Source organism: Oceanisphaera sp. IT1-181 (assembly GCF_033807535.1).
Lineage (GTDB): Bacteria > Pseudomonadota > Gammaproteobacteria > Enterobacterales > Aeromonadaceae > Oceanimonas.
Genome location: NZ_CP136856.1, coordinates 1,882,581 through 2,805,326 on the forward strand (window position 1 = coordinate 1,882,581; position 922,746 = coordinate 2,805,326).

The window sequence follows — 922,746 nt, forward strand, 5'->3', positions numbered from 1 at the left end:
GTTGAACCCGCATATTCCACGGCGGTGCCCGTGTTGTCTGGTAGATTTAATGCCTGCTGTAGGCCATTTATCTCGCCATGCTGGGTTAAATCACCAAAATCCAACGCCTTAGCGTCATTCACCAGCACATACACTTGAGCTTGAACGCGCAATTGCGGATTCTTAATGGCGTCATTAAAACAGGCACCTAAGGTCGGGCCTGGCGTTATCTTGGCACTCGAATATACATAATGTACTTCTATGGTGTCGCCGGGCACTAGGCTGCTTTGCTCACTGGGGCATATTTCTTGCTCACTGGGCGCTAATTCCGCAGCTGTTAACTGGCCTGAATACTGATAGCCCCCCTGATACCCCTGACCATCGCCATTGCCTACGTAGGTGGTAAATTCACCGCCGGCATGCTCGGCGTTTTTGTGAAAATGAATATTACATAAATTCATGGCACTGGCGGGCGGTGCGGCATTAAATGCAATCGCGTTTTCTCCGGTCGTCACCCTAATATCGCGCGGCGATTGTGGACCAAAACCCTGACTGTCGGTATTTTTGGCCAGTTGTTGACGTTGCTCGGCAATCACCTGATCCGCCACTGCCTGTTTGGTCACTTCACTGTTAATGCTCGCAGGCACGTCTTTCGCGCTGACGTGGGTGGATAATAGCGCTGTGGTGACCAGTAAAAAAATGGTATTCATTTTCATGTTTGTATTTATTTCCCTGTTAGGTCTTGATTAATATTTTTTTAATTAATTTTTCAAAAACCATCTGAAATTTATCTTAGGCTTATCTCTAGCTTAAATCGGCCGTGAGGTTTATTTATCCTGCTCATGGCAAGTGAAGCCCACGCATTTTAACCATTTAAGCGGACAATGACCAGCCGCAGGCCAGAAGCCTACCGTGTGAGGTTTTTTTCATCACTTAATACTCGTTCATAAAAAGCACGTATTAGCAATGAGTAACGGGGGAGTTTAAGCTGGTCTTGTTAATATCACTGCCTGTGCGCACTATACTACTGACCTAATTCCTATAAATTAATATAAACTCACCATAACCATCTGATAAGCATAATAAAAAACCAACAGAGCTATTAAATTCTGAGGGTGAGGTCAGTAAATATTAACCATTATTTAAATGGCGCGCCGACTAAAATGGGCAAGGACTATGACCATGAATGGCTTCATCATTAGCAGGATGTACGAAATATAAATCGCTGGCGTGTAACAGCAAACGAGCGGCTAGTTGTTCACTGTGGGCACTCTGGTACAAGTCGCAGCCCAGAATAGGGTGGCCAAAGCTCAAGCTGTGAATGCGCAATTGATGGGTGCGCCCGGTGCGCGGCGTAAATTGCACCAAAGTCCGCTTCGGCTCGCTTAAGCGCCTTAATACCTGATATTCGCTGAGCGACACCTTGCCGGTGATAGGGCAAAGTTTTACTCGCGGAAAGAGCTGGGCATCTTTCGCTATCGCACCACTAATTTGGCCGTGCTCCTCCGTTACCCAGCCTTCTAGCATGGCAAGGTAGCGCTTTTGAATGGTGCCTGCTTGAAATTGCTGATTAAGGTGCTTGGCAGATGCGGCATTTAGCGCCACCACCATTACGCCAGAGGTACCCAAGTCTAAACGGTGGGGGAGCTTTGCCTCAGGGAAAGCCGAAGTAAACCCTGCTTGGCCGTACACTAAGCGCCCATGAACCAAGCGATGGTGTACCGAGTCCCAATTCTGTGGGTTTTTACCCGACAAACTGAGCAGTCCACTGGGCTTATCAATCAATAAAATATGTTCATCTTGATATAAAATCTGCACCCAATCGTCACATGGAGGCGCGACAAAGTCATCAACTAGACGGTGCGTCGGTGAGCCGACATTAGACATGTAAAATTCCCTGCTCTTGATGCGCAACGTCAGTCTTCATTAGCGGTATAAATTACGCTTAGGGTATGAGGTAGGTTTAATACTGAGGCGGTTCATATCTGCAAAATCAGCGAAGCATCTGCATCAAGAGAGCGAACTTGTACACAACTGACAGCAGAGTGTAGCAAACCGATATCGGCTGGATACACTCGCCATACTTTACAATAACTCGCTCCGCCACTTCATCTGCTAGCGTTTAGCCGCAGCACTTCTTAAACTTTTTACCACTGCCACAAGAGCAAGCTTCGTTACGGGCCGGTACTTTTTCAATCTTAACCGCCGCTTGCTTGGTCAGCTGCACGGTCAGCTCGCCAATTGACTCAACTGCACCCACGCGAGTGTCCAGCTCAATCTCTGCAAACAGCTCAGCTTGTGCAACCAAAGCTTCAACTTCCAGCTTACGGGCTTCGCTCGTTACTACTAGCATGAGCGGATATTTCTTGCTGCCGTTTCTTGGCTTAGCCTGAGTCTCATAGCCATATTTAATATGACTTTGACGTGCATCTTGGCGGCCTTTAAAGAAAAACTTATCTGACATGACATTATCCAACAGGGTAGAAACAAGCTGCAACCAGCGCACTGGTGCAGCAAAGCCGGCAGTTTAACACTTCTCACGCGTTACACGCAGCATTACCACCGCATGCCTAACGCACTTCGAAAATAGAAGTACGGCCAACAATCGATATTGGCCGACTACAACCGAGAGCTGACATCTAGCCTGTACATTTAACCCGCAACTCGGTTAACACTCGTTTATTTAAGCTGCAGCCCATTTAAAGAAGAGACGATGTCATACAGATCCGTGCGTCTGTCTTTCAAGTTGGTCACCGAGCCTTCGTTGCGCACTAAGGTCAGCTTTTCAAGATCCAAGTCCGAGAACATCATCATCTCGGTATTAGGCGTGGTTTCCGCCATTACCGCATCGTGGGGGAAGGAAAAATCCGACGGCGAAAATACCGAAGACTGCGCATACTGCACGTCTAAGTTTTGCACCTTAGGTAAGTTGCCCACACTGCCGGTGATCACCACATAACACTCGTTTTCAATGGCGCGCGCTTGGGCACAATGGCGCACTCGCAGATAACCGTTTTTGGTGTCGGTCCAAAATGGCACACAAATAATGTCCACTTCTTTGCTGGCGGCAATGCGCCCCAGCTCAGGGAATTCAATGTCATAACAAATCAGAATGGCCACGCGGCCCGCGTCCGTCTCAAACACTTCAAACTGATTGCCGCCTTCAATCACCCAGTCTCGACGTTCGTGGGGGGTAATATGAATTTTTCGCTGCTCATCAACTCGCCCATCGCGATGGCACAAATAGGAGACGTTATACACGCGATCATTTTCTATCAGCGGCATAGAGCCGGTAATAATGTTGATGTTATAGCTCACCGCCATTTCCGACATCCGATCCCGAAACTGCTGGGTGTATTCGGCCAAATAACGGATAGCACGGGTTTGATCCACCTGATCGGTTAAGCCCATCAAAGGTGCATTAAAAAATTCGGGAAACAGTGCAAAGTCACTCTTGTAATCGGACAGCGCGTCCACAAAGTATTCAACTTGCTCTAATACCTCATCAACCGAGGAGAATTCGCGCATTTGCCACTGTACCGCCCCCATGCGTACTTGAGTTTTCTTCTCATTCAGTACCGAAGACGGCGGCGTATACAAAATATTGCGCCACTCCAGCAAGGTCGCATAGCCCAGCGATTTTTTATCTTCTGGCAGATACTTGCGCATCAGGCGCGTTACCTGAAAATCATTGGCTAACTGAAAGCTCAGAATAGGATCGTAAATGTCTTTGCGCCCGACCCGCTCAATGTATTCTGCGGGCGTATACTGCTCGGCATGCTGAGAGTAACCGGGGATACGGCCACCAGCGAGAATGGCGCGCAAGTTTAGGGAGCGACACAGCTCTTTGCGCGCTTCGTACAAACGACGCCCCAAGCGAAAACCTCGATACTCTGGCTGAATAAACACATCTAAGCCGTACAAGGAGTCGCCCTTATCACTGTGCCTGATCTGTTCATTACTCAAGATCAAATCGTCATAAGTATGGGGGTTACTAAAGCGCTCATATTTCACCGACACCGTCAGCGCCACCGCCACCAGAATGCCGCTGTCTTCAATACAAATTTGCCCGTCTGGGAACTGTTCTACCAGCGCCTTGATGGTATCTTTGGGCCAAGCGCCACCGATATCGTGATACACACGATCCATCAGCACTTGTAGCTCGTCGTAGTCGTCAAGGGTTAGGTTGCGCAAATTAAGATGCAGGTCTTCAGGCTGAGTCATGCAGCAAGCTCCGGTAGAAAGTTAAATGAATGGGTAAATAAATCAGTGGCCAGCTTAGCAGAAGATGAAAGCCACTGCGCAAGCTCTGCAAAAAAGGGCCTGTTTTTTGCTCGCTACTCGCCACACAGCCGTTATGGTAATAATGCGCCAACCGCCCTGCCCTATAAAACACCCGCAATGTTAGGTAACCTCTTTAGCGATATATTGACTAAGCGTTAATCTGGCAGAACGTACAAAAGAACGCTAGATAAGCCCGCATTGAAAACTACCGAAAGAGGAAAATTACACATGGCAGACGATTTGTATCAAAAAGGCATCGCTAAAATTCAAGAGCTCACCGCCTCACCAGACGATAAGCCAACCGGTGACATGGATATCGGCGCCGCCTTTAGAGACATAGCGCCGGATCTAGAAAAATACGTGGTGGAATTTGCCTTTGGCGGCATTTATTCACGCCCCGGCTTAGACAATAAACAAAAGGTGCTGACCACCATTACCGCTTTGGTGGCGCAAGGTAAACCGCAAATTAAGATGCACATTAAAACTGGCTTAACGGTGGGGTTAACGCCCGAAGAAATAGTTGGCTGCATTATGCACTTGCTGCCCTACACTGGATTTCCAAGTGTGATCAATGCGTTAAGCGTGGCCAAAGAGGTATTTACCGAACTTGGCTTAACGGTAGATACCACAGGCGTCCAATAAATTAAAAGTATCGCTGCCCTAAAAAGTCATTGCTCTCTGTCATTGCTATCTATTGCGCATCCATAAGCTCATACTGAAATTGTTCTACATATTTCACGCCGCACACTGACTGCTTAAGCAGAGATATGTGCGTCGTCATCGCCACTAGACTGGCTTAGTTTGGCTTTATGTTTAAAGGAAAAGATCATGAGCAAAGGACAAGACAGCAAAAAAGACGTCAAGAAGAAACCGCTGCTAACGGCCAAAGAGAAAAAAGCACAAAAAGAAGCGAAAAAGACCAAGTAGTAATTAAAAGCAGTGATAAAAAAGCAGTGATAACAAGCACTGCTTTAGATGAGCGCCTTAGCCCAGCAAGGCGCTCAAAAATCATCTTATAGCGTGATGTGAGTGCCCAACAATGTCAGGAATCCCGCCAACCACGCCGGATGCGCTGGCCAAGCAGGTGCTGTTACCAAGTTACCCTCCACATGCACTGCCGCAACATCCAACTCTACATAACGGCCACCGGCCATTTCTACATCTGGGCCACAGGCCGGATAGGCAGCACATTCACGACCGTTCAAAATGCCCGCTGCCGCTAATAACTGCGGTCCATGGCACACGGCTGCAATGGGCTTTTTCGCATCATCAAAGGCTTGTACTAACTCCAGCACAGCTGCATTCAAACGCAGATATTCGGGCGAGCGACCACCGGGCACCACCAGCGCGTCATAATCCTCGGCTTTAACTTGTGCAAAATCAAAGTTCAGCACAAAGTTATGGCCAGGCTTTTCGCTGTAGGTTTGGTCGCCTTCAAAGTCATGAATCGCCGTGCGCACAAAGTCACCCGCTTTCTTATTAGGGCACACCGCGTGCACGGTATGACCGACCATCTGTAACGCTTGAAAAGGCACCATCACTTCGTAATCTTCTACGTAGTCACCCACCAACATTAAAATATTTTTAGCTGCCATTAGATGTTCCTTATGTAGTCTATAAAAACAAAAATTATAATAAGTACAATACTTAACAGCTTACATGGCAACTTGATATAGCTAAGATTAAGTTAAAATGAAGACTAGCTATTCTCACCTATGTTCTCGCCTATATTTTTAATAAACCGAGCAGGAACACCGGCAACTAGCGTATTGGCTGCGACATCTTTAGTTACAACTGAGCCTGCCGCTACTACTGCGTTTTCACCCACAGTAACACCGGGCAAAATGGTCACACCGGCACCCAGCCAGGCATTGTTTTTTATCAAGATCGATTTTAAATCCAGATTTTTTCTTTTGGTAGGATCGAGAGGATGGTTTTCAGTGATAAGACTGACCTTAGGCCCTATCTGCACATTATCTTCAATAGTGATACCTCCCATATCTAAGAAGCTACAATCATGATTGATAAATACCTTACGGCCAATTTTTGTGTGCTGACCAAAATTGGTATAAAACGGGATAAAAATTATCGAGCTAGCATCTATAGTGCTTTTAGTAATTTCGCTTAACCGCCCTCTTATTTGGTTTATATCTATCGAGCTATTAAGTGCGGGTAATAGTTTTATTGTTCTGGAGATCTGCGCCCAGACTTTCTTCATTTTCGGGTCATCATTATCAATCACGCCACCTGCCAGCATCTTATCGAATATATCTATTTTATCTTGGTTCATATTTTATTAACCACTATTAATCTTGGTTACAATTTTACAACAACATACTCATCTAAACTAATTATATTTTATACTTGCATTCATACATGGGCAGGCTGAGACTTGCGTACCCAGTTCGCCTAAGGCGGCAATCTCGCAGCTTGTCCGTGGTGTGACTGGGCAAAAAGCCACTGCGTTAGCATGGTTACCTCTTTGAATACTTCGTTGAGAGCCCTGTTGAATGACTTGCTGAATGCCCTGTTGAAGGCATAGCAGATGCCCCTTACCTCAAAAACAATCGAGTGTTAGAATGCCCACATCTCAACATTAATAGGAACCGTAATGAAATTCGTGATTTTAACTATCGTCATTTTAATAGTGGTATTTTACGTTGTTAGAAATTCCAATCATAAAAAAGCCGCGCAGGAAAACATTGCCATAGGCAACGAATTTTTAACCACCAACAAAGCTAATACAGAGGTGCAAGAAACCGCTTCTGGCTTGCAATATCAAATATTAAATAAAGGTGAAGGCGACACTCACCCTACTGCTGGCTCAACGGTAAAAGTGCATTATCATGGCACACTCTTAGACGGCACTGTATTTGATAGTTCAGTTGAGCGTAATGAGCCTATCAGCTTTCCGTTAAATCGCGTGATCAAAGGATGGACCGAAGGCGTGCAATTAATGGTGGTCGGTGACAAGTTTAAATTTTTTATTCCCTCTAGGCTCGCTTACGGCAACAGCCCAGCAGGAACTATAACACCGGGTTCCTTGCTTATTTTTGAAGTGGAACTGTTAGCCATCGAATAATTATAATCGAGCGTTATAATTCATGGGTACTCACTATCTTTATCATATTAATTAAAGTAATGAGTATCCATATAAACCTCATCTTCACTCTGCAAGTTCGCAACAGTTACGCCCCTTATCTTTGGCAAGATATAAAGCAGTGTCTGCACGTCGAAGTAGACTTTCAAAACTTTCATCTTGTTGATGCTCAGCCACACCCATACTGACAGTAATTGCAAAAGACTGGTGGCTCTTGGTCGTTTCTATTAAGTCGGAGTCTATTTTAAACGCATTACGCAATCGATTGGCGACCATTAATGCCGTATCGGATGACGTATTGGGTAATAACGCCACAAACTCCTCACCACCAAATCGACAAAAGACATCTTCTTCTCTTAGTATGTTCTGGGCTTCAGTCACGAATCGGCACAACACTTTATCGCCAAAATCATGGCCTAAATAGTCATTTACCTTTTTGAATTCATCGAGATCCATCATCAACACGCTTATCGGTAATTTATGACGCCGAGAGTAAGCCATGGCCTTTTCATAAAGAAGACCACATGATCGCCGATTAAGCGCACCGGTTAAAGGGTCGTGATTCGCTTGGTTATCAAGATCAGCTTGCAGGCGCTCGGTGGTCATCAATACCATGCCCAGCGTGATGGCAATCATTGAACACAATAACCACAGCAGCATAAAAGCGGCGACGCCATTGGGATTCAATAAGTCGACAATTTCTGGACTTTCACGAGCAATAAGGGCGCGTATCAAAAAAACCGCGCCATTAATGGCATAAATATATCCGGTGGCACGCACCGCAGGGGTGTTTTGTGTCGGAGAAAACAGTAAATCACGAGCAATCAGTAACGATAACACCGCCACCAGCACCGCATTACTAACGGCTTTTGTGGCCACTGAATACTGAGTTTGTGCGATTAGGATCAACACCAAACCAACAGCCGCCATACCGAGCAAAACCAAAAATCTTAACGGAGGCTTGCCCATAAAACGGCGAAAGCCATCCCAGCTCAAAATCAGACCAATAACGGCAAATAATTGTGCGGATGATAACAATGGCAGCCACTGAAGCTTGCCATAAGCAAAGATCATAACAAAGGTAATCACAGCGCTAACACCCGCCAAAAACCAGCGACTTAGCCCAGGTATCGCCAGATGCATGCGCCAAAGCAATAGTCTGGCGCCAGCGCAAAAGGCGGTTGCCAATGCAACGGCAACTAATAAGGTGTGAATATCCAACAGCATGATTAAATGATTACTCGATAAACGTAAAAAGTCGCGTCGGTGCTTAATCATGCACGCTGACTCGGTCAGTCGTAAAATAACGCCGCGCACAGCCGCACTTGTTTGTTAGAGAGAAGCGACAAGACCCCCATTTTAGACAAATCGCTTCAAACTGCTACTGGGTATTGCTAACAATTTTTGCGTAAAAATGGCATAGGTAACCGAGGCTTGCACATTAAAGGTGTCATATATGGAGTGGTTCGCCAGCGACTGGATGCAGGCTACCGGCGAATCTTTGGATCAGTTTAAATTGATAGCGGAACTAGAAGTCGAGCCCATTACAGGGGGATTCCCCGCGCAGGTGATGGGCGTAGGCCCTACTGAGCGGCGTGGGGCAACACCCCAGCTATTCGCCAACCTGATTGCCAGCGCACAAAGCGAGCTGATCATCTCTACGCCTTATTTTGTGCCCGATGCCACGCTACTCGAGTCGCTGCGCGCGGTGGCCCATCGCGGGGTGTCCGTGACGCTGATTTACCCTAAGGTGAATGACAGCTGGATTGTGTCTGCGGCCAGCCGGAGTTACTACCATCAGCTGCTTGATGCGGGTTGTGTTATCCATGAGTTTAAGGGCGGCCTGCTGCATGCAAAAACCCTAACTATAGATGGCTGCGTGAGCCTGATCGGTTCTTCAAATCTGGATTTGCGCAGCTTTGATCTCAATTATGAAAACAACATTCTGCTGCAAGACCCAGCCATTACCTTAGAAATTTTCGAACGTCAGCAAAGCTACATTGCCAGCTCTGACAGGGTGGAACTGAGCACTGTGCTTACGTGGCCCTACCACAGAAGGATCTGGAACAACGTTATCGCCACCATTGGCCCCGTGCTATAAGTAGTGCTGAGCGGGGTTGTACCTAGTCGGCATTATGAACCTGCTGCCACTGGGTTCTCTCTAGTGATTTCTGTTGATTACTACTCAATTAATGTCGTTATTTAGAGAAGTGTAAGGTTTTTTCTTGTATCTTCCACTGCTAATCCAACCCAGTGCAGATTTATTGCTGAGCTGTTATTGCGCTGTTAACAAGGTGTTATTAAGGACCCTCATCTATGATCACAGTACTACTCCTGATTGCCATTATCGCTTTTATCGTGGTGGCAACGGCTAAATTCAAACTACACCCTTTTCTTACGCTGCTATTGGCCGCTTTTTTACTGGCATTTTTTAGTGGCCTACCCATTGCTAATACCGCGAAAACCATCAGTGATGGCTTTGGTGGCATATTAGGCTATATCGGTCTGGTTATTGTACTGGGCACCATTATCGGCGTAATGCTAGAAAAAAGTGGTGCCGCCATCACCATGGCCGAAGCCGTGATCCGCGTGTTAGGACCAAGATTTCCTACCTTAACCGTATCGATTATCGGCTATTTAGTGTCTATTCCCGTTTTTTGTGACTCAGGTTACGTGATTTTAAACTCACTTAAGCAGTCTTTAGCCAATCGCATGCGGGTGTCCAGTGTTGCTATGAGTGTGGCCTTGGCCACCGGTTTATATGCAACCCATACTTTTGTGCCGCCAACCCCAGGCCCCATTGCGGCCGCAGGTAATTTAGGTCTTGAGTCAAGCTTAGGGTTGGTGATTGGTGTCGGTTTATTAGTGTCTGCGTGTGCCGCTTTGGCGGGCTTGTTGTGGGCAAACCGCTTTAAGAATGAGCAGCCGGATGGTGAAGGTGCAGAAGAACTGGTAGAAAAAGCCGAAGAGTTCGAAGCAATGAAGCAGCGCTATGGCGTATTGCCTAATACCTTTAATTCCTTTGCGCCTATTTTTGTGCCAATTTTGCTAATTTGCTTAGGCTCTGTGGCTAACTTCCCATCAGAGCCTTTGGGTAAAGAAGGTATTTATCAGCTGCTTAACTTTTTGGGTCAGCCGCTGAACGCCTTGCTAATTGGTTTATTTTTATCGTTTGGCCTGCTCAAAGGCGCCAATAAGTTGGAACAGTTTAGCGAGCATATTGCCAGTGGTTTAGTGTCGGCCGCGCCCATCTTGCTGATTACCGGTGCCGGTGGTGCTTTTGGCGCTGTGATTAAAGCCACGGATGTGGGCAGCTATTTAGGCATGACCTTGTCTGGCTTAGGGGTAGGTATATTTATGCCCTTTATTGTGTCGGCGGCACTTAAGTCGGCTCAGGGTTCTTCTACGGTTGCACTGGTGACTACCTCTGCGTTAGTCGCGCCTATGCTGGGTGACATTGGTTTGGGTAGTGAGATGGGCCGAGTGTTAACCGTAATGGCCATCGGTGCAGGTGCCATGACGGTATCTCATGCTAACGACAGCTTCTTTTGGGTGGTGACTCAGTTTAGTAAAATGAGTGTGCCCCAAGCTTATCGTGCGCAAACCATGGCGACCTTAGTACAAGGGGTCACCGGCATGACAGTGGTGTACATACTCTCGTTGATCTTGCTGTGACATGTAAACCTAAGCTTGGTTAGCCCTTACTTTTAGTTAGCCCTGACATAGATTAATCGTAAGCTACTTATGCTGTATTAGAATAAAGATAAGGCCAGCGCTATGCTGGCCTTATTTATTGGTGCACGGCTGTGGTGCGGCTTTCGAGAGTCATACAAATCTAAGTAAAAAATATGACCTATCTCTTAATTTCGGTGAAGAGGAGCTCAGCACGGTTTGTTTACCTTGTAGCCGTCAACTTGTTCGACGGGCCAGCTTCGCTGGCTGTTTTAAAACATAAAACCGTGGCGAAGCAGGATGATATGATCTGTTAGATTTCCAGATGGTATCAATTACACGTTCACGATTACCAATTCTGTGCGCTAAAACTACAGTACATAGCTTGTGGGTTGAACGGGTGTTGATAAGCGTTGCCGCTGCATAGCCCATACAATGAGGAGGAATGAAGATGCCAAATAGCGAACTTCCAGATAAACCTACCACTCACGACATGGCCGATACACGCACTGCGTGGGCGGAAGACCGCACCCTACTGGCGAACGAGCGAACCTTTGCCGGATGGATGAGAACGGGTATGGCCGCCATCGCACTGGCGCTGGGGTTGAAAGCCGTATTCAAAGACACCAGCTACACGCTTATTGCCAAAGGAGCCGCTGAAATTTTCATTCTTGTGGCTATTCTCATCTTTTGGGCCGCAGCGTCGCAATCCCGTAAAACTCAAAGCGCATGAACACCCATGATATAGAAGCACAATCACATAAACGGATGATGATACTCGCCAGTTTACTGACTTTCTCAGCCCTAGTGACAGGCGTGATCCTCTGGCTGTTGTGATAGATTCTGCTGCTACAAATCGGTGCTCAATGTTTGGATAATCAAGGTTTGGGTAATACAGGCGCGGGTTTTAGAAACGAGGCGGGATCAATAGGCCCGCTTAAGTAAATCCCAAAGTGAAGATGCGGAGGCGTGGTGCGGGCGTTACCGGTATTACCCACGTATCCGAGGATGTCGCCTTTGTTAACTTTGTTGCCGGACTCAATCGCAAATGAATCCAAGTGCGCATAGTAATAACGGGCACCACTAAATCCCAGCATGGTGCCCGATAGCCACACATGATTGCCACCAATACCACCCGTGCCCGTACGAACACGGCCGTCAGTCACGGCTATAACAGCTGTGCCCCTCTTCGCAAAAATATCCACGCCGTGATGCGCTCGGGCACCGCCATCGCGCGGGGCGCCAAAGCGGCTACCAATATCGCGCTGCGAAGCATTAGCTACCGGAAATGGCAAAGAGCCGCCCTGAGCGATGGCCAGTATATACTCCACTTGGCCGAATAACTCCGGTTGCAGCACAATGCGATACTCGCCCGTTTGCGAGACCACTCGGCTCCCCATTACGCCATCGGCGCTCAACCCCGCTAAGGTTGACCAACCTTGGTCATCACTGTGACGTTGCTCCAGGCTGGCGTACAACCTGCTACCCGCAGTGTCTGCACGAGAGAGTTGCCAAACCAGTTTGGTTCCCTGCTCAAGCGCCATCTGATACACATGCGCGTTAACCTGATCCGCATTGAAGACATTAGCGGTGCGATAGCGACTGCCTACCCGCACCGGCTGCTTACTCGCCCGCTCCACAGCACCTGTCCATTGCTGACCCAGAGGGCTGTTTAATAGCCCAGCCATGCGCAAACGCCACACAAAAATATCTCTCGGTGACCAGCCCAACAGCTCGAAGGCAAGGTAGCGAGCACCACGTTCGCTACTGTTAAACGCGGTCTGTCGCCAATCATCACGCACCACCAACACCCCTATTAGCAGTACTAACAGGCCCAAGAGTAGCCAAGGGCGCAACCTACGCTTTCTGGGTGTTATTGGCTGTTCTGATTTAATAGGGTTAACACTCGCAGAGTCTGCAGCGTGTGGATTATCGGGTACTTGGTATGGGTCATTCATATCAATATTCACCCTCTAGTCATGGTGGCCAGTGCGTCACCCTAACGTCATAAAACCCATAGCCTGGGTTGATGGCCATTATCAGAAAGCAGATTGAACTGCATAGCCAAATAGGATGCAAATTCAGGATTTAAACTATGATAACCATTAACAGTAAACATGTTTTCAAAAGCTAACTTGCGATTAAATACCTGTAAAAATATCTTACACACTGCTGAAAAATCATCGCGCAATACTAGCCGCCTCGAACCTAAGGATAGTTAAATGAGTGATCTGGAAGCTAATCAAAATAAGGCCGCCGAAAAGCAAGCTCAGGAAGCCGCAGATGAACAAGAAGCGCGCGCCAGAACTCAAGAACGCGAGTCCCGTGAACGCACACCTACCTCAAGCGAAAAGTCATTAACGCGCAAAGAGCGGGCTGCGGTGGCTGAACATGGCCATTTATCGGCGTTGACGGTTTACTCCATCATACTGCGCGAGGGCGAGGAGGAACTGCAACGGCCAAAAGCATCACTGTGGTGGTCCGGCGTGGCCGCGGGAATTGGGATATCCACCTCGGTTATTGCTGAGGGCGTGATCCGCTCCAATCTAGGCTCTGACCACCCCTACCTGACCTTGATTGAAAGTCTGGGCTACACATTCGGGTTTGTGCTGGTAATACTCTGCCGGCTGCAACTGTTCACCGAGAACACCATCACTGTCATATTACCGGTGCTGGCTGACCCTACGCGCAACCGCTTCTATTGCGTGGCGCGCCTGTGGGGGATTGTATTGTTAGCTAATTTTATTGGCACCTTTTTAACCGCCGCCATTGGCGTACACGGGGGTATTTTCCCGGCCGACATTCTGGCGGCGATCCTAGAGATTTCTCATCACGTGGCAAGCCTGACCCCCACCGAGGCTTTTTTACGGGCCATTCCCTCGGGCTTTTTTATTGCAGCTTTAGTGTGGATGCTGCCTTCAGCGAAGGAATCAGTGGTGTTAGTCATAATCATGTTTACTTGGCTGATCGCAGCCGGGGGTTTTACTCACGTGATTGCCGGTTCCAATGAAATTTTCACGCTGGTACTTAACGGCGATATGACTATCTTTACCGCCTTTATCTACCATATTTTGCCAGTGCTGATCGGCAATATTCTCGGCGGTACCGGTTTGTTCGCGATGCTGGCTTACGGTCAGGTTCATGAAGAAATGTAAGGAGGCAAACTCGTAGCATTAGTAGCAAGCGTTTTTGGGCAGGATAACTGCCCTATACGTTTAAGGTTAACCCTGCGGGTTGCAGGCTTTCTTGCCAAGCTCAGCACTGTGGTTTGCAACCGCGCCCTGCCCTTTGTTTTTTGCACTTGCTTCCACCTGCGCCAAAAATTCCCCTATATGCACAAATGCCGCTTCTGCCTCCGGTAGCAGTGGCGTAAATAAGTGCCACACATGCACCATATCCGGCCAGCTTTGCACGGTCACCGATGAGCCCGCCGCCTGCGCCTTTGCTGCATACTGTTGGGCATTTTCCAGTAGTAACTCAGATTCACTGACCTGTATCAGGGTTGGCGGCAGCTGGTGTAGGCTCCCTCGCAGCGGAGACACCTGCGGGCTGCTGGGCAATGTTCGCATACTCAACACCGCGACCAACCATCGCAGCGGTAAGGGTATGCGCATCAGTTTCTCAAGGCTGGGGCCCAACATGACATCGGCTTTTAGCTTGGCTCGTGTGCTCTGCAAGGTGAGCATAAGATCCGTGGAGGGCGACAGAGCAAGCGCCGCATTGGGGGCGCGCAGCCCCTGATCTCGTATCCAGGCTATCAGCACCAAGGCGTGACTGCCGCCGGCAGAGTCTCCAGCCACGACTACAAAATCGGCCGGCGCCTTTGCGTTTGGGCCGTTATCGAGCAGCCAACGATAAGTCTGCTGACAATCGCTAATGCCGTCCAGATAACGATTTTCCGGCATCAGTCGGTAATCAATGGCGAACACACAAGCGTTGGCCAATCTCGACAACCGATCAGTAATGGCGCGATGACTTTTCGGACTACCAGCAATCCAAGAGCCGCCATGAATATAAAGAATTCGGCGGTTAGGGGCGGCTCCGGGTGCCATCACCCATTCCCCCTTGGGCGCGCCGTTTACAGAAGGCCGGATGCTTGAGATAACGTCCAAACCATCATTCATGCTATCCATGCAGCGGCGCAGCACTTTTATCCGAGCTCGACCACGTAAGCCCTCCGTCGCGGCGTGCATAGCATTAATTTTTTCAAGCACTTTGCGGTGGCTTTCGTTTAGTGGCGGAGGGGGAGAATGCTGGCTCATAGTCAGTAACTTAAACAGGCTCAGCGCTAACCTGTTGCAAGGTCTGTAGCCAAGCATTGGGCTCTTGAGCGCCAGAGATCAGGTATTTACCGTTGATAATGAACGCCGGCACAGAAGTCACCCCCGCCTGCTGGTATCTGGCTTCATCTGCTCGTACCTTTGCTGCATATTGATCAGACTCCAATACCTGCTTGGCGGCTACTGAGTCCAGCCCCAGCGCGGTAACGCAGTCTAAGAGCACTTGATGATCCGAGACGTCTAGCGCTTTGCCAAAATACACATCAAACAGCGCTTGCTTCATGGCGGTTTGCTGACCTTGCTCACCGGCCCATTTAACCAAACGGTGTGCATCAAAGGTATTGCAGGTACGTCGCAGCTGGATGTTATCGAAGTTAATGCCAAGATCCTTGGCAATCGTCATCATATGACTCTGATTGTCACGCATCTCCGCCTCGCTCCGCCCGTACTTTTTCGCCAATGCCGGCAAGATAGGCTCACCCTGACCGCTATGGTCGGGGTTGAGTTCAAAGGCATGCCACTGCACCGTGAACGTATATTCGGATGCCAACTGTTGCATGGCCCGCTCCAGTCGGGCATAGCCGATAGCACACCAAGGGCAGGCGATATCGGAAACAATATCTATCTGTATTTTGTTCATCATGAGTCCTATCAATATGTGCAGGTATTATAAAAATTCGCGGCTGACGTTGACCACCCGCCCTCCTACGGTGCGCTGTATCTTGTCTTCAATCTGGCTGCACTGGGATTCGACCTCGCGCTTCGAATTCGCCACCACCACAAATGACCATTCGCTGGCATCGTGGCGATCGTGGTCGCCACTCTCACACACCGCCACTGTAGGGCTGCGGCCAAACCGTTCATGCATGCCGCCGATGCGCTGGCGCTTTTCTTTTAAAGAGCCACATCCTGGCAGCGAAAATGTCATGATTAGAATACCGATATGCATGTCTGCTCCAGCTATTAGGGTAAACCACACTTAACGATGATTGATCAATGGGTCGCTTTCTCTCCCCACACTTCTTTTAACCGTGCGTCACGCCCACAATTCCAGCGATAAACCTTATAGCGAAGGGGGCTTTTCTTATAGAAGTCTTGATGGTAAATCTCATCGCCTTTAATGGGATAGAATATCGATGAAGCTAGAATTGGCGTCACAACTTTTTTATTGGGGAACTGCTTTTCCACTGCTCTTTTCGTCTGTTCTGCAATCTGCCTTTCTTCATCATTGGCCACAAAAATTGCACTTAAATAACTGGTACCTTTATCACAAAATTGCCCCTTATCATCAAAGGGATCAATGTTAACCCAGTAATAATCCAACAACGCTTTATAGCTTACTTTGTTAGGATCATAGGTTATTTCAACGGCTTCAAAATGGCCATCATGGTTACCGTTGTAAGTCGGATTCTTTAAGTCCCCACCGGTGAATCCTGAGATAACATCGGTGACACCTTCAAGCTGCTCAAAATCAGATTCCATACACCAGAAACATCCTCCAGCCAAGATGGCTTTATCTGCCACGGCATGAAAGGAAAGGGGCACTAAGCTGGCCGCTAAGGTCATCAATGCGAGGGTGTTTTTCATAACGTTCTCCTGTATTGGTGAGACTGTTAGATTATCGCTTACCAAATAATGACCCTAAAACACCTCGGATAAGCTGGCGGCCAATCTGACTGCCGATACTTCTTGCCGCGCTTTTTACCATAGCTTCAATTGGAGTTTGCCTAGTAGTTTGCCTTGCTGCTGGTTTTTTAGCGTCTCTTTCGGCTTGTTTCTGGGCGGCTTGCTGAGCTTCAATATAGGCGGTTGACTCTGCGAGTTTTTCGGCTTTTTGCTTCAATAGCTCGTAAGCCGACTCACGGTCGACGGTGTTATCGTAACGGCCTTTGTAGGGTGAACGCATCATGTATTCAGCACGCTCCGCATCGGTTAACGGCCCAACCCGCGACTCAGGTGGTTTAATATAGACATGCTCCACCGGTGTTGGTTTTCCCTCTGCATCCAGCACAGAGACCAAGGCCTCTCCTACCCCCAGCTCGGTGATGAGCTGCTCGGTATTAAGGTTAGGGTTTTGTCGGAACGAAGCCGCGGAGGCCTTGACCATTTTTTTATCTTTTGGGGTAAATGCGCGAAGCGCATGTTGAATTTTCATCCCCAATTGGCCGAGAATTTTCTCCGGTATGTCCGTCGGACTCTGAGTGACGAAGTATACACCTACACCTTTGGAGCGTATCAGCCGCACCACCTGTTCGATTTTGTTAACCAGCACATCCGCCGCACCATCAAATATCAGATGCGCCTCATCAAAAAATAAGACAAATTTCGGTCGGTCCCCATCGCCGACTTCCGGCAGGCTTTCAAATAATTCCGCGAGTAACCAGATTAAAAAGCAGGCATATAATTTCGGTGACTGGTGTATTAGCTTGGTCACATCCAGCACGTTAACTAGGCCGTGACCGGAGAAGTCGGTCTTAATTAAATCATTCAGCTCAATGGCCGGTTCATTGAAAAAATGCTCTGCCCCCTGCTCTTCCAACACCAATAATTTACGTTGAATGGCACCAATGCTGGATGACGATATATTGCCGTACTCACTCTTCAACTCACTGGCGTTATCAGCCAACCAAGATAACATTGCACGCAAATCTTTGAGATCAAGCAGTAGCCAGCCATTATCATCAGCCACCTTAAAGCAGGCATATAAAACGCCACTCTGAGTATCATTTAACTCTAACAGACTGCCGAGCAGCAAAGGGCCCATCGCAGATATGGTGGTGCGAATGTGATGGCCTTGAATGCCAAACAAATCCCAAAACACCGTGGGTACGGAGCGAAATTGATAATCTGCAATGTGCAGTTGCTGTACCCGCGCATCAATTTTGGGATGGGGTCTGCCGGGTGCGGCTAAACCGGAGAGATCGCCTTTCACATCCGCCAGAAAAACCGGCACCCCTAACCGTGAGAAGTTCTCGGCCAAGTTTTGTAAGGTAATGGTTTTACCCGTCCCTGTAGCGCCAGCAATCAAGCCATGACGATTCGCCATGCTCGCATCCATCCTAAAATGACCGCTAGCATTGCCACCGATTAACAAACTGGGCTTATCACTCATCGAGTTCTCCATTATGAAAGTAATTATATATTTCTCATGCGAGTGGTATCATTCGGCAAACCTCTTCAGTGACCGCACGAAAATTCAGTTTTGGTAGATTGGTGACCTTACCGTTAATAATAACCTCTGGTAACTGAACGAATAATTCTTCCCCCTGCTCTACTGGTGTTAAAACAGTACGTATGTAATATAGGCGCTTTCCTGTTAGTCGATGTCCAAACCACGCCCCCTCATGAAGCGTGTCCTTTGCTCCTCGAAACTCTAGGCTTGGATCAAACGCATATCGATCAAGCTGACCCATTGTTGATATTCTTTTTACATCGCCAGTAATTGGCGCGGCCTCAGTAGAAGTACATTTCCTCACCCCGTTTTCTACTTTACAGAATATCTCGTACTCCACAGAAGTCATTGAAACCGTTTTAGGCAGTGATGAACCCACCCCAAACTTCACCCTTGGTTCGATAAAACGAAAAGTAGCTGCATCATCTAATTCTAGAGTCATGCATAGTGCAGCCGTATTACTAGGAAGTGTTAAAGGTCTGTCACCACAAATTTCAAATGTCATGGGCACATCGTCAAGCGTAATGCCGACATAGGTAGGAACCCCAGAATCTATACGCAACCGACTGTCTCCGGATATCGATGGTTTATAAAACGTCGCCACTTGACAGTTCATACAGCCGGAAAGAGTAAGAGTGCCAATAATCAAAGCGATGCAAAATTTCATGGTATCTACACCTTAGTTAAGCGACATAAAATTGCGCAAGCAGTTTAAAGCTCGACGGAGGGGCACCAGCCCAGCACAAACTTGAACGACTGGTTAGGTGTTTTCACCATTATGCATTTGGACATGGATAGGGCGAGCCCAAAACCAGCTTAGGAACCTGCTACCCACAAGTCACCCAAATGAAAAGGGTACTACCAACAGTATTATCAAAAATCGTCCATCTTCATTGATTGTTCTCATGAAAAAAGTGAGTGACGATGCATAGGAAAATAACTGAACAATTTATACTGATTCTGCAGAGACGCACGTAAAACGAACAATATTCAAGCAGCCCCCACAAAGTAACAGTGTAAGTCATGCTTAGGATGTGATTAGCACGTTGGCGTTAGTTATTTGCAAGAAAACAGACAGAAAGAAGTCTGCAGGATTTCTTGAGATGAAGGCAAAACTCATAATCTGTGGCAGGATTAACCTATGATAAATGCATATAACCCATAACAGGCCAAATTATCCCATGATAGGTTTAAGTAACCCATGACCAGTACAACCGACAACAAGAAGCCGCCCGTAGGCTCGGCTCGGCTGTTTCTGCGATTTGCCTATCGGGTTGCCCGCAACTTTCTGCGCAATCACGGGGTGTTGCTGGCGGGCGGAGTGGGCTATAACGTACTGCTGTCGGCAGTGCCTATGCTGGCTGTGCTGGCTGTATTGCTTACCCGCGTGGTGGACGAAGATCAGTTGCTGGAAGTCATGACTGTGCAGGCGCAACATTTTGCTCCCGGCCATGCCAGTTTACTGCTTGATGCAGTACGGGCGTTTATGTCGTCCAGAGACATCATAGGTATTGTCGGTCTGCCGATGTTGCTGTTTTTCAGCTCATTCGCTTTTCGTATGCTAGAAGAGTCCATTGCTATCATATTCCACCGCTCGGAGCTCCCTCCTCGCAACTTCTGGGTGTCTGCGGTGCTGCCCTATCTTTTCATTTTGATACTGGGCGCCGGCCTACTGGCACTAACCCTAGTATTCAGCTTGGTCAATGCCTTGTATGAAGCACCGGGGTTTATTCTGTACCTGATCAGTTTCGTGGGGGTATTTCTTCTGTTCAGCGCCATCTACAAGGTGCTGCCCATTGTGCGCATCTCTACCCGCAGAGCCATAGTCGGGGGCTTTATTGCCGCCATTCTCTGGGAAGCGACCCGCTTACTACTGATGTACTATTTTCTGAATATCTCTTTCGTTAACGTGGTTTATGGCTCATTGGCCACCATTATTGTGATACTGACGAGTTTGGAGATTTCCTCCATTATTCTGTTACTCGGGGCTCAGGTGATCGCAGAGCTGGAACGCAGCGAGCGCTACGGCCTGCCCTGGTATGAATCGCCAGACTGAGCCGGTTAACGTAAATACCATGCTGCAGGCTGTGCGCGGCGCACTTGCTCAAGGTTACCCTGCTGCAACACATATTCTGCCGCAATGGCATGACAGAGAAAAAATGGCATGCTTTCAGTAAACCCATAAGCACCCGCAAAACCAAAGATTAATGGGTCATCAACGTTCACATCACCGGCGAGCGCCACTGTACCCAATTTATCTAAACTGGTGCAAAGCGGGCCATGCAGATCAAAATAATCAGGCTTTGCTGTTGACGCTCTGAGCATAGCCACAGGAAAGGGTTGCTCGGTAATGGCTGGGCGCATTAAATGATTAATCCCACCAGCGAGCACTAATTGTTGATGCTGAAAATTTTCTTTACGATCCACCACCGAGGTCACGTAATAGCCCATTTCAGCGACGGCAAAACGGCCTAATTCTAACCAGAGCTCGCTCACCCCAGCTTGTGCTTTAATTTTTGCTAAGTCGGCGACAATGGTTGACCAGCTTAACCCCTGCCCTGTTTGCAGATAATCCACCCCGAGCCCACCGCCTAAATCTAATACCTCTAACGTCATTTCTAGTTGTGCAGCCAGCGATAACAAGGGCGTGACCATTTGTGACCAAAGCTCAAACATGCGCTCATTGCTGAGCATATTTCCCCATTGAAAAATATGTAAGCCATTGATATTCAATGCAGGAAAATCGCTGACTTTGACTGTCTGCCACGCTTGGCAAGATAAACCAAAAGGCGTTACTTCGTTCCCACCTAAAGGATTTTTTTCGCCCTCAGACCACTGTAACTGCACGCGTAATAACACTTGCGGTTGACAAGATAATTCACTCGCGGCTTGGTTAAGCCACTGCAACTGGTTCAAACTCTCTACCACAAAGGTGCGTACACCTTGGCTGAGAAAGGCTTTCATTTGCCGCTTTGACTTGGCTGGGCCCGTATTCAAAATGCGCGCGGCGGAAACATCTTGCGCTAATACTTGGCTAAGTTCGCCCTGACTCGCCACATCAAAATTAAACCCCTGCTGGGCAAGCGTGCTTATCACGCGCGACAATGGATTGGCTTTAACCGCAAACCACAGTTTAATCACATCTTGGTGCATCAGCATCGACAAGTGTTGCTCAAGAAAGTCTAAATCATAAACAAAAAAACCGGCTTCATCTTGCTCGGTATCGGCACTCTTTTGCAGCGCTGCAGAATGCTCGGCTAGTGATTCAAGTACCGCAGGTCTCAGCCAGCTTGGCCTAATTGTCGAAGGTAATATTGCCGTCATTTTTTACTCCTAGCGCAGCACAGATTCAAGATCTAACGCGGCATTACTGCTGTCATCGCGGTATTTAACAATTAACGCACACGCCATATTAAGCCCTTGCAACTCTGCCCAAGCACCCGCAACCGGTCGGGTACCGGGCACCACCACGGCATTTTCAGGAATATCGGCACCTTTCCCCAATAGCAACTGATTAACACAGTCATAAACCGGCACCGACGCCGACAACGATACCCCAGGTGCTAACACCGCGCCTTTTTTCACCACAATGCCTTCCACAATAATCACCCCCGCACCTAAGAAGGCATTATCTTCAATAATGACCGGCCTCGCGCCAATAGGCTCTAGCACACCGCCAATTTGCACCGCTGCGGAAACATGCACATGCTTGCCGATTTGTGCACAGGAGCCAATCAGTGCATGGCTATCGATCATGGTGCCGCTATCAACAAAAGCGCCAATATTGATATAGGCCGGCGGCATAATAATCACGCCCGGCGCCACATAAGCACCACGACGAACCGATGAACCGCCGGGCACCATTCTCACCTGATCTGCAAGGGTAAATTCACGCGCAGCTAGGTTATGCTTATCAATAAAGCCACGATAAATGCCCGCAAATTCAGTATTCTTTCCGGCTTCAAATGCCGCTAGAATTGCTCGCTTTACTGCCGTATTGACTTGCCAAGTACCGCTACTATCTTGTTCTGCCGCACGCACTTTACCGGTTTCTAGATCTGCTAATGTTTGTTGCCACGTCATGGGTTACTTCTCGCGAGAATGTATTGATGGATGTATTGAAAGCCGTGCCGCACAAAAAAGCCCTCCTCACAGTGCGACTCACGCAGTGATAAAAGGGCGTCGTGTAACAGGCGTATCTGCCAAGCTGACTTGAGTAGAACGAGGCCTAGGTATACGAACCTGCTCAATACACCAAACTCGAACCTATCAAGTGTCGATACCTTAATTAAATCGAACCCGTTAGCATGAGCAGGTTAATTAGTGCCAAAGTAAAGAATAGGGTTGGAGTTCAACTTAATGCTGTTGTCCATCCGCTACCTAGCTGCGGAAAAATTATTTGTTGAGCCCCTGTATGGTTGAGGATTAGGCCATCCGCTCAAGCGGGTTTCGGCCAGACAAAATCTGGATGCAAACCTTCATAGACCGGGCGACCGTCCGATGGCTTGGGGTAGTCTTTTAATGCGTCGTAGAATGCGTGATAAGTGGGCTTGGGGAACGAGGCTTCTTCGTAGCCCATGACGTTGGGCACCGCGATGCGAATGCGTTTTTGTTTGTCATCAAGCATCAGAGCGGCGCCACAATCGGCACAGGTGCAAAGCTCAAGCGGCCCGCTTGGGTTTTCTTTGTTGAACGGCTGACGGTTCATTTTTTCGGGATGATCAACCGAAAGATCTGCGTAGTTGAAGAAAGCCACATGCGTGCTCTGCTGGCCTGTCACGCCCTTGCAGACATTACAGTGACAAACGTGGTTATCAATTGGTTCTGCCTTGGCGTTAATATGAACGTGCTCGCAGCCACCTGTATATAAATTGGTCATAATCTCTTTCCTTTTGTGCGTATCCGTCTGGACCGCAGCTTCAGTGAAAACAAATAACGACAGAAGCCTTTATATAGGCCGCCACCGATGACAGTTACAACCTAATATCATTCACACTCGACAGAGCCGATGCTCGTTGTTGGAAACCACAGATGCTCTCGCCGTAGATTGATGCCTTTCGCTCGATAAGCTTAGTAGATATATTTTGTAAAACATATAACTGAGTTAACAACAATAATCGCTGATCTACCCAGCTTCGGCGATGCTCAACGGATTGACCAAAATAGTGCTCGATGCACATAAAAACGTCCGCCTTACCCTACGGCCATCGATTAGTCCGACACCGTCAAATAGTAGTCGGGGGTGGTATTCAGCGGGCAGGAATAAAGGTATTCGCCGGCTTCCAGCTCAATTTCATAATCCTGACTCGCTCCCGTAACTAAGCCTCCGCCGGAGACACTGGGTAACAGTACCCGATCCAGCAGGCCAGCCCCCCGCAGCCAAAAACCCAGTTCATAGGGCACATCTCTATTGGTTACCCTGAAGATATAACGGCCGGGTTCAAGCTCCAGCTTGCGCGCTTGTGCCAACCGCTCAAGGGCGGTCTCGGCATTAATGCGATCACAATCAGCCTTAGCTTGGGTAACATAACCGTGATCCACCCCGTTCTCGCTCTCAATAAACTGGCAGCCGGTCTGGGTCAGTTCGATGACCATCGGCTCTGCGGCCGGAACGGTATAAGGCAAGACCAGTGCTAAGGTACAGACACCTGCGCGTAACAGCGGGGAAAGAAGAAATCTGTTCATGGTATTTACCTCCATGATATCCGGTTCATACAGGACAAATGTCCCTAAGGCTTGGCCTCGATGTGCAAGAGCCCTGTTATACATGACCGGCACAGGCGGCAAAAAATGCCGAATTTGAGCATTGCTCAGCCGGAGAACACTATTTAGCTTGAAAGCAGTATGTAGCTTAAGAATACCGTGCAGCTCAAGAGCACATCGAGATCCATATACGGCGCCTTACGCAGACGTTCATCCATAGGCATCACGCAATAAACCGAAAAAGCGAACCAAGGCCGACAGGACAAGCACTTAGCATGAGTGGCTGATTGGTTGTTACGTATCCCGAATTCATACATTAAGGTTATAATCACCTGCTAGCCAATACCTACTCCATTTTTGAATTCTACATCTCGGGCCTATCACTGTGAGCACACTGCATCGAAGTAAAAAAAACCAGACCAAACCTGACAGTAAAGGCCTGCACCCGAGAAGTCTGCACCAGCAAGGCTATGATTTTACCGCGCTCATAAAAAGTTACCCACCACTGGCTCCCTATGTGAAACCAAACGCGCACGGTAACCTTTCCATCGCATTCACAGATCCATTGGCCGTAAAAACCTTAAATGCCGCGCTATTAAAGCGACACTACAATATTAGCGATTGGCATATTCCAGAAGGTGCGCTGTGTCCGCCTATCCCTGGCAGAGCCGACTACATTCATTACATCGCGGAATTGCTCGGGATTGACGAGCCGACTACGGAACGGGTTAAAACCCTGCCTAAAATCACCTTACTCGATATAGGCACGGGGGCAAATGGCATATACCCGCTGTTGGCCTGCCAACTCTACGGTTGGCATTGTGTGGGTAGTGATATTAATACTCAGTCGCTGGAGAACGTGGCCTCAATTATCGCTAATAATCCCCAGCTAAACGGCAGCTTCACGCTGCGCACGCAACAGGATAAAAATCATATTTTTGAGGGTATCATTCAAGCGGGAGAATTCTTTGATGTTAGCGTATGCAACCCGCCCTTCCATGCATCAGCAGATGAAGCACTCAAAGGCAGCCAGCTTAAAGTCAACAATCTTGCGCGTCATCGCGGCGAGCAAACATCCACACCCACAGCTCCCACTTTAAATTTTGGTGGTCAAGATGCAGAGCTGTGGTGCAAGGGTGGCGAGCGCATGTTCCTTAAAAAGCTGATCAAAGAAAGCCATGCGTTTTCCACACAATGCCGCTGGTTTACCAGTCTGGTTTCGAAAATTGACAATGTGCAGCCTGCCAAAAAGTTGATTAGCAAGCTAGGGGCGGTCGATATACGGGAAATAAAAATGAAGCAGGGAAATAAAATCACCAGAATACTGGCTTGGACGTTCATCTAAGTCTCGCAAGCATTACATCGGGCTAAGTAATAGCGTGCAAACAATGTGATTTCTTCTACTAAGTAATGCCGCGTAACTTAAGTAGCTCATCGTAACTGATTGCGGAAACATAGATCAGGCTTACTGCAGCCTCTTAAAGGCCTACACCAATAATATTTTGCAACGGAACCCACGGAAGAGCACGGAAAAATTAAGCTGAGATAAGAACGAGCCAGTTAACATGGGTGGCTTGTTAGTTTGCGATGGGAGAGCCGCTGCCCTGCTTTTCAAAGTAAGGTTCAATATTCATATTGATACCTTACCTATCAATTTGCATAAGCGAACGACTGAAGTGCCTTGTTCACTGCGACTCGATAACCCAATTAGCTCCTCCAGACCCAGCCTCACTAAACTGGATATGCACGGGGTAGAGGGTGCCACAACCAGAAACAATCCATTTTTCTCGCCAAACACGCATTCCCGGCTGCCCAACAGGATTTTGCATAATCCAGGGATCAAATGCCTCGGGTCTGGAGCAGCCCAGTGTTGCCACTTTAGCTGCCACACCAATACTGGCGTCACTGATAAGCTGTTGATTTGCCATTGAGCCTTTTGCAATAGGCACGGCTTCACCATCAGATGAGGCAAGGCTTATTGAAACATCTGTATTGGCTGCAAAAAGGGGGGGACTAATAAAAAACGCCAGTAACACGGCGCTAATCACAATAGAAAATAAACTCGGCATTGGCTCTCCTTGCGGTTATCACCTAAAGCATATTGACGCCATCTTCATGAGGGCAACTAATGACACCATCAACCATAGTTAACGATTTGGCATTATGCTCCTCTATAAACATCTAAATTTCAGCCATTAACGTTAAGAGGGAAAAACCACCACGTCATCGCCCTCTTGCCATGGCTGAAACTTAGACATGGCTTGTAGAAAGCATGCGTGTTCTAGCCAGTGCTGTAGCCACAACTGCAGCTTTGGGTACGGTAGGCGGTAAAAAACCTCACGATCCACATGGGCAAATTGGCGAACAAACGGCATGATGCCAATATCGGCAATGGTCGCGTTATCGCCCATTAGATAAGGGTTTTTAGTCAGCAACGCCTCTAAAACCTGTAAAAAGGCTTCACCCCGTTGCCGATACTCGGCCTGAGTCATGTCAGGATGACGATCCGCGTATTTATAACGATCCAGCCAATGTTTAAATTCGTTGTCGTTTTGCTCGATCAAGGCGTTGGCCTGCTGCAAAACTTTTGCATCTAACAGCCCTTGTGGGTCTTGCTGCTCAAGCGCCCACACCATTATCTCCCGGCTCTCTTCAATCACAGCACCATCAGCAAGTTGTAACACAGGCACTGTGCCTTTCGGGCTAATCGCTAGCATCTGGGTAGGTTTGTTTTTCAGGGTTACCTCCCGCAGCTCCACCTGCAACTCAGCAAACAAGATGCCCAGACGAGCGCGCATGGCATAGGGACAGCGACGAAAAGAGTACAAAAGATGATGTGAGGAAGTCATGGCTATTTTTCGCTGTTGAGTCGAGATCAGTGGGCTCAGCATCGCTGATACCAGTGGTGACTTAATGTCACTCTTGATCTCTGTTGTGGGTGAAAGTCGGTATGGATTTATAACATCAACTGACTAAGTAATGCCTCAAACGCAGGTACTACTACGCTGCGACCGTGTAATTTGCCATGTTCAGGCTCTTTAAAACTAAGGTTTACCGCTATTTTTACACGCTTAAGTCCGTGATTTACGCGAAAAAAAGATGGCGATCTGGCAGGCTACCGCCGAGCCTTGTAGGCAACTACTGCCTCCTTTACGATTTAACTTAACCTTTGTCACCTGCTTTGCGGCTTGATTTACAGCTGTTATTTTCAGCTAGATTTTAAATCTCAAATGAAGCTGGCAGATTATAAGCAATGTGGGCTGAGAATATAAGCGCGATATTTTTGCGAATGCAATAGACAATAAAAAGCCGCCTTATTTTCATAAGGCGGCTGTTAGCCAATAAACTTAAACCTACATTAGTTCAGGTTGATTAAGGGCGTACGGCAGAGACTTCAATTTCGATTAACCAGCCTGGATTAACCAGCGCGGCCACTTCTACTGCTGAGCGTACCGGTAAGTTAGGCTGTTCTTTGGTGCCAAAAAACTGAGTGTAGCCTTTCATAAAACCAGAAAAATCAACTTTGCCTTCTTCTGCCACCAAGAACACCTGCATGCGATACACATCGCCCATGGTGAGGTTGAGGCTCTCTAAATTTTTCTCGATTGCCTTTAAGGTAGAGACGGTTTGTTCTTCTATGGTACCGAAAGCTTTTAAGCTATTAGGGTCGGCTTTATCGTCAATCACCGTGGGTACTTGGCCACTTAAGTGCACCACTGTTTTATTGGCCGGCACTTCTACCGCCAATGAGATAGGAAAGTCAGAGTTTGGGAGTTTATGGCGGATTAGCTCACCTTCTGCCGCTTGAGCTGAACTTGCGGCAGTCAGCATCATGAGGCCCATGGCTAAACCGGACATTTTGTAGCCAGAAATCAGTGTGCTCATTTAAGCTCCTTAAGGGGTTAGCATTGAGTGTTAAACATTTTTATGGATGGATAAATATTTAATTCAGCACCCTATTTACGGCGCCAAGCTTTCGCTTGGCGCCGCTTAGTTTAGCGTTTAGTCACCGCTTTTACCTCTTCTAGGGTGACTTTTTCTGGGTAATCGTTACCAAAGTGAGTGCGCACATAGTTTACAACTTCCACTATCTGCTCGTCTGAGAGGTAACTCTTAAAACTCGGCATGCCGCCAAAACCATTGGTTAGCACATAAATGGGGTAACCTGCGGCGCTGAGCTTAGGATTATTAGCAAGGGCCGGATAAAAACCGGCGCCCGTGTGCACACCTTTACCGTCTTCCATGTGGCAGCCTTGGCAAATGCTGCTATACAGCTCTTCACCGGTTTTTTGCTCAAACTGGCCACTCTCAGAGACGCTGGGAGTGCCTGCTAACGCCCCAACGCTCATCAAAGAACTGGCAGCTAGCATAAGAGCGGATGTGGTTAACTTTTTCATCATTAACTCCTATTAAGCTTCAGTTTTTTTGGCTGCTTGGGCATGAGCATGCAAGCGATTCACGGCATCCAGTGACGATAAGATTGCGCCTTCCATCCACGCAGGAATATAAGAGGCGTGCTCACCGGCTAAGACGATACGGTTATCCATTTCACATAAGTTTTTATAGTGTTTTTCGCGTGATTCTGGCGTCCATAGGCCGTAACAACCGTTGGTCCACGGCACTTTGTGCCAGGCTACCGCGATACCGTTATCAAACTCTTCTTTGTATTGCGGGTGTATTTGTGCGCCATATTCTAGGGCCTTTTTCACCCGCATTTCGGGTGACATGGCGGTAAATTCGTAAGAGTTCTCATCCCACAAATAGCCGCCCAGCAACACGCCTTTACCACCGGAGTGATAATCGGTGCTGGGGTAACTGATCATTTCTATCGGCAGATCCGTGTAGCTGATGCCGCCGTAAATATGTTCATCTTCTTCCCAGAAGCGACGCTTAAACTGCAAGCCCACTTTCACACTGGTATCGTAAGGTACGGCGCGAATGGCACTGCTCAACTTACCGCTAAAGTTGGCGGGGATCTGGCCCAGAATAGACAATGGTATGGTACACACGCACCAGTCCGCAGACTCGGTCATGGTGTCGCCGGGCTTTTCGCTGTCTACATAGCTGACCGTAACGCCTTTATCATCCTGATGGATTTTGGTGACTTTACTGCTGTAGCGAATAAGGCTACCCAGTTCTTTTTCAAAGCCTTTGGCAATCATGTCCATGCCGCCGATGGGCTGAAAAATCGTGCTTTGGTATTCAAACAGGTTACCCGTTTGCAGGTGCTTCCATAAGTCAGAGTTGAGCAACTCTATGCCGCCCATGGGATCGGACAGCTGGGCGTCCGGCATTAGGCCGCCGCCGGGCATAACATCGTAGCCGCGCATTAAGCTGGCTTCTACAGACTTCACGTATTTGTCGTCACCGTTGAGCGATCCCCATTGGCGCATCACTAACAGCAGCCGCTCGGTATCATCTTTGCTCATGGCATCGTCTAGGCCTTTCTGGTTTACGCACTTGGCCAGCAATTCTGCAATGTGCCCTTGAAAGTCTGCGTTAACCTCACGATAGCGCTTTGGCTTACCGCCAAAGGCTTTAGTGCTGTGCACATAGGCGTTGTGGTTAATTTGGCTAAAGACTTCCAGCTTCACGTTAAACTGTTTGCAGTAATGCAATACTGCATGGTGATGGTAAGGAATGCGCCACGGGCCTGGGTTGATATATAAGCCTTCATCAAATTTACACTCTTGCTTAGCCCCACCTAATTCGGTGTAAGAATCCCCCCCTCTTAAGGTCCAACAACGCCCGCCGGCTTTTTGGTTGTATTCCAATAACTTAACTTGATAACCGGCTTTACGTAATTCATAGGCTGCTGTCATGCCGGCTAGGCCTGCGCCTAAGATCAACACGGTCGAGCCTTTAGGGGCCTCGCCCGAGAGTTGGTAGTTGTCTTTATCAAATTTAGATTCACTGGCAAAACCTAAGGTGGTCATCGCCTGATACATAGCGGCGGCGCCGGCGGTTTTACCAATCCAAGATAATACTGCGCGTCTACTTACACCTCGAGTGGGTTCCATATTCGTTTATCTCCAGCAGCTGTTTCATGTTAGCACCCCATTTATTTGGCATAGGGTTGGCAAATATTGTGCTGATGCCGTTGCTCTACCTAACCTGAGTGAGGGCCGAGTAGTGAGAGCTTGGCTTAAAACTGAGCTTAGACCAAGGTTGCACTTTTGTTTATAAACCGTTAAATAATAGCTTGCTAACAGTGAACTAGGCCTAAATAAAAGCAAATAACAGATTAAAGAACATACTGAATTAATATTAACCAACGAAATGACTCAAACTAGTCTGCCTTTGTAGCTAGAAGTTATAGGTAGATTGAGAGCATCAATACTGCGCTCAGTAAGGGGAAAGTTTTCGGCTCATAACAGCTAACTACTTAGTGATCTTAGTATTTTTTATGTGGTGATTAATCGTAAGCCTTTGATAACTAACATGGCACTAAATGCTGTGTTACCCTAACTCGTCGCATTGCTGCTGTAAGTATAAGCAATGCCAGCATCTTCATTCCTAATTCATAACGCTGACCGCCGATCGGAGGCCACTGGTGAACCAATTGAAATCTCTCACGCTGCTGCTCTTATGGATGCTTTGTGCTCCTTTAATGAGCGTGGCGCATGCCCAAAGCGCGACTACACCCTCTCCTGCACCTTATGAGGCGCTTGCTGAAATTTTAGAAAATGAGCAAACCCGTACTCAGCTTATTGAGCAACTGCACTTACTGTCTGAGCAGCAAAAACTGCCTGCATCACAAACCCAAGCAGCGCAAGGCTCGCCCGCAGCATCGCCTAGCGAGCAAACGGGTGAGCCTTCAAAAACGAAACAACTGGCTGACACCACCCGCAACATTGCCGGTGATATGGGCAAGCAGTTTCATAGCTTGGCCAACGTTATCCAATCACTGTTAATGGGTGATATAGATGGCGATAACGGCAACTTTAAAATGAGTAAGTTTGTTAGCGCCAGCATTAATCTGGGTTTGGTGATTATCGCCACTTGGGTAATATTTTGGCTGTTACGCCGTTTGGCCCGCCCTATCTTTACGCGTTTAAGCCATTGGTCACGCCATAGTGAAAGCATTCATGAACATAATGCCGTTACTCATAACGATAAAGCTACCAACGAAGCCAATAGCCCAAACAAAACGCCGGTTTTGCGGTTAGTGGTCGGGGTGGCTGTCGCGGCCGTAGTGGATGTATTGGCACTCGGTTTGGCGTATGCCGCGGGTAGCTTGATTGCCACCTTTGTGATTGGCCAAACCGGTGAGCTCACCACGCAGGCTTCATTATTTTTAAATGCCTTTTTGGTGATTGAGTTATTGAAGGCCGGCTTAAGAGTCTTGTTCTCGTCGGGTTATGACGGCTTGCGCTTATTGCCCATCAACGGGCAAGAAGCCCGCTACTGGAACCGCTGGTTTGCGCTGCTGATCGGCTTAGTCGGCTATGGGGTTATGGTATTGGAGCCCTTGGTCAACATTAATGTATCTCCCACCTTGAGCCAGGCCATTAATACCTTAATTATGCTGGTGGCCTTTATTTATGCGGTGATCGTTATCCTAAAGAATCGTCTGCGACTGCGCCGGGCGATTCGACTGCAAGCCGAAAAAAGTACCCTCTCTGCCGGGCAATTTAGCCTGATCTTGTTATCCCGTACTTGGCATTTAATTGCACTGGCCTACTTTGCTACCGTGTTTGTGCTGACCCTGCTCAGCCCCGCCGAAGCACTGCCCTTTGTGCTGTATGCCACGCTGAAAACGCTGGCGGTGATTGTGGTGGCAATTTTGTTGTCGACCTTGCTCAGCCAAACCATCGGCCGTCACATTAACTTATCGGACGATTTACGCCGTAAGCTGCCGTTGCTGGAGCCACGCATTAATAGTTATGTGCCAACGGCGCTGCGTTTTTTACGGATACTCATAGTAAGCATGGCGGTGCTGTTAGTGCTGAACGCTTGGTACATCGTGGATTTAAACGCCTGGTATGAGTCTGAAGCTGGCGGCAAGCTAATGAGCAAAGTGATTGCCGTGGCCATTATTTTGGCGGTCGCCGCCCTGCTATGGGTGTTATTGGCCAGCTTAATTGAGCATAAACTGAACCCCGAAACTGGATCAGGTCAGCCCTCTGCGCGCGCGCAAACGCTGTTATTGCTGTTTAGAAACGCCTTGGCCATTACCTTGGCCACCATGACCTTTATGATTGCCCTCTCACAGATTGGCATTAATATTGGCCCGCTGATCGCCGGTGCCGGTGTGCTAGGTTTGGCCATTGGTTTTGGTGCGCAAAAACTGGTGCAAGACATAATTACCGGCGTATTTATTCAAATAGAAAATGCCATGAATACCGGTGATGTAGTGACCTTAGCGGGTATTACTGGCACCGCCGAGCGCTTAAGCATTCGCTCGGTGGGCATACGTGATATAAACGGCACCTATCATATTATTCCCTTCTCCAGCGTAGATACGGTGTCTAACTACATGCGTGAGTTTGGTTACCATGTAGGCGTATACCGCGTGGCGTATCGCGAAAGCATAGACGCGGCCATTGAGCAGCTGCAGCTTGCCTTTGATGAGCTGGCCGCCAATAAAGACATGAAACACGAAGTGCTGGATGCACTGGAAGTGTCGGGTGTGGTGGCCTTGGCCGACAGCTCGGTGAATATTCGGGTTCGCATTAAAACCACACCGGGTATGCAATGGGCCGTAGGGCGCGCTTATAACCGCTTAGTGAAGCAGTACTTTGAGCAGGCCGGTATCGAAATTCCGTTCCCGCACAGTACTGTTTACTTTGGCGTCGATAAAGCAGGGAGTGCACCTGCGGCTAACGTGCAGCTTATGGAGCAAGCAGTTGAGCTAGCTGCGACTGAAGAACGCCAAGCTAAGCCCTTGAGTGTGAAGTTGAAAGCTAAATCCAGTGCTGCATCAAACCCCAGTGATGATGCCCCAATGACAACGACGACTAGTTAGTCGTTAGTTCGTTTTTATAACGTTAAAAGGCCACGCAATTGCGTGGCCTTTTTTTAGTTTTTTAAAGCTTAGACACTACTACTCTGTTCATAAGTATCGACCAAATCAGAAAAGTTCACCTCCGGCAAATACTCAAAGCCGGGCTTGGCAAACAAGTAGCCTTGCATCAGCTCCACACCTGCTTCGCGCAGCCAATGATATTCGCCTAGGGTTTCTATGCCTTCGGCCAGTGGCGTGACGTTAAGATCGGCAAACATACTTAGGCAATTTTTGACTATGACTTGGCGTACTTTATCTTGTTGGATGTTACGAATAAGCTCCATATCCAGCTTAATAATATCGGTTTGAAAGTCCGCTAATAAATTAAGGCCGGAATACCCCGAGCCAAAATCATCGGTGGCCGTGGTGAAATTTAGCTGCTGATAATATTCAATTACCCGCTGAATATGCTTATTATCCTCGAGCTTTTCGGTCTCAGTAAACTCAAATATAATACGCTCGATAGGAAAGTTATGCTCTTTGGCTGCCGCAAGCGTGGTGCGTATACAACGCTCAGGTTGAGAAATAGCATTAGGCAGAAAGTTAATGCTGAGCATAGTGCTCACCTCGAGCTTAGCTGCCAAAGCGATGGCCTTAACTCGGCACAGCTGATCAAATAAGTAGCGGTTCTCATCGTTAACCTTGGAAATAATAGAGTACGCCGACTCATTATTTAGGCCACGAACCAGCGCCTCATAACCAAATATGGTTAAGGATTGGCAATTAATGATCGGCTGAAACGCCATGGTAAAATCAAAATCCAGCGCCTCTTTATTCACACATTGGCTACAATACACTTGCTCGCAGCCTCCTGTTTTACCGTTCATCAGTCTCTCCTTGTACCGCTAAAGGTCAACAGACCCTAATAACAAGCCACCGCTGTTACTGATTAAGCAAAGCTTTATAGACCTCAGCCTAGCTTACTCAAGCGAAGCGGTATAAAAAGGGCGCGAATATGAGTGTCTAGGTGAGCATTACCCTGCGATAAATACATATCGCCCTACTTTCTTGCTCATTAGTAGCAGGTTAGGTATTGATAGTGTTCATCTCATTAACCTGCTGCTTAAACAAGCTGTGCAGCTTGCTTGAGCCATGGGTAATTTTTTAAGGAATTAACGTGTCCGAAACACAGCGCCCTCAGGCTCATCGACCTTGGATCTTAACTGCATTAATGTTGTTTATGATGCTGGCTGCCATGGACGTAACCATTGTATCCACCGCAGTGCCGCAAATCGTGGCGGACTTAGGCGATTTTTCATTGTTTACTTGGGTATTTTCAATTTATTTGCTGACGCAGACCGTCACTATTCCCGTATACGGTAAGTTGGCTGACTTATACGGTCGAAAACCGATTTTGATCTTTGGCAGTACGTTGTTTTTAGTGGGATCTGCCGCCTGTGCCTTTGCCTGGGATATGCCCAGTTTAATTGCCTTTCGTGGGCTGCAAGGTTTGGGCGCGGGCGCCATTATGGCCACCATCAACACCTTGGCCGGCGACTTATATAGCCTAGAAGAGCGCGGTCGCGTGCAAGGCTATTTGTCCAGCGTGTGGGGCATAGCCGCCATTTCTGGTCCCATGTTAGGGGGCACCTTTGTGGAATATCTGACCTGGCACTGGATATTTTTAGTCAACCTGCCCATTGGCCTGCTGGCGATTGGCTTACTGATGGCGTTCTTGCATGAAGACGTGGTGAAAAAGCGCCACAACATCGATTATCTCGGCTCCGCCGCCATCTTGGCCGGTGTGGGCAGTTTAATCTTTGCACTGATGCAAGGCGGCACGGCTTGGGCTTGGGGTTCAAGCGCCAGCTTCACCGCCTTTGGTATTGCCGTTCTATTGCTGATGTTTGCGGTATGGACACAAACTCGCGCCCTTGAGCCCATTATGCCAGGCTGGCTGTGGCGCAATCCGGCACTGGCGGGGGCAAATTTAGCCATGATCGGCATGGGCTTTATTATTATGGTACCCACCGCTTATTTACCAACCTTTACGCAATCCGTGTATGGGCTCAATGCCATTAGCGCCGGTTTAGTGCTGGCGGCCATTAGCTTGGGCTGGCCGGCGGCGTCTAGCTTGTCGGCCAAGTTGTATCTGCGCATTGGTTATCGTAATACGGCCTTGATTGGCAGTGTGCTGGTGTTATTGGCGACAGCAGGATTTTTAGTCTTTCCCTATCAAGTGTCAATTTGGGTGCTGGTGCTAGATCAGGTGTTGTTGGGTGCTGGCTTTGGTTTATTGTCGACGCCCTTATTGGTGGGCGCGCAAGCCTCGGTGGGCTGGCAACAACGCGGCGTGGTCACGGGTGCCAATATGTTCTCGCGCTTTTTAGGTCAGAGTTTGGGTATTGCGGTATTTGGTACGCTGTTTAATGGCAGTTTGACTACACAACTTGCCAAGGCACCCAATGAGCTGCGCGCGCGTTTACCTCAAGATATCGATGATGTGGTGGTCAGCTTGCAGCAATCGGACCTGGCCGCAGATGTGGCGCTCTATCTGCGCCACAGTGTGTTTGATGCCATTTATGGCTTGTATATGGGCTTAGCGGTGGTCGCCTTGTTGGTGCTATTGGTGGTAGCGGTTAGCCCCAGACAATTTAGTAACCAGCAAACGGAAACAGTGACTGCTGATTGTTAACACTAAACTAAAGCCAAATTACAAACCGTGGCGAAGTCCTCTTTACCTAAGAGACGGCCACCAACAAAAAACACCATACTCCGTAGCCGCTAATTTATTCAGCGGGCCAGCGTAGCTGGATGTTTTAAAGCAGCGCCAAATCCTAAACCACCAAAAACGGCAAACCGTAGCTCATGCTCTTTACCGAAAACAAGGCTACCTACAAGGTTAAAACCAAGCGCTAAGACCATGGCTAAGGAGTCTTGAATCTTCCTGATTACTTATGAACCTCAGCTATTATGCGCCCTGTTTCAGTTTGTTCTTTTGTAGCTGCCGGTCTGGCTCCAAGGTCAAATGGTCTGGGTTTTGTAGCAGCCCGTCTCTTTGGTAAAGAGGACTTCGGCTGGCCAGCTTTGCTGGCTGTTACTGAGGTTTAGATTTAAACCAAAACATAAAACCGAGCCGAATAAATTGGCTCCTACAAGAGAATAGGCGCGCGACACTCTGTAAGTTATTGAATCTGTTCATTAATAATTATTGAGATATGGCTAATCATTATGGGTAATCAGGTGAATCTTTAATATCATTCTGGAAATCTAACTGTTCATCCTGCTTCGCAACACCGTCGAAGCCCTCTTCACCGAAATTATGAGATAGATCATATTTTTACTTAGATTGGTATAAGATCCTGCAACGATAAAACCCACGTTAGTTCCGCAGTATTAATTGCCTCGCATTTTTAATCTTATCTGATCATAAAAAAAGCCCCCGCAACTTGCATTGCGGGGGCTAAAACTTATCACTTAATAATAAAGATTAAGCGGGCTCTCCGGCGAAGCCGCGTAAGCCTACTACGTGCACTTGTTCTTGCTTGCCGTGTACCTTACGGATCAACTTATAAGTGGTGCCTTTTTCGGGGCTGATATTTTCTGGCGCGGCAATCAGCAATTGCATATCTTGGCGCTCGCAAAGCTCAAACAAGGTGGCAATGGATCGCGTATCTAGGCGCGCCGCCTCATCTAAGAATAATAAGCGACACGGCAATACCTCACGGCTGCGCAAATGACGGGACTCTTCTTCCCAGCTTTGCAGTACCATCAGCAAAATTGCCTGGCCAGTACCGATTGCTTCACCAGTAGACAGCGCGCCACTTTCGGCGCGCAGCCAACCGTCGGCCCCGCGCTGTACTTCGATATCCAGATCCAAATAATTGCGATAATCCAGCAAGGCTTGGCCTAATACCTGCGGGCTGCGATCACCTTGTTCAAGCTGCGGATTGATGCGCTGGAACAACTTGCCCATGGCTTCGGAGAAGCTCATTTCTTTGCTGCCAAACAAGTCTTGATGGCGGCCTTCTTTATCGCTCAGGGCTTCTAACAAACGGGCATAAGTGTCGCGAATATTCACGTTTAAGCGCACGCCCCCCACCAAACCAAAGCTGATATTTTGCAGGCCTTGGTTGAGTTGGCGAATACGGTTTTGCTCACGCCTAATGATGGTATTAATTTTTGCCGCCACTTCATGGGACGACAACGACAACTGACCTTCGCGCTGTTGCAGCTCGTCGGCTAAGCGGCCCAGCTCTACTTCCATTTCTTCCAGCGCTTCTACTGGGTCGTCGGCCCGAATAATATCGTGGCGAATACGCGCTTTAAGATGGCTAAACACCAGCACATAAAACTGCACTTTTTGCAGGGTATTGCGCTGGCCTTCACTGATGCGTAGCGCATCGCGCAGCTCTTCATCGTTAGCCACCGCCATGCGCAGCGCGCCTAAGGCTTTATCAGAAATAGAGCGCAGCTCATCAGCATCTAAATAAGCGAGTTCGGGCTTAGCGAGGCGACGCTCTACATCGTTATCACGAGCTAAGCGCACCACGGTCGCCCAATTGGCTTTATGATTGACCAGCGCCTTGCGCGCAGCAAAATAGCCTTGACCGTCTTTGCCTAAGCGTTGACTGAGCGATTCAATCTCGCGCTTACACACTTGGCGCTGAGCCTCGGTTTGGCTACGACGGCTGCGGGTGTGTACCAATTCGCTTTCGCGTTCACGCTTATTACTGAGCGCTTTTTCTTCCATGTCGTCAGACAAGCTAATGCCAAGTGCGGCAAACTCTTCTTTAAATTCAGTCAAAGTTTGATTACGGGCACTATGGCCGGTCACCAAGGCGGTGCGTGCTTGCAGTGCATCGGTAACGCGACCGCTCAGTTGCTCAACACGAATGTTTGCCTTACGTCTGGCGTCTTCTGCCTGCACTAATTTGGCTTTTAAGCTGTCGTTCATGGCCGAGCTTTGATCTAATAACTGCTCCGCATCCGCATAGGCCAAGTGCGGCAAGCGGGCCACTAACTGCGTCAATGCATAAGTGCGGGTGCGGGCTTCGGTCAGCTCGGCTTCGGCTGCCAATACTTGTTGCTGCAGCTGCTCAAACTCGGCGGGATCTTGGCGTAATACTTGTACTTGCTCCGCCAAGCGGCCTAATTTTTGGCCGTGTGCGGCCATAAAGTCGCGGGCTTGGGTCAGGGCATCTTGTTCAGCAGTGGCCGCCGCTAAACGCGCTTCGGCTTCAGGCTCATTTAAGTACTCGGCCAAGGGCAATAAGCGTTGCAACAGCGTTTGTTGGCCGCGCACTTGCTCACGCTTGGCTTGCCATTGCTGCAGTTCACTTTGGCTGTTACTTAATTCTTCATCCAACTGCGCTTGACTGGCGCTGAGTTGCTCGAGCTCGGCTTCTGGGTTTGGCCCAAACGCATCCTGCATGCCTTGGCTCACAAATTCGCTTAGCTGATGATACAAGCGACTTTGTTTTTGCTGATTAAAGGCCGACTCGGCGTACTGAGCGTTGCTGGTTTCTAACTCAAGATTCAGCTGGCCAATTTTCGCCTCGCGCGCCGCGCGGCCAAATAAGGGCTCTGTGGTAAAGCGCGAATAGCGCAATTGGCGCTCGCCGTTTTTCACCCAAATTGCGTTACCCAGCTCGGTGGCGTGCAATACATCTTCATCGAAGGCATCTGGGTTGCCTTGGATCAGATACACATCTGCAGGGCAAGACTCTAGCGCTTGCAGTTGCTCAAGGGCAGCTTGCGGATCCTGCACTACTATGCCGTTACGAGCCGGGCCGTACAGCGCCTCATAATAAGGGGCATCTTCTACCGCGATATCGTCATACACATCCGCCAGTAAGGTGCCGCCTAATTGCTCACACAAGGCGATAAGGCGTGGATCTGCATCACTGCCGCCGTGCAAGCCGCGCACTTGTAGCTCTAATTGCTGCTTGGTGTGCAGCGCTTGTTGCTTAAGCTGCTCGGCACCGTGCTCGGCACGCAAAGCCTGTTGCATGGCGGCGGTAACTTCAGAGGCGTCCAATAACGGCAAATCTGATAACTCACGCAGCCTAACTAATTGCTGCTGAGCCTTATGCCACGCCGGTGCTTGAACGCGCAGTGCCGCCACTTTGGGGGCAATAAGGTTGCGCTGAGCCTGAAACTGGCGTTGTTCATCGGCACAATCGGCAAAGTGGGCTTCCAGTTCAATGCGTTGCTCGTCCAGCTCAGCGAGCTGCATTTCCAGCTCGTCCGCGTCATTCACCTGTCGGCCTAACTGCGCTAATTCAGCTTGCAACGCTTGTGCTTTATGACGCTTATCGAGGTTTTGCGACGCTTGGGCATATTGCTGGCGAATACTGGTTTCGCGCGCCAGCAACGCCTGATACTCACGGCCTTGCTCGAGTAATTGATTGGCGCGCACAAAAGCCTGCGCCCGCTCTACATTGGCGTCTATGCCTTTTAATAACGCTAAGGCATGATCGTATTGGGCCCGTGCCGCTTCGGCTAACGAAAGATGCTGGCGCTGCTCAAGCACCACGCTGGTTAATGCTTGCTCTTGGGCAAGGTGGGCTTGTTCTTCAGTTTTTGCCGATTCTGGCGTCAGATCCGGTAAACCACAGGCCACCTTCGCCTCGCCGAGGGCGTTGCGCGCTTGGCGATATTGAATGGCGCGGGTTTGTTGGGTGTCGAGCGCTTGCTGATAATCCGCCAACTGGCTTTTTAGGCTGTCGACTTCTTCATCCGCCGCACCCTTAGTAGTAACCGCCAGATCGTGCTCGTCTTGCAGCTCGGCTAAGGTTTCTTCTTGAATGGCCAGCTTCTCGGCCAGCTCATCTAATTCATATTGATAGCTTTGAATTTTTTCATTGAGCTTAACGCCGTTTAATACTCGCGCTAAGTGCTCGGAAGCCATGTCTAATTCTTGGGTTAACATGCGCTCGTGGGCGCCCAACTGCTCCAGCTCGTCCGCCAGATAAATCAGCCGCTCGCGCTCTTCGGCCAAGATATTACGCTCGTGAGTCAAGGCTTTGCGCGCCGATAATGCTTGCTCAGACAGGCGCTTTTTCTCGGCGCTGTTACGCACATAATCCGCCGCCACATAGTGGGTGGTTTCGGTGATCAGTTGGCGAAATACATCACGCTGGCGCTGGGTTTCACGAATCGCTTCTAGGGTGCGGCGGTTTTCAAAGATGGCCGCTTCCATATCGTTAAACGCTTGGCGAATACCGGCGTTTTCTGGCAATAAGTAATCTTTAAGGCTGCGACTAATAGTGCTGGAAATACCGCCATAGAGCGAAGCCTCAATCAGACGATAAAACTTAACGCGGTCGCGCTGATCTTTAAGTTTGCGCGGCGTGACACCCACATCAAACAAGAAGTTGTGATATTCGGATACGGTATTAAAACGGGTAAATTGCAGGTCACAAGCAATGGCCGCGGCTTTCAATTCATTGAGCGAGCGCACCTGACCACGACCGTCTTCAAGCTGAGCTAACAACAGCTCGGTGGGCTTAATCTTGTCTAAGTCACCGAGACTAGCTCCGCGCACGCTAAAGGCGGTGAGATTCACCTTGTTATCGCGGTTTGCTACTTGCTCTAGGTGCACACCAAACCAGACGCGCTCGCCCTGAGAGGTATTAATCTCGATCATGGAATAGCAATGGCCGCGCTGCAGCTTGCCGTATAGGCCTTTGTCGCGACTGCCAGATTGACTGCCCGCTTCGGTAGTATTACGAAAATGCAGTAGGCTTAAGTCAGGGATCAGCGCGGCAATAAAAGCGGCCATAGTGGTGGACTTACCGGCGCCGTTACCGCCAGAAAGCGTGGTCACAAGCGTGTCCAGCTCAAAGGTGCGAGCAAAAAAACCGTTCCAGTTGACCATGGTCAGCGAGTGGAATTTACCACGTACAAAGTCGCTCGCCGCAGGCTCGGCTTCTTGTTCAAATTCGGGCGACGCACTCAGGGTGAGCAGCTCTTCATTAGCATGAGCGAGCACATTCTCAGGCAAGGTATCGGTCGCAGACGTATTATTTATATGAGTGCTCACAGCGTATTCTCCTGATCATCTTGCTCGGTTTCTTGTGCTGATCCCGCATCTTGCTCATCTCGCTGCTCTTCATCAGCCTCGTCATCACCGGCCACTGCCTCGCCGTCGCGGATCATGCGCAGTTGCAGTTCACGCGGATCTTCATCGGTGCGCACATCGGCGGCAAAGCGAAACACCGCTTCGCTAATACGAAACTTATCTTGTGTGCCCACATTGCTCACCATGCCTAAGCGCTTAAGGCGGCGAATAGCACTTTTCAGTTTGTCTTGCAGCTTACGACGGTCTAAATCACTGCCGCCGGCGCGCTGATTGACCATACGTAACAGTGCGCTTTCATTGGCCAAGGTTAATACTTCTTCTTGCAAGTCCAGCAAGGAGAACACGCCTTCATTCACTAGGCGATCTGGGCTTAAGTAGAGATAGCACAACACCTTGCCCACCAGCATTTCCAGCTCAGACAAAATCGAGGAGTTAATCTCACTGGTGGAGCGCGGGCGCAGATAATAAAAGCCCTCAGGCGCGCGCACCAGTTCCACTTGATAGCGCTGATAAAAGGTTTCTAATTCGGGATAATATTCTTGTAACAGCGAGTGCACTTCCAGCTCGTCGGCGCTAATGTGGCGGCCGGTGCGCAGCTGACTGTCGAGCATCGGAAATAACGGATTGGCGATGGCCAAGGCCAAACGCGGTGCGAGTGCAGACTCAGTATTGGTCGATAACATGTGCTTGTACCTTGGCCCCGTGGGCGTTAATGCGTTGCCATTCTGGCTGGGCGGCGCCTACACATTCAGCGTTGGCGTGGCCGAGCTTCACTGCTTCATCAATCAGCAGGCGAGCAATATCAAAATGTTGGTAGTGCGGGAAATCTGCTAAATAGCCTTTCAGCACCATGGCCATGTCGAGCGGGCGGCCATCTTCTGCAAAATGCTGCAGATGCTCACGAATGCGCCCAGATAACTCTGCGGTCACATCCAGCATCTCGTGATATTCCAACTCTTCTGGCAGCTCACCGGTGACTTCGTCCGCATAAGCGGCGAGCGTTTCCGCTCTTAACTCAAGCAGCGGCTCGGCCAGTGCGATGCGCAACTGCCAGTTATGATCTTCAAATTGGCGAATCGACTCGCGCAAGCGCTGACTAAAGGCACGGTTTTTATCCATGTCGATGGCAGTACGAATAAAGCGATGTACGTGCAAGTCGTAGCGTGACCACAGCTCAATACACTGGCTGCCCCACAAAATAATGGCGTCTAATCGCGCTTGCAGCTGTTGGCATAAAGGGGCTAATGCCAAACCGCGCGCGTCACCTTGCAACAGCTCTTCAATATTCAATAAGCTGAGCTGCAAGCCATGGCCGGCTTTATCCAGCGTATCTTGAAGCTCGCGCAAGGTATGGCCGGTTTCACGCAATAATTGCTCGCAGGCAGCAATGGCCTCGTGCCAGTTTTTATGCAGGAGTGCGGCAATATTGGCTTTAACGGCATTTTGCTGCTCGTCCATGGCGCGTTGGGTATCGTCGATACGTGCCAATTGCTCAGCCACCGAATAGGTAAGACGCCCTGCTACCTCTTGCTGCCACAGCTCATCATTGGGATTGTCAGCCATGGTGGCGGCAATCTTATTCAGATCTAGGCTAATTTGCTCCAGCTGCAACGACAGCTTAATTTGGCTAACATCTCTTTGCGCGGCAAAGAAATCGACGATACCCACGCCTAAACGCGTTAAGCGATACAGGCTGTCATCGTCACCCGCTTGGGCTTGAAAACGACTGAGCAGCCGTTGGCTGACTAAATCATTGATGGCATTGTTGGCGCGGCTAACTTGGGTTTCTTCCACTTGGCCGAAGCCTTTGCTTACGAAGCTAAAGGCATGCTGTAAGTCCGCCTCAGACAATTGAGACTGCTCGCCATTTTGGCTAAATACTTGAATCGCCAGCAACAACGCCAGCCGCTCGGGCGGCAGGTTGAGCTGACATTGCTCTTCTATCACCCAACCTATCCAGTCCGGCAGGGTGCGGGACATGTCTGTCATTTATGTGCTCTCTTTATCTTTAGCCGTAAGGAGTAAGACGTGAGGTGTGAGGGGCCAAACACAGAACGTGTGGGCACTAACGCCTAACATTTTACGCCTCATTCTTTACGGCCATTGAAGTAATCATTATCCCCTTCGGGGAGCTGTAAGCCGTATACGGTCAGCTATAAATTAAAACCTAAAAGCGACAGAACATTTTTGCCACGGAATCCACGGAACCCACGGAAGAAAACCAAAACCCTTAAAATATAAAACATTATATATTGTAAGGAATTACCAGTAAGTCATGCTCTGTTAGTGCTTATTTTTCGTGCTTCTCATAACAAAGAGGCGTGGCAAGAAATCTCTAGTCTTAATCTCTTAGCTGGGTGCTCGGCGCTGATTTCTGCGCCACTACATGAATATATCGGCCTAGGTGCATAAAAGGGGCGATTTTGGCGTGGGCTAACTCCATAGCGATCACTTCATCCGCCTGCTCCACGCGCAGGGTTTTATTGACCATATAGTCGTGGATCACGCGCACGCCGCTGCGGTCGGTTATAACAAAGCCCAGCGCCTGCAGCCAGTCATTAACCTGCTCCGGCCGACAGGGCCAGCCTGGGGTCAGCTTCTGACGTCGCTTTTTGACCAAATCTGCGTATACGTAATCAAAATGGCCCATCACTAGGCTGTGATATAAAAGCCCGTCGCGATTATAAAACATCAAAGATAAGTGGCCGTCGTCCACCAGCAAAGCTTCTAAGCAGGCTAATAGCTCAGCTTGATGCTCCACCCACTCTAGCACTGCATGGCACAAGATCAGATCAAACTGACCAATATCCGACACCATCAAAGACTGTATCGGTGCATGAATAAATTCAAACTGGCCCAAGATGCCCTTGTCCTGCACTTGCTCGCGGGCCAGCGCCAGCATATCGGCGGATAAATCACACAGCACCACACTATGGCCTAGCGCGGCTAAGCCTTGAGATAAAGGGCCAAAGCCACCGCCCGCATCCAAGATACGCAGCTTTTTACCCTGCGGTAAGGTTGCCAAGAGCGCATCGAGATCACGCTCTAATACGGCGAGACGAATGCGACCTTTAGTGGTGCCATAAATGTTGCGGGAAAACGCTTGGGCTTTGCTATCAAAATTAGTATTGGACTGCACGGCTATTTCTTAACGGCTCAGGGGCCGCTATTCTGTCATAACCTTGGGCCTTAACAAATGAGTGCGTGCGTGGGATCGGTTTTTTTGGCGAAAAAGTGGCTCGGTAGCCTGTTATTACCGCTGCCCTTGCTGTTAATCATCAGCCTTATTGGCTTAGTGTTAGTGCTTAAACAGCATAAACGCAGCGGCGTCAGCTTGGTGCTGTTCGCCATCATAAGTCTGTGCTTACTGTCAACGCGACCGGTGGCCAACGCTTTAATAGCCCCACTTGAAGCGCAACATCCGCCTTATTTAGTGGATGTCTCCACTCCTAACACAGACCCAATACAAGATATTATCGTGCTGGGTGCCGCTCAAGTGGCCGACCTTAGCTTACCGTTACTCAGCCAGCTGGGCAGTGCCGGCCTAGCGCGCATTAGTGAGGGCATACATTTAAGCTTGGCCTACCCTGATGCTCGGTTAATTGTCAGTGGTTATGCAGGCAGTGAAGGTCGCTCCAGCGCCGAGCTTTATAGCGCAGTGGCGCAAAGTTTTGGTATTAATAAATCGCGTATTATTGAACTGCCGCTACCGCAAGACACCTTTGAAGAAGCTGTCGCCATAGCACCGCTGATTAAAGGCCGACAAGCATTATTAGTCACATCCGCCAGCCATATGCCGCGTGCTATGCGCTTATTTAACGACCAAGGTGCCCACCCCACGGCCGCACCCGTTGGCCATTTAGCGAAGGAGAGCCTTCAGCACAAAGAAAGCCGCGCCAAGCTGCCGCTCTACACGTATTTGCCTAAAGCGCGGTATCTAGAACGCAGCGAAACCGCTTGGCACGAGTATCTCGGCCTCTTAAAAGAAGCGGTAAGCCGTCAACTGTACGTTAAAACATTAACAGATAGTGACTTTTTGCCACGGAAGAACACGGAATCCACGGAAGTAAAGCCAAGGCTATAAAAACATATTATTGTAGGGCTTATTAATACACCTCACGCCTTACTTTTTACTGACAGCGTACCGCTCACCGAAGTGGTTAGTCTTACCCATAATTTAGTTTTGGTTTAATCTCTATTTTTCCGTGGATTCTGTGGGTTCCGTGGCGAAAGGGTATTGGTGTTGTCTTTAACGTACCGCTACCCGCAGGGCGCTGGTCTTGCTTGAGGCCTGCCTCTATAATGCCTCCATTTATTGCACAGACTGCACAGGGAATAACAACAGATGACACAGACAAGACGCCAGATCTTAGTAATGGGAAACTGGAAGTTAAACGGTAACAAAACCATGGTTGCCGACTTAATTAAGGCGCTGAAAGCTCCCGCCACCGAGTGCCCGACTGTGGCCGTGGCCGTGTGCCCGCCTGTGTTATTTTTAGGCCAAGCGCAAACGCTATTAGCCGACAGCCCCATTGCTTTAGGCGCCCAAGATGCGGACTTAAACAGTGAAGGCGCCTTTACTGGCGAAAATTCGGCCATCATGTATACCGAGTTTGATGTGCAATATGTATTGGTGGGCCACAGCGAGCGCCGCACCTTGCATAACGAGACCGATGCTACCGTGGCCGCTAAATTTGCCGCCGTGCAACGTGCTGGCTTAACGCCCGTATTGTGTATCGGTGAAACGGACGCCCAGTTTGAAGCCAATGACACCCAAGCCGTAGTTCAGCGCCAACTGCAAGCCGTGATTGATCACTGTGGTATAGAGGCTTTCAGCAATGCGGTGATCGCCTATGAACCCGTGTGGGCGATTGGTACCGGTAAAACGGCCACGCCAGAAATTGCACAAAACGTGCACGCCGCTATTCGCGCTTTCTTGGCAGATCTTGACGCCAGCATTGCTGCTAAAATACAAATTCTCTACGGTGGTTCGGTGAAAGGTGCCAGTGCAGCCGGTTTATTTGCCATGGCCGACATAGACGGTGCCCTAGTAGGCGGTGCCGCCCTGATCGCTGACGAGTTTGCTGCCATTATTCGCGCCGGCGCTTAAGCTCAGCTAAAACCAAGACTAAAGATTTCTTTGCCACGAGAACACGCCTCTTTATTTATGAGAGGCACAGAAAATCAAAATTTCAAACCAAAAATATCTTTTGGGTCGGGTTAAGGCCTTACAAAGAAATAATCTCCCTGTTAGGTCTTGGTCTTCTTCCGTGGATTCCGTGGCAAGAACAGCTTGAATGTCTTTTGTCAGGGTTAGTGATGAATAGCAAAGGGAGTCATATTGATGATTAAACGCATTGGAGTCTTAACCAGTGGCGGTGATGCGCCGGGCATGAACGCCGCCATTCGTGCCGTGGTGCGTGCTGGCCTGCACCATAGTCTGGAAGTGTTTGGCATACATAGCGGTTATAAAGGCTTATATCACAACGAGATTGAGTCGCTGGATCGTCATTCGGTGTCCGACGTGATCACCCGTGGCGGCACTTTCTTAGGCTCGGCGCGTTTTCCGGAGTTTAAAGATGAAGCCGTGCGCCTTAAAGCAGTCGAAAACCTCAAACTTCATGGCATAGATGCGCTGGTGGTGATTGGCGGTGATGGCTCCTATATGGGCGCCATGAAACTGACTGAAATGGGCTTTCCCTGTATTGGCATACCCGGCACCATAGATAATGATATTGCCGGCACCGATTTTACCATTGGCTTTGATACGGCACTGAATGTGGCGGTAGAAGCCATCGACCGTTTACGTGATACCTGCAGCTCGCATAATCGTATTTCGGTAGTCGAGATCATGGGCCGCCATTGCGGTGATTTAACCTCGTCTGCCGCCGTGGCGGGGGGCGCCGAATACGTGATAGTGCCGGAAGTGGCCTTTGATCAAGATGAGCTGATCCAGCAAATTCACGAAGGTGTGGTCAAAGGTAAAAAACACGCCATAGTCGCGCTGTGTGAAAACATGTGTGACGCCAATCGCCTCGCTTTTGATATTCAAGCAGCCACGGGTCGTGATACCCGCGCCACCATCTTGGGCCACACGCAACGTGGCGGTACTCCCAGTGCCCAAGACCGCATTATGGCCAGTCGCATGGGTGCCCGTGCGGTGGAGTTATTGCTAGAAGGCTACGGCGGGCGCTGCGTAGGCCTGCAAAGCAACAATATTGTGCATCACGACATTATTGACTGCATCAAGCACTTAAAGCGTCCTTTCAACGAAGAAATGTACCAATTGTCGAATGTGTTGTTCTAGAGCACCGCGGCGTCTAGAAACAAAATAATCACTTTGTAGCTGCCCGTCTCTTTGGTAAAGAGGACTTCGGCAGGCCAGCGTAGCTGGATATAAATCACCCAAATCAGAGCAAAACCGAGCCGAATACTCTTTATCGAAAATAGGGGCTCCTACAAAAGAATCGTCTTTTGTAGCCGGCCGTCTCTTTGGTAAAGAGGACTTCGCCGGCCAGCGTAGCTGGATGTAACTTGTATTTTAAATGCCACTTAATTGTTCCAGATCACATTTATTCTTATCTGGCTTATTTATACTGACTTCGAGTTCAAGACCCGATAACACATTTAAGCCAGTAGGAGACGAATATGAGTGGATGTTGTGGCGGTTGTGGTGGCGAGCACACCAAGCAAGAACAAGAAGCGGCAGAAGCCCAAGCGCAAGCTGAGAAAACCCAGTCTGACGCAGAATAAGCCGCAAACGGTCGAATACTTCCTGCCTAAGTAAGGCGACCCTACAAAAGGCCAGAGCCAACCCTAACCGTGGTCATTGCGAGGAGCGTAGCGACGCGGCAATCTATGTTTGGCCACTGTGCAGACCTGTAGAATGGATTGCTTCGCTGCGCTCGCAAAAACCACATTCCCGTCATTGCGAGGAGTGCAACGGCGCGGCAATCCATAATTATGTACCGCGCCGTTGTAACATGGATTGCCGCGCTACGCTCGCAATGAACAGACAAGGCCAAACAGGTGTTTTTTTAACGTAAAGCGCACAGCGTAAGGCGTATAGCTTGTTTATCCGTCATCCTATACGAGGAGTGCAACGACGCAGCAATCCATGGTTATGTACCGCGTCTTGTCGTTTTAGGCACAATTAACAACCACAACCCAGACGCGGGTATTATTCTGCTTTATGTTACTGCTGTGAATATTATGTTAATCAATAGCTTGTGTTAGCCGTTGACTATTCTCTTGTACTGCCTCCTCATTCTTAGTGCCATTGTGAAATGGTACGTAAAGTCCGATAATGGCTGCTCTCATTTTTAATCGCCGAGTGATCATGTCTGAATACTTGTTGCTGTTTGTCGGCACCGTGCTAGTCAACAACTTCGTGCTGGTGAAGTTTTTAGGTCTGTGCCCTTTCATGGGCGTGTCCGGCAAACTGGAAACCGCCATCGGCATGGGGATGGCCACCACCTTCGTGCTGACCTTAGCTGCCGCCTGCTCTTATTTGGTGAACCAGTACATCTTATTGCCGCTTGAGCTGACCTATTTGCGCACCTTGTCGTTTATTTTGGTGATCGCGGTGGTGGTGCAGTTCACCGAGATGGTGGTGCATAAAACCAGCCCAACGCTATATCGTTTGCTGGGCATTTTCTTGCCGCTGATCACCACTAACTGCGCCGTATTGGGCGTGGCACTGCTGAACATCAATGAACAACATAACTTTATGCAAAGCTTGGTGTATGGCTTTGGTGCCGCCTTGGGCTTTTCATTAGTGCTGGTGCTGTTTGCCGCCATGCGCGAGCGTTTAGCCGGTGCAGATGTGCCCGCTCCCTTTAAAGGCGCGGCCTTGGCCATGATCACCGCGGGCCTAATGTCACTGGCCTTTATGGGCTTTACTGGCTTGGTGAAGGTGTAATGAGCAATATTTTAATCGCCATTGGAGTATTGGCGCTGCTGGCGCTGATTTTTGGTCTGATCTTGGGCTTTGCCGCCATTAAGTTTCGGGTGGAGTCAGATCCTATCGTTGAGCAGCTCGACGAATTATTGCCGCAAACCCAATGCGGCCAGTGTGGTTACCCGGGTTGTATGCCCTATGCACAAGCCGTGGCCGACGGCGATGACATTAATAAGTGCGTGCCCGGTGGCGACGCCACTATGCGCAAGATTGCCGATCTTATGGGCGTGGAGCCGCAAACCATGGGCGAAGCCGCCGCCGTGCCGGAAAAACGGGTGGCCTTTATTCATGAAGATATGTGTATTGGTTGCACCAAATGCATTGCCGCCTGCCCGGTAGATGCCATAGTGGGTGCCACCAAGGCGCTGCATACGGTGATCAGTGATGAGTGCACCGGCTGTGATTTATGTGTGGACCCCTGCCCCACCGACTGCATCGAAATGATCCCCATTACCGTCACCACCGATAATTGGAAATGGCAGCTCGAGCCCATCGCCATCAAGCAGGTAGAGTAAGATGTCGTCGTTAAAACCCACATTAAAAAAACCTAAAGCCGTCCAGCTACACACCTTTCACGGTGGCATACATCCGCCTGATCGTAAGTCTCCCGCTAACTTAACGGCGATCAGCGAGGCGGGCTTACCAGAAGAGTTAGTGTTGCAAGTACGCCAGCATATCGGCCAAGCGGCGCAATTAAGCGTGAGCGTCGGCGAGCAGGTGCTTAAAGGCCAAGCGCTGACCGAGCCGCTGAATCCCATGATGGTGCCAGTGCATGCACCGACTTCCGGTGTTATCTCCGCCATTGAAGACAGACCCTTATGCCACCCTTCTGGCTTAAGTGGCTTGTGTATCGTGCTTAAGCCCGATGGCCAAGAGCGTTGGCGGGCGCGTTTTCCGGTTGCGGATTATCACTTGCTCGAGCCCGATGTGTTACTGACCCGACTCCATCAAGCGGGCATTACCGGCTTGGGTGGCGCGGGGTTTCCGGCTCATGTGAAACTTGCGGCTCGCAAGCCTGCTCCGCTCTCTGCCCCGTCTGCTCCGGCGGTCAGTGAAGGAAAGAGTAAAGAAGCCCATGCTGGTGGGATCAGCACGCTAATTATCAATGGCGTAGAGTGTGAGCCTTACATCAGTGCCGACGACCGTTTAATGCGTGAGCACGCAGGCGAGATTTTGCAAGGCATCGAGATTTTGCGCCACATCGTGCAGCCTAAGCTGACCATTTTGGTGGTGGAAGACAATAAACCTGAGGCATTATCAGCACTCAAGGCCGCAAAGAATGCGGCCAATCAAGATGACAGCCTGCAGATCATCGCCATCCCAACTAAATACCCCTCTGGCGGTGAAAAGCAGCTTATCGAAGTGCTCACCGGCTTACAGGTGCCGCACCAAGGTTTGCCGTCGGATTTAGGCATAGTGATGCAAAACGTCGGCACCGTTTATGCTATTCAGCAAGCCATTATCAACGACGAGCCGCTGATCCGCCGCGTGGTCACCTTGGCCGGTGACGCTTTTGCTACACCCGGTAACGCCTGGGTGCACTTAGGTACGCCAGTACGTTATTTATTAAAACGCTATGGCCTCACCGCCGAGCGGGAGCAACGAATTATTATGGGCGGCCCCATGATGGGCTTTACGCTGCATTCAGCCGCCGCGCCCATTATTAAAGGCAGTAACTGCATACTGGCGCCAAAATATGCCGAACTAGCGCCGCCCGCCGAAGAAATGCCCTGCATTCGTTGCAGCCTATGTGCGGACGCCTGCCCCGCCAGCCTATTGCCGCAACAGCTGTATTGGTATGCACGCAGCGAAGAGCACGACAAGCTTGAAAGTCATAACCTGTTTGACTGCATCGAATGCGGCGCTTGCGCCTACGTATGCCCCAGTAATATTCCCTTGGTGGAATATTATCGAATAGCGAAAGCCGATATTCGCCACGCGCGCCATGAAGCAGACCAAGCCGAACGAGCCAAGATCCGCTTTGAAGCCCGACAAGAGCGGCTAGCCGTTGAAAAAGCCGAACGCCAAGCCCGCCAAGCCAAAGCCGCCGCCGACCGTAAGGCACGCATGGCCGAACAAGCAGCTAAAACCGGCATCGATCCGGTGGCTGCCGCCTTGGCCCGTGTTAAAACGCGCCAGCTTTCTGAAGCAACGGATGGCCAAACCACAGCACCGGACGATATGACCGCCTTGCGTGCCGCCCGCAAAGAAGAAGCCAGACGCAATCGCGCCCTAAAAGCCGCCCAAGCTGCTGGTGTTGGTGATAGTGGTAGTGTCGAAGAAAATGCCGAACCTGCAAGCGCAACTCAGGGGAAGAATCCGGCAGTGGTCGCCGCCTTGGCTCGCGCTAAAGCACGCAAGGCCGCAGAAGCCGCAGCAACAGCTAGCGAGCTAAACACAGATAGCGCCACCGCCACTCCCGCTAAAAATCCGGCCGTAGCGGCGGCCATCGCTAAAGCCAAAGCCGCACAAGCAGAGGCAAGTAAACGCGACAGTGGTAATGAACGAGTAGACCATAAAAAAGAAGCCATTAAAGCTGCGGTGGCGCGCGCTAAAGCCCGTCAGGAAGCTGAATTACAGGCGGCAAGGGCCGCATTAAATCCAACCGTAGTTGCCAAGGATGCACCTGTTGGCGAGCCATCGCCCACAGTAAATACGGCTGTGATTGAAAAGAATACTGGAGCAGAAAATAGCGAGACAGGGGCAGAGGGCAGCGCGCCTATTGATGCTAAAAAAGCCGCTATTCAAGCGGCCGTCGCCCGAGCTAAAGCGCGCAAGGCCGCACAAGCGGCTGAATCGCTTGAGCAACCAGCCGTGGCAGTGCAATCAATCACAGATAACGGCAAGCCTGAAGCAGAAAGCAGCCAAAGCGCGGCGCCTCTCGATGCCAAAAAAGCCGCCATTCAAGCGGCAGTGGCCCGAGCTAAAGCACGCAAGGCCGCACAACCAGCAGAGTCAGTTACAGAGCCTAAACCGGTTGCCGAAGCTCGACCGGCAATCGATGCTAAACCAGTAACGCGCGGCGATGCCGCAGCAAGCAGTGCGTCGCAGCCAGATCCAGCAGCGGCAAAACAAGCTGCCATTAAGGCCGCCGTGGCGAGAGCCAAGGCACGCCAAGCGGCAAAAGCGACTGGCATCCAGACTGAGCAAGCATCAGACAAACCATCAGACAAAAAAGAAGACGAGTCATAATGGCGTTAACAATTAGCAGCTCACCTCACGATCGTATCCCGCTCGACACGCCCACATTGATGCGGCGCGTTTGCTATTGCTTGCTGCCGGGTATCGGCGCTCAGTGGTGGTTTTTTGGCTCGGGCAGCCTCATTCAAATACTGCTGGCCATTCTCACCGCTTACGGTGCCGAAGCCTTAGTATTAGCCTTGCGCGGTCGGCGTTTAAGTCCGCTGAAAGATAACTCGGCGCTGTTAACCGCCATCTTAATTGGTATCGCCCTGCCGCCGCTGGCACCTTGGTGGCTAGTCGTCATTGGCACCGGCTTTGCCATTATCGTGGCTAAACACCTGTATGGTGGCATCGGCCAAAACCTGTTTAATCCCGCCATGATCGCCTACGTATTGCTCTTGGTATCGTTTCCGCTGCAGATGACCAGCTGGCTGCCGCCGCTGGAATTACAATTGTATCCGGTCACCTTTGCCGACAGTGTGTCGGCTATTTTTACCGGTTTTACGTTAGACGGTTTTAGCCCCCATCAGCTGCGCGAACTGGCAGACGGCGCGACCATGGCCACCCCGCTCGACACCTTAAAAACTGGTTTTACCCAAGGTCATACCGCGAACGAGATCTTAGCGAATCCGGTGTTTGATGGTTTAGCGGGCTTGGGCTGGCAATGGGTGAACTTGGCTTATTTAGCCGGTGGCCTCATGCTGCTGCGCCTTAAGCTCACCAGCTGGACCATACCTGTGTCCATCTTGCTGAGCCTGTTTGTGGCCAGCCTTATTGGCTTTTTGATAGCACCGGACGGCACTGCCAGCCCCACCCTGCACTTATTGTCGGGCGCAACTATGGTGGGAGCCTTCTTTATTGCCACGGATCCTGTGTCGGCGGCCACCACCTTTAAAGGCCGCCTGATTTACGGCGCCCTGATCGGCTTATTGATTTATCTTATTCGTACCTTCGGCGGCTATCCGGATGCCATCGCTTTTGCGGTGTTACTGGCCAACATGACGGTGCCCATGATAGACGCACTCACTAAACCCACTACCTATGGAGTGCGCCGCTAATGCTGGAGATGATGCGCAAAAACGCGCTGATATTGGCCATCTTTGCCTTGGTCTGCACGGCCGTAGTGGCCTTAACGCACCGCTTAACGCAAAGCACCATAATTGAACAAGAGCAGGCGCAGTTGCTGCGAGTGCTGGATGAATTATTGCCCGAGAGCAATCATGACGAGCCTTTATTCGATCATTGCGTGTTGCTAACCAGCCCACAATTTTTAGGCAGCAAAGGTCCGCTACCGGTGTTTACCGCTGTTAAAAACGGTCAACCTCAAGGCTATGCCATCGAAGCCATAGCACCCGACGGCTACAGCGGCGAGATTAAGCTGGTGGTGGGTGTGCAAATCGACGGCACTTTAAGCGGGGTGCGCGTTTTAAACCACAATGAAACGCCTGGCTTGGGCGATAAAATCGAACTTAAACGCTCCCCTTGGATCTTAAGCTTTAATGGCAAGTCCATGACCGATGAAAAGGATATCCGCTGGGCGGTACGTAACGACGGCGGTCAGTTTGACGCTTTTACCGGCGCCACTATTACGCCCAGAGCCATCGTAAAAGCGGTACGTAAGGTACTGCTCTTGGTACAACAACAACCGCAATTACTCACGCAAGCCCCAGCCTGTGGAGCATCATTATGAGCGACCAATATAAAGACATTATTCGCCAAGGTTTGTGGAGTAATAACCCCGCCTTGGTGCAAATTTTAGGCTTGTGCCCCGTACTCGCCGTCACCAGCACCGTTACTAACGCCATGGGCTTGGGCTTGGCCACCTTACTGGTATTGGTCGGGTCCAATACCTGTGTCTCTTTGGTACGAAAATGGGTGCCAAACGAGGTGCGCATTCCCATCTATGTGATGATTATTGCAAGCCTAGTAACCTGCGTGCAGCTACTTATGAACGCCTACACCTATGGCGTGTATCAATCACTGGGCATTTTTATTCCGCTGATCGTCACTAACTGCGTGATCATTGGCCGTGCTGAAGCCTTTGCCTCTAAAAATAGCGCACCGCTGGCCGCCTTCGATGGCCTGATGATGGGCTTGGGCTTTACCTGTGTGCTGTTAGTATTGGGCGGCCTTCGCGAACTATTAGGTCAAGGCACTTTATTTGATGGCGCAGAATTGCTGTTGGGCGACTGGGCAACCGTGTTACGCATGGACGTACTGCACTTAGATAACGGCTTCTTGCTGGCGATATTACCGCCCGGCGCCTTTATTGGCTTAGGACTATTAGTGGCCACTAAAAATTGGCTGGATAATAAATTGGCCGCTAAAATGGCGCCCGTGACTAAAGCCGAAATAACCCGCGCCCGCGTGACCTCGTTATGAATTCGTTGACTTCGTTATAAATCAGGTAGTTTTATTATGAATAAGGACAAACGTCGGCAAATTTTAGAACGGCTGCGCGAAAATAATCCTAACCCGACCACTGAGCTTAATTTTCGCAATCCCTTCGAGCTATTAATTGCGGTGTTATTATCGGCGCAAGCGACAGATGTGAGCGTAAATAAAGCCACCATCGGCTTATTTAATGCCGGCCCTACCCCAGAGGCGATGTTGGCATTAGGCGTTGACGGTGTAAAAGAGCACATTAAAACGATTGGCCTATTTAATACCAAGGCCGTAAACGTGATTAAAACCTGCACTATGTTAGTAGAGCTGCATGGCAGTGTAGTGCCAGAAAGCCGCGAGGCATTAGAAGCCCTGCCCGGCGTGGGGCGCAAAACTGCCAACGTGGTACTGAACACCGCCTTTGGCTGGCCGACTATCGCCGTGGATACTCATATTTATCGGGTATCTAATCGCACCGGCTTTGCCAAAGGCAAGACGGTAGATCAAGTCGAGCTTGGCTTATTAAAGTGGGTGCCCGCTGAGTTTAAGTTAGACGTGCACCACTGGTTTATCTTACACGGTCGCTACACCTGCATCGCCCGCAAGCCCCGCTGCGGCTCCTGCATCATCGAAGACCTCTGCGAGTTTAAAGACAAAACCGAGATTTAAACAAAGCACCAAGCAAAAACAGCAGGTTTATCTTTATGCCGTCTTCCTGACGAAAGTCAGGATCTCGCTTTAGGTCTTGGCGCATAAGTGTGAGATAAGGTCTTGTCTGATTACCTACAAAGCTCAGCTATGTTTCAGAGAACTCAGCACCAATTAATTCAATAGGTTACAGGGAGGTACCGCCTCTTCGGTAAAAAATATGAGGCTCAGTTTGGTATTTTGACCTTGTAGGGTGCCCGTCTCTTCGGCGAAGAGGACTTCGGCACGGTTTGTGTTATCCCTACCTGATTACCCATAATGATCAGCCACACCTCAATAATTTATCATGAATAAATTCAAGCAGTTACATAGTGGCGCACGTCTATTCTTTTGTAGGAGCCAATTTATTCGGCTCGGTTTTATGTTTTGGTTTAAATCTAAACCTCAGTAACAGCCAGCAAAGCTGGCCCGGCGAAGTCCTCTTTATCAAAGAGACGGCCGGCTACTTTGATAAAGAAGACTTCGGCAAGCCAGCATAGCTGGATAGGTTACATTCAAGACTGCCTGCTAAAGCGGCAGGCTACAAAATACCTATCGGCTGGGATGCCAGAGACAAAAACACCCCCGGCTCTTCAGCTCGGGGGTGTTTCTTATCGCGTACGGCTTAAAGCGTACCGCGGCCCGAAGGGCTGCTTACAAGTCGCGATTACGGTCTTCGAATTCTTTGATTTGTTTTTCAGCTTCGTCTTTACTGACACCGTACGCTTCTTGAATGCGCCCGGCTAGTTCTTGGCGTTTACCATTGATTTGATCCAGCTGATCGTCAGTTAACTTGCCCCACTGTGTTTGCACCTTGCCTTTAAATTGTTTCCAGTTACCTTCTGCAATATCCCAGTTCATAATAAGATCCTCAGATTAGGTTCAACATTTTAAATACGAGTGTTTTTATAGCAGTGTTTTATACCGATGTTCAGATAAATTGCCTGCAACGGCATGAGTAACAATAAGGTAGTCAGTAGCACTTTGCCAACACTTTAGTAACAACTCGGACTTATTCTGTCGCAGTAGATAATGGTATACTGGGTACGTTATTAGAAGACTGCGCATTAGCTTTGTCTTATCTATTTTTTTATTCCATTTATAATCAACTAACTCAACAACAAGCGGGAGCTTAACAATGCGTATTTTGCATACCATGCTACGAGTCGGTCACCTCGACAAGTCCATTGCCTTTTATACGGATGTAATGGGCATGAAGTTATTGCGCACCAGTGAGAACACCGAGTATAAATACACGCTGGCCTTTGTGGGCTACGGCAAAGAAGAAGATGAAGCGGTATTAGAGCTGACCTACAACTGGGATACCGACAGCTACGACCAAGGCACCGCCTATGGCCATATTGCCATTGAAGCCGACGATATCTTCGCCATGTGCGAGCAAATTCGTGCCGCCGGCGGCAAAGTGATCCGTGAGCCAGGCCCCGTCAAAGGCGGCAGCACGGTAATCGCCTTCGTCGAAGATCCTGACGGTTACAAGATTGAACTGATCGCCAAAGCAGACGCAGGAAAAGGCTTGGGGGAATAAGACACAGCGCCCGGCGCCCAGCACCAAGCGCCAAGGAAAACAAAAGGCGGTGTTTATCTTTGATGCCGTCTTCCTGAACTCGATTCAGGATCTCGCTTTAGGCTTTAAAACCAAAGAGTAGATACCGGAGCAAGTCGGTATGACGGCATAGGGCCAACAAAGAAGGGGCTATCTTTTAGCCGTCTTCCTGAGCTTGATTCAAGATCTCGGGTTTAGGCCTTAATGCATAACTGCGAGATACCGGAGCAAGTCCGGTAAGACGGCATAGGGCCAACAAAGAAGGGGCTATCTTTTAGCCGTCTTCCTGAACTTGATTCAGGATCTCGGGTTTAGGCCTTAATGCATAACTGCGAGATACCGGAGCAAGTCCGGTAAGACGGCATAGGGCCAACAAAGAAGGGGCTATCTTTTAGCCGTCTTCCTGAACTTGATTCAGGATCTCGGGTTTAGGCCTTAATGCATAACTGCGAGATACCGGAGCAAGTCCGATGTAAGACGGCATAGGAACGGTGTTCTTCTTTAACTTACGGCGTACAGCGTAAGACGCACAGCTCCCCGATGGGGTGATTACCGCGACGGCAAAATCACATCTTCAAACAGCTGGTCACGTTCTTCGGCGGTTTTTAAGGAAATGGCTTTATCGACGCGTTCTCGGGTGAGGTGCGGCGCGAAGCGCTCCATAAAGTCATACATATAACTGCGCAAGAAAGTGCCCTTGCGAAAGCCAATCTTAGTGGTGCTTGAAGAAAACAAATGGCTGGCATCAATGGCCACCAAATCTGCATCTTGAACGGCGTCCACCGCCATGTTGGCCAGCACCCCAATACCGATGCCTAAGCGCACATAGGTTTTGATCACATCTGCATCGGTGGCGGTAAACACCACCTTGGGCTCAAAGCCGGCCTTATTAAAGGCAATATCTAACTCAGAGCGACCGGTAAAACCAAACACATAGGTCACCAGCGAGTAATGGGCAATATCGGCAATACTTGGCTTTTCTATGTCCGCCAGCGGGTGACCTTTAGGCACTAAAATACAGCGATTCCAGTGATAACAAGGCAGCATGATCAAGTCTTGGTACAAGTGCATGGCTTCGGTGGCAATGGCAAAGTCTGAGGAGCCTTTAGCCACAGATTCGCTAATTTGCGTGGGCGTGCCTTGGTGCATATGCAAAGACACTTTGGGGTAGCGCTTAATGAAGCCTTGGATCACATGGGGCAGCGCATAGCGCGCTTGGGTATGCGTGGTCGAGATATTGAGCGAGCCCTGATCAGGATGGGTATGCTGGCTGGCGACGGCTTTAATGCTTTCAACTTTGCCCAAGATTTCGCTCGAAATACGAATAATATCAACGCCAGCCGGCGTGACTCTTGTAAGATGCTTACCGCTGCGCTCAAACACTTGTATGCCCAGCTCATCTTCAAGCATCCGCACTTGCTTACTAATACCGGGTTGCGAGGTAAACAAACTCTCGGCGGTGGCCGATACATTTAGGTTATTGTTGGCAACTTCAACTATGTAACGCAACTGCTGCAGTTTCATTAGGCATCTCACATTAGGTGGCGACAATCTGACTAATCTTACCAGATCCGAGAAAAATTTCCTCAGAGCGTCTTGTTAATAACTATAAGTTATATGGCAACTGCCTATAAAATCAACAAATCAGCCTATTAATTTGACACAAATTAGCCAAAACCCACCGACTGGGGTACCATTTATTTTTACCTCTCACCCTAACTGAGCCGCCGATTTATGATGTTGACCCTGATCCTCATAGCCATAGGCGCCCTGCTTTTTCTGGTCATTATTTACAATATGGTGCAGCAGTATTTAAATAAGCAAGAAGCAGAAAAACGCACCTTATTACTCAAACATAAAAACATCATCAACGAAACCGAAGAACTCCTGCAAAACGCCGGCCAGTTACCCTTTAGTAAAGCCATAGTGCTGACCTTATACCAACGTATTCTGTACAGCCTGCAGATCATGACGCAACAAGATCCCACTAATCTGCAAATAAAGACTCGCCGCATTAACATTGAGCAGCAGATCCAACACGTAAAAGAGCATTACCAAATGGAGCAAGCGGGCCTTAAATCTCCAGACTCGGATCAGCAAGCCATTCAAATGCTACAAATAGTAAAACGCCTGCGTGCCGTGCTGCGTATCGAGCACAATAGTGGCAAGGTAGGTAATCAAATTTTTGTGGTTGAAGACAGACGTTTAGAGTTAATCCGTTTAAAAATTAACCTGACCAATCTCGCCAAACGTGCGGGTGCAGCACTCGCGAATCGCGATAACAATACCGCACTGCAAATGCTGAAAAAGGGCCTGACCGTGCTGGATCAAACACCCGATAAAGATGAGCAGCTAAAGAGCATTGAAACCAGTATGCAGCAGCGCTTGGATGAGCTTACTAGCAGCCAAAAGCAGGTCGCACAAGAGCAAAAAATTCGAGAAGAAGAAAGTGAAAAGTCTGAACTCGACCAACTTTTTGAGCCGAAGAAAAAGTGGTAAACGCGTATGCCTAACTTAGATGACATCCTCACTAATCTGGATCATTTTTTAGCCGAGCTTGAACAAGGCATGCTGGATCACGGCTTAGCACTGCGCTTAGGCCCGATGGACCACGTCTGCGTGCGCGCCGCCACCAATCAAGAGTATCTCGACTTACGTGAGCGCTTAGCTCAATTTGGCGAAGCTTTAGTAGAAGGCATGATAGGCGGGCGCCCCATCATTACTTTTAAGCTCGCGCACCCCATTGCCAGCGCCTTTGGCCCTATTCCTTGCCTAGAGTTAGCCGCGCCCAAAGTCGGCAAACAACACACTCCGGGCTTAGAGCACAGCGAAATAGTGGTGCCCAGCCTCGAGCAGTTACTCCTCGATTACCCTTGGGTGCCCTTTAACCGTAGCGACTTAGCCAGCTCAGCCCCCGAGCTCAGCTTGAACATAGCGCCTTACCAAATCAAATTTCACTGCCAGAGCCTCGCCGACACCATAGCGACAGAAATTGCCCACCATCAGGTTGTTCCCGTGCCCGATGATTACTTTGAACAAAAGCGGTAAGCTTAACGCCGCACGCGGTCAGTTACAGCATTAAGAGACAGTGACTAAAGATATTTCTGCCACGGAACCCACGGACTAAGGGCAGCGATCAGCTAGTGACAGACACTAGAGATTTTTTGCCACGGAAGAACACGGAATCCACGGAATCCACGGAAGTAGAGCAAGAGCCTAAACCGTAAAAAGTGAAAGAGCGAGCTTATTGTAAGGTCTTAACCACTAAGAGGTTTATGCCTTTATTTTTAATCACTATTTTTCCGTGGATTCAGTGGATTCCGTGGCAAAAATAGCTCTTAGGCATACGGCTGTGTTTCTCGCGTACAGCTGCCCGCAGGGCCTAAAGGAACTTCAATTGACCGTTAAACAGCGCCAAGTATTTTATATTCACGGATTTGACCCCAGAGGCGCCAGGCATTATCACCAGCTTTACAGCTCTCAGTCAGCCCAGCAAGCTTCAGTCAATGGCTTACACATTGATGTATCGGCGCGCCAGCGCAATAGTAGCCATCATCATCAATGGCAGCTCAACACCGAGCACACTCACACCCAATACAACTACCTAGGGTGGGACGACATAGTGCGCCAGCATTGGGGTAAAGGCTGGCGACAAATTCTAAATGATCTCTATTACGTCAGCCTGGTGTACCTGCTTAGCGGCAACGTATTTACCTTTGCCAAAGCCTCTGTTAAACAAATGATGGCCGGTTTATACCCCATAATTTACATATTGCTGGGTACTGGCATCAGCCTGTTTGCCGCATTCTCTGGCGCCGACCTAATTAAAGCCGCCATGCTGCATGGGCCGGAACAATCCAATATGTTCTCGGGTATCAGCCTCATGCTCACCCAACAGGCACTACCCTGGCTGCTGGGCATGATCATTTTTGTATTGCTTATGCAGGGAGTAAAAAAACTGGGCGACAAGCTGGCTGCTTTTTGGCTGCTGCGTATTTATGCCTTTACCGCCAAGTGGGCCGGAGGCAAGGTACCCGCGCTTAACCAGCGCAGCACAGCGTTTGCCGAACAGATCACCAAGGCTATTCAAGACCCGAATAACGACGAGGTGGTGATTATTGGCCACAGCGTTGGCACCATTCTGGCAATGCCCACCATGGCCGCCGTATTGGCTGCCCTGCCCCATAACGTTGCCAACCGACACTATTTTGCCAACCATAGAGTGGTGCTGATCACTCTTGGCCAGTGCATACCCTTAATGAGCTTTCAGCCCAGCGCCAAAGATTTTAGAGAACATCTGCAACAACTGGGCCAAACGCCGCACCTAACCTGGCTCGACTACACAGCCCCCACAGACGGGGCCTGCTTTCCATTACTTGACCCTATCACCTCTTGCGGCTTAACGAGATCGCCCAACGCCGGCCCACAATTACTGTCGCCGCGGTTTTTTACGCTCTATAATGCTGCGCGTTACAAGAAATTACGTCGCGCTTGGTATACCATGCATTTTTTATATTTAATGGCCACCGACAAAACGGGCCCCTACGACTTTTTTGCCTTTACCGCCGGCCCAAAGCGAGTAGTTCGCCATATAAATACCCCTTCGGGGAGCCGTACGCTTTAAGCCGTAAGCCGTCAGTTAAAGACAAATGCTAAACCTAAGAGCGTAAGAGCTATTTTTGCCACGGAACCCACGGAAAAATGAAGATCTAAAACCCAAGATAACCCTCTTGAGGATACCTGATTACCCACAAAGCTCAGCCATGTTTCAGAGAACTCAGCACCAATGAATTCAATAGGTTACAGGTAGTCGCCGCCTCTTCGGTGAAGAATATGAGGCTCAGTTTGGTATTTCGACCTTGTAGGGGCCCGTCTCTTCGACGAAGAGGACTTCGGCCCGGTTTGGTGTTTGGGTTTAAATCTAAACCTCAGTAACAGCCAGCAGAGCTGGCCTGCCGAAGTCCTCTTTATTAAAGAGACGGGGCAGCTACAAAGAACAAACCGAAACAGGGTGCGTTATGGCTGAGTTTCATACGTAATCAGGTGAGGATAAGCCCTTACAAGAAGAAATATTTTTAAATATTTTAGGTTTTTGGTCTACTTCCGTGGATTCCGTGTTCTTCCGTGGCAAAAAAATATCTAGTGTCTGTCGCTGGCCTTAGTCCGTGGTAGAAATACTCTTGAACTTATTTTTAACTGAAAGCTGACGGCTTATAGCTCCCCGAAAGGGCTAGCCCTTACCATTAACATTATTTTTCGCTCTTATCCCAGCTTAATTTTTCCGTGGATTCCGTGTTCTTCCGTGGCAAAGAAGTCTTTCGTCTTTGTACTGTGTTTATCTTTAAGAGGAATTTTCATGCCCTGCCCCGTATTCCCTAAACCTGCGAAAAGCAAAGCGTCACTGTGGAAGGTATTTTTCACCAAACGTCATTCTTGGTTAGATGCCTTGTACGAGCGCAGCTACAGCATGAAGATGGGCGAATACAAACTGCCAGGATTTAGGTTGTATATGGTGAATCAACCCGACTTAGTGCGCAGGATCATGGTGCAAGACATTGCCAACTTCCCTAAAAATCAGCTGCTGGGCGAAATACTCGAGCCGTTATTGGGCGAAAGCATTTTCACCACTAATGGCGAACAGTGGCAAAAACAACGCAATATGCTGGATCCGGCCTTTAAGCATACTCGTGTCCAGCAAGTGTTTGGCTTAATGCAAGCCGCCGTTAATGACATGTCGGCCCGACTTACACAGCACCAGCCAGGGCAAGACATAGATCCTGAAATGACCTTTATTACCGCCGATATTATCTTTCGCACCATAATGTCTACTCAGCTCCAGCCCGCCCAAGCGGAACAGATCTTGGCGGCCTTCGTGCATTTTCAGGCCGAGTCTCCGAAGTTGGCACTGCTCAAAATGTTTCGTTTTCCGCAGTTTATGCAACGGGGCCGCAGCGAGCGTAAACGCATTAGCGCAGCCAAAGATATTCGCCGCGCCATAGAAGAGATAGTGACACCGCGCTATCAACAAGCTCAAGCCGCTCGCCAAGGCTGCCCGCAAAGCCAAACGGCGTTAGCTGAGCAACAAGATATTTTATCGTCTTTGTTGCAAGCCACCGATGGCGATACTCAAGCACCTTTTTCATTCAACGAAATTATTGACCAGATCTCCATGCTGTTTTTAGCAGGACACGAAACTACAGCTAGCTCATTAACTTGGTCTTTATATTTACTGGCGCTATATCCAGAGATACAACAACAGGCCCGCGCAGAAGTGCAAGCCGTATTGGCTGAACAAGATGATCAAGCGATGAGTGTGCAGGCTCTGCGCAAAATGATCTTGGTGCGCGACACCTTTCGTGAGGCCCTACGCCTATATCCACCAGTAGGCTTTTTATCCCGCGAGTGTACTCACGCCACCCAAATGCGTGACAAAAATATGCCTGCGGGCTCGTCGGTAATGATCTCGCCTTGGCTTATTCATCGTCATCAAGACTTTTGGGATAACCCTCATGGTTTCGACCCAGGCCGTTTCACTAGTAAGAATCTTAAGACACCGCTCAGTAAATCTTATTTGCCTTTTGGCGCCGGCCCACGAGTTTGCATAGGCGCCACTTTTGCTCAACAAGAAGCCAGCCTTATTTTGGCCACCATATTAAAAGACTATCATTTTGCCCTGGCCGACGGCTTTGTGCCCGAGCCTGTTGGTAAATTAACCATTCGCTCACAAAATGGTATGAGCATAGTGCTCACCCCCATTAACAAAACATAAGTAACATCTTGGGGAGCTATCAGCTGTAAGCTGTCAGATAAACAAAATAGCGCCCAGCTCCCAGCGCCAAGAAAAAATAAACCTAAAGACTTCTCGGCCACGGAAGAACACGGAATACACGGAAAAATAGAGATGTAAACCAAAACCAGATCTCTTAGTAGTTAAGACCTTACAAATAACAAGTATTTTATATTTTGCCCTACTTCCGTGGGTTCCGTGGGTTCCGTGGCAAAATTAGCTCTTAAAAACTAAGACTCATCGGCCACGGAAGAACACCCTATTTATGATGATAAGCACGAAAAACGCTTAGTGCCCCGAACTACTTAACCGTATTTACATAACGACAGAGACCAAGATAAATGAAAGAACGACTTGCCGGTTTTTTACTGATGTGTGCCGTGGTGCCACTGGCTATTTTAGGCTATCTGATTATTTGCTACGTGGGCTTTATCGGCAAAGTAGAGCGTGGGCGCAGCGGCGTGCGGGCGCTGGATCACTTTGTGAATGCTTCTGTACTTAACGGTTACGCTTGGGAGTCAGTTTCGTCCCACGCTTGGCGCGAACGAGACAACAAAAAATGGGCGCAATTCGTGATCTGGCTAACCAATAAATTTCAGCAAAATCATTGCCAACGCGCCAACAAACGCGAACAACCCCTAGTCGACCTAGTGCTACAAAAAGGCCTACATAAACAAACCATTAAAAACAGCGCCCCTACGGGGAGCCGTCAGCTTTAAGCTGTCAGCGATCAGCTACTAGTGACATCAAAACCTAAGAGCCTTTTTTGCCACGGAAGAACACGGAATCCACGGAAGGAGTGAAAAAATCTAAAGATAATAAATTATATTTGTAAGGTCTAACCCAATAAATATCGCTTTTGATGTAAGTCTTTATTTTTTCCGTGGATTCCGTGGATTCCGTGGCCGAATCGTCTTGGTCTCGATAGAGCTTGTGATGGTTAAGATCTTACCCCCCAATAACTGGGCACTTTTCCGCTCTTATCTCTATTTTTCCGTGGATTCCGTGTTCTTCCGTGGCAAAATGGTTTTAAATTTATGTTTAACTGACAGCTGTGTTTTGTGCTATTATCCCGCGCGCTACAAACGAATAGAAAAATAACCCCAGGTATGGACACTCAATATGAAATCGGTACTACTGCTTCAAGGTCCCCTGGGGCCGTTCTTTAAACATCTCTCGCAGTTTTTAAATACCAAAGATATTAACGTTCATAAAATAAACTTTAATGGCGGCGACACCTGCTGGCACTGCACCGGAACGACTGCCTTCTATACCGGCAGCTTGCCAGAGTGGCGCAATTACTTATCCAACTACATAAACACCCACAACATAGACACCCTATTTTGCTACAGTGACTGTCGCGAATATCATGCAGTGGCTCGCGAATATTGTCTAAAAAATAACATTCGCTTTTTTGTATTTGAAGAAGGTTATCTACGCCCACATTACATAACGCTAGAACAAAATGGCGTAAACGCGCACAGCCCTTGGTTTGGCAACCTAAGCAAACAACTGCCCAACGGCAGTACCGAGCACGTAAAACATAAGCTGGATATTAAACCCAACTTCAAACGTCGTATTTTTTACGCCATGCGTTATTACCTAAATTTACAGCTTGCTCGCCCAAAGTTTCGCCGTTATGTGCACCATCGCCATCGCCCCTATTGGCAAGAGGGTTTGGCTTGGTTAAAAGGCTGGTACACCAAATATACTCATATTGCTAAAGACGAAGCTCTACAACAACAGTTGATTAACAAACACTCAGGCCATATTCATTTGGTACCTTTGCAGGTCGCCGACGACTTTCAAATTCGTACTCACTCGGTTTTTAATGATGTTGCGGACTCAATCACCCATATAATAAATTCATTTGCTGCCTATGCGCCTAAGGATGACGTATTAGTATTTAAACATCACCCGATGGACCGGGGCTATACCCACTATCGTGAACAGATCAATAAACAAGCGGCAGAACTTGGCGTAAGCCAACGGGTCTTTTACGGCTTCGAATTATCGCTGCCCGACCTTTATCGCCACTGCAAAGGTCTGGTCACCGTTAACAGCACCGTTGGGCTATCAGCTCTGTTTCACCACGTGCCCACTATTACCTTGGGCAAAGCGCTATACGATATTCCCGGCCTTACCACCCAAGGCACCTTAGCCATGTTTTGGCGTTCACCACAACCGGTAGACGTGACGTTATTTAAACAACTGCGCGCATTTTTGCTACAGCACACCCAGCTTAATGGCAGCTTTTATTGTGAGCCACAAAAAACCTGTGAAAGCATCTGGCAGCACCTAGAGCAAAAAGCCGTGCCCGCCATTAAGCTAGCACCGTCGCTTATAGTCGTGCCTAAAACTCAACGCCACGTCGCAGACAAGAATAAAGACCAAGAAGTCGCATAACCCCTTCGGGGAGCTGTAAGCTTTAAGCCGTAAGCCTGTCTCTTAGTCACACCTGATTACGTATGAACCTCAGCCATAATGCACCCTGTTTAGGTTTGTTCTTTGTAGCTGCCAACTTGTTCGGCAGGCCAGCTTTGCTGGCTTTTTAAGGCCTAAACACAAAACCGAGCCGAATAAATTGGCTCCTACAAGAGCAAAACATAAAACCATGCTGAAGCCGTCCGTCTCTTCAGCGAAGAGGGCTTCGGCAGTCCTGCTAAGCGGGATAAAGGCCAGCTACAAGGTAAAAATACGTGGCTACAGCAGTACATCTGCCTACTTCATGTGTCTTATAAGGCAAGAAAAAGGTGTGATGAAGAGACAGGCCGTAAGCTGTCAGTTAAATAAGAACCGCAGCGGTACGTCTTACGCGATACGCTGTAAATTAAAGATTAACCGAAAAGTAATTCGCTTAACGCTAGTCAGTCCCACACGGCGGGATTTAACAAGCCATTTAGCTGCGCTGAGTATCTCTGCTAAAGCAGCGGCAGCAAGGGGCTATGTTTTCGCCCTTACCATTAACATTATTTTTCGCTTTTCTCAGCTTAATTTTTCCGTGGGTTCCGTGCTTCTCGTAACAAAAAAGCGTGGCAAAAAAGGTCTTTAGTTTTTAAGGGGCAAGCTGGTTGGCGGACAACGAAACCTACTACTAGTAGTGGTAGCGACACGAAATTATCGTAATTGCCTGCTCATCTACTGCATACACAAGTCTATTTGTATCATCGATACGTCGAGACCAAAAGCCAGATAGATGTTCCTTTAAAGGCTCCGGTTTACCAATGCCCTCAAATGGGGAACGCTTAACATCATTGATGAGTCTATTAATACGCTTTAGTGTTTTTTTGTCTTGGGTTTGCCAATACAAATAGTCACCCCAAGCATCGCCTGTCCACGACAATAAACGCTGACTACTACTCATCAATTAGCTCTCGTGCTGTCGTTTTTCCAGCACGATACTGCGCTATCGAACGGTTCAAGTGCTCTGCATTTTTAGGTGAGCGCAATAGATGAACTGTTTCCATTAGGCTGTTGTAGTAATCTAGCGACATTACAACTGCGTCTGCAGAGTCTCGACGTGTAATTATAGTTGTGTCTGCATCGTTCACGACACCATCCAAGACCGCTTTAAGACTATTTCTTGCTTCTGTAAAAGATACGATTCTCATAAGAACCTCCACATGTACAATTAATGGAACAAGTATAGCCTTACCAAATCAACCTGTACAGCTAAGCGGACATAGCCCCTTCGGGGAGCCGTAAGCCGTCAGTTCAAGATAAGAGCGTAAGAGCGTAAGAGCGTAAGAGCGTAAGAGCGTAAGAGCTATTTTTGCCACGGAAGAACACGGAACCCACGGAAAAGTGAAGAGCTGACCCAAAACATCATTTATGGTTAAGACCTTACAAATTAAGAATTTTTTAGATTTTGGTCTTCTTCCGTGGGTTCCGTGGCAAAATATGGTTTTATCTTTAACTTATGGCTTACCGCTTAAGTAATATTGCATAATTCATGTGAAGTCTGCAGCCAGTTTATCCCTTAGTGACTCAAGATTTTTCGCCACGTAAGAGCACCCTCTTTGTTTACGAGAGTCACGGACGAGTTCAAAAGCGACAAATGATAAAGATATAGAGGGTTAAGATCTTACCCCTTAATAGTTTGGCACTTTTCGCTCTTATCTCTATTTTTCCGTGGGTTCAGTGGGTTCCGTGGCAAGAATGGCTCTAGGCTTTAGCCTTCTCTGACGGCACCCCGAAGGGGGCGGTCATTAATTGCGCAATCAATCTTCTGAGCGTCGCGCTAATAACTACTAAGTGCTATCATTGCGCGATTTTTTAAAACTTACGTCTTGCAAATTGCAAAAGCCGTAATATAACTAGCGTTATATCAGCGTATTGGGAGCTGTAACCTAAGGGCGGTAGCGTGTCTTTTTTATAGTAATTTTACGCAGCCAATGTTAATAAATTGTTATAAAAAGAGTTCTTTCTTTACTGCTGTTTAAATATTCATTTAATGCAGCTTACTTGCTCAATATTTACATTAAAAAACCGATAGAGCGCATTACTTCATGCTGTTATCCAGAAAAAGAATACTTACCCCGCTGTTTGCACTAGTCATTTTGACTACCAGTGGCTGTGTCAGCCAGCACCAGAACAACGGCAACACCCAGCCTACTGTCGATAATGTTGCGCTCAGCCAATATCTAAACGCCAACACTGCCAGCGCCACCTTATTAAGCGAAAGCCCCTGGGGCAGCAATGTAGAAGTGCTTGCAGATCAAGCCTACTTTGCTGCCAGCGGCCGCCCCTGCCGCCAATTGCAAATAAGCCAGCCCAACGGAAACATCCAGCATCAAATCGCCTGCCAGCTTCCGTCCGGCGACTGGGCCATAACCCGCGACCCCAGAGAGCTTTAAGTTGTCAGTTAGTGACCAAGACGCGAGACTAAATATTTTTTGCCACGGAAGAACACGGAATCCACGGAAAAATGAAGAGCAAGGGCCACAAGTGACTATTTCTTGGTTAAGACCTTACTAATAAGATAGCCGTACGTTATACGCTGTACGCCGTAAGTTTAAAGAAAAACAGCGGTTTGTTTTAACGTATCGCGCACAACGTTAGACGTGCAGCGGCCCTTAAGCCCTTACCATTAATAGTTCTAGGTTTGGTTTTTTCAGATCTTATCCCTATTTTTCCGTGGGTTCCGTGGATTCCGTGGCAGATATGACCTTGTGTTTTTATTTTATACTTGGTTATCAAAAGGTTATCCGCTTAACACTGGCTTTAGGCCAAGAGAAATTGATGAGTAGCCCGATACTTAAACCTGTTATTTTTAAGTAGTTGATCACTTGCGCTTCTGATGAGGGGTGTAACCTAGTTTGCGCTTTTAGCTCCAGTAGCACTTTGTCTTCTACGATCAAATCTGCTCTGAACTCACCTACTTCCTGACCTTTGTAATGTACGATAAGTGGGGCCTCGTATTTAACTGCTAGGCCTTGGGTAATGAGCTCGTACATAAGAGCCTTTTGGTAAACATTTTCTAGTAGACCATGACCTAGCTGGCGGTATACCTCGAATACCGCACCGCGTATTTTGTAGGTCAATTCTTCTTCGTACATAAGAGCCTCCTTGCTCTTTAAGTTAACCACCACTGTGAGTGTAGAAGTAAGAGCAGCTTATGCCCTTAAAGCTATGAACAGAGACAGTAATTAAAGATATCTCTGCCACGGAATCCACGGAAAAGTTGAGATTTAAACCAAAACCACTGATCTCTTGGTGGTTAATAGCTTACTAATAAGAAATCCTGTTAGGTTCTGCCTTACCGGTCTTCTTCCGTGGGTTCCGTGGATTCCGTGGCAAAATATGGCTTTAGGTTTTGAACTTGCCTGTAGCCCATCAGCTACAGATAAACACTGCTTCAGCATAAAGACCGAGACTAAATATATTTTTGCCACGGAAGAACACGGAATCCACGGAAGAGTTCAAGGACAAGTGATAGAGCTTTTGATGGTTAAGATCTTACCCCTCAATAATTTGGCATTTTTCGCTCTGATCTCTATTTTTCCGTGGGTTCCGTGGATTCCGTGGCAAAAATGGTTTTAGGTTTTAACTTAGCGCTAAGCGCTCGTTCTCCCGCACACGATATAAAATTTGAGAAAAATTCATGTCCTTTCCTTTAAAACACTTAGCTAAGCGCGTCGGCTTACTTGCCTTGCTAGCCTTGCCTGTTGCCAGTGCGCAGGCGCAGCTTATTGGCGTGAGTGCCGGCGACTTGCCGGCTGAACAAAACAGCCGTTTTAACGGCCCTTCCGCCGCCGATCAAGCCAGCCAAAACAGTAATACTAACTGGAAAAATGGTCGCTATAGCCCAGTCGATAATCGCCAATCAGCAACAAATTCCGAGTTGCCCAGTTTTGGTAGTCAGCTATTCAACGGCGGCTTTAGCGGTGTGCGTGCCGATGGCTTAAATCCTGATTACGTTATCACCCCCGGCGACCAGGTCACCTTGCGGGTATGGGGTGCGGTAGACATAGACCGCGTATTGCCGGTAGACGCCCAAGGCAATATCTTTATCCCAGGCGTGGGCCCTATAAAGGTGCAAGGCATCAAACACGGCCAGCTTGATAGCAGAGTTCGCAGCGCTGTTAACTCGATTTACTCCAATAACGTAGAGGTGTACACCAACCTACAAGGCGTACAGCCGGTGTCGGTATTTGTAACCGGCTACGTGCAAAGCCCAGGCCGTTTTGCCGGTACTCCTAACGACTCGTTACTGTACTTTTTAGATCAGGCCGGTGGCATAGATGATGCTACGGGTAGCTATCGTGAAGTAAATGTTATTCGTAGCGGTCAGACTATAGCCACAGCCGATTTATACGATTTTTTAATCGACGGCACCCTGCCCCGCCCCCAATTTAAAGACGGTGACACCATAGTAGTGACCGAGCGCGGCCCTACAGTAACCGTAGAAGGTGACGTGGCCCGCGCTTACCGTTACGAGCTATATTCAGACACCATGACAGGCCAAGATATACAGCAGCTAGCCCGCTTAAAACCTAACGTAACCAATGTGCTGCTGCGCGGCGCTCGCACTACAGGCCCTATATCACAGTACTTAACACTACCTGAATTTGATCAACTACCGCTAAGCAACGGCGACCAAGTCACGTTCAGCAGCGACATGCGTGATAACACCATAGTGGTGCAGCTAGAAGGTAGCTACTTTGGCCCGTCGCGTTTTGCCCTGCCCCGCGATGCCCGTTTACATGAGTTGCTTAACGCCATTGCCGTGCCGCAAAACATGACAGACGTCACCAGCATTTCACTGACCCGCGTTAGCGTGGCCGAGCGTCAACAACAAGCACTCACCGAAAGTCTCGCCCGATTAGAAACCACCTATTTAGGCGCTTCTTCTTCTACCCCTGCCGAGGCAGAAATTCGCGTGCGCGAAGCCGAGCTAATTAGCCAGTTTATTGAGCGAGCCCGCAAAGTAGAACCTAACGGCCGCTTGGTGCTAGCCAATAATGGCCAGATCAGCGACATTCGCCTGCAAGACGGCGACACTATCACCATTCCGGAAAAGTCTGATTCGCTATTGATCAGCGGCGAAGTGTTAGTGCCGCAATCGGTAGTATTCAACGCCAAACGCAGCGCCAAAGACTACATACAAGGCGCCGGCGGCTTTACCGACCAGGCCAATACCAGCCGTATTTTAGTAGTGCGCCAAAATGGCGAAGTACGCGATGCCGACGACATAACCCTGCGCGCCGGTGATGAGATATTAGTATTGCCAAAAGCCCCCACCAAAAACTTGCAGCTAGCCAGTACCCTCACGCAAATTCTCTATCAAATAGCCATTGCCGCCAAAGTAGCGATAGATATTTAATGAGTACTCTACCAACACGTACTTCGTGGCAAGTCACCCGCAGCGTTTGGTACGCCATGTTTATGCGCGAAGCCGTATCGCGCACCATGGCTGACCGCCTTGGTTGGTTTTGGATGATATTCGAGCCGGTGGCCATGATCGCTATTATGGTGTTTATACGCAGCTTTATCAGCGGTAGTCATCGTCTTATTACAGGAGCAGATTTCATTCCTTGGATGATAGTGGGCATGATGGGCTTTTTTCTGGTGCGGGAAGGCATGACTCGTAGCATGGGGGCCATCAACGCCAACAAAGCACTGTTTACCTATCGCCAGGTACATCCGGTAGATACAGTACTCGTACGGGTTTTCTTGGATTGTATGTTACGCACCTTTATTTTTTTGCTATTTATAGTAGGTGGATTACTACTAGAACTGGATATTTTCCCGGATAACGCCATTTACGCTCTACTGGGTTGGTTGTCTTTATGGGGACTGGGGCTGGGGCTGGGGCTAGTGGTATCGGTAACTGCGACACTAATACCGGAAACCAGTAAAATTATTAGCATGATTTCATTACCCCTACTGATTATCTCCGGAGTTATATTTCCGCTGAATGTAATGCCTCATTATTTGCTAGAGTATTTAATGCTCAACCCCATTGCTCATGGGCTTGAACTCTTACGGTTAGGTTTTTTTAGCAGTTATAAAGTAGTGCATGGCACCAGCGAGACTTATCTTTGGCTATTTATTTTGGCCTTAAATGCATTAGGCCTGTTGATGCATGTGCGGTTTAAAGAACGGTTGAAAGCACAATGATAAAAATATCTAACCTTTACAAACGTTATAACAGTCGCGATGGCAGAGAAAACCGTTGGGTGCTAAAAGACATCAATCTTACTATTCCCAAAAATGTGAGCGTAGGTTTGGTTGGTCGTAACGGCGCAGGTAAAAGCACCCTGCTTAGACTTATTGCCGGAATGGACAACCCAGAGCGCGGTTCGGTTGAACGTCATTGCCGCGTATCTTGGCCCATTGGTCTGTCGGGCGGTTTTCAAGGTTCAATGACCGGTCGCCAAAACGTAAAATTTGTGGCGCGAATGCAAGGTGGCGGCTTTAACGTACAACGCATTATCGACTATGTAGAAGACTTTGCCGAGCTGGGTAGCGCCTTTGACCGCCCAATAAAAACTTATTCCTCCGGCATGCGGGCAAGGCTAAATTTTGGCCTTTCTCTGGCTTTTGATTTTGATGTGTATTTATCAGACGAAGCTACTGCTGTAGGAGATAAACACTTTCGAGAAAAAGCCAGCAAAACGTTTAAAGACAAAGTAGGCCAGTCCAGCTTGATTATGGTCGCTCATGGTGAAGCTATCTTGAAGGATCTTTGCCAGGCCGGCATTTATCTTAAAGATGGTCAGGCCCACTGGTTTGACGACATCAACGACGCCCTCGCCACCTACCACCAAGAAACTGCCCCGAAGGGCTAAGCCCTTTCGGGAGCTGTACGCAACCCCTTCGGGGAGCCGTAAGCTTTAAGCTGTCAGCTGTAAGTAACACACCCGTGTCTGCGGAATAAATGCACCATGTAGCTGCCGCTTTAGCTGGCAGCCTCTGCGAAGCAGAGAAAAGACAAACAAGCACAACACAAACACTACAAACAACACCGTTCGGCTTAAAGCTGACAGCTTACCGCTTACAGCTGCGGCCAAAGAAAAATTCTCAACTTTCATTAAACCCCGAGATCTCATGAAACACTTCGTTAAACGAAACCCACATTGGGCCGTTGCCCTTATAGCTATTGTTGCCGTGGCCTTTTACTGGTTTGCTTGGGCTAGCGACCGATACGTTTCTCGTGCCACCGTAGTACTAGAAAGCCCACAAATTGCCGCGCCTGAATTTAGCTTTTCTAGTTTAATAAAAGGTGCTGGCGGCCATGGCGATTTATTATTACTACGCGAACATCTGCTGTCGGTAGATATGCTGAAAAAAGTGCAAGCCGAGCTGCCCTTTCGTGAACACTACAGCGAAAACGGCGACTTATTCTCTAGGTTATGGAACGCCAATTCCCCGATAGAAAAGCTGCACAAGTACTATCAAAAACGCGTTAGCATAGAGCTGGATGACTATGCTGGTGTGCTTAACATTACCGTTGAAGCCTTTGAACCCGAGTTTGCCCATCAGCTCTCGCAACTGCTACTGAACGCCGGCGAAGCCCATATGAATGACATGGGACAACGCCTGGCAGAAGAACAGGTACGCTTTTTAGAGCGCCAAGTTGATAGATTAGAAAGCCGACTAGATGAAACCCGCGGCGCCTTGCTAGATTACCAAAACCAGCATGGCTTGATTTCACCTATTCATACCGCAGAAGCACTAAACCAGGTAGTTGGTGCGTTAGAAGGCGAGCTAGCTCGTATGCAAGCCCGATACAGCGCGGCGCAAAGCTACCAAAGCACCCGATCGGCAGAACTAGTACAAATAAAAAGCCATATTAATGCGTTACAAAAACAAATCGGCAAAGAACAAAACCGCCTAGCGCAAGAAACAGGCAATGCCCTTAACCGTGTGTCAGCCGACTATCAAACTCTAGAATTAAAAGCTCAATTCGCCCTACAGACCTACTCTAGCGCCTTGGCCGCATTAGAAAACACCCGCATAGAAGCCGCTCGCAAGCTCAAGCAGGTCAGCGTGCTGCAAAGCCCGTTGCTGCCAGAATACGCTACCAAACCAGATCGGCTCTACAACGCTAGCGTATTTGCCATTATCACCCTATTTCTGGCCTTTATTGCCAATATGATTGTGTTAATAATTCGCGACCATAGAGACTAAACCCCGAGAAAAAATACAATGAGCTGCAATAGACCACAAAAAAGGCACGAACGAACCAGTGTAAAAAAAGGCACTCTCTTACTATGGGGCTTATGGGCACTTCGTTATTGCTGTAGAACCGCTTTTTTACGAAAAAAATATCATAAGATTATTATTCATCTCGTTAAAAAAACTAAGTTATTTGATACATCTTGGTATATGGATAACAACCCGGACTTACAGCAATCTGGCATATCCTCCCTACAACATTATGTGGCTTATGGTGACAAAGAAGGTCGCTGTCCTATGCCCTTGTTCAATCCCCACTTTTATAAATCCAGAGCCAAGAGCAAAACCAAGCACATCAATAGCCTGCTGCATTACGCTTGGATAGGTCGCTATTTTAAACTTTCGCCCAGCAGCCTGTTTGATCTTCATTATTACCTTGGTCAAAACAAGGATGTGGCCCGCAAAGGTATGGAGCCGCTTTATCATTATATGAAATATGGCGGGCTTGAAGGACGCTCACCTAATCCTCAGTTTGATGGCAGCTGGTACATACAACATAATCCAGAAGTACGCATTGCGCGTATCAACCCGCTAATTCACTATCTGCAACATGGTCAATATGCCGGCTTACCAACACGTAACGGCAACACTTGGCAACCCTGTACTACAGAACAGCCCGTTCACTCAGACAATCTTGAACAACTACAGCCCCTGGTAGTAACAGGTGAACCACAAATAGATATCGTACTTCCTGTATATAAAGACCAAGAACTAACCCTACGCTGCATTGCCAGCGTTCTAAAAGCACAGTACACGACGCCTTGCGAGTTGATTGTCATAAACGATGCCAGCCCCGAGCCTGAGTTAAGTGCCGAGTTGCAGCGTATGGCAACAAAAGGGCTGTTCACCTTGGTAGAAAACTCATGCAACTTGGGTTTTGTACAAACAGTTAATCGTGGTATGCGCTTGCACTTAGACCGTGATGTAGTACTGCTTAATTCAGATACCGAAGTTTATGGCAACTGGTTGGACCGGCTGCATAAGGTTGCTTGGAGACATGAAAAAAATGCAACTGTTACTCCATTATCAAATAATGCAACCATTTGTAGCTATCCCAGATTTTTGCATGATAATCCTTTCCCACTAGAAACTCCCTATGCAGTGCTTGATCAGCTGGCAGCAAAGCATAATGCAGGACTAGAAGCTCAAGCCCCAACTGGCGTGGGGTTTTGTATGTATATACGCCGCGATGCAATGCAAAAAATAGGCTTATTTGATGAGCAAGCATTTGGCAAAGGCTACGGTGAAGAAAATGATTTTTGCCAACGCGCCCTTCAACAAGGCTGGCGTAATATTATAGCGGCAGACGTGTTTGTCCGACATCTTGGCGGCGCTTCTTTTCAAGATGAAAAAGCTAACCGCGTCGCCCATGCTTTAGACGTTTTGAAAGAACGTTACCCTGATTATCAGCAACAGGTGAATACATTCATTCAACACAATCCACTTATGCAGGCCAGACAGAATCTGGATTTCGCGCGCTTACAGCAATATGTTTGCACAGAGAACATATTAATGGTCTGCCACAGTCGAGGCGGTGGTGCAGAGCGTCACTTGCAAGAAGATACTCAATATTGGCTTAAACAAGGTAAAGGCGTGTTCTATCTGCGCCCAGAACGTGGCAGACCAACACATGTAAGGCTAGGCCACCCCGCCTGCAGGCAATTACTGAATCAACCGTGTTTTGAACTCGGCAATATAAAAGAATTGGCGAAAATTTTAAAACAACTGCGTATTACCTGCATCAATACTCATGGCATGGTTGATTTTACTGAACACGCGCCCCTTCACTTAAAAGAGCTTGCTGCAACACTTAGCATCCCTATTCATATAGATATACATGACTACAAGGTGATCTGCCCTCGTATAAATCTGGCGGATGAACAAGGCCGTTATTGTGGCGAACCTGATGATAGCCAGTGCAATCAATGTCTGGAAACACGTGGTAACGACTTTGGGGTTAAAGATATTCGACAATGGCGCGAGAATCATTCTCAAATATTAGAGCAAGCTGAAAAAATATGGGTGCCAGATCAAGATGTGGCAGAACGTTTATCACACTACTACCCAGATGTAACCTATAGCGTTGCGCCCCATGATTCACTGCAACCCACCCCCTTGCAAACACCATACAACCGTGCAGCTAATCAAGCGCTGCATATTGTAGTGATCGGCGCTATCGGTAAACTTAAAGGCTATACGGTGCTACTGGAATGTGCTCGTTATGCACGTAAACACAAGCAGCCACTAAAATTCTCGGTATTGGGCTACACCATGAACGACACCGAATTATCAACATATAATGTAGACGTTACGGGTCAATACCATGAAAGTGAAGCTCTTGAAAAGCTAAGCACCTTGCAGCCGGACCTTATCTGGCTACCCTCTACTTGGCCGGAAACATACAGCTATACCTTGTCTATAGCACTGCAAGCCGGTAGACCGATTGCAGCATTTGATATGGGCGCGATTGCAACACGCTTACGTCAACTTGATCGTGCGCAACATTTATTGCCATTACAATTAGCTGACTCTCCCCAAGCCGTTAATCAGCATTTTTTAGATTTAACTAAATCATTGTCAGAAAAGAATCAACTAAAGCTTCAGGGAATATATGAAACAATTAATTAAAAATACCAACAAGCTAGTAAAAAAAATAAGATCAAAACCTGAAATCGAGGGCTTTGTAGAGCTATTCAGCCATGAAAAAATAGAAGGTTGGGCTATTCACAAAAGAAAAAAGCCGCTCAACTTAGAACTAAAAATAAAAGAAAATGTGTACCCTCTTACACCCATATGGCAACAAAGAGATGATGTATCTGCCAAATATGGCTTTGACTATAACGGTGCCGGATTTACAATAGAACTTCCGGGAACAGTTAAGAATAAGTTGGCGCATGAACAACTTCAGCAAGACGATATTCAGCTCAAAGTCAATAATACAGTAATACGAATTGCGACTGATATACCGAGGATAACAAAAAAATTAGAAGCAACTTCTGAGCTTGAACAACAACCAACAATCAAGCCATCTAGACCAACAGACAATACACTTATCGCTCAAGGCAAGCATGGTAAAGCGCTTGGCTACGTATATAGTGTTGAGAATTTTATAATTTACGGCACCTTACTGGATACTACCTCTCCTCACCCCATTGAAGTAACGGTGAACGATGTTATTCAGAGTTTTACCATACTTTATACTCCCATCATCCTCGACAGTCTCGATTTAGCAGAAGCCAAAGGCCAAGCAAAAAACTTTGAAATCGAGCTACCCGGTTACCTATGGGAAGAAATAACGGCAAACAGCAATAGCTTGAAAATAAACCTGGTATTTGAGCAAGCCATTTCACCGATAGAGCTGACGATAGATGAAAAATCTGCCAGTTCATGGCTGCATCAGATAAGCAATATGCCGGAAGTTCAGCACAAACAATACTTGTCATTGCTGGCAATTGAGCACCTGCGTTTTTCGATGCTACGCGACACAATCGATTTACGTACCAAAGCCTATTATCAACAGTTTGCAGAAAAAATGCAGCTGGAAGACTTCCTACAAAAAAACAAAAATAAAACTACAGCCGATATAACGCCTGTAGAATATCATGTTGATATCAGCACTCAGTTACTGTGGAAAGCGCAGAAAACCCTTAACCAGCTTCTGCTGCAAGATGTAAAACCGGTTTATGACTGCGTTTTACAAGTCATCAGATCTCAAAAGTTGGTCGGCAGCGTAAAAAAACAATTTATACAATCCATTATTCCATTGCTAGCTAAAAAAAATGAATTAATCAAACTAAAACAAATTATCAACTTCCAGGAATTTTATTCATTGGACCACGCTGACAATGCTTGGCCTATCTCTCTTTCTATTGCCCCGCTCGTCGCCGATAAGCAAATTAATCGAGCAGCCGATGCCTTGTGGCGACTAGCTAAAAACCCCAACAGTGGCTGGCTGAATACAGAGTGCATTTTCTTTGCTGTGCAATTTGCTCAGGAACTGGAAGAACACGGTGACATCGCACAAGCCGAAGCAGAAAAGCTGCGATATGCCTTTGTAGGCTTGTTGGATAGCCTGCACGGAGAATGGTTCTCGCGCCTGCACGATGCCCTTTTACAACAAGCAATGGTCACCTTGCTGCAAAAACTGTATCTGATGACCGACTATCAGCGCCAGGATGTGTTAAAGGCAGCTCTTCGCCACTATGGGTTATCACCGAGTTTCTGGCAGCTGATTGAAACTGCTAATTTGCAGACACTGAACAGCTCACTGTTTCAGCGAGCGCAGCAGCACTGGCACACGGTACATAACGCCTTTAGCAACACGCCGGCATTACCACAAACCTTTATGGTTGTGCATAAAGCGCTGAACTTCTTTCAGCTGCAAGATAATCCGGAAGCCACTTATTTCCGACGAGAACTGCTGGCTAACCTGTTACCGCTTGATGGTATTGACCAAGAACAGCTGCTGGAGGTGCTCAACGACTCCATAGGTGATGACATGATGGAAGCGGTGCGCTATGCCGCACACCCATTGATTAATGATCAAACCGCTACCTCGTTGTTAACCCAACACAGTACTGAGATCAGCAGCGCACTGCGCCTGAATACTGAACGTGCCAGCAGTGTCAACCATGTAGCACAATGTGCAGCCGCCAATGCATTGCAAGCCAGTAACCTGCAGCTAAATCGGCTAGTGCCTATTCACAACTGGCCTGCCATGTTCCTCAGTGTAGATGTACTCACAAGCCGGTTACTGCAAGAGCCCGATTTGATCGAGCAGTGTTTGCCACAACTCAATGATTATTTTCAGCACATTATTGCTCAAAACAAATCCGATTTTTATCTGCCGGCCCCCGCTTGTACTGCCTTGGCTAACCTGCAGGTACTGAAACATAACAGTCTGATCAAGCATTGGCTGGCAGACATAGAGCAACTACTCACGCATAAATTTGGCGTTCTGCATGAGCCGCTGTTTAAGGCCCGTCAGACACAAAAAACCATACTGCCATTAACCCAGCCCGGCTGGCCACAAGATACCCTGGTGGTGATCTACTCCTGCCGTGCCTATCTGGATAGCCGAATTAAAGCCATTCGAGAAACCTGGATCAAAGATCTGCAGGCGCGCAATATTCCCTATGTGATCCTGGTTGGCGATGGTGATGACCAGCTGCACGACGATGTGCTGGCATTGGATGTATCCGATACCTACGAAGATCTGCCGCAAAAAACCCTGAAGTTGTTTGACTGGGTATATAACAATACCCAGGCACAGTATGTGTTGAAAATAGATGACGACTGCTACCTGGATGTAGACCGCTACTTTAACAGCCTGACCTATCGCAAACACCATTATTATGGTCGGGTGATTCACCGCGGAATCGGTGGCATGGACAGAACCTGGCATCATGCCAAGTCAAAAACGTTGCGTGCGCAAAAGGCGATCGATAAATCACCAGAGCCATCTCTCTATGCCGATGGCGGCGGCGGTTACACCCTGTCGCGTATCGCCATGGCAGCTCTGATTAACAACGCCAACAGCTTGATCGGCGAACGGTTGATTGCCAACTCCTTTATGGAAGACAAACTGGTCGGCGACCTGTTGGCTATCAGCCATATTCAGCCTAGTAATGAAGACTACGAGTGCTACCAACGGCGCAGAACCTTTGGTGCCGCCACGACTGTGGGAATACGCGAAAATCTTTTCTACTCTAATGAGATAACACCTACAGTAGTCACTCATTTGGATACTGATAAAGACCAATCTTTTGCTGAAGAGATCATGAAAGGGAAAGCTTTCTGGCCCAAAAAGATATGGCCAACCGGTTGGGCGGCATCTATCCGTGAGAATGCGAATCAACTTGAATTATTAACTGATATAAATAAGCTAAAAGCACTAGCTCAAGAAAAATTTTTCGTCGTTGCCGCCATGCGTAACGAAATGATTATGTTGCCACATTTCCTTAAGCACTATCGCGAACTGGGTGTGAAAGTGTTTATTATTTCTGACAACTGCTCGGATGATGGCACCCGTGAATATCTACTACAGCAGCAAGATGTAATACTATATTCTGCCGATACCGAATATAAACACTCTCACTACGGTGTTGCCTGGCAACAAGCCATGCTGGCCAACCATTGTGTGGGTAAATGGGCGCTAATAGCAGACGCGGACGAGCTGCTGATGTATCCTGATTATCAAAATACGTCACTGCCAGCTTTTGTCGCCCGCGCCGAAGAGCAAGGGGCAGACTGCATCCGCACCGATATGATTGACATGTATCCCTTTGGCAACTTGAGCGAGGCTGACTTTACCAATAATTCGCCTTTTGAGGTGGCAAATTGGCATGACAAAGAGCCATTAAAAGAGTGGCATATAGGTAGCGGCTATTACTCAAATCGTATCAGTTCAGTCAGTACTTTAAGACATCGATTGGATGTCAATGCAGAACCGAATGCATTCACATCTCAAAAGTATGCATTAGTTAAATACCGGCCTTGGATCAGAGTCTCGCAAGGTATTCATGACATTGCTGGAATCCAATTGCATAGCATCTCAACTTGGTTCGCACATTTTAAATATCACTCAGGATTTAAAGAAAAAATTGAAGAAGAAATCAAGCGAAAACAGCATTATGATGGCGCCAAAGAATATCAGCGCTATGCCAGTATGTTAGCTGAAGTCAAAGGTGACTTTGGCAATAAAAATGAATCTATAAAATTCAACAAATAAAGCAATAAACGCCGTTATAACAAAACTAATTTCACAAAATTAAAACCGCGAGTAATTTATAATGAACTGGTCAAATGCTTTTATAATAACCTATGGGAGAACTGGCTCCACTTTATTAATGGGCCTACTTAACTCCTATGAAGAAATTCAAATTAAAGGTGAAAATTTTAACTTCATCAAAGGATTATACTATTCTTATAAAAAATTAACTGAACTAAAAGAAACATATGGAAAAAAACCTCAACCCATAACAGCTCCTTTTTATGGAGCTGAAACGACTAATGTTGATTTATTTACAGAACAATTACGTGACATAATTAAAAATCAATTAGTGACCCACGATAAAGAAAAAATAAAGTGCTGGGGGTTCAAAGAGATAAGATACACCAGCGAAGCATTGAATTTCGAAGGTAATTATGAAATAAAAAAATATTTAGATTTCATAAAGAAAATATTTCCTGATGCGTGTTTTATTTTTCTCACTAGAGACCACAACGAAGTTTCTGACAGTGCCTTTTGGAAACAAACAAAAAAAATCAAGGTTGTAGAAACGCTAGAAATATTTGAAAAGGAAGCAACATCATGGTCTTCCGACAGGAGCGACTCCTTTTGGATAGACTATAAAGATTTAATAGATAAAAATAACAACCTGAAAATGATGCATGATTTTATTGGTATAAAATATGACATTGAACACATTGAAAAAGTCACATCTATTGAATATAGTTATGGAAATAAAAAAAACAATAAATTTAAAACTATAAACATTGAAATGTTTGACGTTCATGAAATTCATGAATTAAAGTTTGACCCATACATTTTTTCTGAAGGTTATTTTTATTCAGTTAGTCCGAAAGAATTATCTGGCGTGTTAGTCATTAAAGAAGAATATGACTCAACAAAATATAAAATACTCATAGAGAAAGACAATTCTAAAATCTATGACGAGGTGGCTTGGCACATATATTCACCTATATTTGAAAGTATATATAGTAACAATAAAAATGCACGAATTGCACGATTCCAAAAAGAAACAAGCTTCAATGAAAAACTAAACATATATTTAGAAGTCGGCAACGGAAACAAACATTTAATCACGACACTCACACGATAACGAACAATGAAACAGGATTTAATTTATTAATTACAGTACGAGATCATGAAAATTTACTAAGCAATTAAAATTCTGAATAGAGCTCTATCTGGTGGTTATGCCAGGGCGAGATCTCACACCTTTTGTAGGGTTTAATTGGTCGGTATTCATACAATTCCAGAAGCTAATGATGACTATTTAATCATCGGTTAGCGTTGTACTGTAACGTATTGAACTATTTTTATTTTCAGTGATCAGATCATTACAATTTCTCCAAACAGAACTATTTTATGACCCTCTTTGAGCGCCTTAGCTGCATCCCAGACCCACGCACTGACATTAATATTAAGCACGACTTAGTTGATGTCGTGTTTCTGGTCTTTTCCGCCGTACTCAGTGGCGCAACCGGCTGGAAGTCCATTCAAGACTTCGGAGAGAGCCAAATTGATTGGTTAAGGCAATATCGGCAGTTCGAGAGCGGTATCCCCAAACGGCATTGTATTGCTAATATAATCAGCACATTAGAAAGTGACGCTCTACTAGATGCCTTATTTGATTGGTTGAATGTTGAGCGAACTCGCTCAGAGAAATCAGTGCTAGCGATTGATGGCAAAACCCTTCGTGGAACCAAGTCAGATGACAACAAAAGCGTGCTGCATGTCGTCAACGCTTATGATGTAGAAAGCGGTTTAATGCTGTATCAGCAATCAGATAGAAGCAAAGGTAAAGAAGTTGGCTTAGCCCGTGATGTGCTCGATGCCTTAATACTGAATAACGCGATTGTGACACTTGATTCGTTACATTGTTTAGCCTCAACCATGGCGCTAATCATTAAGAAAAAAGGCGATTTCACTATTCAATTGAAAAAGAATCAGCCTAAGCTTTATGAGCATGTAACCGCGGCTTTTGCTGCGGTGTATGACGACCCTGAAAGTATGGCTGAATGTGTTCAGCACAACACCGGGCACGGACGTAAAGAATGGCGTAATATCATGCAGATAGAGGCTAATTTACCCCCTGAACTTAAAGAAAAGTGGCCCCATATTAAAACGTTTATTGAGGTGGTGAGTGAACGCACTAGCAAAGGGAAAGGAACAAGGGATTCACGATGGTATGCCAGCTCATTAGAGCTCGACGTTGAACTTGCCGCGCGTTCAGTAAGGGAGCATTGGCAAGTCGAAAACCAACTTCACTGGGTGCTTGATGTCGTTTTTAGAGAAGATGAGTTAAAGGTAAAAGACCCAGATGGCGCAGCGCATTTGGCGGCATTTAACCGCGCGGCACTCAATGTGATTAAACAGCATCAGGGTGCAAAAGACAGCTTGGCGGCTAAACGTAGAAGATCAGGCTGGTCGGGTGAATATCGCTCAAACATTATCTTTGGTTAAAATATCAACAAAGTTAAATCCCGCCCTGGTGGTTATGCTGACCAAAGATAATACATGTGAGCTAGATCAGAAAAAGCAAATGGGATTTTAAAGATGAATGAAAACACTAAAAAGTTTATTTCTTTACTAACTAAAAATAACACAAAAACCGCCTATTCTATAAATGAATTTTGGATAGAATTAGAAAGCATCGAAACAACTGAGTACACTTCACTAAGTAAAGAAAGTGCACTAAAAGATATTTGTGAAAAATTAAAAGAAGAAAATGCTATTGCTCACATGAGTAAGCAAGCAATAGACGAAAAAATTATTTCACTGAAAACAAAAACTGAAAAATACACATGTAAAAAAACCATCTTCTATAAAAATACAAACTACATGTTTTTTATTGATAGCTCATCGAACCTATCTTTCATATATGTGTCAGGGTTTTATAGCGGTTTTGCTGTTGTTGATATAAAAGAAAATAAATTATCTGTTATTTTTGGAAATAGAAAGACCCTGAAGGCAACGTATATAAGCTTCTTAAGATTCATTTACGACTCACTTCCAGAATTTACAAGCTATTATCATTCAATTAATGACTCAGAGTTTGGTGGTTTTTTAGTTTCTAACTCAAGACCATTTCACTTTTTTTATGATATACTTCCAGGTCTTGAAACCATAGAAAATCTTGTTAACAAAAGTGAAAGCTTGGACTGCACTGAAACACCAATATTGTACGACCCTCAAAAATCATTTTTTGAGCCTGCACTTATATTTAATAAGAATTTCAATGCAATAAAAACCACTAATCTTGACGAGCTTTTTATAAAGCACAAAACAAAATTTTACATTTCCCCTGCTATAAATCATCAGTTCATTTCAAATAATGAAAAACTAAGGGACTCTCTCGACTCAAAAGCATTTAACTCTTCAATTGAAACTTATGGTGACACAATAAAACCCTTAAAAACCAATAAAAATGGGATTATAATCTGGATAGGTATAACCTCTCAGAAAAGAATTTGGCTGAATCAAGAAAGTAGTATAGTTTCTTTATTAAACGCTCTCGCTGACACCATAGAAAACATTACAGTTTTCTTTGATGGCTGGACATCTTGTTTAGAACAATCAAATACAGACATTGAAAATACAAGAAATGATTTAAGCATTTACCATTCTATTGATGAACAACTCGACTCAAGAATAAATACAACTAGTCTTATAGGTATGACTAGTGCAGAAAAAATAGCTTATGGCAGTATTGTAGATGTATTTATAGCCAATCACTCTGCAGGCTCACTACATATATCTAGATTATGTAAGAAAAGTGGAATTTCACATATAAACACAGCCATGGAGCACGAATTCCAGTGGCATTACGATACTGAGCTTTTACCTAGCAAATGCATAAAGAACATTTTGGACAACAAAAAAAATACAATTGGTGCAATTGGAGTTGATTATATTGTTGATTTTAAGTGTCTCAGTAAAACATTCATTAACAAGCTTATAAGTTTAGGCCTTATAAGCTCAACTGAACTGGTTGAAAAGTTCATATCACGCTCATTATTGAATTATGAAAAAATAAAATCAGCTCAAAAAAACATAAGTGCATTTAGTTCATTGAAAATAACTCCAGAGTCAAAAGCACCAGACCTACTTCGTGATATTGCAATTGCCTTTGAGAAATCAAATGACATCAAAACTGCTTATGAAATAATGAAAGTAGCAAAACAGCTGAGACCCGCTGGCGGCTATATAAATAAAAAATTAATTGAGTACAAAATCATCTTAACTAAAAAATAACACATAACACAGGCGTTGTTTCCTAAAAGAATGTTTCACTGTTTGACAATGCTGAAACGGATGAAATCATGCGTGTTAGGCCTAATTTAGTGCATCCTCAGTGCTGATCACCGTGATTTATTCTGTTTGAAAGCTCAAGAAATCACATTTGTGCTTTTAGGAAACAACGCCCATAACACATAACACAAAGGATTTTTATGATTAATTTTCTCGACTGTACTCTCCGCGACGGCGGCTACTACAACGCTTGGGACTTCTCACCTGAACTGATAAACGATTACCTTGCTGCTATGCAGGCCGCTGGCGTAAATGCCATCGAGTTAGGCTTTCGTTCAGTAAATAACAAAGGTTTTAAAGGCCCTTGTGCTTTTACTACCGATGACTTCTTGCGTAGCTTGCCATTACCCAACGATTTAACCATTGGCGTTATGATCAACGGTAATGAGCTGGTCGGTGAAATCCCACAAAATACTGTATTGGAACAGCTGTTCCCAGTATCGGCTAGCGAGTCACCGGTCGATTTGGTGCGTATTGCCTGTCATGTACACGAATTCACAAAAGCTTTACCTGCCGTAACTTGGCTCAAAGAGCGTGGCTATCAAGTTGGCTTTAACTTAATGCAGGTGGCCGATTGCCCCAAGCAAGAAGTAAAAGCACTGGCGCGCTTGGCAGCTAACTACCCGATGGATGCCTTATATTTTGCCGACAGCATGGGTAGTATGAGCCCAGACCAAGCCGCACAAATCATTGGCTGGTTACGTAGCGAATACACAGGTGCGCTAGGCATTCATACCCATGACAACATGGGTTTAGGGCTTTCTAATAGTTTACGTGCTATGGATGAAGGCGTGACTTGGATAGATTCCACTGTAACCGGCATGGGCCGTGGCCCAGGTAATGCACTAACTGAAGAATTAGCCATAGAAATGGCTGCCCGCCGTGGGCAAGCCGTTAACTTAGTTCCCTTGATGACATTAATTCGTAAACACTTTGGCCCAATGAAAACCGCCTACGGCTGGGGCACTAACCCCTATTACTATTTAGCCGGTAAGTACGGTATTCACCCAACCTATATTCAAGAGATGCTCAATGACTCTCGCTACAGTGAAGAAGACCTATTAGCGGTTATCGAACACTTACGTGTAGAAGGCGGCAAGAAGTTTAGCTTGAATACTCTAGACGTAGCCCGTCATTTCTATCGTGGTGAGCCACAGGGAAAATGGACACCTAGCAGTTTATTTGCTGGTCGTGAGATATTGTTACTGGGCACAGGTCCAGGTGTCTCACAGCACCGCGAAGCATTAGAACGCTACATTCGACAAGCCAAACCTTTAGTGTTAGCCCTAAACACCCAAGGTGCTATTGCAGCTGAACTGATTGATGTACGCGTAGCTTGTCACCCAGTACGATTATTGGCTGACTGTGAAGCACATACTAAATTGCCACAACCGTTAATTACGCCCTACTCCATGTTACCTAATGACGTACAGCAGGCATTGGCTGGCAAAGACGTACTGGACTTTGGCTTAAGCGTACAAGCCGATACCTTTGCGTTTGCGGAAAACCATTGCACGACGCCGACCTCGCTCGTGGTAGCTTATGCCTTAGCGGTAGTGAGCAGTGGCCAAGCAAATAACGTGCTGATGGCAGGATTCGATGGTTACGGTGCTGACGATCCCAGAAGTCGTGAAATGCAGCAGCTTTTTGAGCACTACCAACAGTCTACTCAGGCATTACCACTACAATCCATTACTCCAACTCGTTATAGCCTACCGACTCAATCTGTGTATGCACTTTAGCTCAACTCATAAAACCAGTTCGTCAACCTAATAAATAAAATGAGGTACACCATGCGCAGTGTCGTCATGATCCCAGCTCGTTATGCTTCTAGCCGTTATCCTGGAAAGCCGTTAGTCAATTTACTGGATAAACCCATGATTCTGTGGGTGGCTGAGTTATCAGCTAACGCTGTGGGCAAAGAGAACGTCTATATTGCCACAGATGATAATCATATCGCGGATGTGGTTACTCAAGCGGGATTTCAAGCCGTTATGACTACCGATGACGCATTAACGGGTACTGATAGATTGGCGCAAGCCGCGCAACAAATAGCTGCCGACATTTACATTAACGTACAGGGCGATGAGCCGTTAGTTGATCCTAAAGATATTCTTAAGGTTCGTGACGCAAAGTTGGCCAATATGAACGAAGTAATTAATGGCTTTAGCTGGGTAAGTGACCATGAAGATCCTCACAGCGTCAATATTCCCAAGGTGATCACTAATGAGCAGAATGAATTAATCTATATGTCACGCTTAGCATTACCTGGCTTTAAAGACAGAAAATGCGCACCTGTTCGTTATAAAAAACAAGTCTGTATCTATGCTTTCACTAAAGACGAACTCACAGCGTTCTCTGCATTTGGCAGAAAGAGTGAGCTAGAGCTCAGTGAAGATATTGAAATACTACGTTTTTTGGAGCTAAACAAAACCATTCGTATGGTTGAAACCCAACCAGGGAGCTTAGCTGTAGATATTCCTGACGATGTCGCTAAGGTAGAAGCTGCCTTAAGAAAAGTGGCCAAAGAATGAGTATGCAACATACAGTAACTGACTATAAAACTCTCGTATTTGATTGTGATGGTGTAATTTTAAATTCAAATAAAGTGAAAACCGATGCCTTCTACCGAGCAGCTCTACCCTACAGTGAAGCTGCTGCACAAGCCTTACTTGAATATCACGTCGCCCATGGCGGCGTGTCGCGTTATAAAAAGTTTGCTTATTTCTTAGAACAAATAGTACCGATCACCGCCCCGTCTGTCTCAGGCCCTGATTTAGATGAACTACTAAGTCATTATGCACAGTCCGTACAGCACGGCTTGCTTACTTGTGAGGTCGCTGTAGGTTTATATGAACTGCGCGCACGCACGCCGCATGCCAACTGGCTGATAGTGTCTGGTGGCGATCAAACAGAGCTGCGTGATGTGTTTGCTAAGCGTGATCTGGATAAATTATTTGATGGTGGCATATTTGGTAGCCCAGAGACTAAAGAAATTATTTTAGCCCACGAACTTGCTAACAGAAATATTCAGCACCCGGCTCTATTTTTAGGCGACAGTAAATATGACTATCAAGCCGCTAATACTGCGGGGTTGGAGTTCGTATTTTTAAGTGCTTGGAGTGAAGTCGAAGGCTGGAAAAAATTTGTTGCAGAAAAAAACCTTTCTACCAGAAAAAATATTAGAGAAATAGCTAATAATTTAAAATATTTTATTAAAGAATAAAACATGTAAATATAAAAATAGGACTTAATTCTCATCATTCAGGGATCTATCACCTGGGAACTTTAATAATCACAGACGAAGTTTTTAATTTAAAAACATACAGTAATTTAAAAATCAATGCATTATATTACATTTACTTTAGTACTTCATTTGCCAGACGAGTTCGGTAACCATGAAAATTTTAACTAAAAACCAAGGTCACCTAATATTAAATAAAAACTATATCAAGTGGGATTTAAGTCACACCACTAGATCTGTCGTAATTACATTTGCAGACGCTTACAGAGATCCTATTAGCTGCCCCTCTTTAGAGCAAGCAAGCAAAGGTCAATCAATTTGGGGGTTCGATTATATAAAAAAACTAGAGTTAAATGTCATTTCAATTTCTAGTCTATCGGAGCCTAGTTGGTATAGAGAAAATGATTTATTCCACTCATTAGCAACTATAGAAAAAGATCTATCCGAGTTGAAAATATTTAATAGAATAGGCTATGCCGTAAGCATGGGCGCCTTCGGTGCATCAGCTCTTTCTGACATATTAAAAATAAAAAAAAATATATTGTTTTATCCTATTTCTACTTTAGATACGAAAATTGCCCCATTCATAACCGGATACAAATGGGCTAGAGACAAATTTAATTGGAACACTCCTCATAATGATGGAGCCAATTGCAAGGCAGAAGGGATTATAATTTACGACCCTTTAAATAAACAAGATAAATTACATCAAGAAAGATACGGAGGGAATTATTATAGAATAAGAGCATTATGTATTGGTCATGGTGGAGCTAGCAAGATAATAAATACAGGATTAGTAAAAACATATTTATCTAGAGCATACAGCAATTCTGAGGTAAGCATTAATGAATTAAGAGAAATAGCCAAAAAAAGAAGATATAAACAACATTACCATGATGACATGCTGGCATATAAAAAACAGTCTTTCAAAAGAAAGTTCATTATAAAATACCAAAAAATAAAATTAATACACAATGATATAGAAATAGCAAGACTACTCTTAAATAAAGAAATTGATATGGCCATCAAGCATTCAGAAAATTTAGGAGGGATAGATTCACACGCAGATGTTTTCAGAGATTACGCACTAGAGAACGAAAGAGAAATAGAAGTAGCGTTAAAATGTATGTCGTGGGCAAACAAAATAAGACCAAATGGTAAGTTCATAAAATACAAATTAGATATATACAACTTAAATATCAAAAAAAGCCATACTAAAGACTGTGAAATATAAACATAGCCCTTATAAAAAATAAGGCGGCGCATATTAAATGAAAATTATAAATCTTCTTAAAAAAACAAAGCCTAGAATTTTCATTCACATAGGAATGAATAAAACAGGAACCAGTGCATTGCAGTCTTATTTACTCTCTGTAAAAGGAGACCTGCTAAACTCGGAAATACTTTACCCAGAAACTGGCTTGATTGGGTCAGCTCATTATTCACTAAGCGCATCTTTAGGGTTTTGTAATCCTAGCGTGGATCCCACCTGGATAAAAGAGCAGAAAAAGCTAAAAAAATCCTTCCAATCCGAGATTAACAAGAAAATTGATACTGTTATTATTAGCTCGGAAGATTTTTTGTTGAACAAGCCTATCTCTACTGTTCTTGATTTTTTTAAAGGTTTCGACATCAAAGTGATTGTCTATTTACGCAGACACGATCATTGGTGGCTGTCTGCTTATGCGCAAGCGGTGAAGATGAAACACCTGCCGCCCTGGAATCAAGGCCCTCAAGGGTTCATAAACTTCAATCGCAGACGCAATAAAAGTTATGGTGATTATCGGCACTTGGTAGATCGCTGGGCTAAGGCAATTGGCAAGACTAATGTGATTGTTCGCCCCTACGAGCGGGAACAGAACCAGCCAGATTTGAAAGCCGATTTTTTACGGGCCATTGGTGAACCGGAGCTGGCAGAAAAACTACCCCGCATGGAGACCAGAGATAACGCCTCGTTGCCATTGGCCAGTGTACAGCTGATGGATATTTTTCAGCGGATTGATGTTGATCCCGAGCTTCATCAAAAGCTCCTTGCACATGCACGCACCTTTGGGAAAGGTGACAATCGCCTGCTGAAAGAAATAGTAAACCCGCAGTTTCTCCATAAACTGGTGGACAGTTATGAGGAAGACTATGCCTATATAGCCCGCGAATATCTTGGCCGAGCAGATGGTCAGTTGTTTTATGAACCCTTGCCAGAGCAGAATCCGGACTGGAAAGCTCCCCGTTGGCCAACACAGGCGGAAGTGGCTCAAGAAGTATTAAAAGTGGTGATGGCACAATAAATATATGGTCTCTGTTATCAGTACATCCTTAACATTGAGTCTGTTAATAAGGACTTTATTGAGTTAGGTATGCAAGGGATGAAGACATGAAAATTCGACTTGAAGCTGAAGATGTTAAAATAGTGCAAAAATGTTTATCTACGGCAGTTTGCAGTAATGAACAGCAGCAGGCACTGCACGAGATTATGGCTAAAGCGGAGGCTGGAATAGAGTTCGACACTGAAATGAGTGACCATATTGCAAATACTTGCCGAGACATAGCATTGAGTCTTGAAGCCTCGGATCTGTATTGTGCTCAGCAACTAATGTCACTCGCACTCGCTATCCGCCCCTCTGGCCCTCTGTTACAGAAGAAAACCCACGAGTATGCCAAGCTGCTACAGGTTTTTGAATCTGGAAGCACTGAATGTAACGGTATTAAACTGGCATTCGGCGAAAACCTGCCCTTGCCTCTTCTTAAGGCGTTGGCGAATGGTAGCTATGAGCAGCACGAAGCAAAGTTATTGATGCAGTTCATTGGCCCCGAGGATCGAGTACTGGAATTAGGTGCGGGTATTGGCTACATGGGCTCCCTGGCCATGACCTATTGTAAACCGCTCACTTATACCGCCTATGAAGCAAACCCGGCTTTGTTACCGTTAATAATGAGCAACATGGAACGAAACCGTGTGCAATTTGAAGCACGGAATACTTTGCTAGCCGATACAAAAGCCAGCCGTGACTTTTATGTAACGCCTGCTTTCTGGGCCAGTAGCCTGCTCGAGCCGGACTCAGAACCTTACCAAAAGGTAACGGTTGCTGCGGTGGACAAGAATGTAGTAATGGATGAGTTAAAACCAACTGCATTAGTCGTGGATATTGAAGGGGGCGAAGCCGAGTTTTTTGCAGGACTCGACCTGACAACCGTCAATAAAATCATCATCGAAATTCACCCTGCAGTGTTGGATGATGCCACACTCTCTACGCTATATGCATCGTTACTAAATAAAGGCTTCAAACTTAATTTTTCAGCCTCCAGTAAGGTGGTTCTGTATTGGTATCGCTGAACAAGGCTCATACCATAAATGTGTTACGTGAAATGAGAGTCACAACATTATGAGCTGGCTTGTAGTACAGCAGGGTGATAATCCCAGTAGCGATTACTTTGTGAAGCCAGCTCTGGCCTCTGAAGAACTCAAGGTCTGTGACCTGCTTTCACCACCTGAAGACCTGTCTGTTGATACGGGTACAGATCTTGTTTTTGTGCGTTATCTAACGCCACCATGGAAGCGCTGGGTAGAGCAGAATTATGCTTCACTGGGGCGGCTGGCATTCTTCATGGATGACGATCTGTTTGATTTGTCAGCCCATGCAAAACTGCCACTACGCTATCGCTGGAAACTCTATCGCCTGGCCTGGCGCCACCAGCAATGGCTGAAGCGTCTGAATGCCGAGCTTTGGGTGTCCAACCACTGGCTGGCCGAAAAGTATCAGCATTGGCAACCTAGGGTGATGGCCCCGCAATCACCCTATGGCGGCAGCCCGCTACAAAAGACGTTTTTCTATCATGGCTCTGCTTCTCATGGGCAGGAAATCCGTTGGCTGCTGCCGGTGGTAGAAGAGGTTTTGCAGCGCGATCCGGCATTCAGTTTCGAGCTGTTCGGTAATACCGAGATCAGAAAGTTATTCTCTCATCTGCCACGTGTTCATGTTCTTCAACCCATGCCTTGGTCTGCCTATAAAGCCTTGGTCGGTCGTCCGGGTCGAGCAATCGGGTTGGCACCCTTATTGCCAAGCTCATTTAATTTGGCACGTTCGGCCACTAAGTTTTTTGATATTACTCAAGCAGGAGCGGTAGGAATTTATGCGGATCATCCTGTATACCAATCAATAGTTCAGCATGAGCACAACGGATTGTTGCTGCCTCTGGATCAAAAAACATGGGCTGATGCGGTGCTGCAACTCGGCCACGATGAGCATTACCGATTACACATGCTGGATCGTGCCCGCAGTTACTGTGCCGACAGCTAATCCTTAAGTCCTTTTAATTTATATTCAGTGAAAGAAATTGCTTTTTCTTCTCTGTCGTACTGGAGCAAAAACTAAATGGCAACGTTTTTAGTTGTAGGCGGAGCCGGTTATATCGGCTCCCACATGGTCAAGCAACTTGCCAAAGCCAGTCATCAGGTGGTCATTCTTGATAATCTGACTACTGGTTTCCGGCCGTTGGCAAAATATGGTGAATTGGTTGTCGGTAGCCTTGCTGATACCGGCTTGATGGAGCAGTTGTTCAAGCAACATGATTTTGACGGTGTAATGCACTTTGCTGCCAGCAGCCTGGTGGGTGAGTCGATGACTGATCCGGCCAAGTATTATCACAACAACGTAGCCAACACCCTGAATCTGCTGGATGTGATGGTTCGCCACCAGGTGAAGCATTTCATCTTTTCGTCTACTGCCGCCACCTTTGGTGAGCCTGAATATACGCCTATCGATGAACTGCATCCGCAAAAGCCTATTAATCCCTATGGTGCCAGCAAGTTGATGGTAGAGCGGATATTACAAGACTATGCCAGTGCCTATGGGTTGAACTCGGTATGCTTACGTTACTTTAATGCCTGTGGTGCTGATCCTGAAGGTGAGTTGGGTGAATGCCACGACCCAGAAACGCATTTGATCCCACTTATTTTGCAAGCAGCCTCTGGTCGGCGTAAGGCTATAACCGTATTTGGCCGTGACTACCCTACTGAAGATGGCACCTGTGTGCGCGATTACATCCATATAGAAGATTTATGTACCGCCCATGGCCTTGCTCTCGACGTCTTGATTGCGGGAAAACAGCAAGGAGCACAAGCCTATAACCTGGGGAATGGCCAGGGTTTTTCGGTACAGCAGGTCATTGATACCGCGATAAACGTAGTGGCTGCTGATGGTTGCTCCTTGATCATAGAAGAAGGCGAACGACGAGCCGGCGACCCCGCTGTTTTGGTGGCCGATGCAGCAAGAGCAAAATCCGAGTTGGGGTGGCAACCAAGATACGCGGATTTAAACACCATTATTCACCATGCGTGGCAATGGGAAAAAAAATCATCCGGTATTACTTTTGAACCTGTGCTGTAAACGAAAGCAAGATAACAAACCGTGCCATCTCATAACGACGTTTCTAAACATTAAAATCGAATAAAAGGGATAAAAATAATGAAAGCGATCATACCTGTTGCCGGCCTCGGTACCCGCATGCTGCCGGCCACAAAGGCCATTCCTAAAGAAATGCTGCCGATTGTTGATAAACCGTTGATCCAGTATGTGGTGAACGAGGCAGTGGCTGCCGGTATTACCGAAATTGTGCTGGTGACGCATTCCAGTAAAAACTCTATTGAAAACCATTTTGATACCAGTTATGAATTGGAAGCCACGCTGGAAAAACGTGTTAAGCGCCAGCTGCTGGAAGAGGTGCGTACTATTTGCCCTGCACATGTAACCATCATGCATGTGCGCCAGGGGGCAGCCAAAGGCTTGGGCCATGCGGTGCTGTGTGCCAAGCCTTTGATTGGTGACGAACCGTTTGTGGTGATATTACCCGATGTGCTGATTGACGACGCAGCCTCTGATCTTAAAAAAGATAATCTGGCACAAATGCTGGATCGCTTTAACGAAAAAGCCGTCAGTCAGATAATGGTTGAGCCAGTACCGGATGATCATGTAAACCAATACGGCATAGTGGACTGCTTAGGCCAAGATGTTGCTGTTAATCAAAGCAAGTTAATGACCAGTATTGTCGAGAAGCCAGCCATTGATGAGGCACCTTCTAACTTGGCAGTGGTGGGCCGTTATGTGCTAAGCAAGGCCATTTGGCCGTTGTTGGCAAAAACCCCGCCTGGTGCCGGTGATGAAATTCAGTTGACCGATGCCATTGCCGAGTTGATGAAGCAAGAGCAGGTAGAAGCCTACCGTATAGTAGGTAAAAGCCACGATTGCGGCAGCAAGTTGGGCTATATGCAGGCTAATGTGGAATATGCTCTGCGCCACCCACAGTTGGGTAAAGACTTTGCCGATTACTTGGCCTCATTTAACAACGCTAACGTTGTGCCTTTTGCCTCTGGCCAATAATTCACGGATGCATTAATGCTGTTACATCAACAATCCGCTTTTACTGCTCTAAAAACTCATGCCCAGCAACAACAAGCGTTAACGTTAAAAGAACATTTTACGCTAAATACCAAGCGATTTAATGAGCTGTCTTTTGTGTTTAATGGTGATTTGTTTGTCGATTTATCCAAACAAGCGATAAACACCACTACCCTGCCCTTGCTCTGCGAGTTGGCCCACAGCATGCAGATTCCACAAGCCATTAAGCAGCTGTTTACCAGCAATGCTTTTAACCCCACAGAGCAAAGAGCCGTGTTGCACACGGCTCTGCGCATGCCGGCCAGTGCCGAGCTATATCATAATGGCGAAAACGTGGTGCCAGCCGTGCATGCCGAATTAGCCAAAATACACGCTTTTTGCCAACGCATTCACAGCGGTGAATGGCGCGGCTTTAACGGCCAACCTATTACAGATATGGTTAACATTGGTATTGGTGGCTCAGACTTAGGCCCCGCCATGGTGTGCGAGGCGCTAATGCCTTACCAAGATGTAGGCATTAAACCGCATTTTGTCTCTAATATTGATGCTGCGCATTTGGCGACTACCCTAGCCAACCTTGATCCTGCTACCACTTTATTTGTGGTGTCGTCTAAAAGCTTTAGTACCGATGAGACCTTGTCTAACGCCATTGCCGCCAAGCAATGGTTGCTGGATGCCTGTGATAGCCAGGCTGCCATTGCCCAGCACTTTGTGGCGGTATCGACTAACTCACAGGCCGTGGCTGATTTTGGTATTGATCCTAATAATATGTTCATCTTTTGGGACTGGGTGGGTGGTCGTTTTTCGCTGTGGTCCGCTATTGGCTTGCCTATAGCACTGGCGGTAGGCTTTGAGCGATTCGAACAATTGCTAGCTGGTGCCCATGAGATGGACGAACATTTACGCACTGCGCCATTAGAGCAGAATATTCCGGTGTTGTTGGCCCTGCTGACGGTGTGGAACCACAATATTTTAGGCTACGGCAGCGAAGGTATATTCCCGTACAGCCAGTTGATGCATCGTTTTCCGGCCTTTTTGCAGCAACTGAATATGGAGTCTAACGGTAAGTCGATTACCTTAACTGGCCAGCCAGTAGACTACGTAACCGGCCCCATTGTATGGGGCGATGTGGGATCTAACAGCCAGCATGCGTTTTTTCAGTTATTACACCAAGGCACGGGTGTAGTACCGGTAGAGTTTATTGGCTTTATAAACTCGCCATACAATTATCCCAGCCACAGCCATAAGCTGTTAGCGAACATGCTGGCACAAGCCGAAGCATTAGCCTTTGGTAAAACTGCAGCAGCAGTAGAAGCCGAATTGCGCGCAGAAGGGATGATCGAACAACGCATTGCTGAGTTGGCTCCCTTCAAAGTGATGCCAGGCAACCGCCCTAGCACCACTATTTTGTGCAAAGAATTAACCCCCACTACGTTAGGCAGCCTGATTGCACTGTATGAACACAAAACCTTTATTCAAGGCGTGCTATGGCAAATTAATAGTTTTGACCAATGGGGTGTTGAGTTGGGTAAGAAGTTAGCCAACCGCCTGCTGAATGACTTATCAGGGCAAGACTCCGGCTACCAACATGATGCCTCCACACAAGGTTTGCTAGACCAGATAAAACAGTGGAAAAACTGAACCCTGCGGGGAGCCGTACGTTCTGCGCTGTACGCCTTACGTTAAAATAAGCGTGGTAATTGCACCCTTACGCCGTCTTTGCGAGCGCCGCGTGGCAATCCATTTGTTTAGCTGACAGCTTCTGGCTGATGGCTTAGCACTGTCTGCTACATGGATTGCCACGTCGCTACGCTCCTCGCAATGACCGCAAGGGCAGCTGTACGCCTTACGTTATACGCAGTACGTTAAAACCAACGCCGCCTGTTTTGGCCTCGCAATGAATCATCAATCTTTAGTGATTGGGGGTGAGGGACTAGGGACTAGGAACTGGGAATTAGGGACTGGGGGTTAGAATTCACTGTTCCCTGTTCCCTAATCCCTGCTTTTTCAATTGTTCCGTGTTCTTCCGTGGCAAAAATATCTTTAGTCACGGTCTTGTGTCTATTTATTGCTGATAGCTTACGGCTTAAAGCTGACCGCTCCCCTTCGGGGATCGGCTAAAAAGGAAACGCCATAGGCACCAAGGTGATCACGCCGGCGGAGTATAGCAGGCTGATCGGCAGCCCGGTTTTAAGGTAATCCAACATGCGGTAGCGGCCGGGAGAATAGACCATTAGGTGAGTTTGATAACCAAACGGCACCATAAAACAGGCGCTGGCACCAAAGGCGACCGCCATAATAAACGGCATGGGATCGACGCCAAAGGCCTGGGCAGTAGACAGGCCAATAGGAAACGCCAAGGCCGCGGCCGCATTGTTAGTGACGGTTTCGGTTAATAGCAGTGTCATTAAATAAACACCCACGAAGGCGGCGAATACGCCGTGGCCATTAAACACATAACGCATGCCGTCTGCCACCAGTGCGGCGGCACCGGAGCTTTCTAGCCCTTTAGCGATGGCCAGTGCCGAGCCAATAATCAACACCAGCTCAAACGGAAAACGGCGGCGCAGCTCACTCACGCTTAAAGTGCGGGTAAGCAATAATAGCGCCAGCAGTAATAAGAGTCCGTTTAATAACGGTAACCAACCCATGGCGGCAGCCACTATTACCCCTCCAAAGCCCATAAATGCGAGCAGACTTTGCCGAGAGCTGAGCTTGGGCCGCTGCAAGCTGCCGCTTAATATATGAAAGTTACGATCAATATTGCGGTGCTGAGTAAAATCCGGCCCCACAGCCAATAACAAGCTATCACCAACTTTTAGCGGGATTTGCCCCAGTTGACCCGTTAACCGACGTTGGCCACGGCGAATGCCGACTACGCCGGCATTAAACATGGTTCTAAAGTCCACTTCTTGTAAGGTGCGTTTAGCCAGCTCCGACTCATTAGAGATAACCACTTCCACCAAGTTAGAGGCCAACAAGTTATCGCCTTTATCACCAAACAACTGCAAGCCGCTAAAGCGTTGTAGGGCCTGCACTTTTTCTACTTCTCCGGTAAACACCAATACGTCTTGCGCCTGAATAACTTCGTCTGGCGACACTGGGCTTATTAAGCGGCCGTGGCGGGCAATTTCCAATAAAAATAGGCCATCTAGGCTGCGCAGTTGGTTGTGCTCTATGCTGTGGCCAACCAGCGGTGAGTCGGCGCTCACCCATGCTTCTAAAAAATAGGGTTGGGAATGTTCTTTATTTTGCACGCCATTACGCGGTAATAAGCGCGCGCTAAGCAACAAGCCTAACAAACAAAGCACGGCCACCGGTATACCGACGATGGCAAATTCAAACATGCCTAGCGGCGGCAAGCCGGCATCAATCACAAAGGAGTTCACCACCAAGTTGGTGGAGGTGCCCACTAGGGTAGTTACACCGCCCAAAATAGAGGCATAAGACAAAGGGATAAGCAGCCGAGATGCAGGAATATGGCGCTGGCGTGAGATAGCGCCCAACAAAGAGCCTACTACGGCGGTGTTGTTTAAAAATGCCGACAAAGCCGCCGTTACGCTCATCAATCGCAGGGTAGCTAGGGTTTCGTTACCTTTAAGCAAGGCGTTTGAGCAGTGCTCTAGCAAAGGGGAGCGCTCTAGCGCTAGCGACACCAACATTAAAATAATGAGCGTGATTAGCGCCGGGTTGGCATAGCTATTTAGCAAAGCTTGCTGCTCGATTACGCCAAACATCACATAACCTACCGCCCAGCCACTAAACAAGACGGCAGGCGAAAAGCGCCCTTGCATCAGCAATGCCAATAATATGCCTACCGATCCTAGCACCCACCACGCCGTCATAATTTATTCTCTGTATAAACAATTCTGTTATTCTACGTTTATCTTTAATAGAATGTCATCTGTTGCTGAATCTGTTTTGTTATTTATGCTTGCTAAGCCACGTGGTAGCTGAGTTTGACCAAAAAAAATACTGTTAAACATTTATCGCCAGCAATACTTAATGAGCGGCGTAAAAAAGCGGTGCAAATGCGGCTAGATGGCGCGACGCTAGCTGTGACATCGGCCGCCACTGGCTTAAGTAACCCGACCATTATTGCCGCCTTTAAAGCCTTTATGCAGGGCGGCTGGGTGGCGGTAAATGTTAAGCCCAGAGGCCGGCCCAAAGATGAAAGCCGCCGTTTAAGCTCGGCACAAGAAACCACATTGCAGCAATGGATGTTTTCTGCACTGCCAGAATCGGTTATACCCGGTGCACAGTTGTGGCAAACCGCGTTAATTAAGCAGTGGTTGCAGCAACAAACGACATTAACCTTGAGCGAACGCACTCTGGGTCGCTATCTCACCCGTTTTGGGCTAAACGCCCCGCCCGCCACTATTACTACCGAAGATAGTGACTTTGTCACTTATCGCGCTTGGTACCAGCACAGTCTGCCCGCATTAAAGCAACACACCCTGCACGGCAATGCCATTTTGCTGTGGGCTGGAGTCATGGATGTAAAAACACCAAGTCTTGGCGATTACAGCCTACTGTATCTGCATACCCCTAAAGGGAAGTTACTGTGGCATTTGGTAGCAGGCACGGCCAAAGCTAATGATTATATTGAATTTTTTACTCGTATTATCGGCGAGTTTAACAGCAAAATTATTTTGGTGCTGCGGGGATGCGACATTCGTCCTGTAGCAAAGATAACTGACTGGCTAACCAGTCATGCCCAGCAAATAATAGTGACTACTCCCTCGCCGGTGGCGTTTGCGGGTCACTCTGCTGCTATTGGCAAGGCCGTTAAACGGCTTAATACACCTAACTCAGTGCTAGGTGATACAAATAATTTAAGGAACTCCATGAACCTGACCCACCTACAACGGCTTGAAGCCGAAAGTATTCACATTATGCGCGAAGTCATCGCTGAGGCTGATAATCCGGTGATGCTTTACTCTATTGGTAAAGACAGCGCGGTAATGCTGCACTTAGCCATGAAGGCGTTTTACCCTTCTTTGCCGCCGTTTCCGTTGCTGCATGTTGACACCCGCTTTAAGTTTCGCGAGATGTACACTTTTCGCGACCAAATGGTGGAAAAGCTCGGTCTTAAGTTGCTGGTTCATACTAATCCAGAAGCCATAGAGAAAGACATCAGCCCGTTTACTCATGGCTCGGCCATTCATACCGACGTGACCAAAACCGAAGGCTTGAAGCAGGCGCTGGATCAGTACGGCTTTGATGCCGCTTTTGGTGGTGCGCGCCGCGATGAAGAAAAATCTCGTGCCAAAGAGCGTATTTTCTCGTTTCGTACCGAGCAACATCGCTGGGATCCTAAAAATCAGCGTCCTGAATTGTGGAAGCTTTATAACGCGCGTAAGCACAAAGGCGAGTCGATTCGGGTATTCCCACTGTCTAACTGGACCGAGCTGGATATTTGGCAGTACATCCACCTAGAAAACATTCCGATTGTGCCTTTGTATCTCGCAGCACCTCGTCCGGTAGTTGAGCGCGATGGCGCCCTGATTATGGTGGATGACGAGCGCATGCCGTTGAAAGACGGTGAAGTGCCGATGATGAAAAACGTGCGCTTTAGAACGCTGGGCTGTTACCCACTCACTGGGGCGGTGGAGTCAGAAGCCACTACGCTGCCAGAAATTATTCAAGAAATGCTGCTCACTAAAACCTCCGAGCGCCAAGGCCGCATGATCGACCACGACTCCAGCGCATCGATGGAAAAAAAGAAACAGGAAGGTTATTTCTAAGGCGCGAAGCGCCGTAGAAATAACCAGCTGTAAGCTTTAAGCGGTCAGCTATCAGTTAAAACCGAAAGAAAAGCTGTCAGTTAAAACCGGAAAAACAGTTATCACGAAGTGAGCAGCTATGCTTGAAATTTAAGCGTACAAAGTGGTGGCAACATAAACTTTGAAAAACTTCAGGTGTGGCAGCGTTCCGTTAAGCTCTCAGCAGCGTTATATAAGCATTTTCAAGAGCTGAGAGACTTTAGCTTTCGTGACCAAATTACTCGATCTGGATTGTCCATTCCCAGCAATATTGCAGAGGGCATGACACGACGAACTGACAAAGACAAAGTGCATTTTCTTGTTATCGCTAGGAGCTCATGTGCTGAATTACGAACTCAAGTTTATATCGGCATAGATATTGAGTATATCAATGTCGAGCTAGGCAAACAGTGGCTGGAAGAAACACGAGAAATCTCCGCCATGATAAATGGCCTGATAACATCAATAAATCAAACGCCGTAAGCTGACTGTTTATCTGACAGCTGACAGCTGACGGCTTATAGCTTCGAAGAGAAAAATGATGAATGAAACAACTTTGCTTGAAACGAATATTGAAGAGTACCTCAAACAACACGAAAGTAAGAGTTTGTTGCGGTTTATTACCTGTGGCAGCGTAGATGACGGTAAGAGTACCCTGATTGGGCGTTTGCTGTTTGAATCTAAGATGCTGTTTGAAGACCAGTTAGAAGCCATGGAAGCCGACTCAAAAAAATGGGGCACCCAGGGCGAAGAGATGGACTTTGCCTTGTTGGTAGATGGCTTGTCCGCCGAGCGCGAGCAAGGCATTACCATTGATGTGGCTTATCGTTTCTTCTCTACCGATAAGCGTAAGTTTATTGTGGCCGACACCCCTGGTCACGAACAGTACACCCGTAACATGGTGACCGGTGCCTCTACTGCCGATGCGGCCATTTTAATGGTCGATGCCCGTAAAGGCATTTTGACCCAAACTCGCCGTCATAGTTATTTGATGTCGTTGCTGGGTATTCGCCACATCGTAGTCGCCATCAACAAGATGGATTTAGTCGATTATTCTCAAGCGCGTTTTAACGAAATTGCAGAAGAATACCGCCAGTTCGCTAAGCAGTTGGGGCTGACTAACGTCACTTACCTGCCGTTGTCTGCCTTTAAAGGCGACAATATCGTGACCCAAAGTGACAATATGCCTTGGTATCACGGCACTACCCTGATGGGCTTTTTAGAAACGGTAGAAATTGACGACACTCGCATGCAACAGGCACCGTTTAGGTTGCCGGTGCAGTGGGTTAACCGCCCTAACCTCGATTTTCGTGGCTTCTCGGGCACTATTACCAGTGGCGTAGTGAAGCCAGGAGATCGCATTCGCGTGCAGCCCTCTGGCAAAGAAAGCGAAGTGGCACGCATTGTCACCTACAGCGGCGACTTGCCATTGGCGGTGGCTGGTCAGTCGGTCACCCTCACGCTAAAAGACGAAATTGATATTTCCCGTGGTGATGTGATCTCCATTAGCGATGCGCCAGCAGAAACCGCCGATCAGTTTGAAAGCACCATAGTGTGGATGAGTGAGGACGCCCTGCTGCCTGGTCGCCCTTATTTGCTGAAAATTGGCACCCAAACCGTCACCGCCAGCATTACTGATATTAAGCATCAGGTGAACGTGAATACGCTGGAGCATACCGCAGTCAAGCAGTTAGAGTTGAACGGCATTGGCGTATGTAACATCAGCCTAGACCGCGCCATTGCCTTTGATGATTATCAAACCAACAAAGACACCGGTGGCTTTATTTTAATCGACCGCCTCAACAACACTACCGTGGCCGCCGGCATGCTGCACTTTGCTCTGCGTCGTAGCCAAAATATTCATTATCAGCATGTGGATGTGAACAAAGAAGCGCGCGCTAAAACCAAGGGCCAAACGCCAAGCGTATTATGGTTTACCGGTTTGTCTGGTGCGGGCAAGTCAACCATTGCTAACTTGGTAGAGAAGAAACTGCATGCCTTAGGCAGTCATACCTATCTACTGGACGGCGATAACGTACGCCATGGCCTGAACAAAGACTTGGGCTTTACCGATGCCGACCGGGTAGAAAATATTCGTCGTATTGGTGAAGTGTCCAAACTGATGGTGGATGCAGGCCTGATAGTGCTGACCGCCTTTATCTCGCCCTTTAAAGCCGAGCGTCGTATGGCGCGTGAGCAACTGGCCGAAGGTGAATTTATTGAGGTGTTTGTTGATACGCCACTAGACGTAGCTGAAGACCGCGATGTTAAAGGGTTATACAAGAAAGCCCGCCGCGGTGAGTTGAAAAACTTCACCGGTATCGACTCGGCTTACGAGCGCCCCGAAGCACCTGAAATTCATTTAGATACCACTCGCTTAAGCGTTGAACAAGCCGCCGATGAGGTGATTGTAGAACTACGCAAGCGCGGGATTATAGGTTAAGGGACAGCTGTCAGCGGTAAGCTTTCAGCTGTCAGTTTAACAATGGATTGCCACGCTGCGCTCGCAATGACGACTAATGGCAGCCGTCAGCGCTAAGCTTTCAGCTGTCAGTTTGGTCCAATGAATTGGACTCTACAAAAGGCGGTCGGCGTTTGTCTTTCGCTGATCGCTGACGGCTGACGGCTGACGGCTGACAGCTGATAGCTCCCCGAAGGGGCGATAGCTCTTATAAAATAAGGTTAATGACTGTGATTACTAAAGAATTGTTAGATCAGGTTGATGTTATTGCGCGCGCTGCGGGTGATGCCATTATGGAAATTTATGGCCGTGAGTTTAGCGTTGAGCAAAAAGAAGACAAGTCGCCGTTAACTGAGGCCGATGCGGCCGCTCATCACTTAATTGTGAATCATTTGGCATTACTGTCGTTACAAGCCCCCATTATGTCGGAAGAAGATACCGTCGATTTTGCCGGTGCCGATGCACATGGTCGATATTGGCTGGTTGATCCGTTGGATGGGACTAAAGAGTTTATTAAACGCAATGGCGAATTTACCGTTAATATTGCGCTAATAGAAAACGGCAAGCCGGTGTTAGGTGTCGTTTATGCGCCAGCTCTAGATGTCTGCTATACCGCCGCCGTGGGCCTTGGCGCTTTTAAAGCCGAAGGTGAACAAGCACCGGTAGCCATTACCGTGGTTGAGCATCAAGCAGACACCCCTTGGCGTGTTGTGGGTAGCCGTTCGCACGCTAGTGACTCAATGCAGGCTTGGTTAGAGAAGCTGGGTGAGCACGAATTAGTGGCGATGGGCAGTTCACTTAAACTGTGCTTGGTAGCAGAAGGCGCCGCCGATGTTTACCCTCGTCTTGGTCTTACCTCATTGTGGGACACAGGTGCCGCGCAGTGTGTGGTAGAACAAGCCGGTGGCAGCGTAATCCAGCTTAATGGCGATGTGCTTAGCTACGCCAACACCAAAGAAGTACTCAACCCCTTCTTTTTAGTGTTAGGTAAAAGCAACCCCTTTGGGGAGCTTTCAGCCTTAAGCGATCAGCTTTAAGTTAAAACAGGTCACAAGCAAAATCGGTGATAGGCCCTTTCGCCACGGAAGAACACGGAATCCACGGAAAAATAGACACTAAGACAAAATATTATAGGGTAAGACCTTACAATTATGAGATCTTAAGGTTTTTGCTTTTCTTCCGTGGATTCCGTGGATTCCGTGGATTCCGTGGCAAAATAGGTCTTGGGTTTTAGATCTTTGCTCTTAATCTTTAACTTATAGCTTTTACGGCTATGTTTTCTCGCTTAAAGCTTTCTTTCAGGTATTTTATGTTGTTAACCAATTCTTGGGGCATTTGGCGACAGCGTCAGGTCTTGAATAATTTTTTGTCTCCAAGCCAATTAAGCCACAGACCCAGTGACTCACTGACGGCGGTAGTTGGTTGGGGTATGAAGCCCAACACCCAAAAAGCCCGCGTTCTGGCCGAACGCCGCAACCTGCCTTTTTGGCAGCTAGAAGATGGTTTTGTCGGCTATATCGGTCATCCGGCCAGTGGTGCCACCCGCTTATCGCTGATCGTGGATGAAGTAGGTGTGTATTACGACGCCACTCGCCCTAGCCAGCTTGAGCAGATGCTGGATGACATCAGCTGGTGGAGTGCTGATTGGCAACAGCGAACCGAGCAGCTGCGAACTGTGCTGGTACGCGAGGGCATCACCAAATATAACCATTATGCCGATAACAGGTTGCCGACAGCCATTGCCGAGCGTTTAGACCATGATCGCCCTCGGGTATTAGTAATTGATCAAACTAAAGGCGATCAGTCGGTGCGATTAGGGCTGGGTAACGAGCAGAGCTTCGCCAATATGTTGGCCGCAGCTAAAAGTGAGAACCCCAACGCGCAAATTATTGTGCGCACTCATCCCGATGTGTTGCTGGGTAAGAAGCAGGGTTATTTAACTGAGCTTGCCGAGAATGATACAGAGAGTGATGTATGGCTAATGGCGGACTCGGTTAACCCCTTTGCGTTAATGGCTGCCGTAGACAAGGTATATACGGTGACCTCGCAGCTGGGCTTTGAGGCATTATTGGCGGGTAAATCGGTAGTGTGCTTTGGCGCGCCTTTTTATGCGGGCTGGGGCGTTACTGACGACAGAGTTGCGATTTCACGCCGTGGCCAGCCTCGCACGGTACCGCAATTGCTGGCTGCGGCTTATTTGCGTTATTGCCGTTATGTGGATCCTATTACCGGTGAACGCTGCGAGCTAGAAGCTTTGCTTGATTTGATTCTGGCGCAGCGCAGCCCGGTGCCTGTGGTAGATACCCTGTATGCGGTGGGGTTTTCACTGTGGCGGCGGCGCTTTACTCCCCGATTTTTAAGCCGTTATGCCCATAAAGTTAAATTCGTGGATGCTCTACCCCGTTCTGTGGAACAGGGTTCACATGGGCGGTCCATTGAAATGGACCCTACCCGCCCGAATTCATTCGCCCATTCGTTCTCGTCGCAAAATAGCCAAGAGGCGGTGCTAATTTGGGGTCGTCGCTTTGAATCGGAACTGGCTGACTGTGCCTTACCGATATGGCGTATGGAAGACGGTTTTTTACGTTCGGTAGGGCTGGGTTCAGACTTACGCCGGCCAGGCTCTTTGGTGGTGGATAATACGGGTATGTATTACGACCCGCGCACGCCGAGCGCTATTGAGCAGTATCTTGTCGAACATGAGTTTTCTGCCCTCGAATTATCGCTCGGTGAACAGCTAGTTGAGCACTTTAAAGCACAAGCGCTGACTAAATATAATGTGGGTAATAATGCCAAGCTAAACTGGCGGCAACAGGCAGGCGAGCGCACTATTTTGCTGGTGCCAGGCCAAGTAGATGACGATGCCTCTATTCAACTAGGCAGCCCGTTTGTGCTGGGCAATGCCGCCCTGTTGCAGGCGGTGCGCCGCGATCACCCTACTGCTTTTATTGTGTTTAAACCCCACCCAGATGTAGTGAGTGGTAATCGTAACGGGCAAGTGCACCCTGAGGTGCTTGAACACTGCGCTGATGTAGTCGAAACTCAAGCGGGCATTGTGACCTGCCTAGATGAATGCGACGCGGTACATACCCTTACCTCGTTGACTGGATTAGAGGCGCTAATTCGAGGCAAGGCGGTCACCGTATGGGGACAGCCGTTTTATGCGGGTTGGGGGCTAACGCAAGATAAGCATCCGGTAGAGCGCCGCGGCCGCCCGCTACCATTAGCAGCACTGGTATATGCCACTTATGCCTGGTACCCCACGTATGTGGATTACGCGACTGGCTTATACAGCACACCATTGCGCATGGCTGGCCAATTAGCCAAAGAACGCACGCAGTTTAAAGAGCCGAAAAATAACCTATTACGTTGGGCGCATCGGCGCCTGCGCAAAGCCCGGTATTTATGGGAAGCGCTGAAGACAACGTAAAAACAGCCGTACGCTTTACGCCGTCAGCGATCAGCTACTTACTACCCCCTAACATCAAGACCTAAGAGCTATTTCTGCCACGGAATCCACGGAAGTAGAGCAAGAGCCGAAACCGTAAAAGAGCGATTTTATTATAAGATCTTACCCATACCTGATTACGTATGAACCTCAGCCATAATGCACCCTGTTTTGGTTTGTTCTTTTCTCGTATCCATACCCTGCTGCGATATCAATACAAGCAGGGTGCAGCAAGGCTATTGCTTTGCGGTAGAGGCCGCTTTAGCTGGCCGGTTTTACGCAGTAAAACAAGAATCTACAAACCACATCAATGTTAAACGAGGTGTGTTTTGTAGGTGCCTTTGTCAACGCCGTGCGGTTTGAAGATCTTGGTGGCGCTCCGCGCCACCGGCCAGCTAAAGCGGCCTCTACGGTGCAACGTTGTGAAATTTGGCGTGGTTGTGGGTCTTGAACGTATGGCCAGCAGGATATTCGACATACCTCCCTGTAACCTATTGAATTCATTGGTGCTGAGTTCACTGAAACATGGCTGAGCTTTGTGGGTAATCAGGTTCAGATTTGATCACTATTTTTCCGTGGATTCAGTGCTTCTCGTAGCAAAGAGTCGTGGCAAAGGTCTGTAGTTTTGAAGGGGCAAGCAGACTAAAAACTCCACTGATGTTATGAGTTATTACTTAAGTAATCCGGCATAACTTATGTGGATAGCCAAGCTCCAAACTGCGGCGAAGCTCTCTTCGCCGAAGAGACGGCCACCTACGAAAGATACCATACCCCGTAGCCGGCAATTTATTCGCCGGGCCAGCGTAGCTGGTTAGTTTTAGAACCAAACCTAAAGCCAAACCGTGCTGAATAAATTTGCACCTACAAGGTCAAAACCCAGCGCTAAGACAGTGGCGAAGGAGTCTTGAATCTTTTAAGAGCCTGTAACGACAAAATCCACGTTAGTTCCGCAGCATTACTTAGTGTCTTGTGCTTAGTTCACCTAAGGGTGCGGTTTGGCGCAGCAGTCGCCACGTTAAGCCCGCGGTCACCAGTAACACCAACACACTGCCGAGCATTACACCGGGCAAGCCTGCCCAGGCCCAAAATGGATACAGATACAAGCCACCTAGGCTGGCTCCTAAATAATAAAACACCAAGTACAGTGCTGATGCCAAGGCCCGGTGTTGCGTTACGCTGCGCCCTACCCAACTGCTGGCACAGGCATGGGCCAAAAAGAAAGCAAAGCTGTCGACAAACAGCGTCAACAAAATAACCGGTAACTTCGGGCTAAGTAGACCTAGATTGCCTATCGCCATAATGGCAATCGCCGCTAATAAGGTTTGGCATAGGCCAAAACGATTAATCAACCAGCCGCTAATGCTGGAGGCGAAGGTGCCTGACAGGTAAGTTAAAAATAATAAACCTAACGCGGCGCTGGCTAACTGAATGGGCGGCGCAGACAAGTAAAACGCCACATAAGTGTATTGATTTAAAAACACCATAAAGTTAAGCCCGCCCACCAGATAAATGGGCCACAGCAGCGGGTTTTTAATGTGCTTTACTAGTGCAGTTGTACCCTGGCCTTTATGCGACGGCACAAAATATTGAGAAGCCGGCAACCATTTTACTAATGGCAGCCACAACAATAAGCTCAAACCCGCTAACACCATAAAACTGGTTTGCCACTGGCCGCCCCACTCGGCCAATAAGCCGCCAAACACCCTTCCTGCTATGCCTCCCAAAGAGTTAGCCGCAATATAAACGCCAATGCTGGTGACCAAAGCTCTAGGCGTAAATTCCTCGCTCATGTAGGCCACCGCCGTCGCCGGCAAGCCCGCCAAGAAAAAGCCTTGTAACCCTCTGACTAGCAACAAAGTCGAAAACTGGCTTAGCTGAGAAACGACTAGTCCCAACACTAAGGCCACCAGTAAACAGCCCAGCATCACGGGCTTGCGCCCTAATTGATCGGCCACTCTGGCCCAAAACAATAAACCCAGCGCCAGGCCGAGCGTGGAGATAGATAACACCCAAGTCGCCGATAATGCAGATACGGAAAAGTCGCTGGCTAGCAGCGGTAATAGGGGTTGGGCGATGTATAAATTTATAAACACCAACATTGAGCCTAAGCCCAATACCAAGGTGGCCCGCCACCATAGCGGGGTTTTTAGCTCAATCATGGGTAACTCCTAGTGCGGAGCCTTGACCTTAGCGCGGACTGGAGTATAAATAAAATATATAAAACATATAAAAATAATAAAAGAAACTGATGGTAGAGCTGAGACCACCCCCTCGTCATAGCGAGGAGCGCAGCGACCACATTCCTGTCATTGCGAGGAGTGTAACGACGCGGCAATCCATGCTTGGACCCTGTGCAGGCGTGCAGAATGGATTGCCGCGCTGCGCTCGCAAAGACGGAATAAGGGCGCATGACAACCGAGCGCAGAACGGTATAACTCAAACGCAAAGCTTGACGTTTAACAGAGCATCTACGAGCTCAGTCTTTTAGCTACATGTTATTCCCCTTCACACTTACCCCATCACTCTTATCTATTCACTCTTTTAAAATGGTAAAGGGTGGTAGCGCTTGCAGTAAGGCAGAGCCATAGCGTTTGCTCACTAAGCGCTTATCTAATAAGACGATACGCCCTTCGTCGGTTTCACTGCGCAGTAAACGGCCACAGGCTTGAATAAGTTTGCGTGAGGCTTCGGGTAGCGCTAATTGCATAAAAGCATTGCCACCAGATTGGGTGATCCACTCGGCCATGGCTTCTTCTACCGGTGAGGTGGGCACCGCAAAGGGCAGCTTAGTAATAATCAAATTCGTCAGATAATGACCCGGCAAATCCAGCCCTTCAGCAAAGCTGCCGGTGCCAAACAGCACGCTCGATTGCTTGCCATCACATTTTTCTCTGTGCAAATGCAACAACGCCTGTCGACTGGCTTCGCCTTGTACCAATATTGAGTGGCCTTGAGCCCGCAGCGCTGTAGCCGCTTGGTTCATTTGTCGATAAGAAGAAAACAGCACTAAACTGGCGCTTTGGTCCGTTAGCCACAGTGGAATTTGCTCGGCGAGTAAGGCATCAAACTGCTCACTGCTGGGCTCGCATGCTAGATGCGGAATAATCAGGCGTGAGCCTTGATAATCAAAAGGCGAATTAAGTCGTAAATAATGGCTGCCATCGTCTGCACGCAACCCTACACTGCGGCGAAAATAACCAAAGTCATTAAGCGCGGTGAGCGTGGCGGACACCATGATCACGGCGCTCGCACGCGACCAACACCATTGCTCTAATAAGTGACCTACCGCCAGTGGCGTGACGCATAACACCACTTCTTGCTTGTCTTTCGCATCTAACTCTAACCAGCGAGCCGGCGGGGTTTGCTTCTCAAGAGTGGGTTTAAGTAGCAAGGCACTGCCGTCGCGCAATTGCTCGGCTTGGAGTAGTTGCAGGCTGATCATGGCCAGTGCCGCTTCAATGGCCGCACTTTGACTGGGATTTATTTTTAATTGCTCGGCCAATTGACTACTAATAGGCCCCAGCGCGCGGCAAAAAATTTGACTGTCTTCTTTTAAGCGCGTTAAAGGCTCGTCTAAGCCGCAGGGCAAGTCGCCGGTAGTAAAGCGCAAACAGCCTTGATCATCGGGAGTAAGGTCACGCCTTTGCAATGCCGAAACTAACTGGCGATAGAGCTCGTTAAGACTTGGGATCAGCTGAGCCAAGCCGTGCTGTAATTTAGCGATAGCGCCTTGGCCATCACTGCCGAGCAAGTCATTTAACTTACCGTGCCACTTATTAAACTGCTCCAGCGATCGCCTAAGCTGGCGCAACGCCAACCGTGCCGAGCCCTGATCCCGTGCCACGCTGGCAATATGATGGGCTTCATCCAGTATATAGAGGCATTGTTCAGGCTCGGGTAGCACTATGCCGCCGCCCATGCTCAAATCTGCCAATAGCAGTGCATGGTTCACCACTATTACATCCGCTTGTTCAAGTTCAGCCCGCGCTTTATGAAAAGGGCAACTTTGGTGGCCCAACATCGGCTGGCAGCTATGACGCTCGGCCTGTATTTGCTGCCAAAGGGCAGTCTCTATCGGGGTTGGCCAACTGTCTTTATCACCCGCCCAGCTGCCATCACTGTAGGCCTGCCACATCTTGGCTAATTGGTTTTGTTGGCTCTCGGTTAAGGGCGGGTGAGCTAATAAGTGATTATCGGATAATACTTGCTCAAACGAGCCAGGATCAAACATTTGCGTTTGCGCCGCCCCCGCTCTCAAGTCCGATAAACGCCGTGCACAACAATAGCGGGCACGGCCTTTGGCTAAGGCAAACTTAAAGCTGGGTTTACAATGCGGGTGAAACAGCGGCAAATCTTTTTCAATTAATTGTTCTTGCAGCGCCAAGGTAGCGGTAGAGATCACCAGCTTCTTTTGCTGCATCCGTGCCCACGGGATCCCCGCCTGTAAATACGCGAGCGACTTACCAATACCGGTCCCGGCCTCGGCCACTAAAATACGCCGCCCTGCATCATAGCGCCCCGAGAGTACCTTGCTCATCTCCGCGACCAAGTAATTTTGCTCACGCCGCGGCTTAAAATTAGGTAGGGCTTTGCTTAAGCGCCGGTAATTATCGCGCACTAGGGATTGATAATCACCGGTGGACTTATTAGTAGTGGGCTTATTGAGATCGGGCTTTTGGGAATCAGGCATCAGATTAGCTTATAAGGTAAATGGCCAAGGCGGGGGTAAATAACGACGGCAGGGAGTATAACACGGGCGTATTCTGAAAATGGGAGAGCGAATACCGGCTATTTATCAGATAAAGCTGGTAGCTAACACACATCAATAAAAGCTATGCATTAACGCTAGCCTACAGAGCTGACACACAGGCCACCATCGTAAGTACTCGCGGTAATGAAAGCTTCATAGCAAATTAACATGAGTGAAATAGAGGCTGATTATAGTTCAGAACAGCTGTGACGCCAGCGGCAACTTTGGGAGGGTGAAAGAGTGTTGCAGCTCACAGTTTGGTATTAAGCGAGTGTTTTTGTGAGAAAAAGTTCACTCAGATTTGTTGCAAGCTGAAAATTGCGGTGATAGGCTGCTGAACATAGTAACGCAGTGCGTCGCTAACACACAGAAAAATAAAGACTTTAGTGTTTAACTACAGTAGGCATATAAAAACATGAAAAAAACAATTTTAGCTCTGATGATTCCTGCGCTGTTCGCAACCTCTGCAAGCGCAGTAACAGTTTACTCTGATGAAGGTTCTCAGGTTGATATCTACGGCCGTATCCAATACGAAGCCGGTCAACGCTATTACCAAACTGCTGATACAAGTAAAGCCGAAAATTTTGGCGGTGACGGCGAAGCACGCTTAGGCGTGAATGCGAAATATTTGCTGAACGACGACGTTGACCTGATCGGTAAGCTTGAATGGGCTGTAGTGAGCGAAGCTGACCGTACGTCTGATGGTGTTAGCAAGGACGGCAATCAATCTCTGGCAACACGCTACGCGTGGGCAGGTTTTCGTTTTGTCGACACCACTGAGCTGACCTTTGGTCGCAGTATGGACCCGTACGCGCAAGCACTGTATTACACTGATATACTGGACATTTATGGCGGCACTGCTGCGTACGGTAGCGCTATTGGCCTGGCTAGCGATAAAGTTGATGACCAAGTTCAGTTGACCTACGCCGCTAATGGCGTTGACCTACGTGCCGGTTATGCTTTCGCTGATAGTGACAAGCAGGATGGTAATACTGGTAAGAAAAATCAGTGGTCTGCCTCTGCCGGTTATACTGCTCCTTTTGGTCTGGGCGTAGTGGCTGCTTACGAGCAACAGAAATTTGGCACTGGTACTGTTAGTAGCATCGGATCTTCTCCTCTTAACGGAGATAAAGATTTTGATGCATGGATTGTTGGCGTGAACTACACCATCGATGGTTTCTACTTCGCTGCATTGTACACCGAGCAAAAGCTTGAAAATGACAATAGCAAGCTGGACACAGAAGGCTATGAGTTACACGCCCAATACAATGTTGATGCTTGGACCATGTTTGCCCAGTACTCAAATGAAAGAGCCGACGATAATAATGGCGTCAAATGGGATAGCATTGACAGCACTACCGTTGGTGTTCGCTACGCGCTGACTCCAAAGACTAAGCTGTATACTGAATATGTAATTTCTGATTCTGAATTCAAAAATGGTACCGAGAAAGACGACGTCTACGGTATGGGTATTCAGTACAACTTCTAAGGTTTAGCCCTAGCTAAATTAAGAAGCATAAAAAGCCGGCGCAAGCCGGCTTTTTGTATTTCTAAAAGAAAACATTAAATATTTTATTGCCCTATTTCCGTGTTCTTCCGTGTATTCCGTGGCAAAAATTTCTTTAACTTTAGCTAATCGCCATTGTTATAACTTCCAACTGCCTTGTTGGCTATTCAAGTGCTTACTGTGGCACTGGCTGCAGCGCTGGCGACAGGGGTCTTGGTATAATTGCTCTCGGCTAAGTTCAACTTCACAATCGCTGCATAAACCGTACAACCCCAATTGCTGCTGACACAATGCCGCGTCGACTTGTTGCAGCTGTTTAATGTGCGGCTGTAGCTGCGGCCACACGCTTAAGGCAGAGTAATCGGCCCATTCATCCGGCGATAAATCTTTGAGTTGGTCAGCTAAATCGATATCTAAGGCGTGCACCGCCTGCAAAAATGCCAGCCGTCGGTCAGAGGCTTCCGCCGCTAGCCGCTCTTCCAGTTGAGACTCTAGTACGCTGCTCATGATCGCTTCCTAAACGCTGAAATGAGCATCATTGTACGCAGACCTGCTGCGCTACAGCATGACGTAAATCAAAGAGCGGCAAGAGCGTGGCTAGAGTGAAGCAAGAAGGCGACGAATGTCGTCGGTGTGTTTTAGGGTGCGAATCTCGCCAAACAAAGCATGGGCCGGCTCATACTGCAGCTTTAAGTAGCTTAACCATTGCTTGATGCGGTTCGGATAATATTCGCCTTTATCGCCGGCTATTTCTTGTGCCGAATAGGCCAATAACAAAGCCACAACCTCGGGCCAGCTCATGGGGGCCGTGCCCTGTTTAATAGTGGCCGCCAAATTTGGCAAAGCCAGCGCACCGCGGCCTAACATTACATCGCTGCACTCGCTTTGCGCTTGCGCCAGTTTGGATTGTTCTGCATTCCAGATCTCACCGTTAATGATCACCGGAATGGTTAACGCGGCGCGAATATTGGCCACCAAGGGCCAATAGGCCGGCGGGCGATAACCGTCTTTTTTGCTGCGCGCATGCACGGTTAGCTCAGTAATGCCACCTGCGGCCAGCGCTTGGCTGTTTTCTAAATAGCTGTCTCTGTCTTCCAGCCCTAAGCGAATTTTGGCACTCACTGGCAAATGGGCAGGCACGGCGGCGCGCACCGCCTTAGCAATGCGATACAGCTGTTCACTGTCGGCCAAAAGGGAAGCGCCGCCGCGACTCTTGTTCACGGTTTTGGCGGGGCAACCAAAGTTGAGATCAATGCCTTGGGCGCCTAACAGGCAGGCTTGGTCGGCATTTTCTGCCAGCCAGTTTTCATCTTGGCCTAACAACTGAATACGTACCGGAGTGCCAACCGGCGTTGTGCAGCCCTGATGTAACTCAGGGCACAGCCGATGAAACACCCGCGGCGGCAAACGCATATCCACCACGCGAATAAACTCGGTGACACATAAGTCGAAGGGATTGATGCGAGTCAGTAAGTCTCGCATCAAATGGTCTAATACCCCTTCCATAGGGGCCAATATCAAGCGCATAGTCACGTTGGTTACATCAATAATGTTGAGGGCGAGATTATAACAGAAATCCTAGCCCCTTCGGGGAGTTATCAGCCGTCAGCTTTAAGCGATAAGTTCAAAACATAAGATTGTTTTTGCCACAGAATCCACGGAAAAATAGTGATCAGAACTGAATAGTAATTTAATGGCAAAAGCCAAACTAACCCAGGGCGGGATTTAACTTTGTTCATATTTCAACCAAATATAATATTTTGGGTGATATTCACCCGACCAGCATACTAACCCATGATTAAAGAAGGATCATTAGCTTCTATATTCGTATGAAAACCATACAATTAAACCTTGCAAAATGTGTGAGATCTCACCCTGCAAACTAACCCTGCTGATCCTTAAACGTGGCGGGCGCTTGTAGGCGAACACTTGTTCTCGCATTACAACCCAGGCGTAACTTATTGAGAAAGCCAACACCAATACCGCGAGAACAATATCCAGACCGCACCTTTTTATAGCCCGATGAGCTAATTAATGAGGTCGCTCATAAGGGGTAACGCTGGTGGCGGTGAGTGAATACGCCGCATCGCCCATTTCATGGCTGGCGGCCGTAGTTTGTAAAGTGCCGGTTACCCACACCGCATCCCAGAGATCGTCAACCTTGGCACCCTCTGGGTAGGCCACATAGACAATTTGGTTGGTAGGAGGCGCCGGCACATGAATACAGGCGCCAAAGTAGGGCACCAATAAAAAGGCGGTGATCTCATGACTATCGCCCTCAAGCGGCACCACAAAACCAGGCAAGCGGACTGGGGTGCCATTTAAGCCTTCTACTACCTTACCGATAGGTTGCTTTGGTATGGCAAACTCATCGTTATGGTCTACCTCGGGAAAAGGCGGCGGATTAAGCTGCTCACTCAAGGGGATCAAATCATCCCACTCTAATTCTTTGTAAGCCGTCTCTTTAGACGCATTGGCCCAGATGGGATTGCTGGTTATCATAAGCGCGGTAAGCGCCATGGCTAAATAAGCTTTCATCAGTGATCGATACTCATGCCGTCGTGCAGTGAATAAAAATAAGCGCGCAGCGCGGGCAGCATGCCCATCACAGAACCCGCCAGTAAGGTGAGGCCAATTAAACGCCACTCACTGATACTTGGCCAGCCAAGAGTGAGCAGTAAACCGTGTTGCGCTTGTAGCCAAGGAGCCAAGCTTAACTGTGCTCCATACAAGAGTGCGAGTCCGAGGCTAATACCCAGCGCCGTCAATAATAAAGCTTCCATAATGAGTAAGCTAAACAAATGCCGCGGCCCTGCTCCCAGAGCACGCAAAATAGCCAGCTCTCGGCGCCGCGCCGATAAGCCGGCGAGCAAGGTGGTTAACATGCCAAGCAAGCCTGCGACCACCACAAACAGGGCAATAAAGGCAATGGCCTTTTCCGCGATGCTCAACAAGCCCCATAACTCGTGCAAAGCCGCGGCAGGCAAGATGGCAGATAAGGGCTCGGCACGATAATTATTAATGGCCCGCTGCAAGCCAAACACCTGCACCTTATTGTGCATGCCCACTAAAAAGGCGGTAATGGACTTAGGCGTTAAGTCTTGCTCTATTGCCTGCTCTACAGACAGATTAAGCGTTTTACGGCCCGTTTCCCAGCCCAGATGAATGGCCTCTAGCCCATCTAAGCGTATATGCACGGTTTTATCCACAGGCGTGCCCGTGGGCGCTAAGATACCGACTAAGGTAAAGGGCAAGTCGTCATGCAAACTAAAGGAAGTGTTGCCGGCACCGTGGGCAATAATCAGCGAGTCATTAAGCTGATAACCCAAGGTGCGTGCCACGTCTGCACCAATCACGGCCTCAAAGGTGTTGTTAAAGACACGCCCTTGGGCCAGTTGCAATGCTTGCTGGCGGCCATAAGCGTAGTGTTTAAAGTAGTCTTGGTGAGTGCCAAGCACCCGAAAACCTTGGTGAGAGTCCCCTAAGGCGATAGGTATGGTCCAGGCAATATCTTTATGTTTTTTTATACGCTGATAGCTATCCCAACTGATGTTATTGGTGGGATTGCCGAGGCGAAATACCGAATACAACAGTAGATTTATTTGACCGGTGCGCGCACCCACAATTAAATCGGAGCCCGATAAGGTACGGGAAAAGCTATCTTTTAGCTCCACCCGCACTTTTTCTACACCCAATAGCAGCAGCACACTAATGGCGATGGCCATGAGTGTTAAGCCGGCGGTGAGGCGCCGCGCCCACAAGCTTTTTAGCGCGAGAATTAACATGATGGGGCCTCATTAAGTGCAGATTTATTGAAATCAGCTTTATTTAGAGCAGCCTTATTTAGATCGGACAGAGACAGCACCCGCTCAAACAGCGGTTCCAGCGTTGGGTCGTGACTAACAAAAATTAAGCTACTGCCTTGGCGTCGGCATTCTTTAAATAACAGATTCATAAAAGCACTGCGGCTGTCTGCATCCAAGGCGGAGGTAGGTTCGTCGGCAATCACTAACTCTGGGCTGCCCATTAAGGCGCGGGCCGCCGCGACCCTTTGCTGTTGGCCGATGCTGAGCTTATGCACCGGCTGCTGCCACAGCTCAGGCGCCAGCTGTAGCTCATGCAACAAGCGTGCAGCCTCGGCGGTGGGAGCTTGATTGAGTCGAGCGCGTTTATGGCGGGAAAAGATCAGCGCCGAGCACACATTTTCAATCACAGATAAGAAGGGCAGTAAATTAAACTGCTGAAAAATATACCCTAAGTGATCGGCTCGCACTTGATCCCGAGCCCGAGCAGAAAGCCGCGATAAGTCGCGGTCCAAAAACTGTAATTGCCCTTGATTGGCCACTTGAATACCGGCCAACAAGCCCAGCAGCGTACTTTTGCCGCTGCCACTGGGCCCTTTGATAAATACCGACTCACCTTTTGCCAGCTCAAAATGTGGGATTTGGAGTAAAGGCGCCTGACTGGGCCAAGCAAACTCAAGATTATTAATGCTAATAAGTGCGTTCATCTTGGGTTACCAAGCCGCACGGGGTTGTGCTGGACTTAAGGTGGCCGCTACTTGGCTGTGAGCGATGATGCCTTGCAGCTCAATCTTATTCAAGCTAGCAAACAGCTCAAATAACTGAGTATCTAGGCTAGTTAACGCTTGCGGTTGCTGACACTGATAGTGATATTGCACTAACACATCGTTGTGTCCTTGATCGTCATGTTCATGTTCATGTTCATGGCCGTCATCCTGATGCTGAGCGTGCGCGGTATCTTGATGGCTATCATCTTTGGCATGTGTATGATCACTGGCATGCTCATCTTCATCAAACCCTTCTTCATCTTGGGCCAACAGTTTGCTCTCAATCAATGTGCATTCAGCCTTCTTGGGCAGGGTGAATAATAAATTCGCATCTTGCACGCGTTTAAATGCCGCTGCTTGTTGTTGCTCTTGTTCGATATTTTGTGGCGCGTGCTCAAAACCGACAATATCGGCGGCGGGCGCGAGTAGCTCCAGCACCAGCTGTTGTTGGTTCAAGGCCAAACTCAAACTACCAAAGCCATGCTGGTGAACACCCAGTTGCTGAACACTCGGCTGATGAGCACTCGGTTGCAGAACATCCGGTAGCGCTTGAGCGAGGGCCGTGAGTGGCAATAATGGCAGGGCGAGCAGATAATAGTTAACCTTCATAACAGACTCCATTTGTAGCTTAGGTCGAAATTAGTGTTATGTTATAACGATTACTGCATCTACTGTAAAGTGCCCTGTAAAGCACTTTATAAAGTGTTCAGGCAAAGCGGTAACTGTGCCCTAGCCGCAGTTGCCATAAAATCCAATGTTTAATTGCTCAGGCTAACGAGTCAGTTTGTCTAGGGAATGCTTTAGCACTCGCTAACATGCTTTGCTGTTGCATAAACTCCACAAAAGCCTGCTCCGCGCGGGAAAGCGGACGATGATTGGGCCAGGCTAAACATAAATCCAGAAAGTAAGGCTCTACAAAAGGCACGGCGAACAAGTCGTCATCGTCTTTAATGACCATGCGTAAAAAAGTGGTAATGGCGAAACCTTGGCGCACCACAGCTTTTAGCAGCGGTATTAAATTACTCTCAAAACCAATGTGCAGCTTGATGCCACTCTTTTTTGCCATGGCTTCTAAGTATTCGCGGTGAAAAACGCCGTGGCGAAATAACGCCAATTCTTCAGCTAAAAAGTCCGCCATGCTTATCGCAGGCAGCATGCGCGCCGGATGCTCGGCATTCACCACCGCCACCATTTCTTCGCGTAGTAGCGGTAAACCGCTAAGCTCGGCGGGTAAAGAGGCGGTAAGCACTATGCCTAAGCTCAGTTGGCCTTGGCAGAGTTGCGCCAGCACATCTTGGGTGCCCGCTTCGATGACCTTGATCGACAGCCCCGGGTATTGATGCTTAAACGCCATTAATAGCGGCGGAAAATAAAATGAGCCCAGCATGCTGGGGATGCCAATGCAGACTTCACCACTATCTAGGTTTTGCAGCGCCGCCATATCTTGCTCGGCCAGAGTGAGGGCATTAAGAATACGTTGCGCGTGCAGGTACAAGCGCTCGCCCTCGGTGGTGAGATGCAAGCGGCCTTGCTGGCGATTAAATAAAGCCACACCCAATTGTTGCTCCAGCTTTTTTAGGGTCATGCTCACCGCCGGCTGTGCCAAGCGTAAGTGCTGAGCGGCACGGGTAATATTGCCTTCGCGCGCCACGGCGGCAAACTGGCGCAGCCATTTCACATCAAGCATATTTCATCCTTATAAGGCCTTGTAAAGGCAAAGGGTAAAGGCGAAGGGTAAAGCGGACGAAATAACCCTAAACCAAATCTAAATCCCAAACCTAATTTGTCACGCTCTTTATTACGAGAAGCACAGAACCCACTATGGCTTGCCGCGTCACTACGCTCCTCGCAATGGACCAAGGTTAGGGTTTGGCTCTGGCCTTTTGTAGGGGCGCCTTACTTAGGTAGGAAGCATTCGACCTCTTTAGGCCGTGCTATGGTTTTTGGTCGATTGAAATCGACCCTACAGAAGACATACAAATCTGTTCAGTTAGTTTCCCAGATTGGTATTAACTACTGCTACTTAACTGCGATGAAAGAAAGAGGCCCCGTCCTGAGTGATGGGGCGTTTTCGTTTCTGGCCTTAACTTTACAAGCCACAACTAGCCTTGGCCGAAGATGCTGCTTTGATCTTGCTGGTGGTTTTTTCTTACCGTTTACGGCTTAAAACTTATCCTAGCTGATTACTTATAAACCTCAGCCATTATGCGCGCTGTTTCGGTTTGTTCTTTTCTCACTGCTCGGATGGCTCCAAGGCCAAGGGTTTGGCACTTGTAGCAGCCCGTCTCTTTAATAAAGAGGACTTCGGCTGGCCAGCACCGCTGGCTGTTTGTGAGGTTTAGGAATAAACCAAAACCGTGCCGAAGTCCTCTTCGCCGAAGAGACGGGCACCTACAAGGGAGGAGACGGGTATCTCCCTGTAACCTATTGAATTAATTGGTACCGAGTTCTCTGAAACATGGCTGAGCTTTGTGGGTAATCAGGTACCCTTATGTTTGCTCTTATACACAAATTGTCAGTGGTCATAACCAAATCGATTATAGCCCAGACGAATCTGCTGCTAACATGGCACTTAATCTATATAAATTACTGTTCACGGAGTCACCATGCTACTGGTGCTATTAAATTTAGCGGTGTTTGTTTTATTGATGGTGCTTTTAGGCCGTTTGGCCGGCCGCGGCCAGTCATTATCTCGTCAAGTGTTAACCGGTTTGCTGTTTGGGGTGGCCGCCGGCTTTATTATGCAAAATCTGTATGACGCCAACACCATAGCGCGCACGCTAGAGTGGGTGAACATGGTGGGCACCGGCTATGTACGCTTGTTGCAGATGATAGTGATCCCACTGGTGCTGATCTCTATTTTAGGCGCGGTGTCGCGGCTACACAATGCGACCTCTCTGGGCAAAATCAGCGCGCTGTCATTGGGCATCTTGCTCGGCACCACCGCCATTTCTGCGCTAGTCGGCGTATTTGTCACCCACAGTTTTGGTCTCAATGCTGCCGACTTGGTGCAAGGCGCCCGCGAGTTAGCTCGCGCCGAGCTATTAGAATCCCAAGTTGCCAATGTGGCCAATTTATCGGTGCCGCAGTTAGTGGTGTCTTTTATTCCCCAAAATCCCTTTGCCGATATGACGGGCGCCAGCCCTACCGCCGTGATTGGTGTAGTGATTTTTGCGGTGTTTTTAGGCTTGGCCACATTGACGCTGCTAAAAGACGAGCCAGAGCTGGGCCGCCGAGTCATTGGCGGCATAGAAGCACTGCAAGCCTTAGTGATGCGCCTGGTGCGCTTGGTAATGAAGCTCACTCCTTACGGCGTAATGGCGCTGATGACCAAGGTGATTGCCGGCTCTAATCTGCAAGATGTACTGAGCTTAGGCGGCTTCTTGCTGGCCTCTTATGTGGCGATTGCCATTATGTTTGTCATTCACGGCCTGCTGCTGACCTTTGTTGGTGTGAATGCAAAACGCTTTTTCACTAAGGTGTGGCCGGTACTGGCGTTTGCCTTTACCAGCCGTTCCAGTGCCGCCACCATACCGCTGAACGTACAGGCACAGACTCAAAAACTGGGCGTACCGGAAAGCATTGCCAACTTCTCTGCCTCCTTTGGTGCCACCATTGGCCAAAACGGTTGTGCCGGTATTTATCCGGCCATGCTGGCGGTAATGATAGCGCCCACCATGGGCATTGATGTGCTGGATCCCTTGTGGTTAGCCACGCTGGTGGGTGTGATCACCCTCGCCTCTTTTGGTGTGGCGGGTGTGGGTGGTGGTGCTACTTTTGCCGCGCTTATCGTATTACCGATTATGGGTATGCCGGTGGCCTTGGCCGCCTTGCTGATCTCCATTGAGCCGTTAATTGATATGGCGCGCACCGCCTTAAACGTGAATGGCGCCATGACCGCAGGCACCATCACCAGCAAGTTGCTCGGCCAAACCGATAATGCGACCTTTCTTAGAGATGAAGAGCTGCAGGACCAGAGCCTTAAACATGAAACGGGCTTGAAAAACAACAATCAGGCCACCAATTCCCTGTAAGCCGTAAACGGTCCACGGCTCAATGCCGATACCGATACCGATACCGATACCGATACCTGATACCGATAAGACTGACTAAAAACGCCTAGCCTCTGCGCTAGGCGTTTTCGCTTTTGCTGCAGCGCCCCCGCAAAATTTGTTATCATGCGCCCCATCACGCCATGTCTGTGAACTCATATTCATGGCGATCAATTTTATTAATACGGCGCGCTATTCATTAGTAAGGCGCTGCAACTTATGAGTAAAGCGCTGCTATGCATTAGCTGCGCTGGAGATGTTTATGTCACAAGAAACTATGTCGCAGAAAGCTATGTCAGAAAATGCTATGTCACATGAAGTTAAGCCGAACGAAGTGATGCCTGAGTTTGTGGTCTGTGCCCTCTATAAATTTGTAACGCTAGAGAACCATGAAGCGTTGCGTGAACCGTTGCAGGCTATGCTAGAAAGCCAGCAGATCCGCGGCACCTTATTACTGGCCAGTGAAGGCATTAACGGCACAGTAGCAGGCTCACGCTTCGCTATCGCAGAGCTTAAAACTTGGTTTGAACAGGATGCGCGCTTTAGCGGCATCGATTACAAAGAATCCATCAGCGCCGAACAGCCTTTTTACCGCACTAAGGTAAAACTCAAGCAAGAAATCGTCACCATGGGCGTAGAGGGCATAGATCCGCTGCGCGTAGTGGGCACCTATGTGGCACCCAAAGATTGGAACGCACTGATCTCAGATCCAGATGTGATTTTGGTGGATACTCGTAACGATTACGAAGTAGACATCGGCACCTTTAAAGGCGCGCTAAATCCAAATACCGAGAGTTTTCGCGAGTTTCCTGAATACGTAAAAAATAACCTCGATGCCAATAAGCACAAGAAAGTGGCGATGTTTTGCACCGGCGGCATTCGCTGTGAAAAAAGCACCGCTTATCTTAAAGAGCAAGGCTTTGACGAGGTCTATCACCTGCACGGCGGTATTTTAAAATACTTAGAAGAAGTGCCAGCGGCAGAGTCTATGTGGGAAGGCGAATGCTTTGTATTCGATAATCGCGTGACCGTGGATCATCAATTACAGCCCGGCCAATATGAATTGTGCTCGGCCTGTCGTATGCCGCTGTCACCAGAAGAGCTAACCCACGCTCATTTTCAAGCAGGCATCAGCTGTCAGCATTGCCATGATACTCACACCCCTGAGCAACAACAGCGCTACGCCGAGCGTGAGCGCCAGCTGCAATTGGCCCAAGCTCGCGGCGAAGCCCATATCGGCAGCGATGCGGTAGCCAATGCAGAACAACGCCGTGCCGAAAAGCTAGCCCGCAAAAAACAACAACAGAGTAAAAACAAAGCTTCTTAATACGTGAGGGGTGAATAGTAAGGAGTGAGGCGTCACTGCGAACGTGAAAGTTCGGTGTTGCTCGTCTCACTCCTCATTCGCAGCTGCTTATATGTTCTCTTCACCCTTTACACCTCACTCTTTACGGTAATTCAATGCTCTGGATCCCTTTTACTCTGTTTGCCGCCTTAATGCAGGCGTGGCGTAATGCCTTTCAAAAGCAGCTTAGCCAAGACTTAGGCGCCACCAGCGTCACCTTGGCCCGCTTTATATTGGCGGGCCCCATCGCGGGCCTGTATGTATGGCTGCTCTATCTTTGGCAACCTGATGAGCCGCTGCCACAGTTTTCTGCACTGTTCTTCGTCTACATTGTGGGGGCAGCGCTGTGCCAAATTATCGCCACCGCCTTAATGGTGCGGCTATTTCAGTTGCGCAATTATGCGGTGGGTGTGGGGCTGGCAAAGAGTGAAGCCATTTGGGCGGCTATATTAGGAGTGGCCTTTTTTGGCACCCTACTTACGCCACTAGGCTGGCTGGGCGTATTGCTCGGCGGTATCGCGGTAGGGTTATTAAGTGGGCTGCGCCGCATTGCGGGGGTGATTTCGCCTAAGACCTTAATAGTGGGCGTGGTCAGCGGCTTAAGTTTCGCCCTGACTTCACTGTGGGTGCGCGAAGCCAGTTTATTACTTGAGCTGTCGTTTCCTTTTTCCGCCGCTTGGGTGTTGTTATTGGTGATCGGTCTGCAAACCCTGCTGTTAGTGGGCTGGCTGGGGCTGCGCGATCCGCCAAGCTTAATCGGCTTGGCGAAGCGACCTAAATTAACGGCGCTGATCAGTATCTGCAGTTGCTTAGGCTCCATTGGCTGGTTTAGCGCCATGAGCCTAGAAAGCGTGGCCTTAGTAAAAACCCTCGGCCAAGTGGAAGTGTTATTTACGTTGCTGATTTCCAGCTATTACTTTAAGACTAAGCTGGCCCGCCAAGACCACTGGGGATTAGCCATAATTGTTATCGCGGCCATTTGCGTGATGTGGGCTTAATACGGTGAATCGTGAAGGATAACGACATTGACCTTAAAAGCTAAACCTATTTAGACACGGAATACACGGAAAAGTACGGACAAGCACAACAATACAAAAGGTTCGTGGTCTTACAATTTCCTGATTACCCACAAAGCTCAGCCATGTTTCAGAGAATTAAGCACCAATTAATTCAATAGGTTACAGATAGACGCCGCCTCATCGGTAAAGAATATGAGGCTCAGTTTGGTATTATTACCTTGTAGGGGGGGCCCGTCTCTTCGGCGAAGAGGACTTCGGCCCGGTTTCGTGTTTTGGTTTAAATCTAAATCTCAGTAACAGCCAGCAGAGCTGGCCTGCCGAAGTCCTCTTTATTAAAGAGACGGGGCAGCTACAAAGAACAAACCGAAACAGGGTGCATTATGGCTGATGTTCATACGTAATCAGGTACAATTTAAAGATTACTTTTGATTGATTGATGTTCATTTTCCGTGTATTCCGTGGCTAATAAATTCCCTAGTTTTTGTTAACTTATGGCTCTGTGTTGCCCGAAGGGCTCGCATCGAAGGGGTACCGCCTAAAGGTCAGTAGGCGCTTTACGCCTTCTAGCACTAATAAACCCACCGCTAACCAAATGGCAATATAGGTCGGCCATTCCGCGTCTTGAATGCTCTCGCCCAAGATTAACGACACCACCACCAGTAAAATAGGCTCGACGTAGCCGAGCAGGCCAAACAAGCTAAAAGGCAATAGCCGGCTGGAGACTATGTAGCAGACCAAGGCTAAGGCGCTAACGATGCCTAAGCCCACCACTAGCGGCCACAATAAAGGACGCACGTCGAAGGCAGAAAACGGTTGATCAACGGATAACACAAACCAGGCCGCCACGGGCAGCATCAACAACATATCACACCAGAGTCCGCCTAGGTTGTCGGTGCCTATATAGCGGCGCCAGACAAAATACATCGGATAACCCAGCGCCACCACTAAGGTTTCCCAAGAAATACCGCCCGCCTGCCAGACTTCATTCGCCACGCCAATGGCGGCAAGCCCCACTGCCGTCCATTGCAAACGACTCGGTCTTTCTTGATAGACAAAGCGGCCAATCACCACTAATACCAAGGGCATCATAAAGTAGCCAAGCGATACAGGCAGCCCGCGCCCATTAATAGGCGCCCACATAAAGATCCACAATTGTACGCTCATCAGTGCCGCGGATACGGGCAAGCCGATCCACAATAAAGGCCGGCGTTTCGCCTCAGCAAATAACGTAGTCACCAAGTGCCAATCGCGGCTGTAAAGCAGAAATAAGCCGACACACGGCATGGTCAGCAGCATGCGCCAACCAAACACCACTTCCCCTGACAGCGGGTGCAGCAAACTGGCGTAATAATACAAAAATGCAAACAACACAGATGCAAATACCGACAGCCCAATACCTCGGGTCATGGCCCTCTCCTCTTAATGTGTGTAATTAGTGCGCGTAACACACGTATTTTGCTGACAGTTTAACAGCTTCCATGAAGATATTAGGCTGATGCCGTAAATAAAATCAGCCAGTAGCCACCGTTCAATCGCCAAAAACCAGCATATAACACCAAGTACGCGCCCTTAGACGAAACAGATAAAAACATGACTGCGCCAATACACCTCTGTGAGCTTTGCACTGGCGCCACGTGCAGAGGCTTAAATTGCCGGTTCCAAAGAGATAAGCATTGAAGTTAAGGAGATTCACGCTATAACAAGGACTCACTTGTTATAGGATTGCGGCATGCGCCTTATATTTTCATTATTAATGCTCTTATCACTCACCAGTTGCGGCTCAGCCCAAGGCCTGAGCTTGGCGTTATTACCGGTGTCGCGCTTTGACAGCAGCTTAAGTGAAACCTCGGGCCTGATACGCTGGCAGCAAGGGTTTATCAGCCATAATGACAGCGGCAATGCGCCTGAGCTGTTTGTGCTCAATCATGAAGGAAAAATAAGCGCACGCCTCACCGCACCAGCCAAGAATCACGACTGGGAAGACATTGCCGCTCAGGGCAACACCCTGTATTTGGCGGACACGGGCAACAACAGTGGCCGGCGGCGCGAGCTGAATATTTTAGTACTCAACCTCGCGCAAGACACTCTTAGCCTCGCCTCCATATTGCCGGTGGCCTACGCCGAGCAAACGAATTTTCAGCCGCCGCGCCATCAGCATAATTTTGATGCAGAAGCCCTCACTGTGGTGAATAACGAGTTATGGCTGTTTACCAAACGCTGGCTTGATCAAGAAACCGCCATCTATACGCTGCCTACTCATCAGGGAGCAATGAACGCCGCGACGGCAACCGAGCCGACACCACTGCAGGCTCAGCAGCAGCTTAATACTCAAATGCTGGTCACGGGCGCCGACTTTGATGAAAAAACCAACACCCTAATGCTGCTCGGCTATAGCCGCTCTTGGTTTAATCGCCACGCTTGGATATGGCTGTATCCGATACATGAGGGTCGCGTGCTTGAGCATTTAGGTCGGAAATTCACGCTTAGTCAAAATGGCCAATTTGAAGGCATTAGTCTCGCAGATGATGGCTTTATTTATGTAACCCGCGAAGGACACGACACTAATCTGTTTCGCTCGCAACAGACGTTAGCCACCCTACTGGCAGAGGAGCCACCTTTGAATAACACAACGCTAGACAACGCCAAGATACAGTAATAATACTCACCTTATTATTCATTATGTTTACTCAATAGGCGTTGTTCGGTCACTGCCGCAAGCTGGCTAAGCGAGATTCAGTTTATCTGTGGTCTAACATCAGCGCCGGCCAGCGTCAGTTTATCTACTGGCATAAAACTGCCATAAAAACACCACCGAACTGTCATCTTCCTCACTTAGCATCGGCTTCGAACTTAGCTTACTCCTGAGGATTGAAATCGATGAACAGCATACTGAGAATATCCAGCCTATTGACCCTAAGCCTAAGCACGTCTGCTGTGCTTGCCGCCGATATCGCAGAGCTAGAACAAAAGGCGCGAGCAGAGGGAAAAATATACAGTGTTGGCATGCCTGATAGCTGGGCAAATTGGAAAGACACTTGGCAGGATTTAAGCGAACAATACGGCCTTGAGCATCAAGACACCGACATGAGCTCGGCTCAGGAAATTGCCAAGTTTGCCGCAGAAAAGGACCATGCCACCGCCGACATTGGCGACGTAGGTGCCGCTTTTGGCCCTATCGCCGTGCGCCAAGGCGTGACCCAAGCCTACAAACCCACCACCTGGGAACAGATCCCCGACTGGGCCAAAGACCAAGACGGCCACTGGATGCTGGGCTACACCGGTACTATCGCCTTTATCGTTAATAACGAACTGATACACAAAGCCCCCTCCTCTTGGCAAGACTTGCTAGACGGCGACTATCAGGTAACCGTGGGTGATGTGGGCGTGGCCGCACAAGCCAACAGCGCCATATTAGCCGCCGCTTTTGCGCAAGGAGGCGATGAGTCCAATATCAAGCCGGCACTGAATTTATTTGCCGAGTTGGCCAAACAAGGCCGCCTGTCCCCCATAGACCCCAACATTGCCAACCTAGAGAAAGGGGAAGTGGAAATGGCCATCTTGTGGGACTTTAACGCCCTTAATTATCGTGACCAAATTAATCGTGACCGCTTTACGGTGGTGATCCCCAGTGATGGCTCGCTGATTTCTGGCTACGCCACCATTATCAACAAATATGCTAAAAACCCGAACGCCGCCAAGCTGGCTCGAGAATATATTTTAAGTGATGCTGGGCAAATAAATCTGGCGCGCGGCTATGCCCGCCCCATCCGCGACAATGTCACCCTGCCTGCTGATGTGCAGGACAAACTGCTACCCCAAGAAATGTATACCGTGGCGCGTCCTATTTCCGACCATAAAGCCTGGGAGAAAAGCACTCGCACCTTATCTCGCCAATGGCAGTCGGCCGTACTCATTCATCAGCAGAGATAAGCATAATGAGCAAGGTCATACTGGTCGTAATAGACGGACTGGCCTATGAAGTAGCCCAACAGTGTATGGGCTACTTGCAGGGCTTGAACGAAGCGGAACAACTTACCAGCTATAAAATGCAATGCGAGCTGCCGGCGGTATCCCGCCCGCTTTATGAATGCATTCTCACCGGCACTCGGCCGGTGGACAGCGGAATATTGAATAATGATATGGTTCGCCTTAGCACTCAGCAGAGCCTGTTTTCTCTGGCGCGTTCGGCGGAGTTAACCACGGCGGCGGCGGCTTATCACTGGGTTAGCGAACTGTATAATCGCGCGCCCTATCAGCCGGTACGGGATCGTTTCACTCACGACTCGAAATTACCCATTCAGTATGGCCTGTTTTATTCTCAGGACCATTACCCAGACTGTCACCTGTTACAAGACGCGGAAATTCTACGCACCCGATTCGATCCGGATTTTTTGCTGATCCATCCCATGAACACCGACGACGCCGGCCATAAGTTCGGCCTAGACTCGCGCCAGTACCGCAACAGTGCCCGGCGTTTCGATCTGCTATTGGCCAACTATCTACCGCGCTGGCTGGATGAAGGCTATCAAGTGCTGATCACCAGCGATCACGGCATGAACCGAGATCACAGCCATAGCGGCATCTTGCCAGAAGAGCGAGATATACCGCTGTTGGTAGCAGGAGCCGCCTTCAGCCATAACCGTCATGCCCGCCCGCAACAAATTGAGCTGTGTGGCACTATCGCCAGCTTGCTGGGGATACCTCACGACAAACCCATGTGCAGCGAGTTATTGAAATGAGTGAACCTCTAACCGTCAGTACCTACCCAAGCACCAGCCCTCCCCAAAATTCCAGTCTTTCCCAAGCGCAAGCGCCCAGTCATCTTCGTCATAAAGCGTCGTCTGTGGCGGCTAAACCTGCAGCTTGGCGGCGCGGCCTGCCCTTATTGTGGCTGCTGCCCTTTGCATTACTGTTTGGCCTATTTCAACTGGCGCCCATGATCTGGGTCATGGTCAATGCCTTTCAGGTGGATGGTCACTGGAGCTTGGCCAATTTTAAAGAAATCATCGACTCGCCCTTTTATCTGCAGTCGTTCACTAACAGTATCGACTTGGCGCTGTGGTCCAGCCTGCTGGGCTTACTGATTGCACTGGCGGGAACCGCGGCACTGCGCCAAGTGCCGGGCAAGTTACAAGATATGGTGGTGGCCTTCACCACCATGGCCAGCAACTTTTCTGGGGTGCCGCTGGCGTTCGCCTTTATCGTGTTACTGGGCATGAACGGCGCCTTAACCTTACTGCTGCAAGAAGCCGGTATCGTCGAGAGCTTTAATTTATATTCTCGCAGCGGACTCATTGTTCTTTATACCTATTTTCAAATCCCGTTAGCCATTTTATTGCTCTACCCCGCGTTCGACGGTCTGCAAGAAGACTGGCGAGACGCCGCCGCCCTGCTCGGCGCTCGCCCGTGGCAATATTGGCTACGGGTAGTATTACCCGTGCTAACACCGGCCTTGTTGGGCACCTTTATCATATTGCTGGCCAATGCGCTGGGGGCCTATGCCAGTACTTTTGCGTTGATGACCAGCAACTATAACTTGGTCACCATCCAGATTTCCGCCTTGGTCGCCGGTGATATTTTTCTTGAGCCGCAGCTGGCCGCCGCCCTGTCGCTGTTACTGATGATGATCCTGCTGCTGGTGACCGCGGTCAATCAGTGGATTATTAGCCGGAGTCGTTATGAATAAATCACTCAAAGCCCCGCTGCTGGCCCGATTAACGGTCAACGGACTGCTGATTTTGCTAGTCGCCCCCATTATGACAACCTTGGTTTACTCCTTGTCTGCTCAATGGGGCGCACATATTTTACCGCGCGGCTTTACGTTCGACTGGTATATCACACTGTGGTCAGACAGCCGATTTTTGGCCGCCTTTGCCCGCTCACTACTGGTGTGTCTGGCCGCCTTGCTGCTCAGCCTGCTACTGATATTACCGACGCTATTTGTGGTGTTCTATTACTTTCCGCGATTGAAGAGTCTGATGAATCTGCTGATATTGCTGCCTTTTGCGGTGCCGCCTGTAGTGTCATCAGTCGGCCTATTACAGCTATATGCGGGGGGCCCGTTGCCACTGATTGGCGGGCCTTGGATTTTGATTTTCTGCTATTTCACGATCAGCCTGCCCTTTATGTACCGAGCACTGGCCAATAATCTGGACGCCATTCCATTATCGGACTTAATTGACGCGGCACACCTGCTGGGCGCCAGCACGGTGTTGGCTTTTCTGCGGGTGGTATTGCCGAACATCCGCAATGGCCTGCTGGCCGCGCTATTTTTGTCTTTTTCGTTCTTATTCGGCGAGTTTGTATTCGCCAATATGCTGGTCGGCACCCGTTTTGAAACGCTGCAGGTCTATCTGTATAGCCAACGTACCAACAGTGGCCATTTTACCAGCGCCATGGTGATGTCTTATTTTCTTTTTATTGGCGTCGCGACCTGGTTCGCCTTGCGCCTGCAAACTCGGAGCCGCTAATGCACTACCTAGAAGTTGCCAACCTGACCAAGTCGTTTACCGACACCCCAGTGTTCAAGGGCATCAGTTTCGATATCAGTAAAGGGGAGTTTGTTACTCTGCTCGGCCCTTCGGGCTGCGGTAAATCGACATTGCTACGCAGTATTGCGGGGCTAACCACGCCAGACAGCGGACAGATACGGGTCGCCGGAGAAGATATTACTTGGCTCAAGCCGCAACATAGGGGCATCGGCATGGTCTTTCAAAGCTATGCGTTGTTCCCCAATCTGACCGTGGCCGATAACATTGCCTTTGGCCTGACCATGCAGCGAATAAGCAAACCAGATATCATTCGCCGCGTGGCCGAGGTCATTGAACTGGTGGGCTTGAGCGGTCGAGAACGTGCTCATCCCGCTCAACTCTCCGGTGGCCAGCGCCAGCGCGTCGCCTTGGCGCGAGCACTGGTGGTACGCCCACGCATTCTGCTGCTAGACGAACCGTTGTCAGCACTCGATGCCCCGATTCGTAAACACCTACGCGAGCAGATCCGCACCATACAGCGACAACTGAATCTAACCACCGTATTTGTCACCCACGACCAAGAAGAAGCATTGACGCTATCGGATCGGGTATTCGTGATGAATCAAGGTCAAATAGTACAGGCTGATACCGCCGAGGCGGTCTACACTCGGCCCGCCAACGATTTTGTGGCAAGCTTTATTGGCAACTATAATCTGCTCTCTGCCGAACAAACATATTTATTGCTGAAGCTGACCATACACGGCAGACTGGCTGTGCGCCCTGAGTCCATCTATATTCGTGAGCAGGGTCGTGACTATGGTCCGGCAATGTCACCGCCCATACCAGCCAAAGTCAGTAGTCATCAACTACTGGGTAATGTGATCCGCTATCGTATCGAAGCTGCGGGCTGCCTGCTGACAGTAGATAAACTGAACCGAGGGGCAGAGGCATTATTATCGGTCGGCAGCCCACTTGAACTGCTATTCGATTGCAACGAGCTGAAGGAGGTTGCCTAATGAAATTAGCGATTTTTGATTTAGATGAAACCCTGATCGCCGGCGATTCAGCCCGCTTATGGCTAGAATATTTAGTGGATCGCAAGCTGATTTCCGCCGATATATTAGCCCAAGAAAAAAGCCTGATGGCCGCTTACTACCAGGGCCAGCTGGATATGGATGCCTATATGGCGCTGACCTTGGCACCCATTCGTTATTGGCAAGCGGACGTGCTTACCCCGCTCGTCGAAGACTTTGTGCAGCACTACGTTTTGCCTTTAGTTTATGTGGACGCTCAGGCGCGATTGCATTGGCATTTAACCCAAGGGCATACAGTGGTGATTATTTCTGCCACCGGCGAGCATCTGGTTAAACCAATCGCGCGCGCCCTCGGCGTAGAGCACGCCATCGGTATTTTGCTCGATTACTGTGACGGCGCCTATACTGGGCTCACCCGAGGCGTGCACAGCTATCAAGAAGGCAAGCTCACCCGCTTACAAGAATGGATGCAGCAACAAGGCATTACGCCCAGCACCAGTTACGGTTACAGTGACTCGCTTAATGATTTGCCGCTTTTGGAATACGTGGATCAAGCCGCCGTAGTCAATGGCGATAATTACTTATATCGCATCGCCGCCGAGCGCGGTTGGGAACTACTGACTTGGCGTTAGTACTCGCAGTCGGTTTATCAACATAAAAAAGCCCGCGTGAATACATAGTTTATTGACGATGCGTTTATACTAACCAGCTATTTATTCCATTATTAGCGCTGGTTAGATAATACGTGATAGGTAGCGCAGAATTTAATTTACTTTTTAAGTATCTCTACTTTTAAATATCGCTTTTAGGATATTTGGCAAATTCGCGAGAAATATCTGCATATAACTCTACCGCCCAACGCGGCAAATTATCGGAAAAACCATCTAATGGCAGTCGTCGTGGGTCGTGCGGCGCTATCACCACCGAAGCACGATGAGTCCCCACCTTATCAACCAGCACGAATAGCTCTTCTACGGCAATATCACCCACCGCCAAGCAACCGGTAGACTGCGCTTTACCGTGAATATAAATATCGCCACCTGGATTACTGCGCCCTTCTTTAGCGGCACGCATCAAGTCGTAAGAGTTGGGATAGTCGAGACGCATCGATAAATGAAACTGACTATTGGGGTTTAAATGAGTAATGCGATAAATCCCCTCCGGCACCTGCTTATCCCCTTCTCTTAATTTAGGGCCTGGGCCACCGCTGGCTTTACTGATGGGATAGCTGCGAATAAAGGTAAAGTCACCGTCATTACGCGCCCACAATTCGAGCTCTTTTTCTTCTTTCGTGGCCAAAAACACCACTTCTTGCGGGGGATAGGTAATGTTAGCGCGCATAAAGTAAGGCTTCATGCGTACTTCCGCTAAATAGCCATAAGCCGTCACCACTTCAGACACACTGCCGTGCGGATAATAAGCGCTCACCGCTGGGGCGCTAGCTAAAGTGGCCAAAATAAGTGCTGGCACGGTAAATCCTCGTAGAAGACGCATACGTAAGACTAAGCCCTATAAAAAGTAGATAACTCAATGATAGCGCGAGCGCGCCTCGGTTGTAATCTGTCGCAGCAATTTTTTTAATCACTACCACTCTCTCCAGCCTCGCTTGGACTTGTATTAGGATAAAGGTTATCCCTTATCTCCCATTGCTTGGAGTTTACGATGAAGTCAGCCCTTGTTGCTACCTTTCTACTGCTTACCTTATTGCTCAGCGGCTGTACCACGCTGGATACACTACCTTACTTTAACCGCGCCGAGAATGAAACGAATGCTAACTCAGCCACCGCCGACTCAACGAAAGATACGCTCGGTATTGCCGTTAGCCAAACTAAGCCCCCAACACTGGAAAGCATCACTTTTTTTACGGAAACGCTTTTTAGTAAAAAAACAGCCAAAAGCTGTGTGCAAGAGCCGCTTGCTGCCTCCAATGAAAATGAAGATACAGATGCCAGTACCCACTACTTAGGACTAGACGTGCTCACGACCAGCGGTGCTATTTCAGGAGAAAGTCGCCGACTCGGCATCTCGATCGGGCGCTATCAAATAACTTTTAAATTGGCACTACTCGGCCAGCATAATGGCACCCACTACGGCTTTAGCCAGCTACGCTTAGCCAAACAAAATAAGCTCAACCTCAGTAATCACGACTTACGCCCCATACTGACCAACAGCAGCGACAGCAAGCTGGTCTATCAAGCACTCGACACCCTGTTTAGAAAACTGGATGCCTGCACGGCGGGTGACCCAGCAACCACTGAGTCATCTTAAGCTCTGCACCAGCATCACTATCGATACACCGCCACCCCATGGTGGTAAGCAATCAGTGCTAGGAAGCGTGACCAACCACAAACAACTTGTTCATATATGCACAATTACACTAATATGATACAAAGTCGGACGCAAAACTAACGTTCGGCGCGAGCTTTAGATGTGCGCGTATGCAGGAGACTAAGATGAACACACAAATATTACCGGTCCAATCAACACAAGGCCCAGACCTAAGCAAGGCACTGCCGGTGGTGTTCAAAATTTTAGAACAATGGCAGTGCTCTACTGCAGAACAACTGGCGCTTTTGGGCATTCACTCTCGTTCAACATTGAACAAATATAAGTCTATGCATGGCGGCATTCGCCTTAGCCCAGACACCTTGGAGCGAATGAGCTATATCCTTAACATTCATAAGAGCCTGCGCATCTTATTTACTGCCGAAGACAGTGTTTATGGCTGGGTGCGTAAACCCAATACCCATCCATTCTTCGCCGGCAGGAGTGCCATGGAAGTAATGAATGCGGGCCGCGTTGCCGATTTGTATGAAGTATCTAAAAGGCTGAGTGCTTGGCGTGGAGGCATGGCTTGAGTGCAGAGCTAAAGACTGACCAACCAATTGAGCATCCAATGCAGCAACTAAAAGGCCAAGAATGTTATCGGCTGATCCCCAGTAAATATCCGCCGATAGACCTCTATGAAGACGTTGCTAATGTCGACGAGCTGGAAGCTGTATATGCAGTAGAAGCCATGACTAATCCTCGTTTACTTGAAGAAGCAGGCGATCTTAGTTTAATACCCAAAGCCGATTGGTTAGTTGGCGTTGCTCATGCCAGCTATGTCATGGCTGCATTCACCCATATCAATCCGGAAGGCGCACGGTTTACCACCGGCGACTTTGGTGGCTACTACTGCGCCCCAACTCTTGATACCGCCATCAAAGAAACCATTTATCATCAAGAACGGCTTTATGGTTACACCAATGAGCCCGCGCAACGTATTCAAATGCGCTCGTTATTTGCGCATTTCGATGCCAACCTCATCGATCTTACTGGACCCGCGCATTTATCATCACACCTCTACCACTCCACCGATTACAGCCACAGCCAGGCATTCGCCAATGCACAAAGAATCCAAGGCGTCGATGGTTTGCTGTATCGCTCGGTCAGACATACCGCACATAACTGCTTCGTACTTTACAAACCCAAACTGTTCACCGACATCTGCCAAGCTAAACATTTCGAATACTGTTGGAACGGCAGTGCCATCACCAGCGTGCTAGAAATGCGTATTTATAGCTGATCGCCGAGTTAAACGTTTAGGCTTTCAGGCGCTGATCCGAAAAATTCTGATTCGGTTTGCCGATGCGGAAAGAAACGCCTATTACAAGATACCGTGCAACAAGTACGAACAAGACAGAGGGTAAATCTAGGTGGAATGAGCAACGACTGGAGCTTAAAGCAGGTTAAAATGCTCAAAACTGACCAGAGTACTGGTCTGCGCCACACAGAAACGCCCTTCTTACCGTGCGACTGACGCAATGCTAGAAGGACGTCGTGTAACAGGCGTACCTGACAGGCTGACTTGAGTAAAACGGGGTATAGGCATCCGCCCATCCTAAAAAAACCAAACGCGAACTCTTTGAGTGTAGTTTTCAAGCCAAAAATTTTACAACGACATGGGTGGCCTGTTAGGCATTAGGTTTGATGCTCTCGTAAATTTACTTTTTATCAATTACTAGGCATCTAAATATCGACTCATAACTACCGTTCAATAATTTTCAATAGTAAAAACTAATAGCCTGGCATAACGGTGTAAGGATTAACGTCCATTATTTCTACACACCACTCCTCGAAACCGTATAGTTTAGAGCCACATTGAATTTCCTTGAATCTACACCGCAAAAGCGCCGCTGTCATCCCTATGACTTAGATCAAAAACACTCACAATATATACAGTCCAAGTGGACACCATAATTCGTATGCAAGAGAGCTTACATCGTAACTCTAAGAATGTCATTCCCAAGCTTGGGGCACATAACTTAAGCATTTAAAATCCATTGACCTGACCTACAAAAAATCGCAAATCCATTTTTAAGGTGATTGGTATCAATTGACATCTGTATTTACGTGCTTACGTCACCGTCAGAGGACTCCTGACTTCAGAGAGGCGGGAGGAATTGCCATAGCCAACCGTCAAATGCTAGGGATGGCATTTGCCGAGCGTCGCATGGGGCGAGCTTGTCTCGCCGTGACGAACTTTTAGTCTAACCGAACATCCAGTGAATGTTCGCAGTAGGCTAAAAAGATGAGAGGCAAAACCTTTAGCGCGTTGGCGGAGGCAAGCTGCGGCCTCTTGGCTCGGGGTTTACAACTCATTGCGTTGTGGCTCAAAGACAGGTTACATGTTCTTAGCGGGATTTAAACTATCCTGCTTCGCAGGACCGCCAGCTAAAGCGGCAACATGGCTTGTTTGTAGCCCGAGACTGCTATTAACCATCCAACTACACAGAACAGCCGAAACTCTCTGACTAAGAAAAGTGGCCGCTACAATAGGGTGCTTCTTTTGTTGAACTTGGTGCTGCTCTTATTCAGCCAGCTGCGCTGGCCCGCCGAATAAATTGGCGGCTACGAAGGCCACAGCTAAAACGCGGGACGACAAAGACGGTGTGGGTTTCGTAGCACCAAGCTTTACACCACTTAATTTCAGGCACAAAAAAGCCACTCTTGCGAGTGGCTCTTTTGTTTTACTTTTGGTGCCCGGAGCCGGAATTGAACCGGCACGCCCTTGCGAGCGAGGGATTTTAAATCCCTTGTGTCTACCGATTTCACCATCCGGGCAGACTAAGCTTAGTGAGGCTGGAGGCGCGTTCCGGAGTCGAACCGGACTACGCGGATTTGCAATCCGCTGCATAACCGCTTTGCTAACGCGCCGTTTGAGTTGCTTGCCTCACTCACTTGCTAGGCATTTTAATGATTCCTGCGCCTAATGCAACACTAATCTATACTTAAAAGTTCGTTCGCACATTTTTTAAACGCCAATGACTTTTTTTGTATATTTATTAATCTTTTCAAGCATTAAACACCAAATATGAGCGGTTTAATGTCAGGCTAAAGGGATAAAAACTCACTGTAGATTGGCTTTTATCCCGCGCACCCCGCCCTCTTTATTACGGATTGCTGAATATTTAAGCTGGACGAGTTAAATCACCCCAAGCAGCTCTTAGATAATCGTATGCTGAATACAAGGTTAAGCCGGTGGCCACGTACAAGAGTACGTAACTGGCCCAAATCATGTAGATGTCGCGCTGCCAAATTAGACCGGTGAGCGCCACCATCTGAATGGTCGTTTTCCACTTACCAATCCAACTCACCGCCACTTGTGAACGCTGGCCAATTTCGGCCATCCATTCGCGCAGCGCCGAGATGATGATTTCTCGCCCGATCATAACCAGCGCCGGTATGGTGATCAGCGCAGAGCTAAAGTCTTCGACTATGATAATCAGCGCCGCGGCGACCATCACTTTGTCGGCCACCGGATCGAGAAATGCACCAAACGGTGTGCTTTGTTTTAGGGTGCGCGCTAAAAAGCCATCCAACCAGTCGGTGGCAGCCGCCAGTGCAAACACACCCGCCGCCCACATATTTGCGTTCTCCATCTGTATATAAAACAGAATGATGAACACGGGGATCAACAGTAATCGAAAAAAAGTCACAGAATTAGGTATATTTATCATTGTTTTAACGCCATAAGATCATACCCGTCCATGGTGCATGATGCGGTTTAGTGATGCAATGCATCGTGGATTTTTTCTGCCAAGGCTTGGCTAATGCCCGGTACCTTGGCCAGCTCGTCAATACTGGCGCGCTTTACTTCTTGTATGCCACCTAAGTACTTTAGCAAAGCCTGGCGGCGCTTGGCGCCCACACCGGGGATAGTTTCTAAGGTACTGGTGGTTCTCGCCTTGCCACGCTGGGCGCGGTGACCGGTAATGGCAAAACGGTGCGATTCATCACGAATATGCTGAATAAGGTGCAGTGCTGGCAAGTCGGCGGGTAAATGTCGCTCTTCATGACTGCCGCCCATCACTAAGGTTTCTAATCCTGCCTTGCGAGTCACGCCTTTAGCCACACCTATTAATAATGGCTGGCGTGGGCTGTCCGCCAGCTCACGGGCGATCACCTCTTCGGCGCGGGCTAGCTGCCCTAAGCCGCCATCTATAAATAAGATATCTGGTAGTTTATCGATGTCCGCTTGATGAAAGCGCCGGCTTAACGCTTGCTCCATGGCCGCATAATCGTCGCCCGGCGTAATGCCGGTGATATTAAAACGCCGATACTCACTTTTTTGCGGGCCTTCATGATTAAAGACCACGCACGAGGCCACGGTTTTTTCGCCCATGGTATGCGAAATATCAAAGCATTCCATGCGCGTAATCGGCGGGCAAGCCAGCACTTCTTCTAGCTGTAATAAACGTTGGCGCTGGGTGCTGCGGTGCGCCAATCTACTGGCCAGCGCCGTTTGTGCGTTAGTGGTGGCCAGTTTAATAAAGCGCGCCCGCTCCGCGCGGGTACGGCTGCGCAGTTTAATGCGTCGACCATAATGCTGACTGAGAGTATCGCTGAGCACGGCTTCGTCCGCTAAGGTTTGGTCGAGCAAGATCTCCGCCGGCGCTTCGCGCCCACCAATGCCGGCCAAATAAAACTGCAGCACGAAGCTTTGCAGAATTTCTTCCGCATCTGTATCCGGCGGCATTTTGGGGAAATAACTGCGACTGCCCAGTATCTTGCCTTGGCGAATAAATAATACTTGCACGCAGGCCTGGCTGGGCGACACCGCCAAGCCAATCACGTCTAAGTCGTCCTGTACATTACCACTCACAAACTGCTGCTCTTGTACCCGACGCAGCGCCTGCAATTGATCCCGATATTTGGCCGCATCTTCAAAGCGCAAATCGGTACTGGCCGACTCCATGCTATTGGCTAAATTTTGCAGCACTTGCTGATTTTTACCCTGCAAGAACAAACGGGCCAATTGCAGTTGATGGGCATATTCTTCATCGCTCACTAGCCCTTTTACACAGGGGCCAGAACAGCGTTTCAGTTGATATAACAAACATGGGCGAGAGCGATTGGCATACACGCTGTCTTCGCATTGGCGCACCGGAAATAGCTTTTGCATCAGATGCAGGCTTTCACGCACCGCGGCCCCATTCGGATAAGGGCCAAAGTACTCGCCTTTTTTCTTGCGCGCACCACGATGTAGCCCAATGCGGGGATGGCGGTGATCGCTGATCAAGATATAGGGGTAAGACTTGTCGTCGCGCAGCAATACATTGTAGCGCGGCAGATGTTGCTTGATGAGATTGTGCTCAAGGATCAAAGCTTCGGTTTCGGTGTGCGTCACCGTGACCTGAACATCACGAATATTGCGCACCAAAGCACGGGTTTTTTCGCCGCTAACCTGAGTACGGAAATAAGAAGACAGCCGCTTTTTTAGATTTTTAGCCTTACCCACATAAATAATCACCCCGGCATCATCAAACATCAGATACACACCGGATTGCTCGGTTACGACGGCAAGAAAATCTTTAGCATCAAAGGGCGCACTCATTACGGATTAAATTTTTTCCGAATCCAACATGCCATAGCGAATAGCCAAATGGGTCAACTCCACATCGCCATTGATATCAAGTTTACTGAACAAACGATAGCGATAGCTGTTTACAGTTTTAGGGCTTAAATTTAACTGCTCAGAGATATCCGTAACTCTTTGACCTTTAGTGATCATCAACATGATTTGTAATTCACGTTCCGATAACTGTTTAAACGGGTTCTCTTCATTAGAAAACTGACTTAATGCCATGCGCTGAGCAATTTCTGGCGAAATATAGCGCTGGCCGCTCTGTACCAAACGAATGGCGTTGATCATTTCATCGGGTGCCGCACCCTTGGTCAAGTAGCCGCTGGCACCGGCCTGCATTACTTTGGTGGGAAAAGGATTTTCAGTATTGATGGTCAGCACAATAATTTTAATTTCTGGGCTGGCGCGCAGAATTTTGCGCGTGGCTTCCAAACCGCCAATGCCCGGCATATTCATGTCCATCAACACCACGTCTGGCTGCTGCTCGCGACACCAAAGCACGGCATCTTCACCGCTTTTAGCCTCGCCCAGCACTTTCATTCCTTTGACGTCTTCTAGTATGCGTCGGATCCCTGTGCGCACTAACTCATGGTCATCAACCAAGAATACGTTAATCAAAAGATGCTCTCCGACTGCGTGACTGATTTATATATAAGACATACTTATACCTGCATCATATCGAAGTTACCTCGGAAAAGAAAACGCTGCTGACGACTCGCGACCATTGTTTATTCACAAAGGCGATATCACGGCTGATATCGCGAGAATTTATAATAGAAAAAGGCGCCGCAGCGCCTTATGTTATTGAAAAGTTTTGAATTATCTAAAATTATCGAAAGCGATTAAAAATCATCTTCCGGCGCAGTTAACTCGCGATACTTTATGTTGGCAGATGCTTTAAGTGCCAGTATCAAACTTTCATATTCTCTTTGTCCTTGAATGGCATTTTGCCCTTCTTGGATTTGTGTCTTTAACTCAGTGCTGTCGGTGGGCGTGGTCACTTGGTTAAGCTTCACTACCGCCAAGCTGCCGTCGGTAAGTGTCAGCTGCTGCACGCTGGCCGCGTCTTTGACTGGCGCAGGCATGGCAAACAAGGCACTGATCAAAGCGGCGTCTTGCTCGCTTTCGCGAGTAATAGCGTTCAATTCAGTCACGCTCAGTTCATGCTTGGCTAACCAAGCGGCTTGCTCGCCCTTAGACCAGGCTTGCTGCAACTCGGTCGCCGCCTGCTCAGCTAACTCTGTGGTGTTAACTTGAGTCGCTTGCTCACGGGCTTGGGCTTGTACCTCAACAAACTCACGCGGTGCGGCTGGGCGCTGCTCAACCACACGCAAAACCAGCGCTTTATTGTCGCCTAGCTCAATCACTTCTGAGTTCATGCCCTGCTCGCGCAGATCAGCTGAGAAGGCTTGGGCGATGACCCGTGGGTCTTTAAGTATGGCCGGTGCCTCTGCTGCAGAAAAGAACTCAGTAGAAACCACTTTTAAGTTCAGCTCTTGTGCCGCCATGTCTAAGGAGTCAGGGAATTCAAAGGTTAAATCCGCTAAGCGCTGTTCTTGCTCATAAAAATTGCTGGCCGCTTGTTCTTTGGCCAAGCGCGCCGCAATTGCCTCACGCACTTCAGACAAAGGTTTAGTCTGCACGTCTTTTTTATCTAGCAAGGTAATCAGATGAAAACCGTCAGCACTTTCTACCACGCCAGATACATCACCCACTTCGGCTAAGGCAAAGGCTGCTTTATCAAAGCTGGCATCCAAGGTCTCTTCTTCTATCCAGCCTAAGTCGCCGCCCTGCTCGCCCGAAAACGCATCTTCAGACTCGGTCTTGGCTAACTCAGCAAAGGACTCACCGGCTGCAATGCGCTCGGCAATGGCCGTTAACTTCTCTTGGGCACCGTCAGCTTTAAGCAGCATGATATGAGCCAGCTTGCGCTCGGCAGGTTGGCGATAAGCGTTGATGTTGGCTTGGTACTCATCGGCAATTGTTTTATCGTCTACTTGCGCCGCCGCCTCACTGTGGGTATCCAGCAACAAATAGTTAATTTTCACTTGCTCTGGGCGCTGGAATTTCGCCAAGTTGGCATCGTAGTAAGCTTTCACTTGCTCGTCGCTTAAACTGACCTGCTTGGCAAAGTCATTTAACGGAATACGCACTAACTCTGCATCACGCAGCTGGCGGCTGAGCTTATCTAACAGACCCGCTTCCGCTTCTAGGGCAAAGCTTGAGTCAATCAAAGCGTTTAATAACAGCTGACGACTTAAGTCTTGGCGCAAGTTATCGCGCAATTGATCGGCACTGATGCCACTGCGGGATAACAACAGCTGATAACGCTCATTGCTAAACTGACCGTCTGCTTGAAATTCGGGGAGCGCACGAATGGCATCACGCACTTGTTTGTCACTGACATAAATGCCCAGCTCCGCCACTTTTTGGTCAACTAAGCGCTGTTCAACTAGCTGCTCTAATACGGAGCGGCGCACTTGTTCGACATAAAGCGGATCAGACAAGAGTTCACTGAACTGCGGACCTAACTGATTCTCTAAGCGAGCGCGTTCGTTGCGATAGGCATTTTCTAGCGTTTGGGCGCTAATATCATCGCCATTGACCACGGCGGCCACTTCTTCCTTGGGCTGAGTGACATAGCTGCCTACGCCGGCCAAGGCAAAAGATAAAATAATCAGCACTAATATGACTTTGGAGACGGTGCCTTGCGCGCCCGCTCTGAGTTTGTCGAAAAACATAATCGGTTGTTACTCCCACTAGAGGGGGTTCTCTTCTAATCGAAAAAAAAGCGCACCGTGTGATGCGCCTTCTCGTCATGGCTTAGCTCACGCTAAGTCTTACTTTACGCAGTCTTAGTTATTAACGGCGTCTTTCAATGTTTTACCGGCTTTAAAACCTGGAGTTTTCGCGGCCGCAATCTCGATAGCAGCACCGGTTTGTGGGTTACGACCAGTACGTGCCGCGCGCTCACGCACAGAGAAAGTACCAAAGCCCACTAAAGAGACGGTGTCGCCTTCTTTGAGGGTTTCAGTAATGGATTCAACAAATGCATCCAAAGCACGGCCAGCCGCAGCTTTAGTAATATCGGCGCCTTCGGCAATCTTATCGATCAGTTGAGATTTATTCACGGTCATTCCCCTTGTTATGTATGCGTTGCTGTTGATGGCAAGCGTAACGTTAACATTGTTAGTGTGAGTTGATTATTGTAAGACAGTTATTGTGATACGGATGACATCGCTCAAACCTGAGCGAATGCCTGCCAACTGGCACTCTCTATTATCGACACAATGTCATCCATATACAGCGCCAGCTAAATAAAGTGTTCCAAGGCTACTGCGTGTTAGGGCTGCTGACAAGTCAGAAACCCTCCATTAACGCGAAAAACCTTATACTGACACCACTGAAAAGCTTTCTGGTGGCTGTTCAAGGGCCAATTCCAGTACCTCTTCAATCCAGCGCACCGGACGAATATCCAAATCTTGCTTCACGTTCTCTGGAATATCTTCCAAGTCACGCTCGTTTTCTTTGGGGATCAGTACCATCTTGATGCCACCACGGCGGGCGGCTAACAGCTTCTCTTTTAAGCCACCGATTGGCAATACTTCACCGCGCAAGGTGATTTCACCAGTCATGGCGACATCGGCGCGCACCGGGTTACCGGTTAAGCTCGACACCAAGGCCGTACACATGGCAGCACCGGCACTGGGGCCATCTTTAGGCGTGGCACCTTCTGGCACGTGCACATGAATATCACGTTTTTCATGGAAGTCGCTATTAATACGCCATTTATCTGCGCGTGAGCGCACCACCGTCATGGCGGCTTGCACCGACTCTTTCATCACGTCGCCCAATGAACCGGTATAGGCCAGCTTGCCCTTACCCGGTACGTTGGCTACTTCGATGGTCAGCAGCTCGCCGCCCACTTCGGTCCATGCCAGACCGGTCACTTGACCGATTTGGTTATGATCTTCGGCTTTGCCGTAATCAAAGCGCTGCACGCCCAGGTAATTTTTTAAATTTTCCTGATTGATCTGCACATGCTTGATGGTTTTATCGAGCATAATTTCTTTCACGGCTTTTCGGCACAGCTTAGAGATTTCGCGCTCCAAGCTTCGCACGCCCGCTTCACGGGTGTAATAGCGAATAATGCCCACGATTGCTGAGTCTTCAATCGTTATCTCACTTTTCTTCAAACCGTTGCGCTCGATTTGCTTATCCAACAAGTGATTTTTGGCGATATTGAGCTTTTCGTCTTCCGTATAACCGGATAAACGGATCACTTCCATACGGTCCAATAACGGGCCCGGGATATTCATCGAGTTAGAGGTGGCGACGAACATCACGTCCGACAAATCATAATCCACTTCTAAATAGTGATCGTTAAAGCTGTTATTTTGCTCAGGATCCAACACTTCTAATAATGCAGAAGCGGGATCGCCGCGCATATCGGAGGCCATCTTGTCGATTTCATCGAGCAAGAACAGTGGGTTACGCACCCCAACTTTGGCCATCTTTTGGATAAGCTTGCCCGGCAAGGAGCCGATATAAGTACGACGGTGACCGCGAATTTCCGCCTCGTCACGTACGCCACCCAACGCCATGCGCACATACTTGCGGCCCGTGGCTTTGGCAATCGACTGACCGAGTGAAGTTTTACCCACACCCGGTGGCCCCACTAAGCACAGGATAGGCCCTTTCAGCTTGCTGGTACGGCTTTGCACTGCCAGATACTCGATGATGCGCTCTTTGACCTTTTCGAGGCCATAGTGGTCTGCATCAAGCATTTCTTCGGCTTTGGCTAAGTCTTTTTTCACCTTGGATTTTTTCTTCCAAGGCACGGCTACCATCCAGTCGATGTAGCTGCGCACCACGGTCGCTTCCGCAGACATGGGTGACATCATTTTCAGCTTGGCAAACTCGGCATCGGTTTTAGTGCGCGCTTCTTCACTCATGCCCGCATCTTCAATCTTTTGCAGCAGCGCTTCAAATTCGTCGGGCACATCGTCCATCTCGCCCAATTCTTTTTGAATCGCCTTCATCTGCTCGTTGAGGTAGTACTCGCGCTGACTTTTTTCCATCTGCTTTTTCACGCGGGCACGAATACGACGCTCAACTTGCAGCACATCCATTTCTGATTCCATCATGGCCATCAGATATTCAAGACGCTCACCTACTTCCGCCATTTCCAGCACTTTTTGCTTATCTTCGAGCTTAAGCGGCATGTGCGCGGCCATGGTGTCGGCCAAACGGGCGGCGTCTTCAATGGCAGACAGCGAGGTTAATACCTCAGGTGGGATCTTTTTATTGAGCTTGATGTAATTTTCAAACTGGGTAATGGCGGAGCGTACTAACACTTCTTGCTCACGCTCGGCCAAGGGGGCCGTTTCGAGATACTGCGCTTCGGCCACGTAGTAGCCATCCACTTCGCGTAAGTTTTCCAAACGCGCGCGCTGGCCACCCTCCACCAACACCTTCACGGTGCCGTCTGGCAGCTTCAGCAATTGCAGTATGTTGGCCACTGTGCCCACGTCATACAGCTCGTCGGCTTTGGGGTCATCGGTCGCCGCTTCTTTCTGGGCGATGAGCAATACTTTTTTATCTTGTTCCATGGCCGCTTCTAAGCAGCGGATGGATTTTTCCCGGCCCACAAACAGTGGGATCACCATATGTGGGTATACCACCACGTCACGGAGAGGCAAAACGGGGGTGTCGATGCGTTCACAACGCTCTAGGGTCATAGTGTCCTCTCAGCTTGAATGCAATGTAATAGGCGCTTGAGGCAGTATATGGGGGCAAGATCAGAAGATTCAATCATTGAATAGCCAAAAACGGAAAAAGGGGCATAAAGCCCCTTTAAACCGCTCGAAAATGACGCGATTGATGATTAAATCACCGTTTTGATATTCATCATTTCCTCGACGCGCTTGGTCAACAGCCATGATTAAAACAAAAAACGCGGCCTAAACCGCGTTCTATTATTGATTAAACATAGTGCTTATTTATCGCCCACTGCGGCTTGATTTTCGCCTTTTTGATAAATCAGCAACGGCGCCGACTCACCCTTGATCACGGTTTCATCGATCACCACCTTGGCCACATCACTTTGTGCAGGCAAGTCGTACATAGTATCGAGTAATACCGCTTCTACGATAGAGCGTAAGCCCCGTGCGCCCGTCTTGCGCTCCATCGCCTTATGGGCGATGGCGCGTAAGGCGTCTTCACGAAACTCCAGCTCTACGTCTTCAAGGGCAAATAACGCACTGTATTGCTTAGTCAGGGCGTTTTTTGGCTCAGATAAGATCTGTACCAGTGCCGATTCATCTAATTCAGTCAGCGTCGCCACTACTGGCAAACGACCGATAAACTCAGGGATCAAACCGTATTTAACCAAATCTTCCGGTTCAACCTGAGTAAAGGTTTGGCTCAGTGAGGAGTTATTGTTTTTGCTCTTCACTTGCGCGCCAAAACCAATACCAGTGCCTTTGTCTAGGCGCTGCTCAATCACTTTATCAAGGCCGGCAAAAGCACCACCACAGATAAACAGGATTTTTGAGGTATCAACCTGCAAAAACTCTTGCTGTGGATGCTTGCGTCCGCCTTGCGGCGGCACAGAGGCAATGGTGCCTTCAATCAGCTTCAATAGCGCTTGCTGCACCCCTTCACCCGACACATCACGGGTAATGGAGGGGTTATCGGACTTACGAGAAATTTTATCAATCTCATCGATATAAACGATGCCGCGCTGGGCTTTTTCTACATCGTAGTCACATTTTTGCAGCAGCTTTTGGATGATGTTTTCAACGTCTTCCCCCACATAACCGGCTTCGGTCAAGGTGGTGGCATCGGCCATGGTAAAAGGCACATCCAATAAGCGAGCCAAGGTCTCGGCCAGCAAGGTTTTACCGCAACCGGTAGGGCCGATCAGCAAGATATTGGACTTACCCAACTCTACGCCATCGGTCACGCCCGCATTACGCAATCGCTTGTAGTGGTTATACACGGCCACCGCTAACACTTTTTTCGCGTGATCTTGACCAATCACATAGTCATCTAAATTAGCGCGAATTTCGTGCGGCGTCGGCAGCTTATCACCCTCTTGTTTGGGCGATATGTCCTTGATCTCTTCCTGAATGATGTCTTCGCAGAGCTCGACACATTCGTCACAAATGTAGACGGAAGGGCCGGCTATGAGTTTGCGCACTTCGTGTTGGCTTTTTCCACAAAAAGAACAGTACAGCAGTTTGCCGCCGTCCCCTTCGCCCTTGCGTTTTTCAGTCATTCAGTCACCTCGTTTTGCGTACAAGCTGAGGAGTGCTCACTCTCTCTTTAACAAAGTGTACAGCACCCCTCCCCGCTTTGCTTAATCGCGCTTAAACAGTACTTCGTCGACGATGCCATATTCTTTAGCTGTTTGCGCAGACATAAAGTTATCGCGGTCGGTATCGCGTTCAATAACCGACAAGTCTTGGCCCGTATGTTCGGCCAGCAGGCGGTTAAGTTTCTCTTTAATATAGAGAATTTCTTTAGCGTGAATTTGAATATCCGACGCTTGGCCCTGAAAGCCACCCAACGGCTGATGGATCATCACCCGACTATTGGGCAAGGTAAAGCGCTTACCTTTCTCACCGCCGGCTAACAGAAACGCACCCATGGACGCCGCTTGGCCCATGCACAGCGTACTCACGTTAGGCTTAACAAACTGCATGGTGTCGTAGATCGACATGCCTGCAGTCACAGAGCCACCCGGTGAGTTGATATACAAATGAATATCTTTTTCTGGGTTTTCTGATTCCAAAAATAGCAACTGGGCACAGATCAAATTGGCCATGTGATCTTCTACCGGGCCGGTCAGAAAAATAACGCGCTCTTTTAATAAGCGAGAATAGATATCGTAAGAACGCTCACCTTTGGCAGTTTGCTCAACCACCATGGGGATCAGCGCCGCCATCGGGTGGCTCATCATCGGATCATGGAAATTTGACATAAGATATTGTCCCTAAAACAAAATGGCCCAAGTGCACTTACACTAGGGCCATTATACGCAAGAGTTTAACGCCTAAGTCAATAGTTCTTAAGCGCCTTGCTTATTCATCAGTTCCTCAAAGCTTACTTGCTTGTCTGAAACTTTAGCTTGGCTTAATACCAGCTCGATGGCTTGATCTTCAATGGCTAAGTTACGCACGTTTTCCAACATTTCTTGGTTTTCGTTGTAATAAGCAATCACTTCAGACGGATCTTCGTAAGCAGAAGACATGCCAGCAATGATTTCTTGTACTTTAGCGTCGTCAGCTTTGATTTCGTTTTTCTTGATCACTTCGCCCAACAACAGACCTACACGTACGCGACGCTCAGCTTGCTCTTGGAACAGCTCTGCAGGTAACTGCGGGGCATTTTTTTGATCCAGACCACCAAAACGCTGCATGGCTTGCTTGCGCAGCGTTTCAATTTCATTGTCGATCAGTGACTGAGGCACATCTACTGGGTTTTGCTCCAGCAAACCGTTGATCACTTGCTCTTTAACAGAGGCTTTCAGTGCTTGGGACAGTTCGCGGTCCATGTTCTTACGCACTTCAGCTTTCAAGCCATCCAGTGAACCGTCGGCAATGCCAAAACGCTTCACGAATTCTTCAGTCAGCTCAGGCAGCTCTTGGGCTTCAACTTTAGTGACGACAACGGCGAATTGAGCCGGCTTGCCTTTCAAGTTTTCAGCGTGGTATTCCTCAGGGAAGTTCACTTCCAGAGTGAAGTCGTCACCGGCTTGCTTGCCCAGTAAACCTTCTTCGAAACCTGGGATCATGCGGCCAGAGCCCAATACCAGTACGAAATCTTCAGCAGCGCCACCTTCAAATTCAGCGCCGTCTACAGAACCGACGAAGTTCATGGTCACACGGTCATCATTAGCGGCGGCGCGTTCTACCACAACCCAATCTGCGTGCTGCTTTTGCAGCGTTTCAACCATCTTGTCCAGATCCGCATCTTGAACTTCGGCCTGTGGCTTTTCGATGGTGATAGCGTCTAAGCCTGTTACTTCCACTTCTGGATATACTTCGAAGGTGGCGGTAAAGGTAAAGTCTTGGCCAGTTTTGATTGGCGCAGGCTCCATGGTCGGCATGCCCGCTGGGTTCAGTTTTTCACTGATCACGGCTTCAAAAAAGTTACGCTGCATTAAATCGCCGGCTACATCGGCTTCAACTGACGCACCAAACATTTTTTGGATCACAGTCAGTGGCGCTTTACCTGGGCGGAAACCGTCAATACGACGCGTTTTAGCCAATTGACGCAGGCGGCTGTTTACTTCGCCATCTACTTTGTCGGCTGGCACGGTAATGGTCAGGCGGCGTTCCAGGCCTTGAGTCGTTTCGAGTGAAACTTGCATTCTTCTACCTCAATTTTTTACAGCGCATCGGTTGCGATGTGATTGATTTAAAACAGCCTGGGCTGCTTGCTTGAATCTTGATGAAGGCGCAACTATAAATGGCACCTTCACGGCAAATGAGACACGGCATTATAACGATGCAGACTGACAGCGTCGAGCGTATCTAAGCTAGGTTAAGTAGTATGAGGGCAAACGGTTGCTTTTCAAGGCATTCATCCCCACAAAAAGTCATTATTCGCTATTTTTTTAACAGTTATTAAAAAGGCATGCCTAAGCATGCCTTTTATTGCGACTTATCCTAAAGGATGGGCCACTCACGCCATCTCGTGTTCTTAGAAAGAAACACGACGGTATTGGCGATATTCTGGGCTCCAGAAGTTCGCTTCAATGGCCGCGTCCAGTGCTGCATCAGACACTTGTAGTGCCTGACCTTGCAACTGGGCAGTTTTAGCAACGGCTTTGGCAATTTGACGGCTCACGTCTTGGATCTCTTCCAGTGGCGGCAATAAAGCACCGTCTGGATCGGTTGCCATCGGTGAACAGGCAGCCAAGGCACGGCTGGCAGACATCAGCATGGCATCCGTCACGCGCTTAGCACCACAGGCCAACACACCTAAACCAATACCTGGGAAGATGTAAGAGTTGTTGCACTGCACGATTTGGAACAGCTTACCCTTGTATTCCACAGGCGCAAACGGGCTACCAGTGGCCACCAAGGCTTTGCCATCGGTCCAGTTGATGATGTCTTCAGGTGTGGCTTCCACGCGAGAAGTCGGGTTAGACAACGGAAACACAATCGGGCGCTCGCAATGACTGTGCATAGTCTGGATCACTTCTTTGGTGAACAGACCCGGCTGGCCAGATACACCAATTAAGATGTCCGGCTTGCCGTTTTGCATCACTTCCAATAAGGAAATGTTATCGCCGGCAGTGTTCCAGTCGCTGACACTTTCTACGGTTTGCGCTAATGGACGCTGAAAGTCCACCAGGTTTGGCATGTTGTCGGTGATCAAACCAAAACGGTCCACCATGAACACGCGCTCGCGCGCTTTTTCATCGCTTAAGCCTTCGGCTTTCATTTGCGCGACAATTTGCTCGGCAATACCACAACCTGCTGAGCCTGAGCCTAAGAAGGCCACTTTTTTCTCAGACAACTTGCTACCACTGGCCAGACACGCAGCAATCAGTGAGCCCAAGGTAACAGAAGCCGTTCCTTGAATATCATCGTTAAAGCAGCACAGCTCATCTTTATAACGATTGAGCAGCGGCATGGCGTTTTTCTGTGCGAAGTCTTCGAACTGCAACAACACATTGGGCCAGCGACGCTTTACTGCCTGAATAAAGGCGTCGACAAATTCTTCGTACTCTTCGCCCGTTACGCGCGGATTGCGCCAGCCCATATACATAGGATCATTCAGCAGCTGCTGGTTGTTGGTACCGGCGTCCAGTACTACAGGCAGCGTGTAGGCAGGAGAAATACCACCACAGGCCGTGTACAAAGATAACTTACCAATCGGAATGCCCATGCCGCCAATGCCTTGGTCGCCCAAGCCCAAAATGCGCTCGCCATCGGTCACCACTATCACTTTTACGTTACGCTTAGTGGCGTTTTGTAAAATATCATCAATGCGATCACGATCAGGATAAGAGATAAATAATCCGCGGGCACGACGATAGATATTAGAGAACTCTTCACAAGCCTGACCTACGGTCGGCGTGTAAATAGTGGGCATCATTACGCTGATGTGTTCGCGTACCAAACGGTAGAATAAGGTTTCGTTGGTGTCTTGAATATTACGCAGGTAAATGTGCTTATCGAGGTCGCTTTGAAAGGCCGTGAACTGCTGGTAAGCACGGGCCACTTGCTCTTCAATGGTTTCGATATTATGCGGCAACAGACCATCAAGGTTGAACGCGATGCGCTCATCCTTAGAAAAAGCGCCACCTTTGTTCAACAATGGCGTTTCTAATAAGGCAGGTCCGGCAAAAGGTACATAGAGGGCACGTTTTTCATGATGCTCTTTGGGCATAAGACATCTCGCTTAAGTTATAGTCCGCAGGGGAGTTATGATTTGAATAGTTGGGGGCTCGCGCCCAGTATAAGCCAAGCACACCTAGCAAACCACACCTTGAGTCGCTTATCCTTGGCTTATCCGTGCCTTATTCTAAAGTTCAGCTAAAATGTGCGGCAAATGTGCTACCACACAGTTACGCCCTTGGCTTTTTGCTTTATATAACGCCTCATCCGCCAATTGAATCAACTGCGTCACATCGCTATTTTTATCGCCACTCACCACGCCGCCACTCAAGGTCACCAGCACCTCGGTTTCATCCAAGGGATTTTCGATGGGCTGCGACTCCACGGCTAAACGCAGGGTTTCCGCTTGGCGAGCCCCTTGCTCGAGCGCAGTATTAGGCAATAACACCACAAACTCTTCGCCGCCGTAGCGGGCAATGAGCGCATCGGGCCCAAAAATATCGACCAAGGTGGTGGACACGCTGACCAGCACTTCATCGCCCATCAAATGCCCCTGCTCGTCATTAATGCGCTTAAATTTATCGAGATCGAATAAAATTAAGGTAAAGCTCTGGCCGGCTTTATTCTCTTGGCGCACCGCATTTAATTGCTGCATAAATAACCGTCGGTTCATCAGCCGCGTTAAGGGATCTCGAGTCGACTCGCGATATAAGTCGAGCAACATCCGCAACTGGCCGCTTTGTACCCACAGCATGGCCAAGCTAAAACACAACAGCAGCCAGACTCTGTCTATCAGCTGGCCGTTATCCAAAGTATGAGAGTCGAGCCAGTAGTCGGTGCCCAATACCGCCGCCAAAATAAACACCACCACCCGCAAGCCCGAGCGAATCGGCAGCGGCAATACTGCAAGTAATGCCAATAAAAAATACGGGAAGGCGACGTAACCTGCGGGAATAGTAGCCACATCGCGAAAGCTCCATAAGCTCACGGCGTTAAAGAACAGCAAAATGCTCAGTAGCGCAAACAGCGACAGCACCATCCAACGTCGATTGAGTTTGCACAAATAACTGAGCGGCAATAAGGGCGTGAGCATGGCACCTGTGATCAGGCGCACCTTCCACAACAGCTTAAAATGCGCAGCATCCAACACCCACCAGTCCACAGCAACCCAACCGGCGATCCCCATAATCAGTAAGGTGACCAGCCAGCGAAAACGCACCGCCACAAATCCAATCCGGATGAGTCTAAAATCCCGAGAGTGATAATGATCACTCCAGTATTCTTTCAGTTCCAACCCATTCCCCTTTTTTAAGTTGCAAGATGGTGAATGCCTTTCACCCACAGCCATGCTGCGCCGATATAATTGGCTTCAAAAAGCAAGTGCGACACGGCTTTAGCTGTGAAGCGGCTCAAATCATACCAAAAACGCTAACATTAGCTAAAACCTCTGTAGCCCGTCAGTGTATAATGCTGATGCTCAAAAATCATTGAGTTAGCAGTGTTATTATTCTTTTGCACGCGCTTGTTTGCCGCCGTCGTCGCCCATAACCGTCTGCTTCGTTTATTTATTCGCCCTTTTTAACCGCATCAGGAGTGTACTTTGACCATCAAGCTCTATGGTATTAAAAATTGTGACACCATCAAAAAAGCCCGTAAATGGTTAGCTGAACGCGAGATTTCCTACCAATTTATTGATCACCGCATTGATGGTTTAGACCCAGCACAGCTTAAAGCGTGGCTCGCCCAATTGGGCTGGGAAGCAGTACTCAATAAAAGAGGCACCACTTATCGCGCCTTAACCGAACAGCAAAAAACGGACTTAAATTCCGAGACCGCCTTCGAGTTGCTGCTCGCTCAGCCGGCCATGATCAAGCGCCCGCTGTTGCAGGTAAACGACCAGCTTTATCTGGGGTTTAATGACACCTTATACAGTGAGCTGTTTTCGCAGTAAATGCGCCAACCTAACCGAGGAGCCTTGCCTGATATGGAAGCCAATAGCCTGCTGGGCTTAAACGACGACCATGTGGTGGCGTTAAACGAACCCGGCCATAGGTTGCACCCTGACGCCAAAGTCGCCTTTATGGCCATGCAAGCGGCAGCGGCACGGGCGGGCTTTAATTTGCAGCCCGCTTCTAGCTATCGCAACTTTAATAGGCAACTCGCCATTTGGAATGCGAAATATGAAGGCCTTCGCCCAGTATTAGACGCCAGCAGCCAGCCGCTCGACACTTTAAGCTTAACGCCCAGCCAACGTATTGACGCCATCTTGCATTGGAGCGCCCTGCCCGGCACCAGCCGCCACCATTGGGGCAGTGATGTGGATGTGTACGATCCTACTTTATTGCCCGCCAGTACCAAGCTGGCACTTGAACCTTGGGAATATGAAGCGGACGGTTATTTTTATCCGCTCAGCCTGTGGTTAAACGCGAATATGGCGCGCTTTGGCTTTTATCTGCCTTTTGCCAACGCCAACGGCGGCGTGGCCATCGAGCCTTGGCATTTGAGTTATCGCCCCGTGGCCGAGATGTGTGCCGGCCAGCTAACACCTGCGCTCGTTGCTGAGGCGCTCAGTGGTCAGCAAATTAACGGAAAAGCGCATATCCTTAAGCAACTGGACGAGATTTTTACGCGTTTTATTAGCCACGCTACTATTGATCATCCTATTATTCCCTACACTAATATTGCCGCTACCAAGGAGTAACGTATGAGTACTTGGCTATGGATTGCACTGCCGCTGTTGTTTATTGTTGGGCTGTTTGTGAGTGCGCTTAAAGACACCAAGCGGGTTGAACGCGTGGTGAAGAAAAACCGCGATAAAATGCAGTTAAAAGATTGGGATCAAGAAGAGAAAAAAGACAAAGCCAAAGAAGAAAACTGGGGAGTACCGCCCGCTCCTCCTGGTGAGTATCACCCAGAAGACGATCAAGATAAAAAGCAGTAACAGCGCCGAGCTAACAACAAACACCGTCTTGGGTAGAAGCCGCTTTAGCCGGCTGGTTTTGTGCAGCAAAACGTGGAATTTGTACATCAGTTCCGGCGTTGCAGGATTTAACAGTTAAAGCTGCTACAAGGGCAGTTGGGATTTGCCGACCAGCGCAGCAATGGCCTTTAAAAATGCCGCGCTGTGCGTCTATATTTAATGCCCTTTTTATACCGCCGCCAACACCTGCTGCAATGGCGTATGGCTTAAACCATGCGCTTCGGCAACCGCAGGGCAAATAACTAGGCCTTCATGCACATTCAGCCCTTGAGCCAAATGCGCATCTTGACGTAACGCTGCTTGCCAACCCAAGTTAGCCAAAGCCTTAACGTAAGGCAGGGTGGCATTGGTCAGCGCAAACGTAGACGTATAAGCCACGGCGCCTGGCATATTAGCCACACAATAATGCACCACGCCGTCCACTTCATAGGTGGGGTCTTGATGAGTGGTCACGCGGCTGGTTTCAAAACAGCCACCTTGATCGATCGCCACATCCACCATGACCGCGCCTTTAGGCATTAATGCCAGCATCTGCTTGGTCACTAACTTTGGCGCGGCAGCACCGGGGATCAACACAGCGCCAATCACCAGCTCGCTGCGTGATAACTCACGTTCTATGTTATCCACGGTCGAATACAAGGTTTTAAGATTGGGCCCATAGAGGGCATCCAGCTCTTTTAAACGCGTAAGCGAAGAGTCCACTAAGGTCACATCTGCACCTAAACCCATGGCCATGCGCGCCGCGTTCACGCCCACTACACCACCGCCCAACACTAATACCCGTGCCGGTGATACACCGGGTACGCCACCGAGCAAGACACCGCGCCCGCCTTGGGCTTTTTCCAGACAATGCGCACCTGCTTGAATGGCCATGCGCCCCGCCACTTCGCTCATCGGCGCCAATAAAGGCAAACCGCCCTTATGGTCGGTGACAGTTTCATAGGCAATGGCCGTGCAACCTGAGGCCAGTAAGCTCTGGGTTTGCGCTAAATCAGGCGCCAAGTGTAGGTAAGTAAACAATACCTGTCCGGCTCTCAGTTGTTGGCATTCGTGAGGCTGGGGCTCTTTAACCTTGATGATCAAATCGCATCTGGCGTAAATATCACGGGCATCCGCCACCAGCTCGGCCCCGGCAGTGGCATACTCTGCATCCGCCAAGCCAATGCCAGCACCGGCACCGCACTCCACCAAGACCTGATGGCCATCGAGCACCAACTCTTTTACGCCACCGGGTGTTAGCCCTACCCGATATTCATGATTTTTAATTTCTCTTGGAACCCCGATGAACATCTTTGCCTCTGTGAGCATATCTGAATGACGCCATTATAGCGCAGCGCAAGCACAAAGCAGCTGCCTTAATACGGCTGGACTCGTTTGACACCCTTCTGCTTGGCTTGGCTAATGGCTGGAATAGTTTTCAAGATGGCACAGCTCAGAGAGGGTTGCGCCATAAGGTTATGTTTCAGTGAGGGGTAATGTGGTGTGCCCTTGTGATAAAGCTCAAGAGTATGGCGGCTTAGCATTGCTGACACGGCTGAAATATGCTCAATTTAGCTTATGATTTATTTAACTGGCGCAGGGAGGGAGCGATATGGAACAACTGGAGTTCTTTGACGTCCCTAGCCCCTGTATTAGTGTGTGTCAGGTGAATAATAGAGGCTATTGCAAAGGCTGCTTTCGCAGCCGAGATGAGCGCTTTAATTGGCTAAAATTTAGTGCGGGCCAAAAGCGTGAAGTGATCCGCTTATGCCAAGACCGCAAACGACGCGTGCTGGCGGCGGCCCGTAAAAAACAGCTTGAGCTGGCGTTTGACGACGAACAAACTCCACCACAAGATTCACTGCCGCTTTAAGCCTGCTGTTTATCCCATCTTTTGTAACGTTTTTGTTGTGTGGCCCTGTTGTAGGTTAAGGGTATTAGCCACGGATTTTGTTGGTTTTCCCTTGTAGGAGCCAATTTATTCGGCTCAGTTTGCTTTGGTTTTAAATCCGCCAGCTACGCTGGCCCGGCGAGGTCCTCTTTATCAAAGAGACGGCCGGCTACAGGTACACAAAAGTGCCGGTTACAAGTGATCTGTTCTTCGCCCTTCATTCAACATTGGTTTTCCAACCCTAGCCGCTCGCGCATTAACTCACTAATAAACTTGGCGGGCTCGGCTTCTAAATGCAGATGATGACTGCCCTTTAACGTGTGCAAGGTTAAATCAGGCACCTGCTCTAACATGGGTTGAATGAGCACCAGCTCTTCGCCGCGCTCGGCCATCACCAACAATACCGGCATGCTCAGTTGCTGCACAAAGGCCTGTAATTGCGACTCACACATACGCAGTAACGACGGCTGCGTTAGCGCCATATCAGAACGCCACACCCAGCCCTGATCCGTTTGTTGTAAACCGCGCTCCAATAATGCGATGGCGGCACTTTCACTCACCGGCCAACGGCTGTTCACCCGTGCCGCCACCGCTTGCTCAAAGCTGGCATAAGGCTTAAGACGGCGCGAACTTAAGCGCGCACCGCGACGCACGGCTTTGGCCATTAATTGCGGCAATTCTTCAACGGGATAGGTTAAGGGCACTAAACCATCAATTAAAAACAGCTGACTAATGCGCTCAGGAAAGGCACCGGCTAACAGGGTCGCCACGCCGGCACCCAATGAATGACCGAGCAAGGCCACTTGTTTAAGCTTTAGCTCATCGAGCAGCGCATACACATCTGCCACATGATCCCAGCTGCAATAACTCTGGCCGCCGCTCAAGTGATCGGAAAACCCGTGCCCCGCAAAGTCTAACGCTATGATGCGCAGTTCAGGTAAATTCTCAGCAAGCAAGCTAAAGCTGGCCGCATTATCCAGCCAACCGTGTAATGCCACTACTGGCACGCCATCCGCTGGCCCCCACTCCATCACCGCTAACTGGCGGCCATGATGGGTAAACTGCCAATTTTTATAACGAACAGTCACGGCTAAGGTTTCCAAGATTCAGGGTATTTATAGCCCTCGAAGCGCTTAACTGCGTAGTCTTTAAAGGCCGTGGAGTTATAGGCGTCAATGACGTCTTGTACAAAGGGCGCGTCTTGATCGGCGCTGCGCACCACTACCCAGTTAATAAAGTCATAACTACGTTCTAAAAACAGGCCGTCGGTAAAGGCAATGCCGCTTGAGGCGGCATAGTTACCATTGATCACCGCAAAATCCACGTCGGCACGGGCACGCGGCAGCTGTGCCGCTTCCAACATCAGCAACTTAATGCCTTTATTGTTTTCGGCAATATCAAACTCACTGGCCTTTAACGGGTCGATATCAGCTTTTAAGGTGATCCAGCCTAAATCTGCCAGCATCAACAGCGCGCGGGCCTGATTACTGGGGTCGTTGGGAATAGCCACAGTACTGCCAGTTTTTACTTTATCAAGCATATGTAGCTTTCCAGCGTACACACCCATGGGCCCGGTGGGCACCTGAGTAATAGGACTTAATTCCAGCTGGCGGTCTTTAATAAAGCTCTCAAGGTAAGGTTGGTGCTGAAAGCAGTTCACATCAATGGAGCCTTCGGACAAGGCAATATTGGGCATCACATAATCGGTAAATTCCACCAGCTTCACTTTATAACCTTGCTGCTCTAAATAAGGCTTTACCGACTCGGTGACCATATCGGCAAAATCGCCCACTGTAGTGCCAATCACAATTTCTTTTTTATCCGTATCAATCGCCAGCACAGATCCAGAAAATGCCGCCAAGGCGAACGCCAATAGCGAACCACGAAATAGAGATGAAGACATGATGATTCCTTAAAATAGAGAAAGCAGCGCCGGGCACCCAGCACCAAGTGCCTAGCTAAAAACTAAAACGAGATCCTGACGTGCAACCGGATGACGGCATAAAGATAAGCACCCGTTTTTGTTTAGCTTGGTGCTTAGCGCTCCGCGCTATCGTTAATCCCAGTTGCTTGCGGCTTGGGTGTCGCTGTCTTTGGCTTCAACCCAAACGGCACCTTGGGTGGTTTGTTCTTTTTTCCAAAATGGCGCTTGGGTTTTTAAGTAATCCATCATGAACTGGCAAGCAGCGAAGGCGGCGTCCCTGTGTTGGCTGGCCACGCCGACAAACACAATTTGATCGCCCAGCGCTAACGCTCCTACGCGGTGGATAACTTTGCAGCCTAATAATGGCCAGCGCGCTTGGGCTTGTTCAACAATACCGTGCAGTGCTTTTTCAGTCATGCCCGGATAATGCTCCAGCGTCAATCCACTCACCAGCGCGCCGTCGTTCATCTCACGCACCTTACCGACAAAGGTCACTACGGCACCGGTTTGATGCGACTCACTTAAGGCGGCGTATTCCGCGGCCATATCAAAGTCAGCTGTTTGCACCTGAACTTGAGTTTGCACCTGAACTTGAGTCTGGCTCATATTAGCCCCCAGTCACCGGCGGGAAAAAGGCGACTTCGTCCCCGTCTTTAATGGCTGAGGTCAGCGGCACTATGGTGTGATTAACGCCCACCAACAGCTTATTCACCGCCAATGCACTGGTCCAAGGCTCACCTTGGGCCGTTAAATGTAGGCGCAGTGCTTCCACAGTCGCAAATTCATCCGCCACCGTGATGTGATCTTGGCCTAATTGCTCGCGAATTTTGGCAAAAAATAACACCCGAATACTCATGCGTTAAAATCTCCTGACTTACCGCCGCGCTTTTCTAACAAGCGAACGCCATCGATAATCATGTCTTTTTGCACCGCCTTGCACATGTCATAAATGGTCAAGGCTGCGATAGAGGCAGCGGTGAGCGCTTCCATTTCTACGCCAGTTTGGCCGGCTAACTTGCAATAGCTTTGAATATGCACTCCGCCGCGTTCTGCATTAGGGGTGAGCTGCACTTCAACCTTAGACAAGGCTAAGGGATGACAGAGCGGAATAAGCTCGGCGGTTTTTTTGGCCGCCATAATGCCGGCGATGCGCGCGGTGGCAAACACATCGCCTTTATGATGCTGACCATTAACGATCAGCGCCAACGTTTCCTTTGCCATCAATACCCAAGCTTCGGCGCGGGCTTCACGCACGGTCACCGCCTTATCGCTCACGTCCACCATGTTGGCCTCGCCTGAGGCATTAATGTGCGTTAATTCGCTGATAACTTCACTCATGCGGTTACTCTACTTCAATAAGATGCTGCACAAAGTTGCAGGGTTTATGACGGGAGTCCAACTGCTCGGCTAAAATGCCAGTCCAGCCGGTACGGCAAGCACCGGTAGAGCCTGGCAGGCAAAAAATGGCGGTGCGATTGGCCAATCCCCCCAAAGCACGGCTTTGTACGGTAGAGGTGCCCAGCTCTTGATAGGTAAGGTGGCGAAACAATTCACCAAAGCCATCAATGTGGCTATCAAGTAACGGCGCTATTGCCTCAGGCGTGGTATCGCGGCCAGTAAAACCCGTGCCGCCGGTGATCAACACTACTTGTACCTCTGGACTGGCTATCCAGCCGGATACGCGCGCGCGCAGCTGATATTTATCGTCTTTGAGAATGGCTTTATCGGCCAACTGATGACCCGCTTGCGTAATGGCCTTCACCAAATACTGGCCCGAGGTATCTGTGCTTTCATCACGGGTATCCGATACGGTCAACACGGCAATCTTTAGCGGCACAAAAGCCAAGTCGGCATGACTCATTACATCCTCACTTATTTATTATTATTTATTTAAGTACAGCGCCGAGCGCACAACAGAAGGCATCAAACGGAAATATTTAAAATAATCCAGTTATGCTGGCCTTACAGCTTAAACCTTCTTTCAAGCCGTCTTCCTGGCGCAAGTCAGGATCTCGCTTTTTTCTTTAAATCTAAGAACGAGATACCGGGGCAGGCCCGGTAAGACGGCTAAGTAAATCTCTAAACTCATCCAGCTACGCTGGCCTTACAGCTTAAATCCTCTTTCAAGCCGTCTTCCTGACGCAAGTCAGGATCTCGCTTTTTTCTTTAAATCTAAGAACGAGATACCGGGGCAGGCCCGGTAAGACGGCTAAGTAAATCTCTAAACTCATCCAGCTACGCTAGCCCGCCGAAGTTTAAGTTTTGCTGTACAAAACCGGCCAGCTAAAGCGGCCTCTACCAAAGACGCTGCTTGTTGTTAGCTCGGCGCTCCGTTAGCCCTTCATTCAACATGGCTCGAAGAGCTTACCCCCCAATCGATGCTAAATTTGGCGTCATGCCGCTGTGGCCTTCGTGCAGGAAGTGGGTGGCTTTTTTATCCACTAAGGCGTCGCTCAAGCGCTGTTGTAAGCTGCCAATTTGGCTGTCGTCTGTCAGCAAATCACGTAAGTCCACGCCGTAGTCACCAAATAAGCACAGGTGTAGCTTGCCTAACGACGACACTCTTAATCGATTGCAGCTGGCACAAAAGTCTTTGCTATAAGGCATGATCAGGCCAATTTCGCCTTGATAATCCGGATGATAAAACACCTCGGCGGGCCCATCGTTAAAGGCCCTTATTTTTTGCTGCCAACCCTGTTGCAGTAGCTGTGCTTTGATCACAGCACCGCGCACGTGATGACGGTCAAACAGCTCGTCCATCTCGCCGGTTTTCATCAGTTCAATAAAGCGCAATTGAATGGGATTGTGTTTGATCCAGCCCAAAAATTGGCCTAAATCGCCGTCATTGAGGCCGCGCATCAGCACGGCGTTCACCTTCACCTGAGTAAATCCCGCCTCCACGGCCGCATCTATGCCGGCCATCACTTCATGAAAGCGGTTTTGACCGGTGATCTGGTGAAACATGCGCGGATCTAAGCTGTCCACGCTAACGTTGATGGCAGTTAGTCCTGCTTGGCGCCACTCTTTCGCAAATTTGGCCATACGATAACCGTTAGTGGTCATGGCCACTTTTTCAATACCAGGAGTATTGGCCACGGTTTCGATGATTTGGGTAAAATCTTTGCGTAATGAGGGCTCACCGCCAGTGAGGCGCACCTTGCTGGTGCCCATGGCGGCAAAAGCACGGGTAAGACGGGCAATTTCTGCCACAGTGATGAAGGATTTTCGGCCCTCCGGTTTATAACCATCGGGCAAACAATACTGACATTTAAAGTTACAGACATCCGTGATGGATAATCGCAGATACTGAAACTTGCGCGCGAACGCATCTTCTAATTTCAACATAAAACACCTTTCCAATACGGGAGGCTGGGGCATTTCTCCCCCAACCCTTACAGCACTTGGCTGAGCGGTCTGGCCACCCTATTGCCATTGTGTAACATGGCAACGTAGACAGTTCAGACTCGGAGTTTTTGAGATTGTCTTTTTTTGACACTGTTTTTTTTAAAACTACCTTTCGACACCTTTTTGCGTGAGCTAGTTTTATTTTTCTACTCTTCACCTTAAAGACAAAGTTAGCTTTAGATCAAGATAAACTTAAACCCCGCAGCAACTCTGGGATCTCCGCCACATCTGCTCACGGCTTTATTCCATAAACAACAATAAAATGCTTCGCATAATGAGGGCGTTTCGCATTGTGCAGCTGCATATTATCTCCTTACCATCACCAAAGCGAGTAAACACTGGCCTTTGCAAGTTGGCACGGATATTTCATATAAGAGGTCAGTTGTTTTTATCCCGTGCTCTCTTCAGCTTAGGCTGAAGTTCGGCCAACCTGCTTGGGTTGGCCATTTTTTTTGCCTTAATTACTAACGCGTCTCATTTAAACGTGCATCTACGTTCTGCAAAGTAGCATCCAGTGCCGCTTGCCAAGCCGCATATTGCTCCGCCACCAAATCCGCATCGCCCTGCTGGCAGCTTTGCTCTAGCTTTTCACTTAAATACTGGCAGCGTAAGGCGCCATAACTGCCGCACGCCGAGGTGAGGCTATGACACCAACGCGCGATCTGTTGAACATCTTGTGCGATAAAGGCTTGGCGGAGTGCCTCGCCTTGCGTGCGGCCATCTTCAAGAAACAAACCCAGCAAGCGCGCCACCACAGGCGCGCTCAGATCTTGCTCCATGCGGCTTAGGTGATCGTCATCCAGCAGCGGTAATTGACCTTGCAGACTATACCAATCAAGCATGGCTATTATCCCAGCCTTGTAACTTACGATAGATAGTAGAAGGACTCACTTCCAGCAGCGCTGCAGCTCGGGACACATTGCCCTGACAATGGCTAATGGCTCTTTCTATCGCCTTACGCTCCAATACGGCCAACGGCACTATGGGCGCTGGCAAGGTATCTTGGGACACCCATTCACCTGCGGTATTGTGGGCCACGGGCTGGTCTAGTGGTGCCGGTAGCATGTCCAGCTCTATCCATTCCCCTTGATGCAACACCACCGCATTGCGGATCACGTTTTGCAATTGGCGCACGTTTCCCGGCCAATGATACGCCTGCAAACGGTCTTTGGTGGCTTCAGATAAGCCCACAAACGACTTGCCCTCTTCGCGCGCGGCTTGGCGCACTAACGCTGTGGCAATGCTCAATACGTCGGCGCCCCGCTCACGCAATGGTGGCAAGTTAATGGGTATCACGTGCAGGCGATAATACAAGTCTTCACGAAACCGCCCTTGCTCCACTTCTACTAAGGGGTCACGGTTAGTGGCGCAAATAATGCGCACATCCACTTGGATCTGCTGGGAGCTGCCCACCGGCTGAATTTGCCCCGATTGCAAGAAGCGCAATAATTTACTTTGCAATTCCAAGTCCATTTCGCAAATTTCATCCATAAACAAAGTACCGCCATCGGCGCGGATCACAGCACCATCACGGTCTTGTAATGCGCCGGTAAAGGCACCTTTAATATGGCCAAACAGCTCACTTTCCATCAAATCTTTTGGAATGGCCGCGCAGTTGAGGGCAATAAAAGGGCCGTCTGGCCGACCGCTACGCTCGTGCAAGGCTTCGGCGCACACTTCCTTGCCGGTGCCACTTTCACCTGTGATAAACACAGTCGCACTGCTGGGTGCCGCATTCTCAATCAAGCGATAGACTTTTTGCATCGGCAAGCTGGCACCAATAAAACCTTGAAACGGTTCGCCTTCAATGTCGTGACGATAGCTGTCGAGCAGCTGATTGAGCTGGCGAAACTTCATGGTGTTATGCAAGGTGACTTTAAGCCGCTCAATTTCTATCGGTTTATTAATAAAGTCATGGGCGCCTAAGCGCATCGCTTCCACGGCCACATCTACCGAGCCATGAGCGGTGATCACTATGGTGGTGATATTTAATTTTTCGCGGTGCAACCATTGCAGTATGTCCATGCCCGGCATATCTGGCAGGATCAAATCCAGCAATAAAATATCCGGTGCATGCTGCTGAATATGCTCAATGGCCGCTTGGCCATTATTTACCACCGTCAGCGACAGCGGCTCATCTTGCAGATAGGCTTGGTAAAGCGCAGCCAACGACGCCGTATCCTCTACCAGTAATACATTTAGCCTTTCATCACCCATCTTAAATTCTCACCTTTTACCATTCAGTTGTTATTTTCACACACCTGAGAAAAATTGCTTGCAGCAAATTAACTCGGTGCTAACATCAATTCAACACAAATAGTGACTCGTTTGTTACCCATTTTATAACGTCCGCTACTCGTTTGTGATGTTTAGTTTAGCGCTAGGTTCAGTTTTTCTAGCTGTTTAATGTGTTCTGTTTAATGTTTTTCCTGCTTAGTTAGTTTTTCTGCTTAAGTTAGTTTTTTCCTGTAAGTGTGTTAGTAACGACAATTTTTAGCCTTGTGGCTGCTGCAAACCAGAGTACTTGTGACTCTGGTTTTTTTTGTCTGTTATACACGACTTCAACTAACCGACGCCTTAAGCCGGACTGTCGATATCGATAAATTCTACCGCTAAGCCATGTTGGCTTGCCAGCCACTCACCCAATGCCTTCACGCCATAGCGTTCAGTGGCATGATGGCCGGCGGCAAAAAAGTGTAGCCCATACTCACGCGCCACGTGCACGGTTTGTTCGGAGATTTCACCACTAATAAAGGCGTCCATGCCTTGTTCGGCGGCCAACTCTATATAACCTTGGCCGCCACCGGTGCACAGCCCTACCCGGCGGATCAACTCAGGGCCGGTGTCGCTCACTTGCACGACTCTGCTTCCAGACGCATTAAGCCCCAAGCGCTCGGTTAAGCGCGCACTCAGCTGCTGGCCGGTCAGCGGCTCGCTCAACTCACCCCACATGGGTATCGATTGTGCATTGCCCACTTCCAGTGGTCGCAGCTGGTTTATGCCCAATAGCGCGGCCAACTGGGCGTTATTACCCAGCTCAGGGGCAATATCCAGCGGTAAGTGATAGGCATAAAGGTTGATATCATGGCTGAGCAAGGCTTTCAGGCGTCGGCGTTTCATGCCGCGCACCGACTCGCTCTCTCCTTTCCAGAAATAACCGTGATGCACCAATATCGCATCGGCCTTAACGGCAATGGCGCGGTCAATCAGCGCTTGGCTGGCCGTCACCCCCGTGATCACGGTGCGGATCTCGGCTTTGCCTTCCACTTGCAGGCCATTAGGGCAATAATCCTTGATGGCGTGCACGTTTAGCAGCGTATTTAGGTGCTGCTCGAGTTCTAAATTGTTCATATTGCCCCCTGTGTGCCCAGTATGCATTGTTGTATGTCGTGCTATATAAAGTGTTATGTGCAGTGCTATTTGATAACACATTGTAAAACAAAAGGTTCCCAGAAATGAGTACTGCTTTATCTTCTTTATTAGCGCAGCTCAAAGACGCAACCGTGCGTGACTTAGCTTGGGCGCTGGCCAGCCCTAATTTATTATCTGATTCAACACTGGCCCCAGACAACATTTGGTATCAGCGGCTACTCAACGACTATCAGCCCCGCTTACTGGCGCTCGACCAGCAGCCTACAGTGCTGCATTTACACTGTGCGCCTCATCGCCGTTTGGGCCTTTATTTTGAGGCGCTGTGGCACTTCTTTTTGCTCGACAGCCCGCGCTTTCAGGTGCTGGCCCATAACTGGCAACAGGTGCTGGATGGTACCACATTGGGCGCCTTCGATTTTTTAGTTTGGGATCAACAAAGCCAAAGAGTAGAGCACTGGGAGTTAGCGGTTAAATTCTATCTGGTCAGCCAGCAAGAAAATGCCGTCGACCATGCCTTTGGCATTAACCCGCGCGACAAGCTGCGTCGTAAACATCAACATATGCTGAACTCGCAACTGATGCTGGGCAATCATCCTCACGTAGCGCCTAAACTGGCACAACAAGGTTTGGTACCCCAGCACAAACGATTGATCTTAAAAGGCCGTTTATATTATCCGCCTCATGCTCAGCATTTTATCTCTGCCAGTGGTGAGCGCGGCCAATGGGGCACAGCCCCACCCAGCGCGGCCTTTCGTGCCCAGCACAAACTGGGCTGGATGACAGGTGGCCGAGTAAGTGCAGATCGGCGGCAAAACTTTATCGACCCAGAGGGCAATTGGTATATACAAGTGGATGAAGCTTGGCTGGCCAGTACTCAGAATTAAATAGCGGTTAGATAAGATGAGAGGCAACCGGGAGCGAAATTAAGCCGTCATATTATTAGCGCTTATCCTTATTTGCCTTAATTTACCCCGCCTTGATTATTTTTAACCCAGTTTAACTGGCGAGGGCGCCGCTGAGTCACAAATAACGCCGTTTTAGTGAGATAAAACCAGTAGTTACTCAAGTTTATTATCTTAATGTCGATATAATCGATAGATATTAATGGATTAATGGCAGGCGACAATTTATGAACCGACGCAATGAACATGTAATAAATGAAGAAGTCACTTATAGCAACCAAGAACAATTGGTGTCGACCACCGACTTACGCGGTGTGATCACTTATGCCAACGAGATCTTTTGTAGAGTGGCGGGTTATTTACCTGAAGAAATTGTCGGTAAGAATCATAATATTGTACGCCACCCAGATATGCCCAAGGCGGCGTTTCACGACTTATGGCTGCATGCCAAAGCCGGTCGCCCTTGGCGCGGCGCGGTAAAAAATCGCTGTAAAGACGGCCGCTATTATTGGGTAGATGCCTATGTAACGCCCATCTATGAAAACGGTAAAATTACCGGCTATCAGTCGGTGCGTACCCAGCTCGATGACAAGACCCGAGATATTGCCAGTGGTGCCTATCGGCAATTACTCAAACAAGAGCAACAAAAGCGCAGCTCCCCCACTTGGTTAACCGCCGCTAAATCGGCGCTGCCCCTGATTGGGTTAGTGGCCTTGCTGGGCGCCATTGGCCTGAAAGGCGGCGTGACGACACTTGCGTGGAGCCTGCTCCCTATGGCTTGGATAGCGCTTTGTTATCGCAAGTCATGGTTGGGTACTCGGCAGTTTTTAAGCAGCTTAACCCAAGAGTACGACAGTATTTCGCGCTTGGTCTATTCCGGTGATGCCCCCCATGCCATCGCCGATTACCACCTTAAAATGTGGCAAGCTCGCACCCGCACTATTTTGGGCCGCGTGGACGATGCCACCGACTCTCTAAAAGGCTTGGCCAGCTCTATGTTGGCGGCCATGACAGGCGCGCGCCGTGACTTAAGCCAGCAAGACAGCGATACCCATCAAATTGCCGCGGCCATTAATGAGATGTCTGCCACCGCCAATGAGATAACGGTAAACACTCAACAAGCGGCCAATAATGCGGAAGAAGCGCAAAATCAATGCTACCTGACACAAGAGCAATTAGAGCAAACGCGAGTCAGAATTGTCGGTTTGGCCGAGGAAGCGAAACAAGCGGCAGAAGCGACGCTGGCGTTAACCGAAGAGTCGAACCGCATTGGCACCTTAATGAGTGAAATTCAGGGCATTGCCGATCAAACCAACTTGTTGGCGCTAAACGCGGCCATTGAAGCGGCGCGGGCCGGTGAGCATGGTCGCGGCTTTGCGGTGGTGGCCGAAGAAGTGCGCGCCCTGTCTACTCGTACTCACGGTGCCACCGAGCAAATTCAAACCAGTATCACTCAGATTCAGCAAACGCTGGCCAAGTGGCATGTGATGATGGACACCAATATGGCGCACAGCCAAGAGTGTGTGGCGGCGGCCGAGGCCGGTAGCAATAGCTTGAGCCGCGTGGTGAGTGAAATCGATCAGATAGTGGCCATTACGGTAGAAATTTCTTCCGCCGCTGAGCAACAGCAACAAGTGGCAGAAGAGATTAGCCATAACGTACATCACATTTCGACCACTTCTTCAGCCAACTTAAGCAAAATCACCCAGGTGGAAGACTCAAGTAAAGAGCTGCTGGATCGCTCACAAGGGCTAAACGACTTAACGCGCACTTTCTCTTAAGCGGCGATTAATGAGCACAGCACTCACCACTAGCCAAACCAAAATTCTTAAACTCTTGGCGTTGGTGCCTGAAGGTTTTGTGGTGAGCTATGGGCAGCTGGCGGACTTAGCCGGCTTGCCCGGCCGCGCTCGCTTGGTGGGCCATACGCTACGCAATCAAGACGTGAATGCCCTACCTTGGCACCGCGTCGTCGGTGCCGACGGCCGCATTAGCCTGCCCAAAGGCAGCCCCGCTTGGCTTGAACAACGACAGCGCCTGCTGGCTGAGGGCATTACCTTTAAAGGCAACGCCATTAGCGGTAATTGTGTCAACATGCGGGAATTTCAATGGCAACCCGACCTAGCCGCCATGTTGATGTTGTTTGATTTTTAAGACATGTAAGGCGTGAAGAGTGAGGCGGAAGGCGTGAGGTGAATAGTGAATAGTGAATAACAGCACCGAGCCAAAAGTAATAGCCGCACTTGTAGCCGCCAATTTATTCGGCGGTTCTGCGTAGCAGAATGGGTTTTAGTTAAAAAAACACCGTGCCGAATAAATTGGCTCCTTGTATGTTTAAGTCAGATGAATTGATAGAGTATTTAACAGTTACTGGGGAAGCCGTTGGCACCTGGAGGCAGTATTTACTGACCTCGTTTGTAGATTGGCTCCCCGCCTCATTGCAAAGCTCGAAGAGTATCAGGAAGCCGATAAGAATCGGACTTCGCATCACAAGGTTGAGGTTGCATAAAGTACGAGGTCGAGGAACCAGTGACCATTATCTAACAAACCATTGCTTAAAGGAAAGGCCATGAACGTCTTTGTGGGGATTGATATTGCAGCTAAAACATTTGACCTCGTGATGAGAAGTAATGGTCGGTCATCTAAAGTTGAGCAGTTCAAACAAACACCCCAAGGGCACGCCAAAGCAGTCAAACGACTCCTGGCTAAAACGGCTTCTCTTATCGTGATGGAAGCGACGGGAATTTACTATTTTGACTTGGCCGTCGCCTTGGTAAAAGCAGGATTACCCGTCGCCGTTATTAACCCCAAAAGCTTCCATCACTTTGCTACGCTTAAGCTGACGGGAAGCAAGACCGATGGTATCGACTCGGCCCTGTTGGCTGAGTACGGTGAGCGTATGGAGCCTCGACTCTGGACACCACCAAGCGAGAGCCACCTTGGCCTGCGGGACATCGGTAGGCAGATTAACCGCCTCACTGGTACACGCACCCAAGCGAAGAACCGGTTGCATGCGTTGCAAGCCAAACAGGCAACGATGCCGATGATAATCGAGGATGAGGAGGACGGGATTGATATGCTAAGCCGGCGTATTGACCGTCTGACGCAGGCCGCCCTCGCGTTAATTGCAGAGTCAGAAATACTTTCTCTGCATTTAAAGAATATGTCTGCTGCGAAGGGCGTAGGAAGGGCAACAGCACTCATTGTGTTGGCTGAATTATGCGTCCTACCTAAGGATTTAAAAGCGCCACAAGTTAGTCGATTTGCAGGGCTTGATGTGCGTCTCACGCAGTCAGGAACAAGTGTTAACCGACCTGCACGGCTCAGTAAAGCAGGTAATGCGTACCTTCGCTCGGCATTATATATGCCAGCGATGTGTGCAGCTCAGCACGACGTCAGGGCCAAAGCATTTTCAGAGGCGTTGGTCTCACGTGGCAAGAAAAAGATACAGGCTCAGTGCGCGATAATGAGAAAATATCTCACTGGCTTGTGGGCCTGTATGAAGACAGAAACGCCGTTTGATTCGACGTTATTGTTCAGTGAACAGCATATAAAATCTTGACGTCCAACAGAGTATCTACGAAAACATCACAGCGGCTTAAAACAACCCCAGCTGCTGGCCGATTAAGGCCTCAAAGCTTAAGCCGATAAAGGGCAAGATGGCGTCGGCGACGGGCTTGAGTTGGCGGTCTACGTAATGCTGATAGTCCAGCTGAGAGCGCACATATTCTTCTGGCTCAGGGCCATTCACCGTCATCAAGTAACGAATAATGCCTTTGTTTTGATAGCGCAGCGGCCGCCCTAGGCGGGCGTTGTGCTCATCTGCTTGGCGGGCGGCGCGTACTTGGGGTGGTTGAGACTTCACGTATTGCGCCAGCGGCCGGCGTAACCGTTTGCGATACACTAAGTCCGCATCAAACTCACCACTTAAGGTTTTCTCTAAGGTGGTGCGCACAAAATCACTGGGATCTTCATCATTAAAAACCAGCCGATATAACTCAGTTTGAAAATGCTTGGCCAGCTGCGTCCAGTCTGAACGCACGGTTTCCAGCCCTTTAAAGACCAACTCCTGCACGCCATTATGACTGCTTAAACCGGCGTAGCGTTTTTTCGATCCCTGCTCTTGGCCACGAATGGTCGGCATTAAAAATCGGGCAAAATAACATTCAAATTGCAGCTCTAATTCACTGTCTAACTGAAACTCTTCGGCCAACTTTTGCTGCCATTGTTGAGTGACCAGCTTGGCTAAGCGCTGCCCTTCTTTACGACCGCTGTGCTCATCTTGCTCACCGGTTAGCAACACAAACAAAGAGTCGGTGTCGCCATAAATCACCTCATGATGTTGATCGCTTATCCAGCGGGCACTTTGTTGCATAATTTCATGGCCACGCAAGGTGATGGACGATGCTAAACGGGTATCGTAAAAACGACAACCGCCGGAGCCCAGCACGCCGTAAAACGAATTCATTAAAATTTTAATGGCTTGGGAGCGGGGTTGGTCTTGCTCGCGTTTGGCTTGATCGCGCTCTTGCCATAAATGCTTGATGATGGCAGGTAAAAAATGATGAGTGCGTGAAAAACGCGCGCCCCTAAAACCCGGAATGGCATCCGCTTCTTGCAAGCCCAACACCAGCCCTAAGGGGTCGATATGAAAAGTGCGAATAATGGCCGGATACAGGCTTTTAAAGTCCAGCACCAACACATGGCGATATAAGCCGGGGCGTGAGTCCATTACATAACCGCCGGGACTGGCCAAGCCACCACCGGCCGGTAAATTGGGTGCCACAAAGCCTGCGCGGTGCAAGTGCGGCAAATATACCTGAGTAAAGGCCGCCACCGAGCCGCCGATGCGATCCAGTTCAAGTCCGGTTAATTGACTGCGCAGCCGTAAAAAATCCAGCAAGCGGGTATGCACAAAAATATCCCACACCAAGCGGCAGTCTTCTAAGTTATAGGCGGCCAATTTGGGCTTATTTTGAAAGAAATCTCGGGTAATGGTAGCTAAGCGATTGGCCACATCTTCGGTTTGCTTGCCCCGCCCTAACAACTGCTGTGCCACATTCTCTAGGCTAAAGCTGTCAAACTGATAACAGGCCGTTTTAAGCGCATCTATGCCGTCGATCACCACGCGCCCGGGCAGGGTAATAAAGGTTTGACCAGTAAAGCTCGACTCGCGCATAAAGGCCGGCTCGCCCCCACGGCCAAGACGTAACGTTAGGCCATGCAAGGCGGCGCGACGCAGTAATAACTTAAAATCAAACCCCACCACGTTCCAGCCAATAATAATATCCGGATCGTACTGGCTTAACGTTTGCTCCAGGGCTTTGAGCAAGGCTGCTTCATCCATGAACCACTGAATATCGGTGTCGGCAGGCTCGGGCTGCCCTATCATCAACACCCGCGCCAGCTTCTCTTCATGTAAGTCATCGCCATCACCGTACAGGCCAATAGAATACAACTCGCCTTGGCCGGAGCATTCAATGTCCAGCGACAGCACCCTAAACTGGGGCTCGTAGCTGCTGGGTTTTAAGCGCGCTTGCGTAAAGTGGCGAAAGCTTGGCGCGTTATGCTCTTCGTTGGCTTGTTTCTGGCCGGTTAGCGCTTGGCCCACTTGTTGTTGGCTAATAAAGGCCACACCACCGCGAATAAAGCGGCTTAATAAAAACCGCTCATGCAGGCGAATATCATCTTCAAACACACTGACGCCCGCCGCCCGCAGTGCATCGGCGGCGGCTCTGTGCTGGGCAATACTGGTAAAATACAGTACCGCCACCGGTGCCAGCTCTAAGGTTTGTAACCCCAGCTCAGACCATACATAGGGCAGTTGCGCTTGGTTTAAGGTGTGCTCGGCCTGCGTGCGTTGCTCAATGGGCACCATAAATAATGGCCGCTCGCCAGACAATTGCAGGCGCACCGACCCCTTGGCGGTATTTAGCCAATAGATAATTTCACTGCGGCCATGGCGGTCGCGACTGTGGCGGGTTAACAGGAAGCCCTGTTCTATGGTGGTCATGGCGCCATTATACCCTCATCGTTAACAACTATGCGTTAAAGGGTAATATTGAATGAAGAGCGAAGAATAGATCACTTGTAGCCGCCAATTTATTCGGCGGGCCAGCGTAGCTGGATGTTTTAAAAACCAAAACCGTGGCGAAGTCCTCTTCGCCGAAGAGACGGCCACACTACAAAGTTTTGCGGAGCCATATCCTGCAATGCCGCTGCGCGCCATCAGCCGGCTAAAGCGGCTTCTACAAAAGAACTCTCACATAAAAACAACACAGCCCCGATAAACGGGGCTGTGTGCAGAGTGCTGAACAATTAAGGCCGCATTAACGAATTAAGTCGGTGCGCTCAAAGGCTGGCACTAAGGTATTGCTCAGTTGGCGTAAAATATCCGCCGAGACCGGCACTTTGTTTTTATCGCTGAGCGTAATGCTGCTTTGCTCACCCAAGTCACCTAATTGTACGCGGTAGGCTTGCTCAGGAATGTTCAGGGCGGGTAGCTTTAAGTCTTCCCACTTGCCCTTTCTCATGCCATCAAACTCCACATCCACATAGCCCAGCGCTTGCTGGCGGTTGGTGAGTTCAAAGCCAAGCTTAGGTAATAAGGTCACTAAGCGTTTCCAGCTGCGATCATAACCCTCATTCACCAATAGACGACCTTGCTCAGACTGTAGCGTCAACTGGATAGGACTTCTGTCTAACAAGTCTTGCTGCTGAGTTAACTCGCGCTGGTAAGACAATGAGAAAGCGTTAAGCATGGCCGCTTCGTCTCTTTGCTTAGCGTCTGCTTTCAACTCTGATTCCACTAAGGTTACTTGCAGCGAGACCGCGCGGCGCACGTCATCGGCGTTCAGCTGCCAGTTAAAGCGCTGCTTAGGGCTGCTAATGGGATTGCCATTACTGCTCCAACCCAATGCGGTTTCAGTGGCATCAGCCTTTTTATCTTTAAAGAAAGCGGCGAGCGCTGTGTTCAGCTCTTGCTGTAAAGGCTGGTCGAGGCGCTGCTGATAAAACCACAAGCCACTGCCGCTTTCGAGTATTTGTGAGCCACGTACTAAGGGTAAGACTTGAGTAGGTGGGCGCACATCTACCGCTTTGCCGGTTACACCCGCGCTCTCAAGGGCGCTGGCTTTCGGAATGACATAGTCGGTATTAAAATCCGGCGCGACTAACCCTGCAGGTATCATCAAAGGAGCGGTTCTGAGGGTGGCATCTTCATAATCAAACCCCCGATTTGCCTGTGCACGCTTTTCGGGATTGCTGCAGCCTGCGAGTACACTCACGGCCAGCAGGCTGATTATCATCTTATTTTTGTTCAAAAGTTTATCCACGCCCTATTAACTCCGCTTTAATTAACGCTTACTTTACCGGTTAGCGCTCTGGTTTTTCTAGAGGCAACTTTTTATCGCACACTTTTTGTAGCTCATTCTTTCTAAGCCACTTTTTCTAGCCAGCTTTTGCAGTCACTTTCGTAACCAGTCTCATAGTCAAGGATGCTCAGCTTAACTGACCTAACATCAGTCGACTGGCCATGATAAACATAAGCTTCATCTAGCGCCTAACACTTTACCTTATTTCACGAAAAACCTAAGTTAGCGAGTGCGCCGGCTTGTTCTGGCTAGCAGCAAGTCTGAACCCGTAAACAGCCTAAGCCCGTAAAAAAGTCAGGTTGAAATGAGCGGTTATGGTAGTAGCGCCCAAGGGTGAATACAAGAGAGCCGCTGGAGACAAAGCCAATTTATGCTAGGATCAACGGCCACTCCCTTCATCTTTGGATAGGCCTTTCATGACTTATTTACCTGCTGGCAGCCCAGCTCCCGCCTTTACCTTACACGACCAAAACGGTCACGCCGTAAGCTTAAGTGACTTTAGCGGCCAAAAAGTGTTGGTTTATTTTTATCCTAAAGCCATGACCCCAGGCTGTAAAGTACAAGCCTGCAGCCTGCGCGATAGCCAAACTGAGCTGGCAGCACTTAATACCGTAGTGTTGGGCATTAGCCCAGATCCGGTGGCACGTTTGAAGAAGTTTGAAGAGAAAGATGCGCTGAACTTTACGCTACTTTCTGACGAAGACCACGCCGTGGCCGACGCCTTTGGCGTGTGGGGGCTCAAGAAGTTTATGGGTAAAGAGTACGACGGTATTCACCGCATTAGCTTCTTGATTGATGAGTCTGGCACCGTTGCCCACGTCTTCGACAAGTTCAAAACCAAAGACCACCACGAAGTGGTATTGAATTATTTAACTGAAGAATAAGCGCCGAGCGCCTAGCACCAGGCGCCCAGCTAAAACCAGTAATTAAAGACTCTCTCGCCACGGAATACACGGAACAACACGGACGAAAAAACAGTAACCAAGTAACAATGATTAACGGTAAGCGCTTACCATATAAGCATTATCTGTTGTTGCTCTTTTCTGTGTAATTCCGTGTATTCCGTGGCAAAAACAGCACTTAGATTTTCTTAGCTTGGAGCTTGGCGCTACTTGCTGAACTTCCCCACCAGCCAAAATCCGGCCAGCATGGCTAGTACAAAAACACCGGCTTGCCATTGCATGCTGCCCAGCAGACCTATCGCAGGCCCGGGGCAAATGCCTACCAATCCCCAGCCTACGCCAAACATGGCGGCACCGATGAGTAAGCGCTTATCGATCACCGGGTCCGGCACTTTAGGCAAGTCGCTCCCCAATGCGCATTGGCCCCGGCCACTACGACGCCATAAATAATACCCCGGCGCAAACACACCCAGTGCTCCGCCCATCACCAGCGCCAAGCTTGGGTCCCAGCTACCGGTAATATTTAAAAAGCCCTGCACCTTGGCGGGATCTATCATGCCGGACACGGCTAACCCTAAGCCAAATAAGGCGCCCGCTAATAAGGCGATGAACATCAATGCTGCGTTATTATTCTTCATTGCCCTAGCCTCGCTATTGTTCATGACCCTAGGCCAAACAAGGTAACGGTCGCCATGCCAGCGGCAATAAAAACCACAGTCGCTATCACAGAGCGAATTGAAAAACGCCCCATGCCACAAATGCCATGGCCACTGGTACAGCCATTGCCTAAGCGTGTGCCAATGCCGACTAACAGCCCAGCGGCGGCCAACTTAAGCACTGAAAAGCCTGCCAATTCCGGCACGGCGATAGCATCACTGGCGAACAACAGCGCCGGCACCAAGAGTAGCCCTACCAAAAACGCTAAGCGCCAGCTTTTATCGGCGTGATTGCTCTTATTACCTAAGCTCGCAATAATGCCGCTGATGCCGGCAATTTTTCCCGCACCCAGTAACAGCAGTAAGGCTCCTGCCCCAATAAAGGCACCGCCCAGTAAAGCTGACCAAGGTGTAAAGTTGATGATTGTCATAGCGCCACCTCATTAAATTAGAGTTGCCTAATAATACTAGCCACCTCTACATTAGCAACACCTTATTTAACTCATTAATTTAACTCATTAATTTAACTTATAAAAGGTAAGGCTATGATTTAAACAACTGAGTTATTTACACTTATTGCTCTCACATCATGGCCAACCTCGGTCTCATTATTTACAATGGCGATGCTCGATCACTTATATCGCCGCAAATTTTGCCATTTTTATCAAACTGCTCTCATAATCCTGCAGTGGCCGCGCCTATTCACAAGGAATATCAATAGTATGCAGTTACCTGCATTGTATCGCCCTTTGCATCAGCTCTGCTTTTTCCGTTTAGATGCGCAGTTTTACCTGACGCCATTAACGGCGTTGCCCAGCGACGAATTACGCCTGCCTGATACTAAACAGTCACTGTTAAGCCAGTTGCCTGATGATGATAGACGCCAACTTGAGCAAGTGTGCGCGAATGGTGCTGCCACCAGTTTAGCGCTCACCATTAAGGGCCGCCGCTGGATTTGCCACTTGGCCCCGGTGGAGAATAATCATTGGCTGCTGAGTGCCGATATGTCGGCGCACCAGCAATGCGACCAACTGGGCGTTACCGAGTGGCAGCTCGCCCAGCAATGGCGATTAGGGCAGAGCCAACACGGCGACGATCACCACGCCTTAATTAGCATGCCCCAGTTGGTTGATACCCTGCTGAGCGAGCAACATGCGGATCGGGTAATCTTATGGCGCCACTATCAGGATGACGAAGTGCTGCGCCCGCTCTATAGCCAAGGCATGGCCTTTAATTTGCAGCCCGTGAAAGCCGAGCGCCATTATTTACGGACCTTGCAACAAAGAGGCGCTTTAAGCTACAGCCACTGCGCCGAACAACCCCTGCTGAGTGCTTTTAATTATTTGGCCACCGACGGCATTGTGCATCGCCTCGATGTGCCGCTACTGCTGGATAAAAAATTAATCGGCGTACTAAGCCTAGAATATGCCCGCCCGCGCGCAGCGGTCACCTCCTCTGATATGCAGTTTGTGGCCACCCTCGCCGCTCAATTGGCCCAGCTGATTAGCCAACCGGTGACGTCTGAGCCATTGAGCAGCCTAGAGCTGCAATTGGCAGCGCTGACGCCAATCTTGTTACGCCACACTGGGCAAGACTTTTTTAATCAATTAATGCTGCAATTAACCCGCCTGTTTCAGGTAGATATGGCGCTGGTGGGCTTAATCTCGCCCTCCCAAGAAAAAGTGCGAGTGGTGTCTTGTGCCATTAATGGTGAGCTGCAACCGCCTTTTAGCTTTAGGCTGGCCAACACGCCCTGCGAAGTGAGCATTGGCCAAAGCCAACAGATTAATGTCTATCACCAAGATGTGGCGGCCATTTTCCCCGACGCTGATTTATTGCAACAGCACAATATTCAGGCCTATGTGGGACTGTCGGTCAGGGATCATGAAGGTAACACCATCGGTAATTTAGCCTTATTGTTTAAACAGCCCTTACCTGCATCCAGCCAGCTGCAATCGGTGTTAGAGCAGTTGGAATATCGAGTGTGCGCAGAGCTATTACGCCGGCGCGACCAAGAATCGTTAATGGTGGCGGCGGTGGCCTTTGATGCACAACAAGGTCAGTTTATTACCGACAGTCAGCTGCATGTGCAGCGCGCCAATCAGGCTTTTTTACAGCTCAGTGGCTATTTTTGTGAAAAATTACTGGGCCGCTCGGCCTTAAGCTTGCGTACCGATACCCCTTTTCACGCCAGTGTAGACACCATCACCCACAGCTTAGAGCAGCACCAAAGCTGGCAAGGCGAGCAACAACTCAAGCGGGCCGACGGTCAAACGGTACCCGTGATGCTGCGTATGTCACAGGTGAAAGATAAGCTAGGCGTTATCCATTATGTGTGTGGCGTAGAAGATTTATCCCAGCAAAAATCGGCCCAGCAACGCATCGAGACCATGGCCTATTTCGATAAGCTCACCGGCTTGCACAATCGTCATTATATGGTCGACCACATTAGCCACACCATTGCCCAAGCCGAGAGTGAAGCCAGCCGTGGTGCCTTGTTACTGCTGGATTTAGATGGCTTTAAAAGCATTAATGACTCGCTGGGCTATCGCATTGGTGACAGCTTATTAATGCAGGTGGCCGAGCGTTTACGGCAATTTAGCGCGCAAATTGACGGTGCCAGCTTAGCGCGCATTGGCAGTGATGAGTTTGTACTGCTTTGCCCAAATTTAGGCCATGGCTATACCCAAGCTAAAACCCGCGCCGAGCAATTGGCACACAGTTTAGGTGAGCAGTTTTTATTGCCGTTTCAATTTGAAAGCCTACGTTTGCATGTGAGTGCCAGCGTGGGCATCAGCTTATTCCCAGTGGCGGAATTAGGTTTAGAGGAATATTTGCGCCAAGCGGACACCGCCAACCACATTGCCAAGCAAGTGGCACCGGGCAGCCATGTGTTTTTTAGCCAAGAAATGGCCGATGAAATTCAAGAGCGGCTCACCATCGCCAATGCGCTGCAGCAAGCGCTGCACAACAATGAGCTGGAGCTGTATTTTCAGCCACAACAACGGGTGGCAGACAATCAGTTGACTGGCGTAGAAGCGTTATTACGCTGGCTACCCGAGGGCAAAGCGCCCATACCGCCGGGTATCTTTATCCCTATCGCCGAAGAAACCTCACTCATTTGCGATATTGGCAGCTGGGTATTGCAGCAAGCCTGCGTGCGCTTTAATGCCTGGCTAGCATTGCCCAATCGGCCAGAACGGATGTCGGTCAATATCAGCGCCCGACATTTTCACGCCCCAGATTTTATTTCCCAGCTGTCATTATTAATGCACCAATACCCCAGCTGCCGACAGCGCTTAACGCTGGAAGTAACTGAGGGTGTATTTTTAGAAAACTTGCACGATAGTCGCAGTCGCATGGCGCACATTAAGGCGTTAGGTCTGAATATTTCGATTGATGACTTTGGTACCGGTTATTCCTCCTTCGCATATTTACGAGAATTACCGGTGGATGAGATCAAGTTAGACCGCGCTTTTATTCAATACGTGGCCGAGCGCCCCCAAGACAAAGCCATTATTAGCTGCTTACTGGAGTTAGCCCGCACCCTAAACATGGAAGTGGTCGCCGAAGGCGTAGAAACCCCCGCCCAACTGGCCACCTTGAACGAGCTAAACTGCGGCATTTGCCAAGGCTACTTACGCGCAAGGCCCATGTGCGAGGATGATTTAATTGCCTGGTTGAAGCAGTTGTAAGCTGCCAGTATGGCTTTAGTTCATCACAATATTTTGGTGAGCTAAAGCAAGCGGAGCCTTTGGCTGATCCATTGATACTAGGTAATGGAGCAGCCTCAGTTTTTTATTAAGTAAGTTTGATCTACTTAATTAAGGTTGGAGCTTTAATGGATGCGGTTAACGCCGCATTAAGCGGACTAAAACTGTGGGTTATACTGTGTAGTGAAGCGAAACGTAACCCACTGTTTTAGTTCCGTTTAAATGCCTTGTTATACGTTTTGTTGCAATTCTTGAACTCTTTCTTTAGCTTTTTGCTCTCTTTCTATATATGAATAAGGCAGTAATGCTGTGCGTAGTTGAGATGTATTAGGGCTCCAAGCTACCGTGCTACCATCTTTTAATTTTCTTTTTAGTTCATATCCCGAGCCTAGGGACATAGAAAAAACATTTAAGAAATTTCTAGCTCCCACACCAACGAAAGGTTCGAATATTATTTTTTCTTTGGTAGTTCCAAAACCCATGGTAACGGACTCCCTATGGAAGTCTAAAGCCTTACTTTTTGGGTACGGCTCTACAAACACAACTCTTTCGATCCCAGCAGCTATAATATGTTTTGCACAGTTATGGCAAGGAAATGTCGTCGCATAAAGGGTCGCCTCTTTAGTTGAAATACTTTCTCGACTACATGACATTAATGTTTCCATTTCTGCATGTACTACTCGGCCATACTCTGTAATATCCTTAATTTTACTACCCTTAACAATACTCGTTACTTTATCTTTCAAAACTCCAATTTTGGTAACATTATCCGCATCTGATATATCAAGAGCATCAATGGCTATTATTAACGATTCTATTAAATCTGTAGATATTTTTTCTTTTTCTTTCGCATTAGAATCTTCGGCTCTTTTATAATCTCGTCCATCACTAGTATCAGAGACTTCCCCCGTTACAGGATCTACAACAGGCCAGTATAACCCACCACCAAATTTGGGGATATCATTCGCACCAGTAGAAAGAATGGTATTGTCTCGAGCTATTACAGCCCCCACTTGTCTAGATAAGTCGGCGGAACGTAAAGAAGAAGTAAATGCCATATACGTTGCAAATTCGTCAAAAGTTGGCGTAATAAAGGGATCACCAAAAATCAAACTAAGAAACCTATAACAAGAATTTCTAAGTCCATCATATGAGCCTTCGTATTTAACAAAATAATCAGCTAAATGAAATGCATCACGCGTATGTTGACCATGCCCATCTTTCTCACCTTCATCTCTTTGAATCAACTCATTCACTTGCTCAATCATCATGCCTTTATCTTTTATAAGATATTCACTTCTTCTTTGTGAACTTTCATACAAGGAAATTTGGTAAAACCCTTCAGAATAAATTTGGCGCAATCTTTTTATTTCAGCATCATGCTTTAAAGAGTTTATAATATAAGCAACCCTTCCAGTTTTTCCATCAACTTTCCTTTTCGCCCTAACTTCTGAGATTACTCGAGCCACATCTAAAGCAACAAAACTATTATCTTTACTGCTATTCCTTAATTGATTTCCCGCATCCATGAATGATTTAATTCGTTCGAATTCATTTTCAGATGATAATTCAGACTCTTTATGCTTTTTGATTATTTCTGATGAAACCCCAATAATCTCTACATCATATTTAAACCGGTCATTTAAATATCCCTTCAAAATATCAGTTAATTGACCAAGCCTACTTCCTATTGCTCCAACCAACCCAACAACAACTTCTGAATCTGGATATATGTCGCCTAAAAAGTTTTCCTGCTTTGAGTTCAATTCGGTATCTATTGAATTGTGAATGTAAATATTGAATATTGTTTTTAATAGAGACGCAATCTCTTTTTCACATTTTGTTTCAATAGTTCCTGTTGTTTCATTCCACGTTATGTATTCATTATCACTGAAAGTAATTTTATGAACATCACCTTTTTTTTCTTCAAAAACGCTAGTTTTTAAAGGAGCTAATTTTTCTGTTAGTCCTTCGATTGTTCCATGAAACTTCATTATTATTTTTTCCTTATGGACTACATGTATGGGGAAATTAGTGAAACGTATAACGCCGCGTTAACCGGCGAAGTAATGTTGGCGACTGTTTTGCGTGTTTTTGCAAAACGGGTGACGTTATTACGGAGTCCGAGTTGAATGCCTTGTTAAGTTTCACTGGCAATTGTTTTAAGAAAGTTAGTGACATCCTTCAAACAAGGAAAATCATCACGATTACGCCCCCACCAACTACCTTCAACTCTATAAAGAAGGTGAAGATAAAAATGATATTTTTCATAAAACTCAGTCAGATTTAATTCAGATATCCGTTCAAAGGATGCATGTCCAGATATTTTATTTCTATATATTCTAAAATCTTCTGCGAAACTCGGAGGGACAGGTAATAAACTTTCATAATGAGAAATATCATTTTCCCAGTTTGGTGCAATGCCTAGACGAATATTATCAATGGTTTTACTAATAACTCTATTCGTGTCGCTCATTACTAATGCATCAAGATATTCGGTGCGATCACGCCCTTTTTTGTTTGTAATGCTGGTGTTATGTGCCTCTCGCGCATGGCAGGCCATGAGAAATTCGTACAAATGAAGAATGAAATAAGAGTATGAATTATAAGCACGATAAGATATTTCGTTATTTTGTCCACTTAATATCAAACGTTCTCCAATCATACGAAACTGCTCAAACGCATCATAACATTTGTAATATTCGTGAATAATTGCTCTGCATTGATCTGAATCCTTTTCCGATCCTGGCTCGATTCTCACGCTTCCTCCTTAAAACTTAAAACTTAACATTTTTAATACTGCGCATGCGCGTTTACACTCATGCTCATATTGATCCTTAGCTATGATCGGTATCAACAAATACAACAACTATAAGCATCTGATTATTAAACTATTTAAAAACTATACGAGCACATGTAAGCATCTGCTTGCAGCAAAACAGGCACTTGGGGCGAAAAATAAAATAGGCGCTCCGCACCATAATTTTCATTTTCAACCTCTTCACTCATATGCAGTATGGTTTTTCAAATGAGGCCATTTTGGACGGAATGAGGATGAAGTTCAATTGAATGTTGCCGATAAAAATAACCATGTACACAGTTATTATTAACAGCCGCGCTGCGTAGTTGTCTTTGGATGACCTACAGACAACTCGGTGCTTAAGGAGAGGCAACAGAGATCAGCTTGCTGCCGTGTCGCGGGAGGTGACGCTGTTGCCTCTAAGCTGAGTGACGAATTAGTAACAGTGAAAGGAAAAATGCGAGATCCTGACTTTCTTCAGGAAGACGGCTTAAAACATAGTGGCACACCTTATGCGGTACGCCATAAGTTAAACCCAAACAAAGGATCGCCTCTGGAATTACAGCGTACGACGTAAAGCGTACGGCCGTGTATTCAGTAACTGCCCTACCCTTCGCCCATAAAAAAACCGGCCAGTTGGCCGGTTCTTATTAACAATACGCTGAGCGTATTAAATTAGCTTCTTTGCATTCTTACTTAGTAGCTCTTAGCCAGCAGCTCTTAGCCAACAAGAAGTGCATTCGCTTTTTCGACAACATTTTCAACGGTAAAGCCGAACAGCTTGAACAGTTCACCCGCTGGTGCAGACTCACCGAAGGTGTGCATGCCGATGATGTCGCCGTTTAGGCCTACATACTTAAACCAGTAATCGGCGATGCCTGCTTCTACGGCCAAACGCTTAGATACGGCTGCTGGCAATACGCTTTCTTTATATTCAGCAGACTGAGCATCAAACACGTCAGTACACGGCAGTGAAACTACGCGTACTTGCTTGCCTTGGGCAGTCAGTTGTTCATAACCCGCTACGGCCAGTTCAACTTCTGAACCGGTGGCGATGATGATCAGCTCAGGCGTGCCTGAACAGTCTTTCAGCACATAACCGCCTTTAGCGACGTCTGCCAATTGCTGCTCGTTGCGCTCAATTTGGCCTAAGTTCTGACGAGAGAAAATCAAAGACGTAGGACCATCTTTACGCTCAATGGCGGACTTCCACGCGACGGCAGATTCTACCTGATCGCAAGGGCGCCACGTGCTCATGTTTGGCGTTAAGCGCAATGAGGCAATTTGCTCAACCGGCTGGTGGGTTGGGCCGTCTTCACCCAGACCGATAGAGTCGTGGGTGTAAACGAAAATGGCGCGTTGCTTCATCAGTGCGGCCATACGCAGGGCGTTACGCGCATATTCCACAAACATCAAGAAAGTGCCGCCGTACGGGATAAAGCCGCCGTGCAAGGCCACGCCGTTCATGATGGCGCTCATGCCAAACTCACGTACACCGTAGTGCAGGTAGTTACCGCTGAAATCTTTCGCGCTGATCGCTTGAGACGATTTGTGTATGGTCAGGTTAGAAGGTGCTAAGTCGGCACTGCCACCCAACAGCTCAGGTAAAATGGCACCAAACGCATCCAGTGAGTTTTGTGACGCTTTACGAGTAGCGATGGTCGCGGGGTTAGCTTGCAGATTTTTAATAAAGTCGCTACTTGTTTGTGCCCAATCTGCAGGTAATTCGCCAGATACACGACGGCTAAATTCAGCGGATAATTCAGGGTGTGCAGCTTGGTAAGCAGCAAACTCTTTATTCCACTGAGCTTCTGCAGCGGCACCTTTTTCTTTGGCATCCCACTCGGCATAAATATCGGAAGGGATTTCAAAAGGAGCATGTTCCCAACCTAACTGCGCACGGGTAGCGGCAATTTCTGCATCACCTAAAGGTGCACCATGACAGTCGGCAGTGCCGGCTTTGTTTGGTGAGCCAAAACCAATCACGGTTTTGCAGCAGATGAGCGTTGGGCGGGTAGTGTCGGCGCGAGCGGCATCGATGGCAGCAGTGAGTGCTGCGCTGTCGTGGCCGTCAACGCCGGCGATAACCTGCCAGCCGTAAGCTTCAAAGCGCTTAGGGGTATCGTCACTAAACCAGCCGTCTAGCTCGCCATCGATAGAGATGCCGTTGTCATCCCAAAAGGCAATCAGCTTGCCAAGACCTAAGGTGCCGGCTAATGAACAGGCTTCGTGAGAGATACCTTCCATTAAGCAACCATCACCCAAGAAGGTGTAGGTGTGGTGATCGACCACATCATGACCGGGACGGTTAAACTGCGCGGCCAGTGATTTTTCAGCAATCGCCATGCCTACGGCATTGGTGATGCCTTGGCCTAATGGGCCTGTGGTGGTTTCTATACCCGGCGCATAACCGTATTCCGGATGGCCTGGTGTTTTAGAATGCAGTTGGCGGAACTGTTTCAGATCCTCGATAGATAACTCATAGCCCGTCAGGTGCAGCAAGGAGTACAACAACATGGAGCCGTGACCGTTGGACAAGATAAAGCGGTCCCGATCGGCCCAGTCTGGGTTACTGGGGTTGTGCTTAAGGTAATGGCGCCACAACACCTCAGCAATATCAGCCATGCCCATAGGGGCTCCGGGGTGGCCGGAATTGGCTTTCTGTACCGCATCCATACTGAGTGCGCGCACGGCATTGGCCAGCACTTGACGAGAAGGCATCAACATCTCCTGAGACAGTTAGGTAATTTGAGGGTGTAAAACTGCCGTATTGTCCCAAAGACTGCTAGGCGGCGCAAATCTAATCTCATGCGTGCAGCATAATCAGGTTCCGTATGGCTAATTATCAGTAAGTTAGTGTCTTTGACTCGCAACATCTTACTTGCTTAGTGCTTCTATATAGCTGGCTTTTTGCTGGCATGAGTGAGCGCCGAAGCCATCGCGGATAATGCACAGCACGGCGACATTTTACTGGTAATTGAGGGCACCCCTCTTTAGAATAGCCGTCTAGATGTTAATACTGCCACCGTGTATACATCATCATTGAGTGATAACTGCTAGAGATAGCTCACTTTATTGACCGATGGCTCAACAAAAAAAGTGCGCAGATAACACACCAGATTTATTTTTATTAATACGTTAGGAAATCATCATGGCCAAACTATTTACCTCCGAGTCCGTCTCCGAAGGTCATCCGGATAAAATTGCCGACCAGATCTCAGATGCGGTACTGGACGCCATTATCGAACAAGATCCCAAAGCACGCGTGGCGTGCGAAAGTTTCGTTAAAACCGGCATGGTAATTGTTGGCGGTGAAGTTACCACCAGTGCTTGGGTAGATATCGAAGACTTAGTACGCAAAACCGTCAGTGACATTGGTTACACCAGCTCAGACATGGGTTTTGACGGCGCCAGCTGTGCCGTTTTGAATGCCATTGGTAAGCAATCTCCCGATATCGCCATGGGCGTGGACCGTGAAGACGTAGACCCCTACGCTCAAGGTGCCGGCGACCAAGGCTTGATGTTTGGTTATGCGTCTAACGAAACCGACGTACTGATGCCAGCACCCATTACTTATGCACATAAGTTGATGAAGCGCCAAGCAGAAGTGCGCAAGTCTAAAGAGTTAACTTGGTTACGCCCAGATGCAAAAGCGCAAATCACCTTTGTATATGATGATGCGGGCAAGCCCGCGGCGATTGATGCGGTAGTATTATCTACCCAACATTGCCCTGAGATTGATCAAGCCATGCTGCGTGAAGCCGTGATGGACACCATTATTAAGCCCGTATTACCGGCGGAATGGTTGACCAAAAACACCAAGTATTTCATCAACCCCACCGGTCAGTTTATTATTGGCGGCCCTGTGGGTGACTGTGGTTTGACCGGTCGTAAAATCATCGTTGATACCTACGGCGGCATGGCTCGCCACGGCGGCGGTGCTTTCTCTGGTAAAGATCCATCTAAAGTTGACCGTTCTGCGGCCTACGCCGCCCGTTATGTAGCGAAAAACATCGTTGCTGCCGGCCTTGCAGATCGCTGTGAAATTCAAGTGTCTTACGCAATTGGTGTGGCTGAGCCTACGTCAATTAGCGTTGAAACCTTTGGCACCGGCAAGGTGGCAGAAGATTTGATTGATGCGTTAGTGCGCGAGTATTTTGACCTGCGCCCTTACGGCCTGATCCAAATGCTGGACTTGAATCGCCCGATTTATCAGTCTACCGCTGCGTACGGTCACTTTGGTCGCGAAGAGTTCTCGTGGGAAGCCACCGACAAAGCCGACTTACTGCGCGACGCCGCCGGCTTAAAATAAGCCCGCCAAATGCCGAATCAAAAGGGAAGCTACGGCTTCCCTTTTTTAATGTGTAAAAAGTGAGAAGTAAGGCGTGAGGTGATACCAATCTAAGTAGAAATATGACCTATCTCATAACTTCAGTGAAGAGGACTTCAGCACGGTTTTTTGTTTTTACCTTGTAGCCGTCAACTTGTTCGACGGGCCAGCTTCGCTGGCTGTTTTAAAATATAAAACCGTGGCGAAGCAGGATAATATGATCAGTTAGATTTCCAGAACGGTATGAGAAGAGTTTAACCTCTATCTCCTTACGCCTTACGCCTCACGCTAAATAAATATGTGCATATGACCTCTGATATACAACAACGGATCATTACTCACGTTCAGGACTGCATGCAGTTGGCCGCCACAGAGCTCGCGCGGGAATTTGCCCAGCCTTTAGTGCGCTTTAATCAAGGCGGACGCATTGCGGGCTCCGCTTGGCTAGAGCGTTGGGAGCTGCGCTTTAATCCGGTGCTGTTGGCAGATAATGAAGCGGAGTTTATGGACGAGATTGTGCCTCATGAAGTGGCGCATCTGGTCACCTTCGCCTGCTTCGGCAAAGTTAAACCCCACGGGCGCGAATGGCAGCATATTATGCAGTCGGTGTTTGGGCTCACGCCCCGCACTCGCCATCAGTTAGATACCAGCAAGGTTGCCCCTACCTTCAGTTATCAATGTGCTTGTCGTAGTCACCAATTGACGCTTAGGCGCCACAACAAGATAATGCGCGCCCAGCAGCGCTACCTGTGCCTGCACTGTAATGGGCTCTTACAAAAAACATTAGCGCCAAGCACCGAGCACCAAGCGCCCAGCTAAAGACAAAACCAGCTCAAGATCCGCGTCAGAAAGACGATTAATGTAGCAACACTAGGCTTTATTTCTCACTTTCACCTTCAGGAACATAACTGCCAATATGAACATTTTACGTACCTTACGTCGCTATAGTACCGCGGCTATTTTTGCTGTCTGCGGTGTCTTGCTCCCTACCTTAAGTGTGTACGCCAGTGATATTGTGGTGGGCTCTTGGAATATTCAGCGTCTGGGCCATGGTAGCCAAAAGAGCTTTGCGGCACTGGCCACCATCGCCAGTAAAGTCGACTTGCTGGCGGTACAAGAAGTGATGACCGAAGATGGCATCGCCGCATTAGAGCAAGCATTAGAAAAGCACAGCGGTGAACCCTGGAGCCATTTGGTTTCCCATGCGATCGGCTCAAGCAGCTACAAAGAAATGTATGCCTTTCTTTGGCGAGAGTCGGCGGTGAGCTATCAAGACGGCGCTGTTGTGTATCTCGATAAAAAGAACCACTTTATTCGTGAGCCCTTTTCGGCCAGATTTAAATCAAAGCACGATAACAGTGAGCTGGCCATGGGTACCGTGCATATTTTGTACGGCAAAGGCGTGAAAGACCGCGTGCCAGAGATACAAGCGCTGGCCGATTATTGGTTATGGATGAAGGAGGTGTACCCCAATACGCCGCTGGTATTAGCCGGTGATTTTAATCTTGATCAAGCACATAAAGCGTGGGCACCGTTAAAGCAGTTTGCCCAACCATTGCTCACTTCAGGCGCTTCGACCTTGTCGGAAAAGCCCGGGAAATATGCCAATCTCTACGATAACATCTGGATTGAGCGCGACAGTCACTTGAACGTTAAAGCGGCAGGCATCATTGATTTTCCTAAGCTCATTGGTTGGGATCACAGTAAAAGTCGCACGCATGTGTCTGATCATGCGCCCATTTACATGGCGCTCGGTAATAGCCAGTTTGATAACGCCACCGCCAGCCTAGCGCCCTTTTCGGCCAATACCAGCGCTCCTCAAACTGTTGCTAGTCGCCAAACTCAGCCCAGCTCAGAGATACGCGGCAACCGTAATTCACAGATTTTTCATCGCTCGGATTGCCCTAGCTACCACAGCGTTAGCGAGAAAAACAGAGTGAGCTTTAATAATGCCCAAGCCGCCATCGCTGCCGGCTATCGCATAGCAAAAAACTGCCCATAAGTATTATGTGCAGCGCCATGGGTGAAGGGTAAAGAGATTGAGACAAACATCGGTAAGCTTGTCCCCTTCGCTCTTTACACTTCACCCTTTACGCCTAGCAGCCCATGGCTTCTAGCGGTACAATGTGGCTCATCTGCGCTTGTGCTGGGTGTTAACTCAATACCCAGCCGCCACCCTTCTTAGTAAAAGAACCGTACAACATTATGCGTATACCCCGAATTTATGAAGCCGTGGATCTGCGCTCAGGCTTGGCGCTGCCACTCTCAGATGAAGCCGCCAATCATGTGGGCCGCGTACTGCGCATGCAAGTTGGCCAAGCACTGGTGCTATTTAATGGCCAAGGCGGGCAATACGCTGCCGAAATCACTCACGCCGATAAAAAAACGGTGCAAGTATTGGTGGGTGAATTTGACGCTTATGATTGCGAGTCGCCCTTGCCCTTTCATCTTGGACAGGTGATCAGCCGCGGTGAAAAAATGGAGTTCACCATTCAAAAGTCAGTGGAGCTGGGCGTGAATGTGATCACGCCGCTGTTTTCCAGTCGCTGTGGCGTTAAGTTGACCGGTGAGCGTTTAGAGAAAAAAATTCAACAATGGCAGAGCATCGCCATTGCTGCCTGTGAGCAGTGTGGCCGTAATCGGGTACCAGAAATACGCCCCGCCATGCAGTTACATGACTGGCTCGCCGAGCAAACCGACGATCTTAAGCTTAATTTGCACCCTAAAGCCGAGCTCAGCGTGAATACCCTACCCGCTCCCAAAGCAGGCGTGCGCTTATTAATAGGCCCAGAGGGGGGCTTGTCCGATGAAGAAATTTGTCAGGCCAGCAGCCAAGATTTTATTGATATTTTGCTCGGGCCCCGAGTACTGAGAACCGAAACCGCGGCCTTAACCGCCATTACCGCTTTGCAATGCCGATTTGGAGATCTTGCATGACCGCCATTAAACTGGGAATAGTGATGGACCCGATACAGTCCATCAACATCAAAAAAGACACCAGCTTCGCCATGTTGCTAGAAGCGCAACGCCGTGGCTATGAGCTTTGGTATATGGAAATGGGCGATTTAAGCCTGCGCGGCGGCGATTCCTTTGGCCGCATGGCCAAACTGACCGTAAAAGAAGATGCCAACCAATGGTTCACCTTAGATGAGCCGCAATTGCTGCCGTTAAGTGATCTGGACGTGATCTTAATGCGTAAAGATCCGCCTTTTGACACCGAATATATTTACGCCACTTATTTGTTAGAGCGCGCCGAAGAAAAAGGCACGCTGATCGTCAACAAGCCGCAAAGCCTGCGCGATGCTAACGAAAAGCTCTACACCGCGTGGTTTTCTGAATTTACGCCCACCACGCTGGTTACCCGCAGTGCCATGGATATTCGTGCCTTTCATGAAGAGCACAGCGATATGATCATAAAGCCCTTAGATGGCATGGGCGGCGCCTCAATTTTTCGCGTGAAGCAAGACGACCCCAACTTAGGCGTGATCATCGAAACCCTGACGGAGCACGGCACGCGTTACTGCATGGTACAAACCTATATTGCCGCCATTAAACAGGGCGATAAGCGGGTCTTAGTGGTGGATGGCGAAGTTGTGCCTTATTGCTTAGCCCGCATTCCCCAAGGCGGAGAAACGCGTGGCAACTTGGCCGCCGGCGGTTTAGGCGTCGCCCAACCCTTAAGCGACAGTGATCGCCGCATTGCCGAGGCATTAGGCCCTACCTTAAAGGCAAAAGGCTTGATCTTTGTGGGGCTCGATATTATTGGTGATAAACTGACTGAAATTAACGTCACCAGCCCAACTTGCGTGCGCGAGATTGAAGCGGCATTTCCGGTAAATATTTCGGGAATGTTGATGGACGCGATTGAAAAACGTCTATCCTAACGGTAAGACCATAGCCCCCACTCGGTAACGGGTGGGGCCATTTCTGACTCAAAACGAGATGACATGGACTCTTTGCAACATCATTTTCTTATTGCTATGCCCAACCTCAAAGATCCCTTCTTTGGTGGTTCAGTGACCTATGTCTGTGAACATAATGACGAAGGCGCCATGGGGCTGGTGATTAATATCCCCATCGATATGCCTTTGTATGCGTTATTAGATCAGCTGGAGATGGGGCCTGAAGATACCCCCTCTGAGCTTGATCAACCCGTATTACAAGGCGGACCGGTCGCGACCGACCGTGGTTTTGTGTTGCACAGCCCCATGGCGGGATTTAGCTCCAGCCAAATGTTGGCCGATAATTTAATGATCACCACCTCGCCAGACGTACTAGAAACCTTAGGCACAGATATGGAGCCTGAGCATTATTTAGTGGCGTTAGGCTATGCGGGTTGGACGCCCGGTCAGTTAGAGCAAGAGCTCAGTGAAAACAGCTGGTTAACCGTGCCCGCCGATACCGCTTTACTGTTTGATACGCCTTTGAGCAATCGTTGGCACCAAGCCATCGGCCGTTTAGGCGTAGATCCTCGTCATTTATCTTCACAAGTAGGTCATGCATGAGCCGTACCCTGCTCGGTTTTGATTACGGCACTAAAAGCATAGGTGTGGCCGTAGGCCAAGAAATTACCGCTTCGGCTCGTCCACTCTTGGCCTTAAAAGCCAATGACGGCGTGCCTAACTGGGAACAAATCGAAGCCATACTCAAAGAGTGGCAACCAGCACTGTTGATTGTGGGCTTACCGCTAAATATGGATGGCACCGAGCAAGACATTAGCCGCCGTGCGCGCAAGTTTGCCAACCGCTTACATGGCCGCTTTGGCTTAGCCGTAGAGCTGCAAGATGAACGCCTGACTACGACCGATGCCCGTGCGCGACTATTTGATGCCGGTGGCTATAAGGCATTAGGTAAAGATGCGGTTGATGCCGTGTCGGCGCAATTGATATTAGAGTCATGGATGGAAGCGCCTTCGGCTCGTGATGAGTAAAGCGTGAAGCGTGAAGCGTGAAGCGTGAAGATAAAAACAGCGTAACCCTTTTGGAAGCTAAGTAATATACCGCCCTCTGTAGCTGCTAGTTCTGCGAAGTAGAATTGTTTTGTGTATCAGCTGTAAAACAAGGCTTATATTTTTAAAGCGTTTCGCCTACAGCAAAATGTGAGAACAAGTGTTCGCCTGCAGAATACACCGCACTTACGCCGTCTTCCTGACGCAAGTCAGGATCTCGCTTTAAGTTTTAGTGATTACGTAAGAACCTCAGCCATAATGCACCCTGTTTCGGTTTGTTCTTTGTAACTGCCCCGTCTCTTTAATAAAGAGGACTTCGGCAGGCCAGCTCTGCTGACTGTTACTGAGGTTTAGATTTAAACCAAAACAACAAACTGGGCCGAAGTCCTCTTCGCCGAAGAGACGGGCCCCTACAAGGTCAAAATACCAAACTGAGCCTCATACTCTTTACCGAAGAGGCGGCACCTCCCTGTAACCTATTGAATTCATTGGTACCGAGTTCTCTTAAATATGGCTGAGCTTTGTGGGTAATCAGGTGAGTTTTAGTGCATAAGTACGAGATACTGGGGCAAGCCCAGTATGACGGCAGAATACCAACAAGACATGATTCGGCTCGTCCCCTTCACTCTTTACCCCTCACCCTCACACCAATCTACAAAAACAAAAAACCCGCCGAAGCGGGTTTTTTTAGTATCTGTCTTACCCGAGGGTAATTAGATAGCTTCGATTTGAGAAGCTTGAGGACCTTTAGCACCTTCAGTAGCGGTGTAAGATACCTGTTGGCCTTCAGCCAAAGTTTTGAAGCCACTACCAGTGATTTCAGAGAAATGTGCGAACAAATCTTTGCTGCCATCAGCAGGAGTGATAAAACCAAAACCTTTTGCTTCGTTAAACCATTTTACGGTACCAGTAGCCATAATAAATCTTACCTTTATTTTAGTGTGACGAGCGAATGCTCGGAAAATGCAACAAATATCAAATAAGGGAAGCTTGGTGACTGTAGTGCCAAAAAGGTACGAACAATGTACAACGGCCGCGCTAACTTGAATCTTTTGCTGGAGTGCACTCTACGGGAGTCGGGGGGTGGCGTCAAACTTTATCGAGATTATATGTGGTCATTTATTAACCAATAGAAAAAATCGCCAATTAAACATGCCTAAGTGTTTAATTTTTAACGGTTAATTAGCTGTAAGTTACCAAGCCAACAAACACCTTTGGCTTCTGTCGCCACTCCTTTGGTTAGGCAGAGCGCTTCGCTCGGCCAGCGTAGCTGGGTATTTTTACATAAAATGCTAAACCCTAACTAGGCATGCCTTCTCTTGCATAAGCGATTACGCACATGATTAGACAAACACTTAGATAAGCAAAAAGGTGCCCTAAAGGCACCTTCATCTTATGGGCTAATGGCTTAGCCGCCGCGCTGTGTTCGCCAACTGCTCATTCACTTACTTACTTACTTACTTACTTACTTACTTACTACGAGCAGCAAGGCGCTCATGCATTTCTTGCACCGAGACCACAGACGCAGTGGCATCAAAGGCCATCGCCATGCAGGTGGCGATACCGCCATTAAGCGTGGTGCTGTACGCCAGCTTTTGTGCGAGCGCGCCGCGGCGCAGTTGGCGGGAGTCTTCGATGGCCTGACGGCCTTCTACCGTGTTCACTATATAGGTGTACTCATTATTCTTGATGCGATCCAAGATATGCGGGCGACCTTCATGGACCTTGTTGACCAAGCGCGGATTAATATTGGCTTCACCCAACACCACTGCCGTGCCGTGGGTGGCGTCCAGCTCAAAGCCGGCGGCCAGCAAGGCTTTCGCCAGCTCAACCACGCGTTTCTTATCGCTGTCACGCACCGACAATAAGGCTCGCCCACTGGTGGGTACCGCCTTACCCGCACCTAAGTGCGCTTTACCAAAGGCTTCGCCGAAGGTTTCACCCACGCCCATCACTTCACCGGTGGAGCGCATTTCAGGTCCCAGTAGCGGATCCACACCCGCGAACTTGTTGAACGGCAACACCACTTCTTTAACGGAGAAATATGGCGGTATCACCTCGACGGTCGCTCCCAGCTCGGCCAGTGTTTTACCCGCCATGACCCGTGCGGCCACTTTTGCTAACGGCACGCCGGTCGCTTTAGACACAAACGGCACGGTACGCGCGGCGCGGGGGTTAACTTCAATCAGATAAATGTCGCTACCCTTCACCGCAAACTGAATGTTCATTAAGCCAATCACGCCAAGCTCAAGCGCTAACTTGCGTGTTTGCTCGCGCATCTCATCTTGCACCGCTTGGCTTAAGGTATAAGCCGGCAGTGAACAACCCGAGTCACCGGAGTGCACACCCGCTTGTTCGATGTGCTCCATAATGCCGCCAATCACCACGTCTTTGCCATCACAGATGGCATCCACGTCTACTTCAATGGCGTCATCCAAGAAGCGATCCAGCAATACCGGTGATTCGTTAGACACGGTGACCGCTTCTTTAAAGTAACGACGCAAGTCTTGCTCGTCGTAGACGATTTCCATGGCGCGCCCGCCCAACACATAAGAAGGACGCACCACCAGCGGATAACCGATACGCTCGGCCACTACTACTGCTTGCTCCAGGTTGGTGACGGTGCCGTTTTCTGGCTGCTTTAAGCCAAGGCGCTCCACCGCTTGCTGAAAACGCTCGCGGTCTTCGGCTCGGTCGATGGCATCTGGGCTGGTGCCAATAATGGGCACACCGGCCGCTTCCAGCGCGCGGGCTAATTTGAGCGGCGTTTGGCCACCGTATTGCACAATCACGCCTTTGGGCTGTTCGATACGCACAATTTCCAGCACATCTTCTAGCGTCACCGGCTCAAAGTAGAGGCGATCTGAGGTGTCGTAGTCAGTGGAAACGGTTTCTGGATTACAGTTCACCATAATGGTTTCATAACCGTCTTCACGCAGCGCTAACGCGGCGTGCACACAGCAGTAATCAAACTCGATACCTTGACCGATACGATTGGGGCCACCACCCAAGATCATGATCTTGTCTTTATTAGACGGCTTGGCTTCGCACTCTTCATCATAAGTGGAGTACAAGTAAGCAGTGTCGGTGGCGAATTCGCCGCCACAGGTGTCCACCCGCTTGTAAACCGGGAAAATTTCAAAGCGATGGCGCAACTTGCGTACTTCATCTTCAGAAAGACCCAACAGCTTGCCTAAACGAATGTCGGCAAAGCCTTTACGCTTAAGAGTGCGCAGCAGTTGAGGCGTAAGGTCAGTAATGGCCAGCTCACTCACCTGCCCTTCTAGCTTGATCAACTCTTCAATTTGTACCAAGAACCAAGGGTCGACGTTGGTCAGGGTAAAGATCTCGTCCATGCTCATGCCGGCGCGAAAGGCATCGCCTATGTACCAAATGCGGTCTGGGCCTGGCTCTTTTAGCTCATGGCGAATGCGCGCCATGCTGTCTACATCAAACACACCGGCTTCAGCCAATTCGACAATCGGGTCTAAACCGTGTTGGCCCGTTTCTAGGCTGCGCAGTGCTTTTTGCAAGGATTCTTGGAAGTTACGGCCAATCGACATCACCTCACCCACCGACTTCATCTGGGTGGTTAAGCGGTCGTTGGCGCCAGCAAATTTTTCAAAGTTAAAGCGCGGAATTTTGGTAACTACGTAATCGATGGCTGGCTCAAACGAGGCAGGCGTGCGACCGCCGGTAATGTCGTTTTGCAGCTCATCCAGCGTGTAACCCACCGCCAGCTTGGCGGCGATTTTAGCAATCGGAAAGCCGGTGGCTTTTGAAGCCAAGGCGGAAGAGCGAGAAACCCGCGGGTTCATCTCTATCACCACCATGCGCCCCGTACCCGGTTCAATACCAAACTGTACGTTAGAGCCGCCAGTTTCGACACCTATCTCACGCAAAATGGCCAAGGAGGCGCTGCGCATGATTTGATATTCTTTATCGGTCAAGGTTTGCGCCGGTGCCACGGTAATAGAGTCACCGGTGTGCACGCCCATGGCGTCAAAGTTTTCGATGGCGCAGACAATAATGCAGTTGTCGTTTTTGTCGCGCACCACTTCCATCTCAAATTCTTTCCAGCCGATTAAAGACTCATCAATCAACAGCTCGTTGGTCGGTGATAAGTCTAAGCCGAGCGTACAAATTTCTTCGAACTCTTCGCGATTATACGCAATACCGCCGCCAGAGCCGCCCATGGTAAAAGAAGGCCGGATAATACAAGGGAAGCCCACTTCAGCTTGTACCTTGTACGCCTCTTCCATGTTGCGGGCGATGCCAGCGCGGGGGCACGCCAGCCCTATGCTCTTCATGGCTTTATCGAAGCGGTTACGATCTTCGGCTTTATCGATGGCATCGGCGCTGGCGCCTATCATCTCGACATTAAATTCAGCCAACACGCCGTGCTTTTCCAGATCCAGCGCACAGTTAAGCGCCGTTTGGCCGCCCATGGTGGGCAGCACCGCATCCGGGCGTTCTTTTTTGATAATTTCGCGCACCACTTCCCAGTGAATCGGCTCGATATACGTGGCATCGGCCATGTCTGGGTCTGTCATTATGGTGGCAGGATTAGAGTTCACTAAAATAACGCGATAACCTTCTTCGCGCAGCGCTTTACAGGCCTGAGCACCGGAGTAGTCGAATTCACAGGCCTGTCCGATCACGATGGGCCCGGCACCCAAGATCAGGATGCTTTTTATATCTGTACGTTTTGCCATGACTTACCTACTCCTACACGCGGTGCTGTTTAATCAAATCGATAAAATCGTCGAACAAGCTGGCGGCCTCATTAGGCCCAGGGCTGGCTTCCGGGTGTCCTTGAAAGCTGAACGCCGGTTTGTCGGTGCGCTTAAAACCCTGCACTGTGCCATCAAATAATGAGCGATGTGTCACTTGCACGTTAGTCGGTAAGCTGGCTTCGTCCACCGCAAAACCGTGGTTTTGGCTGGTGATCATCACCCGATTTTGTGTGAGGTCTTTCACCGGATGATTAGCACCGTGATGGCCAAACTTCATTTTTATGGTTTGAGCACCACTGGCCAAGCCCAGTAACTGATGGCCTAAGCAAATACCAAACAGCGGGATATTGCTGTCGAGTAAGGTTTTAATGGCGCTAATGGCGTAGTCGCACGGCTCTGGGTCACCGGGGCCATTAGACAAGAAAATGCCATCAGGCTGCAGCGCTAATACGTCGGCGGCCGAGGTTTGGGCTGGCACGACAGTGACCCGACACCCGCGGTCCACCAACATGCGTAAGATATTGCGCTTCACGCCATAGTCATAGGCCACCACGTGGTAGGGTAAGTCAGCCACATTAGGTTCATTAAAGCCCTCGCCTAGGCGCCAGCTGCCCTGCAGCCATGGGTAAGAGATTTGGGTGGTCACGACTTTAGCTAAGTCCATGCCTTTTAGACCAGGAAATGCCTTGGCTGCTGCCAAAGCTTTCGCTTCATCTAAATCGCTACCGGCCACAATGCAGCCCGCTTGAGCGCCTTTTTCACGCAAGATACGGGTGAGTTTACGGGTATCGATATCGGCAATGCCCACTATGTTGTGGGCTTTAAGGTAATTAGACAGGGAGTCTTGGCTGCGAAAGTTAGAAGCCATAAGCGGGAGGTCACGAATAATCAAACCTTGAGCATGCACTCGATCGGATTCTTCGTCTTCAGCATTGGTGCCGGTATTGCCGATATGAGGATAAGTAAGAGTCACTATTTGGCGGGAATAAGACGGGTCTGTGAGTATTTCTTGATATCCCGTCATAGACGTATTAAATACCATTTCACCAACTGAACAACCGTCGGCACCTATGGCTGTACCATAAAAGACTGCACCGTCTTCGAGTACGAGCAACGCTGTGTGTGTCAAGACAACCTCCAAGTTAAGATTAAAAATCAACAACTTACCTGGTCGTCCCGAAATGAATCCTATTAAGTAATGACCACATTTCGGCTAATACTGGGCAAATTCTAATTACCTTATATAAAAGCGTCATTTTCGACAAACTATTTTATAAAAAAACCTTTCTACTGGGTTTTAGGTCACAAAAAACGCAATAAAATCGATAAAAGAGGGAGGAAACACTAAGGCGGGCTAGATAACATTAAAAAATATCTGTTTGGGAAGGTTTAATTAAAAATTCAATATATAAATCACAATAAACAATGAATTACTTAAAAAAATCAAAGTCTTAATAAAACAAAAAAAGACCTAAAGTGCATAAAGATATCGTCTTTAGGTCAATTTATCATTAGCTCAGGTTATTTTAGATTCAGCACATCCTGCATATCGTACAAACCAGGCTTTTGCTCGGCAATCCAAGCTGCAGCGCGTACGGCACCGTTAGCAAAAGTCAGGCGATTAGATGCCTTGTGCGTGATCTCTACCCGCTCGCCAATATCGGCAAACATCACTGTGTGCTCGCCCACAATATCGCCGGCGCGCACGGTAGCAAAGCCAATGGTATTGGGATCACGCTCACCGGTAATGCCCTCACGGCCGTAAACGGCGCAGCTTTTCAAGTCTCGGCCCAAGGTGTTGGCAATCACTTCGCCCATGCTTAAGGCCGTGCCTGAAGGCGCGTCGACTTTATGGCGATGATGGGCTTCGATGATTTCAATATCCGTATAATCACCCATTACCTTGGCGGCTTGTTCCAGCAGCTTGAACACCAAGTTCACGCCCACGCTGAAGTTTGAGGCCATGACGATGGCGGTATCATTAATGGCCGCTTGAATTTGGGCTTTCTCCGCGTCATCAAAGCCAGTGGTGCCAATAACCAGTCGCTTTCCGTGCTGTTGGGCAAGCGCAATGTTCGCTAAGGTCACCTCGGGGCGCGTGAAGTCGATGATCACATCCACGTTATCAATGACAGCCGCAAGATCAGCACTGACCATGACCCCTAAACGACCGACGTTCGCCAATTCACCCGCATCGGCGCCCAATACCGACGAGCCCGCATGCTCAATGGCGGCGGTTAGCACCACGCCCGCCGTTTGGCTTACTGACTCAATCAACACCTTGCCCATACGTCCATTACAACCAGCTACGGCAATGCGAACCGGATTTGTCATGCTGTTCTTCCTTTCTCTAAATGCTTACAAAAAATTACATTAAAGTTTGCCAGATTGGGGCGGGTATTAACATGAAATTAAGGGCATAAAAAAACCGGCGATTGCCGGTTTTTAATAAATTACGCGATTTCTAGAAGCTCAACTTCGAACACCAAGGTGGCGCACGGAGGAATAGCACCAGCACCTTGCTCGCCGTAGGCGAGGTTATGGGGTACAAACAGCTTCCACTTAGAACCCACAGGCATCAACTGCAGGGCTTCAACCCAACCTTTGATTACGCCTGTTACTGGGAACTCAGCAGGCTCACCGCGCATCACAGAGCTGTCGAACACAGAACCGTCGATGAAAGTACCGTGGTAATGTACACGTACGGTATCGGTAGCGGCAGGGATGGCACCCTCGCCCTTAGTCAATACTTCGTACTGCAGACCAGACTCAGTTTGCGTAATTTCGGCGCGAGCACCATTAGCAGTCAAAAACTCAGCTTCTGCTTCTTTCGCTTTAGACGACTCGGCGCTTTGCTTTTCTTGCATACGCTGAGTGATCACCTGAAACGCGCTATTAATGTCTTCGCGAGACACTGCGAAATCAACACCGGCAATGGCATCGGCCAAGCCTTGTTGTACGGCTGATACTTCTAAGCCATCGAAAGATTGCTGGGTTAATTGATCACCGATTTGACGACCTACACCGTAGCTGGCCTTTTGCTCTACTGTCTCATATGACGACATGACATTCCCTAATTGTTGGGCTAAAAAAGGCATGCTAACAAAATATGGCGGCCAGCTAAATGGTCAAGCACCGCACTTGGCCAATAATGCAGCACCTCGTACCCCGCCGCTGCCACCAAAATGCGCCGCCACTACCGGTACCGCACTCACATGTCGCATCAAATACTTGGGTATACGGGCATTGAGTTGCTCATATAACCAAGCCTGCTCGCTTAAGCCGCCCCCCAACACCACTATATCTGGATCCAGCTGCGTCATTAAGTTCGCCAGTGCCGACGCCAAAATATCCACATACATGTCCACACACTCGGCGGCCAGCGCCTCGCCCTGCTGCCAAGCGTGAATAATCGCGGGGCCGGCAAGCTTTGCGGCGACAGGTTTGGTGGCAACTACTTTGGTGGAAACATCTGTGCTGGGACTTGTCGCTTGATCTGCGCTGTTGACCAAATGCTGATATAAATTGGCCAAACCGGTACCGGACACATAAGTTTCTAAGCAGCCGACTTGGCCACAGCCGCAAGTAAAGAGCGGCAAGTTGGGATAACGCGCTAATAAGCTGGCCTGAATACCCCCATGACCAAACTCACCACTGCTCCCGCGCGCGCTATTCACCAATTTACCTTGGTGGATCACGGCACCGCCCACGCCTGTACCTAAGGTGAGTGCCAAGGCCAACTTGGCATCAGCCGCGGCCCCGCCCACTGACTCAGAGAGTAAGAAGCAATTGGCGTCATTGTCTGCCACCACGCATCTATCTAAGTCTTGCGCTAAATCTGCTGCCAAATACTGACCGTGAATACTGGGCACATTGGCCGCTAACACCCGCCCGCTTGCCTCACGAATGCCAGGAATTCCGATGCCCAACCGGCCTTTAGTTTGCCAGCGGTCATCGGCCTCCTTTACCCAGGTGCGGATACACTGGCGCAAGTTAGCGTAACTGTGTTGGGGGGTGGCACACACCTGACGCGCTAGCTCTTGGCCTTGCTCATCAAACACCGCCCAGGCCATTTTACTGCCGCCTATATCAATGCCGTAATACATAGCCCCGCCTTTTACTTGTACCCATATTGCACATTTTACTTATACGCATATTACTGACAGGCATGCGCGTAACGCCACTAAAAGTCAGCAACACAAAAGCACCTTAAAACCAATTAAGGGCATTAAGGTGTTATCTTTTAAGTGAGTGTTGATGACAGCGACTAATGGAGCAAAGCAAAAACTAACACTTATTCGGCTAACACCAAGGAAGGCGGCGGCTGTGGCTTGCTTCTTCTTTGTCCATTACCTTGGTCTAATTTAGCCTTCTTGGTCTGGTGCGACTTGCCCCACGCTGTCGATGGTACTGTCAGCCAATAACCACAAGGTAAATTTATGTAACTCAGGATGTTGAGCCAAGGCCACTAAAAAGGCCCCTCCCACTTCTCTATACCCTAATTCGTAGTTCTTTAAGGTAGTGGGCGGAACTTGTAGTAACTCAGCAAACTTAGGGCGACTTAAGCCCATGGACTCGCGTATCTGTCGGATCTTTTTCCCGACTAAGCTGGTATCTGGATTCATAGCTTTCTGCTCCCATCGAAACATGTCGATAACAAAAAAACCATCCTTGGTTACCTGAGTTTAACACCACAAAGTAGACTCGTTGTGCTCTTGCCCTATTTTAACCAAAATAATCGTAAAAAGACTCAACTAACACTATATTATGCCCTAAGAAGCAGAGTCCGTGGTAAAGGCTGCGACAATTTTAGCCCTATAGACTAGCCTCCATCTTGTGGCTAATGGTAAAAACCGCTAGTCTGAATTGATACGGGAATACTCAAACAGGACTGAGAGTTTTTTATAGGACTCCTTCTTGTTGGCCAAATAACAACAAAGGTTACCCGTACATCACAGTAGTCGAGGTACACTGCTAGCTCGACGAGCGTGATACATTTATTTCGACTCGAATCGAAAGCTCGTAAAATGAGGAAGACAACATGAAAAAGACAGTGGCTCCTACTTTAATTGCCTTGGCGCTCGCCGCCGCAGGTATGTCTGCAACTGTACAAGCTGATTGGTACTTAGGTGCTGGTGCAGGTTATGCAGAATTCAGTGATATCGAAAGAAACAATTCCGGCCTAGACGGCGATGGCGAAGCCGTTAGCTTGTTTACTGGTTATAACTTCAACGACTACTTCGGTGTTGAGCTGGGCTTTAACCATTTTGGCCAAGACCTCGACACTAATGCGCTGAACTTATCAGCCATTGGTCGTATGCCACTCAGCGAGCGCATGTCTTTGTTTGCTGAGCTGGGTGCTTTAGGTTATGACGTAGATGCTGGCGAAGGCGACACAGGCGTTGCTCCTATGGCCGGTTTAGGTCTGACCTACCGCGCGTCTGACTTAGTTGACTTTCAAGCTCGCTATCGTCGCATCGAAGACATGGGCGATTCTGGTAAGAACGGCCTAGGCTTTGACACCGACGTTAACAATTACATGTTAGAAGTGGTACTGCACCCTAACCGTGGCGACAGCACACCACCACCAGTTGCACCTGTTGTTCAACAGCCAGCACCTGAAACCACCTACGAAACCCGCAGCGTAACTGCTGATGGTTCTATCTACTTTGGTTTTGATAAGTCTGACTTGTCAGGCGAATCACGCGCTACCTTAGATGAAGTAGCACGTTTCGCTCAACAGAACCCTAACTACCAAGTAGAGCTGGCCGGCTATGCTGACCGTTTAGGTACTGCTGAATACAACCGTAAGTTGTCTGAGCGCCGTGCCCTTGCTGCTAAAGACTACTTGGTTCAGCGCGGTGTTGCCGCTCAGAACATCCAGACCGCTTGGTATGGTAGTGAGTTAGCTGAAGGTCAAACTGAAGAAGAGCGCCAGCGCGATCGTCGTGTTGATGCAAAAGCACAAGCGACCATCGAAGTTGAAATCGTAGAGTAATATTTACCTCGCAGTAAATATCAAACGGCTCCTCGGAGCCGTTTTTTTATGGTGTTTTTTATCTTATCCCTCGCCCACCGTGGCATACTCAGATTTCATTCATTTCAGAGCACTCAGGATATCTCATGCTTTGCCATTGCCAAAGTCTGCAACCGCTTGAGGATTGCTGCGCCCCTTATTTAAACAGAGAGTTAAGCGGACAAGTTACTCCCGCCACCCCACTCGCTTTGATGCGCTCCCGTTACAGTGCCTTTGTCACAGGTAATGGCGATTACCTGTTAGCCAGCTGGCACCCAGATACCCAAGGCAGCTTAACCGCCGAGGAGCTCACCGAGCATGGTCTTAACTGCCAATGGTTAGGCTTAACGATTATCTTTACCCGCATAGAGGCAGATGGCTTGCAGGGCGTAGTCGAATTTAAAGTGCGTTATCGCGAGCAAGGCCGCGTGGTACTATTGCATGAACAATCGTATTTTGAGCAGGTTGCCGGCCGCTGGTTGTATCGTGATGGCCTGATTAATCCGCCCAAAATTGGCGCCAATCAGCCCTGCCCCTGCGGGGCTGTGCAAAACAGTGCTGTGCAAAACGGCACGGCTAAAAAATACAAACAGTGCTGCGCCAAGCGCTAACATGCCTTGAGCTCTTAACTGGCCTAGACTGCCTTTCCCTAATCATTAACTAGCTGATAGAACATTATAATGGAACGAAAAATACTGCTCACACATTGCCCCGATGCCAAAGGGCTTATCTCTAAAATCACCAACATCTGTTATAAGCATCAGCTAAACATTATGCGCAACGATGAGTTTGTGGACTACGAGAATGGCCACTTCTTTATGCGCACCGAGCTGGAAGGCTACTTTAACGATCACACCTTGCTTGCAGATCTCGACGATGCGCTGCCTAAAGGCAGTGAGCGCCGCTTAGTGCCCGCCGGTAATAAGCGGGTGGTGATCATGGTGACCAAAGAAGCCCATTGTTTGGGTGATATTCTGATCAAACAATTTTCCGGTGCCATGACGCTGGATATTGCCGCCGTAGTGGGTAACTACGACGCGCTCAAAGACTTGACGGGCAAGTTCGATATTCCTTTTCATAGCATATCTCACGAAGGCTTAAATCGTGTTGAGCATGAGCAAAAGATGGCAGAAATTATCGATGAGTATCAGCCAGACTACGTGATCCTCGCGAAATATATGCGCATTTTAAGCCCCGATTTCGTGGCCCGTTATGAGCAGCGCTTGATCAATATTCATCACTCATTTTTGCCAGCCTTTATTGGCGCCAGCCCTTATCGCCAAGCCTATGAGCGCGGCGTGAAGATGATTGGTGCTACGGCGCACTTTGTGACCAATGAGTTGGATGAAGGGCCCATTATCGAGCAAGACGTGATCCACGTGAATCACGTGTTAAGTGCCCAAGATATGGCAAAAGCTGGCCGAGATGTGGAAAGGTCGGTGTTGAGCCGCGCACTGACTTTAGTGCTGGAAGAAAAGGTGTTTGTATACGGTAATAAGACGGTCGTGTTCAAATAATAGCCCTACAGGCAGCGGTAAATTTTAAGTCGTAAGCGGTCGCTGCCTGTACTCGTAGAGGCAGCGGCCGGTGGCGCGTTAGCGTCACGTATTTTCTTAGCCGTCATACTGGGTCTAGCCTGGGATGACGGACCCGGTATCTACTCTTTGGTCTTTCAAGACGTTTAGCTACGCTAAACCAGCCGGCTGAAGCGGCTTCTACGAAAGCTATTTTTTGGCAAACGCCGCTAGCTGTTCGGCCGTGGCGGCTGGCTGGTACTTATCTTTCCACTCTTCATACGGCATGCCATACACCTGCTCGCGCGCTTGGTCATAGTCCAGTGCTACGCCTTGCTCTTGTGCAGCAGCTAAATACCACTTACTTAAACAGTTACGGCAAAACCCCGCCAAGTTCATCAGATCAATATTTTGTACGTCTTTGCGGGCATCAAGGTGTGCCACTAAGGCGCGAAAGGCCGCGGCTTCTAATTCAGTCTGCGTATGCTTATCCATGTCTTTTCTCCAACCTGTATATTTTACAAATAAGGGCTTAATTCAAGGCGATTACTGTCATTATATCCATATAGTGAGCAAGAGCCATCTCTTGCCCTGCCGCTCGACGATTGGCGGTAATGATTAACGAGGTAACTGTACATGAAAGACTCACATGTAAGTCGCAGTCATTTTTTTGCGCACATGGCACGCATGAAGTTGATCCAACGCTGGCCCTTAATGCGCAGCATAGAGCAAGAAAACGTGGCCGAGCACAGCTTGCAAGTGGCCATGGTGGCGCACGCGTTGGTGGTGATCAAAAACACCTTTTTTAATGGCACGCTTGACCCGGCCAAAGCCGCCATGCAGGCGTTGTTTCATGATGCCAGTGAAGTGCTAACCGGCGATTTACCCACCCCCGTTAAATACTATAACGAGGAGATGGCGCGGGCCTACAAAGAGATAGAGAGTAATGCTGAGCAAAGCTTAGTAAAGATGTTGCCGACCGAGCTGCAAGCCGCCTATGCTCCGCTGCTGAGCGCCCATGCCAATGATGAATACGCTCATACAGTGAAGTCAGCAGACTTGCTGTGCGCCTATTTAAAGTGTGCCGAAGAGCTAAGCGCTGGGAATCAAGAGTTTGCCGCCGCTCAAAAGCGCCTCACCGCCATGTTAGAAGCGCGCATGAACCCAGAGATTCGTTACTTTCTCGACGTATTCGCGCCCAGCTTCTCGCTATCGCTGGATGATATCTCCAGCGCGCAGTTTTGATTGGATAGCGCCGAGCGCCCAGTTAACAAAAACATGCTTTTTCCTGATTACGTATGAACCTCAGCCATAATGCACCCTGTTTCGGTTTGTTCTTTGTAGCTGCCAAATTTATTCGGCAGGCCAGCTCTGCTGGCTGTTACTGAGGTTTAGATTTAAACCAAAACACCAAACCGGGCCGAATAAATTGGCCCCTACAAGGTCAAAATACCAAAATGAGCCTCATATTCTTTACCGAAGAGGCGGCGTCTACCTGTAACCTATTGAATTCATTGGTGCTTAAATCTCTGAAACATGGCTGAGCTTTGTGGGTAATCAAGTGCTTTTTTATCACTGAGCGCTAGCTTTTGCGCTCAATCCACAAGGTGACTTCGCCGACTTTAAAACCAAACTTAGTCATTTCGGCGCGGTTTAATACCCGCTTGTCATCCAGCTGATACATCCAATCGTTAAAATTAATGCTCCATACCTTGCCATCTACGGGTACCGCTAGGGTATAGCGCCAATTAAGCGCGAAACCTTGGGTCTGCCCCTTAGCAGGCACCACTACGTCATCGGCTGTACCGGTATAGTGGCCATCTGCCGTTTTTTCTATGTGCCACACGCGGCGCTGGCGCTCGCCGTCGTCATAGACGAAGTCTTCCTCTAGCGTACCTTTATTACCCTGCCAAGTGCCCACCATGGCCACCGTAAAACGGCGCAACACCTTACCGGATCTGTCTTGCACCATGCCGTGGGCGGTCAGCTCACCGTTAAAGTATTCATCGAGCGCAAACTGCGGGCTGGTATTGGCATAATCGTTAATATCACTGCTGCACGACATCAAGCCGAGGCTTAGGGTTAAAGTGGTGAATATAGACAGGACTATGGTTTTAATTCGGCTGCGCATACTAATTTCCTTTTAATTGGCGGGTCAGCTTAGGATCACGGCTATTATTGGCGAGCCAGATGGCGAGAAACGCAGGACCAAAGGCGGGATCTTTGATCACGCCCAGCTGCACTTGATTAAAGTAAAAATGGCTAATACCTGTCTCCTCGACCCGTATCGCTAACTCATCGCCTTTTTTAATATTGGGCCAAAGTGCGCTCAGTTGTGATAGCCAGTTGGGCTGCGCCTTAATACCTAAACGCTGCCATTCGGTGACAGTGGCTTCAATTAAGGCATCTCGGCTGATATTTTTTTGATAAAGCAAGCGCAGCGCCTGAGGGTAGCGGGTCGCTTGGTAGCGACCATCAATGCTGTACAGTTGCGCCTGATAGAGATCAAAAAACATCCACTTCATCTGGCCTTGGCCCACCAACTGCAAGTTTGACTGAGCATTGGCCGAGACCATTTGCGGCAGCAGTAACAGCAATAGTGTAAATAAGACGCTGAATAATTTAGTCATTGAGCCTCCTGCCCTGTCGAGTATTACCGTATATCACTCTCGTTAAACGCACCAAGATCACTAATAATAAAGCCCACAACGGCACCAAGATAACGATGCTCGTCCATGGCCCTAACGGCAAGTCAACCGCGCCTAACCGCCAGCCGCTAAGATAAGAGCTAGGGCCCGAGACCGCGCCTAACAGTGCTTGTTGCCACACAGGACGTGCCGCCAGCCAGCGCAGACTGTGGCCGAGGGTGAGCACAAAGCCGACCCACAATAACACCAGCCAAATCGGCCAGTGGCTAAAGGCGAACACGCCGATCCAAGTCAGCAGGCCATCAAGGCTTAAGCCTAACAGCGCTAAGCTCAACACTTTTAAGTCAGCTACTCGGCTCGGCGTAAACATAAAATGCGCCAAAATAAGTAAGCCTAACAACCAAGCTAGGCTGTTTTGGCCTATTACTGCCAGCAGCCAGAAGCCGTAAAACCCGACTAGTTGAGTCCATTGCCATTTAGACATCGGCGCTCTCCTGGTTTAGCTGCGGTTAAGTGCGCCAATCCTATGCTTCCTTCACGAAATCCACCTTCGCAATAAGCAAAATAGAAGGCCCACAACCGATGAAAATCACGGCTGTAACCTAAGTCTTTGAGTGCCGGCTCCAGTTGCTGAAAACGGCCCGCCCAAATATTTAAGGTCTGGGCATAATGCTGGCCGTAATCCTGAAGTACGGTCAGCGTCATATCAGTTTGTTCTTTTAAGTGGCGACACATTTCACTGACCGAGGGCAAGCAGCCACCGGGGAAAATATAGCGTTGAATAAAGTCCACCCCAGAGCGATAGCTGTCGTAGCGCTGATCGGCGATGGTAATAGCCTGAATAAACAGCTTACCTTCTGGTTTGAGCAGTCGATTGAGCGCCTTAAAATAGACGGGTAAATACTCATGGCCCACGGCTTCAATCATTTCTACCGACACCAATTTGTCGTATTGGCCAGTTAAGTCGCGATAGTCTTCCAGCAACAGCGTCACTTTATCGGTTAAGCCTGCCTGCGCAACGCGCTCTTGGGCAGTTTTAAGCTGCTCGGCCGATAAGGTGGTGGTGGTGACCCGACAACCATAATGCTCGGCGGCAAAACAGGCCAGCCCGCCCCAACCGGTGCCAATTTCCAGTAAATGATCCTCTGGCTTTAGCTCTAATTGTTGGCAAATCAAATGTAATTTATGCGCTTGGGCCGCTTCCAAGGTGCTGTTTGGTTCTGGAAACACCGCCGAAGAATATTGCATTAAGGGGTCAAGAAACAGCCGATACATTTCATTGCCCAAGTCGTAATGAGCGGCGATATTGGCGCGACTGCCACTGAGTGAGTTGCGATTAAACTTGTGCTTGAGCTTGTGCCACGGCGTGGTTAACCAGGCAAGGCGACGCTCAAATCGGTCTAAGGTGGCCATATTGCGGGCAAATAACTGCACCACCGCCGATAGGTCGGCACTGTACCAATTGCCTTCTACCCAAGCTTCTGCCGCCCCTATGCTGCCACCCAACATCAGTTGGCGATAAAAACGCGGTTCATGTACCTGAATGTGCGCCTGTAAGGGGGCGTCTCGCTGCCCAAACTCAAAAGTCTGTTGACCTTCTTTGATGGTCAAGCCGGCATCGGTTAAGCCACTGAGTAACGAAAAAGCTAAGCGTCGCGCCCAGCGATCCAAATGCCGTGGTTGCGAACGTATTAACGTCGTTTCCATGGGTACTTCCTTCAAGAGGGTGAGTGATAAGGGATGCGCTTTAAAAATAAGCGTAATGCCTGCCAATAAATGCCGCGCACTATGGTCAGCGTCATCCAAGGCCATTGCAGTAAGGCAGTTTTAAGTACGGTGCGGTCAAAATCATGGCGACGCAGGCTCAAGGTGGCATCAAATAACAGCTCGGGGTCGCGATTCTCAATGTGCACTAGCACCTTAGATCGACCAAGCGTTGGCGGCGTAATGCGCCAGTGATATTTCATGTCCATATCCATAAAGGGCGACACATGAAACGCCTTATCGGTAGGGTGCTGTTTTTCCAAGTCCACTAAGTAGCAGTGGCGCTGATTCCACGGCGTGTTATGCACCTCCATTAGCGCGAAGCGTGCCTGCTCACCTTGATAGCAAAAAAACACATTAATGGGGCTAAAGTAGATACCAAAGCAGCGCACTTGACCGAGCATCACCACGCGATTCAATGACGCGGCCTCACCGCCTAAACGTGCAACTTCTTGCAGCACCGCCTCTTTTAACAGTACTTTTGGATCGCCAAAGTAATCCCGACGGCAAAAACTTAAGGGCGCAAAGCGCTCAACAGCAAACAGCCGACTGTTAGCGGCCACCCTCTCCAGCTCATCCAAATCCAGCGCCAGCATATAGAGGCCATAACTGAAGTGATGGGCTTGATGGGCCTCAGTGGCAAAACGACGATGGCGCACTTGGCCTTGATAAATGGCGCTATTTGGATTCATTGGCAGGCTCATAAGCTGATGCCAAACCGCGCACACACATCAAGCGCGCTGTTCACGCCATCTTCATGAAAGCCGTTGTACCAATAGGCGCCACAAAAATGGGTGTGTTGTTGGCCACAAATCTCGGCTCGTCGTGCTTGTGCAGCAATGGCCGCTTGGTTGTACACCGGATGGGCATAGCTAAAGCGGCGCAGTATCTGCTCAGACGCAATGGCATCGCCGCGATTGAGGGTCACACACAGCGTTTGCTCGGATTGAATGCCCTGCAAAATATTCATGTTGTAGGTCACGGCGGGTAATGCATCTTCACTGCCATCGAGCCAATAATTCCAACTGGCCCAAGCGCGGGGCTCTTTAGGCAGCAAGCGAGTATCTGTGTGTAAGATAACCTCGTTATCTCGATATTCCAGCCCGCCTAATACGGCGCGCTCAAGCTCGGTGGCATCCGTTAACATGTGCAGCGCTTGATCCGAATGACAGGCCAACACCACCTCATCAAAGTCTTCACTGCCCATTGCCGTGGTAATGGTGACGCCTTGCTCATGGCGCGTGATACCCAGCACAGGCGTATTTAAGCGAATATCTGTGAGCGGTGCGGTTAGGCCTGGGATATAGCTGCGCGAGCCGCCTTCCACCACGTACCACTGGGGCCTGTCTATCAGGTTCAGCAGGCCATGATGGTTAAAAAAGCGCAGGAAAAAGGCTAACGGAAAATCGCGGCTGTCTGCCAAGGACGACGACCAAATGGCCGCCACCATCGGTAGAATATAATGACCGGTAAAGAACGCAGAAAACCCGTATTGCTCGAGAAAATCCCCCAAGGTGTCGGTATTATTAAGTGCATCGTCCTTAAGTACCTTTTTGCACAGTAAGTTAAAGCGCACTATTTCCGCTAATAAGCCGTAAAACTTCAGGCTAAACAGATTTGAGCGTTGGGCAAACATAGAGCCTAGGGTATGGCCATTATATTCCAGCCCAGTTTGCTGTTGCTGTACGCTAAAGCTCATTTCGGTCGGCTTGGCATTCACGCCAATGCGCGCCAATAAGCGCTCAAAGTTGGGATAGGTGCGGTCGTTAAACACGATAAAACCGGTATCCACCGTCAGTGTTTTACCCTTTAACTGAATATCAACCGTGGCCGTGTGCCCGCCCAAATAATCGTTGGCTTCAAATACCGCCACCTTATGCTGCTGGCTGAGCAGCCAAGCGCTGGTTAATCCGGAAATACCGCTGCCGACGATCGCAATCTTTTTAGGGGCGACTTTTCCCAAACTCGTGTCTTTAAGGTCAATGCGACTCATGACACTTTCCTTACCATGCGCTGACTTAAACGACGCCATAAGCCGTGCGGCAGCCAAGACAACACGCGCAGTACGCTAATTAAACCAAAGGGAAAACTGATCTCAGACTTGCCCTTGGCTAAACCGCTGCGGATTGTATGGCTGGCCTGTTCAGGACTGACTTGGCCGGGCATGGCGAAGTCATTTTTTTGGGTGAGTGGCGTATCCACAAAGCCTGGGCGAATAAGGCTCACCGCAATATTATGGGGCATTAAATCTATGGCTAAAGTACGTACGAAATAATCCAACCCTGCCTTAGACGCACCGTAGGCCTCGGCGCGAGTGAGCGGTAAAAAGCTCACCGATGAGCTCACCACCGCTAAGCGCCCGCCTTGTTTAATGTGCGGTATTAACGCCGCCACGCAGTTGGCGGTGCCAATCAGATTTACGTTCACTACCCGTGCAAACAGTTCGGCGTCAAACTGGCGCACATCTTCGACGTATTCACAGTTGCCCGCATTGAGTAGCACCAGATCCAAGGGCGCTAGCCTTGCCACGGCAGTGTTAATCTCGTCCGCCTGCTGCATATCAAAAATACAGGCTTCAAACGCTATGCCGACCAGTACTTGCTGTAGTTTGTTCAGATCTCTGGCGCAGGCTACTACTTGCCAACCGTCGGCGGCGTAATCTTTGGCCAGCTGCAAGCCCATACCAGAGCTGGCTCCCGTAATAAGGATGCGTTTCATTGGCTTAGTCTCCGCTTTAGCGTTTTAACCAAGGTGCCCATGACTGGAATATGCTCATAGAGCATGGCGCCGAGGTCGAAGTAGTCCCGATGAAAGTCGATTTGCTCACTAAAGTGCAATTGACTCAGGCCAGGTACGCAGATTTCGCTTCCGCCATTAAGCTTGGGATGGGCAAAACGCATCTGCCAACGTACAAAGGCTTCACCGTCTTGCTCCATCACTTGCGCTATTTCAAACTGGCAAGACTTCACATTACTGAACAAGCCCTCGAAATAGCGCACTAACTCTTCGATGCCCGCCAATTCATGACTGGGATCTTGAAAGTGAATATCGCGTGCATAGATGTCGCGCAGCACACTCAAATTGTCCGCGGACAAACGCTGATATTCACGACAAAACACCGCCAGTGCTGGGCTCATACTGGCTCCTGATCGAGCTGTGCAAGCCATAGCTCGCTCTGTTTATCCGTGACCGTATCGGCTTTATTTTTTATGTCGTCAGACTGGTCTTTAAGCGCATTAAACATGGCGATGGCATGCAGCCGCGCACGCTTGTGATCTACGATGGGCTTGGGGTAGCCGTGACCCGGCTGATTGTTATCCAGCCAATCATGAGGAGTATGAATGCGCTTGGCGGGCACCTCAGCGAGCTCTGGCAACCATTGGCGGATAAAGTCGCCTTCGGCATCGAAGCGCTCACCTTGAGTGGTGGGATTAAACACTCGAAAATAGGGCGCGGCATCGGCTCCTGTGCCGGCCGCCCATTGCCAGCCACCATTGTTGGCTGCCAGCTCGCCATCAATCAGGCGCGACATAAAATAGTCTTCCCCTTGGCGCCAGCTCAGGTGCAAGTCTTTGGTTAAAAAGCTGGCCACTATCATGCGCAGCCGATTATGCATCCAGCCGGTGGTATTGAGGCAACGCATGGCCGCATCCACAATCGGAAACCCCGTGTGCCCGCTACACCAAGCCGAAAAACCAACTTTATCTTGGCTCCATTGCAAACTTTCTGTGTCTGGCTTAAAGGCGCGATTCATGGAGAGACGCGGAAAGGCCACTAATAAGTGGCGATAAAACTCCCGCCAAATCAGCTCGTTCAACCACACGAAGCCTTGCTCACCACGACTCATAGGCAAGTGCCCCAACTGTTGTTCAATGGCCGCTAAACATTGCGACGGCGAAATCACCCCCAGCGCTAAATACGGCGACAAGCTGCTGGTGCCATTAATCGCCGGATAATCCCGCTGCTCGCCATAGTCATATAAACCCGACTCACAAAATAATCGTAGGCGGTCGAGGGCCGCAAGCTCACCCACCGGCCAAGCCGCACTGCTCACCCGTTCGCCGGTTAGCTCGATGGCGGTTACCGATACAGGTGCGCTCTGGGCCTTAGGCACCGGATGCAAGCGATAGCCGCTGGCGCGCAACTGACTAAGCCAAGTTTTAGCAAAAGGCGTAAACACCTTGTACATATCGCCACTTTGGGTGGTGAGACTGCCGTGTTTAAACACGCAGTCGCCGTTAAATACCCGGATCTCCAGCAAGTCTTTCAGACGCTGCTGCACCGCTTTATCGCGGCGGCGCTCATCAAGGCCGATTTCTCGGTTGGCGTATAAGGCATCATGGGGGTGCTCGACTAGCCAACTGACCAACAACTCGGGTACATCACTAAAAGTATCGGCGTAGAGTACCGTTAAGGGGATGCCTAATGCTGCCAGCTCTGTGCTTAATGCCTGCAGGTGGCGGCTCAAAAAGTCTCTTTGTATGGGGCTACGGCCGTGCTGCTGCCATTGGGTCGAACAGTCAATGTAAATGGCGTTGATCTGTGCACCCTCGGCGGCGGCTTCATAAAGGGCGGGATTATCCGCAACTCGTAAGTCAGCTCTAAACCAGACTAAATGACGCATCATGCTCCCTCTTAAGGTCACTGACGCACACCGAGAAGGGTCGGTTTAGCCAGCCTTGCTGCTGATAAAGTGTGCCCAGCTCACCAACATAAAAACAGTGTTCGGGCAACAGAGTGTGCGCATCCAAAAACCAGCTATGGCTTAAGCCGGCACCTAACACAATCACTAAGGCATCAAACTTCAGGCGCCCCACCGCCAGCGGCAAAGTGTGCGGATCCAGCACGCCTAAATCTAGGCTGCGACACTCAAGCCCCTGTAACTCAAACTGGGCTAATAAGGCGTGTTGCTCACGCACTTGACCCACGCGGGCCACCGCCATCACGGGCCCGCTTTTAATGGTTAACATCTGATGCAGCAAGCGCATTAACAAAGCCCGCGCGCTTTGTTCGATCAGTTGCGCATCAGGCCTGTGCAATTGCGCCAATGCCATTAGCCAAGGCTCAATCACTTTGCGCAGCACCAGTTCAGCGGGATACAAACTTGCCAGCTCTAATAGCTCGGCTTCTAAGCGGCCTAAGTTAAGCGCCAATGATGAGTCCAGCAGCTGCGCTTGAGCTTGCTGCCAGTTAGAGCCGCTCGCCTCAGGGCTTGGCGTATTGAGTAAGCCTTTCACTTGCCCAATACTCACCCCCTGCTCCAGCCAATGCAGAATATGGCGAATGGTGCTAACGTCATCTTCGCTGTACAGGCGGTGGCCTTTTTCGGTACGCGCCGGTTTAAGCAAGCCGTAACGACGCTGCCAAGCACGCAAGGTCACCGGGTTAATGCCGGTGAGGCGCGCCACATCCCGAATTGGGTATGTTGGAATAGAGTTAGGCGCAACGTTCATAATAGAGTGAGGTTCAGATGCCATAGCGCAGTCGCAATGCCTCCGGATGGGGATTTAAATACACCTGCTGTTGCAGATAATCATTAGGAAATTCGTTGAGGTAATGACGAAATAAAGTGATAGGGGCAAATAAGGGCAAAATACCTTGGTGGTATTGGTTAATGGTGTCCGCTAACTCTTGGCGCTGGCCACTGTTCAGTAGGCGCTTAAAGTAGCCTTGCAAATGCTGCAGCACGTTAGTGTGATTATTACGGGTCACCGGTAGACTCAAGGCGTGCATCAGCTCAGCAATATAGGTGTCTGCGATGGCCTCTAGGTTGCACGATAAATCCGATAACAACTTGCCCAGTTGCAGGTAGCTGTCTCTATGGTGTGCCATCAATAGATATTTATAACGGCTATGAAATGCAATAAGGCCGGCGGCAGTCATGCCTTTATGGCACAAACACTGCCAGTCGTGCAGCGCAAACACGCGCGTCACGAAATTTTCACGCAGCAAGGGATCGTTTAAGCGGCCATCTTCCTCCAGCGGCAATAAAGGTTGTGCCTTCATTAATTCGGCTGCATAAATACCGATGCCATCTTTGGCATTACCTTGACCGCTTTCATGATAAACCCGCACCCGCTCCATGCCACAGCTGGGGGATTTGGCGCACAACACATAACCGCTTAAGCCGCCAAACTGGGCCGCCATGGTGCGACCGTAATCGCGTAACGCCTCGGTCACATCTTCGCCTTTGGCGGTTTGTGCAATAATATTGCTGGCGCCCTTTTGTGAGCTTGCGCTGATCAGCCGAATGCTGGGTCTGGGTGTGCCGAGGCCAATGGCCATCTCAGGACAAAAAGGCACAAACTCCACATGATTGATTAACTGCTCGGTACAAAAGTCCGAACGCTTATGGCCACCATCGAAGCGCACCTTTTGACCGATTAAGCAGCCACTGATACCAACGCGAATAATTTTAGGATCAAACTTGTACATATATCACCTTGTTGTACAACTATTTATAATAAGATAGTCGTTGTTGTACAAGAAGATCAAGTTTGTATAAGAAAAATTTCAGCAGGGGGAGAAATAAAAGCGCCCAGCACAAAGCGCCGAGGTAAGTAAAAACCTAGGCAGAACAACTTTTTGAGCATTTCAGGCATAAAAAACAGCTGTCGCATAAGCTGCAGCTGTTATTAGTATCAGGACACGCGGCAACTAACACAGACGCAGCTAAAGACGATATTTATGTTTCGCTTGGTGCGGGGCGCTCGGCGCTGTATGTAGGCGTTAATCTAACTTCTGGCGGGCTATTTCTACGGCATCGCTATATTGGCGTAGCAATTCGGCTTTGCTTTTCATCATGATCTCGCCCCCTTTGCCCACTGACATGTGCTCAGGATTATCAACGTGCAGCGCTTGCCACATTAACACTGCCTGCAAGCTGCTTGCTTTTTGTTCAGGCGTTAACGCAATGCCATCTGGCCATTTGCCAATTTCGACGGCGGTTTTAAGGCGCAGATACACATCTTCTGGCATATTGGTAATCACTTGCTGAAATGAGGACATGGGTTTCTCCTAACAGAGCATAAATCTAATCAGCCTAATGTAAAAGGGCGACCTCTGGCCGCCCTTCTCTACTATTACGGCATCGAGTGACCGTTTTTTCTTATCGCGAACTTAGCGCGGTAAGTCCATCAGCTCGATACCCGCCATTTTTTGCATGACACGTACTACCTGACAGCTATAACCAAACTCGTTGTCATACCATACATAGAGTACGGCGCGGTCATCTTCGGCAATGGTCGCCAACGAATCCACGATGCCGGCGAAGCGCGAGCCTACCATGTCGGTAGACACTAACTCGCTGCTGGTGCTGAAATCAATTTGCTGATGCAAAGGTGAGTCCAGTGACATGGCCAACAAGTACTCGTTTAACTCTTGGGCGTTGGTCGGCTTATTTAAGTTAAGGTTGATCACCGCCATGGACACGTTTGGTGTAGGCACGCGAATGGCGTTACCGGTCAACTTGCCTTTTAGCTCAGGCAGCGCCTTGGCGACGGCTGAGGCGGCACCGGTGCTGGTTAATACCATGTTCAGTGCAGCACTGCGGCCACGACGGTCACCTTTATGAAAGTTATCAATCAGGTTTTGGTCGTTAGTATAAGAATGCACAGTTTCCACGTGGCCGTTCTTGATACCGTACTTATCGCTCACCGCTTTAAGTACTGGCGTGATGGCGTTAGTGGTACAAGAGGCTGCTGACACTATATTGTCGGTAGGTAAAATCATGTTGTCGTTAACGCCAAACACGATATTTTTAATGTCACCCTTGCCCGGTGCAGTCAGCAATACGCGTGCCGCGCCTTTGGCTTGCAGGTGCTGGCCTAGGCCGTCTTCATCACGCCAAATACCGGTATTATCAACGATTAAGGCATCGTTAATGCCGTATTGGGTGTAATCAATTTCAGCGGGGCTATTGGCGTAGATCACCTGAATGTAGGTGCCGTTGGCGATAATGGCATGGTTTTCCATGTCCACTTCAATAGAGCCGTTAAAAGGACCGTGTACCGAGTCGCGACGCAATAAGCTGGCGCGCTTTTCTAAATCATCCGCCGAGCCACGCACCACAATCGCGCGCAGACGCAGACCATGGTTGCCGCCTGAACGTTCAATCAATAACCGCGCCACCAAGCGGCCAATACGACCGAAACCATACAAAACCACATCGGTCGCTTTGTTGGCATGATCCTGATTGAGTGCTGGTGCCAGTTCCTGTTGTAAAAATGCCACTAAGCCAGACTCGTCTTTATGGGTCTCCCAGTAGCTGACAGCCAGTTTGCCCAAGTCTATACTCGCGGGCGCTAAATCCAGCTCGCTCAATACTTTTAAGATAGGGTAGCTTTGGCTAACCAACAGGGCTTTGCCTTCATGGCGGCTGGCCACACGGTGCGCCTTGATAAGCTCAATGGTTGACGCATTGAGTAAGGGACGCGCATGCACGCTAATTTCTACGCCCTGATTGCGGTATAATTTGCCGATCAGGGGCTGCATAGATTCTGCCAATTCTTGGCTTTGCTGCCAAGCAGACAGGTAACTCTCGTGGGTCATTGACCGAGTCCTTTTATCAGGTAACTGTCATAAGCAATTATCATGAGATAATTGTCATGAGGATTGATGTACAAGGCAAAGCCCGCGCATCAGCTCTATTAAGTGCGCCCATTTTAGTAGATAGGGGGTATGATTACCAGACTAAGGACTAGCAGATAAGTACTCATATGAAGATAAAACAGACGATATTGCTGCTCGCATTCCCTTTCTTTTTAGCAGCCTGTGACCGAGATCGCATCCCCAATATTTGTGAAGACACCCCACAATTCTGTGTAGATTTACATGCAGACAGCTGGTGTAAGTTTGAACGTACTGCCTTAATCCGTGCGCGTAAGCAACAAGCCACGCTCCCCAGTGCCATGCATGATTATGACTTACTGAACAAACTACAGACTTATCATAACTGCTTAGATCCGCTATTAACCATTGAGTATACGCGGAAAAAAGAGCGGAAAAACGATAAGGTAGAAGCGGTATATCATGCTAAAGAAGCCATCAACCAACTGGCTATCGATACCCAAGGCTCGGATCATCCGCAATTGTTACTGTGGCATTGGCAGCATAAAGGCAGCCAGCAAGCCAAGGCGCGTTTTATTAAGCTCGCCGACCGTGCCGAAATGCAAGACCCCGAGCTGCAAAATGCCCTCGCCGAATTATTGCTGCTGCGTGATAGCGCCGCTGCCGAGCAGGCGTTGCACAACGCCCTCAGTCTGTATAACAAAGGCGACTCCCTAAACCCGGATATTATCGCCAACCTGCTGACGCTATATATCCGCCAGCAGCGCTATCAAGATGCCTGGATTTGGACGCGAGTGTTGAGCAAATTAGACTACCAAGAAAACATAGAACTCAGCCGTTTAGATACTTATGCCCAGTTTAGTGCCGGCGAACAGCAACAGCTGCAACAAGATGTCGAGCGAATTTTAGAACAGTTGGCGCGAGGTACTTATTCTGCTCCCAGCCACATAACCAAACCGAAAGTCTAATGTTAAATGAACGGCTGGCGCTAAATGTTATTCGTAAGCGTAAGCTGTGCTCATCGGCATAACAGCATTGACGCTGGCTGTTATTTTTGTCAGCGTAGCCATAAAATTATCTCCCTTTGCATAGAGTAGTAAGATGACAATTAAGCTAGCAATTAACGGTTTTGGTCGCATCGGTCGACTGATGTTTCGTGCCGCTTGTGAACGCAGCGACATGGAAGTGGTCGCCATCAACGACTTGCAAGACCTTGAGTACATGGCATATATGCTGAAATACGACTCGACTCACGGTCGTTTTCAAGGCGAAGTGCAAATTGCAGATGGAAAATTAATTGTTAATGGCAAGCCAGTGCGCGTTACTGCCGAGCGCAACCCACGCGATTTAAACTGGGGCGAGCTGGACGTAGACGTGGTCGCCGAAGCGACCGGTATCTTTATGACCGATGAACAAGCCCGCGCGCACATTCACGCTGGCGCTAAAAAAGTGGTATTAACGGGTCCCTCAAAAGATGACACCCCTATGTTTGTGATGGGGGTTAATCAAGAGCAATACGCGGGCCAAGACATCGTCTCTAACGCCTCTTGTACCACTAACTGTTTGGCGCCGCTGGCTAAAGTCATTAATGATAACTTTGGCATAGTGGAAGGCTTAATGACCACGGTGCATTCCATGACCGCTACCCAAAACACCGTTGATGGGCCGTCCAAAAAAGATTGGCGCGGTGGGCGCGGTGCCAGCCAAAATATTATCCCCTCCTCCACCGGTGCCGCTAAGGCCGTGGGCAAGGTGATCCCAGAGCTCAACGGTAAGCTTACTGGCATGTCGTTTCGCGTGCCCACTGCCAACGTGTCTGTGGTCGATTTAACAGTACGCCTAGAAAAAGCTACTTCTTACGCACAAATTTGCGCCACCCTTAAAGCCGCAGCCGAAGGCGATTTAAAGGGTATTATGGGCTATACGGAAGATGCGGTAGTCTCCACTGACTTTATGAGCGACACCCACACTTGCGTATTTGATGCGGCTGCGGGCATAGCACTTAACGATAACTTCGTAAAATTAGTGGCTTGGTATGACAACGAAATGGGCTATTCCCATAAGACACTAGACCTAATCGCACACATCTCAAAGTAAGTCACTAACAGCACCAAGCGCTAAGCCTCCGTTTAATAAACACGGGGGCTTTTTTGTCTGCATTAAAATAGGGTGAAGCGTAAATTGGAGGGGCTCTTACCCCTTGGAATGGCCCCGAATAAGTAGACACTTCTTCAGAGTGAGGAAGTGTATGCAATACCGAACCAAACGTAAATTTAGTAATGAATTTAAGCGGGAAGCCGTTAAGCTCTCTGTTTCATCACCTAAAACATTAGCTGAAATCTCCAGTGAACTAGGGGTGCATCCGAACGTATTAAGCCGTTGGCGTCGAGAGTGGATAATGGACAAATCAGATTCGAAACAGGATAAGCCCGTTAAAAATGAAGGGCCAGATAAAAGCCTTCGTCAGTTAGAGCAAGAGAATAAGCGTCTTAAGAAAAAGCTAGAGCGCGCTGAACTGGAGCTCGATATCTTAAAAAAGCTGGAAGATTACGCTACCAAGACACGGCGATAAAATTTGCCTTCATCGACCGGTATCGCAGCATGAGCTGGACGGTACTGGTGATGTGTCGCGTACTCCAGGTATCTCGTGCGGGTTATTATTGTTGGAAGCAGCGCCAACGAGAGCCTTCGGTTCAGGCGGAGCGTCATCGCAGTTTGCTCGCCTTTTTATTGGCTGAAGCTGAACAGCAACATGGTATTGCGGGTTATCGGAAATTGTGGCGCGAAGCGGTTGACCAAGGCTTTGCTTGTGGTAAGAATCAAGTGCAACGCCTATTACAGAGTGTGGGCTATCGTTCTTGTGTCGCGCCAAAGCCCGGGCATCGTAAACATAAGCCAGGCATCGCTGCGACGCCGAATCTGTTAAACCGACAGTTTACGGTTGCAGAAGAGAACCGTGTTTGGGTGTCAGATATTACTCAAATACGCTGTGAAGAAGGCTGGCTCTATCTGGCGGTGATAATCGATCTTGCTACTAGACAGGTAGTGGGCAAGGCTCAAGGGCCGGTTAATAGCGCTGAATTAGTGATTAAGGCCTTAAAGCAGGCTTGGAAGAAGCAGAAGCCTGATGGCCGTGAGCTGATGTTCCACTCAGACCAGGGCAGCCAATATCATTGTATGGCGACCATGACGTGGTTGAATAAACGTAAAGTGACTATCAGCATGTCTCGCCGGGGAAACTGCTGGGATAATGCGTGTTCAGAAAGCTTTTTTGCTTTACTGAAAAAGGAATGGACCCGCCGTTTAGGGCTGTTAACTCGTAAAGAGATGGCAGAAGAAATACACTTCTACATCACGCAGTATTACCACAAAGTAAGACAACACACTGCGCTGGGAGGATTAACCCCCAACGCATATGCGCAGCAACTTAATGCTGCTTAAACTGGTGTCTACTTTAGTCGGGCCATTCCACCTTCACACTTTACCCCTCACCCCTCACCCCTCACGGTTATTACTTAAGATGTTTCAGCAAAATCGCAAAGTCCGCATTGATAGATTTATCTAAGGGAATAAATACTACATGGCCGCTGCCGGGCGCGACCTCGACTAACTCACCTTTACGGTTTTTAATCTGCTCCAATACGAAACTGATATTACCGGCAGGCGTCATTAGCTCTAGTAGATCGCCAACGCTAAATTTATTTTTTACATCCACTTCGACCCAGTCGCCATTACGGCGAGTCACGTCGCCAACAAACTGCTGTTGAGTCGACACCGAATGGCCGATTTCATAGTTTTGATAATCGCTGTGGGCGTGGCGCTTCAAAAAGCCTTCTGTGTAACCACGATGGGCGAGGTTTTCCAGCGTACTCATCAGGCTGACATCAAACGGCTTGCCGGCCACCGCATCGTCGATGGCTTTGCGATACACCTGAGCGGTGCGTGCCACGTAATAAAACGACTTGGTACGGCCTTCAATTTTTAACGAATGCACGCCCATTTGCGTTAAGCGCTCTACATACTGCACGGCTCGTAAGTCTTTGGAGTTCATGATGTAGGTGCCGTGCTCATCTTCATAGGCTGCCATATACTCGCCAGGTCTATTGCTTTCTTCTAGCAGCACTGGATGCTCATAAGGTGCACCGGCACCGAGTGTGGGAGCAGGGCTTTCGTTAAAGGCTTCTTTTGCAGGGTCTATCTTTTGCACCACAATCGGCTCTTGGCGATGCACAATTTGCCCAGCATCGTCTTCTTTGGCTGCATGTACCTTATATTCCCAGCGGCAAGCATTGGTGCAAGTTCCCTGATTGGGATCGCGCTTATTGATGTAGCCAGACAATAAACACCGGCCCGAATAGGCCATGCACAGCGCGCCGTGCACAAACACTTCTAACTCTACTTTCGGGCATTGGGCACGAATTTCTTCGATCTCTTCCAGTGATAATTCCCGCGATAAAATCACCCGCTCTATGCCGTATTCTTGCCAAAACATCACTGACGCCCAGTTCACTGCGTTAGCTTGTACCGATAAATGAATACTCACCTCGGGGAAATGCTCACGCACCAACATGATTAAACCCGGATCTGACATAATGAGCGCATCTGGGCCCATATCAATCACCGGCTTCATATCACGCAAAAAGGTTTTTAGCTTGGCGTTATGGGGCTGAATATTCACCACTACGTAGAATTTTTTGCCCAAGGCATGGGCTTCATCGATGCCAATCTTGAGATTCTCATGGTTAAACTCGTTATTGCGCACCCGCAGCGAATAACGGGGCTGGCCCGCATAGACAGCATCGGCGCCATAGGCGAAGGCATAACGCATGTTTTTTAAGGTGCCCGCAGGCGACAGCAATTCGGGAATGAAGCCGGGAGTAATAGGGGGCGTAACAGCAGTAAGAGCGTCGGACATTAAGTTAATCTCTGATATCAAGTCAGTAGGCCGCCATTTGATGGCGGCCGAATCCGGCATTTTACTATGCCAAGTGCTCAATATCGAGGGACTCACTCACTCATTGGCGCGCGGCTTGATTAGGATCAAGCTTTCATGTGGCATGAGATTAATGAAATCAAGGGTTAGCGGGCTAACTCTAAGTGGTCCACTTCCAGTTCATTGCCATGATCTTCCTCTTCTAATTGGCCCCAAATGGTGAGTCGGGTGCGCGAGCTGGCGCGCATATTGCGCCATTTATCTTCATCAATTTCCACCACTATGGTGCCGGTGCCATCTTGAAACAGGTATTTTTCTTTACCGACTTGCTCGACCACATAGCCAGTGAGGCGAATATCATGGTCGTCATTCATGCGCAGCGCTTGGGCCACCGAGACCTGAGGTTGGTCATAAGAAAAATTAGAGCCAGCAACCGCAGTGCCTGCCAGTAGGGTTAAGCCCAAGGTGGCGCTAAGCAGAGTTTTATTCATGATGAGCCCTTTAATTTATGGTCTGTAGAATAGCTTTATGGGAATAATTTTTGCCGAGAATAGTCATTACTCATCAGGGTGACTAGCGATTAAGGTTTCAATCGGACAAGTTTGGACCACTGGATCAGCGCCGAGCACCCAGCGCTTAGCACCAAGCTCAACAAAGGGCGGTGTTTATCTTTATGCTGTCATCCTCTTGAGCGTCAGGATCTCGCTTTGGCTCTTAGTGACTAAAGACTTTTTTGCCACGGAGCGCACGGAAAAATAGTGATCAGATCTGAATAACATCGGTGAAGGGTGAAGCGTAAAGGGTGACAGAGGGGGGGAAGAGAGCGCGCTAATTGCAGCACCGAAATCCGCTCTTATACCAATCGTATTAATTATTTGGTCAGCCTGACAGCTGGATTTAATGTGATTGTTTTTTGTAGTGTGCCCACCTTGTTGGTAGGTAAAGAGTATCGGCACGGTTTGGGTTTTGTTATTAAAACCATCCTGCTTCGCAGGACCACCGAACAAGTGGGTGGACTACAACACACGCTTTTTGTAGAAGCCTGCTTTAGTTAGCTATGCAATGGGGCTTTTATGTCGATCTTAAATAGAACGATGATTTAGTGTGTTTGGTATTATTTTGTCTTTGCGAGCGTAGCGTGGCAATCCACTCTTTTAATTCAGCATTCAGCATTTAAAACCATGGATTGCCGCGTCGCTGCACTCCTCGCAACGACGAGCTGGAGGATATTGCGAGCTCTGTGCCGCTCTTAATCTTTAGCTCGGCGCTGTTTTTGGCCACCATCCTATTGAGCGTCAGGAGCTCGGTTTTAATGTCTGGGTTTATCCCCTCACTCCTTACACATCACCCTTCACAGTCTTTATAAGGATCTGGACACTAGGCACGGCCTGTTAGGACGCTCCGTCACAGCCAAAATCGGTAAGGGATGAAGCGCAAAACTATTGATAACCATAAAAAAAGCCGAGACAGTGTCTCGGCTTTTTGTTTGCTATTTTTGACGTATCCGGCTAATTACTCAGCGGTTTTATCGTCATTATTAGCAGGTGCAGCTTCATCTGCTTGAGCAGGGGCTACGGTAACTGTAGTTCTTGGAGCAACAGTAGCCGGTGTAACTACTGGAGCAACTACTGGAGTGGCTGTTGTTTGAGTAGCCTCAACGGTAGGCGCAGTTTGCACTGGCGCTTCAGTTGTGGCTTCTGTGGTTTGCTCTTCTGCTACGCTTGGCTCTTTCGCTTCTTTAATGGATAAGCGAATGCGGCCTTGGCGGTCCACTTCTAATACCTTAACGGCAACCGTGTCACCCACAGTCAAATGATCCGAGACGTTTTTAACGCGCTCTTCGGTGATTTGTGAGATGTGCACTAAACCGTCTTTGCCCGGCAGAATGTTAACGAAGGCACCAAAGTCGGCTAGACGTACTACCTGACCTTGATAAATAGTGCCTGGCTCCACTTCTGCGGTTAACTGCTGAATACGGCTAATGGCCAATTTTGCAGCTTCGCCATCAACGGCGGCAATTTTAACGGTGCCATCGTCATCCAGCTCTATGGTAGTGCCGGTTTCTTCGGTCAGCGCACGAATAGTGGCGCCACCTTTACCAATCACATCACGGATCTTCTCTGGGTTAATCTTGATGATGTGAATGCGCGGTGCAAAGTCAGAAATCTCTTCGCGTGGCGCTTGCATGGCTTCGTCCATCACTTTTAGGATGTGCAAACGGGCGTTGCGCGCCTGATTTAATGCCGCTTCCATGATGTCTTTGGTAATGCCTTCGATTTTAATGTCCATTTGCAGTGCGGTAATACCCTGAGTAGTACCGGCCACTTTAAAGTCCATGTCGCCTAAGTGATCTTCGTCACCCAAGATGTCAGACAAGACGACATAACCTTCGTCTTCTTTCACCAAGCCCATAGCAATACCGGCCACTGAGGCTTTAATCGGCACACCTGCGTCCATCAATGCCAGTGACGTACCGCACACGGATGCCATAGAAGAAGAACCGTTCGACTCGGTAATCTCTGCAACCACACGTACGGTATACGGGAAGACGTCAACGCTTGGCATAATTGCCGCCACGCCGCGCTTAGCCAAACGACCGTGACCAATTTCACGACGCTTAGGGCTGCCCACCATGCCAGTTTCGCCGACACAATAGGGAGGGAAGTTATAATGCAGCATGAAGTTGTCGGTGCGGGTACCGGTCAGCTCATCAATCATCTGAGCATCACGCTGCGTGCCGAGCGTGGCAACCACTAAGGCTTGAGTTTCACCGCGCGTAAACAGTGCCGAGCCGTGAGTGCGTGGCAATAAGCCGGTGGCCACATCCAATGCACGGATCATGTCCGGTTCGCGACCGTCTATACGCGGCTCACCGCGCACGATACGACCACGGACTATGTGCTTCTCAAGGGCGGAGAAGTGCTCTTGTACTTCTTTGGTATTTTGCTCTGGGTTACTGGCTAATACCGCCGCCATAACTTTAGCTTTGATCACGCTCAGTGCATCACGGCGCGCGGTTTTATCGGTAATGCGATAGGCTTCGCCCACCTCATCCGTTGCCAATTCAGCCACTTGGGCTTTCAGCGCTTCATTTTGTGCTTTTGGCTGCCAATTCCAAGGCTGAGTACCCACTTCGGCAGCAAATTCTTTAATGGCGGTCACGGCAGCATTCAGTTGCTCATGGCCATAGACCACAGCACCTAACATCACTTCTTCTGGCAGGATATTGGCTTCAGACTCAACCATCAATACCGCATTCGCCGTACCGGCAACCACTAAGTCCAGCTCACTGTTACCAAGTTCAGTCACAGTCGGGTTTAACACGTACTCGCCATTGATATAACCCACGCGTGCAGCGCCGATTGGCCCGGCAAACGGCAGACCTGAAATGGCCAAGGCCGCAGAGGTACCCAGCAGCGCAATAATGTCCGGTGAAATCTCAGGATTCACAGATACGACAGTGGCAATCACTTGCACTTCGTTTTTAAAGCCCGCGGGGAATAACGGACGAATAGGACGGTCAATCAAACGTGAAGTTAGCGTTTCACCTTCTGATGGGCGGCCTTCTCGTTTAAAAAAGCTGCCAGGAATTCGGCCTGCCGCATAGGTGCGCTCTTGATAGTTAACGGTTAACGGAAAAAAGTCTTTGCTTTCATCCGCATCGCGCTTGCCCACGACAGTAACCAGAACGGCGGTATCATCAATGCTGGCCATTACGGCACCGCTTGCCTGACGCGCCATAACGCCAGTTTCTAGGGTTACCGTATGTTGGCCATACTGGAAGGTTTTTACGATAGGATTCACGTTTTAGATTCCTTAATATATGTTTTTAGTCTTTTAATATACCGCCACAGTATACGTGATTATGGGCTAAAGCACAGCGAATGCGGGTGGGCGTAAGTGCGAGGGGTAATGTGTCAGATGTCAGGAATGAGGCACAAACACAGCCGTACGCTTTACGCCGTAAGCTGTACGATAAAAACGTTAAACCTTCGTCAGTCGAACGTAAGGCGCGAAACGTAAGGCGTACCGCGTGAGGCTCGAACTAAAAATCAGGCAACAAAAAAGGGGCCTAAGCCCCTTTTTGTTAAATTGAGTGTGTCGATTAACGACGCAGACCCAATTTAGCTATCAGTGCACTGTAACGTGCTACGTCTTTACGCTTCAAATAGTCCAGCAAGCTACGACGCTGAGATACCATGCGCAACAGACCACGACGGCTGTGGTGATCGTGGATGTGCTGCTTGAAGTGACCTTGCAGGTGGTTGATTTGCGCGCTCAGCAAAGCAACTTGTACTTCAGGAGAACCTGTATCGCCTTCGCCACGAGCGTTATCAGCTACGATTTGCGCTTTAGTTTCTGCATTTAGTGACATCTTGTGTACTCCAAAAAAAATGAATGTTTTCTCCAGCCGATCACTAATTCAGCTGGAAAGTAAGCTGCGCATTCTACCAGCTGCATCTGTGTTAGCAACCAGAAAATAGCGAGCCCGGTAAATAAATCAGTTAAGCCCTTAGCCGTAGGTCACGCGTTTTACGTTTAACGTATAGCGTACGGCGTATAGCGTACGGCGTATAGCGTACGGCGTATAGCGTACGGCGGCCTAGTGTCTTATTTAACGAACCAGGCGTTTGGGGGCCACTTTGCCGTCGTCGTCGATTTCGCCTACACCGATAAACACGCGTTGCTCGCCCACCGTCATGCGCACTTGACCCGACGCGGGCGCACCGGCTACTTGTACCGCTTGACCTTGGTTAATGTAACCGGCCACCAGCTCAGACATATTGACTTCCGCCAGGCCTGCCACGGCCGTATCCATGGGCAGCAACAGTGGGTCCAGCTCCAAGCGCGGCAATATCTCCTGCGCTCGGCAATGCTCGAGCATGGCTTCCAGCTGCTCAAGGGTCACCATGCGCTCACTTGGATAGCTGGCCACCGCTAAACGGCGCAATACCGCCACATGGGCGCCACATCCCAGCATCTCGCCCAAGTCATCGACGATAGTGCGAATATAAGTGCCCTTGCTGCAGTGAATTTCTAACTCCAGCTCGTCGCCTTCAAAGCGCACTTGGATCAGTTCAAACACCGTAATCGGGCGCGACTCACGTGGCACCTCTATACCTTCACGCGCGTAGTGATATAAGGGTTTGCCCTGATATTTTAGCGCCGAATACATTGACGGAATTTGTTGTGTGGTACCGCGAAAACTGTCCAAGGCTAACGCCAAAGCGTCGGCGGTCACATTAACGGGGCGCGTCTGTACCACTTCGCCATCGGCATCACTGGTATCAGTGCGCTGGCCGAGCTTGGCCACCACGCGATAGCGTTTATCTGCTTCCAGCAAAAACTGGGAGAACTTGGTGGCTTCGCCCAAGCAAATGGGCAGCATACCGGTGGCCAGCGGATCTAGCGCACCTGTGTGCCCCGCTTTTGCCGCCGCATAAATGCGCTTCACTTGCTGCAACGCATCGTTAGAAGTAATGCCTGCTGGCTTATCTAGCAGCAGGATGCCGTCTACCGCACGGCCACGAAATTGACGCTGACGGCCCATAATTAATCCTTCTTTTCTGCTGCTTGATCTTGGTCCTGATCGTCGTTTTGGTCAGCATCAGCCTCTGGCTGGTCGGTACCAAACTCTTGGCTACGACGCTCATCTTCGGCAATGGTGCTAGAGACTAAGGTCGAGATGCGCATGCCTTCTACCAAGCTCTGATCATAAGTAAAACGCAAATCAGGGGTGATACGCAGTCGCATGGCTTTGCCCACTAGACTGCGAATAAAGCCACTGGCGTCTTTCAGTACTTTCATACCTTGAGTAATGTTCTCAGGATCGTTATCCAAGAAGGTCACAAACACCTTGGCTGAGCTTAAATCTTTAGACAGCTCAACACCGGATACGGTGATCAAGCGCAGTCGATCATCTTTAATTTCGCGCTGCAGGATCAAGGCAATTTCTTTTTGTAATTCCTGACCTACACGACGTGAACGGCTAAATTCTCTCGCCATAATATTGTAATCCCATTAAAAAAGGAGCCTTTAGGCCCCTTTAGATTGATTAAGTTAACATAAGAGCGGCCCTCAGCCCGAGGCAAAGGGCCTACTCTTTCAACCTTTAGTGGTTCAGGTCGGCGTGCCTTTACAGGGTACGCTTTACTTCTACGATTTGGAAAACCTCAATCTGGTCGCCCGGACGTACGTCATTATAGTTCTTCACCGCGATACCACATTCCATGCCATTACGCACTTCTTGCACATCGTCTTTAAAGCGACGCAGAGATTCCAGCTCGCCTTCGTAAATCACGACGTTATCACGCAGTACTCGAATCGGGTTGCTGCGCTTCACGTTACCTTCAGTCACCATACAACCGGCCACTGCGCCAAACTTAGGCGAACGGAACACGTCACGTACTTCGGCCAAACCGATGATTTCCTGCTTAAATTCAGGAGCTAACATGCCGGTCATGGCCTGTTTCACTTCGTCGATCAGCTCATAAATCACGCTGTAGTAACGCAGGTCGATTTCTTCCGCTTCAATCATCTTACGAGCAGAAGCATCGGCGCGCACGTTAAAGCCTAAGATAATAGCGTTAGAAGCCGCAGCCAAGCTGGCGTCAGTTTCGGTAATACCACCCACACCAGAACCGATGATCTTCACTTTTACTTCGTCCGTAGACAGCTGCTCAAGTGAGTCGGCAATGGCTTGAATTGAACCTTGTACGTCAGCTTTAAGTACTAGGTTAACTTCTGCAACTTCGCCTTCTTCCATGTTAGCAAACATGTTTTCAAGCTTAGCGGTCTGCTGGCGAGCCAGTTTCACATCGCGGAACTTACCTTGACGATAGAGCGCCACTTCACGGGCTTTCTTCTCGTCACGTACTACGGTTGCTTCATCACCGGCTGCCGGTACACCGGACAGACCTAAGATTTCCACAGGCATAGAAGGACCGGCAGTCTTAATGTCACGGCCTAACTCATCGCGCATGGCACGTACACGGCCATATTCGAGTCCGCACAATACGATATCGCCTTGGTTCAGCGTACCTTCTTGTACCAATACGGTTGCAACTGGACCACGGCCTTTATCTAGACGTGATTCAATCACCACACCAGACGCCATGCCATCAACCACTGCATTTAGTTCTAATACTTCAGACTGCAGCAAGATAGCTTCCAGCAGCTCATCGATACCTTCACCGGTTTTAGCCGAGATATAGGTAAAGATGTTTTCGCCGCCCCAGTCTTCTGACATCACGCCGTGCTGAGACAATTCGCTCTTCACGCGATCGATATCTGCTTCGGGCTTATCCATCTTGTTGACGGCCACAATCAAAGGTACTTTTGCGGCTTTCGCATGCTGAATAGCTTCAACGGTTTGTGGCATTACGCCATCATCCGCCGCCACTACCAAGATAACGATATCAGTAGCGCTGGCACCACGAGCACGCATAGATGTAAACGCCGCGTGACCTGGGGTATCTAAGAAGGTAATAGAGCCATTCTCGGTTTCTACGTGGTAGGCACCAATATGCTGAGTAATACCACCGGCTTCGCCAGACGCTACTTTAGCGCGACGAATATAATCCAGTGTAGATGTTTTACCGTGGTCAACGTGACCCATGATGGTCACTACAGGTGCGCGTGTTTCACGTGCCGCATCTGTGTCGCGATCTTGCAACACGTGCTCTTCTAATTCGTTTTCACGACGCAGAATAACCTTGTGGCCCATTTCTTCTGCCACTAGCTGGGCAGTTTCTTGGTCAATCACTTGGTTGATGGTGGCCATGGCACCCATCTTCATCATCACTTTGATGACGGCGACGCCTTTAACGGCCATCTTGTTGGCCAGCTCAGCCACGGTAATGGTTTCGCCAATTTCCACGTCACGATTCACGGCTTGCGCCGGCTTTTGGAAGTCGTGCTTCATGGAGTTAGGCATCATCACCTTGGCGCGCTTACCTTTACGCAGACGCTCGTTACGGTTTTCACGCTCAAGACGGTCTTCTTTCGACTTACCGCCACTGCGCTTCTTACCACCGGTGCTACGACGGGCTTTATTTTCTTCAGACTTATCCGCTTCATCTTCGGCGGCTTTGGCAGAGGCGTTGGTCATCACATGATAGTCTGCGTCTTCTGGTTTCTTGGCCGCGGCGGCTTCTTCAGCCCAACGCTTTTCGTTTACTTCTGCCAATTTGCGCACTTCTTCCGCTTTTTCTTTGGCATCTTGCTCGGCCTTACGCAAGATTTCTTGCTCACGCTGCGCGGTTAACTTTTCTGCTTCGCTCTTGGCCATATCGTCCACCTTTTTCGGCTCTTTGCTTTGGGGTTTTACTTTCCCCTGCTCTTTGGTGTTCTGAGCTTGCGGCTGAGCCTGGCGAGCTTTGTCTTGCGCGTCATGCTTGGCTTTATCTTGCGCTTCACGTTTGGCTTTCTCTTCTGCCTCACGTTTGGCTTGCTCTTCTGCTTGCTGTTGAGCCTGCGTTTCTGCTGCTAAACGCGCCTGCTCTTCTGATTCTTGTTGACGCTGCAGCTCTTCAGCCGTGTCACGTCGGACGTAAGTGCGCTTCTTGCGTACTTCCACCTGTACTTCTTTGCTCTTACCGCCGACCACGGGCACATTTAAGGTGCTCATGGTTTTGCGCTGAAGCGTCATGCGCTTTGGCTCATCCGCGGCTGCGCCATGCTGTTTCTTGAGAAACGTCAGCAAATCGGCTTTTTCGGTTTCCGATACGGAATCACCGAGCGATTTTTCCATGCCGGCTTCACGAAACTGCTGTACTAGACGGTCAACTGATGTGTCTATGTCGCTGGCGAGCTGCGATAATGTAACTTCTGCCATTAATATACCTCCGCTGATCTTATTCTTCGGTCTGGTCACCAAACCAACAGATATTACGGGCCGCCATAATCAGCTCCCCAGCTAGGGTTTCACTCAGATCTTCAATTCCTTCAAGATCGTCAATGCCCTGCTCTGCTAGTTGTTCCAGATCCGCAACACCACGGGCGGCAAGCGCGTACGCCAGCTCCCGGGTCATGGAGGGCAATGCGAGCAAATCTTCTGCTGGCTCTACCCCTTCGAATGATTCTTCTTGCGCTAGCGCCCGAGTGGTCAGGGCAGCCTTCGCACGATTACGCAGCTCCTCCACCATCTCTTCATCTAGGCCTTCAACGCTCAACAACTCGCTGACCGGTACATAGGCAATTTCTTCCAAAGAGGAAAAGCCTTCTTCCATGAGCAAGCCTGCAAAATCATCGTCGATATCCAAATGCTGGATAAAGAGATTGATGATCTTGTCGCTTTCGACCTGATGTTTGTTCTGCAAATCTTCGACCGTCATCACGTTCAGCTCCCAGCCAGTAAGCTGGGCGGCCAAACGTACGTTTTGACCATTACGACCGATGGCTTGCGCCAAGTTACCTGACTCCACGGCAATATCCATGGAATGCGCATCTTCATCTACGATGATGGAAGATACGTCAGCCGGCGCCATCGCGTTAATCACATACTGAGCAGGATTATCATCCCACAGTACGATATCAACGCGCTCGCCATTGAGCTCACCGGATACGGCTTGCACTCGGGCGCCACGCATGCCCACACAGGCACCAATAGGGTCTATGCGGCGGTCGTTGGTTTTAACGGCGATCTTGGCGCGGCTACCTGGGTCGCGTGCAGCACCCATGATATCGATAACTTCTTCGCCAATCTCTGGCACCTCAATGCGAAACAACTCTTTTAAGAAGTCGGGGTTGCTGCGGCTAATAAATAGCTGTGCACCGCGTGCTTCTGGACGCACGGCATATAATAAGCCACGCACCCGGTCGCCGCTGCGAAAGGTTTCGCGCGGTAACATGTCTTCGCGGAAAATCACCGCTTCGGCGTTATTACCCAGATCTAAGATCACATTCTCACGGGTGGCTTTTTTCACCACGCCGCTGATGATCTCACCTTCTTGGTCTTTAAACTGCTCAACCACTTGCATGCGCTCAGCTTCACGTACTTTTTGTACGATCACTTGTTTTGCGGTTTGCGTGGTGATGCGGTCAAAGGTCACAGAATCGATGTCGTCTTCCACGAAGTCGCCAATTTGAATTTCTGGCTCATCAATTTGTGCCGCTTCCAGCGTAATTTCGGCGTAAGGGTTGGTCAGGGTTTCCTGACTTTCCACTACTTGCCAACGACGGAAGGTTTCGAAGTTACCGCTCTTACGATCGATTTCGACCCGTACTAGGATATCTCCGTCATATTTCTTTTTGGTAGCCGTGGCTAATGCCGTTTCTAAGGCTTCAAAAATCTTTTCGCGAGGCAATGCTTTTTCGTTAGAAACCGCATCTACCACTAGCAATATTTCTTTATTCATGTCCGACTGCCTCGTTAGTCAAAGTTCGGAACCAGATGTGCTTTTTGGATATTAGCGAAAGCAATCGGGAACTCAGTTCCGTCTACCTCCAGTCTGATCAGGGTGTCATCTACTGCCACTAGGAGTCCGCTTAACTTACGACGATTATTCACCGCCATGCGCAGGGACAATTCAACCTGTTCGCCAATAATGGTCTGGTAATGAGCAGGTTTGAATAAGGGGCGAGCCATACCTGGCGAAGAAACTTCCAGATCATATTCGGTAGTAATGGGATCTTCCACGTCCATTACGGCACTCACCTGCCGGCTGACCTCGGCACAGTCGGCGACTTGAATACCGTTTTCATGGTCGATATACAAACGTAAGGTCGAATGCCGCCCGGCACGGACGAATTCGAGCCCTAGCAATTCAAAGCCCAAAGCCTCTACGGGCTCTGTCAGCATTTCGGTCAATCGTTGTTCCAATGTAGCCAAAGCTACCCTCCGAAAACAAAAAAAGGGCTCGCAGCCCAGTGAATGTGCACCCTAATTGGGTGCTAACGTGCAGATAACAAAAAGCCCCGATCATCAAATCGGGGCTATTCACCTGGACCCTGACTGTTGTCTTACGACAACCACTTATCACACGGTAGCTTCACCACTGCAATAAATGTGAGGTATTGGTTGCGGGAGCCGGATTTGAACCGACGACCTTCGGGTTATGAGCCCGACGAGCTACCAGACTGCTCCATCCCGCGTCCGAAAAATTACGTAGAATTAAACTAATTCAAACTACGTGAAATTATAGTTATTTTGAATTTAAAATTCAAGCTAACATAATTGGTGCCGTGAGCGGGAATTGAACCCGCACGCCCATACAGGCACTACCCCCTCAAGATAGCGTGTCTACCAATTCCACCACCACGGCAAATCTTTTACTCAGGTACGTCGCTGCTACTAACAGAAGGTACATCACTGTTATTAACACCTGGGACGTCCCCTGCAGGAGTACCTTCTTGAACTACAGGTTCAGAAAGATCATCCCACTCACTTCCTTGCTGGGTACTGTTACTGGATAAATTACCCAGCGCCAGACTCACAATAAAGAAGCCTGCTGCCAGCAATGTGGTCGCTTTCGTTAAAAAGTTACCTGAACCACTGGAGCCAAAAACGGTATTGGAGGCACCTGCACCGAAGGAAGCGCCCATATCGGCACCCTTACCTTGCTGAATCAACACTAAGCCAACTAAGGTCAGTGCGATAAGCAGATACACCACTAAAAGAATTTCGTACATCAGCTACACCTTTGCTTGACGTCTGAGCCCCGCATCAGACTACTGTCCGGAGCGGGGCTAATACTAGCCATAGGCTTAATGGGTTACAAGCTCAATTTCAAAAAAAAAGCGCAACTGAACGAAAAGCCAGCAAAAAGACCATTCCATCGCCGTTTAACGTACCGCATCGCCAATATAATGGGCTAATCGACTGACCAGCTCCAGTTCAGCGCCTTCCACCATTACCCGGATTAACGGCTCTGTACCAGATTTTCTAAGTAGCACCCGTCCAGCACCGGCTAATTCCAGCTCAGCTTGGGCGACACGCGCCTGTACTTCTTCGTCATTCAGTGGATCCGTGCCGGCACTAAAGCGCACATTGTTCAGCACTTGGGGATACAGCACCAAGCTTTGGCTTAAGGTATGCAAGTCTTGCTGACTGTCGACCATGGCACGTAATACTTGTAAAGAGGCCACAATGCCGTCGCCGGTACTGTTGTGATCTAAGCTAATAATGTGCCCGGAATTTTCGCCGCCCAGCTTCCAACCGCGTTGCTTGAGTTGCTCCAACACATAACGATCCCCTACATTGGCGCGTACAAAAGGAATATCTTGTTTCGCTAACGCCAATTCCAGTGCCATATTGGTCATCAGCGTGCCTACCACGCCGCCACCTAAGCTCTCGTGTCGCTGGGCGTGCTGCGCCATGATATAGAGCAATTGGTCGCCATCCAATAAGGCACCAGTGTGATCCACCATGGCTAAGCGGTCACCATCGCCATCATAAGCAATGCCTAAGTCAGCGCCCTGCTCTAATACCGCGGCCATTAAGGCTTCCGGTGCGGTTGAGCCCACTTGGTCATTAATATTCAGGCCATTAGGCTGGCAACCGATGCGGATAACTTTTGCACCCAGCTCTTCAAATACCGCCGGCGCTATATGGTAGGTGGCACCGTGGGCACAATCGATAACGATGGTTAAGCCGTCGAGATGCATTTCTGAGGGAAAGGTGCTCTTGCAGAACTCGATATAACGCCCTGCCGCATCGTTAATACGACTGGCTTTGCCTAATAACTCTGAGGACACACAATCCATGGGTTGATCGAGCATGGCTTCAATGGCCAGTTCTACTTCATCGGGCAGCTTGGTACCGTCATGGGAGAAAAATTTAATGCCATTATCATAATACGGATTATGGGAGGCACTGATCACAATACCGGCTTCGGCCCTAAAGGTACGGGTCAAATAAGCAATTGCTGGGGTTGGCATAGGGCCTAACAAGGCCGCTTGCACGCCCGCGGCAGACAAACCTGCTTCGAGTGCGGATTCCAACATATAGCCAGAAATACGGGTATCTTTGCCGATTAACACTTTCTTCGTGCCGGTTTGTGATAATACCTTACCCGCGGCCCAGCCCAACTTCATTACAAACTCAGGTGTGATGGGATATTCGCCCACATGACCACGAATACCGTCAGTACCAAAATATTTTCTGCTCATTTTTTATCCCTGATGCTTATTTCTGATTCTTATGCAAGATGGTCTGCCGCATATTGCCAGACGCGCAGCGCGTCAGCCATTTCTTTAACATCATGCACCCGTAGAATATGGGCACCTTGAGTTATCGCAAATAAGTGCGCGGCAAGACCGCCTGCTAATCGCTGGTCTACTTCACGCTCGAGCAACTGCCCCAGCATTGACTTGCGTGACATGCCCACCAGTAACGGCAAGCCTAATGACTGTAACTGCCCAAGCTTGCCCAGCAATTCATAATTATGGTTCAAGCCTTTGCCAAAACCATAGCCCGGATCTAAGCACAATCGCTCACGATTGATCCCTACCTCGACACAGGCTTGCACGCGCGCATGTAAAAAATCCACTACCTCGGCTGTCACGTCTTGGTAGTCCGGCGCCTGTTGCATGGTGCGGGGCAAACCCTGCATGTGCATCAAGCAAATGGCCGCACCGCTGTCGGCTGCCACTTGTAAGGCATTTGGCTCACGCAAGGCTCGAATATCGTTAATCAAGTCGGCGCCCGCGCTTACTGCCTCTTTCATCACCCTTGCTTTGCTGGTATCAATCGAAATCCAACAATCCAGCTCTTGGCGTAACAGTTCAATTACCGGGATCACTCGGTCTAATTCTGCTTGCTCGGCCACCGCATCCGCACCGGGGCGCGTAGATTCGCCACCAATATCAATCAAGGTAGCCCCATCCATCAGCATCTGTTTGGCGTGCTTAAGGGCTGCTTGTGGGTCAATAAAGCGCCCGCCGTCAGAAAAGGAGTCGGGGGTTAAATTTAAGATGCCCATGATCTGCGGGCAAGATAAGTCCAAGCTTTTACTAGTGCTCGATAGCAGCATAACCATTTTCTCAGTAAAGGGTCTCAATCAGTCTCAGCCAAGAGTTCCAATTAAGAACATCAATCAATGACCTTACCCCAAAGACACGGTAAATAAAAAAGCCCCGAACAGAGCATGTTCGGGGCTTAATTTAGCATAAAATTTTACTAACTGGTGAGATCACTCGGCTTATTCAGATCCGGTGCACGCGTCTTCGGCTCTGCAACCGATACTGACTCTTTATCATCAGTCTTGTCGGTAGCGGTAGGCCCTTGTGGCTTGTCATCAGATTCTTCTACCCAATCGGCGGGTGCACGTACTGCACGGCGCGCCATTAAGTCATCAATCTGCTTGGCATCAATCGTTTCATACTTCATCAAGCAGTCTTTCATTGCATGCAGTATGTCAATGTTATCCAGCAAGATTTTCTTAGCACGATCATAGTTACGATTAATCAGGTCTTTCACTTCAGAGTCAATCGCTTGCGCGGTTTCATCCGACATGTGCTTCACCTTAGCAGAAGAGCGGCCCATAAAGACTTCGCCTTCTTCTTCTGCGTACAGCAAAGGTCCCATTTTTTCTGACAAGCCCCACTGTGTCACCATCTTGTGGGCTAAATCGGTAGCCCGTTCGATGTCGTTAGATGCACCTGTGGTGACCATTTCAAAGCCGTATATAATCTCTTCCGCTAAACGGCCGCCATACAGGCTAGAAATCATCGACTCTAAATGTAGCTTGCTATAGCTGTATCTGTCTTGCTCAGGCAAATACATAGTCACACCCAGTGCGCGACCACGAGGAATGATGGAGACCTTGTACACAGGATCGTGCTCTGGTACTAAGCGACCGACGATGGCGTGACCCGCTTCATGATAGGCAGTCATGGCTTTTTCTTTCTCAGACATCACCATAGAACGGCGCTCGGCACCCATCATGATTTTGTCTTTGGCTTTTTCAAATTCATCCATGGACACCACACGGCGTGATGAACGCGCCGCAAACAAGGCGGCTTCGTTGACCAAGTTAGCCAAGTCGGCACCACTGAAGCCTGGCGTACCGCGTGCAATCACGCTGGCCTGCACATCATCACCTAACGGCACGCGACGCATATGCACTTTAAGTATTTGTTCACGACCACGCACATCAGGCAAGCCCACTACGACTTGACGGTCGAAACGACCAGGACGTAGTAAGGCGGGGTCTAATACGTCGGGGCGGTTAGTGGCCGCCACTACGATTACACCTTCATTACCTTCAAAGCCGTCCATCTCAACCAGCATCTGGTTCAGGGTTTGCTCACGTTCATCGTGACCACCGCCCATACCCGCGCCACGTTGACGGCCTACCGCATCTATTTCATCGATAAAGATGATACAAGGCGCAGATTTCTTCGCTTGCTCAAACATGTCGCGCACCCGAGATGCACCGACACCCACGAACATTTCCACGAAATCAGAACCGGAAATAGTAAAGAAAGGCACTTTGGCTTCACCGGCGATGGCTTTCGCCAGCAATGTTTTACCGGTACCGGGCGGGCCCACTAACAAAATACCGGTCGGAATACGCCCACCGAGCTTTTGGAAGTGGCTAGGATCACGTAAGTAATCCACGAGTTCCGCCACGTCTTCTTTGGCTTCATCACAGCCGGCTACATCGGCAAAGGTGGTCTTGATTTGGTCTTCACCCATCAAGCGCGCCTTGCTCTTACCAAAGCTCATGGCACCTTTACCGCCGCCACCACCTTGCATTTGGCGCATGAAGAATACCCAGACGCCGATCAACAGCAACATGGGGAACCAAGAGATGAAAATAGACGTCAGTAGGCTAGGTTCTTCAGGCTTTTCGCCTACCACACGGACATTATTATTTAACAAATCGTTCAGTAGCTGGGGATCTTGCGCGGGCAAAATAGTCGTGAATCTATCACCACTGCGCTTAACACCGTGCACGGTGCGTCCGTCCATGCGTACTTCGCGGATTTGTCCTTGAGATACTTCCTGCACAAAGGTGGTGTAGTCCGTTTGGCGTCCACTCGGCTCACTTGGGCTAAAGCTCTGGAATACCGACATTAACACCACGGCTATGACCAACCACAGGATCAAATTTTTTGCCATGTCACTCAAATTACTAACCTCACCGGCTGACTATTTATGTCTTTGACAGAATACTACAGTTTAAAACCTGTAGCCACAATGTACACTTCTCGCGAGCGGGGCCGCGACGAATCGGGTTTTCTTACTCTTACTGAACTAAAAGACCGTCTCACTTCTAATAAAAACTCATCAAAGCCGGCCCCTTGAAACACTTTCACCACAAAGCTTCCTTTCGGAGCCAATACTTGGCGACACATATCGAGCGCTAACTCGACCAAATACATCGACTTGGGCTGATCCACTTCTCGGGTGCCACTCATGTTCGGTGCCATATCAGAGAGTAAAACATCGACCTTATCTTGCCCTACTCGCTCGAGCAAGGCATTGAGTACGGCCTCTTCTCTAAAGTCGCCCTGCAAAAAACTGACACCGGCAATGGCGTCCATGGGTAATAAGTCACAAGCAATCACTTGTCCTTTGGCACCTACTTGCTCTGCGGAAAACTGACTCCAACCGCCGGGTGCTGCACCTAAGTCCACCACCGTCATGCCCGGTCTGAACAAGCGGTCACGACCTTGCAGTTCTTCTAATTTAAACACAGCCCGGGAGCGCAGACCTCTTTTATGTGCCTCTTGTACGTACTTATCACTGAAATGCTCTTGAAGCCAGCGCGTTGAGCTGCCCGAGCGTTTTTTGTTCGCCATTTTATTATCGCTCTGCTATTACCATTGAAGCTAAGATGGGGGTACAATAGCCCCCTTTCAACCTATTAACTGAAGCATTTTGCAATGACCCTGACTAATAAGCAAAAACAATACTTAAAAGGCTTGGCTCACAGCCTAAAGCCAGTGGTATTGCTTGGCCAACATGGCCTGACCGAAGGCGTGTTAGCCGAAATCGATCTGGCGTTGAACTTTCATGAACTAATTAAAGTGAAGGTAGCCTCTGAAGACCGCGACACCAAAGCCCTGATCATAGATGCCATCGTACGTGAAACCAAGGCTTTTAAAGTACAAAGTGTTGGCCATGTGTTGACGCTGTACCGTGCAAGTGAAGAGAAAAAGATCAGTTTACCTCGCGCCAAATAAGCCCACTGGCTAACCGTGCTTACTGATACAAGGGGCCGCATACTTAAAGCTGCCCCAGTATTTCGCCACATCGGTGTCTCTTACATAAGTGTCTTGTAAGACAGAAGTTCAACCCTGCTCCCAGTAACAGTACCATCCTCCCCTTACTTTACATTTATCGCCCGCTCACCATAAGCTCAAACACCCTTTTATTATTTATTAAGGTATTACGCTGTGCCGAGCCACCCTTATCTGTCAGAGGAAGAAATCGCGCTTTTGAGCGAATTATACCAAGCCGATGGTCCACAGGACTGCCTGACTCTGCCCTTGTTGCTGGATAAACAAGTTGCGCCCTTATTAGCGCAAGCCTCACGCTTAGAGCTAAAGCTGGTGGTGGGTGAGCTGATGTTTAGCTTCCCGGTTACCCTGTCACACTCCTTTGCTTACCCAGAGCAAGCCGAGCTCAGTGCACCCTCCATTACTTGTGAAATAGGTACCAATGACATAAGTGCGAGTAGCATCAGTCATGGCGGTCATCCACGCGCTTGGCGATTGCCAGCACCTGCGCATATCCAATTAAAGCGCGCTAATGGCAAACCTTTAGCCGCCGAAATACGGGACTTATCCATCAATGGTATGCGACTGTTATCTCGTCGTTCACTCTTTAGCCCAGAAAAGTCGACGCTTCAGCCCCGGGTGCAAACGCTGCTATTAGTAGTGGGGGAAGAGGAATTGCGCTGTGAGGTCACCTTAGTACGCGAGCGAAAAGGACCCGCCTTTTGGCTAACCGCGGTACAGTTTCAACTCAATGGTGCCGACCAGCGCACCCTGTCTGACTTCGTGTTTCAGGGTTTTTTAGCACAAAAAGAAAAAAAACAGGCGCCCTAGGGCGCCTATTTTTGATGCATGCTCATATTAGCGAATCTTATTCGCCAATATTAATACGCGCGATTACAGATATTGTACCTTGAGGATTTCGTACTCTACCTCACCGGCTGGGGTTTTCACCACGGCCACATCATCCACTTCCTTGCCGATTAAGGCGCGAGCTATGGGTGAATTGACTGAAATTCTGTTCGCTTTGATATCAGACTCATCATCACCGACGATTTGATAAGTGATCTCTCGCTCATCATCGACTTTAAATAAATCCACTGTGGTACCAAAAATAACCTTACCGCTATTGGGCAGTTTGGTTACATCGATGACCTGAGCGTTAGACAACTTGCCCTCAATTTCTTGAATGCGTCCTTCACAAAACCCTTGCTCTTCGCGCGCAGCGTGATATTCGGCGTTTTCTTTTAAATCGCCATGTTCACGAGCAGAAGCAATATCGGCAATGATCCTAGGGCGCAGCTCTGACTTGAGGTAATCCAGCTCTTCACGCAGTTTTTGTGCTCCACGCACTGTCATTGGAGTTTGTTTCATAATGAAAAACCAGTCCCTTTCAGACAATAAAGTAAGAACCCCTGCCGACAATCGACAGGGGACTCACGTTATCAGTTAATAGTTAGCTCATGGGTTTAAAGCGCACCCTAGAGTAGTACGGTCAGCTTATCGGGTCAAATCATCAAAAAATCGCTTCACGCCTTTTAGAAACCCTTCGGTCTTGGGTTGGTGTTTATTGGCAGCCACCCCCACGTAGGAGTCTTCTAATTGTTGTAATAAGGTTTTTTGCTCTTCGGTTAAGCTCACCGGTGTTTCAATATACACCTTACAGACTAAGTCGCCTATTTGGCCATTTCTGGCCGAACGCACGCCCTTACCTTTTAAGCGAAAGCTGCGACCGGTTTGGGTTTCAGCCGGAATTTTCAGCTTCACGCGTCCGTCTAGCGTCGGCACTTCCACTTCGCCACCTAAGGCGGAGGCAGTAAAACTAATGGGCACTTCGCAGTACAGATTATTGCCATCACGGACGAATATCTCATGATCGCGCACATGCATTTGCACATACAAATCGCCTGCCGGTGCACCTGACTCGCCGGCTTCACCTTCACCGGATAAGCGAATGCGATCGCCAGTATCGACGCCCGCCGGGATTTTCACCGACAAGGTCTTGGTCTTTTGGTAACGACCTTCCCCATGACACTTATGACATGGGTCTGTGATGATTTTGCCCTTACCACGACAATGCGGACAAGGCTGTTGTACGGTAAAGAAACCTTGGCGCATTTGTACTTGGCCATGACCATGACAAGTAGAGCAGGTATTAGCCTGAGTGCCTGCCTTAGCGCCACTGCCGTCGCACACATCACAACCGACGAGCGTTGGTACCTTGATCTCTTTGGTCACGCCCCGCACGGCTTCTTCTAGCGTCAGCTCCATGTTATAGCGTAAATCTGAACCACGGGCCGCACGCTGCTGACGGCGCTGACCGCCACCGAAGATATCACCGAACACATCACCAAATATATCGCCGAAGTCACCGCCGCCGTGACCATGGCCGCCCTGCTGGCCATTTACTGCATCATGACCAAACTGATCATAGGCCGCACGTTTTTGCGGATCGGTCAGTACTTCATTGGCCTCTGACGCTTCCTTAAACTTATCAATGGCGTCGGCGTCAGTTTTGTTGCGGTCGGGATGATATTTCATCGCCATCCGCTTATAGGCTTTTTTTATTTCGCGCTCGTCTGCGTCTTTGCTAACGCCGAGCACCTCATAATAATCTCGTTTTGACATAGGCTGAAACTTACCTGAGTCCTGTTAAAACAAAGGCGGGCGTTGGCATCCCAACGCCCGCACTATGCGCGCTACTACGCTGGGGTTAACTTACTTTTTATCGTCTTTAACTTCTTCAAACTCGGCATCAACCACATCGTCATCCGCCTTAGTGGCGCCATCTTCTGACTCACCGGTTTGAGAAGCATCGGCTTGTGCCTTCGCTTGAGCGACTTCTGCCAGCTTTTGCGAGGCTTCCAGCAGCGCTTGCTGCTTAGCTTCGATCTCAGCTTTATCTTCACCGCGCAGTGCCGTTTCCAGTTCGCTCAAAGCGGACTCGATGGCGCTCTTGTCGTCGGCGGCTAAAGCATCGCCCGCTTCTTCCAATTGCTTACGGGTAGCGTGTACCAGACCGTCAGCTTGGTTACGGGTGCTGACCAGCTCTGCAAATTTCTTATCTTCTTCGGCGTTAGCTTCAGCCGAGCGCACCATGGCATCGATTTCTTCTTCTGATAGACCAGAAGACGCTTGGATGGTAATTTTTTGCTCTTTATTGGTGTCTTTATCTTTCGCAGACACGTGCAAGATACCATCCGCATCGATGTCGAAGGTCACTTCAACTTGCGGTAAACCACGGGGTGCAGGGCGAATGCCTTCCAGATTAAACTGACCCAGAGACTTATTATCGCTTGAACGCTTACGCTCACCTTGCAGCACATGAATGGTCACAGCCGCTTGGTTGTCGTCGGCGGTAGAGAACACCTGCGACTTCTTAGTCGGGATAGTGGTGTTCTTTTCAATCACGGCCGTCATCACGCCGCCCATGGTTTCAATACCCAAAGACAGTGGCGTTACGTCAAGCAGCAATACGTCAGTCTTGTCGCCAGACAACACCGCACCTTGAATAGCAGCACCTACGGCCACCGCTTCATCAGGGTTCACGTCTTTACGTGGCTCTTGACCGAAGAAATCAGTTACCGCTTTTTGTACTAGTGGCATACGGGTCTGACCGCCCACCAAAATCACGTCATCGATATCAGTCACGGACAAGCCGGCATCTTTCAATGCAGTTTTAACTGGATCTAAAGACTTGGTAACCATGTCTTCAACCAGTGACTCTAACTTGGCGCGCGTCAGCTTAATGTTCAAGTGCTTAGGACCTGAAGCATCGGCGGTAATATAAGGCAAGTTAACGTCAGTTTGCTGTGCAGAAGACAGCTCGCACTTGGCTTTTTCTGCCGCTTCTTTCAAGCGTTGCAGTGCCAACATGTCATTCATCAAGTCAAAACCTTGCTCGCGCTTAAATTCAGCTACTAAATAGTTGATTAAGCGGTTATCAAAGTCTTCACCACCCAAGTGGGTGTCACCGTTGGTGGCTAATACTTCGAAGGTTTTCTCACCGTCCATCTCATCGATTTCAATGATGGAAATATCGAAAGTACCACCGCCCAAGTCGTACACGGCAACTTTGCGATCGCCCTTGGTCTTATTCACGCCATAGGCAAACGCGGCTGCCGTTGGCTCGTTGATGATGCGCTTAACATCTAGACCCGCAATACGGCCTGCATCTTTGGTAGCCTGACGCTGAGCGTCGTTAAAGTAAGCCGGTACCGTAATTACTGCTTCGGTTACCGCTTCGCCCAGATAATCTTCGGCGGTTTTCTTCATCTTTTTCAGCACTTCAGCAGATACCTGCGGCGGCGCCATTTTCTTGCCTTTGGCTTCTACCCAAGCATCACCGTTGTCGGCTTTCACTATTTTGAAGGGCATCAGCTTAATATCACGCTGTACTTCTTCATCTTCAAAACGACGGCCAATCAAACGCTTAATAGCAAATAACGTATTCTCGGGGTTAGTCACTGCTTGGCGCTTGGCCGGCTGACCGACTAACGTTTCGCCATCATCGGCATAGGCGATGATGGAAGGAGTAGTACGAGTGCCTTCGGCGTTTTCGATGACGCGCGGGTTATCCCCGTCCAAAATGGCGACGCAAGAGTTAGTGGTACCCAAATCTATGCCGATGATTCTACCCATAAAATCCTCTCTCAATATCTTGAATTAAACGTAAGCACTGTTGTTTTCGCTTTACAGTGTATATGTGGCTGCTTGGTGTGACTTTCAAGGCGCAGCTCACATTTATTAAATAAATCGTGCAATTAAGTCGATGTTTTAAGCTTTAGTGTCAATCGCTGGCCCTTTGGCCACCATCACCATGGCCGGGCGCAACACGCGACCGTTCAGCTCGTAGCCCTTCATCATGACCGCAACTACCGAGTTTGGTGGCACGTCCGCACTCTCGATCATGCTCATGGCTTCATGCTTATTGGGATCAAAGGGGGTGCCTTGAGGGTCAATCTGCAATACGCCATATTTTTCTATGGTGCTAAGCAAGGACTTCAACGTCAGCTCTACGCCTTCATTAATGGCATTCAAGGCTTCATTTTCTTTGTCAGTGTGCTCAAGCGCACGCTCTAAGCTGTCGATCACGGGCAATAAATCGCCGGCGAATTTTTCAAGTGCGAACTTTTGCGCCTTTTCTACATCTTGTGCCGCACGACGGCGCAGGTTTTCCATTTCCGCCAAGGCACGCAGCGCTTGGTCTTTTTCGCTTTGCGCACGCTCATTAGCGGCGGCGAGCTGCAGCTCTAAATCAGCCACATACATAGCATCGGGTTGGAGCAGCTCACCCTCTACGGAGGATGCTTCATTAATGTCTACCGTTAACGGCTCTTGCTCTACGTCCTGCTCTACTTCAGGCTGGTGTTTGTTATCGCTCATCTTGTCTCCCATCTAAATTTTCTGGCTTGCAGCTTATATGGGGGAGCCCATGGCATAATTCAAGAGAATATTTTTATCATTGCCCTTCATCAGTAGCACTAACGCAGCGGGTTATTTAGAATGAGGATTATGCGGCCCATTATTTAGCTGGCCACCTTGCTCATTTCATCCTTTATGCCAGGTCGATATTTATGGAAAGCGAATTTAATACCATAGCGCTGATTGGCAAACCCGATCACGAAGGCGCCAATCAAACGTTGGTAGCGCTGTATAAGTACATTGCCGGTTTAGGCTTAAATGTGGTGATCGAACGCCGCGTAGGCGAACAACTGGCCTTAGACGACGTAGAACTGCTAGAAATGGTCGAGCTGGGCGAGCGTGCCGACTTGGCCATAGTGGTGGGCGGAGACGGCAACATGTTGGGTGCGGCCCGAGTGCTGGCTCGATTTGACGTGGCCGTGGTGGGTGTGAACCGCGGAAACTTAGGCTTTTTAACGGATTTATCTCCCCACAGTTTTGAGCAACCGTTAGAGCGATTATTAGCCGGCGATTATCAAGCGGAGCAGCGTTTTTTACTGGAAACCCAAGTGCACCGTCACGGCCAACTCAAAGCTAGCAATACCGCCATGAATGAAGCTGTGCTCCATCCCGGTAAAATTGCGCACATGATAGAATTTGAGGTCTATATTAATGGCATATTTATGTACAGCCAGCGCGCCGATGGCATGATAGTGGCCACCCCCACCGGCTCAACCGCCTACTCGCTGTCTGCCGGTGGCCCCATCGTCACCCCCAACCTCAATGCCATCACACTGGTGCCGATGTTTCCCCATACCTTAAGTTGCCGACCGATAGTGATAGACGCCGACTCTCAGGTAAAGTTAGTGCTATCGCCAAACAACAAAACCAGCCAAATGCTGGTCAGTTGTGACGGCCATGTGTCACTGGCCGTACAACCTGGCGATGAAATTCATATCAATAAAAGCCCACATAAGCTCAAGCTCTTACACCCCCGTGGCCATAACTATTTTGAAGTGCTGCGCAGCAAGCTCGGTTGGGGTAGCAAACTCTTTTAATGTTGAATGTTGAATGTTGAATGTTGAAAAAATCATGGTGGAATGGCCAGGAATACTGAACCTGTTGCGGCCATTCTCTCCTCATCTATTTTTATGGATGATTTGCTTTTCGCTTTCACTAAAAACTTAGCACTCAACATTAAAAACCATCTTGCCACTGTACAAAACCACAGTATACTGTTTTTATACACAGTACACTTTGTGCAGGGGACTTATCATGTTGCTTCAGCTCACCATCAGTAATTTTGCGATTGTTTCTTTTCTTGAGCTGGACTTGCGTGCCGGTATGACCAGCATTACCGGTGAAACCGGTGCAGGTAAGTCCATCGCCATCGATGCACTGGCCTTAGCATTGGGTGAGCGCGGAGACTCAGACTCAGTAAGACCAGGTGCCGACAAAGCCGATATTAGCGCCCGTTTTCGTATTGATAAACTGCCCCGCGTGAAAGCTTGGCTCAATGAGCAAGAGCTGGATGAGCAAGATGAATGCATCTTGCGCCGCACTTTAACCCGTGAAGGCCGCTCGCGCGGCTACATTAACGGCATGCCGGTGCCCTTGGCGCAATTAAAAGCACTGGGCGCGTTATTGATCAATATTCATGGCCAACATGCCCACCACGCCTTACAAAAATCAGATTTTCAACGCGGCCTGCTCGATGCTTACGCGGGGCATCATCAGCTAATCCAAAAATCCAGCAAACATTATCAACTGTGGCGCCAACTCAGTAATGAGCGCAAGCAACTTAAATTGGAGCAAGCGCAGTGGCAAGCCCAGCGTCAGCTGCTTGAATATCAAGTGGCCGAGCTTGATGAATTAGCCTTAAACAAAGATGAATTTCCAGAATTAGAAGCCGAGCATGCGCGCTTGGCCAATGGTGCTGAGCTGCTAAGTGACTGTCAGCTAGCGCTGAATGTGTTGGCCGATGGTGAAGACAGTAACGCCCTACAGCAATTGCGCCACGGCCTAAAAGTAGTCACAGATTTATGCCAAATGGACGGCTTATTAGCCCCCGTTCAAGAAATGATCGAGAGCAGCCTTATCCAACTGGAAGAAGGTCATGCGGAATTAAGTCGCTATTTAGATCGTTTAGAGCTGGACCCTGAACGCCTATTTGAGGTGGAAGCGCGCATGACTAAAGTGATGGAGCTAGCCCGTAAACACCATGTGCAGCCCGTAGAGTTATCGCAGTTTCATCAGCAGATAAAAACCCAACTCACCGACATGGACAGCAATGACCATCGACTTGAAGAGCTAAACGAGGAAGTAGACTTAGCCAAAGCGCAGTTTTTACAAGCCGCCGAGCGACTCAGTCACAGCCGCCAACGCTACGCGCAATCGTTGAATAGCCAAATCACCCAAAGCTTACATCAACTGAGCATGGAGCACGGGCGCTTTGAAATTACCGTGACTGCGGATAATAGCGCGGGATTCTCGCCCTTGGGCATAGATAAAGTCGACTTTTTGGTGAGCACTAACCCTGGTCAGCCCATGAGCCCCTTGGCGAAAGTGGCCTCCGGCGGCGAGCTATCGCGCATCAGCTTGGCCATTCAGGTCATTACCGCGCAAAAAGTAGAAACCCCAACCCTTATTTTTGATGAAGTGGATGTGGGCGTCAGCGGACCAACAGCCGCCGTGGTGGGCAAGTTATTACGTCAACTTGGCGATTCGACTCAAGTACTGGTGATCACCCACCTGCCCCAAGTGGCGGGCAATGGCCATCAGCATTACTTTGTCAGTAAAGACAGCGATAAGCATGAAACACAAACCCGCATGCAAGAGCTAGATACCAACAGCCGCTTACAAGAGCTGGCGCGCTTACTCGGTGGCGATAAAATTACCGCCAACACCTTAGCCAATGCCCAAGAGCTATTGGTTAGCTAAACGTTAATCGTGAGGCGTGAGGCGTGAGGCGTGAGGCGCTGTACGTTAAACGCCGTACGCTTACATCGGATACCGAACTTGTAGAGGCCGTCTTCAGCTGGCCGGTTTTACGTAGCAAAACGTCTTTTAGCGCAACGCTACTTCTACTCTGGCGCTGTGCAGCGTGAAATAATAACGAATACGCACTAAAAAGCCCCGAATCGTTACGACTCGGGGCTTTTTTAATGGTCAATGAACCTTGGAAGCAACCCTTGGCCTAAACCAAACGGCGAGCAGCGCCGATCACTATCTCAATCGCCTGTTGTTCCGCCACTTGTACTTGCACGGGATCGGGCTTTTCTTGCTCACAGCGATTAACGATTACCCCCGCAATACAACCGGCCTTTAATCCCTGACTGGCACAGAAGGTAAATAAGGTAGCCGACTCCATCTCATAATTGAGCACTCCCATGGCTTGCCACTCAGCAAGGCTGCCTTGCAGACTCGCCGTCACACGGCCTGAATAGGTGTCGTAGCGCTCTTGGCCGGGGTAAAATGTATCGGACGAGGCAGTAATGCCCACATGCGGGCTTAAGCCCAATTCGCGCGCCGCATCCACCAGCGCGCAGCTGCAATCAAAATCGGCCACCGCAGGATATGCCAAAGGTGCAAAATGTAAACTCGCGCCATCTAGGCGTACCGCCGCGTTGGTGACTATCATGTCGCCCACATTAATAGTGGGCTGAATCGCCCCCGTAGTACCAATGCGCAAGAAAGTGGTCACGCCCAGTTGCGCCAGCTCTTCCAAGGCAATAGAAGTAGAAGGGCCGCCAATACCGGTTGAGCACACCACCACCGCCTTACCATCCAACTCACCGAGCCAAGAAGTAAATTCACGGTGACTGGCCAGCAAGCGCGGATTAGAAAGATGCCCAGCAATGCGGGCAACCCTGCTCGGATCGCCGGGCAGAATGGCCAAGCGCGCCCCTTGCAAGTCGTCAGTAGTGACCTTTAAGTGAAAAACCTGTGTCGTCATAAATTGTCGCTTAACGGTTAAAAATAAATGCAGCTTAACGTAAGGCCGCGCCAATAACAGCCCGCAGGCTTATCCATTAGTAAGGCGGAAGCCAATGACTCAGCCTAGCTTCAAGCTCGGCCGCGTCGCCACTATTAGTGCTCCCAGAGGGGGCGAAAACCAAGTCAGAAACACATAATGGCCGCGAGCCAAAATATAACTGTCGCTTGTGCTTTTACAAGGTCTGCCACAGTCGCTATCATGGCCACAAGTCACACAGGATATAGTGCCCATATGCAACTCAAAACCTTGATTTTACCGATAATGTTAACCCTGCCTCTGATGGGTTGCGGTCTGGTATATAAAATAGATATTCCACAAGGCAACTACATAGAAGCCAAACAAGTTGATCAGCTGCGCCGCGGTATGAGTCAAGAACAGGTCCGCTTTTTGCTGGGCAACCCCATGAGCTTGGACAGCTTCAATCATGAACGCTGGGTCTATCTGTACTACTTTAAACCCGGTCGTGGAGAAGTAGAACAAAAGCAGCTGGTGCTTGAGTTCAATAACGGTGCGCTAATGTCAGTAGGCGGCGATTACCCCGCACCCATCAACTTCGACCAAGGCTTATAACGCTGATTACCTCGGCAACTCAGCGGCTTTGAGGCAATAAATAACCTAACTGCATCATCATGCCGGACATGCGTCCGGCGTGCTTAACCTCGCTATTTCTATTCTGTCATTCCTTAAGCTCGTCCTCTGCCAGCGCACTGTCTTTGCTCGCTCTCACGCTAGCCCGCCCAGGATTGGGCCGCCCACCGGTCACCTTATCGGCACGCCCTTCTTCTTTGGCTTGCTCGGCACGACGGCGACGAATATCTTTAGGATCCGCTAATAAGGGCCGATAGATTTCGACTCTGTCTCCTGCCCGCAGTTGGCTATCCAGTTTAACCTGACGCCCAAACACGCCAACCATGTTGGTATCTAGGTCAATCTCAGGAAACTGCTGCAAGATGCCAGACTGGGCGATAACCTGCTGTACATCACAATCTGGCGCAACCTTAAGGCTCAGCACCACTTGCTTATAAGGCAGCGCATACACCACTTCAACCTGAATAAGACTCATGGCCATACACCTCTCTGGCTCGCTCACTAAAAGAATGTACCATGGCATTGGCCAGCTCCTTAAAGATGCCGCCAAAGGCAAATTCCACTAAGCGAGACGTAAATTCAAAATACAATTCTAACTCGACTTTACAGGCATCCTCATCCAATGCCGTAAAGGTCCAGCCGCCATTCAGTGTTTTAAAAGGCCCGTCGACTAGCTCGACACTAATATGGTGATAAGGCGTTAATACATTGCGGGTGGTAAAAGTTTTACGAATACCCGCCTTAGATACATCCAAGGCCGCAGTAATGGTATTATCGGACTGCGAAACCACACGGCTTGCCGCACAACCTGGTAAAAACTGCGGATAAGCGTCAATATCATTGACCAACTCATACATTTGTTGTGCACTAAACATCACTAAGGCACTGCGAGTAATACTCGGCATAATCTCTCCTGACAGCAAATCGACTCGATTTTAACATTAATCTTAGTTGGACTCACGGCTGTCGAATCAAGACAATTAGGCTGATATAACCGCAGAATCATCACGAAATACGTATAAAAAACACGCAGTTGCTGTATCAGCAATTCCAAAGCCATCATTGGCCCCGTATAATGGCGCTACTATGACAAAAAACAAAGCTAAGAAAAAAGTCGGTTCCAGCACCATTGCCCTCAATAGGAAGGCTCGGCACGAATATTATGTCGAAGAAAAGTATGAAGCTGGGCTGGAGCTACAAGGATGGGAAGTAAAAGCGATGCGGGCAGGCAAAGCCAATATCGCTGATTCTTACGTATTTATACGTAATGGCGAAGCCTTCTTGTTTGCCGCCACCATTACTCCCCTTAACATGGCCTCTACTCACGTAGTGTGCGATCCCATGCGCTCGCGCAAGCTGTTACTGAAACGGCGCGAGCTCGACCGGTTAGCCACCCTGCTTGACCGCGATGGTTATACCTTAGTGCCACTGGCGCTGTATTGGTCTCAGTCTTGGGTGAAAATTGAAATTGGCCTAGTGAAAGGCAAAAAAGACCACGACAAGCGCCAAGACGTGAAAGAGCGGGACTGGAAACGCGAAAAAGATCGCATGATGAAGCATAAAAATCGTTAATACTTGTGGTTCGGCAAAAATTGCCATACTATAACTGGACTTGGGGCTGATTCTGGATTCGACGAGATTCTCGAACTCCTAGGTGCATGCCGAGGTGCGATAGGCCTCGTTAAAAAATCGCAAAAAAATAGTCGCAAACGACGAAAACTACGCACTAGCAGCTTAATAACCTGTTAGAGCCCTTCTACCCTAGCTTGTCTGTGACTTAGGGAATTGGAAGGTCATATCTCACAGAATCGTGTGGAAATCGTGCCTGACGGTGGAAGCATTAAAACTAATTTAGGCTAGTTATTCTGTGGCGTGTCTGTCCGCAGCAGATGGCGAATGTAATGACTGACTACGCATGTAGTACCGACGATGTAGGTTTTTCGGACGCGGGTTCAAATCCCGCCAGCTCCACCAATCGATTGGAAAGGCCCCTAACGGGGCCTTTTTTATGCTTGATCAATAGGTTCGTGCAAAATAAAACTAACCGTAAAGCCACACCTTCAGCCACGTTAGCTGATCACATATAGGTTTATGCTGCCTAATGTCTAGTAAGTCTCTTCCTTGGTTTAAACTGCGCGGCCTCATTCTGGTGCTGGCAGTGTTTAGTGTGCTCATTACCTTGGGCAACAGTTTTTATGCCACCTATGAAGTACAACGCTCATTACTCATCAATAATACGCTAGAGGCTAACCGCGTGTATGCGGCTAAGTTAGCGGAAGTCACCGATGTGTTTCTGGATATGGCTCAAGACCGACTGGCTTACAATGCCGAGATGCTCAGTGAGCAGATGCATTCAGAGGCCAACTTAGTAGCTGAGGTGCGCCGCTTACATGAAACCACAGATACTTTTAACTCTGTGGTGGTGGTCAATGCCAGAGCGAGAGTACTGGCCGTCTCTCCCGAAGCGCTAGGCCTGAGTGGTGTGACGCTCGAGTCACCGCATGCCTTACAGTCTATAGCGGCAAGAACATCCGTGATCACAGACCCCTTTATTTCCGCCGCTGGCAATTATTTGATCAGTTTGTCGCATCCTATTTTTGCTGACAATGGCGAGTACGTAGGCTATATCGCAGGCACCATTTATTTGCAGCAAAAAAATATTCTTAACGACATTCTTGGCAAACATTACTACCAAGATGGCTCCTACCTGTATGTGGTGGATCGTAATAAGACCTTAATTTACCATCCAAACTCTGCGCGCATTGGCCAAAAAATTGAGCACAATGCAGCCATTGATCAGGTGATTCTCGGTAAAGAAGGCGCTTATGGGGTCACTAACTCTCAAGGGATAGCAATGTTAGCCGGCTTTGCCCCTATTGCTAACGCAGGCTGGGGAGTAGTTGCACAAAGACCTAAAACAATGACGCTGGCGGGCTTAGACGGCCATATTATTAAAGTGTTCTTAAAAAGCCTGCCCTTGGTGTTACTGACGTTATTGGGTATCTGGCTTTCAGCGCTGCTCATTTCACGGCCCTTGTGGCAGTTGGCTCGCGACACCCGACAGATAGATAATACTCAGATTAATAACAGCTCCATGCAAGATAACATCTCGCACATTAACTCTTGGTACTTTGAAGCCGCTCAACTAAAGCGCGCCATTATAAAAAGTATGGGATTACTTAACGATAAAATTTGCCAATTACACAGCGATAGCCATACGGATTCTATGACGGAATTATTAAATCGTCGCGCCATGACGCAAGTGCTCGATAGCTATCAGCAAGCGCACACCGCTTTTTCGGTCATCACCTTAGATATCGACTTTTTTAAGCGCATTAATGACACATACGGTCATGATGTGGGTGATGAGGTGATCAAAAAACTGGCGCAATTGATGCGCCTTCAAGCACGAAAAGAAGACCAGCTATGCCGCAGTGGTGGGGAAGAGTTTATGATTTTCTTACCCAACACCCCCCAAGATACTGCTGTTAGGGTAGCCGAACGGCTCAGAGAGCTTATAGCGGCTACCGATATCCCTACTGTAGGCATCATTACTGTTTCTTTGGGCGTGGCCGATTGGTCGGGTGCAGAGTCGGTAAAAAGTATCAATGAGACTTTAAAACTGGCAGACCAAGCACTGTATCAAGCCAAACAACAGGGTCGCAATAAAACTGTGGCACTATAAGCAGTAAGAAGTAAGTGGCGCATGGATGGAATGGCTTATTAAGCCACAAGGGCTGTCAGCTAGCCGATCGCCTTGGTGCTGGTAGGGTTATTAATTCTATCTAGCTGTTCAACTTGCTCGGCAGGTAACGGCTTTGCATACCAATAGCCTTGATATAAACCACAGCCATTAGCCAGCAGTATGTCGCGCTGTACTTCGGTTTCAACACCTTCGGCAATCACTTCTAAACCTAAACTGGTGGCCATGGCAATCACGGCTCTAATAATCGCCAAGCTGCTGGTGTCTTCCGGTAAGCCTCGCACAAAAGATTGGTCGATTTTGAGTTGGTCCAGCGGCAGTTGTTGTAAATATTGTAGCGACGAATAACCCGTACCAAAGTCGTCTATCGAAAAACGAATCCCCGCTTCCTTAAGTTGGCGCATGCGCGCAATGGCTTGCTGCATATCCGTCACCAGCATAGATTCCGTCAGCTCCAGCTTCAGCCGCTTAGGATCAGCCCCGGTGTCACTGACGACTTTCAGTACTTCTTCGACAAAGCCATGCTGATATAATTGTGCCGGACTAATATTCACCGACACCGTAATATCACTAAAAGCCGGTAACCGCGTCCATTTCGCCATTTGCTCACAGGAGCGAAGCAGCACAACGCTGTCAATTTGGCTCATAATACCCGCAGCCTCTGCCACTTCGATAAAGGCAATCGGCGATAAGAGTCCGCGCTCAGGATGATGCCAACGCACTAATGATTCGACACCAATTAACTGACTATCACTGTTAAATTGCGCTTGAAAATAAACACCAAACTCCCGTGCTTCTAAGCCGCGAATAATGTCTTCTTCTAACAATAAACGCTGAGAAATCGTCTCTTGCATATGGGGGTCAAAGAAACGGCGCTCCCCCTTACCGGTGTCTTTTGCCGCATACATGGCAAGCTCAGCTTGGCGTACTAACTCTTCAGGCGCGTCATTAAAACCATCTAATGCGACTATGCCTAGACAGGCACTGCTGCGCAGCTTTTGTTCACCGTGGGTATAGGGTTGATCCAGCATGGTCAGTAACATCTGGCTGTGGTGATCTAAGTGGGCCATAAGTTGGCGTTGGTCGTCGGCTTGAGCACTCAGCACCAGGACAAATTGGTCGCTGCCTAAGCGAGCTAGGCTATCTTGTTCGGTGAGCACTTTTCGTAACTGATTAGCCACATGCACTAACAGCTTGTCGCCTACTGCATGGCCCCATAGATCGTTAATATTTTTAAATTGATCTAAGTCGATAAAAATAACAGCGCCTAACTTATGACTATTAGCACTCTCTCTTTGGGTTTTTCTGATACTGGTCAGCAACAGTCGTCGGTTGGGTAAACCGGTTAAGCTGTCGTAATAAGCCAAGTCATGAATTTTTTTGGCATTTTCTTTTTCCACACTCAGATCGGTAATGCTGGCCACATAATGGCTCACTTGTTCTTGTTCGTCTTTCACTGCACTAATAGTGAGCAATTGGGGATAAATTTTCCCTGATTTATGCTTATCATAAATCTCGCCCTGCCAATGACCTTGGCTATTAATGTCGTGCCACATATCTTGATAAAAACCACTGTCGTGTTGGCCGGAACTAAAAATGCTCGGTGTCTTACCCAAGACTTCCGTTTCGCTATATCCCGTGACCTCACTAAACGCCTTATTAACGCGCAAGATGCGATTATGCTTATCGGTCACCCACATGCCTTGAAAACTATCAAATGCCACTGCGGCAATACGCAGGTCAGTTTCCCCTTTTACTCGCTCACTAATATCGCGGGTGAGTATCACCACGGCGCGCGCCTCACCAGCACGAGTGTCCAGGGCTTGTGCCACGCTTTCAAAGGTACGCCCGCCGTCATCCTGCTGCAGCTCAAACATCATATGGGTGACTTTGTGCTCGGTAATAGTGCGGTCAATAAAAGCCAGTAACCGCTGGGCGTACTCGCGAGGAAATACATCGCTGACATTTTGACCGACGCGGCGTACATCTTTACTGCCGGGAAATATAATATTATCGGGCATGATATCCAGATAAAAACCATCTTCATCAATCACGCTCATCATATCCGGCAAAGCACTGGTAATGGCCAATAACCGTGCTTGGCTGACCCGTAATGCTTGCTGCTCTTGTTGACGATGCTCGGTATCTTTTAGAATAAAAATCAGCATCAGCGTCAAAGGCACGGCAACCACTAAAAAAGGCAGGGTCATGGATAGCACATGCGCGTGTAATTGAGGCTCAACGCTGTAATAAATAAAACCAATGCTAATGCCATTGAGAAATAAGCTAGTAGGCAACAAATAGCCGAAGGTCAGCGAAAATCGAGTATTTACCAAAGCGTATTTACCGATGAGACCCAAGGACAACGCCATCAGCATTCTCATTACACTGACCAAGCTATCAGCGTCGTTAAACCACAGCTTAAACGCCCCCGCCAGCACGACCGTCAACCCACCGGAGAGCAGACCACCAAATAAGCCGGCAACAAAGATAACCGCATCTCCCACATCCAGCAGCACGCCTGGCCCAACACTAAGTGGCATCGACATGCAGGCGATGGTAATAATGCCAAACCAGACGCCGGTGGTAAGCGGTAATAATCGCGGATGAGCCTGCATTTTCCGCATATTCATGGTGAGTAGCCAGCCTGATGCGAGGATCAACATAGCCTGTTCAATAATCGATATCAGCATAAAAATTCGGCTACCTAGTTATCTAGCATGCGGGGGAATTTATAATTTTTTTCAACAAGTTATAATGAATGCGGCCGTATTCTAACACTGCCGCATCTTTTATATCTATACGCCATAAAAAGCTAATTAGCCCTTTGCCATTTTACTGAGTGACGCTTCAAACTCTGGATATCTCAGTTTCTCACACCAGCAACAAGACTCAAAAGAACCTCAAGAAACTTTGTAGCCCTAATTTTAGGCTTACACGGCAGCTTGTAAAATGTGGTTTATACTTAGTCCGAGCTTAAGAGTAGTAATACGGATATTTGACTGCACGCAGCTGTGTTTACAGAAAAACAGAACCATTCTGTTTATCTGCCATAAAACAGTTCGCAATAAGCATATTGAAGGGGATAAGCCATGTTTTTAAATCGAATTTGGGGTTTGTACACACAGCCTAAAGTACAGTGGCACACGGTAGACCGCCAACATGAGAGTTTACGTTACAGCTTAATCCACTTAGCCTTGATAGCACTGATACCGACCATTTGCGCTTACCTTTCGACAACCATGATTGGTTGGAATTTTGGTAGCACTAACAGCACCACTATTTTGCTCACTCCTCAAAGCGCCTTAGCCATGGCGATAAGCATGTATGTGGGGTTAATTTTCGGCGTCTTCGCCCTCGCCTATCTTATTTTTTGGATGGCGGGCACCTTTGGTGCCAGCCCAAATTTTTCACACAGCATAGAGCTTGCCGCCTATACGGCCACCCCCTTATTTATGGCCGGCTTTGCTTTATTCTACCCTGAGCCTATCGTGATCATGCTGGTTGGCTTGGTGGGCGTTGCGTACTCGGTTTACCTTTTGTATACCGGCATTCCTATCGTGATGCGCATTCCTGAAGATCGCGGCTTTATTTATGCAAGCTCGGTGATCACAGCGGCACTGGTGCTGTTAGTCTGCCTAATGACGGCGACCGTATTAATTTGGAGTTGGGGCTTTGGCCCTATGTATATGAATTAAATGAGTATATGAAATAAATGGCTATATGAACGAACGGGTGTTCATCATTAATAAAAAAGGGGCCTTAAAAGGCCCCTTTCTATTAGCTAACCCGCTGATTAATCAGGCTTCGCCTTCATTATACATAGCAAGATGTGCGTCATCTTGACAGTCCGCATGCTTGACGTTGTCGTTGCGTAACGCATTTTGCTCATCTAAGTAAGCTTGATCCACATCTTGCGTCACGTACTCGCCGGTAAAGACTGAGGTTTCAAAGTGACGCAGTTCAGGATTAAAGTGGCGCACTGCATCTTCGAGATCTTCAAGCTCTTGAAAAATTAGCCCATCTGCACCAATTAATTGGCAGATTTCGTCAACTTCGCGGCCATAGGCAATCAGCTCATTAACCGATGGCATGTCGATGCCATACACATTCGGGAAGCGAATTTCCGGTGCGGCTGAGGCAAAGTAAACTTTTTTCGCCCCCGCTTCGCGCGCCATTTTAATAATCTGCTCTGAGGTGGTACCTCTTACAATTGAATCATCGACTAGCAGCACATTTTTACCGGCAAACTCAGAATGTATGGCGTTGAGTTTACGGCGCACCGATTGCTGACGTTGCAGTTGGCCGGGCATAATAAAGGTACGGCCAATATAGCGATTCTTTACGAAGCCTTGACGATAAGGCAAATCCAGATTATGCGCAATTTCCAACGCAATATCACAAGAGGTTTCTGGAATGGGGATCACCACATCAATATCGAGGTCTTCCCACTCCCGTGCAATTTTATCGCCGAGTTTCTGGCCCATGCGCGCTCTCACCGCATACACAGACACTTTATCGATAAAAGAGTCGGGGCGCGCAAAGTACACATATTCAAAAATACAAGGCTGATGCTGAGGCTCATCGGCACATTGCTGGGTATACAGCTCACCTTGCTGAGTAATGTAGATGGCTTCACCGGGTGCCACGTCGCGGATCAGATGAAAACCCACCGCATTAAGCGCCACACTTTCTGAGGCTACCATATACTCAACACCACCCTGCTCACAGTCACGCTTGCCGAGCACTAAGGGTCTAATACCGTTAGGATCACGAAACGCCATCATGCCATGGCCAATAATGACGGCAACCACCGCATAGGCACCGCGCACTTTTTTGTGCACAGAGCTAATAGCGGCAAACACATGGCTAGGTTCTAGATGCAGATCGAGAGTCTGTTGATCGAGCTCATGAGCGAGGACATTGAGCAAAATTTCAGAATCTGAGGTGGTATTGATGTGACGACGCGCCACGCGAAACTGTTCTTCTTTGAGTTCGCGAGCGTTGGTCAAGTTGCCATTATGCGCCAAGGTAATGCCAAATGGGGAGTTGACATAAAAAGGCTGCGCTTGGGCCACACTGCTGCTGCCAGCAGTTGGGTAACGTACATGGCCAATGCCGACGTTACCAATTAAACGCGCCATGTGTCGCTCTTCAAACACTTCGCGCACCAGACCATTGGCTTTGCGTTGGCGCAACGTGTCACCAGCAATGGTCACTATGCCTGCGGCGTCTTGACCTCTGTGTTGCAGTACAGTTAAGGCGTCATAAAGCGCCTGATTTACTGGAGTCGTACCTTGAATACCGACAATCCCACACATGTATTCATTTCCTCAATTCATTATGGCTTGGGGGGTAAAAAGCTGGATGAATTTTGCACCAGGCTGAAGAACCACTGGATAACAATACCAAATTCGGGAATTAACACAGACTGTTGCCACCACAGACTGTGAGAAAATCCGGTCATGGTATCGATAAAAAACAATAACGCGGCCACGATCAAGACACCGCGAACGGCACCAAAACACACGCCAAGCACCCGATCAGTGCCCGACAGGCCAGTTTTATCGACTAACTGACCCACAATATAATTGATGAGTGCGCCTAAAATGAGGGTTAATACAAACAGGACGGCAATGGCGGTGCCGTTGCGTATCAGGGGATCTGAGATATCGAGCAGAGCGCTAAGATCAGCATAAAATTGACTAGCAACGAAGAACGCCGCCAACCAAGTAGCCAGTGACATGGCTTCTTTTACGAATCCTCTGACTAAGCTTACGACTGCTGACAGGGCAATAATACCCAGAATTACAAAGTCTATCCAAACCATCATTTGTTGCCGAGGACCTCGTTAAGGAGCTGTATTCTACCAAAGGAGAATGACAAAAAGCGAAATAAAAACGGATAAATATTCTTCAACATCAAACTATTCCCTTGCTAGCCCTCGTTAAATAAACAAGGTTCCGCGCAATTACCCACGCCGAACGCCTCTTCTTGATTACCTGACTAAAATGACAAGATAATCTGTCTAACAGGTCAACTTACAAGCCGTCATAAAAGGTAGCCGCACCTGGCCCCACTGGCAGGCCAAATACAAATACCCACAGAAAGAATAACAGGCTCCATCCTAACAAAAATACTATCGAATAGGGCAGCATCATGGCCATCAAGGTACCTATGCCTAAGTCTTTCTTGTACCGGGCCGCCACCGCCATAATCAAACCAAAGTAGCTCATCATGGGGGTAATGATATTGGTGGTGGAGTCACCGATGCGATACGCCGCTTGGATCACTTCGGGTGAGTAGCCCACCAGCATCAGCATGGGCACAAAAATAGGGGCCGTTACTGCCCACTGGGCAGAGGCCGAGCCCAGCATCAGATTAATAAAGCCGCACAGTACGATAAAGCACATCATCAGCAAAGGACCGGTCAGGCCAATATTTTGCAAGAAGGTGGCGCCCTGTACTGCTACCACGGTACCAAAATTGGTCCAGCTGAAAAACGCCACAAACTGCGCTGCAAAAAACACCAACACTATGTACATACCCATAGAGCTCATGCTTTTCGACATGGCATCAATCACATCACGATCGCTTTTCATGGTGCCCATCATGCGGCCATATACAAAACCGGGAATGGCAAAGAACACGAAAATAAAGGCTACTATGCCCTGTAGAAACGGAGAGCCAGCGATCTCACCCGTGACCGGATGACGCAGCACACCGTTTTCTGGCACTACAGTCAACGCCAGTAACCCACACACCATTAGAGCGGCCAGACCCGCCCCTTTAAGGGCGCGTTTCTCAGCCGATGTCACTCGCCCCATGCCGGTCATATCGAGATCACCTGCGGCGTCAGCCTCATTATATTTACCCAGCTTAGGCTCGACGATTTTCTCGGTAACAAAGGCGCCTAACGCGGCAATAACAAAGGTACTCACAAACATGAAGTACCAGTTTACTTCTGGCCCTACCACATATGCGGGGTCAATGATGTTCGCCGCCGTTTGAGTGATACCCGATAGCAGCGGATCAACCGTGCCCAATAGCAAGTTGGCACTGTAGCCACCCGACACACCGGCAAACGCCGCTGCCAATCCTGCCAAGGGGTGGCGCCCCAGTGAATGAAAGATCATCGCCGCCAGCGGGATCAACACCACGTAACCCAACTCAGACGCTGTGTTAGAAACTATCCCCGCAAACACCACTGTTACTGTCACCATGCGTTTGGACGCATTCATCACCAAACCGCGCATCGCAGCAGACAAGAGACCAGAATGCTCGGCAATGCCCACGCCCAGCAGCGCGACCAGTACTGTGCCCAAGGGAGCAAAGCCGGTAAAGTTGCTCACTAGGCTGCCCACAATACGCGCCAGACCTTCGCCATTTAGCAGACTCACCACTTGGATCATGCCATCAGCGGCGCGTCCCGCGACACCTTCCGGGCGAGGGTCAGCGACACTCAATTCAAAATATCCGGCAATACCCGATGCAATTAAAATAACGGCACAGAGAATGGCAAACAAGGTTATGGGATGGGGCAATAAATTGCCTAACCATTCTACGGTATCCAAAAAGCGGGTAAATCCACCTTTTTTCTCAGCCCCACTCTGGGGAGCGCCTTTATATTCAGTTGAACGCGACGTCATGTCTTTCTCTCCATCAAAACCAAGTATCTGGCATAGCCAGACAAATAGATAAGGCAACCACCAACCGAATTAACAGATGATAAAACCACCTGAAACCTTCTCGCCGAATGGTTCTGCTAGAACACCAAAAAATATTGGTGGATTATACACAGAGAGGGAGCCTCATCAATGGCATATGATGCTGAATTGTTACATTTTTATGAATAATATGACTACCGTCAGGTAAATTCATGAAACTATTGTGTGTTTTCGAATTAGTCGCACGCAGTAATGCGGGTTACAATGGGCTTTTATTGGTATATAAATTCAGGGATTACTTCATGCTCTTTCCCCGTCGCTTCGCCAAACTGGCTTTTCCGATTCTGATGTCTATTTATATGGTCACCATCATGACCGGTTTGGTCACAGGGGTGAATACTGGGCTTAATGAAGGTTTTTTATCGCGCTGGTGGCAGGCTTTCTACGTGGCATGGCCGGTGGCGTTTATGTTGATCCTAGTCGGCGCGCCACGTTTGCAACGCTTGGCGTTACGTCTCACCATTAAGTAAACGCATGTCAGGCCGCGTTAGCTGTCCGTCTTAGCAAGTACTGCTGCACCAAGCTACAAACGTCAAAAAGCCGCCCGTCCCAACATAATATGTGGGACGGGCGGCTTTTTTTATACAGAAATTAAGCGCGCAATTAACCGATAAACTGCAAACCACCCATATACGGCTGCAAGATATCAGGTACCACAATGCGGCCATCTGCCTGCTGATAATTCTCTAATACCGCGACCAGCGTACGACCCACGGCCAGTCCCGAACCATTCAACGTGTGCAGCAGCTGTGGCTTACCATCCGCGCCACGCACGCGCGCTTGCATACGGCGCGCCTGAAAATCACCGCAGTTAGACACTGAAGAAATTTCGCGATAAGTATCTTGGGCCGGCAACCAGACTTCTAAGTCATAGGTTTTAGCCGCACTAAAGCCCATATCACCGGTACATAGCGCCATCACGCGATACGGCAGTTTTAAGCCTTGCAGCACTTTTTCCGCGTGGCCGACCATTTCTTCTAAGGTGTCCCACGAGGTATCAGGGTGCACTAATTGCACCATTTCTACTTTATCGAACTGATGCATGCGCACTAAACCACGGGTGTCGCGGCCATAAGAGCCGGCCTCGGAGCGAAAGCAGGGCGAGTGGGCGGTAAATTTCAGCGGTAATTGATTGGCATCAAAAATTTCATCACGGCCAATGTTGGTCAGCGGCACTTCAGAGGTCGGGATCAGTGAGAAACGACGCACTTTGCCTTCTTCATCGCCCTCGCCTTCGATGGCGGTATGGAATAGGTCCGCAGAAAACTTTGGTAACTGACCTGTACCAAACAAGCTATCACTGTTCACCAAGTACGGCACGTAACACTCAATGTAACCGTGCTCTTGGGTATGTAAATCCAGCATATATTGCGCCAAGGCACGATGCATACGAGCGATTTGGCCTTGCATGATCACAAAGCGGGAACCTGATACTTTAACCGCGCCTTTAAAATCCAAGCCCGCTAACGCTTCGCCCAGCGCGACGTGATCTTTAGGTTCAAAATCAAAGTTTGGCAACTCGCCCCACAAACGCACTTCAACGTTTTGGTCTTCATTCTTGCCAACCGGTACCGACTCATGAGGCAGGTTAGGCAGGGCAGCACTGAAAGCTTCAATGTCATTAAGTAGCTTATCCAGCTCAACTTTACAGCCGTCTAGCTCATCATTAATGTTTGAAACTGCCGCCTTTAAGGGTGCGATGTCTTCGCCATTACGCGCCGCCAAACCAATGGCTTTGGAGCGGGCATTACGATCGGCTTGTAACTCTTGAGTACGGGATTGCAAGGACTTGCGCTGTTCTTCGAGGTTATTAAACACAGAAATGTCGAGCGTAAAGCCACGGCTTGCCAGCCGCGCTGCCGTGTCGGCGATGTCGCCGCGCAGGTATTTGGAATCCAGCATGAGTTACCTTATTAAATGCGAGGGTGTGCAAGAGCCATCGAGACTATGCTCGGGTGAGTCTAGCAACACGGAAATTAAGATCATAAAATTGAGCTTAAGTTTAACAGCCCGTAGCCTGCGAGCCAACTAAGGTCTATGTCTCTTTTACCGCTAGCCACCGGCTTGTTGGTCAAGGTTTTTCAAATAATCGAGCTTGGCTTTGATCTTCTGCTCAAAACCGCGCTCATTAGGCTGATAATATTGTCGGCCAGCAATGGCATCAGGCAAATAGGTGGCACCCGCCGCATAGGCGCCCGGCTCATGGTGGGCATAGCGATACTCGGCACCGTGGCCCAGCTCTTTCATTAACTTAGTGGGCGCGTTGCGCAGGTGCATGGGCACCTCAAAATCTGGCAGCTCTTTGGCATCTTTTAGCGCTTGGTTCCACGCGGTGTAAACCGCATTACTCTTGGGCGCACAGGCCAAATAAATAATGGCTTGCGCAATGGCGCGTTCCCCTTCTGCTGGGCCCACCCGAGTAAAGCAATCCCAGGCCGCCAGTGCTACGTCCATGGCTTTTGGATCGGCCAGCCCTATGTCTTCTGAGGCGATGGCCAACAAGCGACGTGCAATATACAAAGGGTCACAGCCAGCACTCACCATACGCGCATACCAATATAAACCAGCATCGGGATTAGAGCCGCGAATAGACTTATGAATCGCCGAAATCAAGTCGTAATACAGGTCGCCTTGATTATCAAAGCGGGCCAGTCGTTCACCGGTCACTTCCGCCAACAAGCTCAAGTCGACTCGGCATTGCCCCTCTACAGATACGGCCATGTCAGATAACAGCTCAAGATAGTTCAACGCCTTGCGACCATCACCGTCCACCAATTGCGCCAAGGCGCTTTGTACGCCTTCCTCTAGCACAATATGTCGCTCTACCAAGATGGAGTCGTCGCTTAGCGCCTGCACGATCATCTGCTCGATGGCAGCAGGCGCTAAACGCTTCAGCAAATAAACGCGCGCCCGCGATAACAAGGCGTTATTGAGCTCAAACGAGGGGTTCTCGGTGGTGGCACCTATAAAGGTGACGGTACCGTCTTCAATATGGGGCAAAAATGCATCTTGCTGAGATTTATTAAAGCGGTGTACTTCATCCACAAACAAGATAGTGCGTCGACCCGCTAACTTGTGCTCGCGGGCGCGCTCGATGGCGGCGCGAATTTCTTTTACGCCCGAGGTCACTGCGGAGACCCGCTCCACTTCGGCATCACAATACAGGGCTATTAACTCAGCCAGCGTGGTTTTGCCGGTACCCGGCGGCCCCCACAAAATCATGGAGTGGCAGTGTCCGGCTTCCAGTGCTCGGCGCAGTGGTTTATCCGGCCCTAAAATATGGTCTTGGCCCAGATATTGCGCTAAGCGTTGCGGACGCATGCGCGCGGCTAACGGGCGAAAGTCATCTTGTTCAAAGTCGAGACTCAAGGTGCTCATCATTCATCTCCACAAAAATGGCAACAGACCCAGCACTCAGCCAGCAGCAAAACTGTGGGCCTAACATGGTCTCTATAGGATGGTGAAGTGTAAAGGCTGACGCCTGAGGGGTAAAGCTGAGCGCGTTGGTACTCAGAGCAGCCTCAATACCACGGCAAAAAAATACCGAGCTGGTTGAGCTCGGTATTCTCTGTTTCCTTAACGCTTGGCGCTTAATATTTAGCGTTGATCATCAACCATCACGCCTTTTGGCGGCGTAAAGGTGAAGCTGGTTTTGCTTACCTTAGGCTGAGTGTTGATATTTTTTAGGGTGAAATCACTGCGCTGACCGCCTGACTCCAACACACTGAAACGTTCAATGCGATTTCTCGCATCAAAGCGCAGACTAAACTGGCTGATCAGCTCGCTGGGATCTTTACTGGCCACGATAAAATCTGCACCTTGGCGCGTCACTTCATAATCCTGCCAGCGCTTACCATCACGACCGGCAATCAACAAGAAGGGCGTGTTCTGAATCGCTTGCTCCAGTGGCGCTATGCTCACTTGCTCCACAAAGGGGTCATACATCCACACACTTTTGCCGTTCGATACAATTAAGCTCTCATCAGGCGACACTGTGTGCCAGCGAAACTGATCGGGTCGTGCCAACTGCATGGTGCCCTTGCCGGTTTGCATCGGCTTACCTTGCTCATCAAACACTTGCTGGCTGAAATCTGCCGAGAATTGGTTAAAGCTGGCCAGTTTTTGTTGTAAGTCAGACCTAGCATCGGCCAGTGCCACAGCACTCACCGACCAAATTACAAACCCTATCGTCGCTAATTTCTTCATTTAATTGCGCTCCCTAACTGGCGGAGGTGCCAATACTTCACGTTGACCGCTACCCATAGGCGCACTCACAATGCCAAGTTGCTCCATTCGTTCGATTAAACGAGCGGCGCGGTTGTAACCAATCTTAAACTGACGTTGCACCCCAGAGATAGAGCCACGACGCGTCTCTACGACATAAGCTACCGCAGCATCAAACAAGGGATCAGGCGCATCGTCGCCCTCTTCCGCTACTTCTCCTGGCAATAAGCCTTCTGGGCCCACCTCACCACTTAAGATATCTTCAATATAATTGGGCTCGCCCCGCTCTTTCCATGCCGCCACTACTTTGTGCACTTCGTGGTCATCCACAAAGGCGCCGTGTACCCGTGTTGGCGTGCTATCACCGGCGGGTAAGTAAAGCATGTCACCCATGCCTAATAAGGACTCTGCCCCTTGTTGGTCTAAGATGGTGCGCGAGTCTATTTTGCTCGACACCTGAAATGACATGCGCGTCGGAATGTTGGCTTTAATTAAGCCAGTGATCACATCCACCGACGGGCGCTGGGTAGCCAAAATCAGGTGGATTCCCGCCGCACGGGCCTTTTGGGCAATACGCGCAATCAGCTCTTCTACCTTCTTACCGACTATCATCATCATGTCGGCAAATTCATCAATTACCACCACGATATGCGGCAGTTTTTCCAGTGCCGGCGGATAGGTATCCATAGACTGGGTCGGATCCCACAGTGGGTCACGAATTGGCTCACCCGCATCAATCGCGTCTTGCACCTTGGTGTTATAGCCTTGCAGGTTACGCACCCCTACCGAAGACAACAGCTTATAACGGCGCTCCATCTCACCCACACACCAGCGCAACGCATTGGCCGCATCTTTCATGTCAGTGACCACTTCGGTGAGCAGGTGCGGAATACCTTCGTAAACCGACAGCTCCAACATCTTGGGATCTATCATAATAAAGCGCACTTCTTCGGGCGTGGCTTTATACAACATCGACAAGATCATCACGTTCACGCCCACCGACTTACCGGAGCCGGTGGTGCCCGCCACTAATACGTGGGGCATTCTCGCCAAGTTCACCACCACCGGCTCGCCGGCAATGTCTTGACCCAGCACCATGGTTAACGGATGTTGGCTATTTCTAAAGGCTTCGCTGTCGATTACCTCACGCAAATACACGGTTTCTCGGCGCGTGTTGGGCAATTCTAGGCCGATATAAGGCTTACCCGGGATAACTTCTACCACCCGCACGCTGATCGCTGACAATGAACGGGCCAAGTCGCGATCTAGGCTGGCAATTTTACTCACCTTAATACCCGGCGCTAAGTCCAATTCAAAACGGGTGATCACCGGCCCCGGATACACGCCCACTACGTTGGCTTGCACGTTATAGTCCGCAAGCTTGGCCTCGACTAAGCGCGCAATGCGCTCTAACTCTGCCTCACTCACCGTATGCTGGCGCGGCTTGGGTAAATCCAGTAACTCAAACGAAGGTAAAGGGCTAACACTGCGTTGCGCTCTAGGCGGCACAGCTGCCACCCGTGTTGCAGGTGAATGAGGCACAGCTTCATCATCTTTTAACCAAGGCAAATCCAGCTCCTCGTCGTCTTCTGGCCAGCCATTCGCTTGCGCTAAGGTTGCCATAGGCTGCGCTGCGGGCGGTTGCATCGCCTGCGGTCGTGCTTGCGGCGCTGCTTGTTGAATGGGTGCTTGTTGCAAAGCTGATTGTTGAGTAGCGGCTTGCTGCGGCGCACGAGCAGGTTTATTGACACTCGCTAAAAAATCTTCCGCATCCAGAAAATCATCGGTGTCCATAAAGTCATCCGCCGCCATCGAGCTGGCCGCCTCTAAGTCCACATCTGGTTCATGGTTGGCATTAAACACCGGCTCTTTACGCATCGGTGGCGCCTTCTTTTGCAGTAAAGCACGCTTAGGTGCTGCTGGCAGAGGTGCCATCAGCGGGTCGTCTTGCTCATGTTCACGGCCAGCTTGCGGGGCGTAATCTGCCTCGTCTGCGGTGCCACTCAAGCGCTCTTTAAACCGGCGCCAGCTTACAAAGCCTGAACCAGAATGAGTATCTTCTGCGGTGGTATGCGCCGACTCAGGGCCCGTTACTGGTTTGCCGGAGCCGTGCGTCGAGCTGGTCGTTGCCGCCAGTGGCTCGCTTGTCTGTGAACCACGTAAATTACTTTGCCAGTCAACAATACGTTGCGGCACTTGGCTTAATAGCTGCGGCGCATTGACCACACTGGCCCCTAAGCGCTCCACAATCAGCAACCAAGACCAACCGGTAAAAAAGGTGACGCCAGTAGCAAAGCCGCACAACAGCAATAAAGTGGTGCCCAGCGTGCCAAAAACAGGGGCGATGGCCGAGGCCAGCATGTCGCCAATTAAGCCACCGGATGAAAAGTAGTAAATATTGCCCAAGTTCATGCTGGCCAAGGTTAATACACTCAGCAGCAGCATTAAAAATCCGATAATACGCAGGCTTAAGGTTAAGTAACAAATGTCACTTAACGCCCTTGGCCGCCATAAGGTTAACCAGCCAATCAGCACCATAAATAAGGGTACCGCATAAGCCGAAAAGCCAAAAGAGAACAGCAAAATATCGGCCAACCAAGCACCGGCAGGACCGGCAGCATTACGAATTTCTCCGCCCCACGCTGTTTGTGACCAGCCCGGATCCGAGGGGTGATAAGACACCAAGGACAACATCATGAAGATCGCCAATAAAATAATGGTGATCAATCCGGCCTCAAACAGACGCTGTAAACCAGACATAGGAGTAAACAGCTTTTTCTCCGCCAAACGCCCGCTCCTCACTTTTAAGTTATTCATACAATCAATGGCTGGGCTGCGACAGAAAAGGTCGCCAGAGACTCAAACGACAAACGAGCGGCCAAGGCCGCTCGCAGAATCTGAGTTTATGATCAGCTCGCTTCGATAAAAATACCAGAGCCGAGCCCATTAGCACAGCTTAACGGGTATTTATCACCAGACGATTGCTTTGCTTGACCTCTTCCATCACCACATAGGTGCGAGTGTCATTCACGCCTGGCAAACGTAACAAGGTTTCGCCCAACAGCTTACGATAAGCCGACATATCAGCCACGCGCGTTTTCAATAGGTAGTCAAAATCACCGGATACCAAATGGCATTCTTGAATTTCTTCCAGCTTTTGTACCGCGTCATTAAACTCATCAAACACATCGGGTGTGCCACGGTTAAGTGTAATTTCTACAAACACCAGCAAAGAGGCATCTAAATACTGCGGATTAAGAATAGCAGTATAGCCTTCGATATACCCTTGGCGCTCTAAACGACGCACGCGCTCTAAGCACGGCGTGGGGCTAAGCCCCACTCGCTTAGACAGCTCAACGTTAGAGATACGGCCGTCTTGCTGCAGCTCGTTTAATATATTGCGATCTATTCGGTCGAGATCTTTGGCCGGTCTACTGTTCAAATCCAACACTTCATCCATCCTTTGACTCATTATCGATATATTCCACTGTGAATAGTCTGACTGCATGGCACAACACGGCAGGCTAATATCGGATTCAGTCTGCCTTTAGCAGCACTACTTCCTCTGGTCACCCAGCAGGTGCCGTCGCCATCTCGCAATGTAGAAAACAGATAAATACATAGAAAAAACGATTATCTATTACAGCATATCTTCCAGTATCTTAACATGCTAAGTAGCTAACAGATAGCATATACGTTTGTTTTACCTCTAAAATAACCATTTAACAACTGTTTTATCCGTTCAGCTCGCTTTCATCAGCCACAGGGCATTAGCTCAACAAATAAGCCGATATTGATATAATTAGCTATTTCAGCACCAATAACAGCTTTATTGGTCGAATACCCTCCAAATTACTGTTTATCTCGCATTAATTTATTAATGATATTCAAGCGAGCCTTTATTTTTGGTTATATTGCATAACTATTCGTTCTAACCCGAACTGCCGGTCGCTCTAACTCCAGCTTGCCGATTACAGTAGCATCATGTCTACGCCCTTTGGCGGCTTACCGCCAGTCTCACTGCACAGAACCGCCAGCTGTGGTACTTTATTCCCTTTCGGCTATCCCCTACAATCGAGCCACTATTATCTGCCTACTCTCAGGTTGGAGAAACAAATGAGTCAAGCAAAACATGCAAAACTGCTGATCTTAGGATCCGGTCCTGCAGGATATACCGCCGCCGTCTACGCTGCCCGCGCCAACCTTAATCCCGTAATGGTTACCGGTATTCAGCAAGGTGGTCAGCTGACCACCACCACAGACGTGGAAAACTGGCCAGGCGATCCAGAAGGCTTAACCGGCCCTGCCTTAATGGAGCGCATGAAAGCCCATGCACAGCGCTTTGAAACAGAAATACTGATTGATCACATCAACAGTGTGGACTTAAGCCAGCGCCCATTTCAATTAAAAGGTGACAGTGTTACCTATAGCTGCGACGCGCTGATTATCGCCACCGGCGCCTCGGCTAAATACTTAGGTTTACCTTCTGAAGAAGCGTTTCAAGGTCGCGGTGTCTCAGCTTGTGCCACCTGTGATGGTTTCTTCTACCGTAACCAAAAAGTCGCCGTGATTGGCGGCGGTAATACTGCAGTAGAAGAAGCTCTCTATCTGTCAAATATTGCCGCTGAAGTACATTTAGTGCACCGCCGTGACGAATTTCGCTCCGAGAAAATCCTTATTGACCGTTTAATGGACAAGGTTAATAACGGCAATATTATTCTGCACACCCACCGCACGCTAGAAGAAGTGCTGGGTGACAACACAGGTGTGACGGGTGTGCGCTTAAAAGATACCCAGACGGGCACTGAAGAAGAATTAGCACTGGCCGGGGTCTTTATCGCCATCGGTCATCAGCCCAACACCAGCATGTTTATCGATCAGTTAGACATGGAAAACGGCTACCTTAAGGTGCAATCCGGTTTACAAGGCAACGCCACCCAAACCAGCATCGAGGGCGTATTTGCCGCCGGTGACGTGATGGACCATATCTATCGCCAAGCCATTACCTCAGCCGGCACCGGCTGCATGGCCGCGCTGGACGCCGAGCGCTATTTGGATGCCCTGAAGTAAGCTATTCAGCACTAAGCTAGAAGCAAAACGGCGCCGTAGATACGGCGCCGTTTTTGATCTGAAAACCGTGATGAGTGAAAAGTGAAGGGAGAATACAGCACCGAGCTAAACACAAAACAAAGACCAACCGCACCAACATTCACATATTGCACGATTGTAGAGGCCATCTTTAGTCGGCCGGTTTTACGCAGTAAAACTAAACAATATCCAACCGCGCCGCAGTCTGCATATTGCACGAATCTAGGCACATACTTTAGCCGTGCAATCCGGCATAACAGGTTCTGATACACCAAGCCTAAAACCGTTCCGCCTTCGGCGAAATGCGAGAACAAGTGTTTGCCTACAAAACCCTTTATCTTGGCGCTCGGCGCTATATTTTACCTTTCACTCACCTGCGCGAGCGCTTCTTGTAAGGTGGGATAAAAAGATAACACTTCAGGAATGGGCTGTACGCCGGCGCGGGCCAAGGTTTTTAGCGGCTGAAATTGCACGTCGGCCACTATGACCTCAATGTTTTGTTGCTGGCAGTGGGCGACAAAACCACTTAACGCCGCTTGGCCGCCCGCATCTAAAATAGACACCGCGTCCAGATACAAAATTACGCCCTTTTGTGTACCGCATAAGCCGGCTAACTCGCTGAATACGCGATCTGCCGCGGCAAAAAACAACGGGCCATTGATCTTATACACCGACCAGCCGACAGGCAGCGGCGAAGCACTAAATCGGCTGCTAGCTGAAATATCCGTCACCCGCGTCATCTCAGCAATATCGCGCATAAACAGCACGGCGGCCACCAGAATACCCGCCGTAATGGCAATCACCATATCGAATAAAATGGTCAGCGAGAAACAGGTAAAAAATACCAACACATCTCCCAGCGGCGCGGTTTTAATCAAGCGCAATGCCTTGTGTGCTTCACTCATGTTCCACGCCACCACCATCAATAATGCGGCCATGGCGGGCATGGGCACGTAGGCCAACATGGGCGCCAGCAAGACTAAGGCTGCTAATACCACTAATGCGTGCACCATGCCCGACACCGGCGTTTGGCCACCGGCTTTAAAATTAGCCGCCGAGCGCGCAATAGCAGCAGTGGCGGTAATACCACCAAAAAACGGCGCCACTATATTGCCGATACCTTGGCCTAACAGCTCACTGTTGGCACTGTGGCGCTTGCCCGTCATGCCATCTAACACTACGGCACAAAGCAGCGACTCAATCGCCCCCAACATGGCGATGGCAAAGGCTGCCGGTAATAAGGCTTGCAGCAAGCTCCAATCCAGCAATAACACCCCGCCTTCGGGTCCGGGTTGCAGCCAAGGCCAGATAAACTGCGGCAACACCGGCGGAATGCCTTGCCCACTGCTGCCGTCTGCCAGCACATAACTAAACTGACTGCTAATGGTAGCTATCTCAAGCCCTTGGTTATTGAGTAACCAAGTGAGCACACTGGCCAAGATCACCGCCGGTAAATGGGCGGGCCACCAAGCTTTAGCTTGGGCCAGAGCAACATAATGGCCAACGTTAGCAAGGCGACTATCACGCTGGGCCCATAAAAATTAGGTACGGCGTGCATGAGAGCAGACACCTTGCTTAGATAATGCGCCGGCATCTGCAGCTCGGTCAGGCCTAAAAAATCCTTTAACTGTAAGGTGGCAATCACCACCCCGATGCCGCCGGTAAAACCTAAGGTCACGGAAGCAGGAATATATTCAATTAAGCGGCCGAGACGGATCAGCGCCAAGCCTATCAAGATTAATCCCGACATCACGGTGGCCAATAACAGACCACCTAAGCCATATTGCTGGGCGATGGGATATAAAATCACCACGAAGGCGGCAGTGGGGCCTGAAATACTTAAGCGCGAGCCGCCCGTTAGCGCAATAATAAAACCGCCAATAATGGCCGTATAAAGTCCATATTGCGGTGCCACCCCACTGGCAATCGCCAACGCCATGGCCAGCGGAATAGCAATGATGCCTACCGTAATACCGGCTAACACATCTTTTAGTAAACGCTGGCGGCCATAGGGTTCCGTTAAGCAACTTTCGCGCAGCGCATGGCCAATCCGTAACGAAAATAAGTGTGCCCGATGCGCCATCCTGCCCTCCTAAATACACAGTAACTAATACACAATAACTATAAGGTTATCATTTAGAGTATATGCTCATTCATTATTCATTCAATGGTAATATAAGGCTCAGTTTGAAACGCAATGCGCAACAGCACAGCGCTCCCGCTCACCTAAAGTGCGTCAGTAAATTCATGAACACCTTGCATAAAAATGGGTCAGGCTGGCTAAAACACTTAAACTAAGCACTTAAACAAGAACATTAATAAAGAGTAACGGTTAACGGCATGCTGACATTATTGGATAATAAGTTGTGGTTCCCCCACCCTGACAAAGCGCTGCAAGACCCCAATGGTTTATTAGCCATTGGCGGTAACTTAAGCCCAGACCGACTGCTGCTGGCCTATAGCATGGGTATTTTCCCCTGGTTTGAAGAAGATCAACCCTTGCTCTGGTGGTCTCCGGATCCCCGCGCCGTGATTGCCCCTGATGATTTGCATGTGAGTCGAAGCCTAGCAAAACTTGCCAAACGCGCGCCTTATCGCTTGACCATCAATACCGCCTTTGCTGAGGTGATCCGCCATTGCCGCCAATTACGCGAGCATAAAGAAGGTACTTGGATCACCCGAGATATTGAAGCCGCCTATTGCCAATTACATCAGGCGGGCCACGCCCATTCCATTGAGGTATGGCAAGGCGATACCTTAGTCGCCGGTTTGTACGGCATTAATCTCGGCCAACTGTTTTGTGGCGAGTCTATGTTTCACTTAGTCGATAACGGCTCTAAATTGGCCATGCTGGCGCTATGTCGCCACTTTAGTCGCTATGGAGGCACCTTAGTGGACTGCCAGCTGCCTAACCCCCATCTGATGAGCTTAGGGGTGCGTACGTGGCACAGAAGTGACTTCTTATCTAAACTTCAGGCATTACAACGCCTACCGCTGCGTGAAGGCTGCTGGCAACCGGGTGAATTAACATTATGAAAGAAGTGAACCTTAAGGTGGGATTAACTCCACCTCATGCCTGCAGTTATTTACCTCAGCAACAAGAGCAATTATTGGTGTTGCTGGATAAAAATCGGCTTAACGCTCAAGACTACGAACAACTGCTCAGTGCTGGCTTTCGCCGTAGCGGCAGTGATATTTATCGGCCTCACTGTCAGGGCTGCACCGCCTGCCAATCTTTGCGCATTGACGTCGCACACTTCGCGCCGACCCGCAGTCAAAAACGCATTGCCCGAAATAATCGCGATATAGACATCACCGTCAGTGACACCGACCATCCCGCTTACTTTGAGCTTTATCAGCGCTATATTAATCAGCGCCACCTTGACGGTGCCATGTATCCGGCCAGTCATCGCCAATATGAAGGCTTTGTGCTTTGTGATTGGTTGCCACCGACTTTTATTGAATTTAGGCTTGAGCAAAAGTTAGTGGCGGTGGCAGTCACCGACACCTTAAGCCAGTCGATGAGCGCCATGTACACTTTTTTTGAACCTGCGTTAGCGCACCGTTCACTGGGCACCTTTGCAGTCTTAACGCAGCTCAAGATAGCTCAACAAACAGCCAAACAATGGCTTTATCTGGGTTATCAGGTGGATGAATGTGCAAAAATGAATTATAAACAACACTTCCGCCCCCATCAGCGACTCATTGCCGGAACCTGGCACGGGATGAAAGACTGAGCGGAAACTTTACAGTGAGGCCGAAATCTGCCATCATTTCGGCCGCTTTTATTGCCTGCGTTAACAAGAGGACTCAATGGCTAAAGAAGACAGTATTGAAATGCAAGGGACCATTTTGGATACCCTGCCGAACACTATGTTTCGCGTTGAGCTAGAAAATGGCCACGTGGTTACTGCTCACATCTCTGGCAAGATGCGCAAAAACTATATTCGTATCCTGACCGGTGACAAAGTTACCGTGCAGCTAACCCCATACGATCTGTCAAAAGGACGCATCGTCTTCCGCGCTCGTTAATCCGTTCGCCAGTGACACCCAAACGTTAGAGGCGCATCACTGACGCCTGCTGTTTAACGTTTGGGTGCTTTGCTCACTTCTGTTCTGTTGGCCTGCGCCTCTTGAATAAAAATAGGCCCGCCCCTCGTTTAAGGTGGCGGGCCTATTGGCATTAAGTGGCTTTAAGCACAACGGTGGCGTTAATGAGCCAAAGAGGCTTCCGACTGATAGTCAAAATGCAGTTTGTTGTCTTGCAAGGTGACCTTAACCGAGCCGCCAGCAACCAGTTCGCCAAACAGCAACTCGTTGGCCAGCGGCTTTTTCAGCTGTTCTTGTATCACTCGGCCCATGGGCCTTGCCCCCATCGACTTATCATACCCCTGCTCGGCTAACCAAGCTCTTGCGGGCTCGCTGACCTCCATCGATACGCCTTTCGCATCAAGCTGGGCTTGCAGCTCCACAATAAACTTGTCCACCACCTGATAAATAACCGCCATATCCAAGTGGTTAAACCACATAATATGATCGAGTCGGTTACGAAATTCAGGGGCAAAGGTACGGTTGATTTCAATCATGGCATCCGGACTGTTGTCTTGCTCCTGGAAACCAATGGATTGGCGCACGGTTTGTTGTACGCCGGCGTTAGTGGTCATCACTAAGATCACATTGCGAAAATCCGCTTTGCGTCCGCTATTATCGGTTAAGGTGCCGTTATCCATCACCTGCAATAACAGGTTAAACACATCCGAGTGCGCTTTTTCTATTTCATCAAGCAACACGACTGCATGAGGATGCTTAATCACCGCATCGGTTAACAGCCCACCTTGCTCAAAACCTACGTAGCCTGGAGGCGCACCAATCAAACGGGATACCGTGTGTGCTTCCATATACTCAGACATATCAAAGCGCACCAGCTCTATGCCCAGCACCCGCGCCAGCTGCTGAGTGACCTCGGTTTTACCCACACCTGTGGGCCCGGCAAACAAGAAGGAGCCAATGGGGCGCTTCTCGTTGCCAAGGCCTGAGCGACTCAAGCGAATGGCGTCGGTCAGTACTTCTATGGCCTTGTCTTGGCCAAACACCACCATCTTCAGCTTGGACTCCAGCGTCTTCAAGGCTTCTTTGTCAGAGCTTGAGACAGACTTTTCTGGAATACGCGCAATCTTGGCCACTATGGCTTCGATGTCACTCACGCCTATGGTCTTCTTACGCTTAGAGGGCGGCAGCATACGAATTCTGGCACCTGCCTCATCAATCACATCAATGGCCTTATCGGGCAAATGACGATCGTTGATGTATTTGGCTGATAGCTCCGCCGCCGCCTTAATGGCCGGAGTGGTGTAGCGCACATCATGATGGGCTTCATAACGGCTTTTCAGGCCCATTAATATTTTGGTGGTGTCTTCCACGGACGGCTCAGGAATGTCTATTTTCTGAAAACGACGGGCCAAGGCGCGGTCTTTCTCAAAAATCTGACTGTATTCTTGATAAGTAGTGGAGCCCATGCAACGAATTTGGCCGCTAGACAGCATGGGTTTCAGAAGATTGGCTGCATCCAGCTGACCACCTGAGGCGGCACCGGCACCGATAATGGTGTGGATTTCATCGATAAACAGAATCGCACCTTTCTGCTTTTCAAACTGTCTGAGCAGCGCTTTAAAACGCTTCTCAAAATCACCTCGGTATTTGGTACCGGCCAACAGCGCGCCCATATCGAGGGAATAAATAATGTTGTCGGCCATGATCTCCGGCACGTCGCCGTGCACGATGCGATAGGCTAAGCCCTCGGCGATGGCGGTTTTACCCACCCCAGCCTCACCCACCAGCAGTGGGTTGTTCTTACGGCGACGACACAACACTTGAATGGCACGACTCACCTCTTGCTCGCGACCAATTAAGGGGTCGATGCGACCATCTTTTACCCATTGGTTGAGGTTGATCACAAACCCTTCGGTTTGGTTGCTGGCCGCCTCTTCACTGCCATCGTCTTGGGATGAAGCCGCTTTGTCTTCGGGCTGCTCGTCTTTGCGCACCCCATGGGACAAAAAGTTCACCACATCTAAGCGGCTGATTTGGATTCTTTTCAGCAGGTACGCAGCTTGTGACTCTTGTTCGCTAAAAATAGCGACCAACACATTAGCGCCGGTAACTTCGGCGTTGCCGGACGATTGCACATGAAAAACCGCGCGTTGCAAGACTCGCTGAAAACCCAAAGTAGGCTGGGTTTCAATCTCCACATCGCCGACCGGTAACAAAGGCGTGGTTTGCTCGATAAACAACTGCGTTTCGCGGCGTAGCTGCTCAAGCTCAGCACCACAGGCAAGCAACGCTTCTTTGGCTGCAGGATTATTCAACAACGCGAGTAGCAGGTGCTCCACCGTCATGAACTCGTGGCGAGCACGACGCGCGTCATTGAACGCATCATTCAACGTGCTCTCAAGATCTTTGTTCAACATAGGCACCTCCCCTAAAAACTTCGGTGTCCCGTTGCGGCGGGTATTTACTTATTCTTGCTCCATGCTACACAACAACGGATGTTCATGTAGCCGAGCGTAATGATTGACTTGTGCTACTTTTGTTTCTGCTATTTCTGCCGTAAACCGGCCACAGACTCCTTTACCTTGATAATGGACGGCCATCATGACTTGGGTGGCTTTATCCTCATCCATGGCGAAAAATCGCTGTAGCACCTCCACCACAAATTCCATGGGCGTATAGTCGTCATTGTTCAAGATGACCTTGTACATAGGAGGGGGTTGGAGCGCAATTTCTTCCGCCTCTTTGTCTTTTAATAGGTCACCATCTGTCTGATGCGTACTCCTGCTCATATCGTTACTCTAACCATCACTCTAAATCACAGTTCCTGATTGCGCTATGCCCTGATTACTGACATTAACACCCTTAAAACCCACGGCCTTGGCTCGTATTGTACCCTCAGGATATCAGGAACTGTTTAGAGTGTCTTTCCTTCACACTAGCGCGTATGAGATGGCTGTCAACTGTCTTAGTTCAGCATTGTGAAGCGCCAAACAAAGGCTTGACTCGGTTAAGCCTTTGTTTAAAGTGGACTTGCATCACTATTGATTACGGCTGGTATGCGCCCAATATTATAATGGCCGTATCCGACGAAGCATCGTTGGTATTAATAGGCAGGTAGTGATAAGCAGATAGTGAATTAGTGGCCGAGCCCTAATACGAGTGACACGGCCCTAATAAATGAATCACGTTGTTTAGGATGTTTGAGCATAAGGGATGCAAGAGTATGACAACCGGTACGGTGAAGTGGTTTAATAATGCTAAGGGATTTGGCTTTATCTGCCCACAGGACGGCGGTGATGATGTGTTCGCACATTTCTCCACCATTGAGATGGATGGATATAGAACCCTCAAAGCGGGCCAGTTGGTACAATATAAAATTGAACAAGGCCCAAAAGGAAATCATGCTGTCAGCATTAGATCTGCGGGCGAATAATAACAAGCACGGATACCCAGTATCTCACGATCAAGGCGCTACGGCGCCTTTATTGTTTTTTAGTGAGGCGTAAATGGTAAGGCGTGAGACGCAAATCAAGACTAACCGCGCCTGCTACCTTGTTTTACCCACTTATAAGGAGATGGCCGTGATGAGTCATTCGCTGTTAGCGCCCGCCCTGTTCGCCCCCGCTGAGCTCACGTTGCCTACCTGTAAGGCCATTCTCGCTGAACTGCAGCTCTGGCTAGAGAATCGCTTTAAAGCCGGTGACGACATCTTTGAGCTGGTGGTGACGCGCTCCCAGCACATGGACCAACTTCTTACGGGTCTTTGGCAACGCATGGGGCTGGATAAAGACCTGGGGCTTGCGCTAGTGGCGGTGGGCGGCTACGGCCGGGGTGAGCTGCACCCTTACTCAGATATCGACCTATTAATCCTCTGTGAAGACAGTGCTAATCAAGCGGTCAATGAGCGGATCGGTCGCTTTATTACCATGCTGTGGGACTTGCGCCTCGAGGTGGGTCACAGCGTGCGCTCGGTGGCGCAATGCATTAGCCAAGGCGAGCAAGACCTCACCATCGCCACCAACCTGATTGAAGCTAGGCTGGTAACCGGCTGTTACCATACTTTTGCCGAGTTAACCTCTGCCACTGAGCCGGATAAATTTTGGTCCAGCCAGGACTTTTTTGAAGCCAAACGGCAAGAGCAAATTGCTCGCCATCAACAATATCAAGACACCAGCTATAAATTAGAACCGGATATTAAATGCAGCCCCGGCGGTTTGCGCGATATTCAAACCATTAGCTGGGTTACCCGTCGCCATTTTGGTGCCACCACCTTGCATGAAATGGTCAGTCACGACTTTTTAACTCAAGACGAATATCTGGAGCTGCTCGATAGTCAGAACTTCTTATGGAAGCTGCGCTTTGCCCTGCACATGACCACCCACAGAACCGATAATCGTCTATTGTTTGACAGGCAGCGGGCCGTGGCCACTTCCCTCGGATACGCGGGCGATGGCAACGAGCCCATAGAGCAGATGATGAAACGCTTCTACCAAACGGTGCGCCGCGTCCAAGAGCTCAACGAAATGCTGTTGCAGCTGTTTGATGAAGCGATTCTCGGCCATATCGCCATGGATGTCAGAAATCTCACGCCTGAATTTCGCCTACGCGGTACCTTGATTGATGTGATCAATCCTGAATTGTTTATGGAACAACCGGCGGCCATTATGCGGCTGTTTTATCACATCGCACTGCATCCCCAGATCACGGGTATTTATTCCAGCACGCTGCGTTTGCTGCGAGACGCCCGGCGCGACTTGCCCGGTTTCTTATGGGATCATGCCGAGTGCCGACGCTTCTTTATGATGTTAATGCGCCACCATCAAGGCTGCGGCTTAGCCTTAACCTTGATGCATCGCTACGGTATTTTGGCCGCCTATTTGCCCCAATGGCAAAAAATTGTCGGTCAAATGCAATTTGATATGTTTCATGCCTATCCGGTGGATGAGCATACCCACCGCTTATTAAAAAACATTTATCGCTTTCACCACGGCGATGCCCAGCGCAGCCATCCCTTATGCTTCGATATTTGTAATCGCTTGCGCAAGCCCGAGCTACTCAACATAGCCGCCCTGTTTCACGATATTGCCAAGGGCCGTGGTGGTGACCACTCCGAGCTTGGCGCCATTGATGCTCAGGAATTTTGCGAATTACACCAACTAAGTAAACCCGACACTCGCTTGGTGGTGTGGTTAGTGCGCCAGCATCTGTTGATGTCGGTCACCGCCCAACGCCGAGATATTTATGACCCCGAGGTGATCAGCGAGTTTGCCAGCCAAGTAAAAGATGAAATTCGGCTCGACTATTTATATGCGCTAACGGTGGCAGATATTTGTGCCACTAACGATAACTTATGGAATGACTGGAAAGGCAGCCTGCTGCGTGAGCTGTATTTTTCTACTCAAAAAGCCTTACGCCAAGGGCTAGAAAACCCACCGGATCTGCGCTTAAGTATTCGCGAAAACCAGCGCCAAGCGCGACAAATATTACTGCAACTGGACACCACAGAAGCGCAAATCAAACCTTTGTGGGCGCGCTTTACCGCCGATTATTTTTTGCGCCATACCCCAGAGCAAATTGCTTGGCACAGCCGCCATATATTGGCTCACGCCGATAATCCTGGGCCCTTGGTGCAAATTAGCCAACAACCGGGGCGCGGCGGCAGCGAGCTGTTTATTTACTGCCAAGACTCGCCCAACTTATTTGGTCGGGTGGCGGCGGCATTGGATCAAAAAAATCTTAATATCCATGATGCCCAGATCATGACCTCAAAAGACGGCTATGCGCTGGATACCTTTATCGTGTTAGAGCCCGATGGCCAACCGGTCAGCGGCGACCGCCTTGCCGAGCTGTGTCAGCGCTTAACGGACACCCTAGAAAGCACCAGTGCGCCGTTAATCCGTATTCGGCCACCTTCGCGGCGCCATCGGGAGTTTACCGTGACCACTGAAGTGAATTTTTTACACCCCAAACACACCCATAAACGCAGCCTTATGGAGCTGATTGCCCTTGATACCCCAGGCTTGTTGGCGCGCATTGGTAATGTATTTAGCCAATTACAGTTAAATTTACACGCGGCAAAAATCACCACTATCGGCGAGCGCGTAGAAGATTTTTTTAGCCTGACCAACGCCGACAATCTGCCTTTAACTGGCACCCAACAGGCTGAGCTGCGGGCACAAATAGTGGCGGAGCTCAGACAAACAGAACCGTAATAAACCTGGCCACCGCCGCACGCTTAGCGCCATAGGAGCAGACTGTGGTGTTTGCCTTTAAGCTAATGCGTACCGCGTAAGTCGTGGAACCCTGACTTCACGCTTGACGCTCGCCGACGGGTTTTGATTTGCAGCAAAAAACAACACGCTATCGGGTTTTCTGCTATTATGTGTGCCCGCCTTAGCGCACCTGTATTTTTCAATCTGCTATATTTTTCATTTTCTATTTTAAACATAAGAGCCTTTTTGTGACCCAAACCGAATTTTCTACCCTGTCGCTGGACCCAGCCCTCGTCGACAACCTTACTAGCCTTGAATACACGCGCATGATGCCGATTCAGGCGCAAAGTTTGCCGCTGATGTTAAACGGCAAAGACGTGATTGCTCAGGCCAGTACGGGTAGCGGTAAAACCGTGGCCTTTGGCTTAGCATTGCTGGCACGCTTAAACGTCAACCACTTGGCCGTGCAAACCATGGTGATTTGCCCGACCCGTGAGCTGGCGGATCAAGTGGCTCAAGAGCTACGACGTTTAGCGCGCGCCATGGCCAACGTAAAGTTGGTGGTGCTCTGCGGTGGCTCGCCCACCTCGGCGCAAACCGCCTCTTTAGAGTTTGGTGCACACATAGTAGTGGGCACGCCAGGCCGCATGCTTAAACACTTAGAGCAAGGCAGCTTGCATCTGGATCACCTCAATACCTTAGTGCTGGATGAAGCAGACCGCATGCTGGACATGGGTTTTGCCTATGACATTGAGCAAGTGGTGGCGTTTGCTCCCAAAGCTCGCCAAACCTTATTGTTTTCAGCGACGTATCCGAATGGTATCGCCGACTTAAGCCGCGGTTTACAGCAAAACCCTGAGCGCGTATCGGTGGCCGATGAAAATCGCGCCGACACCATAGTGCAATTGCTGTTTGAGGTGTCGCCGCATCTGCGCAAGCAAGCGCTCGCCACCTTATTGGCACATTATGCGCCGCGCTCAGCGGTAGTATTTTGTAATACCAAGCGCGCCTGCCAAGAAGTGGCTGATCACTTAACTGAGTTAGGCTTTGCCGCATTAGCACTTAATGGCGATCTTGAACAAAGAGAGCGCGATCAGGTACTGATCCGCTTTACCAATGGCAGCGCTAATATTTTGGTGGCCACAGACGTTGCCGCCCGCGGCTTGGACATTAAAGAGCTGGCGGCAGTCATTAACTACGACATTACCCAAGATCCAGAAGTGCACGTGCACCGTGTGGGTCGTACGGGTCGCGCCGGTCAGCAAGGTTTGGCGTTAAGCTTGTACAGCCCGCAAGAAGCTTACCGAGTGCATTTGATAGAAGAGTATCAAAACGCGACTATCGTGCAGGGCTCTCTCGCCGAGCTTAATAGTAATACGCCGCCGCTTGAGCCGGACATGGTGACCTTAAACATTGCCGGTGGCCGTAAGAGTAAAATTCGTGCCGGCGATATTCTCGGTGCCTTAACCGGCGAAGCGGGCATTAAAGGCGACCAAGTGGGCAAAATTAATATCTCAGAAATGCAGTCTTATGTGGCCGTACACAAAGACGTAGCCAAGCAGGCGCTTAAGCACTTGCAACAAGGCAAAATCAAAGGCCGTATCGTTAAAGTGCGCCAGATATAACGCTAAAGCCTTGAGCTAGAAACTAGAAACACAAAAAGCATCTTGCCTTGCAGCTCGGTGCTTTTTTTATGTGCGTGAATTACTGCGTTAGCCGTTTGCGACTACTCGCTGCTAACGCTGCGGTTATTGTAGTTACGGTGTATGTAGTCAATCTTGTCCATGAATTGCGCTTTTAGCTTTTCACTCTCGTAATCAAACTTATAGCTTTGATGAAAGTTCAACTGCAAGGTCACCCCACTGCCCGATAACAGCACGCTGTAACCATCAAAGTCACTGCTGGCTATAATGCCCTCAAGCATATGACCGTCTTCATAGGGTTCGCCGTGATTGCGAATTTTATCGAACACTTCCAATACCACTTTGTTATTCAATTCATTTTGCATCGACTTAATTCTCCTGAAGGCACGTCTTAAGGTCTGTGTCGCTCTGTCTTACAAAGGCCACACCCAAAGTAACATAGGGATACTCACCAGTATAACTAACAAGTCTAGCGGTAAGCCTAAGCGCCAGTAATCACCAAATTTAAAGCCGCCTGGCCCTAAGATCAGAGTGTTATTTTGATGGCCAATGGGCGTTAAAAAGGCACACGATGCGCCTACCGCCACCGCCATTAAAAACGGATCTACGTTTACGCCTAATTGATTGGCGGTACCAATGGCGATCGGACACATCACCGCCGCCGTGGCGGCGTTATTCATCAGATCCGAGAGGTTCATAGTGACCACCAAGATCAACACCAAGGCAACCACCGCATGACCTTGAGCCAGCTGATTAAGGAGCACATTAGCAATTAAGCCTGCCGTACCACTGCTTTCCATGGCTTGGGCCACCGGTATTAAGGCACCGAGCAAGATAATCACCGGCCAATCGACGGCGTTGTACACGGCGCGGGGCGGCACGGTGCGCACTATCATGGAGGCCAATACACCGGCGGCAAAGGCCACCGCCGTCGGTAAAATACCCAAGGCCGCGATGGCCACCGAGGCGCCCATAATAATGGTGGCCATGATTGCCATGCGTTTGTTAGGAATGCGCAGTTCGCGCTCCGCTAATGGCACGCAGCCGGTGCTAGACGCAAACTCCGAAATCGCCTCAGGCCCGCCCTGCACCATTAATAAATCACCGGCACGAAACGGCTGGGCGCGCAGCCGCTTCACGGATCTATTACCTTGGCGTGAGATTGCCAACAAATTAACGCCAAAGCTGGTTCTAATTTGAATGCCCGCCGCCGTGCGCCCGAGCAAGCTGGAACTCGGTAACACCACCAGCTCGCTGAGGATAATTTCATCATTGTCCGCCGAGCTGTCGACACTCGTTTCCGCTTTAGCCGAGTCTGTATCGGCTTTGGCGACCGATGCTATGTCGGCCGGCTCTTGAGCCTTACTCGCTTGAGGCTTACTCGCTTGAGCCTTAGCAGCAGGGGTCTTAGCGTTTTGCTCGTTGGTTTTTTCTTTCGCTTGTTTCTCTTTTTCCTTTTCTTTCTCTTTTTCTTTTTCCTGCTTTTCTCGCTCATCCCGCGTGGCTTTCGCTTCTTCCAGCTTTAACCCCAGGCTAGATAACGCACTGGACAGGGTTTCTGCTTCCGCTTCTAGCATTAAGATATCGCCAGCACGGGTACGGCGTCGAGGGCTAGGGGGCGTCACCCGCACTTCGTTGCGTACCAACCCCAACACCTGCGCATCCGCCTCGGTGAGCGCCAGCTCTATGTCATGCAAGGTCATGCCCACCGCTTTACTGCCCTCCGGCACCCGCGCCTCGGTAATGTAAGCACCGGAGTCAAAGCTGTCTGCGCCCGCCTGCTTGCGCCCCGGCACGAGCCGCCAGCCAATTAACGCCACAAAGGCCACGCCTACCCCAGCTACCGCTAAGCCTACGGGAGTAAAATCAAACATGCTGAAGTTGCCATCGCCGTTGGCTTGGCGAAATCCCGAGACAATCAGGTTAGGTGGGGTACCAATCAAGGTGGTCATGCCGCCCAAAATAGTGCCAAACGACAGCGGCATTAACACTTTACCGGTGGGTATTTGCTGGCGCCGTGCCATTTGCATCGCCACCGGCATCAATAACGCCAGCGCGCCCACGTTATTCATAAAAGCGGACAAAAATGCGCCCAAGGCAGTTAAGGCGGCAATCGATAAGGTGGGACCCGCATTAGTCGGGAGACACAAGCGGGTGAGTACATCCACAGCACCGGAGTTTTGTAAGCCTTTACTGAGGATTAATACGCAAGCTACGCTTATCACCGCCGGATGACTAATACCATCAAAAGCCGAGTCTGCGGGTACTAAGCCGGTGATCACACAGGCCAACAGCGCCGCTGCCGCGACCATGTCATGGCGCCAACGCCCCCATAAAAACAGCAATACAGTGCACAGTAAGATAATGCTAATGGTGATTTGAGCTGAGTCCATTGAGTCTTGCTCCTACTAGAGGGCGATAAAGCTGGCTTAACTACAGAATATTAGGGTGTTAAGAATCACACAACAATACGGTTTTGAATACTCAAATGTGACCTTTGCAGTGTAGCAGTCACCCACCCCGTCTTGGCAATAAATCAGCGGCCATTCTCAGGCTATGGCAGGCGACTGGCTGCGTGGAATACTGGGTGCCAAATCCTAGGGGCAATGCCTGAGTTCAATGCCTGAACCCAATGCCTGAACTCAATGCCTAAGTGCAATAGTGGTCTTTAGCCTCGTGGCAGGCTAAAATCAGTTTTTTATAAAAACGGTAATTAGCATGATCAAGCTTGGCGATAACAACACTCTCCCTCTGATACGTTTAGATGATAAAGGCGGCTGGCTAGATGCCGATTCTTATGGTGAGGCTTTTATCCCTAAGCGCCAGCTTCCGGCCAACTGCCAGCCTGGCGATGAGATTGCCGTTTTTATCTATCTGGATGCAGACCTTGAGCCAGTCGTCACCACCGACCAGCCCAGAGCCACCGTCGAGCAATTTGCCACCTTGAAAGTAGTCACCAGCAATCGCCTGGGTGCCTTTCTCGATTGGGGCATGAAAAAAGATATTTTTGTACCTGAGCGCAATCAAGTGCAACCCATGGAAGTGGGCCGCAACTACGTGGTGTTTATCTATTTAGATCACGAAGGGCGCATGGTGGCCAGTAGCAAGCTAGACCGCTTTTACAGCCGTGAGCTGCCCACCTATAACGTGGGTGATGAAGTGGACTTACTGATTGCCGAGCCGACCCTGTTAGGTTTTAAGGCGGTGGTGGATAATCAGTTTGGCGGCTTATTATTTCGCTCAGATATCTCCGGTCGTTTACCGGTGGGCTTAAGTACCAAAGGCTACGTTAAACAAATGCGTGATGACGGTAAAATCGATCTCAGCTTGTTTAAACCAGGCCCTGGCAAAGTGGATGATGCAGCTGGCCTTATTCTCGACAAGCTCGAGCGTGCCGGCGGCAGCATGCAAGTCAGCGACAAAAGCGACCCCGATACTATTTTTCGCTTATTTGGCGTCAGCAAAGGTACTTTTAAAAAGGCCATTGGCGGCTTGTACAAGCAAGGCCAGATAGTCATAGAAGCCAACGGCATTCGTATTGTTAAATAGTAATTATTCGCACGCTTAGCGGTATGCAGCGCGGTAATTTCAATGCTAGTATAACCCTGTTACAAATGCAGCCTGATGGTAGAAACAGGCGGTGCTACCGCCTTTCAAGCAATGGAAATGTAACAGGTTTTATCATCTTTACGCCCTATTAGGCTGCCATAAGACTGCATTTGTCACTTTTTGCTCAGTTATGCAAATACATACAAATACTGTCTGGTTAACCAGTGCAGCTAACTAATAAGGTTGATTGATGACACAGATTAGAATCGCCATTGCCGGCTATGGCAACCTTGGCCGCGGTGCAGAAGCCGCCATTAAGCAAAGCCCAGACATGCGTCTCGTGTCCGTATTCAGCCGCCGCGATCCCGCGAGCGTCACCTTACTCGACCGCTCAGTACCCGTTTATGCCATGGACGACATCGAGCAACATCAAAACGATATCGATGTGCTGCTGTTATGCGGCGGCTCCAAGTCAGACTTACCCGAGCAAGGCCCACAGTTGGCCGGTTTATTTAATATCGTCGACAGCTTCGATACCCACGCCAAAATCCCTGAGTATTTCACCGCCCTCGATGCGCCAGCAAAATCCGCAGGCAAAGTCGCGCTCTTGTCTGTAGGTTGGGATCCGGGTTTGTTCTCGTTAAACCGTCTCTATGGCGAAGCCATTTTACCGGTGGGTGAAACCTATACTTTTTGGGGTAAAGGCTTAAGCCAAGGTCACTCAGATGCAGTGCGTCGTGTGGCGGGCGTTAAGTCTGGCGTGCAATACACCATTCCATCTGAGTCGGCGATGGCTCGGGTGCGTAACGGTGAGCAACCTACGCTGAGCACCCGTGAGAAACACACCCGCGAATGCTTTATCGTGCTAAAAGACGGCGCCGATGCCGAAGCCGTACGCTCAACCATCGTCAACATGCCGGATTACTTCTCCGACTATGACACTACTGTGAACTTTATCGACGCAGCAACCTTTAGCGAACAGCACAGCAGCATGCCCCACGGCGGCTTTGTGATCCGCAGTGGCGTAAGCGGCAGCGAAAACACCAAGCAAGTGTTGGAGTTCTCGCTAAAGCTGGGCAGTAACCCTGAGTTTACTTCTAGCGTGTTAGTGGCCTACGCCCGCGCCGCTTATAAGATGAACCAAGCAGGTGAAACCGGTGCGAAAACTGTCCTCGACGTCGCCCCGGGTTTGTTGTCTCCTAAAACACCGGCCGAGCTACGTAAAGAGCTGCTGTAATACTAGCGCCAGGCGCCCAGCACCAAGCGCCTAGCTAAAAATAAAAAAGCACCGAGCCATTAAGGTCGGTGCTTTTTGTTTAGTGATGCATGAGCATTAAATCTTCGAAATAAAGCCCGCTAACCACTTTAACGCCGGTACTTCTGGATCCAGCGTTTCACCCGCATCAACGGTCAGCATCTCGGTTACGGCTTGGGCCTGCAGCTCTTGTAATAAATCACTAAATTGGCGACCGCCACCGCAAAAATGCTCATAACTGCTGTCGCCTAATGCGACCAGTGCATAGCGTAATTGCGGCATTGGGGGGCTGTTAGCCCGTATTTCTTCAAACAGCGGCAAAATATCCGCCGGTAATTCACCTTGGCCCGTAGTGGAGGTCACCACTAACCAAAAGTGCGCCGGATTTAAATCCGCTAACGCTGCCTCTTCATGCAACACCACTTCATGGCCAGCACCGATTAATGCCTCTTCTAAGCTCTCTGCCACCGACATAGCCGAGCCATATACGCTGCCCACTATGATATCTATTGCCGTCATTTATACTCCTTAAAAAATTTAGACCGATCAAATATCGCCGTAAGCCATACGCGTTCAGCTAAAGAGACACTACAACCGAGCGTAGGGTCCAATTCATTCGACCATACGGCATACATAAATCATTATATTTTTCTCTTATCACTTTTTTCCGTGTTCTTACGTGGATTCCGTGGCAAAAACAGGTTTGGCTTTAAGCCTTACTCTTAACGCTATTTAACCAACCAAACTCTTCTACAACACGCTGCCATTGGTGATCAAGGCTCGCCTCAAGTAGCAAAGGCATACCGGTCACTGGGTGCGTTAACGCTAAGCTATGAGCATGCAATAACATGCGCTCGCTGGCATATTGGCTGCGAAAAAATCGATTATGCCGCCCGTCGCCGTGGCTGGTATCGCCCACTATGGGATGAAACAAATGCGCCATATGGCGGCGCAGCTGATGCTTGCGCCCAGTTTCAGGCGTTAAGCGCACCAAGCTGTAACGGCTGGTGTCGTGCTTTTTTGACACCGCAAATGGTAACTCAATTTGGGCCAAGCTTTGCCAATGGGTCACCGCCTCTTGAGGGGGCTTATCCAAGTCGGCAAACTTATCGGCAATGGCATCTGGCTGAAAGCTGAGCGCATAATCAAGTGTGCCCTGCTCTGGCATAAAGCCGCGCACCACCGCTAAATACTGCTTTACAACTTTATGCTCGGTAAAGGCCTCGGTAAGGCTGCGCGCCACGGCTGAGCTTTTGGCAAATAACAGCACGCCTGAGGTCGGCCTATCGAGTCTGTGCACCGGAAACACATGGCAGCCCACCGCATCACGGGTCAGCTGCATGGCAAAGCGCGTCTCGCCTTTATCCAGCCAGCTACGATGCACTAACAGACCGGCCTCTTTATTGATGGCCACTATGCATTCATCTTCATAGATAATGTCTATGCCATTGTCTATACGATTGTTGATGCAAGAGTGCGGCTCACAGCTGTTAGTGATATCGTTTGCGGTACTCATGCTTGGCGCTCAACTGGCTGGCCAGACAAGGCTTCATCTAACTGGGCAATGGCTTCGGTTAAACCGCTAGTGTCTTCCACTACCCCCGCAAAGCTCTCTTGAGCCATGGGATACACGCTAATTTTGCTGGGCAAAGGCATGCCGATGGCCAACTGAGTGCGCAAGCGCGCCAACAGCACAAATTGCAGCCACTGGGCCAAGCTCAAGGTGTCTACCGCAAACGGCAGTGTGCTGGCCAGCGCCTTGGCATCGGGCGGGGTCTCTTGCCACCAAGACAGCGCTTTTAGCTCATCTGCAATGGTATCGAGTAATTTTTTTACGGTCGCTAATTTTACGGTCGCTAACTGTTGTGTGGTGACATCTAACGGGTTTTCGGGCGCAACGGGCATCTGGCAGGTCCTCTTTAAACACCCCGCCACTATACCATCTTGCCCCCAGACTCCCTATAATCGGCGGCCATGCAACAGGAGAAACCGATGCAAATAAATACCTTGAGTGAATTTTTAACCCAGGCAGGCACCGAGTTTCGCCTTTTCGATCTGGGCCGGCGTTTACAGGCCATTGAGCCTGCCGATTTTCTGGCTATTGAAGCCCAACAACGTCCTTATCCTTGGCCATTGCAGCGCCATGCTTGGTTGGCGGTGTGCTATTGGCAAACCCACAGCGCCGATCAACCTTATATTTGGTTTTTAAAGCTGCCGCTAGATGAACGCGGTTTGTTTAATAATGGGGCGGTAAAATACTTTTTAGCCGCATTAGTGGAGCAGTTAGGCCAAGACTTAACCGCGCCCTTAAGCGATGAGCAACAGCAAAAGCTGGCACAAACGCCCTTTACCTTTGCGCCGTCTCAAGAAAAACTGGCCGCTTTTCATGCCCGATTAGGCTTAGCTCTAAACACTGCACCCTCACACTTTTATCAAGGTGCACTCGATTATTTGGCCGCGCCAGAACAACACGACTGGCAGCAATTAGGGCTACAAGGCTTGGCAGAAGTGGCCGCGCGCTTACAACAAGATGCGCCACTCAGTCAGCTGTTGGCGCGCCAATGGTCACATTTGCCAACACAGGTACAAACCGCATTTTGCCAGCAGTGTGAACATCAGCCACTGCCCGACAATATCAATCAACTGCTGCTGGACGCCGTAAACCACGAGCTAGAGCGTCAAACGCCCGATGATGAGCGTATCGCACTATTATTACGCGCCACGGCAGCCAGCCCGGCGTTTGTTGCTCGCAAGCAAAAGGTCGCCACCCTACTCGACTTGGCACCCAGCCAAGCCTTAATGCTGTGTTTAGTGGCTCGGCTTTGGCAAGAGCTCGCCGATGAAACATTATTGTTGCAGTATTTAAGCCAGCTGGCCGAGCTGCACGGGGATTTGTTTAATGGCGTGTTTAGCGAGTTGGTGTCAATGCCTGCGCTGCGACCGTTAATCTTAAGTAATTTGCACAATGCGGCATTATCGACCTCCTTAAAAGACGCGCTGGGTGCTTTATATACGGCGGATGCATGACAGAGTTAATTGGTTTAGTGGCACTACTCTTGCTTGGCGCCGGATATTGGCAGCTAAGGCGCCAAAGTGAGTTTGCTCAAGCCTGGTTAGCGCGTTATTGTCGAGGCCAAAGCTTTCAATTATTGAGTGTGTATCGCTATCGATTTGTGTGGAAAAAAGGCCGCATACTAACGCAGTTTCGCTTTGAGTTTAGCCACGATGGTCTGCAGCACAATGAAGGTAAATTGTGGCTGCATCGCCTCACCGTACTTAATGTGGAATTGCCCATCTTACGCGAGCCGGACTCACCTATGCTTTAAATCGTGAGGGGTAAAGAATAACGACGAATACGCCCTGACTTTCAACCTAAGGAGTACTTTCTGATGGAATCTATTAATCATCCCTTTAGTGAACTGTTTGAGCAATTAGGCTTAGATGCCAGCCATGAAGGCATTGAGCAATTTATTGCCAGTCACACCTTGCCCGCAGACTTGGAGCTAGCTAAAGCGCCCTTTTGGAGTGCGGCTCAAGCTAATTTCTTAAAAGAAGGCTGGCAATCAGACTCCGACTGGGCAGAAGTGATAGACCAACTCAATGTCAGTCTTAGATAAAGGTTAATCCCGTTCATGCCACAGCAGCAAATACTCACAGCCATGCAGCAACTCGCCGCCGAGGGCAAAGCGCTGACCACGGCGGCAGTGCGAGCACGGCTCACCACACCCGTGCCCTTAAGCGAGTTATTAGCGCTGGTGAGTCGTTATAAGCAAGACCCTCAGAGCTTACCGCCGCCCTTGGCAAACATAGCGGCCAGTGTGAGCACCTCACACCGCCAAGATGAGCAGGACAACCATACGCACTTGGCTGCTCGCTTGGCAACACTCGAGCACACCGTTGCCGAGCAGGCGCTCAGACTGGCACGTTTAGAAAAATTATTAATGGCCACCTTAGATGGCGAGAAACGGTTAATGGCCAACTTAAATACTGCTGTGAAGGACTGACTGATGTGGGTATGTGAACTGCACTTTGATTGTTATCAAGAAACCCAATTGGCCGAGGCAGAGCCCGCCATTCGCCAATTTATTGATGCGCTGCGCTATAACGGCCAGATTGTAGGCCGAGAATTCCCCACCGCCATGCACGCCGACGGCCTCACCGCACGCGTGGTGTGCCCCGAACAAGACAGCCTGCATGCCCGCTATCACAGTCGCCAAGTAGAGCTGGCCATCTCGAACTTGCATCAAATTGGTCTCACCAGCCCTAAGGTGGCGCTAAAAGGTCAAGATCTCAACTCGGACACCACAGATGCTTGCAGCGCGCGACCTTGGCAATTGCTCTACACCACTTATTTACATTCTTGTTCACCGCTGCGCTGTGGCGAGCACTTAGCCCCCGTTCCCTTGTACCAGATACCGGCGGTGGCCAATGGCGACTTTAAACAAGTATTAAAATGGCAAGAAGACTGGGAAGCCTGTGACCAACTGCAAATGAACGGCTCTATTTTAGAGCACGCAGCAGTAAGCGAAATTAGCGAGCCAGACTCACGCTTAAGCCAGCGCGGCCGAAAGCTCAGTAAGCACATAGAGTCTTTAACCGCGATACCCACTTTTTATTATTTGTATCGCGTGGGCGGCGACAATTTAAGCACCGAGCAGGAACGCCCCTGCCCCAGCTGTGGCCAGCCTTGGCGCTTAAGCGAGCCGTTGCATGAGGTGTTTGATTTTAAATGCGAACCCTGTCGTTTGATCTCTAATCTATCGTGGGATTTTAAGGACTAACTCAACGCCGTACGTTTGACGCCATACGCTGTAAGTCGGGATACGTTGCGGTGCTCGATTTTTACTTACGGCGTACCGCGTAAGGCGTTTACAACTCAGTTAAATCAACACACTTCTACTAAGCGTAAAAACGTCGCTAAATTGGGTGCTAGCACGCCTATCGCACCTTTGCCTAAGCGCTCTAATTGCACTTCGCCGGTTGCATTGTTTAAGGTCACCAATTTTTGCTCGTCACGGCAACTGGCCAAAAACCAGCTGGCCGGTAATTTAAGCTTTTTCATCATCAAATGATGGGCAATTTGATTTTGCTGTAACCGTTCAAAATCGGTTTCATTCCACGGCTGCAACAAAGTTAAAAATAAACCTTTAAAACAGCCCTCTATATTACCCGCGTAATAGTGGCCAAAAAACGCGCTTACATCTGCGTGCACCTCTATTTCCAGCGCGGCGGTTAGGTTCGAAAACGAGCTAGGCTCTGGTTTTAGCCATGCCTGCCAGCCCACTTGCCCAGTCAGGGCTGGCAAGAGCTCTGCAGGGGAGGGAAAATCTGCATCGTGCACCACCAAGGGAATACCGCCCACCCTACGTTGACGAGCAAATACCTCACCGAGCGCGTTCACCACTTGATCTTGCATACTAAAGTCTCACAATAAGGCCAGATCCTCTTATTCTACCTACTGGATATTGAAATGACACCCGAGCAAAAATATCAGTCAAGCCGAGCATTAGACGCATTGGAGCTTGGTAAGCAAAGCAGTTATGTCAGCGAGTATGACGCCAGCCAATTACAAGGGGTACCGCGTAGCTTAAATCGCGATGACTTAGGCTTAACCCCAGAGACACTGCCCTTTGCCGGTGAAGACTTGTGGAATCTGTATGAATTATCTTGGCTGAATCGCAAAGGTAAACCTGTGGTGGCCATGGGCGAGGTGCGCGTCCCCATCACTAGCCTTAATCTTATCGAGTCAAAGTCCTTTAAGCTGTACCTGAATAGCTTCAACCAAACCGCTTTCGATAACATTGAAGAAGTAGAGGAAGTATTAACCCGAGACTTAAGCTTATGCGCCCAAGCCACCGTAAAGGTAAACCTGCATGAGCTACAAAATGCGCCCAGCCAATTTGGGATTTTACCCGGCGATTGCATCGACCATCTAGATATAGACGTGCAGCACTATCAGCCCCATCCTGAGCTATTACAAAATATCACCGAAGACGAATGGGTCAGCGAAACCCTGCACTCGCACCTGCTTAAGTCTAATTGTTTGGTCACCGGCCAGCCGGATTGGGGCAGCGTGATGATCCGCTATCAGGGCCCGCGTATTAATCGTGAAGCCTTATTGCGCTATTTGGTCTCATTTCGCCAACATAATGAGTTTCATGAACAATGCGTGGAGCGTATTTTTATGGACTTATTACAGCATGCCAACGCGAAAGAGCTCACCGTTTATGCGCGCTACACCCGCCGTGGCGGACTCGACATTAATCCTTATCGCAGTAATGTGGCCGGCAAAGCCGCCAACGTGCGCTTGCAACGTCAATAACCCCTTTGCGGTAATCTTTAGTGAACACTTAAAAGAAAAAACCAAACTGGGTCAAAGTTCTCTTTATCTAAGAGACGGGCTCCTACATTGGCCTCCATCAATGGCGGCTTAGGTGTAATGTACGCCGTGTAACGTAAGACGCATAACGCAAGGCGTGCTGCGTCTTCGGTCTTCATTCGGTCTGCACTTATGCTAAACTCGCCGCCTATCCGCTCGCTGTACGGAATGTGTTATTGTGATTTTGTCTGTTGCCGTGTTGGTTTCTCATCTGGCCGGTGCTCCTGTGCTGGCGCCACATCAAACTGAGTCTGTTGAACTACAACGGGCGCAGCAACTTATGCTGAGCCGCCCCGCCGAATGTGTAGCCATAACCCAGCTCTTTTTACAGCGTAAAGAAATGGATCCCGCAAAGTTGGTTAACTCTCGTCAAGACTTTGACCAGCAAACTATGGCCAAGCAATATCGATCGCGCGAACAAAGCCTAACGGCATGGCAAACTCAAGCCTTGTGCCAAGCCAACGCCGGTTTAAATGGCCCTGCCAACATCATCATTAATCATGCCATTAAGCTGGCAAAGCTCTATAATCAGGCCGACAGCGAAGCGGCCAGTCTAATGATCAAAGCGAAATTTTCATTGGCACGCAAAGATGCTCAATTGGCGGATACCCTGCTGGACAAAGCCCAAGCCTTGCTTGATACGCACAGTAGCAGCGCATTACAGCAAGCATTGCCCTTGCTACAAGCCAGCACCCTCTTGTATCAGCATAAAGTGGAAGATGCCCGCTCGGCCTTTGAACATATTCGCTTGCAAGCACAAGAACAAAATCTATATATCCAACAGGCATGGGCCAATTATTTACTGGCGGATTATTATCGGTTTTTACAACAAGACGAATTGGCCCTGTCTCATTATGCCGAAACCCTCAGCCTGTTGGGTAAACGCCAACAATATTATTTAAAAGCGATGGCCGCAGAAAAAGCCGCCGCGATTAATGCGGCCTTGGGCGAGAATGAGCAAGCGATCCACTTTGCAAATCTCGCAACCAGTGAATTTGAGCTCTTAGGTAATCCCAGTCTATTAATCAGCTCGCTGATTAATTTAGGTCGGGTAACCCGTTCCAGCAATCAAGATGCCAGCCTGTCTTTGGTCTATTTTTTTAATGCGCTGGATTTAGCTAAAATCTTGGTCAATAACGACCAGATAGCCCAATTGTATTTAGAAATTGGCCACAGCTATCGCGTGCTGGGCAACGAGGCCGAAGCCCTGCATTACTTAACTCAAGCCAGAATCAATTTTGAGCGTAATAATAACCTGCCTCAGCAAATAGATGCCTTGCATCAATTGGGGCAACTGTATGTGGCCCAGCAAGAAAGCGGCTTGGCGTTATTACAGCTCGAGCAGGCGCTGCGCTTAGCGAACGGCCTTAAGGATGTGCCGCGCCTGATTGAGAGTCACCGTTTATTAGCGCAGCTGTTTGAATACAGTAATAATCCCAGCCAAGCTTTAATGCATCATAAGGCTTATCACGACTACTTTTCCCGTGCTAGCCAGCTTAATCGTTTACTCACTCAAAGCTTGGTGCAAGACAATGAGCAGCAACTGCAGCAAGAGCGGGAATTAGCCACGTTACGCCAGCAAGGCGCACAGCTGAAACAAGATAACCGGCGTTATGCCTTATTAACCGCCGTGTTAGTGCTGAGTGTGCCTTTATTGTTGTACGCACTCTGGCATCATAGAATACGTCGTCGGCACTTATTTGAGCAAAATCAGGCCTTAAGCCACTCCTTGTTATTGGAGTCGAGAACTGGGCTGCCTAATTGGCGCCAGCTTATGCTGAGGTTGCCCAAAGAGTTAGCCAAGAGTCAGCTTCGCTCTGAGCAATGGTATTTAAATGAAGAGCAAGCTCTGCCGTTTAACGACAAAATTTATTATCTGTTGCTGCATGTGCCTTTTATGGTTAACTTAAGTGAGCGCTTAGGTTTAGTGGCCGCCAGCGCATTACAACAACAGCTGGGCGAGTATTTGCAAGGGCGTATTCACCCTGCGGCGCGGCTGTATGACTTGCGTGAAGGCCTGTTTATTTATGTAATTTCTCAGCGCCAAGTTAGCTCATTGCAACAGACTCTCACTAGCCTAGAGCGCATGTTTGACGAGTTTCCATCCGCCTTTAATTTAGACAGGCGCTTAGCCATTGGCATTATTGGCCACCCTTTCTTGCCAAAAGCCCCCCATGCGCTGGATGATATGCGCATGGGTGATATTTTATATCTGGCCATGGCGGCGGCGCATGAAATTAGTAAAGAAACCGGTGACACCGCTTGGGTTGAATTGTTGGCACTGGATTGCCAGCAAGCCGCCTTTTTTAATGGCGAGATCCGCCATTGTTGCATCCAAGCGATTCTCAAGGGACTGGTGAAAGTAAATTGTTCACATAAAAAGCACCATATAGACTGGCAGGCATTAGCCCCCGAGCTGGCAAAGACCGTTTAATTTTTATAGGACGCCTACATCAGGCTGCGATGGTATTAGATGAATAACCTCGACGATAAGCTGATGTTGCAAGAACTAACATCCGTGATAGCTCGGCTAGAAAGCGTGTTAAGCGGCTTAGCCCACCCCGCTCCTGATCTGGATGTACAGACTCAAGACGCGGCTTCCAGCTTAGTCAGCCAATGGCAAAAGCTGTTTAATGGAAAATCCAGCACGACGCCCTCCGCCATGGCCCCTCAGCTGGCGGCGGAACTGGAGTTGCAATTGCTGCGCCTGCAAAATAGCCATGACAAACTCGCCCGCCTGCAACAATTAGGCAGCCAAAAGCTACGCCTAGCCGCCAGTTTATTTCAGCAATCAACTGCCAACCCGGCAGACTCTGACGAGCTACTCACCCTGTTAAGTAACGGCGAAGCCAGTCATCAAGGCCAACTGTGGCAGTTGCTCGATTATTATCAGCAAGCACTCGATAACATGATGAGCCAAAAGCAACAGTGTGAGGCGCAACAGCATCAATTGGGCTCGCGCTTACAACAGCTGGTCGAGGAGCTGCACTTTTCGGGACCGGTGGCCATAGAGCTCACTAAAATTCGCAGTCAGCTGCTACAGCCCCTCGCCACTGAGGAGCTGGCAAGCCTGTGTTTGCGCTTAATTGACTTGACCATTGAAGGGCTGCGCTTTGAACGTAAAAATTCCAAGCAATTTTTGGCCAAAATACACTCAGATCTTGAAGCGGCTCATCAGTATGCGGCCATCACTCTCAGTGAAGAGCAATCTTTGTGTGACGCGCGGGCGCATCATGGCCAGCACATTGCCGGTGAGCTCAGAGCCATAGGCGAGCATTTATTTAGCCAAGAGAACGAGCAGCTTAAAGCCGATATCGCCGTGCGTATGCGCAGCATTAACCATATTTTGGTGCAAAACGAGCGCCTGCAAGAACGTGAACAGACCTTGCTACAACGCATGGTCGAAATGGAACAACAAATTAGTGATCTTAAGCAAGAAGCCGGTCATTTCCAGCAACAACTTAGCACTCAAAATGATAAGCTGTTTGTAGATAGTTTAACGAAAATTTATAACCGAGCCGGCATGGACCAACGGCTCGAAGTAGAATATCGACAATGGCTACGCGATGATAAACCCTTGTGTATTGCCATGCTTGATATCGATTATTTCAAGGATATTAATGATAAATATGGCCACCTCGCCGGCGATAAAGCGCTGCGCCTGATTGCCAAGACCTTACAAAAATCAGTGCGCGAGAGCGATTTTGTGGCCCGCTTTGGCGGTGAGGAATTCGTGGTGCTATTAAACAATGTCAGCCAAGACAACCTCGAAAAACCGTTACAAAAACTGCGCGAACAAGTGAAAAATATTCCATTTCGCTTTAAAGAAGAGCCCGTTACTATCACTATTTCCTTAGGCGCCACCCTCTTTAAACAGGGCGACAGTATTCATTCTGCCTTAGAGCGCGCCGATCAGGCCTTATATCGTGCTAAACACGCGGGCCGTGATCAGATAGTCATGGATTGACCTAATAACAAAACATCACAGGAGTGATTATGATCACCCATATAAATCCAGTCGGCAGCATGAACTTGCTGTCACAAATTGAAGTGGACAACCTTAAGCAGTCGGCGCGAGGCAACCTGTATCAGTTGTTTCGTAACTGTGCGCTGGCAGTCCTAAACTCCGGTAGCCAAACCGACAATTCAAAAGAAATTTTAGACCGCTACACCTCGTTTGATATTAACGTGATCCGCCGTGAGCGCGGCGTGAAGCTTGAGCTGTTTAATCCACCGGTGCATGCCTTTGTGGACGGCGAAATTATTCGCGGTATTCAAGATCATTTATTCTCGGTACTGCGCGACATTATTTATGTCAACAGCAAGCTGCAGCATGAAGACGAACAGAACCTCACCTCTCCCCAGCACTTAACCGATTTGGTATTTTCTATTTTACGGAACGCCAATGCGGTGCACCCCGGTCTAGAGCCCAATTTGGCCGTGTGTTGGGGCGGTCACTCCATTTCTGCCATTGAATACCAGTACACCCGAGAAGTGGGTAATGAGCTGGGCCTGCGAGAAATGAATATCTGTACCGGCTGTGGCCCAGGTGCCATGGAAGGCCCCATGAAAGGGGCGGCTGTTGGCCATGCTAAGCAAAGAGTGAGCGGCAGCCGTTATATTGGCCTTACAGAGCCCTCTATTATTGCCGCCGAGCCGCCGAACCCCATCGTGAACGAGCTGGTGATATTACCCGATATTGAAAAGCGCCTTGAGGCTTTCGTGCGCATGGGCCACGGCATTATCGTGTTCCCGGGTGGCGTGGGAACGGCGGAAGAGATTTTGTATATTTTGGGTATTATGATGCACCCAGAAAACCGCAATCAGCCGATGCCGATTATTTTGACCGGCCCGAAAGAAAGTGCCGACTACTTTCGCAGCATGGATGACTTTATTGGCAGCACCTTGGGCCCCGATGCGCAGGCGCTCTATCAGATCATCATCGACGATCCTGCCGAAGTCGCACGCCGCGTGAAAAACGCCATGCCACTGGTACGCGATTATCGCAAGACGGTGGGCGACGCCTATTCCTTTAACTGGTCGTTGCATATACCACCAGAGTTTCAACTGCCGTTTGTGCCGGATCATGCAAACATGGCCAGTCTTAACCTCAATCGCGATCAGCCACCCCAGCAATTGGCCGCCAACTTGCGCCGGGCCTTCTCGGGCATAGTCGCGGGTAACGTGAAGGAAGGTGGCATTAAGGCCATCGAAGAGCACGGCCCCTTCTTGCTCAACGGCGAGCCAGAAATGATGTTGATGATGGACAAGCTGCTACAGCAATTTGTCGAGCAACAACGCATGAAACTGCCAGGCAGCACTTATGTACCTTGCTATCGCATTAACCGTTAATTTTTAGCCGTTATGCAGTTATTGATCCTGGATGCGCTCAATCTGATCCGCCGCCTCTATGCGGTACAGGAGCAGCAACATCAAGATAGCGACGCCGCGCTGGCCGCCACCAGCGCGGCACTGACCCATGCGGCCACCCGCTTATTGCGCCAGTTTCAGCCCAGCCACGTGGTGGCAGTGTTTGATGGCGCGCCTCAGGGTTTTCGCCATCACCTGTATCCAGATTACAAAGCCAATCGCAAACCCATGCCCGCCCCCTTAGCCGGCTACTTAGGCCAATTACAGCAAGATTTATGGGCACTGGGCATTGATGCGTTATTATCCGACACCGATGAAGCGGACGACTTGATTGCCACCTTGGCGCGCACCCTCAGCCGCCACGGTAAACCCAGCGTTATCGTCTCCACCGATAAAGGGTTCTGCCAACTGCTTAATCCGCATATTCAGCTGTGGGATCACTTCAAACAACAAGCGCTCACCGCCTCTTTGGCGGAACAACAATTTGACTTGAGCATTGCACAACTGGTGGATTACTGGGCGCTGACCGGCGTGTCCGGCAGTGCCATCAAAGGCGTGCCCAGCATAGGCCCAAAACGCGCCCATGCACTGTTAACCCGCTGGCACAGTTTAGATCAATTGCTCGCCGAACTGCCTAGTGAAGAGAAAAGTGAGGCGCTCAATAAAGAACATAGCACCGTGCTTAAACATCAACAGCAGGCGCTGCTCGCCCGACAATTAGTAAAGCTGGTGGATGACATAGAGCTGGGTTTTAATTTACAAGATCTACGCCATCACAGTTCGACCAAGGGCTGATAGCCGCTCCCTCCGTTACCTGCTATAACCTAGCGCTTGAATGTATTCAACTGACGGAACCTATTTCATGACTCAACGCAGTATTACCGTGATCCCCGGTGACGGCATCGGCCCCAGTATTGTTGAGGCTGCCATTCGCATTTTAGACGCAGCAGGCTGTAATTTTCACTATGACTACGCCGACGCAGGCTTAATGGCACTAGAAAAACACGGCGAACTGCTGCCCCAGCGCACCCTAGATTTAATCGCCAACAATAAAATTGCCCTCAAAGGCCCGCTCACCACCCCCATTGCTGGCGGCTTTACCTCCATCAATGTGTCGTTGCGCAAGCACTTTAATCTTTACGCCAACCTGCGCCCTGTGGTGTCGTTTGAGGGCACAAAAAGCCGCTTCGATAATGTCGATATTATTACGATTCGCGAAAACACCGAAGGCATGTATTCCGGTGCCGGCCAAACCCGCGCCAGTGATAACAACAGTGCCGAGGCCATGAGTATCGTGACCCGCGAAGGGGCCGAGCGCATCACTGAATTTGCCTATCAGTTAGCAGTAAAAGAAGGCCGTAAAAAAGTCACCATTGTGCACAAGGCCAATATCTTAAAATCCACTTCCGGCCTGTTTTTAGAGGTGGCCCGCGAGGTGGCTTTACGCTACCCACAAATAGAAACCAACGAGATGATCGTGGATGCGGTGTGCATGAACTTGGTCATGTATCCCGAGCGCTTCGATATTATCGTCACCACCAACTTGTTTGGCGATATTATCTCCGATCTGTGCGCAGGCCTCATTGGCGGCTTGGGCATGGCTCCGGGTGCCAACATAGGTAAAGAAGTGGCTATTTTTGAGGCGGTACACGGCTCAGCACCGGACATTGCTGGCCAAAATATTGCTAACCCTTGCTCGGTGATTTTAGCCGCCATACAAATGCTTGAGCACCTTAGTCAGCAAGATAAAGGTATGCAAGATAAGGCGGAGCTAATTCGTAGCGCCATGCGCAAAACCATCAAAGATGGCACCACAGTCACCCGCGACTTAGGTGGCAACGCCAGCACCACCGAATTTACTCAGGCCATTATTGCCAATCTGTAAGCCGTGAGCGGTGAGGCGTGAAGGCGTGAGGCAAAAATTAAAGACTCACGCAAAAACCTATGCATATAAAGGGCCAGTCGGCCCTTTTTTGTGCTTAAAAAACAAGCAAAATATTTACTTACTCTCAGTGCTTGGCGACTATAGTTAGTGACTACAGACTAAGGTTTATGATTATTGGTCAAGGTTAATGATTGGCGATAAGAAGGTTGGTGATTATTCGGTACAGTTAATGACATAGAGAGGTAAGGCTATGGACGGTCGACTCGCACGGCAGCAGCTACTATTTTTCCTGCCACTTTTTATGTTTATGACTCCCTGTCTCGCCTTTGAGGAATATTCCTCCCGCCGTTCACCTAATCTCAACACCCTACCCGCACCTCCCGCTCGACTTATCCCTAATATAGCGCCAGCTCCGCCATTGGCTGCAGTTAAGACTCCCCCCCCAGTGAGCGCACCGGCGGTTACCTTATCGACCGTTAACTCTGCTGTAGCCCTTAACTTATCGTCTCTGAACTTAACGCGGCTAAATTTAGTGTCATTTACCCCGCAGAACATAATGGCGAGTAACACCGACTTATTTGCCTTGATACCCAAGCGCTATCAAGTCCATGTGGAGCTAGTACCCAGCGGCCCTATTCATGAGGGCAATCAGCGGCTCAATGTCTATCCCAGTTTTCAGCTCACCTCCCAAAGTTCATTGGGGTTTTCGTTCAATAAATTCAGACCCCGTTTTAATATCGAGCGCGCCGGCCTGCAAACCTCACTGCATTTAAGGGGTGATGGCATTAAGCTCAACTTTCGTCCCACCGCCATCAGCACCCAACTGGAGTTCGATGTGAAAATTACCAATGACGAGTCGCGTCTAGATTTAACGTATCGATATTGAAAGCTGAAAGTCATAAACAACGGCACAAAAAAGCACCGAGCCTATTACAGACTCGGTGCTTTTACGTTTTTAGCTGAGCTTTGGACACTTAGCACTGGATTTTATACTTCACCCTTTGCGCCTCCTCACTCTTCACTCTTTTTATTCTTTCGGTATTAATTTCGCCACTTTAAAGGGGCGATACACGTGCACGGTAATTTCTTCGCGGTCGTGATACAGCTGCTTGGCTTGTACATGAAAACCGCCAAGCTCTGCTAACTTAGTTTTAAGCTGATTTAAATTATGCACGGCTTCTGCATAGCGCTTTTTCATCGGCAGCTTGAGGTTAAACACCGCTTCTTGGCAGTTTTCTTCCACTAACCAGGCCGCCATAATGGACACCACACGTGCTGGCTTTTCTACCATATCAGACACTAACCAATAGGTATTTTGGCGCGCTGGGCGCCAGCTAAAGGCGTCATCTTTATAGTGTTTCACCTGTCCCGTGTCCATCAGCTTGGCATCCATAGGGTTATGGTCGATGGCCGTCACCATCATATCCCGAGAGACCAACTGATGGGTCCAACCGCCAGGTGCAGCACATAAGTCTACGGCACGCATGCCTGAGGTTAAGCGCAGCTCCCACTCGTGGCGCGGAATAAACACATGAAAGGCTTCTTCCAGCTTTAAGCTAGAGCGACTCGGCGAGTCAGAGGCAAAGCGCAAGCGCGGGATACCCATGTGAAACGGCGAGTTATTAAAGGAGTAGGAATACCCCAACAACGCGTGATTATTGGCCAGAAAAAACAGGTGCAACACCGGTCGATTGTTCATCTCTTTGCGGGTCAATAACCCTTTGCCGCGCAAGGCTTGACGCATCGGCACGGTAAATTTACGGCAAAATTTAGACAATTCTTTGCCATCATTGGTGTCGGGCGTTTCTACGCGAATATCACCGCACAGCTCCATGCCCTCGGCCGCTTCCAGCAAAGGCGAAATGCGATCGTCCAGCGGTAAGTCTTTCACTTCTGCATGCACTACCAGCATTTGGCGGGCGAAGATCAGCTCGCGATACAATAACTTGCGCGCCATTAAATCCGCATCGTCGGGGCCAAAGCATTCATAAATCACAAAGCCACTGTCGTCCTTGGTGCGGGCAAAGCCGGGGCAGCCAAATTCTCCTGCCTTGTCCTGAATTTCCGCTGCCGCCTCTTTCTCAAACCCAGGGCGACAATATATTAATAACTGTTTCATCAAGACCTCAACCAAGTGCGACCGGCCAGCAACACGCTTAACCATCCCGCCATAAAACATACGCCACCCAGTGGCGTAACAAACCCAATCCCTTTGGTACCGAGCAGCACCAAAGCATAAATACTGCCACTAAATAAAAACGTGCCTAGTGTAAAGAAAACCATCGCCCATTGCAGGGGTTTTACGATTTTTACGCGCAGCGCTAACACTAAAAATAACAGCGCCAATCCATGCAAAAACTGATATTGCACCGCCGTATTAAAGGCACTTACCAAGTTAGGTGCCGCCCCACTGGCCGCTAAGCCATGGGCACCGTAGGCACCCAGCCCAGTGGCGGTTAGGCAAAGCAGTGCGGCCACATAAAATCCAAATTTAGCGCTCAAGAATAAAGCTCCTCATGGCGGCGACGATGGCGGATAAATTTTGGTCTAAGTTGGTGCCCGAGGCTTTGCGTGGGCTAAAGCTGTGATCGCCATCTGTTACCCACATCGTTTGTATTTGTGGTGACAGATCATAATTTTGCACCGCCGCTTTATTACCAAAATTATCCCGCTCGCCCTGTATCAATAACGTGGGCGTCATTAAGTTCGCCAAATGCTCACCGCGAAACTGTTCAGGCTTGTTCGGTGGCGTAAACGGAAACCCCAAGAGGATCAGTCCCTTGGCGGCGGGCTCCTCCGCCTCTAGTTCGTTCATCCTTAATTCATCCGCCCTTAATTTATCAACCACAAGCGACGCCATGCGCCCACCGAGGGATTTTCCCGCCAAAAATAATCGAGGATGGGCAAATTGTGCCGCCATGTCTTGCCAACAGGCTAATAAGGCCGGCGCGCGATCCGGTGGCCGACGGCGACCATCGAGTCGCGTCTTTTGCATAAAAGGGAATTCAAAGCGGATCACTTGAATATGTTTATCAGCCAAACCTTTTGCGAGGCTGGCCATCACCGCATGCTCCATACCGGCACCGGCGCCGTGGGCCAAGAGCACCCGATTGGGCGCGTCATCAGCGCCATTAATTATTACGTTTTTCATCACTGACATCATTCTCGTTGTTAGCTGCCGAGGGCACCCTCGCTTATCAAGCCAGCCTTGGTTTGCTGTTCTTTCTCGACCAGAGCCAGCATCCAATCGCGAAAGGCGGCGATATTGGTTAAGCCCGCCTCGGACGCTTGGCACACTACATAATACGCCTTGTTCGATAGCAACACTTGTTCAAACGGACACACTAAACGCCCCGCTGCCAACTCAGGCTCAGCCAAGACACTGTGACCTAAAGCCACGCCTTGACCATGAATCGCCGCTTGCAACACCATAGATGAATGACTAAAGATAGACCCTTGATGCACGTTGGCCGCCACCAAACCGGTTTGTTTATACCAAGCTTGCCAATCCGCCCGCGAGCCATCGTGCAATAAAGTGTGAGCCGCCAAGTCGCTTAACTTACTCAGTGGCTTAGCGCCCTGTAACAAACTGGGGGCACACACCGGAATTAAATATTCACTGTGCAGCTTTACCGCGCTTAAGCCCGGCCAATGACCCTGGCCGTAGTAAATCGCCACATCCACATCATCAACCAGCGAGCCTTCATTTAAGTCCACCGCCTTAATGCGCACATCAATGTCTGGATGCTCAGCACTAAACAAGGCTAAGCGCGGCACCAACCACTGAATGGCAAAGCTGGGCTGTAAGCAGACGGTTAAGCTGCCCTTAGCACTCACCGCCAACAGCCGCTCGGTGGCATCATGAATATCGGTAAAGATATCTTTTATATCCAGAAAATAGCGCTGCCCGCCTTCAGTGAGTAGCAAGCAACGGTTACGCCGATAAAACAGCTTTACGCCCAAATACGCTTCTAAGGCCTTAATTTGATGGCTCACCGCCGCTTGGGTGACAAACAATTCTTCGGCCGCGCGCGTAAAACTCAGCAGTCTTGCGGCAGCTTCAAATGCCCTTAGCGCATTGAGCGGAGGCAGACGTCGAGGCATGGCGCCCTCATCAAAATAACGAATGGCGCGATTATAAGTGCCACCGCCAGCACAAGCCAGTCTAGCGGCGCCAATCTGCCATCTTTTAGTCGTGAGGCTTAACGCGATTAAGCCATGGGTAAGTGTTCATATTCAACACCCGCCTCTGTTACACTGAGTCATGCGGTATCCCTCTTTTTATTCAGGCGCTCCATGATCAAGATCCCCCCCGTTTCTATGCTCGACTGGCTGATTTTTATTGCCGTAGCATTAGTGTCATTACTGCTGTTAATGGCGGTATTAAAGCGCATCTTGCGTGGGCCTCTTAAGCTGCCCTACCAACAAAAACTGCTCTTTAGCCCAGAAGCCACCGAGGCTTTACGCTTGATTGATGATGCCATCGGCAACCAGTTGCGGGTGTTTGTGTCCGTGAGCTTGGCGGAGTTTATCGCCCTAAACCCCACGCTCAAAAAAGCGCAGCGCGAGCAGGCTTGGCAACAGCTGTACGGGGAAACCGTAGATTTTGTGTTGTGCTCACCCCAAGATTTGAAGATTAGAGTCGCCATCGTCTTAGCTGACGACAGCTTAAGCAAAGCTGACCAACGCAAGCAGCAGCAATTATGGCAAGCACTGCAGGCAACCGGTTTACCCATTATCGATATTTCGCCGAAAGCCTGGCCCAGTGCGAGCAGCTTGCGCGCCGATATTTTAACGGCATGCAAGGCTCCGAGCCCAGTTACCGCCCCCAGCAGTAGCAGACTTGGCCAATCCCGCGTTGAGCCGGTATTAAACTTCGATGATATGACGGATCCAGACGCCGAAGACGAACCTGAAATAAAGCTGTAAGCCGTTACGCTATACGCCGTAAGTTAAACGTTAACGCCGTCTTTCTTGACTGACAGCGTACGGCTTAAGGCGTATAGCCGTCTTTTGCTTCATCCCCAAATATCACCAATGGCAGTGTCTGGCTGATAGTGGTGAGCAATTTGCGCTTGCAGTAACTCAGCGGTGGCTAAGGCGTCGGTCAGCGCATGATGAGGTTGATAAAAAGGCAGATGATAGCGGCTACGACTGTCGCTCAAGCGAATCGACGCCGGTTTTTGACCACGCAGCCGCGCCCACAATCCCAGCGGCTTAGCACGATGCATCAAAGCTTCCAGCTCCATGGTGTCCACAACCGGAAACTTAATTCCCTCGGTTAATCTCGCCTGTAACGCACTGGCTAAAAAACTGCGCTCTATCTGTTTATGGTGTACCACTACCACGGCACCGGCGAGTGCCGTTAATAATTCATCCAGCACCAGCAACAAGTCTGGTGCGGTTTGTATTTCCGAATGGGTGATGCCGTGGATCACCACCGCTTCTTCGGCCATGGGTTTATGGGGATTCACAATCCAGTGCTTGGCCTGATGCCAACGAATACGCTGCAGGGTAAATGGCACCAGCCCGATGCTGACAATGGCGTCCTTTTTTACATTCAAGCCCGTGGTTTCAAAGTCCATGGCCACAAAAGGCACATCGCTCAGTGGGGTGTCGCCACTCACGGCACCCGCACGATAAAAGCGCTCCAGCCGATAATCTCGGGCACTGCGCGCTAGCTCGCTAAATAGTTCTGGCCAAGGAGGCACTTGATAAGAGTGCTGTATTTCTGTTGGACGCAAATAAAACATAGCGGCTTAGCTCCGGTTAGGCTGATAACGAAACTTCATGAACTTTTGCGCATTACTTAGAATTTGAAAAGCATCCTTTAGATTGCGCCGCTCAAAGTCCGATAAGTTATCGGGCTCAATATTATTATCCGGCTCATTACCCGCCTCCAAGTCCAGCGCCTGATGGCGAATACGCACAGTGGCAATAAACTCCATAGCATCACGCAAGTCTGGGCCTCGGCCTTTGGGTAACAAACCCGACTCAATCACATCATTTAACCGCTCAAAGGAGTTGTGCGCTTGGGAGCCCACCGCCAATGCATGCACGCGGATTAAATCCGCTAGGGGTGCCGTGCCGCGACGCTTTAAGTTAATGGAGTTATTGTGTTTACCGTCTTGCTCCATCACAAACTCTTTAAAAAATCCTAACGGCGGCGTACGCCCCAGTGCATTACGCGCCATGCTGGCTAAAAAGCGTGGGCTGCGCTGCGCAAGGCGGGAAATTAAGCCGTTGAGCTGATCCGCCCATTCGGTTCTGCCATAGACACCGTCCAGATCAAAAAAGATCGAACTGTTCAGTAAAGATTGCGCATTGGGGTTCACTATCCAGTCGCTAAAGCACTGCTCCCATTGCAGGCGCGTTTTTTGCCACTGCACATTGGTGGCCATAATATCGCCGGTGCAATAGCTATAACCACAGGCGGCCAAGCCATCGCACACTCGCTTAGCCAGCGTCGCAAAATAGTCGCCATGCAAGGCGGCATCATAATTATTATCAAGGATCAGCGCATTATCTTGATCAGTAACAATCAGTTGCTCATCGCGCGCCATAGAGCCCAGCGCTAAAAAACAATAGGGCACCGGCGGCGGCCCAAGTTCGTATTCGGCCAGCTCTAATAAGCGTTGCTTAAAACTGCGCCCAATGCCCGCCATGGCGGTGCCGATCATTTGTGAGTTAGCGTCTTCGTTAACCATACGTATAAAACAGGCTTTCACATCATCTGCAATCGCCGCCAACTCGTCGATATTTTGCGCCTTAAAAATATGGCGCACCACAAACAGGTTGTTACGGGACTCGTGGCGCATCACATCCGACAGTGCAATCACACCCACCGGCTTACCTTTGTGCAATATGGGTAAATGGTGCAGGTTATAGCGCAGCATCAACAGCATGGCTTCAAACACGAATTGGCCACTTTCTAGGGCCACCAGATCTTGCGACATCACCTCTGCCACGCCCGTATCCGTTGGCAAGCCTTCGGCCAGCACCCGTGCGCGTAAGTCATTATCCGTTAAAATGCCGACGACCTGCGGCTCCCCCTCTTGGTTATTACCCTGTTCAGACAACACTAAAATTGAAGACACGCCTTGTGTCGTCATTTTTTGTGCCGCCGCTAACACAGTGGCCGACACCGCTATGGTGACCGGCTCCCGCGCAATTAACTCGCCCACTGTGGAGGTTAGCAATTCATCACCGCCGCCTTGGCGGGACACCGCTTGGCGCAAGCGCGCGGTATCTTCTACCTCCACATAATCAGCAAAAGATTCGTGCTCATCATAGAGTGCATTAAACAGGATCTCCGGCAGGCAATACACCAAGGTGTCTTCTAGCGCGGTGGCAGACATGCGCACCTTGTTGTTCATCAACAAGCCCATCTGCCCAAACAGATTGCCGACACTCAATCGGTTATGCAGCTCGCCACTGCGCCTGTGCATTTCGACGGCGCCACTGCGGATCAGATACAAGTCCTGAACCAAATCTCCGTAATTCAAGATGATGGTGCCGGCGCGGTAATAGGCAATTTCTATCTGCTCGGCAATGGTGGTCAACGTCTCATCGTCCAAGCTATTAAATGGCGGAAAACGACGAATAAAACCTAAAATTTCCAGTTGTTCTGCCTGCATAGCGCCCTCCAATGTATAAAAACAAAAAGGCAGACGAAATCTCCGCCTGCCCTTCGTTTATGATTTGCTTAAATCTGCTTGATTCGCATTCAGTGTTTAAGCTTTCTAGCCTAAACGCTTTAACTTATGTTCGTTAACCTAAGCTCGTTAACTCAAGCTATCGCGCTCAATGCTCACGTTTAATATTCTCGTTTAATTACCGGGGCTCAGACATCAGACCTTTAATTAAGGATACGCACGACACCAGTAAGACGATGGCGAACGGAAAGCCAGTAGAGACCGCCATGGCCTGCAAGGCTGCTAAACCGCCACCCAACATCAGAGCAATGGCAACTAAGCCCTCAAAACCACACCAGAACACCCGCTGCGGTTTAGGCGAATTCACCTTACCGCCAGAAGCGATAGTGTCGATCACCAAAGAGCCAGAATCAGATGAGGTAACAAAGAACACTACCACCAAAATAATACCGATAAAGGAGGTGATCTGTGCCAATGGCAAGGCATCCAACATAATAAATAACTGTAATGGAACCGCCGCGTTCGCTGCCGCCTCGTAGCCTTTGCTCACCAGCTGGTCAATGGCAGTACTACCAAACGCCGTCATCCACAACACACAGGCGGTAGAAGGCACTAACAGCACCGACACCAAAAACTCGCGCACGGTACGACCACGAGAGACGCGGGCGATAAACATACCCACAAATGGAGACCAAGAAATCCACCACGCCCAATAAAAGGCGGTCCAGCCCTGAGAGTAGTTGGCATCTTCACGCTCAAACGGCATAGATAACGCCGGTAAGTGCTCAAAGTAAGAGGCTAAGTTATTAAAAAAGCCAGTCAGTATCAGCAAGGTGGGGCCAACAATAATCACAAACAACAACAATACAGCGGCTAACGCCATGTTGATTTCTGATAATCGCTTAACGCCGGCGTCCAAACCTGCCAGCACAGAGATAGTGGCAATGCCCGTGATCACTATGACTAATACCACCTCGGTGGTGGTACCCAGTGGAGTATCAAACAGATAATTCAAACCCGCACTGGCTTGGGAGGCACCAAAACCGAGTGAGGTTGCCAAACCGAACATGGTGGCTATCACCGCCAACACATCAATTAAATGTCCAGGCCAGCCCCACACCCGCTCACCCAGCAGCGGATAAAATACCGAGCGCACCGTCAGTGGCAGCCCTTTATTAAACGAAAATATCGCTAAACCCAACGCCAATATCGCATAAATGGCCCATGGGTGCAGCGCCCAATGATAAATGGTCGCCGCCATGGCTAAGCTGGTTGCCGCCGCACTGTCACCCACAGCACCCCCTAACGGGGCCCAATCGGTACGCACGCCGTTTTCAAGGGTAATGCCACCAAACGATGTGCCAAAATGCGACAACGGCTCCGACACGCCGTAAAACATTAAGCCAATGCCCATACCGGCAGCAAACAGCATAGAAAACCAGCCGACATAGGTAAAATCGGGCGTCGCTTTCGTACCACCAATGCGTACTCGGCCTAGGGGAGAAATAATTAACCCCAAACATACCAGTACAAAAATATTACCCACGCTCAAGAAGAACCAATCTAGGCTGGATGTTAGCCAGTCCCGTAAGTCAGCAAACAGCGGGGCTACTTGATTTTGAAAGGCCAGCGTTAAGATCACAAACGCCACTATGGCCAATCCTGAGATCATAAATACACGGTTGTGAATATCTAACCCAAATGGGCCTATCTGCAAGGCCACATTATCTTGCCCTACTTGGTAATCGGTGTTGATGGGATTGACGTCCCCCTCGGGGGCAATCACGTCTTTATTGTCGTTATCTGTCATCGCTCAAATCCTTGCGCATTTAGTTATTCTAGTTATCACTATCAATTAAATAGCGATATACGAACGAAATATAACATAAAAACCCAACATACTTGTCATAGCTAGCAGTAACTCATTGAGAAAATTACTCATTTCTCTGCGTAATACTCGCAACCTTAGCCTTGCTAATCCGATCTTGCTCTCTCATACCTTAGTCTGCATAGCGTCTAATAGCGGTCAGTCCTATAAAAATACGCAACCTTATGCCCTCGCACTGCGCCCTTAGCGCATCTGTTGCTATGGTTAAATGAGCAAAAGCTAAATGACAAAAAGTTAAATGAGAAAAAGTCAGATAGGAGGCCCTATGGCAGGTTTCGATAAACGAGTAGCCAGTTACACCGAGGCACTAGCAGGATTAACCGATGGCATGACGATATTAGCCGGCGGCTTTGGCTTGTGCGGCATTCCCGAAAATCTGATCCGCGAAATTAAACGCCGAGGCTGTAACAACCTCACGCTGGTGTCTAATAACTGTGGCGTAGACGGCTTTGGTTTAGGGCTACTGCTGGAAGGCCGGCAAATTCGCAATATAATCGCCTCTTATGTGGGCGAAAATGCCCTATTTGAGCAGCTGTTATTAAGCGGCGAGCTGGAAGTAGAGCTCACCCCCCAAGGTACGCTCGCGGAAAAAGTGCGAGCCGGTGGCGCCGGCATCCCAGCCTTTTATACCGCCACTGGTTTTGGTACCGACATTGCTCAGGGCAAAGAAGTACGAGAATTCAATGGTCGCTCTTACATCTTAGAAACCGCCATCACCGGAGACTTTGCCATCGTTAAAGGCTGGAAAGCCGATTACTACGGCAATGTCATTTATCGCCACACCGCACGTAATTTTAATCCGCTGATGGCCACCGCCGGTAAAATTACCGTGGTCGAAGTCGAGGAGCTGGTCGAGCCCGGCCAACTGGACCCCGATCAAATCCATACCCCTGGCATTTATGTAAATCGAGTGATCTGCGGTCAGTTTGAAAAGCGCATCGAGCAACGCACCGTGAGTGATTAACTGCGGCCTGAATAACATGGCTGTGACTCAATGTGAGTGAAGGAGAGCTGGTTATGGCATTAACACGAGCACAAATGGCGCAGCGAGTGGCCCAAGAATTAAGAGACGGTTTTTATGTCAATCTCGGCATTGGCATTCCCACCTTGGTGGCCAACTATGTGCCCGCGGGCATAGAAGTCATGTTGCAGTCAGAAAACGGCTTACTCGGCATGGGCGCTTTTCCCACCGCAGACAAACTAGATGCAGATATGATCAACGCCGGTAAACAAACCGTGACCGCGCGCCTCGGCGCTTCTATTTTTGACTCGGCTGAGTCTTTTGCCATGATCCGTGGCGGGCACGTGGACTTAACCGTGCTCGGCGCCTTTGAGGTAGACGTGCACGGCAATATCGCGTCTTGGATGATCCCGGGTAAATTGGTCAAAGGCATGGGCGGTGCCATGGATTTAGTGGCTGGCGCCAACAATATTATCGTTACCATGACCCACGCCTCAAAAGACGGCGAGTCTAAACTCTTGCCTCAATGCCAACTGCCGCTCACCGGTGCAGGCTGCATTAAGCGAGTACTCACGGATTTAGCCTATTTAGAAATCACTGACGGCGCCTTTATTTTAAAAGAACGAGCGCCAGGGGTGAGTGTAGAGCAGATAAAAACGCTGACCGCTGGCAAGCTCATAGTGCCAGAGCTGGTACCCGAAATGCGCTTTGATGCTTAACGAAAACGCGCTTTGGCGGCCTTAGCTGTTTAGGCTTGGCTAATAACCGAGGGAATCGCATCCGCCCTCGCCTTTTAACCGTACACGCTTTAGCATAAACCGATTAATCACAGCTAGAGCACTCGATCATGACCACACTGCAGGTTTTAATTCACGCGCCCACGATAGCAGCACTGCACCGCGCCCAGTCTAACGTGCGCAATCTACTGCAGCTTAGCTCCAACGCCGAGATTGAACTGGTAGTAAACGGCCCCGCTATGCCTGAGGCTATCACCATTAGCAATCCTGAGATTAAAAGCCGACTACGGTTATGCCAAAACAGCCTTCGTACTCAAGGCTTAACTGCGCCTGCCGACATGCAACAAATCAGCGCCGCCATCTTGCACTTAAGCGAGCGCCAACAACAAGGCTGGAGTTATGTGCGGGCGTAACCCGCACCTCGTTAACAAAAACACAAGACGCTATATCGGTATTCGCCCGAGTAATGCCTGAATCGCTAGTTCATAAGACTGCCGCTCTTGCTCTGCATAGAGTGCAAGTGGATCAATAATGCAGGCACCTAGCGCTTGTTCAAACTGGGTTTGGCATTGGGAAGAGACGTCTTGCGAGCTCGGTGCTGCATGTGAACCTGGTGACGGCTCAGCGCGTTTCGTTAAGCCTAAATTGGATTGAAAAATCCCTGCAGCACTGACCGGCAAAAAATCTTCATAGGTTAGGGGGGTGGCGCTCAATAGGCCTTGAGCCAGCAGCGCTTCTTTATCTGGCAAGGTAGCAATGGGATAACGACCACGCGCCGTTAAGCCAGCGGGCGTTAATTGATAAATAAAAAAAGCCAAGCCGAGCTGGCGAAGCACGCCAAAATCGTCCGGAAAAGCTGTAAACACTACCGTAAGTTGGCGCTGATGAGCCTGATTATCCAGCTGAACATCACTCGGCGCTGGGGCCGACTCACCAGATTTGGCGAGCAGCGCATCATACAGCGCCCGCCCCTTGGCGGTGAGTGCGACACCTCGCTGCTCAATTTCACCAAAGCGCGCGGTATGAGCTCCTATTTGACCGTCCATAAAGCGAATTGATTCTTCCAATGCCTTAAAACTCGTCTGACGTAATAAAATCGGGCAGCGCCGCTGAGGTGGACCTTCTATCAGCGCTTTTGCAGCCATGCCAGCCTTGGGCATACGTAATTGCGCTTCATCAATATCTAAGGTGCGCGGAGTTAAGTGATTAATATGCGGACCACGAAAACACACCACATCGGCAATTAGCGGGTGCGCTTGTTGTAGCGCTTGATAGGTGGCTAAATCTACGATAGCCGTAGGGTGCCAACGAAAGGTTTCGAGCGCTTCTGCGACAAATTCGCGGGCTTGCGGCTCCGTTAAGCCACCTTGCTGCTCGAAGCGGGCAATCAGTTCGCGCACTCCAGGGGTAAATATATCGCGTTTGGCTAATATCGCCGTCGCTTGAGCGCGCAGCTGTGGGTTAGCAATTAGATCTAAGCGCAGTAAAGAGGTAAAGATCCGAAACGGATTGCGCGCCAGTGCCGCGTTATCAGTTGGGCGAAAAGCGGTGGAATGCACCGGCACACCGGCGGCAGACAAGTCGTAATAACCCACCGGATACATGCCCATGACAGCAAACAAGTTCCGTAGCATAGCAAGCTCGTCTGCCGTGCCGACGCGAATTGCCCCGTGGCGCTCCACATTAAGGCGCGCCAGCTCACCATTAACTTTGAGTTGCTCGGCCAACGCAGGCAGCTTGGCCAGCGTGGCTTGATTCACCTCGGCCACCAGCTTTAGCAAAGAGCCATATAAAGGCACTTCCGTTTGATACATAGCAGACATAGCGCTTGAGAACAGGTCGCGAATATGGTCTGTGGTTACATAAGCAGTCTTAGGGGGGATCATTATATTACTCCTCCAATACGGCCAAACTCGAGATCTCTTGCTTACTTGAGTTTAGTGTTTACTCCGCTACGCATCAGTAAAATGGCTTAATAAAACCAGTCGTTTCGCCTCGACCTCTTACCCTTCACCTATTGCCCATCACTCTTTGCCGCTAAGCACTGCATCTATATCGGCCGCACTGTGACGCTCTCTCACGCCAAGCCCTGCTTGAGCGGAAGTACGATTGACGATACGCCCTCTTTGCACCGCAGGTCGTGCAGCTATGTCTTTCGCCCAACGCTGTACATGCACGTAGCTGTCTGCCTCTAAAAATTCTGCCGCATCATAGGTTTGACCCAACACTAAGCAGCCATACCAAGGCCAAATGGCAATATCGGCGATGCTGTATTCGTCACCGGCGATATAGGCATGCTGGGCTAATTGTTTATCCAACACATCTAACTGGCGCTTCGCTTCCATGGTAAAGCGGTTAATCGCATACTCTATTTTTAGCGGTGCATAGGCATAAAAGTGACCAAATCCGCCGCCCAAATACGGCGCCGAGCCTTGTAACCAAAACAGCCAATTTAATACTTCAGTACGTTTGCCAAGATCTGTCGGCAACAGGCGGCCGAACTTTTCCGCTAAATAGAGCAAGATAGCGCCCGACTCAAACACCCGTTGCGGCGTATCAAGTGAGTAGTCCAGCAACGCTGGAATTTTTGAGTTGGGATTCACCGCCACAAAGCCGCTGGAGAATTGATCGCCCTCGCCTATGTTTATCAAGTGCGCATCGTATTCGGCGCCTTGTTCGCCTAAGGCCAATAGCTCTTCCAGCATAATGGTGACTTTTTGGCCGTTGGGCGTACCCAGAGAATAAAGCTGCAATGGGTGCTCGCCTTTGGGTAATTTTTTTTCGTGGGTCGCGCCGGACACCGGCCTATTGATTTGCGACCATTTACCGTCATCTGCTTGCGGCTGCTGCCAGACCTTAGGTACTTGATACTCGGACACTTGATGCTTGCCACTCATGCTTGCTCCTTAAAAATCGAGTTGAAAATAACATTAACGTCATCTTGCCACGCCATTATCAAACTACAAGGGCAGCCCTCAGTGATGGAGCTTATGTGGGTGGGCTGTATGCCTGCCGCTATATTTTCAACACCTTATTTACAGCGCTTAACACCCAGCGCATCGATTTGACAGCGGCTGCCATCACTGCCTCGCGTTACCCCTAACGAGTCGGTGCGCCAGTTATTACCCTTATTATCTCGGGTTACGCCTAAGGAGTCTGTGCGATACACAGAGTCATCACTGCAACGCGTCACGCCCAAAGAATCCGTTCGACTGCTCACTCCCGCTTGTGCATGGGCAGGAACGGTAAGCACGCTCAACCACTTAGCCATCATTTACCTCACACCGGATTATCACAGACAGTCACAGGTTAGGCTTAGTTTAGTGGCACTTGGCTTACCAGCACACAATGTACTGATTTGTGCCAATGCTAAAGCTAGATTAGATAAGCCAGTGATATAAGCCCACACTGGTGACAATGGGTACAAAGATCAGTACCAACACCATTCCTAAACAGCCTGAGCTACTGCCAGACTTACTAATAGAGCTATTACATTCTGACTGAGTCGCGTATTTAGGTTTATTTTTCAGCCATTTAATATGGCATTGCCTGCAGTAAAGTTGTGTAAAACCCGCGTTCCACGCCGATAGCGTTCTAGGATCATACTCGGCCACTGTGTGGCAACCCGTGCAGTTAAAGTGCTTTTCTTTAGGCTGCTTTTGCTTATTAAAAAGTAAGAAAGCCACCACAGCAGGCAAACCATAATACCAAATATCACCAAGCTCATTACTGAGATAATATTGGTAACTAACAAAGCTGAGAGAGGCGAGCATAGTGAACACTAACAGGTAGTCAAAAACACCTTTCTTGGGCGACGAGGTCTTAATATAGCGCGGAGTAAAATCTTTACTGTTACCAATTATAACACTGGTTGCTTTTAATCTATTTTGTGTATCCCGCGCAGCCTCATAAAAAACAACATCTCCCACTTGAGGTCTATTGGACTGATTTTTTACGCTAGAAATATGAAAAAACAGTCGCTCAGAGCCATCACTAGGCTGAATAAAACCAAACCCTTTATCATCTTTCCACTGACAAACTTTACCTTCCATAGTCTATTAGTACTCTTTAGTAGCTTAATGATTTAGTTACTCAGCAGTCTAAATTAATTATTGTGCCAAGTAAGCGAATTACAACACAATATCAAATCAGCGTTAATAAATTAAGCGTTAGTCTTTTGCATGCCGCTTGTTTGCACATAGCTGCTTGCACATAATGACCCGCCTTTAACTAATATATGTGATTAATAAACATACAGCCAAAGCTGGTTTCTCTAGGACGGCATCCGTAATATTGCATACAAACGACATTAGGGGCTATGTTTGAGTTAATCGTTGAAAGCTATACTTGAATCAGTCACCTCGTGGGAGGCAAAAAGATGAAAAGTACAGGTTTCGCCAAACTTAAACGCCAACTGACTGAACTCCAGCCTCGGCAGCGGCATGAACTGCTGATACTGCTTCAGCAACCAGACTCGTTTCCCGAGCTCATTGCTCGACTAGAAGAACTCACTGCTTCACACCCAACATGCCCTCATTGCCGCGATGATGCTCCCTATAAGTGGGGAAGCATGAATGGTAGACAGCGTTACCGCTGCCGGGCTTGCAAGAAGACATTTACCTCTCTGACCGGCACGCCACTTGCTGGGCTTCGAATGGCTGAGCGGTGGTTGGAATATGCGGAGCAGATGATGGAATCCACAACACTTCGCAAAGCCGCCAAAAAGTGTCAGATAAACTTAGGTACATCATTCAGGTGGCGACACCGCTTTCTGCAACTGGTTGATTATACTAAGTCTTCTGAGCTGGGCGGTATCGTCGAAGCCGATGAAACGTTTATACGTGAATCCTTCAAAGGCAAGCGGGATCTCAGTAAGAGAAAACCTCGCCGCCGTGGTAGCGATAAGAAAAACATTAAGTGGGTCAAAGTGATGGTACTGCGCGACCGCAACCACAACGAAGCCGACTTTGTAATGAAACGCTTTACGCTCAGAAAGCTGGAACGCTGCCTGCTGCCGCGATTACGGTCTGGCGCTGTGCTCTGTAGCGATGGCCATCTTAACTACGAGGCGTTGGCAGCCAAACATCACTTGCTTCACAAGCCGGTTAACAGCAGTGTCGGTCAGCGGGTACGTGAAGAGATATTCCATATCCAGGGTGTGAATGCTTATCACAGTCGACTAAAGCAATGGATAATGCGTTTTCATGGTGTCGCCACCAAGTACCTTCATCGTTACCTTGGTTGGTTCAGGTGGTTTGAGCATACTAGGAAAGCTGATGCTCAACCTATTGATTTTATATGGCAATGTGCGGTTCAGCCGCGTTTTCAACAACTAAAGCGAACATAGCCACATTAGGTGAGGCCTACTATTTTATGTTGCCGTGCTTTCAACGCACTGTGGCATGTTTCACATATCTAAGCTGGGACCTTTTCATTGAGGCGGATTAGTGTATTTCGTCTTTAGGTGCTTAAACAGGCCCTGTGCTAAGGCTTTGCCTGATTTACCCACTCGACTGACTTGCTCGCGGATCTTAACTCGTTTATGAATGGCGTCTTTGCGGTTACGGTTGAGCTGCACGTTATAGGCGTCGAGCAGTTGCTCATTAAGCAATATTTTTAAATCCTCCACGCCAAAGAATGGTTTGGTATCCGAGATAGACAGCGCTAGCGTAAAGTCTGGCGTTAATATTTCTTTGTTATAGGCCAGTGCTTGGCTAATAATTTTTGACTTAGGGGTACTCAGATCCGTTAAGTCATAGGGCGGCTGCCAATCTTGTACCGGATTGAGCATATCCACCTGATTAACGATGCAAATAATGGTCGGCTCTTTGCGAGAAATGTTTTTGGCTTGCGCATAATACTGCTTAATTTTCTGTCGAAACTTGTTATCTAATTCTCGGGCCGGTTGATTGGCTTTCACCACCCACAGCACCAGATCAGACTTTAAGAACTCGGAAAATATTAATTTCTCGGTGGCCGCTTGGCCATCTAAGCCGGGCAAGTCAATAATCTTTACGGCGGCGTCGCCAAACTGGGTTTCACAGACGGTCATGCCGCTGGTGGTGGCTAGCACTCCGACCTCTACTGCAAATTCACCGTTTAATAGATTGGTAAGCGACGACTTACCGGCGCCCACTTGGCCAACAATGACAATGCGGATCGGCTCTAATTGTGCCGCCACATGAGCTTGGTCGGTTTCCAGAGTGGGAGAGGGTTTTACATCCAAGTCCTCTATTCTAAAGCGCTTGCTATATAGATTAATGGCCACGGACGCCACTTCATCTAATAGCGCCTCTTTAGCCTTGAGTTGCATGTCATCAATAAGGCCTTTGGTCATATTGGATGAAAACTGTTGACTAATAAAATCAGACACCGCTTTAGCAGGGTTGATAAATATATTTTTGGCGTAATTTAATGATTTTAATACCGTCACGATAACGGGACCGAAATCACCGTATTTATCATAAGCCTCATAACCAGACTTAAGGTGTGAGATTTTTAAATATTCCACTACCGGAATGTGTTCTTTTAATACCAAGCGATAACGCCGACTGATTTCCTCAATTAATTTCAGCCCCTCGGCAATGGAAAAATCCAGTGACTGCTTGTTATATTCTTTAGCCACCCGCTCAAACACCAGCAGCACTTTTTTATCCATGTCTACCCAATCACTGTCGTTGGCCAGCAAGGCCCTTGAGTAGGCTTTAGTAGCTTGCCATATCGCTCGCTCACGGTTAGACCAATCCGGCGACGCCGCCACCAAGTCATCATCGGCGCCCATACTCTTGACTCTCTCTGTGCCCTCCCCTCCCTGCTGGCTGCTGTGCGTCTGCTGCTTTTTGGCGACCAATACTTTAGCGAAGAGCATCATCAAAAACACCAGCCCCACGCTGAGAGTGATGGATAACGAGAGCGCCAGCATATAACCGTATTTGATGGCCAGTCCAATGCCAAAGCCCATCAGGATCAACATCGGCAGTACGCAGACCAGCACCGCCACCGACCAGCGATCCCCCGAAAGCCGCGCTAGGGTAAAATAAAGGGTTTTAAGTTTTCTCATAACCGGATGCTCGCTTGCCCTTCATTAATGCTTCTTTATACAGAGCCTGCATATCCGGTGCCGACACAGGCTCGCCTTTACTCTTCCGATACAGATAATAGCTCGCCGCTCGGCCCAAGCCATAGGTGGTGCCAAAACTCATGGCCGCTGCCGCTACGGCCCCCACCGTTTGTCCATAACCTGGAATAATTTTCACCGCCTGCCGACTGACTAATTTAATAGAATATTGCAGGGCAAAGCTACTGCCTAAAGTGCTGATGATTTCACCAAAGGTTTTCTTATTCCACTCCACACCGTACTGATTAGCCAGACTGTGTAGCATTTTAGCTTGCACGGCAGGCACCGAGACTAATCCCACTACCGGAATTAAATCACTGGCAGCCGCCGTGCCCGCATACCACAGCACTTCTTTTTCACATTGATGAAAATTGCGCTCTTCCACGGTAGCGTGTTCTTTATGTTCGGCGAGCAGACCAAGCACCGGCAGTAGCTTAGCTAATTCGGATAATAGCGATTCATAGTTATAAATTTCACCGTCTTCCACTACAAAATCTACGCCCACTGAAGCAAAGTCTTTGCCCCAAATGTTCGCGACTTTATGTTCGTTAGCCTGCATGGCATGGCGACGGTCAGCACCATCAAGGCTTAATACTGCCGTGTGAATAAGCAGTAAGTGCTTAATATCAGACTTTTTATGTATTTTCTTTAACTCACTTTCAACCGCAGACTGCTCTTGCTCATCCACCTTCATGATCACCACTACCGCATTACCGGATTTGGCCAGCTCTGCTATATCTGCGCTCGGATCATAGTCTGCCTCGCCTAAGCCTCGGGTATCTAAAAAGCGGATTAACGGCAACGACTCAGGAAAGTCATAACTCATCGCCGTTAGGGTACAAGGTTGAAAGCCATTACCTACTTCAATGGCGGAATTACCTGTGATGGCTTGCAGCAAAGTAGACTTGCCCGCCCCAGTTTTACCCAGCAGCCACAAGGTGGGCAGGTTTTGCCGCTGAAACTCTTCAGCCACCATCAAATCTGGATTCTTACTGGGATTTATCAAGGCTTTAAGTTTATCAAAGCTAAATTTTGCCATTGGCATGCATCCCTATCTAAAGCTGTCTGTATAAGACCATGAGCACTGCAGCAAATATGCCGCTACCACTTATCTTCATTGTGGCATCGCACTCTGGGGGTACAAGCGGTTTGGAGTTTTAGGGGGAAGTGGATCACAATTGCACGACCAAAGAGAGCCGGACACTTAATCGCCCTGGTTCCACGCTTCGATAAAGCTGTGGTAGCAAGCCACCAGCAGATCCGCATCTTTTGCATAATCAGGAACAGTGTCAGGGAAATACAGCGCGCAGCGGCTACCGGCATTTTGGGCGGTTTGTAGGTCAAACAGATAATCGCCCACATATAAAATATCTGCGGCTGCTAACTGCCACTGCTGGCAAATAAGTTGGATGCCTTCGGGGTGCGGTTTAGGTTCGGCATCATGGCGGGTTAACACCAGCGAAATATCAATACCCAACTTATTAATAGTCATCAAAGCGGCTTCGGGTATATTTCGGGTCAAAATAGCCAAGGGCAGTGACTGAGATTGCAAATACTCAATAAGCTCCCGCGCGCCCTCCACCCACGTCGCGGTGAGCGAACTTTTTATCTCATAATCATGGACGATTCCCAGCGCGGTATGGCGCGCCTGAACATCACTCAGGCTATCCACATAAGCCAAAATATCCGATCCAGGTTCAATACCCAGCTCAGCGCGTAACCCTACAAAATCTGGGTTAGAGTGCGCCAAAGTGCCATCCAGATCGAAGATGACGCCACGAATATCATTAAGTTTTAAATCACTGAGTCGAATAATCACTGACTTTTCCCATGAGTAAAATATTCGTCTAAAACTTAGACAACCTGCAACCATCTTGCCTGACGATTGCACTATAGCGGTAATAACGTAACCTCCATCACAGAGACTATGACTACGCTAATCTAGCCCAGAAATAAACCTTATGATTCATCTAATAGAAAGACTGCTGGCTGGCAGCTCGTAGTTACCATTCTATACGTCGCACTAAAGCTAAGGTTACCAGGCTCATAAAAACGACACTTACTCGATATTAACTGCGTTATTTCCTAAATCAGAGCCTAGGTAGCAACTACCACAAGCCTTTGCGTTATTAACTGAGGGGCTGACGAACCGACATATCCAGTCCGATGACTTTGTTCATGACCTTTACTCCGGCTCATATTTCGCCCACTTGGCCGTTGTATTTACGCAGGCTCAAGGTCGGACTAAGCAGTTTTTTATATCGAGACCTAGCAGCTTCTGACAATGAACGCTGATGGTAATCAGTTCGTGTTTTCCACTCAGCCAAGTTACCCGATTTAAGTACAGCAACGGCTTCATTTCTGGGGTGGCCTTCTGCCCAACATCGGGCATTTTTACGCGGTGGGATGGTGGCTCTACTGCCTTTTTTAAGCAGTAACGGGTGGCAGCGTTGAGTGTCATAAGCACCATCAGCAGACACTTGGTGTATCCGGCGTCGAAGTGGGCTGAGTAACGTGGGGAGTACTTCGCTATTAGCCACACTTTCTAAATTCACTTCAGCAGCAATGACTTCATGAGTACGAGCATCAACAGCCAAGTGTAATTTACGCCAGATACGGCGCTGGCTCTTGCCGTGTTTACGCTATTTCCATTCGCCTTCGCCAAAGACTTTAAGCCCAGACGCATCAATGACGAGATGAGTCACCGCTCCTTTATTGGGCAAGCGATAGTTTATCTCAACGGTTTGAGTCCGCTTACAGAGGTTGCTGTAACTCGGGGACGTGAGCGGTACGTTCATCAACTGAAAGATGGAATTGATGAATCCTTCTAAAGCTCGAAACGGCAAGCCAAAGAAGCCCTTTAGCATCAGAGCCGTTTCGATAGCGCTATCGCTGTATTGGAAACCACGACCGCGTCGATTATGATGCTCACCGCAGTACCACTGCTCGATAACCGGCTCATCCACTCAGAAGGTGAGGGAGCCACGATTGATTAAGGCCCGGTTGCACAGCCGCCAATTGCTGATGTTATGTCACGCCTTACCCACCTGTCTGTTCCTGAGTTCGTCCGTTAGGAGATCGGATCTCGGGAGAGTCAGATAGTCCCCTGATTTAGGAAACAACGCCAATACCAAGCACACTACATGTGCACATTCACAACATAACCCAACAAACTCGTTAACATCTGTGTGAGCCCTCACACAGATATGAATCACCAATAGACTAGTATTTTACCTAGTTAAAAAATAATGACGACCATTGATATAATGGCTAGCAGGGGGTCAGAATAGATGTCACACAAGCTTCAATGTAACAGCTTATATCAGAGTCTAGAGCTGAGTGCTCAGAGATGGCCAGATAGGCAGGCCTTTGTTGTTGATGATCAAAGAATTACCTATCGAGTTTTTCTGCAACGAGTAAAAGAAGTTGCCAGCCTGCTGCTACATAAATTTGAGTTGCAAAAAGATGATAAAATTATTCTGGCCATTGGTAATGAGATATCATTCTGTGAAGTATTTTATGCAGCAATGAGTTTAGGCATCATTGTCGTACCTGTCAGCACAAAAATGACATCCGATGAAGTAGCATCGTTAGTGCAGCAAGTCATGCCTTCATGGGTTTTGTGTCATGATGATCATATTGACAAATATACTGACTCTTTATCCTTTAAATCAAAAACTACAACCTTGAGTCAATGGGAATTATTATCAAGCAAAGAGCTTGATCCTGTAGTTGCCTCTGATGTGTGCCATGATGATACGGCTATAATTATATTCACTTCAGGAACAACTGGGAAGCCTAAAGGAGCAATAATAAGCCACGGCAATCTCCTGCATGGAATAACATCATATCAAAGCGCTTTTTCATTAACCGAAAAAGATAGTACTATATTAGCGGTTCCTATTTACCATATCACTGGCCTGGCCGCCATTCTTGGCTTGTTTATCCACATCGGTGGAACAATTAACTTGCAAAGAAAGTTTAATGCTAAAAGCATTCTAGAATGCATCGAAAATCAAAACATTACTTTTATGCATGGCTCACCTACCGTGTTTATTTTACTGTGTAATGAATTCAAAACTAGTAAGACAAACTACAAATTGGGCTCTCTTAAAAAGATTGTGTGCGGTGGCGGGCATCTTAACAATGGCACCGTCAAAACCATTAAAAGAATATTCAAAAACACTGATATTCATCCTGTTTATGGTTTGTCAGAAACCAGTTCTCCTGCCAGTATATTCGTTGAAGATTTAAGCTCTCACAATAAGTTAGGTAGCTCAGGCAAAGCCATTCCCGGTGTGGAATTTCTGATAAAAAGTGAAGATGGTGAGACATTAACTAATGGTGAGACTGGTTTACTCTGGGTAAGAGGGCCTGTTGTCATAAAATCTTATTGGAATAACCCGCTTGCCAATAAAGAATCATTTGAGGATGGTTGGTTCAACACTGGTGACCTAGCCTATATAGACAATGACAATTATATCTATATACAGGGAAGACTGAAGGATATGATTAATAGGGGCGGGGAGAAAATTTATTCACTAGAGGTTGAAAACATACTTTCCACCTACCCAGGTATTAATGAAGTAGCGTTAGTCCCCTTCCCTAGTGAAATATATGGTGAAGAACCCATGGCATTCATTATAGCCGACCCCGACCACCCTATCACAACAAAAGAGATCCTGGTTTGGGCTCATACAAAACTTACAAAATACAAGATTCCTAAAAAAATAATATTTGTAGACAACTTTCCAAGAACTAAAAATGGAAAAATAAGTAAAAAAATTCTTAAGGAAAGCGTCCATAAATATCTTTGATATGGTCGGAATAGCATCAATGGAGAGATAATGAAAAACAAAATTATTACTAAAGAAGAAGCAGCTGAGCTTATCCGTGATGACAGTACAATTTGTACAGTAGGGATGACGCTGATCAGCGCCTCCGAGTCCGTATTATCTTCGATCGAAAAACGCTTTCTCGAAACGGAATCCCCTAAAAATCTGACACTGGTTCATGCTGCCGGTCAAAGTGATAGAAATCGAGGTATACAGCACTTAGCTCATCCCGGCCTGGTAAAAAGAATTATTGGTTCACACTGGGGGCTGGCTCCTAGATGGATGGCCATGATCTCGGATAATCAAGTCGAAGCCTACTGCTTGCCTCAGGGACAAATGGTACATCTATACAGTGACATGGCAGCTGGCCTGCAAGGCAGAATATCGCCGGTTGGTCTGAATACCTTCATAGATCCAAGAATTGAAGGTGGAAAAATGAACAGTTGTACAAAAGAAGATATTGTAGAGCTGATGCAAATCAAGGATCAGGAGTACCTATTCTACCCCGCCATCCCCCTAGATACATTAATCATCCGTGGTACTGCCGCCGACTCCAAAGGTAATCTGACCACGGATGAAGAAGCTATGAAGCTGGAAGTACTCCCTGCGGTACTCGCGGCTAAACGCTTTGGCGGCAGGGTCATTGCGCAAGTAAAGTATCTGGTGGAAGACGGTAGCCTTGATCCTAAATCAGTCGTTGTACCCGGTAGCTTTATAGATAACATTGTACTCTGTGATGATCCGGAAACCGATCACCGTCAGACTTCATCTTGGTATTATGACCCAGCCTATTGTGGAAAAATACGAGTATCAACTCAGCAGGGTACATCAAAAACACCGCTTGATATTAGGAAACTTATTGGCAGAAGAGCTGTGGAGTTAATAAGTCCAGGTGCCATCATCAATCTAGGAACTGGCATCCCCAATGACGTAATAGGGCAAATAGTAAAAGAAAAAAACATGACAGATAATGTCACTATTACGGTTGAGTCTGGTATTTATGGCGGAATACAGGCAGGCGGAGTTGACTTTGGTATCGGGAGAAACCTCTCGGCCATGATCAGTCATCAAGAGCAGATGCTTTATTACAATGGTGCTGGCGTAGATATAACCTATATGGGTGCAGGTGAGCTGGATAAAGACGGAAATGTCAATGCCACAAGATTGGGCTCACAATGCACTGGTGCGGGTGGCTTTATTGATATTACACAAAATGCAAAACACGTTGTATTTTGCTCAACATTTACTGCTAAAGGACTTAAAGTCGAAGTAGGTAATGGGAAATTGAGCATAGTACAAGAAGGACAAGTAAAAAAGATGGTTAACACTGTAAATCAGATATCTTATAGTGGAAATCTTGCCATAGAAAAAAATCAAAAAATGCATTTTGTTACTGAGCGTGCTGTATTCGAGATGACTGAACAAGGCCTAATGTTGATTGAAATTGCCCCAGGCATTGACCTTGAAAAAGACATACTAAATCTCATGGACTTCAAGCCTCTCATATCTGAAAATTTAAAATTAATGGATCAATCATTATTTACTCAATAATTATACACTGGAGAAAAAAATGAAACTCAAAGGGAAAACAGCCATAGTTACTGGTGCAAACCAAGGTATTGGTTTTGGTATCGCTCGTGTTCTAGGACGCGAAGGCGCAACAGTTATCATTGCGGATTTGAATGAAGAAGGTGGAGTGTCTGCTGTAAATAATTTAAAAAATGAAGGCGCAGATGCTGTTTTTGTAAAATGCAATATTGGCAATAAAGAAGATATAAATGAGCTCTTTGAATTCGTAGAAAAAAATTATGGCAAGTTAGATGTGTTAGTAAATAATGCAGGCATCAACCGCGATGCAATGCTGCATAAACTAAGTGAGGACGACTGGGATAGCGTAATTGATGTGAACCTGAAAGGCACCTTTCGTTGCATGCAGGCAGCAGCGATTAAGATGCGAGAACAGGGGTCAGGCAGAATTATCAATATCGCCTCCGCCAGCTGGCTAGGAAATGTGGGCCAATCAAACTATGCGGCATCAAAAGCAGGTGTTGTGGGGCTGACCAAAACAGCTTGTCGCGAACTAGCCAGAAAAGGGGTGACGGTAAATGCCATATGTCCTGGATTTATCGATACTGCAATGACCCGAGGAGTTCCGGAAAAAGTATGGGACGTCATGATATCTAAAATTCCAGCGGGCTTTGCAGGCCAACCAGAAGATGTAGGTGAATGTGTGGCCTTTCTCGCTTCAGACGCCGCCCGATATATTAACGGTGAGGTAATCAATGTCGGCGGTGGCATGGTTCTGTAATTCAAGAAAATAGCTGCCCTCGTATCAGCTTGCTCATGCTTATTCATTATGACATGTGAGGATAAAATGAAAATTATCCTCACTATCTATTCATGCTATGAAAGCCTTTAAATCGATCAAGCCGATGCTAACACCGTAATTGTATTTAAAAAATACTGCTCGTCTATAGTATTATTTACATACCGGTGACCGATACGAATAGTGGAGAGGAGCGAAGATCAACAGTGAAGACTGCTCTCTTCTAAGGCAAGAAAATCTACATCAATGTCACTAGTCTCAGGCCGACGCGTGATCTCTTTTAATTAAATTTAGGCAAAGTTTGGTCACCCCTTCGCTAAGAATGAACGGACAAACTTGTTTCCTCTGCAGTAAAGAAATAAGTGGTTGAAATCTTTCCCAAATGCGCTTATTTATGGCCCAGAAACCTTTGTTATATTATCTCGAAACACTCTAAGATCCCGACCTCGCGGCGAAATGTACCCAGATACTATCTGGCCATCATTCAGCAATTCAATTTTCTGATGGCTTGAGCTTGACACCGACGACGCAGATCTGAGCTATGCTCAAGTACTGGGCTCTAGGTCACTGATACACCCTTGGACTAAGGACTCAAGAACATCTATCACCATACAATTTGATGATGTACTTACAGGCAGTAATCTGACTATCTATGACATAGGCAGGTTGATAATATAACAATTTTTGACAAGATCAGGGTAGGTGTTGCTCGATGCGAAACCACATGGAATACCTGTTTTTTTCCTTACCGGCCCCTAATTTTCAATGTCGGATGGAGAAGCTCAAGCGGATCGGCTGCGGAGCTATACGCTCACACCTTAAGAATCGACCACCTTGCTTTCCTATAGATAAATATACTATCAACAGGCAGTACTTATGAAGATCAATTCAGAATTAGCTAATGAAATTGCTAGTAGATCTATAGCTATTATTCATCACAATGTGAATGTTATAGATAACAACGGCATTATTGTAGCATCTGGTAATCATAAGCGAGTAGGACAAAAACATGGTGCTGCAATTGAGGCAATCAAAAAAGGTGCTCGGATAACTATTAATGACGATATGGAAGCCGAACGCTATGAAAATACAGAGCCAGGCATTAATCACCCAATAATAATAGAAGGTGATGTAGCTATTGTGATAGGAATAAGTGGTAACCCGGCTATTATAGCCCGTTATTCAGAGTTGGCTATCCTTACTGCCGAACTGTTGTTAAAGCAAGCAAGTGAAATAAACTCTTCGAATTGGAAAAAAAGAGTAAATGATAGTTTAATAAATGAGTTCATTGAGTATGGCGAGCATGAAAGAGGTGTTTCAGCCCTTGATAAAATCAATAAAAACAGCAACTTACTGAACATAGAAACCATACCCATTATAATAAAAACAGACGCTTATACGATTATGATGAGCGAGGTAGTAGATTCTTTATTAAGTAAACTATCATCAATGATTGATAGCGATAGAATTATTTTGTTAAATCATAATGAAATACTCCTGCTCCCCCCTGCCGACTCTTCAATTTCTTCCATTATAGAGAACGCCGAACTGGCCATTGCTAGTCAATTGAGTAGCTTTAAAATAGGGGTAGGTATTAATGCCTGCTCACCCTTAGACATTAGAGAGTCAGTCATATATTCTCGTTCTGTTATAGATGTAGGAGCAAAGTCAAACAGTGAACAAAGAATATACAAATTTAAAGATATGGCTATTCAGTGTCTTTTAAAAGAACTTGAAAGCAGCTACCTATCAAGCTTCTTTAACAAAATAGTAAATAATTTAACTAGACACACCCAAGGACATCAACTCATTGAAACTCTGGAGTTGTTTATCGAAAATAATGCCGAGTTGGGGAAAACAGCTGCTCAACTAGACATCCATAGGAACACTCTTTCCTATCGTTTATCAAACATAAAAAAGCTCACCTTGCTAGACCCTTTAAAATTTTTGGACTTGTTACAATTAACAATCTCTATCCATTGTTACAGAAAGGAACACCCCAGAAAAAAGATCTGGATAGAGAGCATTATCTAAATTTTTAAAAAAACTATACTGTGATTATACGTTCTCCTACTGCAGGTAGCTGTCCGTTGCTGTGCTGATGAGCCGCTGCCTGCTGTAACGTACCGTTAGATAAAACTGATACCTCGCTGAGCTTCTTGTCTGGGTCTTCGTCATCCCCTCATATGAGCCGCGCTATGCCTTGGCTTACAACCGAAGTAGCAAAAATGATCAGACTATCGGTGCTACTGCACAACTTAAAAATGGCCTCATCCCAGATTCAATGCGCTACTCAGCGGGTGTCTAAGATAGTAACCATTACTTCTTCCCTTGGTGCATTAAGGTAACCGTCAAAGTCAGGGCTGCAGTGTTATTAACTTGTTAGATAGACCTCATTACATTTCTGAGTGCTCAACCACCAATTTAATATGACGAGAACATTTTTGTTCTCTTTTTGACCAAGATATTCACTCCAACTACAAGATGATCGTGCTCCCGCAAGGAGGAGTTAGTTTCGTTCCGAGCCCACTTGTTCGTTCACATACCATTAACACTGTATGTTCTCGCCCTGCTAGCTCCCTCTTCACCTGTGACTCGGTCGCCGGCCTCAGTGTTAACGTTATTCATTGTATGTTTGCACAAAGGGTGATGATTGTTTCGTGTTTGTAAACGTGCTCGTGCTCAAATTTTCTCTGAGGGGTTCTGCTAGTCTGGATAGTAACTTGATAAGAAACATGCTGTTTACATTTGGATCATCATCTCACTCGGAGAGTCTGGATGATTAGCTCCCAATCAAGCGTTAACAAAAAGGAATTTTTGATTATGAAAAAAACGATCATTGCCTCAACTCTATTTGCACTTGCCTCTAGTTATTCTTATGCAGACACTCTGAAGCTTGGGCACGTATATGATGTTAATCATCCTTGGCATAAGAGCGCCGAAGAAGCAGCACGCCGGGTTGCTGAAAAAACTGAAGGCAGAGTAGAAATAAAAATATTCCCATCCAGTGCTCTTGGCTCAGAACAAGAACTCCTTGAACAGGTGATTGTAGGTGGCGTAGATATTGTTGAAGTCGGTTCGGGACAACTTGGCAACATATTCAAGCCTATCATTATCACTGAAATGCCTTATATTTTTAGAGACAATGAACATTTGATGCAGTTTTTCGAAAGTGAAACAGCGAATAAAATGTTCGACGATTTTTATCAACAGTTTAACGCTCATATCGTAGGCTCTAGCACTTGGGGAATACGACATGTAATAGGCAACAAACCCGTTACCAATCCAGAAGATTTTAAAAATTTTAAACTACGTGTACCTGAACAGGCCATCACAATGGCATATGCTAAGGCCATGGGCAGTAACCCGACACCAGTCCCATATTCTGAGGCTTACCTCGCCATGAGACAAAATATGGTAGATGGCTTGGAAAACCCACTGGGCTCCATCAGGTCCATGAAGTTCTACGAAGCTGCTAACAATCTGAGCTTGACTGGTCATGTTATTACAGCCGTACACTATGTTGTTAATGATAGTTCACTCCAATCTCTTAGTTCTCAAGACAAAGAAGCTGTGCTTAGTGTATTTAAAGGTATAGGGAGATACACTCAAAATTTGGTTGAAGAAGATGATAAAAACTCTCTCGAGTTTTTCAAAGAGCAAGGCGTCAATATTGTAGAAGTTGATCGGAATGCCTTCAAAGAAAAAACAAAAAAAATGTCGGATGATTACAAGAAAAACTGGTCAGGATATGGTGATCTTTATACCGAGATCTCTAATCTTTAAGAACTAGTCGTTTGTAGTGAGACGATGTACATTCGGAAAGCCTTTTCTACCTTGAAAGGGCTACTTTGTAAATCCGAACGAGCATGAAACTCTCTTAATATATATGAGACTGACATGAAAGAAATCTATAAAAAATTAGAAGCTGCATTGCCTGCAATTATATTCTGCATTATCTTTATAGTAATGATGATTAATATAATAACCAGAGAGTTAACCTCTAATGCTCTTGACTGGCCTATTGAACTCAGTAGATATGCATTAGTATGGCTTACTTTTCTAGGTTCTGTTTATTTATTTAGAACAGATCAACATATAAGGGTGGATGCATTCTGGAATTTTCTTTGCAGGAAGCTTAATCATAAAGTCATCACTATATTAGAAATAATAAAGTTATCAGTGATTATTTTTTTCTCAGGATTCATTTCCTACTATGGTTATATTTTTTCGGAGAGATTAAAGTTTTTTAGCAGCCCATCTCTTAATATTAGTCAATCTTATCTTTACATGATTGTCCCTATATCTGGCGCTTTGATTACATTAATTACACTATTTAAAGCATACAAAAAACTTAAAAAAGGATCTGAGTGATGTTAATACTAATAGGATTGCTCTTTCTGTTCATGTTGCTAGGCATACCAATTGCATTTTCTATCGGCGCAGCTTCTCTTTTTTATGTAATATTAGACCCCTCACTATCAGAAACAACGGCAATACAGAGGATGGTTTCTGGCGTTAACTCATTTACTTTTTTGGCTATTCCATTTTTCATTTTTGCCGGTAATCTGATGAATAGCGGTGGCATTACAAATAGAATATTTGAATTTGCTGCCGTATGCGTAGGTCATATTCGTGGTGGCTTAGCGCATGTCAATGTAGCCTCTAGTGTTATTTTTGCTGGGATGTCTGGAGCTGCTGTCGCAGATGCTGGTGGCCTTGGGGCGGCAACCATAAAAGCTATGCGAGCTAAAGGATATGGTGAACGCGTTTCGATTGGTGTCACGGCGGCCTCCTCTATTATTGGCCCTATCATCCCTCCTAGCATGGCGATCATTGTCTATGCTATAGCCTCATCTCAATCTATTGAACGCCTGTTTGCCGCTGGTATTGTTCCTGGTTTATTAATGGCATTATCATTAATGGTGATGATCTATATATTCAGTGAACGCCTAAAGTGTCCTACAGAAAAAAGGGCAAACCGAAAGGAAATATGGTTAGCTTTTATACGAGCCCTTCCGTCTCTCATGGCTCCAGCAATTATTTTAGGTGGTATTTTCACCGGAATCTTTAGCCCCACTGAGTCAGCAGCCATTGCTTGCAGCTATGCTATTATTCTAAGTATTATTTACAAAGAATTTAGCTATACCTCTTTCAAGGCTTCGGTAATGAGCTCGGTTGTAACATCTGTACAGGTTCTCTTGATTGTGGCATCAGCCAACTTATTTGCTTGGATATTAACTAGTAAAGAGATACCACAAAACATCTCCCAAGTAATACTTTCAACTACAGAAAATTACCTGCTTATTTTATTGGCACTCAATTTATTATTATTACTGGTTGGTTTGTTTTTAGAGACCGTTGCTGCGATTAATCTGCTAGTTCCTATTATTTTGCCAATTATGACTGTTGGCTTCGGCATGGACCCTATTCAACTAGGTATTATTGTGGTACTTAATTTGATTATCGGAACCTTAACTCCACCTTTTGGTACAGTACTTTTTGTACTTAGTAGTGTTTCCAATACACCGGTAGAAAAGGTTACAAGATATACAGCAACATTTTTACCACCATTAATTATTGTTTTGATCTTAGTAAATATATTTCCAGAGCTGAGCCTCTGGCTACCAAATTTCTTCTTTGGAAGTAATTAACGAACCATTCATCACTACTTTAGGAGTGACCATGAAAAATAACGACGATATCGTAATTGTTAGCGGTGTCAGAACTGCAATAGGTACACTAGGTGGCAGTCTCAAGGATGTACACCAGCATGATCTAGGTGCTAACACCATTCGCGAGGCCGTTTTACGCGCAGGTATTGAGCCAGCTATGGTTGATGAAGTGATAGTTGGTAACGTCGGACAGATAGCCGAAAGTGGATTTATTGGCCGCATTTGCCAACTAAGAGCTGGCTTACCCAATGAAACAACCGCCTACTCCGTTAACAGACAATGCGGATCCGGACTGCAAGCAGTGGCTAACGGTATGATGCAAATCCAAACCGGTCAGGCCGACATAGTGGTGGCCTGTGGCACAGAAAACATGACCCAGCTGCCTTATTATGTTCGTAAAGGCCGTTATGGCTATAACATGGGTCACGGTTCCCTCGAAGATGGGCTAATTTCTATTCTTACCTGGCCTGAAGGGCCTTACCACAACGGCGTGACAGCTGAAAATGTTGCTGAACGTTTCAACATCAGCCGTGAAGAAATGGATGATTTTTCTATATCCAGTCAACTTAAAGCAGCAAAAGCAATAGAAAATGGTCTGTTTAAAGATGAAATATTACCAGTAGAAGTTAAAGTCAGCCGTAAGGAAACCAAGCTGTTCGATACCGATGAACATCCCAGAATGGTTGACCGTGAAAAACTCGCCAACCTGCGCCCTGTGTTCAAGGAAGGCGGCAGTGTAACCGCAGCTAACGCCTCTGGCATTAATGACGGCGCTGCTGCTGTAGTACTAATGAAACGATCCAAAGCGTTAGAGCTTGGCCTGACGCCTCGCATGACCATTCGTGGGTGGTCGGTTGCCGGTTGCGAGGCCGCAATCATGGGCTTTGGCCCTGCTCCTGCAACTAAAAAGCTGCTTAAGAAATTCAACTTGGACGCCAATCAAGTTGACCTCTATGAAATTAATGAGGCATTTGCAGCTCAAGCGCTGGCTGTCATGAAAGATCTGCAACTCGATGAACATCGGGTAAACGTGAATGGAGGAGCCATAGCACTTGGCCACCCTGTGGGGGCAACGGGCACCATTCTGACCGTTAAATTGATGTACGAGATGGAACGCAGAAAAGCTGATACTGGTCTCATCACCATGTGCATCGGTGGCGGTCAAGGTATTTCCATGCTCTTTGAACGTGGATAAATTTTAGAATTTTGCTGGCTATAGCTACGATAGCCAGCTTTCTAATCGTGAACAGCCGGAGGTATAGATCCTTTGATCGTCTTGTACAGAATAATAAACTAGGCTGTTTTCCATTGAGTCAGTTTCAATCCAAACAAGAAAGCCCTGACGATTAAGTCAGGGCTTTCTTGTTTGGATTGGCGGAGTGGACGGGACTCGAACCCGCGACCCCCGGCGTGACAGGCCGTGCCAGTCAAATTTGCTTAATTGATAGTAACTGATCTTAAACGTAAGCAATTGATTACAAAGTTTAAAATAAAATACTTTCGAACTAGCGATTAGGAACAATTAAGGTGAATCACGTGGTCACAGAAACTGAACTTATAAGAGTTAAGTAATTGATCTTTTTTTGCGTACTAAGCACATTAGAGTAGTTCATTTTGCTCTGGAGATACTGTGCCGGCCATCGTTTTAGCGAGTTCATCCATTCACTTGGAGCTGCACCCTGCTGCTCGTGCAGCTTACGAATGGTGTACGCATTACCCTAGGTGGATCAATTGGTCTAACCTACCTCATCCCATGGCCACAGAGCTCAGCCAAGAACCACTACGTGGCATCATGCTAGACAGCCCGGCTGCACCAAACGGCCCAAAGTCGACTCGAACTTTCCAACTTTTTGCCCCTCTTTGGACCATACAACTCTGGTCTACGGCGCAGCCTCCTGATGGCACCATACTCATCGATTACCGTGCAATAAAAATGACAGATGAGCAGATCGAACATGCCGCCTGGCTATCAGCATTAAGCTCCCTACTCGGCTCTGTTAATCCTCTACAAATCTCGGAAATCCGTGACTCGCTTGCTGCACATATGCCGATTCATACGCACAGAGAAATTCTGCAAACCAAAACACTCAATGATCCTATGCTGTGTCGTTGGACAGGTCTGTCTCGCGGTACTCTCCTGCATCAAAGAAGGCAAAAAAAGAGCCGCGAGCAAATAGAGAAAGCTAGCTTGCCAAGTTCTATTGATGATGTTCTTGATGCTCTTAAAAAACCTTGGAGTCCCGATGATTGAACGTGAAAAACGCTCCAAACGCCGAAGGGAAATAACTAACGTTATAGCGCCTGAGATGTTGAGTAACTGGCAGCGTAAAATCGTCCTTTCGCGTTTGGCACAACTCTGCGCTCCCATGCTAAAGGGCTATCAAGATGATCTGCTTTTATTGACCGACTCGCTAGAGCAACGTCTGAATGCTACCGCTCAAAATTCGGCACAAACCGCACAAGATATTCAGATTTCGTACAGACAGATCCGAAAAAACAAAATGCTTACTGATGCACCATATGCAGCTGCATTATGCGCGCCATGGCTTCGAATTGATGACCATGAAAAATACGCTGAGTGGCTAGGGCTCATCGTCTTATGCTGCTGTCAATTACACATCATTGGACAGCACGACTCCGCGATTGACTCAGCACTACGTGAGATCCGGTTGATCGCGAACGACATCAATCATGCCCCGATTCTTCATAAGCTCCCCCGCGTCACTCATATCAACTCACTAGAAAAGCTCGGCGAACAATTGGAGGTGCTTAAGCTGCACTATCCAGAACCAAACTTAGAGTACGCAGGTATAGGCTATCTTTCGGTCGTGATCCGCAGTGCGTTCTCTCGTTCGCGTGGGATTGTACGCCGACGCAAAAAACGGGCTCCAACGTTTTCTGAGCCAGAAGTCATCACTGTCATACCGCTAGAACCCGTCGATGACTCAGGACTAGAAGTTGAACGGTTACAAATTCGCCCTGAAATGGAGGATAGCCGAACGGTTGATGAAACAGCGATGTTAGAAACGAGTGTCACTTTCCGCGTTTATGGTATGCACCAGCGAAACAAGAACCTGGCCATAATGGCACAGCAAAGCCAACGCTTTACCGAGCAATTATCTAACCGCAATCAATCTTTACTTTGTTCTTTTGAGCAGCTTACCGACTGGGATATTCATCATCTCATTCAACATTGTATTGCGAACTTGAAGCAACAAGCTAGTGTTGCATGCTGGGTGCTGCTAACACTTATAACTGGGCGGGACCCCAGTTGGTTGCATACAAAAGCGAGACAGCACCAATTATTAGATATTGTAAATAGCTCCCCTTATATTCGTATATATCATCATGTACCAGCAAGCAACCAAGCTGATATATTGAAAGGTATATTGCCCAATATAGCGGAAAAATTCGACCGCCCTCTGCCTCAAGATTTATATCAATGGGTAAAAGAATTTAATGTTAACCTACCTGCACCAACCCTATTAGAAATACGCACTTGGTTATCACCAGTAAATAAAAAACACACAACCCGTCTAACGTTAGGCCGTATTACTCGTTACCTAGAACATTGGTGTCTGAATAATGGTTCGGACAGAGCTATTGTTGCATTAATGCGTGGAGAGTCTCATCAATCTCGCCCGGCTTTGGCATACAGCCACGTTAGTCAGGATGCAATCCTTCATGATTATTATCGATATGTTACTGCCATTTTTGCCATGGCTAACATAAACCCACAGCTGCCATCTTACCAACCAGAAGCATCACATCTGGGTAGCCGGCTACATCTACCATCATCAATACTGCACCATATATTTACCGTGTTGGCACAGCCTCTTAAACACAGAAGTAATATTTGGGACTTTCACAATCATTATGTGTGTTACGTGTGGGCATTATTAACCTTCTCTACTGGTCATAGAGACGTAACTGCCCCCATGGGTAAATTGACTGATTACAACCCGCATCAGCGCACATGGTGGATTAGTGATAAAGAACGCCGAAATGTTCCTTCAGCTAGAACACTGGTGATCCCCCCTACAGCGGCAAAACAGGTAGACGACTATTTGCAGCACCTGCACCAACTTAAGAAACACTGTCATTTTCGGGCTCCGAACATCGCCGAACGCTGCCAACAAGCATTGGATGGCAGCGGTAACCTGCTCTTTTACATTACCGATAAACAATATACAAAAGTCTCGTCTGATTTAACCCCCGCTCTATTGGCAAAATTATTAGCACAACAGCTGCCATGGGCGCGCAACTGGGCTCGCCATCACCTGCGCAGTGAGTTAGCTAAAAAAAATGTATACCCTGAAGTCATAGACGGCTGGATGGGTCACGAGGAGATCGGTGAAGAAGCATTCGGACGGCACAGTTTTTTGAGCATGTATGAGTATCGCGAATTGGCAGATACCATAGAATCGATCCTAAACACCCATAAAATTGAGGCATTGCCTGGATGGCCAACCCACTGATCTTGCCCGATGACCGACCGTTATTAGTCGCCATGTTGGGCTGGGAGCACCGTAAAGCTAAACGTCAACAGCAAGACGAGCTAGTCCTGCGTGCCGCCGTCGAAATCGTTCGACGACACCTTCCGCAGATACTACACCCCAGCCCTGATGCTAGCGGCTTTGAACAAGCATGGCCAAAAATAGAGCAATCATTACAGTTGGAGCTAAAAAGTGTGGGGGCTTACCGCCACGCTTACAGTTTTTTGTGCCGCCAACTAGAGTTGGGTAACCGGCAGGAAATTTGGTCGGTACCGGTGCCACCTCCCTATATCATGCTGCGCCGACGCCGACCAACTCGCACCCTAAGTTGGCAGCAAAACTCGCACTTAGTCGCCGAGGCCGAGCACCAATGGTTCGAAAGTTTGCACGGTGAGACTCTAGAACCTGATGCGCTATTTGCTAGATTGTTATTAACTACGGTGCTTTATGGAGGACTTAATCGCCCAACACTGTGGCCGGCTCTGGCTAAGGCCATAAACCAGCCAAAACCGTTAAGGGGCGATAGCGAGTGCTGCTGGCTAGTACTGGAACCCGCACCTGGTCGAACACTGGCAAGTAATTTATATAGAGAAGAACAAGAGACGAACAAACGGCAGCCCCACTGTGAGGTCGTCTATATTCCCGACCCCATCAGCCTTGGGGTTTTGCGCCAGTTCTTAAAGCACAAACCTCACAACTGGGAGCCTCCAGCCTCCACAGATAAATGCTTGGCCTTACTCAACGGCGAGCTAAAAACCCATTTGTCCAAAACTCAGATCGCCCACGGTGGCATTACAGTCGCGGAACATCAGCAAGGCATTGAGCTACCTCAAGCGTTAGTGGAGTATGCTATCGGTAAGCAACCCAGCACCAGCTTGCCCTCCTGCTACTGGCAGCGGCTTCTACAGCCCTCATTGTTTACCTGTCATGCTCATCATTTTTCACAACTGAGACTTTATCCTAATTTAGCCAGCCGTCGCGTATCGCAGCCTGCTGGTCACCATTCTCAGTCCTACTTGTTGACTCGGTTAAGAGAGGCCTTTCGCCAAGATCCTGCCCGCCCTAAAAGCAAACGTAGCATCATCACTGAATTGCAGACTATTAGCAGCGAAGAACTTTTACTGCCTGAAGCTACCTTCGTCAATTGGCTACTTAATCATCTAACAGAACGCAAAAACTCCGAATCCACCGCGCAACGGTATCTCTCTAGTATTGGGTCTGACTGGTTGCTGGCCACGGACCAGCAGGATCTATTTAGCTACAGTAGTGAAGATTTTCATGATCTGTATTTATCAATGCTCAACCGGCCAGGCAGTCAAAAGAATCGAGAATATCGAGCAGGTCGCCTGGAAGATCTACACCTGTTCGGCGTGCAACAATTTGGCTTTCCGCCTATACCTGAGCCTCTACACCAGAGCACTAACAGTATCGTCTATGTCAGTGCCGCCATTGTGGATGAACCCCTGTTTTCCGCTCTGTTAGGGCAGTTTCAGTACTTTCAGGATCTCGGTGAAAGTCAGCAGAGAATGTTTATATGCTTTCTGATCATGGCTTACCGCACTGGGCTTCGACCGAGTGAGCTGTCCAAACTACGTTTATTAGATATTGAGCCGTCTGCCACTGCTTGGCTATTCGTGCGAAAAAACAAACACGGAAATAATAAAACCGAAGCCGCCTTGCGTAAAGTCCCCTTGTTTCCATTGTTAACCACCGAAGAAAAACAACTGCTTGCAGAGTACTTAGGTGAACGTAGGATCCGCAGCAATAACAATTCCACCGAATTATTGTTCTATCAAGGGGAAAACCCTCATGAGCCATTGGACACCTCTTCATTATCATTGGCGGTAGGCGCCCTATTGAAAGAGCTAAGTGGTGGACTTTATTTTCGTCTCTATCACCTGCGCCATAGCGCTCTCTCCCGCATGCAGCTATTACTACACGATGATTACGTGACCATGCCAGAGCCAGTCAACGCGCTGTTGCCCTATGATGCAGCGCAACGCAAAACGATTCGTACCCTGATTACTGGCCAAGGCCGTCTGCGAGATCGGTATTCGGCGTTGGCAGCATTTGCTGGCCATAGCAGCCCGGATATAACACTCAGTACCTATCTACATTTTACTGATTTGCTATTAGGGTTACATTTGCAACATAACAAGCGTCCATTAAACGGAGATCAAGCACAGGCTCTGTTAGGGTTTAGGCCGCACCGGATTCGTCAATATTTTAAAGAAGAACTCCCTCTTAATGCGATAAATACTACAGTCTACTTACACAAGCGAGTGACCCCTTATATACAACCAATATCGCGCCCTAAGAGTAGTAAAAGAACGAGCAGTCAAAGCACGCCACTGTTATCAGTCAGAAAAAGTCAATACGAGCCGATGTTGGCGGTATTGAAAAAAATTGAAACGGGGTATGACTATCGAGAAACGGCCTGGTTCTACAGGCTTGAGCCAGAACAAATACAGCGATGGCACCAAAGTGCGTTGGCTCTGCGGGCGCTCACCACAGATAAAAGCTTGCCTCGGCTGTTTCCTCGTAGTCGTCGCCATCAGCTACTCCCGCCAGACCCGGTTGGAGTGGCAGAAATGCGCGATGTGGCATTAGGTATAAAACGGTGCCGTGAACTGTATGTATCAAATGAGCTAAGTTGGATCATTAGATATACGCTGACTCACTGCAATAGCTCACGTTCTGGTATTGAGTTCAATGACTCAGCTACCTTTCAGCAATTTATGGTAATTGCCAGTCAGATATTTGACTGGTCACGTTGGCAACTCTCCCTTAGCTATACCGATAAAAAAATCATTAAACAGTGGCAATGTGGCTCTTTGCAGATAAAACTCCAGCCCATGAAGCAGAATGCTCGATTCCATCAAGGATCTGGCTGGCTTAACCTACGACACCGAGAAGAAACACAACGACGAGAAGCTGACAAGCTCAGTTATTCCTCTCATAGCTTACGTATTATGCTGCACAGACTGGCCATCATATTGTTTACTGCCGATGAGATTGCGACTTGGCAAGTATCTACCGAGTCTATAGACGCTGAGCTTAAAACAGATCTCAAGGAAGAAAGTAGCCAATAAAAAAGCGGGTTTTCCATGGGAAAGCCCGCTTATAGTCAACCTTTTCACCCTACCCTAACCGCTTATACAGCTGGTCATCTTGGGGAGACTTAGCGTACCAGTAATATTCTGGCACCTTTACAAACGCGCGCTTCCAGTTAGATACGTCGGCTGAAATCCGGTCGCACATACGCACGATATTCGCGACTTGATACGGCTCGGTGTAATGACCGACCTTAATGGACAAGCAAGCACTGAGTGCTTCAAACAATCGAGGTGAACGCGTATTAAGTCGCTCTAACGGTTCGGCCAACAGCATAAAATTATAAGACTCGTGCTGCACGCAAACACCGGTCGACTGATTGTAATACAAGCGTATTTTCCCAATATCATGTAATAGCCCACCAATAAAGGCGACCCACGCAGAGCGATTACCTAACTGATATTGAGTACTTAGCATGGCAGCGGTCATCGCCACCTCATGACTGTGCGCCAGCAAGCCCCCTACTTGATCGTGATGGTGACGGTGGCTGCCTTTACTTTGGCAAAATGGCGCCATAATACTGTCGTTCATCAGTACCTCTAACAAAAATGCACGCAGCGTTTCATCCTCGATATACGCCAACATGCTCCATACGTCTTGTAACAGCGCTTGCTGATCCAGAGGCAGCCACGTGAGTTGCCGCTCTAATTGCTGCTTATTGATGATCGCAGGTAACGGTAACAGCGATCCCAGACGCCACATATCATTTAGCCCATGCAACTCAGCCAACACCCATTGCCCATCCGGACACACCATTTGCATATGTGCCGGTACTATCGACAGCGTTACCTCACGCTCGGCTGAACGAAACTGCCATACCGCTGAAAAATCATCATTAAACAGCTCTTCTGCCCACAACAGTTCAGGGCGAGTTTGCGCCACAAGTAATGGATTCATGCTTCTTCCTCCACAGTAAACTCTGCATTAAGTAACGATTCAAAGGCGGCCCCATCTCGCCCGACTAGATTAGGGACGTAACGTGAATACACACGAAATAACATTGAGGTATTGGCATGCCCCAGCTGACGCGCAATCCATTCAGGATTTTCACCAGCCGCCAGCCATAAAGTGGCGGCAGTATGTCGGGTTTGATAGGGATTGCGCTTGGCCAACTGCAGATGATCCAACAGCGGATACCATACGCGGCGCGTCACATTGCGATGGTTTAGTGGTTCTCCATTACGAGCACAAAAGACAAACACACTTTTCTCACCCGTCCTACCCCACTGTTCAAACAAAGCGTCATACACCCGTTGCGACATCGGGATGGTGCGATAAGACCCCGTGGTTTTCGTCGGTCCTAACTTACCGCGCACCAATGACTGGTGGATATGGATAAGCCGAGCACCAAAATCGATATGCTGCCAAGTCAGACCATCAATCTCACCAGTGCGCATGCCAGTAAAAAAGCGCACCGTGTAATAAGGTCTAAAATCTGGCCGCACTTTAGCGAGCAACAAAGACACTTCTTCTAGCGAGAACGGCTGAATGTCAGCACGAGGCATCGGCAAGGCTTTAATATTACGCCAAGGCGATTCATACCCAAGGCGCTCTGCTGCCTCATTCAAAATAAGCCGCAAATACGTCATAACATGGTTGATACGTGATGCAGATAACGTCTTGCCGGTCACCGCATTGGCCGCACAAAGACACAGACGAAATGCCAAGATATCGCTTTTAGTAATGGCACCAATAGGGACAGCACCAAACGCAGGCTCAAGGTGGCAGCGCAAAATGCCCTCCACGGTTTCATACTGACTCTCGCGCCACTCCACCCGTTTCTCTTCTAACCACTGTTGGCCAAAAGCCGAAAAGCGCATTTTGCCTCCAGTCGCCTGCTGCGCTTCTAAAACCGCAATGTGACGAAAGTCTTCAACGCGAGGGCTGTCAGGAAAGTGATGTGCGTAATCAAATGTACCTAGCTTGATTTGCTGCTCCATTTGCGCCAGCAGCTTTTCGAGCTTCTTACGGTTGGCGGGCGTATCTAAGACCTTGGTTTGCTCTCGGCAACGCTTGCCCTTAAAACGAAAATCCAGATACAAACGCCCATCGCGAGTATTAACCGTTCCCATAGTGTGCCCCCTACATCATGCCGATGGCATTGTGAACCGACAGACCTTGCAGCATGGTTTCTTCCACCCGCTCCCAAATAAACAAAATCTTCCGACCACCAAACGGACGGATATAGTGCACCCCTTCAAACAGCACAGAGTCTTTCAGACACTGACGGATGGTGCGTACGTCGTACTTGATACGAGAAGACAGCTCTTCAGTTGTTAGATAGGTATGTGCCATAATCAAACCCTCTCTTTTGCTCTTCAATGAACATTAATGACCTACTGAAGAGAATTTAGCACACTTAAGAACCATTGCAAGTCATTTATCACTGCTGTGGGTATTTTTTAACTATGGAGGTGAAATGATCAAGTGCCACCTGTCTCGAATCTTGGGCGAGAGAAAGCAGAAAATAGCTGAGGTATCCAGAGAAACGGGCATCAACAGAAACACCTTACACCGCCTCTATAACGAAACGGCCACTAGAGTAGAGCTGGATGTGATTGATGTGTTATGCCGGTATTTGGATATTCAGGTAGGGGAACTATTTGAAATTACAGAGGGGAATGCGGAAGAGAAATCAGATTGATTGCACCAAAAAGCCCCGTACCTTTGGTACGGGGCTTAGTGTTTTAATATCAGTCTATGGTACAGACGATATCAGTTGACCAGTCACTGCTGTTTGAGATTTCTGCTATCTCTCGTGCCTTAATTACCTCAATCATCTGCTGTGGCAGAGCTTGAGAGAAGTCGAATTTTTGCTGCCCCCAGTGGTTAAACTTAAGACGCCAATACCCTACTCCTTGATCTAGTCTAATTAAAACCTGCTTACCCGACTGGAAGGTTAGCGTTAGCCTTCTTCTGTGCGCAATATGCTCATTAGAATGATGCACAGTCAATTCAAGATCGACTTCATGCAAATGTTTAAACAAGGTTAAGTAAGCTTTCTTGAATTCATCCTCACAATCCCAGTCATGAAAAAGCAGGTGCCCTGTTCTATCCTTATTCTTAAACGAAGTTTCAATCGTAACCCTTGGCTGGCTATCTTTGCAGAGCGGAAGCAACATATCGCCAAGTAGTATTAAAGATGCAGGGTTTTGCAGGTAACGATCAGTGTAATGAATACTCTCAATGGTATCGTTGAGTAAAAGCTGCTTTAGTTCTGCATTATTTTCTTGAACATATGACCAGAACCTATCACCAAACTCTTTGGCGACACCATTAAACTGTTCTGTTACTTCCAGCTGGGTACTGCCTATCAACACCGATTGAGACCAATCACTGGTACTAATCGGCTGTAATGCATACTTAGCTTCACTGGTACTAGTGACAACTATGCCCCTAGATTGATGCCAGTTTTCACCAGGTACAGACGAAAGTGACTCGGAGCAAGCCACAGTAATAATATCATGACCATTAAAAAGCTGTGCTGAGACTGCCGAATTATTCTGTGTCGTGGCGTGAAGCGTTGCACCTAACTGGACAAAGTGCAGCAAGTCTTGACGAATATCTACATCAAGATTATCTACGGGCAGTATCAGCTCTACTTTGACGTTGCTCTGTATCAGGTAACCTTCAATGACTCTACGAAACTGAGGCGCTATCAAATCCCAGTCTCGGACATCGCCTTTCAGCCAAACGGATAAACGGTCAGCACCTTTATTCACTTGCTCTCTGACCACTTCTTCAATAGTGCCGGGATAATAACGGCCCTTTTCAAGTAATTGTTCATTCGCTGGTAAACCAATGAATCGTTTAAAGTCATTCCCTAACCAATTTAGAGCGATGGTGCGATCAAGCTTGTCATGATCATGACGGCTTTGAGAGTCTAATAAGCACTCACTGCAAGAAGTCTCACAATGCGTGCAGTGTAAGTTATCTACCATCTTAGCTAGCAATTCTTCAATATGAAGAGCTGCGCTAGAGGCAAACCCTGCTCCACCGCTGATCACATCATAAAGCTGCAGTACCGTAACCCCATGACCACTTTCTAACTTCATCGGCCGCGTGGCATAACCCAGCTCAGAAGTAGAGATACCCAATATGCCTGCTAGTGCAGAACGTAGTGCTACCGCTAAGGTAATGGCGATGATTTTGGATTGTTCATCTTGCTCAGGAAGATATTCATGGGTTTGTGGGTGGCGCAGAATAAGTTCGAACACATCTGTTCTTGCCTGAAAACCAAGGTGCACACTTGGCATCAAGCGTGCCGAACCTTCACAGGGTAAGCGGTGTCCATTGCTATCTTTATCTGACTTGCTGGCTCGCAAGGGGTTATGATCTCTATCTGGCGATAGAGTATTAGGGAACTTGCCATTTTTATCTAATGACTCTGCTCGACCGCAGCTCATACATAACGCATAACCGGTGCCAGAATCACCAGAGCTATGATGAAAAACATGGCCATCGGATCCATAAGCGATAGAGCCAAGCAGTGGATTAGGTAACGGATGATAATCACTCTTTACCGACACCCAAGCTGGCTGAACTTGAATATAACGTTGATGATTAATATCGTTGGTAGGCGATTCGTAAAAATCGGTGGCAAAGCCTGACGGTTGTAATACTTTCCTGGTATTACCCCCCTTGATCGGTTGCTGGCACTTAATATTACTGCAACACAGATCACCAATATTGGTCTGCACACTGGTTTCATAACCCGTTTGACCACAGTGATCACAGCGCCATGCTAAATCAAATTTTTGCGCTTCGTGGCCAGAGGTATCAGACACATTATGCCAGTGCAGTGATACACCAGCGGATCGAAATACTCGGCCATCCAAGACAATTTCCGCCCCGGGCGCATACTCTCTGATGGCAATGGCTAAGTTGCGGGAAGGCAAGCCACGGTAACGAGAAATATTATCTTCACGATCCTCTTTTTCTTTACGGGGGCTTTTGTTAAAGCGAATAAAATCTTCGATATTATTATTATCGAAGTTCACCACATCGGTCGGAAACCCGTAGCCTGGCAAGAAAGTTTTAGCGGCCAAGTCTCGTAATAAGTACTCTCCACACAACCGAGCCAGTTCCATCTTTAATCGATAGCTAAAGGGAGTATCGCCCTGAGCCGTACTAAGCTCTGCTTGAAGGAACTCGTACTCTTTAAGCCAATAGTTTCTTAGCTCGGTAATTTTTTCAATAGCAGCCTCGCGCAATAAGATCGGTGAATGAGACGCCAGTGCCGTGCCTTTTACCAATATCTTAAGGGCTGAATCACAGTCAGGATCAGAGGAGCTAAGCCAATTGATAAACTTGGCGCATATCGAGTCATCACCAAGGTAGAACCACTCAGCATTAAGTGATGTTTTTTCTTTCGTGGTTCTACCTACTTTTTCTCTTAAAAATATAGATAACAGCAAAGAGTTAACGTGGCGTTGTACCAAGCGTACTGAATTTAACGCCACACTGGGTGCTGGGATCACAGTTTCAAACGGCCAAGATGGGTTTGCAAACACCTGTTTGTCGTGGGGGTTTGATTTACACAGCGTGTAGGCAAGGGCGCGCGACTCTTTGCTACGCCCTGCTCGGCCAGCTCGCTGCAAATAGTTAGCAGGGTGTGGCGGCACGTTATTCATCACTACCGCTGAAATACCGCCGATATCTACCCCCATTTCCATGGTGGTCGAGCAGTTGAGTACGTTAATTTTTCCTTTTTTAAACTGGCTCTCATAAGAGTCCAATCGTTCAGCAGATTGCTGGGCTGAGTGTTCTGCGGTGCGATAATAAAATCCGCCTTCAACTGCCCGGTCGTTAATATCCGTCCAGAGGTTTTGAGATCGTAACGCTTGAACATTATCATCATTTTTAACTTGCTCACGAACTTTAGCCAACCCTAGCTGATAATCTTCTTGCTCCGCACCAAACTGCCATACGGTAGGCAGTTCAATAGACGCACACCGATATGATTTTTTATCATCTTCAGTCAATGAGGCAAAGTCCATATGACCCGGCAGGTAAGGCGTTAGACCCTTAAAGGTAGTGTCGATCAATTTATGGGTAACGGGGCAAATATAAGCCTTGTCGCTAAAGGAAAAGGTTAGGTTTTCTCGCGGTAAATAAAACTGATTACTGTCTGATTTTAGTACATGCCCACGCTGAGTTAGGTCTAACCAAGCCGCATTAAGCCAAAGATTAACAGTGTCTATATCTTTTGGAGATTTGGGGTCAAGATTGGCGCCTAATAACAGCAGTTTTATTAAACGATTACCAGCACGACCATCACGAATTTGTGGCCAACGCTTAACACGCATCTCATCATCTTCTTTCGATGTTGGTGGTATTAAGTGTTTAGCTGAAAAGCGTGAGCCTATCCAATTACGCCAGCTAGCTTCAAGCTGCGTAAATGAGTTTTCTCGAACATAAAAATCAAGCGACATTTTAAGAAAATCGAGCCAGTCGTTCAAGGTCAGATTATGAGCCGCCCAGTACTCAGGCACCTTATTGATTAACTCAAGTCCTTGATAGTTAACTTTGACTAGGCCTTGTGTTTCAAGGCTATTCTGTCGCTTGGGTCTACGCATAAACTCGCGGAACAAAAGCATTTCAGCAAGTTGATAAGGTCCAGAAACCTTGTCAAACACCTCAGGGCTCAAGTAATGGTTGTAAGCCAAGATAGCGCCAGAAAGATCAGATTTCTCTCTTAACTCAGTAACTAACTCACTCCAACTTAAAGCTATCAATTGCTCAGGTATAGCTTCACCTTGCATACCCCTGGCTTTAACTTCTAAAGATTCAGCGTCTTGCTTAAGCTCCTCGGCTTTGCCAAAAAGCCCCATATTTTCATAAGTTTTGGCTTGTGAACGTACTTCTTTTGCCAAATCCAATAGTTGACTAAAATGTATCCCTTCCTTGGGTTGCTCCACCGCAGGCTGTTCATTTTGAGCTTGCCGTAATACCTCTATCACTAGCCCACGCAACCGTGAACGCTCTGCTTCCTGTTGCATACGTACCGCCATACGTGCAGCACCTTGACGACTGTCGGTAAAAGTGATCAGTCTACGGCCCCTCCCGGTCAGCATCAGAGGTCCTATCCCCTTATTTTCTTCATCTGATTTATAATCCGGACAGTGCTCTAAGATAGTAGGTACGGCGTTAGCCACATAAAAAGGCGCGCCCAAAAGTGCCCGACGAAGAGGGAAGCCGTTGTTGTAACCACTAAAATTACAGTTGGCACAAGCAGTTTTTTTATTATCAACTTGAACCATATGTTGTAGCGTAACTCGATTACCCGTACTGCCAATAATCTTGCCACTAATTTTATCTAAATTGACGGGTATATATCTATCTGTAGGTTTAACTGTAGCCGCTAGAATTTCAGGCAATTGCGCTGTGCTACTGAGAACTGCAATTTCTGTTTTATCTTGATCTTCAGTGGCCTCATGTTGCAAAGAAAACTCATCGCCGCCTGATGAATCCCATTGAATTAAAAAGCCTTGCTTATCACGGGCCAGTAAATGGGGCTCATTACACTCTTGGCAAAAGCTCAGCTCTAATACCAAAGAGCCACAATTACAGCGTTGGCGTTGGTTTACATAAACATTGCCATAAGGCCAAGCCGCTTTAAGTGCCGTACCTTGTTTTGCTGAGCACTTAGGATCAACACAGCTCCACAGTCCTTGAGTCATACGTTGAAAGAAGTGTGCTCTTAACTTAAGAAAAGCTGCATCATCTTCTGTTGGCTTAGTGCCGGATGCCACATCTAGCCAACGTAGCGCGGTTTGCTGGCTTAAACGTTCAGCCCCCGTTTCCACGCTCATCAACCTAGTAATTTCATTTAACTGCAGCGGCTTTTTAGCATTTACCAATACGTGGCGAAGTGCGCGCGCCTCACGAGAGTTAACTAAAGCCTGAAAACGCTCGGGCGACACATCTGTCGATTCGTCAACATCCATTGCCTCTATGTCTTCTAAGGCAAGTGATTCACCAGCAACAGCAGTAAGTTTAGGGACTTGGCGCTGACCACCAATCACTTCAATCTGTTCTGGCGAAACACCCGTTAAATCAGAGAGGAATTTTTTAAGCTGCTGCTCTGCATTATCGTCAGCGATAGTTGCAGAGGTTGCCACAAAGCGAACATCTTTAGCTTCCACACCAAAAGCATGTAACACACGGCGCAGCTGTAACGCCAACTCGGCGGCCTGAGAACCTACATAAGTGTGCGCTTCATCTAACACAATCCAACGTAATGATTTTTGCTGACGAGATATTTCAACAATAGGTGCATCAACTTGCCGCACCATCATATATTCAAGCATGGTGCCATTCGTCACTAAAATTGGAGCTGGCTCTTGTCTTAGTAACTCACGAGAGAGCACCTCATTCGTATCTTTCTGCAGTGTTCTAACCTTGCTGGCATGCTCTTCAGTGTTCCCGTTATATAAGCAGTAACGGATGTTGTTACCGAAACTTTGGGTCCAAGCAGCTAATCGCTCACGCTGCGAGTTGATCAAAGCGTTAAGTGGGTACAAAAACAGTGCGCGAACCCCAACTAAAGGGGCTTTTTTCTGTTGAAACTCTTCATATAAATCATTGAGCACCGGCACCATAAAGCACTCTGTTTTACCCGAGCCAGTACCACTGGTGACGATTATCGACCGCTTTTGTTCTAGCAATGTTTTCCAGCTAACCAGCTGATGCGAAAACGGATGGAAGTGTGAACCAAATCTATAACGGCCGTTCTGCTTACTATCAAGGGCTGCCACTACCTCTTTGCACAGCAGCTTACCGGTGCCGGCAAGATCTGCCATGGTGGGCGCTGCCTCTTCCCAGCCAAAGGTATGTTCAAATACCGGTGGTGCTAAAAACGCGCCTTCTTCACCACTTTCGGCACTCATTTGCTGCGCTAAATGCTCACGCAGTTGCGGATTAGTTATGCCTAAAATACTCAGTGTGGCTTCTTTAGAGCGAGTAACAGACTGCTCAACCATGCTTCTAAAATAGGGTTTCATTATTTACTCTCGTTAATTTTTTGATAGCTCAATAAGCAAAACTGAAACACAGGGCCAAACCAATCGAGATCAAATTCTCTCAGTTGACGAGCGAAGAAAATGTTTTCTGATTGCTTACCAAAAACGTCTTCACTGTTAGTTCGGCCTGCAGCCACGGCTGCGGCAAATATCGGCATATAAACGACGGCGTTATGGAATGACGAATGTGTTTCCAGCTGAATAGGCAGGTCTGTTTGCGAGCGAAACCATGCCAATAACTGTGGAGCAAAGCGCTCTGGCCACGCAGCCTCGAAATGATTACGCATTAAATCCTGATACCACCCATCAATGGCCATTTTCATCACAACAGCAGGTAATGGTTGAGGCAGTGTTTCGGTACTCAAATACTTACCTAAGTCTCCGGCGTAACTGGGTAAACTCTGAGCCAGCTTGGCACACCATTTATTAAACAAGTCATCAAGCATGCTCTCTGGGATACCCTTTTCCACTAACGCAGCGGCCAACTTCTGCTTAGCATTCTGTAAGTGCTGCAGCGGCAGAAACTCCCAAAACAAGGGAAAGTCGAGCTCAAGCTGGCGAATAAACTCAACTGACATTTCAAACTTAAACAACGCCATGGTTAAGGCTTGAGGATGTTTAACCAATGCCCGCCAGACCTCAAACGTAGAAAGAGGTAAGTAGCTATAGTTTTTATAAAGCGTGCGCAAAAATAGCCAGCCAGTATGCTCAGGATCATTGGCCATATTACTGAGCACATCATTAAAGGCTTGCGGATTATTTCTAGGATTAAATGCCGAGCAAGCTTGTTGCAATGTTCTTGCTTCGCTAGCTGGATCTAACTGGTGAACTGCGCCAAGAATAAAATTGGGACGAAATTTAACCGCTGACTGATTAGCAGGCACGATCAACCAAGGCCCATTTTTTTCTATGATACTAGGTAGCTCAAATTCACCGGTTTTCGTACCTTCTGATACTCTGGACGGTAATGGTATTGGATTTCTTTCTGGCTCATTAATCAGTATAAGCATCGGCTGAGGCATGGCATCAGCTCGCAATATCTCTCCACGAGAGAAGAGCAAACCTCTGTCTGAATCAATATTCAAATTAGTCGCATAACGCTGAAAACGATAAGAAGATTCTGCACCTCCGCCTTTAATCACCAGCTCTACTGCATGATCTAAATCGTGACTTAAAGACATTAACGCCTCAATTTCGTCCTTCATACTGTGCAGACTAATCTCTAACGGACCATCGATGGCCGTATAACGCCAGTTGTGCCCCACTGGCGTGGTGTGATTGCCTACTAGCCGTAGCTCAAGAGCATATCGAACAGGGTTGTCTTCACGTGCAAAAAGAAATAAGCGACTACCGAGTAAGTCTGAAGTCGTTAGCGATCGAGCAAGCGGCTTTTGCTCGCCGTCAAAAGCTAATACTCCAGAAGCAGGAAAAGGCAGCTCAAGAACAACTGGCTCACTCATTAAATTAAAAGTCACTTCTATTGCGACTCTGGCTGGTGGAATATTTTCAGCGGTCAGTTGTAACTCGATCGCGCCATCCGTACTCACCCGCCTAAATGTCATGCTTTCGTCTAACACACGAAAAATACACTTAGTAGCAGTGCGAAAAATGACGCTTCCCTGATTGGGCAGCTGGCTGGTTTTTAGTTCAACAGTAAAATCTTCAGGCAGAATTCCTACCTGTTTTCTAAGTAAGGTTTCTCCTTGGCTGTTTTTGACCGAGATAGACTGTCGACCATAACGAGCACTCAGAGGTAGCTCATGAAGTGGCTGGCCAGAAAGCCAAAGCTGTAAGCCCTGATGAGCGTGTAGCTCACCCGTTGCCCAACGAAAACTGGGCATGCCCGCATAAATAAGACTCGGCTTACTAGCCCAATATAATTCGCGGCCGCTTAACACTAACCCTTGGTCAGCGGCACTAACCACTCCGGTGCGAATACGGTAAACATCCTGTTGTGAGACGCTTATTTTTGCCTCACCGGCCAACATTTGGGTGCGATAACCAACAACAAGCGGCGCTTCTGTTAACTCTCCTTCTACCATCTCAATATCCGCAGACTCCGGAAGTAACAGCATTAGCTCAGCAGCCCGACTGGCAAAACTTGCTTGGCCTACCAGGCGCCATTTTTCGTGTACTAAATCAAAGCCCAGCGGCACTTCGCCCAGCTCCACACTACTGTGCTCAATGAGTAGCTTACTTAGCACCAAGCCACCTTGCATCGCAACAAAGTAGAGAGACTCACTAGGTGACTTACGGGGGCACTCTACCGCCTGTTGGCGAACACTTAATACGGCTTTGTGGTCTTTAAATTGAGCATATCCAACGCCTAAGTGAGCGACTTGCTTGTCGCCCTCAAAGAGCCCTAGCTCTAAACGACTCACACTGGTCACTTTATCTAATTTAAAAGTAATACTTTCGGGTAAAGTAATTTCAGTATAAATAGTGGCATTGTGCGGTTGAAGATAATGAATACAGGTTAGTCTTGCGGCTCTTCGTGTAACTCGCTTCGTCTCTTGGGTTGCACTATTCAACAGTCCTCGCAGAAAAGCCGCCCCCGTTTCATCATCAAGGGGGATCGGAAAATCGTCTCGCCATAGTGGATTAAGCCTGTCTAACTCGCGGGCTGGATCAGCCTTACTTTCTAGCCCATACAGCTGCACAAAACTGACGAGTCGCTCTACCATGCCGGCAATCAGCTGCACCGAAGTAGGTTGAGAGAACACTTGCGGCAACCCCGCTTTCTCTATCAAGACACTCGTTAACTCTGTAATAGACTTACCTAGCAGTTCAGCCTGATGGTATTGCTCAAGGATCTTTGAGAACAGTTGCTGAAAGCGACTACCCGCAAGATGCAACATCTTGAAAGGTAGTCCACCCTCACTAAATAAAGAGCCTAAAAAATTACGACGTTCTGTTTCAGAATAAATATGTACCGAACGATTCCAGTAGCCCACTAATCCTTTAGTGATGGCCCCTTCCAGCTCATTTGAGGTAAAAGTAACACCCAGCAACTCCCAGATTGGCTCCCAAGTCCAGCCATAATTTTGCTCATATTCACGTCGATACCACTCGGCGCAGAATAATGAAAATGCCGCTCCCAATGTTTTGTTCACATCCAAAACACCTGTTCTAAAATGCAGCTGTAAATTATTTTTCAGCTCTTCATATTCTATATTACTGGTGTGGTAAGCATAAATCGGACGACCATCTGCTTGTGTTAGCTGCCGCCTAATAAGGTAATTATTTAACCAGCCATTTAAAGAGACGTTAGCTAACATTACAGTCATAGTGCCCACCAATATTGATGATAATGAAGAGTAATATATTATTATCTAATCATTGTGCCTATTATTCGTTATCTTTAACAGCAGGCACATTAATAATTTTATTTACGATATATGTTCGAGCTCTAAGCTAGCAATGCCATCTAGATGCGGCATAGAAACAGCGGATATTCCCTGTAGTTCTCCACAAAGATTTACCATTTGATTGCTTATCCGAGTGATCTGCCCTTCTCTCTTTTTCCATATCCGTTGGAAAGCGCGTTTTTCTTTATCTAGGTCTTGATGCATTTCTTCGTAAGTTTCAACCATAGAGCGCACACGCTGAGCAAACTGATTGCTGCAGATGTAATCAAACAGAGCTTCTACCTGTTCACCTTTACCGGCAGTAATGGCGCGTTGACGCTGGGCTTCTATCAATACGGTACGCAGCGCTTCGCTTAACCCTTTGGCGAACTCAGGCTTAACAAGCCATACGCCTTCGTGAGTTAACATAGGCTCACTAATACCTGCGGGAAACACAGTACTAACTAATACGGCAATCTCGGCACCAGCTTCTTGTTGATCTTCTTTAAGTTTGGTAACCCAAGCCGATGACCAGTTTTCTGCTCGTTTAGCTTCCCAAATAATCTTGCCACAATCGCTACCGGAACGAAGTCTCACTAACTGCACCACATCTGCACCTCTAGCGCCTTTTTTGACTTCCGTTACTTCATCAAAGGGATAGCTTTGGCGCAGCATACCTTCAAGCTCAAGCTCTAACACTTCACCCCGCAGTTGCTGAGAGCCCTGCTCTAGCTTGCGAGTCAACTCATCATTAGATTTTTGTGCGTCAGCTATTTTCTTTTTTAGTTCAGCTTCACGTAGTGAAAAACTCTCTCGCACCTTACCTTCAATAGCTTGCCGCTCGCCTGCTAGTTTTCTCTCTAACTCCAGCGCCATATCAGCTTGCTGTTCTTCTAGTTTTTTCTGCTGTAGGCGCAGCGCTAATTCATTTTCACGGAATTCAGCCAGCTTTTGGTCTTTAGTCGCCAACTCCTCTTTTAGCACTTTGGCTTCTTGTAAGCTTTCTGCTCGCGCCTGTTCAACTGCTTTAATCTTCACTACTTCTAATTGACGATTGGCGCTTACTACCTGGCTCTGGCTATCAGTTAGTTGTTCATTAAGATCTGCCAGTTTACTTTCCAATTCACGAGCCAGCTTACGCTCTAGCTCTTTGCTAATACGCAGCTCTAAGGCCTGCCGCTCACTAGCCAGCACAGTCTGATACTCGTTTTCATAACGCTCAATGAGCTGATGGGAAAGCCCATCACGCAACATGAACTGCTTAACGCAATGTGGGCAGGTAATATCGGTTTGAGAATCTAAGCTGATCTTACTAATCATGGTATTGCTCCATCTTATTTAAGAAAGTGACATAAGAGATAGAGCAATAGGTAGGCCAACATCGCATTAAACAATAAGCAATTGATAAATAAGTAATTAAAAATTCAAAGCGATAACAAAAAACACAAATGTGTAATTTAATTTACTTTTAAGTAATTTTTCATGCGCACCAATAAAGCGCGTTAAGTATTAAGCTACACGGTTCTCTTAAGGTTAGGCATTCAACGTATCTACTAGCCTTTTTATTCTATGGTTTTGCGTACGATGTTTAAGCTCAGCTAGGAGCTGAACTTTTATTTGCCCGCGATGCCCACACTTTTCACTGAGTTCTTCTAGTTCTTCTATATATAAGGCGAGATAAGGCCTATCGGAACTCACACGAATCTTATCTTTTAGCCCATCAGACAATTCCTGAGTAGTTGATGACTCACTATTTATAGGGAATTTATTAACAACCTTATCAAGACGTACCATCTGGCCTTCAGAAAACGCTCCTTTAGATAGCTTTTTTTGTAGTCGCTTAAGGTCTACGCTATTCAGCTTGCTACTGTCCTTGCTATGTAAGCCAAATTTTTGAGCAACTTCAACTGCAGGTTTATATCCCAAATCTGCTGACCGCATCAGCATATACTCACCGCGCCTCTTCACCGCGACTGAGTTGGACTGAGAGTTGATAAGTGTGACCCCTAAAAGATACATAGCTTCTGGGTTTTCCACATCAGCGGCCAGATTAAGATTACGCAAGTATTGTTCTTGGTCTTCCATCACCTTAAATATTTTGGCCAACTGTAACTCATGCCAGCCACTGACTTTTAGCTCCGCATATTCTAAGCCTTTGATCCTCGCTTCTCGTGACCAAAAAGCAGTGTCCCATGCTTCTAGCTGAGACATGCGTTCATCGACTTGTTCCCGGGATGGTTTAGGCAGGCCTATCTTATGAGAGTAAGTAGCAACAGACTTAGGGAGACCATTAAAGTATTTCAAGCTTACATTGGGCTTTACACCGTGCTGCGTTCGAAGCATTAGCTCACAAAAATATTGCCACAACTTCACATGATCGTGAATGCTGCCACATGCCATATCTCTAATAGCTCTAAGGGTCAAATTACTGTCTTGCAGCAGCCTGTTCTTGTTTCTGCTGGTTGAGTAAAAAATTCTTATTTCGCTCGCATCACCCCGTAATACTTCAACGATTATTTTATCGTTGATTTCAAAAATACAAACCTCAGAGTTTTCGTCTGGATTATCCGGCAGCTTTATTAACTCAACCCCTTCTAATCTTCTTTCTAAATCTAGAACGTGATAGGTTTGGTACGGGATCAGTAAGCGAGTCTGACTAAAGTGTTCACTGTAGTTAGACCAAAACCTTGCTCTGCTTCTTAGCTGGCGAATATCTCGCTCACTCAGCGTCAGTAAATTAACTGCATAAGGCTCGCACATTTTATCCACTAATGAATTTAATGAATAATAACTGCTAAGTTTAAAAAGTTTTTTCAGTAAGCTCTTTGAAGTCGAGGCAAGCTCAAACCACAAGGTATCTTGGGCATTAGGCAAACAGTGTTCACTTAACCAACTATAAAAATCAGAAATAAACTGTTCATGCTCACTAAGCAAGGTATCACAAAATAGCACTGTTTCTTGGCGGGTCAGCTGTGAAGTGCAGCGCATTAGCCAAGCTACTTTTTTACTTTCTTGATGCTGGGTAGCGTAAGGCAGTATCTGTTTTACAAGGCCGCTTCTAAAAGTTGCAGGTGTCGGCATACCTAGAAACTTATGATATTCAAAAGGCGTGCGATTAGCCTGCACCGACATTTCCACACAAGCATTAAAATCCACTTCTCTCAGTGCCATCAGCCAGCTTACACGTTGGCTACTTACACCCTTCATTAACGGTGCCACTATCTCCAGGGTATCAATCATTTGCGCAGGAAATTTATCCTGTGCGCCTTCAAGATATAAAGCCGCTTGATGCAGCGCTATGCGACTGACTCGCTCATCTTCACTAATCGCCTGCCAGAGCAACATACAGGCTTCATCACAGAGTTCAGCGTCATCAATCTCTAACCTATCGCTAAATACTCCCAACCACTCCATTAAAGTGACAGCTTCCGCGGTACCGTTTTTGATCAACTTTAAGATCTGGCTCAACCTAAGCGGTGGGTATGAAGGCAGCGCACGCCCTGCTAGCACGGCGTCGATATGCGGCGAACTCTCCATAACGGTTAGGCTGTGCGCCTTAGGGATTAAAGGCGCAATAAAGAAAATCCCGCTATTCGTCGACATGCAATAACTCTCTTTGCCCGATCACTTTCTTAAACTCTTGGCCTTTAAATTGGAAACGGAACATCACCTTACGATCGGCTTCGCTCACTTTATCCTGTGTAGAATCTAAAGGCCCACGACCCGAGACCAATAGTTTATTAAAGAAGGCTTTCTTGTTATCAAATTCTAAGCTGTTCATGTATTGCGACACACTACTGGCCCGCAGCACACTCAAACGCATGTTATGGTCAAACTCACCTTCAATACTGGAGTGGCCTTCAACAGCCACCCTTACCACTTCACTCTCAGTTTCAGGTGATTGAAATACCGCACTGCTGTAAATGGGTATAAAAGTATCCAGAAATTCCATGCCAGCGCGTTTTAGTCGGTAGTCGTTCTTCTCAAACAATACCGAGTCTAAAATCGAGATATCGCCCGTTACCGGATCCGCTTGTACGCTGATATTAGCGGCACCTAAGGCGTCGTTAATAGTCTTGATGATCACCACTCGGTTATTTTGACTTTTTTCCGTTATCTCAGATATTTGCACCAAGGCACTGATCAATAAGAGTGCAAATATCATCAATAAGGCAGACATCAAATCGCCGATGGATAACCAAACACCGCTGTCATCAACATCTTGGCTGGCAGCAGTGGGTCTTATGGGAACCATCATAACGCTGCAGCCTTGTCATAAGACATATCCTGCAATCTAGCATCAACTAAGAAGTCAGCCGCCTGCGCCAGCCTATTGTGGATCTTGCTGGACGCCTCATCGAAGTTTTGGAAAAACAGCTCAGTACTTTGATTCGCGTGCGTAAAGTACTTTTCCATCGCTTTTGGCAAGCCTTCTGTCACTTCCTTAAAGGCTGAGCTGGCCTGAATATATTCTTTTTTCAGGTCGCCCACATGTCGTCCTATAGTATTGGCAACGTCTTGTAGCTGAGACATAGTGGCGGTTTCGGTCAAGCCAATGGCTTTAGCTAACTGCTCAATAGTGCGTGCGGACTTTTGTAATTGCTCGTGCTGAGCCGTCAGCTCTTGCAACAAGGTATGACGAGTCTGATATTCTTCTTCAAATACCTGCTTAAACTTATCTACGACTTCAACGAGGTTATTACGCTGCTTACCTAAGGTATCTTCTAACAGGTTGTTTTGATCATTAAAGAAGTTAGTCATGTTTTCCTGGTACTGGGTACGGAAGCTTTCTAGCTCACTTTGTACCGTTTTGGACATACTCAGCACCTTGGTATCAATATCACCTAAGCCGCGTTCGAGTTCTTCTCGGGCGCTTTGCATTAACTGGCCAGCTTCTTGGCCTGTCTTTTCCAGTATGTCCGTTTGACGATCAAAATTCGCACTGGTGCTGTGCAGTAATGCCTGAATGCGCGTCTCCATCTCACCAAACAAAGCACTTTCACTTTGTGCACGCAGATTCAGCGCTTCTTCTAACTTATCGCCCATGCCTTCAAACGCCAAGGTTGCGCGCTCGGCGCTGCCATCAAACGCGGTGCGCTGGGCCTCCATGCCTTGAATACTAATATTCAGTACATCTTCAACTTTAGTGGTAATGGCATGCATAGTGCTTTGCGTATCATCTTTAAAGCCGGTGAGTACCGTACTCAGTTGCTGAGCAAACGCCTGCAATTGTTGCATAGTGCTTTGGTTAAAGCTGTCTATGGTCTCTACGGTACGTGCTACTTCACTGAGTACCTGCGCGACGTTTTCATTCAGTTTTTCTGACACTTGCGTGTTAGCAGTAACGGCGGCCGTAGTCTTACTCAGCTCTTCGGTTACTGGCACAATCAACTCTTCTTTAATGGTGCCAATTAGGCTATTCAATAGCTGCTGTTGGTTTTCTTCTTTTATTTCACGAAATATTGTTAGCTCATTTTTAAACTCAGACAGCACTGGCACCACAGACTCTTTCATGGCTTGGCCGACTGAGCTTGAAATGCGCTCCGCCATACCGTCACCACTGAGGCTTTGGGTAACACCTTGTAGCTGCTCCATAAAGCTACCCAAATTCTGGCTCAGCGCCAGCATAGAAGCGGCACTTTGTTGTTGCACATCGGTATTGTCTTGTTTGTGGTTAAGCTCAACCAACTGCTTAAGATAATTTGTTGCAGACTCTTCTCTTAGTACTTGGCTTAACTTGTTATTAACCTTATCTATTTTCTGGTTTTGGCTTCTATTTGCATACTGCATATAAATCATAAAGATGACTGAAGAACCCAAGCCCGCTAGCGAAGTATAAAAAGCCGTTTTCATGCCATCTAGTAGCACTACCGCAGAGGTAATAAGAGAGGATGAGTCTTGTCCTACATCTTGTATATTAAAGCCGGCTAAGCCTAAGGTGATCCCTAAAAACGTGCCCGTAACACCCAAACTGGTAAGTAACGCCGGAGCACTTCTTCCTGGTGATTTAAACTCAGGGATTAATATTTGATACAAGGGCGCGCGAGTTAGATAAAGCCCACCTTGTTTTTCGATGATTAATTTATCACCTTGCAGCACTGTGCTTAAGTTTGCTCTCGCCCAGCTTTGGCCGTATTCAGTTAACTCATCACAACTTACTTCATCTTTACTCAGTAGCTGAGTGCTGAGAGTGTCCATTTCACGAACAATAGCACTGGTTTTTACAATCGCCTTTATTATGAAAGTCACAGCACAAACAAGCGCTAACACTATGATGGCGACGATAGGCCAAGTAAACCAATCAGATTCCATTTATAACGACTCCAGCTTTAATAAACTCACTAATTCTTGTGGATGGAACAACTGCTGAGCGATTCGCTCAGGCAGGTGCTCCGCATCTCGACGCACTACGCCGTTAATGGTGGCTGGATTGACCAAGCGCACGCTAAACAGCACTTCTTCATCAGTGCTATTTTCTAAGTCTCGGCGCAAAAAAGCCTGTTGTGGAAAGTCACGCAGCAGAGTCGCTTGCCAAGATGATTTTTGCAGCCTTAAGGCCTGAGTAATGGCATTTTTAGCACCAAAATCATCTCTGGCTATTTTCCAAGCATGGTTAAGCGTGATGATGCGCTCGATGACGTTATTAATGTCCATAATTAATATTTATAACAACTAACATCTTTCACCTTCATCTAAACAAGTGCAATTATAAAATTTATTAAAATATAAAATTATAGCGCCATAATATATAAAATAAAAAAATCAAATCATCCCTCTCACCTGTGAAGATATTTTATTAAACTCAGCAATTGCATCTAAAAGCTCTCTTTCCAACCTGACAACCTCTTTTCTTTTTTTAAAGAAACCAGTGACAATATCTAAACGAACATTTAATGGAGGAAGTGGTATCTTTATTTTAGAAAGCCTCGATATATTAAGGGATACATTTGCAGCCCCTTTCATATATGGCACAAGAACATCATCTTTATGAGTAACCAAGTATGCATATGCATACTTCAATAAGTCATCATCTTTATATTTATCTTTTATCATCATGACAGCCAAAATAGATGCGGCTTCAAACTTATCATTCACATAATGAATATGATTAATACTTGCATGGCCATGCCCAGTGGAAGAAACCAGAGGAATGCAAATGGCTTCACCATCGAATGAATAGCTAGGATATTTTTTAAACGCTCCAGATGAAGTTACAAATTCATAACCACTTTCAGTAGCGTTAGCTGCTCCCACACTTCCTTTTACTATGGTAAACAACTCACCAAGCCTTACAGTTTTGTATTCACTAGGATACTTATATTCTCGAAGATAAATATTAGGACAAAGGTCATAATCATTTTCTTTTATTTCAGAAAAAGAAACAAAGCGATATTTATTTCTTAGCTCACTATAATCACTATCAAACCTTGAGTTATAAAGATGCAACATTTCTGGAATTTCCGAACCTTCTACTGGCTCTTTTTTAGCTCCATCTGAATAACCATCATTTGTTAGCTTATAAAACCAAACATTATCAGTACTACCACCTTTAGAAAATATGAAGATAGCTGTCGCAACGCTGGCATAAGGTTTAAATACCCAATGAGGTAAGGATATTATTGCTTCCACTTGATTAGATAAAAGAGCACGTCTAAGATCTTTATGTGATTTACTCTCTCCTTCAAGCACGCCTAACGGTAAAACAATTGCAGCTTTGCCTCCTATTTTTAGCATTTTTAATATTAATGCTACAAACAAAAGCTCAGTTTTCTTGCTCTTAACTACCTGCAGTATTTTTGGGTCTACGTCTTCTGCATCTAAGCTGCCCGTAAACGGTGGATTAGCTAAAATAAGGTCAAAACCACCGTTCGCTTCTTTAGGGAAGCGCTCCGCAAAGCGCTGGCTTAAAGTGTCTTGATAATGAATATCTGGTTCGGCTACACCATGCATTACTCAGGGTGAGAGCGTGAACATATTGTTCTTAGCATACTAAGTTAGTCGTGTATAAAAAATAATCAATTTTGTATAGTGAGGTCATCTTTGTTTATTTTTTGCCCAACACAGTAAATCCAGCAACTAATATTTTATCCAAGTAAGCACAACTCATACTCGCCATTTTTTGCTTTCGACGAACACTGGCTTTCCTTGATGTCTCAGAGCGTATCATGTTGAGTGCTAAGTGACGGATGCTCGCCAGCACTTCAGCCCCATTCTCACGGTAAATGGGGCAGGCATCTTCTTTCATTGACACATCCAACACCCAATGCAGGCTATTTTCGATACCCCAATGCCCACGGACTGCCTTGCCGAAACGGATACTATCGAGCTCTGCTGAGCTGATATAGTAACGATACTCAAGCGAGGATTTACCTGATTTTTCACGACGATAGCCAATAGCCACCCCGATAGTTTTTAGGCCTTTCCAGTCAGGAAACTGGTGCGCTAAATCGCCTGCTGGCAATACATGATATTCTCGGATCTCAGTACGACCGTGCCCCTGCTCAATGTTGATCTTATCGGGGTTTGTGGAGACAGCTATGCTCGCTGATAGGGTTGTTCGCACCGCTTTAAACAACAACTCTTGATTACCTTTTACTGCCAGTAAATAGTCGCCACCTTGGTTGATAATAGTCTTGGCAATGTTGGTCTGACAGCCCATGGCATCAATAGAAATCAAGCATCCCTTGATATCCAACAACTTGAGCAGCGCTGGAATAGCGGTAATTTCGTTCGACTTGGCATTGGTTTTTAATTGGCCCATGACCACGCCATTAGCGGAGGAAAAAGCGCTGACCATATGGATGGTCGATTGTCTATTCTCTCTATCGTAAGAGCCGCGTAGTACCTTGCCATCAATGGCGATAAGCTCACCATCAGTACGGTGTGTTATCGACTGAACCCAGCGAATAAAGCATTGCTGAAACTGAACGGGATCGAGGCGGGAAATCACCCTAGCGATAGTATCGTGAACTGGCACTCCCTCTGGAAATAAGCCCTTTTTTTGAAACCAATTCAGGTGAGCACTCCCAAAGTCTTCGATGTCTTCCCAACCCTCAGCACCAGCGATGACAGCACAAATGGTGAGGAACAATACATCGAATAGCGGATAGATAATTTTGGCTGGTTGGCGAGGGTCGTCTATCTCACCAAAATACTGTGTAAAAGCATCCGTGTTCATCTAGGCTCTCCCAAAAGAGAGTATAAGATCACACTGAGGCGAGCAGGTCAAATATAGCTGAGTTGGCTAAAAAACGTTCGAGATCTTGCCCTGATGCATTACTAGATTCATGGCGGCGATACGCAGCATAGTCGTATCAAAGTCAAAACCGTGAAACATATCAGTGTCTACATGCTTACGGTGATCATAGAGCAAATCACCCGAATACAGTTTCTGCTCAACTAGCTCGCCCTTTTCATTGATTACTTGCTCGGTGTAAGTACCTTCAGGCGAGCTGTACTTCTCTAATAAATATTCGTAAGCGATCGCGAGAAAACCTGCGGTGCCACAGGCAGGATCGGCGATACGATCAGTCGCTTGCGGATCCAGCATTTCCACCATGGCACGTATGATATGGCGTGGAGTACGAAACTGACCATTAATACCGGCAGTAGTGAGCTTAGAGAGTAAATATTCGTATAGATCACCCTTAATATCTGCACTATCTAGCGGCAGCTCGCTGATCATGTTTACCGCTTTAACTAATAGACTCGGCTTTTGGATCATCAGTTGTGCGTCTTTCATAAACTCAGCAAACAGCGTGCCCTCGCCTGCCAAGTCTTTAAAATGCGGAAAAACATCATCTTTCACCAGCTTATACATTTGCTCTGCGGGCAGATGGCGAAAGTTCTCCCAACGTACGTCTTGGTCAAACTCAGAGAAGCGACGCTTAAAAGGTTGGCCACTACGCTCAGCACGTTTCTCATCGCGGCGCTCGTTCATGTCTAGCAGCCGGGCATACATTAAAAAGGTAACTTGCTCGATAACCGTTAATGGATTAGCGATGCCGCCGGTCCAAAACTCTTCCCATAATTTGTCTATTTTGCTTTTTAGTTCGCCGGTAATCATCAATGACTCTCTCAATATAAATTCGTTTTTCAAGCGCGCACTATACGCTGATGCGCGCGCTCAGATAAGGGATAATGGGCCCATGACGCTGCTTGTTACAGAAGGTAACAGTGCCAGCACGGCTATGTTCGCTTTAGTTGTTGAAAACGCGGCTGAACCGCACATTGCCATATAAAATCAATGGGTTGAGCATCAGCCTTCCTGGTATGCTCAAACCACCTGAACCAACCAAGGTAATGGTGAAGGTACTGGGTGGCGACACCATGAAAACGCATTATCCATTGCTTCAGTCGACTGTGATAAGCATTCACACCCTGGATATGGAATATCTCTTCACGTACCCGCTGACCGGCACTGCTGTTAACCGGCTTGTGAAGCAAGTGATGTTTGGCTGCCAACGCCTCGTAGTTAAGATGGCCATCGCTACAGAGCACAGCGCCAGACCGTAATCGCGGCAGCAGGCAGCGTTCCAGCTTTCTGAGCGTAAAGCGTTTCATTACAAAGTCGGCTTCGTTGTGGTTGCGGTCGCGCAGTACCATCACTTTGACCCACTTAATGTTTTTCTTATCGCTACCACGGCGGCGAGGTTTTCTCTTACTGAGATCCCGCTTGCCTTTGAAGGATTCACGTATAAACGTTTCATCGGCTTCGACGATACCGCCCAGCTCAGAAGACTTAGTATAATCAACCAGTTGCAGAAAGCGGTGTCGCCACCTGAATGATGTACCTAAGTTTATCTGACACTTTTTGGCGGCTTTGCGAAGTGTTGTGGATTCCATCATCTGCTCCGCATATTCCAACCACCGCTCAGCCATTCGAAGCCCAGCAAGTGGCGTGCCGGTCAGAGAGGTAAATGTCTTCTTGCAAGCCCGGCAGCGGTAACGCTGTCTACCATTCATGCTTCCCCACTTATAGGGAGCATCATCGCGGCAATGAGGGCATGTTGGGTGTGAAGCAGTGAGTTCTTCTAGTCGAGCAATGAGCTCGGGAAACGAGTCTGGTTGCTGAAGCAGTATCAGCAGTTCATGCCGCTGCCGAGGCTGGAGTTCAGTCAGTTGGCGTTTAAGTTTGGCGAAACCTGTACTTTTCATCTTTTTGCCTCCCACGAGGTGACTGATTCAAGTATAGCTTTCAACGATTAACTCAAACATAGCCGCCAGCACTTAGTAAAACTCAACTACTCCAAAAAGCTGTAACTGCATCTATCGCATCACGTTAGTAATGGGCTTTAACTTACCCAAGTCCACACCAAAGCCTTTTACCAAGTCACAAAGCGCATCGGCTTGGCGATCAGAAAACACGCCCTCTAGGCCATCGCTGTGCACGCTAATAAAGGGTTGCTCGTACAACTCAGCCACATTAATAGTACCAAAGCGGCAGAGATGGTTTTTAAGCAACTCAATAAAACGCTGTTGGTTACTGCTCAAACTGGTGTGGTAAGTTTGCACAAACTGCGTAAAAGCCGCCTCTACCGCACTGGTATTCATACCCACTATGGTGCGCAACAGCTGGTCTACACCTACCGTAGAATCAGGAAAAAACTCTTTAAGTACGCTTAGGTCCAAATTAGGATTATGCACGTGCACCAAGGCATTAAGCTGGTCTAGCTCCGCAGGGGTGACCGGAGTGCCGCTGCGGATTTTATTTAATATCGCATTCGACTCGAACAAGGGAGCCAAGGTGGCTTCTACTTGCTGACGGTAAATTTGGTAGTCCACCGACACTATGTTGGTCAGGCGTTCTTCAGTCTGATAGCCACCCGGGGTTTCCGTAATATCGAGCACCAGCTGCGGCGGCGTGGTTGGAGCAGGCGTTTTATCACGCCAATGAATAATGCTGCGCAAGGCCTGGCGTTTAGCTTCTAGCTCTGGCTGCCCAACACCCTTCCAAAAGCTAGTTTGCTGGATGGTTTTAATGTCTTCAGCTTTAGCACGCACCTGATTAATGTGCATAGATAACTGCTGTACTTTATCCAGCACCGATTCTTTAGCTACATCTAACTGGCTGGGGTTAGCTAGCTGTATTAGTTGTAACTCTGTAATTTGCAGATCCCACTGTAGCGCTTCAGATTGGCCTTTAATATTGCGCCATTGCATCAGCGGCGCCATCTCATTACGCAGCAATTGGCGCGTGGCGGGCGCAAACTGATTAAGGCATTTTTCATCACTTAATTCAGCCTTAAGCTGCCACTTATCACGTACTGCAATGCAACGATCATCCAGCGCATTGATGTCTTCTTTAATCAGTGTGATAACCAGGGCAAGATCTCGAACGTTTTTTAGCCAACTCAGCTATATTTGACCTGCTCGCCTCAGTGTGATCTTATACTCTCTTTTGGGAGAGCCTAGATGAACACGGATGCTTTTACACAGTATTTTGGTGAGATAGACGACCCTCGCCAACCAGCCAAAATTATCTATCCGCTATTCGATGTATTGTTCCTCACCATTTGTGCTGTCATCGCTGGTGCTGAGGGTTGGGAAGACATCGAAGACTTTGGGAGTGCTCACCTGAATTGGTTTCAAAAAAAGGGCTTATTTCCAGAGGGAGTGCCAGTTCACGATACTATCGCTAGGGTGATTTCCCGCCTCGATCCCGTTCAGTTTCAGCAATGCTTTATTCGCTGGGTTCAGTCGATAACACACCGTACTGATGGTGAGCTTATCGCCATTGATGGCAAGGTACTACGCGGCTCTTACGATAGAGAGAATAGACAATCGACCATCCATATGGTCAGCGCTTTTTCCTCCGCTAATGGCGTGGTCATGGGCCAATTAAAAACCAATGCCAAGTCGAACGAAATTACCGCTATTCCAGCGCTGCTCAAGTTGTTGGATATCAAGGGATGCTTGATTTCTATTGATGCCATGGGCTGTCAGACCAACATTGCCAAGACTATTATCAACCAAGGTGGCGACTATTTACTGGCAGTAAAAGGTAATCAAGAGTTGTTGTTTAAAGCGGTGCGAACAACCCTATCAGCGAGCATAGCTGTCTCCACAAACCCCGATAAGATCAACATTGAGCAGGGGCACGGTCGTACTGAGATCCGAGAATATCATGTATTGCCAGCAGGCGATTTAGCGCACCAGTTTCCTGACTGGAAAGGCCTAAAAACTATCGGGGTGGCTATTGGCTATCGTCGTGAAAAATCAGGTAAATCCTCGCTTGAGTATCGTTACTATATCAGCTCAGCAGAGCTCGATAGTATCCGTTTCGGCAAGGCAGTCCGTGGGCATTGGGGTATCGAAAATAGCCTGCATTGGGTGTTGGATGTGTCAATGAAAGAAGATGCCTGCCCCATTTACCGTGAGAATGGGGCTGAAGTGCTGGCGAGCATCCGTCACTTAGCACTCAACATGATACGCTCTGAGACATCAAGGAAAGCCAGTGTTCGTCGAAAGCAAAAAATGGCGAGTATGAGTTGTGCTTACTTGGATAAAATATTAGTTGCTGGATTTACTGTGTTGGGCAAAAAATAAACAAAGATGACCTCACTATACAAAATTGATTATTTTTTATACACGACTAACTTAGTATGCTAAGAACAATATGTTCACGCTCTCACCCTGGTGTGATAACTTGTTCAAACAACGCCATCTCGGCGCGTTTGATGGCTGTTTCAGCCAAGTCCAAACGTGCTTCAAACAGCTTCTGAGCCAAGGATTTAACTTGATTAGCCTCAGTATCTTCTGGGTCCATGTCGAAGTATTCAAAGTTGCCCCAATGATCGAAGATCAAGAATTCACTTTTGTCTTTGCCGAACCCGTAAAGATTTTCAGATAGGCGAGTGCCACGGCCAATCATCTGCCAGAACTTCACCTTAGATTTTATTGGCTTAGCAAACACTAAGTTCACTACCTCTGGCACATCGATACCCGTATCCAGCATATCTACCGACACCGCTATGGTGATTTGATCGCTGCTGCCATCAGTTTTTTTAAAGTCATCAATCAGCTCTTCGGCTCTTACAAACTTGGAGTGAATAACCCGACAAAAATTACCGCCATATTGCGGATATAGCTCGCCAAACAGCTTCGCTAATAACTCGGCGTGCTTAATATTACGGGCAAAAATAATAGTTTTACCTGGCAGTTGGCCGTCTGCATCGCGTAAGCCGCGCTCCATTAGGTTTCGCAAAATGGCGCGGTTGGTGTCTATGTTATATATCGCCTTGTCTATGCTGGGTGCTTCAAAGTCCAGCTCGTTAGGGTCAACACCTTGGTCTTCTAGCTCTGCTATTTGAGCATCGGTTAAGCTATGACCTTGAATGCCATCACGCATAAATTGAGTGGTATGAGTCACCACACGAAACGGCGCTAAGTTGCCGTCGGCCACCGCTTGCTCTAGGGGGTAGTTGGCCGTTGGCATCTTATAATCACAACCAAACAAGCGGCTGGTAGAGCGACTGATCATTTCCACTGGTGTGGCAGTCAGTCCCACTTGGCGAGCATCAAAGTATTTAAATAAATCACCAAACACGTTGTAAACCGAGCGGTGAGATTCATCGGCAATAATCAAGTCGAAGTAGCCCACATCAAACTGCTCATAAATATTGATCATCCCCGGATAGGTGGAGATATAAATACGCGCATTGTTTTGATCTTGCTTTTTGCTACGCCCTACTACATACAGCGGCTCTTTAATAAATTCGTTAAAGGCGTTTCCCGCCTGCTTACGCAGCTCTTTACGGTCACATAAAAACAGTACCCGCTTAGCCCAGCCGGCATCGAGCATGCGTTTAGTAAGCGCAATGGAAACACGAGTTTTACCGGTGCCCGTCGCTTGCACCACCAGCGCCTTGCGGTGGTTATCCGAGAATCGCTCACTCACTCGGGTAATAGCTTCAATTTGATATGAACGGCCTGCAATGTTCATATCAATCGGCGCCTTAAGAAGGTCTTGGCGCTGAGCACGCTGCTTCATCAGATACTGCAGGCTGTCTTTGCTGTAATAGCCATAAAGTTTGCGCGGTGCTTCGTGTTGGCTGTCGTTCCAAATCCAGATGTCATAACCATTGGTATAAAAAATAACAGGCCGCTGCTGGTACTTTTTCTCTAATGAGTCAGCATACAGCTTAGCCTGCTGGCGGCCTTTTTCGGCGCCTTCATTGGCGCGCTTGGCCTCTACTACCGCCAGTGGCTTGCCGTTATCATCCCACAGCACATAGTCACAATAACCTTTACCACTTGGTGTTGGTTGGCCATCAACTTCCAGCTCAATCGTCACTTGCTCGGTGTCGGAATTATCTTGGCTGATATCCCAACCGGCCAGTCGCAGCTCGCTATCAATCAGCTTTTTACGCGTTTGGGCTTCATTAAGATCCAGAGTATTAGTGGCTACCAGACTCGCCTTGCCGAAGGCTTGGGTCTTAACTTGGTCAACTTGTAACTTTAATTGGGCCGCTTGGCGCTGTGCTGCTTGCTCTGCTTCTTTGGCGTCTTGCAGCTCTTTGAGAGCACTCTCAAGTTGTGCAGACTGGTCAGTGAGCTTTTGCTGTAATGCCTTATTTTTTCTCTTGAAATCGGCTTTGTCACTGGTAGTTTCTGGCACTGTAGGTTGTTGAAACTTAGGGCAAGCTTCACGGGTACCGCTAGCTTGTGTAATAAACAACCAGCAAGAAAGATAGTAAGCTTCTTCTACTAACCAAAGCGCAGTTTCAACAGACACGCCTCCTTCGTGGGCGGCCTTGTTGCCCTGCATACGAATCGCATGAAACTTATCGAGGATCAGTTTGTGGACCACGGCCGTAAAACTGCCGTTAGTCAAACGATCCATAAAATTAGCGTTAGGCTCAATAGGCAGCCGCAATTCGGCATAAATAACGCCTACCATTTTCTCAACGAAACAGCGTAGTTTAACTACTGAGCTTTGGGGATCACTGCAGGCATAGGCCTCGGCATAAGCACCTAAATCAGCTAGCGCTGGCCAATGCGGCCTAATATGTTCAAAGTTCATCGATTTCATCTCAGTTACCCGTATTTGATTGTTATTATTTCAGGAATCGTGCCAATGCTATCGAAACCGACTATTAGGCTTCATTAATACCCAGTTGCTTCATCCAATTACCTAAGGTTTGATGATTATTCAGCCCTAACAAGGCAGCGGCTCTTCCTCTTTGCCCTGCGGTTAACCTCAGCGCCTCTTCTACGTAGTAACGCTTTGTATCTTCAAGCAATTCTGTAATATCTACGCCTTGAGACACATCCATTTTTAATGGATTTCGCTCACTTTTTACAGACCGTTTGATCATGGCTTGCTGTAGATGGCTGACTTCTAGCTGTTCATCTTCGGACCAGATAGAAGCTCTTAATAAAGTGTTCCACAACTCACGAATATTACCCGGCCAAGACTGCTCTTTAATAAATAATATTGCCAATTCGGAAATATTTTTACTTTTATACCCTGGCTGATCACTGGCATCTTCGTTCAAACGAGACATGAGTTCTGTGACTAATTCGGGAATATCGGCAGTCCGTTCTCGCAATGGTGGTAGCTGTATGATGCCCACCGCCAACCGATAAAACAAATCTTCACGAAACTGCCCCAAATCCACCATTTCCAGCAGGTTACGGTGGGTGGCAGCAATCACACGAATGTTCACTTTATGTGACTTGCTCGCACCTACAGCCGTGACTTCTTGCTGCTGTAAGGCACGCAACAACTTGGCTTGTGCATCCAGCGCTAACTCGCCCACCTCATCAAGAAATAAAGTTCCCTCATTGGCCTCATCAAAAAATCCTTTGCGATCAGCAATGGCTCCCGTGAAAGCACCTTTGCGATGACCAAATAACTGCGAATCAATTAATGACTCTGGGATAGCACCACAGTTAACAGCAATAAACGGTTTGCTCGCCCGCAACGAAGCATTATGAATAGCCTCAGCAATCACTTCTTTACCTGTGCCTGACTCGCCCTGAATAATCACTGGGATATTGCGGGGTGCCAGCTTTTTAGCCAACTTCACTACATCCACCATGGCACTGGAAGCACTTTGAATATGCTCAAAATGCGCAGCCAAATCTGGCTGTTCTGCAGCCATAGCACCCAGAGCACCATCTTGGCGCTGTAAATATTCTAATGAAATATCATAAGGCAGCTCTACGGGCACAAGGCCATGTTGCAACGAGGTCTGCACCAACTTGGTACCGTATACACCCTTACCTAACAACAGCCAAGTCGCAATCATGGCTGGAGTACCGGATGTGAGGTTAATAGTGGTCAATGCCTTGTCGGCAGAAAGGAATTCAAGCTGATCGCGACTGGTCGCGTAGATACTGGGGTAATCGATTGGGCTAGTTAGCGAAACCTCGATAAAGCAGATCTCAGCAGGCCGGCGCCTAGCACTTAGCTCTGATTCAAGCCACTTTTGATAACGAGGCGCTTCGCCTCCCCAGTTACTGACCAGAATGCGCACCTCATCAAAAGGCGCGTCCGAGTTCAATAAAATAGAAGCAATAGCGCCAAAACCACCCTTCGCTTCCGCATCCAAGTCATGACGACCTAGCCAAGTAAGCAACACCCGCTTTTTGATCACAATATAAACCTTCTTACAATTTTGTAATCGAGCTTACCATTATAATCTATGAAGAAACCAACCACGGAAATATAGCGATAGTTAAATCCTGAAAGCGTAAGTACCCAAGAACTCACGTTTTACTAAAGTCATCGAGTGGCTGAGCAACAAGGTACCAAAAGATCCAGTGCTTATGTCACTGGACAAAATATTAGCTTCCAAAATGGACTCAGACGCTTCATTAGTAATCCTCGTCGCTACGCTTTGGATGCTCCAAGTAGTTGTCTGAGGTGCTGGAGCGGCTGATAGCCAGATGTTCTCTGATCGTCAGCATGTATCAAAAAAATAGTTGGGCCCATGAATGCCATTGTGATGAGCATGGTCAGCTGATTTAGCTGCTGGCAACCGGTGATGCGGACGCGGCTGTGTTGTTGATACGCTGGCACTTGGATAATCTTGAGTCCAGTCTGGATATGTCTCAGGAAGAAGAGCAAGCCACCGATTTCGTGGCCCTGCTTACCGAGACTAGTGCCGATCGAGTTCTAAATTAAGTCCGTGACCTTTCTGTAAATATGCCCCTCGCGGGGCATGTTTTTCAGACCTTGCTGGTCGGGAACGAAGGCGGAAAAATTTCCTCCAACGGGGGATGCAGATGACTACGTTCTGGATAGCTGGCGATAAAACCGTCGAACTGCTGCTGGGCCTGGTGATGCAATTGCTGCAAGTCCAGGTTCAGCTTCACCAGCTGCCCGTCCCACACCACCTTGTCGCCGTTGACGATCACTCCCTTGATATCCCGACCGTTACCGTTGATTACCATGGCGGTAATGGGATCGAATACCTGGCCGGTGTGAATTTTATCGAAGTCGAACACCATGATATCGGCTTTGGCACCCGAGCAAAGGCGTCCTATATCCTCCCGGCCCAGCGCTCTGGCTCCACCCAGGGTGGCCATATTGTAATAATCCGCCGCCGAGGCCTCGGTAATATTACCGCTGTTGACCCGGCTGAGGATGGCGCCGACGTGCATGTTCTGGATCATGTCCGGCGGGTAAGTGTCGGTGCCCATGCTGAGGTTGATACCCGCTTCACGGAAGCGGCTGACGCCATCGAAATACTTGGAGTTGCGGCCGGCCACCAGCGGACAAATCACCGCGTTGGCGCCGCTCTGGCCGAGCAACGACAACTCCCTTTGTATTTTCTCTGGGGTGGCATGTTTGCCGCCCAATAACTGGAGGTGAGGCAGCAGCAAGCGAGAGTCGAGCAGGTCATGTTCGGCCATCAGCTCAACCGACGACATGCCGTTGTACAGTTGGTGCACCATATCCAATTCGAACTCGCCCTGGCAGCTGTGCAGCCGGACCGGGCAATCGAGGGCGCGCATGGCCTTTGCGGTCTGGCGCAGCAGCTCGGGGGTACAGCCTTCGATACGGTCCGGGGCCAGCATGCCCTTGATGGTGTCTCCGTACTGGTGGAGTTGCTCCACATAGTGCACCGCTTCTTCCAGCCCTTTTAGTCCCCGCTGTTCATTGAAGCGCATCTCGACACTGGCATCCGGGTTGACCACGCCATACCCGGACATATAGGCCGGACCCAGATAGGCACGCACCCCTAGGCTGACGGCGATATCGGCGGCACGCCGGAATTCATCGGCGGTTTCGGCCCACTCACGGTACAGGACGGAGGTGATCGGCGCTATGGTGGTGATGCCGTTTAACAGCAGCTGACTGAAGGCATAGCGCTTGTTGAAGTCGAGCTGGGCATCGTTGTAGGTTTCGCGCCGTTGCCAGCTGCTGGCAGGCAGGCGGCCTTTTTTCCAGCCGGGCTGGTGGTCGAAGGCGAGTACGGTAGAGTCCAGATCCGCGACAGCATCCAGATCGATAAAACCGGGGCCGATCAGGGCGTTGCCCATGGCCAGGGTTTCGTCGATCTGGCCCTGATAGCCGTGGCCGACAAACAGCACGGTATCGCCGCGATAGACCAGCTCGCCCTGCTCGTAGATATGGTGACCGCCGTCCTTGAAACCGATAACGTACTTGGCGGTGATTTTGGTGGTTTTCATTAGTTTTGCTCCATGATCCTAAATGGCTTATCCGTTTGTTCAGAACAGGCATTCGCCCCTGTCGGCGACCAGTTTGCCGGCCTTGAACACGGTGCGAGCTATAGGTGGTTCGACGATGGCCTCGGCCACCGCTCGGGCATCCAGCAGCACCAAATCCGCCTGGCAGCCGACTGCCAGACCATAATCTTTCAGTCCCATCACCTCGGCGCCGCCATAGGTAATGGCGTGCAGCGCCTGCTCCAGTTCCTTGTCCTGACGCCAGCGATATTTTAGTCCCATCAACATGGCCCGTTGCAGCATGTCCGCATTGCCGTAAGGACTCCAGGTGTCGCGGATACCGTCGTTACCGGCGGTGACTTTTATGCCGGCGGCGCGCAGCTTTTCATAGGGTGGCACACTGCGGTTGGCCGGCGCCGTGGTGGCTATGGCAATATCCGCCTTGGCCAGCCCCTCGATGAGTCGATCCTGATAAGCGAGGTCTATCTCGCCCAGGCAGAAAGCGTGGCTGATGGTAACCTTGCCCTGCAGACCCAGAGCCAGGGTGCGCTCTATCATCAGTTCGACCGAGAAGGCACCCAACTCGGCGGCCTCGTGCAGATGCAGATCGACACCTTTACCGTATCGAACGGCGATCTCGAATATCGCATCTATATGGGCCACAGGATCGCGTTCGAAGGAGGAGGGATCGATGCCTCCCACATAATCGGCGCCCAGTTTGACAGCTTCTTCCATCAGCGCCCGGGTGCCGGGCCGGCCCAGCATGCCACTCTGGGGGAAACAGACGGTTTCGATATAGACTTGGTCGGCCAGCTTGTCTCTGGTGGCCAGCACCCCTTCTATGTGTTTTAGGCCGATTTCGGTGTCTACATCGATATGAGTACGGATATGTGTGGTGCCTTTGGCAATGGCCAGTCGGGCGATGCGTTCCGATTGTTGCTGGGAATTAAAATCATACTGACGACGAAAGCCTCGTTCGTTTTCGATAATAGCGGGTAGCTCCCTAGGAACCTGATTTTCATACCAGTCCATACCCCACAAGGATTTATCGATATGGGCATGGCCGTCTATAAAGCCTGGTAATACAAGACGATGATGCCCTTCAAGCAAGGTGGCTCCGCTCGATAATGGAATATGCGACTCGATGCGCACGATCTTGCTCCCTTCGATCAGGATATCCTTGCTTTCCTGGTCTCCGCTGAGACGAACCTGCCGGATCAGTGTAGTAGTCATACTTGCTCCCTGTAGAGATGATATGGATTCCGTGTTGTGCTATCAAAACTGATGCCATAGCTCTTTATTGGCCATCACCTAGGTGTTAAAAAGACAGGCAATTTGCAACATATCAGCGACCTGTAACCCTGTGGAGTCATATCGATAGATGATGAGTAGTTTTGGGATTGTTATCACAATTACCGAAAGTTGTTATCGATAATGATAACCCATGACCACCAAGTGTAATATGTTTGTTAACGATATGTTTCGTGATGTTTACCACCTGTCCGGATTAAATCGTATGGACAGAACCGTAATATGTTCACTCACAGGGATGACTGATGATGAAATTGACAACGATTACCGCCGGCCTGCTGGCCGTCAGCTGTAGCCTTAGCGCTCAACAGCTTCAGGCTGAAAATGTAGTACGCTGGGCTCAACAGGGAGATATTCCTACCCTTGACCCTTATGCATTTGCGTCGACGCCGGCGCTGGCGTTTCAGAACCATATCTATGAAGGTCTGGTGCAATGGAACGAGCAGCTGGAAATGTCACCGGCGTTGGCTACTCGCTGGGAGCAGCTGGACGACACCACCATTCGCTTTTATCTGCGGGAAGGCGTCAAATTTCATAATGGCAACGATTTTAATGCCGACGACGTGGTGGCCTCCATTACCCGAGTAACCCATCCCGATTCTGGAATTCGTGGTAATGCTTCCTCGGTCAAAGGGGCGGTGAAGGTAGATGATTATACGGTCGACCTTCTGCTTAACAGTAAGTCGCCAATAGCGATAAATGAGCTCAGCGGCATTTTGATGATGGACAAGGAATGGCTGGAAGAGCACAAAGCTACCGAGCCTACCAGTATGACCAAGGGCACAGAAGGTTATGCAACCAACCATACCAACGGTACCGGGCCCTTTATACTGGAAAGCCGGCGGCGTGATGCGGAAATGGTATTGGTTAAAAACGATAATTGGTGGCAAGCCGATAATACCAAGCACAATATCGATCGCATCATCTTCCGCCCAGTAGGATCTGAATCTACCCGCCTAGCCGGTATTCTTGCCGGTGAATTTGACCTGGTCAGCGATGTGCCCCTGCAGGATTTGCCTCGTCTGGAAAAGGAAAAAGGCATAGAGGTTAAAGTCAGGCCCTCTTTGCGCGTCATGTTCCTTACCCTGAACATGAATGATGAACTGAACGCGGGCAATGTGGACGGTAAGAATCCGCTCCAGCAGCAGAAGGTACGCCAAGCCTTGCATATGGCCATCGACCGAGAAGCGATCGTCAAGAAGATAATGCGTGGCATGACCGAAGTGGCCAACACCTATGTAGCGCCTGGCATCGCCGGCTTTGACGCCGAGCGAGGCGTGACCAGCAGTTATGATCCCAAAGGCGCCAAGGCGTTGCTGGACGAGGCCGGTTATCCCAACGGATTCAAGCTGGCCTTCGACTGCGAACAGGGCTATTACCTGAATGCTGAACAGTGGTGCCAGGCGGTGCAGCGTTACTGGTCCAAGGTGGGCGTGCAAACTAGCTTGAACATGCATACCCGCAGCGTCTATTCCCAAATTCGTGACAACGGCCGCACCGATGTGGGAGTTCTGGGCTGGGCTAACTTGCCGCTCTATGACGCCTACAGCATCAATCAGCAGATGATCCACTCAAAGGATGGTGGCATCTACGGTGCCTTCAATATTCCCCGCTATAAGAACGACACCATAGATACTCTGATTGAGCAATCATCATCTGAGCTGGATCCGCAGATCCGCACCAAGCAGATGCAAGACATATTGGCCAAGGCGCAACAGGAGCTGCCTTTTTTACCATTGCACTATGAGCCGATGGCATGGGCGACTTCCGACAAGCTGGAAATCACTCAGAACCCCGACAACGTGGTACGGCTCTGGTACGCCAGCATGAAGTAAGAATAAGTCGTTGCCATGGCCGCTCAGTTTACGGATGGCCATGGCAACATATAACTTCTTGGATGCTATCAAAAAATAAAAATTGTTAGCAATGATGATCTAATTTTGTGCATTTAATCAGCTTGGTATGTTGTAAAGGTTAATCTCTGGGCTTCTGGGGCTATCCTGATGGCCTCCAATTGGATGCTGTCCACTCAGCAAACTCAGGCGGAAAAGATGGAACACTGGGACCTGTAGGCAGATCTTCCCAGCCTAGATTCTTGCGCCTTCGTATCAATTTATACCTTGAGTTTTCAAAATCATAATTTCAAGAATGTAATACGGTTTTGGAATGCGAACGTGAACTAGCAAATAGGGCCTTAGATCCCTGAATCTTCATTGTGATTTAAAGGAGTGAAATGATGTTCGCTTTTATTATACAACGGCTATTACAGGCCTGCGTGGTGATGCTGACGGTGGCGCTGATCGCTTTTACCATGTTCCAGTTTGTCGGCGATCCCATCGCCGGTATGCTGCCGGAAAGCGCGACCCAGTTTGAGCGGGACGAGCTTCGTGAAAAGCTGGGCTTGAACGACAGTGTCATCACCCAGTACGGGCGTTTCGTCGGCAATATTGCCCAAGGGGATTTCGGTATTTCCTACTACAACAAGATGGACGTGCTTAACCTGATTTTGGAGCGGCTGCCCGCCACGCTGGAGCTGGTGTTTGTGGCGGTGATTATTTCGCTGTTGGTGGGCCTGCCGGCGGGGGTATGGGTGTCGTTGTCCCGTAACAAATGGCTGACCAGCTTGGTGCAGACTATTTCCCTGATTGGGGTGTCTCTGCCTAGCTTTATCGCCGGTATAGTGCTGATCATCGTGTTTTCGGTCTGGCTTGGCTGGTTTCCTTCCCATGGCCGGGGCGACATAGTTGAGTTTGGCTGGTGGAGCAGCGGCCTGTTCAGCAGGTCGGGCTGGGCTTCCATCATACTGCCGGCGTTATCGTTGGCGCTGTTCATGATCACCATGATCATGCGCTTGGTACGTAGCGAGATGAAAGAGGTGCTGCGCACCGATTACATCAAGTTCGCTAAGGCCAGGGGTATCAGGCAGCGTAGCATCAACTACACCCATGCGCTGCGCAACTCCCTGCTACCGGTGATCACCATCATAGGCCTGCAAATCGGTGGCCTGATTGCCTTCGCGGTGGTGACCGAAACCGTGTTCCAGTGGCCTGGGATGGGACTGCTGTTTATCCAGGCGGTGAACTATGTGGATATACCGGTGATTTCCGCTTATCTGGTGTTCATTTCCTTGATATTTATCTGCATCAACACTCTGGTAGATATTCTCTACCGGGTGATCGATCCGCGCTTGAAAACCGCTTGACCGTTAAGCACAAGGACGAGGTAACGTATGTCTATCAATACCACTAAAGCGGCCCTAACAGGCCAGAATAGTCCCCGGCCTGGGGGGCTGAAAAAGATATGGCAACAGCTGTTGGCTGCCTGCGACAGCGACATCGCCTATAACTTTCGGACGTCCCGGCTGACGATGTTCGCTACCGCAGTGCTAGCCCTGCTGCTGTTTGGCGGCATCGGTGCCTCCCTGATGGCACACTATGACCCCTTCGATATGGCGGCCTTTGATCTGATGGATTCCGAACTGCCGCCCTTCTGGGTGGAAGGCGGCGAGGGGCGCTTCTGGCTGGGCACCGATATCCAGGGTCGGGATGTGTATTCTCTTATCCTTCATGGCCTGCAGGTATCATTGATCGTCGGTTTTATCAGTGTGACTTGCGCCATGGCTCTGGGGGTGACCCTGGGGGTGGTGAGCGGCTATTTCGGCGGCATGATCGATGCCCTGATCATGCGTCTGGCCGATGCCATGCTCAGCTTCCCGACCATCATGTTTGCACTGCTAGTGAGCGGCGCGGCGCGAGGCCTGCTGCCACAGGAGATGCACGACCAGATGGCAGTCTACATCATCGTTATCTCCATCACCCTCACCGGCTGGATGCAGTATGCCCGTACCGTGCGTGGCAGTACCCTGCAGGAAGGAAACAAGGAGTATGTGCAGGCTGCCAAGGTGATGGGCAGCAGCAATATGCGCATTATGTTCCAGCATATCCTACCCAACGTGCTCAGCCCGGTCATGGTACTGGCTACGCTGCACTTGGCGCTGGCGGTGCTGACCGAGGCGACCCTATCGTTCCTCGGGGTGGGCATGCCACCACATCAGCCTTCGCTCGGTACCCTTATCAACGAAGGCAACCGATATCTGTTCTCCGGTCAGTGGTGGGTGGTGCTGTTCCCCTCTATGGTGCTGGTGATCTTGGCTCTTTCGGTCAACCTAGTGGGTGACTGGTTGCGCGATGCCCTCAATCCCAAGCTGCGTTAAGGAGCAAGACAATGGAAGATACGAACAACAATCGCGGTGAGGTTACTCTAGAAGTCGATGGTCTGTGCATCGAGTTCTCCCATCGCAAGGGTAACCTGAAGGCGATACAACATGTGTCATTCGAGATGCGCAAAGGCGAGATTCTCGGTGTAGTGGGCGAGTCGGGGGCAGGCAAGTCGCTGACCGGCTCGGCGATCACAGGCCTGTTAGAGGCGCCGGGTTTCATTGCCAGCGGCGAGATCCGACTCTATGGCGAACGGATCGATAACCTGAAGGAAGATCGGCGACGACTGCTGCGTGGCAAGGAGATCGGTGCGATCTTTCAGGATCCGCTGACAAGTCTAAACCCCGTACTGACGGTCGGAAAACAGCTGATTGAAACCATTCAGACCCATCTGCCGCTGTCCCACGTCCAAGCCCGGCAGAAGGCGCTGGATTTGATGAAAGAGGTGGGTATACCTGCGGCTGAACAGCGTATCGATCAATATCCTCATCAGTTTTCCGGCGGCATGCGTCAGCGTATCGTGATAGCTTTGGCTCTTTGTGTCGAACCCAAGGTGATTATCGCCGATGAGCCGACCACGGCGCTGGATGTGTCGGTACAGGCTCAGGTGCTACAGCTGCTACGCCGGTTGTGCAAGCAGCATGATGCCTCTGTAATGCTGGTGACTCACGATATGGGTGTGATAGCCGAAATCTGCGATCAGGTAGCAGTAATGTATGCGGGCCGGCTGGTGGAGATAGGACCTGTAGAGTCAGTACTTAAGTCACCGAAACATCCTTATACGGTGGGACTAATGGGCTCGATCCCACGTATCGGGGTACGGGAACCGCGGCTGGCGCAGATCCCCGGATCCATGCCCCGGCTCAATGCCATCCCCCAGGGCTGTGCCTTTAATCCCCGCTGCCCCAACAGCAGCGCCGAATGCCTACAGCGTGAGCCAGAGATGAAAACGGTCGGTGACTCCCGGGTTGCCTGTCTGAAAGTGATGCAAGAGGAGCTGGTGTGATGAGCGAGATGATCGAAGAAAGAGGCTTACTCGAGGTACGCAACCTACATATCAAGTTCGATATATCCAAGCCGTTTATTCACCGGCTACTGAACAGAACGGAAAAAACATATGTGCACGCGGTGCGCGGCATCGATTTTAGCATCCGCAGGGGAGAGACCTTCAGCTTGGTGGGCGAGTCCGGTTGCGGAAAGTCAACGGTGGCCCGGTTATTGTCGGGTTTGTATCAGCCGACAGAGGGCGAGATCAGCTATCAGGGCACAGTGCTTGCCGGAGCCAGCCGTGAGCAGCGTCAATATATCCGCCGCCGTTGCCAGATGATATTCCAGGATCCATTTGCCAGTCTTAATCCACGCTGGAAGGTGGATCGCATCATCGCTGAGCCGCTGGTGTTGTTCAACATGATCAAAAACCGGGAAGAAGGCCGGCGACAAGTAGGTCAGTTGCTGGAGCAGGTGGGTCTGACGGCGTCAGATATGGACAAGTTTCCCCACGAGTTCTCGGGTGGCCAGCGTCAGCGTATTTCTATCGCTCGGGCTCTGGCCGGCGAACCAGAATTTTTGATCTGTGACGAGCCGACCTCTGCGCTGGATGTATCTGTGCAGGCCCAGGTGCTCAACTTGATGAAGGATCTGCAAGACAAACTGGGGCTGACCTATCTATTCATCAGCCACGATATGTCGGTGGTGTCCCACTTCTCAGATCGGGTCGGCATCATGTATCTGGGTCGTTTGGTGGAGGTGGGCACGGTGGAGGAGGTATTCAATAGACCCCGTCATCCTTATACACGTATGTTGATGGACGCCATCCCCAGCATGGATGTGATCCATAAGGAGCGAACTCCGGTGACCGGCGAAGTACCTAATCCGATTTCGCCGCCTTCCGGCTGCGCCTTTCACCCGCGATGTGCATTTGCCACCGACAGATGCAAGCAGGCGACTCCGGCGGCACTGGATATTAGCGCGACCCAGCAGGTGGCCTGTCATTATCCTTTGTCTATCAGTTAAATAGCTATGCCTTAATATTAATGTGTTATCGGTATTCTCGAGACGTAGGCACAGTGGTTATTTAGTATTACTCGCCTCGCCGCCGTTTAAGGCAGTGAGGCGATATCGTTTGCCTTAATTTATTCCATACTGGCCTGTTCAAGGCCAGCGTTTGTTATGTTCTCGAGCTCACGAAACGGCTCAATATTGCCCTCTTATCTTATGGTATTGCGCTATCTCAATCCGGTATGCTGATGTACCTCAGCCTGATCTCTATCGTGGGCTGCCAGTTGGCGTCCTCACAGGCCCTGACACATTACTGCTTACCATCCAGCCGGTTTTTATACCTTGGCCAGTTTCCTAGTGGCCTATCTGATGGCTAGACTGGGCCGCAAGTAATGCATCATACTCTCTGGTAACTGTGCTGCATAAGGAGACCTCCGTTTCTCAGCGCAAAGACAGTGCGCACAACTTGCGGACTACATATATCAAAACGCGGGGAGCGAGCAAGGTGGGAGATTAATAGCTAAAGATATCAATGCTTATATAAACGATCACTCCGCTCCCCAGACATCAGCCGTTAGATCGCGTTGATGTTTGGTTTCAGGATGAAGCTCGATTTGGCCAGCAAAATACGACGACTCGGCTTTGGGCTAGGACAGGCACACGTCCCCGAGTTGTCCGTCAGCAGCAGTTTGAATATGCCTATTTTTTCTGCTCCGTCTACCCAGACAGAGCAATAGATCAAGCCCTTGTGGTGCCCTAGACAAGCACAGAAACAATACTGAGCCAGACCGGCATGCGATAGTGATAATGGATAGTGTTGGCTGGCATACCCATGACATTGCAGCCGAATTTGAGAATGTCAGTATCATTAAATTGCCACCGTATTCACCTGAATTAAACGCGATAGAATAAGTGTGGGGTTGGATGCGTCAGCACTGTCTTGCCAATCGCGTTTTCAAAAATTATGAAGACATCATGAGCAGCGTCTGCGAGGCCGGGAACACGTTTACTGAAAGTGCTAAACGCGTAACACAAATGAGACCCAAAAATTAAGCAAATCTGATTAGTTAATTTTATAGATTGATATTAGAACACTAGGGAAGATAATCGTAGTTTTGAACACCGGTCAAAACAGGTGCGTGGTCACCAAATGGTCACGGTTTGGTCACGGAGGTGGGTTTGACAAAGTAGGAATGAAGAGTTTTAGTGATGATGAAAAAGCAAAAAGCCCTTAGCTATCAATAAGCTAAGGGCTTCTTTAAAATGGCGGAGTGGACGGGACTCGAACCCGCGACCCCCGGCGTGACAGGCCGGTATTCTAACCAACTGAACTACCACTCCTAATCAGCAGCGTGCTGCAGACGAGGGCCATAATAGTGCCAAGCGAGTAAGAGATCAACCGAAAAACTTGTTCTTTTAGCGACCTTGGTTAAGTTTTAGCCAGAAACCTTACTAAAATACAATTAACTTGGCGTTTTATCACTGTTTAAGCGTTTTTTAACAGCGCGGTTTCTTAAAATACAACCTATTAATGCGAGTACTAACAGTAAGATAACGCCGGCTATGCTGTAAGTTAAGGTGTTACTATCTTTAACTGGAATTAGCTCTTCGCTGGCAGTAACAGCAGGACTAACGCGGATCACTTGCTCTACCAGCTCAAGCTGTATTTCACGGTCGCTTTTATTAGTGGCAAAGGCACGGCCTTGCCAAGAATAGTTACCCGGTTCTAGGGCGTCGGGTAGTGAAATGTGCGTGCCGGTGCCGGTAATGGGAATACGCTGTTGAGATGGCGTAACCAACTCGCCCGTAATGACCAAGCTGCTTGGAATTATCCCTTGGTCGGCGGTAACGGTAATATGCCATTGGCCTTGCTCATCTGGCTTAGCAAAGCTCAGTTTCAGCGGCATGGGATAAATCATCACCTGTTGTTCTTTGGTGCGCGCCAGCACTTGGTTGCTAATCTCGGTTTGAAATAAATACTCGCCGGGCAATATATCCAAGATTACTTGTGCTGTGAGCTTGCCATCGTTGGGGATGGCATCCAGCCCCACGCCGTCATCTTTAAACTCACCCACCACCACGGGGGCAGGAGCAAATTGCGCATCTGGATCGATACGTAAATTAATAAGCTGGGCCTGCAAGGTTAAATCTTGTAGGTAATAGTTGGCATCTAAACGGGTAGTGCCGTGGCGTAATTCGGCGCCCAGTTTAAGGACTTCTTGCTGATATAACCGCTCCGCCAACGGGCTAAGCGCCAATTCAAATTCACTAACCAGCGTGATGGCCCGCTTTGGGGTCACTTTGCCGGTCGCTTGCCAAGGCCCAGGCTCGGGTTGCCAAAGGGTGATCACATCGCGGTCGTGGGTGCTCACCCAGCCAATATGGTCAGGGTGTTCATGTTGGTAATATTTACTGCCATCGGGCCGAATTAACACCACTGGTGCGCTGTTGGGAGTGCGCTCAATCAGCAAGGTCAGGGAAGAAATAGAAGGATCGATACGAAAAGTATTACTTAACCAACGGGCACTTTGCTCGGATGCCTGGCTGCTCAACGCCGTGAACAGCAAGCTCAGGCTTAAACTAACAGTTAATAAAGAGCGGCTGATTAGCTGCGCCATAAACAACTGCCTCCTTTTTTCATCACTAAATCTAAACGGGCTTCATGATCCTGCAACTCTTGGGCGTCGGCACGGATAATTTTGAGTGGCGCACGGGCGGCATGTAAACGGCGGATGCCGCCTCTGTCATCTTGCTGCTGGCTGTCGCTTTGCAAATTTAACTTGGTTTGGCCACCTGTCATTAACAGGTATACATCCGCCAAAATCTCCGCATCCAAGAGCGCGCCGTGCAAGGTTCTATGGCTGTTATCTATGCCATATCGCGTACAGAGCACGTCTAGGTTATTTCGCTTACCGGGATAGAGTTTGCGGGCCAGCGCTAAGGTATCGGTGACTTTGCACAGCTCAGCCACCCGCTCTTTGCGACCAATGAGGCTTAGCTCATAATCTAAAAAGCCCACGTCAAAGGGCGCGTTATGCGCCACCAACTCGGCACCGCGGATAAAGTCGAGAAGCTCTTCCACTTGCCCAGAGAATGGCGGCTTATCGGCCAAAAAGTCATCGGTGATACCGTGCACTTTAATGGCTTCTTCATCTATCTTGCGGTTGGGTTTCAGGTACACATGATAATGACGCCCGGTTAAGCGACGATTCACTACCTCTACCGCGCCAATTTCAATGACTTTGTGGCCCATGTAATGAGGGCCAGAGTCCATATTGATACCGGTGGTCTCTGTATCCAAAATTACTTGGCGCGCATGTGTTTGCTGATTCATTAGCCTTGCTTCCTATACCCAAACTGCGGCCAGTATAAGTAACTGCCTGCGGCTATGCTACCAAACGGCTGTTTTAAGCTGTTAGTCAAAGACGAAAACAACAAAACATCTTTACAACGGAACCCACAGAAGACGCAGAAAAATTAAGCAGGGATAAGGTCGAAAAGAGTCAGAGCATCTGATTGGTAAGACCATGCCCTTGTAATGAAACGCGAATTAGCCACTTCTAGTACACTACCTTTCAGATTTGATCTCTATTGTTCTGTGAATTCCGTGTTCTTCCGTTGCCAAAAAGGTCTTGCGCTCTTTGCTAAGGCATTTGACGCCACACTCGCCACCGGCAGGCTGTTTTTTAGCGGTTGCTGTGGCAGACTGCCGCCCTCTTCGATTTTGATAACGATAGTGAAGGCATGATGAAAAAAATTGAACTCTATACCGACGGTTCCTGTTTAGGTAACCCAGGTCCTGGGGGTTATGGCGCGGTATTAATTTATAAAGCGCACCGTAAAGAGCTAAGCGGCGGTTATCGGCTAACTACAAATAACCGCATGGAGCTGATGGCGGCCATTGAAGGCTTAGCAGCCTTAAGTGATCGCTGTGTGGTGGACTTAACCACAGATAGCCAATATGTGCGCCAAGGCATTACTCAGTGGATAAACGGCTGGAAACAAAAAAACTGGCAAACTTCGGCCAGAAAGCCGGTGAAAAACGTGGATTTATGGAAACGGCTGGATGAGCTTAGCCAGCGTCATGACGTAAGCTGGCATTGGGTGAAAGGCCATTCTGGGCATCCAGAAAACGAACGCTGTGATGTGCTGGCGCGCGTGGCAGCCGAAACCGATGCGATTAATGATGACACGGGTTATGAGGGGTAACTTTAGCGCCAAGCAAAAATAAAAACACCGTCTTTTGTTGGCTCTAGCTAGGCGCTGAACTCCCGTTTTTACCATCAATATCTCTTTCAGATCTGAGCTCTATTTTTCCGTGCGTTCTGTGACTCTCGTAGCAAAAAGCGTGGTAAATAGGGTTTAGGTGGACCCATTAAAAATCATCCTGCTTCGCAGGACCGTCGAACAAGTTGACGGCTACAAGGCCCTTACCATTAAAGATCTCTTTCAGATCTGTTAGCTTGGTGCTCGGCGCTGACTTTTAATTCTTGCTGTTGACGCGCCATGCCGGGTTGCAGTACGTGCTGCTTACGTTTGGTTTGGCGAATGGGCGTAAGCGGATAGCGACGTTTGCGCGCCAGCATCACATACACGGCGGAAAAAGACGGGTAATAATGTGGCACTAGCTGTTGGCGCAACTTACTCAGCATCGGAAATTCCAATACCGGCGTTAAGCCGAAATAGTCGCGCTGCAAGACTTCAAAGCCCAACAGTTTAAGCCAGTCTTCTAGCCGCTCGGGTGCCACCATGTGCCGTAATGAGGGCAATTTATGACTGAAGCCGGGCAAGATACTGGCCAAGCCCGCACTGCTATAAGGATTAAAGCCCGAGATAATCAGCCAGCCGTCATCGCGCAGCACGGTTTCAACTTCACGCAAGATGGCATGGGGATGGGCGCTAAAATCCAGTACATGAGCCAAAAGACAAGCATCTAGGCTACCGGGTGCAAACGGCATGGCAGTAGCGTCACCAACAATATCAGCCCCCGTACAAGGCGGCTGTGCTTGGCTAAGATGCACCGAATGTAATAATCGGCTACCGGCCAATGAAAAAGGCGCGCTGAGCGCATCAACGGTGAGCAGGTTAAAACCAAACATAGTGGGCGCCCATTGCGTGAGTCGCGCTTGCAATTGTTCTGCCAAATAAGGTCCGCGCAGCACCTGTTGCCAATGTTTGGGACTGTGGGCTGATTTCATCACATTTACGCCTCTGATAAGCTAACGCTTTTCCTCTGTGCAAGGATAGAAATATGGTTAACAGCAATCTGCTTAATAACGACCCGATTCACATTAGTGGAATTTCGGCGTTTCAAGACAACTATATCTGGCTGCTTGCCAATAACAAGCAAGCCGTGGTGGTGGATCCGGGTCAAGCTGAACCGGTGGCGAGAGTGCTGGCCGAGCGCGAGCTGGAATTAAGCGCCATTTTGATCACCCATCATCATTATGATCATACGGGTGGCGTTAAAGACTTACTGAAACAGTGGCCGAACGCCAAAATATATGCGCCCAGTGCCGAGCCGCTGCCCGCCTCCAGCGCCATTGGCGTGACCGACGGCGATACTGTGCTTGTGCCAGAGCTCGGGCTGGAATTTTCGGTGCTGTCGGTGCCGGGCCATACCTTAGGCCACATTGCCTTTTATGAGCCCACGGGGATCGCTAATCTGCCCTTACTGTTTTGTGGTGATACGCTGTTTTCCGGCGGTTGTGGTCGCTTGTTTGAGGGCACACCTGAGCAGATGCATCAGTCGTTAACCCGTTTGGCTGCCCTGCCCGACGCTACCTTGGTGTATTGTACCCATGAGTACACACAATCTAACTTGGCTTTTTGTCATTCTGTGGAGCCAAACAACGCTGAATTGAAAAAACATCTACAAAAAATAGCGAAATTACGCCAACAAGGTGTGCCCAGTTTGCCCTCTTCAATTGGCCTAGAAAAAGCCATTAATGTGTTCTTGCGCCCCCATGTGGCGGGGGTTAAGGCCCGATTGCAAGCTCATACTGGATTGGAGCTAGATGAAGACATCAAGGTGTTCGCTGCACTTAGGCGCTGGAAAGACGTTTTTTAACGAACTTGCTTCTGTTGCTCACAAAGCATACACTGGCCGCCGTTTTAAAGAGACGCGGACACCATGAGAAGACTCTGTATCATTACAGGTGCTTTACTCCTGGCGGGCTGCCAAGGATTTAATTCTTCTGGCCACCAGGACAGCACCGATAAGAAAGCGGATAAGTCGCTTTACCAAACATCATCGATCCATGCATCGTTACAAACACACAATCGAACTGCCGACTTAGGTCGAGCCTACAGCACTGCGCCCCACTCATCATCTAATCGGCAACAACGCCAACAGGTGGAAGTAGAAGTGGAGGCAAAACAAACAGATTTGTGGCTCGACTTAGCTAAGCAAATGCAACTTGATGTGCCCCTCGATCACCCTAGAGTTGTCGCTCAGCGCAAGTGGTACCTCAAACACCCCAGCTATATGCGTTCTGTATCTGAACGCGCCAGACCGTTTCTCTATCTCATCAAGGAAGAGATAGAGAAACGGAACATGCCAATGGAACTGGTATTATTGCCGGTGGTTGAAAGTACCTTTGACCCGAAAGCTTATTCGCACGGTCATGCGGCCGGTTTGTGGCAAATGCTACAAGGAACCGGTAAGAACTTTGGGCTGCATTTCGATAGTTTTTATGACGGTCGTTATGACGTGATGGCCTCGACGCGTGCAGCACTGGATTACCTCGAATACCTCAATGGTTTCTTCGATGGTGATTGGGTATTGGCGCTGGCCGCCTATAACTCAGGCGAAGGCCGCGTACAGCGCGCCATGAAAGCCAACCGTCGCCAAGGCAAGCCCACTGATTATTGGTCTTTGTCTTTGCCCAAGGAAACGCAAAATTACGTGCCTAAGCTGTTGGCGTTAGCCGCCATCTTAAAGCACGACTCGCACTACGGCATGGACATACCTGCGCTGCCTAATCGCCCACAATTAGCGGTGATTGAAGTAGAAGGCCAAGTAGATTTAAATATGGCGGCAGATTTAGCCGGCATGAACCGTGGTCGACTGAAAGAGCTAAACCCCGCCTATAAGAAAGCGTCGACTTCGCCCTCACGCAGTGCGGAAATTTTAGTTCCGGTGGCCCATGCCGAAGGTTTTGAAATCGCCATGGCCGACCTGCCAGAGCCAGAGCGCGCTCCTAAAGGTCAGTATATTGTGCGCCGCGGCGACAGCTTAGGTGTGATTGCTAAACGCCATGGCACCACTGTAGAGGCGCTGCGCCAGGCGAACAATATCAGGGGCAATAATATCCGTACTGGTCAATCGCTGGTACTGTCGGGCACCTATGTGGCCGCTGCTGCCCCAACGGCAAGCAAATCAGGCAGTGTTTATAAGGTGAAAAGAGGCGACTCTTTATCTGCGATAGCTAACCGCTTTAGCGTCAGCATCAATGAGTTGCTGAGCTGGAATCAGTTAGCCAATAGACACAGCCTACGCGCCGGGCAAAGCTTAATCGTGGCCAATTCACGTTAAGATACAGCCGCAAGCGCCGAACACTCAGCGCTAAACAAAAAACACCGAGCCTAAGCTCGGTGTTTTTATTTGTGCAGCACAGAGAAAAATGACTCTGCATGCTGGCGTAATACCATTCTGGAAAACTAATTGATCAGATTTTTACAAACCCTAACCTTCGTCCTTGCGAGGAGTGCAACGACGCGGCAATCCAGAGTTATGTACCGCGCCGCTGTAGCGTGGATTGCCGCGCTACGCTCTTTATAAATAACAGTGCCCACTACCAACAGCTAAAGCGAGATCCTGATATGCATCAGGAAGACGGCTAAAGCAAAACATATCGTACTCTGTAGCAGCCACTTTAGTCGGCAGGTTTGCGCAGCAAAACGTCAAGCCAAACTGGCGCAGCACCCTCTATATAAAACAGTGCCCACTATCAAACAGCTAAAACGAGATCCTGATGTGCATCAGGAAGACGGCTAAAAAAAACATATCGCACTCATATCGCACTCTGTAGCAGCCACTTTGTTAGCGGTTAATCACCCGCGGTCGGCCATGTTCATCGATGGCCACATACACAAATTGTGCCTGTGCCACCTGGTAGCGAGTACCGCCTTCTGGGGTTAATATCGGTTTCACCCACACCTCGACTTGTACGGTAATAGAGGTGCGCCCCACTTTAAGCAGCTCACCATGAGTGCAGACCACATCGCCCACTTTAACGGGGCGCGAAAAATTCATTTCACTGACCGCTACCGTGCCCACGCGACCCAGCGCAATTTCATTGGCCAGCAAGCTGCCGCCTAAGTCCATTTGTGACATGATCCAACCGCCAAAAATATCGCCATTGGCATTGGTATCGGCAGGCATGGCCATGGTGCGCATCAATAAGTCGCCTTTTGGATCTGCTTGATCACTCATTGCACTTTTCTCTTTGTTGAAAAATTGTTAAATAAACTGCTGAAATTAAATTGTTAAAGCTAAAACTGGCATAATGATACCTTGGCTATTAGCCTGCCACTATTAACCATTTAGGTAAAACTAATGGGAATGATGCTCTCAAGTACAAAGCTCAGAGGAAAAAGCCATGCTGCAGGTTATTGTGGCTTCATTAAGCCCAGCTAAAATTGAGGCGGCACGTTTGGCCTTAGCGCAATTGTTGCCGGAGTCGCCATTAGTCGTGACCGGTGTGGCCGTTAAATCAGGAGTGGCTGAGCAACCGATGAGCGACACCGAGACCTATCAAGGTGCACGGCAGCGCGCATTCGCCGCTAAAACCTTATTGCCCGAGGCGGACTTGTGGATTGGCATGGAAGGTGGCGTAGAGTTTAGTGATCTTCAGCTTAATCCCCATCACTGCATCACCTTTGCTTGGATCCAGGTATTAGGCCAGGCACTGGATAATGCCAGCCGCAGTGCGAGCTTAACGCTACCGCCCAAAGTGGCACAGGCACTCGCGAACGGCGAAGCGCTGGGCCCCGCCATGGATCGCTTATTTCGGCAAAGCCACAACCGACCCACAGGCGGCGCCATTGGCATTTTAACTCAGCAGCATTTAACACGACGCACTGTGTATCGCGACACCCTGATCTTGGCACTGACGCCTTGGCTTAATCCGCAGCTGTATCGCTAAGGGCAGCGCGAGCACTGTGATTCTTTGTTTAACTTACAGCTTACAAGTGCATCAGAACCTGCTGCGCAGGTTTGCACGGCTAAAGCGCGTGCCTACATCCGTGCTGTATGTGAATATTGGTACTTCAGTTCCTATTCCGCTCCGCTAACCAGTCAAACCAGTCGGTGACCAGATAATCTAAGCCTAGGTAGCGACTAATGGCCGAGCCATCTATGGTTTTACCCTCACCGCCACCACTAAACTCTGGTGGTGCTAAACCGCGAAGCTTAGCGGCTTGGCTGTAAAATTCTCGGCGGCTTGGATGATGGGGCGCACTCACGTTAAGTACACTCGGCCAATCGTTACGCGCCAATAAGGCGGGTATAATACGCAACAAGTCTTCTTGCGCCACTAAATTAATCGGCTCTTCACCGCCCTCAAAGCTGCGCCCTGCTAAAAAGCGACCCGGCTCACGACTGCCCCCCACTAAACCTGATAAACGCAGGCACATAACTTGAGAAACGCCGCTAGCATGCATGGCATTTTCGGTGGCTTGCATGCGCTCGCCCCGCTCTGAGTCTGGTTTAGCATCGGCTTCGCGCTGCGCGCCTAGGCCACTGTATATAGAGGTGGCGCTGGTAAAAAGTAACCGTTGCACTCCCCCGTCTGCGGCTAAGCGCGCCACTTCACCGAGGCGCTGGGCATAATTATCAACCTTGCCCGGCGGCACACATAAAATTAAGGTATCGGCCGACAGCTCTGTTGGCCACAGTGCCGGCAGCGGCGCATTTAAATTCCACAATAAAGTCTGAATACCTAACGCGGCCAGCCGGCTGGCTTTATCCGCGGTGGTAGTGGTGCCTGCCACTTGATAGCCAAGCTGTTGTAAGGTTAGGGCTAATGGCTCCCCTAACCAGCCCAAACCAATAATGGCGACGCGATGCGACTGACTACTACTGGTGAGGTTAGTAGACATAATTCAGCTCATTAGGCGTGATAAAGGTTTTCGGTTGGCCCAACATATCTTGGTAGATCACCGAATAATACAGCACACTTTGCACGTAGCCGCGGGTCTCTCGATATGGGATATTTTCTACCCAGACATCTAACGGCCGTGAGCCACTGTTACGCAACCATGAATCAATTCGGCCTGGGCCTGCGTTATAAGCGGCGATGGCGGCCACGCGATTATTGCTGTAACGGTCGAGCATTTGTTTAAAGTAACTGGAGCCCAGCTCAATATTCACGTCGGCACGGTACACGTCTGACGCTTGTCTAAAGCCGGTAATATTAAACTTTTTCGCCGTCTCTTTAGCAGTGCCGGGCATTAATTGCATTAAGCCGCCAGCACCCACAGGTGAGCGCGCTTGTTCATAAAAGGCGCTTTCTTGGCGAGTAATGGCAAATAAGGTGGCTTCATTCACGCCTAACAACTGTGCTTGGCGTTGAAAGTCAGGGCGATAGACCACGGGGAAGCGCAAGTCTAAATGATCCCAAGCCTGCAGTTGAATACTGGCTTGAATAGACTTATCAAACCAACCCAACTGCAGCGCTAAGCTGCCCAGCGCCAAGCCATCAGCCTCACTCACTTTACCCAGCATATGATACCACTCGCTACGGGCGGCGGTTTTATTGCCCAGCGCCAGCCATTCTTCGGTTCTGGAAAAAGCAGGCCAGCGGGCGCGGGCTTGGCTTAAGGTCGGTGCAGACGGTAAAGGTTTTTTCAGTAAGGCATAGGGTACTTTGCTCTGTTGTGCCGCTAAAAATCCGTAATAATCACGATTATTGGCCGCTAACTTCCAAGCTTTGTCACCGTCACCATGACGATTTTGTGCTTTAAGGGCACGGCCACGCCAATACTGCCAACGGCTGTCTTGTTGAGTTTCGGCGGACAAACGATCAATCCAGCCGGGCAAATGTTGCCAATCTTGTTCCCAAATGGCTAAGCGCGCACGCAGTTCAAATAAATCTTCATTGCCCACCACAGGTAAGCGGCTGTCTAACCAGCTGCGATAATCATGGGTGCGATTAAACATTAACCGTTGCGCTAACTTTTGCTCAATACGTGCTACTTGCGCGTTAGTTAAGCCCGCTTGGCGCTGATATTTAGGGTACAAGCTCATCACTTGGGTATATTCGGTGTCGGCTAATTTCGCCAAGGCCAAACTGAGCGCCGTCTTCTGCGCCTCGCCCGATACGCGCACTAAGTCACCTTTAAGTAACTGATTGGGGTTTTTGTCTAACGACTGCAACAGCTCGCTGGCCGGCTGGGCCGCAGGGCTAAGCTGACGGCCCAGATAGGTCACTAAACCGTGATCTTCTTTTTCATAAGCGAGCAGCATGCGCTGCCAAATATCGTCATCATTGCGACCACCGGCGGTGTGCCAGGCATCAAACAAAGGATCGCAAGCCGTGGCGCGTGATCCGCCATGCAGCCACATTAGTTTGGCACCGGCCAGCGCGGTGTTTCTATCGCCGGTGGCCCACTTAGCGCGATAATGTGCGCACTGCAGCACTTCACTCGAGGGCAGTTGGGGATATAAGGTTAAAAATTCGCTCCAACGCTGTTCATTTGCTAAGCGATGCAGAAAACGGCCTTCTAACCTGTCTGCCACCAAAGAGTCGGGGTAGCGGTGCATAAACTCCACCACCTGAGTGGTGCTCAGATTAGTGATGCGATCTGCCAGCAATTGAAAATCTAAATAAGGGGTCAACGGATAGCCATCCAAGCCTTGGCGCAGTTGCTTAAAGCTGGCCACGTCGTTTTTATTTAGCGCCTGCTCGGCTTGGCGATATTGTTCGCGCAGTGAAGACGCCTGCACGCTGACGCTCATGCCTAATAGCAGCAAACTTACTCCTAACCAAACTTTCACAAACGCACCCCTTAATAACGAATAGAGAGCTATCCTATGTAATAGTGTCAACACTGCCAATGGGGATCGCGAAATAATCTGCTTAAACCAGACAATTGGCGGCGCACAGCGTCAAATGCGCACCAATAAGTACCGGATACAGAGCAGTAGAATGAGATGCTGCACAAAGTAGACAAAGTAAAGAACGACTAGCCAGAGTAAAGCACAGCTGTTAGGTTAAGAGTACAGGCAGGGATTTATCCATTCGAGTCTGACTTAAAGCGGTCGACTCTGACAAGACTAAAATGTGGGTAGCGGCGACTGGGTCACAGATTTTTAACCCACTCGCCATAGCGCCACCAAAGGTTGATATGGATCACATTATTTAACGTCGGTCAGGGTAGTCTGAAGTTGTACACAAACAAGAGCACACCCAGGGGGTTATTTTATGTCCATCACTATTACCAGTACCGTCATCGACATTTCTCCCGCCATCCGTGAACGGATTGAGAGTCGCTTTGAAAAACTGTCTCGTCGCCAAGTCGACTTAATCACGCCCCATGTGATTATTAATAAAGAAGGTCTGAAGTACCAAGTTGAAGCCACCGCCGGTGTGCGCCACGACACCCTGTTCGCCAAGGCAGAAGACGATAACCTATATGCTGCGATTAAAGACTTAGGTCAAAAGCTTGAGCGCCAGCTAAACCGTTATGCTGACAAACCCCTCGCCCAGCGCGCCGTTGCCGGTCAAGCAGCTGGTGCTGGTGTAGTAGGAGCCGCCGTTGCCGCCAACCTAGATGAAGGTTTAAGTGAAGAATTTGCACAGCAATTTGACGAAGAAGAATAACCTCACCGAGTAGCGTTAAGCCGTCAGCATTGAGCGAACCGCTACTGACAACAGGGAACATCAAATAAAAAAGAGGCCGAATTTATTCGGCCTCTTTTTTATTGCTAAGTAAGGCGTGAGGGGTGAAGCTTTTATTACTGGCTTTCGAATACAGCTTCCGCTAACTCAAGCGCTTTTTTCGATGTTTCAGGTTAACTGTGGTAGTTTTAGCTGAATTTCTTAAAAGTGCTTGCCAGTGTGTGTGCTTTTCAGTATTTGTAGGCTGGTGTTTTTCTTTCACTGCTTTTTTGTCGTTGTTTATGGTGCAATCACGGCTTGAGTGCCTGGCCACGGTTGAGCCGCGCTAAGTCCGGCATTAGCTTTCAAAAAATGAGTGAAAGACGAACAGCAAAGCCTCCTACTAGGAGGCTTTTTTATGACGTCGCACTCTTTGTTAAATGACACTTTTTAGATAACAGCGATTAGATGACACTTGTCTTAGGTGACATTCTTTAAGTAATAAGGAAGCTCCATTGATAAATCTGGATGAGATCAGAACCCACATCAGCAGCCTAGATAAAGAGCTGCTCACTCTGCTGGCCAAACGCAAGGCCCTAAGCTTAGACGTGGCACGCAGCAAACTGCAAAACCCGCGCCCTATTCGTGACCAAGCCCGCGAACAGGCGCTCTTGGTTGAGCTGATTAATCTAGGCCGCACGCTGGGCTTAGATGCCCATTATGTTACTCAAATTTATCACACTATTATTGAAGACTCTGTGTTATCGCAACAAGCGCTGCTGCAAGAGTTACTCAACCCACAAGATGACACGCCAGCCATTAGTGTGGCGTTTTTAGGACTGCGCGGCTCTTACTCCAATATGGCGGCGCGCAAGTACTTATCGCGCTTTAAAGCCAATATGGTGGAGCACAACTGCGATACCTTTCAGCAAATTTTTGACACCGTAGAGTCAGGCCAGGCGCAATACGGTATTTTACCGATAGAGAACACCAGCTCAGGCGCCATTAACGATGTGTTTGATTTAATTCAGCACACCAGTTTGTCGATTGTGGGTGAGCTTACTCAACCCATTGAGCATTGCATCTTGGTGGCGGTTGACACCGACGTCAGCAAGCTGACCACTCTGTATACGCACCCACAGGTGTATCAGCAATGTTCACAATATTTGGCGACATTGCCCGGGGTTAAGGTGGAATTTTGTGCGGCTTCATCTAACGCCATGGAGCTAGTGGCCCAACTGCAGCGCCCCGATATAGGTGCCATGGGCAGCGCCGATGGCGGCGAATTGCATGGTTTGACGCCCTTAGTGAAAGGCTTGGCCAACCAAAAACAAAACATGACCCGCTTTATTGTGGTGGCAAGAAAGCCGGTGGAAGTGGCGGAGCAAATTCCGGCCAAAACCAGCTTTATTATGTCGACCGGTCAACAAAGTGGCGCCTTGGTAGAAACCTTATTGGTGCTGCGCAATCACGACATTCCCATGACCAAGCTAGAGTCGCGCCCTATTATTGGCAACCCGTGGGAAGAAATGTTCTATGTGGATGTGGCGGCCAATGTAAACAGCGCGGCCATGCGCTCGGCACTGGCTGAGCTGAAAGACATAGTGCATTACATTAAAATTCTAGGCTGTTATCCCAGCGCCGAAGTGGCGCCCACCCGCGTGTCCTCCAAAGCGCTGAATCAAGGCCAAGTGCCCGCCCCACTGGCCGCTAAACCCAGCCTTCAGCACGAGCAGGCAGCAACGCCAACAAAAACGGCAGGTTTAGCACTGCAAGTGGGTCGCTTTACCATTAGTCAGCAAGAGCCGTTATTAGCGGTGTTATTGACCCAGTGGCCAGAGCGTAATGACTTGCAAGAAATAGCTCGCCAAGTCAAAGAACAAGGCGGCCAAGTATTAGGCGTGCCTTGTTTTGGCCAAGGCGACAGCCAGTTTGAGCAGACCCGGCTGCAGCAATTGCGTGAAGTGGCTCAGCAGTTTGATTTAGCCACCCTGACCACAGTGCACACGCCCGAGCAATTACAGCGTGCTGCCGAGTCACTCGATGTCTTGCTGTTAGAGCCGATCATCGCTAAGCATAACGAGCTATTGGCCGCGGCCGGTCGCAGTACCCGCCCTATTCTCTTGCCGTTGGCTGATACCCAAGCCCAGACCCTGGCTGATGCCGAGCAGGTGTTAGCACAAGGTAACCAGCAGCTGGCCTTAATTGACACTCAAGCGCGCCCGTTAGCGGATCTGCTGCGTTTACAACAACACAGCCGTTTACCTTTACTTAGCCAACTGACTCAAGCCGATGCAGTATTGGCCGAGCTTGGCGTGGCGCTTAAAGGCGCCGGCGTACAAGGCTTTTGTTTAACCATAAGCGAAGACGATAACTTAGTGCCCTTGCAACAACTGGCCCAGCGCTTATATCAGGATTGATTTGGCTGAAAGCTAAATAAAATATTTTCTCTATGCCGTCATACCGGGCTCGTCCCGGTATCTGCTTTTTTCCTTAAGAGCGAGATCCTGACGTGCGTCAGGAAGACGGCTTAAAAGTAGCCGCCCGTCTCTTTAGTAAAGAGGACTTCGGCGGGCCAGCGAAGCTGGCTATTTTTAAGGTTTAAAGTCAAAAATAACCGTGGCGAAGCGCCACCGGCCGGCTAAAGCGGCCTCTACCAGACAACGACCTAAACAAAAACACCGAGCCTACATAATAGACTCGGTGTTTTTTAGCTTCTAGCTTTCTTCACCATGATGGCGGCTGTCGTTTGCTTGGGCGAGCAGGTTGCGGCTTTCTTTAAGGAAGGTGTCGGCATAATCACCGAAAAAATCGCTCACAGTAGCAAACTGCTCAACAAAGGCGTCACGCTTACCGGCTTCTAACTGGCTTAGCAGCTCACCAAAATGGCGGTGATAACGGCGGATCATATCCAAATTTTCAGGCGAGGATAAAATAATATCCGCGTACAAGTGCGGATCTTGCGCGAACAAGCGCCCTACCATGGCCAACTCTAAACGATAAATAGGCGAGCTTAAGCGTAGCAGTTGCGCTAAATCCGCCTGCTCGGCACACAAGTGCGCGCCGTAAGCAAAGCTGGTGAAGTGGCGCAGTGCTTGCACTAGGCTCATGGCCTTGTCGTGCTCGGCGGCGTCAACTGGCTGTAAGCGGGTGCCCCAGATGCGCATTTGCGCCAATAGCCATTCATACTCGCCGGCGCCGCGGCCTTCGCTGTAAATGATCACCTGCTTCGCAAGACTGGATATATCTGGGCCAAACATAGGGTGTAAACCCAATACAGGGCCTGAGTGCGCCGCCAACATAGCAGCAATGGGCTCGGCCTTAATGCTGGTTAAGTCCACCAATAAGCAATGCTCTGGCAAGGGTGGCAACTGGCCAATAATGGCTACGGTTTGGTCGATAGGCACGGCCACCACCACCAAACCCGCATCGGCGACTAAAGATTGCGCATCAGCCCAATCGTTTTTTTCTAAAATACACACCTGATAGCCAGACAAAGACAACAGGTGCGCAAATAAACTGCCGAGTTGGCCCGCACCACCCACCACCACCACTTTGCCAAGGGTGGGGTTCATGCACTTAAAACCGGTGTCTTTTTCACTGGCATAAGACTCACGCATAAAACGGCGTAGTACGTCTTCAATTAAATCTGGGGGTACGCCTTGAGCGACGGCTTCGGCACGGCGTTTCGCTAACATGCTGGCTTCGCGGTCCGGCGCATAAATCGGCACCCCTTGGCGGCTTTTCACCTCACCCACGCCCGCCACCAATTTTAGGCGACGCGCAAACAGTGCCACCAACTCTTGGTCCACTTCATCAATTTGATCCCGAAGGACGTCTAACTCATCTACCATTGGATTCATCCCAAATACAAAAGCACCGGCCCTTCCCGGACGCGGTGCTCTATTATGCCTACAAACCCAATGCGGAGACAGTCACGATCGGTATTTGGCGGCTGTTAATGTTATTCGCCCATAGGGCCAAGCAGCTGCCGTTAGCCGAGTCGAGCTTTAAGGGGCTCGGCCAATAGCTGATTACAACGCGCTAATAGCTCAGCGGTAGTATCCCAATCAATACAGGCATCAGTAATAGACACGCCGTAGCTCATGTCACCACGAGGCTGCTCGCTAGACTGGTTGCCTTCAAACAAATGCGACTCCAGCATAATCCCCAAAATTGACTTGTTACCTTCCTCAATTTGGCTCACCACGTTTTCGGTGACTAATGGCTGTAAACTGTAATCTTTATTGGAGTTACCGTGGCTGCAATCTACTACCAAGTTCGGGATAAGACCGGCGCTGGTCATGGCTTTTTCTGCTAAGTTGATATTCACAGAATCGTAGTTAGGCTGCTTGCCGCCGCGCAAAATCACATGGCCGTCGGGGTTACCCTGAGTCACTAATAGCGCCACTTGGCCCTGCTGGTTAATGCCCATAAAGGCATGGGACTCTGCCGCCGCTTTTAACGCATTAATGGCGGTACCCAAGTTGCCGTCGGTGCCATTTTTAAAGCCCACAGGCATGGATAAGCCCGATGCCATTTCGCGGTGCGTTTGCGACTCTGTGGTGCGCGCACCTATGGCGGACCACGAGAACAATTCAGCCAAGTATTGCGGGCTAATCGGATCCAGCGCTTCAGTGGCAAGTGGTAACTCAAGCTCGGCTAACCAGCATAATAACTCGCGGGCTTGATGCAGGCCGTGCTCAATATCGAAGCTGCCATCTAGGTGCGGATCGTTGATAAAGCCTTTCCAACCCACAGTGGTACGCGGCTTTTCAAAATAGACGCGCATCACTATATACAAGCTATCACTATATTCATCATGCAGTTTTTTGAGGCGAGTTGCGTACTCTTTGGCGGCGTCTATATCATGAATGGAGCACGGGCCACACACCACTAACAAGCGGTGATCTTTGCGCTGAATAATATTAGACAGAGTCCGACGTGCACCACCAATGAAGTTGAGCGCTTTTTCTGAAACCGGTAACTTGGCTTTCAACTCTGCTGGAGTGATCATAATCTTCTCGGAGCGAATATTAATATTATTCAGTGTGTCTTTCTGCATGACGACATCCTCTATGTAAACAAAACATTTTTATCCAATAAAAACAAATACCGTGTCTTGTTTGACATCTAGTGATTTATTTTCTACGCAACCACACTTATCTGAGCGATTTACCGCAACGATTCACCTTAACAAGGCAAGGCCAACTTGCAAAGCGTGAACCACGCTAAAACCCCGTTTATTTGGCCTGTTTAGCGAAATTGACCATAAAAGCAGCGCCAACTCTATGTAGGCAGCGATGGCAGGTGTTGGTGAAGGGATGGGCATAGATAACGAATGATCTAAATCAGGTTCTAACTCAGGTGCTAAAGCGTGATGATGCAGGCACTTCAGCGTGATGAGTCGCGTCACTGCGGCGGTTCTGAGTCTATCTTTAGCCGACAGTTAACGACTGAACAATGCGCTTTCACATGGCGGTAACTTCAAGGATCTGCCATCATGCCGCCCTTATTCACGGGAGCTTATCAATGCAACGACTGGTGCGTTACTTCTTTCAAGGGTTACTGATTTTACTGCCGTTTGTATTAACGGTATATCTGGTTTATCTCATTTTCACCGTACTTAACGAAACGCTTTTTTCCGCCATCGGCTCTTTACTGCGCATCCTAGTGCCAAGCTTAGCGGCGGGTTGGATTGCCGATTTAGCCGGCGGCTTGCTCACCTTGAGCGTGATTATTATCACCGGTATGTTTGCCTCGTTTTATTTGGGCCAGTTTTTTCTGTCCTTGTTCGACAAAGCCCTAAACCGCGTGCCGTTAGTGAGGTTGCTGTATAATTCGCTAACCGATTTATTTAATGCACTGATCGGCGATAACAAACGCTTAAATCAGCCGGTGGCGGTCAGTCTGATGAATGGCGAGGTGCAACTGTTGGGTTTTATTACCCGTGACGACATGAGCGAATTTGGCTTGCCTGGCAAGGTAGCCGTGTATTTACCCCAGTCTTATAACTTTGCCGGGAACTTGATTTTGGTCGATAAAGACAAGATACAGCTGCTAGATGTAGCGGCGAGTAAGGTGACCACCTTTATCGTCAGCGGCGGGATCACGGGGAAGAACTAAACAGCCCCTAATCAGATTATGTGTTGGACTGTTTGTCTTCTTTAACAGCACGCAGCGGTTTTGGCACTTCGCCACGGCCAGCAGGCCAGCCTTCGCGCTGGCGTGCGCGGTCGCCATCAACTTCCTCGGTCTGATCATGGAACAGATGAACCTGTGTCGGATAAGGCATGTCGATACCTTCTTCATCTAGGGCAATGTAGACGGCCTGCAATACCGCACCAAACGTGTGGATCTGTGACGCTCGGTCCGACTTTGTCCACCAACGCAACCGCACTACATTAGCGAAGTCGCCAAGCGAGATGGGAATTGTCTCTGGTGGCGATTCACTGCTCACGCCCTCGACGGAAGCGCAGGCTTTTTCCATAATTCCTCGCGCTACGTCCCAATCGTCGTTACAACCAATGCCGATATCATATTCCGAGCGCCTCGTCTCAAACGCTGTATTAACGACCACGCTGGCGGTGTAGATGACTGAATTTGGGATGACGACGCGACGTCCGTCATAGGTGGTGATCATGGTGGCACGGGTTTCAATCTTCTCAACCGTTCCCTCATGCCCGCCCGATACAATCTGATCGCCGACCTCAAACGGTTGGCGCAAAAGGATAAGAATACCGGCCAGCATGTTTTGCAATATATCTTTGAACGCAAAACCGATTGCAACAGAGCTAACCCCAAGACCGGCAAACAGATCACCCGGTGTTATTGATGGAGCGACAATGGTAACGGCCAGCATGATACCGATTACGGCAATCGCCCACCGAATAAGTGCCCCGCCCACGTTGCCTAAATTATTGCGCCCTCGTTTGTTCGCAACTCGACTCACCAGTTTTCCGAGGCCCATCCCCAAGAACCAGAACAAAACCATCACCACCAGTGCCACTAGGATGTTCGGTAATAATTTGAATAAACCGTCCAACCACTTATCTAATTTGCTGAATATCAGGCCAACATTCATATCTATTTGATCCATCGACATGCCCTTATATGTTGTCAGGCTTGGCTCGCCTTTGATAAGTCACAAGATGTGCCCCAAAAACCCAAGGTGGCCCTTTTCTTCTGCTCATCTATACAGGGTCATCTATCGCGACGATCACCGTTCAGGCAGTTTGATCCTTCTCCAAGGTGATGAATATACGCGGTAACTTGCCGACTGTGGTGCAGCGCTAGAGATAGCCGATAGTGCATATTTTTTTGTAGAACAGCTTAATGATAGTAGGGTCTGCGAACCGCAGTCGGACTATATGGGCGAAACTATGCCAGTCAGGTAGGTAACTTCGGGGAAGCTATCCGACAGTCTGGCTCATTTATTACAAGCTGATGAAGGCATTTATAGAGCGCGAGCGGTATGTCTCGGCGGACTAGTACAAGTCTAAGAATGTGGGGGATAAGGTGTAGCGTGTAGGATGTGATATGAAGAGTGTTGAGCTTTAACTCAACACTCTTATGGCGCTTTGGGTTTGACTTTTAGCCTCCCGCTTTGGCTTAACCGTCTATCTCATCCATAAAGTCGGCTAGGCCTTCATCCGCGTCGGCGGCGGCTTCTTTGCCGATTTTGGCATCTTGATACTGCAAATACAGGTCTTTGGTTAAGCCGTACGGGTCGAGGGCATTATCAATAATAGGCTCACGGTCAATGAGCTCACTGCGCTCATACAACCCATTTAAGGCAAATTTCCCGGCGCGCATGGCAAAGGTCATGGCGTCGTAGGGGAAATACAAGCCATCAACTAGGTCACCCGAGAGTTCACGCAAGGTGGTGGGTCCGTAGAGAGGGATCATTAAAAATGGCCCATTGCCCACTCCCATTTGCCCTAATACTTGGCTAAAGTCTTTGGCGCGACGCGACAAGGTCATTTTTTCTGCTACATCAAAAAAGCCCAGCACACCCACAGTACTGTTGACGCCAAAACGCACCAGGTTTGTGCCCGCGCCTTGCATATCACCGGTGATCAGGTGGTTTACAAAGCTGGCGGGCTCTTCAAGATTAAGCACCACATTTTGCACGCCTTCACGTACGGGCACCGCCACATAATCTGCATAGGCATGGGCCGCTGGACGCACTAAATAGGGATCTAGCACATCGTAGTTAATGACCCAAGACAACCTGTTAACGGGCTCGAATGGGTCACGAGCATCATCGGCCGTCGAGGTCGCGCCATCTATGGGCTTGTACTCATTAAAGGCATCCTTGGTGACTAACGGCTGAGCTTGGCTGTTTGAGTCTTGAGCCGCACAGCCCGCCAGCAGTAGGCTGGTAATGACTAGGAATTTTTGCCACATAATAGTTGCCTTATCGCGGTGTGGTTATCTTATTATCGTGCAAAACCGGCCACTGGGGCCGGTTTTATATACGACTAGCCTACAAAGGCTAACAATTAGAGTTCGGTGTCAATCACCACCGTCAACTCACGGTCTTTCGCCGTGCTCAGTACGCCACTGCGCCCTTCCCAAGCACCGGTTTTATCGGTCACGTTGCCGCTTGGTGCCAGGCGCGCCTTGATAATCACGTTATCACGACCATTCATGTTGACCTCAGGGCGCATCGCGTCCTTGTTAGACAAAGTCAGCGTGAGCGGGAACGACGGGTTCTCGATGCGCTGGGCCACTAATGGTACATCATCGCCCGCTGCATCCATGGCGTACACAAATAATACCGCAGCCGGATGATACGGCGTGTTAGTGCTGGTATTCACTTCCACTTGGTAACGAGGGCCGGTAATCGGCGCCGGATCGTCTTCTGCTAAACGCTCTTTGGCAAAGTCGACCGAGCGCTCAATCATAGCGTAGCGCGGATTATCCGGTGCCATGCGCTGTAAAATTTGCTCCCAGCGGGCGATGGCGGCGGTTAAATTATTTTGCTGCATGGCCATAAAAGCAAACACCGACCATGCTTCAAGGTTATTCGGATCTTTGGCCAGCGCTTGCTTGATCATGCTCTCGGCGCGCAGCTCTTCACCACTAATGGCTAAGGCTTCTGCATAGGGCACCATCACTTGCTCTGGATCGTCAGTTAAGGTCATAGCTTTCTCGAAGGAATCACGGGCGGTTTCACCGTCACGCATTTCCAACGTTAAGCGACCCAGCAGCAACCAACCCCGAAAGTCATCGCCATCGGTATACAATTTAGTGCGCAGCGCTTGGATCAAGTCCATCATATCTTGCTCGGTTACATCGCCATCTGGCTCAAGCAACACTTTCTGCGTCAGTTCACTTAAACGGCCACTGTTGTGCTGCCATTCAGACACTCGGTCATAAGCACCAAACTGGAAATAACCCAAATAGCCCACTAACACCACTATTACCACCGCCGGCAACCACAAATACATGCCGCGCTTATAGTGCTGAGGCTGTTCGACGACCACATCGTCCAGCAGGCTTTTTTGTAACTCTTGAGTGGCTAATTCGTCCTCTTCCAGTAAGCCTTGCTCGCGATCGTCTTCTAACTCTTGTAAACGCTGCTTATAAAGCTCGGTATTAAGCTGATTACGGCTGTGGCTAGACTCAGCGCGCCCACGGGTGAGCGGCAAGATAATAACCAGCACCAAGGCAAGCGTCAGCAAGGCGCTGCCAATCCAAAATAATATCATATTAATTCTCTTTGTCTTTTTTCAGCAATTCATTCAAGCGCGCTTGTTGCTCCGCACTCAGCGCATTATCGGCTGAATTTTGCGGCTGCTTGCGCGTGCGCCTAATGACAAGAAAAATGCCAAGCAGCATCACTATCACAGGACCAAACCATAAGATCATGGTTGAAGCCATAAAGGGCGGTTTATAGAGAATAAAGTTGCCATAGCGGGCCACCATATAATCGATGACATCTTGCTTGCTGTTGCCTTCGTGTAACATCACATAGGTTTTGTCGCGCAAGTCTTTGGCCAGCTCTGCATCCGAGTCGGCGATGTCTTGATTCTGACATTTAGGGCAACGCAGCTCGCGAGTGAGCTGACGAAACACTTTTTCTTGCTCGGGCGAGCTAAATTCATAGACATCGATCGCGGCCATGGCGGGCGTCACCCACAGGCTCATTAATACGATCAACACAGAGCATAAACGCATGGCTTTACTCCATTTGCTCAAAAATTGGCTTTACCGTCTGTTGCCAGACTCGGTCGTTTAAATCACCCACATGGCGATAACGAATAATGCCTTTACTGTCGATAAGAAAGGTTTCCGGCGCACCGTACACGCCCAAATCCAGCCCTAACATGCCGTCGGGATCATACAAGTCGATGGCATAAGGATTGCCGAGGTTTTTTAACCAGCGCAAAGCCTTAGACCGTTCATCCTTGTAGTTCATGCCGACAATATAAATATCGTCCTGTGCCTGCAGCTCATTTAAGAACTCATGTTCCGCCCGGCAGGTTGGGCACCAAGTGGCCCACACGTTGAGCAGCATAGGCTTGCCGGTAAAAATAGTGCGACTGTATTCTTGAGCAGGGTTTTGCAAGGAGGTCAGTGCAAACTCCGGCACGGGCTGGTCCAGCAATACCGACTCTAATTTTCGAGGGTCGGAAAACAAGCCCTTAAACAAAAACACACAGCCCAGCAAAAAAATGATCAGTGGGATGGATAAAATTAATACCCGGCGATTCATTGCGCCTCCTGCTCTTTTTTACCGGTAATAGTTTTACCGGCAATGCGATAGCGTTTGTCCACGATGGCAATGATGCCACCTATGACCATAAACAAGGTACCGAACCAAATCCAACGAATAAAGGGTTTGTAATACAAACGTACCGCCCAAGAGCCATCGTCTAATTCTTCACCCAATGCTGCGTATAAATCACGGGTAACACCGGCGCTAATGGCCGCTTCTGTCATCGGTATGCGCTGCACTAAATACAGGCGTTTTTCAGGCTTAAGCGGTGGCAGCACTTTGCCGTCTTTGCTGACCGCAATCACCCCTTTAAAACCTTGATAGTTAGCGCCGTCAGCGTGCTTGGTGCCTTCGAAGGTAAAGGTGTAGCCAGAGAAAGTCACACTATCGCCGGTGGCCATACGCACGTCTTTTTCAATGCTATACAGCTGAGTACAGCTGATGCCAATAATGGTCACCGCCATGCCTAAGTGGCCGAGGAACATGGCCCAATGGCTGTTGCCGAGTTTGCGAATACCAGTGCCAAAGCTGTGTCTGTGGGTGGCGCGCACCCAGGTTTCTTGCACACTGGTGATCACAATAAAGGCACCTAAGCTCAACCCGATGGCCGCCCACACTTTAAACTCCTCAGCAAAATACCAAGGCAGTGCCACACCAATGGCGGCCGCAGCCACCAATGCCAACACTAATTTGCCATTGATCTCTTTCATGCTCTGGCGGCGCCAGCGAAACAGCGGTGCCGCACCCATTAACAGGGCAAAGGGAATAATCAGCCAAGCATAAATGCCGTTAAAGAAAGGTGCACCAATGGAGATACTTCCCAAGCCTATTTCTTTGTGGATCAGTGGCAAGATAGTCCCCACCAGCACCACAAACAGACCCGCCATCAGCATGATGTTGTTACCCAGCAACATACTTTCGCGACTGGCTAATTCATGCTTACCGTGGCTCTTAACTTCTGCGCCTTTAATGGCGTACAGCAACAAGGAGCTGCCCACCACCAACATAAAGAAGATTAAGATAAACAAACCGCGGGTGGGATCTGAGGCAAAGGCATGTACCGATACCAAGACACCGGAGCGCACCAAGAAGGTACCGAGCAAGCTCAGTGAGAACGCCATAATGGCCAGCAATACGGTCCAGGCCTTAAAGGTGGCGCGCTTTTCGGTGACTACTAATGAGTGGATCAAGGCGGTGGCCGCCAGCCACGGCATAAAGGAAGCGTTTTCTACCGGATCCCAGAACCACCAGCCGCCCCAGCCTAGTTCGTAATACGCCCACCAAGAGCCCAGTGCGATACCTGCGGTGAGGAAAATCCAGGCCGCCATGGTCCAAGGGCGTGACCAACGGGCCCACGCCGCATCCAATTTACCAGTCATTAATGAAGCAATGGCGAAGGCAAACGCCACCGACAATCCCACGTAACCCATGTACAACATAGGCGGGTGGAAGATTAATCCCGGATCTTGCAGCATGGGGTTTAAGTCACGGCCATCAATCGGGAAAAACGGCAAGGTACGCGCAAAGGGGTTAGAGGTGACAATCACAAACAGCAAGAAGCCAACAGCTATCATGCCCATCACGCTTAACACCCGCGCCACGGCATCCAGCGGCAAGGTGCGACTAAAGCGCGCCACGGCTGCCGCCCAACCAGCGAGGATCAGTACCCACAGCAGTAAGGAGCCTTCGTGGGCCCCCCACACCGCAGAAATACGATATTCCAGCGGTAGTAAGCTGTTGGAGTTAGAGGCCACATAAATAACGCTGAAGTCGTGGTCGATAAACGCCCAGGTTAAGCAGCCAAATGAAAACAGCAAAAAGCCAAACATGGCATAGGCCAAGGGGCGCGCTAGCAACATCATGCTAGCGTTACCGCGAGACGCGCCAATTAGCGGATAAATACTTAGGATTAAGCTCGCGGCCAGCGCGAGTATCATACTAAATTGCCCTAATTCGGGAATAATACCTAGGGTGGAGCTCATGAACGGCTTCCTTTGAGTTGCTCAGGGGAATACTCGGGTTTTACATGCTCAATGCCCTTGAGTGCCTCGGCCAATTCCGGCGGCATGTATTCTTCATCGTGCTTAGCGAGCACTTCAAAAGCGGTAATGGTGCGGGCATCGGCTAAATGCCCCTGCGCCACTATGCCCTGCCCTTCACGAAATAAGTCCGGCAAAATGCCTTCAAACACCACGGTAATCTCTTCACCGCCCGCATCCACCAAATCAAAGCTGACTTTTAAGCTTTCTTGATCGCGGCTCACCGAGCCTGGCACCACCATACCGCCAATACGCAAACGCTGGCCCACTTCGGGTTTAACCTTAGTGTCGCCTTTACCTTGTACCAACTCTGTAGGGGTATAGAACAGGTCGATATTTTGCTGCAGGCCGTACAATATTAATCCGGTCATCAGCGATAACCCCAACACTACTGAAAGCAGCAGTGCCATGCGTTTCTTACGTCTAGGATTCATAACGTATTCTCCAACTTCTGAGCGGCCTTACGACGTTCTGCCCGTTGCTGCTTTTGCTTAACGCCGCGCAGCAGGCTTTTTTTCGTTGCCAAGGTTGACCACACAATTGCAAGCAATATGGCCAAGGTGAAACCAAACGACAGCCACACATAAAAGCCGTAGCCGCCCATGGCCCAAAATGCTGACCAGGTATCAAATTTCATGTTCTTTCTCCGCCAACTGCAGCACCCAAGGCCGATGCGACTCGCGTCGGATCAATTCATTGCGCAGACGCATCAAGGTCACGGCGCCTAAGAAGGCACTGAAGGCCACTATCATCAGCAGTAACGGCCACAGCATATCGTTGGCAATAGAAGGTCGGTCAAATTTAGTGATGCTGGCCCCTTGGTGCAGCGTGTTCCACCATTCTACCGAATAGTGAATAATGGGTAAGTTAATCACCCCCACCAGCGCCAAAATGCCTGCCGCCCGCCCCGCCAATACTTTATCGGAAATGGCGTTATATAAGGCAATCACGCCTAAATATAAAAATAACAAGATAAGCTCAGAGGTTAAGCGTGCGTCCCACACCCACCAAGCGCCCCACATAGGCTTCCCCCAAGCGGCACCGGTAAACAAGGCAATGGCGGTAAACACCGCACCCACGGGCGCGATGGCAGCCACCGCCATATCCGAAGTTTTGATCTGCCATACCAAGCCCACAAAGGCGGCAATGGCCATGGACGAATAAGCGCCCATCGACAAAATAGCAGCAGGCACGTGAATGTAGATAATGCGAAAGGCATCGCCTTGCTGATAATCCGCCGGCGCATAGGCCAAGCCCCACACCAAACCGACGGCGAATGTCACCACACTGAGCGCGGCAAACCATGGTAGCCATAACCCTGCGAGCCGATAAGCCTGCTCGGGTTTAGCGTAAGGATGTAACCATTTCCACATAGTGCTCACAGACCCTATTTAGTATTAGTTATTGTTCACAGACTTATGCCGTTAACACAGTTTGCGCCTGTTAGGCACTTGCACACATCGGCACTTGTAAATTTAGGCACTTGTACACATCGGCATAAGATATCGTATATTGGCCAGGCAAAACACCTCAACCCAGCCTAGTTAACGCTCACTCTCAAGGCAGAGGCGATGGCAAATGGCGCCAAGGTAATACTGCCCACTAACATGGCGGCTAAAATTGCCAATTGTCCGTCATAAGGCACTCCAAAATTTGCCGCATCTATGGCCGAAGTGGCAAAAATCAACACCGGAATATACAGCGGGAGCGTCAATAAACTCAACAATACCCCGCCCTTACCAATGCCAACTGTCAGTGCCACGCCGATGGCGCCCAGCAAGCTTAAGATCGGCGTGCCCAGCAACAGCGTCCAAAATACCGCCTTAAAAGCCACCATATCTAGGCTCAGTAATACCGCCACCAAGGGCGATAACAGCAACAAGGGTAAACCGGTTAAAAACCAGTGCGCCACCACTTTAGCCAACACCAATACGGGTAAAGGACAGGGCATCAGCATTAATTGTTCCAAAGTACCGTCTAAAAAGTCATCTCTAAATAAGCGCTCCAGCGCTAGTAACGACGATAACAGCGCCGCCACCCACACAATTCCCGGCGCAATACGCGCTAATTGCGCAGGCTCAGGGCCAATCCCGAGTGGGAACAAGGTGATGACGATAATGAAAAACCACAACGGGTTTAAGATATCCGCGCGCCGGCGCAAGGCCGATGTTAACTCTCGGCGGAGCACGCCGCTAAACATGGCTCTCATGCGGGCTCCTCTTCATGGGGTGTCATCTGCAAGATACGGGCACGCTGTGCCGACAAAGACAAGTCTTGATGGGTAGTGATCAGCACCATGCCGCCCGCGGCGGTATGATCCAACAGCAATTGCTCAAGCACCTTAACCCCTTGTTTATCGATGGCGGTAAAAGGCTCATCTAGGATCCATAACTTAGGGCCACCCAGCCACAATCTTGCCAAGGCTACGCGGCGCTTTTGCCCCGCCGACAGCTGGCCCGCGGTTTGGTCTTCCAGACCCGCTAAGCCCACTTGCGCCAATACATCCCACAAATTAGCGTCACTTTGGCTGTGGTGCATGCGCTGAAAGAACGCCAAGTTTTCCAGTGCGGTAAGCTCATGCTTAATGCCCGCTTGGTGACCTAAATAGAGCAAGTCTTGGTGATACTCGTCTCTATATTGCTCTATGTTGTTGCCCTGCCAATAAACCTCACCACCATAAGGGCGCGACAAACCCGCCAGCAACCGCAATAAGCTGGTTTTACCTACCCCATTTGGGCCCGCCACCTGCACCAGATCGCCTGGGGCCAAGCTCAGTGATAGCTCGCTGAACAGAGTATGCTCCTCACGGACACAGGTTAAGCTTCTAGCTTCTAGCATAATTGACAACCATTCGTAGCAACCGTCTGTGACAACCTTCGCCAGCAACAACATAGACCATTAAAAATGGCCGCCAGTTTAGCACAGAGCACTGATATATGCAGAAAGAAACCATGTGATAAAGCAGGAAGCGTGATACCGATAACCTTGTTAATACATTGATCTTACGACTGTTGAATGCTTTAAAACCGCCCAGCTATGCAGGTCCGGTGAAGTCCTCTTTATCAAAGAGACGGCTGGGCTACAAGGTTTGGTGTCTTTTGTAGGAGCCGTGTTGTAGGTAAAGAATATGAGGCACGGTTTTATATTTTGGTTTAAAAAATCCTGCTGCGCAGGACCGCCGAATAAATTGGCGGCTACAAGGTACGATTCTTTTGTAGGAGCCAATTTATTCGGCTCGGTTTTGTTTTGGTTTTGAGATTTAAAATCCATCCAGCTGCGCAGGCCCCCAAAAACAAAACACCGAGCACTAGGCTCGGTGTTGATGCTATTTTTAGCTGGGTACCTGGCGCTATCAGCTGTTTTTGAACTATTGCCGGTGCAAGGTAATCAGCAGTTCTGCTTCGGCTCGGGGCATTTCGCACTCGGCCATGATTTCATCGATATCTGCGCCCAGTTGCACCATGCGCGTGGCGCGACTGTACAACTTACCTTGTGGATCTTTGAGCGCTAACTCTTGCTGTTGTTCGCTGAGTTTATCTTGCTGGCGATACAACTCACCCATTTTATTACCCATGCCGATGTTTGCCGCCTGCAATTCTTCTATTTGCTTGCGATAACTTTCTCGGGTGCGAGTGAGCTCGCGCATTAGCCGACTCATGGCCTCCAGCTTACGCTGACTTTGACGCCACATTGACCAGGCCACAAACAAGGCGACAATGCCGACCACTAAGGCCAGCGCCGCCAGAATAAAAGCAGGCTCAAACCACATTACAGTTGTCCCAACTCGTCCCATTCGTCATCAGACAATAATTTGTCTAAGTCGACTAAGATCAACAGTTGATCGTCACGGTTGCACACGCCTTGAATAAACTTGGCGCTTTCGCTGGTGCCCACGTTAGGTGCGGTTTCAATTTCTGATGACTTTAAGTACACCACCTCAGCCACGCTATCGACCATAATGCCGATCACTTGTTTTTCCGCTTCGATGATAACGATCCGCGTATTGTCGCTGACCTCGGTCGTGGGCAGGCCAAAGCGCAAACGGGTATCCAGTACCGTTACTACGTTGCCACGCAGGTTAACGATGCCCAGCACATAGTTAGGGGCACCCGGCACCGGCGCTATGTCGCTGTAACGCAGCACTTCTTGTACCTGCATTACGTTAATACCATAGGTCTCATTGTCTAAACAGAAGGTGACCCACTGCAATACTTCATCATCGCTAAGACTTTCAGCTACATTACGATTCTTGTTCATAGATTACCCTTATGCTTAGCTCAGACCTGTTGTCCGTCAATATTCTTACCCTGCTCCAGTAGCGCAATCAAGGCGTCTACATGCAGTAAGGCACACATTTTTTCTTTTACCATGCCCGCCAACCAAGGTCGAGCACCGGGTGTCGCCCGCCATTTTACCTGATCTCGGGTTAATAGCGCCGTGCCTTCCAACTGATGACAACCCAAACCCCATCGGCTCTCGCCCAGTGTCACCAGGTATGCGTATTCTTCTTTAGCGGTATGGCCGGGCATGGCCCAGCGCGCCGTGTCTACCGCATAAATTTGGCGATCTCGCTCGGTTTGTACCCCCGCAAACCAGTGTGGCTTACCAAACAAGCTGGTCAGTTTAGACACTTGATAAATACCGCCCAAATAGGTGAGCGGTACGGCAAAGGTCATGCCCGCCACTTCAAAGAACAGCACTTGGAAGCTGTGCTCTGTGTCCATATTACGCCAAGCGGCGTCTTGGGCGGCCAATGCCAGCTCCGCGGCTAACTTGGCTTCCAGTTCAAGATCAACCGCGACCTCAGGCGCAATGATGGTCGGCGCAGCTATTGGTTTAGCTAACGACTCAATTAAGAGCTCAACCTTAGGCTCCGGCTCCACTATTAGCAACGGCTCTTCGACTAGCGACTCTGGTTTAGCTAAGGGCGCTGGTTCAGCTAACGGCTCTGGCAATACTTGTAGTTGCGTAAGTGGTTGCGTGAGTGTTGGCATCTCTAGGGTACAGGCAGCCGTCTCTTCTTCTTTAAGCTCGGCTACCTGTGCTAACAAGGCTTCTAATGCTAAGCGACGCTCAGCCTCTGTCGGTTCTGCATAAGGCAAAACAGACGCGGGGGCGGCTGTTGCTTGAGGTTCAAGTGCTAAAGCCGGCTTAAGCTCAGGCTCAAACTCGGGCACAAGCGCCACCGCTGGGCTGGAGTGCTCATCCAACCTTGTGTCCTCATCCAACAGGGCACCAAAATAATCTTCCAGTACATCGGCATAAGACTGTTTCATAAGGCCGTCTCCACCCCATCAAGCTGCCACAAATAGCGTAGCAAGCCTTGATAAGCGAACACACCCCGACTGCCTTTTACGTAATAAGAAGGCGGCTCATGGCGCAAGCTGGCATCACGAAACTTGGTGTCCACCGGAATACAAGACGGCCACAAGTTACCCTCATAATCCTGCTGTAAGCTTTCCAAACTGTGTACCGAGGCCTTAGTTCTTTGGTCGAACATGGTCGGCACCACCGTATATTTAAAGCCCTCTTTCTTGGCTCTGTGCATCAGCTTAAAGGTGCTAACCATGCGCTCTAATCCTTTAAGCGCTAAAAATTCGGTTTGTACCGGCACCACAATGCGGTCACAGGCGGCCAACGCATTGACCATCATTACGCCCAATACCGGCGGGCAGTCGATGATCACCACATCAAAATCATCTTTTATTTCCGCCAATAAGCGCTTTAGCACCAGCCCCATGCCCTCGCGGGTGCTGGAGGTGCGCTCAAGCGTGGCCAGCGAGATAGAAGCCGGTAATAAGGTTAAGCCATCAAAGCGGGTGACTAAAGCCACCTTAGAAAACAGCTCCCGAGTCGGCCTCGGCGCTTGAAATAAATCGAACAGGCTATAAGGCAGGCTGTCCATTTCATAGTTAAAATAAGAGGTCAGTGAGCCGTGCGGATCTGTGTCGATAAGCAACACCCGTTTATTGCGCTGCGCCAGCAAACCGGCCAACGCCACCACGCTTGTGGTCTTGCCAACGCCACCTTTTTGATTTGCTACTGTCCAGACAATCACTGTGTTATCCCATCTTGTGTCGCACTAGTACCGATACGAATACCACCATTAGGTAACTCATATACTCTAAGCTCTGATTTTTGGCCTGAACCTTGACCAGAGCCCTGTTCAGCACTCGGCTCTGTGCCCAAAGGTCGAGATGGCAAGGCCGTGGGCGCAAGCCATGTTTGCTTAGAAATCGCAATTTCTACGCGTCTGTTGTTTGCTCGATTTGAGTTAGTAAGAGCCTCATCGAGTAATTGGCTTTGTTGCGGCCGAAATTCCCCAAACGCCTCCAAGCTTAAACGCGGGGCGGCGATGCCGTGACGCTGCAACCATTCCAGCACGGCGCGTGCCCGCTCGGCAGAGAGCTGCCAATTAGAGGCATATAACTCATTGCTGACCGGCAGATTGTCCGCATAGCCGCGCACCCGAATAAAATGACTCACCTCAGCCAAGACCGGCAAAGCGGCGTTTAAAATGATGTCCGCATTGCCACTGAGCAGCGCACTGCCACTGGCAAACACTAAACGACCATCAAAGCTTAAGGTCAGCCAGTCGCCCTCTTGCTCTAAAGCCAGCATATTCTTCTCAAGCAAAGGTCCCAGCCTTAACTCCAGCTGTGCCTTGACGCTGGCCAAGCTGATGTCCTCTGCCGTTAACGGATTACCGGTGCCTTGTGCCTCTAATTCATCGGTGTTACTGATCATGGAATTGGCCGCGTGCGCCGGTTTGGTTTCACCGCTTAAGCGCACAAAGGCTTGCTCCATGCCATCGAGCAGAGGTTGTTGTAATTCGGTTTTATTGGCATGCAGCGCATACAAGACCACAAATAACGCAAAGGCCAAGGTCATGTAATCCGCATAAGACACCAACCAGCGATCCGCACCCGTGGCGTAATGGCCGCCCCCCGCGCGCGTGGCCAGCGAGCGACGCCTCATTGGCGCTGCCCTTGATACTGCGCCAACTGGCGGCTCACGCTCAAGCTGCTCTCGCCGCGCGCAATGGCCAATAAGCCAATGGCGGTCAGCTCCCGATAACGCAACTCTAAGCGATATACCGAGCGCAAGCGGTTCGCCAACGGCAACAGCAATAAGTTAGCCAAGCCCACGCCATATAAGGTGGCCACAAAAGCCACCGCTATACCAGTACCCAACTGGCTTGGGTCATCTAAGTTCGACATGGCTTGGATCAAGCCCAACACGGCACCAATAATGCCAATGGTGGGGCTATAGCCGCCCATGGCTTCATAGACTTGGGCTTCTAACTCTTTTTGTTCTTCGATGCGACTGAGCTCGTTATCCAGTAACTGTTCTAATGCTTGGGGCTCGGTGCCGTCCACCACCCATTGCAAGCCTTGGCGGGTAAACTCATCAATCGTCGCCGACTCCGCTTTCGACTCCAGAGCTAAAAAGCCTTCTTGGCGGGCCTGGTGGGACCAATGCAAAAGCCGCGAGGCTTGCTCATAAAAAGGCCATGGCTTGGTGTTAAATAAGCCTTTCAAAGCCAGCACCGCCGCCTTGCATTGCGGCCAGGGCGTTTGCAGTAACACGGCGCCTAAGGTGCCGCCCAACACAATCAATAACGCGGGCCCATCCAGCAGCCCCCATAAATTGCCCCCGTGCCACCATTGCGCCACCACAATAGAAATCAGCGCCAGTGCCAGCCCGGAAAACGCCATGTTAGCTGCTCATCTCATTAAGAATGGCTTCACCAATCAGCGGTAACGGCAGCGACTCAGACGCCAAGCCCGCTTTAACGACGGCTTGTGGCATGCCGTACACCACGCAGGTTTCTTCGTCTTGGGCCCAAATGCTGGCACCTTGATCTTTTAACAGTCGTGCACCTTCACGCCCGTCCGCCCCCATGCCGGTTAACACCACCGCCAGCACCTTGCCGCCATAAATTTTGGCCGCAGAGGCAAAGGTAATATCCACACAAGGTTTGTAATTCACCTTGTCGTTGCCATCGATAATGCGCAGCCGCGCCGCACCGGGCCGCCCTTCCAGTAACATTTGTCGGCCACCGGGTGCTAAATACGCGCAGCCTGGGCGCAGCGCATCGCCGTCTTCGGCTTCTTTTACCGTTATCTGACACAAGGTATTTAAGCGTGCGGCAAAGGCGGTGGTGAAGGTACCCGGCATATGCTGGATTAACAGGATTGGATGAGGGAAATTAGCCGGCAAGGCAGTCAGCACTTTTTGTAGCGCTACCGGCCCGCCGGTAGAAGTACCGATAGCCAGCAATTGATAACTTTTTCCGGTGCGCCTAGGCACCGTTTTACGCTCAATCGGCGCAGCTCCACCTACCACCGCAGGCGCACTGGCGGCACTGCTAGCAAGCGTGCTGCGAGTAAGTGTGCTGCCTGCAGTACGACCACTGGTAGCAAGTGCACTGCCCATGCGGGGTCTAGCCGCCGAGGCCAATGTTGAGCCAGTCGCGCGGGCAGCTGGCGCGGTACTGGTGGTCGCTCTAGCCTCAACTCTGGGCGCGATAAAACTGCGCCGACGAGCAATGGCTTTCACTCTTTGCTGCAGTAATAACATGGCTTCTTCTTTGCTGCGCGCAATATCTTCAAAACGTTTAGGCAAAAAATCCATGGCACCGGCGTCCAGCGCATCCAGCGTGGCTTGGGCGCCATCATGGGTGAGCGATGAAAACATCAACACCGGCGTAGGTGTGGTTTTCATAATTTCACGCACCGCACTAATGCCATCCATTACCGGCATTTCAATGTCCATGGTGATCACATCAAAGCGTCCGGTGCGGGCTTTTTCAACGGCTTCTAGACCATTAACGGCCGTGTCCACCACGGTGAGCATGGGATCTTGTTCTAAAATCTCACTGACACGACGGCGAAAAAAACTTGAATCATCAACCACTAACACCCGAATAGCCATTCATACCTCATGCTTGTTTTTATTATTTAGACGTAGCGCCGTGCGTAAGCTTTGATAAGGCCTGCGAGATCTAAAATCAGGGCAATGCCACCGTCACTGGTAATGGTGGCACCCGCCATGCCTGGCGTGCCGTGCAACAGTCGGTCCAGCGGCTTGATCACCACTTCTTCTTGGCCAATCAAACCGTCGACCACAAAACCTACCTGCTGATTACCCACGGCGACGATCACCACATGTCCGCGTTCTTGACGCGCACGGCGTTCGCCTTTTAATAGCCAGTCTTGTAAGTAAAACAAGGGTATGGCGTGGTTACGCACCACTATCGTCAACTGGCCGTCTACCATGCTGGTGCGGGTTAAGTCGAGGTGGAAAATTTCATCGACGTTGGTTAACGGCAAAGCAAAGGTTTGCTGGCCAACTAATACCATCAGCGTCGGTAAAATGGCCAAGGTCAGCGGCACTTTAATTTGTAACCTGGTGCCTTTACCCAGTGTCGAGTCGATATAAATAGAGCCATTCACCGAGGTAATACCGGTTTTTACTACGTCCATGCCCACGCCACGGCCGGACACATCGGTGATTTCGACCTTGGTCGAAAACCCGGGTGCAAAAATCAGGTTATAGGCTTCGTTGTCGGTCATGCGCGCGGCGGCATCTGCATCTAAAATACCGCGATTAATGGCGATGCTCTTCAGCTTTTCCGGATCCATACCGGCACCGTCATCTTCGATACCCAGTAAGATATGGTCGCCTTCTTGAGACGCAGTTAAGCGAATGGTCCCCATGCGCGGCTTACCGGCCGCCTCACGCACCTCGGGCATTTCAATGCCGTGGTCGCAAGAATTTCGCACCAAGTGCACCAAAGGATCCGCCAGTGCTTCCACTAGGTTCTTATCCAAGTCCGTGTCTTCGCCGACCATTTCCAGATTAATTTCTTTGTTCATGGTGCGGGCTATATCACGCACCACCCGCGAGAAACGACCAAACACTTTCTTGATGGGCTGCATGCGGGTTTTCATTACCGCGCCCTGCAAATCGCCGGTTACCGAGTCCAGATTGGCCACGGTTTTGGAAATATTTTCATCATCATGATTGGCTTCTAAGCTCAGCAGGCGGTTGCGCACCAATACCAGCTCTCCCACCATATTCATGATTTTATCCAGTATTTTGGTGTCTACCCGCACCGTGGTCTCAGGAGCTGAGCTGTGCGCGGGCGCTGCCTTAGCGGCTGGTTTTTCTTGCGGCTTAGCTGCAGCGCTAACCGCAGGTGCGGCGATCTGAGCTGGCGCGCTGGCCTGCGGCTCAGCAGGCTTCACATTTTCATCCGCCGTAAAGGTCGGACCTTTGCCAGAGCCGTGCAATTGATCCAGCAGGGCTTCAAACTCATCGTCATCTATCATGCCGTCGGTGGCGGCTGGGCTTGTTTGCGACGGCGCTTGAGTTGAAAGTGCGGCGGCGGGCTCATTCGCTTCAGAGGCTGGAATACCGCTGTGTTTACCAGCACCGTGCAACTGATCTAATAGTGCTTCAAATTCATCGTCGCTAATGTCGTCCGTGCCATTGAGGTCGATTACTGGCGCGGTACTCGGGCTGGCTGGCTGAGGAGTCGGGTCCAGCTCATTTAACATTTTCTGGTACTGAGCTTGGTCGAGACCGGCAATGCCCTCCGCTGGCTCAGCGGCAGCTGCTTGTTTTGAAACCAATTGTTCTGAAACTAATTGCTCTGCAACCACAGGAGCGGCCACTTCATCGGCGCTGGCCGGTCGGCAATAACGCTCCAGCTCGTCGAGTAATTCAGGCTCGGCGGGCGTCAGCTCTTCGCTGTTTTGCAGTTCGCTAAACATGAGATTGACCGCATCCAAGGCGCGCAAAATCACGTCCATCAGTTCAGACGTCACCTGGCGCTGACCGTTGCGCAAAATGTCGAACACGTTCTCGGCTTTGTGGCAGGTATCTACAAGCGCCGTCAGCGACATAAATCCGGCACCACCTTTAACGGTATGAAAGCCGCGAAAAATCGCATTCAGCAAGTCTTTATCATCGGGTTGGCGCTCTAGTGTCACCAATTGCTCAGACAGTTGTTCTAGAATTTCTGATGCTTCAACCAGAAAGTCCTGAAGAATATCCTCGTCTACCTCAAAGCCCATGTTCTCTCCTTAGAATCCCAAACTGGATAGCAAATCGTCAACGCCGTCCTGATCTGAGACCACATCATCACGATGTTCTTTATTCATAATTGGACCTTCGGCAATAATGTCCGCCACTTGGGCTTTTTTAGGCTCAGGCTGAACATCTTCCATACCGGGCAAGCGGCCAAACACCTTTAAAATAGCCACTAACTTGGCTTCCACTTCTTGGACCAAGTTAATCACGCGCCGGATCATCTGACCGGTTAAGTCTTGATAATCTTGAGCCATCAAAATTTCGGTGAGCAATTCTTTTAACTGACCTGCGTCTTTTTCCGAGCTCACTAAGAAACCATCGAGTTCAAAACACAAATCTTTAAATTTATTGAGCTCTAACTGACGCCCCATTAAATCGCGCCAGCCCGGCATTACACTGCCAACATTATGACTTAAGCGATCGGCAATCGGCAGGCTAGCCTCTACCGCATCCATGGTGCGGTTCGCGGCTTTATCCGTCATATCGATAACGTAACTTAAGCGCTCGCGGGCATCGGGTATTTCACTTTCTGCCAGCTCTGGCAAGCGCGGGTCGTTACGGAACTCTTGTAATGAGTCATGTAATTGACGCGTTAACTGCCCTACTTGCTCTACCAAGTCTTTGGCTTGGGGCATACACACGCTGGTGAGATAGCGATCGGCGCCGTCTTGATCGCCCCGCTCTAACATAGCGACTAAAATGCGCGCTTGTTCTAGGCTGACCGTACTTTTATTGAGTGCCATCTAGCTGCCTTTTTTATCCGATGCGCTCGAAAACCTTCTCGAGTTTCTCTTTCAGAGTGCCAGCGGTAAAAGGCTTAACCACATAGCCATTTACCCCCGCTTGGGCGGCAGCAATAATTTGCTCACGCTTGGCTTCTGCTGTCACCATTAATACCGGCATGTGCTTGAGCTTCTCGTCGGCACGAATGGCTTTCAATAGATCGATGCCTTGCATACCCGGCATATTCCAGTCGGTCACCACAAAGTCAAAATCACTATTTTTAAGCATGGGTAACGCTGTAAGGCCATCATCCGCTTCAAAGGTGTTATTAAACCCAAGGTCGCGTAATAGGTTTTTAATAATCCGACGCATCGTAGAAAAATCATCCACGATCAAGATTTTCATATTTTTGTCCAAGCAATTTCTCCTTCTTCAGCTACTTTAAGTGCTGAACATGGCTAATATATTAACTATATCGACCCAGTAAACCTTAACTTAAATCGTATATTGAGTGATTAGCATATTTAAATGGTGATTTAGTCTTGATAATGGTCATTTAACAAACAAGAAAGCAAAACAGCGCCAAGCGCCCAGAGCCAAGGAAAACCAAGAGCAGTTTTTAGTTAGCCGCAGGGGGCTTACGCTCGGCTAATCTTTACTCTTACTAACAAAATCCATTGGTACTTTTCGATCTTATCTCATCTTTAGCTGGGCACTTGGAGCTGGGCGCTCGGCGCTGCTTTCTAGCCTTGCCAAACGTGTAATTTGGCCCGCAAACGGTGCATGGCTTGACTATGTATTTGACTGACCCGAGACTCGCTCACGTCAAGAATTTGACCAATGTCTTTTAAGTTAAGCTCTTCATCATAATACAAAGACAATACCAAAGCTTCTCGCTCAGGCAAGGTCTTAATGTGTTGCGATAAGGCTTGTTGAAAACGCTGTTTGGCCATGTCTTCAAACGGATTACCCACATGTTGACTCAGCTCTACTTTGCCATCGATGCCGGTTTCAAATTCATCCATTTCTAAGATTTTGCCATTGCTGGTATCGAGCAACATGGCATTGTACACCTCCATGCTCACGCCCAGCTCGTCGGCTACTTCGCGATCGCTGGCATTGCGCCCTTCACGGCGTTGCACTGTATTGATGGCGGCGGCCACTTCGCGACTGTTTTTATGTACCGAACGGGGCACCCAGTCGCCACGGCGAATTTCATCCAGCATGGCACCGCGAATACGAATGCCGGCAAAGGTTTCAAAGCTCGCCCCTTTAGTGGCGTCAAAATTACGGGTCGCCTCTAATAAGCCCACCATGCCCGATTGGATCAAGTCATCCAACAGCACGCTATCTGGCAAACGCGCCAACAAATGGTGCGCGATGCGCCTCACTAAGCCCGCATGGCGCTCCACCAATTGGTTGCCTTGTTGTCTGGCGTACACCAGTGCTTTATTCGCTCCTGACATCTGTCTCTGCCACCGGCGGTTTTAATAGATTTTCGATGAAAAATTGCAAATGGCCTCCTGCACGCTCGGGGGCTGGCCAACTGATGGCTTTACTGGCCAACTGCTTAATGGCCATGGCCGACGGAGAAGTAGGATATTGATTAACCACCAAGGTTTGGCGGCGCACCGCTAACCGTAAGTTGCCATCAAAGGGCACACAGGCCACCAACTCCAGCGCCGCATCCAAGAATCTGTCGGTCACGCGGGTGAGCTTGGCAAACAATTCTTGGCCTTCGCGCTGACTGCGCACCATATTAGCGACGATTTTAAAACGAAATACCCCGTAATCCCGGGATAAGATCTTGATCAAGGCATAGGCGTCGGTAATAGAGGTGGGCTCATCGCACACGATCACCACTACCTCTTGGGCGGCGCGAGAAAAGCTCAGTACCATGTCCGAGATACCGGCTGCCGTATCGACCAATAAAATATCGATGGGCGTTTTCATCTCGCTAAAAGCACGAATTAAGCTCACATGCTCCAGCGGCGACAATTCAGTCATCGACTGATTGCCCGAGGTAGCCGGAATAATCATCATGCCTTGCGGGCCTTCGACTAATACCTCATCAAGGCTGCACTCGCCGCGCAATACGTGTGATAAATTGCGCGTCACCCGAATGCCCAGCAACACATCGACGTTGGCCAGACCTAAGTCCGCATCCAACACCATCACCTTTTTGCCTTGAGCCGCCATGGCCGAGGCCATATTAAGGGCGATATTGGTTTTGCCCACACCACCTTTGCCGCCGGTGACCGAAATAACCTGTACTCTGCTGGTTTTTTGCATAAGCCGCAGTCCACTTGCCTGGTCTTGAAACCAATTATTCATAAAAACGCCCATCCCCTTCATCGGACTCTGAAGATTCCCAGTAGTAGGGTTCTTCTCGACGCTGTTCTACGCTGCCTAATGCCTGCTTGACCAACTCTTGTCCGTTGGCCAACCGCAAGTCTTCTGGCACCCGCTGCCCGTCTGTGATGTAGCTAATGGGCAAGCTATTTTGAATGCTGATATCTAATACATCGCCCAGCGACAAACTCTCATCTAACTTGGTGAGAATGCAGCCCGCGAGCGGAATACGACGAAAATGATCCACCGCCTCCTGTAATACTCGCCGCTGCGCCGTGGCCGGCAACACTAAATAGTTACGAATTTTGATTTGCTTATCACCCACTAGGGTGTCGAGTTGCTCGTTTAAGCGTAAGTCGCGCTGGCCCATGCCCGCGGTGTCAATCAGCACTAAACGCCGATGACGCAGCTGATACAAAGTTTGCGCCAATTCTTGATAAGTGCGCGCTTGCTTCACTACCACGCCCATGATGCGACCATAGGTCTGCAACTGCTCGTGGGCACCAATGCGATAGTGATCCGTGGTGATCAGCGCAATTTGGTCGGCGCCATAACGGGCGGCAAAGCGGGCCGCCAGCTTGGCGATGGTAGTGGTTTTACCCACGCCGGTAGGCCCAAGCAGTGCCACGGCACCGCCTTGACGTAATATTTCATCTTCACCGGTCAGCAATTGCTGATTAAGCGCGGTTTCAATCTGGCTCCACGCTTCATGAGCCGGCGCTTGGTCGTTAATGCGCATCGCTAATTGATCCGCAAAGCCATCGCTGAAACCCAGCTCGTTGAGTTGCTTGATGATCATCGCGCGCACCGGCTCTCGGCGCTCCACTTCTTGCCACATTAGCCCTGAAACTTGGTGTTCAAGTAAACGACGAATGCTGGCAATTTCTTGGCGCATGCCCTGCAGTTCTTTGTCTTTGGCGGATTCTTTACGCTTATGTTCGCGACTGTCATGCAATTGAGGCTGAGCTGAGGAGAGGGGCTGACTCAAGGTTGGCTCGCGACGGCCTTCAGCTCGTGCTGCACCTCGGCCCTCACGTCGACCATAGCCGGCGGCTTGGCTGTCTAACGCGCGGCGATCGGCTAACGAATTATCTAATGCATCACGCCCGGTGCTACGAGCTGTCTCGCGCTCGGCATAGCGTCCTTCTTCGCGCCCTGCTCTCAGTCCTGCCGTTAGCACAGACTCAGTTGTCAATCGCGGATCATTCCAGTCCACTTGCTCGGCTAAAGTTTGTGGCGAAGGCACTTGGCGGCCGCGCATCAGCAACGACTGCAAGGTTTCCGCTTGCTGCTGATCATTCAAAGGGGGGACAAATTGACGCGCATGTGACGATATTTTGACATTATCATCATGCAACGGCCGTTGCAGTGGCGTAACGGGAACTTCGTCGTCGTCCACCGCCGCCACTATCTCAATACCGCCGGAGACTTTTTTATTGGACATGATCACAGCATCATTGCCCAAGACTTCTTTGACTTCGGCCAATGCAGAGCGCATATCTTTTGCAAAAAAACGTTTTATTTTCATTTAGGTTTCACCTGCTTCTGCTGGCACTCTACTGTTGCTGGCCACCCACCGACGCCACAATGCGGATTTGACGGTCATCCGGCACTTCCTGATACGATAATACCCGCAAACTAGGAATCGTGTGTTTAACAAAGCGCGCCAAGGTGGTGCGCAACATGCCCGAGGTCAGTAATATTGCTGGCTGCCCTTCCATCTCTTGATTTGCTGCGGCCTGTGCCAAAGATTGTTGCATGCGCTCGGCCAAACCCGGCTCTATGCCGCTGCCCTGAGCGCCGCCTGCTTGTAATGAGTTCTGCAAGATTTGTTCCAACTCCGGCGCCAAGGTGATCACCGGCAGTTCCCGCTCGGTGCCGGCTATCTCTTGCACCATAAAACGGCGCAGCGCAATACGACACGCCGCTGTTAAAACTTCCGGATCCTGACTCTTGGTCGAGTACTCGGTTAAGGTCTGTAAAATAGTGCGCATATCGCGAATGGTCACCCCTTCATGGAGCAAGCTTTGCAACACTTTGGTCACCAAGCCTAAGCTCATGACATTGGGCACTAAACCCTCCACCAACTTGGGCTGATTGCGGCCCACTTGGTCAATGAGGTTTTGTACTTCTTCATGGCCCAGCAAGACAGAAGCATGGTTAGTCAGCAACTGGCTTAAATGCGTGGCCACCACGGTTGCCGCATCCACCACGGTATAGCCTAAGCTTTGCGCTTGCTCAATTTGGTCTTTGGCAATCCAAGTGGCCTCCAGATCAAAGGCTGGATCCCGGGTGTCTATGCCTTGCACCGGACCAAATACTTGGCCCGGGTTAATGGCGAGCTCTCGTTCGGGATAAATCTCCGCCGAGCCTGAACTCACGCCCATCATGGTTATTTGATATTGGTTGGGGCCAAGCTCTAAGTTGTCGCGAATATGTACCGCAGGAATTAAAAAACCCAGCTCTTGAGAGAGCTTCTTACGCACACCTTTAATGCGGCTCAGCAATTCGCCGCCTTGGGCTTGATCCACCAAGCTTATTAAGCGATAACCCACCTCTAAACCAATGGTGTCCACTTGCGCCACATCGTCCCAGCCCAGCTCTTTGACGTCTGTACTCGGTGGTGACGGTGCTAGCTCTTGCTCCACCAACTCTTGGGCCACGCGGGTATTGCGCTTAGTGGTCCACCAAGCAGCAAAGGCCGACAAGCCCCCTAGCAGCAGAAACGCAAAATGCGGCATGCCAGGCACTAACCCCATAATGATCAAGATGCCCGCAGCAATCGACAGTGCCTTAGGTTTATCAAACAGCTGGCCCAACATGGCTTCACCCATGTCTTCGCTGTTGTTTTGGCGGGTAACGATAATGGCGGCAGCAATAGAGAGCATGAGAGAGGGTATTTGTGCCACCAAGCCATCACCGATAGTGAGCAGGGTATAAATTTTTGCCGCTTCACTAAACGACAGCCCATGCTGGGCCATGCCGATAATAAAGCCGCCAATAATATTGATAAACAAAATCATAATGCCGGCAATGGCATCACCTTTTACGAACTTAGAGGCACCGTCCATGGAACCGTAAAAGTCCGCTTCTTGGGTGACTTCAGCGCGGCGACTTCTGGCTTCATCTTGGTTAATTAAGCCAGCGTTTAAGTCCGCATCAATCGCCATTTGTTTACCTGGCATGGCATCGAGCGTAAAGCGCGCGCTCACTTCGGCAATACGGCCCGCACCCTTGGTCACCACCGCAAAGTTGATGATCATTAAGATCAAAAACACGATTAAACCAACCGCATAGTTGCCGCCAATCACCACATTACCAAAGGCTTCAATAACGTTACCCGCGGCACCCTCGCCCATGTGCCCTTCTAACAACACCACTCGGGTTGAGGCCACGTTCAGCGCCAGCCGCAGCAAGGTCGCCACCAATAACACAGTCGGGAAAGCGGCAAAGTCCAACGGGCGTTTGCTATATACCGCCACCAATAAGATGACCAAGGCGAGAGAGATATTAAAGGAGAACAGCACATCGAGCAGCAGCGCAGGTATGGGTAACACCACCATGCCCAGTGCGGCCAACACCAATAATGGCGTGCCTATGCCCTTGCTAAACCAAGTAGACCAAGGCCCCAACTGTTGAACTTTGTCCTTAAATGCCATTACCACTAACTTGTCACCAAAGAGAGATAGCGATAACTATGCAAGAATTGAGCCAAACAAAAAACGCCGTACCCCGTAGCCGCTCCTTCTTTTAAACAAAGAGTATTCGCCGGGCCAGCGCAGCTGGATTAGTTTAAGACCAATATCAAGAACCAAACCGCGCCGAATAAATTGGCGCCTACAAACCACGCTCCCTGTAGCCGGCAATTTATTCGCCGGGCCAGCGTAGCTGGATTGGTTTAAGACCAGGATTAAGAACCAAACCGCGCCGAATAAATTGGCGCCTACAAACCACGCTCCCTGTAGCCGGCAATTTATTCGCCGGGCCAGCGTAGCTGGATTGGTTTAAGACCAGGATCAAGAACCAAACCGCGCCGAATAAATTGGCGCCTACAAACCACGCTCCCTGTAGCCATCAATTTATTCGCCGGGCCAGCGTGGCTGGATAGATTTAAGAAAAGATCCTGATGGGCATCAGGATGACGGCAAAAAAGGCGCTTACCGCTGCCTTTACAAAGGCCTATCCGCTTTAAACTCGTCAGGGATCGGCAGGTCGTCTTTTAGGGCGGTGGGTTTTCGGCCTTGGCCTTTGCGCCAGTTATTTAACTGAAACACGTAAGCTAATACTTGGGCGACCGCCACAAACAGGCCATCAGGAATTTCGCCATCCACCTTAGTGGAGAAATAAATGGCCCGTGTCAGCGCTGGCGACGAAATCACCGGTATTTCGTATTCACGGGCAATTTCGCGAATTTTTAATGCCACTTCATCGAGGCCTTTGGCTACCACTTTAGGGGCGGCACCTGGGGTAAATTTGTCGTAACGCAGTGCCACCGAGAAATGGGTCGGGTTGACCACTACTACGTCTGCATCGGGCACATCACCCATCATGCGCCGGTTGGCCATTTCTTGCTGCAGGCGTCTGATACGCCCTTTTACTTCCGGCTTACCTTCACTGTTTTTATATTCGTCTTTGATTTCTTGCAGCGTCATCTTCAGCTGGCGCGTGTGGTTCCATATTTGAAACGGCACGTCTATGGCTACAATCGGCAACAGGGCCAAACACAGTACTAGTCCCATGTTTAACACCAGATCCGTGGCCTCTACCATGGCCGCGGGTAAGCTCTCATTGCTGAGGCGTAAAATATTATCGAATTGCCCCCACAGCACCGCAACGGCAAGCGTGGCAATAAACACCACCTTGGCAATTGATTTGAGCAATTCCACCATAGCTTGCACGCCAAACATGCGCTTTAAGCCTTTGGCAGGGCTCATTTTATTTAGCTTGGGCATCATGGCTTGGGTGCTAAAGTTAATGCCGCCCAGCAAGCTGTTGCCCACTAACGCGGCCACCAACACAATGGCGAACAGCCCGAGCAAGGGCCACGTTAGGGCCAATATGGAGTCCCGAAACGCCGGCATCATGGAGTCAGGATCGAATAAGACCGCCCGCTCCACAGAAAAGTTAGCTTTAAAGACTTTAAACAGCGCCACGGTCAGCGCATCGCCGACCATGATTAAGCCAAAGGCACCGCTCAATAATACCGCCGCCGTGCCTAGCTCTTTAGAGCGGGGAATTTGACCTTTTTCTCGGGCTTGGCGTAGCCGTTGCTCCGTAGGGAGTTCCGTTTTTTCCTGACCATCGGATTCTGCCATTTAGCCCCCTTCACAGGTAAGCAGCAAGGTGTCGCACATCACCAATTGGATGCGATGCCACTGGTTTTCAAAGTGGCCTAAGAAGCCACCCAGCGTCAGCCATAAAATAAATAAGCCACACACCATGCTCACGGCAAAACCAATACTAAAAATATTCAGCTGCGGTGCGGCACGGGTCATAATGCCAAAGGTGAAGTTAATCAGTAGCATAGCCACGATTGCCGACAGCGACATGGCCACCGCCGCATAAAACAGCATCGTCAGCAGGCCGGCCAATTGCTGCCAACTGGCCACGCTGATGCCACTCATGGACACGGGCAGCGTTTCAAAGCTCATCACTATGGCTTCAATCATCACCAAATGGCCATTGAGCGCTAAAAACAGCAAGGTGCCCAGCATCAAATACAGCTGACCGACCACGGGCGTGGACTGGCCGTTAAGCGGATCCACCATGGAGGCAAAACCCAAACTGGTTTGCATGGCGATCACTTGGCCGCCGGTCACGAAGGCCTGCACTAAAAACTGCGAGAGTAAGCCAATCGCGGCGCCAATCAGCACCTGCTGAGCGGTGATCAAAAAGCCACCAATAGAGAACAGCGCCACATCTGGCATCACCGGTAATACCGGGGCTACGGCTATGGTAATGGCCACCGCCAGTAACAGTCGGTTAAACATAGGTGTCAGGTTGGCGCCAAACATCACCATGGTCATCATCATGCCGGCGATCCGGCACAGCGGCCATAAATAGCTAGCCAGCCACAGCAATATTTGATCAGTGGAAAAATTCACGCGGTTCCTTTAACTATGGTGAAGGGTGAAGCGAACGAGATAACACCAAGCCCTCAATCAAAAATCTTGGGTATTGAAGCTGAACGTTTAAACCGTTCCGCCTGGGTTGAAATGCGAGAACAAGTGTTCGCCTACTAAACCACAACAAGATCCTGACGTGCAGCAGGATGACGGCATAAACAAAACACATCACTTTTCTTGGCCATCTTACCGGACTCGCTCCGGTATCTCGCTCTTGGCATTAAAGCCAAACAAGATCCTGACGTGCGTCAGGATGATGGCAGAAACAAAACACATCACTTTTCTTGGCCGTCTTACCGGACTCGCTCCGGTATCTCGCTCTTGGCATTAAAGCCAAACAAGATCCTGACGTGCGTCAGGATGATGGCAGAAACAAAACACATCACTTTTCTTGGCCATCTTACCGGACTCGCTCCGGTATCTCGCTCTTGGCATTAAAGCCAAACAAGATCCTGACGTGCGCCAGGATGACGGCATAAACAAAAACACCGCCGCCATTTTTTAAGGTTTAGGTGCTCCCCTCACTCTTTACGCCTAACCCTTCACGCCTTTCGGCTAACCTATCACCTGCGGTATTTGTTCGATTATCTCGTAGAAGAAGTCCATTAACATGCCAAAGCCCCAGTGGGCGCCAACGGCCAGTCCGCCTAGAGTCACTAATAAGCGGGGTAAGAAGCTTAAGGTTTGTTCGTTAATGGAGGTGGCGGCCTGAAATACCGCCACCGTTAAACCGACAGCGAGGCTGGGTAAGATTACCGCCGATACCAATACCGTTACTAGCCACAGGGCGCTGCGAAAGATATCGACGAATACTTCTGGGCTCATTTATCCGGCTCCTAAGCCAAAGCTGTTGGCCAGTGTCCCCATAATTAGGCTCCAGCCATCCACCAGCACAAATAGCATCAGTTTAAAGGGCAACGAAATAATCATCGGCGACAGCATCATCATACCCATGGCCATCAAAATACTGGCCACCACTAAGTCGATCACCAAGAAAGGTAAAAACAGCATAAAACCAATCTGAAAGGCAGTTTTTAGCTCACTGGTTACAAACGCGGGGATGATGACGCGCAGCGGCACTTCTGCTTCGCTATCTACTTGAATATTGGCGATATTAAGAAAGGTTTCCAGATCCTTAACCCGCGTTTGCGACAACATAAAATCGCGGATCGGTAACTCAGCAAACGACAACGCCTCTTTCGAGGTGATCTCTTCTGCTAAATAAGGCTGCAAGGCCGTTTCGTTCACTTTATCCAGCACCGGCGACATAATAAAAAACGACAAAAATAAGCTAATACCAATCAACACTTGGTTATTAGGGCTTTGTTGTAGACCCATAGCCTGACGTAAAATTGACAGTACTATGATGATCCGCGTGAAAGACGTCATCATAATGACGATCGCTGGCAAGAACGACAGCGCCGTCATCAGTGCTAACACTTGCAAGGTCAGGCTGTATTCTTGACTACCGTCCGCATTGGTGGTCACGGTTACCGCCGACATGCCTTGCTGAGCCATAGCAGGGGTGGCCAACAGCATAAGTAGCATTATCAGCAGTAAGACTGGCCAACTCCGTTTAAGGCGAGCAACCCCGCCACTCAAACCAGACGCTAACCCAAGGTTCATCGTGCTGCTCATTGCCCTTCCTTGGTGAGCGGCTCAGGATTGCGTTTCGCCAAAAAACTTTTCGCCTGTTCAACCACCAATGGCTGTTCTAATTTGCCCAAGTGAGAGATCTGTTGCGCAGTAACGCCCAGCAACCATTGCTCTTCGCCCACTTGCACCACTATCACCCGCTCCCGCTGGCCGAGTGCCAATGAGGCTACTATTTTCAGCTGACGGCTGCCGCCCAATAGTGCCGCACCACGCAAACGGCGCAAGATCCAGCCAAGCACTAAAATGGCACCAATCACTAATAAAGAGGATAAGGCCCATGAGTCCCACTTAATTTCTGGCCCTTCCGCCAGCACTGCAGTAGGCAACAGCAATAAGATAAGAAATGCGCGCATTATTTAAGCTTTTTAATACGTTCGGTTTGACTGATCACATCGGTCAGTCGAATACCAAACTTGTCGTTCACCACCACCACTTCGCCGTGGGCGATCAAGGTGCCGTTAACCATCACATCCAGCGGCTCACCCGCTAAACGGTCCAGCTCCACTACCGAGCCTTGGTTAAGCTGCAACAGATTACGAATGCTGATCTGAGTGCGGCCAACTTCCATCGAAATAGTCACAGGAATATCTAAGATGGCGTCCAGCTTGCGTCTTTCGTCGCCAGACAACGGCTTATTACTGCTGACGTTAAAATCATCCAGCTCTACGGGCTTGACCGAGCCTGCATCATCTTGTTCCGGCTGGCTTTCTTTAACGCTCTGCTCGGCCATGGCTTCGCCCCAAACGTCATCTATCTCGTTTTGTTCATCACTCATGATGCATCCTCGATCGTTCTTTCTAATTCTGCTAATTCGGCTTCACCGTCAATGCGAATACCGCGGCGCGTTACCTGATTGAGTTCGTTTTTAACGGTGTCTGGCTTCTTAATCTTTTCATTAATCCGCACCGCCATTTTATCGTGCGAGCGACCCAATTGGCCACGAAAGCTCGGCAAGCCTTCTACGGACACTAATAAATGTTCAGGCATATCGATGGGAATAATATCGCCAGTTTTAAGCTCCATAATATTGCCTAGGCTCAGCTCTTTTTCTAACAGCCGCACCGACATATCCACTTTCACATCGAGAATTTCATCACGCAGCGCCTTGCTCCAGCGCAAGTCATTTTCACCTTTGTCACTTTGTACCCCCGCATCCAGCAGCTCACGAATGGGCTCCAGCATGCCGTAGGGCAAGGTGACGTGAAAATCACCGCCGCCGCCATCCAGCTCAATATGAAACGAGCTCACCACCACCACTTCCGTGGGGCTGACGATATTGGCCATGGTCGGGTTCACTTCTGAGTCTAAGTATTCAAACTCCACATCCATGACCGGCGCCCAAGCTTCTTTATAATCTTCAAATACCAATTTGAGCAGCAATTGAATCACGCGTCGCTCGGTAGGCGTAAATTCACGACCTTCAATTTTGGCATGACGACCGTCGCCACCAAAAAAGTTGTCCACCAAAATAAACACCAAGCGCGCTTCCATGGTCACCAGACCTATGCCTTTAAGCGGCCGAAAGCGCACCATGTTTAAACTGGTGGGCAAAAATAACGAATGCACGTATTCGCCAAACTTAATCATTTGCACGCCATTCACCGACACTTCGGCGGTGCGACGCATCATATTAAATAAGCTGATGCGCATATGGCGGGCAAAACGTTCGTTAACCATCTCAAGGGTCGGCATGCGCCCACGCACGATGCGATCTTGAGAGGAAAAATCGAACATAGAAACGCCGCCCGCATTACCGGCCGACTCATCTTCTACATCATCTACCCCGTGTAACAGGGCATCAATTTCATCCTGAGATAATAGATCGCTCACGATTCACCTATTGCATTACGATACTGGTAAACAGCACTTTTTCGACCAAGGGTTTGCCCACTTCTTCGGTTAGCACCGCGTTCAGTTCATCAAGCGCTTCTTGCTTGACGGTGAGTTTGCCTTCTGCCGTAAGGTAGTTATCGGCGGTTTGCCGGCTAAATACCGTGAGTAAGGTACTTTCTAATAACGGCAGATGACGCTGGGCGAGCGCTTGGCCTTGATCGCCGCGCACCATTAGTTGCACTTCTATCTGCACTAAACGCTCACGCCGCCCCGCCGTTACCGGGAAAATAAATGGCCGCGATAAGCCCACATACAGCGCCTTATTATTCACTACCGGCTCTTTTTCGACGTTATCGGCGGAGGGTTTTAATAGCATGAAGGCACCGCCACCCACCGCCACTAACAACAGACTGATAATAATTAAAATCAGTTTGCGTTTGTACCATGCCACTTTGGGCATGATCAGATCGTCTGCCATGGTTACCCTTAAATTAATTACCCTTCGTTGGTGCCCATCACTTTTACATAAAGTATGTCGTTATCACCAACGCGCCCTAGTGTACTCGTTTCGTTTAAGCAAAAAAGTCTATTTTGGCACCATCAGCGCCGTCACGTGTGTGCGGCTGCGAATCTAACGTTTGCTCTTGTATTGCATCACCGCTGGCAGAATAACTGCGCCACTGGCTTTCTTGCCCTGTTTGGCTCGCTTGCTGACCCGCTTGTTGCTGGCCGGACTGACCTGACTCACCCTGAGCAAACCCTTGAGATAAGAAACTGCCATTGGCCTGATTTGGGCCTGATTGCTGCTGGTTAGCTTGTTGTCCGGCTTGCTGCTGGCTAGATTGCTGCTGGCCTTGGTGTAAGTTCATGCCTTGTTGCTGCAGCATTTCTCTTAAACGCGGCATGGCCTGCTCAAGCAATTCGCGCGCTTGTGGGTGGCTGGCCACAAATTGCACCTGTACTTCGCCTTGCTCCATGCGAATTTGAATGCGCATGGCACCAAATTCAGACGGATTCAGCTTTATATCTGCTTCTTGTAAGTTTTGACTGACCACCACTTGCGCTTGTTGTGCTAACTGCTTGGCATTTTGCTCGGCGGAGCCATGTAGCGTCAGCGCCTTGTCTAACATAGCGGTACGCTCAGGCGTGGCGGCCAATAAGGCGTGTTCGCGATTGATGAATAAACCGCTGGCCTCTTGGCCACTGGTCGATGATTGAGTGTTAGCGTCTGCAGTGCCCATCGTCACAAAGTGAGCGGTATTACTCGCCAAGGCAGTGAGCGGCTCAGCATCCTGATTACGATCAGACTTCGCCAATGCCGCATTAATGGCTCGCGCCGCGCTGGACTTCTCACCTAACGCTAAAGCGGTATCTGCGTCTAAACTTACGCCCGCCTTGGTGCTCACCGTATTCGGCCCCTGCGACCAGCGTTTGCCATGTTCAATTTGCGCCAACCATTCCGGTGCCGCAGCCCGCGCCGCCGTATCGGGAGCCAAGCTCACCGCTCGCGTGTTTTGCTCGGCTTTGGCGTCTTGCTCACTTACTTGAGCCGAAACGTTAACCTCGGCGTGCTCCGCCAGTATTTGCGCAGCTTGGTTCGCGGCTTGAGTTACTTGAGTTTGCGTTACTTGAGCTTGAGCGCCTTGGGCTTGGCCCGATAGAGATGTGACCGATTGAGATGCAGCTGATTGCGTGGCCGAAGACGTGACCGCTTGCAAGCTAGGAGCTTGGGCAGCGCCGAAAGCTGATGAGCTAACGCTCGCTGGCTTATCGGTTGCTTTGGCTGCGTCTTCTGTTGGCTCTGCGCTGTTACCCGCCCCTGCCGATAAAGCAGCGTTGTTCGCTGGCACGGCGGCTTGGTTAGCTGCAACAGGGGCTTTGGCTGCTATATCGGCTGCGACTTTTGCTTCATTCGCTGTCACTTTATCTGAGCTCTGAGCGGCGGCTGAAGCCTTAGCCGCATCGCCCACAAGCGGTGATTTTACGCTGGCTTGATCGGCGTTCACGGCTATTTGAGCAGAAGAAGTTGCAGACTCAGGCGGCAAAACTCTGCCACCTTGCCCCGTTGCCGCTGCGCTTTTAGTTTCGCTTTTTATTTCATTATTAGCTGCAGTATCGCTTTCAGACTCGAGCAGAGTACTGGCCTGAGCGTTAACTTGAGCACTGTTCTGAGTGCTTAGTGCCGCTTTTTCACTGGCTTTATTCTCTGTGAGCTTATTATCGGCATTGGCGGGAATGGCGGGAATGGGCTCGACCTTGGATGCATGCAACTCAGGGGCAAGATTGAGAGTAGCGAAGGCAGGCTGTGCCCAAGCTGACGCAAGATCTTCTTCACCATCTGCAGCTTGTTCAGGCTGAGCTTGAGCGTCGGTTTTGCTCGTTTTAGCTTCAGTAGCTGCAGCTTTAGTAGTTATAGCCGTGTTCGCTGTAGCTGCGCCGGTATCGGCTTGGCTCTTAGCGTCAGGTTGAGCATCGGCTTCACCTTGCTCATCCGCCTTAGCAATAACCTGCGGCGCCGACTGCTCTGCTAAATTTTCTGACTGACTATTAACTGACTTATCTTTCGCAGCAGCGCTTTGGGTCGATGATGAGGACTGACTTTCAGACTCTTTTGAAAACACTTCAGCAAACAGGCCGCCGTTAGCAGCCTCTGCATTCTTGCCCGCGCCTGAGGCTTGACCCGCAGTGCTGGCTTTACCCACAGCTGAGCCGCCCAGCTCTGAGCCAGAAGGCATGCTTACCGACATTATATTCATGGTCATATTAAAATGTTCCCCATCAATCCTGCGGCTTAATCGTCAGCCAAAAATGCTTTATCTCGTGCCACACCCAAGCAACCCAAGACTAATGCCAGATCAATGCAAGAAATGAACCAAGATGTAAGGGCAGCGCTACGCGCAATAATGGTGAAGGGTGAATGGTGAATGGTGAATGGTGAAAAATTTTGCACGCGGACAGTGTTGCGCTTTGGCTTTTGTAGAGGCCGCTTTAGCTGGCCGGTGTTGTGCAGCAACACTTAAACATCAAACACCAAAAACATTGAACCTCGTAGCTCGGCGCTTTCATCGGTAGAAATATGCTTTTAAAGCCCAGCAAAGCTGGGCCAGCCGGCTGAAGCGGCTTCTACAGGTAAATGTCTTTTATTGGGCACTACCACTATCTTTGAGCATTCTTTTGGCTATAGAAGCGATGCAGGGTGAGTTCGTCGAGCATCTTTTGTTCTTGCTTGTCGCTTTCTTTTTGCTGCCGCTCAGCTTCGCGCTCAAGCAGGGTTTCTATAGCTTGCTTGCGGGCGCGCACCGCCATCCAAGCGGTGCGAGTTTGTTCAACTTGCGCTCTAGCATTGCTGAGCCCGTCTACTTGCTGCTCTTGGGCGGCTTCTAGCTTATTGATAAAGCCTTGAAAGTGACTAAATTGATTGGCGCTTAAGCCTTCACGACCGCGCTTTTGAAAGTCTTCACTGTAGTTGCGCTGATATTGGCTCAGCATTTGCTGCTGCTGCGCTAATTGCTGCAATTGTAATTGCGCAGCCGAGAGCTCCGCCGAAGCTTGGCGCTCTTTATTATCTAATTGTTCGAGTAATAAATGCAGTGCTCTGCTCATTGCTTAGCCTTACCTGATTACGTATGAACCTCAGCCATAACGCACCCTGTTTCGGTTTGTTCTTTGTAGCTGCCCCGTCTCTTTAATAAAGAGGACTTCGGCAGGCCAGCTCTGCTGGCTGTTACTGAGGTTTAGATTTAAACCCAAACACCAAACCGGGCCGAAGTCCTCTTCGCCGAAGAGACGGGCCCCTACAAGGTCGAAATACCAAACTGAGCCTCATATTCTTCACCGAAGAGGCGGTGCCTACCTGTCACCTATTGAATTCATTGGTGCTGAGTTCTCTGAAACATGGCTGAGCTTTGTGGGTAATCAGGTAGCCTTATCCATGCGAAGGGTGAAGCGGAAAAATAACATCAAACCTAACACCATTTTTGCCACGGAATCCACGGAAGAACACGGAACAATAGAGATCAGATCTGAAAGGGTCTTAATATATAAGGGATAAACACCAACCCACCAAAGAGCATGCTCTTACCCCCCAAGACTCTTAGTCACTTTTCGCTCGTATCTCAGCTTAATTTTTCTGCGGGTTCCGTGTTCTTCCGTGGCAGATTAGTCCCTAGTTTTAGCTCTTAATAACTAAAGTCACGTGCTTACCTTCACGCGCTTAATTCGCCCTTAACAGCGGCCCGCTGATATGCGCCAAGTCCGCCAAACACATGGGCATTTCTACTACGTCTGTCATGCTTTGGGTTAAAAAGTGCTCTAAGCGCGGGCGGATTTGAATCGCCATATCGATGCGCGGATCGGCACCGGACTGATAAGCGCCCAAATTGATCAAATCGTGATTTTGCTGATACAGCGCATAGGCCTGCTTGACCACCCGCGCTTGTTGCTGATGTTCTTGGGTGGTGACTGCCGTCATCACCCGGCTGATGGATTTTTCAATATCGATGGCCGGATAATGGCCGCTGTCCGCCAATTGACGAGACAAGACGATGTGGCCATCTAAGATAGCTCGCGAGGCATCGGCAATCGGGTCTTGCAAGTCATCGCCTTCGGTTAATACCGTAAAAAAGGCGGTAATGCTGCCCTGCCCTTCGCCGCCGTTACCGGCGCGCTCCACCAGTGCCGGCAGGCGAGCAAACACAGAGGGCGGATAGCCCTTGCTGGCCGGCGGTTCGCCCACCGCCAGTGCGATTTCGCGCTGGGCTTGGGCATAACGGGTTAAGGAGTCCATCAGCAGCAAAACATTTAAATTTTGGTCACGAAAATATTCCGCCAAAGTTAAGGCGGTTTCACAGCCTTTAAGGCGCATTAGGGGCGACGAATCCGCAGGGGCGGCGACCACCACTGAGCGCGCACGGCCCTCAACACCCAATATTTCATCGATAAATTCTTTTACTTCTCGGCCCCGCTCGCCAATTAAGCCCACTACCACTACATCGGCTTTAGCACCGCGAGTCATCATGCCCATCAGCACACTCTTACCCACGCCAGAGCCTGCAAATAAGCCCATGCGCTGGCCTTGGCCGACGGTGATCAGTGCGTTAATGGCGCGCACACCCACATCCATCACCTCACGAATGGGTTTGCGCGCCATGGGGTTTAATCGTGGAGCGGTAAAATCGGCGGTTTTGGTGGTCACAATGGGGCCTAAACCGTCCAGCGGTTGGCCGATACCGTCAATTACTCGGCCTAGTAATTCCATGCCCACCGGCACACCTTCGCCTTGGCCCACAGGGGTCACGCGCGCGCCGGGGATCACGCCTTTTAGCGATTCGCTGGGCATTAAAAACAGCTTATCGTCAGAAAAGCCCACCACTTCGGCGTCCATGTCGCCAAACAACGTTTGAATTTTACACAAACTGCCCACGGCGGCGGTACAACCTACGGCTTCCAGCGTTAAGCCCACCACGCGGGTAAGTTTGCCGCTGGCGGCCATGGCGGGTACTAAGCCTTTGGTTTGGTAAGCGTTAAGCCGTTTAAGGAGGGGCATTTTAGTCTTTGGCTGTGCGCTGCTACTTGGCTGCTTATGGCTACTTGGCGGCAGAGGGCTATTCTGCGGCAGAGGAGTATCTTGCGACATAGCGCTACCCTGTTGCTCAAGGCTATTCTGGGGCATGGAAACGGGCCCAGTTGGCTTTAAGGAAGTTCGCCATCAGCTCGTCAATACGCCGTGCCAGACTCACGTCCAGCTCAGAAAGTGCGGTTTTTACCCGTAAATCACCGCGCGCTTGGGCAGGCTCACTGATCAACTGCCAATGGCGCTGCTCAAGGCTGCGTTCATCAAAATGCTGTTCAAGCACAGCTAGGTCTTCTGGATGCAAATACAGGGTAATTTTGGTGGTATCACCGTGATTATCGGCACCGGGCAAGGCCGACATCGCCTCTTGCACCGTGGCCAGCAATAGCTGTGGTGAAGTAGTGGCTTCGATTTTTAATAAATTGCGCGCCAGCTCTTGTGCCAGCGTCACCAAGCTTTGCTCCACCACTTTATCGACCTGCGCCAAGGGCGCTTGTAGCTGAGCGATAAGCTGCTCCCACTGCTGCACTTGAGCTGCAATTTGTTCGCGGCCCTCATTCAAGCCTTGCTCTGTGCCTTGGCTTAAGCCCGCGTCATGACCTTGTTGCATGCCCGTTAGGCGGCCTTCTTCTTCGCCTGCAATAATGCCTGCTTGCTTGCCTTGCTCAAAGCCCTCCTCATAGGCGGCTTGGCGAATTTCTTCCAGTGCTTCAGCCGTGAGCGGCTCAGGCTCGGGAGTATATACAGGCTCGTCATGAACAACGGTGGCACGGCGCTTAATATTCAGGGCTTGGGTGGGCTCTGGCTGAGGTTGCGTAACCCTAGACTCTGACAATTCAGGCCAAGGCCAGCTATCTGAGTCTGGCCCTGCTGCTAACTCTGCATCTAACTCGCTGCCAAATTCTCTGTTTAGTTCAGAGTTACGCCCGGCGGGAATGCGCCCAGGTTTTGCGCCATAAGGATGCCGACTCATATAAAGTCGTCTCCGCCGCCTTTAGACAGCATCAGCTCGCCACTGTCGGCCAAACGCCGTGCGGCAGCCAATATTTCTTTCTGCGCCAGCTCCACATCACTCACCCGCACTGGGCCCATGGCTTCGAGATCGTCTTGCAGCAATTCTGCCGCTCGCTTAGACATATTGCGTAAAAACTTCTCTTTAAGCTGATCGTCGGCACCTTTTAGCGCGCGCTGTAGCAGCTCGCCGTTTACTTCACGCAGCAGCATTTGCACGCCACGGTCGTCTATATCGATTAAATTTTCGAAGACAAACATCAAGTCTTGGATCTTCATGCTCATTTCTTCATCTTCATCACGAATGGCATCCATCAAGGTGCCCTCTACCGACGTATCCAGGTAGTTCATGATGTTGGCCGCCGCCTTTAAGCCGCCCATTTTCGCCGCTTTGGCACCACTTTGGCCGGCAAATTGTTTTTCCATAATGTCGTTCAGTTCTTGCAATGCCGCCGGCTGCACTTCTTCTAGCTCGGCAATGCGCATCACTAAATCTAGGCGCACCGGCTCAGCAAATTGCTGCAAAATTTCTGCCGCTTGCTCTGGATCTAAATACGACAACACTATGGTTTGAATTTGCGGGTGCTCGTTCAAAATAATGCCTGCTACTTGGCGCGCATCCATCCATTTCAGTGAATCCAAGCCGCGCGAGCCCGCACCCGCAGAGATTTGATCTACCAAGCGCCCTGCTTTGTCTTCACCCAGTGCTGCCACTAGTGCATTACGCACAAAATCTTGGCTGCCGACGCCAATTTTGGTGAAGCGCTGAATATCTTCGATAAATAATCGGTGTACCGCGCCCACTCGGTCGGGGCCAAAATCCCCCACGCCCGCCATTTTCATGCCCAGACGCTGTACTTGCTTAGGATCGAGGTGGCGAAATATTTGCGCCGCGTCTTCTTCACGCAGACTCAGCATTAACAGCGCGGCTTTTTCGGTGCCGGACATCTTATCGAGCACCTTTCGCTGCTCTTCCGTCACCATTAGCTGTTCAGTATTACTCATCGGCTTTCACCCAATCTCTGATCACTTGTGCGGCCAAGTCTGGCTCGTTGGCCACTAAGGCACGAATGGCTGACAATACGTCTTCATCTTTGTTTAAGTCAGGCAGCTGCAAGCGCCCTTCGCGGATCCCAAACATGCCTTCATCTTGCTCGGCTTGTTGGGCTAGTAGCGTTAAATCATCACTGCCCAACAGCGCATTTTGGCCATCTAAATCAAACTCTTCCGGCAACTCTTCGGTACCCAGCAAACGACGCACCATGGGCCGTACCAAGGTGATTAACAGCACCACCAATACAATCACGGCACCTAAAATACGCAGCATATGCAGGAACCAAGCTTGCTGATAAAACGGCGTGCCGGTTATATCCTCCATCACTGGACGATTAAAGGGCACGGCCACCACTTCAATGGCGTCTCCGCGACTCACATCAAAACCTAAACCACCGCGCAATAAACGGTCGATGCGCGTTAGCTCTTCTTCGTTTAACGGCTCCCGAGTAACGGTGCCGTCTTCGCCAATCACATTTTTATGATCCACCGCCACCGACACCGTTAAGCGGCGCACATCACCGGTCGAGCTTTGGCTGTGACTAATGGTGGTGTCGAGCTCAAAGTTACGGGTCGCCTCTTTGCGCGAGCGATCATTACGCCGCTCTTGAGCCGCTAAACCCGCGGCATCTTCCGGTATATCCGACTCGCCCGGCGGCTGGTTCGTTAAAGCGCCGGGAATACCCAGCGCACCTAGGCCTGATGAACTGTCTTCCATCACCATCTCAGAGCGCACGGCGGGCAAGTCTGGATTATAGGATTTAACGGTTTGTTCGGTGCGAGTAAAGTCGAGGCGCACGTCCACCTCCGCCGTATAATTGCCTAAACCTAATACTGGGCTCAAGATAGAGTCGATTTTTTGACGATACTCTCGTTCTTGTTTTTGCTGCAGTTCAAATTCTCGACGGCTGCGCGCCGACAGCGGATCTTGCGAGCCAGAATTTAACAGTCGCCCGTTTTGATCGGTAACCGTTACTTTATCTGGGGTCATTTCCGATACTGCGGAGGCCACCGTATCTACAATGGCATCCACTTCTTCTTGGCGCAGCGTACTGCCACGGCGTAAATTCAATAACACAGTGGCGCTGGGTTGGCGTTTATCACGCACAAATACGTTTTCACGCGGGATCGCCAACAACACTTGCGCCTTGCTGACGCTGTTGTATTGCTCAATAACGCGGGATAATTGACGCTCACGGCTTAAGTTTAAGCGCTCACGCTCTAAGCGTTGGCTAATACCAAAACCCGGGTCAGATAAAAGAATAGAGTCGCCCTCAGGCGGTGCTTGTTGCAGGCCTGAACGACGTAAATTGAGTTGTATGTCTGAGAAACGGTCTGCGCGCACCAATACCGTATTGCCTTCAATCTTATAATCGACTTTTTGGCTATCTAAATAATCAAGGGTTTCAATCAGTTCTTGATTGTTGTACATGCCCAAAGGGCGCATCTCCGGCTCTTTGCCCCACAGCAACAGAAACACCGCCAGCGCCAAACAAATGGCCAGCGCCAACATGATAATAACCTGTCGCAAAATGTCGGTATTACCCAACAGAGCCAGCGGGGTACTCTTTTGCTCATCCGCCTCGAGCGAATTGGCATCTGTGGTGGTCAGTGCGGTTTTGTCGGAATTCACCAACGGATTATCAGCCACCAATTACATCCTCATACCGGCATATTCATAATGGTTTTATAGGCTTCTACCACTTTGTTGCGCACCTGCACGGTGGCGTCAAAGGCAATGCTGGATTTTTGCGATGAGATCATCACGTTTTCTAGGCTCACAGATTCATCACCCATTTCAAAGCGGGTACGCAAATCATCGGTACTTTTCTGCAAGCCATTAACACTGTTTACCGCTTGGCTAAGCAAAGCCGCAAAGTCCTGTTGTGGTGCCAGTGCGCTGGGTGCCGCCAGCGGTTGCAGCTCACTGCGCATGGCCTGCATTTCTGATAATAAGCCGGTCGCTTGAATATCCATCTGCCTTGGCTCCTGAATCAATAGGGGAAGGTAATCATCACATATAGACATACTCATGCAATCTTAGTGCCACCTAGTACAGGCGAAGAATTACAGCAAGTGGCCAGTATATAGTCTATGGGGTAGAAAACACAGGGCTGCGCTGTGAGGAGTAAGGTGTGAGACGGTAAGACGCAGGACCAGAACGGTGTTTATGTTTTAAGCCGTCTTACTGATGGCCATCAGGATGACTGCTATAACAAAACATACTCTGTAGTCGGCACTTCTTTGCGGATAGTGTTTCTGGGCTTCGGTAGACTTCTGAACTTGTAGCCGGCAACTTGTTCGCCGGGCCAGCATAGCTGGCTGTTTTTAAACAAGACACCAAACCATGGCGAAGTCCTCTTCGCCGAAGATACGGCCACCCTACAAAAGGCCAGAGCCAAACCATAACCTTGGTCCTTGCGAGGAGTGCAACGACACGGCAATCCATGGTTAGGTACCGCGCCGCTGTAGTATGGATTGCCGCGCTACGCTCGCAATGAACAAGGGCGCATCACAACAGAGTATCTACATAACCCGACATCGACCGCGGAGCGGCCAACGGCCACACAAAAAACACAGCCCCTACTGCCGTCATACCGTGCTCGCCACGGTATCTCGTTCTTAGCGCTAAAACCCAAAACTAGATCCTGATGGTCATCAGGATGACGGCATAAGTGCGAGATCCTGACGTGCGTCAGGAAGACGGCGGAGGGAGTGCTCTTCAGGTTTATTTTTGCCGTCATACCGGACCTGCTTTGGTACTTCTGGTGGCTGTATTTTAAACAGGTTCCGCCTGCGGCGTAATGCGAGAACAAGTGTTCGCCTACAAAACCAGATGTCTCTTGTAGCCCGCAACTTGTTCACGGGGCCAGCGTAGCTGGATAGATTAAATACAAACCTAAAACAAAACCGAGTAAACAATTTACCTACACTGAGCCACCTTCCAAAATCACATTCAACATTCAACATTAAAAATTAAGCGCTGCCCTCAAACCTCCATGCCCGCTTCGCGCATGCGCGCCAGCTTATAACGCAGAGTACGTGGGCTAATGCCTAACTGTTCGGCTACTTGTTGGCGACTGCCGCCATGTTCTTGCAGCGTCTGCCAAATAATTTGCTGTTCTTGGCTGGCTAACTCTTGGCTTAAATCCGTAGCCGTCGCTTTATTCACTTCGCCCGCAGAGTCGCAAGCCGCATAACCACTGCTCGCCTCATTAATCGTTAACTCTACAACCGGCACACTGGGGTTTGCACTCAAAGGCATAGCCGCAGGCGCTAGCAACTCATCCAACAAGATATCTTGTGCTTCAATCACATCATTTTGCGCCAAAATTAAGGCCCGCTGAATAACGTTACCTAGCTCGCGCACGTTGCCCGGCCACTGCCAAGCCAGCAATCTAGCTTTGGCAGACTCACCTAATTTCAACTGGCCACGGCCTAGCTCTTTGGCGTAGCGCTGCAATAAAAACTCGGCTAACGGCACTATATCGCCGGGGCGCTCGGCAAGCGCCGGCCAATGCAGCGGGAACACATTTAAGCGATAAAATAAGTCCTCTCTAAAGCGGCCATCCGCCACCGCTTGACGCAAGTCACAGTTGCTAGTTGCTAACACCCGCACATCCAGTGCAATGGTTTTTCGCCCACCTAGGCGTTCTACTTCACGCTCTTGTAACACCCGCAATAACTTAGCCTGCAGGTTTAAGTCCATCTCGGTAATTTCGTCCAGCAAAATGGTGCCGCCATTGGCCTGTTCAAACTTACCCGGATTGCCTTGCACGGCACCGGTAAAGGCGCCTTTTTCATACCCAAATAAAGTGGCTTCTAACATATTATCGGGAATTGCCGCGCAATTTATCGCCACAAACGCAGCATTAGTACGATCGGATTTTTGATGAATAAAGCGTGCCAGCACTTCTTTACCAGTACCGCTAGGCCCGCTGATCATCACGCTGGCCCCTGACTCCGCTACGCGGGTGGCCAACTGCAACAACTGAATACTGCTGGCGTCCCCCACTACCGGATTACCATCATCCAGTACTGGCTGCGTAATATGGCGCGACACCACACTCAACAAGGTATCCGGCGTAAAGGGCTTGGCCAAATAGTCCACGGCACCGGCACGAATGGCCGCCACCGCGCCCGACACTTGGGCATAGGCCGTCATCACCAACACCGGCAAGCCAGGAATACGGCGATTGATCCAATCTAATAGCCCAAGGCCATCCATACCCGCCATTTGCACATCTGTGATCACTAGTTTCGCTGCATGATGTTGCAACCAAATGATGGCATCTTCCGCATTGTTTACGGGCGCACAAGAAAAGCCCGCCAGCAACAAAGTATCCTGCAGCGCCTGCTGCAAGCCCGCATCGTCTTCTACTAATAAGATATCAACCACATCTGGCTGCACTTCATAAGTCATGAATTGGCTTTCCTATTTTTTAACACCAAACCTAAAACCTCTTTGCCACGGAATCCACTGAAGAACACGGAAAAATAGAGATCAGATCTGAAAGGAATTATGGATGGTAAAGGCTAGACAGTAGAACATCAGAAGATGAGCTTTTCCCCCAATAAGGTCCCTCGGCATTTTTCGTTCTTATCCCGTCTTAATTTTTCCGTGGGTTCCGTGGATTCCGTTGCAAATATCTGTAATCACTATCTTTAACCCATCACTCTTCACCATTTTCGGCAACCACAAACTGAAACAGCTACCCTGCCCGGGCTCCGACTGCACGGATACTCGGCCTTGATGGGCGCGCATTACCGCGCTTACCGCCGCCAATCCTAAGCCCGTGCCTTGGCTGCGAGTGGTAAAAAACGGCGTGAAGATATTTTTCAGCACGCTTGGCGCCATGCCTTTACCATTATCTTGCAGTCGAATTTCTAGCTCACTCTCGGCCATTAACAACTCAAGGCGCAACTCAGTCGCTCCTGCATCAACGGCGTTTTCTAATAAGTTCAGCACTATGCCTTTTAGGGCATGGCGATTACCCAGCACTTGGCTTGATGTCACCTCTTGCTGAACAAGCGTTAAGGTCGCGCCTTTAGCGGCTAATAAAGCTGTTACAGCCTCTACGCATTCAGGCAATAACTCACTTAGCGCCAGAGTATCCGCTAATGGCGCTTGCTCGGGTTTAGCGAATAATAATATGTCGCTTATTTGACGCTCAATATCATTAAGCCGGTCGATTAAGCGCTGCTGAAACTGCACGCGTTGACTGTCTGATAACTGCGGGGATGCCAAATTGGCGCCATAGAGTATGGCGGCTGACAAAGGCGTGCGAATTTGGTGTGCCAGTGTCGCCGCCATTTGCCCCAATGCGGCTAAGCGTTGGGCATGGCTTTGCTGCGCTACCCAAGCGCGAGTGGGCGTAAGATCGGTAAGCTGAATTAACTGGCCAGGCTGGCCTTCAATATGAGAAATCGCCAACTGAATACGCCGACCATCTTTAAGCGACACCTGTAAACCATCGTCCGGTTGCGGCGCAAACACCCGCTCTATCACCGTCGGCCAAGCCTCGCCTAATAGCGGCTTATTTTGCAACGGCTCACCCAACGATGCAGCCAAGAGTATTTGCGCCGCCGGATTCACTAATGCCACCCGACCACGGCCATCCAGCCACACCACCCCGCTCGGCATGGCATTAACTAAGGCGGCCATACTGAAGGTTTCCGGCAGCACAGCTGTCGACTCATTAGACGCTGTCGGGTCATTAAGCATAGGGAAGGCACAATCAGGGGATGATAAGCTGTACATTCAATAAGCATGCCAGCCTGCCCCGTGAGAGGTAAAGAGTGAGGCGTGAGGAGGGTCGTTGCGAGGAGTGCAACGACGCGGCAATCCATGTTTGGGACCCTGTGCTGGCGTGCAGAATGGATTGCCGCGCTACGCTCGCAAAGACGGAATAAGGGCTTACCCTAACAACAGAGTGCAGAGCGGCTTAAAGACAACAACCAAGTCAACCGTCATATTCAATCTCTATTTCGCCTGTCACTTTTGCTTAGGCTTAGGCTTAACCTCAGATCTTACCTATAAAAATTCCTTTCAGATCTAATCACTATTTTTCCGTGGATTCTGTGGATTCCGTTGCAAAATAGCTTTAGATTTAGGTGTCGGACTATCAATAGGTTACGCCTTCGGCGTAATGCGAGAGCAAGCGTTCGCCTACAACCACAGGCTCTTGTAGCCCGCAACTTGTTCGCGGGTCCTGCGAAGCAGGATGGTTTCAAGTTTACACCTACAAAGCCACAGTGTTGAGCTGTGAATGTTGAATGTTGAATGTTGAGTGAAAAGCTTAACTCAACACTTATAACTAAAAACTCAACACTCGCTCTTTGTCCGTGTATTCAGTGGCAAAAAACAGGTTTAGATTTAGTGTTTAGCTTGGTGCCGGGTGCTTGGCGCCGGGCGCTCGGCGCTTCTTTTATTCCCTACTAATCCCGTACTTCTTCATTTTCTCTACCAAGGTGGTGCGGCGCATGCCTAGGTGTTCGGCGGCACGGGCCACTACGCCGTCGTTGACTTCTAACGACTGGGCAATCATGTCCATTTCAATGTTGGCCAGCATGTCTTTTAAGTTCACACCCTCGGCAGACAAGGTCGGTGCCAGAAAATCGGGCTCTTCTTCCTCGTCAGCTAGTGTTTGAAAATCAAAAAAGTCGGCTTCGTTTTCGCCTTCAAATTCACCGTTACCATGAAATATGGCCGACAGCGCATCGCGCTCATCTAGCTCATCAAAGGGGCGCGCCACTAACTGAGCATTAGATAAGACTCGGTATTTAATGGGCAAATCGCCTAACTGCACCACTTGGTTAGGGCATAAAATAAACATCCGCTCTACCAAGTTCGATAACTCACGCACGTTACCTGGCCAATGCCATTGTTGTAGTGACTCAATCGCCTCACCAGAAAACGACAACTCGGCGTTATGGGTAAGGCGGTGGCGACCAATCAGCTCATTGAGCAACAGCGGAATATCTTCTTGGCGCGCACTTAATGCCGGCGCTTCAATGGGGAACACATTTAAGCGGTAATACAAATCTTCACGAAAGCGCTGCTCAACAATCATCTGCTCTAAATCACGGTGCGTGGCCGCAATTACCCGCACTTTAGCGGGAATAGAACGCGTGCCACCTACCCGCTCAAAGGTGCGCTCTTGTAACACGCGCAGCAATTTCACTTGCATTGGCAACGGCATATCGCCAATTTCATCTAAAAACAGCGTGCCGCCTTCGGCTAGCTCAAAGCGCCCTTTACGCGCAGATACGGCACCGGTAAATGCACCCTTCTCGTGGCCGAATAATTCACTTTCTAATAATTCAGCGGGAATAGCGCCACAGTTTATCGGCACAAAAGGCCCATCACACTGTAAAGACAACAAATGAATAGCGCGAGCGATCACCTCTTTACCGGTACCCGACTCCCCCAGCAACAAGACGTTAGCTGGCTTGCTCGCCACTTGGCGGATCAGGCTTTTCACCTCAAGCATGGCGCCACTGTCGCCAATCAATAACTCGTGCAATTTACAGTCTTGATCGCGGGACACCAATACCGGTTGCCAGTTTTGTGCTTGCAGCAACAGCGAGGTTAGCTCGTCATACGTCAGCGAAGTTAATGCGCCCAATAAGTTAGGCTGATGGCTGTGCGCCGTTGTTAAGCTAATAAACGCTTGATGAGGAAAGGTATCTAGCAAGGCGCTTAAAGGAACATCCGTATCCCCCACCAATACCGTCAAATTTTGTGGTTGGTCCTGTAGCCAAGCGTGATCTTCCGCCCGGCTACCACTGCGCCACTCCACCTGCATAAATGACAATATGGCTTCAAGCCTTAAGCGTCGTTCTTGGTTATGATCCATGATCAAAACGCAGCCGTTAAAGCTCATAGGAATTATATCCTTACAATTCAGTTAGTTATTTGGCTTAATTTACATTGAGTATTTTAGTGCAGTACTTAACTGCAGCAAAATGTTGCTCTGCATTAAACACAGCATAACATCACAAAAAGCAGTGTACACCTTAGATGCCGTAATTCTGACACAAGCGTCAAAAAAACTCGAGCTAGGCTAGGCGTTCAAACTGTCCAAACAACCTGAGATTGATCTAGATCAAACCTAAAGATATTTTTGCCACGGAAGAACACGGAATCCACGGAAAAATAGAGATCAAATCTGAAGAATTTAATGGGGTAAGACCTAAAAAGTAGCTCAGGCTACAGATCGGTGTTTTGTAGGCGAACGCTTGCTCTCGCATTTCGCCAAAGGCGGAAACACAGGGTAGTGTTGAATTTTTAGTGTTGAATGTTAAGTTAAACCGTCATTGCGAGGAGTGCAACGACGCGGCAATCCATGGTTGGGACTCTGTGCAGGCGTGCAGAATGGATTGCCGCGCTGCGCTCGCAAAGACGGCATAAGGGCATAACACAACGGTTTCTTAGCCGTCATACCGTGCTCGCCACGGTATCTCGCTCTTAGCACTAAAACCCAAAATCAGATCCTGACGGGCGTCAGGAAGACGGCTAAAACAACACACCACTCTTAGCCGTCATACCGTGCTCGCCACGGTATCTCGCTCTTAGCACTAAAACCCAAAATCAGATCCTGACGGGCGTCAGGAAGACGACTTAACACACAAACACCGGCTCTGGTCCTATGCAGTCTTACCGAGCTCGACTCGGTATCTGCTTTAAGTACTAAAATCTAAAAACCAGATCCTGATGGTCATCAGGATGACGGCATAAGTGCGAGTTCTTGACCTTCGTCAGGAAGACGGCACAGCCCCTTGTCGTAGATTTCGTTGCGAAAAAAAACCTTATCTCGGTCTTCCTCCCGTAACACCAGAAACAATAAAGGGTGAAGGTAAAGTTGTTAGGTTTAACCCTTCACTCTTTACACTTCACCCTTTACTAGCAGCCTTTACTAGCAGCCTTTACTAACAGCCTTTACTAACAGCAGAGTTCGCTTATGCAGGCACTGCTTGCTGTTCGAGTGGGATTGCATCCCAGCCTTCTTTAATATTGCGCAATAAACCGCTCACGCCTTCTAAGCGCTCGCTGCTGCCTTCGGTGTTGGCCAGCATTAGCTCGCGTACCATAAAGTCGTACAAATTTTCGAGATTAGCAGATATTTCACCACCAGCTTCCATGTCTAGCGAGGCCTGCAATTGCTGAATAATATCGATGGTTTTACCAATCAACTCGCCGCGCTGGCTAATATTTTGCTGCTCTATGGCTAATCGTGCCTTGGCCAGTCGCTCCAGCGCACCGGCCAACAGCATTTGCACCACTTTATAGGGGCTAGCAACGTCTATCTGGCTATGTACCGCTACTGTTTTATAAGCTTTCATTGAGCCGCGCATGAACTACTCCTGATTATTTTTTTTAACGTCGCCATATGCTCGGGTAGAGCGTCGGCCTTTTTGTAAGGTGGCCAGTTTTTCTGCCAATAATGTACGGCACTGTTCGGCTTGTTGCATCAAATGTTGCGAGCGCTCGATTAACTCAGCTGCCAGCTCTGCATTGAGCATGTCGGTATCTACTGAGTCTGCTGCTGATTGCTCTGCCCTTTGCATCAACTTTTGCATCAACTGCTGCAATAACTGGGCCCGCTCCGCTAATCGTTGCTCTATGGTCTCGGCTTGCAATAGCTCTGGATCAGCAAACTCGGCCAGCAATTTACTGTCTAGCCGATTTAGTTGTTCGAATAGGCTCACTTCTTGCCGCCGAAGCTTGGCATATTCTCAAAGGCGCTGATCACCGAGTTTAACTGCTGATTCATTTGCGCCACGGCGATGTCCATGGCAGAAAACTGTTTATATACCCGTTTTTCAAAATTGCTCATGTAATCGGCAAAATCATCGGCATCTTTTTCCAGCTTTGTCTTCTGCTCTTTTAGCGACTCGTTTTTATTGGTCAGTATGCCCTCTTTGCCAACAAAACCTTCCATCAGGGTATCCAGCTTGTTGCTGACCCCATTTTCGGACGAAAACAATAAGCCTACTTTTTCGAAATTGTCGGTAATCTGTTTTTTCAGTAAATCTTCATCCAGCTCTATGGTGCCATCTTGCTTGGTGGTAATACCCAGCGCAGTCAGGCTTTTCAACGGTGAGACCGCCCCTGCTACCGGCTCACTGAGCAGTTGGCGGATTTTATAATTTAAACTACGCGCGGTACTGTCGCCGTTCAAGGGTCCGGCTTTTTTAGTTTCCGCATTATAACTGCTCAGCTTATTGATGGTGTTCACCACCTTGTTGAACGACTCGACAAAGCCCTTCAAATTAGTTTCAACCGCACTTTTGTCATAACCAATGGTCAGTTTAGTGATGGGTTTATCACCAGCGGCATCATTCACTTTTTTTACATCAATGGTCACACCGGCAATGGCGTTTTTAACTTCATTGGTTTGGCTGGTTACCAGCGCACCATCAATGCTGATTTGCGCATTCTGAGCTGGCTGGCTCTCTGTGGTTAACCCTAAAGTAGCCAAACTATTGCCGTCTTCACCATCATTATTGCTGGTAGCAGACACCGTTATTTTATTATCAGTACCGGTTTTGTCGGCAAAATACACCAAGCGTGAGCCATTATCGTCAGTGATAACAGTAGCGCGCACGCCTTTGTTATCTTCGGCGTTGTTAATGGCGGCGGCCACATCGGCCAGTGAGCTTTTGTCCTTATCGATATTGACCGTAAAAGACTCACTACTCCCTACACCCAGCGTCAAGCTACCGGAGCCCAAGGCTTTGTCTGGTGCCACAGCATTGGAGCTCAGCTTATGCGCTTGAGCCAGCTTAATCACCTGCAAGTTATAACTGCCGGCTACGGCATCTTTATCCGCTTTGGCGGTCACAAAGCCTGTTTCACTTAAACTAGTAGAGCGCTTTTGAAAGGCTTCTTCTTCGCCGAGTTTTTTAAGGGCGGTTTTAAAGTCATCCAATACGCTTTTTAGTCCTCCATAGGCAGACAATTTTACTTCAATGTCGTTGGCGCTACGGGCCAACTGCTTTTCTTTGGGAGCCCGCTCGGCATTAACCGTGGCATCTACAAATTGTTGTACCGGGAAGCCCGAGCCTACCCCGGGTAATTTTAAACCGCTCATAATATTACCCTCTGTTTTAGCTCTCGATTACGCCTTAACGTCAATCAAGCCGCCACTGGCTTCGGCCAACCGAGCAATCACCTCTAACAATTCCTCGGTGGGAATTTGGCGAATAGTATCACCACTTTTGCTATCAATCACGGTCACCACATTACGCCCCGAATCTTCATCTACCCGAAATTTAAGCTCATGGGTAAAGCTACCAACAAATGAGTCCATTTGCTCGGCCATGTCGGTTAACTGTTCGGTGGTCAGCTCATGGGCTTCTTGTTCGGCAAGCACATCACTCTTAGCATCGGCTTTGTCTAGCGCTTGCACGGCTTGTACCGTTTGGGTTGCTGCACTGCCTAGCGGTTGTGTGGTCGCGGATTGCTTAGCACTCATCTCAGAGGCCAAAACCGGTGCTTTGGGGGGTAAAGAAGAAAAAGTATCCATGGTTGCATCCTCAAGCGTGTGCCATACAGATTAACAAATGAAAACGCTGTTTAGCTTAATGCTTTAACAAAAAAAAACGTGTGAAGTGTGAAGGGTAAAAAGTGAAGCGGACGACATAAGCAAAGACTACACACCATGCTCAGTTCATAAATACTCGGTATTGCCAGCTTGTACCCTTACCCCTTTACTCTTCACCCTTTACCTGTTTTTGTTAAAAACATACTAAGCTAAACAGCCTTAAATCAAAACAACCGGGGGCTAAGCCCCCGGTTATCAGTACTTAGATTATTAACCCAGAAGCGAAAGTGCTGCCTGTGGGATTTGCTTGGCTTGTGCCAGAATCGACGTGCCGGCCTGCTGCAGAATCTGCTGCTTAGTCAGGTTCACGGTTTCCTGAGCAAAGTCCACGTCCTTGATGCGGCTCATACCGGCAGCGACGTTTTCCTGAATATTGGCCAGGTTGTTGATGGTGCTACCCATGCGGTTCTGGAACGAACCCAAGGTAGAGCGTTGAGTATCAATCTGCTTGATGGCCGAATCGATCGAGCCGATTGCATCTTGAGCACCTTGATAAGTGGAAATATCAATACTCCCTATGGCACCTAAAATATCAGCAGCACTATCAGCACCATACGTTGCAGTTTCAGCTGATGCCGCGAAGGTGCCCTGATCAGAAGATATATCCAGAGCTGTCACATCATTACTTGCAACAAGACTGATATCGCCGGCGTCATCTTTAACTGCATAGACACCATATTGATTAATCTGTTCGTTTATCGCACTCAGAGCGTCATCATCACTAACACCTTTTGCTATATCAACCGTTACTGTCTGAGCAGAAGTGGCGTTAGTAGTATTAGTAATAGCAAAAGTTAATGTTTCGGCAGCATCACCCAACTTGGTGTAATCCGCAGTAATACCAGTTACAGCTTTTCCTTTTCTGCTACCTAATACATCAGAACTGATACTGTCCAGCTTCAGAGAAACGGTTTCATTGGCATCCGCACCGACCTGAAAGTTTTTAGTAGCAAAAGAGCCATCTAAGAGCTTCTGGCCACCAAAGGAGGTTTTTTCGGCGATACGGGTCAGCTCCGACTGCAAATCACCTACTTCCTTTTGCATGGCATCCCGGTCGGCCTGACTATTAGTATCGTTGGCCGCTTGCAGTGACAGATCACGCATCCGTTGTAGAATATTAGTCGACTCCTGCATCGCGCCTTCGGCAGTTTGTGCCAAAGAAATACCGTCGTTGGCGTTCTTCATCGCCACGCCTATGCCACGTACCTGAGAGTTCAAACGGTTAGATATTTGCAGGCCGGCCGCATCGTCCTTTGCCGAGTTAATGCGGCTACCGGTAGACAGACGCTCCATAGAGGTTGCCAGGGCATTGGAAGATATATTCAGGTTGCGCTGGGCACCCATGGCCGTGATATTGGAGTTAACTGTAATCGCCATAATAAACTCTCCGTTGAGGTTTGTTCCGGCGCCATGCCGGTATGCTTAGTGTTATTGAAGCCTTCACTATTAAAGAGCAGTGCTTCGTTGTTAATTAAGGTATCGACGAGTGCTGCAGGAACTTTAAGCTTTTTTGTGTTTTTTTAGTTTGTTGCCTGAATACTGCTTTGCAAACTCCAGCTTCGCCGATGACCCTAGCTAGTTACAAATGAGTATCGGCACAAGAGCAGGAAGCTTTAGGAGAAAATCAGCGCCCTGCGCTCAGCACCAGGCGCCCAGCTTTAAAGCACCAAAACTAACAGCGAGATCCTGACGTGCGTCAGGAAGACGGCTAAAAAGACAGAAGCCCCCTACTGTCGTCATACCGTGCTCGCCACGGTATCTCGCTCTTAGTACCAAAACACCAAATCAGATCCTGACGTGCGTCAGGATGACGGCTAGAAATACAGAAGCCACCCCTACTGTCGTCAAGTCTCGCCGGCTAACCTGCCACCCATTGTTAAAAGACTCCGAAAAGATCCATTTAAAACCGATAACTTGGATTAACTGTCACCGTTAATAATAGTGTCTGCTGTAGTAGACAGATTAAGAGTTGTCGACTAGAGTAGACACATGAAAGAAATAATCGAGTCAAACGTATTCAAAAAATGGCTGAGTAATCTGCGAGATCGCAGTGCGCGAGTTCGTATCCTTCAGCGACTCGACCGCCTTCAAGCAGGTAATGCGGGTGACACTAAGCCAATAGGTGATGGGCTTTCCGAACTGCGTATTGATTGCGGACCTGGATATCGAGTGTATTACATGCAAAAAGGACCTATCGTCGTGATACTGCTATGCGGGGGCGATAAACGTGATCAAAATAGAGATATTGCTATGGCAAAAGAATTGGCCAAGGCATGGGGAGAAGAATGATGACAGAAAAAAAAGTAACTTTTAGTCGTTATGACACCGCAAATTATTTGCGCGACGAACAAGATATAAAAGCGTATTTCGACGTGGCGTTAGAAGATCGTAATCCAGCAATGATTGCGGTTGCTCTTGGTAATATCGCTCGTGCCCGTAATGTTAGCCAGCTTGCCCGAGATACTAATATGAGCAGAGATGGCATTTATAAGGCATTGTCGGGTCAAGGAAATCCAAGTTTTTCTACAATATACAAATTGGCAAATGCCTTGGGATACGACATTAATTTTGTTCCCAAAACGGTTTGAAGATGTTTAGCTCGGTAGTAAAAAAGAAGCAGTCACTAAGATGCCACCAGATTCCTAACAAGACATCCATTGTTAAAAGAGCCTTCGTCAGGAAAACGACTAAGGGCGACTGGAAGCAGTAAGCTGTACACCGTAAGCAAAAGATAAACACCGTTTTTTGTAGTCCACCCACTTGTTCGGCGGTCTTGCGGAGCAAGATGGTTTTAAAATCCCGCTGAGACGGGACTATCAGCTAAAGCGATAGCCTACAAAAAACCCGAGCAGATCCTGACGTGCGTCAGAGCTTCCTAACAAGATCCCCACAGTTAAAAAACCAAACAAGCCCCATATTGAACCACAAACCTAGAATGGGGATAATTGTAACGATTTGATGCGATGCGCTAGTAATGCGCAGCATTTAGCGGGAGTTATTCATTAAAAGATAATTTTGATGTCTCGATAGAAATTTTCGTGGGTACCAAGAGCCATTAATTCGAGTGTCACGGTGCCATCTTCATAGCTGTAGCCAAGCAATGTAAGCTGTTTCACCATCTTAAATTTATAGACAAAAAGGAAAGCAAGGTCGCCTTTTTTCTGCTCGCCTAATAGCGGATTTTCGATTAGCTTTTTAATCGCTTTATCTAGATCCGCTTTTTGGTTTTGGTGAAGTTTTTTTACCGATTTTTTAAAGGTAGGGGTTTGCAGGATTTGGGTTATGTTAGCCAAACTTATATGCCTCAAGCTTACCGGCTTCTTTTTCTGCTTTGGCTATAATGGCTTGCTTGACAAACTCATAAGATAATTCTGGATTATCCTCCATCATTACACCAATTTTAGCCCAGTGTTCGATTTGTTTTGGCGTGGTACGGTGTAACGCCTTTCCCATGATGGCGGCTTTATCCACTAAATTTTGATCAAGGCGTATGCTAGCTGTAGACATAATGAGCTCCTTTGTTTACCTGCCACAATTGTAGCGTAACGCTACAATTGTGGCAATGAGCAACATTAAGATGAAGAACGCTAACGGGCTTCCTAACAAGACACCCATCGTTAAAAGGGTCCTCGCCCGTGAGTTTCGCCGGCCACTTTTACTTGGGTCTAATCTCAGCTCTTACCATCAAGCCCAAGATCCCTTTTCCGTGTTTTTCCGTGACTCTCGTAACAAAGAAGCGTGGCAAAAGATATTTAGGGTTCTAAGTCATTCCGCCTGGGTTGTAATGCGAGAGCAAGCGTTCGCCTACAAAACACCAAATCAGATCCTGACGTGCGTCAGGATGACGGCTTAAGGCAACGCTTTCTTGGCCGTCTTACCGTGCTCGCCACGGTATCTCGCTCTTCTGCCTTAAGAATGAGATCTTGACCGGCGTCAGGATGACAGCGAAAAACAGTTTGATGTGCTTAACAAATGATAAAACCCCTCTCACAACTGTACAAAATACTCTACAATCATCAGTATAAATCAAGATATGTAGAGTATTCTGTACATTATGACGTATTTAGAATTAGGCCAAGCAGTGCGTGAGCTGCGCCTGCAGCAGAAAGTATCACAGCAACAGATGGCTGATCATTTGGCCATTTCACGTACTACCTTGAATGCATTTGAACTGGGCCGTTCGGGAGACGTAGGCCTGAGAAAGGTAATGAAAATGCTAGATTATTTAGGCTCTGAAATATCACTTCGTGAAAAATCGCCCTTCCCTACTTTCGAGGAACTACGCGATGGCCGTTAATGATAATCCTTTGTCAGTATGGATAGCAGGGCAAGCTGCCGGTGAGCTGTTTAGTGAGCAAGGCGAGTTTGTATTTCGTTATGAGCCTGATATAGCTATACAAAACTTTGTCTCGTTAACCATGCCGGTGCGCAGCCGAGATTATTCACATTCCGCATTACCCCCACTTTTTGAGATGCATTTGCCCGAGGGTTATTTACTATCGGTATTGCAACGTCACTTTGCCAAGCTCAGCGGTGCTGATGATCTGAGTTTGCTTAAGTTGTTAGCGCCTAGTGTGCGTGGGAGGGTGCATTATCAAGTAGATGCTGAAGCCGTTCAGCCCTTGGAGCTTACAGACTTACTGTCCCCTACTGCCGGGCTATTTGATGAGTTGGTAGTACGCTTTGCTTTGCACTCGCCTGTAAGTGGCGTACAGCCCAAAGTGTTGGCGCAAATCCAAGATAAAGCCACGTTGCGCATGGAGGATTACATTGTTAAGGCCTGGGGCCCAGATTATCCGCAGTTAGCACTAAATGAATATTGGTGTATGCGGGTATTAAAAGCCGCTGGCATTACTGTGCCTGAATTTTATTTGTCCGACGATAGCGCTCTTTTTATTATAAAACGCTTTGATTTAACCTCGGCTGGGCAATGGCTAGGATTTGAGGATATGTGCGTATTAGCCGCCAAAAGTCGCAAGCAAAAGTACGAGGGTAGCTATGAACAGTTAGCTAAAAGCATCACCAATTTTGTTTCTCCACAACACAAAGTCGCAGCACTGCAGCAGTTTTTTAAGATGATGGTACTGAATAATCACTTACAAAATGGTGATGCACATTTAAAAAACTTCGGCCTACTGTATGAAAACATTCATAACATCTGGCTAGCACCCGCTTTTGATGTGGTTAGCACTACGGCCTATATTAAAAATGATGTGTCTGCATTGACTTTAATGGGTAGCCGTAAATGGTGGTCGCGTAAGAATTTGCTAACTTTTGGCGTACAGCATTGTGAATTAACTCAAGCACAGGCGAATGCTTTATATGATGAGTGCGAGCAGGCGATGGGGCTAGTAGCAGCACAAATACAGCAAGCACTAACTACAGAAGTGATGGCTGATAAGCAGCAGATACTCATGCATTTGTTATCATGCCTTGCGCCAAAGTGAGCCGATCTGAATTGAGTATCTACAAAAAACACTTCTGTCACCGTGTCGGATCAGCTTGGATATCTACTCTTATCCCTAAAAACCAAGCGAGATCCTGACGTGCGTTAGGATGACGGCTAAAAATACACAGACACAGCCCCACTGCCGTCATACCGTGCTCGCCACGGTATCTCGCTCTTAGTACCAAAACCTAAAAATGAGATCCTGATGGTCATCAGGATGACGGCTTTAGGCGAGATCCTGATGTGCGTCAGGATGACGGCGGAGGGCGACACTGTCTGCTATCCGCATATGTCAGGCCATAAGTCTCGCCATTGGGGATTGCTCTGCTCTATAAGCTGAATTTTCCATACTCGCTTCCAATTTTTAAGCTGTTTTTCGCGCGATAGCGCATTGTACATATCATCAACCATTTCGAAGTAAACTAAATTCTTCAGGTTATAACGCGCGCTAAAGCCGGCTGCTTGCTGGTTTTTGTGTTGCCAAACTCGCTGTATAAGGTTGCTTGTCAGTAAGCGTCACAGCATCCACACCTGTTTAGGCCATTTTTAATACCGTAGATTATCCGTTTTAATGAACGAGGTGATCTATGAGTCGTAAACATCGTAGCGAGGCGCAGTGGCTTGAGCTAATTAACGCCTTCGAGAAGAGTGGACAAAGCCAAGCCGATTTTTGTGCTGAGCAGAACGTAAGCTCGGCCTATTTTAGTCAACGTCGACGTGCATTGCGCAATCTTGATGAACCCACTTTCGTTGAGGTAAAAGCCCTGGCTGCCCATACTTTTCTATCTCCTCACTCGGTAAGCCCGGCACTCACGCTACGTTATCAGCAAACTGAACTGGCATTGCCGCTCTCGGTAGAGCCGCGCTGGTTGGCCGGTTTGATAAAGGCGCTGTCGGCATGAAGATGTTTGTTGAGCCGCCCGCCATTTATTTGCATAAACAGCCGGTGGATTTCAGGAAAAGCATTAACGGGCTCAGTATTATCGTGGAAGAGCACATGCAGCTATCTTCGTTCAGCGGCGCGTTGTTTGTGTTCTGCAATCGACAGCGGGATAAAATCAAGGTGCTGTATTGGGACCAGACCGGTTTCTGCCTGTGGTACAAACGGCTTGAGCAAGACAAATTCAAGTGGCCGAAGACGATGTCAGGAGAAGTGCTGACCTTATCAGAACGCCAGTGGCATTGGTTGCTGGAAGGCCTCGATATTCAGAAAATGACTGGCCATCAGCCGCTGCAATTTACTGCTGTTTATTGAGGATTATCTATGCCATTTACGCCTAAAAAAGCCTGATATATTAAGGCGTTCACGACGGGTTTATAGTAAAATAAGCACCATGAAAAAGACCCGTGCCACCGCCATTCCTGATGATGTCGAGAGCTTGAAACAGCAGCTACTTGAGATGCAAACCTTGCTGCAAAAATCGCAGCGAGAGAGCTTGCATCATCAACAGGAAAGTGAACGGGTGCAGAAAGAAAGTGCCCATCATCAGCGAGAAGCGAAGCGTTTTCAGCAGTTATATAACCACGCGCTTGAGCAGTGGCAATTAGCGTTGAGGAAGCGTTTTGCGGCCAGCAGTGAAGGTCACCCCGGCCAAGGCGAGTTGTTTAACGAAGTCGAGGAGTGCCTGACGCCCAGCGCCGAAGAAGTCGCCGCCGATGAAACCATTACCTACACGCGCAAGAAGTCGCGTCGCCCGAGCTTGGCGGCTGAGCTACCCCGTGAAGATGTAGTGCATGATATTGCGGACGCAGACAAGGTCTGTGATGACTGCGGCCATGATTTACATCAGATGGGTGAAGAAGTCAGCGAGAAGCTAGAGTTTATTCCGGCCACGGTGAAAGTCATTCGTCATATCCGACCGAAGTACAGCTGCCGTTGCTGCGAACAACAGGCTACGCGTACCACGATTAAAATAGCACCGGCACCGGCCAGTCTGTTACCGAAAAGCATTGCCACCCCGACCTTACTGTCGCAAATCATTACCGCTAAATATCAGTTTGGGTTACCGCTGTATCGGCAAGCAGCGTTATTTAAAAGCTTCGGCATTGAACTGCACCGCCAAACCATGAGTCGATGGCTATTAAAGGTCAGCACCCAGTTAACGCCGCTTTATCAGCGGATGCACGCCTTGATGCTAGAGCGGCCGGCATTGTGGTCTGACGATACGTCAGTCAAGGTCATCGACGTTGATAAAGTGCAATGCACCATGTGGGTGTATGGCTGTGGCGGCGATAAACCCGCAGAGTCGCTGAATAATATGCCCTCACCGCCCAATATCGTGCTGTACGACTATCAAGATGGCCGCGGCGGCATACACCCCAATACCTTTTTAGCGGGCTATCACGGCTTATTGCACGTCGATGGCTACGCAGGTTATCACGGTACCGACGCGATGTTAGCCGGTTGCTGGGCGCATGCGCGTCGGAAGTTTATCGAAGCCAAAGCCGTGCAACCCAAGGGCAAAATCGGTCGTGCCGACCAAGCACTGAACCTAATACAAAAGCTGTATGGTATCGAGAAGCCCATTCGTCAGCTGTCGATAGAGGACAAGCGCGCTGCTCGCCAAGCCCAGTCGGCTCCTATCATGGAACAACTTAAAGCGTGGCTAGATAAAGCGCTGCACCAAGTGCCGCCCAAAAATGCCATTGGTAAAGCCATCGGCTACACCTTGAATCAATGGGACAAGCTGCAGGTGTATCTTGAACATGGCGCAGCAGCGATTGATAACAACCGTGCCGAGCGGGCCATCAAGCCGTTCGTGATTGGCAGAAAGAACTGGTTGTTCTCGAATAGCCGCAGCGGTGCCCAAGCCAGTGCCATGCTGTACAGCCTGATTGAAACCGCCAAAGCCAATGACGTACCGCCGGGTGTTTATCTCACGGCACTGTTTGAACAATTACCTCATCTCATCGATGGCGAGTCCGTCGACCACCTGTTGCCCTGGGCTATCCGCTTATAACTCATCCCTAAGACGACACGTTAACATCGGTTAATGTGGCTTGTTAGGTGTGGTTCCAGTGACGCTTACGCTTGTCACACCTATGTATAAGGTGCCTTGAGGTTTATTGGTAAGAATGTAAACAGCGGGTGACTTATGCATAAGTTCAATTTTGGCGGGGTTATAGAGGAAGAGTAGCTAGTTGTTACATGCTCTGCTGAGCCTATTTACCTAAATAAAAAACCGAGATCCTGACGTGCGCCAGGATGACGACTAAAAATACAGCAGACACAGCCCTACTGCCGTCATACCGTGCTCGCCACGGTATCTCGCTCTTAGTACCCAAACACCAAATCAGATCCTGACGTGCGTCAGGAAGACGGCTCAAGGGCGCGCTCTTAAGGTTTATTTTTGCCGTCGTACCGGACCAGCTCCGGTATCTCGCTCTTAGTACTAAAACCTAAAAACTAGATCCTGATGGGCATCAGGAAGACGGCCAAGAGCAATCACAACACCGCTCTTTTTTGGCTCTACTCCCTTAGCTGTTTTACCGGACTTGCTCCGGTATCTCGTTTTATGCTTCAGGTCTAAAAACTAAACCGAGATCCTGATGGGCATCAGGAAGACGGCCAAGAGCAATCACAACACCGCTCTTTTTTAGCTCTACTCCCTTAGCCGTTTTACCGGACCTGCTCCGGTATTTCGTTTTATGCTTAAGGTCTAAAGACTAAACCGAGATCCTGATGGTCATCAGGATGACGGCCAAGAGCAACCACAACACCGCTCTTTTTTGGCTCTACTCCCTTAGCCGTTTTACCGGACCTGCTCCGGTATCTCGCTTTATGCTTAAGGTCTAAAGACTAAACCGAGATCCTGACGTGCATCAGGATGACGGCTAAAACAACACACCGCTCTTTGCCGTCATACCGTGCTCGCCAGGTATCTCGCTCTTAGTACTAAAACCTAAAAACTAGATCCTGATGTGCATCAGGAAGACGGCTTTAGGCGAGATCCTGACGTGCGTCAGGATGACGGCTTTAGGCGAGATCCTGATGTGCGTCAGGATCTAGTTTTTAGGCGAGATCCTGATGTGCGTCAGGAAGGCGGCTCAAGGGCAGCGCTACCTTGCATAGTCTACTTAGCGCCCTTGATTTTATGTTGAATTACCGTCCCGCTGTTGGTTATAGCCACCATATTGCGGTGGAGGCGCCTGTGGCGAAGCTGCACTTTGATTTCCACCCTGTTTTTGTGACTGTTGCCCTCCTGGCTGTGGAGCTTTAGCGCCTTGCTGCGGCGGCTTAACGTAGCCCTGATCCTTGAGTAGCTGACAGATACCCGCAGGAATGTGCGAATTAAGCTTCATGGCCTTTAATTTGACTTCGGTACGTGGTTTTCCTGTTTCTTTGTCTTCCCACTGTTCAATTTCGAACTTACCTTCCAAGTCGAGGTAATCCCCAATTGTAAGCGGCGGCAAATCCTTCAATCTTCCCACATCGACGGCAATAAATTGGGTGCGTTCGATAAATTTTTGCTCTTTTTTAGAATAGTAACCATCATCAATGGCCACCACGAACATGCCAAACGGGCCGTATTGACCATGCTTAATGAAGGTTTTAGATACATGACCAGAAATCTGCCACTGATTTTTTTTGTTGCTCTTGGTGATAAACATATTGAATTTCCTCTTGTAAAAATTCCAACTAAGAAAGCCAAGGTAAAGTGATACCTAGTTAAAGGTAGCTGTTGGAAATTTTAAAGCTGAGCGTTACCGCAAAGGGTCGATGGCGTCGTCATCGTTGAGGTGGGGCAGTTGTGCGAACAGTGCTGAGCTAGAGAGCAATGTTGAATGCTTAATTGTTAATGTTGAATGAAAGCGAAGGGACTGCTCGAGTGCTCAGCACCAAGCTAATGCTGAACTTAAAAGCGGTCGAATGAATTCAACCCTACAAAAGGCCAGAGCCAAACCCTCACCTTCGTCATCGCGAGGAGTGTAACGACGCGGCAATCCGGGCCAACGGCCACACAAAAAACACCGCCCTACTGCCGTCATACCGTGCTCGCCACGGTATCTCGATCTTAGTACCAAAACCTAAAAACTAGATCCTGATGGTCATCAGGATGACGGCATAAGTGCGAGATCCTGACGTGCGTCAGGATGACGGCGAAAAACACAGCAGACACAGCCCTACTGCCGTCATACCGTGCTCGCCACGGTATCTTGCTCTTAGTACTAAAGCCTAAAACAAGATCCTGACGTGCGTCAGGATGACGGCTAGAAATACTGCAGACACAGCCCCTACGGCCGTCATACCGTGCTCGCCACGGTATCTCGCTCTTAGTACTAAAACCCAAAACCTAGATCCTAATGGCCATCAGGATGACGGCTTAAAACATCGCTGTGCGTCTTACGCCATAAGTTAAACAAAAACACCGCTCTTTGTGGGAGCGGTGTCTCTGTTTAGCTTGATACTGCTTGTTGTTTTGTTGCACAAAACCGGCCGGCTGAAGCGGCCTCTACTGGGGTAGGTGCTTGGGTTTTCTTTTACCCCTCACACCTTACTCTTCACCCTTCACGGGCGAAGCCCTAGATATAATTAAACAAACTCATGTTTTGGATTTTTCCGAACATGGTTTGAGTGGCTTGTAGGGCGACCATGGTTTGGCTGAATTCGCCGGTGGCTTTGGCGTAGTCTAGGTCTTCCATGCCGCTGCGCAGTTTATTGAGCGTTAATGTCATGTCGGCATGGGTTTCTGCTTGGTTATCGAGACGCTGCATGCGGTTACCCGTGTCGGCTCGCACCCGAGTAAAGTGGACGCCCATAGCATCGAGTTCATCGAGTATATCGCCATACTCACCTTGCCCATTCGCGTTATGGCCATCACTTTCTAACCATGATTTGGCGCGGTTTAAAATATCAAAAACTCCGAGTTCGTCATGGCCTGTGCCGTCTTTGACACTTGAGCTCAGTTTGATTTCATCGCCTACTTTTGCATCACCTTTAATAAGAATATCGACTCCATCGACCGTCATTATATCTCCGGCCGTATAAGGCAATGCCGCAGGCAACGCTGGAATGGTATTTCCATTCGCATCAGTCTTATTAATCATATAAGAGACTTTGCCGAGCTCAGGCGGTGTACGTTCAACAAATTCAATCTGATAGGGGTGAGCATCAGTAAAAGCTCCTCGATCGCTAATACTAGCGCCTTCCACTCGTACCTGATCTGTTCTGGACTCGTCACCCAAATTGTACTTAACGGTAAAATCACCACGCGGATTAGGCACGCCGCCAAACACTAACTCACCGTCATGGTTTAACGCTACTTTAACGCTATTGCCAATCACTATTTGCCGCTGGCCGCTGTCACCGCTGTATTTAATATCGCCATTGGGCTGACGAGTAAAAGGGTCACTGTCGGTTTGAAAACCACCAAAAATGGCTTGGCCAAATTCGTCTTTGCTATTGGCGATATCCAACATTTCATCAAATCGGCTTTGTAACTCATTTTTATAAGCGTCACGCTCTTGCTGTGATATCGCTCCACTGTTGGCTTTGAGCATGATTTCTTTTACTTGCTGAGTGATATTCTCCGCACTGGTTAAACCACTCTCTTCTCGGCGTAAGCGGTTTTCTGCAAGCGTTATATTAGTTTGGTATTGTTGCAGCTTAGTCAACTCTTGCTTGTAGTTAAAAATACCGTTGGCCGCTACTGGGTCGTCACTGGCATATTCAACACGCTTACCGGACGACATTTGACCCAACTGACGGTTTGCCTCAGAAGAGCGGGCACTGATGTTGTCTAGGTTACGCTGAATAAATTGAAAACTGGATATGCGCATGACGATTCCTTAGCGTATTTGCAAGAGCGTGTTCATGGTCTCGGAAGCGACGGTAACCACCCGTGCCGAGGCCATGTAGGACTGCTGAAAACGCAGTAAGTTAGCGGCTTCTTCATCTAGGTTGACCCCAGAGGTAGACAGCATGCGATCGTAAGATTGGTTATAAGACGCCTCGGTCGCCAAGGCTTTTACGCGTTGGTTTTTGGTAAGGCCACCTATTTCTACTGCCGTTTTATTGAGGCTGTCGGTGACTGTGGACTTGCCGTTATCCAGCCATTTTTTGTTTTGAATGTCAGCAAAGGCCAAGGCGTTGGTATTGTTACCCGAGCCTTTCGCTTGTTTGATCACAAATTGATCGTACTGCTCTGGCTTGCCTTTGATGTTAATTTGTACGTCACCAATAGTTATAGCGCCATCTGTAGGAGTGCCGGTGAACAAAGCAGGCACGCTCCCATCTTTATCCGTAACCACATAATTAGTACCATCAAACTTGACGCTCAACGGATACTTGTTCTCATCAATCTTATCGGCTGGTGTCACATCAACCAATTTCACTTCAACTTTCCCAGTACCGGTATTGTCTTTATTGGCATCCACCATCACTGAGCCAGAAGCAGCAATTTGATCACCAGTATTCAGGTTTACTTCTAAATCGTTGCCACCTTGGCGGGTGGGTCGAATAAGCATTTCGTCGTTAGTTTTAGGCGCTTCGCTCAAGGTAATGTTAAAACCTAAATCTGGGTCTAATACCGCAAGTGTCAGCTCTGTACTTGGCGCTACTGGGCCGGTTACACCCACATCATATGCCTTACCCGTGGTGGTATCGGTTAACTTATAATCGGTGCCATCGTACTTAAGCTTGTACTCCCCACCGGTCAGCATGGCGGTGTCGGTAATTTCTACTGCGCCTGTCATGCCTGAGTTACTGCTTAAAAAGCGGTTGGCCTTTGCTTCTGAGGTATTAATATCGGTAAAGAAGTTTTTACCAACCTCGCCGTTTAAATCCACGCCCTGCTTTTGCACTTGGTTAAAGGCATCGGCAATGGAGATGGCCACTTTACCCATATCACTTAAGTTAGGGCCGAGTATTTGGTCACGATAATGAAACAAAGCACCCATTTCGCCGCCAAGGGCTTGGCTGCCTTTAATGCGGGTTGCCAGCTCGGGCTTGCCGGGGGCGGTTAAATACAGTTCGGTTTGTTGTGGATCCGGTGAGCCAGCGCGTACTTCCATGCCGTAGGCTTGGTTACCACTGACTAAGGGCTCGCGCCCGCCTAGCATCACCGAAATCATGCCGTTTTTATCTTTGAGCGTGGTGATTGATACTTCTTGGCCCAGCTCTTGGATCAAGCGATCGCGCTGATCGAGCAAGTCGTTGGGCGAGCCATTAAGGCCCGCATTGGCGATCTCTTGGTTAAGATTGGCAATGCCCGCGGTAATAGAAGACACATGAGCGGCGCGCGAGTCGAGGTCGCGATTTTTAATCGTCATCTCTTGCTCAAGCGAGCTGTAGTATTCGTTAAAGTGGCTGGTAATGTCTTTGGCGTTGGCCAGCATTAACTCGCGGTTACCCAAGTTACCTGGGTTATCCGTGACGGCATTAATGGCTTTATACATGTCGTCGAGACTGGCGGCCAAGCCTTTGTTTACGCCCGCCAAGCTTTGATCCAAGAAGCTTAAGTGATTATACAGAGCCTCAGCGCCTGCTTTTTCGGTGTTGTTGATTAACACGTCTTTAAAGGCGTATTCTTGATACATGCGCGTGACGTCGGTCACCCGAGTACCGGTGCCATAAAACTGGGCGCCCGAGTACATGTGCAGGGTAGTGGATTGCTCTGCCCGCTGGCGGCTAAAGCCTTCGGTGTTCACGTTGGCAATGTTATGACCGGTGGTTGCCAGCTGACTTTGTGCTGCCAGCAAGCCACTCACGCCGGTTTGATACATATCAACAGCCATGATGTGTCCTTATGCTTGTGCTACCAATCGGGTAACGGTATCAAAAATGGAACTGAGTTTGTCGGCATATTTGGGGTCGGTCGCGTAGCCCGCTTGCTGCAACTCTTTAAAATACTGCTTAGGCGAACCGGTTTGTTGCAAGGCGTTGCCGTAGCGCGGGTTCTCATGCAAAAAATCTACATAATTGTTAAAGCTGTCATTAAAGGAGCCATAAGCTCGAAACGGCGCTTTAACCTTTACCGCTATGCCTTGCTCATATTCCAAGGTATTCACCCAAGTTTTAGTGCTCTTCCAACTGTTATCGGCCTTGATGCCAAAAAGATTATGGCTAGAGTCACCATTTTTTAGCCCGATGATCTTTTTACCCCAGCCAGTTTCCAGTGCAGCCTGCGCCAGCATGGCCTCGGGCGGCAATCCCATGCGCTTACCTGCGGCTACTGCAGCGGGCATTAAGCGCTTCACAAAGTCTTCTGGTGTGCGAAACGGTTCACTGGCGTTATAGACCACTGCGTCTTTATCGTTAGCTGACAGGCTAGCGGCTTGTAACGGCGGTCGCGCCATTTCTTTGGCTTTTTCAACCGCGCCTGCTACGCCGTCGGCACCCAATGGCCGCACCACTTTGCCAGAGATACGACGCACATCTGTTAGATCAAACTGGCGAGCTTGGGGCTGAGGTGCGGGCTGTTCACCGCCTAATTGCTTACTCACTAAGTCTGCTAAGCCTAAGCTGCCGCGCTTACTGAGTTCTGCCGACATCTGTTGGTCATGCATATCTTGATAATGTTCGGTGTAGCGGCTGTTCATGGGGCCATCGGATTCAAACACCTTATTGGCCGCACGCATCGATTTAAACAGCTGCTGGGTAAACAAGCTTTCAAACTGGCGCGCAGCTTCGTCCAGCGCCTTGCCTCTGTCTTCGGCAAAACCTTGTTGGCGCAGTTTATCTAACCCTTGGATATCGTTAACCAAGAGGCTATTACTGTATGAATCGACCGGTTTCATCCGCTACTCCTAAAAAAACATACCCGACACCAAACCGTGCCGAATAAATTGGCACCTACAAAAACCAAAACCCAGAACCCAGAACCCAGAACCAGATCCTGACGTGCGTCAGGATGACGGCGAAAAACACAGCAGACACAGCCCCTACGGTCGTCATACCGTGCTCGCCACGGTATCTCGCTCTTAGCACTAAAACCTAAAACCAGATCCTGATGGTCATCAGGATGACGGCATAAGTGCGAGATCCAGACGTGCGTCAGGATGACAGCTAAAACAAACAAAACATACCGCACTTTGCCTAGCTGGGCGCTTGGTGCTGGGTGCCGGGCGCTGCTTTTAAATAATCACCAGCTCGCCTTGGATGGCGCCGGCTTGGCGCAGGGCTTCTAAGATGGCGACTAGGTCTCCGGGGGCCACGCCTACTTGATTCACTGCGCGCACTAAGTCGTCGAGCGTAGTGCCGGTGTCGAGCTTAAACATGCGCGAGTCTTGTTGTTGAACATTAACAGTACTGTTGGGCACCACTACGGTTTCGCCGCCCGCCAGTGCATTGGGCTGTGACACCTCTGGGTTTTCAGAAATCATAATGGTTAAGCCACCGTGGGTAATAGCGGCGGGTTTAAGCCGCACATTTTGGCCTATCACTATGGTGCCGGTGCGCGAGTTAACTATGATTTTGGCGGACTCGTCGGCCACGTCTATCACTAGATTTTCTAGCGTCGACAAATAACTGACGCGCTCACTTGGGTCGCGCGGAGCATACACCTGCACCGAGGTAGCATCTAATGCTTGTGCATTATTGGGGCCCACCAAGTCGTTAATGGTCTCGGCCATGCGTTTAGCCGTGGTGAAATCTGAACGATGTAAGTTAAAGGTAATGGTATCGCCACGGCCAAAGGAGCTTTCAACTTCACGCTCTACCATAGCGCCAGCAGGAATACGGCCCACGGTCGGAATGTTAATCATGATGGACGAGCCATCGGCGCCCTCAGCACCCAAACCGCCGACTATTAAGCTGCCTTGGGCCAGCGCATACACACGCCCGTCCACACCTTTTAAGAAGGTTTGCAGCAAGGTGCCGCCACGTAGGCTTTTCGCCTCACCAATGGCCGATACGGTAATGTCGATGGTCTGGCCGGGCTTAGCAAAAGCGGGCAGTTCGGCGTGCACCGCCACCGGTGCCACGTCATTCATTTTAGGCCGCATGTTTTCTGGCACTGTAATGCCAAAGTTATTGAGCATGGTTCTAAAAGTTTGCGCGGCAAAGGCGTTGTTACGCTCGCCAGTACCGGGTAAACCCACCACCAAGCCATAACCCACCAATTGGTTGGCTCGCACGCCGGCCACCGAGCTAATGTCTTTAATACGCGCCGCCTGCGCAGGCATTATCGCCCCCGCCAATAAGGTTAAGCTCAGTAATAATCCGGTGAGCTGCTTCATGTATTTCTCCTGAGAACCTAAAACAAAACGGGAAACAATATCTAAAACGAGATCCTGACGTGCGTCAGGAAGACGGCTAAAACAAAATATAACCTGTAGCCGCCACTTGTTTTTAAGCAGAGGGTTTCGGCGGGCCAGCGCAGCTGGCTTTAAATATCTAAAACCAAAACCCAAACCAAACCGTGGCGAAGTCCTCTTTACCTAAGAGACGGCCACCTACAAGTGACAATACCTACAAAAATCACCTAACCCCGTAGCCGCCACTTGTTTTTATGCAGAGGGTTTCGCCGGGCCAGCATAGCTGGCTGTTTAAATCAAAACCGTGGCGAATAAATTGCCACCTACAACAGGGCCAGCTACCAAACACCTAAAACGAGATCCTGACGTGCGTCAGGAAGACGGCTAAAACAAAACATAACCTGTAGCCGGCAATTTATTCGCCGGTTCGCCTTAGCGAATATAGGTTGAATACCCAACACCAAACCGTGCCGAATACTCTTTACCTAAGAGACGGGCACCTACAAAGTTCAAGACCTACAAAAACACCGAATTTATTGGGCTTGGCACTTTCTTTAACCCTTCACGCCTCACGCTTCACTCGCGCTTAAAAAGGCATCCAAGGGCTGTTGAAGAAGGTGGATAACCAGCCGCGGGTTTGGGTGTTGGCAAAGTCGCCGGTGCCGCCGTAGTAAATGCGTGCGTTAGCCACGCGATTAGACTCTACGCGGTTGTCGGCACCAATGTCTTGCGGGCGGATCATGCCGCTAATGCGCACGTATTCCTCGCCGGTATTGAGCATGAGCCACTTTTCGCCCTGCACCATTAAATTACCGTTGGCCAGCACTTGAGATACGCTCACAGTAATGCTGCCTTGTAAGCTGTTGCTTTGATTAGTGTTAGCTTGGCCGTCAAACTCGTTGCCGCTCGACATAGACGCACTGAGCGGATAACCGCCAATTGAAATATCTTTCCCGCCGATATTAGGTGCGGCAATGTTAACGCTGGAGTCTTTCGCTTGCTGAGTGGTGGCCCGCTTTTGCGCACGAGTAGACTCAGCCAATTCCACGGTAATAATGTCACCAACGCGGTGCGCTTTAATGTCGGAATACAGGCTGTTGGCGTAGTTATCCTGAAAAATCGAGCCGTTAGGCTCTAATTGCTGTGCGCTCAGGCTAGGAATAACAGGCGCAAATGCCGGATCGTCGGGTTTAGGGGTATAAGGCGTACTGGCACAGCCTGCTAAACTTAAGCCCCCTATCACCACCACACTTATGGCCATCATTAGTTTGCGCATCGGCTCTACCTGCTTTTATTCAATTACAGCTGCTGATTAACGTAAGCCATCATTTCATCGACCGACGAGATAACCTTGGAGTTCATCTCATACACCCGCTGGGCTTGGATCAAGTTCACCAACTCTTCGGTCACGTTCACGTTTGAGGTTTCCAACATACCTTGCTTGATGGTGCCGTAGCCGTCGGCACCGGCAATGCCTTGCATAGCAGCGCCACTAGACTGAGTCTCTAAATACAAGTTTTCACCTTTGGGCTGCAAGCCCGCAGGGTTAGCGAAGTCGGTAATAATAAACTGGCCGATAACTTGTGACTGGGCTTGGCCGGCGATTTGTACCGACACTTCACCATTGGTGCCTACGCTGATGCTTTGCGCGTTATCGGGGATCTGCATTTCCGGCTGCAATGGGTAACCATTACCCGGCGTCACAATTACGCCCTCTTCGTTCAAAGCAAATTGACCATTACGGGTATAACCGGTGGTGCCATCGGGCAATTGCACTTCAAAAAATCCGCGGCCGTCAATCATCACATCCAGCGCGTTATCTGTGGTCTGCACACTGCCCTGAGTAAAGGTTTTTTGGGTGGCCACCACCTTACTACCAGCACCTAACATTAAGCCGGAGGGCAAGTTGGTGTCCGCCGTAGCACGACCACCGGGCTGGTGAACGTTTTGATAGAGCAAGTCTTCAAAAATCGCCCGGCCTTTTTTAAAACCAATGGTGCTGGCGTTCGCCAAGTTATTGGAGGTGACCGAGATATTGGTCTGCTGAGCGTCTAAGCCGGTTTTACTAATCCATAATGCGGGGTTCATTACACTCTCCTTTTATGCCTTTAACTACTTAGATGCGCAGCAGCTGAGCATGGGCTTTATCGTTTTCTTCTGCGTGACTCATCATTTTTAATTGGGTCTCAAAGCGGCGCTGCAGATCGATCAAATGGGTCATTTCGGCTACCGGGTTCACGTTACTGCCCTCCAGTGCGCCAGCAATCAGTTGTACTTGCGCGGAGGCCGCTTCGGCTTGACCGTCTTTACGACGAAACAGGCCATCTTGGCCTTTTTCCAGATCCGCATTGTTGGGCAGTACGGTTTTAATACGCTGCAGCTCAGCACCGCCGTTAGCGGGTTCGCCTTCTAAGCGGGCGAAGATGGTGCCGTCTTTGTTAATTTCCATTTTCTCTAACGGCAGCGGCAAAAAGATCGGCCCGCCGTTATCGTCTAATACGTTTAAGCCATTACTGGTTTGCAAGCGGCCATCTGGCGTGACTTGCAAGCTACCAAAGCGGGTATAGGCCTCGCCGCCATCTTTTGCTTCTACTGCCAACCAGCCGTCACCGGCTACGGCAACGTCAAGATCTCGACCTGTGGTTTGTATGGGGCCGGTGGCAAAGTTTTGCCCCGGTCGCTCCGTCATGGCAAACACGCGAGTGGGCATGCCCTCGCCAAAGGCTTGCATGGCGCGCGCTTGCTCCATGTCGGCTTTAAAGCCGGTGGTATTGGCGTTGGCGAGGTTATTAGAGCGCACGGCCACGCTGTGCATGTTTTCTTTGGCGCCAGACATGGCGATATAAAGCAATTTGTCCATTTCAGCTCCGCCGGCGCTTGCCGAATAAGTACTGATTAATGCTGATAAGCCGCAGAGTCTCTGCCACTGACCGCTAATTGACTAAACTATTGGTTAAATACAATGCAAGATTAGTGCCACTAACACAATGTGAGGGGTAAGGCGTGAAGCGTGAGGAGCTAACATAAACCGACCGCAGAGCGGCCAAAGCACATTCCCACGCAGAGCATGGGAACGAGGGGGCTCACTATTCACAGAATAATGCTGTTAAGAGTTTTGCTAAGCAAAACCGGCCGACTAAAGGCGGCCTCTTGAATGCACAAACAAAACACCGCCTGTTGTAGGCTCTTATCACTATGCCGTCATACCGTGCTCGCCACGGTATCTCGCTCTTAGTACTAAAACCTAAAAACTAGATCCTGATGGTCATCAGGATGACGGCTAAAAATGCGGCAGGCATCAGCTCATAACACAAACAAAACACCGCCTGTTGTAGGCTCTTATCACTATGCCGTCATACCGTGCTCGCCACGGTATCTCGCTATTAGTACTAAAACCTAAAAACTAGATCCTGATGGTCATCAGGATGACGCAATAAAGACAAACACCGTACTTTGTAGTCCACCACTATTTACAAAGAAGAAACACTCAGCCAAACACTACACAGCGCTCCTTGTAGCTTCGCGCTTTAGCTGCGAATTCTGCGAAGCAGAAGACTTAGGGTGATTTAGGTCTAAAAACAAAATCCCGCTAAGACGGGACTAGCAGCTAAAGCGCTAGCCTACAAAACACCGCCTTACGTTAAAGACAAACACCGCTTTTGGTTAGCTCTTCTAACTATGCCGTCATGCCGTATATGGACTCCTTCTGTATGACAACCGTCTTTGAACATAAAATAAGCAGCATGGGTAAGGAGCTGGCGTATATTCGGACTCTCATTGGGGAGCTACCCCTGTCCCTTGATGTATTCGCACCTTCAGGCCTCTGCGGACTTACGGCATGGTTTGCACACTGGCATGAACAGGCTTTCTGAAGGTTGGTCTCACCTCTTAACTGTATCTGCGCTCATGTTGGGTCATCATTTAACTCGGTTGTTCGGTTGTTCGTTCAGTTGACGGATTGACTCAGCTACGCGCTGACTAATAATGTGGGCCGATGATATTCTTCACCATGACGCAACATCGCCCAGGCGGTACGGACTGTTTTGTTGGCCAGACCCACTGAAGCGATGCCAAAGCCACGTCGCTGCATCATGGCTTTCAGCCAGGCCTCTTTCTGATTAACCGGTTCTCTTTTCTGTAATTTTTGCAAAACGGAACGCGCGCCCTGAATAAGGTTCGAACGCTGCTGCCTTTTGCCGTGGCGTTTACCAATACCTCCCATCACGACCTTGCCACCCGTACTAAACTGTTTGGGTGTGACACCCACGCAGGCCGCCGCTTCCCGACCGGAGGCGAAGTTGCCACCGTTAGTACCTAACATCAGATAGAGATGCAACGCATTGACCGGGCCCACGCCTTCTAACTTCATCAACTTTGCGCAACTTGGATGTTGTTTGATTAACTTATCACGCCTCGCTTCTAACGCTTGAAAGCGCTGAGTCAAGGATAAGTAAGCTTGCCACAGCTCTGATAGCTCATCGCGTAATGGCATCGGGATCTCGTTCTCCGCGTCTTCCAGAATAAGGGGTATCGCCGCACGCAAACCCGCGAAACCTTTAGTAATGGTGATACCAAACTCAAATATCAGGGCTCTGATTAGGTTACTGGTCGCCGTGCGCTGATCTTGCATGTGCTCCCGGATACGCTCTATGCTTTGCAGCCCTTGTTGCTCCGTTGACTTGGGGGTGACGGTTTTTAATCCTGGATGTGATAGTGCCGCACCGATAGCTTCCGCATCGTTATGATCGGTTTTATGTCCGAGCCGAAATGCAGCCACAATTTTAGGGGCGATAATCACCGGCTTATGCCCCATAGTTTCGACGGTACGAGCCCAATAATGTGCAGAGCCACACGCCTCCATCGCCACGACGCAAGCAGGATGCTTACTGAGCATGGCAGTAAGCTGAGCACGGGTATAAGCGCGGTTACGCTGCGTTTTATTATTCTTAAGGGTGCACGCTTGGAACGAATGTTTTGCCAAATCGAGGGCAATGACAGTATCGTGTTTCATGTATGGACTCCTTCCGATTGAGGACTCGGGGTTGTGGTAAACTTACCGTACTCCTCTGAGGGTGAAGGAGTCCATACATCGGACGCGCTCCGGTATCTCGCACTTGGTATTAAAGCCAAAACGAGATCCTGACGTGCGTCAGGATGAGGGAATAAAAAGGCCAGAACCCCATCCCTTCGTCATTGCGAGGAGTGTAACGACGCGGCAATCCATGGTTGGGACCCTGTGCAGGCGTGCAGAATGGATTGCCGCGCTACGCTCGCAAAGACGGCATAAGGGCATAACACACCAGTTTTTTGGCCGTCATACCGGGCTAGATCCGGTATCTCGCTTTTGGTACTAAAACTAAAACGAGATCCTGATTTTCATCAGGAAGACGGCGTAAACACCGGTCTTTATTTGGTTTTGCGTTCAAGTTTAAAGTTTTGCTACGCAAAACCGGCCGAATAAATTGGCCTCTACAAAAGCAAAACCAAACACCGCCTTTGCGTGTGAGGCGTTATGGTTGTTCTTACGGCCCCACAAAAAAACACCGCTCTTTATGGGAGCGGTGTTTTTTTGGCTTCATTCAACATTAAGCATTTAAAATGAAACATTCCCGCTAGCGGGTGACTTAAACCTTAAATCCGACACCTTTGTTGATGCCTTTGGTGTGACCTTTTTGGTCATAGGTCATACTTTGCCGTTCGTGCAGGCGGCTTAAAATATTGGCAAGTTGGCGAACACCGTTGAGCGATTGCTCGAGTAATTGCTCGGCAACCTGGCTTTGCTCTTGGCATTGCTCAACTAACTGGCGCAGGCTATTAACTTGAGGCAGATAATCACCGCTTAAACGCTCGCGCTCCGGATGATTGGCAAGCTCGGCATCGGTGCTTTGAATTTGTGTCAGCAAGGTCTGTTTCTGCTCAGTTAATGGCGGCAGCTCCAGCGCTTTGCGGTGCACGATCAACTCAAGCTCCTGTTGGGTAATGGTTAACAGTTGCTCGAGTTGGGATTTTTGTTGAACTAGCAGCGCAGCAAGCGACATATTAGAGGCCTTCTAAGTCTTGCTCAAAACGTGAGATATTGGCGGCCAGTCGGTCACTGTCTACTTGGTAGCTGCCTTCGTTGATGGCTTTTTTCAGTGCCTCTAAGCGGGCGCTATTATCCGGTGCCGGCGTGTTAGCCAGCGAGTGCTGCACTTGACTCAAGCGCTGAGCCTGCGGCGTTAGCGTGACTGAGTCTTGCTTAGGCGCCACCGTATTGGGCGTGTTGCTTGGCGCGGCATCTGTGGCCACGCTTTGCTTATATTTGTTGTTGGTCAGCGGCGTACTGGTGCTGATCCCTACGGGTAATTTGTCGATAGCCATGATGTTAATGTCCTATTCTGCTGCTGCGTACAAGGGGTATCGGCTTGTTTGTTGATAACTTTAGCAGAATTTACAACTTAACCTGCACCTGACCGGCGGCCACAATTTGTGCGCTAATTTCTCGGCCCGAGTTAACATTGCTGATGCGAATGGTGTCATTAAAAGAGCCATCCTCTTTGGCCAAACCATCGGTTTTTATGCTGAGCCCACCGGTTTGCGCCAAAATACTGACTCTGTCACCCTTGCATACCACGCATAATTGACTGCTTAAAATCGGTTGTCCGGCGCGCAAGTCTCGTTTGCTGCGTGAGCCAATAAGCTCACTCGGGTTGCTAAATACACCGCCGCGCAATAGCACTTCATCTTGATAATCCACGCTCAAATGCTGCGCTTGCAGCAAGGTATTACGTGTTATCGGGTCGCTGGCCGTTACCACCGGCTTAAGCACTTTTACTCGCACTGGCACAAAGATTTCCCAGCTGGGAGTTTCATGACACTGCAAAAATACGTGCGTATTGCGCTTCACATCACCGGCACCGCGAATATCGGCGGTAAGTTGGCCTAAACATTCGGTCAAGGCTATGCGGGTATCTATGCTGGCGGCAGTCACTTCTAGTTTGTCGTCCGGCTGCAAGGGCACTAAATCTCGCACATAGTCTTCGGCGTAGCGGCGAATTTCATCATGCACATTACTGGCACCCAGCGTTTGCGCCTGTAATGGGCCCATATTGGCTGAGAGCAAGAATAGGATAAAGACGGGCAAGTTTGATAAATTGCTCAAACTGCGCAAGGCTGCGCTTAAGGGTAAAAAAATTCTGTTAAGCATTCTTTCCTCTTGGCCGATATAAAAGCAGTGGCTCATGTCACGTAGTGGCTGAGCGCTGTTGGCGTCGGTCATTAGCGGGTGCTAAGCTAACGCTCGGTTCGCATAAATCAGCGCTATCAATACGCACTACCTATAAGCATACTTATCGCATAATGCATAAAACATGCCATGGACGGACAAGCATACCACGGCCTTAATGGAGAAACTGTATGGCGGGCGTACTCGACTCGGTAAACCAAAGAACACAACTGGTGGGTCAGAACAGGTTGGAATTATTACTGTTCAGGCTTAACGGGCGTCAACGATTTGGCATTAACGTGTTCAAGGTTAAAGAGGTGTTGCAGTGCCCTAAGCTGACGGTATTGCCGCAGCGTAATGCCGTTATTAAAGGCGTGGCTAATATACGTGGTAAAACCATCTCTATTATTGATATCAGTAAAGCCATGGGCGGGCAACCTGTTGAGCAGACTGAGAATAGCTTTGTGATTATTTCTGAATATAACCGTTCGGTGCAGGGTTTTTTAGTAGGCTCGGTAGACCGTATTGTGAATATGAATTGGGAAGCTATTTTACCGCCGCCTATAGGAACAGGCCGCTCTAATTATATGACTGCCGTTACTGAAATTGACGGTGAGCTAGTAGAGATATTAGACGTAGAAAAAATTCTCGATGAAATTGCGCCGCGCAACGTTATAGTTAAACAAGAATTGGTTGATGAAGTCTCTCATTTAATGACTGCCGAGCAAAAGCCCATTTTAATTGCCGATGACTCTTCTGTTGCCCGTCGTCAAATTCAAAAAACCATGGAAACACTGGGCCTGGAATGCATAGTGGTAGAAAACGGCAAGCTGGCGCTCAATAAATTGCGTGAGTTAGCAGCCCTTGGTCCGATTCTTGAACAGTTGTCTATGGTGATTTCTGATGTAGAAATGCCAGAAATGGATGGCTATACCTTAACGTCAGAAATTCGTAGTAATCCAGCCCTTAAAGATCTGCATGTTATTTTACATACCTCATTAAGTGGTGTGTTTAACAAAGCATTGATTGAAAAAGTCGGCGCCGATAATTTTATCGCCAAATTCCATCCCGACGAGCTGGCATCAGCCGTGAAGGCTGCACTCTAAATTGCTGTAAAGGACACAGATGAAAAATCTGACCGAGGAACAATACCGCGCGTTTTGTCATTTTCTAGAAACTAGCACCGGCATAGTGCTGGGAGATAACAAGCAGTATTTGGTTAAAAGCCGCTTGTCACCTTTGCTGGCGCGTTTTCAAATAGAATCGTTAGATGAGCTGATTGTAAAATCCATGAGCTTGCGCGAGCGAGAGCTAAAAACGGCGGTGATCGATGCCATGACCACCAATGAAACCTTATGGTTTCGTGACAACTATCCTTTTACCTTGCTTACCGAAAAGCTGTTTCCCGAGTTAGCAAAGCCAGGTAAAACATTAAAAGTATGGTCGGCGGCCAGCTCCTCGGGCCAAGAGCCGTACTCCATTGCTATGACCGCATTAGAGTATCAGGCCCGTAAACCGGGCGGTTTGCCGGGGCTGCAAATAGTGGCCACGGATATTTCTACCAGCATGTTGGAGCAATGTAAGAGTGGCATTTACGACAGCCTATCGCTGGCGCGCGGTTTATCCCCGGAGCGCAGAAGCCACTTTTTTACCCCGTTAACGGAAGGCAAGATGCAGCTGCAACAGAAAGTAAGAAGCATGGTCAACTTTCGACCGTTCAACTTGCTAGACAGCTACAGCTTGCTGGGTAAATTTGACATTATATTTTGCCGCAACGTGTTAATTTACTTTTCATCGGCCAATAAAACCAAGATCCTGAATCAATTTGCCCAATCGTTAAATCCCGGTGGCTATCTGCTACTCGGCGCCTCTGAGTCACTCACCGGCTTATCAGATAAATTTGAAATGATCCGCTGCAACCCCGGCATCATCTACCGCATTAAATAATTTAAGGCCCGCAAGGGCCTTTTTTATTGGGTCTTTACCATTCTAAATTCTCGCCTTACGCCTTACCTACAGATAGCTATATCGTAGGTTAAAGGTATGAGGCAGGGTTTACTGTTGTTGCTGTTGTTGCTGTTGTTGTTGTTGTTGTTGTTAGTGCTGATGATTTCAACCCATCCTGCTTCGCAGGACCGGCGAAGTCCTCTTTACCAAAGAGACGGCCGGCTACAGGTATCAGTCTTTCGTAGGTGGCAATTTATTCGCCACGGTTTTGCTGTTGATCTTTTGTAGGCTGCCATTGTTTCTATAAAGAGTATTAGGCAGTCCCGCCTCAGCGGGATTTCAAATCCACCCAGCTACGCTGGCCCGCCGAAGTCCTTTTCATCAAAGAGGCGGCCGGCTACAAGTACCGCCGAAACTCTTTGTTTTTGTAGGTGGCAATTTATTCGCCACGGTTTTGCTGTTGATCTTTTGTAGGCTGCCATTATTTATATCAAGAGTATTAGGCAGTCCCGCCTCAGCGGGATTTCAAATCCATCCCGCTACGCTGGCCCGGCGAAGTCCTTTTTACCAAAGAGACGGCCGGCTACAAAAGGAAGATCTCACGCCTTACGTCTCACGTTCTGCCGTCATCCTGACGCACGTCAGGATCTCGCTTTAGTTTTAAGAGCAAAGAGCGAGATACCGAGGCAAGCTCGGTATGACGGAAAAGAGCGGTGGTTTTGTAGGCGAACACTTGTTCTCGCATTACGCCGTAGGCGTAAGTCTTTAAACCCTCCAGCTGCGCTGGCCGGCGAAACTCTTTGTTCTAATGCCGTCTTCCTGATGACCATCAGGATCTCGGTTTTGGTTTTAAACATAAGAGCGAGATACCGAAGCAAGTTCGGTATGACGGCAAAGTGCGGTGTGTTGTTTTAGCCGTCTTCCTGATGAAAATCAGGATCTCGGTTTATATGGGGAGTTTTTCTGCGAAAAACCAGCCGGCTAAAGCGGCTTCTACAAGAGCTGGTATTATCGTTTTAGTTAAGCTCACCATTCACCATTCACCATTGCGCTATAGCTGGCATGAGTCTTGCTTGTATTTAGGTGAGAGTCTGGACATAAGTCTAGGTTTAGGGCAAGCACACCGCTTTAAGAGCCCAGAACAACACATAATTTAAGCCGCAGGTGGCAAGTGTTTGCCGCCTACTGGCAACAACGTAACGTAAGACAAGAGGTGCAGGGTGGCAATTTCATTCGATAAAGCCTTTGGTATACATCAACACGCCCTAACGGCTCGTTCAAGTCGCGCCGAAGTGTTGGCCAGTAACTTGGCCAACGCTGACACGCCTGGTTATAAAGCCAAAGACATGGACTTTCAGGCGGCGCTGAATCAGGCACAAAATAACCAAGGCTTTTCGCTGAGTCGTACTAATCAACAGCACTTCGCCGTTGAGATAGCGCCGCCCGGCATGGTGCAGTTTCGCGTACCTAATCAGCCAGACACCGGCGATGGCAACACGGTCGATGTACAAACCGAGCGTAACAGCTACATGGAAAACGCCTTGCAGTATCAAGCTTCGCTCGAGTTTTTAAACGGCAAAATAAGCGGCCTGTTAAAAGCCATTAAGGGAGATTCAATGTGAGCCTATTTAAGGTATTTGATATTTCCGGCAGCGCCATGAGCGCGCAGTCGGTGCGCCTTAATACCACCGCCAGTAACTTGGCCAACGCAGACAGCGTAAGTTCCAGCGTGGGTGAAACTTACCGCGCGCGCAAACCGGTATTTGCCGCCGACCTCAACCAGGCCCTGTCTGATCGTCAAGAAAGCGTCGGCGTTAAGGTGATGGGCATAGTCGAAAGCGACAAGCCGCTGTTAAAGGAGTTTCATCCCGATCACCCGATGGCAGATGCAGAAGGCTTTATCTATAAGCCCAACGTCAACGTAGTTGAAGAAATGACCGACATGCTAAGTGCTTCCCGTAACTACCAAACTAACGTGCAGGTAGCGGACGCCGCCAAGCAAATGTTGCAGCAAACGCTGCGCCTCGGTAAGGGGTAATAACCGATGCAAGTTAACCAAGATTACTTAAACGGTATGAAATGGCCCGGCGAGCAAAGCCCAGCCGATAAAGTTAAAGACCCAAGCCGAGCGCAATTGGGCCAAGAAGACTTCTTCGCACTAATGACACAACAGCTAGCCTATCAAGATCCGTTTAAACCCGCAGATAACTCCGACATGATTGCCCAAATGACCGCGTTTACCAGCGCCGACGGCATCAGTAACATGAGTAAACAGCTATCAGGCTTGAGCGAAGTGATGACCTCTAGCCAAGCGCTGCAGGCATCTAGCCTAGTAGGGCAGAAAGTATTATTGCCCAGCAACCTTGCCTATTGGGATCAAAGCGATGCGGTAGACGGCGTGGCCGTAACCGGAGAGGGTGCCAATAACGTAGTGATCCGTATAGAAAATGAAAAGGGCGAAGTGGTACGCACCATGGGCTTAGATGGCCCACAGCGCGGCAACGTGCCCTTTAGTTGGGACGGCCTAAACGAACAAGGCGAGCCTGCCCCCACGGGCCGCTACAAAATCAAAGTAAGTGGTTTAATTGGTAACCAGCGTGAAGACCTCAACGCCTTGGCTTTTGGCCGAGTTGACAGCGTGACGCTGGGCAGTGCCAACAGCCCTACCTTGGTTAACTTATCTGGTTTAGGGGGCGTGCCCTTAAACCAAGTACTCGAAATTGCTGGCCGTAAAACGGCGTAAGGAGCACCTAAATGTCTTTTAATATTGCCCTCAGCGGCGTGAACGCGGCGCAAAAAGATCTGGACGTTACGGCCAACAACATTGCCAACGTAAACACCATCGGCTTTAAAGAGTCCCGTGCCGAGTTTGCCGATGTGTATGCCAACTCGATTTTTTCCAACGCCAAAACGAGTACCGGTAGCGGTGTGCAAACTGCCGCCGTGGCCCAGCAGTTTCACCAAGGTGCACTGCAGTTCACCAATAACTCGCTAGACATGGCCATTAACGGCAGTGGCTTCTTCGTGGTATCAAATGAAATTGGCTCACTGGATCGCACCTTTACCCGCGCCGGCGCCTTTCGCTTAAATAACGAAGGTTTCGTGACTAACTCTCAAGGTCACTTTCTGCAAACCTACAAGGCGAACGCCGATGGTACGCCAGCAGGTTTGGGTATCAACAGTACTCAGCCGCTGCGTATTCCAGATAAAGCTGGTCAACCACAGCAAACCACAGAAGCTAAAATTGGCGTGAATTTGCCGGTGAAAGCAGGTGCATTAGATCCTGCTCTGTTTGATGAAAAAAACTCAGAGACTTACACCTCATCAACTTCGATGACTATTTATGACTCAATGGGTGATACTCATACTTTAACGCAGTACTTCGTTAAAGTAGGGCCGACCGCAGATGGAACTAACACAGAGAATGAATGGCAAATGAGAGTCTTTGTTGACGGGGAAGAAAAGGTAGCCGGTGGAGTTGAGCTAAAGTTTACTAACGCGGGCCTGTTAGAAAGCATAGTTCCTGCTGATATTGAAACTGAAGAATTAGGCTTTAGTAATGGCTCCGATCCTGACCAAAAAATCAAGATTAAAATTCCTTCAGCGACCCTAAACTCAGGTGCGTTTGAGGTAACTGAAAATAGCCAAGATGGCACTACAGTAGGTCGATTGACCAAGGTAGATGTAGGCTCAGATGGCTTAGTACAAGCCACTTACAGCAACGGTACTACCGAAAACTTAGGTATAGTGGCCATGGCGCGTTTCTCTAACGAGCAGGGATTAACGCAAATTGGTGATACCCAATGGCGCCAGTCTTTATTATCCGGTGAAGCGGTGACCGGTCAGCCGAATACCGGTATTTTCGGTAAAGTGAGCGTGGCGGCATTGGAGCAATCCAACACCAGCTTAACCACAGAGCTAGTAGACTTGATTACTGCCCAGCGTAACTTTCAAGCCAACTCCCGTGCACTGGAAGTAAACAGCACCCTGCAGCAAACCATACTGCAAATACGTTAATTAATAGCTTTCAGCCGTAAGCTGTTAGCTGTCAGAAAAAAACCAAACACCGCTCTTAAAGGAGCGGTGTTTTTTTATAAATATCAGAGTCCTTCTAATGAACATCAGGATCTCGTACTTATGCCGTCATCCTGACGCACGTCAGGATCTCGCTTTGGGTCTTCAAAAGACAAACAAGATACCGGAGCGCGTCCGATGTATGGACTCCTTCACCCTCAGAGGAGTACGGTAAGTTTACCACAACCCCGAGTCCTCAATCGGAAGGAGTCCATACATGAAACACGATACTGTCATTGCCCTCGATTTGGCAAAACATTCGTTCCAAGCGTGCACCCTTAAGAATAATAAAACGCAGCGTAACCGCGCTTATACCCGTGCTCAGCTTACTGCCATGCTCAGTAAGCATCCTGCTTGCGTCGTGGCGATGGAGGCGTGTGGCTCTGCACATTATTGGGCTCGTACCGTCGAAACTATGGGGCATAAGCCGGTGATTATCGCCCCTAAAATTGTGGCTGCATTTCGGCTCGGACATAAAACCGATCATAACGATGCGGAAGCTATCGGTGCGGCACTATCACATCCAGGATTAAAAACCGTCACCCCCAAGTCAACGGAGCAACAAGGGCTGCAAAGCATAGAGCGTATCCGGGAGCACATGCAAGATCAGCGCACGGCGACCAGTAACCTAATCAGAGCCCTGATATTTGAGTTTGGTATCACCATTACTAAAGGTTTCGCGGGTTTGCGTGCGGCGATACCCCTTATTCTGGAAGACGCGGAGAACGAGATCCCGATGCCATTACGCGATGAGCTATCAGAGCTGTGGCAAGCTTACTTATCCTTGACTCAGCGCTTTCAAGCGTTAGAAGCGAGGCGTGATAAGTTAATCAAACAACATCCAAGTTGCGCAAAGTTGATGAAGTTAGAAGGCGTGGGCCCGGTCAATGCGTTGCATCTCTATCTGATGTTAGGTACTAACGGTGGCAACTTCGCCTCCGGTCGGGAAGCGGCGGCCTGCGTGGGTGTCACACCCAAACAGTTTAGTACGGGTGGCAAGGTCGTGATGGGAGGTATTGGTAAACGCCACGGCAAAAGGCAGCAGCGTTCGAACCTTATTCAGGGCGCGCGTTCCGTTTTGCAAAAATTACAGAAAAGAGAACCGGTTAATCAGAAAGAGGCCTGGCTGAAAGCCATGATGCAGCGACGTGGCTTTGGCATCGCTTCAGTGGGTCTGGCCAACAAAACAGTCCGTACCGCCTGGGCGATGTTGCGTCATGGTGAAGAATATCATCGGCCCACATTATTAGTCAGCGCGTAGCTGAGTCAATCCGTCAACTGAACGAACAACCGAACAACCGAGTTAAATGATGACCCAACATGAGCGCAGATACAGTTAAGAGGTGAGACCAACCTTCAGAAAGCCTGTTCATGCCAGTGTGCAAACCATGCCGTAAGTCCGCAGAGGCCTGAAGGTGCGAATACATCAAGGGACAGGGGTAGCTCCCCAATGAGAGTCCGAATATACGCCAGCTCCTTACCCATGCTGCTTATTTTATGTTCAAAGACGGTTGTCATACAGAAGGAGTCCATATACGGCATGACGGCCAAGAAAGCGTTGTGTTATGCCCTTATGCCGTCTTCCTGATGAAAATCAGGATCTCGTTTTAGATGGGGAGTTTTTCTGCGAAAAACCAGCCGGCTAAAGCGGCTTCTACAAGATCTGGTGTTGTCGTTTTAGCCACACTTACAACTCACCATTCACAATTAAGCATTGCTCTCAATACCCGCGTCTTAGCTGTTCATACAACTTTAAATCCAGCTCTAACTCGGTGATATACATATCGCCGTCTGGGTAGCTGTTTACTACCCGCGCGCCGCGCACTACACCTCGGCTGCTGTTGCTCACCGCACCGTCTTGCAAAATATTGCTGTTGGTAATGCTGGAGCTTGAAGTCATCACCCCACTTAACTGCTCGGTTAGCTCTCGATAGGCATCTAACTTAGAGGCACGCATGGCATGTAACAGTTTTTGCTGGGGATCCACCGGCTGCTGCAAACTAATGGGCGCATAGCCCACCGCATAGATATGATTTTTAGCCGCTTTAGGGCCGCCCTGTTGAGTGCTGCAGGCCATTAAGGGCCATAGCATTAAGCACATTAATAACCCGCGCTTACTTAGCATAACGGCTCCTATATTCAGGCGTAATTACTTGCACTCTGGGCTCCGGGCCTTGGGCTTTAAGCATGCTGGCGACTAGATATTCAGGAATAAACTGTTGGGCGCTGGCAACCAAGCTATTATCGGCCATCGACACCAAACGTGCGTTCACTAACCGCCCGCCGGTGGTTTCACTCACAGTGCCGTGTACCAAATACTGCGCATTGATGCGGCCACTTAGCTGGCGATAATCACGACTGGTAGTAATGTCGCCTTCTGGCGTAATACGGATAAAAGGCAAGGTTTTAAAGTCCACTACCCGCAAGCCATATTGATTGAGTTGAAACATCATGGTTTCAGACAACAAACGGCTAAAGTCATCTTGGCTGTTATAATCTTGCTGATCCACAAAGCCGCTCACGGCAATGCCCGACTGAGTATTCAACTTGTGCGCACTGGACACCAAACGATAAGCCAAAGCCGACATATGCTGTTGCAGCTGGGTTTGCCCGCCCACCAAAGACGGCCCCGCCTGCGGTAAATAAGCACTGCGGGTGCCTGCACTCATGCGCATCGGCACTCCATCTTGGCTGTGGCGCGGCGACACCTCTGGCTGCACTAAAGGCCCCAGAGGCTTGCGATTAATATAGTGGGATGCATGATCGTGGGGCAGATAATGATTATTAGCATCAAACTGCTGCTCTCCTGAGGAAGTACAGGCCGTTAGCCCCAGTACCACCAGCAGAAAAAGAGGTTTACTCATCATGACTCCCATTAAATAAATGACACTTGTCGACTGGTTAAGCTATCGGCCAAGCGACGGCAAACTTTACGGTTAAGGCTGTTCGCTCACTCACCAACAGGCTGCAAACAAAAGCGATTAATCTAAAACAAGACAAGCGGCAAAAAACTGCCGTTATTACCGCGGCGTCTATATCGAGCGGCTAGATATACCCATAAACCCTAACCAAAACCAGTGTTAAAACGTCATTAACAGCTAAGCCGCCTTTTACTGTACTTATTAGGCAAGGTTTTTGCATAATCCTTGCCAACAATTGATCACCGCGCCAACTTAATGCTGGCCTCGGTGTTACTCAGGATGCGACCGTGTCAATAAAAGCCCTTTTGCCCTCATTGTGTTTGCTGTTGCCGCTGGCACTGCCGTTTGCGGCCAATGCCGATTGGTATCAAGCGGAAGGCTCGGCATTGCTGAGCCAAGGTGCAGAAACCGCGCGCCAACAAGCGCTCGAGCAAGCGCTTACCGATGCCCTATTGCAAGCCGGCGCGTCCATTACTACGGTGCAATCGGTCACTAACGGCGCGCTCTCTGGCCAGCAACTCGACATTGCCGCCCAAGGCGAGCTAATGGACTATGTGATCCTAAACGAGCGCAGTGCTCAAGGCCGCTTATGGCTAACCGTGCGGGCCGACATTTGGCCCAACCCGCAACAAGTGCAAGCCAAGTGTGCCAGTCGTTATCGTCCGGGTATTAGCCTCACTAGCTTTGCGATTCAGCATCCGGATCAAGGTCGATTTGGCCAAATTTATGAATTAGGCAACGCCACCGCCGCCCGTTTGGCTCAGCACCTAACGCCGAACGTCAATTTGATGACGCAACTGCCCTATCAAATTACTACCGATACCCAACTGCCCCGCAGCCAAGGCTTGCGTAAAGGCAGTGACGTATTAGCGCAAAAACAACAATCACGATTACTGCTCAGCGGCGTGCTGAACGACATCAGCATGGAAGACGGTGATTGGGTGCAATGGCGCTTTAAAGAGCAGCCCCGTCAGTTTGTATTGTCCGTCACCTTAGAAGACAGCTTTACCGGCGAGCGATTATTACAACAGCAATACCGCGTAGAAGCGCCTTGGTCCTTTAAAAAGCATGATGTGGTGAATGTGCAGCAACAAAGCTTTTGGCAGTCGACTTATGGCCAAGCCGCCGACCAACTGTTGCAGCGTATTACTCGGGATATCATTAACGCGCAGTCTTGCATGAAGGCCATTGGCCATATCTTGCAGCAATCCGACGAGGGTATTTTAATGGATCTCGGCCGTGACGCGGGTATTCAACCCGGTGACCGCTTTACCTTGATCCACAGACGCCAACTGCAACCTGGCTATTACAGTGAAACCTCATCCAAAGCGCAGTTTGTGGTGCAACAAAGCCACACCGACTACAGCCTACTCGCCCCTGCCGACGGCGTCGCCCGCCAAGTGCGCATCACCCCGGGTGATATGCTGACCTCGGTGAAGTGAAGCGTGAAGCAAGATAAACCAAATCATTAAGCAAACAAAAACACCGTACCCATAAAAGCGGTGTTTCTGGTTTGGCCGTCATCCTGACGCACGTCAGGATCTCGCACTTATGCCGTCATCCTGATGACCATCAGGATCTAGTTTTTAGGTTTTAGTACTAAGAGCGAGATACCGAAGCAAGTTCGGTATGACGGCAAAGGGCTGCGTGTGGTTTTAGCCGTCTTCCTGATGTACATCTGTACCTGATTTTGGGCTTTGTAGGCGACTTGTTTACGGTAAGAGGTGTTCTCGCATTACGCCGTAGGCGTAAATCTTTAAACCCTCCAGCTGCGCTGGCCGGCGAAACTCTTTGTTCTAATGCCGTCATCCTGATGACCATCAGGATCTCGCACTTATGCCGTCATCCTGATGCACATCAGGATCTTGGTTTTAAACATAAGAGCGAGATACCGAAGCAAGTTCGGTATGACGGCAAAGTGCGGTGTGTTATTTCAGCCGTCTTCCTGACGCACGTCAGGTTCTCGGTTTTGGTTTTAAACATAAAAGCGAGATACTGGGGCAAGCCCAGTATGACGGCAAAGTGCGGTGTGTTGTTTTAGCCGTCTTCCTGACGCACGTCAGGATCTCATTTTGAATTGTGCCGTATGGTTACAAAAACCGACCGGTTGCTTTATGAGTGCATGTCATATGAATTAAACCTTAACTCTCGCTACGCGCCACACCGTATAACTTAGCGTTTACACGCTATAGCGTATAAACTATCTTTACCTGCTATAGCGTGTAAGGATGAACTCATGAAAGTAACTTCTGCCCATCAACTCAGCCATGTATTACAAGATCAGCGTAAACAACAAGGTCAATCACAGACCCTAGTTGCTCGCAAGGTTGGGCTACGCCAAGATACCGTTTCAAAATTTGAAAACACGCCCGACGGTACTCGCCTGGATACCCTGTTCAAATTGCTTTCGGCATTGGATTTAGAGCTAGAAGTTAAGCCGCGTGGCAGTGCTCCTAATACTACTGAGCAATGGCAGGAGGAATGGTAATGGCACAGCTAACTATCGCCATGAATGGCTACCAAGTAGGCACGCTATATCGCTCATCATCTGGTACTCATGAGTTTTGGTACCATAAAGACTGGCTCGATATGCCCGGCTCTCGCCCCATTTCTCTATCCCTACCATTAGGCAAACAACGCTTCAAAGGTAAAGAGGTATACAATTTTTTTGATAACCTATTACCCGACAATATGCAGACTCGACAGCGCATTGTCGCTCGTCATCAGGCCGCTTCAAGTCAGCCCTTTGATCTATTAGCCAAAATTGGGATGGATAGCGTGGGGGCTCTACAGATCTACCCTGCCAGTCAGCAACCTGAAGGGGTTAGAAGCATTCATTGTAAGAAGTTAACTCAATCGGCGCTGCTGAATATCTTGCAAGGTTATCAAAGCAATGCACCATTGGGGATGATTAGCGGTGAAGAAGACTTTCGAATTTCGATTGCCGGCGCACAAGAAAAAACTGCGCTACTCAAACAAAACGAAAATTGGTATCTACCGTTAGGCAGTACACCCACCACACACATTATCAAGTTACCGATAGGTACCATCCAAAGTCATTCTCATACCATTGATCTAAGTACTAGCGTCGAAAATGAATTGGTTTGCTTACGCTTAGCCGGTGCACTTGGTTTGGAAGTAGCAGCCGCGGATATTCTTGACGTGCGAGGCTTTCGAGCATTATCCGTGGCCCGTTTTGACCGACGACGATCATCTGACGGTCAATGGATTATGCGCTTACCACAAGAAGACTTTTGTCAGGTTCTAGGCGTATCACCCGGCCTTAAATACGAAAGTGATGGAGGCCCAAATATTGTCAAGATTATGAGTTACCTATTGGGCTCAGCTCAACCAGAACAAGATAGAGCAACCTTCATGCGAGCCCAAGTCGTATTCTGGCTATTAGCAGCAACGGATGGACACGCCAAAAACTTTTCAGTTTTTTTACTACCAAATGGGGCCTTCAGACTCACACCACTCTATGACATTCTTTCGGCCTACCCAGTTATGGGTGGCTCGGGGCTCTCAGAGCGAAAAATCAAAATGGCCATGGCCCTACGAGGAACATCTGGCCGCCATTATCAATGGTATAACCTTTTTCCTCGCCACTTTCTAACCACTGCCCGTGCGGCCGGATTTGATGAAACAGCCATGCAAACGATTTTAGATGACGTTAGAGACCGAGTTCCAACGGCTATCAATAGCGTCAGACAGTCGTTACCTGAAAATTTTCCTGCAGATATAAGTGAAGTCATTTTCTCCGGTGTAGAAAAACGAGCAAAGCGGCTAGACCAAAACTAAAAAACGCGATTCACCTAAGTGTGTTATGCCTTTACGCCGTCATCCTGACGCACGTCAGGATCTCGGGCTAAGATTTAAAACACTCAAGCTTATTGGCAACGGAACCCACGGAAGAACGCGGAAAAATAGTGATCAGGTCTGAAAGTGACTATTAATGGTAAGAGCAAGTCGGGGGTTTATCTTTTAGGCTGTCTTCCTGACGAACGTCAGGATCTCGGTTTAGCTTGGTGCTAGGCGCTGCCCGGTTTAGTCTTGTTTCGATTGAACTTGGCGCCGGGCGCTTGGTGTTCGGCGCTCGGCGCTGCCCTCTTCTACTTCTGGGTAATGCCAAAATAACGCATGTGCAGTGCTCGTACCTCATTCATTAACTCAGGCACAGGGCCTACTACTGTCACATCTGGCGCTACCTCATTAATGGCCAGCGGCTTAACCGGTGATGGCGGCAGCCCCCATTCATGACACCACTGAGCAAACTGTTTGCCCGAGCAAATGTACACCACTCGCCCTAAGCCCGCCCATGCATGGGCGGCAGCGCACATCGGGCAATGCTCACCGGTGGTATACATAGTGGTTTGCGCGCGTTCGATTTCGCTTAAGTGCTCCCCCGCCCATTGCGCCAACGCCAACTCGGGATGAAAAATGGCATTGATATGAATTTGATTATGATCTTCGGCCAACACAGCACCTTGTGCCGATACCAACATAGCGCCAAACGGCTGGTCGCCTGCATTCAATGATTCTTCCGCCAACGCCAAACAACGGCGCAGGTGTCGTAAGTCTTGTTCGCTTAATGTCATTAAAGCCTCCTGATTATTAACTTATGCTTACATTGATACGCTTACTCTTGTCTGACTACCTATCTAACACAACCTAGCTCTCGCAGTGCAAGGTAAGTCTTTGTTGAGTCTGATACAGTACCCAACAAGTTCCCTTTCTTAAAGCCCAAGTATGTCTACCGACTACTACCAACAACAAGCCGAGTCTTTTTACCAAAGCACCGCCTTTGTGGACATGATACCACTGTATCAGCGGTTTTTGCCCTATGTGCCGGCAGGCGGACATATTGTAGATGCCGGTTGTGGTTCGGGTCGCGACAGCCTGAATTTTGCGAACTTGGGCTTTAAAATAAGCGCCTTTGACGCCAGCCCAGCTCTTGTTGAGCTCGCCCAGCAACATACCGGCTTGCCAGTTAACTTATGCAGCTTCGAGCAGTTCACGGCCCCCGAGCCCATTGATGCTATCTGGGCCTGTGCTTCTTTACTGCATGTTCCCCGTGCAGAACTAAGTAAAGTAATGGCGCATCTGGCCGCACAACTCAAACCCAACGGCGTATTTTACTGCTCCTTTAAATACGGCCACGATGACGTAAGCCGAGACGGTCGCCATTTCACCAATCTGGACGAAACGGGTTTAAGCGAGTTAATCAGCCAGCTGCCATTAACCGTAATTGAACACTGGCAGACCGGTGACTTACGCCCAGGGCGAGAACACGAGCGCTGGTTGAATGCCATTTTAAGGAAAGAAACAAAATGACTGCCCCTCTACTGCTGACCGGTGGCAGTTCAAACGATCCGAGTTTTAATCAGCCGCTACTCTATACCTTGCTCGCCGCCATAAATAAAACCAATACCGACAGCCAGATCGGTATTGCCGTGTCTTTTATTCGTTACAGCGGTTGGCAGCTGTTGCATGACGCCCTGTTTGAAGCCTTGGCGCGCGGCGTAACACTGCACATCATCACCTCCGATTATTTAGACGTAACCGAGCCCGTAGCGCTACGTGAAATGATGCTATTAGCCGAACGCGGCGCCAACATTAAGGTTTACGAAAGTAACCGTAATGCGGGCTTTCACCTTAAATCCTATCTGTTTATTCACCAGCACAGCAGCCAGCACTTAACGGGGCTTGGACTGGTTGGCTCTAGTAATATCTCCCGCGCCGCCCTCACCGAATCACTGGAATGGAATTGGCAACTTAGCGTAGATGCTGAGCCTGATAGCCCAGCGGCGATCAGCTTATTAGCTCTGCAAACACAGATGCAGCAATTGGTAAAAGATAAACGCGTAGTCGCTCTGACTCATGATTGGATTGACGGTTACCTTAAGCGCTATCAGCACAGCTCGCTCACCAGCCTGCGCCTGATCACCGGTGATACCGACACGGATGATGAATTCTTACGCGAAACGCCATTGCCTAATGCAGTACAAGAAGAAGCACTCGCCGCCTTACATAACAGCCGAAGTCAGGGTTTTAAGCGCGGCTTAGTAGTGATGGCCACCGGCCTTGGCAAAACTTGGCTGGCCGCCTTTGACGCGCGCCAGCTTCACGCCAAAAAGCTGCTATTTGTGGCGCATCGTGAGGAGATTATTCGCCAAGCCCAAGCGACATTTATTCGCATGAACCCCAAGGCGCACACCGGCTTATACAACGGCCAACAGCAGCAACAAGCCGACTGGTTGTTTGCCTCGGTACAAACTCTGGGCCGTGACGAGCATTTACAGAAATTTGCCCAAGATCATTTCGATTACATCATCGTTGACGAATTTCATCACGCTACTGCGCCCACCTATCGCAAGTTACTGGATTACTTTAGACCGCGTTTTTTACTCGGCTTAACCGCCACGCCTGATCGCACCGACCAAGCCGATATTCTCGCCCTGTGCGACGATAATCTGGTGTTTGAACGCGGACTGCGTGACGCCATTATTGATAAACATTTGGTGCCCTTTATCTATCAAGGCGTATTTGATGAGTTTATTAATTACGATGAAATTCCGTGGCGCAACGGCTGCTTCGATCCACAAGCCTTAGATGCGGCTTTTGCCAGCCAAAAACGCGCTCAGCATGCACTGAAAAAGTGGCAAGAGTTTAAACAAAGTCGCACCTTGGCGTTTTGTATCTCCACCCGTCATGCGGATTTTATGGCGAGTATTTTTAATGAGGCCGGCATTAGCGCCGCTGCTGTGTATGCGGGATCCGCTATGCCGCGTAACCAAGCGCTCAGCGAATTAGCGACCGGTAAGTTACAAGTCATTTTCTCAGTCGACCTATTTAATGAAGGCACCGACTTACCCGCCATCGACACTCTGCTGATGCTGCGCCCTACAGAATCGCGCATTGTTTTCTTACAGCAACTAGGTCGCGGCTTACGCCTGTGTGCCGGCAAAACGCATCTAATGGTGGTCGATTTAGTCGGCAATCATAAGGCCTGTTTATTTAAGCCCGAATTGCTGCGTGAAATAACCCAAGCGAATAGCAGTGCCAACGGCTCAACAATGCCCAGCTTACCTGAAGGCTGCTTTATCAATTTAGAGCCGCAACTACTCCCACTGATGGATAAGCTACGCTACGGCGGACGCGTTAAAGTGGTCGATGATTATCGTCGTTTAAAAGATCAACTGGGTTATCGCCCCACGGCGGTACAAGCGTTTCAGGCAGGATTCGATTTTAGTAAAGTACGTAAACAACATGGCAGCTGGTTTGAATTGGTACTCAGTGAACATGATTTGAGTTCATCCGAAGTCATGGTATTAGATAAACTCAGAGACTTCTTACTGACCGGTATCGAAACCACCACCCTCACTAAGAGCTTTAAAATCATCTTGCTACAAGCTTTGCTAGAACTAGACGGCCTACGAACACCACCAACCTTGCAAGCGCTAGCCGAACAGTCTCGCTATGTGCTGGAACGCCATCCCGACCTATTACAGCTGGATTTACCTGCCGCACAACAGGCCATGAATGCCGAGTCAAAGACTTGGCTGACGTACTGGAAAAACAATCCGATTAAGTTCAGCAGCAACGGCAATAAAGACTCCCAAGCTGACTACTGGTTTGAGGTAGTCGACGAGCACTTCACGCCGCGCTTTATCTTGCCAGAAGATGAACTCGAAACCTTGCACTTAATGATGCAAGAGCTGGTCGACCTGCGCCTAGCAGAATATCGCCGCCGCAAAACAGAAGCGTTAGCGGGTATTAAGGATGCTTTTACTCGGGTAAAGCCCCATAAGGTAGTAGCTCCCCAAGCTGACATGATCGAACTGCCCTACTTTCCCAGCCTGCAAATCGCCTGCGGCCATTTTAAAACCGGCAACAGCGAAAATGCCGAACTCAAGGTCATACCCGATCAATACGGAACGCTCGATATTCAACGCCACTTTCTGGCTCACGCCAGTGGTAACTCCATGAATGGTGGCAAGCAGCCAATACAAGACGGCGACCTGCTATTACTCGAACAAATCAGCGCAAACAGTGCGGGCTCCATCAGTAATCAAACTATCGCTATAGAACAACAAGACGCCACCGGCGACGACCAATATCTGCTGCGCATCGTGAAGAAAAATCCAGATGGCAGTTACCGACTACAAGCCAGTAACCCAAACTATGAAGACCTCACCGCCACTGATGACATGAAGCCTTTTGCACGGTTGAAGGGCGTGATTAATGAAAATAATTGAGGATTACTTTTTGGAGTAAGAATTTCATTAAATAATTTTAAGTGTTCAGGATACAATACGACCTACGCGAGTACGATCTACATCTTTTACTCGCTGAGAAATTTGATGTGATATGGCTTGTACTTGACCAAGCTCTAGCGCGCCAGCAAACAGATTAGGTAGTTGCTGCGATAACTGCGTTGAATTCATTATGTAGGGAAAAACCATTCTTTGTTTTAACTCTACATACCAACCCGGAATCACGAGAACACCCCCAACTGGTACATTAAAGCCAGTCGCTTCCGTCAACCATTTTTGTATACATTTTACATTACGCTGGGTTTGTAAAATTGGCTCACGCTCTACATGTCTAGGAAAATGCAGCGCATCGCCTTCTACTCTCACCTTGAACTGTTTGCTGCCATTCTGAAGCGGCTTTGATCGGCCTTTAGTCTCAATTACAAAAACACCTTTCGGGCTGACTACCAAGTGATCGATATTGAATCCTTCAAAAGGGATATCGTGAAAAACACGATAAGGACGATCTGCTGGTCTAACTATCAGTTCAAGCTCTTGCCCTACTGCCATCTCACATGCATAACCTAAATGCAGATAGTTCAGCTGTTTCGTTTTCTTAATTATTTTACGAATGTAATAAGCAACACAGAGTGTGATTAAAAGAATCACTAGCCCCCAGCTTATCGAAGCAACCTGTTTATCAAATATATTTTTTTGAATAAAAATAAGCAGAGGGACAATAGCTGTTAATACAGGAATCATCAGAAGACACTCCATCAGTTCCCAGTGCATGTCGCCAATCTTTTTTTGTAACGAAAATCCAGGAGAACGTAGAAGATCTGTAGTTAACGGGCTGACTCGACTAAGTGCTTCCTTTTTTTATGTATACCAATATACCTAGAATTAGAAATGTGGGAACGAATAGCAGAGCAAGAACTATTCCGAAAAAGTAAGCTGGTGACAACCAATCCATGTTACACCTTATCCATATTTAATATTTATGATAATTAACAATACTTACTTTAACAAACTTTCATATATGTACCAAGATTAAGATTTTTTCATAAAATATCTAGCTATAAATTTCGACTCAGAAACTCCATTAATTCAACATTAAAAATTCAGCATTCAACATTGCTCTTACATCGTGCATTAAGGTATCAGCACTTCTGTATCAGGCAGTAGCGCTTGTAGCTTTTTCTGTAATACGGCTTTGGCTTGTGCTTCGCCGTGTACCAATCTTATTTGCTTAGGATGAGGCGTAATTGTGGTGGCAAATGCGATCAGAGCCGCCTGCCCTGCATGGGCTGAATAACCGCTGACTTGGTGCACCTTGGCGCGGATGGTAAAACGCTGGCCATCTAGCTCTACCCAAGGTTCAGCCGACGCTTGAGTTGGAATTTTGGCTTGAGCTTCATCAGCTAAGGCCGGAGTAAAGGGCGGGCCGTAGTCCAGTATCGCTCGCCCGGGTGTGCCTTCTGCTTGATAGCCCACAAACAACACATCGTTGCGGGCATCTTGCAGCAAGGCCTTTAAGTAGTTCACCACTCGCCCGCCGGTACACATGCCGGAGCCGGCCAGTACGATATAGGGCTTATGATTGCGCGCCAAAAATTGCACCGCAAGCAGGTGATCTTGATGGCTGTCGATCACCGTCATTTGCTCAAACGCCAACGGATGACGCCCTTCGCGCAGCCGCGCTTGGGCTTCAAGGTTCCAGAATGGCTTTAGCTTGCGATACAGCTCGGTAAAGTTAGCCGCCAGCGGCGAGTCCACCACGATTTCTAGTTCATGCCAGGGTAAGCCAGAGGACACATTATGGTGACCGAACTCACTAATAATGCCTTCTATTTCATACAAGAGATCTTGGGTGCGCCCTAAGCTAAATGCGGGGATCAAAAGCGTGCCGCCATCGGCCAGCGCATGCTCTATGGCCGCTTTTAAGCGCAGTCGTCTATCTAAGTGGTTATCGTGATCTTTATCGCCATAGGTGCTTTCGAGTACTAATACTTCAGCGCGTGCTGGCGGAAGTGGCGGCATGAGTAATGGCGAATGAGGTGCGCCTAAATCGCCACTGAACACTATACACTGGCTGGGCGTTGCGCATTCAACAAAGGCCGAACCTAAAATATGGCCGGCCCTTTGTAAGCGAATATTCAGCTCTATGCCTGCTATTGGCTGCCATTCGTCATAAGGCAGCGGCTTTAGTTGTGATTCCAGCTTCGCCAACACTCTGGCGATCAGCGCTTTATTTTTGGTAAAACCAATTTTTAGCGCGTCTTCTAACATGGCCGGCAACAATAAGGCCGATGGTGCTGAGCAGTAAATGGGGCCGCTAAAGCCTGCTGCCAGTAAATAGGGAATGCGCCCGATATGGTCGATGTGTACATGGGTCACGATTAAGGCGCGAATGTGGTCGATGGTAAATTCTATCTGTAAGTCGTCGCGCCGATCACGGCCTTGAAACAGGCCGCAATCTATTAATACGCCAGCCTCACCCACCTGCAATTCGTGGCAGGAACCGGTAACGCCCGCTACGCCACCGTGATGCAAAATCTTGATTTGCTGTTGCTCCATGAATGCACTCTCCTTATTGCACAAGCATGTGCTGATAATTAGCTCAATTGAATCCAATATAGTTAACAAAGTAGGAAAATGTTAATGGAGTAGCGGCGTTTAGTGCTGCGCGCTAGGTTTTATACAATTCTAAGTACGTATGTGACCTGACAAGTATTAAAGCGCTAAGCGCCGAACTAATATATAAACACCGCCCTTGGTTTAGCTTGGTGCTAGGCCAGGGTGAGATCTCACACATTTTGCAAGGTTTAATTGTATGGTTTTCATACGAATATAGAAGCTAATGATCCTTCTTTAATCATGGGTTAGTATGCTGGTCGGGTGAATATCACCCAAAATATTATATTTGGTTGAAATATGAACAAAGTTAAATCCCGCCCTGGGTGCTAGGCGCCTGTCTCTTAGTCACATCTTTTTCTTGCCTTATAAGCAAACGTGAAGTGGACAGACTTTCTACTGTAAATAGGTATATCTCCCTTGTAGGTGGCAACTTGTTCGCCACGGTTTTGGATGTTGTTTAAACCATCCGCTGACGCGGACCGCCGAAGTCCTCTTTACCAAAGAGACGGGCGGCTATAAGCTCTGCTTCTACACATCCAACAGCGTGTGAAACGTACAACCCGACTGTTCAGGGTACATTATTAAAATCGACAGAAACTTGTGACTACCTGATTACCCACAAAGCTCAGCCATGTTTCAGAGAACTCAGCACCAATGAATTCAATAGGTTACAGGTAGGCACCGCCCCTTCGGTGAAGAATATGAGGCTCAGTTTGGTATTTCGACCTTGTAGGGGCCCGTCTCTTCGGCGAAGAGGACTTCGGCCCGGTTTGGTGTTTGGGTTTAAATCTAAACCTCAGTAACAGCCAGCAGAACTGGCCTGCCGAAGTCCTCTTTATTAAAGAGACGGGGCAGCTACAAAGAACAAACCGAAACAGGGTGCGTTATGGCTGAGGTTCATACGTAATCAGGTGTGAATAAGAGACAGGCTAGGCGCTTGGTGCTGCTTTAAATTTTCAGATCTGATCACTATTTTTCCGTGTATCTCGTCAGCAAATAGTCGTGAGTTCCGTGGCGAAAATGCCTTGCTCTGTTAGTTTTCCAGATTGGTATTATCTTCTTTTCGCTCTGGCTTGGCGTAGCGCTTTGCGCTCTTGTTTGTTGGGCAGGTGCTCGCGTTTATCAAGTTCGGTTTTTAGCTCGCGGTAGGCGCTTTGCCAAACGGTGGTGTCTTTAAAGCGGATGGGCGTGAACAGCGAGGCTTTATCTGCAATGGTGAGCGTGGAGGTTTCTGGGCACTTTAATAGTGCTTGGCGCCGGCTCATTAAAGTGCCGGTGTGCATCGCCTGCAGTTCGGCGAGGGTTTTCGGCTCGATAGTTTTAGCTTCGATACTTTTAGCTTCGATACTTTTAGCTTCAGTCGGTTTAATTGCAGGTGCTATGCCTTTAGCGTGGTTTACATCAGACATTGAGCTTAGGCTCTCCTGTTAAGTTAAATAGTGAGATTACGCGCCTTTTAGTGCTGCGATATCGCTAATCAATTTAGCGTTATTAGCAATATCAAATTTGGCTTGGTAAGCATTGATGTAGTTAACTATGTCTGCTCGGCCCATTACCGGTACGTTGGAGTCATTATCGATTTCTGCATCTACATCTTGATGGCTAAATAAGACCACGCCTTGGATCCAGGCGCGCGAGCCTTTGGCTTTTAAGTCTTTTGAAAGCAGCCAGACTAGGCGTTTAACTTGGGAGATGGGATTGCGCATGGTTTTTCCATATACGCTGCCGCCACGACTCGTCTTCTCTATTCGCCATTCTCGGTCTGTATCTGCCCCTCTAATGCTGCCACTGTTGTGTTTCACTTCAATCACAAACACCGCATTGGGCCCCGCCACTATGACGTCTGCTTCGTTAAAGCCGGTGCGCGATTTAGCATTGGGAAGATCAACTTGGTTATACACAGTAAAGGTGTCTGGCAGTGCACTGAGCAGGTCTATTACTAAGTCTTCACCCTCGGCACCGGCTAACAAAATGGGATGGCTTTTTTGCGACCACCAAGCAACGGCCGTAAGCAACAGCACTATAGGGGTGGCAGGCAGATAAATCGCCGATACCACAAACGCAATGCCCAGCCCAACCAGGGCCACGAGCGTGCGATTGGTATTTTTATACCCATGGGCATTCAGGGTTAATTTGTTTGCGGTAACGTAATCGAAATTAGCCAATACCTTAATCCTTGAATGATAATTTTTTGACGCTCAATAATAGCAATTTAAGCCGATGAGTAACATGCGCTTTGTTTGCTGGGTTAATCATCCTTTACTTGGCGCAATTGAACAATTAATACCGCACTTTATCTTGAGACATGATCTTAAAAAATGATCTTAAAGATCGGTACAAAATGGCCGCGCATAAAAAAGCCGCCCAGATATTGGGCGGCTTAAAGCGTACGACTGCATTTATGTGATACGCCGGTTAGTTGCTAGCGCTCGTCGCCAACTCAGCTCTATTGGCATCGCGCTTGAGCTTAAAGGGCGCCACGATTAACGCGAAGACTAAGAATAAGCCTAAGTACCCAATTAACGGATAGAAGAAGGCGACCAACTTGGTAAAGCCGGCAAAGCTGGCGATAAAGCCAATCAGCAAGGTGGCGATACTAAAGCGGTTGGCGGCTGGGGTACGCATCTCTACAAAGCGGGCCACAAAGGCATAGAACATGCCGGCACCTGTACTGAAGATCATGCCAAACAGCACAAATGACATGCCGGTGGCCAACCAAGGCGAAATGCCATCGATAATTTTTAATAACGGCAACGCATAACCGCCGATGTTGTCGATTTGCGAGAACATGGCCAGGTGGCTGATCATAATCAACACGCCCACCCCTAAGCCACCCAGCAAACCGCCCCACTTGGCGATGTTTTCATTTTTCTCGGCGCCACCCATCACCAATGACATGGCCGCACCCACGGCAATGTTAAATGACACATAGTTAACGGCTGAGATCAGCCAATGCGGCAAGGTAGACTCCATGCTTTCGGCTATGGGAGCTAATTCGGCAAAGGTGCGATCCATAGTAAATACGCTGTAACCACAAATTAAGACCAGCGCCAGCACTAAAAATGGCGTTATGCTGCCAATCAGTGCCACTACTCTTTGTACTTTGAGCATTAAGGTGGCGCCCATTAATAGGGTCATGACCACGCTGCCGATGTAAGCTGGAATGCCAAATTGCTGATTAAGCGTAGAGCCGGCGCCCGCTATCATGACCACGCCCACGCCAAACAGGGTAAAGATAAGGATGTAGTCGACGATAACGCCTAAGTGGCGGCCGCTGATCTGATAAATAACAGTTTTATGAGAATGAGCCTGAGTGCGACTGCCCAGCGTGGTGAGCATCATGCCTAAATAGGCAAACAAGGCGGTGGCGACCACGGCGGCGGCGGTGCCCATATAACCAAAGCTGGTAAAGTATTGCAGTACTTCTTGGCCTGAGGCAAAACCGGCGCCCACTATTACACCAATGAAAGCACTGGCCATTCGGCAAATTTTCCACATCATCGTCTAATAATCCCCTAGAGAGCTAGTCAGCTAAACGCAGATAGCGTGTTTAGACCAAAGATACTGTTGCAGCATCCATAATGCGCAAGACCTTAACAGAATGTTAAGCAAATACACATAAGACTTTAGTGGATTGTGATCACGTGCACTGGTCGCGCTTAGCATACACACTGCATATCAGCTGAAAAATCAAGGCGGTGGCTCAAGCCCAGCTTGAATAAGAGTATAAGGCCTGTAGCTGGGCACATGCTGCCAACGCAGCCACACAGCATCATCGATAGTGACGCCCACCGACCGCTCACCGGCTTCACCTGTATATAAGCTGCGATAAAAACGGCCGTCGCCTTGATGAAACCAACGCCGATAATGACGATAAAATCCGGCGAGAAACTGGTGATACGAGTCGGTAGGTGCGGTTATCCACGGGTTTTCAGCGGGCTGTATGGCGTCCAACACTAGGCCCGCAGCACTGGCTTTTTGCTGCATCCACGCCAGTGCTAAATCCGCTAAAGGATCATTAATATATCCGCCGCCCACATTGGCATGAGCCCCAATAAACCACCGTTGCTCCACTATTTTTTGTGCGGGCTTTTTTTGGCCGTTGGGGCTGGTCCAAGGCACTGTGTTGTACACGGCTCTGTGCTCGTCTAGGGCGATGGCTTGGTATGCCCGCTCCACTATTTTTGACAGCCGAGTGTCATGCCAAGCATAAGTACCGCGCTCCGAGAGCAAGGTGCCCGGTATACCCAAGGCGCCGACGGTGTCCCACACGCCCAGCAGGTGTATCTTAATTTCTTGACTGTATTGGCGCCTAAATTGTTGGCATTGCTCGCCATCGGGCGCGGCGCTTTTATTCCGATATAAGCGCTCAGCCTCAGCCAGTTGGATGGGCGTGACTATGTGCAGCAAACCGCATTTTCGGATCATACCCACCATGCTACGCGCGGTATAAGCGCCACGGCTAAATCCAAACACCCACACTTCATCACCAGGACGATAATGGCGCGCCAGCCAATCGTAACCTTGCAGTAGGTTTTTGCTCAAGCCCACACCAAATAATCCGCCCATTAGCCGAGTCGCACCCGTGGTGCCCACTCCTGGGCTGTAAAAAAATCGCTGGCGTTGCGGGCCCGCAAACGGCGCTATGCTGCGCGCCAGCTTGATAACGTTGGTGTTGTGCTGTGGGTCGTTCCAAGTGCCATCAAACAGCAGCACTAATCGCTGTGGCTGATAAGACATAGGCAAGCTCTCCATTTATATGCTTACACTGAGCCTATGTCAGTTGGCAAGAAATGCCGTGTTTAGGGCTGGGAGCTATAAAAGACCGTCACTTGGAGCCGGCAACTGTTGTGAAACGTCGTGTTTTGTAGCCCGCCGTCTCTTTGGTAAAGAGGACTTCGCGGGGCCAGCGCAGCTGGATAGTATTAAAGATTTACGCCTGCGGCATAATGCGAGAACGAGTGTTCGCCTACAAAACCAAAACCGAGATCCTGATTTTCATCAGGAAGACGGCTAAAACAACACACCGCACTTTGCCGTCATACTGGGCTTGCCCCAGTATCTAGTTTTGATTATTAAGCCTTAAACCAAGATCCTGACGTGCGTCAGGATGACGGCAGAAACATAAACTCGTTTTTGTAGCCCCAGCTTTGAGCTGCGGGTTCTGAGAAGTAGGGCTGTTTTAAAACATAAAACCGTGGCGAAGTCCTCTTTATTAAAGAGACGGCCACACTACAGAAATAATCGTGTTTTGTAGCTGCCCGTCTCTTTGATAAAGAGGACTTCGGCAGGCCAGCGTAGCTGGATATAAAGTATTGAAGTTCACAGTGTATCTACAGATGAACAACACCAAAGTTAATTTAGAGGCTTTTTAAACGATGCAATGTGTGACGAGTCAGGAACAATTAGCTACTTTGTTGGCCGAGCATTCAGCAGTGCTAGTGCTGTATGGCGGGAAGGCTTGCGGTGTGTGTCAGACGCTAAAGCCTCAACTGCAACGGTTGCTGGCCGAGCAGTTTCCGCTTATGCAGGCCTGCTATGTCGACTGCCAAACCACGGGCAGCGCTTTGTGCGCTCAGCAAGGTATTATGGCGTTGCCAGTGGTGCAGATTTGGTTTGAAGGCCGTCGATTTACCGAGTTTTTTAAAGTGTTTGCGGTGGCCGATATTAGCGCCGCTCTCGCCCGCCCTTATCAGCTCATGTTTAGCGCCGATTGAGGCACTTGCTAATAATTCGTCAGGCCAGCGTAGCTGGATGGGTATGTTTAAAACCTAAAAACTAGATCCTGATGGTCATCAGGATGACGGCATAAGTGCGAGATCCTGATTTTCATCAGGAAGACGGCTGAAACATAAACTCGTCTTTGTAGCCCGCAACTTGTTCGCGGGGCCAGCGAAGCTGGATGGATTTAAAGATTTACACCTGCGGCGTAATGCGAGAACACCTCTAATCGTAAACAAGTCGCCTACAAAAACCATATGTCTTGGGTAGAGGCTAATTTATTCGGCCGGTTATGTTCGTATCAACTCAGAGATCCTGACCTACGTCAGGAAGACAGTGCCGCTGCGCGCCACCGGCCAGCTAAAGCGGCCTCTACACAAACCTAAAAAAAAATCCTGAATCGAGTTCAGGAAGGCAGAAAAAACGCCGAACTTGCGGGTTCGGCGTTTTGGTTTAGCTCGGTGCTTGGCGCCGGACTGTCATGCCGGGCTTGACCCGGTATCGGCGCTGTTTTTACAAATCAATCTAGCGTTTGTACACCGCCGCCGTTCACAAACAGCACTTGGCCACTTACCCATTTAGAGATGGGGGCAGCAAAGTACAGCACGGCACCGGCGATATCTTCTGGCTCCCCTAAACGCTTAATGGGCGTATGCGAGAGCATGGTGGCTTCAATTTCTGGCGTAAGTACGGACGCCAGCGCATCAGTTCTTACCGCACCTGGGCCTACGGCATTCACGCGAATACCGGCAGGGCCGTAGTCGAATGCAAGGTTAGCGGTCATGTGGTTAATGGCCGCTTTAGACGAGGCATAAGCACTAATAGCCGGGCTTTTATTAATGGAGCTCATGGATGACATATTAATGATGGAGCCATAACCGGCGTTTTCCATGTGCGGTGCGCACAACTGAGCGAGTCGCCAGTTGCTAAATACGTTCAGCTGAAAGGTATGGGCAAACTGCTCAACGGTTAACGTGGCTGGGCTTTCACGACCGGCACCGCCGCCGCCTACGTTGTTCACCAAAATATTAATCTGGCCAAACTCGGCCAAGGTGGCATCAACTAAGCCGGTTAAATCTTCGTCTTTGGTCACGTCACAGGCTACGGCTTTGGCCTTGCCACCGTCTTTACGAATTAACTCGGCGGTGGCCTCAGCGGCGTCTAAGTTAAAGTCGGCAACCACTATGCTGGCACCGTGGGCGGCCAGCATCTGACTGCAACCTTTACCAATGCCCTTGGCACCACCGGTGATAATGGCCACTTTACCCTTTAGATCAAACAAGCTTGCTGTGTTCATAATTTTTCCCTTTTGGGGTCATAAAAAAACAAGGCCTTCTTGCAACGGATTTCTAGCCCTTAGTCATCAAGTAGTCGGCCACTGCTTGGTAGGCGGGTAATGAGGTGCCGTCGTTGGCGCCATTGCCGGCTACCGGATGAGACGCAAAGCGAACCAGTACCATCTCTGCGGCGGGGTCTATGTATATCGTTTGGCCATGAACGCCACGGGCGGCAAAGGCCCCGTTTTTATTGTGCGTCACCCACCACATATCTCGATAGGACCAGCCTTCAAGTTGGCGATAATTAGCCTTGGCAAAGGCGTCTGGATCACCGCCTTGTTGAATATCTTTAATGGCGGCGGCGGGTATAATTTGCTCGCCCTGCCACTGGCCTTGGTTACGAATAAGCTCCCCAAAGCGCGCCATATCACGCAGGCCCGCGCTTAAACCACCACCGGCGAACGGAATACCCAGCTCATCCACCTGATAATAGGCGTCTTGCTCCATGCCAAGGCGCAGCCAGATTTTTTCCGATAACAGCTCCGCCACCGACTTATCCGTGACCCGTGAAATAACCCAGCCCAGCGCATCGCTGTTAATGGTTTTATAGTCAAAAGCGTCGCCGTGCTCGCCCTGCTTTTTCACCTGCATCAAGTATTCAAAGTAGCCAACTGGGCCTGTGTAGCCTTCGGGTTTAGGCAGTGGATTACCGGCTGCGGAATAAGCCCAAATTTCGGCATTGGGATCTGCATAGTCTTCGCTGTATTGCAGGCCTGTGGTCATGTCCATCACTTGGCGCACGGTGGCATCACCAAAGGCGGAGTCTTTTAGCTCAGGTACGTATTCGGCGACTTTTTTGTTCGGATCCAGCACACCTTCGGCGACCAAAATGGCCGCTAAAGTGCCAGTAAAAGATTTAGTGACCGACATGGCCGCATGCTTTTTGTTTTCCGCTAATGCGCCAAAGTAGCGCTCATAGACCACTTCGCCCTTATGCAGAATCAGCATGCCGTCGGTGTAATTGTGGCCTAGCGAGTCAGCAAAGCTCATGGACTGCTTGCTGTCCCAAGGGGTAAATTTCAGATTATCGATGGCCGCGTCTAACTTTTTGGAGACAGGCAGTGACAATGGCGCACCTATGCCCCGCGAGACTTCAACGGTGGGCATAAATTGGCGCATGTGGCTTACGCTATAGCGCAGTGCTGGAAAGGTAAAAAAAGAGCCATCGGCCGCTTTTACGCGCTTATCCATCAAGGGTGGAAAACCCTGCATCCAGCCCATTTTGTTAGGGTCGCTGTCTTGGGCGGACAATAAGGCGGGCGTGGCAATCACGGGGGCGGTGGCAATGGCGTGCGCACCCGTACTTAGCACTAACGCGGGCAATAATGCTAAGCCAAGACGACGTTTAGCGCCGCGGGTTGAACTGTTCTTAACTGATGTTTGACTGGGCTTTAATTCGCTCATTAGCGCTCCTGCTGAGGGCTTAATCCGTGGTTAAAGGTAGCACCACCTCTTGGATGGCACTGGAGTCAGCTTACCTTAAGGTAGTGCCAACATAAAAATAAGCTCGCCCATTTTGAGTAAGCTAGAGGTGGGTAAGTTCAAGTGGGTCAGTTGGAGGTGAGTACCTCAGGGTTAGATTCATCACTCTATGATAAAAGTAGCGGCTTATTAATCGTCTTGTTTACACTCTTATTAACAAGCATGCAGTTGCTAACCTTGCTGCGTAATTAACAGTTATAGATTTTATGGTGTGTTTTCAAACACCTTAACATAGAGCTTTTTATCTGCTTCGTTTAGCTCAACGCTATAGTTAATGGCCGTATTCAGGGTGTCGTTAAGGTTTTCATCTTTAATGGTCACGGCTAAGTCTGCGCTGCACACTAACGCACCGGTTTCGCTGTTCGTCTCTTGGGTATCGATACCCGTTAATTCGTAAGTAAACTCTACGCTGTCGTCTGCGCCAGTCTGCATTAACAAGGCGGAATTGACCGACTCTTTAACTAATTTTATGGTTGCGGGGGCATCACACGCCACCTCAGTGGCGGGCTCTGAACAACCGCTCAGTGCCAGCAATACGCCTAAGCCTGATAACAGTAATCGATTCTTCATATCTATCTCTGCTTCTATTGTTGATGTAAAGAGCCACGTGCCATTTTTATGTAAAAAAATCAGGATGTTATTAGACTCATTCTGCGACTATGTCACCGCTAAATCAATGTTAAAAATCGCGCTCTGCACCGCCGTTTAAGGCAGTTCATCACATGAGTTAATACCAACCCACCATGAGCGTAAATACTCTGTTGGACGCCAAGATTTCGCGTTAGCTTTACGCCGCTCCGCGCTCTGTTGTTATGCGCCCTTATTCTGTCTTTGCGAGCGTAGCGCGGCAATCCATGCTACAACGGCGCGGTACATAACTCTGGATTGCCGCGTCGTTACACTCCTCGCAAGGACAAAGGGATGGGGCTCTGGCCTTTTTTATGACGTCATCCTGACGCACGTCAGGATCTCGTTTTGGTTTTAGTACCAAGTGCGAGATACCGGATCTCGTCCGGCATGACGGCCAAGAAACTGGTGTGTTATGCCCTTATGCCGTCTTTGCGAGCGTAGCGCGGCAATCCACGCTACAACGGCGCGGTACATAACTCTGGATTGCCGCGTCGTTGCACTCCTCGCAAGGACAGAATGTTGTCTTTGCGAGCGTAGCGGCAATCCATGCTACAGCGGCGCGGTACATAACTCTGGATTGCCGCGTAGTTGCACTCCTCGCAAGGACAGAGTGTTGTTTTTGCGAGCGTAGCGCGGCAATCCACGCTACAACGGCGCGGTACATAACCATGGATTGCCGCGTCGTTGCACTCCTCGCAAGGACAGAGTGTGGTCTTTGCGAGCGTAGCGGCAATCCACGCTACAACGGCGCGGTACATAAACATGGATTGCCGCGTCGTTGCACTCCTCGCAAGGACAGAGTGTTGTCTTTGCCAGATTGATCTTAGATATAAAACTCAGCGCGCCTTAAGAAAAAAGACCCAGCATTAAGCTGGGTCTGAGTCTTTTAACTTTAAGTTTGATTTTAATCGGAAATAAGCATTAAGCGGCGTTGATCACCCCTTGCGCCAACCAACCGGTGTAAGCCAGATAAATGGCCAATAAGAGCGCGCCTTCATAGCGATTAATGCGCCCTGGCCGGCCTTTAAAGCCATAGCCCAATACAAACAACGACAAGGTCAGGCCTATCATCACCATAAAGTCACGGCTGATCACTTCACTGGCCACTGACATTGGGCTGATCACCCCCGCCAAGCCCACTACCGCTAAGGTGTTAAATAAGTTAGAGCCAATCACGTTACCGATGGCTAAGTCATGCTGATTTTTTCTAATCGCCACAATCGAGGAGGCTAACTCCGGCAGCGAGGTGCCGATGGCCACTATAGTGAGGCCGATGATTAAATCACTGACGCCAAATGCTTGGGCAATGTCTACTGCGCCCCACACCAACAACCGAGAGCTTGCCACCAGCAGTAACAAGCCCACGACCAACCAAAACAACGCCGTTTTAGCGCTCATGGTGTTCTCTTCCAGCGCCTCTGCTTCATCGCCAGACAAACTGTCGGCGGGCTTTTTCATGCCCTGTTTAATGCTCCAGCCCATAAACAGCACAAACACCACCAGCAAGATAATGGCATCGGTACGTGTGAGCATGCCGTTCCACACCAGTGCCAACGACAGCAAGGTGATAAGTAATAAAACGGGCAGCTCTTTGCGCAGTACTTGGGAGTGCACCATGATGGGGCTTATCAGCGCCGTAATGCCCAAAATCAAGCCAATGTTGGCAATATTGGAGCCATAGGCATTACCCAAGGCTAAACCTGGATTACCTTGCACAGCGGCAATAATCGACACCACGATTTCTGGCGCTGAGGTGCCAAAACCCACGATCACCATACCAATCAATAACGGCGGCATGCCTGCATAACGGGCCGTGGCCGAGGCTCCGTCCACAAAGCGGTCGGCACTCCACACCAAAATAGCCAATCCCACTACGATGGCGGCAATAGACATCAGCATGATAACGCTCCTTGGTCGCTAGATTTTTGCCCGGCGCTTTCCCCTGCACTGTTCAGCGCACTTTCCCGCGCGTCTTTACAGATAAAAGCATCGGCATGGCGTATTAGGCCAGTATCGGATTTACAGAAAGTAATGGCAGTTTGCATAAAGACTCGTTGAGGGCGGGATTATAGATACCAGAGCCAAACTTAGTTCCCGCCCAGAGAATAAGTTTAACTCAGGTCTCACCAATTAAAGAGTCAATTGACCCTAAACACCATCACCATAAGCTTGTGGCTTAGAGATTGTTGACGATGGTTTCGGCAGGCGCCGAACGGTTACTCCCCCAAGAGGCGCACATTGTGCCAGCTTGTTTGATTTTTTAAAAGTGCGCTACCTTGCTCCCACACCCATCAACCAGACACTAACGAACCCAAAATGGCTTATATTTTTATTACTTTTCAGCCATTAACCCCATTCATTGATCCACATCAGCTTTTATTGTTGGTGAATTTTGCATACTTACATCTAGGATGCTCATTTATAAAAGTAATGAAAAAAGCCGCTCGAATAAAAAGCTAACCACACAGCAGGGAGCACACTATGAAATTAAAAAAACTCGTCGCCGCCATCGGCATGACCTTTGCGTTAACCGCACACGCCAGCGACCTGCCGGTGATTGATGCTGTTCTTACTGCACCGCCTATGGTGCCGCCACCGATCACTCGAGATCACGCCGCCAAAGTGGTGGTGAAAATGGAAACCGTCGAAAAGGTCATGGAAATCGCCGATGGCGTGGAGTACATGTTTTGGACTTTTGGTGGCTCTGTGCCCGGTCAGTTTTTACGTATTCGTGAAGGCGATGAAGTGGAGTTTCATCTTTCTAACCATCCCAGTTCAAAAATGCCCCACAACATCGACTTGCACGCGGTGAATGGCCCAGGTGGCGGCGCGGCTGCCTCGTTTACGGCACCCGGCCATACCTCGGTATTTAACTTTAAAGCGCTGCATCCGGGCTTATATGTATACCACTGTGCCACCGCACCCGTGGGCATGCACATCGCTAACGGCATGTACGGCTTGGTATTGGTGGAGCCCAAAGAAGGCCTGCCAAAAGTGGATAAAGAATACTATGTCATGCAGGGCGACTTTTATACCCAAGGTGCTTATGGCGAGCAGGGTTTTCAGTCGTTCGATATGGATAAAGCCATTAAAGAAGACGCCGACTATGTGCTGTTTAACGGTGCGGTAGGCGCACTGACCGGTGATAAGTCGTTGACCGCAAATGTCGGCGAAACCGTGCGTTTGTTCGTGGGCAATGGCGGACCTAACTTGGCCTCAAGTTTCCATGTGATTGGCGAGATTTTCGATAGAGTCACCGTCGAAGGCGGCACGCTGGAAAACCATAACGTGCAAACCTCTTTAATCCCGGCGGGTGGCGCTTTAATGGCCGAGTTTAAGGTGGATGTGCCGGGCAACTTTATTATGGTTGACCACTCCATATTTCGTGCCTTTAACAAGGGCGCACTGGGCATGATCAACGTGGATGGCCCCGAAGATAAAGTTATTTACTCAGGTAAAGTGGCAGAAAACGTGTACTTGCCAGAAGGCTCAGCAGTACAGAGCATTCCGAATGATCGTCCTAAGTTAGTGGCCACCAGCAAAGACGACCAAATGCTGTTTGGTAAGCGTGTGTATGAGGCTAACTGTCAGGCGTGTCACCAGGCTGAGGGTAATGGTATTCCGGGGGCTTTTCCGCCCTTGGCCAAGTCTGACTTCTTAAATGCCGATACCACTCGTGCTATTGATGTGGTGATCCACGGCTTAAAAGGCCCGATCAAGGTAAATGGCGCCACTTATGACAGCATAATGCCGGCCATGAGCTTGTCCGATGAAGATACCGCTAACGTCTTGACCTATGTACTGAATAGCTGGGACAACAATGGCAAAGTCATTACCCCGAAAGACGTAGAACAGCGCCGTAAAGACGGCAAGGCCATCATTATGGAAGGGAGCGCGCACTAATGAGCGCGGCACTGCTGCTGGGCTTGGCCGCCTTGCACACCGCCGCCCCTATTCTTGCGGCTACCCACTTGCAGGTCGCCAATCAATCTGTTGAGCAAATGGTCGAACTTCCTAGCGGGGAGGTTCGACCGCTTTATTTAACCAAAGACAGTCCACTCACGCCGGTTGCAGCATTTTTACTGGATAGACTGCCGGTGACTAACGCTGAATTTGCGGATTTTGTGCAACAGACCCCCGCTTGGCAAGCCGGCCAAGCACCCGCTTTATTTGTGGAGCCCCAATATTTAAGCCATTGGCCCAATACTGAGCCCAACGCGATTCAGGCCAAGCAACCCGTCACCCATGTCTCTTGGTATGCGGCTAACGCCTATTGCCAAGCCCAAGGCAAACGCTTGCCGAGTGTATCTGAATGGGAATATGTGGCACAGGCCTCAGAACTGAGCGCGAATGGCAGCAAAGAAGCCGGCTATACCCAACGCATTTTGGCTTGGTATGCCAAACCCGCCACCGCCGAATTAGCAAATGTAGGAGAAAGCCCGGCCAATTACTGGCAAGTGCAAGATCTGCATGGTCTGGTGTGGGAATGGGCCCAAGATTTTAACACCGCCTTGGTGACTGGCGAGTCACGGGGCGACAGCAGCCTAGACCAAGGTTTATTTTGCGGCTCGGCGGCCTCAGGCTCAGCGGATCCCTCGGATTACGCGGCTTTTATGCGTTATGGTTTTCGCTCTAGTTTGAAAGCCGCCTACACCTTAAGAAATCTAGGTTTTAGATGTGCGCAAGATGTAGCGCCAACCGAGCGCCAAGGAGATACCCTATGAAAACATTGCTGATGTTGATGTTGTTAGCTGTGTTTAATGTGCAGGCCGCCCTGCCCGGCGACTCGGTTTATCAGTTGAACAGTCAATGGCAAGACAGCCACAATCAAGCGCTAAAAATGGTAGACTTAGTCGGTAAAAAGCAGATTATTGCGCTGGTTTATACAGACTGCATTACCGCCTGCCCTATTATTGTGTCGGACATGAAAGCCATTCAAGACGCGCTCACCACCGAACAGCAAGCCAAGATGGGTTTTGTGTTGGTGTCGTTAACACCGGCCCGCGACACGCCTAAGGTGATGCGTCATTTCGCTAAAAAACGCGAATTAGACCAGCACTGGCGCTTACTCAGCAGCAAGGATGAAGACGTCCGCATTTTGGCCATGGCCTTAAATATTCAATATATGGGCTTACCCGATGGCGAGGTCGCTCATTCTAACGCCATAACCGTGCTCGACGAACAAGGCCGCCTGCAACTACAACAAGTAGGCATGCCGGGCGGACCCGAGGCACTGATCAAGAAGGTGTTTAACTAACGGGTTGTGAGGTGTGAGGTTGTGGAATTGTTGCTACGCAATCTCGCAGCTGAAGCAGCGACTACAAAAACACCGCCCTTGCAGAAGCCGCTTGAGCCGGCTGGTGGCGCGTAGCGGCACTTTTGATTAAACCGAGATCCTGACGTGCGTCAGGATGACGGCCGTAAACAAAAAAGCTCCCTTATTTCGCTTGGCGCTTGGCGCTTGGCGCTCAATATTATTCCTGCTCTAACTCTTGAATGCGCGCTTGCAGCTTGGCGATATTGGCCTGTAGCTCGGCGACTTTTTCATGCAATGCCTGATTGTCTTCGCTGTTACCGGTGTCTGCGTAATGCTCATAGTCTGCATCACAAAATAAATGACCGTAGCGGGCATCGCGCTTGCTCGGTAGCTTGGCCAGTTTAATTACGTATGGGCCTTTGCTGACCAAGCTCTGCAAACTTTCTTCTACGCTCGGCACATCACTAAATTGATGTAAGCGCGCAGTACGAGTGCGTAATTCACCGGGCGTTTGCGGCCCGCGTACTAACAGCTCGCAAATAATGGCCAGCTCTGGTTCATTAAATTGCAGATCGCCAAATTCAGTATTACAAAAGCGATGCTGATATTTAGCGGTACGGGCATTAAAATCGGCACAGTTATTCACTAAGTGGCGTGCCGCTAGCGAATCCAGTGCCACTTGCAGCTCGGCTTCGGTGATGTTCATCACCGGCTGGCGATTACTTTTTTGATTGCAGGCATTAAGCAGTGATTTTAGGGTAAGCGGATACACTTCGGGCGTAGAAACCTGTTTTTCGATCAGGCAACCGATAACCCGTTGTTCCAGAAGAGAAAGCATTTCCATAAACAGACTCCTTTGTTTTATGCCAGCCTAACGGACAACCCCCAAAACACCTAACCTTATGCCGCTATCGGCGGCACCTCCAGCGGTAGCAGCCCATGAGCGGCACGCGCCCGATTGCAGGCGCCCTCCTCATCAAAGGCCTCAAATTCGCGACAGGGGCTGGGTCTGTTGGGATAGATGCTGCAAGACACACAACCCCCTACCTCTCCTTCCAGCGCGATACAACGAGGCTGCGCCTGATTAGTGCCCTGCATCGCCATGCGGGACAGGTTTATCGGCTCGGCCAGAGATTCTGGCACCAGAAAATCACCGTGGATCTCGCCCCAGTAAAATGAAACACGAAAATAGGCGCAGCAAGCACCACAGGTCAAACAGGGATTACCACTACTCACAACGTCTTACCTCCAGGCAAAACTAAAACAGTGACTAAAAACAGAATATAGGGATGACGGAGCCAAGTCCGCAGGATCGGGTAGTCGCGATAAGGTGGGGCGTGTCAGACGAGTGTCTGTTACACGGCTGGTCGATGTGTGCTCCTCAAAAGAGTGACCTAAGTTTTGGTGATAAACGGCACGTATTAATAAATCTAAAATGCCTGACACGCAAGCGTTCAAAGCGCTGGCGATAAAACAAAATCTACTGACTCGTACCCAAGCTTGGTATCCCCTAGGCCAACAGCAGAGATCAGGCACTGTGCGGAACCCTCGGGGCCCTGTGCTTTTTCTTTTCACGGCAAAGCGGCATACTGGGCTCTGCGTCATCATCAGGAGAGCAATATGTTAATGGAGTCAGGTAAAGCGGCATTAATGGTTATCGATGTTCAGGAAAAACTGCTGCCAGCCATAGAGGACAGCGAGCAGTTGCATGCCCGTATTCAATGGCTAATTTCGGCCTGTCACACCCTTGATACCCCCACCTTATTTACCGAGCAATATCCCAAAGGCCTAGGCCATACCTTGCCTGAGTTACTAGCATTAGTCGCCGCGCCTGAAGTGGTCGAAAAAACGCACTTCTCTGCAGTGGCCGCCCATTGCCTGCCCGCACACTGGCAAGATTATTCTCAGGTCATAGTATGCGGCATGGAAACCCACGTTTGCGTACTGCAAACCGTGCTGGAGCTTATTCAAGCAGGTAAAGAAGTATTTGTGGTGGCGGATGCAGTGGGCAGTCGCAGTGTAGAAAACTGCGAACTGGGCTTAGCGCGCATGCGCCATGCAGGTGCGCATATTGTTAGCCGAGAAATGGTGGTGTTTGAGCTACTGCGCCAAGCAGGCAGCGAGCAATTTAAAACCATCAGTAAAGATTTTTTACGCGGCGAGCAGCCTTAACAGACGGTAAGGTGTGAGGTGAAAATAAAGCGTTGAGCGCCAGCATATGCTGCGCTCAATGTTGCTACGCAATCTCGCAGCTGAAGCAGCGACTACAAAAACACCCCCTTGTAGAAGCCGCTTTAGCCGGCTGGTGGCGCGCAGCGGCACAAAAACCATCAAACGACGTCGTATTTAAAAAATCATACCGTAGAAGCCGCTTCAGCTGGCTGGTGGCGCGTAGCGGCACGAAGAACTTAGAGGGGCTCAAAGTGCCTAGATTTAGGGGGTTCGGGTGGCCGTGAATCTGGCCAAATGCCCTCTTCTAATTGACCGCGCAGCTCCGGGTATTTCGCCACATCAAAGCTTGGGATCAATCCGAGCTTGCGCTGGCCGTTGTAATCTTTAGCGAGCTTAATCACCACCCCAGATAACAATAAGATGGCCACTAGGTTGATCATGGCCATTAAGCCCATGGAGATATAGGCCATGGTCCACATGGTATCTATCTTGCCAATGGCGCCAAACATCACCATGCCTAACGCAAACAGGCGAAAGGTAAACAAACCCGCAGTATTTTCATGCTCTAAGAACACCAAGTTATTTTCCGCATAGGCGTAGTTGGCCACTATGCTGGTGAAGGCAAAAAACAAAATCGCAATGGCAATAAAGGGACTACCCCAAGCACCCACCTCATGCGTCAGCGCGCGCTGGGTTAATTCAATACCGGTCACGCCTGAGCCTGGCTCAAATTGGCCAGACAATAAGATAATAGCGGCGGTACTGGTACAAATAACTAAGGTGTCGATAAACACGCCCAGCATCTGAATATACCCTTGAGACGCCGGATGTGGCGGATAGGGTACCGCCAAGGCCGCCGCGTTAGCCGCCGAGCCCATGCCCGCTTCATTAGAGAACAAGCCGCGCTTAATGCCGTTGATCAAGGCTTGAGTCATCGCATAACCGACCACGCCACCACCGGCTTGCTCTAAACCAAAGGCCGATTTGACGATCAACAACAAAATGCCGGGTATTTGGCCGAGGTTCATGACCACCACTATGAGTGCTATCAATAAATAGGCCAGCGCCATCACCGGCACAATCAGCTCGGCAAACCGCGCTATGGTGCGCAAGCCCCCAAACACAATCAGCCCCGCCAGCAACGACAATATAATGCCACTGACCCAAGTGGGAATATCAAACGCGACCTGCATGGCCAAGCTAATGGTATTGGCCTGCACTGCATTAAAGATTAAGCCAAAAGCGACAATTAAAAACACTGCAAATAAGGCGCCCATCCAGCGCAGCCCTAAGCCCCGCTCCATGTAGTAAGCCGGGCCGCCCCGATAGTTGCCCTCTTCGTCCGTCACTTTGTACAACTGGGCCAACGAACTTTCGGCGAAGGCGGTAGACATGCTAATTAAGGCGATCAGCCACATCCAAAAAATTGCCCCCGGCCCGCCCAAATACAGGGCGATGGCCACGCCGACCAAATTGCCCGCGCCCACACGGGCCGCCAAGCTGGTACAGAGCGCTTGAAATGAGGAAATGCCGGCCGCACTGCTGCTGCGGCTATGTTTAAGCACTGTAAACATATGATTAAAATGGCGAAACTGAATAAATCCCAGCCGTATCGTAAAGTAAGCCCCCGCTCCCAGCAGCATATAAACTAATAAACTTCCCCAGAGCAGGTCATTGATAAAATTGACCATGGCATCCATCACTATGCTCCTATGCAGTTAAAATTCATGAGCAAACTGGTACCTTTTATATACAAGCTGACCTTATTTTGTGCACATCATAGTCTAAACGGACCCAAAACGACCACTCTACGTGTTTACTCGGCCAATATCTGACGAAGACGGGTGCGCTGCATCTTATTCTTACCAGTATCTTGCACCGGACTTAGGCCTGAAGCGCCGAAAACGCGACCTCTGCCACAAGCTTGGCTTTATTTTGAGGGCCGGTATGGGTGATACTGTACTCCCGTTTTATGCTGACCCCATCAGGATCCTTTGTCATGACAGATAAGCTGACTCAATTGCGAGCTCTCACTACCGTAGTAGCCGACACCGGCGATATTGACGCTATTGGTAAATACCAGCCCCAAGACGCCACCACCAACCCGTCACTGATTTTAAAAGCGGCGCAAATTCCTGACTATCAACCCCTGATCACGCAAGCGGTAGACTGGGCCAAAGCCCAAAGTCAGGACGCTCAACAGCAACTGATGGATGCGTCAGACAAGTTGGCGGTGAACATTGGCTGCGAAATTCTCAAACTGATCCCTGGCCGCATTTCTACCGAAGTGGATGCGCGCTTATCATTTGATACCGAGGCTAGCATTAATAAAGCCCGCCACCTGATTGGCTTGTATCAAGCAGCCGGCATAGGCCGTGAGCGTATTTTAATTAAATTAGCGGCCACTTGGGAAGGTATTCGTGCCGCTGAAGTATTAGAGCAAGAAGGCATTAACTGTAACCTAACCTTGTTGTTCAGCTTTGCTCAGGCCCGCGCCTGCGCTGAAGCCGGCGCTTATCTGATTTCACCTTTTGTGGGCCGTATTCTGGATTGGTATAAGCAAAACACCGATCAACAAGACTACACCGCAGAGCAAGACCCAGGTGTGGTCTCGGTGACCGAGATTTACGACTACTACAAAGCGCACGGCTATAAAACCGTAGTGATGGGCGCGAGCTTCCGTAATATCGGCGAAATTTTGGCGCTGGCCGGCTGCGACCGCTTAACCATAGGCCCCAACTTATTAGAAGAGTTGCGCCAAGCCGAAGGTGAAGTCACGGTGAAGCTGCAAGATAAGGGTGCCACCCAAGCCCGCCCAACCGTGATGACCGAAGCCGAGTTCCGTTGGCAGCATAACCAAGATGCCATGGCCACCGAGAAGTTGGCCGAAGGTATTCGCAACTTTGCCGTAGATCAAAATAAGCTCGAAACTTTGCTTAGCGCACTCTTAGAAAAATAAGTTATAAAAACAATCTTCAGCTCAATCGATTGCGGTCAATAATATTAGCCGCAATCGAGCAAGTGCCAAAAAAAACAAACCCCGAGCCTCGCCAGCTCGGCGTTTTTTTTGGTTTGGCTTTTTATTTAATTTATAAATTCAGCTTAATAATTTTAGATTAATCACATCTGCTTAATAAACCCTGCTTGAGCCGCATAATATCGCCCTGTTAAATCTGCCCTGCTCGCTTAATCATTTAATTTCAATATCAATAACCCACGTTTAACTTCAACTTCGACTTTCACTATTATTGGTGAGCTCGGTGGTATTTATATGACTCCGGACTGCTTTTTGTAATTTATATGTAATAAATAACTTCTACTGTATAACTTATCGTGATATACCCTTATGGACTGCAACTGATAGTAAAATAGGAGAGAGCCCCATGGATAGGAGTAGCTTCAATCAGGACTTTGTGGTGGCGCCGTCTACTCGTGCTAAAACTCGTCAGCCTGCTAAAAAAGGCAGATGGCGGGAAATAGAAGCGATACAAGACCAAAAGCGCTTACAAGAAGAATTACAGCAATATGGCTGCACGCTCGATCTTGAAGAGTTAGCTGCCGAACTTGAACTGTAAGGTACGGGAATTTTAAGCGCCGCAAGGCGCTTTTTTATTGGCTGAATTTGAAGATCAATGGTGAATGGTGAATGGTGAATGGTGAATGGTGAATAACATCGAACTTAAACATAGAGTGCCAAGCTAGGCCGATCTTTTGTTGGTGGCCCTGCCTATTGTAGGTAAAGAATTAGATAAATAGTTCGGCAATGAGTGCGGACCACGGTTTCAGTTTTGCTGTGCAAACCGGCCGACGGTCATGGTATCTACGGTGTGAGCTTGTAGGCGTGGCCTTGCTTGACGATACTTAATACCGCTGCGCGCCATCAGCCAGCTTAAGCGGCCTCTACGTACTTTGTCTATCCTAAAACTCGTTAAACGACTGAATTAGCTACTCTTAATGCCTGTTTGCCAATATCATTCGACCTAGTGCACAGGCTTGGTGCAAAATAGCCTCCGCTTCTTTTTTAAATTAAGGACTTATTACATGCAATTACGTCTTATTGGAGCGGCCTTGCTGGCCCTAGCCTTAACGGGTTGTGCGAACAACTGGGGATTTAACAGCAATGTGTCGCCTGAGGGCATTAAAGATTATTACAAAGGCGACGGCGTCACCTTGTACAGCAAAGATCAATTGAATGAAGTAAATTACGTGACACTAGGTTCAGTTGAAGGCGAAGCGTGCCAGATGAAAGCCGTTGAAGCCCCACCTAAAGAAGCCGATGCACGCGCCAGCATTCGCCGCCGTGCCGCCGACATGGGCGCCAATGGCTTATTGCTCGACCGCTGCATTCGCTTTGAAGACATGCCCGGCTGTGTTGAGCAAGTGTTGTGCAGTGGCCAAGCACTTAAGGTTGCTAAGTAATGTCCACGCTTCCCCCAAGTGAGGCTCAGCCTAATAAAAGCCCAGCCTTAACCTTGGATCCGATTGGTATTATCCGCTCACCCTATAAAGAAAAATTTGCGGTGCCTCGCCAACCCGGTTTAGTAAGCCAAGCTCAGGCCCAGCTAGAAATGCTGCCGCCCTATAACGAGCCCAGCGCTTTTAGAGGGCTGGCCGAGTTCAGTCATTTGTGGTTGGTATTTGTGTTTCACCAAACTCAGGATAAAGGCTGGAACCCCACGGTGCGCCCGCCGCGCCTGGGTGGCAATGAGCGAGTGGGCGTATTTGCTACCCGCTCTACCTTTAGGCCCAATCCCTTGGGCTTATCCGTGGTGCGCCTGCTGGATATGTGTAAAGACGGCAACAAAGTGTGGTTAGAGCTGGGCGGTGTGGATCTGGTTGATGGCACGCCGGTCGTGGACATTAAGCCGTATCTGCCTTGGGTGGATGCGGTGCCCGATGCCCACGGCGGTTTTGCGCCAGCGCCGCCGGATTTAAACATGGAGGTGATTTTCACTCCCGCCGCCGAGCTGGTGTGTGCACGTTCGCATATCCCCAACTTACAGCAGTTTATTAGCGAGGTATTGGCCCAAGACCCAAGACCCGCTTATAAGCGCCAGCAACAACATTGGCAAGAATATGGCGTGCGTTTGCATCATTACAACGTGCGTTTTGAGGTGTTTGGCCACTTAACTCGGGTGCTTAGCCTAGAGATAATGCCGGATAATGCCCAATAAGATCTAGGGGCCGCACAGCGCGCACTATTTTTGCGCTTCTGCCAACGCAGCCCCCCTGTTACAATTAGCCTCTTTCGTCGTTTTTAAGCTCGGCGGTGAGGTTAAGCGCGACAGCGCCCCAGACTCCCTCACACAGCTCAGCACAATAAGGTTTCAGCACATGCGCACCACTCAATATTTGCTTTCCACTCTTAAAGAAACACCCAGCAATGCGGAAGTTATCAGCCACCAGCTGATGCTGCGCGCGGGCATGGTTCGCCGTTTGGCATCGGGCTTATACACCTGGCTCCCTAGTGGCCTGCGAGTATTGAATAAAGTGGCCGCGATTGTGCGTGAAGAAATGAACCGCGCCGGTGCCATCGAAATGCTGATGCCGGTAGTACAACCTGCCGAGCTGTGGCATGAAACTGGCCGTTGGGACAAATTTGGCCCTGAATTGCTGCGCATTAAAGACCGCAACGACCGTGGCTTCGTGTTGGGCCCTACCCACGAAGAAGTGATCACCGCAGTAGTGCGCAACGAAGTGTCATCTTATAAGCAATTGCCGCTGAATTTGTATCAAGTACAAACCAAGTTTCGTGATGAAGTGCGCCCGCGTTTTGGCGTGATGCGCTCTCGCGAATTCATCATGAAAGATGCCTACTCTTTTCATACCACCCAAGAAAGCTTAGAGCAGACCTATCAAGAGATGTACCAAGCTTACAGCCGCATCTTTGAGCGCATAGGCTTAGACTTTAGAGCCGTATTGGCAGACACAGGCGCCATTGGCGGCAGTGCTTCTCATGAGTTTCATGTGTTAGCACAAAGCGGTGAAGACGATATTGCCTTCTCTACTGAGTCTGATTACGCGGCCAACATTGAAATGGCCGAAGCATTGGCACCTAAAGCACAAGCCGACGCCGCCACTCAAGAATTGAAATTGGTCGATACGCCAAACGCTAAAACCATCAATGAGTTGGTAGAGCAATTTAGCTTAAACATAGAAAACACCGTTAAGACCCTGCTGGTTCATGCAGCGGAAGGTCAAGAATGCCCATTGGTCGCGTTGTTAGTGCGCGGCGACCATGAGCTAAACGAGATTAAAGCCGAGAAATTGGCCCAAGTGGCCAGCCCACTGACCTTTGCCACTGAAGATGAAATTCGCGAGCTGGTGGGTGCAGGCCCAGGCTCCATTGGCCCAGTAAAATTGCAGGTGCCTTTCATTGCTGATCGCAGTGTGGCCGTGATGAGCGACTTCGCCGCCGGTGCCAACATTGAAGACCAACACTACTTTGGCATTAACTGGGGTCGTGACCTTGAGCTTGGTGAAGTGGCCGATTTGCGCAACGTGCAAGAAGGCGACGCCAGCCCGTGTGGTCAAGGCGTGCTGCAAATTAAGCGCGGCATTGAAGTGGGCCATATCTTCCAGCTGGGCAATAACTACTCCAGCAAGATGAACGCCACCGTGTTAAACGAGCAAGGCAAGTCGACCATCTTAGAAATGGGTTGTTATGGCATAGGCGTGTCACGCATAGTCGCGGCGGCCATTGAGCAAAACCACGACGAGCGCGGCATTATTTGGCCAGAAGCCATTGCCCCTTTCCAAGTGGCCATCATTCCGATGAACATGCAAAAATCCCAAGCCGTGGCCGACGCCGCCACTCAGCTCTATGAAGAGCTGACCGCCTTAGGCATCGAAGTATTATTTGATGACCGCAAAGAGCGCCCAGGTGTGATGTTTGCGGATATGGAGCTGTTAGGTGTGCCCCATCACATTGTGATTGGCGATCGCAGCTTAGAGAATGGCGTAGTGGAATACAAAACCCGCCGCGAGGGTGAAAAGTCCGAAGTGGCATTAACCGACATAGTCGCCAAGTTAACAGCTGCGATTAAAGGTTAAGCCATAGCTCCTAGCGCTTAGCTAAACCAAGACACCTCCATGCTCAGCATGGGGGTGTTTTTTTATGCGCGCCGCACTCGGCGAAATATTCTGCTGCGCAGAATCGGCGAAGTCCTCTTTACCAAAGAGACGGCCGGCTACAAAGTGCCTGTCTTTTGTAGGAGCCAATTTATTCGGCTCGGTTTTGCTTTAGTTTAGGGAATTGATATCCAGCTACGCTGGCCGCCGGCTGCTCTTTATATGAAACATGCTAGCTACAAGCCTCCATTCACGGTGCAGTTCACACTTAACCCCCTCGTTACAAGCTTGGCTTTGTGCTTGATAAACAAACCCTTATACTGAACGAAAAGGGAGGGTAATTATGGACTCAGAAGAAAGTAACTCCTGCGCCTTAGTGCTGACTGGTGGCGGGGCTCGCGCCGCGTATCAGGTTGGCGTGCTCAAGGCGATTGCCGAGTGTTTCCCTCGGGGCCAAGCCATTCCCTTTCCCATATTGTGCGGCACGTCAGCTGGCGCCATTAATGCCACTGCACTGGCCTGTTACGCCTCTTGCTTTCACCTTGGGGTGCGCAAGTTAGAATACGTATGGAGCAATTTACACACCGAAGATGTACTGCGCTTGCAGGTGGGCAGAGTAGTGAGCCATTCACTCAAAAGCCTGTTGTTTGGCGCCTTAGGCAAGCCTACTCAAATTGCCTTGCCGTGGTTTGATAACAGCCCATTAGAGCGGTTATTAGAAAAGCTTATCGACTTTCAGCGTATCGATAACAACCTGCTTTATGGCGCGCTAGAAGTATTGGCGGTAACCGCATCAAACTACAACACCGGTGACTCCACCACCTTTTATCAAGGCCGCCCCTATCATGAGCCTTGGGTAAGAGCCGGTCGTTCGGGCCGCTCGGCCATTATTATGCCGCCCCATTTAATGGCCAGCAGTGCCCTGCCCTTTATTTTTAAGCCCTGCCGCTTACAAAATCATCACTACGGCGACGGCTCTATTCATCAGCTAAATCCGCTGAGCCCAGCCATTCATTTAGGGGCTAAGCGTATTTTAATTGTCAGCTTAGCGCCCGATGAAAAATGCGCAGACACCCTACCCAGCGACCCCAGCAGTTCCGACATTGCCGGCCATTTGCTGGATACGGTGTTTACCGATGCGCTAACCTCCGATATAGAACGACTGCAGCGCATTAATAACACCATTAAGCTGGTGCCTGAGCGCAAGCGCGAGCAATTAAGCCTGCGCCATATTGATAATCTAGTGCTCAAACCCAGTAAAAACTTAGACGACCTCACCCATAAGCACTTTCATAAGCTGCCCTATAACATTCGCTCTTTGTTACGATTATTTGGCGTCAACGCCGGCGATGCCACCGGCCTATCGAGCTTCTTGTTATTTGATCAGGATTATTGCAAAGAGTTAATTGCGTTAGGCTATCAAGATACCCAAGCCCGATTAGATGAAGTGTGCGGTTTTTTGGCGATAGAGCCGAAGAAGAAAAAATAGCGCCCAGCACCAAGCGCTGAGCTAAAATATAAAAAGGCAGGAATACTTTGCGACCGCCGCACTAACAAGAGCCTGTTCAATATCAATTTTTTTGATTTGTAAGATCTTAACCCTAGCGAGTCTCTTTCGCTCTTATCTCTATTTTTCCGTGCGTTCCGTGTTCTTCCGTGGCAAAAATAGCTTTAGTTTTGGATTTAGCTGGGCGCCGGGCGCTTAGTGCTCGGCACTGCCTTTAAAACCCCAACACTTCTTTGGCAAACGGTGTGCTGAGCTTGCGCTTGGCTTGGAAGGAGGCGTTGTCGAGTAAATCCAATGCGGCTAACAATGTGCTCATATCTCGTGATAAACGACTGAGTAAAAACCGCCCCACATCGGTAGGCAGCTTAAAACCGCGCAATTCTGAGCGCAGCTGAAGAGCGCTGAGCTTACCTTCATCATCCAGAGGTTTGAGCTGATAAGCCACGCCCCAATCGAGGCGCGAGGCCAGATCTGGCAAACTTAATCCTAAATGGCGCGGCGCATTAGTAGCGGTGACAACCAAAGAGCCGAGCCCTCGATCATGGCGACGGTTAAAGAAGTTAAACACCGCCTGCTCCCACGCTGCAACGCCTGCGATAGCATCTAAGTTATCTAAGCAAACCAGTGCTAAGTGCTCCATGCCATCCAGCATCTGGGGCGACATTTGCCCGTGCAAGTCCAACGAGATATAGCCCGCTGCATCCTGCTCGCCGTCCAGCTCGGCACAGGCCGCGTGCAATAAGTGCGAACGGCCACTGCCCTCTTGCCCCCAAAAATAGAGCAAGTCATCACCTTGGCCAATGGCGGCGTTTTTAAGCGCCGTGATCAGCTGAGCATTATCGCCGGTATAAAAACTGGCAAAGGTTTCATCGTCAGGTAGCTGCACCGCCAGCGCTAGCTGGGTTGGCGGATTAGGTTCGTCATCGCTACTCATCTAAGCCAAGCTCCTCGCTGCGGGCCGCATTTGGCAGCGGGGATGAGTCGCAGTAAGCAATTTCTCAATATCTGTTCGCCATCTTTAATAAGCGGGAGTCCATCTTAACGAGCGCAGCTTTTGCAAACCAAACTCAGCTAGGACGGGTTCTGGGTAAGATCAGATTCAATAAGATGCCGACTATACCGCATAAGCTAATGCCTTGTAGGCTAAAGCCACCGATACCAAACGCCATGCCGCCGATACCAAAGATCAAAATCACCGCCACTATGCACAAGTTACGGGCCTGCGATAAATCCACTTGGTGTTTGATCAGGCTATTTAGACCCACGGTGGCGATGGAGCCAAACAGTAAGATCATGATGCCGCCCATCACAGGTGTGGGGATACTCAGCATAAGCGCACCAAACTTACCGACAAATGCTAGAACGATGGCAAAGCCCGCCGCCCAGGTCATGATCACCGGATTAAAGTTTTTGGTCAGCATCACCGCCCCCGTCACCTCAGAATACGTGGTGTTCGGCGGTCCGCCAAAACAAGACGCACCTATGGTGGCGATGCCGTCACCCAAGATGGTGCGATGCAAACCGGGCTTTTTCAGATAATCTTTGCCGGTAACCGAGCTAATGGCCAAGATATCGCCGATATGCTCAATGGCCGGCGCTATGGCCACCGGTAACATAAATAACACCGCCTGCCAGTGCCACTCAGGAGCGACAAAGTGCGGCATGGAAACCCAAGCAGCGTTTTGTACCGGAGCAAAGTCTACCACCCCAAACCCGAGTGCTAAGCCATAACCCACGGCAATACCCGCACTAATGGGTACCAAGCGAAACACGCCTTTAGCCATGGTTGAGACCAATAAGGTGGTGAGCAATGCCGGCAAGGATAACCAAAGCGCGATATCGTGCTCGATTAATACCGCAGAGCCATCTCCCGTCTTACCAATGGCCATGTTTACCGCCATCGGCGCTAAGCCAAGGCCTATCACCATGATCACCGGCCCCACCACCACAGGTGGCAGTAAGCGCGTCAGCAAGGCCGTGCCCCGCCAACGGATAAGTTGGCTCAGCAACACATACATAACGCCGGCCGCCATAATGCCGCTCATGGTGGCCGGAATACCCCAGGTTTGTACGCCATATAAAATGGGCGCGATAAAGGCAAACGAAGAGGCTAAAAAGATCGGCACTTGGCGCTTAGTACACACTTGAAACAGCAAGGTGCCTATACCGGCAGTAAACAAAGCCACGTTAGGATCAAGACCGGTGATCAGCGGCATTAGTACCAAGGCGCCAAAGGCCACAAACAGCATTTGTGAGCCGGCGATGGCGGTGTGCAACCGTGACTCAACCGCTGACGATTGAGGGTTTAACGGTTGAGGGTTAGCCGGAGGCGTTGAGCTGGGCGCGGGAGTGTGGGGTTGTGAACTCATGGATCTGACCTTGCGTAAATGTAGGCAGAAAAAAACCGGCTATTGCCGGCTTCTTAACGTAATAGATTATTTAGTACCAAATATTTTATCGCCCGCATCACCGAGCCCAGGAATGATGTAGCCATTGCTATCAAGGCGCTCATCAATAGAAGCACAATACAGCTCCACCTCTGGGTGTGCCGCTTCTAACGCCTTAATGCCTTCGGGGGCCGCTACCAGCACTATCACCTTAAAGTGGCGACAGCCTTTTTCTTTTAACAGGTCAATAGTGGCAATCATGGAGCCGCCGGTGGCCAGCATAGGATCCACAATCAGCGCCAAGCGCTCATCAATATGGCTGACCAACTTATTGAAATAGTGCACCGGCTGTAAGGTTTCTTCATCACGATACACACCCACCACGCTGACCCGCGCGCCTGGCATATGCTCCAGTACGCCGTCCATCATGCCCAAACCGGCGCGCAAAATAGGCACGACTGTGACTTTTTTACCTTTAAGCTGGTCGACAACCGTGGGGCCGTTCCAACCTTCAATGGTGGTTTTTTCCGTCTCAAAGTCGGCCGTGGCTTCGTAGGTCAGCAAGCTACCCACTTCTCTGGCCAGCTCACGAAAGCGTTTGGTGCTAATGTCGGCTTCGCGCATTAACCCTAACTTGTGTTTCACCAAAGGGTGCTTAACCTCAACGACTTTCATTCACGTATTCTCCCGACTGGACTGGTATAACTGGGGGCGCATAACTGGACTTAGCATAAAAGAGCCATGCATAAAGAGCCACGCACAAAAAACCGCAGAATTTTAGCATAAAATAGTACAGAGCGGCAGAATTTTCTAACGCCCACCTGCATCACGCTCAGCAGATCTTAGCCCATCACTGGAGTAGCTACCGAGCATAGACCTTCGAAGTGTGACCGCTGGCGGTACGCGATGCGTCTTACGTATTACGCTGTACGCCTTACGCCTTACGCTTTAACTGACGGCATATAGCTTACGGCGGTTATTAGATTTAGCTCGGCGCTTTATTTTTCCCTTCACCCTGCACTCCTCACCCCTCACTCCTCAGGGTGTTTAGGTGGCACTGCTTCGCGCATTAAATTAGAATAGCGACCGAAACCGTGACTAACAGACGGAAGCGTTGTACTTCTGCTTATGCCGAACCCCAAATGAGGCAAGCAGATGCATCATCCGCCGCTAGGCTAACCTCCGTTAGGCTATCCGCCGTTAGACAAGTCCGTTCCTAAAAATAATGACAAGGTAACCACTCGTGACGCAGAACAAACCCCTGAGCTACAAAGACGCCGGTGTAGATATCGACGCTGGTAATGCCCTGGTTGAACGCATTAAAGGCGTTAGCCGTCGCACACACCGCCCAGAAGTAATGGGCGGACTCGGGGGCTTTGGCGCTTTGTGCCAGCTTCCCACCGGCTATAAAGAACCGGTATTAGTGGCCGGCACCGACGGTGTGGGCACTAAGCTGCGCTTGGCGATTGATTTAAAACGCCACCAAGGTGTGGGCATCGACTTAGTCGCCATGTGCGTGAACGACTTAATCGTACAAGGTGGCGAGCCACTGTTTTTCCTCGACTATTATGCCACCGGCAAGCTAGACGTAGATGCGGCGGCCGAAGTGGTCACCGGCATAGGCAAGGGCTGTGAGCTGAGCGGTTGTGCATTGATTGGCGGCGAAACCGCAGAAATGCCCGGCATGTATCAAGCTGGCGATTACGACTTAGCTGGCTTTTGCGTTGGCGTGGTGGAAAAGAGCGAAATTATCGATGGCACTAAAGTGGGAGCCGGTGATGCACTGATCGCTTTGGCCTCAAGCGGCCCGCACTCCAACGGTTTCTCGTTGATCCGCAAAATTTTAGAAGTGAGCAAGGCGGATCTGCAGCAGCCATTAGGTGATGCTACCTTGGCCGATGCCTTGATGGAGCCAACCCGCATCTATGTGAAGCCGGTATTAGCGCTGATCAAGAAGTTCGACATTCATGCACTAAGCCACATTACCGGCGGCGGCTTCTGGGAAAACATTCCTCGCGTGTTGCCAAAAGGCACCAAGGCCATCGTCGATGGTGCTAGCTGGCAGTGGCCAGAAGTGTTTAGTTGGTTACAAACTGCCGGCAACGTAGAGACCAAAGAAATGTATCGCACCTTTAACTGTGGTGTGGGCATGGTTATCGCCCTGCCTGCTGAGCAAGCAGCAGCGGCAGTACAGTTTATGCAAGACAAAGGCGAGCAATGCTGGTTAATTGGCAGCATTGATAATGCCGCCGAGGGCGAAGAGCAGGTCGAAATTAAATGACCCGCAGCACCATAACTAGTAGCCCTATGACCCGAATAGTAGTGCTGATTTCAGGCAACGGCAGTAACTTACAAGCCTTGTTGGATCAGTCTGATGCAGGGCAATTGGGCGGCGAAATTGTGGCTGTGATTAGCAACAAGGCCGACGCCCACGGCTTAGCGCGTGCCAAAGCCGCGGGCGTTGCCACGCAAGTGGTGGCCAATGTTGACTACGCGGATCGCGCTACTTTTGATACGGCGCTAATACAGGCCATAGATGAATATCAGGCGAACTTGGTAGTGCTCGCGGGCTTTATGCGTATTTTAACGCCAGAGTTTGTGCGCCATTATCAAAACCGACTGCTCAATATTCATCCGTCTTTGCTGCCTCGCTATCAAGGCTTGCACACTCATCAAAAAGCCATTGATGCCAAGGATGAAGAGCACGGTTGCAGCGTGCACTTTGTCACCGAAGAGCTGGATGGCGGCCCAGTGATCTTACAAGCACGAGTACCTGTGTTTGAAGATGACGATGCCGCAAGTCTCGCCGAGCGCGTGCAAGTACAAGAGCATGCCATCTACCCGCTCACGGTGCGTTGGTTTTGCGATGGCCGTGCGGTGATGCAACAAGGCAAAGCCTACCTAGACGGCGCTTTGTTGCCGACTCAGGGTTATGCGCAAGAATAAAAGATAGCGCCAGCTATCAGCGCCAAGCTAAATAAAAACCCCGAGCCGCACAGCTTGGGGTTTTATTTTTTGGCTGCCATCTTGGACGCAATAGCGCTTTTAACGTAAAATGCCCCTCCATTTTATTCCTACATTCATGCCTGCTCTACTTTCGTTTTTAGCCATGCCGCTATTATTTATTAGCTGAAATGTTAGCTGAGCTGTGGGCTGAAACTTACTCACGTATTCAATGTTCACCTTAAGGTACTTTTTTATGGCAGATACCACGCCAGCTGCTCGCCCTCTTAACAGAACCGCCATTTTAGTGGTATTAGCGCTCGGCACCTTTATTTTAGGGTTGGCTGAATTCTCCATGATGCCGATGCTGCCGCTTATTAGTGACACCTTTAATTCCACCCCCTCTCAAAGTGGTTATGCGATTAGCGCCTATGCCATAGGGGTGGTGGTCGGTGCGCCCATTTTAATGCTCGCCACCGCCAATATAAGAAAACGCACCGCGCTGCTGATATTTTTAAGCTTAATGTGCTTAGCCAATAGCTTAAGTGCGTTCGCCAACTCTCTAGAACAACTGGTGTTATTTCGATTTTTAAGCGGCCTGCCCCATGGCGCCTATTTTGGTGCGGCGATTTTATTAGCCTCAGAGATTGCGCCCCAAGGCCAGCGCGCCAGCTTTATGTCGAAAGTCTTTATGGGATTGACCATCGCCACAATAGTTGGAGTGCCCATTGTGACCTTAGTCGGGCAGCATCTTAGCTGGCGTTACTGCTTAGCAGGGGCCGGTGGCTTAGCCTTCATTGCCTTTATTTTCGTCTATAAGGTGGTGCCCAACGTTAAGAACAGCGAACCCTCTAATCTGCTCAACGAGTTTGGCGTCCTTAAAAACAAGCTGGTGTGGTCTATTTTAGGCATAGTGATCATCGGCTTTGGTGGCGTATTTTGTATTTACACCTACATTGCCGACACCATTTTAGTGGTCACTGACACTCCCGCCTACACCATATCCATCGCTATGGTGATGTTTGGTATCGGCTCTACGTTGGGTAATTATGTGCTGGGAAAAGCCGCCGATAAATCGGCCATTAACACCACAGGGCTAGTACTGGTGGGGACTATTATCTTTGCACTGGCCTATGTAAGCGCCAGCCATAATATTTGGTTGCTTTATGGGGTGATATTTTTTATCGGCTGCAGTCTCGGCTTAGCCACCTTGATCCAAACCTTACTGATGGATGTGTCACCGAATGGCCATGCCATGATAGGCGCACTTGTACAATGTGCATTTAATATCGCCAATGCCATTGGCCCTTGGGTAGGCGGCATTGTGATTGCAGAAGGTGCAACGCCCAATCAAACGGGCTATGTAGCAGCGGCGTTATTTAGCGGCGGCTTAATCATGTGGGCGCTTAGTTACTTACAGATAGTAAACAAACAACCCAAGCTTGAAGCCGTAAGCAGCACGGTATAACCAATGTGGCTTGAGTGGCCAGTTTGCCTCTTAAAGACACAAGATTTTTTGCAACGGAAGAACGCGGAACGCACGGAAAAAGTGGTCATATCTGAATAAAGCCTGTTAAGAGTGAGGAGGACAACCTAATGACTCCCCTCTTAACTTCTTTGTTTTGCTCTTACCCATACCTGATTACCAACAAAGCTCAGCCATGTTGCAGTGAACTAATCACCAATAAATTCAAAAAGTTACATGGAGTGACTCATATTTTCGGTAAGAATATGGGGCTCAGTTTGGTATTGCGACCTTGTAGGGGCCCGTCTCTTCGGCGAAGAGGACTTCGGCCCGGTTTGGTGTTTTGGTCTAAATCTAAACCTCAGTAACAGCCAGCAAAGCTGGCCAGCCGAATAAATTGGCTGCTACAAAGAACAAACCTAAACAACGCACATCATGGCTGAAGTTCATACGTAATCAGGTACCCATAAGCTCACTTGGTACTTTTCGCTCTTATATCAGCTTAATTTTTCCGCGTATTCTGCGGGTTCCGTTGCCGAAAAGATCTTTAATCTCTTAGCTTTGGGCTTTTAATCCAACTGCTGGCTAAAGGCGCATAAGGCCTGCATTTGTGTCGCGATCAGCGTGTTCGTGGTCTCATCAAGTAATTGGCCTTGGGCATCAAATTTTTCATGAGCCTGACCAATCATGATTTCGGGCTTATTCAACACATGCACATCTAAGCACACCAAAATTTGGCGTAAATGATATTGCACCCGGACACCACCTAACATGCCCATGCTGGCGCTAATAATGGCCGCCGGTTTACCCGCCAATGGCTGCGGCGCTTGGCGAGATAACCAGTCAATTAGGTTCTTTAAGGCGCCCGGCAGCGAATAATTATATTCAGGCGTAGCCCATAAGATGGCATCCGCCGCCCGCACTTTTTCCGCAATATCCAATACCAAGAGTGGCGTGTTTTGGTCGGCTTGATCTTGGTTATATAAAGGCAGTGCTGAGTAGTCGATCAACTCAATCTCACAATTCTCGGGCGCCAGCTGTTGCGCCGCCTTAATGGCCATAGTGTTAAAAGAGGCGGCACGTAAGCTGCCAGAAAAGGCAATAATTTTGGTTTTTGTCATCGGTTATCCTTGATTGTGAGCCGAGTGCAGAGCACAGGTTTGCGTAAGGCCGCTAAGCGCCGAGCGAGCGTATAAACACTGCTCTTTGTTGAGTTGGGTGCATCAGAACCTGCGGGGCAGGTTTTCGCGGTTAAAACGCGCGACTACATCCTTGCAATATGCCAATCTCGGCGTTGTTGTTGGTTTGTCCCCTTCATCCCTCACCCTTCACCCTTTACCCGCTACGTTAAGTCCGTGGCTGCGATACGCTCACCCAATAAGAACAGATTGAACTCGCCGGGCTGCATTTTTTGCCACGGCTCATCATGGGTCAGCGGCTGGGTGGCAATCACGGTGACTACGTCGTTGGGCGTGGTTTCTTTTTGAAAGTCAATTTCCACGTCTTCATCGATTAAGCGTGCCGGCCCAAAAGGCGCGCGACGCGTTAACCAATGCAGATTATTGGTGCAATAGGTCATCAGGTATTCGCCGTCGCTGAGCAGCATATTAAATACCCCCAAACCACGCAGCTCATCACACAAGGTAGCCACATATTCAAACATCTCGCTCATGGCCGATGCATCTTGTGGCTTAGTGGGATATTGGCGCTCCATGGCATCCAAAATCCAGCAAAACGCCAATTCACTGTCGGTTTCACCCACCGGAATATGACGACCAATCGTGAGATGACTGTAATCGGTCAGCTGCCCATTGTGGGCAAAGGTCCAATAACGGCCCCATAGCTCACGGGTAAAGGGATGGGTATTCTCCAGCGCTATGCCGCCACGATTCGCTTGGCGAATATGGCTGATCACCGAGCAGCTTTTAATGGGGTATTCTTGCACCAATTTGGCGATGCGCGACTGGCTAGAGGGCTGAGGATCTTTAAAAGTACGCAGGCCCTTGCCCTCGTAAAATACAATGCCCCAACCATCTTTATGGGGTCCGGTGCGCCCACCTCTTTGCATTAAGCCGGTAAAGCTAAAACAAATATCCGTGGGCACATTGGCGCTCATCCCTAGCAATTCACACATATGTCTTACGCATGCTCCATTTCTTTTTCGATTAATTGGATCATGATATGAATAATCTTGATGTGCACTTCTTGAATGCGGTCTGCATAACCAAAGTGGGGCACGCGAATCTCTACGTCCGCCAAACCCGCCATTTCGCCGCCGTCTTTACCGGTTAGCGCAATCACCTTAATGCCTTTGGCTTTAGCCGCAGTAATAGCGTTGATAATGTTCTTAGAATTACCGCTGGTCGACAGACCGAGTAGCACGTCACCGCTTTGGCCGACGGCTTCTAAATAGCGAGAAAACACGAATTCAAAGCCAAAGTCATTGGCCACACAAGACAGGTGGCTAGGATCAGAAATGGCAATCGCCGGATATCCCGGGCGATTCTCTCGATAGCGACCCGTCAGCTCTTCCGCGAAATGCATGGCATCGCAATGGGAGCCACCGTTACCACAAGACAAAACTTTGCCACCGGCTTTAAAACGCTCGGCCAATAATTTGGCGGCGCTTTCGATGGCTTGCAGATTAGTGTCGTCAGCTAAGAAGCGATTAAGCACTTCGCTGGCCTCGGTCAGTTCGCTACGGATCAGATCCTGATACATGAAATTGCCTCTCACTCACGATAAAGGCCCATTTTGGCATACATTAGCCTAAGCGCCCAGTGCCGACATACATCGTTATGCGCTTTACGCTGTACGCCGTAAGTTAAAAATGCACAGCGTTCTTCGCCTTTAACGTATTGCATAGGGCGTAAAGCGTACGGCCATTTAACGCTTTGATTACTTGATTTAAACATTTGTATACTTTACAACTAACACAAGCACAGGTCAGACCTCGCTGATCCCATAAATTTTTAAAGACCGCTTAAAGACCTTATCTTAAAACCTAAGGAGTGATTGATGATTACCCTACTACTGCTCTTGCTTGCTTGGGGAGTGTTGGCGTATCGCCGCGCTTCTTTGCGCCGCTTTACCTTGGTCACAGCCGTTATCTTAGTCGCGGGCACCTTGTGGGGTGAAGTGGGCCCTACAGGCTGGCTGGTGTTCGCCGTGATGGCGGGCGTATTGAACTTGTTACCGCTGCGCACCAGTTTGCTCAGTGCTCCCATGTTTAAGGTCTATAAAGGCCTGATGCCAGAAATGTCGACCACTGAGCGTGAGGCCATCGAAGCTGGCACCACTTGGTGGGATGCCGAGCTATTTGGCGGTAAGCCTAATTGGGAGACGCTGCATAGCTACCCGAAACCGCAACTGAGCGCCGAAGAACAAGCCTTTATGGATGGGCCCGTGAATGAGGTGTGTCGCATGACCAACGACTGGGAAGTGACCCACGAGTTGACCGACTTATCTCCCGAGGTGTGGGCTTATTTAAAAGAGCATAAGTTTTTCGCCATGATCATTAAAAAGCAGTATGGCGGCTTAGAGTTCTCGGCGTTTGCGCAATCTCGCGTGTTACAAAAACTGTGTGGCACCAGTGCCGTGCTGGCTTCTACCGTAGGCGTGCCGAACTCTTTAGGCCCAGGCGAATTGCTGCAGCACTACGGCACTACCGAACAAAAAGATTACTATTTACCGCGTTTAGCTAATGGTGATGAAATTCCCTGTTTCGCCCTCACCGGGCCAGAAGCGGGTTCGGATGCCGGCGCCATTCCCGATGTGGGTATCATCACCCTAGGCGACTGGCAAGGCGAGCAAGTCTTAGGCATGCGCCTCACTTGGAACAAACGCTATATTACGCTGGCCCCCATCGCCACCGTCTTAGGCTTGGCTTTTAAACTACAAGATCCAGATGGCCTGTTAGGCGATAAACCCCATTTAGGCATCACCTGCGCACTCATCCCTACCGATCTGCCCGGCATTACTATTGGTCGTCGGCATTTCCCGCTAAACGTACCTTTTCAAAATGGGCCAACCCAGGGCAAAGACGTATTTGTGCCACTGAGCTTTATTATCGGAGGCCCTGCCATGGCCGGCCAAGGCTGGCGCATGTTAACCGAGTGCTTGTCGGTGGGGCGTGGTATCACTCTGCCCTCTACTGGTACTGCTGGCTCACGCATTTCGGCTTTGGCGTCCGGTGCTTACAGTCGCATCCGTCGCCAGTTCCGTATTCCGATTGGCAAGATGGAAGGCATCGAAGAGCCATTAGCCCGCCTCGGCGGTAACGCTTATTTATCGGATGCAGCCAGCATGCTCACCGTGACCGGCATCGATCTCGGTGAAAAGCCCTCGGTGATTTCAGCCATCGTTAAGTATCACCTCACCCATCGCAGCCAACACTGCCTGATTGACGCCATGGACATTCACGGCGGCAAAGGCATTTGTTTAGGTCCTAATAACTACTTGGCCCGCGGTTATCAGGGCGCGCCCATCGCCATTACCGTAGAAGGCGCCAATATCCTTACTCGCTCCATGATCATCTACGGCCAAGGGGCAATTCGTTGTCATCCTTATGTGCTGAGCGAAATGCTCTCGGTACAAGAGCCGAATGCGCAACAAGCACTGAGCCAGTTTGATGCGGCGGTGTTTGGCCATATTGGCTTTGCCATCAGCAATACGGTGCGCAGCTTCTGGTTCGGCCTAACCAATGCCCGCTTTAGTAACACGCCCTTTAATGACGCGACCACGCCCTACTATCGCCAAATGAATCGGCTTAGCGCCAACTTAAGCCTGTTGTCAGACGTTGCCATGGCCACGCTCGGCGGCGAGTTAAAACGCCGCGAGCGCTTATCGGCCCGTTTGGGCGATGTGCTCAGCCAGCTGTATTTGGTGTCCGCCACCTTAAAGCGCTTTAACGATGATGGTCGCCCCGAGGCGCTATTGCCCTTCGTGCACTGGGCTTGCCAAGATGGCTTATACCAAGCGCAAACTGCGGTGGTGGAGCTATTAGAGAACTTCCCCTCGCCTGTTATTGGTAAGCTGATGGAGGCCGTTATTCTGCCTTGGGGCACGACTTTAGTGCGCCCTTCAGACCGATTGGATAGAAAGGTGGCTCGCGCATTGCAAACCTCAGGCCCGGCACGGGATGCACTGGCCGACGGCTTATATTTAACCGTAGAAGAAGGCAATCCGCTCGGCATGTTAGAACAAGCCTTTATCGACATCCAACAAGCAGAGCCCATCTATAACCAGATTGTCGATGTGTTAGGTCGTCGCCCCTTCACCGGCTTAGACGCTTTAGGTGTCGAAGCGCTGAGTGCAGATATCATCACTAAAGCGCAAGCCGAGTTATTGGCTCGCGCCGAAGTCAGCCGCCTGCGCACCATTAACGTCGATGACTTCGCTCCCATCGATTTGGTGGTGAATAAAGAGATGTTTAATGATGATATGTTGAATAAAAGTGCGCGCCGGGGCTTGTAGCCGGCCCGTTTGTTCAACGGAGAGTTTTAAAGATTTACGCCACGGCGTAATGCGAGAACAAGTGTTCGCCTACAAAAGACTTTCGAACTTGTAGCCGTCCGTCTCTTTGGTAAAGAGGACTTCGGCGGGCCAGCGTAGCTGGAGAGTTTAAAGATTTACGCCTGCGGCATAATGCGAGAACACGTGTTTGCCTACAAAAGACTTTCGAACTTGTAGCCGCCAATTTATTCGGCGGGCCAGCGTAGCGGGATGATTTAGATATTTAGGAATAAAACCAAACCGAGCCGAATAAATTGGCTCCTACAAAAACAAAAATTTCGCCAGCCAGCATAGCCGTCTATTTTAAAACCAACAGCAAACCGCGGCGAAGTCCTCTTTACTGAAGATACGGCCGCCTACAAGGTCAAAACCAAAAACGAGATCCTGACGTGCGTCAGGAAGACGGCATAAAAACAAAAAACGGTGTTTGTTTTTACGCCATGAGGCTTGGTTTAAAACAAAACCCCGAGTCTGCATGCAGACTCGGGGTTATTTTTCGCAGGGCGCTGGGCGCTATTAGTTAGCCGTATCCAGCACTGCGAAGCTCTTCACCAGCTCGTCCAGCGCTTTTAATTGCGCTAAAAACGGCTCTAATTTCGCTAATGGTAAGGCGCTGGGACCGTCACACAGGGCATTGGCGGGATCTGGGTGCGCTTCTAAAAACAAGCCAGCCATGCCGGTAGCTAAACCAGCGCGAGCCAAGTCGACGATTTGCTCACGGCGACCGCCCGAGGCTTCGCCTAAGGGGTCACGGCATTGCAGGGCATGGGTCACGTCAAAGATAATGGGCGCGCCATGGGTGGCTTTTTTCATCACGCCAAAACCCAGCATATCGACCACTAAGTTGTCGTAACCAAAGTTGGCGCCGCGCTCGCAGATCATTAATTGATCGTTGCCGCATTCAATAAATTTGTCGACGATGTTTTTCATTTGGCCGGGGCTTAAAAACTGCGGCTTTTTGATGTTAATCACGCGCCCGGTCTTGGCCATGGCTGCCACCAAGTCGGTTTGGCGGGCCAAGAAGGCCGGCAGCTGTATAACATCCGCCACTTCGGCCACGGTCGCTGCCTGATGGGGTTCGTGCAAATCGGTGATCACCGGCACCTTAAAGGTGTCTTTTACTTCTTGCAGCAACTTCATGCCCTCTTCTAGGCCTGGGCCTCGGTAAGAGTGAATGGAGGAGCGATTCGCTTTATCCCAGCTGGCTTTAAACACGTAAGGAATGCCCAGCTTCTCGGTTACGTTGACAAAATGCTCAGCAGAGCGCAGTGCCAGCTCGCGGGATTCCAGTACGTTAATGCCGCCAAACAACACGAAGGGCTTGTCGTTAGCAACGGGGATGTGATTGATGTGAACGGTTTTCATCAAGGCTCCTAGAGAAGTGCTGTTAGTTATGTGCGGTGAGTGATGTGGGGTTAATGAAGGACATGAGGCATTGAGTCCAGCGCCGCTACTTGTATCTTAAGTATGTCGGCGAGCGGATCTTCTGGGCACTGTTCAATAAAATACTCAAAATCATCAACCGCTAACTCATGGCACTCGAGCTGTTCATACAAAAATCCGCGGTCACGGCGCTCGAGCGGGCAATCTGGCTTAAGCGTTAACAGTAACTGGCTGCACATCAAGGCATGAGTAAAATGTTGATGATGAATAAAAGCCGCCTTAGTTACCGTCAGCAAACGTAGTATCACGTCTAGCGGCTCAGCGGGCGTTAAATGCTGGGGCGTAAGCTTGGCTAAGTTACCACGCGCACCGCGCAACAGCTGCTCGATGGCGTGATGGTTTAACACCTTGCCGGTAAAGGGATCAATAATCTGGCTGCTGACTTGGCTCTCAAGCGAAACCTCTGAGTCGCTATCAGGCTCATTAAAGATACGCACTAAGAAGTGGCCAGGAAAGCTAATGCCCTCGGCGCGAATGCCGTAGCGCTCACACAGATACAAGACCAGCAGCGCCATGCTCACCGGAATTCCCTGACGGCGGCTCAACACCCTATCCATCAGGCAATTATCCACGGCAAAGAAACGCTCCCAATCGCCCACAAATCCCAAAGGCCCATATAAGGCAGCCAGCAGTGCTTGGCCGGTAATAGGCGCGATATCACCAAATCCTGGATCTAGCTGTTCGGCCAGATCTCTTTCCAACTCAAACAGCGCCACTTCGCCTTGATCGCGCGCCTCAAGACCAAATAAGCTTTCAACTATGTCCAGCGACAAGGTCATGAAACATGGCAAATCATCACTCAGCCACATATCGCTGATGTTGGTTTTTAGCATGCTGGAATTAGGTAGGAATGTTTGAGACTCGCTTATTTCAGAGATTTCAGCTTCAAGCAAATCCGCGTCAAACGGATCAATTTCAAGCTGCTCAGTATCAAACAGGGTATTCTTCGTAGACACCTTACTATTAGACATGCTGCCTCCCCGGCCACTGAGCCAACGTAATACGCTCGTTGTCCCCATAATCGCGCAGTGTTTCCACCGCCTTAAACCCCAGTTCTGTAAAATAATCGCGCACCAAGGCGCCCTGCTGCCAACCGTGCTCCAGCAATAACCAGCCATTGGCCTTTAAATACTCAGGCGCTTGGCTGATCAAATGCTGCAAGTCGGCCATGCCTGCGTCTGCGGCAATCAAAGCAGACGCAGGCTCAAAACGCACATCGCCTTGCAGCAAATGGGGGTCACTGCCGTCGATATAGGGCGGGTTAGACAACAACATATCAAATTTAAGCCCCACTAACGGCTCAAACCAGCTACCTTCCAGTACGGTAATCGGCAGACTCAAGCATTCGCTATTAAGTCGCGCCAGTGCCGCTGCATTGGCATTAAATTCAACGGCGTAAACGGTGTCTGTGGGGCGTTCACTTTTAAGAGATAAAGCAATCGCCCCGGTACCCGTACCGAGATCAGCTAAGGTTGCCGGGCCATTAGGCAAGCGCGCTAAGGCCGCTTCTATGATGATTTCGGTGTCGGGGCGCGGGATCAAAGTGTCGGGTGACACCTTAAGAGTTAAGGACCAAAAATCCCGTTCGCCGGTTAAGTGAGCAATCGGCTCACCGGTTTGGCGGCGTGCACAGAGCAAGCGCAAAGCCGCTTGCTCTGCGGCTGTAGGCACATATTCCGGCCAAGCAAGAATAAAGCTACGCGGCTTGGCCAGCACATGGCAGAGCAACACATCCGCATCTATCTTGGGTGAATCACCCGCGTTAAGCTGCTCACGCAACCAGTGGCGCCACTCGGCCAATGTCATGAGGAATAAGCCCGTATCATCAGTAACCGACCAGTATCATTAATAATCAGCCAAGGCTGCCAGCATATCCGCTTGGTGTTCTTGCAAAATAGGCTGAGTCAGCATATCCAGATTACCTTCCAACACTTCGTGTAAGCGATACAGCGTTAGGTTAATGCGGTGATCAGACACTCGGCCCTGTGGATAGTTATAGGTACGAATACGGTCTGAACGGTCGCCAGTACTTAACAGGTTACGACGCACATCTTGCTCAGCGGCATGGCGAATATCTTCTTCCCGTTGCGCTAAGCGCGAGTTCAATACCTTCATCGCCTGCGCTCGGTTTTTATGCTGTGAGCGACCATCTTGGCATTCCACTACTAAGCCCGTGGGCAAGTGAGTAATACGAATGGCGGAGTCAGTTTTGTTCACGTGCTGACCACCGGCACCGGAGGCGCGAAAGGTATCGACGCGAATATCCGCTGGGTTAATCACAATGGCTTCGGCTTCGGCAACTTCCGCCATAATGGCGATGGTACATGCAGAGGTATGCACTCGACCCTGAGATTCGGTTTCTGGCACCCGCTGTACGCGGTGGCCGCCAGACTCAAACTTGAGCTTGCCGTACACGCCAGTGCCCGTAATGTGGGCAATTAATTCTTTAAATCCGCCGTGCTCGCCTTCGTGCACGCTCACCACTTCTATCTGCCAACGCTGTTGTTCCGCGTACTTGGTGTACATGCGAAATAAGTCACCGGCAAAAATAGCCGCTTCATCGCCACCGGCACCGGCGCGCAGTTCTAAGAAACAGTTATTGTCGTCATTGGGATCTTTAGGTAACAGCAGGATCTGCAGCTCATGGCTGAGCGCTTCAATGGTTTCTTTGGCCGCCTCAATTTCTTCTTCGGCCATGGCCTTCATTTCGGCGTCATCTTCCGCCAACATTTCTTCACCGGCGGCCAAGTCTGCTTCTGCCTGACAATAGCGCACATAACAGCCCACTATGTCTTCTAGCTGAGCATACTCTTTGGTAAGCCCACGATATTGCTCTTGATTGTTGATCACTGAGGCTTCACTAAGCAGCGCTTGAATCTCTTCGTGACGCTCTTGCAGGCCTTCCAGCTTTCTTAATATGGATTTATTCATCAGGTCTCGCCGCTATGGCTCAATCAGTGTTGGCCAAGTTTCAAATTATGGGCAAGCACGGTCAGCAAATCTTGATTGCCGTCTTTGCCGGCTTGGTTCAGTGCCTGAGTCGGCGTGTGGATCAATTTATTGGTCAGGCGACGGGCCAGTCGTTGCACCACTTGTTGGCTGTCTTTACCTTGCGCCAATGCTTGCAACGCCAAGATCAGCTCTTGTTGCTGCAGGTGCTCGGCGTGGGTGCGATAGTCTTGGATAAGCTTCACCGACTCCAGCGAGCGATACCAAGCCATAAAGTGGTCACGCTCCTCGATGATGATCACTTCAGCCTGGCCCGCAGCCTGTTGGCGCGTCGCCATATTCTGCTCAATAATGCCTTGCAGATCGTCCACCGTATATAAATAAGCGTCGTTCAGCTCATCTACTTCTGGCTCAATATCACGGGGCACGGCGATGTCGACAAATAAAATCGGCTGCTGGCGGCGGGCCTTGAGCGCGCGCTCCACTAAGCCTTTACCGATAATCGGCAAGGGGCTGGCGGTAGAGCTGATCACAATATCGGCTTTCGGCAAATATTCGGGAATTTGCTCCAGCGTCATCACCTGGGCATTAAACTCACTCGCCAAGTTTTGCGCTCGCTCTAGCGTGCGGTTAGCCACCATCATCTGCGTGACCGACTGCTCTTTTAAATGCCGCGCTACCAACTCTATGGTTTCGCCGGCACCCACCAGCAACACCTTGGTGTGGCTGAGATCAGAGAAGATACGCTTGGCCAAACTCACGGCGGCAAAGGCCACCGACACGGCACTGGCGCCAATTTCGGTTTCGGTGCGCACCCGTTTGGCCACGGAGAAGGTTTTTTGGAACATGCGATCCAGTGTGCCCTTAAGGCTGCCCACTTTTTGCGACTGGTTATAGGCCAGTTTTATTTGTCCCAAAATTTGCGGCTCGCCCAGCACTAAAGAGTCAAGGCCACAAGAAACGCGCATTAAGTGCCGCACCGCTTCTTCACCGTGGTATTGATACAGGCAAGTATTGAGCTCGGTTTCATCTAATTGATGAAAATCTTGTAACCACAGGCGTACCAGATGGCTATCGCCCTCCGGCCCTAAACTGCAATAGAGTTCCGTGCGATTACAAGTAGACAGGATCACCGCCTCGCCTACGCCTGGGGTACGCATCAGCTCCTGCAGTGCCCTAGGGGCGACTTCAGGACCAAATGCGACCCGCTCGCGCAGTGCGACGGATGCTGTCTTATGATTAATACCCAGTACCAACAGGCTCATGAGGATTGTATGCGGCTCGTTACATCTTTCAAGTAGCCGAGTATTGTACGAGAAACACTAAGGCTTTAAAAGGCGCGACGCTTGCCCTTATACTGGCCACACATTTTTTGCTGAGGATAAATCGTGCGCAATCTACTGATAATGTTGACGCTATTATGGCTGTCAGGCTGTGCCTACAAGGCTGAACAAGCGCCAGCAGGCTCTTGGCAGGCCCAACAAAATACTTTGTCACAACTGCAAAATTGGCAGCTCTCCGCCAAGCTCGGCATTATTACGCCCGATGAACGCGGCAGTTTGAGCTTATTTTGGCGTCAAAATAGTAATGATTACCGCATGAATCTCACCAACGTGGTCGGCAAACGAGTCTTTGACTTAAGCCGCAGCGGCCAAAAGGTGCAGCTCATCGACAGCAAAGGCGAGCTTCATCAAGCCAGTAATGCGCGGGATTTAGTACTAGAGCTAACCGGCTGGGATTTACCGGTTGAGCAATTATCTTACTGGATCAAAGGCCTGCCAGGCGTTGGCGACAAGGTCACCTATGATGCCCAACAAAGACCCGAAACCATTAGCGCCCACGGCTGGCAATTACAATATTTAGGCTACACGCAAATCGACGGTCTCTGGCTTCCGAGCCGCCTTAACCTCACGCACAACGACACCCAACTGCGCTTGGCCATTAGCCAATGGGAATTTAAGTAACGTGAAGCGTGAAGCAAAATAGACTAAATCTAGATCCTGACGTGCGTCAGGATGACGGCAAAGAGAAAAGACAGTTCTACGCCGTCATATCGGGCTCGCCCCAGTATCTAAACTTTTGGTTTTTAAGGCCTAAAAAATTCTGACGTGCAACAGAACGACGGCTAAACAGCGTCGTAAAAATTACCTTGGTGTTTTATATCTACCTTAATGAGAGAGCTGAAAATGCTATTGCTACCGGCGCCAGCTAAATTAAATTTATTTTTAACCATCACCGGTCGCCGTGATGACGGCTATCACAATCTGCAAACGTTGTTTCAGTTTGTGGATTATGGCGACACCCTTAGGTTTAACCTAGCACCTGAGGGCGAGCTTAAGCTGACCCATGCACTCGCCTCTTGTGAACTGACATCCAACGCAATAAATAGGGTGGCGCCTGAGCAAAACTTAATCATTAAGGCGGCACGTTTGCTGCAAGCGCACACCGGTTGCCGCCAAGGCGCGCACATTGAGCTGACCAAGCGCCTGCCCATGGGCGGCGGACTCGGTGGCGGATCCAGTGATGCGGCCACCACCTTGCTGGCACTGAATCAACTGTGGCAGCTGGGACTAAGTATCGATGAGCTGGCGACCTTGGGGTTGCGCTTAGGCGCCGATGTGCCGGTGTTTGTGCGCGGAGAAGCCGCCTTTGCCGAAGGCGTGGGCGAGCAATTAACGCCCGTCTCACCGGCTGAGCCTTGGTATGTTATATTGTGCCCAAATGTGTCCGTGGCCACCGCTGATATTTTTCAAGACCCGGAGCTTATTCGTAATAGCCCTGTGCTAAATTTGTCGCAGTGGTTAAGCGCAAGCTGGCGCAATGATTGCGAGCCGCTGGTTAAAAAGCGTCACCCCGAGGTTGCCAAGCTCCTTAGCTGGTTGGTAGAATATGCGCCGTCAAGAATGACGGGCACGGGGGCCTGTATCTTCGCCAGTTTTGACAGCCAGCAAACGGCTGAAGAAGTACTGGCCAAGGCTCCACAGGGAATGTCGGGGTTTGTAGCTAAAGGTTGCAATCAATCGCCCTTAATCAGTGCCATAGCGCGCAAAAACTAACTTGCGGCGTCATCAATACGGCAAACTCGACAGCAATGTCAGAAAATGGGGATGGGCCCATTTTCGCTCTTGTCCCAAGGGTTAATTGGCTGTTAGGTGTGATCGACAGGTGGTAAGGCTTACGCCATCTCGCCGTTTGAGTTATCCGACTCAACATCCTGTAAGATGCACTTGAATACTCTAAAACGAATTTTAAAACGGGCTGGATAGCGAATCAGTTGTTCGTGATAACGGGTTCACGGCCCCGTCCAGTCTCGCCACCCATGAAATAATCCTGAGGTTTTCAACCGTGCCCGACATGAAGCTGTTTGCTGGTAATGCTACACCGGAACTCGCCCAACGTATCGCTGATCGTTTGTTCATTAAACTGAGTGCTGCCGATGTTGGCCGTTTTAGTGACGGTGAGATAAGTGTGCAAATCAACGAAAATGTACGGGGCGGCGATGTGTTTATCATCCAATCGACCTGTGCACCCACCAACGATAACTTGATGGAATTGATTGTGATGATAGATGCGCTGCGTCGCGCATCTGCCGGTCGTATTACCGCCGTTATCCCCTACTTTGGTTATGCTCGCCAAGACCGTCGCGTACGCTCTTCTCGTGTGCCCATTACCGCTAAAGTAGTGGCCGACTTCCTGTCTAGCGTAGGGGTTGACCGCGTGTTGACCGTTGACCTGCATGCCGAGCAAATCCAAGGTTTCTTCGATGTGCCGGTAGACAATGTGTTTGGCACTCCAGTGCTGTTAGAAGACATGCTGTCTAAGAACTTGCAAAATGCAGTGGTCGTTTCACCTGATATTGGTGGTGTAGTGCGTGCGCGCGCCGTCGCTAAATTGTTGGATGAAACCGAAATTGCCATTATCGACAAGCGTCGTCCTCGCGCCAACGTATCTCAGGTGATGAACCTGATTGGCGATGTTGAAGGCCGTGACTGCGTAATCGTTGATGACATGATCGACACTGGTGGCACCTTGTGCAAAGCCGCAGAAGCACTGAAAGAGCGTGGCGCCAAGCGCGTGTTCGCTTATGCGACTCACGCCGTGTTCTCTGGCAATGCCTACCAGAACATCAAAGACTCTGTGATTGATGAAGTGATCATCACCGACTCAGTGCCTTTGAGCGATGAAATGAGGTCTTTGAGTAAAGTGAAGCAGTTGTCACTGTCGCCAATGCTGGCCGAAGCTATTCGTCGCATCAGCAACGAAGAGTCCATCTCCGCCATGTTCGAGCATTAATTTGCAAAGCATAGCGCCGAGCGCCCAGCACTAAGCGCCCAGCAAAATAAAGCCCCGAACCGGCAAAGGTTCGGGGCTTTTTTGTGTTTGTTGCCATGTAGGCCAACAGATGTTTATAGCTGGCACTTTTTTAGACAGAGAGTTTCGCCGAGCCTGCGGTGTAGCGTAGCAGGAAGTTTTTAAACCCAACATCAAAACCGTGCCGAATAAATTGGCACCTTGTATGTTTAAGTCAGATGAATTGATAGAGTATTTAACAGTTACTGGGGAAGCCGTTGGCACCTGGAGGCAGTATTTACTGACCTCGTTTGTAGATTGGCTCCCCGCCTCATTGCAAAGCTCGAAGAGTATCAGGAAGCCGATAAGAATCGGACTTCGCATCACAAGGTTGAGGTTGCATAAAGTACGAGGTCGAGGAACCAGTGACCATTATCTAACAAACCATTGCTTAAAGGAAAGGCCATGAACGTCTTTGTGGGGATTGATATTGCAGCTAAAACATTTGACCTCGTGATGAGAAGTAATGGTCGGTCATCTAAAGTTGAGCAGTTCAAACAAACACCCCAAGGGCACGCCAAAGCAGTCAAACGACTCCTGGCTAAAACGGCTTCTCTTATCGTGATGGAAGCGACGGGAATTTACTATTTTGACTTGGCCGTCGCCTTGGTAAAAGCAGGATTACCCGTCGCCGTTATTAACCCCAAAAGCTTCCATCACTTTGCTACGCTTAAGCTGACGGGAAGCAAGACCGATGGTATCGACTCGGCCCTGTTGGCTGAGTACGGTGAGCGTATGGAGCCTCGACTCTGGACACCACCAAGCGAGAGCCACCTTGGCCTGCGGGACATCGGTAGGCAGATTAACCGCCTCACTGGTACACGCACCCAAGCGAAGAACCGGTTGCATGCGTTGCAAGCCAAACAGGCAACGATGCCGATGATAATCGAGGATGAGGAGGACGGGATTGATATGCTAAGCCGGCGTATTGACCGTCTGACGCAGGCCGCCCTCGCGTTAATTGCAGAGTCAGAAATACTTTCTCTGCATTTAAAGAATATGTCTGCTGCGAAGGGCGTAGGAAGGGCAACAGCACTCATTGTGTTGGCTGAATTATGCGTCCTACCTAAGGATTTAAAAGCGCCACAAGTTAGTCGATTTGCAGGGCTTGATGTGCGTCTCACGCAGTCAGGAACAAGTGTTAACCGACCTGCACGGCTCAGTAAAGCAGGTAATGCGTACCTTCGCTCGGCATTATATATGCCAGCGATGTGTGCAGCTCAGCACGACGTCAGGGCCAAAGCATTTTCAGAGGCGTTGGTCTCACGTGGCAAGAAAAAGATACAGGCTCAGTGCGCGATAATGAGAAAATATCTCACTGGCTTGTGGGCCTGTATGAAGACAGAAACGCCGTTTGATTCGACGTTATTGTTCAGTGAACAGCATATAAAATCTTGACGTCCAACAGAGTATCTACAAAAACCACCGTAGCCCTGTAGCCGGCAATTTATTCGCCGGGCCAGCGTAGCTGGATGTATTTAAATCTCCAAATCAAGACCAAGACCTACTGTGCCGAATACTTTCTACCTTAAACAGAGGCACCTCCAAACACTGTTTACATATAAAACCTGAAAAAATAGTAACCACTCAAACCAATCCCGAACGTCACTATGCTCCAGGCCAGCAATTTGGGTCGGATCCATTTCAAGATCTTGGCACCGAGCTGGCCGCCGATTAAATAGCCCACCGCCAGTATTAGTCCGCCCTGCCAATACACCAGTCCCGATAGCGAATACACCACTATAGTGGCGCCACTGGCCAGCATCGACAGATACAGCTTAATGGCGTGTTGTTGTAAGTTAGTGCCCATGCGCAGCTGGCCGGTCAACGACATAAACAGCACCCCTAAGCCGCCACCAAAGAAGCCGCCGTAAAAGCTGCCACTGAACAATAATGGCCAGCCAGCTTTGCGCAGTACCAGCGGCCCTTCAAAGCCGGCTTTGCTGAGTAATTGGCGGGCATATAACAGGCTGACCGCCAGCAAGAGCCAAGGCACCAGATAGTTAAAGCTGCTGGCATCAAATTGCACCAGTGCCAAGGCACCTAAGCCACCACCCAATAAGCCAATTAATGTTAACGCCGCCAAGGGGCCTCTTTTTAACTGCCTACGTATGCTCCAAAACGCACTCACATAACCGGGCCAAGAAGCCACGCTGGCGGTGGCAACCGCCGAGGTACTGGGGACTCCTAACGCTAATAATGCGGGCAACGTAAAAAACAGACCGCCACCGGCCAGCGCATTCACTATGCCTGCCAACAACGACCAGCCCAATAACTCAAACATTCATAATCCTTCGTTCAAAATAAACCCTGCAGGCAGCGGTAAGCTTAAGACAAAGACAAACACCGCCCTTCTGCCGTCATACCGGGCTTGCCCCGGTATCTCGCTTTTAGCCTTAAAGACAAAACCTAGATCCTGACGTGCGTCAGGAAGACGGCAGAAATACAAAACATCGCTCTCTGCTGTCATACCGGGCCTGTTCCGGTATCTCGCTCTTGGTCTTAAAACCAAAACCCAGATCCTGATTTTCATCAGGAAGACGGCATAAGGGCAAGATCCTGACGTGCGTCAGGAAGACGGCAGAAACACAAAACATTGCTCTCTGCTGTCATACCGAGCCTGCCCCGGTATCTCACTCTTGGTCTTAAAACCAAAACCCAGATCCTGATTTTCATCAGGATGACGATTGAGGGCGAGATCCTGACGTGCGTCAAGATGACTACATACACATAAATACTGCCCTTGGTTTTAACGGCGTATAACATAAGACGTATAGCGACGCTTTCACCTCAACCGTGAGCTTGAGAGCGATGTTTTACGCGCATCTTTACAGTCGCCCTACGATTTTCGCGCTATTATGCCGCTTTCTGCTAGTCAAGGTGGCCATTATTGCCGCTCTTAATTAGAATGTGGCGTAATTTTTAACGGCCAAGTTAGTATATGAACCCTATCGAACTGATTGTTGGGCTCGGTAATCCGGGTCCAGAATACGCACAAACCCGCCATAACGCTGGCGTTTGGTATGTGGCTGAGTTGGCGCGCATGCATGGCGTCACCCTGAAAGAAGAAGCAAAGTTCTTCGGCTGGACTGGCCGGGTGCGCATTGCAGGACATGATGTGCGCTTATTAGTGCCGGCTACTTTTATGAATTTGTCGGGCAAAGCGGTGGGTGCCATGGCCAATTTTTACCAAATTGCGCCCGAGTCGATTTTAATCGCTCACGACGAATTGGACTTAAGCCCAGGCACGGTGCGCTTTAAAAAAGGCGGTGGCCACGGCGGCCACAATGGCCTGCGCGACTCCATAAGCTGCTTGGGCAATAACAAAGATTTTTATCGGTTACGCATAGGCATTGGCCATCCGGGACATAAAACCCAAGTGGCCGGTTTTGTATTAACCAAAGCGCCGACCGCCGAGCACAGCTTACTGGAAGCCGCGGTGGATGAAGCCACCCGTTGCACCGATATTTTATTTAAAGATGGCATCAATAAGGCAATGAATCGCCTGCATGCCTTTAATGCAGATGCCACTAAGTAATTTTATCCACATCATTCTTAACTATTTTTTAAGTTAATTTTTTCAGTTATTTTTTAGACATCACTTTCAGGACACATATCATGGGTTTTAAATGCGCAATCGTGGGCCTACCTAACGTAGGTAAATCCACTCTGTTTAACGCACTCACCAAGGCCGGCATTGAAGCGGCTAACTTTCCTTTTTGTACCATAGAGCCCAACACCGGCGTGGTACCGGTACCCGATAAACGCTTGGACGCCTTGGCAAAAATCGTCAATCCGCAGCGCGTCTTGACCACCTCTATGGAGTTTGTGGACATTGCCGGTTTGGTAGCCGGTGCCTCTAAAGGTGAAGGCTTAGGTAATAAATTTTTGGCTAATATTCGTGAAACCGACGCTATTGGCCATGTGGTGCGTTGTTTTGCCGACGACAATATCATTCACGTTGCCGGTAAAGTTTCACCAAAAGACGACATCGAAGTCATCAATATCGAACTGTCACTGGCGGATCTCGATACTTGTGAGCGTGCCATTTACCGTAACGCCAAGAAAGCCAAAGGCGGCGATAAAGACGCCAAATTTGAAGTTAGCGTGCTAGAAAAACTACTGCCAGCCTTGGAAGAAGCCAAAGTATTACGCAGCGTTGAGCTGACTAAAGAAGAAAAGGCCGCCATTGAGTACCTGAACTTCTTAACTATTAAGCCCACCATGTACATTGCCAACGTCAGTGATGACGGCTTTGAAGATAATCCTTATCTGGATTTGGTGCGTGAGATTGCTGCTGCCGAAAACGCCATTGTAGTACCGGTATGTGCCGCTATGGAGTCGGAAATAGCCGAGCTGGACGCCGATGAAGCGGCGGAGTTTATGGCTGACTTAGGCATTGAAGAGCCAGGTCTAAACCGCGTAATCCGCGCCGGTTACGAGCTACTTAACTTACAGACCTACTTTACAGCTGGCGTAAAAGAAGTGCGTGCTTGGACCATCCCTGTGGGTGCCACCGCGCCGCAAGCGGCCGGTAAGATCCACACCGACTTCGAAAAAGGCTTTATCCGCGCCCAAACCATCGCTTTTGACGACTTTATCGCCTTTAAGGGCGAGCAAGGTGCCAAAGAAGCCGGTAAGCAACGCGCCGAAGGCAAAGAGTACGTGGTCAAAGACGGCGACGTACTGAATTTCTTGTTTAACGTTTAATCTCTTCGTGAGGAGTGAAGTGTAAGGAGTGAGGTGTTAAAACCTATGCCCTTTCCTAAATTCACCCTGCTTTGCTGTAAAAGCCCGCTGCTGCGGGCTTTTTTATTGCCGGTATCGGCTCTTAGTTCTAAAAATAAAACCAAGATCCTGATGTGCATCAGGATGACGGCAAGACCATAAATCACACTCCGTCATACCGGTACCGGATCGAGCACGACATGACGACTCCGGTATCTTGCTCTTCGTTCTAAAATCCAAACCAGATCCTGATACACATCAGGATGACAAAATAACCAATCAGCGCTGGCCACTTAGCGCTGATTTTGTCTATTACTCAGCCTAAGCGTTTACTTTATCGGCAAACGATCCGCATAACGGGTTTTTTACCGAAAAAGCGGTTGACGCTCTGAGCTTGGATACGCATAATGCGCCCCGTTCCCAACGAGATGTCCCCGAGCAATCAGGTGCGTTAAATTGAGAACAAGTAGTGGCTATGTAGCTCAGCTGGTTAGAGCACATCACTCATAATGATGGGGTCGCAGGTTCGAATCCCGCCATAGCCACCATTTTTGTTGGGGTATCGCCAAGCGGTAAGGCAGCGGGTTTTGATCTCGCCATCCCCAGGTTCGAATCCTGGTACCCCAGCCACTAGCTTTTAAAGTTGGACGTATTTAGTTTTGATCTCGGCCTTAGTGCCCATGTTCGATTCTTGGTACCCCAGCCACTAGCTTTTAAAGTTGGACGTATTTAGTTTTGATCTCGGCCTCACTGCCCATGTTCGATTCTCGGTACCCCAGCCACTAGCTTTAAAGTTGGATGTATTTAGTTTTGATCTCGGCCTTTGTGCCCAGGCTCGATTCTTAGTACCCCAGCCATCTTTGTACAGAGGTTAAACTTTGTAAAAAGATAAAAATTTGTAAATGGCTGAATTTATGTTATAAATATCAACCATATTTGTTGGGGTATCGCCAAGCGGTAAGGCAGCGGGTTTTGATCTCGCCATCCCCAGGTTCGAATCCTGGTACCCCAGCCATATTTAGTTTTAAAGTTGGAAGCATCAAGCATTGATCTCGGCCTTAGCGCCCATGTTCGATTTTTGGTACCCCAGCCATCTTATTTACAGAGTTTTTTTTGTAAAAAAGATAAATATTTGCAACGTAGGTCGAAAGAAAATTTGGTCTTGATTTCGATAAGAAAAATAGGCATATTACTTTCGGTTTACAGAAGTGGCTATGTAGCTCAGTTGGTTAGAGCACATCACTCATAATGATGGGGTCGCAGGTTCGAATCCCGCCATAGCCACCACTTTTTAGCGGGAGTGGCGAAATTGGTAGACGCACTAGATTTAGGTTCTAGCGCCGCAAGGTGTGCGAGTTCAAGTCTCGCCTTCCGCACCATATTTAAGATGAAATTAAGCTGAATAGTTTAATTTATCTCGGGTAGTAAAAAGTTAGCTTTTAGTGATAAAAGTTAACTAGTAATGTTAAATAATAAAATTGGGGTATCGCCAAGCGGTAAGGCAGCGGGTTTTGATCTCGCCATCCCCAGGTTCGAATCCTGGTACCCCAGCCATTAAGTGAAAAGCCAGCCTAGCGCTGGCTTTTTGCTATCTAGGATTTAGATTATTGGCAATCAAGAGTAGGCAGCAGGTTTTGATCTCGACCTCAGTGCCCAGATTCAAGCTCTAATACCCCAGCCATATTTAGTAATGGCAGCTGTATTAAGTTTTGATCTCGGCATTAGTGCCCAGCTTCGATTCTCGGTACCCCAGCCATTAAGTAAGAAGCCAGCCTAGCGCTGGCTTTTTGCTATCTAGGATTTAGATTATTGGCAATCAAGAGTAGGCAGCAGGTTTTGATCTCGGCCTAAGTGCCCAGCTTCGTGTTTATCGTAGAGGCCCTTATGTTAGGTAAATAGTAGCCGGCCAGCTTTGTGAAACAAAGCTTTGATTTCAGTCCTTACTCAAACTGATGGCTCTCACAGCACAATAACCCGTTATAAATTCCAAGCACAACATGAAAACATACAGTGCCGCTGCGCGTCACCAGCCAGCTAAAGTGGCTTCTACAAAAAATTATCGAACCAAACAAATAAAACCGAGCCTTCCTGTTCGGGGTTTATCTTTAGCTGGGCGTAGGGCGCTTGGTGCTCGGCGCTGCCCTACAAACCCATCGCATATTTCATGACGCGCTTTTTTAACGGGCCACTGTGTTGCGCTGCACTTAAGCCTAAATTGCGTAATATTTTCAGCGGCAAGATATTATTGCTAAAGGCGTGATAGCAAACATCCATGGTGGTTTGCATCAACAGGTTGTCGGTGCGGCGGCGGCGTTGATAACGGGCTAAACGCTCACTTGAGCCAATATCCAATTGTGCCTCCACACCTTGGCTCACCAACTCAGTAATGGCGGCCACGTCTTTAAAGCCAAGATTCACGCCCTGCCCTGCTAATGGATTTATGGTATGCGCCGCATCACCCAGCAACACCACGCGGCCTTTCACATATTGATTGGCGTGGCGACGGCGCAGCGGGAAACTGCCTTTGCTTAACACTTTAAAATTACCCATCCGCGGCGGAAAGTGCGCGGCCACTTGCTCGGCGAGAGAGTCATTGTCTAACTTGGCCAATGCCTGAATACGCTGTTTTTGGTCATACCACACCAAGCAGCCCTGATCGGTCCCCAAGGGCAAGAAAGCGCGCGGGCCTTGAGGCGTAAACTGCTGCCAGGTCATATCTGACTCGAGTTGATCGGCTTCTATACTGATCAGCATGCATTGCTGGCCGTAATCCCAAGCACTGATGCCAATGCCGACTAATTGACGAGTAAAAGACTCAGCGCCATCACAAGCCAGTACTAAACGTGCTTCTAGCTGTTGGCCATGGGTGAGCGTTAACGTGGCGCCAGTCTCGGATTGGCGCAGTGCCTCTAAGCCATTAGGGCAATCCAGTTTTACGTTTGGCCACTGCGCCAGCGCTTGCCACAGGCCGAGCTGGATCAGGCGGTTTTCTACCATGTACCCCAGATATTCACGCCCCACACTGGCGGCGGTAAATTCCGTGTGAAAGACTTGCCACTCATAGGCTTCTAAGCGCTGATAAGGCCAAGCACGCATACCTTGAATATTATCCCAAGCGCCGGCTTGTTCTAACAAGGCGACAGAGGTGGCGCTAATGGCGGACACCCGTAAATCCCGCGGCTGCTCTGGGCTAAATTCCGTGGGCCGTTTGGCTTCAATAACGCGAATCGACAACCCAGTAGGCGCCAACAAGGCCGCCACTAAGGCACCCACCATACCTCCGCCAATAATGGCAATGTCACACTGTTCCTGTTGCATGTCCATGACTGCTCACCTCGTAATTTTTGCCCATTCTACCGCAGATATGCTTAAGATTCGGTGCTTATCTAAGACCACCATCCCATGTGGGCTGCGGCCTGTCTATTGGATATTATCTGGTCAGTGGCGCTTTAAAGGAGTAGAATTCACCGCCTGATCCCATGTCCCTTGCCGCATGACCTTTACCGGTATATCGGCCGTAATTTCAAGAGTGCCATGAGCAAAAAACTTCACATTAAAACCTGGGGCTGTCAGATGAACGAGTACGATTCATCTAAGATGGCCGATCTACTGGACGCAACCCACGGCTACGAGCTGACGGACGACCCAACCGAAGCCGACGTGCTGCTGCTAAACACCTGCTCTATTCGTGAGAAAGCGCAAGAAAAAGTGTTTCATCAGTTAGGCCGCTGGCGCCCGCTAAAAATGATCAATCCTAAACTGGTGATTGGCGTTGGCGGCTGCGTGGCTTCTCAAGAAGGTGAAGCCATTCGTGCCCGCGCCCATTACGTAGACTTAGTCTTTGGTCCGCAAACGCTGCATCGGCTACCGGCCATGATTAAAGCCGTGCTTGAAGGTAACGGCGCTCAAGTAGACGTAACCTTTCCTGAGATAGAGAAATTCGACAACCTGCCCGAGCCCCGCGCAGAAGGTGCTAGCGCCTATGTGTCGATCATGGAAGGCTGTTCTAAGTACTGTTCGTTTTGCGTGGTGCCTTATACCCGCGGCGAAGAAGTCAGCCGCCCCATGGATGACGTGCTCTACGAAATCGCCCAGCTTGCTGACCAAGGCGTGCGTGAGGTGAATTTATTAGGCCAAAACGTGAACGGCTATCGTGGTGAGACCCATGACGGCAGCATTTGCAGCTTCGCGGAATTATTACGCTTAGTGGCATCCATCGATGGTATCGACCGGGTGCGCTACACCACCAGTCATCCCATTGAATTTACCGACGACATTATTGAGGTCTATAGAGACACGCCAGAATTGGTGAGCTTCTTACACCTGCCAGTACAAAGTGGCTCAGATCGCATCTTAACGCTGATGAAACGCGCGCACACGGCGTTGGAATATAAGTCCAAAATTCGCCGCCTGCGCGCGGTACGCCCGGATGTCACCATCAGCTCTGATTTTATCATCGGCTTTCCCGGTGAAGATGAAGACGACTTTGAGCGCACCCTCAAGCTGATTGAAGATGTGGGCTTTGACTTAAGCTACAGCTTTATCTTTAGCGCTCGTCCGGGTACACCGGCTGCCGATTTGCCTGATGATGTGCCACTGGAAGAGAAGAAAGCCCGCTTGGCGCGTCTGCAAACGCTGATCAATAATCAAGCACAGCTGATCAGCCGTCAGATGTTGGGCACCACCCAGCGTATTCTGGTGGAAGGCCCCTCGAAAATGGATCCGATGGAGCTGCGAGGCCGCACCGAAAATAACCGTGTGGTGAACTTTGTAGGTGCCCATACCTTGATTGGCGGCTTTGCTGACGTAGAAATTATCGAAGCCAGACCCAACAGCCTGCGCGGTAAGTTTATCCGCGGTGAAGCTGAGATGGGTCTGCGGGTACAAACCTCGCCCAAGAGCATTTTAGGCCGCCGCCCCGATGGCGTGCCTGATGCAGTCGGCGTCGCGACGTTTACGCCTTAGTTCACCCGCAAGGAGTGAAGCGTAAAGAGTGAGGAGTAAAGAGTCAGGCAAAGAGGAGTCCCTCATTTCTGACAATTTACTCCTCTCGCTTATTTAATAACTGACACTAGGAGTTATTTTGTCACCTACTGTTACCACTGTAGAACTTGAATTAGCGCCCGCCGATGGTGCGCGTTTGGCCAGTCTCTGTGGCCCGCTTGATGACAACATCAAACAATTAGAGCGCCGTTTAGGCATAGAAATTAATTATCACAATCAGTATTTTACGCTAGTGGGGCGTACCGCTCAGGTCAATATTGGCGCACACTTGTTAAAGCATTTATATGTGGAAACGCAAGCCTTACGCGGTCAAGCCGTGCCCGACATTACGCCCGAGCTGGTGCATTTGGCCATTAAAGAAAGCCAAGTGTTAGACCAAGATGACACCCCAGATATCGAACATCTGTACGGTAAATCGGTCAACATCAAAACCAAGCGTGGCCTAATTAAACCACGCACCGCCAGCCAAGCTCACTATATGGCGCATATCTCCAGCCACGATATTACCTTTGGTATTGGCCCTGCCGGTACCGGTAAAACTTATCTGGCCGTGGCGGCCGCCGTCGATGCGTTAGAGCGCCAAGAAGTACGCCGTATCTTATTAACGCGCCCCGCCGTTGAGGCCGGTGAGAAACTGGGTTTCTTGCCGGGGGATTTAAGCAAAAAAGTCGACCCTTACTTGCGCCCGCTGTATGACGCCTTATTTGAAATGCTCGGCTTTGAGCAAGTCGAAAAGCTGATTGAGCGCAACGTGATTGAAATCGCCCCCTTGGCGTATATGCGTGGTCGCACCTTAAATGATGCTTTTATTATTCTCGATGAAAGCCAAAATACCACCCTTGAGCAGATGAAGATGTTTTTAACGCGCATCGGCTTTAACTCTCGTGCTGTGGTCACCGGCGACATTACACAGGTAGACTTGCCGCGTAATGCCAAGTCCGGCTTGCGCCATGCGATGGAGGTGCTCGACGGCGTTGAAGGCCTGTCCTTTAACTTCTTTCATGCAGAAGACGTAGTACGCCACCCCGTAGTGGCGCGCATTGTGCGTGCATATGAAGCCTTTGACAGCCAACAGGCTGAGTTAAACGACAAGCAGAGCTAAACAACTAACCTGAACTAAACAAGCAGGCTGAACTAAATAACAGGAAACATCATGAATTTGTGGTTAGATTTACAGTTGGCCTGTGACGAAGCACCGGGCTTGCCGAACGAGTCTGAACTTGAAGTTTGGCTACAAGCCGCGCTGCTTAATGAGCGCGAAGAGGCCGAAGTGACGGTGCGTTTGGTGGACGAAGCAGAAAGTCACCAGCTTAATCATGATTATCGCGGTAAAGATAAGTCCACTAATGTGTTATCTTTCCCCTTTGAAGCGCCGCCCGGCATTGAGCTGCCCTTATTGGGTGACTTGGTGATTTGTCGCCAAGTGGTGGAGCGCGAAGCAATTGAACAACATAAACCGCTCACCGCCCATTGGGCACACATGGTGGTGCACGGTTGCTTGCATTTACTGGGCTTTGACCATATTAAGGATGATGAAGCCGAGATAATGGAAGCAAAAGAAATTGCCATTTTGGCTACCCTTGGCTTTGCCAATCCCTACTTAGATGATGAAGGTTAAATTAGGTCAATGAGCGACGATAATTCGAACTCAGAACACGGTTCGTCCAGTAAGAAAAACTGGCTAGAAAAGCTGGGTCAGCTTTTTCAGGGCGAACCGAAGAATCGCGAAGAATTAGTAGAAGTGATCATGGAAGCCAGTCAGCGGGAGCTGATCGATCAAGATACCAAAGATATGATTGAAGGCGTACTCGAGGTGAGCGAGCTGAGGGTGCGAGACATTATGATCCCCCGCTCGCAAATGGTGACGGTGGAGAAATCTCAGCCCGTGTCCTCATTTTTGCCCATGATCATCGAATCCACTCATTCGCGCTTCCCAGTGGTCAATGAAGATAAAGACCACATAGAGGGCATTTTGCTGGCCAAGGATCTGCTGCAATACGGCTTTGGCCTCAATGACGATACCTTCACCATCGACAAGATACTGCGCACCGCCGTAGTGGTGCCTGAAAGCAAGCGTCTCGATAAGCTGCTAAAAGAATTTCGTCAAGAGCGCTATCACATGGCGATCGTGGTGGATGAGTTTGGCGGCGTCTCCGGGTTAGTGACCATAGAAGACATTCTAGAGCTCATCGTCGGCGATATTGAAGACGAGTTTGATGCCGAAGAATGCGCGGAAATCCGTCAAATTACGTCGCGGGTGTATGCGGTGGCGGCACTGACCGACATCGAAGACTTTAATGAATATTTTAATACCGATTTTAGTGACGAAGAGGCAGATACCGTAGGTGGCTTAGTCATGCACGCCTTTGGTCACTTACCCGCTAAAGGTGAACAGCTCGAAATCAACGGCTTTATCTTTAAAGTAGCGCACACCGATCGTCGACGTTTGCTGCAATTACAGGTTAAGCTCCCCAGTAGTCAGGAATCCTCCACCTCGGAAAACATATAAACGTGCGCCACTTTTTCTTTAGCCTTGGGGCCCTGCTGAGCGGGGTTCTTGGCGTTTACGCCTTCAGCCCTTTCGGTTACTGGCCGTTAGCACTGGTGTCTTTATTTGGTTTATACGCCAGCACTCAAACACTGAGCCCCGGCAGGGCTGCGCGACGCAGCTTTATCTGGGCCATGGGCTTTTACTTAGTAGGCTTATGGTGGATCCATAACAGCATGACCATTTTTGGTGGCATGCCGTTATGGGCGGCCTTCTTGCTGGTGGCGCTATTAGCTGCATATTTGAGCTTGTACACGGCAGCCGCCATTTGGCTGGCCCAACGCTTGGTGCCCTCTCGCACTTGGCGGGCGCTATTAGTGTTGCCCGCATTGCTGATAGCCGCCGACTGGTTACGGGGCTGGGTAATGACCGGCTTTCCTTGGTTATGGTTTGGTTACAGTCAACTGGAAGGCCCACTGGCCGGTTTAGCACCCATTATGGGGGTACAAGGCATCAGCTGGCTGTTGACCTTTACTGCCGCGACGGCTTGGTTACTGCTACAACGCCGCCCTACTTGGTGGCCGGGTGTGGCCGCCATCGCGCTGTGGGGCCTCGCCTTTAGCAGTAACTTTGTGCAATGGGTCACCCCCACTCAAGAAAGCCGCTTTGCCTTGGTGCAGGGTAATATTGAGCAATCGCTAAAGTGGATCCCGGGGCAATTAGAGCAAAGCTTAGAACGCTATATTAGCCTTACTTTGCCAGAGCGCGATGCCGATGTGGTGATCTGGCCTGAGTCCGCTTTGCCCAGCACAGAGCAACAATTAGCGCCTTGGTTAAAGCAGGTGGATCTTATGATGCGCGACCGTGGCCAAAGCTTGATCACCGGTTTAGTGTCCGAGCCCAGCTCAGGTGATATGTATAATTCTGTGATCACCCTTGGCCATAACGCAATTCCTTATGAGATGGAGCACAGCAATCGTTATTACAAGCAGCACCTAGTGCCGGTGGGCGAATTTGTGCCCTTTGGCGACTTGTTGCGCCCCATAGCGCCATTTTTTAACTTGCCGATGTCGTCTTTTGCTCGCGGAGAGGCAAATCAGCCGGACTTAACCGCAGCCGGTCAACAGCTCAGCGTGGCTATTTGTTATGAAGTGGCCTTCCCCAGTCTAGTGCGCGCGAACATGAAACCAAACACGGATTACCTGCTGACCGTATCTAACGATACTTGGTTTGGTCAGTCGATAGGTCCTTGGCAGCATCAAGAAATTGCCCGCATGCGCGCCCTTGAGCTGGGTCGACCGCTAATTCGTGCTACCAATAATGGCGTCACGCTAGTCACGGATGAAAAAGGCCAGATCACCGCCAGCTTGCCACAGTTTGAGACCGGCGTGTTACAAGCCAACGTCACCGGCATGACGGGGCTCACCCCTTATGCTCGCTTTGGCAGCATGCCGTTGTTAGCCTGGTTACTGATCAGTGTTTTAGTGGGTATCACCGTAGGCCGCCGCCAGTTTTACGGCCGCCAACAGCGTTTAGCCGCCCAACAAAACCTGAGAAATAGAGCGAGAAGCTAGAGCAGCGCTCGGCTAGAAACAAAAACGCCGCATCACGAGATGCGGCGTTTTTTTAGCTGTAAAAATAGATTTTTCCGACGACAAAAAACAAGGCTACCTACAAATGGTTTTGAATTTGTAGCCCAGCAATTTATTCGCTGGTCCTGCGAAGCAGGATATTTAGCCTAAAAATCAGAACAAAACCGCGGCGAATACTCTTTATCTAAGAAACGGCCGCCTACAAAAGACACGCCCCCCGTAGCTGCCCGTCTCTTGGGTAAAGAGGACTTCGGCAGGCCAGCGTAGCTGGCTGTTTTTAAAATAATATAAAACCGCGGCGAATAAATTGCCGCCTACGAAAGACAGCTCTTCACGCTTTCCCCCTCACCCCTCACGGAAAATCAAACCGCCAACGGTCGGCGGATAAAGCGGTTGTGGTTGCATTCTAAACATGTGGTCAGCACTTCTGGGTGCGTCACTTCATGAGAATGGGCGCATAAGGTGCAGTCGAAGCGGCCGGGGCCGACTACGTCGCCCGCTTGGTATTCACCGTGTTGTCTTAACTCAGTGGCCAGCTCGTGCCATTCCAGCTGGCTTTTGTCGGTGATATCCGACAACCAGCCCCAGACCGTTTCTTTGATGCGTCGATAATAGAGGCTGTCTCGAAACTCATCGCCGCTGTCTTCTAGCTCTACTAAGTCGCGTTTCACGTATTCGGCAATCAGCGCCAACTCATCTTTGGTCAGATCACTGACCGCTTCCATGTAGGCGTGCGTGGTATTGACCAGCTCTTTGATGCTGACATCATCGCTTTCTTGCCAGCGTTTTTGTAACTCAGCCACAAACTCGTCATAACCTTTTTTCTTTTTATGATCTTGGTTATCCATGCGCATTCTCCCTTAAGATAGTCAGCGCTAAGGGGCGGCTATTGTTGCCTTTCCCCCCCTAGGGTATTCTATGTCGATATATCGCCGTGGTTTATCACCCATTTCTCAGATCCGGATGTCACTAATGCAAGAGCAATACATTCCCCAAAACATTGAGCCCAAAGTACAAGGCTTGTGGGCAGACCAGCAGACCTTTAAGGCCACCGAACAAGCAGATAAAGAAAAGTTTTACTGCCTATCCATGTTTCCTTATCCCTCCGGCCGACTGCACATGGGGCATGTACGTAACTACACCATAGGTGACGTTATATCTCGCTATCAACGCCTGCAAGGTAAAAATGTTATGCAGCCCATAGGTTGGGACGCATTTGGCCTGCCTGCCGAGAACGCGGCCATCAATAACAAGACCTCCCCCGCGCCTTGGACTTACGAAAATATCGATTACATGAAAAACCAGCTGAAGCGTTTGGGCTTTGGTTATGACTGGAGCCGCGAATTCGCTACCTGCGATCCAGAATATTACCGTTGGGAGCAGTGGTTCTTCACTAAATTGTATGACCAAGGCTTGGTGTACAAGAAGACTTCATCGGTTAACTGGTGTCCTAACGATGAAACCGTATTGGCCAACGAGCAGGTAAACGACGGCTGTTGCTGGCGTTGTGACTCACCGGTTGAGCGCAAAGAAATCCCCCAGTGGTTTATTAAGATCACCGATTACGCGGACGAGCTGCTGAGCGAGCTGGATAATCTGAACGAATGGCCAGAGCAAGTTAAAGCCATGCAGCGCAACTGGATTGGCCGCAGCGAAGGCGTGACCCTTACCTTCAAAGTAAGCGAGCAAGACCAGTCGTTTGATGTGTATACCACACGTCCCGACACTTTATACGGTGTGACTTATGTGGGCATCGCTGCCGGTCACCCGCTGGCCGCTCAAGCTGCGGCTAATAACCCAGCACTGAGTGCCTTTGTTGATGAGTGTAAGCACAACAGCAAAGTGGCCGAAGCCGACATGGCCACCATGGACAAAAAAGGCATGGCCACCGGTCTTTACGCCGAGCATCCGCTAACTGGCAAGCTGGTGCCAATTTGGGTAGCTAACTTCGTACTGATGGATTACGGCTCAGGTGCCGTGATGTCAGTACCGGCTCACGATGAGCGCGACTTTGAATTTGCAAAGCTTTACGGCTTGAATATTATCCCTGTTATCAAGCCTGCTGATGGCACCGAACTTGATATCAGCAAAGAAGCCTTTACCGAGCAAGGTGTATTGTTTAACTCCGAGCAGTTTGATGGTTTAGAGTTTCAAGCGGCCTTCGATGCCATCGCCGATACCTTAATCGAGAAAAAGCTTGGGCAACGCACCGTAAATTACCGCCTGCGTGACTGGGGCGTGAGCCGCCAGCGCTACTGGGGCGCGCCTATCCCGATGTTGACGCTGGAAGACGGCTCAGTAGTGGCCGTGCCAGAGGCAGACTTGCCAGTGATACTGCCAGAAGACGTGGTAATGGACGGCATTCAAAGCCCAATCAAGGCGGATCCTGAGTGGGCGAAAACCACCTATAACGGTCAGCCTGCGCTGCGCGAAACTGATACCTTCGACACCTTTATGGAGTCCTCTTGGTATTACGCGCGCTATTGCAGCCCAGATTACGATAAAGGCATGTTGGATCCAGAAAAAGCCAACTACTGGCTGCCAGTAGATCAATATATCGGCGGTATCGAACACGCCTGTATGCACCTGTTGTACGCCCGCTTCTTCCATAAATTGCTGCGCGACACGGGCCTAGTGACTTCTGACGAGCCGTTCAAGCGTTTATTGTGCCAAGGCATGGTACTGGCGGATGCCTTCTACCACACCGATGAAAAAGGCGCGCGTACTTGGGTTAGCCCACTGGACGTAAACATTGAACGCGATGAAAAAGGCCGCATTCAAAAGGCGCAGGACGCCAGCGGCCATGAATTAGTACACACCGGCATGACCAAGATGTCTAAGTCAAAGAACAACGGTATCGACCCGCAGACCATGATCGATAAATACGGCGCCGATACCGTGCGTTTATTTATGATGTTTGCCGCCCCTGCCGACATGACGCTGGAATGGTCAGACTCAGGTGTAGAAGGCGCCCAGCGCTTTATTAAACGTCTGTGGCGTTTAGTGTTTGAACATCAAGCACTGGGGTCAGTGGCTGAACTTGATATCGCCAGCTTAAGCGGTGAGCAAAAAGCGCTGCGCCGTGACGTGCACAAGACCATTGCCAAAGTGAGCGATGATATCGGTCGTCGTCAGACCTTTAACACCGCTATTGCCGCTGTGATGGAGCTGATGAACAAGCTGACTAAGATTGACAACACAGATGCACAAAACCGTGCTCTTTTACAAGAAGCACTGGTCGCCATTACCGTGATGTTGCACCCTATTATCCCGCACACTTGTTTTGAGTTGTGGCAGGCACTGGGCCAGCAAGATATCGACCATGCACCTTGGCCTGTGGTTGATGCCCAAGCGTTAGTGGAAGACGAAAAGTTGGTCGTGGTACAGGTGAACGGCAAGGTGCGCGGTAAAATTACCGTGGCCGCCGATGCGGACCAAGAAGCGGTGAGTGCCATTGCTCAAGCGGATGAAAACGTGTCCCGTCACTTAACGGATAAAACCGTGCGCAAGGTGATTTACATCCCCGGCAAGCTGCTGAATATCGTAGCTAACTGATTAACGAACAGCGGCACGCTTTAAGCTATACGCTGTAAGACAAACCGAGCGCCCATGTATATTAAGGTGCTCGGTTTAGTTTTAGCTTGGTGCTCGGCGCATGGCGCTTGGTGCTTTCTTTGAGGAATCTTCATGTTCACATCGATTAAAGCCACGGCCTTAGTATTACTGACCTTGTTGTTAGTCGGTTGTGGCTTTCAGCTAAGAGGCGGCGAGAACTTAGCACCTGAGTTACGCCAACTCGCCTTAGTGGGCGACGACAAGAGCCAGTTCTATCGGTTAGTGGCGGCACGCTTACAGCGCGCCGGTGCCGTGCTGGTGTCACCGGGTTCTGGCGCGCCTATCTTGAGCATTACTGGGGTGGGCTTAAGCAATACCGTCGCCTCGGTTAACAGCCAAGTCGCGGCATTGGAATACGCGAGCCGTTTTGGCACCCGTTTTACGCTGGATATGCCGGACGAGTCGCGCCAAGTGTTTAACGTCACCTTTAACCGCAGTTTTCTTGATAAGTCAGCCCAAGCGCTGGCCTCAAGCCGAGAGCAAAAGCAATTGCACGAACAAATGGAGCGGGAAGCGGCCGAGCAAATTGTCCGCCAGCTGAACCGTTTGTCGTTCTAATGCGTTTGTATCCAGAAAAACTGGCACAACATCTTAAAGCAGGGCTAGCGCCCTGCTATTTTATTTATGGCGACGAGCCGCTGCTTAAACAAGAAGCACTGGATTTGTTGCGCCATACCGCACGCGGCCAAGGCTTTGACGAGCGACTGCGCTTTGATGCAGACCAAGGGCTGGATTGGGACGAGATTTTTGCTGCCAGTCAGTCATTAAGCTTATTTAGCCAACGCCAAATTATTGAACTGCAGCTGCCTGAGAAGTTAGATAAAACCGCTTCCGAGCGGCTGCGCGAATTGCTTAAACAATGTCATCCAGATTTATTGCTGCTGATAACCGGCCCCAAGCTCAATCAGCAACAGCAAAAAGGCGCTTGGTTTACCGCCCTCAGTAGTGCGGGCCCAGTGATCCCTGTGGCAACACCCGAAGGCCCGCACTTTGCGCGCTGGTTAAGCCAACGCTTGCAACAAAACCGCCTACAGGTCGAAGCAGAAGGCGTGCGTTGGTTAGCCTTTGCCTTTGAGGGCAACTTGCTAGCGCTCAGTGGTGAGATAGAAAAGCTGGTATTACAAAACCTACCGCAGCCGCTCACCTTGGCGCTGCTACAACAGCAAGTGCAGCCCCATCATCAATTTAATCCGTTTCAGCTGTTTGACCCGCTGCTCGAGGGCAAGGTAAAACGGGGCTGTCGAATTTTATTGCAGCTGCGTGCCGAGGGTATAGATGCAGGCATGCTGTGTCATTTATTGGCCCGAGAGCTCAACGCGCTATTGCAGATGCAATTAGGCTTAAGCGCCGGCCAGTCGTTTTCACAACTCGCCTCAGAGCTGCGTATTTGGTCAAGTCGCCAAAACTTGGTGCAAAGCGCGCTCAATCGTTTGCCGCTGGCTAAACTGCAGCAACTGCAAAGCATGCTGGCCGCCGCAGACGTAGCCGTAGCCAGCTTTGATGACGACGAAGCCTGGCGCTGGCTATACAGCATCTGCATCGGCTTTCTCGATGAAAAAATGATGGGGATTTGCCCGTAGCCACAAGCTAAGAGACAAACCAACATCAAAACTAGACATATATTTGCCACGGAATCCACGGAAGAACACGGACGTAGAGCAAGCCCCAGAGCGACAAGTAAAAAGCCTATTTATTATAAGATCTGATCCCTAGAAATCATTTTTCGCTTTTATCTTTATTGTTCCGTGGGTTCCGTGGATTCCGTGGCAAAAAATCTTTGGCTCTTTGGATCTTTGTCGTCCTCTTCACGCTTAACATAGGGTTCTTGCAATGAATAACGCCATTGGTTTATTGGGTGGTACCTTTGATCCGATTCATGTGGGTCATTTACGCCCGGCTATCGCCCTGCTTGAGCGGCTAAATTTGAGTGAAGTGCGCTTAATTCCCAATTATATTCCGCCCCATAAGGCCACGCCGGACAGCTCACCTGAGCATCGCTTAGCCATGGTGCAGTTGGCGGCCGGCCAAACAACTGGGCTGGTGGTGGATGAGCGCGAGCTTAAGCGCAATCGCCCTTCTTATACGCTGGATACCCTTAAAGAGCTGCGCGCCGAGCTGCCAGATACGCCGCTGTGCTTTTTAATGGGCATGGATTCATTATGTCAGCTAGATCAATGGCATGGCTGGCAGCAGTTGCTTGACTATGCGCACTTGGTGGTCAGCCACAGACCCGGCTGGCAACCTGATTTCAATGCCAATATTAGTGCCGTGGTAAAAGCTCACGCCACCTCAGATCCTGAGCAACTGAGCCGCCAATTAAGCGGCTGTATTTACCTGTTTGATAATCCACAATTGGACATTTCTTCGACACTCATTCGCAATTGTGTAAAAGAGGGGAACAATCCGCAATATTTGTTGCCAGAACCCGTGCTCAACTACATTCGAGACAAGGGACTCTATCAATTGCCCGTGTTATAATCCGCCGTCATAATTTCATTGAGGAGCGCACCCCTTGCAAGGTAAAGAACTGTACGATTTTATTGTTGATAAGCTCGACGATAGCAAAGCCCTAGACATCCAAGTATTAGACGTCGTTGGCAAGTCCACCATTACCGACTGCATGATCGTATGCTCGGGTACCTCTAGCCGCCATGTGAACGCCATTGCTGAGCGTATCGTCATGGATGCCAAGCAAGCCAATCTCACTTTTTTGAGCATGCAAGGCAAAGACACTGGCGAATGGGTATTGGTCGACTTAGGTGATGTGATCATTCACGTCATGCAAGACGAAACCCGTAATTTATATGAGCTCGAAAAACTGTGGGGCGGTCCAACAGTAGGAGCGTCCGCCTAATGAAAATACAACTGGTGGCGGTGGGCACTAAAATGCCTGCTTGGGTCACCACCGGTTTTCAGGAATACCAACGCCGTTTTCCTAGAGATTTACCTTTGGAGCTCATCGAAATTAGCGCCGGTAAACGGGGTAAAAACGCAGATATCGAGCGTATTTTACAGCGTGAAGGGGAGCAAATGCTGGCGGCTGTGTCTAAGTCTGCTTGCATCGTGACCTTGGATATTCCTGGCCGACCCTGGACAACGCCCCAATTAGCCGGTGAGCTTGAACGCTGGCAAATGGACGGGCGTGATGTGGCGATTTTAATTGGTGGGCCCGAAGGCTTGTCGCCGGCGTGTAAAGCCGCCGCCGAACAATCTTGGTCTTTATCCACCTTGACCCTGCCCCATCCCTTGGTACGAGTAGTTGCAGCCGAAAGTCTGTATCGCGCGTGGAGCGTTAATAACAACCACCCCTACCACCGAGAATAAGCATGGCAAAGTCGCAGGTAAAGATGCGCGATCATGGCGCCGAGTCCTCTTTGTACTGGCGCCGTGCCGTCATTGCCTTTGTCGGCATTATGGTATTGATGGGCGTGTTACTCGCCAATCTCTATCATCTGCAAATTATTCAACATCAAAGCTACCAAACCCGCTCTAATGATAACCGCATTAAAGTGGTGCCTGTGCCCCCCACCCGTGGTCTTATCTACGATCGCAACGGTGTGTTATTGGCAGAAAACCGGCCCATTTACAGCCTAGAAATTACGCCCGAACAAGCCCCCGATTTAGAGCAAAACGTCGATCAATTGATTGCGTTACTTGAGCTGGATCCACAAGTCAAAGATCGCTTTCTCACCGAAGTCCGTCGCCAACGGCGCTTTACGCCCGTGGTACTGGTTAACCGCCTAGATGAAGCCCAAGTGGCGCGCTTTAGCATTAACCAGCATAAATTCCCCGGTGCTTCTATTGAGGCCTATCTAAAGCGTTTTTATCCCTATCGCGATACCTTTACCCATGTGATTGGTTATGTAGCGCGCATTAACGATAAAGACGTGGCGCGCCTAAAAGCCGATAACAAGTTCGCTAACTACGCCTCCACCCAAGACATTGGCAAGCTAGGCGTGGAGCGTTATTACGAAGACATGTTGCATGGCCAAACTGGCTATCAAGAAGTGGAAGTGAACAACCGTGGGCGGGTGATCCGCACCCTAAAATATCAGCCACCGATCCCGGGTAATGATATTTATCTGAACGTAGACGTAGCGCTGCAGCAAAAAGCACAAAAGCTGATGGGTAATAGGCGCGGTGCCGCCGTGATCATGACGCCGCAAGACGGCAAGATTTTGGCTTTGATCTCCAGCCCCAGTTACGATCCTAATCTTTTCGTGCATGGCATCAGTGGCCCTGAATATCGCGAGCTGCTGAATAACCCAGACCGGCCGTTGATCAATCGCGCCAGCCAAGGTATTTATGCGCCCGCCTCCACCGTGAAACCTATGTTGGCGGTGATGGGCTTAAACGAAGGGGTGTTTACACCGAATACCCGTTTCTTTGGTGGACCTTTTTTTCAAATCCCCAATACCAAACATAAGTTTCGCGACTGGCGGCGCTGGGGCCATGGCTGGATGGATGTGTACCGCGCCATCGAAATTTCTGCCGATACCTTTTTCTATGACTTGGCCTATAAAGCCGGCATCGACACCCTGCACGATTACATGACCCAGTTTGGCTTTGGCCAATTTTCTGGCATAGATCTGCACGAAGAAGCCAACGGCACTATGCCCTCGCGGGATTGGAAACGCAGCCGTCATAAGCAAGCTTGGTATCAAGGCGACACCATTTCGGTGGGCATTGGCCAAGGCTACTGGTCGGCCACCCCGCTGCAATTGGCTCGCGCCACCACTATTTTGGTGGATCACGGTGAAACCATACATCCCAGATTGTTACACGCCATTGGCACCCCTGAGGGCATGATTGCCATGCCCATCAGTAAAGGTGAGCCGATTGTGGTCAAACACGACAGCTACTGGAATGTAGCCTTGTCAGGCATGCACAGAGTTATCAATGGCCGAGAAGGCACGGCTCGTCGCGCCTTTGCCAACACCCCTTATACGGCGGCAGGCAAGTCAGGCACGGCACAGGTATTTAGCTTGGCCGAAAACCAACAATATGATCATGCCTCCACCAAAGAGCATTTACGTGATAACGCACTGTTTGTGGCTTACGCCCCTTATGAAAATCCTGAGGTGGTGGTGTCTGTGGTATTAGAAAACATCGGCGGCGGCAGTACTCACGCCGCTCCCGTGGCCCGCTCATTACTCGACTTATATATGCTCCCCGATAAAGAGCCGGTGATCGGTGATGAGAGCAGTGAGGAGCAAGATTAATGGGTAAACATCATGAGCGCCGCCAGTTAGGGGAGATATTGCACCTAGACTGGCCATTATTTTTGGCCTTGCTGAGCTTATTAAGCGCCAGTCTAGTGATTTTATATTCGGCCTCCGGTGAAGACGCCGACGCCCTATTGCGCCAAGGCACGCGCATCGGTTTATCGCTCGTGATCATGTTGGGCTTGGGGCAAATGCCACCCAGCTTTTATGCTCGTTGGTCGCCGCCGGTGTTTATTTTCGGCGTGATACTGCTGGTATTAGTGATGCTGGTGGGGGATGTGGGCAAAGGCGCCCAGCGCTGGCTAGAAGTGGGCAGCATTCGCTTTCAGCCCTCAGAAATAATGAAGCTGGTGATGCCAATGATGATCGCCACCTATATTAGCCGCTACCCCTTGCCCCCTAGCCTGCTGCGGGTATTTTTAGCGCTGGCCATGGTAATGGTGCCGACCCTGCTTATTGCGCGCCAGCCAGATTTGGGCACCTCATTATTGGTGGCGGCCTCCGGGTTTTTTGTAATTTTTTTAGCGGGTTTATCCTGGCGCTTAATAGTGGCGGCTATGGTAGCCATCGCTGCCTTTATACCGCCGCTGTGGTTTTTCTTGATGCACGACTACCAAAAGCGACGAGTTCTGACTTTGCTTAATCCAGAGACGGATCCGCTGGGCGCCGGTTATCATATCATTCAGTCCAAGATTGCTATCGGCTCTGGCGGCTTGTGGGGCAAGGGCTGGCTGCAAGGCACCCAATCTCAGCTGGAGTTTTTGCCCGAGCGCCATACGGATTTCATCTTTGCAGTGCTCGCCGAAGAGTTCGGCTTAGTTGGCGTTTGCTTACTGGTGCTGTTATACCTCTTCATTATTTGGCGCGGCCTGTATATTTCCATGCAAGCACAAGGCGCTTTTCCGCGACTGGTGGGCGGCGCCATCACCCTGACCTTCTTTGTCTATGTGTTCGTTAATATCGGCATGGTCAGCGGTTTGTTACCCGTAGTAGGTGTGCCTTTACCGCTGATCAGCTACGGCGGCACCTCCATGGTGACGCTGATGGCCGGCTTTGGCATCTTAATGTCCGTGCATACTCATAAACGCCTATTGGCTAAATAAAAGGATTATAAAATGCGTTTTGCTCTTCTTTCCGCTGCTCTCTTGCTTACCCCCGCAGCCATGGCACAAGACACAAACTCAGAACAAGCAGCCTGGATTGATCAATTAGCCAGCAAATTTGAGATACCCGCCAGTGAGCTGAATGCCGCCCTTGGCCAGGCTACTTATCAGCAGTCTATTATCGATGCCATGACCCGCCCCGCTGAAGCTAAGCCGTGGAGCCAATATCGCCCTATCTTCTTAACCGAGAAGCGCATTAATGACGGCGTAAAATTTTGGCACGATCATAAAGAGTTGTTAGATCAAGCCGTTGAAACCTCAAAAGTACCGGCTGAGATCATCACTGCCATTATTGGCGTAGAAACCTCCTATGGCGCCAACATGGGCAGCTATAAAGTGTTGGATGCGCTTTATACCTTGGGCTTTCATTACCCGCCCCGTGGCGAGTTTTTCCGCTCGGAGTTTGGCCATTACTTAGCACTGGCCAAAGAACAAGGCTGGGATTTAGATAGCCAAAAAGGCTCCTACGCCGGTGCCATGGGCATGGGCCAGTTTATTTCTTCTAGCTATCGCCACTATGCGATTGATGCGGACTCTGATGGCGTGCGCAACTTATTTGTGGCTGACGACGCCGTGGGCAGCGTGGGTAACTACTTTAATGAGCACCACTGGCAGTTAGGCGAAGACGTGGCGTATCCCGCAACAGTGAGTGCTGCCAATGTGGCAGCGGCAGAGGCCTTAATCGAGCCCACTCTTGAAATTAACCACAACTGGGCCGAGTTTGTGGCCGCCGGTATCGTTATTGATTCACAGCTGGATGCCCAGACACCTGTTAAGCTGATTAAGCTAGATGGCGTCGACGGCCCCGAATACTGGGTAGTGAGACATAATTTTTATGTGATAACCCGTTATAATCGCAGTCCTTTATACGCCATGGCGGTTTATCAACTGAGTGAGCAGCTCAAAAATGCCTATGAAAAATCTTTATAAAGCGCTGTTGCCATTGAGCGTGCTAGTGCTGACAGCCTGCAGCTCTAGCTCTGAGTCGCCGATGGAAAAAGCCGAGCAGAAAAAGCATGGCACCCACAGCACAGGTAAGGCTAAAGGTGAAGTTAGAGACGCCCGCTGGCATAAAGAAACCGCCGGCGGACGCTATAGCTTGCGCCAAGATGTGCCACCGGAAGATGCGCCTAAGCTCGATCATGTAAAAGACGCCGTGCCCCGCTATGAGCCCTATACGCGTGGCGGTAATAAGAATTACAATGTGTGGGGCCAAGACTACGAGGTGTGGCAAGACGTACAAAATTACCGAGATGAGGGCTTAGCTTCTTGGTATGGCGCCAAGTTTCATGGTTTTAATACCTCAAACGGCGAGGTGTACGATATGTACACCATGACAGCAGCCCATAAAAACTTGCCGCTGCCCTCGTTTGTGCGCGTCACCAACAAAGAAAACGGCAAGCAGGTAGTGGTACGGGTTAACGACCGTGGGCCCTTTCACGAAGGCCGCGTGATTGACTTATCCTACGCCGCCGCTTATAAGCTCGGCATGTTGGCCACCGGTACCGCTTCGGTCAAGGTGGAGCTGATCAAAATGGCGCCGAACGGTAAAGAAGTCCGTTTGGCCCAGAACGGCAGTGGTAATGTGCTCAATGGCCGCCCCGTTAGTGGTAATCAACTGTATGGCACTAAAGCTGAAGGCACCAGCATCGCGAAAACTGCCCCGACCCAAGTAAAAAGTCAGGTTGCCAGCAGTAAGCCGGTGGTCAGCACGCAAGTAGTACAGGCTCCGCAGGCGGGTAGCGCCACTGCCAAGCACATACAATTAATGGCCACCCGCTCACCGGATAAAGCCAAAGAGCTGGCCGCTAAATTGAGCAAAGAGTATGGCTTTCCGGCGCGTGTAGAGCGCCAGTCCGAATGGTATCGCTTACAAATGGGCCCCATTCCGGGCAATAAAACACAAGCGACCTTAAGCAAGCTGGTCGCCCAAGGATATGCTCAAGCTTATTTTATAAATTAAGCGTTGAGCCTGTTAACTGAAATTTTTAGCCCTTTGGCTTTTTAACTAATTTTTAGTTTTTTACAAACACCGGCTTTTTTGGCCTACACAGATAGGGTTCTCACAGACGTTATGCGCATGCTCACTCCTCTTGCTACTTTATTACTGGCCGCCACGGTTTCTGTTTCGAGCCAGGCACAAATTCTTTCTCCACCCAGTGTGGCGCCCATGATCCCCGAGGCACCGGCGATTGCAGCTAAGTCTTATCTATTAATGGATTACGCCAGCGGCCAAGTGCTGGTCTCTGAAAATGCGGACGAAAAACTGCCACCGGCCAGTTTAACTAAGATGATGACCTCCTACATTTTGGCGCAAGCGCTGAAAGAAGGTAAAGTCAAAAACGAAGACATGGTGACCATCAGCGAAGCGGCCTGGGCGCAGAATTTCCCTGGCTCCTCGGTGATGTTTTTAGAAGTAGGCAAAGAGGTCAGCATCGAAGCCCTGAACCGCGGCATTATTATTCAGTCCGGTAATGACGCCACTGTGGCGGTGGCCGAGCACTTGGCGGGCAGCGTTAACTCCTTTGCGGATCTAATGAACGCTTGGGCGACACGCTTAGGCATGAAAAACAGCCATTTTGTTACGCCCCACGGTCTGCACTCTGATGCCATGTATACCACGGCCAACGACATGGCATTGTTAGGTCAAGCCTTGATCCGCGATGTGCCAGAAGAATATAAAATTTATTCTGAGAAATCCTTCGTCTATAACGGCATCACCCAACACAACCGTAATTCACTGTTGTGGGATAAGTCACTAAACGTAGACGGCATTAAAACCGGCCACGTAGATGCAGTGGGCTACAACTTAGTCTCTTCTGCCACCCAAGAAGACATGCGCTTAATTGCCGTGGTAATTGGTGCCGCCAGTGAGCGCACTCGCGCTGCAGAAAGTAAGAAGCTGTTAACCTACGGCTTTCGTTTTTTCCAAACCGTGACTCCTTATGCTGCGGGCACCAAGCTGATGGATCAAGCCATTTTGCTGGGTGATAAAAGCAGCGTACAGTTAGGAGTAGACCAAGCCGTGTCTGTCACCATACCGCGCGGCCAAGCCAAAGACTTGCAAGCCGATTTTACTTTGGATAAGTCGTTGCGCGCACCCTTAGCTAAGGGCGAGCGCGTCGGCACCTTGCACCTTAAGTTAGACGGCAAAGACGTAGCCGACCTGCCCTTGGTAGCACTGGAAGACGTAGAGAAAGGTGGCTTTTTTAGCCGCATGATCGACTACGTAAAACTGTTTGTTAAAGATTTATTTAGTTAAGCTGCACCTAGAAAAGTAAATTTAAGCCGAAAGCCGCGCCTTTCGGCTTTTTTATGGGCTCGGCTTATTACGCTAAATACAGAGTCCACATAAGTTGTCGGTTTAAGAAGCCAGCATTTTATGGTAAAAATGTGACTTGGGTTATAAAAGTGACTACTTCCTTTATCGCCCCCTTAATCTACTGCACGTTGTGAAGGTTATTATGACTAGCCCATTAAACACCAAATTTGACGAGTACCTTGAATTCCCTTGCCAGTTTCCCTTTAAAATTTTGGGTCTGGCCGATCCACGCCTGCCCGATATGATAGTGGAAGTACTGCAACAGCACGCACCGGGCGATTACAGCCCAACGATAAAGCCCAGCAGCAAAGGCACCTATCACGCGGTCACCATTCCCGTCACCGTGACCAGCAAAGAGCACATAGAAACCCTCTATTTAAAACTGGGTGAGCTAGAACTGGTTAAATACGTACTCTAGGGCCATTTGACCCATCTATTTAGGACAAGCAAATGGCACTCGATCAACTGACAGTACGCCACTGGGGCGAAGCCTCTTATGAAGATGTATGGCACGCCATGCAAGACTTCACCAACCAGCGTGGGCCCGACACCACCGACGAACTCTGGCTGGTGGAGCACCCGCCGGTGTTTACCCAAGGTCAAGCCGGCAAGCCCGAACATATTATTAACCTAGGTGACATTCCCTTGGTGAAAAGTGACCGCGGCGGCCAAGTGACCTATCATGGCCCGGGTCAGTTGATTGTCTATTTGCTGTTAGATGTGCGTCGTAGAAAACTCGGCGTGCGTCATTTGGTCACCAGCATGGAAGTCGCCATCGTTAAGCTGCTCGCCGATTATGACATTAAGGCTTACGCCAAAGCGGATGCGCCCGGTGTCTATGTGGCCAATGCACAGTCAGTAGAAAGTAAAATTGCCTCATTGGGGTTGCGGATCCGCAGAGGTTGCTCTTTTCATGGCTTGGCACTTAACGTTAACATGGACTTAGCGCCTTTCTTGCGCATTAATCCATGTGGCTATGCGGGCCTGCCCATGACCATGAGTGCCCAATTAGGCGGCCCAAACACGATTGACGAAGCTCAGTCCCAACTGATACCCAAGCTGGCAGAACAGCTCGGCTATCCACATCTCTATTACACAACAGAGAAACTCATATTATGAATAAACCTGTGCGCGTCGAGCCTGGCGTAAAATTACGTGACGCCGATAAAATGGCGCTGATCCCGGTCAAATACATGCCCGAGCCGGACGAAGAAGTGTTGCGTAAGCCGGACTGGATGAAGATCAAACTTCCTCCTAGCAGTCAGCGCATTCAGGAATTAAAAAGCATCATGCGCAAGAACGACTTGCACTCAGTGTGTGAAGAAGCTTCTTGTCCTAACTTGTCTGAATGCTTTAACCACGGTACCGCCACCTTTATGATTTTGGGTGCCATTTGTACTCGTCGCTGCCCCTTCTGTGACGTGGCCCACGGCCGTCCACTGGCGGTAAACCCAGACGAGCCAGCAAAGCTGGCCAAGACCATTAAAGAGCTAGCTCTTAAATACGTGGTGATCACTTCAGTTGACCGTGACGACTTGCGTGACGGCGGTGCTCAGCATTTTGTGGACTGTATTAAAGCCATTCGTGAGCACAGCCCGAACACCAAAATCGAGATCTTAACCCCCGATTTTCGTGGCCGCATGGACACCGCATTAGAAATCTTTAAAGACACGCCGCCAGACGTATTCAACCACAACTTAGAAACCGCGCCGCGCCTGTATCGCATGGCCCGCCCCGGTGCCGACTATAAGTGGTCATTAGAATTACTGCGTCGCTTTAAAGAAATGCACCCACAGGTAACCACTAAGTCTGGCTTGATGATGGGCTTAGGCGAAACCAACGACGAGATCGTTGAAGTGCTGAAAGACTTGCGCGCCCACAACGTGGCCATGTTAACGCTGGGCCAGTATCTGCAGCCTAGCCGCCATCACCTGCCGGTGAAACGCTACGTGCCGCCGTCCGAGTTTGCTGAGCTGAAAGACATTGCTGACAGCTTAGGCTTTGAACACGCCGCTTCTGGCCCGCTGGTACGCTCGTCCTACCACGCCGACCTACAAGCACAAGGCATGGAAGTTAAGTAAGGTCTTTTTGGGCAGCTTTACGTTTAACGCTGTACGCCTTACGTCTAAACCCTAAGAAACAAAAAGGAGCCGCGAGGCTCCTTTTTTATTGCCGTCATCCTGACGCACGTCAGGATCTCGCTTTAGGTGTTGGTGTTGGTTTTTTGTTTAGCTTAAGGCTTATCGCTTTCCCTTAGCCGTCATCCTGACGAAGGTCAGAGTCTGCTTTAATGTTTTGTAGGGTCCCCTATTTTAGGCAGAGAGTATTGGACCAAGAACCAAATCTCCATTCAAAAGAGGTCCAATGAATTGGACCCTACATAAAAATGGTTTACGCCTCACTCCTCACCGTTATTCATCAGCCATGACGACGTGATTTCACCGCTTCGGCTAATTGCGCCAGCATGGTTTCGGTGTCGCTCCAACCGATGCAGGCATCTGTGATGCTCTGGCCGTAGACCAGCTCAACACCCTCTTCTAAGTCTTGGCGACCGGCCACTAAGTGGCTTTCTACCATCACGCCCATAATGGCTTGTTGGCCACCGGCGATTTGGCCGCTCACGTCATCAGACACCACCATTTGGCGCTGATACTGCTTGCTGCTGTTGGCGTGGCTAAAATCCACCATGATTTTTTGTGGCAAACCGGCTTTATCCAATTCCGCACACACTGCACTCACATGCTCGCTGCTGTAGTTTGGCTCTTTGCCGCCGCGCAAAATAATGTGGCAGTCTGGATTACCTGTGGTTTCGACAATTGCCGAGTGGCCAAGCTTGGTGACTGATAAGAAGTGATGCGCCGCACTGGCCGCACCTATGGCATCGGCCGCCACTTTAATAGTGCCGTCGGTGCCATTCTTAAAGCCCACTGGGCAAGAAAGACCAGAAGCCAGCTCGCGGTGTACTTGGGATTCAGTAGTGCGTGCGCCAATGGCGCCCCAGCTCATTAAGTCCGCCATGTATTGTGGCGTGATCATGTCGAGAAACTCACTGGCAGTGGGCATGCCCATGTCATTGAGATCCAGCAATAGCTTACGACCGATGCGCAGGCCGTCGTTGATCTGGCAGCTGTTGTCTAAATGCGGATCATTGATTAAGCCTTTCCAGCCTACTGTGGTGCGTGGTTTTTCAAAATACACGCGCATTACTACTTCTAGCGTATCGGCGTACTTCTCACGTAACACCTGCAGCTTTTTGCCATATTCTATCGCGGCTTCTACATTGTGAATCGAACAAGGGCCTATCACCACCAGCAGACGGTCTTCTTCGCCAATTAAAATACGATGAATAGCCTGGCGCGCCTCAAAAACGGTGGCAGAAGCCTTGGCAGTGGCCGGATATTTCTCCAGCACCGCAATCGGCGGCAACAGTTCTTTGATTTGGTTTATACGAATATCGTCTGTTTGAAAATGCATGAGCAACCCTGCTTACAATTTTAAGAGCCTTTGGCTCCGAAATGTCGAAATTTATTGGTTTTTAATCTAGCCCGAGCAGCAGTCACTGTAAACGCTCAATTGGCGCTATTAGGCAATTGTTTGTCTTTAAATGACAAATAGCGCGGAAAATACATGTTTTAGAGTGTAGGGAGAAGAGGGAAGCGTGAAACAAGCGCCGATACCGGGTCGAGCCCGGCATGACAGCCCCGCGCCAAGCACTCAGTTTAAATATAAAATTAAAGACATTTCGCAACGACTCCTTGCGACGAGAGCGCTAAATCCACAGAAAATAAGGATCAAACCTGAAAAAATTTCACTGATTAGGTCTTACAAAAAGCAAAGACCGAGAGCTGGGTTGTGCTCTTACCAATAAGATCCCCTTTCGCCCTTATCTCAGCTTAATTTTTCCGTGGGTTCCTTGGATTCCGTTGCAAAGAGCCTTTAATCTTGAAGTCTTAGTTGTTTACTTTAGTTATGTTGTCCTCTTTGCGCTTTACCCTTCACTCTTTACGCTTCAGCTTCTCTTCTAAGGCTAAAACTGGACAAGTGCTGCCTTGCAGTGGGAATATGCGAGCAGACTTTTAAGATGAGAATAATCATGACTTATATCCTGACCGATGCCGACAAAACCGCCACAGAAAAACTCAATGATGAGCAGCGCTACAACCATTTCGTAAATAAAGTAGCCGAGCACGAACAACTGTGGATTTTAACCGATGAGCACGGCTGCATGATGCTCACTTCAGACGCCGATGAAGACTGCATTCCCGTATGGCCCCACGCCGACTACGCCAAAGCTTGGGCCGTGGACGACTGGGCCCAGTGCAAGCCAGAAGCCATTACCCTAAAAGTGTGGCAGTCCCGCTGGGTGTCCGGCATGGAAGAAGACGAGTTGTTAGTGGCCGTGTTCCCGATCAGTGACGCCGCAGGTGTGTTAGTTGAGCCCGGTGAGTTGCAAGAAGCCTTTGATCATAAGAAGAAAACTGGGCGTCAGAATTGATGCACATTTGGGTTGACGCAGATGCTTGCCCTAAAGTGATCCGCGATATTTTATTTCGCGCCGCCGAGCGCACCCAAACGCCATTAACCATGGTCGCCAATCATCCCTTGCCACTGCCAGGTTCAACGCTTATCAAGCAGCTGCAAGTGCCCCAGGGTTTTGATGTGGCGGATGATGAAATAGTGTCGCGCATTGCCCCGGGCGAGCTGTTAATTACCTCCGATATTCCGCTGGCTGCCGAAGCACTGGAAAAAGGTGCGCTGGTTATCAGTCCGCGGGGTGAAAAGTTTGAACCCGGTACCATTAGGGCCAAACTGACCATGCGTGACTTTATGGACACGCTGCGCTCCAGTGGCATACAAACCGGCGGCCCGCCGACTTTGAGCGCCGCCGATCGCCAAGCCTTTGCCAATCAGCTGGATCAGTTGCTGAGGTAAATTCGTGAAGTGTGAGGCGTGAAGTGTGAGGCGAAAGTGCAGTGAAAAACACCGAACTCGAAAGTGACGGTCATCCCCCTCACGCCTTACACCTCACTCCTCACCTGTTTTTAAACCGAGGTATTTATATGTTGAAGTCTTTAGCATTGAGCTTGAGCCTGTTGTTGTTAACCGCTTGTGCCAGCGTGAGTCAGTACAGTATTTCTGAAAGCGAGATGGAAAAATCTCTCTACACGCTATTAGAACAAGAAATGCCACGCTTGACCCAAGGCTTCGTTGAAACGCAGATTGATAAATTAAATCTGCAAATCGGCCCAGATAACCGTGATGTAGTGCGTTTAAACTTACAAGGTGAAACCGCCATTAACGCCTTAATCGCGCGTTTTCCGGCCAAGTTAGACTTAATCGTTGAAGGTCGCCCTGTGTATGACCGTAAACAAAATGCCATCTTCTTGCGTGACTTAAACCTTATCCAAAGCAAGGTGGATGCATACGGTTATAAAGGTGATGCGGCCATCGCTTCATCCGGCATGATGCAAATTGTGCGCTCGGTATTAGAAAACCAGCCTATCTATCGCCTCGATGGCGGTCGTTATGCATGGCTCAAGAACGCACCCGTAGGCCTAACCATAGCCCCCGGCCGCTTCGTGCTGAGTCCTAAATTTAGCGATTAAGCGACAAATAAGCGCCCTGCGCCCAGCACCAAGCGCCCAAGACAGAAGCACCGAGGCCAAAAAGCTCGGTGCTTTTTTTTGTGCGTGGATAAAGCGGTATCTAGCGCCAAATTAAGCATGACAGACAAAACCGCGGCGAATAAATTGCCGCCTACAAAAGACGAGGGGCTTTGTAGCCGCCAATTTATTCGGCGGTCCTGCGAAGCAGGATATTTTTAAACCAACATCAAACTGCGGCTTATACTCTTTGCCTACAACACTGCCATCTACAAAAGACTAACCGTTGCCGTTGTTGGCCTAATGTCGGGCAATTAACGTATAATGGCGCATAATTTCGTTTCGCTTCCACAACCTTATAGGTAGGTGTGCTATTAGCTCTGCAGTCTTAATGGTGTTTATCCCCACTTTCTTCTTTGTGTCAGTGACGCCTGGCATGTGCATGACCCTCGCCTTGTCCCTCGGCATGACGGTAGGCGTGCGCCGCACACTGTGGATGATGCTGGGTGAGCTAGTCGGTGTGGCCGTGGTGGCCTGTTTGGCGGTGCTTGGCGTGGCGGCGATAATGCTGCAATATCCGCAACTGTTTCAAATCCTCAAATATGCAGGCGGCCTCTATTTAGCGTGGCTGGGCGTGCAGTTATGGCGTTCTAAAGGCAAGTTAGCATTAAACCCTGTCAACTCCGGCCCCCGCCACATTCCCATTACTACCTTAATCAGCCAAGGCTTTATTACCGCTATCGCCAACCCTAAAGGCTGGGCATTTTTTATCGCCTTATTACCGCCTTTTATCGACCAAAGCGCGCCCTTGTTTGGCCAGCTCGCCATCTTAGTGTCGATGATCTTAGTGCTCGAATTTAGCTGCTTAATGCTTTATGCCAGTGGCGGGCGCACCTTAAGCCGCGTGCTACAGCAAAAAGGCAAAGTGAAATTAATGAACCGTATTGCCGGTAGTTTAATGTTGGGAGTGGCGCTTTGGTTAGGCTTGGGTTGAAAAGGATGGGCGCTTGGTTACAAGCAACTCGCGCTTTAGTGCACACCCTCACGAAACAAGGCGGGCTGGCATTATTGCTGGCGGTGCTGGTGATCAGCCTATGTTTGAGTCAGCGCATGGGCCTAAAAGTGGCCTGTGCGGTTGACCACCAAGCCCAGTACTTGGCACAAACCAGCACTCCCGCTTTGGGCATTAATAGCAGTGTAGATTTAGGGAAAAAAGACTCAGTAACTGAGCCAGATCATGACTCGTGCAGCTTAAGCGAGCAATTATTAAGTAAGGTGTTCCAGAACTTAGACCCCTTATTTATTGCTATCATCTTACTGTTTGCGCTGTGGCTAGCGCCATTAACAGTGCTGCGCTTTAGCCGACGCACTATTACTCCGTTATTGTTTTCTGGTCGACGGCGGCACTTAGTGCTGTGCGTGTTCCGAGAGTGAGCAAAACGCACGCCTCGTTTTCGCTTAACTTATTTATCGGAGATTTTATTTTGAACAGATTCAAGACTCTTTTTATCTGGCTACTCAGCCCATGGCTGCTGTTAACGTCATTAACTGCATTAGCTAACCCCCTTAACTTGCCAGGAAGTGGCTGGCAACAAGCGCCCGAGCACCCACCAGTGCAAGTGCGCTTGGTACAAGCTGGCCCCTATAACGCCGAGCAAAATCATTACCCTGCCCTGCTGCAAGTGCGCTTAACGGACGACTGGAAAACCTATTGGCGCTCGCCGGGTGAAGGCGGCATAGCACCGCGCTTAGACTGGCAAGCCTCAGACAATTTAGCGGACGTTAACTGGCAATGGCCGATGCCTGAGCGCTTTAGTTTACTCGGTATTGAGACTCAAGGTTATCAGCATGAAGTGGACTTTCCGCTACAACTGACCCCCTCCGACACCGGCCAAGCCAGTACCTTTAATGCTCAATTAACCCTGCCCAGCTGCACTACCGTGTGCGTGCTCACCGACTATCAATTGCAGTTACCGCTGGATGCTAACTGGCAGGTAGACGAGCAATTAAGTCATGACTATCAACAAGCCGTGGCTAAAGTGCCGCGCGTGGCCAGCCTAGTAAGTAGCGAGACACTCACTTGGGACAAAGCCAGCCAGCAGCTAGAAATCACCCTTAATAATGAGCGCGGTTGGCAGCAACCGGCCATTTATGTGGATGAGCTGGACGAGGCGATTTTTAGCCAGCCTACCTTCGCTATAAACGATCAACAATTGCAAGTGCGCTTTCAGGTCAGCAGCTGGGACGATGAGCTTAATTTAGACCAGCAAGCCATCGTCATCACCGCTATCGATGAAGGGTTGGCCGAAGAGCTGCACGCCAATATTAGCGCCGGCACTTTGGCACCCTTAAGCGAAAACGTGCCCGCTTTAGGTTGGATATTATTGTATGCCGTGCTCGGCGGTTTGATCTTAAACATCATGCCCTGCGTATTGCCGGTGCTGGGCCTTAAGCTCAATAGCTTAGTGCTGGGCGAACGAAAGCAGGTACGCGCTCCCCTGTTGTGGTCGGCGTTTGGCATCATGTTGTCGTTTTGGCTACTGGCCGCCTTTATGTTGGTGCTCACCTGGTCTGGCGCGCAATTAGGCTGGGGCATACAGTTTCAACAACCGGCCTTTATCGGCTTTATGTTACTGATCACCGCCCTGTTCTCGCTCAACTTGTTTGGCTTGTTTGAAGTGCGCTTACCCAGCAGCCTGAATACTTGGTTAGCCACGCGCCCCGGCCATGGCAATGGCGGCCACGTGCTGCAAGGCATGTTTGCCACCTTATTAGCCACGCCTTGTAGTGCGCCCTTCTTGGGCACGGCCGTGGCGGTGGCCTTGGCCTCATCACCGGTGGTGTTAGTGGCCATCTTTACCGGCTTAGGGTTAGGCATGGCCTTGCCGTGGTTGTTACTGGCGTTATTCCCCAGTGTTATCCGTGCACTGCCTAAACCTGGGCTTTGGATGGAAAAGGTAAAATGGCTGTTTGGCCTTATGTTGCTGGCCACCAGTTTGTGGTTATTGTCATTACTCAGCTACACCTTAGGCGCGGGCATCACTTGGGCGTTGGCCGCATTACTGATAGTGCTGCCAATCTGGTCTTTGATCCGACAATACGGCGCGCGCGGTTTAATGTTCGGCTTAGCGGGTATGTTATTACTCGGCGCCGTGGCCGGTGTGGGCGCTATGTTTACCCAGTCTCATTGGGTGAGCCCCATTGAAGACAACCTAAACTGGCAACCGTTAGATGCCAGCCGTATTGCGGAAGAGGTCGCCGCCGGCAAGCGGGTGTTTGTAGATGTGACCGCAGACTGGTGTATTACTTGCCAAGCCAACAAAATCGGCGTCACGCTGCGTGACCCTGTGTACTCCGCACTGCAAGCAGACGACATAGTGTTAATGCGCGGTGATTGGACACGGCCAAACAGTGCCATTACCGATTATTTGCATGCCAACCAAAGAGCCGGTATTCCGTTTAACCAAGTGTTTGGCCCCGGCCTGCCGCAAGGTAAGGCTCTAGAAGTCTTGCTCACCACCAACAAGGTGATCAGTGCCTTGGATGAGGCGAAACAATGAAACGTTCATTATTAGGTCGCATCGGTAAAGCCATCGCTTACTTGCTGCTATTAATGGTGATAGTCACCGCAGTAGATGTATGGCGCAGCCAAGACTTACCCACAGAAGTGGCAGCCCTTGGCACCATGACCACATTATCTGGTGATGAAATTGACTTAGGCGCCATGAGCGCTAAGCAGCCAGTATTAGTCTACGTATGGGCCAGCTGGTGCGGGGTATGCCGTATCGTTTCACCCATGGTGGATATGGTGGGCGCACCGGTCGTCAGCATAGCGCTGTCTTCCGGCCATGATCGCAAGGTAAGCGGCTATGTACGGGAAAAGGGTTATGACTTTTCCGTGGTTAACGATACAGATAATCACTTAGGCCAAACGCTGGGCATTAGAGTCACGCCCACGCTAATGGTCGCTTACAAAGGCGAGCTGCGTTACGCCACCGCCGGCATCACTACTCTTCCCGGAATGTATGCTCGCTTATGGGTGGCCCATGTATTGAATTAAGCCACGAGCTGAAGACACACACTAAAAATTAAAGCGCAAATAGAAAGCCGTGCTCATTAGAGTGCGGCTTTTTCTGAAGGTAGCGTGATAATGTTATGAATAGCTAAAACTGCACCATCTCCTACTAGCATCACCCCGCCCAACCGACATACATCCTTTCTATCTGAGCAGGTATTGACTTGCCTAGCGTACATCTTCCGTGCCCTTCTAATACTCATGACTCCATTTTTCGTATGCTACTAATGAACTTAATTAAGCTAATTAATGCTGATTTTATCCACATCAAGGTAGTTGCACGAAAGCCTTTATGTGACACAGATCGCACCGCCCAGTATTGTTAACAATAATATGTAGATTGTTAACTCTGGCATGTTACATTTGTTCACATGAACTGTAGGTTTTGTTTTAAATGAGTCTTTTCATGACAATCATGTCAACCCCCCATAAGGGTTGATAACAATTGTCGCGGAACACCAATAGGAAGATGTAATCCATGACTGTGCATAAAATGAACAATCCCGAGCTAATGCCATCCACGGATAAGGACCGGGATATCAATATTTGGGACTTCACCATGCTCTGGGCGGGCATGACCATCAACATGGGAGCCTTCACCATGGGGGCCCAGTTGTATCCTGGATTGTCTCCTTGGACTATCATAGGTGCGATTCTGGCCGCCTATGCCATTGTGACGACCATTCTGATTCTGGCTGGTGATATTGGACTGCGTTACGGTATTCCCTTCACCGTTTATATCCGTAGTTGCTTCGGTTATCAGGGCGCCAAGATCCCTGCAGCCTTTCGCGCCATTCCTGCCTGTTTCTGGTTTGGCTTTCAGACTTGGGTGGCGGCCGTTGCCATTGGCAAGGTACTGGAGTTGTGGATAGGCTATAGCAACACCACCATTCTTATCCTGATCTTCGGGGTACTGCAGGTAGTCAATGCCATCTATGGCATGAAAGCCATGGCCAAGTTCGACTGGGTCGCCATTCCGGCGCTGACCATACTGATCGGTCTGGTTACCTTCTGGTTGCTGGATAACAATAACGCCACCATCGGTGACGTGCTGGCCGCACCTTCGCTGAATGATGGATCTTTCTGGTTCGCGGTAATGGCTATCGCAGGCATCTGGATCACCATGGGTCTGAACAGCCCGGATATGACCCGTAAGCTGGAGCGCTCTCGCGACCACAGCAGCAAGAATTTCTTTATCCGTAACCGCAAGCCCTTTTTCGCCCAGATCTCCGGCCTTATCGTGATTGGCTCCGGTATTCTGATGGTGGGCATGATTGGCGGTATCCTCACCGGCACTTGGGACCCGATCGAAATCGTACTGAACTCCATGAATTCGCCAATCGTGTTGATCCTGAGCATGATCACCATCGCCTTTGCCCAGTGGTCCACCAACACAGTGGCCAACCTGATGCCGTCCGCTCTTATCCTGATGAACGTCTTCCCCAGACTGACTTTTGGCCAGGGTGTGTCCATCTCCGGTGCCATCGGCCTGCTGATGATGCCTTGGGTGTTTGCCGATAACCTGCTGTGGTTCAGCGTTATTACTTCCGGTTTGCTGGGTCCGGTAGCGGGTATCATGCTGACCGACTTCTATCTGTTGCGCCGTGGTCAGTTAAACGTGGACGACTTTTATAACCCTCTGGGACCCTTCGTTTATCAGAACAATTACAACCTGCGGGCCTTCTTGGTCTACGGTCTGTCCTTCGTCTGCAGCCTAGTGCTCATCGACTATGCGTTCTTTGTCGGGCTGGTAGTGAGCGTGTTGGGCTATTACGTGATAATGAAACCCATTGTCCGTCCTGCCGGTGTCGCTGCAGTTCCCGCAAAATCCTGAGTCTTTAGCGTTAGTTGTACCTTTGGCCCCCTTTGGGGGCCTTTTTTGTTATTGGAGTCTATGGTCTGCCAAACTGACATCGCCAGTACCATTAAGACGAATGAAAAAATCTTCTCAGAGCACAAAACAAAACCATGCTTTAAAGCAATGAAAGTGGTCGCTACTGCCTTATAATCGCCAGCGCAATTAGAGTTTGCTTAAGCTTTTCTTATGAGGGCCAACCCATCAAGTTACCTATCGAAACAGAGAATGAAGTAGAGAGTTCTGCAGCAGCCAGCTGGGCGCCTTGTCCTAAGTGTCAGGGGCGCGGCCGGATCAGTCAGAAGATCCGCAAGAAAGTGAAGCTCAGCTATCAGGCAGCGCTAGCGCAGTTTGAAAAGAACGGCGGCACGGCTCCTGCTCTCCCTAAAGCACACTTATCTTCATGCCCAAACTGTGGCGGATCTGGACTGATCGCGGCTCTTACCCCACCGGTAGCCGATACAGAAAACTATCCAACTGTGGCGATCATTGGAGGCGGCATTGGCGGCGTAGCATTGGCGGTGGCCTGTTTACACCGTGGCATTCCGTTCACCCTTTATGAGCGCGATAGTGGCTTTGAAGCTCGCTCTCAGGGTTATGGCCTCACCTTGCAACAAGCGAGCAAAGCCATCGAAGGCTTAGGTATTTTCTCTCTCGATAAGGGCGTGGTGTCTACTCGCCATGTGGTACACACCACTGACGGCAAAGTGCTTGGCGAATGGGGCATGAGAAAGTGGCTGCACTCAGATAGCACTTCTGCGCCTAAGCGCACTAACGTGCATATCGCCCGTCAGTCTTTGCGCTTAGCGCTGCTGGAACAATTGGGTGCCCACCTGAATGAACTCCCAAATACACACAGCTGCGTAAAATGGGGCCATCAGTTGGTCGACTTTAAAGAGACTGATAAAGGCGTTGAGCTGAGCTTTGAGGTGAACGGACAAATACAAAGCGCCAAAGCGGACTTGGTGGTGGGTGCCGATGGTATTAGAAGTGTCGTTCGCCACTTAGCTTTGGGGCACGACATAAGCTCCCTGCGTTATTTGGATTGCATGGTGATCTTAGGGATCTGCCCATTAAGTGCGCTTGAAGGCGTAGACAGTGATTTACTGGACTCTGCTACGGTATTTCAAACCGCCAATGGCCATGAGCGTATTTATATCATGCCCTACGACGCCGATTCTGTGATGTGGCAATTAAGCTTTCCTATGGCAGAAAACGAAGCTAGAGCCTTGAGTGCCCAAGGCACTGCAGCGCTAAAGGCAGAAGCCTGCAAGCGCACCCAGTGGCACTCGCCCATTCCGCAGATTTTGGCAGCCACTCAGGATGCACAAATTTCTGGCTATCCGGTGTATGACCGCGCCTTACTCACGCCAGAATTATTGGCAAGCGCAGGTCCCATTACATTGCTTGGCGATGCGGCGCACCCCATGAGCCCGTTTAAAGGGCAAGGCGCTAACCAAGCGTTGCTCGATGCATTATCACTGGCACGCATTATTGTCAGAAGCTGCCGGCCACAATCGAACTGGCGCGATGCAGGCATTCGCAACCGCGTGTTAGGCGAGTTTGAAGCTGAGATGCTAGAGCGCAGCGCCACTAAAGTGACGGATTCAGCAGACGCGGCGCAATTTCTGCACTCGGATGTGGTGCTGCATGAGAGCGATGAACCTAGAGGGCGTTGTTTAAAGTAACAAATGCTGAAAACAAACAGGCACCTAAATAAAGCTGATACAGAAAGATGAATTCAGTCACCAGCCGCGCTCACTAGAGCGCGGCTTTTTTGTTGAGGCCCCTTTTGTTAAGGCCCCGTCGCAGAGGAACAACAGCTTTGCTGTATAAATCTCGACCTTAATGCCTAAATAGGTATAATGCAGACTGACTTATAACCATAAGTCATATCCTAAGGGGTGGCAGTTACGATTGCCTGAGATGCGCAGACGCGAACCCTTTGAACCTGATCCGGCTAATACCGGCGTAGGAATAGGAAGCCGCAACGCTTTGCTCTGCTCTCACCTGCCTGCTCTCGTCGTTACCCGGTTTTCGTATCTATAACCTATAGATCTATGCGGAGACTTGAAATGCCAAAATTACCTTTTTTACCCTCAGCGGTATCTTCAGCCGTGGCTTTAGGCCTAATGGCCGCGTTACCGACTTATGCAGTCGCGGCTGAGGTTTATACCCTAGACACCACCACCGTTACGTCCAGCTTTCGTGATGACAGCCTGCAAGAAACTGCGGCCAGCGTAAGCGTGATTGATGAAGCTGAGCTCAATAAGCCCGGCAACAATCATCTTGAAGACGTATTGGCGCAAACGCCTAACGTAAACTTGAGCGCCGGTGCCTCGCGCGGCAAATATTACCAGATCCGCGGTGTGGGCGAGCGCAGCCAGTTTATTGGTGCAGTTAATCCTTCGGTAGGTGTGTTGGTCGATGGCATAGACATGAGCGCCATGACCTTAGGTGCCACCTTGCTGGACACTAAACAGGTAGAAGTGCTGCGTGGCCCACAAAGTAGTTTGTATGGCGCCAACGCCTTGGCTGGCCTAATCAACATTAGCGCCAATGAGCCTACCGACACCTTAACAGGTGATGTGGAACTGACGGTGGCTGAGTACAACACCCAGAACTTAGCGGCGGCCGTAGGCGGGCCTATTAGCGACAATGTCTCCTATCGCGTTGCCGCCCAGCGCAATACCAGCGATGGTTTTGTGAAAAACGATTACCTAAATCGCGACGACACTAACAATATTGATGAAACCCTGCTGCGCACTAAGTTTCGCATTGCCGTCAGTGAAGATTTGGACTTAGACCTCACCGCCTTTTACGCCAATGTTGATAACGGTTATGACGCCTTTTCTCTGGATAATACCCGCCATACCTTATCGGATAACCCAGGCCACGACCGCCAAGAAACGCTGGCACTGTCGGGTAAAACGACTTGGTATGGCAATGAGAACTTTATTCAGGAAACATCCATCAGCGTCAATAAGAGCGATCTAGAATATGGTTTTGACGTAGACTGGACCTATCCAAGCCTACACCCTGACACCTACAGCGCCACCGATAATTACCAAAGGGACGAGCGCGGTGCCACCGTCGATGTGCGCTTTATTTCCACCGAAGAGTCTCGGCTATTTAACGACAGCACCGACTGGACCGGCGGCCTATATTATTTTCATCGCAGCTCAGATTTAACCCGCGATTACACCTATCTGCCGAGCACCTTTACCAGTGAGTATGACGCGAACCGCTATGCGGGTTACGGCGAACTCTCCACCGGGCTGACCGACAAGCTTACCTGGATCAACGGCCTGCGCTTAGAAGAAGATAATACCCTCTATAGCGACAGTGACGGCAACCGCAGCAAGCCCACCGAACTATTATGGGGTGGGCGCATGGCGCTGGAATACCAAACCAGCGAGACCCAAATGCTCTATGGCTTGATCGCTCGTGGCTACAAGGTGGGCGGCTATAACTCTAACGGCAAGTTGCCTGACACACTGCGCAATTTTGATTCCGAAACCCTGTGGAACTACGAGTTAGGTGCCAAACATAACTTGTTAGACGACAGCTTACACACCCAAGTGGCGGTGTTCTTTCAGCAAAGAGACGACGCGCAAATTAATGGCTCACGCACAGTGGTGCGCCCAGATAACTCCAGTGAATACGTAGATTACACAGCCAATGCCGATCGAGCCTATAGCTACGGCTTAGAAGCCCAAGCTCAGTGGCAAGCGACGCACGCCGTGCGTTTGCACGCCAGCCTAGGCTTGCTACAAACCGAGTTAAAAGAGCCCGGTGCCAACTTTGATGGCCGCGACGCGGCACACGCTCCCGAATACCAATTTGCGCTTGGCGTGAGCTTTGATCATGGCAGCGGCTGGTTTTCAGGCTTAGATGTGGAAGGTAAAGAGGCGTTTTATTTCTCCGACAGTCATAACGCCCGTTCGGACGCCTATGCACTGCTCAATGCGCGCTTTGGTTATCAGTTAGATAACTGGACTGTGACCTTGTGGGGCAAAAATCTCACCGATGAAGAATATGCGGTACGTGGCTTTGAGTTCCCGAACGACCCGCGTAAAGGCTACATCACGGAGCAGTATGTACAGCAAGGCGCACCACGCATGTTTGGCCTGACCACCAAGTATTCGTTCTAAATAATCAGCCTGTATACGCTGCGCAAGAAATAACAAAAGCCGCACTCATTGAGGGCGGCTTTTTTGTTGTGAGACGTACATCAGCACAACTCATGAGCTAAAGCAGGTGGCTACAAAAGACGGGCTGGTCTTTTAGCTTGGTGGTTAGCGCTACCTTTTCCTCTTTACTGTCTGAAACCGTTCCGCCTGCGGCGCAATGCGAGAGCAAGCGTTCGCCTACAACAACCATGTTTCTTTTTAGCCCGGCGCTTGGTGCTAGGCGTTTGTTTATGTCGTCCCCTTCACTCTTTACCCATCCCCCTTCACCAAGCCTGCTGCCCGCTGCACTTTTTGGTGCATCCATGCCAAGCCTAATAACGCCAAGCCTAAGCCCATAAAGGCGGACACACGCCACAGGCCTTGCAGGCCGTCCATATCGATTAAGAAAATCTTGGCGATCACCAGCCCCAATAAAATCATGCCGGCTTTATAAATCAGCGGATAGCCTTTTTTAGTGGCATAAGTAATGCCAATAATGGCGTACAGCATGCCCACCACTGAGTAGGTATAGAGCTCTCCGCTATTCAGGCCAGACCAAAGCTCCATATCACTGCCGCGCCAGAGCTGGCGTATTTCAAGGGCGCTAAACAACATAAAGGCCCCTCCCGCTACCACCAATGCCCACTGTCTGATCGCCACCGATTTTGGTAGCAATTGAGGGAAACGATTGAGCATTATCGCCAGTGCTAATGCCAGCAACACGGGGCCACCATAAGCGGGCAGCAGCATATTAAATAGCCGAATGTCACTTATCTCAGCCCCGCCCCACCAAGGGTTATACACGCTTATCAATACCAGATAACTGAGGCTAGACAGGCCCAGCAGTAGCAAAGCACAGCCACCATATAACCAAGCCAACTGTTGAGCGGCGCGGCCACGCAGCAGGTAAGTCATACTGAGCCCACCCCACAACAGCGTATTAATGGTGGCTTCGGTAAAGCTGTATTGCTGACTAAAAATATCGCCATCGTAGAGCCAATAGCGCAGCTCGGCACCCAAAAATAACACCAACAAGTGCAGCGTGGCGGCTTCCAGCCAAGGGCGAATGGCGTCACTGCGGTCGGATAAATAAGTCGCGATGCCAGCCAGTAACGTGCTACCGCCGTAGGTCCATAACACCCAGCTCCATGGGCTTAACGTTTGGTTAAGCTCATAACTCGCCAGCCAAGGATTAAAGGTAAGGCGCGCCACTACGATGGCCAAGACCACTTTTAATAACAGATACAGCTGCGGCATCCGATACTGGCGGGCTAACCACACTAGACTGACAAACTGCACCGCCAGCGCCAGCGTGAGTGAGGCCTCGCGCAACGCCATGGTCACCGCCAGCGCATAACTGATATGACTCGCCAACACAGCCCAAACGGCGCCGTTCTGTACGGCTAAATTTTGTACGCCTGTATTTTGCACATCTTTAGAAGGTTGCAAGAATTTGGCTAAGGCACCATATACGGTGGCAGCCAGCAAGGCACCCAGCGCCCAATCAATACTGGGCTCAATGCCGTGCAGCAGTATCCAGCCCAAACTTAACCACACCAAAGGGCTGAGCAAGGTAAAAGAAGCCCAACATTTTGATGTGGGTTGTTGGCGCCACTGCCACCAGCCTACTGCTGCACACAACAAGGCCGACAACAGCAAATAACTGATAAAGGAAACGTGCAGCTCAAGCGGCAGCTGCACCAGATAAATCATGTCTAGGCCAGCTCGTGTCACATAAGCCAACCACCCCAACGCACTGGCGATCACCGCCGCCCAAGGTAAATACCAAAATGTATGTTGTTGAATTGAGTTAGGGCTGGCCCACACAGACACAGGTAATAAAGCGGGTATTTTTAGCGTCGGCAGCCATAACACCACCGGCCAAATCAGCAGCCAGCTCCAGAACAGCGGGCTGGGGCTAAGACTAGGCTGACCGGCAATGGACACGCCCCACGCCAATAACAGGCTCAGCATAGCCGCGCGTAAATGACGTGCGCCGACCTGATCTTTATCCGTTAACAGCACAAAAATGGCCAACAGCACTGCCAAATATAGGGGGATTTCAAACCCTATTACAGGTGCGATTGCTTGCGGCGTAAACAATGCCGCCAGCCACCATAAGAGCGCGCCCGCCAAGGTGGCATACCAAAGCCAATCACGAAATACAAAGCGCATCAGCAACAGCGAGCTAAAGGTAATTAAGACACTGTAACTCAGCACAAAGGTGATACTGCCTGCATCACTGTCGATTAATAGCGGCACTATATAAGCACCACTCAAGCCCATCAGCGCCAATAAAGGGCCGTGCAGCCGTGCTAACACCATAGTGCTCAGCGAGACAACCGCCAGTAGCGTTAAACCAAGCAAGGGGCCTATCAACTGATAATGATGAATGCCCGCCAACAAGGCCGCATACAAAGTCACGCTGCCGCCACCGGCCAGTGCGGCAAAAATTTGATCGCGGTACCCATGGCGGCGGCGTAAATATTCGGCTGCAGTATGCAATACCGCACCCACACTGAGCGCCAGCAACAGTTGCAGCACTGGGCCCAATAAGCCTTCGCTTACCGAATAGTGCACCATAAAAATACCCGCCAGTGCCAAGCTCAAACCACCGAGCCACACCATCCAGTTTTCTTTGAGAGACTGCATAAATGGCGACGGCAGCGGCGCTTGAACTTGACGGGTAGCCTGAGCGGCTGGCTTCACCGTCGGTTTGTTGGGCGAGCTTGCTGGCATGGCCGTATCCGCAGAGGCGGGCGCGCTAGCGGTCTTTATGACGGGAATCTTGATGGGAATGCTGGATTGTGGCGCTTGCGGCTTAAGCTCTTGCGATATTAATTCCTGCGCTTGGCTAAGCTCCATTTGCTGGCGTAACTCATTAACCTCACGGCTCAGTGAGTTAATACGTAAGGTCTGTTGCTTAAGGTTTCGGTAAGCGAGAAAGCCAAATATCGCGCCTACGGGAAAAAACAGCACGACCCCGGCCGCTAAAATGATGAGTATTACTTCCAAGCTGTTCGCCCTCTTCCCTAAATAAAATGCTCACCCGACGCCAAAACCAGCGCTCATGTCTCTGTGATAAATCGCCATAACAAGCCGTCAGTCTATCTTCTTTGCCGCTATTACTCACCACAGCGTGTCGGCTTATTGGCCATAAAAAAGCCGCACTCTTTATAAGTGCGGCTAATTAAGTGCTGCTAACAAGTGCGGCCTACTTTCGCGGATAGCGTACGGCGTGCTTAAAACAGCACGCGGCGGCCTTTGATGCAATCGCGACACACGGGCTCGCCTTGCAATGAACCTAATACTTCCGGCGCACTGCGTTTGCCACAACAGCTGCATTCGTGAAACGACTTTAGCCGAATAGCGATAGTCTCTTCCACCAACGTTAATAGCTGCTCTAGGCTGCCATTATGCGGCTCAATAACACCTTGTGAGCTGGGCTTGGCCGTATGAATATCGTGATGGCGCCATTGAATGGCCGGTAAAAACACCTCAACTTTATCGTGCTGAAAAGCCACTATGACCAGCGTGGGCTCGCCAATAAATAACGTTTGCGCTCCCTGTATCGGGTAGGGCAGCTGGCTTTTGAGATGCTGGCGCCAGGCTTCCAAATTTTGCGGCAATGGCATCGCCAACAATAGGGCGTCCAACAACTTGGATGGCATAAAATCCTCTCTTGGGCGAAGTGAGGCGGCGATGAACGCCGCCTGTTATGCGTCATACGTTATGCGTGATACGCCGTTAAATTAAACGCTGTACGCGATACGCCGACCGTTAAAAATAGGCAGCGTTTATCTTTCACGTACGGCGCATAACGTACAGCGTGACGCGGCCCTTCGGGCTAAGGGCGTACCAAGTAATCCGCTTGGCCTATCCACTTATAACTGGTTAGCTCTTCCAGCCCCATAGGGCCCCGGGCGTGCAATTTTTGGGTAGATACGGCCACTTCGGCACCTAAGCCAAACTGGGCGCCGTCGGTAAAGCGCGTGGAGGCATTCACGTATACGGCAGCAGAGGGCGCACCATTAATAAAGCGCTCGGCGTTTACCATACTATTGGTAAGAATGGCGTCCGAATGGCTGGCATTGTGGCGGCGTAAATGAGCCAAGGCCACATCTACGTTAGGCACTAATTTAACGCCCAGCGTTAAACCTAACCACTCGGTGTCAAAGTCACCGTCCACGGCTACCCGAACTTTGGCAGGGCCATCTTTTAATAAGGCTAACGCAGCCGCATCGGCGACCAATTCTACGCCTTTTTCGGCCATGCGCGCACTCAAACTTGGCAAGAAATCACTTGCCACCGCTTCATGCACTAACAGGGTATCTATGGTGTTGCAGACACTGGGGCGCTGGGTTTTAGCGTTATCAATCACCTCAATGGCACGCACCAAATCGGCACTATCGTCCACAAACATATGGCCGATGCCAAAGCCGCCAATGATCACCGGTATGGTAGCTTGCTCCTTACACAATTTGTGTAAGTTAGCGCCGCCACGGGGGATGATCATATCCACGTATTCATCTAGTTTCAGTAGGCCACTGACCCACTCGCGGCCCGGCTCACTGATGTATTGCACTGCAGCTGCAGGCAATTGGCTTGCGGTTAACGCTTGCTGGATAACTTTCACCAACTCTTGGTTGGTATGAAAAGTTTCACGCCCGCCACGCAAGATGCTGGCGTTGCCAGTTTTTAGGCATAAAGCGGCGATGTCGATGGTCACGTTAGGACGAGCTTCATAGATCACGCCCACCACGCCTAGTGGTACACGGCGCCGCGATAAGCGCATACCGTTTTCGAGCACGCGGCTGTCTAACTCAGAGCCTACTGGATCGGGCAGAGACACCACATTACGCACGTCACTGGCAATGGCACTAATGCGCTCAGGATTAAGCATTAAGCGGTCCAACATGGCTTCACCTATGCCGCTTTCGCGCGCCGCGTTTAAGTCTTGCTCATTGGCCACTAGTATTTGTGGCGCCGCGGCTTCTAGGGCATCGGCCATCACTAACAAGGCCTGATTTTTAGTACGCGTTGAGCTGTCAGCCAACACATAAGCGGCGTCACGAGCCTCCTGCCCCATCTGTTCCAAATTCATACTTACTCCTAACCGGTCAACATTTATAAGCGTGCTTGCTGTCTGTGCTTACCACAGCACTTATGCCTGGGCTTACAAGAGCACTAAGTCATCTCTGTGGATGGCCACAGTACCGTGGCCATAGCCTAACAAAGACTCAATTTGCTCTGAGTGTTGGCCTTTAATTTGATTAAGCTCTAGGGCGTCGTAGCGGCAAATGCCGCGAGCTAACTCGCGCCCTTCTGGATTAACGATACGCACAGCTTCACCGCGGCGAAACCGGCCTTCAATGCGCACTATGCCCTTAGGCAATAGGCTAGAGCCTTTTTCGCGCACTGCTTTAACAGCACCCGCATCGATGTGAATTTCACCGTGCGGCGGTGGGCCCGCCAAGATCCAGCGTTTACGGCTTTCAAGCGGCGTGGCGAGTGCAGGGAAACGCGTACCAATGCGATCACCATTAGCCAAGCGGCCAATCACTTCCGGCACTTGACCGGTCGCAATCACCACATCAATGCCGGCGCGGCGTGCCACATCGGCGGCTTGTAATTTGGTTGCCATGCCGCCCGTGCCCAAACCGCCAATGCTGCCACCGGCTAATTTGCGCAAGGTGTCATCTATGGTTTGTACTTCTTCGATCAGTTGAGCTTTGGGGTCGTTACGCGGATCGGCGGTAAACAGGCCTTTTTGATCCGTGAGCAACACCAGTAAGTCGGCGTCAGCTAAAATAGCAGCGCGGGCTGATAAGTTATCGTTATCGCCCACTTTAATTTCGTTGGTGGCCACGGCGTCGTTTTCGTTGATCACCGGAATAATACGGTGAGCAAGTAAGGCACGCAGCGTATCGCGCGCATTTAAGTAACGCTCTCGGTCTTCAAGATCGGCACGGGTCAGCAAAATTTGCCCCACATGTACGCCGTAGAGGTTAAACAGCGACTGCCAGGTTTGAATGAGTTGGGTTTGACCCACGGCGGCCAGCATTTGCTTGTTGGCCATGGTGTTGGCCAACTCCGGAAAGCCCAAATGCTCGCGACCGGCGGCAATGGCGGCCGAGGTGACCACAATAATATGATGGCCAGCTCTGTGTAGACTGGCACATTGGCGCACCAGTTCTACCATGTGCGCCCGATCTAAACAGCGGGTGCCACCGGTAAGAACACTGGTGCCTAATTTTACAACTATGGTTTTGCCTTTCATGGAACGCCCAACGGCTCCTTACTAACAGCAATGCCGGCAAGTGTGCCGGCAACATAATAAACTAAGACGCATCCAGGCAAATCAAGCAGGTTTAGCGCTTAACGCTAAACCTGCATTCGCTTAGGCGGGGCTTAACAAGTGATCTTTACCCTGTTCTTCAGACGGCCGTACACTCAGTGCTAAACCATCCATGCAGACACCGAGTTTATCGTAAAAATCACGCAAGGTGCGCGTAACTTCCGCTTGATGTGTTTTGGGAATCGGCTTTAGCAGCCATTCGCCCTTAGCATTGTAAAACCCCAGCTGATAATGGAACTCAAACTGTTCTCCGTCTTTGGTATCCAGTGTTAACCACCAGCCCCAAAACTCCCTTACCTCAGGCTCGGCTTTCGCGCTCATGCAGACTGATAAACAGTCGAAAAAATACTGCGTTTCGCAGGATTTTAGCTCGCGCAAGTAAGGACCCATGGCGGTAAACACCCGCACTAATTTACGATGAGAAACCTTATCTATAGACATGCCACCTCCTTGTTAACATATCTATATGTAACGCTTTTTTAGTTGGGGGTAAAGACCGCTGACGATGGTTGCAGGAAAAAACATCGAAATATTAACAGGCTGTGACACAACACAGTCAACTGGGCGGCCTTATGAATACGTAAGCCACAAAAAAGGCTCCCTCAAGGAGCCCTTTTTATGCGCAAGGTTAAGCTTGTGGCTTAATCTTGAGCGTTATTCATACTTATTCTTGGTCGTGCTTAGTCTTGATCGCAAAGAGGAGTAGAGAACACTACGCCCATGTCCCAAGGCTGTTCAATCCACGTATCTTGAGTTACGCGCACTTCAAAATCGTCAACCAGTGGCTCGCCTTGGGGCTTGGCGAACACGGTAATAAACTTAGCTTTAGGATACATTTCACGGATCACACGAGCGGTATTGCCGGTATCAACCAAGTCGTCAACGATTAAAAATCCTTCACCGTCGCCTTGTACTTGCTTAAGCACTTGCAAATCTGAACGCTGCTGATTGTGGTCGTAGCTGGCGATGCACAGCGTATCCACGTGGCGGATGCCGAGTTCGCGCGCCAAAATAGCGGCGGGCACTAAACCACCACGGGTTACCGCGATAATGCCTTTCCATTGGCTGGCTGGGAGCTGGCGTGCTGCTAATTTACGCGTTTCGCGCTGAAAAGAGTCCCAAGTAACGACGAATTTGTTGGACATAAAAAGAACCTTTGGCTGTGAGCTTCGAGATAAAATGGTCACCGCTGCTAGATTGACGCTTAAAACAAGCCTTAGCGACCCGCTTTTGCCAGACAATGAGCAAACAATGGTCGCATTATAGAGATCCCGCCCATTCTTGACCAGAGCTACAGTTTTTATTAACCGAACTTTATTGTTTAAATTCGCAAAATGCCTCTAAAATGAAAGAGTAAGTCGATTTGCTCCCATCGCTAGAAAAATCTTGCATCTTCAAAGCATTAAGCAGTCCGCCATAACTGCTGTGGATAGCCAAGCTCCAAACTGTGGCGAAGCTGGTTAGTTTTAGAGCCAAACCTAAAGCTAAATTCCAAACCGTGCTGAATAAATTTGCACCTACAAGGTCAAAACCCAGCGCTAAGACAGTGGCGAAGGAGTCTTGAATCTTTAAGAGCCTGTTACGACAACATCCACGTTAGTTCCGCAGCATTACTTAAGTAATCCGGCATAACAGGTGTGGATGCATAACGCTCCGGAGCCAACACTGCTAAGCCATATGGTCGAATACTTCCACATCAGTTACGCAAGATCACTTAGTCACTCTCCACTTTTTCCATAAATACGAGCGATAACACCGTAGAAAGGCATCACAAACGCTGCCCTTCGGGTGCGGCTAAACGCCTTTTTCTCTTTGTTGAGAGATACTTACTTAGAATGACTAAGCTACTCACCTCTCATCGCGATAAAACGCGTTTAACTCGAACAAAATTTAACCGCGAAAGGTCAACAGACCCTAACCATTTGGCAAATTTGCAGGGCAAGCGTTAAGCTAGCAGCTCGGTTATGGCTTCTTCAATCAGGTAGGTATTGATGTCCTCTTCTATTCGCACCCTTTCGCCGGGCTTGTTGTGGCAATTTTTCGACACCATTTGCAGCATTCCTCATCCCTCGGGTCATGAAGCGGCCTTGCGTCAATGGATAACCGACTGGGCACAAACCCAAGGGTTAACTGTGATACAAGACACCATAGGCAACCTGATCATTCGAAAGTCCGCCACTGCGGGCATGGAAAGTCGCAAAGGCGTGATTTTGCAGGCGCACATGGACATGGTGCCCCAAGCCAATGCAGATGTTGAGCATGACTTTACCAAGGATCCCATTCAGCCTTATATTGACGGCGATTGGGTGCGCGCCCGTGGCACCACGCTCGGCGCCGATAATGGCATTGGTTTGGCGGCGTGTTTGGCGATATTGGCCGATAACAAAGTGCAACACGGGCCCTTAGAAGTGCTGCTCACGGTCGATGAAGAAAGTGGCATGACCGGTGCTTTTGGTTTAGCGCCGGGCTTGTTGCAAGGCGAGATCTTACTTAATACCGACTCCGAGCAAGACGGTGATGTGTATATGGGCTGCGCCGGTGGTGTGGATGCCAATATAACCCTGCACTATCAGGCAGAAGAAGTGCCGGCCAGCCATCAAGCGATGCGCTTAAGCATTACTGGCCTGCGCGGTGGGCATTCCGGCATTAATATTCATCAAAACCGAGCCAGTGCCAATAAACTGTTGGCTGAGCTATTGGTCGAGACAGAAAAGCTGGAGCAGGTGCGGCTGTCAGAAGTTAGCGGCGGCACGCTGCGCAATGCCATCGCTCGGGAAGCAGCGGCCCTGTTTACGCTGCCGAGCTCCTCGCTCGACGCCTTAACGCAACTGGTCGAACGCTTGCAGCTGGCTTATCAGGAAGAGTATAAAGGCGTGGATGATTTTATCTGCCTTGAACTCAAACCAGCTGGGCTTCCAACGCGCATCATGAGCATTGATTTGCAGCGTCGCTTAAGTGCCGCTCTACTGGCCTGCCCCCATGGGGTGATGGCCATGAGCCGCCATATGGACGGTGTGGTACAAAGCTCCACTAACTTAGGCGTGATAGATACCAAAGCAGAGCACATTTATGTGCAATGTTTAATTCGCTCTTTAAGTGATGCGGGCCGCGATAAAGTGGCCGCCACCACGGCGGCGGTGTTTCGCTTAGCCGGTGCCGACTGCCAGTTTGCAGGGGCGTACCCAGGCTGGCAGCCTGATCCGGACTCGGCCATTATGCAGTTGTTGCTGCAATCTCATCAGCAGCTGTTTGGGGTGGTGCCCGAGGTAAAAGTGATACACGCGGGGCTGGAATGCGGCTTGTTTAAAGCCATTTATCCGCACTGGGATATGGTGTCGTTTGGCCCAACTATTCAAGGCGCTCACTCCCCCGCCGAGCGAGTACACATAGATGCAGTGGCGCGTTTTTGGCAACTGCTGGTCAGTGTGCTTAAGCTTATTCCTGAAACTAAGTTGTAAGTTATAAAAAGCGCCCAGCGCCCGGCCCCAAGCGCCGAGTAAGAAAAAACTTACACCTCGCATTCCGTTGCTGCGCATAGGAACGAGAAATAGCGAAACACCACAGGGTCTTTAATTAGCTGGGCGCCGGATGCTCGGCGCTGTAGTAAGGACCATAAGTTAAGTGCGTCATGCTGCGTCTTCGACTGTGACGGGCTTGTGTATCTGTCACGGTTTTTAGCTTATGCTTTGGTCACTAATGGTGAACAATTTTCTCTGTAAGTTTGCTCACTTTTTCTTGTTATCGATTTAACTTATTTTTCAAACTCATAGACAGAGGTTTTGCCATGACACGCATCTGGATTAAAAAAGCGCCGCTGTGTTTAGCGCTAACGCTGTTCGCGCTGCCGGCCATGGCCGACAATATTTTTAGCGGTGTGGTTAATTTCGGGCGGGAAATACTGGATGAAACCCGAAAGTTAGCACCCGGCATTCAAAATGACCGCCGCAATGAAACGCCCAAAGACGCGCGAGCGGCATTAGATGATGGCCGTGATCGCCCCGCTATCGAAAGCCCCAGCGCCAATCGTTCTAATATAGAGTTAGCGCCGCCGGTAAATGGTCAGCCCACCGGCTCTAACCTGAACTACACCTATGGCGAAAGCCAGCGCTCAGCTAATCCACAAGGCTATAACTCGAATGCAGGCTCCACCAACACAAATGACAGCTATGGTTCCGACCAAGGCTACAACCAAGACGCGAATCAAGGGCAGCAACAGCAAGCTCCCCAGTCCAACTTTGGCTGGCAAGAAGAAAGTAATTTATAACACCTAGCTTTACGCTGTAGGCCGTACGCTATACACAAAGAGCAAAACTGGGCCTCTGAACAATATAGAGAGTACATAGCGTAAGCTGCTGTTCTGCCCTAAATTTAAAAGCCCCGAACTGCATACAACTCGGGGCTTTTTTATGCCCTACCCACGCGAGAAGGGTCGACGCTCAGCGACTAGTCGCAGTTGTAGCTGGATTTAGCAGCTGAAGCAGCCACTACGGAGCTTGTTTAGCGCTGTATATCTTTTGGTATTATTGGTCGCCAAGTTTTATATCAAAGTGCGGGGTTTATGTTGAACGTACGGCGCAAAACGTAAGGCGTAAGGCTTTGTTAATCAGCATAAACTAGCGCCTAAATTTGACTTATGGCGATTAACAGCTAGCAATTAGCAGTTCTTTATCAGTTAATAAGCTGTTAGGGTAATAACTCATCTCTAAAAAATCATGCACAAAAACGCATTGATACGAATTCACTCATACAATAAGGAGCGAACATGAAAACCACCTCAGTTGCCCTGTTTCTTGCATTAAGCGCCGGCTATTTAGGCGCCGCTAATGCCGAGTCTCTTAGCAGTCATGCCGCTAAGGCTAACAAAGAAGCCATCAGCAGTAATGAAAAACGACTTGAAAGCGATAAAACCAGCCGTACGGCTGTGGTAACCAAGAAACAAGACTAGCGTTAACGGTCAGTCGATAGAAAAACCTTACTCTGTGCTTGGCTTATCGTTACGCTGTTATAAAAAACCTTCCAGCTATGCTGGCCTGCCGAAGTCCTCTTTACCAAAGAGACGGGCAGCTACAAATTCAAAGCCACTTTCTTGACGATCGGCGCTGTGTTCATCACCAATCAAAACTTAGCTGCTGGCGCTCAACGTCGCTCGCCTCTTGCGGTTCATGATCTAACTCTACGCTGATGCCCACTAAGCGTACGTCTCGCCCCTGTGCTCGTTGCCACACTTCAATACATAACTGCTCGGCCAATGCAGCATCTAAAAGATGAGTGCGCCGCGACAAGGTAGTTTGGGTAAAATCCGCAAACTTGAGCTTCAGACATAAGCCCTTAATGGCACGGTTGTTGAGCCGTCTCACCAGCTCTGGCCACAGTTCGGCTAGCACGGTTAACCCTTGCTCTGGCTGCTGAATATCTTCCAGCAGTGTGGTTTCTACGCCCACGGATTTTCTAATGCGGTGCGGCTGCACTTCCCGTTCATCTATGCCCTGCCCCCGTTGCCATAACAGAGCGCCAAATTTACCAAAGCGCCGCACCAGCTCAGCTTCACCAAAATCCAATAGTTGATGGCAATGGGTTAAGCCCAGTGCGTTTAGCTTTTCGGCCGTTTTTGCGCCCACACCTGGGATCTTAGTTAGCGGTAACTGATGCACAAAATCTGCCACCTTAGATGGCGGCAATACAAATAAGCCGTCGGGCTTATTTTCATCGGAAGCGATTTTGGCTAAGAATTTATTGGGCGCTACCCCCGCCGAGGCAGTGAGCTGCAGCTCTTGAAAAATAGTGGTACGAATATGCTCGGCAATGCGGGTGGCACTGCCGGCAAACCAAGGGCTGTCGGTCACATCAAGATAGGCTTCGTCTAATGACAACGGCTCAACCAAGTCGGTGTAGCGCTGAAAGATGTCACGCAGTTGCAAAGACACAGCTTTGTAACTGGCCATATTACCGGGCACTAACAATAAGTGTGGGCAACGTTGCAAGGCTTGATGGCTAGACATAGCCGAGTGAATACCAAAGGCGCGGGCAGGATAATTACAGGTGGCAATCACGCCACGGCGATGGGCAAGGCCACCGATGGCCATGGGAATATCGCGCCACTCAGGACGAGCACGCATTTCCACTGCCGCATAGAAGCAGTCCATATCCACATGAATGATTTTACGCATGGGTAACAGACGGTGATGAGTGAGGTGTAAAGGGTGAAGAGTAAAACACCGCCTTGATTAGCCGGCGGCGTTTAATTTTAGTTTAGAGCTTATCAGCTACGCTTTGCTCGTCCCCTTCACTCTTTACACTTTACCCTTCACAGACCTCAAATAATTCGATTTTCTTCGAGCATCTGGCGCTTGGCTTCTGCTTTGGCGATTTTTTTCTGGCGGGATTCGCACGGGTCGTCGCAGTCACAGGCTTTATCTATGCCCACACTGCCCAAGCCGCCGCAAGAGCCGGCGATGGTCTTGCGTTGCAGAATATAGCCAATGGCCATGGCGAAAAAGACCAAGCCAAACGCCGCAAAGGTTATCAGAAAATACAGCATATCAACCTCTTAAGTACTTTTTGAAAGCACTGGTCATATCTACTCTAAAGCCATCGTCCGTTTTGGTTAGCAGATACACAGCAAGCTTATGTTGTTCGGCAAAGGCAAGAGCGCGCTCGGGCCCCATCACCGTTAATGCCGTAGCAAGTCCATCAGCAATCATACAGGAGGGATGAATTACTGTCACGGATGCCAAGTTATGGGTAATAGGGTGACCGGTGTTGGGATCTATGGTGTGCGATAAGCGCACGCCATCCAGCTCGTAATAATTACGATAATCCCCCGAGGTAGCCACGCTGTTATTACCCGGCAGCACCACTTGCTGCACTAATTCGTCACTGCGAGCATCATCGTTATGAGGTTTTTCAACCGCGATAGCCCAAGGCTTATTATGGCCGTTATGACCGCTTAACCGCACTTCGCCGCCAATTTCGACCAGGTGATTACTGATGCCCTGCTCGCTCAAATACTCAGACACAGCGTCCACGCCAAACCCTTTGGCAATCGACGATAAATCTACGTACAGCTCAGGAATGGCTTTGTATAAATACTGGCCCTCAACGTCGTAGGCAACGCGCAAGTGTTGCAGCCCAGTGTACGCAATAGTGTCGTCTAACTGCTGCTGAGTCGGCACTTGCACCGGTCTTTCATCTGGGCCAAACCCCCACAAGTTGACCAGTGGACCTACCGTCACATCCAGGGTGTGTTCGGTTTGGCGACCTAACTGCAGCGCCGCGGTTACTACTTTGGCGGTATCTGCTGATACGGCAAAGGGGCCTGAGCTTGTCGACTGATTAAAGCGGCTCAGTTCAGAGTCGGCCAGATAGGTAGACATTTGCTGGTTAACCAAGTCTAAGCGTTGGTCAATACCGGTTTGTAAGCGCTGAGTCTCGTCTTTATCGACGCCCAACACTTTAATGGAGTAGTAGGTACCCATGGTATTGCCGGTCAGGTGTTGCTCGGCATTCGCGGTGGGTACTGAGAGTTCGGCCGGCTTACAGGCGACCAATAAAAAGGCCAGCCCCATTGGGGCCAGCCATTTAGTTACATAAGAGCTCATTTAGATCTCATCATCTTGTATTTGAACAAGAGAGGTTAAGCAGCTGTGCTTCACAGCCGCTTAACCGGCTTTTTAACCGACTGTGTTACCGCCAGTTTAGCCACCTGTTTAACCGCCAAAGTCATCCAACATAATGTTGTCTTCTTCTACGCCCAAGTCTTTGAGCATATTGATCACGGCGGCGTTCATCACCGGTGGTCCACACATGTAGTACTCACAATCTTCCGGCGCTTCGTGATCCTTCAGATAGTTGTCATATAGCACGTTGTGGATAAAGCCAGTGTAACCGTCCCACTCATCTTCAGGTGTAGAGTCACTTAAGGCTACATGCCACTGGAAGTTATCGTGGTCTGCTGCCAAGCCATCAAAATCTTCTACATAGAACATTTCGCGACGTGAGCGTGCACCGTACCAGAAGCTGATCTTACGCTTAGAATCCAAGCGCTTGAGCTGGTCAAAGATGTGCGAACGCATCGGCGCCATACCGGCACCACCGCCCACAAACACCATTTCTGCATCTGTGTCTTTAGCGAAGAACTCACCAAAAGGACCAGAAATAGTCGTGGTGTCACCAGCCTTAAGCGACCAGATGTACGAAGACATAATGCCCGGAGGCGCGTCCCAGTTACGGGGCGGCGGCGTGGCAATACGCACGTTCAACAAGATCATGCCTTCTTCTTCTGGGTAGTTAGCCATCGAGTAAGCGCGGATAGTTTCCTCGTCTACTTTAGACTCCAGTTCGAAGATCTTAAACTTGTCCCAGTCTTCACGGTACTTTTCTGGTACATCAAAGTCTTTGTACTTAACGTGATGCGGCGGCGCTTCAATTTGAATATAACCACCGGCACGGAAAGGTACACTTTCGCCGTTCGGGATCTTCAGCTTCAATTCTTTAATGAAGGTCGCTTTGCTGTCGTTAGACAAGACTTCGCAATCCCATTTCTTGATGCCAAACACTTCTTCCGGCAGTTCAATTTTCATATCTTGCTTGACGTTCACCTGGCAAGCCAAGCGCTCGCCGTGGCGTGCTTCGCCTTTAGAGATATGATCAAGCTCAGTGGGCAGTATTTCACCGCCGCCGTCCAAGATGCGTACCCGACACTGACCGCAAGTACCGCCGCCGCCACACGCAGACGAGACGAAGATACCGCTATTGGCCAAGGCACCCAGCAATTTACCGCCGGCACCTGTGGTGATCGCCTTATCGGGATCATCGTTGATGCTGATGATCACATCCCCTTCCGCAACCAGCTTGGACTTAGCAAACAGGATAATGCTTACTAGGACCAGCACAATCACGGTGAACATGACCACGCCTAGAATGATTTCCATCGTTTATTCCTTTTCTATCACCGGATTACAGGGATATGCCAGAGAAAGACATGAAGCCAATTGCCATCAGGCCGGCAGAGATAAAGGTAATCCCCAAGCCACGCAGCCCTTCAGGCACATCTGAATACTTCATCTTCTCGCGTATACCGGCTAACAATACAATTGCCAGCATCCAGCCTACACCTGAGCCAAAGCCGTAAACGATGGACTCGGCAAAGTTATAATCGCGCTGTACCATGAACGACACACCACCGAAGATGGCGCAGTTTACTGCGATCAACGGCAAGAAGATGCCCAAGGCGTTATAGAGTGCCGGGAAGAACTTATCTAACAACATTTCCAATATTTGAACCAGTGCTGCAATAACACCGATAAAGGTAATGAAGTTCAAGAAGCTCAAGTCAATGCCATCAACCAAGGCGCCGTCTTTCAGCACATAGTTGTAAACCAAGTTATTGACCGGTACTGCTAAGGTCAATACCACGACTACCGCTACGCCCAAACCAAACGAGGTTTTTACCTTTTTCGATACTGCCAAAAAGGTACACATGCCGAGGAAGAAGGCCAATGCCATGTTTTCGATGAAAATGGCACGAACAAACAAACTAATAAAATGTTCCATGCTTACTCCTTCGCCTCAACCTGATCGGGACGCATGGTACGCAGTACCCAGATAATGCCGCCGATAATAAAGAAAGCACTTGGGGGTAACAGCATTAAACCGTTCGCCTGGTACCAACCACCATTCTTAACCAATGGCAGGATTTCGATGCCAAACCAAGTACCAGAGCCAAACAGCTCACGGAGGGTAGCAACGATCAGCAAGATCAGGCCATAACCCATGCCGTTACCGATACCGTCATAAAACGACATCAAAGGCGGGCTCTTCATGGCATAAGCTTCGGCACGACCCATCACGATACAGTTGGTAATAATCAAACCAACGAATACCGACAACTGCTTAGAGATGTCATAGGCGTACGCTTTGAGGATCTGATCCACCACTATTACCAAAGAGGCAATAATCGCCATCTGCGCGATAATTCGCACCGAGTTTGGGATCTGATTACGCACCAATGAAATAAACAGGTTAGAGAACGCGATAACCGCAATCACCGCCAGCGACATCACGAACGCAGTTTTCATTTGTGCTGTAACCGCCAAGGCCGAGCAAATGCCCAGTACCTGAAGCGTAATGGGGTTATTGCCGATTATAGGTCCAAAAAGAACCTTTTTAACTTCTGCTTTATCAGCCATTGTTGAGCTCTCCTTTTTGTACCTTAGTCAGGAAAGGACCAAAGCCCTTGTCGCCTAACCAGAAATCAAAGGTATGCTGCACACCGTTAGAGGTTAAGGTAGCACCAGACAAACCATCAACACTCGAAGGAGTACCGGCAGGCGCACCGCCTTTCACGACTTTAATCGCGGGCTTACCATTTTCGTCATACAGCTTCTTACCCACAAACTGAGCACGCCAGCTAGGGTTTTCCACTTCACCACCCAAACCTGGGGTTTCGCCCTGATCGTAGTAAGTGATGCCTTTAATGGTATTGCCATCGGGTGCGACTGCAACGAAGGCGTACATGGTGGACCACAGGCCCTGACCATGCATGGGCAGAATAATACTGTCCAAGTTACCGTCTTCGTCTTTGGCCAAGTACACAGGCACCAAGTCAGCACGACGACGAATACCACCTGGGTCTTCGCTCGGGACTAGCTTGATACTGGTGCCGTTTTCTTTGGCAGCGGCGCGTTGGTCGTAACCTTCAGCCGACTTATCAGAAAACTCGCCTTTTTTGATATCCCACAACCGAGCATCTATGTGTTTTACATAGTTTTCCGCCACGTTTTCACGGCCAAAGCCGGCGACTTGTACTATGTTAGTTTGCACGTCCAGCGCTTTGTTAAGTTCTTGGGTAGGCTTGAGCAATACAGCCGCGCCAGATACCACCACAGAACACACCAAACACAAGACGATAATGACAGTAAATGTTCTGCCAACAGATTCTTTCTTAGCCACGAGCCAGTCTCCGTTTGATATTCGCTTGCACCACCATGTGGTCAAACAAGGGAGCGAACAGGTTGGCGAACAAAATAGCCAGCATCATACCTTCAGGGAAGGCGGGGTTAACCACGCGGATCAGCACTACCATCACGCCGATCAATGCGCCGTACCACCATTTACCTTTATTGGTAAAAGAAGCCGATACCGGATCCGTCGCCATAAACATCATACCGAACGCGAAGCCGCCCACGACCAGATGCCAATACCAAGGCATGCTGAACATGGCGTTGGTGTCGGAGCCGATCACGTTAAACAGCGCAGACATGGCAATCATGCCTAGCATCACGCCCGCCACTATCCGCCATGAGGCAAAGCCCATATAGACGATGAAGCCGCCACCCAGCAAAATAGCCAGCGTCGACACTTCACCAATCGAGCCTTGCATATGACCGAGAAAGGCCTGCGTCCAGCTAATAGCACTGTTGGTATTTACGTCCATCAAGGCCGCAGCACCACCTGCAGACCACTGACCGAGTGCAGTTGCACCCGAAAAGCCGTCTACGGCAGTCCACACTGTGTCACCTGAAATTTCTGCCGGATAGGCGAAAAATAGGAAAGCACGGCCGGCTAGCGCTGGGTTCAAGAAGTTCTTACCGGTGCCACCAAAGATTTCTTTGGCTACTACCACACCGAAAGTGATACCTAGTGCTGCTTGCCATAAAGGCAAAGTGGCGGGAACGATTAAGGCGAACAGCACTGAAGTCACGAAGAAGCCTTCGTTTACTTCGTGCTTGCGCACGCTGGCAAAAATTACTTCCCAAAAGCCACCGACCAAGAACACGGTCGCATAAATAGGCAGGAAGTAAGTGGCGCCCAACAGCAACTTGCTGCCCCAGCCTGCGCCTTCACCTAAGGTTGCCCCTAGGGTTTGCGCAAGGCTATAACGCCAATTGCCATCTATAATGCCGGCTAGATCTGCTGGGCTATGCATGTTCATCAGGGCTGCAATGGTTTGCCCACCTGAGTTATACATACCAAAGAACATGGCTGGGAAGGTAGCTAACCAAACCATGATCATGATGCGCTTCAGATCGATACTGTCGCGCACATGAGAGGAGTTGCGCGTAACCATACCTGGGGTATAGAGCACGGTGGCGACCGCTTCATACAGGGCGTAAAACTTTTCGTATTTTCCACCCGGCTCGAAATGGTGTTCAACCTTTTCCAGAGTGTGTTTTAAGCTCATTACTTAACCCTCTAGCTCAATTGTGGTCAGACACTTGCGCAGCGCGAGTCCATAATCGTATTTGCCTGGACACACATAGGTACAGAGCGCCAGATCTTCTTCATCCAACTCTAAGCAGCCTAAGGTGATGGCACCGTCGGTGTCGTTAGACAATAAATCACGCAGCAACAGGGTCGGTAAAATATCCAGCGGCATAATGCGCTCGTAGTTACCGATTGGCACCATAGCCCGCGCTGAACCATTAGTGGTGGTGGTCAGGTCAAACAGCTTACCTTTCGTCAGATGACTCAAGTAAGCACGGGTGACGGAGAACTTATTGGCACCTGGCGCTAACCAGCCAAACAGTTCTTTTTCACGGCCTTCGGCGATGACAGACACCTGCAGATGGTAACGACCCAAGTAAGCATGAGGACCATTCGCGGCGGTACCGTAGAGCACTGAGCCGGAAATAACGCGGTTCTCACCTTCTTGCAGCTCGCCGGCAGTCAGTGTTTCTAATGAAGCACCGATGCGGGTACGCACCAAGCGAGGTTTTTGCACCACGGGACCCGCCAAGGCAATCACGCGATCGGTAAACAACTCACCTGTGGTGAACAATTTGCCAACGGCAATCACGTCTTGGTAATTAATAGCCCACACCACTTTGCCCGGAACGATAGGGTCAATATAGTGAATGTGCGTGCCTGGTAAACCGGCAGGATGCAAGCCCGTGAACACATGCTCTTTGATGGTAGCAGCTTGTGCTTGCGGCAGGTTGCCCTCGCCTTTACACACGTTTACTTGACCATCGGTTAAGCGGCTTAATACTAATAGACCATCGGTAAAGGCTTGCGCATTTTCTTTGATGATCAGTTCAGCATTGGCGCTCAATGGATTGGTATCCATGGCCGTCACGAAGATAGAGCTCGGCACTGTGCCCACAGCAGGTACTTTGCTGAAAGGGCGAGTACGCAGTGCCGTCCACATACCAGACTCAACCAGCTGCTCGCGAACGGTATCGCGTTCTAATGTGGCGAGTTCTGCTGAAGCATATTTTGAAAACGTAATCTGATCTTCACTGTCATCAACGGCAATCACTACAGATTGCAGTACACGCTTAGCGCCACGGTTAATTTCAACCACGGTGCCGGCGGCGGGAGCTGTGAATTTAACGCCAGGATTCTTCTTATCTTCGAAGATAATCTGACCTTTTTTAACACGATCCTCTACCTTGACGTACATGGTAGGGCGCATGCCCACAAACTCTTCACCCAGCGTTGCAACTCGCTTGATGGCAGGACCATCGTAGATTACTTGCTCTGGTGCCCCGGTAATCGGGAGGTCCAGTCCTTTTTTTATTGTAATCATACTCACTTGCACTACTTGTTAGAGGAAGACAGGTACTTGCCATGCCAGGCATGACAACATGCTGATGAGTCGCTACCGGTCTGTCCACTATCATGTCATCAACAGCCTGACCACAGTCCGGTAACATCCAGCCCGAAATTAAGGGCGCATAATGTTAGCATTTTTCGCACACTGGCTGCCATGGCAATTACCAAAATTTAGTGCCTCTTTGCATAAAGCTAAGTGCGCTATCCAAAAGTAAGACCCAAATTAGGTAATGATATTCAGTGCGTGATGAGACTGGAGGCATTTTGCACGAGAGTGGACACTCACTAATGGTAGCTCTCGTCAATAAGGGCGACGGTGAGTTAGCTCGATACGCCTCCTTGTCCGCGACAAGGCGGGCTCTGAGGAACCGCTTCCCGCGCTTGCCATTCGGCGGGAGTGAGAGTGTGCAAAGCCAAGGCATGCACGCCTTCATTAAGCTCATCAGCGAGCAGTTGGTTTAGCATGCGATGGCGGGCCAATAGGCGTTTATCGCTAAACTGCTCACTGACGACGATCACTTTAAAATGGGTTTCTGAGCCGGGCTGCACGCGGTGCATATAACTTTCATTAATCACTTCTAGATACTCAGGCGCCAAGGCCGTTTGCACTTTTTGCTCAATTTGAGCCTGTATCGACATGATTAACTCCCAGATGAGTGTCAATAAGTTAAAACCGCGCTTACCAACGCCGACTGTCAAGCCAGATGACGACTATGTTCAGACCATACAACAACTATTTTAGGCAAGGCGATTATTCAACCAACCAGCGAAATGTTAAATTGATACGCGGGCCTGAGCAGGCGGCCATTTTTGGTAAGGCGTGCTGCCAATGATGCTGCATTTCGCCGGCCATCACCAGCAAACTTCCATGATTTAATAGCAGTTCTCTTTGTTCTCTACTATGACGCCCTGCTTTAGGCCTTAACTTATGCCTAAGCTTAAAACGCCGCGTAGCACCTAAGCTCACCGACGCAACCGTGGGATTGATACCCAGCTCAGGCTCATCGTCTGCATGCCAGCCCATACTGTCTTGGCCGTCACGATACCAATTAAGCAGCACACCATTAAAGGGCTGCTCGCAGATAGCGCTCACTCGTTGGCAGATCTCTCGCACCACTGGGTGCCAAGGTGCGGGCATCCGAGTCTGACCCGAATAGCGATAGGGCAGATCGCCCATCCAACAAGACAGTCTGGGCTCATTAAGCTCACGCCCAAACATGCGCAGTGTATGTTGCTGCCACGGAATATCGCTTTTTTTGAGCTGGGCAAACCAAACATCGGCTTCGGCTGCAAAGGCATTCGGCCACCATAATAGCCGCCCGTGCACTAATGGCAACCAAGCTGGCGGGACATTATTTACCTCTCTTGCAGGCTCAGTGTTTACCCCTCTGGCAGGCTCGATGAGTAGCGGCATGCTGCTTTTCCTCTGTTAACTGTTAAAATGATTTTTTTCCTTTGGGCCTAACTTGTATGAATCATCATTTTCCCCTCCCTGGGGGTGGCGAGCTGTCGTTACTCCGTTACCCTCGTAAAGCCCAAGACAAGCTTCAAGCCTGGGAAGCGGCGGATGAATACCTGATCAACGAGCTCGCCGCACTTGAGCTGGATGCCAGCACTCGAGTGCTGATTTTAAATGACGGCTTTGGTGCCCTGACCTTAGCGCTGCATAAATATCAGCCTTATAGCCTGACTGACTCGCGCATTAGCGAGCTGGCCTGCATCGAAAACGCCCATGACAATCAGCTGCCAGAAACCTGGCAAACGCTGTCTAGTCTGGCGTCTTGGCCTTCGGAAGATGACTCGCCGCAAGTGGTGCTGATTAAATTACCTAAAAATAATGCCATGCTCGAATATCAACTGGCTCAATTGAGCCAAATTGTCAGCCCACAAACGCGCGTTATCGCGGCGGGCAAGGCAAAAGATGTACGCAGCTCTACACTGGCATTATTTGAGCGCTATTTAGGCCCCACTAAAACCAGCTTAGCGTGGAAGAAAGCGCGACTGATATTTTGCACCCCCGACCCTAAACTTAAAGCCGCTGCCCTGCCCCAGCCATTGGCTTGGCCCTTAGATGGCACCGACTTTACCCTTTATAACCACGCCAACGTGTTCGCGCGCAACAGCTTAGATATTGCCGCTCGCCTGTTTTTAGAAAATCTGCCTAAAGAGCAAAGCGGTCATATTATCGACTTAGGTTGCGGCAATGGCGTCTTGGGCTTAATGGCACTGGTGCATAACCCTGAGGCCGAGGTTACCTTTACCGATGAGTCTTATATGGCCATCGCCAGCGCACGCTACAATGTGCGCCATAACCTACCGCAAGCGGAAACTCGCGCTCATTTTTCGGTCAATAATTGTCTCGATGGCGTGGCCTCCGACAGTATTGATATTATTTTGTGTAACCCCCCATTTCACCAGCAACAGGCCATTACCGACCATATTGCCTGGGAAATGTTTGTGGATGCTAAGCGTGTGCTGCGCTCCGGCGGCGAGCTATGGGTGGTGGGCAATCGCCATCTTGATTATCATCACAAACTGATCCGATTATTTGGCAACCAGACCGTGGTGGCATCTAATCCTAAATTCGTTATTCTCAAAGCCATTCAACCCAGTTAAGGATTCATTATGAAAGCAATTAAATGGTTAATGACCGGCGTATTGGCGCTCAGCCTCACGGCCTGTGCCAGCTATTATCCGGTTGCCGTGGATGTGCAACCCACCGTTGATGCCAAAGGCGGCGTATATCGCGGCCAAGCGATCAGCTTAAGCAGCCAAGATAAGCGTAAGAACGACTACATCATTCAGATTGAGCAAAATAATAAAGCACCTGTGGTGGTTGGCGCCAGTAACAATATTAAGGTGCAAATGGAGCAAGCGCTCGCCCAAGGTTTCAGCAACCAAGGCGCGTTTATTGAACAAGGCTCTCCAACCCAAATCCAGCTGGAATTAGAAGAAGTATTGGCCCGCGTGATCCGTGGTCACATCAGCTATGACGTGGTGCAGCAGTTGCGCATGCAATTGGTGTTAAAGCGTGATGGTCGCACTATTACTAAGCAGTATCGTCGCAGTGCCCAAGCCGAGTTTCCGGGTCGCTTGCACCCTGAGCTAGATAAAGTGAAAGACGCCGTTAACGAACAATTAACGTTAATGCTCAAAGACATGCTAAACGATCGTGACGTGCAGCAATTTATTGGAGCTCAATAATGAAGTCGGTAATGTTATTTGCTGCAAGCTTGCTGGCAGCTACTTCTGCATGGGCAGGTCCCAAGGTCGAATTAGTGACCAATATGGGCACCATGCAGGTGGAGTTAAACGAAGCGGCCGCTCCGGCGACCGTGGCCAACTTTTTACGCTACGTGGATGATGGCAGTTATGAAGGCAGTATCTTTCATCGCTTGATCCCAGGCTTTATGGTGCAAGGCGGCGGCTTTGATACCAATTATCAGCCGCTCCCAACTTACAGCCCTGTGGTGAATGAGTCGAACAATGGCCTGAAAAACGTCACCGGCAGCATTGCCATGGCGCGCACCCAAGATCCCAATAGTGCGACTCGCCAGTTCTACATCAACTTTAACGATAACCACTCCCTTAATGGCGGCCGCGCCGCCGGTTATACGGTGTTTGGTCAGGTAACCTTGGGCGAAGAAGTGTTAGAGAAAATGGCCAAAGTGCCCACCGGCATGAACTTAACCATGCGCGCTCGTGATGTGCCTAAGCAAGATATCGTCTTGCAAAGCGTGCGTCGCTTAGACCCAGACGCCGTGGAGTCAGGCAGCAAGCCCTCTCAGGCTTACGCCACCGCACCTGCTGCATCAGTAGTCAAAAAGTAAACTTATGACGCCAATTAACAGCTACACCAAATCCAGCTGGGCTCAGCAACTCGCGATCTATACAGAGCGCCGTGTGCTGACCTTGTTGGCACTGGGCTTTTCTTCCGGCTTACCGATACTGCTGGTGTTTGGCACGCTGTCATTTTGGTTACGCGAAGCCGGTGTGAGTCGTACTAGCATTGGTTTTTTTAGCTGGGTGGCCTTGGCGTACGGCATAAAAGTACTGTGGGCGCCCTTGGTGGACCGGTTTCGACTGCCCCTTCTGGCGCGCCTGATGGGTCGACGACGTAGCTGGATGCTGCTGTCACAGCTTATTATTATGGTCGCATTGGCGGGCATGGCTTACTCAGATCCGCAAACCCAGCTGGTGCAGTTAGCGCTGTTTGCCTTAGCCGTGGCTTTGGCTTCGGCGACCCAAGATATTGTGATTGATGCCTATCGCATAGAAGCAGCACCGGTGCGTTTACAAGGCGCACTGGCCGCCGCTTATATGATGGGTTATCGCTTAGGCATGATCATGGCCGGCGCCGGCGCTTTAGCCGTGGCCGCATGGGCAGGCTCTGACTTAGGCTATGATCCTCTGGGCTGGCAAACCGCGTATCTGTGCATGGCCGGCTTTATGCTAGTGGGCGTGCTCACTTGCCTGTTATTACATGAGCCAGACGTGGACTTGCACAACCAAGCCAGCAGCCAAGCTTTGCATCGTGAGCAATTAATCGCGGCGGGCCGTTCACCGCGCGCCGCCAGTGCATTGTCGTTTATGTACAGCGCTTTGGTGGCGCCCTTTCTCGACTTCTTTACCCGCTTTGGTAAGCAAGCGCTAATTATTTTGGCGCTGATTGCCTGCTATCGGATATCGGATGTGGTGATGGGGGTGATGGCTAATCCGTTTTACGTGGACATGGGCTTTAGTAAGTCACAAATTGCCACCGTGACTAAAGTCTATGGCGTAATAATGACGCTGGTGGGTGCGGCTTTGGGTGGGGTATTAGTCAGCCGCTTTGGCACTGCACGCATTCTGATGTTGGGCGCCGTATTAGCGGCCACCACCAACTTAATGTTTGCGCTGATGACCCAATTTGGCCCCAATGTGCAGCTGTTAACGGTAATTATCTCGCTGGATAACCTCAGTGCCGGTATTGCCACCGCGGCTTTTATTACTTATTTGTCTAGCCTGACCAATGTGGCGTTTTCTGCCACTCAGTATGCGCTGTTCAGCTCCATTATGATGTTGTTCCCTAAATTTTTGGCCGGCTTTTCCGGCGTGGCGGTGGATACATTTGGTTATGCACCCTTCTTTATCGCCACCGCCGTGATTGGCCTGCCGGTATTATGGCTGATCTGGCAAGTGCACAACACAGCACCCCGCGCCGAGCACCAAGCTAAAGACAGTGTTGAATTGTAAATGTTGAATGTTGAATGAAAAAAAACACCAGCCCAAATTGAGCTGGTGTTTTTTTTAGGATCGAATTTATTCGACCGCTTTTAGTTTTACTACGCAAAACCGGCCGGCTAAAGCGGCCTCTTCGCGAGCATCGCTACTCACAAATTATTCACGAAAGTTATCAAACTGCAACGGCTGTTCTTGATCGGTGCCACGCAGTAGCGCCATCACCTGCTGCAAGTCATCACGCTTCTTACCAGTAATGCGCAACTGCTCGCCTTGAATGGCCGCTTGTACCTTGATCTTGCTGTCTTTGATTTGCTTGATCAGTTTTTTGGCACTGGGCGCATCTATCCCTTGTTTAAAGGTTGCTTCTTGCGAGTAACGCTTACCGGTATGCACCACATCAGCCAGTTCCATGCAACGCACATCTAATTTACGCTGCACCATTTTAGCTTGAAAAATATCAGCCATTTGCTGCAACTGAAATTCAGAATCGGCGTTCAGTTTCACTTTTTCACCGTTCAATTCAAAGCTGGCGTTTGCTCCTCTAAAGTCAAAACGGGTTTCCAATTCGCGGTTGGCATTCTCGACCGCATTACGCACTTCATTCATCTCTACTTCAGACACAATATCAAAAGACGGCATGCTGGCTCCTTTAAACGGTTTTATTAATCGACAGCGATAAAAAAATACACTGGCAACAATGAAATTTCACAGCTAACGTATATGATTAACCACACATGCATAATAACAAAATTTAGGGAATAGAGTGATGACGGAATGGACCATTCTTGGAGCGGGGGCTCTAGGCTGTGTTATCGCGGGCCAACTCCACCAAAAAGGTGAACGAGTTGGTTTTATGCTTTCTGAGCGTCATCGTGGTCACTTTCATCCAAATCTGGATTTAATTACACTCAGTGGCCGCCATCAGCTCATTCAAAGCCAACCTCGTTTTCCGGAACATGCACGCAAGGTAGAATGCTTATTAGTGTTCACCAAAGCTTATCATGTGCTCGGCGCCCTTAAAGAGCTGCAGCATTTACCTAAAAGCACACCGATTATTTTATTTAACAATGGCATGGGTTTAACTGAGCAAGTTAAAGAGTTAATGCCTGATAACCCCTTACTGGTTGGCGTTTGTAGCCACGGCGCCATGAAAGAACAAGACTGGCTGGTGCGCCATACCGGCAAAGGCGAAACTTGGTTAGGCGCCTTAAATGAAGCCGGTAAAGAATGGGCCCATTTGCTTAAGCCTTTAGCTGCATCCTTAGGTCATTGTGAATGGAGTGACGATATTGCCTTGCACCAGCGCAATAAACTGGCCGTAAATGCGGTTATCAATCCACTCACCGCTTATAACAATATCAGCAATGGTCAATTAGTTGAGCCCAGATTCCATGATGTGATGGAGCAGCTGACCGACGAAGTTTATCAAGTGATAGCCCGCTTAAACGGCAGTGACGCCGAGTCTAAAGACGCGTTTCGCCGCCGCTTGCAGCAAGTGATAGAAGAAACTGCCATTAACTATTCTTCAATGCAGCAAGACTTGGCCAATGGCCGTAAAACTGAAATTGATTACATTACGGGATTTATTCTCAAGCACGCAGACGGCATACCGGTACCAGTAAGCCAGCAGTTGTATGACGAGATCAAACGCCGCGAAGCGTAAGGCCGTAAACGGCAATGTTGAATGGTTAATTTTTAATGCTTAATTAACCCTTAACACTGTGCAGTGCGCATAAAAAACGCCATCCGATTAAGGATGGCGTTTTTGTTTGTGGAATTTTTTGGCTGGCCCGTGCGTCAGAACCTGCTCCGCAGGTTTTCGCGACTTAAGCACGCGACTACATTCGTGCAGTATGCAGGTATCGCCGCCGCTTGGCTCTTGGTCTTTAGTTTAGTTTTGCTGCGCAAAACCGGCCGAATAAATTGGCCTCTACAAGGGCGATCGGCACGGCTTTGGCTCTTAGCCTTTTGTTTAACTGACCGCTTACAGCTGTATGTTAAGGCTTATACACCTTCACATTATCAAAGCCTTGCTCTTTTAAGTGAATGGCCTGCAAGCGACTCATCACGCCGCGGTCACAATATAAGAGATAGGTTTTGCTGGCGTCTAACTCACTAAACTGGCTCGACAGCTTAAAGAAAGGTATCACCTTAATTTCACGGCCAACCACGCTTAAGGGTGCCGCTTCTTCTTCTTCTGGGGGACGAATATCTAAGATAACTTCATTAGGCTCGCCGTCGCCGACACTGGCGGTAAATTCCACCTCAGGCAGCACTCGCTTATGCTCAAGAGCGCGAATGTCTTCCACGAATGCGGCTTCAATGGCGTTCTCAAGCACACTAAAATCAAAGTGGCTTTCTGCCTCTGTCACGCGGCCCAGTTTGGCTTTAATGGTGGGGCTATTAGAAATAACGCCGCAATATTCTGGCATTTTTTCTGCATAAGAGGCAGTACCAATCTGGCGCGCGATATTGATAATATCTTGCTTATCAGAGGCTACTAACGGGCGCATGATCAACATATCGGTGACTCGGTCAATCACGTTTAAGTTGGTCACGGTCTGGCTGGATACTTGGCCCATGGCCTCACCGGTAACGAGCGCATTAATGGCCAGCTTTTCTGCCACGGCCGCTCCAGCGCGCATCATCATGCGCTTAAGGATCACGCCCATATAGCCGTTTTCGACTTTTTCTAGGATCTCACCAACCACATCTTCAAACGGCACTGAAATAAACTTCACCCGGTGCGAGGAGCCATACTTTTTCCAGAGGTAGTAAGTCACCTCACGCACGCCCGCTTCATGCTCAGGGCCCCCGAGGTTAAAGAAGCAGTAATGCACGCGGCTGCCGCGCTTAATAAATTGATACGAAGACACACCCGAGTCATAACCGCCGGATATCAGGCTAAGCACGCTCTCTTGGGTGGCGATGGGATAACCGCCTAAACCTGCATATTGCTGATTCACTAAGTACAAGCGCTCGCCTTCCAGCTCAAGATTCACTTGAATGTCTGGGTTCTTCAGCTTCACGCCAGCCGTATTACAGCGCTGGTTTAAGCCGCCACCCACATAACGCTCTACGTCCAGCGAGCTAAATACTTGCTGACCACGACGTTTTGCACGTACGCAAAAAGTTTTGCCTTCCAGCAAGCTACCAAACGCCAGTTCGGCGTGAGTTAAAATCTCATCGAGTGTGGTAACGGTATGCTCTTGTACTTCTAAAAAGGACTGTATACCAGGTACACACGCCAAAATATCAATCATGGCTTGGCGATGCTCATCAAGCTGACTGCGCACAATCAACTTGTCCCATTCCGAGCGAATTTTGACGTTTTCATCCAGGTGTTTAACCACATTGCGAATGTTGCCTTGCAACAATTTGCACATGCGCTGGCGCACCGAACGACTCTTGATGGTGATTTCTGGATGAAGCTTGATAATAAATTTCATAAATTCGACGCGCCTAGCACTGGATAAAAAGACAGATAAAAACTACAAAAATAAAGAAGTACATAAAACTAAAGCCCGACATTATACATACTTCTGACGAGATTTTGTGCAAATATCAGATCAGCGTTGGGCGTTCAGTACAACCAAACACCAAGACCCTAAAGCTATTTTTGCCACGGAATACACGGACGAAGAGCAAAGAAAACGATAAGTTAAATCCACACTTAAAAACTTTCGGTTTTATCCCTTTTTCCAACGCTCTGCCTCAAGCTACCCAAAGGACTTGGTCTTAACATCTAAGAACTTTTCGCACTAATCTCATCTTAACTTTTCTGTGTAATTCCGTGTATTCCGTGGCCAATAAGTCTTTAAGAGCTCGTGTTAGCGCGGCGCGTTTAAATCCAAGGGCGGTGTAAATTTAGGCTTACCTTGAGAAATAGTAATTTCTACGCGGCGATTGCGACGACGATTATCACTGGTGTCATTTTCCGCTAAGGGCCGTGTGCCCGCCATGCCCATCACCACCATTCGCTCTTCGTTAAAGCCGTCCACTTTAAGCAACTGCTCGGCCACCGCGAGCGCGCGCTGGGAAGACAATTCCCAGTTAGAACGAAATAGCTCATTACTGCTGCGAATATCATCCGTGTGGCCAGACACTAAAATTTCACCGGGGATATCTTTGATTAAATCGCCAATTTTGCGTACAACCGGCCAAAATTGCGGCTGCAAAAACGCCGATCCTGAAGAAAAAGAAGCATTTTCTTTAATGCGGATCACCACCTGCTGACCCAGCGCTTCTATTTCAATCGCGTCATGCTCTATGGACTCGCTAAGTTCTGCTGCCAGTGCTTGAGCCACCACCATGGCTTGTTGATCCACCTGTGGCGAGTCTTGTTCAGCGCCATCTTGATTACCGCTTTCTCGGCTTTGGCCCGCGGCGCGGTCAGACTCACCCGGCTGAAAATCCAGCTCTGCTTGAGTCGAGTCGGTGGTATGCTGCATGATCACGTCTATCGGTGTAGGCTGTGGTTGGCCGGGGCGAAACTCCAGCGCTATCACTGACGTGCCCTTGGGAATTTCTGACCCCTTTAACTGATTTTGCACGCCAAAGGCGTCTTTCATGCTGCCCGCGACTTGCTTGAACTTAATTACGTCCATTTCGGAAAAGGCGAGCAAGAGCACGAAAAAGCTCATCAATATGGTCGCTAAATCCGCAAAGGTGGACATCCAAGCCGGCGCACCTGCTGGTGCTTGTTTGCACTTTTTGGCCACTACTCCTCCTTCGACCGCTTATTATCGGCCAAATAGTTTTCTAGCAAGCCTTGTAACACGCGAGGGTTTTGGCCGTCTTGGATGCCTAATACCGCATCTAAGATTAAAGTGCGATTTAGCCGTTCTTCTTCTGAGCGCAGCTCTAATTTATCGGCAATCGGCAGCGCTATCATATTAGCCAGCATGGCGCCGTATAAGGTGGTCAGCAAGGCGATGGCCATCGCCGGCCCTATGGCCTTAGGATCATCCATGTTGGCCAACATGGCCACCAAACCAATCAGGGTGCCTATCATGCCCATGGCCGGTGCCACATCGCCCAGCGCGCGAAAAATTTTTGCGCCTTGCTCTTGGCGCTCGGCGTTGAGGTCAATGTCTTTTTCCAGTGCTTGTTTCACCACGTTTTGTTCGTGGCCATCCACTAGCATGTCCACGGCTTTTTGTAAGAAGGGATTAGTAATTTCCGCTTCTTCTAACGCTAAAAAGCCGCCTTTACGGGCCGAGTCGGCCAGCACCACTACCCGCTCGATCAAGTCTTCTGGCTTTTCTAGCTTAAATAGAAAGGCTTTAGCCGCTATTTTAGCCGCACCCAAAAACTGCCCCAAATTAAACTTCATCATCACCACGAAGAAGGAGCCAACAAACACAATAAAAAACGAAGGCACGTCCGCATACATACCTAGGCTGCCTCCTAGCACCATGGCCATGCCCACAAAGGCTAATCCACCGATTAATCCGATAATCGTTGCTAAATCCAAAGCAAGGCCCTCATGGCTGATTAAAAAAATAAAGTCACAATGTTGACTGAAAAATAGGTGTCAATCTTACCTTGTTACGCACCGCTTTGTCGTCACTGGTGTTATCGGCAGCTTGGCACCTTCTTTAAGCGTTTATCGCTGTTCAGCCGACACTTCTCTATAATTTTCGCCAAAAGCCGAACGGCAATGGTACTATTGCCCCTTATTTTGCCGTTTAATCACAGAGGATGCCCGTGGCTACTAAAAAACCTGAAAACATGGATTTTGAAAGCGCCCTCGCAGAACTGGAAAATCTGGTCAATCAGCTAGAAGAAGGTGACCTGAGTTTGGAGCAATCGCTTAAATCGTTTGAACGAGGCGTGCAGCTAGTGCGCGCGGGTCAACAGCGTTTGAGCCAAGCCGAGCAGCAAGTACAGATTTTATTGCAGCAAGATGATGAGCGACTCACGCCCTTTGCCACGCTCTCTGAGGAGCAATAAGGTGGCCGAGAGCCAACTGCAGGAGCAGTATCAAGCGCGCATCAAAGCCGTGCTCAACCAAGCGATCGCCAAGCTAGGTCCACTCGCGCCTAAGCTCAAAGCCGCCATGGAATACGGTTTACTGCAAGGCGGTAAGCGCGTGCGCCCGTTATTAGTGTATGCCTCTGCTGACGTATTAAGCCCGCCATACTCGTTGCCAGAACCCAATCATGCGGCTTTGGATGCAGCAGCGGCGGCGGTGGAATGCATTCATGCCTATTCTTTGATCCATGACGACTTACCGGCCATGGATGATGACGATTTACGTCGTGGCAAGCCGACCGTACATGTTGCCTTTGATGAAGCCACCGCTATTTTAGCCGGCGACGCCCTGCAATCCTTGGCGTTTGAGTTGCTCAGCCAACCTAACTTGGGCTTAACTGCCGAGCGTCAATTACGCATGGTACAAGAGCTTGCCGTGGCCGCAGGCTATCATGGCATGTGTGGCGGCCAAGCCCTTGATATACAATATGAAGGCCAAGCCATTAACCGCGCGGCACTGGAGCAATTGCATCGCCATAAAACCGGCGCCTTGATACGGTGCGCCGTACGCTTAGGCGCGCTCTGTGTCACTGACCTGCAAGAGGCACATTTGAGTGCACTCAGCGAGTATGCACAGGCCATAGGGCTGGCTTTTCAAGTACAAGACGATATTTTGGATATTACCGCCGACACCGAAACGCTAGGTAAAACTCAAGGTAAAGATGTGCTGCAGCAAAAAAGTACCTATCCTGCCCTATTGGGCCTAGAGGGTGCGCGCAATCTTGCCGACCAGTTATTAGACCAAGCCTTGGCGTCACTGGCTGATATCCCCTACCCTACTCAAACACTGGAAGCATTCGCTCACTATATCGTGAACCGCGATTTTTAGAGTGAGGACAACAATAAGCTTATGAGTCTGAATATTGCCGATTATCCGCTCTTGGCCTTGGCGAACTTGCCCGACGAGCTACGCAGCCTACCCCAAGACCGACTGCCCGCCCTGTGCGAGGAGTTACGATCTTACCTGTTACACTCGGTGAGCAGCAGCAGTGGCCATCTGGCCTCAGGTCTTGGCGTGGTGGAGCTCACCGTCGCCTTGCACTATGTCTATAACACGCCCTTTGATCGTTTGGTGTGGGATGTAGGCCATCAGGCCTACCCCCATAAAATTCTCACCGGACGCCGGGAGCGTTTGCCCAGTATTCGCCAGCTCCAAGGCTTGCATCCTTTCCCGTGGCGCGAAGAAAGTGAGTACGACACTTTAAGTGTCGGCCACTCCAGCACCAGCATTAGTGCCGCGCTAGGCATGGCCATTGCCGCCGATCAAGAGCAGCAAGGTCGTAAAGTGGCCGCCATTATTGGCGATGGTGCCATTACCGCCGGTATGGCGTTTGAGGCGCTTAATCACGCGGGTGATATTCATAAAGATATGCTGGTTATTTTAAATGATAACGAGATGTCGATTTCTGAAAACGTCGGCGCGCTCAATAATCATTTAGCGCGCATTATGTCCGGCTCTTTGTATAGCACACTGCGTGAGGGCGGCAAAAAAGCACTGGAAATACTGCCCCCGCTAAAAGCATTGGCCAAGCGTACCGAAGAACACCTAAAAGGCATGGTAATCCCCGGTACCTTGTTTGAAGAGTTTGGCTTTAATTACGTGGGCCCCATCGACGGTCACGATATTACGACCCTTGTAGAAACACTGCGCAATATGCGCAAGCTCAAAGGCCCGCAGTTTTTACATATCATGACGCGCAAGGGCAAAGGCTACTTACCCGCCGAGCAAGACCCGATTGGTTATCATGGCGTGCCTAAGTTTGATCCGACCCAAGACTTCTTGCCCAAAGCGGCTGCTACCAGCCCCAGCTACTCCAAAATATTTGGTGACTGGCTGTGCGATATGGCAATCTCCTGTCCCGAGCTAATGGCCATTACGCCGGCCATGCGTGAAGGCTCAGGCTTGGTGCGTTATTCAAAAGAATTCCCCAAACGCTACTTTGATGTGGCCATTGCCGAACAGCATGCCATCACCTTGGCGGCCGGCATGGCCATCGAAGGCAAAAAACCGGTAGTTGCCATTTACTCGACCTTTTTACAGCGCGGTTATGACCAATTAATCCACGATGTGGCGCTGCAAAACTTAGATGTATTATTTGCCATCGACCGCGCCGGCATAGTGGGCGCCGATGGCCCGACGCATCAGGGCGCTTACGACTTAAGCTTTATGCGCACCATTCCTAATATGGTGATCATGACGCCCAGTGATGAAAACGAGTGTCGGCAAATGCTCTATACCGGCTACCAACATCCGGGCCCGGCGGCGGTACGTTACCCGCGCGGTACCGGTCCGGGTGTTGAAATCCAAGAACAAATGACCGCACTCGAGATAGGTAAAGGTCGTATTATTCGCCAAGCCAATAAAGGTAAGAGTGAAGGAAAGAGTGGGAGCAAAGGCATAGCCCTGCTTAACTTTGGCACCTTGCTCGCCGAGGCCGAACTCGCCGCCGAGCAGTTAGACGCCACCTTAGTCGATATGCGCTTCGTGAAGCCGCTCGACGAAGCCTTGCTGTTATCGCTATTAGCCGATCATGAGTTGCTGGTAACGATAGAAGAAAACGCCATCATGGGTGGCGCTGGCTCGGCAGTAAACGAATGCCTGATGCGTAATAAGAAACTGGTCGCGGTATTAAACCTAGGCTTGCCCGATGTCTTTATCGAGCAAGGCGGCCAGCAACAAATACTGGCTAAATTAGGCCTAAATGCCGAAGGTATCGTAGCCTCAATTAACGAATATCAAGCCCGCTAGATAATAAAAACCGCCAAGGCGTTACTGTACGCCTTGGCTATTCTAAGCCTATCTCTCGTAAGATGGGGTTAAGTCTCAAAACCAAAACAACACCGTGCCTCATATTTTTTACCTATAACATGCTACCTACAAAAGACGTACCTTGTAGCCGCCAATTTATTCGGCGGGCCAGCGTAGCTGGATTGGGGTTTAAATCTCAAAACCAAAACAAAACCGTGGCGAATAAATTGCCACCTACAAAAAAATCGTCTCTTGTAGCCCGCAACGTGTTCGCGGGGCCTGCGAAGCAGGATGGGGTTTAAATCTGAAAAACAACACCGTGGCTCATATTCTTTACCTACAACATGCCACCTACAAAAGACGGTTACTTTGTAGCCGCCCATCAGCTAGCTACCTAGCCACTTAACTATTTTGTTACCAGCCATCCTGTTCGCCAAGAACTCAAGATCCAGAAAAATGCCGCTAAATGTGTTAATATGTCGCTAATTTACATAATTCATGTACAGATCCTCAAAGTTTATTCTCCTCAGCTTGTGCCTGCTATTTTTCATTTAGGGAGTTATTATGACTACGCCCGTGCGCGTTCGTTATCAAACCATTGAGATTGGCCATAAAGATATTCACTTTTGTACGCTCCGAGATAATCAACAATTTAGTGATCCTAAAGGCGAAGCCGAAAAATTAGGCATTTGCGATACCTCTTGGCCTTTATTTGGGGTGGTCTGGCCCTCAAGCTTAGTGTTAGCCAACCATATGTTGGATTACAACATTACCGATAAACGGATTTTAGAGGTGGGGTGTGGCATTGGTTTATCGAGCATAGTGCTTAATCAACGCCATGCGAATATTACCGCTACCGACTACCATCCTAAGGTAGAATACTTCCTCGATAGAAATACCCTGCTGAATAACAATAAAACCATCAACTTTGAGCGTGTAGACTGGAAGGATGAGCAAAGTAAACTGGGGCATTTTGATTTAATTATTGGCAGCGACTTATTATACGAAGACCAGCATGTTCCTTTATTGGCGCGCTTTATTGATCGCCATGCCAGCCCCGACTGCAAGGTGATCTTAGTGGATCCGGGCCGCGGTAGAAGAAATAAAATTAGCAATAAGATGCTTAAGTTTGGCTTTAATAGCCGCCATATCCAGCCTTTGCATACCGACTATCTAGAGCAACCTTTTAAAGGCCATATCATGAAGTTCTCCCGCACTCAGTAATATTTTTCAGCTCATAAAAAAGGCGCGGTGAATCTCACAGCGCCTTTCATTAATCCTTAATAAGTCTAATCAAGCAGCGGCTAGTTAGGCACATCGCTCAATGAGATGGCTAAAGCCTGGGCAATACCCGCACCGTAAGCCGCGTCGGCTTTTAAGCAATGGCCAATATGGCGAATCTTAATCTCGCGCGGGGCATCGTTAATAGAGCGCGCCGTATTCTCAAACAATACTTGTTGCTGAGCAGGCGTCATCAAACGGAACAAGGCACCGGGTTGTGAGTAATAATCCGTGTCTTCTCGATGATCCCAATGACCCGCTGCACCTGAGAGCGCCAGCGGCGGCTCACTAAAGTCCGGCTGCTCTTGCCATTCACCATAACTGTTCGGCTCATAAGCCAGTGTGCTGCCGTGATTGCCGTCCACCCGCATGGCGCCGTCTCTGTGATAGCTGTGCACCGGACAACGCGGCGCATTCACCGGGATCAACTGATGATTCACTCCTAGTCGATAGCGCTGGGCATCGCCATAAGAGAATAAACGCCCTTGCAGCATTTTATCCGGTGAGAAGCTGATGCCGGGTACTATGTTGGCGGGATTAAAAGCCGCCTGCTCTATTTCGGCAAAATAGTTATCGGGGTTTTTGTTCAGCTCAAATACGCCCACTTCAAGCAACGGATAATCTTTATGCGGCCACACTTTCGTTAAATCAAAAGGATGATAAGGCACGCTTTCGGCCTCAAGCTCTGGCATCACTTGCACCAACAGTGTCCACTTAGGAAAGTCGCCATTTTCTAGGCTGTTATACAAATCAGCTTGATGACTTTCACGGTCTTTACCGATCAAGGCCTCAGCCTCGGCGTCCGTCAGGTTCTTAATACCCTGCTCGCATCGAAAGTGAAACTTCACCCAATAGCGCTCATTGTTATCGTTAATAAAGCTAAAGGTATGACTGCCAAAGCCATGCATATGGCGATAACTGGCCGGAATGCCACGGTCACTCATGACGATGGTGACTTGATGCAGTGCTTCAGGCAGCGAGGTCCAAAAATCCCAGTTATTTTTAGCGCTGCGCAAATTAGTACGCGGATCGCGCTTTACCGCGTGATTAAGGTCGGGAAACTTCAGCGGATCGCGCAGAAAAAACACCGGCGTATTATTACCTACTAAATCCCAGTTGCCCTGTTCGGTATAAAATTTCAAGGAAAAGCCCCGAATATCACGCTCCGCATCCGCCGCACCGCGCTCACCAGCCACAGTAGAGAAACGAGCCAGCAGTGGCGTTTGCTTACCAATTGCTGAGAATATCTTGGCCTTGGTGTATTTGGTAATATCCTGGGTGACGGTAAAAGTGCCGTACGCGCCCGAGCCTTTAGCGTGCATACGCCGCTCTGGGATCACCTCTCGGTCAAAGTGCGCCAGCTTTTCTAAAAACCATACATCTTGTAATAACTGTGGCCCACGGGGACCCGCCGTCATCACGTTTTGGTTGTCGGCCACGGGGCAGCCGGCGTTAGTGGTTAATTTCTTTTTATCCGTCATGAAACGTTTCCTCGTTGATAAATATGCTATTCGGGGAATATACGGGGATGAATTTCGCTCTTTAAGCATGCATTAGCGGTGCTTAAAGACCCAACTCCACAACTTATAGCCTACGGTAAATCCCAGCCAAAGCACGCCCACGGCGCACATCACGGTTAATAGGTAGCTTAACCATACTGGCACACCTAAACCCCAAGCAAAGAAAAATGCGCCCCCTTGCAAGGCCTCAAACGGAATCTGGATAAGCGGCGCGCTGGCACCACCCGCCAACATATACATAAAGCCCGCCAATCCCAGCAAGGCGATGCCCACTGCGAACATAACCGCCTTATTCATATCCTCTCCTATTGCTGGACTCAGCTTATCTGAAAGCTCACACCATGATGACCAGCCCCATCACAGGTTAGCCAATATTTATGACGTTAATATTGTTTTTCAGGCATAAAAAAACCGCTGCCGGGGCAGCGGTTTTAGCTTTAGACCTAAATCTTAAGCGAGATTACTTCTTGGCGTCAGCCGCTTTACGCTCGGCAACCTGAGCAACAACCTTTTCAGAGATGTTGTTCGGGCAAGCTGCGTAGTGTGAGAACTCCATGGAGAACTGGCCACGACCTGAAGTCATAGTACGCAGTGAACCAATGTAGCCAAACATTTCTGACAGAGGTACGTCTGCCTTGATGCGAACGCCAGTCACGCCAGCCATTTGATCTTTGATCATGCCGCGACGACGGTTCAAGTCACCAATAACGTCACCTACGTGATCTTCAGGAGTGAACACATCAACTTTCATCACCGGCTCAAGCAACTGTGGCTTAGCTTTAGCGATAGACTGACGGAACGCGCCTTTAGCAGCGATTTCAAACGCAATGGCTGAGGAGTCAACCGCGTGGAAAGCACCATCGATCAGGTCGAATTCAACGTCCAACACAGGGAAACCAGCAATGGTACCTGTGTTCATCATGCTGCCGAAACCTTTCTCGATTGCAGGCCAGAATTCTTTAGGAACGTTACCGCCCACTACAGAAGACTTGAACACGAAGCCAGTGTTCTGCTCACCAGGACGGATCTTATAGTCAATTTTACCGTACTGACCTGAACCACCAGACTGCTTCTTGTGCGTGTAGCTGTCTTCAACTTCGGCAGTAATGGTTTCGCGGTAAGCAACCTGTGGCTCACCTACAATCAGCTCAACGCCGTAGGTACGCTTCAAGATGTCGACTTTGATGTCCAGATGCAATTCGCCCATGCCTTTCAGAATGGTTTCGCCTGAATCAATGTCAGTTTCTACGCGGAACGTTGGATCTTCAGCAATCATCTTACCGATAGCTGTACCCATTTTCTCAGAACCGTTCTTATCTTTAGGCGCTACTGCGATAGAGATAACTGGCTCAGGGAACACCATGGCTTCCAGCGTACAAGGGTGTTTAGGATCACACAGAGTATGACCAGTTTGTACGTTCTTCATGCCTACGATAGCGATGATGTCACCGGCTTGTGCAGAATCCAGTTCTTTACGCTCATCGGCATGCATTTCAACCATGCGGCCAACACGTTCAGTTTTACCGGTGAAGCTGTTCATGATGGTGTCACCTTTCTTCAGGCGACCGGTGTAAAGACGTACGAACGTCAGGGCACCGAAACGGTCATCCATCACTTTAAAGGCCAAAGCTTTCAAAGGCAGAGCAGGATCAACGATAGCGAATTCGCCAGTTTCAACGCCTTCTTCATCGGTCAACGGCTGTGGATCAACTTCTAATGGGTTAGGCAGGTAATCAACTACTGCGTCCAAAATCAGCTGCATACCTTTGTTTTTAAAGGCAGAACCACAGTAAGTAGGGAACAAGGCCATGGTACGAGTACCCTTACGGATACAACGCTTCAGCTCGTCGATAGAAGGCTCGTTACCTTCCATGTAAGCTTCCATCAAGTCGTCGTCTTGTTCAACGGCGCTTTCTACCAGCATTTCGCGGTATTCTTCAACCTGGTCAACCATGTCGGCTGGCACGTCTTCGATAGTGTAGTTCTCTGGGTCACCAGAGTTGTCCCACACGTAGGCTTTACGAGTCAGCAGGTCAACTACGCCCTTAAACTCGTCTTCACGGCCAATTGGCAGCACCATGATGATTGGGTTAGCAGCCAACACGTCGCGAGTCTGTTGTACTACACGAAAGAAGTCAGCACCGATACGGTCCAACTTGTTTACGAAGATAATACGAGCAACTTCTGAGTCGTTCGCATAACGCCAGTTGGTCTCTGACTGAGGCTCAACACCACCTGAACCACAGAATACACCGATGCCGCCGTCCAGTACTTTCAGTGAACGGTAAACTTCAACGGTGAAGTCAACGTGTCCTGGAGTATCGATAACGTTAAAGCGGTGATCTTTCCAGAAGCAACTTACAGCTGCAGACTGGATGGTAATTCCGCGCTCAGCTTCCTGTTCCATGAAGTCAGTGGTGGATTCGCCATCGTGGGTTTCACCCGCTTTGTGAATACGGCCAGTAAGTTTGAGGATACGCTCGGTTGTGGTGGTTTTACCCGCATCAACGTGAGCGAAGATACCAATGTTTCTGTATTTGGATAATTCGGTCATGATTCAACTTTAAATGATGAGTTTAAGAAGTAGACGGAGCATCCAAAATTCACTGACACACCGACACAGTTTTTAGGTCGCATATTATGAATGAAAAGCTAACGGGGCGCAAATGGGAAGAACAGATATCGCACGATTTTTAATCGATCTCACCACAAATGTATAGGAATCAAAAGGCTATATACCTAGTTGAGTACGCTTTTTGGCGAAAATAGGACTCTAAATAGAGTGTGTGGAAACATAGCTATCAGCGTCAACAACACGGGTTATACGGACTAATACTTCCACATGTCCTTGTAGCCCGCCGCCTCTTGATAAAGAGGACTTCGCGGGGCCAGCGAAGCTGGATGAGGTTTAAATCTGAAAACCAAAACAACACCGTGGCGAATAAATTGCCACCTACAAGGAAATCGTCTCTTGTAGCCCGCAACTTGTTCGCGGGGCCTGCGAAGCAGGATAGTTTTTAGATTTACGCCTGCGGCCTAATGCGCGAAAAAAGCCTACGACAAAACAATCCATGTTAGTTCCGCGGCATTACTTATATGCCTAGTTGCGCCGCTAACACATAGATACCCGCGATTACTAACAGCGACATCAGGCCTAAATAGCTTAAATTCCAACGCATTAGGGCAAACGAGTCCACGCCATAGCGGCCTTGGAATGCCAGATTAATGCCCGATAAGGGCCCAGTAGCCGTGCCTAATGCCCAAGAAGACAGAAACACCAAAGACAGCAAGGTGTGATCCGGGTTGAGTGGTGACCACAAACTCGCGGCCAAGGCGATACAGACAATGGGGTGAATGCCAAGCAAGGCCAGCAGCACGGTACAGACATAAGTCACACTGGCGGCAAAGGGCCCAAAGTGACTGAATGGTAACTGCCAATTGGCGCTGAGCAAGACACTCTCCAGCCCATAAGCCAAGATGCCCGCGGCCAAAAACAGCGCCAGCTCGTTACCCATTTGTGGCAAACGTCCATTCACTAACTGTTTAATCGCGCTATAAGGCGCGCCGCGCTTGATCAGCACTAGGCTGAGGCTAAATAGGGGCGCCAGCAAGGTAATGATCGCCAAAATAGATAAATTCGGCAGCAATTTATGTAGCAGCAGTACCGATATGGCCAGTAACGAGGGCAACAACAAGGCACTCATGTGCAGCGGATAACCGACAAAATCCGCGACGGCCGCTTTTGGATAGGCATTATTTGAGGAAGGCTCAGGATCAATAGCTAACGAGGCATCAGTCTCAGGCTGGCGCGCTAACTGCCAATAAGTCAGCCCTAACGCCAAGCCCGCCAGCGGTATGCTCACCAGCCATAATTGAGTTAATTTCGCGTTAGGTGCCACACTCAAGGCCACCGCCATGGCCGCAAAAAACGGCGACCAAAAGGCCGCTGCGCTAAAGCCGCGTACCAAGACGATGGACTGCTCACGACTGAGCCGAACGCGCTGCGCCAAGCGGTCACCGATAATAAACACCGACGATAAGTTAATCACGGCGCCAAATACATGAATGGCTGCCAGCGTTGACGCCAAGGCCCCCCGCCCACGCGGTAACGGCTTGTCTTGCTCATTAGCGGGCCGACTCACCAAACTTAAGAAGCTTACCGCCACCAACATCGACAAGATGCTGACGTTGCTGCTCAGCAGGCGTGGCCATGCAAGTTCACCACCCAGCCACAGGCTAGCAACCAAGCAGCTCACGCCCACAAACAGCAATAACCCCGCTTGCAGGCGATTACGCGATGATAACCCCGGCCACAACAAGGCTGCAGCCAACCAATAGGCCAGCCCCGCCGCACTCATAGTAACCGGCAGCCCCATTAAGTTGGCACTCACCAGCAGCATGCCAAGTAAAATCAGCAGCCCCGCCAGCGGGCGGCGAGCAATAAAAAAGTAAGCGAGCAAGGGAAGGTCCTTAAAAAGCAGCGCCCGGCGCCCAGCACTAAACGCCTAGCTAACCATGACCAACCAAAAGCAGATACCGGTCAAGCCCGGCAAAACGGCCTAGTAATAGCGCGGCGCGAAGCAAAAGGCGGTGTTTATCTTAGCCGGGCGCCGAGCGTTGAGCGCCGGGCGCTTGGTGCTCGGCGCTTAGGTTTTACCCCTTATACAGCTTGGGATTAAACACATCGCGCAGCCAGTCGCCGAGTAAGTTGATCACTAATACCAGCACCACCAAGTACATACCTGGGAAGGCGGTGATCCACCAAGAGCCGGAGAAGATATAGCTAAAGCCCATGCTGATCAGGGAGCCTAATGAGGGTTGATCCACCGGCATACCTAAGCCTAAAAACGACAGTGCCGCCTCACTCATAATGGCGTTGGCCACCTGTACCGTGGAGATCACCAAGATAGGCGATAAGCAGTTGGGCAAAATATGGCGAAACATAATGCGCCCCGATTTAAAGCCCATTACCTGTGCCGCTTCGACGTATTCTTTTTTCTTCTCCGCCAAGACGGTGGCTCTGATGGTGCGCGCATATTGGGGCCACTCGGCAAGGCCAATAATCACCACCAACATTAATACAGCGTATTGGCCGTAAAACTCTGCCCCCAGCGTGGCTTGAAACACCGCCGACACGATAATGGCCACCATCATGGTGGAAAATGATAATTGCACATCGGCAAAGCGCATCAGTAGATTATCGAGCCGCCCGCCAAAGTAGCCCGCCGACAAGCCGACGATAATGCCGATCAGCAACTGTAGTGCCACCGCGCCCAAGCCAATAATGAGTGATACACGCGAGCCATATAAAATGGTGCTAAAGATATCGCGGCCCTGCACATCCGTGCCTAACCAAAAACGCGCATCACCCATATATTGCCAAGATGGCGGCAGCTCTGAGTCTAAAATATCGATAGTAGCAAGATCGTAGGGGTTATGGGGGGCGATCAGCGGCGAAAAGAAGGCGGCGATTAAGAAGGCCACAAACACCGCGAAACTCACCATGGCCACCTTGTCGCGGCGAAAATGATAGATAAAATCCGACTGCTTAAAGCGTGCCCAAGGGCCTAAGTTGGCTGCTGAGTTCATCTTATTATCCCTTTGCCGCTAGGTTTACGGTGGGGTTAATCAGGCCGTAAATTAAATCCACTAAGGTATTGGTCAGCACGAAGATGAAGCCGACAAAAATCACATAGGTGGTGATCAAAGGCGTATCCACACGGTTAATGGCATCCAAGAACAATAGGCCTATGCCCGGCCACTGAAACACGGTTTCCGTTAAAATGGTGTAGGCCACCATGGTACCGATTTGCACCCCGCCCACGGTAATCAAAGGCAGCAAGGTATTTTTAAGCGCATGCACAAACCAAATACGATGCTTATTAAGCCCCTTTGACCACGCAAATTTGACGTATTCAGCACTGAGCTGCTCAAGCATTTCTGAGCGTACTAGGCGAATAAATAGCGGCAACATAATGGATGACAAGGCAATGCTTGGCAGAATAAGATTGCGAAATCCCTGCCAGTTAAATAACCCCGACTCCCATCCCAAGGGGCTAGTGAGCACGCCACGACCATAAGCGGGCAGCCAGCCCAGCTCGATGGAAAACACATACATCAACAAGATAGCGGTTAAAAACACCGGCACAGAAATGCCGATAATGCTCACGCTCATGATCAGACGCGAAAAAAAGGCCCGCGGCTTAATGGCGCAATACACGCCCAGTGGAATACTCAAGCCAATAATCAGCACACTGGCACACAACACCAGCTCCAGCGTGGCCGGCAGTTTTTCGAAGATCACTTCTAGGGTCGGCTGCTTATACACATACGAGGTGCCAAAATCCCCTTGTAGCGCACTGCCCACGAAACGGCCGTACTTCACTATAAAAGGATCGTTTAAGCCTAAATCGGTGCGCATTTGTTCACGCACCTCTTCAGAGACCGACTGACCCACTAATTCGCGCAGCGGATCGCCTAAATTATCCTGAATCGAAAACGCCACCAAGCTGATAACAAACATTACCACTATCACTTGGAATAGCCGTTTCAATAAGAAAGTTAACATTAAATTTCCAACTTCAGCAGAAAGAGTCAATCTTTAAAGCTATTTTTGCCACGGAATAGGGACTGGAGGGTTTAAAATCTAAAACCCACAACCAAACCGTGGCGAAGTCTCTTTACCTAAGAGACGGCCACCTACAAAAGACGTGTTCCCTGTAGCCGCCAATTTATTCGGCGGGCCAGCGTAGCTGGCTAATAGTTTAATCTGGCAGCTAAAGCAGCGACTAAAACGCCGGACTACAAAGTACGTTATTTATCTTTAACCACCAAGTCACCTAAGTACGGGAAGTCCATGGCGTTGACGATGGGTTCTGCTAGCACGTTATCGCGCGCACCCCAGGCTAAGTCTTGCCAATGCAGAGGCACGAAGGCCGCATCGTCGTAGAGGATTTTCTCGGCTTGTTGCAGCATGGTGCCGCGTTTTTCTGGATTAGTTTCCAGATTAGCCGAGTCAATCAGCTCGTCTAACGCAGGGTTTGAATAATGCCCACAGTTATATTGGCCACGGCCGGTTTCTTCGTTGCGAGTCATGGTCAAAAATTCTGAGAAGTTAGCCGCATCTTCCGTATCGGACTGCCAGCCAATCATCAGCATGTCGGCGTTACACTTATCGAACTCGGGCCAATACTGGGCCACCGGCATGGTTTTAAGATCCACATCGATGTTAATGCGCGCCAACATGGCTTTTACCGCTTCGGCAATTCTAAAGTCATTCACGTAACGGTTATTGGGCGCGATCATGGTGATCTTAAAGCCGTCTTTATAGCCGGCGTCCGCCATTAACTGCTTGGCTTTTTCCACATCATAACGGGGCTTTAAATCCGGGTTATGCCCCAGATACGCGGCCGGCGTTTGTTGTGATGCAGTAGTGCCAAAGCCGCGCATAATGCGCTGTACTATGCCGTCTTGATTAATGGCGTAATTCACCGCTTGACGCACGCGCACATCCTTAAAGGGCGTAAAGCGTTCTTGGTTCATCTGCATACTAATAATGCGCGTGCCAGATTGGGTAATTAATTTTACCCCTGAGGCAGACTTCACGCGGTTATGGTCGTTCGGTGACACCGGCTTAATAAAGTCCACGTCACCGGCTAACAGCGCCGCTACTCGTGTGGCATCTTCTTTAATCGGCACCAAGGTCAGCAGTTGCACGTTGCCGGGAGATTTTTTATCCCAGTAATCAGCGTTACGCTCATATTCCACTTTCACGCCTTGTTGGCGCGATTTAAGCGTAAAGGGCCCCGTGCCTGAGGTGTGAGTCGAGGCAAACGAGCTACCATGCTTCACGATCTCTGCCTTATCTTGGCCGTCTTCGCCTTTGCCACTGTAAAACTTAGAGTCCATAGGCAACAAAAACGTCATGGTATTCAGCACTAACGGGTAAGGCCCGCGGGTGACTATGTCGACCGTGTGCGCGTCCACTTTGCTGGCAGCACTAAAGGAGTCAAAAATGGCCTTAAAGTCCGCGGAGGCTTTTAAGCGATCAAAGGTCCACACCACATCGTCGGCGGTAAAGTCATTGCCGCTGTGAAACTTCACTCCTTTGCGCAAATAAAAGCGCACGGTGTTTTCATCGCGACGTTCCCACTTTTCGGCCAAGCGCGGCTCGGTGTCAAAGTCTTTGGTCCAACGCACTAAAGGATCAAACAACAAGTGCGACATTTCCATAGTCGCGCCCGAGAGTTGCTCGTGCGGGTCCATCGAAATGGGGTCTGCATCATAGGCAATGGTGATATCTGCCGCTTGCACACTGAATGCCAATCCTGCGGCGAACATGGCCGCCGTTACCTTATTGAGTCCATTTTTCATGAAACACTCCGTTCATGTAACATTCAATTAAGCCTTTGCTTTGATAGTTAAGGCCATTGAGATTTAGGGTTGACCAGGGCTAATAGCGGAAATATCTAAGCCTGCTCGTGACATGCCTTTAAATTCCGGCATCAAGCCTATTAGCGAGCGACTATAAGGGTCACTGGCATGGGTAAAAAGTTGTTCAGTTTCGGCCACTTCTAACAAACGGCCCTTTTGCATAACGCCTATACGATCACACATTTGACGGATCACCGGCAAGTCATGACTAATAAACAGCAAGGTTAACTTGAGTTCGTCTTGTAAGTCTTTCAATAGATTTAAAATTTGCGCCTGCACCGACACATCCAGTGCCGAAGTCGGCTCATCGCAAATCAGTAATCTGGGCCGCGTAGCCAAAGCACGCGCAATAGAGATCCGCTGGCGTTGCCCGCCAGAAAATTCATGGGGAAATTTAACACCAGCGGCACGCTCTAAGCCCACATAGTCCAGTAAGTCGCGCACAATGCTGCGCACTTGGGCTTCATTATCGGCCAGTTTATGAAAGCGAATCGGCTCAGCTATAATATCCGCCACTCGCATCCGTGGGTTTAACGACGAATACGGGTTTTGAAATACCATCTGCATTTGCCGACGCAAAGGCCGACGCGCCTTTTCGCTCTTAATGGCCGTAAGCTCTATGCCTTCAAACCAAATCTTGCCGCTATCTGGCGGATACAAGCCGGTAATGGCGCGCGCTATGGTCGACTTGCCCGAACCTGACTCGCCCACCAAGCCAAAGGTTTCCCCTTCATAAATCTCAAAGCTCACATCATTGACCGCCTGCACATATTGGCGGCCAGACTCAAACAAGGATTTTTTAGTAATAAAGCGCAGCTTGCACTGCTCTACGCGCAACAAGGCGCCCGTAAAGACGCGCTGATCTTGGCTTTGACCCAGCCAGTGGGTCTTTAAATCTAAATGCGCTTTTTCAGTGGCTTGCTCAATGTAGGACACCAAGGGAAACCGATGCAGCTTTACATCCGAGCGCGGCACCGCAGAAATCAAACTCTTGGTGTAATCATGAGCCGGTGTCTGCAGTACTTTATCGGTGGGGCCAATTTCCATCAGCCGACCTTGATACATCACCGCCACTCTATCAGTCACGTTCGATACCACTCCCATATCATGGGTCACCAGCATGCAGCCCACATTACGCTCTTTGCACAAGGTGCGGATCAGCGTCAAAATTTGGTCTTGAATCGATACGTCAAGGGCCGTCGTGGGCTCGTCGGCAATGATCAATTCCGGGTCGCAAGACAGCGCAATGGCGATCACCACCCGTTGGCGCATACCACCAGAAAATTGATGGGGATACTGCTTAATACGCAACTCAGGTTGCGGTATACCCACCGCATCCAATAACGAAATGGACTTGTGAAGCGCTGCCGCACGCGTGGTTTTAGTATTGGCAAGCAGGGTTTCCACCATTTGCGCCTCTACCGTGAATAACGGATTAAGCGAGGTCATGGGATCTTGAAAGATAAACCCAATGCGCTGACCGCGAATGCCGCGCATCTGCCGCGAGGTGAGTCCAGAAATACGCTCTTTATCGAGATAGACCTCTCCACTGGCAATACGTCCAGGGGGGCTCAGCAAGTCAATAATGGCATTGCCGATGGTGGACTTGCCCGCCCCAGACTCCCCGACGACACCGAGAATTTCGCCGCGCTCAATATGAAAAGACAGATCGTCAATCGCAGCCATCACGCCATGGCGAGAGGGATACTCAATTCTTAGGTGTTTCACTTCTAACAGCGACATGGCTATCCTCTGCTTAGAGCGTAAAAAGTGAAGGGTGAAGTGAACGAGATAAACCCAGAACCGCTGCACGTCGTACGCTGTACGTGAAAAGACGGTATTAGCCTTTAACGTACGGCGTAAAGCGTGAAACGTAAGGCGTAAGGCTGCGCCTTACCAATACTTCGCCAGCAGTTGCAAACAACCCAAGGCAAATAAGCCGGCGATCACGTCATCGAGCATAATGCCAAAGCCGCCGTGTATGCGTCGGTCAAACCAACGAATAGGCCAAGGTTTGAGAATATCGAAAAACCGAAACAGCACGAAGCCTATCAGTATCCACACAGCTCCTGCAGGTGCCGCAAACATGGTAATACCAAAGCCGATCACTTCATCCCAAACAATGGCACCATGATCTGGCTGGCCGATAGCCTCGGTGGCCGCATTACAAATCCAGATACCGGCAATAAAACCCACCACCAAAATGGCGATATACCACGGCGCCGCCAACCCTTGTATCAACAGATATAAAGGAATGGCGGCAATGGTGCCCATGGTGCCAGGCATAATCGGGCTTAAGCCACTGCCAAAACCCAAAGCCAAAAAGTGCAGCGGGTTAGACAGTTTTAAGTTAGCAAGTTCTGGTTTTCTCATTCTGGCTTTCTCATTGAAGTATTCCTTACATGAATGTGAAGGGTGAAGAGTAAGGGGAAAAACCAGCGCCGAGCGCCCGGCGCCAAGCACCTAGCTTAACAAAGAGCCAAAGATTTTCTCGCCACGGAAGAACACGGAATCCGCAGAAAAATTAAGCTGATATAAGATCGAAAAAGACCTGAGACTTTATTGGTAAAAGCCATAGCTTGAAATCTATCAATAAAAAATTTTCAGATTTGTTCTCTATTTTTCCGTGTCCTTCCGTGGATTCCGTTACGAGAAAGGGTTAGATCTTAGCAGTAGCTTGGAGCCGGGCGCTTGGTGCTCGGCGCTACCCCTCTTTCACACCTTACAAAAGTGATCCCAGCTTTGGCTTACGATCTGGTAGGGCTTGCCTTCATGCACCAGCTCCACGCTTGGCTCGCCGGAAAACATACGGCCCACGCGGGTAAACTTAACGCCACTGTGACTCAATGCAGTTTCTAGCTGACCACGGTGCATTTCAGATACCGTAAAGCATAACTCGTAATCATCGCCACCCGTGAGTGCTAGCTCCCAACCTTGCTCTTGGTTAACAGCGGCTTGCATGGCGTCACTGAGCGGTAATTGATCCACTTCTATTTGCGCGCGCAAACCTGATGCTCGGCAAATGTGCGCCAAATCCCCCGCTAAACCATCGGATAAGTCCAGCGCACTGGTAGCAATATCGCGCAGCGCTTGGCCCACTAAAATTCGCGGGTGTGGGTACTCAAATTTATTACGCACAAATTCTTGATGCGCCTCGGGCACTTGAATATTGCCCAGTGCCTGCTGTAAGCCCAGCGCCGCATCACCTAAGGTGCCAGTCACATAAATGCCATCGCCCACTTGTGCGCCAGAGCGCAGCAAGCCTTTGCCCAACGGCAACGTACCGTGCACGGTCACGGTAATCGACAACGGACCTTTGGTGGTGTCGCCGCCCACCAGCGCCACGTTGTAATACTCGGACAGTTCAAAAAAACCGGCGCAAAATTGCTTGATCCAAGCTTCGTCAACTTCCGGCAAGGTTATCGCCAGCGACACCCAACAAGGGTCTGCCCCCATGGCGGCTAAGTCCGATAAATTCACCGCTAAGGCTTTGTGGCCGAGCGCGGTGGGATCCATGTCGGCAAAAAAATGCACGCCGCTGACTAAGGTGTCCGTGCTCACTGCCAATAGCGTATTGGCCGGCACTTGTAAGAGCGCGCAATCGTCGCCGGGGCCCATGATCACATCTTTACGATGACTGGCCACGGTGAAGTAATGCTTAATAATATCGAATTCATTCATAGAAAATGAAAAGCCAGCGAGTGGCTGGCTTTTTTCCCGTGCTTATTGTTATTTTTTTAACTGCTTGATGACTTTATCAAGCACGCCGTTCACGAAACGATGGCTTTCTTCGGCGGCAAACGCCTTGGCCAGCTCAATGGCTTCGTTGATGACTACCCGATAAGGCACATCTTCACGTCGTGTTAGCTCGTAAGTGGCTAAGCGCAACACCGCTTTATCGACCATATCCAAGTCCGCCAAGGGGCGCGACAGGAAGGGGGAATAAACCGCATCCAGCTCTTTGGTGTGCACAGAAACGCCAAACAGCAGGTCACGGAAATAATCCATGTCCACCCCTTTGGTGTCCTGTTCCAGCGCAAACTGCTGGGCAATATCGGCCACGTTATCCTTGGTCATTTGCCATTGGTAAATGCCTTGGGTAGCGAGACGGCGGGCCTTACGGCGTTCAGACGGTTTCAATGCAGTACTCCTATTAGTCCAGCTGCTGCAGGACATTAATCATTTCAAGTGCGCTGAGGGCGGCCTCTGCGCCCTTGTTGCCCGCCTTGGTACCAGCGCGCTCTATGGCTTGTTCAATATTTTCGGTGGTCAGCACGCCAAAGGCGATGGGCACTTCAAAGTCCATCATCACATTGGCCATACTGCTGCTGTTTTGATTGGCGACCAAATCGAAGTGGTAAGTGCCACCGCGGATCACGCAACCCAGCGCCACTATGGCGTCGTAGTTACCAGTTTTAGCCAGCTTTTTACACACCAAAGGCATTTCAATCGCACCCGGTACTTTTACCAGGGTGATATTCTCATCTTTTACTTGGCCTTGACGTATTAATACATCAAGCGCGCCATTAACTAAGCTGTCGTTAATAAAATTATTAAAGCGCGCGACAACGATCGCCACCTTAGCTTTAGGAGCGGCCATTAGCCCTTCGATTACCTTCATGGAAACCTCTGCTCTGACAAAAGTGCGCACATTCTAGCACAACCTGAGGGTGACAAAAGTCATTAGATGATTGCTATCAAACATCCGTCGTCTGCAGCCATAATTCAACCCGAATTACTAATGGCGCGCCTTGGGCTCTTCCTCGGTAAATTCCTCTTCATCAAAGAGGTCTTGCAACTGGCAAAGTACCGTATCTCCGGGCATGCTGATCTCGGCTTTTTCGAGGGTATGCTTAATAGTTCTGATCACCTGCGCGTGCACTTGCGTCACATCCGCCTTATGGCTGCGCGTCCACCAACGCACCCGAATCGTCACCCAACTGGCCGCCAGATCCCACGGCAGCGCCTCGGCCGCTGGGGCTTGTTCTACCTCGGCCACTTTTGACACCGCCGCTATCAATAAGGCACAGGCTTTATCCAGATCATCGTCATAACCAATGCCAACATCGTATTGGCTACGCCTATAGTCATGGGCGGTGAGTACCCTTACCGCATTGGTGTAGATATCGCTATTGGGGATCACGATGCGCTGGCCATCATAGGTTTTAATAATGGTGGCACGGGTTTCAATGCGCTGCACCGTGCCTTCGTGACCATTAACCTCAATTTGGTCGTTAATATTAAAGGGCTGACGTAACAGGATCAGCAAGCCCGCCAGCCAGTTTTGCAAGATATCCTTAAAAGCAAAACCGATGGCCACCGAGCTGACGCCCAAACCGGCAATTAAATCGCCGGGTTTCAGGCTGGGGAGTACTATGGTGGCGGCCAGTAAAAAGCCGAACAAAATAATAGTCCACTTAACAAAGCCGCCCAGCACGTCACCTAAATTATCGCGGCCACGAGTATGACTCTGGCGCAAGATCAGCCGTCGCACCAACATACCTAAGCCGTAAAAGACTATCAGCAGCACCAGGGCAACCAGAAGATTGGGCAGCAAACGCAAGCTGCCATCTACCCAGCTGTCGATACGCTCTAACACCACGCCAAAGTCCATATCCACCTGTTGCGGTACATCCTGCGGCTGGCTCGTTCCCGACACTGTATGCTCTGCCATGCTGTTCTCCCCTTTGCCGGCCTAGTAACCACCCAAGGGGGCATTTTATGACCGAGCGTTGGCATTGATATTCAAAGCTTATGTGAGCTCTTACATCCGCGCCACCGACGGCGGTATCAGCATGGAATCACGACTATGACAGGCGAGCAGGCAAGGGTTATATAGTAGTTGCAGGATGAAACTGGCGGTGGTCGCCGAGGGAGTTGAAACACCTCAGCAGCGTGACTGGTTGCTGGGTGAAGGCGTGCGTCATGCCCAGGGCTACCTGTACGCTCGCCCCATGCCACTGGATGAGCTGCTTGTTTTGCTTGAGTCCACCCAGGGCAGGCTGACCGTGGCGCAACAACCCCTGCAAGCCATCAGCGGATAACGGGGACCCGCCTATTAGTGCCGGCAGCATCACAGGACCAGATGGCTCTGTATGCAAATAAAGTGAAATAGCATACAGTAGAGCCGCTGCCGGCCGTGTTCATCTCTCCTGCTATGGAACCGCTTATCTCATCTTGTATACCGGCCTGCTTTATCCACTTTACACCAGAACATAACGAGGGCTATTTATGCTGCCAGAACGGCGTGGCGATTTGTTTATTTTAGCGGCAACTCTGTTAGCCTCTGCCGGCTGGTTATTCTCCAAAGAAGCCCTTAACGGCCTACCTCCCGCCGGATTTGTCGGCTGGCGTTTCTTACTGGCCGCCCTCGTGCTACTGCCCTTTTGCTATCGGCATTTAAGAAGCACCTCGCCAGAACTCTTGCTGAAAGCTGCGGCCATCGGTCTGGTGATGACCCTGAATCTGATATTCTGGATCCAGGCTATCTCCCATAGCGCAGGCATTGGCGAAGGGGCTTTCATTATGAGTTTGGCTATGCTGATGGTGCCCCCTCTGGCCTGGTTGATATTTAAAGAGCGGCCACAGCGCCAATTTTGGGTGGCTTTGCCGATTGCGATTCTGGGGTTGTTGTTACTGACCATGGGCAATGGCCTGAGCTTATCGCTCAGCCAACTGCTGTTTTTACTGGCATCACTCTCGCTGGCACTGTATTTCAACTTAAACAGCCGCTTTGCTCGGCGCATTCATCCCATGGCGCTGACCTGCGTACAGCTGGCCGTCACTGGCATCATGCACCTGCTTTATTCCGGTTTGTTTGAACAATGGCCCGAAGAAATCCTGCCTGTAACTTGGGGCTGGTTTGCCGCCAGCGTCTTGCTGGCCACCTCGTTGCGTTTTGTATGCCAAAGTGTGGGGCAAAAATACAGTCATATGGGCAATGCGGCACTGATCATGATGCTAGAACCCATTTGGACGGTCCTGATCAGCGTATTCTGGTATCACGAGCCCATGCCAATACAAAAGGTATTTGGCTGCGTGCTCATTTTATTGGCGCTACTTAGCTATCGCAGCCGCAACCTCATTGCTTGGTATCGCAGCCGTAAAGCACTCAAACCTTGAGGTTGGCTTAACGTACCTTGACGAGATAGCCTTTAAGTCACGAGTTTTATTGCGCGCTAGGCATAAACAATTCTTTCGCTTTAAATAACCCGACCACCAGTAAGCCCGCAGCTAAGCCGATGGCCATATGCAGCATTAAAGGGGTTAGCCACGCTAACACACTCCCTATGGCCGGCAGCCCGTGGGTAAGCTTGGCGGCGGCTTCTACCCAATGCTCCAACCAAGAAAGGCCGTGTACTAGAATACCGCCTCCCACCAAAAACATGGCGATGGTGCCCACTATCGATAAGCCGCGCATTAAATAAGGGCAAGCAGCCAGTATGGCGAGCCCTGGCTTTTCCCACGCCCCGCCTTTTTTAGTGAGATACAAGCCCAAATCGTCAAGCTTAACGATACCGGCCACCAAGCCATACACACTAATGGTCATGCCCAGTGCAATACCGGCCAATACCAACACCTGCTGCATAAAAGGCGCATCTGACACTATGCCTAAGGTGATCACAATAATTTCTGCTGACAACACAAAGTCGGTACGAATCGCGCCTTTTATCTTACCCCGCTCATAAGTCAGCACATCCATATTAGGATCCAGCTTGGCGTCTGGATGTGGTACTTCTGGAGAGACTGATACTTCTGGAGAGAGTAGTACTTCTGGAGAGTCCGATACGGCTAAAGAGGAGGATGCAACCAAACGCTCAGCGTTGGCTGAGAGCTCACTTTGAACAGCGGCAGCGGAAGAGGCAGATTGTGTCTTTTTATGAAAAAAAGAATGCACTAACTTTTCGGCGCCTTCGTAACATAAATAGATGCCGCCCAGCATTAACAGCGGCACTATGATCCAAGGAATAACGGCGCTAATGGCCAAGGCCGAGGGCACTAAAATGACTTTATTAAGCATGGAGCCTTTGGCCACCGCCCACACTACCGGCAGCTCCCGATCGGCCCTGACCCCTGACACTTGCTCGGCATTCAGCGCTAAATCATCGCCCAGCACACCGGCGGCTTTTCTGGCTGCGACCTTGGTCATGAGTGAAACATCGTCCAGTAAACTGGCAATATCATCGAGCAACATCAATAAGTTAGCGCCGGCCATAGGGGAGTTCCTTATGCTGGGTTTAGGCCTTAACCTAAGTCTTAAACTTAAAGGCCTAAACTTTACGTGCTAATGGCTGCCCTTGATAGTGGATCCCAGACCAGCCGTGTTTAATGAAGTTACGGATATTTTGGTGCCCCTGTCCAGTCGGATCTGCTAATACACCGCGATAATGTTCGCCGAAACCCGCCACAGCTTGCTCGGCGCTTAGCTGATGTAATTGGCCAAAGGCAAAAATCTTGCAGGAACCATTATTTTCTCCGGCTGCATTCACCAAGTCGCCATTAGTAAAGGCCGTGGGCGTAAAGTTATAAGCGCCGTCAATCACCGCCAACGTATCGGCAAAGCTCAGCTGCTCAGGTTTGTTTTGCAGCGCTTGGATCAAATCTTGTTCAGTCATGAGGGATCCTTGATTAAAGGTGAGGGGAAAACAGCGCCGAGCGCCCGGCGCCAAGCTCCCAGCTTAACAAAGAGCGATAAAGATTATCTCGCCACGGAATCCACGGAACCCACAGAAAAATAAAGCTGATATAAGATCGAAAAAGACAGAGATCTTACTTGGTAAGTACAAGTCCTTCAGTCACGGTTTTGTAGGGACTCATATGTATGAGAAAAGTATTCAACCAAGCTTTCGTCCTTAAAGTTTTACAAATTAAATATCTTTTCAGATCTGATCTCTATTTTTCCGTGGATTCTGTGGATTCCGTGGCAAAATGGTTTTAGGTTTAACGCTATCTAGGCCGCTTTACGCTTCACCACTTTTAAGCCCCAAACACTGGCTGAAGAAGCGGCTGATGTCGGTGATTTCGGCACCACACACACTGTGCTCCATATTGTAACTATGGAACTGTGGCGTATACCCCCACAATTTAAGCTGCTGACACGCACGGGTGCCCAGTAATTCTGGCACCACCGCATCGCGGGTGCCGTGTAATACCTGAATCGGTAAGGCCGCATTCGCTGCATGGCGTTCTAAACTGTCGGCAGTCGCCAAATAGGTGGACATCGCCACTAAGCCGCCTAACGGTTTATCAAAGCTTAATGCGGCCTCATAGGCCACGGCCCCCCCTTGAGAAAAGCCCGCTAAAATAATGCGGCGGCTGTCGATGCCCAAGGCTATTTGCTGCTCAATCAATGCTTGAATAGCACGGGCAGACACGCGTAATTGACGCTCATCCACTTCACGCTCTATCTTCATGGCTATAATGTCATACCAAGCTGGCATGCGATGACCACCGTTTACCGTCACCGCTATTTGCGGCGCATGAGGGAAGATAAAACGAATCGCGCTGTTCGCTGGCAAGCCCAGCTCCGGCACTATTGGCTCAAAGTCATGGCCGTTGGCACCCAGACCATGTAACCAGATAACGCAGGCATCGGGATCGGCCGCGGTGTCTTTGATAATGGCATTCAGTGTCATTTATTCGGTGTCCTTTCAGATAATTATTAGCTTATTTAGCCCATTGCCATTGGTCTCGGCCATTCTGCTTCGCTGAGATCAAGGCGCTGTCGGCACGATTAATCACTACATCCATGGCTTCATTGGCATGATATTGCGTGATACCGGCACTAATACTCAACATCACCGTTTTATCATCCAGCAACTGTAAGGAGCGTATGGCCTGCATTACTCTTTCTACCGTATGAATAGCCTGATCTGATCGCGTCTCTGGCAACAGTAACATAAATTCTTCCCCGCCCCAGCGCGCGCAAAGATCAACCTCGCGCAGTTGCTGCTCAATGGCCTTAGCCATCATGCATAAGGCTTTGTCACCCACATCATGACCAAACACATCGTTAATGCGCTTAAAATGATCCACATCTAGCATCACCACGCTCAAAGGTTGCTGATTACGCCGACTGCGCTCTATTTCTTCATGCAACCGCGACATCAATAAACGACGATTCGCTAATCCCGTTAACGGGTCGTGTAAGGCCACCTCTTTGAGCTCTTCATTAAGCTCCAATAAATTCTGCTGATAACGATCGGAAATACGGGTGATTTTTTCTAAACGGCGGAGCTGTTTATCATATTGGTGGAGTAGCTCATGGGTTTGCATTCGCGCTATATCATCACTGCAGTCAGAAATGCGTAGCAAACGCTCTAAGCGTTGCTGGTGCGCCTGCTCTCGCTTTCTCAATAACTTGAGCACCGGCAGTAAAGGATTATCTTGATGTTCTGGCGCCAGCAGTAAGCGGTCCAGTTCAGCATCCGTTAATGGGCTAGTCATGGGGCTCAATATCAAAAGGGAAGGTACAGTCTTCTTTGAATTCTTCGGCCAGTTCAACCACGCGCTCATTGGCCGGATCATAATACCAACGCACACTCACTTGGCGATCTGTCGTAAATGCAGCCTCTAACATATCAAAGATATCCATCATGGCTTTCACGCTGCTGGTATTCATATAGATCAGATGTAGGTCTAGGCGCAGCGGTAAGGGGGATTGTTTCAGGAAGTCTTCAACCCAGGTGATAATCTCCGCAAAAAATTCAAATGAATTTTCTGGATAAGAGTCGCCCTGCATGCTCATCACGCCGCTATCCACGTCACACACTATGGTCGGAGTAGACTGACTGCCTATAATGTTGAGTGAAGCTAAATCCTGTTTTATGTTCGTATTCATATTACCGCCAAAATACTAAAGAAACCGCGCCCATCACCCATATCGACTAGTTTGGTCGTAATGGGCTGTGATGATTTACGTGCCACATCCAATAGCCCCAAGCCTGCGCCACTGTGGCTATTCTCGGCACGGGGCTGGCGCAATTGCGTTTTATAGGCTTGCTTTAATGCGGCTTTATCCATCTCTGCTAACCGCTCAACATCACGGCATACCGCTTGACCGTCAGCCAACTCAACTTGGTTACCGGCCAATACTTGATAATGACCGTCCACCGTTCTGGCTACCACTACCGTTGCTGAGCCTTCAAACTCGCTATAGCCCTTGTGCGTGGCATAGTGACGAATGTTTTGTGTAAGTTCAATATAGACTCCAAATACATCCATCGCGGCGCTGGGCAGGGCATTATCTTCACGTAGATAATTTTTTAACGCTTTCCCTATTTCTTCGATCAAACCTCGAGAAATAGGCCCATTGAAACACAGTAATATCTGATTCTTATTAAACTGCTCTCTAATAGACAATAGATCTATTGATGACATTGCGAAGTCCCTATGCAGACAAATCAACTTTAAACGCGAGCAGAGTGATATCGTCTCGCTGTGGATAGTTTCCTCTATAGTCATCTAATGCGTGTTTAAGCGCCTGTGCCTGTTCTGTTAACGGTAAAGTGGCATGGGTTCTTAATAACTCACAAAAATGACTGCTCCCTAACCCAAATCCTTTCTCTCCCCCCGCCTGATCCAAATAGCCGTCGGTGGCCAAGTAATAGATATTCTGCGGCTGCAGGGATAAATGGGTATCGACAAACTCTGCGGCCCGTCGGTCGAGCAAGGTGCGACGATTGCCTTTAACTTCATTAATTTGTTCACCATCACTGTGATAGAGCGACATTTTGGCGCCAGCAAATACCAGCTTTCCTTGATCTGGTAACACGCAAGCCAAGCCCACATCCATGTTGGTGGCAAGCCCTCGAGGCAGCTCACAATCTTGCAGCATACCGCGCAGTATTTTATCTGCAGACTGCAAAATGGCCGCAGGAGAAGTAATGCCACACTCATGAATGGCATGATCCAAGGCCGCGCGTGCCAGCATGGTCATTAACGCCCCCGCTACGCCATGCCCGGCACAGTCCACCACACCCACTAAAAAGCGCCCTTGCTCTGCGGGGTGGAACAGATAAAAGTCCCCTCCTACCACATCCCTAGGCTGCCACAAGACAAAGTGCTGCTCACCCAGCATTTGCGTTAGCTGCTGATCCGGCAAAATGGCTTTTTGTATCAAACTGGCATAATCAATGGACGCATTAATTTGTAAGCGCGCTTGCTGCATCTTTGTATTGGCTTCTTCTAACTCAAAGGTGCGGCTACGTACTTTATGCTCTAACTCCTCAGTATGGGCCTGCACTTTATTCGCCATCACGCCAAAAGCCGTACTAAGGTCGCCAATTTCATCCTCAGAAGAGACAGGTAATGACAGATGATAATGCCCTTCAGCAATTGCAGTAGCAGAGCTTTGCAGCCGTCGTAATGGAGCCAGTATCAAACGCTCGATGGCATAGGCTAATGCCAATAATAAGATAGTGAGTAGCGCAATAAACGCCAATAACGAGGTCGTTAGCCAGCTTACTTCCACCACTTGAGCGGTCTTGGGATCGATGGCGGTGATGACATACCAGTTTAACTCAGGCATAAAACCGATAGCTAATAACTGACGGCGGCCGTTTATGGTTAACCAATCCAGGCTGATTTGTTCAGGGGTGCTTTTGGCGCTGGCCATAAGTGCCTGCAGTCGTGGTATTTCTGCCTCACCCAGCTGGGCGGTAATTGTACGGAGCTTGGCATCGGTGCCGGTGGCAGAGCCAATCGCCACGTTATCTATATTGGGGTGAGCCTGAAAAGCCCCTTGCTCGTCGATGATCATGGGCGTTACCCCAAGCTCATCCGTAGCAATAAAGTCATCAATAAAATGGGTTAAGTCGATACCGGTTCCCGCTAAGCCCAACACCTTGCCCTGATCTTTAATCAGGATATTAAGCCAAACTCGGGTGGTTTTTAGTCGCGTATCACGGTTAACGTTAATGTTAATTTGTTGACCACTGGCTAATAAATTGTAAAACCAAGCGTCATCCGGATTATTCTCAGAGAGCGTATATTCTGGCGCTGTTTTATTATCGTAATTTAGCTCTCGATAATTTAAGTCTTGATAACTTAAATCTCGATAATAATAATTACCTGACTGAGCGCTCACCACAAAAAACGAATGGCTGCTAAAGTCATCCATAAAGCCTTGGCTTTCTAGAAATAGTTTTGCTTTATGCTGTGGGTCATCTTCATTTTTTAACCATTGACGCATTAATACCGAATCAGAAAAACGTCGCGCCAATGCCAAGTCCCGAGACAAGGGTACTAAGATGCTTTGTCGGTTAAGTTGAGTAAAGTTGCGGGCATAGGCTTGACTAAAGTGCGCTTGCACATCTGTCATAATTTGCCAACCAATGGCGACGGCAGGTATCAATGCGGCTAAGCAGACTATCACTAATGCCCACATCGATTTTGCTCGAAGTCCCTTTCCCCAAATTGCCATTGGCGTCCTTACCCAAGTGTTGCGATTACATGCTAAAAAAGTGCTTATTGTTGCCGTTAGCACGACAAAATTCAATTCTATCCAGTAAAAAAAGCCCACCTAAAGCCCACTATAATTGTGGGCTTTAATGGCACAATATTTTAGTCGGTAATGTATTCCACCACTTCAAGACCAAAGCCCGCTAATGCATGGTAGCGCTTAGGCGAGCTTAATAACTTCATCTTGCCTACACCCATGGCTTGCAAGATTTGCGAGCCCACACCCACGCGGCGTGAAGTACCGCGCCACTTGGGCGCTTCTGCCTGCTCGCCTTTGTCGACCGCTTCAAATTGGCGCACCAAAGACAACAGCTGATCCTGCGCTTGGTCTTGGCCTAAAATTACCAACACGCCGCCTTCATCGGCAATGCGCTGCATGGACTTGGCTAATGGCCAAGTTCGCGCCGAGTGACGGTCTGTCATCAGAATATCGGTAAACACATCGTGAATGTGCACTCGTACTAGGGTCGGCTCATCTGGCTTAATGTCGCCTTTTTTCAGCGCAAAGTGCACTTGGTTATCGATAGTGTCTCTAAAGGTCACCAGTTCAAACTCGCCAAACTCAGTGGGAAGTTTACAGCGCGCCACCTGCTCTATGGTGGTTTCATTTTGATTACGGTATTCGATTAAATCGGCAATGGTGCCAAGCTTGATGCCGTGTTCTTTAGCAAACACTTCCAAATCAGGGCGACGAGCCATGGTGCCGTCTTCATTGAGGATCTCGACGATCACCGACGATGCCTCCAAACCCGCCAAGCGCGCTAAATCACAGCCCGCTTCTGTATGGCCGGCGCGGGTCAGCACGCCGCCGTTTTGTGCTTTGAGCGGGAAAATATGCCCAGGCTGCACTAAGTCAGACGGTTTGGCATCCGGGGCCACTGCCGCTTGTACGGTGCGCGCGCGGTCGGCGGCAGAAATACCGGTAGTCACGCCAACTGCTGCCTCAATGGATACCGTAAAGGCGGTCGAGAATTGCTCGGTATTGCGGCTCACCATTTGTGGAATATTCAACTGCCGACAACGGGCTTCGGTTAAGGTCAGGCAAATTAGCCCACGGCCATATTTGGCCATAAAATTAATGTCATCGGGGCGCACATGGTGCGAGGCCATGATCAAGTCGCCTTCGTTTTCGCGGTCTTCGTCATCCATTAAGATGACCATTTTGCCCTGTCGAATATCGTCGATGATTTCTTGGGTACTGCTTAACGCCATGTGATGCTCCCTTATATAAATCACTGAGCGGCCACTCTAATATCTGCTGGTCACTCATGCTGTAGACTGTTTGGGCGCATCATAATGCTAACGCCCGTGGGTTACTGTTAAGCAAAGCGCATAGTGGCGAAAAATTGCAGATTTTAGACTCGTTTTAGGACCATAAAGCCCGTTACTATTGGCGCCATTAACGACTCACTGTTAACGACTCGCTGTGAACAACTAGCTATTAATGATTAGCACCAACGATGCGCGCGGTAAGCTTAATGTCTTCGCCTACTTGGCGCACATCTTGCCATTGCAAGTTAATCACTTGATCCATAGCGGTAAAGTTGGCGAAGTTAAACAAGCCACGCGCACCGTTGCCCATTAGCTTAGGGGCTTGATACAACACCAGCTCATCCACTAACTGCGCCTGTAATAAGGCACCACATAATTGCGCGCCCGCTTCTACCCATAACTGATTAATTTGGCGTTTGCCCAGCTCAACCATTAAGGCCTGCAAGTCCAATTTGCCCGCCTCGGTTAACGGCAACACGCATTCTTCAACTTGCTCGTTAAATTCGCCCAGCTTTTTGCCCGAAGATAAGTGGCCACGCAATAACAAAATAGGGCCGGGCAAACTGAACAGCTTAAGATCAGGCGACAATCGATTACGGGTATCAATAATCACCCGCAGCGGTTGGCGTAGCTGTGGCTCACTTGCTAGCCGCTCGGTTGATGATTCATTTGCTAGAGAATTAGACAGAGAGTTAGGCAACACATACTCGCCATACTGTGCCTGCACGGATTCTGGCAACTCAGACCAGCGCACATTGAGGCTGGCATTATCCACCAATACCGTATCGGCACCGGATAAAATGGCGCAACTCAAGGCCCGGTGGCGCTGCACATCGCGCCGCGCCGCCGCCCCCGTAATCCACTTACTTTGGCCATTAGCCAAGGCGGTACGGCCATCAAGGCTCGCCGCTAACTTGACGGTCACCAAGGGCACACCGCTGCGCATACGCTGCATAAAGCCCGCATTAATGGCCTCGGCCTCAACCGCCATTAAGCCCGATTCTGCATCAATGCCTGCGGCCTGCAACATGGCAATGCCTTTACCTGATACTTGCGGATTAGCATCAAGGCTTGCCACCACTACTCGGGCCACGCCCGCATCAATCAGTGCTTGCGCGCACGGCGGCGTGCGGCCCGTATGTGCACAAGGCTCCAGCGTCACATAGGCAGTCGCGCCTTTTGCCAACGCCCCTGCTTGGCGTAAGGCAAACACTTCGGCATGAGGGCCACCGGCTTGGCGATGAAAACCTTCGCCAATCAGTAGGTCTTGGCCGACCAGTTGATCTTTTTTTACAATCACGCAGCCCACCGCAGGATTGGGGCTGGCGGTAAAACGGCCGCGGCGCGCTAATTCTAAGGCGCGGGCCATCCAGTGGGCATCTTGAACATCGAACAGAGAGCCGAACTGAGAATTGAACTGAGAGTTAAACACTTATTGCTCCAGGCGGGCGATTTCTTCACCAAACTCGCGTAAATCTTCAAAGCAGCGATACACAGAGGCAAAGCGAATATAGGCCACTTTATCCAGCAGCTTCAGCTCTTCCATGACCAGATTACCGATCAATTCTGATTTTACTTCTCGCTCACCGGTGGCGCGCAGTTGCGACATAATGCGCAGCACCGATTGCTCGATGGCCTCTATACTCACTGGGCGTTTTTCCAGCGCCCGCTGCATGCCAGCTTCTAATTTCGCTTCATTAAAAGGCTCGCGAATGCCGTTATTTTTAATAATGCGTGGCATCACCAGCTCGGCGGTTTCAAAGGTGGTAAAACGCTCCTTGCAGGCATGGCATTCTCGCCGGCGGCGCACCTGTAAACCTTCACCCACCAAACGCGAGTCAATCACCTTAGTGTCTGTGGTATGACAGAAGGGACAATGCATAGCGCCTCCCTAGGCTAAATTCATTAGACCACTACAATTGGGGCCAGTGTAAATAAGCAGACTTAAGATTGCCAGTGGCTTAAAAACGCGTGAGGGGTGAAGCGTAAAGTGTGAGGGCTAAACACCAAACGCCTAGAGACTAAAGATCTCTTTGCCACGGAAGAACACGGAACGCACGGAAGAGGTCAAAAGCGACAAGTGAGAAAGATTTATTGGGGTTAAGACCTTAACCATAAAAATAATTTTTCGCTCTTATCTTTATTTTTCCGTGGATTTCGTGGATTCCGTGGCAAAAATGGTTTTAGGTTTAATTTTTGGGTTTGTGTCATCCTCTTTACTTTTAGCCTCGAACTATTCACACAATAAAAACGGGACCCTAGGGTCCCGTTTTTTGTCAGCATATAGCTTATGTCTCTCGCTTAGCGATTAGGCATAAACAGGGTGACGACGGCAGATTTCTTGAACCTGCTCTTTCACTGATGCGATAACGGTATCGTCGTTGATGTTGTTTAACACGTCACAAACCCAGCCGGCTAACTGGCGTACGTCGGCTTCGTTAAAGCCACGACGCGTTACGGCTGGCGTACCAATACGAATACCGGAAGTCACAAACGGTGAACGTGGGTCGTTAGGTACTGAGTTCTTGTTCACTGTGATGAAAGCTTTGCCCAGAGCGGCGTCTGCCTCTTTACCGGTAATGCCTTTGTCGATCAAATCCAACAAGAACAAGTGGTTATGCGTGCCGCCTGATACCACTTTATAACCGCGCTTGATGAACTCATCAGCCATGGCTTGAGAGTTTTTCAATACTTGGCCTTGGTATACTTTGAACTCTGGCTCCATGGCTTCTTTAAAGGCCACGGCTTTACCGGCGATCACGTGCATCAAAGGGCCGCCTTGACCACCTGGGAATACCGCTGAGTCCAGCTTCTTTTCCAGATCTTCGTCGTTTTCGGCAGATAAAATCAAACCACCGCGCGGGCCAGCCAGCGTTTTATGCGTCGTAGTAGTTACAACGTGGGCGTGGGCAATCGGGCTTGGGTAGTGACCGGTAGCAATCAAGCCGGCAACGTGGGCCATGTCGACCATAAACCAAGCACCAATTTTATCGGCGATTTCACGCATGCGCGCCCAATCAACGATGCCAGAAAACGCAGAGAAACCACCGATGATCATCTTCGGCTTGTGCTCAATGGCTAAGCGTTCCATTTCTTCGTAGTCGATCACACCGGCTTCGTTAATGCCGTAAGGAATAATGTTATACATTTTTCCAGAGAAGTTGGCAGGCGAGCCGTGAGTCAAGTGACCACCGTGCGCCAAGTTCATGCCCATTACGGTGTCGCCTGGCTTCACCAGCGCCATAAATACCGCTGAGTTTGCTTGTGAGCCAGAGTGTGGCTGCACGTTAGCATAGGTGGCACCAAACAATTCTTTGGCACGATCAATGGCCAACTGCTCGGCAATATCTACATATTCACAGCCGCCGTAAAAGCGCTTACCTGGGTAGCCTTCAGCATATTTATTGGTGAGCTGTGAACCCTGCGCTTCCATTACCCGCGGGCTGGTGTAGTTTTCTGATGCAATTAACTCGATGTGCTCTTCTTGACGCTGAGTTTCATCGCAAATGGCTTGCCACAACTGGGGATCGTAATCGGCGATATTCATGTCACGCTTTAACATTGTCTCTCCTGACTCATGGGGGGGTTATAAAAAGGTTCTGTTAAATTTTCCCGTCAGTCTACCCTTTAGCTGAGGCATGGCCTAGTCCTAGGCGTTGGGTTAGTCAGACTTATTTATCTTTACGTTGAAAAGCCTATTAAAGCTGACCAGTAAGTCAGCGCTTCTTTGCCCGTTATTACTGCGTTTTCAGGGTAGATCTGCGCGATAAAGCCGATAGAATGAAGGCTTTTAGCCGAGTTAACAGATGTGTGCGCCTCATCGCCGCCATCCTTGGGGAGAATATGCAAGATTTCATCGTGACTTCACAACGCCGCGCCGAACTTTATCATTGGTTTACTGCACTTTTGTCGGCGCCCTTGACCACGGAAGAGCTGCAAGAATTTGGCGGCTACGACATGCACGCGTTCTTAAATAGCCTGGCCACGCTGGACCCTTTGCGTGACGCGGTTGAAGCTTTTCGCCACCAAGCCGAGTTGATATTAGAGCTGGCAGAACCTAAAGGCGATCTTAACGCCCATTATCAACGGCTATTTGTTGAGCAAGCCTTACTCGATACCTTTTCTTATAGTCAGCCCGATCAAGAGTCGCTGTTTTTAATGAGTATCTTATTGCATCAGCATGGTACGCAACTCAAGGATGATGACCCGCTCAATGTCTGTAATCAGCTAGAAATGATGGCAAGCCTAGCGCTGGCTGCCACACAAGCCCAAAGCGACGAACAGCTTATAGGCCTGCTCGACCAACAGCGCGAGTTGGCCAATGAGCTGATGCTCACTTGGTTACCTGAGCTAACCGAGGCCTGTGCCAAAAACGATCCCTTTGGTTTTTACCGCAGTGCTACTCAGTTGTTATTAGCGGTGTTTAGTATGGATATTCATTATTTGAATAATGTGGCACCTTAATGAAGCAGCCCCAACGCACTAAAATCCGCCCATCCCCCGAAACTGTCGATGAAGCCGAGCGCGTGGCCAAGGCCACACAAAAGCCCGGCCAAACCAAAGAACAAACCCGCTTAATTGCACAAGGCGTGCAAAAAGGCATAGACGAATATAAGAAGCAGCAAAAGGCCCGAGCGCGTGCCGCCGACAAAGCAAAAAAACAGCGCCAACGCGCCGAGTCTAGTGAGCTCGATACAGAGCACGACTTTGACGACGAGCCGCTAGCAACAAACGCGCGCGGCACTTGGTTGCCCTGGGCGTTGTTGGTATTGAGCTGGATAGGCTTTGCGGTGTTTTATTGGCAGATGTAGCACCGAGCGCAAAGCTAAAACAACACCCCACAGCTTGTGGCCTTGGCTCTTGGCCGTCATCCTGAACTCATTTCAGGATCTCGTTTTTATGCTTTAAGAGTTAAAGCGAGATCCTGATGTGCATCAGGAAGACGGCCTAAGGGCAGTACCGAGCTAACAAGCACGGCCAGCTATGAAAGTGTCGCTGCGCGCCACCTGCCAGCTAAAGCTGGCTTCTACAAAAGACAGCGCCGTACGGCGTTTAACGTACAGCGTAAGGCGTATGATGCTCGATTATCTGATTGTTTTTAGTAGCAGTTTGCTGGCCGCCACCATAGCGCCGTTTTATTCCGAAGTCGTATTAGCCGCAGTACTCACGCGCCAGCCCGATGCATTGCTGCTGTTATGGCTACTGGCCAGTGTTGGCAATACGCTGGGTGGCGTCATTAATTGGTGGTTAGGAAAATATTTACTGCATTACCAACATAAACGCTGGTTTCCCATCAAAGAAAAACAACTACACAAAGCCCAAGCGGGCTTTCAGCGCTTTGGCATCTGGAGTTTATTGCTGTCTTGGCTGCCCGTGGTGGGCGACCCGTTAACCTTGATTGCCGGCATGATGAAGGTGCGCTTATTGCCGTTTACGCTATTGGTGTTTATCGGTAAGGCCGTGCGCTATGGGATAGTTATCTATTTTGCCGAATGGTTTTTATTGTCGTAAATACCCAGCCCAAGCTAGCAATGGCACACCGCTGATGCTGGAACGCTTATAAAGCACTAACAAACCGAGCAGAATATGCTAAAAAGGTAGAGCCACTAGCCGCTGGCTAGCCAAAAGTCTAATTGAGTGATGCCGGTATCTGCGTCACCTTGTTACACATTAGTTAATCATATCTATTAACATCAGTTACACCCTAGGGGTTATGGGTTACCACACCAAGGAGCGGAATAATGAGCGAAGTTAAGATTCATCCGGTTATGGCAAACATTGCCGAGCACGCCCACGTAGACGACGCGGGCTACCAGCGCATGTATCAAGAGTCCATTAAAAATCCTGATAAATTTTGGGGCGAACAAGGCAAAAATCTCGACTGGATCAAGCCCTACACCAAGGTGAAAAATACTTCTTATGATCCTGGCCACATCAGCATTAAGTGGTTTGAAGACGGCACTCTTAACTTATCCGCCAACTGTATTGACCGCCATTTAGCCACCAAGGCCGATGAAGTGGCCATTATCTGGGAAGGCGACAGCCCAAATGAAGATAAAAAAGTCACCTATCGCGAGTTGCACGAGCAAGTGTGCCGCTTTGCTAACGTATTAAAAGCCCAAGGCATTAAAAAAGGCGACGTGGTCAGCTTATATATGCCAATGGTGGTTGAAGCCGCCGTGGCCATGCTGGCCTGTGCGCGCATTGGTGCCGTGCATTCTGTGGTATTTGGTGGTTTTTCACCAGATGCAGTGGCCAGTAGGATTATCGACTCCAACGCCAAACTGGTGATCACCGCCGATGAAGGCTTGCGTGGTGGCCGTGCGGTGCCGCTTAAAGCTAACGTGGATGCGGCACTGGCCAAACCCGGCGTAAGCCCCGACTGTAAAGTGATTGTCTATCAGCGCACCGGTGGTGATGTAGCCTGGGATCCTGAGCGCAACATTTGGTGGCATGAAGCCGCAGCTCAAGTGGATGCCGTGTGCGAGCCCGAAGAAATGAGCGCCGAAGATCCGCTGTTTATTCTGTATACCTCAGGCTCCACCGGCACGCCAAAAGGCGTGTTGCACACCACAGGCGGCTACTTGGTGTACGCGGCCATGACCTTTAAGTACATCTTCGATTATCACGAGGGCGATGTGCACTGGTGTACCGCAGACGTAGGCTGGGTAACTGGACATTCTTATATTTTGTATGGCCCGCTGGCCAATGGCGCTACTACCTTGATGTTTGAAGGGGTGCCTAACTACCCGAAAACCAGCCGTATGAGCGAAATAGTTGATAAACATCAGGTCAATATTTTGTATACCGCCCCTACTGCCATTCGCGCTTTTATGGCCAAAGGCAATGAAGCCGTAGAAGGCACTAGCCGTAAGAGCTTGCGCATTTTAGGCTCAGTGGGTGAGCCCATTAACCCAGAAGCGTGGGAATGGTATTACCGCGTGATTGGTGAAGAGCGCTGCCCGATTGTAGATACTTGGTGGCAAACCGAAACCGGAGGCATCTTGATTGCGCCGCTACCGGGTGCCACGTTACTGAAAGCCGGCTCCGCCACCCGCCCTTTCTTTGGCGTGCAACCCGCATTAGTAGACGGCGAAGGCAATATTTTAGAGGGCGCCGTAGACGGTAATCTTGTGATCCTTGACTCTTGGCCCGGCCAAATGCGCACCATTTATGGGGATCACGACCGCTTCGAGCAAACTTACTTCTCGACTTTCCCCGGCACTTATTTCTCTGGCGATGGCGCTAAGCGCGACGAAGACGGCTACTACTGGATCACCGGTCGGGTGGACGACGTATTAAACGTTTCCGGCCACCGCATGGGCACCGCCGAGATTGAGTCCGCATTAGTGGCGCACCCTAAAATTGCCGAAGCGGCCATTGTGGGCGTGCCCCACGAGATCAAAGGCCAAGGTATTTATGCCTATATCACCTTGAACGAAGGTGAAGTGCCGAGCGCCGAGCTGCATAAAGAAGTAAAAGACTGGGTGCGTAAAGAAATTGGCCCCATCGCCACGCCAGATGTTATTCACTGGGCGGAAGGTTTACCGAAAACCCGCTCCGGTAAGATTATGCGTCGAATTTTGCGCAAGATTGCCACCGGTGAAACCGATACACTGGGCGATACCTCAACCCTGGCGGATCCGTCCGTAGTAGATCGTCTGATTGCCGAGCGTGGCCAGGCTTCTTAAGCTAAATGAGCTAAGCGCTCACAGCTGATAAAACGCCGCCGAGAGCGGCGTTTTTTTGTACGCTATACGCTGACCGCCATACGTTAAAAACCCACAGCCACGCCAATTCTCACATGATTTAGGATCCGTTTGGCAAGCCATCATATCGAACCGGCAACACCGATGAAACAAGATACTCGAGCGTAGAGGCCGCTTCAGCTGGCCGGTTTTACGTAGTAAAACAAGAATCTAAAAACAGATCCGATTTTAACCGTGACGTGTTTTGTCGGTGTTCTTTGTCAACACCGTGCGGTTTGATGATCTTGGTGGCGCTACGCGCCACCGGCCAGCGAAAGCGGCCTCTACGGTGTGTCTTTGTGGCCTGGCGTGGAGATAAAACATCGCAAACCGAAACACCGCACATCATGGCTGAAGTTCATACGTAATCAGGTATGTTTAAGTTTTACTGCGTAAAACCAGCCAGCTGAAGCGGCTTCTACAAGTTAGTTTAAAAACGTACGGCGTAACGCGTACAGCTGCGCTTAACCCGCCGCAAAAAATATAATATGCCGAATAGTTCACAGAATTTTCGCCGATATGAGTTCTACTGTTCGACAAACTGCCATTCTTGGCACTAAAAAGCGCCGTGGGCGGGTAAATTTAAGTTCTTTTAGTGATTAGACCAGTAATTTGCTGCCAATTTCCACGAAATCACTATAATTGCCCGGTCTGAGTCAAACCGAACGATTTTATTTGCCAGTAATAGGTAAAAACGGATAGGCTCCTTAGCTAACGATGTGAACACCGCAAGATTGACGAGGATTGCTACACAATGGCCGAACATTTCCGAATTCTGTTGCTTAATGGACCCAATCTAAACCTTTTGGGTCAGCGCGAACCCGGTATCTATGGCCAGAACAGTTTAGATGACATAGTGGAAAGCTTAAGTCAGCGAGCCGCGGCGCAAAATATCGCGCTCAGTCATCTGCAATCCAATGCGGAACATCAACTTATTGATGCCATACACCAAGCTTACGGCCAGCAAGATTTTATTATTATTAATCCTGCGGCTTTTACGCACACCAGCGTTGCGATTCGGGATGCCTTGTTAGGGGTGAATATTCCTTTCATTGAAGTGCATTTATCGAACGTGCATGCTCGTGAGCCGTTTCGCCATCATTCCTATTTGGCCGATAAGGCCGTAGGCGTGATCTGCGGTTTGGGTAGTGATGGTTACGAATTTGCCCTGGAAGCCGCGACCCGTTTTTTACGCGCTCGTTAACTTCCAAATCAGTAATAACATAACAAGAGAACGCTCATGGATATTCGTAAAATAAAGAAACTGATCGAACTGGTTGAAGAGTCTGGCATTGCCGAATTGGAAATCTCCGAAGGTGAAGAGTCGGTTCGCATCAGCCGTTACGGCAATCCCGGCCAGAATATACAGCCACAATATCAACAGTACCAAGCGGTTCCTGCGGCTCCTGCTCCTATGGCTGCGGCCTTATCTCCTGCTACCGCTGAAGAGCCAGCTGCCCCGGTTGTTAGCGGCCATGTAATGCGCTCTCCTATGGTAGGCACCTTCTACCGCGCGTCTAGCCCAGGTGCAAAAAACTTCTCCGAAGTGGGCCAAACCGTGAACGTGGGCGACACCTTGTGCATCGTTGAAGCCATGAAGATGATGAACCAAATTGAAGCTGACAAAGCCGGTGTGATTAAAGCCATCTTGATTGACAATGGCGAGCCGGTTGAATTTGACGAGCCGCTGTTCATCATCGAATAAAGGAAGTCTCATGCTGGATAAAGTAGTCATCGCCAACCGCGGTGAAATTGCCTTACGGATCCTGCGCGCTTGTAAAGAGCTGGGGATCAAGACGGTAGCCGTGCATTCCACCGCCGACCGTGAACTTAAGCACGTACTGTTAGCAGACGAGTCCATCTGTATTGGTGGCAATCAGTCTAGCCAGTCGTACTTGAACATTCCGTCTATTATTGCTGCTGCCGAAGTCACTGACGCGGTTGCGATTCACCCCGGTTACGGCTTCTTGGCAGAAAACGCCGACTTCGCCGACCAGGTTGAAAAATCAGGCTTCGTATTTATCGGCCCAAAAGGCGACACCATTCGCTTAATGGGCGATAAAGTGTCCGCCATTGCTGCCATGAAAAAAACCGGCGTACCTTGTGTGCCTGGTTCAGACGGCCCAATCAGCGACGATGCCAAGAAGAACGCCGCCATTGCCAAGCGCATTGGTTACCCGGTGATCATCAAGGCCTCTGCCGGTGGTGGTGGTCGCGGTATGCGCGTAGTGCGCAACGAAGCCGAGCTGGAAAGAGCCATTGCCATGACCAAAGCCGAAGCCGGCGCTGCGTTTGGTAGTGACGTGGTGTACATGGAAAAATATCTAGAAAACCCACGCCACATCGAAATCCAGATCTTGGCCGACGGTCAAGGCAAAGCGATTCACTTAGGTGAGCGCGACTGCTCCATGCAACGTCGCCACCAAAAAGTAGTGGAAGAAGGGCCAGCACCCGGCATTACCGAAGAGATGCGTAAGTTTATCGGTGAGCGTTGCTGCCGTGCTTGTGTAGAGATCGGCTATCGCGGTGCCGGTACTTTTGAGTTCTTGTATGAAAACGGCGAGTTCTATTTCATTGAAATGAACACCCGTATTCAGGTTGAGCACCCAATCACTGAAATGATCACCGGTGTGGACTTAATCAAAGAACAGCTACGCATTGCTGCCGGCATGCCGTTGTCGATTACTCAAGAGCAAGTGACCATTCGTGGCCATGCGATTGAGTGTCGTATTAACGCCGAAGATCCCAAGACCTTTATCCCAAGCCCAGGTGAAATCAAGTTGTTTCATTCTCCGGGTGGCTTAGGCGTGCGTTGGGATTCGCATATTTATGCAGGTTACAAAGTACCGCCTTATTACGACTCCATGATTGGCAAGCTTATCTGCTACGGCGAAAACCGCGATATCGCGATCGCCCGCATGACGCACGCCCTGAACGAGCTGGTGATTGAAGGTATTAAAACCAACATTCCCCTGCATCAAGAAATCATGCGTGATGAAAACTTCCGCAACGGCGGCACCAACATTCACTACCTAGAGAAAAAACTAGGCCTGTAATTGTTGCAGCCAACATCTGCGAAAGTGCGAAAGCTAAACGGTGCCTCAGGGCGCCGTTTTTTATGGTTGAATAACAGCGCCGAGCCTAACAAAAATGCCTAAACCTGTAGCCGCCACTTTTGTTAAACAGAGAGTTTCACCGGTTCTGCGCAGCAGAATTGGTTTGAACTTATACCAATCTAAGTAAGAAAATGATCTAAATACAAAACAGTATCTAAGTCTTACCTCTTTTAGCTGCCAACTTGTTCGGCAGTCCTGCGGAGCAGGATAATATGATCAGTTAGTTTTACAGAATGGTATTAAACAAAGACCGAGCCGAAGTCCTCTTCGCCGAAGAGACGGGCTCCTACAAGGGAAAAACCTTTGATGCTCGGTGCTATCTTTTGCTGCATGTTGCAGCTCACGTTTCTCTTATGTCTGGTTACTCATGGGTAGCGCAAATATGTTACTCTTCGCCTCTGCACTGAGGACACTATCCATGAATCATCTTGTGACTATTGCTCGCCGCGAGGCGCTCTTAAGTTTAGGCTTAGCCGTGCTGTATATGCTGGGCTGGTGGCTGAGTGCCTATGCTGTACCGTCCACTATCATGTGGCACGGCTGGCCATTGTGGTTTGTATTGAGCTGCGTATTTAACCCGCTGCTGTTTATTGGCTTATGCGCAATTATGATAAAACGCTATTTTAAAAACCTGCCGCTCGACGCTGCGCTAACGGATGCCGGCACTGAAGATGCTAAAGTCACTGATGCAAAATTAAAAGCCAAGGCCACTGCACCTATCGCCGATGCCGCCTCCATTACTCAAGCCGACGCCACACACGCCGCTGTACCGTTACGCACCCACTTACGCCCTCACTAAAGACTAAACATGAATCTTGCACTGATTGTTCCGTTAATCTGCTATTTACTGGCCATGTTGGGCTTGGGCTTTTACTTAAGCCGTCGTCCCACTGAGGGTAACTTTGTCGAAGATTACTTCTTAGGCAACCGCTCCATGGGCGGCTTTGTGCTGGCCATGACCATGGTGGCGACTTACGCCTCGGCGTCGTCTTTTATTGGCGGCCCCGGTGCGGCGTACAGTTTAGGGCTAGGCTGGGTGTTGCTGGCCATGATCCAAGTGCCCACCGTGTGGTTAACGCTCGGCGTGCTGGGCAAGCAGTTCGCCGTCATAGCGCGGCGCGTCAATGCGCTGACTATTAACGACATGCTCTATGCACGCTATCGCAGCCCCTTGGTGGTAATTTTGGCAGCACTGGGCTTATTGGCGGCTTTTATCGCCACTATGGTGGTGCAATTTATCGGCGGCGCGCGGCTGTTAGAAACCGTGACCGGCCTGCCCTATCAAGGCGGCCTGATTATTTTCGCCACTACGGTCATGCTTTATACCCTGATTGGCGGCTTTAGGGCGGTAGTGGTCACGGATGCGATACAAGGCATCTTAATGCTGATTGGTACTATCGTGCTGCTAGTGGGCGTACTGACTGCAGGCGGCGGCGCCAGTGCCATGTTTAGTGCCTTGGCTGAGATAGATCCGGGCTTGGTATCGCCCCGTGGCCCCGATGACTTTTTAAGTACCAGCTTTATGCTGTCATTTTGGGTGTTGGTCTGTTTTGGCGTGATTGGCCTGCCCCATTCGGCGGTGCGCTGCTTAGCCTATAAAGACAGTAAGGCCATGCACAAAGGCATTATTATTGGCACCTTAGTGGGCGCACTGTTGATGTTTGGTATGCACTTCGCCGGCGCCTTGGGGCGAGTATTAATACCCGAGCTCACCGTGCCCGATAAAGTCATGCCCACTTTAATGCTTACCGTATTACCACCGATAGTGGCGGGCTTATTTTTAGCGGGCCCCATGGCGGCCATTATGTCGACTATCGACTCCCAGTTGATCCAAGCCTCGGCCACTTTGGTGAAAGACTTATATTTGAATTATGTAAGCCGCAAGCCTAACTCTACCCCGCCCTCGCCGACTTTCATTAAACGCGCCAGCCGCTTGGTAACACTGGCCGTGGGCTTAATCGTGTTGCTCGCCGCCCTTAGCCCACCGGACATGATTATTTGGCTGAACTTATTAGCCTTTGGTGCGCTGCAAGCCATCTTCTTCTGGCCATTAGTGTTGGGCTTATATTGGTGGCGCGGCACCGCCACCGGCGCACTGGCCTCCATGCTGGTAGGCGCGCTCAGCTACGGTCTGCTCACCACGCTCGGCATTAAGCTATTCGGCCTGCACGCCATAGTGCCCAGCCTAACGTTGTCTGGACTCGCCTATGTTATCGGCTCATTGCTCAGCCCTGCTCCTTGTGCAGAAGTGCGGGCCTTGTTTGGGAAAAAGGAGCTTGGCAAAAAAAGCGCCGAGCACCAAGCGCCCGGCACCCAGCACGAGACAAATACTTAACAGCCCACAGAACGATGGTGTTTGTGTTTATGCCGTCTTCCTGACGCACGTCAGGATCTCGCTGTTCGCTTTAGACCCTAGGGCGAGATACTGGGGCGAGCCCAGTAAGACGGCTAAGGGCGCAGGACTGTGTTAGTCCTTATGCCGTCTTCCGGTTGCACGTCAGGATCTCGCAGTAAGCTTTGCCTTGGGTTTTGACTTACAGCTTACGGCTTCCAGCTGATTTTATGCTAGAATCCTGCCTTTACCGTTTGATGAAGCCACGCCATGCCTTGGATACAAATTCGCATTAATGCCACCGAAAAAACCGCCGACAAGGTCAGTAACATGCTGCTCGGGCGCGGTGCTCAGGCGGTGACCTATATGGACGCCGAAGATAAACCCGTGTACGAACCGCTGCCCGGTGAAACCCTATTGTGGGATGACACCGTTGTAGTGGGCATGTTTGATGCCGCCACGGATCCGGATCCTATCATTAGCTTCTTAAAGAAATTCTATCGCAAAGATCTCACTTACAAAGTTGAGCAGCTAGAAGATAAAGACTGGGTACGCGAGTGGATGGACAGCTTTCACCCCATGCGCTTTGGCGATCGTTTGTGGATTTGCCCAAGCTGGCGCGATGTGCCAGACCCCACTGCGGTGAACGTGATGCTGGATCCGGGCTTGGCCTTTGGTACCGGTACCCACCCCACTACTGCTTTGTGCTTAGAGTGGTTAGACGGCCAAGATTTAACGGATAAAACCGTGATCGACTTTGGCTGTGGCTCCGGCATTTTAGCGCTGGCGGCATTAAAGCTGGGTGCCAAGCAGGTGATCGGCATAGATATCGACCCGCAAGCGCTGCAAGCCAGCCAAGATAACGCCGAGCGCAATGGCGTGGCGGACCGCTTAACGGTTTATCTGCCCAAAGATCAGCCGGAGAATATGAAAGCCGATATCGTAGTGGCCAATATTTTAGCCGGCCCGCTGAAAGAGCTGTCGCCGTTGATCAGCAGCTTGGTGAAGCCCGGCGGTAAGCTCGCGCTGTCTGGTATTCTTGACCTGCAAGCCGAGGGCTTAAACGAGCTCTATGAGCAGTGGTTTACCATGGACGCACCTGAACTGCGTGAAGAATGGGCCCGCCTCAGCGGACAAAAGCGCTAAGCACACCCGCTAGATAAAGCAGTGACCTCACTGAACACAGAAACATGGGCTCCTTTAAGAGCCCATGTTCTGCTAAGCCAAGGTACGGTTTGGGCAAAATAACTTATAAAAACCTGACCCAAGTGAATCTATAAATGACTAAATTAGCAACTCATGAACTTGCATAAAAAACACACCAGTCATCTTGACTTATTAAAATTTACCAATCGTTCAATTAATGACCTTTTCAGACTCATTAAAAATGCGTAAGATACGCGACCCTGAGCAAAGATAGCTGTTCTCTCATGCAGATTGGTCCTTACAAACTGTCTAGCCCCATTTTGGTGGCTCCTATGGCTGGCGTAACCGACAGACCATTTCGTACTCTGTGCTTGCGCATGGGTGCGGGTATGGCGGTATCAGAAATGATGTCCTCCAACCCTAAGGTATGGCAGACCGAGAAGTCTTTACGGCGTATGGACCATGCAGGAGAAACCGGTATTCGTTCCGTCCAGATTGCCGGGGCAGATCCGATGCTAATGGCTGAGGCCGCCCAGTTCAATGTGGACCAGGGCGCCCAGATCATCGACATCAACATGGGTTGCCCAGCAAAGAAAGTGAATAAAAAAATGGCAGGGTCCGCCCTGTTGCAATACCCGCAGCTCGTGCAAGAAATTGTCACCGCCGTGGTTAACGCAGTTTCCGTTCCCGTTACCCTGAAAATTCGTACAGGTTGGGAGCCTGAACACCGTAATGGCGTGCAAATTGCTCGTATCGCCGAAGATTGCGGTATTCAGGCCCTAGCCGTGCATGGCCGCACTCGTGCCTGCATGTACAAGGGTGAAGCAGAATACGATACCATTAGAGCAATAAAACAAGCCGTCTCTATTCCCATTATTGCTAATGGGGACATCGACAGCCCAGAAAAGGCGCGTTTTGTCTTGGATGACACCGGCGCCGACGCCATCATGATTGGCCGGGCTGCACAGGGACGGCCTTGGATATTTAGAGAAATCCGCCACTATCTGGAACAAGGTACTCTACCCTTGCCGCTGCATAAGGACCTGGAGCGCGCCATGATACGGGAGCACGTTGAAGCACTGCACGCGTTTTACGGTGGAGTGTTAGGCGTACGTATTGCCCGTAAGCATGTGGGTTGGTACCTGAAAGATAGTGATGCGGGCCGTGACTTTCGCAGTGATTTCAATGCCCTTGATGAGGCCGAGCAACAGCTCGACTCACTGGCGCATTATTTCGCGAATATAGCTTAACGAACAAAAGAAGAGCCGACTAAATATGTTCGAACAAACTACGACTTCTGATGCACTGGTTACTACCATTAAATCTCCAACTTCTGAGCAGCCTACCCAGCGCCCGTTGCGCAACTCGGTAGACCAAGCGCTGCGTAATTATCTGTCCCAGCTGAATGGTCAGGAAGTAACTGAGTTGTATGAGTTGGTCCTCGCCGAAGTCGAAGCCCCGATGCTGGACGTGATCATGCAATACACTCGCGGTAACCAAACCCGCGCTGCCAATATGATGGGCATCAACCGCGGCACTTTGCGCAAGAAGCTCAAAAAATACGGCATGAACTAAGAGTTTTTAGTTAACGTGTTGAATACAAAAGCGTTATCTCGCAAGAGGTAGCGCTTTTTTTGCTTTTGAACCCACAATTGAACCCACACTTGGCAAAGCACTCAGCTGCAAATTTCTTGTGAAGGCCAAGACTAGATTTTTCATTGCCGCCTAGTAACCCCCTCATTTTAATAGCAGATCGCATCATGTTAGCCGCACAATCTAAATATGCACTAACCCCCGGAATCAGCTGAGGCCGCATTGTGCCTAGGGATAGGGCATTTTCTAGGTTACGCAGTACCGCAGTAGAGTTTCGTCATTTCTTGCTACTATTGCTCTCAAGCTGAGGTGTGGCGCGGTTCATATAAGGGTAATTGGGTTAGGATGCTAGCTGTGCGAGCGCATCATAGGTGCGTTGCCCGGCAAAGCGCCGACTTAAGTAGCCATAACTTATTGTTTTTTAAGCTAATGATTAGGTGGAGTAATGAGCGATGCGGGATTTAGAACAGTTAAAGCCTCACAGGTGATCCTTAAAGAGTTGATGGTGCCGTCTTATGCCAACTTTGGTGGCAAGGTACACGGAGGCGTAATTTTGAGCCTAATGGATAAAATTGCCTATACCTGTGCTGCTTCCCATTGCAAAGGCTATAGTGTGACGGCCTCAGTGGACTCGGTTGACTTTATGAACCCAGTAGAAGTAGGCGACTTACTGACGTTGTACGCCTCCGTCAACTACGTAGGCAGCAGCTCGATGGAAGTGGGCATTAAAGTCGAATTAGAAAACTTTCGTGAAGGCACAGTAAAGCATACCAATACCTCCTATTTCACTATGGTTGCCTTGAGTGAAGAAACCCGTAAGCCGGTTAAGGTTGCCGGGTTGTTATTGGAAGATGAGGATGAAATTCGCCGTTTTGTGATGGGTAAGTTACGTAAAAGATTACGTCGCGCCCACCAACAAGAGATTGACGATATTGGCGCAGCACTCAAGATTAGCCAAGCCATGGTCGAGCTGGAAGGCGAAAATTGCCGCTATCCGGGAGTGAGGCATTTACCGTTATGAGCCGCTATGAGCAGCTGGCACTGCAGCTTCAGGAGCAGATCAGCAGCGGTGTTTGGCAGGAAGGCGACAAGCTGCCCTCGCTGCGTGAAACGGTACGCCGTTCTGGGCTGAGCCTAATGACGGTGTTCAACGCCTATCAGTTACTTGAAAGCCAAGGTTGGGTGCGCTCTCGGCCCCAATCTGGCTATTTTGTCGCGCCCGTTTTGCAGGCGCCTCGTTACTCATCACCACTTCAGCCGGCAGAAACGGTCGATATCAACGCTTTTATCTTCAACGTACTGCAGGCGGGCAATAATCCCGATTGTGTGGCGCTAGGCTCTGCCTTTCCTGATCCCTCGCTGTTTCCACAACATCAACTGTCTCGCTCCCTGATCCGAGTGGCTCGCCAGTTGTCATCTGCCAATACTGACATCAGTCTGCCGCCAGGCTGTGCCGATTTGCGCCGCAGTATTGCCCAGCGTTATGCCGCTAAGGGCATGGAGATTTCGCCTGATGAAATCGTGATCACCTCTGGCGCATTGGAGGCGCTCAATCTTAGTCTGCAAGCGCTAACCCAGCCCGGTGACTGGGTAGTAGTGGAGTCACCGGCTTTTTACGGTGCGCTGCAGGCGATAGAGCGCCACCATCTAAAAACAGTGGCGGTGGCGACGGATCCACAGCGCGGCATGGACTTAGATGCGCTGGCTCAAGCATTACAGCAATATCCCATCAAGGCCTGCTGGCTGATGAGTCATTGCCAGAACCCGTTGGGCGCCAGCATGTCGACGGCGCACAAACAGCAACTGCTGGCTCTGTTGACCGAGCACGGCGTGAGCCTGATTGAAGACGATGTCTATGGTGAGCTGTATGCCGGTTTAGTGACGCCGTTGCCTGTCAAGGCGTGGGACAATACAGGCCAAGTACTGCACTGTGGTTCTTTTTCCAAGACACTGGCCACCGGCTTTCGTATCGGTTGGGTAGCGGCGGGACAACAAGCGCAGGCTATTCAACGGCTGCAGTTGATGAGCACCTTGTCGACCAGTGCGCCCATGCAATTGGCGCTGGCTGATTATCTGTCTGCGCATCATTACGACAAGCATCTGCATACTCTGCGCCGGACCCTAGAGCAGCGCAAACATATTTTTTATCGGGCCATCAAGCGGGAATTTCCTGATGCGGTGCGGGTGCATTATGCCGAAGGCAGCTATTTTTTGTGGTTGGAGCTGCCGACAGACTGCTGCGCGACCGAGCTGTATTGGCGGGCGCTGAAGGCGGGTATCACTATCGCGCCTGGGCGCATGTTTGCCGCAGGCGAGCAATATCGGCACTGTTTTCGGCTCAATGTCTCACTGCCTTGGAATACCGGTAGTGAGGCTGCCATTAAACAGTTGGCGGCGCTGATTGACGGTCAACTAGCGCTAGTTTGAGCAATCAAGCTTGAGTATTCAGAGGGCCGTACTGTTATAGTTTCTGGCTCATTTAATAGCACTGTTATAGTTTATTTACTCACAACTGTTTATGTTGCGCTCAGGCCAGCCATGGTCTACTGCGCGGATGGTCGCAGCGAGTGCCGTTCGGTACTGGCTGACTTTTCTCATAACAAACAGTGTGAGCCTTATGGAAAAATATTCTTCCCAAATTGACGTTAACGTCTGTATCGAGCCCAGACCCATAGATCAGGGCCATGTTTACGTGCGCGCACAACAGGGGCGCTGGCAGCGGCTGCGTCGGGTCATGGGTGGAATGTTGATGCTGTGTTTTCTGCTGGGACCTTGGCTGCGCTGGAACGGCCAACAGGCCTTGCTGCTGGATCTGGCACAGCAACGTTTTCATCTGTTCGGCATCACTATCTGGCCTCAGGATCTGACTTTGCTCGCCTTAGTGTTGATGGTGGCAGCTTGCGGCCTATTTTTTATTACCGTATTTTTGGGACGAGTGTGGTGCGGTTATCTCTGCCCGCAGACAGTGTGGACTTTCTGGTTCATCTGGGTAGAAGAAAGATTAGAGGGTAGTGCTAATAAGCGTCGTCAATTGCACAAGGCGCCTTGGAGCTTGAATAAGTTGTGGCGCACTGGCGGCAAACACCTGATCTGGCTGCTGATCTCCTTGTTGAGTGGTTTTACTTTCGTCGCCTATTTTGTACCTGCTGCCGCGTTGGCCACCGATTTAGTACAGTTTTCTGCCGGCCTGCTGTCGAGCTTCTGGGTGGTGTTTTTTGCGCTTTGTACCTATCTCAACGCGGGTTGGATGCGGGCCATAATGTGTACTCATATGTGCCCTTACTCTCGCTTTCAGTCGGCGATGTTCGATAAAGACACCTATAGCGCGAGTTATGATGCCAAGCGCGGAGAGCGTCGTGGTCCACGTGCGCGTAACACAGATGCCGCAGCACTGGGACTCGGCGACTGTATAGACTGCAATTTGTGTGTACAAGTGTGCCCCACCGGCATCGATATTCGAGACGGTCTGCAGTATGAATGCATCAACTGCGGGGCTTGCGCCGATGCCTGTGATCAGACCATGAGTCAGATGGGCAGCGCCACTGGGCTGATCCGTTATGCCAGCGAGCGCCAGCTAGAGGGCGGCAAGACCCGGTTGTTGCGGCCCAAGTTGGTCGGCTATGGCATTATGTTGCTGCTGATGTTGGTGGTACTGGTGTATGCCGCCGCCAGCCGAGTGCCAATGGCGCTGGACGTGCAACGGGATCGTAATCAACTGTTCCGAGAAACCACAGCAGGTTGGGTGGAAAACACCTATTTGCTTAAGTTGCCGAATCGCAGTCAGCAGCCACAAGATTATCGGGTACGCGTAACCGGAATGGATGCCTTACGCTGGACGGGACCAGAGGAGGTGTCGGTCCCGGCCGGTGAAATCGTTAATCTGTCTATTAGTTTGACGGCGGATCCTTATCAGTTGCAGAATAGCATACAGGCGATTACGTTTGTGGCCGGTAATGACCAGCTGCAAGTACAGACTAATAGCCAATTTTTCAGCCCAAGCCGCTAGCAGAATTGGCCTACTATGGAAGCTGGCCTTGAGTATTAAAACCATCTGAGTATTGAAACCAAGAGGGGCCTGACGCTCGAATATCGAGAGTCAGGCCCCATTTTTCTTATCGGCCATATTATTAAGCGGAGAGTGCCAATATGATCCACCGTGTTATAAAGGCTAAAATCTAGCCGCACTTTGACGAGCAAAAGAAACCCTGCCTAGAGCTGTTCAAATTATGAACGTTGATGCATCACCCTGATCGTGGGTAATCAGACCTAACCAAATACGACAGACAATTTTTGAGTTAGCAATTGCAGCCCTTTGCCTTTGTGACTGATTTTCCAAGCCAGATAATGTTCGAAAATAGGACATTCATTTAACGCCAGCTCGACAAGCTCGCCATTATTGAGTTGGTTTTGAATACGCTGTCGCGGCAGGTGCCCTACGCCTATGCCTGCCATTATCGCCTCCACTTTCTGATCGATGTTTTGCACGTAAAAATGTTTACCGTCACTGCTTAAACCCGCGTTTCGGGTAATATCAACGAGGGAGGTATCGTGTGTAATAACCCTTCGAACCTCCGGCAGACAACCTTGTAACGCATCGGGGTTCGTCGCTATGCTTGCAAGTTCATGACCAGACGCAACAACCGGCACCAGATCGGGACGCGCCAATAGCAGTGTACGGTAACCTTTTTGCAGTGGCACGGGTCCGGGTGATCCGATGATCAAATCTACCCGGTCTTGCTCAAGCGCTTCCCACCCGCCGTTCAGCACTGACTCACACACATCGATTTCAACCGTGGGATGTGCCTTGAGAAATTCGCCAAGCACGCCAAAAAAGGCAGGGTAGGACTGCAGTGACTCTACGGCGATGCGAATACGAGGCTCCCAACCCGTGGCCACTTCCTTTGCCTTATTTGCCAGTCGCGCTGTGGTGTGAAGTATTTCTCTCCCTTCGACCAATATCAGTCGCCCAGCTGACGTTAACACCGAACGGCGCCCCTGACGCTGAAACAGAGCAATATCAAGCTGCTCTTCCAATTTTTGCACCGCATAGGACACGGCTGAGGTGGCTTTGTTCAGCTCTTCTGCGGCTTTCGCGAAACTTCCCCGTCGCTCGATGGCATCCAGTGTTTCTAGCACCTCTATTGTTATTGGGTTTTTTGCCATTATTCCTCCAAAAAGAATGTTCTGATATTTAGAACATTCTGAACAGATATTAACTCTTATTGCGCTTTCCTCAATCCTTATAATGGATCCATCATTTAAACAAACCGACAGTTTCCGTTTTGGAGAAATAACATGAAAGCACTCATTAGCACGTTAACCGCTACCGCTGCAGGTGTGGATACCCTGCCCCTTCGCCTCGGAGCCGGCGTGATATTTACCGCCCACGGAGGCCAAAAATTATTTGGCTGGTTTGGTGGCTATGGCTTGGAAGGCACAGCAGGTTGGATGACGTCTATTGGCCTCGAGCCTGGGGTGCTTATGGCAGCCATGGCCGGTGGTGCCGAATTTTTTGGTGGCTTGTTGCTGATTGCGGGCTTAATGACTCGCCCGGCAGCGTTAATGCTGGCCATCACCATGCTCGTCGCCATCGCCACGGTTCATCTGTCAAATGGGCTGTTTATGTCAAATAACGGTTACGAATTCGGCCTCGCCTTGCTGGTGATCAGTATTGGTCTGGTATTCAGGGGCGCTGGCAGCCTCAGTGTGGATCGTTTACTGCACACGCGACTGGATCAGTAAATACACCTTTATCAATCAGCATGACGGAGTCATCACATGACGGTATTACATATCAATAGCAGTGCACGATTAAGCAACTCCAACACGCGTATCATCGGGCAATATCTTGTGGACGCGTTAGCGGAGCCGACCCTTAGCCGGGACTTGGCACAACACCCCTTGCCGACCATTAATGCCGAGGATCTCATGGCGGTTCACAGTTCATTGCGAGCGCAGCGCGGCAATCCATTCTGCACGCCTGCACAGGGCACCAAACATAGATTGCCGCGTCGTTATACTCCTCGCAATGACCAAGGTTAGGGTTTGGCTGTGGCCTTTTGTAGGTCGAATTTATTCGACCGCCTTATTGTTTAACCTGAGCTATGCGCCGGGCGCTCGGCGCTATTATTTACTCTTCACCCTTTACCGGCTCTTCAAGCGCTGCATCCAATAGCCGTTGCTGATGCTCGGGAGATTGGGTGCCGCGCGCCAGTAGGCGATACATGGCGGGTACGATAAACAGCGTAAGTAAGGTGGCCAGCGATACGCCGGTAAACACCACTATACCGACGTTTTGGCGACTTTCGGCGCCAGCGCCACTGGCTAAAATTAGCGGAATAGCGCCAATAATAGTGGTGAAAGCTGTCATTAAAATCGGCCTTAACCGTCTTACCGCAGCCTCGGTAACCGCTTCATCGAAGGGGATGCCGCGATCCCTTAGCTGGTTGGCAAACTCCACAATCAAGATGCCGTTTTTAGTGACTAAGCCAATCAGCATCACCATGGCAATCTGGCTATAGGCGTTTAAGCTCATGCCGGCAAAATACAGCCCCAATAAACCGCCCACTAGCCCGAGAGGGACGGTAAGCAACACAATAAAGGGATGGATAAAACTTTCAAATTGCGCCGCTAAGATTAAGAACACCACCACTAACGCCAAGCCAAACACGAAGGCCACATCACTTTGGTTATTCTTATATTCCAGCGACTCCCCTTTATAGTCGGCAATGGCGTTATCGGGCAGGTGCTCACGCACCAAGTCATCTAAATAATCCAGCGCTTCGCCCAAGCTGTAACTGCCGACCAAGTTGGCACTTAAGGTAATGGCTTTTTTGCGGTTGTAATGATTAAGAGAGGCGGACGTGCCCTGCTCATTTAAGCTCACCAGATTATCAAGCGAGACCAGTTCGCCGTGGCCGCTGCGCAAATAAATGCCGCCAATATCGCTGAGTTGGCGAAGCACCTCTTGCTGGCCTTTTAAATACACGTCGTATTCTTCGCCTTGGCGCTCATAGGTGGTAATGGCTTGCCCGCCCAGCATCACATTGAGGCTGTCGGCAACATCTGTCACCGAAATGCCCAGCTTGGCTGCGCGCTGCTGATCCACCTCTACCAACAATTCTGGCTTGGTTTGTGCGTAATCTAGGTCGATATCGCTTAAGCCCGGGTTATCTTGCGCCAAGCCGCGTAACTGCTCGGCCCACTGGTAGAGCTCGTCATAATCACTGCCGGTGATCACAAACTCCACCGGTGAGCTAGAGCCGCCGCGGATCGAAGACGGTAAAATCGGGATCACCAACACATCGGCCACGTCTCGCGTTAAGCCACGAATACGATTAACCACTTGCTCGGCGGGCACATCACGCTTATCCCAGTTTTCTAAACTGATGATCACCATGCCGCTGTTAACGCCGCCACCAAAACCGGGGGTGCGCACCGTTAAGTTAGTGGCGATGCCCTCGTCGAGCAGGGGGTTCAGTCGTTGTTCAATTTCGCCCATGGCCAAGCTCATGCGATCAAAGCTGGCCCCTTCCGCACCGCGCACCATCACAAATACCGAGCCGCGGTCTTCTTTGGGCGTCAAGCTTTGCGGCACTTGGCTAAGCAGCCAAACGGTTAGCCCCAAGGCCATGACCATAACCACCGGTGCCCACCAGAGGCGATGCTTGCCTTTATTCAGCCCCATATTGAGTAAGCGCTTATAGCCGCGTTCCAGTTTGGCAAAGCCCGCATTAAAGCGCAGCGCCAGCTTGGTCGGTGCCTGATGAGCTTTTAGTATCTTAACGCTCATCACCGGACTAAGCGTTAATGCCACTATGGATGAAAAGATCACGGCGGCGGACAGCAAGACCGCAAACTCAGTAAAGATACGGCCAATAATACCACCCATAAAGATGATGGGCACAAACACGGCCACTAAGGTGAGCGTGGTGGCAATCACCGCAAAGCCCACTTCTCGAGTGCCATAATAAGCGGCGGCTAAGGGTGAGCGCCCGCGCTCGAGGTGATGGTAAATATTTTCCAGCACCACAATCGCATCATCCACCACTAGGCCTATGGCCATAATCAGCGCCATTAAGGTAATAAGGTTGACCGAGTAGCCCAACGCATAGGCGGCAATAAAGGCACTGATTAATGAGACGGGCACCGTGATGGCGGGGATCAGGGTGGCGCGCACCTGACCTAAGAAGATATAAATGACCAACACCACTAAGCCGACGGTGATCATCAAGGTTTGATACACCTCATCGATGGCGCTGTCGATAAATACCGAGCTGTCGAAGGTCCACGTAAGCTCAGTACCATCTGGCAAAAACTGTTGCTGCGCGCCAATGGCCTTTTTCACTTCATTAACCACATCCAGCGTATTAGCTTGGCTTTGTTTAACGATACCTAAGCCCACTACGTTCTGGCCGTTGGAGCGAAACAGGGTGTTTTCTGGCTTTTCACCCTCCCACACCTCGGCCACATCTGAGAGATAAACGCGACTGTCGGCATCGATACGTCTAATGCTTAAGCGTTGAAAATTAACGGCCTCTTCAAAGCTGCGTTGAATACGAGTGGCATAGTTTTGCTGGTTATTTTCCAGCACGCCCGCGGGCAGCTCCACGTTTTGCGAGCGCAAGGCGGCGCGAATATCCGCCACCGTAATGCCCCGTGCCGCCATGGCGACCGGATCTAGGCGCACATTCATTACCCGCTCTTTACGCCCACCTACGACTACTGAGCTCACGCCATCGAGCAGGCTAAAGCGATCCGCCAACACGTTTTCTGCATAATCACCCATGGTTAACGGCGACATGCCAGTGGAGCGTAAGGTGATCCACAAAATCACATCGTTTCGCCCCGTGTCTTTGGTGACGATGGGCGCATCTGCGTCATCGGGCAATTTGCGCGAGGCGCGCGCCACGGCTTCACGCACATCACTGGCAGCGCTGTCTAAGTCGCGGGAGGGATCAAATTCAATGGTAATGCTAGAACTGCCATCGCTGGTACTGGAGCTGATGTATTTCACATCACTGATGCCTGACAGCTCATCTTCTAGACGCTTGGTGACTTGCACTTCTAACACGGCAGCGCTCGCCCCGGTATAAGTAGTGCGCACCGTGACCACGGGAGAGGTGGTGTCCGGCATTTCCCGCAGCGGTAGCTCCAAAAAGGAAATCAAACCAAACACGCACAGCATCAAACTTAATACCGTGGCCAGCACCGGCCGCGCAATCGAGAGATCAGAGATCTTCATCTAATACCTCAACCACACTGCCTTCTCGAACCTTAACGGTACCGGCGCTGATCACTCGCTCACCGGCTTTAAGGCCGTCGACGACCGTGACTTGCTCGCCCATATTACGGCCAATGATCACATCGCGGCGGCTCACTTTGTTTTCTTCATCCACCACATACACATAACGCTGTTGGCCCGCATACAACAGACTTTGCACCGGAATTGCCAGCTGCACACTGTTATCGACAGTTAGTGCTACGCGCATCAACATACCGGGTACCAGTGTGTTGTGCGTCTTACCTGGCTTAGCGTTATCAAGTTGAGAGTTCTCTGGCATCGAGTTATCAAACACTAAACGCACGGTGGCATTTAAACTGTCGCTGTTCACACTTGGCGCCATTACCGCCAGTTTGCCGCTAAAGGCTTGCTCACCATAGGCATCGCTATAGGCGGTGAGTGTTTCACCCACTTTTACCTTATTAAAATATTTTTCCGGCAAGGCCACATCCAGCTTTAACTGGCTAATGTCCAATAAGTCGGCCACGGGCTCATTGGCCGCCAACAAGGCGCCCGGTGCCACATCCGTTAAGCCCATCACACCACTAAAGGGCGCGTGTAAGGTTAAATAAGAAGCCTGTACCTGTGCCGCTGCTAGTTTAGCCTCTGCCATGGCAACGGCAGCTTGTTGTCCATCGACCTCGGTTTGGGTAACGGCTTTGCGTTGAAACAAGGTGTTGTAGTTTTTGAAAATGCGCTGCGCATCCATGAGTGAAGCTTGCGCTTCTCGCACCTGAGCTTTTGCCGCTCTGTTATCTAGGCTCAATAACACTTGGCCTTTTTTAACTAATTGGCCTGATTCAAAATGCACCTGCGTGACCCTTGCACTCACTTGCGGTGCTATCGCCACCTGTTGATTGGCTTTTAAGGTGCCCATGAGTTCGATACTGGCCATCACCGGCAGCTCAGTCACTTCGGCCGTGGTCACCACGGCTTTATATTGGGCCTGTGTCACCGAAGAAAAGCACACCAATGCCAGCCATAAATAAGGTCGCCATCCAGAGTTATTATTCTTATATTTCATGTTGTTATTATTCCTTATACAAAGCTCGCCCTAGTGTACCTTGTTCGTGCACCCAAACTATGTCTGGCAGACGGCAAAATGTGACAATATGTGGCTAAAAAATAGCGCCGAGCGCCCAGCACCAAGTCGTCAGCTAAAAGAAAACACCAAAACCTGCAAAACACCCCGCTCTTATGCCGTCATACCGGACCTGATCCGGTATCTTGTTTGGACTTTTGAAGACACCAAGAGCGAGATCCTGACGTCCGTCAGGAAGACGGCCAAACCACAAAACACCCCGCTCTTATGCCGTCATACCGGACCTGATCCGGTATCTTGTTTGGGCTTTTAAAGACACCAAGAGCGAGATCCTGACGTCAGTCAGGAAGACGGCCAAACCACAAAACACCTCGTTCTTATGCCGTCATACTGGACCTGATCCGGTATCTTGTTTGGGCTTTTGAAGACACCAAGAGCGAGATCCTGACGTTCATCAGGAAGGCGGCCAAACCTGCAAAACACCTCGTTCTTATGCCGTCATACATCGGACCTGATCCGGTATCTTGCTTTGGCTCTTTGTTTAGCTGGACACTGGGCGCTATGTTTCGCTGGAAGGGCTACTTTCTGCTAGCATAGCGGCATCTTTTTTGTATCAGGCTTTTATATTTATGAAAGTTATCTCCTTTAATATCAATGGACTTAGGGCGCGTTTGCATCAATTGCAGGCCATTATCGATAAGCATCAACCGGACGTGATTGGCCTGCAAGAAATCAAGGTGCACGACGAAATGTTCCCGGTAGAAGCGGTAGAGGCCATGGGCTATCAGGTGTACTTTCACGGTCAAAAAGCCCATTACGGCGTGGCCATGCTGTGCAAGCAAACACCGTTGGAAATCCGCAAGGGCTTTCCCGGTGATGAAGAAGATGCCCAGCGACGCATGATCATGGGCCGCTTTGCCCGCCCCGATGGCAGTGAAGTCACCATCTTAAATGGCTATTTTCCGCAAGGTGAAAACCGCAAGCACGAGACTAAGTTTCCGGCCAAGGCGCGTTTTTATGAAGACTTGCAAGCCTACCTCACCGAGTATCACACCCCAGATCAAGCGGTGATCGTGATGGGTGATGTGAATATCTCGCATACGGATTTAGATATCGGCATTGGTGAGCCCAACCGTAAACGCTGGTTGCGTGATGGTAAGTGCTCATTTTTACCGGAAGAGCGGGAATGGATGGAGAGCCTGCTGAGCTGGGGCTTAACCGATACGTGGCGCTTGCAAAACCCTGAGCAGACCGAGCAATATTCGTGGTTTGATTATCGCAGTCGCGGCTTTGATGATAACCGCGGCCTGCGTATCGACTTAGTATTGGCCACCCAGCCATTAATCGAGCAATTGCTGGAAACCGGCATCGACTACGAATTACGCGGCATCGAAAAGCCTTCCGATCATGCACCGATCTGGGCGACGTTTAAGTAACTTATTCTGATGCGTAAAGGGTGAATGGTGAATGTGGATTGCCGCGTCGTTGCACTCCTCGCAATGACCAAGGTTAGGATTTGGCTCTGGCCTTTCTTATTCCGTCTTTGCGAGCGTAGCGCGGCAATCTATACCACAACGGCGCGGTACATAACTATGGATTGCCGCGTCGTTGCACTCCTCGCAATGACCAAGGTTAGGATTTGGCTCTGGCCTTTCTTATTCCGTCTTTGCGAGCGTAGCGCGGCAATCCATGCTACAACGGCGCGGTACATAACCATGGATTGCCGCGTCGTTGCACTCCTCGCAAGGACCAAGGTTAGGGCTTACCTTCCGGCTTTACTTCCCACTCTATACGCCAGCCTGCTTGATCGGGCTTGGGAACATAGGCTTGGCTGACGAATAAGCCTGGAATAGCCACTAGGTTTTCTCTTTGGAGCAAAAGCGGCATTTGGCTGCGCTGCCAAGGCGGCACTGCGTATTCTTGCCACAGCTTCTTTAACGGTCGCGAGCCAGCACGCCCTTGGGGCTGAGCTCTTAGGCCACTGATATTAAAGCTCAGCTGCAACTGGCTGATATCAAGCTCAGCGATTAAATCTGCCTCTTGCTCTACCCAGCTCAGGCGTAACCGCCCCACTCCAGCATCTTGCCAAAGTTCTGCTTTTAACTGTAATAACGCAATGGGCTGGCCCGCTTTTTGGGGCACATAAAGCACACCTTGATAACGGCATATTCGAGAAGCGTCTAACCGTACTTCTGGGCTCGCATCTGGCCGCGCCAAGGCCACTTCTTGCCAGATAGCGTGTAATTGCGCGCGACTGGGGTGCACATTATGTTGCTGCAACCAATGTCGCAGCACATTATGGCGCCGCGCTACGCTTAGCGCTGTTAAGCCGGCTATGTTCAAGCCACCCGCCTCGTTCAACAACGCAGGTAAATCACACTCGGCCCACTCTTGTGCCAATTGCAGTTGCTCGGCACACAACTCGGCACTGCGCGACAAGGTCTCATTAAAAGACGGCCACTGCGCTAATAGCGTTGGCAAGATGCGATTACGTAAGAAGTTACGGTCGAAGTTATTATCGCTATTACTGGGGTCTTCTATCCAGCTTAAGCCCTGTTCTGTGGCGTAAGCTTCTAAAGATTGGCGCGAACATGACAATAGCGGCCGCCACTGTTGATTCTGCTTTCGCTCACAGCCAAAGGGCTTGCGCTCTGGCATGGCCGCCAGACCTTTAATGCCAGCGCCACGCTTAAGCGCCAGCAACAAGGTTTCCGCTTGATCGTCCAGATGGTGGCCGGTGAGTAAAATATCATTAGGCTGCATGGCATCACCCAAGGCTTGATAACGCGCCTCGCGTGCCGCCGCTTCTAGGCTCACTCTGGGCCCGAGCACCACTTGTACCGCTTCGGTCACACAAGCCACGCCTAACGCTGCAGCAACCTCAGCACAATGTGCTGGCCAATCTTTGGCGGCGTCTTGCAAGCCATGAGCAATGTGTACGGCGCGAATATTAATGCCGCGCTCTTTAGCAAACTGAGCCGCCAGTGCTAATAAGACCGTCGAGTCTAGCCCACCACTAAAGGCCACCACCAATGAATGGACAGGCGTTAAGCCACGCATCTGGCGGCAAAAAACAGGATAGAGATCCATAATAAACCTTTAAAAGAGCGGTTAGCCAACATAATAGTGGGACACGGTTCTCTATTCGCAGCCCATATATTGCACCCATGTAGTCGCGTGCTTTAGCCGCGAAAACCTGCGCAGCAGGTTCTGATGCACAAAGCTTACAAGATACATCACCGCCTGTCGGCCTAATACAAAAACACCGGATCTAGGATCCGGTGTTTATCTTACCACTTCAAGCATAAGGCTGGCTGTTAGGTCTTATCTCATACCCTTCTCGCCTCGCTCTTCAATTGCTTGTTAGCGACAGCTAGCATTAGCAGCGGCGTCGCGTACTAAATCAATGCGCTTATTGGTCGCGGGGTGGCTAGAAAAAAGCCCGCCACCGTTACCAGAGTTCTGCATCAGAATTTGTTGCGCGCGCATGGCTGCATAAGGATCCATGCGCTGCTGGCATAATACTTCTACCCCATACACATCTGCTTGCAGCTCGTCCTTTTGTGAGAACTGCGCGCCTAAAAATTGGCTACCCAGCTCCGCATAGTCAGAGCTCGCCAAGGCACCAATGGTGCCACCAGCGGCAGACGCCGCCTGACGGGCGGCCGCGGTGAGATACGCGGTCTTAAACTGGCCTAGAGTATGCTCATATTTGATGTGTGCCACTTCATGGCCGATCACCGCCATCAGCTCGTCGTCTTTCATCACATCCATCAAGCCAGAGTAAACGCGCACCGTGCCATCAGGCATAGCAAAGGCGTTAATTTCTTTGTCTAAATAGACTTTAAAATTCAGCGGCGTACCGTCAATTTGTGTCAGGCCTTGGGTCACCTTGGCTAAACGTTGGCTGTAAGCATTGTTAGCGGGCGCGACTTTATTATCGGCATCCATTTTTTGGGCTGCTAGGCTAGCCTGAGCTTGGAGCTCCGTTTTGCTAATGGTCATGCCTTGAAACGCGGTTAAGCCGGCACCCAACAACTGGCCGCCATCGTCGGCAACGCAACCACTTAAACTTAAAGTGAGAATACTGGCAGCTATCAGTGTTTTTTTCATGTCTCTTAAACCTCTTGCGTATCACGGAAGCTGTATAACAGAGCAAAATATCGGGCGAGTCAATCAATCATTGTCTAAGGGCACCTTGGCTTTGATGGCTAATCTGCATCAGGCGGCGCGGATGAACAGCCTAATGATACAAATCATTGCACTACATCAGCAATGGTAACGAAGGAAGTAGACCTAGCGGCAGCAACACGAAAGGCAGCTTAGTTAGCACTTAGGGTAATAATCCGATATTGCAGTGACCCATTAAAGCAAGCGCAGCACTACATCTGCCCCCCGTGTTACGGGTACTGCTTACCTAATGGGCAGGCAACCCCCAACTTTGCCACGACATAAGATGTCATAAGTAATGCTGCGGAACTAACGTGAATTTTGCGCAGCTTGCTCTCCTTAAAAATTCAAGACTCCTTCGCCACTGTCTTAGCGCTTGGTTTTGACCTTGTAGGTGCAAATTTATTCAGCACGGTTTGGAATTTTGCTTTAGGTTTGGCTCTAAAACTAACCAGCTACGCTGGCCCGGCGAATAAATTGCCGGCTACGGGGTATGGTATCTTTCGTAGGTGGACGTCTCTTTGGCGAAGAGAGCTTCGCCGCAGTTTGGAGCTTGGCTATCCACAGCAGTTATGGCGGACTGCTTAAGTAATGCTGCGTAACTTATGTGGAAGTATCCAACCATATGGCTTAGTAGTGTTGGCTCCGGAGCGTTATATATCCACACCTGTTATGCCGGATTACTTAAGTAATCACGCATAACTTATGTGGTTGTATGCTACTGCCCAACTTGGCAAAGAAAAAACGTAACACTTAAACCTATTTTTGCCATGTCTTAGCGCTTGGTTTTGACCTTGTAGATACTCTGCTGGACGTCAAGATTTTATATCCAGCTACGCTGGTCCGGCAAATAAATTTCCGACTACTAAGTGCCTATCTATTGTAGGGTGGCCGTCTCTTCAGCGAAGAGGACTTCGCCACAGTTTTCTATGCCCTTAAAACATCCTGCTTCGCAGGACCGGCGAATAAATTACCGGCTACGAAGTGCCTATCTTTTGTAGGTGCCCTTGTTTTCGGTAAAGAGTATTCAGCACGGTTTGGAATTTGGCTTTAGGTTTGGCTCTAAAACTAACCAGCTACGCTGGCTGCTGAAAAACCATCTCGAAAGGTCAACAGATCCTAGAAACCCACACCCGATCCTGACTTACGTCAGGATGACGGCAGGCATTTTCTCCTGCGACGAAATGCGAGAATAAATGTTCGCCTACAAAGCCCGAATACAAAAAAGGCGTAAAAAAAAGCACCGAGCTTGTGGGCTCGGTGCATCTCTTTAGCTCGGTGCTTAGCGCTGGGCGCTCGGCGCTATATTAGCAATAACCGAAGCCCATCAGGCGCTGGTAGCGTTGCTCTAACAGCGTGCTTTGGTCCAGCTTATCCAAGTCAGCCAAATCGCTCAGCAAACGCGCTTTTAATGATTTAGCAGCTAATAACGGATTGCCGTGGGCGCCACCAATGGGCTCGTCCACTATGCTATCGATTAATTTCAGCTCATGAATACGCTTAGCGGTAATGCCCATGGCTTCGGCGGCGAGTGAGGCTTTATCGGCGCTCTTCCACAAGATAGATGCACAACCTTCAGGAGAGATAACTGAGTAGGTCGAATATTGCATCATGTTCACACGGTCACCCACACCAATGGCCAAAGCACCACCTGAGCCACCTTCACCAATCACGGTGCAGATAATCGGCACTTTTAAGCCCGACATCACTTTTAGGTTACGCGCAATCGCTTCGCTCTGACCGCGCTCTTCGGCGCCCACACCTGGGTATGCACCTGGGGTGTCGATAAAGGTCAAAATTGGCATGTTAAAGCGCTCGGCCATTTCCATCAGGCGCAAAGCTTTACGATAACCTTCTGGGCGTGGCATACCAAAGTTACGACGGATCTTTTCTTTGGTTTCACGGCCTTTTTGCTGACCAATCACCATCACCGGACGACCATCGATGCGCGCAATGCCGCCCACCATGGCTTTATCGTCGGCGTAAGCGCGGTCGCCGGCCAGTTCGTCAAACTCATCAAAAATGTGTTCGATGTAATCCAGCGTATGAGGACGAGCAGGATGACGCGCTAATTGCGAGATCTGCCATGAGCCTAAGTTACTGAACACTTTTTTGGTCAGTTCTTCACGCTTAACTTCTAAACGGCTGACTTCTTCGTCGAGATCCACCGCATCGCCTTCGTTTACGTGACGCAGCTCTTCGATCTGAGCTTGCAGCTCAGCAATCGGTTGTTCAAAATCCAGAAAATGCTGGTTCATAGGACCCCTCTATTCAAAAAGTAGTTCGACTTTATCCGGACCCAGCAGTTGTTTTAATGATGCTAACATCTCGTCGGTGGGCGTAACCCGCCACTCGGTGCCAAGCATTAACTGCGCCCGCGCTCCTGGTCGATAATAAGTAACTCGCACCGGACACACGCCCGCCCGTACGGGGCTGAGTATGTCCAACAATTGGCTAAAAAAGTGTTGATCTATTTGGCTGTGATTAATATTTAACGCAAGCCCGCGAGCAAATCGCTCTCGCGCATCGCTCATCTCTAGCACTTCTCGTGCCGACATCTTAAGGCCGCCATTAAAGTCATCAAAGCTGACTTGGCCGCTGATAACGAGGATTTTATCCTTTTCTAGCAAAGACTCATAGCGTTCAAGCGCATCGGAGAACAGCGTCACGTCTAATCGACCTGATTTATCGTCGATAGTTAAGATGCCCATGCGGTTGCCACGCTTGGTGGTCATCACCCGCGCGGCAATCACCAAGCCCGCAGCAGTCGTGGTTTTATCGCGGCTGGTGGCTTGTAAATCACACAGACGCCCACTGGTATATTGGCGTAATTCTTTGGCGTACTGATTAATCGGGTGGCCGGTTAAATATAAGCCCAGCGTATCGCGCTCGCCATCGAGCCACACATTATCAGGCCAGTGCGGCACGTCCACAAAGGCATGCTCAGTGTGCTCTTCTTCTATGAGTACGCCAAACATATCGCTTTGGCCGAGCGCTTCCGCCCGCGCATGTTGCTCGGCGGCCTTCATGGCTTCGGGAAGTGTGGCCATCAGTGAGGCACGATGCGGCCCTAAGCGATCCATGGCGCCAGCTAACACCAGCTTTTCCATCACCCGCTTATTTAATTTTTTTAAGTCGACGCGATTACAGAAGTCGAATAAATCTCGAAACGGACCGTCAACGCGGGCCGCTAAAATCGACTCTATCGGCCCCTCGCCCACGCCCTTGATGGCACCTATGCCATAGACGATGGCGCCTTGTTCGTTCACCGTAAAGCGATACAGGCCGGAGTTTACATCCGGTGGCAGCAAGGTTAAGCCCATGCGCTGACATTCGTCGACTTGGGTCACGACTTTGTCGGTGTTATCCATGTCGGCGGTCATCACCGCCGCCATAAACTCCGCCGGATAATGCGTTTTCAGCCACAGGGTTTGATAAGAAACTAACGCATAAGCCGCAGAGTGCGATTTATTAAAGCCATAGCCGGCAAACTTTTCCACCAAGTCGAAGATTTTCATCGCCAACTCGCCGTCTATGCCATTCGCCACAGCACCGGCTTCAAACCCTTCACGCTGCTTGGCCATTTCTTCAGGTTTTTTCTTACCCATGGCGCGACGTAATAAGTCAGCGCCACCCAACGAATAACCCGCCAGCACCTGGGCGATTTGCATCACCTGCTCTTGATAGAGAATGATGCCATAGGTGGGTTCGAGCGTGGTTTTCAGGGACTCGTGCTGCCAGGTTTCATCCGGATAAGACACCGCCTCACGGCCATGCTTACGGTCGATAAAGTTATCCACCATGCCAGACTGCAGCGGCCCCGGCCGAAACAGCGCCACTAAGGCTATCATGTCTTCGAAACAGTCAGGCTGTAGGCGCTTAACCAAGTCTTTCATGCCGCGAGATTCGAGCTGGAATACCGCCGTGGTCTCGTAGCGTTTTAAAAGTTTAAAGCACGCCGGGTCATCCATGGGGATGGCGGCAATATCGATAATGGGCAAACCCTGCGCTTCGAGCTTGGGGTTAATCATTGCCAGTGCCCAGTCGATAATAGTGAGCGTGCGCAGGCCCAAGAAGTCGAACTTCACTAAGCCCGCTTCTTCCACATCATCTTTATCAAACTGGGTAACCGGGTTTTGGCCGTGCTCATCGCAGTACAAGGGCGCAAAGTCGGTGATGCGCGTTGGTGCAATTACCACACCGCCGGCGTGCTTACCGGCGTTACGTATGGTGCCCTCAAGCTGGCGCGCCATATCGATCAAGGCTTTGACTTCTTCGTCTTGATCGTAAATTTCCGGTAATTTAGGTTCCATCTCGAAGGCCTTGGCCAGCGTCATACCCGGATCCATGGGGATCAGCTTAGAGATGCGCTCCACAAAACCATAAGGATGACCCAGCACTCGGCCTACGTCGCGGATCACCGCTTTGGCGGCCATGGTGCCGAAGGTGATGATCTGACTCACCGCATCACGACCATAAAGCTCGGCCACGTGATCGATTACTTCATCGCGGCGGTCCATGCAAAAGTCGATATCGAAGTCGGGCATGGATACCCGCTCAGGATTCAAGAAGCGCTCAAACAGCAAGTCGAATTCCAGCGGATCCAAGTCCGTGATATTTAATGCATAGGCCACCAAAGAGCCGGCGCCCGAACCTCGCCCAGGGCCTACGGGAATACCGTTATCTTTTGACCATTGGATAAACTCCATCACGATCAAGAAATAACCGGGAAAGCCCATTTGGTTGATCACGTCGAGCTCAATTTTTAAGCGCTCGTCGTATTCAGGGCGCTTTTCGTCGCGCACTTTTTCATCGGGAAATAAGAAATTGAGTCGGTCTTCTAAGCCTTCTGCGGAGCATTTAACCAAGAAGTCTTCGATGCTCATATCGCCGGTGGGAAAGTCCGGCAAGAAATATTCGCCCAAGCGTACGGTGACGTTACAGCGCTTGGCAATCTCAACGCTGTTTTCCAGCGCCTCAGGAATATCCGAAAATAACTCCGCCATTTCGGCAGCACTTTTTAGATACTGCTCTGGGCTGTAACGCCGTGGGCGTCGCTTATCATCCAACGTAAAGCCGTCGTGAATGGCCACCCGAATTTCATGGGCGTCAAAATCGCTTTTATCAAGAAATACCACTTCATTAGTGGCCACCACTGGGATCTGTTCCCGCTCGGCCAAGGCCACCGCCATATGCAGGTAGGTTTCTTCGTCGATGCGCTCGGTGCGCTGTAATTCCAGATAAAAACGATCGGCAAAATGGGTTTGATAGAACCCTAAACATTCGTTGACCAGCTCCTCATTACCCTTCAATAAGCTGGTGCCCACGTCTCCTTCGCGCCCGCCGGAGAGCACAATCACACCTTCGTTAAACTCCGCCAACCAGGCTTTATCCACTAAAGGTCTGTGCTGCACGTGGCCGCGCTCAAAGGCGGCAGAAATAATGCGGGTTATATTTTGGTAACCGGCGTTGTTCATGGCCAGCAAGGTGAGGCGAAACAATTGCTCGCCCAGCTCATCACTTTGCACCCAAATATCGGTGCCGATAATGGGCTTTAAGCCTTTGCGATGGCTGTCGCCGTAAAAGCGCACTAAGCCACACATGTTCATTTGGTCAGTGAGCGCGAGTGCGGGATAGCCCAACTCTTTGGCACGCTGGTTAATGGGCGCAATTTTGGCTACACCATCCACCATGGAAAAGTCAGAATGTACGCGCAGGTGTATAAAGGGCGTATTCATGAGCGCAACACTCCGCCGTTTAGGGCTAACTGAGTCGCCACCGGCTTAAAGCTGCGGCGATATTCAGGTAACACGCCATGGGCGGCCAGTGCAGCAAAATGCGCCTTGGTCGGGTAGCCCTTATGCTGAGCAAAACCGTATTCAGGATAGCGAGCATCGAGCTCTATCATCTCTTGGTCGCGGGCCACTTTGGCTAAAATGGAGGCGGCACTGATCTCTGCTACGCGGCTGTCGCCCTTCACTACCGCTTCGCTCGGCATAGGCAATACGGGGCAGCGATTACCGTCGATAAATACAAACCCCGGCTGTACGCTAAGGGCGGCGACCGCTCGGCTCATGGCCAACATGGTGGCTTGTAAGATATTGAGCTCGTCAATCTCACTCGGCGAACAACGGCCAATGGCCCAAGCGAGCGCATGCTCACGGATCAAAGTGCTGAGCAATTGGCGCTTCTTATCACTGAGCACTTTGGAGTCATTAAGACCGGGGATAGGACGCGCAGGGTCGAGAATAACGGCGGCGGTGACCACGTCACCCACCAGTGGGCCGCGGCCCACTTCATCGACGCCGGCCACCAGTACACCTTGGGGATAGACTATCTCTAACATTATTTTCCAGCCGAGGCTTTATTGGCCAACTCTTCATGAGAATCAGACAGATTTGCTAACTTTTTGTTTGCGAGATTTTTATTTGCAAGTTCTAGCACCGCCAGTGCGGCTTGCTCATCGGCATTACAGCGGATCAGCTGATGCAGCTCACTAAATTTCGCCACTAACGCCTGATTATCTTGATCCAGCAACTGACTCACTTCGCGCACTATGTTGTCGACAGTACAATCCGCTTGAATCAGCTCGGGCACCAGCATGCTGCCCGCTAATAAATTGGGCAAAGACGCATAGGCGGTATGCACAAACTTATTGGCCAGCCAATAGCTAAACGGCTTAAATTTATAGCCCACCACCATGGGCTTTTTCGCCAACATGGCTTCCAGCGTGGCCGTGCCAGAGGCCAGCAAGATAATGTCTGCCGCAGTCATCACATCGCGGCCTTGGCCTTCGATTAAAATGATATCCAGCTCAGGTGCTATCTGCTCTTTAATGGCCAGGAACTCAGCTCGACGTTTGGCACTGACCAGCGGTACCACAAATTCCAGATCGGGATAGCGGATTTTGAGTAGCTTACAGGCGCTCAAATAGACGGGGCTCAGTAAATTCACTTCCGCAAAGCGGCTGCCTGGCAGCAAGGCCAGATAATGGCCGTCGGCTTTAAGCCCCAAGCGTGCCCGCGCGCCTTGAGTGTCCGGCAGCAAGGGCATTTGATCCGCTAAGGTATGGCCGATAAAGCGACAAGGCGCATCAAAGCGGTCGTAGAAGGCTTTTTCAAAGGGCAAAAAGGCCAGCACCATGTCGGTGGCGCGCTTAATTTTATGAATGCGGTTTTGCCGCCATGCCCACACGGACGGGCTTACATAGTGCAAGGTAGCAATGCCATTCGCGCGCAGTTTAAGCTCCACACCGATATTAAAATCTGGCGCATCTATACCGACAAACACATCCGGTGGATTTGCCAAAAAATGGCTCAAGATCTGTTTGCGGATAGTTAAAATACGCGGTAAACGGCCCAGTACTTCCACCAAACCCATCACCGCCAGCTCTTCCATCTCAAACAGCGCGCTGCAGCCCTCAGCCACCATTTGTGGGCCAGCAATGCCCTCAAAAATGGCATCCGGATGGCGTGCGCGCAGCTCTCGAATAAGCCCGGCACCCAAGGTATCGCCAGAGACCTCACCGGCCACTATGCCAATGCGTAGCGGTCTATGATTAAGGGCTAAGTGGCCGCTGTGCTGCAAGCTGCTGTCTTGATTAAGCGCATTAGGCACGAATAATACCGCGCTCATTTTGCTGTAAAAACTCAATCATGGGGCCCACTTCAGGCTGCAGGGCATTCAACGCTTCCAGCTCTGGGATCACTTCAGCTACGGTTTTACCGCTACGGAAAATAATCTTATAGGCTTTTTTGATGGCTGAAATCGCCTCAGGCGAAAAGCCCCGACGGCGCAAGCCTTCGGAGTTCACACCAAACGGCTTGGCATAAAGACCCGCTGCCATCACATAAGGCGGCACGTCTTTATTCAGCGCGGCACAGCCGGCGATAAAGGCATGGCTGCCCACCCGGCCAAACTGATGAATGGCGGCGTGGCCGCCAAAGATCACGTAGGATCCTATGTGCACATGGCCGGCCAGCGTGGCGTTATTAGCGAAGATGCATTCGTCACCAATGCGACAGTCGTGGGCCACGTGTACGTTAACCATAAACAGGTTACGGCTGCCCACGCGCGTTAAGCTTTCATCTTGGCTGGTGCCACGGTGAAAAGTGCAGGACTCACGAATCACGTTATCGTCGCCAATTTCCAGCCGCGTCAGCTCACCGACGTATTTTTTGTCTTGGCAGTCTTCGCCTATCGAGCAAAACTGAAAAATACGATTCCGCTGGCCGATACTGGTAGGCCCTTTAATAACGACATGGGGACCAATCCAACAATCGTCGCCAATTTCTACATCGGCGCCAATCAAGGTCCAAGGGCCAATTTCCACGCCTTTGCCAATTTTGGCGCTGGGGTGAACAATAGCCGTAGGATGAATAACCGCCGTATCATGAATTACTGCACTTTCTTTAGTCACACTTAACCCCCGCGTTTGGCACACATTAATTCTGCCGTACAGACTATTTCGCCGTCTACGGTGGCAACGCCGGTAAATTTGGCGATGCCGCGACGCTCTTTCAAAAAGACCACGTCCAATACCAATTGATCTCCTGGCACCACTGGGCGCTTAAAGCGTGCATTATCGATAGAAGCAAAATAATACAGCTCGCCAGGCTTTGGCTTACCGACCATTTTAAAGGCCAAGATACCGGTGGCTTGGGCCATGGCTTCTAGGATTAATACGCCAGGAAACACCGGTTTTCCCGGAAAGTGTCCAGTAAACATAGGCTCGTTGAAAGACACATTCTTGATGCCTCTCAGGGTTTTGCGCTCAGGGCTAATTTCATAATGGTCCACTTTATCGACCATCAAAAACGGGTAGCGATGTGGCAACAGTTCCAGAATTTCCTGGATATCCAACTGATTTTTTTCTGTGTTCAGTTCGTTAGTCAAAATGTAACCCTACCAATTTATGCTTAATTTTTATTGTTCGATTATTTTTCAAGCTGCTTGACGCGCTTGTGCAAATCGTCGATGCGCATCACCCGAGCCGCAGTTTTACGCCACTCTTTGTTAGGTTGCAACGGAATGCCGGAGGAATAAATGCCGGGTTCGGTAATGGATCGCATCACCATGCCCATGCCGGTGACAGTCACGCCATCACACAGTTCGATATGACCATTGATGACGGTGCCGCCGCCAATAATACAGTATTTACCGACCGTGAGACTACCGGCCATTATGGTACCACCCGCCACCGCACATCCGTACCCTATCTTGACGTTGTGCGCTATCTGGCATTGGTTATCAATAATGACATTATCGGCAATCGTAGTATCGCCCAGCGCACCGCGGTCTATGGTAGTACAGGCGCCAATCTCAACGCGGTTACCAATGATAACGGTACCCAGCTGAGGGATTTTAATCCACTCGCCCTTTTCGTTGGCATAACCAAAGCCGTCGGCGCCAATCACAGTGTTGGCTTGTACTAAGCAATCTTCACCCAACACCACTCTGTGATACAGGGTGACGTTGGCCCACAGCCGCGTGCGAGCGCCAAGCTTGGCGCCTTTACCGATGAAGCAGCCAGCACCGACCACCACGCCATCGCCCAGCACCACGCCAGACTCAATCACCGCATTGGCCCCTATGGCCACGCCCGCGCCTAAGATAACGTCGTCGGCCACCACGGCTTTAGCATGAATATCTAGGGCAGGTTGCGGCGTGGTATCCAGTTGTTGTGCCGCCAGCGCAAAACCTAAATAAGGATTGCTCATCACCAAAGTAGGCACAGAGCACAAGTCTTGGTCGGCGGCCTGCACGATCACAGCCCCCGCCTTGGTGGTGGCCAATAGATGGCGATAGTGCTTATCGGATAAAAACGCCACTTCATCGGGGCCGGCTTTATCTAGGGTATTCACCCGAGCAATGACCACCTTAGGGTCGCCCTTAAGTTCAGCACCGAGGTGTTGAGCCAATTCTTGTAGTGTGATAGTCATAACTCTACTCTTACTTGCTTACTCGGCTGATTACTTGGTCGGTAATATCTAAGCTAGGTGCCACATGAATAACGGCGCCACGCTCAATCACTAAATCGATACCTTGGGCTCGAGTGATCTCCTCGATGGCACCTTGAATACGCTTGAGCATGGCTTGACGCTCTTCGTGCTCACGGCGCGCTTGGTCTTCTTCTAACTTGCTACGCTTTTGTACATAGGCGCCTTGCATGTCATTGAGTTTTTTCTGCGCATCCGCTTTTTGCTGATCGTTCATAAAAGCCATGTCTTTCTGCTGCTTTTCAATAAAGCTGCGACCATCGGCCTCCATTTTTTGTACTTCTTTAATACGACTGCCAAACTCGCTCTTCAGCTTGTTGGCCACCGCATCACGCTGCGGCATCTTTTGAAAGACTTTCGCTGTATCTACCACCGCCAGCTTAGTGGCTTGCGCTTGAGCCGCACCCGCAGTGAACAAGAGTGCCACCACTCCCAATACTTTCATCATCTGTTTCAAAGCAATCTCCTTTAAGTAAATGTGAAGGGTAAAGGGTTAAGCGTGAATAGTTACCCATAACACCGCCCTTGCCCGTCTTACCAGTACTGAATCTTCGTCCTAAAACCTAAACCAGATCCTGACGTTCGTCAGGATGACGGCATACATACAGAACAAACCGCTCTTTGCCGTCTTACCGGTACCGGGTCGAGCCCGGCATGACGGCCCCGGTATCTCGCTCTTCGTCCTAAAACCTAAACCAGATCCTGACGTTCGTCAGGATGACTGCATACATACAAAACAAACCGCACGTTGCCGTCTTACCGGGCTCGCCCCGGTATCTCGCTCTTCGTCCTAAAACCTAAACCAGATCCTGACGTCCGTCAGGATGACGGCATACATGCAGAACAAACCGCTCTTTGCCGTCTTACCGGTACCGGGTCGAGCCCGGCATGACAGCCCCGGTATCTCGCTCTTCGCCCTCAAACCAAAACCGAGATCCTGATGTTCATCAGGATGACGGCGAAAACCGCGTTCCTGCAAGTTCCGGGTTAGGCTTGTTCGCTTCACCCTTCACGCTTTTTTAAAACGTTCTACCGATGTTGAAGTTAAACACTTCGGTGCGGTCGCCTGCTACTTCTTTTATCGGTGTAGCCAGTGAGAACACCAGCGGGCCCAGTGGCGATAACCACTGCATGCTGACACCTGCAGAGGCGCGGAAGTTGGACGGATCACCAAAGTCATAAATTAAGTCACAGCTGTCGGAACAGCTACCTGCGTACTTACCGTCGTAGTTGGTATTCCAAACCGTGCCTACGTCCATAAATACGCTGGTACGCAAGGAGCGTTGCAAGTCTTCACCGGCAAACGGCGTGGGCACTATCATCTCTACAGACGCGGCCACCAAGGCGTTACCGCCGATAGTGCTGTCGTCACCACGGTAAGTACCATCGGCATTTTTATAAACCGCTCTTGGCCCTACCGAGTTGCTCTTAAAGCCGCGCAGGGTGTTAAAGCCACCGCCGTAGTAGTTTTCAAAGAACGGCAAGCGCTGATCACCGTTACTGGTGTCACCGTAACCATCACCGTAAGAAGCACGGAATTTACCCGCTAGCACCCAGTTGTGATTGCGATCGATAGGGAAGTAGTGCGCATCATCGAAGCTGGTCTTGTAGTACTGCAAGTCGGAACCTGGCACCGTCACTTTCAACGATAAGTTCTGGCGATTACCGGATGTGGGGAAATAGCCTTTGTTTAAGGTATTACGCGTCCAGCCGGATGTAATATCAAAGGTATCGAAGCTAATTTCGTTGCTGCCCAATACTTGATCGTTATGCAGCGCCCAAAAATCATCCAATTGGTCGTAACTATCACTCGGCTTACCCAGAGTGTTGTGCTCGTAACCGACGCTGAAGTTTAAGCTGTTATCTTCGTTAATCGGGAAACCACTTAAGGCACGCACACCGTACAAGGTGCTGTCGTAGTCTGCGAGGTTGGCATCACGCGCATCAAACTGACGATAATACACCCGCCCGCCTAAGCTAACGCCGTCCACCGTAAAGTAGGGGTCGGTAAAGTCTAATGACACGTCTTTAGAGTAGTCATTCATTTGCGAGTTAATGCCAACCCGGTTACCAGTACCAAGAAAGTTTTCTTGTTGTAAACCCGCTTGAATACTAAAGCCCGAGTCAGTACCAAAGCCGATACCAAAGTTAATGGAGCCGGCAGGTTGTTCTTTGACGCTGACGTCTAAGTCCACCAGATCGGGCTCGCCCTCTACGCGACGGGTATCCACTTCTACGTTTTCAAAATAACCTAAACGATTTAAGCGAGTGCGCGACTGTTCAATGTCTTCACTAGACAGACTCGCACCTTCCATTTGGCGCATCTCTCGGCGCAGCACTTCGTCTTTGGTAATAATGTTTCCGCTAAAGTTAATGCGGCGCACATAGACGCGGCTGCCCGGATCGACGTTTACCACTAGCTCAACTTTTTTGCTGGCTTCATCGATTTGCGGAAAAGTAGAAATTTTCGGATAAGCATAGCCAAAGCGGCCTAAAAATTTAGACAGCACTTCTTCCATGTGTGCCACGTCGGCCGCCGAATATAAGTCACCCTTTTGTAACGGGATCAGCGCTTGCAGCTCAGACTGACGGTCTACCAGATTACCGCGCAGGTTCACGCCGGACACCGTATAGCGCTCACCTTCACTGACGTTAAGCGTGATATAGACGCCTTCTTTATCCGGTGACATGGACACTTGAGTGGAGCTCACTTCAGCTTTTAAATAGCCGCGATCGCGATAATAAGAACGCAGGGTTTCAATATCACCGGCCAGCTTTTGCTTTTGATAGCGCTGGTCGCCCATAATGTTCCACCAAGGCACACTGTCGGACAGCTCAAGCTGACTTAGCAGTTGTTTCTCGCTGAAGGCTTTATTACCCACGATATTAATCTGTTTAATTTCTGCGGCCGGGCCTTCCACAAATTCAAATTTGAGGTCAACGCGATTGCGCGGTAGCGGCGTAAGCACGGCTTTTACCTTGGCCGAGTATTTACCCACACCGTAGTAAAAGTCCTCTAAGCCTTTTTCTAATGAGCTTAAGGTAGTGCGATCCAGCGGCTCACCGATGCGCACCCCTGCCCCTTCTAAGCTTTTATTCAGCTGATCTTCTTTGATTTCTTTATTGCCACTAAAAGTGATACCGGCAATGGTCGGTCGCTCGGTGACTTGCACTACCAGCGTACCGTTATCACGTAACAAGCGTACGTCTTCAAAGTTGCCAGAGGCATACAGGCTCTTAATGGCTTCAGCAGTACGGGCCGCGTCCATTTCTTCGCCCACGCGTATCGGCAAGCTCAACAGCGTGGCACCCAGCGTCACCCGCTGTAAGCCGTTTACTTGAATGTCTTGCACAACAAAAGGCGCATTGGTGCTCTGTGCTTGGGCAACGAAGCTGGCACTGAGCAAGCAAGTGGCGATCAGCGTCTGAGTCAAGGCTGGTCTCTTGTTTGTTGACCGAGAGTTCGCAGACTCATGGTTAATTGCCTGTTTTTTCACTGACATAGTCTGACTGTGTCCTTGTAAGTAATGTCGTAAACTAAATTCGGGAAAGCAGATAAAGAGTGAAGCGTAAAGAGTGAAGGGGTAAACCTAACACCTTACGTTTCACACCTCACCGCCATTCATACTTCGTCATTAACCCTAAAACCTAAAGCGTTGAACCTCTTTCTGCTCTTATCCCGTCTTTGCGAGCGTAGCGTGGCAATCCATTCTACAACCCGCATAGAACCAAAAACTTGGATTGCAGCGTCGTTTCACTCCTCGCAATGACGAGAGTAGGGTCTTTGCGAGCGTAGCGAAGCAATCCAATTTTAGTATTCAGCTTCCCTTGGCGCTGGGAGCTGGGCGCCGGGCGCTATCTGTTATTCTTTACAGCCGCGCAAAATCGTTAAACAGTGCCAGGCCCATTAACATCATCAATAAGACTGCGCCAATTTTAAAGCCGACTTCCTGCACTTTTTCAGGCACCGGTCGGCCAGTAACGGCTTCGATGATATAAAACAGTAAGTGGCCACCGTCTAATACCGGCAGTGGCATCAAGTTAATAATGCCCAGATTCACACTTACTAAGGCCATAAAGCCTAAAAAATACACCAAGCCGTAGTCGGCGGTAGCACCGGCACCTTTGGCAATCGAAATCGGGCCGCTTAGGTTATCCACCGACACCACACCGGTAACCAACTTACCAAGCATTTGAAAGGTCAGTACGCTTAAATCCCAAGTGCGGCCGATACCTTCACCGATAGCGGCCAGTGGGCCGTAGCGCAGATCAAAACGATATTCATCGGCGACAGGTAACACTGCCGGCGCCAAGCCGGCAAAGCCTATTACGCGGTCTGCGTGCTCTTGACGCGCGGGCGTTAGCTTAAGTTGCTGACTCTGACCGTTACGTTGTACCTCAAGTTCCATTTCAATCTCAGGCGAGGCCTGCACCGCCGTCACTAACTGGCGCCAATCAACTAGCTTTTCGCCATTAATGGCGATAAGGGTGTCGCCAAGCTGCACGCCGGCCGCTTCCGCTGGGCCATTTTCGACCACATTCGCCACCTCTAATGTCAGGCTAGGCCCTTCTGGCACTAAGCCCAACGCCGTAATTGGCGACTCCACTTCTGGATTAAACTGCCAGTCCGCCAATTGCAATTGCGCATCGCGCTGTTGCCCTGCAGTGTCGGTCACCGTGAAAACGGTCTTATCATCCCCCAGCCGCCCTAACAGCGCAAAGTTAACTTCTTCCCACGTGCGCACTTTTTTGCCGTCGATGGCAATAATTTCCATGCCTGAGCTTAAGCCACCTTGGGCCGCTACTGAAGAAGGCGTCACCGAGTTTAATACCGGCTTGACCGAGGGAATGCCAATTAAAAACATCAGCCAACAAGCAAAAATGGCAAACACGAAGTTCGCCATGGGCCCAGCCACCACTATGGCCATGCGCGCCCATACCGACTTGTGATTAAAGGCTTGGTCGTGCAGCTCGGCGGGCACCTCTTCAACGCGGCTATCGAGCATTTTAACGTAACCGCCGAGTGGGATTATGGCCACCACATACTCGGTGCCGTCTTTACCCATGCGTCGCCACAGGGCCTTACCAAAACCAATCGAAAAACGCTCTACTTTCACGCCATTACGTCTGGCTACCCAAAAGTGGCCAAACTCATGCACCGCCACCAACACACCTAAGGCGACAATAAAGGCACCCAAATTCCAGAAAAAGCTGCCCATTAGTGCTTCCTTATTTGTGCTGTAGCACAGAGTCGTGCCTGATTATCCAAAGCAATAATTTCATCAATAGTGCTCACTGAGCTCGCGCCCAACGTTTGCATTACCGCCTCGTTTACCTGATTGATAGCCATAAAATTCAATTCACCGGCCAAAAAGGCCGCCACTGCCACTTCGTTCGCCGCATTCAAGGCCGTGGTCGCCCCCTGGCCACTGGCGCAGGCATCAATGGCCAACTGCAAACAAGGGTAACGCGCCATATCTGGTGCCATAAAACTCAAATCACCGAGCGTACAAAAATCCAGAGGGGCCACGCCCGAAGCAATGCGCGCCGGATACGCCAAGGCATGAGCAATGGGCGTCATCATATCTGGCTGACCGAGCTGCGCCAATACAGAGCCATCAGAATATTGCACCATAGAATGCACCACCGATTGCGGATGCACCAATACCTGTAACTGCTCCGGTGCGGCATTAAATAACCAGCGCGCTTCTATATACTCCAGACCTTTGTTCATCATGGTGGCCGAGTCTACAGAAATCTTTGGCCCCATGGTCCAGTTAGGATGGGCGATGGCCTGCGCTGGCGTCACCGCACTTAGCTCATTAATGGCCGTATAACGAAACGGGCCACCGGAGCCGGTAAGTAAGATTTTACTGACTCCCGCCTCACTCAAACTGCCACGACCGGGGTTTTGTTGTAGCGAGCTCGGCAGGCATTGAAAAATGGCATTGTGCTCACTGTCGATGGGCAATAGCTCGGCACCGTAATGGTGTACCGCATCAATAAACAGCTCGCCGCTCATTACTAGTGCTTCTTTATTAGCCAGCAATACCCGCTTGCCGGCTTTAACTGCCGACAAGGTCGACAATAAACCGGCCGCGCCCACAATCGCCGCCATCACAGTCGTGACCTCGGGCTCGCAGGCCACCTCGCACAACGCCTCGCTGCCACTTAACACCTCGGTGACACTGTTTAACTGCGCCAATTCATGGCGTAACTGCTTAGCGGCCGATGCATCGACCATCACCGCATAACGCGGCGCAAACTCCAAACAGTCGGTGACCATGCGCCCCACATTGCTGTGCGCACTTAAGGCAAACAGCGAGAACCGATCAGGGTGTTGACGCACTACGGCCAAAGTACTTTGCCCAATGGAGCCAGTGGCACCCAGTATCGCCAGAGTGTCCATCAGCTACCCCCTACTAAACGCGAGATTGAGAGACGAACGGCAGAAATGAATACTCGGTTAAATGCAGTCAATTTTTTCAACATTAGCTCAACAGCCACACAACGAGCACGAACACAGGAAGCGCCGCAGTTAAGCTATCAATCCTGTCCATAATGCCGCCGTGACCGGGCAAGATATTGCCGGAGTCTTTTAAGCCAGCCTCGCGCTTAAACATGCTCTCGGTTAAATCACCCAGCACTGAGGCTAACACTGCCACTATTGAAGCAATCAGCACCACCAAGGTCTGCTGGCTCGGCAAATCGATACTAAAAGTCACAATCAGCGCCAGCACTGTGGCCGAGGCTACGCCGCCCAACATGCCTTCCACGGTTTTGCCGGGGCTAACATTAGGGCGCAGCTTGCGCTTACCAAAAGCGCGACCAACAAAGTAGGCGCCGGTATCGGCAGCCCACACTAAGCCCATTACAAACAACAATAACCAAGCGCCAAAGTGCGGATTTTCTTGATATTGAAAGCCACGCAGCGTCATCATCGCCCAGTAAAAGGGCACTAAGGTCAGAAAGGCAAACGCCGACTGCATAGCGGCATTGCCCCGCCACCAGCTAGCACTGCGCGGAAATGTCAGCACTAGCCCTAACGCTACTAACCACCAAGCACCCGCCACCATATACAAGTAGCTCAATCTTGGCTCCATACCGGCGGCTAAGGTGCCTAAACTGGTGCTCTCGGTCCACAGCCCTTCGAGGGGCAATAGTCCCATCAAGCCATAGAGCACCAAGCCCATGGCGAGCATGGTGATAAAGGCGCGGTCTTTATCAATAAAGTTGCCCCACTCAATGGACGCCAACAAATATATGGCACCGGCAAACAGCGCAAAATAGTTAAACGGCAGCAAGAACAAGGCCGCCAGCACTAAAGGCACCAAACAGAGTGCGGTAATAATTCGTAGTTTTAACAAAGCAATTCCTCTATGAATGCGGTGAAGAGTAAAGGGTAAAGCGTGAAGAGACCGGCATAACACTCCCAACACTGCCCTTCTGTCGTCATGCCGGGCTTGCCCCGGTATCTCGCTTTTTATATCTAAAACCTAACCCGAGATCCTGACCTGCGTCAGGATGACGGCGATAAGTGCGAGATCCTGACGGCATAAATCAAAAATACCAAAAAATCTATTTGCAACGAAATCCACATGAAATGGCATGTGAAGGGATAAGGGGCTAGATGATTAGTGAATAGCACTTCTAATCCCTATTCCCCGAACACTAATCACTACTTTTAGCTCATAGATTGCCGCGTCGCTGCACTCCTCGCAATGACACAGGTGATTAGGGACTAGCACTTCCGAACCCTGCTCCCAAATCACCAATCCCTGTTTTTTATCTTCACTCTTTACCCTTCACCAGCAGCGCCCTAATTTGTTCGCCGGTGCAGCCGAAGCGACGTTCGCGGCCCACAAAAGCGGCAATCGCTTCACTAAAGGCCGTGTCGTCAAAGTCTGGCCATAACACATTGGTGAAATGCAGCTCCGCATACGCCAGCTGCCACAGCAAAAAGTTGCTAATGCGCTGCTCGCCGCCGGTGCGGATCAATAAGTCCACAGGGCTTAACTCGCTCATGTTCATCAACGTATTTAATGAGTCTTCGGTAATTTCGCTGACTGCTCGCTCACCATTTAACACCTGCGCTGCCGCTAGGCGACAGGCTTGTACTATGTCCCAACGGCCACCGTAATTCGCGGCGATATTGAGTGTGAGCCCAGTATTGGTGGCGGTTAGCGCTTCCGCCTCGGCAATTTTTCGCTGTAAGTGAGGACTAAAGCCACTGCGCTCACCAATAATTTGCAAGCGAATATTATTACGATGCAGCTTCTTTACTTCAGAGCCCAGTACGGCGATAAACAGACTCATTAGCGCACTTACTTCGTCTTCGGGACGACGCCAATTTTCACTGGAAAATGCAAACAAGGTCAGCGCATCTAATTTAAGCTGATGGGCAAAGCTCACGGCTGCCCGTACCGACTTTACGCCAGCTTTGTGGCCACTCACGCGAAATTTACCGCGCTGTTCGGCCCAACGGCCATTGCCATCCATGATAATGGCCACGTGGCGTGGCAATGTCGGTGATGGTTCTAACGCTGCCATGGGTTCAGTCGTTGGCATTAAATCGCTCCTGCGCAAAAAAAACGCCGAGCAGGCAGCTGCTCGGCGTTGGTCACTATACCCGAAGTATGGATTAGATTTCCATTAACTCTTTCTCTTTGGTGGCCAGTGCTTCGTCCACCATTTTGATACAAGCGTCAGTGATTTTCTGTACTTCATCGTGAGCGCGACGATCATCGTCTTCAGAAATTTCTTTATCTTTTAACAACGACTTAAAATCACCGTTGGCATCCCGACGAATATTACGCACCGCCACTCGGCCCTGCTCTGCTTCGTTACGCACCACTTTGATCAAGTCTTTACGACGCTCTTCGGTTAATGAAGGCAGCGGAATACGGATCATGGTGCCGGTGCTAGATGGGTTCAAACCTAGGTCTGAGCTCATAATGGCTTTTTCAACGGCTTTGATCATGCTGCTATCAAATACGGTGACCGCCAAGGTGCGGGAATCTTCAGTGGTAATGTTACCCACTTGCTTGAGCGGCGTAGCTGCACCGTAGTAGTCCACATAGATAGTGTCTAACAGGCTGGGGTGCGCACGACCAGTACGTACTTTGTTCATTTGGCCTTTCAATGATTCCAGGCTTTTTTCCATGCGCTCTTTGGCGTCTTTTATAATCTCATTAATCACGGTGTATTCCTTAAGTTATCAGTACCAAACGCCCAGCGCCCAACACCAAGTAAAATCGAAACCCAAAATACAAGATCTATATCTGCAACGGAATTCGCAGAAGAACACGGAAAAATAGTGATCAAATCTGAAAAACACTTCACTAGTAAGAACTAAAATAAAGCAGCGCCCAGCTAACAAAAAACACTGGCTAATGACGTCTTACTCCGTTATCTCGCTTTTGTTTCTAAACACTAAACCGAGATCCTGATGTGCATCAGGAAGACGGCTATTTTAACCCTCACAAGATCACTTTTCGCAGTTATCTCAGCTTAATTTTTCCGTACGTTCCGTGTTCTTCCGTTGCAAAAATATCTTTAATCTTAATCTTAATCTTAATCTTTGCTCTTCTTAGAGCTGGGTGCCGGGCGCTTGGTGCTCGGCGCTATATTTTACAGTTTTCTACTGATCAGCGTACCTTCGGTTTCGCCCATGACAGCACGACGCAGGGCGCCGGGTTTGTTCATGTTAAAGATGCGGATCGGCATATCGTGGTCGCGCGCTAAGGTAAATGCGGCTAAGTCCATGACTTGCAGCTCTTTGGCTAGCACATCGTCATAACCTAAATGATGATAGAGCTCGGCATCCGGATTTTTCACCGGATCTTCGCTGTATACGCCGTCTACTTTAGTGGCTTTAAGCACTAAGTCTGCTTCAATTTCAATGCCACGCAAGCAAGCGGCGGTGTCGGTGGTAAAGAATGGATTACCGGTGCCGGCAGAAAATATCACCACCCGGCCTTTACGCAACAAGCTTATCGCATCGGCCCAATTGTAAGGGTCGCACACGCCTTCCAGCGTAATGGCTGACATTAGACGGGCATTCACATAAGCACGGTGCAGGGCATCGCGCATCGCCAAGCCGTTCATCACGGTCGCCAGCATGCCCATGTGGTCGCCCACTACGCGGTTCATGCCCGCTTGGGCCAAGCCCGCTCCACGAAACAAGTTACCACCGCCAATCACGACGCCAACTTGCACACCCAGTTCAACCAATTCTTTGATTTCCTGCGCCATGCGTTCTAATACGGCGGGATCGATACCAAAGCCTTCTTCACCTTGCAGCGCTTCGCCGCTCAGTTTAAGAAGAATGCGTCTGTATGCAGGTTTAGGATTGGTACTCATGCTCTATTCCTAGTCATAGAAAAACCGCGACACAAGTCGCGGTCTAGTCAGGGGTCTGTTGACCCTAGCATTAAATCAGCAAAAAATTACGCTTTTGAAGAAGCGGCAATTTGTGCTTGAACTTCAGCAGCGAAGTCTTCTTCTGCGCGCTCAATACCTTCACCCACTTCATAGCGGACGAAGCTAATGGCGTCGGCGCCTTTCTGCTTCAGCAGATCAGCAACGGTAATAGAAGGATCTTTAATGAACTGCTGACCAGTCAGAGAAATCTCACCGGTGAACTTCTTCATGCGGCCTTCAACCATCTTCTCAGCAATTTCTTGAGTCTTGCCAGAGTTAACAGCGATTTCCACCTGAATTTCGCGCTCTTTTGCTACTACTTCAGCAGACACATCTTCAGGCTTCACAAACTGTGGGCTAGAAGCGGCAACGTGCATGGCTACGTCTTTCGCTACTTCTTCATCACCGCCTTTCAGATTGGCGATAACGCCAATGCGTGAGCCGTGCAGGTAAGTGGTCAGGTTGTCACCTTCCACGCACTCGATACGACGCAGACTCATGTTTTCACCGATCTTGGCGATCAGGTTAGTCAACGCAGTTTCGATGCTCTCACCGTTTTCGTACTCGGCCGCTTTTAAAGCGTCCAGGTCATTGATTTTATTGGCTAAAGCAATTTCAATTACTTTGTCACCAAAAGCGCAGAAACTAGCGTCTTTTGCTACAAAGTCAGTTTCGCTGTTCAGCTCAATCATCACCGCAACATTGCCAGCTTGACGCATTAAGATCACGCCTTCAGCTGCAATACGGCCGGCTTTTTTAGCGGCTTTCGCTTGACCAGACTTACGCATTTCTTCAATCGCAAGTTCAATGTCGCCTTGGGCGTCGGTCAATGCTTTTTTACAATCCATCATGCCAGCGCCAGTGCGCTCGCGCAGTTCTTTTACCATGGCCGCGGTAACAGTAGTCATTTTGAAATATCCTCAATCTTGATACACAAGAAAACTTTTTACACAAGAAAACAGGGGCACTAGGCCCCTGTTAACACATTACTTTCGTATGGTTAATAACGGCAGAAGCCTAAGCTTTTGCTTTATTACTCTTCTACGACGTAGTTGTCTTCCGCTTGTTGCACGGCAGCATCTTGTGCACGAGCAGCAGTCACGGCAGCAGCAGCAGCGTTCAGGTATAACTGAACGGCACGGATCGCGTCATCGTTACCTGGAATGATGTAATCGATGTTGTCTGGGTTAGAGTTAGTATCAACCACAGATACTACAGGAATGCCTAAGTTGTTGGCTTCCTTGATAGCGATGTGCTCATGGTCAGCGTCAATAACAAACAGTACGTCTGGCAGACCGCCCATGTTCTTGATACCACCCAGAGACTTCTCCAGCTTTTCCATTTCACGAGAACGCATCAGCGCCTCTTTCTTGGTCAGCTTGTCGAAGGTACCGTCTGCAGACTGTACTTCCAGCTCTTTTAAGCGGCTGATAGACTGACGAACAGTTTTCCAGTTAGTCAGCATGCCACCCAACCAGCGATGGTTCACATAGAACTGATCGCAATTGGTAGCGGCTTCTTTAACGGCTTCTGAGGCTGCGCGCTTAGTACCAACAAACAGGATTTTACCTTTCTTAGAAGCAACGCTGCTCACGTAGTTCAACGCGTCGTTGAACATAGGAACGGTTTTTTCCAAGTTGATAATGTGAACTCGGTTGCTGGCGCCAAAGATAAACGGCTTCATTTTTGGGTTCCAGTAACGAGTCTGGTGACCAAAGTGAACGCCGGCTTTCAGCATGTCGCGCATAGATACTTGTGCCATGATTTCCTCAAATAAGTGTATTGGGTTAGGCCTCCACACATCCCATGTCTCCAACTCCGAAGAGCACCCTAGAGCATGTGCCGATGTGTGTGTGTATTAAAAAGGTGAATGGTCGTAAGACTAAGCCGTTAGCCATCAGCGCTAAGCTGTTAAGCAAGTCCAGATCAGAACTACGGCGCGTTTTATACCACAAAAGCCACCCATAAAGCCAGAGATAAAGTGTTGCGTGTTGAATTTTTAATGTTGAGTTAAGCCCAAAACTAAACCGAGATCCTGATGGTCATCAGGATGACTGCGTTACATCGCACACCGCCCTTTGCCGTCATACATCGGGCTCGCCTCGGTATCTCGCTCTTGTTTCTAAAACTAAACCGAGATCCTGATGGTCATCAGGAAGACGGCGTTACATCACACACCGCCCTTTGCCGTCATACCGGGCTCGCCCCGGTATCTCGCTCTTGTTTCTAAAAACTAAACCGAGATCCTGATGGTCATCAGGATGACGGCGTTACATTGCACACCGCCCTTTGCCGTCATACCGGGCTCGCCCCGGTATCTCGCTCTTGTTTCTAAAGACTAAACCGAGATCCTGACGTGCGTCAGGATGACGGCGCAACACCGCCCTTTGCCGTCATACCGGGCTCGCCCCGGTATCTCGCTCTTGCTTCTAAAGACTAAACCGAGATCCTGACGTGTGTCAGGATGACTGCTTAAGATGGTGACTGCTGTTTTAATCCCAACAAGAGCCCTTTTCACACTTAATCACAGCTTAATTTTTCCGTGCGTTCCGCGTTCTTCCGTTGCAAAAATCTTTAGCCCTTTGTTTTCTGTGTCGCTTGGCGTTACAATTTTCAGCCACTATCGAGCCAATTCAATAGTCGCCCCGCGCTACTCCAACGCAATACTCACCGGGCGCCAACTCACAGAGAACCAAATTTCATGAGCAGCATAGTCATCAAAACCCCGGAAGAAATGGAAAAAATGCGTGTGGCTGGTCGCTTGGCCGCCGAAGTACTGGAAATGATAGAGCCTTACATCAAAGTGGGAGTGACCACAGAAGAGCTGAATCAAATCTGCCATGACTACATTGTTAATGTGCAGCAGGCCATTCCCGCTCCGCTTAACTATCATGGTTTTCCTAAGTCCATTTGTACTTCAGTAAACCACGTGATTTGCCACGGCATTCCGGCTGACAAAAAGCTCAAGGACGGCGACATCATCAATATCGATATCACAGTGATCAAGGATGGCTATCACGGTGATTCATCAAAAATGTTTTTTGCGGGCAAGCCCAGCATCTTGGCTGAGCGTTTATGCCGCGTCACCTTAGAGTGCCTAGAACTAGCGATAAAGATGGTGCGCCCAGGCATGCAGCTGGGTGATATAGGTGCGGCCATTCAGCAACACGCCGAAGCGCATAACTACTCAGTAGTGCGGGAATATTGCGGCCACGGCATCGGCGCTGACTTTCATGAAGAACCGCAAGTGGTGCATTACGGCATTCCTGGCACGGGGGAAGTGTTAGCCGCAGGCATGTGCTTTACCATAGAGCCCATGATCAACGCCGGTAAACGCCACAGCAAGATGTTGGCCGACGGCTGGACCGTTCTCACCAAAGACCGCAGTTTGTCTGCCCAATACGAGCACACCTTGCTGGTTACCGAAGACGGCTGTGAGATTTTAACACTGCGTAAAGACGACACCCTGCCGCGTTTTATTACCCCAGAGAACTGCGCTTAAAAGCAAAAGAGCACCGAGCTTTAAAGCTCGGTGCTCTGGTCTTTGTCGCCGAACACGCCTTCGCGTATTTTAATCTAGGCGAAAATGTTGCCTCAGCCATCTGTCTAAAGCCATACCAAGCCAACTAAGCCCTGTAGTCTGGCTCTTTTTTAATAAAAGATCCGACAACAAGCATATCGGGCCGCCCTCTTACATAAGCCGACGGCTTGATGTTTGCGCTTTGTGCAATCCTTCGTGCTCGACATCCCATGCTCGGCGCTCGATATTTGAAACTCGACGTGCGGCACTTGAAACTCGGCGATCAATACCAGGCACAAGACGAACCACATTCGACACGCGACGTTCAGCTCTCGGCGCCCTACGTTCAATGTCCTGAGCTCGACGTTCCGTACTCGATGCTCTGCGTTCAACGTTCGGCACTCGGCGCTCATCACTCGATGCTCTGCGCTCTGTACCCCACGCTCGAGGCTGAGTACCCGATGCTCGGCGCTCGCCACTCGACGCTCGGCGATCCACTTTCCACCCCCGGCGTTCAACACACGGTGCTCGGCGCAGCCCTTCATTCCACACCAGATCACATATTTTGTCTTGTGGATTAAAGGCAGTTGGCGCAGATAACAACAAGTCGCGAATTTTGTCCTGATCGTATGCTTCGCACGCAACATCAAGCCCATTCAACAAGCTAAGCATTTCACTCCAAGCTAAAGACACCTCATTAGCAGTGCGAATACGCGGATGCGCAGTAGGTTCTTCATTGCCTCCTATTAATAACTCTTCATAGAGTTTTTCTCCGGGGCGCAGTCCCGTTACTTTAATGGCGATATCTCCGCCCATATTTCTATCGGTTTTTTCTTCATAGCTCATTAAGCGGATCATCTTGCGCGCCAAATCAATAATGCGTACCGGATCCCCCATGTCTAATACAAATACATCACCGCCTTTACCCATGGCCCCCGCCTGAACCACTAATTGTGCAGCCTCGGGAATAGTCATAAAATAACGAGTAATATCTTTATGGGTTAGCGTAATGGGTCCGCCAGCAAGAATTTGCTTTTTAAACAAAGGTACAACAGATCCAGACGAGCCAAGCACATTACCAAAACGCACCATACAAAAACGGGTATTGCTTTGGCGCAGTGCCAAACCTTGCAATACCAGCTCCGCCAAACGTTTACTGGTACCCATTACGTTAGTCGGCCTCACCGCTTTATCGGTAGAAATAAGCACAAAAGTTTCAACCCCACAGCTAATGGCCGCCTCACCGGCACGCCAAGTGCCAAATACGTTGTTGCGAACCCCTTCAACTACGTTGTACTCCACCATGGGCACATGTTTGCAGGCAGCGGCGTGATAGACGGTTTGCACTTTAAAAGCTTTCATTACTGCTTCTATTCGACTTTGCTGCTGCACAGATGCCATTACCGGCACTATACGTATATTGCACGCAAACTCTTTGCACCAGTTGGCTAGCTCTTGGTCGATTTGGTACAGGGCAAATTCCGACAATTCAAACAGCACTAAGGTACTAGGCTGCTGCTGCACAACTTGCCGACACAACTCAGAACCAATAGACCCACCCGCACCGGTCACCATGACCACTTTGTTTTTAATATTGGCGGCTATCAACTCAGGGAATGGCACTACCGGATCACGCCCAAGCAAGTCTTCAATACTTATCTCGTGCAACTCACTTACCGTTGCTCTACCACTTACCAAATCGGCCAACCCAGGAATAGTTAACATTTCTATCGGTAAGCCATCTAAGCTTTCAACAATTTCACGACGACGCTGGCGAGATGCACTTGGCATAGCTAAAAGTAATTTACTGGCATCAAACCGAGTAATAAGTTGAGCCAATTCATTGGCTGAATATACTGTTAAGCCTTGCAGTATTACATTATGCAAGGCTGGATTATCATCTACAAACGCCACCGCACAATATTCGTTACTATACTGTAAACTGACATTTAACTGCCGACCGGACGAGCCAGCACCATAGATAATCACTGATGTTTTTATTTTTTTAGTGCTCTGATTATAGACAGCACGAGCAAAAGCCCGCGCGCCACCTGATAATAATAAGGTCAGAGCGCAGTAAATAATAGGCACTGTGTAGGGTAACTTAACATCTAAATAATAGGCTGATACTACCATAACAATCACGGACAATAACGTACCAAAAAACATGGTGACAATCGCGTGATAACCTAAATAGCGTAGCACTGCACGATATAAGCCCAAACGTATGAAACAGACAAGAGTGACTGGAATCGTGGCAAGCAAAACTAACCAATACGGGCCAGAACCCAGCACAGCTATTCCTTCTAATTTTAATAAAATGGCAGCCCAAAAAGCGACACTGATAAAAACTGCATCTAGAAATAGGCTAATAGTGCGCTTAGTCGAACGTGGCGTTTTAAACAACCAATTTATCGTTGTGTTCATTGGGTCATCCCTATCCCTATTAAATCACACATCCAGTTGTGCAGTCTGGCATGGCATCAGTTAATGTTCCTAACTTAGAACACCCTTTATATTACTCAGCTTTGTAACTCTAACTCCTTGTAAACCTTTTCATCATCGGCCTTATCTATATCCATAGCTACAGTGTAGCAACTGCTAGCCCACTCGTTGTTAATAGAGTAAATTTTTGGTAACTATTCAGCTTGTTTTTAGAAAATAAATACATATAAAACAAACAGTTAAATTTTTAACGCTATAGGAAATGCTGAATTCGACTCATTTTCATACATTACGGAACGCAAAAAACACAATATGTAGTGTTTTTTTATCTCCTAACCACTATGGGTATATGCTGAATAGTTACAATTTTTGTAACCAAGTAGAACGTAACTGTCCAGACAGAGTGGCTTGACGCACACAGTTCTTCAGGAATGGGATAATACGTCTTCTCGATACAAGTTCGGATCACCGCGCGTAAGCATGCCAGAGGACTGCGCCGCAGACGCTTAGCTGTTTCTACCAAGGAGTGAATACGCTGACGTAACTGCTCTCCCCGCCGAGACCAAAAGCAATAGCTGTCTTTGCGCCACAGTACATAACCGCACAGCACACGCTCTGCCTCGTTGTGGGTCAAGACCACTTAGTCTTCTTCCAAGAACTCCCATAACATGTCGTCATCTCTGAGCAACAAGCGGCATCGCCTTCGGTAACGCTAAGTAATCCATTGTAACTAATGTGGAAGTGTTCGACCGTATGGCCCAGCAGCGTTGACGCTAAGGACTATGTTTCCACACATGTTATGGCCGATTGCTTAGGAGCACAACACCATCCTTGAGCCTGCCAACGTTGTCGGCACCGCTTCAACCGCCGTTGGTACTGTGCATGAGTCAGCTCTACGTTTTCCCAACGGTGTCAGATACGGAACACCGTATCTGACAACAATACCAAACGTGCACCAATGGGATGATTAATCCGTTCGCTGCCGTCCGTAATCGCAGCCAAATTACGGGCCACATGGACCCAGCATAACTAGCGTTGAGCATTATCAATGAAGCGATAGCTGGCATACTGGTCGGTCACTAGTACTGAGGTTTTCAGCACGTCACCCAACAACCGTCGGGCAGCACACTGACCCAGACCGAACGCGGTCATGAAGCATGACTGCCACCTTGCTTAGGGCCAGCCACATCCAGCGACGCTCACCCCCCGCGTTGGTGACGAGTTTCTTCTGCATAGATATGCGGAGCCGTTTGCACTTGGATGTTGCCACGCTCCGCGCTGACTTTTTCTTATCGTCTGGACATCAGCGACGGTTATCTAACATAGCGTCCGTATTATATGAGGTGGACACTGTTGCTCACGGAACTTTTAGCTCTGTCAGGATTATCTTTAACTTATACTCTAATTGATCCTTTAGATACTTTACATATGATAAATGTATGTGGTTCTTATCTCTATACATCAAGTATCCAGAATATGTGGTTAAACATATATCTTTTGTACAAAGCATATCTGTCATATCAATATTATTAATTAATTCCTGATAGTCTATGGCAGGATTGTAATCTTGTAGAACCTCACTTCTTTTTAAATAGCATAATTCTGGCGACCTTTTATTTCTAAATACGCATTCCGGAACATTAAAACTAAATCTTGGGTTGTCTCTTATCCCGATTACAACAACACCATTTTTTTTAAGCTCTTTCCATGCCTCAATAAATGACTCTGGAATATATTCTATATCGTCACGCTCTGTTTTTGTTGAGTTTGTTATTACTGCATAAGGCTTTATTTCTTTTATTTTATTTAAAACGTTAACATTCCACTCATGGCATGATTTGTTTGAATCATCTAGCGGGCCTAGAGGACAACGATCCTTAATCATATTTATTAGTTCAAAGTCATTTTTTTCGCCAATTAAATCTAATGCTGGCAGCCACTGTCCTGCGTGAGAGCTACCTACTAAGACTATTTTGTTTTTGGAGTTTACTTTACCGAACCTGCAATATTTAACTTCACTACCATGCTCTTTTTGACTGCACTTGTCTTCTCGAGCTGAGGGTGTTAGCTCCTCAGCTGATAGGAAAACATTTCTATCAGGTAGGACCATATCTTTTTCAATTTTTATTTTTTCATCGATTAGTGCGCTAGGAACCTCCTGCACCCTTAACTCTTTTATGGTACTAGCAATTGTTTTATTTATTTTGTTTTTTACTATAAGGGATGATAACAGCACTGGCGTCAAGAATAACATTGCGATTGTAAAGTTTATTATTACCTTGTCGCGAGATAGCTTGTTGAATTTCACCTCTACACTTCTACTTGTAATATAGGCCAGTAAAGTTGATAATATAATTATAAAAATCCCCGGTGTAAACCCAACACTATTGTACCCGTAGTGCTCTTTATAAAATATTAAAATAGGCCAATGCCACAAGTAAATAGTGAAGGATATTCCACCTAATAAAACTAAAGGTCTACTTGAAAGTATTTTATTTGTGAAGCCAAACCCACCCACTCCTGATAGTAGTATTAACACTGCACCTGTTACAGGTATCAATGCAATGAATCCGGGAAAGCTTGCTCCTTTAGGTATTAATAACGCCCCTCCAAAAATCAACATTACCCCTACTAAACCTAGTAAGTTTTTGTGCTTTGTTTTTTTTATGTTTGAAGCGTACAGGAAAGTTAAAACACCAATGAGAAACTCCCAAACTCTAGCTATTGGATTAAAGTAACTTGCAGAAGGATTATCATGTGTTGCTACAATTGAGTATATAAAAGATATAGCAGCAACAATAGTTACACCTAAAACAAGAGGTGTTGAACTATTTAATGTTTTTGATGTGTAAGCTAAAGGTATGAGTATTAAAGGTAGAAATAAATAAAACTGAACCTGAATTGAAAGTGCCCAAAACTGCTGAACTGGACTTGGGTTGCCATCTGACTGTAAGTAATCAACAGACTTTCTAATTAACTGTAAGTTTTCAGCATGTAAACTACTAACAACTATTTCGTTTATTGTTCCATGCAATGCGTATGGGGATAGAAAAAAACAGGATAAAACAAGCGTAACGCCTAAAACAAGGTAGGCAGAAGGAGCGATTCTTTTAGCAATCCCACCCCAAAATAAAAAAGGGTTTATTGTGTTCTCTTTAAAGTATCCTCTTAACAATATAAATGACATTAAAAAACCAGATATAACAAAGAAAACATCTACCCCACCTGAGACTTTGTTTACCCATATATGAAAAATCATTATTAAAATTGCCCCCAATGCTCTAATGCCTTGGATATCATCTCTATATTCCATTCTGCAATATCTATCAAACATAAAAACAACCTCCTTGGTTTTTATAATCAGCATAGGCGTTGTTTCCTAAATCAGGAAACTATCTGGCTCTCCTGTGATCCAATCTCTCAAGAGACGGACTCAGGAACAGACAGATGGGTATGGCGCGACACAACATCAGCAATTGGCGGCAGTACAATCGAGCCTTAATCAATCGTGGCTCACTCACTTTTTGGGTGGATAATTTTCTATTCCTTTCGTTGCGCTTGGCCTAGCACATTTGCCAATACAACACCCGTTTTGTCTATCTCAGATTGTGTAAGCGTAGGGTGCACTAAAAACATCAAACTGGTATCGCCTAATAAACGAGCATTAGATAACCGTGTGAGTGGCCTAAAATCAGTATTATCAAAAGCTTTTTCTAAATATACCTCAGAGCAACTGCCCTGAAAACATGGTACGCCTTCAGCTACTATCGCATCGACTATGCGGTCGCGAGTCCAACCTACGGCTAACTGTTCAGGATTTACAAATAAGTAATGCTTATATTCCGCATGCTCCATGTGCTCAGTTACGTCTACCGTGCGCACCAGACTAAACCCACTAGCCACTTCATCTATTAGAGTGGCATTAGCTTGGCGGGCAGCAGTCCAGTCCGACATGCGTGTCAGCTGAATGCGACCAATCACAGCTTGCATCTCAGTCAGGCGCCAGTTGGTACCAAAGCTCTCGTGTAGCCATCTGAAACCTGATACATGCTCGCGCTCATATACAGCCTCATAGCTTTTGCCGTGATCTTTATAGCTCCACATCTTGCGCCATAGCGCTTCATCATTGGTGGTGACCATGCCGCCTTCACCGCCGGTGGTCATGATCTTGTCTTGGCAAAAACTCCAGGCACCAATATGGCCTATGGAACCCACCGAACGACCTTTGTACTTGGCGCCATGGGCTTGGGCACAGTCTTCAATCACGTAAAAACCGTGTTGTTCACTCAATGCCATAATGGCATCCATTTCCGCTGGCATACCCGCTAAGTGCACCACCACAACAGCCTTGGTCTTCGACGTTAACACCGCCGCAATCTGCTCGGCTTCTATGTTCTGGCTGTTTAAATCTACATCGGCAAATACTGGCCGTGCACCAGCGGTAACAATAGACGACACCGAAGCCAAAAAGGTACGCGGGGTAACAATCACCTCGTCCCCCTCATCTACATCCAGCGCCTTTAAAGCAACATCCAGCGCCAAAGTACCATTGGCCAGTGCTACTGCATATTGGCTGTCAGCCCATTTGGCAAATTCTTGTTCAAATAAACGGCACTCTTGCCCAGTCCAGTAATTAACCTTGTTGGACAACAATACATCACGCACTGCATTGCCTTCTTCTTCAGTAAAAGAAGGCCAAGAAGAAAACAAAGTGTTTAGCATATAAGGGGTATCTCCATATTTTAAAGTAAAAAGCTTTGCCACGAAATACTGGAAAAACATGGAGACTAGGGTGCGTTATCAATTATGCCAGCCAGATAACTGCTGATCCGAAGCTCTCCATCGGCTGGTAGTTTTCGCCAGTCGTTCGTATCTCGTCGCTATTCGACGAAATTGCTTCAGTTTCTGGAAAAACGCTCTACCAAGTTACGATCTTTGTAGATATCTCGATCCAACGGTCTTGGTTGTTGGCGGTTCCTTTTTGATGGAATGACCGCTTCAGCTCCAACACGCTGAATACGTTGAACAAACCCATCTGAGTCATAGCCGTTATCAGCCAAGACTTGGCCAGGCGTAAACCCTGCCAATAGTGCCTTCGCTTGACCGTATTCAGAGGCTTGTCCCGGGGTTAACAGTAAGCGTACGGGATTGCCCAAAGCACCAACGGCCGCATGGATTTTGGTTGTCAGTCCACCTCTGGATTTTCTCATGGCTTCGGCGCCTTGCGCTGTTTTTTTGCTGCCCCGTGCTGATGAACACGTACGATGCTGCCGTCGGCCATGATTTGTTCAAAATCAGCCTCTTCTGATAACGATTCCATTATCTTGAGCCAGCTCCCTTTGTGCGACCAACGGCTATAACGAACGTAAACACGGTGCCAATGGCCATAGAACTCGGGTAAATCCCGCCAAGGTGAACCGGTGCGTGCAATCCAGAGTACCGCCTCGACAAACAGTCGATTATCACGTGCCGTTACCCCTCTAACGCTGATCTTGCCTAGTAGAAGATCTTTGATACGCTCCCGTTGGTCATCTCACAGCCAGTAATATCTCATCAGTGGATACCTCAAATGCACCAAGGTATCTAATGAGGAAAAATATCTCAAATGAGAACGCACCCTAGAGAATGAATTTAAATTATTGGGAATAGGAATTGGGTAGACCTATCTACTCTCTAATCATCAGCCCTAAATCCCTATCACTTTAACCTTAAAGCTCACGTGCGGGGTTGCCCACCACACAAGTCTTAGGCGCTACGGTTTTAACTACCACAGCACCAGCGCCGACCATTGCTCCAGCACCAATAGATATTAGCTGGCGTACGCAAGCACCGATACCTAGCCACGCTCCTTGACCGACTTTAACCCCACCAGCAAGGGCCACATTGGGGCTGATGTGAACTCCTGCTTCCAGTATACAGTCATGGTCCACGCTAGCATTGGTATTGATAATACAAGCGTCGCCCAAATGAGCATCCACATTAACCACTGCCCCTGCCATTATCACAGATCCAAGGCCAATATGAGCATAACTGCTGACGCTGGCTGCGGGATGAATCATGCTTATTAACCTAGCGCCAGAGGATGCAAGCTGAGCTTGCTTTTCAAGCCGAATAGCATTATTGCCTATCCCTATCAATACACCATCAAACTCTGATAACAATGAAAGTAGCGCAGCCGTATTACCCACAACAGACCAATGACCGTTTTGCGTTAATTCTGGCCAAGCATCATCAAAAAAAGTGATATTACGCCACCCTATTAGTTCAGCCATGTCGGCCAGCACTTTACCATGACCACTAGCACCTAAAACGGCCAATTTATTCATGACTATTACTTGGTTTATCAGTGAGTTTAGCTCCAGTGAATTTAGTCATAGTCACTTCGCCCTCTGCACTAATACCATCACGCACAAATACTTTTTTCATCGTGAGTAGCAAAATCTTGATATCAAGCCACAGTGAGCGATTATCTACGTACCACACATCAAGCTTAAATTTATCTTCCCAGCTAATTGTGTTGCGACCATTGACCTGCGCCCAACCTGTCACGCCTGGCCGCAATTCATGACGACGATATTGATCAATATTATATAAAGGTAAATATTCCATCAGTAACGGTCTAGGCCCTACCAGACTCATATCGCCTTTTAACACATTCCACAGTTCAGGCAACTCATCCAAACTAGTAGAACGTAGCATGCTACCAAACGGTGTCATCCGCTGATCATCTGGCAACGGATTACCATTTCCATCATTAACATCGCGCATTGTGCGAAATTTAAGCATTTCAAATGCCGCGCCATGCAGACCCGGTCGCACTTGGCGGAATAAAATTGGCGAGCCCAGTTTTTTACGGATATTCCATGCAACGAGAGCAATAACAGGACTAAGTAAAATCAATCCGCATAAAGCGGCCAAAAAATCAAAAAGGCGTTTAATCATTTTATACCCATAAAAAAACTTGGAATGAGGAATACTAACGAGTGTTTAATTAAAGCCATTGTGTTCTTCTTTGCGCCCATGATCGGCGTTGTTTCCTAAATCAGGGAACTATCTGACTCTCCCCTGATCCGATCTCTCAAGATACGGACTCAGGAGCAGACAGATGGGAAAAGCGCGACACAATATCAGCAACTGACGGCAATACAATCGAGCCTTAATCAATCGTGGCTCCCTCACTTTCTGGGTGGATGAGGAGGTGATCGACCAGTGGTACTGCGGTGAGCATCATGGTCGACGCGGTCGTGGTTTCCAATACAGCGATAGCGCTATCGAACGACGTTAATGCTCAAGGCCTTCTTTGGTTTACCGTTCCGAGCCCTAGAAGGATTCATCAATTCTATCTTTCAGTTGATGAACGTACCGCTCACGTCACCGAGTTACAGCAGCCTTTGGGCACAAACGTTACAGTTTCGACCTATTTTTGGCGCCTTGTAAAATAATAACAAACTGCCAAACTTTACTATGCTTGCCTATTTCACATTCGGCAACGTCCGCTAGCGGATGAATAAAGACCACAGGTTCACCTCTCACAAAAAAATTACAATCAGCCATTTAGAGTAATTCAGTGAAATGTTTTCTGGCCAGCACCAAAGCTTTCACTAAGATTGTACATTTCTCGCCAAACAAAATTGCTTACCAATAACCCTTTGGTAGGCAAGCCAAGCTTCTTCTCGGTTTTAGCCACCATCTAACACTATGCGATATTTTGACGGCAGAACCACACCTGTTAAGCGGCATTACTTATATCAATCCCATCTCTTTAAGCATGTGCTCATTCACCTTATGCACATCATATTTTGCTTCTGCTATTTTCCGTGAACGTATGCCCATTGCCACCGCCAACTCTGGCTGCTCAATAAAAAGCAACATGGCATTTTCCAGCTCGTTGACTGCCTTGACCGGCACAAGAAAGCCGTTATCACCGTTTATTACTGTTTCTCGGCAACCCGGCGCATCCGTGGTAATAACCCCCCGCCCCATAGCCATTGCCTCAAGCACGGTTCTGGGGGTTCCCTCACGATAAGAAGGCAAAACATACACGCTGCAATTAGCAATGGCTGGACGAACATCGCTTAACTTGCCCAGATATTGCAAGGTACCAGCAGCTACCCAGTCATCCAGCTCTTGCTGGCCGATAGCATCGGGGTTGTCGTCTATCCAGCCTACCAACTGAAAACTAACTTCAGGATATTTTCTTTTAACCTTGGCTGCCGCTTGAGCATATTCACGCACCCCTTTGTCACCTAACAATCTGGCAGTAAGCAAAAAGGAAGGAGAGTCTGGCAACGGAGTCTGGTGATACTCCGCCAAATCCACCCCCGAACCATTCACAATGCAAGAAGGTACCTTAGTCGGCAGAATGCCAAGCTGACGAAACAGCGCTTCATCATCCGGGTTTTGAAAAAAAGCTTTATCCACTTTTCCTAATGAAAAGCGATACAACCGTTGGATAAGCACCTTTAGCACTCCCCGCTTGCCGCTGGCCTGTCCGGTAAAGGCATAACCCAGACCGGTGATCAGCGCGAAGCGCTTGGGTACCCGGGACAGCCAGGCAGCCAGCGAGCCATAGATCACCGGCTTGATGGTATAACTCAGTACCATGCCGGGTTTTAGCTTTGTCATCAGCCTAAATAATTGCAGCATAGCCCGCAGATCCGCCACTGGGTTAACTCCCGTTCGCTGCAGGGCAATATTATGTAGCTTGATGCCTTTAATAGTAAGGGCCTGGTAAATAGCATCGTCTTTGCTCAGTTCCGGCACCGCTACATGTACTTTAAGTCCCTGTGCTAACAAGGCATCTATTAAGGGGCCTCGAAACTTGATTAATGAATCGGGAAAACTGGCTATCAGAAGTACGGTATTATTTACCATTTTTATATTCCGTGTTGTCTCATACTTCATTTTACTTTTACTGTTTTCGAGTTTCCGATAAGAGAAATAAGCAGGAAAATTAGCATCGGGGCGAACATCCACTTCTGGCGCATGGCTATTCCCAAATTGGCAGTTGTCATGCCCAAAATAGCCCAGGCAAGCAAACAGTAGATCCACAGAAAAATTCGATTATGTTCAGCCAAATCGGCTGGCAGTCGTTTTTTTACTGCTGATCGGATCCCCACTACAAACAAAAACAGCAAAATCACGTTATCTATCGATCCCAACATGGCAAACAGGCTGTGCGCTTCAAAGGGTAGCGGGCGGAACAAATAGGTAAACAACTGCACAGGCAAACTCATGCCTGCAATATCCAGGCTGGAACCACCGTCCTGATTCTCTCCCTGGCGCCCTTCTATATAAGCCATCACCTCGGCAGAGCTAGCATCTTCACCTACCCCGGAGTAATTAAGCCCCAAGGGGACCAACACCACCGTAGCAGCCAGGGCCACGGCACCAAAAAACAGCCGCTGGCCAAGAGACACTCGGCGCTGAAACACAAAAGACCCTGATAGACCAATCACCATCATGCCAGCCATGTGGGGCCGCACAAACAGCATGACCAGCACAGCAACAATCATCAAAAGTACACGGCGTTTAAAGTTCAGTGCCGCCCACAACGCTAGCCCCATAGCCATAAAAGACAGCGAATCCTTACCGATGGCTGATGACCAGAAGCTTATCGAAGGCAGGAACACAATCAAGGTCGCCAGCTGACGAATTTGCCGAGACTTATTCCTGGTCACCTCTCTTAGCGCGGCATCAAAGGCTAACAGGCCAATAAACCCGAAGATTTGAAAAGCGAGGAAGGTCCCCAGATAAGAAAGGCCAACACCTTGAGTAAAGAAAGACGTCAATATCTCTACCCCACGGGTCCCCCATTCAAAATCGATATTATTCTGTAAGCTTTCGTAATAATACGACAGCGCATCACCACCGTTATCAATAACATAATCAGCATAAATTACACAAAACAAAGAATGCCATAAATACAAAGCAAGAGAGCGACCAGACGTACAATTAAAAGCTCGTCGCAAACCAAACGCGATAATAGCCCCAACCACAAACACAAGACATGCGCCAAATACAGACCATGGCGTTGAAAAAAAAGTCATAAGCACCACTTTATGTTATTGATTCACTGCGCCTCAAGCCAAGCTTGAAACATAAGAATATCCCATAGATGATGCTGATGGTTACGCACTCCGCTCTGGTGCTCGTTCCACATAGTACGAACAGGAGCAGGATTGAAGTAGCCCTGTTGCTGCAAGAGGCGCTCATCCAACAATGCCTCGGCCCAGTCGCGAAGCGGGCCACGCAGCCAGTCGTGTAAAGGAATACCAAACCCCATCTTGGGCCGTTCAATCAGCTTACGGGGAACATGGCGAAACAGCACCTGTTTAAGCAGCCATTTTCCTTCGCCATTACGTATTTTGTAATACAGCGGCATGCGCCAGGCCAACTCGGCGATACGGTGATCCAATATTGGCACCCGAGTTTCCAGGCTATTGGCCATGGCGGCTCGGTCTACCTTCACCAATATGTCGTCGGCCATATAAGTCTGGGCGTCCATAGCCATCATGGCGTGCTCAAAACTATCCGTTTTTGGCCAGCAGCTCGGATCGGTAATCAAGGTTTTTGGCTCTTGAGCACCAATTACAATCTCGCCAGGGTGTTGCCAATGACTGGTTAATCGATGATAAAAAGCCTGTTCGCTGGCAATATTCAGTACTCCGGCCAGTTTGTGTGCCTTGTCTCCTGGGGTACGTAAACGCAATTTTTCGGGAAGGATAGGGCTCAGAGTATTAAAAACAGCATCCCAGTTTTTTGGGGCCAAAGCCGTGAGGCCAGCGGCAGCCAGTTGGCGCATCGGCTTGGGCAGCTTACGGCTCTTGCTCCATACTTGCTGAGCCATGAGGTAGCGATTATAGCCGCCAAATAGCTCGTCGCCACCATCACCGCTCAGCGCCACGGTGACATGCTGACGAGCCAGCTGGCTGACCAGATAGGTGGGAATTTGTGAACTGTCTGAAAAGGGCTCGCAATACAAAGAAGGCAGATTAGGGATCACTGCTTGGGCATCTTCCGGGCGCACATACAGCTCGGTATGCTCGGTACCCAAATGCTTTGCTACCGCCTTGGCATGGCTGGCTTCATTATAACCAGCATCATCAAAGCCGATGGTGAAGGTTTTAATCGGGCGTGTACTTTGCGCCTGCATCAGCGCCACTACTGTACTGCTGTCTATGCCACCACTGAGAAAAGCCCCCAGGGGTACATCAGACAGCATCTGCTCGCCAATACTGCTCATGAGGGCAGATTCTAGAGCGTCTACGGCTTCATCGGCGCTACCTTCAAAGAGATTAGCCTGCCCAGCTTCAACCACGTCATTAAAGCGCCAGTAGGCTTGTGGTCTTGCCGCCCTCGCCTTGTGAGCTTCGGCTAGCGGCAACTGCAGCCAGTGCCCAGGGCGCAGCTTTTCAATACCCTGATAAATACTATAGGGAGCCGGAATGCAATTATGGCGCAGCAACAGAGTGATCGCATCTCGATTTACTTCAGCATTAAAAGCAGGATGCGCCTTCAGCCCCTTCAGCTCGGAGCCAAAATACAGGCTTTGGCCTTGCCATCCCCAATACAGCGGCTTTTCACCCATACGGTCTCGTGCTAGCGACAACACTCTCAGCTGCCGATCCCACAGGGCGATAGCAAACATCCCCACTGCTGCCTGCAAGGTAGACTCTATTCCCCAGGCCACAAAACAGGCCAGCAAGGTTTCCGTATCCGAATGGCCGCGCCAGATTGATGCTTTACCTTCCTTTGTTAATCGCTCACGCAATGTTAGGTGGTTATAGATTTCGCCATTAAACACCAACACATAACGACCACAGACCGAGTGCATGGGCTGAGCCCCTGCCAGTGACAAGTCCTGAATGGCGAGGCGCCGATGGCCCAAGACCAAACCTGCATCCTCATCCAACCACACATCACCGGCATCCGGGCCACGATGGCGAATAGCTGAGTTCATCCTGACTATTGCCGTGTGCGCAGACTCATCAGTCTGAGCATTAAAAAAACCGTTCAAGCCACACATAGGTCAGGTCATTTCACTCTTGGTTATTGAATTGAATATACGGGCTAAAATAGGCGCCTGTACCTGGAGGGAGTACGTTTCTTCTACGGCCTTTCTTCCGGCACTGCCTAGTGCATTGCGCTGTTCAAGGGAAGACAATAATGCATCCAGCGAGGCTACCCACTGTTCGGAATGATCCGCCAGGTACCCGCACTGGTTGCCTCGAATAATATCCACATTGACCCCCACCGAGCTCGCAACCACGGGCACGGCGCAAGCCATATACTGGATAAGCTTGTAACCACACTTGCCTTTTTCCCAAGGCCCATCTGGTAGCGGCATGATGCCCACATCCATGCCTTCAATTAGTCCAGCTTCATGCTCTTCGCTCCAGGGAACAACCTCTACATCTATATCGGGCAGCTCAGTAGTAATATTCGGCGTTGCGCCAACCAGCAACAACTTGGCATGGTGACGTTCACAGGCAGCCCGCAGCGCTTCTTTTATCCCCACCACATACTTTTGAGTTGAGGGAGAGCCTATCCAGCCAATCACCAATGGGCGACTTGTTGCTTTTGAATGTGGAGCATAACGCGTCGGGTCAACAACCGTGGGCACCCATTCAATGCATGTTGCGCCAGCCGCTTCGGCGCGCGCAGCAAGATAGGCATTACCCGCAATCACGCAACTGGCCTTTTCCATAACTACATCAATCTTGTTACCCAACAACTTGCGGAGCAGCGAGTTACCAGAAAGATCATAGTTATGGAAAATAGCATCGTCATAATCCACTACATAGCGCTTGCCAGTGAAAGCCAATAAACGTTCGGCAAACGCAGGGAGATAGGGAAAGAGTTCATATTCAATCCAAATCAGATCGTATCGCCACACCGAAAATAACCTGAAGAGTCGTTTAAAATAACAACCCATAACGGCCAGCCGTGAACGATGACCTTTGCCGTAAAGATTTTTAAGATAGGCTTCGTCGAACAGACTTTGCACATCGAACTCAAAATCCTGCTGCTCAAGTAATGGCAGATACTGCAGGGTACGCAAGCGAGAGCTGGCGCCCAGACGTGGGTATTTGGTTAATGCCAGAATACGTTTTGTCATGTCAATCCTGCATTACTGTTGCCAGTGCTCGCTGATAACTGGCTGCACAGGCTTCCAGAGAAAAATCTGCGATACCCACCTGACGGCAATGCTCTCGCAAACTCTCACGTGTTGACAGCACTTTACCGATAAACCAGTCAGCTACTGTTTTTAGCTCTGCTTCATCCATGTTTTCAATCAAAAGACCCGCTTTGCTATCAATAGCGTAGGTATCTCCAATGCCTTTGGTAGCCACCACTGGCAAGCCACAAAGGAGGTACTCTCCCAACTTGATAGGGGCCACTCCCTGCATGGAAAAGCTTGTTTTTCTAAGGGCTATACCAAGATCTGCGCAGGCAAGGTAAGCAGGTACCTCGTTGGCAGCAACGCGCTTTATAATTACATGCGCGGCCAGATCCGGTTTGGCTTGCATTACCTTATGCATAACATCTGGCGAGCCGGTAAGTACCAGTAACTGCGCATCAGAACGTTGTTCTTGTACCAGTTCAAATAAGCGAACCATTTCCGCCGCGCAATACTGCGGCCCTATTGAGCCGGCATATACCAACAAAGGAGTATCTCGCGCAACCCCCAAGGTAGCACGCATAGCGGAACGAGAATCGTGACTGCCAGGAGTAAATAGCCCTGTATCGCGACCGTTAGTCACAACATGAAACTTGTCTTCTCTGGTACCTGCGCCCGCACGTGATAGCAAAATATCTACTGCTTTCACGGAGCGGGTAAGCACCGAATCTGCGCGTCGCACGGCCTGCGCCTCAATATCACGCAATAAACGGTAAACAAGCCCAGAGGGTGACTGCCCAGCAAAATCCACCCGTTCATCCAGTGGCAGACCATCGGCATCAAATACAAAACGGGTTTTTCGGCCACGTAGTGCCAGCAAGGTACTCAATACCGGCAAGGTACTACGGGGTAATACCACGTCTATGTTATGTTTAGCCATAATTCGGCGAATATGACGGTAGCCTGCTACAGCAGTAAATAAGCTACCCAATGCTACGGGCTTGCGAAGAACCGACACGGCTTCATAACTACAACCGGCCTCAAGACTGGCTGTTTCACTTTTTACTACACGTTCTTTATCTGCCCAGGTGAATTGCAGGATATGAAACTGAATTCCGGCTTCTTTCAACTGCTTAAAAATGGGTAAAAAAAGCCCTTCAAGATAAGATGACTGTGGTCCATCCCAAGTGACAAATAAAATATTCAATTATTAGCCCTTTCTAGTTCATTCATATATAAATTTTCGAGCTCAGACATGTATGAACTTGGTTCGAATCGGGTTTTAACTGATTCACGGCCACGTTTGCCAATGTCAATCAGTTCCTGTGCTGGTAGTGCCACCACCTCAACTATTTTATACGCCAACGTTTCAGGATCTGTCCGCTCAATAAGCCATCCCGTTTTGCCGTTATTGATAATTTCGGGTGCACCACCTACTGCAGTCGCAATTACGGGCACGGCACACCCCATGGCCTCGACCAAAGCCAAGCCAAATCCTTCCGAAATAGAGGGCTGTACATACAAGTGACACTGTCGCACAAAGTCATCAGGCTTACCCTGAAAACCATGTAATATTACCCTTTCGCTAATCCCATGTGTTGATGCCAGATCTAACAACGCCTGTTTCTGGCTACCATCACCTACAAACCACAACTCGGCATCAATCCCTTTGCGTACAACAATAGCTAATGCCTCCACCAATGCTAACGGGTTTTTTACTGGCTCCAGTCGTCCTACAAAACCAATTCTTAACCTGCTTTTAGGTATATCCTCTTCACAACGTGGCTTGGGAATCAAAACAGGATTATAAATTTTTACTGCTTTATGGGCTGGCACCTCACCGCTTTCAATGAGCCATTTGGTAACCGCCTTGGAGATACCAATCACCTTGATAGCAAAAAGATAAGCAAATTTAAAAAACAGCTTTGCCTTAAAACCATGAGAAGGAATGCCAATCTCTTCACCTATCCGGACTGGCACCCGCGCTAGCCAAGCAGCTATCAGCCCATGAAAATTAGCTTCAGCCCCTCTGGTATGCACGACATCGGGATTTAGCTTTTTTAAAAGACCGTATAGTGTGTAAATCGTTGTAAACGATGGAATATGTGTGTTCTTGTTTAGAATGATGACCTCACCATCATGAGAGCGAATTTCATCACCCGCTTTACCACCATGAGAAATAGCAACAAAAGTATACTCACATGAATATTTTTCAGATCTATTAATTATGCAAGCGTGACTTTCAACGCCACCAAAATCCAACGATGTGAATATATTAATTACTTTTATAGAGTTCACCCAAACCGCCTAAGAAATGAGAAAACATCAAGGCCAAACACCCTAGGAAGAAACCAATAAAATAACGGCCTGTCATCTTTATAAGAACGTAACAACATATCAAGCTTCTTTTTAAATGGCATCGTAATCCAAGACGACTTAACCTGAAGCCTAAATAGATATCTTTCAAAAGCATCAATATCCATTACACTACCACCTCTATCAGATATAACAGAAAAACTCTTTATTGACATGTATAGCTTCCATTTGTTTTCATCATACCCGCTAGCCTTGATTTGTTTTTCTTTTATTTTATTTGATGTTAACGATGCCACACTATTATTACTAATGGAATTTGAGTGAGCCCTGTAGCGAACAAGAGTACTATCAATCTTAGATATTTCCCTTCCAAAAAAATATATAAAAAAGCTCATGTAAGCATCTTCAAAAAAGAACCTACCTTCAGGTCTTGGTAGTGATTTAACAAAGGCCATATCATAAGCTGATGAAGCGCCATGTATATCAAGACCACCTTCCTTTAAAAATACATCTTCTGCTATTTCACTTCTTGAATTGGGACAGTAATCATCATCCAGAACAATTCCTTTCTCATTTATAAGTTCATAATTTGAAAAAATACCTGCCGATGAGTCTTCCTTCCATACTGTTACCGTTTCAGTTACTCGTTCTGGCTTTGACACATCATCTCCAGCAGCGATTAATAACAACTCACCTTTAGCTAGATCCACAACCTTAAAAAAATGCGCTAGCGTGCACTTGTTTTCAGGGTTTTGATTTATAACAATGCTATGTGGGCCCTCATATTCAGCCACTAATTCTTTTATCACCTCAAAAGTACCATCAGTTGAATAATCATCAGAAATAATAACTTCTAGATTCGGGTAATTTTGTGATATAGCGCCCTCAAATGCTTCTTTGATATAATCAACCTGATTGTAAGTAACTACAGCTAAAGTCACCAATGGATTATTACACGGTTCAACAACACTCATTAATTTAGCCTCGCATACATTTAGATACTGTAGAAAATTTCATCCCAAGCCTTTTTACTTCCTCTATGGCAGACTCTAATAACTCCCCAGTTAAATGGGAATCATGAAAAGCCCAATAGTGAGTGGCAGCAACAAATGATGCATTAAGTTTTGAAGCACGGCGAAGATCAGATAAAAAAACGTCTTTAGATACGTAAGGATTCAATGCATGAGCATATAACTCTGAATGACCGTCGTAATTTAAAGAAAAGGGATAAGGGTAGCCTTTAAAAAATCGCCAACTCCATCTTTTCAACCACGCATAAAAGTAATCTAAAGATATAGGTCTATCTCCCCACACACCCATCATACCGGACAAACATAAAGATTCATTTTTAATTATACGAATACCATCTTTATCTATATGATTTGAAGGTGGAACAAAGACTTTTACCTTAGTATCAAACAGTGACTCCAAGTATATTTTTCCATGAGCTACTTCTTTACTAAGTTGTTCAAAACTTTTCCAAATACACTCAGAAATACTACTCCCCTCTACATTTTTATATTCATGAGTATATCCATGAAGCATTATCTCAACATGACCTTTTTTTACTTTTTCCTTTAAATATCTAACTAAATCCTGGTTTTCAGAAATTGCAGAATATTTATCTTGACGTGTTGAATTTGTATACGCCCTATCATTACCATGACTACTTACTGAAAACGGTACAACCGCCAAAGATATAGGAACTTCACCCCACCATCTAGAATAAGCTAATTCAAGATCATCTATTGTTGTATGATAGCTAGTATCATCATCTCGCACAGCAAAAAAACTCATCGCGATCCACCTTTAAACTATTAATTAATCATGCATAACTTATATGAACTTTCGACTGACTACCTTGAATTATTTTATGACTTCATTCAATAACTTATATTTTACAAGGAAGTAAAACGGCACAGTGATATTTAGCATGTTTGCACCAAATTTCTAATAGGTTCAACTCTGGGCTCTGAGCGGTAGATAAAGCAGTATACTGTTGTTCGTACAGCCACTTATTGCGCATCTCTGGGTCAATAAAGTAATAAATAAATAAATGAATTATCAATCACCAAGATAGTGACTTCATTCTGGCTGGATGATTATGCCAATTTATCCGAAAATGGAACAACATGCCGACTATTTAGCAAGAGCTTAACAAGCTCAACCTGTGACCCCCTATGGCATAATCCAGCGCGCCAATCACATTCTCTCGTTTGCGTCCGATACTGGCATCAGCGTTATGTATCACATATATCGGTGACAAGACTCGCTATACATTCCGTAGACAGGAAAAACCATTCTCATCGCAGTAGAGAAGTTCTATTTTTCCTGCCTTAGCCACCTCATGATTTCCCGCCAAGCGGCTTTTTGCTTATCGCAAGGCTACTTCGTCTCTTTTTCAAGACTGAGCCGAGTCCGTTTGAAAGAAAGCTTTCTGGCTTTCAGTCCAGCAGAAAGGCGGTCCAAACTGAATGAAAGAGCATCAGGATAAAGTCGCTGACACGAGCTACAATTTTGGCTCGCATCCGTGGCTCAGCACGAGCTGATTTTTGTAGCTGTAGCCAACATGTCATACCATTGTGTAAAAATAACTAATCATATTATGCTGATCCGCAGGATTGCCGATAAAGTTGGCAGCTAAAAGAGAGAATACTTAGATACAGTGTAACTATTCAGCTTAAGAATCGACGTTGAGAAGATCATCCCGCTTCTCAACTATTTTTCAGGATCATTTGACCGATCCTGTCAGTCTGTCATGCTAGTCCTAAGCCAGTTAACTCCGTGCATAATGAACTTAAAAGACATCAATATCCAAGACGTTGTTGAGCAAACACGAAAGCAACTGATTGCAGACAAAACGATTACGCCTTCTCTCAAAATGTCGATTGAGCTCATTTTGATGATCGTCACGTTGTTGGCTCAAAAATTTGGCCTTAATAGTAAAAACAGCAGCATTCCTCCTTCTCAAGACACGAATCGCAAGAAATCCCCCACTACCGGCTCTGAATTGAAGCCCGGTGGTCAGCCTGGCCGCATCGGAAAAACCCTGTTACAAACCGACTCCCCTGATGAAATCAACATCATATACGTGGAGCGTGATTCCTTACCGAAAGGCCGGTACCACGAAGTCGGGTTCCAAAAGCGCCAAGTGGTTGATATCGATATCAGTAAAGTCGTCATCGAGTATCAAGCGCAGATCCTTGAAGACGAGCACGGCACCCGTTTCATGGGGCAGTTTCCTCACGGCGTGACTCGCCCTGTGCAATATGGTGCCGGTCTGAAAGCCCATGCGGTGTACTTATCTCAATATCAGCTACTCCCTTACAACCGCATCGAAGAGTACTTTAACGATCAACTCGGTATCCCCCTCAGTGCGGGCAGCTTGTTTAACTTCAATGAGCAAGCCGCAACATTAGTGCGTTCATCAGGTGCGCAAGATGCCATCCAGCACGCCTTAGCACAGTCGCCGTTACTGCATGTCGATGAAACGGGCATTAATGTAGATGGCGTACGCCATTGGCTGCATGGTGCATCAACAACACAATGGACGTATTTTTACCCGCATAAAAATAGAGGAAAAATCGCCATGGATGAGGCGGGTGTTTTACCTTATTTTACCGGTGTGTTGTGCCATGACCATTGGAAACCGTATTACCAATACACGCAATGCGACCATGCCTTGTGCAATGCGCATCATCTGCGCGAGCTTGAGCGTGCTTGGGAGCAAGATGGCATGGAATGGGCCAAGGCGCTGCAAACCTTATTAAAAATGATAAATAAACGGCAAATCGATGAGGGCGCGTTAGATGAGCTCAGTCAGCAGCAGTATATAAAGGCGTACCAAGGCATCTTAGCGAGGGGCGATATCCATTGTCCGCCACCGGATGAAAGCACTCGAAAAAAGGGCCAACGAGGGCGGCTAAAACGCACCAAATCACGGGCGTTATTAGAGCGATTACGGGACTATCAAGATGATGTCTTGCGCTTTATGGTGTCTGAGGTAACGGTGCCGTTTACCAATAATCAGGGTGAGAATGACATCCGGATGACCAAAGTACAGCAAAAAATATCAGGCTGTTTTAGAAGTATGCAAGGCGCTGAGATGTTCTGTTTAATCAGGAGCTATCTCTCGACGTGTCGAAAACAGTCCGTGTCAGCGAGCTCAGCCTTGGAGTTATTATTTAACGATCAGCTGCCAAGCATTTTTTACGCCAAGTCGGAAGCTGAATAGTTACGATACAGTTTTATATTTAGATCACTTTCTTACTTAGATTAGTATCAGCAGTTAGCTTAGCAAGCCGGCCACCTTTATGGCCAATCAAACTGCCCCATAAATCCCTTGGTTCACTAGTGCCTATAGAGTTGTAAATCAGCTGATCGCTCATTAGAAACATCTGGGTAATTTACACAACGCTAACGATATCATTTAGTGCGAGCAGCACCAGTTCTCTTCGCCTTAAATCAAAGAAAAGATAATGTTTTGACACCTCCTCTTGAGTGATGACTTATTCGGCTGTCAGCGGTTGTCCTAATAGGGTTCGATTCATAAAGGGCCACACAAAATGGCATCTATGATGACCGTACAGATCCAGTTAGGTTATGCAGTATTACTTAATAATTAAAGGCATTGCTAAAATATAAACTATTTTTTTTAGAAACTTATAATCATTAAAAAACTTACTTGGATATTTAAATACAGCAGATGATAAAATTGATAATGCATATCCCCTATACCTAAAAAGCTCTTCACGCCACTTCATCCTAACATCATTAGGCATGGAACATTCAAACTTGCGAAACTTCAATGACAACGAGCATAATTCATTAATAAAGTGAATATCTGCTCTATCAATAGATACTTTTTTAGCCCAAGTCTTTATCGTATAATTACGCAACCAGTAAGCACTTTCAAGTCTTGTGACATAATTTTTAGAAGGAAATTTAGATGCTGAAGATGGATAATGAACATAGTAATAACTTGAATCAAGTTTTCCTACTTTTTTACAATTTTCAAAAATAAGTCTATTCGCTACTTCGTCAGAATTGGTTGAATTAAAGTTTATTTTTCTATAAGCCTCTAGCGCGCATTCTGTTTTATAAATTCCATTAGTATATATTTCCCAAGATGGTATAGTTTTTGATATGACATCTTCGCCCTTCAATGGAAAATTAAATTTCACTTCAAATGTTTTACTCTCCTCCCCATCCAGATAAACGAAGTTATACAAAAGAGCATCAATGTTATTATCAGACATAAATTTTATATATGCTTCTTCTGCAACATTGGCATCGACATAGTCATCTGCATCTAAGAATGTTACAAATTTAGAGTTCGAATTTTTTAGGCCTAATAACCTTGCCGCTGTAATCCCTTTATTTTCTTGACTTATTAATTTGGCCCTTGGTTCAATATCGACAAACTTCTTAATTATTTCCTTGGTATTGTCTTCAGATCCATCATCAACGAAAATAATTTCTATATTTTTTAACGTTTGATTTTTGAGTGAATCGAAACATCGCGACATCAAACCACCAGAGTTAAAACAAGGTATAATAAATGTAAGTATTGCTTTGGACATTTAATTCTCCATTATACTTTTACTATCGAGTTCAAGCCCGGCCTTAAAAAAATCACTTCTGGAATAGAGTTCATCGAAACGACCTTTATCTGTCACTTGGCCTTTTTCCATCATGTATATAAGGTCACACTTTTCTACTGTTTTTATTCTATGAGCTATCATTATAATTGTTTTACTACCACTTAAATCATTAATTGCGTCCATCACAGCTCTTTCACTTATTGAATCTAGCGCGCTTGTAGCTTCATCGAATATTAATATACTAGGATCATGATATAATGCTCTCGCTATCCCAATTCTTTGTCGCTGACCACCGGAAAGTTGGACTCCTCTTTCGCCAACTCTAGTATTTAAACCATCTGGCAAATTATTTATAAACTCATCGGCATGAGCCAATAAAATCACATTATTTAACTTATCTTTATCTATTTCATCAGGCTGACATCCGAATGCAATATTTTGTGCTATAGAACTATCTGAAAGATAAATTGATTGAGGAACGTAACCAATACTTGCCATCCATGCACTTTTATTATTGTCATCAATTTTAACGCCATCCACAGTTAGGTGCCCTTTCTGAGGATCGATTAACTTTAGAATACAATCTACAAGAGTAGACTTCCCTGAACCTGATGCACCAACAATACCAATAGCACTATTAACAGCAATGTCCATTGACACTCCACAAAGTGCAAAGTCTTTATCGTCACTATAAGAAAAGAAAATATCTTTCAAACTAATTTTTTCATGTGCAATAATTTTTTCTTTTTTAACAATAAAAAAATCATCAACCGAGTTGCTAACCGCTGCATTTTTTAAATCATTTTCTATTGATAAAAATGAAGATGAATGTCCTTTAATATGGGATAATCCTGTATAAACCCCTTGAAAGGCAGGAAGTAACTTCAACCCCCCAAATGCCAGAACAGATATTACAGGAAGAACCTCCTCTAAATTACCATCAGACGTTTTTATCATAATTAAAAGGGCAACTATAACAGACCCAAACGCAATCAACTCAACTAAATATCGCGGAAAGTTAGCCATAAAATTATTATCACTAACGGCTTTAGATAGCTCATCAGAACATCTAGAGAAATCATCGGAGTATTTTTTATTTAACCCTGATATAATCACATCTTTTATCCCTCCAAAGCCCTCATTCATTAATCTAAACATCTTTGAATAAGCTTGGGAAAGACTAACACTGTTATCCTTTAACTTATCTTTTGCAAATCTAAAAATAACAACATACACAATAAAAAAAAGCAGTAAAAATGATAAGGAAACAATTGGCTTGTACATAAAAAATGACAAACTAAAAATAAAAATAAGAATAAATTTAGAATTAATCTCTAAGAGAGGCTGAATAATCCCATTATTAACTCTTAAGGCTTCCGTGGAAATATTTTTTATATAGTCAGAACTATTCCTATTGCTATGAAACAACCATGTCCCACTCATATAGTATCGGTACAATTTTTCAGATAAAGAAATTCCAACACTAGCAGATAATGAATATATCCTTCTGGCTACAAAGATAGAAAAAAACGAAGACAAAATTAATATTATTAGAACAATAGTTCCAGAGAAGAAAAGAAAACTATATTTATCCTCAAAGCCTAATGACGTATAAATACCATTCAAAAAACTATTCTGGTAGATTGAGTTTACATTCCCAACCAGTGACATCAATGCGCCTACCGATGCTATACTAGCAAGTTCAATAAACGCTCCAAATATCATAAGTAACTGAAGCTTTATAACGTTTTTTCTATGCTGCCCATCTAATATAGACCAAATCCTTTTGAGCATCGAATTCATTGAAAAATCCTTTAATAAGTTTTCTATTTGTCACTAAAATATATTTCAGCAGAAAAATTTAAAACTTACTTAACTTATTAAGTTCGTTAAGAAGATTAAATTTACGTTAATCACAATATATATTTATTTATTACATTTTGATATAACTTCATAAACGTCATCCAACACTAACCTTGGCCCCATAGGTAGACTTAATACTTGATCATGAATAGCCTCAGTGATCGGGCAATTCTGATTATTCCAATCACCATAAACCTGCTGTTGATGTAGAGGTAATGGAAGACTTTGAGCATTAACGCCGTTTCATAGCGCTATCGCTGTATTAAAAGCTACGACCACGCCGACCATGATGTTCACCGCAGTAACACTGGCCGATGCATCATCATAATCAATACCTCAAATGGAAAACTTGTTTCTTGTATCTGAAATCTATAAAGCGCATCTTCAATGAAACCTTCATGACTAAATGAAAGGCAATGTATATTAATCATAATTTCATTGGTATTATTCCACGCCGTTCATTAGCCGTAATTTTTCATACCATAAACTTAAAATTTATTGATTAAATCCACGATTCTAATTACTTGCTCTTCAGTTATTGTCGGCCCCATAGGCAGGCTTAGCACCTGGGCATGAATAGCTTCGGTAATGGGATAGTTTTTCTTGTTCCAATCTCTATAGGCCTGCTGATGATGAGGCGGCAGCGGGTAGTGGATCAGAGATTGAACACCCTGCTCCATCAGGTGCTGTTGCAGCAACCCTCTCAATGAGGTACGAATGACAAACAGATGGAATACGTGTGATTCTTCGTTCTCCCAGCTTGGCAAGACAATATCCGAGTGTGTAATACCGTCAAGGTACGCTTTAGCTACCGCTCGTCGATGGGCGATTTCTGTATCCAAATGTCGCAGCTTCACTCTGAGCATAGCGGCCTGAATTTCATCCAGTCGGCTATTTACACCTTGATACAGGTTTTCATACTTTTTGTGGCTACCATAGTTGCCAAGCGCGCGAATCGTTTTTGCTAATTCGTCATCATTGGTCGTTACTGCACCGGCATCGCCCAACGCACCGAGGTTTTTGCCTGGGTAAAAACTAAAGCCGCTAGCATGGCCCCAGTTACCCGCCTTTATACCATTGATATTGGCACCGTGTGCTTGTGCAGAGTCTTCGAGTACTAATAGATTATGCCGTTCAGCGATATCCATAATGGCAGGCATGTCGGCTAATTGACCGTATAAATGCACAGGTAAAATAGCTCGAGTTTTGGGAGTGACTGCCGCTTCGGTATTTTTAGGGCATAGATTGTACGTGGCTAGATCGGGCTCGACTAGTACTGGTACTAAACGGTTTTCGGTAATAGCAAGAATACTGGCGATATAGGTGTTGGCCGGCACAATAACCTCGTCACCTTCTTTCAACTTGCCCAGCTCTTTCCATGCTCGTAGAGTAAGAGTAAGTGCATCTAACCCATTTGCAACACCAATAGCGTGATTAGTACCACAGTAATCGTAAAATTCTTGCTCAAAGGCGCTTACTTCCGAGCCTTGTATGTACCAACCCGAATCAATCACTCGAGTAGCTGCATTGATAAGCTCTGTTCTGTATTGCTGATTAATCGTCTTCAGATCTAAAAAATTAATAGTTGACATTATAACCCCAGATAATAAGTTTCTTCTGTTGATATATAATCATATACTGTTTTACCTGACCAATCCCGCAGTCGCGAATCAGCTCCCTTATCAAGCAGAAATGAAATAATGTTATAATCCTTACTTCTTAAAGCATAATCTTTTGCGTACATCAGAACGGTGGTTCCTCGATAGTTTCTATCATTAATATTAGCTCCACGTTCCAGCAAAAATTCTATTATATCTTTTCTGCCATGGTATGCAGCAACGATTATTGGAGACCAGCCTTTTTCATTCTTATCATTAATCCCTAGAAAACGATGAACACTTTCTCTAAAGTCTTTTACACTAATAGTCGGCATTAAATCTAATTCATTATTAAAATTATCAAAAAACAATTTAACATTTAAATCTATAGTTGAAATTAAAAAATAATCTTGAAAAACTCCAACTACCTCTCCAGGTTTAACACTTGACTTAACATTAGTTATAACCACATCAGAAATTGCTTTATCTTGAAAATAAACTAATTGATAAGGTCTAAAACTGAAGGCGTAAACTTGCCTCTTTATATTCCAAGCTGTCTGATTTAAATCAATTTCAATATCAGAAAAATCTATTGCTTTATTTGAAAAATATGTTGAAAACTCTGCTGATTGAGGAATAAATACAATATCAACATTATCAATCAGTCTCGAAAAGTAATCAGTTAGTAACTTTTTAGAGGTGTCAATGTATTTTCTATAACAATCTTGGCTTCTATCATTATCGTTTATCAAAAATGTCTGTTGTGCAACAATATCACCTGTATCGATTCCTCTATCTATCTTATGAAGTGTTACACCTGACTTACGATCACCGAACAAAATAGGCCAAACAGAAGTGAACATTCCTTTGTACTTAGGGAGGATCGAGAAGTGAATATTATATATTCTAGTCGTACTAATCCGAGCAGAATCTACTATTCGATCGAATTCTAGAGAAATAAACATATCAATATTAGAATCATAAATTTCTTCAAGAGTTCTAACTGAAACATTATTCTCTTTTGCTGCTTTCAAAAGTGACCTTTGCCACTCATCATGCCCACTATCATTTTTGTTAACAATGACGGAGATATCTTTTTCCTTAAAATATTTTAAAGCTAGCTTCAATCCATGAACAGCAATATCGTTCTTACCTGCTATTACAATCACTTGTTCACCTTTAAGAATTCTTGATAATCCCGAATATAGTCTGCTTCATCATAATGTTCACTGGCCAGAACCAATAATACGCAGTCTTCACTGAAGTCATGCATTTCATGCCAGACCAGACCTTCAATTAGCAAGCCTCGGGTTGGGGAGTCCAGCCAAACTTCTTTTTTTTCGATACCGTTGTCCAAAACCATTCGACATTTACCGGTAACACACACCGCAACTTGCTTGAGATTTTTATGGGCATGAAAACCCCGAGCCACTCCAAGCAAAGTACCAAAAATGTAATACACCCGCTTAATATCAAACGGGACAGTTTTTTCCGCTTCTAAAGCGACCAGTGAGCCTCGATTATCGCCTAGTGGTGGAAATTCAACATACTTGATCCGATTCATAGATCCTCCTTGACTGTTGAACGGAACGGCAACGCTTCTTTATCTTTTTCGCTGATATTAAACCTAATTGACTCTGGCCATTGGATCGCCAAGTCTCTGTCATCCCACCTTATCGCCCTTTCACAATCCTTGACGTAATAGTCGATGGTTTTGTACAGAAAGTGGGTGTTATCTTCCAATGCTATAAAACCATGGGCAAAACCTTCCAGTATCCACAGTATATGCTGGTTACAACTATTGAGCTCTGCGCCCACTCATTTCCCGAAAGTAGGTGAGTTCTTGCGGATATCTACAGCCACATCGAAAGCCGATCCCTGAGTTACTCTTACCAACTTGCCTTGGGCATGGGGGCCAGTTGATAATGCAAACCACGCAGCACACCTTTATGCGAGCAGGAATGATTGTCTTGTACAAAGGACCTAGGCATAGGCAATCCCAGATTTTTTAGTTCTGCATGAAAACGCCGCTCATTAAAGCTTTCCATAAACTAGCCGCGCTCGTCTTCAAATATCGTTGGCTCTATCAGTACCACACCGGAGACGGCGGTTTGAGTCAGCTTCATACCTACCTCTCTTGTAACAGCTTGATAAGGTACTGGCCGTAACCGGTTTTTTTGAATTTTTCAGCCTGTGCCTGTAACTGGTCACCGTTGATCCAACCGTTATGCCATGCTATTTCTTCTAGGCAGGCCACCTTCAGGCCCTGACGTTGCTCTATGGTGTGCACGAAGTGACCGGCTTCCAGCAGGGATTCATGGGTGCCGCTGTCTAACCAGGCAAAACCCCGCCCCAGTATTTCCACCTGCAACTGTTTGTCTTGCAGATAACGCAGGTTGATATCGGTGATCTCCAGCTCACCACGGGACGAAGGAGAAAGAGATTTGGCAATCTCTATTACTCGATTGTCATAGAAATAAAGGCCGGTCACCGCGTAATTAGACCTAGGCTTTGCTGGCTTTTCCTCAATGCTAACGGCCTTGCCGCTGGCATCAAAGTCCACCACGCCAAAACGACTCGGGTCGGCTACATGGTAGCCAAACACGGTGGCACCCTGCTGTTGTTCGGCTGCGGCTTTGAGCTTGTTGGAAAAATACTGACCGTAGAAGATATTGTCGCCCAGAATCAAGCAGCAGTTATCGTTGCCGATAAACTCCTCGCCAATGATAAAAGCCTGCGCCAAGCCATCTGGGCTCGGCTGCTCGGCATATTGCAACGAGATACCAAATTGGCTGCCGTCACCGAGCATTTTTTTAAAATTGGGCAGATCCTCTGGGGTGGAGATAATCAAAACCTCACGGATACCCGTCAACATCAAAATAGATAGTGGATAGTAGATCATCGGTTTGTCGTAAACCGGCAACAACTGCTTGGATACGCCCATGGTTATGGGGTGCAAACGAGTACCAGAACCCCCAGCGAGAATAATGCCTTTACGTTGCGTCATGTTACTCCCTTAACTTTTGATAGTTTCTTGAAGCATTCTGGTCATTCCCTGCTGCCATTTTGGCAGTACCAAATTGAAGCAACTGCGGAACTTGTCAGTATCCAGCCGTGAGTTGTGCGGACGTTTGGCCGAAGTGGAATATTCACTGGTAGGAACAGTGTTACTGCCAACGGTTGCCCCATCTCCCTTGCCTGCTCAATAACCAGCGTGGCGTATTAGTGCCAACTGGTTTCACCGCCGGCAGCCAGATGATAAGGAGAACGGTATAATAGGTGTGGAACCGAAACTGTAAATTAAAGATCTTCTTTGCCACGGAAGAACACCCTCTTTGTTTACGAGAGTCACGGACGTAGTTCACGTGCGACAAGAGCCTAAAAACCTTTGATAGGAGAACCCCTCCTGTGATTACTTACTTGTGTTTGGCTCTTACCATAAAGTTCACTTTCAGATCTGATCACTATTTTTCAGTGCCTCTCATAAATAAAGAAGTGTGGATTCCGTGGCAAAAAATCTTGAGTTTCTAAAGGGAAAACTATCGGCTAACCGAAAGTTCCACAGGAGTTATGAGCTATTACTTAAGCAGTCCGCCATAGCTACTGTGGATAGCCAAGCTCCAAACTACGGCGAAGCTCTCTTCGCTGGGCCAGCGTAGCTGGTGAGTTTTAGAGCCAAACCTAAAGCCAAATTCCAAACCGTGCTGAATACTCTTTACCGAAAACAAGGGCACCTACAAGGTCAAAACCAAGCGCTAAAAACGTGCCGAAGGAGTCTTGAATCTTTAGGGCCTGCAACAAAATAACCCACGTTAGTTCCCCAGCATTACTTAGCCCCGAAAGTGCCGGGTTATGCAGTGCGCAAGGCATGGGCGCTAACATCGGCCAGTAGATCCGCACCGGTGACCAGAATTTTCATGTTTACTGCTCCCGACTAGTCAAAGATTGCACATACCAGGGCATGGCCTTGCCAATGCCGTCGTAAATTCGGTAGCCAGGCGCATAACCCAGCTTGCTTGCCGCCTTGCTGATGTCAGCCTGGGAATGTCGTACGTCTCCGGCACGAAAATCGCGGTAAATCGGCGTTTTTCCATAAGTCACACTACTGTCCACTAGCGCGGTTTTGAGTGCATCGAATAGGGTGTTGAGTGTGGTTCTGTCGCCTACCGCCACGTTATAAACCTCATTTGTAGCCTCATCAATTGCGGTGGCTGCCAGTATATTCATCTGCACCACGTTCTCGATAAAACAGAAGTCGCGGCTGGTTTCACCATCGCCATTAATGAAAAGATCTTCACCGTTAATCATGGCTGCAGTCCACTTAGGGATAACGGCTGCATAAGCACCATTGGGATCTTGCCGTTTGCCAAAGACGTTGAAATAACGCAGACCAATAGTGTTGAAGTCATAGGTTTTGGCGAATACATCGGCATACAGCTCGTTCACGTATTTGGTGACTGCATAGGGGGAGAGCGGCTTACCAATGTTTTCTTCTACTTTTGGTAGCGACGGATGATCTCCATAGGTAGAACTACTGGCGGCGTAGGTAAAGCTTGCTACCTCGGCATCACGCGCGGCCACCAGCATGTTCAAAAATCCGGTAATGTTGGCGGCGTTGGTGGTAATCGGGTCGGCTATGCTGCGCGGGACTGAACCCAGAGCCGCTTGATGCAGCACATAGTCAACACTGTGACATGCGGCTTGGCAGTCTTCTAGACTTCGGATGTCACCTTGAATGAAGTTAAAACGTGACCATTGCTCGATGCTAACCAAACTTTGCACTTCATCTAAATTGTGCTGATGGCCGGTAGTAAAATTATCTAAACCCACTACATTTTGGTTTAACTTAAGTAATGTTTCTAATAAATTAGAGCCGATAAACCCAGCTACTCCAGAGATCAACCATTTTTTAGGTTGTTGTTGTAACTGGTCTAGTAGTTTTTGATAAGCACTCATGATGCTCCTCATGATTAGCTGGTGTCGCTAAGTATTAGTTAATAAATTAACCCTATAAGCGCAAATCTGAGTCTGCGGCGCTGAGTAGATATTTTAAGTCATATAAAATATGCTTCTCTTTACCCAACTCACGAATTTTATCGACACCCATTTCCTTAAATTCATTATGGCTAACGGCTAACACTATAGCATCGTAAGCCCCCCGCTCAGGCTTTACTACAGGTAGAATATCGTACTCATGCTGTGCTTCTTGTACGTTAACCCAAGGATCATACACATCGACTTGAATGCCGTATTCATCAAGCTCTTTTACTATATCTACAACGCGGGTATTGCGTAAATCTGGGCAGTTTTCTTTAAAGGCTAAGCCCATAATTAAAATACGCGCGCCTTGTACATGAATGCGGCGCTTGAGCATGGCTTTAACCAATTGATTAACTACGTACTCGCCCATTCCATCGTTCAAACGACGGCCAGAAAGAATAATTTCTGGCTGATAGCCGATACTTTGCGCTTTATGAGTTAAGTAGTAAGGGTCAACACCTATGCAATGACCGCCCACTAAACCAGGTCGAAATGGTAAAAAATTCCACTTGGTACCAGCGGCTTGCAACACGGCTTCAGTATCAATACCAAGTTTGTTAAAAATAATTGCCAGCTCATTAACTAAAGCGATATTGACGTCACGCTGAGTATTTTCAATTACTTTTGCGGCTTCGGCTACCTTAATGCTACTGGCTTTATGAGTGCCGACTGTAATAATTTCGTTATAAAGTACATCGACAATATTCGCTACTTCTGGTGTAGAGCCAGCAGTTACTTTTTTAATATTAGTAATACGATGTTCTTTATCACCTGGATTTATGCGCTCAGGACTGTAGCCAGCATAAAAATCTTGGTTAAATATAAGGCCGGATACTTTTTCTAAAACAGGTACGCAATCATCTTCAGTAGCACCAGGGTAAACTGTCGATTCATAAATAACAATATCATTTTTTTTCAATATACTACCGACTGTTTCTGATGCTTTAATTAGCGGGGTAAGATCAGGCTGTTTATGCTCATTGATAGGAGTAGGAACTGTAACGATAAATACATTACAATCTTTTAAATCATTCGGGTTAACTGTATAACTAAGCAGCTCAGCTTGGGCGAGTTCTGTATCACTGACCTCAAGAGTACTATCATATCCTGTCTTTAATGCATCTATGCGGGACTTACTAATATCAAAACCAACAACTGAACGCTTCTTACCAAACTCAACGGCTAATGGTAGACCAACGTAGCCTAAACCTATAATAGCAATCTTAATTGTGTCTAGACTATGCATTATACTTCTTCCTTTTATTTAATAATTAAAACAAGGAGAATACTTCAGTTCTTGGTCATCATTAGCAATAAATCTCAGAAAGGAATTTTTATCGATGAGCCTACCCTCTAATCCTCAATGGTTAAAGACCTACACTCGCAGTGATAGTAGGCATAATTTCCATTACCAAAGAAGCATGCCTTACGCTATATATCATTGAACAACAAGCCTTTACGCTAATGATATTGTTATGTAAATCTTTAAACTCACGCTACCGCCACAAGGTTGCAGCCCCTTGATGCTGATTAACTTTTATGTATGCCATATACTTTAAGACATTCATTAAAAACTTTGGCATTTTTATCAACTAGTAACCTTTAAGACAAAGTGATTGCAAGACAAAGTTCTTGCTGTGATTGAATCTTTTATTTTAGCGTAGCATAAAATGTATGTTTGGTAGGTAAGCAGCATGATATAAATCACACTTTTTAACTTATTTCTTATTTTAACAGGTTAATTATTTTTATGATGAAGGTGCACTAAGAGTCCATATCTCTATCTTACAACAAGCGTCCACAGTAGAAAAATTATATATCTTTATTGGTCATTGATTGTTTTGACAATATAGAATTCGAGCCCTATCTTTCGTCATTACGACTGCATTAGACCGTCTCTCAGGTGCTATATCAGAACTAGATTTATTATCATCATCAATATTTCAGTATCTTGCTTACTATTTTTAAACACCACTGCTAGTTCCTAATACTCATAAGTATAATGAGAAAAATAACATCTCGTATTTTGTTGCCTTTATAATATTTACCGTCAAGAAGTAAAAGTGTAAATGATGAGACTGGGGCAAGCCCGGTATGATGAGATAACTATAAAACTAAAGGTCGAAAGGACGGGTCGATAACAGCGACTCTTTACTACAGTCGTTGCTTGTCCCCTTTCCTCTTTAAATCAAGAATTGTATTCATAGTTGTAGTAGCCGTAGCCTGATGATTTACGTTCTACCGCGTTGAATACAATGCCTTTTACATTGATATTGTTTTGCTGATAACGGCGTATGGCAACCTCTACTTCTTTTAACGTATTTTTGGCGTAGCGACTGACCATAAGCGTGGTGCCGGTCTGAGCACTGATGATAACCGGATCCGTTACTGCAAGAATTGGTGGGGTGTCGATAATAACCAAGTCGTATTGCTTACCTGCCTCTGCCAACAGCTGGTTAAAATTGTCATGCATCAAAAGTTCGGATGGGTTAGGTGGCACTTGACCACGGGATATAAAGTGCAGATTTTCAATTTCTGTACTCTGCACTGCTTGCGATAATACCAAACGGCCGGTTAACAGCTCAGATAATCCCTGCTCGGCCTTTTTATTAAAAAAATGATGAAGATAGCCTTTGCGTAGGTCGCCATCGATTAACAATACTTTTTGCCCGGTCTGGGCACAAATAGCCGCCAGATTAGAGCTAATAAACGACTTACCGACTTCTGGGCTGGGGCCGCCAATGGCGATGATGTTGTTACTGGCTTCCACCATCGCAAAGTGCAGACTGGTGCGCAGGGCACGTAACGATTCTATCGCTAAATCTGTGGGATTAAGTATTGTCAGTAATTTACTTTGTTCGCGCAGAGCTTTACGTCTATTTTTAACCGTAGTTCTTTGCTGTATTTCACTTAATGGAACAGTGGCATATACGTTCATGCCGACCTGTGCAAAGTCTTCCGGGTTTTCTATACCCCGTTTCATTAAACCGCGAATCAGAACAAGGCTAACACCGAGCATACCGCCTAGCACAGTTGCCATTGCCATTATCATGGGTTTTTCAGGTTTAACGGCTCTGGGTTGAACTACAGCATCATCTATTATCCGCACATTACCCACAGTGCCTGCTTTTACTATTTGCAGCTCTTGTGCCTTGTTTAGCAGCTGAATATAAATCTCCTGACTTACCTGTACGTCGCGGGTTAAACGCAATATTTCTTGCTGGGTAATTGGCAAATTTTCTACCTGACTGACTAGCTGCTTTCTATCTTGGTTAAGCGCCTGCTTTTTCTCCAGCAGAGCCTGGTAGCTAGGATGAGCCCGAGTATAAAGCCGACTGAGTTCCGACTCATTAAACGACAGTTCATTCAACTGTTTTTCTAAATTTACTAATTGGCTGAGCACGCCTTTGGTTTCAATACCCAAATCTACCGACTTATTCTGCTGACGGTACTGATTCAACCCTTCTTCAGCCTGATCCAACTTGGCTTTTAGTTCTGGTTGCTGCTCGATTAAAAAAGACAGACTTTTTTCGGCCTCGGCAGACATACGCTGAATGTTCTGCAACAGATATTGGCGTGCCACTGCATTGAGCGTTGCAGTAATATCCGCCTGGTCAGTACCAGTTAGACTAAGCTGCAAAATGCCTGTTCCTCTGCCTTTTTCACTAACAGACAGCCTGCCACTCAGGGCAGAAATGGCACTCAGCCGGCTGGCTTTAGTCAACAAAAATTCTGTACCCGAGCGAGCAACCAAATCGGTTACCAACAAATGAATACCATTTTGCTCAACAAGTTCACCGGCTTTTCCTGTAAGCAGTCTGGTACCCTCGCTATTAAACAGCTCGTAGCCTTGCTCGGTAGCTCGCAGTGTTAATTGCTGCCCCTCAATAGTCGATGGTACAAGCAACTGACTCACATTTATTTTCTCTCCGCCCCAGGCGAAACGATTGAAAAAAGCAACTTCAGCAGGCTTCTCCCCTTGATAACGATTAGCTAAAAACTCACCTATATAAGGGAAATAAAGCGGCGCTACAATAATGTCGCGCTTGCTCTCCTCCACTGCCGCGCCTAGTACCATACGCGAGCCGATAATTTCCATCTCGGCACTGGTGTTACTTTGTTGCAAGAATAAATCCTTCATATCACCGAGTGCCGCCATGCCACTGGATTTTTCTTCTACCTGTAACAAGACGTTGGCCTTGTATACTGGGGTGGTCAGCATAGCATTGGTAATGCCGACCACCATGGCAAGAGCGGTAATGCCTACTATTATCCATTTTCCGTCCAATAGCAGACTAAACAAGCGACCAAAGTCTATTTCGTTGTCTTGAGGTTGGATGTTATTGATTATGGTTTGCTGTGTCATGGGTGCTCTCTTATTTATCTAGCCTGTCGGCCCATAGCACACAATTGGGCGCTATCAACCCATAAACATGCTCAAAGGTTCCTAGGCTTTTTTGATAAGGGTCGGGAACTTCCTGATTATTGCTCCACTGACCCAACAAAAAGGTTTTACCCCGCACTTCGGGTGCTAACCTGCTGATGCCTTCTTTATGTCTATTTCCATTACCAAAATAATATCTGCTTCGCGGCACAAGGCAGCAGTCAGCTGGCGAGCACTATGAGAAGGACAGATAAGCTGGTATTGCTCGGCTACTTTTCTGGCCGTAGCATCCATGTCATTATCTACTAAGGCGCTCAGGCCGGCCGTGTGTACAGTTTTGCGCGGTAATGCTTGTTGATGCAAAAATTCGGCAGTGGGGCTGCGGCAAAGATTACCCACGCACCACCAGAATATTATTAAACATCGGTTACTCCGCTTATGTTACTCAACAAGGCTAGCGCTAGTGTATACGCCACCTAAGGTAGGTAGTAACTGGTCTATTACGCGGTTCCAGCGGGAGACGGGAGCTGCGGTAACAAAGACGATATCGCGCTCTTGCAGTTTAAAGCTGTCGGCCAGCACTAGGGCCGCGGCATTTTTGGCATTGAGCTGATATACATCAGCAATACGACCGCTCTCTTGAGGGGCGCGCCTAAACACAAACACACCCGTTGCATCAGACGTTATCTGGCTCATGCCTTCGGCGTCGGCCAGCGCTTCGGCCAAGGTTTTACCATTACGGCCCATAGACAGTGTTTGCTGCTTGCCCACTTCACCCAGTACAAACACTTTGCTGTCGTCGTTGCGGTTAATGTTGATCACATCATTAGGCTGCAACAATATGTTTTGGCTTACATCCCCCTCTTTATACAAATCGCGCAGTGAGAAACGAAGGCTTTGCTCGCCACGATTTAGTATTACCGCTTGCCAATCGGCAAATTCGGTCAAGCCACCAACTTGGCTCACTGCATCCACCAAAGTTAGCGGAATATTAGTAATCGACAGCGTGCCTGGATTTTTTACCTCGCCGGTCACATATATCCACTTAGAGCGAAACGCCGCTATGGTGACGTCTACTTGTGGGCTCTCTACATAACGCGCTAGCCGGTGACTGATTAGATCGCGAATCTCACTAATTTTTAAGCCTGCCACATGAAGATTGCCAATATATGGGTAGAACATAGTGCCATCGGTATGCACCCAGTTACCGACTTCTTGTGAGCTACGATATTGCCCAGCCGGCATAGTAAGTTCGGGGTGGTCCCATACAGTGACGCTTAATATATCACCAGGCCCCACCAAATAGTCGTAGTTAGCAATTTGTTCTCGCAATGCCTGATCCGTGGACGCCTTCACAGGTGCGGGTGCGGACTGAGACAGTAGAGATGCCGCTGAGATAGGGTAGATATTGATAAGCTTACTTAAATCGAGATTCCGATCAGGATGCTTACCCACAACAGTTCCATACGAGTCAGAAAAATGAGCACCTGGAATAACAGTACAACCACTAAGCAAGACACCAATTAAGACTAACACTGGGGTTGAATAAGCAAGTTTCATTAATGAATCCCTTAATAAATAAGAAAGTATATATGTTAAATAAATTATACCCAGCAAGGGATAGCCTAACGAATGGTGGTCAGCTAAACATATGTTGCTGATATTTAGCTCGGCAAGATGTTTAGGTTTAAACTATCGCCAACTTATTAAAAATAATTATTTATACCTTACCTGATTACGTATGAACCTCAGCCATAATACACCCTGTTTAGGTTTGTTCTTTGTAGCTGCCCCGTCTCTTTAATAAAGAGGACTTCGGCAGGCCAGCTCTGCTGGCTGTTACTGAGGTTTAGATTTAAACCAAAACACCAAACCGGGCCGAATAAATTGGCCCCTACAAGGTCAAAATACCAAACTGGGCCTCATATTCTTTACCGAAGAGGCGGCACCTCCCTGTAACCTATTGAATTAATTGGTGCTTAGTTCTCTGAAACATGGCTGAGCTTTGTGGGTAATCAGGATACCTTAAATACACGCTACCGCCACAAGGTTGCAGCTCCTTGATGCTGATAAATTTCTATAAACACGATTAAATTATGAGTGTTTTATTGTGACCACGAGTATTTTTTTCATCAACTAGCAGCCTTACAACATTTCTTAGTTAGTCATTATTTCTTGTAGCCTAGCATAAAAAACATGCTTTACAGGAGAGCAATACAACATATAAATCACATTTTTGTAACTTATATATAATGTTTAAGATTGCTTGTTTTTACGAAAAAGGTGAACTACGAGTCCCAATCAGTAAGCGAACACAACGGTAGCTACCGCCAAGCATTGAGAAGGTTATTGTCGTGTGTGGACTGGCATTTTGAGGCATTATTCGAGGATATGTGCAGGCCTAAGATGCATCGCTCATAGTTAGAACCTGGGCACGATCCTGCGAGAAGTAGTCGATTGGTTCGCCAAGCTAGTAGAGGGACTGGCTTAAGTCCCCCAATGCGTATTCGCAGCGAGATGTTTCATTAGTAAGATCTAAAACTCAGCTTTAAACCAGTAAGTTAAATAACTAAACCATCCTGCTCCATAGCTCCTTTATTATGCAAAACATAGCTGGACTACTGCTGCGGTGTTTTGTAGGCGAGCACTTGTTCTCTCATTACGCTGTAAGCGTAAACCATGAGCCGACGGTGAAGAGTTCAAAGGGAGGACAACCAACAGCGTACCAGTCTCAGGAAGCTTCAACTCAGTACTTCTCCCTAAAATAACTATTAGTAATCAATTGCCGAGCCTACAGGGTCAGCTAAGTGGTGAAATATCTGCACTTTTTCATCTATAGCCAGCTGTGATTTAAGACTCTCTATAGCCTGCGTTTTAAATAAGCTTTGCTGAGGGTATTCCAGCTGTAGTCGAAGGACAAAGCTTGCGACCTGCGCATCTCGACCTGCTGCCAATAACGCCACTATATGGTTATGCAGTAAAGTAGTACGCGGTAAGCGGGTGATCACAGGCTCAGACCAGACTAAGTATTCGGCTATCGCGGCTTGATCTTGTTCTTTAATGGCTTTTTCTAATGCTAGGCTATGCCGATATAGCGCTTGGCGGTCAGCCCAAAACCATGGGTTCCATGTTTGAGTTAATCTCTCAGGTTCAGAAAAGTGTCCACGCTGATATTCTGTTAACTGATAAACGGTTTGCAGGCCAGTCGCCATATACAGCACCATAACGCCCCCAACCAACACTAGCCCCACTCTTACGACGACTAAACTGCGGCCACCAGCACTCGTTGTTTTTTCTTTAACGCTTCTCCTGTCACTCTTTACCCTTAACTCTTCGCCTGCGCAGTTTAATTCTTCACTTGCCGCGACTTGACTGTCGAAATACCACAGCACCAAGAGCAGCCAAATCCAGTGCACACTAGAATGCCCTAAAGGGTATTCCGACATTAAATGCGCAAACAGTGGCAAACATAAAGCCAGCATGGCTAATCGCTCACCGGCACTTAAGCGCAACCATACTCCTAATATCCCCCAAGCCAGCAGCGCCCAAGCCAGTAAAGTAATGACACCGCCCTCTACCCACCACATCAGCACTTCATTATGCGGGTGGTGTAAGTCACCCGGCATAGCAGGCACTGCACCACTTAACGCCAGCAAACGCCCTGCTTCGGCATAATATGCAGACTCAAAATTGCCATAGCCTACGCCCAACCAAATATGCTGCACAACCAACCCCAAGGTGGTTTGCCAAATTTCGTAGCGCACACCCAGCTCGCCATATACCGCCAAGGCACGGCGGTGCATATCAAAATGCAGTAATAGCGCTAATCCTGCACCGGTGCCGCATACCACCAAGGCGATTAATACTCCGCGTTGCACACGGCTGGTTAACCGTAACCAACACACCGGCAGCAGCAAACATAACCCCACCAACAGGCTATATAAACCGGCACGACTCTGCAGCAAGACGACTAGCACTAATCCCGCAACCGCCACTGTCGAGCACCATAGCCACCAAAGCCCGCGCCATTCGCCGTTAGAGCGACGTACCAATAAATACAACGCCAACAACACACCTGAGCCCACAAAGCTCGACATCACGTTACGCTGCATAAAAATACCGTAGGGGAAGCGCACCTTGGTATTAAACAAAAACCAATTATCAGCAAGCAGAAAAAAAAACTGCACCAACCCAAAGCTAATTTGTACGGTAGCCAGCATAAGCAAGGTACACAGCAAAAAATGCCGTTGCTGGGCGTTAAAACGACACTGCTGTAATATCCAAAACAACAACACGCCCGCCGTTAGTGCCAATAAACGTGGCAGCGCCTGCCAGTAGACGGCCTGCAAATTTACGGTGCTACTGCTGAAATCTGCCAACAATGTAAACAGCCACGGCAACCACAATACCAACGCCGCTAAAAAAAAATATCGCCCTAGCTCACTGCTTACCCGCACAGGTTTTAATGCTATCGCCCCCGCAATAAACACTGATCCCACAAACAACCAAGTAATAGCATTAAATGGCAGATCTAAATCGCTCCCGCCCAAATGATGAACAAACACATGCTGGCCAAATAAAGCCCAGATAACAAAAAGGGCGAGCACCCCACGGCCCCGCCCTTGAAATATTTTATGCATTTAATATATCTAACCTAAAATTCATTAATATAAACCTCTAAAAATCTCTCGTAACGAAACACCCAGATAATGAAAGAAATACTAAGTAAACCTTATGGGTGAGACCTTATAAATTAAGCATTTTATTAGGTTATCGCTCAGCGCCCATGTTATTACATGTATTCTGTAGCAAAAAAATATTTAGACCTTGGACGCTTTACTTCTCATATCCGCTAGGATTTTTAGATTGCCAGCGCCATGCGTCCACCATCATTTGCTCTAGGTCGCGTTCTGCTTGCCAACCGAGCTCAGCTAATGCCTTAGCGGGATCTGCCCAGCATTCAGCAATATCGCCGAGGCGGCGAGGTGCAATGTTAAACGCAACCGGTTGGCCACAGGCTTGCTCAAACGCATTAACCATTTGCAACACCGAATAGCCCTGCCCAGTGCCTAAGTTATAGATGCTTACACCGGTATAATCTGCAATACGCGTTAGTGCTTTAAGGTGGCCCAGAGCCAAGTCAACTACATGAATGTAATCGCGGATACCGGTACCATCGATTGTGGGGTAATCGTCACCAAACACCGCCAACGCTTTTAACCGACCCACGGCTACCTGAGAAATATACGGCAATAAGTTATTAGGGATACCATTAGGATCTTCACCCATCAAACCCGACTCATGGGCACCCACCGGATTAAAATAGCGCAATAAAGCTATCGACCAGCGTTCGTCTGACTGAGCTACGTCTTGCAGTATTTTTTCTACCATCAGCTTGGATGTCCCATACGGATTGGTAGTGCCACCCACGACAAAATCTTCGGTAATCGGCATCTGCTGTGGCTCGCCATACACAGTGGCTGACGAGCTAAATACCAGCTTAAACACTCCCGCTTTCTGCATGGCATTCACTAGCACTAAGGTACCGTTTACATTGTTATCATAATAACGCAGCGGCTGCGCCACACTCTCGCCGACTGCTTTTAGACCAGCGAAATGCACTACCGCACCAATATTGTGCTCGCTGAATAATATATCGAGCAAAGCCGCATCGCGAATATCGCCTTCAATGAACTCCGGCTGCTTGCCGGTGATTTTGGCCACTCGGCGCAACGATTCTGGTGAAGCATTACACAAGTTATCCAACACCAACACCTGTTGGCCATCATTCAACAGCTCAACCAGTGTATGTGAGCCAATATACCCTGCGCCACCGGTTACCAAAATCGCCATATTTTTATTCCAATGTATAATTTTTGATACTCAATGTTCAATTAAACTAGCTTAAAGCGCAAGTAAGTACACACCTAGTGAGTGCTTACTTAGCTAACCTAAGCCTCAACCACTGAACGCCAAGCCGTGTTAAAGAAAACGAGGGCTTACTTAACAGCTCTCGGATTTTACTCATCCAGCTTGCTCGCCCACAATTCGCAGTTGTGTGCGATAAGCTGATAAACGTGCTCGAAGGCTTCGGGGCTTTTTTTATATGGATCGGGAACTTCTTGCTCTTGTTGCCATTGGCCAAGCAAAAAAGTTTTGCCTCTCGCTTCAGGTGCTAGCCGAGTAATGCTCTCTTTGTGTCTTTTTTCCATAACCAAAATAATGTCTGCTTCACGGCATAAGGCGGCAGTTAGCTGACGAGCTCTGTGGGTAGGGCACTCCAGTTGATGGTGTTCTGCTATTTTCCGAGCCGTGGCATCCATGTCTTTATCTACCAGAGCGCCAAGGCCTGCCGAGTGTACCGTTTTGTTTGGTAATAAGCGGTTAAGAAAAAACTCGGCGGTCGGGCTGCGACAAATATTACCGACACACACCACCAGAATATTGTTAAACATTTATAGTTTCCATGGTTCTCAAAGCCGTTTGGTTTAATACTTAACATCTCACACTCAACGAAGCCGAAGATTCCAATCGATAGACTCTTTGCCTTGTTGCTTTAGTAGCTGGTTGGTTTTTGAGAAGTGTTGGCAGCCGAAAAAACCGCGATAGGCGGATAAGGGGCTGGGATGGACGGTGGTGAGGATATGGTGACGCTCAGTGTCTATGGCCGCACCCTTTTTTTGGGCGTGACTGCCCCACAGTAAAAACACCACACCTTCGCATTGCTCATTAACCGTTTGAATGACTTTATCAGTAAAGGTTTCCCAACCTAACTTGGCATGAGAATGCGCCTTGCCTGCTTCTACCGTGAGCACGGTATTGATCATCAAGACGCCTTGCTCGGCCCATGAGGTTAAGCAGCCATGCTCAGGCGTAACAAAGTCTTTTATATCTGTGGTCAGCTCTTTATACATATTACGCAAAGATGGCGGCACTTTAACGCCGGGCAGTACTGAGAAGCACAAGCCATGGGCTTGATTAGGGCCGTGATAGGGGTCTTGGCCGAGTATTACCACTTTAACTTGGTTAAGCGGTGTAAGCTCAAAGGCACTGAATACATTTTGAGCGGGCGGATAAATCACCTTACCCGCCGCCCGCTCTTGCTCCACAAAGGCTAGGGTTTGCTGCAGATAAGGCTGCTGTTGTTCTTGTTCGATTAATTGCTGCCAGGTTAACGCCATTGGGATCCTTAGAGAACTGAGATAAACATTTAAAAATTTCTTCGCCACGGAATACACGGAAACGCACGGAAAAATGAAGACCAACGCAAGAGATTTTTATGGGTAAGACCTTACAAAATAAAATTTATTATTATGTAATTGCTCTACGTCCGTGTTGGTCCGTGTATTCCGTGGCAAAAAAGGTTTAGTTTTGAACTTGGTTTAATTCAATACTGCCACCTCGGGGCCAAATGATCCCTTCTTGCATGGTGCTGGCGATGAGTATGCCGTCGCGGGTGTAACAGCGGCCTTGTACTAGGCCGCGGCCGCCGATGGCGCGGGGGCTTTCCATGACATACAAAATCCAATCGTCGAAGCGAAAGTCCTGATGAAACCACATAGAGTGATCGATAGTCGCCACTTGTAGATCACGTTCCCAATAGGAACGGCCATGGGGCATAAGTGCGGTAGGTAAAAAGTTAAAATCTGAGGCGTATGCTAGCAAATATTTGTGAATGCGCGGATCATTGGGCAGCTTGCCGTTGGCTTTAAGCCAAATATAACGCAGTGGCTCGGCCTTTTCGGGCAGCATAGGATCCACGTAATTCACTTGGCGCATTTCTATGGGCTTAGGCGACAGCCACTTTTCTCTGATCTTGGGCGGCAAGTATTGCGCCAGTGCTTTGATGTGCTCGCTTTCAGATGTGAGCCCTTCTGGCCCCGCTACTTCAGGCATCATTGTTTGATGTTCAAAGCCTGACACCGGCTCTTGAAAAGAGGCGGTCATGTAGAAGATGGGTTTGCCATATTGCAAGGCTTGCACGCGGCGCGTCGAGGTGGTTTTGCCATCACGAATGGTTTCTACGTCGTAAATAATGGGTTTATTCACATCACCCGGGCGCAAAAAATAAGAGTGAAAGGAATGGGCGGGTCGATCTGTGGCCAAGGTATATTTAGCCGCCGCTAACGCCTGCCCCATCACTTGGCCACCAAACACAGCGCCAAAGCCTAAGTCGGCACTTTGGCCACGATACAAGCCATCGTCTAACTGCTCTAGCGCCAGCAAGGCTAACAACTCGTCTAATGCTTGACTCATTAATTTTGCTACCTGTTTATGCAACGGGTCTTATAAGTTATCACAAGGCGATATTACCAGCCTAGTTTGCTTTGAGGGCCAAAGCCTTTCTTGCCACGGAAGAACGCGTAAAGTTAATACAGGGCGCTAGGATCTCGCACTACAGCCGTCATCCTGATGAACATCAGGATCTCTCCCTCCAGCCGTCATCCTGACGAAAGTCAGGATCTCGCTTTAAGTTTTAGAGCAAAGAGCGAGATGCCGGATCAGGTCCGATGTATGGACTCCTTCACCCTCAGAGGAGTACGGTAAGTTTACCACAACCCCGAGTCCTCAATCGGAAGGAGTCCATACATGAAACACGATACTGTCATTGCCCTCGATTTGGCAAAACATTCGTTCCAAGCGTGCACCCTTAAGAATAATAAAACGCAGCGTAACCGCGCTTATACCCGTGCTCAGCTTACTGCCATGCTCAGTAAGCATCCTGCTTGCGTCGTGGCGATGGAGGCGTGTGGCTCTGCACATTATTGGGCTCGCACTGTCGAAGCGATGGGCCATAAGCCGGTGATTATCGCCCCTAAAATCGTGGCTGCATTTCGGCTCGGACATAAAACCGATCATAACGATGCGGAAGCTATCGGTGCGGCACTATCACATCCAGGATTAAAAACCGTCACCCCCAAGTCAACGGAGCAACAAGGGCTGCAAAGCATAGAGCGTATCCGGGAGCACATGCAAGATCAGCGCACGGCGACCAGTAACCTAATCAGAGCCCTGATATTTGAGTTTGGTATCACCATTACTAAAGGTTTCGCGGGTTTGCGTGCGGCGATACCCCTTATTCTGGAAGACGCGGAGAACGAGATCCCGATGCCATTACGCGATGAGCTATCAGAGCTGTGGCAAGCTTACTTATCCTTGACTCAGCGCTTTCAAGCGTTAGAAGCGAGGCGTGATAAGTTAATCAAACAACATCCAAGTTGCGCAAAGTTGATGAAGTTAGAAGGCGTGGGCCCGGTCAATGCGTTGCATCTCTATCTGATGTTAGGTACTAACGGTGGCAACTTCGCCTCCGGTCGGGAAGCGGCGGCCTGCGTGGGTGTCACACCCAAACAGTTTAGTACGGGTGGCAAGGTCGTGATGGGAGGTATTGGTAAACGCCACGGCAAAAGGCAGCAGCGTTCGAACCTTATTCAGGGCGCGCGTTCCGTTTTGCAAAAATTACAGAAAAGAGAACCGGTTAATCAGAAAGAGGCCTGGCTGAAAGCCATGATGCAGCGACGTGGCTTTGGCATCGCTTCAGTGGGGCTGGCCAACAAAACAGTCCGTACCGCCTGGGCAATGTTGCGTCATGGCGAAGAGTATCATCAGCCCACATTATTAGTCAGCGCGTAGCTGAGTCAATCCGTCAACTGAACGAACAACCAAGTTAAATGATAACCAGAAACGAGCGAAGATACAGTTAAGAGGTGAGACCAACCTTCAGAAAGCCTGTTCATGCCAGTGTGCAAACCATGCCGTAAGTCCGCAGAGGCCTGAAGGTGCGAATACATCAAGGGACAGGGGTAGCTCCCCAATGAGAGTCCGAATATACGCCAGCTCCTTACCCATGCTGCTTATTTTATGTTCAAAGACGGTTGTCATACAGAAGGAGTCCATATACGGCATGACGGCTGGGTGAGGGATTTGTATTTCTGCCGTCTTCCTGATGCACATCAGGATCTCGTTTTAGGTTCTAGGGCAAAGAGCGAGATACCGGGGTGAACCCGGTATGACAGCACAGGGCAAAGAGCGAGATGCCGGGGCGAACCCGGTATGACGGCAAAAAGAGCACATCCGAACCTAGCCCTTAAGCCGTCATCCTGATGAACATCAGGATCTCGCTTTAGGTTCTAGGGCAAAAAGCGAGATACCGGGGCGAACCCGGTATGACAGCAAGTAGAACACGTCAGGATCTCGCTGTTGGTCTTTAGAAACAAGGGCCGTGGTTTATGCGTCGTCGGCTAAACGCGTTTAATTCGAATAAAATTTAACCGCGAAAGGTCAATCACCTCTCATAAGCCTTCAGTCATGCTTCGATCTTAGGTAAGCTCGATTTTCCCGTGTTCTTTCGTGCTTCTCGCAGTAAAGAGTTGTGGCAAAAATTTTAGGTCTCCCATCTTACTGATAAAGCAGGTCGCTATGCCTTCCCCCGAATTGGTTTTTATCCCCGCTATTACTCACATTGATGCCAAGCACTGGGATGCGCTGTTTACCGACGGCTACCCTTTTACTCGCCACGGCTTTCTGCGGGCGCTGGAGGAAGGCGGTAGCCTAGGTAAAGACACCGGCTGGCTGGTGCAGCATGCCTGCCTGTATCAGGACGGACGGCTGATTGCCGCCATGCCCTGCTACATCAAGACCCACTCCTATGGTGAATACCTGTTCGACTGGGCCTTTGCCGAGGCCTACCAGCGCCACCAGCTGGACTACTATCCCAAGCTGGTCTGCGCCATCCCCTTTACTCCTGCCACCGGGCCCAGACTGGGGCTGGCACCCGGTTATCAGCCAGTACAGGTTATGCCTTGGTTTGAACAGGGCCTGCTTGCCCTGAGCGAGCGCATCGGTGCCAGCGGCTACCAGTGCCTGTTCTGCGAGCCCGATCTGGAAGAGCCGTTACAACGCCAAAATTGGCAACGGCGGGTCAATGTGCAGTTTCACTGGCTGAACCGGGGCTATAGCCATATGGACGATTTTCTTGCTCGCTTTAGCTCCCGCAAGCGCAAGAACCTGCTGAAAGAGCGGGCCCGAGTGCAGAATAGCGGCATCCGTTTTACCACCCTGAGCGGCGATGCGCTCACCCCGGAAATCTGGCAACAGTTCTACCGATTTTATCGGCGCACCTACCAGAAACGGGCCGGTCATAACGGTTATCTCACTCAGAAAACTCTGCTGTTATGGGGCGAATACGGCCGGGATCACTGCGTGCTGTTTGCCGCCTGGCAAGATCAGACCATGGTGGCTGGCGCCCTGTGCTTTCGCTCACACAACACCCTCTATGGTCGTTACTGGGGCTGCGAACAGGAGCTGGAATTTCTGCACTTTGAGGCTTGCTATTACCAGGGCATTGAATACTGTATCGAGCATGGGCTAACCCGCTTCGATGCCGGAGCTCAGGGCGAGCACAAACTGCAACGCGGCTTTGAGCCTCGCCTCTGCTACGGCTATTTCAAGCTATTCGAGCGGGGCTTCAATGACGCCATAGCCGACTACTGCCGACGGGAAGAAGAGCAGATGCACCATTATCAGGCACAATGCCGGCAACAGTTGCCGTTTAAGAGCGGGGAGTGAGGGAATGGGGATTAGGGATTGGGGAGATTCCAGCCTTGTTTTAAGCCCTCATCCTGACGAACGTCAGGATCTCGCCCTTATGCCGTCTTCCTGATGAACATCAGGATCTCTCTTTAGGCTCTAAGGCAAAGAGCGATGTTTGTTTAAGCCGTCATCCTGACGCACGTCAGGATCTCGCTTTAGGTTCTAGGGCAAAGAGCGAGATACCGGGGTGAACCCGGTATGACGGCAAGGAGAACACGTCAGGATCTCGTACTCCTGCCGTCATACTGATGCACATCAGGATCTCGCACTTCAGCCGTCATCCTGACGCACGTCAGGACCTCGCTTTAGGTTTTAGAGCAAAGAGCGAGATACCGGGGTGAACCCGGTATGACGGCAAGGAGAGCACATCAGTTATCGGGCTGCCTGCGCCCTATTTCTCGTAATTAAATACCAGCAGCCGGTTGTTGGCGGGCATGGCATGATCTGCCTGCAGGGTTAACCCATGTCGCCCGGCCAGCGCAGTCACATCCGCAATATCCCGTATCCCCATATGGGGAGTCTGGCTCTGCAGCATGGCGTCAAAGGCCTGATTACTCGGGCTGGTAAAGCAACCTTCGTAATTGAAGGGGCCATAGATACAGACCGCCGCCCCCGGCGCCAGCACTCTTTCCAACCCAGCGAACATGGCCTTAACTTCGGTCCAGGCCATAATATGCAGGGTATTGGCGGTAAATACCCCCTGATGCTGCCCCGCCGGCCACCGCGGCTGGGTTACATCCAGCACCAGCGGCGGTAGCAGATTGGGCAGAGCCGCCTCGGCAAACCAGAGCGACATGCCGGGAATATTCTCGGCCCGGTCGCTCGGCTGCCACTGCAGATGGGGCAGACCCTCGGCAAAAAACACCCCGTGCTGGCCAGTGCCACTGCCTATCTCCAGCACGGCACCCGGCCGGTCAAACACCCGCGCCAGCACCGCCAAAATCGGCCGTTTGTTGTTTTCACTGGCCTGGGAAAAAGGCTTGTTGGTCATCAATATATTTCCTTCATCAAATGCCGGTGAACCATGATCTTATGATACTGGGGCCGGTGTTTGCATTTACGCCGTCATCCTGATGAAAATCAGGATCTCTCTTTAGGCTCTAGGGCAAAGAGCGAGATACCGGGGCGAACCCGGTATGACGGCAAAGGGCCGGTATTTGCATTTACGCCGTCATCCTGATGCACATCAGGATCGCGCTTTAAGTTCTAGGGCAAAGAGCGAGATACCGGGGCGAACCCGGCATGACGGCAAAAAGAGCGCATCCGAACCTCGCCCTTATGCCGTCTTCCTGACGCACGTCAGGATCTCGCTTTAGGTTCTAGAACAAAGAGCGAGATACTGGGGCGAACCCGGTACCGGCATGACGGATAGTAAAAAAACACCGAGCTTTGGGCTCGGTGTTTTGGTTTTAGCTGGGCGCTACGCCCGTCATACCGGGCTTGACCCGGTATTGGTGCTGGGCGCTATTACTTCCCCATCATCTCGGCTTTCAGTGCTGCGAAGTCGGCGGGGATCACGCCGTTGAGGGGCTCCATGGCCATGTGCTTGGCCAATGGGCCCGGCAGAGGTAAATCTTGACCTAAGATTTCATCGACGTTTTCTTTGAACTTGGCTGGATGAGCGGTACATAAGAAAATGCCCACTTCGTCTTTGCCACGCTCTTTGTTGAGCAAGTCCCAACCGATGGCACCGTGGGGCTCACACAAGTAGCCTTTGGCGAATAAGCGCTGCAAGGCGTCTTTGGTTTGTGCATCGTCTAACGCGCCGGAGGCGATATCGGCCAAGTCCCAGCCTTTTACGCGGCACAACTCTTCGACTCGTGGCCAGTTATTAGGGCGGCTCACGTCCATGGCGTTAGAAATAGTTGCCACTGTGGTTTTTGGATCCCAGCTGCCACTAGCTAAGTAACGGGGCACGGTATCGTTGGCGTTTGTGGCGGCCATAAAGCGCTTCACCGGTAAGCCCAGCGCCTTGGCAATGAGGCCGGCGGTTAAGTTACCGAAGTTGCCAGAGGGTACAGCAATCACGGCTTTGTGGCGTTGCTCTGCTGGCAATTGTGCTACAGCTTCAAAGTAGTAGCACACTTGTGCTACTAAGCGGCTGATGTTGATGGAGTTAGCTGAGTTTAGGCCCACGGCCGTTTTCAGCTCTTCATCATCAAAAGCTTGCTTCACTAATGCTTGGCAATCGTCGAAGTCACCTTTCACGGCTAAGGTGCGAATGTTATCGCCCAGCGTGGTGAACAGCTTTTCTTGCAGCGGGCTAATTTTGCCTTCTGGGTACAAGATAACCACGTCGATATTGGGCAGGCCGTAGAAGGCGTGGGCCACGGCGGCACCGGTGTCACCGGAGGTCGCAGTAAGGATGGTGATCTTTTTGCCGTCTGTGCTTAAAGTTGCCAAGCACTGGGCCATAAAGCGGCCACCAAAGTCTTTAAAGGCTAAGGTGGGGCCGTGGAACAGTTCAAGCGCGTAGGTGTACTCGTCGATTTTTACCAAAGGCGCGGGAAAGGTAAAAGCGCGCTCCACCATGGCAGCCAGCGTGGATTCTGGAATTTCATCACCAATCAGATGCTTCAATACCGCCACCGAGCGCGGCACTAATGGCAGCTCGAGCAGTGCATCAATGTTCGCGATGGGGGTTAAGTTTTCTGGGAAAAATAAACCCTGACCACGACCTAGGCCTTGCTTAACGGCACCGGCAAAGTCGATGGTTTCCGAATTGTCCTTAATGTTGTACAGCTTCATAGTTCAGTTCCTGTTACTCGAGCACCTTGGGTATCGATTTTGCAAATATGGCAAAACCCATCCTGATTTTGAATAAAGTTGTCGGTCAGCCAGTTTTTCAGCTTCTCGGCTTGGCCTAACTCTTTAAGCACGCAAAATACCGTGGGGCCACTGCCGGAAATACCGGTGGCCAGTGCGCCCATGGCGGCGGCTTGGTCGCGCACCGCATCAAAGCCTGGGATCAACTGCGCACGGTAAGGTTCGGCAATCACGTCTTTCAACATGGCGGCGGCAAGCCCCTCTTGTTGGGTGTGGCAGGCATGCACGAAACCACCCAAACGACGGCCATAAGTTAAGCAGTCTTGACGGCGATATTGAGCAGGCAAAATGCTGCGCGCCGCAGACGTAGAAACATTAATACCGGGATAACAGAGCACCCAGTACCAATCATCAAAGCTCGGCAGCGTTTGGCTCACTATGCCCGCTTCGTCTACCACTAATTGCAGGCCACCAAAATGACAAGGGGCCACGTTATCGTAATGTAAAGAGCCGGAGATCTGCCCTTCTAGCTCGCCCATTAGCAGCATTAACTCATGCTCACTAAGAGGAGTATCGTAAAAGGCATTCAGCGCCACAAAGGCCGCGACTATGCTGGTGGCACTGGAGCCTAAACCAGAGCCGACGGGCATGCTTTTTTCCAGCGTCATCTTCAGCTTTTTGCTGGCCACGCCTTTGTCGGCAATCGCTTCTTCAAAGGCCACATAGCAGTCGTAAACGATGTTTTGGGTAAAATCATCAGGCAGCTTATGGGCATAAGCGCCCACGGTGTTGAGAGTAAACTCGCCATCCGTGTCACCTACCCAAACGCGGTCACCCAACATAGTGCCGTCTACAGGGGCCATGGCGGCCCCTAATACGTCAAAACCGACGCTGACGTTGGCGGTAGAGGCAGGGGCAAAGGCAACTACACTCATTTAAATCTCCTGCTTCCAGTTATGGGTACGTAATAAATCGGCAAATACGCCAGCGGCGGTGACATCGGCACCGGCACCATAGCCACGCAGTACCAGCGGGATAGGCTGGTAATATTGGGTGTAGAATGCCAGCGCGTTTTCACCGTCTTTTACTTTGAACAGCGGATCATCGCCGTCTACGGCCTTAATGGCAACCTTGCAGTGACCATTTTCAATTTCGCCCACATAACGCAACACTTTGCCTTCGGCGGCTGACTCAGAGACCAACTTTTCGAAATAGGCGTTAGCTTCTGGCAGACGCGCCATAAAGGTTTCAATATCGCCGCTGTCGTCAAACTCGGGCGGCAAGCTGGCTTCCACTTCAATGTCGGTTAAGTCCAACTGCATGCCGGCTTCACGGGCCAAGATCAACAGCTTGCGCGCTACATCCATGCCGCTTAAGTCATCACGGGGATCCGGCTCGGTAAAGCCATTTTCGCGGGCGATGCGAGTGGCATCGGCAAAGCTCATGCCTTCATCTAACTTACCGAAGATGTAAGACATGGAGCCGGACAAAATACCGCCAAAGGCGTTAAGTTCATCACCGGCGCGCAGTAAGTTCTGCAGATTTTCAATCACCGGCAAACCCGCGCCTACGGTAGTTTCATACAAGAATTTACGGTGGGTACGCTGGGCGGCACGGCGCAGCTGGCGATAGTAATCCAGACTGGCGGTGTTGGCTTTTTTATTGGGGGTGACCACATGGAAACCCGCCGTTAAGAAGTCGGCATATTGCTCGGCCACACCATCGCTTGAAGTACAGTCCACTAATACGGGGTTGATTAAGTGGCTGTCGTCGACCATGCGCTGTAAGCGCGGCAAATTAAAGGTGTCGGTAGCTTGGCTGAGCTGTTCTTTCCAGTTAGACAAGCTGATACCGTCACGATTAAGCGTCATTTGGCGTGAGTTGGCGATGCCCACCACGCGAATACCGATGTCTTGTTTTTCTAATACTGGCTGCTGGCGACGAATTTGCTCAAGCAAGGCCGCACCCACGCCACCACAACCCACTAAGAACACATCAATAAAGCGACGGCTAGAGAAGAAGTTTTGGTGACAAGCTTTAATGGCCTCAGTGGTTTTTGCTTTGTGGATCACCGCCGAAATGGAGCGCTCGCTGGAGCCTTGAGCAATGGCGACGATATTGATAGAGGCTTCGGCCAGCGCATTAAAGAAGCGTGCGGAAACGCCTTTCACCATGCGCATACGATCACCGACCAAAGAGATAATGGCCAAATCTTCGATGATATCTAACGGCTCAAGCAACTTGTTTTTAAATTCCAGTGCGAACTCGTTAGCAATGGCGATTTGGGCTTTGCGCTGATCAAAGTTATGAATACAAAAGCTCACGCTGTATTCCGACGAGTTTTGGGTGATCAGCACAATACTGACGCCGGCACGAGACACGCAAGAGAACAAGCGCCCCGCCATGCCGACCATGCCTTTCATGCCCGGACCCGAGATATTGATCATGGTCATGCCGACCAAGTCAGAAATGCCTTTTACTTGTTGGTCGTCATCACTGCACTCAGGGCCGATTAACGAGCCTTCGCCTTGAGGATTACCGGTGTTTTTGATCAAGCACGGAATATGGAACTGAGCGATGGGCGCGATGGTTTTTGGGTGTAATACCTTGGCACCAAAGTAAGACAGCTCCATGGCTTCTTTATAAGACAGTTGCTTGAGTAACTTAGCATCTGGTACCAAGCGTGGGTCGCAGTTGTACACGCCGTCTACGTCGGTCCAAATTTCGCAGCACTCGGCATTCACACAAGCGGCCAGTACGGCGGCGGAATAATCTGAGCCATTACGACCCAAAATTACCGTCTCGCCTTTGTCGTTGCCGGCGGTAAAGCCTGGCATCAGGTAGATGCAATCATCACGTAAGTCTGCGTCTGCAAAGCGCTGGCGCGAAACTTCAATATTGACGGTGGCCTCTAAATAGCTGCCCTCGCCCAGTAACATGGTTTGTGGCGCTATCACTTCTACTTGCTCGCCGCGGGCGGTCAATAACTCGGCCATGGTGGCAATGGATAAGGCTTCGCCACGGCTTAAAATATGCGCTTGGGTATTATCAGGGCACTGCTGTAGTAAACCGACCCCTTTTAACAAGCGGGCCAGCTGACCTAATTCGCGTTCAACGCGTCCCTTAACACCGCTATCGTCAAATGCAGGATACTTAGTTTTTAGTCCGTCGATAATGCCATGAAAAATCTGTTCGATTTCTTGCAATACCGGAGCTGGATCCAGGCCACGAATGGTCTGCTCTACTACCGCCACCAAATGGTTGGTGACCTTGGCGGGGGCAGACAGCACCAGCGCCACCTGAGATTGCTGCTGATTATTGACCACGATATCGGCGACATTGTTAAATCGCTCGCTGTTGGCCAAAGAGGTGCCGCCAAACTTCAAGACTCGCATTCATAACTCCCTGTGCAAAACGAAAAAGTGCAAAACGAAAAAGCGTTAAACGAAAACTGCTAAACGAAAAGAGCAAAAATAAAAAACTAAACAAAAAAGCCCGCGTCAGGTAAGGACGCGGGCTTTAAGATTCTAATCATGTGTCGTTAGCGCATCAGCCCGCTCCAGTGCCACGTATGGTGGTGCTGGTAATAGTGCCGATAATAATAATGCTGGTGATGCGGTGTGCACTGAGCAACATAACGAACAACCTTGAATAGCGAATGGCATAGCAATAACCTGAGCGCGCATGCTTGTCAACCATCCCTACGCTCAGACAGCGCTCTATCAAGATCTTTATAGAGCAGATGCAACAGGTTTAAGTCCCGCTGTTCTAGCATAGGTAAACGGTCAAATACCCACTCAGCCAGTTTTTCCTGCGGCTCGACACCGATATCATCAAACAATTGTGCTGTTTTTTGTTGTAACAGCCTTAACTGCCTATTTTCTGTATGAGCGGCGGAATTTTCTGCTACTGGCTGCTGCACACCCTGACTAAACTCGTAGGCATAAAGCATAATGGCTTGGCCTAAATTCAGTGAGGGATAACTCACTTTCAGGGGCAAGTAGCTGATAATATCGGCAAGCGCCAAATCTTCGTTACTTAAGCCGGACTCTTCACAGCCAAATAACAGCGCTACTTTTTGTACTTGCTTGTTATTCACCTGCGCAATGGCTTGTTGGGGCGTGAGGTAATAACGATAACGGCCACGCTCACGCGCCGTGGTGGCGATCACTAAGTCCATATCAGCCAGTGCGGGGGCCAGCTCGGCAAAGTATTCGGCTTGGTCTAAAATCTCTTGGGCACCGTGGGCCACCCAGTGGGCTTTGTCTTCTTCATGTACGCGGCTGTTCACTAAGCGCATTTGGCTAAAGCCCATGGTCTTCATGGCCCGGGCCGCAGCACCGACGTTTTCTGCCCGCGCCGGCGATTTAAGTACAAAATACAGCTGCATGACCACCCCACCCTCACCTAATTTTCACCCAACAAAACGGCGCACATTCTGCCATAAAAGGCGCTGCAGCGATAGCGTGCGAAGGCCCGAAAAGAGCGTGATGTGTGAGGGATAAAGAGTGAAGGGGACAATATAACCCCAAGGGCGGAACATAGCGTCCAGCTCTAAAAGAGGACGAATGAATTCGACCCTACCTTAAAGCGGACGGCTTACTGTCGCCCGAAGGGCTTCCATTTTTCTGTGTTTTTCATAAATAGGCGTGCTCTCGTTGCCAAAAGACGTGGTAAAAGGGTTTCCTGATTACGTATGAATCTCAACCATAACGCACCCTGTTTCGGTTTGTTCTTTGTAGCTGCCCCGTCTCTTTAATAAAGAGGACTTCGGCAGGCCAGCTCTGCTGGCTGTTACTGAGGTTTAGATTTAAACCAAAACACCAAACCGGGCCGAAGTCCTCTTCGCCGAAGAGACGGGCCCCTACAAGGTCAAAATACCAAACTGAGCCTCATATTCTTTACCGAAAAGGCGGCACCTACCTGTAACCTATTGAATTTATTGGCGCTGAGTTCACTGAAACATGGCTGAGCTTTGTGGGTAATCAGGAAAGGTTTTTACGTTCTAGCGCTCAGTGTTGTACGAATTTAGGGTTGGTTGGCTTGTTCGCTTCACCCTTCACTCTTTACCCTTCACATGGTTTCCCGTGGCAAAGCCTGCATTTAAAACGAAGGGTGACTCAAGGCTTCTTGAGAGACCAAGATGCCGTTGATATCTGCATAGAGATAATCACCGGCATTAATGGTGACTCCGGCGAAGGTGACGGCTAAGTCCGTCTCGCCTAAGCCGCGTTTCTCGGTTTTCATGGGGCTGGCGGCCAGTGCTTTAACCCCCAATGCCATGGCACTAATCGCAGCTGCATCACGAATGGCACCGTTGATCACCACGCCAGCCCAGCCGTTTTCCATTGCCGTGGCGGCCACTTGATCGCCCATGAGTGCGCGATTAACAGATCCGCCGCCATCCACCACTAATACCTTACCCGTGCCAGGCGTGGCGACGAGCTCGCGAACCCGCGAGTTATCTTCAAAACAGCGCACTGTCACGACTTTCCCCCAAAAGGTAGTTTGTGCGCCAAAATCTTTAAATATTGGCGCTAATATCTTAACTTTCTCTGGGTGCTCATCACACAAGTCTGGTAGTAAATCCATCATCAGGCATCTCCTAATCATATTTTATTAAGCTTTATATGGCTTTTAGTGCTCTTACTTACATTCGTTAAGCCCTCTACGCATCAAGTAACCTCTAAATACTAGGCTGCAATCTATCTAACCCTACTATTATTAAGACGTTAACTCTAATATCTCAACGCGTTGAGCACGCTGGGCGCGTTAATTATCGAAATAAAGCCATAGGGTTACCTGATTACTCATGAACTTCAGCCATTATGCGCGCTGTTTCGGTTTGTTCTTTTCTCACTGCCCGGTTGGCTCCAAGGCCAAGGGTCTGGCACTTGTAGCAGCCAATTTATTCGGCTGGCCAGCTCCGCTGGCTGTTTGTGAGCTTTAGGAATAAAAACCAAAACCGTGCCGAAGTCCTCTTCGCCGAAGAGACGGGCACCTACAAGGGAGGAGACGGGCATCTCCCTGTAACTTATTGAATTCATTGATGCTGAATTCACTGAAATATGGCTGAGCTTTGTGGGTAATCAGGTGCGTTCAAGCCCCACAACCACGCCAAATTTCAAAACGTTGCACCGTAGAGGCCGCTTTAGCTGGCCGGTGGCGCGTTAGCGCCACCAAGCTCTTCAAACCGCACGACGTTGACAAAGGCCGCATCTTCACTCTTTACCCATCACACTTCGCGTTCTTTTCCGCCGTCCTGGGCTTGACCTTGATCAAGGTTACGTTTAAAACTATTTAACATTCTGGGAGCTTGACTATTGTTATGCCCCTGTTAACTGTTAAAATAGTGCAACTTTAGGTAATGGACCTCTGTTTGTCCCGTCGGTCTATTTTGAGCACCATGCAGTAACCACATGGCAGCAACCACATGGGATGGCAGCAACTGCATGGGATGCAAATAAAAAAAGCTCAAAGCAGGCAGTGTCACTGGGCCGAAAGCTCGCTACTTAAACAGTAGTGTAGCGCTGCGTAAGAGGGTAGAAGCGTTACAAATGATCCACATTTCCTACTCCAGCGACGGTTGATACTCAACTCTATTTACATCTAATAAACAGGTAGGCACATGCAGACTCCACATATTCTTATTGTTGAAGACGAGTTAGTTACTCGTAATACGTTGAAAGGCATTTTTGAAGCAGAAGGTTATTCTGTTTTAGAAGCCACCGATGGCGACGAGATGTATAAGGCGCTGTCGAACAACAACATCAACTTGGTGATCATGGATATCAACCTGCCAGGCAAAAATGGCTTGTTGCTGGCCCGTGAATTGCGCGAGCAGCACAACCTCGCCTTGATGTTTTTGACCGGTCGCGATAACGAAGTGGATAAGATCTTGGGCCTAGAAATTGGCGCCGATGATTACATTACTAAGCCGTTTAACCCTCGTGAGCTGACCATACGCGCACGCAACCTCTTAAGCCGCACCATGCAAACGCCAGAAGCGCCGGAAGAAGAGCGCCAAGTGGATGCCTATCGTTTTAATGGTTGGACGCTGGACATTAATAGCCGCGCTTTGGTGAGCCCGAATAACGAAGTGTTCAAACTGCCGCGCAGTGAATTTCGTGCCATGATCCATTTTTGTGAGCAGCCTGGTCAAATTCAAAGCCGTGCCGAGTTACTGAAAAAGATGACCGGCCGCGAGCTTAAGCCTCATGATCGTACGGTAGACGTCACCATTCGTCGTATTCGTAAGCACTTTGAGTCTATGCCAGACACCCCAGAAATTATCGCCACCATCCACGGCGAAGGCTATCGCTTTTGCGGTGACTTAGAAAGCTAAGCGCCAATCTAATACCCACTTAAAAACCCCGCCAACGCGGGGTTTTTGTTATGGTGCACTCCTTACTAATTAAGTCTTTTTGCCATGAACGCCAAGAAACCACGCCCCAACTTCAGATCAAAACCGAAAGTCACCACTAAAGCCCCAGCTAGTACTGGCCCTGCCGTGACGCTGCTGTTTAACAAACCTTATATGGTGTTGTGCCAATTTACCGATGGTGAGGGCCGCCAAACCTTGGCGGACTTTATTAAGCAGCCGGGTGTGTATGCGGCGGGTCGTTTGGACAGAGACAGCGAAGGCCTATTAGTGCTCACCAATAACGGTGCACTTAACGCGCGCCTTACCCAGCCTGGGCGTAAAACCGCCAAAACCTACTGGGCTCAGGTAGAAGGTGTGCCCAGCGAAGCGGATTTGAACTTACTGCGCCACGGCGTGACCTTAAAAGACGGCCCCACCCTGCCCGCCGAAGTGCGCATTATGGCGGAGCCCGCCGTTTGGCCACGCACCCCGCCCATTCGAGAGCGCCAGCAAATCCCCACCACTTGGCTAGAAATTCGCATTATAGAAGGCCGTAATCGTCAAGTAAGACGCATGACCGCGCACATCGGCTTTGCAACTTTGCGCTTAATTCGTTATGGCGTGGGTGACTGGACCTTGGACGATTTACCCTCGGGCCAATGGAGAGCGGTATGAGTCATCATCCTTTTGCGGTGACCGTGGCCATGATAGTGCACGCCGGTGAGCGCTTTTTAATGGTGGAAGAATGGCAGCAAGGGCGTATTCGTTATAATCAACCGGCCGGCCACCTTGAACCTGGCGAGTCTATCTTGGCGGGCGCCCAGCGGGAATTACTGGAAGAAACCGGGCTGGATATTAAGCTCAACCAAGGGGTGGCCATTTATCAGTTTGAAGCACCCGATAACGGCACTCACTTTGTGCGCTTTACTTTTTGTGTCGAGGTGCCAGCACCGCTAGCCACCCACCCTCAAGATCCGGATGGCGATATTATTCGCTGCCATTGGTTAACGCTGAGTGAGATTGAAGCCTTAGGCGAACAATTACGCAGCCCAATGATTTTAGCTTCCTTTAAGGATTATCTGGCGGGGACTCGTTTTGAACTCAGCACCTTGAAACAGCAAGACTAACGCCGAAAATGGTGAGGGGCGAGTTAAGAGAAAAGTAAAAAATTGACCTGTTTAAGCGAATTACAAAGCTAGACAACGCACTTGTAGCCCCACGCTTTAGGTCTTGATACTCACCATTCCAGCCTACTGCGAATATTCGCTGGATATTCGATTAAGCTGAAATGATTCGTCATGGCGACAAGCCGCCCCTGCGAAGCAGGATAGTTTAAAACATTCCCGCTGAAGCGGGAGTGCTAGCTAAAGCGGCACACTACAAAAGACGGCGTTGGTAGGCTTTAGATACTGTATTTACTATTCACAGTACAGAGTGACAACACTGACCAGTTAGTTTTACAGAATTGTCTTAACCACATGAATTACTTGGGTCTGTCTCCATTTTTCCGTGGTTTCTGTGGATTCCGTGGCAGATCTAGATTTGGCTTTGATTCGTTTTAAACCCTCGCTGCGGCGCGCCGCTTAGGCTTGCTATTAAAAAATCAATCACTTAGCATTTATGCCAGTAAAGCTTGCCTCATTTATGTCTAAAAATTGCGTAGTTCGCAGATTTTTTAGCTGATATTTAGTGCCTCTTGGGTTATCACGCGGAGCAGTAGTATGGATCATAGAGAACTCGCGTTGGTATTAGGCAACGCCATTGAGCAGCAGCAATTCGAAATCGCGCTCGAACGAGTCAAGGGTATGCGCCCGGTTGATATCGCCGATACCTTAGCCGAGATAAATCCTGCACTCGCTTGGCGCCTGCTGGACAAAGTGCCCGATCGCGCCAGCATATTTTCTTATTTAGATGACGACGAACAGGTAGCCATGGCACGGGAGTTTCCGCGCGCCAACTTGGCTCGCCTGGTGTCTGAAATGCCCTCCGATGAGCGTGCTGACTTATATAATCACCTCGACCAAGGGCAAAGAGATGCCTTGCTGCCGGCATTGGCTCAAGCCGAGCGTGAAGATATTCGAAAGTTAGCCTCCTATCGCGAAGGCACGGCTGGCGCTTTGATGTCTTCAGATTACGCCACCCTAGATGGCAACATGAACGTGAGTGAGGCGCTCGCCGCCCTGCGCACCGAGGCACCGGATGCAGAAACTATTTATCACGCCTACGTGATTGATGAGGGCCGCAAGTTATTGGGCGTAGTGTCACTGCGCGCCCTTATTTTAGCCGCCCCGCCGACCTTGATGCACAGCTTGATGATCAGCTCCCCCATTCATTGTCGAGTCAATGACGACCAAGAAGACGTGGCTAAAACCGTGGCCCGTTATGACTTAATTGCGCTGCCTATCACCGATAATGATGGCGCCTTAGTGGGCATAGTCACCCACGATGACGCCATGGACGTGCTCAGCGAAGAAGCCACCGATGACTTCCATAGATCCAGTGGTGTAAGCACCATGATCGGCAATATGAAAGATGTCAGCATTCGCGTGTTATATCAGAAGCGAGTGTTTTGGTTGGTGCTATTAGTATTCGGTAACTTATTTTCCGGTCTCGGTATTGCCCATTTTGAAGACTTGATTGCGGCCAACATCGTATTGGTATTCTTTTTACCCTTATTGGTGGGCAGTGGCGGTAACGCCGGCTCCCAATCCGCGACTTTGATGGTGCGCGCGCTCGCCACCGGCGAGGTGGTGATGCGAGACTGGTTTAGATTGTTAGGCCGAGAAGCCTTAGTTGCTTTGTCTTTAGGTGCCACTATGGCGGTCGCGATTTCTGCCATTGGCTATGTGCGCGGTGACGCCATCGTCGCTTCGGTGCTGGCCATGAGTATGCTAATGGTGGTGATGATTGGTTGTCTTATTGGCATGAGTTTACCCTTTGTGCTGAACAAAATGGGCTTTGACCCCGCCAGCGCCAGCGCACCTTTGATCACCACAGTGTGTGATGCCTCCGGCGTACTTATCTACCTATTTATAGCCTCACAATTTTTAACACTAGGGTGAAAATAGCGCCCCGCTATTTTAGTGCTGAGTGTTGAGTGTTGAATTTTTATTTTGGCCGTCTTCCTGTTGAACATCAGGGTCCCGCACTTCAGCCGTCTTCCTGACGCACGTCAGGATCTATCACTACAGCCGTCATCCTGATGTACATCAGGATCTCGAGCGAAGAGCGAGATACCGGGGCGAGCCCGGTATGACGGCAGAGAACGGGATTTGGCTTTATGCCGTCATCCTGATGCACATCAGGATCTCGTTTTAGGTTTTAGAGCCAAGATCGAGATACGGTCGCACCTCTGGTATGACTACAGGAAGCGGGATTTGGCTTTATGCCGTCATCCTGACGCTCGTCAGGATCTAGTTTTAGGTTTTAGAGCCAAGATCGAGATACGGTCGCACCTCTGGTATGACGACAGGAAGCGGGATTTGGCTTTATGCCGTCATCCTGACGCACGTCAGGATCTCGTTTTAGGTTTTAGAGCCAAGATCGAGATACGGTCGCACGTCTGGTATTACGACAGGGAGCGGGGTTTGGCTTTATGCCGTCATCCTGATGCACATCAGGATCTCGAGCGAAGAGCGAGATACCGGGGCGAGCCCGGTATGACGACAGGGAGCGGGATTTGGCTTTATGCCGTCATCCTGACCCCTCACCTATTTTTCGCCGTTACCTTAGGCTGCCTCACACATTTTGCGTCCCTTGTGATTTTGGGTACAATATTAAACCACCTCTAATACAATTAACTTACAGGTTGTAACCATGGTCGTTAAATCCCGTATTGCTGCACTGATCACCCATTTGCAGCAAGGGCTGCTAGAACGGGATACACCGGCCAGACTAGCCCTGCTGGCGGCCTTATCCGGCGAGCACCTACTATTACTCGGCCCTCCGGGCACCGCCAAGAGTGAACTGGCGCGCCGCTTACATACTATCGTCGATGACAACCGTTATTTTGAACGTCTACTGACCCGCTTCTCGGTACCTGAAGAGTTGTTTGGCCCCTTATCCATCAAAGCGTTGGAGCAAGACAGATACTTGCGCCAAACCGAAGGCTACCTGCCAGAAACCGCCATCGCCTTTATCGATGAAATCTTTAAAGCCAACAGCGCCATCTTAAACAGCCTGCTGACCATCTTAAACGAGCGCCAATTTGATAACGGTAGTAAGCGCGTTAAGGTGCCATTGATTGCGGTGATTGCCGCCAGTAATGAGCTACCCGAAGGCGCCGAGCTGAATGCCTTGTATGACCGCTTCCTACTGCGCTTTGAAGTAGAGCCGGTGCAAGATGAAAGCTTTACCCAGTTATTGACCCTTAACCACAATTACCAAGCACCGGCTGAGGCGGACCGTCTCAGTACCGAGGACTTAACCGCCATCCGTGAGGGCGCCAGCAGCTTGTTATTGTCGGATGCATTGATCCGTTTGCTGCATAGCTTGCGCCACTTCCTCGCTGAGCAAGAAATCACGGTTTCTGATAGACGCTGGCGCAAAGTGGTTAAACTCTTGAAAGTTTCAGCCTTTTGTAATGGTGATAACGAAGCCGGCTTGTACGATGCGTGGGTGTTGCCCCATTGTTTATGGCAAAAGCCGGAACAATATAGCCTGTTAAGCCAGTGGCTGGCGCAAAATATTGCCTCTGATCCGGGCTTTAACGCCGAGTTAATGACCGAGCTGGTAGACAGCTGGCAGCAACGACTCGAACAAGATGCAGATCCCATCGTACCCGCGCTTGATGAACAAGGTTATCAGCTGTATTTGGACGAGCAAGGGCAAACCGTGGTGGAAGCAAAAGGCCTGCGCCAAAAACGCAACGAGATTGGGGATTTACTGTATCGCCAACCGCGAGTGCCGAATACCAGCTTTACCCAAAATGAAATACGCAACCTCGGTAGTAATCTCGATTTATACGAACCCATCATGGAGCAATATCAGCGCCAAAGTGCCCTGCAGCCCAAGGCCTGGCCGGCGGCGCACATTGCCTCACGCTTGCGCCAACTTAATGAGCGTATTGCCGAGCTCAAGCAGTATTTAGTTTGGCTAGAGCAGCAATTAAGCGGTTTGACTGAACGCTTGGCGGATCATTTGTGGTTGGAGCAAACCCTCGCCACTCAAGCTCAGCGCCAATTGGAGCGCCAGCAGCAGCAGCTCAGCCAACAAAAAGCGCGCTTGCAAGAGCTGCATCACGCCTTTGCCGCCCTGCCTGTTAAGGACTAAGCCATGGCCTCCCCGCTACCGGTTGGACTGGCACCCCTTGCCGCCTTGCCCGAAAACTTATTTGCACTTGTGGTGACGCACCCACTGGGCAACCTCTTGCCCAGAGCCGTGACCGTGCAGCACTGGCTGCAACAATTGGACAAAGGCGAATTAGTGCGTCCCGATGCTCACCTAGACAAGAGCTGGCTAAGCAACAGCACTGAACGGCGGGTGCGGGTCTTGCTCGCTAAGTCTGGCGCGCTGGATTACAGCCAAGATACGCCAGAAGTGGCGCAGGCGGTGGTACAAGATATTTTGTTAGCACTCGAGCAAGTGGAGCTGGCTTGGCCCGCCACGGCCGGTGGCTTAAGTTTACACGGTATGGCGCCCCAGTTAGCCGAGCAAAAAGCACGTGCCCGCCATACTTGGTTGGCCCTGCACAAGCTGGCCGAGCAATGGCAGCACAGAGTGAGCCTTTGGCAATCCATGGATCAGGTCGCCGAAGAACTCGGTATTGCGCCCGCCATTGGTAACGACCAAAATCGCGGCGATCTGCGGGATCGTGCTTGGTTTGACCTATTGCGCTTAAGCAATTGGATAGCCCAAATACAGCCGCTGCAAAAACTGCTGCAGTTATTAGGCCAACAAAAGCCGGATCCTGAGCAAAGCGCTAGCCTCAGTCATTTATTACAAAAGATGAGCCCCCAAGAGCAAGGCCCGCAAGAGCGTAAAATCCCGGGTGTGCCCATGGAAACCGAGGGCATTACCCGCTCCGATAATTTGGCCCGCATGCTGCCGTTAGAAGCGGCGTTTATGGGCCATGAGGTGCTGCGTATTCTCTGGCATGCCAGACGCGCCGAGCAAGGGCTGCTCAGTTATGCAGTGGCGGGTGTAATGCCCATAGATGCAGGCAACGATTGGACCTCACCGCGTTCAGGTAAAGGCGAAGGTGCGGGCCAAGGGCTGCAACAAGGGCCCATTATTTTATGCCTAGACACTTCAGCCTCCATGCACGGTCTTGCGGAGCAGGTGTCTAAAGCCTTGGTCTTAGAAGCCTTGAGGGTGGCAAAGCAACAAAACCGTGGCTGCTTGGTTTATTTATTTGGTGGTACCGATGAGCTGCTAACGCTCGATAATCAAACGCTCGCACTGCCCGAGTTATTAGACATGCTGCGCGGCTCTTTTAGTGGCGGCACCGATGTCAATACCCCGCTCTTGGCCGCCTTGAAGAACCTCAAACAGCAAGCTTGGCAACAGGCAGATATCTTGCTGGTCAGTGATGGGGAGTTTCAGGTGACCGATGAATTACGCCAACAGGTGGCACTGGCCAAAGACGAACAAGGGGTGCGCATGTTTGGCCTGCAATTAGGCTATGCCACCGCCCTGCACGCCATGAACCAACTGTGCGATCCGGTACACTTATTCAGTGACTGGAAGAGCCTAGAACAAGCGGCCCGGTTGCAGTAGTTGTAGGCGAGCACACCCAACACTAAAACCTATTTGCCACGGAATACACGGAGAATTTCTAAGGGGACCCTGTAGGCGAACGCTTGCTCTCGCATTTCGCCAAAGGCGGAACGGGTTAAAATCACCGCACATTTTCAAAATCAAAACCGCGAGAACACTCTCTATCTAGGACAAGTCGCCTACAACACAACAGCCCTTTGCCTATCTTGGTACCAAACTCTCGCATTTCGCCGCAGGCGGACGGTTTAAACCACCACACACCTACAAAACCAACACCGCCCTTTGTAGGCGAACGCTTGTCTTAGGTAAAAGTACCATCGTATTTCGCCGCAGGCAGAACGGGTTATATACTAAGCACCACCAAAATCAAAACCGCGAGAACACTCTCTATCTAGGACAAGTCGCCTACAACACAACAGCCCTTTGCCTATCTTGGTACCAAACTCTCACATTTCGCTGCAGACGGACGGTTTAAACCACCACACACCTTCAAAAAAATTTTTAGGTTTTAGGGCAAAGAGCGAGATTGGCTTTTGTGTTTTTTGTCGTCCCGTCTCGGCGGGATTGATTAAACAGCGTGTGATTCTGCAGGCTCATTAATCGTTCAAAAAACAACCACCCCACATTAAGTGCGCTAGGCTTTAATAAGGACGATGCGGGAGCAGGCACATGAAATGGGGCGTAACGATATTACTGTTATTGTGGCTCGGCCTACCGACACTGGCACAGACACAGGCACAGACACAGACACAGGAGAAGTACTGGCAGCTGGATATCAAAGGCCCCATAGGCTCAGGCACCTCCGACTTTATTGTGACCGAAATCCAGCAGGCGCAAGCCGAGCAACCCACCTTTATCTTGATGATGCTGGATACCCCCGGCGGCCTGTACAGTGCCACCCGAGATATTATTAGTGCCATGCTGGCTTCAGATATTCCTGTGGTGACCTATGTGGCCCCTGGTGGCGCGCGCGCCGCCTCGGCAGGTACCTATATCATGTATGCCAGCCATGTGGCCGCCATGGCACCCGGCACCCATCTTGGTGCCGCCACACCGGTTCAGCTGGGCGGTTCAGGATTGCCAGGGGCTGACCAACCCGATGACACAGACACACCCAAAACCCCTGATGCGCCCGCTGATGATGCCGCTTCCGATGATGCCCCCACCGAGGACACGCCAGCCCAAAAAAGCACCGCCATGGAGCGTAAAACGTTAAACGATGCGGTGGCCTATATTCGTTCACTGGCTCAGTTGCGGGGCCGTAATGCCGAATGGGCCGAGCTGGCGGTGCGAGATGCCGCCACCCTAACCGCCAGCGAAGCGCTGGAACAAAAGGTGATTGAGCTGATCGCCAGCGATGTACCGGCTTTGCTGCTGGCGCTGGATGGTCGAGAAATACAGCTGGGTGACACCCGTTATGTGTTTGCCAGCACTCAGTTAACGGGCGAGTTACGCCAGCCCGATTGGCGTCAGCGTTTCATCATGATCATCAGCAACCCCAATATTACCTACCTGTTGATGCTGGTGGGTATGTATGGCTTGTTGCTGGAGTTTTACAGCCCGGGCTTTGGCGTGTCGGGCGTGATTGGCGCCATTTGTTTGCTGCTGGCCATGCTGGGCATGCAAATGCTGCCCTTTAGTACCATAGGGCTGGCCCTGCTCGGATTGGGGCTGGCGTTGATGATTGCCGAAGGGCTGGCGCCCAGCTTTGGCATTCTGGGGGGCGGCGGCCTAGTCGCCTTTGTTATTGGCTCTGTGTTGCTGTTCGACACCCCGGATCAGGCGTTTCGTATCGCCTGGCCGGTTATTGGCGCTTTAACTCTAGTCTCGCTCGGCCTCATTGTGGTGGTGGTCAGGCTGATTGTTAAACAACGCCACGCCCGCCCCGTATCCGGCGTCGAGAGCATGGTGGGATTGCAAGGTGAGGCGCTCACTGACATTGCGCCGACCGGCTATGTCATGGTGCAAGGCGAGCGTTGGCAAGCGCACAGTACTGAGCCCATAACGGCGCGGCAAACCATAGTGGTGCTGGCGGTCGACCAACTAACTTTGAGCGTGCGCCCGCTAACTCATATTCAAACCGGCAGTTCATAAGGAGTGAGGATAATGATCATCGACTTTATCTATTTTCAGATCTTGATAGTGGTGCTGCTGGTGATGCTGTTTGCCAGCACCTTTCGGATCTTACGTGAGTATGAGCGCGGCGTGATTTTCTTACTGGGTCGCTTTCATAAGATCAAAGGCCCGGGCTTGATTTTGGTGATCCCCTTTGTGCAGCAAATAGTACGGGTGGATTTGCGTATCATCACCATGGATATTCCATCACAAGATATTATATCTAAAGATAACGTCACCGTTAAGGTGAATGCGGTGCTGTACTTTAAAGTCGCAGATCCGCAAAAAGCCATTATTAATATTGAAAACTACTTAGAGGCCACCAGCCAGCTGGCACAAACCACCATGCGTTCGGTGCTGGGCCAACATGAGTTAGACGATATTTTGTCGGCGCGCGATACCTTAAATGCCGACTTACAACGTATCTTGGATCAAAGTACCGATGGCTGGGGCATCAAGGTCACCGCGGTAGAGATCAAGCACGTGGATCTGGACGAATCTATGATCCGTGCCATTGCTCGTCAGGCAGAAGCAGAACGTTCGCGTCGTGCCAAGGTTATCCACGCCACCGGTGAGCTAGAAGCCTCTCAACAATTGTTAGAGGCTGCCCGCATGCTGGGTAAACAACCGGAGGCGATACAGCTGCGTTACTTACAAACCCTGACCGAGATCACCAACGACAACAGTAAGATTATTGTATTCCCGCTGCCGCTGGAGTTCGGTAAAATGTTTCAATCGATCCCCGAGCAACCGCTGCCACCCACTGAAAACCAATCACCCAACGAGATAACCTAAGGTCGGTTTTTTAGCGCTGCGCTGCACTTTGCATAGAAAAAGAGCACCATCATGAACAATTTACCCATTTATGGCCAAGGCGACAGCTCGCTGCAAGCCGCCGGTGGTTTTGCCGGTTTACAAAAGCTGGCGGCAGATTTTTATCAGGCCATGAACACCCGTGCCGATGCGGCCATTATTCGTGCCATGCACCCAGCAGATTTATCTGATAGCACCGATAAGCTGGCCCGCTTTTTAACCGGCTGGCTGGGCGGTCCTTCTTTATACCGTGAAAAATACGGCCCCATTAGCATACCGCGTGCCCATGCTCACTTAGCGATTGGCCCCAATGAGCGTGATGCGTGGCTGGCATGCATGGCCGAGGCTCTATCCTTACAAAACTATGCGCCCGAGTTTAACGATTATTTATTACGCGCCTTAAGCGTACCCGCCGAGCGTTGCCGGACCCGAGATTGAAGCCTTTATGGCAGCGGTAAGCTGTAAGTTAAACAAAGGGCCAAGGCAGTGCCGAGCGATACCAAGAGCCATGCTTATCTTTAGGCCGTCTTCCTGACGCACGTCAGGATCTCGCTTTAAGCCTTTAAACATAAAAACAAGATCCTGAAACAAGTTCAGGATGACGGCCAAGAGCGATGTTTTGGTTTAGCTCGGTGCTAAGCGCCTGAAACTGTCACTTTAGCGTCTTCCTGACGCACGTCAGGATCTCGCTTAAGCCTTTAAGCATAAAAACGAGATCCGGTCGCCGTCATGCCGTGCCACGACACGGTATCAGGATGACGACTGAGGGCGATTTTTTGGTTTAGGTGCCCGTCTCTTTGGTAAAGAGGACTTCGGCACAGTTTTGTTTTAGCAAAGTTTGCTACGCAAAACTCTCGCACAGATAAACAAAGCCAATCAATTACCGGGATGGCCTCCCGCTGGCGACCTTTGTCTGTTAAAATGTGAGCCGTTTTGCAACTAGGTGACGGCGAGTAATGAGCGATAACAGTCAGTTAAAAGTGATTGTCGGCATGTCCGGCGGTGTGGATTCTTCAGTATCGGCCTATTTGCTGCAACAGCAGGGTTATCAGGTGGAAGGCCTGTTTATGAAAAACTGGGAAGAAGACGACACCGACGAGTTTTGCTCTGCCGCCGAAGACTTGCGCGATGCACAAGCTGTGTGCGATAAGCTCGGCATGACGCTCCACACCATCAACTTTGCGTCCGAGTATTGGGACAATGTATTCGAGCACTTTTTAGCGGAATACAAAGCCGGCCGTACGCCCAATCCCGATATCTTGTGCAATAAAGAAATCAAATTTAAAGCCTTCCTCGAATTCGCCGCCGAAGACTTAGGTGCCGACTTTATTGCCACCGGCCATTACGTGCGCCGCACCTTTGATGAGCAGCCTAAATTGCTGCGCGGTCTCGATGGCAACAAAGACCAAAGCTACTTCTTATACACCTTAAGCTCGGCGCAAGTGGCCAAGAGCCTGTTCCCGGTCGGTGAGCTAGAAAAGCCAGAAGTGCGCCGCATCGCCGAGCAGCTGGAATTAGTCACCGCTAAGAAGAAAGACTCCACCGGTATCTGTTTTATTGGCGAGCGTAAATTTACCGACTTTCTCGCCCAGTATTTACCGGCCCAACCAGGTGAAATTGAAACCGTAGACGGCGAAGTGATTGGCCAGCATCAAGGCTTGATGTATCACACCTTGGGCCAGCGTAAAGGCTTAGGCATTGGTGGCTTAAAAAATGCCAGCGATGACCCTTGGTATGTGGTAGATAAAGAACTGGAGCGCAACGTGCTGGTGGTAGCTCAAGGCGATCATCCACGTTTGTATTCTAAAGGCTTGATTGCGCGCCAATTACATTGGGTGAATCGCACACCACTAACTGCGTCTGTGCGGTGCACGGTGAAAACGCGCTACCGCCAAACCGATATTGCTTGTCTTATCGAGCCCCTCGATAATGAAACAATCAGAGTGACCTTCGATGAGCCACAAGCGGCCGTCACCCCCGGCCAGTCGGCAGTATTTTATGCAGATGAAATCTGCTTAGGCGGCGGCATCATTGAAAGCCGCTTTAATGAGGAGTCCGCATGAGCCATAACCTTGAAAACCAAGTACTGGCCTTTGCCGGCATTTGCCAAGCGGCCAGTCTAGTACAGCAAGTAGCACGCCAAGGCACTATCAAAGATAAAGACCAGCTGAGCGCTACCTTAAACAGTATTTTAATGACAGATGCGGATCAAACCGCCGATATTTATGGCGGCAAGGCGCAGCTGGCACTAGGCTATCAAACCATTATCGATCAGTTGGGCAGCAACGAAGGCCGTAAGAACGCTGAGCTCACTCGTTATCTGGTCGGCACTGTGGCCCTAGAGCGCAAATTGGCTAAACGCCGTGACTTAATGGCCATGCTGGGTGAGCGCATCAATCAGGTGAAACGCCAACGCCACCATTTTGAGTTACTCGACGAGCAAGTGCTGGCCAATCTTGCCAGCATTTACAGCGACATCGTCAGCCCCATAGGGCCGCGCATTCAAGTGGCCGGCGAGCCCAATTTTCTCCAGCAACCCTTGGTGCAACATCAAATTCGCGCCCTGTTGTTAGCTGGTATTCGCAGCGCCGTACTCTGGCGCCAGCTCGGTGGCCAACGCCGCCAGATTTTGTTTTCGCGCAAACGGCTTGTGGCTCAAGCCCAAGCGGCGTTGCGCGAAATATAATGCTTTAGCTCTACCCACCCTATTATTTACCTTAAATCCCCCCTTGTTTAGGAGTTGTTGTTCATGGAATTGTCAGCATTAACGGCTATTTCTCCGGTTGATGGCCGTTACGGCAGTAGAACCTCGGAGCTGCGCACTATTTTTTCTGAATTTGGTTTATTGCGCTTTCGCGTAGAAGTGGAAGTGCGCTGGCTGCAGGCGCTCGCAGCTAATACAGACATTGCCGAAGTGCCTGCGTTGTCCGCAGAAGCCAATGCCCTGCTCGATGGCATCGTCGCTAATTTCAACGAAGCCGACGGCCAACGCATCAAGGACATAGAGCGCACCACTAACCACGACGTGAAAGCCGTAGAATACTTTTTAAAAGAAAAAGTAGAAGTGCTGCCTGAACTGGCCGCGGTCAGTGAATTTATTCACTTTGCCTGCACCAGTGAAGACATTAACAACAATGCCCACGCCCTGATGCTTAAGAACGGCCGCGACCAAGTATTGGTGCCGTATTGCCAGCAACTGATCGATGCCATTAAGCAATTAGCTACCCGCTATCGCGATGTGCCCATGCTGAGCCGCACCCACGGTCAACCTGCTTCACCCACGACCTTGGGTAAAGAAATGGCCAACGTGGTGTATCGTTTAGAGCGCCAACTCAAGCAGATTAAAGCCGTAGAAATGCTGGCCAAAATCAACGGTGCTGTCGGTAACTACAACGCTCACCTGTCGGCGTATCCAGAAATCGATTGGCATGACTTTGCCGAGCGCTTCGTCACCGGTTTAGGCTTGGACTTTAACCCCTACACCACCCAGATTGAGCCGCACGACTACATTGCCGAGCTGTTCGATGCTATCGCGCGCTTTAACACCATAGTGTTAGACTTTGACCGCGATATTTGGGGTTACATCTCCATTGGTTACTTCAAGCAAAGAACGGTAGAGGGCGAAATTGGCTCCAGCACCATGCCGCACAAAGTGAACCCTATCGACTTTGAAAACTCCGAGGGTAACTTAGGTCTGGCCAACGCCATTTTCAATCATTTGGCCGTTAAATTACCGGTATCACGCTGGCAGCGTGATTTAACTGACAGCACAGTGTTGCGTAACTTAGGCGTGGCCGTGGGCTATTCACTGATTGCCTATCAAGCCACACTGAAAGGCATCAGCAAGCTGGAAGCGAACCCTGCCACACTGGCCGCCGATTTGGATCAAAACTGGGAAGTATTAGCAGAGCCCATCCAAACCGTAATGCGCCGCTACGGCATCGAAAAGCCTTACGAGAAGCTGAAAGAGCTGACTCGCGGTAAGCGCGTGAATGCCGAAGGTATGCACACCTTTATCGATACCCTAGAATTGCCAGAGTCCGTTAAGTCCCAACTGAAGCTATTAACGCCTGCCAACTACATCGGCAGCGCCATAGAGCTGACAGACAAGCTTTAATCATTCCGTAAGGGGTGAGGCGTGAAGCGTGAGGGGAAGATCTCTGCTTTGCGTCTCGTCCCTTTTTTAATCTTAAACTAATCTGATTACTCACAAAGCTCAGGCATATTTCAGTGTATTAAGCATCAATGAGTTCAATAATTTACAGGGAAATACCCGTCTCTTCCCTTGTAGGTGCCAATTTATTCGGCACGGTTTTGGTTTTATTCCTAAACCTAACAACCAGCCAGCGCAGCTGGCCAGCCGAATAAATTGGCTGCTACAAGTGCCAGACCCTTGGCCTTGGAGCCAACTGGGCAAAGAGAAAAAACAAACCGAAACATCGGGCACAATGGCTGAGGTTCATACGTAATCAGGTAAACTAAAGCTTAACTCACTCACCAAACTAGCCGCTTGCTATTTGTTTTCCTCCTCACACCTCACGCTTTACTCTTCACTGATTGAGCAATCTATCAATCTCGGCTACGCCTTGGCATAATAGCCCGCTATTCTTACCTTACTTACTCCTAATGACAGGTTGCCATGCAGAGCGCACTCAAACTCGATATCACGGATTTTTTGGCTCACTACTGGCAAAAGAAGCCACTGCTGATCAAAGCAGGATTTGCTCAGTTTGAGGATCCTCTTAGCCCAGATGAATTAGCAGGACTCGCATTAGAACCACAGGTTGAAGCGCGCCGCGTGTGGCGTGCCGACGATCGTTGGCATGCAGAGAGCGGCCCCTTCGATAACTATGATCATTTAGGCGAAACCGATTGGACCTTGTTGGTGCAAGCGGTGAACCAATGGCACCCAGACGTGCAAGAATTGGCGGATGCGTTTCGCTTTATCCCAGGCTGGCGCTTTGATGATGTGATGGTGAGCTTTTCTACACCCGGTGGCGGTGTGGGCCCCCATATCGACCAATACGGCGTGTTTATTATTCAAGGCTCTGGCAGCCGTCGCTGGCGGGTAGGTTTACCGCAAAGCTTGGAGCAGTTTGCCGCGAACGGCGCGCTGCGCCACTGCGAAGACTTTGTGGCCGAGATAGACGAAGTGTTGACCCCAGGGGATGTACTCTATATTCCGCCGGGCTGCCCCCATGAAGGCTATGCCGAAACGCCAGCGCTCAACTATTCGGTAGGCTTTCGTGCCCCGGATGCGCGGGATTTAATCTCGGGCTTTGCGGATCATATGTTGGCTCACGAGACCGACAGCCGTCGCTTTGATGATGTGGGCATGACTGCTGCCACCGCACACGGGCGCATTGAGCCCGAGGTGTTGGACCAAGTAAAAAATCTGATGACGGAGTTATTAGCTGATCCTGCGCGCTTGGCGAACTGGTTTGGCCAAATGACCTCAGAAGCTAAGCACGACTTGGATCTTGAGCCTGCAGAGCCAGCTTATAGTCTGGAAGAATTAGTATTGCGTTTGGATCACGGCGATTATTTGTATCGTTTAGCCGGCGCGCGCTGCTTTTACATGGCCGATGAAACTGCCGTGTTTTACCTAGACGGTGAGCGTTACCAACTGGCTGAGCCAGACGCAAATGCCATTGCCCTGCTCTGCGACCAGTCACGCATTCATGGCCCACAAATCGCCTGCCTAGCCCATCCCCAAGCGCTACTTGAAGTACTGCTGCCCTTGGTCAACCAAGGCTATTGGTATTTTGAAGAAGACGAAGAGTAAAAAGCGCCGAGCGCCCGGCGTCTAGCTAAAAACACTAAAATCCAAAGCGAGATCCTGACCTACGTCAGGATGACGGCAACACCACAACGCATAACGCCTTGTCCCCAATGCCGTCTTACCGGTACTGAATCTTCGTCATGCTGAACTTGAGTCAGTATCAGCATGACGGCCCCGGTATCTCGCTCTTATCTTTAAAACTCCAACCCCAGATCCTGACTTTCGTCAGGATGACGGCAAAGACAAAACACTGAATCAACAGACTCGGTGTTTTGTACTCTTCACGTTTTACACTTCATATTCTTATCCAAACGCAGGATGATAAGTGACTCGGCCTTTAGCCGCAGGCGGCTTAAACGCCATGGCCAGCAAGGTTTCGCCGGTGCTGGCGGCTTCCGATTTAAGGCTGAGGCCAAGATCCAGTGCGGGCTTAAAACCAAAGCGGCCATAAAATTCAGGATCACCTAATAGCACCACGCCCGCCCAATCTAACTCATTGGCGCAATCCAGCGCGGCGAAAATCAAGGAACTGGCTACCCCTTGGCGCTGACACTCTGGCCACACGCTGATGGGTGCTAACGCCAGCCAGCCGATGTCTTCACCTTCGATCAATATCGGACTCATTAAGAGATGGCCAATAATAGCGTCCTCGTATTCGGCCACTTGGCTCATGCTAATGGCGCCTTGCTCGCGCAGTGCCCACACTAAATCGCCTTCTTGCTCGCGGCCAAAGGCGGCACACACCAGCTCATCTATTTCGTCACCGTCACCGGGTCGTTCGGTTCTGCAGATCAGCATAAAATACCTTTTAAGGTGCTAAACGGTCAATCGACCAACCCGACTCTTGGCGCTGGTATAAGAAACGGTCATGCAGGCGATTAGCACCGCCTTGCCAAAACTCAATCGAGTCAAACTTCACTCTAAAGCCACCCCAAAAGCTCGGTAGCGGCACTTCGCCTTTAGCAAATTTTTGCTTCATTTCCAAAAACTTACCTTCCAGTACACCACGGGCCGAGATGCGGGCGGATTGCTGCGACACCCAAGCACCTATCTGGCTGTCTTTGGGCCGACTGCTAAAGTACTTCATGACTTCTAGCGCCGACAAACGCTCTACCTGACCGGTCACGTGCACTTGGCGCTCTAGAATATGCCAAGGAAAGAGCAGGCTAATGCGGGGGTTATTGGCCAATTGGCTGGCCTTACGGCTGCCCATATTGGTGTAAAATACGAAGCCTTTTTCATCCAAGTGCTTAAGCAATACGATGCGCTGATATGGCTGACCCTGTTCGTCGACCGTGCCCACCACCATGGCGGTAGGATCCATCAAGTCTGCCTGCACCGCTTGCTGCATCCAGGTTTCAAACAAAGATAAAGGGTCGTCCGGCAAGTTGTTACGACGCAAGCCGCCTTGCAGATATTCACGCCGATAGTTAGCCAGTTCCATAGACAAGTCTCATCAGGGAGGGATGACATATTGTGCTCGGCCAAGGCGGCATTGGCAAGGTAAGCCAGCTCTGGCTGAGATCACAAAATCTGCGATTGGCGCTATTTAAAGTAGGAAAATGCTATGCTGTGCACGATATTTTTAAGTCTGTAAGCGAGTGGTAAAGGGTATGGCATTATTAATCGAAGATTCTTGCATCAACTGCGACATGTGCGAACCCGAGTGCCCTAATGGTGCTATTAGCTATGGCGCAGAAATCTATGAGATAGAGCCAGACTTGTGTACTGAGTGTGTAGGACATTACGATAAACCCACCTGCATCAGCGTATGCCCTATCGACTGCATTATCATCGATCCCGCGCATACTGAGAGCCAAGAGCAGCTGTGGGATAAGTTTGTAGTGTTACATCACGCCGACAGCTGAGCTTGCACCGCAGGTGGAGTCAGTTGATGATACAAACCCTAAAGCTATTTTTGCCACGGAAGAACACGGAACGCACGGAAGAGTTCAAATGTGACGAGTGATAGAGCTACTGAGGGGTAAGGTCTACCCCCTTAATAACTTGGTACTTTTCTCTCTCATCTCTATTTTTCCGTGGATTCAGTGGGTTCCGTGGCAAAGAAGATCTTTAATCCTTATCTTTTACTGACAGCTGTATTTCCATAGCAGTTATGACGAACTGCTTAGCTATATTTAGCATCTATAAACCCGGCTCTGGCAGCGCGTGATGAGCGGGCAGCAATAGCCATAGAGTAATACCCGCAAACGCCAGCAAGAGGCCTCCCAGGACGCCTTGATTCATTTGCGGCAAGCCGCCCTGCACCAATAAAAACACGCCTCCGCCTAAATTAGAGCAACCGCCGAGCAGCGCGCCGGCACTACCACTGTGGCGGGCGAAAGGTTCCACTGCCGCCGAGGTCGCCACCGGAAACAATAAACCGGCACCCGCAAAATACAGGCCACCACCCAGCACTAAACCCACCAAACTCAATTCATCTTCAAACGCCGACACCAGTATCACTCCTGCCCCCAACAATAAGCTTAAGGTGGCGATCCTCTGTAATCGAGATACGGACCAGCGGCCGGCGGTCATCGCCGCCAGCATAGCGCCGGCAAAATACAATGGGAGCGGCAGAATAAACAGCACGCTGAGCTCACGACTGGTTAAGGTGGCGTGTTGGCTGGCCACCACAGCAAACTCCGCTTCATATAAAATCACTCCCGCAAAGGCCGCCATTAACATGCCCAGCTGTCGACAAAATGCATGGCTGTGTAAGACGTGCAAATAGGCAGGCAATATGGATTGTTGGTGACGACGCTCAGCGGGTAAGGTTTCTTTAAAGCAGTAGAAAATAATCACCGTGCAGCTTAAACCCAGTAGCAGCAAAAACAGATACATAGACTGCCAGCCAAAGTGCTGGTTAAGGTAGCCGCCGAGCAAGGGGGCAAGCAGTGGTGCGAGCATAATGCCCATCGACACGTAGCCGTTATAGCGTACCAGAGCTGTGCCTTCGAATTTATCGCGCATTAGGCTACGACATAAGCTGCCCGCCGCCGCCGTGCCTGCGCCTTGAATAAAGCTGCCCACTAATAACATAGGGTAGCTCGGCCACAACACGATTAGGCCAGAGCCCAGCACATAGACGGACAAACCCACCAGTAACACCGGCCGACGGCCTAAGCGGTCCGACAGCGGCCCGTAAACAAACTGAAACAAACCATAAGGGATCAGATAGCAGGCCATCAGCAGCGGCAAGCTGTCTTTGGCAACCAGAAGCGCATCCGCCATGTCGGTCATAGCCGGCACATACAAGGTTTGGGTCATTTGACCCGAGGCCACCATTAACACCGTCAACAACACCAAAGACAGGCCCGACATGTCGCGCTCCAAAACAGCCTCGATAGGCAATTATCATAAGGCTGATATGATAGCGAGCAGTGGCATTAACTAGCAACAGCATTCAGAGCAACCTTTTATAATGGCTAGACCTAGTTTTTCTAATCACCTGCATTTGTCATAGACGATGTTTAGCTATCATTTTCTGTTACTGAGATTTTATACGAACTTATTTATACATAACGCAGGGTTTCAGGCTTCGTTTGGGTGAGTCGTTCGCACTCATTGAAGGTGTGAACTGACGGCTCGGGATCAGATTTATCTCTTGCCTAGTTTTCGTTCACAGGTATAATATGCCGCTCAAATTTCGTTCTTTAACATCAAGTGGGTTCACTCATATGCATCCGATGCTGAATATCGCGATACGCGCTGCGCGTAACGCTGGTCAAGTTATCGTCAAAGGTTTTGCCAATCCTGATAACATCGAAACTCGTCAAAAAGGCCAGAACGATTTTGTTACCAATGTCGATTTAGACGCAGAAAACGCCGTCGTTAATACCATCCGTAAGTCTTATCCGGAGCACACCATTATTGGTGAAGAATGTGGTGAACTAACCGGCAGCAACCCTGATTATCAGTGGGTTGTTGACGCACTTGATGGCACTACCAACTTCATGCATGGTATTCCTCACTTTGCCGTATCCATTGCGCTACGTGTAAAAGGCCGCACCGAACAAGCCGTAGTTTACGATCCAATTCGTGATGAGCTATTCACCGCCAGCCGCGGTGCCGGTGCTCAGTTGAACGGTTATCGTATTCGTACTGGTAAGGCAAAAGACTTAGCCAACACAGTACTGGCCACCGGTTTTCCTTCTAAGCAAAAACACCACGCCGATGCCTATTTAGGTATGTTTAAAGACCTGTTCGTACAGTGCTCTGATATTCGCCGTGCCGGTGCTCCTAGCTTAGATTTGGTGTACGTAGCCGCAGGCCGTGCAGACGGTTACTGGGAACTGGGCTTAAAGCCGTGGGACTTTGCTGCAGGCAGCCTGATTGCTCGTGAAGCCGGTGCCATTGTGACCGACTTTGTGGGTGGCCATAACTTTGAGCGCAGCGGTAACCTAGTGTGTGCGAACCCTAAGGTATTAAAAGTCATGCTCTCTACCATTCGAGAGCACCTGCCTGAGTCATTGTCTAACTAATTTTAGACAAGGCTTTAGGCCAAGCGCCACGCAAAATGATAAACGCCGCACTCTCAGAGTGCGGCGTTTTTTTATGGGTGAAAAACAACGCTTTACGTCATACGCCGTACGCTGCCCGTTAAAGCTAAACAGCGACAGCCGCGCCGATATTGAATGTTGAATTTGGAATTGTTATGCGCCCTTATTCCGTCTTTGCGAGTGTAGCGCGGCAATCCATGCTACAGCGGCGCGGTACATAACTATGGATTGCCGCGTCGTTGCACTCCTCGATGACGGATAAACAAGCTATACGCCTTACGCTGTGCGCCTTACGTTAAAACAAACACCTGTTTGGCTTTGTCTGTCTTCCTATGCTTTCCCTGTTGGTTATAGACGTATAATCCAACAACCAAAAGAGAGGGGCTGAGGCTCTATTTGTCTTTAGTCTTTGAAGACTGTTCGCAATGATAGCCGCCCTCTCTTGTTTAAGTAAATTTCGAACAGTTCATTGAGGCCAAGACCTCGTATTTAGGATTGCTGAAACTGCTTAAGCACCGGTATTTACAACAGGAGAAACCAGAATGAAAGTGGTTGTAGGTATAGATGTGAGCAAAGACTGGTTTGATATTGCTTGGAAAGAAAACGGCCGTATCAAAACTCAACGCTTTGACTCCACTGCTAGTGGAATAAATCAGCTTATAAAGGCCACGCCAGCAGACGCAATTTACGTGATGGAAGCCACGGGCGTTTATCATGCTCGCTTGGCTGTCATGCTCTTTGAAACCCAGCGTAACGTGGCGGTGATAAACCCGTTAGTGATTAAACGCTATGGGCAAATGAGGCTGTCTCGCGTTAAAACAGACACCGCTGATGCCAGCTTGATTTTGAGCTACGGCGAAAACGTAGAATTTATGCTTTGGGAGCCAGAGCCTCACCACTTACAAGAGCTGAAAGTCGCGCAAGGCTGGCTAGATGATCTCACTGAAGACATGACACGCTTGTCTAATCGTGGGCATGCACAGAGCTACTTAGTGGTCAGAAGTGCAATGGTAGACAGGCAGTTTTTAAGGCGCAAAGAGCAACTTAAACAGGACATTATTGAGTGCGAAGCGCACTTGGAAAAACAAGTAAAAAAGCATTTTGCTGAGTTGTATAAGCTACTCAACAGTATTCCCTCAATCGGTAGTAAAACAGCGACTCAGTTGATTATATCTACGGGTGGATTTACTAAGTTTATTAGTATTAAACAGCTCAGCGCTTATGTAGGCGTAAGCCCAACGACTTACGAATCAGGCAGCTCTGTTAGAGGGCGAGGTGGTATAGCCAAAATGGGGCAAGGCCGGCTACGTCAACTCCTGTATCTATGCAGCTGGACAGCCAGAAAATGCAATCCATCCTGCGTGGCTCTGTATGAACGACTTCAAGCATTAGGCAAGCCAGCTAAAGTCATTAGCATCGCCATCGCACATAAACTGCTTAGACAAGCATTTGCAGTGGCAACTAAAAAAACAGCCTATTCACCAGAATTTGCTTGAAAAAAAGCACAGTTCATTGCGAGCGCAGCGCGGCAATCCATGCTACAACAGCGCAGTACATAACCCTGGATTGCCACGTCGTTGCACTCCTCGGATGACGAAGGTTAGGGTTTGGCTCTGGACTTTTGTAGATGCAAATTTATTCAGCACGGTTTGCCTTAAGGTTTGAATCTAAAACTATCCAGCTACGCTGGCCTGCCAAAGTCCTCTTTACCAAAGAGACGGGCAGCTACACTGTTCAAGGATCTTGTGCACAAGCGATATTGCACAGCTAAAGCTGTGCCTACACTAGTGCAATATGTAAATTTCGGCGGCGCTATCTGTTCCATAAGCAGGTTCCGCTTGCAGCGAAATGCGAGAGCAAGCGTTCTCCTACTAGAAGCGACTCCTCATTACCCTAATATTATCTTTCCGTGTTTTTCCGTGTATTCCGTGGCAAAAAATCTCTAGTCTTTTGCTTTTGAACTTCACGCTTCATAAAAAACAAAAAGGCCTGTCGATTGCTCGACAGGCCTTTTTTATGATGCGATTAAGCGGGGATTAGCCGTTTAAGCGCTCAGTACGACGTGGGCTACGTGGCTTGCGGTCGTCGTTTGGACGAAAGCTTGCACGACGTGGCATTGGGCCACCTTCGTATTTAGCCAAGTTCAGCGGACGCTGACACACACGTACGTTTTGCAGTACTTTGTGCACTTCTGCAGTCATGCCTTGTGGCAGGTCAACAGTAGAGAAGTCATCGTGGATTTGGATTTGACCAATAAAGCGTGACTCAAGGTCTGCTTCGTTAGCAATCGCACCTACCAAATGACCTGGCTTAACACCGTGTACACGACCTACGTCTACGCGGAATGTTTCCATTGCTACTTCGTCACGGCCTGAGCGTGGTGCACGAGGAGCGCGCTCAGCACGGTCGCTGCGGTCTGAACGCTCGTTGCGGTCACGGCTTTCACGTACTTCTGGGCGACGAGCAGCTTGCGGACGGTCTTCCATAAACAATGGACGGTCGCCTTGCAGTAAGCGGGCTAAACCAGCGGCTAACTGTGAGCTGTCGATGCCTTCTTCTTCTAAAGACTCAATCATTTCTACGAACGGTGCCAGAGATTTCTCATCGGCTTCTACACTAACACGCAGGCTAGTTTTGAAACGCTCGGCACGGATCTTGTTGATCTCGTCAGCAGACGGCATCTGCATTTCTTCGATTGGTTGGCGAGTATGACGCTCAAGGTTGAACAGGCTGCGCTTTTCACGACCCGTAACAAACAAGATTGCATCACCTTCACGGCCAGCACGACCGGTACGACCGATACGGTGTACGTATGATTCGTTGTCGTGAGGCATGTCGAAGTTCACTACGTGACTGATACGCTCAACGTCCAGACCACGTGCAACAACGTCAGTTGCTACCAAGATGTTCAAGCGGCCGTTCTTGAGGCGCTCAATCACTTTTTCACGCAATTTCTGCGGAATATCACCGTGCAAGGCTTCACAAGCGTGACCTTCGCGGCTCATCATCTCGGCCAGATCTTCAGCGTCTTTACGAGTACGTACGAATACCAGCATGGCATCCATTTTTTCGGTTTCTACCAAACGGCACAAACCTTCATGTTTGTTCATACCACGTACAAACCAGTAACGCTGTTTGATGCTGGAGTTAGTACGGGTTTTGTTCTCGATGCGCACTTCTTTAGGGTTGTTCAGGTATTTCTGAGCAACGCGCTGGATAACCGGCGGCATAGTAGCTGAGAACAGAGCAATCTGGCGAGTAGCTGGAGTTTGTTCCAAAATCCATTCTACATCGTCGATAAAGCCCATGCGCAACATCTCATCGGCCTCATCCAGCACTAATGCTTTCAGATTATCCAATTTCAGAGTGCCACGGCGCATGTGGTCCATTACGCGACCTGGAGTACCAACCACGATATCAACACCGCGCTTCAATGAGCGAATTTGGGTGTCGTACGCTTGGCCACCATAGATGGACATAATGCGGATGTCTTTGCGGTATTTGGCATAGCCTTCAAACGACTCGGCAACCTGGATAGCCAGCTCACGGGTCGGTGCTAATACCAATACTTGTGGAGTTGCGTTACCACCGGTAATGGTGCTCAACAGCGGCAGTGCGAATGCAGCAGTTTTACCAGTACCCGTCTGTGCCAAGCCTAAAACGTCACGGCCTTCAAGCAAAGTAGGAATGGCGGCAGCCTGAATAGCAGAAGGCGTCACATAACCGGCGTCGGTCAGTGCTTGTAAGATTTCAGGAGCCAAACCTAATTCAGTAAAGGCAGGGGTGTTTTCAGCAAGTACAAGTGTAGAATTTGTCATTTAACAGTTCCGAATAAATAGGATTTCGGCGGACTGATACAATAGGGCCAAGGACAACCTATTCTCACGTGAGTGAGGGTTTCCTTTACAGAGTGTGTTTAACACTAAGATTCACAAGGCTAATCTGGCCATTTTTGTCTCAACACCGCCATGGTAACGAGCCGACTAATGTCGGTGCGTCTTTCTCATCATGGATGTCGATCTGCCAGACTTGTGTCGTCGCGCCCAAATGGAGGGGACGTGCGCGCCCTTATAATAGGGAACGCGTCGTTTGGCGCGGACGTGATTTACGTTAACTTCCTGTATAACGTAATATAACCCGCTTCAACGCACATATTATGGCAGCTACATAAACCCAGGGTCTTAACGAACTCAACTCATGCGCATTAAATCACAGTGTTGAATCGCCATGTAGCATGCCGAATAGGCGGGTTATTACGATATAAAGCACTGTGTTTCTTGCTTCAACTATCGTGACCCACATCACAAAAGGTCATGCCCAACTGGGCTGAGGGCGCATTCTCTGTTAATTGACAGTGAATGTCCAGCGTTATTTAAAAAACGTGAGGGGTGAAGCGTAAATAGTGAGGTGTGTAGAACGAAGGGCGTGAGGAGAAAAACCCGAGACAAACTCCAGCCTCTCCCCTCACATCGTCAGTATCATTTTTTAATCTTGCGGGCGATATAGAGCAGCAATGCTGCACCTATGGTCGATATCACCAGTGAACCCACTATACCCGTGGACGTGAGTCCGAGCAGGCGAAACATAATGGCACCGAAAAAACCGCCCACGACACCCAGCAGAATATTACCCACTACGCCAAAACCGCGGCCTTTCATCATTTGCCCAGCGATCCAACCAGCCAGTCCGCCAATAATTAAATTTAAAATAATTCCCATGTTGTTTCCTTAATTGATTTAGCAGCGCTAGGCGCCCTGCACCCAGCGCCTAGTTGAATGAAAAACATCGTCTTTTATTGACCTTCGCACTATGCCGTCATACTGGGCTTGCCCCAGTATCTCGCTGTTAGTTTTAGAACCTAAATAGAGATCCTGACTTTCGTCAGGATGACGGCAAAAATAAAAACCACGCACTTTGTTAAGCTTGGCGCCGAGCGCTTGGCGCTTGGCGCTATAACTTATTTAAGTAGCCTCAACTTATTTCAGCAACCTCAACAATGCCTGCACTGGATGTTGAATGCCCTGCCCTTCAATGCGTTTCACCTGTGAACGACAAGAAAAACCGGTGGCCAAACAGCGATCGTTGGGTCGTTTGCGCAGCGGCTCAGCCCAGCTCATGGTGTATAACTGTTTAGAGCCGTCTAGGTGCTCGCGCTCATGACCATAAGTGCCGGCCATGCCGCAACAGCCTACTGGCACCGCTTCCAGCTCGGCGCCCAAGTGCGCAAATATACCCGCCCAATCTTGGTGCGTGGTGGGTTTGGCAGTTTTCTCGGTGCAGTGGGCAAATAAATACCAAGGCTCGCCAGCTATGTCTCGGGCTGGAAGGGTTGGCAATTGTTGCAACAACCATTCTTGGGGCAATAACACCTCAAAATCGCCACGGGCTGGGCCCAAAATTGTTTTATATTCATCGCGATAGCAAAGCACGAGAGACGGATCCACGCCCACCATAGGAATATCAAGGCGTGCCAGATGATTTAGGAACTGCGCACTGTCGGCGGCCATATGGGCGAAACGACGTAAAAAGCCTTTTACGTGGGCCGGTTTACCGTTGGGCTTAAAGGGCAACACTACCGGCTTAAAGCCCAGACGGCGGGCTAACTGCACCAAGTCAAACACCACGTTAGCATCATAAAATGAGGTGAACGGGTCTTGGACGATTAATACCGTCTTGGCTTTTTGCTCAGGGCTTAAGCGCTCCAGCTCGTTTAAGTCAAAAGGCGTGTTAGCGCCGTCCGCCAATAACTTGGTCAGGCTCGGCTGGCTCACCAAGGGCATGTCCACCATGCCTAACAGTGAGCTGACACCGGCTTTCACCAGCTTATTGTTCATCAGCGGGTTAATTAAGCCCGGCACTTTAGCCATCCACGGCGTGTATGACTCCACCATTGATACTAAATAATCCTTTGGCGGGCGCTGATAACGCTGATGATACAGCTGTAAGAAACGGGCACGGAAAGTCGGCACATCCACTTTGACTGGGCACTGGCTGGAGCAGGCTTTACAAGCCAAGCAACCGTCCATGGCTTCTTTTACTTCATGAGAAAAGTCGTATTCGCCGCGCTGCTTTTGCCACGTAAACTTAACGCGCTCTACTAAGCCTTTGACGCTGGTGCGCCCAGTCATAATGGCCGCTTCTTCCGCCATGGGATCGAAGCCCTGAGCCGAAAGTTGGCGTAGCCATTCACGCACTAATCCGGCGCGACCTTTGGGGGAGTGACGGCGATCTGAGGTGAGCTTCATCGACGGACACATGGGTGAGTTCACATCAAAGTCGAAGCACAAGCCATTGCCGTTACAATCCATGGCGGGGGTGTAGCTGTCACGCACATGAATGGGGATTTGGCGATCATAAAAGCCTCGCTTGGTGGCATCCACCGACACTAATTGGTCTAGGCTGTCGAGCGGCGTACAAATCTTGCCCGGGTTTAAGCGGTTGAAAGGGTCAAATGCCGACTTAATACGGCGCAACTCGGTAAACAACACTTCACCAAAAAAGGTCGGGCTGTATTCAGAACGAAAGCCTTTGCCATGCTCGCCCCACATTAGGCCGCCGTATTTGGCGGTTAAAGCGTTCACTTTGTCGGATATTTTACGCAGCGTGACTTCTTGTGCGGGATCCGTCATATCGAGCGCTGGCCGTACGTGCAGCACACCCGCATCCACGTGGCCGAACATGCCGTATTGCAGCTGGTTCGCATCCAGCAGTGCGCGAAATTCGACGATATAATCCGCCAAGTTTTCTGGTGGTACAGCCGTGTCTTCCACGAAGGCGATCGGCTTTTGCCGGCCTTTGGTATTACCCAACAGGCCCACGGCTTTTTTGCGCATGGCATAAATTCGATTGAGTGATGCCAAGTCATCACAGACTTGATAGCCGATAATGCCGGCTTCACCGCGCGCCATCAGACCATCAAGCTGGGCACAGAGTGCATCGACCTTTTCACGCTGCGCGTCTGGGTCGTGATCGGCATATTCGACCATATTCAGGCCGTCCATCACCTTGCCGGGCACGTCTTGAATCAAGTCGCTTACCGAGTGCCAAATGATGTCTTCGCGCGCTAGCCCCAGCACTTTAGAGTCGACGGTTTCCACAGAAAGCGCCTTGGCTTCCACCATCAAGGGCGCATTACGCAGTGCCGACAAGAAGCTGTCGTATTTGACGTTGACCAAGGTGCGATAAGGAGGAATAGGCGTGAGATCCAGCCAAGCTTCGGCGATAAAGGCCAGTGAGCCCTCACTGCCACATAAGATGCGGGTCAAATCTAGGGTATGGCTGGCCTTATGGTACACATGCTTTAAGTCATAACCGGTTAAGAAGCGGTTAAGTTTAGGAAAACGTTTTTCAATCTCGCCCGCATGCTCGGTTACGCTGGTATACACACAGCGATACAGCTCACCTTCGCGGCTGTCTTCTTCAAGCTTAGCGTCTAATGCCGCCCCGCTCACCGGGCCGGTTTCGATAATGCTGCCGTCCACTAAGACTGCGGTAACGCCCAGTATATGATCGGAGGTTTTACCGTACACCAAAGAGCCTTGGCCCGAGGCATCGGTATTGATCATGCCGCCTAAGGTGGCGCGATTACTGGTGGAGAGATCCGGCGAGAAGAATAAATCATGACCCGCGACCAGCTGATTGAGCTTGTCTTTCACCATGCCGGTTTGCACTCGCGCCCGTTTGCCAGGCACATCCATGGTGAGCAGCTGATTAAGGTGGCGCGAGCTGTCCACCACTATGGTCTCGGTTAATGACTGGCCGTTAGTGCCGGTGCCGCCACCCCGGGGGGTAAACTTAATGTCTTGAAACGCCGCTTTAGTGCCCAAGCTAAGCAATAGGCTTAAGTCTTGAACTGAGCGCGGAAACACCACCGCCTGCGGTAGCATTTGATAGACGCTGTTGTCGGTGGCCACCGCTAGCCGGCTAGCGTAGCTGCGTTCAATGTCACCGCGAAAGCCGCTTTCGGCTAAGGCATCAAGAAATTCAAAATAGGTGGGAGTTATCTGCGCTTGCAGATCTATCCTTGGGATCATAACGGCCAGTTCCCTGTGATTGGTACTTATTGTAGGTAATAAGTATTGGTATAAGTGCGCCCAGAGTGGAGGCAAGTATACAGAAGAATAGCGCCCAGCGCCTAGCACCAAGCACCGAGCTAAAAAACGAACCCGCACTTTTTACAGGTTGGATGTTGAGCTGGGCGCCGGGCGCTTGGTGCTCGGCGCTGAGTCATACGTAATTAAATGATTCATAAAGCGGGCGAATAGCGCGGCTTGGCTATCTATGGCTAGCTTGGCGTACAGATGCTTGCGATGATTTTTCACCGTGCCCTCGCCGATATCTAATTGTTGTGCGATGGCGGCGTTATCTTGGCCCTGTACCAATAACATCGCCACCTGTTGCTCCCGGGGTGTTAAGCGTGATTGACCAAAGCTGATTAAGGCTTGCTCGACGCGTACCCGCATCGATGCCGTGGTATTAGAAACCATTGCAGTAGAAACCATTGTAGTAGAAACCACTGTATTAGAATCTGTGGTATTAAGGCGGGCTAATGTCGACGGCACAGTCACATCAACAATCGACCTTTGCGCCGGGCTTTGAGCCAAGGTTTCTGCGCCCTTGGGCCAGTGCTGACGACACAAGGCACTGAGAATAGGCAGGAGCTGGCGTAGCTCCTGCTGTTCAGCGCCGCTAAAAGGAGTGGCGGTTAAGCGGCCTAAAAACAGCGTTAGCCATTGCTGTTCGTTGAGTGCCAATACGATACCGAGCTCTTGCTGCCAACCCGTTGCCTGATAAAAATCAGCCATATAATCGGGGTCATTCACGCCCTGTTGCTGCATAACGGCACTCAGCGAATAGACACCGTCGTTCAAGCCATGGCGCAGTGCGCGATAGAAAGGGTCTTGGGCATAAATGCCATTTAAATACTCACTAAATAGCAGCTCCCGCTTGTCGGCCAAATTATCATACAAATACACCGCCGAGCCCGCTGCTTGATAGCTCAATATCAAGCAGCAATCGCTATCGACATAAGAGTTCACCAGCTTAGCCAAGCGCCGGGCAAAGGCAACCGTGCCTATAGCCTCGATAGCCTCAGCCAACGCCTGCTGCTTATTTTCATTGCTTATCGACATAAGAGACCTTAAGTAATAGCGCCCAGCTAAACATCAAACCTGAGCCATCTTTGCAACGAAAGCCGCGAAACCCACTAAAAGATCAACATAACATCAAATATATTTGGGTAAGACCTACTAATAAGCACTGGGTTGGCTCTTCCCCATAAAATCTCTTTTAGATTTGCTCCCTATTTTTTCGCGGCTTTAGTGGGTTTCGTTGCGAAGATGCCTTTGGCTCTTGAGCTTCATTCATCACTAACAATTCAACACTTATTTTCTTGCTCGCATTATACCGAAAACTATCCCTAAAGGGACATAGGCAGACAGGGGTGACTTAAGTGAGCATAAGACTTTAAATTATTCGAAGAGTTGATGATGACAGACTTCACTACGCCTAACTTAACCACGCCCAACCCCTTATTAACGGAGCTGACCGAGCGCGGCTTGATAGCGCAACTCTCTAACGCTGACGCACTGCATCAACATCTTAATCAAGCATCCCGAGTCTTGTATTGTGGCTTTGACCCTACAGCGGGCAGTTTGCATATCGGCCACTTAGTGCCGCTGCTTATGTTGCGCCGCTTTAAAGAAGCGGGCCATAAAGTGATAGCGCTGGTGGGCGGTGCCACCGGCATGATAGGCGACCCCAGTTTTAAGGCCAGTGAGCGCAGCCTTAACGACACGGCTCAAGTACAAAACTGGGTAAGTGAGCTGCAGAACCAAATTGCGCCCTTGCTGGGGGTAAACACAGAGAGTATTAATACAGCTTTCGGCGAACAGGATGCAGTTCAGCTGCTCGATAATGCGGACTGGATGAATAAGCTCGACTTATTTAGCTTCTTGCGCGATATCGGTAAGCACTTTTCGGTGAACGCCATGATCGCCAAAGATTCAGTAAAGCAGCGCTTAGCGCGGCCCGACCAAGGCTTATCTTTTACTGAATTTGCTTACTCTTTATTGCAGTCTTACGACTTTTCCGAGCTCAACCGCAGCCAAAACTGCACGCTGCAAATTGGCGGTAACGATCAATGGGGCAATATTACCAGCGGCATCGATCTTACGCGCCGGCTTAATCAACAGCAGGTATTTGGCCTAACGCTGCCCTTGATCACTAAAAGCGACGGCACCAAGTTTGGTAAAACCGAAACTGGCACTGTTTGGCTAGATGCGACCAAAACCTCACCTTATGCGTTTTATCAGTTTTGGCTCAATACCGCCGATGCCGACGTATATCAATTTTTACGCTTTTACAGTTTGCGCACGGTGGCCGAAATTATCGCCATTGAAGCAGCGGACATACAGGCGACAGGCAAACCCCAAGCCCAGCGCCTGTTAGCAGAAGAGCTCACTGCTTTAGTGCATGGCGAGGCGGCATTAGCGGCCGCTCAGCGTATTAGTGAGGCACTCTTCACCGGAAAGTTTAATGCGTTAACGCTGAGCGAATTGGCCCAGCTTGAGCAAGACGGCATGCCATTAACCACCATCAAAGAAGTTCAGCGTCCGCTACTTAGTCAGCTGCTGGTAGACAGCACACTGGCCAGCTCATTACGTCACGCCCGTGAGTTGATTGCGAACAACGCCATTACGGTGAATGGCAACTTGATTACTGCGGATACGGAACAGCTAGCGCCACTCCAACAGCAGTATTTGATCCTGCGCCGCGGTAAGAAGCACTTTCATTTGCTTAAGTTTGAATAGAGTTAAGGGCTGCACAAGCGTAGAGCTAGCCCGAAATACTGCCGCTTATTGGCTCTAGATCCTTAGCCGTCTCACCGGTACCGGGTCGTGGCATGACGGCCCCGGTATCTCGCTTGTGTGTTTAATACCTAAAAATAAAACCGAGATCCTGATGGTCATCAGGAAGACGGCCTAAAGATAAACACCGTCTCGGCGCTTTCTCTCCCCTTCTCCCTTTACCCTTCACTCCTTACAGCCTTAAACCGTTCCGCCTTCGGCGAAATGCGAGAGCAAGCGTTCGCCTACAAAACCAGACGACACCGGCCATTTATCGTTCCCTTTACTCTTTACCTCTCGCCCTTCACGCTCTTTAACGCTTGCCGCGATTGCTCTGTGGTAATGAACCTTTGCTGGAAGCGCGGCCTTTACCCGTAGCCTGAGTACGCGAGCCGCCATTTTTTGCACCGGTTTTGGCATCAGGTTTAGCGCCAGCATTCGCTGAACGTGGCTTTCTGGCCCCTTTCGGCTTGGCATCTTCATTAGCCGCCCCGTGGCTGGCACTGGCTGAGCGCGCGCGCGTTCTGCGGTTAGCCGCAGGCGCTTGTTCAGTGGTTATATCTTTAATGCGCGGGCCACTGCGGGCCGCCTTGGGTTGTTCAAGCTGTGAAGCTTCTTCGGTACTGCTTGAGTCACCAATCATGGCGTTGATCAGCGCCAACTCCGACTCTGTCACATAGCGCCACTGGCCAGGTTTAAGCTCACCGAGTTCGATATTCATGATCCGCACTCGCTTGAGGCTGGTCACGCTAAAATCGAGGTAATCGGCCATACGGCGAATTTGACGATTTAAGCCCTGAGTCAAAATAATATTAATGGTGTTATGGCCAATCTTTCGCACTTTACACGGCTTAGTGATGGTATCGAGTATTGGCACACCTGCGCCCATGTACGTCACAAAATCATTGGTAATGGGCTTATCCATGGACACTATGTATTCTTTTTCATGGGCATTGCCGGCGCGCAAGATCTTATTCACGATGTCGCCATCATTGGTGAGCAAAATTAAGCCACTAGAAGGCTTGTCGAGTCGACCAATGGGGAAGATGCGCGATTTTTTATAGTTGACCGCATCCACGATATTTTCTGGGATCTCGGGATCCGTGGTGCACGTAATGCCTATCGGCTTGTTATACACCAAGTACACAGGCGCCGGTTTGGCACGCAGCGGCTTATTGTTTACCCGCACATCATCGGCAAGGCTGACCTTAACACCCATGCCCGCCACCACGCCGTTTACCTTAACTCGCCCTTGATCAATCAATCGATCCGCTTCTCGACGCGAACAAATACCCGTTTCACTGATAAATTTATTAAGGCGAGTCAGATTGTCTTGAGCCTGCTCTGAGTTTTGGCCTGAAGGCTGCCCTGAGGCTGATCCAGAGGTATAAGGCGCGTCACTCATGGGGTTATGTCTCCCGAAAATAAAAAGGCCAAGTGTAAAGGGGGGAGCGGCGAGTCACAAGCGCTAGCACTTATAACCAGCGGCGTACCCGCTGGCAATATTGCTGGTAGGCAAGGCCAAACTTTGTCTGCAGCGCCTGCTCTTCGGCGGCAATTTGCACCTTGCTCATATACAGTACAAACAAGGCCAGCCACAGCACATTAATGGCGCTACCTAGCCACAACGCCCATGCCAGCAACAACATAAGGTCGCCCACATAAATGGGGTTACGGCTGTAGCTAAATATCCCTTGAGTGACCAAGGCGGTGGTGCGTTCTGGCGCAAAGGGCAAAAGAGTGGTGTGAGCGCGGCGCAATGTGAGTACCGAGACCAACATCAGTAATAAACCTGCTATCCCCACTGCTATAGTCATTAAAAACAACCACGGCTGCCCTGCTATGCCACTACCCGCCAGCTCAATCTCACTTACCCCACCGCCCGCAAGCTTGGTACTTGTTAACCACATCATTAAGGCGGCGAGTCCGGTGATAACCGGCGGTGGCAGCCATAATAAACGTTGTCGCCAGCTCATTTTTTAGCTCCTAAATCAAAGCGAGAGGCAGTGCGGGTGGCATCATTCATGTGCGCTTCAAGTTGAATAATGCTCTCGCCGGCTTTGGGCTCCAACAAAGGGAACTTAAGCTCAGCTTGCGCCGCGCCCGAGGTCGCTTGGGTAACGCCGGTTTCTAAATGAACGTTTAAGGCCGCTTGGGATCGCTCTTGCGCATATTGCTTACGCTCTTTCGATCCCAGCTTAAGATCTAATAAGGGCGTGCCGTCCGGCTGAAGCTGCATACTTTTTTCCAATAAGCTGTGCTGCAGCTTGTTGGTCTGCAAAAAGTTGGTCTGCGAAAGGCTTGTTTGCAACTTATTTTTTTGCAAAAAGCTTGGCGGCAAAGATAGCTCTGCAACCGATTCACTTATCTCAGCGGCGGCCTCTCGCTCTGCAAACTGTGATTCTCGCGCACTGGTCGACAATACAGATAATTCAAGTTGGGCAAGCGCTCGCAGGCGCTCATCTTCGGCGATGTCGTTAGCCTCTGATTCTAAGGTAATGGTCTCCGGCTCTTCATCCCAATAGCAGCTGGTCATGCGCAGTGCCTGATACACATCGGGATACACTAAGATGCCCTCTTCACCGACACGGATCCCTGCCTGCTTTAGCCAGAGCGTCATTTGCCCACGCCTCCCTGCCATCACCATGTGAATGCCGCTGCGCTTGAGCTCTTTATGCAGCTCGCCCACCATGGTCATCACGCTGATATCTTGATGGGTAAAACAAGATACCGCATCGATAATCAAGCATTTAGCAGGTTGCTTTTCACTGGCCAGTAACACTAATACGCGGCGTTTAAAATAGGCGGCATTAAAGTAGGTGAGCGGCGAGTTAAAACGATAAATTAACACGCCAGTAATGGCTTTTACTTCTTCGTTATGGCCGAGGGTATGCACCACCCCTTCGTCATTCATGCCCATTAATTGCTCTGTGGGGCGCATGACGTTGCGTAAAAACTGAAACAAGCCCAGTAACACCGCCAAGGCAATGCCCGGAATAACACCGACCAACAACACGCTGAAAAAAGTGACCCAAGCCAGCCAAAAGGCCGAGCTATCCGAATGACGCAGTGCCCAAATGCTGCGAAAATCCGTCATCGACAATGATGCTAAAATCAGTATCACGCCCAGTGCTGCGGTAGGTATGTATTGCAAGGGTGAGTACAAATAAAAGGCCACCACTGCGGTGGCAAGGGCTGCCACTAACGACACCATCTGGGTTTTACCGCCATTGGCGTCATTCACCGCGGTGCGCGATCCCGCACCACTCACCGCAAAGCCTTGGGAGACGGCAGAGGCAATATTGGCGATGCCAAGGGCGCGAAACTCCGCATCTGCGTCTATGTCATAGCCATTGCGCGCGGCAAAACTGCGCGCGGTAAGCATTAAAGACACAAAACTTATCATGGCCAAGTTGAGCGCCGGCAATACCAGCTCGCGGATAAGCCCTGGCGGAAACTCAGGAATTTGAAAATCCGGGAAGCGGCCATTTAAGGTGCCTATCACTGCCACGTCTTGCACCAAGGGGCCTAAGGCCCACAGCACAGTCGCCGTCACTGCCAGCGCCAGCAAAGAGGTAGGCCACAGGGGGTTAAGTCGCTTACCCACCAGCATCACCAGCAAGGTCAGCAAACTGAAACCTAGCGTAATCAGATGCACTTCTGATACATAATTGGGCGCCGCTAATACCCGCTCTACCAGACCTTGTTCGTGATAGGTAAAGCCAAATACGCTAGACAGCTGGCCCACTATGATAGTGATGGCCACGCCGTTCAATAAGCCCATTAAGATGGGGCTGGATAAAAAGTCCGCCAGCACGCCCAGCCTTAGTCGGCTGGCAATGAGGCACCACACGCCGGTCATGGCGGTCATGGTCATCACCAATTGCCAGTGTCGAGTAGGGTCGCCCAGCGCCAGTGGCGTAACCACGGCAGCTATGACCGCACAGGTGGCCGCATCGGGCCCGACGATTAACTGGCGTGAGGAGCCAAATATAGCGTAGACAATCATGGGTAATATACTGGAATACAAGCCCGCCTCGGCACCCACGCCAGTGAGCTCCGCATAGGCAATGGCCACGGGCAAGCCTACGGCGGCCACCGACACCCCGGCCCGTACATCCGACATCAACCAGGCTCTTTGGTAACCTAGCAGAGTCATTAAACCTGGCATCCATCGCCCCAGAGAAAAGCGTTTATTCATTTTTTCAGCCAATTGTAGTGAGACTACTTAAAGTGAACTCACTGTGGTTTATGAAGGCTAAGCGCATCCTTGCCTCGTACAAAAAGCCAAGGATTATCACCTTTAGCTTAATCTGTATTTTAAGCGACTAATTAAACCCTAGGATAGGCTTTAGTCACAGATATTATATCGACGTTTAACGAAGGGCTTAACGCTAAGTTTACGCGCCCTTTATTCTGAAAAGGGTTTCGTTTGTTTCCTGTCAACTGAACACTAACTGTGATTGAATACTCTGTATGCGCTAAACAGATCTTGTAACCGCTTATCACTCGCAAACAATCAGGTATTACCGTGGCATGAAGACCCATATTTTAATTTGTGACGACTCTTTGGTAGCCCGCAAGAAAATGGCCAGTGCCCTGCCCGCAGATTGGCCAGTACAGCTGCACTTTGCCGAAGATGGCAAACAGGCATTGGCTTTCTTACAGCATTACGGCGCCGATGTGTTGTTTCTTGACTTAAACATGCCGGAGCTCGACGGCTATGGCGTGCTCAATGAAATTAAAAAACAGGCCTTACCCGTTATTACCGTGGTTGTTTCCGGTGATATTCAGCCAGAAGCTCAGCACAAGGTACGCGCGCTCGGCGCCATCGGCTTTATTAATAAGCCCATCGTTGAGTGTGAATTAACACAGCTCTTAACTGAATACGGCCTATACCGCCCTCATACCGCAGCGCCTGTTTCCCACAGCCTTCCCGCACCCGCTAACCAAGAGTTAAGCGACACCGTCACCTTGTTTGAGTATCTGCAAGAGATGGCCAACATTGCAATGGGGCAGGCTTCGAACTTACTGGCTCAACTGCTGCAGGTCTTTATTCATCAGCCTATTCCTAAAGTGGCTTTTATTGCCCGTAGTGAGCTCAATATGGCGATTTCTGCCATTGAAGGCAATACAGACTATGCTGCCGTGTGTCAGGGGTTTGTGGGTGCGGGTGTGTCCGGTGAAGCCTTACTGTTATTTACCGACACCAACAGCGAGCAAATGGCCAAATTGCTACACTATGAAGATGAGACTTGCTCTGCCCCCGAGATAGAAGTGTTACTCGACATGTCGAACATTCTGTTCAGCGCTTTTATTAAAGGCTTAGGCGAGCAATTAGATATTTCCTTTGGTTTAGGTCAGCCTCATCTATTGGCAGGGTGAGATCTCACACATTTTGCAAGGTTTAATTGTATGGTTTTCATACGAATATAGAAGCTAATGATCCTTCTTTAATCATGGGTTAGTATGCTGGTCGGGTGAATATCACCCAAAATATTATATTTGGTTGAAATATGAACAAAGTTAAATCCCGCCCTGCATCTATTGGGCCGTCATCTGCATATTGAAGGCTTGCTTGCGCATCATAGGCAACAGACCGAACAGTTGTTATGCATCGAAATTCCCTATGAGCTTGAACAACAAAACATTAATTGTAATCTGTTGGTTTTGCTGACAGAAGATTCAGTCACGCGCCTAGAGCAACGATTGTCTTATTTACTGGAATAAGTCTGATGGAGTAAGTCATGCCCCTCGCAAGACAGGATGCCCACGCCTTTCATTTTCTGGTCGACATGCTCGAGTCAGTGGAAATTGGCCTAGTAGTATTAGATTTAGAATTTAAAGTGCAGCTGTGGAATGGCTTTATGGAAAATCACAGCGGGCTTACGTCAACGGCGGTGCGGGAGCAGAATATTTTCTTTCTGTTTCCTGAATTACCCGCAGCCTGGCTAAAACGAAAAATTGATACCGTAGTAATGCTTAATACCCGCGCCTTTACGTCTTGGGAGTTGCGCCCTTATCTATTTCGTTTTGGCAGTAGCCGCCCCATTACCGGCACCTTACCTTACATGTATCAAAACGTGACCATTAGCCCGCTAGCTGAGCCAGATGGCACCATAAAACGCGTTTGTTTGATGGTGTACGATGTCACAGATGTGGCCTGTAGCCGCATCGAGCTAGAACAAGCGAACGCTCAGCTCAATTGTTTAAGTAAAACCGATAACCTAACCAAGCTGCTTAATCGCGGCGCCTGGGAAAGCCATCTCAATAGCGAGTTTGAGCGCTTTCGGCGCTACGGTCATGATTGCACACTGATCATGCTCGATATCGACAACTTTAAACGCGTCAACGATCAATATGGCCATCAGGCTGGCGATGATGTTATTCGCCACCTCGCCGAGACCATGCGCACTTGCCTGCGCAGTACGGATCATTTAGGTCGTTACGGCGGCGAAGAATTTGCCATTATTTTGCCGGAAACCAGCCTTGAAGGCGCCTGTGTAATTGCCGAGCGATTGCGCCAAACCATCGCCCAAGCCGAGGTCCGCAGTCACAATGCGAATTTGAGTTATACCGTCAGCTTAGGACTAGCGACCTTGCATAAGCAAACGGCCAGCAGCCAACAATGGTTACGCCAAGCGGACGAGGCCTTATATGCGGCCAAGCATGCGGGTAAAAACCAAATGCTGTGTGCGGGCTTGTGAGGCGTGAGGCGTGAGGCGTGAGGCGTGAGGAAAAAGAATAACGCTACTTTCCAAAGCGCCCAGAGAATAAAAACAAACACAGATCAAAAAGCCCCGTCGCATTCACGACTGGGCTTTTGTTTTGTGCTTAACCGTTAGTTAACGGTTTACGCCAGTTCAATCACTTCAAAGCTGACTTGTGGATCTACGTCTGCTTCATAATCAACGCCGGTCAGGCCAAAACCGAACAAACGCAAAAATTCATCTTTGTAACCCTGATAATCGGTTAACTGATAAATATTGTCGTCTTTAACTTGAGACCAAATTTCACGACAAGCATCTTGTACCACATCACGCAATTCCCAGTCATCCAAACGCAGACGATTTTCTTCATCCAGCGGAGCCGGCTGCTCACCATACAATTGGGTGGTGAACAAGCGCTGAATTTGCTCGATACAGCCTTCGTGAATGCCTTGCTCTTTCATCACCTTAAAGGCCATGGAAATATACAAAGGCATCACCGGAATGGCCGCAGATGCTTGAGTAACAACCGACTTCAGCACGGCTACGTGGGCATTACCGCCATGAGCTTTCAGCTTGGCATCAATGGCGTGCGCGGCGCGATCTAAGTCTTCTTTGGCTTTGCCCAAAGTGCCGTGCCAGTAAATAGGCCAGGTTAAGCTAGTGCCGATGTAGGAATACGCCACCGACTTAGCGCCGTCCGCCAATACGCCTGCATCCGCCAGCGCATTCATCCACAATTCCCAATCTTGACCGCCCATCACTTGAATGGTGTCGGCAATTTCTTGTTCATTAGCTGGCTCAACGAGCGCTTCAATCAACACATCTTTATTGGTGTCGAGCGCGGTAGACTTATACACCTCGCCAATCGGCTTTAACGCAGAGCGTACTACTTCGCCAGTGTCTGGCATTTTGCGCACCGGTGACGCCAGTGAATAGACCACTAGGTCAATTTGACCCAAGTCTAGCTTGATCAACTCTATCACTTGCTCACGGCAGGCATTAGAGAAGGCGTCACCGTTGATGCTCTTCGAATACAAACCTTCGGCCTTGGCGGCTTTATCAAAGGCGGCAGAATTGTACCAACCGGCAGAGGCAGTTTTTTTCTCGGTGGCCGCTTTTTCAAAAAACACGCCGATCGTGGCCGCATCACTGCCAAAAGCAGCATTAATGCGTGAGGCCAAGCCATAGCCCGTAGAAGCGCCAATCACCAGCACCTTTTTAGGGCCATGTTCCAGTTTGCCATTGGCTTTTACGTAAGCAATTTGCTCGGCTACGTTCGCCGCACAACCAACAGGATGGGTAGTAGTACAGATAAAGCCACGAACCTTGGGTTTAATAATCATGAAGTTATGTGCCTCAGTTGCTCTTAGAAAGAGTTCTTAGATAGATGCTAAAGATACCTTATTCTAAAGCAAAGTGAGGTAGGAACCAAAGCGGGAAGACAGACCTTAGGGACTCTCGCAACGGAATCCACAGAACCCACAGAAAAATAGTGATCAAATCTGAAAAAAATTTTATTGATAACTGCCTAACAAAAGGCAGCAGCACGCTCTCTTAAAGCCATTAGGTTTAGTTGTTATCAATCAAATGCTTTGGTCTTTCGATCAGATACTGGCTGTCGTTTTCACCTTCCAGCTCTCAGCTTCTGGCTGACTGCTTGTCTTTCTTCCACCTCACCCTTCACGCTTCACTCCTCACGCCCTTTATTTTTGATTTTCGAGCTTTTTCTGCGCACACTGTTGCTCTGTTCGCTTACCGCTTTAGTGATAACTCATGTTTACCCTGCGCCCTTATCAGCAAGAGGCGGTGGAGCGCACGCTCAACTATTTCCGCCGCCATGATGACCCCGCCGTATTAGTGCTGCCCACGGGTGCGGGTAAGAGCTTGGTGATCGCAGAATTAGCGCACCTCGCCCGAGGGCGCGTCTTGGTATTGGCGCACGTGAAAGAGCTGGTAGAGCAAAACCACGCTAAGTATCAAAGCTATGGCCAAGACGCAGCGATATTCTCGGCGGGCTTGGGTAAAAAAGAGGCCCACACTCAGGTGGTGTTTGGCTCTGTGCAATCAGTGTCGCGCAACTTGGAGGCTTTTAGCCAATTTAGCTTAGTTGTCATCGACGAATGCCACCGAGTATCCGATGACGACGACAGCCAATACTTACAAGTAGTAAATCACCTGCGTGAGTCCAACCCTAAGCTCAAGGTGCTGGGCCTTACGGCGACGCCCTATCGCTTAGGCATGGGCTGGATTTACCAAACCCATTATCATGGCTTTGTACGCAGCCGTAAGCCGCGCTTTTTTAGGCATTGCTTGTTTGAGCTGCCGCTACGCCTGATGATCAAACAAGGTTATCTTTGCCCGCCAGATATCGTCGATGCGCCTGTGGTGCATTATGATTTTTCAAGGCTCTATGAACAGGGCTTATTTACCGAGCAAGCATTAGAACAGGAGCTGGCGCGCCAACCCAGAGTTACGCCGCACATAGTGCAACAAATTCAAGACTATGCGGTTGAACGCGTGGGCGTGATGGTGTTTGCCAGCACGGTGCGCCACGCGGCGGAAGTAGCTGGGCTGTTGCCTGTAGCGCAAACCGCACTCATTACTGGCGATACCCCAGGGCCTGAGCGCGATGAGATTATTCGCCGCTTTAAGGCCCGCGAGCTGAAGTTTTTAGTGAACGTGTCTGTGCTGACTACTGGCTTTGATGCACCGCACGTGGATGTGATTGCCCTTCTGCGCCCCACCCAATCGGTGGCGCTGTATCAGCAAATTATTGGTCGTGGCTTGCGCTTAAGTCCTGGTAAAACCGACTGTTTAGTGCTGGATTATGCGGGTAACAATATGGACATTTTCGCTCCAGATGTGGGCGAGCCCAGACCCAACCCAGATACTACACAGGTGCAAGTGCTGTGCCCGGCTTGTGGCTTTGCCAATATTTTTTGGGGTAAAACTGACGAACAAGGCAATGTGTTGGAGCACTTTGGCCGTCGCTGTCAGGGTTTATTCACTCATGAAGACGAGCCAGATGAATTAGGCGAACCCTGCGGTTATCGCTTTCGCTTTAAATCTTGCCCGCAATGCTTGGCTGAAAATGACATCGCCGCCCGCCAGTGCCACGACTGCGGTTGTGTGTTGGTGGATCCCGACAAGAAGCTAAAAGAAGCGCTGGCGCTCAAAGACGCATTAATCTTGCGCTGTGCTGGCATGAGCTTAATTGAAGGCACCGGAAAATTTGGCCCAGCCCTCAAAGCCACCTATTACGATGAAGACGGCACTGAACTACAGCAATGGTATGCTTTTGACGCTAAGGGCAAGACGGGGCGTTTTTTTCTCGAATTTGTACGTCCCCACTGGCCTGCCCCAAGTTTTGAACCTGAGTTTAATAACTTGGCCGATGTGTTGGCGCTGGCCGAAAAGTTTCGCCACCCAGACTTTGTCATCGCCCGCAAACATAAAAAAGGCTGGCGCGTCAAAGAAACCCTGTTTGATTACCAAGGCCGGTTTCGACTGGCGAATGCTTTATCTTAAGGCGAAAACAACGCCGTACGCTGTAAGCCGTACGCTATATGTAAAAAGAAAACACTCGCCCTCGTAGGCGTAAGGCGTAAGACGTAAGACGTAAGACGTAAGACGTAAGGCGTAAGGCGTAAGGCGTAAGGCGTAAGACGTAAGACGTAAATTATTCAATCATCATTTTATTACTGAAAACGAAGAGACATTAATGCGTTCAACTATTGTCGGCCTTTCGGCCTTGCTGCTCAGCGTGAGTGCGGTGGTTAATACCGCTCATGCCGCTGTTTCACCTGCCCCCGCTAATGGCCAAGCGGCCTGGATACTGGCAGATGCCAACACAGGAAACATTGAAGCCAGCCACAACAGTGAGCTGTTATTAAAACCCGCGTCTACGCAAAAGTTAGTGACCACCTTGGCGGGCGCCTTAGCGCTAGGCCCAGATTGGCGCTACCAAACGCAAGTCTATTATCGCGGCGTGCTTGATAATGGTCATTTAGTGGGGGATTTATTGGTCGACTTCGTCGGTGACCCCACCCTAAAGCGTGAGCAGTTACGTGACTTACTTAAGCGCAGCGGCGTCAAGCAAGTCAGCGGCAACCTGCTACTTAATCAACAGCGTTTTAGCGGCTACGACCGAGGCAATGGTTGGTCTTGGAATGACTTAAGCGTGTGTTATACCGCTCCTGTAGCGGCGCTAATTTTAGACCGCAACTGCGTTCAAGGTGCTTTGTATGCCAACACTGGCCAAGCGGCGCGCGCCACAGTGCCTGCCCATCAGCCCGTTAAGGTCAGTGCCGAGGTTGAAGTGGTGAACAGTACCGAGCAAAAACGCAGCTTTTGCTCGTTGGATGTAGAGATGACACCGCCTAACCAATACCGTCTTACGGGCTGCATTGGCCCGCGCAAAGAGCCGTGGCCCTTACGTTTTGCCATTCAAGATGTGAACGCTTGGGGCCAAGATTTAAGCCGTTGGGCGCTGGGGCAAGCGGGCATTCGTCTCTCTGGCACTATTAAAGACAGCCGCATTCACGTGCAAACAGGCACTCACTTAGCCGCGCAGGATTGGCAGCCAGTGGCCAGCCATCAATCGCCGACCTTAAAAGAGCTAAGTCGCACCATCTTAGAGCACTCAGATAATCTGTATGCAGACAGCTTGTTGCGCACGCTCGGTGCCGAACATTTTCGCCAGCCCGGCAGCTTCGCTAACGGCACGGCAGCGGTGCGCGAAATACTGCTGCAAGAGGCCAATCTCGACTTAGGACCCAGCTGGCTGGCAGATGGCTCAGGGTTATCGGCGCACAATTTACTGCGCGCCCAAGACTTGTTAGCCGTGTTGTTAGTGATTGCGAATGAACCGCGCGCTCAGTGGTTAAAGACGTTATTACCGGTCAGTGGCGAAAGCGGCACCTTGTTGTATCGCAAGAGCGTGCAAGACCCCAGCCTAAAAGGCAAAATTCAAGCGAAAACCGGCACCATTGCTCATGTGCAAAACTTGGCCGGATTTTTAGATACCAACGGCGGCCAACAGAAAGTGTTTGTGCTGTTACAAAATGGCTTATCTATTAGCCCACAGCATGAAAAAGACATAGCCGCCGGCGTTGGCGAATGGCCAGCACGGCGCTTTGAGCGTGAGTGGCTCACGGAGCAAGTGAAAAGTGATTAGGGATTAGGGAGTGGTGAGTGGTGAGTGGTGAGTGGTGAGTGGTGAGTGGTGAGTAAATAAAGTATAGCGCCACGGCGCTAAGCACCAAGCTCAATAAGAAGCGGTGTTTATCCCTATGCCGTCATCCTGATAAAAATCAGGATCTCGCTTTGATCTTTAGGCTTTAAACATAAAAGCGAGATACCGGAGCGAGTCCGGTATGACAGCAAATAATCAAAACCTAGCCCTCTGCCGTCATCCTGACGCACGTCAGGATCTCGCTTTAGATCTTTAAAGACTAAAACCTATTTGCCACGGAAGGCACGGACAAAGGTCGGAAAAATAGTGATCAGATCTGAAAGAGCCAAAGCTAAGATCAAAGCCTTCATTGTTAAAAACTAACTACCAAACCATCAGCAGGCGAGCTCTTACAATAAATAGGCTCTTGTCAGTTTTGATTTTTTCTGCTGGTTCCGTGGATTCCGTGGCAAGATAATGTTTGGAACTTGATTTTTCGGTAGCTGATCGCTTACAGCTCTCGGCTGACAGCTGCGCTTCACACCTGTTAAACTGGGTACAATTAATTCGTTAGGAGATAGATATGTTTGTAGTTATTTTTGGTCGTCCTGGTTGTCCTTTTTGTGTGCGCGCCAAAGAGCTGGCCGAAAAGTTAACCGCGCAACGCGATGACTTCGAGTTTCGCTATATCGACATTCACGCAGAAGGCATTTCTCAAGCCGATTTAGAGAAAACCGTGGGTAAGCCGGTAGAAACCGTGCCGCAAATCTTCCTCGACCAAGCACACATTGGCGGCTACACCGAATTTGAAGCCTACGCCAAAGCTAACTTAGGCTTGTTTGATTAAGCACAAGTGTGATTAAACACAGCGCCGAGCTAATAAATAAAACTGAGCACTAGACGGTAAGCGTTTACCTCTCAGCATAAAAAAACATCGAGCCGCAAACTCGATGTTTTTTTGGTTTGTGCTGGCGGCACAGCTATTTATTTAACATTAACACTGCTCCTCACTAGCACAGAGTTCAGTCTTAGAGCAGAGAATATCAAGTGCCACAATGTCTTTTGTTGAGCTGGGCGCTCGGCGCTGGGTGCTTAGCGCTGTTTTTTCATCACAATCCTCTGCTTACCCCTTTTCATCTTGGCTACAAAGTCTCATCATGGGCTCATATCTCTTTATTTTATTAACCAGCCCTTACTGCCTATTTTTCACTCTTCTTTGATCACGCCCTTGTTAGAGAAACTCTGTTGTCAGAAAGCAGCAGCGAAAAAACAACGTGAAAAAAGCGGAGATGACAGCCAAGCCAAGCTGGTGCCTATGTTGAGGCCATGAACACTTATGTATTCTGTAGATAAATCTCACAAGCTCGATAATGTTTGCTATGACATTCGTGGCCCAGTACACAAAGAAGCCCGTCGTTTAGAAGACGAAGGCCATCGTATTTTAAAGCTTAATATCGGTAACCCCGCCTCCTTTGGCTTTGATGCGCCAGAAGAACTATTAAAAGACGTAATAGTAAATTTGCCCACTAGCCAGGGCTACTGTGAGTCCAAAGGGCTGTTTTCGGCTCGTAAAGCCATCATGCAGTACTATCAGCAGAAAGGGCTGCGCACCGTCGACTTGGAAGATATCTACATCGGCAATGGCGTGTCTGAGCTGATCGTCATGGCCATGCAAGCGCTGCTGAATAACGGCGATGAAATTTTAGTGCCCTCTCCGGATTACCCGCTCTGGACCGCCGCCGTAAACTTGTCTGGCGGTAAAGCCGTGCATTACTTATGTGATGAGCAAGCCGATTGGTATCCGGATTTAGACGATATTAAGTCTAAAATCAGCCCGCGCACCAAAGGTATAGTGCTGATCAACCCCAATAATCCGACCGGTGCCGTATATGGCAGTGAATTTTTGCTAGAAATAGTAGAAATTGCCCGCCAAAACAAGCTGATTATTTTTGCCGACGAAATTTACGACAAAATCCTCTATGACGATGTAGCCCACCATTCGGTGTGCACCTTGTGTGACGATGTCTTGGTGGCCACTTTTAACGGCCTGTCAAAAAGCTACCGCGCCGCGGGCTTTCGCCAAGGTTGGATGCTGATCAGTGGCCCTAAGCATCAGGCAAAAGGCTATATCGAAGGCTTAGAAATGCTGTCCTCGATGCGCCTGTGCGCCAACGTGCCCATGCAGCATTCCATTCAAGCGGCATTAGGTGGCTATCAGAGCATTAATGAGCTGGTGTTGCCTGGTGGCCGATTGCGCCAGCAACGAGATCTTGCGTGGCAGTTACTGAATGATATTCCGGGTGTGTCTTGTGTGAAGCCCAAAGGCGCGATTTATATGTTTCCGCGCTTGGATCCTAAAGTCTATGCCATTAAAGACGACCAAAAGATGGTCTACGACTTACTACTGCAAGAAAAGATGCTAGTAGTACAAGGCACCGGCTTTAACTGGCCAACGCCGGATCACATTCGCATCGTGACCTTGCCGCGCGTTGAAGAATTAGAAGATGCCATCGGCCGCCTCGCCCGCTTCCTGAAGAATTATCAGCAGTAAAAAAGCCATACGCTATAAGCCGTAAGCTATACGTCAAATAAAAATACCGAGCCTGATGTAGGCTCGGTATTTTTTGCTTACGACGTAAAGCGTTCTACGTAAGGCGTTTACAGCAACGGACTCAACAGGTAAAAGAGGTTTTCTAGCACGCGTTTGCGCAAAGGGCGTTTTCGCCATTCCAGCCAAGAGACGCGCCGCGTTTCAGAGAGATAACTGTCAGCTAGGTGTAATAGCTCGCCCATGGCTTGGCCGTCATCAATCAGCAGGGTCATTTCAAAGTTTAGCCACAGACTGCGCTTATCTAAGTTCACCGTACCCACCAAGCCAAACTGATGGTCTACCAGCACGCACTTGGTATGTAACAGGCCTGCACCATAAAGGTGGATCTCAACGCCTGAGCGCAACAGTTCTTCAAAAAACGCATTACAGGCGTAATTCACCATGCGCGAGTCGTTTTTCTCCGGCAAGATTAATTGCACTTCTACGCCGCGATCCGCCGCCGAGCACAAGGCAGCGACCAGTGCATCGTCGGGCACAAAATAAGGCGTGATCAAAACGAGTCTGCGGCGCGCCTGATACACAGCTGTCAACAGACTTTGCTGAATAGCATCGCCGCCCATAAAAGGGCCTGATGGTAATAATTGTAATTTGAGCTGACTGTCTAGGCAGCTAATGGGGTGATATTCGAGTTGCTCGAGTAAGCGCTCACCGGTTTCCATTTCCCAATCCCAGACAAACAAGGACCAAAAAATCGGCACTATGGGCCCGCGAATACGCAGCATAATATCGACCCATTCTCCCACGCCGGCGCCTTGTTTAAAGCAGCTCGGATCCACCAAGTTCATGGAGCCGGTATAGGCCACATCATCATCAATTACCACTAACTTGCGATGCATACGCAAATCTTGGCGCTCAAACAATAATCTAAACGCACCCACGGGCAGCACTTCGACGACCTTAACGCCGGCTTGGCGCAACTTGCTCGGCCAGGGGCTACGAAAAAAGTTGGCACTGCCCACTGAATCCAGTAATAAACGGCAATCCACACCACGGGCCGCCGCGTCCATTAATTCAGTAGCGATATCATCGGCGCGCCCACCCGCATGCCAGATATAAAACTCTAAATAACAGGAGCTGCGTGCATTGCGAATGTCATCTTGTAATGCCCCTAAAATACGCCCTGGCTCTTCCAATAAATGCATGGCATTGCCGCTCAGCATCGGCATATTAAGGCGCGCTTTAACCAGCTCATAAATGGGCAGCGCCGGCTCGCTCACCTCAAACGACTGCCCAGGAAAGCGGCTGACCAGCACGTTTATCCAATCTGCGTAGGGCTTATACATGGCTTTAGCACGCTCGGCGCGTTTGCGACCTAAGCGCACTTCGCCAAGCAAGATATAGGTGGCCACGCCTAAAATGGGGATCGCATAAATCAGCGCCAGCCAGGCCAAAGACACGCCCACTGGGCGGCGTTTCATCACTACCCTAAAGGTCACGCCGAGCACTAAGCTGGTGTGGGCCAGAAATAACAGCCAACCGAGCGCGGTGTAAATATAATCAGTCAAAAATGGCTTGCTCCTGTTAAGTGAGACGGTGCAGACTAGCGACTGCCGTAATAAAGGTACAGAAAATTAAGGGGAGGATACAGACCGATGAAAATTATAATGTTTTTACTGATACTTGCCACCAGTGGCGGCGCATGGGCTCAAGCACTGACGCTCAGCGAGCAGCAATTAAATCAGGGCCTGAATCAACAACTAGGTAAAGAGTTTCCCTTAGGTCTCGGCTCTTGGTTGTCGGCTAAGGTGAAAATGCAGGACGTGAAAGTGGAGCTGGGTCGCCAATCACCTGATAAGGCGCGGGTGCTGGGCCAAGCCTTAATCACGCTTAATCAAGGCCAAAACCGCTACCACTGGGACATAGCCGGCGATTTTAATGCCCGGCCTCGTTACGATAACGAGCAAGGCGCGCTGTTTTTAGATGAGTTTGAACTGCTCAATTACCAATTAAATGAGGGAAGCAGCTCGCCTCAAGCACGCTTTATGCTGCCCATGTTACTGCAAGCACTCACCGGTTATCTGTCGCAATATCCGGTATATACGCTCGATGACAACGACCCTTTACAGCGCCAATTAAAAAGCCAGCCTCTGAGCTTAGAGATAACCCCCGGCCAAGTTTCCTTATTCAGCGTCAACTAATGGCGCAAAGCGTCGAATAGATGCTCCCGCGCTGTAAGCCTGCCTTATGCTCCACAGCCCAAGCCTGCGCCTGAACCAAAATATAGACTCACATAGAAAATAACAAGCCCGCATCAAAGCGGGCTTGTTATTATTCGTAGTAGCTTAAAAATTTAGACTTAAGCTGCCTAGCCGATGTGCTTGCGGGCATTACGGAACATGCGCATCCAAGCGCCGTCTTCCGCCCACTCGTCTGGGTGCCACGAGTTAGCAACGGTGCGGAACACCCGCTCCGGATGCGGCATCATGATGGTCACGCGACCGTCGGTATTGCTTAAGCCAGTAATACCGTTCGCCGAACCGTTAGGGTTAAACGGATACTGCTCTGTGCTTTGTCCCTGATGATCCACGAACCGCAGCGCCACTGTGCCGCTGGCTTCGATGGCATTTACGTCCGCATTCAAGGTTTGAATACGACCTTCACCGTGAGATACCGCAATCGGCATGCGAGAGCCGACCATGCCCGATAAGAATAGGCTTGGGGATTCTTGTACTTCCACCAAGCTAAAGCGTGCTTCAAAACGCTCGGACTGGTTGCGTACAAAATCCGGCCAGTGTGCAGCACCCGGGATCAGGTCGCGCAGGCGAGATAACATCTGACAGCCGTTACACACACCCAGCGCAATGGCGTCTTCCCGCGCAAAGAAGGCGGCAAACTGCGCGCGCAAGGCTTCGTTAAACAGCACCGACTTAGCCCAACCACCGCCAGCACCTAAGACGTCGCCGTAAGAGAAGCCACCACAGGCGACCATGCCGGCAAACTCATCTAAGCGGTAACGACCACTTTGTAAGTCGCTCATATGCACGTCCACGGCGGCAAAACCGGCGCGGTCAAAGGCGGCGGCCATTTCCACGTGGGAGTTGACACCTTGCTCACGCAAAATCGCCATCCGCGGCTGCACACCTTTAGCAATAAAGGGCGCGGCTATGTCTTGTTTAGGGTCGAAGCTCAAACTTACAGACAAGCCTGGGTTGTCCGCATCCAACTGGGCGGCAAATTCGGCTTTGGCAGACTCAGGGTTATCACGCAGGGTTTGCATCTGAAAGCTGGTTTCAGACCACAAACGGCGCAGTTCAACCCGCGACTCGCTGTACAACTCTTTGCCCGCAAAGGCGAAGCGCACTTGGTTATCCGAGTTCGGCTTACCCACGACATGACTGCAGGCGGCCAAACCATGACCGGCTAAGCAGGTTAATACGGCTTCTTTGTCTGCTTGACGCACTTGCAGCACGGCACCTAACTCTTCGTTAAACAAGCTCGCTAAGTGATCTGCACCTAAGGAGTCCAGCTCGATATCTAAACCGGTGTTGCCGGCAAATGCCATCTCCGCCAAGGTGGCAAATAAGCCGCCGTCGCCGCGGTCGTGATAGGCCAGTAACTTTTTATCGGCCACCAAGGTTTGGATGGCGTAGAAGAAGTTCTTCAGCTGAGCTGGGTTATCCAAATCAGCCGGTGTGTCACCTAACTGACGATACACTTGTGCCAAGGCAGACGCACCGAGGCGATTTTTGCCGTTACCTAAGTCAATCAGGATCAGGTTGGTGTCGCCAAGATCGGTACGCAACCAAGGGGTAATGGTGTTGCGCACATCACTGACGCGGGCAAAGGCGGTGATCACCAAAGACAAAGGCGAAGTCACTGATTTCTCAACGCCCTCCTCCGTCCAGCTGGTCTTCATCGACATGGAGTCTTTGCCCACCGGTATGGTAAGTTCTAACTCAGGGCACAGCTCTTCGCCGACCGCTTTCACCGCTGCATACAAACCTGCATCTTCACCTGGGTGACCGGCGGCGGACATCCAGTTAGCAGATAGCTTGATGTTTTTCAGCTCGCCAATTTGAGTGGCTGCAATATTGGTGATGGCTTCTGCCACTGCTAGGCGTGCCGAAGCCGCATAGTCGAGCAGTGCCACGGGTGCGCGCTCGCCCAGCGACATGGCTTCACCGGCATAGGTATCGTAGCTGGCGGCGGTGACCGCGCAGTCGGCTACCGGTACCTGCCAAGGGCCAACCATTTGGTCGCGGGCCACTAAACCGGTCACAGTGCGGTCACCGATAGTAATCAAGAAGCTTTTATCGGCCACGGTCGGCAGCGTCAGCACGCGCTCGGCGGCGTCTTGGATGGTGATATTGCTTAAATCCAGTGCAGGGCTGTGATGGCGAGCCGTAGCTGCGTCACGCTGCATCTTAGGCGCTTTGCCCAACAGCACGTCCAGCGGCATATCAATCGGCTGATTATCAAAGTGTGTATCGTGCAAGCTTAAGTGACGCTCATTGGTGGCTTCACCCACCACCGCGAACGGGGCGCGCTCGCGACGACAAATGGCTTCAAATTCGGCCAAACGCTCAGGGGCGACCGACATCACGTAGCGCTCTTGCGACTCGTTACACCAGATTTGCAGCGGGCTCATGCCCGGCTCGTCATTGGGAATATCGCGCAGCTCAAAACGACCACCGCGATTGGCGTCATTCACCAGCTCTGGCATGGCGTTTGATAAACCGCCGGCACCCACGTCGTGAATAAACTGAATCGGGTTGTTATCACCCATGGCCCAGCAGCGGTCGATCACTTCCTGGCAGCGGCGCTCCATTTCTGGGTTTTCACGCTGTACCGAGGCAAAATCCAGATTCTCACAAGACTCACCAGAAGCCATACTTGAGGCTGCACCGCCGCCCAAACCGATATTCATGGCCGGGCCGCCCAGTACGATCAGCTTGGCACCGACGGTGATTTCACCTTTTTGTACGTGCTCGGCGCGAATATTACCCAAACCACCGGCCAACATGATTGGCTTATGATAGCCGCGCACTTCTTCGCCGTTAAAGCTGGAGACTTTTTCTTCGAAGGTACGGAAATAACCGAGCAAGGCCGGGCGACCAAATTCGTTATTAAAGGCAGCACCACCCAGTGGACCTTCGATCATGATGTCCAAGGCGCTGACGATGCGCTCTGGCTTACCAAAATCGTGTTCCCACGGGCGCGCGTAGTTAGGTATTTTCAGGTTAGACACACTGAAACCTACTAAGCCAGCTTTGGGCTTAGAGCCGCGACCAGTCGCACCTTCATCACGAATTTCACCGCCAGAGCCGGTGGCAGCACCGGAGAAAGGGGCGATCGCCGTCGGGTGGTTATGGGTTTCGACCTTCATCAAGATATGAATATCTTCTTGATGGTAATCGTATTCACCGGACTCAGGCTTAGCAAAGAAGCGACCGGCCTTGGAGCCTTCCATGACGGCGGCGTTATCTTTATAAGCAGACAACACCTGCTCGGGTACTAATTTGTGGGTGTTCTTGATCATGCTAAACAGCGACTTAGGCTGCTCGACGCCGTCTATGGTCCAGTCGGCGTTAAAAATCTTATGACGACAGTGCTCAGAGTTTGCTTGGGCAAACATATAGAGCTCAATGTCGTTGGGGTTACGGCCTAAGCCGCTAAAACCCTCAAACAGATAGTCGATTTCATCTTCGGCCAATGCCAGCCCTAAGCGCAGGTTGGCTTCGACTAAGGCATTACGGCCTTGAGCCAGAATATCCACTGAGCTGACCGGTGCCGGCTCAGCTTGAGCAAACAAGCAAGCTGCGTCTTCGAGTGCGCCAAAGGTCGCTTCGGTCATGCGGTCGAACAACAAGCCTTTAATGGCTTCCAGTTCGGCGCCGCTTGGCGCTTGGGTAAAGCGTAAGTAATAGCAAATACCGCGCTCAATACGTTGCACCTGATGCAGGCCGCAGTTATGGGCAATGTCGGTGGCTTTCGTCGACCAAGGGGAAAGCGTGCCGGGTCTTGGCGTAACCAATACCAGCAAGCTGTCAGCGGCGGGCACTATGCCTTGGGCTGGGCTGTCGAGTAAGTCGATGAGGGTGTTGCGAGTGTCCGCCTCGAGGTTGGCGTTCAGGGCAACAAAGTGTACGTATTCGGTTTCAATCTCAGCCAGCGGTAAGGCCAGTTGCTGAGCTTGGCGAACCAAGGCTTGGGTTCTAAAACCGGACAAGGCGGGTAAGCCGCGCAGTATTTCCATAGTGGCAATTCTCAAAGCTGAGTGAATGGGGGGATGAGAAGTTGCGCTATTATAGGTTTCCCCTCCTGCTCTGTCGACGCCCATTTATGAGGCCGCGTATTAAGGCTTCACTTAAGGCTCAGCCCTTAATTTAGTAACGCAGTGATTTACCCGATGCAGCTTGCCAAGTTCTGACGCCCCGCCTATAAGGAACAGTGATTTATTAGCGGCCGTTTCTCGGGAGCCAAAGCCGACATAACCAGCAACCAAGTCGTTAAATCATAGCTTTTGCTAAGTTAATGAATAAAGTTCTGCGCTGATAAGCCACAGCTGGCCTGACGCAAGCTGCAACTTCTGTTATAAAATGGCCACAGTGCAACATGAGGGTCGGCTTTTGCGCCAAGTATTATTATCCACACTGCTATTAATAAGCCTGATGCTACAGGGCTGTGATAACGCTGAGCCTAACAGCAATCAACTAGAACATATTCAAGCCCGTGGCCAACTGCGAGTGGGCACCTTGTATCATCCACTTTATTACTTTTTGCGCGATGGCCAGCAAGAAGGCTTGGATTATGAGCTGGCCTCTCAGTTTGCTCACTCTCTGGGGGTTGAGCTGTCCATGGTGCCCGCTTATAACTTAAATGCGTTATTTGCCCTGTTAGACTCAGGAGAAGTAGACATGCTGGCGGCGGGTCTTGCCAATACCGCGGCGCGGCGCCAGCATTATCGCTTTAGCCCCAGCTACTATCATATTGCGCACACCTTGGTGCATCGCAAAGGCACCCGTAAGCCGCTGAATGTGAGTCAAATCGACGGCACTATTTCGGTGCTTGCAGGTTCTAGCCAAGCCCAGTCCTTATATCAATTACAACAAGAGCTACCCGAGCTGCAGTGGGAACCACGCTATGATGCAGACGAAGAAGACTTATTGCGCCAAGTGGCCGAAAATAGCACCGACTACACAATGGTAGCCGATATTTTATTGGCCAGAACCCAGCGCTATTACCCGAATATTGAGGCAGCCTTTACGCTAGGCGAGCCGCAGTCCGTGGCTTGGATGTGGGATAAACGCGCCGACGACAGTGCACTTGGCGCCATGCTGGATTTTTTTGCCGAGCAAGCTGACAGTGGCGCCTTGGCGCGCTTACATGAGAAATACTTTGGTCATATACAGCACTTTGATTATGTGGATACTCGCACCTTCTTAAGCCGCATAGACACCTTATTGCCGCGCTATCAGCCGTTGTTTGAGCGCCATGCGGGCGAGCTGGATTGGCGGTTATTGGCGGCCATGAGCTATCAAGAGTCACACTGGGATCCGAATGCCGAGTCTTATACCGGCGTACGAGGTATGATGATGCTGACTGAAGATACTGCCAAAATGGTGGGAGTCACAAACCGACTGGATGCGGAGCAAAGTATTCGCGGGGGTGCCCAATATTTAGCCTCGTTAATGGGCCGCTTACCGGATTCAATACCTGAGAGCGAGCGAGTCTGGTTTGCGCTGGCGTCCTACAATATCGGCTTAGGTCATGTGCTGGATGTGCGCCGCCTCACTCAACAATTAGGCCAAGACCCCGATACTTGGGCACAAGTGAAAGTCAATTTACCGCTGCTGCATCAACCTAAGTGGTACAGTCAAACACGCTATGGTTATGCGCGGGGCCGAGAAACCAAACAGTTTGTAAATAATATTCGCCAGTATTATCAAAGCTTGCTCTGGCAAGATAATGCTCGCACCGACTCGAGCCAAAGCGCGCAAACAGAGCCGGTTAGCCCTCCGTCTCTGCCGGAGTCATAATAAAAAGTCACAACCAAGAGCCAGAATAAATAACCGTAAGAAAGAATCGTAATAGAGAGCCGTAATCAAAATGTCACTTTACCTTAGGTAACAGCTGAGATTTACTACCCTCCCACACACAGCGCAGACCATCAGTCAGCGCGACCGCCATATAAGGACCTAGGATGCAAAAGCGAAAGTATAGTGTATTAAAACAGCGTAAAACCGTTGGGTCTTCGCGGCGCAATATTTTATTACAAAAAGTACGGCGCAAAATACTGCGCCGTAATAACGCCTACTTTCTGACTAGCCAAGATCACAGCGATCACTCAACGCCTGTAGCAACTGTATAAGCGCAGGCGTAAGTACCGGTGTAAGTGCAGCAGTAAGAAAAAATTGAATCTAAAAATAGCCCCCAGCTATATAAAAAGCAGATAAAAAAACTAGATTTAAAGATTTGAGACTTCTTCGCCACGGAAGATGAAGATAAGACAAAAACAGACCATTTATGAGTCAATGCGCTTACAATAGATAAGCATTTTGGGCGTTATTTTGTCGTTATGCTTCCGTGTATTCCGTGGCAAAAATAGGTTTATCTTTAGCTCGGCGTTATGTCTCCACCATTAACAGATTCCACGATTAACGGATTCTTTTGTTAACGAACGGTAATGACGCCGCACTTGGCACTGTGGCTTACCTTATGCGAGACGCTGCCCATCGCCATTCCCTCTAGATTGCCCAAGCCGCGGCACCCCATCACAATCACATCGACCCCCAGATCCTCAGCCTCTTGAATAATAGCGCGAGCCGGCTCGCCCCGAACCACATGCGCCTGCACTTGCGTCACCCCTAAGGCGTTCGCCTCCTGTACCGCTCGCTCTACTACCTTATTGCCGGTGACTTCCAGATCTTCAGGACTATCGCCTAGTGCAACCGCCCCTATGCCCCAGGTCATCATGGCGGGATGCTGTAACACCTCAGGTGCATGCACTATATGCATCTGGGCATCATCTTGCCGAGCCAAATGACAGGCCAAAGTCAGAGCCTTTTCACTTTGTTTAGAACCATCAATCGCAACCAGTAATGACTTATACATACGTGCCTCCATATCCATACCGACCGTCCAGTTATTCAATCTTAGCCGATGAAAGACATTTAGCGTCGGGCCAGAAAAAACGCTGAGAGCTCGCGACCTTAAAAATAGCGCGCAGTAAGCCGCTAACAACAATCAAGCACTCAGCACTGAACTGGTTAAGCGACGGCAGATATCAATACTTTCGGTTGCTTCTGGCTGGATTTTAGTCCAAAAAAAACGCCAGCTAAGCTGGCGTTTTTTTAGTAGAAAAAAATGTTACTTTTTCTTTTTGTTAAACTTCATCAGACGCTTACGCTTGCGCATCTGGTTAGGTGTCAACTTATTCTTGATACCTGCATACGGGTTTTCACCTTCGTTGAATTCGACCCGTATCGGCGTACCCATAATTTGTAAGGAACGACGGAAGTAGTTAATCAAGTAACGCTTATAAGAATCAGGTAAGGCTTTTACTTGGTTGCCGTGCACGATAATGCGCGGTGGGTTATAACCGCCCGCGTGAGCATATTTCAGCTTCACGCGACGACCGCTCACCAAGGGTGGCTGGTGATCGTCTTGCGCCATCATCATGATACGGGTCAGCATGGACGTATTGACGCGTTTGGTGGCAGAGGTATACGCCTCCTTAACCGAGTCAAATAAGTTACCCACGCCGCTGCCGTGCAGTGCCGAGATAAAGTGCAAGCGGGCAAAGTCGATAAAGCCTAAGCGACGATCCAATTCGCGCTTAATTTCTTCGCGCACATCATTCTCTAGCCCGTCCCACTTATTGACCGCTAATACGATACTACGGCCCGCATTCAGCACAAAGCCGAGCAAGCTTAAGTCTTGTTCGGAAATACCTTCGCGCGCGTCCACGATCAACAGCACTACGTTGGCATCTTCGATGGCTTTTAGGGTTTTGATCACCGAGAATTTTTCAACGGTTTCATTCACTCGCCCGCGACGGCGTACACCCGCAGTATCGATCAAGATGTAATCTTGCTCGTCACGCTGCATCGGAATATACACAGAATCACGGGTGGTACCGGGTTGGTCATATACCACTACCCGCTCTTCGCCTAAGATGCGATTGGTCAGCGTCGATTTGCCCACGTTGGGGCGACCCACGATGGCGAGCTTAATCGGTAAGTCCGCAAACTGCTGAGCATCTTCTTCGTTGGCTTCATCCATCACCGCGAGCAAGTCTTGAATTTGGTCTTCATCGAGATCCGAGAAATCAAACTCATCAACCGCGTCGTCATCGGCTTCTTCTTCAGCTTCTGCTTCTGCGGCCGCAACCAATTGCTCATGCTCGGCGGCCAGCTCTTCTAATTGCGGCGCTAAGGCAATTTCAATCAGGCTGAGTACGCCACGACCGTGGGTGGCGGCAATCGGGTACACCTCGCCTAAGCCCAGCTGATAAAATTCGCTGACGGCGGAATCGGCGTCTATGCCGTCGGTTTTGTTCACCACCAGCAAGGTGCGCTTATGACAACGGCGCAAGTGTGCGGCTATGCCTTCATCGGCTGAGCTCAAGCCCGCTCGGCCATCAACCATAAACAGCACAACATCGGCTTCATCAATAGCGGCCAGTGACTGCGCGGCCATTTTCAGCTCTATGCCTTCTTCTGTGCCATCGATACCACCGGTATCGACCACAATAAATTCCAGCTCACCAATTTTGGCTTGGCCGTATTGGCGATCGCGGGTTAAACCGGGAAAGTTGGCGACAAGCGCATCTCGGGTGCGGGTTAAACGGTTAAATAAAGTGGATTTGCCCACATTAGGGCGACCCACCAGAGCCACAACTGGCATCATAAAATCTGTCTCCAAAAAACAATAACGGCTCCTGATCGTGGGATCAGGAGCCGGTGGTGTCACTTAACTGCCGGGATCAAGGTTGGTCTATGGCCAACAAATCTCCACTGCGGCTTTGCACATAAAGCGTATTACCGGCGACAATAGGCGCTACATAAAGCCCCTTACTATCAATACGCTGAAGCGATTTAAGTACACCAGTTTGGCTATCAAACCAGTACAAATAACCCTGTGCATCCCCGGCCACCAGATAATCACCAAACACGACCGATGCGGTTAGCTGGCGGTTTTCCAGCTCGGTGTTCGACCATACTTCCATGCCACTGCGGGCATCGACCGCAAACAAGTGGCTGCGGCTATCACTGATATAAAGTAGGCGTCCGTCGGTGCTGAGATCCTGAGAGCCCTGATATTGGCGCTTCCATAATTCTTGCCCCGAAATCAACTGATGAGCAGTTAGCTGGCCATTATAAGCGATTGTGAACAGAATATCGCCCAAAATCACCGGTTTGGCCGCCACATCCACCATGCGCTCCAACTCAGTGGCACCGCGCGGATTAGCGATACGGGTATCGCGTACCGGCTGACCATTGGCCAACAAGGCAATGCCTAAGCGACCGTCAGCACGACCGTATAACACGGCGCCTCCCGCAGTTACTGGGGTGGCTTGGCTGCGCAAGGTCAGGCTGGGCTGCTCATTGCGCAACTGCCATTGCTGGACGCCACTGCTGGAGTCGAGGGCAATTAAGTTGCCGGCGCTGGTGTGCACCACCACTTTGCCATCGTCCACAGCCGGTGCGGCTAATACTTCACCCGCTACCGTTTGCGTCCAGAGCAATTCGCCGTCTGCTTGGCTTACGGCATACACCAGGCCATTTTCTGAGCCAAAATAGAGATTGCCATAAGCGGCCACTAAACCACCGGCGATGCGCGGGCTACGCTGTTGCTCGTTAATGGCTAGCTTATCGAGTCGCAACTGCCATTGGCGCTTGCCCGTTTCTTTATCGTAGGCGGCCAACACCCCATCACGGGAGGCGGCGAACACACGATCGCCTTCAACCACAGGTTTAAGCTGTGAATAATATTCACCCACACCTTTGCCGATGGACGTAGACCAGCGGGCCTTGGTGTTTAAGGTATTACCCACATCCGGTAAGGGGCTAGCCGGCGCTAAGTCAGGCGTGCTTGAGCAGGCCACTATGCTTAAGCCCAATAGGGCTGGCAACAGCAAGTTTAAGGATTTGCGTACACTCATACTTTATCGCTCTGTGCCGGATTAGCAGTTGGACTTACCGCCAAGTTGTCCAATTTCAGTTTCAGCGCCGGATTGTTATTCAAACCGCCCGCTTCTTCCGCTGCTTGGTAAGCCTTATAAGCCTCATCCGTATTGCCTTGGGCCGAGTACAAGTCACCTTGAATTTCGCTGCGCTGGGCACTGAACGCGTCTTGCTTAACGCCATTAAGCTGGGCTTGGGCCTCGTCAGCCTTGTCTTGAGCTAATAGCACTCGCGCCAAACGCAGGCGTATGGTCTCGCTAATCGCAGCATCTTTACTGCCGGCCAGAGCCAGCTCTAGTTGCTGCTGTGCTAATGGCAGCTGATTAGCTTTTACGGCTTCGCCTGCCAGTAATAAAGCGGCAAGCTCACCGTAGTTATTGCCTTGGTTTTGTTCAACGAACGCCGCGACCTCAGTAAAGGCATCGGGCCCTTGGGTCGCTAACTTAGTACTGACATTGGCAAAGTTATCCGCACCGGCAGCGCGCGTTTCGACTTGCTGATCTTGATAATAACGCCAGCCAAATAAACCGCCTAAGCCCACTACTGCACCCAAAATAATGGACTTTCCGTATTCTGCCCACCAACGTTTGATGGTTTCTAGTTGCTGTTCTTCCGTGCTATTAAAGTCCACTTAGATCACCTTTTTCAGCTGTGCAATAAGTTCATCCAGCGCCAAGGTTTGTTGCTCGCCTTGACCGCGTAAATATTTAACCGTGACTTCAGAACGCGCCACTTCATCTTCGCCCAAGATCAAGGCAATACCGGCGCCACTCTTGTCGGCACGTTTTAATTGCTTTTTAAAGTTACCGCCGCCGCAATGGCTGAGCACTTTAAGTTCGGGTAATTGGTCGCGCAATTGCTCGGCCAGTGCAAAACCCGCCGTTTGAGCGCTGTCACCCATAATGGCGATATAAATATCGGCTAAGGCTGGCTCGCTCGCATCCGGGTTAAGAGTTTCGAGCAGCAGTACTAAACGCTCCATGCCCATGGCAAAGCCTACCGCAGGAGTAGCTTGGCCACCGAGTTGCTCCACTAAACCGTCGTAACGGCCGCCACCACATACCGTGCCTTGGGCGCCCAAGCTCTCGGTCACCCACTCAAATACCGTGAGGTTGTAATAATCAAGGCCACGCACCAAGCGCGGATTAACCTCAAACTCGATACCCGCGGCGCTGAGTAACGCCGTTAAGCCCGTAAAGTGGGCTTGGGTTTCTTCGCCAAAGTAATCGCTAAGTACGGGTGCGTCATGCAACAGCGCTTGTACGTCTGGGTTTTTACTGTCTAGTACGCGCAGCGGATTGGTGTGCAAACGGCGCTGGCTATCTTCATCAAGCTGGTCAAAAAACTGCTCTAGGTAAGCCACCAAGGCTTGGCGATATTCAGCCCGCTCACTCGGTTGGCCAAGGCTGTTGAGCTGCAAGACTAAATGCTCGCTCACGCCTAATTGCTTCCACAGGCGCGCGGTAAGCATGATCAATTCGGCATCTATGTCTGGTCCTTGCAGGCCAAACACTTCCACGCCAAATTGATGGAATTGACGATAACGGCCTTTTTGCGGACGTTCATAGCGAAACATCGGACCCATGTACCACATGCGTCGTTCTTGGTTGTACAGCAAACCATGCTCGATGCCAGCACGCACGCAACCTGCGGTACCCTCCGGGCGCAAGGTCATGCTCTCGCCATTGCGATCGTCAAAGGTATACATTTCTTTTTCGACCACATCGGTCACTTCACCGATGGCACGACGAAACAGGCCAGTGGTTTCCATGATCGGCATGCGCACTTCGGCGTAACCGTAGCTGCTCATTAACTGACGTAATGCGGACTCTGCCGCTTGCCAGGTCGGTGCTTGCTCCGGCAGACAATCGTTCATGCCGCGAATTGCTTGGATCTTTTTTGCCACAACTTTTGCCACAACAGTATCTCTATTAATTAAAACCCAGCCCTGACGGGCGAATGAATGCATAGTCACATCAGCATTGAAACGAACTCAAGGTTCGCGCTGAATATTATTGATGGTTTTACTTTTGCTGCTTGATGGCAATGCGCGAGCTCGGGTCCATCATGGCGGCCTTGGCGCGAATGCGCGCTTCTAGCACATCCACTAAGTTGCGATTATCTAGCCGCCCCACGCGCTCACCACCCTCATAGAGGGCACTTTTGCGCTGGGCTCCCGCTAGGCCTAAGTCGGAAATTAATGCCTCACCCGGGCCATTCACCACGCAGCCAATAATGGACACATCCATCGGCAGCACTAAGTCTTCCAGCCGTTGTTCGAGCTCATTAACTGTGCTTATCACATCAAATTCTTGACGTGAGCAAGACGGACAAGCGATAAAATTAATACCGCGCGAGCGAATACGCAGGGATTTGAGAATATCAAAACCCACTTTAATTTCTTCTACCGGATCTGCGGCCAAGGACACGCGCAAGGTATCGCCGATTCCATCGGCTAACAACATGCCCAGACCAATAGCAGACTTAACGGCGCCGGCACGAAAGCCGCCGGCTTCGGTTATACCTAAATGCAGCGGCTGCTCAATTTGGCGCGCCAGTTCACGATAAGCGCCCACGGCTAAGAACACATCTGAGGCTTTTACGCTGACTTTAAATTGGTCGAAGTTCAATCTGTCTAAGATGTCTACGTGGCGCATCGCCGACTCAACCAAGGCGGCGGAATTTGGCTCGCCGTATTTCTCTTGGATGTCTTTTTCTAATGAACCGCCGTTAACGCCGATACGAATGGGAATACCTTTATCGCGGGCGCAATCGACCACGGCACGGATCCGCTTTTCATTACCAATATTACCGGGGTTAATACGCAGGCAATCGGCGCCATATTCGGCCACTTGCAGCGCGATGCGATAATCAAAATGGATATCGGCGATCAGCGGCATTGTGGTACCGGCGCGGATCAATTTGAATGCTTCGGCGGCTTCCATGGTCGGCACAGAGATACGCACTATATCGGCGCCGACTTTTTCTACGGCACGAATTTGGGCAAGCGTTGCCTCAACATCCGTGGTCAGGGTGTTGGTCATGGTCTGTACGGTAATGGGGGCATCTCCCCCGACCAATACCGAGCCGACGCGAATTTGCTTGGAGAGGCGACGTTTGATGGGAGTTTCAGGTAAGGACATGATGTACTCTCAGATCAAGATTGCGGCACTGTCAGTCGGGCAGCCCGACCGGCACGAAACGAAGATAAGTCGACAGCTTTGCCTAAGTACTCGGCACGCACTGCAGTCGGCACGCCCAAAATTAACTTAAAGGGCGGCTCGCCTTCCAGTGCTAATGACTGCTGGGCGCTTTTAACGCCTTCGCTGAGTACCTTACCTTGGCTGTCGGTAATTTTAATCCAGCAGTCATCACTAAAGCTCAGGGTCAGTAAACGGGCATTGGTGCTGGTGGCGCTGGCTGCCGGTTCGCCGCTTGTCTTGTTAGCAACAGTCGCATTATCAACAGTCGTGTCATCTACCGCTGTGCCATCAACAGCATTTTCAGCAGCAGCGTCCGTCGGCTCGGCGGCAGAATCTGACACCGGTTCGATAGCACCATCAAGAGCAGAGGTATCAGCAGATGCAACATCTGACTCTACGTCTGACTCTACCGCCGCGGCTTCTGTGCCGACATTCAGGGGTAACACGCCCTCATTCGAAGTCGTTACTGGCTGGGTTAAGCCAGTTTCTGTTTGAACAGCGTTATTTTCAGACTCAAGATGGCGAGCGGGTTGACCGGCACCATCATGCCACCACCAATACACCAATGAAGTAAGCAGGCCTAAAAATACCAGCCAGCTAATGCGTTTTAACCATTTATCACTGGCTTGTTGGCGAGTTTTTTTGGAAAAACTTTTCATCGGCTCGACAGCTTTAAATTGCTCATGGCTCATGCTATCAAACGCGGCCAACGCCTGAGCTTCAGGCACGCCCACTACTTTGGCGTAAGCTTTAATGTAACCGCGTAAAAACGTCAGTGCCACGCCGGCCTTGTAATGATCGCTGTCAATAGACTCGATCACGGCCAAGCGCAGATTCAATCTGCGTGCTACTTCCGCTTGGGTCCAGCCTTTGGCTTCACGGGCTTGTTGCAGTGTTTCACCTGGACCTGGGCCTGGACTTACTTTTTCTTCAGCCTGTGGCTGAGTGTCTGCTTCATTTATAGTCATTTGATAACAATCGCCTAGCCTGTTCTGAGTCTGGAAATAACCACCCCAGCGGCGCCTGAGGTTTGCTTGAAACCAAATGCGCCGCTGAGGCGGACTGCTAACCATAAACTGTGGGCTGGGGGCCTGTTGCTCTAACATGCCAATTCGTGCATGGGAACAAGCGACCAGCGCAACCAAATTCAATCTTATGCTTAATGCTAGTACGTGATTTTTTGCCTATTAGGTTGTCTATTGAGCAGCCCATGGAGCTATCAATCAAGCGGCCAGTCTAGTTGCCAACTGGATATCAGCCGAGCAGCGCTACTTTAGCATAATAAGACTCGAGTGCTGTCTACTCTGCTTGCTCTTGGCCACCCTAAGCTTGACCTCGGATAAGCTAAATCGTTCCTGACATTCGACATAGTGGCTACAAAATAATGGCAGTTAAACCATTGTGACGGATATAGTTTCTTGCTGCAGCTGTTTTTTCTGAGTGCGTTTAGTGCGATCAATCACATCACCCACTAACTGGCCACAAGCCGCATCTATGTCATCGCCTCGAGTTTTACGAATGGTCACTGTATTACCGTATTGCATCAGCACTTTATTGAAGCGATCGATACGGCTATTACTTGGCCTTTCATAATCATTGTCTGGGAACGGATTAAAGGGGATCAGGTTGATCTTGCAGGGTAAGTCTTTTAATAACTCAGCCAGCTCATGGGCATGTTGCATGTCGTCATTGACGTGATCCAGTAACACATACTCAATCGTTACCTTGCCTTGGTTGGCCGTCGATTTACTGATGTAATTGCGAATACTGGCAATCAACATGGCGATGTTGTACTTATCGTTGATCGGCATGATTTGTGAGCGCAATTTATCATTAGGCGCATGCAAAGACACGGCCAAGGCCACGTCAATCATGTCGGCCATCTTATCGAGTGCGGGCACCACGCCAGAGGTCGATAAGGTTACGCGGCGCTTAGACAGACCAAAGCCATAGTCTTCTAGCATCAAGCTCATCGCGGGCACCACGTTATTGAGGTTAAGCAGCGGCTCGCCCATGCCCATCATCACTACGTTGGTAATGGGCTTGCGGCCGGTGTCGCGGATAAAACCCACGCGACTGGCGGCGCGCCACACTTGGCCAATAATTTCCGACACCTTAAGGTTACGGTTAAAGCCTTGTTGAGCGGTAGAGCAGAATTTGCAATCCAGCGCACAACCCACTTGGGAAGACACACATAAAGTCGCGCGGTCGCCGTCTGGGATATACACGGTTTCTACTTCTTGGTCGCCCACCATCATGGCCCACTTAATGGTGCCATCTTCGGAGATTTTTTCGACGCTGATTTCAGGTGCGCGGATCTCGGCTTTTTCTTGTAGCTTAGCGCGCAACACCTTGTTGATGTTGGTCATCTGCTCAAAGTCGTCACAACCGAAGTGATAGATCCATTTCATCACTTGATCAGCTCGAAATGGCTTCTCGCCTAGTTCATCGAAGAACGCACGTATGCCATCACGATCCAGATCCAGCAGGTTTATTTTTTTTTCACTCATTCGGTTGCCTCTTGCTTTTTGAACAGAGCGTTAGGGCGCAAAATTGTACAGAAATTAACGCCATCTTGCCAGCAGTACCCGCATTGCTTGCACTTAACCCACGAGTAATCACTTGGCAGATATTAAGCACAAAAGTTAAGCATAAAAAAGCCGACTTAAGCCGGCTTCATAACACTGCTACAAGCTAGGGTCTGTTGACCTTGCGCGGTTAAGTTTTGTTCGAGTTAAATGCGTTTTATCACGGCGGGTGGGGGTGTAGCCTAGTCGTGCTAAGCAAACGCCCACTCAACAAAGAGCGAAGGGCAGCATTTGTGGCGCTCAAACACATCACATCCACAGTCACCTCGAGTCATCTCTTGTGCGGCTGTGGCCGGCACACGGCCGAAGTTGATGCCAAGCTTCCCCAGTTACTGCACTGTCTCCCTGTTTGGAATTCCACTCTCAAGCACAGCGTGAGTCTGACTGAGTATTAGGCTTCGCATTATTTGGCACCCTTACCGCCCTCACGCTGCCGACATAGGTTTGCTTGCGTTGTGTACTCCAAACTTCCTATGGCTTCCTTCAGACCCAGTCGTTGGCTCGGTGAGCGCTGACCGAAGCTCTGCTTCGCAGCAGTGCGAACGCCCTTGCCACTCGGATTCTCTTCCCTCAGTCGTGATGTGGATTTCTTTCAGTCCACTGGATTTGCCAGCTTTGCTGGGCAAACAAAAAAGGAGCCGAGGCTCCTTTTATCTATCTGCTTACTTACAGCAAAATAGCGATTAACGCGTGCGTGGGCACAGCTCAGCATCGCTGAAGAAGTACGCGATTTCACGGGCAGCAGAAGCAGGAGCATCTGAACCGTGAACGGCGTTTTCGTCAATGCTGTCAGCGTAATCGGCACGGATAGTACCGGCCAACGCGTCAGCTGGGTTAGTTGCACCCATGATTTCACGGTGACGCAGTACAGCGTTTTCGCCTTCCAGCACCTGAACCATAACAGGACCTGAAGTCATGAAATCAACCAGTGCTTTAAAGAAAGGACGCTCGCTGTGCTCAGCGTAGAAACCTTCTGCTTTAGCGTTATCTAGGTGTACCATTTTTGCAGCTACGATCTTCAGACCCGCAGCTTCAAAGCGCTGATAGATAGCGCCAACTAAGTTTTTTGCTACTGCATCAGGCTTGATGATAGAAAAAGTGCGTTCGATAGCCATCTTGATTCCTTAATAGATTAACCCAAGGGTTTAGGTATGAAAACGGCGCAATTATACGTAAAAGCCGCCTCAGTTAACACTGCTTAGCGCTAATTTAATTTTTACGCCTGTCGTTTACCTAAATTTTATCCTAAAAAGCCACAGTTATAAAACTGTGGCTTTAGATGTTGGTTAAAGAACAAGCTTGAGCGTTTTTCCACCTCACGCTTTACTCTTCACCCCTCACAGCTAACAGTAGCCGTTAATCAAATTCATCCATCCAGATCATGATCACGGCTTCTAAAATGCCCTCATTGGAGCGCTTAGGATCGTCATCAAAACCGTCTAACTCACAAATCCACTGATGCAAGTCAGTAAAGCGCACGGTTTTAGGATCCGTATCTGGATAAGCTTCTAATAAGTCGAGCGCGATTTCTCGACTGTCGGTCCATTTAAGGCTCATAGCTTTGCTCCGATTATTGGCTCTCAGACACCATGTTGACGGTGTACTTAGGGATCTCTATCACTAAGTCTTCGTCGATGATGCGGGTTTGGCAACCCAGACGTGACTCTGGCTCTAAGCCCCAGGCTTTATCCAACATGTCATCTTCTAACTCAGTGCTTTCATTCAGTGAATCAAAGCCTTCGCGCACAATAATATGACAGGTGGTACAAGCACAGACTTTTTCACAGGCATGTTCAATATCAATACCATTGCGCAGTGCCGCGTCCAATACCGTTTCACCGGGCAGGACTTCAACCTCGGCGCCCTCTGGGCACAGCTCGGCATGAGGCAAAAATACAATCTTGGCCATAGTTACACCTTATCTACTCGTTGTCCGGCCAAGGCCCGACGAATGGATGCATCCATGCGTCGGGCGGCAAAGTCAGCCGTTTGTTGGTCTGTTTTCTCGACGGCCCGCTTAATGGCCGCCAAATCGTCACCGCTGGCGGCTTGTGCAAGCAAGTCGACACTGGCCACAATGTTGGCCAGCTCTGATTCGCTCAGTAACGCAGCAGCGTCTGCGGCCAGCGCACTGTTAATATTTTCAATGACTCGTGCCGCTTCTACCTTTTGTTCGGCCAGCATGCGCGCATCTATGTCGCTTTGTGCATGCTCAAAAGAAGCGGTCAGCATTTGGCTAATCTCGGCTTCATCTAAACCATAAGAAGGCTTCACTTCAATAGCCGCCTGCACGTTTGATGATTTCTCCATGGCACTGACCGACAACAGACCGTCGGCATCCACCTGAAAGGTCACTTTAATGTGCGCCGCACCAGCAGCCATCGGCGGAATATTGGTCAAGTTAAAGCGGGCCAAAGAGCGACAATCGGCGACCAGCTCGCGCTCGCCTTGGACCACGTGAATGGCCATCGCCGTTTGCCCGTCTTTAAAGGTGGTAAATTCCTGCGCACGCGCCACAGGGATAGTGGTGTTACGTGGGATCACCTTTTCGACCAAACCGCCCATAGTTTCAAGACCCAATGACAGCGGGATCACATCCAGCAATAGCATATCGCTATCGGGCTTATTGCCAATCAGCACATCCGCCTGAATGGCCGCACCTATGGCAACTACTTTGTCCGGATCCAAACTGGTTAACGGCTCGGTGGCAAAAAACTCACCCACACGAGTGCGTACTAAGGGCACCCGAGTAGAACCACCCACCATCACCACTTCTTGGACTTCAGCAGCCGTGACGCCCGCATCTTTTAAGGCGCGGCGACAAGCCATCAGGGTTTTATTAACCCAAGGTAAAATTAGCGCGTCAAACTCATCACGGCTTAAGCTGCCCTGCCAACCTTGCCAACTAACTTGGACTGAATCTTGATCCGTCAGGCTTTGCTTGGCGGCACAGGCCACATCCAGCAAATTACGCTGCTGGCTGGGGCTAAGCTCGGTGAGATTAGCTTGCTGTTGGATCCAATCAGCCAACATATGATCAAAGTCATCGCCGCCCAGAGCGGAATCGCCACCGGTAGCCAACACTTCAAATACGCCGCGATGCAGTCGTAAAATTGAAATATCGAAGGTGCCACCACCTAAGTCGAACACCGCAATCACGCCCTCTTGACCGGAGTCCAGGCCATAAGCAATGGCGGCTGCGGTCGGCTCGTTAAGCAGGCGCAATACCTGTAAGCCCGCTAATTGCGCCGCATCTTTGGTGCCTTGGCGCTGGGCATCATCAAAATAAGCGGGCACGGTAATAACCGCACCTTGCACTGGATTGCCAAGGCTTGCCTCGGCACGCGCCGCCAGCACTTTGAGGATTTCCGCCGACACTTGTACCGGGTTAACCGGACCTTGTGGCGTATCTAGGCTGATTAAGCCGTTATTATTTTCATTAAACACATAAGGTAAGCGATGGCGTGGAATATCAGCCAAGGCTTTGCCCAGTAAGCGTTTAACGGAGGAAATAGTATATTGAGGATCTTGGTCGGCTTCGCGCTTGGCGTCAAAACCCACCCGCAAGGCTTGCGGGCCGTAGTGCACCACAGAGGGCAGCAAGTCGCGTTCTTGTTCATCAACCAGAGTTTCGGGCACGCCGCTGCGTACCACGGCCACTAAGGAGTTAGTGGTGCCCAAGTCAATGCCTACGGCCCACTTGTGCTCATGCGGTGCCGCGCTTTGACCCGGCTCAGAAATTTGTAGTAATGCCATTAGGGTTAGAAGTCCTGCTGCGCATCTTCCAAACGTTCGAGTTCGGCATGCAGCTTAGTCATGAATTTAAGTTTACGTACCGTATCGGCGGCGGCTTGCCAGTCGGCAATCGCCAGTTGCTGAGCAAGCTGGGCATAATAATCGCTCGTCGCCTGCTGCAACTCTTGTTCAAAGGCCATAATGGCGGCAAATACGTCGGTTGCTTCACCCAGCTCTTCGAGCTGCTCACGCCATTCCATCTGCTGCATTAAAAACAGCGGATCTTTGAGCGTTTGCTGCTCCGCATTGAGCGCAACGCCCTGCAAAGACAACAAATATTCGGCGCGATTTAGGGGCTGTTTAAGCGTGGTGTAAGCATCGTTAATATAGGCGGCACGTTGTACCGCCTGCAGACGCTCTCGCTCAGGGTGTGCGGCAAACTTATCGGGGTGAAACTGCATTTGCAGCCCACGATAAATCTCGGCTAGCGCTTGGCTGTCTTGCTCAAACTGTACGCTTAAGCCAAATAGCTCAAAGTAGTTCATGGTTTGTGCCGTTGTACCCAAGCCTATTGTACCGAGTGCTGTCATGCCAAGTCCTATTATACCAAATGCTTAAACGTTAAAGCTTTCGCCGCAACCGCATTCGCCATCAGTATTAGGGTTGATGAATTTAAAGCCTTCATTCAAGCCTTCTTTGGCGAAGTCGAGTTGGGTACCGTCGAGATACACCAAGCTTTTGCTATCGACGATCACTTTAACATCGCCATGCTCGAACACTTGATCGCCTTCAGACAGTTCATCGACGAATTCCAGCACATAGGCCAGGCCCGAGCAGCCAGAGGTTTTCACCCCTAAGCGTAAGCCTAAGCCTTTGCCTCTGTTATTCAAGAAAGTCTGCACGCGGTGTGCCGCTGCATCGGTAATGGTGATCGCCATGGTGTCTCCGTTTACGCTAAGTTTTTCTTCTTCTTATAATCTTCGATGGCTGCCTTAATGGCATCCTCTGCCAAAATAGAGCAGTGGATTTTTACCGGCGGCAAGGCCAGTTCTTCGGCGATATCGGTATTTTTGATGGTGCCTGCTTCTTCTATGCTCTTACCTTTCACCCATTCGGTGATCAAAGAGCTTGAAGCAATGGCCGAGCCGCAACCGTAGGTTTTGAACTTGGCGTCTTCAATAATACCCGCATCGTTGATTTTAAGCTGCAGCTTCATTACGTCGCCACAGGCCGGTGCGCCTACCATGCCAGTGGCAATGGTGGGGTCGTTTTTGTCAAAACCGCCGACGTTACGGGGGTTTTCATAGTGATCTATTACTTTTTCGCTGTAAGCCATGATTTTATCCTCACCCAATGCTTAATGGTTAGACACCCAGGGTTTAAACCTTAGTGGTGTGCCCATTCAACTTGATCCAAATCTATTCCGTCTTTAAACATTTCCCACAATGGAGACATGTCACGCAGGCGGCCAATAGCTTCATTCACCAGTGTAATGGCGTAGTCAATCTGCGCTTCGGTAGTAAAACGGCCGATACTAAAGCGAATTGAGCTGTGCGCTAATTCGTCGTTTAGACCCAAAGCACGCAACACATACGAAGGCTCAAGGCTGGCTGAGGTACAAGCCGAACCAGACGATACGGCTAAGTCTTTCAACGCCATGATCAGTGATTCACCTTCAACGTACGCGAAGCTAATATTCAGGATGCCCGGCACTTTTTGCTCAGCATGGCCATTAACGTAGACTTCTTCGATGTCTTTTAAGCCGTTATATAGGCGCTGTCGTAAGGCTAAGATTCGCTCGCCTTCACTGTGCATTTCTTCTTTAGCAATGCGCAGTGCTTCACCCATGCCCACAATTTGGTGTGTGGCCAAGGTGCCAGAGCGCATGCCGCGTTCGTGACCGCCACCGTGCATCTGTGCTTCTAAGCGCACGCGGGGCTTGCGAGAAACATACAGCGCGCCTATGCCTTTAGGACCATAAATTTTATGAGCAGAAATCGATAACAAGTCGATATTCATGTCATTCACGTCGACGTCAATTTTACCGACGCTTTGTGCAGCATCCACGTGGAACATGATTTTGCGGCTGCGGCATAATTCACCAATCGCCTTCACATCCTGAATAACACCCGTTTCGTTATTCACGTGCATGATGCTCACCAAGATGGTGTCATCACGCATGGCGTTTTCGATTTGCTCGAGCGTAAACAGACCGCTTGACTGAGGCTCTAAATAGGTAACCTCATAACCTTCACGCTCTAACTGACGGCAAGGGTCTAACACCGCTTTATGCTCGGTTTTAGAGGTAATAATGTGCTTACCTTTTTTACCGTAGAAGTTAGCAATACCTTTGATGGCCAAGTTATCAGACTCAGTGGCGCCAGAGGTAAAGACAATCTCGCGCGGGTCTGCATTGATCAAGTCGGCAATTTGATTACGGGCGATATCAACCCGCTCTTCTGCCTGCCAACCGAAACGGTGCGAGCGAGAAGCGGGGTTACCAAAAATGCCATCAGGGGTGAGGCATTCCATCATCTGTTCGGCAACGCGTGGGTCTACCGGGCAGGTAGCCGCATAGTCGAGGTAAATGGGCAGTTTCATTATATTCTCCGTTACAGCGCTGCTTGTTCGGCAGTCTTGGCATCGACATTTAACATTTAAGTTAGGCTCAATTGCTGTGGTACTGGTTAATCCAGAGTCAACAGGCTTAAGGTATTATTTTGCTGTTCAGGCACGCGCCTTTTGGCTTGCTGGTTTACCAGCTCGGCTAAGCTAATGCCTTCTAAAAAATCGCTAATGCGGTCACTTAAGGCGCACCATAAGGTGTGCGTCAGGCACTGACTGCCGTTATGGCAATCGCCCTTACCTTGGCATTTGGTGGCGTCTACGGATTCGTCGACTGCCACTATAATGGCGCCCACCGAAATAGACGCCTTAGCCATGCCCAGCAAATAACCGCCACCGGGGCCGCGCACACTGCTCACTAAGCCATGTTTGCGCAGTCGGGCAAATAATTGCTCAAGGTAAGACAAAGATATTCCCTGACGCTCAGAGATATGGGCCAGTGATACAGGTCCTGCATCACCGTGCAAGGCTACATCCAACATGGCTGTTACTGCATAACGCCCTTTTGATGTTAGTCTCATCTCGTTCCACCCTTTCTAAATATAGCGTCAGGTTGCCATACCCGAGTAAATCAGTCAAGTATTAACCCGACTAAAACACTCAGCTATTATCGTCGGATAGACGCTCATTTCTGTGTATTGTTTTTTGCACTGAAGTGAGGATGCCACGCAAGATGTTCAGCTCTTGCTCTTCAGGTCGAGCACGGTTAAAGATGCGACGTAACTTGGTCATCACCTGGCCTGGATGCGCCTTAATGATGAAGCCAGTTTCCAGCAAGGTTTCTTCTAAATGCTGGTAGAAACGCTCTAAGTCAGCCGACAACGGATAGCCAGACTCGGGCTCGGCGTTAGCTTGCTCTGCAGCCAACCAAGCCATGCGCACTTCATAACTGAGTGTTTGTACGGCCATGGCTAAGTTCAAAGAGCTGTAATCCGGATTGGCCGGAATGGCCACGTGAAACTGGCATAAATGCAGTTCGTCATTGCTTAAACCGGTGCGCTCGCGGCCAAAGACCAAGGCCACCTTGTGCTGTGGCGCTTCGCGCAGCGCTTTTTCGCCGGCCTCTCGCGCGTCCAGCATTGGCCAAGATAAGGTGCGCGAGCGCGCACTCGTACCAATCACCAGCCCGCAGTCGGCGACCGCTTCAGCTAATGTGCTTACCACGCGCGCATTTCCCAGCACGTCGTGGGCACCGGCCGACAGCGCTATGGCTTGATCGTCGATAGGATTGACCGGATCCACCAGCCAGAGCTCAGTGAGACCCATGGTTTTCATGGCGCGGGCGGCGGAGCCGATATTTCCAGTGTGTGAGGTGTTAACCAACACGATGCGTATTTGCTCAAGCATAGCTAGCAAGTCCAAGGGTGCTTAAGGCAAAAGATTCTAGCACAGTCGCAGCCAGCTGTAAGCGTCTAGCCGACCAAGACATATCAAGAGCAAAAAATGCACAACAAAAAAGCCAAATGCGGTGACACACTTGGCTTTAAAGAGTTCAGTAATAGGCTTTGAGCTGTGGCTTAACGAGTAGGATTAGCAGCTTCAGCGGCTAAGTCTAACTCCAATAACGAATATCTGTGTTCAACAAAATCATACACGTTAGTAGCAATGGCCAGCTTGAAATAGACTTCGGCCTGTTGCGGCTCACCGTTATGCTGAGCTCGCTTGGCTAAGTAAAAATAGGCTTCACATAAGCGCTCGGCTAACTCTTGATTATCCACGCTTTCTTCAGCAATGCGGTTAAGTAACTGCTCTTCATCCACAGTGCCCAAATAGACATTCACAATGTCCCACGCCCATTCATCACTCCCATATTGCACTTGATGGTTTTTGAGTGACAGGAGTGCCGACTTAGGGTCTATTTTTTCCAGTGCCAGATACCACAACAACAGGCGGTACGGATCTGTGGGCTCTTCATCGAGAAACACCTTCAGATCCCGCGCCGCTAATGCTGGGCGTCCACCGTAATACAACGCTATGCCGCGGTTTAAGTTGGCATAGGTATAGTCGGGTGCCAGCTCCAGCGCCGAGTCAAAAGACTCATACGCTTCGTCAAAGTCCTGATTCTGCGTTAAATAAACGCCGTTAAGATTATAGGCATCAGCAAAGTCCGGTCGCTCGCGCAGGGCGCGATTGAAGTCGAGCCGCGCCATGGCACGTAAGCCTACGCGATCGAAAATGACGCCGCGCTGAAAAAACAATTCAGCACGCTGCTGTGGCGTTAAGCCAGGCGAATTAAGCATTTGCCCCAAACGGGCAATTCCCAGCTCACTCTCGTATGAAACCTGCATCGGTATGGGCAGCACCAGCGTCGGAGTGACCGTCTGGGAAGCGCTGCAACCAAGCAATAAGCAACTTACCAATACTAAAGGGCCGAGCAATAATCTATGGTTCAAGACGGCTCCGAACTTGTCTCATTATGAACTCATGTTATGCAGCTAAACGACATTTGTCATGTAGCAAATGCATTTCACAATAAAAAGGGCCCTTATGGGCCCTTAGTAAAAACGCTATGACAGCGGGTCCTGATCTGCCCCTTCCTTTTCAATCTGGGGTGGGAGCATGTGCTCACGCTTCACACCCAACATCATAGCCCAAGCGCTGGCTATATAGATAGAAGAGTAAGTACCAAAACCAATACCTATCAATAACGCGGTCGCAAAACCGTGTATTAAGGCTCCGCCTTTCCAAAACAAGGCGATCACCACCACCAGCGTCGTCAACGAGGTAATCAAGGTACGGCTCAAGGTATCGGTGATGGCTTCGTTAAATACCTGTACCGTGCTGACCGTGCGCACGCGACGAAAGCTTTCGCGCACTCGGTCAAACACCACTATGGTATCGTTTAACGAATAACCGATTACGGTAAGCAAGGCCGCCACTATGGTTAGGTCGACTTCAATCTGGATCCACGAGAACACGCCGAGCGTAATGATTACATCGTGCGCCAGTGACATCACAGCACCCGAGGCTAAGCGCCATTCAAAGCGCAGACCCACGTAGGCCATAATACACAGTAAAGCGGCCAAAATGGCTAAGCCGCCCTGCTCCGCCAACTCTTTACCAATGGCGGGCCCAACAAACTCCAAGCGCTTCATTTCTGCTGGGTTATTGGCTTGTTGTACCGCCACCAATACGCCATCGCCTTGCTGCTGCACATCACCGTCGGCGTGGGGTGCTAAGCGTATTAACACATCACGACTGGTACCAAAGTTTTGCACTGTGGCACCCGCCAATCCGGCTGCATCTAATTGCTGGCGTATTTCATCCAAGTCTACCGATTGACTAAACTCCACTTCAACTACAGTGCCGCCAGTGAAGTCTAGGCCCCAGTTCAAGCCTTTGGTAAACAAAGAATAGAAACACAGCGCTATCAATACCAAGGAAAAAACAGACGCCGCCTTGGCATGGCGCATAAAGCGAATGGGCTCTCGGGTTTTGAGGATCTCAAACATGGTTACTTCCTCATATCGACAATTTGCTGAGACGTTTGCCGCCCCAGAGCAAGTTCACTATGGCTCGTGTACCCACAATCGCGGTAAACATCGAAGCCAAAATACCTATGATCAAGGTGATGGCAAAGCCTTTGATGGGGCCTGTGCCTATCGCAAATAAAATGATTGCAGTGATCAAGGTGGTAATGTTGGAGTCGGCAATAGTGCCCAGTGCCTTGTCGTAGCCCACGTGTATCGCTTGCTGTACACCGCGACCGTCTCTGAGCTCTTCACGAATTCGCTCAAAGATAAGCACGTTGGCATCCACCGACATCCCTATGGTCAGCACGATACCAGCAATGCCAGGCAGCGTCATGGTGGCGCCGGGCACCATAGACATTACGCCTATGATGATCACCAAGTTGGCAAATAAAGCCACGTTCGCCACCAGACCAAACTTGCGATAATAAATCGCCATGAAGATCACCACGGCCAACATGCCGTACAACATAGCCATAATACCGTTTTCGATATTTTGCTTGCCCAGACTTGGGCCTATGGTGCGCTCTTCCACAATTTGAATAGGCGCGATTAAGGCGCCAGCGCGCAGCAATAAAGATAAATTTTGCGCTTCCGCCATCGAGTCTATGCCGGTAATGCGAAAACTACGGCCTAAACGCGATTGTATGGTGGCAATGTTAATCACTTCTTGCTGTTTGTAGAGCTGGCTCGAGCCATCCTCATTTTTTTCATCACCGGTTTTATACTCGGTAAACACAGTCGCCATGGAGCGGCCTACGTTATCCTTGGTAAAATCGGCCATGCGGCTACCACCGGGCGCATCCAAGCTGATGTTCACTTGCGGACGACTAAACTCATCCATGCTGGCACTGGAGTCAACGATGTGCTCACCGGTCAAGATCACCCGCTTTTGCAGCACTACGGGCCGATTATTACGATCGCGCATCAACTCGCTATTGGCGGGTACGCGCCCCGCATCAGCCGCAGCTACGTCTGCTTTCTCATCGATTAAACGAAACTCAAGAGTCGCGGTGGCACCCAGAATCTCTTTGGCGCGCGCCGTATCTTGAATACCGGGCAATTGCACTACGATGCGATCCGCACCTTGGCGTTGTACCAAAGGCTCGGCCACACCCAGCTCATTAACACGGTTACGAATAATGGTGATGTTTTGCTGCAGTGCGTATTCTTTTACTTCTTTTAAGCGCTGCTCGCTCATAGTGGCAAACAAGCCGAAGTTATCGCCGCTGTCGCGCTCAGAAAACACCAAGCCCGGGTAGCGATCCCGTAAATAACTTAAACTCTGATTGCGGGTATCGGCGTCACGAAACACCACTAAGGTGCCGTCGTCTTTGCTTAATACACCCGAATAACGCAGGCGTTTTTCCCGTAAATCGGTACGGAAGTCTTGAATTCGTTGTTCTTGGACGCGATTAAGCGCTTCGTCCATGTCCACTTCCATCAGAAAGTGCACACCACCGCGCAAGTCCAAGCCTAATTTAAGCGGGCCAGCACCTATGGCTTGTAACCAACTGGGAGTGGCGGGCGCAAGGTTAAGGGCCGTGATGTAGTTATCACCCAACAGCTCGGCCACTAATTCTTTGCCTTTCAGTTGGTCGTCGGTGTCGCGAAAACGCACCAACAATTGATTGTCTTCCAGTGCGGCACTTTTAATTTCTATGTCCGCAGCTGCTAAACGCTGCTGCGTTTTAACCAGTATTTCGCTCGTTACTTGGGTACCACGAGTGCCGGATACCTGTAATGCGGGGTCTTCACCAAATAAATTAGGTGCTGCATATAGAAAACTGATGGCGACCACGAAGATCACCATCAAGTATTTCCACAGCGGATATCGGTTTAACACGCTGTGCTCCTTAAGAGGCTTAAAGGGACTGAATAGAGCCTTTAGGCAGGACGGCAGTAATAAAGTCCTTCTTAATGGTCACTTGGCTTTGCTCGCTCAAGCTCAACAGCACATAGTCGCTGTCGGCAGTAATTTTTGCGATCTTGCCTACCAAGCCACCGTTGGTCAGCACTTCGTCGCCTTTACCCAATGCCGCCATCAGGTTCTTGTGCTCTTTAACGCGCTTAGACTGAGGACGGAAAATCATAAAGTAAAAAATCAAACCAAATACGGCCAGCATGATGATCATTTCCATGCCACCACCAGCAACACCACCTTGAGCGTGAGCGTTAGAGATAAAGTTCATTAGTGTTCATTCCTCATTGATAATTAAACAATAAAATAATTAAGCGTTAAATCCCTAAGAGCCATCTAAAAAACAGGACGTAATGCCCTGCTCCTTACTGACAAATAAAGCGGTTATTGGTCACTTTCTGCAGCAACTTGGCCCAAAGGCGGAACTGCAAGTCCTTTGCGCGCGTAGAAGTCTGCCACAAACTCATCTAATTTACCCTGCTCTATAGCACCGCGTAAACCTTCCATCACTCTTTGGTAGTAACGCAGATTATGAATGGTGTTTAAACGCGAGCCTAAAATCTCATTACATTTGTCTAAATGATGCAAATAAGAGCGCGAATAATTCTTACAGGTGTAGCAATCACACTCTGCATCTAGCGGGCCAGTATCGACTTTGTGCTTGGCGTTGCGAATTTTAACCACGCCATCTGTGGTAAATAAATGGCCGTTACGGGCGTTACGAGTCGGCATTACGCAGTCGAACATATCGATACCGCGACGCACGCCTTCTACTAAGTCTTCCGGCTTACCCACACCCATTAAATAACGGGGCTTATCAGCAGGAATGAGCGGGCAAGTATGCTCTAATATCTTATGCATCTCGGCCTTGGGCTCACCCACCGCCAAGCCACCAATGGCATAACCGTCAAAGCCGATGTCCAGCAAACCGGTCAAGGACTCATCACGCAAGTCCTCGTACATGCCGCCTTGGACGATGCCAAACAAGGCATTTTTATTGCCCTGTTTATCAAAATGATCCCGTGAGCGTTTAGCCCAGCGCAACGACATCTCCATGGATTTTTTCGCTTCTTCCCACGTAGCTGGGAAAGGCGTGCATTCGTCCATGATCATCACTACATCCGAACCCAGATCGTACTGGATCTCCATCGACACTTCCGGTGACAAGAAAATCTTATCGCCGTTTACGGGATTGCGAAAAAACACCCCCTCTTCAGTGATGGTGCGGATATCGCCGAGGCTAAATACCTGAAAACCGCCAGAGTCCGTTAAAATTGGCCCCTGCCAGTTCATAAAGTCATGCAAGTCACCGTGCAACTTCATCACTTCTTGACCAGGGCGCACCCAGAGGTGAAAGGTGTTGCCCAGCAAGATTTGCGCGCCGGTAGCGTGCACTTCTTCTGGGGTCATGCCTTTTACCGTGCCATAGGTGCCCACCGGCATAAACGCTGGGGTATCGACCACGCCGCGATCAAAGGTGAGGCGGCCGCGACGGGCTAAGCCGTCTGTGGTATGCAGTTCAAACTTCATGGTATTACCTCTTAGCGATCAGAGAAACAGTCTGATCTTGTTGTAAATCAGGTGAGAGTGAAGCCTCACTGTTTTGCTATGCAAAACCGGCCAGCTAAAGCGGCCTCTACCTGTTATATCCTGTTTAGCTTGGTACTTAGCGCTGCCTTCTAGTTCCGCCTTCGGCGAAATGCGAGAGCAAGCGTTCGCCTACAAAAAACTGTCCCCCTTCTCGCCTCACATTTTTTTCTGGCGCGTCAGCAACATGGCGTCGCCATAACTGAAGAAACGATAACGCTGCTCAATCGCCTGGCGATAGGCTTCTTTAATATGGTCATAACCGGCAAAGGCGCTGACTAACATCATCAAGGTGGACTCGGGTAAATGGAAATTGGTGATCATGGCGTCCACCAGCTGAAACTCATATCCCGGATAGATAAAGATATCCGTGTCCCCATAAAAAGGCGCCAGCGGCTGCCCTTGTGCAAGACTGGCTTGGGCGGCACTTTCCAAGGAGCGCACCGAGGTGGTGCCCACGGCAATAATACGCCCGCCACGTACGCGCGCCGCATTGATCTTATCTACGACCTCAGCGGGGACTTCTATGTATTCGGCGTGCATTTTATGATCCAGCACTTGCTCCACACGCACCGGCTGAAAGGTGCCCGCCCCCACGTGCAGCGTCACAAAGGCTAACTCGGCGCCCTTTTCTACCAGCGCGTCTAACAGCGCTTGGTCGAAGTGCAAACCCGCCGTGGGTGCTGCTACTGCACCGGGCTTTTCGTTATACACGGTTTGATAGCGCTCTTTATCCGCGTCTGTATCCGGTCTGTCGATATAAGGCGGCAGCGGCATATGGCCCACGGCTTCGAGAATTTCTAGCACAGAGCGCGGGTCATTAAACTCAATTTCAAATAAGGCATCGTGGCGCGCCAGCATGGTGGCCTGCACATTAGGCTCTAAAATCAGCGCCGTACCCGGTTTGGGCGACTTAGAGGAGCGCACATGCGCCAGCACTCGCTTGTCATCCAATACCCGCTCCACCAAGACTTCAAGCTTGCCACCGCTGGCCTTTTGGCCATAGAGGCGCGCTGGGATCACGCGGGTATTGTTGAACACTAATAAGTCACCGGCATTTATCTGCGTCAATAACTGCTGAAAATGACCATGGCTAATGGCACCGCTGTTGCCGTCTACTTGTAGCAAACGACTCGCAGTGCGCTCAGCCATAGGGTGGCGGGCTATCAGTTCATCGGGGAGTTCAAAGGAAAAATCGCGGACCAGCATACAACACCTCTTGTCTTAACGGGCGCTAGTCTAGTAAGGCGACCCTTTTGGATCAAGGCAATTCGATATTGATGGCGCATAATGAATAATATGAAGAGATAGCGTAAGGTCAGTAGTGAAGACAGACCTGAAGAATTAGATAACGCCTTGTAAGCGATAAGACTATTTTGTGGAAGACAGATTTGTAAAGGCCGTTTTGCGACACCGCTAGGCCTTAGACTATCTTGATATAAAAAAGGGGAAGACTTATGTCAGCTATCGTCTCTGAAATTATGACCCGCGAAATTATCGGCCTGCCGCCCTCGGCCACGCTCAGTGAAGCGCGCACCTTAATGCAGCGCCATCATATTCGCCACTTACCCGTGTTGGAAGACGATCAACTGATCGGCTTGGTCAGCCAGCGCGATATCTTAGCGGCTCAAGAGTCTAGCCTAGAAACAGGCCAAAACGGCCGCTTTCTCGAACAGCATCCCCTGTCAAAAATCATGATTAAAGAGGTGGTGACCGTCAGCCCTAAGGCCGGCATTCGTGAAGCGGCGCTGCATTTACAAAAACACAAATACGGCTGCTTACCTGTGGTCGATAAAGGCAAGGTCGTGGGCATAGTCACCGACAGTGATTTTGTAACGGTGGCAATCCATTTACTCGAGGTCTTGGATGCACAGCTTGCCGAGCAACCCTTTGATGATTTGGACTCTGATGAGCTGGATTTAGCCATACCGCACCCAGCAGAAGAGTAATCTATAACCCATAGCTAAGAGCCAATAACCAGAGCCATGACACATGAACTATTTGGCGCACTTGCATCTGGCGCACATTAGCCACACCAGCTTGGCCGGCGCCCTATTAGGGGAATATGCCAAAGGCCACATAGACACCCAGTTAGCACCCGAACTGCAACTGGGTATTCGACTGCATCGCCAGATTGACAGCTTTACCGATGCCCATCCGCTGCATCTTGGGGCGGTGCAAGCCATGCCGAGCCCTTTTCGCCGCTATGGCGGCATTATCATGGACATGATGTTTGATCATTTTCTGGCTCTCCATTGGCATTGCTATCATGAACAACCGTTACCGGATTTTATTAATGAGGCCCACCGGCAATTAACACCCGATGCCCAGTGGCCTGCCGCAATGGTGACGCTGGTGGCACGCATGCAGCAATATCAACTGCTCGCCAGCTATCAAACCTTAGACGGTATTAGTCTGGCTCTTTCTCGCATCGACCAGCGCTTTCGCCGCCCCACCCCTCTGCCCCAATGCGCACCTTTATTACGCGCTCATTATGATGACATGGAACAGGCCTTTCTCGGCTTCTACCCCGAGCTGATGGAATTTGTGATTGCGAAAGCGCGTGAGGCGTGAGGCGTGAGGCGTGAAAAAATAACCACTAAATATTTTTTCACCACGGAATACACGGAAGAACACGGAAAAATAGTGATCAGATCTGAAATAGATTTAATGGTAAGGGCCAACCGAGCCAGATTCTTAGGTGTTAGATCTTACCAATAATAAGCTCTGTTCATTTGTCGCTTGTGAACTGCGTCCGTGCGTTCCGTGTTCTTCCGTGGCAAAAATGGCTTTATGTTTGTACTTGCCATCTTCCTCACGTTTTACCCTTCACTATTGACAGCTACCTTTGGATTGGCCGGATAGAAGCAATCGGGCTGTACTACTTGGCTATTAAAGAAGCGGGTATTTTTATGGGGCAATTTCATAAAGCCGGCCACGCCTTGATCTGTGATCATCGGGATCAGCGCCACCACTTGTGCCAGTAATGCGGCAAAGTCTGTTTCTGCGCTAACGTCGAGCAGCCGATAATAACTGTGCAACTTCAGATGCTGAGCGGTTACTTCAAAAATTATACAGCCACTGTGATGAATATCATTGAGCCTAGCGAGCACCGCCATCATAGAAGCGGGCAAAGTAAGCTGTTCATCAGGATCTCGGCCATCTTCAAAATAGGAATGCTGGCGACTGGCATCCGCAGGGCTGGCATTAGTTGCTAAGCGATAAGCCAGCTGCATATCAGCGCTAGGCTGAAAGGGCTGACTGGGGTCAAGACGACTTAAATGCAGCGTATTGCGCGCATTAAACAAACAGGCTTTAAACAAGCCCACTTTGGTGATGCCTTGTGCCAACTTCACCACATTATTCACCGCTTGGGTAAAGGCCAGCTCCAGCTCGGCATCATATAAATTCAAGCTAGAGTCGATATACAGACCTTCCGTTTGCCACTGCACCACCAAGCCACCCACCACTGGATAACGGCCCAGCCGACTGACAGCGGCCAAAAAGGCTTTTTCACCGTCGCCCATACCCGCCAAGTAATTTTTATAATAACGCGCCAGCTGAGCATCATTAATATCGAGCAGCAAGCTTGGCTCATCCTGCTCGGCTAAGGCTTCCCGTAAAAAAGAGGTGCGTGATGAATAGACCACAGTATCCATGGCAGAGGCATATGAACTCACCCACACCGGCAGCTGGGCCTGTGGCTCCGAAAGCGGCAGTTCGGGCAACACTAAGTGCTGTAATCGCGCCATGTACTGCATAAAGTAATCCCCCGCTTGGCGGCGTTGGTTGGGATCTGGCGCTAATAAGCCATCAAGCATCAGCGCCAGCTCTTTGGGGAGGCCTAAGCTGCGCGCGGGCAGCACGGCTTGCCCAAAGCGACAACCTTGGCCTGAGGCCAAGGCATACAAGGTGGCGGCCACGCCTTGTTCATCAAAGCGCGGGTTAGATAAAGCGCCGGCTCTTTGCTCAGCGCCAATAAAGTAAATATCGCCCAAGCGAGCATTAGTGTGTTGCAAGTCCGCCGACATAAGCTGCATCACATTGCTTGAAACACACTGCCCCTGACTGTCGGTTTGGGCAAACACCGATGAGCCCCAATCCACTAGGCAGATACGATTAGTATTGGCATCAAACACAATATTTGAGGGCTTAATATCACCGTGTACTATGGGTCGTTTTTGGCCGTCTTGTTGTTGGCCGTCTTGCTTTTGGCCGTGTTCCTGGGGGTCGCGTAGCATCTGCAAAATATCGACCAGCTGCACGCCAATATCCACAACTTGTCGGGCCGATAATCGACCTACGCGTAAACTGTATTGCTCCAGATCTAAGCCCTGTGCCCGGCTCATCATTAAAATGCCTTGTTTCTTAATGCGTTTATAAGTGATGAAACGCGGCACCCGCGGGTGATGCACTTGCGACAACATATAGGCTTCATCGGCGAGGCGCTCCCGCACCGCGAGCGCCAAGGTAATGCGAGAGAACTTAAAGGCATACTCTTGGCCCGATTCGGCCCAGCCGGCAAAGGTAAAACCGTAGGCCCCTTGGCCCACAAGTTGAATATCTTGATAACCTAAGGCCTCTAACTTGGCGATACAGAGTGCGATCCAATCTTTGAGCTTTTTGGCATCACCCGCATTGAGCAAATACACCGACTGCTCTTCTGGAATATAAAAATTGTCTAGTCGATGCGCATCCATATCACCTGCCTCTCAACTGAATATCTTCGCACTTAATGTTCTTTAACTTACAAGCTCTTTAACTTAAGGCCCTTACCTTAAGTTAACTGCGCCCACATGCGTTCAGGTTGCATTAAGTACTGGCACCAACGCCGATTAAATCGGGCTAAGGTAGCGCCATCAATCAGGCGATGATCCGCAGACCAACACACCATCATAATGGCCTGTGATTCACACTCGCCTTGTTCATTAAAGCGCGGCACAAAGCGCCATTTACCTAAGGCGGCTATCGCAACCTGAGGTGCTGTGACGATGGGCGTGGACACCAACCCGCCTAAGGCGCCCACGTTAGACAAGCTAATAGTGGCGCCTTGCAGCTCATGAGGCGTAAGTTTCCCCGCCCGCGCCGCCGTGCTCAAGCGCGCAAGCTCGGCCGCTATCTCTAATAACGATAGTTGCTGGCAATTGCGCAATACCGGCACCAGCAAGCCACTTAGTGTATCGACGGCCACGCCAATATGATGCGACTCTTGATAGTGAAGATGACGAGCTTCTTCATCTAGTCGTGCATTTAATAACGGAAAATCTACCAGCGTGAGCGACAGCGCTTTAATAAAAAAAGGCAATAAGGTGAGCTTACGTTGCTGCTCGTCAAACACGGGCGTTAAACGTGCTTTTAGCTGCAGTAGTTCATCCAAACGCAGCTCATCGCATAAGGTAAATTGCGGTATACTGAGGCTGGCGGTCATCTGTTTGGCCATGGCTGCCCGGATGCCGGTCAGCGGCTCGCGAGCCTCACTGGTTGGCGGGCTGTTAAGCTGCTCTTGTTTAGTCCTCTGAGTGGAGGAAGAAGGTGCTGCTGTGGTAGCTGCGTGTCTGGTAGACGAGTGCGTTGCTAAAAAGACAGCCAGATCCTCTTTACAGACTCGGCCGTTGTCGCCGGAGCCTTGCACCTCGCTTAACTCAATGTCTTGCTCGCGCGCCAACCGGCGCACCGCAGGGCTGGCCACAGTCTTGCCTGTTCCTTGATTAGCGATATCTTGGGATGGGCGGCTTTCAGTCTGATTAGTCTGAATACTGCTCACTGCATCATCACTAGACTCAGGTACGGCAGGATCCGTTGCTGCGATGGTGGCGGCTATCTCCATGGCAAACAGCGGCGCATGCACCTTTGCTAACTCACCTTTAGGCACATACAGCTTAGTGATCACCCCATTATGCATGGCCGGAATTTGCACCAAGGCCTTATCGGTCATCACATCGCAAATGGCTTGATCTTCAGTGACCTGCTCGCCTTCAGCTACCAGCCACTCCACCAGCTCACACTCCACTATGCCCTCACCTATATCGGGCAGATAAAAGTCCTGTTGCTCTTGCTTCTCTTGACTCATGGTTTCCCCTAAAAGTTAACCGTGTCCATGATCGCGCTAAACACTTTGAGCTGATCTGCCTGATATTCTTTTTCAAGCGCCAATGGGTATGGCGTATCTAAGCCACAAACCCGAGCAATGGGGCTTTCTAAGTACAAAAAGCAATGCTGTTGAATAGTGGCGGCAATTTCACCGGCAAAGCCACCGGTCAACGGCGCTTCGTGGCTGATCACTAATCGGCCGGTTTTCAGTACCGAGTCCACAATGCAGTCTTGATCCCAAGGTAAAATAGTGCGCAAATCAATCAATTCACAAGACACACCCTCCAGCTCCGCCAGCACCACCGCCTTGGCGGCCACTTCCATTTGCGCGCCCCAGGCCAATACAGTGACATCGCAGCCGCTCTGTACCACTTCAGCTTTATCGAGTGGTGTTTCATAATAAGCAATATCCACCTCACCCACCGCAGCACGGTACAAGCGTTTGGGCTCCATAAAAAGCACTGGATCTGGGCAGGCAATAGCGGCCAGCAACAAACCTTTGGCTTGGGCAGGGTTACGCGGTATCACCACCCGAATACCTGCCGTATGGGCAAAGTAAGCTTCCGGTGATTGACTGTGATAATGGCCGCCAGCAATACCGCCCCCGTACGGGGTGCGAATAACTAAGCCACCCACATTAAATTCATTACCTGAGCGATACCGAAACTTAGCGGTTTCATTCACTATTTGATCAAAGGCGGGATAGATGTAATCGGCAAATTGAATTTCAGCTACCGGCTTTAACCCTCTGGCCGCCATGCCATTGGCAAAACCGATAATGCCCTGTTCGGTAAGTGGCGTATTAAAGCAGCGCGCGGTGCCGTATTTTTCCTGTAACTTACTGGTGGCACGAAACACACCGCCAAAGTGCCCTACGTCTTCACCAAAGCACACCACGTCTTTATCTCGAGCCATCGCTAAGTCGAGAGCCTGATTAATGGCCTGCAATAAGTTCATCTCTGCCATTATTTGCACCTCGCGGCACTTAGCGGATAGGCCTCGGGAAAGCGGCGAATATGGGCTTTAAGTTGAGCCAGCTGGCTGTGCAATAAGTCGGTGGGCTGCGCATACACATCAGTAATCAAGGTATCTATATGAGGTTTAGCTATCTTTTCGGCGATTTTGAGTGCTTCTAGTACTTCTTGGCGTAATACATCAGAGGCCAACTGGTCTGCCGCTTCGTCAAGCCAATCTTGTTGTAACAGCCAGCGACGATAGCGGGCGATGGGATCTTGACTGCGCCACAGTGCTTCCTCATCTCGGGAGCGATAACCACTGGGGTCATCCGACGAAGAATGGGCGCCTAACCGATAAGCCATGGCCTCAATTAATACAGGCTGCTGACCAGATAACGCCAGCTCTCGCGCTAGGCGTGTAGCTTCATACACAGCTAGCGCATCGGCACCGTCCACCCGAATGGCGGGTATACCATACCCCACTCCACGGCTGGCAATACCATCGCTGATATACTGCTCATGAGCCGGTGTCGAAATGGCATAACCATTATTACGACAGAAAAAAATCACCGGTGCTTTCAATACTGCTGCCATATTTAAGCCCGCATGAAAATCCCCTACAGAGGCCGCCCCCTCACCAAAGTAACACAGCGTAATATTGGGCTCGCCGCGCAGCTTTTGGCCATAAGCGTAACCGCTAGCCTGAGGGATCTGGGTGCCCAGCGGTGAGGAGATAGTCATATAATGTAGCGCCTTACTGCCATAATGCACCGGCATTTGCCGACCTTTTCCTAAGTCGTGCTCATTCGATAACAGCTGATCCATAAACTGGGTCAAACTAAAGCCCCGATAATGCAAAGCGCCCTGCTCGCGATATTGCGCCATGATCATATCTTTATCATCCAGCGCCGCCGCACTGGCCACAGTGGTGGCTTCTTCCCCTAAACATTGCAGATAAAAACTGATACGCCCTTGGCGCTGTGCCGCCAACATTCGCTCATCTAAAATGCGAATAAACACCATGCTGTGGTAGATTTTTAAAGCCTGTTCGCGGTTCAAATTAGGGGCACGGGCGCGAGGAAATAAGCAGCCGTCTGCTTGTAATAAGGTGAAGGTAGGAATAGACAAGGCATGGCCGTCAATAAACTGAGGCTGATACACGCAATCTGGCGTGCTATTGCTGAGGTTATTCATGGCATCACTCCCATTACTGGCCGAGCGAGTATGAAGGTGGGCCAAAAGTCCAATGGCCACTGACTGTGAGGCCAATTATAACACTTGATTAATAATGCGAGCCCCAGTCAGCAAGGCCGGCCAAAAAAAAGGCAGCCAATTGGCTGCCATAAAGTAAGGGAACACTACTCTGAGCACACCTCAGAGGTCACACTTTTTTATATTAAACGTTTTCAAACTGACCCATGGTGTTGTCTTTACCGCCCGCCTTCAGGGCAGCTTCACCGGCAAAGAACTCTTTATGATCATCACCAATGTTGGAGCCTGCCATATCTTGGTGTTTCACGGTGGCGATGCCCTCGCGAATTTCTTTACGCTGCACATCGGCTACATAAGCCAGCATACCGCGTTCACCAAAGTAACCCTTGGCCAAGTTGTCGGTCGACAGTGCCGCCGTGTGATAAGTAGGAAGTGTGATCAAATGATGGAAGATACCTGCTTCGCGCGCAGAGTCGCGCTGGAAGTTAGCCGTCCATTCATCCGCCAATTTACCCAGTGCGGAGTCATCATAATCCACACTCATCAGCTTTTCTCTGTCGTAACCGTTCAGATCCTTACCTTCTTCTGCCCAAGCGTCGTATACCTGCTGGCGGAAGTTCAGCGTCCAGTTAAAGGAAGGGCTGTTGTTATAAACCAGCTTGGCATTAGGCACAGTTTCGCGAATACGATTCACCATGGCGGCAATTTGGCCGACGTGAGGCTTCTCAGTTTCAATCCACAATAAATCAGCACCGTGCTGCAAGCTGGCGATACAATCCATCACCACTCGGTCTTCGCCTGAACCTTCTTTGAACTGAAACAAGCCAGAGGCTAAGCGCTTAGGCTTCACTAACTGACCGTTTTGTTTGATCACCACATCGCCGTTGTTAATGTCTTCGGCGCTGTTAATAATGTCGCCATCGATATAGCTGTTGTATTGGTCACCTAAATCGCCAGGCTCGTTGGTAACGGCAATTTGCTTGGTTAAGCCCGCGCCCAAGGAGTCGGTACGCGCCACTATCACGCCATCGTCAACGCCGAGCTCTAAAAAGGCCAAGCGCACCGCATTAATCTTTGATAAGAAGTCTGCATGGGGCACAGTTACTTTGCCGTCTTGATGGCCACACTGCTTTTCATCGGACACTTGGTTTTCAATCTGAATACAGCAAGCGCCGGCTTCAATCATTTTCTTGGCCAGCAAGTAGGTGGCCTCATCGTTACCAAAACCCGCATCAATATCGGCAATAATCGGCACTACGTGGGTTTGATGATTATCAATTTGCGTCTGAATATCGCGCATCTTAATCGCATCATCTGCTGCTTCTGCCGCTTCAAGATCACGGAATAGATGGTTAAGCTCCCAGGCATCAGCTTGGCGTAAGAAGGTATACAGCTCACTGATAAGATCCGGCACTGCGGTTTTTTCGTGCATGGATTGATCCGGCAGTGGACCAAACTGTGAGCGTAACGCCGCTACCATCCAGCCAGACAGATACAAGTAACGGCGCTCTGTGCTGGCAAAGTGTTTCTTAATGGAAATCATCTTCTGCTGGCCGATAAATCCGTGCCAGCAACCGAGTGACTGAGTGTACTTACTGCTGTCTTGGTCGTAATTCGCCATGTCATCACGCATGATTTTTGCCGTGTACTTGGCGATATCTAACCCAGTTTTAAATTTATTCTGGATACGCATACGCGCAGCATGCGCCGGCTTAATGGCGCCCCAGCTCGGGTTTTGTTTGAGTAACGTGGTAAGTGCATCAAGTTCGCTTGCGTATGGCATAGTGTCTGTCCTTTATGAGGCTATCAATTAATATGCGTACTTTACTTGTAAACTAAATACTTCTAGAACCTAGCTACTCTTAAATCCGTACTGGCTCTGTTATGAGGGCCGCAGGTTATTTTTATTAGATGTCGGTTAAGTAGCGTTTTACCATATCTTTTTATTATCATCGTTCCCGCTCATTTTGCGCCGCGTTACAACCTTAATCTGACCAAAAAACAAAAGTAAAGCAAGCCACGCAGTAACAAATTTATAACACAGGTCACATAACCGCCTATTTTTACCACTAAAATATGATCTTAAAATCAAAATTTAGACGCTTAGACTGGCTAATTAACAGCTAAATCATGTCAGAAACGCTTCGAGCAGCGTACATTTACGCCAATACTTCAATTAACGAGATAAGGCACACTACTTTATGAAACAAAATTGCTTGCCATTCATCTCCTAACATAAATATCTCGCAAAGCAAACTACTCTCCCGACTCTCAGCTAGCCATCATTACGACTTAGACTCTCACTCACGCCAAATGCTGCACAGCAAAATATTTACCATTTAACTCGACCCAGCTCACATAAGTACATGAAAAAATGCAATTCATGCCTGTGCTATCACATTACTTAAGCGCTTTTTCTTAATTCCCCTACGGCTCTCTTTCCCTAGCACTCACTCTTAACTCTCTCTTATCTCACCCTCTATCTCATTCTCTCTCATCTATCATTTTGCACACTCGATTACCGCCAAGGAAATTGATAGTTATTAGCTATTACTGACCTCATCCTCGAAACTCAATGTTTATGTTAAATTTTAATCATAAATATCAGTTAGTTATGGTTTAGCCATTATTAATTAGTAAGAATTAGGTCAGTATCAACACTGAGATCGTCAGAACTGCCCCGATGTAGTGCAGGCACTGAATCTGATGGCCACCCTTAATCCGAATATCACCCATGTGATGATAGACGGCGCCCTGTTTCAAGAAGAAATCGAGCAGCGCCAAGTGATGACGGTGCCCGCTATCTATCTGAATGGTTAGCACTTTGGCCAAGGTCGCATCAGCCTAGAAGAAATCATCAATAAGTTAGATACGGGTGCTACTGATCGCCAAGCTGCCAGCTTAAATGAGCAAGCAACCTTCGATGTATTAGTAGTAGGCGGCGGACCTGCCGGTGCGGCAGCCGCCATTTATGCGGCGCGTAAAGGTATTCGTACTGGGCTTGTGGCCGAGCGTTTCGGCGGTCAGGTGCAAGACACCATGGGCATAGAAAACTTTATTTCCGTGCCCTATACCGAAGGCCCAAAACTGGTGGCCAGCCTTGAGCAACATGTAAAAGAATACGGCGTGGAAATTATTACCAATCAGCACGTGGCAGATATCACCACCATCTCCTCCACTAATCCAGACTAAGCAGGCTTGCAGGTTACGCTGGCCAGTGGCGCCACGCTTAAGAGCCGTTCGATGATTTTGGCTACCGGTGCCCGCTGGCGTGAGCTGAACGTGCCCGGTGAACAGGAATATCGCAATAAAGGCGTGGCCTATTGCCCACACTGTGACGGCCCTTTCTACAAAGGCAAACGCGTGGCAGTGGTCGGTGGCGGTAACTCTGGTATAGAAGCCGCCATCGACTTGGCGGGCATAGTCGAGCATGTCACCGTACTGGAATTTTCCGACCACTTACGGGCCGACGAAGTGCTGCAGCGCAAAGCCAAGTCTTTGGCCAATATCGACATTATTACTCATGCTCAGACTACAGAAGTGCTGGGTGACGGCCAGAAAGTCAGCGGCATGCACTATATCGATAGAGTCAGTGGTGAGCTGCAGCATTTAAGTTTGGCTGGCATTTTCGTGCAAATCGGCTTGGTGCCAAATACAGAGTTCTTGCAAGGCTCAGCCGTGGAGCTAACCCGCTTTGGTGAAGTGATCATCGATGCCAAGGGTGCAACCTCAATGCCCGGCGTGTTTGCCGCTGGTGATGCCACTACCGTGCCTTACAAGCAAATTGTGATTGCTATGAGTGCCGGTGCCACCGCCGCCTTGAGTGCCTATGATCATTTGATTAGATCATAAACATAACGCCATACGATATACGCTGTATGCCATACGTAAAAGACACCAAACTAACCGTTTGGTGTCTTTCTGTCTGATAGCGTAAGGCGTACTGCGTAAGGCGTTATTTTACTTCACTAACTGCGACTTCAAATTGGGTGGCAGGCCTTGAATAACCAAAGTATCGGTATTGGCGTCGTATTGAATGCGATCCCCTAGCAGCTTTTGATCGAAGCTGATGGTTAAGCCGCCGCCGGATCCTACGTATTTGGTTAAGCCTTTTAAGGCCGAGCGATCCACCGGAAACTTATCTTCCAGCTGATATTCTTCGCTGACAAACTGATAAAAATCCAAGTCATTGTCGGTGCCCATTTCGGCCGATAATTCGCGCAGCTCCAGCTCTTCGCCTTCTTTTAGCTGCTCGCGGCAGTACTTATTAACCAGAGCCTTACTTTCGAGCTTTTCTTCGGGGCTTAATTGGCGCGCTTCACAAAACTCATCCACGGCTTTTAGCAGGCCTTGGCTTTGCGCCTTAGGATCCATGCCTTCTACGCACGATAAGAAATTTAAGAAAAAGTCAGACACCTTGCGCCCAGCGCGGCCCTTAATAAAGGAGAAATAGCGGCGCGAGTCAGGACGAATGCGCAGTTCAGTTAAGTCTAAGCGCGCAGCCAACTGCATCTTTCCTAAGTCCAAGTAGCTAGCATGACTCACTTCCAGTTTCTCGGTCACGGTAACGCTGTCTTTGTTATCTAACAGGGCAATTAATAAGTAATGTGCACCCAGCCATTGGTAGCGCACAAATAGCAGCACGCCCTGCTCGCTCATGTCTAAACGTTTGAGCTCAGCGAGCAAGCGCTCACCGGCCTGATGGCTAAAGGCGGCAAAGGTTAAGCTTTGATCTTCAACTCGGCGTACAAGATCGCGAAAGCTGTCGTCTTCGTCATTGAAGTAGCCAAAAATCTTACCGGCCTTGGTGTTGTAAATATGATGCAGCTCAGCCATTAAGTGATTCACTGCCGGCCCTGTAGCGAGCTCTTCTTCACGCGTGGCAAGCTGGGTCTGACCCTGCTCATCCAAAAATAGGGAATGTACTATGATGTGTTCTATGTCCAAGCTCATAACAGATTGCCGTAGAGTTGCCTGATGGGGTGGGGTATTATAGCCGTCCTGTTATCAAGATACATGATTGAACGCCCATGCCTGTTATTTCCAAGTACGAAAAAGAATTTGACCAATTATTAAGCGAGCTTGAAGCCGTGATGGACCAACATTTGGCTCCTGCCGACTTACGCTTGATGGTGTTAGGTAATTTGGCGACCCATATTATTAATCACCAAATTGCCCCGGGACAACGCAAAACCATAGCGGATAAGTTTGCTAAGGTACTCACTGCCTCGGTAGATACGCAAAAAGGGGCTCACTAAGAGCCTTTTTTATCGCTAATGTTGGATTTTTTACTCACTGCTGGCGACGTATTGCTAGCTGATAGGTGTTAACGAAACTGCTTAATTATGCTCAAAACCGGTAATCTCTATCGCGACAATGTTTCTCACCTGATTGGCTGGGGACACTGGTTAGTCTTTTTTAACGTGCTGCTCGCCATGTTGGTGTCTAGCCGGTTTTTATTGATCGCTGGCTGGCCTGACACCTTGCTCGGCAGCTTTTATTTGCTGATCAGCTGGGCCGGTCATTTCGCTTTCCTGACTTTTTTTACCTACCTGCTAACGCTGTTTCCACTGACCTTTTTGTTTCCTAATCTGCGCACCTTGCAATGGCTGGCGGCCGCCATTGGCACCGCGGCCCTAACGCTGTTACTGGTCGACTCGCAAGTATTTAGCCTATTTAAGTTTCACCTTAATCCCACTGTGTGGCGGTTATTACTCGAACAAGCGCAAACTGAGCAAGCCTCGGGTTGGGGCTGGCTGTTTGTCTGGGTGCCTGTGGTCTTCTTATTTGAGCTGTGGCTGGCCGGCTGGTTATGGCGTTGGAGCCAACGCCGCCGTCGCTCCCTCACTTGGCCATTAGCAGTGCCGCTCTTGGCTTGCTTTTTTCTCACCCACAGCCTACATATTTGGGCGGATGCCTATGTGTATACGCCGATCACCGAGCAAAAAGCGAACTTTCCGCTGTCTTATCCCATGACTGCCAAGAGCTTCTTGATCAAACAAGGGTGGTTAGACGAAGACCAATACAAGCAACTGTCTCAACAAGTGCCTGAGCACGCTAAGCGCAAGCTCAACTACCCACTGCGGCCCCTGTCGGTCACCGCACCTGAATTGGCACCCAATATTTTATTGGTGGTGGCCGATGGCCTGCGTGGGGATCAGCTTGATGCTATTACCATGCCTAACCTGCATCGTTTTGCCGAGCGGCACTTGCGCTTTAACGATCACTTAAGTGCCGGTAATAACACCCAAGCATCCTTGTTTAGCTTGTTTTATAGCTTGCCCAGTCGCTATCGCACCGATGCAGAGCAAGAAGGCGTCGCGCCGTTATTGATCAGTGAATTGCAGCGCCAAGATTATCGCTTTGGTTTATTTGCCAGCGGCGGCTTAGACGAATCTGTGTATCAGAAAGCCATTTTTTCCTCCTTGCGCCACAGCAGCTTTAGCCACGCTACTGGTGGTGCTAAAGGCGATAACCACATAGTGTCTGAGTTTAATAGTTGGTTGGCACAGCAAGATGAGCAGAGACCTTGGTTTTCGTTTATCTATTTAGATGCCATTAATGGTCTGGACTTGCCTGAGGGTGCCACTGGTCCCTTCCAACCATCATTGTCTAAGATTAATCCGGCCCAGCCTTATCAAAATATCGAGCGAGAAGCGCTGTTTAATCGCTATCGTAACTCGGTATTTTATACGGACCGCCTGTTAGGTCAGTTATTGTCCTTACCTCAGTACCGCAATGAGCAAGAGCGTGACACTATTATTATTGTGACTTCTAGTCATGGTATGGAGTTTAACGATTATGACAATAATACTTGGGGTTCGGGCAATGCCTATTCTTTGGCTCAACTACAAGTACCATTAGTGATTGCTTGGCCAGGGCGAGATCAGCCCATGAGTTTTGATTACCCAACCAGCCAGCTGGACTTAGCCCCTAGTCTTATGCGCCAAGCCCTCGGCGTGCAAAGCCCAGCGCGCAGTTACAGTACCGGTCAGTCGCTGTTTAAAGCCAACGATGACAGGTGGCGCTTAGCCTCTGACGAAGATGAATATGCCATTTATCAGCATAACGACATCACGTTGTTTAATCGCCGCGGCGACATGCAATTGTTGCGCGCCAAAGACTACCAGCTCGAGTCTAATGACAGCCCAGAGCTGTCGTTATTACTGCAAGTGATGAGCGATTTAAATCGTTTTCAAGGTAAATAAGCTGGAAGCTGGAAGAAAATATTAGGCCTTAAACAAGTAAGTGAATCTTGGCTCTTGGCTCCACCCATAAAAAAACACCGAACTTTTCAGTTCGGTGTTTTTTTAACGACTATTGCTCACGCTGCGATTAATGCGTGTCTAACAGGCGGCGTGCTTGCCAGTAGCGGCTGCGCCAATACACGTTGTCTAACCGCGAAATGGTCACACCGACACTGGAAGAGGCATGGGCAAATTTGCCATCCCCTACATAAACGCCATTATGTTGAGTACGGCCGGTGCGAAAGAACACTAAATCGCCGGGCTGTAACTCTTGCTGGGAAATTTCTCGTCCCAGCTCTATTTGTTCATAAGTGCTTCTGGGCAACTCCATGCCATAGGCTTCTTGATACACATTACGCGTAAAAGCCGAGCAATCGATACCTTGGTCATCTACTCCACCAAAACGGTAAGGCGTGCCTCGCCATTTTTGATACGCCTGATTTAAGTTACGCATCGAGCTCAGAGTCTGCTTTCGCTTCATCGGTGCAGTACTAATACTGTAAGTAAGGGAAGAAGTGGGCTTTTTTGCAACCAACTTTTTTCCTGACTCTTGCTTGGGGCTGCTACTGCAACCGGCAATCAGCAATAAGCCGCTAAGAATAATTACCTTTTTCATAAGAATTATGGCAACCAGTTGTTAATAGGAAGTGGTTAACAATAATGGAAATTAATGATAATAAATATTAATCGCACAGATAGTAGTGCAGAAGGTAGGGGCTTTGCAAAAATAATATGAGTATAAACAAGGATATTTTTAACCGACTGCTGATTTGTGACGCAAATCACCTCATTTTGCCACCCGATGCCCATGAGTCACTATCAACGCCGGAGCGGGTTCGTCTGGCACAGATAGCGAATCCAGTGCCCGCTAAACTCTTTCTGCTGGGGCGCTATCTACTGCGCCAACTCTTGGCTCCCAAACTACTGCTTAGTCCGTCCCAGATCTCAATTTCAATAAATAATAAAGGTAAGCCAACCTTGTTTAGGCCGGAAATGTGTAGGCCCGATAAGTTATTGCCTAACAGGTTAAACCCTAGCTGGCACTTCAATATCAGTCACACTGGCAGCCTATTGGCGCTGGCTATCAGTAATCAGGCGCCCTTGGGCGTGGATCTGGAATCACGCCAGCTATCAAACACTCAAATACAACGCTTAGCACGGCGCTACTTTAGTGAAGACGAACAAGCCTGGTTGGCTCAGCACCCTGAGCCTGAGCATTTTTTACGGTTATGGACCATCAAAGAAGCCGTGCTTAAGGCGCACGGTGGGGGCATTGCCAATAACTTAAGCGCCGTGCACTGGCAACCCGAACAAGACTATGCTCGGTTTGACGAGCAGCACTATCAGTTACAGCACTTTTTATTGCAGGAGGATAAAGATGCCAGTAGCCGACTGACACTGGCCATCCAAGGCGCGCAGGCTACCCCACTGGAGCTATTGAGCGTGGCTGATTTAGGGCTAGCGCTTGAAATTAGCGGTGATCAGCCCAACATATGTGTGAGCCAAGGCATATAAGCCCTTAAATTTTTTCTTATCCAGCGAGACGCTTATCTATGATAGTTGACATCAATGTACAGAATTTTCAGCAAGCGTTAATTGACGCCTCCATGGCTAAAACCGTGGTGATCTTCTTTCATGCAGAGGCTGTGCCCGAATGCCAAGCCATGAGCCCAGTGCTGGAAAGACTGATTGGCGACGATCATGCCCAACTGGACTTAGCCCGCGTCGATGTAGCAGACCCTCAGCTGCAAAGCTTGGCCTCGCAATTAGGCCTGCGCGCGCTACCTGCTATGGTGGCCTTTAAAGACGGTCAGCCGGTAGATGTGTTAGAAGGTCCCCAAGACGAAGCGGCCATTACCGACTTCTTAGCGCCCTACCAGCCCAACGAGGCCGAGTTATTGCTGGATGAAGCAAAGCAGCTCCTAGGCACAGACCCACAAGCGGCCTACGGCCTGTTACAGCAAGCTCGTGCACTGCAAGACAGTTCGGCTATTCGTCTCTACTTGGCGGAAGCGGCATTGGCACTGAATAAGCTGGAAGAGACCAAGCAATTGCTCGCCAGCATCGGCATGGCCGACCAAGATAGCCAATATCAGCATATTTTGGCGCGTTTAGAGCTGGCAGAAGAAGCCGCCGATAGCCCAGAGATCCGTGAATTAGAAGAAAAGCTGGCCGCAGAGCCAGAGTCATTGAGCTTAAAAGAAGAATTGGCGGTGCAGTTATTTCAAGCGGGTCGTCAAGAAGAAGCGCTGCAATTACTGGTCAGCGTATTGCAAAAAGATCTGGCCTTTGGTGATGCCAGAAAACACTTCTTAGATATGTTGATCACCTTAGGCGCCGACCCTATAGCCTCAACTTATCGTCGCAAGCTGTACAGTATGCTCTACTAACAGCGCCCAGCGCCTAGATAAAACAGAGCAAAACCGGATCCTGACTTTCGTCAGGAAGACGGCAGAAAAAAAGCCCCGCACCTTCTAGGTTTGGGGCTTTTGTTTAGCTGGGTGCCGGGCGCTCGGCCCTCGGCGCTAGTTTACCAATTACTGGCGATCACTAAGATAACCAATAACGGGCAGACCACACGCACGTAGGTGGGCCAGATCCGCCAAAACAGGCTGCTAGACAGTTCAGGCGTGCCTTGTACCAACTCTTCAAACAACTTAGCCCGTCCCCACATCCAACCGCCTAACAGCACGAAGCCCAAGCCCACTAAAGGCTGAATTTGCTGGGTAGACAGACGAATAACGAAGCCAAACAAGCTGCCAAAGTTAAAACAGATAATCACGCTCAGCACCGCTAATCCTGTTCCCAATACCCAAGTCATGAACGGTCGCGAGGCTTTGAAGCGCTCTGTAGTATAAGACACCGGCACTTCTAACATGGAAATCGACGACGTCAGGGCCGCTATGCCCATCAACACAAAAAACACCAGCGACATCACGAGCCCAGACGGCCCCATGGTCTCGAATAAGGCAGGCAGCACGGTAAAGACTAAGGTATCAGAGTCCAGCAGGCTGCCGTCATCGGCAAAGATAGTCACGCCGTTATTCATGGCCACAAACATGGCCGGCAAAATCACCAAGCCCGCTAAAAAGGCCACGCCGGTATCGAGTAAGGTAATTTGCAGCGCAGTGCGCGGAATGTTTTCTTGCTTACTCAGGTAAGAGCCATACATCAACATGGAGCAGCCACCTATGGTCAGCGAGAAAAACGCCTGCCCCATGGCACTCACCAATAATTTAGGCTCCAATACTTTGCTAAAATCCGGCACTAAATAATGTTTTAGGCCAGCCATGGCGCCTTTTTGAGTGAGGATGTAAAAAAATAGCACCAAAAACAGCACAAATAACGCCGGCATTAGGCGAGCCGACCAGCGCTCTATACCGTTACGTACACCCGCTTGCACCACCAAGATAGTCAGCAAATAGAAGATCAGGGTACCCACAATATTGCGGCCCAAGCCAAAGGCTTGCAGCCACTCGGTGGCACTGTCCCAGCCCATCAGACGCGTAATGGCCGCCGCCAAGAAGGCCAGCAGCCAACCGGCGACGATGGCATAAAAAGTCAACACTAGGCTTGGCACCAACATGCCCAAATAACCCACGGCCGCGGCGAGCTGCTTTTGTATGCCACTGCGGCCCAGCTTGCGCACCGAGTCCACGGGGTTGGCTTGGCCGTAGCGACCGATGGCCACCTCCATCACCAGCATGGGAAAGCCCAGTAGCATCACCAATAGCAAGTACGCCATTAAGAAGGCGCCGCCGCCATTGCTGGCCGCTTGTGTGGGGAAACCCCAAATGTTACCTAGCCCTACCGCAGCACCTGCCGCCGCCATGATAAAGCCAAAGCGTGAGCCAAAATGTTCTCTCACTTTTCTATCCTTTATTGCGTTAGTTAAATTTGTGTTCTAAAGCACTTAGTGCAGCCACCTTCGTGCAATATGTGAATATCGACGCTGAGTTAAAATATAACATCGTCTTTTGTTTCGCTCAGGTATTGCCTGAAGGTATTAGTTTTGCTGCGCAAAACCAGCCGGCTAAAGCGGCTTCTACATTCGTGCCATCTGCGGAAAACACCGTTATTTACACTAAATCCATTTGATCACGCGTTTTAACCGCGACAACCCATTCGGCACTTAACCCTCTTTGTGCTCAAGCACGGGCACTGACTCATCACGAGGCCAGGCGTTAAACACGGCTTTGACCAGCGTTGCCAGTGGGATGGCAAAAAATACGCCCCAAAAGCCCCACAGTCCGCCAAAAATAAGCACCGCCATAATAATGGCTATCGGATGCAGGTTTACCGCTTCTGAAAACAAAATCGGCACTAACACGTTGCCATCCAGCGCTTGGATAATGCTGTAGGCGACGATTAAGTAAAAGAACGGCGGCGTAAAACCCCACTGAAACAAACCCACCATGGCCACGGGTACGGTAGCCGCCGCAGCACCTATGTAGGGGATCAGTACCGAAAAACCCACCAACACCGACAGCAACAAGGGGTAGCGCAAGTCGAGCAGCATAAAGGTGATGTAACTAACGCCACCAACAATACATATTTCTATCACCTTACCGCGCACATAGTTGGCAATTTGTACGTTCATTTCTCGCCATACTCGCGATACCAGCTCGCGATTTCGCGGTAGAAAACGGCGGCTGCTGTTCATTAATTGACGCTTATCTTTGAGCATAAAGAACACCAGCACCGACACCAAAAGCAGATACACCATCAGCACGGCCGCGTTGGTCAGCGAGCTGAATGACACACTTACAATGGCATTGGCCGAGCCCAGCAAGCGGCTGCGCCCATCGTCGAGTATGCTTTGCATCAAGGTCACATCGACAATTTCAGGATAGCGCTCGGGTAGCGTGAGCAATGCGTCTTGGGTGCTGGTGATCATGGTGGGTATTTCACGAGCCAAGTTCGCCATTTGCGATAAAAAGGTCGGCACTATACTGATCAGCGAGACCACCACCACTATGGCGAACAGTAGTTGTACTACAGCTGTCGCCAATACCCGTTTAAACCCCCAACGTTCGAGGCGACTGACCGGCCAGTCCAACAAATACGCGATCACCACGGCGGCAAAAAATGGCGCCAAAATATGGCCGAGAAAATACACCACCACAAAGCCAAATAGCAGGCTTAAAAATAGCGCCACCGCACCGGGATCCGTAAAACGAGTCCGATACCAATGCTTAATAACGTCTAGCATGCAATTCGTTCCTTATGGTGCTTTAGTAATGAGTAAGATCAGCAGATGGCCATCGTCACTTTCTTCGGTGAGCCCGTGCCCCATGCGTAATAGATAGGAAGGAATATCTTGGCGGGATCCCGCATCTGAGATACATAAACGCAATTGTTGTCCTACAGAGGCGGCTTTAAGCCACATTTTCATGCGCAGTAATGGCAGCGGGCAGCGCCACGCACTCGCATCCAGTGTTTCCACCTTATCTTCAGTAAAAAATGACACTCATTATCCCTTGGCTGGCAGCCACAAACAATGCTTGTTACGCCTTATGGGGGCAGGTATTCTGCTACAAGCACACTATAAAACAAGGTAATTAAAATGGGTTTTCATGCGACCAGGCTGGCACTGGCGTTTTCTCTGCTTTTCATGGCTCCAACGCAAGCTGCGAATGGCTTGCCCGATATCGGTACCGCCGGCGTCAGCGCTATGTCCATTGAGCGAGAAGCCCGTTTTGGTCAGGCATTTACCCGTTTTGCGCGCGCCAACCAGCCGGTGATCGACGATCCGGTACTCAATGAATACGTGACCGATTTAGGCCTTAAGCTGTTATCCCAAGCGGATGCGGTGCGGTTTCCGTTTCAGTTTTTACTGATCAACGATGACACTATTAACGCCAGCGCCTTTCTCGGGGGCGTGGTGCAACTGCACACGGGCTTATTCTTGTATGCGGAAAACGAAAGCGAGCTGGCGTCTGTTATCGCCCACGAAATTACCCACGTTACTCAGCGCCATATTGCTCGCTACCTAGAAGCCCAATCCCGCAGTACCCCGCTCACCGTAGCCGGCTTAGTGGGCTCGGTGGCTTTAGCCTTGGTTAGCCCACAAGCGGGCATGGCCGCCTTGCAAACCACCCTCGGCTTAAAGATGCAATCGGCCATCAACTATACCCGAGATAATGAGCTGGAAGCGGACCGCATTGGCTTGCGTTTACTGAGTAATGCCGGCTTTAATCCGGATAGCATGGCCAGCTTCTTTCAAAAACTGGCCGATAAATATCAGTTTGCCAGCACACCGCCGCCTATGCTGCTCACCCACCCATTACCCACCAGCCGTATTGCGGAGGCTCGCAGCCGAGCGCAAGATTACCCTAAGAGCCAGCACCCGGCCAGCTTAGACTTTCAGTTAGCAAAAGCGCGGGTCATGGTGCGTTTTCAGCGCAACAGTGGCAATGAGTTACACCTCTTTTTTGAGCAAGAGGCTAAACAAACGAACGGCGCTTGGCAAACCGATGCTGCTCGCTATGGCCAAGCGCTGGCCTTGCTAAAAATTAATAAAGAAGACTTGGCTCGCCCTCTGCTTAATGAGTTAGCGAGTCGTCATCGGAACAACATCTTTATTCTAGATGCGCTCACCGACTTGGATAACGCTCAAGATAATCACCAAGCCGCGATTACCCGTTTACAACAGGCTCAGCAGCAATTACCTAATAATCAGGTGGTGATGATTAACCTCGCCGATAGCATGCTGCAAGCCGGCCGTTATGCAGAGGCCGTCACTTTGCTGGATAACTATTTGCGCCGTAATCCAGAAAATCCCTTAGCCTGGGAGTTGATTGCCCAAGCCTATCGCCCTCTCAGCGATGAGTCGGCGTTTCGCCAAGCCCAAGCAGAAGTGGCCGCGCTTAAAGGTCGCTACGACTTGGCCGTCGACCAAATGGAAATTGCCGCTAATCTGTCTAAAGACAGCATGCAGCGCGCCCGCCTCGGCGCCCGCTTAATACAACTGCGCCAGCAACAGCAAGAATGGGAAGAGTTAAGAAAGTAACTAGCGCTAAGAGGCCAGCTAACCCGAAATACCACCGCTTGTTGGGCTTATGCTCTTTGCCGTCATACCGAGCTTGCCTCGGTATCTCACTCTTATATTTTAAGATCTCAACGAGATCCTGACGTGCGTCAGGAAGACGGCTTAAGGGCAGCGCTCAGTACTGAGGTAAAAATAGCCTATCTTGTTTGCTTTCCTTGGCGCTATTTCTTAGCCCAATATTTGTCCTGCCAGTCGGCAATATCTTCAGACTTTAATTCCCCTTGATGGGTGGCCACCAGCTTACCTTTAGGATCTAGGATCAAGGTGGTTGGTAATACTCGCGGTGACTCAAAGGGCCAGTCGCCTTCGAGTTTGGCCGCCACCGGCATGATCATCTGATAACGCGCGCTTAAGTCTTGTAAGGCTTGGTTTGATAAGGCATCAAAGCTCACCGCTAACACTGCCGGGCCTTTAGCCGTAATCTGCTCCTGCGCCAATTCATTGAGCAAGGGCATTTCCCGCAGGCAAGGCGCACACCATTCGGCAAAGTAATTCACTACCAGCCATTGGCCCTTATAGTCACTTAAATCTTGTTGCTCGCCGCTAGCCAGCGTTAAACGTGGCTGTTCCTTACAGCCGGTCATTAATGCCATCAGGGTGAGTATTACTACATATCCTGCGTTACGCTTTTTCATCGTCCTTGCCCTCTATGACTACTTTTATACCATGCTCGGCATTATCACAGTACAATCCCCTCATTCGCACCCAAGTTGCACCCTAACCGCCCTAAGGAATTTACAGATCGCGCCGAATTAGGATGTGTAACTTAGGGCCATATTGCACCCTTCATGGGTGCCGCTTATTGATGAGGAGTCTGTAATGAGCCTATCTATTTATCATAACCCGCGCTGCTCCAAAAGCCGCGAGACATTAGCACTGCTCGAAGCACAAGGGCTAAACCCTGAGATTATCAAATATCTCGACACGCCACCTGATGCCAATCAGATCCGCACCCTGCTCGCCCAGCTTAGCATGAGCTCGGCGCGCCAGTTAATGCGCACCAAAGAAGCCATTTACGCAGAGTTAAACTTGGCCGATGAGCAAGATGAAACGGCATTAATCGAGGCTATGGTGGCGAACCCTAAGCTGATAGAGCGCCCAATCGTGGTTAACGGCAATCAAGCCGCCTTGGGCCGCCCGCCCGAGCAAGTGTTGGATATTTTATAATGACCACTCAATTAGCTCGTACATTAGCGCTCATTGGCTACTTCGGCTTAATGTTATGGGTGGTGCTGTGGCATGGCGTTATCTCGCCCTCGCCGCACCTTAGCCTGACCTTCATGCTGATCATTTGGCTGCCTTGGTTGCTGATCCCCATTAAAGGCATGATCCAAGGCAATCCTTATACTCACGCTTGGAGCGTGTACTTACTGCTGCCCTACTTCTTACACTCAGGCGTGCTGTTGTGGACCGATGAAGGCGAGCGTTGGTTGGCGATAGTGGAGCTGCTGCTGGCCGGCACCATGTTTATTGGCAATATGTATTACGCCAAATTACGCGGCCGCGAGTTAGGCTTAAGTATTCGCCGCAAGAAAGCCGAAAACTAAACGTTCTACGCCATACGCCATACGTCCTACCTTGCAGGTCGTACGCAAAACAAAACCGAGTCTGCTGCAGGCTCGGTTTTTTAACTAACAGCGTATGGCGTAACGCTTACCGCGGCCCTTTAGGCTCTAGGCTGCAAATGCTTGGACCAGCGATTTTCTAAGCGGCGAAAGCCCCACACTAGGGCAAAGGTTAAGCACATGTATAACAGCCCTGCTGCTAAGAAGGCCTCAAAGGGCGAGTAATAACGGGAGTTAACAATGCGTGCCGCGCCCGTTAGATCGCCAATGGTGATGATCCCCGCCACGGCTGAGCCGTGCAGCATAAAAATCACCTCATTACTGTAAGCCGGCAAGGCGCGGCGAAACGAGTTCGGTAATATAATGCGGCGCAAGGTAGTGAATTTACTCATGCCATAGGCATAGGCCGCCTCCACTTGGCCTCTAGGCATGCCATTAATGGCGCCGCGAATAATCTCCGCCGTATAGGCGCTGGTGTTTAAGGTAAAGGCTAAAATGGCACAAAACCATGCCTGACTAAATAACTCCCAAGCGATGGACTCTCGTAGCCACAGCCATTGACCGGCACCGTAATAAATAAGAAACAGCTGCACCAATAACGGTGTGCCACGGAAGAAATAAATAAAGGCCCAAGCCGGCGCCTTAAGCAGCCAATGGTGACTATTACGCAAGATGGCCAGCGGCACGGCAATCACTAAGCCAATCACCAAAGACACGGCCACTAGCCACACTGTGGTGTAAAAACCCTGCCAATAGGTGGGCCACTCGTTAGCGATAATCGTTAAATCCATCATCTACCTCGTATGAATCGCGCTATCGGGTGTGCAGCGCATAGCGGCGCTCGGCCCATTTCAAAAAGGAGGTCGAAATGGCGGTGAACAAGAGAAACGTGATGGCGACTGCCATATAAAAAGTAAAAGGTAACTGAGTGGCACCGGCGGCCAGCGAGGCTTTTCGAACCATATCATCAAGACCAATAATGGACACCAAGGCCGTTGTTTTCAGCAACACCAACCAGTTATTACCCAGTCCAGGCAGCGCATGGCGCATCATTTGTGGGAATAAAATACGCCGCAGCACTTGGCCCTTGGTCATGCCGTAAGCCCGCGCCGCTTCTAGCTCGCCTTGGTCGACCGCTAAAATGGCACCGCGAAAGGTTTCCGTCATATAGGCGCCAAAAATAAAACCTATGGTGAGCACGCCGGCAATAAAAGGGCTGAGCTCAATATAATCGGGCACATACGTCGTCCATTCATGAGCGGGATTATCGCCACCCAGCCAAGCATTGAGCTTTTCATTTAAGGCGGCCAGTGAATTATTGAGTAGTACTTGGCCGCCAAAAAACAGCAGCATCATCAACACTAAATCGGGGATACCGCGAATGACTGTGGTGTAAAGTGTGGCCAACCAGCGGGCGGGTTTAAAGGTTGAGAGTTTCGCCAGCGCCCCTAACAAACCTAAGGTCACGGCTAATAATAGGGAGAGTAAAGCCACTTGTATGGTGAGCTCGGCGCCTTGCAGCAAGGAGCTTTCGTATCCTTTTAAGTCCAGCATCACCCGCTCCTGTGGTATTGGTCGCCTAGCTGACTAATTCTGCAGTCCTAAACAAGCAAACCCTAGACAAAAGGCCACTTAACTTAAGTGGCCTTTGTTTACTCTTTATTCGCCGTAAACGTCGTATTCAAAGTATTTATTATTCACGGCTTCGTATTTACCATTTTCTCTGATATCCACAATGGCCTTATTGATCTTGTCTTTTAAGTCTGAGTCTTGCTTGCGTACGGCAATACCAAAGCCATCGCCAAACCATTTTTCATCGGTAATAGAAGGCCCCACAAATTCATACTGATTGCCGCCGTCTTTATTCAGCAGCCCTTCTTCAATGGCGGTGGCATCTAAGAACACATAATCGACCCGACCCGCTTTTAAGTCCAGATAGGCTTCATCGGCGGTGCCATAACGCACTAAGCTCACTTCCTTACCGAAGTTTTCAGTGAGATATTTATCGTGCGTGGTGGCAATTTGCACGCCTACTTTTTTACCTTGTAACCCGGCTTTGCTGAGATCAAGCTCGGTACCCTTTTTGGCCACAAACTTATTGGGCACTAAGGCATAACGGTCAGTAAAATCGACGGTGCGCTGGCGCTCTTCGGTGATCGACATGGCGGCAATAATGGCGTCGTATTTACGAGCCAGCAGCGCCGGTATAATGCCGTCCCAATCTTGGGCAATCAGCTTACACTTCACCTGCATCTGTTCGCACAGCGCATTGGCCATATCCACATCGAAACCTTGCAGCTGGCCCTGCTCATCGGTCCAAGAGAATGGCGGGTAGGCCCCTTCAATACCAAAACGTACGGTTTTCCATTCCTTGGCCTGCACAGCACCGACAGCCAACGATGCCATAATGGCACCGGCGATTAACAGTTTTTTCATGGTGTTACTCCTTGTATTACGCTTAGCTCTGATAAAGATAAAACCATTCTGCTGAGCAGAGTTTAGCGGCGGTCAAGCCACTACAGTACGCGTGCAACATTTGTTAGGCGGACTTAATAGACCGACGAAATAAACTGTTTAAAGCGCTCAGATTTTGGGTTAGCAAACACCGTTTTAGGGTCGCCTTGTTCCTCCACCACGCCTTGGTGCAAAAACAGTAATTTATTCGCCACTTCTCGGGCAAAGCTCATTTCGTGGGTCACCACCAACATGGTACGGCCTTCTTCGGCTAGGCTCTGCATCACCGCCAACACTTCGCCCACTAATTCAGGATCCAGCGCCGAGGTGGGCTCATCAAATAACATCACTTCTGGCTCCACCGCCAAGGCCCGAGCAATAGCGGCTCTTTGTTGTTGGCCACCGGACAAATGATTGGGGTAATCATCGCGCTTATCAAACAGACCGACTTTGTGTAATAAAGCCTCAGCCTGCTCAATGGCTTGTTTTTTCGGCACTTTTAGCACCTGGATCGGCACTTCGATGATATTTTCTAAGATGGTCATATGGGACCATAAATTAAAACCTTGAAACACCATGGCCAAACGAGAGCGAATACGCTCCACTTGGCGCATATTTGCGGGCTGGCGCTGGCCATCTTTGCTGGTGCGCATCTCAATCAGCTCACCGTGTAAGCGCACCTCGCCGGCGTTGGGAACTTCCAGCAGATTGATACAGCGCAGCAGCGTCGACTTGCCGGATCCCGACGAGCCAATAATAGAAATCACATCTCCCTGCTGCGCAGTTAAATCAATGCCTTTTAGCACTTCAATCGAGCCAAAGTTTTTATATAAGCCTGACACCTCAAGGGCGGGTTTATTCATCAAAGAATCCTTGCAACAGGGCTGCTATTCCTACCTTAGCCGCTATTCAGCTCGCCAACAGCAACGCTAAAGTAACAATTAATTAACCTGCTTTAAAAACTAACACCTGTTTAGGGCAATAACAACTGAATGTCTTTGTCCATGTTGCTATCCGTGCCTAAGCGCATAAAAACACGCAAAAACAAGCCGTTAACTAGTAAGGTGTCGCTAGCGGTTAAACGCTACGCTTAGTCTTTCGTTGCCGTTCGGGCTCACGTATGCTGCGAGCCTCGATGTAAACTATTGTTTTGCTCATTGGCTGTTTTAGGTATGAGTGTTAGCTCACGGCCTTGTTCTCCCACTCCCCCGCTTTAGGGAATGTCATTTTATGTATTCCGGCTTATTACTGGTGTTACTGCCCCTTATGCTCGGCTATTGCGTGCCTTGTCGCTCGACGACGATTTTACGATTGTTGAATCTAGCGGTGGCACGCATGGTGTATTTGATTTTATTTTTGATGGGCATCAGCCTGGCTTTTGTTGATAATTTAGTCAGCCATTTGGGCACTATCTTCAGCGTCAGCTTGGTATTTTTGGCGAGTATCAGTGCGGCCAACTTAGCGGGACTGTGGTGCTTAGATAGGCGCCATAACCGGCTAACAGGCGAGCCCGGTGCGCCCTTGCAAAGCAAGTGGCGCTTATTGCTGGATTCGGTTTGGCTGTGTTTGGTGATTTTGGCCGGGGTGGCCATTGGCCAAGTGCTGGATGCCAGTTGGTTTGCAGTGGACACCTTAAGTGAGTGGGCACTGATGTTGTTATTGCTGCTGATTGGCGTGCAACTGAGAAACTCGGGCATGCCATTACGGCAAATTTTACTTAATCCTTGGGGCTTGAGTATTGCCGCCGTGGTGTTAGTCAGCTCTTGGGTCGGCGGTATTGCAGGCGCCTTGATTTTAGATATGCCACTGCAGCACGGCTTGGCCTTCTCCGCAGGCTATGGCTGGTATTCACTATCAGGCATTTTAATCAGCGACCAATTAGGCCCAGTACTGGGCAGCGCGGCCTTTATTAACGACTTAGCGCGTGAGCTATTCGCCATCATGTTGATCCCCACTTTAATGCGCCGCTTCCCGTCCGTGGCCATCGGCTATGGTGCCGCCACCGCCATGGACTTCACCTTGCCGGTATTACAACGCTCTGGCGGCGTGGCCGTGGTGCCCGTAGCTATCGTTTCGGGGTTTATCTTAAGCCTGGCCGCGCCCGTATTTATGTTAGGGTTTTTATCATTAGGCTAAAATCACCCCCTGCGTCGTACATAAGGCGCTTAACGCTAAGCGCGTGTTTGAGCGCTCATTGAAGCTAAATTAGCCGGTTATCGAGGGAATTTCCCTTTATTTCTTGCACCTTGGCGCTCAATCCGTATTGTGAATAGAGAATTTGATTTATTTACTTCCAAAGGAAGGATACTTGAATATGAAAACTGTAGGTCTGGTCGGTTGGCGCGGAATGGTAGGCTCGGTATTAATGAGCCGCATGGTAGAAGAAGGCGATTTCTCCCGCATTAAACCGGTCTTTTTTACTACCTCGCAAGCGGGTCAGCCCGCGCCTGATTTTGGCACCGACGCCGGTACGCTGCAGAATGCCTACGACATAGAGGCGCTCAAGGCGTTAGACGTAGTCCTCACCTGCCAAGGCGGCGATTACACCAATGAGGTGTATCCGGCACTGAGAGCGGCGGGCTGGAACGGTTACTGGATTGATGCGGCGTCTGCACTGCGTATGGACGACGACGCCATCATAGTGCTGGATCCGGTAAACGGCAAAAACATCACAGATGCACTGGCTAAGGGCACTAAAACCTTCGTCGGCGGCAACTGTACCGTCAGCTTAATGATGATGGCGCTGGGCGGTTTGTTTGAGCAAGACTTAGTCGAATGGATAGCCGTGTCTACCTATCAAGCAGCCTCCGGTGGCGGTGCCCGTCACATGCGCGAGCTGATTAATCAGATGGGTATGTTGCGTGATGAAGTGGCCGATGAACTGGCGGATCCCGCTTCTGCTATTTTGGAGCTAGAGCGCAAAGTCACCGACAAAACCCGCAGTGGCGACTTACCTGTCGATAACTTCGGCGTACCTTTGGCCGGTAGCTTGATCCCATGGATTGATACTCAGCTCGACAATGGCCAAAGCCGTGAAGAGTGGAAAGGCCAAGCCGAGACCAATAAGATCTTAGGTAACAGCCAGCCCATCCCTATCGATGGTCTCTGTGTGCGCATCGGTGCGCTGCGTTGCCACAGCCAGTCGTTTACCATTAAGCTGAAAAAAGATCTGCCGATTAGCGAAATCGAACAGATCTTGGCGGCTAACAACGATTGGGTAAAGGTTATCCCCAACGATCGCCAAGCTTCCATGGAGCAGCTAACCCCCGCCGCCGTAACCGGTACCTTGAATGTACCAGTGGGGCGCTTGCGCAAGTTGAACATGGGCCCAGAATATCTGTCAGCCTTCTCAGTAGGTGACCAGCTGTTATGGGGTGCCGCCGAGCCGCTGCGCCGCATGTTGCATCTACTGCCGTAAGCACACACTAAGCACAGACCTTGTGCAGCTAAAGAGCCCGCCGAATGGCGGGCTTTTTTATATCGGCTGCATTAGCTTCTGGTGCGCTGTTCGAGGGGATAGATTCGGGGTAGATAATAATAAAACCAACCACGACCCCCACTTTACCAAAGCGCTACACCTGCGCCTCTTGCATAATCACCAGTTGCAGCTCGTCGGCTACTACTTGATTTCGGCCCATCGCCTTAGCTTGATAGAGCCTTTCATCCGCCAGTTTTACGACAGGTTCAAATGCGGAGATATCATTGAAGGGAGCCACTCCCGCACTAAAGGTCACGAAAATGGCCGCATCATTATGGTGAAATATAATGTTGGCGAACTCATCTTTTATTTTTCTGATCAACGATTCCGTGGCACTTATTGAGATATCGTAAAAAACCAGCAAGAACTCTTCTCCTCCCCAGCGCGCCGTTAAGTCCCCGCCTTTAACATTATCTTTGAGCAACTTAGCGAGCCGAATCAGCACCAGATCACCAAAGTCGTGACCGTAGTTATCATTAACAGATTTAAAGCTATCTATATCCAGCATCACCATGATGGCCGATTGCTGGACACCCTTTTCCTTTAGGGCGACCATAATGCCATTGCGATTCAGCAAGCCAGTTAACGGGTCGGTATTGGCGAGGTATCTGTGGTTTTCTGAGGTTTCAGAGATCACGGCATAAGAACCGATACGAATCCACTCACTGGTCAAGATCAACACATACAGGCCAAAAGAGGAGGCGATGATCCTGATGGTTTCCGCGTGGGTGTAATTATAGACAAACGTGAAGGGCCCTAAAATAAGTACCGAGCTTATCACCAAATAAAGCCCCATATAAATGCTGCCGACTTTGGGTCCTGCTAGCAATACCATCAACATAGAGATGGAGTAGGTCCAATATACTCCAGAGCCATCAGCACCCCCACCCAACAGCAAATACCAGGTTAAAAAGAGCAAAGTAGAAGCCAGAAAAAGGCTCATTGGCTGAGTATTAATGGCTTTTCTGACGATAAAGGCCACGGTTAAGACTATACCGATAAAGAGAAACAGCACACAAAACAGTACGAATCGCCCCTGCATAAGAGAAACAGTCCCAAAAATGCAGAGAAAAAGTGTACCAATCGCCGAGAAGGCGAGCACTAATGTCCGTTTGCGCTCATTCTCAATTTCGCTGGGGGTTTTTCCAAAGTTCAATATGTGTCCCTCCGCCCTTACGTGACGCCATTTCCAGTAGGCTGGGCGCACTCAAGAGTACGCTTACTACTTAACTCGAATAACGATGCCGTTAGCATCCTGCTAGGGCATGGCGCATTAGCGTCCACCTGCATATTATCCACTTATTATTAGTCGTGCTTTTTGTGAACCGTATCTTGGGTGCGTAACCTTAATCTCCACGGCACGCTACACATGACAAAGAGTTTCTCATTATAGGTCGCACCTATTGCAAAAAGATAGAGTCGCGCGAGTTGCCACCCAAAGCTCAGAGGGTTACAGCCATTTCGCTCACTTTCCTCGGCACTGTTGATGTATTTATACAAATTTCCGCTTACGAACACACCGCCTGCTAATGGTGAGCGCGATGAATGAAAAGATAACGCCGTAACCGGAGTGCCATATATATCTTCACAACAAAATATAGTTGTTATCTGAATAAACTGTCATAAAAATCGCCCGTAATAACCACTACCAGTCTCCGTACTCAGTACTTTCCCCTATCAGTAAAAGTGAACACCGCCTGCTATTGAGCTTGATAACCGAAGTGGCTCTTAAACATACTTGTTCATTTTCTGTTCGCGGGTTAGGATCTGCCTCCTTTTTTGCCGATCACCACCCCGAGGCTCTCATGAAAACATTCATTCCTAGCAAAGATGCTGCGCTGGAAGACTCTATTAGCTACTTTCAGCAACAGCTCATCAACTTGGGGTTTGATATTGAAGAAGCCTCTTGGCTCAATCCGGTACCCAATGTGTGGTCGGTGCATATTCGCGATAAAAGCTGTGGCTTATGCTTTACCAATGGTAAAGGCGCCAGCAAAAAAGCCGCTTTGGCTTCGGCACTGGGCGAGTACTTCGAGCGTTTAGCCACTAACTACTTTTTTGCCGACTTTTACTTAGGCAAAGACATCGCCGAAGGCGACTTCGTACATTACCCGAACGAAAAATGGTTTACCTTGCCCGCCGACAATAGCCTGCCAAACGGCATGTTAGATGACTACACCCGTGGCTATTATGACCCCGAGGGTGAAGTGACCGCTGATATGCTGATCGACTTGCAGTCCGGCAATGAAGCTCGCGGTATTTGCGCCCTGCCCTTTGAGCGCCAAGGTGACTTAGAAACCGTGTATCTGCCGATGAATATCGTCGGTAACTTGTATGTGTCTAATGGCATGAGTGCCGGTAATACCCGAACCGAAGCCCGCACCCAAGGCTTATCGGAAGTCTTTGAGCGCAGTATTAAAAATCGCATTATTAGCGATCGCATCAGCCTGCCCAGAATTCCTGCTGAAGTACTGGCTCGCTACCCGCACATTGAAGCGCCGATTGCGGCATTGGAAGCCGAAGGTTTTCCGATTCATGCCTTTGATGCCTCATTAGGCGGTGATTATCCGGTGATTTGCGTGGTGTTATTTAACCCAACTAACAGCACCTGCTTCGCTTCTTTCGGCGCTCACCCACGTTTTGAAGTGGCATTAGAGCGTACCGTGACCGAGCTGTTGCAAGGTCGCAGCTTAAAAGAGCTGGATGTGTTTGTGCCACCGTCTTTTGAAGACGACGAAGTGGCAGATCATCATAATCTGGAAACCCATTTTATTGACTCGTCAGGCTTGATCAGCTGGGACTTGTTTCAAGACCAAGCGGACTATGAATTTGCCGACTGGGATTTCAGTGGCAGCTCAGAGCAAGAGTTTACCCACTTATTGGCAATTTTTGACCGCATTAATCAGCCGGTCTATATCGCCGATTATGAGCATTTAGGCGTGTATGCTTGCCGAATTTTGGCACCGGGTATGTCAGATATTTACCCGGCCGACGACTTAACCATGGCCAATAACAACATGGGCGCGCATTTACGCGCCACTTTGTTAAGCCTGCCAGGCTCAGACGCCGACGCAGAGCAATTGATGGGCTTATATGAGTTGTTAGAAGAAGAAGGCTTCGATGACTTTACCCGTATTCGTGAGCTGCTCGGTATTGCCTCTACAAAGGGCAGCGCTTGGCACACCTTAAGAATTGGTGAGCTAAAATGCATGCTGGCCTTGGCGGCAAACGAATTGGAGTTAGCACTCGAATACGCAGACTGGACCTTGAGCTTTAATGCCTCAGTATTTAGCGATGAGCGCCATCGTTACTATCGCTGTTTGAAGGCGGCATTAGAGCTGCACTTAAGCGAAGACCGAGACCCTGCTCAGTATGTCTCAGCCTTTAACAGTATGTTTACTGAAGAAACCGTGACTCAGGTGTGGGCACAAATTGCCGGCCAAGCGCGTTTTCACGGGCTAACCCTCGCCGATGAAAGCTTAGCGGATTTCCCTGCGCACCAAGGCTTGTTGGCGGTGTATGAGAAGTTACAGCAGGCAAAGCGTAAGCACGCTGCAAGCTAGAAGTTTTCAGAATACAAAAAACCGGCCTCGGCCGGTTTTTTTATGTCTAACGCATGAGCTTAAATCAGACGTTTATCTTTTAAGGTATTTCAGCCCTTAAGATTTTTTATCTTTTAAGATGTCTTTCAAACCCGCCACGTCCACGGCACCGGGGATCAAGGTGCCGTCCGGGAATACCAAGGCTGGGGTGCCGTTTAGGCCTAAGCTTCTGAACAAGCTCATGTTTTGATTAAGCTTATCCGATATTTTTTTATCGTCGGCAGCCGCCAATAAAGTCTTGCTGTCTAAGCCGGCTTTATCGGTAATGCTGGCCAAGGCAGCCGTGGACACTTTCTTTTGGCTCATCAGCGCTTGATGCAGCTCAGCATACTGGCGAGGTGCTTCCATGGCCGTGGCTAAGGCTAAGCGCGCGGCTTGTACTGAGTCAGGACCTAAAATCCCTAAGTCTTTAACGATGATTTTTAGCTCAGGCTCGTCTTTGATCAGCGTCAGCAGCGTTTGATTCATACGATGGCAATAAGGGCAGTTATAGTCGGTGAAATACACCACAGCTAGCTTGCCGTTAGGGTTACCTAAAATACCATCGGTTTTACTGGAAAACAGCTGCTTGGACTGCTGTTTTAGCTGTTTAGAAAATTCAGCTTGGCTCGCCAGCTGATCTTTTTCTTCGAGCTTAATAATGGCTTCGCGCAAAATTTCTGGCTGCTCAAGCAAGGTTTCACGCACCAGCTTTTGAAACTCAGCTTTGCTCATCTCCGCCTGAGCGGGGGCTGCAGATAATAGGCCTAGGGCTAAAATAGGCGCCAAGGCAGGTAAGAACTTAACGGTCATCAGCGTCTCACATAAAAAGGATGAAAAGGCAGCCTATCAGACATACAGGTAGCGCTGGAAGCTTATATTACTTATTAATAATATAATCGCGATCCCGATAGGTGCACACCCATTCGGGCTTAAACAGCACCAGCACGGTAATGGCCATGCCGTTGAGTAAGGCTTCTGGGAACAATAATAAAGGCAGCACGCTCAGGTAGTTATCAACCACTACTTGCCAGCTATATTGGTCACTCCACACCATAAATCCCGAAAACAGCAAGGTTTTAAGGGTAATGGTCAAGGCTGCATTAAAGAAGCCGGCCACAAAGATGTAGACAAACAAATGGCGGTACAAGTAGCTGTAAGTTAACAAAAATAATAGATAGCTAGCACTGAGCGGTATTACCACACCCAACAACAGATTGGGCCCGAGCATAGACCAAGATTCAAATCCAAAAGCGGTGACAAGCAACAGACTTAAGCTGCTCATCATCAACCCCATGCGCCAACCTAGCAGCAGCGCCAGCGTCGTTAACCCCAAGAAATGCACTTCTAAGCCCGGCTTTACGCCCGCTTGCAGCATCCATAATGGCACTAGGGCAATGGCGGCTCCAAAACACAAATGATGCCGGGTTTTATCACCCAGCCAAGTTCGCCAATCAAAACTCCAAGCCGCGCCTAGCAGCACTAGAATGCCTATTATTACCACGCCTCACTCCTCCGCTTGCTCTTAAATCTTACCCTTACCTGATTACCCACAAAGCTCAGCCATGTTTCAGTGAACTCAGAACCAATAAATTTAATAGGTTACAGAGAGGTGCCGCCTCTTCGGTAAAGAATATGAGGCTCAGTTTGGTATTTTGACCTTGTAGGGGCCCGTCTCTTCGGCGAAGAGGACTTCGGCCCGGTTTGGTGTTTTGGTTTAAATCTAAACCTCAGTAACAGCCAGCAGAGCTGGCCTGCCTAAGTCCTCTTTATTAAAGAGACGGGGCAGCTACAAAGAACAAACCGAAACAGGGTGCATTATGGCTGAGATTCATACGTAATCAGGTACCCTTAAACCCTATCTTTCGACCATAAGTAGCCAAGCCTATTCTTAAACCCCTGCAGTTTGAGTCACAAATAATACCTCAGCGTTGTGCAAAACGGTATCGCCAGCCTAGGCTAACGGGATCCATGATCCTCGCTTTAAGCATAAGAGAAGCTCGCCGCACACTAAAGTAATAAGTCGCCCATTTTTTTTCATTTGCCTATACAATGCAAACTATTGATTAGACTCAAGTGCAGACAAGAACCCCGTCTCCTTAATAAACACACGTGCAGGTACATGGATGATGCTGCCTAATACACCCCGCCGACTATCATTGGACCCTTATTCTTTGCTGGCCAGTTTGCTGTTGCTGCTTACGCTGCTATTAGCGAGCTGGTTTGTGAGCCGCCATTGGCTGGGTTTGCGCATTGAGCAACAGTTACAAGAGCTGACTGTGCAAAGCCATGACGTCATTAATGCCGCCAACAAAGAGCTCGTACAAGGCAGCGCGCACATTACCTCCATTACTCACACCTTGGCGGGCATGTCTAGCATGCAGCGCTTTCTGCTCACTCCCAGGGGTAGACCCAACTTACAAACTGATTTGGATGAGTTTCACCAGCGCTTTCAACTAATCGGCGTCTGGCTACTGGATAAGAAAGGCAAAACCCTGCTGCAAAGTGCCGGCTCTACTCCCCTAAATCAACAGCAAAGCACACAAGTGACACAAGTCAGGGCTTCGCCACACTTGGTGTTTGATCTAGAGCTCCAACAAGCTAAAAACTATTATGCCCACTCTATAACCCCTAATGGCAACCTGACCCTATTGGTGGGCAATACCATTGCTGCTATCAGCCATAACGCCAATCGCATTAACTTATTAGTAAGTGGCTCCAGCAACCTTATCTTGCTCTCGGATGATAGCCGATGGTTGGGGTATAAGATTCCGGAGGGGGGCATAGATCCAGAGATGACGGGCGATAGCCTCGCCCTCCCCTTGCACACCAATCTCGTGCAGCCGGAAATTTTACTGCTTGGTGACGACCAAGCTCCGGTGCTGTTTGTTAGCCAAACGAGTACTAAAAAGGGGGTGCAGATTCACGTATTAGCCGATGCCAGCCAAATTTATTATCAGGCCAGTGTGAAAAATAAGCTCGCCGCCGTGATGGCGTTTACCATTACCGGTTCGGTGTGGGGAGGATTATTAAGCTGGCTAACGTTTAGGCGCGGTCGCCAACATCAGCAACTGATGGACTCAGCCCATCAAGAGCTACTGCGCTTAAACAGCCAACTTACTCACCTAGCCACCACAGATCCGCTCACCCAGAGCCCTAACCGGCGCGCCGCCGATACCCGATTACGCCACGAGTTAGCGAAGCTGCAGCGTTATCAACACCCCTTTTGTGTGGTGATGCTAGACATAGATTTTTTTAAACTCATTAATGACGAACATGGCCATGATGTGGGTGACCAAGTCTTGTGTCATTTTGCCGTAACGGGCCGTGAAACCATACGGACCACGGATGTTTTGGCGCGGATCGGCGGAGAAGAGTTTTTACTGATCTTGCCTGAGACAAACCAAGAGCAAGGGCTGTTGCTGGCTCAGCGACTGCTGGATACCATGGCTGCTAGCCCTTTATATCTCAAGGATAAAACCATCAAGTTTACCTTTAGCGGTGGCTTGGCTGAGGCGCAAAGTACCGACGATATCCACCAGCTATTGCTGCGGGCAGATGACTCACTTTATGTAGCCAAAAGTCAAGGTCGGTGTCGTATTATTGGCGATCAGCCGGTAGAGGAAAAACAAGCGTTACTGGGCTAGATCTAAAAGATGCAGGGATGAATGCAGGTTTAACTTAATGGGATTGAGTCGCTTAGGGCGAGATGGATGCGAGATAAATGTGCCTATCATCAGCAAGTCACCTTGCTGATGATAGGCACATAACGTCTTTAGTGAGTAGCAACGGAGCTGATTAATTTAAGCTCATTCAGCCGTGCCAGTCATGTTAGCAAGGCATGCTAATTATTTTACTAGGGTATAGCTGAGCTTACTCAAGGTCACGGTAACCGAAAGCTGGCGGTTTTCATCGTGACTGATTTGCACCAGTTGATAATCCAGTTTTGGCGCCACCCAAAAGCGGGTTTTGCGCTTACTGTTACCGCGATCGCGCTCTACGATCAAACTTTCGTAGGGGCCAATGCCGGTGTTAACTATTTCTTTGCCTACCACCTTAAAGGTGGTCATTTTAATTTCGCCGTCGCGCGCCACCGGATAAGTAAGCGTGGTTTTACCGGCCATTAAGTCGCAGCGCGCCTCAAAGAAAAAACTGACCGGATCGAAGGCTCCCTCTTTGATGGGGACTAACTTATCGCCATCTTTATTCTGAAACAGCACCATCTTAGTCTTTTGATCAAATACCAAACGGTCTTCATTGCGCGTGCCTAAGTACTTGGTCTTGTAGCTAAAGGTTTGCGGGATAGCGTTACAGTTTTTCCAGGTAAAACTGGCTTTTTGATCTACATCTAACAACCAGTGGGCCAGTGAAAAGTGCACGTTATAACGGTCGTTATTGCGATCTATTTTTAAGGTATTCACGCCACGAGTCTTATCGCCGTTGAGTATCACGCTGTATTCGGCGCTTAAATGATCAATATCTTGTGCGAAGGCAGAGCTACTGGCGAACACTGCAGCCAGTAACCATAAAAGGTGTTTGGTCATGGTCATTTCCTTATCAGTGATGCCTGTCTAGGCAACAGCCGGTAAATTGAAGGTGCAAATGAGTTGAAGGTCGAAAGTTCTTAATAAGATTAGCTTATTGAATTTACTCTTCTTTATACCTTAATTTTTTGCGCTCAGCATTTTCTAGCTTAAGCACTTCTGCATAGAACAAGCTTTGTACCCACCATACACCAACTCAGCCCCCCAAAGAAAACACCATCATGATCACCACCAAATCGATGCGTCTATTGCTGCCCATTGGGCAATTTGCAGCGTACTGCGCTTGCGGCTGCAAATGTCCTAGCATTCCCTGACTGGATCACGAAAATCGTGCCCGCGGGTTCTCAGTTTGAGTGTAAGATCCTATGATAACGCCACATTATGCTTATTTTGCTCAACCGTAGACCGAGCCAAGGACGTAACTACTCATGGATACAGGCTATCGCATTATCATTGCCGATGATCACCCCTTGTTTCGTAATGCGCTGCACTTAGCGGTCAGCCAAGCCGTCCCCGATGTCCAATTACAAGAAGTGGACTGCATCGAACAGTTAATGCAGCTATTAGCAGAGCAAGGTGAGGTAGATTTATTATTGCTGGACTTGAAGATGCCGGGCGCCAGCGGCTTTTCTGCATTGGCAACCTTACGCCACCTTTATCCGGATCTACCGGTGGTCATGGTCTCGGCCACGGAAGAACCCGCCGTGGTCCAGCAAGCCATGCACTTTGGCGCCATGGGCTTTATTCCTAAATCGACGCCGCTGCCCGATTTGGTGGCCGCCCTGCACGCTATTTTAGCGGGGGATACCTGGTTTCCTGCCGGCGTGAGCCTGTCGGCCGCGCCCGCCGATAATATTGCCGAGCGTTTAGCCAGTCTCACGCCCCAGCAATTTAAGGTGCTCACCATGTTGTCTGAGGGCAAGTTAAATAAGCAAATTGCCTTCGAGCTCAGCGTCTCCGAAGCCACCGTTAAAGCCCACGTCACCGCCATTTTTCGCAAACTCAATGTCCAAAATCGTACCCAAGCGGTGATAGCACTGTCGCAAACCGGTGAATAGTGTAGCGTAAATGTCTTAAACCAAATGCTGCAATAGCGCTCTTAGTTTCATGGGTTTTACCGGTTTGCTTAAGTAACTTAACTTCAATTGCTGCAGTCGCGCTTGCAGCTCGGGCTGGCGGTCGGCGCTGATCACCACCGTGGGCACAGTCCCATATTTCAGGTGTAATTGGCTGACCACATCAATGCCAGTTTCACCCTCGTCTAAGTGGTAATCCGATAAAATAATCTCCGGCATAAAGCCGTCTTGATAATGTTGTTCTGCGGCTTGGGCGGTAAGTGCTACGCGCACGTCACAGCCCCAATGGCCAAGCAGGCTCGCCATGGCGGTTAAGATATCCCCATCGTTATCGATACAAAGTACCTTTAAGCCCACCAATTGGCTGTTATTCACATTAGGCGCATTACTTATTACGGCATTGTCCGCCAAAGAAGCTGACTTACCGCGGCCCGCAACTGCTCTGGGCACGGTGACGCTAAATACCGAGCCTTTGCCCTCGATAGAGCGCACCGCCAAGCGGTGATCAAGCATCCGTGCCAAGCCTTGGGCGATGGCCAAACCTAGCCCTAAGCCTTGTTGATGTTGGCGTTGGCCGTGCTCTAAGCGCATAAACTCATCAAAGATTAAACGCTGTTTATCCTCGGCTATGCCAGGCCCATTATCCCAGACTTCTAAGCATAAGCTGTCGCCTTGATGGCGCGCGCCCAGCAATACTCGCCCGCCCGAATTATAGCGCAGCGCATTGGTGAGAAAATTCTGCAAGATGCGGCGCAGTAACCGCGGATCACTGTGTACGCCCAACCGGCTGTTCACCACCGAAAACCGCCCACCATCTTGTTCAACCAACACATCAAATTCGGCTTTAAGGGTGTCAAATAGCTCATCTAAGGCAAAGTCCACGGGCTTAGCGGTGAGCTTGCCGGACTCTAAACGCGACATATCTAATAAGTCGCCAATTAAGTCTTCTGCCGCCACCAAAGAGCGGTCGATATGCCCAGCTAAGCGGCGACTTTCATCATCAGGGGAAGTCTCTAACCAAGAAGAGGCAAACAACTTGGCAGCATTAAGTGGCTGCATCAGGTCATGACTCACGGCGGCTAGAAATCGGCTTTTAGACGCACTGAGTTTTTCCGCCTCAACCGTAGCGACCAATAACTGCTGATTCACGGTCGAGAGCTCTTGAGTGCGCTCCGCCACTCGTGCTTCCAGCTGCACATTGATATCTTTCAGTAATTGCTCTGCTTGGCGAAAGGTGGTGATGTCATTAAAGGTCATCACGAAACCGCCGCCCGGCATGGGATTGCCTTGCATCTCAATCACCCGGCCATCGGGGCGAGTGCGTGATGACACATGGGGTGTGCCGGCCTGCATATGCCGCAGGCGGCGCGCCACATGATTAGCGACGGATCCAACGCCACACAGGCCGCGCTCGGCGTTAAAGCGAATAATATCGCTAATGGGTCGCCCCACTTGGATCAAATCCACCGGGTAACCAAATAGCTCGATGTAGCGCCGATTCCAAGCCACTAAATTAAGCCCTTTATCGACCACAGAAATACCTTGGCCTATGTGCTCGATGGCGCCTTGTAATAAACCGCGGTTAAAGCGAAATACATCCCCCGCTTCATCGACTATGGTGGCCAGCTCATCCAACTCCATGGAGCGACCTTGCAAAGCCGAGGCCAGCACCAAGCGCGCGGACGAGGCACCAAACACGCCGGCCAATACCCGCTCGGTGTGGCGAATTAAGCTGGGGGGCGCTTGCATGCTGCCATCGAGCGTCCCTTGCTCACCCGCATAGCGAGAAAACGCACGACTCACCCGCGCAGCACCCACAAAGCGCGAGGCCAACTGCTCCAGCTCTTGTACCGATACTTTGGCCCGATACACGCCGCCGTGATCTTTCTGTTGGCGGCCCACAAACGCCGCGGCTTGCAAGCGCTCGCTGACCGTAGACATCGACCACCAAGAGCCCAGCACATAGGCGATTAAGTTAAACAATAAGCTTAAGAAGATGCCCCAGGTGACGGGGCTCATGTCCGCTACCGCGCCCCAGTTCGGCGGCGTTAATAGCCATAATAAAACGTTGCTGTTGGCATCACCGGCAAACAGCCCAGTTTCGGCCATTAAATTTAATAGCCACATCAACATGCCCAGACTTAAGCCCCAATAGGCGCCGCGCCGGTTGCCGCCGCGCCAAAATAAGCCCAACACCAAGGCCGGAATAAACTGGGCAATGGCGGCAAAGCTCAGATATCCAATGCGCGATAAACTGTCGATATCTCCTAGCCACAAAAATACCAGCCAAGCGGTAGCCATAATGGCGACAATGGCGGCGCGTCGCACCTTGAGTAATAACTGCGCTACATCATTAAAGTCTGCGCCCTGCATTTGGCGGCGACGCAAGATCATCGGCAGCACTAAGTCATTACTGACCATAATGGCGAGCGCGATAATAGAAATAATCATCATGCCGGTGGCCGCTGAGGCACCACCAATAAAGGCCAGTACCGCTAAACCCGGCTGGCCCTGCGCCAGCGGCAGGCTAATCACATAGGTGTCCGGTGAGGCCGCCATCGGCAGCCATTGTTGACCGGCCAGCGCCAGCGGCAGCACAAACAGCCCCATCAATAATAAGTACACCGGAAATAACCGCCGCGCCCAATGCAAATCCGCAGGGCCGTGGCTTTCAACGACGGTCACGTGAAACTGGCGCGGCAGGCAGAGCACTGCACTCATGGACAACAAGGTATACACGCCCATATCCAGCAGATTAGCGCCGCTGACCTGCGTAAAGCTGTTAATAAAGCGCTCGGTTACCATTACCCGTTCTTGATTGGGATACATGATGATCAGCCAGAGCGCGAAGCCGCCCACCATAATAAAGGCCACTAACTTAACCACTGACTCCACCGCAATCGCCACCATAACGCCGCGCTGGTGCTCGGTGGCATCAATATGACGGGTGCCAAACAGCAGAATAAACACACTGAATAATATGGTGACCATTAAGGCCACTTGGCTGGCATTTTGGCCATCAGCGCCCACCACGTCGGGCGCCACTAAATGCAGCCCCATCACGATGGCTTTGAGCTGTAAGGCGATATAAGGCAAAACGCCGACGATGGCGATCAGAGTAACGTACACGGCTAAGCGTTGGGATTTGCCATAACGGGCGGCAATAAAGTCCGCAATCGAGGTAATGTGCTCACGCTTGGCCACATCAATCAGCCGGGCAATAAAAGGCCCAGCCAAGGTAAACATAATGATGGGGCCCAGATAAATCGAAAAGTAAGACCAATTATCGGTACTGGCCTGACCCACAGTGCCAAAAAAGCTCCACGACGAGCAATACACCGCCAGCGACAAGCTATATAACAAGGGCCGCAGTCGGCCGCCTTGATGACCCACCTTGGCCTTGTCACCCAGCCAAGCGCAGAGAAATAGCACCGCTAAATAAGCCAGTGCGATATTAATGACGGTCCAGCCCTGCATGAATGTTCCTTTATGAAGAGTGAGGCATAAAACATGCGCTTTACGTTTAACGCCTTACGTTCGTTTCTCGAAGACTTGGTTTAACGTATCGCGTACGGCTTATCGCGTACAGCTCGGCACTGCCATTAATGGCCTACGCAATAACCAAAACACCGGTAATACCAGCGCCGCCATTAACCAAAAAACCTGCCCCGCCAGCACAGGGTACAATTGACCCGATAACGCAAACAAGAGCGCCACCATCAAGCCCATAGCCAAGGCTGCATATAAGGCCTGCGCACTGGGTGCCACTTGGGGTGCTAAATCACAACTGATATAACGGATGGCGCCTAAATGACTCAAACAAAAACTGCCCGCATGCAGCAGTTGCGCCACGATTAACCAGCCCAACTCTGTGGTTGCGCCCAGCATACTCCAGCGCACCAAGGCACACGCCGCACCTAAGGCTAATAGATGGCGAGCGCTCAAGCGTGCAAACCAGCGACGATTGAGCGCCAACACCACAATTTCAGCGAGTACGCCTAAGCCCCACAAATAGCCGATAGTACTGGTGGCGTAACCTTGCTGCTGCCAATACAGGGCGCTAAAACCATAGTAAAAAGCATGACTGCCTTGTAGTAAGGCCACGATCAGTAAAAAGCGCTTTATGCCGGGCCTACGCCACACCGCAAGCAAGCGCTCCCCTGCTGGCTCATCAGCAAGCGGCTGCGGCTTAGGTGTGACCGGCACTAAGCTCATTAAGCCTAACCCCAGCAGCGCCAGCACTAATAAGTGCAGCACCCAATGCACACCAAAGCGCTCACTCACTTGACCGACCAAAATATTAGCCAAAATAAAGGCCACAGATCCCCACAGCCGAGCCTTGCCGTAATCTAGCTGCACTTGCACGATATAACGGCTGGCCAAGGTATCGTTTAGCGGGAGCAAGGTCGGATAAAAAAAGTTAACCAACAGCATGAGTAATAGCAAAGCCAGCCCGCTTTGTGCCCCATAAAAGCCTAAAAATCCCAACATACTTAACCAAGCTAACAGGCGCAGCATAGGTAATAATTGCGCAGCCGAGCGTACTTGGTTCATCACCAACAGATTACCCAAGGTACGTGCCAGCATACTTAGACCCAGCAAAAAACCTATCTGATGTGCCGACACGCCCACACTGTCTAACCACAAAGACCAATACGGCAGGTAAATGCCGTAACTAAAATAAAAAAGAGCAAAAATAGCGGCCAGCCAAGTGGGTGGCGAGCAAGCTAAAGGGCGCAGCGTCATAATTTAACCCTAATAAATACGGCAATTGAAGATAAGGAGACCAAACTCGATTACCATTTGCAGTCATTGGTTGTTGTTGCTTAATCCATTTATTAATCGAGGTATTATGCGCCTTTTATTTTGCAGGCTTTGCCCAGCACTGCTCTGCCTATTGATCATGGGCTGCCAAGTGAGTGAGCCATTATTATCACCAAGCCTTGAGCTATCACGAAATCTTGAGGCATCAAAAAAGCTTGAGCCAGCTTCAGCTCTCACCACGCTCTATGATTATCAACTATCTGACACTAACAAGCAGCCGCTAACGCCTGCCCAAGCCGCGGCACAATTAGCGGACTTTGATGTGATTATGGTGGGCGAATTACACGGTCATCAAGGCATTCATCGTTTTCAAGCAGACTTATTCGCTCATTTGCTTCAGCAACACCGCCCTTGGGTCTTGGCCATGGAGCAGTTTAGTCGCGATCATCAAGCAGAGTTAGACAGGTATTTAGCCGGCGAGCTGGGCGAAGACGCCTTTATTAAACAAGCACAAGCTTGGCCCAGCTATAAAAGTGACTATCGCGCCCTGCTCACGCTGGCAAAAAATAACCGAGCGAAAAACGTGCCTGCAACCGTGATCGCCGCCAATGCGCCGCGAAGCATAGTGCGCTGCATCGGCAAATTTGGGCCTGAGTATTTAAAGACATTGCCTGCAAGCGATCGTGGCTGGGTAGCCGAGCAGCTGACCTTGAGTGATGATGATTATAAGGCGCGTTTTATGGCCAACCGCCATCATGGTCAAGCGCCGAGTGAACAGCAATTTGCCGCACAAACCAGCTGGGACGACACCATGGCCGAAAGCATTGCTGACTATTTAGCGCAACAGCCCAGCCACGGCGTTATGCTCACCGTCGGCCGTTTTCATATTGCCGAAGGGTTAGGCACGGTCGCGCGCCTGCAACAACGAAACCCTAAGCTTAAAATAGCGCTGATATATCCGGTCACGGCGGATGAAGCAGCGCCCGAGGCTCTCAGCGCACGTTCGGACGCACCGCCAATAATGTGGACAGTCAAGGTGGCTGCTCTGCCGCCCACGCGTCTTGAGGGCGAGCCACTGCCAGCCTTTAGCTTAGGCGAGCCGGATTGCCCCTTTATGAATAAATAAAGGGTGAATAAGTAAAAGGGTACCTGATTACCCACAAAGTTCAGCCATGTTTCGATGAATTTAGCATCAATTAATTCAATAGGTTACAGATATGTACCGCCTCTTCGGTAGAGAACATGAGGCCCAGTTTGATATTTTGACCTTGTAGGGGCCAATTTATTCGGCCCGGTTTGGTGTTTTGGTTTAAATCTAAACCTCAGTAACAGCCAGCAGAGCTGGCCTGCCGAAGTCCTCTTTATTAAAGAGACGGGGCAGCTACAAAGAACAAACCTAAATAGGGTGCATTATGGCTGAGGTTCATACGTAATCAGGAAAGGGTAAGGCGTTACCGAACACTTTCATTTTGCCGATTACAGGTTTTATTTTCAGAGGAATACTCATGCATGCTTACGGCTTATTGGCCATCGCCATAGTGGCAGAAGTGCTGGCTACCACGGCCTTAAAAGCTTCCATGAGCTTTACCCGTTTAGGGCCCAGTATCATAGTGGTGGTTGGCTACGGTTTGGCTTTTTGGCTACTCACGCTGGTGATGCGCACCGTACCGGTCGGGTTAGCCTATGCCATTTGGTCTGGCGCGGGCATCGTATTAGTTACGCTACTGGCAGCCTTTTTTTATCGCCAGTTACCCGATACCCCTGCACTGATCGGCATCAGCTTAATTATCGCCGGCGTCTTGGTTATCCAATTGTATTCCAATACGGGTGGTCATTAAGGTGGCCATTAGGCCGCAAATTATATTTAAGGAAAAAACATGATCATCTGCGGCCATCGCGGCCTAGCCAGTGTGGCACCGGAAAATACCCTCGCTGGACTCATGGCTGCCCATGCAGCGGGTCTAGACTGGGTCGAGATCGACGTACAACTCAGCCAAGATAAACAAGTGGTGCTGTTTCATGACGAGCAGCTGTCTCGTTGCACCGATGGCCAAGGCACTTTGCGCCAGCATACCTGGCCCCAGCTTAAAACATTAGATGCGGGCCGCTGGTTTAACGATGATTTTGCCAATGAGCGCATGTGTTTATTAAGCGATTATTTAAGGCAAGCCTGCGAGCTCAATATTAAGGTTAACATTGAACTTAAGCTGTATCCCAAAGACTGCGTGCTTGAGTTATGCCAGCAAGTGAGCCAGGTGCTAGAGGCATTATTTAGCCAAGGTAGGATCACCGCCGATCAACTGCTGTTTTCCAGTTTTGAGCCCGCCGCTCTTAGTCAGATGCAACAACTGGTTCCTGAGGTGCCACGCGCCTTACTGGTAGAGCGCATTCCTGTTGATTGGTTGGCGCAATTACAGCAATTAGACTGCGAGGCTCTGCACTGCCAGCACAACGCATTAATGCCAACCCTGGCCCTAGCCATTATCGACGCCGGCTATCGGGTGAGCTGCTATACGGTAAATAAACAAAGCCGCGCCAACCAACTGGCCAGCTTAGGTGTGCATATGATTTTTAGTGATAAGTCGTTGAAACAAGCGCCAAGCTAAGAGAAAGCCGTACGTTTAACGCTGTACGCCTTACGTTAAAGATGAAACCTGTTTTAGTTTTTTCGTACAGCGGTCGGCGTAAAGCGTACAGCTGATAATAACAGCGTCGAACACCTAGCATGGATGCAAGGGGAAAACGGGTTAATTTTGTGCATCAGAACCTGCGGTGCAGGTTTTCGCGGTTAAAACACGCGACTACCGCAAAGCTACAGCTTTGCTGCAATATGCAGATAGTGACGTCGTTTACCTTTTATTTAGCTTGGTGCTCGGCGGCTTGGTGCTCAGCGCTTTAATTTATTGCCCTTTGCGCTTTTCTGTTATCATAACGCCAGTTTGCCTACCGGCAATGCCTCTCAGCCGTCCGCCAGGACCTTATTTGTTCGGAGTCTCATGTCTTTTGCTTCCCTTGGCCTAAACGCCCAGCTTGTACAAGCGATTAATGAATGTGGTTATACAGAACCAACCCCTATCCAAGCCCAAGCCATTCCATTAGTGCTTGCTGGGGGCGACTTGCTTGCGGGTGCACAAACCGGCACCGGTAAAACCGCAGGTTTTGGTCTGCCTATGCTGCAGCGTTTAAGCGAAACTAAAGCCAAGCCACTGGCCAATGGCCGTGCTCCAGTGCGCGCCTTGGTACTGACTCCAACCCGTGAGTTGGCCGCACAGGTAGAAGAAAATATTCGTGCCTATGCCAAGCATTCAGATTTAAGAACGTTGGCCATGTTTGGTGGCGTAAGCATTAATCCACAAATGAAAGCGCTGGGCGGCAAGATTGATATCGTCGTCGCCACCCCAGGCCGTTTGCTGGATCACGTATCGCAGCGCTCTATCGACTTATCCCGCATCGAAATGCTGGTGTTAGACGAAGCGGATCGCATGTTAGACATGGGTTTTATTCGCGATATTCAGCGCATTATCGCCAAGATGCCGGCTAAGCGTCAGAACTTATTGTTCTCTGCTACTTTTTCTAACGAAATCAAAAAGCTGGCCGAGACGTTGCTCACTAACCCTGAGCACATTGAAGTGGCTACCCGTAACGCCACCGCCGATACTATCGCCCAGCGTTTTTATGGCGTAGACAAGAATAAAAAGCGTGCTCTGCTTAGCTACCTCATTGGCCATCATAACTGGCGCCAAGTACTGGTCTTTACCCGTACCAAGCACGGTGCTAACCGCTTGGCTATGCAGCTGGATAAAGACGGTTTGCCGGCCATGGCCATTCATGGTGATAAGAGCCAAGGTGCCCGTACACGCGCACTGAGCCAGTTTAAAGAAGGCAAACTGCGGGTATTAGTGGCTACTGATATTGCTGCACGCGGCATTGATATCAGCGAATTGCCGCACGTGGTCAACTACGAGTTGCCACATGTAGCCGAAGATTACGTACACCGCATTGGTCGTACTGGCCGTGCCGGTGTTAAAGGCGAAGCCGTGTCTTTGATTTCATTTGAAGAAAAGCCACTGCTAAAAGCCATTGAAAAAGTGATCAAGCAAACGGCCGAGCTGGAAATCATGGAAGGCTACGAGCCACTCCCAGACAGCGAGCAGCCACCGATTGAAAAGCCCGCCCCTAATCGCGGTCGCGGTGGTGCAAGCGCAGGTGCAGGTCGCGGCGGTCAAGGTCGTGGTAATGCAGGCGGCGGTCGCGGTCAAGGTGCGAGTCGTGGTAACGCTGGCAACACCAGCAAGGCACCGCGCAGTGCCAAGCCACCGCGTCGTCACGATAATGGTTAACACATAGCGCCAGTCGCCAAGCTATATAAAAGCATAAAAAAGCCGACCCATTGTGGTCGGCTTTTTTGATCCTTCACTTACAAAGACTGTGTTTTTGTAGGGGCCGCTTTGAGCGCGCCGGTGGTGCGCAGCAGCACGAAAAACGTCGAACACCAGCACGTGTACTGACGCAATTCGGATAAGTGATATTTGCGTATTTATTAACCTTCTAGTTTTGTTACACAAAACCGCCCGGCTGAAGCGGCCTCTACAAGGGTTCTCGGCGCTGGGCACTACGCCTAACATTCAATGCATGCACTATACCGCCAACTACCAAGCCCCAAAAGGCGCTGCCGATGCCAAACAAGGCCACACCGGAGGCGGTGATCATAAAGGTCAGCAAGGCGGCGTCCCGCTCCGACTCTTGGCTTAAAGCCACACTTAAGCTATTGCCGATAGTACCCAGCAAGGCCAAGCCGGCAATCGCCATCACCAGCTCGGTGGGTAAAGCGGCAAACAGGCCCACGACAGTCGCGCCAAACAAACCTAGCAGCAGATAAAATACCCCAGCCCACACCGCCGCCTTATAACGCTGTGCGGGATCTTCATCCACTTCTTTACCCATGCATACCGCAGCACTGATGGCCGCCAGGTTAAAAGCAAAGCCGCCAAAAGGAGCCAGCAAGATGCCGGTAATGCCGGTCCAGCTGATCAAAGGCGAAGCCTTCACTTGATAACCGTGAGCCCGTAACACAGCAATACCGGGCACGTTTTGCGAGGCCATGGTCACCACAAATAACGGAATACCAATGCCAATTAAACTGGCGAACGAGAAGCTCGGCGTCATTAATACCGGCCATGCCAGTTGCCAACTAAGCTGCTCAAACTGCAATAAATCCAACCCCGAAGCCACAGCTAATCCGGCTAAGAGGCTGAGCGGGATCACATAGCGCGGCAGGCGTCGGCGCAACGCCAAATACGTTATTAGCATCACGCCCACTAGCCAAGGTTGGGTCTGCGCCGAGGCAAATAAATCTAAACCAAAGGTTAACAACACCCCACCCAGCATGGCCGCCGCAAGGCTGGCTGGCACCAATTTCATAATACGGTCAAACCAGCCGGTCACGCCGCACAACAAAATCAGGCCAGAGCTAAATAAAAACACCCCTATGGCCTCACTCATGGACACCCCCGCCAGTGCCGTGACTAGCAAGGCCGCACCCGGTGTCGACCAAGCGGTGAGTATGGGTTGACGGTAACGCAGTGAAAAACCAATGCAAGTGGCACCCATGCCAAGACCTAATGCCCACATCCACGAGTTCATTTCGGCGGGACTGGCCCCCACAGCAGCGGCCGCTTGAAAGATAATGGCCGCCGAGCTGGTATACCCCACCAGCACCGCAATAAAACCCGCTGACACATGGGCAAAATGAAAAGGGAGGCGCATATGTAATCCTTAGAAAGAGCTTTTTTGCCACGGAAGAACACGGAAAAATTAAGCTGAGATAAGAATAAAAAATATCAAAAGGAGATCTTATTAATAAGAGAGCAATCTAGCATCCCTAGAGTGGCTGGTGCTGCTTTGATTAAGATCTTACAAATAATTTTTTTCCGATTTTATCTTTATTTTTCCGTGGATTCTGTGGATTCCGTGGCGAAAATTTTTTAGTTTTTACGTGCAATGTCATTCTTTAACAGTTCGGCGCACAAACGTACAAAGTCAGATGAGGTCACGATGCCAATCAAGCATTGTTTGTCATCTACTATGGTGAGGCAGCCGTGTTTATTTTTCAGAAAAAACGACACCACTTCAATTAAGGGCGCATGCTCATCCACCGACTCAAAGTCTGCATCAATAATTTCCACTACTCGGCACTGGCGCTCACGGCGCTCTAGCGCACTCACGCCGTAGTCAGATAATAAACTCATAATGGTGGCAATCATGCGCTTTTGGGTGAGCACGCCCATCAGCTTACCGGTCAAGGGATCGACCACAGGAATATGACGAATGCTTTTTTCACGCATCATGTCATGGGCATCTTTTAGCGTCGCGCTTTGATCGAGCGTCAGCAAGTCACGCGTCATAATATCGCCAACAGAAATTACAGCCATAGCGTATTCATCCTTGTGTTAACGTTATTCCAGCCCTTGCAGTACGCTTGCTACTGGAGTGAACAAATTACAGAGTATTTTAAGCTTATGAATAGCTTAAGTCTTATTTTAGTATCTTGTGCCGCCCTGCTGCAGATGTCGAGTCAAAGCATGGTGTCGGTTTGCCAAAAGGTGATTTGAGTTTGGTAAGAGAGTGGCTATAAGTTGTGTCACAGAGTCTGGGTGCTTGCAAATACAAAAACAAAAAGCCCGTTACAGTTAACAGTAACGGGCTTTTTTCGCCCCCGACCATCATCAAGAAGATTTTAGGGTCAACCCGTAGATTCTAGGTATCTCGCTGACGTTAAACATGCCATCCGCATCTACCTTGACTAACACTAAGGTTTAGCGTGGCATTAAATGCAACTAGTTATCATTCACAATAGACATTGCCGCTAAAATCCGTATTCTATGGCGCAGATCCGAATCAGTCCGCTTGCTATTTTGAGGTTAACTTTGAGCTTAAAACGCTATGCCGTGTTTGCCTTGGCATCTTTGCTATTGCACGGCTTAATTGCTCAGGCCATGGAGCCGGAGCCCATCACCCTAGCGGTGGCGCCGGCAAATGCTGGGCCTATTAGTGTGCAAATGTTGCCGACCGTGACTAAGGCTCCCCCCAAGGCGGAGCCGGTGGTCGAACCTACGCCAAAACCTAAACCAGAGCCTAAGCCGGTCCCCAAGCCAGAGCCTAAGCCCGTACCTAAACCGGCACCCAAACCAGAGCCAAAACCCGCGCCCAAATCTGTACCCAGGCCAGAGCCTAAGCCTGTGGTGCCCACACCTCAGCCCGTGGCACCCGCGCCGCAGCCAATGCCGAGACCAACGCCCGAGCCTGTCGCTAAGGTAGAGCCGCAGCCGACTCAAGCGAAAGACAGCACGCCTAAGCGCATTGATACTCCCAGCTTTACTCATAAGCCGGCAGCCATTGCTTATCCGATACAGGCCAAACGTCGCGGTCAAGAAGGCACAGTGCTCATAGAAGTCTGGCTGGATGAACAAGGTAGGCAAATTAAACGCCTACTCGCCAAGTCATCTGGCGTGAGCGCTCTCGATAGCGCCGCCTTAAAAGCTATCGTTAAATGGCGCTTTTCGGCCTATGTAGAAAACGGCCGCGGCATTGCCCACCGAGTTCATATTCCTGTACGTTTTAAATTGGATTAAATCATGTCATTTCTTACTCAAATACATCAACAATTAGGCTTAATGAGCTGGCCGTTAATTTTATGCTCGGTGATTACCTTAGCCCTCTGGCTAGAAAGAGGTGTGGCGCTATTGTGGGTCAGCGTGAGTGGCGAGCAAGCCAAACGAAAACTGCATCAAAGTGGCGCCAGTTTCGCTACCGTTAAAGATGCTCACTCAAAATCACTGATTTTACGGGGTTGCAGCTTATTGGTTACACATCAAAGTGCCAGTAAAGCCACTCGTGAAGACTTAGCTGGTGTGTGGCTGCAGCAACAAAGACGCAAGCTGCATTCGGGCCTGCGGGTATTGACCTTAGTGGGCGTGATCAGCCCCTTACTGGGTTTATTAGGCACGGTTTTGGGCTTAATGGAGATGTTTAAAAGTATCGGCTTAAGTAGCGATCCGGTCACACCCGCATTGCTGGCCGACGGCCTTGGTTTAGCCATGAGCACTACGGCGGCGGGCTTATTAATCGCCCTGCCCGCTATTGCCGGTGCCCAACTGTTTGGCTTGTGGGCAGATCGCCTGCTCGACAAACTGACCGACGAGCTAAATCAGTGCAACTTGCAGCTGGAAGGGGTGCAGTTAGGAGCCAATTCATGATCGGCCGCCCTGAATCTGCCAATTCAAGTTGGCGCACGCTCACACCAGACATCACACCTTTACTGGATATTATCTTTATCGTATTGGTATTTTTGCTGCTCACCGCCAACATCCCCCTGCAATCATTAGAGGTGGACTTGCCCAAAACCGACAGCGAGGCCTTGAGCGCGATATCTGACACTAAGTCCATCACCATTAATATGTTGGCGGGCACGCCAGCATGGGCCATTCAAGGTCAAGAATACGAGGATTGGCAGCAATTTAAGTCCGCCTTAACCGCTCAAATCGCGGCGTTAAAAGAAACCGACTTGATCTTGGCGTCCGATAAAGACGTGACCGTGGACAGCATGCTCAAACTATTGGCTTTCTTGCAAGAGCACGAAATTACCGCCACCCAAATATTAATGGAAGATAAATAGCAGTCAGTCGGTTGCTATCCGCAATGTTGAATGGTTAATTTTTAATGTCTAATTAAGGGCGAATACCGCCTTTAAATAACAAACAGTGCCGAATACTTTACCTACAACAGAGCTACCACACCTAAAAATCCAATTGGAGCTAAGGGTAAGACCTGTGCGTCAGATCCTGCTCTGCAGGATTTCGCGGCTAAAGCACGCGACTACATTCGTGCAATATATGAGCATCGGCGCCGCTGCGTAATGGTGACTGATTAATTGGTCTTCATTAAGCATTCACAACTCAACATTGCCTTTAAGCTCAATGCTGGCTTTCCGCGCTCAGGCAAGTACCATATACGCCTGCACATTTTTACTGATTGTTGGCTCACGCTTTGCTCAACTGTTTACTCAGCTCTGAGTAACCCACAGCCACACTATCAGTTTGTTAACCTTCTGAATTATCAGGACAATATAGATATGGCTCAATTTGTTTATAGTATGAACCGCGTGGGCAAAGTGGTTCCGCCCAAGCGTCATATTCTGAAGAATATCTCCTTGTCGTTTTTCCCCGGCGCCAAAATTGGCGTATTGGGCTTAAACGGCTCCGGCAAGTCAACCCTGCTGCGCATTATGGCCGGCCTCGACACCGAGATTGAAGGCGAAGCGCGCCCACAGCCCGGCATTAACATTGGTTATTTGCCGCAAGAGCCCAAACTAAAGCCCGAGCAAACCGTACGCGAAGCCATTGAAGAAGCGGTATCGGAAGTCGCCGGTGCCTTAAAAGAGCTGGATGAGGTTTACACCGCCTACGCAGATCCCGATGCAGACTTTGATAAATTGGCCAAGCGTCAAGGCGAGCTGGAAGCCATTATTCAAGCCCACGACGGCCATAATCTGGATCACCAGTTAGAACGCGCCGCCGATGCGCTGCGTTTGCCACCCTGGGACGCCACCATAGATAAATTGTCTGGTGGTGAGCGCCGCCGCGTGGCCATGTGCCAGCTGTTGCTTGAAAAGCCGGACATGCTGTTACTCGACGAACCGACTAACCACTTGGATGCCGAATCCGTAGCTTGGTTAGAGCGCTTCTTACACGATTACGAAGGCACAGTAGTGGCCATTACCCACGACCGTTACTTCCTCGATAACGTGGCCGGTTGGATCTTGGAGTTGGACCGCGGCGAAGGTATTCCGTGGGAAGGTAACTACTCTTCTTGGTTGGAGCAAAAAGACGAGCGCTTGTCTCAAGAGCAGTCCTCTGAAGCGGCCCGTCAAAAATCCATTCAAAAAGAACTGGAGTGGGTCCGTCAAGGTGCTAAGGGCCGTCAGGCTAAGTCTAAGTCTCGTATGGCTCGCTTTGAAGAATTGCAAAACCAAGACTTCCAAAAACGTAACGAAACCAACGAGCTGTTTATTCCGCCAGGACCGCGATTAGGCGATCAAGTGATCGACGTAACCAACCTGACCAAGTCTTATGGTGACCGCGTATTGATCGACGACTTATCCTTTAGTATTCCTAAAGGCGCCATCGTCGGCATTATCGGCCCTAACGGTGCCGGTAAGTCCACCCTGTTCCGCATGCTGACTGGCGCCGAACAGCCAGACTCTGGCACCATCACTGTGGGTGAAACGGTGCAATTAGCCTCGGTGGATCAGTTCCGCGACCACATGGACGACAAGAAAACCGTGTGGGAAGAAGTGGCCGACGGCCAAGATATCCTGCGCATCGGCACTCTTGAAGTTAACAGCCGAGCCTACTTAGGTCGCTTTAACTTTAAAGGCATCGATCAGCAAAAACGAGTCGGTGAATTATCGGGCGGTGAGCGCGGTCGTTTACACATGGCCAAACTGCTGCAGTCTGGCGGCAACGTGCTGTTATTGGATGAGCCGACCAACGACTTGGACATCGAAACCCTGCGCGCGCTGGAAAACGCCATTCTGGAATTCCCAGGCTGCGCCATGGTTATCTCCCACGACCGTTGGTTCTTAGACCGTATTGCCACCCACATCTTGGATTATAAAGATGAAGGCCAAGTGGAATTCTTCGAAGGTAACTTCAGTGAATACGAAGAATGGAAGAAGAAAACCTACGGCGCCGAGTCAATTCAGCCTAAGCGTATTAAATATAAGCGCGTAACTAAATAAGCTTTAATTTTTACTGTTACCAAAGCCCGCTATTGCGGGCTTTTTATTGTTTGCTATAAATTATCCAATCTCGATAACAGTCGACGTTAATGCTGAGCAAAAAGCTAATCATTTGATAATTAGCTAAATTCGGTTAATATCTAGCCGTAAAATTAGAATCCAAACCTGAAAAAATACCATTAATTATTTAATTCCAACAATAAAAAGTAGGCACTATGTTTAAACAGTTTAAAAAATTAACGACGGTTTCGATTGCAGTAGCGGCGCTGAGCTTTGGTACCCAAGCCATGGCCGAAAACTATGTAGGCGGTAATATTTCGGGTATAAAAGCGAAAAACAATCCCGATTCAGAAACGGCTAATTTAGTAGCTTTATATGCGCGCTTGGGTACTGAGTTTACCGAAAACTTCTCCGCTGAAATTCGTGGTGGTACAGGCATCAATGATGACAAGATAAACGGCAATACTATAGAGTTAAACTACCTCTACGGTGCCTATGTGGGCTATGTTTGAGTTAATCGTTGAAAGCTATACTTGAATCAGTCACCTCGTAGGAGGCAGAAAGATGAAGAGTACAGGTTTCGCCAAACTTAAACGCCAACTGACTGAACTCCTGCCCCGGCAGCGGCATGAACTGCTGATACTGCTTCAGCAACCAGACTCGTTTCCCGAGCTCATTGCTCGACTAGAAGAACTCACCGCTTCACACCCAACATGCCCTCATTGCCGCGATGGAGCTCCCTATAAGTGGGGAAGCATGAATGGCAGACAGCGTTACCGCTGCCGGGCTTGCAAGAAGACATTTACCTCTCTGACCGGCACGCCACTTGCTGGGCTTCGAATGGCTGAGCGGTGGTTGGAATATGCGGAGCAGATGATGGAATCCACAACACTTCGCAAAGCCGCCAAAAAGTGTCAGATAAACTTAGGTACATCATTCAGGTGGCGACACCGCTTTCTGCAACTGGTTGATTATACTAAGTCTTCTGAGCTGGGCGGTATCGTCGAAGCCGATGAAACGTTTATACGTGAATCCTTCAAAGGCAAGCGGGATCTCAGTAAGAGAAAACCTCGCCGCCGTGGTAGCGATAAGAAAAACATTAAGTGGGTCAAAGTGATGGTACTGCGCGACCGCAACCACAACGAAGCCGACTTTGTAATGAAACGCTTTACGCTCAGAAAGCTGGAACGCTGCCTGCTGCCGCGATTACGGTCTGGCGCTGTGCTCTGTAGCGATGGCCATCTTAACTACGAGGCGTTGGCAGCCAAACATCACTTGCTTCACAAGCCGGTTAACAGCAGTGCCGGTCAGCGGGTACGTGAAGATATATTCCATATCCAGGGTGTGAATGCTTATCACAGTCGACTGAAGCAATGGATAATGCGTTTTCATGGTGTCGCCACCAAGTACCTTCACCGTTACCTTGGTTGGTTCAGGTGGTTTGAGCATACAAGGAAGGCTGATGCTCAAACCATTGATTTTATATGGCAATGTGCGGTTCAGCCGCGCTTTCAACAACTAAAGCGAACATAGCCCCTATGTGCGTGGCACTCTTCCCGTTGCCGATGTCTTTTATCCTTACGCTATTCTTGGTTACACCCGCGCCGAATTAGAAGAAAAGTCACCAGGAAAATCAGAAAAGAGTTCAAATGATGATATTTCCTTCGGTATAGGCGCCGATATTCGTTTAAATTCGAATACCGACCTAAATTTGGAATACATGAACTATCTCGACAAAGATGACGTTGCTATCGACGGTTTCTCTGTAGGCGTAACCTACCGCTTCTATTAATAGCGGCGTAAGTTAATATTCTTAAAACACCGCTATTGTCGCGGTGTTTTTTTATCTTATGCCCGCGCTCATATTTGGGAATTAAGTAATGCGCTGTGCAGCCATACTATCTGGCAGCACAAAGCAGACCGAGTAAAGTCAAATCCCAAACCGACAGCAGAATGCCGACCTGCCAGTGCATACACACAGCATCATGAATGCGAGACGTAAGACACTAAGATTTTTTGTTGAGCTCGGCGCTGATTTTAATTCAACACTAACCATTCAAAATTCAACATTGTGCGCGGTAGCGCACGCGACTAGGCTCGCCCCTTGTTGGCCATAATGTTATTCTTAACGGCCCTTAGATGTATGAGCCCAAACGCCCCATGGACACTTATGCCGCGCAGGCCAAGTTCGAGGCAGCTGACACCTGGCTTGGCTTTAAACAGTTGTTACCCTTATCTTTTTTTGTGGGCGCCTTTGGCCTTGCCTTTGGGTTGGCTGCGTCTCAAGAAGGCTTAAGTGACGGTGCCATTGCGCTAATGAGCGCCTTGGTATTTGCCGGTACTTCACAGTTTGCCGCCCTCGACATGTGGGGCACGCAAGTGCCACTGGTACCCTTAATGATCACCACTTTCGCCATTAATGCGCGTCACCTGTTGATGGGCGCTACGCTCTATCCATGGCTGCGCTATCTACCGCCAGTAAAACGTTATGGCCTAATGCTGTTTGCCTCCGATGCTAACTGGGCCATGGCCATGCAAGGCTTTTATCGCGGCGAGCGGGCGCTGGGCATTTTATTTGGTGGGGGCTTAGCGATTTGGTCATGCTGGATGCTGGGCACGGGGATTGGCTTATATTTTGGTAGCGCCATTGAAGATCCGTTCAGTATAGGGCTCGATATGGTGCTGGGCTGTTTCTTGCTGGCCATGGCATTGGGCGGGCGCAAAGACAGCCGCACCTTGATTATCTGGTTCGTAGCAGGTAGCTCAGCCATGTTGGCTTACTGGTGGCTACCCACTAACAGCCATGTGGTGGTGGGGGCATTATCCGGTGGCTTATTAGGCGCTTTTTGGATGGAAAAGAAGGATCCGGAAAAAAACGAGCCTGCGAATAATAAACAAGAGCAGGAGCAAGATAAAACATGAACTTAGCCACTGCCGGCAATGGCACCTTGCTCATTATCATAGTTATGGCTGTCGTCACTTTGGCCACCCGCCTTGGCGGCGTATTCGTGATGTCCTTTATTCCCTTTAATCAGCGCGTGCACCAGTTTATTACGGCTATGTCTGGCTCGGTATTGATCGCCATTTTAACGCCCATGGCCGTTAACGGGGATATAGGTGCCCGCGCCGCCCTACTCACCACGGCGCTCACCATGCTGGTGTTAAAAAAACAACTCCCCGCCATTACCGCCGGCATTCTCGCCGCCGCGTTAAGTCGGTATTTCTTGGCTGGGTGAGCGCCCTTGTAGAGGCCGCTTGTAGGGCGCTTTGAGCGCGCCGGTTTTGCGTAGCAAAACTAAACAAAGGCCAAACCGGCTACGTCGATATTCACATATAGCACGAATGTAGTAGCTGCTTTAGCTGCTAAATCCTGCGCAGCAGGATCTGGTGCACTGACTTCACGTGCCGCTACGCGCCACCAGCCGAATACGCTTTGCTTAAAATAGGGACTCCTACTACAGAGTCATCCTTGTAGCCGCCAATTTATTCGGCGGGCCAGCGTAGCTGGCGGATTTAAACCAAACCGTGCCGAATAAATTGGCACCCTACGAAAGACGGTGTTTATCTGACAGCTTTAGCTCAACGCCTTGCCTACCAAGGCGCTCACCTCTGGGCTTAAGCTCAGCTTCAAGGCAGCCGCTTGACCCTCGGCTGACATCTTGGCCCAGGTTTTTTGAATAATATCGATCAGCTTTTCTTCGCTGTGACGAGTGGCAAAATCGGCCAAGTAATAACGCATAAATACCAAGCAAATCACATCTTCCAACGCCTGTACTTCGGGATTACGTTTCAGCTGTTTTTTTAATAATAAGTCTTTAATTTCAGCTTGCTCGGCGTCGCTATATCCCACCTTCGCCATTAACTCAGCAGTTAAGTCTCCGTGAAAGGCCCCTAAATCCGTGCGCCAGCGTCGATAACCGGCGCGGTCCATGGGGTAACTAGCCCGCGCTATGCTCCAGCGCTTAATGTGCTGGGCGCGACAAGCGATTTGCAGTAATTCGCTGGCCTCGGGTACAAATTCAGCCTGTTGCTCACTCATGCGTAGCCCGTATAAATACTCTTTAGGCCACACTTGGCCATCCGCTACTTCTTGATTAGGATCTTGCTGATTCTCCGCATCAATGAGCGCCAGCACTTCTTTTAAACGGGAAACGGGTGTCATGAATACATCCTTAGGTCATAAATGAAGGTAACTCACGCTAAATGCCACTTAGCCCGCGAGATCACAGGACTACATTGTTACGCTTAGCGCTTTAAATGCAAGTGCAACTACAAAGCCAAACGAAGCCCTAAGCATAAAAAGACAATTTCTTATTGATGCATATCAAATGACACTATAAAATGCGCAATAAGTTGCATTCAATATACACATTAAGAGGCGTTAATCATGCTCGATAGTCGCACCAGAGAAATCGTTAAAAGTACCGTTCCTTTGCTCGAGGCTGCTAACACAGCACTCACTGAGCACTTTTATAAGCGCATGTTCCGTGACAATCCTGAGCTGAAAGACGTCTTCAATCTCAGCAACCAAGCATCTGGCCGCCAGCCAGCGGCACTGTTTAATGCGGTATTAGCTTACGCCAAAAACATCGATAACCCTGCCGTACTCGCCAGTGCAGTAGAGCGCATCGCCCAAAAGCACACTGGCTTTGCTATTACGCCGTCCCAGTACGATATCGTCGGCCACCATTTGTTAGAAACCATCAAAGAGTTAGCGCCCGACGCGGCCACTCCAGAAGTGATTGATGCCTGGGCACAAGCCTACGGCGCCTTAGCGGGTTTATTTATTGGTCGTGAAGAACAAATTTATCAAGAAAGTGAACAGAAAACCGGTGGCTGGCGCGGCTACCGCGACTTTGTGGTGGCAGAAAAGCAAGCCGAAAGCACGCTCATCACCAGCTTTTTGTTAGTGCCTACCAATGGCGGTGAAGTGCTCGATTTCTTGCCCGGCCAATACTTAAATCTGCACTTGGTCAGCCCTAAGCTGGCGCATAACGAATATCGTCAATATTCATTATGCCAAGCGCCCAATGGTCAGAACTATCGTATTGCGGTAAAACGTGAGCCTAATGGTGTGGCGTCCAACTTTATGCACGATGAAGTACAAGTGGGCGACACTCTGCAAGTGCTACCACCTTCTGGTGACTTCTTTATGGAAGTGAGCGCAGACACGCCTGTGGTATTAATCTCGGGTGGGGTGGGTCAAACGCCGATGCGCGCTATGCTCGACCAATTAATTAAACATAAGCACACCGCCGATATCCATTGGCTACACGCTTGTGAAGACGGTGCCCAACACGCTTTTCAGGCAGACATTCAGGCGCTGTGCCAAGCGAATAGCAATCTAACGACCCATGTGTGGTATCGCACGCCAGGTGAACACGATCAGCCAGCCGAGCATTATCACACCCAAGGGTTTATGGACTTAAACCAGTTGAAAGACGGCATTAGTAACGCCAATACCCATTATTATTTCTGTGGTCCGCTGCCGTTTATGGCCATGGTCAAAGAAACGCTCTCGGACTGGGGTATTGCTGACGATCGCCTGCATTATGAAGTTTTTGGCCCTCACGAGAGTCTGTAATCGTACCTAGGTCGCACTCTTTACTGCCCGAGGTTTACAGTGTGAGCGCACTGGTTTAAATAGAAGACTCCATTATACAGCTGCGACTCAGTCGCTCGCGTAAACAGGGGTTTTTATGGACATCAATGCGCTACAAACACTGCTTTTCGTTCCGGCCAATCGACCGGAGCGTTTTGATAAGGCATTAGCCAGTGGGGCCGATGCTATTATCATCGACTTAGAAGATGCGGTACCGGCAGCAGAAAAAGACGCCGCCAGCACCGCACTTAGCAATTGGCTTGAAAGCCAGCCCGCTGACTCCGTTTTGATCCGCATTAATGGCACAGGTAGCCCTTGGTTTAGCCAAGATATTACCCTCTGCCGCTCCCGCGCCGTGGCCGCTATTATCGTGCCCAAAGCCGACGATCCCGTCGCTTTAACCGAATTGGCACACCTTAGCGAAAAACCCCTGTTACCCTTTATTGAATCTGCCCTCGCCTTTACTCGTCTTGATGCCATTGCCAGCGCCCCGAATGTCGCGCGCTTGCTGTTTGGTAAATTAGACTTAGCACTGGATCTGGGTATGGACTACCCGCCACCGGCCGGTGAACCCTTAGATGAAGCGGCTTTTCTTTATGCGCGTAGCCAACTGGTAATGTGCTCACGCGTGCACGGTTTAGGTGCTCCCATCGATGCCATTTACACCGCCATTCACGATGAGAAAGGCCTCACCGATTATGCCCGCCAAGGTATGCGACTGGGTTTTAGTGGCTTCTTGCTTATTCACCCAGCACAGGTGACTCCGGCACAAAAAGCCTTGGCCCCCACTAGTGCGCAAATTCTATGGGCCAAGCATGTACTGGCGGCTGAAGTCCGTGAAAAAGGCGCGGTAGTGGCGGTAAGCGGCAACATGGTGGACTTACCCGTGATGGCCAGAGCCAAACGCATTATGGAGCTCATCGAATGACGCTATACGTCGTACGCTGTACGCCGCACGTTAAAGAAAGTTCCGCCTAACGTAAGGCGTAAGGCGTAAGGCGTAAGGCGCATTTCCTCATCAAAGCATTTGCAGATACAATCCCTGTTTGATTTTCAGATAAGCGGCCTTAGCCGCTTATCATAAGGGAGCCGTTATGCTGGTCAAACTGTTACGAAATGGAATTGGGGGTCTGTGGCAACTGGGCGATTTGATTACCCGACCCACTAAAATGCGCCGCTCCGCCGAGGCACAAGCCCAAGTGGATGCAGCCTGTAGCGAATTGGCGCTTTATCAGCTGCCCCGCTGCCCATTTTGCATTAAAGTGCGCCGAAATATGCACAAGCTAAATTTGCCCATTACCTTGCGTAATGTGCAGCCAGGCTCGCCTTATCGCGATGAATTACAAGCAGGGGGAGGACGAGTCAAGTCGCCTTGTTTGCGTATAGAAGAAAACGGTGCCAGCCGTTGGATGTATGAGTCAAACGATATTATTACTTATTTAGAACAACGGTTTGCCAATCTAAAATAGCGAGCAATAAGCATTTAATAGAAATATGCCAGCAGCGTACTGCTGGCATACAAATAGATTACATTGCTCCATGCTGCACGTCGTGGGACGTTTCTTCTACCACTTCACCACCGCGCTGAATATCTTTGCCAGCCCCAGCCACGGTATTACAGCCCGCTAAGCCGCCAACTAAGCCTGCTACCATCAAGACTGCCATTAATTTTTTCATTGTTTGCTGAAACATAATTTCGTCCTTCTTTCGGTGAGTAAACAAATTCAGTGTAGACCCAATTGTAGAGCGTAACGACCCTCATTTCCCACAATCGGACTCAAATTATCGCAGTTACCGCCGAGCAATTACACACTCATCAATTATAAGCTCTCATTAATCACAGCGCGCCAAACCTTTCAAGAGTCCAAGATGACCGCATTAACAGCATGCTCAACAGCAAACTGCCTCCCACTATGATCACCAAGCCCTTCACCTGATTTATCTTAGCGTTGGTTTTAACTAAACATTCATCATTCAAAATTCAACATTGCCTTAAGCGCGGTTATGATAGGGCCAGATGAATCGAGGCAAGGAGAGGATGATGCTGGAAGTATTTTGGCAGTTTTTTAAATTAGGCTGGATTAGTTTTGGTGGCCCGGCGGCGCACATTGGCTATTTTCAGCGTCATTTTGTGCAAAAGCTGGGTTGGATCCCTCAAGACAGATTCGCCTCAACGTTAGCATTGTGCCAATTTTTACCTGGGCCCGCCTCTAGTCAATTAGGCTTTGCGCTCGGTTACCAGCGTGCCGGATTGTTTGGTGCCATCGCCGCTTTTATCGGCTTCACCCTGCCCTCTTTTCTGTTAATGTTAGGCTTGGCGTTGGCTGGCAGCGCTTGGGCTAATCAACCGGCAGCCTTGGCCATTGTTACTGGTCTTAAGCTGTTCGCGCTAGTGGTGGTGGCCGATGCGGTGCTGTCGATGGCCAAGCAATTTTGTCGCCAACAAAGCACGCTGGTGTTAGCCGTGCTGAGTGCCGCACTGTTATGGTTGGTGCCAAGCCTAAGCATGCAATTTGTGGTGTTAGTGGCCGCCGCCGTGATAGGCGCATTTTTGCTAAAGGCTGAGCCCACCGAGCAGACAATGCCGTTGGGTATTAACTGGCCTTTTATGGTGGTGTTTTTTGGTCTGCTGTTCGTTATGCCCTTGCTCAGCCTGACCGATACCGCCGCTATTTTTGCCGATTTTTATCAGGCCGGCAGTTTAGTGTTTGGTGGCGGCCACGTGGTACTGCCCTTATTAGAAGGCATACTGCTAGGGGGTGAGACGGCCCAGCCCGGCGCCTTATCGCAGGATGTATTTCTTACCGGTTACGGTGCCGCCCAAGCCATGCCCGGCCCCATGTTCAGTTTGGCCAGTTTCTTAGGTGCAGAGCTACACCCCTCAGCTCCCGTATGGGGCGCACTGGCGGCAACCTTTGGTATTTTCTTACCGGGATTTTTGTTGATATTGGCCTTACAAAACAGCTGGCACGCATTAGCGGCGCGCCCGCTAATGGCAGGTAGTGTGCGCGGCATTAACGCCGCCGTGGTGGGATTGTTGCTCTCGGCTTTATATCAGCCAGTGTTTGTGAGCAGCATAAGCGCCAGCCCTAACGGAGCCGCCGCATTAGCGGCCGCAGCCTTAGGCTTATTGGCACTGCGCACCTTACGTTGCCCAGTCATAGTGCTAATACCTGTATTTATGCTGCTGGGGTTTTGGTTATGAATATTGTTATAAATCCAACACCGCCTGCAACTGTGCGGCCGCACGCCGCAGGACTGGTGCATACTCCATAAGACTAGCCAGTGGCTTACGTGTCGTTGGAGCGTGTACCGCCAACGTAGCACGAACCTGTCCTACCTCATCATAAATGGGCACAGCAATGGCCACCATGCCGTCAATCAGTTCTTCATTGTCGGTACTCAAAGTATTCTCGACAATTTTTTCCATTTCTTGTTCCAGTAGCTTGCGATCAGTAATGCTATTCTGGGTGTGAACACCCAACGGTAAGCTAGCAAGCAGTGCCTTGCGGCGGTGCAGTGGCATTAACGCCAAAAATAATTTGCCACTGGCGGTACAATGTAAAGGCATACGCGAACCAGGAGGCAACTCTATACGTACCGGCCAGTTGGCTTCAACACGCTCGAAGTAGATAAGTTCATGGCCATCCAGCAAGGTAATATTACAGGTCTCACCCAACTCAGTGGCTAATTTCTGTAGTATTGCTCGTCTCGGAGCACCGACACTACGCTGAGCCAGTATGTCCAAGGCCATTTTTCTCAAGCGTGGTCCTGGACTGAGATGGCGACTATCTGGCTCTTTCTGCAACAGACCTTCCTGTTCCAATTGGCCGATAATACGGTGAACCGTTGGCTTGGGCACATCAAGGCGCTGGCATAAATCTGCTGCAGTCGTCCTATCTTCCTTGAGCAATTCCTCGATCAAGGCAAAAGCACGAAGCAAAGTTGAATTGGTTGCACGGGTTGATGTACTCATGAGCCCTCCTGAATGAATTTTCAAACAGTTTATCATAAGGATATCTGGATACGTTCAGCGAACTGCTGGCAAAGAGACATGTCATCTTCTACGACTTGCCCACTAACACCCACCGCCCCCATCAATATTTGCTTATTAAACAGTGGTAAACCACCGGGAAGCGACGTGAATTTTTCATCCAGAAAATCGTCCAGCGACAACTGCTCGCTCAACAGCCGCTGCCTGAACATGGCGGTCGACACTCCCATTTTGGCCGCCGTGTAAGCCTTGCCTATGGCAATATTAATCAGTCGCTCGGGCGCACCATCCATCCGATAGAAATAAACCAACGCCCCACTATTATCAACCGCAGCCAAGCACACTGGTTGACTACCCTCTTCAATAATTTGCTCCACCATTATCTGACAAGCTCTTACTACACTACGGGCACTTAAGGTCATGAGCGCTCCTTATCATTACAACGTATAAAAATATACCTGATTACCAACAAAGCTCAGCCATGTTGCAGTGAACTAATCACCAATAAATGCAAAAGTTACATGGAGCGACTCATATTTTCGGTAAGAATATGGGGCTCTGTTTGGTGTTTTGACCTTGTAGGGGCCAATTTATTCGGCCCGGTTTGGTGTTTTGGTCTAAATCTAAACCTCAGTAACAGCCAGCAAAGCTGGCCAGCCGAATAAATTGGCTGCTACAAAGAACAAACCAAAACAACGCGCATAATGGCTGAAGTTCATACGTAATCAGGAAAATATAAAAGCGAAGCCTTAGGCTCCGCTTTTATCAAGAACAGCCTTACAGCAGCAGCAATGAAATACTTGGCACGTAAGTAATCAACAACAGCACAGCTATCATCATCAGCAGATAGACCCAGATATTTTTGGCCAGTCCACTAATACTGACTTTGGCGATACCACTGGCGACGAACAGGTTAACCCCCACTGGAGGTGTAACAAAACCGATGGCCAAGTTCATCACCATCATCACCCCAAAATGAACCGGGTTCACATCAACGGCCAACGCCAAAGGCAACAGTATCGGAGTCAGGATAACAATGGCTGCCAGGGCTTCCATGAAAACACCAATCCATAGCAGGAAGATGTTTATCATTATCAGGATAAAGAACTTGTTCGAAGTCACCGAAAGAATCATTTCGGCGATACTTTCGGGTATTTGTTCAATGGTCATGATATTACCGAAGATGGTCGCCATCGCCATCAGCAGTATAATAATGGAAGAAATACCGGCGGCATCCTGAGCCGAAGACCAGAGGTTGCGGAAGGTTAATTCCTTGTGAATGCACAGACCCACGAACAGACCATATAAAGCTGCAACGGCAGCGGCTTCTGTTGGCGTCATGATACCGCCATAGATACCACCCAGCACAATCACCGGTACCATCAGGGCCCACTTTGCCTGCCAAGCTGCGCTCATAAAGGTTTTAAGCGAGCGCTCGCGCACATCACCATACCAGCCGTTTTTCTTGGAAATTACATAGGTAACAACCATAAGGGCTACACCCATGATCAGACCGGGAACAATACCAGCGATAAACAGATCGCCAATCGATACCTGAGCCGCCACTCCGTAGACCACAAAGGGATTACTCGGTGGAATAATCACCCCGATCGCCCCTGCGCAGGCAACAACAGTAGCAGAGAAATATTTATCATATCCTCGGGCAATCATCGCAGGAATAGTAATAGAGCCGATTGCAGCCACAGTGGCAGGGCCTGAACCGCTAATTGAAGCAAAGAAGATACAAGTCATAATACTGGTCAACGCCATACCGCCAGGTAAGGCTCCTACCAGCTCATCACCCAACGCCAGCAGCCGCTTGGACAAGCCCCCAGCTCCCATGAATACCCCTGCTGCAATAAAGAAGGGAATAGCCATAATGGGGAAGGAGTCGATTGAAGAAAAGGCAATTTGTGCCAAATAATCCACCGGTAGTGTGCCAGCCCCCAGCACCGTCACCAGCCCAGACAGCCCTAACGAAAAGGCGATGGGTACCCCCATCAATAAAAACAGAATGAAGTATCCGAACAACAGCAGGGAAGCACTCCATTCGTCGGATAACAGTACAGGTGCAAAAATAATGGCCGGTGCCACCAGTCCTATACATATATCGGAAATACTCATGCCTCGACTCTGACGCCACAGGGACTGCAACGTGCGCAGGGTCATCAGGCCAAAGCCGATGGGCAGAATCAAATAGGGAATATAATATCCGATTTGCAGGGCCGGTGTGGTTTGCGGCATGACCAGTTGCATTTCCACATAACCCAGCCCCATAAAGGCAAATAAAAACACTAGAACAAGGGTACAGCTGTCAATCACTAGCCAGAGAATATCCTGGTAGCGTTTGGACAATTTATTATGAATTACATCGACACGTATCCCCCCTCTCGTAATAATCGAGATAGATACCGCCAGGTAAGATATCCAGATAAAAATATAACGAGCCAGCTCTTCGCTCCAAATTCCCCAGCCAGAGGCACTCTTGATACTGGCACGTAATCCCTCGATATCTACCCAACTTCCGAACAGTTGTTCAAACTCAGGGGTACCTGTCATGTTCAATATGGCTGAGATAGAGTATCTGAAAAATGTCTGATAGTTGATGATGACGATCATCAACATCAAGCCAAGAAACAGGAAAGGCTTTTCAAAATTTTTAATTGCAATATTAAGATAAGAAGCCTGTTTTTCTTTAACCAGCTCTCCCCTATGCATCTTTGCAGTTTCCATACAGTAACTCCGGATTCATATTCCAAAATAAGACCCACTAGCGGAAACGAAATGCTTCCGCTAGATAGAGAAATTGTTCAATAGAGTCGGAATTATTGCTGGGTATCCTGAACCAGTTTAATCAGTTCGGCAGGAAGGTTGGCAGCAAACTGGTCAAATACCGGCTTGGTCACTTGACGATACTCTGCCAGCTCTTCCTCGGTAGCTTCATGAATAATGACTCCGGCATCAATCATTCCCTGACGCGATTTTATTTTATCTTCCGGGTAGGCCACGGTGCGTTGATAAGTTACCGCTTCCTGAGAGGCCTCTTCGATCAACTGTTGCGCCTCAGCTGGTAGCCCGTCCCACCATTTCTTGTTGGCCATGGCCACCTGCATGCCGTAGTTATGGGCCGAAGTGACTGCATATTTTAGGTTTTCATGATGCTTGGCACCGTACATGAGGTCAAAAGTGTTACCTTCGGCATCGATGGTCCCCTGCTGCAGTGCTGTGTAAACCTCTCCCCAGGAAATGGGGGACGGATTGGCGCCCAATGCCTTGGCTACGGCGACTTCTACTTGTGAATCCGTGGTTCGTATTTTCAGACCGGAAAGCGAAGCAGGACCATTCAATGGTCTATCTTTGGATACAAAATTACGATAACCATACTCTGCATACATGATGGGCTGCAGGCCGATGTCATTGGCCACTTTCTCCAAGTAGATGTTCAGCGGGCCGTCCTTGTCCAGCGATTTATATAATTTTTCCTGATGCTCGGGACTGGTTATATAAGGCAGATCAAATACTTGGTAAAGAGGGGTAAAGCTGGCGAGATTCGGCGTTGAACTAACACCGACTTCTAACGTTCCTCGCTGTGCTCCCTCAATCATAACCCTATCACTTCCCAGTACTGAACCAGGGAACAGCTGTACCTTGATCCTGCCATCCGATTTTTCTTTAACCAGATCTGCAAACTTCTTGTAGGCCACAGTAATGTGGCTACCGGGAGGTGCGGGATGAGCCAGCTTCATCTTGATCTTCGGCCCTGAATAATCAGCCATGACAGTGGTGCTGACTGACATCATCAATACCACTGACGACAAAATAAGTGGAGTAACCTTCATAATTGACCTCGTCCTTGTCTACAGGATTTAAATTAACCGCTACATAATTGCAACAATTTAAATTGTATATTCAAAACCTCTCCCGTCAACATAAACATCATTAAATTTGATACAAAAACAATCATAAAAAATAAATGACCAGTAAAATCAATATATTACGATAAGTAAATTTTCATTTTAACATACTAAAAATCAAAACAACCTCTATAAAAACCAAATAATAGTCTCTAAAAACAATAAAAAATTAACAATAAATTATCATTTATCTATTGATATAAAATAAAAAAGGACTATTTTGATACTAATCGTATCGTTTTAATGGTGAGTTATGTCTTTATATCAAGATCAGTTTTTTGGTGAGTTCGACTATATCGTTGTGGGTGCGGGCTCGGCAGGATGTGTGTTAGCCAATCGGCTTACTGAAGATCCAGAGATCAAGGTGTTGCTGCTAGAAGCAGGGGGACGAGATTGGAATCCTTGGATACATGTTCCAGTGGGTTACTTTAAGACTATGCATAACCCTGCCACCGACTGGTGCTATGTCACAGATCCAGATCAAGGAATTAATGGCCGGCAGCTGCAGTGGCCCAGAGGCAAAGTATTAGGGGGGTCCAGCTCACTTAACGGCTTGCTATATATTCGCGGTCAACGCCAAGATTACGATGGCTGGGCTGCCATGGGCAATGAGGGTTGGAGTTACGAGGACGTTCTACCTTACTTCAAAAAATCTGAATGCCAGTCTCGGGGCGCGGATGACTATCACGGAGTTGATGGCCCATTGAAGGTATCCGATCTTCGCTTACGCAGAGAAATAGCCGATCGATTTGTCGAAGCTGCACAACAAATTGGCATACCCGCCAACCCAGACGTTAATGGTGCTACTCAGGAAGGCGTAAGTTACTTTCAGCAAACGGCCTACAAAGGGCTACGTTGTAGTAGCGCCAAGGCATTTCTACGCCCAGCACAAAAACGTTCTAACCTAACTGTACTAACCCGCGCCCACACCCGCCGTATCCTGATAGAAGGCAAGCAGGCCACCGGTATCGAATTTGAGCATAAGGGCAAGCGCCTATTGGCACGAGTAAGACATGAAGTAGTACTTAGTGCAGGAGCCATCGGCTCACCGCAAATACTACAGTGTTCGGGAATTGGTGAACCAGAGCATCTGAAATCAGTAGGCGTTGAGTGCCTGCACCCACTGCCGGGAGTAGGAGAGAATTTACAAGATCATTTGCAAATACGCCTTGTGTTTAAGACCAGCTGCAAAACACTCAACGACGAGGTTAATAATCCGATAAAAAAACTGGGAGTGGGTATGCAATATGCTTTTTCTCGCACTGGCCCTTTGACGCTAGCAGCTAGCCAAGTGTGTGTATTTACCCAGTCTAGAGACGGTTTAGATCGGCCAGACATTCAGTTTCACATGCAACCACTGAGTGCCGACAAGCCCGGAGAAGGTGTACACCCCTTCTCTGCCTTTACTACTTCAGTGTGCCAACTGCGCCCGCATAGCCGAGGTAGTATCAAGATCCGTAGCGCCGATCCTCATGAATATCCTTCAATACAAGCCAACTACCTTTCGGCTGAGGAGGATCTACGAGTAGCTGTGGATGCCATCAAGGTAGCTCGTCGTATCGCCGAAGCGGACGCCCTCAAGCCCGTGATCATCGATGAATATGTACCTGGCCGACAATATCAGACCGACGAACAATTACTGGACGCCGCTCGTCGTTTCAGCCAGACCATTTATCATCCAACCAGTACCTGTAAGATGGGCAACGACGAGATGGCAGTGGTCGATAGTAGGCTAAAAGTTCACGGCATCAAGGGGCTCAGGGTCGCCGATGCCTCTATTATGCCCGTTATCGTCTCTGGCAATACTAATGCTCCCGCCATCATGATTGGTGAAAAGTGCGCCGATATGATCAAGCAGGATCGAGCTCAGAGTTAAATAACAAACTATCAGTAATAAAGGCCGCTTAATTGCTTATTATCTCTGCAACGCTTTAAACCTTTTCAATCTTAGGGCGTTGCTCACCACAAATACGCTAGACAGTGCCATGGCACCGGCAGCGAGCATAGGTGAGAGTAAGATGCCGAAAGCGGGATATAACACGCCGGCCGCTACGGGTATCAAACAGGCGTTATAGGCGAAGGCCCAAAATAGGTTTTGGCGAATATTACGCAAGGTGGCATGACTAATGGCCAACGCACTGGGCACGGCGCGCAAATCGCCGCCCATCAGTACCACTTCGGCGGCTTCTATCGCGATATCGGTGCCGGTGCCTATGGCTAAGCCCACATCTGCCTCGGCCAGTGCCGGTGCGTCATTAATGCCGTCCCCCACAAAGGCCACAGGCCCATATTGCTCACGCAAGGCTTTTAAAGCCGCCACTTTACCGTCTGGCATCACTTCAGCTTTCACTTCATCTATGCCTAATTGGGCCGCTATGGCCTCGGCCGTATGGCGATTATCGCCGGTGATCATGGCCACTTTTAAGCCCAGCGCATGCAAGGCGTTGATGGCGTCCGGTGTGCCCTCCTTAATGGGATCTGCCACCGCAATAATGGCCGCTAATTTATCATCTATCGCCGCATACAGCGGGCTCTTGCCTTCTTTAGCCAGCTGCTGTGCTGTGCCATTAAGTGCGCTTAAGTCATAACCTAATTGAATCAGATAACGGTCGGCGCCTACTTCTACTTTTTGGCCATTTACCTTGGCCGCCACGCCTAAACCAGACAGAGACTGAAAGTCTTCCGGCGTAGCCAGCGTTAGTTCGCGCGCTTTCGCCGCCGCCACTATGGCTTCGGCAATCGGGTGCTCGGAGTGCTGCTCCACGGCGGCAATCAGCGCCAAGGTGTGGTTTTCATCGAAGTCAGGCAACACCTGTAAATCGGTAAGTTCCGGTTGGCCCTTGGTCAGAGTGCCGGTTTTATCGAGCGCTACTACCTTAGTATCACGCAGAGTTTGCAGGGCTTGGCCCTTACGAAACAACACACCCAGCTCTGCGGCGCGCCCAGTGCCCACCATAATCGAGGTCGGCGTGGCCAAGCCCATGGCACAAGGGCAAGCAATGATCAGCACCGCCACCGCATTAATAAGGGCAAAGCTTAAGGCTGGCGTGGGGCCAAACCACAGCCAAGCGATAAAGGTCAGTACGGCGATGGCCATCACTATCGGTACGAACACACCGGTGACTTTATCGACCAGCGCTTGAATAGGCAGTTTGGCGCCTTGGGCTTGCTCGACCATGCGAATAATTTGCGCTAATAATGTGTCTTTGCCGATTTTGGTGGTCACTACGGTTAAGGCGCCGTTTTTATTAATGGTGCCGCCGACCACTTCGTCGCCTTGATTTTTCTCTACCGGCACGGGCTCGCCGGTGAGCATAGACTCATCCACATAAGAGCTACCCGCCTGCACGGTACCGTCTAATGGAATGCGCTCGCCGGGGCGCACTAATAAGCAATCCCCCACTTGCACTTGGTTTAGCGGTACTTCTTGGCTCTCGCCGTCCTTTTGCACCCGCGCAGTATTAACCTGCAATTTTAATAAGCGCTGAATCGCGTCGCCGGTGCGGCCTTTGGCTCTGGCTTCCAAGAAACGACCCAATAAGATCAGCGTGACGATCACCGCCGCTGCTTCAAAATACACATATTGGGTGCCGGCGGGTAACAGATGACCGGCAAACATCACCACCACCGAAAATCCCCAGGCCGATAAACTGCCCAGCGCCACTAATGAATTCATGTCCGGAGCACCACGCAACAGTGCGGGAATACCTTGGCGCAAGAAGCGCCGACCTGGGCCCAGTAACACCAAAGTGGTGAGCAAAAACTGTATGCCCCAGTTTAGGGTTTGGCCTAAGGTCGCCTCAATCCACGAGGCCATACCGGGGATCACATGGCTACCCATTTCTAAAATAAACACCGGCAACGTCAGCGCCAGCGACCAGCCAAAGTCGCGCTTGAGGCTTTGCTGCTCGGCCGCTCGGCGCGCGTTATCGTCTTCCCGCTCCGCCGCTATGGGCTTGGCCTGATAACCGGCTTTTTTAATGGCCGCCACCAACTGCGCCTCATCCACATTGCCCTCAAGTACGCTCACCTGCGCACTTTCTGCCGCTAAATTCACGCTGGCAGACAATACTCCCGGCAAGCGCAGCAGCGCCTTTTCAACACGCCCCACACACGAAGCGCAGCTCATGCCGATAATGGTTAGCTCATATTGTTCGCTACGAGTTTGATAGCCGGCCTTGGTAAGGGTGTCGGTTAATGTCGTGGCTGAAGTACCAGCGGTCACACTCACTTCGGCCTTTTCGCTGGCTAAATTAACGTTCGCCGCCGTCACGCCGGTTGTTTTTAGCAAGGCCTGCTCAACACGACGCACGCAAGATGCACAGCTCATGCCGGTAATAGGCAGCTGGATCTGTTGCTCGTTTTTGGAGGCCGATGGTGGGAGAGAGTTAGGCTGAGAGTTAGAGTGAGCGGTGGTCATAAGCGAAGTCCTCAATGGCGATCATAGCCTGAGTGTAAGGCTTACCATAAGGGGAAGGTCAAGGCCGCAAAGCCATAGCCGTAAGTAGCCTTAGCCGTCTTCCTGTCGCACGTCAGGATCTCGTTTTGGTCTTATAGAGATTAAAAACGAGATACCGGGGCAAGCCCGGCAAGACTGCATAAAAATACGTCTTCCATTTTCGCCTCACACCTTACGCCTCACCCCTCACTTTTATTGAGCAAGCTGTTCGAGAATGGCACAGTGAGAGTTTTCGTCGCCAGAACAGGCAGAAATCATGTTTTGTAGCGTAGCTTGCATGGCAGCCAAATCTCGCAGCTTGTGCTCAACTTCGGCGAGATGTTGCTGGGCGACCAGCTTAACTGCACGACTGGACCGCGTGGGGTTTTGCCACAGGCTGAGCAACTCATCGATTTGTGCAATAGAAAAGCCTAATACCCGCGCTTGGCGAATAAATTTAAGCACTTCAATACATTGCTCGTCGTATTGGCGATAACCAGCGGCACTGCGCGCGGCTGGCTTTAGCAGCTGGATCTGTTCGTAGTGGCGGATCATCTTGGCAGATAAGCCACTTAATTTCGCCGCTTCACCTATGTTCATCAGCTTCTCTCTATAGGGCCGTGAAAAGTGAATGGTGAGATGTGAGGAGTAACACACCAAATCTGAAGCTCTGGCCTTTTCGTATTACCCTTCACCCTTAATTCTTCTCGCCTCACCGGCTTTTCGAATTAATTCTCGCTAATCGTAGGCGGGTAACCGGCGGCGGTTAGCGCATTTATCAGCTGTTGTGGGGTGCGGTTGCTGTGCACGGTGATCTGATGGTTGAGCAAGTCAAAATCGATTTCACAATTCTCATCGACAGCAGTTAAGGCATCGGTAATCGCACCCACGCAATGGCCGCAGGTCATATCCGGTATGGTAAATTCAGTCATCTTGCTTTCCTCAAGTTAGTAATGTTTCATCAACAGCTGCAGAGTAAGCGGTGGTGCCTTAAAGCACCAACACTAGATTTTAGTTATTAAAGCTATTTGCCACGGAAGGCACGGACAACACAAGGAAAAATAGTGATCAAATCTGAAAGTAATTATTAATGGTAAGAGCCAAACACCAGTTCATCAAAAAGCGTGCTCTTACCAATAAATGTATTATCTTTCGTCGCACGTGACCTCTTCCGTGAGTTCGGTGTTCTTCCGTGGCAGAAATAGTCTTTGTCAATCGCTCTGGCTCTTCGGTTACAGCTCAGCGCTATTTTTTAAGCCTTCTTGCGCCACGCTTGCTCCATTACCAGCGCGATTAAGGTGCCGGTTAATAGGCCATTGCCTAATAAATATTGCGCCAGTCCTGGCCAGTGCCGATACTGCTCGGGGGGCAAAAACATACAGCCCACGCCCAGCAATACGGTCACGCCCAAAATAGTACCGGCTCTTTCGTCCAGCGGATATTTAGTGAGCAGTTGAAAGGCCAGCATCACCAGTTTGATAAAGGCGGCCAGCAAAGCAGCGTTGGCCACAGGTGCGGGCAGCAATGATAAAAAACCCACCGCCGCAGGAAACAAGCTCACCCCGGCTAATAAGACACAGGCCATAATAAAAGGTGCGCGTCTTTGGTCGCCGGTCAGTTGAATAAAACCCGCCGTTACGGGCAAAGGCACAACGGCGATGGTCGACAGACCGCCTGCCATTATATGGCTAATGCCCGAAGCCAAGCTGCTGCGATTCAGCGCATCTTTCATGGTCGGCTGTGGACCCTGCACCACGGTAGAGATAGCCGTAATGGCCGCCACTTGGTTGGAGATAAGTAGCATGGAAAACAGTACCGCCACCACCAACATGCCCATGTCGAGCTTGGGCGCGCCAAAGGAAAATATATCTGGTAATTCGATGCCGCTCCCGGTATTTGGTATCGCAGTGGCACTTAAGCCAAATACCGCAAAGGCACCCCACCCCAGCACTATGCCCACCAATACCGCATAGGTGCGCACCAGCGCATGGCGGCTAAAGGAGCATAACAGCACGCCAACAAACACCAACAAGCCAATGATCGCCACCGGCATGGTCATTACGCCACTTTGCGGATCGGTCACCATGCCGCGCACAAATACGCCGGACAACTGGATAACCAGCAGCAACATAAAGCTACCCGTTACCAAGGGGGTAAATAAAAACAATAATCTGTGGGTTTGCTTAGCAAGACCCAACACCAACATAATGGCGCCGGACACTAATACCCCGCCCGCCAGTAGGCGTAATATCTCGCCGCCTTCATAGCCCTGAGCACGGCCAATATAGGCCATCACCACAAATACTATGGCCCAAGAGCCTGCTGGCCCGTCGGCCACCGGATAGCGATGGCCAATGCTAATTTGCACCAAAGAGCTCAAGCCCACCAACATAAGGGTGCGCTGCATTAAGCCGGCAATTTCACTGCCTTCAAGACCAAAGGCTTGGCCTAAGATAATCGGCAGTGCCAACGCATTGGCCAATAAGAAGATAAACCACTGGCTGACACTTAATCCCCAGCCCAAACGAGACCGCATAACTCACTCCACATAAATAGATAGACAAAGAAAGCACTAAGTACCAAACCCAACAAAAGACACGTAATTTTAAAAAGCAGTTTTGAGCGCGCCGGGGCCGCCCAGCGACACTAAAACGGTGGATCAATTTACCTAACACACCAGCACCGAGATTATCTCTCCTTATTACAGCCGAAGTCTCTTGACTCCTAAATAAATTAGGGGCGCAAGCAGCGGCAAAATACAGTAGAATACGCCGCCTCTGCTTAGCCGCAGATCCAGTTGTTGGGCCAGTACTGCATGCTAGGCGGTTTGGTAAAGTCGACGCGAGTCACGCCGCTTTTACCAAACCCCCCGATCGATCGTTAAAGGAACGAGAAACCATGGAAACTGCTCGACCCATTCGCCGTGCTCTGCTGAGTGTGTCTGACAAAGACGGCATCATCAATTTCGCCCAAGGCTTACACGCCCGTGGCGTAGAGCTGCTGTCTACCGGTGGCACCGCCCGTTTGTTAGCTGAACAAGGCATTCCCGTCACCGAAGTGTCTGATTATACCGGTTTTCCTGAAATGATGGATGGCCGCGTTAAAACGCTACACCCCAAGGTACACGGCGGTATTTTAGGCCGTCGCGGCACCGATGACGCCATTATGACCGAGCACGGCATTGCCCCTATCGACATGGTGGTGGTCAACCTTTACCCGTTCGCTAATACCGTAGCCAAAGCCGATTGCAGCCTCGAAGATGCTATCGAAAACATCGATATCGGCGGACCGACCATGGTACGTGCTGCCGCTAAAAACCACAACGATGTGGCCATAGTGGTAAATAGCTATGATTACGACCGTTTGCTCAGCGAAATGGACTTAGGCAACAACAGCCTGACTCAAGCCACGCGCTTTGGTTTAGCTATTGCCGCCTTTGAGCACACCGCCCAATACGACGGCATGATTGCTAACTACTTTGGCACCATGGTACCCGCCTATCATGCTGCGAGTGAAGGCTCTACTTTCCCGCGCACTATCAACTATCAATTCACCAAGAAGCAAGATTTACGCTATGGCGAAAACAGCCATCAGAGCGCCGCTTTTTATGTGGAAAACGACATTGATGAGGCGTCTGTTGCTACTGCCATTCAGCTGCAAGGCAAAGAGTTGTCGTTCAACAATATCAATGACACCGATGCAGCCCTTGAGTGCGTTAAAGAATTTGATGTGCCCGCCTGTGTAATCGTTAAGCACGCCAACCCATGCGGTGTGGCGCTAGGTGACGACATTCTGCAAGCCTACGAGCGCGCTTATCAAACTGACCCGACGTCAGCTTTTGGCGGCATTATTGCCTTTAACCGTGAGCTGGATGAAGCCACGGCCAACGCCATTGTTGAACGCCAGTTTGTAGAAGTAATTATTGCTCCTAGCGTGTCTGACGCCGCTAAAGCGGTGGTAGCCGATAAGAAGAATGTACGTTTGCTAGTGTCTGGCGAGTGGACGGCTAAAACTCAAGGCCGTGACATTAAGCGCGTGAACGGCGGTATTTTGGTGCAAGACCGCGATCAGGGCATGGTCGATTTGCATGATCTTAAAGTGGTCAGCAAACGCCAGCCTACCGATGCCGAGCTACAAGATTTGTTGTTCTGCTGGAAAGTGGCCAAGTACGTTAAGTCTAACGCCATTGTTTATGCTAAAGGCGCACAAACCATTGGTGTGGGTGCAGGCCAAATGAGCCGTGTGTATTCTGCCAGAATTGCCGGAATTAAAGCCGAAGATGAAGGTTTGCAGGTTGAAGGTTCGGTAATGGCATCTGATGCGTTCTTCCCGTTCCGCGATGGCATAGACGCCGCTGCTGCTGCTGGCATTAGCTGTGTTATTCAGCCGGGTGGTTCGATGCGTGATGATGAAATTATTCAAGCGGCTGACGAGCATGGCATGACCATGGTCTTCACCGGTATGCGTCACTTTCGCCATTGATAAGAAGCTAGAACGGAGTTAATTGAAGGGTGTGAGTTATCGAGATAGCGCTATCTCACACCGACACGCTTCAAGTACCTCCCTGTAACGCTCAAACACATAACATCCCTGTTATGTGGTGGTCGGCTTAGAGATACCCCCTATCTCTCTCTAATCCGACTGAGTGGCTTGTTACAGAGCTCTAGCTGCTATCAAGTGCTTTACTAATTTTGAGGAACAAAATTGATGAAAGTATTAATCATTGGTGGTGGTGGTCGTGAGCATGCTTTGGCGTGGAAGGCCGCACAATCGCCTAACGTCAGCCAGGTATTCGTGGCCCCAGGTAATGCGGGCACGGCATTAGAGTCAAACCTGACGAATGTGGACATTGCTGCCACAGATATTCAAGGCTTGCTGGCGTTTGCCAAACAAGAACAGATTGGCCTGACTATTGTCGGTCCAGAAGCGCCATTAGTAGCCGGTGTGGTTGATGCGTTTGACGCCGAAAGCTTAGCCATTTTTGGCCCCACTGCGGCCGCGGCCCAGTTAGAAGGTTCTAAAGCTTTCAGCAAAGACTTTTTAGCGCGTCAGAATATCCCGAGTGCTGAGTATCAGAACTTTACCGAAGTTGAGCCGGCTATCGCTTATTTACGCGAAAAAGGCGCACCTATCGTGATAAAAGCCGACGGCTTAGCGGCCGGTAAAGGCGTGATTGTGGCCATGACCTTGGCAGAGGCAGAAAACGCCGTGCACGATATGTTATCCGGCAACGCCTTTGGCGCTGCGGGCAGCCGCGTGGTGATAGAAGAATTTCTCGATGGCGAAGAAGCCTCCTTTATTGTGATGGTCGACGGTGAAAACGTGTTGGCCATGGCTACCAGCCAAGATCACAAGCGCGTCGGCGACGGCGATACCGGCCCCAATACCGGCGGCATGGGTGCCTATAGCCCAGCGCCGGTAGTAACGCCGGAAATCCACGACCGCGTGATGGAGCAAGTGATCATGCCCACCGTGCGTGGTATGGCGGCTGAAGGTAACGTTTACAAAGGCTTCTTATACGCGGGTCTGATGATCGATAACGCCGGCCAACCAAAGGTGATTGAGTTTAACTGTCGCTTTGGTGACCCAGAAACGCAGCCAATTTTAATGCGTTTACAATCTGATCTCGTGGATCTGTGCTTAGCCGGTTGTAACGGTAAGCTGGACACAGTGACCGCTGAGTTTGACCCGCGCGCCGCCGTGGGTGTGGTATTGGCGGCGGGCGGCTATCCGGCGGATGGCTATCGCAAATTTGACGCCATTACCAATATCCCCGCCGAAACGCCGATCAGCAAAACCTTCCACGCCGGCAGCAGCTTTCAAGACGGCACTCTGGTTACCTCAGGCGGGCGCGTATTGTGCGCCACTGCCTTAGGCAATACGGTAACCGAAGCGCAAGCCAATGCCTATGCGGTGGCTGAACAGATTAAATGGCAAGGGGTGTTTTATCGTCACGACATCGCCTATCGCGCCATAGAGCGGGAAAACCAAGGCACTTAATAGCACGCCTTACGTTATACGCGTCTCGCTATACGTAAAAAGAAAAAAACTAAGCCGCCATCATTGATGGCGGCTTTTTTTGTGTTTAACCCACTCGTAGAGGCCGCTTTAGCTGGCCGGTGGCGCGCAGCGACACGAAGCAGGTTTTCGCGGTTAAAACACGCGACTACATTCGTGCACCATTCCCACATCGGCGTTGCTGTTTGGTGCTGTCTTTTGTAGAAGCCTGCTTAAGCCGGCCGGTGGCGCGTAGCAACACGAAGAACCACCAAACAATGCCATGTTCAAAACCGGTATTGTTGTTAGGTTTTAGTTTTGCTATGCAAAACCGGCCGGCTAAAGGCGGCCTCTACAGAAACAACCGGTATTTTTACTCATCACCCTTTACGCTTCACTCTTCACCATCACCTAAACCCTGTTCCTCACCTATTCTTGATGTTAATGCAGCTCTGCAAGGTGAGCACTGCATTCGTTTTACTTTTGCCAACAGGAGTATCGTATGCCTAGCAATAAAATGTTTAGCAAAACCTTATTAGGATTAACTTTCGCCATCAGCTTGCCGCTGCTGGCCGCCCCCATACAAACCGCCGATAGCGCCGAGGGCGAGATCTTCACTAATGAGGCGGGCATGAGCCTATATGTGTTTGAGAAAGACCAAGCCGGCGTGAGCAACTGTAACGACCAATGCGCCGACAATTGGCCGCCGCTGATGGCTACCGATAAGGATAAAGCCGAAGGGGATTACGGCATTATTAAGCGCGCCGATGGCGTTTTACAGTGGAGCTATAAAGAGCAGCCGTTATATCTGTGGAAAGACGACAAAGCCGCAGGCGATGTATTTGGCGATGGCAAGTTTGATGTTTGGCACTTAGCTAAGCCTTAGCAGCGTGAGGCGTGAGGCAAAAATAGCGCCAAGCGCCTAGCACCAAGCCAAACAAAAAGAGCCCCTTTGGAGTGTATAGCCAAAAGGGGCTCTTTATTGTGACCTGTTAGCCGCGTACAAAGATCGTTATAACTGCTCGGCTAACCAATCGGCAAAGCCTGGCATGGCACCTAAGTGCGGCAACAGCGTGAGCTTAAGATCTGGGTATTGCTCGCGTTTTTGATTTAACACAGAGGGCAAGTCTTCGACTACATGGCGGCCTTGGGCCAAAAAGTACGGAAACAGCTTAATCTCAGTGGCACCCGCCGCCACTTGGAGGTCGATGGCTTGTTCAAGCGAAGGCTCGGCCAGCTCCCAAAAGGCATGACCCATGAGCTCAAAACGCGCCGCCATAGATTGGGTCACGCTGGCTGTAAAATCAGCAATTTCTTGGTTGGCCGCTTCACGACGACTGCCATGTGCCACCAAAATAAACCCTTTCATCTTTTATTCATCCTTTCTTTTTGCTTAGCTCATGGCTTTTAGGTTCAAGACTGTTTAAGTTTTGTTTTGCTACGCAAAACTGGCGCGCTCAAAGCGGTATCTACAAGAACGCTTATGGCTGACAACCTCCCGCTACCCGAAGGAGTTAAGCTGTTTACTTAACCAGCACCTGCGGTACTTGGCCCGCCAGTACATCCACACAATAATCCCAGCTGGCAATGCGATAATGTTGAATATCATCATCCAGATGCAAGCCTTGGCTTTGCTGATGAAACCAGATTAAAAAACGCGACGGCGTTATCAAATGAATTTGAGTGTCTGAACTACCCTCGTCTTCGTCGTCCATAAAGTTCAACACGTCGGCGCCTTCTAGCATCCGATAGCCAAACACATGATCAAACTGTAACTGGTAAATCACTTGGGGGGGCGTATCTATCTTGGTCGGCATGCCCATAGAGAGCAGCAATTTACCGGTCCATACATCCTGATATACCTCAGTCAACATAAGGCCGGTGGTTAAACCACGGGCGCCGGACCAGGGTGTGGTCATTTGTCGAACGGTATTGGCTTCCATCAGAGCCTCCTAGAAAAGGAAACAGGCTGGCATTAGTTATAACAAGTTTATGTTAAAAAGAGCAAACTGAGAGAGAAAAAACCCGACCTAAGTCGGGTTTAGAAGATATTACTTGATGGCATCTTTCAGCGCCTTGCCCGCTACAAAAGCAGGGACATTGGCAGCAGCAATCTGAATTTCAGCACCTGTCTGTGGATTACGACCGGTGCGTGCAGCGCGGTGGTTCACCTTAAAGGTACCAAAACCCACCAGTTGTACTGGGTCGCCTTCTTTCAAGCTTTGGGTAATACCACTTAGTACTTCTTCCAGCGCGGCCTTGGCCTGTGCCTTATTTAAATCTGCCTTAGCGGCAATTGCTTCAACAAGCTGAGTCTTATTCATAGGGGATCCTTTCTCACTTGGCATTAAGTGGTTACCCACTCTATTCAAATTTAGGCTTCAAGCAAAGCCTTTGTATCAAGGGCTACATCAAGTGCCGTTGTTTTGTGCAGATATTGCTAAAAGCGTCACATAATTCCACTCAAAAGCCGCCCTCGCTCGCCAAAAAACGCGGTGTTAAACAAGCTATCAGTTAACAGGCGTACGGTTAAACAAGCGCGGCAGCCCACACAGAGCCAGCATAGCCGAGCTCTGTATAAGCTACTAGAGGCCGAGGGTACGACTGATGAAATTTGTGCGCTTAACCCTTCAAAGCCGACAAATTCCGACCGCCCAGCTGGTTTAGGGCGGCTTTACTTCGCTTTGGCCACTAAGTCTTTAATAACCACGGTCGAGTCACAACGGCCAAAACCGTCGGCCAATAACTGCTCATACACCTTATGCACATGCTCGGTCAGGGGTAACGTCAATCCTTGTTGTTCCGCCTCATCTAAACAAATGCCTAAGTCTTTGTGCATCCACTGGGCGGCAAAGCCAAAGTCGAATTTATCTTCACTCATGGTTTGGGCACGGTTTTGTAACTGCCAGCTTTGGGCGGCTCCGCCTCCTAATACATCAATCAGGGTCGGAATATCTAAGCCGGCCTTTTGCGCGATCATCAAACCTTCGGCAATGCCTTGTACGGCACCAATCACGAAAATTTGATTCACCATTTTACAACGCTGACCTGATCCAACCGGCCCTAAACGGGTCACTTTTTTACCGTAAGCGGCCAACACCGGCGATGCTTCGGCCACGTCCGCCTCAGTACCGCCCACCATAATGGTTAAGGCACCGTTCTCGGCACCCAACTGCCCGCCAGACACTGGCGCATCAATAAAGCGCAGATCCAGTTTTGCAGCCGCGGCAGCAAGCTCTTCCGCCAACATGGCAGAGGTTGTGGTGTGATCCACCAACAGCGCGCCTGCTTTCATGCCCGCTAATACGCCTTCATCGCCATACACGACTGAGCGTACGTCGTCGTCGTTGCCCACGCACACCATCACCATGTCTGCGTCTTTGGCCGCGGCCGCCGGTGTTAAGGCGTGGCTGCCGCCGTTACTCTCGGCCCAAGCGGCCGCTTTTTCTGGGCTGCGGTTATACACGCACACCTGATGGCCGGCTTTTTGTAAGTGCGCCGCCATGGGAAAGCCCATCACGCCCAAGCCAATAAATGCCAATTTCATTACACTAACTCCTTAATTAAGAAAAAAAGCGCCCAGCGCCGATCGCCTAGCTAAAAATAAAATCTGAAAAAATTAATGAGTAAGATCTTAACCCCAAAGGCTTTGTCACTTGTCGACCTTATCTCGGCTTAATATTTCCGCGCCTGCTGTGCGTCTTGTACGTTCCGTTGCAGATAAGCCTTTAAGATCTTAGAGCCTTTTGCAACGGAACCCACGACTCTTTGTTTACGATAAGCACGGAAAAATAGTGATCAGATCTGACAGAGATCTTAATGGTTAAGGTCTTACCCCAAGCATTTATCACTCGTCGATCTTATCTCAACTTAATTTTCCCGCGTATTCTGTGGATTCCGTTGCAGAGTTTCTTGATTCTTTTAAAACAAGATCCTGACGTGCGTCAGGATGACGGCATAAACACGCCACCAGCTGCGCACTAAAAATGTAAGCCCGGCGATAGGGTGTCGGGCATGCTGACTTTGTTTTCTTCCATGGACGCCACCGGATAAGCGCAATAATCGGCAGCGTAATAAGCGCTAGCTCTGTGATTACCGCTGTCGCCCACACCACCAAAGGGGGCGGCACCGGAGGCACCGGTAATGGGTTTATTCCAGTTAACGATACCGGCACGAATATGGCGAAAAAAGTAATCCCAGTCTTGTTGGTAATCCGACAATAATCCGGCTGATAACCCATAACGAGTATTGTTAGCCAAGGTTAGCGCCTCGCGAAGATTGCCATAACGCATCACCTGCAACAGCGGACCAAAATATTCTTCATCCGGTAGCTCCTTAATGGCGCTGACCTCAATAATGCCCGGCGACACTAAGCCGGTATTGGCTTGCAGTGATTTGAGCATCAATAACGACTCGCCCCCCAGCGCCAGCAAATGCGCCTGTGCCGCTATCATGGCTTTGGCCGCATGCACCGAAATCATGGCGCCCATAAAGGGCTGAGGATCTGCATCGTACAAGCCAACCTTAATAGCCTTAGTTACTACCAGCAAGCGTGCCAGAATACGATCGCCCGCCTCGCCTTTGGGCAGTAATAAACGTCGAGCGCAGGTGCAGCGCTGGCCCGAGGTAATAAAGGCCGACTGCACTATGGTGTGTACTGCCGCGTCTATGTCTGCCACCTCACCGACCACCAGTGGATTATTACCGCCCATTTCCAGCGCTAATATTTTGCTCGGATGGCCGGCCATTTGGTTGTGTAGCAGCTGGCCGGTGCGTGAAGAGCCGGTAAAAAACAAACCGTCTAAATCTCCATGTGCCGCCAACGCTTTGCCGGTATTCACCTCGCCTTGTACTAGGTTCAGCACCCCAGCCGGCAAGCCCGCCAATTCCCACAGTTTAACCATGGCTTCGGCCACTTGTGGGGTCAGCTCTGAGGGTTTAAAGACCACCGTATTGCCAGCGATTAAAGCCGGTACTATGTGGCCATTGGGCAAATGGCCCGGAAAGTTATAAGGGCCAAAGACCGCCACCACGCCATGAGGCTTATGGCGAAGCACGGCCCGCCCCTGGCCTAAAGGGGTTTCGGTGCAACCGGTGCGTTCGGCATAAGCTTTGGCTGACAACGCAATTTTACCGGCCATGGCCGCCGCCTCGGTGGCACTTTCCCAGAGGGGTTTACCGGTTTCTTGGGCAATAAGCTGTGCTAACCGGGTTTTATGCTCAACCAATAACTCAGCATAACGGCCAATAATGGTAAGCCGATCGTTAAGCGGGCGCTCAGCCCAAGCAGGGCTTGCCGCCCGCGCCGCCGCCACCGCCGCGTTCACTTGGCTCAGGCTTGCGGCAGCACCGCGCCACAGCTCAACATTTTTTGCCGGATCGATTGAGCTAAACTCCTCGCCCTCGCCGATTAGCCAATAACCGTTAATATATTGAACCGCTGTTGCCTGCTGCTCAGTATCTGTCATTCAATATCTCCTTTTATACGGCTCTTAGAAAGCCCTAAGCTATCAGCCTGTCTCTTCATCACATCTTTTTCTTGCCTTATAAGCAAAGGTGAAGTAGGCAGATTTACTGCTATAGCCACGTATTTTTACCTTGTAGCTGGCCTTTATCCCGCTTAGCAGGACTGCCGAAGTCCACTTCGCCGAAGAGACGGACGGCTTCAGCATGGTTTTATGTTTTGCTCTTGTAGGAGCCAATTTATTCGGCTCGGTTTTGTGTTTAGGCCTTAAAAAGCCAGCAAAGCTGGCCTGCCGAACAAGTTGGCAGCTACAAATGACAAACATGGCAACTACAAATTTCTATTTCGGCGTATCCGACAGCGTGCTGGTCGAGCAATCCGCTTATTCAGAGTACATCATTAAAATCAACAGAAACTTGTGACTAAGAGACAGGCTATCAGCTTATATCTCGGTTTACAGTTCAACTAGCCGCACCTTGTCGCCGTCGGTCACCTTGAGTAAGTGCGCCACTTTTTCAGTCAAGGTTACAACAGGCAAGCCCTGCTCATTATCTTCGGTGCTAGCTAAAGCTACCTCTGTGATTAAGGCCCGAAAGTCAGCGAAATGGGTGTTGCTGATCAAGTGCCGGTTCCCTTGGCTAACCTCACCAATCTTAACTGTGCATTGTCTACTATTTCGCACCGAGCGAATTTGCGATAACTCACACTCTACACTTGGGCCTGCATCAAAAATGTCCACATAGCCGCGCCACGTGAACCCTTCTTCTTCCAGTAAATGCAGAGCTGGGCGGGTATTGTTATGAGTAATGCCAATCACATCTCTGGCGGCTTTTGATAATAAGTTAACGTAGATAGGAAACTTGGGCATTAAATCCGCGATAAAGCCTTTTTGGCCGATGCCTGTCAGGTAGTCGACGGTGGGAAAGTCCATGGTAAAAAAGTGCTCTTGCAGCCAATGCCAAAAGGGACTATGGCCTTGCTCGTCTGACACGCCGCGCATCTCGGCCAAAATTCGATGATCGAACAGTTCACTAAACTCGGCCAAGAACAAAAACCGACTTTTTGAAAGCAAGCGGCCATTCAGCCCAACACGCGCCGACTCACGCAAAAACAAGGTGCACAGCTCGCTCACGCCCGTGTAATCGTTGGTCAGAGTCAGAGTTTCTACTACATTATAAATGCCCAACTTGGCGGAGCTGTGTACTTGTTTACCGAGCAGGTAATTATAAAAAGGAGCAGATAACCCCACGGCTGCGTCTATAGCACAAGTGCCCAGCACCTCACCGGTTTCGCCATCTTCGGCCACAAAAAAATACAAGCCTTCGGCTTTGGCCGTACCACGGTTAGCAAAGGCTGCCAATGAGTTGTCTATTTTACGTTGTAATAATTCGTCGTTAACCGGCAGCGAAGTAAAGCCATGGCCAGACTCAATAGCGAACTGCTTGAGAGTAGGAAAGTCTTTCTGCGCGATAGGTCGTATCACCAGCATGCCAGACTCCTTATTAGCGCGAGTTGATAAAGCGAGGCGATTGCCTCGCTTTGGTATTAAAGCTAAAAATTAAAAGCTTTTTCTGCCACGGAATCCACAGAACTCACGGACGCAGTTCACGTGCGACAAGTGACTAAGAGCTTCGATGGTAAGGGCCCCTCCTATTCAAGCTAGGGTGTTTGACTCTTACTACTTAGCGTCATTCTCAGATCTGATCACTATTTTTCAGTGTTCTTCCGTAGCGAAAAGGCCCTGATCAATTAGTTTTCCAGATTGGTATTAATTGTTTGGCTCAGGCACAAGCCGAAGGACTTAGTTTTACTGCGTAAAACCAGCCAGCTAAAGCGGCTTCTACACTCTTAGCGATCTTTTCCGCGCGTTCCGCGTTCTTCCGTTGCAGATGGGTTTATCTGAACTTAAGCTTGGACCACTTTAGCCACGGCGCGCTCAAAACGGGCCAGCCCTTCGGTTACGTCTGCGTGGCTGATCACCAAGGATGGCGCAAAACGCACTACGTTCGCACCGGCTATCAGTACCATTAACTGCTCATCCATGGCTGCATCTAAAAACTCCTTAGCGCGTCCCTGATACTGCTCGGTCAACACGCAACCGAGCAGTAAGCCCTTGCCGCGCACTTCACTAAAGCAGTGATACTTATCATTAATGGCGCTCAAGCCATCGCGATACCAGGTTTCGCGCTCTTTAACGCCGGCTAATACCGCATTAGTATTCACCGTATCAAAGGCGGCTTCGGCTACGGCACAGGCCAGCGGATTACCGCCATAGGTGGAGCCGTGAGTGCCCGGCTTTAGCGAAGCGGCAATCTGGGTGGTGGTTAGCATGGCCCCAATCGGGAAGCCGCCGCCCAGTGATTTAGCGCTGGTTAAAATATCCGGCGTCACGCCTAAGTCCATATAAGCATAAAGCGCACCAGTACGGCCGACGCCGGTTTGTACTTCATCAAAGATCAGCAAGGCATTATGTTGATCGCACAAGGCGCGCACCGCCTGCACATACTCAAGATCGGGGCTGACAATGCCGCCCTCGCCTTGCAATGGCTCCATCACCACGGCACAGGTGTTGTCCGACATAATGGCTTTAAGCGCGGCTAGATCGTTGTAATCCACGTGATCGATGTCGGCGGGTTTAGGGCCAAAGCCATCGGAATATGCCGCTTGGCCGCCCACGGTCACGGTAAAGAAGGTACGACCGTGAAAACCTTGGTTAAAGGCAATAATTTGTGTTTTTTGCTCACCAAAATGCTCAAGCGCATAACGACGCGCCAGCTTAAAGGCCGCTTCGTTGGCCTCGGCCCCTGAGTTACAAAAGTAGGCTTTTTCGGCAAAGGTCGCCGCTACCATTTTGCTCGCTAAACGCAGCGCCGGCTCATTGGTCAGCACATTACTGACATGCCATAACTTTTCGCTTTGCTCGCGCAAGGCACCGACCAAGGCCGGATGGCAGTGGCCTAAGCAGCTGACCGCAATACCACCGGCAAAGTCGATATATTCTCGGTGCTCTTGATCCCACACTCGCGCGCCTAAGCCCCGCACGGGGATCATTTGGGCGGGAGCGTAATTAGGCACCATAACTTGGTCGAATAATTCGCGGGTGACTGCCATATCAGACATGCTTACTCCTTGAATACCGCCATTCTTTAGCGGTAAATGTTAAATATAGGTGAATATACGGATATTATGACCACAACCTGTGAGCTAGCTCGATAAACAACAGCAGCAAGTCAGTAGCGTCAACCAGAAAAACTAATCATAAATATTGCATAAGTTAGCAGTTAACAACCAAAAAACAGGCTATAGCGCCACTATATATTGCATAAAACTACACCCAAGTGCAGTAATAAAATACCTATGTTTGAAAAACATGTGCGAAAAACACTATCCCTCATGCTTAGCCTACTCACTTAGCCTAGCCCAGAGCACAGCTGAGTTTAGCGCGCCAATAAACGCAAGAAATTGCCCAGCAACTGATGACCGCACTCGGTCATAATGCTTTCGGGATGAAACTGCACGCTGTGGATAGGCAAACTATTATGCTGCATGCCCATGATTTCATCCCGCGCGCCTTCTTCAGTCTGGCTCCACGCGGTGACGCTAAAGCAGCTCGGCAAACTGGCGGCCTCTACCACTAACGAGTGATAACGGGTGACCGTTAACGGCTCTGGCAAGTCCTGAAATAGCCCCTGACCGGTGTGGCGAATACGAGATGTTTTACCGTGCATTACTTTTTGTGCCCGTACCACGTTACCACCAAACGCCTGCGCTATAGCTTGATGACCCAAACAAACCCCTAAAATAGGCAGCCGACCGGCAAATTCTTTAATGGCCGCCAGCGAAATACCCGCCTCAGTAGGCGTACGCGGCCCTGGAGATATCACCAAGCCTGCGAGCTTAAGTTGTGCAATCTCATTAACGGTGATCTCATCATTGCGCCTTACCATGACTTCTTGGCCTAGCTCACCAAAATACTGCACTAGGTTATAAGTAAAAGAGTCATAGTTATCGATCATCAACAACATAAGTGCAGTTTCCGTTAAATAAAGTTCAAAGCCGTGAGTCGTGCCAACATAAGGACACTGGAAAGCTTGCCATAATACTGCCCCCGCAGTCGCAACTAAAGCACAACCCGTTTTAGAGAGTGAGTCACGTGGGAAAATGGCGGGATTTTGTGTTCTCGTTCCTACGCTCCGTGTGGGAATGTAGCTCTGGCCGCTCTGCGGCCAAGGCTTTCGGATGACTAAGTGCTCACCGCAAGTAAACCCAAACCGACCGCGGAGCGTTGAGCGTCGAGCGGGCATATCCACGCGGTCGTAGCCACGCCGGGCATGGATACAAGATAAACCGAGATCCTGAAACGAGTTCAGGATGACGGCGTAAAATCTTAAACCAAACAGCGCCGCTTGTTCTTCTCGTTTCTTCTCGTTCCCATGCTCTGCGTGGGAACGCAATCAGTGGCCGCTCCGCTGGCGGATTTCGCGCTTAAAACACGCGACTACATTCGAGCGCCATACAGACATTTGCGCGATCGACATACTGCACGAATGTAGGCGATGCTTTAGCTTCACAATGTTGCGCAGCAACATCCCAACGCCATACCCATCCCAGCGTGCCGCCCCAACGGGCTGACCTTAACCTCACAGTCTCGGTTAAACATGGCTTGCAGACAACGTGCCTTATGCCCAAAATGGGCGCTGCCTCTCTTTTATCGATACGAGCTTAACCATGCCTTTCAATTATCAGCAACTCACCACCCATTTTGGCCATATTTATCCCGCTCATGTAGAAGAACTGTGCGAGTTGCTAATAGTGCTACGTAAACAATTTTTTGGTGATCTTGATCTAATGCTGATCTTGGCCATTATTGGCTCACGCACCCTGCCCGCACGCCAAAGCACCACCATGAGCTATGAAGAGTTTATGCACCCAGATAAAGAAGTGGTGCAGCTACAACCCATTAATATTCAGTCGGTGGCCGAATGCAGCGGCATTGCCCGAGAAACCGTACGCCGTAAAGTGCTGAAGCTAGAAACCTTAGACTTAGTGGTGCGTGATGAAAAAGGCATGCTTAGCGTTACCGCTAAAGCGGCCACTAATTTGTCTGCCTCTACCGAAGCCAGCTTGCAATACCTATCCGCCTTGGGCGAGAGCTACCTCGCCGCCCATCGCAATACCGAACACGAATAAGTTGGTGAGGCGTTTTTTACGCGGTCTGAAAAGACTCATTTTTCTCGCCATGCTGGCGGGCATGCTGTCTACGGCGAGCACTGTTATTCCTCGGGGCTGGGACGCGGCGCAGATCTTAGTCTTTAAAGACTCACTGCAGCTCACGCGCTTTAGACTCGCACAGCTGTCGGCAGATGATTATGCTCGCCAGCTTACACAAGCCCTGAGTGAGCAAGATATTGAGCTCGCCCGCTCTTTACTTAACCTGGCCGATGAGCAAGGCCTGATCTTGGCGCCTGAGTTTCATCAGCAAGTGGCAGCACAAGAAACCTGGAGCGCCACTACGGTGCGCAACTCTGCGGATATCTGGCAGGGCATGAGCACCGGCCGCGCCGACTCAGGCCTTGGCTTGGCCGCCGCTACCATCAGTGACTTCACCTTGTTTGGCGATGTGCGCGATGTGATATTACAGTCGCTGGCATGGCCGGAGCACGACCCCGTCTTGCTGGCTCTAGCCGGAACCGGCTTAGGATTGACTGTAATGACGGTGGCCAGCGGCGGCACCGCAGCACCGGTTAAAGTAGGCTTATCGTTAGTCAAAGTGGCCCGCAAGAGTGGTCGTCTGAACAAGAGCTTGGGCCGCCAACTGACGCGCATCACCAAAAACGCCATCGACCCTAAGGCGGTCAGCGAAGTGGGCGCCCGCTTTAGTAAGCTGGAGCTTAAAACCTTAAACCGAGTACAGCTGGACGAGTTAGCCAGCGCCTCAAAGCGCCTAGTGTCGCCCACCGCCAGCAAACAGCTATTGAAAAGCGGCCGTGGCGTGCGCCGCATAGCCAAAAACAGCAGCAGCAAAGGCGCGCTCGATGCCTTGCACCATGCAGACTCGGTGCAAGAGTTGTCGCGGCTGGCAAAATTATCCGACAGCTTAAAAGGCTCCTTTCGCGCCAGCTTGCGGCTGTTACCGGATCTCGGTAAAAGTATCTATAAACTAACCTCGACCCTGATTGCGCTACTGCTGTGGCTGGGTGGCGGCTTACTCTGGTTAGGCACCGCCGCTTGGTACAGCTTACGTGTGTTGGTGTGGCTGCTTATGGGGTTATGGCGTTTGCTTTAGGTTCCATATTGTAGGTAAGAGCATTCGACAAGGTTTTGCTCTGTTTTTAAAACAGCCAGCTACGCTGGCCCGCCGAATAAATTGGCGGCTACAAGTTACACGTCTTTTGTAGATGCCCGTCTCTTTGATAAAGAGGACTTCGGCATTGTGTTATGTGTAAATTTTGGGCCGCAAAAGCAGCTTTCTAAAAGGCCTGCCAGCTACAAAATTATTGACCAAAACGAGCCAATTGCATGGCTTGTAAACGACTCAAGGTGCGCCGAAAGGGAAACGCCAGTGCCCCTTGGCCATAAAGATCGCTCAACGGCACGGCCGCGCTTATGTAAATGGGAATCTGGCGGTCATAACACTCATCCACCAAGGCAATAAAACGGCGCACGCCGTCGTCTTGCCGGGATAGCGCCGGCAGCTCACGATCCCCTGCCGCCACTTGGCTTACGCCATCTTCAGTACCACGCGCGATAACCACTTGTTGTTCTGCTAGTGGCTGAGTGCAAGCCAGCTGAGGCACCTCGCTGAGCAAAACCACCGAGAACTGGTCACACAATTCAATAAAATCCGCCGCGCTTAAAGGCTGTTCGCATAAATCCGCATAGCGGCACCACAACACCTGATCGCTGCGCTGCACCACCTTAATATCCCTGTGTCCTAAGCGCAGCGCTGGCTGATGACTTTGCTCATGTCTCGACTTAGGTTCCCCTTGTTGCTCAAAAGCGGGCGCTAGCTCGGCAAACATCGCCGCCAATGCTTGAGGCTGATCCACCCAAAAACGCTGCTGTAACAGGCCGGGGTGTAAACGATGATCTTCAACGCCATCCACACTTAACACCTGTAGATGTTGATTAATCGCCGCTATGGCTGGCAGTAAGCGCTCGCGGTTAAAGCCGTTTTCATAGAGTTTTTCTGGCGGCTGATTGGAGGTCACCACTAATACTAAGCCTTGGGCAAACAGCTGCTGCAACAAGCGACTGAGCAACATGGCATCGCCAATGTCGTTAATATACAGCTCATCTAAACACAAGACTCTGGCCTCGCGCGCCAGCTCTTGGGCCAACAAGGTTAATGGTTCGGGCTTTCCGGTCAGCTGAAACAAGCGTTGATGCACCCAGCGCATAAAGTGATGAAAGTGCAGCCGCTTGGCAGGCACGCTTAAGCCGGCATTCATGCCTTCATTTACACTATTATAAAAACTGTCCATCAACCAAGTCTTACCCCGCCCCACCGGCCCCCATAAATAGACGCCGCGCACGGTACGCTCATTAGCTATAAGCTGTTGATAGCACAGCTCCAAGCGCTCAACCGCCTGCAACTGCGCCGAGTCTTCTTTAAAGCCCGCAGCCAATGCCTGTTGATAAGCCTGCTGAGGAGAAACAGCTGTCATATAGCCTCCATTGACACTACTGATAACGCTATTAAGGGCAAAAACAAGATGCGCTGTAAAGGGTGAAAAAACCTGTAGCCGGCCGTCTCTTTGGTAAAGAGGACTTCGGCGGGCCAGCGTAGCTGGCAGTGAAGAACAGCACCCAGCCTTAAACAAACCGAGCGAATCCTTTTTATCGTAAACAGAGGCCCCTACAAAAACCAATGTAACCCGTAGCCGGCAACTTGTTCGCCGGGCCAGCGTAGCTGGCTATTTTAAGGTTTAGGGATAAAACAAACCGAGCCGAATAAATTGGCTCCTACAAAAACCACCGTCACCCGTAGCCGGCAACTTGTTCGCCGGGCCAGCGTAGCTGGCTATTTTAAGGTTTAGGGATAAAACAAACCGAGCCGAAGTCCTCTTTACCTAAGAGACGGGCTCCTACAAGGTCAAAACCAAGCGCTAAGACCGTGCCGAAGTCATCTTTACCAAAGAGACGGGCCCCTACAAAAACCACCGTACCACTGTAGGCACCAATAAAAACGGCCTGTTCGATTGCTCGAACAGGCCGTTAGCCAAATGTGTGGTAATTAAGCCAGGGCTTTTACCAACTCCAACACATCGAGTTCAACGCCGTCTAATTCTTCGTCCCAGTTAGGGCCAATGCGCACGCCGTCTTCAGACATGTCTTCTACCCAGACTTCTAAAAATTCGGCCAGCGTGATCTCGAAAGGTACATATTCCGCCCATTCGTCGATACACTGTACTTTGGCTTCACTTTCAGTAGACCATACCGGCATGACTTCGGTGTCTTCAAATTCAGACGAGTCACAAACGACCCACTCTTCGCCAAAGCGCACTCCCCACATCACGTGGTTTGCGGTCACTTCATCGAGAAAACGCTGATAATTTTGCTGGTGGCTATCGCTCATGTTGTTCACCTTTTGGCTGATAACGGGGAGGGCTGATAACGGGGAAGTTACCCCAGATGGGGCGATACTGAACCAAATCCCCCCTAGACTCAATCAAAACAATAGTAATATGGCTTACCTGAGAGCCAAGGGTCAACTTTAACCCTAGCTTTAACTCATGCCTTTAATTAATACCTTTAGCTCATACCTTGAACTGATTTTTTAGCTCATCGCTTTAAACCTTAGCATGAAGTAATAGGAGATTGGGAATGCAACTGCCTACTAAAGAAGCTGTCGCCAGTTTTGACGTCGACGCACAATATACCTTTACCCCCGTGTGCCCGAACGAACTCCCCGTGGTGGGTGGCGATACCATAGCCGCAGAGCTCAACGCCCAAGCACAGTTTGCTGCCGTGCGTTTAGGCTCTAAAGATGCACATTCACCCCAAGCGCTGTGGGTAAGCAACGAGCAAGCCCCACCGTTTAGCCCAGTTGAAGGCCCTAATATGGATATTCGCTGGCCCAGCCATGCGGTGCCCGGCACCAAAGGCTTTGAGTTACTGGCCGAATTACCGCACCCAGCTGATTATGACTTTTTTGTCTGGAAAGGCGTGGAGCCGGATATGCACCCGTACGGCGCTTGTTACCACGACTTAGCCGAGCGTCAAAGCACCGGCATCATTGAATATTTGCAGGCTAAAAACATCAGTACTGTGCTAATTGGCGGCCTAGCCACCGACTATTGCGTGCGCCACACGGCATTACAGCTGTTGAATGTCGGCTTTAAAGTGGTGATCAATCTCGCCGCCACCCGCGGCGTGGCCGAAGACTCAACCGCCCTTGCCCTCACAGAGATGCAGCAAGCAGGCGCGCACTTAATTTTCAGTGCTGCAGAGCTGAAACAAGAGTTAAAGTAAGAGCCAAAATAAGAATTAAAACAATAGCTGGAGCACACCAATGACCCAAACTACCCCTCAAGATTATGTGATCCAATCTTTGCTCGACACGGACTTATATAAATTCACCATGATGCAAACCGTGTTGCATCAACACCCGGCCGCCGAAGTGGAATACCACTTTCGCAGTCGTAATAAACAACTGGATTTTAGCGACTGTATCGCCGATATAGAGGCCGAAATTGCCCATTTATGTCAGCTGCGCCTATCGGAAGATGAGCTGAGCTACTTGGGCCAACTCGACTATATTAAGCCCGACTTTATTCACTTCTTACGCCTGTTTCGCCTCGACCAACGCTTTGTTCACGTTAGTTGCGAAAAAGGTGAGCTGATCTTAAAAATCCACGGTCCTTGGCTACACACCATTTTATATGAAGTGCCCTTATTGGCGATCATCAGCGAAGTGTATTGCCGCCGTCATCATCCAAACCCAGACTGGGTAGGCGCGCGGGCGCGCTTGCAAGACAAAATTGAATTAGTCAAAAGTCAGCCGGAATATACAGACTTTCGCTTTTCTGACTTCGGCACCCGCCGCCGCTATTCACGGCTCTGGCAGCAAGAAGTGGTGATGGAATTAGCCAAGCAACTGCCAGAGCAGTTTTCCGGCACCAGTAATTTGGACTTGGCGCGCCGTTTGAATTTAAAGCCGGTGGGCACCTTGGCCCATGAGTTTATGCAGGCGTTTCAAGCACTGGGCCCCCGCCTGATTGATAGCCAAAAGATGGCACTTGAAGCTTGGGTACATGAATATCGCGGCCAGCTAGGCATAGCACTCACCGATGTGGTGGGCATGGACGCCTTTCTGCGAGACTTTGATCTCTACTTTGCCAAGCTGTTTGACGGCCTGCGCCAAGACTCAGGAGATCCGGTGGAATGGACCGAAAAAGCCTTGGCCCATTATCGCAAGCTCAATATAGATCCGCGCAGCAAAACCTTCGTCTACAGCGATGGCCTAAACATGCACAGCGCGCTGGATTTGCATGTGCGTTTTCGCGAACAGTGCAAGCCCGCCTTTGGCATTGGCACGCACTTAACCAACGATATTATGAGCCACTCGCCGATCAACATAGTGCTGAAAATGACCAGCTGTAACGGCCAAGCGGTAGCTAAACTATCAGACAGCCCAGGCAAAGCCATGAGCGACGACGAAGGTTACATGGCTTATCTGGCACAGGTATTTGATGTAGACATCACGAAAGTTAACTAGCCTTAAAGCTTATTTGCAACGCCTCTTTGTTTACGAGAGTCACGGAACGCACGGACGCAGTTCACGTTCGACAAGTGACTAATATATTAAATGGGTACCTGATTACTTATGAACCTTAGCCATTATGCCCAATGTTTCGGTTTTTTTCTCACTGCCCGGTTGGCTCCAAGGCCAAGGGTCTGGCACTTGTAGCAGCCAATTTATTCGGCTGGCCAGCTCCGCTGGCTGTTTGTGAGGTTTAGAAATAAAACCAAAACCGTGCCGAAGTCCCTTCGCCGAAGAGACGGGCACCTATAAGGGATGAGACGGGAAGATCCCTGTAACTTATTGAAATATGGCTGAGCTTTGTGGGTAATCAGGAATGGGTAAGAGCTCCCCCTACCGACAATCTAGTGTTTGGCTCTTATCATTAATAGTTACTGTCAGATCTGATCACTATTGTTCCGTGTTCTTCCGTGGCAAAAATAGCTCTAGTCTTTAAAATTTTAGAGCCAGATCCATCTGCCACAGAACGCACAGGAACTCACGGACACAGTTAACAAGTCCTGGGCTCTTGGTGCTCGGCGCGGCCCTATCCTTTCACTACTTCCTATCTATTAACGGAGCTCACATGACCGAACTTGCCCAACAAAGCTGCACAGCCTGTAAGCCTGATGCACTACAGGTTACAGAAGAGCAATTAGTAGAACTTATGCCAGCCCTGCCCGACTGGGCGTGCTTATCTCGCGAGGGCGAGCTGCAATTAGAGCGCGTCTTTCAC

At 49.4% G+C, this 922,746-nt stretch carries 769 protein-coding genes, 11 tRNA genes, 1 other RNA gene, 12 pseudogenes, 2 riboswitches and 1 other annotated feature (2 of these 796 running past the window's edge); of the genes and pseudogenes, 330 read left to right on the forward strand and 463 right to left on the reverse strand.

From position 1 onward, the window contains the following. The 4 genes from R0134_RS08455 to R0134_RS08470 form a co-directional block, all read right to left on the reverse strand. Positions 1–695: the 5' portion of a delta-class carbonic anhydrase gene (locus R0134_RS08455; protein WP_319781434.1), read on the reverse strand. 190 nt of this gene lie to the left of the window's left edge; the window shows 695 of its 885 coding nt (coding positions 1–695); its start codon is at positions 693–695; its stop codon lies off the left edge, out of view. Positions 696–1,137: 442 nt separating this feature from the next. Further along, entirely contained in the window at positions 1,138–1,866 is a 729-nt protein-coding gene (locus R0134_RS08460) for an RluA family pseudouridine synthase (RefSeq protein ID WP_319781435.1), read from the reverse strand. 235 nt (positions 1,867–2,101) lie between these two features. Further along, a complete protein-coding gene (locus tag R0134_RS08465) occupies positions 2,102–2,443 on the reverse strand; it encodes a PBPRA1643 family SWIM/SEC-C metal-binding motif protein (protein ID WP_319781437.1) in 342 nt (113 codons plus the stop codon). Between the two features lie 215 nt (positions 2,444–2,658). After that, positions 2,659–4,203: a bifunctional GNAT family N-acetyltransferase/carbon-nitrogen hydrolase family protein gene (locus R0134_RS08470; RefSeq protein WP_319781439.1), complete on the reverse strand. Its 1,545-nt coding sequence runs from the start codon at positions 4,201–4,203 to the stop codon at positions 2,659–2,661. A gap of 288 nt (positions 4,204–4,491) precedes the next feature. On the opposite strand from R0134_RS08470, the gene R0134_RS08475 reads away from it, so the two are divergent. After that, entirely contained in the window at positions 4,492–4,905 is a 414-nt protein-coding gene (locus tag R0134_RS08475) for a carboxymuconolactone decarboxylase family protein (RefSeq protein WP_319781440.1), read from the forward strand. A gap of 371 nt (positions 4,906–5,276) precedes the next feature. On the opposite strand, the gene R0134_RS08480 is transcribed toward R0134_RS08475, so the two are convergent. Both R0134_RS08480 and R0134_RS08485 read right to left on the reverse strand, forming a co-directional pair. Continuing rightward, positions 5,277–5,858, reverse strand: a complete 582-nt coding sequence (locus tag R0134_RS08480) for a DJ-1/PfpI family protein (RefSeq protein WP_319781441.1) — start codon at positions 5,856–5,858, stop codon at positions 5,277–5,279. A gap of 104 nt (positions 5,859–5,962) precedes the next feature. Continuing rightward, entirely contained in the window at positions 5,963–6,553 is a 591-nt protein-coding gene (locus R0134_RS08485; protein WP_319781442.1) for a DapH/DapD/GlmU-related protein, read from the reverse strand. Positions 6,554–6,874: 321 nt separating this feature from the next. Between R0134_RS08485 and R0134_RS08490 the strand changes: the two genes are divergently transcribed. Further along, on the forward strand, positions 6,875–7,345 hold the full coding sequence (locus R0134_RS08490; protein WP_319781443.1) for an FKBP-type peptidyl-prolyl cis-trans isomerase: 471 nt from the start codon (positions 6,875–6,877) through the stop codon (positions 7,343–7,345). Positions 7,346–7,429: 84 nt separating this feature from the next. Here the strand turns inward: R0134_RS08490 and R0134_RS08495 are convergent, their stop codons facing one another. Further along, complete coding sequence (locus tag R0134_RS08495) at positions 7,430–8,641, reverse strand: GGDEF domain-containing protein (protein ID WP_319781444.1); 1,212 nt, start codon at positions 8,639–8,641, stop codon at positions 7,430–7,432. A 178-nt stretch (positions 8,642–8,819) separates the two neighbouring features. On the opposite strand from R0134_RS08495, the gene R0134_RS08500 reads away from it, so the two are divergent. The 3 genes from R0134_RS08500 to R0134_RS08510 all read left to right on the forward strand — a co-directional run bounded on the left by R0134_RS08500 (position 8,820) and on the right by R0134_RS08510 (position 11,768). After that, the gene (locus R0134_RS08500) at positions 8,820–9,464 is read left to right on the forward strand and encodes a phospholipase D-like domain-containing protein (protein ID WP_319781445.1); all 645 of its coding nucleotides are present in this window, start codon (positions 8,820–8,822) and stop codon (positions 9,462–9,464) included. 215 nt (positions 9,465–9,679) lie between these two features. Then, the gene (locus R0134_RS08505) at positions 9,680–11,038 is read left to right on the forward strand and encodes a GntP family permease (protein WP_319781446.1); all 1,359 of its coding nucleotides are present in this window, start codon (positions 9,680–9,682) and stop codon (positions 11,036–11,038) included. 448 nt (positions 11,039–11,486) lie between these two features. Then, positions 11,487–11,768: a DUF202 domain-containing protein gene (locus R0134_RS08510; protein WP_319781447.1), complete on the forward strand. Its 282-nt coding sequence runs from the start codon at positions 11,487–11,489 to the stop codon at positions 11,766–11,768. Between the two features lie 145 nt (positions 11,769–11,913). Here R0134_RS08510 and R0134_RS08515 read toward each other — a convergent pair whose 3' ends face one another. Beyond that, positions 11,914–12,993 carry a M23 family metallopeptidase gene (locus tag R0134_RS08515; RefSeq protein WP_319781448.1) on the reverse strand — a complete coding sequence of 360 codons (1,080 nt, stop codon included), beginning with the start codon at positions 12,991–12,993 and terminating at the stop codon, positions 11,914–11,916. A gap of 264 nt (positions 12,994–13,257) precedes the next feature. On the opposite strand from R0134_RS08515, the gene R0134_RS08520 reads away from it, so the two are divergent. Continuing rightward, entirely contained in the window at positions 13,258–14,190 is a 933-nt protein-coding gene (locus R0134_RS08520) for a formate/nitrite transporter family protein (RefSeq protein ID WP_319781449.1), read from the forward strand. 66 nt (positions 14,191–14,256) lie between these two features. Here R0134_RS08520 and R0134_RS08525 read toward each other — a convergent pair whose 3' ends face one another. The 6 genes from R0134_RS08525 to R0134_RS08550 are packed head-to-tail and all read right to left on the reverse strand — an operon-like array spanning position 14,257 to position 19,154. Continuing rightward, positions 14,257–15,297 (reverse strand): alpha/beta hydrolase, encoded by a 1,041-nt coding sequence (locus R0134_RS08525; protein WP_319781450.1) that lies wholly within the window; start codon positions 15,295–15,297, stop codon positions 14,257–14,259. 10 nt (positions 15,298–15,307) lie between these two features. Further along, the gene (locus R0134_RS08530) at positions 15,308–15,955 is read right to left on the reverse strand and encodes a DsbA family oxidoreductase (RefSeq protein WP_319781451.1); all 648 of its coding nucleotides are present in this window, start codon (positions 15,953–15,955) and stop codon (positions 15,308–15,310) included. A gap of 27 nt (positions 15,956–15,982) precedes the next feature. After that, entirely contained in the window at positions 15,983–16,264 is a 282-nt protein-coding gene (locus tag R0134_RS08535; RefSeq protein ID WP_319781452.1) for a DUF503 domain-containing protein, read from the reverse strand. Positions 16,265–16,308: 44 nt separating this feature from the next. Continuing rightward, on the reverse strand, positions 16,309–16,902 hold the full coding sequence (msrA, locus tag R0134_RS08540) for a peptide-methionine (S)-S-oxide reductase MsrA (RefSeq protein ID WP_319781453.1): 594 nt from the start codon (positions 16,900–16,902) through the stop codon (positions 16,309–16,311). A 31-nt stretch (positions 16,903–16,933) separates the two neighbouring features. Then, the gene (locus tag R0134_RS08545; protein WP_319781455.1) at positions 16,934–18,427 is read right to left on the reverse strand and encodes a helicase HerA-like domain-containing protein; all 1,494 of its coding nucleotides are present in this window, start codon (positions 18,425–18,427) and stop codon (positions 16,934–16,936) included. A 34-nt stretch (positions 18,428–18,461) separates the two neighbouring features. Beyond that, on the reverse strand, positions 18,462–19,154 hold the full coding sequence (locus tag R0134_RS08550; RefSeq protein WP_319781457.1) for a hypothetical protein: 693 nt from the start codon (positions 19,152–19,154) through the stop codon (positions 18,462–18,464). A 534-nt stretch (positions 19,155–19,688) separates the two neighbouring features. On the opposite strand from R0134_RS08550, the gene R0134_RS08555 reads away from it, so the two are divergent. Further along, positions 19,689–20,543, forward strand: coding sequence for a YihY/virulence factor BrkB family protein (locus tag R0134_RS08555; protein ID WP_319781458.1), 855 nt, complete (start codon positions 19,689–19,691; stop codon positions 20,541–20,543). A 5-nt stretch (positions 20,544–20,548) separates the two neighbouring features. Here the strand turns inward: R0134_RS08555 and R0134_RS08560 are convergent, their stop codons facing one another. The 4 genes from R0134_RS08560 to R0134_RS08575 all read right to left on the reverse strand — a co-directional run bounded on the left by R0134_RS08560 (position 20,549) and on the right by R0134_RS08575 (position 24,172). Further along, entirely contained in the window at positions 20,549–21,811 is a 1,263-nt protein-coding gene (locus tag R0134_RS08560; protein ID WP_319781459.1) for a PLP-dependent decarboxylase, read from the reverse strand. 9 nt (positions 21,812–21,820) lie between these two features. Continuing rightward, complete coding sequence (locus R0134_RS08565; RefSeq protein WP_319781460.1) at positions 21,821–22,570, reverse strand: 2,3,4,5-tetrahydropyridine-2,6-dicarboxylate N-succinyltransferase; 750 nt, start codon at positions 22,568–22,570, stop codon at positions 21,821–21,823. Between the two features lie 355 nt (positions 22,571–22,925). Continuing rightward, on the reverse strand, positions 22,926–23,366 hold the full coding sequence (locus tag R0134_RS08570; RefSeq protein WP_319781461.1) for a GFA family protein: 441 nt from the start codon (positions 23,364–23,366) through the stop codon (positions 22,926–22,928). A gap of 332 nt (positions 23,367–23,698) precedes the next feature. After that, positions 23,699–24,172, reverse strand: coding sequence for a hypothetical protein (locus tag R0134_RS08575; RefSeq protein ID WP_319781462.1), 474 nt, complete (start codon positions 24,170–24,172; stop codon positions 23,699–23,701). A 403-nt stretch (positions 24,173–24,575) separates the two neighbouring features. Between R0134_RS08575 and rlmF the strand changes: the two genes are divergently transcribed. Further along, positions 24,576–25,535: a 23S rRNA (adenine(1618)-N(6))-methyltransferase RlmF gene (gene rlmF / locus R0134_RS08580; RefSeq protein ID WP_319781463.1), complete on the forward strand. Its 960-nt coding sequence runs from the start codon at positions 24,576–24,578 to the stop codon at positions 25,533–25,535. 340 nt (positions 25,536–25,875) lie between these two features. Here the strand turns inward: rlmF and R0134_RS08585 are convergent, their stop codons facing one another. From R0134_RS08585 to R0134_RS08605, 5 genes are all read right to left on the reverse strand, one after another. Beyond that, positions 25,876–26,259 (reverse strand): hypothetical protein, encoded by a 384-nt coding sequence (locus tag R0134_RS08585; RefSeq protein WP_319781464.1) that lies wholly within the window; start codon positions 26,257–26,259, stop codon positions 25,876–25,878. Between the two features lie 132 nt (positions 26,260–26,391). Then, on the reverse strand, positions 26,392–27,039 hold the full coding sequence (locus R0134_RS08590; protein WP_319781465.1) for a glutathione S-transferase: 648 nt from the start codon (positions 27,037–27,039) through the stop codon (positions 26,392–26,394). A 523-nt stretch (positions 27,040–27,562) separates the two neighbouring features. Next, positions 27,563–28,075 (reverse strand): RidA family protein, encoded by a 513-nt coding sequence (locus R0134_RS08595; protein WP_319781466.1) that lies wholly within the window; start codon positions 28,073–28,075, stop codon positions 27,563–27,565. A gap of 110 nt (positions 28,076–28,185) precedes the next feature. Then, entirely contained in the window at positions 28,186–28,590 is a 405-nt protein-coding gene (locus R0134_RS08600) for a cytochrome c (protein ID WP_319781467.1), read from the reverse strand. 9 nt (positions 28,591–28,599) lie between these two features. Beyond that, the gene (locus tag R0134_RS08605; RefSeq protein ID WP_319781468.1) at positions 28,600–30,210 is read right to left on the reverse strand and encodes a flavin monoamine oxidase family protein; all 1,611 of its coding nucleotides are present in this window, start codon (positions 30,208–30,210) and stop codon (positions 28,600–28,602) included. A gap of 533 nt (positions 30,211–30,743) precedes the next feature. Between R0134_RS08605 and R0134_RS08610 the strand changes: the two genes are divergently transcribed. After that, positions 30,744–33,158, forward strand: coding sequence for a mechanosensitive ion channel domain-containing protein (locus R0134_RS08610; protein WP_319781469.1), 2,415 nt, complete (start codon positions 30,744–30,746; stop codon positions 33,156–33,158). Between the two features lie 68 nt (positions 33,159–33,226). Here the strand turns inward: R0134_RS08610 and R0134_RS08615 are convergent, their stop codons facing one another. After that, positions 33,227–34,024, reverse strand: coding sequence for an EAL domain-containing protein (locus tag R0134_RS08615; RefSeq protein WP_319781470.1), 798 nt, complete (start codon positions 34,022–34,024; stop codon positions 33,227–33,229). A gap of 290 nt (positions 34,025–34,314) precedes the next feature. Here R0134_RS08615 and R0134_RS08620 point away from each other — a divergent pair, with 290 nt between their 5' ends. Further along, on the forward strand, positions 34,315–35,832 hold the full coding sequence (locus R0134_RS08620) for an MDR family MFS transporter (RefSeq protein WP_319781471.1): 1,518 nt from the start codon (positions 34,315–34,317) through the stop codon (positions 35,830–35,832). A gap of 795 nt (positions 35,833–36,627) precedes the next feature. Here R0134_RS08620 and mukB read toward each other — a convergent pair. From mukB to R0134_RS08640, 4 genes are all read right to left on the reverse strand, one after another. Continuing rightward, positions 36,628–41,019: a chromosome partition protein MukB gene (mukB, locus tag R0134_RS08625; protein ID WP_319784334.1), complete on the reverse strand. Its 4,392-nt coding sequence runs from the start codon at positions 41,017–41,019 to the stop codon at positions 36,628–36,630. Positions 41,020–41,180: 161 nt separating this feature from the next. Further along, positions 41,181–41,906 carry a chromosome partition protein MukE gene (mukE, locus tag R0134_RS08630; protein ID WP_319781472.1) on the reverse strand — a complete coding sequence of 242 codons (726 nt, stop codon included), beginning with the start codon at positions 41,904–41,906 and terminating at the stop codon, positions 41,181–41,183. Next, the gene (mukF, locus tag R0134_RS08635) at positions 41,887–43,212 is read right to left on the reverse strand and encodes a chromosome partition protein MukF (RefSeq protein WP_319781473.1); all 1,326 of its coding nucleotides are present in this window, start codon (positions 43,210–43,212) and stop codon (positions 41,887–41,889) included. The genes mukE and mukF overlap by 20 nt, the downstream gene beginning before the upstream one ends. Positions 43,213–43,564: 352 nt before the next feature. Beyond that, complete coding sequence (locus R0134_RS08640) at positions 43,565–44,362, reverse strand: methyltransferase domain-containing protein (protein ID WP_319781475.1); 798 nt, start codon at positions 44,360–44,362, stop codon at positions 43,565–43,567. A 69-nt stretch (positions 44,363–44,431) separates the two neighbouring features. Here R0134_RS08640 and R0134_RS08645 point away from each other — a divergent pair, with 69 nt between their 5' ends. From R0134_RS08645 to nth, 10 genes are all read left to right on the forward strand, one after another. Then, a complete protein-coding gene (locus R0134_RS08645; protein WP_319781476.1) occupies positions 44,432–45,307 on the forward strand; it encodes an ElyC/SanA/YdcF family protein in 876 nt (291 codons plus the stop codon). A gap of 261 nt (positions 45,308–45,568) precedes the next feature. Continuing rightward, on the forward strand, positions 45,569–46,333 hold the full coding sequence (gene tpiA, locus R0134_RS08650) for a triose-phosphate isomerase (protein WP_319781477.1): 765 nt from the start codon (positions 45,569–45,571) through the stop codon (positions 46,331–46,333). 234 nt (positions 46,334–46,567) lie between these two features. After that, positions 46,568–47,530, forward strand: a complete 963-nt coding sequence (pfkA, locus tag R0134_RS08655; RefSeq protein WP_319781478.1) for a 6-phosphofructokinase — start codon at positions 46,568–46,570, stop codon at positions 47,528–47,530. Between the two features lie 1,032 nt (positions 47,531–48,562). Continuing rightward, on the forward strand, positions 48,563–49,144 hold the full coding sequence (gene rsxA / locus R0134_RS08660; RefSeq protein WP_087038560.1) for an electron transport complex subunit RsxA: 582 nt from the start codon (positions 48,563–48,565) through the stop codon (positions 49,142–49,144). Further along, on the forward strand, positions 49,144–49,698 hold the full coding sequence (gene rsxB, locus R0134_RS08665; protein ID WP_319781480.1) for an electron transport complex subunit RsxB: 555 nt from the start codon (positions 49,144–49,146) through the stop codon (positions 49,696–49,698). The genes rsxA and rsxB overlap by 1 nt, the downstream gene beginning before the upstream one ends. A gap of 1 nt (position 49,699) precedes the next feature. Beyond that, complete coding sequence (gene rsxC, locus R0134_RS08670) at positions 49,700–52,375, forward strand: electron transport complex subunit RsxC (protein ID WP_319781481.1); 2,676 nt, start codon at positions 49,700–49,702, stop codon at positions 52,373–52,375. Further along, entirely contained in the window at positions 52,375–53,424 is a 1,050-nt protein-coding gene (rsxD, locus tag R0134_RS08675) for an electron transport complex subunit RsxD (protein WP_413641359.1), read from the forward strand. Before rsxC ends, rsxD begins: the two co-directional genes overlap by 1 nt. Further along, positions 53,424–54,056 (forward strand): electron transport complex subunit RsxG, encoded by a 633-nt coding sequence (gene rsxG / locus R0134_RS08680; protein ID WP_319781483.1) that lies wholly within the window; start codon positions 53,424–53,426, stop codon positions 54,054–54,056. The genes rsxD and rsxG overlap by 1 nt, the downstream gene beginning before the upstream one ends. After that, positions 54,053–54,748: an electron transport complex subunit E gene (locus R0134_RS08685; protein ID WP_319781484.1), complete on the forward strand. Its 696-nt coding sequence runs from the start codon at positions 54,053–54,055 to the stop codon at positions 54,746–54,748. Before rsxG ends, R0134_RS08685 begins: the two co-directional genes overlap by 4 nt. Positions 54,749–54,784: 36 nt before the next feature. Then, positions 54,785–55,420 (forward strand): endonuclease III, encoded by a 636-nt coding sequence (gene nth, locus R0134_RS08690; RefSeq protein WP_319781485.1) that lies wholly within the window; start codon positions 54,785–54,787, stop codon positions 55,418–55,420. A 672-nt stretch (positions 55,421–56,092) separates the two neighbouring features. Here the strand turns inward: nth and R0134_RS08695 are convergent. Continuing rightward, positions 56,093–56,299: a CsbD family protein gene (locus tag R0134_RS08695; protein ID WP_087034484.1), complete on the reverse strand. Its 207-nt coding sequence runs from the start codon at positions 56,297–56,299 to the stop codon at positions 56,093–56,095. A gap of 277 nt (positions 56,300–56,576) precedes the next feature. Between R0134_RS08695 and gloA the strand changes: the two genes are divergently transcribed. After that, positions 56,577–56,984, forward strand: coding sequence for a lactoylglutathione lyase (gloA, locus tag R0134_RS08700; protein ID WP_319781486.1), 408 nt, complete (start codon positions 56,577–56,579; stop codon positions 56,982–56,984). A gap of 567 nt (positions 56,985–57,551) precedes the next feature. Here the strand turns inward: gloA and cysB are convergent. Beyond that, positions 57,552–58,526, reverse strand: a complete 975-nt coding sequence (gene cysB, locus R0134_RS08705) for an HTH-type transcriptional regulator CysB (protein ID WP_319781487.1) — start codon at positions 58,524–58,526, stop codon at positions 57,552–57,554. A gap of 210 nt (positions 58,527–58,736) precedes the next feature. On the opposite strand from cysB, the gene R0134_RS08710 reads away from it, so the two are divergent. The 6 genes from R0134_RS08710 to R0134_RS08735 all read left to right on the forward strand — a co-directional run bounded on the left by R0134_RS08710 (position 58,737) and on the right by R0134_RS08735 (position 66,195). Beyond that, a complete protein-coding gene (locus R0134_RS08710; protein WP_319781488.1) occupies positions 58,737–59,501 on the forward strand; it encodes a DNA repair ATPase in 765 nt (254 codons plus the stop codon). Positions 59,502–59,507: 6 nt separating this feature from the next. Continuing rightward, positions 59,508–60,050 (forward strand): VOC family protein, encoded by a 543-nt coding sequence (locus R0134_RS08715; RefSeq protein WP_319781489.1) that lies wholly within the window; start codon positions 59,508–59,510, stop codon positions 60,048–60,050. Between the two features lie 349 nt (positions 60,051–60,399). After that, positions 60,400–61,626 (forward strand): hypothetical protein, encoded by a 1,227-nt coding sequence (locus R0134_RS08720; protein ID WP_319781490.1) that lies wholly within the window; start codon positions 60,400–60,402, stop codon positions 61,624–61,626. Between the two features lie 732 nt (positions 61,627–62,358). Next, the gene (locus tag R0134_RS08725; protein WP_319781492.1) at positions 62,359–63,771 is read left to right on the forward strand and encodes a cytochrome P450; all 1,413 of its coding nucleotides are present in this window, start codon (positions 62,359–62,361) and stop codon (positions 63,769–63,771) included. 359 nt (positions 63,772–64,130) lie between these two features. Next, entirely contained in the window at positions 64,131–64,508 is a 378-nt protein-coding gene (locus R0134_RS08730) for a hypothetical protein (protein ID WP_319781493.1), read from the forward strand. 403 nt (positions 64,509–64,911) lie between these two features. Further along, a complete protein-coding gene (locus R0134_RS08735; protein WP_319781494.1) occupies positions 64,912–66,195 on the forward strand; it encodes a capsular biosynthesis protein in 1,284 nt (427 codons plus the stop codon). A 688-nt stretch (positions 66,196–66,883) separates the two neighbouring features. Here the strand turns inward: R0134_RS08735 and R0134_RS08740 are convergent. Together R0134_RS08740 and R0134_RS08745 are read right to left on the reverse strand one after the other, a co-directional pair. Beyond that, on the reverse strand, positions 66,884–67,153 hold the full coding sequence (locus R0134_RS08740; protein WP_319781495.1) for a Txe/YoeB family addiction module toxin: 270 nt from the start codon (positions 67,151–67,153) through the stop codon (positions 66,884–66,886). Continuing rightward, positions 67,146–67,400, reverse strand: a complete 255-nt coding sequence (locus R0134_RS08745; protein WP_319781497.1) for a type II toxin-antitoxin system prevent-host-death family antitoxin — start codon at positions 67,398–67,400, stop codon at positions 67,146–67,148. Before R0134_RS08745 ends, R0134_RS08740 begins: the two co-directional genes overlap by 8 nt. An 897-nt stretch (positions 67,401–68,297) precedes the next feature. On the opposite strand from R0134_RS08745, the gene R0134_RS08750 reads away from it, so the two are divergent. Next, entirely contained in the window at positions 68,298–68,645 is a 348-nt protein-coding gene (locus R0134_RS08750) for a DVU3141 family protein (RefSeq protein WP_319781498.1), read from the forward strand. A 339-nt stretch (positions 68,646–68,984) separates the two neighbouring features. On the opposite strand, the gene R0134_RS08755 is transcribed toward R0134_RS08750, so the two are convergent. Next, positions 68,985–69,347, reverse strand: coding sequence for a GxxExxY protein (locus R0134_RS08755; protein ID WP_319781500.1), 363 nt, complete (start codon positions 69,345–69,347; stop codon positions 68,985–68,987). Positions 69,348–69,892: 545 nt separating this feature from the next. Here R0134_RS08755 and R0134_RS08760 point away from each other — a divergent pair. From R0134_RS08760 to pgi, 19 genes are all read left to right on the forward strand, one after another. Continuing rightward, the gene (locus R0134_RS08760; protein ID WP_319781501.1) at positions 69,893–71,614 is read left to right on the forward strand and encodes a polysaccharide biosynthesis/export family protein; all 1,722 of its coding nucleotides are present in this window, start codon (positions 69,893–69,895) and stop codon (positions 71,612–71,614) included. Beyond that, positions 71,614–72,411, forward strand: a complete 798-nt coding sequence (locus R0134_RS08765; protein WP_319781502.1) for an ABC transporter permease — start codon at positions 71,614–71,616, stop codon at positions 72,409–72,411. The genes R0134_RS08760 and R0134_RS08765 overlap by 1 nt, the downstream gene beginning before the upstream one ends. Further along, on the forward strand, positions 72,408–73,082 hold the full coding sequence (locus tag R0134_RS08770; RefSeq protein ID WP_319781503.1) for an ABC transporter ATP-binding protein: 675 nt from the start codon (positions 72,408–72,410) through the stop codon (positions 73,080–73,082). Before R0134_RS08765 ends, R0134_RS08770 begins: the two co-directional genes overlap by 4 nt. A gap of 259 nt (positions 73,083–73,341) precedes the next feature. Continuing rightward, on the forward strand, positions 73,342–74,424 hold the full coding sequence (locus tag R0134_RS08775; protein WP_319781504.1) for a chain-length determining protein: 1,083 nt from the start codon (positions 73,342–73,344) through the stop codon (positions 74,422–74,424). 18 nt (positions 74,425–74,442) lie between these two features. After that, complete coding sequence (locus R0134_RS08780; RefSeq protein WP_319781505.1) at positions 74,443–77,100, forward strand: glycosyltransferase; 2,658 nt, start codon at positions 74,443–74,445, stop codon at positions 77,098–77,100. After that, a complete protein-coding gene (locus R0134_RS08785) occupies positions 77,084–81,202 on the forward strand; it encodes a glycosyltransferase family 2 protein (RefSeq protein WP_319781506.1) in 4,119 nt (1,372 codons plus the stop codon). Before R0134_RS08780 ends, R0134_RS08785 begins: the two co-directional genes overlap by 17 nt. Before the next feature lie 61 nt (positions 81,203–81,263). Then, entirely contained in the window at positions 81,264–82,316 is a 1,053-nt protein-coding gene (locus R0134_RS08790; RefSeq protein WP_319781507.1) for a sulfotransferase, read from the forward strand. Positions 82,317–82,585: 269 nt separating this feature from the next. After that, positions 82,586–83,683 (forward strand): ISAs1 family transposase, encoded by a 1,098-nt coding sequence (locus tag R0134_RS08795; protein ID WP_319781508.1) that lies wholly within the window; start codon positions 82,586–82,588, stop codon positions 83,681–83,683. 93 nt (positions 83,684–83,776) lie between these two features. Further along, positions 83,777–85,474, forward strand: a complete 1,698-nt coding sequence (locus R0134_RS08800) for a hypothetical protein (protein WP_319781509.1) — start codon at positions 83,777–83,779, stop codon at positions 85,472–85,474. Between the two features lie 197 nt (positions 85,475–85,671). Next, positions 85,672–87,273, forward strand: coding sequence for an aldolase catalytic domain-containing protein (locus R0134_RS08805; RefSeq protein ID WP_319781510.1), 1,602 nt, complete (start codon positions 85,672–85,674; stop codon positions 87,271–87,273). Positions 87,274–87,324: 51 nt separating this feature from the next. Next, the gene (locus tag R0134_RS08810) at positions 87,325–88,065 is read left to right on the forward strand and encodes a 3-deoxy-manno-octulosonate cytidylyltransferase (RefSeq protein WP_319781511.1); all 741 of its coding nucleotides are present in this window, start codon (positions 87,325–87,327) and stop codon (positions 88,063–88,065) included. 2 nt (positions 88,066–88,067) lie between these two features. Beyond that, a complete protein-coding gene (locus tag R0134_RS08815; protein WP_319781512.1) occupies positions 88,068–88,757 on the forward strand; it encodes an HAD family hydrolase in 690 nt (229 codons plus the stop codon). A 172-nt stretch (positions 88,758–88,929) separates the two neighbouring features. Continuing rightward, positions 88,930–90,009, forward strand: coding sequence for a hypothetical protein (locus R0134_RS08820; protein WP_319781514.1), 1,080 nt, complete (start codon positions 88,930–88,932; stop codon positions 90,007–90,009). A 37-nt stretch (positions 90,010–90,046) separates the two neighbouring features. Continuing rightward, complete coding sequence (locus R0134_RS08825; protein WP_319781515.1) at positions 90,047–91,060, forward strand: hypothetical protein; 1,014 nt, start codon at positions 90,047–90,049, stop codon at positions 91,058–91,060. Positions 91,061–91,146: 86 nt separating this feature from the next. Beyond that, entirely contained in the window at positions 91,147–92,106 is a 960-nt protein-coding gene (locus R0134_RS08830; RefSeq protein ID WP_319781516.1) for an FkbM family methyltransferase, read from the forward strand. A gap of 49 nt (positions 92,107–92,155) precedes the next feature. Next, entirely contained in the window at positions 92,156–93,070 is a 915-nt protein-coding gene (locus R0134_RS08835; protein ID WP_319781518.1) for a glycosyltransferase family 1 protein, read from the forward strand. A 75-nt stretch (positions 93,071–93,145) separates the two neighbouring features. Then, positions 93,146–94,159, forward strand: a complete 1,014-nt coding sequence (galE, locus tag R0134_RS08840) for a UDP-glucose 4-epimerase GalE (RefSeq protein ID WP_319781519.1) — start codon at positions 93,146–93,148, stop codon at positions 94,157–94,159. A 78-nt stretch (positions 94,160–94,237) separates the two neighbouring features. Further along, the gene (gene galU / locus R0134_RS08845) at positions 94,238–95,149 is read left to right on the forward strand and encodes a UTP--glucose-1-phosphate uridylyltransferase GalU (protein ID WP_319781520.1); all 912 of its coding nucleotides are present in this window, start codon (positions 94,238–94,240) and stop codon (positions 95,147–95,149) included. A 15-nt stretch (positions 95,150–95,164) separates the two neighbouring features. Next, a complete protein-coding gene (gene pgi, locus R0134_RS08850; protein WP_319781522.1) occupies positions 95,165–96,808 on the forward strand; it encodes a glucose-6-phosphate isomerase in 1,644 nt (547 codons plus the stop codon). A 476-nt stretch (positions 96,809–97,284) separates the two neighbouring features. Here pgi and R0134_RS08855 read toward each other — a convergent pair whose 3' ends face one another. Then, positions 97,285–99,012 (reverse strand): SLC13 family permease, encoded by a 1,728-nt coding sequence (locus R0134_RS08855; protein WP_319781523.1) that lies wholly within the window; start codon positions 99,010–99,012, stop codon positions 97,285–97,287. A gap of 1,002 nt (positions 99,013–100,014) precedes the next feature. Here R0134_RS08855 and cysD point away from each other — a divergent pair. The 5 genes from cysD (at position 100,015) to R0134_RS08880 (ending at position 106,823) form a co-directional block, all read left to right on the forward strand. Beyond that, positions 100,015–100,914: a sulfate adenylyltransferase subunit CysD gene (cysD, locus tag R0134_RS08860; RefSeq protein ID WP_319784336.1), complete on the forward strand. Its 900-nt coding sequence runs from the start codon at positions 100,015–100,017 to the stop codon at positions 100,912–100,914. 174 nt (positions 100,915–101,088) lie between these two features. Then, complete coding sequence (locus R0134_RS08865; protein ID WP_319781524.1) at positions 101,089–101,415, forward strand: four helix bundle protein; 327 nt, start codon at positions 101,089–101,091, stop codon at positions 101,413–101,415. Positions 101,416–101,473: 58 nt separating this feature from the next. Beyond that, on the forward strand, positions 101,474–103,375 hold the full coding sequence (gene cysN / locus R0134_RS08870) for a sulfate adenylyltransferase subunit CysN (RefSeq protein WP_319784337.1): 1,902 nt from the start codon (positions 101,474–101,476) through the stop codon (positions 103,373–103,375). A gap of 242 nt (positions 103,376–103,617) precedes the next feature. Further along, on the forward strand, positions 103,618–104,430 hold the full coding sequence (gene cysQ, locus R0134_RS08875) for a 3'(2'),5'-bisphosphate nucleotidase CysQ (protein ID WP_413641371.1): 813 nt from the start codon (positions 103,618–103,620) through the stop codon (positions 104,428–104,430). A 272-nt stretch (positions 104,431–104,702) separates the two neighbouring features. Continuing rightward, positions 104,703–106,823, forward strand: coding sequence for a capsular polysaccharide biosynthesis protein (locus tag R0134_RS08880; RefSeq protein WP_319781525.1), 2,121 nt, complete (start codon positions 104,703–104,705; stop codon positions 106,821–106,823). 977 nt (positions 106,824–107,800) lie between these two features. Here the strand turns inward: R0134_RS08880 and R0134_RS08885 are convergent. Both R0134_RS08885 and dinG read right to left on the reverse strand, forming a co-directional pair. Further along, positions 107,801–109,000, reverse strand: a complete 1,200-nt coding sequence (locus tag R0134_RS08885) for an MFS transporter (protein WP_319781526.1) — start codon at positions 108,998–109,000, stop codon at positions 107,801–107,803. A gap of 374 nt (positions 109,001–109,374) precedes the next feature. After that, entirely contained in the window at positions 109,375–111,531 is a 2,157-nt protein-coding gene (gene dinG, locus R0134_RS08890) for an ATP-dependent DNA helicase DinG (protein WP_319781527.1), read from the reverse strand. Between the two features lie 475 nt (positions 111,532–112,006). Here dinG and R0134_RS08895 point away from each other — a divergent pair, with 475 nt between their 5' ends. Next, positions 112,007–113,080, forward strand: a complete 1,074-nt coding sequence (locus R0134_RS08895) for a porin (protein WP_319781528.1) — start codon at positions 112,007–112,009, stop codon at positions 113,078–113,080. A gap of 156 nt (positions 113,081–113,236) precedes the next feature. Here the strand turns inward: R0134_RS08895 and R0134_RS08900 are convergent, their stop codons facing one another. The 7 genes from R0134_RS08900 to R0134_RS08930 form a co-directional block, all read right to left on the reverse strand. Beyond that, complete coding sequence (locus R0134_RS08900) at positions 113,237–113,605, reverse strand: transcriptional regulator, TraR/DksA family protein (RefSeq protein WP_319781529.1); 369 nt, start codon at positions 113,603–113,605, stop codon at positions 113,237–113,239. Positions 113,606–113,695: 90 nt separating this feature from the next. Next, positions 113,696–114,625, reverse strand: a complete 930-nt coding sequence (locus tag R0134_RS08905) for a tRNA-dihydrouridine synthase (protein WP_319781530.1) — start codon at positions 114,623–114,625, stop codon at positions 113,696–113,698. 504 nt (positions 114,626–115,129) lie between these two features. Next, entirely contained in the window at positions 115,130–115,636 is a 507-nt protein-coding gene (locus R0134_RS08910) for a DUF3299 domain-containing protein (RefSeq protein WP_319781531.1), read from the reverse strand. After that, positions 115,636–116,883, reverse strand: coding sequence for an ABC transporter permease (locus tag R0134_RS08915; RefSeq protein WP_319781532.1), 1,248 nt, complete (start codon positions 116,881–116,883; stop codon positions 115,636–115,638). The genes R0134_RS08910 and R0134_RS08915 overlap by 1 nt, the downstream gene beginning before the upstream one ends. Further along, the gene (locus R0134_RS08920; protein ID WP_319781533.1) at positions 116,877–117,608 is read right to left on the reverse strand and encodes an ABC transporter ATP-binding protein; all 732 of its coding nucleotides are present in this window, start codon (positions 117,606–117,608) and stop codon (positions 116,877–116,879) included. Before R0134_RS08920 ends, R0134_RS08915 begins: the two co-directional genes overlap by 7 nt. A gap of 6 nt (positions 117,609–117,614) precedes the next feature. Beyond that, a complete protein-coding gene (locus tag R0134_RS08925; protein WP_319781535.1) occupies positions 117,615–118,277 on the reverse strand; it encodes a DUF2796 domain-containing protein in 663 nt (220 codons plus the stop codon). Positions 118,278–118,434: 157 nt separating this feature from the next. Next, positions 118,435–119,355, reverse strand: coding sequence for a LysR family transcriptional regulator (locus tag R0134_RS08930; protein WP_319781536.1), 921 nt, complete (start codon positions 119,353–119,355; stop codon positions 118,435–118,437). A 919-nt stretch (positions 119,356–120,274) separates the two neighbouring features. Between R0134_RS08930 and R0134_RS08935 the strand changes: the two genes are divergently transcribed. From R0134_RS08935 to R0134_RS08945, 3 genes are all read left to right on the forward strand, one after another. Further along, positions 120,275–121,702, forward strand: coding sequence for an L-cystine transporter (locus tag R0134_RS08935; protein WP_319781537.1), 1,428 nt, complete (start codon positions 120,275–120,277; stop codon positions 121,700–121,702). A gap of 352 nt (positions 121,703–122,054) precedes the next feature. After that, positions 122,055–123,047, forward strand: a complete 993-nt coding sequence (locus tag R0134_RS08940; protein WP_413641457.1) for a rhodanese-related sulfurtransferase — start codon at positions 122,055–122,057, stop codon at positions 123,045–123,047. 134 nt (positions 123,048–123,181) lie between these two features. Further along, complete coding sequence (locus R0134_RS08945; protein WP_319781538.1) at positions 123,182–124,063, forward strand: DMT family transporter; 882 nt, start codon at positions 123,182–123,184, stop codon at positions 124,061–124,063. Between the two features lie 510 nt (positions 124,064–124,573). Here the strand turns inward: R0134_RS08945 and rarD are convergent. Next, positions 124,574–125,491 (reverse strand): EamA family transporter RarD, encoded by a 918-nt coding sequence (gene rarD / locus R0134_RS08950; protein WP_319781539.1) that lies wholly within the window; start codon positions 125,489–125,491, stop codon positions 124,574–124,576. A 322-nt stretch (positions 125,492–125,813) separates the two neighbouring features. Between rarD and R0134_RS08955 the strand changes: the two genes are divergently transcribed. The 7 genes from R0134_RS08955 (at position 125,814) to R0134_RS08985 (ending at position 132,220) form a co-directional block, all read left to right on the forward strand. Continuing rightward, positions 125,814–126,740: a hypothetical protein gene (locus R0134_RS08955; protein WP_319781540.1), complete on the forward strand. Its 927-nt coding sequence runs from the start codon at positions 125,814–125,816 to the stop codon at positions 126,738–126,740. Between the two features lie 221 nt (positions 126,741–126,961). Then, positions 126,962–128,014, forward strand: a complete 1,053-nt coding sequence (locus R0134_RS08960) for an ABC transporter substrate-binding protein (RefSeq protein WP_319781541.1) — start codon at positions 126,962–126,964, stop codon at positions 128,012–128,014. A gap of 2 nt (positions 128,015–128,016) precedes the next feature. Continuing rightward, positions 128,017–128,823: an alkaline phosphatase family protein gene (locus R0134_RS08965; protein ID WP_319784340.1), complete on the forward strand. Its 807-nt coding sequence runs from the start codon at positions 128,017–128,019 to the stop codon at positions 128,821–128,823. Next, complete coding sequence (locus R0134_RS08970) at positions 128,820–129,770, forward strand: ABC transporter permease (protein WP_319781542.1); 951 nt, start codon at positions 128,820–128,822, stop codon at positions 129,768–129,770. Before R0134_RS08965 ends, R0134_RS08970 begins: the two co-directional genes overlap by 4 nt. Further along, the gene (locus tag R0134_RS08975) at positions 129,763–130,554 is read left to right on the forward strand and encodes an ABC transporter permease (protein ID WP_319781543.1); all 792 of its coding nucleotides are present in this window, start codon (positions 129,763–129,765) and stop codon (positions 130,552–130,554) included. The genes R0134_RS08970 and R0134_RS08975 overlap by 8 nt, the downstream gene beginning before the upstream one ends. Continuing rightward, positions 130,554–131,570, forward strand: a complete 1,017-nt coding sequence (locus R0134_RS08980; protein WP_319781544.1) for an ABC transporter ATP-binding protein — start codon at positions 130,554–130,556, stop codon at positions 131,568–131,570. The genes R0134_RS08975 and R0134_RS08980 overlap by 1 nt, the downstream gene beginning before the upstream one ends. Then, complete coding sequence (locus tag R0134_RS08985; RefSeq protein WP_319781545.1) at positions 131,570–132,220, forward strand: HAD family hydrolase; 651 nt, start codon at positions 131,570–131,572, stop codon at positions 132,218–132,220. Before R0134_RS08980 ends, R0134_RS08985 begins: the two co-directional genes overlap by 1 nt. 160 nt (positions 132,221–132,380) lie before the next feature. Here the strand turns inward: R0134_RS08985 and R0134_RS08990 are convergent, their stop codons facing one another. Then, positions 132,381–133,058 (reverse strand): L,D-transpeptidase family protein, encoded by a 678-nt coding sequence (locus tag R0134_RS08990; protein ID WP_319781546.1) that lies wholly within the window; start codon positions 133,056–133,058, stop codon positions 132,381–132,383. Positions 133,059–133,250: 192 nt separating this feature from the next. On the opposite strand from R0134_RS08990, the gene R0134_RS08995 reads away from it, so the two are divergent. From R0134_RS08995 to R0134_RS09005, 3 genes are all read left to right on the forward strand, one after another. Beyond that, a complete protein-coding gene (locus R0134_RS08995; RefSeq protein WP_319781547.1) occupies positions 133,251–133,856 on the forward strand; it encodes a hypothetical protein in 606 nt (201 codons plus the stop codon). A gap of 185 nt (positions 133,857–134,041) precedes the next feature. After that, a complete protein-coding gene (locus tag R0134_RS09000) occupies positions 134,042–134,446 on the forward strand; it encodes an antitoxin Xre-like helix-turn-helix domain-containing protein (protein ID WP_319781548.1) in 405 nt (134 codons plus the stop codon). Positions 134,447–134,484: 38 nt separating this feature from the next. Then, positions 134,485–135,156, forward strand: a complete 672-nt coding sequence (locus R0134_RS09005; protein ID WP_319781549.1) for an RES family NAD+ phosphorylase — start codon at positions 134,485–134,487, stop codon at positions 135,154–135,156. Positions 135,157–136,607: 1,451 nt separating this feature from the next. Here the strand turns inward: R0134_RS09005 and R0134_RS09010 are convergent. From R0134_RS09010 to R0134_RS09070, 13 genes are all read right to left on the reverse strand, one after another. Then, a tRNA-Leu gene (locus R0134_RS09010) sits at positions 136,608–136,694 on the reverse strand. A gap of 19 nt (positions 136,695–136,713) precedes the next feature. Next, a tRNA-Cys gene (locus R0134_RS09015) sits at positions 136,714–136,787 on the reverse strand. A 254-nt stretch (positions 136,788–137,041) separates the two neighbouring features. Beyond that, positions 137,042–137,590 carry a CDP-diacylglycerol--glycerol-3-phosphate 3-phosphatidyltransferase gene (gene pgsA / locus R0134_RS09020; RefSeq protein WP_319781550.1) on the reverse strand — a complete coding sequence of 183 codons (549 nt, stop codon included), beginning with the start codon at positions 137,588–137,590 and terminating at the stop codon, positions 137,042–137,044. A 47-nt stretch (positions 137,591–137,637) separates the two neighbouring features. Then, positions 137,638–139,467: an excinuclease ABC subunit UvrC gene (uvrC, locus tag R0134_RS09025; protein ID WP_319781551.1), complete on the reverse strand. Its 1,830-nt coding sequence runs from the start codon at positions 139,465–139,467 to the stop codon at positions 137,638–137,640. A gap of 6 nt (positions 139,468–139,473) precedes the next feature. Then, positions 139,474–140,115, reverse strand: coding sequence for a UvrY/SirA/GacA family response regulator transcription factor (gene uvrY / locus R0134_RS09030; protein WP_087038279.1), 642 nt, complete (start codon positions 140,113–140,115; stop codon positions 139,474–139,476). A 224-nt stretch (positions 140,116–140,339) separates the two neighbouring features. Beyond that, a complete protein-coding gene (locus tag R0134_RS09035; RefSeq protein ID WP_319781552.1) occupies positions 140,340–142,238 on the reverse strand; it encodes a SurA N-terminal domain-containing protein in 1,899 nt (632 codons plus the stop codon). A gap of 114 nt (positions 142,239–142,352) precedes the next feature. Then, a complete protein-coding gene (hupB, locus tag R0134_RS09040) occupies positions 142,353–142,628 on the reverse strand; it encodes a nucleoid-associated protein HU-beta (RefSeq protein ID WP_087038794.1) in 276 nt (91 codons plus the stop codon). Positions 142,629–142,886: 258 nt separating this feature from the next. Then, entirely contained in the window at positions 142,887–145,238 is a 2,352-nt protein-coding gene (lon, locus tag R0134_RS09045) for an endopeptidase La (RefSeq protein WP_319781554.1), read from the reverse strand. A gap of 257 nt (positions 145,239–145,495) precedes the next feature. Further along, positions 145,496–146,779: an ATP-dependent protease ATP-binding subunit ClpX gene (clpX, locus tag R0134_RS09050; protein ID WP_319781555.1), complete on the reverse strand. Its 1,284-nt coding sequence runs from the start codon at positions 146,777–146,779 to the stop codon at positions 145,496–145,498. Between the two features lie 81 nt (positions 146,780–146,860). After that, positions 146,861–147,484, reverse strand: a complete 624-nt coding sequence (gene clpP, locus R0134_RS09055; RefSeq protein ID WP_319781556.1) for an ATP-dependent Clp endopeptidase proteolytic subunit ClpP — start codon at positions 147,482–147,484, stop codon at positions 146,861–146,863. A gap of 87 nt (positions 147,485–147,571) precedes the next feature. Continuing rightward, positions 147,572–148,876, reverse strand: coding sequence for a trigger factor (tig, locus tag R0134_RS09060; protein ID WP_319781558.1), 1,305 nt, complete (start codon positions 148,874–148,876; stop codon positions 147,572–147,574). Positions 148,877–149,208: 332 nt separating this feature from the next. After that, positions 149,209–150,906 (reverse strand): NAD-dependent malic enzyme, encoded by a 1,698-nt coding sequence (locus R0134_RS09065; RefSeq protein ID WP_319781560.1) that lies wholly within the window; start codon positions 150,904–150,906, stop codon positions 149,209–149,211. Positions 150,907–151,041: 135 nt separating this feature from the next. After that, positions 151,042–152,148: a GGDEF domain-containing protein gene (locus R0134_RS09070; protein ID WP_319781561.1), complete on the reverse strand. Its 1,107-nt coding sequence runs from the start codon at positions 152,146–152,148 to the stop codon at positions 151,042–151,044. Between the two features lie 306 nt (positions 152,149–152,454). Here R0134_RS09070 and R0134_RS09075 point away from each other — a divergent pair, with 306 nt between their 5' ends. Genes R0134_RS09075 through R0134_RS09085 form a run of 3 tightly spaced genes read left to right on the forward strand, consistent with a single transcriptional unit; the run spans position 152,455 to position 153,795 of the window. Next, positions 152,455–152,805 carry an ArsC family reductase gene (locus R0134_RS09075; RefSeq protein ID WP_319781562.1) on the forward strand — a complete coding sequence of 117 codons (351 nt, stop codon included), beginning with the start codon at positions 152,455–152,457 and terminating at the stop codon, positions 152,803–152,805. A 33-nt stretch (positions 152,806–152,838) separates the two neighbouring features. Continuing rightward, positions 152,839–153,555: a M15 family metallopeptidase gene (locus R0134_RS09080; protein WP_319781563.1), complete on the forward strand. Its 717-nt coding sequence runs from the start codon at positions 152,839–152,841 to the stop codon at positions 153,553–153,555. A 3-nt stretch (positions 153,556–153,558) separates the two neighbouring features. Further along, positions 153,559–153,795: a hypothetical protein gene (locus R0134_RS09085; protein WP_319781564.1), complete on the forward strand. Its 237-nt coding sequence runs from the start codon at positions 153,559–153,561 to the stop codon at positions 153,793–153,795. A 207-nt stretch (positions 153,796–154,002) separates the two neighbouring features. On the opposite strand, the gene ald is transcribed toward R0134_RS09085, so the two are convergent. After that, on the reverse strand, positions 154,003–155,124 hold the full coding sequence (gene ald, locus R0134_RS09090) for an alanine dehydrogenase (RefSeq protein ID WP_319781565.1): 1,122 nt from the start codon (positions 155,122–155,124) through the stop codon (positions 154,003–154,005). A 301-nt stretch (positions 155,125–155,425) separates the two neighbouring features. Between ald and R0134_RS09095 the strand changes: the two genes are divergently transcribed. Continuing rightward, the gene (locus R0134_RS09095; RefSeq protein WP_319781566.1) at positions 155,426–155,686 is read left to right on the forward strand and encodes a DUF1289 domain-containing protein; all 261 of its coding nucleotides are present in this window, start codon (positions 155,426–155,428) and stop codon (positions 155,684–155,686) included. A 239-nt stretch (positions 155,687–155,925) separates the two neighbouring features. Here the strand turns inward: R0134_RS09095 and R0134_RS09100 are convergent, their stop codons facing one another. The 10 genes from R0134_RS09100 to R0134_RS09145 form a co-directional block, all read right to left on the reverse strand. Beyond that, positions 155,926–156,792: an alpha/beta hydrolase gene (locus R0134_RS09100; protein WP_319781567.1), complete on the reverse strand. Its 867-nt coding sequence runs from the start codon at positions 156,790–156,792 to the stop codon at positions 155,926–155,928. A gap of 2 nt (positions 156,793–156,794) precedes the next feature. After that, positions 156,795–157,607, reverse strand: a complete 813-nt coding sequence (locus R0134_RS09105) for a MetQ/NlpA family ABC transporter substrate-binding protein (protein WP_319781568.1) — start codon at positions 157,605–157,607, stop codon at positions 156,795–156,797. Positions 157,608–157,760: 153 nt separating this feature from the next. After that, positions 157,761–158,234, reverse strand: a complete 474-nt coding sequence (moaE, locus tag R0134_RS09110) for a molybdopterin synthase catalytic subunit MoaE (RefSeq protein ID WP_319781569.1) — start codon at positions 158,232–158,234, stop codon at positions 157,761–157,763. A gap of 1 nt (position 158,235) precedes the next feature. Beyond that, the gene (gene moaD / locus R0134_RS09115; protein WP_319781570.1) at positions 158,236–158,484 is read right to left on the reverse strand and encodes a molybdopterin synthase sulfur carrier subunit; all 249 of its coding nucleotides are present in this window, start codon (positions 158,482–158,484) and stop codon (positions 158,236–158,238) included. Next, positions 158,481–158,966: a cyclic pyranopterin monophosphate synthase MoaC gene (gene moaC, locus R0134_RS09120; RefSeq protein ID WP_319781572.1), complete on the reverse strand. Its 486-nt coding sequence runs from the start codon at positions 158,964–158,966 to the stop codon at positions 158,481–158,483. The genes moaD and moaC overlap by 4 nt, the downstream gene beginning before the upstream one ends. Before the next feature lie 4 nt (positions 158,967–158,970). Beyond that, positions 158,971–159,489, reverse strand: a complete 519-nt coding sequence (moaB, locus tag R0134_RS09125; protein ID WP_319781573.1) for a molybdenum cofactor biosynthesis protein B — start codon at positions 159,487–159,489, stop codon at positions 158,971–158,973. Between the two features lie 503 nt (positions 159,490–159,992). Next, positions 159,993–160,973 (reverse strand): GTP 3',8-cyclase MoaA, encoded by a 981-nt coding sequence (gene moaA / locus R0134_RS09130; protein WP_319781574.1) that lies wholly within the window; start codon positions 160,971–160,973, stop codon positions 159,993–159,995. Further along, positions 160,962–161,110: riboswitch (molybdenum cofactor riboswitch) on the reverse strand. It overlaps the preceding gene by 12 nt. 387 nt (positions 161,111–161,497) lie before the next feature. Next, positions 161,498–161,875 carry an Hpt domain-containing protein gene (locus tag R0134_RS09135; RefSeq protein WP_319781575.1) on the reverse strand — a complete coding sequence of 126 codons (378 nt, stop codon included), beginning with the start codon at positions 161,873–161,875 and terminating at the stop codon, positions 161,498–161,500. Next, complete coding sequence (locus tag R0134_RS09140) at positions 161,868–163,250, reverse strand: sigma-54 dependent transcriptional regulator (protein ID WP_319781576.1); 1,383 nt, start codon at positions 163,248–163,250, stop codon at positions 161,868–161,870. The genes R0134_RS09135 and R0134_RS09140 overlap by 8 nt, the downstream gene beginning before the upstream one ends. A gap of 360 nt (positions 163,251–163,610) precedes the next feature. Beyond that, positions 163,611–164,384: a Nif3-like dinuclear metal center hexameric protein gene (locus R0134_RS09145; protein WP_319781577.1), complete on the reverse strand. Its 774-nt coding sequence runs from the start codon at positions 164,382–164,384 to the stop codon at positions 163,611–163,613. Between the two features lie 104 nt (positions 164,385–164,488). Between R0134_RS09145 and R0134_RS09150 the strand changes: the two genes are divergently transcribed. From R0134_RS09150 to R0134_RS09165, 4 genes are all read left to right on the forward strand, one after another. Then, positions 164,489–165,289 carry a DUF1853 family protein gene (locus tag R0134_RS09150; RefSeq protein ID WP_319781579.1) on the forward strand — a complete coding sequence of 267 codons (801 nt, stop codon included), beginning with the start codon at positions 164,489–164,491 and terminating at the stop codon, positions 165,287–165,289. Between the two features lie 245 nt (positions 165,290–165,534). Then, on the forward strand, positions 165,535–167,088 hold the full coding sequence (locus R0134_RS09155; RefSeq protein WP_319781581.1) for a PAS domain-containing methyl-accepting chemotaxis protein: 1,554 nt from the start codon (positions 165,535–165,537) through the stop codon (positions 167,086–167,088). 10 nt (positions 167,089–167,098) lie between these two features. Beyond that, positions 167,099–167,461, forward strand: a complete 363-nt coding sequence (locus tag R0134_RS09160; RefSeq protein ID WP_319781582.1) for an MGMT family protein — start codon at positions 167,099–167,101, stop codon at positions 167,459–167,461. Positions 167,462–167,876: 415 nt separating this feature from the next. Beyond that, complete coding sequence (locus R0134_RS09165) at positions 167,877–168,869, forward strand: IS110 family transposase (RefSeq protein ID WP_319781583.1); 993 nt, start codon at positions 167,877–167,879, stop codon at positions 168,867–168,869. Between the two features lie 36 nt (positions 168,870–168,905). Here R0134_RS09165 and R0134_RS09170 read toward each other — a convergent pair whose 3' ends face one another. Both R0134_RS09170 and bamC read right to left on the reverse strand, forming a co-directional pair. Further along, on the reverse strand, positions 168,906–171,320 hold the full coding sequence (locus R0134_RS09170; RefSeq protein WP_319781584.1) for a DNA polymerase II: 2,415 nt from the start codon (positions 171,318–171,320) through the stop codon (positions 168,906–168,908). 316 nt (positions 171,321–171,636) lie between these two features. Beyond that, a complete protein-coding gene (gene bamC, locus R0134_RS09175) occupies positions 171,637–172,629 on the reverse strand; it encodes an outer membrane protein assembly factor BamC (RefSeq protein WP_319781585.1) in 993 nt (330 codons plus the stop codon). 467 nt (positions 172,630–173,096) lie between these two features. On the opposite strand from bamC, the gene bcp reads away from it, so the two are divergent. After that, a complete protein-coding gene (bcp, locus tag R0134_RS09180; RefSeq protein ID WP_319781586.1) occupies positions 173,097–173,564 on the forward strand; it encodes a thioredoxin-dependent thiol peroxidase in 468 nt (155 codons plus the stop codon). A gap of 224 nt (positions 173,565–173,788) precedes the next feature. Here the strand turns inward: bcp and R0134_RS09185 are convergent, their stop codons facing one another. After that, complete coding sequence (locus tag R0134_RS09185) at positions 173,789–174,220, reverse strand: DUF6691 family protein (RefSeq protein WP_319781587.1); 432 nt, start codon at positions 174,218–174,220, stop codon at positions 173,789–173,791. Between the two features lie 20 nt (positions 174,221–174,240). Next, complete coding sequence (locus R0134_RS09190) at positions 174,241–174,669, reverse strand: YeeE/YedE family protein (RefSeq protein ID WP_319781589.1); 429 nt, start codon at positions 174,667–174,669, stop codon at positions 174,241–174,243. A 291-nt stretch (positions 174,670–174,960) separates the two neighbouring features. On the opposite strand from R0134_RS09190, the gene R0134_RS09195 reads away from it, so the two are divergent. Further along, the gene (locus tag R0134_RS09195) at positions 174,961–177,933 is read left to right on the forward strand and encodes an EAL domain-containing protein (RefSeq protein WP_319781590.1); all 2,973 of its coding nucleotides are present in this window, start codon (positions 174,961–174,963) and stop codon (positions 177,931–177,933) included. 248 nt (positions 177,934–178,181) lie between these two features. Here the strand turns inward: R0134_RS09195 and R0134_RS09200 are convergent, their stop codons facing one another. The 3 genes from R0134_RS09200 to tkt form a co-directional block, all read right to left on the reverse strand. Next, positions 178,182–179,945, reverse strand: coding sequence for an anti-phage dCTP deaminase (locus R0134_RS09200; protein ID WP_319781592.1), 1,764 nt, complete (start codon positions 179,943–179,945; stop codon positions 178,182–178,184). Between the two features lie 146 nt (positions 179,946–180,091). Then, positions 180,092–180,712: a hypothetical protein gene (locus R0134_RS09205; RefSeq protein ID WP_319781594.1), complete on the reverse strand. Its 621-nt coding sequence runs from the start codon at positions 180,710–180,712 to the stop codon at positions 180,092–180,094. 759 nt (positions 180,713–181,471) lie between these two features. Next, a complete protein-coding gene (tkt, locus tag R0134_RS09210) occupies positions 181,472–183,472 on the reverse strand; it encodes a transketolase (RefSeq protein ID WP_319781595.1) in 2,001 nt (666 codons plus the stop codon). Positions 183,473–183,902: 430 nt separating this feature from the next. Between tkt and metK the strand changes: the two genes are divergently transcribed. The 7 genes from metK to ruvX all read left to right on the forward strand — a co-directional run bounded on the left by metK (position 183,903) and on the right by ruvX (position 190,011). After that, complete coding sequence (gene metK / locus R0134_RS09215) at positions 183,903–185,063, forward strand: methionine adenosyltransferase (RefSeq protein ID WP_319781596.1); 1,161 nt, start codon at positions 183,903–183,905, stop codon at positions 185,061–185,063. 324 nt (positions 185,064–185,387) lie between these two features. Continuing rightward, positions 185,388–185,900 (forward strand): SprT family zinc-dependent metalloprotease, encoded by a 513-nt coding sequence (locus R0134_RS09220; RefSeq protein WP_319781597.1) that lies wholly within the window; start codon positions 185,388–185,390, stop codon positions 185,898–185,900. A gap of 97 nt (positions 185,901–185,997) precedes the next feature. Beyond that, positions 185,998–187,083: an endonuclease/exonuclease/phosphatase family protein gene (locus tag R0134_RS09225; protein ID WP_319781599.1), complete on the forward strand. Its 1,086-nt coding sequence runs from the start codon at positions 185,998–186,000 to the stop codon at positions 187,081–187,083. A 203-nt stretch (positions 187,084–187,286) separates the two neighbouring features. Beyond that, on the forward strand, positions 187,287–188,018 hold the full coding sequence (rsmE, locus tag R0134_RS09230; RefSeq protein ID WP_319781601.1) for a 16S rRNA (uracil(1498)-N(3))-methyltransferase: 732 nt from the start codon (positions 187,287–187,289) through the stop codon (positions 188,016–188,018). Further along, positions 188,015–188,965, forward strand: a complete 951-nt coding sequence (gene gshB, locus R0134_RS09235) for a glutathione synthase (RefSeq protein ID WP_319781602.1) — start codon at positions 188,015–188,017, stop codon at positions 188,963–188,965. The genes rsmE and gshB overlap by 4 nt, the downstream gene beginning before the upstream one ends. A gap of 63 nt (positions 188,966–189,028) precedes the next feature. Then, on the forward strand, positions 189,029–189,586 hold the full coding sequence (locus tag R0134_RS09240) for a YqgE/AlgH family protein (RefSeq protein ID WP_087038244.1): 558 nt from the start codon (positions 189,029–189,031) through the stop codon (positions 189,584–189,586). Continuing rightward, positions 189,583–190,011, forward strand: coding sequence for a Holliday junction resolvase RuvX (gene ruvX, locus R0134_RS09245; RefSeq protein WP_319781603.1), 429 nt, complete (start codon positions 189,583–189,585; stop codon positions 190,009–190,011). The genes R0134_RS09240 and ruvX overlap by 4 nt, the downstream gene beginning before the upstream one ends. A 731-nt stretch (positions 190,012–190,742) precedes the next feature. On the opposite strand, the gene R0134_RS09250 is transcribed toward ruvX, so the two are convergent. The 7 genes from R0134_RS09250 to R0134_RS09280 form a co-directional block, all read right to left on the reverse strand. Then, positions 190,743–190,946: a cold-shock protein gene (locus R0134_RS09250; protein ID WP_087038242.1), complete on the reverse strand. Its 204-nt coding sequence runs from the start codon at positions 190,944–190,946 to the stop codon at positions 190,743–190,745. 552 nt (positions 190,947–191,498) lie between these two features. Beyond that, the gene (gene carB / locus R0134_RS09255) at positions 191,499–194,744 is read right to left on the reverse strand and encodes a carbamoyl-phosphate synthase large subunit (protein ID WP_319781604.1); all 3,246 of its coding nucleotides are present in this window, start codon (positions 194,742–194,744) and stop codon (positions 191,499–191,501) included. Positions 194,745–194,757: 13 nt separating this feature from the next. Next, complete coding sequence (carA, locus tag R0134_RS09260; RefSeq protein WP_319781605.1) at positions 194,758–195,894, reverse strand: glutamine-hydrolyzing carbamoyl-phosphate synthase small subunit; 1,137 nt, start codon at positions 195,892–195,894, stop codon at positions 194,758–194,760. Between the two features lie 392 nt (positions 195,895–196,286). After that, positions 196,287–197,099 carry a 4-hydroxy-tetrahydrodipicolinate reductase gene (gene dapB, locus R0134_RS09265; RefSeq protein ID WP_319781606.1) on the reverse strand — a complete coding sequence of 271 codons (813 nt, stop codon included), beginning with the start codon at positions 197,097–197,099 and terminating at the stop codon, positions 196,287–196,289. 119 nt (positions 197,100–197,218) lie between these two features. Next, a complete protein-coding gene (locus R0134_RS09270) occupies positions 197,219–197,830 on the reverse strand; it encodes an FKBP-type peptidyl-prolyl cis-trans isomerase (protein ID WP_319781607.1) in 612 nt (203 codons plus the stop codon). Positions 197,831–197,893: 63 nt separating this feature from the next. Further along, positions 197,894–198,871, reverse strand: a complete 978-nt coding sequence (locus R0134_RS09275) for an ROK family protein (RefSeq protein ID WP_319781608.1) — start codon at positions 198,869–198,871, stop codon at positions 197,894–197,896. A gap of 258 nt (positions 198,872–199,129) precedes the next feature. Continuing rightward, positions 199,130–199,390 carry a helix-turn-helix domain-containing protein gene (locus tag R0134_RS09280; RefSeq protein WP_087038236.1) on the reverse strand — a complete coding sequence of 87 codons (261 nt, stop codon included), beginning with the start codon at positions 199,388–199,390 and terminating at the stop codon, positions 199,130–199,132. Between the two features lie 416 nt (positions 199,391–199,806). Between R0134_RS09280 and R0134_RS09285 the strand changes: the two genes are divergently transcribed. The 3 genes from R0134_RS09285 (at position 199,807) to purU (ending at position 202,298) form a co-directional block, all read left to right on the forward strand. After that, positions 199,807–200,763 carry an OmpA family protein gene (locus R0134_RS09285; RefSeq protein ID WP_319781609.1) on the forward strand — a complete coding sequence of 319 codons (957 nt, stop codon included), beginning with the start codon at positions 199,807–199,809 and terminating at the stop codon, positions 200,761–200,763. 125 nt (positions 200,764–200,888) lie between these two features. Continuing rightward, the gene (locus R0134_RS09290; protein ID WP_319781611.1) at positions 200,889–201,392 is read left to right on the forward strand and encodes a YchJ family protein; all 504 of its coding nucleotides are present in this window, start codon (positions 200,889–200,891) and stop codon (positions 201,390–201,392) included. Between the two features lie 69 nt (positions 201,393–201,461). Next, positions 201,462–202,298 (forward strand): formyltetrahydrofolate deformylase, encoded by an 837-nt coding sequence (gene purU, locus R0134_RS09295; RefSeq protein WP_319781612.1) that lies wholly within the window; start codon positions 201,462–201,464, stop codon positions 202,296–202,298. A gap of 207 nt (positions 202,299–202,505) precedes the next feature. Here the strand turns inward: purU and R0134_RS09300 are convergent, their stop codons facing one another. Further along, positions 202,506–202,790 (reverse strand): DUF1244 domain-containing protein, encoded by a 285-nt coding sequence (locus R0134_RS09300; RefSeq protein WP_319781613.1) that lies wholly within the window; start codon positions 202,788–202,790, stop codon positions 202,506–202,508. A 141-nt stretch (positions 202,791–202,931) separates the two neighbouring features. Here R0134_RS09300 and yfbR point away from each other — a divergent pair, with 141 nt between their 5' ends. Beyond that, positions 202,932–203,540, forward strand: a complete 609-nt coding sequence (gene yfbR, locus R0134_RS09305) for a 5'-deoxynucleotidase (protein WP_319781615.1) — start codon at positions 202,932–202,934, stop codon at positions 203,538–203,540. 337 nt (positions 203,541–203,877) lie between these two features. Here the strand turns inward: yfbR and R0134_RS09310 are convergent, their stop codons facing one another. The 13 genes from R0134_RS09310 to R0134_RS09370 form a co-directional block, all read right to left on the reverse strand. Next, entirely contained in the window at positions 203,878–204,426 is a 549-nt protein-coding gene (locus R0134_RS09310) for a DUF3833 domain-containing protein (protein WP_319781617.1), read from the reverse strand. 1 nt (position 204,427) lies between these two features. Next, the gene (locus R0134_RS09315; protein ID WP_319781618.1) at positions 204,428–204,925 is read right to left on the reverse strand and encodes a chalcone isomerase family protein; all 498 of its coding nucleotides are present in this window, start codon (positions 204,923–204,925) and stop codon (positions 204,428–204,430) included. Continuing rightward, on the reverse strand, positions 204,918–205,427 hold the full coding sequence (locus R0134_RS09320) for a DUF2878 domain-containing protein (RefSeq protein WP_319781619.1): 510 nt from the start codon (positions 205,425–205,427) through the stop codon (positions 204,918–204,920). Before R0134_RS09320 ends, R0134_RS09315 begins: the two co-directional genes overlap by 8 nt. Then, positions 205,400–206,650, reverse strand: a complete 1,251-nt coding sequence (locus R0134_RS09325; RefSeq protein ID WP_319781621.1) for a cyclopropane-fatty-acyl-phospholipid synthase family protein — start codon at positions 206,648–206,650, stop codon at positions 205,400–205,402. Before R0134_RS09325 ends, R0134_RS09320 begins: the two co-directional genes overlap by 28 nt. Positions 206,651–206,661: 11 nt before the next feature. Then, on the reverse strand, positions 206,662–207,399 hold the full coding sequence (locus R0134_RS09330) for a DUF1365 domain-containing protein (RefSeq protein WP_319781622.1): 738 nt from the start codon (positions 207,397–207,399) through the stop codon (positions 206,662–206,664). An 8-nt stretch (positions 207,400–207,407) separates the two neighbouring features. Continuing rightward, entirely contained in the window at positions 207,408–208,700 is a 1,293-nt protein-coding gene (locus R0134_RS09335; RefSeq protein WP_319781624.1) for an NAD(P)/FAD-dependent oxidoreductase, read from the reverse strand. Then, complete coding sequence (locus R0134_RS09340; RefSeq protein ID WP_319781625.1) at positions 208,697–209,425, reverse strand: SDR family NAD(P)-dependent oxidoreductase; 729 nt, start codon at positions 209,423–209,425, stop codon at positions 208,697–208,699. Before R0134_RS09340 ends, R0134_RS09335 begins: the two co-directional genes overlap by 4 nt. Beyond that, positions 209,422–209,844 (reverse strand): nuclear transport factor 2 family protein, encoded by a 423-nt coding sequence (locus R0134_RS09345; RefSeq protein WP_319781626.1) that lies wholly within the window; start codon positions 209,842–209,844, stop codon positions 209,422–209,424. Before R0134_RS09345 ends, R0134_RS09340 begins: the two co-directional genes overlap by 4 nt. After that, positions 209,841–211,331: a deoxyribodipyrimidine photo-lyase gene (gene phrB / locus R0134_RS09350; protein ID WP_319784341.1), complete on the reverse strand. Its 1,491-nt coding sequence runs from the start codon at positions 211,329–211,331 to the stop codon at positions 209,841–209,843. Before phrB ends, R0134_RS09345 begins: the two co-directional genes overlap by 4 nt. Further along, positions 211,309–212,184 carry a MerR family transcriptional regulator gene (locus R0134_RS09355; protein WP_319781627.1) on the reverse strand — a complete coding sequence of 292 codons (876 nt, stop codon included), beginning with the start codon at positions 212,182–212,184 and terminating at the stop codon, positions 211,309–211,311. The genes phrB and R0134_RS09355 overlap by 23 nt, the downstream gene beginning before the upstream one ends. Beyond that, positions 212,174–213,142, reverse strand: a complete 969-nt coding sequence (locus R0134_RS09360; RefSeq protein WP_319781628.1) for a DUF523 and DUF1722 domain-containing protein — start codon at positions 213,140–213,142, stop codon at positions 212,174–212,176. Before R0134_RS09360 ends, R0134_RS09355 begins: the two co-directional genes overlap by 11 nt. A 294-nt stretch (positions 213,143–213,436) precedes the next feature. Next, positions 213,437–213,715, reverse strand: coding sequence for a YeaC family protein (locus R0134_RS09365; protein WP_319781629.1), 279 nt, complete (start codon positions 213,713–213,715; stop codon positions 213,437–213,439). A 111-nt stretch (positions 213,716–213,826) separates the two neighbouring features. Next, positions 213,827–215,257 carry a glyceraldehyde-3-phosphate dehydrogenase gene (locus R0134_RS09370; RefSeq protein ID WP_319781630.1) on the reverse strand — a complete coding sequence of 477 codons (1,431 nt, stop codon included), beginning with the start codon at positions 215,255–215,257 and terminating at the stop codon, positions 213,827–213,829. Between the two features lie 167 nt (positions 215,258–215,424). On the opposite strand from R0134_RS09370, the gene R0134_RS09375 reads away from it, so the two are divergent. The 3 genes from R0134_RS09375 (at position 215,425) to R0134_RS09385 (ending at position 218,716) form a co-directional block, all read left to right on the forward strand. Continuing rightward, positions 215,425–216,243: a DUF2989 domain-containing protein gene (locus R0134_RS09375; RefSeq protein ID WP_319781631.1), complete on the forward strand. Its 819-nt coding sequence runs from the start codon at positions 215,425–215,427 to the stop codon at positions 216,241–216,243. 133 nt (positions 216,244–216,376) lie between these two features. Beyond that, a complete protein-coding gene (gene gap / locus R0134_RS09380) occupies positions 216,377–217,372 on the forward strand; it encodes a type I glyceraldehyde-3-phosphate dehydrogenase (RefSeq protein ID WP_319781632.1) in 996 nt (331 codons plus the stop codon). Positions 217,373–217,523: 151 nt separating this feature from the next. Continuing rightward, positions 217,524–218,716, forward strand: a protein-coding gene (locus R0134_RS09385) for an IS3 family transposase (protein ID WP_413641388.1) whose coding sequence is annotated in 2 segments (ribosomal slippage) — positions 217,524–217,839 and positions 217,839–218,716 — 1,194 coding nt in all. Because the reading frame shifts where the segments join, the coding sequence is not laid out codon by codon here. A gap of 70 nt (positions 218,717–218,786) precedes the next feature. Here R0134_RS09385 and yegQ read toward each other — a convergent pair. The 16 genes from yegQ to rlmE form a co-directional block, all read right to left on the reverse strand. Beyond that, a complete protein-coding gene (gene yegQ / locus R0134_RS09390) occupies positions 218,787–220,190 on the reverse strand; it encodes a tRNA 5-hydroxyuridine modification protein YegQ (RefSeq protein ID WP_319781634.1) in 1,404 nt (467 codons plus the stop codon). Positions 220,191–220,354: 164 nt separating this feature from the next. Then, positions 220,355–220,699, reverse strand: a complete 345-nt coding sequence (locus R0134_RS09395; protein ID WP_319781636.1) for a NirD/YgiW/YdeI family stress tolerance protein — start codon at positions 220,697–220,699, stop codon at positions 220,355–220,357. Between the two features lie 1,021 nt (positions 220,700–221,720). Further along, a complete protein-coding gene (gene pnp, locus R0134_RS09400) occupies positions 221,721–223,949 on the reverse strand; it encodes a polyribonucleotide nucleotidyltransferase (protein WP_413641458.1) in 2,229 nt (742 codons plus the stop codon). A 364-nt stretch (positions 223,950–224,313) separates the two neighbouring features. Further along, positions 224,314–224,583: a 30S ribosomal protein S15 gene (rpsO, locus tag R0134_RS09405; RefSeq protein ID WP_319781638.1), complete on the reverse strand. Its 270-nt coding sequence runs from the start codon at positions 224,581–224,583 to the stop codon at positions 224,314–224,316. A 240-nt stretch (positions 224,584–224,823) separates the two neighbouring features. Continuing rightward, a complete protein-coding gene (truB, locus tag R0134_RS09410; RefSeq protein ID WP_319781639.1) occupies positions 224,824–225,759 on the reverse strand; it encodes a tRNA pseudouridine(55) synthase TruB in 936 nt (311 codons plus the stop codon). Positions 225,760–225,761: 2 nt separating this feature from the next. Then, positions 225,762–226,214 carry a 30S ribosome-binding factor RbfA gene (gene rbfA / locus R0134_RS09415; protein ID WP_319781640.1) on the reverse strand — a complete coding sequence of 151 codons (453 nt, stop codon included), beginning with the start codon at positions 226,212–226,214 and terminating at the stop codon, positions 225,762–225,764. 130 nt (positions 226,215–226,344) lie between these two features. Then, on the reverse strand, positions 226,345–229,044 hold the full coding sequence (gene infB / locus R0134_RS09420; RefSeq protein WP_319781641.1) for a translation initiation factor IF-2: 2,700 nt from the start codon (positions 229,042–229,044) through the stop codon (positions 226,345–226,347). Between the two features lie 19 nt (positions 229,045–229,063). Beyond that, positions 229,064–230,566 (reverse strand): transcription termination factor NusA, encoded by a 1,503-nt coding sequence (gene nusA, locus R0134_RS09425; RefSeq protein WP_319781643.1) that lies wholly within the window; start codon positions 230,564–230,566, stop codon positions 229,064–229,066. Positions 230,567–230,580: 14 nt separating this feature from the next. Further along, on the reverse strand, positions 230,581–231,039 hold the full coding sequence (gene rimP / locus R0134_RS09430) for a ribosome maturation factor RimP (RefSeq protein ID WP_319781644.1): 459 nt from the start codon (positions 231,037–231,039) through the stop codon (positions 230,581–230,583). Positions 231,040–231,225: 186 nt separating this feature from the next. Next, positions 231,226–231,302: transfer RNA gene (locus R0134_RS09435), tRNA-Met, on the reverse strand. 83 nt (positions 231,303–231,385) lie between these two features. Beyond that, positions 231,386–231,472 (reverse strand) — tRNA-Leu (locus R0134_RS09440). Between the two features lie 7 nt (positions 231,473–231,479). Then, positions 231,480–231,839, reverse strand: coding sequence for a preprotein translocase subunit SecG (gene secG, locus R0134_RS09445; RefSeq protein WP_319781646.1), 360 nt, complete (start codon positions 231,837–231,839; stop codon positions 231,480–231,482). Positions 231,840–231,992: 153 nt separating this feature from the next. Continuing rightward, positions 231,993–233,318, reverse strand: coding sequence for a phosphoglucosamine mutase (glmM, locus tag R0134_RS09450; RefSeq protein WP_319781647.1), 1,326 nt, complete (start codon positions 233,316–233,318; stop codon positions 231,993–231,995). 29 nt (positions 233,319–233,347) lie between these two features. Beyond that, the gene (gene folP / locus R0134_RS09455) at positions 233,348–234,181 is read right to left on the reverse strand and encodes a dihydropteroate synthase (protein ID WP_319781648.1); all 834 of its coding nucleotides are present in this window, start codon (positions 234,179–234,181) and stop codon (positions 233,348–233,350) included. 146 nt (positions 234,182–234,327) lie between these two features. Beyond that, positions 234,328–236,283 carry an ATP-dependent zinc metalloprotease FtsH gene (ftsH, locus tag R0134_RS09460; protein WP_319781649.1) on the reverse strand — a complete coding sequence of 652 codons (1,956 nt, stop codon included), beginning with the start codon at positions 236,281–236,283 and terminating at the stop codon, positions 234,328–234,330. A gap of 44 nt (positions 236,284–236,327) precedes the next feature. After that, the gene (rlmE, locus tag R0134_RS09465; protein WP_319781650.1) at positions 236,328–236,957 is read right to left on the reverse strand and encodes a 23S rRNA (uridine(2552)-2'-O)-methyltransferase RlmE; all 630 of its coding nucleotides are present in this window, start codon (positions 236,955–236,957) and stop codon (positions 236,328–236,330) included. 84 nt (positions 236,958–237,041) lie between these two features. Between rlmE and yhbY the strand changes: the two genes are divergently transcribed. Then, positions 237,042–237,341, forward strand: coding sequence for a ribosome assembly RNA-binding protein YhbY (gene yhbY / locus R0134_RS09470; RefSeq protein ID WP_087038176.1), 300 nt, complete (start codon positions 237,042–237,044; stop codon positions 237,339–237,341). Positions 237,342–237,596: 255 nt separating this feature from the next. After that, positions 237,597–238,208, forward strand: a complete 612-nt coding sequence (locus tag R0134_RS09475; protein ID WP_319781653.1) for a PilZ domain-containing protein — start codon at positions 237,597–237,599, stop codon at positions 238,206–238,208. A 63-nt stretch (positions 238,209–238,271) separates the two neighbouring features. Here R0134_RS09475 and greA read toward each other — a convergent pair whose 3' ends face one another. The 4 genes from greA to grpE all read right to left on the reverse strand — a co-directional run bounded on the left by greA (position 238,272) and on the right by grpE (position 242,759). Then, on the reverse strand, positions 238,272–238,748 hold the full coding sequence (greA, locus tag R0134_RS09480; RefSeq protein ID WP_319781655.1) for a transcription elongation factor GreA: 477 nt from the start codon (positions 238,746–238,748) through the stop codon (positions 238,272–238,274). Positions 238,749–238,874: 126 nt separating this feature from the next. Continuing rightward, positions 238,875–240,002: a molecular chaperone DnaJ gene (gene dnaJ / locus R0134_RS09485; RefSeq protein WP_319781656.1), complete on the reverse strand. Its 1,128-nt coding sequence runs from the start codon at positions 240,000–240,002 to the stop codon at positions 238,875–238,877. Positions 240,003–240,092: 90 nt separating this feature from the next. Then, positions 240,093–242,015 (reverse strand): molecular chaperone DnaK, encoded by a 1,923-nt coding sequence (gene dnaK / locus R0134_RS09490; RefSeq protein ID WP_319781657.1) that lies wholly within the window; start codon positions 242,013–242,015, stop codon positions 240,093–240,095. A 135-nt stretch (positions 242,016–242,150) separates the two neighbouring features. Continuing rightward, positions 242,151–242,759 (reverse strand): nucleotide exchange factor GrpE, encoded by a 609-nt coding sequence (grpE, locus tag R0134_RS09495; RefSeq protein WP_319781658.1) that lies wholly within the window; start codon positions 242,757–242,759, stop codon positions 242,151–242,153. A gap of 191 nt (positions 242,760–242,950) precedes the next feature. On the opposite strand from grpE, the gene nadK reads away from it, so the two are divergent. Both nadK and recN read left to right on the forward strand, forming a co-directional pair. After that, the gene (nadK, locus tag R0134_RS09500) at positions 242,951–243,835 is read left to right on the forward strand and encodes an NAD(+) kinase (RefSeq protein ID WP_319781659.1); all 885 of its coding nucleotides are present in this window, start codon (positions 242,951–242,953) and stop codon (positions 243,833–243,835) included. A gap of 217 nt (positions 243,836–244,052) precedes the next feature. Further along, entirely contained in the window at positions 244,053–245,717 is a 1,665-nt protein-coding gene (gene recN, locus R0134_RS09505) for a DNA repair protein RecN (RefSeq protein WP_319781660.1), read from the forward strand. Positions 245,718–245,973: 256 nt separating this feature from the next. Here the strand turns inward: recN and udp are convergent, their stop codons facing one another. Then, positions 245,974–246,732 (reverse strand): uridine phosphorylase, encoded by a 759-nt coding sequence (gene udp / locus R0134_RS09510; RefSeq protein ID WP_319781662.1) that lies wholly within the window; start codon positions 246,730–246,732, stop codon positions 245,974–245,976. Between the two features lie 273 nt (positions 246,733–247,005). On the opposite strand from udp, the gene R0134_RS09515 reads away from it, so the two are divergent. Then, positions 247,006–247,344 (forward strand): outer membrane protein assembly factor BamE, encoded by a 339-nt coding sequence (locus tag R0134_RS09515; protein ID WP_319781663.1) that lies wholly within the window; start codon positions 247,006–247,008, stop codon positions 247,342–247,344. 106 nt (positions 247,345–247,450) lie between these two features. On the opposite strand, the gene R0134_RS09520 is transcribed toward R0134_RS09515, so the two are convergent. Then, positions 247,451–247,837: an RnfH family protein gene (locus R0134_RS09520; protein ID WP_319781664.1), complete on the reverse strand. Its 387-nt coding sequence runs from the start codon at positions 247,835–247,837 to the stop codon at positions 247,451–247,453. Continuing rightward, a complete protein-coding gene (locus R0134_RS09525; RefSeq protein WP_319781666.1) occupies positions 247,818–248,267 on the reverse strand; it encodes an SRPBCC family protein in 450 nt (149 codons plus the stop codon). The genes R0134_RS09520 and R0134_RS09525 overlap by 20 nt, the downstream gene beginning before the upstream one ends. A gap of 181 nt (positions 248,268–248,448) precedes the next feature. On the opposite strand from R0134_RS09525, the gene smpB reads away from it, so the two are divergent. The 3 genes from smpB to R0134_RS09540 all read left to right on the forward strand — a co-directional run bounded on the left by smpB (position 248,449) and on the right by R0134_RS09540 (position 251,047). Beyond that, the gene (gene smpB, locus R0134_RS09530; RefSeq protein ID WP_087038153.1) at positions 248,449–248,934 is read left to right on the forward strand and encodes an SsrA-binding protein SmpB; all 486 of its coding nucleotides are present in this window, start codon (positions 248,449–248,451) and stop codon (positions 248,932–248,934) included. Positions 248,935–248,976: 42 nt separating this feature from the next. After that, positions 248,977–249,336: a transfer-messenger RNA gene (ssrA, locus tag R0134_RS09535) on the forward strand. Positions 249,337–249,463: 127 nt separating this feature from the next. Beyond that, complete coding sequence (locus tag R0134_RS09540) at positions 249,464–251,047, forward strand: sensor domain-containing diguanylate cyclase (protein WP_319781668.1); 1,584 nt, start codon at positions 249,464–249,466, stop codon at positions 251,045–251,047. Between the two features lie 59 nt (positions 251,048–251,106). Here the strand turns inward: R0134_RS09540 and R0134_RS09545 are convergent, their stop codons facing one another. Further along, positions 251,107–253,758, reverse strand: coding sequence for a putative bifunctional diguanylate cyclase/phosphodiesterase (locus R0134_RS09545; RefSeq protein WP_319781669.1), 2,652 nt, complete (start codon positions 253,756–253,758; stop codon positions 251,107–251,109). A 399-nt stretch (positions 253,759–254,157) separates the two neighbouring features. Between R0134_RS09545 and R0134_RS09550 the strand changes: the two genes are divergently transcribed. Next, a complete protein-coding gene (locus R0134_RS09550; RefSeq protein ID WP_319781671.1) occupies positions 254,158–254,763 on the forward strand; it encodes a Yip1 family protein in 606 nt (201 codons plus the stop codon). A gap of 102 nt (positions 254,764–254,865) precedes the next feature. Here R0134_RS09550 and purF read toward each other — a convergent pair whose 3' ends face one another. The 3 genes from purF to R0134_RS09565 form a co-directional block, all read right to left on the reverse strand. Continuing rightward, entirely contained in the window at positions 254,866–256,386 is a 1,521-nt protein-coding gene (gene purF, locus R0134_RS09555; RefSeq protein ID WP_319781672.1) for an amidophosphoribosyltransferase, read from the reverse strand. Between the two features lie 20 nt (positions 256,387–256,406). Then, positions 256,407–256,895, reverse strand: a complete 489-nt coding sequence (locus R0134_RS09560) for a CvpA family protein (protein WP_087038143.1) — start codon at positions 256,893–256,895, stop codon at positions 256,407–256,409. Between the two features lie 211 nt (positions 256,896–257,106). Beyond that, positions 257,107–258,714, reverse strand: coding sequence for an AbgT family transporter (locus R0134_RS09565; RefSeq protein WP_319781673.1), 1,608 nt, complete (start codon positions 258,712–258,714; stop codon positions 257,107–257,109). A 320-nt stretch (positions 258,715–259,034) separates the two neighbouring features. On the opposite strand from R0134_RS09565, the gene R0134_RS09570 reads away from it, so the two are divergent. After that, entirely contained in the window at positions 259,035–259,262 is a 228-nt protein-coding gene (locus R0134_RS09570; protein ID WP_319781674.1) for a DUF2798 domain-containing protein, read from the forward strand. Between the two features lie 133 nt (positions 259,263–259,395). Here the strand turns inward: R0134_RS09570 and serS are convergent, their stop codons facing one another. The 5 genes from serS to lrp form a co-directional block, all read right to left on the reverse strand. Next, positions 259,396–260,694 (reverse strand): serine--tRNA ligase, encoded by a 1,299-nt coding sequence (gene serS, locus R0134_RS09575; protein WP_319781675.1) that lies wholly within the window; start codon positions 260,692–260,694, stop codon positions 259,396–259,398. A gap of 150 nt (positions 260,695–260,844) precedes the next feature. Continuing rightward, positions 260,845–262,170: a replication-associated recombination protein A gene (locus tag R0134_RS09580; protein WP_319784342.1), complete on the reverse strand. Its 1,326-nt coding sequence runs from the start codon at positions 262,168–262,170 to the stop codon at positions 260,845–260,847. 219 nt (positions 262,171–262,389) lie between these two features. Next, entirely contained in the window at positions 262,390–262,998 is a 609-nt protein-coding gene (gene lolA, locus R0134_RS09585) for an outer membrane lipoprotein chaperone LolA (protein WP_319781676.1), read from the reverse strand. Then, a complete protein-coding gene (locus R0134_RS09590; RefSeq protein WP_319781677.1) occupies positions 262,999–265,803 on the reverse strand; it encodes a DNA translocase FtsK in 2,805 nt (934 codons plus the stop codon). It abuts the gene before it with no gap. A 169-nt stretch (positions 265,804–265,972) separates the two neighbouring features. Beyond that, positions 265,973–266,476, reverse strand: coding sequence for a leucine-responsive transcriptional regulator Lrp (gene lrp / locus R0134_RS09595; RefSeq protein WP_407668798.1), 504 nt, complete (start codon positions 266,474–266,476; stop codon positions 265,973–265,975). Between the two features lie 656 nt (positions 266,477–267,132). On the opposite strand from lrp, the gene trxB reads away from it, so the two are divergent. Continuing rightward, the gene (gene trxB, locus R0134_RS09600; protein WP_319781679.1) at positions 267,133–268,086 is read left to right on the forward strand and encodes a thioredoxin-disulfide reductase; all 954 of its coding nucleotides are present in this window, start codon (positions 267,133–267,135) and stop codon (positions 268,084–268,086) included. 377 nt (positions 268,087–268,463) lie between these two features. Here trxB and dauA read toward each other — a convergent pair. Then, positions 268,464–270,187 (reverse strand): annotated as a pseudogene (gene dauA, locus R0134_RS09605) (C4-dicarboxylic acid transporter DauA). Positions 270,188–270,444: 257 nt separating this feature from the next. Between dauA and aat the strand changes: the two are divergent. The 3 genes from aat (at position 270,445) to infA (ending at position 272,136) form a co-directional block, all read left to right on the forward strand. Further along, entirely contained in the window at positions 270,445–271,140 is a 696-nt protein-coding gene (aat, locus tag R0134_RS09610; protein ID WP_319781680.1) for a leucyl/phenylalanyl-tRNA--protein transferase, read from the forward strand. Next, positions 271,134–271,841, forward strand: a complete 708-nt coding sequence (locus R0134_RS09615; protein WP_319784343.1) for an arginyltransferase — start codon at positions 271,134–271,136, stop codon at positions 271,839–271,841. Before aat ends, R0134_RS09615 begins: the two co-directional genes overlap by 7 nt. A gap of 76 nt (positions 271,842–271,917) precedes the next feature. After that, positions 271,918–272,136: a translation initiation factor IF-1 gene (gene infA / locus R0134_RS09620; protein ID WP_007419779.1), complete on the forward strand. Its 219-nt coding sequence runs from the start codon at positions 271,918–271,920 to the stop codon at positions 272,134–272,136. Positions 272,137–272,315: 179 nt separating this feature from the next. On the opposite strand, the gene clpA is transcribed toward infA, so the two are convergent. Further along, on the reverse strand, positions 272,316–274,571 hold the full coding sequence (gene clpA / locus R0134_RS09625; RefSeq protein WP_319781686.1) for an ATP-dependent Clp protease ATP-binding subunit ClpA: 2,256 nt from the start codon (positions 274,569–274,571) through the stop codon (positions 272,316–272,318). Between the two features lie 48 nt (positions 274,572–274,619). After that, positions 274,620–274,943: an ATP-dependent Clp protease adapter ClpS gene (clpS, locus tag R0134_RS09630; protein ID WP_319781687.1), complete on the reverse strand. Its 324-nt coding sequence runs from the start codon at positions 274,941–274,943 to the stop codon at positions 274,620–274,622. A 434-nt stretch (positions 274,944–275,377) separates the two neighbouring features. Between clpS and cspD the strand changes: the two genes are divergently transcribed. From cspD to dbpA, 3 genes are all read left to right on the forward strand, one after another. Next, positions 275,378–275,587, forward strand: coding sequence for a cold shock domain-containing protein CspD (cspD, locus tag R0134_RS09635; RefSeq protein ID WP_087038118.1), 210 nt, complete (start codon positions 275,378–275,380; stop codon positions 275,585–275,587). 151 nt (positions 275,588–275,738) lie between these two features. Continuing rightward, the gene (glnD, locus tag R0134_RS09640; protein WP_319781688.1) at positions 275,739–278,366 is read left to right on the forward strand and encodes a bifunctional uridylyltransferase/uridylyl-removing protein GlnD; all 2,628 of its coding nucleotides are present in this window, start codon (positions 275,739–275,741) and stop codon (positions 278,364–278,366) included. A 248-nt stretch (positions 278,367–278,614) separates the two neighbouring features. Further along, on the forward strand, positions 278,615–279,991 hold the full coding sequence (gene dbpA / locus R0134_RS09645; RefSeq protein WP_319781689.1) for an ATP-dependent RNA helicase DbpA: 1,377 nt from the start codon (positions 278,615–278,617) through the stop codon (positions 279,989–279,991). A 101-nt stretch (positions 279,992–280,092) separates the two neighbouring features. Here dbpA and R0134_RS09650 read toward each other — a convergent pair whose 3' ends face one another. Then, positions 280,093–280,374 carry a DUF3081 domain-containing protein gene (locus R0134_RS09650; RefSeq protein WP_319781691.1) on the reverse strand — a complete coding sequence of 94 codons (282 nt, stop codon included), beginning with the start codon at positions 280,372–280,374 and terminating at the stop codon, positions 280,093–280,095. Positions 280,375–280,422: 48 nt separating this feature from the next. Further along, the gene (locus tag R0134_RS09655) at positions 280,423–282,402 is read right to left on the reverse strand and encodes an SLC13 family permease (RefSeq protein ID WP_319781692.1); all 1,980 of its coding nucleotides are present in this window, start codon (positions 282,400–282,402) and stop codon (positions 280,423–280,425) included. Between the two features lie 325 nt (positions 282,403–282,727). Between R0134_RS09655 and R0134_RS09660 the strand changes: the two genes are divergently transcribed. Continuing rightward, positions 282,728–283,558, forward strand: coding sequence for a S1 RNA-binding domain-containing protein (locus tag R0134_RS09660; protein ID WP_319781694.1), 831 nt, complete (start codon positions 282,728–282,730; stop codon positions 283,556–283,558). 250 nt (positions 283,559–283,808) lie between these two features. After that, positions 283,809–284,795, forward strand: a complete 987-nt coding sequence (locus tag R0134_RS09665) for a diaminopimelate dehydrogenase (protein WP_319781695.1) — start codon at positions 283,809–283,811, stop codon at positions 284,793–284,795. 96 nt (positions 284,796–284,891) lie between these two features. Here R0134_RS09665 and R0134_RS09670 read toward each other — a convergent pair whose 3' ends face one another. From R0134_RS09670 to R0134_RS09680, 3 genes are all read right to left on the reverse strand, one after another. Further along, on the reverse strand, positions 284,892–285,332 hold the full coding sequence (locus tag R0134_RS09670) for a flavodoxin (RefSeq protein WP_319781698.1): 441 nt from the start codon (positions 285,330–285,332) through the stop codon (positions 284,892–284,894). A gap of 190 nt (positions 285,333–285,522) precedes the next feature. Beyond that, positions 285,523–286,329 (reverse strand): tRNA pseudouridine(65) synthase TruC, encoded by an 807-nt coding sequence (gene truC, locus R0134_RS09675; protein ID WP_319781700.1) that lies wholly within the window; start codon positions 286,327–286,329, stop codon positions 285,523–285,525. After that, positions 286,326–286,718, reverse strand: a complete 393-nt coding sequence (locus tag R0134_RS09680; protein WP_319781701.1) for a YqcC family protein — start codon at positions 286,716–286,718, stop codon at positions 286,326–286,328. The genes truC and R0134_RS09680 overlap by 4 nt, the downstream gene beginning before the upstream one ends. Positions 286,719–286,805: 87 nt before the next feature. On the opposite strand from R0134_RS09680, the gene R0134_RS09685 reads away from it, so the two are divergent. From R0134_RS09685 to R0134_RS09705, 5 genes are all read left to right on the forward strand, one after another. Then, a complete protein-coding gene (locus R0134_RS09685; RefSeq protein ID WP_319781704.1) occupies positions 286,806–287,840 on the forward strand; it encodes a DUF3549 family protein in 1,035 nt (344 codons plus the stop codon). Then, the gene (locus R0134_RS09690) at positions 287,837–288,139 is read left to right on the forward strand and encodes a DUF3301 domain-containing protein (protein ID WP_319781706.1); all 303 of its coding nucleotides are present in this window, start codon (positions 287,837–287,839) and stop codon (positions 288,137–288,139) included. Before R0134_RS09685 ends, R0134_RS09690 begins: the two co-directional genes overlap by 4 nt. Positions 288,140–288,202: 63 nt before the next feature. Next, positions 288,203–288,430 carry a DUF2789 domain-containing protein gene (locus R0134_RS09695; RefSeq protein WP_319781707.1) on the forward strand — a complete coding sequence of 76 codons (228 nt, stop codon included), beginning with the start codon at positions 288,203–288,205 and terminating at the stop codon, positions 288,428–288,430. A 15-nt stretch (positions 288,431–288,445) separates the two neighbouring features. Beyond that, positions 288,446–288,817 (forward strand): hypothetical protein, encoded by a 372-nt coding sequence (locus tag R0134_RS09700; protein WP_319781709.1) that lies wholly within the window; start codon positions 288,446–288,448, stop codon positions 288,815–288,817. Between the two features lie 3 nt (positions 288,818–288,820). Beyond that, entirely contained in the window at positions 288,821–289,594 is a 774-nt protein-coding gene (locus R0134_RS09705; RefSeq protein WP_319781711.1) for a Zn-ribbon-containing protein, read from the forward strand. 104 nt (positions 289,595–289,698) lie between these two features. Here R0134_RS09705 and R0134_RS09710 read toward each other — a convergent pair whose 3' ends face one another. Continuing rightward, positions 289,699–290,229: a SecY-interacting protein Syd gene (locus R0134_RS09710; protein ID WP_319781713.1), complete on the reverse strand. Its 531-nt coding sequence runs from the start codon at positions 290,227–290,229 to the stop codon at positions 289,699–289,701. A 54-nt stretch (positions 290,230–290,283) separates the two neighbouring features. On the opposite strand from R0134_RS09710, the gene queF reads away from it, so the two are divergent. The 7 genes from queF (at position 290,284) to R0134_RS09745 (ending at position 299,333) form a co-directional block, all read left to right on the forward strand. After that, positions 290,284–291,135: an NADPH-dependent 7-cyano-7-deazaguanine reductase QueF gene (queF, locus tag R0134_RS09715; RefSeq protein WP_319781715.1), complete on the forward strand. Its 852-nt coding sequence runs from the start codon at positions 290,284–290,286 to the stop codon at positions 291,133–291,135. Positions 291,136–291,370: 235 nt separating this feature from the next. Beyond that, positions 291,371–293,626, forward strand: a complete 2,256-nt coding sequence (locus R0134_RS09720) for a tetratricopeptide repeat protein (RefSeq protein ID WP_319781717.1) — start codon at positions 291,371–291,373, stop codon at positions 293,624–293,626. Positions 293,627–293,665: 39 nt separating this feature from the next. Then, positions 293,666–295,159, forward strand: coding sequence for a diguanylate cyclase (locus tag R0134_RS09725; protein WP_319781719.1), 1,494 nt, complete (start codon positions 293,666–293,668; stop codon positions 295,157–295,159). Positions 295,160–295,188: 29 nt separating this feature from the next. Then, positions 295,189–296,544, forward strand: a complete 1,356-nt coding sequence (ppnN, locus tag R0134_RS09730) for a nucleotide 5'-monophosphate nucleosidase PpnN (RefSeq protein ID WP_319781720.1) — start codon at positions 295,189–295,191, stop codon at positions 296,542–296,544. 12 nt (positions 296,545–296,556) lie between these two features. Then, positions 296,557–297,357, forward strand: coding sequence for a flap endonuclease Xni (xni, locus tag R0134_RS09735; RefSeq protein ID WP_319781721.1), 801 nt, complete (start codon positions 296,557–296,559; stop codon positions 297,355–297,357). Positions 297,358–297,424: 67 nt separating this feature from the next. After that, complete coding sequence (locus R0134_RS09740) at positions 297,425–298,447, forward strand: isocitrate dehydrogenase (RefSeq protein ID WP_319781722.1); 1,023 nt, start codon at positions 297,425–297,427, stop codon at positions 298,445–298,447. Between the two features lie 556 nt (positions 298,448–299,003). Next, complete coding sequence (locus R0134_RS09745) at positions 299,004–299,333, forward strand: hypothetical protein (protein ID WP_319781723.1); 330 nt, start codon at positions 299,004–299,006, stop codon at positions 299,331–299,333. A gap of 141 nt (positions 299,334–299,474) precedes the next feature. Here the strand turns inward: R0134_RS09745 and rlmM are convergent, their stop codons facing one another. From rlmM to R0134_RS09765, 4 genes are read right to left on the reverse strand one after another with little or no spacing between them, the layout of a single operon-like run. Next, positions 299,475–300,566, reverse strand: a complete 1,092-nt coding sequence (gene rlmM / locus R0134_RS09750) for a 23S rRNA (cytidine(2498)-2'-O)-methyltransferase RlmM (RefSeq protein ID WP_319781724.1) — start codon at positions 300,564–300,566, stop codon at positions 299,475–299,477. After that, positions 300,566–300,949 carry a DUF423 domain-containing protein gene (locus tag R0134_RS09755; RefSeq protein WP_319781725.1) on the reverse strand — a complete coding sequence of 128 codons (384 nt, stop codon included), beginning with the start codon at positions 300,947–300,949 and terminating at the stop codon, positions 300,566–300,568. The genes rlmM and R0134_RS09755 overlap by 1 nt, the downstream gene beginning before the upstream one ends. After that, positions 300,939–301,598: an alpha/beta family hydrolase gene (locus R0134_RS09760; protein WP_319781727.1), complete on the reverse strand. Its 660-nt coding sequence runs from the start codon at positions 301,596–301,598 to the stop codon at positions 300,939–300,941. Before R0134_RS09760 ends, R0134_RS09755 begins: the two co-directional genes overlap by 11 nt. 20 nt (positions 301,599–301,618) lie before the next feature. Further along, positions 301,619–302,551: a transcriptional regulator GcvA gene (locus tag R0134_RS09765; RefSeq protein ID WP_319781729.1), complete on the reverse strand. Its 933-nt coding sequence runs from the start codon at positions 302,549–302,551 to the stop codon at positions 301,619–301,621. Positions 302,552–302,743: 192 nt separating this feature from the next. On the opposite strand from R0134_RS09765, the gene R0134_RS09770 reads away from it, so the two are divergent. Further along, entirely contained in the window at positions 302,744–303,376 is a 633-nt protein-coding gene (locus tag R0134_RS09770; protein WP_319781730.1) for a DUF2726 domain-containing protein, read from the forward strand. A gap of 89 nt (positions 303,377–303,465) precedes the next feature. Here R0134_RS09770 and R0134_RS09775 read toward each other — a convergent pair whose 3' ends face one another. From R0134_RS09775 to R0134_RS09785, 3 genes are all read right to left on the reverse strand, one after another. Then, a complete protein-coding gene (locus R0134_RS09775) occupies positions 303,466–304,200 on the reverse strand; it encodes a 3'-5' exonuclease (RefSeq protein WP_319781732.1) in 735 nt (244 codons plus the stop codon). 6 nt (positions 304,201–304,206) lie between these two features. Then, a complete protein-coding gene (locus R0134_RS09780) occupies positions 304,207–306,084 on the reverse strand; it encodes a putative nucleotidyltransferase substrate binding domain-containing protein (RefSeq protein ID WP_319781734.1) in 1,878 nt (625 codons plus the stop codon). A gap of 196 nt (positions 306,085–306,280) precedes the next feature. Next, positions 306,281–307,912 carry a BCCT family transporter gene (locus R0134_RS09785; protein ID WP_319781735.1) on the reverse strand — a complete coding sequence of 544 codons (1,632 nt, stop codon included), beginning with the start codon at positions 307,910–307,912 and terminating at the stop codon, positions 306,281–306,283. A gap of 343 nt (positions 307,913–308,255) precedes the next feature. Here R0134_RS09785 and R0134_RS09790 point away from each other — a divergent pair, with 343 nt between their 5' ends. The 3 genes from R0134_RS09790 (at position 308,256) to R0134_RS09800 (ending at position 310,101) form a co-directional block, all read left to right on the forward strand. Then, positions 308,256–308,954, forward strand: coding sequence for a CoA transferase subunit A (locus R0134_RS09790; protein WP_319781736.1), 699 nt, complete (start codon positions 308,256–308,258; stop codon positions 308,952–308,954). 53 nt (positions 308,955–309,007) lie between these two features. Then, positions 309,008–309,670: a CoA transferase subunit B gene (locus R0134_RS09795; protein ID WP_319781737.1), complete on the forward strand. Its 663-nt coding sequence runs from the start codon at positions 309,008–309,010 to the stop codon at positions 309,668–309,670. A 128-nt stretch (positions 309,671–309,798) separates the two neighbouring features. Continuing rightward, the gene (locus tag R0134_RS09800) at positions 309,799–310,101 is read left to right on the forward strand and encodes a hypothetical protein (protein WP_319781738.1); all 303 of its coding nucleotides are present in this window, start codon (positions 309,799–309,801) and stop codon (positions 310,099–310,101) included. Between the two features lie 30 nt (positions 310,102–310,131). Here R0134_RS09800 and R0134_RS09805 read toward each other — a convergent pair whose 3' ends face one another. The 4 genes from R0134_RS09805 to R0134_RS09820 form a co-directional block, all read right to left on the reverse strand. Next, positions 310,132–311,574: a 2-oxoadipate dioxygenase/decarboxylase family protein gene (locus R0134_RS09805; RefSeq protein WP_319781739.1), complete on the reverse strand. Its 1,443-nt coding sequence runs from the start codon at positions 311,572–311,574 to the stop codon at positions 310,132–310,134. Positions 311,575–311,712: 138 nt separating this feature from the next. After that, complete coding sequence (gene yghU, locus R0134_RS09810) at positions 311,713–312,585, reverse strand: glutathione-dependent disulfide-bond oxidoreductase (protein WP_413641395.1); 873 nt, start codon at positions 312,583–312,585, stop codon at positions 311,713–311,715. 134 nt (positions 312,586–312,719) lie between these two features. Beyond that, positions 312,720–312,962 (reverse strand): hypothetical protein, encoded by a 243-nt coding sequence (locus R0134_RS09815; protein WP_319781740.1) that lies wholly within the window; start codon positions 312,960–312,962, stop codon positions 312,720–312,722. 106 nt (positions 312,963–313,068) lie between these two features. Next, positions 313,069–313,740 (reverse strand): cold shock domain-containing protein, encoded by a 672-nt coding sequence (locus tag R0134_RS09820; RefSeq protein ID WP_319781741.1) that lies wholly within the window; start codon positions 313,738–313,740, stop codon positions 313,069–313,071. 326 nt (positions 313,741–314,066) lie between these two features. Between R0134_RS09820 and R0134_RS09825 the strand changes: the two genes are divergently transcribed. Then, the gene (locus R0134_RS09825; RefSeq protein ID WP_319781742.1) at positions 314,067–315,035 is read left to right on the forward strand and encodes an IS1595 family transposase; all 969 of its coding nucleotides are present in this window, start codon (positions 314,067–314,069) and stop codon (positions 315,033–315,035) included. A gap of 84 nt (positions 315,036–315,119) precedes the next feature. On the opposite strand, the gene R0134_RS09830 is transcribed toward R0134_RS09825, so the two are convergent. From R0134_RS09830 to R0134_RS09845, 4 genes and pseudogenes are all read right to left on the reverse strand, one after another. Continuing rightward, entirely contained in the window at positions 315,120–316,748 is a 1,629-nt protein-coding gene (locus R0134_RS09830; RefSeq protein WP_319781743.1) for a GTPase family protein, read from the reverse strand. After that, on the reverse strand, positions 316,735–317,844 hold the full coding sequence (locus tag R0134_RS09835) for a YcjF family protein (protein ID WP_319781744.1): 1,110 nt from the start codon (positions 317,842–317,844) through the stop codon (positions 316,735–316,737). The genes R0134_RS09830 and R0134_RS09835 overlap by 14 nt, the downstream gene beginning before the upstream one ends. A gap of 165 nt (positions 317,845–318,009) precedes the next feature. Next, positions 318,010–318,624 carry an HAD-IA family hydrolase gene (locus R0134_RS09840; protein WP_319781745.1) on the reverse strand — a complete coding sequence of 205 codons (615 nt, stop codon included), beginning with the start codon at positions 318,622–318,624 and terminating at the stop codon, positions 318,010–318,012. A gap of 310 nt (positions 318,625–318,934) precedes the next feature. After that, positions 318,935–319,831: pseudogene (locus R0134_RS09845) on the reverse strand (IS5 family transposase). Between the two features lie 264 nt (positions 319,832–320,095). Here R0134_RS09845 and R0134_RS09850 point away from each other — a divergent pair. The 11 genes from R0134_RS09850 (at position 320,096) to R0134_RS09900 (ending at position 337,229) form a co-directional block, all read left to right on the forward strand. Then, entirely contained in the window at positions 320,096–321,622 is a 1,527-nt protein-coding gene (locus R0134_RS09850; RefSeq protein WP_319781746.1) for a class I adenylate-forming enzyme family protein, read from the forward strand. Between the two features lie 30 nt (positions 321,623–321,652). Beyond that, complete coding sequence (locus R0134_RS09855; RefSeq protein WP_319781747.1) at positions 321,653–323,191, forward strand: acyl CoA:acetate/3-ketoacid CoA transferase; 1,539 nt, start codon at positions 321,653–321,655, stop codon at positions 323,189–323,191. 19 nt (positions 323,192–323,210) lie between these two features. After that, positions 323,211–323,948, forward strand: coding sequence for a 3-oxoacyl-ACP reductase FabG (fabG, locus tag R0134_RS09860; RefSeq protein ID WP_319781748.1), 738 nt, complete (start codon positions 323,211–323,213; stop codon positions 323,946–323,948). Between the two features lie 894 nt (positions 323,949–324,842). Beyond that, positions 324,843–326,000 (forward strand): CdaR family transcriptional regulator, encoded by a 1,158-nt coding sequence (locus tag R0134_RS09865; RefSeq protein ID WP_319781749.1) that lies wholly within the window; start codon positions 324,843–324,845, stop codon positions 325,998–326,000. A 789-nt stretch (positions 326,001–326,789) separates the two neighbouring features. Then, positions 326,790–327,752, forward strand: coding sequence for a DctP family TRAP transporter solute-binding subunit (locus R0134_RS09870; RefSeq protein WP_319781750.1), 963 nt, complete (start codon positions 326,790–326,792; stop codon positions 327,750–327,752). 114 nt (positions 327,753–327,866) lie between these two features. Beyond that, positions 327,867–328,340 carry a TRAP transporter small permease gene (locus R0134_RS09875; RefSeq protein WP_319781751.1) on the forward strand — a complete coding sequence of 158 codons (474 nt, stop codon included), beginning with the start codon at positions 327,867–327,869 and terminating at the stop codon, positions 328,338–328,340. Further along, positions 328,340–329,620, forward strand: coding sequence for a TRAP transporter large permease (locus R0134_RS09880; protein WP_319781752.1), 1,281 nt, complete (start codon positions 328,340–328,342; stop codon positions 329,618–329,620). The genes R0134_RS09875 and R0134_RS09880 overlap by 1 nt, the downstream gene beginning before the upstream one ends. Before the next feature lie 31 nt (positions 329,621–329,651). Next, a complete protein-coding gene (locus R0134_RS09885) occupies positions 329,652–330,836 on the forward strand; it encodes a thiolase family protein (RefSeq protein WP_319781753.1) in 1,185 nt (394 codons plus the stop codon). A 435-nt stretch (positions 330,837–331,271) separates the two neighbouring features. After that, complete coding sequence (locus tag R0134_RS09890; protein WP_319781754.1) at positions 331,272–331,892, forward strand: hypothetical protein; 621 nt, start codon at positions 331,272–331,274, stop codon at positions 331,890–331,892. Beyond that, on the forward strand, positions 331,885–334,119 hold the full coding sequence (locus R0134_RS09895; RefSeq protein WP_319781755.1) for a hypothetical protein: 2,235 nt from the start codon (positions 331,885–331,887) through the stop codon (positions 334,117–334,119). Before R0134_RS09890 ends, R0134_RS09895 begins: the two co-directional genes overlap by 8 nt. Next, complete coding sequence (locus R0134_RS09900) at positions 334,104–337,229, forward strand: tyrosine-type recombinase/integrase (RefSeq protein WP_319781756.1); 3,126 nt, start codon at positions 334,104–334,106, stop codon at positions 337,227–337,229. The genes R0134_RS09895 and R0134_RS09900 overlap by 16 nt, the downstream gene beginning before the upstream one ends. 49 nt (positions 337,230–337,278) lie before the next feature. Here R0134_RS09900 and R0134_RS09905 read toward each other — a convergent pair whose 3' ends face one another. Genes R0134_RS09905 through R0134_RS09915 form a run of 3 tightly spaced genes read right to left on the reverse strand, consistent with a single transcriptional unit; the run spans position 337,279 to position 339,546 of the window. Next, entirely contained in the window at positions 337,279–338,148 is an 870-nt protein-coding gene (locus tag R0134_RS09905) for an HDOD domain-containing protein (RefSeq protein WP_319781757.1), read from the reverse strand. Continuing rightward, a complete protein-coding gene (locus R0134_RS09910) occupies positions 338,145–339,323 on the reverse strand; it encodes a site-specific integrase (RefSeq protein WP_319781759.1) in 1,179 nt (392 codons plus the stop codon). Before R0134_RS09910 ends, R0134_RS09905 begins: the two co-directional genes overlap by 4 nt. 10 nt (positions 339,324–339,333) lie before the next feature. Further along, positions 339,334–339,546, reverse strand: a complete 213-nt coding sequence (locus R0134_RS09915; protein WP_319781760.1) for a hypothetical protein — start codon at positions 339,544–339,546, stop codon at positions 339,334–339,336. A gap of 124 nt (positions 339,547–339,670) precedes the next feature. Between R0134_RS09915 and R0134_RS09920 the strand changes: the two genes are divergently transcribed. Then, positions 339,671–339,895 (forward strand): helix-turn-helix transcriptional regulator, encoded by a 225-nt coding sequence (locus tag R0134_RS09920; RefSeq protein WP_319781761.1) that lies wholly within the window; start codon positions 339,671–339,673, stop codon positions 339,893–339,895. Between the two features lie 49 nt (positions 339,896–339,944). Here the strand turns inward: R0134_RS09920 and R0134_RS09925 are convergent, their stop codons facing one another. The 12 genes from R0134_RS09925 to R0134_RS09980 all read right to left on the reverse strand — a co-directional run bounded on the left by R0134_RS09925 (position 339,945) and on the right by R0134_RS09980 (position 361,783). Beyond that, the gene (locus R0134_RS09925) at positions 339,945–346,256 is read right to left on the reverse strand and encodes a DEAD/DEAH box helicase (protein WP_319781762.1); all 6,312 of its coding nucleotides are present in this window, start codon (positions 346,254–346,256) and stop codon (positions 339,945–339,947) included. Beyond that, on the reverse strand, positions 346,256–349,561 hold the full coding sequence (locus tag R0134_RS09930; protein ID WP_319781763.1) for an STY4851/ECs_5259 family protein: 3,306 nt from the start codon (positions 349,559–349,561) through the stop codon (positions 346,256–346,258). The genes R0134_RS09925 and R0134_RS09930 overlap by 1 nt, the downstream gene beginning before the upstream one ends. Before the next feature lie 102 nt (positions 349,562–349,663). Beyond that, positions 349,664–350,941, reverse strand: a complete 1,278-nt coding sequence (locus tag R0134_RS09935; protein ID WP_319781764.1) for a DUF2130 domain-containing protein — start codon at positions 350,939–350,941, stop codon at positions 349,664–349,666. A 213-nt stretch (positions 350,942–351,154) separates the two neighbouring features. Next, entirely contained in the window at positions 351,155–353,224 is a 2,070-nt protein-coding gene (locus R0134_RS09940) for an EH signature domain-containing protein (RefSeq protein ID WP_319781765.1), read from the reverse strand. Beyond that, complete coding sequence (locus R0134_RS09945; RefSeq protein WP_319781766.1) at positions 353,211–353,879, reverse strand: OmpA family protein; 669 nt, start codon at positions 353,877–353,879, stop codon at positions 353,211–353,213. The genes R0134_RS09940 and R0134_RS09945 overlap by 14 nt, the downstream gene beginning before the upstream one ends. Beyond that, positions 353,876–355,933, reverse strand: coding sequence for a hypothetical protein (locus R0134_RS09950; protein WP_319781767.1), 2,058 nt, complete (start codon positions 355,931–355,933; stop codon positions 353,876–353,878). The genes R0134_RS09945 and R0134_RS09950 overlap by 4 nt, the downstream gene beginning before the upstream one ends. Further along, the gene (locus R0134_RS09955; protein WP_319781768.1) at positions 355,934–356,275 is read right to left on the reverse strand and encodes a hypothetical protein; all 342 of its coding nucleotides are present in this window, start codon (positions 356,273–356,275) and stop codon (positions 355,934–355,936) included. Between the two features lie 108 nt (positions 356,276–356,383). After that, positions 356,384–357,571: an N-6 DNA methylase gene (locus R0134_RS09960; RefSeq protein ID WP_319781769.1), complete on the reverse strand. Its 1,188-nt coding sequence runs from the start codon at positions 357,569–357,571 to the stop codon at positions 356,384–356,386. Between the two features lie 94 nt (positions 357,572–357,665). Next, on the reverse strand, positions 357,666–358,799 hold the full coding sequence (locus R0134_RS09965; RefSeq protein WP_319781770.1) for an ISAs1 family transposase: 1,134 nt from the start codon (positions 358,797–358,799) through the stop codon (positions 357,666–357,668). A 66-nt stretch (positions 358,800–358,865) separates the two neighbouring features. Further along, positions 358,866–359,687, reverse strand: coding sequence for a type I restriction-modification system subunit M (locus R0134_RS09970; protein ID WP_319781771.1), 822 nt, complete (start codon positions 359,685–359,687; stop codon positions 358,866–358,868). A gap of 122 nt (positions 359,688–359,809) precedes the next feature. Beyond that, positions 359,810–360,778 carry an IS1595 family transposase gene (locus tag R0134_RS09975; protein ID WP_319781772.1) on the reverse strand — a complete coding sequence of 323 codons (969 nt, stop codon included), beginning with the start codon at positions 360,776–360,778 and terminating at the stop codon, positions 359,810–359,812. Positions 360,779–360,889: 111 nt separating this feature from the next. Next, entirely contained in the window at positions 360,890–361,783 is an 894-nt protein-coding gene (locus R0134_RS09980; RefSeq protein ID WP_319781773.1) for a type I restriction-modification enzyme R subunit C-terminal domain-containing protein, read from the reverse strand. A gap of 252 nt (positions 361,784–362,035) precedes the next feature. On the opposite strand from R0134_RS09980, the gene R0134_RS09985 reads away from it, so the two are divergent. Next, the gene (locus R0134_RS09985; protein WP_319781770.1) at positions 362,036–363,169 is read left to right on the forward strand and encodes an ISAs1 family transposase; all 1,134 of its coding nucleotides are present in this window, start codon (positions 362,036–362,038) and stop codon (positions 363,167–363,169) included. An 82-nt stretch (positions 363,170–363,251) separates the two neighbouring features. On the opposite strand, the gene R0134_RS09990 is transcribed toward R0134_RS09985, so the two are convergent. From R0134_RS09990 to R0134_RS10005, 4 genes are all read right to left on the reverse strand, one after another. Then, positions 363,252–365,645: a DEAD/DEAH box helicase family protein gene (locus R0134_RS09990; RefSeq protein WP_319781774.1), complete on the reverse strand. Its 2,394-nt coding sequence runs from the start codon at positions 365,643–365,645 to the stop codon at positions 363,252–363,254. A 73-nt stretch (positions 365,646–365,718) separates the two neighbouring features. Further along, positions 365,719–367,224, reverse strand: a complete 1,506-nt coding sequence (locus R0134_RS09995; protein WP_319781775.1) for a sigma-54 interaction domain-containing protein — start codon at positions 367,222–367,224, stop codon at positions 365,719–365,721. A gap of 574 nt (positions 367,225–367,798) precedes the next feature. After that, positions 367,799–369,265, reverse strand: a complete 1,467-nt coding sequence (locus R0134_RS10000; protein ID WP_319781776.1) for a chlorohydrolase family protein — start codon at positions 369,263–369,265, stop codon at positions 367,799–367,801. Between the two features lie 39 nt (positions 369,266–369,304). After that, positions 369,305–370,495, reverse strand: a complete 1,191-nt coding sequence (locus tag R0134_RS10005; protein ID WP_319781777.1) for an amidohydrolase family protein — start codon at positions 370,493–370,495, stop codon at positions 369,305–369,307. 323 nt (positions 370,496–370,818) lie between these two features. Here R0134_RS10005 and R0134_RS10010 point away from each other — a divergent pair, with 323 nt between their 5' ends. The 6 genes from R0134_RS10010 to R0134_RS16515 all read left to right on the forward strand — a co-directional run bounded on the left by R0134_RS10010 (position 370,819) and on the right by R0134_RS16515 (position 377,700). Then, on the forward strand, positions 370,819–372,408 hold the full coding sequence (locus R0134_RS10010) for an ABC transporter substrate-binding protein (protein ID WP_319781778.1): 1,590 nt from the start codon (positions 370,819–370,821) through the stop codon (positions 372,406–372,408). 398 nt (positions 372,409–372,806) lie between these two features. Next, a complete protein-coding gene (locus R0134_RS10015) occupies positions 372,807–373,775 on the forward strand; it encodes an ABC transporter permease (protein ID WP_319781779.1) in 969 nt (322 codons plus the stop codon). A gap of 27 nt (positions 373,776–373,802) precedes the next feature. Next, on the forward strand, positions 373,803–374,786 hold the full coding sequence (locus tag R0134_RS10020; protein WP_413641396.1) for an ABC transporter permease: 984 nt from the start codon (positions 373,803–373,805) through the stop codon (positions 374,784–374,786). Positions 374,787–374,797: 11 nt separating this feature from the next. Next, positions 374,798–375,796 carry an ABC transporter ATP-binding protein gene (locus tag R0134_RS10025; RefSeq protein ID WP_319781780.1) on the forward strand — a complete coding sequence of 333 codons (999 nt, stop codon included), beginning with the start codon at positions 374,798–374,800 and terminating at the stop codon, positions 375,794–375,796. Positions 375,797–375,804: 8 nt separating this feature from the next. Then, entirely contained in the window at positions 375,805–376,803 is a 999-nt protein-coding gene (locus tag R0134_RS10030) for an oligopeptide/dipeptide ABC transporter ATP-binding protein (RefSeq protein WP_319784346.1), read from the forward strand. 792 nt (positions 376,804–377,595) lie between these two features. Beyond that, a complete protein-coding gene (locus R0134_RS16515) occupies positions 377,596–377,700 on the forward strand; it encodes a hypothetical protein (RefSeq protein ID WP_413641397.1) in 105 nt (34 codons plus the stop codon). Between the two features lie 352 nt (positions 377,701–378,052). Here R0134_RS16515 and R0134_RS10040 read toward each other — a convergent pair. From R0134_RS10040 to dnaQ, 3 genes are all read right to left on the reverse strand, one after another. Beyond that, a tRNA-Asp gene (locus R0134_RS10040) sits at positions 378,053–378,129 on the reverse strand. 122 nt (positions 378,130–378,251) lie between these two features. After that, complete coding sequence (locus tag R0134_RS10045; RefSeq protein WP_319781781.1) at positions 378,252–379,406, reverse strand: hypothetical protein; 1,155 nt, start codon at positions 379,404–379,406, stop codon at positions 378,252–378,254. After that, positions 379,394–380,122, reverse strand: coding sequence for a DNA polymerase III subunit epsilon (gene dnaQ / locus R0134_RS10050; protein ID WP_319781783.1), 729 nt, complete (start codon positions 380,120–380,122; stop codon positions 379,394–379,396). The genes R0134_RS10045 and dnaQ overlap by 13 nt, the downstream gene beginning before the upstream one ends. 410 nt (positions 380,123–380,532) lie before the next feature. On the opposite strand from dnaQ, the gene rnhA reads away from it, so the two are divergent. Continuing rightward, positions 380,533–380,997: a ribonuclease HI gene (rnhA, locus tag R0134_RS10055; RefSeq protein WP_319781784.1), complete on the forward strand. Its 465-nt coding sequence runs from the start codon at positions 380,533–380,535 to the stop codon at positions 380,995–380,997. A 227-nt stretch (positions 380,998–381,224) separates the two neighbouring features. Here the strand turns inward: rnhA and R0134_RS10060 are convergent, their stop codons facing one another. Then, a complete protein-coding gene (locus R0134_RS10060) occupies positions 381,225–381,986 on the reverse strand; it encodes a class I SAM-dependent methyltransferase (RefSeq protein ID WP_319784347.1) in 762 nt (253 codons plus the stop codon). Between the two features lie 53 nt (positions 381,987–382,039). Between R0134_RS10060 and gloB the strand changes: the two genes are divergently transcribed. Next, positions 382,040–382,858, forward strand: a complete 819-nt coding sequence (gloB, locus tag R0134_RS10065) for a hydroxyacylglutathione hydrolase (protein ID WP_319781785.1) — start codon at positions 382,040–382,042, stop codon at positions 382,856–382,858. A 63-nt stretch (positions 382,859–382,921) separates the two neighbouring features. Beyond that, on the forward strand, positions 382,922–384,325 hold the full coding sequence (locus R0134_RS10070) for a LysM peptidoglycan-binding domain-containing protein (RefSeq protein ID WP_319781786.1): 1,404 nt from the start codon (positions 382,922–382,924) through the stop codon (positions 384,323–384,325). Between the two features lie 507 nt (positions 384,326–384,832). On the opposite strand, the gene yciA is transcribed toward R0134_RS10070, so the two are convergent. Further along, positions 384,833–385,225: an acyl-CoA thioester hydrolase YciA gene (yciA, locus tag R0134_RS10075; protein ID WP_319781787.1), complete on the reverse strand. Its 393-nt coding sequence runs from the start codon at positions 385,223–385,225 to the stop codon at positions 384,833–384,835. Positions 385,226–385,391: 166 nt separating this feature from the next. Between yciA and yjjX the strand changes: the two genes are divergently transcribed. Continuing rightward, positions 385,392–385,937, forward strand: a complete 546-nt coding sequence (gene yjjX / locus R0134_RS10080) for an inosine/xanthosine triphosphatase (RefSeq protein WP_319781788.1) — start codon at positions 385,392–385,394, stop codon at positions 385,935–385,937. A 124-nt stretch (positions 385,938–386,061) separates the two neighbouring features. Here yjjX and R0134_RS10085 read toward each other — a convergent pair whose 3' ends face one another. After that, complete coding sequence (locus R0134_RS10085; protein WP_319781789.1) at positions 386,062–386,892, reverse strand: NAD(P)-binding domain-containing protein; 831 nt, start codon at positions 386,890–386,892, stop codon at positions 386,062–386,064. Next, the gene (locus tag R0134_RS10090) at positions 386,882–388,789 is read right to left on the reverse strand and encodes a transglycosylase SLT domain-containing protein (protein WP_319781790.1); all 1,908 of its coding nucleotides are present in this window, start codon (positions 388,787–388,789) and stop codon (positions 386,882–386,884) included. Before R0134_RS10090 ends, R0134_RS10085 begins: the two co-directional genes overlap by 11 nt. Before the next feature lie 427 nt (positions 388,790–389,216). On the opposite strand from R0134_RS10090, the gene hpf reads away from it, so the two are divergent. After that, positions 389,217–389,615 carry a ribosome hibernation-promoting factor, HPF/YfiA family gene (gene hpf / locus R0134_RS10095; RefSeq protein WP_319781791.1) on the forward strand — a complete coding sequence of 133 codons (399 nt, stop codon included), beginning with the start codon at positions 389,217–389,219 and terminating at the stop codon, positions 389,613–389,615. A 252-nt stretch (positions 389,616–389,867) separates the two neighbouring features. Continuing rightward, positions 389,868–390,033: a sequence feature (Phe leader region), on the forward strand. Positions 390,034–390,127: 94 nt separating this feature from the next. Next, positions 390,128–391,276, forward strand: a pseudogene (locus R0134_RS10100) (chorismate mutase); the annotation flags it as partial. A 1,053-nt stretch (positions 391,277–392,329) separates the two neighbouring features. Here R0134_RS10100 and tyrA read toward each other — a convergent pair. Together tyrA and R0134_RS10110 are read right to left on the reverse strand one after the other, a co-directional pair. Then, positions 392,330–393,466: a bifunctional chorismate mutase/prephenate dehydrogenase gene (tyrA, locus tag R0134_RS10105; RefSeq protein ID WP_319781792.1), complete on the reverse strand. Its 1,137-nt coding sequence runs from the start codon at positions 393,464–393,466 to the stop codon at positions 392,330–392,332. A gap of 140 nt (positions 393,467–393,606) precedes the next feature. After that, on the reverse strand, positions 393,607–394,677 hold the full coding sequence (locus R0134_RS10110) for a 3-deoxy-7-phosphoheptulonate synthase (RefSeq protein ID WP_319781793.1): 1,071 nt from the start codon (positions 394,675–394,677) through the stop codon (positions 393,607–393,609). 467 nt (positions 394,678–395,144) lie between these two features. On the opposite strand from R0134_RS10110, the gene R0134_RS10115 reads away from it, so the two are divergent. Continuing rightward, a complete protein-coding gene (locus R0134_RS10115) occupies positions 395,145–395,738 on the forward strand; it encodes a DUF502 domain-containing protein (protein ID WP_319781794.1) in 594 nt (197 codons plus the stop codon). A gap of 16 nt (positions 395,739–395,754) precedes the next feature. Here R0134_RS10115 and R0134_RS10120 read toward each other — a convergent pair whose 3' ends face one another. From R0134_RS10120 to R0134_RS10355, 48 genes are all read right to left on the reverse strand, one after another. Continuing rightward, entirely contained in the window at positions 395,755–396,711 is a 957-nt protein-coding gene (locus R0134_RS10120; protein ID WP_319781795.1) for a mechanosensitive ion channel family protein, read from the reverse strand. Between the two features lie 512 nt (positions 396,712–397,223). Further along, positions 397,224–398,021 carry a VacJ family lipoprotein gene (locus R0134_RS10125; protein ID WP_319781796.1) on the reverse strand — a complete coding sequence of 266 codons (798 nt, stop codon included), beginning with the start codon at positions 398,019–398,021 and terminating at the stop codon, positions 397,224–397,226. A 95-nt stretch (positions 398,022–398,116) separates the two neighbouring features. Beyond that, positions 398,117–399,328, reverse strand: coding sequence for a c-type cytochrome biogenesis protein CcmI (gene ccmI, locus R0134_RS10130; protein ID WP_319781797.1), 1,212 nt, complete (start codon positions 399,326–399,328; stop codon positions 398,117–398,119). Position 399,329: 1 nt separating this feature from the next. Beyond that, entirely contained in the window at positions 399,330–399,797 is a 468-nt protein-coding gene (locus R0134_RS10135; protein ID WP_319781798.1) for a cytochrome c-type biogenesis protein, read from the reverse strand. A gap of 4 nt (positions 399,798–399,801) precedes the next feature. After that, positions 399,802–400,335, reverse strand: a complete 534-nt coding sequence (locus tag R0134_RS10140; RefSeq protein WP_319781799.1) for a DsbE family thiol:disulfide interchange protein — start codon at positions 400,333–400,335, stop codon at positions 399,802–399,804. Then, entirely contained in the window at positions 400,332–402,302 is a 1,971-nt protein-coding gene (locus R0134_RS10145) for a heme lyase CcmF/NrfE family subunit (protein ID WP_319784348.1), read from the reverse strand. Before R0134_RS10145 ends, R0134_RS10140 begins: the two co-directional genes overlap by 4 nt. Before the next feature lie 14 nt (positions 402,303–402,316). After that, the gene (gene ccmE, locus R0134_RS10150) at positions 402,317–402,811 is read right to left on the reverse strand and encodes a cytochrome c maturation protein CcmE (protein WP_319781800.1); all 495 of its coding nucleotides are present in this window, start codon (positions 402,809–402,811) and stop codon (positions 402,317–402,319) included. Continuing rightward, a complete protein-coding gene (ccmD, locus tag R0134_RS10155) occupies positions 402,808–403,014 on the reverse strand; it encodes a heme exporter protein CcmD (protein ID WP_087037923.1) in 207 nt (68 codons plus the stop codon). The genes ccmE and ccmD overlap by 4 nt, the downstream gene beginning before the upstream one ends. Then, positions 403,004–403,750 (reverse strand): heme ABC transporter permease, encoded by a 747-nt coding sequence (locus R0134_RS10160; protein ID WP_087037921.1) that lies wholly within the window; start codon positions 403,748–403,750, stop codon positions 403,004–403,006. The genes ccmD and R0134_RS10160 overlap by 11 nt, the downstream gene beginning before the upstream one ends. Positions 403,751–403,917: 167 nt before the next feature. Continuing rightward, positions 403,918–404,586 carry a heme exporter protein CcmB gene (gene ccmB, locus R0134_RS10165; RefSeq protein ID WP_319781803.1) on the reverse strand — a complete coding sequence of 223 codons (669 nt, stop codon included), beginning with the start codon at positions 404,584–404,586 and terminating at the stop codon, positions 403,918–403,920. After that, complete coding sequence (gene ccmA / locus R0134_RS10170; RefSeq protein WP_319784349.1) at positions 404,583–405,218, reverse strand: cytochrome c biogenesis heme-transporting ATPase CcmA; 636 nt, start codon at positions 405,216–405,218, stop codon at positions 404,583–404,585. The genes ccmB and ccmA overlap by 4 nt, the downstream gene beginning before the upstream one ends. Before the next feature lie 526 nt (positions 405,219–405,744). Next, complete coding sequence (locus tag R0134_RS10175; RefSeq protein ID WP_319781804.1) at positions 405,745–406,146, reverse strand: DUF2802 domain-containing protein; 402 nt, start codon at positions 406,144–406,146, stop codon at positions 405,745–405,747. Beyond that, positions 406,146–406,634, reverse strand: a complete 489-nt coding sequence (locus R0134_RS10180) for a chemotaxis protein CheW (protein ID WP_087037913.1) — start codon at positions 406,632–406,634, stop codon at positions 406,146–406,148. Before R0134_RS10180 ends, R0134_RS10175 begins: the two co-directional genes overlap by 1 nt. Positions 406,635–406,654: 20 nt before the next feature. After that, complete coding sequence (locus R0134_RS10185; protein WP_319781806.1) at positions 406,655–407,653, reverse strand: chemotaxis protein CheW; 999 nt, start codon at positions 407,651–407,653, stop codon at positions 406,655–406,657. Next, complete coding sequence (locus tag R0134_RS10190) at positions 407,650–408,435, reverse strand: ParA family protein (protein ID WP_319781807.1); 786 nt, start codon at positions 408,433–408,435, stop codon at positions 407,650–407,652. The genes R0134_RS10185 and R0134_RS10190 overlap by 4 nt, the downstream gene beginning before the upstream one ends. Beyond that, positions 408,432–409,355 carry an OmpA family protein gene (locus tag R0134_RS10195; RefSeq protein ID WP_319781809.1) on the reverse strand — a complete coding sequence of 308 codons (924 nt, stop codon included), beginning with the start codon at positions 409,353–409,355 and terminating at the stop codon, positions 408,432–408,434. The genes R0134_RS10190 and R0134_RS10195 overlap by 4 nt, the downstream gene beginning before the upstream one ends. Further along, complete coding sequence (locus tag R0134_RS10200; protein WP_319781810.1) at positions 409,352–410,095, reverse strand: flagellar motor protein; 744 nt, start codon at positions 410,093–410,095, stop codon at positions 409,352–409,354. Before R0134_RS10200 ends, R0134_RS10195 begins: the two co-directional genes overlap by 4 nt. Position 410,096: 1 nt before the next feature. Continuing rightward, on the reverse strand, positions 410,097–411,314 hold the full coding sequence (locus tag R0134_RS10205) for a chemotaxis response regulator protein-glutamate methylesterase (RefSeq protein ID WP_319781811.1): 1,218 nt from the start codon (positions 411,312–411,314) through the stop codon (positions 410,097–410,099). A 26-nt stretch (positions 411,315–411,340) separates the two neighbouring features. After that, a complete protein-coding gene (locus R0134_RS10210) occupies positions 411,341–413,461 on the reverse strand; it encodes a chemotaxis protein CheA (RefSeq protein WP_319781812.1) in 2,121 nt (706 codons plus the stop codon). 9 nt (positions 413,462–413,470) lie between these two features. Next, positions 413,471–414,220: a protein phosphatase CheZ gene (locus R0134_RS10215; RefSeq protein WP_319781813.1), complete on the reverse strand. Its 750-nt coding sequence runs from the start codon at positions 414,218–414,220 to the stop codon at positions 413,471–413,473. A 13-nt stretch (positions 414,221–414,233) separates the two neighbouring features. Continuing rightward, a complete protein-coding gene (cheY, locus tag R0134_RS10220; RefSeq protein WP_087037896.1) occupies positions 414,234–414,617 on the reverse strand; it encodes a chemotaxis response regulator CheY in 384 nt (127 codons plus the stop codon). A 326-nt stretch (positions 414,618–414,943) separates the two neighbouring features. Continuing rightward, positions 414,944–415,666 carry an RNA polymerase sigma factor FliA gene (locus tag R0134_RS10225; RefSeq protein ID WP_319781814.1) on the reverse strand — a complete coding sequence of 241 codons (723 nt, stop codon included), beginning with the start codon at positions 415,664–415,666 and terminating at the stop codon, positions 414,944–414,946. Beyond that, positions 415,650–416,534 (reverse strand): MinD/ParA family protein, encoded by an 885-nt coding sequence (locus R0134_RS10230; protein ID WP_319781815.1) that lies wholly within the window; start codon positions 416,532–416,534, stop codon positions 415,650–415,652. Before R0134_RS10230 ends, R0134_RS10225 begins: the two co-directional genes overlap by 17 nt. Then, positions 416,527–418,080 carry a flagellar biosynthesis protein FlhF gene (flhF, locus tag R0134_RS10235; RefSeq protein ID WP_319781816.1) on the reverse strand — a complete coding sequence of 518 codons (1,554 nt, stop codon included), beginning with the start codon at positions 418,078–418,080 and terminating at the stop codon, positions 416,527–416,529. Before flhF ends, R0134_RS10230 begins: the two co-directional genes overlap by 8 nt. 28 nt (positions 418,081–418,108) lie before the next feature. Further along, positions 418,109–420,211, reverse strand: coding sequence for a flagellar biosynthesis protein FlhA (flhA, locus tag R0134_RS10240; protein ID WP_319781817.1), 2,103 nt, complete (start codon positions 420,209–420,211; stop codon positions 418,109–418,111). A gap of 510 nt (positions 420,212–420,721) precedes the next feature. After that, a complete protein-coding gene (gene flhB / locus R0134_RS10245) occupies positions 420,722–421,867 on the reverse strand; it encodes a flagellar biosynthesis protein FlhB (protein ID WP_319781818.1) in 1,146 nt (381 codons plus the stop codon). Next, entirely contained in the window at positions 421,868–422,656 is a 789-nt protein-coding gene (gene fliR / locus R0134_RS10250; protein WP_319781819.1) for a flagellar biosynthetic protein FliR, read from the reverse strand. Positions 422,657–423,232: 576 nt separating this feature from the next. Further along, positions 423,233–423,502 carry a flagellar biosynthesis protein FliQ gene (gene fliQ, locus R0134_RS10255; protein ID WP_319781820.1) on the reverse strand — a complete coding sequence of 90 codons (270 nt, stop codon included), beginning with the start codon at positions 423,500–423,502 and terminating at the stop codon, positions 423,233–423,235. Further along, a complete protein-coding gene (gene fliP / locus R0134_RS10260; protein WP_319784350.1) occupies positions 423,503–424,225 on the reverse strand; it encodes a flagellar type III secretion system pore protein FliP in 723 nt (240 codons plus the stop codon). 86 nt (positions 424,226–424,311) lie between these two features. Next, positions 424,312–424,686 carry a flagellar biosynthetic protein FliO gene (gene fliO, locus R0134_RS10265; RefSeq protein WP_319781821.1) on the reverse strand — a complete coding sequence of 125 codons (375 nt, stop codon included), beginning with the start codon at positions 424,684–424,686 and terminating at the stop codon, positions 424,312–424,314. Next, a complete protein-coding gene (gene fliN, locus R0134_RS10270) occupies positions 424,686–425,108 on the reverse strand; it encodes a flagellar motor switch protein FliN (RefSeq protein ID WP_319781822.1) in 423 nt (140 codons plus the stop codon). Before fliN ends, fliO begins: the two co-directional genes overlap by 1 nt. Continuing rightward, on the reverse strand, positions 425,105–426,163 hold the full coding sequence (gene fliM / locus R0134_RS10275; protein WP_319781823.1) for a flagellar motor switch protein FliM: 1,059 nt from the start codon (positions 426,161–426,163) through the stop codon (positions 425,105–425,107). Before fliM ends, fliN begins: the two co-directional genes overlap by 4 nt. A gap of 7 nt (positions 426,164–426,170) precedes the next feature. After that, entirely contained in the window at positions 426,171–426,644 is a 474-nt protein-coding gene (locus R0134_RS10280; protein WP_319781824.1) for a flagellar basal body-associated FliL family protein, read from the reverse strand. 94 nt (positions 426,645–426,738) lie between these two features. Beyond that, positions 426,739–428,928, reverse strand: a complete 2,190-nt coding sequence (locus tag R0134_RS10285) for a flagellar hook-length control protein FliK (protein WP_319781825.1) — start codon at positions 428,926–428,928, stop codon at positions 426,739–426,741. A 394-nt stretch (positions 428,929–429,322) separates the two neighbouring features. Beyond that, a complete protein-coding gene (fliJ, locus tag R0134_RS10290) occupies positions 429,323–429,769 on the reverse strand; it encodes a flagellar export protein FliJ (RefSeq protein ID WP_319781826.1) in 447 nt (148 codons plus the stop codon). A 610-nt stretch (positions 429,770–430,379) separates the two neighbouring features. Then, the gene (gene fliI / locus R0134_RS10295; protein WP_413641459.1) at positions 430,380–431,711 is read right to left on the reverse strand and encodes a flagellar protein export ATPase FliI; all 1,332 of its coding nucleotides are present in this window, start codon (positions 431,709–431,711) and stop codon (positions 430,380–430,382) included. A gap of 112 nt (positions 431,712–431,823) precedes the next feature. After that, the gene (fliH, locus tag R0134_RS10300) at positions 431,824–432,711 is read right to left on the reverse strand and encodes a flagellar assembly protein FliH (protein WP_319781827.1); all 888 of its coding nucleotides are present in this window, start codon (positions 432,709–432,711) and stop codon (positions 431,824–431,826) included. Beyond that, the gene (gene fliG / locus R0134_RS10305) at positions 432,708–433,754 is read right to left on the reverse strand and encodes a flagellar motor switch protein FliG (RefSeq protein ID WP_319781828.1); all 1,047 of its coding nucleotides are present in this window, start codon (positions 433,752–433,754) and stop codon (positions 432,708–432,710) included. Before fliG ends, fliH begins: the two co-directional genes overlap by 4 nt. Then, positions 433,747–435,453: a flagellar basal-body MS-ring/collar protein FliF gene (gene fliF, locus R0134_RS10310; protein WP_319781829.1), complete on the reverse strand. Its 1,707-nt coding sequence runs from the start codon at positions 435,451–435,453 to the stop codon at positions 433,747–433,749. Before fliF ends, fliG begins: the two co-directional genes overlap by 8 nt. An 11-nt stretch (positions 435,454–435,464) precedes the next feature. After that, complete coding sequence (gene fliE, locus R0134_RS10315) at positions 435,465–435,779, reverse strand: flagellar hook-basal body complex protein FliE (protein WP_319781830.1); 315 nt, start codon at positions 435,777–435,779, stop codon at positions 435,465–435,467. A 1,012-nt stretch (positions 435,780–436,791) separates the two neighbouring features. Continuing rightward, positions 436,792–438,225 carry a sigma-54 dependent transcriptional regulator gene (locus tag R0134_RS10320; RefSeq protein ID WP_319781831.1) on the reverse strand — a complete coding sequence of 478 codons (1,434 nt, stop codon included), beginning with the start codon at positions 438,223–438,225 and terminating at the stop codon, positions 436,792–436,794. A gap of 177 nt (positions 438,226–438,402) precedes the next feature. Then, a complete protein-coding gene (locus tag R0134_RS10325; RefSeq protein ID WP_319781832.1) occupies positions 438,403–439,467 on the reverse strand; it encodes a sensor histidine kinase in 1,065 nt (354 codons plus the stop codon). Between the two features lie 763 nt (positions 439,468–440,230). Continuing rightward, the gene (locus tag R0134_RS10330; RefSeq protein WP_319781833.1) at positions 440,231–441,688 is read right to left on the reverse strand and encodes a sigma-54 dependent transcriptional regulator; all 1,458 of its coding nucleotides are present in this window, start codon (positions 441,686–441,688) and stop codon (positions 440,231–440,233) included. A gap of 1,075 nt (positions 441,689–442,763) precedes the next feature. Then, positions 442,764–443,159 carry a flagellar export chaperone FliS gene (gene fliS, locus R0134_RS10335; protein ID WP_319781834.1) on the reverse strand — a complete coding sequence of 132 codons (396 nt, stop codon included), beginning with the start codon at positions 443,157–443,159 and terminating at the stop codon, positions 442,764–442,766. A gap of 3 nt (positions 443,160–443,162) precedes the next feature. Next, entirely contained in the window at positions 443,163–443,513 is a 351-nt protein-coding gene (locus tag R0134_RS10340) for a hypothetical protein (RefSeq protein ID WP_319781835.1), read from the reverse strand. Continuing rightward, entirely contained in the window at positions 443,510–444,898 is a 1,389-nt protein-coding gene (gene fliD, locus R0134_RS10345; RefSeq protein ID WP_319781836.1) for a flagellar filament capping protein FliD, read from the reverse strand. Before fliD ends, R0134_RS10340 begins: the two co-directional genes overlap by 4 nt. A gap of 27 nt (positions 444,899–444,925) precedes the next feature. After that, positions 444,926–445,333 (reverse strand): flagellar protein FlaG, encoded by a 408-nt coding sequence (locus tag R0134_RS10350; protein WP_319781837.1) that lies wholly within the window; start codon positions 445,331–445,333, stop codon positions 444,926–444,928. A gap of 288 nt (positions 445,334–445,621) precedes the next feature. Next, on the reverse strand, positions 445,622–446,788 hold the full coding sequence (locus R0134_RS10355; protein ID WP_319781838.1) for a flagellin: 1,167 nt from the start codon (positions 446,786–446,788) through the stop codon (positions 445,622–445,624). Positions 446,789–447,400: 612 nt separating this feature from the next. On the opposite strand from R0134_RS10355, the gene R0134_RS10360 reads away from it, so the two are divergent. Further along, positions 447,401–447,700: a type II toxin-antitoxin system RelE/ParE family toxin gene (locus tag R0134_RS10360; protein WP_319781839.1), complete on the forward strand. Its 300-nt coding sequence runs from the start codon at positions 447,401–447,403 to the stop codon at positions 447,698–447,700. Then, positions 447,697–447,999: an addiction module antidote protein gene (locus R0134_RS10365; RefSeq protein ID WP_319781840.1), complete on the forward strand. Its 303-nt coding sequence runs from the start codon at positions 447,697–447,699 to the stop codon at positions 447,997–447,999. The genes R0134_RS10360 and R0134_RS10365 overlap by 4 nt, the downstream gene beginning before the upstream one ends. Before the next feature lie 414 nt (positions 448,000–448,413). Here R0134_RS10365 and R0134_RS10370 read toward each other — a convergent pair whose 3' ends face one another. Further along, positions 448,414–448,704 (reverse strand): type II toxin-antitoxin system RelE/ParE family toxin, encoded by a 291-nt coding sequence (locus R0134_RS10370; protein WP_319781841.1) that lies wholly within the window; start codon positions 448,702–448,704, stop codon positions 448,414–448,416. Continuing rightward, positions 448,697–448,918, reverse strand: a complete 222-nt coding sequence (locus tag R0134_RS10375) for a TA system antitoxin ParD family protein (protein WP_319781842.1) — start codon at positions 448,916–448,918, stop codon at positions 448,697–448,699. Before R0134_RS10375 ends, R0134_RS10370 begins: the two co-directional genes overlap by 8 nt. 547 nt (positions 448,919–449,465) lie before the next feature. Here R0134_RS10375 and R0134_RS10380 point away from each other — a divergent pair. Next, complete coding sequence (locus tag R0134_RS10380; protein WP_087037840.1) at positions 449,466–449,708, forward strand: helix-turn-helix transcriptional regulator; 243 nt, start codon at positions 449,466–449,468, stop codon at positions 449,706–449,708. Then, positions 449,698–450,858, forward strand: a complete 1,161-nt coding sequence (locus R0134_RS10385) for a type II toxin-antitoxin system HipA family toxin (protein WP_319781843.1) — start codon at positions 449,698–449,700, stop codon at positions 450,856–450,858. Before R0134_RS10380 ends, R0134_RS10385 begins: the two co-directional genes overlap by 11 nt. Before the next feature lie 281 nt (positions 450,859–451,139). Here the strand turns inward: R0134_RS10385 and R0134_RS16520 are convergent, their stop codons facing one another. After that, positions 451,140–451,370 carry a GIY-YIG nuclease family protein gene (locus R0134_RS16520; protein ID WP_413641460.1) on the reverse strand — a complete coding sequence of 77 codons (231 nt, stop codon included), beginning with the start codon at positions 451,368–451,370 and terminating at the stop codon, positions 451,140–451,142. Positions 451,371–451,447: 77 nt separating this feature from the next. Here R0134_RS16520 and tnpA point away from each other — a divergent pair, with 77 nt between their 5' ends. The 3 genes from tnpA to tnpC (R0134_RS10400) all read left to right on the forward strand — a co-directional run bounded on the left by tnpA (position 451,448) and on the right by tnpC (R0134_RS10400) (position 453,820). Continuing rightward, positions 451,448–451,762, forward strand: coding sequence for an IS66 family insertion sequence element accessory protein TnpA (tnpA, locus tag R0134_RS10390; protein ID WP_319781844.1), 315 nt, complete (start codon positions 451,448–451,450; stop codon positions 451,760–451,762). Then, complete coding sequence (gene tnpB / locus R0134_RS10395; protein ID WP_319781845.1) at positions 451,759–452,115, forward strand: IS66 family insertion sequence element accessory protein TnpB; 357 nt, start codon at positions 451,759–451,761, stop codon at positions 452,113–452,115. The genes tnpA and tnpB overlap by 4 nt, the downstream gene beginning before the upstream one ends. Before the next feature lie 79 nt (positions 452,116–452,194). Next, positions 452,195–453,820, forward strand: a complete 1,626-nt coding sequence (gene tnpC / locus R0134_RS10400; protein WP_319781846.1) for an IS66 family transposase — start codon at positions 452,195–452,197, stop codon at positions 453,818–453,820. Positions 453,821–454,952: 1,132 nt separating this feature from the next. Here tnpC (R0134_RS10400) and R0134_RS10405 read toward each other — a convergent pair. From R0134_RS10405 to flgA, 12 genes are all read right to left on the reverse strand, one after another. Then, positions 454,953–455,471, reverse strand: coding sequence for a hypothetical protein (locus R0134_RS10405; protein ID WP_319781847.1), 519 nt, complete (start codon positions 455,469–455,471; stop codon positions 454,953–454,955). A gap of 912 nt (positions 455,472–456,383) precedes the next feature. Next, positions 456,384–457,640: a flagellar hook-associated protein FlgL gene (gene flgL / locus R0134_RS10410; RefSeq protein WP_319781848.1), complete on the reverse strand. Its 1,257-nt coding sequence runs from the start codon at positions 457,638–457,640 to the stop codon at positions 456,384–456,386. A 9-nt stretch (positions 457,641–457,649) separates the two neighbouring features. Then, positions 457,650–459,596 (reverse strand): flagellar hook-associated protein FlgK, encoded by a 1,947-nt coding sequence (gene flgK / locus R0134_RS10415; RefSeq protein ID WP_319781849.1) that lies wholly within the window; start codon positions 459,594–459,596, stop codon positions 457,650–457,652. 9 nt (positions 459,597–459,605) lie between these two features. Next, positions 459,606–460,598 carry a flagellar assembly peptidoglycan hydrolase FlgJ gene (gene flgJ, locus R0134_RS10420; protein ID WP_319781850.1) on the reverse strand — a complete coding sequence of 331 codons (993 nt, stop codon included), beginning with the start codon at positions 460,596–460,598 and terminating at the stop codon, positions 459,606–459,608. A 336-nt stretch (positions 460,599–460,934) separates the two neighbouring features. Then, positions 460,935–462,038: a flagellar basal body P-ring protein FlgI gene (locus R0134_RS10425; protein ID WP_413641398.1), complete on the reverse strand. Its 1,104-nt coding sequence runs from the start codon at positions 462,036–462,038 to the stop codon at positions 460,935–460,937. 604 nt (positions 462,039–462,642) lie between these two features. Beyond that, positions 462,643–463,332: a flagellar basal body L-ring protein FlgH gene (gene flgH, locus R0134_RS10430; protein WP_413641399.1), complete on the reverse strand. Its 690-nt coding sequence runs from the start codon at positions 463,330–463,332 to the stop codon at positions 462,643–462,645. A 23-nt stretch (positions 463,333–463,355) separates the two neighbouring features. Beyond that, complete coding sequence (gene flgG / locus R0134_RS10435) at positions 463,356–464,144, reverse strand: flagellar basal-body rod protein FlgG (protein ID WP_319781851.1); 789 nt, start codon at positions 464,142–464,144, stop codon at positions 463,356–463,358. A 28-nt stretch (positions 464,145–464,172) separates the two neighbouring features. Then, positions 464,173–464,916: a flagellar basal-body rod protein FlgF gene (gene flgF / locus R0134_RS10440; protein ID WP_319781852.1), complete on the reverse strand. Its 744-nt coding sequence runs from the start codon at positions 464,914–464,916 to the stop codon at positions 464,173–464,175. 1,107 nt (positions 464,917–466,023) lie between these two features. Continuing rightward, positions 466,024–467,067 (reverse strand): IS110 family transposase, encoded by a 1,044-nt coding sequence (locus R0134_RS10445; RefSeq protein ID WP_319781853.1) that lies wholly within the window; start codon positions 467,065–467,067, stop codon positions 466,024–466,026. Positions 467,068–467,680: 613 nt separating this feature from the next. Continuing rightward, positions 467,681–468,094 (reverse strand): flagellar protein FlgN, encoded by a 414-nt coding sequence (locus tag R0134_RS10450; RefSeq protein WP_319781854.1) that lies wholly within the window; start codon positions 468,092–468,094, stop codon positions 467,681–467,683. A 1-nt stretch (position 468,095) separates the two neighbouring features. Beyond that, positions 468,096–468,416 carry a flagellar biosynthesis anti-sigma factor FlgM gene (gene flgM / locus R0134_RS10455; protein ID WP_319781855.1) on the reverse strand — a complete coding sequence of 107 codons (321 nt, stop codon included), beginning with the start codon at positions 468,414–468,416 and terminating at the stop codon, positions 468,096–468,098. Between the two features lie 70 nt (positions 468,417–468,486). After that, the gene (gene flgA, locus R0134_RS10460; protein ID WP_319781856.1) at positions 468,487–469,242 is read right to left on the reverse strand and encodes a flagellar basal body P-ring formation chaperone FlgA; all 756 of its coding nucleotides are present in this window, start codon (positions 469,240–469,242) and stop codon (positions 468,487–468,489) included. 209 nt (positions 469,243–469,451) lie between these two features. Here flgA and R0134_RS10465 point away from each other — a divergent pair, with 209 nt between their 5' ends. From R0134_RS10465 to R0134_RS10495, 7 genes are all read left to right on the forward strand, one after another. Beyond that, on the forward strand, positions 469,452–470,366 hold the full coding sequence (locus R0134_RS10465) for a chemotaxis protein CheV (RefSeq protein ID WP_319781857.1): 915 nt from the start codon (positions 469,452–469,454) through the stop codon (positions 470,364–470,366). Between the two features lie 19 nt (positions 470,367–470,385). Then, a complete protein-coding gene (locus R0134_RS10470; RefSeq protein WP_319781858.1) occupies positions 470,386–471,207 on the forward strand; it encodes a protein-glutamate O-methyltransferase CheR in 822 nt (273 codons plus the stop codon). 1,220 nt (positions 471,208–472,427) lie between these two features. Next, on the forward strand, positions 472,428–472,829 hold the full coding sequence (gene flgB, locus R0134_RS10475; protein WP_319781859.1) for a flagellar basal body rod protein FlgB: 402 nt from the start codon (positions 472,428–472,430) through the stop codon (positions 472,827–472,829). Beyond that, positions 472,826–473,245 carry a flagellar basal body rod protein FlgC gene (gene flgC / locus R0134_RS10480; protein ID WP_319781860.1) on the forward strand — a complete coding sequence of 140 codons (420 nt, stop codon included), beginning with the start codon at positions 472,826–472,828 and terminating at the stop codon, positions 473,243–473,245. Before flgB ends, flgC begins: the two co-directional genes overlap by 4 nt. Positions 473,246–473,251: 6 nt before the next feature. Then, positions 473,252–473,950 (forward strand): flagellar hook assembly protein FlgD, encoded by a 699-nt coding sequence (locus R0134_RS10485; protein WP_319781861.1) that lies wholly within the window; start codon positions 473,252–473,254, stop codon positions 473,948–473,950. Positions 473,951–473,961: 11 nt separating this feature from the next. Continuing rightward, positions 473,962–475,224 (forward strand): flagellar hook protein FlgE, encoded by a 1,263-nt coding sequence (gene flgE, locus R0134_RS10490; protein WP_319781862.1) that lies wholly within the window; start codon positions 473,962–473,964, stop codon positions 475,222–475,224. A 274-nt stretch (positions 475,225–475,498) separates the two neighbouring features. Further along, positions 475,499–476,542: an IS110 family transposase gene (locus R0134_RS10495; protein WP_319781853.1), complete on the forward strand. Its 1,044-nt coding sequence runs from the start codon at positions 475,499–475,501 to the stop codon at positions 476,540–476,542. Positions 476,543–477,001: 459 nt separating this feature from the next. Here the strand turns inward: R0134_RS10495 and R0134_RS10500 are convergent, their stop codons facing one another. Beyond that, positions 477,002–477,406 carry an LPP20 family lipoprotein gene (locus R0134_RS10500; protein WP_319781863.1) on the reverse strand — a complete coding sequence of 135 codons (405 nt, stop codon included), beginning with the start codon at positions 477,404–477,406 and terminating at the stop codon, positions 477,002–477,004. After that, positions 477,396–478,145, reverse strand: a complete 750-nt coding sequence (locus R0134_RS10505) for a FlgO family outer membrane protein (protein WP_087037793.1) — start codon at positions 478,143–478,145, stop codon at positions 477,396–477,398. The genes R0134_RS10500 and R0134_RS10505 overlap by 11 nt, the downstream gene beginning before the upstream one ends. Before the next feature lie 344 nt (positions 478,146–478,489). Here R0134_RS10505 and R0134_RS10510 point away from each other — a divergent pair, with 344 nt between their 5' ends. The 3 genes from R0134_RS10510 to R0134_RS10520 all read left to right on the forward strand — a co-directional run bounded on the left by R0134_RS10510 (position 478,490) and on the right by R0134_RS10520 (position 482,003). Then, on the forward strand, positions 478,490–479,644 hold the full coding sequence (locus R0134_RS10510) for a flagellar assembly protein T N-terminal domain-containing protein (protein WP_319781864.1): 1,155 nt from the start codon (positions 478,490–478,492) through the stop codon (positions 479,642–479,644). 794 nt (positions 479,645–480,438) lie between these two features. Further along, positions 480,439–480,690, forward strand: coding sequence for a helix-turn-helix domain-containing protein (locus R0134_RS10515; RefSeq protein ID WP_087037791.1), 252 nt, complete (start codon positions 480,439–480,441; stop codon positions 480,688–480,690). Beyond that, positions 480,690–482,003, forward strand: a complete 1,314-nt coding sequence (locus R0134_RS10520; RefSeq protein WP_319781865.1) for a type II toxin-antitoxin system HipA family toxin — start codon at positions 480,690–480,692, stop codon at positions 482,001–482,003. Before R0134_RS10515 ends, R0134_RS10520 begins: the two co-directional genes overlap by 1 nt. Positions 482,004–482,314: 311 nt before the next feature. Here R0134_RS10520 and R0134_RS10525 read toward each other — a convergent pair whose 3' ends face one another. After that, positions 482,315–482,800, reverse strand: coding sequence for a nucleoside deaminase (locus R0134_RS10525; protein WP_319781866.1), 486 nt, complete (start codon positions 482,798–482,800; stop codon positions 482,315–482,317). Positions 482,801–482,951: 151 nt separating this feature from the next. Between R0134_RS10525 and R0134_RS10530 the strand changes: the two genes are divergently transcribed. Then, a complete protein-coding gene (locus tag R0134_RS10530) occupies positions 482,952–483,536 on the forward strand; it encodes a class I SAM-dependent methyltransferase (protein ID WP_319781867.1) in 585 nt (194 codons plus the stop codon). Next, complete coding sequence (locus tag R0134_RS10535; protein WP_319781868.1) at positions 483,533–486,460, forward strand: DEAD/DEAH box helicase family protein; 2,928 nt, start codon at positions 483,533–483,535, stop codon at positions 486,458–486,460. The genes R0134_RS10530 and R0134_RS10535 overlap by 4 nt, the downstream gene beginning before the upstream one ends. A gap of 45 nt (positions 486,461–486,505) precedes the next feature. On the opposite strand, the gene R0134_RS10540 is transcribed toward R0134_RS10535, so the two are convergent. The 6 genes from R0134_RS10540 to R0134_RS10565 form a co-directional block, all read right to left on the reverse strand. Next, entirely contained in the window at positions 486,506–487,249 is a 744-nt protein-coding gene (locus tag R0134_RS10540; protein ID WP_319781869.1) for a nuclease-related domain-containing protein, read from the reverse strand. Positions 487,250–487,609: 360 nt separating this feature from the next. Beyond that, positions 487,610–489,034 carry an MBL fold metallo-hydrolase gene (locus R0134_RS10545; RefSeq protein ID WP_319781870.1) on the reverse strand — a complete coding sequence of 475 codons (1,425 nt, stop codon included), beginning with the start codon at positions 489,032–489,034 and terminating at the stop codon, positions 487,610–487,612. Positions 489,035–490,146: 1,112 nt separating this feature from the next. Continuing rightward, positions 490,147–490,503, reverse strand: coding sequence for a hypothetical protein (locus R0134_RS10550; RefSeq protein WP_319781871.1), 357 nt, complete (start codon positions 490,501–490,503; stop codon positions 490,147–490,149). A 36-nt stretch (positions 490,504–490,539) separates the two neighbouring features. After that, the gene (locus R0134_RS10555) at positions 490,540–491,259 is read right to left on the reverse strand and encodes a nuclease-related domain-containing protein (RefSeq protein WP_319781872.1); all 720 of its coding nucleotides are present in this window, start codon (positions 491,257–491,259) and stop codon (positions 490,540–490,542) included. A 250-nt stretch (positions 491,260–491,509) separates the two neighbouring features. Then, on the reverse strand, positions 491,510–492,595 hold the full coding sequence (locus R0134_RS10560; RefSeq protein WP_319781873.1) for a hypothetical protein: 1,086 nt from the start codon (positions 492,593–492,595) through the stop codon (positions 491,510–491,512). Positions 492,596–492,784: 189 nt separating this feature from the next. Continuing rightward, positions 492,785–493,834 (reverse strand): DUF2235 domain-containing protein, encoded by a 1,050-nt coding sequence (locus R0134_RS10565; RefSeq protein ID WP_319781875.1) that lies wholly within the window; start codon positions 493,832–493,834, stop codon positions 492,785–492,787. A gap of 647 nt (positions 493,835–494,481) precedes the next feature. Between R0134_RS10565 and R0134_RS10570 the strand changes: the two genes are divergently transcribed. Continuing rightward, positions 494,482–494,811 (forward strand): thioredoxin domain-containing protein, encoded by a 330-nt coding sequence (locus R0134_RS10570; protein ID WP_319781876.1) that lies wholly within the window; start codon positions 494,482–494,484, stop codon positions 494,809–494,811. 524 nt (positions 494,812–495,335) lie between these two features. On the opposite strand, the gene R0134_RS10575 is transcribed toward R0134_RS10570, so the two are convergent. The 4 genes from R0134_RS10575 to R0134_RS10590 form a co-directional block, all read right to left on the reverse strand. Beyond that, positions 495,336–496,112 carry a glucose 1-dehydrogenase gene (locus tag R0134_RS10575; protein WP_319781877.1) on the reverse strand — a complete coding sequence of 259 codons (777 nt, stop codon included), beginning with the start codon at positions 496,110–496,112 and terminating at the stop codon, positions 495,336–495,338. Between the two features lie 52 nt (positions 496,113–496,164). Beyond that, positions 496,165–497,556 carry a serine hydrolase gene (locus R0134_RS10580; protein ID WP_319781878.1) on the reverse strand — a complete coding sequence of 464 codons (1,392 nt, stop codon included), beginning with the start codon at positions 497,554–497,556 and terminating at the stop codon, positions 496,165–496,167. Positions 497,557–497,838: 282 nt separating this feature from the next. Continuing rightward, on the reverse strand, positions 497,839–498,204 hold the full coding sequence (locus R0134_RS10585; RefSeq protein ID WP_319781879.1) for a hypothetical protein: 366 nt from the start codon (positions 498,202–498,204) through the stop codon (positions 497,839–497,841). Positions 498,205–499,185: 981 nt separating this feature from the next. Beyond that, positions 499,186–500,163: a calcium/sodium antiporter gene (locus tag R0134_RS10590; RefSeq protein ID WP_319781880.1), complete on the reverse strand. Its 978-nt coding sequence runs from the start codon at positions 500,161–500,163 to the stop codon at positions 499,186–499,188. 582 nt (positions 500,164–500,745) lie between these two features. On the opposite strand from R0134_RS10590, the gene nirK reads away from it, so the two are divergent. From nirK to R0134_RS10605, 3 genes are read left to right on the forward strand one after another with little or no spacing between them, the layout of a single operon-like run. Further along, the gene (nirK, locus tag R0134_RS10595; protein WP_319781881.1) at positions 500,746–502,167 is read left to right on the forward strand and encodes a copper-containing nitrite reductase; all 1,422 of its coding nucleotides are present in this window, start codon (positions 500,746–500,748) and stop codon (positions 502,165–502,167) included. After that, positions 502,167–502,988: a formylglycine-generating enzyme family protein gene (locus tag R0134_RS10600; protein WP_319781882.1), complete on the forward strand. Its 822-nt coding sequence runs from the start codon at positions 502,167–502,169 to the stop codon at positions 502,986–502,988. Before nirK ends, R0134_RS10600 begins: the two co-directional genes overlap by 1 nt. Then, positions 502,985–503,521: an SCO family protein gene (locus R0134_RS10605; RefSeq protein ID WP_319781883.1), complete on the forward strand. Its 537-nt coding sequence runs from the start codon at positions 502,985–502,987 to the stop codon at positions 503,519–503,521. Before R0134_RS10600 ends, R0134_RS10605 begins: the two co-directional genes overlap by 4 nt. A 217-nt stretch (positions 503,522–503,738) precedes the next feature. On the opposite strand, the gene R0134_RS10610 is transcribed toward R0134_RS10605, so the two are convergent. Continuing rightward, entirely contained in the window at positions 503,739–504,365 is a 627-nt protein-coding gene (locus tag R0134_RS10610; RefSeq protein ID WP_319781884.1) for a YceH family protein, read from the reverse strand. A gap of 56 nt (positions 504,366–504,421) precedes the next feature. Further along, positions 504,422–504,757: a YkgJ family cysteine cluster protein gene (locus tag R0134_RS10615; RefSeq protein ID WP_319781885.1), complete on the reverse strand. Its 336-nt coding sequence runs from the start codon at positions 504,755–504,757 to the stop codon at positions 504,422–504,424. 384 nt (positions 504,758–505,141) lie between these two features. Here R0134_RS10615 and R0134_RS10620 point away from each other — a divergent pair, with 384 nt between their 5' ends. Then, positions 505,142–505,693 carry a hydrolase gene (locus R0134_RS10620; RefSeq protein ID WP_319781886.1) on the forward strand — a complete coding sequence of 184 codons (552 nt, stop codon included), beginning with the start codon at positions 505,142–505,144 and terminating at the stop codon, positions 505,691–505,693. Between the two features lie 236 nt (positions 505,694–505,929). On the opposite strand, the gene R0134_RS10625 is transcribed toward R0134_RS10620, so the two are convergent. Continuing rightward, entirely contained in the window at positions 505,930–507,393 is a 1,464-nt protein-coding gene (locus R0134_RS10625) for a sodium:alanine symporter family protein (protein ID WP_319781887.1), read from the reverse strand. 299 nt (positions 507,394–507,692) lie between these two features. Here R0134_RS10625 and tal point away from each other — a divergent pair, with 299 nt between their 5' ends. From tal to R0134_RS10655, 6 genes are all read left to right on the forward strand, one after another. Beyond that, a complete protein-coding gene (gene tal, locus R0134_RS10630) occupies positions 507,693–508,652 on the forward strand; it encodes a transaldolase (protein ID WP_319781889.1) in 960 nt (319 codons plus the stop codon). Positions 508,653–509,076: 424 nt separating this feature from the next. Further along, on the forward strand, positions 509,077–509,268 hold the full coding sequence (locus R0134_RS10635) for a DUF3545 family protein (protein ID WP_087037733.1): 192 nt from the start codon (positions 509,077–509,079) through the stop codon (positions 509,266–509,268). Positions 509,269–509,734: 466 nt separating this feature from the next. Next, positions 509,735–510,112, forward strand: coding sequence for an Rcs stress response system protein RcsF (rcsF, locus tag R0134_RS10640; RefSeq protein ID WP_319781890.1), 378 nt, complete (start codon positions 509,735–509,737; stop codon positions 510,110–510,112). Beyond that, positions 510,112–510,867, forward strand: a complete 756-nt coding sequence (gene tsaA, locus R0134_RS10645; protein ID WP_319781892.1) for a tRNA (N6-threonylcarbamoyladenosine(37)-N6)-methyltransferase TrmO — start codon at positions 510,112–510,114, stop codon at positions 510,865–510,867. The genes rcsF and tsaA overlap by 1 nt, the downstream gene beginning before the upstream one ends. A gap of 160 nt (positions 510,868–511,027) precedes the next feature. Continuing rightward, on the forward strand, positions 511,028–512,746 hold the full coding sequence (locus tag R0134_RS10650) for a proline--tRNA ligase (protein WP_319781893.1): 1,719 nt from the start codon (positions 511,028–511,030) through the stop codon (positions 512,744–512,746). Between the two features lie 361 nt (positions 512,747–513,107). Continuing rightward, on the forward strand, positions 513,108–514,253 hold the full coding sequence (locus R0134_RS10655; RefSeq protein ID WP_319781895.1) for a patatin-like phospholipase family protein: 1,146 nt from the start codon (positions 513,108–513,110) through the stop codon (positions 514,251–514,253). A gap of 232 nt (positions 514,254–514,485) precedes the next feature. Here R0134_RS10655 and hda read toward each other — a convergent pair whose 3' ends face one another. The 3 genes from hda to upp form a co-directional block, all read right to left on the reverse strand. After that, entirely contained in the window at positions 514,486–515,205 is a 720-nt protein-coding gene (gene hda, locus R0134_RS10660) for a DnaA inactivator Hda (protein WP_319781897.1), read from the reverse strand. Positions 515,206–515,338: 133 nt separating this feature from the next. Beyond that, positions 515,339–516,520: a uracil-xanthine permease family protein gene (locus tag R0134_RS10665; protein WP_319784354.1), complete on the reverse strand. Its 1,182-nt coding sequence runs from the start codon at positions 516,518–516,520 to the stop codon at positions 515,339–515,341. A 186-nt stretch (positions 516,521–516,706) separates the two neighbouring features. After that, complete coding sequence (gene upp, locus R0134_RS10670; protein WP_087037718.1) at positions 516,707–517,333, reverse strand: uracil phosphoribosyltransferase; 627 nt, start codon at positions 517,331–517,333, stop codon at positions 516,707–516,709. Between the two features lie 568 nt (positions 517,334–517,901). Here upp and purM point away from each other — a divergent pair. From purM to R0134_RS10685, 3 genes are all read left to right on the forward strand, one after another. After that, on the forward strand, positions 517,902–518,939 hold the full coding sequence (gene purM / locus R0134_RS10675; RefSeq protein ID WP_319781898.1) for a phosphoribosylformylglycinamidine cyclo-ligase: 1,038 nt from the start codon (positions 517,902–517,904) through the stop codon (positions 518,937–518,939). Between the two features lie 26 nt (positions 518,940–518,965). Beyond that, the gene (purN, locus tag R0134_RS10680) at positions 518,966–519,604 is read left to right on the forward strand and encodes a phosphoribosylglycinamide formyltransferase (protein ID WP_319781899.1); all 639 of its coding nucleotides are present in this window, start codon (positions 518,966–518,968) and stop codon (positions 519,602–519,604) included. A 253-nt stretch (positions 519,605–519,857) separates the two neighbouring features. Continuing rightward, a complete protein-coding gene (locus tag R0134_RS10685) occupies positions 519,858–521,069 on the forward strand; it encodes an MFS transporter (protein ID WP_319781900.1) in 1,212 nt (403 codons plus the stop codon). A 566-nt stretch (positions 521,070–521,635) separates the two neighbouring features. Here the strand turns inward: R0134_RS10685 and R0134_RS10690 are convergent. From R0134_RS10690 to lpcA, 3 genes are all read right to left on the reverse strand, one after another. Further along, a complete protein-coding gene (locus R0134_RS10690; RefSeq protein WP_319781901.1) occupies positions 521,636–522,187 on the reverse strand; it encodes an NAD(P)H-dependent oxidoreductase in 552 nt (183 codons plus the stop codon). A 221-nt stretch (positions 522,188–522,408) separates the two neighbouring features. Further along, on the reverse strand, positions 522,409–523,200 hold the full coding sequence (locus tag R0134_RS10695; protein ID WP_319781903.1) for a class II glutamine amidotransferase: 792 nt from the start codon (positions 523,198–523,200) through the stop codon (positions 522,409–522,411). 5 nt (positions 523,201–523,205) lie between these two features. Further along, positions 523,206–523,787 (reverse strand): D-sedoheptulose 7-phosphate isomerase, encoded by a 582-nt coding sequence (gene lpcA / locus R0134_RS10700; RefSeq protein ID WP_319781905.1) that lies wholly within the window; start codon positions 523,785–523,787, stop codon positions 523,206–523,208. Between the two features lie 297 nt (positions 523,788–524,084). Between lpcA and fadE the strand changes: the two genes are divergently transcribed. After that, positions 524,085–526,541, forward strand: coding sequence for an acyl-CoA dehydrogenase FadE (fadE, locus tag R0134_RS10705; protein ID WP_319781907.1), 2,457 nt, complete (start codon positions 524,085–524,087; stop codon positions 526,539–526,541). A gap of 555 nt (positions 526,542–527,096) precedes the next feature. On the opposite strand, the gene kdsA is transcribed toward fadE, so the two are convergent. From kdsA to hemA, 5 genes are read right to left on the reverse strand one after another with little or no spacing between them, the layout of a single operon-like run. Continuing rightward, a complete protein-coding gene (gene kdsA / locus R0134_RS10710; protein WP_319781908.1) occupies positions 527,097–527,945 on the reverse strand; it encodes a 3-deoxy-8-phosphooctulonate synthase in 849 nt (282 codons plus the stop codon). 50 nt (positions 527,946–527,995) lie between these two features. Then, positions 527,996–528,994 (reverse strand): SirB1 family protein, encoded by a 999-nt coding sequence (locus R0134_RS10715; RefSeq protein WP_319781909.1) that lies wholly within the window; start codon positions 528,992–528,994, stop codon positions 527,996–527,998. Further along, a complete protein-coding gene (prmC, locus tag R0134_RS10720; RefSeq protein ID WP_319781910.1) occupies positions 528,987–529,829 on the reverse strand; it encodes a peptide chain release factor N(5)-glutamine methyltransferase in 843 nt (280 codons plus the stop codon). The genes R0134_RS10715 and prmC overlap by 8 nt, the downstream gene beginning before the upstream one ends. 39 nt (positions 529,830–529,868) lie before the next feature. Beyond that, positions 529,869–530,954: a peptide chain release factor 1 gene (gene prfA / locus R0134_RS10725; protein ID WP_319781912.1), complete on the reverse strand. Its 1,086-nt coding sequence runs from the start codon at positions 530,952–530,954 to the stop codon at positions 529,869–529,871. A gap of 23 nt (positions 530,955–530,977) precedes the next feature. Continuing rightward, positions 530,978–532,237 (reverse strand): glutamyl-tRNA reductase, encoded by a 1,260-nt coding sequence (gene hemA, locus R0134_RS10730; protein WP_319781913.1) that lies wholly within the window; start codon positions 532,235–532,237, stop codon positions 530,978–530,980. 123 nt (positions 532,238–532,360) lie between these two features. Here hemA and lolB point away from each other — a divergent pair, with 123 nt between their 5' ends. From lolB to R0134_RS10750, 4 genes are all read left to right on the forward strand, one after another. Continuing rightward, complete coding sequence (gene lolB, locus R0134_RS10735) at positions 532,361–532,936, forward strand: lipoprotein insertase outer membrane protein LolB (protein ID WP_319781914.1); 576 nt, start codon at positions 532,361–532,363, stop codon at positions 532,934–532,936. 222 nt (positions 532,937–533,158) lie between these two features. After that, on the forward strand, positions 533,159–534,028 hold the full coding sequence (gene ispE, locus R0134_RS10740) for a 4-(cytidine 5'-diphospho)-2-C-methyl-D-erythritol kinase (protein WP_319781915.1): 870 nt from the start codon (positions 533,159–533,161) through the stop codon (positions 534,026–534,028). Positions 534,029–534,317: 289 nt separating this feature from the next. Further along, complete coding sequence (locus R0134_RS10745; RefSeq protein WP_087037687.1) at positions 534,318–535,265, forward strand: ribose-phosphate pyrophosphokinase; 948 nt, start codon at positions 534,318–534,320, stop codon at positions 535,263–535,265. 462 nt (positions 535,266–535,727) lie between these two features. Then, the gene (locus R0134_RS10750; protein ID WP_319781583.1) at positions 535,728–536,720 is read left to right on the forward strand and encodes an IS110 family transposase; all 993 of its coding nucleotides are present in this window, start codon (positions 535,728–535,730) and stop codon (positions 536,718–536,720) included. A 157-nt stretch (positions 536,721–536,877) separates the two neighbouring features. On the opposite strand, the gene R0134_RS10755 is transcribed toward R0134_RS10750, so the two are convergent. Next, the gene (locus R0134_RS10755) at positions 536,878–537,606 is read right to left on the reverse strand and encodes a sulfite exporter TauE/SafE family protein (RefSeq protein ID WP_319781916.1); all 729 of its coding nucleotides are present in this window, start codon (positions 537,604–537,606) and stop codon (positions 536,878–536,880) included. Positions 537,607–538,263: 657 nt separating this feature from the next. On the opposite strand from R0134_RS10755, the gene pth reads away from it, so the two are divergent. From pth to R0134_RS10795, 8 genes are all read left to right on the forward strand, one after another. Next, positions 538,264–538,860, forward strand: coding sequence for an aminoacyl-tRNA hydrolase (gene pth, locus R0134_RS10760; protein ID WP_319781917.1), 597 nt, complete (start codon positions 538,264–538,266; stop codon positions 538,858–538,860). 80 nt (positions 538,861–538,940) lie between these two features. Continuing rightward, positions 538,941–540,032, forward strand: coding sequence for a redox-regulated ATPase YchF (gene ychF / locus R0134_RS10765; protein ID WP_319781919.1), 1,092 nt, complete (start codon positions 538,941–538,943; stop codon positions 540,030–540,032). Positions 540,033–540,521: 489 nt separating this feature from the next. Then, positions 540,522–540,598 (forward strand) — tRNA-Met (locus tag R0134_RS10770). A gap of 7 nt (positions 540,599–540,605) precedes the next feature. Continuing rightward, positions 540,606–540,680 (forward strand) — tRNA-Gln (locus R0134_RS10775). A gap of 310 nt (positions 540,681–540,990) precedes the next feature. Then, positions 540,991–541,065, forward strand: a tRNA-Gln gene (locus R0134_RS10780). A 195-nt stretch (positions 541,066–541,260) separates the two neighbouring features. After that, positions 541,261–541,337, forward strand: a tRNA-Met gene (locus R0134_RS10785). Positions 541,338–541,344: 7 nt separating this feature from the next. Further along, positions 541,345–541,429: transfer RNA gene (locus R0134_RS10790), tRNA-Leu, on the forward strand. A gap of 100 nt (positions 541,430–541,529) precedes the next feature. After that, positions 541,530–541,604 (forward strand) — tRNA-Gln (locus R0134_RS10795). A gap of 588 nt (positions 541,605–542,192) precedes the next feature. Here R0134_RS10795 and R0134_RS10800 read toward each other — a convergent pair. Continuing rightward, positions 542,193–543,374, reverse strand: a complete 1,182-nt coding sequence (locus tag R0134_RS10800) for an FAD-dependent monooxygenase (protein ID WP_319781920.1) — start codon at positions 543,372–543,374, stop codon at positions 542,193–542,195. Between the two features lie 210 nt (positions 543,375–543,584). Between R0134_RS10800 and miaB the strand changes: the two genes are divergently transcribed. From miaB to lnt, 5 genes are all read left to right on the forward strand, one after another. Further along, positions 543,585–545,015 (forward strand): tRNA (N6-isopentenyl adenosine(37)-C2)-methylthiotransferase MiaB, encoded by a 1,431-nt coding sequence (gene miaB, locus R0134_RS10805; protein ID WP_319781921.1) that lies wholly within the window; start codon positions 543,585–543,587, stop codon positions 545,013–545,015. Between the two features lie 118 nt (positions 545,016–545,133). Further along, complete coding sequence (locus R0134_RS10810) at positions 545,134–546,156, forward strand: PhoH family protein (protein ID WP_319781922.1); 1,023 nt, start codon at positions 545,134–545,136, stop codon at positions 546,154–546,156. A 51-nt stretch (positions 546,157–546,207) separates the two neighbouring features. Further along, positions 546,208–546,672, forward strand: coding sequence for an rRNA maturation RNase YbeY (gene ybeY, locus R0134_RS10815; RefSeq protein ID WP_319781923.1), 465 nt, complete (start codon positions 546,208–546,210; stop codon positions 546,670–546,672). A 9-nt stretch (positions 546,673–546,681) separates the two neighbouring features. Next, positions 546,682–547,563: a CNNM family magnesium/cobalt transport protein CorC gene (gene corC, locus R0134_RS10820; protein ID WP_319781924.1), complete on the forward strand. Its 882-nt coding sequence runs from the start codon at positions 546,682–546,684 to the stop codon at positions 547,561–547,563. Positions 547,564–547,565: 2 nt separating this feature from the next. Further along, positions 547,566–549,116, forward strand: a complete 1,551-nt coding sequence (gene lnt / locus R0134_RS10825; protein ID WP_319781925.1) for an apolipoprotein N-acyltransferase — start codon at positions 547,566–547,568, stop codon at positions 549,114–549,116. Positions 549,117–549,496: 380 nt separating this feature from the next. On the opposite strand, the gene R0134_RS10830 is transcribed toward lnt, so the two are convergent. After that, positions 549,497–549,982 carry a zinc ribbon-containing protein gene (locus R0134_RS10830; protein ID WP_319781926.1) on the reverse strand — a complete coding sequence of 162 codons (486 nt, stop codon included), beginning with the start codon at positions 549,980–549,982 and terminating at the stop codon, positions 549,497–549,499. A gap of 124 nt (positions 549,983–550,106) precedes the next feature. Between R0134_RS10830 and leuS the strand changes: the two genes are divergently transcribed. From leuS to lipA, 14 genes are all read left to right on the forward strand, one after another. Next, positions 550,107–552,689, forward strand: coding sequence for a leucine--tRNA ligase (gene leuS / locus R0134_RS10835; RefSeq protein WP_319784355.1), 2,583 nt, complete (start codon positions 550,107–550,109; stop codon positions 552,687–552,689). Between the two features lie 132 nt (positions 552,690–552,821). Then, complete coding sequence (lptE, locus tag R0134_RS10840; protein WP_319781927.1) at positions 552,822–553,307, forward strand: LPS assembly lipoprotein LptE; 486 nt, start codon at positions 552,822–552,824, stop codon at positions 553,305–553,307. Next, positions 553,307–554,329: a DNA polymerase III subunit delta gene (gene holA / locus R0134_RS10845; protein ID WP_319781928.1), complete on the forward strand. Its 1,023-nt coding sequence runs from the start codon at positions 553,307–553,309 to the stop codon at positions 554,327–554,329. The genes lptE and holA overlap by 1 nt, the downstream gene beginning before the upstream one ends. A 250-nt stretch (positions 554,330–554,579) precedes the next feature. Then, positions 554,580–555,227 (forward strand): nicotinate-nucleotide adenylyltransferase, encoded by a 648-nt coding sequence (gene nadD / locus R0134_RS10850; RefSeq protein ID WP_319781929.1) that lies wholly within the window; start codon positions 554,580–554,582, stop codon positions 555,225–555,227. 34 nt (positions 555,228–555,261) lie between these two features. Beyond that, complete coding sequence (gene rsfS / locus R0134_RS10855) at positions 555,262–555,603, forward strand: ribosome silencing factor (RefSeq protein WP_319781930.1); 342 nt, start codon at positions 555,262–555,264, stop codon at positions 555,601–555,603. Then, the gene (gene rlmH / locus R0134_RS10860) at positions 555,603–556,073 is read left to right on the forward strand and encodes a 23S rRNA (pseudouridine(1915)-N(3))-methyltransferase RlmH (protein ID WP_319781931.1); all 471 of its coding nucleotides are present in this window, start codon (positions 555,603–555,605) and stop codon (positions 556,071–556,073) included. Before rsfS ends, rlmH begins: the two co-directional genes overlap by 1 nt. A 2-nt stretch (positions 556,074–556,075) precedes the next feature. Continuing rightward, entirely contained in the window at positions 556,076–557,971 is a 1,896-nt protein-coding gene (mrdA, locus tag R0134_RS10865; protein ID WP_319781932.1) for a penicillin-binding protein 2, read from the forward strand. Next, on the forward strand, positions 557,971–559,077 hold the full coding sequence (rodA, locus tag R0134_RS10870) for a rod shape-determining protein RodA (protein ID WP_319781933.1): 1,107 nt from the start codon (positions 557,971–557,973) through the stop codon (positions 559,075–559,077). Before mrdA ends, rodA begins: the two co-directional genes overlap by 1 nt. Before the next feature lie 12 nt (positions 559,078–559,089). Next, a complete protein-coding gene (gene mltB, locus R0134_RS10875) occupies positions 559,090–560,067 on the forward strand; it encodes a lytic murein transglycosylase B (RefSeq protein ID WP_319781934.1) in 978 nt (325 codons plus the stop codon). Beyond that, positions 560,045–561,100, forward strand: a complete 1,056-nt coding sequence (locus R0134_RS10880) for a septal ring lytic transglycosylase RlpA family protein (RefSeq protein WP_319781935.1) — start codon at positions 560,045–560,047, stop codon at positions 561,098–561,100. Before mltB ends, R0134_RS10880 begins: the two co-directional genes overlap by 23 nt. 111 nt (positions 561,101–561,211) lie before the next feature. Beyond that, entirely contained in the window at positions 561,212–562,399 is a 1,188-nt protein-coding gene (locus tag R0134_RS10885) for a serine hydrolase (RefSeq protein ID WP_319781936.1), read from the forward strand. Between the two features lie 202 nt (positions 562,400–562,601). Further along, a complete protein-coding gene (ybeD, locus tag R0134_RS10890) occupies positions 562,602–562,877 on the forward strand; it encodes a DUF493 family protein YbeD (protein ID WP_319781937.1) in 276 nt (91 codons plus the stop codon). A 32-nt stretch (positions 562,878–562,909) separates the two neighbouring features. Further along, positions 562,910–563,578 (forward strand): lipoyl(octanoyl) transferase LipB, encoded by a 669-nt coding sequence (gene lipB / locus R0134_RS10895; protein ID WP_319781939.1) that lies wholly within the window; start codon positions 562,910–562,912, stop codon positions 563,576–563,578. Further along, positions 563,575–564,540, forward strand: a complete 966-nt coding sequence (gene lipA, locus R0134_RS10900; RefSeq protein ID WP_319781941.1) for a lipoyl synthase — start codon at positions 563,575–563,577, stop codon at positions 564,538–564,540. The genes lipB and lipA overlap by 4 nt, the downstream gene beginning before the upstream one ends. A gap of 337 nt (positions 564,541–564,877) precedes the next feature. On the opposite strand, the gene aroG is transcribed toward lipA, so the two are convergent. Further along, positions 564,878–565,933 carry a 3-deoxy-7-phosphoheptulonate synthase AroG gene (gene aroG / locus R0134_RS10905; RefSeq protein WP_319781942.1) on the reverse strand — a complete coding sequence of 352 codons (1,056 nt, stop codon included), beginning with the start codon at positions 565,931–565,933 and terminating at the stop codon, positions 564,878–564,880. Positions 565,934–566,552: 619 nt separating this feature from the next. Between aroG and R0134_RS10910 the strand changes: the two genes are divergently transcribed. The 10 genes from R0134_RS10910 to R0134_RS10955 all read left to right on the forward strand — a co-directional run bounded on the left by R0134_RS10910 (position 566,553) and on the right by R0134_RS10955 (position 578,146). Further along, positions 566,553–566,954 (forward strand): DUF2750 domain-containing protein, encoded by a 402-nt coding sequence (locus R0134_RS10910; protein ID WP_319781943.1) that lies wholly within the window; start codon positions 566,553–566,555, stop codon positions 566,952–566,954. Continuing rightward, positions 566,954–567,391, forward strand: a complete 438-nt coding sequence (locus tag R0134_RS10915) for a YaiI/YqxD family protein (protein WP_319781944.1) — start codon at positions 566,954–566,956, stop codon at positions 567,389–567,391. The genes R0134_RS10910 and R0134_RS10915 overlap by 1 nt, the downstream gene beginning before the upstream one ends. A gap of 41 nt (positions 567,392–567,432) precedes the next feature. Continuing rightward, on the forward strand, positions 567,433–568,065 hold the full coding sequence (locus R0134_RS10920; RefSeq protein WP_319781945.1) for a DUF1439 domain-containing protein: 633 nt from the start codon (positions 567,433–567,435) through the stop codon (positions 568,063–568,065). Positions 568,066–568,453: 388 nt separating this feature from the next. Next, positions 568,454–569,056 (forward strand): LysE family translocator, encoded by a 603-nt coding sequence (locus tag R0134_RS10925; protein ID WP_319781946.1) that lies wholly within the window; start codon positions 568,454–568,456, stop codon positions 569,054–569,056. 5 nt (positions 569,057–569,061) lie between these two features. Beyond that, positions 569,062–569,496: a hypothetical protein gene (locus R0134_RS10930; protein ID WP_319781947.1), complete on the forward strand. Its 435-nt coding sequence runs from the start codon at positions 569,062–569,064 to the stop codon at positions 569,494–569,496. A gap of 50 nt (positions 569,497–569,546) precedes the next feature. Beyond that, the gene (locus R0134_RS10935; RefSeq protein WP_319781948.1) at positions 569,547–571,622 is read left to right on the forward strand and encodes a protein-disulfide reductase DsbD family protein; all 2,076 of its coding nucleotides are present in this window, start codon (positions 569,547–569,549) and stop codon (positions 571,620–571,622) included. Continuing rightward, entirely contained in the window at positions 571,619–572,122 is a 504-nt protein-coding gene (locus R0134_RS10940) for a protein disulfide oxidoreductase (protein WP_319781949.1), read from the forward strand. Before R0134_RS10935 ends, R0134_RS10940 begins: the two co-directional genes overlap by 4 nt. Before the next feature lie 526 nt (positions 572,123–572,648). Continuing rightward, on the forward strand, positions 572,649–573,971 hold the full coding sequence (locus R0134_RS10945) for a cytosine permease (protein ID WP_319784356.1): 1,323 nt from the start codon (positions 572,649–572,651) through the stop codon (positions 573,969–573,971). Positions 573,972–574,471: 500 nt separating this feature from the next. Next, complete coding sequence (locus R0134_RS10950) at positions 574,472–575,680, forward strand: NAD(P)/FAD-dependent oxidoreductase (RefSeq protein WP_319781950.1); 1,209 nt, start codon at positions 574,472–574,474, stop codon at positions 575,678–575,680. 202 nt (positions 575,681–575,882) lie between these two features. After that, positions 575,883–575,987: riboswitch (TPP riboswitch) on the forward strand. An 80-nt stretch (positions 575,988–576,067) separates the two neighbouring features. Next, positions 576,068–578,146, forward strand: coding sequence for a TonB-dependent receptor (locus R0134_RS10955; RefSeq protein WP_319781952.1), 2,079 nt, complete (start codon positions 576,068–576,070; stop codon positions 578,144–578,146). A 288-nt stretch (positions 578,147–578,434) separates the two neighbouring features. Here the strand turns inward: R0134_RS10955 and R0134_RS10960 are convergent, their stop codons facing one another. The 6 genes from R0134_RS10960 to gpt all read right to left on the reverse strand — a co-directional run bounded on the left by R0134_RS10960 (position 578,435) and on the right by gpt (position 585,667). After that, entirely contained in the window at positions 578,435–581,179 is a 2,745-nt protein-coding gene (locus tag R0134_RS10960; RefSeq protein ID WP_319781953.1) for a DUF2339 domain-containing protein, read from the reverse strand. A gap of 227 nt (positions 581,180–581,406) precedes the next feature. Further along, positions 581,407–581,835 carry a hypothetical protein gene (locus R0134_RS10965; protein WP_319781954.1) on the reverse strand — a complete coding sequence of 143 codons (429 nt, stop codon included), beginning with the start codon at positions 581,833–581,835 and terminating at the stop codon, positions 581,407–581,409. Between the two features lie 176 nt (positions 581,836–582,011). Then, positions 582,012–583,268 (reverse strand): glutamate-5-semialdehyde dehydrogenase, encoded by a 1,257-nt coding sequence (locus R0134_RS10970; protein ID WP_319781955.1) that lies wholly within the window; start codon positions 583,266–583,268, stop codon positions 582,012–582,014. 72 nt (positions 583,269–583,340) lie between these two features. Next, positions 583,341–584,444, reverse strand: a complete 1,104-nt coding sequence (gene proB, locus R0134_RS10975; protein WP_319781956.1) for a glutamate 5-kinase — start codon at positions 584,442–584,444, stop codon at positions 583,341–583,343. 120 nt (positions 584,445–584,564) lie between these two features. Beyond that, positions 584,565–584,963 carry a sigma factor-binding protein Crl gene (gene crl, locus R0134_RS10980; RefSeq protein ID WP_319781957.1) on the reverse strand — a complete coding sequence of 133 codons (399 nt, stop codon included), beginning with the start codon at positions 584,961–584,963 and terminating at the stop codon, positions 584,565–584,567. Between the two features lie 239 nt (positions 584,964–585,202). After that, positions 585,203–585,667: a xanthine phosphoribosyltransferase gene (gpt, locus tag R0134_RS10985; protein WP_319781958.1), complete on the reverse strand. Its 465-nt coding sequence runs from the start codon at positions 585,665–585,667 to the stop codon at positions 585,203–585,205. Between the two features lie 846 nt (positions 585,668–586,513). Here gpt and R0134_RS10990 point away from each other — a divergent pair. From R0134_RS10990 to R0134_RS11000, 3 genes are all read left to right on the forward strand, one after another. Continuing rightward, positions 586,514–587,980, forward strand: coding sequence for an aminoacyl-histidine dipeptidase (locus tag R0134_RS10990; RefSeq protein ID WP_319781960.1), 1,467 nt, complete (start codon positions 586,514–586,516; stop codon positions 587,978–587,980). A gap of 326 nt (positions 587,981–588,306) precedes the next feature. Beyond that, entirely contained in the window at positions 588,307–588,786 is a 480-nt protein-coding gene (locus R0134_RS10995) for a hypothetical protein (protein ID WP_319781962.1), read from the forward strand. Between the two features lie 498 nt (positions 588,787–589,284). Further along, a complete protein-coding gene (locus R0134_RS11000) occupies positions 589,285–589,467 on the forward strand; it encodes a hypothetical protein (protein WP_319781963.1) in 183 nt (60 codons plus the stop codon). A gap of 163 nt (positions 589,468–589,630) precedes the next feature. Here R0134_RS11000 and dinB read toward each other — a convergent pair whose 3' ends face one another. From dinB to R0134_RS11055, 11 genes are all read right to left on the reverse strand, one after another. After that, entirely contained in the window at positions 589,631–590,689 is a 1,059-nt protein-coding gene (gene dinB, locus R0134_RS11005; protein WP_319781965.1) for a DNA polymerase IV, read from the reverse strand. A gap of 146 nt (positions 590,690–590,835) precedes the next feature. Beyond that, positions 590,836–591,060 (reverse strand): (Na+)-NQR maturation NqrM, encoded by a 225-nt coding sequence (gene nqrM / locus R0134_RS11010; protein ID WP_319781966.1) that lies wholly within the window; start codon positions 591,058–591,060, stop codon positions 590,836–590,838. A gap of 1 nt (position 591,061) precedes the next feature. Continuing rightward, positions 591,062–592,120 (reverse strand): FAD:protein FMN transferase, encoded by a 1,059-nt coding sequence (locus R0134_RS11015; protein ID WP_319781967.1) that lies wholly within the window; start codon positions 592,118–592,120, stop codon positions 591,062–591,064. Positions 592,121–592,228: 108 nt separating this feature from the next. Then, positions 592,229–593,452 (reverse strand): NADH:ubiquinone reductase (Na(+)-transporting) subunit F, encoded by a 1,224-nt coding sequence (gene nqrF, locus R0134_RS11020; protein ID WP_087037577.1) that lies wholly within the window; start codon positions 593,450–593,452, stop codon positions 592,229–592,231. A 25-nt stretch (positions 593,453–593,477) separates the two neighbouring features. Continuing rightward, positions 593,478–594,074 carry an NADH:ubiquinone reductase (Na(+)-transporting) subunit E gene (gene nqrE, locus R0134_RS11025; RefSeq protein ID WP_087037575.1) on the reverse strand — a complete coding sequence of 199 codons (597 nt, stop codon included), beginning with the start codon at positions 594,072–594,074 and terminating at the stop codon, positions 593,478–593,480. A 2-nt stretch (positions 594,075–594,076) separates the two neighbouring features. Then, complete coding sequence (locus R0134_RS11030; RefSeq protein ID WP_319781969.1) at positions 594,077–594,709, reverse strand: NADH:ubiquinone reductase (Na(+)-transporting) subunit D; 633 nt, start codon at positions 594,707–594,709, stop codon at positions 594,077–594,079. Further along, positions 594,702–595,472 carry a Na(+)-translocating NADH-quinone reductase subunit C gene (locus R0134_RS11035; protein ID WP_319781970.1) on the reverse strand — a complete coding sequence of 257 codons (771 nt, stop codon included), beginning with the start codon at positions 595,470–595,472 and terminating at the stop codon, positions 594,702–594,704. Before R0134_RS11035 ends, R0134_RS11030 begins: the two co-directional genes overlap by 8 nt. Then, a complete protein-coding gene (locus R0134_RS11040) occupies positions 595,465–596,703 on the reverse strand; it encodes an NADH:ubiquinone reductase (Na(+)-transporting) subunit B (protein WP_319781971.1) in 1,239 nt (412 codons plus the stop codon). Before R0134_RS11040 ends, R0134_RS11035 begins: the two co-directional genes overlap by 8 nt. 3 nt (positions 596,704–596,706) lie before the next feature. Then, on the reverse strand, positions 596,707–598,050 hold the full coding sequence (locus R0134_RS11045) for a Na(+)-translocating NADH-quinone reductase subunit A (protein ID WP_319781972.1): 1,344 nt from the start codon (positions 598,048–598,050) through the stop codon (positions 596,707–596,709). Positions 598,051–598,397: 347 nt separating this feature from the next. Next, complete coding sequence (locus tag R0134_RS11050; protein ID WP_319781973.1) at positions 598,398–598,715, reverse strand: BolA family protein; 318 nt, start codon at positions 598,713–598,715, stop codon at positions 598,398–598,400. A 112-nt stretch (positions 598,716–598,827) separates the two neighbouring features. Beyond that, positions 598,828–599,490, reverse strand: a complete 663-nt coding sequence (locus tag R0134_RS11055) for an alpha-ketoglutarate-dependent dioxygenase AlkB (protein ID WP_319781975.1) — start codon at positions 599,488–599,490, stop codon at positions 598,828–598,830. Positions 599,491–599,546: 56 nt separating this feature from the next. Here R0134_RS11055 and R0134_RS11060 point away from each other — a divergent pair, with 56 nt between their 5' ends. Genes R0134_RS11060 through R0134_RS11075 form a run of 4 tightly spaced genes read left to right on the forward strand, consistent with a single transcriptional unit; the run spans position 599,547 to position 603,311 of the window. Further along, a complete protein-coding gene (locus tag R0134_RS11060; RefSeq protein WP_319781976.1) occupies positions 599,547–600,692 on the forward strand; it encodes a methyltransferase in 1,146 nt (381 codons plus the stop codon). Positions 600,693–600,701: 9 nt separating this feature from the next. Next, on the forward strand, positions 600,702–601,280 hold the full coding sequence (locus tag R0134_RS11065; protein ID WP_319781977.1) for a YajG family lipoprotein: 579 nt from the start codon (positions 600,702–600,704) through the stop codon (positions 601,278–601,280). Beyond that, a complete protein-coding gene (locus tag R0134_RS11070) occupies positions 601,280–601,906 on the forward strand; it encodes a peptidylprolyl isomerase (protein WP_319781979.1) in 627 nt (208 codons plus the stop codon). The genes R0134_RS11065 and R0134_RS11070 overlap by 1 nt, the downstream gene beginning before the upstream one ends. A gap of 4 nt (positions 601,907–601,910) precedes the next feature. Continuing rightward, positions 601,911–603,311, forward strand: a complete 1,401-nt coding sequence (locus tag R0134_RS11075) for an AmpG family muropeptide MFS transporter (protein WP_319781980.1) — start codon at positions 601,911–601,913, stop codon at positions 603,309–603,311. Positions 603,312–603,455: 144 nt separating this feature from the next. Here R0134_RS11075 and R0134_RS11080 read toward each other — a convergent pair whose 3' ends face one another. Then, on the reverse strand, positions 603,456–603,938 hold the full coding sequence (locus tag R0134_RS11080; protein WP_319781982.1) for a YajQ family cyclic di-GMP-binding protein: 483 nt from the start codon (positions 603,936–603,938) through the stop codon (positions 603,456–603,458). Between the two features lie 127 nt (positions 603,939–604,065). Here R0134_RS11080 and R0134_RS11085 point away from each other — a divergent pair, with 127 nt between their 5' ends. Further along, a complete protein-coding gene (locus R0134_RS11085; protein WP_319781983.1) occupies positions 604,066–604,962 on the forward strand; it encodes a 2-dehydropantoate 2-reductase in 897 nt (298 codons plus the stop codon). Positions 604,963–605,296: 334 nt separating this feature from the next. Here R0134_RS11085 and thiI read toward each other — a convergent pair whose 3' ends face one another. From thiI to pomA, 3 genes are all read right to left on the reverse strand, one after another. Then, positions 605,297–606,748, reverse strand: coding sequence for a tRNA uracil 4-sulfurtransferase ThiI (gene thiI, locus R0134_RS11090; RefSeq protein WP_319781984.1), 1,452 nt, complete (start codon positions 606,746–606,748; stop codon positions 605,297–605,299). A gap of 381 nt (positions 606,749–607,129) precedes the next feature. After that, entirely contained in the window at positions 607,130–607,975 is an 846-nt protein-coding gene (locus R0134_RS11095) for a flagellar motor protein MotB (protein ID WP_319784357.1), read from the reverse strand. 44 nt (positions 607,976–608,019) lie between these two features. Next, a complete protein-coding gene (pomA, locus tag R0134_RS11100; protein WP_319781985.1) occupies positions 608,020–608,775 on the reverse strand; it encodes a flagellar motor protein PomA in 756 nt (251 codons plus the stop codon). Positions 608,776–609,008: 233 nt separating this feature from the next. On the opposite strand from pomA, the gene xseB reads away from it, so the two are divergent. The 4 genes from xseB (at position 609,009) to R0134_RS11120 (ending at position 613,308) form a co-directional block, all read left to right on the forward strand. Continuing rightward, positions 609,009–609,254, forward strand: a complete 246-nt coding sequence (xseB, locus tag R0134_RS11105; RefSeq protein WP_413641400.1) for an exodeoxyribonuclease VII small subunit — start codon at positions 609,009–609,011, stop codon at positions 609,252–609,254. 1 nt (position 609,255) lies between these two features. Further along, positions 609,256–610,164, forward strand: a complete 909-nt coding sequence (ispA, locus tag R0134_RS11110; protein ID WP_413641401.1) for a (2E,6E)-farnesyl diphosphate synthase — start codon at positions 609,256–609,258, stop codon at positions 610,162–610,164. A 21-nt stretch (positions 610,165–610,185) separates the two neighbouring features. Continuing rightward, on the forward strand, positions 610,186–612,084 hold the full coding sequence (gene dxs / locus R0134_RS11115) for a 1-deoxy-D-xylulose-5-phosphate synthase (RefSeq protein WP_319781988.1): 1,899 nt from the start codon (positions 610,186–610,188) through the stop codon (positions 612,082–612,084). A gap of 564 nt (positions 612,085–612,648) precedes the next feature. Then, complete coding sequence (locus R0134_RS11120) at positions 612,649–613,308, forward strand: class I SAM-dependent methyltransferase (protein ID WP_319781989.1); 660 nt, start codon at positions 612,649–612,651, stop codon at positions 613,306–613,308. Between the two features lie 80 nt (positions 613,309–613,388). Here the strand turns inward: R0134_RS11120 and R0134_RS11125 are convergent, their stop codons facing one another. The 13 genes from R0134_RS11125 to R0134_RS11185 form a co-directional block, all read right to left on the reverse strand. After that, positions 613,389–614,846, reverse strand: a complete 1,458-nt coding sequence (locus tag R0134_RS11125) for a catalase (protein ID WP_319781990.1) — start codon at positions 614,844–614,846, stop codon at positions 613,389–613,391. A 72-nt stretch (positions 614,847–614,918) separates the two neighbouring features. After that, positions 614,919–615,182 (reverse strand): hypothetical protein, encoded by a 264-nt coding sequence (locus R0134_RS11130; protein WP_319781992.1) that lies wholly within the window; start codon positions 615,180–615,182, stop codon positions 614,919–614,921. 163 nt (positions 615,183–615,345) lie between these two features. Continuing rightward, positions 615,346–617,439, reverse strand: a complete 2,094-nt coding sequence (fusA, locus tag R0134_RS11135; protein WP_319781993.1) for an elongation factor G — start codon at positions 617,437–617,439, stop codon at positions 615,346–615,348. A 538-nt stretch (positions 617,440–617,977) separates the two neighbouring features. Beyond that, positions 617,978–619,345, reverse strand: a complete 1,368-nt coding sequence (locus R0134_RS11140; protein ID WP_319781994.1) for a hypothetical protein — start codon at positions 619,343–619,345, stop codon at positions 617,978–617,980. 193 nt (positions 619,346–619,538) lie between these two features. Further along, positions 619,539–620,474, reverse strand: coding sequence for an ABC transporter permease (locus R0134_RS11145; protein ID WP_319781995.1), 936 nt, complete (start codon positions 620,472–620,474; stop codon positions 619,539–619,541). A 4-nt stretch (positions 620,475–620,478) separates the two neighbouring features. Further along, on the reverse strand, positions 620,479–621,453 hold the full coding sequence (locus tag R0134_RS11150; protein ID WP_319781997.1) for an ABC transporter permease: 975 nt from the start codon (positions 621,451–621,453) through the stop codon (positions 620,479–620,481). 245 nt (positions 621,454–621,698) lie between these two features. Then, positions 621,699–623,258, reverse strand: coding sequence for an ABC transporter substrate-binding protein (locus R0134_RS11155; protein WP_319781998.1), 1,560 nt, complete (start codon positions 623,256–623,258; stop codon positions 621,699–621,701). 63 nt (positions 623,259–623,321) lie between these two features. Next, positions 623,322–625,061 carry an ABC transporter ATP-binding protein gene (locus tag R0134_RS11160; protein ID WP_319782000.1) on the reverse strand — a complete coding sequence of 580 codons (1,740 nt, stop codon included), beginning with the start codon at positions 625,059–625,061 and terminating at the stop codon, positions 623,322–623,324. Between the two features lie 150 nt (positions 625,062–625,211). After that, a complete protein-coding gene (locus R0134_RS11165) occupies positions 625,212–625,691 on the reverse strand; it encodes a phosphatidylglycerophosphatase A (RefSeq protein ID WP_319782001.1) in 480 nt (159 codons plus the stop codon). 342 nt (positions 625,692–626,033) lie between these two features. Next, positions 626,034–626,999, reverse strand: coding sequence for a thiamine-phosphate kinase (thiL, locus tag R0134_RS11170; RefSeq protein ID WP_319782002.1), 966 nt, complete (start codon positions 626,997–626,999; stop codon positions 626,034–626,036). Between the two features lie 48 nt (positions 627,000–627,047). After that, positions 627,048–627,458 (reverse strand): transcription antitermination factor NusB, encoded by a 411-nt coding sequence (gene nusB, locus R0134_RS11175; protein WP_319782003.1) that lies wholly within the window; start codon positions 627,456–627,458, stop codon positions 627,048–627,050. Between the two features lie 13 nt (positions 627,459–627,471). Next, complete coding sequence (gene ribE / locus R0134_RS11180) at positions 627,472–627,939, reverse strand: 6,7-dimethyl-8-ribityllumazine synthase (RefSeq protein WP_319782005.1); 468 nt, start codon at positions 627,937–627,939, stop codon at positions 627,472–627,474. Positions 627,940–628,056: 117 nt separating this feature from the next. Beyond that, on the reverse strand, positions 628,057–628,992 hold the full coding sequence (locus R0134_RS11185; protein WP_319782007.1) for a mechanosensitive ion channel family protein: 936 nt from the start codon (positions 628,990–628,992) through the stop codon (positions 628,057–628,059). Between the two features lie 175 nt (positions 628,993–629,167). On the opposite strand from R0134_RS11185, the gene R0134_RS11190 reads away from it, so the two are divergent. Further along, positions 629,168–629,362 carry an EAL domain-containing protein gene (locus R0134_RS11190; protein WP_319782008.1) on the forward strand — a complete coding sequence of 65 codons (195 nt, stop codon included), beginning with the start codon at positions 629,168–629,170 and terminating at the stop codon, positions 629,360–629,362. A gap of 187 nt (positions 629,363–629,549) precedes the next feature. Continuing rightward, the gene (locus R0134_RS11195; RefSeq protein ID WP_319782009.1) at positions 629,550–630,440 is read left to right on the forward strand and encodes a DMT family transporter; all 891 of its coding nucleotides are present in this window, start codon (positions 629,550–629,552) and stop codon (positions 630,438–630,440) included. A gap of 46 nt (positions 630,441–630,486) precedes the next feature. Here the strand turns inward: R0134_RS11195 and R0134_RS11200 are convergent, their stop codons facing one another. The 11 genes from R0134_RS11200 to glyA all read right to left on the reverse strand — a co-directional run bounded on the left by R0134_RS11200 (position 630,487) and on the right by glyA (position 641,613). Next, positions 630,487–631,533 (reverse strand): DUF808 domain-containing protein, encoded by a 1,047-nt coding sequence (locus R0134_RS11200; protein ID WP_319782010.1) that lies wholly within the window; start codon positions 631,531–631,533, stop codon positions 630,487–630,489. Between the two features lie 55 nt (positions 631,534–631,588). After that, on the reverse strand, positions 631,589–631,933 hold the full coding sequence (locus R0134_RS11205) for a HopJ type III effector protein (RefSeq protein WP_319782012.1): 345 nt from the start codon (positions 631,931–631,933) through the stop codon (positions 631,589–631,591). Between the two features lie 345 nt (positions 631,934–632,278). Continuing rightward, on the reverse strand, positions 632,279–632,953 hold the full coding sequence (locus R0134_RS11210; RefSeq protein ID WP_319782013.1) for an alpha/beta hydrolase: 675 nt from the start codon (positions 632,951–632,953) through the stop codon (positions 632,279–632,281). Between the two features lie 31 nt (positions 632,954–632,984). After that, entirely contained in the window at positions 632,985–633,764 is a 780-nt protein-coding gene (gene siaD / locus R0134_RS11215) for a biofilm regulation diguanylate cyclase SiaD (RefSeq protein ID WP_319782014.1), read from the reverse strand. Further along, positions 633,757–634,158 carry a biofilm regulation phosphoprotein SiaC gene (gene siaC, locus R0134_RS11220; protein ID WP_319782015.1) on the reverse strand — a complete coding sequence of 134 codons (402 nt, stop codon included), beginning with the start codon at positions 634,156–634,158 and terminating at the stop codon, positions 633,757–633,759. The genes siaD and siaC overlap by 8 nt, the downstream gene beginning before the upstream one ends. Next, positions 634,155–634,697 carry a biofilm regulation protein kinase SiaB gene (gene siaB, locus R0134_RS11225; RefSeq protein WP_319782016.1) on the reverse strand — a complete coding sequence of 181 codons (543 nt, stop codon included), beginning with the start codon at positions 634,695–634,697 and terminating at the stop codon, positions 634,155–634,157. Before siaB ends, siaC begins: the two co-directional genes overlap by 4 nt. A gap of 10 nt (positions 634,698–634,707) precedes the next feature. Then, positions 634,708–636,741 (reverse strand): biofilm regulation protein phosphatase SiaA, encoded by a 2,034-nt coding sequence (gene siaA / locus R0134_RS11230; RefSeq protein WP_319782017.1) that lies wholly within the window; start codon positions 636,739–636,741, stop codon positions 634,708–634,710. A 140-nt stretch (positions 636,742–636,881) separates the two neighbouring features. After that, positions 636,882–637,991, reverse strand: coding sequence for a bifunctional 3,4-dihydroxy-2-butanone-4-phosphate synthase/GTP cyclohydrolase II (gene ribBA, locus R0134_RS11235; RefSeq protein WP_319782018.1), 1,110 nt, complete (start codon positions 637,989–637,991; stop codon positions 636,882–636,884). A gap of 229 nt (positions 637,992–638,220) precedes the next feature. Continuing rightward, positions 638,221–639,447, reverse strand: a complete 1,227-nt coding sequence (ribD, locus tag R0134_RS11240) for a bifunctional diaminohydroxyphosphoribosylaminopyrimidine deaminase/5-amino-6-(5-phosphoribosylamino)uracil reductase RibD (RefSeq protein WP_413641461.1) — start codon at positions 639,445–639,447, stop codon at positions 638,221–638,223. Positions 639,448–639,483: 36 nt separating this feature from the next. Further along, complete coding sequence (nrdR, locus tag R0134_RS11245) at positions 639,484–639,933, reverse strand: transcriptional regulator NrdR (RefSeq protein WP_087037486.1); 450 nt, start codon at positions 639,931–639,933, stop codon at positions 639,484–639,486. Between the two features lie 426 nt (positions 639,934–640,359). Next, the gene (gene glyA, locus R0134_RS11250) at positions 640,360–641,613 is read right to left on the reverse strand and encodes a serine hydroxymethyltransferase (RefSeq protein ID WP_319782020.1); all 1,254 of its coding nucleotides are present in this window, start codon (positions 641,611–641,613) and stop codon (positions 640,360–640,362) included. A gap of 281 nt (positions 641,614–641,894) precedes the next feature. Between glyA and R0134_RS11255 the strand changes: the two genes are divergently transcribed. The 15 genes from R0134_RS11255 (at position 641,895) to ccoG (ending at position 657,992) form a co-directional block, all read left to right on the forward strand. Continuing rightward, the gene (locus R0134_RS11255; RefSeq protein ID WP_319782021.1) at positions 641,895–642,515 is read left to right on the forward strand and encodes a molecular chaperone TorD family protein; all 621 of its coding nucleotides are present in this window, start codon (positions 641,895–641,897) and stop codon (positions 642,513–642,515) included. Next, positions 642,515–642,862, forward strand: coding sequence for a DUF2956 domain-containing protein (locus R0134_RS11260; protein ID WP_319782022.1), 348 nt, complete (start codon positions 642,515–642,517; stop codon positions 642,860–642,862). Before R0134_RS11255 ends, R0134_RS11260 begins: the two co-directional genes overlap by 1 nt. Positions 642,863–643,034: 172 nt before the next feature. Beyond that, positions 643,035–643,562 (forward strand): YqaA family protein, encoded by a 528-nt coding sequence (locus tag R0134_RS11265; protein ID WP_319782023.1) that lies wholly within the window; start codon positions 643,035–643,037, stop codon positions 643,560–643,562. A gap of 230 nt (positions 643,563–643,792) precedes the next feature. After that, a complete protein-coding gene (acs, locus tag R0134_RS11270) occupies positions 643,793–645,742 on the forward strand; it encodes an acetate--CoA ligase (RefSeq protein ID WP_319782024.1) in 1,950 nt (649 codons plus the stop codon). Positions 645,743–646,553: 811 nt separating this feature from the next. Continuing rightward, positions 646,554–647,003 carry a type II 3-dehydroquinate dehydratase gene (gene aroQ / locus R0134_RS11275; RefSeq protein WP_319782025.1) on the forward strand — a complete coding sequence of 150 codons (450 nt, stop codon included), beginning with the start codon at positions 646,554–646,556 and terminating at the stop codon, positions 647,001–647,003. Positions 647,004–647,039: 36 nt separating this feature from the next. Further along, positions 647,040–647,504 carry an acetyl-CoA carboxylase biotin carboxyl carrier protein gene (accB, locus tag R0134_RS11280; protein WP_319782026.1) on the forward strand — a complete coding sequence of 155 codons (465 nt, stop codon included), beginning with the start codon at positions 647,040–647,042 and terminating at the stop codon, positions 647,502–647,504. Between the two features lie 10 nt (positions 647,505–647,514). Then, complete coding sequence (gene accC, locus R0134_RS11285; RefSeq protein WP_319782027.1) at positions 647,515–648,855, forward strand: acetyl-CoA carboxylase biotin carboxylase subunit; 1,341 nt, start codon at positions 647,515–647,517, stop codon at positions 648,853–648,855. 478 nt (positions 648,856–649,333) lie between these two features. Next, positions 649,334–649,714: a YhdT family protein gene (locus R0134_RS11290; RefSeq protein ID WP_319782028.1), complete on the forward strand. Its 381-nt coding sequence runs from the start codon at positions 649,334–649,336 to the stop codon at positions 649,712–649,714. Positions 649,715–649,723: 9 nt separating this feature from the next. Beyond that, entirely contained in the window at positions 649,724–651,250 is a 1,527-nt protein-coding gene (gene panF, locus R0134_RS11295; protein ID WP_319782029.1) for a sodium/pantothenate symporter, read from the forward strand. A gap of 267 nt (positions 651,251–651,517) precedes the next feature. Continuing rightward, positions 651,518–652,393, forward strand: coding sequence for a 50S ribosomal protein L11 methyltransferase (gene prmA / locus R0134_RS11300; RefSeq protein ID WP_319782030.1), 876 nt, complete (start codon positions 651,518–651,520; stop codon positions 652,391–652,393). Between the two features lie 284 nt (positions 652,394–652,677). After that, on the forward strand, positions 652,678–653,643 hold the full coding sequence (dusB, locus tag R0134_RS11305) for a tRNA dihydrouridine synthase DusB (RefSeq protein ID WP_319782031.1): 966 nt from the start codon (positions 652,678–652,680) through the stop codon (positions 653,641–653,643). 25 nt (positions 653,644–653,668) lie between these two features. Next, positions 653,669–653,968, forward strand: coding sequence for a DNA-binding transcriptional regulator Fis (gene fis / locus R0134_RS11310; RefSeq protein WP_086963763.1), 300 nt, complete (start codon positions 653,669–653,671; stop codon positions 653,966–653,968). A gap of 463 nt (positions 653,969–654,431) precedes the next feature. Continuing rightward, positions 654,432–655,007, forward strand: a complete 576-nt coding sequence (locus tag R0134_RS11315; RefSeq protein WP_319782033.1) for an acyl-CoA thioesterase — start codon at positions 654,432–654,434, stop codon at positions 655,005–655,007. Further along, positions 655,004–656,413, forward strand: a complete 1,410-nt coding sequence (locus R0134_RS11320; RefSeq protein WP_319782034.1) for a PLP-dependent aminotransferase family protein — start codon at positions 655,004–655,006, stop codon at positions 656,411–656,413. The genes R0134_RS11315 and R0134_RS11320 overlap by 4 nt, the downstream gene beginning before the upstream one ends. 190 nt (positions 656,414–656,603) lie before the next feature. Beyond that, the gene (gene ccoG / locus R0134_RS11325; RefSeq protein ID WP_319782035.1) at positions 656,604–657,992 is read left to right on the forward strand and encodes a cytochrome c oxidase accessory protein CcoG; all 1,389 of its coding nucleotides are present in this window, start codon (positions 656,604–656,606) and stop codon (positions 657,990–657,992) included. Between the two features lie 260 nt (positions 657,993–658,252). Here the strand turns inward: ccoG and R0134_RS11330 are convergent, their stop codons facing one another. After that, entirely contained in the window at positions 658,253–659,149 is an 897-nt protein-coding gene (locus R0134_RS11330) for a LysR family transcriptional regulator (RefSeq protein WP_319782036.1), read from the reverse strand. A gap of 132 nt (positions 659,150–659,281) precedes the next feature. Here R0134_RS11330 and R0134_RS11335 point away from each other — a divergent pair, with 132 nt between their 5' ends. Continuing rightward, a complete protein-coding gene (locus R0134_RS11335; RefSeq protein ID WP_319782037.1) occupies positions 659,282–659,728 on the forward strand; it encodes a DoxX family protein in 447 nt (148 codons plus the stop codon). 36 nt (positions 659,729–659,764) lie between these two features. Continuing rightward, positions 659,765–660,028 (forward strand): hypothetical protein, encoded by a 264-nt coding sequence (locus R0134_RS11340; protein ID WP_319782038.1) that lies wholly within the window; start codon positions 659,765–659,767, stop codon positions 660,026–660,028. 88 nt (positions 660,029–660,116) lie between these two features. On the opposite strand, the gene R0134_RS11345 is transcribed toward R0134_RS11340, so the two are convergent. Both R0134_RS11345 and R0134_RS11350 read right to left on the reverse strand, forming a co-directional pair. Further along, positions 660,117–663,230, reverse strand: a complete 3,114-nt coding sequence (locus tag R0134_RS11345) for an efflux RND transporter permease subunit (protein WP_319782039.1) — start codon at positions 663,228–663,230, stop codon at positions 660,117–660,119. Next, a complete protein-coding gene (locus tag R0134_RS11350; protein ID WP_319782040.1) occupies positions 663,217–664,293 on the reverse strand; it encodes an efflux RND transporter periplasmic adaptor subunit in 1,077 nt (358 codons plus the stop codon). Before R0134_RS11350 ends, R0134_RS11345 begins: the two co-directional genes overlap by 14 nt. Before the next feature lie 647 nt (positions 664,294–664,940). On the opposite strand from R0134_RS11350, the gene xthA reads away from it, so the two are divergent. Further along, positions 664,941–665,747, forward strand: coding sequence for an exodeoxyribonuclease III (xthA, locus tag R0134_RS11355; RefSeq protein WP_319782041.1), 807 nt, complete (start codon positions 664,941–664,943; stop codon positions 665,745–665,747). Between the two features lie 319 nt (positions 665,748–666,066). Here the strand turns inward: xthA and tilS are convergent, their stop codons facing one another. The 19 genes and pseudogenes from tilS to rpsB form a co-directional block, all read right to left on the reverse strand. After that, positions 666,067–667,401, reverse strand: a complete 1,335-nt coding sequence (gene tilS / locus R0134_RS11360) for a tRNA lysidine(34) synthetase TilS (protein ID WP_319782042.1) — start codon at positions 667,399–667,401, stop codon at positions 666,067–666,069. A 273-nt stretch (positions 667,402–667,674) separates the two neighbouring features. Beyond that, a complete protein-coding gene (locus R0134_RS11365) occupies positions 667,675–668,424 on the reverse strand; it encodes a M48 family metalloprotease (RefSeq protein ID WP_319782043.1) in 750 nt (249 codons plus the stop codon). 1,364 nt (positions 668,425–669,788) lie between these two features. Next, entirely contained in the window at positions 669,789–670,739 is a 951-nt protein-coding gene (accA, locus tag R0134_RS11370; RefSeq protein WP_319782044.1) for an acetyl-CoA carboxylase carboxyl transferase subunit alpha, read from the reverse strand. A gap of 9 nt (positions 670,740–670,748) precedes the next feature. Further along, entirely contained in the window at positions 670,749–674,219 is a 3,471-nt protein-coding gene (gene dnaE / locus R0134_RS11375) for a DNA polymerase III subunit alpha (protein WP_319782045.1), read from the reverse strand. Then, a complete protein-coding gene (rnhB, locus tag R0134_RS11380; protein WP_319782046.1) occupies positions 674,216–674,827 on the reverse strand; it encodes a ribonuclease HII in 612 nt (203 codons plus the stop codon). Before rnhB ends, dnaE begins: the two co-directional genes overlap by 4 nt. 77 nt (positions 674,828–674,904) lie before the next feature. Beyond that, a pseudogene (lpxB, locus tag R0134_RS11385) lies at positions 674,905–676,116 on the reverse strand (lipid-A-disaccharide synthase); the annotation flags it as partial. Then, a complete protein-coding gene (gene lpxA / locus R0134_RS11390; protein WP_319782047.1) occupies positions 676,091–676,900 on the reverse strand; it encodes an acyl-ACP--UDP-N-acetylglucosamine O-acyltransferase in 810 nt (269 codons plus the stop codon). The pseudogene lpxB and the gene lpxA, both read right to left, overlap by 26 nt. A gap of 2 nt (positions 676,901–676,902) precedes the next feature. Beyond that, on the reverse strand, positions 676,903–677,292 hold the full coding sequence (gene fabZ / locus R0134_RS11395) for a 3-hydroxyacyl-ACP dehydratase FabZ (protein WP_413641462.1): 390 nt from the start codon (positions 677,290–677,292) through the stop codon (positions 676,903–676,905). 125 nt (positions 677,293–677,417) lie between these two features. Next, the gene (gene lpxD / locus R0134_RS11400) at positions 677,418–678,422 is read right to left on the reverse strand and encodes a UDP-3-O-(3-hydroxymyristoyl)glucosamine N-acyltransferase (protein ID WP_319782048.1); all 1,005 of its coding nucleotides are present in this window, start codon (positions 678,420–678,422) and stop codon (positions 677,418–677,420) included. Positions 678,423–678,432: 10 nt separating this feature from the next. Then, positions 678,433–678,927 (reverse strand): OmpH family outer membrane protein, encoded by a 495-nt coding sequence (locus tag R0134_RS11405; RefSeq protein WP_319784360.1) that lies wholly within the window; start codon positions 678,925–678,927, stop codon positions 678,433–678,435. Positions 678,928–679,498: 571 nt separating this feature from the next. Next, a complete protein-coding gene (bamA, locus tag R0134_RS11410) occupies positions 679,499–681,913 on the reverse strand; it encodes an outer membrane protein assembly factor BamA (protein ID WP_319782049.1) in 2,415 nt (804 codons plus the stop codon). A 435-nt stretch (positions 681,914–682,348) separates the two neighbouring features. Continuing rightward, positions 682,349–683,698, reverse strand: a complete 1,350-nt coding sequence (gene rseP / locus R0134_RS11415; RefSeq protein ID WP_319782050.1) for a sigma E protease regulator RseP — start codon at positions 683,696–683,698, stop codon at positions 682,349–682,351. Next, positions 683,698–684,888, reverse strand: coding sequence for a 1-deoxy-D-xylulose-5-phosphate reductoisomerase (gene ispC / locus R0134_RS11420; protein ID WP_319782051.1), 1,191 nt, complete (start codon positions 684,886–684,888; stop codon positions 683,698–683,700). The genes rseP and ispC overlap by 1 nt, the downstream gene beginning before the upstream one ends. Before the next feature lie 82 nt (positions 684,889–684,970). Continuing rightward, the gene (locus tag R0134_RS11425) at positions 684,971–685,846 is read right to left on the reverse strand and encodes a phosphatidate cytidylyltransferase (RefSeq protein ID WP_319782052.1); all 876 of its coding nucleotides are present in this window, start codon (positions 685,844–685,846) and stop codon (positions 684,971–684,973) included. Positions 685,847–686,270: 424 nt separating this feature from the next. Further along, entirely contained in the window at positions 686,271–687,047 is a 777-nt protein-coding gene (gene uppS, locus R0134_RS11430) for a polyprenyl diphosphate synthase (RefSeq protein ID WP_413641402.1), read from the reverse strand. Between the two features lie 73 nt (positions 687,048–687,120). Further along, entirely contained in the window at positions 687,121–687,678 is a 558-nt protein-coding gene (gene frr / locus R0134_RS11435) for a ribosome recycling factor (protein WP_319782054.1), read from the reverse strand. Between the two features lie 431 nt (positions 687,679–688,109). Continuing rightward, positions 688,110–688,841 carry a UMP kinase gene (gene pyrH, locus R0134_RS11440; RefSeq protein WP_319782055.1) on the reverse strand — a complete coding sequence of 244 codons (732 nt, stop codon included), beginning with the start codon at positions 688,839–688,841 and terminating at the stop codon, positions 688,110–688,112. An 86-nt stretch (positions 688,842–688,927) separates the two neighbouring features. Next, the gene (gene tsf / locus R0134_RS11445; protein WP_319782056.1) at positions 688,928–689,809 is read right to left on the reverse strand and encodes a translation elongation factor Ts; all 882 of its coding nucleotides are present in this window, start codon (positions 689,807–689,809) and stop codon (positions 688,928–688,930) included. Between the two features lie 125 nt (positions 689,810–689,934). After that, complete coding sequence (gene rpsB / locus R0134_RS11450; RefSeq protein ID WP_319782057.1) at positions 689,935–690,663, reverse strand: 30S ribosomal protein S2; 729 nt, start codon at positions 690,661–690,663, stop codon at positions 689,935–689,937. Between the two features lie 939 nt (positions 690,664–691,602). On the opposite strand from rpsB, the gene map reads away from it, so the two are divergent. Continuing rightward, a complete protein-coding gene (map, locus tag R0134_RS11455; protein WP_319782058.1) occupies positions 691,603–692,403 on the forward strand; it encodes a type I methionyl aminopeptidase in 801 nt (266 codons plus the stop codon). A gap of 189 nt (positions 692,404–692,592) precedes the next feature. Here the strand turns inward: map and R0134_RS11460 are convergent, their stop codons facing one another. From R0134_RS11460 to R0134_RS11495, 7 genes and pseudogenes are all read right to left on the reverse strand, one after another. Next, the gene (locus R0134_RS11460; RefSeq protein ID WP_319782059.1) at positions 692,593–694,848 is read right to left on the reverse strand and encodes a nucleoside-diphosphate sugar epimerase/dehydratase; all 2,256 of its coding nucleotides are present in this window, start codon (positions 694,846–694,848) and stop codon (positions 692,593–692,595) included. Positions 694,849–695,272: 424 nt separating this feature from the next. Continuing rightward, positions 695,273–696,125, reverse strand: a pseudogene (locus R0134_RS16525) (IS66 family transposase); the annotation flags it as partial. A 98-nt stretch (positions 696,126–696,223) separates the two neighbouring features. Continuing rightward, entirely contained in the window at positions 696,224–698,233 is a 2,010-nt protein-coding gene (locus tag R0134_RS11475) for an acyltransferase family protein (RefSeq protein WP_319782060.1), read from the reverse strand. A gap of 173 nt (positions 698,234–698,406) precedes the next feature. Continuing rightward, entirely contained in the window at positions 698,407–699,588 is a 1,182-nt protein-coding gene (locus R0134_RS11480) for a DegT/DnrJ/EryC1/StrS aminotransferase family protein (protein ID WP_319782061.1), read from the reverse strand. A 78-nt stretch (positions 699,589–699,666) separates the two neighbouring features. Next, a pseudogene (locus R0134_RS11485) lies at positions 699,667–700,381 on the reverse strand (IS5 family transposase). 193 nt (positions 700,382–700,574) lie between these two features. Further along, on the reverse strand, positions 700,575–701,192 hold the full coding sequence (locus R0134_RS11490) for an acetyltransferase (protein ID WP_319782063.1): 618 nt from the start codon (positions 701,190–701,192) through the stop codon (positions 700,575–700,577). After that, entirely contained in the window at positions 701,185–701,808 is a 624-nt protein-coding gene (locus tag R0134_RS11495; RefSeq protein ID WP_319782064.1) for a sugar transferase, read from the reverse strand. Before R0134_RS11495 ends, R0134_RS11490 begins: the two co-directional genes overlap by 8 nt. Positions 701,809–702,025: 217 nt before the next feature. On the opposite strand from R0134_RS11495, the pseudogene R0134_RS11500 reads away from it, so the two are divergent. Beyond that, positions 702,026–702,258 (forward strand): annotated as a pseudogene (locus tag R0134_RS11500) (transposase); the annotation flags it as partial. A gap of 351 nt (positions 702,259–702,609) precedes the next feature. Here the strand turns inward: R0134_RS11500 and R0134_RS11505 are convergent. The 8 genes from R0134_RS11505 to R0134_RS11540 are packed head-to-tail and all read right to left on the reverse strand — an operon-like array spanning position 702,610 to position 712,102. Beyond that, on the reverse strand, positions 702,610–703,842 hold the full coding sequence (locus R0134_RS11505; protein WP_319782065.1) for a glycosyltransferase family 4 protein: 1,233 nt from the start codon (positions 703,840–703,842) through the stop codon (positions 702,610–702,612). Further along, complete coding sequence (locus R0134_RS11510) at positions 703,767–704,915, reverse strand: hypothetical protein (protein WP_319782066.1); 1,149 nt, start codon at positions 704,913–704,915, stop codon at positions 703,767–703,769. Before R0134_RS11510 ends, R0134_RS11505 begins: the two co-directional genes overlap by 76 nt. Before the next feature lie 23 nt (positions 704,916–704,938). Then, on the reverse strand, positions 704,939–706,894 hold the full coding sequence (gene asnB / locus R0134_RS11515) for an asparagine synthase (glutamine-hydrolyzing) (protein ID WP_319782067.1): 1,956 nt from the start codon (positions 706,892–706,894) through the stop codon (positions 704,939–704,941). Positions 706,895–706,897: 3 nt separating this feature from the next. After that, positions 706,898–707,986 carry a glycosyltransferase family 4 protein gene (locus R0134_RS11520; RefSeq protein ID WP_319782068.1) on the reverse strand — a complete coding sequence of 363 codons (1,089 nt, stop codon included), beginning with the start codon at positions 707,984–707,986 and terminating at the stop codon, positions 706,898–706,900. Position 707,987: 1 nt separating this feature from the next. Next, positions 707,988–709,196 (reverse strand): glycosyltransferase, encoded by a 1,209-nt coding sequence (locus tag R0134_RS11525; protein ID WP_319782069.1) that lies wholly within the window; start codon positions 709,194–709,196, stop codon positions 707,988–707,990. Then, a complete protein-coding gene (locus R0134_RS11530; RefSeq protein WP_319782070.1) occupies positions 709,193–710,287 on the reverse strand; it encodes a glycosyltransferase in 1,095 nt (364 codons plus the stop codon). Before R0134_RS11530 ends, R0134_RS11525 begins: the two co-directional genes overlap by 4 nt. After that, on the reverse strand, positions 710,284–711,279 hold the full coding sequence (locus R0134_RS11535) for a glycosyltransferase (RefSeq protein WP_319782071.1): 996 nt from the start codon (positions 711,277–711,279) through the stop codon (positions 710,284–710,286). The genes R0134_RS11530 and R0134_RS11535 overlap by 4 nt, the downstream gene beginning before the upstream one ends. A 4-nt stretch (positions 711,280–711,283) precedes the next feature. Further along, the gene (locus R0134_RS11540) at positions 711,284–712,102 is read right to left on the reverse strand and encodes a DUF2194 domain-containing protein (protein WP_319782072.1); all 819 of its coding nucleotides are present in this window, start codon (positions 712,100–712,102) and stop codon (positions 711,284–711,286) included. A gap of 994 nt (positions 712,103–713,096) precedes the next feature. On the opposite strand from R0134_RS11540, the gene tnpC (R0134_RS11545) reads away from it, so the two are divergent. Next, positions 713,097–714,539 (forward strand): IS66 family transposase, encoded by a 1,443-nt coding sequence (gene tnpC, locus R0134_RS11545; protein ID WP_319782073.1) that lies wholly within the window; start codon positions 713,097–713,099, stop codon positions 714,537–714,539. 376 nt (positions 714,540–714,915) lie between these two features. Here tnpC (R0134_RS11545) and R0134_RS11550 read toward each other — a convergent pair whose 3' ends face one another. From R0134_RS11550 to tesB, 19 genes and pseudogenes are all read right to left on the reverse strand, one after another. Then, positions 714,916–715,887: a glycosyltransferase family 2 protein gene (locus tag R0134_RS11550; protein WP_319782074.1), complete on the reverse strand. Its 972-nt coding sequence runs from the start codon at positions 715,885–715,887 to the stop codon at positions 714,916–714,918. Continuing rightward, positions 715,888–717,711 carry an ABC transporter ATP-binding protein gene (locus tag R0134_RS11555; protein WP_319782075.1) on the reverse strand — a complete coding sequence of 608 codons (1,824 nt, stop codon included), beginning with the start codon at positions 717,709–717,711 and terminating at the stop codon, positions 715,888–715,890. A gap of 123 nt (positions 717,712–717,834) precedes the next feature. Then, complete coding sequence (locus R0134_RS11560) at positions 717,835–717,933, reverse strand: hypothetical protein (protein ID WP_319784362.1); 99 nt, start codon at positions 717,931–717,933, stop codon at positions 717,835–717,837. A gap of 326 nt (positions 717,934–718,259) precedes the next feature. Further along, positions 718,260–719,363: a DegT/DnrJ/EryC1/StrS family aminotransferase gene (locus R0134_RS11565; RefSeq protein ID WP_319782076.1), complete on the reverse strand. Its 1,104-nt coding sequence runs from the start codon at positions 719,361–719,363 to the stop codon at positions 718,260–718,262. Further along, entirely contained in the window at positions 719,363–720,538 is a 1,176-nt protein-coding gene (locus R0134_RS11570) for a formyltransferase family protein (protein WP_319782078.1), read from the reverse strand. The genes R0134_RS11565 and R0134_RS11570 overlap by 1 nt, the downstream gene beginning before the upstream one ends. Then, a complete protein-coding gene (locus tag R0134_RS11575) occupies positions 720,535–720,933 on the reverse strand; it encodes an FdtA/QdtA family cupin domain-containing protein (protein WP_319782079.1) in 399 nt (132 codons plus the stop codon). The genes R0134_RS11570 and R0134_RS11575 overlap by 4 nt, the downstream gene beginning before the upstream one ends. Beyond that, positions 720,930–721,417 (reverse strand): annotated as a pseudogene (gene rfbC, locus R0134_RS16530) (dTDP-4-dehydrorhamnose 3,5-epimerase). Before rfbC ends, R0134_RS11575 begins: the two are co-directional and overlap by 4 nt. 80 nt (positions 721,418–721,497) lie before the next feature. Then, a complete protein-coding gene (rfbA, locus tag R0134_RS11590) occupies positions 721,498–722,376 on the reverse strand; it encodes a glucose-1-phosphate thymidylyltransferase RfbA (RefSeq protein WP_319782082.1) in 879 nt (292 codons plus the stop codon). Between the two features lie 9 nt (positions 722,377–722,385). After that, positions 722,386–722,481, reverse strand: coding sequence for a hypothetical protein (locus tag R0134_RS11595; RefSeq protein WP_319784363.1), 96 nt, complete (start codon positions 722,479–722,481; stop codon positions 722,386–722,388). Between the two features lie 809 nt (positions 722,482–723,290). Then, positions 723,291–724,325, reverse strand: a complete 1,035-nt coding sequence (locus R0134_RS11600; RefSeq protein WP_319782083.1) for an NAD-dependent epimerase/dehydratase family protein — start codon at positions 724,323–724,325, stop codon at positions 723,291–723,293. 52 nt (positions 724,326–724,377) lie between these two features. Continuing rightward, complete coding sequence (tviB, locus tag R0134_RS11605; protein WP_319782084.1) at positions 724,378–725,655, reverse strand: Vi polysaccharide biosynthesis UDP-N-acetylglucosamine C-6 dehydrogenase TviB; 1,278 nt, start codon at positions 725,653–725,655, stop codon at positions 724,378–724,380. Positions 725,656–726,597: 942 nt separating this feature from the next. Beyond that, positions 726,598–728,775, reverse strand: coding sequence for a polysaccharide biosynthesis tyrosine autokinase (locus R0134_RS11610; protein WP_319782085.1), 2,178 nt, complete (start codon positions 728,773–728,775; stop codon positions 726,598–726,600). Between the two features lie 10 nt (positions 728,776–728,785). Beyond that, positions 728,786–729,192 (reverse strand): annotated as a pseudogene (locus R0134_RS16535) (protein tyrosine phosphatase). 42 nt (positions 729,193–729,234) lie between these two features. Continuing rightward, positions 729,235–730,353 carry a polysaccharide export protein gene (locus tag R0134_RS11625; protein WP_319782089.1) on the reverse strand — a complete coding sequence of 373 codons (1,119 nt, stop codon included), beginning with the start codon at positions 730,351–730,353 and terminating at the stop codon, positions 729,235–729,237. A 1,211-nt stretch (positions 730,354–731,564) separates the two neighbouring features. After that, positions 731,565–733,433, reverse strand: coding sequence for a Wzy polymerase domain-containing protein (locus R0134_RS11630; RefSeq protein WP_319782091.1), 1,869 nt, complete (start codon positions 733,431–733,433; stop codon positions 731,565–731,567). A 196-nt stretch (positions 733,434–733,629) separates the two neighbouring features. Then, positions 733,630–734,646, reverse strand: coding sequence for a UDP-glucose 4-epimerase GalE (gene galE / locus R0134_RS11635; RefSeq protein ID WP_319782092.1), 1,017 nt, complete (start codon positions 734,644–734,646; stop codon positions 733,630–733,632). A 167-nt stretch (positions 734,647–734,813) separates the two neighbouring features. Next, the gene (locus R0134_RS11640) at positions 734,814–735,248 is read right to left on the reverse strand and encodes a protein tyrosine phosphatase (RefSeq protein WP_319782093.1); all 435 of its coding nucleotides are present in this window, start codon (positions 735,246–735,248) and stop codon (positions 734,814–734,816) included. Positions 735,249–735,302: 54 nt separating this feature from the next. Further along, entirely contained in the window at positions 735,303–735,974 is a 672-nt protein-coding gene (gene ung, locus R0134_RS11645) for a uracil-DNA glycosylase (RefSeq protein WP_319782094.1), read from the reverse strand. 184 nt (positions 735,975–736,158) lie between these two features. Further along, entirely contained in the window at positions 736,159–737,049 is an 891-nt protein-coding gene (gene tesB / locus R0134_RS11650) for an acyl-CoA thioesterase II (protein WP_319782096.1), read from the reverse strand. 333 nt (positions 737,050–737,382) lie between these two features. Here tesB and R0134_RS11655 point away from each other — a divergent pair, with 333 nt between their 5' ends. Both R0134_RS11655 and R0134_RS11660 read left to right on the forward strand, forming a co-directional pair. Further along, positions 737,383–738,426 (forward strand): IS110 family transposase, encoded by a 1,044-nt coding sequence (locus tag R0134_RS11655; RefSeq protein ID WP_319782097.1) that lies wholly within the window; start codon positions 737,383–737,385, stop codon positions 738,424–738,426. Positions 738,427–739,212: 786 nt separating this feature from the next. Then, positions 739,213–740,361, forward strand: coding sequence for a GNAT family N-acetyltransferase (locus R0134_RS11660; RefSeq protein ID WP_319782098.1), 1,149 nt, complete (start codon positions 739,213–739,215; stop codon positions 740,359–740,361). A gap of 415 nt (positions 740,362–740,776) precedes the next feature. Here the strand turns inward: R0134_RS11660 and R0134_RS11665 are convergent, their stop codons facing one another. From R0134_RS11665 to R0134_RS11695, 7 genes are all read right to left on the reverse strand, one after another. Beyond that, a complete protein-coding gene (locus R0134_RS11665; protein WP_319782100.1) occupies positions 740,777–741,376 on the reverse strand; it encodes a DUF938 domain-containing protein in 600 nt (199 codons plus the stop codon). A gap of 476 nt (positions 741,377–741,852) precedes the next feature. After that, positions 741,853–743,133, reverse strand: a complete 1,281-nt coding sequence (thrC, locus tag R0134_RS11670; protein WP_319782102.1) for a threonine synthase — start codon at positions 743,131–743,133, stop codon at positions 741,853–741,855. After that, positions 743,130–744,086, reverse strand: a complete 957-nt coding sequence (thrB, locus tag R0134_RS11675) for a homoserine kinase (protein ID WP_319782103.1) — start codon at positions 744,084–744,086, stop codon at positions 743,130–743,132. Before thrB ends, thrC begins: the two co-directional genes overlap by 4 nt. Beyond that, a complete protein-coding gene (thrA, locus tag R0134_RS11680; protein ID WP_319782105.1) occupies positions 744,087–746,546 on the reverse strand; it encodes a bifunctional aspartate kinase/homoserine dehydrogenase I in 2,460 nt (819 codons plus the stop codon). A 154-nt stretch (positions 746,547–746,700) separates the two neighbouring features. Beyond that, positions 746,701–746,850 (reverse strand): hypothetical protein, encoded by a 150-nt coding sequence (locus R0134_RS11685; RefSeq protein WP_319782107.1) that lies wholly within the window; start codon positions 746,848–746,850, stop codon positions 746,701–746,703. Next, complete coding sequence (locus R0134_RS11690; protein WP_319782108.1) at positions 746,843–747,541, reverse strand: tRNA/rRNA methyltransferase; 699 nt, start codon at positions 747,539–747,541, stop codon at positions 746,843–746,845. Before R0134_RS11690 ends, R0134_RS11685 begins: the two co-directional genes overlap by 8 nt. 713 nt (positions 747,542–748,254) lie before the next feature. Further along, positions 748,255–748,746 carry a putative 4-hydroxy-4-methyl-2-oxoglutarate aldolase gene (locus R0134_RS11695; protein ID WP_319782109.1) on the reverse strand — a complete coding sequence of 164 codons (492 nt, stop codon included), beginning with the start codon at positions 748,744–748,746 and terminating at the stop codon, positions 748,255–748,257. Between the two features lie 1,033 nt (positions 748,747–749,779). Here R0134_RS11695 and arcA point away from each other — a divergent pair. From arcA to R0134_RS11760, 13 genes and pseudogenes are all read left to right on the forward strand, one after another. Beyond that, positions 749,780–750,496, forward strand: a complete 717-nt coding sequence (gene arcA / locus R0134_RS11700) for a two-component system response regulator ArcA (protein WP_319782111.1) — start codon at positions 749,780–749,782, stop codon at positions 750,494–750,496. 84 nt (positions 750,497–750,580) lie between these two features. After that, positions 750,581–751,186, forward strand: a pseudogene (locus R0134_RS11705) (pseudouridine synthase); the annotation flags it as partial. Continuing rightward, positions 751,186–751,641 carry an NUDIX hydrolase gene (locus R0134_RS11710; protein ID WP_319782113.1) on the forward strand — a complete coding sequence of 152 codons (456 nt, stop codon included), beginning with the start codon at positions 751,186–751,188 and terminating at the stop codon, positions 751,639–751,641. The pseudogene R0134_RS11705 and the gene R0134_RS11710, both read left to right, overlap by 1 nt. Before the next feature lie 594 nt (positions 751,642–752,235). Then, positions 752,236–753,576: a magnesium transporter gene (gene mgtE, locus R0134_RS11715; protein WP_319782114.1), complete on the forward strand. Its 1,341-nt coding sequence runs from the start codon at positions 752,236–752,238 to the stop codon at positions 753,574–753,576. Between the two features lie 754 nt (positions 753,577–754,330). After that, positions 754,331–755,785 (forward strand): AAA family ATPase, encoded by a 1,455-nt coding sequence (locus R0134_RS11720; RefSeq protein ID WP_319782115.1) that lies wholly within the window; start codon positions 754,331–754,333, stop codon positions 755,783–755,785. Between the two features lie 3 nt (positions 755,786–755,788). Next, positions 755,789–757,231, forward strand: coding sequence for a vWA domain-containing protein (locus R0134_RS11725; protein WP_319782116.1), 1,443 nt, complete (start codon positions 755,789–755,791; stop codon positions 757,229–757,231). A gap of 669 nt (positions 757,232–757,900) precedes the next feature. Continuing rightward, a complete protein-coding gene (locus tag R0134_RS11730; protein WP_319782117.1) occupies positions 757,901–759,325 on the forward strand; it encodes a nodulation protein NfeD in 1,425 nt (474 codons plus the stop codon). A gap of 12 nt (positions 759,326–759,337) precedes the next feature. Continuing rightward, positions 759,338–760,141, forward strand: coding sequence for a slipin family protein (locus R0134_RS11735; RefSeq protein ID WP_319782118.1), 804 nt, complete (start codon positions 759,338–759,340; stop codon positions 760,139–760,141). 51 nt (positions 760,142–760,192) lie between these two features. After that, the gene (locus tag R0134_RS11740) at positions 760,193–760,597 is read left to right on the forward strand and encodes a group II truncated hemoglobin (RefSeq protein ID WP_319782119.1); all 405 of its coding nucleotides are present in this window, start codon (positions 760,193–760,195) and stop codon (positions 760,595–760,597) included. A 518-nt stretch (positions 760,598–761,115) separates the two neighbouring features. Continuing rightward, positions 761,116–762,222: a tRNA 2-thiouridine(34) synthase MnmA gene (mnmA, locus tag R0134_RS11745; RefSeq protein ID WP_319782120.1), complete on the forward strand. Its 1,107-nt coding sequence runs from the start codon at positions 761,116–761,118 to the stop codon at positions 762,220–762,222. Then, on the forward strand, positions 762,219–762,845 hold the full coding sequence (gene hflD / locus R0134_RS11750) for a high frequency lysogenization protein HflD (RefSeq protein WP_319782121.1): 627 nt from the start codon (positions 762,219–762,221) through the stop codon (positions 762,843–762,845). Before mnmA ends, hflD begins: the two co-directional genes overlap by 4 nt. A gap of 63 nt (positions 762,846–762,908) precedes the next feature. Further along, on the forward strand, positions 762,909–764,276 hold the full coding sequence (gene purB / locus R0134_RS11755; RefSeq protein WP_319782122.1) for an adenylosuccinate lyase: 1,368 nt from the start codon (positions 762,909–762,911) through the stop codon (positions 764,274–764,276). Between the two features lie 522 nt (positions 764,277–764,798). Further along, complete coding sequence (locus R0134_RS11760) at positions 764,799–765,944, forward strand: cupin domain-containing protein (RefSeq protein WP_319782123.1); 1,146 nt, start codon at positions 764,799–764,801, stop codon at positions 765,942–765,944. Between the two features lie 300 nt (positions 765,945–766,244). Here R0134_RS11760 and R0134_RS11765 read toward each other — a convergent pair whose 3' ends face one another. Both R0134_RS11765 and pdxH read right to left on the reverse strand, forming a co-directional pair. Then, on the reverse strand, positions 766,245–766,739 hold the full coding sequence (locus tag R0134_RS11765) for an N-acetyltransferase (RefSeq protein ID WP_319782124.1): 495 nt from the start codon (positions 766,737–766,739) through the stop codon (positions 766,245–766,247). 10 nt (positions 766,740–766,749) lie between these two features. Further along, positions 766,750–767,385, reverse strand: a complete 636-nt coding sequence (gene pdxH, locus R0134_RS11770) for a pyridoxamine 5'-phosphate oxidase (protein ID WP_319782125.1) — start codon at positions 767,383–767,385, stop codon at positions 766,750–766,752. 169 nt (positions 767,386–767,554) lie between these two features. On the opposite strand from pdxH, the gene R0134_RS11775 reads away from it, so the two are divergent. Then, the gene (locus tag R0134_RS11775) at positions 767,555–767,809 is read left to right on the forward strand and encodes a YfhL family 4Fe-4S dicluster ferredoxin (RefSeq protein WP_319782126.1); all 255 of its coding nucleotides are present in this window, start codon (positions 767,555–767,557) and stop codon (positions 767,807–767,809) included. A gap of 277 nt (positions 767,810–768,086) precedes the next feature. Here the strand turns inward: R0134_RS11775 and R0134_RS11780 are convergent, their stop codons facing one another. Beyond that, positions 768,087–769,265, reverse strand: a complete 1,179-nt coding sequence (locus R0134_RS11780) for an MFS transporter (protein WP_319782127.1) — start codon at positions 769,263–769,265, stop codon at positions 768,087–768,089. Between the two features lie 356 nt (positions 769,266–769,621). On the opposite strand from R0134_RS11780, the gene suhB reads away from it, so the two are divergent. Together suhB and R0134_RS11790 are read left to right on the forward strand one after the other, a co-directional pair. Beyond that, positions 769,622–770,425 (forward strand): inositol-1-monophosphatase, encoded by an 804-nt coding sequence (gene suhB / locus R0134_RS11785; protein ID WP_319782128.1) that lies wholly within the window; start codon positions 769,622–769,624, stop codon positions 770,423–770,425. 560 nt (positions 770,426–770,985) lie between these two features. Beyond that, positions 770,986–771,939 carry an IS110 family transposase gene (locus R0134_RS11790; protein ID WP_319782129.1) on the forward strand — a complete coding sequence of 318 codons (954 nt, stop codon included), beginning with the start codon at positions 770,986–770,988 and terminating at the stop codon, positions 771,937–771,939. Between the two features lie 540 nt (positions 771,940–772,479). On the opposite strand, the gene R0134_RS11795 is transcribed toward R0134_RS11790, so the two are convergent. From R0134_RS11795 to R0134_RS11815, 4 genes are all read right to left on the reverse strand, one after another. Continuing rightward, entirely contained in the window at positions 772,480–774,261 is a 1,782-nt protein-coding gene (locus R0134_RS11795; protein ID WP_319782130.1) for a DEAD/DEAH box helicase, read from the reverse strand. A gap of 660 nt (positions 774,262–774,921) precedes the next feature. Next, positions 774,922–775,161 carry a GlsB/YeaQ/YmgE family stress response membrane protein gene (locus tag R0134_RS11805; protein WP_319782131.1) on the reverse strand — a complete coding sequence of 80 codons (240 nt, stop codon included), beginning with the start codon at positions 775,159–775,161 and terminating at the stop codon, positions 774,922–774,924. 258 nt (positions 775,162–775,419) lie between these two features. Continuing rightward, positions 775,420–778,476 carry an FAD-binding and (Fe-S)-binding domain-containing protein gene (locus tag R0134_RS11810; protein ID WP_319782132.1) on the reverse strand — a complete coding sequence of 1,019 codons (3,057 nt, stop codon included), beginning with the start codon at positions 778,474–778,476 and terminating at the stop codon, positions 775,420–775,422. Positions 778,477–778,617: 141 nt separating this feature from the next. Further along, on the reverse strand, positions 778,618–779,574 hold the full coding sequence (locus R0134_RS11815) for a helix-turn-helix transcriptional regulator (protein ID WP_319782134.1): 957 nt from the start codon (positions 779,572–779,574) through the stop codon (positions 778,618–778,620). A 354-nt stretch (positions 779,575–779,928) separates the two neighbouring features. On the opposite strand from R0134_RS11815, the gene tyrS reads away from it, so the two are divergent. Further along, positions 779,929–781,254, forward strand: coding sequence for a tyrosine--tRNA ligase (gene tyrS / locus R0134_RS11820; protein ID WP_319782135.1), 1,326 nt, complete (start codon positions 779,929–779,931; stop codon positions 781,252–781,254). 349 nt (positions 781,255–781,603) lie between these two features. On the opposite strand, the gene rluF is transcribed toward tyrS, so the two are convergent. From rluF to R0134_RS11835, 3 genes and pseudogenes are all read right to left on the reverse strand, one after another. Beyond that, positions 781,604–782,695 (reverse strand): 23S rRNA pseudouridine(2604) synthase RluF, encoded by a 1,092-nt coding sequence (gene rluF / locus R0134_RS11825; protein WP_319782137.1) that lies wholly within the window; start codon positions 782,693–782,695, stop codon positions 781,604–781,606. 70 nt (positions 782,696–782,765) lie between these two features. Beyond that, positions 782,766–783,266, reverse strand: coding sequence for an isoprenylcysteine carboxylmethyltransferase family protein (locus tag R0134_RS11830; protein WP_319782138.1), 501 nt, complete (start codon positions 783,264–783,266; stop codon positions 782,766–782,768). A 452-nt stretch (positions 783,267–783,718) separates the two neighbouring features. Continuing rightward, a pseudogene (locus tag R0134_RS11835) lies at positions 783,719–785,491 on the reverse strand (SulP family inorganic anion transporter); the annotation flags it as partial. Between the two features lie 335 nt (positions 785,492–785,826). Here R0134_RS11835 and R0134_RS11840 point away from each other — a divergent pair. Next, on the forward strand, positions 785,827–786,675 hold the full coding sequence (locus tag R0134_RS11840) for a response regulator (RefSeq protein WP_319782139.1): 849 nt from the start codon (positions 785,827–785,829) through the stop codon (positions 786,673–786,675). A 362-nt stretch (positions 786,676–787,037) separates the two neighbouring features. Then, positions 787,038–787,997 carry a sensor domain-containing diguanylate cyclase gene (locus tag R0134_RS11845; RefSeq protein ID WP_319782141.1) on the forward strand — a complete coding sequence of 320 codons (960 nt, stop codon included), beginning with the start codon at positions 787,038–787,040 and terminating at the stop codon, positions 787,995–787,997. A gap of 146 nt (positions 787,998–788,143) precedes the next feature. Here the strand turns inward: R0134_RS11845 and fabV are convergent, their stop codons facing one another. Further along, positions 788,144–789,343, reverse strand: a complete 1,200-nt coding sequence (gene fabV / locus R0134_RS11850) for an enoyl-ACP reductase FabV (RefSeq protein ID WP_319782143.1) — start codon at positions 789,341–789,343, stop codon at positions 788,144–788,146. Between the two features lie 430 nt (positions 789,344–789,773). Between fabV and R0134_RS11855 the strand changes: the two genes are divergently transcribed. The 4 genes from R0134_RS11855 (at position 789,774) to R0134_RS11870 (ending at position 795,724) form a co-directional block, all read left to right on the forward strand. Continuing rightward, positions 789,774–791,528 (forward strand): DEAD/DEAH box helicase, encoded by a 1,755-nt coding sequence (locus R0134_RS11855; RefSeq protein ID WP_319782145.1) that lies wholly within the window; start codon positions 789,774–789,776, stop codon positions 791,526–791,528. 193 nt (positions 791,529–791,721) lie between these two features. Continuing rightward, complete coding sequence (gene dacB, locus R0134_RS11860; RefSeq protein ID WP_319782147.1) at positions 791,722–793,176, forward strand: D-alanyl-D-alanine carboxypeptidase/D-alanyl-D-alanine-endopeptidase; 1,455 nt, start codon at positions 791,722–791,724, stop codon at positions 793,174–793,176. Positions 793,177–793,756: 580 nt separating this feature from the next. Next, positions 793,757–794,020 (forward strand): GrxA family glutaredoxin, encoded by a 264-nt coding sequence (locus tag R0134_RS11865; RefSeq protein ID WP_087034930.1) that lies wholly within the window; start codon positions 793,757–793,759, stop codon positions 794,018–794,020. Positions 794,021–794,509: 489 nt separating this feature from the next. Next, complete coding sequence (locus R0134_RS11870; protein WP_319782150.1) at positions 794,510–795,724, forward strand: pyridoxal phosphate-dependent aminotransferase; 1,215 nt, start codon at positions 794,510–794,512, stop codon at positions 795,722–795,724. Between the two features lie 107 nt (positions 795,725–795,831). Here R0134_RS11870 and cls read toward each other — a convergent pair whose 3' ends face one another. Beyond that, positions 795,832–797,289, reverse strand: a complete 1,458-nt coding sequence (gene cls, locus R0134_RS11875; protein ID WP_319782152.1) for a cardiolipin synthase — start codon at positions 797,287–797,289, stop codon at positions 795,832–795,834. Between the two features lie 87 nt (positions 797,290–797,376). Between cls and R0134_RS11880 the strand changes: the two genes are divergently transcribed. Then, entirely contained in the window at positions 797,377–797,922 is a 546-nt protein-coding gene (locus R0134_RS11880) for a DUF1439 domain-containing protein (RefSeq protein WP_319782154.1), read from the forward strand. 167 nt (positions 797,923–798,089) lie between these two features. On the opposite strand, the gene purL is transcribed toward R0134_RS11880, so the two are convergent. Next, positions 798,090–801,980, reverse strand: a complete 3,891-nt coding sequence (gene purL / locus R0134_RS11885; protein WP_319782156.1) for a phosphoribosylformylglycinamidine synthase — start codon at positions 801,978–801,980, stop codon at positions 798,090–798,092. 373 nt (positions 801,981–802,353) lie between these two features. On the opposite strand from purL, the gene mltF reads away from it, so the two are divergent. Beyond that, a complete protein-coding gene (gene mltF / locus R0134_RS11890) occupies positions 802,354–803,763 on the forward strand; it encodes a membrane-bound lytic murein transglycosylase MltF (RefSeq protein ID WP_319782158.1) in 1,410 nt (469 codons plus the stop codon). A 634-nt stretch (positions 803,764–804,397) separates the two neighbouring features. On the opposite strand, the gene R0134_RS11895 is transcribed toward mltF, so the two are convergent. The 24 genes from R0134_RS11895 to queA all read right to left on the reverse strand — a co-directional run bounded on the left by R0134_RS11895 (position 804,398) and on the right by queA (position 828,250). Then, entirely contained in the window at positions 804,398–804,838 is a 441-nt protein-coding gene (locus tag R0134_RS11895; protein WP_319782160.1) for a universal stress protein, read from the reverse strand. Positions 804,839–805,093: 255 nt separating this feature from the next. Next, the gene (der, locus tag R0134_RS11900) at positions 805,094–806,635 is read right to left on the reverse strand and encodes a ribosome biogenesis GTPase Der (RefSeq protein WP_319782162.1); all 1,542 of its coding nucleotides are present in this window, start codon (positions 806,633–806,635) and stop codon (positions 805,094–805,096) included. Positions 806,636–806,711: 76 nt separating this feature from the next. Further along, on the reverse strand, positions 806,712–807,890 hold the full coding sequence (gene bamB / locus R0134_RS11905) for an outer membrane protein assembly factor BamB (protein WP_319782164.1): 1,179 nt from the start codon (positions 807,888–807,890) through the stop codon (positions 806,712–806,714). After that, complete coding sequence (locus R0134_RS11910) at positions 807,887–808,543, reverse strand: YfgM family protein (protein ID WP_319782166.1); 657 nt, start codon at positions 808,541–808,543, stop codon at positions 807,887–807,889. Before R0134_RS11910 ends, bamB begins: the two co-directional genes overlap by 4 nt. Beyond that, positions 808,544–809,818 (reverse strand): histidine--tRNA ligase, encoded by a 1,275-nt coding sequence (hisS, locus tag R0134_RS11915; protein WP_319782168.1) that lies wholly within the window; start codon positions 809,816–809,818, stop codon positions 808,544–808,546. A 118-nt stretch (positions 809,819–809,936) separates the two neighbouring features. After that, positions 809,937–811,055: a flavodoxin-dependent (E)-4-hydroxy-3-methylbut-2-enyl-diphosphate synthase gene (ispG, locus tag R0134_RS11920; protein WP_319782169.1), complete on the reverse strand. Its 1,119-nt coding sequence runs from the start codon at positions 811,053–811,055 to the stop codon at positions 809,937–809,939. 14 nt (positions 811,056–811,069) lie between these two features. Next, on the reverse strand, positions 811,070–812,083 hold the full coding sequence (rodZ, locus tag R0134_RS11925; RefSeq protein WP_319782170.1) for a cytoskeleton protein RodZ: 1,014 nt from the start codon (positions 812,081–812,083) through the stop codon (positions 811,070–811,072). 423 nt (positions 812,084–812,506) lie between these two features. Beyond that, positions 812,507–813,625 (reverse strand): bifunctional tRNA (adenosine(37)-C2)-methyltransferase TrmG/ribosomal RNA large subunit methyltransferase RlmN, encoded by a 1,119-nt coding sequence (locus tag R0134_RS11930; protein WP_319782171.1) that lies wholly within the window; start codon positions 813,623–813,625, stop codon positions 812,507–812,509. Between the two features lie 761 nt (positions 813,626–814,386). Then, complete coding sequence (ndk, locus tag R0134_RS11935; protein ID WP_319782173.1) at positions 814,387–814,818, reverse strand: nucleoside-diphosphate kinase; 432 nt, start codon at positions 814,816–814,818, stop codon at positions 814,387–814,389. 241 nt (positions 814,819–815,059) lie between these two features. Beyond that, positions 815,060–815,260 (reverse strand): Fe-S cluster assembly protein IscX, encoded by a 201-nt coding sequence (iscX, locus tag R0134_RS11940; protein WP_319782175.1) that lies wholly within the window; start codon positions 815,258–815,260, stop codon positions 815,060–815,062. Between the two features lie 13 nt (positions 815,261–815,273). Next, positions 815,274–815,612: an ISC system 2Fe-2S type ferredoxin gene (gene fdx, locus R0134_RS11945; RefSeq protein WP_319782176.1), complete on the reverse strand. Its 339-nt coding sequence runs from the start codon at positions 815,610–815,612 to the stop codon at positions 815,274–815,276. Between the two features lie 2 nt (positions 815,613–815,614). Then, a complete protein-coding gene (hscA, locus tag R0134_RS11950) occupies positions 815,615–817,459 on the reverse strand; it encodes a Fe-S protein assembly chaperone HscA (RefSeq protein ID WP_319782177.1) in 1,845 nt (614 codons plus the stop codon). 5 nt (positions 817,460–817,464) lie between these two features. Beyond that, on the reverse strand, positions 817,465–817,983 hold the full coding sequence (gene hscB, locus R0134_RS11955) for a co-chaperone HscB (protein ID WP_319784364.1): 519 nt from the start codon (positions 817,981–817,983) through the stop codon (positions 817,465–817,467). A 69-nt stretch (positions 817,984–818,052) separates the two neighbouring features. Continuing rightward, entirely contained in the window at positions 818,053–818,376 is a 324-nt protein-coding gene (iscA, locus tag R0134_RS11960; RefSeq protein ID WP_319782178.1) for an iron-sulfur cluster assembly protein IscA, read from the reverse strand. A gap of 11 nt (positions 818,377–818,387) precedes the next feature. Continuing rightward, positions 818,388–818,774 (reverse strand): Fe-S cluster assembly scaffold IscU, encoded by a 387-nt coding sequence (iscU, locus tag R0134_RS11965; RefSeq protein ID WP_319782179.1) that lies wholly within the window; start codon positions 818,772–818,774, stop codon positions 818,388–818,390. Between the two features lie 50 nt (positions 818,775–818,824). Then, positions 818,825–820,039: an IscS subfamily cysteine desulfurase gene (locus R0134_RS11970; RefSeq protein WP_319782180.1), complete on the reverse strand. Its 1,215-nt coding sequence runs from the start codon at positions 820,037–820,039 to the stop codon at positions 818,825–818,827. An 86-nt stretch (positions 820,040–820,125) separates the two neighbouring features. Next, on the reverse strand, positions 820,126–820,584 hold the full coding sequence (iscR, locus tag R0134_RS11975) for a Fe-S cluster assembly transcriptional regulator IscR (protein WP_319782181.1): 459 nt from the start codon (positions 820,582–820,584) through the stop codon (positions 820,126–820,128). A 79-nt stretch (positions 820,585–820,663) separates the two neighbouring features. After that, on the reverse strand, positions 820,664–821,410 hold the full coding sequence (gene trmJ / locus R0134_RS11980) for a tRNA (cytosine(32)/uridine(32)-2'-O)-methyltransferase TrmJ (protein WP_319782182.1): 747 nt from the start codon (positions 821,408–821,410) through the stop codon (positions 820,664–820,666). Between the two features lie 170 nt (positions 821,411–821,580). Continuing rightward, the gene (nlpI, locus tag R0134_RS11985) at positions 821,581–822,456 is read right to left on the reverse strand and encodes a lipoprotein NlpI (RefSeq protein WP_319782183.1); all 876 of its coding nucleotides are present in this window, start codon (positions 822,454–822,456) and stop codon (positions 821,581–821,583) included. A gap of 114 nt (positions 822,457–822,570) precedes the next feature. Next, entirely contained in the window at positions 822,571–823,515 is a 945-nt protein-coding gene (secF, locus tag R0134_RS11990) for a protein translocase subunit SecF (RefSeq protein WP_319782184.1), read from the reverse strand. 10 nt (positions 823,516–823,525) lie between these two features. Next, complete coding sequence (gene secD, locus R0134_RS11995) at positions 823,526–825,379, reverse strand: protein translocase subunit SecD (RefSeq protein ID WP_319782185.1); 1,854 nt, start codon at positions 825,377–825,379, stop codon at positions 823,526–823,528. A gap of 19 nt (positions 825,380–825,398) precedes the next feature. After that, positions 825,399–825,725: a preprotein translocase subunit YajC gene (yajC, locus tag R0134_RS12000; protein WP_319782186.1), complete on the reverse strand. Its 327-nt coding sequence runs from the start codon at positions 825,723–825,725 to the stop codon at positions 825,399–825,401. Positions 825,726–825,838: 113 nt separating this feature from the next. After that, the gene (gene tgt / locus R0134_RS12005) at positions 825,839–826,984 is read right to left on the reverse strand and encodes a tRNA guanosine(34) transglycosylase Tgt (protein WP_319782187.1); all 1,146 of its coding nucleotides are present in this window, start codon (positions 826,982–826,984) and stop codon (positions 825,839–825,841) included. Positions 826,985–827,200: 216 nt separating this feature from the next. Continuing rightward, a complete protein-coding gene (gene queA, locus R0134_RS12010; RefSeq protein ID WP_319782188.1) occupies positions 827,201–828,250 on the reverse strand; it encodes a tRNA preQ1(34) S-adenosylmethionine ribosyltransferase-isomerase QueA in 1,050 nt (349 codons plus the stop codon). 248 nt (positions 828,251–828,498) lie between these two features. Between queA and R0134_RS12015 the strand changes: the two genes are divergently transcribed. Then, entirely contained in the window at positions 828,499–828,990 is a 492-nt protein-coding gene (locus tag R0134_RS12015; RefSeq protein WP_319782189.1) for a CBS domain-containing protein, read from the forward strand. Between the two features lie 43 nt (positions 828,991–829,033). Continuing rightward, complete coding sequence (locus R0134_RS12020; protein WP_319782190.1) at positions 829,034–829,615, forward strand: ACP phosphodiesterase; 582 nt, start codon at positions 829,034–829,036, stop codon at positions 829,613–829,615. 248 nt (positions 829,616–829,863) lie between these two features. Here R0134_RS12020 and R0134_RS12025 read toward each other — a convergent pair whose 3' ends face one another. The 5 genes from R0134_RS12025 to R0134_RS12045 form a co-directional block, all read right to left on the reverse strand. Beyond that, positions 829,864–831,741, reverse strand: a complete 1,878-nt coding sequence (locus tag R0134_RS12025; RefSeq protein WP_319782191.1) for a protein kinase domain-containing protein — start codon at positions 831,739–831,741, stop codon at positions 829,864–829,866. Between the two features lie 77 nt (positions 831,742–831,818). Continuing rightward, positions 831,819–833,111: a 2-oxo acid dehydrogenase subunit E2 gene (locus tag R0134_RS12030; protein ID WP_319782192.1), complete on the reverse strand. Its 1,293-nt coding sequence runs from the start codon at positions 833,109–833,111 to the stop codon at positions 831,819–831,821. 8 nt (positions 833,112–833,119) lie between these two features. Next, positions 833,120–834,097 (reverse strand): alpha-ketoacid dehydrogenase subunit beta, encoded by a 978-nt coding sequence (locus R0134_RS12035; RefSeq protein ID WP_319782193.1) that lies wholly within the window; start codon positions 834,095–834,097, stop codon positions 833,120–833,122. Further along, the gene (locus tag R0134_RS12040; RefSeq protein WP_319782194.1) at positions 834,097–835,281 is read right to left on the reverse strand and encodes a thiamine pyrophosphate-dependent dehydrogenase E1 component subunit alpha; all 1,185 of its coding nucleotides are present in this window, start codon (positions 835,279–835,281) and stop codon (positions 834,097–834,099) included. The genes R0134_RS12035 and R0134_RS12040 overlap by 1 nt, the downstream gene beginning before the upstream one ends. 202 nt (positions 835,282–835,483) lie before the next feature. Further along, on the reverse strand, positions 835,484–837,082 hold the full coding sequence (locus R0134_RS12045; protein ID WP_319782195.1) for an isocitrate lyase: 1,599 nt from the start codon (positions 837,080–837,082) through the stop codon (positions 835,484–835,486). 887 nt (positions 837,083–837,969) lie between these two features. Here R0134_RS12045 and ahpF point away from each other — a divergent pair. Beyond that, a pseudogene (gene ahpF, locus R0134_RS12050) lies at positions 837,970–839,151 on the forward strand (alkyl hydroperoxide reductase subunit F); the annotation flags it as partial. A 108-nt stretch (positions 839,152–839,259) separates the two neighbouring features. Here ahpF and yejK read toward each other — a convergent pair. Continuing rightward, the gene (yejK, locus tag R0134_RS12055; protein WP_319782196.1) at positions 839,260–840,252 is read right to left on the reverse strand and encodes a nucleoid-associated protein YejK; all 993 of its coding nucleotides are present in this window, start codon (positions 840,250–840,252) and stop codon (positions 839,260–839,262) included. A 77-nt stretch (positions 840,253–840,329) separates the two neighbouring features. On the opposite strand from yejK, the gene R0134_RS12060 reads away from it, so the two are divergent. After that, positions 840,330–840,557 carry a DUF1414 domain-containing protein gene (locus R0134_RS12060; RefSeq protein WP_319782197.1) on the forward strand — a complete coding sequence of 76 codons (228 nt, stop codon included), beginning with the start codon at positions 840,330–840,332 and terminating at the stop codon, positions 840,555–840,557. 87 nt (positions 840,558–840,644) lie between these two features. Further along, positions 840,645–842,507 carry a DUF3413 domain-containing protein gene (locus R0134_RS12065; RefSeq protein WP_319782198.1) on the forward strand — a complete coding sequence of 621 codons (1,863 nt, stop codon included), beginning with the start codon at positions 840,645–840,647 and terminating at the stop codon, positions 842,505–842,507. 127 nt (positions 842,508–842,634) lie between these two features. Here R0134_RS12065 and R0134_RS12070 read toward each other — a convergent pair whose 3' ends face one another. Next, entirely contained in the window at positions 842,635–843,027 is a 393-nt protein-coding gene (locus R0134_RS12070) for an NlpC/P60 family protein (RefSeq protein WP_413641463.1), read from the reverse strand. 251 nt (positions 843,028–843,278) lie between these two features. Between R0134_RS12070 and R0134_RS12075 the strand changes: the two genes are divergently transcribed. Next, the gene (locus tag R0134_RS12075) at positions 843,279–844,061 is read left to right on the forward strand and encodes a 4'-phosphopantetheinyl transferase family protein (RefSeq protein ID WP_319782200.1); all 783 of its coding nucleotides are present in this window, start codon (positions 843,279–843,281) and stop codon (positions 844,059–844,061) included. Between the two features lie 38 nt (positions 844,062–844,099). Continuing rightward, on the forward strand, positions 844,100–844,936 hold the full coding sequence (locus R0134_RS12080; protein ID WP_319782201.1) for a tetratricopeptide repeat protein: 837 nt from the start codon (positions 844,100–844,102) through the stop codon (positions 844,934–844,936). A gap of 140 nt (positions 844,937–845,076) precedes the next feature. On the opposite strand, the gene R0134_RS12085 is transcribed toward R0134_RS12080, so the two are convergent. The 3 genes from R0134_RS12085 to R0134_RS12095 form a co-directional block, all read right to left on the reverse strand. Beyond that, positions 845,077–846,414: a sodium-dependent transporter gene (locus R0134_RS12085; protein ID WP_319782202.1), complete on the reverse strand. Its 1,338-nt coding sequence runs from the start codon at positions 846,412–846,414 to the stop codon at positions 845,077–845,079. A 264-nt stretch (positions 846,415–846,678) separates the two neighbouring features. Further along, positions 846,679–847,758, reverse strand: a complete 1,080-nt coding sequence (locus R0134_RS12090; protein ID WP_319782203.1) for an AI-2E family transporter — start codon at positions 847,756–847,758, stop codon at positions 846,679–846,681. 12 nt (positions 847,759–847,770) lie between these two features. Next, positions 847,771–848,016, reverse strand: coding sequence for a sulfurtransferase TusA family protein (locus tag R0134_RS12095; RefSeq protein ID WP_319782205.1), 246 nt, complete (start codon positions 848,014–848,016; stop codon positions 847,771–847,773). A gap of 96 nt (positions 848,017–848,112) precedes the next feature. On the opposite strand from R0134_RS12095, the gene R0134_RS12100 reads away from it, so the two are divergent. After that, positions 848,113–849,558: a M48 family metalloprotease gene (locus R0134_RS12100; RefSeq protein WP_319782206.1), complete on the forward strand. Its 1,446-nt coding sequence runs from the start codon at positions 848,113–848,115 to the stop codon at positions 849,556–849,558. 200 nt (positions 849,559–849,758) lie between these two features. Here R0134_RS12100 and R0134_RS12105 read toward each other — a convergent pair whose 3' ends face one another. Next, on the reverse strand, positions 849,759–850,232 hold the full coding sequence (locus R0134_RS12105; protein ID WP_319782207.1) for a TlpA disulfide reductase family protein: 474 nt from the start codon (positions 850,230–850,232) through the stop codon (positions 849,759–849,761). A 184-nt stretch (positions 850,233–850,416) separates the two neighbouring features. On the opposite strand from R0134_RS12105, the gene arsC reads away from it, so the two are divergent. After that, positions 850,417–850,764, forward strand: coding sequence for an arsenate reductase (glutaredoxin) (gene arsC, locus R0134_RS12110; protein WP_319782208.1), 348 nt, complete (start codon positions 850,417–850,419; stop codon positions 850,762–850,764). Beyond that, on the forward strand, positions 850,764–851,144 hold the full coding sequence (locus R0134_RS12115; protein WP_319782209.1) for a DUF2069 domain-containing protein: 381 nt from the start codon (positions 850,764–850,766) through the stop codon (positions 851,142–851,144). The genes arsC and R0134_RS12115 overlap by 1 nt, the downstream gene beginning before the upstream one ends. Positions 851,145–851,263: 119 nt before the next feature. On the opposite strand, the gene R0134_RS12120 is transcribed toward R0134_RS12115, so the two are convergent. The 4 genes from R0134_RS12120 to R0134_RS12135 all read right to left on the reverse strand — a co-directional run bounded on the left by R0134_RS12120 (position 851,264) and on the right by R0134_RS12135 (position 854,479). Further along, positions 851,264–851,953 (reverse strand): ABC transporter permease, encoded by a 690-nt coding sequence (locus tag R0134_RS12120; protein WP_319784365.1) that lies wholly within the window; start codon positions 851,951–851,953, stop codon positions 851,264–851,266. Positions 851,954–851,975: 22 nt separating this feature from the next. Continuing rightward, positions 851,976–852,716 (reverse strand): ABC transporter permease, encoded by a 741-nt coding sequence (locus R0134_RS12125; RefSeq protein ID WP_319782210.1) that lies wholly within the window; start codon positions 852,714–852,716, stop codon positions 851,976–851,978. Between the two features lie 105 nt (positions 852,717–852,821). Further along, a complete protein-coding gene (locus tag R0134_RS12130; protein ID WP_319782211.1) occupies positions 852,822–853,598 on the reverse strand; it encodes an ABC transporter substrate-binding protein in 777 nt (258 codons plus the stop codon). Between the two features lie 113 nt (positions 853,599–853,711). Continuing rightward, entirely contained in the window at positions 853,712–854,479 is a 768-nt protein-coding gene (locus R0134_RS12135; RefSeq protein ID WP_319782212.1) for an ABC transporter ATP-binding protein, read from the reverse strand. 367 nt (positions 854,480–854,846) lie between these two features. On the opposite strand from R0134_RS12135, the gene R0134_RS12140 reads away from it, so the two are divergent. Continuing rightward, positions 854,847–855,752: a lysine exporter LysO family protein gene (locus R0134_RS12140; protein ID WP_319782213.1), complete on the forward strand. Its 906-nt coding sequence runs from the start codon at positions 854,847–854,849 to the stop codon at positions 855,750–855,752. A gap of 178 nt (positions 855,753–855,930) precedes the next feature. Continuing rightward, positions 855,931–857,034, forward strand: a complete 1,104-nt coding sequence (gene asd, locus R0134_RS12145) for an aspartate-semialdehyde dehydrogenase (protein ID WP_319782214.1) — start codon at positions 855,931–855,933, stop codon at positions 857,032–857,034. A 154-nt stretch (positions 857,035–857,188) separates the two neighbouring features. Here the strand turns inward: asd and R0134_RS12150 are convergent, their stop codons facing one another. Further along, entirely contained in the window at positions 857,189–858,136 is a 948-nt protein-coding gene (locus R0134_RS12150) for a GGDEF domain-containing protein (RefSeq protein ID WP_319782215.1), read from the reverse strand. A 763-nt stretch (positions 858,137–858,899) separates the two neighbouring features. On the opposite strand from R0134_RS12150, the gene ycaO reads away from it, so the two are divergent. Continuing rightward, a complete protein-coding gene (gene ycaO / locus R0134_RS12155) occupies positions 858,900–860,657 on the forward strand; it encodes a 30S ribosomal protein S12 methylthiotransferase accessory factor YcaO (RefSeq protein WP_319782217.1) in 1,758 nt (585 codons plus the stop codon). Positions 860,658–860,753: 96 nt separating this feature from the next. On the opposite strand, the gene R0134_RS12160 is transcribed toward ycaO, so the two are convergent. Both R0134_RS12160 and R0134_RS12165 read right to left on the reverse strand, forming a co-directional pair. Beyond that, the gene (locus tag R0134_RS12160; protein WP_319782218.1) at positions 860,754–861,488 is read right to left on the reverse strand and encodes a DsbA family protein; all 735 of its coding nucleotides are present in this window, start codon (positions 861,486–861,488) and stop codon (positions 860,754–860,756) included. A 67-nt stretch (positions 861,489–861,555) separates the two neighbouring features. Next, on the reverse strand, positions 861,556–862,179 hold the full coding sequence (locus tag R0134_RS12165; RefSeq protein ID WP_319782219.1) for an energy-coupling factor ABC transporter permease: 624 nt from the start codon (positions 862,177–862,179) through the stop codon (positions 861,556–861,558). 622 nt (positions 862,180–862,801) lie between these two features. Here R0134_RS12165 and R0134_RS12170 point away from each other — a divergent pair. Continuing rightward, positions 862,802–864,322, forward strand: a complete 1,521-nt coding sequence (locus R0134_RS12170; protein WP_319782220.1) for a GGDEF domain-containing protein — start codon at positions 862,802–862,804, stop codon at positions 864,320–864,322. A gap of 201 nt (positions 864,323–864,523) precedes the next feature. Here the strand turns inward: R0134_RS12170 and R0134_RS12175 are convergent, their stop codons facing one another. Next, on the reverse strand, positions 864,524–865,219 hold the full coding sequence (locus R0134_RS12175) for a DUF3108 domain-containing protein (RefSeq protein ID WP_319782222.1): 696 nt from the start codon (positions 865,217–865,219) through the stop codon (positions 864,524–864,526). A 428-nt stretch (positions 865,220–865,647) separates the two neighbouring features. Here R0134_RS12175 and R0134_RS12180 point away from each other — a divergent pair, with 428 nt between their 5' ends. After that, positions 865,648–866,277, forward strand: a complete 630-nt coding sequence (locus R0134_RS12180; protein ID WP_319782223.1) for a response regulator transcription factor — start codon at positions 865,648–865,650, stop codon at positions 866,275–866,277. A 15-nt stretch (positions 866,278–866,292) separates the two neighbouring features. Here R0134_RS12180 and R0134_RS12185 read toward each other — a convergent pair whose 3' ends face one another. Together R0134_RS12185 and R0134_RS12190 are read right to left on the reverse strand one after the other, a co-directional pair. Further along, the gene (locus R0134_RS12185) at positions 866,293–869,772 is read right to left on the reverse strand and encodes a NahK/ErcS family hybrid sensor histidine kinase/response regulator (RefSeq protein ID WP_319782224.1); all 3,480 of its coding nucleotides are present in this window, start codon (positions 869,770–869,772) and stop codon (positions 866,293–866,295) included. 99 nt (positions 869,773–869,871) lie between these two features. After that, the gene (locus R0134_RS12190; RefSeq protein ID WP_319782225.1) at positions 869,872–871,041 is read right to left on the reverse strand and encodes a 3-phenylpropionate MFS transporter; all 1,170 of its coding nucleotides are present in this window, start codon (positions 871,039–871,041) and stop codon (positions 869,872–869,874) included. 106 nt (positions 871,042–871,147) lie between these two features. Here R0134_RS12190 and R0134_RS12195 point away from each other — a divergent pair, with 106 nt between their 5' ends. The 4 genes from R0134_RS12195 (at position 871,148) to R0134_RS12210 (ending at position 875,399) form a co-directional block, all read left to right on the forward strand. Then, on the forward strand, positions 871,148–872,185 hold the full coding sequence (locus R0134_RS12195) for a ChaN family lipoprotein (RefSeq protein WP_319782226.1): 1,038 nt from the start codon (positions 871,148–871,150) through the stop codon (positions 872,183–872,185). A 379-nt stretch (positions 872,186–872,564) separates the two neighbouring features. Beyond that, positions 872,565–872,897 (forward strand): DMT family transporter, encoded by a 333-nt coding sequence (locus R0134_RS12200; RefSeq protein ID WP_087034992.1) that lies wholly within the window; start codon positions 872,565–872,567, stop codon positions 872,895–872,897. 39 nt (positions 872,898–872,936) lie between these two features. Further along, positions 872,937–873,665 carry a glycerophosphodiester phosphodiesterase family protein gene (locus R0134_RS12205; protein ID WP_319782228.1) on the forward strand — a complete coding sequence of 243 codons (729 nt, stop codon included), beginning with the start codon at positions 872,937–872,939 and terminating at the stop codon, positions 873,663–873,665. A gap of 390 nt (positions 873,666–874,055) precedes the next feature. Beyond that, on the forward strand, positions 874,056–875,399 hold the full coding sequence (locus R0134_RS12210) for a DEAD/DEAH box helicase (RefSeq protein ID WP_319782229.1): 1,344 nt from the start codon (positions 874,056–874,058) through the stop codon (positions 875,397–875,399). 247 nt (positions 875,400–875,646) lie between these two features. On the opposite strand, the gene R0134_RS12215 is transcribed toward R0134_RS12210, so the two are convergent. Next, complete coding sequence (locus R0134_RS12215; RefSeq protein WP_319782230.1) at positions 875,647–876,825, reverse strand: benzoate/H(+) symporter BenE family transporter; 1,179 nt, start codon at positions 876,823–876,825, stop codon at positions 875,647–875,649. 218 nt (positions 876,826–877,043) lie between these two features. Then, positions 877,044–877,490, reverse strand: coding sequence for an HPP family protein (locus tag R0134_RS12220; protein ID WP_319782231.1), 447 nt, complete (start codon positions 877,488–877,490; stop codon positions 877,044–877,046). 495 nt (positions 877,491–877,985) lie between these two features. On the opposite strand from R0134_RS12220, the gene R0134_RS12225 reads away from it, so the two are divergent. From R0134_RS12225 to R0134_RS12265, 9 genes are all read left to right on the forward strand, one after another. Then, positions 877,986–878,690, forward strand: a complete 705-nt coding sequence (locus R0134_RS12225; protein ID WP_319782232.1) for an energy transducer TonB — start codon at positions 877,986–877,988, stop codon at positions 878,688–878,690. A 3-nt stretch (positions 878,691–878,693) separates the two neighbouring features. Next, the gene (locus R0134_RS12230; RefSeq protein ID WP_319782233.1) at positions 878,694–879,314 is read left to right on the forward strand and encodes a MotA/TolQ/ExbB proton channel family protein; all 621 of its coding nucleotides are present in this window, start codon (positions 878,694–878,696) and stop codon (positions 879,312–879,314) included. After that, a complete protein-coding gene (locus tag R0134_RS12235) occupies positions 879,311–879,733 on the forward strand; it encodes an ExbD/TolR family protein (protein WP_319782234.1) in 423 nt (140 codons plus the stop codon). The genes R0134_RS12230 and R0134_RS12235 overlap by 4 nt, the downstream gene beginning before the upstream one ends. Positions 879,734–880,189: 456 nt before the next feature. Next, positions 880,190–881,857, forward strand: a complete 1,668-nt coding sequence (gene ettA / locus R0134_RS12240) for an energy-dependent translational throttle protein EttA (protein ID WP_319782235.1) — start codon at positions 880,190–880,192, stop codon at positions 881,855–881,857. A 215-nt stretch (positions 881,858–882,072) separates the two neighbouring features. Then, positions 882,073–882,369 (forward strand): outer membrane beta-barrel protein, encoded by a 297-nt coding sequence (locus tag R0134_RS12245; protein ID WP_319782236.1) that lies wholly within the window; start codon positions 882,073–882,075, stop codon positions 882,367–882,369. Positions 882,370–882,421: 52 nt separating this feature from the next. Further along, positions 882,422–883,390, forward strand: a complete 969-nt coding sequence (locus R0134_RS12250; RefSeq protein WP_319782237.1) for an IS1595 family transposase — start codon at positions 882,422–882,424, stop codon at positions 883,388–883,390. A gap of 7 nt (positions 883,391–883,397) precedes the next feature. After that, the gene (locus tag R0134_RS12255) at positions 883,398–883,649 is read left to right on the forward strand and encodes a porin family protein (protein ID WP_319782238.1); all 252 of its coding nucleotides are present in this window, start codon (positions 883,398–883,400) and stop codon (positions 883,647–883,649) included. A 347-nt stretch (positions 883,650–883,996) separates the two neighbouring features. After that, positions 883,997–884,779: an AzlC family ABC transporter permease gene (locus R0134_RS12260; protein WP_319782239.1), complete on the forward strand. Its 783-nt coding sequence runs from the start codon at positions 883,997–883,999 to the stop codon at positions 884,777–884,779. Continuing rightward, positions 884,776–885,093, forward strand: a complete 318-nt coding sequence (locus tag R0134_RS12265) for an AzlD family protein (RefSeq protein WP_319782240.1) — start codon at positions 884,776–884,778, stop codon at positions 885,091–885,093. Before R0134_RS12260 ends, R0134_RS12265 begins: the two co-directional genes overlap by 4 nt. Positions 885,094–885,431: 338 nt before the next feature. On the opposite strand, the gene R0134_RS12270 is transcribed toward R0134_RS12265, so the two are convergent. Next, complete coding sequence (locus tag R0134_RS12270; RefSeq protein WP_319782242.1) at positions 885,432–886,019, reverse strand: DUF4202 domain-containing protein; 588 nt, start codon at positions 886,017–886,019, stop codon at positions 885,432–885,434. Between the two features lie 225 nt (positions 886,020–886,244). Here R0134_RS12270 and hmpA point away from each other — a divergent pair, with 225 nt between their 5' ends. From hmpA to R0134_RS12285, 3 genes are all read left to right on the forward strand, one after another. Then, positions 886,245–887,441: an NO-inducible flavohemoprotein gene (hmpA, locus tag R0134_RS12275; RefSeq protein ID WP_319782244.1), complete on the forward strand. Its 1,197-nt coding sequence runs from the start codon at positions 886,245–886,247 to the stop codon at positions 887,439–887,441. 115 nt (positions 887,442–887,556) lie between these two features. Beyond that, the gene (locus R0134_RS12280) at positions 887,557–888,387 is read left to right on the forward strand and encodes a CoA ester lyase (RefSeq protein ID WP_319782245.1); all 831 of its coding nucleotides are present in this window, start codon (positions 887,557–887,559) and stop codon (positions 888,385–888,387) included. Positions 888,388–888,553: 166 nt separating this feature from the next. Further along, complete coding sequence (locus tag R0134_RS12285; RefSeq protein WP_319782246.1) at positions 888,554–888,928, forward strand: glutathione S-transferase N-terminal domain-containing protein; 375 nt, start codon at positions 888,554–888,556, stop codon at positions 888,926–888,928. A gap of 58 nt (positions 888,929–888,986) precedes the next feature. Here the strand turns inward: R0134_RS12285 and R0134_RS12290 are convergent, their stop codons facing one another. Next, positions 888,987–889,151, reverse strand: coding sequence for an entericidin A/B family lipoprotein (locus R0134_RS12290; RefSeq protein ID WP_319782247.1), 165 nt, complete (start codon positions 889,149–889,151; stop codon positions 888,987–888,989). Positions 889,152–889,500: 349 nt separating this feature from the next. On the opposite strand from R0134_RS12290, the gene chrA reads away from it, so the two are divergent. Further along, complete coding sequence (gene chrA, locus R0134_RS12295) at positions 889,501–890,664, forward strand: chromate efflux transporter (RefSeq protein WP_319782248.1); 1,164 nt, start codon at positions 889,501–889,503, stop codon at positions 890,662–890,664. Positions 890,665–890,670: 6 nt separating this feature from the next. Here chrA and R0134_RS12300 read toward each other — a convergent pair whose 3' ends face one another. The 4 genes from R0134_RS12300 to R0134_RS12315 all read right to left on the reverse strand — a co-directional run bounded on the left by R0134_RS12300 (position 890,671) and on the right by R0134_RS12315 (position 895,292). Continuing rightward, the gene (locus R0134_RS12300) at positions 890,671–891,435 is read right to left on the reverse strand and encodes an IclR family transcriptional regulator (protein ID WP_319782249.1); all 765 of its coding nucleotides are present in this window, start codon (positions 891,433–891,435) and stop codon (positions 890,671–890,673) included. A 32-nt stretch (positions 891,436–891,467) separates the two neighbouring features. Further along, entirely contained in the window at positions 891,468–891,875 is a 408-nt protein-coding gene (locus R0134_RS12305; RefSeq protein WP_319782250.1) for a heme-binding protein, read from the reverse strand. 355 nt (positions 891,876–892,230) lie between these two features. After that, a complete protein-coding gene (locus R0134_RS12310; protein WP_319782251.1) occupies positions 892,231–894,186 on the reverse strand; it encodes a TRAP transporter large permease subunit in 1,956 nt (651 codons plus the stop codon). A gap of 92 nt (positions 894,187–894,278) precedes the next feature. Next, positions 894,279–895,292 carry a TRAP transporter substrate-binding protein gene (locus tag R0134_RS12315; protein WP_319782252.1) on the reverse strand — a complete coding sequence of 338 codons (1,014 nt, stop codon included), beginning with the start codon at positions 895,290–895,292 and terminating at the stop codon, positions 894,279–894,281. 328 nt (positions 895,293–895,620) lie between these two features. On the opposite strand from R0134_RS12315, the gene R0134_RS12320 reads away from it, so the two are divergent. Continuing rightward, on the forward strand, positions 895,621–897,243 hold the full coding sequence (locus tag R0134_RS12320) for a choline dehydrogenase (protein WP_319782253.1): 1,623 nt from the start codon (positions 895,621–895,623) through the stop codon (positions 897,241–897,243). 39 nt (positions 897,244–897,282) lie between these two features. Here R0134_RS12320 and R0134_RS12325 read toward each other — a convergent pair whose 3' ends face one another. The 4 genes from R0134_RS12325 to R0134_RS12340 all read right to left on the reverse strand — a co-directional run bounded on the left by R0134_RS12325 (position 897,283) and on the right by R0134_RS12340 (position 902,341). Next, complete coding sequence (locus R0134_RS12325) at positions 897,283–899,697, reverse strand: heavy metal translocating P-type ATPase (protein WP_319784366.1); 2,415 nt, start codon at positions 899,695–899,697, stop codon at positions 897,283–897,285. A 321-nt stretch (positions 899,698–900,018) separates the two neighbouring features. Continuing rightward, complete coding sequence (cueR, locus tag R0134_RS12330; protein ID WP_319782255.1) at positions 900,019–900,405, reverse strand: Cu(I)-responsive transcriptional regulator; 387 nt, start codon at positions 900,403–900,405, stop codon at positions 900,019–900,021. Between the two features lie 128 nt (positions 900,406–900,533). After that, a complete protein-coding gene (locus R0134_RS12335) occupies positions 900,534–900,737 on the reverse strand; it encodes a heavy-metal-associated domain-containing protein (protein WP_319782256.1) in 204 nt (67 codons plus the stop codon). Between the two features lie 320 nt (positions 900,738–901,057). Next, positions 901,058–902,341, reverse strand: coding sequence for a purine/pyrimidine permease (locus R0134_RS12340; protein ID WP_319782257.1), 1,284 nt, complete (start codon positions 902,339–902,341; stop codon positions 901,058–901,060). A 362-nt stretch (positions 902,342–902,703) separates the two neighbouring features. Between R0134_RS12340 and purH the strand changes: the two genes are divergently transcribed. The 3 genes from purH to R0134_RS12355 all read left to right on the forward strand — a co-directional run bounded on the left by purH (position 902,704) and on the right by R0134_RS12355 (position 906,688). Continuing rightward, positions 902,704–904,287: a bifunctional phosphoribosylaminoimidazolecarboxamide formyltransferase/IMP cyclohydrolase gene (purH, locus tag R0134_RS12345; protein WP_319782258.1), complete on the forward strand. Its 1,584-nt coding sequence runs from the start codon at positions 902,704–902,706 to the stop codon at positions 904,285–904,287. A gap of 225 nt (positions 904,288–904,512) precedes the next feature. Continuing rightward, positions 904,513–905,805, forward strand: coding sequence for a phosphoribosylamine--glycine ligase (gene purD / locus R0134_RS12350; protein ID WP_319782259.1), 1,293 nt, complete (start codon positions 904,513–904,515; stop codon positions 905,803–905,805). Positions 905,806–906,304: 499 nt separating this feature from the next. Next, entirely contained in the window at positions 906,305–906,688 is a 384-nt protein-coding gene (locus tag R0134_RS12355; protein ID WP_319782260.1) for a hypothetical protein, read from the forward strand. A gap of 126 nt (positions 906,689–906,814) precedes the next feature. Here the strand turns inward: R0134_RS12355 and R0134_RS12360 are convergent, their stop codons facing one another. The 8 genes from R0134_RS12360 to R0134_RS12395 all read right to left on the reverse strand — a co-directional run bounded on the left by R0134_RS12360 (position 906,815) and on the right by R0134_RS12395 (position 915,291). Beyond that, on the reverse strand, positions 906,815–907,171 hold the full coding sequence (locus R0134_RS12360; RefSeq protein ID WP_319782261.1) for a CbiX/SirB N-terminal domain-containing protein: 357 nt from the start codon (positions 907,169–907,171) through the stop codon (positions 906,815–906,817). Positions 907,172–907,325: 154 nt separating this feature from the next. Further along, the gene (locus tag R0134_RS12365) at positions 907,326–907,745 is read right to left on the reverse strand and encodes a hypothetical protein (protein WP_319782262.1); all 420 of its coding nucleotides are present in this window, start codon (positions 907,743–907,745) and stop codon (positions 907,326–907,328) included. A 108-nt stretch (positions 907,746–907,853) separates the two neighbouring features. After that, positions 907,854–908,126, reverse strand: a complete 273-nt coding sequence (gene hupA / locus R0134_RS12370; RefSeq protein ID WP_086965131.1) for a nucleoid-associated protein HU-alpha — start codon at positions 908,124–908,126, stop codon at positions 907,854–907,856. Positions 908,127–908,476: 350 nt separating this feature from the next. Continuing rightward, positions 908,477–909,349, reverse strand: coding sequence for an NAD(P)-dependent oxidoreductase (locus tag R0134_RS12375; RefSeq protein ID WP_319782263.1), 873 nt, complete (start codon positions 909,347–909,349; stop codon positions 908,477–908,479). Between the two features lie 433 nt (positions 909,350–909,782). Beyond that, on the reverse strand, positions 909,783–911,270 hold the full coding sequence (gene astD, locus R0134_RS12380) for a succinylglutamate-semialdehyde dehydrogenase (RefSeq protein ID WP_319782264.1): 1,488 nt from the start codon (positions 911,268–911,270) through the stop codon (positions 909,783–909,785). Positions 911,271–911,720: 450 nt separating this feature from the next. After that, positions 911,721–912,755, reverse strand: coding sequence for an arginine N-succinyltransferase (astA, locus tag R0134_RS12385; RefSeq protein WP_319782265.1), 1,035 nt, complete (start codon positions 912,753–912,755; stop codon positions 911,721–911,723). A gap of 416 nt (positions 912,756–913,171) precedes the next feature. Further along, on the reverse strand, positions 913,172–914,386 hold the full coding sequence (locus tag R0134_RS12390) for an aspartate aminotransferase family protein (protein WP_319782266.1): 1,215 nt from the start codon (positions 914,384–914,386) through the stop codon (positions 913,172–913,174). A 317-nt stretch (positions 914,387–914,703) separates the two neighbouring features. Then, positions 914,704–915,291 (reverse strand): aminodeoxychorismate/anthranilate synthase component II, encoded by a 588-nt coding sequence (locus tag R0134_RS12395; protein WP_319782267.1) that lies wholly within the window; start codon positions 915,289–915,291, stop codon positions 914,704–914,706. 703 nt (positions 915,292–915,994) lie between these two features. Here R0134_RS12395 and R0134_RS12400 point away from each other — a divergent pair. Continuing rightward, positions 915,995–916,456 (forward strand): hypothetical protein, encoded by a 462-nt coding sequence (locus R0134_RS12400; protein ID WP_319782268.1) that lies wholly within the window; start codon positions 915,995–915,997, stop codon positions 916,454–916,456. A gap of 4 nt (positions 916,457–916,460) precedes the next feature. Then, positions 916,461–917,552 (forward strand): hypothetical protein, encoded by a 1,092-nt coding sequence (locus tag R0134_RS12405; RefSeq protein WP_319782269.1) that lies wholly within the window; start codon positions 916,461–916,463, stop codon positions 917,550–917,552. A gap of 208 nt (positions 917,553–917,760) precedes the next feature. Here the strand turns inward: R0134_RS12405 and zapE are convergent, their stop codons facing one another. Next, entirely contained in the window at positions 917,761–918,933 is a 1,173-nt protein-coding gene (zapE, locus tag R0134_RS12410) for a cell division protein ZapE (RefSeq protein ID WP_319782270.1), read from the reverse strand. Between the two features lie 569 nt (positions 918,934–919,502). After that, complete coding sequence (locus R0134_RS12415; RefSeq protein ID WP_087035025.1) at positions 919,503–919,844, reverse strand: DUF2750 domain-containing protein; 342 nt, start codon at positions 919,842–919,844, stop codon at positions 919,503–919,505. Between the two features lie 248 nt (positions 919,845–920,092). Here R0134_RS12415 and R0134_RS12420 point away from each other — a divergent pair, with 248 nt between their 5' ends. From R0134_RS12420 to R0134_RS12430, 3 genes are all read left to right on the forward strand, one after another. Continuing rightward, positions 920,093–920,740 (forward strand): isochorismatase family protein, encoded by a 648-nt coding sequence (locus R0134_RS12420; RefSeq protein WP_319782271.1) that lies wholly within the window; start codon positions 920,093–920,095, stop codon positions 920,738–920,740. Between the two features lie 40 nt (positions 920,741–920,780). Continuing rightward, positions 920,781–921,986, forward strand: a complete 1,206-nt coding sequence (pncB, locus tag R0134_RS12425) for a nicotinate phosphoribosyltransferase (protein ID WP_319782272.1) — start codon at positions 920,781–920,783, stop codon at positions 921,984–921,986. A gap of 610 nt (positions 921,987–922,596) precedes the next feature. After that, positions 922,597–922,746, forward strand: partial view of a 4a-hydroxytetrahydrobiopterin dehydratase gene (locus R0134_RS12430; protein ID WP_319782273.1) — the 5' portion only. It continues 192 nt past the right edge of the window; the window shows 150 of its 342 coding nt (coding positions 1–150); its start codon is at positions 922,597–922,599; its stop codon lies off the right edge, out of view.

Excerpts from the sequence above, each read along its gene's own strand:
- R0134_RS08460 (WP_319781435.1), bottom strand. The coding sequence starts at position 1,866 with ATGTCTAATGTCGGCTCACCGACGCACCGTCTAGTTGATGACTTTGTC.
- R0134_RS08465 (WP_319781437.1), bottom strand. The coding sequence starts at position 2,443 with ATGTCAGATAAGTTTTTCTTTAAAGGCCGCCAAGATGCACGTCAAAGT.
- R0134_RS08470 (WP_319781439.1), bottom strand. The coding sequence starts at position 4,203 with ATGACTCAGCCTGAAGACCTGCATCTTAATTTGCGCAACCTAACCCTT.
- R0134_RS08475 (WP_319781440.1), top strand. The coding sequence starts at position 4,492 with ATGGCAGACGATTTGTATCAAAAAGGCATCGCTAAAATTCAAGAGCTC.
- R0134_RS08480 (WP_319781441.1), bottom strand. The coding sequence starts at position 5,858 with ATGGCAGCTAAAAATATTTTAATGTTGGTGGGTGACTACGTAGAAGAT.
- R0134_RS08485 (WP_319781442.1), bottom strand. The coding sequence starts at position 6,553 with ATGAACCAAGATAAAATAGATATATTCGATAAGATGCTGGCAGGTGGC.
- R0134_RS08490 (WP_319781443.1), top strand. The coding sequence starts at position 6,875 with ATGAAATTCGTGATTTTAACTATCGTCATTTTAATAGTGGTATTTTAC.
- R0134_RS08495 (WP_319781444.1), bottom strand. The coding sequence starts at position 8,641 with ATGATTAAGCACCGACGCGACTTTTTACGTTTATCGAGTAATCATTTA.
- R0134_RS08500 (WP_319781445.1), top strand. The coding sequence starts at position 8,820 with ATGGAGTGGTTCGCCAGCGACTGGATGCAGGCTACCGGCGAATCTTTG.
- R0134_RS08505 (WP_319781446.1), top strand. The coding sequence starts at position 9,680 with ATGATCACAGTACTACTCCTGATTGCCATTATCGCTTTTATCGTGGTG.
- R0134_RS08510 (WP_319781447.1), top strand. The coding sequence starts at position 11,487 with ATGCCAAATAGCGAACTTCCAGATAAACCTACCACTCACGACATGGCC.
- R0134_RS08515 (WP_319781448.1), bottom strand. The coding sequence starts at position 12,993 with ATGAATGACCCATACCAAGTACCCGATAATCCACACGCTGCAGACTCT.
- R0134_RS08520 (WP_319781449.1), top strand. The coding sequence starts at position 13,258 with ATGAGTGATCTGGAAGCTAATCAAAATAAGGCCGCCGAAAAGCAAGCT.
- R0134_RS08525 (WP_319781450.1), bottom strand. The coding sequence starts at position 15,297 with ATGAGCCAGCATTCTCCCCCTCCGCCACTAAACGAAAGCCACCGCAAA.
- R0134_RS08530 (WP_319781451.1), bottom strand. The coding sequence starts at position 15,955 with ATGAACAAAATACAGATAGATATTGTTTCCGATATCGCCTGCCCTTGG.
- R0134_RS08535 (WP_319781452.1), bottom strand. The coding sequence starts at position 16,264 with ATGCATATCGGTATTCTAATCATGACATTTTCGCTGCCAGGATGTGGC.
- msrA (WP_319781453.1), bottom strand. The coding sequence starts at position 16,902 with ATGAAAAACACCCTCGCATTGATGACCTTAGCGGCCAGCTTAGTGCCC.
- R0134_RS08545 (WP_319781455.1), bottom strand. The coding sequence starts at position 18,427 with ATGAGTGATAAGCCCAGTTTGTTAATCGGTGGCAATGCTAGCGGTCAT.
- R0134_RS08550 (WP_319781457.1), bottom strand. The coding sequence starts at position 19,154 with ATGAAATTTTGCATCGCTTTGATTATTGGCACTCTTACTCTTTCCGGC.
- R0134_RS08555 (WP_319781458.1), top strand. The coding sequence starts at position 19,689 with ATGACCAGTACAACCGACAACAAGAAGCCGCCCGTAGGCTCGGCTCGG.
- R0134_RS08560 (WP_319781459.1), bottom strand. The coding sequence starts at position 21,811 with ATGACGGCAATATTACCTTCGACAATTAGGCCAAGCTGGCTGAGACCT.
- R0134_RS08565 (WP_319781460.1), bottom strand. The coding sequence starts at position 22,570 with ATGACGTGGCAACAAACATTAGCAGATCTAGAAACCGGTAAAGTGCGT.
- R0134_RS08570 (WP_319781461.1), bottom strand. The coding sequence starts at position 23,366 with ATGACCAATTTATATACAGGTGGCTGCGAGCACGTTCATATTAACGCC.
- R0134_RS08575 (WP_319781462.1), bottom strand. The coding sequence starts at position 24,172 with ATGAACAGATTTCTTCTTTCCCCGCTGTTACGCGCAGGTGTCTGTACC.
- R0134_RS08585 (WP_319781464.1), bottom strand. The coding sequence starts at position 26,259 with ATGCCGAGTTTATTTTCTATTGTGATTAGCGCCGTGTTACTGGCGTTT.
- R0134_RS08590 (WP_319781465.1), bottom strand. The coding sequence starts at position 27,039 with ATGACTTCCTCACATCATCTTTTGTACTCTTTTCGTCGCTGTCCCTAT.
- R0134_RS08595 (WP_319781466.1), bottom strand. The coding sequence starts at position 28,075 with ATGAGCACACTGATTTCTGGCTACAAAATGTCCGGTTTAGCCATGGGC.
- R0134_RS08600 (WP_319781467.1), bottom strand. The coding sequence starts at position 28,590 with ATGATGAAAAAGTTAACCACATCCGCTCTTATGCTAGCTGCCAGTTCT.
- R0134_RS08605 (WP_319781468.1), bottom strand. The coding sequence starts at position 30,210 with ATGGAACCCACTCGAGGTGTAAGTAGACGCGCAGTATTATCTTGGATT.
- R0134_RS08615 (WP_319781470.1), bottom strand. The coding sequence starts at position 34,024 with ATGAACGGTAAAACAGGAGGCTGCGAGCAAGTGTATTGTAGCCAATGT.
- mukB (WP_319784334.1), bottom strand. The coding sequence starts at position 41,019 with ATGGTCAACTGGAACGGTTTTTTTGCTCGCACCTTTGAGCTGGACACG.
- mukE (WP_319781472.1), bottom strand. The coding sequence starts at position 41,906 with ATGTTATCGACCAATACTGAGTCTGCACTCGCACCGCGTTTGGCCTTG.
- mukF (WP_319781473.1), bottom strand. The coding sequence starts at position 43,212 with ATGACAGACATGTCCCGCACCCTGCCGGACTGGATAGGTTGGGTGATA.
- tpiA (WP_319781477.1), top strand. The coding sequence starts at position 45,569 with ATGACACAGACAAGACGCCAGATCTTAGTAATGGGAAACTGGAAGTTA.
- pfkA (WP_319781478.1), top strand. The coding sequence starts at position 46,568 with ATGATTAAACGCATTGGAGTCTTAACCAGTGGCGGTGATGCGCCGGGC.
- rsxA (WP_087038560.1), top strand. The coding sequence starts at position 48,563 with ATGTCTGAATACTTGTTGCTGTTTGTCGGCACCGTGCTAGTCAACAAC.
- rsxB (WP_319781480.1), top strand. The coding sequence starts at position 49,144 with ATGAGCAATATTTTAATCGCCATTGGAGTATTGGCGCTGCTGGCGCTG.
- rsxC (WP_319781481.1), top strand. The coding sequence starts at position 49,700 with ATGTCGTCGTTAAAACCCACATTAAAAAAACCTAAAGCCGTCCAGCTA.
- rsxD (WP_413641359.1), top strand. The coding sequence starts at position 52,375 with ATGGCGTTAACAATTAGCAGCTCACCTCACGATCGTATCCCGCTCGAC.
- rsxG (WP_319781483.1), top strand. The coding sequence starts at position 53,424 with ATGCTGGAGATGATGCGCAAAAACGCGCTGATATTGGCCATCTTTGCC.
- R0134_RS08685 (WP_319781484.1), top strand. The coding sequence starts at position 54,053 with ATGAGCGACCAATATAAAGACATTATTCGCCAAGGTTTGTGGAGTAAT.
- nth (WP_319781485.1), top strand. The coding sequence starts at position 54,785 with ATGAATAAGGACAAACGTCGGCAAATTTTAGAACGGCTGCGCGAAAAT.
- R0134_RS08695 (WP_087034484.1), bottom strand. The coding sequence starts at position 56,299 with ATGAACTGGGATATTGCAGAAGGTAACTGGAAACAATTTAAAGGCAAG.
- gloA (WP_319781486.1), top strand. The coding sequence starts at position 56,577 with ATGCGTATTTTGCATACCATGCTACGAGTCGGTCACCTCGACAAGTCC.
- cysB (WP_319781487.1), bottom strand. The coding sequence starts at position 58,526 with ATGAAACTGCAGCAGTTGCGTTACATAGTTGAAGTTGCCAACAATAAC.
- R0134_RS08710 (WP_319781488.1), top strand. The coding sequence starts at position 58,737 with ATGATGTTGACCCTGATCCTCATAGCCATAGGCGCCCTGCTTTTTCTG.
- R0134_RS08715 (WP_319781489.1), top strand. The coding sequence starts at position 59,508 with ATGCCTAACTTAGATGACATCCTCACTAATCTGGATCATTTTTTAGCC.
- R0134_RS08725 (WP_319781492.1), top strand. The coding sequence starts at position 62,359 with ATGCCCTGCCCCGTATTCCCTAAACCTGCGAAAAGCAAAGCGTCACTG.
- R0134_RS08730 (WP_319781493.1), top strand. The coding sequence starts at position 64,131 with ATGAAAGAACGACTTGCCGGTTTTTTACTGATGTGTGCCGTGGTGCCA.
- R0134_RS08735 (WP_319781494.1), top strand. The coding sequence starts at position 64,912 with ATGAAATCGGTACTACTGCTTCAAGGTCCCCTGGGGCCGTTCTTTAAA.
- R0134_RS08740 (WP_319781495.1), bottom strand. The coding sequence starts at position 67,153 with ATGAGTAGTAGTCAGCGTTTATTGTCGTGGACAGGCGATGCTTGGGGT.
- R0134_RS08745 (WP_319781497.1), bottom strand. The coding sequence starts at position 67,400 with ATGAGAATCGTATCTTTTACAGAAGCAAGAAATAGTCTTAAAGCGGTC.
- R0134_RS08750 (WP_319781498.1), top strand. The coding sequence starts at position 68,298 with ATGCTGTTATCCAGAAAAAGAATACTTACCCCGCTGTTTGCACTAGTC.
- R0134_RS08755 (WP_319781500.1), bottom strand. The coding sequence starts at position 69,347 with ATGTACGAAGAAGAATTGACCTACAAAATACGCGGTGCGGTATTCGAG.
- R0134_RS08760 (WP_319781501.1), top strand. The coding sequence starts at position 69,893 with ATGTCCTTTCCTTTAAAACACTTAGCTAAGCGCGTCGGCTTACTTGCC.
- R0134_RS08765 (WP_319781502.1), top strand. The coding sequence starts at position 71,614 with ATGAGTACTCTACCAACACGTACTTCGTGGCAAGTCACCCGCAGCGTT.
- R0134_RS08770 (WP_319781503.1), top strand. The coding sequence starts at position 72,408 with ATGATAAAAATATCTAACCTTTACAAACGTTATAACAGTCGCGATGGC.
- R0134_RS08775 (WP_319781504.1), top strand. The coding sequence starts at position 73,342 with ATGAAACACTTCGTTAAACGAAACCCACATTGGGCCGTTGCCCTTATA.
- R0134_RS08780 (WP_319781505.1), top strand. The coding sequence starts at position 74,443 with ATGAGCTGCAATAGACCACAAAAAAGGCACGAACGAACCAGTGTAAAA.
- R0134_RS08785 (WP_319781506.1), top strand. The coding sequence starts at position 77,084 with ATGAAACAATTAATTAAAAATACCAACAAGCTAGTAAAAAAAATAAGA.
- R0134_RS08790 (WP_319781507.1), top strand. The coding sequence starts at position 81,264 with ATGAACTGGTCAAATGCTTTTATAATAACCTATGGGAGAACTGGCTCC.
- R0134_RS08795 (WP_319781508.1), top strand. The coding sequence starts at position 82,586 with ATGACCCTCTTTGAGCGCCTTAGCTGCATCCCAGACCCACGCACTGAC.
- R0134_RS08800 (WP_319781509.1), top strand. The coding sequence starts at position 83,777 with ATGAATGAAAACACTAAAAAGTTTATTTCTTTACTAACTAAAAATAAC.
- R0134_RS08805 (WP_319781510.1), top strand. The coding sequence starts at position 85,672 with ATGATTAATTTTCTCGACTGTACTCTCCGCGACGGCGGCTACTACAAC.
- R0134_RS08810 (WP_319781511.1), top strand. The coding sequence starts at position 87,325 with ATGCGCAGTGTCGTCATGATCCCAGCTCGTTATGCTTCTAGCCGTTAT.
- R0134_RS08815 (WP_319781512.1), top strand. The coding sequence starts at position 88,068 with ATGCAACATACAGTAACTGACTATAAAACTCTCGTATTTGATTGTGAT.
- R0134_RS08820 (WP_319781514.1), top strand. The coding sequence starts at position 88,930 with ATGAAAATTTTAACTAAAAACCAAGGTCACCTAATATTAAATAAAAAC.
- R0134_RS08825 (WP_319781515.1), top strand. The coding sequence starts at position 90,047 with ATGAAAATTATAAATCTTCTTAAAAAAACAAAGCCTAGAATTTTCATT.
- R0134_RS08830 (WP_319781516.1), top strand. The coding sequence starts at position 91,147 with ATGAAAATTCGACTTGAAGCTGAAGATGTTAAAATAGTGCAAAAATGT.
- R0134_RS08835 (WP_319781518.1), top strand. The coding sequence starts at position 92,156 with ATGAGCTGGCTTGTAGTACAGCAGGGTGATAATCCCAGTAGCGATTAC.
- galE (WP_319781519.1), top strand. The coding sequence starts at position 93,146 with ATGGCAACGTTTTTAGTTGTAGGCGGAGCCGGTTATATCGGCTCCCAC.
- galU (WP_319781520.1), top strand. The coding sequence starts at position 94,238 with ATGAAAGCGATCATACCTGTTGCCGGCCTCGGTACCCGCATGCTGCCG.
- pgi (WP_319781522.1), top strand. The coding sequence starts at position 95,165 with ATGCTGTTACATCAACAATCCGCTTTTACTGCTCTAAAAACTCATGCC.
- R0134_RS08855 (WP_319781523.1), bottom strand. The coding sequence starts at position 99,012 with ATGACGGCGTGGTGGGTGCTAGGATCGGTAGGCATATTATTGGCATTG.
- cysD (WP_319784336.1), top strand. The coding sequence starts at position 100,015 with ATGAACCTGACCCACCTACAACGGCTTGAAGCCGAAAGTATTCACATT.
- cysN (WP_319784337.1), top strand. The coding sequence starts at position 101,474 with ATGAATGAAACAACTTTGCTTGAAACGAATATTGAAGAGTACCTCAAA.
- cysQ (WP_413641371.1), top strand. The coding sequence starts at position 103,618 with ATGACTGTGATTACTAAAGAATTGTTAGATCAGGTTGATGTTATTGCG.
- R0134_RS08880 (WP_319781525.1), top strand. The coding sequence starts at position 104,703 with ATGTTGTTAACCAATTCTTGGGGCATTTGGCGACAGCGTCAGGTCTTG.
- R0134_RS08885 (WP_319781526.1), bottom strand. The coding sequence starts at position 109,000 with ATGATTGAGCTAAAAACCCCGCTATGGTGGCGGGCCACCTTGGTATTG.
- dinG (WP_319781527.1), bottom strand. The coding sequence starts at position 111,531 with ATGCCTGATTCCCAAAAGCCCGATCTCAATAAGCCCACTACTAATAAG.
- R0134_RS08895 (WP_319781528.1), top strand. The coding sequence starts at position 112,007 with ATGAAAAAAACAATTTTAGCTCTGATGATTCCTGCGCTGTTCGCAACC.
- R0134_RS08900 (WP_319781529.1), bottom strand. The coding sequence starts at position 113,605 with ATGAGCAGCGTACTAGAGTCTCAACTGGAAGAGCGGCTAGCGGCGGAA.
- R0134_RS08905 (WP_319781530.1), bottom strand. The coding sequence starts at position 114,625 with ATGCGCTTGATATTGGCCCCTATGGAAGGGGTATTAGACCATTTGATG.
- R0134_RS08910 (WP_319781531.1), bottom strand. The coding sequence starts at position 115,636 with ATGAAAGCTTATTTAGCCATGGCGCTTACCGCGCTTATGATAACCAGC.
- R0134_RS08915 (WP_319781532.1), bottom strand. The coding sequence starts at position 116,883 with ATGTTAATTCTCGCGCTAAAAAGCTTGTGGGCGCGGCGCCTCACCGCC.
- R0134_RS08920 (WP_319781533.1), bottom strand. The coding sequence starts at position 117,608 with ATGAACGCACTTATTAGCATTAATAATCTTGAGTTTGCTTGGCCCAGT.
- R0134_RS08925 (WP_319781535.1), bottom strand. The coding sequence starts at position 118,277 with ATGAAGGTTAACTATTATCTGCTCGCCCTGCCATTATTGCCACTCACG.
- R0134_RS08930 (WP_319781536.1), bottom strand. The coding sequence starts at position 119,355 with ATGCTTGATGTGAAATGGCTGCGCCAGTTTGCCGCCGTGGCGCGCGAA.
- R0134_RS08935 (WP_319781537.1), top strand. The coding sequence starts at position 120,275 with ATGCTACTGGTGCTATTAAATTTAGCGGTGTTTGTTTTATTGATGGTG.
- R0134_RS08945 (WP_319781538.1), top strand. The coding sequence starts at position 123,182 with ATGCTCTGGATCCCTTTTACTCTGTTTGCCGCCTTAATGCAGGCGTGG.
- rarD (WP_319781539.1), bottom strand. The coding sequence starts at position 125,491 with ATGACCCGAGGTATTGGGCTGTCGGTATTTGCATCTGTGTTGTTTGCA.
- R0134_RS08955 (WP_319781540.1), top strand. The coding sequence starts at position 125,814 with ATGCGCCTTATATTTTCATTATTAATGCTCTTATCACTCACCAGTTGC.
- R0134_RS08960 (WP_319781541.1), top strand. The coding sequence starts at position 126,962 with ATGAACAGCATACTGAGAATATCCAGCCTATTGACCCTAAGCCTAAGC.
- R0134_RS08970 (WP_319781542.1), top strand. The coding sequence starts at position 128,820 with ATGAGTGAACCTCTAACCGTCAGTACCTACCCAAGCACCAGCCCTCCC.
- R0134_RS08975 (WP_319781543.1), top strand. The coding sequence starts at position 129,763 with ATGAATAAATCACTCAAAGCCCCGCTGCTGGCCCGATTAACGGTCAAC.
- R0134_RS08980 (WP_319781544.1), top strand. The coding sequence starts at position 130,554 with ATGCACTACCTAGAAGTTGCCAACCTGACCAAGTCGTTTACCGACACC.
- R0134_RS08985 (WP_319781545.1), top strand. The coding sequence starts at position 131,570 with ATGAAATTAGCGATTTTTGATTTAGATGAAACCCTGATCGCCGGCGAT.
- R0134_RS08995 (WP_319781547.1), top strand. The coding sequence starts at position 133,251 with ATGAAGTCAGCCCTTGTTGCTACCTTTCTACTGCTTACCTTATTGCTC.
- R0134_RS09000 (WP_319781548.1), top strand. The coding sequence starts at position 134,042 with ATGAACACACAAATATTACCGGTCCAATCAACACAAGGCCCAGACCTA.
- R0134_RS09005 (WP_319781549.1), top strand. The coding sequence starts at position 134,485 with ATGCAGCAACTAAAAGGCCAAGAATGTTATCGGCTGATCCCCAGTAAA.
- pgsA (WP_319781550.1), bottom strand. The coding sequence starts at position 137,590 with ATGATAAATATACCTAATTCTGTGACTTTTTTTCGATTACTGTTGATC.
- uvrC (WP_319781551.1), bottom strand. The coding sequence starts at position 139,467 with ATGAGTGCGCCCTTTGATGCTAAAGATTTTCTTGCCGTCGTAACCGAG.
- R0134_RS09035 (WP_319781552.1), bottom strand. The coding sequence starts at position 142,238 with ATGTTTTTCGACAAACTCAGAGCGGGCGCGCAAGGCACCGTCTCCAAA.
- lon (WP_319781554.1), bottom strand. The coding sequence starts at position 145,238 with ATGACCCTAGAGCGTTGTGAACGCATCGACACCCCCGTTTTGCCTCTC.
- clpX (WP_319781555.1), bottom strand. The coding sequence starts at position 146,779 with ATGACTGAAAAACGCAAGGGCGAAGGGGACGGCGGCAAACTGCTGTAC.
- clpP (WP_319781556.1), bottom strand. The coding sequence starts at position 147,484 with ATGTCAAATTTCCATGATCCGATGATGAGCCACCCGATGGCGGCGCTG.
- tig (WP_319781558.1), bottom strand. The coding sequence starts at position 148,876 with ATGCAAGTTTCACTCGAAACGACTCAAGGCCTGGAACGCCGCCTGACC.
- R0134_RS09065 (WP_319781560.1), bottom strand. The coding sequence starts at position 150,906 with ATGCCCAAAGAGCATCATGAAAAACGTGCCCTCTATGTACCTTTTGCC.
- R0134_RS09080 (WP_319781563.1), top strand. The coding sequence starts at position 152,839 with ATGGAAGCCAATAGCCTGCTGGGCTTAAACGACGACCATGTGGTGGCG.
- R0134_RS09085 (WP_319781564.1), top strand. The coding sequence starts at position 153,559 with ATGAGTACTTGGCTATGGATTGCACTGCCGCTGTTGTTTATTGTTGGG.
- ald (WP_319781565.1), bottom strand. The coding sequence starts at position 155,124 with ATGTTCATCGGGGTTCCAAGAGAAATTAAAAATCATGAATATCGGGTA.
- R0134_RS09095 (WP_319781566.1), top strand. The coding sequence starts at position 155,426 with ATGGAACAACTGGAGTTCTTTGACGTCCCTAGCCCCTGTATTAGTGTG.
- R0134_RS09105 (WP_319781568.1), bottom strand. The coding sequence starts at position 157,607 with ATGTCTTCATCTCTATTTCGTGGTTCGCTATTGGCGTTCGCCTTGGCG.
- moaE (WP_319781569.1), bottom strand. The coding sequence starts at position 158,234 with ATGAGCCAGACTCAAGTTCAGGTGCAAACTCAAGTTCAGGTGCAAACA.
- moaD (WP_319781570.1), bottom strand. The coding sequence starts at position 158,484 with ATGAGTATTCGGGTGTTATTTTTTGCCAAAATTCGCGAGCAATTAGGC.
- moaC (WP_319781572.1), bottom strand. The coding sequence starts at position 158,966 with ATGAGTGAAGTTATCAGCGAATTAACGCACATTAATGCCTCAGGCGAG.
- moaB (WP_319781573.1), bottom strand. The coding sequence starts at position 159,489 with ATGAGTCATGCCGACTTGGCTTTTGTGCCGCTAAAGATTGCCGTGTTG.
- moaA (WP_319781574.1), bottom strand. The coding sequence starts at position 160,973 with ATGTTGAAATTAGAAGATGCGTTCGCGCGCAAGTTTCAGTATCTGCGA.
- R0134_RS09135 (WP_319781575.1), bottom strand. The coding sequence starts at position 161,875 with ATGCTTGATTGGTATAGTCTGCAAGGTCAATTACCGCTGCTGGATGAC.
- R0134_RS09140 (WP_319781576.1), bottom strand. The coding sequence starts at position 163,250 with ATGGGTGATGAAAGGCTAAATGTATTACTGGTAGAGGATACGGCGTCG.
- R0134_RS09145 (WP_319781577.1), bottom strand. The coding sequence starts at position 164,384 with ATGAACAATTTAGAACTCGAGCAGCACCTAAATACGCTGCTAAACGTG.
- R0134_RS09150 (WP_319781579.1), top strand. The coding sequence starts at position 164,489 with ATGAGTACTGCTTTATCTTCTTTATTAGCGCAGCTCAAAGACGCAACC.
- R0134_RS09155 (WP_319781581.1), top strand. The coding sequence starts at position 165,535 with ATGAACCGACGCAATGAACATGTAATAAATGAAGAAGTCACTTATAGC.
- R0134_RS09160 (WP_319781582.1), top strand. The coding sequence starts at position 167,099 with ATGAGCACAGCACTCACCACTAGCCAAACCAAAATTCTTAAACTCTTG.
- R0134_RS09165 (WP_319781583.1), top strand. The coding sequence starts at position 167,877 with ATGAACGTCTTTGTGGGGATTGATATTGCAGCTAAAACATTTGACCTC.
- R0134_RS09170 (WP_319781584.1), bottom strand. The coding sequence starts at position 171,320 with ATGACCACCATAGAACAGGGCTTCCTGTTAACCCGCCACAGTCGCGAC.
- bcp (WP_319781586.1), top strand. The coding sequence starts at position 173,097 with ATGACTTATTTACCTGCTGGCAGCCCAGCTCCCGCCTTTACCTTACAC.
- R0134_RS09185 (WP_319781587.1), bottom strand. The coding sequence starts at position 174,220 with ATGAAGAATAATAACGCAGCATTGATGTTCATCGCCTTATTAGCGGGC.
- R0134_RS09190 (WP_319781589.1), bottom strand. The coding sequence starts at position 174,669 with ATGACAATCATCAACTTTACACCTTGGTCAGCTTTACTGGGCGGTGCC.
- R0134_RS09195 (WP_319781590.1), top strand. The coding sequence starts at position 174,961 with ATGCAGTTACCTGCATTGTATCGCCCTTTGCATCAGCTCTGCTTTTTC.
- R0134_RS09200 (WP_319781592.1), bottom strand. The coding sequence starts at position 179,945 with ATGAAGTTTCATGGAACAATCGAAGGACTAACAGAAAAATTAGCTCCT.
- tkt (WP_319781595.1), bottom strand. The coding sequence starts at position 183,472 with ATGCCTTCTCGTCAAGTGCTGGCCAATGCCGTGCGCGCACTCAGTATG.
- metK (WP_319781596.1), top strand. The coding sequence starts at position 183,903 with ATGGCCAAACTATTTACCTCCGAGTCCGTCTCCGAAGGTCATCCGGAT.
- R0134_RS09220 (WP_319781597.1), top strand. The coding sequence starts at position 185,388 with ATGACCTCTGATATACAACAACGGATCATTACTCACGTTCAGGACTGC.
- R0134_RS09225 (WP_319781599.1), top strand. The coding sequence starts at position 185,998 with ATGAACATTTTACGTACCTTACGTCGCTATAGTACCGCGGCTATTTTT.
- rsmE (WP_319781601.1), top strand. The coding sequence starts at position 187,287 with ATGCGTATACCCCGAATTTATGAAGCCGTGGATCTGCGCTCAGGCTTG.
- gshB (WP_319781602.1), top strand. The coding sequence starts at position 188,015 with ATGACCGCCATTAAACTGGGAATAGTGATGGACCCGATACAGTCCATC.
- R0134_RS09240 (WP_087038244.1), top strand. The coding sequence starts at position 189,029 with ATGGACTCTTTGCAACATCATTTTCTTATTGCTATGCCCAACCTCAAA.
- ruvX (WP_319781603.1), top strand. The coding sequence starts at position 189,583 with ATGAGCCGTACCCTGCTCGGTTTTGATTACGGCACTAAAAGCATAGGT.
- R0134_RS09250 (WP_087038242.1), bottom strand. The coding sequence starts at position 190,946 with ATGGCTACTGGTACCGTAAAATGGTTTAACGAAGCAAAAGGTTTTGGT.
- carB (WP_319781604.1), bottom strand. The coding sequence starts at position 194,744 with ATGGCAAAACGTACAGATATAAAAAGCATCCTGATCTTGGGTGCCGGG.
- dapB (WP_319781606.1), bottom strand. The coding sequence starts at position 197,099 with ATGACAAATCCGGTTCGCATTGCCGTAGCTGGTTGTAATGGACGTATG.
- R0134_RS09270 (WP_319781607.1), bottom strand. The coding sequence starts at position 197,830 with ATGTCGTCATATGAGACAGTAGAGCAAAAGGCCAGCTACGGTGTAGGT.
- R0134_RS09275 (WP_319781608.1), bottom strand. The coding sequence starts at position 198,871 with ATGTATTACGGCATTGATATAGGCGGCAGTAAAATGGCCTGGGCGGTG.
- R0134_RS09280 (WP_087038236.1), bottom strand. The coding sequence starts at position 199,390 with ATGAATCCAGATACCAGCTTAGTCGGGAAAAAGATCCGACAGATACGC.
- R0134_RS09285 (WP_319781609.1), top strand. The coding sequence starts at position 199,807 with ATGAAAAAGACAGTGGCTCCTACTTTAATTGCCTTGGCGCTCGCCGCC.
- R0134_RS09290 (WP_319781611.1), top strand. The coding sequence starts at position 200,889 with ATGCTTTGCCATTGCCAAAGTCTGCAACCGCTTGAGGATTGCTGCGCC.
- purU (WP_319781612.1), top strand. The coding sequence starts at position 201,462 with ATGGAACGAAAAATACTGCTCACACATTGCCCCGATGCCAAAGGGCTT.
- R0134_RS09300 (WP_319781613.1), bottom strand. The coding sequence starts at position 202,790 with ATGGATAAGCATACGCAGACTGAATTAGAAGCCGCGGCCTTTCGCGCC.
- yfbR (WP_319781615.1), top strand. The coding sequence starts at position 202,932 with ATGAAAGACTCACATGTAAGTCGCAGTCATTTTTTTGCGCACATGGCA.
- R0134_RS09310 (WP_319781617.1), bottom strand. The coding sequence starts at position 204,426 with ATGCGCAGCCGAATTAAAACCATAGTCCTGTCTATATTCACCACTTTA.
- R0134_RS09315 (WP_319781618.1), bottom strand. The coding sequence starts at position 204,925 with ATGACTAAATTATTCAGCGTCTTATTTACACTATTGCTGTTACTGCTG.
- R0134_RS09320 (WP_319781619.1), bottom strand. The coding sequence starts at position 205,427 with ATGTCTAAATGGCAATGGACTCAACTAGTCGGGTTTTACGGCTTCTGG.
- R0134_RS09325 (WP_319781621.1), bottom strand. The coding sequence starts at position 206,650 with ATGGAAACGACGTTAATACGTTCGCAACCACGGCATTTGGATCGCTGG.
- R0134_RS09330 (WP_319781622.1), bottom strand. The coding sequence starts at position 207,399 with ATGAATCCAAATAGCGCCATTTATCAAGGCCAAGTGCGCCATCGTCGT.
- R0134_RS09335 (WP_319781624.1), bottom strand. The coding sequence starts at position 208,700 with ATGAGTCGCATTGACCTTAAAGACACGAGTTTGGGAAAAGTCGCCCCT.
- R0134_RS09340 (WP_319781625.1), bottom strand. The coding sequence starts at position 209,425 with ATGAAACGCATCCTTATTACGGGAGCCAGCTCTGGTATGGGCTTGCAG.
- R0134_RS09345 (WP_319781626.1), bottom strand. The coding sequence starts at position 209,844 with ATGAGCCCAGCACTGGCGGTGTTTTGTCGTGAATATCAGCGTTTGTCC.
- phrB (WP_319784341.1), bottom strand. The coding sequence starts at position 211,331 with ATGCGTCATTTAGTCTGGTTTAGAGCTGACTTACGAGTTGCGGATAAT.
- R0134_RS09355 (WP_319781627.1), bottom strand. The coding sequence starts at position 212,184 with ATGGCATCTGAACCTCACTCTATTATGAACGTTGCGCCTAACTCTATT.
- R0134_RS09360 (WP_319781628.1), bottom strand. The coding sequence starts at position 213,142 with ATGTACAAGTTTGATCCTAAAATTATTCGCGTTGGTATCAGTGGCTGC.
- R0134_RS09365 (WP_319781629.1), bottom strand. The coding sequence starts at position 213,715 with ATGTCCTCATTTCAGCAAGTGATTACCAATATGCCAGAAGATGTGTAT.
- R0134_RS09370 (WP_319781630.1), bottom strand. The coding sequence starts at position 215,257 with ATGACCCACGAGAGTTACCTGTCTGCTTGGCAGCAAAGCCAAGAATTG.
- R0134_RS09375 (WP_319781631.1), top strand. The coding sequence starts at position 215,425 with ATGAAGATAAAACAGACGATATTGCTGCTCGCATTCCCTTTCTTTTTA.
- gap (WP_319781632.1), top strand. The coding sequence starts at position 216,377 with ATGACAATTAAGCTAGCAATTAACGGTTTTGGTCGCATCGGTCGACTG.
- yegQ (WP_319781634.1), bottom strand. The coding sequence starts at position 220,190 with ATGTCCGACGCTCTTACTGCTGTTACGCCCCCTATTACTCCCGGCTTC.
- R0134_RS09395 (WP_319781636.1), bottom strand. The coding sequence starts at position 220,699 with ATGAATAAAACTCTGCTTAGCGCCACCTTGGGCTTAACCCTACTGGCA.
- pnp (WP_413641458.1), bottom strand. The coding sequence starts at position 223,949 with ATGGCGCGTCAGGCAAGCGGTGCCGTAATGGCCAGCATTGATGATACC.
- rpsO (WP_319781638.1), bottom strand. The coding sequence starts at position 224,583 with ATGTCACTAAATGCAGAAACTAAAGCGCAAATCGTAGCTGATAACGCT.
- truB (WP_319781639.1), bottom strand. The coding sequence starts at position 225,759 with ATGGGCCGTCAGCGTCAATTTCGTGGCCGTGCGGTAGACGGCATCCTG.
- rbfA (WP_319781640.1), bottom strand. The coding sequence starts at position 226,214 with ATGGCGAGAGAATTTAGCCGTTCACGTCGTGTAGGTCAGGAATTACAA.
- infB (WP_319781641.1), bottom strand. The coding sequence starts at position 229,044 with ATGGCAGAAGTTACATTATCGCAGCTCGCCAGCGACATAGACACATCA.
- nusA (WP_319781643.1), bottom strand. The coding sequence starts at position 230,566 with ATGAATAAAGAAATATTGCTAGTGGTAGATGCGGTTTCTAACGAAAAA.
- secG (WP_319781646.1), bottom strand. The coding sequence starts at position 231,839 with ATGTACGAAATTCTTTTAGTGGTGTATCTGCTTATCGCACTGACCTTA.
- glmM (WP_319781647.1), bottom strand. The coding sequence starts at position 233,318 with ATGAGCAGAAAATATTTTGGTACTGACGGTATTCGTGGTCATGTGGGC.
- folP (WP_319781648.1), bottom strand. The coding sequence starts at position 234,181 with ATGCTGCTATCGAGCACTAGTAAAAGCTTGGACTTATCTTGCCCGCAG.
- rlmE (WP_319781650.1), bottom strand. The coding sequence starts at position 236,957 with ATGGCGAACAAAAAACGCTCGGGCAGCTCAACGCGCTGGCTTCAAGAG.
- yhbY (WP_087038176.1), top strand. The coding sequence starts at position 237,042 with ATGACCCTGACTAATAAGCAAAAACAATACTTAAAAGGCTTGGCTCAC.
- greA (WP_319781655.1), bottom strand. The coding sequence starts at position 238,748 with ATGAAACAAACTCCAATGACAGTGCGTGGAGCACAAAAACTGCGTGAA.
- dnaJ (WP_319781656.1), bottom strand. The coding sequence starts at position 240,002 with ATGTCAAAACGAGATTATTATGAGGTGCTCGGCGTTAGCAAAGACGCA.
- dnaK (WP_319781657.1), bottom strand. The coding sequence starts at position 242,015 with ATGGGTAGAATCATCGGCATAGATTTGGGTACCACTAACTCTTGCGTC.
- grpE (WP_319781658.1), bottom strand. The coding sequence starts at position 242,759 with ATGAGCGATAACAAACACCAGCCTGAAGTAGAGCAGGACGTAGAGCAA.
- nadK (WP_319781659.1), top strand. The coding sequence starts at position 242,951 with ATGGAAAGCGAATTTAATACCATAGCGCTGATTGGCAAACCCGATCAC.
- recN (WP_319781660.1), top strand. The coding sequence starts at position 244,053 with ATGTTGCTTCAGCTCACCATCAGTAATTTTGCGATTGTTTCTTTTCTT.
- udp (WP_319781662.1), bottom strand. The coding sequence starts at position 246,732 with ATGACGACACAGGTTTTTCACTTAAAGGTCACTACTGACGACTTGCAA.
- R0134_RS09515 (WP_319781663.1), top strand. The coding sequence starts at position 247,006 with ATGCAACTCAAAACCTTGATTTTACCGATAATGTTAACCCTGCCTCTG.
- R0134_RS09520 (WP_319781664.1), bottom strand. The coding sequence starts at position 247,837 with ATGAGTCTTATTCAGGTTGAAGTGGTGTATGCGCTGCCTTATAAGCAA.
- R0134_RS09525 (WP_319781666.1), bottom strand. The coding sequence starts at position 248,267 with ATGCCGAGTATTACTCGCAGTGCCTTAGTGATGTTTAGTGCACAACAA.
- smpB (WP_087038153.1), top strand. The coding sequence starts at position 248,449 with ATGACAAAAAACAAAGCTAAGAAAAAAGTCGGTTCCAGCACCATTGCC.
- R0134_RS09540 (WP_319781668.1), top strand. The coding sequence starts at position 249,464 with ATGTCTAGTAAGTCTCTTCCTTGGTTTAAACTGCGCGGCCTCATTCTG.
- R0134_RS09545 (WP_319781669.1), bottom strand. The coding sequence starts at position 253,758 with ATGCTGATATCGATTATTGAACAGGCTATGTTGATCCTCGCATCAGGC.
- R0134_RS09550 (WP_319781671.1), top strand. The coding sequence starts at position 254,158 with ATGTTTTTAAATCGAATTTGGGGTTTGTACACACAGCCTAAAGTACAG.
- purF (WP_319781672.1), bottom strand. The coding sequence starts at position 256,386 with ATGTGTGGGATTGTCGGTATTCAAGGTACGACTCCAGTAAATCAGGCG.
- R0134_RS09560 (WP_087038143.1), bottom strand. The coding sequence starts at position 256,895 with ATGGTTTGGATAGACTTTGTAATTCTGGGTATTATTGCCCTGTCAGCA.
- R0134_RS09565 (WP_319781673.1), bottom strand. The coding sequence starts at position 258,714 with ATGACGTCGCGTTCAACTGAATATAAAGGCGCTCCCCAGAGTGGGGCT.
- R0134_RS09570 (WP_319781674.1), top strand. The coding sequence starts at position 259,035 with ATGCTCTTTCCCCGTCGCTTCGCCAAACTGGCTTTTCCGATTCTGATG.
- serS (WP_319781675.1), bottom strand. The coding sequence starts at position 260,694 with ATGCTGGATTCCAAATACCTGCGCGGCGACATCGCCGACACGGCAGCG.
- R0134_RS09580 (WP_319784342.1), bottom strand. The coding sequence starts at position 262,170 with ATGAGCACCTTGAGTCTCGACTTTGAACAAGATGACTTTCGCCCGTTA.
- lolA (WP_319781676.1), bottom strand. The coding sequence starts at position 262,998 with ATGAAGAAATTAGCGACGATAGGGTTTGTAATTTGGTCGGTGAGTGCT.
- lrp (WP_407668798.1), bottom strand. The coding sequence starts at position 266,476 with ATGGATGAAGTGTTGGATTTGAACAGTAGACCGGCCAAAGATCTCGAC.
- trxB (WP_319781679.1), top strand. The coding sequence starts at position 267,133 with ATGAGTCAAGCAAAACATGCAAAACTGCTGATCTTAGGATCCGGTCCT.
- aat (WP_319781680.1), top strand. The coding sequence starts at position 270,445 with ATGCTGACATTATTGGATAATAAGTTGTGGTTCCCCCACCCTGACAAA.
- infA (WP_007419779.1), top strand. The coding sequence starts at position 271,918 with ATGGCTAAAGAAGACAGTATTGAAATGCAAGGGACCATTTTGGATACC.
- clpA (WP_319781686.1), bottom strand. The coding sequence starts at position 274,571 with ATGTTGAACAAAGATCTTGAGAGCACGTTGAATGATGCGTTCAATGAC.
- clpS (WP_319781687.1), bottom strand. The coding sequence starts at position 274,943 with ATGAGCAGGAGTACGCATCAGACAGATGGTGACCTATTAAAAGACAAA.
- cspD (WP_087038118.1), top strand. The coding sequence starts at position 275,378 with ATGACAACCGGTACGGTGAAGTGGTTTAATAATGCTAAGGGATTTGGC.
- glnD (WP_319781688.1), top strand. The coding sequence starts at position 275,739 with ATGAGTCATTCGCTGTTAGCGCCCGCCCTGTTCGCCCCCGCTGAGCTC.
- R0134_RS09650 (WP_319781691.1), bottom strand. The coding sequence starts at position 280,374 with ATGCAAAATGAATTGAATAACAAAGTGGTATTGGAAGTGTTCGATAAA.
- R0134_RS09655 (WP_319781692.1), bottom strand. The coding sequence starts at position 282,402 with ATGGACTCAGCTCAAATCACCATTAGCATTATCTTACTGTGCACTGTA.
- R0134_RS09660 (WP_319781694.1), top strand. The coding sequence starts at position 282,728 with ATGATCAAGCTTGGCGATAACAACACTCTCCCTCTGATACGTTTAGAT.
- R0134_RS09665 (WP_319781695.1), top strand. The coding sequence starts at position 283,809 with ATGACACAGATTAGAATCGCCATTGCCGGCTATGGCAACCTTGGCCGC.
- R0134_RS09670 (WP_319781698.1), bottom strand. The coding sequence starts at position 285,332 with ATGACGGCAATAGATATCATAGTGGGCAGCGTATATGGCTCGGCTATG.
- truC (WP_319781700.1), bottom strand. The coding sequence starts at position 286,329 with ATGAGTACCGCAAACGATATCACTAACAGCTGTGAGCCGCACTCTTGC.
- R0134_RS09680 (WP_319781701.1), bottom strand. The coding sequence starts at position 286,718 with ATGCCCGTTGCGCCCGAAAACCCGTTAGATGTCACCACACAACAGTTA.
- R0134_RS09685 (WP_319781704.1), top strand. The coding sequence starts at position 286,806 with ATGCAAATAAATACCTTGAGTGAATTTTTAACCCAGGCAGGCACCGAG.
- R0134_RS09690 (WP_319781706.1), top strand. The coding sequence starts at position 287,837 with ATGACAGAGTTAATTGGTTTAGTGGCACTACTCTTGCTTGGCGCCGGA.
- R0134_RS09695 (WP_319781707.1), top strand. The coding sequence starts at position 288,203 with ATGGAATCTATTAATCATCCCTTTAGTGAACTGTTTGAGCAATTAGGC.
- R0134_RS09700 (WP_319781709.1), top strand. The coding sequence starts at position 288,446 with ATGCCACAGCAGCAAATACTCACAGCCATGCAGCAACTCGCCGCCGAG.
- R0134_RS09705 (WP_319781711.1), top strand. The coding sequence starts at position 288,821 with ATGTGGGTATGTGAACTGCACTTTGATTGTTATCAAGAAACCCAATTG.
- R0134_RS09710 (WP_319781713.1), bottom strand. The coding sequence starts at position 290,229 with ATGCAAGATCAAGTGGTGAACGCGCTCGGTGAGGTATTTGCTCGTCAA.
- queF (WP_319781715.1), top strand. The coding sequence starts at position 290,284 with ATGACACCCGAGCAAAAATATCAGTCAAGCCGAGCATTAGACGCATTG.
- R0134_RS09725 (WP_319781719.1), top strand. The coding sequence starts at position 293,666 with ATGAATAACCTCGACGATAAGCTGATGTTGCAAGAACTAACATCCGTG.
- ppnN (WP_319781720.1), top strand. The coding sequence starts at position 295,189 with ATGATCACCCATATAAATCCAGTCGGCAGCATGAACTTGCTGTCACAA.
- xni (WP_319781721.1), top strand. The coding sequence starts at position 296,557 with ATGCAGTTATTGATCCTGGATGCGCTCAATCTGATCCGCCGCCTCTAT.
- R0134_RS09740 (WP_319781722.1), top strand. The coding sequence starts at position 297,425 with ATGACTCAACGCAGTATTACCGTGATCCCCGGTGACGGCATCGGCCCC.
- R0134_RS09745 (WP_319781723.1), top strand. The coding sequence starts at position 299,004 with ATGGCGAGTAACACCGACTTATTTGCCTTGATACCCAAGCGCTATCAA.
- rlmM (WP_319781724.1), bottom strand. The coding sequence starts at position 300,566 with ATGAAACAGTTATTAATATATTGTCGCCCTGGGTTTGAGAAAGAGGCG.
- R0134_RS09760 (WP_319781727.1), bottom strand. The coding sequence starts at position 301,598 with ATGAAAAACGTAATAATTAATGGCGCTGATGACGCGCCCAATCGGGTG.
- R0134_RS09765 (WP_319781729.1), bottom strand. The coding sequence starts at position 302,551 with ATGCCTCGACGTCTGCCTCCGCTCAATGCGCTAAGGGCATTTGAAGCT.
- R0134_RS09770 (WP_319781730.1), top strand. The coding sequence starts at position 302,744 with ATGATCAAGATCCCCCCCGTTTCTATGCTCGACTGGCTGATTTTTATT.
- R0134_RS09775 (WP_319781732.1), bottom strand. The coding sequence starts at position 304,200 with ATGTTTTATTTGCGTCCAACAGAAATACAGCACTCTTATCAAGTGCCT.
- R0134_RS09780 (WP_319781734.1), bottom strand. The coding sequence starts at position 306,084 with ATGCAGGCAGAACAACTGGAAATTTTAGGTTTTATTCGTCGTTTTCCG.
- R0134_RS09785 (WP_319781735.1), bottom strand. The coding sequence starts at position 307,912 with ATGACAGATAACGACAATAAAGACGTGATTGCCCCCGAGGGGGACGTC.
- R0134_RS09790 (WP_319781736.1), top strand. The coding sequence starts at position 308,256 with ATGGCAGGTTTCGATAAACGAGTAGCCAGTTACACCGAGGCACTAGCA.
- R0134_RS09795 (WP_319781737.1), top strand. The coding sequence starts at position 309,008 with ATGGCATTAACACGAGCACAAATGGCGCAGCGAGTGGCCCAAGAATTA.
- R0134_RS09800 (WP_319781738.1), top strand. The coding sequence starts at position 309,799 with ATGACCACACTGCAGGTTTTAATTCACGCGCCCACGATAGCAGCACTG.
- R0134_RS09805 (WP_319781739.1), bottom strand. The coding sequence starts at position 311,574 with ATGATCCCCCCTAAGACTGCTTATGTAACCACAGACCATATTCGCGAC.
- yghU (WP_413641395.1), bottom strand. The coding sequence starts at position 312,585 with ATGAGTGGCAAGCATCAAGTGTCCGAGTATCAAGTACCTAAGGTCTGG.
- R0134_RS09815 (WP_319781740.1), bottom strand. The coding sequence starts at position 312,962 with ATGATGGCTAAGTGGTTGAGCGTGCTTACCGTTCCTGCCCATGCACAA.
- R0134_RS09820 (WP_319781741.1), bottom strand. The coding sequence starts at position 313,740 with ATGGAAGGTAAAGTTTGTCAGTGGAAAGATGATAAAGGGTTTGGTTTT.
- R0134_RS09825 (WP_319781742.1), top strand. The coding sequence starts at position 314,067 with ATGAAAAGTACAGGTTTCGCCAAACTTAAACGCCAACTGACTGAACTC.
- R0134_RS09830 (WP_319781743.1), bottom strand. The coding sequence starts at position 316,748 with ATGAGAAAACTTAAAACCCTTTATTTTACCCTAGCGCGGCTTTCGGGG.
- R0134_RS09835 (WP_319781744.1), bottom strand. The coding sequence starts at position 317,844 with ATGGCAAAATTTAGCTTTGATAAACTTAAAGCCTTGATAAATCCCAGT.
- R0134_RS09850 (WP_319781746.1), top strand. The coding sequence starts at position 320,096 with ATGTCACACAAGCTTCAATGTAACAGCTTATATCAGAGTCTAGAGCTG.
- R0134_RS09855 (WP_319781747.1), top strand. The coding sequence starts at position 321,653 with ATGAAAAACAAAATTATTACTAAAGAAGAAGCAGCTGAGCTTATCCGT.
- fabG (WP_319781748.1), top strand. The coding sequence starts at position 323,211 with ATGAAACTCAAAGGGAAAACAGCCATAGTTACTGGTGCAAACCAAGGT.
- R0134_RS09865 (WP_319781749.1), top strand. The coding sequence starts at position 324,843 with ATGAAGATCAATTCAGAATTAGCTAATGAAATTGCTAGTAGATCTATA.
- R0134_RS09870 (WP_319781750.1), top strand. The coding sequence starts at position 326,790 with ATGAAAAAAACGATCATTGCCTCAACTCTATTTGCACTTGCCTCTAGT.
- R0134_RS09875 (WP_319781751.1), top strand. The coding sequence starts at position 327,867 with ATGAAAGAAATCTATAAAAAATTAGAAGCTGCATTGCCTGCAATTATA.
- R0134_RS09880 (WP_319781752.1), top strand. The coding sequence starts at position 328,340 with ATGTTAATACTAATAGGATTGCTCTTTCTGTTCATGTTGCTAGGCATA.
- R0134_RS09885 (WP_319781753.1), top strand. The coding sequence starts at position 329,652 with ATGAAAAATAACGACGATATCGTAATTGTTAGCGGTGTCAGAACTGCA.
- R0134_RS09895 (WP_319781755.1), top strand. The coding sequence starts at position 331,885 with ATGATTGAACGTGAAAAACGCTCCAAACGCCGAAGGGAAATAACTAAC.
- R0134_RS09900 (WP_319781756.1), top strand. The coding sequence starts at position 334,104 with ATGGCCAACCCACTGATCTTGCCCGATGACCGACCGTTATTAGTCGCC.
- R0134_RS09905 (WP_319781757.1), bottom strand. The coding sequence starts at position 338,148 with ATGAATCCATTACTTGTGGCGCAAACTCGCCCTGAACTGTTGTGGGCA.
- R0134_RS09910 (WP_319781759.1), bottom strand. The coding sequence starts at position 339,323 with ATGGGAACGGTTAATACTCGCGATGGGCGTTTGTATCTGGATTTTCGT.
- R0134_RS09915 (WP_319781760.1), bottom strand. The coding sequence starts at position 339,546 with ATGGCACATACCTATCTAACAACTGAAGAGCTGTCTTCTCGTATCAAG.
- R0134_RS09920 (WP_319781761.1), top strand. The coding sequence starts at position 339,671 with ATGATCAAGTGCCACCTGTCTCGAATCTTGGGCGAGAGAAAGCAGAAA.
- R0134_RS09925 (WP_319781762.1), bottom strand. The coding sequence starts at position 346,256 with ATGAAACCCTATTTTAGAAGCATGGTTGAGCAGTCTGTTACTCGCTCT.
- R0134_RS09930 (WP_319781763.1), bottom strand. The coding sequence starts at position 349,561 with ATGACTGTAATGTTAGCTAACGTCTCTTTAAATGGCTGGTTAAATAAT.
- R0134_RS09935 (WP_319781764.1), bottom strand. The coding sequence starts at position 350,941 with ATGATTAGTAAGATCAGCTTAGATTCTCAAACCGATATTACCTGCCCA.
- R0134_RS09940 (WP_319781765.1), bottom strand. The coding sequence starts at position 353,224 with ATGTCGACGAATAGCGGGATTTTCTTTATTGCGCCTTTAATCCCTAAG.
- R0134_RS09945 (WP_319781766.1), bottom strand. The coding sequence starts at position 353,879 with ATGATGGTTCCCATAAGACCCACTGCTGCCAGCCAAGATGTTGATGAC.
- R0134_RS09950 (WP_319781767.1), bottom strand. The coding sequence starts at position 355,933 with ATGGAATCTGATTGGTTTACTTGGCCTATCGTCGCCATCATAGTGTTA.
- R0134_RS09955 (WP_319781768.1), bottom strand. The coding sequence starts at position 356,275 with ATGGACATTAATAACGTCATCGAGCGCATCATCACGCTTAACCATGCT.
- R0134_RS09960 (WP_319781769.1), bottom strand. The coding sequence starts at position 357,571 with ATGCATGGTGTAGCCGAACCAGATATTCATTATCAAGACACTTTAAGC.
- R0134_RS09965 (WP_319781770.1), bottom strand. The coding sequence starts at position 358,799 with ATGAACACGGATGCTTTTACACAGTATTTTGGTGAGATAGACGACCCT.
- R0134_RS09970 (WP_319781771.1), bottom strand. The coding sequence starts at position 359,687 with ATGATTACCGGCGAACTAAAAAGCAAAATAGACAAATTATGGGAAGAG.
- R0134_RS09975 (WP_319781772.1), bottom strand. The coding sequence starts at position 360,778 with ATGAAAAGTACAGGTTTCGCCAAACTTAAACGCCAACTGACTGAACTC.
- R0134_RS09980 (WP_319781773.1), bottom strand. The coding sequence starts at position 361,783 with ATGCAATGGCGCAATATTAAAGGCCAATCTGAAGCGCTACAGTGGGAT.
- R0134_RS09985 (WP_319781770.1), top strand. The coding sequence starts at position 362,036 with ATGAACACGGATGCTTTTACACAGTATTTTGGTGAGATAGACGACCCT.
- R0134_RS09990 (WP_319781774.1), bottom strand. The coding sequence starts at position 365,645 with ATGAACTTTGAACATATTAGGCCGCATTGGCCAGCGCTAGCTGATTTA.
- R0134_RS10000 (WP_319781776.1), bottom strand. The coding sequence starts at position 369,265 with ATGAAAACCACCAAAATCACCGCCAAGTACGTTATCGGTTTCAAGGAC.
- R0134_RS10005 (WP_319781777.1), bottom strand. The coding sequence starts at position 370,495 with ATGACTACTACACTGATCCGGCAGGTTCGTCTCAGCGGAGACCAGGAA.
- R0134_RS10010 (WP_319781778.1), top strand. The coding sequence starts at position 370,819 with ATGATGAAATTGACAACGATTACCGCCGGCCTGCTGGCCGTCAGCTGT.
- R0134_RS10015 (WP_319781779.1), top strand. The coding sequence starts at position 372,807 with ATGATGTTCGCTTTTATTATACAACGGCTATTACAGGCCTGCGTGGTG.
- R0134_RS10020 (WP_413641396.1), top strand. The coding sequence starts at position 373,803 with ATGTCTATCAATACCACTAAAGCGGCCCTAACAGGCCAGAATAGTCCC.
- R0134_RS10025 (WP_319781780.1), top strand. The coding sequence starts at position 374,798 with ATGGAAGATACGAACAACAATCGCGGTGAGGTTACTCTAGAAGTCGAT.
- R0134_RS10030 (WP_319784346.1), top strand. The coding sequence starts at position 375,805 with ATGATCGAAGAAAGAGGCTTACTCGAGGTACGCAACCTACATATCAAG.
- R0134_RS16515 (WP_413641397.1), top strand. The coding sequence starts at position 377,596 with ATGGATAGTGTTGGCTGGCATACCCATGACATTGCAGCCGAATTTGAG.
- R0134_RS10045 (WP_319781781.1), bottom strand. The coding sequence starts at position 379,406 with ATGGCGCAGCTAATCAGCCGCTCTTTATTAACTGTTAGTTTAAGCCTG.
- dnaQ (WP_319781783.1), bottom strand. The coding sequence starts at position 380,122 with ATGAATCAGCAAACACATGCGCGCCAAGTAATTTTGGATACAGAGACC.
- rnhA (WP_319781784.1), top strand. The coding sequence starts at position 380,533 with ATGATGAAAAAAATTGAACTCTATACCGACGGTTCCTGTTTAGGTAAC.
- R0134_RS10060 (WP_319784347.1), bottom strand. The coding sequence starts at position 381,986 with ATGAAATCAGCCCACAGTCCCAAACATTGGCAACAGGTGCTGCGCGGA.
- gloB (WP_319781785.1), top strand. The coding sequence starts at position 382,040 with ATGGTTAACAGCAATCTGCTTAATAACGACCCGATTCACATTAGTGGA.
- R0134_RS10070 (WP_319781786.1), top strand. The coding sequence starts at position 382,922 with ATGAGAAGACTCTGTATCATTACAGGTGCTTTACTCCTGGCGGGCTGC.
- yciA (WP_319781787.1), bottom strand. The coding sequence starts at position 385,225 with ATGAGTGATCAAGCAGATCCAAAAGGCGACTTATTGATGCGCACCATG.
- yjjX (WP_319781788.1), top strand. The coding sequence starts at position 385,392 with ATGCTGCAGGTTATTGTGGCTTCATTAAGCCCAGCTAAAATTGAGGCG.
- R0134_RS10085 (WP_319781789.1), bottom strand. The coding sequence starts at position 386,892 with ATGTCTACTAACCTCACCAGTAGTAGTCAGTCGCATCGCGTCGCCATT.
- hpf (WP_319781791.1), top strand. The coding sequence starts at position 389,217 with ATGTCCATCACTATTACCAGTACCGTCATCGACATTTCTCCCGCCATC.
- tyrA (WP_319781792.1), bottom strand. The coding sequence starts at position 393,466 with ATGGTAGATGAGTTAGACGTCCTTCGGGATCAAATTGATGAAGTGGAC.
- R0134_RS10110 (WP_319781793.1), bottom strand. The coding sequence starts at position 394,677 with ATGCAGAAAGACACACTGAATAATATTAATATTCGCTCCGAGAAGATT.
- R0134_RS10115 (WP_319781794.1), top strand. The coding sequence starts at position 395,145 with ATGCAACGACTGGTGCGTTACTTCTTTCAAGGGTTACTGATTTTACTG.
- R0134_RS10120 (WP_319781795.1), bottom strand. The coding sequence starts at position 396,711 with ATGGATCAAATAGATATGAATGTTGGCCTGATATTCAGCAAATTAGAT.
- R0134_RS10125 (WP_319781796.1), bottom strand. The coding sequence starts at position 398,021 with ATGTGGCAAAAATTCCTAGTCATTACCAGCCTACTGCTGGCGGGCTGT.
- ccmI (WP_319781797.1), bottom strand. The coding sequence starts at position 399,328 with ATGATATTATTTTGGATTGGCAGCGCCTTGCTGACGCTTGCCTTGGTG.
- R0134_RS10135 (WP_319781798.1), bottom strand. The coding sequence starts at position 399,797 with ATGCGTTTATGCTCTGTGTTGATCGTATTAATGAGCCTGTGGGTGACG.
- R0134_RS10140 (WP_319781799.1), bottom strand. The coding sequence starts at position 400,335 with ATGAATCGCCGGGTATTAATTTTATCCATCCCACTGATCATTTTTTTG.
- ccmE (WP_319781800.1), bottom strand. The coding sequence starts at position 402,811 with ATGAATCCTAGACGTAAGAAACGCATGGCACTGCTGCTTTCAGTAGTG.
- ccmD (WP_087037923.1), bottom strand. The coding sequence starts at position 403,014 with ATGAAATTTGATACCTGGTCAGCATTTTGGGCCATGGGCGGCTACGGC.
- R0134_RS10160 (WP_087037921.1), bottom strand. The coding sequence starts at position 403,750 with ATGTGGAAATGGTTACATCCTTACGCTAAACCCGAGCAGGCTTATCGG.
- ccmB (WP_319781803.1), bottom strand. The coding sequence starts at position 404,586 with ATGAGAGCCATGTTTAGCGGCGTGCTCCGCCGAGAGTTAACATCGGCC.
- R0134_RS10175 (WP_319781804.1), bottom strand. The coding sequence starts at position 406,146 with ATGTGGTTTGAGCCTGCTTTTATTCTGGCGGCGCTGGCCTTAGTGGTC.
- R0134_RS10180 (WP_087037913.1), bottom strand. The coding sequence starts at position 406,634 with ATGAACAAGAATCGTAATGTAGCTGAAAGTCTTAGCGATGATGAAGTA.
- R0134_RS10185 (WP_319781806.1), bottom strand. The coding sequence starts at position 407,653 with ATGAAACAGTCTTATGCCGATGTACTGGAAGATTATTTTGGTGCCCTG.
- R0134_RS10195 (WP_319781809.1), bottom strand. The coding sequence starts at position 409,355 with ATGAGGCGTCGCTCGCTGGCCACGCGCGCGGGGGGCGGCCATTACGCC.
- R0134_RS10200 (WP_319781810.1), bottom strand. The coding sequence starts at position 410,095 with ATGGCGTTTTCCGGGCTGGCACTGGCGCTGATTTCTATTGTGGTGGCG.
- R0134_RS10205 (WP_319781811.1), bottom strand. The coding sequence starts at position 411,314 with ATGGCTATTCGGGTGTTAGTGGTTGATGATTCAAGTTTTTTTCGCCGT.
- R0134_RS10210 (WP_319781812.1), bottom strand. The coding sequence starts at position 413,461 with ATGGGCTTTGAGGTAGACGAGGATATTCTTCAGGACTTTCTGGTTGAA.
- R0134_RS10215 (WP_319781813.1), bottom strand. The coding sequence starts at position 414,220 with ATGGCACTCAATAAAAGTACGGTCAGCCTAGAACAAGCGCGCATTTTA.
- R0134_RS10225 (WP_319781814.1), bottom strand. The coding sequence starts at position 415,666 with ATGTCAGGAGCGAATAAAGCACTGGTGTACGCCAGACAACAAGGCAAC.
- R0134_RS10230 (WP_319781815.1), bottom strand. The coding sequence starts at position 416,534 with ATGAATAATTGGTTTCAAGACCAGGCAAGTGGACTGCGGCTTATGCAA.
- flhF (WP_319781816.1), bottom strand. The coding sequence starts at position 418,080 with ATGAAAATAAAACGTTTTTTTGCAAAAGATATGCGCTCTGCATTGGCC.
- flhA (WP_319781817.1), bottom strand. The coding sequence starts at position 420,211 with ATGGCATTTAAGGACAAAGTTCAACAGTTGGGGCCTTGGTCTACTTGG.
- flhB (WP_319781818.1), bottom strand. The coding sequence starts at position 421,867 with ATGGCAGAATCCGATGGTCAGGAAAAAACGGAACTCCCTACGGAGCAA.
- fliQ (WP_319781820.1), bottom strand. The coding sequence starts at position 423,502 with ATGAGCCCAGAAGTATTCGTCGATATCTTTCGCAGCGCCCTGTGGCTA.
- fliP (WP_319784350.1), bottom strand. The coding sequence starts at position 424,225 with ATGCTACTTATGCTGTTGGCCACCCCTGCTATGGCTCAGCAAGGCATG.
- fliO (WP_319781821.1), bottom strand. The coding sequence starts at position 424,686 with ATGCGCGCATTTCTTATCTTATTGCTGTTGCCTACTGCAGTGCTGGCG.
- fliN (WP_319781822.1), bottom strand. The coding sequence starts at position 425,108 with ATGAGTGATGAACAAAACGAGATAGATGACGTTTGGGGCGAAGCCATG.
- R0134_RS10280 (WP_319781824.1), bottom strand. The coding sequence starts at position 426,644 with ATGGCAGACGATCTGATCATGCCCAAAGTGGCATGGTACAAACGCAAA.
- R0134_RS10285 (WP_319781825.1), bottom strand. The coding sequence starts at position 428,928 with ATGACCATGAATATAATGTCGGTAAGCATGCCTTCTGGCTCAGAGCTG.
- fliJ (WP_319781826.1), bottom strand. The coding sequence starts at position 429,769 with ATGAGCAGAGCACTGCATTTATTACTCGAACAATTAGATAATAAAGAG.
- fliI (WP_413641459.1), bottom strand. The coding sequence starts at position 431,711 with ATGCCCCTCCTTAAACGGCTTAACGCTTACCAAACCAAAGGCTTAGTA.
- fliH (WP_319781827.1), bottom strand. The coding sequence starts at position 432,711 with ATGAGTCGGCATCCTTATGGCGCAAAACCTGGGCGCATTCCCGCCGGG.
- fliG (WP_319781828.1), bottom strand. The coding sequence starts at position 433,754 with ATGAGTAATACTGAACAGCTAATGGTGACGGAAGAGCAGCGAAAGGTG.
- fliE (WP_319781830.1), bottom strand. The coding sequence starts at position 435,779 with ATGGATATTCAAGCGACCGGCTTATTATCAGAAATGCAGGCCATGCGC.
- R0134_RS10320 (WP_319781831.1), bottom strand. The coding sequence starts at position 438,225 with ATGACTTATGAAGTGCAGCCAGATGTGGTTGATATCTTATTAGTAGAA.
- R0134_RS10325 (WP_319781832.1), bottom strand. The coding sequence starts at position 439,467 with ATGGCCGCCTTAGTTAATGCCATGCCGAGCGGGGTGGTGTGGCTGGAT.
- R0134_RS10330 (WP_319781833.1), bottom strand. The coding sequence starts at position 441,688 with ATGAGCTTTAACGGCTGCGTTTTGATCATGGATCATAACCAAGAACGA.
- fliS (WP_319781834.1), bottom strand. The coding sequence starts at position 443,159 with ATGCGCGGCTCAATGAAAGCTTATAAAACAGTAGCGGTACATAGCCAG.
- fliD (WP_319781836.1), bottom strand. The coding sequence starts at position 444,898 with ATGAGCGGTTTAAAATTACCCGGGGTAGGCTCGGGCTTCCCGGTACAA.
- R0134_RS10350 (WP_319781837.1), bottom strand. The coding sequence starts at position 445,333 with ATGGATACTTTTTCTTCTTTACCCCCCAAAGCACCGGTTTTGGCCTCT.
- R0134_RS10355 (WP_319781838.1), bottom strand. The coding sequence starts at position 446,788 with ATGGCGATTACAGTTAACTCCAATATCACGGCCATGGGTGCCCAGCGC.
- R0134_RS10360 (WP_319781839.1), top strand. The coding sequence starts at position 447,401 with ATGAAAGAAATAATCGAGTCAAACGTATTCAAAAAATGGCTGAGTAAT.
- R0134_RS10365 (WP_319781840.1), top strand. The coding sequence starts at position 447,697 with ATGATGACAGAAAAAAAAGTAACTTTTAGTCGTTATGACACCGCAAAT.
- R0134_RS10375 (WP_319781842.1), bottom strand. The coding sequence starts at position 448,918 with ATGTCTACAGCTAGCATACGCCTTGATCAAAATTTAGTGGATAAAGCC.
- R0134_RS10380 (WP_087037840.1), top strand. The coding sequence starts at position 449,466 with ATGACGTATTTAGAATTAGGCCAAGCAGTGCGTGAGCTGCGCCTGCAG.
- R0134_RS10385 (WP_319781843.1), top strand. The coding sequence starts at position 449,698 with ATGGCCGTTAATGATAATCCTTTGTCAGTATGGATAGCAGGGCAAGCT.
- tnpA (WP_319781844.1), top strand. The coding sequence starts at position 451,448 with ATGAGTCGTAAACATCGTAGCGAGGCGCAGTGGCTTGAGCTAATTAAC.
- tnpB (WP_319781845.1), top strand. The coding sequence starts at position 451,759 with ATGAAGATGTTTGTTGAGCCGCCCGCCATTTATTTGCATAAACAGCCG.
- tnpC (WP_319781846.1), top strand. The coding sequence starts at position 452,195 with ATGAAAAAGACCCGTGCCACCGCCATTCCTGATGATGTCGAGAGCTTG.
- R0134_RS10405 (WP_319781847.1), bottom strand. The coding sequence starts at position 455,471 with ATGTTTATCACCAAGAGCAACAAAAAAAATCAGTGGCAGATTTCTGGT.
- flgL (WP_319781848.1), bottom strand. The coding sequence starts at position 457,640 with ATGCGCATATCCAGTTTTCAATTTATTCAGCGTAACCTAGACAACATC.
- flgK (WP_319781849.1), bottom strand. The coding sequence starts at position 459,596 with ATGGCTGTTGATATGTATCAAACCGGCGTGAGTGGCTTGCTGGCAGCA.
- flgJ (WP_319781850.1), bottom strand. The coding sequence starts at position 460,598 with ATGAAACCGGTCGATTCATACAGTAATAGCCTCTTGGTTAACGATATC.
- R0134_RS10425 (WP_413641398.1), bottom strand. The coding sequence starts at position 462,038 with ATGAAGCAGCTCACCGGATTATTACTGAGCTTAACCTTATTGGCGGGG.
- flgH (WP_413641399.1), bottom strand. The coding sequence starts at position 463,332 with ATGCGCAAACTAATGATGGCCATAAGTGTGGTGGTGATAGGGGGCTTA.
- flgG (WP_319781851.1), bottom strand. The coding sequence starts at position 464,144 with ATGAACCCCGCATTATGGATTAGTAAAACCGGCTTAGACGCTCAGCAG.
- flgF (WP_319781852.1), bottom strand. The coding sequence starts at position 464,916 with ATGGACAAATTGCTTTATATCGCCATGTCTGGCGCCAAAGAAAACATG.
- R0134_RS10445 (WP_319781853.1), bottom strand. The coding sequence starts at position 467,067 with ATGAAACACGATACTGTCATTGCCCTCGATTTGGCAAAACATTCGTTC.
- R0134_RS10450 (WP_319781854.1), bottom strand. The coding sequence starts at position 468,094 with ATGTCGCTTGCTGCGCTGCTAGTTCAACAAAAATCCCAACTCGAGCAA.
- flgM (WP_319781855.1), bottom strand. The coding sequence starts at position 468,416 with ATGGCTATCGACAAATTACCCGTAGGGATCAGCACCAGTACGCCGCTG.
- flgA (WP_319781856.1), bottom strand. The coding sequence starts at position 469,242 with ATGCTTAACAGAATTTTTTTACCCTTAAGCGCAGCCTTGCGCAGTTTG.
- R0134_RS10465 (WP_319781857.1), top strand. The coding sequence starts at position 469,452 with ATGGCGGGCGTACTCGACTCGGTAAACCAAAGAACACAACTGGTGGGT.
- R0134_RS10470 (WP_319781858.1), top strand. The coding sequence starts at position 470,386 with ATGAAAAATCTGACCGAGGAACAATACCGCGCGTTTTGTCATTTTCTA.
- R0134_RS10485 (WP_319781861.1), top strand. The coding sequence starts at position 473,252 with ATGCAAGTTAACCAAGATTACTTAAACGGTATGAAATGGCCCGGCGAG.
- flgE (WP_319781862.1), top strand. The coding sequence starts at position 473,962 with ATGTCTTTTAATATTGCCCTCAGCGGCGTGAACGCGGCGCAAAAAGAT.
- R0134_RS10495 (WP_319781853.1), top strand. The coding sequence starts at position 475,499 with ATGAAACACGATACTGTCATTGCCCTCGATTTGGCAAAACATTCGTTC.
- R0134_RS10500 (WP_319781863.1), bottom strand. The coding sequence starts at position 477,406 with ATGCTAAGTAAGCGCGGGTTATTAATGTGCTTAATGCTATGGCCCTTA.
- R0134_RS10505 (WP_087037793.1), bottom strand. The coding sequence starts at position 478,145 with ATGAGTAAACCTCTTTTTCTGCTGGTGGTACTGGGGCTAACGGCCTGT.
- R0134_RS10515 (WP_087037791.1), top strand. The coding sequence starts at position 480,439 with ATGAAAGTAACTTCTGCCCATCAACTCAGCCATGTATTACAAGATCAG.
- R0134_RS10520 (WP_319781865.1), top strand. The coding sequence starts at position 480,690 with ATGGCACAGCTAACTATCGCCATGAATGGCTACCAAGTAGGCACGCTA.
- R0134_RS10525 (WP_319781866.1), bottom strand. The coding sequence starts at position 482,800 with ATGACATTAAGCGAACAAGACTTACGACACCTGCGCCGTTGTTTGGCG.
- R0134_RS10530 (WP_319781867.1), top strand. The coding sequence starts at position 482,952 with ATGTCTACCGACTACTACCAACAACAAGCCGAGTCTTTTTACCAAAGC.
- R0134_RS10535 (WP_319781868.1), top strand. The coding sequence starts at position 483,533 with ATGACTGCCCCTCTACTGCTGACCGGTGGCAGTTCAAACGATCCGAGT.
- R0134_RS10540 (WP_319781869.1), bottom strand. The coding sequence starts at position 487,249 with ATGCACTGGGAACTGATGGAGTGTCTTCTGATGATTCCTGTATTAACA.
- R0134_RS10545 (WP_319781870.1), bottom strand. The coding sequence starts at position 489,034 with ATGGAGCAACAGCAAATCAAGATTTTGCATCACGGTGGCGTAGCGGGC.
- R0134_RS10550 (WP_319781871.1), bottom strand. The coding sequence starts at position 490,503 with ATGTCTGATGTAAACCACGCTAAAGGCATAGCACCTGCAATTAAACCG.
- R0134_RS10560 (WP_319781873.1), bottom strand. The coding sequence starts at position 492,595 with ATGATGTGGAAAATTTGCCGAATGGCCAGTGCTTTCATTGGTGTAATA.
- R0134_RS10565 (WP_319781875.1), bottom strand. The coding sequence starts at position 493,834 with ATGTCTTATCAGCCACAGCGATTAGTGCTGCTGTTTGATGGCACTTGG.
- R0134_RS10575 (WP_319781877.1), bottom strand. The coding sequence starts at position 496,112 with ATGAACACAGCAAGCTTGTTTGATCTAAAGGGTAAAGTGGCCATTATC.
- R0134_RS10580 (WP_319781878.1), bottom strand. The coding sequence starts at position 497,556 with ATGAGCGAATTAAAGCCCAGTCAAACATCAGTTAAGAACAGTTCAACC.
- R0134_RS10585 (WP_319781879.1), bottom strand. The coding sequence starts at position 498,204 with ATGAAGAATCGATTACTGTTATCAGGCTTAGGCGTATTGCTGGCACTG.
- R0134_RS10590 (WP_319781880.1), bottom strand. The coding sequence starts at position 500,163 with ATGCTGATGTCTATTGCCGCCATCGTAGTGGGATTGGCTATTTTGGTG.
- nirK (WP_319781881.1), top strand. The coding sequence starts at position 500,746 with ATGAAATTAAAAAAACTCGTCGCCGCCATCGGCATGACCTTTGCGTTA.
- R0134_RS10600 (WP_319781882.1), top strand. The coding sequence starts at position 502,167 with ATGAGCGCGGCACTGCTGCTGGGCTTGGCCGCCTTGCACACCGCCGCC.
- R0134_RS10605 (WP_319781883.1), top strand. The coding sequence starts at position 502,985 with ATGAAAACATTGCTGATGTTGATGTTGTTAGCTGTGTTTAATGTGCAG.
- R0134_RS10610 (WP_319781884.1), bottom strand. The coding sequence starts at position 504,365 with ATGGAAATGCTTTCTCTTCTGGAACAACGGGTTATCGGTTGCCTGATC.
- R0134_RS10620 (WP_319781886.1), top strand. The coding sequence starts at position 505,142 with ATGTTAATGGAGTCAGGTAAAGCGGCATTAATGGTTATCGATGTTCAG.
- R0134_RS10625 (WP_319781887.1), bottom strand. The coding sequence starts at position 507,393 with ATGGATGCCATGGTCAATTTTATCAATGACCTGCTCTGGGGAAGTTTA.
- tal (WP_319781889.1), top strand. The coding sequence starts at position 507,693 with ATGACAGATAAGCTGACTCAATTGCGAGCTCTCACTACCGTAGTAGCC.
- R0134_RS10635 (WP_087037733.1), top strand. The coding sequence starts at position 509,077 with ATGGATAGGAGTAGCTTCAATCAGGACTTTGTGGTGGCGCCGTCTACT.
- rcsF (WP_319781890.1), top strand. The coding sequence starts at position 509,735 with ATGCAATTACGTCTTATTGGAGCGGCCTTGCTGGCCCTAGCCTTAACG.
- tsaA (WP_319781892.1), top strand. The coding sequence starts at position 510,112 with ATGTCCACGCTTCCCCCAAGTGAGGCTCAGCCTAATAAAAGCCCAGCC.
- R0134_RS10650 (WP_319781893.1), top strand. The coding sequence starts at position 511,028 with ATGCGCACCACTCAATATTTGCTTTCCACTCTTAAAGAAACACCCAGC.
- R0134_RS10655 (WP_319781895.1), top strand. The coding sequence starts at position 513,108 with ATGGACTCAGAAGAAAGTAACTCCTGCGCCTTAGTGCTGACTGGTGGC.
- hda (WP_319781897.1), bottom strand. The coding sequence starts at position 515,205 with ATGAGTAGCGATGACGAACCTAATCCGCCAACCCAGCTAGCGCTGGCG.
- R0134_RS10665 (WP_319784354.1), bottom strand. The coding sequence starts at position 516,520 with ATGCTGTTTGTGGCCTTTGGCGCCTTGGTACTAATGCCGCTGATCACC.
- upp (WP_087037718.1), bottom strand. The coding sequence starts at position 517,333 with ATGAAAGTCGTTGAGGTTAAGCACCCTTTGGTGAAACACAAGTTAGGG.
- purN (WP_319781899.1), top strand. The coding sequence starts at position 518,966 with ATGACCCGAATAGTAGTGCTGATTTCAGGCAACGGCAGTAACTTACAA.
- R0134_RS10685 (WP_319781900.1), top strand. The coding sequence starts at position 519,858 with ATGGCAGATACCACGCCAGCTGCTCGCCCTCTTAACAGAACCGCCATT.
- R0134_RS10690 (WP_319781901.1), bottom strand. The coding sequence starts at position 522,187 with ATGACAAAAACCAAAATTATTGCCTTTTCTGGCAGCTTACGTGCCGCC.
- R0134_RS10695 (WP_319781903.1), bottom strand. The coding sequence starts at position 523,200 with ATGTGTGAATTGCTAGGGATGAGCGCCAATGTGCCCACGGATATTTGT.
- lpcA (WP_319781905.1), bottom strand. The coding sequence starts at position 523,787 with ATGTATCAGGATCTGATCCGTAGCGAACTGACCGAGGCCAGCGAAGTG.
- fadE (WP_319781907.1), top strand. The coding sequence starts at position 524,085 with ATGATTACCCTACTACTGCTCTTGCTTGCTTGGGGAGTGTTGGCGTAT.
- kdsA (WP_319781908.1), bottom strand. The coding sequence starts at position 527,945 with ATGAAAACCGTTCACATCAATCACATCCCCGTTGCTAACGACAAGCCC.
- R0134_RS10715 (WP_319781909.1), bottom strand. The coding sequence starts at position 528,994 with ATGTCTAATAGTAAGGTGTCTACGAAGAATACCCTGTTTGATACTGAG.
- prmC (WP_319781910.1), bottom strand. The coding sequence starts at position 529,829 with ATGACATTGGCCGAGTGGCGCCACTGGTTGCGTGAGCAGCTTAACGCG.
- prfA (WP_319781912.1), bottom strand. The coding sequence starts at position 530,954 with ATGAATAAATCCATATTAAGAAAGCTGGAAGGCCTGCAAGAGCGTCAC.
- hemA (WP_319781913.1), bottom strand. The coding sequence starts at position 532,237 with ATGAGCCTGTTGGTACTGGGTATTAATCATAAGACAGCATCCGTCGCA.
- ispE (WP_319781915.1), top strand. The coding sequence starts at position 533,159 with ATGCTATTGCTACCGGCGCCAGCTAAATTAAATTTATTTTTAACCATC.
- R0134_RS10750 (WP_319781583.1), top strand. The coding sequence starts at position 535,728 with ATGAACGTCTTTGTGGGGATTGATATTGCAGCTAAAACATTTGACCTC.
- R0134_RS10755 (WP_319781916.1), bottom strand. The coding sequence starts at position 537,606 with ATGTTTGAGTTATTGGGCTGGTCGTTGTTGGCAGGCATAGTGAATGCG.
- pth (WP_319781917.1), top strand. The coding sequence starts at position 538,264 with ATGAACCCTATCGAACTGATTGTTGGGCTCGGTAATCCGGGTCCAGAA.
- ychF (WP_319781919.1), top strand. The coding sequence starts at position 538,941 with ATGGGTTTTAAATGCGCAATCGTGGGCCTACCTAACGTAGGTAAATCC.
- R0134_RS10800 (WP_319781920.1), bottom strand. The coding sequence starts at position 543,374 with ATGGACATGCAACAGGAACAGTGTGACATTGCCATTATTGGCGGAGGT.
- miaB (WP_319781921.1), top strand. The coding sequence starts at position 543,585 with ATGAGCAAAAAACTTCACATTAAAACCTGGGGCTGTCAGATGAACGAG.
- ybeY (WP_319781923.1), top strand. The coding sequence starts at position 546,208 with ATGAATTTGTGGTTAGATTTACAGTTGGCCTGTGACGAAGCACCGGGC.
- corC (WP_319781924.1), top strand. The coding sequence starts at position 546,682 with ATGAGCGACGATAATTCGAACTCAGAACACGGTTCGTCCAGTAAGAAA.
- R0134_RS10830 (WP_319781926.1), bottom strand. The coding sequence starts at position 549,982 with ATGGATAACCAAGATCATAAAAAGAAAAAAGGTTATGACGAGTTTGTG.
- leuS (WP_319784355.1), top strand. The coding sequence starts at position 550,107 with ATGCAAGAGCAATACATTCCCCAAAACATTGAGCCCAAAGTACAAGGC.
- lptE (WP_319781927.1), top strand. The coding sequence starts at position 552,822 with ATGTTCACATCGATTAAAGCCACGGCCTTAGTATTACTGACCTTGTTG.
- holA (WP_319781928.1), top strand. The coding sequence starts at position 553,307 with ATGCGTTTGTATCCAGAAAAACTGGCACAACATCTTAAAGCAGGGCTA.
- nadD (WP_319781929.1), top strand. The coding sequence starts at position 554,580 with ATGAATAACGCCATTGGTTTATTGGGTGGTACCTTTGATCCGATTCAT.
- rlmH (WP_319781931.1), top strand. The coding sequence starts at position 555,603 with ATGAAAATACAACTGGTGGCGGTGGGCACTAAAATGCCTGCTTGGGTC.
- mrdA (WP_319781932.1), top strand. The coding sequence starts at position 556,076 with ATGGCAAAGTCGCAGGTAAAGATGCGCGATCATGGCGCCGAGTCCTCT.
- rodA (WP_319781933.1), top strand. The coding sequence starts at position 557,971 with ATGGGTAAACATCATGAGCGCCGCCAGTTAGGGGAGATATTGCACCTA.
- mltB (WP_319781934.1), top strand. The coding sequence starts at position 559,090 with ATGCGTTTTGCTCTTCTTTCCGCTGCTCTCTTGCTTACCCCCGCAGCC.
- R0134_RS10880 (WP_319781935.1), top strand. The coding sequence starts at position 560,045 with ATGCCTATGAAAAATCTTTATAAAGCGCTGTTGCCATTGAGCGTGCTA.
- R0134_RS10885 (WP_319781936.1), top strand. The coding sequence starts at position 561,212 with ATGCGCATGCTCACTCCTCTTGCTACTTTATTACTGGCCGCCACGGTT.
- ybeD (WP_319781937.1), top strand. The coding sequence starts at position 562,602 with ATGACTAGCCCATTAAACACCAAATTTGACGAGTACCTTGAATTCCCT.
- lipB (WP_319781939.1), top strand. The coding sequence starts at position 562,910 with ATGGCACTCGATCAACTGACAGTACGCCACTGGGGCGAAGCCTCTTAT.
- lipA (WP_319781941.1), top strand. The coding sequence starts at position 563,575 with ATGAATAAACCTGTGCGCGTCGAGCCTGGCGTAAAATTACGTGACGCC.
- aroG (WP_319781942.1), bottom strand. The coding sequence starts at position 565,933 with ATGCATTTTCAAACAGACGATATTCGTATAAACCAAATCAAAGAACTG.
- R0134_RS10910 (WP_319781943.1), top strand. The coding sequence starts at position 566,553 with ATGACTTATATCCTGACCGATGCCGACAAAACCGCCACAGAAAAACTC.
- R0134_RS10915 (WP_319781944.1), top strand. The coding sequence starts at position 566,954 with ATGCACATTTGGGTTGACGCAGATGCTTGCCCTAAAGTGATCCGCGAT.
- R0134_RS10925 (WP_319781946.1), top strand. The coding sequence starts at position 568,454 with ATGGTGTTTATCCCCACTTTCTTCTTTGTGTCAGTGACGCCTGGCATG.
- R0134_RS10930 (WP_319781947.1), top strand. The coding sequence starts at position 569,062 with ATGGGCGCTTGGTTACAAGCAACTCGCGCTTTAGTGCACACCCTCACG.
- R0134_RS10940 (WP_319781949.1), top strand. The coding sequence starts at position 571,619 with ATGAAACGTTCATTATTAGGTCGCATCGGTAAAGCCATCGCTTACTTG.
- R0134_RS10945 (WP_319784356.1), top strand. The coding sequence starts at position 572,649 with ATGCCATCCACGGATAAGGACCGGGATATCAATATTTGGGACTTCACC.
- R0134_RS10955 (WP_319781952.1), top strand. The coding sequence starts at position 576,068 with ATGCCAAAATTACCTTTTTTACCCTCAGCGGTATCTTCAGCCGTGGCT.
- R0134_RS10965 (WP_319781954.1), bottom strand. The coding sequence starts at position 581,835 with ATGCCATCCAAGTTGTTGGACGCCCTATTGTTGGCGATGCCATTGCCG.
- R0134_RS10970 (WP_319781955.1), bottom strand. The coding sequence starts at position 583,268 with ATGAATTTGGAACAGATGGGGCAGGAGGCTCGTGACGCCGCTTATGTG.
- proB (WP_319781956.1), bottom strand. The coding sequence starts at position 584,444 with ATGAAAGGCAAAACCATAGTTGTAAAATTAGGCACCAGTGTTCTTACC.
- crl (WP_319781957.1), bottom strand. The coding sequence starts at position 584,963 with ATGTCTATAGATAAGGTTTCTCATCGTAAATTAGTGCGGGTGTTTACC.
- gpt (WP_319781958.1), bottom strand. The coding sequence starts at position 585,667 with ATGTCCAACAAATTCGTCGTTACTTGGGACTCTTTTCAGCGCGAAACG.
- R0134_RS10990 (WP_319781960.1), top strand. The coding sequence starts at position 586,514 with ATGTCCTCTTCTATTCGCACCCTTTCGCCGGGCTTGTTGTGGCAATTT.
- R0134_RS10995 (WP_319781962.1), top strand. The coding sequence starts at position 588,307 with ATGACACGCATCTGGATTAAAAAAGCGCCGCTGTGTTTAGCGCTAACG.
- R0134_RS11000 (WP_319781963.1), top strand. The coding sequence starts at position 589,285 with ATGAAAACCACCTCAGTTGCCCTGTTTCTTGCATTAAGCGCCGGCTAT.
- dinB (WP_319781965.1), bottom strand. The coding sequence starts at position 590,689 with ATGCGTAAAATCATTCATGTGGATATGGACTGCTTCTATGCGGCAGTG.
- nqrM (WP_319781966.1), bottom strand. The coding sequence starts at position 591,060 with ATGCTGTATTTTCTGATAACCTTTGCGGCGTTTGGCTTGGTCTTTTTC.
- R0134_RS11015 (WP_319781967.1), bottom strand. The coding sequence starts at position 592,120 with ATGAGCTCTTATGTAACTAAATGGCTGGCCCCAATGGGGCTGGCCTTT.
- nqrF (WP_087037577.1), bottom strand. The coding sequence starts at position 593,452 with ATGGAAATCATTCTAGGCGTGGTCATGTTCACCGTGATTGTGCTGGTC.
- nqrE (WP_087037575.1), bottom strand. The coding sequence starts at position 594,074 with ATGGAACATTTTATTAGTTTGTTTGTTCGTGCCATTTTCATCGAAAAC.
- R0134_RS11030 (WP_319781969.1), bottom strand. The coding sequence starts at position 594,709 with ATGGCTGATAAAGCAGAAGTTAAAAAGGTTCTTTTTGGACCTATAATC.
- R0134_RS11040 (WP_319781971.1), bottom strand. The coding sequence starts at position 596,703 with ATGAGCTTAAAACACACTCTGGAAAAGGTTGAACACCATTTCGAGCCG.
- R0134_RS11045 (WP_319781972.1), bottom strand. The coding sequence starts at position 598,050 with ATGATTACAATAAAAAAAGGACTGGACCTCCCGATTACCGGGGCACCA.
- R0134_RS11050 (WP_319781973.1), bottom strand. The coding sequence starts at position 598,715 with ATGTCGATACAGGCTCAAATTGAGCAAAAAGTGCAAACGGCCTTGGCG.
- R0134_RS11055 (WP_319781975.1), bottom strand. The coding sequence starts at position 599,490 with ATGCCGCTACTCATCGAGCCTGCCAGAGGGGTAAACACTGAGCCTGCA.
- R0134_RS11060 (WP_319781976.1), top strand. The coding sequence starts at position 599,547 with ATGAATCATCATTTTCCCCTCCCTGGGGGTGGCGAGCTGTCGTTACTC.
- R0134_RS11065 (WP_319781977.1), top strand. The coding sequence starts at position 600,702 with ATGAAAGCAATTAAATGGTTAATGACCGGCGTATTGGCGCTCAGCCTC.
- R0134_RS11070 (WP_319781979.1), top strand. The coding sequence starts at position 601,280 with ATGAAGTCGGTAATGTTATTTGCTGCAAGCTTGCTGGCAGCTACTTCT.
- R0134_RS11075 (WP_319781980.1), top strand. The coding sequence starts at position 601,911 with ATGACGCCAATTAACAGCTACACCAAATCCAGCTGGGCTCAGCAACTC.
- R0134_RS11080 (WP_319781982.1), bottom strand. The coding sequence starts at position 603,938 with ATGCCGTCTTTTGATATTGTGTCTGAAGTAGAGATGAATGAAGTGCGT.
- R0134_RS11085 (WP_319781983.1), top strand. The coding sequence starts at position 604,066 with ATGACGGAATGGACCATTCTTGGAGCGGGGGCTCTAGGCTGTGTTATC.
- thiI (WP_319781984.1), bottom strand. The coding sequence starts at position 606,748 with ATGAAATTTATTATCAAGCTTCATCCAGAAATCACCATCAAGAGTCGT.
- R0134_RS11095 (WP_319784357.1), bottom strand. The coding sequence starts at position 607,975 with ATGTCCACCTTTGCGGATTTAGCGACCATATTGATGAGCTTTTTCGTG.
- dxs (WP_319781988.1), top strand. The coding sequence starts at position 610,186 with ATGAGTCTGAATATTGCCGATTATCCGCTCTTGGCCTTGGCGAACTTG.
- R0134_RS11120 (WP_319781989.1), top strand. The coding sequence starts at position 612,649 with ATGACTACGCCCGTGCGCGTTCGTTATCAAACCATTGAGATTGGCCAT.
- R0134_RS11125 (WP_319781990.1), bottom strand. The coding sequence starts at position 614,846 with ATGACGGATAAAAAGAAATTAACCACTAACGCCGGCTGCCCCGTGGCC.
- R0134_RS11130 (WP_319781992.1), bottom strand. The coding sequence starts at position 615,182 with ATGAATAAGGCGGTTATGTTCGCAGTGGGCATCGCCTTGCTGGGATTG.
- fusA (WP_319781993.1), bottom strand. The coding sequence starts at position 617,439 with ATGACCGAATTATCCAAATACAGAAACATTGGTATCTTCGCTCACGTT.
- R0134_RS11145 (WP_319781995.1), bottom strand. The coding sequence starts at position 620,474 with ATGAACTCAGCAGCCAACTTAGGCCCTTGGGCACGCTTTAAGCAGTCG.
- R0134_RS11150 (WP_319781997.1), bottom strand. The coding sequence starts at position 621,453 with ATGTTAACTTTCTTATTGAAACGGCTATTCCAAGTGATAGTGGTAATG.
- R0134_RS11155 (WP_319781998.1), bottom strand. The coding sequence starts at position 623,258 with ATGAAAAATGGACTCAATAAGGTAACGGCGGCCATGTTCGCCGCAGGA.
- R0134_RS11160 (WP_319782000.1), bottom strand. The coding sequence starts at position 625,061 with ATGTCGCTGTTAGAAGTGAAACACCTAAGAATTGAGTATCCCTCTCGC.
- R0134_RS11165 (WP_319782001.1), bottom strand. The coding sequence starts at position 625,691 with ATGAGAAAACCAGAACTTGCTAACTTAAAACTGTCTAACCCGCTGCAC.
- thiL (WP_319782002.1), bottom strand. The coding sequence starts at position 626,999 with ATGAATGAATTCGATATTATTAAGCATTACTTCACCGTGGCCAGTCAT.
- ribE (WP_319782005.1), bottom strand. The coding sequence starts at position 627,939 with ATGAAGGTAATCGAAGGGCTAATGGCCGCTCCTAAAGCTAAGGTGGCG.
- R0134_RS11185 (WP_319782007.1), bottom strand. The coding sequence starts at position 628,992 with ATGGCAGAGCATACAGTGTCGGGAACGAGCCAGCCGCAGGATGTACCG.
- R0134_RS11190 (WP_319782008.1), top strand. The coding sequence starts at position 629,168 with ATGAAACTGGCGGTGGTCGCCGAGGGAGTTGAAACACCTCAGCAGCGT.
- R0134_RS11195 (WP_319782009.1), top strand. The coding sequence starts at position 629,550 with ATGCTGCCAGAACGGCGTGGCGATTTGTTTATTTTAGCGGCAACTCTG.
- R0134_RS11200 (WP_319782010.1), bottom strand. The coding sequence starts at position 631,533 with ATGGCCGGCGCTAACTTATTGATGTTGCTCGATGATATTGCCAGTTTA.
- R0134_RS11205 (WP_319782012.1), bottom strand. The coding sequence starts at position 631,933 with ATGACTGAACAAGATTTGATCCAAGCGCTGCAAAACAAACCTGAGCAG.
- R0134_RS11210 (WP_319782013.1), bottom strand. The coding sequence starts at position 632,953 with ATGACACTGAATGCCATTATCAAAGACACCGCGGCCGATCCCGATGCC.
- siaD (WP_319782014.1), bottom strand. The coding sequence starts at position 633,764 with ATGACTAGCCCATTAACGGATGCTGAACTGGACCGCTTACTGCTGGCG.
- siaC (WP_319782015.1), bottom strand. The coding sequence starts at position 634,158 with ATGAATACGAACATAAAACAGGATTTAGCTTCACTCAACATTATAGGC.
- siaB (WP_319782016.1), bottom strand. The coding sequence starts at position 634,697 with ATGTCATCAATAGATCTATTGTCTATTAGAGAGCAGTTTAATAAGAAT.
- siaA (WP_319782017.1), bottom strand. The coding sequence starts at position 636,741 with ATGGCAATTTGGGGAAAGGGACTTCGAGCAAAATCGATGTGGGCATTA.
- ribBA (WP_319782018.1), bottom strand. The coding sequence starts at position 637,991 with ATGGCGTTAAGCAGTACCCAAGAAATCATCGACGATATTCGACAGGGC.
- nrdR (WP_087037486.1), bottom strand. The coding sequence starts at position 639,933 with ATGCATTGTCCCTTCTGTCATACCACAGACACTAAGGTGATTGACTCG.
- glyA (WP_319782020.1), bottom strand. The coding sequence starts at position 641,613 with ATGTTAAAGCGTGACATGAATATCGCCGATTACGATCCCCAGTTGTGG.
- R0134_RS11255 (WP_319782021.1), top strand. The coding sequence starts at position 641,895 with ATGCAAGATTTCATCGTGACTTCACAACGCCGCGCCGAACTTTATCAT.
- R0134_RS11260 (WP_319782022.1), top strand. The coding sequence starts at position 642,515 with ATGAAGCAGCCCCAACGCACTAAAATCCGCCCATCCCCCGAAACTGTC.
- R0134_RS11265 (WP_319782023.1), top strand. The coding sequence starts at position 643,035 with ATGAAAGTGTCGCTGCGCGCCACCTGCCAGCTAAAGCTGGCTTCTACA.
- acs (WP_319782024.1), top strand. The coding sequence starts at position 643,793 with ATGAGCGAAGTTAAGATTCATCCGGTTATGGCAAACATTGCCGAGCAC.
- aroQ (WP_319782025.1), top strand. The coding sequence starts at position 646,554 with ATGGCCGAACATTTCCGAATTCTGTTGCTTAATGGACCCAATCTAAAC.
- accB (WP_319782026.1), top strand. The coding sequence starts at position 647,040 with ATGGATATTCGTAAAATAAAGAAACTGATCGAACTGGTTGAAGAGTCT.
- accC (WP_319782027.1), top strand. The coding sequence starts at position 647,515 with ATGCTGGATAAAGTAGTCATCGCCAACCGCGGTGAAATTGCCTTACGG.
- R0134_RS11290 (WP_319782028.1), top strand. The coding sequence starts at position 649,334 with ATGAATCATCTTGTGACTATTGCTCGCCGCGAGGCGCTCTTAAGTTTA.
- panF (WP_319782029.1), top strand. The coding sequence starts at position 649,724 with ATGAATCTTGCACTGATTGTTCCGTTAATCTGCTATTTACTGGCCATG.
- prmA (WP_319782030.1), top strand. The coding sequence starts at position 651,518 with ATGCCTTGGATACAAATTCGCATTAATGCCACCGAAAAAACCGCCGAC.
- dusB (WP_319782031.1), top strand. The coding sequence starts at position 652,678 with ATGCAGATTGGTCCTTACAAACTGTCTAGCCCCATTTTGGTGGCTCCT.
- fis (WP_086963763.1), top strand. The coding sequence starts at position 653,669 with ATGTTCGAACAAACTACGACTTCTGATGCACTGGTTACTACCATTAAA.
- R0134_RS11315 (WP_319782033.1), top strand. The coding sequence starts at position 654,432 with ATGAGCGATGCGGGATTTAGAACAGTTAAAGCCTCACAGGTGATCCTT.
- R0134_RS11320 (WP_319782034.1), top strand. The coding sequence starts at position 655,004 with ATGAGCCGCTATGAGCAGCTGGCACTGCAGCTTCAGGAGCAGATCAGC.
- ccoG (WP_319782035.1), top strand. The coding sequence starts at position 656,604 with ATGGAAAAATATTCTTCCCAAATTGACGTTAACGTCTGTATCGAGCCC.
- R0134_RS11330 (WP_319782036.1), bottom strand. The coding sequence starts at position 659,149 with ATGGCAAAAAACCCAATAACAATAGAGGTGCTAGAAACACTGGATGCC.
- R0134_RS11335 (WP_319782037.1), top strand. The coding sequence starts at position 659,282 with ATGAAAGCACTCATTAGCACGTTAACCGCTACCGCTGCAGGTGTGGAT.
- R0134_RS11340 (WP_319782038.1), top strand. The coding sequence starts at position 659,765 with ATGACGGTATTACATATCAATAGCAGTGCACGATTAAGCAACTCCAAC.
- R0134_RS11345 (WP_319782039.1), bottom strand. The coding sequence starts at position 663,230 with ATGAAGATCTCTGATCTCTCGATTGCGCGGCCGGTGCTGGCCACGGTA.
- R0134_RS11350 (WP_319782040.1), bottom strand. The coding sequence starts at position 664,293 with ATGAAATATAAGAATAATAACTCTGGATGGCGACCTTATTTATGGCTG.
- xthA (WP_319782041.1), top strand. The coding sequence starts at position 664,941 with ATGAAAGTTATCTCCTTTAATATCAATGGACTTAGGGCGCGTTTGCAT.
- tilS (WP_319782042.1), bottom strand. The coding sequence starts at position 667,401 with ATGGATCTCTATCCTGTTTTTTGCCGCCAGATGCGTGGCTTAACGCCT.
- R0134_RS11365 (WP_319782043.1), bottom strand. The coding sequence starts at position 668,424 with ATGAAAAAAACACTGATAGCTGCCAGTATTCTCACTTTAAGTTTAAGT.
- accA (WP_319782044.1), bottom strand. The coding sequence starts at position 670,739 with ATGAACCAGCATTTTCTGGATTTTGAACAACCGATTGCTGAGCTGCAA.
- dnaE (WP_319782045.1), bottom strand. The coding sequence starts at position 674,219 with ATGAATACGCCCTTTATACACCTGCGCGTACATTCTGACTTTTCCATG.
- rnhB (WP_319782046.1), bottom strand. The coding sequence starts at position 674,827 with ATGTTAGAGATAGTCTATCCCCAAGGTGTACTGGTGGCCGGCGTCGAT.
- fabZ (WP_413641462.1), bottom strand. The coding sequence starts at position 677,292 with ATGGTCGATAAAGTGGACCATTATGAAATTAGCCCTGAGCGCAAAACC.
- lpxD (WP_319782048.1), bottom strand. The coding sequence starts at position 678,422 with ATGACTATCACACTACAAGAATTGGCTCAACACCTCGGTGCTGAACTT.
- R0134_RS11405 (WP_319784360.1), bottom strand. The coding sequence starts at position 678,927 with ATGATGAAAGTATTGGGAGTGGTGGCACTCTTGTTCACTGCGGGTGCG.
- rseP (WP_319782050.1), bottom strand. The coding sequence starts at position 683,698 with ATGGGCAGCTTTTTCTGGAATTTGGGTGCCTTTATTGTCGCCTTAGGT.
- ispC (WP_319782051.1), bottom strand. The coding sequence starts at position 684,888 with ATGGACACTCTGGCGATACTGGGTGCCACTGGCTCCATTGGGCAAAGT.
- uppS (WP_413641402.1), bottom strand. The coding sequence starts at position 687,047 with ATGCCAACGACTGAACCCATGGCAGCGTTAGAACCATCACCGACATTG.
- pyrH (WP_319782055.1), bottom strand. The coding sequence starts at position 688,841 with ATGAGTACCAATCCTAAACCTGCATACAGACGCATTCTTCTTAAACTG.
- tsf (WP_319782056.1), bottom strand. The coding sequence starts at position 689,809 with ATGACTACTGTTACCGCGGCCATGGTAAAAGAACTGCGCGAGCGCACT.
- rpsB (WP_319782057.1), bottom strand. The coding sequence starts at position 690,663 with ATGGCACAAGTATCTATGCGCGACATGCTGAAAGCCGGCGTTCACTTT.
- map (WP_319782058.1), top strand. The coding sequence starts at position 691,603 with ATGAGCAGCATAGTCATCAAAACCCCGGAAGAAATGGAAAAAATGCGT.
- R0134_RS11460 (WP_319782059.1), bottom strand. The coding sequence starts at position 694,848 with ATGAACACAACGATAAATTGGTTGTTTAAAACGCCACGTTCGACTAAG.
- R0134_RS11475 (WP_319782060.1), bottom strand. The coding sequence starts at position 698,233 with ATGCTGATTATAAAAACCAAGGAGGTTGTTTTTATGTTTGATAGATAT.
- R0134_RS11480 (WP_319782061.1), bottom strand. The coding sequence starts at position 699,588 with ATGCTAAACACTTTGTTTTCTTCTTGGCCTTCTTTTACTGAAGAAGAA.
- R0134_RS11490 (WP_319782063.1), bottom strand. The coding sequence starts at position 701,192 with ATGAATAAATTGGCCGTTTTAGGTGCTAGTGGTCATGGTAAAGTGCTG.
- R0134_RS11495 (WP_319782064.1), bottom strand. The coding sequence starts at position 701,808 with ATGATTAAACGCCTTTTTGATTTTTTGGCCGCTTTATGCGGATTGATT.
- R0134_RS11510 (WP_319782066.1), bottom strand. The coding sequence starts at position 704,915 with ATGACTTTTTTTTCAACGCCATGGTCTGTATTTGGCGCATGTCTTGTG.
- asnB (WP_319782067.1), bottom strand. The coding sequence starts at position 706,894 with ATGTGTGGCTTGAACGGTTTTTTTAATGCTCAGACTGATGAGTCTGCG.
- R0134_RS11520 (WP_319782068.1), bottom strand. The coding sequence starts at position 707,986 with ATGACAAAACGTATTCTGGCATTAACCAAATACCCACGTCTGGGCGCC.
- R0134_RS11535 (WP_319782071.1), bottom strand. The coding sequence starts at position 711,279 with ATGAGTGTTGTTGAACCGTGTAATAATCCATTGGTGACTTTAGCTGTA.
- R0134_RS11540 (WP_319782072.1), bottom strand. The coding sequence starts at position 712,102 with ATGAGTTTTTTTGCTGTGCGAGATGATGATACTAGCTATCATACAACA.
- tnpC (WP_319782073.1), top strand. The coding sequence starts at position 713,097 with ATGAACTTAAAAGACATCAATATCCAAGACGTTGTTGAGCAAACACGA.
- R0134_RS11550 (WP_319782074.1), bottom strand. The coding sequence starts at position 715,887 with ATGTCCAAAGCAATACTTACATTTATTATACCTTGTTTTAACTCTGGT.
- R0134_RS11555 (WP_319782075.1), bottom strand. The coding sequence starts at position 717,711 with ATGAATTCGATGCTCAAAAGGATTTGGTCTATATTAGATGGGCAGCAT.
- R0134_RS11565 (WP_319782076.1), bottom strand. The coding sequence starts at position 719,363 with ATGTCAACTATTAATTTTTTAGATCTGAAGACGATTAATCAGCAATAC.
- R0134_RS11575 (WP_319782079.1), bottom strand. The coding sequence starts at position 720,933 with ATGAATCGGATCAAGTATGTTGAATTTCCACCACTAGGCGATAATCGA.
- rfbA (WP_319782082.1), bottom strand. The coding sequence starts at position 722,376 with ATGACGCAACGTAAAGGCATTATTCTCGCTGGGGGTTCTGGTACTCGT.
- R0134_RS11600 (WP_319782083.1), bottom strand. The coding sequence starts at position 724,325 with ATGAGTGCTTATCAAAAACTACTAGACCAGTTACAACAACAACCTAAA.
- tviB (WP_319782084.1), bottom strand. The coding sequence starts at position 725,655 with ATGCATAGTCTAGACACAATTAAGATTGCTATTATAGGTTTAGGCTAC.
- R0134_RS11610 (WP_319782085.1), bottom strand. The coding sequence starts at position 728,775 with ATGACACAGCAAACCATAATCAATAACATCCAACCTCAAGACAACGAA.
- R0134_RS11625 (WP_319782089.1), bottom strand. The coding sequence starts at position 730,353 with ATGAAACTTGCTTATTCAACCCCAGTGTTAGTCTTAATTGGTGTCTTG.
- R0134_RS11630 (WP_319782091.1), bottom strand. The coding sequence starts at position 733,433 with ATGCATAAAATATTTCAAGGGCGGGGCCGTGGGGTGCTCGCCCTTTTT.
- galE (WP_319782092.1), bottom strand. The coding sequence starts at position 734,646 with ATGGCGATTTTGGTAACCGGTGGCGCAGGGTATATTGGCTCACATACA.
- R0134_RS11640 (WP_319782093.1), bottom strand. The coding sequence starts at position 735,248 with ATGTTTAACAATATTCTGGTGGTGTGTGTCGGTAATATTTGTCGCAGC.
- ung (WP_319782094.1), bottom strand. The coding sequence starts at position 735,974 with ATGGCGTTAACCTGGCAGCAATTAATCGAACAAGAACAACAGCAGCCT.
- tesB (WP_319782096.1), bottom strand. The coding sequence starts at position 737,049 with ATGAGTCAAGCATTAGACGAGTTGTTAGCCTTGCTGGCGCTAGAGCAG.
- R0134_RS11655 (WP_319782097.1), top strand. The coding sequence starts at position 737,383 with ATGAAACACGATACTGTCATTGCCCTCGATTTGGCAAAACATTCGTTC.
- R0134_RS11660 (WP_319782098.1), top strand. The coding sequence starts at position 739,213 with ATGCCTTCCCCCGAATTGGTTTTTATCCCCGCTATTACTCACATTGAT.
- R0134_RS11665 (WP_319782100.1), bottom strand. The coding sequence starts at position 741,376 with ATGACCAACAAGCCTTTTTCCCAGGCCAGTGAAAACAACAAACGGCCG.
- thrC (WP_319782102.1), bottom strand. The coding sequence starts at position 743,133 with ATGAAGCTGTACAACATTAAGGACAATTCGGAAACCATCGACTTTGCC.
- thrB (WP_319782103.1), bottom strand. The coding sequence starts at position 744,086 with ATGAGTGTAGTTGCCTTTGCCCCTGCCTCTACCGCCAACGTCAGCGTC.
- thrA (WP_319782105.1), bottom strand. The coding sequence starts at position 746,546 with ATGCGAGTCTTGAAGTTTGGCGGCACCTCTTTGGCCAACAGCGAGCGA.
- R0134_RS11685 (WP_319782107.1), bottom strand. The coding sequence starts at position 746,850 with ATGGTTGACAAGCATGCGCGCTCAGGTTATTGCTATGCCATTCGCTAT.
- R0134_RS11690 (WP_319782108.1), bottom strand. The coding sequence starts at position 747,541 with ATGCAGCTGTATTTTGTACTTAAATCGCCGGCGCGGGCAGAAAACGTC.
- R0134_RS11695 (WP_319782109.1), bottom strand. The coding sequence starts at position 748,746 with ATGATGGATTTACTACCAGACTTGTGTGATGAGCACCCAGAGAAAGTT.
- arcA (WP_319782111.1), top strand. The coding sequence starts at position 749,780 with ATGCAGACTCCACATATTCTTATTGTTGAAGACGAGTTAGTTACTCGT.
- R0134_RS11710 (WP_319782113.1), top strand. The coding sequence starts at position 751,186 with ATGAGTCATCATCCTTTTGCGGTGACCGTGGCCATGATAGTGCACGCC.
- mgtE (WP_319782114.1), top strand. The coding sequence starts at position 752,236 with ATGGATCATAGAGAACTCGCGTTGGTATTAGGCAACGCCATTGAGCAG.
- R0134_RS11720 (WP_319782115.1), top strand. The coding sequence starts at position 754,331 with ATGGTCGTTAAATCCCGTATTGCTGCACTGATCACCCATTTGCAGCAA.
- R0134_RS11725 (WP_319782116.1), top strand. The coding sequence starts at position 755,789 with ATGGCCTCCCCGCTACCGGTTGGACTGGCACCCCTTGCCGCCTTGCCC.
- R0134_RS11730 (WP_319782117.1), top strand. The coding sequence starts at position 757,901 with ATGAAATGGGGCGTAACGATATTACTGTTATTGTGGCTCGGCCTACCG.
- R0134_RS11735 (WP_319782118.1), top strand. The coding sequence starts at position 759,338 with ATGATCATCGACTTTATCTATTTTCAGATCTTGATAGTGGTGCTGCTG.
- R0134_RS11740 (WP_319782119.1), top strand. The coding sequence starts at position 760,193 with ATGAACAATTTACCCATTTATGGCCAAGGCGACAGCTCGCTGCAAGCC.
- mnmA (WP_319782120.1), top strand. The coding sequence starts at position 761,116 with ATGAGCGATAACAGTCAGTTAAAAGTGATTGTCGGCATGTCCGGCGGT.
- hflD (WP_319782121.1), top strand. The coding sequence starts at position 762,219 with ATGAGCCATAACCTTGAAAACCAAGTACTGGCCTTTGCCGGCATTTGC.
- purB (WP_319782122.1), top strand. The coding sequence starts at position 762,909 with ATGGAATTGTCAGCATTAACGGCTATTTCTCCGGTTGATGGCCGTTAC.
- R0134_RS11760 (WP_319782123.1), top strand. The coding sequence starts at position 764,799 with ATGCAGAGCGCACTCAAACTCGATATCACGGATTTTTTGGCTCACTAC.
- R0134_RS11765 (WP_319782124.1), bottom strand. The coding sequence starts at position 766,739 with ATGCTGATCTGCAGAACCGAACGACCCGGTGACGGTGACGAAATAGAT.
- pdxH (WP_319782125.1), bottom strand. The coding sequence starts at position 767,385 with ATGGAACTGGCTAACTATCGGCGTGAATATCTGCAAGGCGGCTTGCGT.
- R0134_RS11775 (WP_319782126.1), top strand. The coding sequence starts at position 767,555 with ATGGCATTATTAATCGAAGATTCTTGCATCAACTGCGACATGTGCGAA.
- R0134_RS11780 (WP_319782127.1), bottom strand. The coding sequence starts at position 769,265 with ATGTCGGGCCTGTCTTTGGTGTTGTTGACGGTGTTAATGGTGGCCTCG.
- suhB (WP_319782128.1), top strand. The coding sequence starts at position 769,622 with ATGCATCCGATGCTGAATATCGCGATACGCGCTGCGCGTAACGCTGGT.
- R0134_RS11790 (WP_319782129.1), top strand. The coding sequence starts at position 770,986 with ATGAAAGTGGTTGTAGGTATAGATGTGAGCAAAGACTGGTTTGATATT.
- R0134_RS11795 (WP_319782130.1), bottom strand. The coding sequence starts at position 774,261 with ATGACAAATTCTACACTTGTACTTGCTGAAAACACCCCTGCCTTTACT.
- R0134_RS11805 (WP_319782131.1), bottom strand. The coding sequence starts at position 775,161 with ATGGGAATTATTTTAAATTTAATTATTGGCGGACTGGCTGGTTGGATC.
- R0134_RS11810 (WP_319782132.1), bottom strand. The coding sequence starts at position 778,476 with ATGATCCCAAGGATAGATCTGCAAGCGCAGATAACTCCCACCTATTTT.
- R0134_RS11815 (WP_319782134.1), bottom strand. The coding sequence starts at position 779,574 with ATGTCGATAAGCAATGAAAATAAGCAGCAGGCGTTGGCTGAGGCTATC.
- tyrS (WP_319782135.1), top strand. The coding sequence starts at position 779,929 with ATGATGACAGACTTCACTACGCCTAACTTAACCACGCCCAACCCCTTA.
- rluF (WP_319782137.1), bottom strand. The coding sequence starts at position 782,695 with ATGAGTGACGCGCCTTATACCTCTGGATCAGCCTCAGGGCAGCCTTCA.
- R0134_RS11830 (WP_319782138.1), bottom strand. The coding sequence starts at position 783,266 with ATGAGCTGGCGACAACGTTTATTATGGCTGCCACCGCCGGTTATCACC.
- R0134_RS11840 (WP_319782139.1), top strand. The coding sequence starts at position 785,827 with ATGAAGACCCATATTTTAATTTGTGACGACTCTTTGGTAGCCCGCAAG.
- R0134_RS11845 (WP_319782141.1), top strand. The coding sequence starts at position 787,038 with ATGCCCCTCGCAAGACAGGATGCCCACGCCTTTCATTTTCTGGTCGAC.
- fabV (WP_319782143.1), bottom strand. The coding sequence starts at position 789,343 with ATGATTATTAAACCCAAGGTTCGTGGCTTTATCTGTACTACTACCCAT.
- R0134_RS11855 (WP_319782145.1), top strand. The coding sequence starts at position 789,774 with ATGTTTACCCTGCGCCCTTATCAGCAAGAGGCGGTGGAGCGCACGCTC.
- dacB (WP_319782147.1), top strand. The coding sequence starts at position 791,722 with ATGCGTTCAACTATTGTCGGCCTTTCGGCCTTGCTGCTCAGCGTGAGT.
- R0134_RS11865 (WP_087034930.1), top strand. The coding sequence starts at position 793,757 with ATGTTTGTAGTTATTTTTGGTCGTCCTGGTTGTCCTTTTTGTGTGCGC.
- R0134_RS11870 (WP_319782150.1), top strand. The coding sequence starts at position 794,510 with ATGTATTCTGTAGATAAATCTCACAAGCTCGATAATGTTTGCTATGAC.
- R0134_RS11880 (WP_319782154.1), top strand. The coding sequence starts at position 797,377 with ATGAAAATTATAATGTTTTTACTGATACTTGCCACCAGTGGCGGCGCA.
- purL (WP_319782156.1), bottom strand. The coding sequence starts at position 801,980 with ATGGAAATACTGCGCGGCTTACCCGCCTTGTCCGGTTTTAGAACCCAA.
- R0134_RS11895 (WP_319782160.1), bottom strand. The coding sequence starts at position 804,838 with ATGTATAAGTCATTACTGGTTGCGATTGATGGTTCTAAACAAAGTGAA.
- der (WP_319782162.1), bottom strand. The coding sequence starts at position 806,635 with ATGATGCCAGTTGTGGCTCTGGTGGGTCGCCCTAATGTGGGCAAATCC.
- bamB (WP_319782164.1), bottom strand. The coding sequence starts at position 807,890 with ATGAGTGTACGCAAATCCTTAAACTTGCTGTTGCCAGCCCTATTGGGC.
- ispG (WP_319782169.1), bottom strand. The coding sequence starts at position 811,055 with ATGTCCTTACCTGAAACTCCCATCAAACGTCGCCTCTCCAAGCAAATT.
- rodZ (WP_319782170.1), bottom strand. The coding sequence starts at position 812,083 with ATGACTATAAATGAAGCAGACACTCAGCCACAGGCTGAAGAAAAAGTA.
- R0134_RS11930 (WP_319782171.1), bottom strand. The coding sequence starts at position 813,625 with ATGAGTGAAAAAAAAATAAACCTGCTGGATCTGGATCGTGATGGCATA.
- ndk (WP_319782173.1), bottom strand. The coding sequence starts at position 814,818 with ATGGCTATCGAACGCACTTTTTCTATCATCAAGCCTGATGCAGTAGCA.
- iscX (WP_319782175.1), bottom strand. The coding sequence starts at position 815,260 with ATGAGCCTTAAATGGACCGACAGTCGAGAAATCGCGCTCGACTTATTA.
- fdx (WP_319782176.1), bottom strand. The coding sequence starts at position 815,612 with ATGGCCAAGATTGTATTTTTGCCTCATGCCGAGCTGTGCCCAGAGGGC.
- hscA (WP_319782177.1), bottom strand. The coding sequence starts at position 817,459 with ATGGCATTACTACAAATTTCTGAGCCGGGTCAAAGCGCGGCACCGCAT.
- hscB (WP_319784364.1), bottom strand. The coding sequence starts at position 817,983 with ATGAACTACTTTGAGCTATTTGGCTTAAGCGTACAGTTTGAGCAAGAC.
- iscA (WP_319782178.1), bottom strand. The coding sequence starts at position 818,376 with ATGGCGATCACCATTACCGATGCAGCGGCACACCGCGTGCAGACTTTC.
- iscU (WP_319782179.1), bottom strand. The coding sequence starts at position 818,774 with ATGGCTTACAGCGAAAAAGTAATAGATCACTATGAAAACCCCCGTAAC.
- R0134_RS11970 (WP_319782180.1), bottom strand. The coding sequence starts at position 820,039 with ATGAAACTGCCCATTTACCTCGACTATGCGGCTACCTGCCCGGTAGAC.
- iscR (WP_319782181.1), bottom strand. The coding sequence starts at position 820,584 with ATGAGACTAACATCAAAAGGGCGTTATGCAGTAACAGCCATGTTGGAT.
- trmJ (WP_319782182.1), bottom strand. The coding sequence starts at position 821,410 with ATGCTTGAGCAAATACGCATCGTGTTGGTTAACACCTCACACACTGGA.
- secF (WP_319782184.1), bottom strand. The coding sequence starts at position 823,515 with ATGTTTGAGATCCTCAAAACCCGAGAGCCCATTCGCTTTATGCGCCAT.
- yajC (WP_319782186.1), bottom strand. The coding sequence starts at position 825,725 with ATGAACTTTATCTCTAACGCTCACGCTCAAGGTGGTGTTGCTGGTGGT.
- tgt (WP_319782187.1), bottom strand. The coding sequence starts at position 826,984 with ATGAAGTTTGAACTGCATACCACAGACGGCTTAGCCCGTCGCGGCCGC.
- queA (WP_319782188.1), bottom strand. The coding sequence starts at position 828,250 with ATGCTGGTCCGCGATTTTTCCTTTGAACTCCCCGATGAACTGATAGCC.
- R0134_RS12015 (WP_319782189.1), top strand. The coding sequence starts at position 828,499 with ATGTCAGCTATCGTCTCTGAAATTATGACCCGCGAAATTATCGGCCTG.
- R0134_RS12020 (WP_319782190.1), top strand. The coding sequence starts at position 829,034 with ATGAACTATTTGGCGCACTTGCATCTGGCGCACATTAGCCACACCAGC.
- R0134_RS12025 (WP_319782191.1), bottom strand. The coding sequence starts at position 831,741 with ATGGATGCGCATCGACTAGACAATTTTTATATTCCAGAAGAGCAGTCG.
- R0134_RS12030 (WP_319782192.1), bottom strand. The coding sequence starts at position 833,111 with ATGAGTCAAGAGAAGCAAGAGCAACAGGACTTTTATCTGCCCGATATA.
- R0134_RS12035 (WP_319782193.1), bottom strand. The coding sequence starts at position 834,097 with ATGGCAGAGATGAACTTATTGCAGGCCATTAATCAGGCTCTCGACTTA.
- R0134_RS12040 (WP_319782194.1), bottom strand. The coding sequence starts at position 835,281 with ATGAATAACCTCAGCAATAGCACGCCAGATTGCGTGTATCAGCCTCAG.
- R0134_RS12045 (WP_319782195.1), bottom strand. The coding sequence starts at position 837,082 with ATGCCATACGCAAGCGAACTTGATGCACTTACCACGTTACTCAAACAA.
- yejK (WP_319782196.1), bottom strand. The coding sequence starts at position 840,252 with ATGAGCTTGGACATAGAACACATCATAGTACATTCCCTATTTTTGGAT.
- R0134_RS12060 (WP_319782197.1), top strand. The coding sequence starts at position 840,330 with ATGCCTGTTATTTCCAAGTACGAAAAAGAATTTGACCAATTATTAAGC.
- R0134_RS12065 (WP_319782198.1), top strand. The coding sequence starts at position 840,645 with ATGCTCAAAACCGGTAATCTCTATCGCGACAATGTTTCTCACCTGATT.
- R0134_RS12070 (WP_413641463.1), bottom strand. The coding sequence starts at position 843,027 with ATGAAGCGAAAGCAGACTCTGAGCTCGATGCGTAACTTAAATCAGGCG.
- R0134_RS12075 (WP_319782200.1), top strand. The coding sequence starts at position 843,279 with ATGAGTATAAACAAGGATATTTTTAACCGACTGCTGATTTGTGACGCA.
- R0134_RS12080 (WP_319782201.1), top strand. The coding sequence starts at position 844,100 with ATGATAGTTGACATCAATGTACAGAATTTTCAGCAAGCGTTAATTGAC.
- R0134_RS12090 (WP_319782203.1), bottom strand. The coding sequence starts at position 847,758 with ATGCTAGACGTTATTAAGCATTGGTATCGGACTCGTTTTACGGATCCC.
- R0134_RS12100 (WP_319782206.1), top strand. The coding sequence starts at position 848,113 with ATGGGTTTTCATGCGACCAGGCTGGCACTGGCGTTTTCTCTGCTTTTC.
- R0134_RS12105 (WP_319782207.1), bottom strand. The coding sequence starts at position 850,232 with ATGAAAAAGCGTAACGCAGGATATGTAGTAATACTCACCCTGATGGCA.
- arsC (WP_319782208.1), top strand. The coding sequence starts at position 850,417 with ATGAGCCTATCTATTTATCATAACCCGCGCTGCTCCAAAAGCCGCGAG.
- R0134_RS12115 (WP_319782209.1), top strand. The coding sequence starts at position 850,764 with ATGACCACTCAATTAGCTCGTACATTAGCGCTCATTGGCTACTTCGGC.
- R0134_RS12120 (WP_319784365.1), bottom strand. The coding sequence starts at position 851,953 with ATGGATTTAACGATTATCGCTAACGAGTGGCCCACCTATTGGCAGGGT.
- R0134_RS12125 (WP_319782210.1), bottom strand. The coding sequence starts at position 852,716 with ATGCTGGACTTAAAAGGATACGAAAGCTCCTTGCTGCAAGGCGCCGAG.
- R0134_RS12130 (WP_319782211.1), bottom strand. The coding sequence starts at position 853,598 with ATGAAAAAACTGTTAATCGCCGGTGCCATTATGGCATCGTTGGCTGTC.
- R0134_RS12135 (WP_319782212.1), bottom strand. The coding sequence starts at position 854,479 with ATGAATAAACCCGCCCTTGAGGTGTCAGGCTTATATAAAAACTTTGGC.
- R0134_RS12140 (WP_319782213.1), top strand. The coding sequence starts at position 854,847 with ATGTATTCCGGCTTATTACTGGTGTTACTGCCCCTTATGCTCGGCTAT.
- asd (WP_319782214.1), top strand. The coding sequence starts at position 855,931 with ATGAAAACTGTAGGTCTGGTCGGTTGGCGCGGAATGGTAGGCTCGGTA.
- R0134_RS12150 (WP_319782215.1), bottom strand. The coding sequence starts at position 858,136 with ATGCAGGGGCGATTCGTACTGTTTTGTGTGCTGTTTCTCTTTATCGGT.
- ycaO (WP_319782217.1), top strand. The coding sequence starts at position 858,900 with ATGAAAACATTCATTCCTAGCAAAGATGCTGCGCTGGAAGACTCTATT.
- R0134_RS12160 (WP_319782218.1), bottom strand. The coding sequence starts at position 861,488 with ATGACCGTTAAGTTCTTACCTGCCTTGGCGCCTATTTTAGCCCTAGGC.
- R0134_RS12170 (WP_319782220.1), top strand. The coding sequence starts at position 862,802 with ATGATGCTGCCTAATACACCCCGCCGACTATCATTGGACCCTTATTCT.
- R0134_RS12175 (WP_319782222.1), bottom strand. The coding sequence starts at position 865,219 with ATGACCAAACACCTTTTATGGTTACTGGCTGCAGTGTTCGCCAGTAGC.
- R0134_RS12180 (WP_319782223.1), top strand. The coding sequence starts at position 865,648 with ATGGATACAGGCTATCGCATTATCATTGCCGATGATCACCCCTTGTTT.
- R0134_RS12185 (WP_319782224.1), bottom strand. The coding sequence starts at position 869,772 with ATGCAGGGCTGGACCGTCATTAATATCGCACTGGCTTATTTAGCGGTG.
- R0134_RS12190 (WP_319782225.1), bottom strand. The coding sequence starts at position 871,041 with ATGACGCTGCGCCCTTTAGCTTGCTCGCCACCCACTTGGCTGGCCGCT.
- R0134_RS12195 (WP_319782226.1), top strand. The coding sequence starts at position 871,148 with ATGCGCCTTTTATTTTGCAGGCTTTGCCCAGCACTGCTCTGCCTATTG.
- R0134_RS12200 (WP_087034992.1), top strand. The coding sequence starts at position 872,565 with ATGCATGCTTACGGCTTATTGGCCATCGCCATAGTGGCAGAAGTGCTG.
- R0134_RS12205 (WP_319782228.1), top strand. The coding sequence starts at position 872,937 with ATGATCATCTGCGGCCATCGCGGCCTAGCCAGTGTGGCACCGGAAAAT.
- R0134_RS12210 (WP_319782229.1), top strand. The coding sequence starts at position 874,056 with ATGTCTTTTGCTTCCCTTGGCCTAAACGCCCAGCTTGTACAAGCGATT.
- R0134_RS12215 (WP_319782230.1), bottom strand. The coding sequence starts at position 876,825 with ATGCGCCTCCCTTTTCATTTTGCCCATGTGTCAGCGGGTTTTATTGCG.
- R0134_RS12220 (WP_319782231.1), bottom strand. The coding sequence starts at position 877,490 with ATGGCTGTAATTTCTGTTGGCGATATTATGACGCGTGACTTGCTGACG.
- R0134_RS12230 (WP_319782233.1), top strand. The coding sequence starts at position 878,694 with ATGTCATTTCTTACTCAAATACATCAACAATTAGGCTTAATGAGCTGG.
- R0134_RS12235 (WP_319782234.1), top strand. The coding sequence starts at position 879,311 with ATGATCGGCCGCCCTGAATCTGCCAATTCAAGTTGGCGCACGCTCACA.
- ettA (WP_319782235.1), top strand. The coding sequence starts at position 880,190 with ATGGCTCAATTTGTTTATAGTATGAACCGCGTGGGCAAAGTGGTTCCG.
- R0134_RS12245 (WP_319782236.1), top strand. The coding sequence starts at position 882,073 with ATGTTTAAACAGTTTAAAAAATTAACGACGGTTTCGATTGCAGTAGCG.
- R0134_RS12250 (WP_319782237.1), top strand. The coding sequence starts at position 882,422 with ATGAAGAGTACAGGTTTCGCCAAACTTAAACGCCAACTGACTGAACTC.
- R0134_RS12260 (WP_319782239.1), top strand. The coding sequence starts at position 883,997 with ATGTATGAGCCCAAACGCCCCATGGACACTTATGCCGCGCAGGCCAAG.
- R0134_RS12265 (WP_319782240.1), top strand. The coding sequence starts at position 884,776 with ATGAACTTAGCCACTGCCGGCAATGGCACCTTGCTCATTATCATAGTT.
- R0134_RS12270 (WP_319782242.1), bottom strand. The coding sequence starts at position 886,019 with ATGACACCCGTTTCCCGTTTAAAAGAAGTGCTGGCGCTCATTGATGCG.
- hmpA (WP_319782244.1), top strand. The coding sequence starts at position 886,245 with ATGCTCGATAGTCGCACCAGAGAAATCGTTAAAAGTACCGTTCCTTTG.
- R0134_RS12280 (WP_319782245.1), top strand. The coding sequence starts at position 887,557 with ATGGACATCAATGCGCTACAAACACTGCTTTTCGTTCCGGCCAATCGA.
- R0134_RS12285 (WP_319782246.1), top strand. The coding sequence starts at position 888,554 with ATGCTGGTCAAACTGTTACGAAATGGAATTGGGGGTCTGTGGCAACTG.
- R0134_RS12290 (WP_319782247.1), bottom strand. The coding sequence starts at position 889,151 with ATGTTTCAGCAAACAATGAAAAAATTAATGGCAGTCTTGATGGTAGCA.
- chrA (WP_319782248.1), top strand. The coding sequence starts at position 889,501 with ATGCTGGAAGTATTTTGGCAGTTTTTTAAATTAGGCTGGATTAGTTTT.
- R0134_RS12300 (WP_319782249.1), bottom strand. The coding sequence starts at position 891,435 with ATGAGTACATCAACCCGTGCAACCAATTCAACTTTGCTTCGTGCTTTT.
- R0134_RS12305 (WP_319782250.1), bottom strand. The coding sequence starts at position 891,875 with ATGACCTTAAGTGCCCGTAGTGTAGTAAGAGCTTGTCAGATAATGGTG.
- R0134_RS12310 (WP_319782251.1), bottom strand. The coding sequence starts at position 894,186 with ATGGAAACTGCAAAGATGCATAGGGGAGAGCTGGTTAAAGAAAAACAG.
- R0134_RS12315 (WP_319782252.1), bottom strand. The coding sequence starts at position 895,292 with ATGAAGGTTACTCCACTTATTTTGTCGTCAGTGGTATTGATGATGTCA.
- R0134_RS12320 (WP_319782253.1), top strand. The coding sequence starts at position 895,621 with ATGTCTTTATATCAAGATCAGTTTTTTGGTGAGTTCGACTATATCGTT.
- R0134_RS12325 (WP_319784366.1), bottom strand. The coding sequence starts at position 899,697 with ATGAGCTGTGCATCTTGCGTGCGTCGTGTTGAGCAGGCCTTGCTAAAA.
- cueR (WP_319782255.1), bottom strand. The coding sequence starts at position 900,405 with ATGAACATAGGTGAAGCGGCGAAATTAAGTGGCTTATCTGCCAAGATG.
- R0134_RS12335 (WP_319782256.1), bottom strand. The coding sequence starts at position 900,737 with ATGACTGAATTTACCATACCGGATATGACCTGCGGCCATTGCGTGGGT.
- R0134_RS12340 (WP_319782257.1), bottom strand. The coding sequence starts at position 902,341 with ATGCGGTCTCGTTTGGGCTGGGGATTAAGTGTCAGCCAGTGGTTTATC.
- purH (WP_319782258.1), top strand. The coding sequence starts at position 902,704 with ATGGAAACTGCTCGACCCATTCGCCGTGCTCTGCTGAGTGTGTCTGAC.
- purD (WP_319782259.1), top strand. The coding sequence starts at position 904,513 with ATGAAAGTATTAATCATTGGTGGTGGTGGTCGTGAGCATGCTTTGGCG.
- R0134_RS12355 (WP_319782260.1), top strand. The coding sequence starts at position 906,305 with ATGCCTAGCAATAAAATGTTTAGCAAAACCTTATTAGGATTAACTTTC.
- R0134_RS12360 (WP_319782261.1), bottom strand. The coding sequence starts at position 907,171 with ATGAAAGGGTTTATTTTGGTGGCACATGGCAGTCGTCGTGAAGCGGCC.
- R0134_RS12365 (WP_319782262.1), bottom strand. The coding sequence starts at position 907,745 with ATGGAAGCCAATACCGTTCGACAAATGACCACACCCTGGTCCGGCGCC.
- hupA (WP_086965131.1), bottom strand. The coding sequence starts at position 908,126 with ATGAATAAGACTCAGCTTGTTGAAGCAATTGCCGCTAAGGCAGATTTA.
- R0134_RS12375 (WP_319782263.1), bottom strand. The coding sequence starts at position 909,349 with ATGAAATTGGCATTTATTGGCTTGGGCGTGATGGGCTTTCCCATGGCG.
- astD (WP_319782264.1), bottom strand. The coding sequence starts at position 911,270 with ATGACAGATACTGAGCAGCAGGCAACAGCGGTTCAATATATTAACGGT.
- astA (WP_319782265.1), bottom strand. The coding sequence starts at position 912,755 with ATGCTGGTGATACGACCTATCGCGCAGAAAGACTTTCCTACTCTCAAG.
- R0134_RS12390 (WP_319782266.1), bottom strand. The coding sequence starts at position 914,386 with ATGTCTGATATGGCAGTCACCCGCGAATTATTCGACCAAGTTATGGTG.
- R0134_RS12395 (WP_319782267.1), bottom strand. The coding sequence starts at position 915,291 with ATGTTGTTGATGATCGATAACTATGACTCTTTTACTTATAACCTAGTG.
- R0134_RS12400 (WP_319782268.1), top strand. The coding sequence starts at position 915,995 with ATGCCTTTCAATTATCAGCAACTCACCACCCATTTTGGCCATATTTAT.
- zapE (WP_319782270.1), bottom strand. The coding sequence starts at position 918,933 with ATGACAGCTGTTTCTCCTCAGCAGGCTTATCAACAGGCATTGGCTGCG.
- R0134_RS12415 (WP_087035025.1), bottom strand. The coding sequence starts at position 919,844 with ATGAGCGATAGCCACCAGCAAAATTATCAGCGTTTTCTCGATGAAGTG.
- R0134_RS12420 (WP_319782271.1), top strand. The coding sequence starts at position 920,093 with ATGCAACTGCCTACTAAAGAAGCTGTCGCCAGTTTTGACGTCGACGCA.
- pncB (WP_319782272.1), top strand. The coding sequence starts at position 920,781 with ATGACCCAAACTACCCCTCAAGATTATGTGATCCAATCTTTGCTCGAC.